Consider the following 922,746-nt stretch of genomic DNA (forward strand, 5'->3'; position numbering starts at 1 on the left):
AAAAAGCTTGTGCAATCGCAGATCAAGCTTTTATGCAAGTATTAACAGAGATTAAACCTGGAATGACGGAATTAATGGTTGCCTCTAAGTTAGAAAGCCATTTTAAGGAGTTAGGTTCCACTGGTCCTTCATTTGAAACTATTGTGGCAGCGGGGATTCGTTCTTCGATGCCGCACGGCAGTGCTTCGACCAACGTAATTAAAAGTGGTGATTTGGTGACCTTGGACTTTGGTTGTTTCTATGAGGGCTATACATCAGATCTTACGAGAACCATTGGAGTTGGTAAAATCAGTAAAGATCAACAAGAAATTTATGATATAGTTTTAAAAGCTAATGAAGAAACAATAAAAATCCTTCGACAAGGTGTTACCGGTGCTGAAATGCATGAGAAAGCTCATAATATCATTGATAGCGCTGGATATCAGCAATATTTTGGACACGGGACCGGTCACGGAATCGGTCGAAGTATTCACGAAGGTCCGGGAGCGTGGGGAGGTTATCAAAGTCAGCCCGTTGTCAGTGGCAACATTATCACAATTGAACCCGGTATTTATTTACCAGATCGTTTTGGCGTAAGGATTGAAGATGACGTTTTAATAAATGATCAAGGATATGAAGTTTTAACAAAATCACCAAAGAATGAATTAATTATAATTTAAGGGAGTTAGTAATGATATCAGTAAATGATTTTAAAAATGGTTTAACAATTGGAACAGGAAAAGATATTTGGCAAGTTGTAGAATTTCAGCACGTAAAACCAGGAAAAGGCGGTGCTTTTGTTCGTTCTACTTTGAGAAACTTAAGGAGTGGTGCAGTTCAAGATAAAACTTTTAGAGCGACTGAAAAAGTTGAGAAAATTGACGTAAATACTCGTGAAATGCAGTATTTATTTAATGACGGTGGCACATATACTTTCATGGATACCGATACATATGAACAAATTGAAATTCCGCAAGAAGCAGTAGGGGATCAGATTAAGTACCTTAAAGAAAATATGTTAGTTAGTATTTCGAGCTACGAAGGTGAAACTTTAGGGATTGAACTACCAAATAAAGTTGACTTAACAGTTACTGAAACTGAACCAACAATTAAAGGTAATACTGCTTCTGGTGGTTCAAAACCTGCTACGATGGAGACGGGATTAGTTGTTCAAGTTCCATTTTTTATCAATCAGGGAGACGTTTTGACAATTAATACGACCGATGGTTCTTATATCTCAAGGGCATAAATAATGGCAAATTTAAGAAGTGGCTTAAAACTTAGTAGTAGTAATACTGTTGCAGGCAAAGTGTCAATTTCGGCTAAAGCGCTGGAAACAATTATGGAACTGACCGCTGGCAGTGTCAAAGACGTTAACAAAATGACGCGAGTCTTCCAAACGGTCTTTGGTTCAAATTTTCCGGAAGTTCGTTTTGTTCATGCGGCTACCTTGAAGTTAGTTAATCACGAATTGGTGGCTGAAATATATCTTAATCTTAACTATGGGGTTAATGTGATCCAAACAACATATCAGGTACAAAGTGAAATTATCAATCAATTTAAGGAAATGTTGGACTTAGATTTAGCTAAGGTTCAAGTCCATGTTGTTGATTTGATCGATGATGATCAAATTGTTGACGAAGCATGAAAAGAAGGAAACAACGAGATTTATTAGTTAAGGCAGTTTTTGCACACTTTTTTCAGACAGATCTTTCGGTAAATGAAATTTTTGATTCATTATTAGAAAATTTTGCTGAGGAGCCACTAACTCAAGGGGAACGTGAAAATTATCTTGATCCTTTAATTGATCAATTGGTAACTGATGAAAGTTTATACCAAGAGTTAATTCAAAATCATTTAAAGAAAACTTGGAAATTAGAGCGAATTGCGCGACTTGATTTGGCAATTTTAGAGGTTGCGGTTTCAGAGATCAAAAATTTAGCGGAAGTTCCTTTTGATGTTACAGTTAACGAAGCGGTTGATTTAGCTAAACTTTATTCAACTGAGAAATCTCCAAGCTTTGTTAACGGAATTTTGGTTCAAATTTTTGATGAGGTTAATCAAGATGACAGCGATAATTCTTGATGGATTAGGCCTGGCTAACGAGTTAGCTCTTGAACTTAAACAAGAAGTTAATTCTTTAAAAGTGATTCCGGTTCTCAAAGTAATTTTAGTTGGCAACGATCCTGAGAGCCAAATTTATGTTCGCAGCAAAGAAAAACGTGCTAGAGAGATCGGCATCAATCTTGAAGTGGTTTCGCTACCTGAGACTATTGAAGAAAGAGAAATTTTAGATCTCATTGATCGCTTTAACAAGCAAGATGAAGTCGATGGGATTATGGTGCAGCTGCCTTTACCCCAACATATTTCTTATCACAACATTATTAATGCGCTTGATCCAACTAAAGATGCTGACGGTTTTAGCGCAGTTAATATGGGAAAACTTTGGCTAAATGAGCCCAATTTCATTGCCCCAGCGACACCAAAGGGGATTATGACCCTTTTAGATCATTATCATCTTGAGCTAGCTGGGAAGAACTCCGTAATTATTGGACGCAGTAATATCGTTAGTAAACCCTTGGCCAGCTTGCTATTGGCTCGTAACAGTACGGTGACGATCACTCACCGTCAAACGACCAATATTATTGAGATTGCGAGGCAAGCAGATTTTTTATTTGTTGCAACAGGGCAAGCTGAAATGGTTGATAAATCGTTTGTCAAACCTGGAGCAGTGGTTGTCGACGTGGGGATTAATCGAACAGATCACGGACTAGTTGGTGATGTTAACTTCTCTGAGGTCAAACAAGTAGCAGGTTATCTAACTCCTGTACCCAAAGGAGTTGGACCAATGACTGTGATTTCTTTAATGGAGCAAGTAGTCAGCCATGCCAAGATGAGAGAGGAAAATGGAGCAAAATCAGACTAATTACGATCAGTTTTTAAGTGTCAGTCAAATTACAGCTTATATTGGCAAAAAATTTAGCCAAGATCCTTATTTAGATCAGGTTAATATTAAAGGTGAGATTACAAATTTTAGAGAGCGACCTAATGGACATCAGTATTTTAGTTTAAAAGACGATGGTGCCAAAATTGGGGTCACTCTTTTTCGTAATATTTACCAAAAAATTAACTTCAAGTTAAAAGACGGCGATATGATAGCTTGTACAGGGCGGATCAACGTTTACGCGCCAGGGGGAAGTTATTCCTTAATCGTTGAATCGTTAGAACCGTACGGCCTGGGCACTCTTTTGGTGCAGTTACAGGAACGTAAGGAAAAATTGGCTAAGATGGGTGTTTTTGCGCCCGAACGAAAACGCCCAATTTGTCGTTTTCCAAAGCGAATTGCTGTCATCACAAGTCCCAGCGGTGCGGTTATCAGAGATATTATCACAACAACTAAACGAAGATTTCCTTTAGTGAAGCTGGTTTTATTTCCAGCGGTGGTTCAAGGAGATCAGGCGGCTAATTCGGTGCTGCATCAATTAAAGCAGGCAAATGAATTGGGTGATTTCGATACGATAATTATTGCTCGCGGTGGCGGGTCGTTTGAAGATCTATGGCCCTTTAATGATGAAGCTTTAACCGTTGCGGTTGCCAAGAGCCAAATCCCAGTTATAACTTCTGTTGGTCATGAAACTGATACAACTTTAGTTGATTATGCAGCCGATCTTAGAGCTCCGACGCCGACAGCGGCAGCCGAGCTTGCGACTCCAAGACGAGATGAGCTACAGCAGATGCTTATTCAGTTGCGTAGCGCATTAAAGCAGGCAGAGCTAGGGTATTTGGCTAACTTGACAGCTAAAGTTCGTCCGCTGACTCAAAGTTACCTGTTTCGTCGACCGGAGGCTTTTTATCAGAATCAATTAATTTCTTTAGACCATCTCACCGAGTTGCTTAGAAGAAGTGAAAGCCAAACGATAAATAAGAATTTAAATTTATTGCAATCACTTACTCAGCGGCTAAAATCTTTTGCGCCTGAACGTCTAGTGCGTCAACTGACACTTGAGCGCGAGCAGCAAAATAATTCAATGCAGCGGGCAATGAGGACGTACTTACAGAATAAAAAAGGTGAATTTGCTAATTTGAGTCAGAATTTGGTGATGTTGGATCCACATCAAGTTTTAAAGCGGGGCTATGCTATCGCTGAAAATGAAGAACATAAAGTAATTGATAGTATTAAGAAGACGGCGGTGAAGCAGAAAGTTCGCTTGATTTTAAGTGATGGCGCAATTATTTCAACCGTCAATGAGATTGAAGGAGAAGAAAATGGTCACGAAAAAAACAGCTGAGGAAAATTTAAGTTTTGAAGAACAAATGCAAAAACTTGAAGAGATTGTTAAGCAATTAGAAGCAGGGAATTTACCTTTACAAGAATCCATCGATCAGTTTAAACAAGGGGTTGAACTTTCTAAGAAGATGGAAAAAACCCTTTCGGAAGCACAAAAATCGATTGCATCTATTATTGATGAAAAAGGTGAATTGAAAGATTTTGCGGAGCAAACAGATGATGAAGGAGTTAATTAGTCACTTTAACGAATATTTAACCGATCTATATTCTAAAAAAAAGATTAATCCGCGGCTTAAAGAGGCCATTAATTATTCGCTTTTAGCTAGCGGAAAAAGGCTTCGGCCGCTTTTGTTTTTTACCATTTTGCAATCTTTTGGACGTGAAGAAAATAAAAAAAACTTTGCGCCTGCTGCGGCAATTGAGATGGTTCATACGTATTCTTTGATTCATGATGATTTGCCAGCCATGGACAATGATAACCTTAGAAGAGGGAAGCCAACCAATCATGTGGTATTTGGTGAGGACTTAGCAATTTTAGCAGGTGACGCGCTTCTTACGGATGCTTTTTGGGTAATTGCAGAAAGTGAATTTAGTTCACAGCAAAAAGCTAATTTCAGTCGAAGCTTAGCACAAGCCGCGGGCTCATTAAATATGGTAAGCGGTCAAGTTGAGGATTTGTTGATGAATCAAGCAAATGACTTAGCAATTAAACAAATGCACTATCACAAAACTGCTGCAATGTTTGTCGCAGCTGGTGAGTTTGCAGCGATTGCGCTGGAATTAGATGCTATAAAAACTAAAGCACTTAAAGATTTTGCTGCCAATTTTGGCATGGCATTTCAACTTGCTGATGATTTAGCTGATTTTAAGTCAGAAGCTGATGACAGTAATAATTTTGTTGCTGATTTTGGAGTGGAACAATCTTTAAAGACAAAGATGGATTACCGGCAAAAAGCTTTTATTGCTTTGAATCAGCTTGAGAGCCCCGAGCCGCTAAAAAAATTCTTGGATTTGGTGAATTAAATTGCGTTTAGATCAACTATTGGTAGCTAAAAAGAAGTTTACGAGTCGAAGTAAGGCCCAAGCTGCGATTAAAGAAGGACATGTTTTTCTGCCCGATGGCAAGGTTTTAAAGAAACCCGCCTTAGATTTATCTGAATCAACAAATTTAATTGTTAGAGATCAAGACCCATATGTGAGTCGTGGTGCTTATAAATTGTTAAAAGCAATCGATTTATTTGAAATTAATTATCAAAATCAGGTAGTTTTAGATATTGGTGCTTCAACTGGTGGGTTTACGCAAGTGGCTTTAAATCACGGAGCCAAAAAAGTTTTTGCACTTGACGTTGGAAGCAATCAATTAGATCCGGTAATTGCTCAAGATTCGCGGGTGGTCGTGATCGAAAATTATAATTTTCGTTACGCTAAACCTGAGGATTTTCCGGTTGAAAAATTTGATCTGATTCAATGTGATGTCTCTTTTATCTCACTTAACTATATCATTAAGCCTGCGGCGCAATTACTCAAGCCAGATGGGCAAGCAGTATTTTTGATTAAACCTCAATTTGAAGCGGGGCGGGAATTTGTTTCAAAACACGGGGTTGTGAAGAATCAAAAAGTAGTCCTTGCAGTCCTTAAACGAATCTTAACAACCTTATTTGACAGTCAACTGAGAGTTAATGGATTGACTTTTTCGCCAATCAAAGGGCAACAGGGTAATATCGAATTTTTGGTGCTTGCGGGGCAAACAGGACAATTTGAAAATCATTATTCAGAAGCTGATTTAAAGCAATTAATTCAAAGGGCAGTTAAAGAATTAAATTAGCTGCTTTTAATTTGTTTGAAAAATATACAAATATCTGTATAATATACCTCAGCTTACAGTGAGGAAAAATCATGTTAAAAACAGAACGACAAAATAAGATTCGAAAAATAATTAAAGAAAATAAGATTAGCAAGCATAGTCAATTAGTTAAAATTTTGGCTGATGAAGGCCTAAAATTTACGCAAGCAACAATTTCTCGCGATATGCATGAAATGAATATTGTGAAAATTGCTAGTGGAAGTGACGGCTACATTTATGTTTTGCCTGAAGAATCAAATAATGGTCTCGAACAAAAGCTGAGCCAGATTCTTTCAGAGTCGATGATTAATATTGAGTCGCAACAGTTTCTCGTCATTATTAAAACCATTCCGGGTTACGCTCAAGCATTGGGTTCACTTTTAGAACAAATGATGTTTTCGGAGGTACACGGTTTGTTAGCTGGTGATGATACCATTTTTATGGTGACCAAATCGAGTAGTGAGTCTGTTGATTTAATTGAAAAAATTAATGGTCTAGGCGCAAAAAATGATCGATACAATCATTATTGATAATTTTACTATTATTGATCATTTAGAAGTCGATTTTTCATCAGGTTTAAGTACTTTAACGGGGGAAACTGGCGCTGGGAAATCGATTATTATCGATGCAATTACTCAATTGGCTGGTGCAAAAAGCAATCGCGAATTAATTCGCCAAGGCAGCGATCAAGCGATGATTTTTGCTGAATTTTCTCATTTACCACAAGAACGCCTCAAGAAATTGTTAAAAGCTAATGAAATTGATTTCGATAGCGATTATCTTTCGATCCAAAAATATTTGAAACAAAATGGCCGCTCTGTTATCAGAGTGAATGGTAGTGTAGTTAATGGAACATTTTTAAAGGAGATCGGTAATTTACTTTTTAATATTGAGGAACAGTCTAAGCATCAACAGTTGTTCGAACCGTCTTATCAAGCCGAGCTGTTAGATGCATTTGCTGGCGAAAGGTTAACAAAAATATTAACATCTTACCAAAAAACTTTTCGCTCTTTGGCTCAAATCAGTACAAAAAGAGCTGAAATCAAAAAGAAAAATCAAGATTTGAGAGAACGGCTAGATTACTTAAAGTTTGCAGTAGCTGAAATTTCAGAATTAAATCCATCGTTAGGTGAAGATCAAGAATTAGAGGAGAAGAAAATTCGGCTTAGCAACTTTGAGAAGATTTCTGATCATCTTCAACAAATTCAGGGATTAATTGAAGGCGAAAATTCGATTCAAGATCTGTTGGGACAAGCCCAACAATTGAGCTTGGAAATCACTGATTACTCCGAAGATTATCAAAAAATTTCATCGGAGTTAGAAAATGCGAGTTATGCGATTAATGATGCAATAAGTGTGACGAGTGCTGCGGCCGATCAGCTTGATTTTGCCAACGAACAAGAACTTAACTTAGTAATTGATCGCTTGAATAGCCTCGAAACGCTTAAGAAAAAATACGGCGGCGAGATTGCGGCAGTTTTGGCTTATCAAAAAAATGCGGCAGCGGAAATCAAGTTTGCTGAAAATAGTGAGCAATCTTTAAAAGAATATGATGATAAATATCAAAAATTGCTCCAAAAAGCTCAACAACAAGCTGACGAATTAACTAATTTAAGATTAAAAGCTGCTTCAAAGCTGGCCCCTTTGGTGGAATCAGAATTGGCGACGATTGATTTTAAAAAGGCCAAATTTAAGATTGACTTTCAAAAGACAAAACTGGGTGAATTTGGACAAGATCAATTGACTTTTATGATTCAAACTAACGTGGGGGAGAAGGTTCTCCCGCTAGCAGAAATTGCATCAGGTGGTGAGCTTTCACGAATTTTACTAGCTTTAAAATCTATTTTTGCTAATTATTTTGTCGGTGTGACATTTATCTTTGATGAAATAGATTCTGGGGTCAGTGGTCATGCAGCACAAGCGATGGCAGAAAAAATTTATCAAATTGCAAACGTCAATCAAGTCATTGCAATTACTCACTTACCGCAACTTGCGGCTATGAGCGATCATCAGTATTTAATCGAGAAAAAAGTGGCAAAACATCGGACTACTAGCTCGGTTCGTTTACTAAACAGCGATGAAAGAGTTGATGAAATTGCTCAGATGCTCACAGGAACCAAGATGACAGAAGTGACCAAGATTCACGCGCAAGAAATGCTTGATTTAGCTCAAAAATCAAAAGGAGAAAATCGTGGCCGAAATTAAATTTCAGATTATTAAAAATATTAAAACTCTTTCGACAAATCCCAAAAATGGCTGGCTAAAAGAAATTAATTTAGTTTCTTGGAACGAAGCTGAGCCTAAGTACGACCTGAGGAGTTGGAGTCCAGATCATCAGAAAATGGGAAAGGGCGTCACCCTCAGTGAAGAAGAATTTTTGAACCTTTTGACGATTGATCCAGATTCAATTACACGTTAAACTTGAAAACTATTCGGTTTTAGTGGAAAATAGTTTTCAATACGGGAGATTTTAAAACATGTCAAAAGGAATGTTAATTGTTTTGTCTGGCCCTTCGGGAGTTGGCAAAGGGACTGTACGTCAAGAGCTTACCCGCCGAAATAAAGGCCAGTTTATTTATTCAGTGTCAATGACCACCCGCCAAATGAGGCCGGGTGAAGAAAACGGCGTCGATTATTTCTTTTCGTCCGAGGATGATTTTAAACAGGCGATTAAAGATGATCAAATGCTTGAGTACAACCAATACGTTGGTAACTACTATGGCACGCCGCGTAAATACGTCGAGCAAACTTTAAATCGTGGTCAGGATGTCTTTTTGGAAATCGATGTCGGTGGTGCGATGCAAGTGAAAGAAAAAATGCCAGATGGCGTCTTCATTTTTCTTACTCCTCCTGATTTACAGTCATTACGCGGGAGAATTACCGGCCGCGGCACTGATTCGCCTGCGACAATTGATCGCAGAATGGATCGCGCCGTTAATGAAATTAATTTGATGAAAGAATACGACTATGCAGTTGTTAACGACGTCGTAAGTTTGGCTGCTGATCGAATCGAAGCAATTATTGAAAGTGAACATTTAAAAGTAGAACGAGTTATTCAAGACTATTTGAAAGTCTTAGGAGTGAAAAATGATTACAAGACCAATTATTGATAATTTATTAAAACAAGTTCCCTCACGTTATTCCTTGGCAGTTTTGGCTGCTAAGCGCGCCCATCAATTAGAAGATGGTTTTACTAGAGCGCTTGATCAATATGATTCTTTAAAAACAGTGGGTGAGGCTTTAGAAGAAATTGAAGCTGGAAAAATTATTGTAAAAACTAAAGAACAACTTGAAAAAGAAAATAAAGAAGCACAAGCTTAGCTTTGATGGGGGGTCTGAAGTAAGAATCAGATCTTTTTTAATTTAATCATGAAAATTGCAAAAATTTTAGTGGATGTTCCAACCCGTCAAACTGATCGAACCTTTGACTATCTAGTTCCCGCTGAATTATTTGTTGAGTGCGGAATGCGAGTAGTAGTAGAGTTTGGTCGAAGAAAAGTGACCGGGTTTGTAGTTGATTTTGTTGATTCGACCGATTTCAGTGGTCGATTAAAAGAAATCAGCGAAGTGATTGACGACAAGCCGGTTCTTGATCAAGAACAGTTAAAGATGGCCCAATTTCTCGCCGGTCAGTATTTTACCTTTGCGGTGACGAATTTGTGGTTAATGTTGCCAGGAATGCTCAAGGGTAAAACCGAAAAATATCTAATTGTGCATAATTTAACTGATGAGTCACTTTTGCCCTTGTTTAGCGAAGGAACGTTAAGGTATGATTCGAAAACACTTAGTGCCACTCAGCAGAAGAAAATTCGAGCGGCTCTTGCGCGTAATGAGTTGGAGGTGGTTTACAGTCAATCACGAGTTATCACCAAAAAATATACCGAAATTATCAATTCAAAGATTGCTCTAGATGATATTCCGGCGGAAATTGATAAACTTTCAAAACAGAATAAATACGGTCAATTATTTTGGCAAACCGTTCTGACGGAAGGATCGCCCCTTGCAGTTAAACACTTGACTAAAGAAATCGGAATTCCACGGCGCGTACTAACGAAATTAGCTCAGGAGGGGTCGATTGAATTAAGTAAAGTTGAAATTTATCGGACTCCGTTGGCAGCTAGTCCTAAAAAAAAGTCTCAGCTACTTACACATACTAAGGAGCAAAGTGCAGCGATTAAAGAAATTGCGGCAAGTTTTGATACCGATCAAACTTTTCTACTAGAGGGAATCACCGGGAGTGGAAAAACAGAAATTTATCGAGCACTCAGTGAAAAGGTGATTAAAAGCGGTAAAAAGGTTATTATTTTGGTGCCGGAAATTTCGTTAACTCCGCAAATGATTTCTTTTTTTCAAGCTAGTTTTAATGATCGGATTGCGGTTTGGCATAGTCGGCTCTCTAGAGGTGAACAATATGACGAGTGGCGCCGGATCAAAAACAATGAGGTGGATCTGGTTTTGGGAGTGCGCTCGGCAATTTTTGTGCCCCTTAAAGATCTTGGGTTAATTGTAGTTGATGAGGAGCATGAAAAGTCTTATCGTCAAAGCGAAAATCCACAGTATGATGCGCGCGAGTTAGCTAAATGGCGCGGTAATTATCATTCTTGTCCCGTAATTTTTGGTTCGGCAACCCCGACGTTAACTTCTCGTGCTAAGGCTGAGCGCCAAATTTATCGGTTGATTCGACTCGACAAAAGAGTTAATCCGAATGGTCATCTGCCAACGGTTCAAATTGTCGATCTGCGCGATCGAAATAATCGGAGTTCAAAGATTTTCTCTGAAGATTTAAAGAGAGCAATGCTTGAGCGGTTTGAGCGTAAAGAACAAACAATTTTGTTTCTTAATCGGCGAGGGTATGCCAATTTTTTGGAATGCCGCAATTGTGGATACACTTTTAATTGTCCAAACTGTGATGTCTCTTTGACCCTCCATCTATTTGAACATCGGCTTAGTTGTCATTATTGCGGTTATAAATGTGCGATTCCGATGAGTTGTCCTAATTGCCATGAGACTGATTTGCGAAGTTTTGGCGATGGGACGGAGAAAGTAGAGGAAGAAATTAAGCAGTTAAATCCCGAAATTACCACGATTCGAATGGATCGAGATACTACGAGCCGTAAAGGTAGCTACCAAAAGATTATCAGCCAATTTGAGCATCATGAAGCAGATATTTTGGTTGGAACGCAAAGTGTCGCAAAAGGCCTTAATTTTCCCGAGGTAACTTTAGTAGGAGTTTTGAATGCCGATATTAGCCTTAACCGGCCAGAGTTTGATGCTTCAGAAGTTACTTTTGACCTTCTAACTCAGGTGGCTGGAAGAGCTGGGCGTGGGCAGACGGCGGGAAAGGTGATCATTCAAACTTACAATCCCAACCACTACGCTATTAAAGAGGCCAAGGATCAAAATTATGAGCGATTTTTCCGGGAGGAGATGTATCTGAGGCGCTTGCACGGCTACCTGCCGTATTACTATACGATTTTTATTAAGGTGACCAGTAAAGAAGAGATGCTGGCGCTCAAAACGGCGCTCGATTTGCAGAAATTATTATCAGAAAATAAAAATGAGCAAACGCAGATTTTAGGTCCAGCGCCTTATTACATTAAGCGAATTAACAATGAATACACGTATCAGTTGGCATTGAAATACAAAAAAGACGAAAAAATGAAAATGACTTTGCATGAAATAATCGATCAAACGCAAAGCAACAATAAAGTCAAAATTAATATTAGTAATGTTACTTGTTAGAGGAGAAAAATGAAAACAGTAATTTTTTTAGGCACTCCCGTTTTTTCAGTTAATGTGTTGGGTGCACTTTTAAACGCTGGATATGAGCTTAAGTATGTCGTTACGCAGCCAGATAAAATGGTCGGTCGTAAGAAAGTGCTCACTGCAAGTCCAGTTAAAGAATTTGCGTTGGAGCACAATTTAAAAGTTTTACAGCCGAGTAAGCTAACGGGAAGCGAAGAAGAAGCAAAGATCATTGCAGCTAATGCTGATTTAATCATTACAGCTGCTTTTGGTCAATTTCTTTCAGATGACTTACTAGCGAGCTCCAAAATAGCATCGATTAATTTCCATGCTTCGCTTTTACCGAAATATCGAGGAGCAGCACCAATTCAATATGCGCTTTTAAATGGTGATGAGGTGACGGGAATTACCATAATGGAAATGGTGAAAAAAATGGACGCAGGCGACATCTTTTTTCAAGAGCAATTAAATATCGCGCCGGATGATAATTTAGGGAGTTTGACCGTGAAATTGGGTGAATTAGCAGGTTCAATGGTCGAAAGTTGTCTTCCTAAACTTGTTAGCGGTGATTTTAAACGGGTCAAGCAAGATGAAGCGGAAGTTACGTTTTCTCCTTCGATTAAACCGGAACAAGAAGAAATTGATTTTACCAAAGATCTAAGAATGATTATTAATCAGATTCGTGCATTGGCGCCAAACCCAGGTGCTTACGTGATGCATGATCGAAAAAGATTCAAAATTTTTGCCGCTAGTCCTGTCGTTGAGCAAATTTCTGGGACTCCAGGCACGGTTTTTATGAAAGATAAAAAACGCTTAGGAATCGTTACCTCTGACCAGCGAGGTTTAATGCTTGAGACCGTGCAAGTGCAAGGTGGAAAAAAAGTAAACATCAGTGATTACCTAAACGGTAGTGGGAAAGATTTAAAAGTAGGCGACCGATTTGTCGATTAAAAATAGTGTCCGATATTTAACGTTTCTGGCCCTCGAAGAAATTCTGATTGATCAGCGTTATTCAAATCAGGTTATTGACTATTATTTGAAAAATTATCAGTTAAGTGATGCCGATCGGCGCCTTTTTACGAATTTAGTTTATGGCGTTACTTTTTATGACTTGCGGTTGAATTTTGAACTCTCATCTTTTTTGAAAGTTGCTAAAACTGACGCGAGGGTGCTTTTGATTATTAAAATCGCGATCTTTCAAATGTTTTATTTAAGCAAAATTCCAGATTATGCCGCCGTTAACGAAGCAATTGAAATTACAAAAGTAGTCAAGCGTGGCAATGTAAAATTTGTGACTGCCGTTTTGCATCAAGCTAGACGGGCAGGATTGCGGCCAGTTAAAGAGATTAAAGATCCGATCAAACGTGAAGCAATGACTTATAGTATGCCTGATTGGCTGGTCGCTAAATTAAATGATCAATTAGGAACTGCAAAAACAGAAGCGATTTTTCAATCACTTTTGGAAAAACCGCGGATTAGTTTGCGGGTCAATACTAAGAAAATTTCGCGCGATGAATTCTTAGCACGAGATTCAGATTTTTATGAGCCGAGTAAAATCAGTCCCGTGGGAGTGATCGCCAAAAATGGTTCAGTGGTGCACAGCAAAGAATTTGTTGCCGGTGAGTTGACCGTCCAGGATGAATCGAGTCAGTTGGTTGGCGTTAATTTGTCGATTAAAGAAAATGACGTCATTCTTGATGCTTGTGCGGCACCTGGTGGTAAAACTACTCACATGGCGCAATATTTATCAACAGGAGTGGTTCATGCATTTGATGTTACTCCGAAAAAAATTGCCGTGATAAAAGAGAATGTTAATCGTTTGGGATTAAATGAAGTCGTTGAGACTCATTGTGCAGATATTTTGGACTTGGATCAAGTTATGCCCGACGTAAGTTTTGACAAAATTTTAGTCGACGCACCTTGCAGTGGCTTTGGTCTTTTGCGTCGAAAACCAGAAGTAAAATATAATCACGAAACATCTGATATAATAAGTGCAAAGTGTTTGCAGCTGGATATTTTAAAACAAGTGGCTTTGCACTTAAAACCTGGAGGGCTCTTGCTTTATAGCACTTGTACGATTTTTAAGGAAGAAACTCAGGAGGTCGTTGAGGATTTTTTACAAAATCAGCCTGATTTTAAATTGGCTAAATTAACGACTAATCCAAAAGGTCAGAGAGAATCGATCTTACAGCTCTATCCAGATGATTATTTAACTGACGGTTTTTTTATCGCGTTAATGCAGAAAAAAGAAGCTTAGGAGAATATGAATTTTTTTCAAAAGACTGATATTGGTCTCAAAAGAGAAAATAATGAAGATGCAATCGGAGTATTCACTAATAAATCCAAGGAAACTCTAGCAATGATTGCAGATGGGATGGGCGGCCACTTAGGCGGCGATGTTGCTTCTAATATCGCTCTTGAGTTGATTGGACGTTCATTTGAACAAACTGATTTATTAAGCGCACAGGAGTTTGTTAATTGGCTTGATCCCGAACTTTTTAAAGTAAACGATACCATTATTGAAATGTCCCAGCACAAAGTGAATTTATACGGAATGGGAACCACTTTTGTCGGAGCTTTTTTGAGTTTGGATCAAAAGATTGTTTTTGCTAATCTGGGAGATACAAGAGGCTATTTATTTCATGAGGGGACGCTAAATCAAATTACGGTTGATCAGACTCTCGCAAACGAACTGTTTTATAAGGGTGAATTGAGTGCTTTCGAAGCAGAAAATTTCCCGAAGAAAAATATTATTACTAGCTCATTAGGAGTTGATAAGAGAGTTGATACTATTTACAAGACTTTAGATTTTATGGCAGAAGATAAGGTTCTTTTAAGCAGTGACGGCCTAACTAATATGGTGAGCGATGATGTCATTGCAGCTAAATTAGGAAGCGATCTTGCACCCGAACAGATGGTTAATGAATTAGTACAAATTGCCATTGACAACGGAGGACTTGATAATGTTTCGCTTATTTTAGGAGTCAATGACGAGGGAAGTGATCAATCATGATGGAAAAAGGTTATGCAGTTGGTGGGCGTTATCGGATTATTCGAGAAATTGGCGAAGGCGGAATGTCGATCGTTTATTTGGCGCATGATCCAATTTTAGATCGAGATGTCGCTGTTAAAATTCTGAAATACGATCTTCAAAATAATCCAGAAACAACTAGACGCTTTGAACGTGAGGCAATGGCAATTTCTGAACTTAGTCATCAAAATATTGTTAGCATTTATGACGTTGGTAGTGATCATGGAATGCAATATTTGGTGATGGAGTACGTCGATGGCACTAACTTAAAAGAATATATTAGAGATAATTTCCCATTGCCGCTAGAACGCACTCAGCAAATTATGGAGCAGATTCTCTCAGCCGTTGCTCAAGCCCATTCGATGGGGATTATTCATCGTGATTTGAAGCCTTTAAATATCTTGATTGATCAAGATGGAAATATTAAAATTTCTGATTTTGGCATTGCAATGGCCTTAAATGATGAAGGAATGACGCAAACTAACTCGGTTTTGGGGACAGTTCATTACTTGTCGCCCGAGCAAGCTCGTGGTGCTCAGGCCACCAAACAGTCTGATATTTATTCGCTAGGGATTATTTTGTATGAACTTCTGACAGGTTCCGTTCCTTTTGTCGGAGAAACTCCCGTTTCGGTGGCAATTAAACACTCAAGTAACGAGTTACCTTCAGTTCGTGAAAAAGATCCAAGTATTCCTCAATCGTTTGAAAATGTTATCACGCGTGCGACAGCTAAAGATCCCAATGATCGCTATGGTTCAGTCGAGGATATGAAAGAAGATGTCAGTAGTGTTCTTGATCCGATCCGGCGTAATGAACCAAAATTAGTTATTCACCACGATAACACGGAAGAGACTAGACTAATGCCAGTCCATCCGGTTAGTGTAATCGATGACGATGATCTTTTGAAAATGCCAGAAGGTGGAATCCTGCCAAGTGAGGACGAACCAAAAAAGACTAAAAAGCCGAAGAAAAGCTGGTCTAAAAGAAAGAAAATTACTTTAATTGCGGCGAGTGTTTTAGCTGCGCTTGTTTTGCTTTTGATTATAGTTTTACTTCTTAATCATAAAAGTAACGTTAAAGTTCCTGATGTGACGGGACTTTCTGAAAATCAAGCGACCGAAATTTTGAAAAAGAAAAAACTTGTAATCAGTCCTGATGTCGAGAAAGTCGTTAGTTCAAAAGTTCCAAAAGGTAAAATTGTTAAAACGGATCCGCCGCTTGATTCCAATATCAAAGAAGGAAGCACGGTTAGACTTTACGTTAGTTCAGGTGGTCCAACGTACAAAATTGAAAATTATACTTCGCAATCTTTTAAAGACGTAAAGGAAATGCTTGAACGGCGCAAGATTAAAGCCATTTCAAAGCAAGAATTCTCTAGTAAATACAAAGAGGGAGTCATTTTTAGACAGTCAATTAAACCTGGTAAAGAAGTTTCTGAGGGCACCACGATCACTTTAACGGTGAGTAAGGGCGAGAAAAAAGTTTCAATGATTGATTTGACAGGATACTCGCGCAAAGGTGTTACTGATTTTGCAAATGATAATGGGCTTAAGAAAATTGAAGATCCAGCTCAGTATTCTAACGATTATGATAAAAATACGGTAATGGCACAAACTCCTGCTCGCAAAACCAAGCTCAGTAAAGGCAGTGAATTCCATGTTACTTTTTCGCTTGGTCCAAAACCAGCTGAGACAACATCGAGTTCATCGTCTTCCAGTGCTCAGTCTAGTTCAGCAAGTTCAAAGCAACAAAATGAGGGAAATAACGAAAATACTGTCTCATTTTCGGTCAATATTATTATTCCATTTCAGGATAATTCTGATGGTGAAACGACCGATGGCAATGCTAATCCTGCGCAAAATGATGTGAAGGTTTATTTAAGCGACTCAACTCGCAAGATTACTGATCTTTACACTGAAATTAAGATCAAAAAAGATACCCAACTTACTTTGCCTTTCACGGTTTCTAAAGGAGATAAAGGACAGTACCGGGTAGTTTCTGATGGTAAAGTGATTATGAATCAAACAGTTAGCGCACCTTAAGAGGATATTTATGATTGAGAGTGGTTATTCAATTGCTGGACGCTACCGAATTATTCGTCAGATCGGAGAGGGCGAAGTTTCGGTTGTTTATTTGGCTCACGATCTGATTTTGGATCGGGACGTGGCGGTAAAAGTTTTGCGTTATCAGTTAACTAAAAATTCGCTTTTGAGCCAACAGTTCGAAGAAAGTGCAGCTTCGATTGCCGAATTAAGCAGCCCTAATATTGTTAATATTTATGACATTGGTAATGATCGAAATAATCCGTATCTCGTAATGGAAAATGTTGAAGGCAATAATTTAAAAGATTATCTTGCCCTGCATTTTCCAATTGATTTAGTGCAAGTCAAGGCGATAATGGAACAAATTCTTTCAGCAGTTGCTAAGGCCCACTCCTTGGGTTTTGTTCACGGGGATTTAGTACCAGGCAATATTTTGGTCGGTATGACAGGGTTAACAAAAGTTGCCGATTTTGGTTTATTAAATGCCTTGAAGCAAGTGGACATTCAACCATTGAATGCAGATGGTTTTTATTATTTGGCACCAGAGCAGTTAAGTGGGAACGCTCCCAGTAAACAAAGCGACCTTTATTCTTTAGGGATTATTCTTTATGAAATGATTTGCGGTTCACTTCCTTTTGATCAGGAGAAATCTGTTACGGTAGCACTAAGTGAATTAACTCATCTTCAACAGCAGAATCCGCGAATCCCACAGTCCTTAGTAAATATGATTATTAAAGCAACAGCTTTTTATCCAAGGGATCGCTATCAATCAGCTGAACAAATGCTTCAAGATCTTGAGACGGCGCTTGACCCCGAACGTTTTAATGAGCCGCTATTAAATTTGGATGATTCAGCACAATCTAATCATGCGGTCGCTCAAGTTGATGATTCAGGCAACTTGTTAGGACCAGTTGGCGAGAAAATCTCTTCTTCAAAGACTAATAATCCTTGGTCGCGCCAAAAAAAGGTACTTGTGATAGCAAGTAGTCTTTTGGCATTTTTGTTAATTTTAATTGTGCTGCTTATTTTGTTGAACCGAAAAAAAGATGTGACCGTTCCTGATGTTGCAAATTTGACTCAAGAGGCCGCAGTTTCTCAATTAACGGCCAAAAAGATCAAGGTTAGCCCCAAGGTTGAAAGAGTCAGTAGTGAAACAGTTGCCAGCGGTAAAGTGGTCAAAACCGACCCACCAGCTAATTCAACCGTCAAAGAAGGTAGTGCCGTGCGTCTTTTTGTCAGCAGCGGAGCGCCACGGGTTAAAGTCGGAAATTATGTTTCTCAGCCTTTTGTTGAGGCTAAGAGTCTGTTAGAAAGGTCAGGACTTGAAGTTGAGTCTAAGCGTCAATATTCCGATATAGTTAAAGAGGGACTCGTAATTTCTCAGAGTGAAAATCCAAATACCGAGGTTGCAAAAGGTTCAAGGATCATTTTGACCGTTAGTAAAGGAGTTGAAACTTTTACAATGAGTAATTTAATTGGCCTAACAGCGGGGGCTGTCAGTGAGTTTGCTAATCAAACTGGTCTTAATCCAGTAGAAAATCCAGCTCAATATTCCGATGAATATCCTGTCGGAACTGTAATGGCTCAAAATCCAAACTTTGGAACCAAACTAAAAAAAGGTGAAAATTTTCAAATTACATATTCTAAAGGCGCAAAACCAAGGGAGAGTCTACCTGCAAATAACCCAGGTACTCCTTTAGCAGATTTGACTGGAATGAAGCGAAACGAAATTAATAGCTATGTAAAAAGTCTACACTTAAAGGTTATTGAAGATCCAGCTCAATATTCTGATGAATTTAGTCCAGGAGTGGTTATGGTTCAAAGTCCAGCGCCTGGAACTGTAATTAGGGCTAACGAGTCAATTCGAGTTACTTATTCTTTGGGCCCTAAACCATCACCAAGTAATAGTCAAGAAAGTGATAGCAATTCGAGTAGCCAATCTTCAAGCTCTTATAAAGAAGAAGCGGAATAATCCGTAGAAAGAGAGAAAAATGAAAATTGTTCCATCAATTTTAAATGCAAATTTACTTTATCTATCTTCTGATCTAGCGAAATTAGAAGAAGCCGATATTGAGATGATTCACGTTGATATTATGGACGGAAGTTTTGTACCTAATATTTCCTTTGGTCCGTCATTTGTTGAGAAAATTGCCGAAGAAACGACCTTAAAACAAGATGTTCACTTAATGGTGCAGGATCCAGATCAGATCGTTGATGATATTTTAGAATTTCAGCCAGAAGGCATTACGATTCATTACGAAGCTAGTTCTCATTGTTTTCAACTTCTAGATAAGATTAAAAGTCATGGAGTCAAAGCAGGGATTGCGATTAATCCCGGTACTTCTTATGAAACGGTAGAAGCAGCAATTATGATTGCTGATCGAGTGCTCGTGATGACAGTTAATCCAGGATTTGGCGGGCAGAAATTTATCAAACCAATGCTTCATAAAGTTCGTAAACTGGATTTAACCCGCCAAATTAATCAATATGCTTACCAAATTGAAGTTGACGGCGGAGTCAACGATGAGACAATTCTTGCTTGTTGTGACGCTCAAGCCGATGAATTTGTTGTGGGCTCTTATATTTTTAATGGTGATCCATTAGCCCAAATTGAGACTTTGAATAAAAAGTTAAGTGAAGGCAAATAAAAAAGCAACTCAACCGAGCTGCTTAAACTCTGGTAACTTTACCAGCTTTTAAAGTCCGGGCAGAAACCCAAACTCTTTTCTTTTTGCCGTCAACTAAGATCCGGACTTTTTGTAAATTTGGCTTCCACGAACGGCGGCTTGAATTCAAAGCGTGCGAACGATTATTGCCAAATGTGGTATGTTTACCTGTAAAATAATCTTTAGCCATTTGTTTGCTCCATTTAAAAGTATCTTTAGTAGGTTAACATTAAAGATTAAATTTTGCAAATTATTTGGGATTCGTGAGTTTTGCGGTAAACTATAAAATAACAGATTTTTATTTTTCTGAAAGGAGCTTTCAATGGGACTGAAAGTTAATACGAAATACGGACAGGTCGAGGTTTCAAATCGAGTGATTGCAGATATTGTTGGTAACGCAGTTGCCGATGTTTTTGGAGTCGTTGGTCTGGCAGCAAATCATTCATTTCGCGATAATCTCATGGGCTTGTTAAATAAGGCTAATTATCAAAAAGGGGTGCAAATTAGACAGGTTAAAGGAGAAATCGAGGTCGAAGTCTCCGTGGTTGTTGGTTTTGGGATGAAAATTTCTGAGATTGGAAAGAATGTGCAAGACCGAATTAAATATAATTTAGAGTTAATGTTATCTGTGAGTCCATCAATCGTAAATGTGGTTGTTCAGGACGTAAAACTGATCGATGACTAAGTGAGAATGGGGATTATCATTGAGTAAACAATTAATAGATGCTGAAATGTTCAGAAACATGATCAAAATGGGATCTCATCGTCTGAACAAAAATGTTGATTTTATCAATTCTTTAAATGTGTTTCCAGTGCCTGATGGTGATACTGGAACTAACATGAATTTAACTTTTCAAAGTGGAGCTAAATTTGTCAATGAATCAGATTCTATGAGCGTTGGAGATTTGGCAGTTCTTTTCAGTAAAGGTTTGTTAATGGGTGCCCGGGGTAACTCGGGGGTGATCTCTTCTCAAATTTTTCGCGGTTTTCAAAAATCGATTAGCAAAAAGGAAACTCTTGATGCTAAACAATTTGCCGCAGCACTTCAACAAGGAGTCGAATCGGCTTATAAAGCAGTTATGAAGCCAGTTGAGGGAACAATTTTAACGGTGGCGAAGTATGCAGCGCATGCGGCACTGGAGAAATCTAGTCAAAGTGATGACTTAGCTGAAGTGATGGAGGAAGTGGTTAAAGGAGCTAAAGAAGGCCTTAAGCTCACGCCAGAACTTTTGCCAATCTTAAAAGAAGTTGGCGTTGTGGATTCTGGCGGGCAAGGCTTAGTTTTTCTTTATGAAGGATTCCTTAACGCAATTAAAGGCGAGGGGAGCGACGACACTTATACACCAAGTGACGAACAGATGAATGAAATGGTTAATGCAGCTCATCATCAAAGTGTTCAAAGTCAGTTAGCGACCAATGACATTGAGTACGGATATTGTACTGAAATGATGATTACCCTTAATCAAGAAAAAGATTTCGATCTGAATACATTTCGCTCATACCTGGATCAATTAGGAAATTCGCTTTTGGCGGTTTCAGATGACGAAGTTGCAAAAGTGCACATTCACACTGAAAGTCCCGAAAAAGTTTTCAGATATGGGGCACAGTTTGGTCAATTGGAAAAGATCAAGATTGATAATATGCGTTTGCAGCATGAAACAATTATCGAAGACGATGAAAATTCGGCGAAGAATGACAAGATTACGACGGAAATTATCGCGGTTGCACAAGGAAAAGGATTGATCGAGCTGATGAGAAGTTTGGGAGCGACTCGCGTGATTACTGGTGGTCAAACGATGAATCCTAGTACAGAAGATTTCTTAAAGATTCTTAAACGGACCAAGGCAAAAAATGCTATCATTTTGCCTAATAACGGCAATGTTTTAATGACTGCCCAGGCGGCGGCGAATGCTGTGAGCCTACCAGTTGAGGTGATCAGCACTAAATCCATACAGCAAGGAATTTCAGCTTTATTTGCTTATGGTGAAGAAAATTCATTAGCTGAAAATGCTGAAATGATGCGCGAAGGCATTACGATGGTTAAATCAGGTGAAGTGACAAATGCCGTTCGCGATACCAAAATAAATGGTCTTGCAATCAAAAAGGGCGATTTTATGGGAATCGTTGATGGTGAAATTGTTACAACGGCGGAAAATCGAATTCAGGCGGCAATTAAATTGATTGATCAAATGCTTGAAGAAGATAGCGAAATCGTTTCGATTTTCTATGGAATTGATGCTGCCAAAAGGGAAGCTGTGAAAATTGAAAGTGAAATTCAAAATAAATATCCTGATTTGGAATTAGAGATTCATGCAGGAGATCAAGCAGTTTATCCTTATTTAATTTCGGTTGAATAAAATGAGTGAAAACACAATATTTGCGCCAGTTTCTGTTTTGCCGCGAGTGGGTGAGAAAAAGGTCGAAGCACTGAATGGTCTGGGGATCAAGAAGGTGATCGACCTTCTTTATTATTTTCCTTATCGCTACGAAGATCTTTCAAAGCAAAATATTGAAAATTTAGTCGACGGAGATAAAGCAGTTTTGCAAGGCCAAGTAGTGACCAGTCCGGTGTTAAGTCGCTTTGGTGGCAAGCGAAATTCCTTACGGTTTAAGCTAGACGTTGAAAATTTAATCATTAACGTGGTGTTTTTCAATCAACCTTATTTAAGAGATAAAATTTTAATTGGTCAAGAAATTGCAATTTATGGCAAGTGGGAACAAAGCAATCTTAGTCTTGTTGGCAGTAAAATTATCGATCAAGCTAAAACCGGTCAGTTAGAGCCCATTTATTCGACGACGGCGAGTATTAAACAGTGGTCGTTAAGAAAATTGATTAAGGATACTTTCACAAATTATCAAAAAGATTTAGTCAACATTGTGCCAGAGGAGATCCGTTTACCGCTTCATTTGATGTCAGAAGCCGAAATGCTTAAAAAGATTCATTTTCCTGTCAATTATGAAGAAGCTCAAGTAGCTCGAAAGTCAGCAGTTTTTGAAGAGTTTTTTTTGTATTTAAGCCGTTTGCGATGGCTTAATAAAGATGAGGATCAAGAAGGGGTTGAAGTTAATTACGACCTGAATAAACTTAAGAAGTTTATTGAAACCCTGCCTTTTGAATTGACAGATTCACAGAAAAAAGCGGTTAACGAAATTTGTTATGATATTAAAAGCCCACTAGCGATGAATCGTTTGCTTCAAGGTGACGTTGGTTCTGGGAAGACGATTGTTGCAGCACTTGGGATTTATGCAGCAGCGACGGCTAAGATGCAAAGTGCTTTGATGGTTCCGACCGAAGTTTTGGCAGCACAGCACTATGATAATTTAAAATCGCTCTTTAAGGATACAAGTCTTGAAATTGCACTTTTGACGAGCGCTACCCCTAAAGCTCAGCGTAAAAATATTCTGGAGCGCTTAAAAACGGGTGTAATTGATTTAGTGATTGGGACTCATGCGTTAATTCAGCCAGACGTCGAGTTTAAGAATTTGTCGCTGGTTATTATCGATGAGCAGCATCGCTTCGGAGTTAATCAGCGTCGAGCCCTGAGAGTTAAAGGATTGATGCCCAATATTTTATCGATGACGGCAACGCCAATTCCTAGGACGCTGGCGATTACTATCTATGGAAGCATCAAGATCTCGACGATTAAAGAAATGCCCCGTGGTCGCCTGCCGATCAAAACGCTTTGGGTTAAAAGTCCCGATGATCCTTTAATTGATCGAGCAGTTCAATACGAACTAAAAAATGATCACCAAGTTTATGTGGTGACGCCGCTGGTGGCTGAATCGGAAAAAATTGATTTACGTAATGCTGAAGAAATTTACGATCAATACGTCAAAAAATATCCTGAAGTTGAAGTTGCTCTTTTGCATGGAAAGATGAAAGCAGAAGCCAAGGAACAGATTTTAACCGATTTTGCGGCTCAAAAAAGCCGGATTTTGATTTCAACAACGGTAATTGAAGTGGGGGTTGACGTTAAAGCTGCAACTTTGATGATCATTTATGATGCGAATCGTTTTGGTTTATCACAGCTTCATCAGTTGCGTGGGCGTGTAGGTAGAAGCTCATTGCAGTCTTACTGCGTTTTAGTTGGTAATCCGACTAATGATATTGCCAAAAAGCGCTTAGAGTTGATGGTCAAATCAAATGATGGCTTTGTGTTGGCTGAAAACGATTTAAAACTGCGCGGCGCAGGAGAAGTTTTTGGCAGTCGTCAATCAGGTGAGATTAATTTTAAAGTTGGCGATCCTTTAGAAGACCAAAAGGCGCTCCAATTAGCGCGTTCAGCGGTTGATCAAGTTTTTAAAAGCGATCCATTGCTTGAAAATGAAGCAAATGGAAATTTGCACCAGTTTCTAATTGAAACAAAAGATTATGACGAGACTATTGACTAAAGTATTATGTCGATAAAATTGAAATAGGAGGAAACATATGAAGATAGCGATCGATGCCATGGGCGGAGATGATGCTCCAGTAGCAATTGTTGAAGGGGTCAAGAAGTTTTTAAGTGAAGATCATGAAACGAAGATTAGACTGTTTGGTCCTAGTGAAGCATTGGCCAAGCTTATTGAGACGTCTGAGCAATTGGAAATTATCAATACTACGCAAGTTGTTGAGGGTAATGACGAACCAGTAGCGGCAATTAGAAAAAAGAAGGATTCTTCGTTAGTTAGAGCAGCTCAAGATGTTAAAGACAAACAGTCTGATGGCTTTTTGTCATGTGGAAATACTGGTGCGGTGCTGGCTGCAGGAATTTTTGTTATTGGAAGAATTAAAAATGTTGAGCGCCCAGCTTTAATGCCAACTCTTCCGACCAAGGTCAAAGGCGTTTATTATAATATGCTTGACGTCGGAGCAAATGCTGAATCTAAGGCAAAATATTTAGTTCAGTTTGCCCAGATGGGCTCAATTTATGCGGAGGATCTCAGAGGAGTTAAGAATCCAGTTGTGAAATTATTAAATATTGGTTCTGAGGAACATAAAGGTGACGAATTGCACCAAACTGTCCATCAAGAGCTAAGTCAATTGCCAGAAATCAATTTTCAGGGTAATATTGAACCTAACGAGATAATGGCAGCCAAAGCTGACGTGATTGTAACTGATGGATTCACGGGAAATGCGGTTTTAAAGACGATGGAAGGCACAATGAAAACTGTTTTGCATCTGTTAAAAGATTCACTAATGACTGGTAATATCACCACGAAATTGGGAGCCTTGCTCGTAAAAAATGATCTAGGTAATCTAGCTAGTCAGTTCGATAATTCGCGTTTTGGCGGCGCGGTTTTGTTAGGCGTGAATGCACCGGTGATTAAAGGTCACGGAAATTCTCAAGCTCAGACGGTGTATTATGCAATTAAGCAAGTAAAAGAAATGATTAGCGAGCAAACTGTCACAAAATTTCGCAATTTGTATCAATAAAAGAGGAGACATAACATGAGTGATGAAGAAATTTTTGAAAAAATAAAAAAAGTCATTGTCGAACAATTTGAAGTTGAGCCAGCTAAAGTCACCCCCGAGTTAAATTTCAAAAATGATTTGGATGCTGATTCAATTTCTCTCTTGGAATTTTCGTTAGAATTAGAGAGCGAATTTGGTAAAGAGATCTCAGATGATGATGCAGCAAAGATTTTAACAGTACAAGATGCGGTCAACTTTATCAAAGCGCAAAACTAAGCCCAAGGATCATTTTTTGAGAAATAATTCATTTGTGAGGGCTTTTTTAATTATATCAATTGGTTTGGAGGAAATGTTTTGGAGACGGAAAAAGACAACACGCTTTTAGAGATTGATCATTTACACACCTCTTTTAAAATTGGGGGAAAGTACTATGATGCAGTTGATGATTGTTCGATGAAACTGCATAAAAACGAGATCTATGCTTTAGTTGGCGAATCTGGTTGTGGGAAGTCAACTTTGGCAACCAGTATTATTGGCTTGTTAGATCCCAAAAATTCACGAATTGAGGGTTCGATTAAATATCGTGGGCGTGAATTGGTCGGTTTGACTCCCGATGAGTACGATAACATTAGGGGAGAAGATATTGGGATGATTTTTCAAGATCCGTTGTCAGCATTAAATCCGCTGATGCGTGTTGGAGATCAAATTACTGAAGCTCTTTTGTACCATACCAAATTGAGTGAAAATGAGCGACAGGCAAAAGCACTAGAACTTTTAAAACGAGTTGGTATTCCTGATCCTGAAGGAACATTTCGCCGTTATCCACATGAACTTTCTGGTGGAATGAGACAAAGAATTATTATTTCTATTGCAGTTGCTTGCAGTCCAGAGATTATTATTGCTGATGAGCCCACGACGGCCCTTGATGTTACGATCCAAGCTCAGATTATTGATTTGTTAAAAGATATCCAGAAGGAAAAAGAATCTGGCATTCTTTTGATTACACATGATTTGGGAGTTGTAGCTGAAACAGCTGATCGAGTTGGAGTAATGTACGCAGGACAAATTGTAGAGACTGGTAGTGTCTATGATATTTTTGAAGACCCAAAACATCCTTATACACGTTCGCTTTTGAATTCAATTCCGCAATCCGATTCTTTAGGTGACCGGTTGCACGTAATTCAAGGAAGCGTTCCGCCATTACCTGAAATGAATGAACACGGCTGTCGTTTTTCGCCGCGGATTCCGTGGATTCCTGAAGATGCTCATGAAGAAAAACCAACCTATCATGAGGTGGGCGAGGGACATCAGGTTTTGTGTACGTGTTACGAAACATTTCATTTTCAAGATGAGAAGTAGGTAGGTACAATGAGTTTAATTCAAATTAAAAATTTAAAAGTTTGGTATCCAATTCGAGGTGGTTTTTTTAACACGATTAAAGGCTACGTCAAAGCCGTCGATGATGTTTCTTTAGAAATTGAAGAAGGTGAGACATATGGCTTAATTGGTGAATCGGGATCGGGAAAAAGTACTATTGGCAAATCGATTGTCGGAATTGAGCGAGTATCTAAAGGTTCAATTATCTACAAAGATGAGGACATTACTAAGGCGTCAAATCGACGAGAGCTTGAGTATAACCGCGATGTTCAGATGATTTTTCAGGATTCACTTTCGAGTTTGAATCCAAGAAAGAGAATCATTGATATTATTGCTGAACCGATCCGCAATTTTGAACATCCTTCCAAAACCGAAGAAAAACAACGGGTAAAAGAATTGTTGGATATTGTTGGGATGCCTTCGGGTTCACTTTATAAATATCCTTTTGAATTTAGTGGTGGTCAGCGTCAGAGAATTGGGATTGCGCGGGCAGTCGCGACGCATCCGAAAGTTATTGTGGCCGATGAACCAGTATCAGCATTGGACCTTTCTGTTCAGGCACAGGTTTTAAATTACATGCAAGATATTCAAAAGGAATTTAATATTTCCTATCTTTTGATTTCGCACGATTTAGGGGTCGTTCGTCATATGTGTAAGAACTTGGCTATTATGACGCGCGGCCGTTTTGTGGAAGTTGGAACCAGGGAAGATATTTACAATAATCCACAGCATATTTACACCAAACGATTGTTAGCCGCGATTCCGGACATTAATCCGAGAAATCGGGAAGCAGATTTAAATGATCGTCTGGCAGTCGAAAAGGAATACGATGAAAATGAGAAATTTTGGTACGATGAAGATCATCGGGTTCTAGATTTAAAACAAATTTCCAAGACCCATTATGCGGCAATTCCAGCTCAAGCTTCTATAGAAGGGGGAGAATAAAAGATGTGGAAAACAATTTTAAGGCGGGTACTCTTAATGATCCCGCAGATCATCATTTTAAGTCTGCTGGTCTTCTTTTTAGCAAAATTGATGCCTGGGGATCCGTTTAGTGGCAAAATTACGCCTCACACTGATCCGCAGACTATTGAAAAATTAAAACAGCAGTTAGGACTTTATGATCCGCCGTTGGTTCAATATGGCCATTGGGTTCAAAATATCTTCAAAGGTGATTTTGGTCAAAGTTATACTTATGATCGGCCAGTGATTGGTTTAATTGGGGAACGAGCTGCCAATACCCTTTGGTTAAGTCTTTTAACGACGATCATGACATATGCAGTTGCAATTCCTTTAGGACTTTTTGCAGGTAAACATGAAGGTAAATGGCAAGATCGCCTTGTTGCTTTCTATAATTTTATTACAAGAGCAGTCCCTCCATTTGCAGTTTACCTAATTTTGTTGATTTTATTTTCATTTATTTTAAAAATTTTTCCATCAACCGGAACTGTGTCTGCGACGGCACATGGTTTTTGGCAAGTATTGTGGTCACGAATATATCACATGTTGTTGCCAGCGATCGCAATGACTCTAACGGGTACGACCGGAATTGTTCAGTATCTTCGCTCGGGAATTATCGATAATACGCAGGAAGATTATGTGCGGACAGCTAGAGCAAAAGGGGTGCCGGAAAAAGTAATTTTCAGAAAACATATTCTGCGTAATTCATTCTTGCCAATTGCCTCTTCAATTGGTCTGACTATTACGGGACTTTTGGGCGGAGCAATTGTTGCTGAAGGAATTTTCTCTTATCCAGGAATGGGACAGTTGTTTTTGCAGTCAGTGACTAGTCGGGATTATTCAGTGATGATTACTTTAACTCTGTTATTTGGAACGCTAACTCTGATTGGGAATCTGTTATCAGATATTATCATGAGTATTGTTGATCCAAGAATTCGGATTCAGTAGGTGAGATGATGGAAGAAATAGATAAGACGACAGAAAATACGTTAAATGAAAATCAAGAAGTAACTCCTTCGACATTAAAGGTCATTTACCATGAGCTAATTCACGATAAATGGGCAATGGTTTCACTTTTTGTGATTTGTTTTATAGTTTTGTTCTCAATTATTGGAAGTTTCTTTATCAATAAAAACAAACTTCTAACAGTTGACATCTTTAATAATTGGTTAAAGCCTGGACAAAACGGGCATCTTTTGGGGACTGATAATTCTGGTTACGACCTCTTTGGTTATTTGATCATGGGTGCTAGAAATTCTATCTTGATGGGGGTTGCTCTGGCAATTATCATCGAATTTTTTGGGATTTTTATTGGGTTAGTTAGTGCATATTTTGGCGGCTGGTTTGATTTAATCATGATGCGGATTGTAGACTTCTTTATGATTTTGCCAGGAACGATCACGGTTATCTCTATAGTTTCAATTTGGAAACACTATACGCCTGTCAACTTAGTTCTGTTGATGGCGGCAATTTCTTGGATGAGTACAGCTCGTTTGATGAGATCTCTTGCTTTATCTCAAAGAGATCGAGATTATGTTATGGCTTCAAAAACTTCGGGGACCGGGAATTTTACTATTATTTTTCGTGAGATTTTACCGAATATTGCAACGTACATTATCACAGATTTTACACTGACAGTTGCGGGGATGATTGGATTTGAAGTTACTTTAAGTTATTTAGGATTTGGGTTGCCAGATAATGTGCCGAGTCTTGGAACGCTGATTGGTTATGCTAGTGACACTAACTTCATGTTGAACTATCCGTGGGGCTGGTTCCCAGCGTTAGTAACTTTAATTATTTTAACCGTTAGTATTAACTTTTTTGGACAGGCTTTAAGAAGAGCTGCTGATGCGAGACAGCGCCGTGGATAAGGAAAAAAGCGTTTGTAATTTGATCTAATAACTGTTATAGTACGGGTATCTTTAAATTTTGTTGGGAGATGAATTGATGAAAAAGTTTAAGAAAATTATGGCGACAGGGGTAACTCTGCTAGCGGCAAGTATGTTAGTTGCTTGTGGATCAAGCAATTCAAGCAGCTCTTCAAGTTCTAGTAGTAAGAGTAGTAGTGGGAGTGCAAAAACTACTAAGGTGGATTTCAAGTCGAAGACTAAAACCGGTAATTCGACTGGTGGCACATTGAATGTGGCAACAGTTTCGGCAACGCCATTTACAGCAGTTTGGTTGCCAGAGCTTCAAAGCAGTGCTGTTGATTCAGAGGTTGTCCAGAACTGGGCCTCAGAATACATGATCAAGACTGATGAGAATTTCAATTTTGTTGATGGTGGTGCAGTTGATCTGAAGTTAGACAACAAGGCAAAGACAGCGACAATGAAGATCAATCCAAAGGTTAAATGGTCTGACGGTCAGAAGATGGTTGCTAAGGATTTGGAATATCCTTATGAAATCTTAGCTAGTAAAGATACAGCATCTGAACGTTACAACGAGCAGTTTGAAAACATCGAAGGAATGAAAGAATTCCACGAAGGAACAGCCAAGACTATTTCGGGGATTACTTATCCTAACGGTGAAGATGGTGATAGCATTGTGATCCACTTCAAGGAAATGAAAGTCGGAATGGATGTTTCCGGTAATGGTTGGTTCTGGGAAAATGCAGAGCCATATCATTACTTAAAAGACGTTGAGCTTAAAGATTTAAAAGCTTCAAAGAAGTGTAATACTGATCCAGTCTTCTTTGGTCCATACAAGATTAAACACGTAGTTAGTGGACAATCAGTTACTTTTGAACCAAACGAATACTATTATCAAGGTAAACCTCGTTTGAAGAGTTTGACCGTAACAGTAGTTAGTCCTGCAACGCAAGAGCAACAAATCAAAGCTCATAAATACGATTTGATTAAGGTTAGAGCAAGTATTTGGGATAACGTTAAGAAAACTAGTGGTTATGACTTCTTAGGAGTTAAACCAATGCAGTATTCTTATCTTGGATTTAAGGTCGGCAAGTTCGATAAAGATACCGGTAAGAACGTTCAAGATCCAAATGCTAAGATGGGTAACGAGAAGCTGCGTCAAGCAATTGGTTATGCGATGAATGTTGATCAAGTTGTTGATAAATTTGGTCATGGGGTTGGTTATCGTGACACAACTTTGATTCCAGAATCATTCCCTGAATATCATGATAAAGATGCTAAAGGCTATCCATATCAAGCAGATAAGGCTAAGAAATTATTGGATGAAGCTGGTTACAAGATGGGTAAAGATGGTTACCGGACAGATCCTGATGGCAAACCATTTACGATTACTTTGATGTCAATGTCAAGTGATAACGATCAACAAACGATTGTTAATAATTACATCCAAAAATGGAAAGACGTCGGCTTAAAAGTTCAATTGCTTAATGGAAAATTAACTGATTTTAACTCCTTCTATGACAATTTAAAGAAAGATGTTAAGGGTGTTGATATGTTCATGGCCGCTTGGGGACTTGCATCAGAACCAAGTCGTGCAGCTAACATGTGGGCTGAAGGAAATCCTTCTAACTATGCACGTTTCAATAGTTCTAAGAACAACGAGTTAATTAAAGATATTCAATCTCAAAAGGCGGTTAATGATCACAAGTACTTTGTTGATTCATTGATCAAATGGCAGGATAATATGAATAAAGAAGCTTATGTTATTCCAACGAATCGCTCATATATCATTACTGCAGCTAGTGACAAAGTTGAAAACTACGCGGTTGCACCGCTTGGTTGGATGCAAACTAATCAGTACTACAAGATTGGAATTAAGAAATAATTTTTCAAGAGAAGATCAGGATTAAATACCTGGTCTTTTTTGCTGCATCAAAAATATAAGAAATTTAGTGCTTCATTAAACTATTTAATTCTTGTATAATCAACTCTATGAACACGAATAAAGAACGCATAAATAATTTACAAAAAAAACTGGCTGATCGATTTGGCATTGAGGTCAAATACAATCTATTAGTTCAGTCGATGTCTCACACTAGCTATGTTAACGAGATTAATGAAGATCGGTCACTTAGCTATGAAAAACTGGAATTTCTTGGAGACGCGGTACTCCAGTTTGTGATCACCGAGTATATTTACCGCAATTATCCTGATCTGGATGAAGGTGAATTGACAAGGTTTCGGGCTAATATAGTTCAATCGGCCAGTCTGAGTCAATTTTCTTTGGAGCTGGGTTTAGATCACGCAGTCTTATTAGGCCAGGGAGAACTTAAAAATAGCGGCAATCGGCGGCGTGCACTAATGGAAGATATTTTTGAATCGCTTTTAGGGGCAATTTATTTAAGCTCCGGGTTACAGGCAGTTACTAAATTCTTAAATGAATCTGTGATTAAAGATATCAAAAGTGGAAACTTGAAAATGAACGTCGATTATAAAACAACGCTTCAAGAACTTTTGCAAGAAGCCGGCTCAGTAAAGATTGAATATATTCCACGGGAACATCTGGATCAAAAAGACGACTGGACGACCGATCTTTACGTTAACGATCAGTTGCTTGGTAGCGGAGTGGGGCATAATCGCAAATCTGCTGAACAACAAGCAGCTCAAGTTGCTCTAGAAAAACTTCAAGCAAAACAGGATCATTGATCCTTGTATTTAAAATCTTTAACTTTAACCGGGTTTAAATCTTTTCAAAAAAGGACAACTATTGATTTTTGTCCCCAAATTAATGGTGTGATCGGCCCTAACGGTTCTGGTAAAAGTAATCTGCTTGAAGCAATTCGTTTTGCAATGGGTGAGCAATCTGGTAAGAGTTTTCGGGGAAATACGATGAAAGATGTAATTTTTTCAGGCTCCGAGACAGAAAAGGCGCTTAATCGTGCTAAAGTTGAGTTGGTTCTCGATAACTCCGATCATCTGTTGGCTGAATTTGGCGATCAAGTTGAGGTATCACGAACTATTTATCGTGATGGGACTTCCGATTATCAAATTAATCATCAGAATGTACGGCAAAAAGATGTTCAAAGCTTGTTTCTAGGTGCGGGCTTAGGGCGCGATACAATGGCTTTTATCAATCAGGGTAAAGTTCAAAATATTATTGATAGTGATCCGATCGCCCGGCGGGGAGTATTTGAAGAGGTTGCTGGAGTTTATAAGTATAAATTGAATCGGCGCGAAGCGGTTAGTAATTTAGAGGCGACTGACTTTGAGGTGCAGCGATTAAAGGATCTTTTATTTGAGTTAAATAACAATTTAAAACCGCTTGCGATTGAAAGCGAACGAGCAACTGAGTATAGCAATTTAAAAGAATTGTATGATCGATTGCATCTTTTTGGTGTGGTCAATAAAATAAAAAAATTAGTTGAGCAGCGCGAGACAAAAGAGAAGCAGGAAAAATCCTTATCAACAAAGATTTCAACTTTAGAAGAAATCATTAAGGATAATAAATTGGCGCTTGAAAATGCTAATCAAGAAGCAAGTGAAAAGCAGCAAGCTCAAGACGACCTTCAGCAAAAATTAGTTGCAGTTATTAAAGAGCGCGAAACACTCAGCTCTGATCATCAAGTTTTGCTTACCAAAAATGATCAGGCAAAAATTCAAATTCAGGATTTTACAAATCGAATTCAAGAACTCGCTCAATCATGTGAAGATTGCTCTAAAAAGCAAGAACAAATTAAACAGCAAATTGCTGATTTGAACGATGAATTGGCAACGAAGAAAAAGGAACAAGGGGCTCTCGCTGAGAAATCAGGCGCAACTGTTGAAGAATTAAATCATGAACTCGATGCAGCTAAAGATCGTTACTTTGATCTTTTGAATGAACAAACCGCGGTCAAAAACAAGCTAAATGTGCTTGAAAATTCGCAAAACTCAATTAAGAGACTTATTGCTGATCGGCAAAAAAGAATTGATGAAAAACGGTCGATTTTAAACGATTTGAAGCAAAACCAGCAACGTTTGCACCAAGTTATTGCGGATTATGAGCAGGCTCAAAATAATGCGCAAGAAAACATTGAAAAAATTGCTGAACAGCAGGCCGAACTTTTAAATCAACAAGATAAATTAAGTCAAGAATTGGCCCAACATAATAATGAGCGCCAACTCTTAACCAGTCAGATTCGCGATCTGAAAAATCAAGAACGCTCGTTAAACGGCGTTTTTGAAGGGGTTAAGGCAGTGATTCAAAATGCCGAGCGGCTTAATGGAATTATTGGAACTATTTTTCAATTGGTCACGGTCCCAGTTAAGTATCAAAAAGCTCTTTCAGAAGCTTTAGGAACGAGATTTCAAAATATTGTAACTGTTGATGAAAAATCGGCGAAAGAAGCGATTCAATTTTTAAAACGCGCTAATAAGGGACGTGCAACTTTTTATCCGTTAGATCGAATTCAAGAACAAGATTTTAGCGATACTTTAAAGGAAAAACTTGCTCAAGTGCCGGGATTTCTGGGGGTTGCGATTGATCTAATTGATTTTGACCCAAAATATCGTAACGTTATTTCTAATTTTTTTGGTCGTTTAATCATCGCCAAAGATCTGGATCAAGGCACCCAAATTGCTCATCTGACCCAAAATCGTTATCGAATTGTGACGCTTGATGGAGATTTAATTAATATTGGCGGCTCTATGACCGGTGGTAAATCGAATACTCGTAATGATTATTTTCGTTCAAGTGAAATTAAAACAAAAGAAAAGGCATTGGCTGATGTTGAACAGCAAATTATTTCAATAAAGCAGAAAGCCCAGCAATTTAAAGATCAGTTAAGTCAAATTGGACTTGATTTGACGAATGAGAAAAATGCCCAGCAAGCTAAACGAACTGAAATTGAGAAAACTAAACAAGATTTGGCACAAGTTGATGCTCAAAGTAACAGTGTTAAAGAACAAATTGAAGAACTTAATTTGGAAATTTTTGCTCAGAGAAATCAAGAACAAGGCGATGATGAACTTGCTAAGTTAAAAGAGCAATTAGCGGAAAACGCTAACCAGATTTCGATTTTTGATACTAAAATAGCAACTATAAATGAACAAATTGAAAAAAGACTGCAAGAAGATAATTCGGGCGTACGAAGTGAATTAGAGGCAAGTATTGCAACTTTAAGGGAGCGAAAACTTAATTTTCAGGAACGCTTAAAAGAGCAGATTGATCAGCTCCATCAATATCAAAACGAGAAGGCAGCTAATAAGGAGAAAATTGACGATCTTGAGGCAAAAATCTCTGAGTATCAGGAACAAATCGCTGTAGCAGCAAAGAAATTAGAAGAATCTACCAAAAAAGAAACTGATCTTGCTCAAGAGAAAAATGATTTAGTAACTGCCAGTCAAGGAATTGAAGAGAATAGAGCAAAATTAAATCAAGAGCTTGAAAAAGAGCAGCTCAATCATGATCAGCTTGCACAAGAATTAAATGCTCTTTCAGTGCAAACGGCACGATTTAAAGTTCAATTGGATTCGCTTTTAGACGATCTAGCTAATGATTATGAGATGACCTACGAAGGTGCCCTTAAATTTGTGAGCGAACATGAATTGACAGCCGAAGAACAAAAGTCAGATCTGAAAGCTTTACAGAAAAAGCTGCGTGACTTCGGTAATGTCAATTTAGAAGCAGTCAATGAATATCAGAAATTAAAAGAGCGGGTTGAATTTTCCGAACAGCAATTAAACGATGTGTTACAAGCTCGTCAAGAACTACAGGAATCGATTGATAAGCTTGATGATCAAGTCCGCAAACTTTTTGGCGACGCATTTAATGCTGTTAATGAGGCTTTTCAAGAAATTTATCCAGCGATGTTTAACGGTGGCACGGCGGAACTAAAATTGACTGAGCCGGATGATTTATTAAAGACCGGGGTTGAGATTGTGGCGGCACCTCCTGGCAAGAAGACGAGATCGTTAAGTTTACTTTCTGGGGGTGAAAAATCCTTAAGTGCAATTACTTTGCTTTTTGCAATTATTAAGGTTAGTACGGTTCCTTTTTCGATTCTTGATGAGGTTGAAGCGGCCCTTGATGATGCTAACGTTGATCGTTTTAGTCAATATTTAGAACAATTTAATGGTCGCACGCAATTTATCGTTATCACTCACCGGCGCTCAACGATGAGAGCCGCCCAAAGGCTTTTTGGGGTTACAATGATTGGGACCGGTATTTCTAAAATGGTATCAGTGAAACTCGATGAGATTAGCAAGGAGTAGACATGGGATTATTTGATAAATTAAAGAAATCGCTCTTTGGCGAGCAGCAAGACGATGAAGAAAACAAGTCTGCGGTTGAGGAAAATGATGATCAATCCGCAGCTAAACAATCTGAAACAACTGACAAGGATGAGGCTCAGTCAGCCTCTGAAACAACTGACCTTGATTCCAAATTAAAAAATGACGCCGAGCAAGTTGATGATTCCACGGATTTGGAAGCAGAATTGTCCGCGCCAACAGCAAAGGTTGCAGTTGAAAAAACGCAAGATGCTAGTAAATCAAATGATGACGCATCAGAGACACCAGAACCAGAACCAGAACCAGAATCATCTACTAGTGAACCCTCTGAAACGGAGGCACTGGATTCTGAGTCAACAAGTGTTGATGATACAAAAGAATCAGACGAGAAATACGAAGCAGGGTTGCAGAAATCTCGTAACAGTTTTGCGGCTGGGTTTAACCACTTTTTGGCTAAGTTCAGATCGGTTGACAATCAATTTTTTGATGATTTAGAAGATTTTCTGATTGAATCCGATGTGGGCTATGAGCTAGCAATGGATTTATCTGATCAACTCAAAGAAATGGTTAAAGAAGAAAATCTGAAAACCAAAGAGCAGATTGGGCAGGCGATTATCGAATATCTGGTTAATAGTTATCAGGTGGACGAATCTACAACTGAGCTTAAGCACCATGAAGGATTAAATATTTATCTGTTCGTTGGGGTTAATGGAGCTGGTAAGACAACTACAATTGGAAAATTAGCCAATCGTTTCGTTAAAGCTGGTAAAAAGGTCATTTTGGTGGCGGGCGATACGTTTAGAGCAGGTGCGACTGAACAATTAGATCGTTGGGCAACGAGGACGGGGGCCGAAATTGTTAAAGGTAAAACCGATCAAGATCCTTCCTCGCTTGTTTTTGAGGGGATTCATCGGGCTCAAGAGGAAAATGCGGACTATTTAATGATCGACACCGCTGGTCGGTTGCAAAATAAAGTCAATTTAATGAATGAGCTAGATAAAATTAAGCGGACGATTAAGAAAGAAGCGGGAACTGATCCGACTGAGACGCTGCTAGTAATCGATGCAACAACGGGTCAAAATGGGTTGAGTCAGGCTAAAGAGTTTAATCAGGTTACGAAGCTGACGGGGCTCGTATTAAGTAAGCTTGATGGAACAGCCAAAGGCGGCATTGTTCTTCAAATCAAAAAGTCACTTAATATTCCAGTAAAATTGGTTGGTTTGGGTGAACAAGTTGATGATTTGGTTGATTTTAAACCGGACGAGTTTATGCGCGGTTTCTTTAGTGGCATCTTACAAGTATAATGAACTATGTTGAAAAAATACGGGTTACCCGACTCATTGATGTTTACGGCGAACTTTTGACTGAAAAACAGAGAGATTATTTGACCTTTTATTATGATGAAGATCTTTCCCTAAATGAAATTGGAGAATATTTCAAGGTGAGTCGTCAGGCAGTCTCTGAGAATTTGCGCCGTTCTGTTCAGCAACTAGAAAATTATGAGAAAAAAATTGGCATGATTGAGCGCCTTGATCAACTTGAAAACCTGTTGAATCAAACGCAAGATCAAGTCCCTAAAACTTTGATCGAAAAAATCCGACATGTGATGGATTTTGAAAGAGGTAATTAAATGGCATTTGAAGGTTTAACTGAGAGATTAAAAGCAACTTTTAAGAAAATAAGCGGCAAAGGGCGCATTAACCAAAGCGACCTTGACAACGCAATGCGGGAAATTAGGACAGCTTTACTGGAAGCCGATGTAAGCCTAAAAGTGACTCGTCAAATTACCAGACGAGTTTCAGACGAAGCATTGGGCGCACATGTTCTTGATAGTATTACTCCTGATCAGCAAATTATTAAAATTGTTGACGACGAACTGATCAAGGTCATGGGCGATGAGGCATCTGAGCTTAATAAATCTAAGCATATTCCGACGATTGTTTTAATGGTTGGGCTCCAGGGTGCTGGTAAAACTACCGCCGTTGGTAAGCTGGCTCGCAGGCTAGTCAAAGAAAACAACGCCCGTCCGCTTTTAATCGCAGCCGATGTTTATCGTCCGGCAGCAATTGATCAGTTAAAAACGCTGGGAGAAACCCTAAAAGTTCCAGTCTATGACGAAGGAACCGATGTTGATCCAGTCGAGATTGTTAAAAATGGACTTGATTTAGCACGTAAGAATAATAACGATTACGTTTTTATTGATACGGCAGGTCGTCTGACAATTGATGAACAATTGATGGACGAATTGAAGAAAATCAAGGAGTTATCTCAGCCAACCGAAATTCTCTTGGTTGTAGATGCGATGACAGGACAAACTGCCGTTGATGTTGCAAATGACTTTAATGACGCTCTTGGCATCACTGGAGTAGTTTTAACGAAGCTTGACGGAGATACCAGAGGCGGGGCGGCGCTTTCGATTCGCTACGATACAGGGGTTCCGATTAAATTTGTCGGGACGGGCGAGAAATTAAGTGATCTTGATGTATTTTATCCTGATCGAATGGCAAGTCGAATCCTCGGCATGGGTGACATTCTATCATTAGTTGATAAGGCGCAAGAACAATATAATGAACAGCAAGCCCAAGAATTAGCTCGCAAAATTCAAGAAAATAATTTCGATTTAGATGATTTTATTGAGCAAATGGATCAAGTTCAGCAGATGGGTCCAATGGATGAATTGGTGAAAATGATTCCGGGGCTTTCGGATATGCCAGGAGCTGCTAATATTCAATTTGGTGATAAAGACTTTGCTCATATGCGAGCAATTGTGTCTTCAATGACGCAAGAAGAACGGATGAATGCTGATGTCTTAACGCCAAAACGTCGCCGCCGAATCGCTGCAGGTTCAGGGCGTGATGTAATGGAAGTTAATCGTTTAATCAAGCAATATAAACAAACTTCGACCTTGATGAATAAGATGCAAAAGGGAAATATGGGCGCAATGGATCAGATGTTTGCTGGTCAAGGGGTCAAAGGCAAGCTTGGTAAAATGGCGATGAACTCCATGATCAAGAAAAATAAAAAGAAAAAAGCAAAGCGTTTGAAGAAAGTGAAACGCTTCAAGACAAAATAACAGTTCTAACTATTGAGTGTTGATCAGCAATGATCGGCGCTCATTTTTAGCTAAATGGATTTTCAAAACTTTATTTACTGAAGTTTATATATTTTTTATATAATAAAATAATCTAAAGAAAGCAAAAACGAATTGATCAGCTAATAGCTTGAATTAATTCGTCTTTTTTTAATTTTTTTAAAAATAATGAACAAAATCAGATTAATAATTTGGTATAATAGATACATTAACACTACAATACCAACATCAAGAGGAGACAACGATGAAATTATTTAAGAAACTGAGCTATATTTTGATAGCTATTAGTGGAATTTGGGCTTTGACATTTGCTTTAAACTACAAGCAGGACAGTAGAGCGGCAGATTTTCCTGAAAATATAACACTTGAAAATAATGGTAGCGATTTCAGGGGGGGGGCATTTAGCTAATCCTGTTTTATCTAAAAAGCCTGCATTAACGAGAGAGATTCCGCCAGCTACTAATTCTACGGTAGTCAATTACGGAAGTTTTCGAATGACAGGTTCGGGTAGTTGGAATAACACCGAAAAGCGCAACGAGATTGACCTACAGTGGAACGCTCCTGCTAATTTGAGTGGCGGGTATCATGTTGAGCGCGATCTTAGTGCTTCATTCACGTCAGCCGGTGAAGTTGGAACCAATTATGGCAAACGTTTCAAGATTTTGAATGTTGCACCAAGAAATGCTGCTGTTGGAAAATGGTTTGAAGGCTGGATGAAGATGCAAAATTCAGCTGGCACGGGTCCCGTTGATCAAGGATTGTTTGATATTACAACGGTTTGGCTTAAAGATTTCAATGATAATCCAGGCATGCTTAAAAATCCTGACGGGACATATAAGTATGACAGCATCTTCTTTGGAGCATCTGACTGGAATTCAGATAACTATGATATAAGGAATCAGGATTTAACCGATGCATCATCTCAGGCAACCAGAGCTTTTGGTGACACCGGACGAGCGGTGACTTTTGGACATGATACAGTTGAAGGAGCGGCAGATAATATCACTCCTGGATCTGACATGCATGTGGGTCCTCCGTTTCACCCGTATTTTAATCGATTTGCTTCTTTATTAGGGTTATCAGTATCTCCTTCATACACTGAAGTTGGTAGTGATCGACTCAAAATTGCGGTTCCAGGCTCTTTGACTCAACAGCCGTATTTCTTAGATCCAACTAAGATCTATAATGTTTCTCCATCACACACTTGTTGTTCATATTATGTATATAATTCTGGTGCGACTCGGTGGATTAAATACGACGAGGCTACGTTACCTACGAACTATTGGCGCCCAGGAGATTCGTTTGTAACGTATCTGAGAGATGGAGCAGGAAACGTTATTGCTGATGACAACTGGTATTTGGTGTCGAAAAACAATTACGCTCAAATTCAGACCGGTCATACAACTGGTCAGTGTACACCGCAAGAAGCAGAAATCATCTTTAACATGATTTATTACACGTCAAGTTTAAATACGAGCACTACCGGTAAGGATATTAACGCTAAAGATACAACTGCTCCAGAGGTTCCGAAAATGACAGGTGTTTCATGTGCTGAAAATGATGTCAATCTAACTCTCTCTTTTGACGCCAGTGATCTAGCGACGGATTACTATTATCGTGCTCGGGCAGATACGTCTGCTGGTGATGCTTATTCAGATATTATCAAGATTCCTTCTTTAAGCGGAATTCAAGGTTATGTTTATTCGATTGACAGCAATCCGACAGGTACGCCGAATATTACAAGAGATCCTGCGACAAATAAGGTGACAAATATTAATTTGACACCGACAACAGGTACGTCGGCAAAATTGTATTTGGAACGAACTGCCAATTATGATAAATATCTCCACATTGTTTCGGTGGATAATGCCAATAATGTGTCGTCTGCAAAGACGATCAAATTACTAGATTATTTCTGGTGGAATGTAGATAGCAATAACGTCTTGACCATTTATCCGCATGAGTTGAATGCTAGTGCCGATTTGGAACCTTTTCCAAATCCTAACAATCCTTATTATCGAGATTGGCCGTGGTATCCTTACCAAGGTCAGATAACCAAAGCGGTGCTTAAGCCAGGAGTAACAGCAAGGAATAGTCTAGGGGGATTATTTCAATGGATGCCTTTAATGACAACCATTGAAGGATTAGAAAGACTAGATACTAGTGAAGTCACTGATATGTATAGAATGTTTGTTGATTGTAAATCATTAACAAACCTTAATGTGACTAATTTTGATACGAGTTCAGTTACAAATATGAGTTCGATGTTTAATGGATGTAGATCTTTAACAGATATAGATGTCACTCATTTTAATACTAGTAATGTCTATAGTATGCAAGGAATGTTTGAAAATTGTAGTTCATTAACGAGTCTTGATATTACAAACTTTGACACGAGTAAAGTGGAGTATATGTTTGGGGTGTTTAGTGGTTGTAGTTCATTAACAAGTCTCGATCTCACGCACTTTAATACCAGTAGCGCAAAATATATGGGTTCTTTGTTTAGTGGTTGCACATCGCTAAGAAGTCTTGATTTAACAGGATTTGATACCAGGAAAGCAGAAAATATGTATTATATGTTTGATGGTTGCGAACAATTAACAGATGTAGATGTCACGAGTTTTGATACTAGTTCGGTTACTAATATGATTTATATGTTTAAGGGATGCAAATCCTTAACAAGCCTTGATTTAAGTAGTTTTGATCTGACTAATGTAACTAACACTTCAGATGGCTATGGTCGTATTAATCATGGTTACCATGAAATGTTAAAAGATACCGACAAGCTTTGGAAGTTGACACTTGGACCAAACACCAAATTTCCTGATGTGACTGTTGATGGACTTGAGGTCTCGGTGAATTTGAAAGATCCAACGCCAGGGAAACCAATTAACGATCTCGCTAAACCGGTGCCGCCTAATTCGCAATACTTTGCAACTGATGCACAGTGGCGTGAAGCAAGTACAGATGATTTCCTTCATGAGCCAGACGGAGAGGCGAAGACGGCAGACGAAATTATGAGTGAATCGGCTACAGCTAATCGCAAGCGGACGTACGTTTGGGATCAGCGTGGACGCGTGTTGTTAGAAGCACCAACTGCGATAGATTTTGGGACTCATCGGGGATCAGTGCGAAGTCACAACTACAAAAGTGAAGATCACAAGTTTAAGGTTACTGACAACCGCAACTCTCGTAAGAATAAGAAGTGGCGAATTGAAGCTGCAATGACGAAACCTCTGACTAAAGGGACTAAACGAATTACGGGCAATCCGCTGCATCATAAGAACGGTTCGGGAGTGGAAACTAATTTGACACCAGTAGCGGTGCAACTAGCTGAGAAGGTAATTCCAGGCGTCATTTATGAAGATACCTGGGAAGAACCGTGGAATATGCTTTTCAAAACGACAGCGAATGAGATTCCCGAGGCAGGCAGTTACAGTGGTGAGGTGACTTACACATTGCTTGATTCGACGCCTTAAATTTACTATTGAGTGTTGATCAGTAATGATCGGCGCTTTTTTTTGGATCTATATTAACGGGTGTTGATAAGTAATTTTTTGGCCAGACAGATCTAAAGTCTTGCTGGCTTTTGTTTTTCAAATCGAACTGTGGTCCCCCTACTAAATAAAGGTGCTTAACTCAGGCACCTTTTTGTAGTTCATGTTGCTGGTGCAATTGTGAAATTATACTAATAGATCTCTGCATTGAAGCATCCCATATAAATGAGAATGTACCAATAAGGACCTTTGAAGCGATCACGCCTGCAGCCTCAGAAGAGAAATGCTGTGATTGAAAGGGATCAAGCTCGAATAGTTCCTGCATAATGGCCGTTAATATCCACGACCCAAGTTTTGCTTTTAGCGATCGGAGGTTAATAAACTGATTACATTTTTGAGGCCGAAAAATTTACCTCAATAATTGACTTAAGATTATCATAAGGAAAATAAATCTCGGTGAGAAAAACGGGCGATTGTTTGGTACTTACGATACAATTAAAACATTATATGAAAGATTGGAGCTGAAATGGTCTATAAATATTATTCGCACTTTAAATTTGTTTTGCTGAATTTGTTTGGGTTAATCTCAAGCGCCCAGAGTATTGTGTTGGCATTTATGGTGGGCAGCTTAACTGATATTGCTACCAGGAAATCCTCTCAGTCGATTCCACGTTTTTTAGTGATTACGATCAGCGCTTTTTTAGTCACTTTTTTTGCTCAGTTAATTTTTAACTATTTGAAAACCGATGCAATTAAAACTACTAATACGCGTTTAAGATCCAAAATATTTCGCGGAATGTTGAACACTTCGACGACTGAAAATAGTAATTCTTTGAGTTTTTTGACGAATGATTTTAAGCTGTTGGAAACCAACCGTTTTGAGGCAGAAATCTCTATTTTAATTGATTTTTATACCTTGGTTTTGGCGCTAAGTTATGCCATTTATCTAAATTGGATTTTAACTTTGGTGGTTTTAATTGGAGCTTTTCTGCCAATGATTGCTTCGAATTTTTTTCAAAAACCAATTCAACAAGCCTCCGAAAAATGGTCTGAAGCTAATAGTCAATACGTTAATCAGTCGAAGAATTTTCTGGCAGGCACTGATACTTTTCGCCTTTATGGATGCCAAGATCAGGCAGTTAAACGCAATGCTGATTCGATGACTCGCCTGGAGAATGCTCTTCAGAAAATGAATCGTTTAAATTTAGATGCAAGTTCCTACGTTAACCTTGTCGTTTATGTGGGAGGTTTTATGCTGCCGTTTCTAATTGGAGTCTTGATGGTCCTTAAAGGGGCAACGACGATTGGTACGTTGTTTGCTGAAATCCAGCTGGCAAATACTTTTATTAGTCCAATTATGTCGATTCTTGATCAGCGCAATAAGTTAGCGACGACAAAGAAAATTGTGACGAAAGTCAATGATTACGTAGCTTTAGCAGACCAAAAAGAGTCACAAAAATCTGGTGATTTTCAGGAGTTAGCGGTCAAAGACCTTAAGTTAAGGCGTCAAAATCAAGTCTTAGCTAAGGGAATCGACTTTGAACTTAAAACAGGGGAACGGCTGGCGATTATCGGGTCGTCGGGTTCTGGCAAATCAACGTTGTTACAGTTTTTGTTGACAGGAGAATTTGGCGAAGCTTCAGAAATCCAGCTTAATGAAAAAGCGGTCCAAGCGGGCAGTTTTAAACAAATTTTTGCCTCTGCAAGCCAAAAGCCGACTATTTTTGCAGCTGATTTATGGTTCAACCTTACTTTAGGTGTAGATATTTCTCGAAAAGAAGTTGAGGAAATTTGCAGTCAATTGGATTTAGAAGATTTAGTTAAAAGTAAAGGATTCGATTATTCATTGGGAGATAATGCGGACCAGCTCTCAGGCGGTCAATTAGCGCGCATCGAATTAGCGCGGGCAATTCTTGCCAGACGCGCTGTATTATTATTGGATGAAATCAACGCATCACTGGATCATCTGACCGATCAAGATATTCACCGATACCTTTTCAACAGTAATCATACGTTTGTTGAAGTGATTCACCACTATGATCAACAAACGCTTCAAAATTTTGATCGGGTGCTTGATCTTAATCGCTTTCAAGTGTGATTTGGCGATATTTGAGCGCATCAGTTCGGCGATAATTGTAAATACTTTGGCTAATTGGGTTTGATTCATTATCGATGAATTCTTTAAAATCGAAAAGCGTTTTAATAATTTTCTCAGCTTTCTTAAAATCGCCAAAATAGAGCTCACAAATTGCGATCCAAAATTTTATTTCAATTTTGTCATCAATTGTTCGTAAGCACCAAATAACCGACGTATATTAAAAGGCTCGCGATTCTGTTATTCTTAAAATCAGAATTGTGAGCCTTTCTTTTCGGTTTAGAATTTTATTTGAATTACTTTAATACCGGCATTTGGCTTGAACTTCTTTAGACCAAGGCAAATAATCCTCTAACTGCTCTTCTCTTGGATTACCGCAAAATTTAGGCAGCTCAAAGAAAAGATACTCCAAGTACTTTTGGAAGTTAAGGTGGTTTAAGTTAGCTGTTCCAGCTAAACTCAAGAATATCGCATTGGCTGTTACTCCCGCTACACTTGTACTAAATAAGCTATTCTTTCGGCAAATGACCGATTTCTTAATACTTCGTTCTACTAGATTATTATCCAACGGGATCATCGGGTCATTCAAAAATGCTTCCAATGCCTCTCGATTCTTTAATGCGTATTCAACTGCGTTTTTCAGTTTTGATTTATTGATAATGGGATATTTACCAGTTAATTCCCAGAATTGTTCTACGATCTTACGCGACTGCGTCTTCCTAACTTGAAGTCGTTTGTCTCTCGGTAAATCAGCGATCCTATCTTCAATCTGGTAAAGCTGATCAATCAACTGGTCAAACTTTGCTGCAAGACCAAGGTGTTTAAACTCTTGCGCCGCAACTACAAACTTACGGTGAACATGAGCCCAACAACCGGTTCTTTTGATCTTAGAGCCCAGATTGTTGTAGCCATTATATCCGTCGGTGGTTAGGAATCCTTGCCAACCTTGAAGTAATTTCTGCAGCACTGTCTGACTTCTGGTTGGCGAATAATTGAATAAAACAATCTGATTAGTTGAATATTTAGAAGTTTGGAGGACCAATAAGTATGATTTACTGGTAGACTTCTTGCCAGGTTCTCTTAAAACTTAAATGGGAGTCTCATCACAATGTAAGTATTGTGACTTCTTTAACTTTTTCAATAAAAGCTTATATAACGGTTCAAGCAGTTGCGAAAGTTTAATGACCCAATTACATAAGGTTATCTCCGAGACTGAGAAGCCCATCTTTTGAAAGTTTCTTCTTTGACGATCTAAAGGAAGTGCTAATTCAAACTTATTGTCAATAATGTTGCTGGCAAGACTGGGAGTTAATACGCTATGAGGAATTAGAGATAGAGGTGCTGATGCAGAAAAAGGAACACTATCAACACAGTGATTACACTTACCAATCTCGGCATAGGTTTCAACTCTTTCGAACCAAGCTGGATGATAAACTATTTTGCAATTTAAGAGCCGGTTTTTAATTATTACATAAGGTTGATGACAGCTAGCGCAAAGTTTATCTGGTAGCTGTTGAACTATTTTTCGGACCGGGAGTTTTTCGTTGATTTGATCTTGACGAGTTTTCCTTTGACTCTTTTGTACTGGACGGGTGCATGTTTCACTCTTGGTTGTGCCAGAGGAGTCTGGCTCATTTCGAAAAAATCTTTTTCTCCAAACAAAGAGCTTTGAGCATCATTGCTTTGTGCATCAAATTTGGTTTTATCTGAGCGAGATCCATAATGAGTCCGGTTAAGATCAGCAAGCTGTTCTTTTAACCAGACAATTTCTGCTTTTAAGGATTTGTTTTCAGCAATCAAAGATTCTTCATTTGTTGTCATGTATAGTTTAATCGTCTTTATTTTATTTATTCAATTATAACATACAAATAAGCAAAACAAAAGAGATCTAGCCCTTAAAGTTGACTAAATCTCTTATTTGTTTTGCTTTATGTTAATAGAAGTACCCTGGTTCTGACTTCTTGATGGTGGATATAATGCCGAATCCATTCAAAAGATCTGCGAGTTGTTTTTGATCCAGTTTGAGTAGCTCTTCTGGTTCATTAGGCCATTGAAATCTTCCACGATCAATTCGCTTATAGAGTAAGACAAAGCCATCGTGTTCATGGTAGAGGGCTTTAAATCGGTCGCGCTTTGTACCGCAAAAGAGAAACAATTGCGGTTGAAAAGGATCCAGTTCAAATTGATCATGGACGATGGCAGCTAAACCATCGATCGATTTGCGTAAATCAGTTTTGCCACATATTAAATAAATTGCTTTAAGAGCCTGAAAATTAATCAGTCTATTCATATAGCACTTCCTAAGCGCTGAGTCTGGTCTATATAATCACCTCAAATATTTGATTGAGATAATTATAATGAATCTTCGGTGGTAAAAAAACACGTCGATTATTTGGTGCTTACATATAATCACTGTAAATTCAAAGACTATAGTACAAGATTATGTATAGTAAAAAACTTTAAATGAAATTTATTTGCATAATTATTGCCTGTATGTTAATTTAATTATCATAGAAAAGGAGGAAAGTACTGTTGGCTAATTATAATTAATGTAAATAACTGTAATTGTTATTTTTTCGATATTTGGGGGTATTATCTATGTGATTCTATTGCAAGTATATTTCTGCTTATTGATCATTTGTTTTAAGCTGGTCAAGGCCAAAAAAATTCTAGTGGCCGTTGTAAACACAAACATAATTTGAAGGAGTAAATCAATGAAATTTAGATATAAACTTGCAACTTATATTAGCACTATTGGATTAGCAATTTGCTTACCGATTACGGCGGTAAATGCTGATACAGAAAATAATTATAACCAGATAAATTCGAATTCTGATGAACAAGGTTCAAAGGAATCCATAGAAAATAGTACCGATCAAACAAATCCCAATTCTGGTGAACAGGGTTCAAAGGAATCTGTAGAAAATAATACTGATCAAGCAAAAACAAATTCTGGTGAACAGGTAACTTCAATGGAATCCAAGGATAATATTGATCAAATAAACGCAAAATCCTTGACACAGACCATGAGTTTAGAGCTTCAAAATCCAAATACTCACCCTGATTTAATTAGCTTTGCTTATGACTCAGAAGTAAAAAAAGGAAAGATTGATCCCAGTAAGAATAGTTTAGCTGTTTATTCGAAAAATTATCGAAATGGGTTCAGCACTTTCCTATCAATGAGACAATTGGATCCAACTTTAAGTTATACAGACTGGTTTGAAAAGTGGTGTAATAACGGAGCTTCTCCTAGCGGGGAAGGATACGTCCAAAAGAAGGTTGAGAAATCTAACGGTTTAACACGTGGATGTACGCCATCACAAGCGGCAAACGCTCAACGGTTTAGAAATGATATTCGAAAAGGAGATATAGTACTCATTACTAATGGTGGGTTAGGTCATGCTGCCATTGCAACCTCCAGAAATTATTTACTTGAAATGACTGGCGGTGGCAACATATTTGATTGGTTTGGTGGCACGTTACATTCCAATAATAATCAATATGTAATTGAAGATTGGTTATTTCCATGGGATTGGGTTGCAAAAGGTCACCCCCACAGAAATCATATTAGCGAAAATATTGAAATTTGGAGACTAAATGATAGTAGAATGGCACAGAGAGTGGCCGATTATGCAGATTCACATTATTATAGCACCTATAATGGGTATAATAAAAACATCCACATAAATTATCAGCTAACAATAGGTTTGGGTGGTAGAAATCCAAATTATTGTTCCAAACTTGTTTTCCAAGCCTTTTACCATGGATCGGGTAGCTCTCCGGTAGTTAAAAGATATGTTGCTAACCAGGGGTGGATTTTACCATATGACTTAAAAAATATGTTCGATCATAATTATGGATATTATGCATATCGTGTTGGCACTTACTAAATGATTGTATTGGTACTTAATGTATGAAAAAAATTCGCAAAGTCTTAATCATCTTTGTTTCTATAATTACTGTTCCTATGATTGCGTTCGCAGTATATATGTCCGTTTACAGTTATCAACATAATATTGCTAGGAATAAAGGATATAAGGAAATAAGCACAGTCGTTCCGATTTCAAGGCAAATTAGAATGGAAGATAACACGCCCACTAGGGTACTTTCTTTCTTCCCGAAAAGTTATGAAATTAACATCACTACGAAGGAGGACTATGAACACTGGAAGAAATTAGTTTTAAAGAGAGGCAAATTATTGTACGGTGATGGACCACACTCACATCAAGAATTAAAAGAGTACGTGAAAGACGTTAATCATTGCGAGCTGTTCTATAGCTCAGAACAAACGGTAAAGAACACTAAACCAGATGAAAGTCTAGCGATGCTGATGAATGGATACGTAATGAATCCTGATCCTAAATCTCCCTATACAAATCAAAAAGGTTTTAAAACTTGGAATGATGCAATCAAAAACATGTACGACAATTTTGCTTGTGTTCCAAGTAATCATGATTTGATTGAAAAATGGAAATTTCCGAAGAAGAACATTGAAGAAATGAACACTTACCGGAAGAAGTTGGGAAAATAAGTGATATATGTCAATCAGTGTTGATAAGTGATTTTCCAGCCAGCCAGATCTAAATTGATCTAGCTGGTTTTTTTCAAATCGAACTGCTTCTCACTTCAAAAACGGAACCTTGGGGCGCTGAGAAATAAAGAATACAAAAGTTCAGCGCAGAATTTGAAAGTGACAGATAACCGAAATGTAAGAGCGGGCAAGAATTGGCGCATTGAAGCAGCGGTAACGAATCCGTTGAAGCACGCAACGGATCCGACAAAAGTAATTAACGGCGATCCGCTTTATTATCACGACACGATCTCAGGGACGGCGACGCATTTGTCGTCAACAGCGCAAGTTCTATATAACGAAACGGGGACAAGCGCGTATCAAGATGTGAAGAATTATCCTTGGGATTTGAGATTTAAAGCAAATCCTAGCAATATTCCGAAAGCCGGGAAATACAACGCAACGGTGACATTTACCTTGGTGAATGCAACGCCATAAATTTAATTGAGTGTTGATCAGAAATGATTGACGCTCTTTTTTTATTTGGCTGTCAAGCAAAAGTACTTTACACCATTCAAAAAAGTTGGTAGAATGTTTAAGTTATCTTAACAAAAGGAGTACGTTTAATGGCAGTAAAAATTAGAATGACGAGAATTGGTAGAAAAAAGAAGCCGTTTTATCGGATCGTAGTAGCTGATTCTAGAATGCCACGTGATGGTCGTTATATCGAACAGTTAGGTTATTTTGATCCTTTAGCTAATCCACAAAAATTAGAATTAGATCAAGATAAGGCATTAGATTGGTTAAAGAAAGGCGCTCAGCCATCTGATACGGTCAGAAGTTTTCTTTCTAACCTTGGCGTCATGAAGAAGTATCACGACGAAAAATATACGAAAAAGTAATTGATAAATTATGAATGGTGATCTACAAAAATTGATCAGAACGCTGGTTGCGCCGATGGTCGAATTTGAAAATAAATTAAATATTGAGATTAAAGAAGACAACAATGTGATTCAATGCTCAATTCATGCAGCAGGAACTGACGTCGGTCGCTTGATTGGTCGCAATGGCAGCGTTGCTGAAAATATTCAGCAGGTAGTCAGGGCGTTTGGTCACTTAGGACTCAAAAAAGTTCAAATCTCGGTGATCGCTAATAATGGATAAACAGCCCGTTCGTTTTCAAGTGGGGATTATTGTGAAAACTCGTGGCTTAAAAGGTGAAGTGAAAGTCAAGTCAACGACTGATTTTCCCTCGCGTTTTCAAGTCGGAGCAAAGCTCTTAACGGATAAGGGAACTTTAAAAGTAGCTAAAAGCCGTGAACAACAAGGCTTTTGGTTTATAACTTTTGAAGGCTATGAGGATATAAACGCAGTTGAACCTTTGATTGGTCAAAACCTCTATGTTAATGAACGTCATGATCAACTAGCACCTGATGAGTTTTACGTCTCTGATCTTTTGGGGTTGCCTGTTTTTACGCAATCACAAGAGGAAGTGGGGCGTTTAAAAGATGTGCTACATTATGGTCCTAATGATGTTTGGGTAGTGAAAACTCTTAAGGATCGCGAACTGTTGCTGCCGTATTTGCCTGATTTTATCAAGAAAGTAGATCTAGAAAATCAAAAGATTATCGTGGATCTAACTCTGTGTACCAATGAAAATTGACGTTTTAACACTTTTTCCCGAAATGTTTGCGGCTCTTAACTCGTCGGTGATCGGTAAAGCGTTGGAGACAAAGTTAGTTGAATTAAATTTGATTAACTTTCGGGAGTTTACCGAAAACAAACAGCGCCATGTTGACGATACACCTTTTGGTGGTGGACCGGGAATGCTTTTGATGGCGCAACCGTTATTCAGTGCATATGATACAATTGATCAAGGCGACACTCCGCGCACGATTATCTTAGATCCGGGCGGACGACGTTTTGATCAAAAGTTCGCAAGTGAACTTGCAACAGAAAAACATTTAGTTTTTATCTGTGGGCATTATGAGGGCTTTGATGAACGAGTCAAAACGCTAGCGACTGATGAAGTTTCACTTGGAGATTTTGTCTTATCTGGCGGAGAATTGGTAAGTATGGTAATGATGGATAGTGTGATTCGATTGCTGCCAGGAGTACTAGGCAACAACGAATCAGCTCAGGATGAATCATTTGCTAACGGTTTGTTGGAATATCCTCAATATACAAGACCGCGCGAGTTTAGAGGACTAAAAGTACCTGATATTCTAGTGAGCGGTGATCACCAAGCAATCAGAGATTATCAATTACAAGAAGCAATTAAAAGAACAAAAGAAAAAAGGCCAGATTTATATCAAGAATTTCTGGCTCATGAATCATCAGATAATTAATTTTTTGGAGGTTAGAATGAATCCGATTATTGAAGAAATTACTAAAGACCAGAAGAAAACGGATCTTCCTAAGTTTAAAGCTGGCGACACGGTTCGGGTACATGCACGAATTGTCGAAGGCAAAAGAGAAAGAATTCAGATTTTTGAAGGTGTCGTAATTAAACGTAAGGGCGGCGATGCAATCAATGCTACTTATACTGTTCGTAAAATGTCCAGTGGCATTGGGGTAGAAAGAACATTTCCACTTCATTCACCACGAGTTGCTAAGATTGAAGTTATGAAAGTTGGTAAAGTTAGAAGATCTAAACTTTATTATTTCCGTGAACTTCGTGGAAAAGCAGCAAGAATTAAAGAAGTACGTAAGTAGATCGCAGATAAAAGTCCTTGTTCAGGGCTTTTTTTGATGCAAAAGTTGCCCAAACTGTTTATTTACCTTATACTAGTAGTCAATATTTAATCAAATAAAAGAGGTGAGTTGACGATGGAAAACAAATATTTAAAACGGATTAATGAGCTAGCTCACTTGGCAGAAAAAGGCGAACTTACCGATGAACAGAAGAAAGAACAAGCTGAATTACGGCAAAAGTATCTAGCTGAATTTAAGGAAGGATTTCGTTCACAAATTGAGAGTTTAAAGGTTATTGATCCAGAAGGAAACGATGTCACACCTGATAAACTTAAGGAAATCCAAAAGAAAAAAGGCTTACGTAAAGATTAAATTTTAAGGAGTTGTAATATGTCTTGGACATTTTTGTTTTTAGGGATTTCGTTCGTTGGGTTCGCAGCATGTTTAGGTGCAGGAGTTGCGATCGGGTTATTTATTGCTCGTTCAAATGATAGCAAGAAGCCCAATAGTTTAAAAGAAGATTAAAGTAGGGAGAGAAATAATAATGATTATGTGGATTATTTTAGCGTTAGTTGTGGGCCTTATTGGCGGCATGGTGATTGGGGTATTTGTTGCTCGTTCAACAATTAAGAAAGAGTTGGTCGAGAAACCGCCAATAACTGAAGATATGATGCGTGCGATGATGATGCAGATGGGGCAAACACCCTCATCAAAGAAACTCCACCAGGTAATGGAGAGCATGAAAGAGGCGCAGCGTAAAGCAAATAAACGAAAGAAGTAATAATGAATATATTTTCAAAACTTTCTTGGTTTATTAAAGCTGAGTGGAAAAGATATTTAATCGGGATCAGTGATTTGTTGTTTCTTGCGATTTTACATATCTTTCCACCATTAATCATCGGAATGATTGTTGATGAGCTTAATAAACACACTTTGACCTGGCAAACTTTATTGTTCCAGGTCTTTTTGATTTTACTATTAACTTTAATTGATTATGGCATGCGTTTTATTTGGCGTTATGCGCTATTTGGCGGTGCTGCAAAACTAGAACAGACTCTTAGAGGGCGACTTTTCCATCACTATTTGAAAATGGATGAAAAGTTTTTCCAGAAATATCGAGTTGGCGATTTGATGGCGCACGCTACCAATGATATTAGTGCCGTTCAGCAAGTTGTCGGTGGGGGAGTTTTATCGCTCGTTGATGCGATTGTGACAGGTTTAACGACAATTTTTGCCATGATTTTTATCGTTAGTCCTAAATTGACGGCTCTAACTTTGATTCCAATGCCTTTTTTGGCCTGGACCGCTTTTGTACTCGGGAAATGGATGCATAAAGCTTATGATCATTACCAAGCCTCATTTTCTCGTTTGGATGATAAAGCACAGGAAAGTATGAGTGGCATTAAAGTAATTAAATCTTTGGGGCAAGAAAAAGAAGATTTTGATGATTTTGCGGGATTAACTCAGAAATCCTATCGGGCTGCTCGTAAAATTTTCTATATCGATCCGCTGTTTGACCTTTCAGCACAACTATTTATTGGAATGACTTACGTTTTGACAATTTTTATTGGTGGCGGGATGGTCGCAGCTGGTAGTTTAAGCGTTGGAAAATTAGTTTCCTATTTTTCATATATTTTGAATTTAACTTGGCCGATGTTTGCAATTGGTCAGATTTTCAACATTATGGAGCGAGGAGATGCAAGTTACGATCGAATTAATTTTTTGATGCATGAAAAAAGCAGCATTATTGAATCAATGCATGATGATCAAAAGATTCCAAATGGCGATCTGTCTTATCAGATTAAGAGTTTTGAGTATCCAGATGATCAAGATCCTGCTTTAACTAATGTGAAATTCGACGTGAAACAAGGACAAATGTTGGGGATCGTTGGACCCGTCGGGTCAGGTAAAAGCAGTATTATTAAACTTTTGCTGCGGACCTTTGACGAGTACGACGGCGAGATTGTTTACTCAAGCAAAAATATTAAAGAGTATTCGCTTGATTCGTATCTTCATGCGATCGGTTATGTTCCGCAAGATAATTTCTTGTTCACTTCGACGATCGGGGAAAATATTAAGTTTGCGCGTTACGATGCTTCTATTTCTGAGATTAAACAGGCGGCTCAGATTGCAGATATTGATCGTGATATTGAAAATTTTCCAAAGAAATACGATACCATGGTTGGTCAGCGGGGAGTATCGCTTTCTGGTGGACAGCAGCAACGAATTGCGATCGCCAGAGCGTTAATTACTGATCCAGATATTTTAATTTTAGATGATGCTTTGTCGGCTGTTGATGCACTCACAGAGAAAAATATTTTGCATAATTTAAAGCACGAACGAAATGGTAAAACGACGGTGATCCTTGCTCAACGTTTAAGCAGTGTGATGGATGCCAACGAAATTATTGTCATGGGCTCAGGTTCAATTGTTGAGCGCGGCACCCATGAAGAATTGTTAGCTTTAAAAGGTTGGTATTTCGACACTTGGAATAAGCAAGAATCAGATCGAATGGGAGGTTTAACTGATGGATAATGAAGAACAAAATGAATCAGTCTGGGCCAAACATTTTACTTTAAAAGAGCAATTTCACATTGTTGGTCGCCTTAACCGTTATTTGATGAAATATCCTTGGCACCTGATCTTTTCGATTATTTTAGGGATTGTTACGAGTCTTGTTTATATTGAAATGATGACTCTAATTCAAACGCTTTTAGATGAGCATTTAAAAAAAGGCGAAACGGCGACCAAGCTTTTGTTGGGTTTTACTTTCTCATACTTGGCTTTCGTGATCATTCGGGTTATTACGCAGTACATTTCTTCATTCGTTTACTATAACGCGATGGAGCGAGCTAAACAGGATTTGAGAAAAACGCTGTATCAAAAGGTAATGGGACTTGGGATGACTTTCTTTGATCGTGTTCCTGCTGGGTCCATTGTTTCAAGACTCGTTAATGATACTGAGTCGATGAATGATTTTTGGTACCTTTTCTATGCGATTATTTCGGGGATCGTCTCAATTATTACTTCCCTAACGACCTTGTACATGAAAAATAGTCAGTTGACGCTCTATTTAATGTGTTTTATTCCAGTGATTTTGATAATTGCGCGCATTTATTTTTACGTTAGTACGAAAAATTATCGTCAAATGAGACAGCGACTATCAGAGATTAACGTCAAAATTTCAGAATCGGTTGAGGGAATTAACATCATTCAACAATTTCGCCAAGAAAGACGAATCCAGAAACAATTTGATCAAACGAATGAATCTTACTATAATGCCCGCAAGAATGTCATTAAGATGAATGCTTTGTTACTGGCGCCGATCATTAATCTATTAAACGGATTAGCTGATATTTTGATTTTGTCTTATTTTGGCGTTATGAGTTTTCATAATCCGATTGAAGTCGGATATGTTTTTCTTTTCGTAAATTTAACCAGCAATTTCTTCAATCCATTTGTCAATATTATGGATGTTTTATCGACTTTTCAGGATGGAATTGTTTCCGGCAGCCGGATTTTTCGGATTATGGATTCGGATGTCAAAAATCCAGAGCAGCATTCGAAAGCTGAATTGAAGATTACAAGAGGTAAAGTTGAATTTCGTCACGTGAATTTCTCTTATAATGATCACGATCCGATTTTAAAAGATCTTTCATTTGTTGTTGAACCAGGGCAGACTTTAGCGCTTGTCGGACATACTGGTAGCGGCAAAAGTTCGATCATTAACGTTTTGATGCGCTTTTATGAATTTGGATCAGGAGATGTTCTAATTGATGATCAGGATATCCGGGATTATCCAATTGCAGAAATTAGGCATAAATTGGGACTGGTCTTGCAGGATTCATTTATATTTTATGGCGATGTTAAATCAAATATCCGGATGTTTAACACCAAAATTTCAGATCAAGAAGTGAAACAAGCTGCTCAAATCGTTCACGCAGACCGTTTTATTGAAAGATTACCGCAACAATACGACGAAAAAGTTATTGAAGGTGGTAAGCAGTTTTCAACCGGCGAAAAGCAGTTATTAGCTTTTGCTAGAACGATGGTCACTGATCCGAAAATTTTGGTTTTAGACGAAGCGACAGCCAATATTGATACTCAAACAGAAGAACAGATTCAAGCAAGTTTGAAGGCGATGCAAAATGGTCGGACAACAATTGCGATTGCGCATCGGCTTTCAACGATTGTTGATGCGGATCAAATTTTGGTTCTAGACAGCGGGCAGATTATTGAAGCTGGAACTCATGAGACTTTAATTAAACGGGGCGGATATTATGCCAAAATGTTCAAATTACAGCACAGTGCAGTTGATTAAAAGCAGGGAAACGCCTGCTTTTTTTAAGAATTGAGATCTATGAAAGAGAAAAAGATTGACTGGTCTCTTGGGGCAATCCTCCTCCTAGCGCTGTTTCTTTATAGCTGGAACATTTGCAACGCTGGTAATGCGAATGATTTCTATACCGCTGCGATTAAAAGCATGACTCAAAGTTGGGCTAATTTTTGGTATGCGAGTTTTGATCCGGCGGGCTATATTACTGTAGATAAGCCGCCGGTGGCGCTGTGGTTTATGACAATAAGTGCTAAAATTTTTGGTGTTCACGGCTGGAGTGTGGTTTTGCCTTCAATTTTGTTTGGGGTAGCTTCGATCTGGCTAATTTATCAATTGGTGAGTCCATATTTCGGGAAAACTTCTGGTCGATTAGCAGCGCTTGCCTTAACCTTAACTCCGATTGTGGTAGCTAATTCTCGTAGTAACAACATGGATCCAACTTTGATTTTCTTTTTGTTACTGGCAGTTTATTTTCTTGAAAAATCAATCGAAGTTCATCAGTCACGGTGGCTGATGTTGAGTTTTGCGCTGGTGGGGGTTGCCTTTAATATTAAGATGCTCCAGGCTTTTATGATTTTGCCGATGATGTATTTGTTTTATTTTATCGCAAGTCCTTGTAACTTGACACAAAAACTAAAGAATCTAAGCTTAGCAACAGTGGTACTTGTGATATTTACCCTGTTTTGGCCGCTTACCGTCGATCTTACTCCTGCAAGTAAGCGGCCTTATATCGGTGGTTCGACTAATAATTCGGTGCTAAATCTGGCTTTTGGTTATAACGGAATTGAGCGCCTGTTAGGTCAATCGACGCAAAAAAATAATTCAACTCCACAAGCAAAGATTGTTTCAGATCAACAGAAAATCGATCCAGCATTTATGATTGGAAAACCTGGATTGTTTCGCATATTTCAAGCAGATTTAGGTCCGCAAATCAGTTGGCTCTTGCCATTGGCGCTGATTGGGGCAATTGGCGTCTTAAGTGTGAAGAAACAACAGCAAATCCTATTGTGGTTAGCTTGGTTAATTCCAGTCTACGGCTTCTTTTCGCTTGCAAATTTTTTTCATCCGTACTATTTGGTCATGCTAGCACCGCCAATTGCGGCGTTGTTTGGCATTGGCTTGCCAGCGTTAGTTCAACTATTTTATAATGGCCTAGCTTGGCAGCGAATGTTGCTACCAGGAGCGCTAATCGTGACGTTTTTACTCCAAATCTATTACGTATCGTTTTATTATCGATGGAATGCAGCAATTTTGGCTATTATTGCCGTTTTGTTGACAACATCAAAGCAAAAAAATCTTCTAGCTCTTGTTACAGTTTGCCTCGTGGCGCCGGCTTGGTGGTCATTGACACCAACGATCGCAGGATTATCCGACGCTTACCCTTCAGCGGGGCCACAACTATTACGTAATAAAGATCACGGTTTCGAGATCGATCAAACCCTTTTAACTTTTCTTCAAAAAAATCGCATCTCGGCTAAATATCTTTTTGCCACAAATGATTCCAGTACGGCTGCTCCTTATATCATTAAGAGCGGTGAGGCAGTGATGGCAATGGGCGGATTTAACGGAACAGATCCAGTAATAGATTTAAAAGAGTTTCAAAAAATGGTAAGAGCGGGCGAGGTAAAATATTATTATTATACGAATCAGTGTTCTGGACACCAAGAGATTATTAATTGGATTGTTAAAAATGGTAAAAAAATTTCAAATAGTAATTTCAAAAACGGAACACTTTATGATCTTACGGGCATTATTTTCCAAAAATAAGTTATAATCAGGTCATGAAACGAAAAAATATTTTAATTAGCTTAGTGATTTTGCTCGTTTTCCTAGCAGTTCTGGCAATTGGGTTAAAACCTAAAGAAGATAATTCTTCTTCAATCGACGAGCCTCGAAAAGCGATTAAAGAACCATTAATTATGATTCCCGGATCTGGCGGAGTTGCCGATAGTTACGATTCGATGATTAAAGTGATTCAAAAAAATCATTCAAAAACTTCTGTGTTGAAATTAACGGTAGATCAAAAAGGAAAAGTTCGAGCCAGCGGTAGACTAACGAGTACTGCGAGCTACCCTTTGGTGGTAGTAGCTTTTGTTGATAGTTCCGATCAAGCAGTGCCCGAACAAGGTGCTTGGTTTGGCTCGGCCTTGCGCTATTTGTCGGATCATTACGAATTTGAACGTTTTAACTATCTTGGTCACTCTAACGGGGGACCGATTATTACTTATTACCTTGAAGAGCACGTTAAACCGAATGACCCTAAGGCTGATCGCTTGATGTTTTTGGGAGCCCCATTTAATGGTGTTGAAGCCTCAGACAATAAGACTATTTCCTCTGATCTTAAACCGCTTTTGGTTAATAAAAGTAAAATTCCGTCCAATTTAATTGTCCGCAATTTTTACAGTGATGTCGGTGATGATTCAGACGGAGTAGTGCCAGTTAAAAGTGTCAAAGCAGGGAAATTGATTTATGGACAGACTGCAAGTTATGAAGATCGAAAATTACCTGGAAAAGTTGCGCACTCTTGGCTGATCGAAGGCACATCAAGCGGTAAAGAAGTGAACCAATTTTTCTTTGAAAAAAAATAATATAAGGAGATTTAAAATGGTTAAAATTGGTAAAAGTTCAGTTGAGACAACTCCGATGGGACTAGGTACTAACGCTGTTGGGGGGCACAATTTATTTAGTAATCTCGACGATCAAGAAGGGATTCGCATTGTCCAAAAATCCATTGCTTCAGGGATTACATTGCTTGATACCGCGTTTGTTTACGGATTGGGCGAATCCGAAAAATTGATTGGTCAGGCAATTAAGGGAATGGATCGAAGTAAAATTCAGATTGCTAGTAAAGGCGCCCAAAAATTACAGCCAGATGGAAGTTTAGAATTAGATAACTCGCCGGAATTTTTAAGACAGGCGGTGGAAGATAGCTTGAAACGGTTAAATACCGATTATCTAGATATTTTCTATATTCATTTTCCGGCTGGTAAGACTCCGCTTAATGAGGCTGTGTCAGCTCTTAATGATTTGAAAAAAGCTGGAAAAATTAGAGCAATCGGAGTTTCCAATTTAAGTAAAGATCAATTAATTGAAGCAAATCGTGATGGCTTAGTTGATGTCGATGAAGAACAATACAGCCTAATTCACCGCGAAATGGAACAGGATCGGTTTGACTATTTAAAACAAGAACAGATTTCTTTTGTTCCATATTTCCCTTTGGCATCCGGCCTGCTAACTGGTAAATATCAAGAAGAACAAAGTTTTCCAGTTGGAGACGTTCGCCACGATGACCCGAATTTTAAGGGTCAGCAATTTAAAGAAATTAATCAACGTGTTGATGTTTTGCGACGGTTGGCAGCTGAACACGAAGTCAGTGTAGCAGAAGTAGTTTTGGCCTGGTATTTGAAAAATCCCGCTATTTCGGTAGTTATTCCGGGAGCCAAGAAAGTATCGCAAGTTGAAGATAATGCTAAATCTTTAAATATTAAGTTAAACGAGCAAGAACTCCTTCTTATTGATCAGACTTTTAAGTAAAATTGACAAAATAACATTTTTTAGAAAGTGTCAAAGCTAAAAAGATATTTTAATGGAGCTTGTGCTAAAATATTTATAATGAGGAGGACGCAGTAGTGGATTATAATTTTGATGATCGTCTTTTATGGGAATCGGTTGAATTAACTAAAGAAAATTTCCATGATAATCTTTTGCGTTTAAACGGAATTTATTATCGTTACGAATGTAGCACTCCTTTGAAAATCGGAGAAACCGTGATTATAACCGGAATCAAGGGTAACGTATTGCTATTAGAAAAATATCTGGCAGGAGGAAAATATGCTAACTTTTAATTGGATTGCTTTAATTATTTTAATTGTTTTTGTGGTATTTTTAATTTTGAATCGAGGAATTGCTATTATTTCGCAAAATCAGGTGGGAATGGTTTCAACATTGGGAAAATATTCTCGTAAAATAGAACCAGGAATGCACCTGGTGCTTCCGTTTATTACACGGGTTGATCGCGTTGATTTAGCACAAGTGCCGCTCAAACTAAACGAACAGTCGGTAATCTCTAAAGATAATGCCGAAGTAATTATTAGCTTGTCTTTGAACTACCATGTCACAGATCCATACAAATTTACTTTTGAAAATGCTGATTCGGTTCAAAGCATGATTCAGCAATCACGAGCTCATTTGCGGGGAATCATCGGGACAATGGAACTTAATGAGGTTTTAAATGGAACTGAAAGAATTAATGCGCAGCTTTCTAAAGAGTTAGGCTCAATTACAGATTCATACGGGGTCAATGTTGACCGTATTAACATTGATACGATTCAACCGACGCCCGAGATTCAAGAATCTATGAATAAACAGATCAACGCCACAAGAGAACGGGAAGCGGCAATTGCAAAAGCTGAAGGGGAGGCAAGGAGTATTGAATTAACAACTAAAGCTAATAACGATGCTTTGATTGCGACGGCAGAAGCTAATGCTCAAGCTGTTAAAGTAGCAGCAGATGCTGAGACTTATCGAATTACTAAAGAAAACGAAATTCTTAGTCAATCCTCGGATCAATATTTGGCGGCTCAAAGTATTGAAGCTTTTGGTAAATTAGCAAATAGTCAGTCTAATACCGTTGTAATTCCAACTTCTGTAACCGACTCGCTGGGGAGCATTAAAACTTTAGGCGCGGTTTTAGAAAATAAAAAGGAAAAATAATTCGTGAAATTTAAGAAATTTGGTCAAAAAGGACAGGTTCTAAGTGAAAATAAAATTTATAAAGGACCTATTTTTGATTTAGTTAAACAAGTAATCAAGACGCCGGATGATTTAACGGTTGAAAGAGATTTAATTAAACATGGACCAGCGGTAAATATTCTGGCTTTAACTCCCGATCATCGGATTATTCTAAATGAAGAGTATCGAACTGGAGTTAACCGGGAAGTTATTGCTTTACCAGCAGGATTAACTGATCCAAATGAGAGCGATGAAGAAGCAGTTAGACGAGAACTGCGAGAAGAAACGGGTTACCAAGCACAAGAAGTCAAAATGATGACCTACGTTACTAGTTCCGATGGTTTCACTAACGAAATGGTTGGCTTAGCTTTAGTTAAATTTGACCCATCTAATCAAGGAGAGCGCCATTTTGATGCAGATGAGTATGTTACTAATCATTTAGTTCCTTTTGAAGAAGCCTTGCAATTGGTTAAGGACGGTAAAATTTTTTCTGCACATTCAGTTGCTTCAATTTTGTACTTTAACAATTTTGAAAGGGATTTTTAGTGACAACTATTTTTGCCCATCGAGGTTTTCACTTAACTGAGCCCGAAAATTCGATGGCTGCATTTGCTGCAGCTATAAAAATGAAAGCCGAAGGTATTGAAACGGATGTTCATTTAACGAAAGATCAAGTTCCAGTAATTATGCATGATGAGTCTTTAAAACGCATGACAGGAGATCCCAGGTACGTAAATGACTTAACTTTAAGTCAACTAAAAGAACTTCATTTAGAGAACTCTAGCGAACAAATCCCGACGCTTTTTGAGTTTTTGAGCTATCTTAAAGAAGTTGATTATCCCGGAATTTTGAATTTAGAAATTAAGACAGATAAAATTCATTATCCTGAAATTGAGGAAATTACCCTTAAAGTTATTCAGCAAGTAAATGTTGATTGCAGAGTTATTTTCTCAAGTTTTTATGCACCGACATTAATCAAACTACATTCAATGGGCAATTTTGAGTGTGCGTATTTATTTAAATTTAGTGATCGTGAGGCTTTAAAATTGCTTCAGGCGGGAGTCGTTCAAAGTTTGCATCCAAGGTATCATTATGCTTTAAGGGATCAAGCATTTCCTGTCCGTGCGTGGACGATTAATCGTCCCCTTCAAATGTCAAAGTGTTTTGCTAAAGGTCTTGCGGGTATTTTTACTGACGAGTTGGAGTTGGCCTTTCAAATAAGAGATAACAAAAAAGTGATCTAAATTGTGATCACTTTTTTGTTTGGGAAAATTAACAATCTACTATACCACTATCAATGACAATTTTTTTCTGATGAGGTTTTCCATGAATTCGGGAGTATGATTTTTGGATTTGATGAGCATGACGCTCAAAGTCTCGCTGGAAATAGCGATAATACAAAAGATCTATGCAATACAACTGTGCTAAAAGGCTGGTAGTTGCAGAAGTTCTCATTGGATTATGGAATCCACTTGAACTATAAGTTAAAACATAATCAGCACATTTTGCCAATTGACTTTTTGGAGTACGCGTTAATACCACAGTTTTATTTCCGGGGGGAACAGATTTTAAAATGTTTTTCAATAGTGGTCGTTCTCCACTATTAGAAATCACGATAAAAACACCCGGTGTGGGTTGATTGGACAGATGGGCAATTACTTCATCTGCATCACGAGCCAAAAACGGACTAATACCTAAACGACCAAATTTTAAAACAAAATCTCTGGCTGCTAAAAGTGATGCACCGATACCGAATATACTGATACTTTTACTTTCGATGATTAGATCAACTACTTTACTGATGATTGTTTCATCTAAGGTTTTATTGGTTTCAGCCAAAGTTTGTTGAATTCGGAGCGTCAACTTTCCTTCGATACTTTCAAGGTCTTCTTCAGGATTAATTTCTTCAAGTAAAGATTTGTCAAGATTTTGTAAAGCCGAAAGCTGAATTTTTAAGTCTGAAAATCCAGTGGCTCCCACTGAGCGAGAAAAACGAACAATGGTTGCTTGACTAGTACCACTAGCATTACCTAGATCTTTGATACTCATCTTGGGAATTTCATCCTGATGATTCAAGATATACTTGCCGATCTTTTTTTCAGTAAAGCTGAAATTATCAAAATTGTCGATGATTTTTAATAAAATATTTTCTGTCATTACGCTTTTTTTTGTATTTTAAACAATACCCTAAATCCTTTTCTTTGTGCAGAAAGCTAGCTAAAAAACTTACTTTTATTAATTATAACAAAGTTTGAGATCTAAGACATTATGTTTTTGACTCACTCTAAATAAGTATTTTTTGTAAGCACAATCATTCTCGTCCTACAAGTGAAGAGATGCTAAACCGAATGCAATAAAAGCAAAGGACTAGTTCCATAAAATAATGATCAATACTGCCAAAAGAAATATTATCTGTTGTTAAAGTGGGGTAGATTGTGCTGATTTCAATCCTCACTTATTTTAAGTTAGCCATATTAAATATTTCTGCGATAAAGAGTACAATGAAAAGTAAATAGGAGGTTCAAATGACAATTTTGACAGAAAATTTTACTTTAAATAATGGAATAAAAATCCCCAAAGTGGGCTTTGGAACTTGGGAAATTCCGAATGGAGCCCCTGCCTACAATTCAACCAAATGGGCTTTAAAAGCGGGATATCGCCATATTGATACTGCTCTGGTTTATGAAAATGAAAAAAGTATTGGTGAGGCGATCAAAGATTCTGGGATCGCTCGTTCTGAAATTTTTCTAACGACTAAACAACCTGCTCAAAACAAATCATACGATCAAGCCTTGAAGGATTTCGACCAATCAATAAAAAATTTAGGGGTCGATTATGTTGATTTGTATTTGATTCATGCCCCGTGGCCTTGGGATTTAGCAGGCCAAAGATTCAATCAAGAAAATTTAGCAGTTTGGCAAGCTTTGAGTGAAATTTATCAAAGCGGCTGTGCTAAGGCAATTGGCGTCTCTAATTTCGATGTTGAAGATTTACAGAATCTGTTAGAAAACAGTTCAGTTAGACCAGCAGTTAATCAGATTATGTACTACATTGGTTTTACTGAACCGAAAATAAGCAAATTCTGCCAGGAAAATGATATTTTGGTAGAGGCTTATTCGCCACTGGCAACAGGCTTGATGTTAAATAATCCCACGGTTAAAGAAATCGCAGCTAAATATCAGGTTACTTCAGCCCAGTTAGCTTTGCGGTTTGTATTAGAAAAAGGGGCTCTGCCACTTCCAAGATCAACTCAAGAGAAGCATATTATTGATAATGCGAAGTTGGATTTTGAGCTGACATCAACGGATCTGGAATTATTATCTGAACTCAAAGACACTGCGCCTAAGCACTACCATAACGAAACTCAAGGTTAAAGATAGTTTAAAGAAGTTTCTTTTGATGTATTAATTTTGTTATGATTATTACTAACGCTAATTAAAGGGACTTTTTATGCAGTTTTTAGACTATTTGATTCATTTAGAGAAATATTTACCTCAATTTATTCAACTTTATGGTTCATGGATTTATGTTTTATATTTTTTAGTACTTTTTGTGGAAACCGGACTGGTAATTTTTCCATTTTTGCCAGGTGATTCGATTTTATTTCTGGGCGGCTCGTTAGCAGCATTAAAAAATGGGGGTATTAACCTCTGGCTATTGATGATTATTTCGGTTGTGGCTGCGATTTTAGGTGATTTTGTTAATTTTGAAATTGGTAAACGTTTTGGGCACCACATTGAAAATAGTCCGCGCTGGCAGAGGTTTATTAAACCTGAGTATCTAAAGCGAGCGCAAAACTTTTTTGATCGTTACGGAAAAATTTCGATTTTCTTAGGGCGTTTTATGCCGATTATTCGGACAATGGTTCCTTTTGTTGCAGGGACTGCTAAGATGACTTATCGTCATTTCGTAGCTTATAACTTGATCGGTGGGGTGACTTGGGTTGGCTTCATGACGCTTTTAGGCTATTTCTTTGGTCAGCAGCCTTTTGTTCAAAAACATTTTTCTCTCATTTTGGTCGCAATAATTTTTATTTCTATTTTGCCAGCGGTGATTGTTTGGCTCAAAGGATTACTGACCAAAAAAAGTCAGAATAAAAATTAATTTTTTTAAGAGGCAGGTTCAAACCGAAATATTGAATAGAAATTATAAAATTCGGCTTTGAAACTGTTTTTTATTAGAAAAAGATGTATAATAAGAAAATTAGAGAGAGGTGATTGATATGTGTACAAGTATTACAGTTAGATCAGTTGAAGGACAAGTATATTATGGTCGAACGATGGATTATAGTGCAGGCATGTTTGGCGAGGATCCAGGTACTCCAACGAGTGTTATTACGATTCCAAAAGGTTCACAAATTAAAAGTCAGTTGAATTCTTGGGATAGCAAATATGCAGTGATGGGAGTTGCGACTACCGGAACGGTTTGTTTATTCGATGGAATCAATGAAGCAGGTCTTGCTGGCGATATGCAGGTTTTGATGGAGTGCTCTTATGCTAGTAAAGATGAGTTGGCTAAACGTAATCTAACTGGGTTGTTGTGCGAGGAATTTGTAACTTTTGTTTTGACTAATTTTAAGAGTGTTGCTGAAATTAAAGAACAAATTCATAACTATGCTTTAGTTGACCAGGCTTATGAATTGGGCGGACAAAAGGTGCATGTTCCATTGCATTTTACATTTTTTGATGAAAGCGGCGCTGGAGTGGTTTTGGAACCAACTGATCATGGTGCTTTTAAAGTTTATGATAGTACAGGAGTCATGACCAATAGTCCTGAGTATTCATGGCATTTGATCAATGTTCGTAACTACATCAGCTTAGATAACATTAATCGTGGTAAGCCTAAAAAACTTAGTGATAAATTGACCTTGGAGCCAGTTGAAATGGGAACCGGTTATGGTTTGACTGGAATTCCAGGAGATTACACTTCGCCTTCTCGCTATGTTAAGAGTACAATGGTGAGTAGTTTTATGGACCCATTTAAAAAAGAAGATGGTATCAATCAACTTTATTCAGCTTTTAGAACTGTAATTATACCTCGTGGTTTGGAAAGAAATAGTGCCGAAGATCCGCTGAGTGATTTTACACGGTATTGGGCTGGCTATGATATCAGTGAGCGAAGAGTTTATATTCAAACATGTCGTGGGATTGGATTTAGTACTATGAAGCTTGATCCAAACCAAAAAGAAATTAAATATACAGAAATTGATCTTTCAAATTATTCTAAAGAATTGGTTTAAATTACGGAAGCGGGAACGCTTCCTTTTCTTTTAAATAAATTGTGTTAAACTTGTTATAATAGATAGCTTCTTCGGGGTCGGGTGTAATTCCCAATCGGCGGTAACAAGTGTTCTTGAAGTCCGCAACCTGCCTTTTGGCAGTGGATCCGGTGCAAAGCCGGAACCGACAGTTAAAGTCTGGATGAAAGAAGGAGTTTCTTCAATAAAGCCAATTCACTAGTTGAAGATTCTTCGTTGTAGTTTTTTTACCCCGCATAACCTGCGGGGATTTTTATTTTAAACTGCTGCTCGATTGAGGTCATCTTGAGTTGAAGGAGGAATCAATTTGAAACGTAATCAGAGTTATATTCGTTATTTGACATTTTTAGCAGCTTTTGGTGCACTTGCTTTCCTATCTGCTGCTTATATCAAGCTTCCGGGGATCTCTTTTCTAAAATATGAACCAAAAGATGTTATTTTAACAATTGGTGGGATGGTTTTCGGACCGATTTTTGCTTTAATTTTATCGATTCTTGTTCCCTTTTTTGAAATGATCACAGTCAGTTCGACTGGCATCATCGGGTTTGTGATGAATGTAATTGCGGCGGCATGCTTTGTTTTACCGCCAGTTATTGCTTACAATCGACGAAAAAAACTACAGAATTTAATAACAGGTTTGATTATCGGGATTTTATTACAAACTTGTTCGATGCTGCTTTGGAATTATCTACTTTCTCCGATTTTTTTTGGTTACAGTCGAGCAGATGTGGTGAAGATGTTGGTGCCAATTATACTGCCATTTAACTTGGCAAAGGGAGGATTAAATTCTCTATTCATCCTTTTAATTTACCGGCCAATTGTTGGAGCACTTTTAAAGAGCAATATTTTAAAAACAACTGACTTTAATTTGATTCAAAACGAAAAAAAGTGGACCAATCTTGCTGTGATTTTGTTGATAATTGCAACTGTAGTTTTGTTAGTGATGAGTTATTTTAAATTAATCTAGGAGTCAATTTGGAAGCCAAATTATTAGAAGCAAAATCCCTGAAATACACCGCTGAACAAATAATTAATTTAGAGCTTGAAACCAACAAAAAGGTGATCATTCAAGATCTCAATTTCTCAATTGCACCGGGAGAATTTGTTGGGCTAGTCGGGCCAAATGGTTCGGGCAAAACAACGATTAGTAAGCTTCTAACTCGGATTATTGAACCGACCAGTGGGACGATTATGTTAAATGGTCAAGACTATGAGGAACTTGATGCCCAGTGGCAGCTCCATCAAAAGGTCAGTTTGGTTTTTCAAAATGTTGATGCACAGTTTATTGCACCAAATTTTGTAGAAGATCTTAGTCTTTATTTAGGGAACTTTGGTTGGAGCAAGGAAAAAATTCAAACTCAAATGGATAAAGTCGTCACTGAGTTGGGATTGCAAGATCTTGTTGAAAAACCTTTTAAAAATTTATCTGGTGGTCAAAAGCAACTTTTGGCAATTGCAGAAGCATTGGCTGTTGACCCTGAACTCTTGATTTTGGATGAACCAACCGCTCAACTTGATCCAGAAAATTCACAGTTGGTTTTTAAGGTGATCAATAAATTGCGCCAAAATCGTAAGGTTGCGATTCTTTTAATAACGCATAAAATTACAGAACTTTCTTTAACCGAACGAGTTCTCATTCTTAATCAGGGGAAGTTGAGTAAAAAGATGAAGACTAACGACTTGCTACTTAATCCGACTTTATTAAAAGAAAATCAATTATCAATCCCGGTGACGGTTGAAATTATTAATAAGTTATCTCATTTAATTGATCGGCCCCTAAATTTAGCTGATCCGAGCCTTGGAACATTTATTGAAACTTTGGAAAATATCTATGTTAACAGTAAAAAATCTTAATTATCAAAAAATGTGGCAGAGTTTAAATTTCACGCTAGCAAAAGATAAAATTTACGCTTTATTAGGGCTTAATGGGATAGGCAAAACAACGCTACTCAATCTTTTAAGCGGCCTCTTGCCGCCAACTAGCGGAGAGATTTTATTTAACGGCGAGTCAATTTATCAGGCTAAAAGAAATTATTTGTCCCAAGTGGGCTACTGCTTACAGGATAGTGAAAATTTATTTTTTAAACAGACGGTTGAAGAAGAATTGAATTATCATAGGGTCAAGGATGTTAAATCTGTCATTGAAAAGCTTGATTTAGCTCAAAATTTAACTCAATCGCCCTTTGAGTTATCAGGTGGTCAACAAAAGAAATTAGAACTTGCAATCATGCTTTTGAAAGATCCACAAATTTTATTTTGTGATGAAATTACTGCGGGACTTGATGCCGAAAATCTTGAGCTCGTCATGAATTCTTTACTTAATTACCGCCCAAATCATATCGTTGTTTTAGTCACGCATAATTTAAGCGAAGCTCTGAATTATGCAGACGATTTTTTGTTTTTGCATCCACTAGGCATCGATTTAAAATCGCGCTCAGAAGTGTTGGCAAATCCTGAAATTTTTAAATCTTTTGGTCTTATTAATCCGCCCAATTTGGAAGTCTGTCAAGCTTTAATTGACAGATCATTAATGCCTGCAGGAAATTACTACCAAACAAGTGATGAGATTGCCCATTTTTTAGCCCAGTCTTTTAAATCTACGAGGTCAGATTAATGGATCATAGGCCGATTGACGGACGAACTAAACTAATCTCTTGTATTGTTTTAACTCTTTTAATGTTTACTTATCGCTATTACTGGCAGTATTTGATCACAGTTTTGCTCTTTGGGGTGGGATTAGCTTTTTTTAGTTCAGATGAGAGGCGTAAAATTTTTTCACATTGGAAATTAATTTTGTGTTTGCCATCCTTGAATTTGATTGCTAATTTATTTTTTGTGAATGGGCGTATTATTTGGCATTGGGGCTGGTTGACTTTAACTAATTTGGACCTCCAAATCTTTATCCGGATTGCTTTACTTTTAATTTTTGCGCTTTCCTTAGTTGTCAAAACGACTCCCAAAGAAATGGCCTTATCAGTTGGAAAAATAGCTAACACCCTTAGTTTTAAAAAGTATCAGGGAGTTGGAATTCCTTTGGTTATTATCATTATGGTTGCTTTTATTAATGAATTCGCTGAAACTTTTGTTTCGGTCCGTTCGGCCTATGTATTAAGGCAATCGCGACAAGTACAGAGGTTAAGAGCAGCTGTAGATTATATCTTTTTATTGCAACCAATAATATTAGTTGCATTAAAGAAAGCCGATCGGGTCTCGGATGCTTTAATTGCTAAAGGATTTCATCGGGAGGCGCATCTTTTCAATTACCAAGCCGTTAAGTATCATCTAAAAGATTACCTAATTTATTTAGTGCTTTTAATAATCATATTCGCTAATACTTTTTTGGTAAAATAGCGCTACCACTCAATTGATATCCGTAATAAGGATATTTTTTTTCGCTTTAATTTGATTAGTACAATCATTTTCAGAATTGCAAGAAATAAACTGTATTAATTTTGGAAAGCGGTTCCGCTAAGATTATTTTATAAATTAAGGAGGAAAAAATTTGAGTAATAATTGGTTAGATATTAAAGGACGAGTTTATATTGTTACGGGCGGATCTTCAGGAATTGGCGCGGCAATTGTTCAGGAATTAGTAGCAGAGGGAGCCTATGTTTATAATGCTGATTTAAAGGACGGATCTGAAAAGTCAGAGTTTTATACTTACGTTAAAACTGACGTGACTAACGAAGATGAAGTCAATAAATTAGTTGAACAGGTTCAAAAAGAACACGGGAAAATTGATGGACTTGTGAACAATGCCGGGATCAATTTACCACGTTTAATTGTTGATCCCAAAGATCCTCGTGGAAAATACGAGTTTAAAGCCAGTGATTTTGATAAAATGTTTTCTGTTAATGTTAAAAGCGTCTTCTTAATGTCTCAAGCTGTGGGTAGAGTTTTAGTTCAACAAGGACAAGGAGTAATTATCAACATGTCTTCTGAAGCTGGGTTAGAAGGCTCAGTTGGTCAAAGTGTTTATTCGGCGACTAAAGGAGCAATTAATGGTTTCACTAGATCTTGGGGCAAAGAACTGGGCGAATATAATGTCAGAGTTGTCGGAATTGCACCAGGAATCATGGAAGCAACAGGTCTTCGAACTGAAACTTATGAAGAAGCACTTGCTTATACCAGACATAAAACAGTAGCTGACATCCGGGCAGGTTATAAGAGTAAGGGAACTACGCCTTTGGGTAGAAGCGGTCATTTAAGTGAAGTTGCCGATTTGGTTGCATATTATTTATCAGATCGGGCAAGCTATATTACAGGAGTTACAACCAACGTGGCTGGTGGTAAATCTCGAGGTTAAGGAATCAGGGTTATGTGGGAATCAAATTATGAATTATTAAACGATTTTATTAAAAATGATTCCTTAGATCTGGTAACTTTAACCCAGGAATTTGAAGTTTCGCAAAAAACCATTTTAAAACGAATCAGCGATTTAAATGATAGTTTAGTCGGAATCGCGGAAATTAAAAATAATAATCAACGTTTTTATTTGAAAGTCTATAATTTTCAAAAATTAACTAGTCTCCAAACAAATTTTCTAAAACAATCATTGAATTTAAATAATCCAATTAAGAGGAGAGCTTTAATTGTCAAAAGATTAATCCTCTCAGCTGACTATATTATTTTAGATGATTTAAGTGAGTGGCTTTTGATTAGTAAAGGAACACTTAACCATGATTTAAAGCAGGTAAAAAAAGAGCTCAGCGAGTACCAGGCCCGGATTGTTTCTTCGACTAATAAAGGGATTAAGCTTAAAGTAAGTAACTCGTTTTCTTATGGTTTATTATTGGCAAACTTGGTTTACGACTATTGTTCACTTGAAGATTCCAATTCAGAAAATGAATACGAAAGTGATTTAAAACGTTTGGTTGAAGAGTTAGATCAATCTAAAAGTACTTATTTAAAGATTAAAAAGAATCTAACAATTCTCAAAACCTTGTTTGAATCGGACATTCGGATTACTGAAGCAGTTAATGGAGAAGTTGATCTGTTAGATTTTGACAAGTTAAAACCATTAATCGAACAAACAGAAAAGATTTTAGGTACTAAACTAACTAGTGCAGAAAAGCAATTTTTTAGTTATCCGTTTTTAATAAAATCTAATGCAGTAATTAGTCAAGCCAAACTAGAGGCATATTTGCCCCGGATCAAGCAAATTTTCTCTCAAGTAATTAAGAATATTAATAAATCAATTGGTGTTCCTCTTGATTTCTCCCGGATGTTTGAACAAATTAAATATCATTTAGTCTTTTTGATCGAGCGTTCGTTATACCACGTTCGGGTCGAAGACGTGATTAGTAATGAAGTTGTTGACAAGTACCCAGTTGCTCAAGAGCTAGCAATCGTTACCACCCGAACTATTGGTGAAGAATTGGATTTGCAGATTTTGCCAAGCGAAGATAATTATTTAGCCCTTTATTATCAGCTTGAATTAAATTTCAATAACGATCCGATGCAAGTAAAACATGCAGCGATTGTTGGGCATGTAAGTTTAGGAGTCAAAAATTTTATCATTCAGCAACTTAATGACTTGTTTCAAGAGACGGTAAAAGTCGAAGACTTTGCTAATGCTGATAATTTTAGTCAAAGTCAACATGAATATTTCATTGTATTTTCCGATGTGCCAATAAAAATCAATGATCAAGTAATACCAGTGGTGCGGATAAGCAATATTTTTCATCTCAATCAACTTTTAGCAAAGATTCGAGTTTCTCAACTTTATAAAGAGATCGTAGCAAAAAATTGTGAGTTTGAGTTTGCTTCCCTAAATTTCCATGACGGATATCTTAATGCAGTTCAACAAATGATTGAAGAAGATATTAAAAATGGTCAATTGAACGATAAATTTCTAACTTCTTGGTTAGAAAAAGAAAAAATTACTAATAATGTCTTTGAAAACGGCATTGCGATTCCTCACGTAATCGATAGCACCAATTTTCAAAGAGTATTTTTGGAAATTGGGGTTTTTGACCAAGAAGTTATTTACCACAATGCTGGAGTTCGGATTGTTTTTCTAATCGGCATTCCAGCTAAGTTGAATCGGACTCTTAATCGCACGATTACAACTTTATATGATGTAATTGCGACCATTTCACAAAACAGAGATATTTATCAAAGTTTATTAAATTATGATAGCGATCAACCTTTGACGCAAATTACGGAGGGAATTTAGAGATGTTGATTTTTTTTGGCCTGGTATTAGTAGGAGCATTTATTTTACAGGGAATTATGGGACTTTTTCAGATCAAGGATTTTACCAAGCGATTTAATGAATTGCACCGAAAAGGGAAAGTTTTGATTGGTAAAAATCCGAAAAAGTTTCGTTCCGGCACTTTAATGTTGATCTCAATTGATGATCAAACAAGTGTGATCAAAGAAGCACAAATTATGAAAGGGGTCACGGTTTTTGCCAAATTTCATCAATTGCCTCAATTAAAAGATCAATCATTAGTTGAAGTGGCAGCCGATTATGATTTTTTACATCAATTGAATCCACTTGTGCGACAGTGTCTTTTAAACGCTTACAGTAATTTTATAAATTTTAAAAACGGGACGTTGAGTCCCAGCGAATATGATACAAGAGTGAATGTTTTTAGCATGCCAGCTTTTGTTCAAATAAAAAATTTTGGTGAACGTGTTTTTGCCAAAAAGAAAACAGTTAGGAGATGAATTTAATGAAATATATTAGTGAATTTGCCAAAGGCTTCATGGGATTATTTCAAAGTGGAGCAAAAACTTTTATTGATTGGATGGGTTCAATTGTACCAGTAGTCTTACTTTTGTTGGTATTAATGAATAGTATTATCGCTTTTGTTGGTGAAGAGCGGATGAATAAGTTTGCAAAATTCGCCTCTAAAAATCCGTTTACGCGTTATTTATTACTTCCATTTTTATCAGCGTTCATGCTCGGAAATCCGATGTCTTTTACGATGGCACGTTTTTTGCCAGAATTCTATAAGCCAAGTTACTACGCAGCTCAAGCTCAATTCTGTCATACAAGTAACGGAGTGTTCCCTCATATCAATCCAGCAGAATTGTTTGTTTGGATGGGAATCGCCCAGGGAGTTGAAAAGTTACGTCTCAATTCGATGGATTTAGCTATCAGATACATGCTGGTTGGAATTGTAATGAATTTCATCGGTGGTTGGGTCACAGATTTTACCACTGCTTACGTTTGCAAAACTACGGGAATTCAATTGTCAAAAACAGCTGAAGTGACAGCTGATTAAGGAGAAAAAAGATGAGTTCATGGCATAGTATTAAAATTACTAAAGGTTCTGGCGGCTGGGGTGGTCCATTAGTTATTACCCCTACTGAAGAAAAACACAAGTTCATTTATGTCACGGGTGGTGATCGGCCTGAAATAGTTGATCGCATTGAACAGTTGTCGGGGATGAAGGCAGTCGATGGCTTTAAAACCTCCATTCCTGATAACGAGACAGCTTTGGCGATTATTGACTGCGGCGGAACATTACGTTGCGGAATTTATCCTAAGAAACGAATTCCGACGGTCAACGTTTTAAGAACTGGTAAAAGTGGTCCTTTGGCTCAATATATCACGCCAGATATTTATGTTTCAGCAGTTGATGTTGATCAAATTCAGTTAGCTGATGAGTCAGAGGCTAATGAGATGCAAGCGACTGAAGAACCAGTCAAAGACACGAAATATGACACTACGCAAACTATCACCCAACAAACCAGCCACCGTAGTTTGTTAGCACGAATTGGGATGGGTGCAGGTAAAGTTATTTCTACGTTCAATCAGGCAGCAAAAAATTCAGTCCAGACAGTTATCAATACAATTATTCCTTTTATGGCTTTTGTAGCTTTATTGATTGGAATCATCAATGGCTCTGGCCTTGGAAAAGCTGTGGCTAAATTGTTAGTTCCGTTGGCTGGAAATATCTGGGGCTTGATCATTTTAGGATTTATCTGTTCACTGCCTTTCCTTTCACCAATTTTGGGTCCGGGAGCTGTAATTTCTCAGATAATCGGAACTTTAATTGGTGTTGAGATTGGTAAGGGCCATATCCCACCACAATATGCATTACCTGCATTATTTGCAATTAACACTCAAAACGCCTGTGATTTTATTCCAGTTGGTTTAGGTTTGGAAGAAGCTAGCTCTGAAACAGTTGAAGTAGGGGTGCCATCCGTTTTGTATTCGCGATTTTTAAACGGTGCCCCAAGGGTTTTTGTCGCTTGGCTTGCTAGTTTTGGGCTATATTCAGGTCATTAATTAAAGATTAGGAGATTTATTTGTGATAAATTCGGATGGAAAAAAAGCAGAAAAAACAATTTTTTCAACGCAAGTAAAAGAAATTGGAACTGACGCTAAAGAATTTAAAGAAATTAAAATGATGATTTTGTTTGGTGATGAAGCACCTGATGCGCTAAGATCTTCATGCTATATTATTGATCTTAAGCCGGTCGCTAAAGAAATTGAAAAAGACATGATTTTAAAGATTGACGATAATTCCTATCCGATTACTGCAGTTGGCAATGAGGTTCAACGCAATTTAACTAATTTGGGACATATTGCAATTAGTTTTACCGGGGCCAGCAGTGCTGAATTACCGGGAACTTTATATGTTGAAGACCATGATTATCCAGAAGTGTTGGTTGGAAGCAGAGTTTCAATTTGTCAAAAATAAAAAACGCCCTGTAAACGGACGCAATTATAGATCATCTTCAAATGGAGATGGTTTTTTAGTTTTCCCACAAACTTAATTTATCTCCGGTCCATGGATCGTAATTGGGATAAGGATCCCACTGAATATAGGCCTCGTTCGGTTTAAAACCCATTTCTTTAATTAATTCAAGCGGGCTTATTACGACAGGCTTATTCTTCTTTAAACGCTCAAAGCGAGCTTGAAGCTTCAAGTCATGATCTATATCTTCATCGTAGATGAGATAATCAATTGACTTATGAGTTGCTTTGACTTGTTGAGCTCCTAATTGTTTAATTCTCTTTACAATCAAACCAAGGTCAATCGGGGCATCGGTATCAATAAAATAAATGTTTTTTTCGTTAAATTCCATTCGTTAATTATAACGCTTAATGTATCAATTTTATGAAAAAAATTTCTGATTTTCAAAAATATAAATCCTTTGGTGGCGCCATTTTAACCATAGTTTAGAGAAAATTAATTGTTTACTTTCTTTTCGGATATGCTATTATTTAGATGAAAATTAGGGAGGTTAATATGTCTGACGAAAGAGAAATTAAGCAAAAGAAGCAACATTTAGTTCACTATGCTAATGGCCCTTCGCTTGAAGAAATTAACGGAACTGTTGAAGTTCCAAAAGGAATGAATTTTTGGAAAACCCTTTTTATGTATTCTGGACCCGGTGCTTTGGTGGCTGTGGGTTATATGGATCCAGGAAATTGGTCAACTTCAATTACCGGCGGGCAGAATTTTCAATATTTATTAATGTCTGTGATCTTACTGTCGAGTTTAATTGCAATGTTGCTTCAATACATGGCAGCTAAACTGGGCATCGTAAGTCAGATGGACTTAGCCCAAGCAATTCGGGCTAGGACAAGTCGGACTTTAGGAATCGTGCTATGGATTTTGACTGAATTAGCAATTATGGCGACAGATATTGCAGAAGTTATTGGAGGCGCAATTGCCTTATATTTGTTGTTTAAGATTCCGCTATTCTATGCAGTTTTAATTACAGTTTTTGACGTATTATTATTACTTCTTCTGACGAAAATTGGGTTTCGAAAAATTGAAGCCATTGTCGTTTGTTTGATTTTAGTTATATTGCTTGTTTTTGTGTATCAAGTTGCCTTATCTAATCCAGATTGGAAAGCAGTGTTTGGCGGGTTAATTCCTACGAGCAAGACTTTTGCCTCAAAACCAATTGTAGGTGGACAAAGTCCAATTCAAGGGGCTTTGGGAATTATTGGTGCAACTGTAATGCCGCATAATTTATATCTGCATTCTGCAATCTCTCAAACTCGTAAAGTGAATCACGATGATGAAGAAGATATTGCACGGACAGTTAGATTTACGACTTGGGATTCTAATATTCAGCTTTCTTTTGCTTTTGTGGTTAATTCTTTACTATTAATAATGGGAGTTGCAGTTTTTAAGACTGGTGCAGTTAAAGATCCATCATTTTTTGGTTTATTTGAAGCACTATCTGATACCTCAACACTTAGTAACGGAGTTTTAATCAGCGTCGCTAAATCAGGTGTGCTTTCAGTTTTATTTGCAGTAGCGCTTCTTGCATCTGGGCAGAACTCGACAATTACTGGGACCTTAACGGGGCAAGTAATTATGGAGGGTTTTATTCATATGAAGATGCCTTTGTGGTTGAGACGTTTGATTACGCGCTTGCTTTCAGTAGTGCCAGTGTTGCTTTGTGTCGGTTTGACAAGCAAACTGCCGGAAGTTCAACAACATGAAGCCTTGAATACTTTAATGAATAATTCACAAGTCTTTTTGGCGTTTGCTCTTCCTTTTTCAATGCTGCCACTATTGTTAATGACTAATAATAAGCTTGAGATGGGTAAAAGATTTGCGAACTCGCTTTGGGTCAGGATTGCTGGTTGGGTTTCGGTTTTAGGACTCACTTTTCTAAATATGAAAGGTTTACCTGACTCAATTGCATCCTTTTATGGTGATCATCCAACCGCTGCTCAATTACAACAGGCTGATATCATTGCTTATATCGCAATCGCGGTGATCCTTGCCTTGTTGGCTTGGACGATAATTGATATGTATCTAAATAATAAGAAGTTGATGGAAAAGGCTGAAAGCCAAGGTGCATAAAATGGATAATGAATTTAAAAAATTAAAAGATGAAAAAATAACTTTTAGGCGTATTCTGGTCGGCGTCGATGATTCAGCTGATGCCCAATTAGCTTTTAAATATGCTATTCGGGAGGCTTTGGAACACCATGCAGATTTAATAATCACTTCGATTTTGGAAAGTGATGAAATGAATATCTATCAAGCTCTTAGTCGTGATTATATTCATGGCGAGCGAGCAGAGTTGGAAAAACACGTTGAAGAGTATCGCAATTTAGCTCTGGAGGCTGGCGTTGAAAACGTTGAGCTAGTGATTAGCGAGGGTGATCCTGGAGAAACGATTGTAAAAAATGTGATTCCTGCAACCAAGGCTGATTTACTGGTCATTGGATCACTTGCAAAGAAAGGAATTCGTAAACATTTCGGTTCACAAGCTGCCTATATGGCTAAACATTCACCAATTTCGGTGATGGTAGTGAGATAAAAAAAGGCTGATATCAGCCTTTTTTACTAAATTCCGTTAAGAACTGCATCGACTTGTTCGGGAGTAAATTTATCTCGGTCAACTAAAGCTTCTCGCAACTCATCGTTATCATATCCATACGATTTATAACTTTTGGCAGCTTTTACGACCATTTCGCTCCAATCAATGCTTAAGTGATCGACGGCATATTGAGCCTCTTCTTGCGTGTAGCCAGTGCTTTCGTCAGACAATTCTTCGATCAATTTCTGCTTAGAGTAAGTGTCATATTTCAGCTTGCTTCGTGCTTCTCTAAGCGCCTGTTCGCCCCAATTCACGTCAGTCAAATTGTCGACGGCATATTGAGCTTCTTCTTTAGTAAAACCTTTAGAATCGCTAGACAGATCTTCTAGCAAGTTCGTTTTGGAATGAGGGCCGTATTTAAGGTTGTTTTTGGCGTTTTTTAGCGCTTGCTGGTTCCAATTCACATCTTCGCTGGTTAAGTGATCCATTGCATATTGAACCTCTGAATTGCGGAATTTCGAGTACTTTCTCAACTTAAGACGGAGGTATTCTTTGGAATCGTCACCGTTTCTAATAGAATCCTTGGCAGCATTGAGAGCTTGTTTGTTCCAATTAACTTTGAGATGGTCAACTGCGTATTGGGCCTCAGATTCAGTAAAACCATACAAGCTAGCTGTTTTAAGGTTTGTGTAGAGCTCTCTTTTAGAAATGCCCCCGTGCTCTATTAGTTGTTCGGCCTTAATTAGAGCTTGTTTATTCCAATTGATTTTAGATTTCTTGATTGCTTCTTCAGCAACATCTGAACTAAATTTTTTGTCACGAGTAAGGCGCTTCATGATCTCTTTTTTGGAATAGCCTAAATCGTATCCAATTTGTTCTTCGACTTCCTCCATAGCTTTTTTTACGCTCTTGCTGTCAGTAACTTTTTTGTGGTCATTAAGCTTTAAAGATTTCTCTGCTTCTTTATGGGGCACAGCGGGTTTACTGCTTGGGCGAAATATTAGGTAACTAAAAGCACATAAAGAGAGAACTATAATTGTCCAAAATTCCCATTTTTGATAAATTTTTTTCTTCTTATGTGAAGTTTGACTATTTGCAGTGTTTTTTTTCATTTTCTTCTATTCCTTTTTCAAGTTAATTCAATCATACCAAAAAAAGATATATAATAAAACATCAAAAAGGCGAAAGGCTCGATAATGTTAGAAATTCAAAATTTAACCTACCAAATTGATCAAGAGATCTTGTTTAAGGATCTAAGTTTTACCGTTGAGGATGGTCATAGCTTACTCATGACTGGTCCTTCGGGTGGCGGAAAAAGTACAATTTTAAAAATTATTGCCCGTCTGGTGGGAATTCAGAAAGGAGAAGTTTCTTTAAATCAGCAAGATATTTACGATTTGCCGATCGAAACTTATCGTCAGCGAGTTTCTTACGCCGCTCAAAGTGCTCAGCTTTTTGGTCAAACGATTCGTGATAATTTAGATTTACCATTTCTCATTCGTAACTTACCAATTGATCAAGCCAAAGAGAAGGCGGGCTTGGAGCAAATGGAGTTGTCTGATAAATACTTGGATAAACCGATCAATGATCTGTCGGGTGGCGAGAAACAGCGCGTAGGAGTCTTGCGGAACTTGATTTTTCCACCGGATGTGCTGCTTTTGGACGAAATTTCTACCGGGCTTGATGCTAAAACAAAAAGCAAAATTTGGGAATTTATCGATAAATTGCAGGCTGAACATCAGTTTTGTTTGATTACTGTGAGTCACGATCAAGGTGAAATTGATCGGGCTGAAAACAAAATTGTAATTGGAGGTGGATCTGATGACTAATTTAAAAATTTCTAATCTTTCTTTGGGGTTGGCTGCCCTAATGGTTGTTATTACGCTAATTATCAGTTATTATCAAAAATTACATCTTAATAAAGAGATTATTTGGTCGATTTTTAGAGCAATTATTCAATTGATTATTATTGGTTTTGCGTTGCGGTTCATTTTTAAGGTTAATAATTTCTTTTTGACCATTGTAATGATGCTTTTTATCGTGGTTAATGCTGCTTATAATGGCAAAAAAAGAGCCCACGGAATTCCGCACGCTTTTATGATTAGCTTTGTTGGTTTGTTTTGTGGAACAGCGATCACAGTAAGCTTGATGCTTTTAACTAAAGTGATGAAGCCAGCACCTTTTCAGACGATTCCAGTTACCGGAATGATTGCCGGAAATTCAATGGCTGCAATAGGCTTAGTATATTCCAGCCTCTATCAAAGTTTTAGTGAGAATTCTAAGCGGGTTGAAGAGATGTTGGCCTTAGGTGCTAGTCCAAAGCTTGCTGCCGGAGAAATTGTGCGACAGGCTTTACATTTTGGCCTCCAGCCGACGATCGATTCCGTTAGAATGTACGGATTAGTTCAACTCCCCGGGATGATGAGCGGCTTGATTATGGCTGGCTTGGACCCAGTTGAAGCAATTAAGTATCAGATTTTAGTGGTCTTCATGCTATTTTGTTCCACCGGAATTTCCACGAGCATTGCTGGATTTTGGGCATACAAGGAATATTTTGACCAAAATTGGCGACTTGTTATTCCAGAAACGAAGTAACTATCCTGGATGATTTTTAAAATAGATTTTAAGATAAATGCTGGCAGCGGCTGCACCTATCATCAAAAGAAAATACGTCCAAAAGAAATTATGATCAGCTCGGTCTAGATATAGGTCCAAAAAAGTCAAGAAAACAATGATCGCCGTTATTAAAGGAAGCGAAAGGTATAACTCAAGCTTCGCGCCGATCACAAAAATTAAAATGCATGATAAAAGAATAATTAGAATTCCAGTCATGGAAACATTATACCAAAAAACGAATTAAATTATTTTTAAAGCTTGACGAATTGCCATGTTGTTTTATAATTCTTAACAAGGACAAGTGGATTTAGGGGAGCATTACAGCGAGCTGAGTTTGATGAAAGTCAGTATGCGAAGCTAAATCTTTATCACCTAAATTTTTTAGATCAAAAAAAATCACATTAATGAGTGGTATAACGATTTACTCGTCTCAAAAGGCGAGTTTTTTTTATCTAATAAGGAGGAATTATGAAAGTCAAAGATACTCTGAATCTAGGTTCGACGAATTTTCCAATGCGTGGGAAATTACCGACAACCGAACCTATTCGTGAAAAACAGTGGGAAGAAGATCAAGTCTATGAACAACGACTTGTTCTAAATCGCCAGAAAAAGCATTTTAATCTCCATGACGGTCCACCTTATGCAAATGGGCGAATTCATATCGGCCATGCAATGAACAAGGTGATTAAAGACATTATTGTTCGCTACAAGAATATGAACGGATTTTATGCGCCTTATGTACCTGGTTGGGATACGCACGGATTGCCGATTGAACAGCAATTGACAAAAGCCGGACACGATCGCAAGCAGATGAATATCGTTGATTGGCGCGAGTTAGCTCGCAAGTTTGCTTTAGAACAAGTTGATATTCAGCGCACTGATTTTAAGCGTTTAGGGGTGTTGGGAGATTGGGAGCATCCTTATTTAACTTTGACGCCGGAATTTGAAGCCCAAGAAATTCGAGTTTTTGAAGCAATGGTCAAAAAAGGCTTAATTTATCGTGGTTCAAAACCAATTTTTTGGTCATGGTCCTCGGAATCAGCTCTCGCTGAAGCAGAAGTGGAATATCATGACTTAGAGTCGACTTCCCTTTATTATGCCAATCAGGTGATCGATGGCAAAGGGTTACTAGATACTGACACTTATTTGATCGTTTGGACGACAACACCATTTACAGTCACAGCTAGTCGCGGAATTACGGTTGGTCCGGATTTTGAGTATAGTGTAGTTAAGCCTGCCGAGAGCGAAAAAAAATATGTGATTGCAAGTGAGATGCTAGCTCAGGATGCTGAGAAATTTGGTTGGCAAGATTACGAGGTTCTCAAAACTTTTAAGGGTAAAGAAATGGAGCGAATTACTACTCGCCATCCTTGGGATAATGAGGTCGAATTGTTGGTGATGCTTGGTGATTATGTCACGCTTGATGCGGGGACGGGCCTTGTTCATACGGCGCCAGGATTTGGGGAAGACGACTGGTTGGAAGGACAGAAATACGGCTTGCCAGCTGACGTTACCGTGGATGATCGTGGAATGATGATGGCTAATGCAGGACCTGATTTTGAAGGAGTCTTTTACGACAAAGCAACGCCAATTGTGATTGATAAGTTAAAATCAGCAGATCTTTTGTTGGCAGTTGAGAAACTCACGCATTCGTATCCTTTTGATTGGCGGACGAAAAAACCAGTAATTTGGCGGGCAATTCCTCAGTGGTTTGCATCAGTAGAGAAAATTCGTAAAGAAATTTTAGAACAAATTGATCATGTGAAATTCAGTCCCGATTGGGGCTATCAACGGCTTTACAATATGATTCGTGATCGCGGAGATTGGGTAATTTCTCGTCAGCGTGCTTGGGGCGTGCCAATTCCGATTTTTTATGCCGAAGATGAAACGCCAATTCTTGATCCCGAAGTTATTGAACATGTTGCTAAATTGTTCGAAGAGCACGGTTCTAATTATTGGTTTGCTCATGAGGCTGAAGAACTTTTGCCTGAAGGTTACACCAATGAGCATTCGCCAAATGGCAAATTCACGAAGGAAAATGATATTCTCGATGTTTGGTTTGATTCAGGTTCTTCTTGGAACGGAGTTCTTAATACTTGTGATAATCTTGATTACCCTGCTGATATCTATTCAGAAGGTTCTGACCAGTTTAGAGGCTGGTTTAATTCATCATTGATCACATCAGTTGCGATGAATGGAGTGCCTCCATATAAAGAAGTCTTACACCAAGGATTTACTTTAGATGATCAAGGTCGCAAGATGAGTAAATCTCTTGGTAACGTGATTAGTCCAATTCAAGTGGCTGATCAAATGGGAGTTGAAATTTTGCGCCTTTGGGTGATGAGTATTGATACTGGCCGCGACGTAAAAGTTTCAATGGAATTGTTCAAACAAGTCAGTGATGCATATCGCAAGATTAGAAATACTATCCGTTTTCTTCTATCCAATACTGATGATTTTGATCCTAAAAAAGATGCAGTCGAATTTAGCGATTTAGAACCAATTGACAAGTATATGGCTGTTAAATGGAATGAAATTGTTGAGAAGTTTTTACATAATTTTGATGAATATAATTTTCAGGATACTTTTAAAATGGTGATGAATTTTATTAACGTTGATCTTTCTGCTTTCTATTTGGATGTTGCAAAGGATATCGTTTATATCACTAAACCAGATGATCATAAACGACGGAGTATGCAGACGATCTTCTATCGGATTGCAAAAGAACTTACTCAGCTTTTGACGCCAGTTTTACCGCATACTGCCGAAGAAATTTGGGAAAATCTAAAAGAACCAGAAGAATATGCGTACTTTACTGAACTACCAAAAGTTCGTGATTTTGGTGATGTTTCTGCATTGTTAACCGACTGGGCAACATTTATGAAGTTCCGTGACGTTGCAAATAAGGCGCTTGAAGAAGCTCGGCAGAGTGAAATGATTGGTAAAAATGCGGAAGCTGCTTTAACTGTTACTTATGCGCCGGATGTTCTAAAGGCGGTTGAAACACTTAAAATTGATGTGCGGGAAATCTTGATGGTCAGCTCTATGACGACCTCTGATGGAGCTGATTCAACAGTTGAAGTAAGTCCTGCTAAAGGTGAAGTTTGCAAACGTTGCCGCCTGACTAAAGAAGATGTTGGAAGTGATGCTCATTATCCTGATTTCTGTGCTAGCTGTGCCGAAATTGTGGCCGCTGTTTATCCTGAAACAATCACTGAAGGTTTTGATGCCTAATGAGTGAGAAGATTGCATTTAGTGAGGATCCCGAGATTCAAAAAAATCGGTGGTGGATTATTACCGCGATCGGCCTGTTCACTTTTATGTCAACGCTTGATACATCGATTGTAAATATCGCAATCCCGACAATTAGCCGTGATTTGCATGTATCGATGAGTCAAACCGAGTGGGTGGCGACTGTTTACTTATTGGTAGTTTGTAGTTTGCTGCTGCTTTTTGGGAAGATTGGCGATTTAATTGGAAAAATTAAAGTTTTCAAAATCGGCATGATCATCTTTACGATTGGTTCGTTTCTCTGTGGGTTTAACGTGAGTTTTTGGATGTTACTTGCTTCACGTTTGATTCAAGGAGTTGGGGCTTCGATGACAATGAGTACCAATAACGGGATCATAACTGAGGTTTTTAAAGATTCAGAGCGCGGTCGCTCGCTAGGCTGGATTGGCACCTTTGTAGCTTTAGGAAGTATTGCAGGTCCAGGAATTGGTGGAATTATTTTGGGATTTCTGCCGTGGGGATACATCTTTTGGATTAATATTCCAGTAGGAATTTTTGCTTATCTTTTGGGGGTAAAAGTTCTGCCTAAAGATATCACTTTCCAAAAATCACCGGTCGATTATGGCGGATCACTGACATTTTCGCTTGCGATTATTAGTATTGTTGGCTTAATGAGTTATGCACAATTGAATGGATTTCTCAATCTGCCAGTATTAATTTTAGCGATTATCTTCATTGTTAGCTTCTTAGTTTTTATTCGAATCGAACTAAAGAGCAGTCACCCGCTGGTTGAGTTAAGCCTATTTAAAAAAGTACCGTTTTCAATTAGTTTGATTTCGGTATTGTTGATCTTTATTGGCAATTTTGCTTTTAACGTTGTCGGTCCTTATTATCTGCAGAATCTCCGCGGAATGAATCCGAGTCGATCGGGCATCGTGTTAATGGCTTTTCCTATTGCGCAAGTAATATTCTCACCAATCGCTGGTCGGTTAACTGATAAATATGGTTCTGAGCTTTTGATCAGATTTGGTATTTGTGCAATTATTTTGAGCCAAATTGGTTTTTGTTTCTTTAGCGCAAGTTCTCCAATCTGGTTCGTGATTTTGATTATTGGAATTTTAGGGTTCGGTAACGGGCTCTTTCAGTCGCCCAATAATGCTTTGACCATGGCCAGCATTGAGGTTGAAAACTTGGGAATTGCAGGCGGCTTAAACGCGTTATTTCGAAATTTAGGAATGGTCTTTGGTCTTACCATTTCAACTACGATTTTGTTTTCAGCAATGTCATTTAAGGCAGGTCATAAAGTTGTATCTTACGTCAACGGTCGTCCTGATCTATTCCTTTACGGCATGAAAGTGCTGTTTATTGTAATGATGGTCCTGTCATTAATTGCACTGATTTTGAATATGATTAAGTTTAATCGAAAAAGTAGATAAGAATTTATCTGCTTTTTTTGCACAAAAATTCATGAATTTCCAAAACTTTGCGTAATTTATCTATGAAGTCAAAAGGAGGATCAATAAGTAGACGTAAGAGAGCACCATTTCACAACGATCTAATGATGAAAAAACTGCTTGGAAGTACTCAGGGCATGGTCAACTATTTTTTAGATATAAAATGTGAAGGTAAAGAATTATATTGCTGACCCCATACAGTATCGATAATTATCATAATGCATACGAGAGTAGTTCCTGCTATTGACGGAATCAGATTTTTGATAGAATTATTGCGATGATGGAAATGTAAATGAGATCCGGATTTTTTCGAGCGAAGTTATTCATACTTGGCTCTATTCAAATTAAGCTCAAATGGCAAAATCGACCGTTTAGTTCGATGGAGATGAATTCCTGGGCTTTAACTTATTTTTAGACGAGGATGGCTTTCGGCATTATCCGCCGCCGTATGATTCAGTCCATGATATGGAGATTCAACCGTTTGTTGAGTTGAAAAAGTGGAAGTTTGTGGTGCCAGGTCGCAAGCGTTAAGGATTGGGTGACATTGATCGAGCGAGATGAGATTCTATAGTATATAAAAGATTCGTATGAATTTGTGAGATATCAAAACATAGAAAAGGAGAAACTGGAAATGATGGATGCAATTGATGAAATGAGTCTGAAAGATAAAGTAGCGCTTGAAGAAGGTTAAGCAAAGGCGATTAGGGAGACAGCGAAGCGAAAGTTGGCAAACGATATGAGCATGGAAGATATTCATAGGTTTACGGAGTTAAGAAATCGAAAAGTTGAAATAATTTACCAAATGAAAGGTCGGAAATTTCTGGTTTTTTTCTAAAAGTTGTCAATTTGATAATGCTTTGATAAGATCAAATAAACCTTTAGATTGGAATGATATGACACATTTTCTTTTATTAGTTGCAAGTTTGTTAAATTCTTTTACTCCAAGCCAACCAATTCCCAAAGCGCCTCCAGCGGCAATGACTAGAGAACAGAAGGGAAATAACACCGAATTTGAAGTCGGCAAAAGCAGTTTCAGCATTCATATTCCAGATTTTAACGTGATGCCTGAAGGAGATATTACCGACAAAAATGGTAATACTTGGTTAACGCTTGAAAGTGAGAAGTATAGTCAATTGACGATTCAACTTTCGTTACATAACAAAGCAAGTAAAATCATGCCCAAAAGTCATTCGCTAAAAGAATTGGGTTTAAAAACAACTTCTACAAAAGAAGTTAATTATCATGATTTTAAGCAGGAAAAAATTCAATTTTTGGCTCGCTCGCGTGGAATCATTTATTCTTTTGAAACCGAGCAGATTTCTGCCCAATTGATTTTTTACTCTGATCAAAATCTAAAGGATCAAGATAAAGATTTTTATATAGCGCTGATTAAAAGTATTGAGGTGAAATAAATGTTAAGAAATAAGTCTGAATTAATTGAACTGAGCAAACTTCTAACGGAAAATAATCAGGACGCTGTAGATGCCGTTTCGCTTTTAGTTGAAAAAGAGGAGTTCGAATCGTTAGATTCTACCGTTGCTTATTTTCTCTGCGGGATTGATGAAAATAACAATTACGATTCGAAGTTTGATTTTGGCGCTTACCTTGATTGGAAAGATGGGGGCGAAGAAATGGTTGAGAGTCTTGAGCAGGGCATCTTAAATAAGAAATACTCGTTGGACTTAACTGAAATCGAGTTTTCTGACGAGGAACCAGAAACAGGACTTAAGGAAATAAGCGAATTTCTAGAACCGACGGCTTACCGATTAATTAACTGGGACATTGATGGAGATTGTTACAATTTATTTGTGATTCCCAAGGACAAATGGGCTCAAATTGAAGAAATGAAACTTAAAATCGAGAGGATTAAATGATAATTAATCGTTACACTAAGCAATTATTTGTGAAATTTGCCCGAAAAGTTTCTGGTAATCCGGTTAAATTACCAGCTGGGGAATTAAATCAAATTAATTATTTGTGGGAGATTGTTCAAAATGGCGAACCAGAGGCAGAGGAGGATTACGCTGATTGGATCAAAATTAATTCGATCTTAATTTTGTCAATTTGGTTCACTGATTTACCAATCCCAGACGAGAAAGAAATTTTGCCGCTCGAAAATATTATCAAAAATTTTGAGTTGGGTTATGAGGTCGAGGACTACTTGGTTGGGGGAACTACGGTGGATGGATTCTATCAGCAATTGATTAGAGTTTATATCGATAATCCTAATTACACCAAGGAACAAATCGAAAACCTTTTGGCAAAATATCAGAATTATTTGGTTGATGAAGAATTGGCTGTAGCCGATGAGCGTCTTGCTTGGGATGTTAGAGGTGGAAGAATGGACGGGATTGAGGATCGTTGTCGTCGCCTTTTGGCAATTGCACCGGGGGAACGTTCTGATTGCTACGCCTGCATCATTAATCGCTTAGTTGAGGATGCGATTATTATCGATCAAAAAGAGTTGGCGCTAGAATTTACTAAAGTTATCAAAAGTGAAAAGTTGGCTTGCGATGGTGTCCCGCTCAAAACCGAAGTTCAAGAACTTTATTTATCAGATTCTCCCACATCGAAGCAGATCAATTACTTAAACAAAAAAGTTAAAGCGAATGCAGAATATTTATTTTCAGCATCGCTCTTGCTAAATGTCGCTAAACGACTTTCCGCTAGCAAATCTGGGGCAAAAATTATGAAAAAGTATGACGATTTTGCCTTTGAATCTCATAAAGTTGATAATTTTTATTATTTAGTCCAGGCGTTTAACTTAACCGGAGACCAGAAATATCTGGATCACGCGACAGAGATTGCGAGGCTTCATGATAAGCGTAACGGAAATGATTATTATCAAAATTATTTGGAACAAGCAAGATGAAGTTAGCCATTGATGTTTATTACTATCCCGACCGAGCTAAAGCAGTCGGAATTTTGTTTGAGAATTGGAAGCAATCGGAGCCGGACGAAATAATAACTGCATTTATTTCTGACGTTGCGAAATACGAGCCAGGCTCATTTTATAAAAGGGAACTGCCTTGTATCTTGGAATTATTAAAACAAGTTGACATGTTTAATTTAGAATTAATTATTGTTGACGGGTTTGTCTACGTTGATAATGACCAAAAAGCAGGACTAGGCAAACATTTATTTGATGCGCTCAATGAAGAAATTCCGATCATCGGCGTCGCCAAAAATCCTTTTGCTAAAAACAAAAAATTGGTAAGAGAAATCACCAGAGGAGAAAGTAAAAAGCCCCTCTATATTAGTTCAGTTGGGATATCAATCCTTGATTCAGCAAGTAATATTCAAAATATGCAAGGGGATTTCAGAATGCCAACGCTTTTAAAAATGTTAGATCAGGAGACTAAAAGATAGAGCAATTCAATTAAAGTCTGGGTGGAAGCAATGAAACAATTTGCAATCGCGATAATATCCTTAACATGCGAACCGTGACGTTAATATTCCTTTAATGAAGCTGACCTATAAACTTAGGGCAGTTTTTTTAGTAGAAAAACAATCAACCTTACGTAAGCACCAAATAACCGACGTATATTAAAAGGCTCGCGATTCTGATATTCTTAAAATCAGAATTCTGAGCCTTTCTTTTCGGTTTAGAATTTTATTTGAATTACTTTAATACCGGCATTTGGCTTGAACTTCTTTAGACCAAGGCAAATAATCCTCTAACTGCTCTTCTCTTGGATTACCGCAAAATTTAGGCAGCTCAAAGAAAAGATACTCCAAGTACTTTTGGAAGTTAAGGTGGTTTAAGTTAGCTGTTCCAGCTAAACTCAAGAATATCGCATTGGCTGTTACTCCCGCTACACTTGTACTAAATAAGCTATTCTTTCGGCAAATGACCGATTTCTTAATACTTCGTTCTACTAGATTATTATCCAACGGGATCATCGGGTCATTCAAAAATGCTTCCAATGCCTCTCGATTCTTTAATGCGTATTCAACTGCGTTTTTCAGTTTTGATTTATTGATAATGGGATATTTACCAGTTAATTCCCAGAATTGTTCTACGATCTTACGCGACTGCGTCTTCCTAACTTGAAGTCGTTTGTCTCTCGGTAAATCAGCGATCCTATCTTCAATCTGGTAAAGCTGATCAATCAACTGGTCAAACTTTGCTGCAAGACCAAGGTGTTTAAACTCTTGCGCCGCAACTACAAACTTACGGTGAACATGAGCCCAACAACCGGTTCTTTTGATCTTAGAGCCCAGATTGTTGTAGCCATTATATCCGTCAGTTGTTAAGAAACCGTTCCACTCTTGGAGAAGTTTCTGAGGCACTGTCTGACTTCTGGTTGGCGAATAATTGAATAAAACAATCTGATTAGTTGAATATTTAGAAGTTTGGAGTACCCATAAGTATGATTTACTGGTAGACTTCTTGCCAGGTTCTCTTAAAACTTGAATGGGAGTCTCATCACATTGAAGCATTAGTGAAATGATTTTCTAACCACGCCAGCGTTTCGTCAAGTTTTTCTCCATTAATTGGAATTTCAGTTCGATTATTATTTTTATCTGTGAGAGTAACTTTGTATTCATCAGAACCAGGTACTGGAATCGGGATAAAATGAAGCAAAAGCACGACTCTGCGAACCTTCTGAACTGAAATCTCGGTAACAGATTCTCTTTTATCTTCAGAGATAAATAAATTTTTTGCTTTTTTGGTATCGCTGATATCTATTAGCGCTGCCACGGCAATAAATTACAGTAACGAAGATAAAAAATTGGTATTTGCTCTCATTTTGCTTTAAAAACAAAAACTCTGGCGCATTGCCAATGGAGATCAGATATCCATAGATCAAAAGTCCTAGCGCAATTACGAAAAAAATAAAATAATGTAAGTACTCCTTAACGTTTAAACGTGGGTCGAGATATTTTTTCAGATCTTGAGGAACGTTGTTTGTCATTGAAATAATCCTTTTTTAGGAGTAATTATAACATAATGTTAAAGGTTTTTGTCCATATTAAAGGTTAAATGAGACACAGTAATTCCTTTAGTATAAAGTTCGCCCATAAATTGACGGGTGGTCGCCTCAATTTGTCGAACAGTTTCTTGATTTTCTTTAGTTAAATAGTCAGTTAAAGCCTCACCAGAAATTCCAATTGCGACGGCTTTATTAGTTATATCTGCAACTCGTGCTCTTAACGTTTGACGGGCATCCGTTAAATAATCGCGGTCGAGCTGAATGAAATGGGTATAATTTGATTCAACTAAAACTGAAAGTGCGCGGTAAAGCCAATATGCATCAGTTTCACGGTAAGTTAGCTGAGTGTCATTATAAGAGGGTGCCGTATCGTTCATATTGGTAAAGAAGGGCACGAATGGAGCAAACGTTGGATAGCCAATACATAGCCACATAATTGCTGACACGTCTTTTGGGACGTCGTTTCTAATTTGGAGAATATGCGAATTTTGAGTTCGGTTTAAACCAATCGGACGATACAAGTATTTTCTGGGGTCGTCGCCCTTACTTAAAGGATCGAAAGGGGTTTCGTTATAGTGGGAACCCAAGATAAATTGAATGTCATCGGGAGTTATTTTTTTGTTAGTGCGACAAATGAAAGGTAAATCATCACTTTTGGGGTCTTGCTCAATCTCGGGATTGAAATATTTCTGCCCGTACCAGACCCGCGGAGTATTGTAGTGGTGATCTTTTTCATTTGAGGTGCCAAAAATGTGGCGATAATTAAAACCACTTTGATCGGGATTTAAATGGTTATTGGTGACAAATTCTTCGATTCCTTCGGAGTACATAAAATTATCTTGGTCATAGAAATCGACCTGCTGAATTGAAACTTGATTGGCACAGATTGCATAAGCGTCATCCGGGATCCTTTGAGCAACCCAGTGGTGACCACTTGAAATTTCCATGTACCAAACTTCGTCTGAGTCGCTAAAAAGCACTGAATTCCCGGCAGGTGAGCCAAATTTTTTGATCAGCTGTCCTAGGTATTGAACTGCTCCGCGCGCTGAGTCAACGTACGGCAAGGTCATGTTGACGATACAGTCCTCGTCTAGTCCATCTTCTACTAGTGGGTCAAAAGCAAGCACCCTTTCATTGCCATAAGTGCTTTCTGTTGCGCTCATTGCGACATTCTTTTCGTTAATTCCGCTTTCTTCATAGTAGCCAAATTTTTGATAATCAACGTTTGGAACTGCTGGGTAACGGTAGCTATTTTCAGGCAACTCAGCCTCAAAGCCGTTTAGCCAAGATTTTAAGGTTCGACCTTTTTGGTGAACCGCGGGATGTTGAATAAATTTGTGCGGCGCAACGGCGTAAAAAGTATCGTCATTGCGTGCAATCATGGTTGACCCGTCAATCGTAGCATTTTTTCCAACTAAAATTGAAGTGCAACTTGAACCAGATTTCATAGATTTCCTTCTTTCATTTATTAATTCTATTCTACACTCGTTGGCAAGGATAAAAAAAATTCCCCCGAAGGGGATAAATTAATTTTGATTATCTTGACCGGTACTCACGTAATTAAGCAATTGATCTTTAAGCTGTTTATCCATATCGTTAAGCTGCTTTGAAGCTTCCTCGCGACGTTTACGGCCCTCTGCTTGGATTTGGAGCGTTTCGTTTAGCGTTTCAATCAAATTGTTTTGCGTTTGAGTCAGGGTTTCGATATCAATAACTCCACGTTGATTCTCTTTTTCAGCGTCGATAGCCGATTCCTTGATCATTTCACTGTTCTTCTTTAAAAGATCATTAGTTGTCTGCGTAACTTGTCGCTGAATTTCTAAAGCGTTGCGCTGGCTCATCGCATTAATCAAAAGTGCAGTTTGATTCTTCCAAAGTGGGATTGCGGTATTAATCGAAGTTTGGATTTTATCAATTAATTCTTCGTTAGTTCGCTGCATTTGTCGAATTTGTGGGGCCTGTTGTAAAGTCATTTCCCTAACTAAGGTTAAATCATACACACGCTTATCTAGACGTTCTCTAAATTGGCGCACGTCATTAATTTCTTCAACCTGAAGGTCATTCATTTCGCCATTTTTTTGCTTATTAGTCAGCTCGTCGATTTGTTGATCCAATTCTTTCATTTTTAGTTGCCCAGCAGCAATAAAAATGTTCAAAGCTTCGTAGTAATTTTTATTTTCTGCGTACATGTCATCTAGAACACGGTTATCCCGCATCAAGATGTTTCGCTGTCGATTAAGCTTTTGTGAAATAATATCAATTTGCGTAGTAACTTTTTGGTAACGGGCTTTGACCTCAAACATCGATTGCTTGACTTGCCCAAACATTCGTTGAAATAAATTCGGTTTATTATTTTCCAAGTCTTTGGGGTCAGCCTGTTTAATGTCATATAAAAGGTCTGATAACGTCTGACCGATTGGTCCGGTGTCCTGATTTTGAACGTGATCCAGAACTTTAGCCGAAAAAGCACCGATTTTTTGTTGAGCAGCGTTGCCGAAGTTTAAGACTGACTCACGTTTAGTCGGGTCAATCTGTTCGGCTAACTTCTGAGCGCTCTGTCGGTCCTCTTCATTTAAATTGTCAACAACTTCTTCAGCAACTGGTTTAATTGCTTGATCGTCAGTTGCTTGGATTGCCTGGGGCGCGGAAAAAGCATTATTTACTAAATCGTTAATGATAGTCTTGTCAGCGTGCTCAGGGGTCTGTGTTAATTTATTTTTGTCATCCATTGTTTATATTCCTAAAAATTGTTTGCAGCTTCATGCAGCGTGTCAAGATCATCTGCAATGAATTTATGATATTGTTCGTTAATTTTCTTGTATGCGTTGTTAATTGCTTCAATACTGATTTGCAAAACTTTATCTGTTTCTTGATCTTTATAAAGATGCGAATCGATCTGGCTGTATTTCACATAGATGGTGTTTAAAGCAGGGAGTTCTTTATATAAAAATTCGCCAGCTTCTTCGATTTTACTGGGTTTGGCAACAATTTCTTTAAAGAAACCGTGTAGTAATTTATTTAAATTTAATTTCTGATTGAGCTTACTAAGTGTTTTGTTTTTGTCAGTCAAAGATTCAATTTGATTGATTTGTTTTAGCGCAGTAGCCATCGTTTCGCGAAAGTAGCGGATATCATTATCGTTAAGGCCTTCTTTATAATAATTCTTCAAAACCTTTTCGCTAATTTTGCGACCTCTGGTACTATATTTATAAATGTGTTCTATCGAACTGCTTTTGGTGTTAAGATAATAGAATAAACCCCAGAGAGCCCCAACTGCGATACAAATCAGAATTATTAAAAGGATTAAATTACCAAAATTCATTTTCCATTCCAGCTTTCTTGTTGTTATAGAAATTTTACCACATTAAGGATTATTAGCGCTCGGTCTAAAGAATGAAACTTTTTAAAAAGAATCAAAGTATCTTTTCGGCTGATAAAAGATCGAAGATACTTAATAAAAAATTGAATTTTATTATTATAATAGAGGTAGTGATTTTACTCATTATCTTTTTAGTGTTGTTTTTTATTTAGGAGGAAAAAATGAAAGAAATTTTAATTATTTGTGCGATGGACGAAGAAATTGCTAGATATCAGGAGAAGTTTGCTTTTACCGATCATGAGGTTTCAAAGAACTTCCATTACTTTGAAGGAACTTATGGTAATCTCCATCTCCGTTTAGCAAAATCTGGGATCGGCAAAGTTCAAATGGCTCTGACCGTGAGTTATCTGATTAGTCAAAAGAAACCAGATTTGGTAATTAACACGGGTTCAGCTGGTGCGATCAACCCTGAGATCAAACGTTTTGACTGCGTTGTTGCCACGGGTGCTTTCTACCATGACGTTGATATGACTAAATTTGGGTTTGCGCTAGGTCAGCTGCAAGACCACGATTTGGTTTATAAATCTGACACTGCCTTAACCGATCAGCTTAGTAAAATTAATGAGAAATTGTATGGATCGCATGCGAAAAAAGGCGTAATTGCAACTGGTGACACATTTGTCGGGACTGATGAAATTAAAAATAGAATCTTCACGAATTTCCCTGACACACTTTGTGCTGAGATGGAAGGCGCATCTTTGGCACAAGTTTGTCAAGAATTCCAAATTCCTTTTGGTGAAATTCGTAGTATTTCAGATGATACGCCAGACGATTCAGCTGATCAATTTGATCAAGCAATCGATGAAGTTGGAATCATGGCTGCCAATGTGGCAATTGAATATTTTGAGACGATTAAATAGGACAGCAGGATTTGAAGCGATATTATTTTGATCATGCAGCAACTACACCGGTTGCGCCAGAAGTAATAAAAGTAATTACTGACAGCCTAGCTAATGATTTTGGAAATGTTTCAAGCACTAACTATTTTGGGCAGCAGGAAAAATTGAACTTACGGCAGTCGCGTCAGACTTTAGCAGAAGCGATTAACGCCAACTTAAATGAAGTTTATTTTACTAGTGGGGCAACTGAAAGCAATAACACGGTTATTCGTCAAAGTGCGCTCGCTTGGCAGAATAAAGGACGGCACTTGATCACAACGGCAGTTGAGCATCCTTCAGTTTTGCGGGTAATGGAGTATTTAGCTCAAAATGGCTTCGATGTAACATTTCTTCCGGTTAACGAAGAAGGAACGATTGAGCTTACGGATTTTAAAAATGCTTTAAGGTCAGACACGATTTTAGTGTCAGTAATGTATGGAAATAATGAAACTGGCAGTTTGATGCCAATCAAAGAGATCGGTGAAATTTTAAAAGATCATCAGGCTAGCTTTCATGTTGATGCGACCCAAGCTTTAGGAATTGAGAAGATTGACGTAAAAGAATTGGGGATCGATTTTCTAAGCGCATCTGCGCATAAAATCTACGGTCCAAAAGGCATTGGTCTTCTGTATAAAGATCAAAAAATTGTGATTCCACCACTCTTGCTTGGTGGCGAACAGGAAAATAACTTTCGAGCAGGAACTACTAACATGCCATTAATTATGGGTTTTGCTGCCGCAATGAAATTATGTAATGAACAAAATGAAGCTCGTTGGGCTATAATGTATCAAGAAGATAAAAAGATTTTGCTAGATCACTTAAAAGACTCGGGAATTGATTTTGAAATTAATGGCAGTTTTGATAAATCATTGCCGCAAATTTTAAATCTCTGGTTTAAGGGAGTTTCTTCCAAAGTTTTGCTCCCGCTGATCGATCTCGATGGATATGCAGTAGCAGCAGGTTCAGCTTGTAGTGCAGGAAGTGCTGAAGATTCGCACGTTTTATTGGCGATGTATCCGAACAATCTTTCGAGAGTTCGTGAATCAATCAGAATTAGTTTTGGCCGAGATAATCAAAGAGAAGATGTTGAGAATTTGGCAGATGATCTTGTCAAACGAGTGAAGCATCTTGAAAGAAAGGATAGTTAAATGCTAAAAGAAGTAAATACAATCAAGGGTGATTCCCAAACTTATCGGGTGAACCAGAATGTCAAAAGATATTCATTAACTGATGTGGGATTTGCTAAAACCAAACGGGGCAATTTTATTTTGCAACGCTCACTTGATCCAATGGATCCATATAATGCTAAAAAAAAGTTGAAAATTTCGATCGATGGTGACTTAAAACTGCTTGATATGAGTACAACTGACGCTTCAGGTCTTAGAACAATTGATATTTTCAAAAACGGCGGCAATCAAGAGGCAATCGATCAATATCATTTCATTATTAAGAATTTGTTGGACCGGGAAATATTGGCGATCAATGAATAAGCGAGTAGTTTTAGGAATGAGCGGCGGAGTAGATTCTTCAGTCGCAGCGCTTTTACTCAAGGAGCAGGGCTACGACGTAGTCGGCGTTTTTATGAAGAACTGGGACGAAACAAAAGACGACGGGGTTTGTACAGCCGCGGAAGATTTTGAAGACGTCGCGGCCGTTGCCCAGGAAATTGGGATCCCTTTTTATTCAATTAATTTTGAAAAAGAATACTGGGATCGCGTCTTCACTTACTTTTTGTCCGAGTATCGGGCAGGTCGGACCCCTAATCCTGATATTATCTGTAACAAAGAGATTAAGTTTAAAGCGTTCTTAGATTATGCCTTGGAGTTGGATGCAGATTACATTGCCATGGGTCATTATGCACGCAATCTGATTGATGAAACGGGGCAGGCTCATCTAATGCGGGCAGCCGACCAAAATAAGGATCAGACTTATTTTCTAGCTCAGGTATCAAATGATCAGTTACAAAAGGTGATTTTCCCGCTGGGCGATTTAACTAAGCCTGAAGTAAGAGAAATTGCTGAGAAAAACGGACTCACAACCGCACATAAGAAAGATTCCACCGGAGTTTGTTTTATCGGCGAAAGAAATTTCAAGCATTTTCTTCAGAATTTTCTTCCGAGTCAAAAAGGTTACATGATGACGCCGGATGGTGAAATTATGGGTGAACATGATGGGGTCTTGTATTATACGATTGGGCAACGCTCTGGCCTTGGGATCGGTGGAACAAAGGATAATTCTGAGCCCTGGTTTGTGGTTGGAAAAGATGTGGAGAAAAATATCCTTTATGTAGATCAGGGTTATCATAATCCGCTTTTGATGTCCAATAGTTTGAAAGCATCGAAGCTTAATTTGATTAATCAAACTGTTGATTTGAGCTCAGTAGATAATTTAACTGCGAAATTTCGGTATCGACAAGCTGATGTACCGGTTTCTGTTCAAAACGATGGAGCTGATTTGATTGTTAATTTTTCAACTCCTCAAAGAGCTATAACACCAGGGCAGGCTGTAGTGTTCTATCAAGGAACGGAGTGTCTAGGTAGCGCATTTATTGATTCAGTTTATCAGGATCAAAAACAGCTAGCGTACTGCTAATTATGATTGAATTATTCCTAGTAAGACACGGAAAAACGGTTTGGAATCAAGAGCATCGGCTTCAAGGAGCGCGGGGTAACTCAGAACTTCTTGAAGAAAATATTCACCACATCGATGCGTTAGCAGCACGACTGAAAAGTGAAGATTTTGCGGCAATTTATTCATCTCCGTTAAAAAGAGCTTTTCAAACGGCTTCTCGTTTAGCAGCTGATTTGAATTATCAAAAACCAATTCAAATTGCGGAAGCGCTGAGAGAAATTGATTTTGGGGTAATTGAAGGCAAACGTGATGAGGAGTTAAAACCTGAATATCAAGAGCAGGTTAAGTTCTTTTTCAACGAACCTGAGAAGTATGACCAAACCGTTTTGAAAGGTGAGAGCTATCTGCAAGCCGCTCAGCGGACAAAAATGTTTGTGATGAAGCTTCTTGAAATTTATCCCGATCATTCCAAAATAGTTTTAGTTAGTCACGGTGGAATCCTAAACGTGATGATTAACGCGTTGTTGGAGATTCCACTGAAAGATTATCGCCGTCATGGTGGCATTACTAACGTTTCGCTAACAAAAGTTGATGTTCTCGATGATGGTAGCGCTAAACTCGTAACTTTTAATAATACTGAACATTTAGAGAACCTTGAGCCAACAGATACAATTTAAGCATGGAAGAAAAACAAAAATCCGTTACTGGTAAAGTAAAAAAAATAATTTTTAGAAATTTAAAAGATCAATTCTTTATAATCTCAGTAAATATTGCTGAGATTTCTTTTGATTTCGGTCAAGAAGAAATTGTAATCACCGGGACGATGCCCGGACTTGCTGAGGGATTGACTTATAAATTTATTGGTAGTTTAACTAAACATCCTAAATATGGTCAACAATTTAAGGCGCAAAGTTATGAAATTGCTGCTGAGCCAGATGATCCATCGGCAGTGGTGAAATTTTTAGTTTCGCGGGAGTTGCCCGGAATCGGAGAAAAGACTGCCCAGAAAATAGTTGATAAATTAGGGGTTAATGCGGTCGATGAAATTATTAATAATCCTGACAGTCTCAACGGCTTTCGGATTAATCCAGAGCGAAAAAAAGAGATCAGGGAAAAGCTAACAGAAGATGTAGAGCTTAACAAGGTTCTCTTGGCATTTAGCCGATTTCATATTTCTCAAGCCGCCGCCATTGATGCATACAATTTATATGGCCTTGAAGCGATCAATATTTTAAATGATAATCCGTATTATTTTTTAGGCCGGGTTCCGCGGTTATCTTTCAATCAAATTGATCAGTCCTGTAAATTGATTGATTTGGATGTTTCTGAATCAGAACGGATCACTGGAGCCTTAAAGTGGGTTGCAAGTGAGATGATTAACCGTTCTGGCAGTACTTTAATTGAAACGGAGCGGGTTTTGCGCAATACTAATTGGGTATTAGGAGAAAACAGTGGTGCAACGGTCAATGAAGAATTTGTTGAGAAGTGTTTAAACGAGAATGATGAAGATTTTTTTTCGTTTGATAAAGATTTCGTAACCACGCAGGACTATTCAAATTATGAAAATGAAATTGCTAATTCCATCAATCAATTAAACCATCCATTCGAAGAGAATGATGAAATTTTAAACTCTGAAATTACTGAATTTGAAAAAAAGACGGATTTACAGCTTGAGCATTATCAAAAAAAGGCGATTACGAGCGCTTTTAAAAATAATTTAAGTATTATTACCGGTGGACCTGGGACCGGAAAAACGACAATTGTACGAGCGATTATTGAAATTTTTGCTGATCTGCATCATTTAAATCTTCAAGAACAAGAGAGCGAGGAAGATTCAGGGATCCTTTTAACCGCACCGACTGGCAAAGCAGCGAAGTCTTTAAGTGATAAAACTAAGTTTCCTGCTGCAACCATTCACCGTCTTCTAAAAGTTAGAGATGTTGAAGATCGCAATTCTGAAACCGATTTAATTAGTCCAGACTTATTGATTATCGACGAGATGTCTTTGGTTGATACAGGACTATTTGCGCAACTATTACGTTCAATTAAGACCAAGCCAACCGTAATTATGCTCGGAGATGTTGATCAGCTACCTTCAGTAGGGCCAGGCCAAGTATTTAAAGATTTAATTGATAGCGATGTTATTCCTACTACTACTCTTCAAAGGAACTTTCGGCAGGATTTGGGTGGAAATATTATTAATTTCGCAAATTTGATAAATTCGGGCGAAATTTACGATAGCATGGAAGATAATTATGATGATTTGAAAATGATTTCAGCCAAAGGTGAAGAGATTGTTCCGGCATTAGAGAAAATTGTGAAGGCTGAAATTGCTGCAGGCACTCCAATTACAGAATTACAAATTCTAGCCCCCATGTACAAGAATAAAGGGGGGATTTTCGAAATTAACGATTCAATTCATCAGCTTGTTAACCCGCAAAAGTTTAAAATAAATGGTTTTGCGGTGGGTGATAAAGTAATTCAATTAGAAAATGTGCCAGAAAAGGACGTTTACAACGGAGAAATAGGAATTGTTCAGCGTGTTGAGCAACTACATGGTCGCAGAATCACTAAAGTTCTTTTTGATCAAGAACACGAAATTTCTTATGAGCCAGACGAATTAAATCAGCTGACTCTTGCATATGCAATTTCGATTCACAAAGCTCAAGGTAGTGAATTTAAAACAGTTATTGTCACAATGAGTGGGCGTTTTGATACAATGCTTAGGCGTAATTTATTGTACACAGCCGTAACCAGAGCGCGAGATCATCTCTATCTTGTAGGGGATCTAACAACTTTTATTAGGGCCGCAGGTTTGCCATCGACGATTCGCTTGACAGGTCTAGTAAATAAATTACAACGCAGACTTGATGCAAAAGTTGAAGCAGAGGAGTTTGTAAAACATGTTGAAACGAAGGTGCTTCCGAAAGTTAAAGAAAAACCCGAAACAGCAGAAAAAAAGGCTTATGTTTTGACGACAGAAAACTATCAGTTAATTGATCCGATGATTGGGATGGAGCAAATCAAACCATAAAATTTATAAAAAAAAACGTTGTCTTAATAATTGACAACGTTTTTTAGACGCTAATAATCATTGGAATGATGATTGGTTTTCTTTCAGTTTTTTCATACAAATAATCTTGAAGGGTATCGACAATCGCATCATTAATCATTGATTCAGTGACCCGACCGGAAGAACGAAAACACATCTTAATTGCGTGATAAACTTGCTTTTGAGCTTGATTAATTAATTCGCCAGATTCTCTCATGTAAATGAAGCCTCTTGAAAGAATATCTGGACCTGACAAGATTTGTCCAGTTTTCATTTTAACAGTTGCGCAAGCAGCAACTAAGCCATCTTCACTTAACAACTGTCTTTCATGAATCACAGCATTTCCGATATCGCCAATTCCGTTTCCATCAACGAAAACGTCACTCGCCGGGAAGTGATCCACCACCTTGGCTTCTTCTTGATTAAGCTCTAAAACGTCACCATTTTCCATAATGAAGCAATTTTCTTTAGGGACGTCACAAAGCTGAGCCAGTTCTGTATGGATCTTCAACATCCGATATTCTCCGTGAATTGGCATAAAGAATTTAGGTTTAATGAGTCTTAACATCAACTTTTGCTCTTCTTGCCCACCGTGGCCTGAAGTATGGACATTATTGACTTTCCCATGAATTACTTCAGCTCCAGCTTCTTCGAGCCCATTAATTACGTGATTGACACTCATTGTGTTACCGGGAATCGGTGAAGACGAAAAGATGACGGTGTCTCCTGGAACAATTGAAATCTGTTTGTGAGTACCGTTAGCAATCCGAGAAAGGGCAGCCATTGGTTCTCCTTGTGATCCAGTACAAAGGATCATCATCTCTTCAGGCGGGATATTATTGACGTCTTTTGGATCAACTAAAGTACCTTTTGGATAATCAAGGTAACCTAATTCGACTCCATTTTTTATTGCTGCCTCCATGCTACGACCAAAAACTGCAATTTTACGACCATTTTCGATTGCAACATCGGAAGCTTGTTTAATTCGAGAAATATTAGAAGCAAAGCTGGCGAAAATAATCCTGCCCTTGATAGATTCCATGATATTTCTAATCGATTTTCCGACGAAACGTTCGGATTTAGTAAATGTCGGCACCTCGGCATTAGTCGAGTCAGACATAAGAAGAAGAACTCCTTCGTCTCCTAGTTTAGCCATTCTTTGAAGATTGGGAGCGGGCTGTCCATCTACGGGCGTTAAATCAAATTTGTAGTCACCAGTTTGAACTACAACCCCAACAGGTGTGTGAACTGCTACTCCTAAAGTATCAGGAATCGAGTGAGTAGTTCTAAAAAATGTAACTGAAATTTCACCAAAATCTAAATCAGAATCTTCATCAATCTCAATTAAATTACAATCACGAGTTAGTCCATTTTCTTCTAGTTTACTTCTAATTAAAGCTAGGGCAAGTGGTCCAGCATAAATGTTAATGCCAGACAATTGCCTAAGCAAAAAAGGAATTCCACCAATGTGATCTTCATGTCCGTGGGTTATCACTAAGCCCTGAATTTTATCACGATTTTTAATCACGTATTGATAATCAGAAATTACGTAATCAATTCCTAATAAATCATCTTCAGGGAACTTGATTCCACAGTCGATAACAACAATTTTGTCGTCATATTCGACGCAATACATATTTTTACCGATTTCACCTAGACCACCAATTGCTGCAATTCTAATATTTTTAGCTTTCTTAGATTTTGTTGGCATTAGAGATCCTTTAAGACTTCGAAATCAGAATTATGTTCTTTTTCGTAATCAAGATCTTGTTCATTTAATTCAGCAACGTATTCAATGCTGTAATTAAATTTTTCAACTATTTTTTTCTTTAAATCGGGAATACTTGCAGCTTCAGCATACAAAGTCTGTGTTCTTTCCCGTCTCGGAGTACACTCAGCATCTCCTTGATAATAAACTTTGTAAATCATAGTCCTCCATTTTCTACTCAATAATTACTGTATTTTCAGGAATTTTAAAAGGAGATTTTGAGTCAATGTGATCGTAAAATAAAGTTCCATTTAAGTGATCAATTTCGTGTTGAACCACAATTGCTGGATAATCTCTTAATTTTACTTCATGGCGTGTGCCATCAGCATCAAAAAACTCAAGGGTAATCCGATCAGTTCTAACAACAAGGCCTGCAACGTCTCGATCAACAGAAAGACAGCCCTCACCTTCGTTTAGCGCTGCACGCTTAACTGATTCTCTTAGAATCCGAGGGTTGTATAAAATTTCCTTAAATACGATATTTCCTTGGTTATCAGGCACTAAAACGGCGGCCATTCTTTTTGAAACATTTACCTGTGGAGCAGCAAGACCTACTCCTGCTCTAAGATGATATTTTTCAGCTATTTTTTCATCTTGACTGTTTTCAAGAAATTCCATCATCTCTAGTCCCAGATTCTGTTCTTCTTGAGATGCGGGAAATGTAACTTTTTTGGCTGTCGCTCTTAATGTTGGAGTACCTTCACGAATAATATCCTTCATTAAAATCATGACAATCTTCCTTTGGTTAAAATTTACCTAATCATAACATAAATGTCGAACTTTAGCACTGGAGGAGCTCTAATATTTTAATTTTTTTGAAAAAAATAATTATTTTGAGTGATGATGTTTAGTCCGATAAGGGAAAATTTTCAAATTTTCTTCCTCATAAGTAGCTAAGTAAACGTCTGAAACTTGGAAACCTTGCTCGTGGACTTCGTTTTCTAACCAAGCTTCATCTTTTTTAAGAGATTCGAGTGAATCGACGTTTAATTGTCCATCAGTAATTAGAGGAGCGTTTAACATGGATTCGCCTTCTTGAATCACGGTCAACTGACCATTTTGTTCTAGAATTGCTTTTTTAACCTTTGTTAAATCTTCAATTCCCGATGTTCTTAATTTAAACATTAAAGTATTAGCAGTCATACCTCTTTGTGTAAGCTTAGAAACGCTAATTTTTCCGTTTTCAATGACAGTTAGCGGGGTCCCGTCAACTAATTTTTTGACAATTCGATTATGGTTGGTCATAAATCTAATCAAAAGAACAACAATCGTCCAAATTACAAGCACTAAGAAAAATTGGAGAGGAGTGATGCTTTGGTTATAAATAATGCCCCCAATGATTCCCCCCAAAACATAGTTTTGCATTTGATCAATTACATTAGTAGGTGCTAAATTTCCTTTGCCTGAAAGGTTAATTTGTGCGATGATGCAAATAAATCCAAGAACAAATTTGACGGCAACGTCGGTATAGTTAATCATATTTCACTCCTTATTTTTTCAAAAGATTTATTTCGTTATTGACGAGTGAGGCCTTAACCAGCTGATAACTTGAAAAATCGCTATTAAAAATTACTTGATAATAGTTGTTTTTAATTTTGAGGACCATTTGGTCGGTTAAAGACGTCTGATTACATGCGATGTCACTGGCTTTAATCTTCTTCTCCTTACAGACGCTTTTTAAAAAATTGGCTGTTTGGGTCGACTGGTTAGTGGTGCTTTGTGATTGTTGATAATTTGTAAATTGAATCCCTAACAGAAGAATCCCACAGAGAGCTACAATAATAATTAAATCACGATATTTATTATCATCGCGATGTCGAGCAAATTGAAACGCTAAGGCAACGAGAATAACTGCAATCCCAGCTGCAACAAGGTATTTAACATTTTGTGAACTGTGAATTTGATTCACAAAATAATCGTAAGTGTAAAAATTCATGATTTCCTCCTTATTTATTGCATCGCAATTATACATTCTTTTGAAGGTTTTGTATAATGCAAAATTTTATCTTTGATATCAGTGATTTTGAAATAAATCTTTTCAAACGGTTGACAGTATTTCAACTTTCAAGTAAAATATCTACTTGTTTATGGGTAGTAGCCAAGTGGTAAGGCAGTGGACTCTGAATCCATAATGCATAGGTTCGAACCCTATCTACCCAATATCAGGAAGTAGAAAGATCATCGTTACTTAGTTGTAGCGGTGATTTTTTGTTTTAAGATTACTTGAATTAAAAATTAGGTATAAGATAAACAATAGAAATTACAGGGGGACTTTTGATTGAAAATGAAAAATAAATGGTGGAATTTAGTAATTATTTTAGGAGTGTATTTTTTATTTCGTCTAGTTGTGATAGTGATAAATGAATTTGGGCTGATCCCAATAATGAATAATTTTATTTTTTGGGAGACCGTCTTAGAACTGGCGATCATTTTGATCATGTTCTCTGTGAATCATTGGATCGTGAAGCAAAAAATTGATTTTAGGTTTAACATTAAAAGCCCTTTTCTTTCGCTGGGACCAGTGTTTTTCCTGATGGTAATTTTATTTTCGGTCATGCTTAGCGATCGGTTGCCCAGGACTTATGGGAATACGCTGCCTTTAGCATTGAGTGCGGGATTTTTTGAAGAGTACCTTTGCCGAGGGCTGTTGTTTCCTCAGATTTTTCAAGCGTTGTCTGAGAAGAAAGAAAGGAATTTTAATCAAGTTTATTTGGCGATATTTTTGTCTTCGTTAATTTTTTCGAGCCTTCACCTTTTAAATCTTCGAACCCAGGATTTACCTACAACATTGATGCAAATGTGGGAGGCACTGTGTGCTGGCATCTTTTTTTCTGCACTTTACCTTGCTGCAAATTCGCTTTTACCCTCAATTTTGTTCCATTTTCTATTTGATTTCATTGGAATGTATACTAAGGGTCCAGTTCAACAAAGAGTTCAAGTTAATAGTGCTAGCTTAAAATCGATTGCAATAATCACACTTATTTTCTTGGGATATAGCCTGCTATTAATTAACAAAAAAAAGTTATCAAAACAGTTTGCTTGGGTAAATAATTTGATAAGTTAATTTTTTTAGGTGCATTGTAAGCGGATTTTTGATAAAGTATTACCATTAAGCTATCTAGGGGAATAGGATGAAATATAACGTTGGCCTTGATATTGGCACAGGTTCAGTTGGGTGGGCAGTAATTGATGATGAATACCAGGTTTTAGAAGCTAGAAATAAAAAATTGATGGGAGTTAGGCTCTTTAGCTCGGCAGATACTGCTGAAGAGCGGCGCACCTATCGAACAACGCGACGCCGATTATCAAGACGCAGATGGCGAATTCGTTTACTAAATGAAATTTTTGCTCCAGAGTTAGCGGCAATTGATGAGATTTTTTTAAAACGTCTAAAATACACTTGGGTTCATCCATTGGATGAAAAAAATCGCCAGTTTTATTATGGGGGAGCATTATTTGGTGATTCTAAGTCTGACCGAGATTTCTACCAAAAATATCCCACAATTTATCATTTACGCCAGGCTTTAACGAATGATGGTCAAAAACATGATCTCAGAGAAGTTTATTTGGCGATCCATCATTTAACTAAATATCGCGGACATTTTTTGATTGAAGGACAAATTAATCCAGAGAAAACTTTTGATTTAGACGAACTAGTTAACAGTTTTAAAAGATTTAACCCGGATGGAGCAATTTTTGAAGTTGTTGACTCAAGTAAAATAGAGCAAGGATTATTAAATTTTGGGAAATCTAAAACTGGTAGAGTAGAAGAAGCACTCACTGGAATTTCTGTCACAAAGACAAATTTAGCTTTGACAAAAGCAATTTTAATGGGAATTGTTGGTAATACAGTTGATCTAATTAAGATTTTCGACAAAGCTCAGGATATAGAAAAAGAGGAGCAAAAAAATTATAAAATTAAATTTTCAGATGAAAATTTGGATGAAACTTTAGAAAAATTAAGCTCGCTTTTATCAGAAGATGAAAATCAATTTGTAAATGAGTTGCGTGGGGCTTATGACGGATTAACTTTACGTTCCATTTTACAAAAGGATAAGTCCATTTCAGATGCGATGGTACGCCGTTATGAGCAACATAAAAAAGATTTGCAGCTCTTAAAAAATAATTTTCGCAATGCTAAAACTAAAAAAGCTTTTGATGAATCCTATAAAAATGTTTTATCTCATGACGAGAAAAAAAGAGATGAAGGTAAGAAGTATTTTCGAGACTTAATTGTTGACAAAATTGCCCTGAATTTTGCAAATGAAGTTGGTTTTAATGAGATTAGAAAAGTAATTATTAATAATAAAAGTCGCGACGAAGATATCCAAAAATCAATCGCAGCTCTTACAGAAATTGTCAAGAAAAGAGTTGATAATCTTGATCCACTTGCAATTTCTGACTATAAATTGATACAGCTACTTAGTAATATAAATTTAGGGACTTTTTTAGAGACCCAGCGCAACAAAAGCAATGGAGTTATACCCCATCAGTTACATGAAAATGAATTAACCAAAATTATTGAAAAACAGGGAAAATATTATCCTTTTTTGGCAAAAACTTTTGAAAAAGAAGGGAAGACAGAAAATAAATTAATTGCTCTTCTAAATTTTAGAGTTCCATATTACGTTGGTCCTTTAGTAGAAAAAGAAGATGTTCAAGGTGATGGGACAAATCACTGGATGCAACGAAAAGAAAAAGGTGCGATTACTCCTTGGAATTTTAGTGAAAAAGTTGATTCCGATGAATCGGCTGAGAGATTTATTAAGCGGATGACGCTCAAAGATACCTATTTAATTCATGAGGATACGATCCCTCAGAATACACTACTTTATCAAAAATACACTGTTTTGCAGGAGTTAAATAACGTTCGGTATAAGCTTAGAGACGATCCTCATCGCCATCGTTTGCCCGTAAAACTAAAGCAAAAGATTTTCGAAAATTGTTTTAAAGAACATGTCAATGTGACCAAGAAAATGGTGGAAGATTTTATTTTTTCCAATGAGGGGATGAAGTGCGAGATCTCTGGTCTATCTAGCAAAACTAAATTTAATAATTCTCTTAAAACGTATAACTACTTTGTTGGTGTTTTTGGTCGTGATTTTGTTGAGGATTCTGATAATCAGAAACTCTTGGAACAAATTGTCGAAATTCAGACCATTTTTGAAGATCGCAAATTAATAAAAAGAAGATTAACCAAATTAGAAAAGCTTAGCAGCAAACAAATTGCTCGGCTCAGCAATAAGCACTACACCGGATGGGGGAGACTTTCAGAAAAATTCCTGACCTCAAAACATATTTACACAAAACTCGTTGGTGATAATGTTCCGGCTAACTATAGCATTATCGATCTGTTGTACAAGACATCTCTCAACTTAATGGAAATTATGAATGAACCTAAATATAAAATTAATGATTGGATTAAACGGGAAAACGAAACAGAAACGGGCACCAAAAATATTTATCAGGCGATCGATGATTTAGCAGGTGCTCCTAATATTAAGCGAGGAATTCGCCAATCATTTCGAATTTTGGACGATATTAAAAAGGCGATGGGCGGAGTTGCTCCATCTAATGTCTTTCTTGAATTTGCCCGTGAGACTCAATCGTCAAAAACGACTAATGCTAGAATTGATCGGATCAAGAAATTATATGCCAACAGCGAAATCAAAAAAGATTTTGCCGATGTTTCTCGTGAACTCACAAAAGCAAATAAAGAATCAATAAAAGATGATCGTCTTTATCTTTACTATCTACAGTTGGGTAGAGATATGTATACAGGCGATCGAATTCCAATTGGAGAAGTTTCGACAAATTATGATATAGATCACATTATTCCGCAAGCGTATGTTAAAGATAATTCTTTGGATAATCGAGTTTTAGTTAATCGTGCAGACAATGCTCGTAAAAGTGATTCGCCAGTCTATGTTCCTGAGATAATTGAAAGAATGAGTCATTTTTGGAGACATCTTTTAAATTTAGGGCTGATTAGTCAAGAAAAGTTTAATTATCTTACTCGCAAAGATGATTTTAGTGATGCGCAGAAAAAGCGATTTATTGCTCGATCACTTGTAGAGACTCGCCAAATAATTAAAAATGTGGCAATGTTAATTGAACAATATTACGGTGATAATACAAAAGCTGTCGCGATTCGTGCAAGTTTAACAAATGATATGAGAAAATATTTTCACAAGTTTAAAAGTCGGGATATTAATGATTACCATCATGCTCATGATGCGTTGTTGATCGCCACAGTTGGAAAATATATTCAACGACGTGGTTTTGATGCCAACGGTGATTTTACATACAATGAGTATAATTCATATACAAAAGAATGGCTTAGGAAAAAAAGAGAAGAAGGTAAGGGAAGAGATCGTATTGAACCTTATAGCTTTGTTGTTGGAAGCATGCGAAGCCGTAACCAGGAACTGCAGACCAATCGAGAAACTGGTGAAATAGTTTGGACAGATGAGAATTATCGGTATTTAATAAAACAGTTAGAAAATCAAGATCTAATTTTTAGCCGAAGAACAGAGGATTCAAAGGGAAAATTATATAAAGAAACTCGTTTTTCAAGCAAACTTCATGATGAGAAAACCAAAGCAAAACAGTCTTTTAATGATAAACAGTCAGTTGATCTTTATGGAGGCTTTGATTCAATCCAGTTAGCTTACTCCATTTTAATTTATTACAAGAAAGAATTTCGGCTGATGGGTTTACGGAGGTTATGGGTTGATGAAATGAAAAAAGACCCAGAATTTTTACAGAAAAAAATTGATGAAATAATTCCGGGAGCTAGGGTTGTTCTTGATCATATTCCAAGTGAGCAAGAAATAATTCGTAGTGGAGCGAAAATGACAATTGGTTCAGCGACAGAATTGCATAATGCACAACAACTCTACTTAGAACATGATCTATATAATAATTTATCTGTTGTTTTAAAATCAGATACTGAAGATAGGGCTGACGCCCGTTTAAAATCAAAAACGGCAAGAGATATTTTAAATGAAGCTTATGATGCAATTTCAATTGAAATGCGGGAATATTTTCCGATGCATGAAAATTATTTAGTGCATATGCTTGATTATCGTGAAAATTTTGAGAATTTAGATTACGAAAAACAAGTGAATATGATTAAAGATATATTAGGTGGGTTACACGCTGATCCGACATGTAAGAAAATTGATTTTAGCTCTAGTTTTGGACGTTTTCAAAATAAAACGTCTTTATCTAATGGGTATACTTTAGGCTATAAAATGGGCGAGGACGATGCATTTGTTTTCAATTCACCTTCAGGACTCTTTAGAAGGATAGTTAAAGTCAAAGATTTGCCTGAAGCCAAGAAAATATTAGAAAATTAGGCCACAAAAAAAGTCCCTCTCGGGACAGTACATAAACTCTCAGGTAAATCTGATTGTTTTACTTCAATTCACTATGTCAAATTGATGAGGTAGACCTTTGTAGTTCTACCTACACCAGTATATTACTCCGTTAGGTGGTAAATGTAAATGGGATGGCGCACAGTTGTTGTTACCAAACACGCAAAAATTTCTTACAAGTTAGAACACGTGATTGTTCAAACTGATAACGATATCGTTCAAGTTCCGATTGCCGATGTTCAAATTTTAATGATTGCCACCACTCAGGCCGTTATTACGACTCATTTGATGATGGAACTTTCCCGCAACGATATTAAAGTTATTTTTACTGATAATAAAGAAATGCCAGTGGGAGAATTTACTTCTTATTACAGTAATTTAAGCCGTAATCGCAATATTTCGAAGCAAATTATTTGGGATTCAGATCGAAAATCTTTGCTCTGGCAAAACATTATTAAGATGAAAATTACTAACGAAGCAAAAATGTTAGAAAAATTTCAGCGTACAAAATACGATGGATCACCAGGACATCAAGATTTGCTGGACTTACTCGACGAAGTAAAACCCGGAGATTCAACAAATCGTGAGGCAGTAGCAGCTAGAATGTATTTTCAAAGGCTGTACGATACCAAATTTAATCGACGAAAAGACGAGTTTGTTGCAAATGGTCATTTAAATTTTGGATATTCTGTTTTACTTTCATTGATCACTCAAGAAATTTGTTGTGCAGGTTATTTAACTGAACTAGGAATTCATCATGACAGTATGGAAAATTTTTATAATCTCTCCTCAGATTTAATTGAACCATTTAGAGTGTTTGTTGACGAAATTGCTTTTAACAAGTATGAAAATCCGTCATTTGATTTAGCCGATAAACTTGAATTGGTAAATTTGTTAAATCAGACAGTAACAACAAATTCAGGAGATGCTTTATTATCTGGGGTGATAAAAACGTTTGTTAGGAAATGTTTAAAGTACTTATCAAACGAAACTGACGTGTTGCCAGAAATTGAGATTAAAATATGAGTTTAAGGTACCGGATTATGAGATTATTAATATTTTTTGATGTTCCAACTTTGACTGCAGAAGATCGGAGGAATTATCGCAAGTTACATCAGACCTTAGTTAAAGAAGGTTTTTTGATGATTCAAGAATCGGTCTATGTTCGGGTTTTGATGAATAAACAGTCTGCTAATTTTTTAGAAGAAAGAATTCAAAAAGTAGCACCAGTTAGGGGAACTGTACAATCGATGATCGTTACTGAAAAACAATATTCAGAAATCAAGTTTCTTGCGGGTAAAAATATTGAAGATGTTCGAAATTCTGATGAGCGGATGGTTGTTATATGACTTATAAACTGACAATCTTTCCTTTTGAACCCATTAATTTGATCAATGGATACAATTCAATTAACATTGAAAATTTTCCTTTATTTTGGAAAATTATTAGGGGATTTAAACAAGAGACCAAAGATGACTTAGTTCTTAGTGAAAACAATAGGGTACTTGACTTATCTAAATATCTTATTTATGTTGGAGAGCTTACTTCCTGTACCACTCCTAAGCAGATTTTCTATAAGCAAATGTTAAAAAAATTAGAAAATACAATTTCTGATGATAGTAAACATAATCTTTATATTTTAGATCGGGAGATGCGCAAAATTATAACAAAAGAAATTTTTGATTTTGGTCTTCCGCTTGAAATTAGTGACGATTGGTCGCTTAATGATATAATAGGAATGATGGATATTAGCTACTGTTTCCATCAAAACAATGAACCATTAAATATTTTAGGCGAGTTTATTGATCTTTCTTTTTATTTAACAAATACTAAAATTTTGTTATTTACAAACTTGAACCGCTATTTGTCAAAAGAGCAACTTCAGAAGATAGTTTATGAAAGTAAAAGTAAAAAAGTTACAATCTTGAGTGTCAATTTATCTAGTGACATGGAGGATATAGAAGCGGATGAAAATGGGTGCTTTATTGATAATGATTTCACTATGTTCAAAAATCGATAGAGCGAACACATGTTCCGCTTCAGAACTATGTCAAATTGATGAGGTTAGGACCAAAATACTTTTAATTACTCAACCACTTTTGGCTTCAGAACTATGTCAAATTGATGAGGTTAGGACCTTATAAATTGCTGTTTGATCGATATGCTGGGCTTCAGAACTATGTCAAATTGATGAGGTTAGGACCTTCGATGGTTCCAACAAGTTTTGTCCCTACGCTTCAGAACTATGTCAAATTGATGAGGTTAGGACCCAGCTATTGGAGATGACGATTTTAGTGTAAGCTTCAGAACTATGTCAAATTGATGAGGTTAGGACCTTAATTCCCAAACCAATGAGTCAATTACAGGCTTCAGAACTATGTCAAATTGATGAGGTTAGGACCAGCCGGGTAACACATACGCAAAAATTCAAAGCTTCAGAACTATGTCAAATTGATGAGGTTAGGACCCTGTATCATAGTCACCGTTTGGTAGTTTATGCTTCAGAACTATGTCAAATTGATGAGGTTAGGACCTATGATCGCTTGTGTAAGGTCAAGTACAACGCTTCAGAACTATGTCAAATTGATGAGGTTAGGACCGCGGCTGATACTTTAAACTGGTATATGAATGCTTCAGAACTATGTCAAATTGATGAGGTTAGGACCGCTTTCCGTTTGCATGTCGTGATGATCCTTGCTTCAGAACTATGTCAAATTGATGAGGTTAGGACCAAAAGTTAGATGAACATAAAGCAAGCGACGGCTTCAGAACTATGTCAAATTGATGAGGTTAGGACCCAATTTTAAATAAAACAGAACCAGAAATAGGCTTCAGAACTATGTCAAATTGATGAGGTTAGGACCTCATGACTGTGATCACTACAGAAGTTGGTGGCTTCAGAACTATGTCAAATTGATGAGGTTAGGACCTGCGTCGAGTACTGCTAGTGTACTACGGTCGCTTCAGAACTATGTCAAATTGATGAGGTTAGGACCAAAGCTACAAATCGGCGATCCTAGCACTTAGCTTCAGAACTATGTCAAATTGATGAGGTTAGGACCTGCGTCGAGTCCTGCTAGTGTACTATGGGCGCTTCAGAACTATGTCAAATTGATGAGGTTAGGACCTGGGGCTTACATTCAAGTGTACTATAATATGCTTCAGAACTATGTCAAATTGATGAGGTTAGGACCTCAATAATGGTAATACAGCAGAAAGATGCGGCTTCAGAACTATGTCAAATTGATGAGGTTAGGACCGAATCAAAAATATGAGCGACGCAACAGCCGGCTTCAGAACTATGTCAAATTGATGAGGTTAGGACCCAACTCCAGGTGATGCAACCCCCAGTGAACGCTTCAGAACTATGTCAAATTGATGAGGTTAGGACCGTTATGTATCGAAACAAATATCCAACTTACGCTTCAGAACTATGTCAAATTGATGAGGTTAGGACCTACCACCACGGACAGATAACTACATCGAAGGCTTCAGAACTATGTCAAATTGATGAGGTTAGGACCATAATCAGCGTCAAGACAACTGGTTTGATGGCTTCAGAACTATGTCAAATTGATGAGGTTAAGACTATTTTTATTAATTAATGAGATAAAAATAATTGTAGTCCAATCTGTCAGTACCTAGTAAAATAGGCATAAAAAATTTAAAATATTTGCTTTTTTGATGTTATAATCTAAAAAATTAAAATTTGTTTTCCGAAAAATCACTAAAACTTAATAGTGGATTTTTTTGTTATAGAAAAAATTGCATACATGTTTTATCATCAGATGTACAAAAATTGTTAATGATCAAAAATTAGAATTCATGTAGGTTGATTTTATGAAAAAAGTAGAGGAATTATTTTGAAATCTGGAATTCTATATAAAGAAATTGCTTCGTCGATTAAAAAGGATCTTTTGAATGGTAAATATCCAGTGGGGACTTTAATTCCATCAGAGAATGAACTGGAGACTAAATTTGATGTCAGCAAAATAACAATAAGAAATGCGATCCAGCTTTTAGAAACCGAAGGTTTTTTGGAAAAAAAGCAAGGGATCGGAACAATGGTCATTAGTGATCGCCTATTTAATAAACTATCGAAGGCCGATTCTTTTACTTCTATTTTGCAAAAAAGTGGCAAAAAAATTGAAAAAGAAGTTTTGAGTATAGAAAATATTGAACCAAAAGAGTTTGCCGATGTAAACCATCGGATCACGAAAATTGAACGAGTTTATTGTCTTGACGGAGTTCCTTATATTTATTTTACTCATTTTATTTTGTTTACTGATCACCTGTCTGAATTTAAAAATATTAATCAAAAATCATTGTATAGCGTGATTAAAGAAATGGGAGAAAATATTGGATCTTTTAAGGACTCATTTAAAGCAATTCACTTGGATTCAAAAAATAAAAGAATTTTAAAAACAGATCTGGATCTAGGTATTCAAAGGGAACGCTGCTCTTATAATAGCGCAGGTGAATTAATTGAATTTTCTCGATCTATTTATTTGACTGACCTCAATGATTACAAAATCGACTACGAAATTTGATAAACTTTTTTGAGTAAAACATTCTCTTGATAACGCTTTATTTTTAATGATTATAATGTTATAATCAGTTCACTGAAATTAGAAGGAGGGTAAAATGAATAATTTTGTTACATTTTTGGAACAGAAAGTAGTTCCGGTTGCTAATAAAATTGGACAGCAAAGGCACATGGCGGCAATTCGTAAAGGAATTGTTTCAACATTACCACTTACAATTGTTGGATCGTTTTTTACGATTATTTCCAACATGCCGATCCCTGCTGTGGCAAAATTTTTATCAGCATATCAGGAAATATTAGATGTTCCATTTAGATTTACAGTGGGGATTTTGTCAGTGTATGCGACTTTTGGGATTGCCTATTCGTTAGCACAATATTACAAATTAGATCCACTAACTAATGGAATCATTGGGGTGATGGCGTTCTTAGTTGCAACAGTAAAGCCGGTACACGTTTTAAAGCCGATAAAAGGAACTATTGAGGCAGGAAGGTATATTTCGATTGGGAATTTAAGTGCCTCCTCATTATTTGCTGCAATTGTCACGGCGCTTGTCTCAGTTGAAATAGTTCATTATTTTACTAAACATAATATTACGATCAAAATGCCTGAGGGAGTTCCGCCAGAAGTATCGAATTCTTTTGCAGGTTTACTTCCTGCCGCAGTTGTTTTGATCTTATTTTGGGTAATTAGACACGTTATTGGATTTAACATTGCTAACTTTTTAAGTAATCTCTTAATGCCATTAAAAGGCGTTCTAGCAGGAAATAGTTTGCTTGGCGGCCTTTTGACAATTATTTTCATTACATTTTTCTGGGTATTGGGAATTCACGGAACAGCAATTATGGATCCAATCATTCGGCCTTTTTGGGAAATGTCAATTGCTAGCAACATGGCAGAATTTCATGCAGGAGTTAATGTTCATCACCTGTCGACAATTTTTACAGAGCAATTTCTGCAATGGTTTGTTTGGATTGGTGGGGCAGGAGGAACACTTGCGTTAGTAGTACTTTTTATATTTTCAAAATCTAATTATTTGAAAGAATTAGGTAAACTTGCATTTTTACCAGGACTTTTTAATATTAATGAACCAATCATGTTTGGTGCGCCGATTGTATTGAACCCGATTTTGGGTCTTCCCTTTATTATTGCACCACTTGTTACCGCAACGATCTCTTATTTTGCAACAATATCGGGAATTGTTCCAATGATGATGGCCCGGTTACCATTCACGATCCCATCTCCAATAGCTGCGATGATGAGCACTAATTGGAGTTGGCAAGCAGCAGTTTTGGCAATCATTAATTTCGTTATTGATCTTGCAATTTATTATCCGTTCTTCAAAGTATTTGAACGTCAACAGTTAAAACAAGAATCAGAAAATTAAGGAAGTAAAAAGTAGATGGTTTATGGATTGTTATTTGGAGTGTATTTTATTTTTTGTCAGATCCTTGTCAGCAAGAATAAAATTCCTTCTTTTATACAAAATAAAAATACTTCTGGTACGCTCTTATTTTGTAGTTTAATTGTTGGAGCAAGTGTTGTAGTAGCGTCAATTTTCCATTTGGGTTACTTGTTGCCAGCTCTTGTGACAATTTATATGAGTTCGATTATTTTCGATAAATATATGAAAATTTTTAATAATCTAGAAAAAGGAAAGAAAATTTGAATCAGCGAAGACTAGGGGTATCGGTTTATCCCGATCACTCAGATTTAAAACAAGATCAAAATTATTTAGAAAAGGCCAGCAGTCTCGGTTTTACAAGGATTTTTATGAGCATGTTGGAAATCAATGGAGATTCGAAAGCCGTTGTTGATAAATATAAATCGATCATTGGTTTTGCCAAAGACTTAAATTATGAAATCATTTTAGATGTTTCTCCTGCGATTTTTGATACGCTAAAAATTAGCTATGATGATCTGCAGTTTTTTAAAGACCTAGGTGCCGATGGCATCCGTTTGGACAACGGTTTTGATGGCGCGAAGGAGGCCTTATTAACTTTTAATCCGCAAAATTTAATTATTGAAATTAATATGAGTAATGATGTAGCCTATTTAAATAATATTTTGAGTTATGAAGCTAATATTCCGTTCCTCTATGGCTGTCATAATTTTTACCCGCAAAAAGGAACGGGATTACCATCTTCCTTTTTCGAGAAATGTGGGCGTCGATTTAAGAGCCAAAACATTCACACGGCAGCTTTTATTTCTTCTTCGGTTGGTCAGATTGGACCTTGGGATGTTAATGACGGTTTGCCGACCCTGGAATTTGATCGCGAATTACCTTTGGACATTCAAGCGAAGCATCTTTTTGCCACGGGCTTAATTGACGATGTAATTATTGGTAACGCTTATGCTTCAAAAGCGGAACTAGAGAAATTGAGTAATATCGATCGTTATCAGGTTGAATTTACAATTGAAACCACTGAAAATAATAATCGGGTTGAAAACCAAATTTTATTCGATAACCAGCATGTTCGAAGAGGAGATATCAACGAAATGACGATTAGATCGACTCAAGTTCGCAAAAAATACGAAGCTGAAAAAAATCTGCCACACGATCATAACCAAACTTTTGAACGGGGGGATGTTGTGATTGGTAACGATACTTTCGGTAAATATAAAAACGAGTTACAAGTAATTTTAGAACCACATGCTGATCCTAGGAAAAATAAAGTTGGGCGAATTATCGAAGATGAACTCTTTTTATTGGATTTCATTCGCCCTTGGTCTAAGTTTAAGTTTGTTAATTTAAACGACTAAATTTCTAATTGCTAGAAGATCTGTGTCTCATAATAGTCTTGAGGCACAGATTTTTTTGGTTTAGAATTATAAAATTCTTAATCACCGAAATTCAAAAAAAATCAAAAATTTCTGTTACATTTATTAACTGAGAATTACTCTAGGAGATGTAATTAATGTCTAACGATAACAAAAACACAAGTTCGATTTCTAGTGGTTTTCGCCGGTTCCTTTTAAGAGATAACGTAATCGGGATGGCGATTGGTTTAGTTGTGGGATCGGCTTTTTCTAATATTATTCGCTCATTTGTGGATAATTTGATCAATCCATTTTTAAGCATTATTTTAAATCATGTGAATTTTTCACAGAAAGTTTTGCAAGTAGGCGAGGGCCAAAATATAATTACGGTCAAATGGGGCCAGTTTTTAAGCGACATAATTAATTTTTTGATTCTAGCTTTTATCGTGTATCTAATTATTTGGTGGCTCAACAAGACTTTGGCAAAAGATCCCAAAGAACGCTTTGGTTATAGTGCCGAACTAGATGAATTAAAAGAAATTCGTAAGATCATGGCTTATCAAACTTTGCAGCAGGATAAGGATCGAAAAGAACGTGAAGAGCAGAATTATGATCATAACGAAAATACTAGTTACCGGCATTGATTGATGGGAAAAATGCAAAGATCACGAAAGAATAAATCACATGTAGACTACAGCCACTATCGGCAAACAAATTTTGAGTTATTGCGAATTTTAAGTATGTACGCAATTATTATTCATCATCTGATTGCCCATAGTGGATTTTCTTGGAGTCAATTTAAGGTCACGCCTAATAAAATTTGGTTGTTATCTGTATTACCGATTGGCAAAGTTGGAGTCGGGACCTTTATTTTAATTACCGGATATTTCACTTATCGTCATTCGCCTAAATTAAAAACTTTGCTACGCATCACTACGACTACCAGTTTTTATTCAATTTTAATTTATATATTAGCAAATTTGACGATTCCTGGAACTCATGTTACTCCGCAAACTTTTTTTCAGAGTGTTTTTCCGATAATATCTAACCTTTACTGGTTTGCGACTGCTTATGTTTTTATGTATATTCTAATGCCTTATTTGAATATTTTAGCCGAGCGATTGGCAGTTAAGCAATATGTGATCATGCTGGGTGTATTAATCTTGTTGATTTGTGGACCAGCCTATTTGATGTATTACGGGGTGCCGGTTTATGGTTATACCGATGTTGCAGTCATGATTCTTTTATGGCTTACTGGCGCTTTTATTCGTAAATATGAAAATTATATTCATATTAAAAGTTGGCTTCTTTGCTTGATCCTAGCAATTTTAATTATCGGTGATTTTCTTTTTCATTTTTGGGGTTTTAATCTGGGAGTCGAACATCCTAAAATATATATTTACACAATGAATATCGGCATGTATAATTACAGCTTTTTTAGTTATGTTGTGGCAGTTGTTGTTTTTCTATTATTTAAAAACATGAAAATTAAACCTAATTTTATAATTAACTTTGCCGCCTCGGGAGTGTTTGCTGTTTATTTGATTCATGATAATCCTTATGTTTCAAATCTTATTTTTAAAACGTTTATTCATTTTCCTCAGGTCAAAGATTTACCGACGATGATCCAACAGACTTTTACGATTCCAGCAGTGATTTTGTTAGTTTGCCTTTTGATCGAGTATACACGCTCAATTATGTTTGGAACTTTTCAAAATTATTATTTAAATTTTTGGGTTAAAATAATAGGTAAAATCGATCGGGCTTTCACCAAATTTTTAGCCCGTATTTTTAAGCGAGGAGGAAAAAATAATGGAAAATAAAGGAGAATTGCGCAAAGAAATTATTGCGGTGTTTAATCGCCGATATGCGACAAAAAAGTTTGATCCAACCAAGAAAATTGATCCAGCGGATTGGCAGGTAATTTTAGAGGCAGCTCGATTATCCCCAAGCTCATTTGGCTATGAGCCGTGGAAATTTTTGTTAATTGAAAACGAACAAATTAAAGAGGATCTTAAGGATTTTGCTTGGGGTGCAGTAAATAGCATCAATGGTGCAAGTCATTTGTTGCTTTGTTTGGCGCGCACGGATGTAACAGCTGACAGTGATTACGTGAAACATTTGGTTGAGGACGTTTTTCAAAATAAATATGATCCCCATTCTCCGCGTACTGATGCATTTCGAAATTTTCAAAAGCATGATTTTCAGTTGAATGATCCCCAAACGCTTTTTGATTGGGCTTGTAAACAGACTTACATTGCACTTGGAAATATGTTAACAACTGCGGCTTGGCTTGGGATTGATAGTTGTCCGATTGAAGGCTTTAACCGCGAAAAATTAACTGATTATCTCGTTTCTCACGATCTGATGGATCCAAAACATTTTGGAGTTTCTTATTTAGCAGGTTTTGGTTACCGAGACCAAGAAATCACTCCTAAAAAAAGACAGCCTTTAACAGATATTTATCAAGTAATCTAATCATCAACATGCTGTAAGGCATAATCAATTTGGTCGCTAGTAAATTTTTGCCGTTCAAGTTCTTTTTCGATATCGCGGTTTTCATGTTTAGTTTTTAAAGCGCTCTTTAAAGCTAATTCGGACCAATTTACGTTGATATTGTTAACCGCAAAATGAGCTTCGCTTTCGGTGAAGCCAGACCGTTCTTTGTCAATAAGCAATTCGTAGAGCATTTGTTTCGAGTAGTTGATTTGATTGACACTACGTTGGGCTTCTTGCAACGCCTTTTGCGTCCAGTCGACTTTGACATGCTTAAGTGCATATTCAGCTTCTGAAGGCAAGAAAAGGTATTGATCTACAAGAAATTTGATGAGTTCTGATCGCTTGTTAATAATTCCATCCAGAAGTCTTTTGGCACATTCGGTTGCTGATTTGTTCCAGTTAAATTTCATTTTATCGATCGCTTGATTAGCGGCTTCTTCGCTGAAAACTAGACCATCTCCTTTTGGGGCAGTCAATCTAAGAAAGAGTGCTTTTCTCGAGGTCAAAAGTCCGAGCTCAGTATGGCTCTTAATTTCATCAATTGCTAAATTTACGTTATTGATTTTCTTTGGAGCAACGGTTTTAGGATCATGTTTTCTAAATTCGAGCCGAAATTGCGGCAGCTTTAGCCTCGGCGAAACGACCAGAATCGCCAGCGCCACAATGACCCAAAATTCCCAAGTTTGATAAATTTTTCGTCTTTTTTTCAATTGTTATCCTACCAAAAAAGCAGGGATGCCCCTGCTTTTTATTTCGCGCCAGTATTCTGTTTAACTTCATTAATAAAGGTATCCCAACCAATCGCTAAATAATCTAACTGATTTTTATCTTGGTCTGGCATGTTAATTACTGCACTAAGTAAATCAATTGATGAGCCTTTTGATTTACTGTTGATCTTACCTTGAATTTCCCAACCGTTCATTCGGGCTTTCTGGCTTTTCTTAACGTAATAAGGACCCGAATTCTTAATTGAAGTAATCTCCACGTCAGATTTACTAATCTTTTGCTTCTTTTCTTTTGTTAAATAATCAAAAATTACTGTTTGGGCGACGCTTTTAGCCTTGTCTTTATCAGTAACGGGCTGCGGTTTTTTGACTACTTTGCTTGAAGAACTGCTGGCACTTTTTCCGGTTGATTTACTTTTACTGGTTTGGTTGATCCCAATTACTACTCCGATCACTAGGACAATGATGATTAGCCAAAACCACCAAGTTTTATAAAAAGGTTGTTTCTCAGATTTATCCATAATTACTTCACTTTCATTAAGTTTTTCTATAACTATTATACAATAGTTTTCCTATTTTTCGCTTTTAACCTCGTTGATTGCTTTTTTCAGCGCATCTTGTTGAATTTGCTCTGTAATTTTTTTGATCAACTGCTGCTGTTGAGCTTGATTCATCTGCGGATTTTTCTGTCTCGCAGCTCGAACTTGTTCGCTAATTGTTTGCTGCATCTGCACTTTTTGTTGATCACTTGGTTTTAGCTTTTTACTTAAAGCAGTGCTTTGTTTAACCGAAAGAACGTTCCAATTTTTAGGGATCTTAAAGGTATTGTCTTGTTCGATAAATTCCCCGTCATTTCTTTTACTAAATAAGTTTTTAGTGAAATTGCTTTGATAACCCCAAGTTTTGGTTTGCTTTAATAAAACAGCCTGGTCACTACTAGAAGTTTTAACACGATTGTGAATGCCATAGCGCGTATCGGTATTAGTTATTTTGCCGTGGGGTGAGTTTTTGTAAAGATAGATTGATAAATCTTGATCTAGTTTTTGGTAAACTAAAAGAGGAATTTCTTTAGTTGGGGAAGTGCTGTAAATGCTTGATTTTTGGGTTTTAGTTTCTTTAACCATTCCAAAATGAAACAAACTGTTCATTACTAAAAGAACAATTGAACTCAAGACAATTAAGCTCATGATAGTGATCGTAGCGCGTCGTATTTTTTTTGACTTAATGTATATTAGCGTTAGAAAAAGTCCAATAATGCTGATTGCAGCAATCAAAATAATCATTAACGTTTACTCCTTTGCTTTGTTTTTAAATAGTGTATTGGTCAGATGATTACCACGATCTTTAATAATCAGATAATCATTCTTGTCAATCAAATGAACCTGATAGCATTGACAGTTATCAGGGGATGGTTCTTTGTAAATATGAGTTATTTTGTCTAAATTAAGGCAGATTTCAATTTCTTTTCCATTTTTGAGTTCGGTTAACCAAATAAATCCCATTTTAATTTCCTATTCGTTAAAATAATTAAGTATGAAGATTATACCGCAGATTTTATCAAATTTCGGTATAAAATATTTGTAGTTGGAAAAGAGAATAATTAATGTCTGAAATTTATCCAAAAAAAGATGAAAAAAGTGAACTCTCTCAAAGTCATCACATGCAAATTCCGTGGTACGACGTAATCGATGATCAAAATGATCAAGTTCTTAATTCGGCTCTAAAAGAACGATCATCGATTGTTGGGCGGGTTGGAATTATGTTATTGTCTTGTGGGACTGGTGCTTGGAGGGTGAGAGAAGCAATGAATACCATCGCTAGAAATTTACATTTGACCTGTTCAGCAGATATCGGTCTGACTTCCATTTCTTTTACTTGTTTTTATCAAAGTCATTCATATTCAGAGGTATTGACTCTTTCAAAAAGTGGGGTTAATACTGATAAATTAGATGCCTTGGAAAGATTTGTTCATAGTTTTTCAGATCAACTGCCACATCTGAGTACGCGAGAGATTCACCGTAAGCTCGATGAAATTCAAAAAATGCCTGGTAACTACAGTGAGATTGCGACGGGTTTTGCGGCGGCGCTTGCTTGTAGTGCATTTGTATTTTTGTTGGGTGGTGGACCAATTGAAATGTTTTGTTGCTTTTTAGGAGCAGGCCTTGGAAATTTTATTCGTACCAAGTTGCTTAATCGCGAGCTAACTTTACTGGCTACAGTTGCCGTGGGAGTTGCGGCAGCTTGTTTAGTGTACTTATTAGTCTTTTTAGGATTAGAGAAATTATTTAAGATATCTCCTGAACACGAAGCAGGTTATATTGGAGCGATGTTGTTTGTGATTCCAGGATTTCCTTTTATCACTAGCATGTTAGATATTTCAAAACAAGATTTGCGTTCAGGTCTTGAACGATTTGTGTACGCTTTGATGATTACAATAGTTGCAACGCTAGTTGGCTGGTTAGTGGCCTTCACGGTGCATTTGCGTCCAGCAAATTTCTTACCGCTTGGTTTGACTCCGGTTTTGATGTTAGTATTTCGTTTCATTGCTAGCTTTTGTGGCGTTTTTGGGTTTTCAGTTATGTTTAATAGTCCGCGCCGGATGGCTTGTCTGTGCGGATTGATTGGTGCAATCTCAAACACGCTTAGATTAGAATTAGTTGATTTTACCAAAATCCCGCCAGCTGCAGCAGCATTTATTGCGGCATTAACTGCAGGTTTAATTGCATCGGCAATGAACCGCGTGGATGGCTATCCGCGGATTTCGTTGACGGTTCCTTCTATTGTGATAATGGTTCCCGGACTTTATATTTATCGGGGGATGTATAATCTCGGCTTAAATAATATTAGCGTTGCAGCGGCTTGGCTTTCTAAAGCAATTTTAATTATTATGATGTTACCGCTAGGTTTATTCACTGCCCGCGTTATTATGGATCAACGTTGGCGGCGCAGTGATTAGTAAAAAAAATAGGCCCAATGGCCTAATTTATCACCCGAACGGGAATCGAACCCGTGTCTTCGCGATGAGAACGCGACGTCTTAACCCCTTGACTATCGGGCACTTCAAAAAAACAATAATTATATTTTACATGTTTAGGAAGTTTTGTCAATTCCTGCGACATCTTTTATAATTGATAAGAGTTTTTGAGGGAAGGATAGGAAATGGCACAATTATTTTTTAACTACGGTGCAATGAACAGCGGTAAGAGCATCGAAATTTTAAAGGTAGCTCACAACTACGAAGAGGAAGGAAAAAAGGTTTTGGTTTTCACTTCCGGATTAGACTCTCGTTTTGGGAACGGAAAAATTAGGAGTCGCATTGGGATCGAACGAGTCGCTGAGGTGATTAATCCTGATACTGATTTTTACGAAATAATCAAGAGTCAAGCCAAGTCGACCAGGATTTCTTGTATTTTGATTGACGAGGCCCAATTTTTGTCGAAACAAAATGTGGTTGATTGCGCGCGGATTGTTGATGAATTCAATATTCCGGTAATGGCTTTTGGTCTTAAAAATGACTTTCAAAATCACTTATTTGAAGGTACGCAGTTTCTACTGCTTTATGCCGATAAATTCGAAGAAATAAAAACTATTTGTTGGTTCTGTGATCATAAAGCAACAATGAATTTAAGGCTTTCTAATAATCAACCAATTTACGAAGGTGAACAGTTTATGCTTGGTGGCAATGAATCGTATTTACCCGTTTGTCGTGAGCACTATTTTCACCCTAAATTAAAGGAATTACAAAATGGATAATTTTATTGAAAAAATACAAGCTTTGGCAGATCGATACAATGAACTACAGGGGATGATGAGCGATCCTGAGATTATCTCTGATACTGATCGTTATATGAAGTTGTCAAAAGAAGAGTCAAAACTTCGTCCGATTATTGAAAAATATAATCGCTATACGCAAAATTCGACTTTGATTGAGGAAAACCAGGAAATTATTGCCAGTTCTGAAGATCAAGAGTTAGCGGACTTAGCCAAAGAAGAAATGAAAGATGCGGTTCAAGAGAATCAAAATTTAGAACAAGAAATTAAAGTGGACCTCCTGCCAGAAGATCCAAATGATGAGAAAAATATTATTATGGAAATTCGAGGAGCAGCTGGTGGCGATGAAGCTTCATTATTTGCGGGTGATTTGTTGAGTATGTATGAAAAATTCGTTGCTACTCAGCCCGGTTGGAAGATGGAGATTGTTAGTTCTTCACCGACGGAAGTAGGCGGCTTTAAAGAAGTGGAAGCAGTGATTACCGGCGATCATGTTTATTCTAAATTGAAGTACGAAAATGGTGCCCATCGAGTTCAAAGAGTTCCTGTCACTGAGTCACAAGGACGAGTTCATACTTCGACCGCGACGGTGATTATTATGCCTGAATACAGTGAAACTGACTACAAAATTGATCCGAAGGATATTCGAGTGGATGTTTTGCGTTCTAGTGGGGCAGGTGGTCAGCATATTAATAAAACTTCAAGTGCGGTTCGGATGCTACATTTACCGACTGGTATTATGGTGTTTATGGAAGAACAGCGTTCCCAGCAGCAAAACCGTGCTAAGGCACTGCAAATTTTGACAACTCGGGTCCATGACTACTATGAATCTCAAAATCAAGAAGAATACGATTCTACAAGGAAAAATTTAGTTGGGACGGGAGATCGTTCAGAACGAATTCGGACCTATAATTATCCGCAAAATCGCGTTACTGATCATCGAATTGGGTTAACTTTAAACAAATTAGATCGGGTGATGGATGGTGGATTAGGTGAAGTTATTGACGCTCTAGTTGCCTACGACCAAGCTCAAAAGTTGCAAGATGTGGAAAATGGCTGATTACCTAGTACGTGACTTTTTAAAAGATGCGAAAGATAAATTAAGCGATCAACCTGTGATTGCTGATTTTATTGCAGCAGATTTACTTAAAATTTCGTTGGGTGATCTTCCTTTTTATTATCAGCATCTAATGGTTCATCAAGATCTGGCCAATCAGTGGATCAAAGAATATTTAGCAGGTAAGCCTTATCAGTATTTAACTCATCAGGCTTATTTTTTTGATTTAACTTTTTATGTCGACGAAAATGTTTTGATTCCTAGACCAGAAACGGAAGAATTAGTTGAATGGCTCTTAAATCTTCATCACGAATCAAAGCTAAAAGTTCTCGATCTTGCAACGGGTTCTGGGGCGATTGCGGTGACTGTGAAAAAACATCGACCAAATTGGGATGTTACAGCGAGTGATATTTCGAAAGAGGCACTTGAAGTAGCTCGCAGTAATGCCAAATCTAATCAAGTGAAGATCAACGTCGTCGAAAGTGATCTTTTTTCAAATCTAAATGAACGCTATGATGTGATTATTTCTAATCCTCCTTATATTGGGCAAAGTGAAGTTTCTGTGATGGATCAGTCGGTTCTCAATCATGAGCCTAAAATTGCACTTTTTGCCCCGGATGATGGTTTATATTTTTATCAAAAAATTTATGAAGAGGTTGCCAACTATTTAGAACCGAAAGGAGAACTTTTAATGGAATTCGGTTATCAGCAGAAAGCTAAATTGGCCGCGATCTATCAAACAGGTCAAATTGAATTCAAAAAAGATCTAAGTGGTCACGACCGGATGTTAAGGTGGCAAAATGACTAAAATTTATGACAAAACGAATTATAAAGAAGCGCTTCAAGCGATTAAACGGGGAGCACTGACAGTTTATCCAACTGAGACCGTTTATGGTATTGGGTCAGTGATTCACAATTCTATTAGTCTTGCTAAAATTTTTGTCTTAAAAAAAAGACCTCGCAGTAAACCTTTAAGTCTAAATATTGCATCGGCTGAAATGGCCCGGCCTTTTTTAAATTTTAGTGATTATCAGCGTTATCAAAAGATTGCTGCTAAGTTTTTGCCTGGACCATTATCAGTAATCTTCAAAACTTCGATCGAAAGTGAAGCGGCCCAGTACTTTACTCGCAAAGGCAGTATCTCCTTGAGAATGCCAGCAAGTGGCTTATTCTTGGATGCTTTGCGTGCTGTAGGCCCAATTGCTGGGACTTCCGCCAATTTAAGCGGAGAATTGTCATTGACCGATCCCCACGATGTGAAGGCTGCGATGAAGGATTTGGCAGAGATAATCTTACTAGACGGGGCACCAGAGATCGGAGTTGAATCGACTATTTTAGATTTAACTGGTAATCCTAAGATTTTCCGAGTTGGAGCAATTTCGGTTGAAGAAATAAGTGATTTTTTGGCTGAACCAGTTGAAATTGTCACTGATTCACGGCGTTATGAATTACGTAAAACTCTATATTTATATCGCAATTCAGCTGAATTAAATTCTTTAATTGATCGAGTGAAGCCGGATGATTATTTAATTTGGGGTAATAATTTTGGTTTTGCTGGGAAGTATCTGCCGCAATCCCCATTGGCAGAACTATTCAGTACTTTGAAAAAAATTGATCAGGATTCAAAAATTTCGGTAATTTTTGCAGAAGAAACAAATGATGATCTTTATAATCGAAAGTTAGGAGAATTGGCGCAAAAATGGGAATAAATTTCTTTAAAAACGATAAAGAAAATAAGCTTGAGCAGGATTATCAGAGAATGTTGGGAGTTCCAACAGTTAAATTAATTCCCCAAAGTGAACAAGCAGCGCTCAATATTTTAGTTGATTCTTTGCTTACACCAAACGACCGTTTGGTAATTATTAGTTCAGAGAATAAAAATCTAAACTGCAAATTTCGATTTTTGTTAGACCACTACCAAACAGAATATTGTCAAAAAACTTTTGAGCATCTTGAACTTGAAAGTTTACAGTCGCAGATTGAGAAATTTGGGCCACAGGTTATTATTTTTGATCGCGCAAGTTTTCAGTTTAAACCAGATTGGCAAGGATTGCGTCACTTGGCACGAATTAATGGGAGTCAATTAGTGGTGATGATGAATAGTAGCATTGACTGTGAATTAGCTGAAGTAGTAAATCTTGCTGATTTTGTGACTGCTAAGTGGGGAGCGGGGATGATCATCTCGCAATTTGATTATCAAGCGTTAATCGAAGAAAGTAGAGATAAATTCTTTTCAAAAGAAGTGATTTTTAGTTCAAATATAGTTAATTCTAAAATTGCTAATCTTAACGCTCAGGCGCTGAGAAGAGGAATTGGCAGTCAGGCAAGTTGTAATGGAGCTTTAGTTTGTTTACCATATAGTGAAATGCCCGATAGAATTGAAAATTTTCAAAAAATTCTTCATCAAGTTGGTTTAGAGGTCAAAGAGGCTAATCTTAAATCTGAAAAGCAAAAAGTACTTTTCTTTTCAACTTACGATTTGACTGCCAGTGGTTACAGTCAAGAAGCCTGCCAGCAGATCGGGGCAATTATTAGCAAAGCTTTTTTTGTGCAAAAAAATTTAATAAAGCTTGAAGAATTACGTCAACAAGTTTTAAATATTCAACGGGACTATTTATAAAAATATTAGGAGGTGTCTAATGAGTAATTTTACTGTTTTGAATCATCCATTAATTCAACATAAATTAACGATGATCAGAGGCAAGGAAGTAGGAACAAAGGATTTTCGGGAAGTGGCCAATGAAATAGCCGAATTGATGGTTTACGAGATTACCCGCGATTTACCGCTAAAAGACGTTGAAGTAGAAACACCGATGGGTAAATCCATCCAAAAAACTTTGGCAGGCAAAAAATTAGCCGTGGTACCAATTTTAAGAGCAGGTTTAGGGATGGTCGATGGAGTTTTACGATTAATTCCCGCAGCTAAAGTTGGTCACGTTGGAATGTATCGCGATGAAAAAACCTTACTTCCCCACGAATATTTTGTTAAAATGCCTTCTGATATTGATAAACGAATTCTCTTTATCGTTGATCCAATGCTTGCAACTGGAGGTTCAGCTAATATGGCGATTGAGGCTTTGAAAAAAAGAGGAGCAAAATCGATTCGTTTAGTAGTTTTAGTCGCGGCTCCAGAAGGAGTAAAGGCGGTCCAAGAGGCAAATCCGGATGTCGATATCTATGCAGCAGCACTTGATGAAAAATTAAATCAAGATGGTTACATAGTTCCAGGACTAGGCGACGCAGGCGATCGGCTGTTCGGGACAAAATAAAGCGTTTGCATTTTTTGGAAATTGGTTCACTTTTTAATTTTAAGGTGTATGATAACTATTTGACGAGGAGAACTGAGGAAAAAAAAGTTTTCAGGTCATTGAAAGAAGGTGAGGGTTTACGGATAAGGATGCAGCAATTAGCATTTTTGGTTTGCGTTTTAACCTTGCTAACGACATTCCAATTCTGGTGATTGCCGTTTTGATTATTTGCTTGGTCTTTGCTTGGTCACGCCACCTGCAAATTCGCCCAGGAAGAAAGCAAAACGCACTTGAATGGTTGGTAGATTTTACTAACAATGTTGTTGATAGTAATTTAACGGGCGAGGAAGAACGAAAACCAGCAAAATTGTTTGGTTTTGTGGTTTTTTTATTCATTATTGTCAGTAATGAAATTGGATTGTTTTTTCAAATTACTAGTAATGGAGAAAGTTACTTTAGATCACCAACTGCTTCTGCAGTGGTAACGATGACTCTAGCCATGATGGTCCTTGCATATTCACATTATGTAGGGGTTAAAAAGCATGGAATAAAGAGGTACCTTAAAAGTTTTGTAGAGCCATTTGCCCTTTTTCTACCGATCAATTTGATTGATGATTTTGCAAGTTTTTTAACACTTTCCTTGCGTTTATATGGAAACATTTACGCTGGAGAGGTGCTGATTCATCTAATCTCAAGTCTGGCTTTTGGCGTCAAAGGGATGACTTACATAACGTTGCCTTTTGCATTGATTTTAATGTTGATTTGGCAAGTATTTTCTCTTTTTATTGGCGCAGTTCAGACATATGTGTTTCTAAATTTATCAATGGTCTATATTGACCGCAAAGCAAATGAATAAAAAATGGAGGATTTTATAAAAAATGACTGGAATTAATTTAATCGCAGCAGCATTTGCAGCAGCATTTGCTGCAATTGGAGGAGCTTTTGGTGATGCTATCGTTGTTAGTAAGGCTTTAGAGAGTATGGCTCGTCAGCCTGAACAAAGTGGTACAATCCGTGGAACGATGATCTTGGGTGTCGGTTTAACTGAATCGACTCCAATTCTAGCAATCGTTATCGCTCTGATTCTGGTATTCAAATAAAAATTGACTAGCAGAAAGGTGCGTGGAAGATGCTAAATTTGGGAATGGAACCTCTTGAAATTGGCGATACTCTTCTACTTTTGGTTACGTTGATTATCATGATTTATTTGATCGGCAAGTTCGCTTACGGACCGGTCAATAAAATGCTTGAAGATCGACGAAATAAGATTAATGATGATTTGGATCATGCTCAATCTGAGCGGGAAAAGGCTTCAGAATTAGCAGCTCAACGTCAAAAAGAAGTTGATTCGAGTCGCGATGAAGCTAGTTCAATCATTGCAAAAGCAGAAAAAGATGGTCAAAAGCAAAAAGCTGGGATCATTGAACAAGCTCATGAAGAAGCTGCAAATATTCAAAAGCGCGCTAAAGATGATCTTGCAAGTCAGAAAGATCAGATGCTTGATCAAGTTAAAAATAATTTGGTTGAAGTATCAACTAAAATGGCCGCTAATATTTTAAAAGATCAAATCGATGAAGATAAACAAAAACAGTCGATTGATGATTTTTTGCAGAAAATTGAGGCTAGTAAATGAGCTATGATCGAGAAAAGTATGCTACGGCTTACGTTGAGGCAATAGGCGAAGTCGTTAAAATTGAAGAAGGTAAGGAATTTATCGATCAGTTAACTGAGTTGAATCAGGTCATGCTAGAGAATCCAGAACTAGAAACAGCTTTTAGGAGTCGACGACTCCCTCAAGCTATCGAAAAAGATCTTGTTACTACTTTATGCCAGGGGTATAAGAGTGTAGTTCAGAGCTTTTTCTTAGTTTTGGTTCAAAACGGACATATTATGATTCTTGATCGAATTTGTGCTAAGTTCATTGAATTTCAAAATGAGCGACAGAAATTGATGGTTTTTAAGGCAGTAGTTACTTACCTTCCAGATAATTTGCAGCAACAGAAGTTAGAAGAGGTTCTAAAAAATAAATTTGACCTCAATGAGGTTCAAATTAATTATCAAATCGATAAGGACTTGGTCGGTGGAATTATCATTGAAAGCAATACATACTTGATTGATGATTCAGTTCGCACTAGGCTAAATCGAGTTAGAGATTCATTGTTTCAAATGAAGATTAATAGTAAAGAATTGGAGGCATAATTTTGGCAACTACTGAGGCATTGGCTGAATATATCAAGAAACAGCTAAGCCAATATCAAGATGAAATTAAAGTTGATGAAATTGGTGCCGTTACTTATTTAGGTGATGGAATTGTCCGAGCGTCGGGGCTTAATAATGCCATGTATGGTGAGTTGGTTCAATTTGCTAATGGTGTTTATGGATTGATTCAAAATCTTGAAAGAGACGATGTAGGAATCATTGTTCTTGGAGATTATGATGAAATTTCCGAAGGCGATACCGTTAAGCGGACTGGCCGGATTATGGAAGTACCTGTTGGTGACGATATGATTGGGCGAGTTGTAGATCCTTTGGGACGGCCAATTGATGGATTGGGTGAGATAAAAAGCAATGAAACGCGCCCAATTGAGTATAAAGCACCAGGCGTCATGCAAAGAAAATCAGTTGATGAACCACTTCAAACCGGGATTAAAGCAATCGATTCGATTGTCCCAATTGGACGTGGGCAGCGTGAGTTAATCATTGGTGATCGAAAAACTGGAAAAACTTCGCTTGCCATTGATACGATTTTAAACCAAAAAGGCCAAGATATGATTTGTATCTATGTGGCTATTGGTCAAAAACAATCAACGGTTAGATCTCAGGTTGAAACTCTAAGAAAGTACGGCGCTCTAGACTATACATTTGTAGTAGAGGCTGGTCCATCTGTTCCGGCGCCACTTTTGTATATTGCACCTTATGCAGGTTCTGCAATGGGTGAGTATTTTATGTACAAGGGTAAAGACGTTTTAATTGTTTTCGATGATTTATCGAAACAAGCAGTCGCTTACCGTGAAATATCCCTGCTTCTTCGGCGTCCGCCAGGACGTGAAGCATATCCTGGTGATATCTTCTATACCCATTCAAGACTTTTGGAAAGAAGCGCGAAATTAAGTGATGATTTAGGCGGTGGCTCAATGACAGCTTTACCAATCATTGAAACCCAGGCCGGAGATATTTCAGCCTACATTCCTACAAATGTAATTTCGATTACTGACGGACAAATCTTTTTAATGAGTGATTTGTTCTTCGCGGGGACTAGGCCAGCTGTCGACGCAGGAGCTTCAGTCTCTCGAGTCGGTGGTGCTGCTCAGACAAAAGCAATGAAGAAATTATCAGGAACCTTGAGAATTGACTTAGCTAGTTATCGCGAGTTGGAATCATTTTCTCAATTTGGAACTGATCTTGATGCGGCTACGCAGTCTAAATTAAATCGGGGTCGACGAACTGTTGAAGTACTGAAACAAAAGTTGCACCAAATGCTTTCCGTGTCTGATGAAACTGTGATTTTTTATGCTTTAACTAAGGGATACGTTGATAATGTTCCAATCAATAATATTACGGGATATGAAGAGTTTTTAATTAAGACGATGCATGCTCAATATTCTGAAATTATGGATGAAATTCAAAACAGCAAAGATTTGCCTAAAGATGATTCGCTTAATCAAGCAGTTAAAGAGATTACCGATACTTATATCGCCTCTTTAAATGCTAAAAACAAGGAAAATCCGGCAAGTCAAATTGCAAATAAGATTTCAAATTAGGTGTCTAAATGTCACAATCATTAACAGATATTAAACATCGAATTGCGTCGGTTAAAAGCACCGAACAGATCACCAAAGCAATGCGAATGGTGTCAGCATCTAAAATGAGCCAGGTGCAAAGACAGTATGCTAAATATGAGGTTTACGATAATAAGTTAAGGAACATCGTACAAAAATTAGCTCATTCGCAAACTTTTCAAAACATTGCTCAACTACACGAAAGTGACCCAGAATCTTTAGAAGGGGTTTACTTTGACCAAACAGAACAAGCAATCGTTAATAGTTTCTTGGCGAGCCAAAAAGATGGTTTTGAGGAAAACAGTAAAAGGACCGCTTACTTAGTGATTACTGGGGATCGGGGACTCGTTGGCAGCTACAACAGTAGCGTTTTAAAATCTTCATTGAAAATGTTGCGTCAGGATCACGAAAAAGGTGAAGAACCATTGCTTTTTTGTGCGGGTAGTGTTGGAGTTGATTTTTTTCATCGTCGAGGGATTAACATCGATTTGGAAATTATGGATGTTTCAGATAGCCCAAGTTTCGGTGAGGTTAGAAAAATAATTGTTAAAGCTATAGATCTTTTTCAAAAAGGCTTGTATGGCAAATTACTTATTTGTTATAACCACTTTGTTAACTCCTTAACCAGTAGTTTTCGAATCGAACAGGTTCTACCTTTATCAGACTTAGAAATTTTTGACAAGGAATATGACTCTGAGTGCGATGAACTTGAATTTTTGCCCGAACCTGATCCGGTAACCGTTTTGGATACAGTTTTGCCACAATATGCCGAAAGCTTGATTTATGGGGCAATTCTTGATGCGAAATTGGCTGAGCATTCAGCTTCAACGATGGCAATGAAGAGTGCTAGCGATAACGCAGAAGATTTAATTAGTAGAATGTCGATTGAGTATAATCGAGCTCGTCAGGCAGCTATTACGACAGAAATAAATGAAATTGTGGGCGGCGCATCCGCTCTTGAGTAGAAAGGATAGGAATGGCTGATAATATAGGAAAAGTTGTTCAGGTAATTGGACCGGTCGTTGACGTTGAGTTTCCGACTCAAGACAGTTTGCCAGATATTAATAATGCCCTCATCGTCCAAAAAAATGAGGAAGAGACCGTTACACTTGAGGCCTCTTTGGAATTAGGAAATAATGTAATCAGAACGATCGCGATGGAGTCTACTGATGGATTAACTCGTGGCATGAAAGTAATCGATACGGGGTCATCTCTAAAAGTACCAGTCGGCAAAGAGGACTTGGGTCGAGTGTTTAATGTTTTGGGTGAAACTATCGACGGTGGACCAAAATTTGCTCCAGATTATCCTAGAGATACTATCCATCGAGACCCACCTAAGTACGAAGATATTACTCCAACAGATCAAATTTTAGAAACAGGAATCAAAGTTATTGATTTACTTGCTCCATATTTAAGAGGGGGTAAAATTGGATTATTTGGTGGTGCCGGGGTTGGAAAGACCGTTTTAATTCAGGAATTAATGCATAATATTTCAGCTGAGCACGGTGGCATCTCTGTTTTTACAGGGGTTGGTGAAAGAACACGGGAAGGTAATGACCTTTATTACGAAATGAAGGATTCAAACGTCTTAAAAAATACAGCACTGGTGTTTGGTCAGATGAATGAGCCGCCTGGAGCAAGAATGCGGGTAGCTTTAACGGGATTAACGATCGCAGAACATTTTCGAGATGCTGAAAAGCAAGACGTTTTACTCTTTATCGATAATATTTTTCGATTTACCCAAGCAGGTTCAGAAGTTTCAGCATTGTTAGGTCGGATGCCTTCAGCAGTTGGGTATCAACCGACTTTAGCGACAGAAATGGGACAGCTGCAGGAAAGAATTACCTCGACTAAATCGGGATCAATTACTTCCATTCAGGCAGTTTATGTGCCAGCCGATGACTATACGGATCCTGCACCTGCTACAACATTCGCGCATTTGGATGCAACAACTAACTTGGAGCGCCGTTTAACTGAGCAGGGGATTTATCCCGCAGTTGATCCTTTGGAATCGACTTCTAGTGCACTTGACCCCTTAATTGTTGGTGATGAGCACTATGAGGTAGCTACTGGTGTTCAACATGTCCTTCAGCGCTACCGTGAACTGCAAGATATCATTTCGATTTTGGGAATGGATGAATTATCTGACGACGAAAAAACAATTGTCCAAAGAGCTCGTAAGGTTCAATTTTTCCTTTCACAGAATTTCTCAGTTGCTGAACAATTTACCGGAAATCCGGGTTCTTACGTGCCAGTTAAAGACACAATTAAAGGTTTTAAAGGGATCATTGAAGGCCAGTATGATGATATCCCAGAAGATGCATTTCGAAATGTTGGTCCAATCGAAGATGTTTTGAAAAAAGCTGAAACGATGAGAGTTCAAATTAAGGATAATGGCTCAAAAGAAGGCAAGGCGGTTGATGATTCTGACCAAAATTCAACTTCTACAAATAGTGAACATAAAGAAAAGTCTTCGGCTCCAAAGTAGGTGAGATATGAATGAGGATAAAATTTTTCGTATCAATATTGTTACCCCGGATGGTTTGATCTACGATCATCATACTACGATGGTTGTAGTGAAAGCTATTGGAGGAGAGATGGGCGTTGAGGCACATCATGAGCCGATTTTGGTATCGTTAACGATTGCTCCGGTTAAAATTTACCGGGTTGATGGACAGATTCAGTATGTTGCTGTTAATGGCGGTTTTTTGGAAATGGACGACAATGTTGCAACTATCGTGGCCAATACTGCTGAACGTCCAGGTAATATTGATGTTGATCGAGCTCAATCTGCAGAAGAGCGAGCAAAAGAAAAAATTGAAAAAGCAAAACGCGAACATGATGAAGCAGAATTGCGTCGCGCGGCTGTAGCTTTGAAAAGAGCAATCAATCGGATTGATACGGTATCTTTACGTAATCGTTAAATCAATTAACAAATCCTAGTTTCAACGATAAGTTGTTGGTGCTAGGTTTTTTGTTTTTTTAGGTTGATGAATAGTGAAAATTGATTTTACAATATTTGAGTTTTGTTTAATTCAAATAAGAAATGTGAAATTTTTTTAATTTTGGTCTGTTAAATGATATAATTAAGTCCATTGAATAATCAGAAAAATAAAGTAAACGTGGAGTATAAGCATGGCTAAAGAAATTGGCATTGATTTAGGGACGGCCAATGTCCTTATTAATCAAAAGGATAAAGGGATCGTTTTAAATGAACCTTCAGTGGTTGCAGTTGAAACGAGAACAAACCGGGTGGTAGCTGTTGGATCAGAAGCATATCGAATGGTTGGTCGCACACCTGGCGATATTAGAGTAATTAGGCCGCTGAAAGATGGGGTCATTGCTGATTTTGATATCACTGAACAAATGTTGACGTATTTTATCAACAAGTTGAATTTGAAAGGATTTATGTCGCGACCAACAATTTTGATTTGCTGTCCGACAAATATTACCTCAATTGAACAAAAGGCGATTATTGACGCGGCAGAAAAAGCTGGCGGCAAAAAGGTTTATTTGGAGTTAGAACCGAAAGTTGCTGCTGTTGGAGCGGGACTTGATATCTATGAACCGAGCGGTAATATGGTTGTTGATATTGGAGGGGGAACTAGTGATATTGCAGTTCTTTCAATGGGTGAAGTTGTCACTAGTCGATCTCTAAGATTAGCAGGCGACGCGATGGATACGGAGATTGCAAATTTTGTGCGCCAAAAGCATAATCTTTTAATCGGGGAACGCACCGCTGAAAAAATCAAAATCGATATCGGTTACGTTTATAAACCGGATCCAGAAGTGTCGGTTGAAGTAAGAGGACGTGATATGGTATCTGGTTTACCAAGAGAGATTACGATTAGTTCGGTTGAAGTTTCAGAAGCTTTGCATGATTCCATGTTGGCAATTATTGCAGGTGCTAAAGAAGTTCTAGAGAAAACTCCGCCTGAACTGTCAGCAGATATTGTTGATCGGGGAGTAATGTTAACTGGCGGTGGAGCTCTTTTACGTGGAATTTCGCAAATGTTTTCAGATAGTTTACAGATTCCGGTAATCGTTGGTGATGAACCATTATTGGCTGTTGCTTTAGGTACAGGAATTCTACTTGACCATCTTGATAAAGGAATGAAAATCTAATCTTGCGCAAACATAAAGAAATCAGGGATTTTATTTTTAAAATTATAATTTACCTTCTGACTTTTATTCTTTTAGTTTTAATCGGTACCGGCGTCGGCTTTATGGTCGGTGGCGGTAATTTTTTTCAGGCTTTCAACTGGGCTAATTGGCAGCATTTATTAAACTATTTTAAGAGGTGAAGATGCGGGTTCTTTTAATTTCTTTAGTCCGTTTTTATCAGAAGTTTATTTCTCCAGGGTTTCTACCCCATTGTCGTTTTTATCCGACTTGTTCCAGTTATATGATTACAGCGTTAAAAAAGCATGGACCAATTTTGGGGTTGGTAATGGGAATTGCTAGAATCTTGCGGTGTAATCCGTTCGTTAAAGGCGGCATTGATTATGTTCCTGATTATTTTACGATTTTTCGTAACCGTGAAAGCGAAAGAAATGGATAGTTAGTCAAATGGATAATGAATCAAAATTAGACAATAAAATAGATTATGGGATTTTATTTAGTGTTTTTTTACTTGTGTTGATCGGAATGGGCTCTCTTTATGTTTCGCTTACCCATGACCCTAACATTGTTAATGTCGTTCGTCCAATGGTTTCTCAAGGAGTTTGGTACGTCTTTGGTACTATTTGTATGCTTGCAGTCATGCAGCTTGATTCAGAGCAACTTTGGAAATTAACCCCTTATTTTTATGCCGCTGGAATATTTTTGCTCCTGCTCGTGTTGGTTTTTTATGATCGATACATATTTAACGAAGTCGGTGCTAAAAGTTGGTTTCGAATTGGCAATTTTACTTTTCAGCCTTCAGAAGTAGCAAAACCAGCTTACATTGTGATGCTTGCAAGGGTGACGACTTTGCACAATACCCGCTACCCCAAGCACAGTTTTCAAAGTGATTTTAAATTGATTTTCGAGTTGATTGGTTGGTCCTTACCAGTAGTTGGTTTGGTGATGCTTCAGCCCGATTTGGGGACGACCTTGGTTTTTATTGCTATTTTTTTAGGTATTTTAATTATGGCTGGGATTATGTGGCAAATTTTGTTACCAGCGTTTATTGGGATGGGCTCGATTATGGGCGGGGCCCTGGCGCTAGTGGTGTTTGACCAGTCATTTCTTCTAAAACTAGGATTTAAGTCTTATCAATTTGATCGAATTTTTGATTGGCTAAACCCAACAAGCGGTAGTCAATCTTCAAACCAAGTTGGAAATAGTATTCGGGCAATTGGTTCGGGTCAATTGTTTGGAAAAGGGTTTGGGGTCTCGCAAGTTTACGTGCCAGTGCGGGAATCCGATATGATTTTTTCTGTAATTGGTGAGAATTTTGGTTTTATTGGATCTTGTGTTTTGATTTTTATCTATTTTGTTTTGATTTATCAAATGTTAAGCACGACCTTTGAAACCAAAAACGAGTTTTATGCTTATATTTCAACTGGAGTTATTATGATGATTCTCTTCCATGTTTTTGAAAATATCGGAATGTCAATTGGACTTCTGCCAATGACGGGGGTCCCTTTACCTTTCATTTCTCAAGGGGGCTCCAATCTGTTAAGTAATATGATTGGGGTTGGTCTGGTCATGTCGATGAAGTTTCATTACAAGAATTATATTTTCTCTCGCAATAGCGAGATATTTAGCTCGACGGAAAGCGAGGCTTATATTAAATGAGCAAATTAGAAATTGTAGATTTACATGTTGAAGTTACCAATGATGAAAATGAAAAAGAAGAGATCCTTAAAGGTGTTAATTTAACAGTAAATACTGGTGAAATTCATGCTATCATGGGTCCTAACGGGACTGGAAAGTCAACTCTTTCCGAAACGATTATGGGAAATCCTCATTATTTGGTCACTAAAGGTGATATTTTGATCGATGGCGAGTCATTGTTACCTTTGAGTGTTGATCAAAGGGCGCGTAAAGGTGTGTTTTTGGGAATGCAGTATCCAGCAGAAGTACCGGGAGTGACGAATGCTGAATTTATTCGAACCGCGATGAATGAGCGTGATCCCGAACACAAAATTTCAATCCGCGATTTTATTAAAAAATTAGATCAAACAATGAATCTTCTTCATATTTCAGAAGAATTTGAAGAAAGGAATCTTAATCAAGGTTATTCTGGCGGCGAAAAGAAACGAAACGAAATATTGCAGTTAATGATGTTGGATCCAAAGTTCGCCATTTTGGATGAGATTGATTCTGGTCTTGATATTGACGCCCTAAAGATTGTTTCTAAAGGCGTTAATTCAATGCGTTCTGATCATTTTGGAGCTTTAATTATTACCCACTACCAACGGCTGCTTGAATACATCGAGCCCGATTTTGTACATGTAATGATGGGAGGAAAGGTTATTAAAACTGGTTCAGCAAGTTTGGCTGCTGAGCTTGAAAGAGTCGGATATGACGGGTTCGAAAAGGAAGTTTCATAATGAATGATAGTTCAACTTCCAAACAAATTGAAGAATTCAAAAATGAATTAATTAAATCTGGTTCAAAAGATTTGTCTTTGCCAGTTTTTGACCAAATTAATGTTAAGTCTTTGCAATTGATGCGTTTAAAAAAAGATTTTGGTTCCGATTCGTCAATATCAGAACCAGAGTTGACAGATGATTTTGGCTTTGTTTTTGCTAATAATCAGCTAACGTCACTCAAGATTCCTACGAAGTACCTTGACCAAGGGTTAGTAATTACAGATTTGAAAACAGCTCAAGCAAAATATTCAGAGTTATTTAGAACATATTTTGCTCAGTTAATTACAGCACGAGAAGATTTATTGACCTATGAACACTATTGCCGTTTAAACGGGGGAGTATTCATTTATGTACCCGACGAGTTAAAAGTAAATGATACCTTACAAGCTTACTTTTCTAATAATCCTAATAAATCTCAAAGTACTCAGGTTATTTTGGTTGTTGGAAAAAATGCAAAATTGTCGATGACTGAAAACCAAGTTGCAACTGAATTAGGCGTGGGTGATTATTCGACTTTTTGTGAAGTTTATTCGCAATCAGGGGCTAATTTGTCTTATGTGGTTAATGATCAGGCAGCGACTGATGGGCATAATTATTTTTATCGGTCATTTAATTGTGGCAGTCGTTCGGTTGTGAATTTAACTTCCGGTGAGTTTACCAAGGGTAACGTTTTGGTTAATAACAAAATTTCACTTTTTGGCAACGATTCAACGGGCGAAGTTAAGACTGTTGCGATTGCTCAAGGGGATCAAACTGCTGCAATTAATAGTCGAGTAACTAATTTTGGTCTCCGGACCAGAGGCAACATTTTACAACACGGAGTTATTCTTGATCAAGCAAAATTAGTTTTCAATGGAATTGGGCAAATTGTTAAAGGAGCGAGGGGAGCGGATTCACAGCAGGAAAATCGAGTTTTGATGCTGAGCAAGAAAGCTCGTGGTGATGCAAATCCCATTCTTTTAATTGACGAAAATGATGTAACAGCTGGGCATGCAGCTTCCGTTGGTCGAATCGATGAAGAACAACTTTATTATCTTGAAAGCCGCGGTTTAAATTCTGATATCGCTAAAAGGTTGATTATTAAAGGATTTTTGGAATCAGTAATTACTGTAGTTGAAAGTAAACGGACTCGATCAATGTTACGTTCAGTCATAGAGCGTAGTTTAGGAATTGCCGATGAATAGTCAAGAGCGTTTGGATTTTCCCTTTTTTAAGCAGGAAAAATTAATTTATTTAGATAGTGCGGCTACTTCGCAAAAGCCCCAGTCGGTGATCGATTCGTTGGTCAATTATTATTCTTATAATAATGCTAATATTCATCGTGGAGTTTATGCTCTAGCTCAAAAGACGACTGATCAATTTGAGATGGTTCGAAATCAAGTAGCACATTTTATTAATGCTAAAAAATCAGAAGAAATAGTTTTTACAAAAGGAGCGACGCAAAGTTTAAATTGGGTCGTTTTTGGCTATTTTGCACGTTTTTTAAAACCAGGAGATGAAATATTAATTAGCGTAATGGAACACCACAGTAATTTGGTTCCATGGCAGGAACTTGCCAAAAAAACAGGAGCTGAGCTACGTTATGTTAAACTTGATCAAAATGAGCAGTTGGATCTAGATGATTTATTGACTAAATTAAATTCGCGGGTTAAAGTTGTCTCAATTGCTCAAGTTTCTAATGTTCTTGGTTGTATTAATCCAGTGAAAAAAATTGCTTCACTTGCTCATAAATTCGGCGCTTTGGTGGTAGTCGATGGAGCTCAAGCGGTTGGCCATATGACAGTCGATGTGGGTGAATTAGATTGTGATTTTTATTGCTTTTCGGGTCACAAAATGTTTGGCCCGACTGGAATTGGGGTTCTTTACGGCAAATACAAATTGCTTGATCAACTTAAACCAGTTGAATACGGTGGCGAAATGATCGATGAAGTTGATTATCAGGCCAGCACTTTTAAGGAATTGCCTCTGCGTCTAGAAGCTGGAACTCAAAATATTGCAGGAGTTATAGGATTAGGTGCGGCAATAGATTATTTGAACCAAATAGGCTTAAAGAGAATTTCAAAGCATAATCAAGAGATTACCGAGTTAGCTTTTGATAAACTAAGAAAAATTCCAGGGCTCAAAATTTACGGTTCTGCTAATCCTAAAGAACATCATGATGTAATTTCTTTTAATTTAGCAGGAATTCACCCACATGATGCTGCAACCGTTCTTGATAGTTTTGGAGTCGAGGTGAGAGCAGGGCATCATTGCGCAGAAGTTTTAATGCGTTATTTAAAGATTCCAGCATGTTTAAGGGCTAGCTTTCATCTTTATAATGACGAAAGTGATGTCTTACAGCTAGTAAGTGCAATTAAGGAAGTTCAGAGGTTTTTTAAACATGGAACAGTCTAAGTTGATGAATCTTTATCGAGAAATGATTGTCGAGTTCGGCAGGGATCCCCACAATTTTGGTGAGCTTGAAAATCCAAGCGTTACAACCGAGTTACATAATCCAAGTTGTGGTGATGTTTTGGTTTTACAAATGGACATTGATGACAGTGAAATTAAACAAATTAAGTTTTCGGGAAGTGGCTGTATTATTTCGCAAGCAAGCGCTTCAATGATGACCGATTTAATTCAACATAAAAGCCTTAAAGAGGCCAAAAAACTTAAATTAACTTTTTCGAAAATGATTACAGATCCCGATCCCAATGATTTATCTGAATTGGGTGATGCAGAAATTTTACAAGGTGTTCGTTTATTTCCTGCTCGAATTAAGTGTGCTACGCTGGCTTGGAATGCCTTGGAAAAGTCGATTGGAAAATTGGAGGAAGACAATGGTTGAAGCAAAAACAAAAAACACGAAAAATAATGAGGATATTGCGGAAAAAATTCAAATAGATGAAAACTTCGATTATGGCTTTTCTGATAATTTTAAGCCGGTTTTTTCCACGGGTAGAGGATTAACTGAGGAAGTTGTTCGTTCGATTTCCAGAGAGAAAAATGAGCCTGAGTGGATGCTTGATTATCGTTTGCATGCCTTTAAGGTTTACGAGCAGACATCAATGCCAGATTATGGTCCCGATCTAAGTGAGCTTGATTTTTTAGATATGCTTTATTATCAAAAGGCCACGGATCGGAAATATCGAAATTGGGAAGATGTGCCTGATACTATCAAAGAAACATTTGAACGCCTAGGTGTGCCTGAAGCTGAAAGAAAGTTTTTAGCAGGTTCTTCTGCCCAATATGAATCTGAGGTAGTTTATCATAATATGAAGGAACAATTTGATAAACTAGGGATCGTTTTTACTGATACCGATACAGCATTACATGAATATCCCGAAATTTTTAAAAAGTATTTTGGGACTTTGGTAAAGCCAAATTTAAATAAATTTACTGCTTTAAATGGTGCAACTTGGTCTGGCGGAACTTTCATTTACGTTCCAAAAGGAGTTAGAGTTGAGACCCCAATTCAGTCGTATTTCAGAATTAATGCAGAAAATTCAGGGCAATTTGAACGGACATTAATTGTAGTCGACGAAGGGGCATCGGTAAATTACGTCGAAGGATGTACCGCTCCAAATTATTCTAGCGATAGTCTTCATGCCGCAGTTGTCGAAGTTTTTGTTGAACGAGATGCATATTGCCGTTATACCACGATTCAAAATTGGTCGAAAAACGTGTATAGTCTTGAAACTAAACGAGCTCAGGCGATGGAAAATGCAACGATGGAATGGGTTGACGGCAATCTAGGTTCGAAGACAACGATGAAATATCCAGCAGTTTACCTTGATGGTCGTGGGGCAAAAGGCACCATGCTTTCAATTGCATTTGCTTCTAAAGGAGTTGACCAGGACAACGGGGCCCGGATGATTCATAATGCACCAGACACCACAAGTTCGATCATTTCTAAATCGATTTCTAAAGATGGCGGGGCCGTCGATTACCGCGGGACAGTTAGGTTTGGACCACATTCAGATCGTTCATTTTGTCACGTTGAATGCGACACGATTATTATGGACGAGGAGTCTAGCTCAGATACGATTCCTTATAATGAAATTTTAAATGGTAACGTGACAATGGAGCATGAAGCAAAAGTGTCTAAAATTTCCGAAGAGCAACTTTATTATTTAATGAGCCGAGGGATTTCCGAGGAAAAAGCGACCGAAATGATTGTGATGGGTTTCGTGGAACCTTTCACTAAAGAATTACCAATGGAGTACGCAGTTGAATTAAATCGTTTAATTGGAATGGAGTTTGTTGGCGGAATAGGCTGATTTAAGTCTGGATTAAATTTTAAAATTTATGAAAATTGTCCCAGGTACTGAATAAATTCAGCGCGTTCAAACCCCTTATCGTATTGAAGTTGTTAAAAATTGGCAGATTTTAAAGGGAGATTGGACTTCAGTATTATCAGAAGCTTTTGACGTGGTGGGGGGCACCAATTACAATTGAGGATGCTGAAGATTATCTCAAAAATTCTCCGATTTCACTTGGCAACGAATTTATAGATAAAAAGATAAATTTTCCGGCTAATTATTTGATGGAGTGGGCTTCTTGGTATTTTAAAAATATCAAATTTAATTCAAAAATCAGCTGCGTGGGTCAAGAAAATCTATTTTTTGGAGTGGGATTAAGAGTATTAAATCCTGTCCAGCTTGGGCATTTTCTAAAGTCAGATTGCAGCTTTTAACACTAATAGTCAAGCAAATATCCGCACACTCGTAACTAAAAGGGACGTTGAGCGGTTTTTTTGTCAAAATGGTTTTAAGATCGAAAGTTGTTTTCTGTCAAATACAGATCATTTTCAAGATGATAGATATAAACGGAGAAAAACTAATTGACCAACTCAATATTGAACAAAAATTGAAAGATTTATTGAGGAGTCAGGGGGGAATATTGAAAGAAATTGACTCCGAAAGCGTTTTATCTCTTCTGGTTTTTTCTTTAATTGCGAAAAAAGATTCACTATTTTGAATATTCATGTTAGTATTATAAACATTAAAAATATTGAATAGGGGGAGTTATTATGGCAAAAGCAAAACCGAGTGATTTTGATTGGCCGAATTTAGATTTTTCGTATCACGATTTACCGTATCGTTATCGCGTTACGTATGAAAATGGTGAATGGGGCGAAGGAGGTTTGACTGAAGACTCTAATTTAGTAATGTCAGAAGCAACACCATCACTTCATTATGGGCAACAAATTTTTGAAGGAATGAAGGCCTATCGACGTAAAGATGGGGGAATCAACCTTTTTCGTCCAGATGAAAATGCTAAAAGAATGAATCGATCGGCCGAACGACTATTGATGCCATCTTTTCCGGTTGAACGTTTTATTTCGGCAGTTAAAGAAGTCGTTTTAGCAAATAAGGATTTTGTTCCGCCGTATGGTAGTGGAGCAACGCTTTATATTCGTCCGCTCATGTTTGCGACTGATTCAGTTGTTGGAGTCCAACCGGGCCAAAAGTACATTTTTAATATTTATGTCACGCCAGTGGGACCTTATTTTAAAGGCGGATTGGTTCCAACGGCTTTTGTGACTTCCTTGTATGATCGAGCAGCTCATGGAGGAACTGGTCAGTCGAAGGTTGGGGGAAACTATGCTGCTAGCTTATATCCAGGTCAAAAAGCACACAGTGACGGTTACTCTGATGTGGTTTATCTTGATCCAACTGAGCATGAGTATATCGAAGAGCTTGGATCGGCCAATTTCTTTGGGATTACTAAAATGGGACAATTGTTAACACCGAAGTCGCCATCAATTTTACCTTCCATTACGAAATTTTCAGTTTTGACTTTAGCTGAAGAGATGGGGTTAAATCCAGCACAAGTTCAGATTTCGATTAATGATATTGACGAATTCTCGGAAGCCGGTGCTTTGGGAACGGCGGCAGCAATTTCTCCAGTTGGCTCAATTACTCATAATGGAGAAAAACATGTCTTCTACTCGGAAACTGAACCTGGACCAATTACTTTAAAACTTTATAATCGGTTAACGGGAATTCAATTTGGAGATGTAGAAGGACCAGAAGGTTGGGTTTATGACCTAGGCAAATAAAAAGAGGCTGTGACATAACTGCGTTTCAAAAATAAAATAACGCTGATGATATCGAAATCGTTCTTGATCTCGTTTTTCATCAGCGTTTTTCTTTAGACTCAGACTATAATTGCATGTCTGATCGATTTTTGCGACTTATGTCACAGCCTCTTTTTTGCTTGTAGCTTATCTTTTTACAACTAAGCAATTACACTGGGCATTATTTAGAATATATTCGGTAACCGATCCGATGAATATTTTTTCAACCTTACTCATCCCAGTTGCTCCCAAGACAATCAAATCATGTTGGTCCGCAAAGTTATCTTTGGAAATAATAGTTTTGGGGTTACCCAATTCTATAAATTGGTGGACCGATTTAACACCTTTTTCTTGGGCATTATTTACAAGTTTGCTCAGTTCATTATTGACTCCGTCACGAATTTGATGCACATAGTCAGTATCAAGGCTCGAAATATCTTTTAATATGTGATTATCGATGACCGAAATGATGTCCAAATTTGCTCCTGTATCATAGGCCAATTGACGAGCTTTATCATAAGCAAGGAAAGATAAATCAGAGCCATCAAAAGCAACTAAGATATTTTTGTAAGTCATTTATTTACCCTTCATTGATTTAATGAGAACTCGATTAATGATAAATGTAATGGTAACTCCGAGAATTAAAGAAAAAAACTCAAACCAAGTATTCTTCGTTATAATTGCTCCAATAGTAATGATTACTACTACTCCAATATACAGATCGTAACATAAAATCTGCTTATTTGTGAGTTTTAAAAAGTTTTTTTTGACGGTAATAAAAGCGCCACATAGAGCAATTAAGATGGCATAGATGCCAAATAAAATTTGCATGGATATTCCTCTTAGAAAAAAATAAACTGGAAAAATCCAGTTTATTAAATCTCTTCGTGTCGTTCACTAAATATTATTGGTTGAACCCGTGATACTACTAGGTGGGAACGATTCTCAATTGCTCCATTACCTTTGTGCCAGGCCTATGCCAACAGTTGGATTTTGTTCCCAATATCAATGTTTGACGGTCAACACAATTTTCACTTAGTTCGAGCACAAGAGAACAACTAAAATATAGCACAAAGCACTATTTTCAACAATAGATTAAAGTCGTTTGTTGTAATATTCGACGATTAACTGTTCATCAATATCAGGATCTAACTCATCACGAACAGGGATTCTTACATAAGTGCCTTCCAATTTGTTTTCTTCAAAAGAAACGTAATTAGGACGACTTATAGTGCTATCGAGAGCAGTCTTAACAATATCTAAGTTTTTTGACTTTTCCCTAAGACTAATTACTTGGCCTGGTTCAACAATATATGAAGGAATATCTACTCTTTTTCCATCAACTGTGACATGACCATGATTAACTAACTGACGAGCTTGACGACGGGTTAAAGCAAATCCCAATTTGAAAACTAAATTGTCAAGACGCGATTCTAACAAATTAAGCAGGTTTTCCCCGTGGGTATATTCGCTGTTAACCTTACCAGCCTTAACGAAAAGGTTTCTAAATTGACGCTCATTTAATCCATAGAGTAAACGAGCCTTTTGTTTTTCTTTTAATTGCGTTGAGTATTCAGACGGTTTTGAACGGTTGTTACGTCCATGTTGACCAGGAGCATAAGGTCGACGTTGTAATTCCTTACCCGTTCCTAAAAGTGAATAACCTAATCTTCTGGATTGTTTCCAGATGGGTTTAATATTTCTAGACATTTTTGTCCTCCAAGTTTTCTTTGGAGTAAAATAACTGTCATCTTCGACCTCGTACAATTTAGCCTAATTTTCGCTTTAGCAGCAAAGTTACTCATTCCTTAAACAGTGTAAATTGTTGACGTACGATCAGATGACTGCTGCTATTCTACACAAGTTTTAATTCTACTTGATTAATCTTTTATAGTCAATTTTTGATTTATATTTTTTCTAATTGCTGTAATTTGGTATAATTTATCATAATTAGTGAGGCTTTGGAGAAATTATGTGGTGGATTATTGTTTTTATCATCTTTATTATTATATTACTTGTCTGGTTGGCGATCATTTTTTATCAACGTCGAATTAGCTTAAAAATTGATCTTCTCGACCAAGAAAAAAATAAATTGATCGACCCCAATCTTGAGGAGGAGTTTACCAAACTTGCGCAAGCCAATCCGACTGGTGAGAGTTTGGTTACTTTAAATCGGTGGCAGCTTGCTTATGATCGGTTGAAAAATCGAGATTTGGTAGATTTGGAAACATTCTTCTTTGAGGCTGAGGATGCAAATAATAAATTTCAATTTTTGCAAGGGCGTCAAAAGATTGCGAGCTTAGAGAGAAAACTTAAAGATTCCAAACAAGAGATGGCTCAAATCAAAGAAGAAATTGGGAAGATTAATGAAGTTCAAGATTCGGCTAAAGAATTAATTGATATGATTAATGGCGAGCTGACCGAAATCAAAAGAAAAATTCTTGCTAAGGGTTACGCTTATGGACCTGCACAAGATATTTTAGAAAATCGTTTGGCAAGGATTGACGAAAGTTATGATGCAGCCCAACAAATCTATTTAGGCGGAGATTATGCGAAATCTCGGGCTCTTTTTGAGACTACCCATCACGAATTGAGCGATCTTAATCGTGATATGGAGGAAATTCAGGCTGATTTTTCTCAATTAAATAAAACTTTTCCTGATCAGCTTAAAGAAATCAAAGAGACTTATGAGAAAATGAAAAATTTGGGTTATCAATTTATTGATGATGATTTTGATAATCAGGTTTTAACTTTGCAAAATTTAGTTGATCAAACGATTCAATTGTTAACGCAAGCAGCAATTTCTGACGTGAAGACTAATTGTGAACAAATCATAGAAACGATTGATGAATTATATAAGATTTTGGAGCGTGAATATAAAGCTCGGCATAGCGTTCAGAAAAATAAAGACGAAATTTATCAATTTATTATCCATGCTGATCGGCAAAATCGTGGCTTAAGTGAAACAGTATTTCAAACTGGAAATCATTTTGTCCTTCATGAAGGCGAGGCCAAACAAGTGAGCGATTTTGGACTCCAAATTGAAGCCATTCGGTTAAATTACAATCGTGATTTACAGAAAGTGACTGACCATGAAGCAGTTTTTAGTGTCATTATGCGAGATCTTGAGTTGTGGCGCAAGCAATTAACTGAAATTGAGGAAAGTCAGGTCAAAATTGCTGATGGTTTGGCGCAAAAATATGATAAAGTAGAACAATTAAAGCAGGATCTTTTAACCGATGATTCGGCATTTAAAATGATCGTTCGCTACGTTGAAAAAGAAAACTTGCCTGGCGTTCCTGAAGATTACCGAGAATTTTATTTGGTAGTTAACAATGAATTGAAAAAAGCTAAGAAAGCTCTTCAAGTAAATAAAATTGACGTCGAAGAAGTTAGCAAGATTTTGCAGCTTTTGGCTGAAGATTTGATAACTTTGACAAGCAAGACAAATGAAATGATTAAAAACGCTCGCTTAACTGATATTTTGATTCAAAAGTCGGCCCAATACCAATCAGAAAAGCCGGAAGTTACAAATTCAATTGAACAGGCTCAAAAAGTTTATGCTCAGAAATTTGATTTTGAAGGCTCGGTTAATATTTTGGCTAAGCAATTAGAGCTAATTAAACCGGGATCATTTCAAGAAATAGCTAATAATTATAACGATCAAGATCAATTGAAAGTTCAATTAAATGAAAGAAAAGATAGTTGATGATTTATTTTGACAATAGTGCGACTACGCCAATAGCACCTGGCGTTTTAGATACTTATCTTAAAGTTGCACAAAATTTTCCGGGCAATCCTTCAAGTTTGCATCAGTTGGGCCGAAAAGCGGCTGAAGTTCTAGAATTATCACGTAAGCAGCTTAAAGATCTGCTGAAATTAACAACAAAAGAAATTTTATTTACTAGTGGTGGCAGCGAGGGTGATAATGATGTAATTAAGGGAGTTGCTTTAGCCCGTAAGATCAGTGGCCGCCATTTAATCGTTAGTGCAGTCGAACACGATGCGGTTTTGCAGTCAGCACATCAATTAGAAAAACTTGGCTTTGAAGTAACATATTTAGCACCCAATCATGATGGAATAATCGAGCCCTCAGTTCTTAAAGAAGCAATTCGCCCAGATACGATACTTGTTTCAATCATGGCAGTTAACAATGAAATTGGGGTAATTGAGCCACTTAATGAATTAGCACAAGTAATGAAAGAGCATCCCCAAATTGTCTTTCATGTCGATGCAGTTCAAGCAGTTGGCAAAAATTTAGAGGAATTATATTTAAATCCACGGATTGATTTTGCTACTTTTTCTGCCCATAAGTTTCATGGCCCGCGCGGGGTTGGATTCATAATTTATAATCCCCATCGTCATTTAATGCCAATTATTAGTGGCGGAGGTCAGGAAAAAAATCTCCGCAGTGGAACTGAAAATGTCGCAGCGATTGCTGCAATGGTAAAAGCTTTTCGACTAGAAGTTGCGGATGCTAAGGTGACTCAGACTAAATATCATGAAATGAAAAAGAGACTTCTTAGTTTCTTAAACCAGAACACCGGTTTTTATGTTGTTTCAAAAGATTCGCCAATTTACACACCATCGATTATTTCTTTTGCAGTTAAGGGTGTTAAAGGTGAAACTATTGTTCATTATCTTGAAAGTCAAGATATTTATCTTTCGACAACGAGTGCGTGCTCTTCACAAAATCATCGTCCTTCGCACGTTTTAAAATCAATGAATCTGCCAGAAGAAGTGATGACAGGAGCTTTACGGGTCAGTTTGGGTTCTCAAAATACAATTGATGAAATGAATATTTTTATCAATAATTTAAATAAAATGAAAGACGACATCAAGGTAATTAATTAATGAAATATAATGAATTAATGATTCGCTATGGCGAATTGTCTACTAAAGGTAAAAATCGCGGTCAATTTATTGAACATTTACGCCGAGATGTTAAAACAAAACTAGCTAATTTTCAGGTAAAAGTTGTTACAACCCGTGATCACTTACACGTGATTTTAAATGATGAAGATCCTGAACCAATCATTAAAGTATTACAGACTATTTTTGGAATTCAGAATATTTGTGAAGTTGTAAGAGTAGAGTTATCAGTTGATGAGATAAAAGCTGCTGCGCTTTTTATTGTTAATAATACTGGTCAAAATGCGTTAACCTTCAAAGTTCGCACCAAGAGGAGTAATCGTGACTTTTTGCATGGAACTTTTGAAATGAACAATTTGATTGGGGATTTAATTTTAGAGAAACATCCAGGTTTAACTGTTGATGTACATGATCCTGATCTGGAGTTGACCATTGAAATCAGAAGTGACGCTGCTTATCTTTATAGTAAAGTAATTCCTGGAGCGCACGGGATGCCAGCGGGGACAGCAGGGTTGGTTCAAGTAATGCTTTCTGGCGGGATTGATTCGCCTGTTGCAGCTTATCTAGCTTTAAAACGTGGAATGAGGGTTGAAATGATTCACTTTTATTCGCCACCGTATACTTCGCCGCAGGCTCTCGCTAAAAGTAAAGAATTAACTAAGAAGTTAATCCCTTTTACTGGATCTAGGAGCGTTCAATTTATTGCAGTTCCTTTTGCAAAAATTCAAGAAAATATTAAGCAAAAGGTGCCAGAAGGCTATTTGATGACGATTCAAAGGCGCATGATGTTGAGAATAGCGGATCGGATTCGCGAGCTCAGGCACGGTTTAGCAATTGTAACTGGTGAATCGGTGGGTCAAGTTGCATCACAAACTTTAGAAAGTATGATGGCAATTAATGACGTTACAAATACGCCAGTGATCAGACCGCTAGTTTCATTTGACAAAAATGAAATTATTAAAATCGCAAAAGATATCGACACTTTTGAACTTTCAATTATGCCTTTTGAGGATTGTTGTACAATTTTTGCTCCGCCTCAACCGAAAACCAAGCCACGTTTAGTTCAGGCTCAGGAGTATGAAAAATTAATCGAAGTCGATGAATTAATTAACGATGCGTTAGAACATTTAGAAATCACTAATATTGAATCTGATCATAATTACTTAAACGGAGAAGAAGAGCAGATTTTGAATTTGCTTTAGAGGGAGATTAGATGGATAAAGAAAATAGAGAAATTGCAAAAAAATATGACGGAACTGAGGTTGAAAAGGGCCGTTATCAATGGTGGCTTGATCATGATGAGTTTAAACCGAATGAGACACTGAAGAAAAAATACTCCATCGTAATTCCTCCACCAAATGTTACTGGTAAGCTGCATTTAGGCCATGCCTGGGATACGACTTTACAGGATATTTTAATTCGCTTAAAGAAAATGCAGGGATTTGATACTTTGTGGCTTCCGGGGATGGATCATGCTGGGATTGCAACCCAAGCAAAAGTTGAAGCTAAGCTTAGAGAACAAGGAGTCTCGCGCTATGACTTAGGACGCGATAAATTTGTAGATGAAGTTTGGCGCTGGAAAGATGATTTTGCTGCAGTAATTAAAGAACAGTGGGCAAAGCTCGGGTTATCGCTTGATTATTCACGGGAGCGGTTCACTCTTGACGATGGTTTGTCGGAGGCAGTCAAAAAAGTTTTTGTCGATCTTTATGATAAAGGATTGATTTATCGAAAAAAATATATCATTAACTGGGATCCAAAAGCTCAGACCGCACTTTCTGATATTGAAGTAGTTTATGAAGAAGAAAAAAGTTTTCTTTATTATTTTAAGTATCCTTTGGAAGATGGCTCTGGTTTCCTTGAAATTGCGACTACTCGTCCTGAAACAATTCCAGGCGATACTGCAGTTGCAGTTAATCCCGCAGATGAACGCTATCAAGATTTGATTGGTAAGAATTTGATCTTGCCATTGTTCGATCGCAAATTACCGATTGTTGGCGATGATTACGTTGATCAAAGTTATGGAACTGGCGTAGTTAAAATTACACCGGCTCATGATCCTAATGATTTTCAGATTGGCTTAAGGCATCATCTAGAAATGCTTAACATCATGAATAAAGATGCTACTTTGAATGAAGAAGCTGGTAAATATCAAGGAATGGATCGTTATAAAGCACGTAAAGCAATTATTGATGATTTAACGAATGCGGGATTTTTTGTCAAAAAGGAGGAGTTAATTCATAACGTTGGACATTCAGAGCGGACTCATGTTCAGGTTGAACCAAGACTGTCGACCCAATGGTTTGTCCGGATGAAAGAATTAGCTCAGTTCTCAATTGATAATCAATCAACCAAAAACAAGGTTAATTTCTTTCCGCCCAAGTATGAACAAACATTCCTACGGTGGATGGAAAACGTTCACGATTGGGTAATTTCTCGCCAATTGTGGTGGGGTCATCGGATTCCTGCATGGTATCGCAAAACTGACGGTAAAATTTATGTGGGAGTTAATCCGCCAGCTGACCTTGAAAACTGGGAGCAAGATCCAGATGTTCTAGATACTTGGTTTTCTTCCGCGTTATGGCCTTTTTCTACGCTAGGTTGGCCTGATACGGAAAATCCTGATTTTAAAAAATATTTTCCAGTCGATACCTTGGTTACTGGATACGACATCATTTTCTTCTGGGTAGCTCGGATGATTTTTCAAAGTCTTGAATTTACAGGTCAGCGCCCATTTAATAATGTTGTGTTGCACGGGTTAATTCGGGATGCCGAAGGACGTAAAATGAGTAAATCATTAGGTAACGGGATCGATCCAATGGAAGTAATTGATCAATACGGAACTGACTCCTTGCGCTGGTTTTTTGTAACCGGATCGACTCCTGGTCAAGATATTCGTTTCCAAACTGAAAAAATGGATGCAGCCTGGAATTTTATTAACAAAATTTGGAATGCGAGCCGCTTTGTTCTGATGAATCTTAGCGGGAAAGAAAATATTTACGAATTGGCAGAAGATTTGCCTGCAGACTTAACTGATCGCTTTATTTTAGCCCGTTTAAATCAGGTGACGGAGAAAGTTACCAGATTATTTGAAAAATTTGAATATGGTGAAGTTGGCCGCGCTCTATATGATTTTATTTGGGATGACTTTTGTGATTGGTATATTGAGATGGCAAAAGATACTCTGTATGGTTCCAATGAAGAGCTAAAAGCAGCCAAGCAAGAACATCTCGCATATGTATTGTTCCATATTTTATTACTTATCCATCCAATCTTACCGTTTGTCACAGAAAGTCTTTATCAAGAACTCAATAAAAATAAAATTTCAATTATGGAAGAAGATTATCCGGTCGTCTGTGAACAGTTCGAGGATGATGAAGCGATTCTTGCACTTAATTCATTGATTGAAGTTATCAAGGCAGTTAGAAATATTCGTGCTTCCCACCAAGTTGCTTTAAGTAAACCGATTGATCTGTATATTAGAGTTAACAACTCAAAGCTAGAATCATTGTTGAGGGAAAACGAAAATTATCTCAAACGCTTTACTAATCCCGATAAATTAATTATTAAGCAGGATTTGGAATTAGATTTCTTAACAGCCAATGGTATTATCACTGGAGGGACAGTTTTAATTCCACTTTCAGGGTTAGTAAATAAAGAAGCCGAATTAGCTCGGTTGAATAAATTAATTGCTAATTTCAATCGGGATTTAGAAAAAATTCAGAAAAAACTTGGTAATGAAGGATTTTTAGCTAAAGCGCCAGAAAGTGAGATTAACAAACAGAAACAAATCCGCCAAGAAATTGAAGAAAAACTGGCTGCGGCAAAACAACAGTTAAATTCAATCAAAAACATTTAGTAAAAATCATTTTTTTGCGTAATTTATATATTAGAAGAATATATAAGGGAGTTACGTAATTGATGGATTCGTTAAAATTAGAAAAGCACATTGAAAAATATGGCTTTGCAGCCATTGACGATGAAGATTTGCTTAAAATCATTTTAGGTACACCAAGTTTGATTGATGATGAATTAGGCATCTGTTTATCTTTAAGAGATTTAGCTTTTCTAGACTTTGAACAGTTGAGTAGAAAAACCTCTTTAAATGATCAGGAAATTTTAAAATTATTGGCTTCGGTTGAACTAGGGAATCGAGTTTTTGAAGACTGTCAGTTAAGATTTGGTCAGCTTACTACGAGTAAAGATGCTGGCGAAATATCACTAAGTTTCTTTCAAAATATTTATCAAGAATGTTTAGTTGGTTTTTTTCTGGACGTTAACAAAAAATTGATTAAAAGTGAGATAATTTTCAAAGGGACCCTGGATGCTAGTATCGCTTGTCCGCGTGATGTTTTAGTTTGTGCTTTAAAGTATCATGCGCATAGTTTTATTTTGGCTCATAATCATCCAAGTGGTGAATGTATTGCTTCTAAGGCAGATTTGCGTTTTACCAAAAAGATGGCTCAGGCTGCTCAGATTATGGGAGTCGAATTTACCGATCATTTAGTTGTAGGCTCTAAAAGGTATTTGTCTTTGCGTGAAGAAAACTTATTTAATTAAGGATATGATAAATGTTTAAACGTCGATATAGAAATATTTCTTTGAATTTAGGATCGGTCAATACTACTGTTAAGTATGACAAAACTGACAATCTTTTGAAAGAACCGACAGTGGTAGCCTATGATCTAAGACAAAAAGAGTTTATATCTTATGGTTTAGAAGCAGAGAAATTAGTAGGACGCTCACCAGCGAGTCGGATTAATATTCGGCCTTTCAAAAGAAATTTTTTAAAAAATTATGATGCATTACTTTATTTCATCAAAAATCTCTTAATGAAATTTGGACCTTTAGATCAAATAAGATTAATGATTTCAATTCCTAATTTTCCTAACCGTCGATTAAAAGAGCTTTTAAAAGAGGATCTTTTAGCTTTAGGGGTCAATCAAGTTTACGTAGATGAAGAATTGCATGCAGTTGCAGTTTATCTGGAAAAATATGAAATGCTCAAAGTCAGTCAATATTTATTGGTTGATCTAGGTGCCAGGCAAACTAGTTTAGCAAGTTTTGTGGGTGATAGGCTGCGAGTGAGACTAATTGGTAGTGGAAGTGATCGATTTAATTATTTAATCAAAGAAGAATTCATTAATAATTACGGAGCAATTTTAAGTAATAATACTGCCGAGTATTTGAAAAGAAATTTTGGAACAACTGGCAAAAAAGTTACTACGATTAAAGTTAAAGCGATCGAAGTTAAGACCGGCCTGCCAATCTATTTAAATATTTCTAGTCAGTTAATTGATCAAATTTATTGCCAATTGATTAGAAATTTGAGTCAAGAAATTAAAGAATTTATCAAAAAGCTTCCGCTTGTGATTCAAAATCATATAATGAAGTATGGAATAATCTTGAATGGTGGTGGATCGCTTTTAAATGACTTGCCATTATTCTTGATGAAAGAAACTAACTTGCCAGTTTTAACACCAATTAACCCTGTTGATAGTGCAGTAATTGGTGGTTGGGAAGAATTAATAACTAGTAAAAAGAAATAAGAGCAAATGCCAAAACTTTTTTCAAATAAAAGATTAATTGTAATTTTAATATCGTTTATTTTAGCCACTGCATCGATTGCATTTTCGATTCGGATTCTTAACTATGCGCAGACACCGCCATATCTTTTGAGGATCACTGATGATGTTATTAGCGTAAGCGGATATGTGGTGAATGAACCGAGTAGTTTAATTAAAAACGGGTTTAAATTTCAGCATGAGTTAATTTCTACTTATGACGAGAATAAGCGTTTAAAAAAGCAAATTGATGAGCTGCAGCAAAATCAAGCAAAGTTAGCGGTTTTAAAGCGGGAAAATAAAGAGTTAAAAAAAGAGCTCCAGTTAAATGCTACTTTATCAGATTATTCGCAAATAACAGCGGCGGTAATCTCTCGTTCTCCTTCTAATTGGCAAGATTTGTTAATTATTAATCGGGGTAGTGTCAATGGAGTGAAGAAAAATATGCCCGTGATGTCTGGTTCAGGTGTGATAGGTCGGGTGATGGAAGTAAATGATTTTACTTCTAAGGTTGAATTGATTTCTTCAAACAGTAAATTGGCAAATCACTTTGCGGCTCAGATTACCAACGATAGCGGCGAAATAATTAATGGTGTCATCACCGGTTTTTCCCAAAGTGAAGATGCGTTAGTTTTTGGCGATGTCTCTTCAAATGCTCAAGTCAAGGTGGGAGATTCAGTTCTTACTTCCGGTTTAGGAGGAGTTGTTCCTAAAGGGTTACTGATTGGTAAAGTTAGTAAAGTTGAGAAAAAAGATTATGGACTTTCAACGATGATTTATGTTAAATCAGCAACCAATATTGATGATTTTTCAGTGGTAACGGTGATTGATCGGACGGTTGGAGATTAAATGTCGAGAAAATTAATTTTTAAAATTAGCGCGCTAGCTTTTATTTTTTTGTATATTTTAGTTTTGCTTGATGGAGCAGTTAGTTTTATATCTCGCTCCTTTCCTTGGGTTATGGCTGAACGCATCTCATGGGTAGGAGCTTTGGCAGGGCTCACTATCTTAACTTTTGAAATTAATTTTAACTTTTTTTGGGTAGCACTTATTATTGGATTAGTTGAGGATCTCTTTTATTCTGGGATTGTTGGCTTTTATGCAATTTCTTACGTGTTTGCTGCCATTTTTTTACGATGGTTGGTAAATCATCTGCCTAATAATTTTATCTACATTATTTCGTCGTTTTTTTTGTCGATGACGTTATTTTGTACGATCTATTATTTGCTCAATAGTTATTTGAGATTAACTGATGTGATGTTACTGCAATATATTTCGCTCTATTTACCAGTAACGCTGTTTACTAATCTGATATATTTTGTTATTTTATACTTGCCAATGATTAAAATCGTTGAGTATTATCAGAAAAAGCTGGAATTAAAAAATGAAAGATAGTAACAAAGAAAGTGTTTTGTCGATTAAGTTCATCGTGGAAGATGCACTTTTTGCCGCTTTAGCAATGGTTTTAAATATGTTAAAGCCTAATTTGGGGGCAGGCTCAGCAATTAATATCTCCCTAGGATTTGTCCCAATTGTGTTTTTGGCATTAAAAAGGGGGATTGCTAGCGGTTTGCTTTCAGGTTTTATTTTCGGGATTTTGGACTTATTCTTAAGAGGAATTGGAAGTAACAATATAGTTGCGCCATCACAAGCATTTTTGGAGTATATCTTAGCATTTACAGCTATTGGCCTTGCGGGACTTGTTCACTTGCCGCTACAGTTATCGGTCAACAAAAAAAAGCACGCATTTTCCGTACTTTTTATCTTTCTCGGGATTTTTATTGGTGGTTTAGCAAAATATTTTTGTCACATGGCAGCCTCAGCCGTCTTCTTCGCTAAATACCTTACGCTTCCTAAACACGGAGGTATTTGGGTTGCAGCATTTCTTTATACGTTACCGAGTTTTTTGGCAACATTTGCCGTTGCGGCCGTGTGCCTAATTCTCGTCTACGCAATTCGTCCGAGTCTATTTGAAAAATAATTACCATTGAGTAATTGTTGCGACGACCGAGAGGACAATGCCAGAAATTGTGGCAATGATCATTAACCAAACTGCGATTGTCGTTATTCTTTGAAATTTACTTGTTTTTTTCTTCATAATTTTTTTCCTTGGAATTTATTTTATCAAAAATATTAGTTTAAGTGGTAGGTAATGTCAAAAATTCAATTACTGAGTTTGATCCTTTTAATCCTTTTTGTTGTTTTAATCGGTACGATCAATATCTTTTTAATCAATATTGCACCGAGGTACAAAGTTAAATTAAGTCATTGGGTCTGGGCCCCGCTGACCGTCGCTTTGTTTATGGAAACAAAAGATAAATACGTAAATTCTATTTTACCAGTATTTTTTCTTTTGTTTTTTATTTTTGCGATAATTTTTGCGATTTCTTATAGCCTAACCTTTCATTCATTTAATTATCGACGGTTTATCAAACAAATTCGTCGAATTTTAAATTTTTTACTTCTTTGGTGGTATTTAATTTTTTTTGTTATCGGCCTAATAGTTAAGTAATTTATTTTAATTGGTATTTGCTGAGACCTTGTCGGGTGTGGAGTAAGTGTCTTTCAGAACAGGCGTTCTCTTGTTAAAATTATGTTACATCGATTCTGCTCGTGGTGAGAAGTGGAGGGTTGTGGTAGAATTTTTTTGAGGGTAATTAGCTATGTTTATGGGTGAATTTCGCCATTCATTAGATCAAAAAGGCCGGATTATTATTCCGGCCAATTTTCGAAATGAACTTGGTAAAATATTTATTGTTACTAGAGGAATGGATGGATGTCTATTTATCTATCCACAGAAATCTTGGGATCTTTTGGTTGATAAATTGGCAACTTTGTCTTTAACTAAAAAAGATGCCCGGTCCTTTAGTCGCTTTTTTTACTCGGGAGCTAGCGAATGCGAAATTGATAAACAAGGTCGAGTTAATTTACCACAAAACCTAATTACTTTCGCAAATTTGGATAAAGATTGTGTGATTTTAGGTGTTAACTCTCGAGTAGAGATCTGGGATGCCAAAACTTACGAAAAGGTTGATGAAGAAATGACAATTCAAATTAGTGATATTTCAGAAAAATTGATGGATATTGATTTTGACTGAGTTTATTCATCGCAGTGTCCTACTAAATGAAGCAGTTGAGGCATTAAACATTGATTCCAATTCTAATTATGTTGATGCAACATTTGGTCGAGGCGGCTATACAAGAGAAATGCTACGCCACATTACTCATGGCCAGGTGATTGGAATTGATCGAGATCGAGAAGCAATTGATTATGGCAAAAAACATTTTGCTAAAGAAATTACTGATGGTCGCCTTAAAATCTTTCAAGCAAATTATGGGCAGTTAGCCGAAATAATCCAAGTTCCAATTAAAGGAATTGTATTTGATTTAGGCGTTTCTTCACCCCAATTTGACGATCCTAAAAGGGGATTTAGCTACCGCTTTGAGGGACCATTGGATATGAGAATGGATCAAGACCAAGAATTAACCGCTTTTGAGGTGGTTAATTCTTATAGTGCCCAACAGCTAAAAAGAATTTTTCAGCAGTTTGGTAATGCACCACTTCCTTATCAAGTAGCACAAGCAATTGTAACAAGTCGCCAGAAAAAATTAATTCGAAATACAATAGATTTGGTGACAATTATTGAAAATACCTTGCCAGAGGCTGTTAAACGGAAAAAAGGTCATCCGGCTAAACGTTATTTTCAAGCACTTCGAATTGAAGTTAATAATGAATATGGTTCATTAAAACAAGGATTAGAACAAGCGTTAGAAGTTTTAGAAATTGGAGGAATTGTCTCTGTTGTAACTTTTCAACCATTGGAAGATAAGTTAGTATCTCAAACTTTTAGAAGTCTGGCGCGAATGAAACCTTATCCAAAGGGAATTCCGATCATTCCCGAAGAAGTTAAGCCCGAGCTTGAAATTATTCATAAACGGGCAATTAAACCATCGACAGAAGAATTAGAACAAAATCGACGCGCACATAGTGCTCGCCTAAGAATAGCTAGGAAAGTTAGAAAGATCAGTTTTAGGTGAAATAATGAGACAAAATAGTATTGATTCAGATATTATTTATCGCGGTGCTAATGGTGCTAACGGTAATTCGATACCAGTAAATGCATTGCCTGATCATTCGATTGGGACAAAAACAGCCGAAGCAAAGCGCTCGGCTGCTAAAGATGTTAGTGTTGGTTCAGTTAAAGTTAGTTTCTTTGAGCGCTTTTTAATCTTTCTTTGCTGTGGATCGGTTATTGTAGGGTTATTTATTATTTGCCTGGGAAGAAATAAGACTTCTGCCATTAGTTATCAGATCGATAACGTTAATAATCAAATTCAAACAGTTAAGCAAGAAAATCAGGATTTAAATTCTGAGGTTCAAGTTTTAACAAATAGCTCAAGGTTAGAGAAATTAGCGCAAGAATATGGTTTTCAGTTAGATGAAAATCGGGTTCAAAATGTGATGAAGTAGTTTATGAAAAAGCGGGTTATTCATAATGCTCACCGTGAGTTATCTTATCGTAACCGAAGAAGATTCGGTTTATTTTTTCTCTCAATAGTGGTAATTACTTTCTTGATTTTTGTTGGACGTTTTGTCTGGATTGTTGCGACTCATCGAGCAAGCGGGGTTGATCTAAATCAAAAGCAAGAATACCTTCATCAATCTAAGACTATTTTACCAGCCAATCGAGGACGAATCTTTGATCAGCTTGGAAATGTGATCTCGCAAGATTCCAGTAAATTTACAATTACTGTTACTACAGATAAAAGGGCAGGCAAAAAGCAGGAAGGTGATCGGCAGATTCCACTTTATGTGACCGATAAAGAAAAAATTATTCAGCTGATTAGTGACAATTTGCCAGTCAGCAAAGAATTAATTAACAAGCAGTTAAAGCTAAAAGGTTATCAAATTCGTTTCGGAGCTGGTGGCGATAATATTCCAGTTTCAACCAAAGAGCGAATTGAAGAACAAATTAAAACTCGCCACATTACTGGCGTTGAATTTTTAAGACGGCCATCACGTCTTTATAATGGGGGAATTTTTGCTTCCCAGATTGTGGGAATTGCTGATCTGGACAACAAAGACTCAGAAAAACTAGCTCCCCAGTTAGTTGGTCGCCTGGGAATTGAGCAGGAGTTTAATAAACAGCTGACTGGAAAAAATGGGTATATTGAACGAAAAGCTAATTTGCGTGCCTCTTTTGGTAATCGAACGATTGAAGATCGAGTTAATTCCCAGGATGGATCGGATGTTTATTTAACTTTAAATACAGATATTCAGAAGTATTTAGAAAAATTAGTTAATGAAATTAATGTTAATTATCAGCCTTTGGCGATGGATGCAGTTTTGATGGGAGCCAAAACAGGCAAGATTGTTGCAGCTACTCAGCGCCCTTCATTCGATACAAATACTTTAAAAGGTCTCTCAGAAATGTGGCGTGACAATTTAGTAGAAGATGGATTTGAGCCAGGCTCGGTTTTTAAAGCAGTGACTTTGAGTTCAGCAATTGACCTGGGAGTTTATAACCCTAATCAATATTACGATTCTGGTTCGGTTAAGGTTGGACCAAACGTAATTTATGACTGGCAGCGTTCTGGCTGGGGGGTGATCCCAATGTCGCAAGCTTTTGCTCGCTCGAGTAATGTGGGATTTGTTACTCTGGAAAAGGAAATTGGATCTGATCGTTGGAAAGACTATATTAATCGCTTTGGTTTTACCCAAAAAACGGGTATCACTCTACCAAACGAAAATCCAGGTTCCCTGCAATTTGCCCAACCGCTTGATCAAGCGATAACTTCTTTTGGACAAGGGATTAACGTAACAGTAATGCAATTAATACAAGCCTATAGTGCGATTGCAAACGGTGGGAAAATGGTTCAACCGCAAATTGTGGATAAAATCTATAATCCTAATACGAGGGAAACTAAGAAATTTAAAGTAATAAAAAAGGGCCAACCAATTAGTAGTCAAGCTGCAAGCGAAACAATAAATGAAATGCGGCGAGTGGTTACGGAAAAATACGGTACCGGCAAAGTTTATGCAGTTGATGATGTTGATGTGGCGGTTAAAACAGGAACAGCAGAAATAGCTCAATCAAACGGAGCCGGTTATCTGAAAGGCAAAAATGATTATCTGTACTCAGTGATGGGAATTTATCCAGCAGGCGATCCACGCTACATTCTCTATGTTTCACTTAAAAAACCGCAAAATGTTACAAAGCAGCCTGAACAGATGCTAAGTGAGGTTTTCGTTCCATTGGTTAAGTACTCACTATCTTACAATCGGTCTTATAAAACTTTAAGTAATTCAGAAATCGTAACTCCTGATCTCTCAACTAAGAATCCGCAGGAGGCTGCTGAAGAATTAAAGCAAAAAAAATTAAAAGTAGAAATCATTGGGACGGGAAATTCAGTAGTTCAACAGCTGCCTTTGCCTAAAACTCGGGTAATAGCGGGTGAAAAAGTAATTTTACTGACCAATGGTGCGATGACAATGCCTGATTTGACAGGCTGGTCTAAGAGCGACGTCATTAAGTTTGGCCAAATAACTGGTAAAACAATTAAAGTTAATGGAAGTGGCTACGTTACTCATCAAAGTTTGGGTGCTGGCAGTTCAATTGATTTTGTAAAAAATATTACCGTGGATTTGAAAGAAAATATCAATGAAGATCAATAATAATCGTTTATTTAAAATTATTTTAATAGTCTATAGTACTGTATTTCTTTTGATGGAGCATAACGCATTCTTGCTTTCTTTAACGATTTTGGGTTTTGGACTGGCATTCATCATTTATCCCCCTTTTATTAAAATTCTGAAAAAAAGCAAGGATGTCCAACAAATTAAAGAAGATGGTCCGACTTGGCATGAAACCAAGGCCGGAACACCGACGATGGGAGGTTTATTGTTTATCGCAATCCCTGCCGTTGTTGGTCTTGGAATTGTTTTGTACCGTTTGATATTATCCCAAGAAGTTAGGGGCTTGATCAGCATAGTTTTTGTGTTAGTGGCTTTTGCGGGAATTGGGTTTATTGATGATTTTAAAAAAGTTTCGCAAAAACAAAATTTAGGTTTAAGGGCCAGAGATAAATTTGTTCTTCAACTTTTGTTGGGCTTAATCTATTTATTCATTTCCCCTGTTCAGCCTTGGCGTGATTACAAAGGTTTTTTCGTTGTGTTAGTTTTGGGTTTCTGTTTAATTTGGGTGGTCGGTTTTTCAAATGCAGTAAATTTAACTGATGGTATCGACGGTTTAGCAGGAGGAACTTCACTAATTGTCATTTCGTTTTATTTGATTGTAGCATTTGCTAAAAGAAATTGGTCGGTTTTAATAATTGGTTCATTGCTTTTTGGGACGCTCGTTGCTTTTCTTTGGTTTAATTTTAAACCTGCGAAAATTTTCATGGGCGATTTAGGATCGCTCGCAATTGGAGCTTTTCTTGCCGCTTCATCGATTCAACTGGGAATGATTTGGTCGTTGTTATTTGTCGGTTTAGTTTTTGTAGGCGAGACGCTGTCTGATATTATCCAAGTTGGCTATCATCATTTTACTGGTAAACGAGTTTTTAAAATGGCTCCAATGCACCATCACTTGGAATTATCTGGTTGGTCAGAAGAAAAAATAAATTATTTTAGTTATATTTTGACTTTGATTGTGGCACTTACATATATTATTTTGATGAAGGTTTAACATTGAAAAACATCAGTTCGTTTAGAAATAAGAAAATTTTGGTATTGGGACTTGGCCTTAGCGGCTTGGCGGCAATTGATTTGCTTAAACATGCCGGAGCAGAAATTTTTTACCATGATGATCAGAGTAACTCTCAAGCATCTGGAACAATGATTAATTGTCAATCTGCAGAAGAATTAGCCAAGCTTCATTTGGATGTATTAATTAAAAGCCCGGGAATTCCTTTAGAAAATTGGTACGTGGAAACTGCCCAAAAACTCCAAATCCCGATTATGACAGAATTGGAACTTGCTGCTCGTTTTTGTGATTCTCACTTGGTCGCAGTGACTGGCACAAATGGAAAAACGACCGTGACGACTTTGATTTATGAAATGATCAAGCTGGCTCAAGGTGGTCATGCTTTTAAAGCAGGTAATATCGGAATTCCTTTTTCAAAAGTCGTCCAAGAAGCAAAAAGCGACGATTATATTGTTGTGGAGGCATCAAGTTTTCAATTAGAATTTACCCAGGAGTTTCATCCCCAGATCGCGGTGATAACAAATGTTTTCCCCCATCATTTAGAACACCACCATTCCTTTGAAAATTATTTGGCGGCAAAATCTTTTATTTTTGCCAATCAGATTAAATCTGATTTTCTGGTGGTCAATGGCGATCATCAAGATTTGAATCCTTACTTGAAAGAAGCAAAGTCGCAACTGATATTTTTTAGTGCCCAAACTAACCCGCAAAAAGCTGTTGTCTATGTATCTGACAGAGCTATTTATTACAAGGATGAAAAAATTTGCAAAATTGAAGATTTATTAATCCGTGGGCAACATAATTTAGAAAATTTTATTGCCGCTGCAACAGTTGCTAAGCTGCTAGGTATCGAAAATCAAGTTATTAAGAAGGTAGCTCAAACTTTTAAAGGTGTGGAGCATCGTTTGGAATACGTGGGAGAAAAATTTTCTTGTAAATTTTACAACGACTCCAAGGCGACTGATGAGGAGGCAACAATCGTTGCTTTAGATAGCTTAAACGCGCCAATCGTGCTTTTAGCAGGTGGGATGGATCGGGGAGATAATTTTTCTGCCTTGGCACAGCATTTAAAAAATGTTAAATTAGTTGAGTTATTCGGTGAAAACAGAGAGATTTTACAAAAAATAATTGCTTCAAGCAACATTAAAATTGTGATGAACAATACTTTGCAAGAGGCATTTAATGATGGAGTTACTCATCTTGAAGCAGGGGATACAATGCTTTTATCACCAGCGAGTGCTAGTTGGGATCAATTTAAAAGCTTTGAAGAACGGGGTAAAATGTTTAAGAAAATGTATCGAGAGCTAGAAAAATGAAAGTAATTTTTACGGGAGGAGGCACGGGGGGACATATTTATCCTGCCTTATCCTTAATTGAAAAAATAAGGCAAAATTGTCCGAATTCAGAAATTCTTTTTGTTGGAAGCGATCGAGGATTAGAGAAGAGGCTGACCTCAGAACTTGGGATCCCTTTTGTTTCACTTGATGTTCAGGGCTTAAGACGCTCTTTGTCGCTTGATAACTTAAAAACCGGATTTAAATTTTTACGGGCCTTGCCTCAATCAAAGAAACTGCTTCAAAAATTTAAGCCAGATATTGTAGTTGGAACTGGCGGTTACGTTTCAGCTCCGCTAATTTTCGAAGCGGCAAAAATGAAAGTTAAAACGATCATTTTTGAGCCAAATTCATATCCAGGGTTAACTAATCAGTGGTTGGGCAAGAAAGTTGATCGAGTTGCAATTGTTAACCCCGAGGCTGCTAACTACTTTCCCGCTTCAAAAATTGTGAGGACTGGAAATCCTCGTTCTCAAGAAATTTATGAAGCCTCGATGCAGGAAAATTCGCAGGAAAACTCACTGCCAAAAGTTTTAATTTTTGGTGGTTCTCTGGGCGCCTTAAAGATTAATGAGATAACTCAACAATTGATTTCAGAATATGATTTTGAAAATTTTAAGTTGATATTTGCGACTGGACGCCGATATTACGACTCACACCGAGATGTTTTAAAGCAGCTTGGACAAAAAGAAAACGTGGATATCTGTCCTTACATTGATCAAATGACCCAGCTTTTACCCCAAATCTCTTTGATTGTTTCTCGCTCAGGAGCGACAACAATTGCTGAAATAACCGCTCTTGGAGTTCCAGCAATTTTGATTCCGAGTCCTAATGTAACTCATGACCACCAGACTTATAATGCAAAATCTCTTTCCGATGTTAATGCTTCAATTCTCTTACCCGAAAACGAATTATCGTCGCCTGAATTGTATGAATTGATAAATTCTTTAATTCAAGATCCGATTCGTTTGAAGGAGATGAAAGAGAAATCTTTTGAGCTGGGACAAAGAGATGCAGCTGATCAGTTTATTAAGGTCATGAAAGAATTGGTGGATGAAAAAGCAAAGAAAGAATAATGATTTTAGCAAAGATAAAAATAGTTATATTTTACGATTGGGTTCAGTAATCTTACTAAATTTAATCGGGATTGCAGTCTGTATTTATTTCTTGTACGGTTTAAATTTGATTAAAATTATTAGTGTTGAGGGAAATAAGGAGGTTCCAAGCCAAGAAATAATTGATGCAAGTGAATTGAAAGCGCGAGAAAGCATGTTTAAAGTTTTTCTTAGCAATCAAAAAATAGAAAATAGAGTAAAATCTGAACTTCCACAGATTAATCAAATTACGTTAAGTGTAAATAAATTCAATTGTGTTAGTATTAAAGTTACTGAGTTTGATGTTGTTGGTTATATCCAAGTTAAAGATCGCTTTCGTTCGGTTTTAACTAACGGAGCTGTAGATCCGCACTTGAAAAGCAAGGTTCACCAGAATCGTCCGATTTTTGATCAATTTTCAACAAAGAAACAAATTCAACAAATTGCTGAAATTTATCAAAAAATAACGCCTTCTGTTAAGAGTAATATTTCAGAGATAAAATTAACCCACTCAAAAGTTAATCCTAATCAAATTACAATAAATATGAATGATGGTAATTTAGTTATTGGGGATTTAACCACAATTCAGAAGAAAATTGCTGACTATTCTTTCTTAATCAAGGGCAAGGAAGGAAAGTTGATTATTGATTTGGAAGTTGGAGTTTTTGTAAAAGCAGCAAAATAGAGTGAAAAGTTTTTTTTTCATGTGTTAGAATGAGTCTAGTAAAATCCGTAGGAGGCCGATCATTTGGAGAATGATTCTCAGGCATTTGTTGGGATTGATTTAGGAACTTCCTTTATCAAGATTATTGCGATGAAAGCAGCCAACAAGCAGATTAATGTTATTGGGGTTGGTATTGCTCAATCACAAGGTATGAATAAGGGGATGGTTGTTGATATTGATCAGACCATCAATGATATCTTGACTGCCAAAGCCGATCTTGATAAGAAAACGCAAGTGCCGGTTGATCAAGTCACAGTGGGAATTCCCACTGGTTATTTAACAATTGAAAAGTTAGTCGGATCGTTTGAATTAAGCAAAAGTCCGCGTGAAGTAAATGAAAATGATTTACAACAGTTGGTTGGACAAATGCTAAAAGAACATCGGACAAGCGATCGTGATTTTGTCGGGATTGCCGTTGAAAACTTTTCGGTTGATAATTTTAATGGTATCAGTGATCCTCTAGGGATGATTGGAACCAGATTAAGTCTTAAGTGCCTAGTCTATTCCATTCCAAGTACGATCTTTCGTAACATTTTAAAATGTGTTGAAGGTGCTGGATTTAAAGTCAAGAATTTAGTTTTAAATCCAGTTTCAGTAGCAGAAGTTGCGTTAAATAAAGCGCAAAGAGAGATGGGAGCGATCGTTATTGATGCTGGTAGTGGGCAAACGAGCGTGAGCATTTTTCAAAATAATTTATTGATTGGAAATGATACAATTTTTGAAGGCGGCAAAAATGTAACAAATGATATTTCCAAAATTTTGCGAATCAGTGAAAAAGATGCCGAATCTGTTAAGATAGATTATGGAAGTCTGAAAACTCAGCAAATTAAAAATGATGAGTCATTTGTGATCAAAACCCTTGACCAATCGAAAGAAATTAAGACGCGAGATAAGTATTTGTCAGAAATCATAAGTGCTCGTTTTGAGCAGATTTTTGAACAAGTAAAAAAGGTTTTAATCGCAACTCATGCTTTTGACCTGCCAGGGGGAATCATGATTACAGGTGGAAATACGGCTTTGCCTGGAACTGAGAAAAAAATTAGTTCAATTCTGGATAAAAATGTTAAAGTTTATTTGCCAAATCAGATTGGGCTGAGAAATCGGATTTACACAGTTGTCTATGGAATGGTGATCCATACCTGGCAATTGCCCCGAGTCCAGCGGATCTTGGAAAATTCTTTAGATGTTAATCATATTAAAAATGTTCAACCTCGAATTCCAACAGAAGTTGAGGTTGAACAGGTAGAAAATTTGCAAATTGACCAAAATTCTCAACCCAAGAAGGTTAAAAGCCAAAAAAAGAGTGGTATTATATCTTCAATAAGTAAATGGTTGCGTAATTTATTTGAGTAATGTGGAGGAGTAATGGATAATCAAGAGGAAACAACGGAAAAACAACAAGGCGCTAAGATCAAGGTAATTGGTGTTGGCGGAGCCGGCGGTAATGCAGTTAACCGGATGGTTGAAGAAGGAGTTAAAGGGGTCGAGTTTTTTGTTGCTAACACTGACCGTCAAGCATTATCCTCTTCAAGAGTAAACCAACATATTCAGCTGGGGCCAAAAATTACCAGTGGACTTGGTGCGGGATCTGACCCAGAGGTTGGTCAAAAAGCGGCGCTTGAAAGCGAAGAAGAGATCAGAAATGCTCTTCAGGGAGCAGATATGATCTTTGTAACGGCTGGTATGGGCGGTGGAACTGGCACAGGCGCTGCCCCAGTTATTTCTAAGATTGCTAAAGATCTTGGAGCATTAACAGTTGGAGTTGTCACGCGGCCGTTTAAATTTGAAGGGTCAAAGAGAGCTCAGTTTGCAATGACCGGTATTGCAGCCATGAAATCAAATGTTGATACTTTAGTTGTAATTTCTAACGACAACTTGTTATCAATTGTTGATAAGAAAACAGGATTAAAAGAAGCCTTTTCAGTTGCAGATGATGTTTTGCGGCAAGGGGTTGAAGGAATTACAGATACGATTACTGAAACAGGATTAGTTAATCTTGATTTGAATGATGTAAGAACTGTGATGGAAAATCAGGGAACAGCAGTAATTGGAATTGGATCTGGTAGCGGAGACAATGCAATTGACGAGGCAACTCAAGCAGCTGTTGCATCTCCATTACTCGAAAGTGATATTACTGGGGCAAAACAAGTTTTACTTAATATTGTCGGTGGTAGTAATTTGACCATTTTCGATATTCAGGCGGCTGCTGATACGGTTGCTGAAAGAGCATCGAATGATGTCAACGTGATTTTTGGAGCTTCAATCGATGAAAACTTTGAAGATAAAATTCAGGTTACTTTGATTGCTACAGGAATTGATTCTGAAGGAAGCCCAAGAAGACAGGAAACTTCACATTCATCTTCAGATAAGACAAACAATCAGGTTGTTGATTGGCAAGATAACCAGGTGCTTTCTAATCAAAGTTCTAATTCATCGACAGTAGATAATAAAAGTGAGCAAGATCGTTCGTCATACAATCAACCTGATTTTGAAGTATTTCAAGGTGGTCAAGCTCCAATTGATCATGATGATGACGATGATGATGATGTTCCACCTTTTTTAAGAAGAAATAATCACAGATAAGTATAGAAAGGTTAGAGATGGCTTTTAATAAAAGTTTGTTAAAAAATATTTTTGGTTCTGAAGACGAAGAAGATTATGAAGAGGAATCTTTTGAAGAAGAATCTCTTGAAGATGAGCCAAGAAACAAAGTAATTCCCATGAACAAACAAAAAGGGACCAAAAAATCAGTTATGGCTCAAAATCGGATTATTGTGGTTGAACCACGTATTTATAGTGATGCAGCTGAGATTGTTAATAAATTAAAAGATAATTTTGCAATTGTCGTTAATTTTGAGAAAATTGAAGCTGAACAAGCTAAACGAATTATTGATTTTTTAAGTGGTGCAACCTGCGCAATGGACGGAGTAACCCAAAAGGTTAGTCCTCAAATTTATTTGTGTACTCCTAATAATTTTGAAGTTCAAGCTAATTTAAGCGATAGCGAGTAATTTTTTGGGTCAAGAATTTTTTGTTTTACTTTATAAAATTGGTGATCGTTTAATTTATATTTACATGTTGGTAATTGTTGTAAGTGCATTTTTATCGTGGGTACCAAATCTTTATAATTCACGGTTTGGTGAACTTCTAAGAAGATTTAGTGATCCATTGGAGAATATGATTAGGCGAATTATTCCACCAATTATGGGTCTAGATTTTTCACCAATAATTGGAATTTTCTTGTGCGAGGTTATTAGAAAATTATGGGCGATGATTTTCCGGGTTATCTTGCTAGGATAGTTGATGGCAAAAAAAGATTATTCAACTAGTAAAATCTACAACATTGTTGAGATGGTTCGCTCAAAGGAGCGAAATTACGTTAGCAATTTTTTGAATCCAGTTGAACAAAATTTGTGGGATCAAAATAGTCGCAACGTTAAAGTCGAATTTTGGGGTGGATATTCGTTAGCTGAAAGAAAAGCTGTTTTTGTCTCACCTTTGGATGATAGACAGGATGTTGATTGTCAAAGATTTGAGTTAGCGGCTCTTGAGGCTGAGATAAATAATTTTTTTGAGCCTACACATCGGCAAGTTTTGGGAAGTTTGATGCACAAAGGATTAAACCGTGATGTGATTGGAGACATTTTGATCAATTCCCAAACGGTTCAGATGATTGTGAAACAATCGATTGTAAAATTTATTCTCAATGATTCGTTGAGAATAAATAATAATGTTTTAAATTTTAAAAATATTGGATTTGATCAAATTGTTGATCCGGTTATTGACACCCCTACTGTGAGAAATACGATACCATCTCTACGTCTTGATGTTTTTGTTGCGAAGGTTATTAATACATCACGTGCTAAAGCACAAGAATTAATTTTAGTTGGTAAAGTATTCGTAAACTTCCAGGAAGTGAACAAAACTACATATGTTTTATCGGAAAATGAATTTATTACGGTCCGAGGTTTTGGTAGAATAAAATTAAATAGGGTTATCGGTCGATCCAAAAAAGGAAAAATCGTGATCGAATACCAAAAAGTATAGCCTGGAGGTTATTAATGGTACTAACACCTGAAGATATTGCAAATAAAGATTTTAGTCGGAGCGTTCGTGGATTCAACGAGAATGAGGTAAATGATTTTCTTGATGAAATTAACGATAATTATGCTCGGACTTTAGACGAAAATGTTTCATTAAAAAATCAGCTATCAGCTGCCCAAGAAAAAGTAAAGTATTTTTCGGGTTTACAAGATGCACTGAATAAATCGATTCTAATTGCTCAACAAACAGCAGATCGAGTCAAAAAAGATGCTGAAAAAGAAAGAGATCGAATCATTTATGATGCTGAAAATGATGCTAAAAAAGTTCTTAAAGCAGCAACTGAGAAAGCTAATCAGATTCAGGCTGAGGCGATTGGTGAAACTCAAGAATTGTCTGATAAAGGTAAAGTGATTGAAGCTGGATTAAAGAAATTTCATCAAGATTTAATCGATACTTTTAAACAACAGCTTGAATATGCTAACGACGATAATTGGGTCAACCTTTTGCAATCGCATTTTTCAGAGAATTTTGATGAGTTTAAGAAATATAAAGCTTCACAGGCTTATGACGATGTAACTAAATCATTGTTAAGTGAAAATCCTGATTTAAAGCTTGATGTTGCTGAACCTGCTGCCGATTCGCAGTCAAGTCAGCAGAATTATGATTTTGATCAACAAGCAAGTCAGTTCACTCAGCAATATGATCAAAATCAAGCTGGTGAGGGAGCTGCAAATGAGCAGTTTGGCGGGTCGCAAGGACAGTTTGTTAATCCTAATGATCCAGTAGCTCAAGGGCCAGACCAAGCCGGTTATCCTCCAGTTAATTCGGGTGATCAACAGGCTGAGAGTGTTGTAGATTCGGGATTTAATAATATTAATTCTCAAAATTATGCTGATCCATATAATTTTAATCAGCCTAATTCGGATTTGGGCGGGGCAGGCTTGTATTATCCAGGTGATCAGCCTAATAATGCGGCAGTACCTAATCAGCCTTATGATGCTAATTCGGGTTATCAACCAAATCCGCCGAGTAGTGGTTTTGATCAACCAAAAACGCAACCTCAGGGGAGCTAAAATTTAATTTTCAGGTAAATTTATGAAATGTCAGGCGGAGTTCTGGCTTTTTTTTTGGCGAAATTGAGAAATTGTATTAAAATTAAAAAGAAGTTTTAAGTGAAAGGGATTAAATATTGCAACGAGATTTAGCAAAAAAATGGTATTATCCAACTTGGAAGACGAGTAAAATCACTGATCTCGATCCGATATCGTTAAAAGCTCACGGAATAAAAGGAGTGATTACGGATTTAGACAATACTTTGGTTGCTTGGGATCTTGAAGATTCTGATCAAACTGCTAAGAGATGGATTAATTCGTTAAAGGATGCATCCATTCCGGTTATTGTTGTATCTAATAACAATCAAGAGCGAGTTGAAAAAGCAGTGGCAGATTTGGGTGTCCCATTTGTTGCTTTTTCGCTGAAACCCGCTCCTTTTGGGATTAGGCGGGCTTTAAAACAGTTGAATTTAAAAAAACAGGACGTGATTTTAGTTGGCGATCAAGTTTTGACAGATCTTTTTGCAGGTCTTAGTTCGAATATTAAGACAGTTCTGGTGGATCCATTAGTTCAAACTGATAATTGGAATACGAGAATTAACCGCTTTTTTGAACGGCCTTTTATGAAACAAATTCAACGGGCTAAGGGACTTGAATGGAAAATAAAATAGAAAATTTTCAATGTAGTGGGTGCGGGGCAAAGTTACAGGACCTGCAAAAAAATCAGGCTGGCTATTTAAATCAGCAAACTTTAGAAAAATTATTAGACGAACAGCGTCCACTTTTATGTCAGCGGTGTTTTCGCTTGTTGCACTATAAAGAAGTCACTCCTTTAGAAATTGGAGCAAGTGATTTTGCGACAATCTTAAAGCAAATTCCAGCTGGTTCATTGATCATTGCAGTGACCGACATTTTTGATTTGTCAGATGAGTTCTTTGCGCTTCTTAAACAATTTCCGGCTTCTAACCAATTTGTGATTGTGATTAACAAAATTGAGGATTTGCCGCGGGATTATAAGATTGCGGCAGTTCAAGATTGGGTGCGCAATCATGCAATTAGAGAAAAAATTAGCTTGCGTTACATTGTTCCAGTGAGCGCAAAAACGAAATACAATATTGATATTTTATCTCAGATTTTAAATCAGGAACTTGAAGATCGAGAGTTGTATTTTGTGGGTAATGCAAATGTTGGTAAATCAAGCTTAATTAATGCTTTAATTAAAAGTCAGGCTGGAAAATTTATTGAACCTGCGATTTCATCTCTTCCGGGAACGACTTTAAATTTTTTGACATTCAAAAATGGGTCAAAAACCTGGTATGATACTCCAGGGTTATTATTAACTAATCAAGCACCTTCTTTTCTATCATTGTCGGATTGGCAGATTTTATTACCGCAGAAAAGAATTAGACCATTAATTTTTCAAATTCAGGCAGGGCAAAGCATTTTTATTGGCGGATTAGGCTGGTTAGATTACAAAAAAGGTCCCAAAATTTCTTTGGTTTTTTACTTTAACTCACAAGTAGTTATTCATCGGCGTAAAACTAGTGAAAACGAGGATTTTTATGTTAATCACGTTGGAGATCTTTTATTTCCACCACAAAAGTTAGAAAGGCCTTCATTTAGGACAAACACTTTTCAAGCAAATTATAAGTATGATCTTGTTTTTCCGGCAATGGGATGGGTGACAGTAAGCCAAAAAGCAAAAATAAATTTGACGCTTTTAGAGCCTTTGAAGGTGTCTCTAAGAAAAGCAATCGTATAGAGATGGGTAATTAAGATGGACAAAAGAAAAAGAGAAAATGTAATTTTGACTTTGCCAAAAGAAGAGGTGAAAACAAGTCAAAATAAAAAATCAATCGGCCTCTTTACAGGCAAGTTCGATCCGATTCATATTGGACATTTAGTGGTAGCTGAAAATGTACGGGAATTTCTTAAGTTAGATAAAGTTTATTTTATTCCGGTTACAAATCATGACATTACAGAAAATAATCCTCAAAAAGATTGTCACCGTCTGGCCATGATCAAAGATAGCATCAGGGATAACGATTATTTTGAACTTCTTTACTCGGGGATGATTTTTGAAAAGCCAAAAAATCTAGAAGAGATGTTTCGTTTGCTGCATGAAAAAAATCCAGCAGCTGATTATTACTGGATTGCAGGTAATGAATTTATCAACTCAATCAGTATGGGTACTTTTTCGACGAAACTTTTAGATTATGTTAAGTTGGTAGGGACACGACGCTATAATTTTGTATTGCGTTCGAAGGTCCCGATTACTTGGGTTGAGGTACCAACGATTAATATTTCTAGTTCAGATATTAGAGAACGTCTTCGAAATAAAATGACTGTTCGTTATCTAGTGCCCGATCAAGTTTTTAGATATATTTTAAAGGAGAATTTATATGGTTTGTGATCAATTTAGCTACTTTAGCGAACTTGCTAAACAAAAGTTAACAGCTAAACGATTTGATCATTGTTTAAACGTAGCAAAAACAGCGAAATCTTTAGCTGAAGAAAACGGAGTGGATCCCCAAAAAGCTAGATTAGCAGGACTTTTACATGATTTTTATAAAGAAACTGATTCGGAAGTTTTTGTTGAAATGATTAAAAATGGACACTATGATTCTGACCTTTTGAGTTATAGTCGTGGAGTTTGGCATGGATTATTGGGCGCAGATCTTTTAAAGCAAGAATACGAATTTTACGATGAAGAAATTTTGAATGCGATTAGATATCATACAATCACGGATCCAAGAATGGACCAGTTAGCAAAAATCGTTTTTGTGGCGGATTACATTGAACCAAAACGCAATTTTAGACAAGTTTGTCTGGCACGGGAAATTGCCCAGGAGAATCTTGACGCAGCAGTGTTATTTGAAATCAGAAGTAGCATCAAATATATGATGATTCGATCAGCGCGGATTCATCCGGCAATGTTAAACACTTATAATGCATTATATGCAAATAATTCTAAATTACATGATTTGATACAAAAATTGGAGGAAAATTGGAAGTAAATACTTTGAAATTAGTTGAAGATCTGGCTAAAAAGGCTGATCAAAAACAAGCAAACGACATTGTTGTTTTAGATTTGGCAGGAGTGAGCTTTTTAGCAGATTATTTTATGATTATGGATGTGCGTAATCCTCGAATGATTGAGGCTTTAGTGAAAGATCTGTCTGAAATAGCTCAACAAGACGGTTTTGCCGTAAAGCGCGTTGAAGGAAAACCGGATTCACAGTGGGTTTTACTAGACTATGGTGATGTAGTAGTCCACGTATTTACGCCCGAGAAGAGGAATTTTTATAATTTAGAAAATCTTTGGAATGAAGCGAAGAGTGTTTCAATAAATGTTTAATTCTTTTGCGACCATTTATGATGAATTGATGGACAAAAGTCTCTATGATAAGTGGCTAAGCTTTACTAACCGATTTGCGCCGATGGGAAGTAAAAAAGTATTGGATCTTGCTTGCGGCACCGGGGATTTTTCTTTACAGTTGGTAAGGTCAGGCTTTAAGGTCATGGGGCTAGATAATTCTGAGGAGATGCTTTCCATTGCCAGCAGTAAACTAACTGATGATCCTGATTCAATTATGTTTGTCAAAAGAGATATGCGCGATTTAACGGGACTTGGCTCTTTTGATGTCGTGACTTGTTATGATGATTCGCTTAATTATCTTTTGGATTTTTCTGAATTAGAGTCAGTATTTGGAGGCGTTTTTGAAGTCTTACGTCCGGGCGGAATTTTTCTTTTTGACGTGATAACTCCGTATCAGACCGATGTAGTTTATCAAAATTATTACTACAATTACTCTGACGAACAAAATTCTTTGTTGTGGACGACCTATTCTGGGGAGTTTGAACATTCAGTAATTCACGATTTGACCATTTTTAAATATGATTCAGAATTGAAAGCTTACCAGCGATATACCGAAGAACAACAGGAACGCGCTTATGAAATGTGGCAGTATTTAGATAGTTTACAAGCTGCAGGATTTAAAAATATTCAAACGCTTGCTAATTTTGGCGAACAAGAAATTGATTCAGAGACTAAACGGTGGTTTTTCATTGGTCAAAAATCTTAAAGTTTTAGGCATTATTGCCGAATACAATCCCTTTCATAATGGGCATTTGTGGCAGCTGCAAGAAGCTAAAAAGATCGTTGAGCCTGATCTAACAATTATTATTTTAGGCGGTAATTATACTCAACGAGGAGAAATGTCGATTTTACGCCGTGAGGATAAGGTCAAGCTGGCTTTAACCTATGGCGCTGATTTAGTGGTCGGAATTCCTTTTTTGAACAATATTCAAGCCGTTGATCAATTTGCTTTTGGCAGCGTTCAGGTAGCCAAAAAAATGGGAGTAACCCACTTAGTTTTCGGGAGTGAGGAACCTGATTTTCCTTACCGAGCCAAAGCAGAAGAATTTTTGAAAATGCCGCCTTTGGTTCCGAAATTAAAAAATCAAAATTATGCGAATAATGTGGCGCTAGATTTAGCAGCAATTTCAGTTTCGCCTAAATCTGCTAATCACCTCTTGGGATTTTATTATGCTGTAGCAGCAGCTAAATTGAATTATCAACTAGACTTGATTCCTTTGAAGCGCGGAATTAGTGAGGTCAGCAGCAGTAAAATTAGATTGCTTCTAAGACAACGAGACTTTGAGGCAGTTAAAACGCTAATGCCACCTGAAGCAGTTTCAATTTTGGCCAAAACACCGCCAGATAGTTTTGATAAGACCTTTGCAATTGTGAAATCTAAGTTGCTTTTAACAGACCCCAAATTCTTAAACGAAATTTTTCTGTTACCAGATGAGCTTTTGAAGCGATCTCTTCAAGCAATTCGAAAGGCTAAAGATTACGAAGATTTTATTCATCAAGTTAAAACAAAACGGTATACTTTAACCCGAATTAAAAGGATTTATCTTTACCTCTTACTTGATATTCACCGCGATTTTATTCGGAGTTTTGAGATGGTGGAAGTCTGGGGCTTTAATTCGGTAGGGCAGAAATATTTAGCTGATCTGAAAAATGAGGTGGATTTAATTACAAATCCCAAAAGTTCAGATTATGCCCGTTCGGAAATTTTTTGCTTAGAGGCACGAGCTAACCGCTTCTATGATTTTATTATGCAGACTGAACCTTCAAAATTAGTAATAAGTAGAAAGGAATCAAAATGAAACTAGTTTTTGATTTTGCGAAAGTTTTAGAACGTAAAAGCCCAACAATCATTGAAACTGAGGTTGATTTGGGCCAAGAAATTGAAAAAAGAAAGCCAGATTACCAGGCTTGCGATCCGTTTATGGTGAAAATTAAACTACTACCAATTGACGGAAAGTACGTTGAAGCTCACTTTGAGCTTGAAGGAAAGTTAATTGTCCCTTCTACTCGTAGTTTATTACCAGCAAAAGTGAAAATTTTTCAAAATGCTGATGAAATTTTCAAATTCCCTGAGATTGAATTGGAAGACGGAGAAAAAGAAGAGCAGGTTATTACGGACGTTGAGAATAATGTCTTAGATTTGTATAATACAGTCGTTGATTATATTTTATTGGCTGTCCCAACCCAGGTTCTGACTGAAGAAGAACAAAAAGAAAATTTGATGCCTAAAGGTACTAATTGGCAAGTTATTTCCGAAGCTGATTTTAAATCTCCGACAGATAAATCCGAGAGTTTACCAGCCCAAACACGTAATCAATTAGAAAAATTAAAGAAAGAGTTAGATCAGGAGAAAAATGACTAAAAAAGCAGAAATCGGTGTCATTGGTATGGCAGTTATGGGTAAAAACTTAGCCCTAAACATTGAAAGAAACGGTCACACAGTTGCAATTTATAATCGTACTGATGCGAGGACGAAAAAAGTAGTTGAGGATCATCCAGATAAAAACTTGGTTGCAAGCTATGATTTATCAGATTTTGTGGCAAGTATTGAACAGCCCCGGCGGATTATTTTGATGGTGCAGGCAGGAGCTGGCACAGATTCTGTAATTGATCAACTATTACCACTTTTAGCACAAGGCGATATTTTGATCGATGGTGGAAATACATTCTTTGAAGATACTATTAGACGCAGCAAAAAACTCGATGCATCAGGGATCAATTTTATTGGAATGGGAGTTTCTGGCGGTGAATTAGGAGCCTTAAATGGACCTTCGATGATGCCTGGCGGACAAAAATCTGCTTATGATCAATTGGCAGATATTTTTGAGCAGATGGCAGCTAAAGCTGATGATGGCAAACCTTGTGTAACTTATGTTGGGCCAAATGGTGCCGGTCACTACGTTAAGATGATTCATAACGGAATTGAGTACGGCGATATGGAGTTGATCGCAGAAACTTACAATATTTTGCGTAATCTTCTGGGGTTATCGGTTGAAGAATGTGCAGAAGTTTTTAAAACTTGGGATCAGGGCGAACTAAAGAGTTACTTGATTGAAATCACGGCGGATATTTTGACTCGTAAGGACGACCTAGGTAGTGGCACTCCAATTGTTGATTTAATTGTAGACGAAGCAGCAAACAAAGGAACTGGTAAATGGAGCTCTGAAAATGCGTTAGAGTTAGGTGTTCCACAATCAGTGATCACAGAATCTGTTTACGCTCGTTATATTTCATTTCTAAAGAGTGAGCGGGTTGCTGCAAGTAAGCAGTTAAGCGGACCAAAAGTTGAACCAGTTAGTGAAGATGAGAAAAAAGAACTAATCGATTTGTTAGAGAAATCCCTGTACTTCAGTAAAGTAATGAGCTATGCACAAGGTTTTGAGCAAATCAAGACGGCATCTGACCATTATGATTGGAATATAAATTACGGCGACATGGCAAAAATTTGGCGTTCAGGTTGTATTATTCGAGCTGAATTCCTCCAAAATATTACTGACGCCTTTACTAGAAATCCAGATTTAAAAAATTTGCTTTTGGATCCGTATTTTAAAAATATAGCTGATCAATATCAAGATTCACTTAGAAAAGTTGTTTCGATTGCGATTAAAGCAGGAATCCCGGTTCCAGTCTTAGCAGCAGGGATTACTTATTATGACTCTTATCGCAGTGCAGTTTTACCTGCAAATTTGATTCAAGCTCAAAGGGATTACTTTGGGGCGCATACTTATCAGCGCGTTGATCGAGAAGGAACATTTCATTATCCATGGTATCCAGAACAATAATAATAAAACGCCGATCAGGCGTTTTTTGCTAGAAAAAAACTCATCGTCATTTTAACGATGAGCTATCTTGGAAATTATTTGTCAAAGTGTTGCTTGCCAGCATTTCGCTTTTTTAATTCCTCTGAGTCGATGCTACCAATTTTTTCATCAGAGTCAGAAGATCCGGGTTGAAGAAATTCGTCACTTTCAAAAGTTTCAGCGGTTACGACTTCGACAATCGGATTTTCTTCCAAATCTTCGTCAATTTGACGGCGAATTTTAGGTAAAATCAGGTAAGTGGTAATTGCCTGCTGTCCAACAGCTAAAACACCGGTAATCAAGAAGTAAAGGCCAAGTCCTGCAGGTGATGCAAAGGTGAAAAAGAAGATCATGACCGGCGAGATTACAAGTACTGATTTCGATTGTTTACGCTGCTCGGGACTCATTCCTGCTAGTGACATGTATCCTTGAATGAAATAAGTTATCGTCGCTAATATAACGATTAACAAATTGGGTTTTCCTAAATTCATTCCGAAGAAAACGCTGTGTTGGAGAACTTCTGAGTACTGGATCCCTAAAAATAAACCACTAAAAAATGGAAGTTGGATGATTAAAACAAGACATCCCATGCTTGGAATCATTTTAGTATTGTTCTTTTTGTAAACATCCATCAAAAGCTGATTAAGTCGCATTTGCTCAGCTTGATCCCTGGTTTGCTTCATCCGTTTATTAATCAAGTTAACTTGCGGTTGTAATAATCGCATTTGTTCTTGTTGCAGAGTTTGCTTTTTTGCTTGATTAAGTCTTAATGGTAAAATGATCAAATTGATCACGATCGTGATAATTAAAATTGCAAAACCGTAACCATTCTTTCCACCCAAAGTATCTCCTAGCCAAATAATGGAATTTTGCATTGGGATTCCCAAAAATTTATAGATCGTTCCATAAAAGAAATCCGTCGGAGGCTTGCGCACTGAACTAGCGCGCCGAGCACATGAGGTTAAGAATAAGAGAATTGGTAGCAATGACCAAACAATGATTTTTTTATTTTTCAATAGTTAATCCTTCTAAATAGAGTGCTAAGAAAATATTATATCATACTGGAGTTTGAATTTAAGATTTTATATAATTCGAAAATCATGATAAACTTGAGTGTCTAATATTTTCGTTCTTTCTACCTTTGAAATCCGGGCCCAAGGAGAGATCTTATTGGGCAGGTTCCGGGTAAATTGGTTAATTACATCTGGCGAACCTTGAACAATTGCAATCACCGATCCGTTCCAGTCGTTATGAATTGTACCAGTGATACCGAGTTGATCGGCAAGCATTTTACAACTATAGCGAAATCCAACTCCTTGAACGTGACCTGAAAAAATAATTTTTTCTGTTTCCAATTTTAGAACCTCCTAATAAATATAATGATAATAGATTCAATCCAAAATAAACACATCAAATTAATTAAAAAAATTCTGACTTCCAAATATCAAAAAAAAGAACAGAAGTACCTGATCGAAGGACGCAATCTGGTTGACGAGGCGATTCACTATCAAGAACCGCTAGAGATTTTAGCCACTGAGCAAGCTGCTGCTTATTTATCTGGATCAACGGATCATTTTACTTTAATTAGTGAGCAGGTAGCAAAATATTTATCATCAACCGTCACTCCAGAAGGGATTTTTGCGGTGATGCCAATTCGTCAGGAAACTCCTCAACCTGGTAATTGGCTAATTTTTGATGAATTACAGGATCCAGGTAATGCAGGGACCATTCTTAGGACGGCAGATTTTTTTGATTATCAGGGGGTGTTTTTTAGCCCGAAATCAGTATCGCCATACTCGCCAAAAGTATTACGATCTGCTCAAGGGAGTAACTTTCATCTACAGGTGGTTATTGGTCCAACGATGCCTTTTATTGAGCAGCTCAAAAGTTGGGGTGAGTTAGTTCTTGGCACAACTCTTCATGAGCAGGCAAAAGAGGTGCAAGATTTAGATCTTAATGAACCTTATGCGTTAGTTCTTGGAAACGAAGGACATGGGTTAAGCAAAGAAATAGGTGCAACAATTGACGAAAATATTTTGATTCCGACAAAAGGACACGCTGAAAGTTTAAATGTTTCAGTCGCTGCCGGAATTTTGATGTATGCCCTTAATATTATAAATAAAAACTAAAGGAATGAAATTTTGAAATTTAATGAACTAGATTTACAACCAGAACTTTTAACAGCAATTAATGACGCCGGTTATGTGGAAATGACTCCGATTCAGGAACAAGCAATGCCGGTCGCTTTGGCTAATAAAGATGTGATGGGACAAGCACAGACCGGAACTGGAAAAACTGCAGCGTTTGGGATTCCAGCGATTCAACAAGCTAACCATAATGACCACTTTGTTTCGACTTTAATAATGTCACCAACAAGAGAGTTGGCAATCCAAACCCGTGATGAAATAGCAAAGCTTGGTCATGACAAAAAAATCAGAGTAATGGTCGTTTATGGTGGTTCCGATATTGGAAGACAAATTAGAGATTTAAAAAATCCGCCGCAAATATTAGTAGGAACTCCAGGTCGCCTACAAGATCACATGAATCGAAAAACTGTTGATTTTTCGCATTTGAAGACGTTAGTTTTAGATGAAGCTGATGAAATGCTTGATATGGGATTTTTAGAAGATATTTCTAAGATAATTCGTTCGTTACCTAAAGAAAGACAAACTTTATTATTTTCTGCAACATTGCCACAGGATATTGTCCAAATCGGGACGGCATTTATGAATAATCCTGTGACTGTTAAAGTTAAATCTAAAGAATTAACTGCTGATTTAATTGATCAGTATTACGTAAAAGCGCGAGACAATGAAAAATTTGATTTTATGACTCGTTTGATGGACGTACAGCGACCGGAATTAGCTCTAGTTTTTGGACGAACTAAGAGAAGAGTGGATGAGTTGACACGCGGATTAAAGATTCGTGGCTTTAAGGCTGAAGGGATTCACGGTGATTTAACGCAACAAAAGCGGATGAATGTCTTAAGGATGTTTAAAAACAGTGAAATTCAAATTTTGGTAGCTACTGATGTGGCTGCACGTGGTCTCGATATTCGCGGAGTAACTCACGTTTACAATTATGATATCCCACAAGATCCCGATAGTTATGTTCATCGAATTGGTAGAACCGGTCGGGCAGGACGAGCTGGGATGTCTATTACATTTGTCAATCCGCGAGAAATGGATTATTTAAGAGGAATTGAGAAATTAACTAAAGTTAAGATGATGCCTTTAATGCCTCCAACGGCTGAAAAGGTTCAAAAAGAGCTGTTAGATCATGCTGTCTCGGTTATTGAAGATAAGTCTTCTTCAATTCATGTCAATAATTATCAGAAATATGCTGAAAAATTGGTTGAGGAAGTTGACCCGATGATTTTAGCCAGTCTTTTGCTGCAAAGTTATACTAAGAGTAGCAGTAAAAATCGGCCAGTTAGTATTTCAGTAGAGCGTCCGTTGCCGTCGAAAAAGAAGTCAAGTGGTAAAGGGTATCAGAAATATAACCATGGTTCATCACGTCGTTATAATTCCAAAAAACCATATCATCATGATCGTGACCAAAAGAAATACGGTCAGCGAGATCATAAGCGTTCATCTTCCAATCAGGCAAAAACTCCAAAGAAAGTGAATCGTAATTTTGTGATTCGAACTAAAGCCTGATGATTTATGGAATTGGCGTTGATATTACGGAGAAGAATCGAGTTTATCGTTTGATGAAAAAATTCGGAGAAAAATTTTCCGAACGCATTTTAACTAAAGAAGAGTTGGAAATTTTTCAAACGTATCAGACTGTAGAAAAACGAGTGGAATTTTTAGGCGGGCGTTTTAGTGCCAAAGAGAGTTATGCGAAAGCTTTTGGGACTGGACTTGGCTCTGTTGGGTTTCAAGACTTAGCAATCTTAAATCAGGCAAACGGGCACCCGTTTTTTTTGTATCATCCTTTTAAAGGAGTTGGCTATATTTCAATTAGTCATACTAATGAATTGGTTATGACAGAAGTGATATTGGAAGAGAAAGATGAAATTTGATTTTATACCTTCAAAAGCTTTGATTGATCAAAGAGCAATTTATGATAATTTTAAATTAGTGCAAAATCTTCATCCCAAGAAGAAAATTTTTGTTGCAGTTAAGGCTGATGCCTATGGTCATGGAGTAAGGGAAGTTTGTGCACCCGTTATAAAAGCGGGAGCAGCTGGTTTTTGTGTCGCCTATGTCGATGAAGCGCGTGAAATCAGGGGCTTTGGTTTTAATAATCTAATTTTGGTTTTGGGAGCTAGCGAAGCTAAATCTGCAGCAATTGCTCAAAAAGAAGATATTAGCCTGACCGCACCGTCGCTTGCTTGGCTTCAAGAAGTAGTGAAATATTTGGACTCAACGAATCCTAATAAGTTAAAGGTTCACCTTGCAATAGATTCCGGAATGGGCCGGATTGGGATGACTAGGATAGAGGAACTTGAGCAAGCTTTTCAGTTTGTTCAGGATAATTCCGATAAAATAGAGCTAGAGGGAATGTTCACACATTTTGCGACAGCTGATGCTGATGATGAGTATTATCATGAGCAGCAAAAAAGATTTAAATTGTTGGCTAAAGGGTTTAAGCAAAAAGTTAAATATTTGCACTGCGAGAATAGTGCTTCTAGCTTGTTAGAAGAAGATGATGATTTCACCAATTCCTTGCGTTTAGGCGTTGCTCTTTATGGTATTTCTCCTTTTATTAAGCCGCAAAAGCTTGAGCAAAAGTTTAAACCAGTTTTGAGTCTTGAGTCCCAAATTTCATTTATCAAAAAAGTTTCGAAAGGGACAAAAATTAGTTATGGTGCAACTTATACCGCGCCTCAAGATGAGTATATAGCTACAGTCTCGATTGGTTATGCTGATGGATGGTTACGCCGGATGCAAGGATTTAATTTATTAGTAGAAGGCGAATTTTGTCCCATTGTTGGGCGTGTAACGATGGACCAATTAATGATTAAGGTTTCTAAGTGTTATTCTATTGGAACGAAAGTTACATTAATCGGCAATAGCGGAAGTAAGAAGATCTCTGCTGAAGAAGCAGCTGATTTCGCTAAAACAATTCCTTATGAAATTTTGACCACAATCTCAAGAAGAGTGCCACGGATTGCGGTCAATAAAATTGAAGAGTAATTATAGGAGAAATAGATGGTAAATGAAATGATGGATCGGCCAATTATCGATCCAGAGATTCAATCGTATCTTAGATCGCATTTAAGTGAGACAAATGACCCTAAATTAATCGAATTACGAAAAGAAGCACAACTAAAGGGGTTGCCGATCATTCCTTTGGAAACTGCTTCTTTTTTACGTCTCTTACTCAAAATTCATCAACCAAAACGAATTTTAGAAATTGGAACAGCGGTTGGCTATTCTGCTATTTTGATGACGCTTGAAAACCCGGTTAAAACACGGATCGTCACAATTGAAAGAAATCCTGTGATGTATCAACAAGCGGTTAAGAATATTCAGAAATTTGGCCTTACTTCTCAAATAAAAATCATTGATGGCGATGCTGCTAATTTTTATGAAAGTTTTGAGTCATCAGAGTTCGATTTAATTTTTCTTGACGGGGCTAAGGCAAAGTATCTTGAACAATTTGAACATTTTTTTCCGAGTTTGAAAAATAATGGTTTGATTTTGATTGATGATATTTTTCAAGGAGGAGACACTTTGAAGCCCGAGGCCAAAATTAAACATCGCAACAAGGGTATTCATCGGCATCTTAATCGGTTACTAGATGAAGTTTTGGCACAAAAAAAATCCATCGCCACACTTTTACCAGTGGGAGATGGACTTTTGGTCGTTCAAAAAACTAATAAATAATTACGGGAGTTCCGATCTTAAGTACAGGGTAATATTTAGCTATTACATCGGGTGGATTATTAATGCATCCGTGACTTCCGTTATTAACATACCAATCACCGCCATATTTTGGCTGCCACGGTGAGTCATGAAGGCCAACACCAGTGTAGTCAATTGGCATCCAGTAAGTTACAGGTGAAGAATAACGACTTCCGTCGTCGTTAAAACCTTTTAAAACGCTTGGACTTTGCTTATTCCAAATTACAAAAGTGCCGGTGGGTGTATCGTTTTTCTTATTGGGTTTACCGGTAACAATATTTGCATCAATAAATAATTTTCCATCAACGTAAACCCACTCATGTTGCTTTGCCTTGCTTACCTCAACGTAAGTATTGCCAATGTTATCGGGATTAGCTTCATCTAAACCCTGACCAATTACGCTTGCAGTAATTTTGGTCGTCGCCCCCTTTAGGAGGGCGTTTTTAAATTGAGCAGTGTCATCGTTTACCTTAATTTGACGGCCGTAAGTTCCACCACTTACTTTGATCATGGCCCCGTCACTAGTTTTAAAATTGCGGGTAATTCCAACAGTAGAATAGTTACCGTTAATATTACTAATGTAGTTATAAATACTTTGAGTATTGAGGTCAACTTGATTATTATCGTAATTAATCCAATTAGTTATATCACTTTTAGGCACCTCAATTGTTGCACTATTGGCAACTTGGTAAGTGATTTTTGTTCCTTGAATTAACTGAATTTGCTTGAAATTTTTCTGCAAAGTAGAATTATTCTCGCGAATTTTCGGTTGCTCATAGTCATCTTTTTCAATCGTAATTTTAGCATTAGCATTATTAATATTGTTTCTGATTTTATTTTCTAGTTTAGCAAAACTGATAGTATTTCCATCGATTTCTTTAACTAGTTTATATTCATCGCCATCGCGAATAATTTTGGCATCAACCGGTGCGCTACGATCTTTACTCAGATTAGTTTTAAGTTTATCCTCAATCCGTTTTAGAGATTCGTTGTTAATTGTCAGTTTAATATCATTGGAATGTTCATCATTATTACTAGCAAAAGCCAGTGTTTTTACGCCCCAAAGTGCAGGATTTTGACGTTTCATTAAATCTTTTAAAAAAGGATGATAATCCTTTTTTAAATCAATTTCCTTGCTCGTAATAGTGTAGACGACCGAGCTATCTTCATAAATCTTAAATTCCATGTTGTCTAATTTGGAATGGAGAAGATCAGCTGCTTCATTTACGTCTTTATTTGAAATATCAACCCCAAAAGCTTGAGTGTTAGGCATAAAATTGTTTTGAAAGTTAAGCGAATATAGCAAATAGAAGGTGCTAACAATAATAATTCCGAAGATCGAAATTAGAAAGAAAGATCCTTTTTTAAATCCTTGTTTTTTCGAATTAACTTTTGGTCGTTGAATTTTTGTTTCCATGTTCTTACCCATAGATCCATTCTAGCATTAAATAAAATTTTTAAAATAGAGAGTAAAACAAAAAAAGCGTTCAATAAAACGGACGCTTTTCAGAAAATAATGAAAATATTTCTTAATTATTCATTAAAAGATTTATCGATTACTTCTTTTAATTGTTCTGCAGAATGATTCATATTTTGCTTTTCGTGATCGTTTAATGGAATTTCTAAGACAGAAGTAATTCCGTTACGGCCAATAACTGCGGGGGTACCAATATAAATATCTTGTAAACCATATTGACCTTCCATGTAGCATGATAATGGCAAGATTGCTTGTTCATCATCAAGAATTGCTTTGGTGATTCGCGCTAAAGTAGTTGCAATTCCGTAGAAAGTTGCGCCTTTTAGTTTAATGATTTTGTATGCTGCATCACGTACATCTTCAAAGATTGTTACTAATTTACTTTCATCAATTTCTGGATGTGCTTTAACCCATTCCGAAATTCTGACGCCACCGATGTTAGCATGTGACCATACAGGGAATTCAGTATCGCCATGTTCACCCATAATGTAAGCATGAACCGAGCGAGCATCAACATGAACCAAATTAGCAACTTCTTGACGAAGTCTTGCTGTATCAAGAGAAGTTCCAGAGCCGATTACTCGTTCTTTTGGGAACCCTGATAATTTATAAGTAGCATAAGTTAAAATGTCTACTGGGTTAGCAGCAACGACAAAAATTCCTTTAAAACCAGATTCAACAATTGGTTCAACAATTGATTTTAAGATTTTTAAATTTTTTGCAACAAGATCTAATCTTGTTTCACCAGGTTTTTGAGGAGCACCAGCAGTGATAACAACAATATCTGCATCTTTACAGTCGCTGTATTCAGCAGAATAAACGTTTTTAGGTGAAGTGTAAGGTAAAGCGTTCGAAAGATCGATTGCATCTCCTTGAGTCTTGTCTTTGAAAACATCGACGATTCCGAGTTCCCTTGCGATTCCTTGTAAAACTAATGCGTAGGCATAGCTAGAACCAACAGCTCCGTCACCTACAAGTATAACTTTCTGACGATCGTTTTTTAAATTTGCCAATACAAATTATCTCCTTTGAAATTGTTTAACAGTGATAGTATAGCATAATTGATTGAAAGATGGAGTGAAAACGAGCAGATCAAAAAATCAATCTGGTTTATAATAAGAGCATGACTAAATTAATTGTAGGCCTAGGAAATCCTGGGAAGAAGTATGATAATACGCGTCATAACGTGGGTTTTATGACGTTAGAATCTTTTTTAGATGAACACGGATTTAACTGGAAAAAAAATGAAAACGATCAACGCTATTCATCATTAAATCTTGATGGTCATCGGTTCATTGCCTTAGAACCTCTAACTTATATGAATGAGTCTGGCCGAGCAGTAAAATATATTTGCGAAAAGTTTTCAATTGAAAGTGAAAATATTTTAGTAATCCATGATGATATGGATCTTGCAACGGGAAAAATTAGAATTAAAGTCGAACATTCTCCTGGCGGACACAACGGAGTTAAGGATATTATGCGAGTTTTAGGAGGAAAGGAATTTGTCAATTTAAAGATTGGAACGGATCACCCGGAAAATGGAAATGTCATTAATTGGGTCTTAGGACGTTTTTCAGTGGATGAATCACCTAAAATTGATGAAGCAATTAAAATTTCTTCAGAAATAATTGCTAGTTTTATTAAAGGTACGACAGTTGATGAACTGATGAATAAATTTAATTAGAAATGAAAATTAACAATAATATTTTTGCTTTTTTGGAAAAAAATGGATTTTTTTCCACCATTGATGAAAGTTTGAAACAAACTGGACGGCATCTTTTCACCGGAGTTCAGGGCTCAATTTCAACCCTGATCCTTAGTCGTGATGTTTTTTTACATGACGATCAAACCTTTGTTTTAGTTCCGACAATGGATGAAGCAAATTCGTTAATGGATGAATTGAGCAACTTTGTTAACAACGATGAGATTTATGTTTTTCCAGCCGAAGAAGTTCTGTTTTCTCAAGATTTGACCTCATCTCCTGAAAATCAAAGGGCCCGAACGTTATTCATGCAGGCTCTTGTTTTAGGACAAAAAGGAGTATTTTTTTTAACTCCAGAAAGTTTAATAAGAACAATAACTGGTCCAACTGATTTTAAAGCCGCTGGCTTTAGTTTAAACTTCAACAGTAAAATTTCTTTGGAAGAGCTTGTTGAAAAGCTTAATCAGGCAGGGTTAAAAAGAGTTGCGCAGGTTGAAAAAATTGGCGAGTACGCAGTGCGCGGGGATATCATTGACTTTTATACTTTTGGTGAAGATCATCCGATTAGGCTGGAACTTTTCGATACAGAAGTTGATTCCATTCGAGCTTTTGATCTTGATACCCAGCGTTCATTAGATCAGATTACAAATGCACAGGTTACGCCAGTAACGGATCGAATTATTAAACAAAAAGATATCGACAACTTTTTGAATTCAAAAGAATCTTCAGAACTCAAAAATTATTTGAAGGAATATTTGAATAGCGAACATCCGTTATTCAATTTTCCTTACTTAGAAAAAATAATTGGCAATCAAACTATTCTTAATTATTTACCAAAGTCAGCTACTTTTTTTATTTTTGAGTATGCTCATATTCTTGATTTGCTGGGTGGAATAGATGATCAACTGGTGCAGCTGAAGGATAATTTGAACCAAGAAAATCACTATTTTAAGTCGGATTTTTGTGAAAGAAGTGTGGTCGATTTAATACGCGGGTTAAAAAACCGTCAAGTATTTTTAGCGAATATAAAACGTGGAATTGGACGAATTTCGTTTAAGTCAGTTCATAATATTATTAGCAGAGCCGCTCCAAATTTTGTTGATCGATTACCAGCGTTTGAAATGTTTTTGGATGAGTCAACTGCCCAAAATAGAACTTTGATTTTGAGTTTGCCAGAAAAATCACAAAGAGAAACGCTCAAAAAAATTGCAGCAGATTTAGATTTAACGGTTGTTGAAGATAATATTGTTGCTCATAAAATTAATTTAGTTAACGATAGTTTCAGTCGGGGCTTTGATTTAATTGATGAAAATATCACATTAATTAGTCAAAATGATCTTTTTACAACTAAGAAAAAAAGACGTCGTCGCAGCAATTTTCTAGATAAGAATTCGCGCAAAATAACTAATTTTTCAGAATTAAAAGTTGGTGATTATTTGGTTCATATTCACCATGGAATTGGGCGTTTTGTCGGAATGACAACTGAAACGCGTGGAGGAGTAAGCCGCGACTACATTACAATTCAATTTGCAGGCAGTGGTAAATTGTATGTGCCGATTAACCAAATTCAATTTATTCAAAAATATCAGTCTGACAATGGAATTGCACCAAAATTAAATAAGCTAGGAAGTGCCGAATGGCGAAAAACTCAGCAAAAAGTTGCAAATAAAATTGACGACATGGCCGATGAACTCATTGAGCGATACGCTGATCGGCAAGCCAAAAAGGGTTTTGCTTTTTCTCCGCGCAGCAGTTATGAAGTTGAATTTGCAGAAGCTTTTCCTTACGTTGAAACTCCCGATCAATCGAGGTCGATTGAAGAAGTTTTATCTGATATGGAGAAAAGTATTCCAATGGATCGATTACTTGTTGGAGATGTAGGATTTGGTAAAACAGAAGTAGCAATGCGGGCAGCATTTAAAGCCGTTTTAGATCATAAACAGGTAGCAGTTTTAGCTCCGACAACGATTTTGGTCGATCAGCACTACAATTCTTTTATTGATCGCTTTCGAAACTTTCCGGTCTCAATCGAGATGATTTCGCGTTTTCGTACAACAAAAGAAATCAAGGAAGTAATTAAAAAGGTCAAGGCTGGTCAGGTCGATATTGTAATTGGGACCCATCGACTTTTATCCAAGGATGTGAGTTTTAGCGATCTAGGATTACTAATAGTCGATGAAGAACAGCGCTTTGGAGTTCGCCATAAAGAGCGATTGAAAGAATTAAAGAGTAACGTTGATGTGCTAACTCTCACGGCGACGCCAATTCCAAGAACACTACAATTGGCGACATTAGGAATTATGGATCTTTCTTTGATTGAAACTCCGCCGCCAGATCGTTATCCAGTTATGACTTATGTCAGTGAATTTAGTATCGATTTAATTAAGGATGCCATTAGACGAGAATTACAACGTAATGGGCAGGTCTTCTATCTACATAATCGCGTAAGTGATATTGAAGGCACTGTCAGCTTTTTGAAAGGACTTTTTAGTGACGCTGAAGTTGGATTTGTTGACGGACAAATGACTGAAACCCAACTTGAAAATACAATGCTTGATTTTATGGAAGGTCGATTTGATATTTTAGTGACGACGACGATTATTGAAATTGGAGTTGATATCGCTAACGCTAATACCATGATTATCGAAAATGCTGATCATTTTGGACTGTCAACTCTTTACCAGTTGCGCGGTCGAATTGGTCGCTCTAACCGGATGGCATATGCTTATTTGACTTATCGAGCTGATCGGTCGATCAGTGAAACCTCGGAAAAACGTTTGAGCGCAATTCGTGATTTTACAGAGCTTGGGTCTGGGTATAAGTTAGCAATGACTGATCTTTCGATTCGAGGGGCCGGGAATATTTTAGGAAAAGAACAACACGGATTTATCAATGCGGTTGGTTTTGATTTGTTTCTCGCGATGTTGACTGATGCAGTTCAACAGAAAATGGGACGAGTTAATCGTTATCAAACAAAATCAGTGGTTGAGCTTGATTGGTCGAATTATATTTCAGATGAATACATCACGGATCGAAGCGAAAAAATCGAAATGTATCAAAGAATTTTACATGCTAAAACTGATCAGGAAGTTGACGAGCTATTGGATGAAATGATTGACCGGTTTGGAGAACCACCGGTAAGTGTTTTGAATTTGCTTAATACCGCAAGAATCAAAATCCAGGCAGATATGGCGGGAATTACTAAAATTACTTCTATTAGAGATCAAATTCGCATTATTTTTAGCTCAGTGATGACAAAAGTTGTCGATCAAAAGGTTTTAGCCAAAATTATTTTTGAAGCTAAGTGGAAAATTAAATTGAGTTTAGATGATCAAAGGTATAACATATTGATAGAAAATTCAAACGATCAAATTACAAGTGCTGAATTTTTAGGCTTTATAACAAAAATTCGAGAATTGGTAGTGGAAAAAGAAAGTGAGACTTGATAAATTTTTAAAAGTAAGTCGTTTGATAAAGCGGCGGACTGTAGCAAAAGAATTAGCTGATGCAGGGAGAATTGAGATCAATGGACGTTCTGCTAAATCGGCAAGCACGGTTAATATTAATGACGAATTAGTAATTCACTATGGAAGTAGAACTATTGCATTAGTTGTGCTCAGTGTTAATGAATTTGCCAATAAAGACCAGAGTAAAGAAATGTACAAAATTCTTTCTGAAAACTAACTGAGGTTAACGTTGAATAAGGAACAAATACTTAAAAAGAAGAAGAGAAGAAAAATTCATCGAAATCGAGTTCTTGCTTTGATGTCAGTTTTTCTATTTATTGTTGGAATTACATTTATCGAAATTAGAGCAAATAATGCCTCTCTTCATGATTCACAAAAACTTTTGCAAGAGAAGACAGCAGCTTTAGATAAAGTAAAAAATAAGAATGAAAACTTGAAAATTACTGTTAAAGAACTTAAAGATAAAGATTATATTAAGAAGTGGATCCGCAGTAAGTATTTTTATTCTAAAGACGGAGAAACTATTTATAACTTTGGTTCGAATTAGTGGTATCTCTTGTTTCGGAATTTAAAAAAACAATTAAAAATGATCACATTTTAGACCCAAAAACTAAGTTTTTGATCGCAGTTTCTGGTGGACTTGATTCAATGTGCCTTTTATCTTTGCTCGGAGAATTAGATCTTAACAGTAAAAATGTTTTTGTGGTATACGTCGACCACCAGCAGCGCCAAGAGAGCGTAATTGAAGAAAATGCGGTTCGTGATCAAGCTCAATTGCAAGGTTATAACTTTTTGAGCCAGAAAATCTTTGTTCAAGAATTAAATAACCTGAGTGAAACTCAACTTAGGAATCTAAGATATAATTCATTAGAAGCTATCGCTGCCGAACTGAAAATTGGGTTAGTTCTTACTGCCCATCATCTGGATGATCAGGCTGAAACGTTTTTAATGCAGATTTTTAGAAGCGGAACCGTGATGGGGGTTAAAGGAATTGATCGTTTTAGCCAACGAAATGGCCTGTCTTTTTACCGACCGTTAATAAATATTTCAAAGAAACAATTGCTTTTATATGCCCAAGAAAAAAAATATTTTTTTTCGAAGACGAAACGAATTTAAGCGACGAAACTATGCGTAATCAAATTCGGCACCACATTTTTAATCATGATTTTTTGACGGATAAAGAGTATCATCATTTTTTAAATTTTTGCAACGAAGTATCTGATTTAAAAAGAGATACATCCAACTACTATGATTTACTAATTGAAAAGTATCAAATCTCTAAGAGATCGATTAGTCTAAATGTCTTCTCAAATTCAATTTCTTATCGTAACTTTATTCGCCATTTTTTAGTTAAGAACGGGATTTTACAGATAAATACCAATTTGGTTGGGGAGTGTAGCAAATTGCTTCACAATCCAAATAAACCACAGGGATTAGTCCAAATTAGCAGCTCATTGATTTTCTTTAAGGAGTACGACCATTTTGGGTTGAAATCAGCTGAACAAAAAGAAACGGGGGTTGTACCAACATTTAAATTTAACCAATGGTTTAAAGTTGGTAACGATGAGTTAGGTATTTTTGAACTACCGTTAGCTGATTCTTATAAATATCAAAAAAAAATTCCAATCGTTTATTCAACCCAAGATCCGCCATTTTGTTGGCGCTATCGAGAGCCAGGTGATCTTATTATGATTGGTGATCATCGAAAAAAATTGCGGCGATTCTTGATTGAAAAGAAAGTGCCAAAATCAAAAAGAGATCGGTTACTGATTTTGGCAAGTGGGTCTAAAGTACTATTTTTAGAAAAATTCGGTTATTCAGGTTTGTTTAATATTAGCAAAACTGATAAAATAACGTCTGTTGTCTTGTTGAGATAATTTATTTAAAGGAAAAAATAAATGGATTCTGATATTGCTGAGATTCTTTTCACTGAAGAAGAAATAGAGCAGAAAAATCGAGAATTAGCTACACAAATTGATCATGACTATAGTGATCGAGATATTGTTGCAATTGGTATTTTAAGAGGCTGCATGTTTTTTATGGCTGATCTCTTGCGATTGCTTAAAGTTAATTTGACGATGGATGTAATGGTAGTTTCTTCTTATGATGAAACGGATACGGTTTCTAGTGGAGAAATTGAAATTCAAAAAGATTTTTCCATTGATGTTAAGAACAAAGATGTTTTAATCGTTGAAGATATTGTTGATACTGGATTGACGTTGTATCATGTTAAAGAGCATCTTAAAAAACGTGGTGCAAAAAGTGTTAAAATCTGTACAATGCTTGATAAGCCATCGAGAAGAAATCTTGATGTCGTAAGCGATTATAATGGGTTTGTTATTCCTAACGAATTTGTTGTAGGTTACGGTTTGGGTTATGCAAACCGTTATCGAAATCTTAAGTATATCGGAATTTTAAAACCAGAAATTTATCAAAATTAAGAAAATGGATCTTAATTGGAGGTTTAGATGAAGAAAAGAGGCAATGGACTATTTGGGAATAGCCTTTTCTACGTTGCCATTGTTATATTTGCTGTTGTCGCGTGGGCTTTGCTCACAAGTGGAGGTAATGGTTCCCGCTCGGAAACAGTTAAGACGACGGATTTTTTGAATTCGCTTGATCGGGGGGATGTTAAGTCATTCTCAATGCAGCCTTCAAACGGGGTTCTTAAAGTAACAGGTGAGTATAAACACGAAAAAACTTCCTCAGGCAATACGCAAACTAGTTTTGGAATGTTAAATAATCGCTCTGTCAAAGTAAAATATTTTCAAACTAGTGTTTTAGGCGACGCTTCGACAATTTCTGAAATTAATAAAATAGCTAAGGATAGTGCAACTAAGGTTGACACGTTGCAGGAATCTCAGTCGGGGGCTTGGCTACAGTATTTACTTTTATTTGGGCCAATTATTTTAATTTTTGTCTTTTTCTACTTGATGATGAATCAATCAGGTCAAGGTGGGGGAACCGGGCGAGTGATGAGTTTTGGTCGCTCGAAGGCAAAACCATCCAGCAAAAAAGATATCAAGGTTCGTTTTTCTGATGTTGCTGGTGAAGAAGAAGAGAAGCAGGAATTAGTCGAGGTTGTTGACTTCTTAAAAGAGCCGAAAAAGTATCAAGAATTAGGTGCGCGAATTCCTTCAGGAGTTTTGCTTGAAGGACCACCAGGTACGGGTAAAACTTTATTGGCTAAGGCAGTTGCTGGTGAAGCAAATGTACCTTTCTTTTCAATTTCTGGTTCGGAGTTCGTTGAAATGTTTGTCGGAGTTGGTGCAAGTCGGGTTCGTGATCTGTTTGAAAAAGCTAAATCAGCTGCTCCGGCGATCATTTTTATCGATGAAATTGATGCAGTTGGTCGTCAGCGGGGAGCAGGTCTTGGTGGTGGTCACGATGAACGTGAACAAACTTTAAACCAATTACTCGTTGAAATGGACGGTTTTGATGGAACCGAGGGCGTGATTGTGATTGCAGCGACTAACCGTTCTGATGTTTTGGATCCCGCTCTTTTACGACCAGGTCGTTTTGATCGAAAAATTTTAGTTGGACGACCTGATATTAAAGGTCGTGAAGCTATCTTAAAGGTTCATGCTCGAAATAAACCGATTGACAAGAATGTTGATTTTAAAGAGATCGCCAAAGAGACTCCAGGATTTGTCGGAGCAGATTTAGAGAATGTTTTAAACGAAGCCGCTTTAATTGCAGCTAGACGAAATAAGAAAGTAATTGACGCTGTTGATCTTGATGAAGCAGAAGATCGAGTTATTGCAGGTGTTGCTAAGAAGAATCGGGTTATTAGTCCTAGACAGCGCCGGATCATTGCTTTCCATGAGTCTGGTCATGCGACAGTTGGACTTGTTTTAAGCAATTCCCAAACTGTTCGGAAGGTAACGATTGTGCCTCGTGGTCAAGCTGGTGGTTATGCAATTATGCTACCTAAAGATGACGATTCATTTATCTTGACTCGTGAAGAGTTAAATGAACAAATTGTCGGTCTTCTCGGCGGTCGTACTTCTGAAGAAATATTCTTCCACGAAGAATCCACTGGTGCGTCGAATGATTTTGAACAGGCAACTAGCATCGCTCATGACATGGTAACCAAGTATGGAATGACCGGTGAGCTAGGCACGGTAGCGCTAGAAAAACAAGGACAACCTTTTATCGGAGCAGACTATGGTCAAGCGCCAGTCTACTCGCAGGAAACTGCTGCTAAAATTGATAAAGAAATTAAAAGAATTATCAATGAGGCACATGAAGAGGCGAGAAAGATCATTTCTGAACATAAAGAGCAAGTCACGCTTATCGCGGAAGCTTTACTGAAGTATGAAACTCTTGATGAAAAAGAAATCTTGTCCTTATATAATGATGGTAAATTGCCAGATGGAGATCAACATCTAAGAGAAGAAGAAGACCAAGCAAAATCATTTGAGGATATTAAAAAAGAAGTAAATTCCGAAGGTGATGAAGCGCCGGTTTCTGAATCAACAGAAAATGGTCCAGGTGACAATCCAGAAGATAATAATTCATTAGATTAAAAAACCAAGTTAGCTTGGCTTTTTTATTAAGGAGAATAACATTGTGGAAAATAGGTAATATTGAAATTCAAAATCAAATAGTTGTGGCTCCAATGGCAGGAATTACCAACACAAGTTTTAGGCTAATTTGTCGAGAGTTTGGAGCCGGTCTAGTTGTTTGCGAGATGATTAGTGATCGAGGAATTATTTACCGTAATGAAAAGACTCTTGGAATGCTTTTAATTGATCCAAATGAACATCCTGTTAGTGTCCAAATTTTTGGCGGAACGAAGGAAACTTTAGTTGAAGCTGCTCAATTTGTCGCAAATAATACCTCGGCTGATATTATTGATATCAATATGGGCTGTCCTGTTAATAAAATTGTTAAAACAGAAGCAGGTGCAAAATGGCTTTTAGATCCTGAAAAAGTATATGAAATGGCTCAAGCTGTTGTCCAGGCAGTGGATAAACCGGTGACTGTTAAAATGCGAACTGGTTGGGATCAAGACCATATTTTAGCAATTGAAAATGCGTTAGCGGCCCAAGAAGCAGGGGTAGGAGCAATTGCTATGCATGGTAGAACTAGGGCTCAAATGTATCGAGGCCATGCTGATTGGGACTTACTAGGTAAAGTTGCAGAAAAAGTTGAAATTCCTTTTGTGGGAAATGGTGACGTTAAAACCCCTCAAGAAGCCAAAACTTTAGTTGATGACTACGGATGCACGGCTGTAATGATCGGTCGAGCGGTGTTGGGAAATCCTTGGTTTCTTAAAAGGACTGATTATTATTTGCGCACAGGTCAGTTACTGCCAGAACCAAGCGTTCATGATAAAATTGAATCAGCGATTACTCAATTAGAACGGTTGTGTGAATTGAAAGGCGAAAAACTAGGAGTTCGAGAATTTCGTCAGTTTGTTCCCTATTATTTAAAAGGGATTAAAAACGTCGTTCGTACGAAGATTGAGATTAATAAGGTTGATGATAAAGATGCAGTGGCAGATCTTTTACGTTCAGTAGAAGGTCACGAATATGCAAGAGAAGGAGCGATGAATTAGTGGCTAAAAAAGATGAAATAAATGACCAGTTACAAGTACGAAGGGAAAAAATGCACGCGTTACGAGATGCTGGAATTGATCCTTTTGGAAATAGATTTGAAAGAAGTGACCGAGCTGAAGACATCCATCAAAAGTATGAAGGTCAAACAAAGGAACAACTTGAAGAAGTTGAAACACGAATAACGGTTGCAGGACGAATTGTTGCAAAACGTGGCAAAGGTAAAGTTGGATTTGCAGATCTTAAAGATCAGACTGGTCGCATTCAAATTTATATTCGTAAGGACGAAGTAGGTCCTGAACAATACCAAATTTTTAAACAGGCCGATCTAGGAGATTTTGTCGGAGTTAATGGCGTTGTTATGAAAACTGATATGGGGGAACTTTCTATCCGTGTAGAAAAATTGACCTTTTTATCTAAAGCATTAAGACCACTGCCAGACAAACATTCAGGCTTGACTAATATTGAACAAAAATACCGTCAGCGCTATTTGGATTTGATTGCAAACCAAGACAGTTTTGATCGACTTTTAAAACGTTCGAAAGTAATTAAAGCAGTCCGTGAATATTTAGATGGATTAGATTTTGTTGAGGTCGAGACCTCGATGCTCCATAACGAAGCAGGTGGAGCAGCAGCTCGGCCGTTTATAACCCACCACAATGCATTAGATACAGATTTTTATTTACGGATTGCTTTGGAGTTGCAACTAAAGAAACTCATTATCGGCGGAATTGATCGTGTTTACGAGTTAGGTCGAGTATTTCGAAACGAAGGAATTGATACCAAACATAATCCTGAGTTTACAATGCTTGAAACATATGCTGCTTATTGGGATCTCTCCGATGTAATGCTCGAAACTGAAAATTTATTACGTTTTGTAGCAAACAAAGTAAATGGTAGTAGTAAGTTAACCTTCCATGGAGATGAAATTGATTTAGGCCCTAAATTTAAAGAAATTACAATGGTGGACGCTGTTAAAGAAGCGACTGGAATTGATTTTTCTGAGAATATTACGACAGATGAAGCAAAGAAGTTGGCAAATGAACACGGAATCCCCGTTCAAGATTTTTGGCAAACCGGACATATTATTAATGAGTTTTTTGATAAGTATGTTGAAGATACGTTAATTCAACCAACTTTCGTTTTAGCGCATCCAATTGAAGTATCTCCTCTAGCGAAAAAAGATCCTAAAGATCCAAGATTTACTCAACGTTTTGAGTTATATTTGGGTAAAGGAGAGTTAGCTAATGCATTTTCCGAACTAAATGATCCAATTGACCAAAGAGAACGTTTTGTTGAACAAGCAAAAGAATCAGCCAGTGGTAATGATGAAGCTCAACAAATCGATGAAGATTTTGTCACAGCGATGGAATACGGAATGCCACCTACTGGCGGGCTTGGAATAGGGGTCGATCGATTGACGATGATAATGACTGATGCTCCAAGTATTAGAGATGTTTTAATGTTTCCAACTCTTAAACCAGAAAAAAAATAAAAAAAATCCTCAAAAAAAGGGGATTTTTTATTTACAAAAGCGAGAAAGCAGGTATAATGATATATATCTTGTTTGAGAGATAACCGATGTTTTTGCGGCCGAAAAAAGGAAAAAGGTCAAAAAAGCGGTCAACGAAGAAGAACGAAAAAAGGTTGAAAAAAAAGAGTTGACAGAGGTTGTTAAACGAGGTAATATATAAAAGTTGTCGCGAGCGAGCGAAGAGTTGAAAGAAGCTAGTAGCGGTGAGGGATGACGGAACATTTGCTCTTTGGAAACTGAACAAGTCAAGCTCAGAAGTGAGATGAAAATCTTTTTGAGAATACCAGGAGGTAGAGATACCGAGAAGGTAGAGAAGAGAGAAGTAGTTAAACTTCGAACCCCTGTTGAGGAGATCAACAGCGAGAGAGACTCGAAAAACCGACGAGAGGGTCGTAAAACCACAAAGGATAACGAGAATTATTGAAAAGCCAGTAAGGTTTAAGATAATGAGTTAGAGAAATCAAATGAGAGTTTGATCCTGGCTCAGGACGAACGCTGGCGGCGTGCCTAATACATGCAAGTCGAGCGAGGGAAGCAGAGGAAACCTTCGGGTGGAATCAGTGGAACTAGCGGCGGATGGGTGAGTAACACGTAGGTAACCTACCGAATAGACGGGGATACCATTTGGAAACAAGTGCTAATACCGGATAGAGCAGATAATCGCATGATTAACTGAGGAAAGGGCGGCTTTAAGCTGTCGCTAATCGATGGACCTGCGGCGTATTAGCTAGTTGGGGAGGTAAAGGCTCACCAAGGCGATGATACGTAGCCGACCTGAGAGGGTAAACGGCCACATTGGGACTGAGACACGGCCCAAACTCCTACGGGAGGCAGCAGTAGGGAATTTTCCACAATGGACGAAAGTCTGATGGAGCAACGCCGCGTGAGTGAAGAAGGTTTTCGGATTGTAAAGCTCTGTTGTTAAAGAAGAAGGGTGAGTAGAGTAACTGCTATTCACTTGACGGTATTTAACGAGGAAGTCACGGCTAACTACGTGCCAGCAGCCGCGGTAATACGTAGGTGGCGAGCGTTGTCCGGAATTATTGGGCGTAAAGGGAGCGCAGGCGGTTTAATAAGTCTGATGTGAAAGGTCATAGCTCAACTATGGACGTGCATCAGAAACTGTTAGACTTGAGTACTAGAGAGGTCAGTGGAACTCCATGTGTAGCGGTGAAATGCGTAGATATATGGAAGAACATCAGTGGCGAAGGCGGCTGACTGGCTAGTAACTGACGCTGAGGCTCGAAAGCGTGGGGAGCGAACAGGATTAGATACCCTGGTAGTCCACGCCGTAAACGATGAATACTAAGTGTTGGAGGGTTTCCGCCCTTCAGTGCTGCAGCAAACGCAATAAGTATTCCGCCTGAGTAGTACGACCGCAAGGTTGAAACTCAAAGGAATTGACGGGGGCCCGCACAAGCGGTGGAGCATGTGGTTTAATTCGAAGCAACGCGAAGAACCTTACCAGGTCTTGACATCTCCTGAGGTACTAAGAGATTAGTATGTTCCCTTCGGGGACAGGAAGACAGGTGGTGCATGGTTGTCGTCAGCTCGTGTCGTGAGATGTTGGGTTAAGTCCCGCAACGAGCGCAACCCTTATTTTTAGTTGCCAGCAGTAAGATGGGCACTCTAAAGAGACTGCCGCAGATAATGCGGAGGAAGGTGGGGATGACGTCAAATCATCATGCCCCTTATGACCTGGGCTACACACGTGCTACAATGGATGGTACAACGAGTTGCGAACTCGCGAGAGTAAGCTAATCTCTGAAAGCCATTCTCAGTTCGGACTGTAGGCTGCAACTCGCCTACACGAAGTCGGAATCGCTAGTAATCGCGGATCAGCATGCCGCGGTGAATACGTTCCCGGGCCTTGTACACACCGCCCGTCACACCATGAGAGTTTGAGACACCCGAAGCCGGTGAGGCAACCTTTTCGGAGGAGCCAGCTGTCTAAGGTGGAGCAGATGATTAGGGTGAAGTCGTAACAAGGTAGCCGTAGGAGAACCTGCGGCTGGATCACCTCCTTTCTAAGGAAAAAGGAAAGCTTGACTTGTTTAGTTTTGAGAGAGCGAAGTGTTGGGGGATTAGCTCAGTTGGGAGAGCGCCTGCTTTGCACGCAGGAGGTCAGCGGTTCGAACCCGCTATCCTCCATTGACCGGGAGTAGAAGAAGTACGAGAGTATGGAAGCTAAAGAAGGTCAGTGAGACTTGGAGATTGAAAACTGAATATCTACTAAAAGTTGATAGTTGAGAGACTATTAACGAAATAAAGAAGCCACATTGCGCGTTAAGAAGAAGTCCGAGAGGATGGAAACGAGACGAAAAAGAGTCAAAGGTTAAGAAGAAAAGGCGCACGGTGGATGCCTAAGCACCAGGAGCCGATGAAGGACGGAACGAACACCGAAATTCCGCGGGGAGCTGTAAGTAAGCTATAATCCGCGGGTATCCGAATGGGGAAACCCAGATATCTGGAAAGGTATCTACTTAATACTGTAAAGGTATTAAGGGGGAACGTGGGGAACTGAAACATCTAAGTACCCACAGGAAGAGAAAGAAAGATCGATTTTCTTAGTAGCGGCGAGCGAAAAGGAAAGAGCCCAAACCAGCAGTTTACTGTTGGGGTTGTAGGACTGCCATTAAGGTTGGAATAACTAGTTGAAGTTGCGTGGGAAAGCACACGATAGAGGGTAAGAGTCCCGTAAACGAAAGTTAAGAAGAGTGAGGCAGGATCCTGAGTAAGGCGGGGCACGTGAAACCCCGTTTGAAGCAGGGAGGACCATCTCCCAAGGCTAAATACTACCTGGTGACTGATAGAGAAACAGTACCGTGAGGGAAAGGTGAAAAGAACCCCGGAAGGGGAGTGAAATAGATACTGAAACCGTGTGCTGACAAGTAGTCAGAGGCCGTTAAAGGCTGATGGCGTGCTTTTTGTAGAATGAGCCGGCGAGTTATGTTTACGTGCAAGGTTAAGTTGAGAAGACGGAGCCGAAGCGAAAGCGAGTCTGAAAAGGGCGCGAGTACGTAGATATAGACCCGAAACCAAGTGACCTACCCATGACCAGGTTGAAGGTAAGGTAAAACTTACTGGAGGACCGAACCCACGTATGTTGAAAAATGCGGGGATGAGTTGTGGGTAGCGGTGAAATTCCAATCGAACTTGGAGATAGCTGGTTCTCTCCGAAATAGCTTTAGGGCTAGCCTGGAGGAAAGTATAGTGGAGGTAGAGCTCTGTTTGGACTAGGGGCCAGTCAATGGTTACTGAATCCAGATAAACTGCGAATACTGCTATAATAATCCTCTGGAGTCAGACAGTGAGTGATAAGATCCATTGTCGAAAGGGAAACAGCCCAGATCACCAGTTAAGGTCCCAAAATACATGCTAAGTGGAAAAGGAAGTGGGGTTGTAGAGACAACTAGGATGTTGGCTTAGAAGCAGCCATCATTAAAAGAGTGCGTAATAGCTCACTAGTCGAGTGACCCTGCGCCGAAAATGTACCGGGGCTAAGCATGATACCGAAACTGTGGATGTGCATGAAGAATGTACGTGGTAGGAGAGCGTCCTATATGCGGAGAAGCTGTATCGTGAGGAGCAGTGGAGCGTATAGGAGTGAGAATGCCGGCATAAGTAGCGAGAAATAGGTGAGAATCCTATTCACCGAAAGACTAAGGTTTCCTGGGGAAGGTTCGTCCGCCCAGGGTTAGTCGGGACCTAAGGAGAAGCCGAGAGGCGTATCTAATGGACAGCAGGTTGATATTCCTGCACTATATATGACTGATTGAGCGAAGGAGTGACGCAGGAGGATAAGTACGCATGCTGATGGAAATGCATGTCTAAGTATCGAGTCAGGGAAAGAGAGAAAAGCTTTTTTCTGATAATGGTGAGATACGAATGGGAGCGAAATAAAGTAGCGAAGGTACAGATTTCACACTGCCGAGAAAAGCTTCTAGTGAGGGAGTATATACCCGTACCGCAAACCGACACAGGTAGTTGAGGAGAGTATCCTAAGGTGAGCGAGAGAACTCTTGTTAAGGAACTCGGCAAAATGACCCCGTAACTTCGGGAGAAGGGGTGCTGATTAAGAGATTGATCAGCCGCAGTGAAAAGGCCCAAACAACTGTTTATCAAAAACACAGGTCTCTGCTAAATCGTAAGATGAAGTATAGGGGCTGACGCCTGCCCAGTGCTGGAAGGTTAAGGGGAGCTGTTAGGAGCAATCCGAAGCAGTGAACTGAAGCCCCAGTGAACGGCGGCCGTAACTATAACGGTCCTAAGGTAGCGAAATTCCTTGTCGGGTAAGTTCCGACCCGCACGAAAGGCGTAATGATTTGGGCACTGTCTCAACAAGAGACTCGGTGAATTTATAATACCCGTGAAGATGCGGGTTACCCGCGACAGGACGGAAAGACCCCATGGAGCTTTACTGCAGCTTGATATTGAACATTTGTGTAATTTGTACAGGATAGGTAGGAGTCAATGAAACTTGGACGTCAGTTTGAGTAGAGACGCTGGTGGGATACTACCCTGATTAGATGAGTGTTCTAACCTACTACGAGAGATAGAGGGACAGTGTCTGGCAGGCAGTTTGACTGGGGCGGTCGCCTCCTAAAGAGTAACGGAGGCGCCCAAAGGTTCCCTCAGAATGGTTGGAAATCATTCGCAGAGTGCAAAGGCAAAAGGGAGCTTGACTGTGAGACCTACAAGTCGAACAGGGAGGAAACTCGGGCTTAGTGATCCGGTGGTACCGCATGGAAGGGCCATCGCTCAACGGACAAAAGCTACCCTGGGGATAACAGGCTTATCTCCCCCAAGAGTTCACATCGACGGGGAGGTTTGGCACCTCGATGTCGGCTCATCGCATCCTGGGGCTGGAGTTGGTCCCAAGGGTTGGGCTGTTCGCCCATTAAAGCGGTACGCGAGCTGGGTTCAGAACGTCGTGAGACAGTTCGGTCCCTATCCGTCGCGGGCGTAGGAAATTTGAGAGGATTTGTCCTTAGTACGAGAGGACCGGGATGAACATACCGCTGGTGAACCAGTTGTCTTGCCAAAGGCATAGCTGGGTAGCTAAGTATGGAATAGATAATCGCTGAAAGCATCTAAGTGAGAAACTAACCTCAAGATGAGATTTCCCATACCGTAAGGTAGTAAGACTCCTCTAAGAAGAAGAGGTAGATAGGCTGGGAGTGGAAGTACGGCGACGTATGAAGCGGACCAGTACTAATAAGTCGAGGTCTTAACCGGGACGAGAGTAATGTGGTGAAGTAGATATTTAGTTTTGAGTGTCGAAGGACACGAGTGTGGTGGCGAAAGCAAGAAGGAAACACCTGTTCCCATTCCGAACACAGAAGTAAAGCTTCTTAACGCCGAGAGTAGTTGGTGCGTAAGTGCCTGCGAGGGTAGGAAGCTGCCACACAATTGGAGGTTTAGCTCAGTTGGGAGAGCGTCTGCCTTACAAGCAGAGGGTCACAGGTTCAAGCCCTGTAATCTCCACTTGAGTCAATTTTGACTCGATAAGTTCCACATAGCGGGTGTGGCGGAACTGGCAGACGCGCAAGATTTAGGTTCTTGTGTTGTTTCAACGTGGGGGTTCGAGTCCCTTCACCCGCACTTTTCCGAAGCCGACTTAGCTCAGCTGGCAGAGCATCTGATTTGTAATCAGGGGGTCGGAGGTTCGAATCCTCTAGTCGGCATTTGCGGAAGTAGTTCAGTGGTAGAACATCACCTTGCCATGGTGGGGGTCGCGGGTTCGAATCCCGTCTTCCGCTTTGTTGCTTTGCCGGGGTGGCGGAATAGGTAGACGCACAGGACTTAAAATCCTGCGGTAAGTGATTACCGTACCGGTTCGATTCCGGTCCTCGGCACTTATTGTTTTTAGGTAAGAAAGATTAAGTGAGCAAATATTGCTCACTTTTTGTTTATATTGGATCAAAGATTGGATTGAGATGAATGAATTAAAAGATAAAGTAAAAGAAATTGTTAACCATATTTTATTGGATTTAGAAAGCAGTCTTCAAATTTATGAAATTAATTATTATCGTGGACGTGATAGTATGGTTTTGCAAGTTTTACTTCAAAAAAACCAGCCAATTGGACTTGATGAATTAATTGAAGTTAATCAGTTACTTTCTGAAGCTTTAGATCAAATTGACGATCAATTTTCGGAGCCTTATACTCTTGATGTTGCATCTGCGGGCTTAGAAAGAGAAATTAAGGATAAGGATGATTTGCATCAAGCCTTAAACAGTGATATCAAAGTTAATTGCTATCGAAAGTTTAATGACAAAAAAATTTACTTGGGTAAGTTGAATTCTTTCGATGACCAAGAGATTTTGGTTGAGCAAAGAGATGGAAAATCTATTAAAATTCCATTTGAGTATATATCTAAAATAAATTATGCTTTAATAATGTGAAAGAGGAGCTAAAAATTGTCACAAGAAGTTTTAAAAGCACTGAAAGTCTTAGAAGAAGACAAAGGTGTTAAAAAAGAAGTGGTCATTGATGCTTTGATACAGGCTTTGAAAGCTGCTTACAAAAAACATTATGGTCAGAATCAAAATGTAGATGTAGTTTTTGATGAAGAAACTGGCGAGGTTCATGTTTATCAAATTAAAGAAGTTGTTGATCATGTATTCGACAATCAGTTGGAAGTTTCAATTGAGGATGCTCAAGGTATAAATAAAGGTTATGAACTGGGTGATCAAATCAAGTTTGAAGTTACACCTAAAAACTTTGGTCGTCTTGCGGCCCAGAGTGCTAAGCAAGTTATTTTACAAAAGCTACGCGAAGAAGAAAGAAGCGCTGTTTTTCAGGAATATGCAAATTATGAGCACGAGGTTATGCAGGGGTTTGTACAACGAGAAGACAGCAAGTATGTTTACGTTAATTTAGGGAAAGTAGAAGGAGTCATGGGAAAAACTGACCAGATTCCTGGAGAGCATTATGAACCTTTTCAAAGATTAAAAGTTTATGTGAGTAGCGTAGAGAACACGACCAAAGGTCCAAGAATTGTTGTTTCTAGGACGAGTCCTGAACTGGTTAAAAGGCTTTTTGAACAAGAAGTTCCTGAAATTTATAAAGGGACGATTGAAATTGTTTCAATTGCTAGAGAACCAGGTGATCGAAGCAAGATTGCAGTTAAATCAAATGACCCTAATGTTCCAGCTGTTGGGACAACAGTGGGCCAGCGTGGCCAACGGGTTCAAAATATTGTTGACGAATTACACGGTGAGAATATGGATATCATCGAATGGCAAAAGGATCCGATTGATTTCATCGCAAATGCTCTTAAACCAGCTGAGGTGATCGCAGTTCAGTTTTTGGCTGACGATGAGAATAGTTGCTTAGTCATTGTTCCTGACGATCAATTATCTTTAGCTATTGGGAAAAAAGGACAAAATGCGCGTTTAGCAGCGAAATTAACTGGTTATAAAATTGATATTAATCCAGAATCAGATGTAGAATTTACTGATGATGAGGATTCAAATAGTGTTGAGTGAAAATAGGAATTGAATTGGCATGAAAAAAGAAGCTTTAAGGATGGATCTGATTACCAGGCAAATGTTCCCTAAAAAGGAATTAGTAAGAATTGTTCGGACAAAAGATCAAGACATTAAAATTGATCCAACTGGGAAAGCTCCTGGTCGTGGTGCTTATATAGCGATGGATTTAAAGAATATTGAAGTTGCCAAAAAAAAGAAGATTTTTGACCAAGCTTTTGGTTTGAAAATCGAAGATAGTTTTTATCAAGAATTATTTGAGTATATTGAACATAAAATTGCACGTAATGAATTATTCAGGAGTAAAAAATGAGTAAAAAATAAGTGTAGTTAAGAAGAGGTTGTAGGAGGTATATTTTGGCTAAAATAAGGATTTATGAAATAGCGAAGGAACTGGGCAAGCCATCGAAGGAATTAGTAGAAAAAGCGAAGTCTTTAGATATCGATGTGAAGAGTCATATGTCAGTAATTAGTGAAGACGATGCGAATAAACTTAAACAAAGTGTTAACAATAATTCCTTTCAAAAAATGAGAAATTCAAAACCCGCTGATATTAAGGGGAGTGAACCCAATAATGATGTAGGTAAAACAGAGGGTAAAAATAAAGCCAGTAAAGCGAAGATTAAAATTAGTGTTCGAGCAATCCGTAAACCTAATCAAGTGCCCCAAAACAATAATAAGAATCGAAATAAAAACGATTCAAAAAATGGACAAAGAAAAAACAATAATAAACAAGCAAATGTTGCTTTTGATGCTAAGGCTCGCGCTGATTCACTTAAAAGAAGGCAGAATCAAGAACTTTACGAGAAGACTTTTGAGCAAAATTTAAATCCTCAACAAAATGTAGTAAAGTCGGTTAAACATCGAAATCAACCAGCAGTAGTGAAAAAACAAGAAAACAAAGAGATAAAAAAATCCGTGCCAGAAAATTCTGTGAAAAAAACTTATACTGAACAAAACAAACGAGTTGAAACAAATAAAACAGATAAGAGTAACCAACCGAAATACAAACAGAATTCAACGCTTTCTCGCAAAGAGTTTACTAAACCTGATCTGAAAAAAGAGAACCAGTCGGGGGAGTTTTGGAAGAAGAAAAATAATACTAAAAAGAAAAATTCTTCTAGTGAAAATGCTTATAATAAGCGTCCTGATCGTAAAGGTAGAAAGCAGAAAAATAAAGCAAGAACAAATGTTGTTGTTACAGCAAGGAAAGAAAGGCCGTTGCCAGAAATTTTACAGTATACAGAAGGAATGAATGCTCAAGATCTTGGAAAAATTCTTCACCGAGAACCGACTGAAATCGTCAAAAAATTATTTATGTTAGGTATTATGACTAACCAAAATCAATCACTTGAAGATGATACAATTGAGCTTTTAGCAACTGATTATGGAATTGAGGCACAAAAAGTAGTCCCTGAAGATATTGGGGATTTAGATAAATACTTTGAATTAAGTGATAACAATCAGAAGGATTTGAAGAAAAGGCCTCCCGTTGTTACCATTATGGGACATGTTGATCATGGAAAAACGACGCTATTAGATCGTTTAAGACACACTCATGTCACTGAAGGTGAAGCAGGAGGGATTACGCAACATATCGGAGCTTATCAAGTTGATATTGAGGGACGTTTGATCACTTTTCTTGATACCCCAGGGCATGAAGCATTTACTGAAATGAGAGCTCGAGGAGCAGATGTTACCGATATAATTATTCTTGTTGTTGCAGCCGACGATGGAGTCATGCCGCAAACGATAGAGGCAATTAATCATGCGAAAGCCGCAAATGTGCCTGTTATTGTTGCGGTTAATAAAATTGATAAACCAGGAGCTAATCCTAATCACGTAATGGAACAACTTAGCGAGTATGAGCTTATTCCTGAAGATTGGGGTGGGAATACAATTTTTGTTAATATTTCCGCAAAAACTGGTCAAAATATTGATGAAGTTTTAGAGATGGTTAATTTACAAGCTGATATTTTGGAATTGAAGGCTGACCCAGATCGTTTAGCTGTGGGAACAGTTATTGAAGCTAAATTGGATAAGGGAAGAGGTCCGGTGGCAACTCTGATCGTTCAAGAAGGAACCTTGCATATTGGTGATCCTTTAGTTGTTGGAAATACGTTTGGTCGTGTAAGAAGTATGACTAACGATCGCGGTCGGCGAGTAAAATTGGCTACCCCTTCCACTCCCGTTGAGATTACAGGATTAAATTCGGTGCCCGATTCTGCTGATAAATTTGTTGTATTTGAAGACGAAAAAACAAGTCGGCAAGTGGGAGAAGAAAGGGCAAAACGGGCTGAGTTAAATGATCGTCAAAAAGCCCATCGCGTTACTATCGACAATCTTTTTGACTCAATGAGTGAAGGCGAGTTGAAAGAAGTTGCAGTGATTATAAAAGCTGATGTTCAAGGGTCAGTTGAAGCATTGAGGCAGAGTCTTGAAAAAATTGAAGTTAAAGGAGTCAGAGTTAATGTGATTCATTCAGCTGTTGGGGCTATTAATGAAAGTGATGTTAGTCTAGCAACGGCGGGTAATGCAATTATTATTGGATTTAATGTCCGGCCGACTTCTCAAGCTCAGCAAGAGGCTGATTCTGAAGATGTTGATATTCGTCTTCATAGTGTCATTTATAAAGCTATTGAAGAAATTGAATCAGCTATGAAGGGGATGCTTGAACCCGTTTATCAAGAGAAGGTTACCGGAACTTTAACAGTTCGAGAAATTTTTAAAGTATCGAAACTCGGTACAATTGGGGGTTCACTTGTTGACCGTGGATTTATTCAAAGAGATAGCGGAGTTCGGTTAATCAGAAACGGCGTAGTAATCTATGAAGGTAAACTAGCATCTTTGAAGCATTATAAGGATGATGTTAAAGAAGTTAAAGCTGGTGAAGAGTGCGGAATTATGATCGAAAATTACAATGATATCAAGGTTGATGATCAGATTGAAGCCTTTATTATGGAAGAGATTCCGACAGTTTAAGCGAGGTGTTTAAAAGATGCGCTATCGAGTAGATCGTTTAGAAAACGAAATACAGAAACAAATCGGCGAAATTATTATTCAAGATTTGAACGACCCGCGGCTTAATGGAGTTACAGTCACCGGGGTAGATCTTTCGCATGATTTGAAAAATGCTAGAGTTTATTATAGCTTTTTGGGACATTTAGCGAGTACGGCGAATAAAACTCAAAAAGGGTTGGTTCAGGCAAAAAAGAGAATTAGATATTTGCTGGGAAAAAAATTATCTATTCGACAAATCCCGGAAATTGAGTTTGTGCACGATGGTTCTTTTGATTATGCTGATAAAATTAATCAGATAATTAATCGAATTGAAGGCGAAAGTGAAGATAATTTATGATTAATGGGGTAATTCCGGTTTATAAAGAAGCAGGAAATTCAAGTTTTTTCTATGTTAATCAGGTAAAAAAAATCTTTAATCAAAAAAAGGTTGGTCACACAGGAACCCTTGATCCAATGGTTACAGGTGTTTTACCAATTTGTTTGGGAGCAGCGACTAAATTAGTCCCTTTTTTGATGGAAAAAAAGAAATCTTACGCTTGTACTATTTTACTGGGTCTTGCTACTGAGACAGAGGATCTAGAAGGGAACATCGTTGCTAAAAAGGCAGTTGATGAAGCTATTTCCCAAGGAGAACTTGATCGAGTTTTGTCATCATTTAAAGGGAAGAACTATCAAGTTCCTCCCTTTTTCTCTGCAGTGCGTTACCATGGGAAACATTTATATGAGTACGCGCGAGAAAATATTTTTATCCAAAAACCTCCTCGTGAGCTAGAAATTACACAAATTAATCGTACATCTGACATTAAATTTAATGATGATCGGACTTGTGAATTTAGTTTTGAAGTAGTTTGTTCTAAGGGAACTTATATTCGAACCCTTTGTACTCAAATCGGATCAGAGCTCGGATATCCGGCTGTAATGAAAAAACTGGTTCGAATTTCTAGTGGAGGATTTAAATTGGATGAGGCAGTGCCTATTAACCAAATTAAAGAAAAAGTTTATTCAATAGAAGATGTTTTAAAAGAATTTCCAACAGTACAATTAAGTGAAAAGCAATTTAAATTGGTGTCTAACGGAGTCAGGTTATCATTGAAGCTAGACGACGAATTTGTCGCCCTAAAGTTTCATGAAAGAATAGTTGCTATTTATAAAAAACAAAACGGTGAGTTTTGCGCCTCAACAATGTTTTTGGACAATATCAATGGAAATAATTAAAATCAAAGATCAAGATCAAATAAAATCATTGAGTTTAGATCCGAATGTAATGACTTCTGGTTTTTTTGACGGAGTTCATTTAGGTCATCAAAAATTAATTAAACGGTCACGCGAGTTGGCTGACAATTTAGGTTTGCCTTTAGTTGTTCTAACTTTTTGGCCGTATCCAAAACAGTTTTATGTAAAAGTTGATCAACCATATCCAATTTTAACTTCACAGGAAGATAAGTATGCTATTTTCTCAGATTTGGGAGTGGATTTGGTTTTAGAAGTTGTTTTTAATTCCCAGATTCAAAAGATGTCACCGCAAGTTTTTGTGGATAAATATCTTAAGTCAGCAGCAGTTAAAGTTTTTATTGCAGGAGCGGATTTTTCTTACGGAAAACATGATGTGGCAAACATGGATCTTTTGCCACAATATGCTCAAAATGACTTCGGCGTTAAAAAAGTTTCTTTCATAGAATATGAAGGAGAGAAAGTTTCTTCTTCTCGGATCAGAAATGAAATTAAAAAAAATAATTTTGAAATGGTGAAACATCTTTTGGGACGCCCTTATACTGTTAAGGGTAAGATTGTAACAGGAGCTCAAGTCGGACGGACAATTGGTTTTCCAACTGCAAATCTTGACAATTCAGCCAATTACTTGATTCCAAGCGACGGAGTTTACTTTACAAGAGTTGAAATTGACAGAAATTATTATTGGGGAATTACTTCCGTGGGTGATAAGCCAACTTTCGATGGAAATAAACGATTTATTGAGACTTATATTTTGGACTTTAACCAGGATATTTATGGCAAAAAAATGTCTCTAGAATGGCTTGAGTTTGAACGACCGCAAATAAAGTTTGAATCTGAAGAGCAATTAATCAGGGCAATTGAGCAAGATGAAATGAAGATGAGGAGATACGTTCAAACAAGATGACGGGTATTTATATTCATATTCCATTTTGTGATCATATTTGTTTTTACTGCGATTTTCCCAAGGTATTAAAACAGGGACAGCCAGTGGACGCTTATTTAAGGATGCTTTTAAAAGAGATTAAAAAAGGTCTTGCGCTCAGGCCCACTTATCTACCTGAAACGTTATATATCGGTGGTGGTACGCCAAGTGCAATTTCAAGCAGCCAACTGGCTTTTCTTTTAGGCGGAATCAGGGAACTAGTGGACCTTAATCGACTAAAAGAATTTTCAATGGAGACAAATCCTAATGATCTAAATGATTTGGAAAAATTAAAAATTATGTTTGATCATGGAGTGAAAAGGATTAGCATTGGAGCGCAAAGTTTTAATGATGAAACGTTGAAACGAATTGGGCGCACTCACGATCGTAATTCAATTATTAAAGCAGTTGAAAATGCCCAGCAAGTGGGCTTTAAAGATATAAGTTTAGACTTGATGTTTCGGCTACCAGGACAGACATTCGAAGAGTTTAAAGAAAACTTGAGACAAGCACTCGATCTGGGAGTTAATCATCTTTCGATCTATTCATTGATTTTAGAGCAGCACACAGTTTTTCATAATCTTTTACTTGAACATCGACTTAAGTTACCCGATTATGAGCAAGATCGAAAAATGTATGAATATGCAATGGAGCAGTTACAAAAAAACGGGTGGCATCAATATGAAATAAGTAATTTTGCTAAGGATGGTACTGAGTCGCTTCATAATAAATTATATTGGCAAAATGAAAATTATTTTGGTTTTGGTGCAGGCGCACATGGGTACTTAAGCGGAGCTCGAATTCAAAATAAACAGGTTATTGGATCTTATATTAATGATTTAGAGATTAATGAAATGCCTATTTTAAAAACTCGTCAATTGACGAAGCAAGAGCAAATTGAAGAAGAGATGTTTTTAGGCTTAAGATTAAATCAAGGCGTTGATTTAGTGAAGTCATCTCTTAAATTCAACGTTGATTTATCCAACATCTATCGTGATCCGATTGACGAATTATTGGCCAAAGGATTAATTGAACAAAATGAAAGTAAAATTCGACTTAGTTCTGAGGGCCGATATTTTGCAAATGATGTTTTTTCAGCGTTTTTATTGGACAAATCAGCTAGAGATAACTTGACATTGGAAGAGTGAGAGAGTAGTATATAGTCGTTAGCACTTGAAAAGTGAGAGTGCTAAAAAGAGGTGATTTAATGTTAAGTAAAAGGCAAAGAATCATTCTTAAAGAGATTATTGTCAATTATGCAGTGAGTGGTCATGCGGTTGGTTCTAAATATCTTCAAAGTGCCTCAGGGTTAGACGTATCATCTGCAACAATTAGAAATGAAATGGCAGAACTTGAAGGTCTGGGTTTAATTGAGAAGACGCATCTTTCTTCTGGTCGAATTCCGTCACTAGATGGTTTTCATTACTATTTTGAAAATATTTTAAGACCAGTTGACGTTTCAAAAGAATTGCGTGCAAAGATTAAAGCGTTTATGCAGCAGGCAGAAAGTAAACAAATTGATGATATGATCAAAGAGTCGACAGAATTGTTATCGAAAATGACCGATTATATGTCAGTTTCTTTTAGTCCTGAAGCATCCTCTTCTAAAATTGAAGATTTTCAGATTATGGTTCTTCAAAATCAGAAGGTGATCTTGCTTGCAACTGATAATTTTGGCCGAATTGCTGAACAAATTGTTTTCCTGGATGCTAAAATTTTAGGACTATTTACAGCCATAGCCAAAAGATTGGAAGCGAACTTAGTTGGCAAGACAATCAAAGAGGCAAAGGATTGTTTACTTGAATTTGAAACTGAGGATGAAGATCAATCTATTATTGAATTGTTGAAGGTGTATGTTGATCGAATCCTTGATGATTTGGCAAGAGATCACTATTATATTGAGGGTGAGTATAATTTGCTAAATTACGTTCACGATGAATCACCGGATACGATTAAACAGATCATTACTTTTGTTAATTCGAACAGTGATGACTTTATGAAATTAATAAAAAAGATTGGGTTATCCAGCGGCAGTAACACAAGAATACAATTTGTTCCACATTTAATGAATGCGGATTTTGATGATTTTATTCTAATTAGTGCACCCTTTGATACAAAGTACTTACAAAGTGGTATGTTAGCGGTTCTTGGACCGCAGATGATGCCTTACAGTAAAATGTTAGCAATTGTTGATACTTTTCGAGATGAATTACAGGAACGCATCAACAGTATTGAAGATATGGATAAAGAGGTGTGAAGACAACAGTGAATGATGCTGATGATTTAAAAAATAAGAATCCAGATTCAGAAGAGTTAAAAGAATCTGGTGATCAACAGACAACTCAAAAAGAATCCGAACATCATAATGTTCAGGTTAAAGAGTTAGAGCAAGAAATTGCAACACTTAAAGAAAAAAATGATCAACTGCAGGATCAATTTCTACGTTCACGAGCGGAAATTGCTAATATGAACAATCATTTTAAGAACGAACGAGCTCAGCTTTTGATGTACGGCGGACAAAACTTGGCTAAAGATATTTTGCCAGGAATTGATAATTTAAAGAGAGCACTAGCTACTAAAACTGATGGAAAATCTTCTGAGCAATTAAAAAAAGGAATTGAGATGGTTTTTAATCAGTTGAGTGAAGCTTTAAAAAGTAACGAAATTATTGAAATTGCAGAAACTGGAGTGGAGTTTGATCCAACAATCCACCAAGCGGTTTCTGTAGTTGAAGCAACAGACGATGAAAAACAAAATATGGTCAAAGAAATTTTACAGTCTGGTTATAAGTTAAAGGATCGAGTAATTAGACCAGCAATGGTCGTTGTAACTAAATAAAAAGGGGTATTATTATGGCAAAAATAATTGGAATTGACTTAGGTACTACTAATTCAGCAGTTGCGGTTCTAGAAGGAGACGAACCAAAAATCATTACTAACCCAGAAGGTAATCGGACAACTCCTTCAGTTGTAGCATTTAAGGATGGTGAAATCCAAGTTGGTGAAGTGGCTAAACGCCAAGAACTGACAAATCCTAACACGGTTATCTCAGTTAAAAGGCATATGGGTGAACCTGGATATAAGGTTAATGTCGATGGCAAGGAATATACTCCGCAAGAAATTTCAGCAATGGTCTTACAATACATTAAGAAATTTTCTGAAGATTACTTAGGTGAAACTGTTACTCAAGCAGTTATCACAGTTCCTGCTTACTTTAATGATGCTCAAAGACAAGCAACAAAGGATGCTGGTAAAATTGCAGGCCTTGATGTTGCTCGAATTATTAATGAACCAACAGCATCTGCTTTAGCATATGGTCTTGATAAAGGTAAAAATGATGAAAAAGTCATGGTTTACGATTTGGGTGGTGGAACTTTTGATGTTTCAATTCTTGAGTTAGGCGATGGTGTTTTCCAAGTTCTTTCAACTAATGGTGATACAAATCTTGGTGGTGATGATTTCGATCAACGAATCATGGACTGGATGGTTGAAGAATTTAAGAAATCAAACGGGATTGATCTTTCAAAAGATAAGATGGCAATGCAACGTTTGAAAGATGCTGCTGAAAAATCTAAGATGGAGCTTTCAAGTACAACTACAAGTTCAATCTCTCTACCGTTTATTTCAGCTAACGATAGTGGTCCCATTCATTTGGAAATGACTTTAACGAGAGCCAAATTCAATGATTTAACTAAAGATTTGGTTGAAAAGACGATGATCCCAATGGAAAATGCGTTGAAAGATGCTGATTTAACTAAAGGTGACATCGATAAAGTCATTCTTAATGGTGGTTCAACTAGAATTCCAGCGGTTCAAGATGCGGTTAAAGAGTGGACTGGCAAGGAACCAGATCACTCAATTAACCCAGATGAAGCAGTTGCATTAGGTGCTGCAATTCAAGGTGGGGTTATCTCAGGAGACGTTAAAGATGTTGTTTTACTTGACGTTACTCCATTGTCACTTGGAATTGAAACAATGGGAGGAGTATTTACTAAATTAATTCCACGGAATACGACGATTCCAACAAGTAAATCTCAAGTTTTCTCAACAGCTGCTGATAATCAGTCCGGAGTTGATATTCACGTTCTTCAGGGTGAAAGACCAATGGCTGCAGATAATAAAACCCTTGGAAACTTCCAATTAACGGATATTCCGCCAGCTCCAAGAGGAGTTCCTCAAATTGAAGTTAAGTTTGATATCGACAAAAACGGTATCGTAAACGTTTCTGCTAAAGATCTTGGCACTAATAAAGAACAAAAAATTACGATTAAGTCTTCTAGTGGTTTATCAGATGATGATATTGATCGGATGGTTAAAGAAGCACAGGAAAACGAAGAAACAGATAAGAAGCGTAAAGAAGAGGCAGATTTACGAAATGAAGTTGATCAGCTAATTTCGACTTCTGATAAGACTTTTGAAGAACTCAAAGGTAAAGTTAGCGACAGTGATTTAGATGAAGCTAAGAAACTCAAAGAAGAGTTAGACAAAGCTCAAAAAGATAATAATCTTGAAGAAATGAAAGCAAAGAAAGACGCTTTATCTGAAGTTATGCAAAAGATGACTGTTGAAATGTATCAAAAAGCTCAACAGGCTCAACAAGCTCAAGGACAAGCTGGTGATGATTCGGCAAATACTTCTGATTCGTCCAACAATGGTGATGATAAGACTGTTGATGCTGATTTCGAAGAGAAAAAATAATAAATGAATTGAGGCGTGAATTTAATGGCCCAAAAAGATTACTATGAAATTCTGGGCGTTAGCAAAGACGCTTCAGAGGCGGAAATAAAAAAAGCTTACCGGGAGTTAACCAAGAAATTTCATCCAGATATTAACCATGAACCCGGTGCTGAAGAAAAATTTAAAGATATTAACGAAGCTTACGAGGTTTTATCGGATCCTAGTAAAAAGGCTCAGTATGATCAGTTTGGCTCAGCTGATCCAAACGGAGCTGGCGGTTTTGGACAAGGATTTAGTGGCTTTGGTGGCGGAACTCAATATACTACAAGTGGCGACTTTGGTGATTTCGAAGATATTTTGAATTCGTTTTTTGGCGGCGGTGGTAGTAATTCAACTGGCCGCAGCTCAGGTCCTCGTAAACAAAAAGGTAGCGATCTAGAATATCGGGTTAATCTTAAATTTGAAGATGCGATTTTCGGTAAAGAGGAAGATATTACGTATGAACGGATGGATCGTTGCCAGACTTGTCACGGTAATGGAGCAAAGCCAGGAACTAAGCCGGAAGAATGTTCTAATTGTCATGGTAGTGGTTATGTGGTTCAACAAGTTCAAAGCCTTTTTGGAGTCCAACAGACTCGGCGAGTTTGTCCGGTATGTCATGGAGCTGGTCATATCATTAAAGATAAATGCTCAACTTGTAGTGGCCGCGGGGTAACTCGTCAATCTAACACGATATCTGTTAAAATTCCAAAAGGAATTGATAACGGCCAGCAACTAGTTAAGGAAGGTGCTGGCAATGCAGGAGCATTGAATGGCGAATACGGCGATTTATATGTTGATATCCATATCGCACCTTCTAAAAAATATCAGCGTAAAAATTATGACCTTTATAGTGAAGAAACCATTAATTACGCGCAAGCTGTTTTAGGTGATAAAATCACGGTGGATACTGTTTACGGTCCAGGTGAAATGACAATTCCTGCCGGAACACAGCCTAACACAGTAATGAAAATTAAAGGTAAAGGCGTTCCCCATTTAAATTCTAATGGTGTTGGAAATCAATTTGTGACGGTTAAAATTCAAATTCCTCGTAAGCTAAATGAAAAACAAAAGAAGGCTTTATTGAATTATGTTCAAGTGATGGGTGAAGATAAACCTAACGATGATAATTCGTTCTTTAGCCGGATGCGAGAGCGCTTTGATCTATAAATGAATAAAAATAGCAGTTGAGGTAGTTTTGAAAAAACTGCTTTTTTTATTTTCAATTTTAGCATTTGACTATTCAATAATGTTATTATAGTTGTATTTGGAATGAAAGGAACTTCAATGTCTGATTTATCTAATGCCCAACTGGAAACACGCTTAAAACATATTCGAAATTTTTCTATTATTGCTCATATTGACCATGGCAAGTCGACAATTGCTGATCGAATCCTTGAGTTGACCAATACCGTGTCGAAGCGAGAAATGCAGAACCAGATCCTTGATGATATGGATATAGAGCGGGAACGGGGAATTACAATTAAGCTTAATGCGATTGAACTCGAGTATAAAGCCAAAGATGGCGAAACTTACGTTTTTCATCTAATTGATACTCCTGGTCATGTCGACTTTTCGTATGAAGTTTCAAGAAGTTTAGCAGCTTGTGAGGGAGCACTGTTAATTGTTGATGCATCACAAGGGGTTCAAGCTCAGACGGTTTCTAATGTCTATCTTGCGTTGGAAAACGATCTTGATATTTTACCGGTTATTAATAAAATCGATTTGCCTTCTGCTGATGTTGAGGCAACGAAGCAGGAAATCGAAGATATAGTTGGAATTCCAGCAGATGATTCGGTACTAGTTAGTGCTAAAACGGCGGTCGGAATTCCCGATCTTTTAGAACGCATTGTTACCGATATTAAACCACCAGAGAATTTAATTGACCAACCTGTTCAAGCGCTGATCTTTGATTCATACTATGACTCTTATAAAGGCGTAGTTTTACTTGTACGGGTCAAAAGTGGAATTCTAAAGGTCGGTGATCAAATTACTTTAATGAATTCCAAGAAGCAATACGAAATTTTAGAACTTGGAGTACACCGACCAGCTGAAGTTAAACGTAGCGAATTAATGACCGGTGACGTCGGCTTTATCGTTGCAGGAATTCGGGATATTTCTGAAATTAGAGTTGGTGATACGATTACTTTAACGGATAATCCTGCCAAATCTTCTTTAGAAGGTTATCGGGAAAGTAATCCGATGGTTTACGCTGGGATTTATCCGATTGATAATGCTAAATTTCCTAATTTACGTGAGAGTTTGGAAAAACTCAAACTTAATGATGCAGCTTTAACCTTTGAACCAGAAACTTCTCAGGCGCTTGGGTTTGGATTTCGTTGTGGCTTTTTGGGCCTGTTACACATGAATGTTGTTCAAGAACGCTTGGAGCGAGAATTTGATCTTGATATTATCATGACCGCACCGTCCGTTCACTACCAAGTATTTTTGGCGGACGGAGAAGAACTACAAGTGGATAATCCTTCTCAGATTGAGGATCTCAGCAAGGTAAAAACTTTTAAGGAACCTTTTGTTGATGCAACAATTATGGTGCCTAGTGAATTTATTGGGTCAGTGATGGAGATCACACAAAATAAACGCGGTGAATATCAAACGATGGAATATTTAGACAATAATCGGGTCGAACTAAAGTATCAGATGCCACTTTCTGAAATCATTTATAACTATTTTGACGAATTAAAAAGCCGGACCAAAGGATACGCATCGCTAGATTACGAAATTTCTGGTTACCGGGAATCTGATCTTGTTAAAATGGATGTTCTTTTAAATGGTGAACCAGTCGACGCGCTTAGCAGTATTGTCCATCGAGATGTCGTCAGTGTGCGCGGTAAAGAAATTGTGGAAAAATTGAAAACGGTAATTCCTCGGCAACAATTTGAAATTCCGATTCAAGCAGCAATTGGCAGTAAAATTGTCGCACGTTCAACGGTGAAATCTTATCGTAAAAATGTTTTGGCTAAGTGCTATGGCGGAGATATCACCCGTAAAAGAAAGCTATTAGAGAAGCAAAAGGCAGGCAAAAAAAGAATGAAAGCAATCGGAAGCGTGGAAGTTCCTCAAGAAGCCTTTATGACAATTTTTGGGATGAATCAAGAAGATAACAGCAAATGAAAGATAAATGGATAATAAGACCGCCAGCGGATGGCGCAGCCGTTAAAAAGCTTCAAGAAGATCTGAAGTCTACACCTCTGTATGCAGAACTTCTGGTTCAAAGGGGAATTACGTCACTGACTGAATATGAAGCAGAAATTGAATTAAAAGATTTTGCTCCCGCTGATCCTTTTTTAATCAAAGACATGCAACTTTGTTGTCAAAGGATTAATCAAGCTGTGGAAAATGGCGAAAAAATTTTGATTTACGGCGATTATGATGCAGACGGCTTGACTAGTACGGCTTTAATGTATGAAACGCTAATGAACATTGGGGCAGATGTCAGTTACTATGTACCTGATCGTTTGGTCGATGGCTATGGGCCAAATGTTGAAAGTTACGAGCGAGTTATTGAGCCGGATGTTAGTCTTTTATTGACAGTGGATAATGGAGTGACTGGCACAGATGCATTTGATTGGACGAAAGAGCACGGGATCGAGGTAATCGTTTGTGATCATCACGAATTGCCAGAGAATCTTTCGCCGAATATTTTTGGCTTAATCCATCCAGCAGCTCCTAGCTCACAGTATCCAAATCGCAAACTGGCTGGAGTTGGCGTTGCATATCGACTTGCTTGTGCACTTTTAGATGGCGAACAGGAAGAATTGCTGGACTTGGTCGCAATCGGAACCATTTCTGATGTAGTTGAACTCACTCCTGAGAATCGTTATTTTGTCAAAATGGGGCTTGATATCCTTAAGAACCGCGAACGCATGGGGCTTGATGAGATTTTGAAACAGGCCAAAATTGAAAGTTCGACAATTACCGATGAAACGATTGGTTATCAAATTGCGCCGCGCCTAAATTCTGCTGGAAGAATGGGAGAGGCTGGTTTTGTGGTAGATTTACTGACAACTTTTGAAGAAGACGTTGCGGTTGATGCTGCTAAAAAGCTAGAGTCTTTGAATGAAGAACGCAAAAAGTTAACGCAGGAAATGGTGCAAGAAGCTTTAGAACAAGTCAAGGGTAGTGATGATCAAGTGGTTATTGCTGTATCAAGTCGTTGGTCAGAAGGGATCATTGGTATTATCGCAGCAAAATTAGCTGAACAAATGCATCGCCCGGCGATTGTTTTCCATCTTGATGAGAATTCGGGGATTGCCAAAGGTTCTGCGCGGACGAAAGGCGAAGTTAATATCTTTGAGATGATCGCACCTCATCGTGATCTTTTATTAAGTTTTGGTGGGCATCGAGGAGCCGCGGGGCTAAGTATTGAAGCTAATAATTTACCAGAATTTCAGCAAAAAATACAACAAGTAAATCTACCTGTGGAAGAGTTGGAAAGTAAGTTAATGATTGATCATGTTGCTAATCTAAGCGACTTATCAATGGACTTTTTTCAAGAACTCGAACATCTGCGTCCTTTTGGGCCAGGCAACGATCAACCAACGTTTCTGTTAGAAAATTTCACTATTCAAAATGTTCATCAAATTGGGGCTAATGGAGCTCACATTCGCATGGCGGTAAAGCAGGGCAAAAATCAGCTTAATGCCATTGGTTTTCAAATTGGTCAGTCGTCTTCTTATTTCGTGAATAATAATGTTGAGCAATTAGCATTTAGGCTTTCACTTAATAATTGGAATAGTTTAGTTCAGCTTCAACTTAGATTACTCGATTTTAAAGTCAGTAAGCCTGTTATTTTTGATGAAAGAATGCGTAAAATTAAGGGAAATGATTTAGTTAAAAGATCGTGGCCGCTGGTATTTTTTTCCAAACAGCATGCGATAAATTTTCAAAAAAATTATTCTGCCCCGGAAGATCAGATTTACTTAGCTAATAAACATAATCTAACAGTAAAAAAAGCAATTTTAGTTGATCAGCCATCGACTGAGGCCCAATTAGCTGACTTTTTTAAAGCTAATCAGCAGCTTGAAAAAGTTGATGTTATCATGAGTGACCCAATTAACTTGGGAATTGGTGGCTTTCCACAAACTACAGAATTTAAAAAAAGTTATAAATGGATTTACCAGCAGGAAAAATTGCCTTTAAAAAATGGAGTTGTTGATTTAGGATTAAACTTGGAAAAAACGAAAGTGATTCTAAACGTGTTTTTTGACTTAAAGTTTGTTACCATAGAAAAGGGTTTTTTGCTGATTAATAAAGATGCCGAATTTCATTCGTTAGAAGACTCATCCGTTTATCAGTTATATCAACAGAAGTATGAATTTCAAAGAGAATTTATGCTATATTCTAGTGATGAAATTAAAGCCAAGATTAAGGCATATTATACAGAAAATGGAGAAATTTGAATTTGGATTACTCAAAATTTATTAGCGCAACACCAGATTTTCCGATTAAAGGAGTATTGTTTCGTGACATCTCTCCCTTGTTAGCCAATGGTGCTGCTTTTAAGTCAGCAGTTGGTGAACTAGCAGATTTTGCTCGTGAGAAAGAAACCGAGTTAATCGTCGGTCCTGAAGCACGAGGATTTATTGTTGGTGCAGCTGTGGCTAATGAAATGGGAATTGGCTTTCAGCCAGCCCGCCGGGAAGGTAAATTACCAGGTGAGGTGGTTAAAGAGTCGTACGATTTAGAATACGGTCAAAACACTTTAGAAATGGAAGTAAGTGCGATTAAACCTGGTCAACGGGTCTTGCTAGTTGATGATCTTCTGGCAACGAGCGGTACAATTAATGACACTAAAAAGTTAGTTGAGAAACTAGGTGGCGTTATTGTGGGAGCAGCATTTATTGTTGAATTGAAAGACTTAAATGGCAGAGATAGTATCGCTGATCTGGAGATTAAATCACTTATAACATATTAAATGGCTAAGAAACAAAAGAAAACACTAATTGAAAAATTTCTCGATAAAGAGCAGATACTTTATGAACCGCTTAGTGTTCAGACCCATTTAGATGGTGATGTTTACGCAATTGATGATCAACATCGCTTGCCCCAGGTGTTTAAAACTTTAGTTCTAACAGGGAATAAAACGGGTCCGGTCGTGGGAGTTGTTCAGTTAATTGACCGCATTGATTATAAGAAAATGAGTCAAGTAACTGGCAATAAAAAAGTGGGATTGGTTCCTTTAAAAGATTTAGTGAAAACGTCTGGTTATTTACATGGAGAAAATACTCCGATCGGGATTTACAATAATAAGCATTTTAAAATTTATTACGATGAAGCAATAAATAACTTCGAATCAGTGATTGTTTCAGCTGGAGAAATTGGTAGAATGGTTAAAATTAATGGGAAAGAATTAGTTAAGATTACTGAAGGCAGCATTGTAGATATTGCAGAAAGGAATACTAATGTTTGATTCACGAAGAGGTAGATTTGCAACATACGGGGTGATTTCTCATTTGCCAGGAGAAATCATTGATACTTTTTGGATCATAATTGACCAGAATTTGCAAGGAGTGTTTAATCTGGCAAAAGTGCTTAATTTTAATTTAATAGACAACCAAGGATTGCTTTCGATTGTCTATTCCCAGGAAGAGTCGATATATTCAGTAACATTCGATCTTAATACTCCTTTTAGAGCTAACTATCCTGAACTTGTTTTGGCCTACGATGATGGTAACAGTCAAACAATTTTGTTGCCGACAGAAGCTCAAACCTAAAAAATCCCCCTTTGAGGATTTTTTTTATTTCAAAAGCCAAGTATCAATTGGTTCGTTAATTTGTTCAACAGTCAGATTAGGCGTGCTTTTGAAATCAAGATGGTCAGTGTTAATGATGATCAATTTTTCCATGACGGATCCAGTTAAGACCAACTGGTTAACAGGAAAAACATTTAAGCGCGTGCCAATCACGACGACAATTTTGGCTTGATTGACCCACAATGAAGCTTGATCAAAATTCTTGACTTGTTCGCCGTAAAAAACAATATCTGGGCGAGCGTGGTTGAGATCTCCTGTTGCGGGAGTCATTTGCTTGTATTCTTCTTCGGTAAGTTGGATTTCATTTTGATTTTCGTCAATAAAACGATCTAATGTCCCATGAATCTTTAACAGCTGCTTACTTATTACACCAGCATGTTCCAAAATAGTGTCGATGTTTTGACTGATCAGATGAATATTTTCTTGCTGGCTAAGCTGCGCTAGCCAGCGGTGAGCCTCGTTAGGAAGACCAGGGGTCATTAAATATTTTGCTATAAAATCGTGTTGTTGCCAGTAATTGTGATAATATGCATCGATACTCAGCAGCTTGGTAGTGTCAAATTTGTTTTGGAGACTCTTGAAGTCACTGATACCAGATGATGTAGAAAGACCAGCTCCTAAAATAAAGACGGTTGGTTCATGAGTTATTAATTCGGTTAGTTGTTTTCGATCCATCACATTTACCTCCGTAATGATCAATTTAATTTTATCACTGTTAACTATAAAAGGAGCCCAAAATGAACGATAAATGGTTAAATCAGTTGCCAATTGGCAAAATTGTAAGTGGATCACCCGTGGGTGGAGGAGATGTGAATCAGGCGTATCATTTAAGAACGCAGGCTGACGATTATTTTCTATTGGTTCAGCCTGGAAAGACTGGTGATTTTTATGCAAGTGAAATTGCGGGGCTGAAAGAATTAGCTGAGGCAAATATTAGTGCGCCTAAAGTGTTAGGCAACGGCGAGATTGATGGTTCAGCATATCTGCTTTTAAATTTTCTAGATCGTGGTCAAGGAAGTCAGCGTGATTTGGGACAATTAGTGGCTAAATTACATCAACATTTTAGTCTGAATGGTCAATTTGGGTTCCAAACTCCGTATCAGGGAAGTGATCTTAGTTTTGATAATAGCTGGACTGATTCTTGGAGTGAAATTTTTGTTAATCGGCGACTTGATTATTTGAAGGATTTAATCATAAGTAAGCACCATTGGTCGCAGTCAGACTTAGAGCGCTATCAAGCAGCACGGGAGGTAATTATTGCAGAGTTAAGCAAACATCAAAGTGAGCCTTCGCTACTTCATGGTGATCTTTGGGGTGGAAATTACATTTTTTTAACTGACGGACAGCCTGTACTGATTGATCCAGATTGTTTATATGGTGATCGTGAATTTGATTTGGGAATTACAACAGTTTTTGGTGGTTTTACTTTTGATTTTTACGAAGCATACCAGGAATTATTTCCCCTAGACGACGGTTATCAGTTCCGACTCAATTTCTACCGCCTCTATTATTTGATGGTGCATTTAAACAAGTTCGGTCTTGATTATGCAAGCAGTGTGAGAACAGCGCTCAATAAAATTATCCAATAAAAAAACTGGAATGAGGATCATTCCAGCGTGATTATTTACCTGAGCGAGAATCTTTTTTGCTTTCACTTTTACTTGATTTATTGCTAGTCGATTTTTTCTTCGGATAGCTCTTCATGTAAACCTTTTTAGTGTTCTTTTCATCGGGTTTGTCAAATTCAAACTTCTGCTTGTCGTTATCAAGGCGAGTAACTAAGTAATAGGAAGCCTGACCGGTTCCACTGTTAATTCTAGGATCTTTTAGACCAGCGTAATTAAAATCACCAATTTTAGTTTTATTAACAATTCTAGTCATAAAGTAATCTGGAGCCGTGATTTCGTTGATTCCTTCACCAGCAACTTTTTCGCCGGTCATATCCATGTAAAGGTTCACCTTGCTGTCTTTTGTAATTACAGATTTCTTCTTATCTTTACCAATTGAACCTTTTTTGGACAATTTTTTAGCATAACTAATTTGTTCGTCATTGCTTTTTTTGCTGTTGAAGTCTTTTAAAGTTTTATGGCTCGCAGCGGTGATATAAGCGGTAATTTTGGCATCTTTGGTGACCAAAACGCCCCCAACCTCAGTATCAGGCTTCAAATCTTTGTTTTCTTCGGTATAACAAACGTACCAAATCCTCTCATCAGAAGAATTAATCGTTTCAGCAAGCCTTAAAGTTTTAGGTGCTGAGTTTTGATTTTGACATCCTGCAAAAATAAATAAAAGTAATAGCGAGGCAATTATTGCAAATCTTTTTTTGAATTTCAATTTTATCTCCGTCAAATTTCTTATTGTAGACACTATTAGTAATTTTACCGAAGTGTGGGGAGTATTTCAAATATGGTATGTAATGCTGAGGAAATTTCTAGCGCAAATACAATGTTAAAACCGCTCTTTTACGGCAGGAAGTGAATGACAGAAAAAGCGATTCACCTTGCAGTTTGTAGGTCGGTGCTTCTCTTGAGTTTTCTATTGTCGAGTGGTTCAACGTGATATTATCACGTAATAATTTAGTTAATGCGAAGACAAGCAGCGAAGAAAAAAGCAAATTGTGGTTAAGTAAAATTGAAAGCAAGTCAGCTCATAACATCCATATTTAATATAATTTCAGATTGACAGCAAACAAGACTCTCTTTTGAAAAAAGTAATTTTGTCCCCAAACAAAAAATTATAAAAATAAATTTATTTTTTAGAATAAATTTGATATACTCTCTATAAACACTTCAAATTATAACTTAGGGAGGATATGATGAGAGGGAGATTGTTGAGCAGCAATAGTGTAAACGTTTTCAGGGGGGAGGCATTTATTAAATTGCCTTAAAAGAGCTTTTCAGATAATTATTTTGATTTTGTTGGGGCTGGTACTTAAGAGCGAGTCAGTCAATGCATTGTCTGGTCCGTTGCCGATGTTTAGTGGTGTGAGTACAGATTTGACGAGTTTAGTATCAGATAAGTATGCATTTAATCCAATTATGAGTGAAACTTCAAGAATCAAGCTTTTTACTTCTGTACAAAATGCAGATAATTGTACAGTTAAACCGTATGATGGCAGCATTCCAATAAATGGTATTCCTCCAATAGACCCATCGAATCCAATAGACCCATCGAATCCAATAGACCCATCGAATCCGATAGGTCCAACAACTCCATCGTATTATATAATGGAAGGTGCACCGAATGCTTCCACTATGGGAATGGGCGCAGAGTTTAGTTATCATTTCTTTGGAACTGATGATAAAGGGTTCCCTTTTTCACAAACAATAACAGCTCGTGTTGCCTCACGTCTAGGAGGAGGAGGTGGCGCACCTGGACCAGAGGCTATTGTGGTAGCTCCTATTGGTGCAGTTTATTTTCGTTCTCAAAATCGAAATTTTGAGGTGAGTGTTAATCTTCAATCTAATGACGTGCCGAAAAATGGGCACCTTACTCTGAGTCTTAGTCCAGGGTACAGTGCTGATATCTCATTTTGGTTTATGGGTAAATTTACTAAACTTTATACGCGTAGTGACACGGTGCTGGAAAAAACTGAATTGGGACCTTCTACTTTATATCTTGAAAATCGAGGTGCTTTTGAAGATCTGGAGCGAACCCAGTTTACTGGTACTTATGAGACGCCTTCCTCTTTCGACTTAACAGTTAGTTATGGTGATCATGGTGCTAGAAGTATAAATATGTTATCTGGCTTCTTGCCAACTTCACTAGTTAAGTTTGGGGAACAAAAAAAGTTTAGAAAAGTTGGAACTGATGAAAGAAGTGGCAATCTAGTGTTTCGACCTAATCAAGTTCGCTCTCTTTATTCAATCCAACACGAGGTTGCGACCCCAAGCAGCTCGAGCGATTATCTATCGAAATATCAAGTTGATGATGATCTTTCTACTGCCTGGAAAGTTGACGCCAGTACGATTGACATCACTGATGAACAGAATACTGATGTCACAGGGAAATTCGATATTTCAGTCAGTCCGACCAATCATCTGACAATTACGGCTAAGGCTGCGAGTCTCAGTGCTGCGAACTTCTACGGGCATACTTACACTTATGATGTCAAAGGTTCTCTTAATCCTGAGACTGCCGACACTTGGCAGAATGATCTGGAACAACCAAATTTGAATAGCTCTCAGTTTATTTTAGGCTATCCTAATACGGCAACTTTAACTCAACAAGTTGGCAGTAATACGCCTGTAGTTAGTAGTTCTGAACAAGTTAGAAATAATATTGTTGTTTTTAAGCCACAACTGAGATTTGATAAAAACACTCATACTAGATTAGATTTGCCGGTTAGTGGGGTAGTCAAGAATGGGTATGCAAGTTCATTTATCAACCGACCGTACCTAGATTTCTATTTGACCTATCGTGATATTAACGGGGTGAGGAAAACTCAGCCGTGGAATTTAAAAAATCCGACTACGCCGGTTCAAAATCGTTTAGTCCTCCTGCAAGCAGATACCTTTGCAAATTGGTCAGCCATGCTTCCTGCAGATTTTGACGGCAATTCAGATCAAACAGTTTCTGTGACAATTAAAGATCAAGAAGGTGTCAAAGCAAGGGACTTCTTTCTCTACGAGATGTGGTGGAAAATGCAAGGTGATTCGTTAGCCATTTATCCACATGAATTAAACGCAGAAGTTGATGCGCCAAATGGTCAGTGGCCTTGGTATGCAACCCAGAAGAATAATATCAAGTCAATCAAAATCAAGCCAGGGGTAACTGCTAAGAAATCGTTAGACCATTTGTTTGCCGGTTTAAGCAGAGCAGAATCGATTCAGGGACTGGAGAATTTGAATACCTCAAATGTTGAGAACTTTAATGCGATGTTTCTTTCAAATGGGTTCTCGGGGACGCTCGATTTATCAAGTCTGAATACGACCAAGGCAACAAGTATGGCTAATTTTATGGCTAACTGTGGAGCTAAAGAGGTAACTTTCGGTCCAAATTTTGATACAACAAATGTTACTGATTTCAGTCATTTCTTTGATTCTGTAAGTCGCTTAAATGAAATCGATTTGTCGAAGTTCAAGATTAGTGACAGCGCAAGCACGACTGGCATGCTTGGTCGAGCTAAACAAGTTTGGAAACTAACTCTTGGAGCCAATTCCAAATTGTCAGCAGATGCGGGATTACATTCACCGACCGAAGGAGAAGTATTTACAGATAGTGCCGATCCGACAGTTAAGTGGTATCCGACGAGTACCAGCTGGCGGGAAGTAAAAGAGTCAGAGGGCGGCAGTGCTCACAAGCCAAAAGGTGATGTAATTACCGCCACACAGATTCTTGCCGATTCCAAAACTCGAACTGACCTTAGAACTTATGTATTCGATCAGACAGGGAAGCAATCTTTGGCTATTACAGGCACGCCAGACTTTGGCATGTATACCGGAGGTCAGAAGGAAAGTTCGCAATTGCAATTGAAAATGACGAATAATCAGAATGGGAAGAACGGCAAGAATTGGGAAATATCGGCAGCAATGACGAAGCAATTCCATTTGACTGACGATCCGACCAAAGTTGTCGCCGGAGATCCGCTGTCGATCAAAGTCATCAATCGAAATAAGATCAGCAAGCTTAGTTCGACGGTTCAGAAGGTTTATGACGGCACCTCGACTGATTTGTATCGAGATGAAGAGACAATTCCGTTCACGTTAATCTTTGAAACAGATCCAGCTAATTCCCAGCTAGGGGAATTTATACGTCTGAACTTACATTTACGCTTGTTAATGAAACACCATAACTACAAAACCGTCGGGAAATTCCCGACGGTTTTTTGACGCAAATATCAAGTCAGCTGATAATATCCATATTTCATATAATTTAAGATTGAAAGCAATCCCGGCCCTCGCTTGAAAAAGTAATTTTCTCTCTAGTCTAAAATTGATTGTGTTTTAAAGAGTAAATTTGATATACTTTCTATAATTAATTCAAATTATAACCTAGGGAGGATATGATGAGAGGGAGATTAGCGAGAATCTTTAATGTAAACGTTCTCAAAGAGAAGCAGTTATTAAAGTACCTTAAAAGAGCTTTTCAGGTAATGATTTTGATTTTGGTGGGACTGGTACTTAAGAGCGAGTCGGTTAGCGCATTTCCTAATGTAAGTACAGATCTAACAACTTTAGTATCAGATAAATATAAATTTAATCCGATTAAGTTTACTGATTTAGATTATCCGCCAAAACATAAAAGAAATAGAGAATTTTATTAAAGATGATATTTTTAATAAAGTAACAACTATAAACTTCGGAGGGGGTTGGGATTTTCTGGTTGATACTGGCGATTTAGGGAGAGCATTATACATGTTGAGTGGAGAATTTCGAAATTATAATTTAATTATTGAACCAGGAAGCGCACTAGTTCGAACTTCAGAAGTTTTGCTTACAAAAGTCATTGATTGTTTTAAAAACAATCGAATTACTAACAATTTAGTCGTAAATTAATCTTTTTTTAATATCAGTTCATGGTTCGTACCCAAAGTGATCGGAAATATTGGTGGTAATAAATCAAAAAAGAAAGTCAAATTGAATGGGTTCAATTGTTATGAAAATGATACTTTAGGGATCATGAATTTGACAGATCTAGAAATAGGGGATTCAATCTTTTTATATCCTGTGGGTGCATACTACCTAACTACGCACAGGAAACTTCACGGATTACCCTTTCCACAGCAAAAGTTAATCTGATTTTAAAGAAAGAGGATAAAGTTGATGTTTAAAGAACAAAAGAAAGAATTTATGGAACTTGTCGAATTATCCCAAAAGTTAGAGTTACTTGACGTTCTAAACCTACCAGAACTAAAAAGCAACGAATATGTTTCTAATGATAGAAAATTGATCGATTTTAACGAAGAGATACGGACGGCGTGGCTTGAAAAAGTCGGTAGGTTACATGCGAGTTATGATAAATCGCCGTATGAGGGGGAAATTCCGAAAGATGCATTTGGTAGAAGTATAGGATATACCTACGAAGCGTTGCTTGATGATAAGCTGTTAAAGAATAATTACAGCTATGATATAACGGATTATAATTCTTCCACGTTTTTATATCCCAATGGAATGGCTTCAATAAAAGGAACGATAGATGCAATATCAGTTTTACTTGATGAAGAGATAGATATACAGTTTGATTTGGAGTATTTTGAAAGCAATATATATTTAAACACCCTTAGTAAGACGGAGCGTTTAAGAAGGGGTCCTAATAAATCTAATATTTTCATCTTTGAACCAATTAATTACGATTTTTATGGCTCGTTAGTTAAAAGTGATGATCTAATAAATGCCATAAATAACTCGTCTGCTAAACTTAAATTTGTGATCGTAGATTCCACAATGCATAACAAAACCGAAATCTTGGAGCAGTTATCCAAAAAAATAAAAGATTATAAAGACACTGTTTTTGTGGATGTTAGGTCTGGTCTTAAATTTGATGAGGATGGCTTAGAGTTGTCCAATTTAGGGATAGCTGAATGGTTTGTTCATAAAAGTCAAGAATCCTTTTTTAATAAATTAGAAAAAATTTTAAAAAATTATAGAAATATAACTGGAGCTAATTTGTCCTACATTAGCTATGTATCTCTTCTTTATACCCACAGTATATATGATTCAATTAATTATAGCCATGGAGTTTTTAATACCGTGAAAGAGTTTATGGATATTACGGGAAATTTAAATTTTAAAAATAGTAAAATAAAATCGTCAAAAGGCGATTTTATGGGGATAAAAATATATTCTCCTTTCTTGTTTTTTACGATGAACATAAGTGAGGAAAAAGAGTGCATGGACTTTATTCATAGAATTCAGGCATATCTAAGTAAGGAGGGTTATTTTCTACCACTAAGAAATAGTTGGGGGTTTCGCTTCCCATCTATTGAGCCTATAACTCATTATAAGACACGAGAAATTGCTATAAAGCTGTATTTAGGTAAGTATAGAGGTTCCCTGTTTGATGAATTAATTGACTTATTTAAAAAAATCTCCTCCCAGGGAGATACGGGGATATTTTAATGTTATCCAATATTAAAGGTCTATTGTTTGGAAGAGTTTTAACCAACTTGTCCGATAGTTTGGTTTATATGGCTATACTCTGGTATTTTAATAAATCTTTTAGCTCTCCGTTAATTACATCATCTATATTTATAATAGTTTCCACCATTGATCTTTTATCTTTTTCTTTTGGACCTCTTGTAGATCGTGTAAATAGCAAACGTCTTTTACTTGTTTGTACTCAAGTTCAAATATTAGCATCCTTCAGTTTGATATTATTTTTACCCTTTTTAGAACAAAGTACCTCTTTTTGGAAAATATTAATCCCAATATTTTTCCTAGTTATTATTTTAATAGCTTCTGCAATCATTTATCCCCTCGAATCCAAGATGCTGCCAAATTTAGTTTCTAGGGATGAATTAGTTAAAGTGAACAGTGTTTTTCAATTAACTTATAAAACTTTAAATGTTTTTTTAGATGCAGCTTCCACTATTATTATTAGTTTTATATCTATTAAATATACATTTATATTAACTGGAATTGGATTTGCAGCAGCTTGGTATTTTTACAGATTAATCAAATTAAAAGATATTGATTTGGTCAACAAAACAAGGGATCTTTTCGGGATACAGCAGTATATTGTTGAATTAAGAGAAGGATTGAAAGAGTTAAAAAGACATCGAAAACTATTGAATAGCTTATATCCTTTAGTTATTGTAAATTTTTTTTACGGCATATTTAATTCAACTTTACCTAGATTTTCAAGCACTTACTTGTCGGGGTCGGCTTTTGGTTATGGACTTTTACTCACATTTAGTTCATTTGGTGGAATGGCAGGTATAGCTATAATGAATTTTATTAATTTAAAGTCTGTCAACGATTATAATTTCATTGCTTTTTCATATTTATGTTCGGGTTTTTTTCAAATGTTTTTGCCTTTAGGAATTTTTATAAATCCAGTTATAAGTATTGCTGGCATATTTTTTAGTAGTGCTTTTATTGGAATGGTAAATATTATGTTTATGTCTTTGGTTCAACTAACAATTTCAGAAGATGTTTTAGGACGTGTTTCTACGATAAATGAAAGTTTGCTTTCATCAATGATCCCAATAGGTAGTTTATTTGGGGGGCTATTAGTAAAATATTTTAACGCGGTCATACCTCAATATTGTTATGGTATATCACTTATGATATTGGGCGCGAGTTTCCTGATCCAAAATAGGCGTAATAAAAAGAATAAATTTGAAAGGAGGTGATAAAAATGAGCAAACCAACTTTACTTGAGACGAATAAGGATATGAATAAGCATTAAAATTTGGTGTAGAATTTTCCTTTAATGAATCCGTAAACAGAATAAAAAAGGAAAACGATTCATTTGAAGTTTCGACCGAGACTTCAACTTATACATCAAAAATAGTTGTTATTGCAACAGGTATTATGACTTTTCCAGATGTAATGAGAGATTTTGGTAAAAAAACTATAGGGCTACATACGCCAGAAGAGTTGTCCAGAGAAATAAAAAAAGAATATGATTGGAATTCTGTTCTTGTAGCAGGAAACGTAGAAGAATCTATAAAACGATTATCTGAGGAAATTAGTGACGAATTTAAAAAAGTTGATTATTTTTTGATTCCCGATAGTGCAAATATTAAAGACAAAAATGAAGGTATTGATTCTGATATTATCCAAAAATTTAATGGGATAGTTTATGATTATAATTCTTACAAAGTTAAAAACGGGACAACGAGATTTTTGGGCAATTTACCAATAGAAACAATGAATGGTTTTGTATTAACGGATAGGTTTCAAATGACAAGTATTGAGAATCTATATTCAGTTGGAAGTGTATCAACCGTTTTATCAGGGGTTGCTGCAGCGATTTATTCAGGTCAGATAGCAGCAATGGATATTGGTAGAAAATTTGATAGGAAAACAAAAGCTGATCCTAGCGGTAGATTTCCATTTATTCCTAGAGAGAGTTTTTGGAATGAGTCTTGGCAAAGTAAAATCAAAAAGTATGATGATTAATTTTAAAAGAAGAAAAATGATCAACTCCATTCGTGAGCTCCTTTGCTGCCAATAATGGAGTTAAGAGTTTTCTAAATATTGATCCAAGCAGGAATAATATTTACGAAAATTTTGTAAGTATCAGCACCAGGGGATCAATTGGAAATTTTTTTATCAAGAAGCACCGACCATCGTTTCGAATGAAGTTGCGGTACTATCTAATGAACATTTAAATGAATATAATGGATTGTTTATTGCGACAGTTTTGCGCAATACGATTGAGCAGACTCTTTGGCACCGCCAGAATATAAAAAGCAGCCTCAGAACTCAACAAATTAATTTGCCGGTAGATGGGGCTGGGAAGGTTGATTGGAATTTTATGGATGAGTACATTAAATCGATCCCGAATTCAAATCTAATCAAAAGAATTTGGTAGGCACATTTTCTTGAAAAAGGACGTAACCAAAATCGAACTCAAATGTTGTCATTTTGTTGTCAGAAAACAAAAAAGCCATCGACATAAATCCCGAGTTTACACGGTTTTGCCTTGGCCATCGACGCTCATCGACACTACTTAAAGGAGAGTACAGGATTTGAACCTGCGCGCCGGTATAAGCCGGTTCGCCGGATTTCGAGTCCGGTGCATTACCACTCTGCCAACTCTCCACAACCAATAAATACTATCATTTTTTTGGGGTTTGGGCAATAACAATTTGTATGTTAAAATTCAGATAATCTAAAAATCTGGGAGCTAAAATGAAGAATTTGAGTAAAGATTTCCCCTTTATCTTTAACACGATCTATATTTTCGCGATTTTTATCGAAGTGTTGATTTTAATTTTGGGAAATCGCACGCAATTTAACTATGCTAATTTTATTCAATCCTATCAAAATGTAGGAAAATCGATTTTCTTTTTACCTTGGGTGGGTTTAGTTATTAATATTATTTTTTATTTGGTGAATTTAAATGACGGTTGGATTTTGGCTGGCTGCTTAGCCGGGATTGCTGGGTATATGGTTTTGGCAATTTTGCCAGAATTTTTCTATGTCGGTTTGATATTTCTTTGGATTGGGCTTTTCTTGTTCTATCGCTCGTTTACTAAGAGACGACAACGCGTGGTTAATCACGCTGATCCGAAATAACTTGAATTATTCTTAAAAAAGAGTAAAATATGATATTGTCAGTCAAGTAGAACTCAAGTTCTCACCTATGTAAATCCTCTGGGTATCTTTCAAAGAAGATATTTGGGCAGGATTGTAGGGAATCCTGTTTTTTTATATTTAAGTTTAAAGTTGAGGTGAAAGCAATAGTTAAAAATATGATCGTAAATGAGGGGATCAAGGCTCATGAAGTGAGATTGATCTCTGATACCGGCGAGCAACTCGGGGTCAAATCAAAAGAAGAAGCGATTGAACTCGCTCACCAAAAAGATTTAGATGTCGTAATCGTTGCACCGAATGGAAAACCACCGGTAGCGAAGATTATGGATTACGGCAAGTATCGTTTTGATTTGGAGAAAAAGAACAAAGACTCAAAGAAGAATCAGAAAGTCGTTAGTGTTAAGGAAATTAGATTAAGTCCGACAATCGACCAGAATGATTTTAATACTAAGCTAAATAATGCTCGCAAGTTTCTTGCTAAAGGTGAAAAAGTTAAAGCCAGCATTAGGTTTAAAGGACGAGCAATTACGCATAGTGAAATTGGTCGTGAAGTTTTAGACAAGTTTATTGAGCAAACAGAAGATATTGCTAATGTTGAGTCTCGTCCTAAAATGGACGGGCGGAGCATGTTTCTTTTGTTAGCTCCTAAAGTTGATAAAAACAACAAGTAGAAAGGTAAATTATGCCAAAATTTAAAACGCATCGAGCTTCTGTCAAAAGATTTAAGAGAACTGCTAGTGGAGGACTTAAACGTTCGCACGCTTTTACTTCCCACCGTTTTCATGGCAAGACAAAGAAGCAAAGAAGACAATTAGCAAAATCTGCAATGGTTAGTCATTCAGATATGAAACGCATTGGTAGAATGCTAACAAATATGAAATAATTAGGAGAAAAAAGAATGGCAAGAGTAAAAGGCGGCCCGTCCGCACGCAAAAGAAGAAAAAAGGTCTTAAAGCTCGCCAGGGGTTATCGTGGAGCTAAACATATTCAATTTAAGGCAGCACATTCCCAGCTTTTTGTATCTTATCGTTATGCATTTCGCGATCGTCGTCAAGTTAAAAGAGATTTCCGTAAATTATGGATTGCTCGGATTAACGCGGCAGCTCGGATGAACGATATTTCATATAGTCGTTTGATGCACGGTTTGAAGTTAGCTTCAATCGATTTGAACCGGAAGATGTTAAGTGAAATTGCAATTAGTGATCCAGAAGGATTTGCTGATTTAGTTAAACAAGCTAAAGCTAAACTTTAAATTAATTCAACACCTGTCAAGGGTGTTTTTTTATTTTGGCAAAATGAGATAATAGAAGCATGAATTTTACGCAATATTTCGAATCTTTTGATCGGCTGGGTTTAATTCTACCAGAGGAGATTCAAGGGAAAATTAAGACCTTAAAAATGGCCGTCGCAGACTTAAATCAGGGAATGTATCCCAAGAACCCGCTCCCTTATTTGCCGCTGGTTGAATCTGAAATTTCTGAACTGATTTTTGGAAATTTGACAGTTAATGATTTAACAGCCAAAATTAGTGAGCTCGATCATCTTTTGATTGATTTTCGAACGGTAGTCAGAGAAAACTTAGGTTTATACTGTATTTTGAATGAAGTGCTTCTTAATGATTTAGTTAATTTTGTGAATGGGCCAGTTTTAGAGCTGGCCGCGGGAAATGGATTTTTAGCTGCACGTTTAGCATCACACGGGCTTCAAGTAACAGCTGTAGATAATTTAAGCTACGCAAGTGAAACGGAGAATTTAAACGAGTATTTACCAGTAGTTAATGCAGACGCTAAGAGTTATTTAGCACGTCATCTTAATGATTTCGCTTCGATAATTCTTGCTTGGAGTCCTGATCAAGATAATTTCGATTTAGAAATTTTGCGTCTAATCCGAACCTCGAAGCCTCAAGTGAATTTTTTCGTGATCGGTGAGCATAATGGAAAAACAAATTCAGATGAATTTTGGTCCGAAGTCCATTTTATTAATCTGAAAAAAATGATAAGGTTAAATAAAAGGTTTTCTGATTTTGATTTATATCACGATCGGATCTATATGGTTGAATAAAATGTGGAAAAAAATAGCTAATTTTTTAGTGATCGGGCTTCTTGCCTATTGCTTGGTCGTTATCTTTAGTCAAAATGATAAACGATCTAATCGAGTTCGTTTAAATAATAACGGGCTTTCTACGAATGCTTTGGTTTTTCCAACAAAAAGTAAAACCACGGTAAAGAGCGCGTTAAAGAAAGTTGAAAATTCAATGCAAGATGATGATCAATTTCAGCTTCAATTTATAGCGCCTAATAAGGTTATTTACGTCTTTTCTAAGGGAATGGCGATGAATTTGCCTTTGACTCAAGGTCGACGTTTTGCACTAGAAGATTTTAATGCTGATGTGCCATTTGCGCTTGTTGGACGTGATGTAAAGACTAATGTTTATTTAACAGAGTTACAGAATTATTATCTTTTAGATGGACATTATATTTCAGCGATTGGTTTTACTGGTTCTAGTCAAACCGATCAGCTTAATAAAAAGGTCTTTGTTAGTGTTAATAGCCGTAGCATGCCGCTTGATCTCAAACTTAATCAAGTGAAGGTTGTGGGGGATGGACCTAAAGTAATTGAACATCCAAAGCACTTTAAAAAGATTTTTAAGGCTCAAGGCGAGAAAAAGTTCTTACCAAGTGAAATTCCAATAATCGGTAGTGGCTGGCTTAAACATAGTTGGGTTTTCATTCTTTTGGACTTATTAGTAATTATGATGATGATTGTAGCCGTTGCTTATCAGTTTGAGATAGATAGCAAAAGCGAGAAAAAACATGCAGATTTATTGACAGTTTTACTTGATTTAGTATTAGTGACTTTTATTTTAGTTGTCGGATTAAAAACACAATACATCATTAATGACTATTTTCTGGCATTTGTTCTTTATCTAGCGATGGTGCTCTCAGTCGGGCTCGGGGACTATTTATCAAAATATAAGATGCTAACGGAATAAATTAGAAAGGGATTGATTAATTAAGTATGAAATTACCTGCGGAATTTATTGAAAAATATCGCCGCATCTTAGGATCAGACGCAAATGATTTTATTGCCAGTTTTGATCAAGTGCCAATCAATGCTTTTCGAGTGGAACCGTTAAGAAGTAGAACTGATTTTAGCTCTTATCAATCGATTCCTTCAATTCCTCATGCTCATTATGGCAAAATAAGCGGCTTAAGCATTGAATTTCTATCAGGGGTTCTTTACAGTCAAGAGCCAAGTGCGATGTACCCAGCACAAATTCTGGCACCTAGGCCCGGGGATTTGGTCCTAGATTTATGTGCAGCGCCGGGGGGAAAAGCGACAGCCTTAGCTTCCCAGTTACATAACGATGGCTTTGTTTTAGCTAATGATATTGATTTGAAAAGATCCAAAATTTTGGCAGAGAACGTTGGGAGAATGGGGTATCAAAATGTAGCAGTGAGTAATATGTCTCCCGAGGATTTGGCAGCTCAATTTCCAACAACGTTTACCAAAATTTTAGTTGACGCTCCTTGTTCAGGAGAAGGGATGTTTAGAAAAGATCCTGCAGCGGTCAATTATTGGAATCCCGATTATCCAGCGAATTGTGCCAAAACGCAAAAAAAAATCCTCCGTGAAGCCATAAAAATGTTGGCTCCAGGAGGCACATTAGTTTACTCAACGTGTACTTTTTCACCTGAAGAAGATGAGGGGGTTGTTGCTGAAATTTTAAATAGTAATCCAGAATTAAGTTTAGAAATGATTGAAATGCCTCCAGGTGGAGCGCCAGGGGTTCCGGATTACGCCGATGGCAATTCAGAACTAGCCAAATGTTTGCGTCTTTATCCACATTTATTTAAAGGAGAAGGCCAATTTATTGCTAAATTTCGTAAAAGTGGGCAATTAGCGCCTGTTGAGTTGAAGTATGGAAAAAATGTTAAAATTTCTCCAGTTTTTGAGGATTTTATGCAAGCCACCTTTAAGTCGCCTTTAAAGAATGTAATAGTTCTGGATTCAAACTATTATGTTTTAAATCCCGCTTTTTATGAATTAATTAAAGATCTTCATTTGATTAAAAAAGGTGTCAAGATTGGTGAAATGAAGAAACAGCGTTTTGTTGCCCACCAAGAGATCTTTTTGGCTTTACCACAGGAAAATTATCAAACAGTTATTGAATTAGATGATGAACAATTCAAAAATTATATTCATGGAGAAGAGCTGACAATTGAGTCTTTTGCGCCGCAAAAGAAATGGGCCGCTCTTTCTTATAAATGTTATATTTTTGGTTTTGGTCATTGGGTTCAAAATCGCATCAAAAACTTTTATCCAAAAAATCTCCGGCGTTAGTTAGCTTAATTGAAGGAATATATTTGGCTTTAGCAAGGTCAGCAATGGATTTTTTGCCGAGCATTAGCATAATTTTTGGCAAGACTTCAATCCATTGTTCAATTAAGAGCTCCAATTCTTGGGGTTCTTTTTTGATTAAAGGATGCAGAAAAGTTCCGCTGACTCCGACCATTTTTGCCCCTAAGACGTGTGATTTAACAACATCTAAAGGGTTACGAATCCCGCCACTTGCAATAGTTTCAAAAGGAAAATTCTGGGCGACTCTTAAAGTTTCAACAGTACTTAGTCCAAGCTCAGACAGATAGGCAAGCTGATGAGTTTTGTTTTGCTGATTTTCGATCTGGATAAAATTCGTGCCACCGGTGCCAGAAACATCGACGTACTTAACGCCAATGTCTTGTAAACTACGCAGATCATGAGGACTTAGACCAAAGCCGACAGATTTTAAGATCACAGGTTTTTCAATGCTATTAATGATTTTGTCAATGTTGGCTAATAGGTGAAAATTGCGATCACCCGTCGAATTGATTAGCTCTTGTAAAGAATTGAGGTGGAGTTGCACGGCATTGGCATCGATCATTGCAATCGCTTCTTTAACTTGCTGGACGTTTTGATTAGCATTTAAATTAGCAATAATAAAACCATCTGGATTAGCTTGGCGCACGACACTAAAAGTTTGACGCAATTCAGGTTCAGCCAAAGCAATTTTTTGTGAACCAACTGCCATCGCGAGGTGGAATTTGTTAGCGACTGAAGCAAGTTGAGCATTAATTTCTTGTGCCCGGGCAGTTCCCCCCGTCATTGCATTGATAAAAAATGAGTGGGGAAAGTGATGATTTAAAAAGTCAATCCTTGGATCAATTTCACTAAGACTGAGTTCTGGTAATAAATTTGGAATCAATCTAATTTCATCGAAGTCATTTGTAGCTTTAGGATTATAATATTTTTCAAAAATGCTAAGATGTTCATTCTTCCTTTGTGCTGCTTTACTCAAGTAATAACCTCCAAATTTAAGGGCATAATCTGGGCTTTTTGCCATGAATTAAAAAGCTCGTTTTGACACTCTTTTAAACCGATTGCGATGCCACAATCACCGCCACCTGCACCCGATTGTTTAGCGGGAATTTTTAAAGCGCGCGCCGTTAATATTAGTTTTTTTAGCGCTGTAGTAAAAATTCCAATTTTTTCTTCACGATCTAAACGCCAATATAGATCAGCGATTTCTTGAAAAATTTCGGTGGGGTTCGTTTGCTCAATTAATGCTTTATAAAGTTTAGTCGTCAGGTGATTGATGTTTTGGCAGAAATTATTTTGGACATTTTCCGATAATTCGTTAAATCTGGTCACACCAACTTCTGTTTTAAAAGGATGTCCGGTAAAACCGACAAAAATTTGCCAATCAGATGGCCAATCAAAGGGTTGAATTAGTCCGAGTTTATCAAGGGAAGGCGGCTTTTGGTAGTAAAGTGGTTTTTGATAAACAGCAATTGCTAAATCACCGAAAGAACTTTTGGCAAAGTGCTCTCTTTGGGCCTTTAAAGAGCAGCAGAAAAGGTCTTCGTTAGTTAATTCAATTTTCGATAAGTACAAAATGGCTTTAATCGTGGCAACCGTGACCGCACCAGATGAACCAAGGCCAATTTTTCCATACGCCGGATGATTGAGTTCGCTTGTAATGTCCAAGACAAAATTTTTAAGCGGTTGATTTTTTGCAATCAAATAAGATCGAGCAGCTTGCAGCGCAGAAACCACGGGCTGCCAAAATTCGGAAAATTTCTGTTCAATGTTTAAATTGAAGAAATCAATTTTCAACTCTTGCTGCTCGCTTTTTATCAATGAATAATTTGTGTTGGTTGCATAAATTTCTGCTGTTAAATATCGATTAACTGGCACAATTAACGAATGAGATGCCGGAAAAATTGCGGCATATTCACCTGAAATAAAAAGTTTGCCAGGAACTTTAATTTTGATCAATGATTTGAGCTCCTTTACCTGGTAAGCTTAGTTGAAGGTCCCAAGTTGCAAATTCGGTTGCTACTTCTTTGACCCATTTTTGTAAAGTTAAAAGTTTAACATTAGGTCCAGCGTCAAGCGAAAAATAGACTGGAATTTGTTTTTCGGTCTGAATTTTTTGGACTTGCTGCATAATTGCCAGCGATTCAGGTTGCCAATAAATAATCTCTGGTCTAGCAGCAAGGTTTACTGCGTGCATTTTTAATGCATTATTTTGGGCGAGAGCTAATAGATCTTCCCACTTAGATTTCTTAATCAGTTCTAAGGCTTTAAAATAATCATCGGTGGAATTTTGCACCCAAGTTGGGTAATAAGGCGAGGTTGAGCTAACGATTTGCATTGCATCGGTGCTGGATATTTTTTTGTTGGCGGCAGTTGTTGTGACGGAAAACACCGCCAAAGGAACTTCTTCAGGCGGTAAAATTGCGCGACCAAAAGAAGACACATCAGTCCCAGTTGGCCAACTAACTAGCCCGCCGTCGATGGATCGCGTTGCCGAACCTGATCCAAGTCGAGCAAGCCTTGCAAGTCCGTCATGATCTAAACCCAGCTCGTAAGCTTGATTACTGGCTAAAGCAATTGCTGCCATGCCGCTGGCTGAAGAAGCATACCCAGCTGAAGTTGGGAAATTATTAGAACTTTTGATGGAAGCAAAAACTTCTTTTTTAGCAATTTTACGAACAGCGTTCATCATGAGCTCGACTTTTGGATTAATCGTTTCTTTTCCATTCAAAATAAAAACATCTTGGTTCAGTTGAGGATCAATTGTAACTGAAGTAGATGTTTCGAGTTCACTTAAAGTTAGAGAAATACTAGGGACTGCTGGTAAATTAATTAGCGGATCAGCTTTGCCCCAGTATTTGATCAAAGCGATATTAGGATGAGCAATTGCGCGAGCCATTAGTTGGTGTACTCTTTTAAAGCAATAATATGAGTGAAATTAGCTGCTGCTTGACAAAATAACTGTTCAAGCTTTACCGCATCAGGATAATTTTCAGTTAAAGCGAAGATGCTCCCGCCAAGTCCGCTGCCGGTAATTTTAGCTCCTAAGCTGCCATTATTTCGAGCAAGCGTTAAAAGTTCATCGATTTTCGGAGTGCTCAGGTGCATCTTAGCTAGAACCTTTTGATTTTCTGTGAGATCATTGCCAAAAGCAGATAAGTTTCCGCTAGTTAAATGCTCAATCGCGTTGGTAGTAATATTTTCAATTTGGTTAAAGTAATTTTCGTATAAAAACGGATGCATTTGGGCACTTTTGGCTACTTGCATCACCGCATTTTTGGTTAATCCGTGCTTAGGGGTCGTTGCAATGACGATAAATCCTTTGAGATCAGAGGCGACTTGCAACTTAGCTGCTTTTTTATTTTTTTGAAAGATAACAGGAGTTGCACTACTAGAAGTAATTAAATCGAGTCCAGAGGGATTGGTATGAACGATTTCTTCGGAAATATTTGCAAAACGATATAATTCCTCTTTGTTCAAACTTGTCCCAAAATAACGATTTAAAGCATTAGCCAAACTCCAAGCAACTGCTGCACTTGAACCAAGCCCGCTAGCCTCAGGAATTGAACTTTCAATATTAACCTGAAAATTTGCTTGCGGGTTTTCAATATAGATTAAAAACTCTTTAATTAATGCGTATAATGATGGCAGGATGTTTTTGCAATCTTCCAAATTACCAAAAAAGTATTTGCTTTTGAGGTAAATTCCTTTGCGGCTCTGTTCGGTAATGAAAACTTTCGTTTGTAAAGAATTAATCGGAACGGCAAGGGCTGGTCGGTCAAAAACTACCGCATGTTCTCCATTAAGAATTAATTTCCCGTAGGCAATTGAACTTGCGCGGGCTTTGGTCAAAGTTTTGATTTTCGGATCCTCCGAATTCTTTTGTTTGAATGATACTATTCTAAAACTTTGTTGCTCTCGTGCTTTAAAAACATCAAAAATAAAACAAAAATTAAGAAATAAGGAAAATAAATTGGTTTTCAAAATTATACAGGGCGGTGCTCGCGCCGACTTTTTATCAATTATTGCAAAGAAAATTCGTTCTCTGCCAACGGATGAAGAAATTTTTTTGATTGTTCCAAATAACTTAAAATTCAAAACTGAAATTAAAATGCTCAATCTTTTAAATGCTAACGAGACATCTTTTTTTAGCATGCCTAATCTTAAAATTTATTCTTTTAATCGGTTGGTTTGGTACTTCTTAAACGATTCTTCTTATTTTCAGTTACCTGAATTAACTACCAGTATGAAAAATATGATTTTGACGTCGATTTTGCTGGAAAAAAATGATGAGTTAAAAGTGTACCGAAATTTTGCAACTGACGTGGGATTTATTGATCTTTTGCGTCAACAAATCGAAATTTTTGAGCAGGAGGGACTAACTTTCAAAGATTTAGCTGGACTGCGCGACTCTAAACTTGATTTAGAGAAAAATGCTGATTTAGCTTTGATTTATCAAAGATATGAACAGATTATTGCCCAGCCTTTTCGTAATGAACAAAGCGATTTTCAAAATTTGGCGCAGCATTTAGAAAGCCAAGATTTAAGTAAAACTAATTTTATTTTCTTCGATTATTTAGAAATGACTAAAATTGAAACTGATCTGTTGAAACAGTTAATTGTTCAAGCGAAGGATGTTTACTTCTTGCGTTATCACGACGCTGTGATTGATAAAAATTCAATTGTGGAAAATCTTCAAAGTGAAGGTGTAAAACCACGATTTGCCACTTATCATAGCGAATCCAATAAACAAATCGCAAGTATTTTTGTCAATCAGCAAAACGTTCAAGAAAAAAGAGATATTCAGATTTTTCGTTGTTCTGATCGTTATACAGAAGTCAAAAAAATCGCACTGGAAATTACTCAGCTGGTTCGCACAAAATCAGCTCGTTTTAGTGATTTTTTAATTATTGGGAGCCAAATTAACGATTATGAACCATTTTTCAATGAAATTTTTCCATCGTATCAAATTCCTTTTTTGGGTGAATTTACCAATTCGATGACCCATGCTTCGGTAACTTATTTGTTAAAAAAAATATTGGATCTTGTTCGCGGACAAATTAAGTTGACAGATTTATTTGATCTTTTAAAGACGCAAAAGATTTTGGATTTGAGTGAAGAAATTATTTTTGATGCTGAGAATTTTGCGTTGAAGCTGGGAATCACTGGAAGAGATTTTTTGTCTTTAGAAATGACAGGTGAAATTTTTAAACGTTCATTTGCCAAAAATCCACAGCAATTAGATAATTTTTTGTTAGTTAAAAAAATGACACAAGAACTTTTAATTCCTTTAATTAATGATTTAAAGAAAGGAACGCAGGCTCTGGATTACTCAAATATTATCTATGATTTCTTTGTTGATAGTGGAATTTTAGACAAATTTAATCAAAAAAGATCTGAACTTGAAGCGACAGGAAAGCAGCTAGCAAGCGATCAGATTGAACAGGAAGTCAATAATTTTGTAAAATTACTTGACGAGATGGTGAGCATTTTTAAAGATCAAAAATTAAGCTTTAATAACTTTGCTCAAATTCTTTTGAATGGGTTTAAAACCAAGACCTATGCAATGGTTCCGTCGGTTATGGACGAGGTCCAGATTGCTGATCTTAACAAAATTAATTTAGCAGATTACAAATACGTTTGGATCGTTAATGCGGTTGATGGAAATCTGCCGTTTAATCATGAGCCAAACGAATTATTGTTTTCAACAGAGGAGTTGGCAGCCATTGCCAATGAAACAGGTGATCAATTTCTGCTCCGTTATTGTGTTAACTCTAAAAACGATTCAGAACAAAAACTAAATTATTTGATGATGAGTTTCGCTCAAACCAAACTTTTCATTAGCTTTCCGACGCATGATCAGGATTTAACCCTTTTGCCTTCAACTTATTTAAATGTCTTACGCGACAAATTTCAAATTCCGTTTGAGGATTTTAGCGATCTGCCGGATGCGACTAATTTTAGAGACCGATTGAGCTTTTCAAATCCAGCACTTACCGATTTGGTTCAGGTAATTAGAGAAGCACTTGTTAAGCAAGAAAAAATAAGTGACGATTGGTCAAATTTGTTTTATTGGTTTCAACAAAATCGAAATGATGAATTGGAGCAAGTGCTTGATGCTTTAACGATTAATGATAATCATGAGGTAGATCCAGCTCTAATTGAGGAGATTTTTAATCGCCAAATTTTATTATCTATTACAAATATGGAAACGTATTTTAGAAATCCTTACGAGTTTTTTGTTAAATATGTTTTAAAAGTTCGGGAGCGTTCAATTTCTGAGGTTAACCCTTTGGTGAGCGGATTAGTGTTTCACGACGTTTTGGATCAATTTTTCAAAATTTTGAAATCTAGCGGAAGTACGATTAAAAATCTGGCTGATGAAGAACTAGTGACAATTACTCACCAGGTATATAAAGAAGTAATTCGTGATCAGCATTTGGAATTTCTCTTAAATGATGCGCTTGATCGTTTTAATCTTGAATTGTTGGAACAGACGGTCACTTCCACTTTGCGTTCAATTAAAATGCAGGGGATAACGGCAAAAACGCTGTTTACCGAGAAGTCGTTTGGGATGAATGGTGATGAGATTCAACCGATTTTTATGCTTGATGACAGCCGATCACTTAAATTAAATGGGAAAATTGATCGCTTGGATACAGTGGGAAATTTCTTTAACGTAATTGATTATAAATCTTCAAAACGTAAATTTGATTTAAATGATTTCTACAATGGACTTGATCTACAGCTAATCACGTACCTTCAAATTTTGAAAAATTATTATTTTAAAGCTCCGACTCAAAAAATTGGAGGTAGTTTCTTTTATCAAATTCAAGATCCGATTATTGAACATGCAAAAGTTGGTGCAAATTTTGATCAAACTTGGCTGAAAAACTATCAATATAATGGACTGTTTTTAAACGACGAAAATTATCTGCAGTTGATTTCTGACGATCTAAGCAAAAATAATCTTAAGTGGCGAGATTTATTTCCAACTCCCAAGACCGCTAAACAACAAAATGCTTATACTGAAGACGAGTTCAAAGTAATTTTTGCATACAATCAAAAAAGATTTCAAACTTTGGCTGAGTTGATTTACCAAGGAAGTTTTCCGCAAAAATTGCTTTTTAGGACCTTTGATGAAGTTAAGAGCTATCGTAATAATTCTTATCAATCAATTCTTTTGTTTGATCCAGAACTAAATCACGATTTTCGAATTTGGCATCCAAGAACGCCAGCCGATTTACTAAACTTAATGAAGGGTGATTTCCATGAGTAAAATTGAATTTACCGCTGCACAAAAGCGGGCAATTGAACTGCGAGGCAAAGATATTTTGGTTTACGCCTCGGCGGGTTCTGGCAAGACGACTGTGTTAATTCAGCGAATTATAAGAAGCATTTTAAATGGAACCTCGCTTGATTCAATGTTAATTGTAACTTTTACTAGAGCTGCAGCAGGCGAAATGCGTGATCGATTGCGCCAGGCTCTAAATTTAGTTTTACAGCAAGAAGACTTGGATTTTGCTCAGGAGGAGTTTTTAAGATCTCAAATTGCTAGTCTTCAAACGGCCGATATCGAAACGATTGATTCTTTTTGTCAAAAAGTAATCCGGGCTTATTTTAACGTTGTAGGTATTGATCCAGGATTTCGGATTATGACCGATCAAAACGAAATTGATGAACTAAAGTTGGCGCCATTTAACGAAGCTTTTGGGGAGTTTTTGGCAAAAAAAGGGCAGGAGTTTTTTAATTTAGTCAAAAATTTTACTGACGGTAAAACAATTCAACGTTACCAAGATTTAATTCACGATTTGGAGGCTTATTCTTCATCGCTCGCTAATCAAAAAGAATGGTTAAATTCACTTGATAAAATGTATCGGTTTGAGAAGACATTTTCAGATAGTTATTTTTATCACAATGATTTTAAACCGTATTTGAAGCAACAAATTGTTTTTTTTGTCAGCAAATTTAAACAAATTGCTAATCTTTCAGAGGAATATCCTGATCTTGATTTTTACCTGCAGGAGGCTTTGAAGGGGATTGATTATTTTTCAAATCTTGCAAAAAGACTACCAGATTTAGATTATGCTGTGGTCAAAGAGCAACTATTTGATTTTGATTTTGCGCGTGCTAAACCGGTGAGAAACAAGGACGAGGCGCTGCAAGAAACGAAACAAATGGTTCAAGATGAGCGCACGGCTTTAAAAAAATCCTGGACCGGGCTCAAAAAATTATTCCAATTTAGCGAATCAGAACTCAACGAGCTTTCTAAGAAAACAGGAGAGCGAATCAAGTTACTAAGTGAATTTACGATCAGCTATTTATCTAAGGTGGAATTAGTTAAACGAAGCGAAAATGCTTATGAATTTTCTGATTTAGAAAGGTTTGCTCATGAAATTTTAACGAATAGTGAAGTGGCGCGGACTACTTACCAAAAAAGATTTAAAGAAATTTTGATTGATGAATATCAGGATATTAATAATCTGCAGGATGCTATTCTAACAACTTTGAGCGGCGATCAGCACAATCTTTTTATGGTTGGTGATATCAAACAGTCAATTTATGGTTTTCGTCACGCAAATCCGCGCCTTTTTCTCAAAAAGTATCAAGATTTTCAAGATCCTGCCAAAGTCGATCAGGAAGTAATTATAATTGCTCAAAACTATCGATCGGTAGAAAATATTGACGATTCGGTTAACTTTTTCTTTGAGCAATTAATGGATCAAGAGGTCGGTGAGTTAGAATATGATGAGAATTCCCACTTGCAGTTTGGTGCGAAGTATTATCCGTCAACCCTTGATTCTGAGGTTGAATTTCTTGTTGAAAATGGGTCTGAACAGGACTTTTCTCAATCGCAGGCACTTGCACAAGTAACAGTTCAGCGGATTCAACAAATGTTAGGTCATCATGAACAAATTTATGATATTCAGACTAAAAAACTACGAGAAGTTAAGCTGAGTGACATTGCGATTTTAACGCGGACCAAGGCTGAAAATCGAGTGATTACTGAAGCTTTTGCGCAGGCTGGTTTGAATATTTTCAGTGGGCAGAACGAAGATTTTTTTGTGACGACTGAAATCAAGGTTATTATTTCTCTTTTAAAAGTCGTTGATAATCCTGATCAGGATATTCCTTTCGTTGCGATTTTAAAGTCGCCTTTTGGTCGTCTTAGCGATAATGATTTGGCTTTAATTCGTTCAAAGGATGAACAAAAATCATTTTGGAAGGCAGCCCTTGCTTATCAGGAGGCATTCGAAGACGAATTGAGTGACAAATTAAAAAGAATTTGTGCTTTAATTCAAAATGCACGTGAACTTGCTGGAAATCATAACTTGGTCGAACTTTTAACGAATATTTATCAAGATCAACATTTCTTGGATTACGTTAGTTTAATGGTTGGAGGTAGTTTTAGAATTGCCAATTTGCGGACTTTTTTACTTCAAGCTAAAGATTTTCAGGAACGAGGGATTAGCGGACTTGGTGAGTTTGTTAGATACTTGGAGCGCGTTGAAAAATCTTCGGTCCGCCCTAAAATTGCTGAGCAAAAATCAGAAGATCAAGAAGCAGTCCAATTGATAACAATGCACGCAGCAAAAGGCTTGGAATTCCCGGTAGTTTTTCTTTACCGAGTGAATCGGCAGTTTAATTTAAGAGATTTCTCAGGCAGCTATGTTCTTAATGAGCAAGCGGGAATTGGCTTGAATTTAATTGATGAGCACAATATTTCTTATTTCTTGCCGCAAATTGAATTTATCAAACAAAAAGAAAAGAGCAAGCTGATTTCTGAGGAAATGAGAATTCTCTACGTTGCAATGACTCGTGCAAAAGAAAAATTAATCGTAGTGGGTAGCGATGAATCATTTTTGAACGATTTGCTTGATTCTAATGTCAGCCCTGATTTAATTTTGTCTAAAGAAGAACGGGAAAAGGCTAATTCATTTTTAAAAATGTTTAAACTGGCTCTAAAAGGACAAGTTCTGGCACTTGATGAACATAGTGCTATTTCAGCTCCTAAAAATGTTAATAATCATGCTCAAATTAAAATTATTCAAGTTGAAGCAAAGCCAGTTACTAAGACAACCGAAATTAAACAAAATGTTGAGCTAAGTGATTTAATCAATCCTTGTGATCAATTGAAGTTAAAAGAGATTGATACGGCATTTTCCTGGCAATATTCACAACTCGGTGCAACGCAGACATCGGCTTATCAATCTGTGTCTGATTTAAAGACGTTGTTTCAAGAACCAGATGATGATAATTTGCAGGCTGCAAGGTTTAGTGCTTTTAATGTTCAGAAAAACGAATTTGCTTTGCCGGAATTTAAAGGTAATAAAAAAGTTACATCCTCTGAAGTAGGAAGTGCCACGCATTTACTGTTAAGAGAAATTTCTTTAAAAAAAGCGCCAACTGAGGAAAGCTTGCAAACCAAAATATCAGAGTTAGTTGCTAGAAATTTGATCAAAGTGTCAGTTGGTTCGCAAATAAAACTTTCGCCGATTGTTAAATTTTTTGAAACTGATTTAGGACAATTGATTTTGAATGAATCAACCGTTTTTTATAGAGAGCAGTCCTTTCAAGCGGTCGCTAATCCCAATGTTCTCTATCCAAACGAGCAATTTGGAACTCAAGATAGTGTTTTAATTCACGGAATTATTGATGGATTTTTAAATCTTCCAACAGAGATTATTCTCCTAGATTATAAAACTGATCATTTAGGAAATAAAAATAATTTTGAGCGAACGAAAACCTTGATTAAGCGCTATGAAGGGCAGCTTAAAGTTTATGGTGAAGTACTTTTTTCGATGTATCATAAACCAGTGAAGAAGAATTTGGTCGCACTTGATGGTCCAACGGTTATCGAGGTGAATTAACTAATCGATGAGAGATTGTGCTAGAATGTTAAAAGTTTTAAGGACGGGATGAAGTGAAAAAAAAATCTAAACGTTTTCCAATAATATTTAGCTTGATTGTAATTGTGGTGGCAGTTGTCGCTGCTACGATCTTGATTGCAAACACGCCCTTTATGCGTGTAAAAAATGATGCGCTTAGCGTAATTAAGAAAAAGACTGATCTGAGAGATTTCTCCAAGTATTATTGGTACAATCACGACGCTTCTTACTTTTCAGCTTTGGGCAAAAATAACAAAGATCAAGAACAGTATGCAATAGTGAATACTTCTAACGGTGAAATTTTAATCGTGGACCGTAAGGATGGAATTTCTGAAGATGAAGCTAAAAAAATTGTTCTTAGATCTTCTGACAAGGTTAAAGAAATTCAAAATACTCGACTTGGAATTTATCGCAAAAATGTCGTTTGGGAGGTCAGTTTTTTCGACAATCGCCATCAGTTAAATTATTACACCTTGTCCTTTAAGAACGGTAAGGTATTGCAAAAAGTTTTGGATGTTTAGGTAAAAAATGTTACAAGAAGACGGTCAACACCATAATGAGTAGAGCAAAAGGTTCACTTAAATACTTAATTAGCGGCTTTTCAGCTGTTAATAATTACTTGATTCAACACTATCAAGAGTTTGGATTAACTGATCAAGAGTTGATTTTATACTTAAATTTGGTCAGCTATGCCAATCAAAATAACTTGTTTCCTAATATGAAAACCTTAAGTAAGAATTTGCATGTTTCTGAAAGTGAGGTTTTTAATTTAATCAGTAGTTTAGAACGTAAAAGAATTTTGACGATTGAAACTAGGGATATTGACGGAAAAGCTTCTTCTTATTATGACCTTGATCACATTTATCAAATTGACGTTGAAGAAGGTGATTTGATCGAGGTTGATCAAAATAATTCTGATGAGCTTGAACAATTAATTCAAAAATTTGAAGTCGAGTTTGGTCGGCCGCTTTCGCCAATTGAAATTGAAAAAGTTTCTGGCTGGTTGGAAGTCGATCATTTTAATGCAGATTTAGTTGAAGTAGCTTTAAAAGAAGCAGTGTTGGCGCAAGTTTATAATTTTAAATATATCGATCGAATTTTGGTCACCTGGAGAAAAAGAAATATTAAAACAGCTCGAGATTACGAAAATTCGAAGTTGAACAACGACTTACTATGATTTCAAAAGACAAATACCGCAAAATTTTGACTGTGTTAGCTGAATTTTATCCGACAGCTCAAACTGAGCTTGTTTACCACAATGGGTTTGAATTGCTTGTGGCGGTGGTTTTGAGCGCCCAGACTACTGATAAACAAGTTAATAAAGTCACCCCGGAACTGTTTAAGCACTTCGCTACGCCCGAGCAGCTGGGCCAGGCAAATCTTTTAGAAGTTGAATCTTTAATTAACTCAATTGGACTTTACCGGAATAAAAGCAAAAATATTATCAAGCTAGCTCAAATTATCCACGAACAATATCATGATGAGCTCCCCACAGAAAAAGAGGATTTATTAAAACTTCCTGGAGTGGGGGAAAAGACTGCGAGTGTTGTGATGGGTGATTATTATCACGTACCAGCACTTGCTGTTGATACCCATGTTGCCCGGTTGGCAAAACGCTGGGACGTGGTTGGAGATAATGCATCAGTTGAAGAGGTACAAAAAAAGCTGATGGAGTTGACACCCAAAAAAGATTGGATTGTCACGCATCATCGGCTAATTCTTTTTGGTCGTTATTTTTGTACGGCCCGTTCACCAAAATGTTTAAACTGCGAGCTTTTAACACTCTGTAAATACGGTAAAAATCGCCTCAAGATCAAATAACTATCAATCTGATGAACTATAATTGCTGCTTTGAGAGTTACTGCTCTGTGAGTTTACTGTATTTTGCGAGCTTGAACTATTACTTTGCTCACTGCTTTGCATTGAGCTACTGCTTTCAGATTCGCTATTTTGTGAAATTTGAGAACTCGAACTTGAACTCGTTTCGCTACTAGTGGATTCACTCTGCTGGTCATTTTTTGATTTTTTATTTTGTTCTTTACCATTGGTAATTGAGCCGATTGGAGCTTTAGGTTGAGTACCACTGAGAAACAGTTCACTAACCCCGCCCGAACTTACAGCAACTGGCGGATAAATTCCCTTTAAGACTCGAACGTTTTCGACATTACTTGGCTTTTTCCAGTCCTGCGAGGCTTTGTTCTCATAGAGAAAGTTCATTAGCTTTTGGTAAATGGCACCAGCAATTGCTTGCTGCTCGTAGTTCAAACCACCTTTTATCGGATCGTCGTATCCGGTCCAAATTGAAATACTATAGTCTTTTGAATACCCGTCAAACCAATTATCTTTAGCAATCCCGCTGCCAGCCAATGCGGGGTTTTTAGTTGTTTCACTTTCGTCATAATTAGTAGATCCAGTCTTAGCTGCATCATAAATATTAGGAGTTACTCCGTACTCGCCGTTACCATATTTAAATGAATCTTTAAGCACATCTGTAATCATATAGGCAGTGGCAGGGAACATTGCCTTATTTTCTTTACCGCTGAATTGGCGAACTCGGCCATCGGGTAAAACAATTTTGGTGACATAGGTGGGTTCGTGATAAATTCCGTTGTTAGCTAAAGCACTGTAGGCGCCAGCCATTTGTAAAGAAGAAAATGAACCACCAATTGCCTCTGAATAAACTTGATCTTTGGCGGGAATTTTTAAGCCCAAATTTTTGACAAAATCAGTCGCCTGTTTAATCCCGACGGCTTGAAGAGTTTTTACTGCTGGGATATTTCGTGAGGATGCTAAGGCTACTCTTAGAGAAATTGAACCCATATATTCGTTATCCCAATTGTGAACCGCTGTATCAGTTCCGGGGTAGTTAAACGGTTGATCACTCATCTGTTGGAAAGTTGAGTATTTTAAATATTCAATTGCTGGGGCGTAGTCAAGGAGCGGTTTAATAGTTGAACCAACACTGCGACTAGTTTGAACTGCTCGATTGATCCCAAATTGAATCTTTTGTTGCTTGCGCCCGCCAATTTGCGCTAGAACGTGCCCGTTAGTAGGATCGATAATCGTTAAACCAACTTGCATCTGATCGTCAGGAAAACGAACAGATGGATCGTCATTAACTAACTCATACGCCTTAGATTGCAGATTTGAATTGAGATTAGTGTAAATTTTGAGACCGTCAGCAAAGGGATCATAGCCAAGTTTTTTGACCTCATCGAGCGTTTCCTTAATATATGGATCAATCGCCATATTAATACTTCTTTTTTGATCGTTATCAGCTTTAGCTACTAAAGACTTTAAAGTATCGGTATTGATCGCATTTTGATACTCATTTTGCGTAATTTTCTCGTTGTTTAGCATGGCTTTCAATACAACATTGCGCCTGTTCATGAAAGCTTGGGGGTGAAGGTAAGGCTCTTGATTGGAGGGAAGATTAGAAAGACCTGCAAGACTAGCTGCTTGATCAAGGGTTAAATCACGATTATTTTTACCAAAATAATAGCGGGAAGCTGTTTCGACGCCGTAGACACTATTACCTAAGTAAACTTTATTAACATAGAATTCTAAGATCTGATCTTTGGTGTAATTTTGTTCCAGCTGCATTGCAAGCCAGGCTTCTTGCGCCTTACGCCGGATGGTGCGGTCTTTAGCATCTGTTGAATAAAATGAAAGTTTGATAAGCTGTTGAGTTAATGTTGAAGCACCTGATGCACCGCCACCGGTCACATTTCGAAAACCAGCCACGACAATTCTTAAAGGATCGATGCCCAAGTTATTTTGGTAAAAGTGGCGGTCTTCAACACTAACCAGCGCGTTAAGGTAAGTTTTTGAGACTTTGGAGATCGGAACATAAGTTCGGTCTTCAACTCCTGCAGTGTAGACCGGTTTGTCAGCACTGTCATATACAATACTTGATTTAACACTTTCTAATTTTGCGCGGGTTAATTTGGGCGAACCGAATGCGTAAAAGGCAAATAATGAAGCACCGGTTGCACAAACAATAATGAAGGCAATGAACCCCCAAATGATAACTTTTTTAATGATTGTTTCTTTTTTGCGAGTTTTAAAAGGACGATGATAGTGTTCTGGCATTTTATTTTGACTCCTTCGCAATAATTGCGTCGACATAATCAATATAGGGAATTAAAGGTAATGATGAAGGTTTAAATTCATAGCCGTGTGTTTCAAAAATTTCGACCGGAATTGATTTACGACCATTTTTTGTTTGTAAATTCCAATATTTAATGACTTGTGAAGCATTTAACATAAAGAAACGATTCAATTTAACAAATGAAACAATAACAAAGCAGATTCCTTTTTGTTTAAGGCATTGTTCCATATGGTGAATTTGATGTTCATGGAAGTTATCAAGGGGAAGATAAGTGGCACGGGTCGTCTCTTTTGCTTCGAAATCCAAATAATATCCTTTGTAAACTCCATTATAATCAGTTGTTGAGGGCTGACGAAAAAAAGCTTCCGTAATTCTCGCGTGACTTCTATTAGGATAATCAACTTTCACGATTTGAATTGGCGTTGGCTTCTTATGGACAACAGCAATCCCTAAATTTAAGTAATGCTTGTTACTCAAATTGATCATTTTTTCGAGCGACATCCCGCGACGTCCGAAGTTAGTCGAGCTCTCTTCTTTTAAATTTTTCTTGCTTCCTTGGCCTGTCGGATATTTAATCATAGCCATATTTTACCAAAAACCAGCACAAAATAAATCTTTTACCTTGAAAACATTGCTCCAATCAGGTATTATATTGATTGGCTTAACGCCAAATGCCGCAATTACTGATTTGTCATCGGTGCTGTTAGTCAGTTAATTGACAGAGTTAAAAGTAATTGTTTGAAAAAACCGGAGGAAAAAATGGCAGAAATTACAATGAAACAACTTCTTGAAGCAGGTGTTCATTTCGGACATCAAACAAGAAAATGGAACCCGAAGATGAAGCCGTATATTTTTACAGCTCGCAATGATATTTATATTATTGATCTCCAAAAAACCGTAAAAATGGTTAACGATGCGTATAATTTTGTACGCGATGCTGCTGCTAGTGGTTCGCAATTTCTTTTTGTTGGAACTAAAAAACAGGCTTCAGACGCAATTGAAGAAGAAGCAAAAAAAGCAGGCGTATTTTATATTAATCACCGTTGGTTAGGTGGTTTGTTAACTAACTGGGAAACAATCCAGAAACGGATTAAGAGATTAAAAGATTTAGAGAAGATGGCTGAAGATGGCACCTTTGAACGCTTACCTAAAAAAGAAGTTGTTAAATTACAAAAACAACACGATAAATTAGAAAAATTCTTGGGTGGAATTAAGGATATGGATCGATTACCTGATGTCGTTTACGTTGTTGACACTCATAAAGAACATATCGCTGTTCAGGAAGCTAATAAATTAAATATTCCAATTGTTGGAATGGTCGATACGAACGCTGATCCTGATAACATTGACGTAATTATTCCATCAAACGATGATGCGATTAGAGCAATTCGCTTGGTTACTTCAAAAATGGCTGATGCAATTATTGAAGGTCGTGAAGGTGAAGATCAGGGTGAAGTAGCTGAAGAAATCACAGTTAAAGAGAATTCTGAAGGCGGCGACACTAAGCAAGATATGGAAGAAATCGTTGAAGTTGTCGAAGGTGATAACGATAAATAACCAGAAAAGGAGATTTTGATGGCAAATATTACAGCGGCACAAGTTAAAGAGTTGCGTGATAAAACTGGTGCTGGAATGATGGATGCAAAAAAGGCCTTGGTTGCAACTGATGGAGATCTTGAAGCTGCAATTAAAGAGCTTAGAGAAAAAGGTGTGATCAAAGCTGCTAAAAAGAGTGGCAGAATTGCAGCTGAAGGTTTAGCTAATGTTTTGGTTAAAGGTAACACAGCAGTTGTAGTTGAAGTAAATGCTGAAACTGATTTTGTTGCTTCCAATGACAAATTTAAACAGCTTGTTGCTGATATTCTTGAAGTTATTGCGGATCATAAGCCAAAAGATTTGGATTCGGCATTAGCATTACCGTTAAATGGCGGGACTGTCCAAGATGATATTACAAATGCGACGGCAATTATTGGAGAAAAAATCACATTACGTCGTTTTGTGATTGTTGAGAAAACTGATGATGAAGTCTTTGGAACTTATTTGCATAATGGCGGGCAAATTGCAGTTTTAGTTACGGTAGCTGGCAATGATGAATCCGTAGCTAAAGATCTTGCAATGCACGTTGCAGCTATCCATCCTTTATATGTTTCACGTGATCAAATTCCAAAGGAAATAGTTGATAACGAAACCGATATTGCAACAACAGAAACTCGTAATGAGGGTAAACCAGAAAACATTATTGAAAAGATTGTTGCTGGACGAGTTAACAAGAAGTTGGCAGAGATCACTTTAGAGGATCAAGAGTTTGTTAAAGATTCTTCAATGAAGGTTTCTGAATATGTTAGTTCAAAAAATAGTAAAATCAAGAATTTTGTTCGTTATGAAGTCGGTGAAGGAATCGAAAAGAAAAATGATGACTTCGTTAAAGAAGTAATGGATCAAATCAAATAGTTTTCTACTTTCCTAAAAAGTCTGTAACAACTAGAATTGTCTAGCTATTTACAGACTTTTTTTCTAGCTAAATGCAAATAAAAGTTAATATTATCTATAGAAAATAGAGAGTTTAAGACTATCTGTGCTATATTACTTTATGGAAATAAGTTAAGGAGTGAACCTTGAATAAAGTTAAATATCAAAGAATTCTTTTAAAAATCAGTGGTGAAGCCTTAGGTGGTGAAACTGGAAAGGGAATCAAACCTTTAGTCATTTCAGACGTTGCCAAAAAAATTGCAGATGTTCATGAAACCGGGACTCAAATTGCAGTTGTTGTTGGGGGCGGAAATTTATGGCGTGGTGAAGCTGGGGAACAATTAGGAATGGAACGCCCGCAGGCTGACTATATTGGAATGCTTGGGACGATTATGAATGCTCTAGCTCTCCAGGATGCACTAGAGAAAGTTAACGTTGCGACTCGCGTTCAAACTTCGATTGAAATGCGTCAAGTTGCAGAACAATATATCAGACGTAAAGCAATTCGCCACTTAGAAAAAGGGCGAGTTGTAATTTTTGCGGGTGGAACTGGCAATCCTTACTTTTCAACGGATACTACTTCAGCACTTCGTGCATTAGAAATCAATGCCGATGTCATTTTGATGGGTAAAAACGGGGTAGACGGAGTTTATTCAGATGATCCTAATATAAATCCAGATGCTGTCAAATATGAACAAATTACGCATATGGATATTATTCAAAAGGGATTGAAAGTGATGGATAAAACGGCGAGTTCGCTTGCACTAGAAAATAATATTCCACTAATCGTGTTTGATCTTAACGATCCTGAAAACATTACCCGCATCGTTCGTGGTGAAAGTATTGGAACTTTAATTGAAGGAGATAAATGATGAATGACGAAATTATTAGCAAAATGAAAACTCAGATGAAAAAAACATCTGAAAATTTAGAACTTGAGTTGGGCCGGATCCGAGCAGGACGTGCGAATGCAAGTTTAGTAAATGATATTATGGTTGATTATTATGGAACTCCAACTCCGCTAGGACAAATAGCATCAGTTTCTACCCCGGAAGCCCGGTTAATTCAGATTACACCATTTGATAAAACGGCGCTTAAAGGAATTGAAGCAGCAATTAATATGTCAGATCTTGGTATTAATCCAACTATCGATAATTCGATGATCAGACTTGTGATTCCTCAATTGACTGGCGAATCGCGTAAAGATTTAGTTAAAGAAGTAAAGAAATATGCTGAAGAATCGAAAGTAGCGGTGCGTAATGCTAGACGCGATGCAATTGATGCCCTAAAAAAAGAAAAGAAAAATGGGGATATCAGTGAGGATGTAATGCATCAAAAAGAAAATGAAGTTCAAAAACAGCATGATGAATATATCAAAAAAATTGATGAAATTGCTGCTAATAAAGAAAAAGAAATTACGACAATTTAATTGATGAACAAAATTGAGCAAACTAACATTCCTGCTCACGTTGCAATAATTATGGATGGTAACGGACGTTGGGCCAAAAAACGTCATTTACCACGGATTGCAGGTCACAAAGAAGGAATGGAAAATGTGCGCCGAATTACAATTGAGGCGAATGACTTAGGGATAAAGGTTTTGACCCTTTATTCTTTTTCAACTGAAAATTGGAATCGTCCATCAGATGAAGTTAGTTTTCTGATGAAATTGCCAGTACTATTTTTCAATAAATATGTTCCTGAGTTGATCGAACGCAATGTTAAAGTAAAAATTACAGGTTTTACTGATCAAATTCCCTCCGCTACTTTAAAAGTTCTTCACCAGGCAGTAGAAGAAACCAAGAATAATACTGGCCTAATTCTTAATTTTGCTTTTAATTATGGTGGGAAGGCAGAGCTTGTTAATGCTGCTCAGCAAATCGCCCGACAAGTTAAGAATGGATTAGTTGAACCAGAGGATATTGATGAAAATTATTTTGAAAAGCATCTCTTAACAAAATTAGGCGATCTAGATGATGTTGATCTTCTGATCAGGACTTCTGGGGAACAGAGAATTTCTAATTTCTTATTGTGGCAATTAGCTTACTCAGAACTTTATTTTACAGATACTTATTGGCCAGATTTTTCGGCCAATGATTTGTTAAAAGCAACTAAAGTTTACGAACAAAGAAATCGGCGTTTTGGCGCTTTATAAAAGAAAGATGAAATATTGAAAACAAGAATTATTACTGCAGTGGTTGCGCTCGCAATTTTTATTCCAATCCTTTGGCTTGGTGGGATTTACATTGAGATTGCGAGTGCAGTTTTAGCATTTGTTGGGGTTTCCGAAATCTTTATTATGAAGAAAATGATGGTGATTCACCCAATTGCAATTTTAGCAATGCTGATGGGAGTGGCTTTAACTCTTCCTGACACTTTTTTTAAAGGACTTTGGCTGAATAAAAACGGGCTTTTCTATGCTTTCATTCTGATTTTATTAGTAGCAACAGTCTTTTATAACCAGACTTTTAATATTGAAGACGCTGGAGTTATTGCAATATGTACTTTTTACGTGGGACATGGTTTTTTCTATTTGACAGCGGCGCGCGATAAAGGGTTACCTTACTTGTTTTATGCCTTATTACTCGTTTGGACTACAGATATTTTTGCGTATTTAGTTGGTCGGAAATTTGGCAAGCATCCGCTTGATCCAGTGGTTAGTCCTCATAAAACTTGGGAGGGTTCAGTTGGCGGTACGATTGCAGCAGTGATTGTGGTATTAATTTATAATGCTTTTGTACCGCTTCAAAAAAATCTTGGGATTTTGATAATTGCTACGATTGCGCTTTCGATAATTGGTCAGATTGGTGATTTAGCTGAATCATCTCTCAAAAGACATTACAATGTTAAAGATTCAGGAAAAATATTACCAGGGCATGGCGGAATTTTGGATCGCTTTGATAGTTTTCTTTTCGTTTTTCCTTGTCTACATTTATTAGGATTCTTTTAAGGAGGCTAGATGAGAGGAATCATTGTTTTTTTAATTTTGTTTACAATTTTAGTCGTAATCCATGAATTCGGGCATTATTTTTTTGCAAAGAAATCAGGAATCTTAGTTCGTGAATTTGCAATTGGAATGGGGCCAAAAATTTTTCAACATCATGCAGATAATGGAACGACTTTTACCATTAGAATTTTACCTTTAGGTGGCTATGTCAGACTTGCAGGAGTCGAAGAATCTGAGCTGGAAGCGGGTCAGCAAGTGGCATTAACGCTTAATGAAAATAAGATGGTGGAGACTATCGATACTCGTAGTGAGCAAAACGTTACTGGTCTGCCTTTTACAGTGCGCAAAAGTGATTTAACTGATCAATTAGAAATTGAAGGCGATGTGTTTGACAACGAAGCTGATCAGATGGTTACTAGAATTTTTCAGGTTGACCACGATGCATCAATTATTGAAAATGACGGGACCTCTTTAAGAATTGCCCCAAGAGACGTTCAGTATAATTCTGCTGTTTGGTGGAAAAAATTAATTGTTAATTTTGCGGGGCCATTTAATAATATTTTGCTGGCTATCATAGCTTTCTCTCTCTCTGCTTTTCTAATGGGCGGAGTTCAAGATCTGTCGACAAATAAAGTTACAGTCTTTGATCAATCGATGCCCGCTTCAAAGGCAGGCTTAAAAACTGGTGATCAAATTGTTGCCGTTGATGGAGAGCAAACCCGTGATTACAACGAGGTTAAAAGTGTTCTCGACAGGCATCAAAATGGAAAAACAGTAACTCTTAAAGTTCAGCGAGATGGAAAACTTCAGACGTTCAAGGTTAAACCGCAATACAGTAAATCTGAAGGGAAAGGTCGTTACTACATTGGTATTTCGGTCTGGTACAAAAAAGACGTCAGATCGGAATTGCTTTATGGTTTTAGCGCCACTTACGAAAACACGGTCGCGATTTTTCAGACTTTGGGATCCTTTTTTACCGGCGGATTTTCTTTGGATAAGATCGCAGGACCTGTTGGAATTTATAGTATTTCGGCTCAAGCAGCTAATAGTGGGGTTGGTGTTTTAGTTTCCTTATGTGCATCGTTATCGATTAGTTTAGCGATTGCTAACCTTTTACCTATTCCTGGCTTAGACGGCGGAAAAATTATCCTTAATTTGTTGGAAGCAATTCGTAGAAAACCGATCAAACAAGAGCATGAAGTAATTGTAACTTTAATCGGAGCTGCATTTTTGTTGATGTTAATTGTGGTAGTGACGATTCATGATATAATGAAGCTATTTTAAAGGATTAAACACGATTTATTGAAGCAATTTTTAAAAGGAGAAAAATATGAAACAAAGTTTGGTTTTTATCCCAACAACTAAAGAAGTTCCTAGTGATACTGAGGCAGTCAGTCATCAATTACTCCTACGTGGAGGGTTTATACGCCAGGAAATGGGTGGAGTATTTATGTATCTGCCACTCGCGTATCGAGTTCTCCAGAAGATCCAAACTATCATGGAAGAAGAGATGGAGAATATTTCTTGTCCTGAAACGCTGATGCCCGTGATTTTACCAGCGTCGCTTTGGAAGAGATCTGGCCGCTACAAAAATTACGGACCTGAGCTTTTTAAATTACAGGATCGATCTGAGCGAGAATTAATCTTAGGCCCGACTCACGAAGAGTCGTACATTGATGTTGTCAAAAGCACTTGGAATTCTTATAAAGATTTTCCAAAAACCCTTTACCAAATTCAGACAAAGTTTCGTGACGAGCTAAGACCACGTTTTGGTTTATTGCGCAATAAAGAGTTCATCATGTTAGATGGGTATTCATTTGGCGGAAGTCAGGCCGACCTGGATTACTCGTATGAGCAGTTTAATCAAGCTTTTCGTCGGATTTTTGATCGTTCTGGCTTGGACTATATTAGTGTTGTTGCAGATAACGGAGCGATGGGTGGACAAGAGTCGACAGAATTTCAAGCAGTTGCGGATATTGGTGAAGATGATGTGGCATACGTTGGTGAAGAGCGCAGCGGTGCTAATATGGAAGTTGCGCAAGGAATCCCAACTTTTCAAGTAAATGAGGTTTTTGAAGAACCGGGCGAGTTGACAAAAGTAGCTACCCCAAATGCAAAAACAGTTGTTGAAGTTGGTGAGTTTTTTAAGACCGACTTAGCGAAAATCGTTAAAAGTATTTTATATTATGCTGATGATAAACCGGTATTGGTTGTTGCACCAGGAGACCACGAAATTAACGAGATGAAACTATCGAATGGTTTGGCAGCAAAAGAACTTCGGTTAGCAACTCATGAAGAAGTGCAAAATTTATTAGGCGTTCAGATTGGTAGTATCGGGCCAATAGGAATTAGCGAACAAGTAAAAGTAGTAATGGATCCCAGTGTCACTCATCTTCATAATTTCTATGTTGGAGCCAATGAGGACGGATATCATTACCAAAACGTTAATTATGATCGTGATTTCACAGTTGATGAACAATTTGATTTAATCAATATCAATGAAGGTGACTTAGAGCCAAAAACCAAGCAACCATATCATATTGAGCAAAGTATTGAAATTGGTCATATCTTTAAGCTAGGGACTTTTTACTCCGAAGGCTTGGGTGCAACTTTTCTTGATCAAGATGGCAAAGAGCAGCCAATTATTATGGGTAGCTACGGCATTGGAGTTAGCCGTCTGATAGCAGCAATTGTTGAACAAAACAATGATGAAAATGGAATTATCTGGCCAAAGACAGTTACACCTTATGATGTTCATGTTATTGAAATTAACAATCAAGATGAAACAATAGTTAAAACCGCAGAGAAACTAGAGGAAGAAATTACAAATTCTGGTCATTCAGTACTTTTAGATGATCGTGACGCGCGAGCAGGAGTCAAGTTTGCTGAATCTGATTTGTTTGGTTTCCCGCTAAGAGTTGTTGTTGGCAAAAAAGCCCAAGAAGGTATTGTTGAAATTAAAGAAAGACGAACTGGAGAAGTACATGAAATTGAATTGTCACAGGTCGTTAAATTTATTCGTGATTTTTACAATAAATAGGATCCCTGAATTTTGTCTGATAAAAAATTGATTAAGTTAGCTGATCTTTTTGCTAAACTGACTTTAGAGCCCGAATTTTCAGAGGAGCTTAATTTAGATCAGCTTTGGTTGGAAAGATTATTAATCCATCGCATCTCAAATTCTTGGGATTTTTTTGTTGTAGGAGAGAATTTTCTACCAGTTTCTGCTTATTTGGAGCTAAATAATATTTTAAAAAATTTAGCTCAGAGTAAAACTATTGATCTACATCTCAATTATAAAAATGATCTACCTGAAGACTCATGGTATCAAGACTACTACCCAACAATGGTTGGAAATCTTTCACATTATCAGAATATTTTGCTTAATCAAAATGCTATTTTTGCTGAAAACAAATTACAAATCATTTTTAATCAAGAATTTATTTATAAGATGATGAATAAAGAAGTGGAGGCAGAAATTGCGGGAATTTACCAAAAATTTGGTTTTCCTGCGCCTAACGTTGAATTTGTGATTGATCAAAATTCTGAGGAAGAAAAATCAAAAGAATTCCTGGCAAAGAAAAAGCAAGAAAACGATCTTGCGTTTCAGTCGCTTCAAAAGCAATTAGCAGCAGCGCCTCCAGCTAGCACTCCAGTCAGAAAGAGAAGCAGCAAGGACGACAAAAATATCACTGGAAAAGTTGTCCCAATTAATGAAATTGAAGGACCGACTTCGACAATTGTGCTCGAAGGACAAATTTTTAAATCTGATCAGCGAGCAATTAAGAATAAAAATTACATTTTAACTTTTGAGATTTACGACGGCACTGATTCAATTTTATTGAAAAAGTTTGCTGGTGAAAATGAGTTAGCTGATTATAAAGACTTGAAACCAGGAGTTTGGGTTAAAGCCAAGGGGAAAATTCAAAACGATCAGTTCACTGAAAATTTAACGATGAATTTATATAATATTCAACAAATCCCCTCACCACCAGCTCGTCGAGATAATTACGAAGGTCAAAAACGAGTCGAACTTCATTTGCATTCGAATATGAGCCAAATGGATGCAATTACGCCCGTTGGTAATTTTGCTAAAAGAGTAGCTGATTTTGGGCAAAAAGGTTTTGCATTGACCGATCATGCAAATTTGCAGGCATATCCTGAAACATATTATTCTACTCAAAAAACCGGTATCAAGGCTATTTACGGCGTGGAAGCTAATTTAGTCGACGATTATACGCACATAATTTATAATTCAACACATGAAGCTCCTGAAGAAGTAACCTTTGTAGTTTTTGATATTGAAACTACAGGATTATCTGTTGAATTTAATGAGATTATCGAAATTGGGGCCGTGAAATTTGCAGGTGGAAAAAAAGTTGGAGAGTTTCAGGAATTTATTAACATCGGCAAACCTCTAAGTGAATTTACGAAGGAATTGACCAGTATAACTGACGAAAATATTCGTAGTGGTAAATCAAATTCGGAGGTGATGACCAATTTTCATGAATTCATTGACGGGGCAGTTCTGGTTGGTCACAATGTACGTTTTGATTGGGATTTTATTGATAAAAACTTCGAACGACTTAATTTAAGTAAAGTTCAGCGACCAGTAATCGATACGATGGGACTGGGGCGATTTTTGTATCCAGAATTAGCTAATGTCCGACTAGAAACTTTAGCGAAAAAAGTTGGGATTTCTTTAACTCACCATCACCGGGCGATTGATGACGCTGAAGGTACTTATGAAATTTTCTTTAAAATGTTGGCAGAATTTCAAAAGACGCACGAATTAAAAGAATTAAGTGATTTGGATCAGCATTTGGACTTAACTAGTACCTATCGTCAGGTTCGACCGACGCACGTAATTTTGCTTGCTCAAACCCAAAAGGGACTCAAGAATTTGTTTAAAATCGTCTCTGATGCCCATACAAAGTATTATTATCGGGTGCCAAGGGTTCCTCGTTCTATTTTGAACGAATATCGCGAAGGAATTTTAGTCGGTAGTGCCTGTGATCAGGGAGAAGTTTTTGATTCAGCCTCTTTAAAAGATGACGAAGATACCCTGAGAGTAGCTAAGTTTTATGATTATTTGGAAATTCAACCCCTTGGTAATTATGAACATTTGATTAGAAATCAACGGTTAACAGCAGAACAATTGCAAGAAGTGATTCAAAAGATTATCCGAATCGGGGCAAAATTACAAATTCCAGTTGTAGCAACGGGAGATGTTCATTATTTGGATCCGAGCGATTTTAAATTTCGAGAAGTTCTTCTTGCATCTCAGTCAATGACGGCAAAACGTAGTCGAAATTTACCTGAATTGTATCTCCGGACAACACAGGAAATGTTAGATGAATTTGCTTTTTTGGGTGAAGAGACCGCCAAGCAAGTGGTGATTACTGCCAGTAATGAAATTTTTGATCGAATTGAAGATGTTGTCCCTTTAAAGGATAAACTGTACACGCCAAATATTGAAGGTGTTGATCAGAATTTACGTGATGCAGCTTATGATCGCATGCATGAGTTGTATGGGGACAATCCGCCAGAAGTAGTTGAAAATCGCTTAAAAACCGAGTTAGATAGCGTAATCGGAAATGGATTTGCTGTTATATACTATATTTCGCGCGAACTAGTAAAAAAGAGTAATAAAGATGGGTACTTGGTTGGTTCCCGGGGGTCAGTTGGTTCAAGTTTTGCTGCAACGATGCTAGGGATTACGGAAGTTAATCCATTGCCACCACACTATCGCTGTCCAGATTGTCATTATTCTGAATTCTTTTTGCACGGAGAATATGCTTCAGGTTATGATTTGCCTGATCAAAAATGCCCTGAATGTGGTGCCGAATTGGCTAAAGATGGACAAGATATTCCATTTGCGACTTTTTTAGGTTTCAACGGAGAAAAAGTTCCCGATATTGATTTGAATTTCTCTGGCGATTACCAGCCAGTTGCTCACAATTACATTAAAGTTTTGTTTGGGGAAGATCATGCTTATCGTGCTGGAACGATTGGAACCGTTGCTGAAAAAACTGCTTATGGGTATGTTAAAGCCTTTGAGCGTGAACGAAATATTTCGTTAAAACAAACGGAAATTGATCGGCTCGCTAGTGGAATCACCGGGGTAAAGCGGACGACTGGCCAGCATCCGGCCGGCATTTTGATTGTTCCTCAAGAGATGGATATTTATGATTTTACTCCGATCCAATATCCGGCTGATAAAGTTGATTCAGCTTGGGAAACTACTCATTTTGAATTTAGTTCGATTCACGATAATATTTTAAAAGTTGATTGTCTTGGTCATGATGATCCGACCGTAATTAGAATGTTGCAGGACTTGTCTGGTATTGATCCGGTAACAATTCCAACTGATGACCCAGAGGTTTTATCCTTGTTTTCTTCACCTAAAGCACTGGGAGTTACGGCAGAAGAAATTGGTTCAAAAACGGGAACCCTTGGAATCCCTGAGTTTGGGACGGGTTTTGTTCGGGGAATGTTAGAAGAAACTCATCCGCATAATTTCTCTGAACTATTGCAAATTTCAGGCCTTTCTCATGGAACTGACGTTTGGCGTGGTAATGCTGAGGAGTTGATTACAAAGAAAAACGTCACGATCGATAAAGTAATTGGTTGTCGGGATAATATTATGATGGATTTAATTCACTGGGAAGTGGAACCAAGTACAGCATTCCGTGTGATGGAAGATGTTCGTAAAGGCCGTGGTGTTAAACCAGATGATGAAGAAGTATTAAAGAAAAATCCGAAGGTTCCTTCGTGGTATTTGGATTCTTGTAAAAAGATTAAGTATATGTTTCCGAAAGCTCATGCGGCAGCTTATGTCTTAATGGCTTTGCGAATTGCTTATTTTAAAGTTTATTTTCCGATTTTATATTATGATGTTTTCTTTTCAATTCGGACTAATGATTATGATATCAGTCTGATGAGCACAGGCCAAGCTGCAATAAAGGGGCGTTTGGATGAATTAAATGAAAAAATTCAAAGTGGCGAAGCCACAATGATTGATAAAAGCAGTCGAACTTCACTTGAAGTTGCTAACGAGTCTTTGTGCCGCGGGATCAAATATAAAATGGTCGATTTGAATCAATCGGATGCTTTTCAATTTAAAATAATTGATGATCAAACGCTTTTAGCTCCATTTATCTCTATTCCTGGCCTAGGAGCAAACGTTGCTAAACAGGTAGTTCTGGCTCGCAGTGAACATCCTTTTACTTCGAAAAAAGATTTGCTTCAAAGAGGAAAAATATCGCGGACAGTTCTAGATTACTTGGATGAAAACAAAGTTACGGCTGACTTACCAGAAGATGACCAGTTAACTCTGTTTTAAGGAAATTTAGTGCTCAGTAGGTCAAAAATGCTAAAATAAAGATTAATAGATTGAGGAGGTCAAGTGAATATTAAGTCTTATCTACGTGAATATCCGGTTACTTTTAGTTTAATCGCAATTACAGTCGTCATGTTCTTAGTTGAAATGATGAAAGGTGGAAGTCAACAAATTGAGGTTCTTTATCATTTGGGTGCTTTGACGCGTTCTGGTGTTCAAACAGGACAATGGTGGCGATTAATTACTCCCATTTTTTTACATATTGGATTTCAACACATCTTATTTAATATGTTGACCCTCTTGGTCTTTGGCTTTTATATTGAACCCTTTCTAGGGAGCTGGCGCTTTTTAAGCGTTTATCTCTTGGGAGGAATCTATGGCAATTTAGTTAGTTTTGCATTTCAAAGTGAAACAACGATTTCGGCAGGAGCGAGCTCATCGATTTTTGCACTTTTTGGCATTTTTGTTTTGATGCGGCGGTCTTTGGTTAATAATTCTCAGTATCATTATCTATCGACTCAAATTGTCGGACTCGCAGTTTTCAATTTTGTGTTTGATGTAATAGATAATTTTGCGGGAGGATCAATTGGACTCTTAGCTCATTTAGGTGGCTTTATTGGTGGATATTTCTTGTCAATTATTTTAGGGTCGCCACAAGCTGCTAACTATCCTAGTTGGCAAAGAATTTTGGCTGCATTATTTTTTGTAGCGTCGTCAATTGGGTTATATTTGTTCGGAATGGGGCGGGCCCTTGTTTGATCTTGATGAAATAAAACACTTCTACAATGTTTTAGATCTATTAAAAAAATTTAATATTTACATTCATTTAGGAAATCGGCTTGATGATTTAAAATTAGCTGAAGTTGAACTAAATCGCTTATTTAGAGCTAATTTGATTGATCGGGATATCTATCTAAGGTCAATGACTATCGTTAAAAGCGAAATTAGGAAAGAGGAGAATAATGAGTAAATTATATTTAGGAATTGATTTAGGTGGAACAACCATTAAATTTGGTATGGTTGATGAAGCAGGAAAAGTTCGCAAACAGTGGAATATTCCAACTAATATTGAAGATGGCGGGAGCCATATTTTGCCTGATATGCTAGATTCAATTGGCAATTATCTTCCAAAATACGCCAGTGATCAGGTGATGGGCATTGGTCTTGGCACACCAGGAACGGTTGATCAAGTTCATGGGACCGTTAATGGAGCGTTTAATTTAAACTGGACGACTGAACAACCGCTAAAAGAAAAAATTGAATCGGCTTTTAAGATTCCTTTTTTTGTTGAAAATGATGCTAATGTTGCGGCATTGGGCGAGCGCTGGGTCGGAGCAGGAGAAAATCAAAACGAAGTAGTATTTGTCACACTTGGGACCGGGATCGGCGGTGGAATCATCGCTAATGGTAAGTTAGTACATGGGATTGCTGGTTCTGGTGGTGAGATCGGACATATTGTAGTGAAACCAGACGGTTATCCATGTACTTGTGGCAATCGAGGTTGCTTGGAAACCATCGCTTCAGCAACGGGAATCGCGCGAGTTGGAGAAAGTTTTGCTGGTAAGTATCCTGAATCATTGCTTGGTGAAGCTGCACAAAAAGGTAAATTAAATGCCAAAATTGTATTTGATCTAGCCAAATCGGGTGATCAAGCAGCAATTGAAGCCGTTGATTATGTTACATATTATTTGGCTTGGGGTTTAGGACAAGTAGCTGATGTTTTAAATCCTCAGTACATTGTGATCGGCGGCGGGGTCTCTGCCAGCGGACAGTTTTTAATTGATCACATCAATAAATTTTTCCCTAATTTTGTTTTTGATAATATCAAAAAAACTACTTCTTTGCGTTTAGCCGAGCTCGGTAATGATGCAGGTATTTTAGGCGCAGCTTCGCTTGTTAGGGAAAGTTTAAAGGAAATTGAGGAGGGAGTATGATGTCTTTTGCTGCGACGACACCAACTTGGTTGTGGATAGTTGATGGAGTATTGCTTGCTATTTTGTTATGGATTTTTGGCAATTGGTTTTATTACTATGTTAAAGGAAGGATCATCAAAGGTGGATTAAAGCCTCAAGAATTCGAGAAAAAAGTTCACAATGGACAGATTATTGACTTGCGAAGTAAAGGAGATTTTGATACTGCCCATATCATGGGAGCTAGAAACATTCCTTATTCATACTTTAAGCAGTATCAAGAATCAATTAGGAAAGATTTACCAGTACTACTATATGAACGGACTGATCAAATTCCGATTCGAGTTGCCGGAAAACTTAAAAAGAATGGCTACCAAGAAGTTTATTGGCTGAAAGGTGGTTTTATGAAATGGGAAGGCAATACCAAAAAGAAGGCATCACTTTAAGGTGATGTTTTTTGTTTAATCAAATTCATTAATTTGTTGTTTATTTTGAAAAAAGTGTTATGATGAGTTTGGAAGCGCTTAATTAGAAGAAAGAAGGCGAACAAAATGCTTATCGGAATTCCAAAAGAAATTAAAGTTGAAGAACATCGAGTTGGGATGACACCAAGTGGCGTTCATGATTTAGTTAATGCTAATCATCAAGTTATTGTTGAGAAGGATGCTGGTTTTTATTCAGGTTACTTGGATAAAGAATATATTCAAGCAGGAGCCACGATCGGTACCGCTGAAGATGCGTGGGATACAGAAATGGTGATTAAGGTAAAGGAACCTTTAGCCTCAGAATACCATTATTTTAAGGCTGGTCAAATTATTTATACTTATCTTCATTTGGCGGCTAATCGAGAATTGGTTGACAGCTTAATTAAAAGTCAAGTGACAGGAGTTGCTTATGAGACGATGGAAGATCGTCATGGACATTTGCCATTATTATTTCCAATGAGTGAAATTGCAGGCCGGATGGCAGTGCAGGTGGGCTCACATTTTTTAGAACAAACATTTAAAGGGAAAGGCATCATTTTGTCAGGAGTTACTGGCGTCCAGCGAGGTAACGTGGTAATTATTGGTGCGGGGACCGTTGGTTTTAACGCGGCCAAGATCGCTGTCGGCATGGGAGCTAACGTGACAATTTTAGATATAAATGCGGATCGATTGGCCGAAGTTGACAATTTATTTGATGGAAAAATTCAGACTTTAATGTCTAATCCCCATAATATTGCCCAAGCAGTTAAATCAGCAGATTTAGTAATTGGAGCCGTTTTGATTCCCGGAGCAGTAGCCCCAAAATTAGTGACCGAAGAAATGATTGCTAATATGGAGAAGGGTTCAGTGGTTGTAGATATTCCAATCGATCAGGGAGGAATTTTTGAGACTTCTGTTCGGGCAACTACTCACGATGATCCAGTTTTTATTTCTCATGGAGTGATCCATTATGCAGTTGCTAATATTCCTGGTGCAGTGCCTCGGGTTGCCACTGATGCACTATCTAGCGCCACTTTACCCTATGCTTTACAGATTGCCAGTAAAGGAATTAAAAAAGCAGCTGCTGATAATCCGATGATTTTAAAAGGAATTAATACCTTTGAAGGTAAATTAACTGAAAAATCTGTCGCTGATAGTTTAGATTTAGAATGTACAAAATTTGTTTAAAATAATCGTAAGTTCCAGTAAAAGATTTTATTTTGAAAAAAAGGAGTTTTTAATCATTGAATAATAATGGAAAACTGAGAGATGATTTTTTATGGGGTGGAGCAGTTGCAGCTCATCAATTAGAAGGTGGATGGCAAGAAGGTGGCAAAGGAGTTAGTGTTGCAGATGTTATGACAGCTGGTGCTAACGGCGTAGCGCGTCAAATAACTGATGGCGTTCAGCCTGGCCTTTATTATCCTAATCACGAAGGAATTGATTTCTATCATCGGTATCCAGCGGATATCAAATTATTTGCCGAGATGGGCTTCAAATGCTTTAGGACCTCAATTGCTTGGACTAGAATTTTCCCGAATGGGGATGAAACAGAACCCAATGAAGAAGGATTAAAGTTTTACGATGATTTATTTGATGAATGTTTAAAATATCAGATTGAACCAGTTGTAACTCTTGCTCATTTTGAAATGCCTTATTATTTGGTAACGGAATATGGTGGTTGGCGGAATCGTAAATTGATCAAATTTTTCATGAATTTTGCCGAAGTTGTCTTTAAACGTTATCACAATAAAGTCAAATATTGGATGACTTTTAATGAGATTAATAACCAAACTGATTTTAGCAATCCGTTTGCAATCATGACAGACTCAGGGATTAGACCTGAACCAAATGAAGATTTGGAAAAGACGATGTATCAAGCTTCTCACTATGAATTAGTCGCAAGTGCTCAGGCCGTTAAACTCGGACATTCGATTAACCCAGATTTCCAGATTGGTTCAATGATTGCGATGGTTCCGTTTTATCCAGCGACTCCTAAGCCAGCTGACGTTATGAAAGCCCAACGAGCAATGCAGGCAAGACTTTGGTTTGAAGATGTTCAGTCAAACGGAAAGTATCCGAATTGGCTTAAACAATATCAGACTAACAAGGGCTGGAATTTAGATATTACGGCAGAAGATTTAAAAGAGCTCGAAGAAGGTACTGTCGATTATATCGGGTTTAGTTACTATATGTCTGGCTGTGTTGAAGCTAAAAAAGATGAGCCAAAAAGCTATCGTTTCCTTGAAGAATCTGATCGGACAACTAATGAGTATGTTCCAGCTTCTGATTGGGGTTGGCCTGTGGATCCAGAAGGATTGCGTTATACGATGAACTGGTTGCAAGATCATTATGACAAGCCTCAATTTATTGTTGAAAATGGCTTTGGCGCTATCGATAAAGTTGAAGCTAACGGCGAGATTCACGATCAATATCGGATTGACTATTTGAAAGAACATATTGAACAAATGAAATTAGCAGTATCAGAAGATGGAGTTGATTTGATGGGGTACACTCCTTGGGGTTGTATCGATTTAATTTCAGCTGGAACAGGCCAAATGTCCAAACGATATGGTTTTATTTACGTTGACCGTGATGATGAGGGCAACGGATCAATGGAACGCTCAAAGAAAGATTCCTTTGAATGGTATCGCAAGGTGATTGAATCTAATGGTGAAGTTCTTTAATAAAATACTTTGAGATCGACGGAACTTGGTCGATCTTTTTTTATGGAAAGAAAAAACATGGTATGATATTTGAGTAATTCTAAAATCAAAGGACAATAAAAATGAAACTAGTGAATTTTCGTGATTTAGGTGGAATAAAAAATAGAAATGGTCAATTAGTGAAACATAAGCGGTTGCTTAGATCTGGTGAGGTTGTTAACGTTGATCAAGAAGTAATAGACCAATTGGTGCAAGATTACCAATTGAAGCAAATAGTAGATTTAAGAAGTGAAGAAGAATTCATTGAGAGGCCTGATGATAAAATTCCAGGAGTTGACCTCATAAACTTACAAATCATGAAAGGAGCAAAGACGAACGGATTCAGCCTCCAAGATTTTGCTAGAATCGGTGATGTTTCATTTGTGGATGATCATATGCTTAATGTCTATCACGATGTTGTATCTAATCCGATTTCTCAAGAATACTATGGGAATTTCTTACAATTATTAATTGATACCCCGGATGGTTCAACGCTTTTTCATTGCTTTGCTGGTAAAGATCGAACTGGGATTGCTGCAGCCTTGATTCTATGGCTTTTGGATGTCGAAAACGAAGAGGTTGTGAAGGATTATTTACAGACTAATGTAGATCGAAAAGTTGCTAATGATGAAATTATTGATGGATTCAGACGTGAGGGTTATGAGGGAGATGAGCTTCTGGCTTTAGCAGTTTCTCTTGAAGTAAAAGAAGAATACTTAGAAATCGTTCAAAATTTTATTAATCAAAATTATGGTAGCGTCAAAAAATATGCAGAAGAAGAGTTAAACTTCGATCAAAGTAAAGTAGATAAATTACAGGACTTATATTTAGTTTCTGATTAATTGAGAACAAAAAACCACCCGGTTTGGGGGAACCAGGTGGCTAATTCAAATTTATAAAAGGAGAGAAAACGTGAACATTTTAAATGCAATTCTTTTGCATCACTTACTGTTCGTCTATTATTATCAATCTTTTGCTTTAGTAATCCATCGGTCTCAGGACCTATTTTTTGTTAATAACATAAATTGCCTTGTCTCTGATTAAAATGCTAGAAGAGAATTTTGGCAGTGAATTCGTTGACTTCACATTTTTTTTACAAAAAGTGGAATCCAATTTGATAAGAAGTCTGGTATACTATCGATAATTAGTGAAGACTTAATGTAATTACGAGGAGATGACCATGAAGTTAGTAAAGAAGTTGGGATATGTTTTGGTGACGTTAAGCGGTATTTATTCTTTGTTTTTTGCTTTGAACTTTAAACAGGACAGTAAAGCTGCTGATTTTCCGGCAAATGTGGCAACATTAACAAATGGTAGCGATTTCAGGGGGGGGGCAATTAGCTAGCCGTGTTAAATCTACTTTTCTAGAACCGCGATTATTGTCTGAAGTAGTAAAGACCAATGATTTTCGTTTAACTGGGGAAAGTAAATTTGTAAACGGTCAAGGTTCAGTTACTTTAGATTGGGACCGAGTTTCTGATACTTCTGATGGTTATATTGTTCAAAGAACCACTAACAGTGCTATTTCAGATGATGATTTTGCTTGGGAAGTCGCACCAACTAATTATGGTAAGCATGTCAAAATCTTAAATGTTTATCCACCTGGAGGAAATTTCCTAAAAGGTTGGATGAATCAAAATAATGGAACTGGTCAGCCGGTTTCAATGAACTTAATTGACGTTACAGAAGTGTCATTGCCCAATTTTAATGCAAATCCCGATGGCTATTTAAAGGATGCAGCTGGTAATTATCAATACGATGGAATTTATTTTGGTTCTGCTGACAGTAACGGTGGTTGGACTGCGGGAGTTAATGATTTAACAGCTATATCTCAACCTGCTGTTGCAGCTTTTGCAGATACGGGAAGATCATTAATTTTGGGACATGATACCATTTGTGATATTTCAATGGGTGTACATCCTTATTTTAATATGTTTGCTTCTAAAATAGGTATTGAGTTGGCTAGAGATATTGAATCTAAGGGCGGAAGAATTGATAGCTATAATTGGCGAGGTTCAAATCAAGTTTCTTTTACTACGAATGGAACGTTGAATCAATATCCTTATAATCTTGATAGCAATGCTGTTTATAATATTTCCTCATCCCACTCGTTATCTCAATTTTTTATGTATGATGGGGAGACCACTAGATGGATGCACTACAGTTCTAACGTATGGAGTGGAGGAAGTGGACCATTTACTGGTAATACTAACTACGCTCATGATGGTACGGGTAAGGTGATTGGTGATGATAACTGGTATCTGGTTACCAAAAACAATTATGCGATGATTCAAACAGGGCATTCTAATGGATCTTGTACACCAGACGAGGCAAAAATCATTGCCAATATGACCTATTACACAAGCACACTTAATACGACAACTCACGGTGAGGACTATACAGTTAAAGATACGGCAGTGCCAGATAGCCCAACTGAATCACTTAATGGATTAACCGGCACCCAATTAAGCCTTAATATCAACTCTCAAGATGAGGGAAGCGACTATTATTATCGCGTAAAAGCAAAATCAGATGTTGCTGCAAAATATTCTGATGTAATTAAAACCACTGTTACAAGCGGCATTAAAGGATATGTCTACACTGTCGATGCCAATCCAACTGGAACCCCGCCTGTGATAAAAAATCCTTCAACTGGTGTTGTTACTAATATTAATTTAAATCCGACTTCTTCATCAGACCCGCAAGCAATTCTCAATTTGTCGCTCCCTGCTAGTTATGGTAAATACGTTCATATCGTAGCAGTTGATAATGCAAATAACGTTTCGGAAGTTAAAAACATCAACTTAAATGATTTCAAGTGGTGGGATATTGACCCGACTACTAAAGTTTTAACAATTTACCCACATGAATTAAACGGTTCAGTGGATACAACGGGCGCTTCTGTTTGGCCTTGGCATGGACAAGCGGCAGATGTCACAAAGGTTGTAATTAAACCAGGAGTAACAGCTCGCGGATCACTTCACAATTTATTTACTGACCTCACGAATGCAACCGCTATTGAAGGACTTGCATCTTTGGATACCTCAAACGTCACTGATATGAATGCAATGTTTGCGCAGTGTCAGAGCTTGACCAGTCTTGATGTGAGTAAATTCAAAACCGCCAATGTGACAGATATGAATAGTATGTTTAACTATTGTACTAGATTAACTAGTTTGGATGTCAGTAGCTTTGTTACGAACCAGGTTACCAGTATGCGAGGGATGTTCCAGGGATGTCTGGGGATCACAGAGTTGGATCTAAATAATTTCAACACCAGCCTGGTACAAGATTTTAGTTACATGTTTAATGAGATGCATGGATTGAAGAAGTTGAATGTGACCAGCTTTAATACATCAAGTGCCACCGACATGACGGTAATGTTTGCGCACATGTCGGTGCTTCCGAGTCTTGATCTTAGTAGTTTTAACACGAGTAATGTTACAACAATGACGTCAATGTTTGATGGGAGTCCGAAGTTGTGGCAGTTGACACTTGGAAGTACTTCTAAATTAGCAACAGATTGTGCTTTAAAAGATCCAAGAGTAGAGGATGAGATTATAGATTCGCTCGCAACATATTACGTGACAAATCCGAATTGGCGTGAGGTTGGATCAGGAGGAACGGTTCACGATCCGAAGGGAACAGCAAAAACTGCAGCTCAGATTATCAGTGATTCGTCTACCGCCACCGGAACACGAATTTATGTATGGGATCAACAAGGCAGGCAGACATTAACAACAACCGGCAGTATCGATTTTGGGACTCATAGAGGATCTATTCGGGCGCATAATTACACGAGTGCGGCTCAGAGCTTCAATATTACCGACAATCGGAATTCTCGCAACGGAAAAGTTTGGCGCGTCGAAGCGTCGTTGACGAAACAATTTGAACTTGCGACTGACACCACCAAGAAGATCTCAGGAAATCCACTCTATTATCAAAGTAACGGAGCGACAACTAATCTCACCTCAACGGCTCAGACTGTGTATAACGGGACGGCAGGTAGTGGCTATCAAGACGCACTCGCGATTCCCTGGAATCTGAGCTTTAAAGCGCGGGCAAGCGATATTCCAGCACCTGGTCACTACAAGGCGACCGTGACGTATACTTTAGTTAACGTGCCTTGATTGTATACCTTTAAGGGTATATAATTTAGGTATAAAAAGAGCCGGTGCGCTAACACCAGGTAGATGTGAGCCGCTTTAAAGGCGGTGGCAATATTGTAGAAATATTTAACCCTTCCTATAACTCGCCAAAGTTAGATAGGACGGGTTTTTTGTTACTTTTCGTTATGTTTTAAGATGTTGCAATAAGCAAACCAAATGAAATCATCAACGAGATAGCTTGAAAAACAGTCAAGCTGACTGCAAATCCTTTCTAGTAAGATTTTTCCGTATTTCCATACGACACCACCTCCTTGGAAATTCATGCAGCCACCGCCCATAAAACTTCTCACCTGTTAAGTATATCAAAAAGAACAAATGTTCGACAGGTGAATTTTGCTATTTCGAAAAATTTTTATAAAACTCTTCAAGTCAATAAGTTAAATACGAAGATAGATTTTAGTGAGGAAAAACAGACAATTAAAATGTTGGAATATCGATCTCATTAATATCTCAAACCGTATATAACGGTATAACGGTGAAATTTTTATTGTGAGCGAAAATTAATTAAGATGTACACCGAGATTAATTCAGTTGTTTCTCCCGTTTTTCAATAAATACTCGAAATTATTAATAAAAATCATTGACAATTAACACGAGATATTAGAGAATATTAACCAACTTCTAGTGGTAGGTGTAAAAATATCATAGGGGAAAATAAATTCGGGGGTATTAACATTGAATAAATTATGGCGGCGGATGTGCCGTAAGGAAGATCCAAGTGTATACGAACAAAAAGACGCTCATTTAGCGCGGACTCTTAGAGTCCGCGATTTTTTAGCTTTAGGGGTTGGAACAATTGTTTCAACAGCTATTTTTACTTTGCCAGGAGCAGTAGCTGCTGCCCACGCAGGTCCAGCAGTAGCGTTGTCGTTCTTGGGCGCTGCGGTTGTATCAGGGTTAGTAGCATTTGCTTATGCAGAGATGTCTTCGGCAATGCCTTTTGCTGGTTCTGCTTATTCTTGGATTAATGTAATTTTTGGCGAATTCTTTGGTTGGCTTGCTGGTTGGGCGCTTTTAGCTGAATATTTTATTGCAGTAGCTTTTGTAGGCTCAGGTTTTTCGGCCAACTTGCAGGGATTATTGTCTCCTTTGGGTTTTAAACTGCCAACATTTTTGGCAAAATCATTGGGTGCAAAGGGTGGATTTATTGACATAATTTCGGCCGTAGTAATTATTGCAGTGGCATTATTACTTTCTCGCGGAATGAAAGAAGCAGCACGAGTGGAAAATGTTTTAGTTATTGCTAAAGTTTTGGCTGTTATTTTATTCCTTGTTGTTGGAGCAACGGCGATTAAAGTTCAAAATTATGTTCCGTTTATTCCTAAATATCACGTAAATCCAGATGGGAGTGCTTTTGGTGGTTGGCAAGGTATTTATGCCGGTGTTTCAATGATTTTCCTTGCTTATATCGGTTTTGATTCCATTGCAGCTAATTCAGCCGAAGCTCGGGATCCACAAAAGACAATGCCTCGTGGCATTTTAGGCTCTTTAGCAATTGGTGTAGTTTTGTTTGTTTCGGTATCTTTAGTTCTAGTTGGGATGTTTAAGTACACTGATTATGCAAATAATGCAGAACCAGTTGGCTGGGCATTGAGACAAAGCGGCCATGCAGTTATTGGATCGATAGTCCAGGCCGTTATTGTTCTCGGAATGTTCACTGCTTTGATCGGAATGACAATGGCAGGCTCAAGACTAATTTATTCTTTTGGTCGAGACCTTTTACTTCCGAAATGGTTAGGCAAGTTAAATAAGAACAATTTACCTAATCATGCTCTTCTGGTTCTAACAATTATGGCAGTCATTGTCGGGGCAATTTTTCCGTTTGACCAGCTTTCACAGTTAATTTCTGCTGGAACGTTAGTTGCTTTTATGTTTGTGACGTTAGGAATTTACGGCTTACGGCAGCGAGAGAAAAAAGATATCAAAAATGAAGGCTTTAAAATGCCGCTTTATCCAGTCTTGCCATTCTTGGGTTTTGCTGGTTCCTTAGTAGTATTTTTAGGAATAAGCACGGAAGCTAAAATTTATGCTGCTGGCTGGTTTTTGATCGGAATAATAATTTACTTCTTGTACGGAATGAAACATTCATATTTAAACAAAGAGAAGGAGGATTCACAAAATGGAACTGAATGAAAATCAAAAATTATTAAACTCTGAAAATAAAGTACTTGCTCCGGCAACCCGGATTCAATATTTTGATTTAGTCGTTGCCAGTGGCAAAGGAGCCGTTCTAACCGATTTGGACGGCAAAGAATACGTTGATTTGTTAGCCAGCGCTTCGGCAACTAATACTGGGCATTCCCATCCACATGTGGTGGAGGCCATTTGTCAACAAGCTAAGCAAATAATTCAGTACACACCTGCTTATTTTGCCAATGAACCAGCAGCACGGTTGGCGACTCGTTTGGCAGAATTGGCTCCGATTAGCGGACCTGTACGAGTGGGCTGGGGGAATTCAGGATCTGATGCCAATGATGCCATTATTAAATACGCTCGTGCTTATACAAAACGTCCGTATATTGTGAGTTTTACCGGTGCTTATCACGGGTCGACCTACGGTTCCATTAGTATTTCAGCAGTTAGTTTAAATATGAGTCGCAAGATTGGCCCGCTATTACCAGATATAGTAAAAGTTCCTTACCCTGATCCCAGTAAAAAACCAGCCAATGAAACATTAAACGATTTTGTGGACCGCTACTGGGAAGCATTCAAATTGCCATTTGAAACCTATTTGCCAGTTGAAGAAGTGGCGGCAATTATTATTGAACCAATTCAAGGTGATGGTGGAATTATTAAGGCGCCGGATGAATACATGCAGCGCTTATACAAATTTGCCCATGATCATGGAATTCTGTTTGCCATTGATGAAGTTAATCAAGGTCTTGGACGAACCGGAAAATGGTGGTCAATTCAACACTTTAATTTGGAACCCGACATTATGACGGTTGGAAAATCGATCGCTTCAGGTCTGCCTTTGAGCGCAGTGATTGGTCGAGCAGAAATTTTGGACAGCCTTGATTCACCTGCTAACACTTACACGACAGCAGGGAACCCAGTTACAACTGCTGCTGCAAATGCAACATTAGATGTGATTGAAAATGAGCATCTGGTTGAACGGTCGGAGAAATTGGGTAAATTAGCGCAAGAATTCTTTGATCAAGAAAAGGATAAATATGATTTTATCGGCGATGTACGTTTTTACGGTTTGAACGGAGGGGTCGATATCGTTGACCCTCAAACTCATCAGCCAGACAGTGATGCGACTAATATGATTATTTATCGCATGTTTGAATTAGGAGTAGTTGTTATTAGTTTACGCGGTTATACTTTGCGGATTCAGCCGCCTTTGGTAATCACAGAAGAACAACTACAACACGTATTCACTGCATTTAAACAAACATTTTCAGAGTTGGCAGCTGGAAAGCTGAGTTTGCCGGAAAATGCAGATCAAATGGGCTGGTAAATCTGTTAAAATCATTCTAAAGTACTTTTAGGATGGTTTTTATTTTGCAACAAAAAAGGAGCAAATATTTGCTCCAATTGTCTTAACCCATATGAGCTTGGTGACTCTTACGGTTAGCACGACGACGATTGTCTTCAATCTGTTGTGCTTTTTCTTCAGTTGGTTCAACGACAGTCTTTTTAAAAGCATAAGCCGACGCAGCAACAGCGCCAATAGCTGCAACACTGCCAGTTACAAAACCAGAGATAAATTTCTTAGCCATGAATAGCCTCCTTACTTGCGATATCATCTGTAGTAATGTTATCTTTAAACTAAAATCTTTACAAGCCCAATTATACAACATATGAAAAAAATTAAAAAAATTATCGTAATTGTCGGTCCTACCGCAACAGGAAAGACAGATTTAGCCGTTAGATTGGCTGAAAAGTTAAATACCTATATAATTTCAGGGGATTCGATGCAAATATATCGCTATTTTAAGATTGGTACTGCTCAACCTGATTTGAGTGCAATTGATGTTCCTTATTATTTGGTTAATCAGATTGAGCCGACTGAGCGTTTTTCGGTTTATGACTTTAAACAGGCTGCAAATGAAATTATTGATCATAACTCCACGATTCCAATTATTGCAGGGGGGACGGGGCTTTATATCAATTCATTTCTTCGTAATTATTCTCTTGGTGAACTTGAAGAGAAGCAATACCAGGACTTTTTGATGTCTAATGAAAATTTAAATTTAACGGATCTGATTAATTGGTTGCAAGAAATTGATCCAACTGCGACCCCTTATGTTGACCTAGCTAATAAGCGCAGGGTTTTAAGAGCAATTGCAATTAAAAAACTCACAGGTCGCTCAATTGTTGATCAAAAGGAATCTGAAGTAGAATTTGACCCTTATATTATTGGACTCAACACAGCTCGGAATGTATTGTATGAGCGGATTGAAAAACGAGTAGACCAGATGATGGAACAAGGTATAGTTTATGAGGCAGAAGATGTATATATACATCAAGAAGATTATCCGCTTTTAACAAAAGCGATTGCCTACAAAGAATTTTTCCCTTATTTTGCCAAAAACTGCGAGCTTTCAGCTTCTGTTGCTCTTTTGAAGCAAAAGTCTCGTAATTATGCTAAACGTCAATTAACGTGGTTTCGTAATAAAATGCAGGTGAATTGGTATGATTTATCCGAACCCGATTTTATTACTCAAATTGAGCATGATGTTATGCAGTGGCTTGCTTTTCTGGATTGATGTCAGAAATGCTAACATCAACTATTGAACTGATTTATTAATCGAGATAATTTATACCAGGAGGGTTAAGGATATGAGTAAAGAAATTAAACGGGATCTCCCGATCCTTTCACTTCAGGTTGTCATGGCTTTGACGGATCTAAGTGCCCGCCAAATTAGATATTACGAAGAAAAAAAGTTAATCACTTATCATCGAACTGATGGTCATCAAAGGGTTTTCTCGCTTAATGATCTTGATGAATTATTGATTATTAAAGAGATGCTTGATAGTGGTGAAACGATTAAAGAAATTCAGCAATATCGAGCGAAAAAGACCTCAGGATATCAAACTGAAACTTTTAAACCCGTTACTGATGAAGAAGCACGAGATATTTTTCGTAATGAAATGATGCGTTATCTAGAAATTGGTAAAAATAATTTAGACTGAGGAAAAAATGGCACGCAAAAAATACACCAAAGAAGAGATTAGAGAAATAGTCGAAAGAGAAAATGTTAGCTTTATTCGTCTAATGTTTACAGATATTAATGGAATTTTAAAAAACTTAGAAGTCCCAGTGTCCCAGCTGGAGAAAGTTCTCAAAGGAGATCTAATGTTTGATGGTTCTTCCATTGATGGATTTGTTCGAATTGAAGAAGGTGATATGTATCTTAAACCAGATTTAGATACGTTTTTAATTTTTCCTTGGGGCACGGAGCATGGTAAAGTTGCTCGTTTGATCTGCGATGTTTATGACCCGAATCACAAGCCTTTTCTTGGAGATCCACGGGTGAATTTAAAACGAAATATCAAAGAAATGGAAAAGATGGGTTTTACATCTTTTAACATTGGTTGCGAACCAGAGTTTTTTCTCTTTAAACTTGATGAATTGGATCATCCGACTAGTATTTTAAACGATAAAGGGAGTTATTTTGATTTTGCTCCGCTTGATTTAGGTGAGAATTGTCGGCGAGATATTGTTTTAGTTTTGGAGAAGATGGGCTTTGAGGTTGAAGGAGCGCACCATGAAGTGTCCCCTGGTCAACACGAGATCGACTTTAAATACGAGAACGCCGTTGAGGCCGCTGATAATATTGAAACTTTTAAACTGGTGGTTAAGACGATTGCTAGGCAATATCATCTTCATGCGACGTTTATGCCTAAGCCAGTGCAAGGGGTCAATGGGTCAGGAATGCATACAAATATGTCGCTATTCACAGACAAAGGAAATGCATTTTATGATCCAGATAGCGATCTCCAACTATCACAAACTTGCCAGAAATTCTTAGCAGGTCTTTTAAAACATGCAGCTAGTTTTACGGCAGTGACTAATCCAATTGTCAATTCTTATAAGCGCCTCGTTCCAGGGTTTGAAGCTCCCGTTTACATTGCATGGAGTGGGCGGAACCGTTCGCCGATGGTACGAGTTCCGGTCGATCGAAAAAATTCTACGCGTTTAGAGTTAAGAAGCGTTGATCCAACGACAAATCCCTATATGGCTTTTAGCGTGATTTTAGCCGCTGGGCTTGATGGATTAAAATCTGATTTGCCAGCAGTTCCTCCAATTGACCGCAATATTTACCGGATGAATAAAGAGGAGCGCTTGGCTCATCAAATCCGCGATTTACCTCAAAATTTATATGAAGCACTAAATTGGTTGGGTAAAGATGACGTTGTGGTAAAATCTCTAGGTGAACACATTTATAGAAGTTTTGTAAACTTAAAGAAATTAGAATGGGTGTCTTATTCCCAAACCATTTCGGATTGGGAGAAAGAACAATATTTAGAAATTTATTAAATTATTTTTTGTTTTTGCGCCAGTAAATTAAACCGAATGGGACAAGATTTTCTTGCCCTTTTTTGATGCGTTTGATATTTTCGCGGTGGCGATAAATGACAATAATTAGTAGAATAAAAGCGATAGGTGATAAAATTGGATCTTTGAGAACAAAAAAAGAAACAAGGTTAACAAAGATAAACCCTAAAATACTACCCATTGAGACAGCACTTGTGAAAAAAACGGTCGTTAAAAAAACAATCCAGGTTAAAATAAAGAGGATTGGCTCGTAGGCGAGTAAAATTCCGGCTCCTGTTGCTACAGCTTTACCGCCGCGAAATTTCAAGAAAATTGAAAATGTGTGGCCAAGAACTGCAAAAAAACCGCAGATAATCACATAGTAGTGAGGGTAGTGACCAAAAATGATAGGAAGTGACGCACTAAGAGTTCCTTTTAACATATCAAGCATTAAAACCAAACTGCCTAGTTTAGTTCCCAGCACTCGGTAGGCGTTGGTGGTACCAATGCTGTGACTGCCGTAATTTCTAATATCGGTGTGCTTAAACCATTTACCGATTAGAACTCCAAACGGAATGGAACCGATCAAGTAGGCAATTAAACAGAGAATCGTGAAAATTAAAAGTTTGCTCATTTTAGTTATCCTTTGCAGTAGAAATCACCACCAATTATAACTGAAATTCACCAGAAAAAATAAAAATATTGAAGATCAGGGTGAACTTGCGTTATATTTGTTAATCAGTAGAACGAAATAAATGAAAATGGAATAGATATGACAACAAATACATATAATGACAGCAACATCAAAATTCTAGAAGGACTAGAGGCGGTCCGTAAGCGCCCCGGGATGTATATTGGTTCGACCGATGCTCATGGACTTCATCATTTAGTTTATGAAATTGTTGATAATGCCGTTGACGAGGCTTTAGCTGGTTTTGGTAAAGAAATTGATGTCACAATTGAAAAGAACGGTTCAGTGACGGTTCGGGATTTCGGTCGTGGAATTCCAACGGGGATGCATAAAACGGGTCGTCCGACAATTGAAGTAATTTTTACAATTTTACATGCAGGCGGAAAGTTTGATGATTCGTCCTATAAGACTTCTGGTGGTTTACATGGAGTTGGATCTAGTGTGGTTAATGCTCTTTCTAAATCGATGACAGTTAAAGTGAACCGTGACGGCTTAGCCTTTAAAGAAGAATTTAAAGATGGCGGTAAGCCAGTTGGAACCCTGCAGAAGTTAGGTAAAACCAAAGAGCCAGACGGGACCACGGTTAATTTTTTGCCCGATGATACTATTTTTAGCGAAGTAGACTTCAATTTTGACGTCCTCAAGGAAAGAATTAAAGAAGCAGCATATTTACTAAAAAATGTTCGCTTTGTCCTTAAAGACAAAAGAACGGGTCGAAAAGAAGAATATATTTTTCCCGATGGGATCAAGACTTTTGTGGCTGATCTCAGCAAAGACAAGGAGTTAATCGGTCAAATTTTTGATTTTTCTGGTAAAGAGCAGGGCGTTGAAGTCGAGTTTGCGGGAGCTTTTAACACCGGTTATTCCGAAGTGATGTATTCATTTGTCAATAATGTTCGCACACCTGACGGGGGAACCCATGAGGTTGGGGTTCGCTCAGGTTTGACGCGAGCTTTTAACGAATATTTCCGGTCAAGTGAACTTCTAAAAGAAAAAGAGAAGAATATTGACGGAAGTGATCTGCGTGAAGGATTGACGGGAGTTTTGTCGGTCAGAGTTCCCGAAGAACTTTTACAATTTGAAGGACAGACTAAGGAAAAACTTGGTAGCCCAGTAGTTAAGGGAATTACCGAAAATATTATCTATGAGCAGACGAAATATTATCTTTTAGAAAGTGGCGACTTTGGGCAGAAGATTTTTGCCAAGGCCAAAGCAGCTCAAGAAGCTCGGATTGCGGCGCGTAAGGCTCGTGATACGGTGCGAAAAGGTAAAAAGAGCAAAAAAAATGATGGCTTAATTTCTGGTAAACTAACGCCAGCTCAAAAGCATGATGCTAAACATAATGAGCTTTTCTTGGTCGAGGGTGATTCAGCCGGTGGTTCAGCAAAACAAGGTCGAAACCGGAAATTTCAAGCAATTTTGCCGCTTAGAGGCAAGGTTTTAAACACTCAAAAGGCTTCGTTAGAGGAAATTTTTAAAAATCAAGAAATTAATACGATTATTTATGCGATTGGAGCGGGAGCGGGAAAAGACTTCAAAGTTAAAGACAGTAATTATGATAAAGTGATTATCATGACCGATGCTGATACCGATGGGGCACATATTCAAATTTTGTTATTAACTTTTTTCTATCGCTATATGTTAGATTTGGTAATTGCGGGGAAAGTTTACATTGCAATGCCGCCGCTTTATAAGATTCAAGTTGGGATTAAAAAGCCAAAAATAGAATATGCTTGGACTGAAGACGAATTAGAAAGTAAGACTAAACAAATTAAGACCAAGTATGCTTTGCAGCGGTTTAAAGGGCTTGGCGAAATGAATGCTGATGAGCTTTGGGAGACGACAATGAATCCTGATACCCGGACGCTTTTAAGGGTCAAAATTGAAGATTTAGCTTTTGCAGGTCAAGAGGTTGAAACATTGATGGGAGATCAGGTTAGTCCTCGGCGTAAGTGGATTGAGAGCAACGTTGATTTTTCAGATCATGACGAAAACGACAATATTTTAGAAGTATCGAGATAGGAGATTAAATAGTTGGCAGATCGGATCAAAGAGTTACCGTTAGAAAACGTCATTAGTGATCGTTTCGGGCGTTACTCGAAGTATATTATTCAAGAACGGGCCTTGCCGGATGTGCGAGATGGCTTAAAACCAGTCCAACGGCGAATTCTGTATGCAATGTATCAAGATGGTAATACGGCGGACAAGGCTTTTCGCAAGTCAGCGAAATCAGTCGGAAATATCATGGGTAACTATCATCCTCACGGAGATTCATCGATTTATGAGGCGATGGTTAGAATGAGCCAGGATTGGAAAAATCGAGCTCCGTTAATTGAAATGCATGGAAACAATGGATCTATTGACGGTGATCCGCCAGCGGCAATGCGTTACACTGAGGCGCGGTTAAGCAAGATTTCAAATCATCTTTTAGAAGGCATCAACAATGAAACTGTTGATATGATGCTTAATTTCGATGACACACTTTATGAACCAGTGGTCTTGCCAGCAGCTTTTCCTAATCTTTTGGTCAACGGTGCAACGGGAATTTCTGCGGGTTATGCGACTCAAATTCCCCCTCACAATTTGACCGAAGTAATGGAAGCATTAATTTACTTAATCAAAAATCCTGGAGCGACAACTGCCAAACTGATGGAATATGTCAAGGGTCCTGATTTTCCAACTGGCGCCATTGTTCAAGGTAAAGAAGGATTAGTTCAAGCCTATGAAACTGGTCGTGGTCGGGTCATGGTTCGCAGTAAGACTCATATTGATGAAGTTAAAGGCAAAAAGAAAATAATCGTAACCGAGATCCCTTTTGACGTTAATAAAGCTCAATTGATTAAGCGAATTGAAGAATTAAAAGCAGATAAGCGTCTGGAAGGAATTGGTGATATTCGTGATGAATCTGATCGCTTCGGTTTATCTATTTCGATCGATTTGAAGAAAAATGTTAATCCTGATGATATCTTAAATTATCTTTACAAAAACACTGATCTTCAAGTTTCTTATAATTTCAATGTGATTGCAATTGATGAAGGAAAACCAAAACTATTAGGACTTAAGGAGATCTTAAACGCCTATCTTAATCATCGGCGCGAAGTTATCTTAAAGCAAACTAAATTTTTCCTTGACAAAGCACAAAAACGAACTCATATCATCGATGGTTTAATCAAGGCCGTTTCAATTCTTGATGATGTGATCAAAACAATTCGAGCAAGTGAAAATCGACTTGCCGCAATTCAAAATTTGATGGACGCTTATCAATTTACTCAGGCTCAAAGTGAAGCAATTGTTAATTTGCAGCTATATCGCCTTACCAATACAGACATTGTGACACTTGAGAATGAGTTAAAAGAACTCAGAGAAAAAATCGAGGAATATCAAAAGATTCTTTCAAACCCTGAATATTTAGGTCAAGTGATCATTAAAGGCTTTAAAGAAATCATGAAAGAATTTGGGAGTCCAAGATTGACCACCATCGAAGACGAAATTACGCCATTACGGGTTGCCAAAACGGTTATTGTGCCGGATGAAGAGGTTCATGTTGGGGTCACTAAAGATGGTTATTTAAAGCGCTCTTCTCTTAAAAGTGCTCAAGCAAGCGTGGCCGAGCTAAAAGAAGGTGATGAGTTCTTGTTGGAAAAAAATCTCAATACTCATGATGAAATTTACGTCTTTACCAATCAAGGAAATTTGATTTATCGCAAAGTTTTTGAAATTGAAGAAGCTCGGTGGAAAGACCTAGGTACACATTTATCACAATCTGCAGGGTTTGATCCAAAAGAAAAAATACTTTGCGTATTAGCTTTAACTAGTCAAGACACAGATAAAAGAATTGTTGTCGCGACCAATGACGGTTACGTTAAACAAATTTCTCTGAGCGATTTACGCCCCCAAAGTCGTTATTTAAATCGCGCAATCCGGTTTGTTAATTTTAAATCTGATCAAAGCATTGTTACTAATGTAATTGAAATTGTTAATGAATATCAAGAAATTCTGACCGTCACCAAAAAGGGAATGGCGCTGAAATTTAATTTATCTGAAGTACCATTACAAAAAGGGCGCTCAGCTGGTGTGAAGTTAATATCACTGCACCAAGAAGATTCAGTCTGCGGCATTTCAATTTTGCGAGATTCCGATAATTATCTTGGTATCATGCAAGAAGATGGAAAATATAAGAATATTCAATTAGCCGAAATTCCGCTAACTACTCGAGCTAAAAAGGGTGTTAGAATTTTGCGGCAAAATTCAAGTCATGAAATAATTATTTTTGATTTTGTAATTTTAGATGCCGACCGCAGTGCAATGTTTGATGTACAAACACAAAGAGGGGAACATTTTAGTTTTAATCCAGTTGATTTCCCGAAGAGTAGCCGCCAAGCTTTAGGTAAACCCGTGTACAGTGTTCGTGATCATGGTGTAGTTATTAAGCTTACTGAAATTAAGCAAGAGGATGAAAATGATGAATAAAATCAAAATTATGACAGTTTTCGGGACTCGTCCTGAAGCAATTAAAATGGCGCCGCTGATTAAGGAATTAGCTAAAGACCCTGAACATTTTAGTGTAAAAAATATAATTACTGCTCAGCATCGAGAAATGCTTGATCAGGTACTAAATATTTTTCAAATCAAGCCTGATTATGATTTGGATATTATGGAACAAAATCAGACGCTTTCAAAGATCACGACTAAGGTAATCTTGGCATTGGATGAGATTTTTATTAAAGAGAAACCCGATTTAATTTTGGTTCACGGAGATACAACGACTACTTTTGCGGCTGCGTTAAGTGCCTTTTATCATCAAATTGCTATTGGTCACGTTGAAGCAGGCCTTAGAACTTGGGATAAATACTCGCCATTTCCAGAAGAAATGAATCGACAAATGGTTGATGATTTAACTGATCTATATTTTGCGCCAACCGAAAAAAATTATAACAATTTAGTTTCTGAGCACAAAAAAAAGGAGCAAATTTTCATTACTGGTAACACCGGAATTGATGCTCTGAAATACACGGTTAACGATAATTTTGCTTCTTCAGAATTTAAAGGCTTAGACTTCTCAAAAAAAATAATTTTATTAACTGCCCACCGACGTGAAAATCAAGGCGAAAAAATGGAAAAAATGTTTGAAGCAATTCTTTCGGTGGTTAAATCTGATTCTAATTTACAACTCGTTTATCCAGTTCATCGCTCTCCTGCGGTCCAAAAAGCTGCACATGATGTTTTTGATCATGAAAATCAAGTGAAATTGATTAATCCGTTGGATGTAGTTCATTTTCATAATTTGCTGAAAAGAAGTTTCTTAGTGCTTTCAGATTCGGGTGGCATTCAAGAAGAAGCACCGGCTCTTAATAAACCAGTTTTAGTCTTGCGAGATACTACTGAAAGACCGGAAGCTGTTCAAACAGGGGCAATTAAATTGGTGGGGACAGATCCGGCGGTAATCAAAAAAACGATGATTGAATTAATCAATCATCCTGAAGAATATCAGCAAATGGCCGAAGCTAAGAATCCTTATGGAGATGGCGAAGCCTCTCAGAGGATTATTGAAGCGATCAAAGCTCATTTTGGTTTAATTACTGATCGGCCGAAGAATTTTTCTTAGTAAGCCGTTCGTGAATCCGCCGCTCGCTATTATTAAAGATGGCCCGCGACATGAAATAATTGACCAGTCCTAATATGATTTGGTCAATTATTTTTAGAATCAAGGTCTGGTTTGCTTGATTCATTTTTAAAATTGTGGCAAAAATAAACATAAAACTAAGATCCAGCACGTATGTTAAGGTTCGAGAGGAAATAAACGACGAAAATTCAACAAACATTTCATGTAAATTTCCCTTGGGCAGTTTGAAGACGAAAACGCGATTTAAATAATAGCTCAAGACGTTTGCTAGAATGAAAGCAATTGAGTTAGCCACAAGATTAATTAGACGAAGATTGTGATAAAGCAGCTGAAAGATCACAACATTAACTGCGGAAGCAAGAAACCCAAAAAATGAGTAAACTAAAAAAGACCGCAGATTAAAATTTGATTTACTGAGCTTTTTCAAAGGCGGCCACGAGGCTCTTCGTATATTCGATAATGTTTTTTAGATCGTCTTCGTCAACTGCAAGGTCAATTTTGAGATTTTCTGCTCCTTGAGTGGCACCAGCTTTGATAAATTGATTTGCAAAATCATCAACCGCCGTTGCAAATTCCTCATAGTAAGTGTCGCCTGATCCAGCGCAGCCAAAGATTTTCCCTTTTAAATCAAGGGTAGGAAGGTCTTCATAAAAGTCCATTCCTTCTTCGGGAAGATCTCCTTCTCCATAGGTATATGGGCAGACAACGCAGATATCGACGTCTTCAAATTCATCAGCATTCGTGATGGAAATTTCTTTAAGCTCAGAGTCAACATTGAGTCTTTTAAACTCTTCATTGATGATTTCTGCAACCTCTTCATTATTACCAGTGATACTGGCATATACAACTAAAGCACTTGTCATTATTACTCCTTTTTGAATCCAAATTATTATAGATAATTGTACTATAATATATTTCATATGTTTTTTCATCAAATGTTTTTTTAGAATTATTTTCCTTTTAGTTCAAAAAATCTTCATTTCAAATTACAATTAAAGAAAATTAGATAAGGACAGAAAAATTGATTACAATAAAATCAGCGCGAGAAATTGAAGGAATGGCTCAATCAGGTCAGATTTTGGCCGGAGTACACCGCGAGCTAAGAAACATCATTAAACCAGGAATCTCGACTTGGGAGATTGAAGAATTTGCTAGAAAATATATTGAAGGACACGGAGCAGTTGCTTCCCAAATTGGTTTTGATGGCTATAAGTACGCTACTTGTATTAGCGTCAACGATGAAGTTGCTCACGGAATTCCGCGCCGCCAATTATTTTTAAAAAGTGGAGATATCGTAAAAGTAGATATGTGTGTCGATTATTTAGGATATCAAAGTGATTCTTGTTGGTCATACGGAGTAGGCGAGTTAAGTCCTCTACATCAAGAGCTACTGCGAGTAACTAAAAAATCGCTGTATTTAGGAATTGCTCAGTCGGTAATTGGAAATCGAATTGGTGATATTGGCGCGGTGATCGAACGATATACGGAACAAGATCATCATTTTGGAGATGTGAGAGATTTAATTGGTCATGGAATTCAACCTTCAATCCATGAGGATCCAGCCGTTCCCCATTATGGTACCCCCGGTCGCGGGATCCGTTTACGTGAAGGAATGACAATTACGATCGAGCCGATGATTAATACCGGGACTTGGCAAATTAAATCCAGAGAAGTTCCAGCAGATGATTGGACTTATTATGTCAGCCAAGATGGAACTTATTCTGCTCAGTTTGAACACACTATTGCAATTACGAAAGACGGTCCTAAGATTTTGACTTCCCAAGGCGATCCTGAAGACAAGCCGTATTTGCTTTAATTTTATGTTGGTTAAAATAAAAAAGAGCAGTCAGTTTGACCGCTTAAATGCTATAATTAAAAAATTTACAGAATTATTTCAAAGGGCAAATGTGACGGTTTTATCTAAGGCATTTGCCTATTATTTATTGATTTCTTTTTTTCCCTTACTAATTTTTTTAGGAAATCTTTTTTCTTTTTTGAATTTTAATTTAAATTCAATCTATGATTATCTCGTTTTTGCCATTCCGGGCCCGACTGTTCAATTTTTAAGAGGAATCACCAGGTCGCTTAAATATTCGTCAAATTTATTTTTGCTGATTGGCTCTTTTTTTGTCTTTATGTGGGCGATGAGTAGGGTTCTAAATGTGCTTAACCAAGGGATCAACGAGGTTTATGCGACCAGAGTTAAGCAAAATTTTCTTGTTAAGAGGGTTGTTTCTCTTTTTTATACGTTCCTTTTGGTCTTAGTAGTTGTCCTAATCGCATTTACAATGATTTTTGGGGAAATGATTATTAAAATGATTGATCCAATTTTTAAAATTACCCAGCAATACCTTAATCTTTACAATACCTTGAAGTGGCCGGTAGTTTTAACAATTTTGTTGGTGGTATTATTTTTTATTTATTTTTTTATGCCTAACCGTAAACTGCGAATTCGCGATGCTTTACCGGGAACAATTTTTACCTCATCTGGCTGGATTATTTTGTCTCAAGCGTTTCGGATTTATTTAAAATTTTTTGGTCAAAGGTGGGACAGCTACGGCACGATTGGGGCAGTTATTGTCTTTTTACTGTGGCTAAATGCTTTAGGGGAAATGATTATTATTGGTGGGCTCATTAACGGATCAATCATGGAAACTCGTAAATTAAAGTCCTGAATTTTCTAGTTGTCCCTCTGTAAAGTTAGATGGAAATTTCCCTTTGTTATTATGATTAATAATTGGATTAGTATCTGTTGAGTAATAAATTGAAAATTGTCCAAAAACATCATCATATTTGAGCTGATTGAAAAATGCTGGAAAGTACTTTGAACTGAATGCAGAAATTTCAATTTGCCCTTTATAATTAGCGTTTGGGATGTATTTATTTGAGGAGCTTTGGAAAATAATTTGATCCAAAGTAACGTATTGAGTTTTATTTGTTGGGTTAGAAATTTTAAGATCGACGGTGTATTGCGAGTCGTTATCACTACTGAAGTATCCAAACATAAAGTAAACCCCATCACTATTTTCCTGCGTTTGAACAAGTTGATTTTGGCTACTATCTGAATTATCTTTGGCTTCTTGGTTAGCTAAGTCATTGCGATCGCGCTGTTTACCAAAGTTTTTCGCGTAATTTTTCAGCGAATCAAGCCGTTGAGTGGACTTTACCAATTTAACAATATTACCATCAGACATAATTCCTATAAGCTCACCATCGTTGATGGAAAAGAGAAACTGTTTTGGATCACTATCTCTTAATGGATAATTAAAAGCTTGTCCCCGAGCTCGAACATCATAAGGGAGGTTAGCCTTTAACTGTTTCTGGCTGTTATATTTAGCTTCAACAAGCGAGCTAGTTTTGCTTTGAACAATGTTGCCGTTTAATTCAGTGGTTGCTGAATAAACGGTTATTTTATTGGGCACTTGGCTAGTTGTTTTTTGGTTAGAGTTAATTTGCTCATCTTTTTCAATCATCGTCCCATCGCTTTTAAAATAAATCGTAACATTGTGAGTTACGATAGGGTCCTTCTCGCTTTTTGAAATTACCTTGTAAACTGCAGAGTAAGTTTTTCCCGCGAAGAAATTAGTAGGTTCATTTTTCTTTTTAGGTGAGCTGATGACAACTTTGGATTTGTTGACACTCATTCGTCCTAAGAAAAACGATGCAAAAAGGATTATTAAAATAATAACAGTGATCTCAATTAAATTAATCAACTCTTTGGAATTTAGCTTTTTTTGGTTTGTTTTCTGCCTCATGAAGTAATTTTAACAAATAATAAAGGCCTTGAAGTTCAGAATTCTTTAAATTTTAGATGATTTTTTATATAATTAAAGAGCACAGCTGCTTTTTTAGCTTCATTGAAGCTGCCAAAAATTGATTTTTTTCATTTAATTAATGGTTGCTTAACTGAAATTAATTAATGTAAATAAGTTGTCTTAGGAGTATGATCTAAAGATGTAGAAGTTTAATTTTACATCTTACCTGGAGGTAATGTTGAAGTTGAACCGTAAATTTATGATTTTTATTTTGAGCTTTTGTTCTTTAGGGTGCTCTTTTACTTCAGTTGACGCTTTTTCTGAAGAACAGAATCACCAGATTTCAGTTTTCCAAAGTGAATACCGTAATTTAGACCGCACTCGCTACAATTACAAGAATATTTATTCCCAAAAGCCGATTTTCTCTATTTCACCGGTTATTGGTGCTGATACCAACTCGTATTTAAGAAGTTACGATCAAACTTACAATTTTGTTCGTTCTCTTTTTGGGCTTTCCGGTATTCCGCAAAATGAATTTGACAATCAAAAAGCTTTAATTGGATCTTATGACATGGCTTCCGTTCCCAAAAAAGATGGCAGTAATATTCAACATGGGCTTGAAGGCGTTGTTAAGCCGCCCTATTTGGATAACTATGTTTGGAAACAAGGTGCAGATGCAACTCGTGCTGGTAATATTGCGAATATTGTCCCAACTGGTTTTTCTAATTATTCTGAGCAAACCGTTTGGGATGATGTGTTGGGGTTTGTTGTTGATAATAATAATTATGATGTAAATAGCGTTGGTCATCGAGATTGGATGTTATCTCAAGCACTAAAAAGTTATGGGGTTGGCACAATATATACCGATGTTTCTGATCCTAATACGGTGGTTAGTAACGGAAATGAGAATCTTGCTTTGGGGTATCAGGTTTTTTACTGGGGTGGCGGATATGATGGTGATTACAATAGCAATCTCATTGAGCCCCTGACCTATCCAGCACCTAATCTCTTTCCAATCGAACTAATGAATAGCAGCAATCCTTTAAAGCCAGTTTGTTGGAGTGTGGGATTTAGTAAGGCTTCAGTAGTTGACAAGAATAATAAGCCAACGATTACCATCAAAAATTTAAAAACTGGGCAAGAATCTTCAGTAGATCACAAAAATATTTTCTATGAATCTCAATATGGTGGTTATGAGACGGTTTACTCCTTTATTCCCCGGGGAATTGAGCTTAAAACTGATGAAATATATCAAATCAATTTCACTAATTTAAATTTAAAAACTGCTGAAAATGAGTCAATCAACAATTATTCTTATCAGGTGAGCTTTTTCAGTCTGAATAGTAAACAAAATGAGGATGATTACTCAAATGCCGGACGCAGTGTTTACGTTAATTACCAGCCGAATTATGGAGTGCGAATTTATCAAGAGCCTGGTGGAAAACCGACCGATACGTTTGCTTTTCATGGAACTAGTTGGTTGATTATTCAACAAAAACAAGATGAACATGGCCGAGTTTGGACTCAAATTGGTACTAATCAATGGATTCCCAACGATTACTTGGTTACTGTAAGCTACGATCAAACACCAGTTGGCAAGGTCAAATATGTTCCAGGATACGGAATTAATCTTTGGCAAGGGTATGCTAATAACAAAATTTTCACTGGTAGAAGAGTTATGGATGGAACTAAGTGGAAAGTTTTTAAAAAGGCAATTGTTGGAGATACATACTGGTTTAATCTTGGGGGGAATCTTTGGGTAGACGGACAATACATGACTATAGAGGCTTAGTTTCGAATTATTAACGAATCTTTAGAATTTTTGGTCGTTTTTAAGTTTATAATTATGTTAGTCTTCCTTTAGATATTTAAAGTTAGGACGTTTAAGAGATGAGTGGAGAAATTCAATTTTTGCCTTACGGTAAAAATCCTGAATTAATTAAAAATATAAAAAGTAATTTTCTGAGTATTAAATGTGAACCGAAAGAAGAAAAACAAAATCAGAGTTTACTTGAGGTTTGTAATCGGGAAATCTTTTTAGGTGATAAATTTCGATGTGTTGACTTAATTAGAGAAGTCAGATCCCCGGTCGGAGTTAAACTGAATTTTAATCAAATTGATCGACTAATTGAACAAAGAGTAATCAAAGTCACTGGTGTTAATGAGAATCTTTTGAAATGTGGAGCTTATGCCTTCACTTTTGAATATTATTCTCACAAAAAAGGAGCAATCCTTTTTGTTAAGGATGTGAACTACAAAAATTCAGGACCAGAACAAGTTGATTTGCGAAAAAGTGTTTCAAATAAGTTAGATCTTACTAAGTATTACCATTATACTAATATTTTGGGCTCTAAATAATAAGGAGAATTTAATGAAAGTAAAAAAAGCTATCATTCCAGCGGCTGGTTTAGCAACCCGCTTTTTGCCTGTTACTAAAGCACAGGCGAAGGAAATGTTACCGATTGTCGATAAACCAACGATTCAGTTTATTGTTGAAGAAGCAAGAGCGTCTGGTATTGAAGATATTTTAATTGTTGAAGGGAAGCAAAAAAGATCGATTGAAGATCATTTTGATTCAGCACCAGAACTAGAGTTTAAATTAAAAGAAGATCATAAAAATGATCTCCTTAAGCTAGTTCAGTCGATCACTGATATCGGTGTAAACATGTTTTATGTCCGTCAACCTTATCCCAACGGTTTAGGTGCTGCGGTTTCTCTTGCAAAATCTTTTATTGGCAATGAGCCTTTTGTGGTAATGCTTGGAGACGATTTGATGAATGATAAGGTTCCGTTGACGCAACAATTGATTGATGCTTATGACGATACTCATGCTTCAACGATTGCTGTAATGCAGGTTCCGCACTCCGAAGTTTCTAAATATGGAGTAATTGATCCGATTAAAGAAGTAAAAAAAGATCTCTATAGTGTCAAAACTTTTGTAGAGAAACCGGCGGTAGATAAAGCACCGTCTGACTTTGCTATTATTGGTCGGTATCTCTTAACACCGGAGATTTTTGATTATCTAGCAAAGACCAAGCCGGGTAAGGGGGGAGAAATTCAGTTAACTGACGCAATTGATAGTTTAAATCAAACTCAGCGTGTTTTTGCTCGTGTGTTTAGAGGCGAACGTCATGATGTAGGTAACAAATTTGGCTTCCTTAAAACCAATATTGAATATGGTTTACAGCATCCGGAAGTTAAAGATGAACTAAAAAAATATTTAATCGAATTAAGCAAAAAGTTAAAATAAATGTCAAATGATCAGATTAAGTCGAGGAAAATAGCTAACTTAGCAATTTTTTTGATTTTTTTAACGGTTGTCTACGGAATTTTTATTCACGATCTTTTACCGGTTCGATGGCAAGGATTTGTGGATTTTTTTTTCTATCTTGTCTTATTGGGTAGCGTTTTTATCTTGGTAGGAGGACTTTATCGACGACATTTTTTGTATTTAGATTTAACTGAAAAGACGATCGAAAAGATGAGTCATGCAGAATTTGTAAAAATGGTTGCCCATCTTTGTCGCTGTATGGGTTATGAGAAAGTTAAAGAGCAGTCGGATTCTTTTTTTGACATATCTTATGAGTATCAAGGTAAAAAAGATGTGATCTTTTGTTATCATAAAAAAAAGCTCACGACCATTCCGATCATTAAAAATGCAAGGGTAATTTTAATTACCGATTACCATTTAGAATCTTATGAATTAGATCAGCTAGCAGGAAGCCACTGGAAGTTGATTGAGCATGATGAATTATTACGCTTACTTAATGAATATTTAGTTTAGGAGTTGTCGTGAAACGCGGATATCAAATTTTTGACTTAATAGAAGAAATCACTTTACTAGATGGAACGTCCTATTTTGAAATTGCCAATATTTTTCTTAATGGGATTGCTGAGCATGCTTTTAATAAAGGGTTAATAAAGAATGTTAGGATTGTTAAACTCAATATTCCTCATTCAAAAGACATTGAACTTTACGAAAAATTTGTCAATGAGCAGGAGGTAATTCCTGATTACGGGTTAACTCAGTGGCAAATTTGGAATAAGGAAGATCCAAAAATCAAAAGTATTTATGACAGAATTTTAAAATCTAACGGCGTTATTGGGTAAATATTACAATGGAAACATTTCATATCATTCATACCAATGATTTTCATTCTCATTTTGAGTATTTACCGGCAGTTAAGCGAATAATTTTAGAAAAAAGGGAAAATTATCAACGAGATCATGAGAGTTACCTTTTAATTGATGATGGAGATAATTTAGATCGTTCTCATCCTTTGACTGAAGCAACGATGGGAGTGGCTAATGTAAATTATTTGAATGATTTGCATTTTGATGCGGTTACGATCGGTAACAATGAAGGTTTAGGGATGAATCCAGCTGAATTGACAAGGATTTATCAGAAATCTCACTTTAAAATCATTGAGGGGAATGTTTTTGAAAAGAACACAAAGAAGTTGCCAAATTTTGCAAGACGAGATTATATTTTTCGAATAGGAAATTTAAAAATTGGAATCTTTGGCTACACTGCTTTTTTTAATTCGTATTTGTTTAATGGATGGAATGCTGTTTCGTATGAACAACTTATTGCGTCAGAAGTAGAGAAATTAAGGCCACAAGTCGATGTGTTGATCCTTTTATCTCACCTTGGAATCAAGGTCGATGAGTCTATTGCTGATCAATGCCCTTTGATCGATGTAATCATTGGAAGTCATACTCATCATTTGCTTCCTCATGGTGAAATCCGAAATGGGGTGCTTTTAGCCGCAGCAGGGAAATTTTTTGAAAATACAGGTTTTATTGATTTGACTTTAGAAAACCGAAGAATTCTTAAAAAATCTGCTTATACAGTTCCTTCAGAGGTTTTACCTAAAGATATTCTGCAAAATGATATATTATCGAAAAAAGGGGACCAGATTATGGAGCAAGAGTTGGTTATAGAAAATTCTCCAGGGTTTGGTTTTAGCAATTTTGAAAAATCTGATTTAAGTGAGCTATTTGTTCTGGCGCTAAGAAACTATACAGGATGTAAATATGTTATTTTAAATGCTGGGTTATTTTTGAACGGTTTGCCAAAAGGTAAAGTTACTTACCGCGAAGTATTTCATGCTTTGCCTCACCCAATTCATCCAATTATAGTTAAACTTACGGGTGTTCAATTGCGAAGTTTTATTACCGAAATAGAAAATACTAGAAATTTTTTAACAAAATATCCACTGAAAGGAGTTAGTTTTCGCGGCCGAATTTTTGGCTCAATGCTTTATTATGGTATTGAAGTTGACGGTTCTAACGCATTTTTTAATCACAGAAAAATAGTCGATGATCAGGTTTATTCAATTGTGGTCCCGGATAATTTTCGCTACTTGAAATACTTTCCTTCGATTGAGCAGGCAAGCAAAATAAAACCTTTTTATGGAAAATTTTTACGAGAAGTATTACGTGATTATTTAAAAAACAGCTATGGAAGAAAATAAAAACACTAAATATGACTTTATCGAATCACATGTTAGGCATCGAGGCAAGTCATTTGTTTCCATTGATAGAAATTTTTATCTAATAGTAGATAATTATAAAAATAGTTTAGATTTAGATTCGTTAAAATCTCGTTACACAATTTTTTTTGCCAAATTTGATTATATATTTGGTGACTGGAGTAATGATCAATTAAGATTAACAGGCTTCTATGAAAAAGCAGGTAAGAATAAGTTTAAATCAATTGCAACTTGCGAAGATTTTTTGAATGAATTTTGTACTTTTGATTGTCCTTATTTTTTGTTGAAAAAAATAGTTGGCGGGCTTTAATATGTGTGATGAAATGAGGTACCAAGGCTATTTGATTGATTTGGACGGGACGATTTATCGTGGAAAAGAAAAAATTCCTTCGGCCGTAAAGTTTATTAAGGATTTATTCGAAAATCATCTTAAATTTCGTTTGGTGACCAACAATACAACTAGAACTCCTGAGGCTATTGTTGATTTCTTGCATGTTTATCATCAGATTGACGTCGAATTATCAAATATTTATACAGCTTCGAAGGCAACGGCCGAATACATTGCTAGAAACAAAACGGTTACTTGCCCCCATGTTTACGTAATTGGTGAGAATGGCTTGAAAACAGAATTGGCTAATTATGGTTTTATTTACGATGAACTAGATCCAGATTATGTTGTTGTTGGGTTGGATTCGGATGTAACTTATCATAAATTGGAAATTGCGGCCTTGGCAATTGAGAAAGGGGCAATTTTTATTGGAACTAATCCTGACCGAGCCATTCCTAAGGAAGTTGGTTTGGTACCCAGTGCGGGTGCACTTATCGGTTTATTACAAATAGCAACGAAGGTTGATCCAGTTATAATTGGAAAACCTCAAACGATTATGTTGGACTTAATTTCTGAAGATTTAAATGTAGCCAAAGAGAATTTAGTTTTGTTTGGTGATAATTATGATACTGATATTTTAGGCGGAATAAATTTTGGGATTGATACAGCACTTGTTTTGACAGGAGTAACAAAAAGAGAAGATTTAAAAAGTGTAGATAAATTGCCTAAATTCATTTTAGATAGTCTTGAGGAGTGGCATTTTGCTTGAACGTTTTCGCTTATTTAGTAGGGGATTATTGATTTTTTTAACCACTTTAACAGCAGTCATTTTTATCACAGTTGCATCTTCACCATTGGTTTTTAGATCGCTTATTTCGCCGTTACATTTAGTGAAAATTAGCGGATTGAATGTTTCAACTTTAATGAAAAACTATTTAGTGGTTGTTAATTATTTGCTCAATCCATTTAATAATCATCTTGTTTTTCCAAATTTTATCCAATCTTCAGCGGGTTTGCGTCATTTTTTTGAAGTCAAACAACTGATATTGGTAAATAATGTTGTTTTTCTTTGCGGTTTAATTTGTTCATTTTTTGTTTTCCGATCAGCTAGTCGAAGTAAATACTGGTTAACGCTTAAAAGATCATTGCTTTTTTTGATAGTCATTCCTTTTGTTTTGATTTTTTTGATGTTTGCGACAGATTTTAATCAATTTTTTGTTGAGTTTCATATGATTCTTTTTCGTAATTCAGATTGGATTTTTGATCCCATGAGAGATCCGATTATTAATATTTTGCCTGAAGAATTTTTTGAAGTTGAGTTTATTTTTTTCTTTGTCTTATGGGTCTTAGTTTTACTGATAATGAATATTTTGATTAATCGCCAAATAAAAAAAGAATTGTCATTGAACAATTCCATGGATATTTCGATTACTCGTTAACGAATAGTCTTCAATTGCACTATTAACTGCGATAGGAACCTCACCAAAACCGTTGGCGAGGATTTTTTGTTTGTAGGGATAAATAGTTGCGTCGCCAATTGCATAAATTCCAGGTCGGCTCGTTTCCATTTTTTGATTAACAGTGATTAAATTTCGTTCAAGTTCAACACCCCAGTTTTGCTGAATTCGATTATTTGCTTTAAATCCATAGCTTACAATCAGTCGATCGGCATTAATTATTTCTTTAATTTCAGACTCTCGAGCTTTCTGAAGGTTTATTTTTAACTTACCGTTTTCTTCATTCAACGCAGAAATAACATAGGGGGTCATTATCTTGACGGGAGAATTTTTAATTTTAGCCATATTGGACTCCAGAGCACGAAAACCTTCACGGCGATGAATAATTGTAAGATGTTCAGCGTGATTTAATAGTTGTAAAGCAGTATCAATTGCTCCATCACCTCCGCCAGCAATTGCAACATTGAGACCTTGATAGGAACGTGGATCTCTTACATAGTAGGAGATAAATTTATTTTCAGTCGTTTCATCAATTAAAAGAGGCAATTTTCGGGGCTCGAATGGTCCAATTCCAGTAGCAATAATAATTGTTTTACTGTACGTCGTTGTTTTGTCAGTTTCAATTTCGAAGACTCCTTCGGAGTAATTGATCGTATCAACTGTATTGTTGAGTAAGACGTTAACAGGAAACCCATTAAGTTGCTTATCTAAACGTTCGATAAAATCAGTTGCTTTAATTTGAGCAAATCCGGGAACGTTAATCATTTCTTTTTCCGGATAAAGTGCAGCTAGTTGGCCGCCAAGCTTGCCTAATGATTCAATTAACTGAACTTTTAAGGTTCTCAAGCCAGCATAATAAGCTGCAAACATGCCAATCGGTCCACCACCAATGATGATTACGTCATAAATATTTCTGTTCTTTATTTGCATTAGATTATTCCCAGTAGCTCTTAATTTTAATAAGAGTTATTCAATATCCTTTCTTTTGTTTATAATATTTATACCCGCTGATCAGCTTTTGGGCGATAATTGAATGTATCATAGCATAAAATAAAGAAACAGGATTAGGAGTTTACTTCATTGGAAAGAAAATTAAAAGTTGGTGATATCGTTTATGGGACGGTCTCAGGAATTCAAAGATATGGAGTTTTTGTTGAATTAGATCATGGGTATCAAGGACTTATCCATATTTCAGAGGCGAAAAATGGATATGTCAAAAACTTACATCAAATCGTTCATGTTGGAGATCGAGTACGTGTAATGATAATCGACATCAACGAATATAATCAAAAAATTTCTTTATCTTTAAGGGTTCTTGAACAAAAAAACAAAAGTTCAATCTTGAGTGGGAATCGTCCAAAAAATTTAAATAAAGAATCCAGAAAGAAAACTTTCTTTACAAACCATCGATCAAATATAGGATTCTCAACTATCAAGAATGAGTTACCTTATTGGATTGAAGAGGCGAAAGAGAAAATATCCAAGAAAAAATAGATCATTATTAAATTCGGTATTTACATTTTGAATTAGAGTGCGTATAATAGTTTTTGTCCTTGAGAGAGATAACCGATGTTTTTGCGGCCGAAAAAAGGAAAAAGGTCAAAAAAGCGGTCAACGAAGAAGAACGAAAAAAGGTTGAAAAAAAAGAGTTGACAGAGGTTGTTAAACGAGGTAATATATAAAAGTTGTCGCGAGCGAGCGAAGAGTTGAAAGAAGCTAGTAGCGGTGAGGGATGACGGAACATTTGCTCTTTGGAAACTGAACAAGTCAAGCTCAGAAGTGAGATGAAAATCTTTTTGAGAATACCAGGAGGTAGAGATACCGAGAAGGTAGAGAAGAGAGAAGTAGTTAAACTTCGAACCCCTGTTGAGGAGATCAACAGCGAGAGAGACTCGAAAAACCGACGAGAGGGTCGTAAAACCACAAAGGATAACGAGAATTATTGAAAAGCCAGTAAGGTTTAAGATAATGAGTTAGAGAAATCAAATGAGAGTTTGATCCTGGCTCAGGACGAACGCTGGCGGCGTGCCTAATACATGCAAGTCGAGCGAGGGAAGCAGAGGAAACCTTCGGGTGGAATCAGTGGAACTAGCGGCGGATGGGTGAGTAACACGTAGGTAACCTACCGAATAGACGGGGATACCATTTGGAAACAAGTGCTAATACCGGATAGAGCAGATAATCGCATGATTAACTGAGGAAAGGGCGGCTTTAAGCTGTCGCTAATCGATGGACCTGCGGCGTATTAGCTAGTTGGGGAGGTAAAGGCTCACCAAGGCGATGATACGTAGCCGACCTGAGAGGGTAAACGGCCACATTGGGACTGAGACACGGCCCAAACTCCTACGGGAGGCAGCAGTAGGGAATTTTCCACAATGGACGAAAGTCTGATGGAGCAACGCCGCGTGAGTGAAGAAGGTTTTCGGATTGTAAAGCTCTGTTGTTAAAGAAGAAGGGTGAGTAGAGTAACTGCTATTCACTTGACGGTATTTAACGAGGAAGTCACGGCTAACTACGTGCCAGCAGCCGCGGTAATACGTAGGTGGCGAGCGTTGTCCGGAATTATTGGGCGTAAAGGGAGCGCAGGCGGTTTAATAAGTCTGATGTGAAAGGTCATAGCTCAACTATGGACGTGCATCAGAAACTGTTAGACTTGAGTACTAGAGAGGTCAGTGGAACTCCATGTGTAGCGGTGAAATGCGTAGATATATGGAAGAACATCAGTGGCGAAGGCGGCTGACTGGCTAGTAACTGACGCTGAGGCTCGAAAGCGTGGGGAGCGAACAGGATTAGATACCCTGGTAGTCCACGCCGTAAACGATGAATACTAAGTGTTGGAGGGTTTCCGCCCTTCAGTGCTGCAGCAAACGCAATAAGTATTCCGCCTGAGTAGTACGACCGCAAGGTTGAAACTCAAAGGAATTGACGGGGGCCCGCACAAGCGGTGGAGCATGTGGTTTAATTCGAAGCAACGCGAAGAACCTTACCAGGTCTTGACATCTCCTGAGGTACTAAGAGATTAGTATGTTCCCTTCGGGGACAGGAAGACAGGTGGTGCATGGTTGTCGTCAGCTCGTGTCGTGAGATGTTGGGTTAAGTCCCGCAACGAGCGCAACCCTTATTTTTAGTTGCCAGCAGTAAGATGGGCACTCTAAAGAGACTGCCGCAGATAATGCGGAGGAAGGTGGGGATGACGTCAAATCATCATGCCCCTTATGACCTGGGCTACACACGTGCTACAATGGATGGTACAACGAGTTGCGAACTCGCGAGAGTAAGCTAATCTCTGAAAGCCATTCTCAGTTCGGACTGTAGGCTGCAACTCGCCTACACGAAGTCGGAATCGCTAGTAATCGCGGATCAGCATGCCGCGGTGAATACGTTCCCGGGCCTTGTACACACCGCCCGTCACACCATGAGAGTTTGAGACACCCGAAGCCGGTGAGGCAACCTTTTCGGAGGAGCCAGCTGTCGAAGGTGGAGCAGATGATTAGGGTGAAGTCGTAACAAGGTAGCCGTAGGAGAACCTGCGGCTGGATCACCTCCTTTCTAAGGAAAAAGGAAAGCTTGACTTGTTTAGTTTTGAGAGAGCGAAGTGTTGGGGGATTAGCTCAGTTGGGAGAGCGCCTGCTTTGCACGCAGGAGGTCAGCGGTTCGAACCCGCTATCCTCCATTGACCGGGAGTAGAAGAAGTACGAGAGTATGGAAGCTAAAGAAGGTCAGTGAGACTTGGAGATTGAAAACTGAATATCTACTAAAAGTTGATAGTTGAGAGACTATTAGCTGATAAAGAAGCCACATTGCGCGTTAAGAAGAAGTCCGAGAGGATGGAAACGAGACGAAAAAGAGTCAAAGGTTAAGAAGAAAAGGCGCACGGTGGATGCCTAAGCACCAGGAGCCGATGAAGGACGGAACGAACACCGAAATTCCGCGGGGAGCTGTAAGTAAGCTATAATCCGCGGGTATCCGAATGGGGAAACCCAGATATCTGGAAAGGTATCTACTTAATACTGTAAAGGTATTAAGGGGGAACGTGGGGAACTGAAACATCTAAGTACCCACAGGAAGAGAAAGAAAGATCGATTTTCTTAGTAGCGGCGAGCGAAAAGGAAAGAGCCCAAACCAGCAGTTTACTGTTGGGGTTGTAGGACTGCCATTAAGGTTGGAATAACTAGTTGAAGTTGCGTGGGAAAGCACACGATAGAGGGTAAGAGTCCCGTAAACGAAAGTTAAGAAGAGTGAGGCAGGATCCTGAGTAAGGCGGGGCACGTGAAACCCCGTTTGAAGCAGGGAGGACCATCTCCCAAGGCTAAATACTACCTGGTGACTGATAGAGAAACAGTACCGTGAGGGAAAGGTGAAAAGAACCCCGGAAGGGGAGTGAAATAGATACTGAAACCGTGTGCTGACAAGTAGTCAGAGGCCGTTAAAGGCTGATGGCGTGCTTTTTGTAGAATGAGCCGGCGAGTTATGTTTACGTGCAAGGTTAAGTTGAGAAGACGGAGCCGAAGCGAAAGCGAGTCTGAAAAGGGCGCGAGTACGTAGATATAGACCCGAAACCAAGTGACCTACCCATGACCAGGTTGAAGGTAAGGTAAAACTTACTGGAGGACCGAACCCACGTATGTTGAAAAATGCGGGGATGAGTTGTGGGTAGCGGTGAAATTCCAATCGAACTTGGAGATAGCTGGTTCTCTCCGAAATAGCTTTAGGGCTAGCCTGGAGGAAAGTATAGTGGAGGTAGAGCTCTGTTTGGACTAGGGGCCAGTCAATGGTTACTGAATCCAGATAAACTGCGAATACTGCTATAAAACACCTCTGGAGTCAGACAGTGAGTGATAAGATCCATTGTCGAAAGGGAAACAGCCCAGATCACCAGTTAAGGTCCCAAAATACATGCTAAGTGGAAAAGGAAGTGGGGTTGTAGAGACAACTAGGATGTTGGCTTAGAAGCAGCCATCATTAAAAGAGTGCGTAATAGCTCACTAGTCGAGTGACCCTGCGCCGAAAATGTACCGGGGCTAAGCATGATACCGAAACTGTGGATGTGCATGAAGAATGTACGTGGTAGGAGAGCGTCCTATATGCGGAGAAGCTGTATCGTGAGGAGCAGTGGAGCGTATAGGAGTGAGAATGCCGGCATAAGTAGCGAGAAATAGGTGAGAATCCTATTCACCGAAAGACTAAGGTTTCCTGGGGAAGGTTCGTCCGCCCAGGGTTAGTCGGGACCTAAGGAGAAGCCGAGAGGCGTATCTAATGGACAGCAGGTTGATATTCCTGCACTATATATGACTGATTGAGCGAAGGAGTGACGCAGGAGGATAAGTACGCATGCTGATGGAAATGCATGTCTAAGTATCGAGTCAGGGAAAGAGAGAAAAGCTTTTTTCTGATAATGGTGAGATACGAATGGGAGCGAAATAAAGTAGCGAAGGTACAGATTTCACACTGCCGAGAAAAGCTTCTAGTGAGGGAGTATATACCCGTACCGCAAACCGACACAGGTAGTTGAGGAGAGTATCCTAAGGTGAGCGAGAGAACTCTTGTTAAGGAACTCGGCAAAATGACCCCGTAACTTCGGGAGAAGGGGTGCTGATTAAGAGATTGATCAGCCGCAGTGAAAAGGCCCAAACAACTGTTTATCAAAAACACAGGTCTCTGCTAAATCGTAAGATGAAGTATAGGGGCTGACGCCTGCCCAGTGCTGGAAGGTTAAGGGGAGCTGTTAGGAGCAATCCGAAGCAGTGAACTGAAGCCCCAGTGAACGGCGGCCGTAACTATAACGGTCCTAAGGTAGCGAAATTCCTTGTCGGGTAAGTTCCGACCCGCACGAAAGGCGTAATGATTTGGGCACTGTCTCAACAAGAGACTCGGTGAATTTATAATACCCGTGAAGATGCGGGTTACCCGCGACAGGACGGAAAGACCCCATGGAGCTTTACTGCAGCTTGATATTGAACATTTGTGTAATTTGTACAGGATAGGTAGGAGTCAATGAAACTTGGACGTCAGTTTGAGTAGAGACGCTGGTGGGATACTACCCTGATTAGATGAGTGTTCTAACCTACTACGAGAGATAGAGGGACAGTGTCTGGCAGGCAGTTTGACTGGGGCGGTCGCCTCCTAAAGAGTAACGGAGGCGCCCAAAGGTTCCCTCAGAATGGTTGGAAATCATTCGCAGAGTGCAAAGGCAAAAGGGAGCTTGACTGTGAGACCTACAAGTCGAACAGGGAGGAAACTCGGGCTTAGTGATCCGGTGGTACCGCATGGAAGGGCCATCGCTCAACGGACAAAAGCTACCCTGGGGATAACAGGCTTATCTCCCCCAAGAGTTCACATCGACGGGGAGGTTTGGCACCTCGATGTCGGCTCATCGCATCCTGGGGCTGGAGTTGGTCCCAAGGGTTGGGCTGTTCGCCCATTAAAGCGGTACGCGAGCTGGGTTCAGAACGTCGTGAGACAGTTCGGTCCCTATCCGTCGCGGGCGTAGGAAATTTGAGAGGATTTGTCCTTAGTACGAGAGGACCGGGATGAACATACCGCTGGTGAACCAGTTGTCTTGCCAAAGGCATAGCTGGGTAGCTAAGTATGGAATAGATAATCGCTGAAAGCATCTAAGTGAGAAACTAACCTCAAGATGAGATTTCCCATACCGTAAGGTAGTAAGACTCCTCTAAGAAGAAGAGGTAGATAGGCTGGGAGTGGAAGTACGGCGACGTATGAAGCGGACCAGTACTAATAAGTCGAGGTCTTAACCGGGACGAGAGTAATGTGGTGAAGTAGATATTTAGTTTTGAGTGTCGAAGGACACGAGTGTGGTGGCGAAAGCAAGAAGGAAACACCTGTTCCCATTCCGAACACAGAAGTAAAGCTTCTTAACGCCGAGAGTAGTTGGTGCGTAAGTGCCTGCGAGGGTAGGAAGCTGCCACACTTTATTCCGGTTTAGCTCAGTTGGTAGAGCGCTTGACTGTTAATCAAGATGTCGCCAGTTCGAGTCTGGCAACCGGAGTATATTCTCTAACTATTCAGTTAGATGTTTCTATCGGTAATTAGTTACCGATTAGTTATGACCCGTTGGTCAAGTGGTTAAGACACCGCCCTTTCACGGCGGTAACATGGGTTCAAATCCCGTACGGGTCATCGGGCCGACTTAGCTCAGTTGGTAGAGCATCGGTATCGTAAACCGGCGGTCAGAGGTTCGAATCCTCTAGTCGGCATGGTTAACTCTAGTTTTTCTAGAGTTTTTTATTTCTAGGTTTTAAAGTTTTGATTGACATTAGTGCTATTTGATTTTATATTATTAAATGTATTACTTTAATGATGCGGGTATGGCGGAACTGGTAGACGCGCAGGATTAAGGATCCTGTGAGAGTTAAATCTCATGGAAGTTCGAGTCTTCTTGCCCGCACTTTTTAAATCAGGAACTGATAGTTAATTCTATCGGTTTTTTGTTTTGCGAGAGATTTCAAATTGACTAGTTGTAATCTCTTTTTTAATTTTATTATAATTAATTATATTTTGTTGTTTTTAATCATTAATTAAGAAAAATGTTTTTTATTTGATTAATTAGTATAATCTACTAGATTAAAGTTTTAGGAGGAAGATATGGATAACAAGAAATCAAAGAAAATTTTAAGTGCTTTGATGCTTTTTGTTCTAAGTTTAATGATGTTTGTCACAACAGGTCGTCAACGAGTTTTAGCTGATGATGTAGCTTTTGTTGGTCAAGTATCTTATGTTAAGGGCTATAGTATTAGAGTTTACCAAGTAAATGGTACAGGAGTTGCTTCGACTGATAAGCTACTTTTGGATGGAACACTTTGGAAGGTATTTGGCAGTCAAGATATTAATGGTGTCCAATACTATAATGTTGGTGGTAACCAATGGGTCCAAGCTCAATATATTAAGAAGTATATTGCTCCTGAAATTCCTAGTTGGGATGGAAAGAGTTATGTAACTGTTGGATATGAACCTGGTTATGGAATTGCTGTTTATCAAGCTCCAGGGTTTGGTAATACTTTAGTTTCAGGCTTGTATCTACAAAATGGGACAACATGGAAGGTTGTTGGACAAAGACAAGTAGATGGTAAAACTTGGTATGAAGTTGGGACTAACCAATGGGTTCCTGCTGATAATGTTGTACCAGGTCAAATTAATGCGACGAGTGTTAAATTAAGCGTTCCTTACATCAGCCAGTACACACCGGTTTATGCTCCGTGGGGATGTGCTGGAACAGCTATGGCAATGTTAATTGATTATGAAGGACCAATTGTTGACCTTCGTACGGTTCAAGATAATTTACCTATGTATCCAACGCCTGGAGGACAGAAGGGAAATGTTTATACTGGTGTTGGTTTTGGTTATGTGATTAATTCGATTGCTTTAACTAATTATGCACATCGATGGAACAATAATGTTAGAAATGTTACTGGGGCTAATACAGAAACAATTAAAAATTTAGTTTTAACTGGTCATCCAGTGTTGTATTATGGCTATTCATCATACCAAACTGATACAAACCGTAATCATTGTAAAGTGATTGTAGGTTACGATAACGGCAACTTTTTGATTCACGATCCACTTTATTTTTCAGCAAATGATGGCGCAGGCTCAGGCGGAACTAGAAAATTAGGTTATAACAATGGTTATGATAACGGTGCTATATATTGGTCTAATTTGAGCAAATTTAACCATGAGTACGCTGGATCTGCAATGACAATCAAGTAAGTTATATGCCACAAAACAGGCTAATTTGCTTTGCTTTTTCGGTGCCACTGAAGAGAATACAGAATATATTTTGCCACAAATTTAAAAACATTATTTAAAGATAGTTGCTTTTATTTTGAAATCTGGTAAAATAATAGTTGTATTTTTTCAAAGGGTAGTGGTTCGAATAGTTTTATACTTTCCCCATGGTACCTGTGATAGATGCAATTTTTTAGTGGAAGGAAAGTCAATGGAACACGGAACTGTAAAATGGTTTAATCCTGAAAAGGGTTATGGTTTCTTAACAAGAGAAAATGGCGACGATGTATTCGTACATTTCTCATCCATTCAGGGAGATGGTTTTAAAACCCTTTCTGAAGGCGAAGCTGTAACTTTTGATATTGAGGATTCAGATCGCGGACCACAAGCTGTTAACGTAAATAAAGGTTAATTGTTTGTTTAAGAAAATAAGCTCGACTTCACTTTGTGAATGTCGGGCTTTTTTTGGGCTCTATAATATTGAGTGTTGATCAGTAATGATCGGCGCTCTTTTTTTACCTATACCAATTTTAGATTTTTGGCAAAACAAAAAAGAACACCGCTCGCTATGTTACAATCAAATCGTCTAAAAAATAATTGAAAGCAGGTTTACGAATGTTCTCTAGTAAAGATTTTATCAGTAATCTCCTTGGAATTAAAGACCCTAATATTACATTGGACGAAAACAATCCTTTTGAAACTCAAATGATTGGGGATGTTGAAGCTGTCATCTATCATGCTGTTTTAACTTATACCCTCAAACATTGCCCTAACTGCGGCTTTAAAGGACAAATCGTCAAGAACAGGACTAAAACTTCCCGAATTCTATTGCCCAACAACAATCCAAGAGTTTCTTATCTCGACCTTAAAAAACAAAGATTTCTCTGCCGTAAATGTCAAAGTACCACTACTGCCAAGACTAATGTTGTTAAAAGGTCTCGTTGGATTTCTGAACAAGTCAAGCTATCAGTGAACTTAGAAGCAATGCACAATAGTTCATTAAAAGACATTGCCGAACGGCACGGGATTTCAGCATCTAGTGTCCAACGCTTGATTATAGAAGCAAATCCAAGTATCATGGGTAATCAGTGCCATCATTTACCAGAGCACTTACTCTTTGATGAGACTAAGACTACCGGTGGAATGTACAGTTTTGTGATGATGGATAGTCGGCAGCATCAGCTGCTGGAAATGTTACCAAGTCGCTTAACGAAAGATTTGAAACGTTACTTTGGGCGCTTTTCATTAGCTGAACGCCAAAGAATTAAAACCATTGTTGTTGATTTGAATGCGGCATATGTGAGTTTTATCCCGCAAATATTTCCCAATGCTGAAATTATTATCGATCGGTTTCATCTGGTCCAGATGCCTAATCGTTGAGAAGCAGTTCAAAGAAAATAAATACAAAAACGATTTGAAAAGCAAAAACCAGCTAGACCAATTTAGATCTGGCTGGTTGGAAAATTACTCATCAACACTGGTTGACATAGAACCATTTTTTTCGTTTAAAATGAGCAGAAGCAGAGTTGTATTTTTTTAAAAAAGAATAATAGCTTTTTTTAAAAGAATGGTTATAATTACTTCACATAATTTATTGTTTATGGAGCTTATGGAAAATGAAACAGGATGATAATAAACAAGATTTGATGCAAATTCAAATTGATGATTTTTACAAACAATTAGGTACTTCCAACGAGGGATTAAGCGATAAGGAAGCCGAAAAAAGATTAAGCAAATATGGACCAAATGTTATTACCCAGGGAAAGCAGGGGTCGAGAGTTAAAGATTTTCTTCAACACTTTATTAGCGTGATGGCTATTTTGCTATGGGTAAGCGGGCTTATTTCCATGTTTGCCGGAATGATGGAATTAGGGATAGCAATTTGGGCTGTCAATATTATTAATGGCCTTTTCAGTTATTGGCAAGCACGCGCAGCTAAGAAGGCGACAGATTCGCTTAAAAAAATGTTACCCAGCTATGCGCAAGTTATACGGGATAATAAAAAAATTCAGATTAACGTCGAAGATATGGTTCCAGGGGATGTTTTTCAAATTACGGCAGGAAACAATATTTCGGCTGATGCTCGAATTATTTCAAATGATGCCCTAGAGGTTGACGAATCTGCTTTAACGGGTGAATCCAACCTTGTCCATAAACAAGTAGATTATCAGCACAGTTATGGACGTTTTGGCATAAAAAATGAAGTTTTTGCTGGTACAATAGCATCCGCGGGGAGCGCCTTAGCAGTTGCAACTAAAACTGGGATGGAGACGGAATTAGGGCACATTGCTAAACTTACGCAGTCTAATAAAAAAATCACTTCTCCTCTAGAAATCGAATTAAACCGTTTAACTCGACAAATTTCGCTGATAGCTATTTTTATCGGTTTAGTCTTTTTTGTTTCGGCAATTCTTTTTGTTCACTATCCGGTTGCTAAATCATTTATTTTTGCCCTTGGAATGATTGTTGCCTTTATTCCTGAAGGTTTGTTGCCAACAGTAACCCTTTCTTTGGCACAGGGAGTTCAACGAATGGCAAAAAAACATGCATTAGTCAAATCTTTAAATAGTGTTGAAACTTTGGGTGAAACAACAGTAATTGCTTCTGACAAAACAGGGACTTTAACTCAAAACCAGATGACCATTAATCACATTTGGTTGCTAAATAAAGTTTATCAAGTAACTGGAGAAGGCTATCTAAATAACGGTGAAATTCAATTTAAAGGAAGTAAGGTTACAACTGAATCAGATGATGATTTAATGAAATTGTTAAAAATTTCTGCATTAAATAGCGATACCGAGATAAAAAGAGATGATAATCAAAAACCAAAAATTATTGGGACACCGACCGAAGCGGCACATTCGATTTTAGTTGCTAAATCAGGCATCGATAAAAATAAGATCCTTGAAGAATTTCCACGTATAAAAGAATTAACTTTTGATTCTAATCGTAAACGTATGACCACAATTCATCACACAAAAGACGGACAAATTTTAATTGCCGTTAAAGGTGCTCTCTCAAGTTTGTTGGCAAAATCTACGAAAATTGTTGATCAAGGAAAGATTCGTGATATTACAGCAGATGATAAAAACATAATTAATGAAGCTGATGATGGATATGCGGCAAAAGGGCTTAGATCACTCGCCATGGCCTACCGAATTATTCCAGAAACAATGAATTCTTCGGAGTACACTATTGAAAATACTGAAAATGATTTAATTTTTATCGGTTTTACGGTGATGGCAGACCCGCCGCGTCCAGAAGTATACGATGCAGTTAAAAAAGCTCAAAAGGCCGGAATTAAGATCATTATGGTCACAGGAGATAGTGGACTTACAGCTAAATCAGTCGCTCAAAAAATTGGGATCGTCTCTGATCAAGCGCGGGTTATTACTGATACAGATTTAAATCAAATGTCAGATGATGAGCTATCTGAAGCTGTAAAAGGAGAGATTATTTTTGCACGAGTCGCGCCTGAACAGAAATATCGCATTGTTAAAGCTAACCAAAGAAACGGCGAGATTGTTGCCTCCACTGGCGATGGGGTTAACGATGCTCCTGCTTTAAAACAAGCTGATATCGGTATTGCGATGGGAATGACTGGAACTGACGTTGCAAAAGACGCTGCCGATATGATTTTGACTGATGATAATTTTGCTTCAATAGTAACCGCTATTGAAGAAGGACGTACAGTTTATAGTAATATTCAGAAATTTTTGGTATATATTTTAAATAGCAATTTGCCTGAAGCAATCCCCTCGGCCTTATTTCTATTTTCACGAGGCTTAATTCCTTTACCGCTAACAGTGATGCAAATTTTAACTGTTGACCTTGGGACTGATATGCTACCAGCACTGGGTCTCGGCGCTGAACAAAGTGAACCGGGGATTATGGAAAAACCTCCTCGAGCTAGAAATGCTCATTTATTGACCAAATCAATTATCTGGAAAGCCTTCGGTTGGTACGGATTGTTTGCCTCCATTGTTTCAACAGCAGCGTATTTCTTTATTAATTACTTGCATGGTTGGCCAGGAGTAGCATTAGCTTCTTCTGGTGCAAATTATCGAGAAGCTACGACGATGACATTAGCAGCAATTGTTTTTGCTCAAATTGCCGCTGCGATTAATTGCCGGACTCAAAGATCTTCGGTTTTCAAAATTGGTATCTTTAGTAATCACAGGGTTGTGATCGGGCTCATTTTTGAAGTTTTAATTTTGTTATTTTTAATTTATGTTCCTTTTTTTCAAGGAATTTTTGACACGGGTCCGTTGAAATTAGTGAATTGGATTTTCTTGATTGCGATTCCGATTCCTTTAATATTAGTTGAGGAATTAAGAAAATGGATTGTGAGAAAAATGGAAGCAACTAAAAATTTAAAATAATAGATTATCGCCTTTGGGCGATATTTTTTTCATTAAGAGATGCTATAATTTAGAGTAATTTAGTTTTTGTGAGGGAATAATGGCAACGAATAATAAATTTTATATTACAACACCGATCTATTATCCAAGTGGGCAGCTTCAGTTGGGTAATACTTATACAACAGTTTTAGCTGATAGTTTAGCCAGATTTCATCGTTTAAAAGGCGAAGAGGTCTATTTTTTGACGGGATCCGATGAGCATGGTTTAAAAATTGAATTAAAAGCAAAGGAAAATCATCAAAAACCGATTGAATATTTAGACGAGCAGATTGCAAATTTTAAAAAACTTTGGAAATTGATGGATATTTCTTATGATCAATTTATTCGGACCACTAATCCTGACCACGAAAAGCTAGTTCAGCATATTTTTAGTAAACTTAAAGAACAAGGTGATATCTACAAAGGTATTTACCAGGGTTGGTATTCGGTTTCTGATGAAGAATATTTTACTGAATCGCAGCTAGCTGAAGTTTACAGAGATGAGTCAGGTCAGGTGATTGGTGGTAAAGCACCTAGCGGTCATGAAGTTGAATTAGTTAAAGAAGAAACATATTTCTTTAAGATGAGTAAATATGCGGATTGGCTTTTAAACTATTATCATGAGCACCCTGATTTCATTCAACCTACTTCGAGAATGAACGAGATGATTAATAATTTTATCAAACCAGGGCTTGAAGATCTGGCTGTGACGAGAACGAAAGTTGATTGGGGAGTCAAGGTTCCAGATGACCCGAGTCACGTTATTTATGTTTGGATTGATGCTTTAAGCAATTATATAACTGCTTTGGGTTACGATCCTAATTTAACAGAACAGCCAGAACTATTTAGTAAATTTTGGCCTGCTAATCTTCATCTCGTAGGTAAAGAAATAGTTCGTTTTCATACGATTTATTGGCCAATTATGCTTCATGCTCTAAACTTGCCTTTACCTAAAGAAGTATTTGGCCACGGCTGGTTGATTATGAAAGACGGCAAAATGAGTAAATCTAAAGGTAATGTAATTTATCCTGAACCATTAATTGAACGTTATGGGTTAGATGCAGTTCGCTATTATTTACTTAGGATGATGCCTTATGGTAATGATGGGGTTTTCACGCCAGAAGATTTTGTAACCCGGATTAATTCCGATTTAGCTAATGATCTTGGGAATCTTTTGAATCGGACAGTTTCAATGATTAACCTTTATAACGACGGAATGATCCCTGCAATTACAGATCTTAACGAAGAAGACTGTTCGTTAGAAGATTTAGCTCAGACAACGATTGAAGAGTTTGATCAAGCAATGCAGCAAACTAATTTAAGCGATGCGCTAGAAATAGTTTGGCGTTTTATTCGGCGAACTAATAAATATATTGACGAGACAAGTCCTTGGGTTCTAGCAAAAGATCCAGCACTAAAAGATAAGTTAAATGATGTTTTGGCGCATTTAGCTGCCGCTTTACGATTGATTGGACTACTTTTAGAACCAATTATGACTCAAACTCCAAAAAAGATTTTTTCTGAATTAGGAATTGATCACCCCGGACTACTGACCGAGTTCTCGTTTAAGGATTTACCGAACAATGCTCAAGTAGTTCAGAAACCAACTCCAATTTTTCCTCGAATGAAGTTCGATGAGGAAGTTGAATTTGTCGGCAAATTAGTTAGCAAAAATATGAAAGTTAAGGGTCGTGCTCAAATGGAAGAAAAGAAGAAAGCTGAGCAAAATATTATCGATTACGATGATTTTAGTAAAGTAAAAATGATTGTAGCGCAAGTTAAGTCTGCTGAATTTTTATCTGGTTCGAAAAAGTTAATTAAATTTATCGTGGACGATGGAAAGAACCATGAACGTCAAATTTTAAGTGGAATCCGGCCGTGGTATCCAGAACCAGAAGTCTTGGTTGGAAAGAAATTAATTATTGCCGCGAATCTTGCTCCAAGGAAAATGGCTGGTTCGATTAGTGATGGAATGATCTTAGCTGGTGAAAATTCTGATGGAAATGTTGTCGTCACTACTTTACCTGATATCCTTGAATCAGGAGCGGAAATTAGCTAATGGGAAAAGTTGATCCCGAATTACGTTTGCCACCAACGAATCATGATTACAAAATTTTTAATTCACATTGTCATTTAAATGACGATAGTGAATATATTCAGGCTGATCATTATCTAAAAGAAGCGCAAGAATTTAATGTAACAGATTTTATTGTGGTAGGTTCTAACCAAACGTTAAACGACCGTGCTATTAAAATTTGTAAAGAAAATGAGCATTGTTTACCAGCTGTTGGATGGCATCCGGATTCTTGGGCTGAATATTCTGATGAAAAATTAAACAATTTCATTGAACAAAAAAATAAAATTCCATTAATTGGCGAAATCGGTCTAGATTATCATTACGAAGCTACAGACCATTTAGAACAGCAAGAGGTCTTTATTAAACAGTTAGAAATTGCGAAAGAGTATCAGATACCTGTCTCAATTCATACACGAGATGCTTTTGATGACACCATTAACATTCTAAAAGAGCATAACATCACTAGTGGAATTATTCATAATTTTAATACTGATAAAAAACAAGCTGAAGCTTATTTAAATCAGGGATTTATGCTTTCAATTAGTGGAGTAGTGACTTTTAAAAATGCAGAAGATTTAAGAAAGAGCTTGTCGATAATACCACTTGATCGAATATTGGTGGAAACAGACGATCCTTATTTGACTCCAGTTCCTTTTCGGGGTCAATCTAATCATCCGGCTTATGTTTACTTTACTTTGCGTTATCTTGCAGAGTTATTTCAAGTAGATTTAGCCCGACTTGCTAATCAGACATATCAAAATACGGAACGTTTGATTCATGGAAAATAAGAAAATTCAGGCAGTAATAGTTGTTGAAGGAAAAAAAGATACACAGCGTTTAAGATTAATTGATCCTGAGGTTAGGACGATTGAAACAAGGGGAGCCGCAGTAAATTCTGAGCTCATTTCACTAATTAAGAAAGTAAATCAAAAAGAAGAAGTAATTATTTTGACTGACCCAGATTTTTCAGGGGAACGAATTCGTCGTCTGATTTCAACAGAGATTCCAGGAATTAAGCAAGCTTTTTTGAGGCAAAAAGATGCTATTCCAGGCAAAAAACAGCATCGCGCTTCTTTAGGAGTTGAACATGCTTCAACATCGGCAATTCTGGGAGCTTTGGCACAAGGATCCGAAACTGCCAAGAAGCGAACTGATTTAATTAGCCAATCTGATTTAATGAAGTTGAAATTATTAAATTCACCGGAAGCTCGTCATCGAAGAAAATTTGTTTCTAATTATTTTAACCTAGGTTACGTTAATGGGGCTCATTTGGCTTCGAGATTGCAATTGTTAGGAGTTACTTTAAATGAACTCGAAAAAATTTTAAGCGAGAACTATGATGGCTAAATTTAAAACAAAAAAAAGCTTAGGGCAAAACTTTTTAGAAAACCAAAGAATAATTGAACAGATTTCAGATTTGGCCGAGCTAGATAATAATACCGATGCAATAGAAATCGGGGTTGGATCTGCTAACTTGACAACAGCTCTTGCTCAAAGATCTCGGCGCGTTTTGGGTTTTGAAATTGATTCTAGTTTAATTCCAATTTTAGAAAAAAAATTGTTTAATTATCCGAATGTTTTAATTACATTTGGCGATGTTTTAAAACTTAATTTTAGACAGGAAATTGAAGAACAGTTAAAAGAAGTGGAAAGTTTGTCGTTAGTTGCAAATATTCCTTATTACATCACATCACCAATCATCCATCTAATTTTAGAATCAGGCTTGAAATTTAAAAACATAGTTTTAATGGTGCAAAAAGAAGTCGCTGAACGTTTAGTTGCAAAACCCAACACGAGTGAATATAGTGTTTTGTCTGTTTATGTCCACGAATTTTGTGAACCTCAAATTGAATTTATCGTCGGAAAAAATAATTTTTATCCAGTACCTAAAGTTGATTCGGCGGTGATTTCACTTAAACAATTCCCAATGACTAAAACATTGGATGAAATTAGAGCGGAAATGCATTTAGTTCAGCTTTCATTTGCAAATCGGCGAAAGCAAATAAAAAATAATTTAGCTGCTTTAACAAATAATCCTGAACAACAAGCCGAAATTACGGAAATTTTAACCAAACTTTTCGGAAATTCTAAAATCAGAGCCCAAGAGTTATCTATTGAACAATTTCAAAAACTTTTAAAAGAGTTAAAAGAGCGAGAAATTCTCTAGTTTCTTGCACGATTATTACATATTTTTTTGCAAATTTGAATATTTTTTCTAGAAGTGTTATACTTTTTACAGTGGTCTAGTGAGGTGGATATGCCGTATAGTATTGCAAAAATTAAGGATAATCTTGATTCTAAGATAGGACAACATGTAGTAATCAGAGCTCAAGCTGGGCGGAAAAAAGTTATAAAAAGGAACGGAACTTTGAAACAGACTTTTAGGGCAGTTTTTATAGTAGATTTAGATGAACATAAAAGTACTTATGAGCGTGTTTCATATAGTTATGCAGATTTGTTAACAAAGAATGTTGAATTAAGTTTTGATAATGATTAGTTGAGACCATTCCCATCACATGTGTGGTGGTTTTTTTGTGTGAGAGTTCATTTTTTTGAAAATCAGGCCGAAATTAGTTTATGATATTAGGTATAAAAAATAAAGTGAGATTTGTATGGAAAATAAAGTAAATGTGATCATTCTTGCTGCAGGTAAAGGCACTAGAATGAAGTCTAGTATTCACAAAGTGATGCATGAAATTTGTCACCGTCCTTTAATTGATTGGGTTTTGGATGGGGTTTGTGATTTTGATCCGGCTCAGATTTATACGGTAGTTGGACATGATCGAGATCAGGTTGAAAGTCATCTCCAGGATCGTTGTCAGTTAGTTGTTGAAGAAAAACAGTTGGGAACTGCAGATGCGGTTAAAGCGGTTCGAAGATCACTGGCTGGTAAACCAGGAGTTACCTTAGTATTAAATGGAGATTCTCCGTTACTGACAAAGGAAACGATTGATCATCTCATTGATTTTCATCTTAAATCAAAAAGTCCATTAACTCTTTTGACAGCAGATTTAGATGATCCTGCAGGCTATGGTCGAATTATTTACGATCAGAACCATAAATTTATAAGGATCGTTGAGCAAAAAGATGCAAATAAAGAGGAGTTAGCAATTAAAGAAGTTAATTCTGGCGTTTATTGTTTTGATAATCAGCTGCTTTTTGATTATCTCGATCAAGTTCAAAATCACAATAGTCAAAAGGAATATTATTTAACGGATTTAGTTGAGATCTTTAGAAATAATGGCTTCGGGCCGAAGACTTATAAAACTCAGGATCCGAATGAAATTTTAGGGGTTAATGATTTACTAGCTTTAAATGTTGCAAATAGAATTATTCAAAAACGGATTAATACAAAACTTTTGGTTGAGGGAGTTCAAATTATTGATCCAGATCATACGTATATTGATCGAGATGTTGAAATAGGTCGTGATACAATTATTGAGCCGAATGTTCAGTTGATTGGCAAGACAAAAATTGGTAATAATTGCCGCATTGGAATGAGTAGTGAAATTAGAAACTCTATTATTCATGATGGAGTTACCGTAACTAGTTCATTAATTGAAGATTCGCAGATGATGGATCGGTCAGATATTGGACCCAATAGCCATTTGCGTCCAAATTCGGTAATTGGTCAAGGTGTTCATATCGGTAATTTTTGTGAAATTAAAAATGCAAAAATTGGCACTAACACGAAAGTTGGTCATCTTTCTTACGTTGGTGATGCTGATTTAGGAGAGGAAATTAATGTTGGTTGTGGGGTCGTTTTTGTTAATTACGACGGGGTTAACAAACATCGCTCGACGATCGGTTCTTACACTTTCTTAGGTAGCGCTTCTAACATTGTTGCGCCAGTTACTATTTCCGATCATAGTTTCATTGCAGCCGGTTCAACAATTACTGAAGATGTTCCTTTTCATGCTTTAGCTTTTGGACGGGCGCGGCAAGTAAATAAATCTGATTATTGGGATAAATTACCTCTTGCAAATTCGGCGTTCTGGTCTGATGATAAAAAGAGTACTAAATAAAAATTAGAGGAGAAAAAATTGTCTGTTGGTGGTTTAAAACTTTTTGCATTAAGTTCTAATGTTCCATTGTCTCGAAAGATAGCAAGGCAAATGGGTGTTGAATTGCAACCGCGTTCGGTTGCTCGATTTAGCGACGGAGAGATTCAAATCGATATAGGAGCGAGTATTAGAGGGGATGATATCTTTCTAGTACAGTCGACTTCTGCTCCAGTTAATGATAATTTGATGGAGTTGTTAATTATGATTGATGCAATGCGGCGAGCTTCTGCACGTTCGATTAACGTTGTAATGCCATATTACGGTTATGCACGCCAAGATCGCAAAGCTAACCCTCGTGAACCAATTACTTCAAAATTGGTTGCTAATATGCTTGAGCGGGCAGGCGCAAATCGTTTAATGACGATTGATCTGCATGCTGCACAAATTCAAGGATTTTTTGACATTCCAGTTGATCATTTACGAGGAGTTCCTGTATTTACGGGTTATCTGGTGGAAAAGGGTTATGATGAAAATGCGGTTATTGTTTCTCCCGACCACGGCGGAGTTAACCGGGCGCGAGTTTTGGCTGAGTATTTGAAGGCACCCTTAGCTATAATTGACAAAAGAAGGCCCAAGCCAAATGTTTCAGAGGTTATGAACATTATTGGCGATGTAAAAGGTAAAAGGGCAATTATTGTCGATGATATTATTGATACTGCGGGAACTTTAGTCCATGCAGCTGATGCTTTAATTGACGCAGGGGCACAATCAGTGATTGCATGTGGTACTCATGCTGTTCTTTCAGGCCCTGCAATTGAGCGGATTCAAAAATCGGGAATGGAAAAGGTAATTGTAACAGATACAATTAATGTTCCAAAAGAAAAAAGAATTGATAAATTGGAAATTGTTTCGGTAGGTCCTATGATGGGTGAAGCAATCTCTCGTGCTTATCACGGAGATTCTCTTTCTCCTCTTTTTGAAATCAAAAACCGATATCTTTACAAGGATATCATTAAGAAAGATCACGATTCTAGATAAATCTAAGAAAAAAAGCCTGTGTAAGCAGGTTTTTTTGATGTTTCCGGTCAGAGTCGAACTGACGACTAATCTTTAGGAGAGATTTGTTATATCCACTTAACTACGGAAACTTCTTAGAAAATTTTACCATATTTTTGCCAGTTATGCTAAATACATTGGACTTTAAAAAAAGTAGCAAAAACAAGAATTAAATTTTGAAATAGCTAATAAGATATCGACAATCAGAAAACGCTAAAAAAGCACGTTTTCTGATTCATTTAAACAAAAAATCCTGCTTAACAGGATTAATAAGTGGAGGTGAGGGGGTTCGAACCCCTGTCCACTAGATCTGGATCAGAAGCTTTTATTCACGATTATATTCTGAAATTAACATTCGCCTTCTACCAGGACTCAGAAAATCCTTTGTAAAAAACTAACCCTAGTGTTTCGCTTCAATCATTGGGTTATAATTAAAGCTAGTCTACATTAATTTGAGACTTGAATCTGACCTATAGACGAATGAGAAACAAGTCACGCAGCTGTTTTTTAGGCAGCTAAAGCGTAAGAATTTTCATTTTTAGCAGTTATTTTTCTGCTGGGTTTTTAAAGAGACTCAAAACTCCAATCGAAACTTAAGCCCATGGTCTAGTGTCGATTCCAAAACACCCCCGTGGGTGTATTATTATAGATGAAAGGATTATATTTTACAAGGATATTAAATGATATTTATCTATTGCGGTTCAATTATGGTTGGTTTGGCAGTGATTTTTCAAATTATTAAACCTCGTCGGGAGATTAAAATTTATGGCTATTATTCATATCTGGCGGGATTGGATGAGGCTATCTATCGTTACGCACAAAAAATTGCTAAACTATATTTACTTTTATGCGGTTTAGGACAAATTGGTTTAGGAATTATGATTCACTTTGTCAAACTAGATCGACTAATATACGTATGGATCTTTGCCGAAATGTTTTTAATCCTTTTTTATTACGCATTTGTGGAGCAAAAGTTAACTACTAAGTTAAAAAAAGAAAATAAGTTTCCGATTGGATATCAAAATTTAGACGAAAGGGAACGTCAAAAAATTAAGTTAGAAAAAGGTCTAAGAAAATGAAGATATTAATGATTGAAGATAATAAGTCTGTTTCAGAGATGATGAGTATGTTTTTTAAAAAAGAAGGTTGGGAAGTAGTTTTTTCTTACGATGGAATCGATGCAGTTGAGAAATTCAATGCTAATCCTGATTCTTTTGACTTGGTCACGCTTGATCTTAATTTGCCTGGTAAAGACGGCATGCAAGTGGCACAAGAAATTAGAGAAAAATCGAAAACTGTACCTTTAATCATGCTTACTGCAAGAGATTCAGAAAGTGATCAGGTTTTAGGTCTTGAGTTGGGAGCAGATGATTATGTAACTAAGCCTTTTTCGCCAATTACTTTGATTGCGCGGATTAAAGCATTACATCGGCGTAGTAAAATTAGCGACGATGGGGCAAAGGAAGAAGCTCAAAATGATGCTAAAAAAGAGTTTGATATTGATACGGGTCGTTTTCAAATGAATATTAAAACTCGAGAAGCATTTCTTGATGGTAAGCCGATTGAGGGATTAACCCCAAAAGAGTTTGATCTTTTGCACACTCTTGCCACAAACCCGAAACAAGTTTACTCTCGAGAACAGTTACTTCAGCAAGTTTGGGATTATGAATACTTCGGCGATGAAAGAACTGTTGATGCTCATATCAAAAAATTGCGTCAAAAAATTGAAAAATCAGGCCCTCAAATTATTCAAACAGTTTGGGGAGTCGGTTATAAATTTGATGATACAGAAAATAGTTCAGATAAATGAAAATAATTTATCAACAGATAATTTCTTTTGTAACCTTACTTACGATTACGTTGGTTATTACTAGTGTTTCCTTTATTCAATCGACTCGTCGACTAGTTTATAGTAATACCTGGACTCAGTTGGAAAGTTATGCTGATGCACTACAGGAGAATGGTTGGAATCGGATTGGGAATGTTTTGCAGCCTAATCGAACCTTCATTTTGGAAATGCAGAATTTACTGATTAGTCAAGATGTCCACTTTGTTATTTACAATTCAGAAAATTTGCCTATTTTTCCAACAAATGCGGGGGCAATTTCAAGTATTTCAGGAAGTACCTGGAATCAGTTGTTAAACGGCAAGACAATTAGGGTTTCAAAAACGCCCAAGAAGACAGTTCCGACAGAACGCCAGCATATCGATCAAACAGCAATTTATAAACCTTATTTTTATAACAATAAATTGCTTTGTGTTATTGCTGTAACTTCTTCGGTTCAGGGTGTTCAAAAAAATATTCAAAATATTGAATCAAATTTATTATTGGCAATTGTAATTTCCAGTGCAGTAGCAGTTGTGATCATTTATTTACTTTCTAATCTTCAGTCAAGAAGAATCAATCGAATGCGACGAGCGACCAAAGAAATCTCGGCAGGTAACTATGATGTAGTTATTCCAGTCACCAATACTAAAGATGAATTAAATGGCTTAAGTCATGATTTTAATAATATGAGTAAAAACTTAAAAGAAGCCAATTTGGAGATTGAAAGGCAAGAAGAACGGCGACGCCAATTTATGGCAGATGCTGCCCATGAGATGCGCACTCCACTTACGACTATTAATGGTTTACTAGAAGGCCTTGCCTATGATGCGATTCCTGAGGAGGAAAAAGGAAAAAGCATTGATCTAATGCGAAAAGAGACCTCACGTTTAATTAAACTAGTTAATGAAAACCTGGATTATGAACGGATTCGGACCAATCAGATCAAATTGAATAAAACGACTTTTGATAGTACAGAAGCCCTTCAGAATATTGCGTTTCAATTGGAAAAAAAGGCTGCTGAATCAGGAGATACGATCAAATACCTCCCCGAGCATGAATCGGCGAAAAAAATCCCGATTTATGCTGATTATGATCGTTTTGTAGAGGTTGTAATTAACATTGCCAATAACGCAATACAGTTCACTAAAGACGGAAATATTACGCTCAAAAATGAACGCGGCTTTAAAGAGACTAAAGTGACAATCAGTGATACAGGTATTGGAATGACCGAGGAGCAAACTAAAAATATTTGGGATCGTTATTATAAAGCCGATCCTTCTAGAAAAAATACAAAATATGGGGAATCTGGCTTAGGACTCTCCATTGTCCAACAGCTTGTTAAGCTACATGGTGGAGAAATAGAGGTTCAAAGTAAAATCGATCAAGGAACAACCTTCACTTTATTGTTCCCGGATGGAGAGGAAGATAATGGTTAAAATTGTAATCACAGTATTAGGTCAAGATCGGCCTGGAATTATTGCAGGTATTTCTCAAAAATTAGCTCAAAAGCAAGTTAATATTTTAGATGTTTCTCAAACAATTATGCAAGGTATGTTTACAATGATTATGTCTGCAGATATGGGAGAATCTAACATTGAATTCATACAATTAAAAAAAGAATTGATGGAAGAAGGGAAGGCTTTAGGCGTGGAAATTAATGTTCAAAGAGAAGATATTTTCAATGCAATGGCTAATATCTAGATGGAAAAAACACAAATTTTAGAAATGATCCGAATGGTCAGAGATGAACATTTGGATATCAGGACAATTACGATGGGAATTTCACTTTTAGATTGTGTCAGTGATGACCCTAAAATAGCTGCTAAAAATATTTATGACAAAATCACGAGTTATGCGAAACATTTGGTAAAAACCGCTAATGATTTAGAAAATGAATATGGAATTCCGATTACCAATAAGCGAATCAGTATTACACCTGTATCCTTAGTTGTTGGACATGCCAAATCTTGTGAAATGTTAAATTATGCTAAGGCAATTGATCGGGCTGGAAAAGAAGTCGGGGTTGATTTTGTAGGTGGTTATAGCGCGCTTGTCCAAAAAAATTTAAGTCATGGTGATGAAAGTTTAATTGATTCATTACCAGAAGTTTTAACAGAAACAGATATTTTAAATTCTTCGGTTAACATTGGTTCGACTAAAGCAGGCATAAATTTGGACGCTGTAGCTAGGATGGGTCAAACAATAAAAAATATTGCTGCTAAAGATCCGATGGGAAATTCAAAGTTGGTTGTTTTTGCTAATTCTGTTGAAGATAATCCTTTTATGGCTGGAGCTTATCATGGGGTTAGTGAAGGTGATGCAACAATCAATATTGGAATTTCTGGCCCGGGAGTGGTTAGACGGGCAATTGAAAGATTACCTAAAGATGCGTCGATTGATCAAGTGTATGAAACTATTAAAAAAACGGCATATAAAATTACTCGCTTGGGTCAATTTATCGGCAGTGAAGCTGCAAAAAGGCTTAATAGATCTTTTGGAATTGTTGATTTATCTTTGGCTCCGACTCCATCCCGTGGAGATTCAGTCGCTGAAATTTTGGAAACAATGGGCCTTGAAGTTGTTGGAACTCACGGAACGACCGCGGCTTTAATGATGCTTAACGACGCGGTTAAAAAGGGAGGAGTGATGGCTAGCCTTCGGGTTGGTGGTTTATCTGGAGCTTTTATTCCAGTTTCAGAAGATGCAGGAATGATTGATTCGGTTGAATCTGGGGTTTTAAATATCGATAAATTGGAGGCAATGACGTCAGTTTGTTCAGTTGGTCTTGATATGATCGCAATTCCAGGAGATACCCCTGCAACTACAATTGCGGCAATTATTGCTGATGAAGCAGCGATAGGTGTACAAAACAATAAAACTACAGCCGTTCGCATTATTCCAGTACCCGACGCAAAAGTAGGAGATGTTTATCCGATGGGTGGACTTTTAGGAGATGCACCGATTATGCAGATCCACAAAGAAAAAAGCTCGGTTTTTATTGAAAGAGGTGGATTTATTCCTGCTCCGATCCACTCGTTTAAAAACTAAAATAAAAAAGGCGATTACAAATGGATATAATTGCCTTTTTTGGTATTAAGATTTATCGGTTTTATTTGGTTTTACTGGTTTTTGAAGAGACTTTGCGATAGATTTTACACTTTCGGCCGTTTTGTTACTTGTATCGACAGTGATCGTACCATATCCTTTGGCCTTAATTAACTCCTGTAAATCTAACCCGGTAGTGTCTTTAACCATCGAAATCATTTGTTGTAAAGCAACTGCGCTTTGTCCGGTCACGCCTTGAGCTCCGTCGTAAACATTCATATTTTTAACTTCAGATAATGGTTTAGCGTACGCGCCGATTACGTCTGGCAGTTGTTTAATAAACTCATTAGTTAAAAGAAGCTGTCCGTTGTTTGCGTAAGCATTTCCTCGTTTACTGATTGCCTCTGCTTCCGCTAAACCTTTTTTGGCAATAATATCAGCTTCAGCATTTCCAAGATTACTAATTTTTTCAGCTTCAGCGTTGGCGTTGATCTTAGTAACATTAGCGTCAGCACTTGCTTGTTCAACTTTAGCTGCTGCTTCCGCTTTGGCTTTGGCTGTAATTTCTGATTGATATTTACTTTCGTTAATTGCTACTTGTTGAGCAGCTAATTTGGCGTCTTGTTCAGCTTTGGCAACATTTGCAGCTCCTTGTGCCTCGTTAACAGCCTTTTCTTGCTGAGCTTTCGATAACGGATAGGCCTGATCTGCGATGGCAGTTTGTTCATCCTGTTCTTTTTTCAACTGGGCTTTTTTTACCGCAGTTTCTTTGTTTTGAACAGCAATATTCTGCTCAGATTCCTGTTCGGCCTGGTTAGCTAAGGAATTTTGCTCTGCTGCGACCTTTCTAGCTCGAGCAGCGGCGATTGCTTCATTTTGTTTTGCTTCTGATTTGCGGTCGGCGACTTCCTTAACGTAAAGAGAATCAATATAACCGTTTTTGTCAGCAACTTTAGAAATTTGAACTGAAACAATTTCAATTCCCATTTTAGCAAGGATAGGGCCGACTGACTCTTGTACTTGGGAAGCAAAAGCATCCCGCTTATTAGAAACGTCTTCAGGCTGCATTTTACCCAAAACCCCTCGAATTTGTCCTTTTACAACTTCGACGATTTGTTCATTACGTTCGTCATCCTTCAAGGTTAAAAAACTTTGCATGGCACTGCGGACCATTTCAGAGGTATTACCAATTCTAAGTGTTGCCGTTCCTTCAATATCAAGCGGGACCTGACTATCTGTGTTGGCATCTTCAACGCTAACTTTTAAAGTAAATTGAGACATGTCGATAATGTTGGCTATTTGAAGAAACGGGACGACAACCGTTGCTCCACCGACAATGATTTTGGGCTGCTTCAAAAATGCCCCAGAAACGCTCAACGCTTTATTAATCGGTACTTTGCGGTAAGAATAACTAATAAATCCAATTAGGATTACTACAGCAGCAGCAATTATAATAAGTTCAACCAATTTTCTTCATCCCTTTCCGCTGAAACAACAGCATATATTTTTTCGGTGTTTTTATATGTAATTACATCAAATTCCTTCTTTTTAACAATCCTCTCTAAAATAACAGAGTTTTTTGCTTTAATTGTATTATCACTAGAAAAAGCATCAAGTGTTTGTCTGCCTTGGGGAGTGATTGCTACGATTAATCCAACTTTCTTTGTTGACTCAGGATACAGATCTGTTTGAGCATAGATTTTTGAAGCCTGTGTAAAAAGTTCTTCGGTGCTTAGAATACCTTTAATTTCGATATCTTGGTCGTCCAAAATATTATCCCCTTTCATTCTCTTTAAACCAAGTATATCAGACATTCACTAATTTACGATAATTGTTTGTTTGATTTCATAAAGATTGTTGAGATAGGAAAATTCTTCAATTAACTTCCTCTGTTCGTTAATCGAAAGATTATCTGCAAAACAGTCAGTAATAATTTGTTGTTTATCTTGTGTCACTAAACGGTAATATTGGATTAAAATTTTTTCAAAGGGAGCCAAAAAAATTGCTTGATTTTGAACAAAGGATTTTTGGTTAATTGAGTCAATTAATTGGGGTTTCTTTTTTTGAACAGTTTTTTTTGATACCATCAAAAAAATATTATCTAAGCCTGATAGATAGGGGATGATTGATGTATTATCTGCAAAAATAAAACCATAATTAGTGTCAGAAAAATATTGATTAAATAAACTTTTGAAGTTTGATTCTTGATTAAAAATAATGCTTGCCCCTTTTTTATTGTTGCTGGCTAACAAAATAGTTTTGACCTCTTTTTTTAAAAAATAGGGCTAAAGTAGCTGTACAAAGCCCAATAATTCCAATTACCGTAATTATTAGAGTATGGATTAACTTTGAAAAATTTAGAGTAATTAATTCAGTAGGAATCAAGAAAATATTATCTACATTATACATTGAAATTGTATTGTTGGAGAGCGCTTTTTTAATAATCTGTAACTCACTTGTTTCATTCCCGAGATTATTTGTAACCACTCGATTCATTATATAATCAAAAAAATTCGCATTTATATTGTTTGCAGTAGTTTTAAAAAATGGTAGTAAAAGGAAAATAACTATTGATGCGAACAACATGCTTATTAAAATTATCATTAATAATTCGATTAACAACTGACAAATGAGACGCGACGTTGATTTTCCAATGACGAAGTAGGATTTTAGTTCGGAATCTCTTTTGTGAAGTAGATTAAAAATATTCCAAATAAACACGACTGCAAACATCAAAATTAAAGCAGAGATAATTAGGTAGTAGATCGAATTTAAATTAGTGAAGCTTTCGTTGACATAATTGGATAATTGCTTGACTGGCTTACCTGATAAATCATGAAATCTAGCGGTAAGAATACGTTGACGTGCTTGATTATTGATAATTATTAAATAAGCAGCAAAAACTAGCACAAAGAAAATCGTCATTGCGCTAACTAGATTTAAATACAATTTAAAATAAAATCTTAAACCGGAAAAACTTCTTTTCAACATTATCATATTCCACTTCTCAATGATTTCATTTTAAAAAAAATATATGAAAAAAATATGAATGTTGCTTAGTTTATTTTTTTTATTTTTTGATCTTTTGATTTTTGATGGTTTTAGGCGGAACTGTTAACTCATTTGGATTATTTATTAACTCTGGTTCGGTAGTTTGAAATTCAGAGATCGTTGAATTCATCGAATTATCAATAAATAGACTTTTATTAGTAAATCTATCTTTGGCTTCTTGGTCAAGTAGACGCGAGTATTGATTTGTATAATGATAATTTTTAGGATTAACTGGTTTGAATTCAGGTGGAGTATAGTAACGCAAGAGATTTGAATTGTTTATTAAATCTGAAGCGTTAAGTTTATCATTAACCTGCTTTTGAATGCTTTGAAGTTCTTTTTTTTGTGTTTCATCAGGCTCAAGGAGCTCTCCGGTTATTGTGTCATAATACTTTCCATCATAAAAAGTATATTTAGGAGTTACAAAATTATGGTTACGAAATGCAACTACTTGTTGATGTTTTGGACTAAGTAAATCTTGTCCCAATTGAACAAAATTTTTAGTATCAACTCCCAGCAAATGGAGAAGGGTTGGTAAAACGTCAATTTCACCACCAAACGTATGATTAACTCCTCCTTTGATACCTTGATCGTAAATAATGAAAGGCACGCGCTGAAGCATTGCATTATCGTATTTTGTCCATTCTTCAGGCGATTTATTCAGTAGAGGGGCCAGTTTTTTATTGCGATCGTTAGAGATGCCGAAATGATCACCATAAATTACGATGATAGACTTCTTTAATAATCCAGTATTTTTGAGATAATTAAAAAATTCTTCGAAAGAAGAGTCTAGATAGTGAGCAGTTCGGAAGTAGTGATTAACTACTTGATCATTGGTGTCAGCGAGAGGAAAATTGTCAACCGCTTCATCAAGTGTAAACGGAGTGTGATTAGTTACAGTGATGAATTTGGCATAAAATGGTTGAGGTAAGTGTTCGAGGTATTTAATGCTTTCTCCAAAAAGCAACTTATCTTTAGTTCCCATTCCTACTTTTGAAGTTGGAGTCTGGTAGTAATAATCGCTATAGAAAAAATAGTCGTAACCTAAATTTTTATAGACATTGTTACGATTCCAAAATCCGGCTGAGTCACCATGAAAAACTGCTGAAGTATAGTTGCCGTTTTGTGCTAAGATTGCAGGAGCTGCTTGGATCGTATTATTTTGAGCAATCGAGCTGAAAAACGAACCCTGTGAAAGACCAAAAGTACCAGTTTCAAGCATTGTTTCAGCGTCAGAGGTTTTACCACCGCCAACTTCATGGAAGAAATTATCAAAAGAAATTACATTTTTATCTTTTATAAGTGAATTGAGAAAAGGTGTTACCTCTTGTCCATTGAGTTCATAATTAAGCAAGAACTGCTGAAAACTTTCCAAATGAATAATAAATACATTTTTCCCCTTAGCTTTCCCATAATATTTGACGTTTGGAGCAATATAATTTTTCTTGTTGTAAGATATCACTGTATTTAAATTCTTCGGAATTTTATTAACGTTAACATTTTTATTTTGGACGGTTTTAAATCCGTCATAAAAGGTAAAGGCATCTAAACCGAGGTATTTGACAATGTAATTTCGATCAAAAGTTCTAAGTAGCAGTTGAGGTCGATCGATTTCACTTAGTGATAAAACAGCAAAAAATCCAACCATTGAGCAGGAAATAAGCGCTAAGAGACTTTTTTTATTGATTGATTTTTGGGGGCTATTAGACGTGTTTAAAGAGCGAAAAGGTTGATGTTTAAAAAGTTTTCTTAAAAGTATTCCTAAAATGATCAAAAGATCGATAACATAAAAAATATCATGAGGCTTAACTAGGTTAATTGAGCTGGCCGAGAGACCTTCGGACACTTTTGAGTATCCTAAAATAGTATTTACGGTCATAAAATCAGTGAATTCACGGTAGTATATGACATTAAAAAGGATCAAAGCAGACTCTGCTACTAATAAAAGAAACATGAAAGTTTCTTGAACCCAATTCTTTTTAAAAAATAAAGGAAGAAGAAAAATCAAAAAAGCTAACGGTAGAGGATTGATAATTAATAAAATAATTTGCAGCGGATCAGTGATCCCTAAAGAAAAATCAAGAAGATATGCGATCAGTGATTTTACCCAAACCAAAATTGTAAAAATTATGGGTAAGGCGAGATCTGTATTAAAAATTTTTATAATATTTTTTTTCATTTATTATTCCACGACAGCTCCATGACGTTACAATGGAGCAAAAAGCAGTAATTAAACTTTTGCCGTTCCTTTCTATGAATTACAATTATTGTATAACAGTCAACTAGTTATTGATAATATTTTGATGGGATTGGCGGAAATGAATTTTTGCCGTAAAATCTGTTTAATCCAAATCATTTAGTAATGACTGATTGATTAGTATATACTAGTTTAATAGAAAAAATTATAGATTTATCTGATGAAAAAAACAAAAAAATTATCATTTCTCTTTCTAACATTAGCAGTTCTGTTCTTCCTTCTGGGGTTTTCGTTAAACGCATTTCACCGTGATTTAACTGAATTATCGCAAGATCAAAGCAACAACGAAAGACGGCAGGAGCCAAAAGACAATGAGAAATTGGCGCGGGAAAAAGAAGATAAAGAACGCAAGAAATTTATTGTGAAAATTGCACCAATTGCTCAGGAAATTCAAAAAGAATACCACATTTTGCCAAGTATTACGATCGCTCAAGCATGTCTTGAAAGTGATTGGGGGCGCAGCAGTTTGTCAGCCAAATATAACAATTATTTTGGAATTAAAGGCGGTGAGGGCTCTGATACAATTGAATTAAAGACAAAGGAATTTGAAGATGGACATTGGATTGAGAAAAAAGCCAAATTTAGGGTATACCGTAGCTTGGAGGAATCGATGGAAGATCACGCCAAGCTATTGAAGAATGGAACTTCTTGGAATAACAATCAATATCAAGAGGTATTAAAGGCCCAAGATTATCATGAGGCCAGTGAAGCCATGTATCGGGCGGGATATGCAACCGATCCGGCGTATGCAACTAAGTTAATCAAAATTATCGAAAAATATAAGTTAAATCAATATGATAAATAAAGAAAAGTGGGTTTAAGATCGTGACAAATGTTTTCTTCCCTGGCTCAGTAGTAGGTGTTTTAGGCGGCGGGCTCGATTCCTTTCAGATGACTTTACAGTTAAAACAAATGGGATACCAAGTTGCTGTCTTTTCTGAGATTAGTAATTCTCCGGCAATTACTTTAGCTGATTATAGGTTTACTGGTAAAATTACTGATCGGAATAGACTAGATCCTTTTGCAACAGTAAGTGATGTAATTATCCTTGAAAATAGTTATATTAATCCTTTTGCTGCACAGTATTTAGCTGAACATTATTATGTTCCTCAAGGCTCAAATCTTTTATCTCTTTCGCAAGATCACTATTTAAATTCGCTTTTTCTCAATGATCTTAATTTAAATACCGTGCCTAATGCAACTGCAGTTTCGTTTGACGATTTGGTAATGCAAACGGAAAGTATCGGATTTCCTTTAATTTTAAAGCCGATTCAAAAACTACCTCGAAAACAATATTATGTTTTAAATGATTTGGATGACCTTAATCAGGTTGCTGACCTCATTCAAAATTTTTCTTTTTTTGTTGAAGCTAAAATCGAGATTGAAGCAGAGTTTGGCTTGGTTGTATTTAAAAGTCGTTCACAAAATGTTGAAATTAACGTTTTACCTGTGGTTAGAAATTTTTATGATGAACATTTTGAACTGCAAACGTCAATTTCTAATCTTGGGAATGTTAGTCAGGCCGATTTGATGGAAATGAAACGAATTGCGACCGGCATTGCCAATAAGGAAGCTTTTATGGGTGCAATTTCAGTTGAGTTCTATAAAGCAAAAAATGGCATGCTGTATGTTAAAAGCGTTTCTGAGGGATTGCGAAAATTTGGGAATCTTTATCGGATAATGATTGGTAAATCGCAAGAAGAATTGTATTTAAAAGCCAATCTTGGCTTACCGATTCCTCCAATCAAAAATTTTGGAAATGGAATTAACGTTTATTTTAAACAGGCACGTTTAGATGATATTTATACCCAGTTAATAATTAAACCTGATTGGGATTTTGTCTTTTATCCAAGCCGCTGGAAAAACCCGTTAGATACTGCAGGTTATCTCACTATAAAGGGTGATAATTTTACAGAAATATACGAAAGGTTATCTAATACAGATATTTGGAATTTACCGCAGGAGTTATTTGAATCTTAATGAAAAAAGCAAAAAATTTAGTTGAAAATATGAATAATAAACAAGCCGAGGCCATCGAAACTACTGAAGGTCCGCTTTTGATTATGGCAGGAGCAGGTTCGGGGAAAACCCGGGTTTTAACGCATCGAATCGCCTATTTAGTTGAACAAAAAAATGTTGCACCATGGAATATTTTGGCGATCACTTTTACTAATAAAGCTGCAAATGAAATGAAAGATCGTGTTGAACAAATCCTTGGTTCTACTGGAATGAGTGTAACAGTATCTACGTTTCATTCGTTGTGTGTCCGAATTTTAAGAAGAGAAATTAATCAATTGGGTTATAGTAAATCCTTTAATATTGCTGATACTAGCGAGTCTTTAGCGCTAATCAAAAATATTTTGAAGGATTTTAACATTGATTCGACTAAATTTCCACCGCGTGCTTTTCTCGAACAAATCTCTAAACAAAAAAATGAACTCATCAATGCTAAACAATTTGCTAGATCAGCAGATGATTTTTTTACCCAAAAAGTGGCTTCAGTTTTTGAAGAATATGAAAAGCGGTTAAAAGAGTATCAAACCTTAGATTTTGATGACTTAATTATGTTAACTGTCAAACTTTTTCAAGATTTTCCAGCAACCCTTGAACAATATCAAGATCGTTATCAATATATCCATGTTGATGAATATCAGGATACCAACCATGCACAGTATGTTTTGACTACGCTTTTGGCTCAAAAAAATAAAAATGTTTGCGTTGTTGGAGATGCAGATCAGTCAATTTATGGTTGGCGTGGCGCTAACATGAAGAATATTCTTAACTTCCAAAATGATTACCCTAAAGCGCAAGTGATTTTATTGGAACAAAATTATCGTTCTACAGGCAACATCTTGCATGCAGCTAATAACGTTATTGATAATAATTTAGAGCGAATTAAAAAGAATTTGTGGACCCAAAACGACCAAGGAGAGAAAATTCATCTTTTTGCAGCGCAAAATGAAAATGAAGAAGCAACTTTTGTAGTTGACCAAATTCAAACTCAAATGAAAAATCACGGCTACAAATATGGGGATTTTGGGATTTTATTTCGGACTAATGCGCAATCGCGGACAATTGAAGAAACTCTTTTAAAATCAAGTATCCCTTATCAACTATTTGGGGGCAAACGTTACTACGAGCGAAAAGAAATTTTAGATGTAATTAGCTATTTAAAAGTCATTGCTAACCCGGATGATATTTATAGTCTTCAGCGAATTATTAATGTTCCTAAAAGAGGGATCGGAAATATGACGTTAGAGAAAATTCGCTCTTATGCGGATATGCAAGGCATAAGTGAATTTAGCGCTTATGGTCACGCTGATGAGTTAGGTTTGAGTAAAAAGCCAACTACCGAATTACTTAAATTTCATCAAATGATTAGCAAATGGCATGAGGCAATGGACAATAACCAAATGAGTATAACTGATTTAATCGAAGATATTTATACTCAAACTGGCTATAAAAATTCTTATCAGCAGCAAAATGATCCTGAATCTGAGGCTCGGGTTGATAATCTTGAAGAATTTCTTTCAGTAACCAAAAATTTTGATGAAAAATCTTCAGACCCAGCATTTGAAAATTTAACGGATAATCAGCTAGTTAATTTTTTAACCGATTTAGCATTGGTTACCGATCAAGACGATGACGAAAAGAATAATAGCGTCTCTTTAATGACTCTACATGCGGCTAAGGGGCTTGAATTTCCGGTTGTTTTTTTAATTGGAATGGAAGAAGGACTTTTTCCACTTCAGCGATCAATTATTGAAGGCACAGGGATGGAAGAGGAACGACGATTAGCCTATGTGGGGATTACGCGAGCAAAAAAAATTCTTTATTTGATTTATGCCAATCAGCGAGTCCTTTACGGAAGAACGCAAATGAATCGACCTTCGCGCTTCATTGAAGAAATTGATAAAACGGTGAAGGACTTTAATTCTTCTGGGGGGTCAAATGATGAATCGGTAGGTTATGCTCGTAGACAGCCAGCCAGGTCCAATTATCGTTCGGGTTATCGTGCTCCCAAGGTTGAACAAAAGGCGCATAATAACGATAATTATCAGGTTGGTGATAAAATAGAACATAAAAAATGGGGGCCAGGTACAGTCGTTCAAGTAAGCGGCGCTGGTGATGATCAAGAAATTGACGTGGCTTTTGGGCAAGATGTTGGTATTAAGCGATTAATGGTTAGGTTTGCCCCAATTACGAAGGTTTAAGCAAATGGATAATTATGAAGAATATCTTAATTTAAAAAAACAACTGAATATTTACCGGAGAGAATATTACACTGAAGATGCTCCGAGTGTTCAAGATTTTGAATACGATCGCCTTTATCAAAAGCTTTTAGCAATTGAGAGTGCGCACCAGGATTGGGTAAGTAGCGACTCTCCAAGTCAAAATGTTGGCGGGGCAATTAATACTGCTTTTCCTAAATTTAGTCATACGATTCCGATGTTGTCGATGGATGATGTGTTTTCTTTGGAGGAATCCGAAGCCGCAGTTCAAAGAATCCAAAAAAATATTCAGCAAGATGAAGTGGAATTTAATTTAGAACTAAAAATTGATGGACTGGCGATTTCTTTAATCTATGAAAACGGCCACTTGGTTAAAGGCTCGACGCGCGGAGATGGGATGGTTGGTGAAGATATTACTCCAAATATTTTACAAATCGCAGACATTCCGAAAGAAATCCCGTTAAAAGATCATCTGGAAGTCAGAGGCGAGTGCTATTTAGGAAAAGAAAGTTTTGCGCGTTTAAATGAGGCTCGACTGGAAGAAGGGAAGAGTACGTTTGCTAATCCTCGGAATGCAGCAGCAGGGAGTTTGAGACAGTTAAATTCTAAAGTGACTAAAGAACGAAATTTACAATCTTTCATTTATTATGTTATTGAACCAGAAAACTTTGATTTAAAGACTCAAAGCCAAGCGCTTATAAAGTTAAAAGAGTGGGGATTTGCGACTAACCAACAAAATCGAGTAATTAAAAACTTCGGTGAAGTTCGGGATTATTTGGATGAATATCAAGAAAAAAGGTTTAATTTACCATATAATATTGATGGAATTGTTTTTAAAGTTAATGATTTAGCGCTTCAGAATTCTTTAGGTAATACTGTTAAAGTTCCTCGGTGGGAGTTTGCTTATAAATTTCCGCCACTTGAGGCTAGAACTAAGATTAGGACTATTGAGTGGACGGTTGGTCGGACAGGTGTGGTAACTCCCACGGCAGTGATGGATCCAGTTTCTTTGGCAGGTTCAACGGTTCAACGAGCAAGTCTACATAATTTCGATTTGTTGCATGAAAAAGATGTACGTATAAACGACTATGTAGATATTTATAAAGCAGGAGATATTATCCCAGAAGTTGCGCGAGTTGACTTCAAGGCGCGCAAAAGTGGGACTAAAAGTTATCAGGAACCCCATTATTGTCCGGATTGCGGCGCTAAATTAGTTCATTTATCTGAGGAGGTAGCTCTACGTTGTATTAATCCGGTATGCCCAGCACAAGTGCGGGCTCATATTGAACATTTTGCCACCCGTGATGCGATGAACATCCTTGGTCTTGGGCCGAAAGTTGTGGAAAAACTTTATGATTTAGATTTAGTTAACAAGATTCCTGATTTATATAAGTTAGACGAAATTAAATTACAGCAGGTGCCTGGTTTTCAGGAAAAATCGGTAAAAAAACTTTTAGACAATCTTGAAGAAAGTAAACACCGTTCACTAGAAAATGTGCTATATGGATTTGGGATCAGGTATGTTGGTAAAAATGTAGCTCTAAAAATTGCAGAAGTTTATCATAATTTGGATGATTTAATTTCATTTTTAAAGACCGGAGAAGATTTAGAAATTGATACAATTGGTTCGGTAATCCAAAATTCCTTATCTAATTATTTTGCAAATCAAGAGGTTTTAGAGATGGTTCAAGAACTTAAAGAGCTACAAGTAAATTTGAAGTACTTGGGAAGAGACTTGAATTCAGTTGACCATGATGGTTTTTTCTATGACAAAAGAGTAGTAATTACTGGTACGCTAGCTGGTTATTCTAGGAGTCAATTAAATGACTTATTAACTAATCAAGGCGCAAAGGTTAGCAGTTCTGTTTCGTCTAAAACAGATTTTTTAATTTATGGTAGCGATCCTGGTTCCAAATTAACTAAAGCAAATAATCTCAAAATTCAATTAATATCGGAAGAAAGATTAGATGAAATTTTACAAGAAAAGTAAAACTAAAGTGATAATTAGAGGGGCAGCTTTTCTGATTTTGCCCTTTATTTTGACTGCCTGTACGGGAAAAAGGTCGACTCAAAGTCAACAAATAACTAGTAAAACAACTCCTAGGAAAGTTGATACAACGACAGGGACAGTAAGTTCCAATTATTATGAATCGATGATTGAGGGAGGTAAATACAAGGTTAGTCAACAAAGAGGAGTTAGTATTTCCAATACCAATAATATGAATGATTTGATGGCGTTTGATAGCGGATTGTTAAACTATGATCACAAAATTTTTAGTACTGATAAGTATATTTTTCAAGAAGGCCAAAATTTAACCAAACGAATGGTTACCAGTTGGTTAAATCGGAAAAGTAAAGATAATCCTGAAGGGTTGAATCTTGAAGATAATCAATCGACAGATCCAAACAAACGCAACCCGTTAGTTTTACAGCAAATTTTAGAGCATGATTTTTTGGTTAAAAAGGGAACAGGTTACAATCTTGAGGGTATTGTTCTTGGTTTAAGTATTAATTCAATTGATTATTACCAAAAAGAACAATACGGCGCAACCCTAAAAACTCCAATTAAAGATGAAGCGGGCGAAAAATATGCCCGTGAAGCTGCCGATAAAATTTTAAGCAGAATGCGGAAGATGGATGGTTTAAAAAATATACCAATTTATCTCTATGTTTATCGTGAGGGGCCGCAGGATTCTCTAGTGGGAGGAGAATTTATTCTTTCAGCTAAGGCAAAAACGGGAGATAAGTTTACAGAATGGACCCAGATTAATGAAAAAAATATGATTTACCCAACAATTAATAATGAGAAACCGGTAAATCAAAAAGATGCTGATGATTTTAATAATTTCAAAAATAATGTTCAGAATTTTTTCCCTAACCTTGCAGGAGTAGTTGCTCAATCTCACTATGAAGGTGGAACTTTAAAGGGAATGACGATTAAGATCACAACACAGTTTTACAGTATTTCAGAGATAACAAGTTTTACTCAGTATTGCGCTAATCAAGCTAACCAATACTTGCCAAAAGAAATTCCGCTTGAAATCGATATTCAAAGCGCAAGTGGGACAATGTTGGCGTTTATTGCGCGCAATCCTACTGATACAGGTTTTTATACGCATGTCTTCAGTAGTTATTAAAAAATGTTAGAATGTTTTAGGAAAAGGAGTTGGTTTAATGATTAAAAAAGATGACGTAAAAAAAATTGCTAGTTTATCTAAACTCAAATATAGCGACGAAGAGTTGAATGATTTCTCAAATCAGTTTCAAAAAATTATTTCTTTCTTTGATACACTTGATCAAGTTGATACCCAAGGAGTTAAGCCGACTTATCAATCTAGTGATCTCGAAAATATTTTTAGAACCGATGTAGCGAAAAATAGCGGACAAAGAGATGAACTACTTAAAAATGCGCCAACCGCTAAAAATGGACTAATTCAAGTCCCATCAATTATTGAGGAGTAAGATAATGAAATTTGAAAGTTTATCACAAACCCATCAAGCATTGCTTAATAAAGAAGTAAGTGCTCAAGAAATTGTGGAACACACTTTTATAGATATCGAAAGCAAGGAAGACCGAATTTCTGCCTTTATCACATTGAATAAAGAGCAGGCTCTAAAAGAAGCTGCTGAATTGGATCAAAAAGGTGACTTCACTAATTTTCTTAGCGGTTTGCCAGTTGGAATTAAGGATAATATTATCACTAAAGATTTAACAACAACGGCTGCTAGTAAAATGTTGGAGAACTTTGTGCCAATTTATAATGCAACAGTGGTGGATAAATTAAAAAAATCTGGTGCATTAGTGGCTGGCAAGTTAAATATGGATGAGTTTGCAATGGGTTCTTCGACTGAAACTTCCTTTTTTAAGATAACTAAAAATGCTTGGGATCAAAGTAAAGTGCCAGGCGGTTCATCTGGTGGTTCTGCCTCTGCAGTGGCTTCTCGAGAAGTTTTAGCTGCTTTGGGAAGTGATACCGGTGGTTCGATTCGCCAACCAGCTTCTTTTAATGGTGTTGTTGGCTTAAAACCGACCTACGGGACGGTTTCGCGTTGGGGTTTAATCGCCTTTTCATCTAGTCTTGATCAGATTGGGCCAATCACTACTAATGTTGAAGATAATGCTCGACTCCTTGAAGCAATTGCGGGACATGATGAAAATGATGCAACTTCTGCTTTTGAATCTACAGATTATCTATCCGACCTTAACAAAGGAGTTCAAGGACTGAGGATAGGAGTCATTACTGATTACCTTGAAGAAGGGGTGATGCCTGAAATTGTTGATTCTGTAAAACAAGCGGCTGCTTTTTTTGCCAAAAATGGTGCTGTTGTTGATGAGGTAAGTTTGCCTAATGTGCATTATGCAGTACCAACTTACTATATCATTGCATCTAGTGAAGCTAGTTCAAATCTTCAACGTTTTGATGGAATTCGTTACGGTTATCGGACAAAACAATTTCATGATTTAGAGGAATTGTATACTAATACTCGATCTGAAGGATTTGGTGAAGAAGTCAAACGCCGAATCATGTTAGGGAGTTTTTCGCTTTCAGCAGGCTTTTATGACGCTTACTTTAAAAAAGCAGCGCAGGTAAGGACTTTGATCGCAAGAGATTTTCAGAGAGCTTTTGAGAATTATGATCTGTTAATTGGTCCAACAACTCCAACTCCAGCCTTTGGAATCGGCGAAAAATGTGAAGATCCACTTCAAATGTACGCAAATGATATTTTGACAATTCCGGTTAATTTAGCGGGATTGCCTGCAATGTCTATGCCTAATGGTCTAGTAAACGGAATGCCAGTGGGATTGCAGATTATTGGCAATCGTTTTGATGAAAAAACCATTTATCGGTTAGCTAAATTTTACGAAGCTGAAACGAATTTTGATCAGCAGAAACCAGAAATTGCGAGGTAAAAATGAACTTTGAAACTATTATTGGACTCGAAGTCCACGTTGAACTAAAAACAAAATCAAAGATGTTTTCACCAAGTCCAGTTTCCTATGGAGCAGAACCTAATATTGATACTAATGTAATTGATTGGGGCTATCCAGGAGTCTTACCTAAACCTAACCACCATGCTTATTCGTTAGGACTAATGATTGCAACAGCGCTTCACATGGATATTAATCAGGTGACTCACTTTGATCGAAAAAACTATTTCTATCCTGATAATCCGAAAGCTTATCAAATTACTCAGGCTTTTGAGCCACTTGCTCGTGATGGGTATATTGAAATTAATGTTGATGGCAAGGTGAAAAAAATTGGAGTTGCTGAGATTCACGTTGAAGAGGATGCCGGGAAAAATACTCATGGCGATGGATATTCATATGTTGATTTAAACCGACAGGGCACAGCATTAGTTGAGATTGTTTCTAAACCTGAGGTTAATTCTCCTGAAGAAGCTTACCAATATTTAGAAAATCTTCGCAAAATCGTGCAGTTTACGGGAGCCAGTGATGTGAAAATGGAAGAGGGATCCATGCGAGTGGACTGTAATCTTTCGTTGCGCCCGTTTGGAGCTGATAAATTTGGGACAAAGACGGAAATTAAAAATATCAACTCCTTTAATTATGCTCGTTCGGCATTAAGTTATGAAGAAACTCGTCAGGCTGAGATTTTACGACGGGGAGAAGAAGTAGCGCCGCAAACTAGAAGATGGGATGAACCATCAAAATCGACAATTTTAATGCGTTCAAAAGAAGGCTCAAGTGATTATCGATATTTCCCAGAACCCGATATTCCTCCACTTAAAATAAGTGATCAATGGATTAAGAAAGTTCAAGCAAAGATGCCAGAGGCACCGCAAGAACGAATAAAACGCTATGTAAAAGATTTATCTTTGACCGAGTATGATGCTGGAGTTTTAACCCAAACCAAAGAAATGTCCGATTTCTTTGATGCAACGATTAAATTGGGAGCCGATGCTAAACAGACTGCAAATTATTTAATGGGTGATATTTCCGGTTACCTTAACAATGAAAAACTTGATCTACTAGATACCAAGTTAAATCCTGAGAACTTAGCAAAGATGGTTAAAATGATAACTAACGGAACGATTTCTTCAAAGATTGCTAAACAAGTTTTAAATGAAATGTTGGTAAGTGGTACTGATGCTCAAGAGTATGTTGAAGATCATCAACTTGCTCAAAATAGCAATGAAGAAGAATTATTACCAATGGTTCAAGCAATTTTGGATGAAAATCAGCAGTCAATTGAGGATTTTAAAAACGGAAAAGATCGAGCACTTAAGTTTTTAATGGGTCAAATTATGAAACAAACTAAAGGAAAAGCCAATCCACAGCTGGTTACACAATTACTACTTGCAGAAATCAAAAAAAGATAAAAACAATGAGAAAACGGGCACGCTTAATATATAATCCAACTTCTGGGACAGAAGCGGTAAAAAGAAATATTGTTGAAATCCTTAATACTTTAGAATTAGCAGGATATGAAACCAGTGCTTTTCAAACAACACCAGAACCTTTGTCAGCTCAAAAAGAAGCTCGACGAGCAGCGTTAGATAATTTTGATGCAATTATTGCTGCTGGGGGTGATGGGACAATTCACGAAGTTGTAAATGGAATATCGCCGTTGAAGCATCGTCCTGCAATGGGGATTATTCCAGCTGGGACAACTAATGATTACGCACGAGCGTTGAAACTTCCGCGAAATGATCCGGTGGCTGCAGCTAAAGTTATTGCTGAAGGCAGAATTATTAAAATGGATATTGGTCAAGCTAATGATCGTTATTTTGTTAATATTGCTGGCGGAGGCGTTTTAACCGAGCTGACCTACCACGTTCCTTCTGAGATCAAAAGTATTTTTGGCTATTTTGCTTATGTGGTTAAGGCAGCGGAAATGTTGCCTCAGATTAGACAAATTCCTTTAAAATTAACATATGACGATGGAGAATTTGATGGAAAGGCTAGTATGTTCTTGTTAGGCCTTACTAATTCAATTGGAGGTTTTGAGCAAATTGCACCTGATGCTAAGTTAGGCGATGGCAAATTTTCTTTGATTGTGGTTAAAACTGCTAACTGGGGTGATATCATTCGTCTTGCAAGTTTAGTTCTCGCTGGTGGTAAGCATACTGAAGATGAACAAATCATCTATGTTAAAACAAAAAAACTCACAGTGGAGTCAACAGAATCTGAGGATGTACCGATCAATCTTGATGGTGAATTGGGCGGAAAATGTCCCATGGAGTTTACCAATTTAAAACATCATTTACGGATGTTTGCTAATCTACAAGATATTTCTGATGGATCAATTGGTCGGGGAGCATTGGCATCTAAAGAGATAGATAATATTGAAGCATAAAAAATAATGGAGTTAATCTTGCTAAAAAAGAATGATAAATTAACTGTAACAATTTCTGCATTAACATACGCGGGACTGGGATTTGTTAAAATAAACGAATTTCCAGTCTTTATTTATAACTCACTTCCGGGTGAAGAAGTTGAGATCCAAATTTTAAAGGTTCTAAAAAAATATGCTTTTGCTCGGGTTGTTAAGTTTTTAAGCTACTCTCCTGATCGAAATCAAGAAATTGATTACCATAGTATTCAAAGCGGCTTAGCACCTTTAAGTCATCTCAAGTATCAGGCACAGTTAAGTTTTAAAGAAAATCAAATCAAGGAAACACTCCATAAATTTGGGATTGATAACCCAGTTGAATCGATAATTCCTTCGCCTAAAGAAACGCATTACCGTAATAAATCTCAGGTTCCGGTTCGACTTGTAAAAGGTCAATTATCGGTTGGTTTTTTTAGAGCCCACTCACATCATTTAGTACCGACAGAAGATTTTTTACTGCAAGAATCAGTTATTGATCAAAATATTATCAAAGTTCGGGATATTTTACGAAAGCTAGAAATATCTTCCTATGATGAAGATACTCAACGCGGCGTCGTCCGGAATATTATGCTCCGTTTTGGTAAATTTACGGGGGAATTGATGTTAATCTTAGTGGTCAATCAAAAAGATGTACCTCGTTTAAAGAAACTTAAACATGAACTACAGAGTAGCTGCCCTGAAATTACGAGTTTTATTCTTAATTACAATTTCAAAAATACTAACGTTATTTTAGGTCCGACTAATAAAGTTATTTATGGTTCACCGTATTTAACTGATAAAATTTTAACCAACACTTTTAAAATTTCACCTTTGTCTTTTTACCAGGTTAATCCGCTGCAAACTGAAAATTTATACCGAATTGCAGCTGAATACGGTAATTTAAAATCTACAGATACTGTGATGGATGCATATTCGGGAATTGGAACCGTCGGAATAAGTTTGGCGGATCGGGTTAAACAGGTGATCGGGGTTGAATCAGTTCAGCAAGCTGTTGAAGATGCATTGAATAACGCTCAACTAAACCACTATGACAACGTTAAATATGTCTGTGGTAAGGCTGAGGAGGTGATTGATCAATGGATATCAGAAGGCTTGAAAGTAAACAAAATTTTTGTGGATCCGCCTCGTAAAGGTCTAGCAAAGAATTTTATTGAACAAAGTGTTAAAATGCAGCCAGAAATCATTGTTTATGTAAGCTGTAATCCTGCGACCCTTGGACGAGATCTTGCGATTTATAAGGAATTAGGGTATGCGATTAAAAAAATTCAGCCCGTTGATTTATTTCCTCAAACAACCCACGTTGAATCGGTTACTATGCTTGAAAAGAATCGAACTTTTTAACAGGATATATTTTTCTGTAAAACTAGTATATAATTGAAAAAAAGTGTATGATGTAGTTATGGAAAATAAAACGAAAACCCAGATATATATCTTAGTAAAAGCAGTTAGAGATTCCGAAGATAACAGTGAAGCGTTTACAGAGCTATTTGAACTGTATAGACCATTAATAAAATCCTTTAAAAGGAAGTTTTATTTAAATGACATTGAAGAAGATGATTGGTTTCAAGAGGCAGCTATTATTTGTTATAAAGCTTGCTGTACATTTACTCCTGGAAAAGGGTCCTCTTTTTCATCGTATTTTAAATTTATTCTCCAACATCATGTGTCGACTCTTTTGCGACAACGCAACACCAACAGAAGAAAGGCTAATGTTTATGCAGTACCCTTAGATGGGCTAGAACCCAGTTGTTTGCTTTCTGTTGATAAAAAACTTCAAGAAAATAGGTTAGAGGAGAATATCGATCTTCAGGATGCCTTGTTTAGAGTTATCAATAAACTTCCTAATAGGCAACTTTCATATTTAATAAGCTGTTTTAATGGAGACATTGAACAAGATGATTTCACTGCTTATATTAAATCTAATTTAAAAAAAGCAATAATTAAAGGAATTAATTTCTCGGATTAAGATATAGCTTAAGTCGTAGATAAAATCAATAATCATAACGCGATCTTGGACAACGATTTGTGTTTGGTTTTTTGATCAAACATTTTAGTGCCTCGAATATATTAAAAAAGACAAAATCTCGCGTTTTTTGCCTTTAGTCTGAGCTATATCCAAGATGTAGCTTTTTTTAATAAAAATATTAGAACTTATCAGCAGAGTTTAAAAGGTCGTAAGAGATATTCTCTGCTTCGTCGTAAATGCTGGTAGGTTGATTTTTATAAAGATTTATTTGTAAAATATAGCCGTATTTATCAATAAACACAATTGAGTTCGAATGATTTTCAATTAATTTAGTGTCCAACTTATTTTGGTCAATAATAATGTTTAATTTATTATTGATGACCAAATGATGTTTTTGACCATGTTGATCGCTAAAATACCAATCGCCACTAATATTTTTCTGTGGTTCCTCTAATTTATTTTTTTTGTTTTTTAAATAACTCAACGGCAGGGTTATAAATTTCCTAATAATTCTAATCATAAAAAAGAACCTTTCTGTCTCTAATTCTAACATCATCGATTAGTAACATTCATTAACAATTAGTTGCAATTACATTAAAATAGTTGGATGATTCTTTGAAATTCTTCAAAAATTGCTATTTTTTTTGAATTAGTTAGATTAGTTTTAGCCATAAATTCATCGCGACGGAGGAATTCCCTAGGAAAGAAGAAACGATGATCAATTTGAAATTTTCCAGCAATCGCTTTTACGAGCGGACTTTGTTCTGATAACTCCTTTAAATTACCATTTGGTAGCATGATTTCAATTTGGGTTTGTGGATTTTTAGCGTTAGGATGGTATGCATCGTAAGGCAAATCCTTTGAAAAATTTTTTAAGGTAAAATACTTAAGATTATATCCGGCTTCCTCAATTAATTCCGATAATTTTTGAATCAAATCATTTTGACTGTGATGGTACTGGACTGACTTCAAAGGATTGCGATCCAAGAAACGATTTACCAAATCGCATAAAATTGGATCAGAATGACTACGCCAGTAAATCAAGTAAGTAGAGATGACTTGATCATCAAGATTTAGGTAATCTTGAAGTGTGAAGGTGCCTTCGAAAAAGGGAATTAAGAGCTCAGGCGAGAAATCTTTAGTTAACTGTTCATGTTGATATAAGTACTGGCAACGACGCAACAGCAGAATTAAGACGGCTTCCATTCCCCTTGAGGCGGGATGAAAATAAACTTGTTGATACATCTGAAAACGCGATACAATATAATCTTCTACAGCGTGCATTCCGTTAGAGAGAAATGCAATTCCGTCTTCGTAAGGAAGCATGACGCGTAGAATTCTTGTTAGATCGAAAAGACCATAATCAGTTCCAGTGAAGTAAGCATCCCGTAGTAAATAGTCCATTCGATCTGCGTCGATTTGTGAAGAAATCATTTGAACAATTTGCTGATTTGGATGAGTATGATCGATGATACTTGCAACTTCCGCAGGAAATTTTGGATCAATTTCACTTAATACCTGGTTGATTTGAGTGGTTGGATCTGTGATAATTTGACCGGTAATCTTTTCGTGATCTGTGTGAAAGATGTCTTCAAAAATATGAGAAAAAGCACCGTGACCAACATCATGTAAAAGGGCAGCACAAAGAGCTACTAATCGGTTCGAGTCGTCCCAGAGTCCGTCTTGACTTGAACTTGACTTATAGTTTTGCTCAAAATTATCACAGATAGTTTGGGTAATTTCAAACACGCCTAAGGAATGAGTAAAACGTGAATGTTCAGCCCCAGGAAAAGTAAATGATGTTGTCCCAAGCTGTTTAATTCGGCGTAATCGTTGAAATTCAGGCGTATCGATTAAATTTCTGATTATTTTTTGTCGGATATGGATATAATTGTGTACGGGATCGCGAATAACTTTTTCCCGATTTAAATTTAAAAATTCAATATTTGTAGGATTCATAGGTATTCTTTTGACCAAAATAATTTATTTAGCGAGAGAAATAATTGATAATGAAGTAATTAGCTCTGTTAGGTTTACAACTGAGGCGAAAATTCAACGAAAAAAAGGAGAACTGATAATTAGTTATCAAGAACAATCAATTCCCGAAGCCGATTGTCTAATCTACTATAACGGAGATAATTTACTTACGATTGAAAGGGTGAGTTGTAAAATTAAAAATCACCTAGAAATTCAAAAATCCAAATTCATCTCTAATGAATATTTTACACTATCTGGCGACATAAAGTTATTAACTTTCGGAAAAGAAATTGCTATAAATCGTTTAAAAGATCAGTCAGAAGTTTTAAAATTTGCTTACGATCTATACCAAAACTCAATCTTGCTTAATAGTCACCAAATATATTTGCAAATTAAAGAATAAATAATTAAAATCAAGAGAGCTAAATGGAGGAAAATCACCTTGGAATTAACTGTTTTTGAAAAACAAAATAAATCAGAATTATCAATGATCGAGGTTGCTTATGCGATTTTGAAAAATAATGAACAGGAAATGGAGTTTAAAAATCTCTATCGAGAAGTTGGAAAGTATCTCGGGAAAAAGAAAAAAGAGCTGGATAATGCTATTGTTGATTTTTATACCGATTTGAATGTTGATGGGAGTTTCATTTCTTTGGGAAATGATTTGTGGGGCTTACGTGAATGGTATCCATTTGAATCTGTTGACGAAGAGACCAATCATAACGAAGATTTGAAAGAAATGTCAGATAAGAATTTATCTAACTATGATGAAGATGACGATGTTATTGATTATGCTGATGAAGATCCTGATGCGGTCCCAATTACTGATCAATTCCCAAAATCATCTTTAAGTGGGGATGATTTTCTGGAAGATGAAGAAAACCAAGTTGAAGAAAATCCTCAGAGTGCTGATGAGGCCCTTTCGTCATTTGAAGACGATGATAGCAATGATAGTGACTTTTAGCTAAATGACAAAAATCGGAATTATTGGATCGGGTAACATGGGACAGGCTTTAATTCAAGGTTGGCTTCACCATGGACATCATTTAGCTGTTTATTCACCTCATCGTGGAGCATTGATTGCTAAGAAATACGACATTAAGTCTTTTAGTTTAGTTGAGTTAGCAAAATGGTCAGATGTTTTGGTTCTAGCTTTTTTGCCCCATCAATTAGCTGAAATTTCGGCTGAAATTAATTTGAAACTTCAGCAAGAACAGATATTAATTTCGGTTTTGGGCGGGGTTGACCTTGGACAATTGGCCCAAGCTTTTACGACGACACCTAATCTTGTAAGAACTTTGCCCAATACGAATATTGCAGTAAATTCCGGCGAGATATCTTGTGCCTTGGCCCCAACTTTTGAGCAGGATAAGCGGAAAACAGTTAATAATTTGTTGAAAGAATTGGGTTTAGTTTTTGATTTGCCAGAAGATAAATTTCTAGTATTTTCGGCTATTGCTGGTAGTGGTCCAGCAGTAGTTGCTAAATTTTCAGAGAGCCTTGTTTTAGCAGCAGTTAAAAATGGATTGACTCGAGATGAGGCAGTTAAAATTGTGACTGAACTGATCATTGGGACAATGATAAATTCTAAGAAAACAGAGATTAGCTTTAATGATCTGATTTATCAAATCTGTTCGCCTGGTGGGACCACTATTCGGGGAATAGAGACTTTAGAAAAATCGGGTTTTTCTGGTATTATTATGGAATCAATCGATAAAATGCTTGAGTAAACTTGTCTTATGAGATTAATTTATTTGAGGAATAATGTGTCTTTAATCTCAATATCGATTTCCCGAAATGATGAGAATTGATAAATATTTATCAATAAAATTCGACACATCGACGAGGCTAACGAAGCGTATGAATTGGCACTTTAACTCAAAAATCACATAGGAGTTGATGCTTTTTTGGCTTATAAATATCAAGCGATGTGCAATTAAAAAAAGATAATTGACCCTCGCGCAATATTTCTCTATACTAAATAGGGCGCAAAAGTGCTCTCTGTTCTTTTTAAGAATAGAGAGCACTTTTATTGGAATGTCTCTAATCGAAAAAAGGGGTACTTTAATGACTAAATATGTATTTGTAACTGGTGGCGTTGTTTCATCATTGGGCAAAGGAATTGTTGCGGCGTCTTTAGGACGACTTTTGAAAAATCGTGGGTTAAAGGTTACAATTCAAAAATTTGATCCTTACATCAATGTGGATCCTGGAACAATGAATCCATATCAGCATGGTGAAGTTTTTGTAACTGATGATGGAGCTGAGACCGATCTCGATTTGGGACACTACGAAAGATTTATTGATAACAACTTAGGCAAATATTCAAACGTTACGACTGGTAAGATTTATTCAGAAGTAATTGATAAAGAACGAAAAGGAGAATACTTGGGAGCGACAGTCCAAGTTATTCCCCACATTACAGGCATGATTAGGGATAAAATATTACAAGCAGGCAGAGTTAATGATGCTGACGTTGTAATTACCGAAATCGGCGGAACGGTTGGAGATATTGAATCCCAACCCTTTATTGAAGCCATTCGTCAAATGAAATCGGCTGTTGGAGCGGATAATGTAGTTTATATTCATGTCACTTTAGTTCCTTACATAAAGGCTGCTGAGGAAATGAAAACTAAACCTACTCAACATTCCGTACGAGAACTTAAAAGTTTTGGGGTTCAGCCAAACATCATTGTTGTAAGAACGGACCGACCGATTAGTTTATCTTTAAAAGAGAAGATTGCCTCGTTTTGTGATGTTGAAACAGATGCGGTAATTGAATCACGAGATGCTTCTTCAATTTATGAACTTCCTTTAACGCTGCATCAAGAAGGTTTAGATACAATTGTTGATAAATATCTTGGATTAAATTCACCTGAGCCAAGTATGGATAGCTGGAAAGAACTGAACAAAAGAATTCAGACTTTACAGAACACGGTAACTATTGCTATTGTTGGAAAGTATGTTGAATTAAAAGATTCATACATATCTGTGACTGAAGCTCTTTACCATGCTGGATTTAAGTACAATACTAAAGTAAAACTGAAAATGGTTCAGGCAGAGGATGTCACTAAAGAAAATGTAGGTGACATTTTGGGCTCTGAAATTGACGGGATCTTAGTTCCAGGTGGTTTTGGTGATCGAGGGATTGAAGGAATGATTGAAGCCATCAGGTATGCAAGAGAAAATGATATTCCATTTTTAGGAATTTGTTTAGGAATGCAAATGGCGTGTGTTGAATTTGCTCGCAATGTGGTTGGGTTAAAAAATGCGAATTCGACTGAAATGGAGCCAAATACTGAGAATCCGATCATCGATCTTTTGCCAGATCAAGCTGATGTAGTGAATCTTGGAGGAACTTTGCGTTTAGGACTTTATCCAGCTAAGTTAAAACCGGGAACCAAAACAATTCATCTTTACAATGATCAAGAAGAGATTGAGGAACGCCACAGACATCGTTACGAATTTAAAAATAAATATAGAGATGCATTTATTGAACGTGGAATGATTTTTTCAGGCACTTCACCTGATAATCGACTAGTTGAAGTGATCGAATTACCTGACAAGAAATTTTTTATTGCTGCTCAGTATCACCCAGAATTTCTCTCAAGACCAGAAAGGCCGGAGCCTTTATATGATGGGTTTGTAAAGACAGCTTTATTACAAAAAGAAGAAAGATCTAAATAACATTGTTGATCGTGGTTTTAATCTGATGGAAATTATGGATATACATGGGGGAAAAACGTTAGCGGGCAGTGTGACAGTAGGTGGAGCAAAAAATAGTACAGTAGCTTTAATCCCCGCCTCCATTTTGTCACATACTAAAGTTGTCTTTGATAGTGTGCCGCAAATCAAAGACGTCGAAAATTTACGGGCAATTTTGGGGGATATGAATGTCCCTTCAACGATTGACGAGTCCGTTTTAACAATTGATCCCTCTAACATTAAACAAGTCCCACTTACTAGTGGAAAAATTCAAAGCTTACGAGCCTCTTACTATTTTATGGGGGCTTTATTGTCGCGCTTTGGAGAAGCAGTTGTTAGTTTCCCAGGCGGGGACGATATTGGACCACGACCAATTGATCAGCATATTAGAGGCTTTCAAGCTCTAGGTGCAACCGTTCATTTTGAAAATGATTCTATCCATATCAAAGCACCTGACACTGGTTTGGTTGGCACGATGATTAAGTTTGATTTTATTTCGGTCGGTGCAACGATCAATATGATTTTAGCTAGTGTATTAGCGCATGGACAAACGACGATCGAAAATGCAGCTCGTGAACCAGAAATCATTGATTTGGCTACTTTTTTAAATAATATGGGTGCTCGAATTAGAGGAGCTGGAACCAGTCAAATTAAAATTGAAGGGGTTGAAAGTCTTTCTTCAAAAAATTCCCATACAATTATTCCCGATCGAATTGAGGCGGGAACGTATATCATTATCGCAGCGGCGATTGGTAATGGAATTTGGATTAAAAATGTGATTCCTGAACATTTGGATCTATTCTTGGGTAAATTAGAAGAAATGGGCGTAAATATGCAGATTGGTGAGGACAGTGTTTATGTATATCCAACTGAACGGCTCGTAAATGTTGAAATTAAAACAAGTCCATTTCCGGGATTTGCGACTGATCTCCAACAGCCGATCAGCTCACTGATGTTTTTGGGAGAAGGCCAAGGAGTAATTCATGATACAATTTACCCTAAACGAGTTCGCCATATTCCAGAACTTTGCAAAATGGGAGCTAAAATTTGGAAGCACGAGAATGAAATTAGAATTTTGAAATCAGATCATCTACAAGGAACTGATGTCACTGCTGATGAGATTAGGGCGGGGGCAAGTTTAATGATCACAGGTCTTATTGCACCAGGTGAAACAAGGATTCATGATGCAGGAAATATTCTTCGCGGCTATGATCGGGTAGTTCACAAACTACGTAGTTTAGGTGCCGAAGTGAGAATAATTGACGAACAATAAAGAGATTTTTTTGAAATATAAGCGATCTTATAGTATAATTCAAAAGTTGTAATCTCATACACGGAGGAAAAAATGAAACAAGGAATTCATCCAGATTATCATTCAGTTATTTTTGTTGATTCATCAACTGGCTATAAATTTTTAAGTGGCTCAACCCAGACTTCCAAAGAAACTATTAAGTGGGAAGACGGAAATGAGTATCCACTTATTCGAGTTGAAATTTCTTCTGATTCGCATCCGTTTTATACCGGGAAACAGAAGTTCACTCAAGCTGATGGTCGAGTTGATCGATTCAATAAAAAATACGGTTTTAAGAACGATAACTAAAATTCGCAATGCAGCACTGAACAGGAGCTGCTTTTTTTATTAATTTAAATACAGAAAGCCAATCATTTATGAATCATCGAACTATTTTTAAATTAGCTATTGTAATTAGCTTCGTAACGATCTTGAGCTCAATTAGTGTTTTTTATCTTTATCACAGTCGCTATTTACAGGTTCTATCCGTAGTGGTACTAGTATTTGCACCGTTTTTAATTGAAAATATATTTCACTTTTATTTTCCATCCCAACTAATTGTTTTATATGATATTTTTTTGATAGCTTCAATTATTTTAGGAACAGGGTTTGGTTTCTATGGAGTCCCACTTTGGGATAAATACCTCCACGTTTTTGCAGGATTTGTTATGAGTGCGTTGGGACTGTCAATTTTGTTAAACATTTTTTCAGACGAATTTGTTAAACAGCACTATTGGTTAATTGGTTGTTATAGTTCCTCTTTTGCAGCCTTGTTAAGCATTTTATGGGAAATTTATGAATACTTGGGGGATCTTTTTTTAAAGTTAAACATGCAGCGCTATCAATCATCAGGAGGAATTCCTTATATCGGTAATGCTGCATTAAATGATACAATGGGCGATCTGATTGCCGATGTTATTGGTGCTTTATTTTTCTTTTTGATTTTTTGCTATCAAATCAAGAATCAAAAATTTAAAATAGATCGTTGGCGCTTTAAAAAAATTTAGGTGGATAAATGGAAATTAGCTTAAAAAAAGTTTCAGAAATACTTGTTGCTCCAATTTCAAGTGCTTCTTCAGAAGTTGTAATTAATCATATTGAATTTGATTCGCGCAAAGTAACACCAGGCGCTTTATTTGTTCCATTACAAGGTCAGCGCGATGGGCATGAATTTATTAATGCAGCCGTTCAGCAAGGAGCAGTTGCTACTTTAGTCGAAAAAGGCCATTCAACAGATAAAATTAAAGTTCCTTTTGTGGTGGTGGATAATGTTTTGGATGCAATTTTAAAAATATCTTCTTATTGCCTTAAAGTAATTAATCCTAAAGTTGTTGCAATTACTGGTTCTAATGGAAAAACAACGACTAAAGATTTGGTTTATTCTATTCTTGCTCAAAAATTTCGCGTTTGGCGCACTAAAGACAATTTTAATAATGAAATCGGGATTCCATATACAATTATTTCAATGCCTCAAGATACGCAAATTTTAACCATTGAAATCGGAATCGATGGGTTTAATCAGATGGAAGAGTTAGCCAATTTAGTTAAGCCAGATATCGCAATTATTACTATGATTGGCGAAGCACACATTGAATTTTTTAAGAACCGAAATGCGATAGCTTTAGAGAAGCTTAAAATTGCTCAGTATTTGAAGCCAGAGGGTATTTTGCTAATAAATGGGGATGAGCCACTGCTATTAAAGAATAGTAGCAATATTAAGGCTACGGTTAAGACTTTTGGAGAATCAAGACGCGATGATATTTATCCGTTTGATATTAAAACTACAATTGACAAATCTTCTTACCATACCAATTTGACTGATAATGAGACTTTAACAATCCCCTTGATTGGTAAATATAATATTGTTAATTCTTTGGCTGCAATTCAGGTAGCTAAACATTTTAAGATGACTGATGAAGAGATTAAAACGGGTCTTAAAATGTTACAATTAACAAAAGACCGAGTTGAGTGGTTTACAGGAAAAAAAGGAGAAAAAATTCTCGACGATGCCTATAATTCCAACCCGACTGCTCTTAAAGTTATTTTGGCGGTTTTTCGTGATTTGAAAATTGAACCGAATGAAAAAAAATATGTAGTTTTAGGAGATATGCTGGAATTAGGTGAGGAGAGTAAGGATTTTCACGCTAATATCGCGGCATCATTACCGCCTAATATTTTTGATAAAATTTATCTTTATGGAACTGAAATTTCGGCTCTGAATGACAAATTAAAGCCAATTTACCAAAGTCGACTTCATTATTTTCCAATTGATCAATTTTCAAAATTAGAGCAAGCACTTCAACAAGAAGTTGATGATAAAACTTATCTTTTAATTAAGGCGAGTCATGGGTTGCATCTAGAAAGACTGGTAAACTCGCTTACAAATAATAAATAGTATTTACAAGCATCTGTTTATCTGCTAGCATTTTTATTGTAATAATGAGGTGTAATCATGCAATTTGTGAGCGCAAAAGGAAGTAAGGATCATATTTGTCCCCATTTAGAAAAAGCACTTGTTCTACTTGGAAAAAAGTGGAATGCAAAAATAATCACTGTTCTTTTGGAACATGGACCCCTTAGGTTTAAGCAATTATCTAAGTTTGTAGATCCTTGTAGTGATCGAGTTTTGGTGGAAAGACTTAAAGAATTAGAAGGGGCAGGATTAGTTGAACGGATGACTTTTCCGAGTTCTTCTTTGATTAAATACCGCTTAACTAAAATGGGAGCAGATTTAAATCAAACATTAAAGTCTTTACATAGCTGGTCTGATAAATGGTTATGTAAAGATGAATCAATGCCCAGTAATTAACCTTCATTTTTGAAGGGTTTATTTTATTAGATTTTAATTAAGGAATAATTGATGAATTTAGAAATAAAATTAGCTGAACTAAAAACAAAGTTTGAAAATAGACTCAGTTCTGCAAAAAGCAGCGACGAGGTAAATAAGTTTAAAGTTGAGGCTTTAGGTAAAAAAGGTGAATTAACTCAAATTCTAAAACAATTGGGCTCACTATCGGTTGAGGAAAGAAAAGAAATCGGCAAAAAAGCTAATGAAATTCGTGATCAATTGAATGAGAAGATTGAGTTAAAACGCCAGGAGATCACTAAGGCTTTAGTTGAAGAAGAGATTAAAAAAGAAACGATCGATGTTACTTTGCCAGGGGTAGATTATTTAGTCGGCACCAAACATGTAATTAATATTGTAATTGATGATTTGGTGGATTTTTTTCGTTCAATGGGCTATACAGTTGATGACGGGACAGAAATTGAGGATGATAAGCACAACTTTGAAATGTTAAATATTCCTCAAGGTCATCCTGCTCGAGATATGCAGGACACTTTCTTTTTAACGAGTGATCGGGGAAATGATTGGCTTTTAAGATCTCAAACATCTCCGAATCAGGCTCACGTACTTGAAACACATGATTTTTCGAAAGGTCCAATTCGAATGATTAGTCCTGGTCGAGTTTTTAGGCGTGATAATGATGACGCTACTCATTCTCACCAGTTTTATCAGATGGAGGGAATCGTTGTTGATCGCAACATTACAATGGCTGATCTTTTTGGAACTTTAAATATTACTCTTAAGCATTTTTTTGGCTCTGAGCGGGAAGTTAGGTTTCGACCGAGCTATTTTCCTTTTACCGAACCTTCTGTTGAAGCTGATGTTAGTTGCTTCTTCTGTGATGGTGAAGGTTGTTCGATTTGTAAAAATACAGGCTGGATTGAGGTTTTGGGCGCCGGAATGACTCATCCGAATGTCTTTAAAGCTGCTGGAGTTGATCCTGATAAATATCAGGGATTTGCTTTTGGAATGGGAATGGATCGATTTGCGATGTTGAAATATGGGATCGAAGATATTAGAGATCTCTATACTAACGATGTTCGTTTCTTGGAAAAATTTGAAGGTGAGAGTTAATGTTAATTTCTTTAAATTGGGTTAAAAAATATCTTGATTTGTCAGTTAATGCAAAAGAATTGGCAGCGAAAACAACTATGACAAGTCAAGAAGTCGACGAAATTATTATTCCGAGTCTAGGATTAAAAAACATTGTTGTAGGATTGGTTCACGAAGTAACTCAAATGCCAGAATCAGATCATCTGAAACTTTGTCAAGTTGAGGTAGAACCAGGGGAAAATAAACAAATTGTTTGTGGTGCACCTAATATTCAAAGTGGGCAGTACGTTATCGTTGCTCTCCCAGGAGCAAGAATTAAAGATAATGTCAAAATTAAACGCGGAAAGATGAGAGGGTATGAATCTAATGGAATGATTTGTTCATTAGAGGAGATAGGATTTGCAAATAGTGTTGTTCCGAAGGAATATCTTGATGGCATTTACTACTTTCCGGCCGAATTAAAACCAGAAATTGGTGCCAATGCGCTTCCTTACCTTGGAATGGATGATCAAATTATTGATCTTGATTTAACTCCTAATCGTGGTGACCTTCAGTCGATCATGGGGGCTTGCTATGAATTTGGAGCTTTTTATCAAAAAAAACCGTCATTGCCTCAGTTCTCCCTGAACGTTAAAAAAGATAGTTTTTCACAAGATACGAAAGTATCTGTAAGCGATTCAAAGCTAATTCCAATTTATAAGTTACGCAGAATTCAAGGTGTCAAAATAGCTCCAAGTCCCCAATGGCTGAGAAATTGTCTTTGGAATGTAGGAGTAAGGCCAATTAATAACGTAGTTGATGTAACTAACTATATTTTATATCTATATGGTCAACCGATGCATGCGTTTGATTATGACACAATTAAATCTGGTGAGGTTTTGGTTCGTAATGCTAAAGATGGCGAAATAATTAAAACGCTCGATGGAGTTGAACGAGAGTTGCAGCGACGGGATTTGGTAGTAACTGATGGCACTAAACCGACAGCAATTGCTGGTGTTATGGGAGACTTTGATCATGAAATTACTGCTAAAACAACAAGCGTCTTATTAGAAAGTGCAATTTTTGATGCCAGAAGAATTCGAGAGACTGCTAAACGACTTGGCTTGAGAAGTGAGTCTTCAATTCGTTTTGAAAGAGGAATTAATCCTGATACAGTTCAAACGGCTTTAGATCATGCTGCTTGTTTAATACAAGAGTTGGCTGGCGGTGAGATTTCAGAAGAAGTAATAATCGGATCAAATGAAGAGTTTCCGACTTATAGCTTGGAAACTAGCGCTAAAAGAATCAGTGAAAAGATAGGGATGGAAGTATCTAATGACCAAGTAATAGAGATACTATCAAATCTTTCGATTCCTTATGAGCAATCTGAAGATCAGATCAAAGTTACTTTTCCTCATCGGCGTCCCGATCTAATGGGGGAAGAGGATTTAATTGAAGAAGTAGCCAGGATGATAGGATACGATAAATTGCCGATGACACTTCCTACCGCTCAAGTTATACCAGCATTATTTACTCCATTACAGACAATGGTTAAACGAGCCAGAGAAATTATGATTGGCTGTGGATTTGAAGAAATTCTGAACTATACTTTAGTTTCTAAGCGAGAAGTAGATAATTTAGACCAAGTCATTGATGATACGATCGTCTTGCCAAATCCGATGACAGAAGATCACGAAGTTCTACGTCGAAGCATGGTTTTCGGATTATTGAATGTTTTGCATTATAACCAAGCAAGACGTAGTAAATTTCAGCACCTATTTGAAATTGGTCATACATTTACTGGAAACCTTAAGAATGACGGACAGATCGAACATACTAAACTTGCGGTGGCTTTAAGCGGGCAATTTCCAGATACGTGGCAACACAAGGGGAAAAATGTTGATTTTTATGATTTGTCAGGAGTTTTAGCGACTTTTATGAAGAGAATCGGAATTAGTAAAGAGTATTCTTTAGTTCCAGGATCAAAGAGTCAGATTTTTCATCCAGGTCAGGCTGCAACTATTATGATTGATCAGGAAGAAATTGGAATCATTGGTAAAATTAATCCGAAAATAGCTAGACAAATGGACCTAGCGCCTACAATTATTTTTGAGATTGATCTTAACCAGTTACTTCACTATCCTCGGGCGAAAATTAGCAAGGTTGAAGTGTCTAAATTAAATCCAGTTGATCGAGATCTATCATTGTTTGTTGACAAAAAATATTGTAATCAAGATTTAGTTGCAGCGATCAATGATCTAAAGATTCCAAATTTGGTCAATGTTAAATTGTTTGATGTATACGCGCCAAATGATGAGGTCAATTCGTTTGCTTATTCACTAACATTTTTAAATCAAGAAAAGACTTTGACTGATCAAGAAATTAATCAAGCGCTTAATGAAGTGACTAAGATGCTTGAGGACAGATTTGCTGCTAAAATAAGGTAATTTTTGAGGTATAAATTGAACGAAGAAAAGATGCCTAGTCGACAAGAGCGAAAAAATCAGAGTAAATCTGACAAAATTAGGCAAGATAATCAAAAGGTTAAACATATTTCGACTTGGATTATCGGGATTTTAGCGACAGTTATTTTGATTACTGGTATTATGTTATACAAATACGTAGAGACTTCTCTTAAGCCAATTAATCCTGAGAGTTCTAAAGTTATTAGAGTAAAAATTCCCGTTGGATCGACAAACAAAGATATTGCACATTTATTAGAACAAAAACGAGTAATAAAAAGTGCAACCGTTTTTAATGTTTATGTCAAAACTAATAATATTTCTGACTTCAAGGCGGGAATTTATGAATTCAAGCAATCTGACACAATCAAAAAGATTTCTAGCAAACTTCAAGAAGGTGGCAAACCCCTTGATTCTAAAGAAGAGCTTGGCAAGGTTATGATTCCAGAAGGTTTAAATATTCAGGCAATGGAAAAGCTAATTGCCAAAAAAACTTCCTTTACTCAAAGTGATTTAGAGAAGGTTTTAAAAGATGAAACTTTTTTTAATGCACTAGTTAAGAAATATCCTGCTTTGTTAAATTCTGCAAAAGACGCTAGTGATGTGAGATATAGGTTGGAAGGCTATTTATATCCCGCGACTTATACGATTTATAAAGGGATGAAACCAAAAGATTTGATTTCTGAAATGGTTGCAAAGATGAATGAAGTAATGGGGCCATACTACACAGAGATTAAAAATTCTGACTTTACTGTCCAACATTTCCTAACAGTTGCTTCGTTAGTTGAAAAAGAAGGAATTACTGATCAAGATCGGAAATTGATTGCTGGAGTTTTTTTGAACCGTTTAGATGACTCGATGCCTTTACAGTCTGATATTTCAGTTATGTATGCTTTAAATACTCACAAGACTCATTTAACAAATGCTGATACTGCAGTTGATTCTCCTTATAACTTGTATAAAAATTCAGGGTTTGGACCAGGACCATTTGGTTCAGTGAGCATAAAATCAATTGAAGCTGTTTTACATCCAGCTGAGCGAGAAAAAAAATATATGTATTTTGTTGCCGACTTAAAAACAAAGAAGGTTTACTACAGTCGGACTTATGATGAACAAATTCAAAAACAAAAAGAAACAGGAAATTAATTAGGAGTAATAATGGAACCAAAAACATATCCAATGACCAAAGATGGTAAAAAAAAGTTAGAAAAAGAGTTAGACAATCTAAGACAAGTTAAGCGGCCTGAGATAATTAATCGAATTAAGATTGCACGAAGTTATGGAGATTTATCCGAAAATTCGGAATATACTTCTGCCAAAGATGAACAGAGCGCTTTAGAGTCGAGAATCTCAACACTAGAGAATATGTTGAGATTTGCCAAAATTGTTGAACCAAGTGAATTAGAAAAAAATACTGTCGGAATTGGCAAAACGGTTGAATTTTTAAATATTACGGATAATGAGACGGAGAGCTATAAAATTGTTAGTTCTGTTGAGGCTGATCCGTTTAAGAGTAAAATTTCAGTGGAATCACCAATTGCAACTGCCTTAAATGGAAAAAAAGTTAATGATGAAGTTTTGATTGAAACTCCTGGAGGAACAATTAAGGTTAAAATTACAAAGGTCAAGTAGCGGTTGAAGCAAGATATTCAGTATAAAAAAATTAAATTAAAAAATGATCGGTTACCATCAGGTCTAGAAATTCAGCCAAATAATTTAATTAACCAGCCATCCAATCAACCTTTTTATTGGGATGATTTAAATTTGCTTTTTTTTAAAGGAAACTATCTCTTAGATTTGGGAGATACGATTCTTCCTTCGCAAGCAGTAATGGTAGTCCGTTGTTTTTGGGGGAAAGTTCGAATCATTGTGCCGATTGGTGTGGGAGTTTTTGTTGATTTTGCAGCTTATCGGGGAAATTTCATTTTTGAAGAAAAACAAATAGTACTTAAAAATGAAAGAGTGCGTTATAAGAAGCCGAAATCTGATGAGTTTCCACAGCGGATTAATATTTATCTAAATTCATTCATTAGCACGTTGGAGATTGTTTTGGGATGAAATCAAAAAAAAAGGTTTATTTAATTGGATTAATTGCTTTGTGCCTGTTTTTGTATACAATGGGTCTTCTTTATTTGCTTCCAAACTTTAGTTCAAATAAGACAGCTCAACAAATCTTAAATTTAAAGTCATTTTGGATTATTCCTGGATGGCTTCTTCTGTATTTGGGAATTTTTATCTTTGCGATTTTGATATATTTCCTTTTCATGATCACCAGAAGAATCGAGTTATCAAAAATTGAAAGTGAACTGGCAGACATTTTAGATCAAGCCAAGAAACCAGATTATGCTAAAATTGATCCTCAAATTTACCAAATGATGCTTTTAATTTATCAGAGAATCAAGGAACTAGAGGGAGAAATTCAAAGCTTGGCAGTAACCCCTAATCTGGTCGAAAATGAGACAAAAGAGCAAATTCTAAGTAATGAAAGAAAGAGAATTGCTCGAGAACTTCACGATTCAGTTTCCCAAGATTTATTTGCTGGAATGATGATGATGAGTGCTTTAGAAAAGCAAATTAAATCAAATAAGGTAAGTCTTGAACAAGTTAATTCCCAATTAAATGTTGTATCCACAGCGATTAACGAAGCACAAAATGAAATGCGGGCGTTGCTATTGCATTTAAGACCATTGGGGTTAGAAGATAAAACTTTGCGACAAGGCATTGTTCATCTTATTAATGATCTTGAAACCAAAGTTAAGGCAAAAATTTTTTTTGAAGTTGACGAAGTTGATTTAAATCGCAATATTGAGGATCATATTTTTCGGATGGTTCAAGAAATTATTTCAAACATTTTACGACATGCCAAGGCAACTCAAATTCTATTGTATTTAAAACGGAGTCAAAACAATGTTGTTTTGCGGGTTGAAGATAATGGTATTGGTTTTGATCCCAAACAAAAAAGTAATCGTAGTTACGGCTTAAAAAATCTACAGGAAAGGGCAGCGTCAATTGGAGGAACTTTTAAAATTGTTTCTCTGAAGGGGCAAGGGACCGGGATTATTATTAAAGTCCCAGTTTTTAAGAGTGAAAATAATGATTAAAGTTTTAATAGTTGATGATCATACAATGGTTCGCATGGGAATTTCTGCTTATTTACAAATTGAATCAGATATTGAAGTTGTTGGGATGGCGACCAATGGTCTTGAGGCAGTCGAGCAAGCAAAGATTTTAAAACCCGATGTGATTTTAATGGATTTGGTAATGCCAGAAATGAACGGAGTTGACGCGTCAAAGAAAATTCTTAAAAATAATCCTAAACAAAAAATTATCATTTTAACCAGTTTTATTGATGATGAATTAGTTTATCCAGCGATCAGAGCAGGGGCTACTAGTTATATTCTAAAAACTGGCAGTGCAGATGAAATTGTTGATGCGATTCATAAAGCCGTCATGGGTAAATCGGTTTTTGAAGATGAAGTTGCCGATAAAATTAAAAATAATCCTGCTAAAGTTCAAGAAGAGGAATTGTTTGAAACCCTTACTAATCGGGAATTAGAAGTTTTGCGTTTGATTGGTGAAGGAAAGACCAATAAAGAGATTGGTGATGAGCTATACATCTCGTTAAAAACGGTAAAAACCCATGTTTCTAATATATTAAATAAACTTAATGTTCAAGACCGTACTCAAGCCACAATTTATGCATTTAAGCATGGATTAGTGAAGTAAATACACTTTTTAAACATCCGGGGTAACTCGGATTTTTTGGTGGAAAAAAGTTTCTCAAAGTGGAACTTTTTTAAAAAGATTAACAAAATCCCTGAATGTAAGCGTTCCACCATTTTTTGACCATTTGCAATTATAATGGACAAAAAATGAAAGTGTAGGGATGGATGAAAGATAAAATTCAAAAATTCGGTGGAGCAATGTTTACACCAATCATGCTGTTTTCTTTTTCAGGTATAATTTTGGCGATTACTATTATTTTTATGAATCCAATTATCATGGGAAAAATTGCTCAGCCGACGACAATGTGGTACAAATTTTGGGACATTCTTAGTTCGGGTTTTTGGACCGTATTTAACAATTTAGAACTTCTTTTTGTTATTGCTTTACCGGTAGGGTTAGCTAAGAAGTCATTGGCACGGATTAGTATGGAATCATTTGTGATTTATACCGCCTTTAATTATTTCACTGGATCGATTTTGAAATATTTTGGTAAAAATCTTGGAGTTAATTTTAGTCAAGATGCAGTAACGGGTTCTGGCTTAAAGATGATTGGCGGGATAAAAACCTTAGATACTGGAATTGTTGGCTCAATCGTTATTGCGTTAATGGTTGTTTATATTCATGACCATTTTATTGATAAAAAGGTTCCGGACTGGCTTGCAATGTTTAACGGATCTTCACTAGTTGTATTTATTGGAATGTTGCTGTCAGTGGTTTTGGCACTAGTTTTTTGTATTACTTGGCCATTTTTCCAACGTGGAATGGCTCATTTGCAATCTTTCTTTGTAAATAGCGGGGGGTTTGGCGTTTGGAGTTATTCCTTATTGGAACGACTACTTTTGCCCACAGGTTTGCATCATTTATTAACGCAGCCTTTTAGCTATGGAAGTGTAATTGTGAATGAAGGGCTGACCACATATTGGTTAAATCATTTAGTAGCGTTTAGTGAATCAACTAAATCTTTAGCGCAGTTAGCACCAGGCATGGCTTTTAAACTTTACGGTCAAAATAAGGTTTTTGCTGCTCCAGGAGTTGCAGCGGCTCTTTATATGTCAGCTAAACCAGAAAATAAGAAGAAAGTTGCAGCAATTGTAATTCCGGCCGCACTTTCAGCAGTTGTTGGTGGAATTACAGAGCCTTTAGAGTTTACTTTCTTATTTGTTGCTCCGATTCTTTATGTTATTTACTCCGTCTTGTGTGCGACTTTAACTTTGGCGATGTATTTAATCGGTTTACGGGGAGATTTTACTAGTGGAATTATTACTTGGTTGGCCAAAAATTGGATTCCACTTTGGCATAATCACCATAACGAGTATTTAGCCCAGATTGGAGTCGGGTTGGTCTTTATATTAATCTTCTTTTTGGTATTCTGGTTTGTAATTACTAAATTTGATTTTAAAACACCAGGACGTCAGGATACTGGAGAAACAAAGTTATTTTCGAAAAAAGATTATAAAGCCAAACAAGCAGAAAGCAATGCAGAAAATGAATTTCAAAGAAAGGCGATTGATGCGTTGGCTGGATTAGGAGGTAAAGAAAATATCCGAAATGTGACTAATTGTGCGACAAGGTTGCGAGTCACCGTTAATGATGTTCAAATAGTTAAAAGCGATGACTATTTTACCGAAATGGGCGCGCTAGGTGTTGTTAGAAAGGGAGATAATATCCAGATTATTATTGGTATTAGTGTTCCGCAAGTTAAAGACGAATTTGATAAATTATTATAAAGAAAGAAGAATTTTTGAAAATGATAACTGCAAAAATTGATACTCATACTCATACGATTGCCTCTATTCATGCATATAGTACTTTGAAAGAGAATATTACTGAAGCGAAGAAAAAAGGATTAACTGGTTTGGCAGTGACTGATCACGCTCCTGGGTTGGGTTTAGGAGACACTTTTCCTAAAACTTATTTTGGCAATATGCGAAAAGCAATTCCTAAATTTGTTGAAGGATTGAGAATTTTTAAAGGGGTTGAATGTAATGTTTTAGACTACGATGGTACGCTCGACTTGCCAACAACTACGCTTCAAAAAATGGATTTGGTGATTGCCTCTTGTCATGCACAGGTTGTTAAACCAACCACACTTGAAAAGCAGGATCAGCTTTGGATGAACATTGCGAGAAATCCGTATGTTGATATTATTGGTCATCCAGGAGATGAAGCATTTCGCTTTTCTTTTGAGAAAGTAATTCAAGAATTTAAAAAATATGATAAAATCGTTGAAATTAATTCCTCATCATTTCCGTATCGAAAAAATGCTCGCAAAAATTGCCAGGAAATTGCGTTATTGTGTAAGAAGTATAGAGTCAAGATTACAATCAGTTCTGATGCACATTTTTATACTGAAATTGGGAACTTTGAAGAGGCATTAAAAATGTTAGAATCCATTGACTTTCCAGCAGAATTAATCGTTAATCGTGATCTGGAAAGTTTAACTGCCGCTTTGACACACTGCGAAAAATGATTTAAGCTTCACAGTTAAGAAATTGTTTCACGATCAAATCCAGGAGCAAACAAAGAGGGACGTAGGAAGTATAAAAGCCATTGGTATCGGTTGTTTGCAAATATAAATTAAAGGAAGACATGCTGGCAAGGGGGTTGACAAGAAATCTTGTAATTGAGACAACAATAATCCCTTTTTCTTTCAAAAAAGGTAGTTCTTTGATAACTGTATCGGCTTGTCCGTTCATGGAAACAACAAATAAAATATCGTCTTTTTGCATAACTGAATTGTTTAGCTTCAGTTCAATGCTAGTGGGAAAAGAGATGATCGCTTTTTTAGCTGCGACCATCCCTCTTTTGAAATCTTCGAGAATATTTTTGGCTCCATAGCCAGTAGCATAAGTATAAATTCTCGGAGCTTGCTTCATTTTTCGGCAGAGCATTGCTAATTGATCAAAATCGATTAAATTCATAGTTTCGCTTAAATCCAATTTGGTCTGTTCTAAGATGTTTTGGCTATTAAGCAATTTATCGGCTTGTTCCAGCTCTCTTTTTAACTGATATTTAAATTCACTGTAGCCAGAATATCCAATATTTTTGCAAAGTCGAATAATAAATGATTTAGAAATCAAAGCTTTCTTGGCGAGTTCATTGATTGTTAAATTGGAAAAATCTCTTTTGTTGGTCAGAATTCTTGATAGAGTCTGACGCTCGTTAACGTTTAAATCATGGTAGTGCTCGTTGAATGCCGATTCTATCGTCATTGTGAACTCCTTGGGTATGCTAAAATTATCTGTTTTTTATTATAATTCAAAAAATTGAAAAACCAATGTTTAAAATTTAGTTTAGTGATTTGATCAAATGATTTTTTCGTTTTGGAAATTGTGGTAGAATAGAAAAAGGGTAGAAATTAAAGACGATCTTTGTTACCAATTTTAAAGGAGTAATATATAATGAGTGAAAAAACGATTATGCTAGTTTGTGCTGCTGGGATGTCAACGAGTTTGTTGGTTAGTAAGATGCAAAAATCTGCTGAAGAGAAAAATATTGATGTTAAGATTTTTGCTACATCAAGCTCAGATGCAGATTCTAAGTTGGAGACAGAACACCCAGATGTCTTAATGCTTGGACCTCAGGTTCGTTACATGTTGGATGATTTTAAGAAACGGGTTTCAATTCCGGTTGAAGTTATTAACATGCAAGATTACGGCATGATGAATGGTGCTAAAGTTTTAGATCAAGCAATGAGTTTAATCAAATAAATTTACGAAGGATTAATTGATGGAAGAGAATGATGAAACTTTACAAGCCGTGATGGGCTTAATTATGAATGGTGGAAATGCTAAAGGTTCAGCTTTTGAAGCAATTAAAGCTGCAAAAAAAGGCGATTTCACTGAAGCTGATGCTAAATTGAAGGAATCAGATAAGTTCTTAGCAGAAGCGCATAATTCTCAAACCGGTATGTTAACAAAGGAAGCTAGTGGTGAGCATGTCCCGGTTTCGTTACTGATGGTTCACGGTCAGGATCACATTATGAATGCAATTACTTTTCGCGATTTAGCTGGTGAAATAGTTGATCTGTATAAAAAACTAGCTGAAAAATAAAGTACTTGAAGAAAAAGTCAACTTTGGTTGGCTTTTTTTATATGTATCCTTATTTGGTAATTGGCTGTATAATTAGAAGTAAATACATCTTGAGGTGATTAAAGTGCGAATGTTAGGAATTTCAGTTTATCCAGAGCAGTCAGATTATGATTCTGATAGAAAATATTTAGATTTAGCTCATAAATATGGTTATGAGCGGGTTTTTACTTCTTTACTCCAGTTAAAAGATGATAACGGAGAAGATATTTTATCAAAATTTAAAAAAGTTGTCGACTATGCAAATTCGCTGGGAATGAAAGTTATTGTTGATATTAATCCGGCTCTATTTACAGACTTAGAGATCAAATACGACGATCTAAAATTTTTTAGCGACTTAAACGTTTGGGGCTTGCGTTTAGATGAGGGATTCAGTGGGTTGGAAGAAGCTCAAATGACAAGGAACCCTTATGGATTAAAAATTGAGTTGAATATGAGCCGCGGTACCCATTATCTAGATCAAATTATGGATTATGCACCAAATTCTGATAATTTATTAGGTTGTCATAATTTTTATCCACAGTCGTATACAGGACTGAGTGAAAATATTTTTAATGAATATTCTAAGGGTTATCGTCAATTTAATATTCATAGTGCGGCATTTGTTTCTTCGCATGTTGCAACAATGGGACCTTGGCCAGTTAGCGAAGGCTTGCCAACACTAGAGAGTGATCGAAATCGGCCAGTTGCGTCTCAGGTAAATCATTTATTGCTGAGCAATCAAGTTGACGATGTAATTGTTGGGAATGCATATGCCAGCGAGGAAGAGTTGAAATCTATTGCATCTGCCTTCAAGGCTCCTGAACCTTTTTTGCAAGTGAATTTTGGATCCAAAATGAATGAAACTGAAAGAAAAATTGCTTTAGACGAAATTCAGTTATATCGGGGCGATGCTTCAGCCTACTTACTGCGTTCAACAATGTCTCGGATTAAATACAAAAATGAATCAATTCCAGCTCATGATCAAAATGGAAAATTTCAGCGCGGTGATGTAATTATCGTTAATGATGATTATGCACGTTATAAGGGTGAATTACAGATTGCGCTTTGTGAATTTCCTAACGATGGCAAACGTAATGTGGTTGGACGTCTGACAGAAAGTGATCTTCCTTTGTTGGATTATGTGAAGCCTTGGAGCAGTTTTAAATTAATTGAAGCTTAATAGAGAAAAAGATCTACTGTGGTGAGTAGATCTTTTTTTAACGCCAGATTAGGGCGGGATAAACGTTATTTAAATGGAATTTTCCATCATTTGTCTGAGTGGGTGCAATTACTTCATATGCGATATTTTCGACACCATCAGCAAGAATTTTGTTTTGAGCACCATTTGGCATTGTAGCAATAAAACTAAATCCAAAATGTGAAATAGTTTGAGCAAAAGATTTAGCTGTTTCAGGATCTAATTTATCGGCAAATTCATCAAACATTACAAGATAAGGAGCATCCTTTAAATTAGCTTGCTGAAGAAGCATTTTTGGTACTAACAATAATGGAAGGACCATTGCTTGGGCTTTTTCGGCCCCTGAGCCCCCAGATTGGACAAATTTATCATCTACTTCTTCGTATTCGTCTTCGTTATTTTGGCGGCGCTTAATCAAAATTCTAAAATTAGACCATTGACGAGGGTCAAGAAGTTCTTGAGCCTGTTCATTAAAAGCTTCATCATCGTCGGCTAAATCAGTATTATTTGCTAAGCGTCGAAGACGTTGTTGAATTTCTGCTTGCAGCGCAGGTCGTTCGACCAATTCGGGATCGCAAGCTTCTTCAATTACTTTTTCCAAAACAGTTGATGGTTTCAGTTCAACTTTTAATTTAATGCTTTGAGCGTTTTCTGCCCCTTCATTTAAGATTTGGTTGTACTCTTTGATCACATTGTATTGTTCAGTAATGCGATTAATTGCCGCTGCTTCATAGGCTTTTTGGGAAACATCATTACCAGTTTCTAATGTTCTTAAAGCTTTGATAACACCTACTTCATCGGCGTGTAAAAAATTTAATGCTTGATTAAGATCGAAAGCAACAACTGTTAAATCGTTTTTTGTTGTTGTTCGTTGCTGACGCATTGCGCTAGCAATTTCTCCTTGCCCCCGTTCTTCGAAAATGGTATCCAATGCATTGCGGTCTACTCCGTTTTGATCGTTGTGATGAATTAAATGACTAATAATGCCGCTAAGATCAGCAAAATTATTATTCTTAATTTCACTGCGATGTTGTTTTACAAAATTAAGTAAATCATCGACAGTTGCCAATTGGAGTTCATTGGGAAAATAGGGTGAAAGGTTTTTTAGATCTAATTCGATTACTGCATTAAGAACCGTTAGTTTTTGTTTCAAACGGTTCATTTGTAATTGTGCTGCCTTCATCTCTGCCTGAGTTTCATTAATTGTTTGGATTAAATTCTGTTGTTGTTCGCGATAATCATGATATCGTTTTTCAGCATCATCTAAAGCTTGATCAATTTCTGGATTATCTTTCAAACTGGCCGCTTTTTCTTTTAAATTCATGATTGAATTTTTAAGTTCAGATACCTCTAAATCTGCTGGCATTTGATTTTTTAAGTTATCGATTAATTTGTTTAAATTGTTTTGCTCACTTTTTAGAGTGTTTTGTTGTTCCTGATATTGCTTAATTTTGTTTAAAACTCCGCTTAAATCTTTATTTGCTTGATCTAAAGAAGTTAGAAGTTCAGGGTGTTTAATCATCACAGTTAGATCAGGATGATTATATATAATTTCTTTTTGTTCATTAAGCAAGTCTTGATTCTGATCATTGATTTTAGATGTTCCAGCATCGTGAATATTACGATTGTCTTCAATTAGGCGGTTGTGAGCACGATTAGAAAGTGGTCCTTGCAATCTTTCGTTAATCTGTTGCTCCATTTGATTTTTCATTTCTTCAACAAAATTCACATTTAGACCGAGTTTAGTTATAGTTTGATTAATTGATTGATATTGATTATTAGCGTCTTTGATTTGATTTAGATATGTTTTTAAGTAGGCAGCAAACTCAAAAATATCGTCAGTAGCGAGTAATTTTTCTAAAGTACTTAAATTTTGACTTGTTATTGACTGTAATTTTTCTTTCAAGGGATCTAGTTCAGTAACTCTAATGTTTTTCTCAACATTCAGGCTCTCTTTTAATTGGTCGGTTATTTTGTCTAATCGGTGGTACAGTTCGTTTAGCTGATCTTGTTGTTTTTGAAAAGTAGTTAATTGCTGATTTTGAGTAACAATTTGGCCATTTAGAAAACTTTTAAGCTCAATTGAGGTTTTTTGTTCTGCCTTTTGAAATCTAAGATCGTCCAAATGAGTATTTGTACTTTTAAGTTGATCGTTAAGTTTTTGCTGGCTATAATTTAATTCTTTTAGCTTTTCTTGTGCTTGTTCAACCTTAATTTGTTCACTAGCGAAGTCATGATAGTTTTCGGTATAAGGATCAAGTAAGACTTCATTTAAATGATTTAAGTTTCGCCAAAAAATTTCTTGTTTAATTTTATCTAACCTTTTTTGACCAGATTTTAAATGTTCTAAAACTCCGTTCATACGGTTGACTTCTCGTTGACTGTTGGCAACTTTGTTAATTAGATCAGCATCGATGCCTTCCTGGGCATTTTTTAAAGAATCACGAATCGGCGTAAAACGGGCACTACCAGCAGTTAAAATCGGAGATGCTAAAAGGCGATAAACATTGGCAAGTTTGCCAAGTGTTTCTCCATCGGTAAATCCGTAAACTTTTTGGGCGGCAAATTCTCGGTAATCAAGTGCTCGATCAAAGACAGTTAATTTGTCTTCTAAAGATTTGTTAGCTTGAATAAAATCTTCTTTATTTAAGCCTTGATCGAACTGATCAGTAGTTACAAGATTGATCGGTTTATCCAGTTCATCGCTGATCACAATAAACCACCAAGTGGGCTTTTTATTATCCCCAACTATTCTTGTAGCGCCAAGACCTAAAATGATTTGCCTGGTGTCTGATTGCAAGTTTATATAGCTGTAACCAGTCCTTACTTTCATTGCTCCTGCACCCCAACCGAGGAGCATACTTTCAAAATTACGAGTATCACGAGCGCTGTTTCGAGGATTGATATCTTGATTTAATTTGTCAATCCCTTTTGCTGCATTGAAAGAAGGAGTCGAGATGGCACCGTCGATAAGCATCGGGAAAAAGCAGTTAGCAAGGGTAGTTTTACCGACAGCATTTTCGCCAATAAAAGTTATATTACCAGCTTTGGAAGCAGATAAATCTAATTTTACATATTTATTGAATTGGCGTAAATGGAAGCTTGTAGGGACTAGGTGTTGAAATAAATTCATAAAAATAGGCTCCTTTTAGTTAGATAATTTGACATGAAATCTGTTTACGACAGGCGTTGCAATAATAAAGCCGTTGTTTTGAGTGGCAAGAGCTTGCTCAAATAATAGGCGTCTAACTTCGCTGATGCTAATTTGAAAATGAGGGAAATATTGTTTGGCTGTTTGCTGAATTAGCAAAGTTAAGCGAGATTTGGGCAAGCCAGCGGTTAGTGATTGGGCGACCAAGATTGCAGTCATAAAAGCTTTTGATGAACTAGTGCGTCTTGAACGATCAAGTAATAAAGCATAGTCATCACCGCATTCTAAGTCAAAACGTTTTAATTGTGCCCATTTTTGAGCGATTAAATCTTTATTTGAAATAAAGATTGACCAAAGATCATGAGATTGTTTTGAATCTAAATATTTATTTTCAAGTAAGAATCGATTAACACGTTGCAGGTCATTTAATTTATATTCCTCATCCTGCTTTAATAATAGGTTCACCAAGCATTGAGCAATGTAATTAAAATCGGGAGAAATATCCCAGTATTCAATTAATTCTTCATTAGAATCTTTAATAATTTCTTCTGGTAGTTCTGGTTTAAATAGTGCAAAACGATCAACAAACAAATTAGTTATTTGTTTTGCGATTTCTGATTCTCTTAATTCGGTAACCTCGCTATGGACAAGTTGAATAATCTTTTGAGTAGAAACAACCCGGTCTCCGTCAACGCCTTGTAATTCAGGTAAGTTTATCACTGCCTTTAAGGTAGCTAATAAAACATGAACTGTTTCAGGCGGGAGTTGTTCTTTATTTACCAAAAAAAGTAAATTTTCTTGGTAATTTTCAGGAATTATTCCCAGCAGATCTTGAAGGTATTTATTAATTCTTTGTTGAACTAGTGGTCGCTTTAACACAGTAATAGCTCGAAGCGTGGTCTTGGTTAGTTCGGGGGTAATAGAACTTGTAAAAACGTTATGGTCGAGAAGCTGATTAATTATTAGACGTTCAGATGAATGTAATTCAGTCACTTCAAATTTTTCCTTCCGCAAAACTGATTTCAAAACCTTGGGGTAAAAAAACACTAAACATTTCGCCTGCACAATGAAGACGAATTGAACTAATTTCAGGAATTATTCTTACTTCCAATACGTTACGACCAAAAGGTGCAAAACTATCATAATGATCTGCTCTTGTTGCACTATATAACCGAACAATTTCGTCACGTGCAATTTTTGTTTTGAACTCCAAATCATGATCAATTACAGCGTGTAAATCATCTCGCATAATAAGTTCCTTGATCTCGTCAAGAGCCGTTTGAGTGGTAATTTTTCCAAGATGGTCATCTACAATGATCGGATTGTCGTTTTCAGTGGCAATTTTTTTGATTCGAATATTTGCAACATATTCGACCGGTCCCATCGTTGAAGCATCCAATAAGTCACTTGGATCAGCAAGAAGTCGATCTTGGGCGAGATGACGAGGTAGCTGAGCGGGCACATTTAAAGACTTAAAATCAGTTAATAATTGATCAATTTTTGAAGTTAAGGCTTTTAAATCAATGGTTTGATTCTTAATGTGTTCATATTCTTGACTTAAAATTTGGATGGCTTTTAAAATAGTGTTAAAAAGTAAGTATACTGAATCTAAACTATTGTCGATTGCGCTTGTACTAGGATCTAAACTCTTTGCAAGTCGATCTAACTGCCGTTTAACATAAGCTTGAGTTTGACGAAATCGTTGAGTAATTGCGTGTTGATCATTAATTGCCCGAGCAGTATCAAGATCGTCTTCCCCTTGTTGACTGTATGCAACTCGATTTCTAAAGCTTTCTGAATTAGCTAAAGTTTGAATTTTAGGAGCTTTGGCTAATAATTGCTGAAAAGCTGGGATGGCCTTTTCGTTTATCATCGTTTGGAGTTGTTTTGCTTCTTTACTACCATGATTGAAATTTAGATCGTTAATTAATTGATCTAAATCGTTATCTAGTTTATGCATTCCCTTCATGACATCGTCATAAGTATTGAGCATTTGAGCAAAATAGTTATAAAACTTTGTGCTTTGGGTTTCTGTTCGTTGATCAGCTAAAAGGTCAATTAAATTACAGTATTCATTGATTTGATTGATATTAGCTGTGACAGTGTTCTCGGCATCAACAACTTTTTGCATTAAATTTAGATATTCAATTCCACTACTGGTAATGTGATAAATAATGGATTGTCGAATGTGATAATTACCATTTTTCATTCGCAGTCGGACTTTACGAGATGTTTGTTCAACTAGTTTTGCTTGTTCCGTTAGAATCAGCATGATGTGTTTCAACACATTTTCGGTAATTACTGGCTCTCCTTCATCAACATCAAGATAATTTGCATTGTAGCGATGTAATAAAAATTGAAGAGTCACTGGTTCACTGCTATTACTACCGTCGTGATATAAAATAGTTAATATATTCCAACCAGCTAATGGATGCTCTCGACTCTCACCAAGTCTGATTGCTACTAAGAGTTCTTTTAACGGTTTTGAAATTTTAATTGCGATTTTCTTTCTCCATTGTTTTTATTACAACTAATTATACTATTTTTTGAGCGAGATTTAATTCGTAATATTTATCTACGAAAAACTTTTAGCTAAGTTAAGTTTAAACTTTTGTTCATTGCTTCCCCATTTAAAATGATTATAATGAAAGTTAGAAAAGAAGGAGGCATTGAAAGATATGAAGGTAATTGTAATTGGTTCATCACACGGTGGTTTTGAGGCAGTTGAAGAATTGCTGTTGGACTATCCAGAAGCAGAAATTCAATGGTATGAAAAAGGCGATTTTGTTTCGTTTCTATCCTGTGGGATGCAGCTTTATTTAGAAGGTTTAGTTAAGGATGTTAATAGTGTACGTTATGCAACAAAAGAGGGGATGGAGAAAAAAGGTGTTCATGTCTTCGTTCAACAAGAAGTAACGGAAATTCATCCTGAAAAACATGAAGTCACAGTTCATAATTTGGTTGATGATCAAAAAAGAATTGAGAAATATGATAAGTTAATTGTTAGCACAGGTGCGGTTCCCGTTAATTTACCAGTGCCTGGTAATGATTTAGAAAATATTTATTTTATGCGTGGTCGCGATTGGGCAATTAAGTTAAAGAAAGCTACAGTTGAACCAGAGATCCAAAACGTAGTAGTTATCGGATCAGGCTACATTGGGATTGAGGCTGCTGAAGCTTTTTCTAAGGCTGGGAAACAAGTTACCGTTATTGATATTTTGCCGCGAATTTTAGGTACATATCTTGATCCAGAATTTACCGATGTTTTAGCACCTGAGTTAGAACAACATCATGTTAAATTGGCTCTTGGTCAATCTGTTCAGAAATTTGTCGGAGAAGCAGGAAAAGTTAAACAGGTGGTCACTGATAAAGGTACTTTCGATGCCGATTTGGTGGTTGAAGCTGCAGGTGTTAAGCCGAATACAGCTTGGTTAGAAGGAACTCTTGAGTTAAACCAGGATCATACAATTAAGACTGATCGTTATCAACGGACCAATCAACCTGATATTTTTGCAGTAGGTGATGCGACTTATGTTAATTATGCTCCAACCGATCAGATGTCGAAGATTGCTTTGGCAACAAATGCTCGGCGTCAAGGCCGCTATGCAGTAAAAAACTTGGAGAAAGAGAATACACCGACTCCAGCGGTTTCAGGTTCCTCAGCTTTATCAGTATTTAAATATCATTTTGCTTCGACGGGAGTCAAAGATGCTACTGCTGATAGTAGCCATTTAAAAGTGGCTTCAGTTTATGTTGAAGATACTTTTAGACCGCCATTTGTTCCGGCTGATCATAACGCAAAAGTTCAATTTAAGTTAACTTATTCACCTGAAAATGGTCGGATCTTAGGGGCTCAAATTATGTCAACTGCTGATGTGACTGCTAATATCAACACGATTTCTTTTGCTATTCAGCAACATGCAACGGTAAACGATTTAGCGTATGCGGACTTTTTCTTCCAACCGGGATTTGATCGTCCATGGAACATTATGAATGTTGCTGCCCAAAAAGCTCAACGCGAAATGGAAAAATAAATTTTAACTGTAGAGTGAACATTGTTTGCTCTTTTTTTCTGCTAAGAAAGAGGCACTTATTAACTCGCTAAAGTTAGATAGGACGGTTTTTTTATGAGCAAATCATCAATGAGATAGCTTGAAAAACAGTCAAGCGACTGCGAACACTCATTAAGATTTTTCCGTATTTCCTTACAGCATAACCTCCTTGGGAATTCATGCAGCCACTGCCCATAAATCCAAGTATAACAAAGAGAATAACTTTATTCTGATATTTCTGAAATTTTTTATAAAAAACGGAATCCAATTTGATAAGAAGTCTGGTATACTATCGATAATTAGTGAAGAGATAGCACAATTACGAGGAGATGACCATGAAACTAGTGAAGAAGTTGGGATATATTCTGGCAGTTTTAAGCGGAGTTTGGGTATTGAACTTTGCATTGAGCTTTAAACAGGACAGTAGAGCTGCAGATTTTCCGACAAATGTAGCAGTATTAACAGATGGTAGCGATTTCAGGGGGGGGGCAATTAGCTAACTCCTCTCGATCTGCTTTTGTAGAGCCAGGCTCATTAATAAAACCAAGAAGTGGACTTAGTCCGATTAATGTTGGTTTAGGCGATACCCAAAATTTTTTTGCAACTGTTGGGACAGCTGTTTCGAAAGTAAATGATAATGGTACATGGGATACTATTCAAATTAATGAAGCTAAATCTTATCAAGTAGGTGCTGTAACTCTCAACTCTACATTAGATATGACAAAAGATTTTAATTTTAGTTGGGATTTAAAAATTGAACCACCTACATGGACGTTTTTGTGTGATGGTATAGGTTTTGTTTTGCACCCTCTATATAAATCGGGTGAGAGAATTATAGATTCTAAAGGAAGTCCTGATTATATACTTCCATTGGTTTTTGGAAGACATTCTGATAATTCTTCTGTTACACTCTCTGATGACGTTGATAATGGTCAAAATATTCATTCATTAGGTTATAGCGGGGGTAATCTTGGGATTAGCGATTTAATGAATGCAATTGGGTTTAAAGTTGATACTTATAATGATGATAGTAGCATTGTTGGTATTAACTATATTCATGGAACGCCTTATGGAAGTCAATCTCATTCTCTTACCCAAGTTTTAGATATTGACGATGTATTTGCTTACGGGAGTCCTTGGAATGTCAATAATACATACGGTGCTTTTGTAACGACTGATAGTAATGGATATGCGGGAAAAGCTCAATATTCTGCACCTTTAAATGGGATGTCAGTAACTCCGAAAAATGATGCATTTGGAAGCGTTAGTGGTAAACCATTAAATATTCCCGATTATAATTGGCATCCGATGTCAATGTCGTATAATGCTAGTACTTATACATTACAAGTGGTAGTGGGAGATCCTGCTATAGGTGGTTCAGTTTGGACTAAGACATTTAATTCACTTGAAAGAGCAGTTATTGCCGATCGTTCAAACTGGGCATTTTCAATTTTAGGAACAACGGGTCAAGGCACTGAAAGTAACACAATTAGAAATGTAAGAGGAAGTTATACACCCGGAGATCCAGTAATTACAACTCGTTATGTTGACGAAAACGGCAATGATTTACAAGCTGCAAAATCAACAATTTTATCAGATTGGCAAATTCAACATCCGGGTTCAACACAATTTATTGATACCAGCAGTCCGCTTACAATTGTAAAAAATGGGAAAACATATCGCCGAGCACAGGTTAATGGCACATTTTTTGATAATGGAACGAGAATTAATAAACGTTTAGGGACACCAGGAAGTGGGGGAACCGTCACAACTTCAGGAAATACGGTAACCGTTGGAACCGAATTTAACGGCGTCACTTTTGTCAATTACGTTTACCGGCAGGATTTACCAACAGGCAGTGCTGACATTTCAGCAGATCTTCAGCTTAGTGTTAATAGTGGAACGTTTAGTAAAGTTGCGACAATTAGACCGGGGGACAATGTAATATTTAAATACACCGCAAAGAATAATGTGATTCCGATTTGGTCCAAGGTCACAGCAGTTCAATCACTAGGCGGCTTATTTACCACGGTTGGAACGTTACCGGCAGATGTCATTCAAAAAAATGGATTTCTTTATATTCCATTGAAGCTGGGAACTACTAATGATTTGAAGTTGGGGGAAACAGGAACCAACACGATTACGATGAAATACAACGGATGGAATAACGCTCAATTGACTGCTAATGATGCAGGTCAAATAACAATCACTTCATCTCCTGCGAGTCCAAGCGCAGCTCCGTTATCAAAGATTGTGACAAAAGTAGCGATTTATGATCAATCGAGTCAATTAATTGATGAAAATGGAGATCCATTCTTCGGTTCATATTTTTATAGCGCAAGTAATAATAAATCACCACTGGCTAGCACAGATCTGGTGTATAACACTGGAAACTATGCGCCAGCTACTGATGCAGTGACTCTAAATGATCAGGGTTGGTGGTATCTTGATCCAATCACTAAAGTTTTGACGATTTACCCACATGAATTAAACGGTTCGGTGGATACAACGGGAGCTTCTGTTTGGCCTTGGCATGGACAAGCGGCAGATATTACAAAAGTGGTAATTAAACCGGGAGTAACAGCTCGTGGATCACTTCATAATCTATTTGCTGATCTCATGAATGCTACATCAATTGAAGGACTCGACGCTTTGAATACTGCTAACGTCACCGATATGAACGCGATGTTTGCCCATTGTCAAAAGGTGACTAGTCTTGATGTGAGCCATTTCAATACCACAAATGTGACAGACATGAATAGTATGTTTAATGACTGTAATTTGTTAACGAGCTTGAATTTGAGTAGCTTTGTTACGAACCAGGTTACCAGCATGCGGGGCATGTTCCAGGCTTGTACAGGGATCACTGAGTTGGATCTCAACAGTTTCAACACCAGCTTAGTACAAGATTTTAGTTACATGTTTAACGAAATGCATGGATTAAAGAAGCTGAACGTAACGAGCTTTAATACATCAAGTGCCACCGACATGACGGTAATGTTTGCGCACATGTCGGTGCTTCCGAGTCTTGATCTTAGTAGTTTTAACACAAGTAGTGTTACAACGATGACTTCAATGTTTGATGGTAGTTCAAAGCTTTGGCAACTGACGCTTGGGAGTACTTCTAAATTGGCAGCAGATTGTGGTTTAACAGATCCGGCAGTTGAGACGGAGATTGTAGATGCAGGCACAACATATTACGTGACAAATCCGAATTGGCGTGAAGTTGGAGTAGGAGGAACGGCTCACGATCCCAAGGAAACAGCAAAGACTGCCGCTCAGATTATCAGTGACTCAGCGACTGCTACGGGTACTAGAATTTACGTTTGGGATCAAATCGGTAAGCAGGCTTTAGCGACAACGGGAAATATTGATTTTGGGGTACATCGTGGATCCCTTCGAGAGCATAATCACAGCAGCTCCGTTCAGAATTTCAACATTACTGACAACCGAAATTCCCGCAACGGAAAAGTCTGGCGCGTCGAAGCGGCAGTGACTAAACAATTTGAACTTGCCAGCGACGCTACGAAGAAGATCTCAGGCAATCCGCTCTACTTCCAAAATAATGGCCTTACGACTAATCTCACCTCAACGGCTCAGACTGTGTATAACGGGACGGCAGGTAGTGGCTATCAAGACGCACTTGCGATTCCTTGGAGCTTGAGCTTTAAAGCACATTCAAACGATATTCCGGCTCCGGGTCAATACAAGGCGACCGTGACGTATACTTTAGTTAACGTGCCTTGATTGTGTACCCTGCGTGATATATATTTAGTTACAAAAAGAGCCGGTGCGTCTACACCAGCTCGATGTGAGCCACTTTATGGCAATAATACCCGTTCCTATAACTCGCCAAAGTTGAATAGGACGGTTTTTTTGTTAATTTTCGCTATCAAGATGGTTGCAACACGTCATCAACGAGATGAGACTTATGTCACAGCCTCAAGAAAATTTATGGCCATAAGAACTTAATCAAAATTTGATCGACTTCTTTATTCTCGTGCAGTCGACTGTGTTGGCCGTCAGCTCCAATAATTTTCTTCTCTTGATATGTTTTGGCTCGCTCGCCAATCAAATAACGTAAAGATTGAGAAGAAGCATTTGTTACAGAACCGTCGGAATGAGATCCATCATTTTTATCGCCAAAAATATTTAAGACATGTACTTGTTTATTAGGATATTTTTTTCTCAATCCAAGAAGTGTTCGGTAATTATCATCCATGCGATCGGGTTTTCCGGAATCGTCTAGCTTGGTTAAGTTTGGTTTGTCGTTCATTCCAATAATTCCATCAAAATGACCAGCCATATCAACTTGTTTTCGCAATTTAGGTAAAGAGGAATTATTGCTATGATCTAAAATGTAATAAGCAATTGCCATGTTGCCCATCGAGTGGCCGACTAAATTTACATTTTTAATCTGATAAGTATTTTGCAGTTCAGTTATAACGTTTTTAAGCCATTGTCCATCCTCATGATAATCGGTATTCTTGTTATTCTTAAATCCTACTTCAACAACTGGATTTTTAGCGTGTTTAGGAATTGATCCTATGAGTTTAACTTTCCCTTCTGGACTCACAATTGCTTGAGTCACACTATTTGTGATTCCAGATTTTTTCATTGCAGAGGTCATTTGATGTTCAGCATTTACACTGCTGCCCCAGCCGTGCAGAAAAATGGTCGGTGTTGATTTAATGATTGTGCTTCGTGGTCGTATGATTTGCTGCCAGCTCCATCCGGCAACAATTAAAAGGACGATTCCCCCAAAAATTGTTAGAAAAATCCATTTTCTTTTCAATTGTTAACCCCCGTTTGAAGGATCTTAACTTGTGTTAGATCTAATTTTGGATCATCTTGAATAATTTCTCCAATCTTGTGTGCTTTAATCACACCACTGATAGGATTTTTAACACTGACAATATTTGAATCGATCTCAGCTTCGATTTCAGAGCTGTATTCAAAAGCTAAATCGGTTTGTAACAAAATACAATTTTTCATTGTCAAATGTTTGACGTAACAAAGCCCCTGATTACTTTCAACCGTGCAATTAATTAAAGTTAGATTCTCGGTGTTCCAGCCCAAGTATTCTCCATTGATGGTACAGTTCGTTAAGGTCACATTTTGACAATTCCAAAAAGCATCTTTTGAAAAGAAAGTACAATTATTAGCTGTGATATTTTTAGCGCCGTCAAAAGCGTAGTTGCCGACTAGTTGGAGATTATCTAGTTTAATGTCTTGGCTGTTCATACCGAAATAGTCGCCTTTTGCCTGAACATTTTTCAGATTTATTTCAGAGCAGTTCCAAAGGGTTTCTAAAGCATCGGCAAAATAGACCTCATTTAAAGTGACGTCTTGACAGCGCCGAAAAAGTTTGGGCGCTTGGATTGTACTGTTGTTGATTGAGATATGGTTTGTGTACCAAATACCAGAGCGCGCCATTGTCTCAAAAACCGGGTGGTCTACTGAGATATCCGAGCAGTACCAAAGCGGGTACTTCCATTGAAAAATTGAATCTGAAATTTTTAGATGGTGACTTTCTTTTAACGGAGATTCGCCGTTACCAAAGGTTATGTGTTGAAGCGTAGCATTATTAGTGGCAAAAAGAGATCTTTCACCGGTGTAAATTTTTTCTTGATAAACTGTCATAAATCGTTCCCAACCTTTTTTATATTGAAGATAACACTTAAAGTTGACTTGAAGTCAAATTTTTCTTTTAATTGTAATCGATAAAATTAATCGTTAGCGTCATGGTTTTCGACGTTTAAGGTATAAGCAAATCATTAGTCCGCCTGAGGTTACAATGCTAATTGTTAAGCCAGTGATAAAGTAAGGTGGGAGATATGTAATTTTGACAGTGTGTTTGCCTGGTTTGACCGGAATTGCGATAAAGTTGCGAAAAGCCTTCTTTATTGGAACTCTCTTTCCATCAACGCTTGCATGCCATCCTTTGACCGCAGGAATACTAAAAAATAAAACTTGGTTTTGCTCTTTTACTTCAATGTTTCCTTTAAGACTGTTCGAGTGATGTTCGGTCAATTTTAACTGATTGTGCTGCAGTTGCGTATTCTGGACTAAGAATTTTTTGCTATCCATGAAATAAAAACTGAGATCATAGAGGTTTAATTCTTTGCGATCTACATTTAAGACATAATTCACATTCTGATCTTTTTTATTTTGAAAAATTGATTGAACGACTGTATTTTGAATTGGTTCGTCTTGTTCAATATTTTGTCCGTTAACGCAATATTTAATTTTGTGGTCAGCGAGATCGCCATTAAGTGATACATAGTAAGGATCATTAGTCTTTGGAGTAAGCGAAATAATGATTTTTCCTGGTTTGGCTGGATTGATTTTTGTGTAAGTATTCCAAGTTGCCGAGGATTTCTTTTTGAGGTTGACCAGTTTTTCGTGATAGGAATAAAAAGGCAAAAATAGATCTTCAAAATCACTTTGTTGGACAAGATTATGATAAATTGTGTTGTAATTCGTGATCGGATTAATGAGGGCAAGGTCCGGTTTTAAAGCTTTGTTTGAAACCAAAAATCCGTTGGTCAATGCGTAAGGATTTTCGCGAATTACAATGTTTTGATCTTTGGCTTTAATTCCATAGTTTTGGACGTCCATTCTTGTTCCGATTGGTTTATAAACTTCTGGTTTATTTTTTTTGTTTTCTAGGAAATACTTAATGCCTAACAATGAATCAGTGAACAGATTTCCGTTCGCGTAAATAACATCTCCTTCAGATTGCGGTTGACCAAGTTTGGCATATAACGTGCTGGTTTGAGGTTCTAACATACTGTTAAATTGGTCGGTTCCGTTAAAATCTAAGAGCATTGCATCGTTATTAGTTCGTTCAAATGATTTGCCAATTCGATAAAAACCTGAATCAGTTTTTTTGATTTTTTGAAGGGAATTATTCGTGGTCTGGATGTATTTTGCAAAATCCGAATGAGAAATAAAGCCAATCATGCTGATCGAAACATAAGCATTTATTGTCGCTTCCAAAACAATTAAAGCCGGAAAAAATCTATTGAAAATTTGATATTTGTTAATAATTCCACCTAAGGCAGCGACACTAATCACAAAGAAAGCTGCTGAAACGATGATAATTGGATAATTTAAATAGTTTAAGTTTTTTCGTTCAAAAATCGAACAAGAGGTAATAGCCACAAAGAAAATGGCGGGAATAATTAATTGCTTGAGGGTTATTTCTTCGATAAACTCAAAAGTTTGTAAACTTAAAATGAGGAGCCAGAAGATGGCGAGATAAGAAAAACGGTAGGGATACCAAACTGGAAATTGAAAACCGTGCCATAACAAATCGAATGGTTCAAATGATAATGACAAAATTAAAAAAATAGTAATTAAAAGAGCTGTAAACCTTGTTCGGAGTTCAATTTTTTTAATGCTAAAAAATAAAATAACGAGCGCTAATAAAAAGCTTGGAATAAAGAGATTGGGTAGACCACTAGAAATTGCATCAAAGTTATAAGCGCCAATATTAAATTTGGTAAGCATTTTGAAAGGATTGTACTCAAACTTCCAATTAATTTTTTTAATAGTGTAGGTTCCTTTACTTTGCGTAAGCTGAAAAAACGTTGGGAGGAGAATAAAAGCAGCTATTAGAGCAGAACCAATTGATGCAATTAAAAAATTAACTAACTGTTTAACGAGCAAGCGAAATGTGTGATAATTTATAGAGGCGAGGAAGATAAAATAGAGAACCGCAAAGATACAGATCATGTAGCCCATATAGTAGTTGATGATTAAGATGGCGGCCAAAAAAACGGTATAAAAACGAGTTTGATTTTTTTTAAAAATGAGGTAAATTCCCCAGGCAACAAGGGGAGTGAGGTATGCGGCATCAAGCCACATAATATTAAACTGATTAGCAACAAAAAAACCGCTAAGCGCATAACTGACGCTAATAGATATTAAAAACTTGGGTGGGACTTTAGAGGTTTTAAGACCAAAAAAGTAAAAAGCCAGACTGGCCAAACCATACTTCAACAAGGTTATAATGACTACAGCGACATCTAAATGTTCTTTATTAAAAAAAAGAAAAATTATATTAAGAGGGCTTAATAAATAATAGCTCCAAACACCGATCATATCTCCGCCGATATCTTTGGCAAATGAATAAAAGAAGCTTGCCGGATGGTGGAGAATTGTATCGCGAAAAAGGCCAAAAAAATCAATGTATTGTTGACCCAGGTCGACTGTCATAATTGTGTTATGTCCAAAAGGATAGACCCCAATTGCGATAAAATAAATTGTCATCAAGATGATTGGGGTCAAAAACGCAATGGTTGGTTCAAACTGTATTTTTTCTTTGATTTTTATAATTTTCATCTTCCTTACCATAACAAATAATAATTTTGAGGCAAATATTTTTTGAAAAATAACAAACATTTAAATAATAATCAAGTTCAAGATAAATCCAGAATTCCTTTTCGACTTAATCTCCTATTTTTTATTGTATTTATTTTATTTGCTATCTTGGTTTTAAAACTAGGCGATGTTCAGCTCCAACACGGTAAAGAACATCAAAGCGAAATTGATCAAACAAAATTACTTTCGATTACTACTCCTGTTCAACGGGGCTTAATCTATGATTCTCGCGGAAATGTTTTAGCTGGAAATCAAGCGACTAACGCGATTACCTATACCCGTGGGTTAAGTGTAACCAAAAGTGAAATGTATAAAATCGCTGTAAAACTGGCAGGTTTTATTGACGTTGAGCCAGAAAATCTTTCGAAGTGGGATCGGGCCGATTATTATCTTGCTAATGATGCTAATAATAAATCAATCAAAGCGCAAATGCCAAAAAATCTGCTGCTTGATAGTAAAGGTAATTCTTTGTCTTCAGATCAAATAGAAAAAAACTTGATGCAATTTACGATGGATAAAGAAATAACTTTTTCAAAAGAACAAGAAAAGGAAGCCACTATTTTTAAAAGTATGGAATCGGCTTATCAATTATCGACAGTTTACATTAAATATAGTGGTTTGACTGATCACGAAATTGCTAAAGTTAATGAACATCTTTTAGAGTTACCAGGAATCAGCGTTGGACCTTACTGGATTCGAGAAAATACGACTAATCCAACTATTGCGGGGGTTTTAGGTAACGTAACTTCTAATAAACAGGGTTTGCCAGCTGAGCAGATCAACAGTCTTTTAGCTCAAGGATATGCTAGAAATGATAGCGTTGGGACAAGCTATTTAGAACAAGGGTATGAGGATGTTTTAAAAGGATCGAAGAAAGTTTCGCAGATTGAACTTTCGACTAACAATAAAATTCTTTCCCAAAAGACGATTTATCCCGGTCAAATGGGTGGCAGTTTAAACTTGACCATTAATTCGCAATTTCAAAATGATGTGAGTTATGTTGTTAAAAGTGTTCTGGAGTCTACCGTTGCTGGCGGGTACGCGGGAAAAAATGATGGAGCCTATGCAGTAGTAATGAATCCTAAGACGGGAGCGATTTATGCGATGGCAGGAGTTGATCGTGATATTAAGACTGGTGAAGTTACTTATAATCCTTTGGGAGTGATTAATAAAGCTTACGTTATGGGATCGGCAGTTAAAGGAGCTATGGTAATGGGTGGACTGATGAGTGGTGCTATTACAACTACTGATAACTCACTACCAGATTCAGCAGTTCGTCTGCCTGGAACTCGCTCAAAAGGATCGGTGTATCCGGAAGGAACTTTTAGTTCGTTGACTGCGGCTCAAGCTTTAGAAGTATCATCTAATATTTATATGATGCGACTAGCAATGAAAGAATCTAACGCCGAGTATGTTCCAAATGTTTCAATGACCGCTGATAAAAACTCGTTTGATCGATTGAGAATGTATTTTAACGAATTTGGTTTGGGAGTTAAAACTGGCATTGACTTGCCAGGAGAAATTACTGGGCTAGTTGGATCTAGTTTCAATGAGCAAGGAAGTCTTTTGACGGGATCACTTCTTGATCTTTCATATGGAAATTATGATTCTTATACAACTTTGCAGATGGCCCAGTATATTTCAACAATTGCTAATAACGGATACCGGATGAAGCCATATATTGTTCAGTCAATTCAACAGATTGAAAATGATGGTTCAAAAGGTCCAATTGTTTATAACAATGCTCCTAAAGTTTTAAATCGAGTAAATGCGACTCAAGGAGACTTTGATCTTGTAAAAACGGGACTTCACAACGTAGTTTATGGATCGGGAAATAATCGTGTTGACGGTTGGCGTACAGGATTAGCAATGGCTAAATTGCCTTTTGAAGTGGCGGCAAAGACGGGGACCTCAGAGTCCGTTAGTGTTGACGGTCAACCAGTTCTAAACGAAAGTCTAGTAACTTTTGCACCCGTAAAAGATCCGCAAATAGCAATCGCAATTGTTTTTCCGGGACTAAATAACGTATCTTACCAAAATTTACCGACGGTACCGGTCCCGATCCAGATGGCTAATCAGATTTATGCGCTCTATAGCAAATATTACCCGGATGATGCTAATTAGGATGAAACAAAAAAAGTGCCACATGGCACGATTTCTAAGAGCAGCATCCATTAGCAAAGACAGTGGCTGAGTTTTTTGAAGAGAAGATTCGATGTTCTTTAATCTCTTTGGAATCGGGTGTTAAAGTCCACTCGGGATTGAATTTGGTTTTAAAAGTAACCGTTTGAGAGTTAGATTTAATGACCTTAACTTCAAAAGTAAGATTTAAGTTGTTCACATAGTAATAGGTTTTGCCAGGTTCAAATTGATAAGGAAACATAAAAATCACCTCCAAAAATATTATAGCGCATTCATAACTTTAGCGAGCAGAGGAAAATAAAAATAATCTTTTTTGGCAATTTGGCCTCGCATCTGATCTTAATGTATGTTAAAATCTATTAGTTTGTATTTTGAAATGTTATAGAAAGGTGGAAAGTAGCTATGCGCGTAAATATCATTCTCGAATGTACAGAATGTCATCATCGTAACTATTTAACTTCAAAAAATAAAAGGAATAACCCTGAACGTTTAGAGAAGAAAAAATATTGTTCTAACGATCATAAGGTTACATTACATCGCGAAACTAAATAGGCATAACTTTTTAGTTTCGCTTTTAGTGGAGAATTGTCCGAGCGGCTGAAGGAGCATGATTGGAAATCATGTATACGGGCTTTACCTGTATCGGGGGTTCGAATCCCCCATTCTCCGTTAGGCCCCAATGGCGGAATTGGCAGACGCGCAGCGTTCAGGTCGCTGTATGAGCAATCATGTGCAGGTTCGACTCCTGTTTGGGGCATATTTATTGTGACAGGCTTAATTAGCCTGTTTTTTTCTAGGGATATTTAAACAAATGAAACAAATTGCTAAGGAAATTTTGCATCAGGTAATTAAACCAAGGAACCCCGATACTCATAAATATAATTATGGCAGAGTTTTATTTATTGGCGGAAATCAGCATTATGGTGGGGCTGCCATTATGAGTGCACAAGCTGCCGTTAATAGTGGAGCAGGCTTAGTAACGGTTGCTTGTGATCCAATTAATTTATCCAGCCTCCATAGCGTTGTCCCGGAAGCAGTTTTTCAAGATTACAATGATCAAAAATCATTAGAAACGATATTTTTAAAATCAGACGTCATTAGCATTGGTTCAGGCCTTGGTACCGAAGCAAAATCATTAAGCTTGCTTAAAATGGCATTTGAGTTAGTTGATCACAGTCAAATACTTATCATCGATGGTTCTGCTTTCTCTCTTTTGGCAGATAATCAGTTGAATTTGCCGCCAGCTTCGTTGATTTTAACGCCGCATCAAGGAGAGTGGCAACGATATAGTGGTTTACAAATTGATGATCAATCTTCAGAAAATAATCAAAAAGTTCTCAGTAGTTTAAGCCATGATCCAGCTACATTAGTCTTAAAAAAACATCGTACGGAAATTTATTATGGAAATATGGTTTGGCAGAATACGAGCGGTAATGCAAGTATGGCGACAGCCGGAATGGGGGACACGTTGGCTGGAATGATCGCAGGTTTTGTTGCTCAATTTTCTAATCATGTTGAGGCAGTTCTGGCAGCGGTTTATCTTCATGGATCAATTGGAGATAAATTGGCCCAAAAGCAATACGTTACCACTCCAAGTGAAATTGTTAAACAAATTTCAGCGGAAATGAAATCATCTTCTATTTAGTAACTACTTGTGATATAATGATTTTCATTGCGGGTGTAGTTTAGTGGTAAAACACCAGCTTCCCAAGCTAGCGTCGCGAGTTCGATTCTCGTCACCCGCTTTTTTATTTTTGGAGGTTCCATGAGTTTAGAAAATGTCGTCGTACAAGAATTGAAAAGGGCTTTAAGTATATACATTTCTGATGAGGTCCAAGTTGAAAATCTTCTGGAGCGACCTAAAAATTCCTCTTTTGGTGATTTTTCTTTTCCTACTTTTTCCCTTGCTAAAGTTAAACATAAATCTCCCAATGAAATAGCCAGTGAGATCGTTGCACTGATAAATCAAAACTTGTTTAAAAAAATTAATATTGTCAATGGATATATTAATTTTTTTGTGCTCAGAGAAAAAGACTCTGAAAAAATTTTAACTGAAATCAATCAAAAAAAAGCTGATTACGGCTCAAATAATGAGGGTAACGGACAAAATGTTACGATTGATATGTCTTCACCTAATATTGCTAAACCCATGTCAATGGGGCATTTACGATCAACAGTGATTGGAAATTCTTTAGCAAATATTGAAAAAAAATGTGGCTATGAACCGGTAAAAATTAATTTTTTGGGTGATTGGGGAACACAATTTGGTAAGTTGTTAGCGGCTTATAAGATGTGGGGAGTACCTGAAGAGATTGAAGATCAACCCATTGAAACGCTTTTAAAGCTTTATGTTCACTTTAACCAGGAAGCAAAAAAAGATGAAAGTCTGAATGACCTTGGTCGCGCTTGGTTCAAAAAGCTGGAGGATGGGGATAGTGAAGCTTTAAAACTTTGGGAGTGGTTTAGAAAAGTCTCTCTACAGAGATTTGAAGAAATTTACAATGACCTTGATATTCATTTTGATTCTTATGATGGTGAGGCTTTTTATAATGACAAGATGGCTGCTGTTATTGATAGGTTAAAAACCGAGGGTATTCTAGAAGAGAGTCAAGGGGCCCAGGTTGTTGATCTGTCGGCAGAGGGATTTGATAATCCAGCGTTGATAATTAGAAGTGATGGAGCGAGTCTCTACATTACTCGAGATCTGGCTGCTGCTATTTATCGTAAAAATAAATATAAGTCAGTTAAATCTCTTTATGTCGTTGGTAGCGAGCAAAAGCAGCATTTTGCTGAATTAAAGGCTGTCTTAAAGAAAATGGGTTATTCTTGGGCAGAGCAAGTAATTCATGTTCCTTTTGGATTAATTACTTTTAATGGCAAGAAATTGTCTACCAGAGAAGGAAGAATTGTTCTTTTAAATGATGTTTTGAACAAGTCTTTTGAATTAGCTCTAAAACAAATTGAAGAGAAAAATCCGACTCTTGAAAATAAGGAGCTTGTTGCAAGGCAAGTTGGCTACGGAGCTGTAGTTTTTCATGATTTAAAAAATGATCGTTTAGAGAATTTTGATTTTAAATTAGATGAAGTGGTCCAATTTGAAGGTGATACCGGACCTTATGTTCAGTATACCAATGCGCGAGCACAAAGTATTTTGCGCAAGGCAAGCAAATTAGTTCAGCCGACAGAGAAATATGTCAATATTTTTGAAGATGACTCTGCTTTTGATGTAATTAAATTGTTAGATCAATATCCAACGGTTATTAGACAGGCTGAGAAGAAATATGAGCCATCAGCGATTGCAAAATATTCAATTCAGTTGGCTAAGTCTTTTAATCACTATTATAAAAATGTTAGAATCTTAGTTGAAGGGGATGAGTTGTTTTCACGCCTTCAAATGGTTCGAGCAGTTAGCTATGTATTACAAGATTCTTTGAGTTTATTAGGTGTTAAGGCTCCATCTGAAATGTAAAGGAATAATTTAATTGAAAAAAGAAAAAAGACATGCATTAATCTCTCAAATTATTAACGAGAATTCGATTACAACCCAAGATCAATTATTGTTTTTTTTAGAAAAATATGGAATAAAAGTTACTCAAGCAACGATATCTCGTGACATAAGAGATATGCATATCACTAAAGTTCCTGATTTTAATGGAAATTTACGTTTTGTTGTCTATCATCAAGATGATAGAGATCCAGTGCAAAAATTATTGGATAATGCTAGAATTGTTGCTATTTCTATTACTCAGGTACATTTTTTGAACGTGATTAAAACAATTAAAGGTTCGGGAAATGCTTTTGGTGCAAATTTGGATGAGCTTGATTTTCCTGAAATTACAGGAACTGTTGCGGGACTTGATAGTGTTGTAGTAATCTCAAAAGATGAAACTGATGCCAAAAAAGTTTATGATATGTTAGCTAAATATATCAACACTAAAGAAGTTGAGGCTTCTTAGAGGACTTGTTTTTGAATACGTTTATTAAACGATATCATCCATTTAAAATGACTCTTGTAGTGATTTTATTTTTTTTAATTTTAATATTTTCTTTTTTTACGTATAGAGCAAAAACTGCTGATATTAAAGGGCTAGAGTCTTCATTGCGCCTTAATTCATCTGTTTATGATCAAAATGGACAGTATGCAGGAGTTTTATTAAATCGAAAAGGTCGCTATGTTAATTTGGAGCAAATTAGCCCTAATATTGTCAATGCGGTTATTAATACTGAAGATCGAACTTTTTATCATAATTTAGGTTTTAGTGTTACTGGAACTGCTCGTGCAATACTTGGTTATGTGATTCACTTTGGTCGCGATACTGGAGGAGGAGGGAGTACAATTAGCCAACAACTGGTAAAAAACATGTTTCTGACTCAAAAAAAGACAATTGGCCGAAAAGTTGAAGAATTATTCTATTCAATTCAGTTGAATCGGATTGAACCCAAAAAGAAAATTTTAGAAATGTATTTGAATCACGCTTATTTTGGATATGGTGTTTGGGGAGTTGAAAATGCTTCTTTACGTTATTTTGGAGTTCATGCCTCTGAGCTAACAACCGCTCAAGGAGCTTCGATTTGCGCGATGTTAGCTAACCCGGGACTTTTTAATCCGATTAGTTACCCAGACTATGCTTTATCTCGGCGTAATGTTATTTTGAAATCAATGAAAGATAACAAAGTCATTTCTGATGAAACTTATACCCAGGCTTTCAATGAAAAAGTTAATGTAGTTAATAATTATACTCCAGTTACTACCTACAATTACCCTTCCTATTTTGATGCAGTGATTGAAGAAGCTAAACGAGATTATAAAATTTCTGAAGATGATCTTTTAAATGATGGTTATAAGATTTACACCAATCTTAACCCTAAAATGCAAAAAAAGATGGAAAACTATTATGCCAACGAAGGAATCTTGCCCAAAGTTGGTGATATTCAGGCGCAATCTGCTTCTGTAGCTGTTAATGTAAAAACTGGCGGAGTAGAAGCGCTAATTGGCAATGCTAACGATCAAAACCATTTGTTTTTAGAGCTAAATCGGGCGACGCAGATGTATCGACAAGCAGGTTCGACGCTTAAACCAATTGCAGTTTATGCCCCAGCACTAACTAAAGGATATCGGCCAGATTCACTTTTGCAAGATAAATTAGTGTCATATAATGGTTATCAGCCGAAAAACTACAGTAATACCTATGCGGGTGAAGTTACAATGAATGATGCTTTAACCAATAGTTTAAATGCCCCAGCGGTTTGGCTTCTTAATGAAATGGGCTTACAGACGGGAGTTGATTCTTTGAATAGATTTGGCTTTAAGGTTAAAGATAATCAAAAAGATCTTGGCCTAGCTTTGGGTGATCTGGAAGTTAGTCCAATGCAAATTGCCCAAGCTTATCAAATTATTGCTAATAATGGAGTTAAACGTCAAACCCATTTAATTAATAAAATTGAGACCTCTAATGGCAAACCGGTCCAAAGTTTTAATGATTTTTCTCGCTCGGTGATTTCACCGAAAGTGGTCAAAGAGTTAACCCCGATGTTAAAAAGTGTTTTTAATCAGGGGACCGCTGTTTCTGCTAAACCACAGAATTTTGAGGTAGCTGGTAAAACAGGTAGTACTCAAACAAAAGAAGGACTTGCTACTGCTACTCGTGATCAGTGGATTGCGGGTTTTACGCCTGATCTTTGTTTAACAACTTGGGTTGGCTATGATGATCCTAGTGATGAAAGAGTCCTTACCAACAGTAATTACGCAAACTGGACTTTTAAGAACATTTTTGAAATAATTTACTCTGATACGGCTCAGACTTCTTTTTCAAATAATTATGAGCCACCAGCAGAGAAACAACAAGATTTTATTAAGAAAAATACGGACCTTTATCAACAAGGAATTGATGTGATTCAAAAAGGTTTTTCGTCAATCTATAATTCGGTCGTAGATTTTTTTAAGTAACAAAGATATAATTTTTTTAGCAATATAAAGGGGAGCATCATGAAATTCATTCATACAGCCGATCTACACTTAGATACACCTTTTCGAGGGTTGCAGATCGAGGATACAGAGATTCTTAAAAAAATCAGAAATTCGACTTTTGAGGCCTTTACAAATATCGTCGATGTTGCAATTAAGCAAGAAATTGATTTTATGATCATTGCGGGAGATTTATACGATTCCGATGTTCAAAGTGTTAGCGCACAACTTTTTTTGAGTAAGCAATTTAACCGCCTTAAAAGTGAGGGAATAACAGTATACGTGATTTTAGGGAATCATGATTTCGCTAAAAGTCAGGTCGGTAACTTTGAGTTTCCGGATAATGTTTTTGTTTTTCCAAGCAACATTAAAAGTTTCTATCATACGGCAAAAGATGGGACCAAAGTTGAGTTAGTAGGATTTAGTTACGAAGACCGTTGGATCACCGAGGATTTGGCCGATAAATACCCCAAAAGACATTCTGATGTAGATTATACGATCGGCCTGTTACACGGGGCATTAAGAAAGGGGCAAAGCGATAATTATGCACCTTTTACTAAGGATGAATTACTTGATAAGGGTTATAATTATTGGGCTTTAGGTCATATTCATGAAAGACAGGTCCTTAACGAAAATCCATATATTATTTATCCTGGTGTTCCACAGGGACGCAGCATTAAAGAAGATGGTCCGAAGGGTTTTTACTTAGTTGAAGCTGATCGACATGAAACTAACGCTACATTCTTACCTAGCGCCAAAATCGAATGGGATCGGATTAAAGTTGATGGCCGTAGTTTAACATCAATGAGCGATGTTGAACGGGAAATTGAGTTAAGTTTGAATGAATTGAGTAAAACGGTTTCCCATTTTGTTGAAGTTACGATAAAAAATGCTAATAACTTACCTTTAACTGTAGTTAAGTCGATTGAAGATGATTCTTTTGCAGGTGGCTTAGCTCCAAAAGAATTTGAAGATAATTATACGATTGTTATTAAGATTAATGTGCAGATTACCAAAAGTGATGTCTTTTCAGAGTTGGATCAGACTTTTTGGAATGAAAGTGCTGAACAAATTTTTTCAACTGAGAACGTTGAAGCAGAAGTATTGCCTTTACTAAAAAATTATCGGTTTCTTCAAGATCTTGTACGCGATCCTGATTTTTTATCAAGCCTTAAAAATGAAACATTTGAATTAATTAATGAAAGAAAGAGTGAGAATGATCAGTCATGATAATTAAAAAAGTTAACATCTTTGGTTTTGGTAAATGGGTTGATACAAGTTTTGATACTGCCGATGATTTTCATATTTTCTATGGTTTAAATGAAGCAGGTAAAACCACTTTAAGGGCTTTTATCCGTGGGGTTCTGTTTGGCTTTGGTAAAAAAACGGATACTGATAAATATAAGCCCCGCTTTGGTTCATCGTTTGGAGGGGAACTTTTAGTTTCTCAAAATGGCGTTGATTATCTGATTCGCCGAGTAGGGGGGTTACGTAGTCGTAGCGGCAGTGTAATAGTGACTTCTGAAGGCAAAGAATACGATGAAAGTAAGTTGCATGAACTTTTAGGAGCTGCAGATTTATCTCTTTATGAAAATATTTTTGAATTTGATGAAAATGCACTAAATGAGGTTTTTAGGTTAAAAAAAGATGATTTTACCGATCAAATTTTACACATCGGAATGACTGGCTCTCAAGATTGGCTAAATCTTAGTAATAGTCTAGCTAGTGATGCGGGAACAATTTTTAAACCTTCGGGAACTAAACCGCTCTTAAATTTAGCGATGAAAGAGCACCGAGATTTGGAGAAGAAGGTTTCTGAAGCAGGGCAAGAAAATAACATTTTTAATGAACTGCAGCAACAAAATAAAGAGCTTTCGCAAAATAAAGAGCAGATTCATCAACAAATTGAGAAAAAAAATAATACAATTAAAAAGTTGCAACAATTAAATGATAATTGGCATAACTATGACGAATATTTAACACTTTTAAATTCGATTTCAAACCGGAGAAATCTTGATGTTGATCTCTATGATGATTTTATGAAACAAAAAAAAGACTTTGAAACCGCAAAAGAAGATCTTAAAATAGCGCGGGAAGAAGTTGATAAAATCACAGAAAGTACGATTACCAACAATCCTCGGTATGCTTTTTATCTCGATAATAAGGAAGAATTTGATGATTTAGAAAGTAAACTTTCTGAAGTTACAAGTGTCTGTGAAAAAAATGAAAAAATTAGCGACCAGATCGCTGAATTGACAAAAGATCAAAATGATTTACTAGTTAAAAATGCTTTTAAGATGGAAACCGAGGAGATGTCTAAAGAGGATTATCTTCATGGATTAGAACTTAAAAGAAATTATGATGAGTTGGAAGATGTTCGGGCAAGCATTCAAGGGCGAACAACTATTGATAGTCCTAAATCAACAAAAGCTGCAGCTCGTAATCGGAGTAAAAAAAATTGGGCGCCAACAATCATTTGTCTTTTAATTGGTCTAGTGGTCGGAGCTGTTGGAATGATGATGGGGTCAATTGGGCATATCGTTAGTATTGCTGGAGTCATTATTGGAGTGCTAGCAGCGATTATAAGTTATGTTGTATCAAGTCCCGTTAATACGAGAGAACCAGATGAGTCTGCGGTTGTTGATGACAAAACAAGGATAGAAGATGAACTGAAGCATGTTAATCTAAGGATGCAGGATTTAGTTCGAGAATTAACGAACCTAAAAGATAAATATCGTTATGAATATCCAATTGATACTTTCTTAGGTTTTCAGCTTGATCTGAAGAAGCTTCATGAAAATGCTGAAAAAAAGAAAAAACTCGAAGAAGATCAAGACAAATATTGGGAACAAGTTAATGATTATTTTTCTGAGTTTGATTTTGCCAAAAATTGGATTCAAATTCAGCTTAAAGATCAAGTCGCAACATTGAATTTGATTAGCTCATTTTTTGAGGATATGGCTAATATTTCAACGGTTAATGCGCAAAATGAAGAGAAGAAGAAGTTCTATGTTACTAAAATTAATAAACTGAACTTTGAGATGGATGACGCAAATAAAGAAATGGCACGATTGCTTAGAGATAATGGTTTGCAATCTGAAATGGAATTAGAAGTCTATCATCATGATCTTTTGAATCGCGAAAGACAGCGAGAACAGCTTAAAATTTACGAAAGCAACCTAAGTAGTTTACTACCGGAACTTAAAAAATTTGATAATTACGAGCAGCTAAAATGGTCTCTTGATCAAAATAGTAAAGATGTTAAAGAACTTACGGAACAAGAACGTGAAATTGGTAAAGAGATTCTCAGTAATCAAAGCCAGTTGCAGGGAGTTATCAATACTGAAAAATATGATCAACTAAGACAAGATCTCGCTAATTTGGAATCAAGAATTGAAAGTTTAACTAAAAGTTGGATTACTAATTATTTAGGTAGCAATTGGATAAAAGCAGCTTTGGATGATGCAACGCAAGAAAGATTTCCTCAAATTATTGATCATGCGAGCGAATACTTCAATGTATTGACTGATAATCGTTATCGGGGAATAAATTTTGAAGGTGATACGATCAATGTTGAAAGACTTGATAGTCAAACGTTTGAAATAGCTGAGTTATCTCAAGGCACAGCTGAACAGTTATATGTTGCTTTGCGATTTGCTTTTGCAATAAGTTTCTTAGATAAAATCCAGTTACCATTAATTATTGATGATGCATTTATAAATTTTGACGTTGTCAGACGGGCTAAAGTAATCGAACTTATTCAAAAATTAGCAGTTTCTACTCAATTGTTATTCTTTACGACAGATCTAGGAATCAGAAATCAGTTTGTTTCTTCTAATCATTTAACAGAGCTGATAGTTTGATCATTAGAACTGTTAAAAAACGCCAAAAGGCGTTTTTTGTTTGCCACAATTAATATCAGGAGGAAGTACAGATGACAAGAAGTCATAATTGATCAAAAATAATCTATAAATTGTAACCACTTCAGGGATTAGTGTAATTGATCACAAAAGAAAATAGTAGTTATAAAATGCGAATTTTCAATAAATCAAAGCACAAAAAAACAAGGCAATCAATTTACCTTGTTTTTTAATAAAACTATTTATTGCTTGAACCTTGCTGTGTAGCTCCTTGTTGCTGAGTAGGAGTCTGAGTCTGATAGAATGCCGAAAGAACATCCTTCAAATCTTTATCCTTATCAACAATTTTAGCATCAACATCTTTAAGAACTTTACCATAAATTGGATTCATAACTGTTGTATCTTTTTGCCATTGCGTATAGACCTGATCAGTTAATTCCTTCTTATGCTCAGCTAAGGTACCTTTAGCAGGTTTCTTGATTAAACGAATAATAAAGTAGCCATTTCCAGTTTGATACTTAACTGGTTCTTTTGTATAATCGCCTTCTTTGTTTAGCTTAGCAGCAGCAGCTGTAAATCCACTATCAAGGTTACTTGATTTTGGATCGAAAGGATCGATTTTACCACCATTGTTCTTTGAAGAAGTATCTTTAGAATTCTCTTTAGCTAATTTACTAAAGTTCTTTTCTGTTGGGTCTTCTTCATATTTCTTAATCAAATCTTTAGCTGTATTTTCATCGTCAACTAAAATATGTTGAACAGTGATTTTTGGAGTATAGTTCTTCCAAGCACTGTCTAAAGCGTCTTTAAACTTCTTGCTGCTGGTTGGCTGTTTGTCTTTTAAAGCAGCTGTTGCAAGTAAGCCATTTCTGAGAACTTTCTTGTAAGATGATTCAGTATAACCACTTTGCTTCAACATACTAGGTAGGCTAGAGCCATATTGATCTTCTAAATTTTTATATTGCTTATCAATTTCAGACTTTTTAACTTTACTACCATACTTTTGTTCAAGCGCGTCTGCTAAAACCAAGTTTTGTAATGTTTGTTTTCCAGTTGAAGATTCCTTTAAAGCTGTATAATAATCATCCTGGGTAATTGTTTTACCTTTCATCGTGGCAACATTTTTACTACCACTGGAACAACCTACGAGCAGGAGAGAAACAGATAAAATAGTCCCTGCTAAAAACTTTTTTTGCATGTATGTACTTCCTAAATTAAATTTTTTCACAACAAAGTAGATTCTATCACAAAAAAATAAAAATGGAAAATAATTTTAAAGGCGCAAAAAAAACAAGGAGAATTAATTTACCTTGTTTCTAATCTATTACTTGTTTGAGTTTTGTTGAGTAGTAGGGGTCTGGGTTTGATAGAATGAAGATAGAACATCCTTTAAATCTTTATCTTTATCAACAATCTTAGTGTCAACTTCCTTAAGGACTTTACCGTAAATTGGATTCATAACAGTTGCATCAGATTGCCATTGATTATAAATTTGTTCCGTCAATTCTTTCTTGTGATCAGCAAATTTACCCTTGTTTGGCGTCTTAATTAAACGAATAATATAGAAACCGCTCGTTGATCCTTTGACTGGTTCTTTGGTGTAATCGCCTTGTTTTTTCAATTTTCCAGCAGCCTCTTTTAAATTCGTATCGAGATTTGCTTGCTGGTTTGTTGTTGATTTAGGATCAAATTCAGCTAACTTTCCACCGTTATCCTTTGATGATGTATCTTTAGAATTCTCTTTAGCCAACTTGCTAAAGTTTGCTTCGGTTGGATCTTCTTCGTATTTCTTAATCAGATCTTTAGCAGTGTTTTCGTCATCGACTTGAATACTTTGAACAGAAATTTTTGGAGAATAACTCTTCCAAGCGCTGTCTAAAGCATCCTTAAATTTCTTACTGCTTTCTGGTTGCTTATCTTTTAAAGCTGCTTTTGCAAGCAAACGGCTCTTGATAGATTTCTTATATGAAGACTCAGTATAACCGGCTTGCTTCAACATAGCTGGTAAGCTGCCTTTATATTGGTCTTCTAATTTTTTGTATTCAGCGTCTATCTCAGATTTTTTAACTTTGTCATTATACTTCTGCTCAAGAGCATCGGTTAAAATCAAATTTTGTAATGTAGATTTTCCGGCTTGAGATTCCTTTAAGGCTTTATAATAATCTTCTTGGGTAATCGTTTTACCCTTCATAGTGGCAACTGCTTGATTGCCACTAGAACAACCTACAAGCAGAAGAGATACAGATAAGATTACGCCTGCTAATTTTTTTGTTTGCATGTATGTCCTTCCTGAATTAAATATTTTACAATAGGCTAGATTTTATCATAACTGAAATTGAATTGTAAAGATGTGAAAGCTGAGTTTAATGTTTAGGAAAATCGTTACTCAGATTTTGGAGATTGCTTTGGATTTTTTTAACTTTGAAGTTCATCAAATATGAAAATTCATTGATCTCTTTTGTTAAATTTTTTACGGTGGGCTTGAGGAGTTGCTCATTCTTCAATTGCAATTTGTTGAGATCTTTATTAAATTGTTGATATTTTTCGTTAACAATTTTAGAATTATCTGATAAATTTTGCAGCCAGATTAAATTTTCTTCGCGTTTAAAAAAATCGTAAATTTTATAACCGGCCCATGCTGTACCCGCAATCATAATGATTTTTTTAAATTTCATTTTTGATTTCCTCCGCTAATTTAGCTAATCGCTCAGGTTGATAATGAGAACTATTATCAGTAAATTTCAGCGTAAAGGTATCGCTATTGGTGTATCGTGGTATAAAATGGATGTGGGAGTGAAATACTGATTGACCAGCTAGCTCTCCATTGTTGTTGATGATGTTTAATCCCTGAAGGTCTGGTAACGCTTGTTTAAGAGCGTTAGCCACTAAGGGAACTCTACCAAAAACAGCCTCTGCTAGTTTTTCATCGTATTCAAAAACATCTTTTACATGTTTCTTTGGGATTAAAAGAGTGTGACCAAGGGTTGTTTGCGAAAGGTCCAAAAATGAGTAAACAAATTCATCTTCGTAAACTTTGTAACTTGGCACATCTCCGTTTATAATTTTACAAAATATACAATCATTCAAAATTCTATTCTCCAGTAGGTTAAAATATATGTCACTTAAATTATTGCACGTGTCCGGAGGTTATTCAAATTTACTTATTCTCCGTGACGTTAGTTTTGAAATTAAAAAAGGTGAAGTCCTGGCATTAATTGGGTTAAATGGTGCCGGTAAATCGACTACTATTAAGCATATTTTGGGGCTGTTAACTCCCGTATCTGGGAAGATCACGATTGATGATCAGACAATTTCAAATGATTTTTCTGCTTACGAAAAAAAAATTGCTTATGTTCCAGAGCAGCCAGATTTTTACCGGCAGTTGACGCTACAGGAACATCTTGATTTAGTAATGGAAGTTTATCGATCAGATGACGATAAGACCAGAAATGAAGCCAAAAGATTACTGAAAATGTTCCGGCTTGAAGATAAACTCGATTGGCTGCCCGTTCATTTTTCCAAAGGAATGCAGCAAAAAATGATGCTTACAGCAGCTTTAATGCTTGATTGCGAGTTGCTTATCATTGATGAACCTTTTGTGGGTCTTGATCCGGTAGCAATTGACGATTTAATCAAATTGATTAATGAAAAAAAGAAAAGCGGGAAGTCGGTTTTAATGTCAACTCATATTTTGGCTAATGCTCAGAATCTTGCTGATCAATTTGTACTTTTAAACCAGGGAAGAGTTCAAGCTCAAGGAAACTTGGATGAAGTTCGTCAAACTGTTGGGATGCCCAAAGCTTCTTTAGAAGAAATTTATTTAAAACTGGCGAAGGGTGAATTTAAGCAATGAAATCCATTTTTCGAAAAAGATTTCAAGAAAACTTAGTTTCGAATACGAAATATTTGAGATATGTTTTTAATGACCATTTTGTTTTAATTTTATTAATCCTTGTCGGATACTTCGCTTATTTATACTCTCAAAACTTAAATTTAATTTTACGGTTTAATCCTTGGCTGCTTAAAATTTTGATTGGTTTAACTTTTTTAGTACAGCTTAAAAGTTTTAATTTGGTAACATTACTTAAAGAACCAGATCAAAGTTTTATTTTGCCAGTCATTAGTGACTTAAAGCTGACATTTCGTTTTTCGACTTTTTATAGTTTAATCTTACCAACGATAACTTTTGGTTTAACGACCATTGCTTTAACACCTATTCTTCATGGTTTAGATTCAAGTTTTAAAATTGTTTCGGGGTTAGCGTTAACCTTAAGCTTGATATTTCTTGAACTTGCTCGCTTTGCTCATTTTAAACTTGAGATTTATAGCAAAAAAGAATCCTTATCAGCCAAGTTGGCTTTTAATGGAATTTTGATCGTCGTACTTGGCTTAATTCTTCTATTTTCGGTGTACTGGGGATTAGGAATTTCTTTTATAATTTGGGTGGGATTTTGTCTTAGACCAAAATCCAAAGTTCTCCAAGTTCAAATGGCAATTCAATCAGAATTGAGAAGGCAAGGTCGAGTTCGTAAATTCTATTCGTTATTTGTGGATTTGCCAGATCAAATCGTTCCAGTTAGAAGACGGAAATTTCTTGATTTTTTAAAAAGCAAAAAATCTTTTCAAGAAAACTTGTTTTTGGTAACCTTTTTAAGGTCGGGAACATATCTAGGTTTATTTATTAGACTATTATTAATAAATTCGGTAGTAATATTTCTATTAAAAGGTGATCTTTTTTCGTTGGTTTTAAGCGTCGTATTCTTATATTTGCTTATGTTTCAATTGATTCCAATATTTAAAGAAGCCAATGATCGAATTTGGTTTAAAATTTTTCCGGTTTTACCAAATAGATGGATGGAAAAATTTCAGATTTTTTTGCTGAAAATAGGAATAGTGTATACCGTAATTATTGCTGGAATAATGCTGGTTAATAACGCTATGAATGCCTTGTTATTCCTTGGAGGAGGGATTATTTTTACAATTTTGTTTGTGAAATTTTATCTGGTTAGAAGACTAAAGAAAGTAGTAAAAAAGTGAGAATAAAAAGAAGACCATGGGCTGATGAGTTATATGCCGAAAATCAAGATCTTTTCCGAAAATTTCCTTACGATTTAAGAGGAAAATGGCATGAAGTTTTCAAAAATAATCAGCCAATTGAACTTGAAATTGGAGCTGGCAAAGGTGGATTTATTACCCAATTAGCTCAAAATAATCCGAATAAAAATTACATTGCTCTAGAAATTAATGAAATGGCGCTTGCTTATTTGTTAAGAAAGCAAGCCGAAAAAAGATTGACTAATTTGTTTCTTGTTGTAGGGAATGCTGATGAAGTAGGACAATATTTTGCCGAGGGCGAGGTAAGTAATCTTTATCTTAATTTTTCCGATCCTTGGCCAAAAAGTAAGCATGAAAAAAGAAGATTGACTGCACCGAATTTTTTGAGAAAATATCATCAGATTTTAGCTACGGATGCTACAATTCAATTTAAAACTGATAATCAGGGATTATTTATTTATTCGATCACGACGATGGCTAATGAACCTGAAGTTTTAATTGACAAAATTAATTTTGATTTGCACCATAGCGATGATAATGTTGGTAATATTCGAACAGAGTATGAACAAAAATTTGCTGATAAAGGTCAACCTATTTATCTTTTAAAAAGTCATTTTAAGGAGGAAAAAAATGAAAGAATTTAAAGGAAATGAGATGGAAATAAATAAGGGTTTAAAGATTTTAACTTTTACAGCCCCTTGGTGCGGGGATTGTAAATTTATTGAACCTTTTTTACCGTTAATTGAGAAAGAACATCAAAATTTTGATTTTGTAGAAATTAATATCGATGATTTTAAAGAAATTGCTGAAAAAATGTCAGTTAAGGGAATTCCTAGTTTTGTTGCTCTAAGTGATGGTAAGGAAATCGGCAGATTTGTTAATGGTGATCGCAAAACTAAAGCGCAAATCGATCAGTTTATTGATGGGTTGGAAATCAAATGATCATAGCAAGTATTAATAAAGCAGCTTTTGGTGATAGTATTTGGCTGAATTTTAGCAAGGAACCGTGCAGTAATTATAAAATTAATCGTGTTAATGATATTGTTTTAATTCAAAATGATCAAAACGAGCTGATTGGTCTGAATTTGTTCAACTGGAGTCAAAAGTTGGGCATCACTAAAGATCAAGGTTTTATTCAAATTGATTCAAATCAAGTCGATGTGATTGCTGGATCAATTCCCGAATTTAGAGATTTCTTAGTTCAAGAGCTAGGACGTCCTTATTTTGTAGTAGGAGAGGTTAAAAAAATTGAAGACCATCCTAAACTTCAAAAATTGAAACTGATCCAAGTCGAGATCGGACAAGAGAAATTAATTCAATTGGTATCTGGTTCAATAAACTTGAAGGTGGGGCTAAAAACCGTGGTAGCGCAAGTTGGTGCAATAATGCCTAATGGAAAAATCGTTACTTCAGCTAAGATTGGCGGGTTGGATAGTCCAGGTGCTCTTTGTAATCGAGCTGACTTAAAATTGAGTTCACCGGAAATTAAAGGGGCAATTGAGATCACTGATTCTGGTATTTTACCAGGGACCGATTTTGCTGAAATTGAAAAAATTGATTATTAAGAGGAAAAAATGATCGAGCGAAACGGAAATTATTTTATTATTGGGATTAAAGGGTCAGGATTGAGTGCACTTGCTGCGATCATGCAAAATGATGGTTTAAAGGTTTCTGGTTCTGACATTCCTGGCTATGTCTTCACTCAGGACAAATTAGAGGAAGAAGGGATTAAAGTTTATCCTTTTGACTCCAACAACATTAAACCAGGACAAATTATTATTCAGGGGAATTCTTTTAATGATGATCATCCTGAGGTAAAAAAGGCACACGCGTTAGGGCTTAAAATCATGCATTATCATGAGTTTTTAGGCGAATATCTTAAAGATTATTTATCGATTGGGATTTCTGGTGCACACGGAAAAACAACAACCACTGGTCTTTTAGCACACATTTTAAATCAAAAAGAAAAAATTAATTATTTGATCGGTGATGGTAGTGGGCAGGGTAATCCTAATTCAAAACTTTTTGTCTTTGAAGCTGATGAATATGAGCGTCACTTCATTACTTGTTATCCTGATTATTTAATTATCACCAATATTGATTTTGATCATCCAGATTATTTTAGGGATTTAGAAGATGTTGTTGATGCATTTAATACGCTCGCCCAGCAGACTCGAAAATTAATTGTCGCTTTCGGTGATGACGAGAATACTCACCGCATTCAAGCAAATTGTCCAATTAAATATTTTGGCTTTGAAGAGAATAATCAGGTTCAGGTCGTTATTATAAAGACAAATCCCCGCAGTACAGTCTTTCAATTAATTGAAAACAACCAAGTGTTGGGAACTTTTGAGACGAGCCTACCAGGACATCAATATGTTATAGATACGGCTGCAACCGTTCTTATTGCTAGAGAATTTGGATACTCTAACGAATTAATCCAACAGCAGATCAGTGATTTTAAAGGAGTTAAAAGAAGATTTAATGTTTCTAAAGTAAATCAGGTGACGATAATTGATGATTATGCCCATCATCCTAACGAAATCGCTGCTTCGATTGATTCGGCGCGTCAAATGTTTCCAAATGATCAGCTAACGGTTATTTTTCAGCCGCACACTTACACTCGGACTGCAAAATATCTTCAAGATTACGGTCGAGTTTTGAGTGCAGCAGATCGAGTTTTTGTGACGGATATTTTTTCTTCACCGCGCGAGAAATCGGGATCCGTTAGCAATCAGGATCTTGTTGATTTAATCGGTCCAAAAGCTGAACCCATCAGTTTTGACAATAGGTCCAATTTAAATGAGATTAAAAACGGCGTTTTACTTTTTATGGGTGCAGGCGATATTCAAAAGTACGAACAAGCTTATTTAAAAGATAATAGGTCTTTCGACTGATTGACAATGTTAGTCAATCAGTTAAACTGTTAGTAATTGGAGGTTAGTAGTTATGCAAAATGATTCTTTTAATAATCGTGATGGCCAGAGCGTACATGGCACTGATCCGATTAATGGACATGTCGGTGAACGTGATCAGGCGTTGTCCAAATATTATAGTATGGTCTATCTAATTATGTTTGGTGGAGTTGCAATTACCACTTTCGTTTCATGGTTACTGGCCTATCCGTTAAGAAATGCATTTGTTAATTTTTTATCAAGCGGCGGCTCGGTAGCAATTATGTTGGTGACTTTTGTTCCTTTAATCTTAGTATTTGTGATGGGACACAATGCCAATAAAGATGCGGCAGCAAGTGTTAATTTAGTTCTGTTTATGATAATGTCGGCCTGTTACGGTATCACTCTTTCTGTTACATTGATGTTTAGCTCCGCAGGTAGCGTGGTTAATGCGCTTGGGGTGACAGCTTTGATCTTCTTATTGATGTCAGTTCTAGGCCGCAATACTACAAGTGATCTACAGCGAGGGCGTCGAGTTGCATTCGCACTTTTGCTAGGTGTAATCGTAGTTTCTTTGATTAACGCTTTCATGGGGTCATCGATGCTTGAGTGGATTATTGATTATGCTGTCTTAGGAATTTTCACATGGATGATTGCTAGTGATCAGCAAAATATCAAAGTTGCTTACTACCAGTTACAAGATAGTGGTGCAACTGATACGATGATGGCAAATTATGCAACGTCATCAGCGATGGGTCTCTATCTTGATGTATTAAATATTTTCATTGTTTTACTTGAGATTTTCGGTGGAGGCAATAACCGAAATTAATCATTTTAAAGGATAAAGCGAAAATTTCCTCAAGAAATTTTCGCTTTTTTTAACTCTTTGATCTTTTTTTCGATACAATAAGTCTATGGATAAAGAAAAATTATTGTTGCTTGATGGCAACTCACTTACTTACCGTTCATTCTTCGCATTGAACGTGAATAATTTTACTAGTCATGAAGGCATTCCAACCAATGCAATCTATGGCTTGAAAAGAGTTTTGGATTCAATCGTAAAAGATCTTAAGCCGACAAAAATGTTAGCCGCTTTTGATGCTTCGGATCGAACTTTTCGAACAGAACTATATTCTGATTACAAAGGTAATCGCTCTAAAACTCCTGATGAACTTTCGGCCCAATTTCCTTATGTTCATGAAATGTTGAAATTAATGGGGATTACTTCCTATGAATTACAAGACTATGAAGCTGATGATATCATTGGTACACTTGCGAAAAAGGCAAATGAACAAGGAATTGAGGTTGTAATTGTAACGGGAGATCGCGATTTAACTCAATTAATCAATGATCACACAACAGTTTATATCACTCAAAAAGGTTTTAGTAATTATGAAACTTATAACCCTGATCACCTTAAAGAAAAGTTGGGGATCACTCCAAAACAGGTGATTGATATGAAAGCTTTGACTGGAGATACTTCTGATAATTATCCAGGAGTTCAGGGAGTTGGTGAAAAAACTGCTTTAAAATTGTTGGGACAGTATCCTAATATTGAAGAACTTTACCAGCATCTTGGTGACTTAAAGCCAAGTAAAATGAAGGAGAATTTGATTCGAGATCAAAAACAGGCATTTCAATCTAAGGAATTAGCAACGATTAGAACAGATGCGCCGATTCAAATATCCATTGAAGATACTGAGATTAAACCATCAAACATTGAGGGATTGAATAGCTTTTTTGAAAAGCTTGATATGAAGTCTTTAATTATTAAAACATCTAATGATGAAAATCTTAAAGAAAAAGACGTTCCAGCTTATCAAGTTTTAAGTTTGGAAAATATCTCGGCCCTTAAAGAATTAAAGGAACCGCTAATTTATTTTGAAACTTTTAATTCTAATTATCATGAGGCTGAGATTAAGGCGATGATTATTGCGGAGCGAGGGAAAATTTTTGTTACTAAAGATTTTTCGTTGTTAACCTCGGAAATATTAGCTGGCTTTGAGCATATTTGGACTTTTGATGGTAAAAAAACGTTTATTTTGGCGAATCGACACCAGCTTTCTTTACCTAAAATAAGCTATGATTTGATGATTGCTTCTTATGTTGATGATTCAGGCCACAGTAATGAGAGCCTTGCAACTACGATTGATGATTACTTTGATGAATTTATTTTGTCTGATGAGACGGTCTATGGCAAGGGCGTTAAAATTTCTTTGCCAGAAAATGATCAAATTCTCTATGATCATCTTGCTAAAAAGGCCGAAGGATATTTTCTGAGTAAGGATATTGTTGATGCACATTTAAAGATGCACGAGCAAGTCGAATTACTAAAGCAAATTGAGTTACCTTTGTCAATGGTTTTAGCTAAAATGGAATTAGAAGGGATCAAGCTCAATAAATCTGAGTTAAAAAGGATGGGTAAAGAATTTGATTCCAATATTCATGAATTGAAGTCTAAAATTTTTGCTGAAGTAGGGCAGGAATTTAATTTAAATTCTCCTCAGCAATTAGCCGATATTCTTTTTAACGTTATGAAATTACCACCTTCAAAGAAAACAAAACGAGGTTATTCAACGTCAGTTGAGGTTTTAGAAGAATTAAGGCCGCACTCTCAGGTCGTTGATTGGATTCTTGATTATCGTCAACTTTCAAAATTAAAATCCACCTATGTCGATGGTCTGCAGAAATTTGATTTCGGTAATGGAATTATTCATACTAGATTTTTACAAACAATGACCTCAACCGGACGTTTATCCTCAGTTGACCCTAATTTGCAAAATATTCCAGCACGAGGAATGGGAAAAATTATTCGTAAAGCTTTTACAGCCCGTCAAAATGATTGGCAGTTGTTCTCATCTGATTATTCGCAAATTGAATTACGGGTTTTAGCTCATATTTCAGGTGATCCTCATATGATCAAGGCTTTTGAAGATGATAGAGATATCCACCAGGCAACAGCTGAGAAAATTTATCATTTAGAGCCAGGAGCTGAAATTACACCAGACATGCGAAGAGTTGCAAAAGCCACTAATTTTGGAATAGTCTACGGAATTTCTGATTATGGTTTAGCTAAAAATATTGGAGTAACTAGAAAAGAGGCAGCCGCATTCATTAATACTTATTTTGAAGAATATCCCTTAGTCAAAGTTTTTATGGATAATTCGGTGAAATTTGCTCGAGAAGAAGGTTATGTAGAAACATTATCTCATCGTCGTCGTTACTTACCAGATATTCATGCTAAAAATTTCAATCTTCGTCATTTTGCTGAAAGAACTGCGATGAATACTCCAATCCAAGGCTCAGCTGCTGATATAATCAAAATTGCAATGGTTAGTATCCAAAACTATCTTGCAGATCAGAATTTAAAATCACGGATGATTTTACAGGTACATGATGAATTAACATTTGAAGTTGCTCCAGGAGAAGAAGAAATTATTGGATCAATCGTACCTAAATTAATGGATTCAGCTATCAAACTAAAAGTTCCCCTGAAAGTAGAGAGCCACTTTGGGGAAACTTGGTACGACGTTCACTAGAATTGAGGAAAATATGCCTGAATTACCAGAAGTACAAACAGTAATTAATAACTTAACTCCCTTAATTACAGGACGCACGGTTAAAGAAATAGACCTTTTGTATCCTAAAATGATTCAAAACGATTTAGTAGAATTTAATCAAAAGATTATTGGCCGAAAATTTATTGGGATTAGAAGAAGGGGAAAATACTTACTTTTTGATTTAAGTGATGGTCAAACTTTGATTAGTCATTTGAGAATGGAAGGAAAATATAGCGTACTAAAAGATCCTGAAGAATTACCAAAGCACAGTCATGTAGTATTTTGGCTGGATAATGGGGAGAAGTTAGTCTATCATGACACCCGTAAATTTGGTCGCATGCACTTAGTTTCTACCAACGAGGTTGATCAAACTAAGGAAATTAAGAAGCTTGGTTTGGAACCTTTTAGTTCAGAATTTACTCCTGAAGCTCTTTTTGCGATGCTTCAAAAAAAGAAGGGGAAAATTAAGGTCGTGTTGTTGTCACAGGAAGTTGTGGTTGGATTGGGCAATATTTATGTCGATGAGGTTCTTTACGCAGCAAAAATTCATCCAGCTTCCATTTCTGCCAATTTAACTTTAAATGACGCCAAGGAAATTTGGCAAGCAACCAAGGAAATTTTAAAAAAAGCTATCAAGTATGGGGGAACTACGATTTTTAGTTTCAAAAATGCTAACGGAGATATTGGTCATTTCCAGGATTACTTGAAAGTCCACAGTCAAGAAGGAGCTACGTGTAAACGTGACGGTCATTTGGTTGAAAAAATCAAGTTGGACGGACGTTCAACGTATTTTTGTCCACAATGTCAAATTCTGAAGTAGTTGGAATAACCGGCGGGATTGGAACTGGTAAATCGTTTGTTGCTAGCATTATTCGTTCATTAGGGTTTATGGTACTTGATTCCGATCAGATAGCACACCGAATCTTAACTTGTGATCAAAATGCAATTGATAAACTCTGCCACTTTTTTGGCGAAGGAATCGTTAAAAAAGATGGAGCTATCGATCGAAAAGCTCTTGGTACATTGGTTTTTGGCCATCCTGATCAATTAGAGAAGTTAAATAAAATTCTTGACCCTTTTTTACGGCAAACAATTTTAGCTGAGCTGAAATCAGCTCCCAAACCGGTTTTTATTGAAATTCCGTTGCTATATGAACTACATTATGAAAATTATGTCGATCAGGTGATTGTGGTATTTGCCGATGATCGAATAGCTTTAGACCGAATTCAAAAAAGAGATCACCTTGATTTTGCAACGGCTAATAAAAAGCTATGCGCCCAATTGCCGATTAAAGAAAAGATCAAAAGAACTAAATATATAGTTGACACAACTCAGTCAAATGTTTTAGAACAAGTAATTGCAATCTTACAGAAAATTGACTTAATGAAGGAGGATAAAAGTGAAATGTCCTAATTGTGGTTTTGAAGATACCAGAGTCGTTGATAGTCGGCCAACCAAGCTGAACACAGCGATTAGAAGAAGAAGACAATGCGAAAAATGTAAGTTCAAATTTACAACTTTTGAAAAAATTGAATCGACCCCTTTAGTTGTGGTCAAGAAAAATGGTTCTAATCAGGTCTTTGACCGTAACAAAATATCAAGGGGATTAGTTAGAGCAGCTGAAAAGCGCAATATTAGTCAAGATGTTTTAAATAATATTGTTAATGAAATTGAAGAACACATCAGGTTAAGTAGTGAATATGAAGTAACTACTAGGCAAATCGGGGATATGGTTATGAAAAAATTAGCTGACGTTGATGAAGTCGCTTATATTCGTTTTGCTAGTGTTTATCGAGAGTTTTCAAGTATTGATATGTTTTTATCTGAACTTCAAACGATGTCTCGAAAGAATAAAAAGAAACGGTCTCAGCTAGCAAAAAATTCGATGAGTACTTTTGCTGCTAGGAAAAAGTAAATGAACAGTCGTAATTTACATCCGCGTGATGGATTTTTGGTGACAAATGCTAACTATTTTTCAGAACTGAGTCAACAAGTTTTAACTGATCTTTATTTGCCGATAATTGGGACAGATGCAAATAGTTTATATTTGTACCTTTGGCAGCTTACGACCCAAAAATTGGTGTCAATCGATCGATATCAGCATACGCGAATTATTAATGCTACCGGAGAAAGCATTGGTCAAATTGAATCAGCATTGACCAAATTGGAGGGCATTGGTTTGGTGCGGACTTTTTTAAGAAAAGATATTATTGGTTCATTATTTCTTTATGAATTATCGGCACCTGTTAGTCCGGAGAAATTTTTTGAAGACGATCTTTTAAGTTCGTATTTAAACGAAATATTGGGAGAAAAGAATGTTTTAGAACTTCAAGAAAAGTACACCTTACATCCAGCAAATGTGCAAAAATTTAAGGAAATCACGACTCCTTTTTTTACAGCCTATAAGTTTGCTAAAACAAGATTAAATCAAGAAAAGCCGGAGCTTAATTATCAGCCTGCCCGTAGTCCAATTAATTTTCAATTTGATCAAAATTTGTTTTTGACTTTAATGGCTAAAAACGGGGTTAGTCAACAGCTTACAGAGCGCAATTTAAGACAATTTAGTGAATTTTGCATGTTTTATAACATCAACGAACTTGAACTTGCAAATGCATTAATTACCTCAGGTAGCATAAAAAACGATCAATTTTTGCCCGATCGACTGACTGATTATTTGAATTTAAGATTAGCTAGTCATGGAGTTAAAAAGGCTGAGAAAACTACTGTTTCTACTGAAAAATTGAGTGGAGAAGAACAAAAATTGATTCAAAAATCGATCAATCTTTCTCCTTACGAATTTATTAAGCAAGTAAAGGACAAATTTGGTGGTTATCCAAGTAATTCAGAGATAGCGATTGTCCGTAAATTAATTCAGCGCCAAAAATTACCAAATGAAGTAATTAATATCTTGATTTATTATGAAATAAACCGATATACTTCACTCTCACAGAAAGTTACCGACGTCGTTGCTAATGATTGGCTTAAAGATGGGATTCAAAGCGCTGAAGAAGCTCTGGTTCACATTAAAAATTTCAAACATGACCAACAGAAAAAGACTTCTTACACGCGGCGAAAAAGCTCTAAACCAGTCCCTAAATGGTTTAATGAAGATAGTAATCAAACGACATCGAAAGATCAGGTTTCTAAAGAGAATTTAAGTGAATTAATTAGACAAGAAGAAGAAAAGCGCCGGAAATTGGAGGGACAAAAATAGTTGGAAAATATTTCTGATAAAATTAAAGAGTATATAAATACGCATAATCTTGTCCCAGAGTATCATAAAATCGTTGAAAATTTGGTAAATGATCCAGAGATCGCGAATTTTTTGACACAAAATAAAATTAACCAACAGTCGGAAATTTTTAAAAAAGGCATCAGTAAGATTTTCGAATTTTATCAAGCTTCGCGTGATCCTCAGGCCGATTATCTAGCGCGACTTAAATTGGAAAATGATAGCATTGAAGTTGAGTATTATCCCAGCAAGCGCTTATTACAAAAACGGCGGCTGGAAAAGCAAAGTCAGCTTTTTCGTTTATTGTATTCTCCTGCAACAATTAAACGTGCATGTTTTGAAGATTTTGAACAAAATGATCGACAAGATGCTTATTTTAAAGCAATCCAGTTCTCTAATCAATTAATTAGTTCGCCAACTCAATTTATCAAAGGTCCGTATTTTTACGGCAAATTTGGGGTTGGGAAGACTTTTTTGCTTGGCGCTGTTGCCAATGAACTTGCAAAAAAGGATTTAGAGACCTTATTTGTTCATATTCCAACACTAGTAGTTGAGTTAAAAAATTCCATCACAAATCATTCGTTAGCTGATTTAATCAATCAAATTAGAAAAGCGCCAGTTTTGATTTTAGATGATATTGGAGCGGAGAATTTAAGTGCCTGGGTACGAGACGATATTTTTAATCCGATCTTACAATATCGCATGGAGGCAAAATTGCCGACCCTTTTCTCCTCTAACTATAATTTGGCTGAACTAGAAAAACATTTTACGGAAGTTAGAGATGATTATGATCAGGTGAAAGCACGAAGAATCATCGAGCGAATCCGTTTTCTTAGTCAAGAAATTGAAATTTCCGGGAAAAATTGGCGAGAATAATTTCAAAGTGGGAAAAATCCTGCTATATTATATTAAGTTAAAACTGACGGCAAAAAGCCGCATTTATGAAGGAGCGTTATGGTAAAAATAAGTTTGCCTAGTGGCGACACTAAAGAATATTCAAATAAAATTTCTGTTTTAGAAGTGGCTAAGAGTATTAGTCCCACTTTAGCTAAAAAAGCTGTATTTGCAACGGTTGACCAAGTTGATCGTCCGTTAAATTTTGTGATTGAACAAGATAGTAATCTTATTCTCCATACCAAAGAGGAGCAAGTTTCTCTCAATAGTCTTAGAGCAACGACAGCTTTTTTCTTAGGAAAAGCGATTAAAACTTTTAACTCAGAGGCAGTTCTTGGAGACAATAATTTTTCTGAAGACGGTTTTTATTACGACAGCGATATTGCAACTGGGCAAATTTCTGTGGATCAACTTGGTGAAATTACCGATTTAATGGGTAAAGAGCTCAGTACAAAAGCTGAATTAACCAGCGTTTATATGAGTGTAACTGAGGCAATTGATCATTTCAAAGATAACGAGTACAAAGTAGGAATTTTAAAAGAGTTGAAAAATGATCATGTTTATTTGAATTCTTGGAATGGTTTTGATGATTTTTCACTTGTCCCGCTTGATGTAAATTATGAACAGATTAAACATTTCAAACTTTTATATGTTGCAGGAGCTTATTTCTTAGGAAAATCAAGCAACAAAATGTTCCAAAGAGTTGCGGGTACGGCTTTCTTCAATCAAAACGATTTGGATGAAGATGAGAAGAGAAGAGAGATCGCGCGTTCGCATGATCATCGTGTTTTAGGTCAGCAGTTAGATCTGTTTTTTGTCGATCCAAAAATTGGAGCAGGACTTCCTTATTGGTTACCAAAAGGGGCAACAATTAGGAGAATTATTGAGCGTTATATTATTGATAAGGAAGTGGCAGATGGCTATGAACACGTCTACACTCCGGTTCTTGCTAATCTAGACTTATATAAGACTTCAGGACATTGGGATCACTATCGAGAGGATATGTTTCCTCCGATGGATATGGGAGATGGCGAGTTACTTGAATTAAGACCAATGAATTGTCCTTCTCATATTGAAATTTATAAACATAAACCAAGAAGTTATCGAGATTTACCACTTAGAATCGCAGAACTCGGAATGATGCATCGTTATGAAAAATCTGGTGCATTATCGGGATTGCAGCGTGTAAGAGAGATGACTCTTAATGACGGTCATACCTTTGTTTCTCTCGATCAGATTCAAGATGAATTCAAAAAAGTTTTGAAGTTAATGATGGAAGTTTATCACGATTTTGATATTAAAGATTACAAATTCCGTTTGAGCTATCGTGATAAAGCAAATACTGAAAAATATTTTGATGATGATGAGATGTGGAATCGTTCGCAGGCAATGCTTAAAGGTGCAATGGATGATTTAGGGCTTGATTATTACGAGGCAGAGGGTGAAGCTGCGTTTTATGGTCCAAAACTTGATGTTCAAACTAAAACGGCGTTAGGTAATGAGGAGACAATGTCAACAATTCAGCTTGACTTCATGCAACCAGAACGTTTTGAGTTAACTTACGTAGGAGCTGATGGCGAGGATCATCGGCCAATTATGATTCATCGTGGGATTGTTGGAACAATGGAACGTTTTGTTTCATATTTGACTGAAATCTACATGGGAGCATTTCCGACATGGTTGTCACCGGTTCAGATTGACATCATTCCTGTTAATAATGACTTGCACCGAGCTTATGCTGAGAAATTGGCTGAGGACTTTAGGAAATCTGGGTTAAGAGTTCAAACTGATTTGCGCAAGGAAAAAATGAACTATAAGATCAGAGAAAGTCAGACTCAAAAGATTCCTTACACTTTAATTGTGGGAGATAAAGAATCAGAATCTGGTAATGTAACTGTTCGTCGTTACGGCCAAGAAGCTCAAGATACGATGACTGAAGCAGAATTCATTCAAATGATTCGAAGTGATATTGCAAACTATAGTCGCGAGAGCTAGATAGTTCCATAAGAAATTAGCAGATAAAGGAGTTCCCAGAATGAAGGGGACTCTATTTTTTTTGGAATTATTGGAACCAAAAGCTGAAGGATTAAGTAGAAAGTTGAATTTTTGAAAATAAAGGTCGAAATTATTCCAATAGCAACGAGGGCGGCATAAGTACTGATTTTCCTCTTAATTAGGAACTTTTTGAAAAATTGGTCAGCAATAAAGATTAGGAAAATTTTCTCTAAAATAGCCAGATTAATGGCTCCATTTAACATATATACAACTTCGCAAAGAGCAAATATCCATAAGCCAATCTGAGCAGAGAGTTTGTTTAATTGTAAAGTGTTTGGAGTTTTGACGGTTAGCAAAATTGTGGTAATTATACTTATAAAAGCGACAAAAAAACTATGCTGAATTGTAAATATTATAACCAGAATCAACGATCCCCAGGCTAAAATAAAATCCAACTTGTTAAATTTATTTTCTCCCTTTATTTGGTTCAAAGAAAAAAGTATAATTAACCATAGCGAGATCCAACAAATGTTGAAATCGAGCTTAATCAGATGTCTTTTGCTCAGAAAAAAAGCTGCTCCGATGAAGACGGCAATCTGTGCAATAACTTGTAAGATTAAATTGTTTTCTAGTTTTAGTTTATTTGTGATTTTCATTTCTTTTTTAGAATAACATAGATTTAAGGTGAATTTGAATGTCTAATAATTATTTATTTTCTTCTGAGTCGGTTTCAATCGGCCATCCGGATAAAATCGCCGATCAGATTGCGGACACAATTCTTGACGGAATTTTAATCCAAGATCCAACTGCTAGAGTTGCCTGTGAAGTCACTGTTTCCACGGGATTAGTACTAGTAGTCGGTGAAATTAGTACTTCTGCTTTTGTCGATATTCAATCATTGGTGAGAAGCAAAATTAAGGAAATTGGCTACAAGGATAAGAAGTTTGGCTTCGATGGTGACACTTGTGCAATTTTAACGGCGATTGACGAACAGTCTGGTGATATTGCCCAAGGTGTTGACGATCCATTTGATTCAAAGGGTGGATCTGATGATCTATCAATCGGAGCTGGTGATCAAGGGGTTATGTTTGGTTTTGCAAGTAACGAAACCGAATCATACATGCCTCTCGGAGTAGTTTTGGCCCAAAACTTAATGAAAAAAGCTAAAGAGGTTCGAGAAAAAGGAGAAATACCGTATTTAGGACCTGATGCCAAATCACAGGTGACAATTGAATATGATGAATTTGATCGACCTCAAAGAGTTGATGCAATTGTCCTTAGTACGCAGCATTTAGCAGAAATTGGTTTGGATCAGGTTAAAAAAGATGTTTTAGAATATATCGTTAAACCGGTAATCCCAGCTAATTTAATTGATGAAAAAACCAAATTTTATATTAATCCAACAGGTCGTTTTGTATTAGGTGGTCCTCAAGCAGATACAGGACAGACTGGTCGGAAGATTATGGTCGATAGTTATGGTGCTTACGCTCGTAGCGGCGGTGGAGCATTTTCAGGTAAAGATGCAACCAAAGTAGACCGAAGTGCCGCTTATATGGCACGCTATGTGGCTAAAAATTTAGTTGCAGCGGGAGTTGCTCCTAAAATTCAATTACAGGTTTCTTATGCAATTGGACTTGAGAAACCTTTGTCACTTAATGTCGATACATTTGGTCAAAGCAAGTACAGTAATGAAGAAATTGTTGATGTGATTAACAAAGTATTTGATTTTCGACCAGGAGCAATTATTAAAACTCTCGATTTGCGGCGTCCAATTTATGCACCTTTGGCTGCATTTGGGCACTTTGGACGAGATGATCTTGATCTAACTTGGGAAAAATTGGATAAAGTTTCTGAAATCAAAAAAAATCTTTACAATAGTTGATAAAAACCAGCTGTAAACTACAAATATTCGTTTTACGAATATTTTTTTTTGAAAATAGCATTCAAATTTAAATGAATAATCAGTAGAATAGAGCTATGAAGTTTTTGGAGGACTATTTTGGAAACTAGAGAACAGCGGATTAATTCGCAAATTGAAAGAAGCAAAAAACATTATCGCAAAAGAAAAGCAGAGAAACTGGGAAAGTTTTCTCTTTTTACTGGCACCACTTTAGGTTTAAGTGGTATCTTTGCTAATTCAATCACAACCAAAGCTGTTTCATCAAATGCGCAAACGATGCAGAAATCTAACAATTCAAACCCCGTTAGTAATCCAGCGCCAAGTTCAAGCTACAACTTTTCAAAAGGCTTGAGTCAAGTAACTTATCTAACTCAGTCACAGTATAGCTTCTTAAATGAGATCGCTCCAACTGCACAGAAACTCGCTTCGCAAAATAACTTATATGCTTCAATTATGATTGCTCAAGCGATTATTGAATCAGCGTGGGGCCAAAGTGGTCTTGCTAGCGCACCTAATTATAATTTATTTGGGGTTAAAGGTAGTTATATGGGAAGTTCTGTGTCTATGCCGACATTTGAACAAACTCCAGATGGAACTTCTTATTCCATTGTTGCTGCTTTTGCTAAATATCCGGGCTATGAGGATTCGATGAAGGGTTATATCCGGACAATGCTAAATCCATTGTATGTAGGTGCTTGGCGTTCAACAACTAATAGTTATCAAGAAGCAGCTCACTATTTAACAGGTCGTTACGCGACAGCGATTAATTATGGGGACACTTTAATTTCGATAATACAAAGGTATAATTTAAATGTCTTTGATTCGGATGATTTTTCGGTTGACCCAGCGTTAAAAGGAATTTCAGTTTCTTCTAATAAACAGACATACAAAATTCAAAAAGGAGACTCTCTATGGGGAATTTCGCGTAAATTTGGGGTTTCTTTGGATAGCCTGTTGCAATTGAATAATTTTAAGTTAGACAGTAAGATTTTTCCTGATCAAGTAATTACGATTAAGGAAGTTGAGCAAGTTAATCTGCCTGATGTGACAATTGTTGATAATGCATCTGTTAATGACCTTAATAAACCGAGTTTGCCATTACCTACGGAAACAAAGGTATCTAGTAGTGCAACCGGCACTTATACAGTTAAACAGGGAGATTCATTGTATCGAATCGCTTTGAAAAATGGGATAAGTTTAGCTGATCTTTTAAAAATTAATGGATTGACAGAAAAATCAGTAATTGTACCAGGTCAAAAATTAAAGATAACTGGTAATGTTTTGGTGCCAAATAGTAATGTTCAGGCACCAACGGTTACGGGTGAAGAATATACAGTACAAAAGGGCGACAGTTTGTACCGAATTGCAATCAAAGCCGGAATTAATCTCAATGACTTGTTGAAATACAATAATTTGTCAGAAAATGCTGTAATTGTGCCAGGCCAAAAATTAATTATTCGCAAGAACAATAACGACACATCTGCTAAACAAAATGAGGTTATGAATAGCGATGCTAAGATTGAGAGTTCAAGTTATACAGTCAAACAGGGGGATACTTTAGCAAAAATTTCTCAAAGATCTGGAGTCAGTGTTGAAGAACTTCTAAGCCTGAATAATTTGAAGATCGATTCAATGTTATTTGCGGGTCAAAATCTAATTATTAAAGCGCCAGTTGTTCAAGATAATACTTATACCGTTCAGCAGGGTGATACACTTTATGGGGTTGCTAAGAAGTATAATATTAGTCTGACGGAACTTTTGAATCTCAATAATCTTAAGATTGATACAATGTTATTTGCAGGCCAAAAATTAATTGTTAAACAAGTAAGCACACCAGCAACAGTATCTGAAAATAGCGATACTGATTATCTTGTTCAACAAGGCGATACACTTTATGGCATTGCTAAGAAATTTAATATAAGTTTAACTGAGTTGTTGAAGTTAAATAATTTAACTGAGTCTTCTGTGATTTCTCAAGGCCAGAAATTGACGATTAAGGCCTCGCAAACGCCTGCTAAAAACAAAGATGTTTCTGAAAACAAAGAAACGGTTTATACTGTTCAACAAGGCGACACACTTTATGGAATTGCAAAAAAGCATAATATCGGCCTGATAGAACTGTTGAACCTAAATAACCTTAAAGTTGATACAATGCTCTTTGCTGGTCAAAAATTAATTGTTAAACAGGCAAGCACACCTGAAAAAACTGATGAAACACCAGCAAACAAAGAAACGACTTACATTGTTCAACAAGGCGATACACTTTATGGAATTGCCAAAAAAGCAAATTTAAGTTTAGCTGAACTGTTGAAATTAAATAATTTAACGGAATCGTCTAAAATCTCAGTGGGCCAGAAAATAATTACAAAGGTTGCTGCTGCCCCTAAAGAGTCTGCAGATCAAACACAAGATGTTAATGCTTCTGATGAAAAAGAGCCAAATAAGGTTGCCCCAGCGGAGCAAAAAACATATACTGTTAAACAAGGTGATTCCTTGTATAAAATTGCAACTGCAAATCATACTACGATTAATAATTTGGAGCAGCTTAACAATTTGCCCGGAGATATCATTATTCCTGGTCAAACGATCCGAATTCAGTAGTTAAGGTTTTTTAGAGGAATTTCCTATGGATTGATTTTCATAGGATTTTTTATTTTATGAAGTTAGAGGAAAGATAAATGTATAACCACAGAGTAATTGAGAAAAAATGGCAAAAATATTGGGATAATCATCAAACTTTTAAAGCAGTCGACTTTTCAGAAAAGCCAAAGTATTATGCTTTAGATATGTTTCCTTATCCTTCTGGACAGGGTCTGCATGTTGGTCATCCTGAGGGTTACATTGCAACAGATATTATGAGTCGAATGAAGCGGATGCAGGGATATAACGTTTTACATCCGTTTGGTTGGGATGCTTTTGGTTTGCCAGCAGAACAATACGCTTTAAAAACTGGCAATAATCCTGCCGATTTTACTAATAAAAATATTGAAATTTTTAAAAAGCAGGTAAAATCATTAGGACTGTCTTTTGATTGGGACCGAGAAGTTAATACAAGTGATCCTAGTTACTATAAATGGACTCAATGGATATTTGAGAAGCTGTATGAAAAAGGTCTAGCATACGAGGACGAAATTATGGTTAATTGGGCGCCAGATTTTCCTGGTGGCGGAATTGTTGTTGCTAATGAAGAAGTAATTGACGGCAAAACTGAGCGTGGAGGCTATCCAGTCTATCGGGTCCCAATGAAGCAATGGGTTCTTAAAATAACTGCTTACGCTGAAAGGTTATTAAAAGATCTTGATGATCTTGATTGGCCAGAAGCAATTAAAGAGCAACAACGTAATTGGATTGGCCGTTCAGAAGGTGCTTCAGTTGATTTTAAAACTGCTGAAGGTAGCCACACAATTGAAGTGTATACGACTCGACCAGATACTTTATTTGGTGCAACTTATATGGTGTTATCGCCTGAACATGAACTAGTTGATAAGATTACAACAAGTGATCAATTAGATCAAATTAATTCATACAAAAAAATGATTGCTTCTAAATCTGATTTAGAGCGAACCGATCTTAATAAAGAAAAAACTGGTGTTTTCACAGGAGCTTATGCAATCAATCCGGTGAATCAAGAAAAATTACCAATTTGGATTGCAGATTACGTCCTTTCTTCTTATGGAACGGGTGCAATTATGGCGGTTCCTGCACATGATGAGCGGGATTTTGAATTTGCAAAAAAATTTGATTTGCCTATAAAATATGTTATTGAAAATCCATCGAAAAAAGTTATTAATGATGAAGCTTATACAGGTGATGGAAAGCATATCAATTCTGGATTTCTTGATGGATTAGATAAGCCAACAGCGATTAGGAAGATGATTGATTGGTTAGAAGAACAAAAAGTAGGTCATTCTCAAGTCAACTATCGCTTAAGGGACTGGATTTTTTCACGTCAGCGTTATTGGGGTGAACCAATTCCAATTATTCACTGGGAGGATGGCACAATGTCATTAGTTCCAGAAGATGAACTACCTCTTAAACTTCCTCATCTGGATGATTTAAAACCATCCGGGACTGGAGAGTCACCACTAGCTAACGCAACTGATTGGCTTGAAGTAACCAGATCTGATGGAGTTAAAGGTCGTCGTGAAACAAATACCATGCCTCAATGGGCTGGCTCTTCTTGGTACTATCTCCGTTATATGGATCCGCATGATGATAAGCAAATAGTTGCACCTGATATTGTAAAATACTGGCAAAATGTTGATCTTTATGTAGGTGGTGCTGAACATGCTGTATTACATCTGCTTTATGCGCGTTTTTGGTACAAGTTTTTATACGACTTAGGGGTTGTTCCAACCAAAGAACCTTTTCAAAAATTAGTCAACCAAGGTATGATTCTCGGAAATAATCACGAGAAAATGAGTAAGTCTAAGGGTAATGTTGTTAATCCTGATGATATTATTGAGGAATATGGGGTCGACTCCTTAAGAGTTTATGAAATGTTTATGGGACCACTCGAACAGTCAATTAGTTGGTCGGATGAAGGTTTAGCCGGAACAAGAAGATGGTTAGATCGAATTTGGCGGATCTATGTTGATGAAGATAGCGATGAACTTAGTTCAAAAATTACTGATCAAAACACACCAGAGCTAGATTTTATTTATCATAAAACCATTAAAACGGTGACTGAAGATTACAGTAGAATGCGATTTAATATTGCAATTTCTGCAATGATGGTCTTCATTAATGAAGTACAAAAGGCCGACCATTTTAATCGCGAAATGGCAACAAATTTCTTGAAATTATTAAATCCAATTGCTCCTCATTTAACAGAAGAACTAAATGAACGATTAGGTAATAATGAATCTTTAACATACTCGGAGTGGCCAACTTTTGATGTTAATAAGATTGTTGAGGATACGGTAACAATAGCCGTTCAGGTAAATGGCAAATTGAGAGGAACTATTGAAGCTTCTGTTGATGAGGATCAAGAACAGTTAAAAGATAAAGCTAAAAATCTGGAAAATGTTCAGAAATTTATTGAGGACCATCAAGTTGTTAAGACTATTGTAGTTCCTAATAAAATCGTTAATATTGTGGTTAAGTAGGGAATTCTTGGCAAACGATAAAAGCACCAATTCAAAATTTATCAGCGGTTCATTTTGGATGACATTTGGTAACGTTGCCTCCAATCTCTTAGGGGCACTTTATGTAATTCCCTGGCTTAATTGGTTACGACCAAATGATGCAATCGCTAACTCTCTTTTTTCAAAAGGATATCAGTGGTATGCGCTTTTTCTGGTTATCTCACAGGCTGGGATTCCAGGAGCTATTGCAAAACAAGTAGCAAAGTATAACGCTTTGGGTGAGTATTCTACCAGCAAAAAGATTTTTAAACATGGAGCCATGTTTATGGTGGCACTGGGGTTTTTGTTTAGTGTGATAATGTTTGTTGTTGCACCAGTCCTTTCAGCTGGCGATAATCGATTAATTCCGATTTTTCGCTCGCTTTCTGTTGCAATTTTGATAATTCCGGTTATGAGTCTTTTACGAGGATTTACTCAAGGTTTCAATGATATGAAACCATCAGCCATCTCTCTACTTATTGAGCAAATTTTCCGCATTATTTTTATCTTAGGATCGACGTATCTAATTATTAAGGTTTTTCACCGTTCCTATGTTCTAGCAGTTGTTTTTTCAACGTTTGCAGCTTTTATTGGCGCAGTTTTTTCCCTTTTGTTTCTTTTAAGTACAATTTTGCTTCATAAAAAAAAATATCATTTAAACGTTAATGAAAGGAATTCCAGGCTTTCAACTACAGATTTATTTCTTGAGATTATTAAGCAATCAGTCCCGTACATTTTCACTGATTCTTCAATCACTTTGTTTTTCTTAATTGATCAGTACACTTTTAATCGAGCGATGCTTTTGGTTAAACATTATTCCAAGGATCAATTGGACTTCTTCTACGCATTATTTGCTGCAAATGCCAATAAATTAACGACGATTGTCTTGTCGCTAGCAGTTGCGATGGCAGTGAGTTTAACTCCGCTTTTATCATCAATGATTACAAAAAAAGAAGTAGGAAAAATTAGAGTTCAGATCAGGAAAATTCTTGAAGTATTTAATTTCATCATATTTCCGGCTTCATTAGGTGTTATGGCTGTTGCAGCACCGCTTTACACTATTTTTTATCGCTATGATCGATTAGGAATTTTAATTCTCCAAATTTCAGCAGTTGTTTGTATTGTTGAAGCTATGTTTATGGTATTATCTGCGATTTTTCAGGCTTCATACTTTAATTCAGTTGCAATTAAATATTTATTGTTTGGGATTGGATTAAAACTTTTATTTCAGTTCCCTTGCGTTTATTTTATGCGGGAAAAAGGAGCTATTTTTGCCACGGGACTGGCGCTTTTAATTACGTGTCTGTTAATGTTTAGGGAATTGGTTCATACATTTTCTTTAAAACTTAATTATTTTATGCGCCGTTCATTTGCCCTTTTATTGCTTTCGATGGTCATGGCCTTGGTCACTAATTTTGCGGTTAAACTTATGTATCATTTTGTAGATCCAAGAGATCGTTTTTTGGCGGTAATTATTTTAATTGTTGCCATCATTTTGGGCGTTATAATTTATGGCTTCCTTGTTTTAAAGACAGGCCTGGCCAATTATGTTTTTGGGAAAAAGGCTCTTCAAAAGATCAAAAAAATGATTTTTCGTTCGGGCAATTGAGGCTTAGTATTGAATGAACTGGCATAGAGTGCTATATTATTTAACGGTAAACGATAATGGTAGACATTTATAGAATTTAACTAAAGGAGTTTTGAATATGTCAGGACATTCAAAATGGCACAATATTCAAGGTCGTAAAAACGCTCAAGACGCAAAGAGAGGAAAGATTTTTCAAAAAATATCGAAAGAACTTTATGTTGCGGCAAAGGCTGGAGGACCTGATCCGTCAGGTAATCCTAATTTACGATTGGTTATGGAGAAAGCTAAACAAGCTAACATGCCAAAAGACAATATTAAACGGGCAATTGATAAAGCATCAGGAGTTGGCGGTGCAAATTATGAGGAAATTGTCTATGAAGGATACGGTCCCGGCGGAGTTGCTGTTTTGGTTTATGCTTTAACCGATAACAAAAATCGAACTGCAACCGAAGTTAGAATGGCATTTAATCGTAACGGCGGAACAATGGGGGAAACTGGTTCAGTATCTTACATGTTTTCTCGTAAGGGTGAAATTATTATCCCTAAAGAAGACCAAGATCTCGACGAAGATCAATTGACACTAGATGCTTTAGACGCTGGCGCGGATGATATCGTTAATGAAGATGATTATTATACGATTTATACTGATCCCAAATCTCTTAATGAGGTTAAAGAGAGTTTAGAGAAGTCTGGATACGTTCTTTCAAGTGCAGAAGTAAGCATGATTCCTAACGTTACAACTAAAGTGCCAGAAGACAAAGAAGAAAAATTTGAACACATGCTGGATGCACTTGATGATAGTGATGATGTTTCAGATGTTTATACTGCGGCAGAATAATTATTTTTGATAGCCTTTGAAAAAGGGCTTTTTTTTTTGCAACAAATGAGGTAATTTTCAATTTTTTTCTGAATTTTTATTTGATAAATTTCAAATGTGATTTTGTAGGCAAATTAAAGATCTTGATTTATCAAGGATTTCAGCGTTTTTTTAAAAAACAAATTGAATTTTTTTGAAAAAAATTTTTGAATATCATTGTTTATTGATTCATAAATTGATACAATAACTTTACTTTTTTTCAGAAAAGAATATCAATAACGGGGGAACAAATTATGAAAATTACAATTCTTGGTGCTGGTGGGATGGGTAGCCGTTTTGCAATTAAATTGCACAAAAAAGGAAATGATGTCAAATTGATTGATGGTTGGCAGATAAACGTAGATACAATCAAAAAAAATGGAATATTCGCTAATTTTAATGGTGAAGAGCTCTTTGAATATATTCCGATTATATCGCCTGAAGAGATTGAAAAAGATGAACAACAGGCCGATTTAATTATTGTTTTTACTAAATCATATCAATTGCGAGAGATGCTCCAAGGGGTAAAGCAGATTATTGGCCCTAATACCTATGTCTTGTGCTTGTTAAATGGGATGGGTCATGAAGAGGTATTAAAGGAGTTTGTACCAAAGCAAAATATTTTGTTAGGTATTACGATGTGGACAGCGATTATGGAGGCTCCTGGTAGAGTTAAATTGTTTGGGACGGGGGATGTCGAAATGCAAAACCTTGAACCAGGGTCAGATCACAAAAAATTTGCTGAAGAAGTTGTTGGGGTTTTAAGTGATGCGGGATTGAATGCTCGTTACAGTGAAAACGTTAAATATTCTATTTATCGCAAAGCTGCGTTAAATGGGACCTTAAATAGTTTATGTACGATCTTAGAATGCAATATCGGTCAATTAGGAAAAACTAAGGAGGCAGAAACTCTTCTTAAAGAGATAATTGCTGAATTTGCGGCTGTCGGGGCAAAAGAGGGAATTAACTTAGACCAAGAAGAAGTTTACGAACATATTTACCAAACTTTTTTGGGCGATATTACTGAACATTATCCTTCGATGTATCAAGATTTGATCAAGAATCATCGGCCAACTGAAATTGATTTCATTAATGGTGCAATTTCTAGTAAAGGAACAAAATATGGGGTGCCAACGCCTTATTGCACTCTATTAACTCAATTAATCCATGCAAAGGAACAAATAATAAATGTAAGTTAGGGGAAAAATATGACAAATGAAGCAACGCAAGAAAAAATAACTGCCAGTAGTTTTATGAATAATATCTTAGCAGGAACTGCAACAGGAATTATTGTTGGATTACTGCCAAATGCGGTATTATCGGGAATTTTGAAATTATTTGGACCAAACCCAATTGCCGTTCAATTGACCAGAGTTTTACTCACTTTTCAATTTACGACACCGTTGTTGATAGGTGCATTAATCGCTTTGGCTTTTAATTTTACCAAAGTTGATATCGCTATTGTAGCAGGTGCTGCCTACGTTGGTTCTGGAGTAACTCAGTTTAATCCCAAGATTTTAAATCCTGTGACAAAAGCTGCAGGGATGTTTGTTTCTAACGGGACTGGAGATTTAATTAATACGATGTTAACGGCCGCGATTGCGGTGGGCTTGACCTTATTGGTAGGGGATAAATTTGGTTCAGTCAAAATCGTTGCAGGTCCAATTTTAATTGGGGGTGGTGCAAGTTGGATTGGGCTTATTATCTTACCTTATGTTGCTAAAATTACAGTTTGGATTGGTGATGTAATCAATTCATTTACAAAGTTACAGCCAGTTTTAATGAGTATATTAATCGCTTGTATGTTTGCTGTAATTCTTATCACTCCCATATCGACCGTGGCAATCGGAATGGCAATTCAATTAAATGGTTTATCCGCTGGAGCTGCGGCAATGGGTGTTGCAGCAACTACAATTGTTCTGGTGGTTCATTCGTGGAAAGTCAATAAATCAGGGATGACTTTGGCAATTGCTCTAGGAGCTATGAAAATGATGATTCCTAATTTGTTCCGTCATCCGATTATTCTTTTACCAATTTTAACCACAACAATTATTTCAGCAATCCCAGTTGCAATTTTTGGGGTCTCGGGAACGCCTGCTTCAGCTGGTTTTGGTTTAGTTGGAATGGTCGGGCCCTTAGCATCACTTGATGCAGGTAAAGCCAGTCTTAATATTGTTGTCGCTTTGATTGTGTGGTTTGTAATTCCAATTGCATTGGCTCTAATTTCTCGTTTTATTTATCAGAATATGCTACACATTTATGACGAAAAAGTAGTCTTTGCATATCTAGGTGAATAAAATCTATATGTGATATAGTGTTCTTAAAAGAGCACTTTTTTTGTGCTATAAATCGTTATTGTTAATGAAAATGAAGGTATACTTAATGAAATCAAAAAAAATTTTAAATCAGACGTTAAATAACGAATCGTATTTACAAAGTGCAGCGACATTGATGCTATTCTTTGCTTCGATGGGTGTATGGTGGTCATTTTTTCAAGTTTGGCTAACTTCTACGAAAAATGGGTTAGGTTTATCAGGCGCTGAGGTAGGGACCATCTATGGTACTAACTCAATGGTGACACTGATTTTAATGTTTATTTATGGTGCAATTCAGGATAAATTGGTGACCAAACGTTATTTGTTAATTTTTTGTGCGGTCATAGATACACTAATTGGGCCTTTCTTTGTTTGGATTTATTCGCCTCTTTTGCATCATAATTTCATTTTAGGAATAATAACAGGGTCCTTTGTACTTTCAGCAGGTTTTTTGTCTGCATCGGGGGTTTTTGAGGCAGTTTCAGAAAAATTAAGTCGTCGTTTTAACTTTGAATATGGTTACGCTCGGGCAGGGGGATCTCTTGGCTATGCTTCAGTTACCTTACTAGCGGGTTTTTTATTTCCAATCAATCCACAATTGAATTTTTGGTTTGGATCTTTCTTAGGTTTATTGTTACTCTTGGAGCTCATTTTCTGGCGACCTAACACCAAGAAAGAAGATACGTCAAAAAAAGAACAAATTCCCAAAGTAAGAGATATGTTTGGGGTATTAAAAATTCGTGATCTTTGGTTGATCATAATTTTTGTGATGTTTACTACAACGTTTTTTACTGTCTTTGATCAGCAAATGTTTCCGGATTTTTATACGCGTTTATTTGCAACGCCAGAATTAGGTCAGCGGATGTATGGAATTTTAAATTCGGTTCAAGTTTTCACAGAAGCTTTGATGATGAGTTTAGTGCCAATTTTGATGAAAAAAATCGGGGTTAGAAATTCATTACTGTTAGGAGTCGCCTTAATGTTTGTGCGAATTGGTGCTTGCGGATTATTGCATGACCCTTTAGCAATTTCCTTTATAAAAGTTTTTCAGGCAATTGAAGTACCCCTTTTCTTACTCTCTATTTTCAGATATTTTAACATCCATTTCGATCCGAAACTCTCAGCAACACTTTACATGATCGGGTTTCAAGTAGCTTCCCAAGTAGGTCAAATCTTATTGTCAACTCCTTTAGGAACTTTAAGAGATCGAGTTGGTTACAGTGATACTTTTTACGTAATTGCGCTAATTGTTTTAACTGCAGGCATTTACGCCTTTTTTGTTTTAAAGAAAGATCCCCCAAAAAAAGTCAATGAATAGAAAAAACATGCTAACCGGTTGACACCTTTAGAGAAAGCGCTATAATATTTTGTTGTAAGCGTTATGCTAACCGGTTAGTATAACTAATAAAAAGATTGAGGATATTGGTAATGAAGTCAAAAAATTCTTTAGCTCAGACTTTAAAAAATCCTTCCTACTTGCAAAGTTCCGTAACTTTGTTATTGTTCTTTGCTTCGTGGGGAGTGTGGTGGTCATTTTTTCAAGTTTGGTTAACTTCGACTAAAAACGGCCTAGGCTTGTCAGGCAGTGAAGTAGGGACCATCTATGGAGCTAATTCGTTAGTGACGCTAATATTAATGTTTATCTACGGCACTTTACAGGATAAATTAGTAATTAAAAGATATTTGTTAATTTTTTGTGCGATTATTGAATCGTTGATTGGTCCTTTCTTTGTTTGGATCTATTCGCCTTTATTACATCGAAATTTTCTTCTAGGAATTATAGCTGGTTCGTTCTATCGGCGGGATTTTTGTCTGCATCAGGAATTTTTGAAGCAGTTTCAGAAAAATTAAGTCGGAGATTCAATTTTGAATATGGACAGGCTCGAGCTTGGGGGTCATTTGGCTATGCGTTAGTTGCTTTATTGGCTGGTTTTTTATTTCCGATTAATCCGCAACTGAATTTTTGGGTTGGCTCTCTGTTTGGCGTATTACTGCTTTTAGAACTCGTTTTTTGGACGCCAAAACAGGAAAAAGAAGCTGATTTAGCGGATGAAGAAGATTCTGAAGAACAAACACCAAAAATTAAAGATATGTTGGGATTGTTAAAAATTCGGGATCTTTGGTTAATCATCATTTTCATTATGTTTACGAATACTTTTTATACCGTTTTTGACCAGCAGATGTTTCCCGAGTTTTACACACGTTTGTTTGCTACTGCTGAATTGGGTCAGCATATGTATGGAATTTTAAATTCGGTGCAAGTTTTCTGTGAGGCGTTGATGATGAGTTTAGTGCCAATTTTGATGAAGAAAATTGGAGTTAGAAATGCGTTGCTTTTGGGAGTAACTGTGATGTTTGTGCGAATAGGAGCTTGCGGTTTATTTCATAATCCGGTGGCAATTTCCTGTATTAAAATGTTACACTCAATTGAGGTGCCTTTATTTTCGCTCCCAATTTTTCGATATTTTACACTCCATTTTGATACCAAATTGTCAGCAACTCTCTACATGATTGGCTTTCAGGTGGCATCGCAAGTGGGGCAATTTTTATTGTCAACTCCGTTGGGCACATTAAGAGATAAAGTCGGCTACAGCAATACTTTCCATGTAATTGCATTAACCGTTTTGATTGCGGGAATTTATGCATTCTTTGTGTTAAAAAAGGATGATCAAGATGTTTATGGTGATCCTTTTATCCGATCATAAAAAAAGTGAGGTTTAAAAATGACTGAAGTAAAAAAATTACAAGAATTAAGCGATTTGCGTTATCGTTTAGGATATCATTTGATGGCACCATCTGGCTGGATCAACGATCCCAATGGCTTTTGCTATTTTAAAGGTTATTATCATATCTTTTATCAATATCATCCGTATTCGTCTGAATGGGGTCCGATGCACTGGGGTCATGCCAGAAGTCGTGATTTACTGCACTGGGAGACACTACCGATTGCACTGACTCCAGGGGATTCTGAAGATAAAGACGGTTGTTTTTCAGGAAGTGCAATTGTTAAAGATGATGTTCTTTATTTGATTTATACGGGCAACAATTATTATGACGACGGCGATCCAGAACATTACTGGCAAAATCAAAATTTGGCTTTTAGTCAAGATGGCATTCATTTTACGAAGTACGAAAAGAACCCAATTATTGCGACGCCACCAAAAGACAATACGAAAAATTTTCGTGATCCAAAAGTCTGGGAGCGAGATGGATTATACTATTTGGCGGTTGGGAGTCAAAACAATGATCAGTTAGGACGCTTGTTAGTCTATCGATCTGACGATTTAAAGACCTGGGAATATTTGGGAGCTGTAGCAAAAGCAATTTCAGCTGATGAAGAAGGATATATGTGGGAATGTCCTGATCTTTTTCGTTTAAATGGACAAGATTTTCTGCTCACGTCTCCGCAAGGGATTGTTTCTCAAGCTGAAAAATATCTTAATATACACCAATCAGGCTATTTTGTTGGAGAATTTGATTATGAGAATAATATTTTTCGCCATGGTCAGTTTAATGAGCTCGATCAAGGTCATGATTTTTATGCACCTCAGACAATGCTGACTCCTGATGGTCGGAGAATTGCAATTGGATGGCTTAATATGTGGAGAAGCGACATGCCTGAACAAAAAGATGGCTGGGCTGGAGCGCTGACTTTGCCTCGTGAATTGGTTGAGCGAGTTGGTCAGATCTATCAACAGCCAATTGCAGAAATGAAATCTCTACGTCAGAAAACTTTAAGAGAAGGAAATATCTCTGTTCACAATTCCATTGAGTTAGTTAGTGGTTATTCTCAGCTGGAAATTAATTTGAAGATGGATCTCCAAGAATTTCAAGGAACAACATTTACAATTAATTTTGAAGATTCCAATTCTGATTCAAAAGTTGAATTAAAGTATCAGCGTGAACAAAATAAATTTATTTTAAAACGTTCAGATCGTTCAGATGCCCGTTATGCAAAACTGAAGATGAATGATCAACTTGAAATTCAGATTTTTGTCGATAAAAGTTCACTTGAAATTTTTCTAAATCAAGGGGAGTCAGTGTTTACAGATCGCTACTATTTCAATGGAACTCCTAAGATTTGCTTAACAAGTGAGAAAAATAATAATTTTGATTGCGCAGTTTATCAGTTGCCAGAAAAAATTAACACCTATCAGATTTGCAAATAAATTTTGGGATATAATAGACTCATTATCTACTTAGTGAGGAAAAATGCCAAAATTAGAAGATGTCGCTAAAAGAGCTAATTTATCAAAAACCACGGTTTCTCGCGTCTTGAATAACCGTGGTTATTTGAGTCAGAAAACAATTGATAAAGTTTATCAAGCAATGGAAGAGCTGAATTATCATCCTAATGTGGTAGCTCGTCAGCTTTACAAAAATAAAACTGATTTAATTGGAATTTTGCTTCCGACGGTTGCCAATCCCTTTTTCGGTGAATTAACGGCTTTTTTGGAGGATGATTTGTATCAACAAGGATTCAAAGTCTTGATTGGTAATTCAATGAACAATCCCCAAAAAGAAGCCGATTATCTTCAACAGTTGCTGATCAAGCAAGTTGATGGATTAATTGTTGGAACTCATAATCAAGGCATTGAACAGTATCATCAGTCAGGTTTGCCGATTGTGGCAATTGATCGGATTATGAACGAAGATATTCCGGTTATTGCTTCTGATAATTACCGTGGAGGAATTCTAGCAACTGAACGGTTAATTGAGCGCGGAGCAAAAAAAATAATTCATACTAACGGTCCAAATGATCTTGAAACTCCAGCAAAAAGACGGCGCGAAGCCTACGAACAGGTAATGAAGGCACATAATTTATCCCCAATTACTTATGAAGTGGATTTTAATATTACTCCCGCAGATAAAGTGAAAATTTTACGACGGATTTTTTTAGAACATCCAGATGTCGAAGCAATTTTTGCTTCTAACGATACGGATGCAGCGCAAATCATGCAGATTGCTCAAAATCTAGGCCGCCAAATTCCAAGAGATCTTTTATTGATTGGCTACGATGGGACGCAAATTGTACGTGAACTGTTGCCCCAGCTGACGACAGTCATTCAGCCAATTGACCAGATGGCAAAAAAATCGGTGGCAGTTTTAAAGCAGCGCTTAGCACAAGAATCTACAAAAAAAGAATATTTATTGCCGGTGAAATTGCAAGAAGGAACTACTGGTTAAATTAAAGGGCAGAAATTTCTGCTTTTTTTTTAACAAAAAAAATTTTTTTGCGTAATTTATAGAGCAGGAGGTTAAAAAAAGAAAGGAGGATTGTTCTGACAGTCTCGACAAATATTACTTCGCAGCTGCAAAACTGGATTAAGTCTCGCTATACTGATATCTACTTTTTGCCCCGGGGAAAGGGGTATCAGATTGCGGCTCAAGGCAAAGAGGGTTTTAAAATTCTCTCGAACCTTACTGATCAAACAGCAGCAACATTTATCAATTATTTTAAATTTACTGCTGGTTTAAATTTAGGTGAAACCAGGAGACCTCAGATGGGGGCAATGGATTTTACCACCGAGTTGCAGGAAAAAATTTATTTAAGAATTTCGACAATTGGAGATTTTAATAACCGTGAATCGCTTGTTTTACGCTTGATTTATCCGATTATCGATCAAATATCAGTATTTCGCTCACAAGACCTGGAATCTTTAGAATACTTCACGCAAAGACGTGGCTTGATGCTTTTTAGTGGGCCGACAGGTTCGGGCAAAACCACGTTGATTTATTATTTAGCACGTAAATTAGCGCAAAAATCGATGGTAATGACAGTGGAGGATCCAGTTGAAGTTTATGAACCGACATTTTTGCAGACCCAGGTTAATTTATCAGCCAAGATGAGTTATAGCGAGATTATTAAAGCTTGTCTTAGACACCGACCAGATGTTTTGATTATTGGGGAAATTAGAGATGAGACCTCCGCGCATGCAGCAATTACGGCATCTCTAAGTGGTCATTTAGTTTTTTCGACAATTCATGCACGCAGTATTTATGGGGTATTGGATCGCTTAACTGATCTTGGGATTAGTATGACTACTCTAAAAAATTGTCTGAATTCTGTTTGTTATCAAAGAATTTTACCCGATCAAAATCAAAATATGAAGGCGATGACCCAGGTGTTCGATGGCTTTAAAAGCGACTATCAATTTAGTGAAAAGCAAGTTTTAAAACATTGGCAAAATCAGTTAATTACAGCACTAAATAGAAGTCAAATTACAAAATCAACGTTAGAAAGGTTTATCTATGGCTAAAAATAAATTGGCACGCAAAGATCAAGCGATCATCATGATTCATTTAGGTGAAATGATGAAAAATGGCTTTTCAATTATTCAGGCGTTTAACTTTTTAGAGACAGTCTATCCAAAATATCAAAAAAGAATTCAAAAATTAACTAATCGTTTACATAATGGTGAGGTTTTAACCACTGCATTGACTGAATTGGGAATTGCCCAAAATATTATTGATCAATTAGAGATATCTTACGCACATGGTAACCTTCAAGAATCGTTTATAACATTCGGAAAAATGTTGCAATATCGTAATGCACAAACCAAGAAAATTTTACAGCTTCTAACTTATCCGATCTTTCTTTTGGCAATGCTAGCGGCCTTGCAGTTGGGATTAAAAGCCGCAGGTTTTCAAGCAATTACGGGTTCTTCTGAAAATAAGATGGATCAATTGATTAACATTAGTTTTTTCCTGGTGATCGGCCTCACCCTATCAGGATTAATTTTTTATTTAATAGTATCTTTACGGCCAGTTACCAAGCAAGTTCAAATTTTTAGAAAAGTGCCCCTAATCGGGAAGACGATTCTTTGTTATTACCATTATTTGATCATGTTTGATCTGACTTTATTCGTTCAAAATGGTTTTTCTATCAATCAGATGATTGCAATTTGTCATTCCCGCCCAAAAAAATCTTATTTGTTTCAAATCAGTCAGCAGATTGAAAAAGAAATTATCAGTGGGACAAATTTAATTGCAATTGTTCGTAAATACACATATTTTCCAACAGAATTAGAACAATTATTAGGTCGTGGTCTTGAAACTGAAAACTTAAAAATTGAGTTTTCAGCATTGACAAAAATTATTTACGAACGACTTTTGGCAGGAATTGAAAGAATTATCAATAAAATTCAGCCGTTAATGTTTCTTTTTGTGGGAGTATGCGTAGTAATTGTTTATCTAAATATTATGTTGCCTATTTTTCAAATGATGAAAGGAATTTAAAATGAAACAATTAATTAGTAAATTAAAAAAACACCAGAAGTCCAACGCATTTACGTTAATCGAAATGGTGATCGTACTCTTTATTATTGGTCTTTTAATGCTTCTTATTTTGCCTAATTTAAACAGTCAAAAGAAGAAAGCAGAAAATAAGACTAATTCAGCTTTAGTTACGACAATCCAAACGCAAGTTGATCTTTATTCTGATGAGATCGAAAAACCAATCACTTTGGATAAATTGAAAACAGCGGGAGCGATTAATGAACGCCAAGTCGAGCAAGCGAAAAAAGCTAAAATTTCGATCAGCAACGATGGCAATGTTTCCATCACTCCTTAAATGTAAGGCTTTTACGCTCATAGAAACAGTGATAACCCTGGCACTAACCGTGATGGTTCTAAGCATTTCTTTCTTAGTTCCTAAAACGACTTTTCGTGATCAGGAAATTAAAAATTTTACCGTCGAAATAAATCAGAAGTTTAATGTTTTAAAGGAACAGGCTTTGGTTAATGACGACTATTTTCTGATATTTTTTGATCGAGACATTCAGGAGATCACGGTGAAAAATCTTTTAACTCAAAAAACAAACACTTGTATGAAGTTACCTAAATTTTTAACGCTCGTTAAAAATTCAGAAGTGAGAATCTATGGGGAAAAAGGGATCGCGCCGATTTCTATCTTTTTTAAAGATCAGACAAATAATAATTTGTATCGTTTAACGTTACAGATGGGATGGGGGACGGTGACTTTTGTTAAAGTTTAGACTCAAAGCTTTTATTATGTTGGAAAGTATCATCTCGTTAGCTATTTTATCGCTGGGAGTTTTCAGCCTGACGAGTACTTATTGGTCGAGTTATCGGGCGACAAAAAAATTTTCAGAGCAAGAGAACTTAGCTTTTTGTTTGCGAAGTGCGGCGATGGCACGCCAAAAGCAAACCCAAATTCCACGTCAAATCACCATAAATAGTGTGATTTATGAAATTAGTTTGGATCGGGGCAAAATTAAAGCTATTAATCTCAGTAATCAGCATCAAATGGAGATTAATTGGAATGAAAAATAAATTACCAGCTTTTCTCTTAATTGAAGCGGTTATTTCTCTCTTTTTAACTTGTCTGGCGGTCTTTGTAATATCTTTAATAATCAGCTGTTTAAAGGCCATTAATCAGCAAGTCAAAAATGAAACAACTAACGATTATCATTTGGCAGTAATTCAAAGAGATATTTATTTAGGCGATGAAGTTAAGCTGCAGGAATTTTCACCAGATCAGCTGAAATTTTCTGGCGTATCTAATGGAAATACTGTTTTTTTAGAAAGATATAAAAATATGATCCGAGTTCGTAGTGTCAATGGCGGACATATGCCGCTTTTAACAGGAATTGATCAGTTAAGTTATCAGCAAGAAAACAATGAAACCATTAAGGAAAAAGTTGTAATCAATGGAAAAAAATTTGAAACATATATATTCTTTGAGACGTCACCGGCTGCGCGCTAGCACTATTTTGAGTGCAGTTTTAATTTTCAACTTGGTTTTAATTGTTGTTTTATTTATCGAGCGAAATACTTTAGATCACACTGATTCTAGTCAATTAATCAGTAACTATTATCTTAGTGATACGATTAGACGGCTTTGTCCCGAAGATCAAGAATATTTCGAAACCGATCAAGGAACCGTCAATAAAAAAGACGGAACAGTGACCGTTAAACTTAAAAATGGATATAAGCGGATTTTTAAACGCTAGTGCACATTGATGAAATACTTTTCGCCAATCAGCTTCAATGAATCAATTAAATGAAAATAACTGCTTAATGTGGTGAATTCATCTTTTTGATGAGAAATATTCCAATCATCAGCTCCAAAAATGGCTACAGGTAAATTAGGGTTAGCTCGAATAAATAAACTGGCGTCAGTGCCGCCTTTCATGATGTCGAGTTCAATGTCGTTAGTGGCGAAACCTTCTTGGGCCATAGATTTAATAAATTGGATAAATTCACTTTGAGGATCAGTGCCAATTGGCAAGAGATCGTTGATGATCGTTAATTTTAGTTGGTGATCAGGGAGCTGATTAATTTTATCAACTTCGGCGTTTAAGACCGAAATCACTTCTTCGTTAGAAAAACTGTTAGTTGGCCGAATATTTCCTCGGAGCAGGGCATAATTAGGGATCGTGTTGATTTGTTTGCCGCCTTCAATGATCGTTACACTGTGAGGAACTGGCCCTAAAATGGGGTCTTCGGGTGCATATTCAAAGAAGTGTTTCTCAACATTTAAAAAAGGCAGCAAGTTACTAATTGCATTAACTCCCTTGCTTGGATCTGAACTATGGGCAGCGATGCCAAAGCTTTCGACTTGATAATTCAAAAATCCTGAATGGGCATAAATTACCCGACCACTGGTAGGTTCAGAGATAACTAAGCCTGAAAGATCTTTGGAATAGCCTTGCTTGGTTAAAAGTTCTGAGCCAGGAGCCCCGCTTTCTTCGGCAAAAGTGGCTAAAAAGCGAATTTTTCCGGCCGGAAGTTTGCCTTCTTCAGTCATTTCGATTAAAGCGATGACTTGAGCTGCGAGACCGCTTTTCATGTCGGCTGCTCCTCGTCCATAAAGCCGATCACCTTCGATGTGACCAGAAAATGGGTCATAGGTCCATTCGTTGGTATCGCTAACTGCAACCGTATCCATGTGGCCTGAAAATCCTAAAATCCGAGGATCTTCACCTTGACCAATTTCAGCCACCAAGTTTGCGCGGTCCCCGTCAAGTGGGAGAACTTCGCTTTCGATTTGGTACTCAGATAATAAATCATGTAAGTATTGCGCCACTTTGATTTCGTGAGCGTTCTCTGAATTGATTTTGATCAAGTCTTGTAAAACTTTAATTTTCTTTTCTTTATTCATTTTTGTTCCTCCTGTTTGCTTAATTATAAACACAGTTGTCAATCTTTTGATTTTTTTTTCAAAAAAGATTTGACAATTAGTTCAAAATGATTTAAATTCTATATCAATCAAACCAAACAAGTTGATTGGGAAAGTAAATTGATGAAGTCTATCCAGAGAGCTTGAGAAGATGAGAACAAGTTAGATTAAGTCAATCGAAAATGGCCCATGATTGGCATCGCTGAATATTTTAAGCGATGATGCCTGGCACCCATTACCGTGCACGCTTATAGTACTTTTTGTAAGTTAGTGAGGGGATTAGTGTAAGCTGATCCTGAAGTAGAATGGTCCACGAGTAACTCGTTTCTAAATTATTTTAGAAGCGAGTTTTTTTGGTTTTAAATTTAGGAGGAATGGAAAATGAAAAAGTATCAAAAATTGTTATTGCTAGTTTTGACTTTCTGCGCTGCATTATTTTTAGTATCGTGTGGCAGCAGCAAGAAAAGCGAGTCATCGAGTGAGGGGACAAAAACAGTCAAGGTCGGGATTATTGGATCCGACGAACGGGTTTGGGATGCGATTAAGCCGGAGTTAAAGAAAAAGGGCATTGAGGTTAAATTGGTGCAATTTACGACTTACGATCAGCCAAACCAAGCTTTAGTCAGCGGCGATATTGATCTTAATTCTTATCAACATATTTTTTATTTAAATAATTGGAATAAAGCTCACCATGCTGATTTAGTACCAATTGGCAATACAATTATTGCTCCGCTGGCTGTTTATTCTAAGAAAATTAAAAGTATCGATAATTTAAAGAGCGGTGATACGATTTCAATTCCTAACGATGCTACGAATCAAGCACGGGCGCTGCAATTGCTGGAATCGGCAAAAGTTATCACTTTGAAATCAGGAGTTGAAATTCCAACGCCAAATGATGTCGTTAAGAATCCTAAAAAAGTTAAAATTACACCACTCGATGCTTCTCAAACCGCTCGTTCGCTTGATGACGTGACAGTGGCAATAATCAATAATGGCGTCGCACTTGATGCTAAATTGAATCCCCACACTGCTATTTACACTGAAAAAATTACAAAGAAATCTAAGCCTTGGATCAACGTTCTAGTTGCTCAAAAGAAAGACAAAAACAATAAAACGTATCAAGAAGTAGTTAAGGCGTATCAGACTGAAAAAGTTGCTCAAAAATTAAAAGAGGTCTACCAGGGTTCGTCGGTTCCCGCTTGGAATTATAAATTTTAAAGATAGAAGGTAATCACTTTGGAAGAACCAATTATTCAATTAAAAGACATCACTGTTGATTTTTCGAACAAGGAAAAGAAAGTACGGGCGGTTGATCACGTGAGCTTAAACGTTAATCGGGGCGATATTTTTGGAATCGTCGGCTACTCCGGTGCTGGTAAGAGCACTTTGGTACGAGTAATCAACCTGTTGCAGCGCCCAAGTGCGGGAGAAGTTCTGGTAAATGGTCAGGATCTCTTAAGTTTAAAAGAGCAGGAATTGCGCGCTAGCCGGAAAAAAATCGGGATGATTTTTCAACATTTCAATTTAATGAATGCCCGGACAATATTTAATAATGTTGCTTTTGCGCTAAAGGGCAGTGATTTGACCAAGCAGCAAAAATCAGAGCGAGTTAAGGAACTTCTGGAATTGGTTGGACTGAGCGATAAAGCTAATAATTACCCGAGTCAGTTATCTGGCGGCCAAAAGCAAAGGGTAGGAATTGCCCGAGCACTGGCAAATCATCCTGATATCTTGATTTCTGATGAGGCAACGAGTGCGCTGGATCCCAAGACTACTCAGTCGATTTTGGAATTATTGAATCGGTTGAACAAACAACTAGGATTAACGATCGTCTTAATTACGCACCAAATGGAAGCCGTTAAACAAATTAGCCATCAGGTGGCGGTGATGGATCAAGGTCGAATTATTGAAGAAGGTTCTGTTTATCAAATTTTCAGCGAGCCAAAAACTGCGCTCACTAAATCGTTTATTAACACTACAACTCGATTAGATGAGACTTTAGCAGCCTTCGATGTCAGAAATCTTAAGGCAGGGGAGAAGATGCTTCAACTCTCATATCTCGGAGAATCTGCAGATGAGCCATTGATCTCGTCTTTGTATCAGAAATTTCAAGTATCAGCCAATATTCTTTACGGCAACATCGAAATGCTTCAGGGGCAGCCGCTTGGCAATTTAGTGGTTATATTGTCAGGACAGTCAGAACAAATTACGCAAGCAATCGATTATTTAAAGCAATCAAAGGTGCACGTCAGAGAAATTGAAGGGATCGATGAAAAATGAGTTTTATTGCAAAATATTTACCAAATGTAGTAACTAATTGGAGCGGCGATTATGGATTTGTCAGTGCGATCTGGCAGACTCTCTATATGACCTTTGCTAGCGCATTTATGGCGGGAATTCTAGGATTGTTTTTCGGAGTTTTATTGGTGGTGACCGATAAAAACGGAATCAATCCCCACCCGGTTTTCTACAGTATCTTAGATAAATTAGTTAACGTCTTTCGTTCCATTCCCTTCATTATAATGTTAGCGCTCCTCCTACATCTGCTTTATGCGCGTTTTTGGTACAAGTTTTTATACGACTTAGGGGTTGTTCCAACCAAAGAACCTTTTCAAAAATTAGTCAACCAAGGTATGATTCTCGGAAATAATCACGAGAAAATGAGTAAGTCTAAGGGTAATGTTGTTAATCCTGATGATATTATTGAGGAATATGGGGTCGACTCCTTAAGAGTTTATGAAATGTTTATGGGACCACTCGAACAGTCAATTAGTTGGTCGGATGAAGGTTTAGCCGGAACAAGAAGATGGTTAGATCGAATTTGGCGGATCTATGTTGATGAAGATAGCGATGAACTTAGTTCAAAAATTACTGATCAAAACACACCAGAGCTAGATTTTATTTATCATAAAACCATTAAAACGGTGACTGAAGATTACAGTAGAATGCGATTTAATATTGCAATTTCTGCAATGATGGTCTTCATTAATGAAGTACAAAAGGCCGACCATTTTAATCGCGAAATGGCAACAAATTTCTTGAAATTATTAAATCCAATTGCTCCTCATTTAACAGAAGAACTAAATGAACGATTAGGTAATAATGAATCTTTAACATACTCGGAGTGGCCAACTTTTGATGTTAATAAGATTGTTGAGGATACGGTAACAATAGCCGTTCAGGTAAATGGCAAATTGAGAGGAACTATTGAAGCTTCTGTTGATGAGGATCAAGAACAGTTAAAAGATAAAGCTAAAAATCTGGAAAATGTTCAGAAATTTATTGAGGACCATCAAGTTGTTAAGACTATTGTAGTTCCTAATAAAATCGTTAATATTGTGGTTAAGTAGGGAATTCTTGGCAAACGATAAAAGCACCAATTCAAAATTTATCAGCGGTTCATTTTGGATGACATTTGGTAACGTTGCCTCCAATCTCTTAGGGGCACTTTATGTAATTCCCTGGCTTAATTGGTTACGACCAAATGATGCAATCGCTAACTCTCTTTTTCAAAAGGATATCAGTGGTATGCGCTTTTTCTGGTTATCTCACAGGCTGGGATTCCAGGAGCTATTGCAAAACAAGTAGCAAAGTATAACGCTTTGGGTGAGTATTCTACCAGCAAAAAGATTTTTAAACATGGAGCCATGTTATGGTGGCACTGGGGTTTTGTTTAGTGTGATAATGTTTGTTGTTGCACCAGTCCTTTCAGCTGGCGATAATCGATTAATTCCGATTTTTCGCTCGCTTTCTGTTGCAATTTTGATAATTCCGGTTATGAGTCTTTTACGAGGATTTACTCAAGGTTTCAATGATATGAAACCATCAGCCATCTCTCTACTTATTGAGCAAATTTCCGCATTATTTTTATCTTAGGATCGACGTATCTAATTATTAAGGTTTTTCACCGTTCCTATGTTCTAGCAGTTGTTTTTTCAACGTTTGCAGCTTTTATTGGCGCAGTTTTTTCCCTTTTGTTTCTTTTAAGTACAATTTTGCTTCATAAAAAAAAATATCATTTAAACGTTAATGAAAGGAATTCCAGGCTTTCAACTACAGATTTATTTCTTGAGATTATTAAGCAATCAGTCCCGTACATTTTCACTGATTCTTCAATCACTTTGTTTTTCTTAATTGATCAGTACACTTTTAATCGAGCGATGCTTTTGGTTAAACATTATTCCAAGGATCAATTGGACTTCTTCTACGCATTATTTGCTGCAAATGCCAATAAATTAACGACGATTGTCTTGTCGCTAGCAGTTGCGATGGCAGTGAGTTTAACTCCGCTTTTATCATCAATGATTACAAAAAAGAAGTAGGAAAAATTAGAGTTCAGATCAGGAAAATTCTTGAAGTATTTAATTTCATCATATTTCCGGCTTCATTAGGTGTTATGGCTGTTGCAGCACCGCTTTACACTATTTTTATCGCTATGATCGATTAGGAATTTTAATTCTCCAAATTTCAGCAGTTGTTTGTATTGTTGAAGCTATGTTTATGGTATTATCTGCGATTTTTCAGGCTTCATACTTTAATTCAGTTGCAATTAAATATTTATTGTTTGGGATTGGATTAAAACTTTTATTTCAGTTCCCTTGCGTTTATTTTATGCGGGAAAAAGGAGCTATTTTTGCCACGGGACTGGCGCTTTTAATTACGTGTCTGTTAATGTTTAGGGAATTGGTTCATACATTTTCTTAAAACTTAATTATTTTATGCGCCGTTCATTTGCCCTTTTATTGCTTTCGATGGTCATGGCCTTGGTCACTAATTTTGCGGTTAAACTTATGTATCATTTTGTAGATCCAAGAGATCGTTTTTTGGCGGTAATTATTTTAATTGTTGCCATCATTTTGGGCGTTATAATTTATGGCTTCCTTGTTTTAAAGACAGGCCTGGCCAATTATGTTTTTGGGAAAAAGGCTCTTCAAAAGATCAAAAAAATGATTTTTCGTTCGGGCAATTGAGGCTTAGTATTGAATGAACTGGCATAGAGTGCTATATTATTTAACGGTAAACGATAATGGTAGACATTTATAGAATTTAACTAAAGGAGTTTTGAATATGTCAGGACATTCAAAATGGCACAATATTCAAGGTCGTAAAAACGCTCAAGACGCAAAGAGAGGAAAGATTTTTCAAAAAATATCGAAAGAACTTTATGTTGCGGCAAAGGCTGGAGGACCTGATCCGTCAGGTAATCCTAATTTACGATTGGTTATGGAGAAAGCTAAACAAGCTAACATGCCAAAAGACAATATTAAACGGGCAATTGATAAAGCATCAGGAGTTGGCGGTGCAAATTATGAGGAAATTGTCTATGAAGGATACGGTCCCGGCGGAGTTGCTGTTTTGGTTTATGCTTTAACCGATAACAAAAATCGAACTGCAACCGAAGTTAGAATGGCATTTAATCGTAACGGCGGAACAATGGGGGAAACTGGTTCAGTATCTTACATGTTTTCTCGTAAGGGTGAAATTATTATCCCTAAAGAAGACCAAGATCTCGACGAAGATCAATTGACACTAGATGCTTTAGACGCTGGCGCGGATGATATCGTTAATGAAGATGATTATTATACGATTTATACTGATCCCAAATCTCTTAATGAGGTTAAAGAGAGTTTAGAGAAGTCTGGATACGTTCTTTCAAGTGCAGAAGTAAGCATGATTCCTAACGTTACAACTAAAGTGCCAGAAGACAAAGAAGAAAAATTTGAACACATGCTGGATGCACTTGATGATAGTGATGATGTTTCAGATGTTTATACTGCGGCAGAATAATTATTTTTGATAGCCTTTGAAAAAGGGCTTTTTTTTTTGCAACAAATGAGGTAATTTTCAATTTTTTTCTGAATTTTTATTTGATAAATTTCAAATGTGATTTTGTAGGCAAATTAAAGATCTTGATTTATCAAGGATTTCAGCGTTTTTTAAAAAACAAATTGAATTTTTTTGAAAAAAAATTTTGAATATCATTGTTTATTGATTCATAAATTGATACAATAACTTTACTTTTTTTCAGAAAAGAATATCAATAACGGGGGAACAAATTATGAAAATTACAATTCTTGGTGCTGGTGGGATGGGTAGCCGTTTTGCAATTAAATTGCACAAAAAAGGAAATGATGTCAAATTGATTGATGGTTGGCAGATAAACGTAGATACAATCAAAAAAAATGGAATATTCGCTAATTTTAATGGTGAAGAGCTCTTTGAATATATTCCGATTATATCGCCTGAAGAGATTGAAAAAGATGAACAACAGGCCGATTTAATTATTGTTTTTACTAAATCATATCAATTGCGAGAGATGCTCCAAGGGGTAAAGCAGATTATTGGCCCTAATACCTATGTCTTGTGCTTGTTAAATGGGATGGGTCATGAAGAGGTATTAAAGGAGTTTGTACCAAAGCAAAATATTTTGTTAGGTATTACGATGTGGACAGCGATTATGGAGGCTCCTGGTAGAGTTAAATTGTTTGGGACGGGGGATGTCGAAATGCAAAACCTTGAACCAGGGTCAGATCACAAAAAATTTGCTGAAGAAGTTGTTGGGGTTTTAAGTGATGCGGGATTGAATGCTCGTTACAGTGAAAACGTTAAATATTCTATTTATCGCAAAGCTGCGTTAAATGGGACCTTAAATAGTTTATGTACGATCTTAGAATGCAATATCGGTCAATTAGGAAAAACTAAGGAGGCAGAAACTCTTCTTAAAGAGATAATTGCTGAATTTGCGGCTGTCGGGGCAAAAGAGGGAATTAACTTAGACCAAGAAGAAGTTTACGAACATATTTACCAAACTTTTTTGGGCGATATTACTGAACATTATCCTTCGATGTATCAAGATTTGATCAAGAATCATCGGCCAACTGAAATTGATTTCATTAATGGTGCAATTTCTAGTAAAGGAACAAAATATGGGGTGCCAACGCCTTATTGCACTCTATTAACTCAATTAATCCATGCAAAGGAACAAATAATAAATGTAAGTTAGGGGAAAAATATGACAAATGAAGCAACGCAAGAAAAAATAACTGCCAGTAGTTTTATGAATAATATCTTAGCAGGAACTGCAACAGGAATTATTGTTGGATTACTGCCAAATGCGGTATTATCGGGAATTTTGAAATTATTTGGACCAAACCCAATTGCCGTTCAATTGACCAGAGTTTTACTCACTTTTCAATTTACGACACCGTTGTTGATAGGTGCATTAATCGCTTTGGCTTTTAATTTTACCAAAGTTGATATCGCTATTGTAGCAGGTGCTGCCTACGTTGGTTCTGGAGTAACTCAGTTTAATCCCAAGATTTTAAATCCTGTGACAAAAGCTGCAGGGATGTTTGTTTCTAACGGGACTGGAGATTTAATTAATACGATGTTAACGGCCGCGATTGCGGTGGGCTTGACCTTATTGGTAGGGGATAAATTTGGTTCAGTCAAAATCGTTGCAGGTCCAATTTTAATTGGGGGTGGTGCAAGTTGGATTGGGCTTATTATCTTACCTTATGTTGCTAAAATTACAGTTTGGATTGGTGATGTAATCAATTCATTTACAAAGTTACAGCCAGTTTTAATGAGTATATTAATCGCTTGTATGTTTGCTGTAATTCTTATCACTCCCATATCGACCGTGGCAATCGGAATGGCAATTCAATTAAATGGTTTATCCGCTGGAGCTGCGGCAATGGGTGTTGCAGCAACTACAATTGTTCTGGTGGTTCATTCGTGGAAAGTCAATAAATCAGGGATGACTTTGGCAATTGCTCTAGGAGCTATGAAAATGATGATTCCTAATTTGTTCCGTCATCCGATTATTCTTTTACCAATTTTAACCACAACAATTATTTCAGCAATCCCAGTTGCAATTTTTGGGGTCTCGGGAACGCCTGCTTCAGCTGGTTTTGGTTTAGTTGGAATGGTCGGGCCCTTAGCATCACTTGATGCAGGTAAAGCCAGTCTTAATATTGTTGTCGCTTTGATTGTGTGGTTTGTAATTCCAATTGCATTGGCTCTAATTTCTCGTTTTATTTATCAGAATATGCTACACATTTATGACGAAAAAGTAGTCTTTGCATATCTAGGTGAATAAAATCTATATGTGATATAGTGTTCTTAAAAGAGCACTTTTTTTGTGCTATAAATCGTTATTGTTAATGAAAATGAAGGTATACTTAATGAAATCAAAAAAAATTTTAAATCAGACGTTAAATAACGAATCGTATTTACAAAGTGCAGCGACATTGATGCTATTCTTTGCTTCGATGGGTGTATGGTGGTCATTTTTTCAAGTTTGGCTAACTTCTACGAAAAATGGGTTAGGTTTATCAGGCGCTGAGGTAGGGACCATCTATGGTACTAACTCAATGGTGACACTGATTTTAATGTTTATTTATGGTGCAATTCAGGATAAATTGGTGACCAAACGTTATTTGTTAATTTTTTGTGCGGTCATAGATACACTAATTGGGCCTTTCTTTGTTTGGATTTATTCGCCTCTTTTGCATCATAATTTCATTTTAGGAATAATAACAGGGTCCTTTGTACTTTCAGCAGGTTTTTTGTCTGCATCGGGGTTTTTGAGGCAGTTTCAGAAAAATTAAGTCGTCGTTTTAACTTTGAATATGGTTACGCTCGGGCAGGGGGATCTCTTGGCTATGCTTCAGTTACCTTACTAGCGGGTTTTTTATTTCCAATCAATCCACAATTGAATTTTTGGTTTGGATCTTTCTTAGGTTTATTGTTACTCTTGGAGCTCATTTTCTGGCGACCTAACACCAAGAAAGAAGATACGTCAAAAAAAGAACAAATTCCCAAAGTAAGAGATATGTTTGGGGTATTAAAAATTCGTGATCTTTGGTTGATCATAATTTTTGTGATGTTTACTACAACGTTTTTTACTGTCTTTGATCAGCAAATGTTTCCGGATTTTTATACGCGTTTATTTGCAACGCCAGAATTAGGTCAGCGGATGTATGGAATTTTAAATTCGGTTCAAGTTTTCACAGAAGCTTTGATGATGAGTTTAGTGCCAATTTTGATGAAAAAAATCGGGGTTAGAAATTCATTACTGTTAGGAGTCGCCTTAATGTTTGTGCGAATTGGTGCTTGCGGATTATTGCATGACCCTTTAGCAATTTCCTTTATAAAAGTTTTTCAGGCAATTGAAGTACCCCTTTTCTTACTCTCTATTTTCAGATATTTTAACATCCATTTCGATCCGAAACTCTCAGCAACACTTTACATGATCGGGTTTCAAGTAGCTTCCCAAGTAGGTCAAATCTTATTGTCAACTCCTTTAGGAACTTTAAGAGATCGAGTTGGTTACAGTGATACTTTTTACGTAATTGCGCTAATTGTTTTAACTGCAGGCATTTACGCCTTTTTTGTTTTAAAGAAAGATCCCCCAAAAAAAGTCAATGAATAGAAAAAACATGCTAACCGGTTGACACCTTTAGAGAAAGCGCTATAATATTTTGTTGTAAGCGTTATGCTAACCGGTTAGTATAACTAATAAAAAGATTGAGGATATTGGTAATGAAGTCAAAAAATTCTTTAGCTCAGACTTTAAAAAATCCTTCCTACTTGCAAAGTTCCGTAACTTTGTTATTGTTCTTTGCTTCGTGGGGAGTGTGGTGGTCATTTTTTCAAGTTTGGTTAACTTCGACTAAAAACGGCCTAGGCTTGTCAGGCAGTGAAGTAGGGACCATCTATGGAGCTAATTCGTTAGTGACGCTAATATTAATGTTTATCTACGGCACTTTACAGGATAAATTAGTAATTAAAAGATATTTGTTAATTTTTTGTGCGATTATTGAATCGTTGATTGGTCCTTTCTTTGTTTGGATCTATTCGCCTTTATTACATCGAAATTTTCTTCTAGGAATTATAGCTGGTTCGTTCTATCGGCGGGATTTTTGTCTGCATCAGGAATTTTTGAAGCAGTTTCAGAAAAATTAAGTCGGAGATTCAATTTTGAATATGGACAGGCTCGAGCTTGGGGGTCATTTGGCTATGCGTTAGTTGCTTTATTGGCTGGTTTTTTATTTCCGATTAATCCGCAACTGAATTTTTGGGTTGGCTCTCTGTTTGGCGTATTACTGCTTTTAGAACTCGTTTTTTGGACGCCAAAACAGGAAAAAGAAGCTGATTTAGCGGATGAAGAAGATTCTGAAGAACAAACACCAAAAATTAAAGATATGTTGGGATTGTTAAAAATTCGGGATCTTTGGTTAATCATCATTTTCATTATGTTTACGAATACTTTTTATACCGTTTTTGACCAGCAGATGTTTCCCGAGTTTTACACACGTTTGTTTGCTACTGCTGAATTGGGTCAGCATATGTATGGAATTTTAAATTCGGTGCAAGTTTTCTGTGAGGCGTTGATGATGAGTTTAGTGCCAATTTTGATGAAGAAAATTGGAGTTAGAAATGCGTTGCTTTTGGGAGTAACTGTGATGTTTGTGCGAATAGGAGCTTGCGGTTTATTTCATAATCCGGTGGCAATTTCCTGTATTAAAATGTTACACTCAATTGAGGTGCCTTTATTTTCGCTCCCAATTTTTCGATATTTTACACTCCATTTTGATACCAAATTGTCAGCAACTCTCTACATGATTGGCTTTCAGGTGGCATCGCAAGTGGGGCAATTTTTATTGTCAACTCCGTTGGGCACATTAAGAGATAAAGTCGGCTACAGCAATACTTTCCATGTAATTGCATTAACCGTTTTGATTGCGGGAATTTATGCATTCTTTGTGTTAAAAAAGGATGATCAAGATGTTTATGGTGATCCTTTTATCCGATCATAAAAAAAGTGAGGTTTAAAAATGACTGAAGTAAAAAAATTACAAGAATTAAGCGATTTGCGTTATCGTTTAGGATATCATTTGATGGCACCATCTGGCTGGATCAACGATCCCAATGGCTTTTGCTATTTTAAAGGTTATTATCATATCTTTTATCAATATCATCCGTATTCGTCTGAATGGGGTCCGATGCACTGGGGTCATGCCAGAAGTCGTGATTTACTGCACTGGGAGACACTACCGATTGCACTGACTCCAGGGGATTCTGAAGATAAAGACGGTTGTTTTTCAGGAAGTGCAATTGTTAAAGATGATGTTCTTTATTTGATTTATACGGGCAACAATTATTATGACGACGGCGATCCAGAACATTACTGGCAAAATCAAAATTTGGCTTTTAGTCAAGATGGCATTCATTTTACGAAGTACGAAAAGAACCCAATTATTGCGACGCCACCAAAAGACAATACGAAAAATTTTCGTGATCCAAAAGTCTGGGAGCGAGATGGATTATACTATTTGGCGGTTGGGAGTCAAAACAATGATCAGTTAGGACGCTTGTTAGTCTATCGATCTGACGATTTAAAGACCTGGGAATATTTGGGAGCTGTAGCAAAAGCAATTTCAGCTGATGAAGAAGGATATATGTGGGAATGTCCTGATCTTTTTCGTTTAAATGGACAAGATTTTCTGCTCACGTCTCCGCAAGGGATTGTTTCTCAAGCTGAAAAATATCTTAATATACACCAATCAGGCTATTTTGTTGGAGAATTTGATTATGAGAATAATATTTTTCGCCATGGTCAGTTTAATGAGCTCGATCAAGGTCATGATTTTTATGCACCTCAGACAATGCTGACTCCTGATGGTCGGAGAATTGCAATTGGATGGCTTAATATGTGGAGAAGCGACATGCCTGAACAAAAAGATGGCTGGGCTGGAGCGCTGACTTTGCCTCGTGAATTGGTTGAGCGAGTTGGTCAGATCTATCAACAGCCAATTGCAGAAATGAAATCTCTACGTCAGAAAACTTTAAGAGAAGGAAATATCTCTGTTCACAATTCCATTGAGTTAGTTAGTGGTTATTCTCAGCTGGAAATTAATTTGAAGATGGATCTCCAAGAATTTCAAGGAACAACATTTACAATTAATTTTGAAGATTCCAATTCTGATTCAAAAGTTGAATTAAAGTATCAGCGTGAACAAAATAAATTTATTTTAAAACGTTCAGATCGTTCAGATGCCCGTTATGCAAAACTGAAGATGAATGATCAACTTGAAATTCAGATTTTTGTCGATAAAAGTTCACTTGAAATTTTTCTAAATCAAGGGGAGTCAGTGTTTACAGATCGCTACTATTTCAATGGAACTCCTAAGATTTGCTTAACAAGTGAGAAAAATAATAATTTTGATTGCGCAGTTTATCAGTTGCCAGAAAAAATTAACACCTATCAGATTTGCAAATAAATTTTGGGATATAATAGACTCATTATCTACTTAGTGAGGAAAAATGCCAAAATTAGAAGATGTCGCTAAAAGAGCTAATTTATCAAAAACCACGGTTTCTCGCGTCTTGAATAACCGTGGTTATTTGAGTCAGAAAACAATTGATAAAGTTTATCAAGCAATGGAAGAGCTGAATTATCATCCTAATGTGGTAGCTCGTCAGCTTTACAAAAATAAAACTGATTTAATTGGAATTTTGCTTCCGACGGTTGCCAATCCCTTTTTCGGTGAATTAACGGCTTTTTTGGAGGATGATTTGTATCAACAAGGATTCAAAGTCTTGATTGGTAATTCAATGAACAATCCCCAAAAAGAAGCCGATTATCTTCAACAGTTGCTGATCAAGCAAGTTGATGGATTAATTGTTGGAACTCATAATCAAGGCATTGAACAGTATCATCAGTCAGGTTTGCCGATTGTGGCAATTGATCGGATTATGAACGAAGATATTCCGGTTATTGCTTCTGATAATTACCGTGGAGGAATTCTAGCAACTGAACGGTTAATTGAGCGCGGAGCAAAAAAAATAATTCATACTAACGGTCCAAATGATCTTGAAACTCCAGCAAAAAGACGGCGCGAAGCCTACGAACAGGTAATGAAGGCACATAATTTATCCCCAATTACTTATGAAGTGGATTTTAATATTACTCCCGCAGATAAAGTGAAAATTTTACGACGGATTTTTTTAGAACATCCAGATGTCGAAGCAATTTTTGCTTCTAACGATACGGATGCAGCGCAAATCATGCAGATTGCTCAAAATCTAGGCCGCCAAATTCCAAGAGATCTTTTATTGATTGGCTACGATGGGACGCAAATTGTACGTGAACTGTTGCCCCAGCTGACGACAGTCATTCAGCCAATTGACCAGATGGCAAAAAAATCGGTGGCAGTTTTAAAGCAGCGCTTAGCACAAGAATCTACAAAAAAAGAATATTTATTGCCGGTGAAATTGCAAGAAGGAACTACTGGTTAAATTAAAGGGCAGAAATTTCTGCTTTTTTTTTAACAAAAAAAATTTTTTTGCGTAATTTATAGAGCAGGAGGTTAAAAAAAGAAAGGAGGATTGTTCTGACAGTCTCGACAAATATTACTTCGCAGCTGCAAAACTGGATTAAGTCTCGCTATACTGATATCTACTTTTTGCCCCGGGGAAAGGGGTATCAGATTGCGGCTCAAGGCAAAGAGGGTTTTAAAATTCTCTCGAACCTTACTGATCAAACAGCAGCAACATTTATCAATTATTTTAAATTTACTGCTGGTTTAAATTTAGGTGAAACCAGGAGACCTCAGATGGGGGCAATGGATTTTACCACCGAGTTGCAGGAAAAAATTTATTTAAGAATTTCGACAATTGGAGATTTTAATAACCGTGAATCGCTTGTTTTACGCTTGATTTATCCGATTATCGATCAAATATCAGTATTTCGCTCACAAGACCTGGAATCTTTAGAATACTTCACGCAAAGACGTGGCTTGATGCTTTTTAGTGGGCCGACAGGTTCGGGCAAAACCACGTTGATTTATTATTTAGCACGTAAATTAGCGCAAAAATCGATGGTAATGACAGTGGAGGATCCAGTTGAAGTTTATGAACCGACATTTTTGCAGACCCAGGTTAATTTATCAGCCAAGATGAGTTATAGCGAGATTATTAAAGCTTGTCTTAGACACCGACCAGATGTTTTGATTATTGGGGAAATTAGAGATGAGACCTCCGCGCATGCAGCAATTACGGCATCTCTAAGTGGTCATTTAGTTTTTTCGACAATTCATGCACGCAGTATTTATGGGGTATTGGATCGCTTAACTGATCTTGGGATTAGTATGACTACTCTAAAAAATTGTCTGAATTCTGTTTGTTATCAAAGAATTTTACCCGATCAAAATCAAAATATGAAGGCGATGACCCAGGTGTTCGATGGCTTTAAAAGCGACTATCAATTTAGTGAAAAGCAAGTTTTAAAACATTGGCAAAATCAGTTAATTACAGCACTAAATAGAAGTCAAATTACAAAATCAACGTTAGAAAGGTTTATCTATGGCTAAAAATAAATTGGCACGCAAAGATCAAGCGATCATCATGATTCATTTAGGTGAAATGATGAAAAATGGCTTTTCAATTATTCAGGCGTTTAACTTTTTAGAGACAGTCTATCCAAAATATCAAAAAAGAATTCAAAAATTAACTAATCGTTTACATAATGGTGAGGTTTTAACCACTGCATTGACTGAATTGGGAATTGCCCAAAATATTATTGATCAATTAGAGATATCTTACGCACATGGTAACCTTCAAGAATCGTTTATAACATTCGGAAAAATGTTGCAATATCGTAATGCACAAACCAAGAAAATTTTACAGCTTCTAACTTATCCGATCTTTCTTTTGGCAATGCTAGCGGCCTTGCAGTTGGGATTAAAAGCCGCAGGTTTTCAAGCAATTACGGGTTCTTCTGAAAATAAGATGGATCAATTGATTAACATTAGTTTTTTCCTGGTGATCGGCCTCACCCTATCAGGATTAATTTTTTATTTAATAGTATCTTTACGGCCAGTTACCAAGCAAGTTCAAATTTTTAGAAAAGTGCCCCTAATCGGGAAGACGATTCTTTGTTATTACCATTATTTGATCATGTTTGATCTGACTTTATTCGTTCAAAATGGTTTTTCTATCAATCAGATGATTGCAATTTGTCATTCCCGCCCAAAAAAATCTTATTTGTTTCAAATCAGTCAGCAGATTGAAAAAGAAATTATCAGTGGGACAAATTTAATTGCAATTGTTCGTAAATACACATATTTTCCAACAGAATTAGAACAATTATTAGGTCGTGGTCTTGAAACTGAAAACTTAAAAATTGAGTTTTCAGCATTGACAAAAATTATTTACGAACGACTTTTGGCAGGAATTGAAAGAATTATCAATAAAATTCAGCCGTTAATGTTTCTTTTTGTGGGAGTATGCGTAGTAATTGTTTATCTAAATATTATGTTGCCTATTTTTCAAATGATGAAAGGAATTTAAAATGAAACAATTAATTAGTAAATTAAAAAAACACCAGAAGTCCAACGCATTTACGTTAATCGAAATGGTGATCGTACTCTTTATTATTGGTCTTTTAATGCTTCTTATTTTGCCTAATTTAAACAGTCAAAAGAAGAAAGCAGAAAATAAGACTAATTCAGCTTTAGTTACGACAATCCAAACGCAAGTTGATCTTTATTCTGATGAGATCGAAAAACCAATCACTTTGGATAAATTGAAAACAGCGGGAGCGATTAATGAACGCCAAGTCGAGCAAGCGAAAAAAGCTAAAATTTCGATCAGCAACGATGGCAATGTTTCCATCACTCCTTAAATGTAAGGCTTTTACGCTCATAGAAACAGTGATAACCCTGGCACTAACCGTGATGGTTCTAAGCATTTCTTTCTTAGTTCCTAAAACGACTTTTCGTGATCAGGAAATTAAAAATTTTACCGTCGAAATAAATCAGAAGTTTAATGTTTTAAAGGAACAGGCTTTGGTTAATGACGACTATTTTCTGATATTTTTTGATCGAGACATTCAGGAGATCACGGTGAAAAATCTTTTAACTCAAAAAACAAACACTTGTATGAAGTTACCTAAATTTTTAACGCTCGTTAAAAATTCAGAAGTGAGAATCTATGGGGAAAAAGGGATCGCGCCGATTTCTATCTTTTTTAAAGATCAGACAAATAATAATTTGTATCGTTTAACGTTACAGATGGGATGGGGGACGGTGACTTTTGTTAAAGTTTAGACTCAAAGCTTTTATTATGTTGGAAAGTATCATCTCGTTAGCTATTTTATCGCTGGGAGTTTTCAGCCTGACGAGTACTTATTGGTCGAGTTATCGGGCGACAAAAAAATTTTCAGAGCAAGAGAACTTAGCTTTTTGTTTGCGAAGTGCGGCGATGGCACGCCAAAAGCAAACCCAAATTCCACGTCAAATCACCATAAATAGTGTGATTTATGAAATTAGTTTGGATCGGGGCAAAATTAAAGCTATTAATCTCAGTAATCAGCATCAAATGGAGATTAATTGGAATGAAAAATAAATTACCAGCTTTTCTCTTAATTGAAGCGGTTATTTCTCTCTTTTTAACTTGTCTGGCGGTCTTTGTAATATCTTTAATAATCAGCTGTTTAAAGGCCATTAATCAGCAAGTCAAAAATGAAACAACTAACGATTATCATTTGGCAGTAATTCAAAGAGATATTTATTTAGGCGATGAAGTTAAGCTGCAGGAATTTTCACCAGATCAGCTGAAATTTTCTGGCGTATCTAATGGAAATACTGTTTTTTTAGAAAGATATAAAAATATGATCCGAGTTCGTAGTGTCAATGGCGGACATATGCCGCTTTTAACAGGAATTGATCAGTTAAGTTATCAGCAAGAAAACAATGAAACCATTAAGGAAAAAGTTGTAATCAATGGAAAAAAATTTGAAACATATATATTCTTTGAGACGTCACCGGCTGCGCGCTAGCACTATTTTGAGTGCAGTTTTAATTTTCAACTTGGTTTTAATTGTTGTTTTATTTATCGAGCGAAATACTTTAGATCACACTGATTCTAGTCAATTAATCAGTAACTATTATCTTAGTGATACGATTAGACGGCTTTGTCCCGAAGATCAAGAATATTTCGAAACCGATCAAGGAACCGTCAATAAAAAAGACGGAACAGTGACCGTTAAACTTAAAAATGGATATAAGCGGATTTTTAAACGCTAGTGCACATTGATGAAATACTTTTCGCCAATCAGCTTCAATGAATCAATTAAATGAAAATAACTGCTTAATGTGGTGAATTCATCTTTTTGATGAGAAATATTCCAATCATCAGCTCCAAAAATGGCTACAGGTAAATTAGGGTTAGCTCGAATAAATAAACTGGCGTCAGTGCCGCCTTTCATGATGTCGAGTTCAATGTCGTTAGTGGCGAAACCTTCTTGGGCCATAGATTTAATAAATTGGATAAATTCACTTTGAGGATCAGTGCCAATTGGCAAGAGATCGTTGATGATCGTTAATTTTAGTTGGTGATCAGGGAGCTGATTAATTTTATCAACTTCGGCGTTTAAGACCGAAATCACTTCTTCGTTAGAAAAACTGTTAGTTGGCCGAATATTTCCTCGGAGCAGGGCATAATTAGGGATCGTGTTGATTTGTTTGCCGCCTTCAATGATCGTTACACTGTGAGGAACTGGCCCTAAAATGGGGTCTTCGGGTGCATATTCAAAGAAGTGTTTCTCAACATTTAAAAAAGGCAGCAAGTTACTAATTGCATTAACTCCCTTGCTTGGATCTGAACTATGGGCAGCGATGCCAAAGCTTTCGACTTGATAATTCAAAAATCCTGAATGGGCATAAATTACCCGACCACTGGTAGGTTCAGAGATAACTAAGCCTGAAAGATCTTTGGAATAGCCTTGCTTGGTTAAAAGTTCTGAGCCAGGAGCCCCGCTTTCTTCGGCAAAAGTGGCTAAAAAGCGAATTTTTCCGGCCGGAAGTTTGCCTTCTTCAGTCATTTCGATTAAAGCGATGACTTGAGCTGCGAGACCGCTTTTCATGTCGGCTGCTCCTCGTCCATAAAGCCGATCACCTTCGATGTGACCAGAAAATGGGTCATAGGTCCATTCGTTGGTATCGCTAACTGCAACCGTATCCATGTGGCCTGAAAATCCTAAAATCCGAGGATCTTCACCTTGACCAATTTCAGCCACCAAGTTTGCGCGGTCCCCGTCAAGTGGGAGAACTTCGCTTTCGATTTGGTACTCAGATAATAAATCATGTAAGTATTGCGCCACTTTGATTTCGTGAGCGTTCTCTGAATTGATTTTGATCAAGTCTTGTAAAACTTTAATTTTCTTTTCTTTATTCATTTTTGTTCCTCCTGTTTGCTTAATTATAAACACAGTTGTCAATCTTTTGATTTTTTTTTCAAAAAAGATTTGACAATTAGTTCAAAATGATTTAAATTCTATATCAATCAAACCAAACAAGTTGATTGGGAAAGTAAATTGATGAAGTCTATCCAGAGAGCTTGAGAAGATGAGAACAAGTTAGATTAAGTCAATCGAAAATGGCCCATGATTGGCATCGCTGAATATTTTAAGCGATGATGCCTGGCACCCATTACCGTGCACGCTTATAGTACTTTTTGTAAGTTAGTGAGGGGATTAGTGTAAGCTGATCCTGAAGTAGAATGGTCCACGAGTAACTCGTTTCTAAATTATTTTAGAAGCGAGTTTTTTTGGTTTTAAATTTAGGAGGAATGGAAAATGAAAAAGTATCAAAAATTGTTATTGCTAGTTTTGACTTTCTGCGCTGCATTATTTTTAGTATCGTGTGGCAGCAGCAAGAAAAGCGAGTCATCGAGTGAGGGGACAAAAACAGTCAAGGTCGGGATTATTGGATCCGACGAACGGGTTTGGGATGCGATTAAGCCGGAGTTAAAGAAAAAGGGCATTGAGGTTAAATTGGTGCAATTTACGACTTACGATCAGCCAAACCAAGCTTTAGTCAGCGGCGATATTGATCTTAATTCTTATCAACATATTTTTTATTTAAATAATTGGAATAAAGCTCACCATGCTGATTTAGTACCAATTGGCAATACAATTATTGCTCCGCTGGCTGTTTATTCTAAGAAAATTAAAAGTATCGATAATTTAAAGAGCGGTGATACGATTTCAATTCCTAACGATGCTACGAATCAAGCACGGGCGCTGCAATTGCTGGAATCGGCAAAAGTTATCACTTTGAAATCAGGAGTTGAAATTCCAACGCCAAATGATGTCGTTAAGAATCCTAAAAAAGTTAAAATTACACCACTCGATGCTTCTCAAACCGCTCGTTCGCTTGATGACGTGACAGTGGCAATAATCAATAATGGCGTCGCACTTGATGCTAAATTGAATCCCCACACTGCTATTTACACTGAAAAAATTACAAAGAAATCTAAGCCTTGGATCAACGTTCTAGTTGCTCAAAAGAAAGACAAAAACAATAAAACGTATCAAGAAGTAGTTAAGGCGTATCAGACTGAAAAAGTTGCTCAAAAATTAAAAGAGGTCTACCAGGGTTCGTCGGTTCCCGCTTGGAATTATAAATTTTAAAGATAGAAGGTAATCACTTTGGAAGAACCAATTATTCAATTAAAAGACATCACTGTTGATTTTTCGAACAAGGAAAAGAAAGTACGGGCGGTTGATCACGTGAGCTTAAACGTTAATCGGGGCGATATTTTTGGAATCGTCGGCTACTCCGGTGCTGGTAAGAGCACTTTGGTACGAGTAATCAACCTGTTGCAGCGCCCAAGTGCGGGAGAAGTTCTGGTAAATGGTCAGGATCTCTTAAGTTTAAAAGAGCAGGAATTGCGCGCTAGCCGGAAAAAAATCGGGATGATTTTTCAACATTTCAATTTAATGAATGCCCGGACAATATTTAATAATGTTGCTTTTGCGCTAAAGGGCAGTGATTTGACCAAGCAGCAAAAATCAGAGCGAGTTAAGGAACTTCTGGAATTGGTTGGACTGAGCGATAAAGCTAATAATTACCCGAGTCAGTTATCTGGCGGCCAAAAGCAAAGGGTAGGAATTGCCCGAGCACTGGCAAATCATCCTGATATCTTGATTTCTGATGAGGCAACGAGTGCGCTGGATCCCAAGACTACTCAGTCGATTTTGGAATTATTGAATCGGTTGAACAAACAACTAGGATTAACGATCGTCTTAATTACGCACCAAATGGAAGCCGTTAAACAAATTAGCCATCAGGTGGCGGTGATGGATCAAGGTCGAATTATTGAAGAAGGTTCTGTTTATCAAATTTTCAGCGAGCCAAAAACTGCGCTCACTAAATCGTTTATTAACACTACAACTCGATTAGATGAGACTTTAGCAGCCTTCGATGTCAGAAATCTTAAGGCAGGGGAGAAGATGCTTCAACTCTCATATCTCGGAGAATCTGCAGATGAGCCATTGATCTCGTCTTTGTATCAGAAATTTCAAGTATCAGCCAATATTCTTTACGGCAACATCGAAATGCTTCAGGGGCAGCCGCTTGGCAATTTAGTGGTTATATTGTCAGGACAGTCAGAACAAATTACGCAAGCAATCGATTATTTAAAGCAATCAAAGGTGCACGTCAGAGAAATTGAAGGGATCGATGAAAAATGAGTTTTATTGCAAAATATTTACCAAATGTAGTAACTAATTGGAGCGGCGATTATGGATTTGTCAGTGCGATCTGGCAGACTCTCTATATGACCTTTGCTAGCGCATTTATGGCGGGAATTCTAGGATTGTTTTTCGGAGTTTTATTGGTGGTGACCGATAAAAACGGAATCAATCCCCACCCGGTTTTCTACAGTATCTTAGATAAATTAGTTAACGTCTTTCGTTCCATTCCCTTCATTATAATGTTAGCGCTCCTCGCTTCGTTTACTCGTCTAATCGTGCATACAACAATTGGACCGACTGCCGCTCTAGTGCCTTTAGTTGCCTCCGCAACGCCGTTTTATGCTCGGCAGGTGCAAAATGCTTTGGTCCAGGTTGATCCCGGCGTGATCGAAGCAGCTCAAGCGATGGGAGAGTCTAATGTAAGTATCGTGTTTAATATTTATTTGGTTGAAGGGTTGCCAGAGTTGGTGCGTGCGAGTGTTTTGACAATCATTAGCTTGATCGGTTTAACCGCAATGGCTGGCGCAGTCGGAGCTGGAGGACTCGGGAGCTTAGCAGTTAATATTGGTTTTCAACGTTTTGAAAATGATGTTACGATTGTCGCAACGATTTTTATCTTAATATTAGTCTTTTTGATTCAATTTGTGGGGGATCGAATTGTTAAACATCTCACTCATTAAAATTTGGCGTAGGTTAACAGCTTACGCCTTTTTTGATTTTAAAATCGTCAAAATTGGATAATTGAAACCGAGAATTTTGTATAGCGGTATGTTTTATGGGTGTAGTTCCTTAACCACATTAGATTTAAGCAATTTTGACACCAGAGCTAGTTATAATTATCGCCGTCCGAATTATGGAACCAATGGCATAATTCGGTTTCTATCAAATACGCCGTCGCTCTGGCAATTAAAATTGGGAGCCAATACTATTTTGACGGTAATCCGCATGATATTCCAGCGCCAGGGTACTACACAGGACAAATTACTTTCACTTTGGTTAACGACACACCATAAAAATTGGAATCAAAATCTTTAATTTTACTTCTATTTCGGTTAAGATGGTAATTGAAATGAAAATAAAGTTATGGTTTGAATATGGATCCTAATATCCTGAAAAATATTGGTCAGCTTGACCACGATTTGAATTTTACGAAACTAGCTGAGGTTACAGATTTTATTAAAAATTTCGATCAGCCAAAATATCAACAAATAGTAGATGCAAATCATTTAAATAATTTAAGCTTGAAGGAACGGCAACTCTTAGTTGAGTCAATTGCGGTGAATGTTTTGGTGCGCAATGATCACGATTTTAATCATCGTTTGACACCACCTGCGATTGGCTTAATTTTTTCGGAAATTATTTCGCTCCTAGCTGATGAACAGTCGGTTGAATTAGTCGATTTCGGCGGGGGGACGGGGAGTCTCACTTTTTCGATTTTAGCAAACCTTCAAAATGATCAAATTAACGCTACTTTAATTGATAATAATGAAGAGTTCTTTGATTTTTCTAACGAATACCGTCCTCTTTTCTCGTTTGGTAACGCAACTGAACAGGTTTTTGACGATGTAGTCAGTTATAATTTTTCGAAGAAAGCTGATTTTTTGGTTAGTGATGTGCCGGTCGGGTATTATCCCCAAACCCAAGGGCTTGATGACTTCCAAGTTAAAGACAATGATAATTTGACTTACGTGCAGAATCTTTTTATTGAGAGAAGTATCCAAATTTTAAACGATAACGGTTTTGCTATTATGGCAGTTCCGCAAAATATTTTCACAAGTGAGCAAAGTGGTGTATTATTAAGAATGTTGAGAGAAAGCGCTTATATCCAAGGAATTATTAGTCTGCCGCTCAACAGTTTTACCGATCATAAATTTGTTAAGAACATTATTATTCTCCAGAAGCATGGCGATAATGCCAAACAGATAACTCCGGTTTTGATTTATCAACTTGCTGATATTGAGGATCTCAAAAGCTATCAGAAGTTATTCTCGACTTTGAAAGCCTGGAGCAGAGAGATTAAGTATATATAATAGAAGGATGTAAAAAATATGGTCAAAATTATTGCGATTAATTGTGGTAGTTCCACGCTTAAATTTAAACTTTTTGAAATGCCAGAAGAAACAGTAATTGCTTCAGGCATGGTCGATCGCTTAGGATTAAGTGGTTCAACTTTTGAGTTGAAATCAAATGACGGCAAGAAAATAGAGTTTCAAAAAGATGTAAAAGATCATAACGAAGCGGTTACGCTGCTACTAAAAAATCTCGTTGATTCTAAGATAATTGATAGTCTTGATGAATTAGGGGGAGTAGGGCACCGAGTTGTTGCGGGGGGAGAGACCTACGAAAAATCGACTCTAGTTGATCAACACGTTATTAATAACATTAAATATTTGTCAATTTATGCGCCACTACATAATTATAGTGAAGCACGGGGAATGGAAGCTTTTGTGCAGGCTAATCCTAAGTTGCCGCAAGTTGCAGTTTTTGATACGGCTCTTTATTCGCAAATGCCAGAAGTTAATTATTTATATAGTATTCCAATCGAGTACTATAAGAATTACGGCGCGAGAAAATATGGAGCGCATGGTACAAGTCATCGCTACATTACTGGTAGAGCTGCTGAAATGCTGAATCAAAAATTGGAAGATCTTAATATCATTTCGTTGCATCTTGGCAGTGGAGCGTCAATTACTGCTACTGAGCACGGTAAAGTCATTGATACATCGATGGGATTTACTCCAATGGCAGGAATTACGATGTCAACCCGTTCGGGCGATATTGACCCTTCATTGGTCTTGTTTTTGATGAGCCAGTTAAAAATAAGCGACCCAAATGAAATGGCTGACATCCTTAATCAAAAATCAGGATTGTTGGGACTTTCGGGCATTTCTCCTGATATGAGGGATTTACAGAAAGTAGAAGATACCAACCAAAGAGCACGGCTAGCATTGGATATTTTCGTAAACCGAATTGTTAAATATGTTGGTTCCTACGTTGCTGAGATGGGTTCAGTTGATGTGATAACTTTCTCTGCTGGTATTGGTGAGAATGATGCTGAAATTCGCGAAAACATTATTAATCAACTTTCGTTTATAAATGCAAAAATTGATCTGGAAAAAAATGATGTTCGAGGCGAAGAAATAGATCTGACAGGTGAGGGATCAGCTGTTAAAGTTTTGCTGATTACCACCGATGAAGAGTTAATGATTGCAAGAGATGCATATGAGATCGGTTATCTTAATAAAGAATAGTTAGGAGATATTTAAGCTTGGATATTGATAGTTTAATTAAGGCATCACCAATTGTAGCTGATTTAATGGCAGCAAAAGAAGTTTTTTGGCTTAATCCAGATTACGGAGATTCCGCTAATTTACCTGTTTCACAAGCCGATATCTTTGATGCTGCAGCACGATTTGATCGTTTTGCTTCTTATTTTGTTGCTGAATTTCCAGAAACGGCGCCAAGTCACGGGATTCTTGAATCTCCATTAACCCCGATTCCCAAGATGAAAATAACGCTTACACAGCTGGAAAATTATTCTTTACCCGGAAATGTTTACCTTAAAGAAGATAATAAGCTACCGATCTCTGGTTCTATTAAATCTCGTGGTGGAATTTACGAAGTTTTAAAGTTTGCAGAAAAAGTTGCGATTGAAGCTGGAATGCTGACTTATTTAGATGATTATTCTATTTTAAGAGAAGATAGATTTAAAGAATTATTTAGTCATTACGGTATTTCTGTTGGATCAACGGGAAATCTAGCGCTTAGTATCGGAATTGTAGCTACTCGTCTTGGTTTTAAAGTGAAAGTTCACATGTCCTCAGATGCTAAAACTTGGAAAAAAGATTTGCTTCGAGCAAAGGGAGTTAAAGTCATTGAATATGACGGTAGTTTTACTGCTGCAATAACTGCTGGGCGAAAAGAAGCTGAAAAAGATCCTAATATGTACTTTATTGATGATGAAGGTAGTTATGATTTGTTTTTGGGATATTCCGTTGCTGCAATAAGATTACAAAAACAATTAAAAGATCAAAATATTAAAGTAGACGCTCATCATCCGCTGTTCGTATATTTACCCGCGGGTGTTGGTGGTTCACCAAGTGGTGTTACTTTTGGTTTAAAAGAAATTTTAGGTCCGAATGTTCATGCGATTTTTGCAGAGCCAACTCATATTTCCTCAGTTCTTTTAGGAATGGCGACAGGGTTAAATGACAAAATCTCTGTTTATGATATTGGTCTTGATGGAAAAACAGAAGCAGATGGTTTAGCGGTTGGACGGCCATCACGAATTGCAGGCAAATTGATGAAAACTTTGCTTCTGGGAATTGGAACTTTTGACGATGAACGAGTCCTTGCATACACGGCGGCTTTATGGGATAGCGAAAAAATTAAAGTTGAACCATCTGCTACTGCAGGATTTGCGGCGCTTAGACAAGCACAAGGATATTTATCTGAGCATTATCCGATGGAAAGCGCCAATCACATCATTTGGTCAACTGGTGGCATGTTAGTACCAGATTCAGAATACCAAACTATTTATCAATTAGGAAAAAAGATAATTTGATTGGATCTTTAGTACAAACTTTGTTATACTAAAGGTGGTTCAGGAATGCCATAGCTTTCAGACGAAGCTTAAAGATTCCCACTCATCGTTATACTCTTAGTCTGAGGTCAACCGGGCAATCGGTTGGCTTTTATTTAACTCATTTGGTTAACATAATATATATTATACGAAGTAGAGTGTTTGAAGCCGCGGAGGAGTTTGTTAAACTTAAAGAAAACAATTTGGAGTAATCTGATGTCAGAAATTAAACGTTGCTTTTGGGCAAATGATCCCATTGAGGCTAAATATCACGATGAACAATGGGGTCGCCCGGAACATGATGATCAAAAGATTTTTGAAATGCTAATATTAGAAATGTTTCAAGCTGGTCTGAGCTGGCGGACAATTCTGGTTAAAAGAAATAATTTCCGTAACGCTTATGATCAATTTGACTACCATAAAGTAGCTAATTACAATCAAAACAAAATTGAAGAATTGATGAGTGATCCCGGAATTGTGCGCAATCGTCAAAAAGTAAACGCATCTATCAATAATGCGCAGGAGTTTTTAAAAGTCCAAGCAGAGTTTGGCAGTTTTGATCAATATATTTGGCATTTTACGAACTTCAAAACCATTGATCATCGAATTGACTCTAACAACCCTGCTCCTGCCAAGGATGAACTTAGTATTGAAATCTCAAATGATTTAAAGAAACGTGGTTTTAAATTCGTTGGTCCAGTTACTATTTATTCACTTTTGCAATCGATTGGCATTATTAACGATCATGAGCTTAGCTGTGATTTTCACTTTATTAATTTTTAGATAGTTCATCATATTATATTTTCAACCATTTATGCTACGATTTACAAAAGTATTTAAAGGGTTTTTTAATGAAAAAGTACAATAGAATGGCTCTATATTTAACTAGTTTTGTTTTGGTTTTAGGATTGATTTTGGGCGGCTTTTACCTAGTTAAAGCAAACAACACTAAATCAACTTCTGATCTGAATTCAAAAAGTAAAGTAAAAAAAGAATCAAAGAAATATTACTCGAAAACTACTAACAAAAAACATTATAAGGGGGAAATTTATAATAATGTTTCAACAGAAAGTCTTTTAAAAGATTATCCTGATAGTTTTGATGAATTGATAGGAAAAGGGAATATGACAATTCAGGGAACAGTTATTGATTTAAAAGATAATCCTGTAAGAAAATCCCCGACCCTAGCTTTTACAATAGCGACGATCAGAGTGGACAAAGTTCTGGCTGGCAATGATTCTAAGCTGAATCAGAATATCAAAGTTATGTTTCCTGGAGGAAATATGGAAAAGAATGTTTTGCTTAAAGATATGGCAGACAAGGAATATTTAAATTCAGAGCAGAAAAAAGATGCTCAATAACCGCAAGGTGGAGGGCAAAATTCTCCATTAGCTCGTAGTAATTCTGAAGATAACGATGATGCGAAGATGAACCAGGGAATGAATTCTTTAGTTCAAAGAAAATAGTTGAGAAAGCAAGCTAGATCTTAACCGGTCAGGCTTTTTTTATACAAAAAAAGTGTTGATCGTTTCCAATCAACACTCCCGTTACTTGCTAAGCATCTTTTTAATATTTTGCCAAACAAAGTGAATTCCAAAGGCGGAAGCAAATGCTAGACACCAGGTTAAGATGTAAATAACAATAATTCCGATAATTGTGTTGGCCTTCATTAATGATTGACCAAAGGTATGCCAAATCAGTTGAGCCCATAAAACATTTGACAAGTAAGCTTTGTAAGCAAATCCAGCAAATTGATGAACTCGCGCTGTGAATTTAATCTGACGGTTGATTTGGTAAAGCGCAATAGCTGCGATCAACATAATCATCGCCAAGTCATATATAGTCATCGACGGCTTATAATATGGCGCATTAGTTAAAAGAACTGGGGTCCCAAAGCTGATCAATTCCTGATTGATCCACCAAAATGAACCGACAAAAACTAATAAGAAAATCCACCAGAATTTTTGGATCATTTGATTAAAGTATTTGCGATACTGCCAAGCTAAAGTGCCAAAAACTCCGTAAATGAAGAAACTCAAGAACAAGCGATCGAATAAGTACCAATCTTTTTCGTGAGTTCCGTGAAACACATTAGTATCGTAGAACCAAAGCCAGCATGCAGTAATGATTACGGTCAGTCCGATGATAATCCAGCCTCTTGTCTGATTATCACGACACCAAGTTGCAATCGCCCAAAAGATTGGCATTAGAATGATGAATTGTAGCATCATCGTGTTATACCACAAATGAGGTGCCCCATTACCGTTAATAAACTGCCAAATAAAACTTGGTAAATCGTGATAATGATTAACCTGCTGCACGTAAGGTAAGAAAAATAAATAAACACTTGTCCACCAAATGGTTGGAACAAATAAATTATGCCAAGAATTTTTTAGATATTGTTTGTATGATAAATGTTCAGATCCGTGAACCGTGGTCCGAGTAGTCGTGTAAAGGATTCCAAAAATAAACGCAGGAGCTGTAAATTTGACAAAATTATATAGATAGCCAATCCCTACTTGAATCCCATTACTTGGATGAACACTGAGAGCCAAGCCCAAAATCGTTTGTAAGATTACAGCCGTACAGGCACACAGTTTCAGATAGTCACCAATGTCGGCTCCGTTGTGAGTACATTCTTCTTTCATATTACCCCCATAAACATAAGTTTTCTGAGGATCAAAAGATTATTTCACTAGTAAGCCTAGCACAATTTGAGGTAATCGGCAAATTAAATTTTTAATGCTTGAGCTGCTTCGTGGCTAAAAACTTTTTCCAGCGTTTTGGCGATAATTTGGTTTCTTTTAGTGTGGGAAGCGGTTGAATAAGTTAAATAGATCGTTCTACCAGGCGCATCCGGCACAATTCTTGCAAGATGAAGTTTCTCCCCCACTTTACGCCAGGAGATTGCTGGAATAAAACCAATCCCAGCGTTACTAAGAAGGAGTTCTCTAATAGTTGCGGGATCATCTGATTCAAATTGATATTTGAGATGGCAGTGATGATTTTCAAAATAAAGATCTAGTTCACTACGTAATGGTGTGTGGAGTCCCAACATAACAATTGGTAACTTGGCAATTTCTGCTAAAGTAATATTTTGATTATGAATTTGACCGCTTGAGCCGCCGACATAAATTTCTTCTCGCGCTAAAGGAATTACTGTCAGTCCTCGATCGTCGTTACTTTCAGGCCGATTGGAAATAATAAAGTCGAATTCTTGGGCGTTAGGAATTGCCGTGATGCGTTGATTTAACTGGATCGGAACATTAGGAAAAATTGTTCTAATCGACTTAATAATTTCTGGAATCAAACTAGATGCCACTTGGACATAAATTTTGATTGGCTCGATGTTGTTGTCTTTTTGTTGTTTAAGTGCATCCATTCCCTTTTGCCACTGCTCAATGATTGAGTTTGCGTAAGGATAAAATAATTTACCAGCAGCATTTAATTTCATTGCCCTACCCTGCCGGGTAAAAAGTTCAGTTTCTAATTCTTCTTCTAGCTGATGAATCAATTTCGTCATCGCAGGTTGGCTGACAAACAGCTTTTTGGCGGCTTGAGTTAAATTGCCATTTTGCACTACCAGGACAAAACCTTTCAATTGATTAATATTCATTTGCCCCCCTCTCAATTCTTTCATTACCAAAAGTTATTTTTAATTCCAATAATTCATTATTCAAAACCGCTTTCACCTTCTAAAATGATGGTGTGAGGATCAAAGATTATTTCGTGTTTTTAAGTGTAGATTCATCTTAACTTCTAAAAAGGAGGGATGCAAGTGAACGATGATTTATGGATTTTTCCTGGCCAGGGAGGCCAACGAGCCGGGATGCTTGAGCAGGTTCCAGCTGATTTAAAAAAATACGTGAGTGATTTATTGGATATGGAACTACTTGATAGTGACGCTGGATATCAGGATTCAGTTCAAATCCAAGTTAGCATTACTTTATTGCAAGTATTTGAAATTCAGCAATTATTTGACTTAGGTCTAAAGCCGGGACTAGCGGCAGGACATTCATTGGGAGTGTTTCCAGCCGCTTATGCTTTGGGTTGTATGAGTCTAGAAGACGTGTTTAAAAGCGTTAAGTACCGGGCCGAATTGATGAAAGAATCATTTCCGGCCGGATACGGCATGGGAGCTATTAATGGGCTCTCATTGCAAGATGTTGATGAAATTGTCCAACAAGTCACTACATCTGATGCACCAGTTTTTACTTCTAATCAAAATTCGGCGCTTCAAATTTGTGTATCTGGCTCTTTAAATGCAATTGATCAAGTTCTTAAATTAGCTCAAGACCTCGGTGCTGCCAAGGCAATTCGCTTGCGGGTTCCTGTTCCATCACACTCCCCTTTGATGAATGATGTCGCCAAAAAAATGAAGGATTACTTAAATGTTGTTCAGATTAAAGCGCCTCAAGGAGTTTATCTAGCAAATGATACCGGACATTCAGTGCGGCAAAGTGAGTTAATTCGACAAGATTTGAGTGATAATATCGCTTACCCGGTTCATTTTTGGGAGATGATGTCAGTTGCTAGTAATTATCAGCCAAAGGTTTTAGTTGATTTTCAACCTGGATCGCCATTTAAGGCAGTTTTGGGCGAATACTTCTCTGAACAGCATCAAGTCAATTTGAATCAGATGACGATAGAAGATGCAGCTTATTTAATCAAAAAATGGAAAAGAGGTTCTTAAATATGGCACAAAAACAAAGCTGGGATCATAACCGGCGCGCCAAAGAGACTAAGTTAGAAAAAGCAAGTTCTTTAATGCAAGGAAAGTTCGTCCAAACTAGTGATGCAAAAGAACTTTTAGAAACTTTAATTGATAGTGGTGATCGCGTTGTTTTGGAAGGTGATAACCAAAAACAAGCAGATTTCTTATCCCGGACCCTTGAAACAGTTGATCCAGAAAAAGTAAACCACCTTCATATGATCATGAGCAGTATTTCACGCCCAGAACATTTAAATATTTTTGAAAATGGAATTGCTAGTAAGATGGATTTTTCTTATGCAGGTCCCCAGAGCACCCGGGTATCTCAGATGATTTCTGATGGAAGTTTGGTAGTTGGCGATATCCATACTTATCTAGAATTATACGGTCGTCTTTTTATCGATTTAATTCCTAATGTTGTCTTGGTGGCTGCGGATAAAGCAGATCGTCAAGGAAATTTATACACGGGTTATAACACCGAAGAAACGCCAGTAATTGTCGAATCAGCCGCCTTTAAAGACGGAATTGTCATTGTCCAAGCTAACGAAATTGTTGATCAGCTGCCAAGAGTTGACATTCCTTCAGATTGGGTCGACGTGGTTATTCAAGCCGATCAACCATATCAATTAGAGCCACTATTTACCAGAGATCCTCAAAATATCACTGAACTACAAATTTTGATGGCTATGATGGCGATTCGCGGCGTTTATGAGAAACATAACGTTCAATCAGTAAATCACGGGGTTGGTTTTAACACAGCTGCAATTGAGTTGCTTTTGCCAACTTACGGCGAACAACTCGGATTAAAGGGAAAAATTATTCCTAATTGGGAGTTAAATCCAACTCCAACATTAATTCCAGCAATCGAAAGCGGCTGGGTCCAATCAGTGCATAGTTTCGGCGGTGAAGTTGGGATGGAGAAATATATCGCTGCTCGTCCCGATGTCTTTTTCGTCGGTAAAGACGGGACAATGCGTTCTAATCGTGCTTTTGGGCAAGTTGCGGGGCAATACGCTTTAGATATATTTGTTGGCTCAACGCTCCAAATTGATCAATTCGGAAATTCATCAACCGTCACTAATGGTCGACTCTCTGGCTTTGGGGGAGCGCCTAATATGGGTTCTAATCCAACTGGTCGACGTCATTCTACTCCAGCTTGGCAAAGTTTAAAACCTGATGATGATCCGCTAGCTAAAGGTCAAAAATTAGTAGTCCAGATGGTTGAGACCTTTGGTTCTAACAAGCGACCAGTTTTTGTTGATCATTTAGATGCTGAGGACGTAAGAAAAGAAGCAAAATTAGCAAATGTTCCGATTATGATTTATACAGAAGACACGACTCATATTGTGACGGAAGAAGGAATTGCTTATCTCTATAAGACCGATAGTATGGCAGAAAGAAAACAAGCTATTGAAGCAATTGCTGGAGTTACGCCTGTCGGGCTGCGTAGTAAATCTGAAACGCTTAAAGATCTTCGTAATCGCGGCATTGTCGCGTTACCTGAAGACCTGGGAGTTAAGAGAACTGATGCTAAACGCTCACTTTTAGCAGCTAAGAACATGGAAGAAATTGTTGAATGGTCAAAGGGCCTTTACAATCCTCCTGCAAAATTCAGAAATTGGTCTTAATAAGAAAGGAATATATTTATGGAAAAATTACACTTTTCGTTTCCGGCAGATAAATCAATTCAAAAGCCGGTCCATATTGGAGTTGTTGCTTCTGGAGACTTAGAAATCATTATGTACCCATCAAAAAATAAAGAGGCTGAACTAAATATTGTCACTGGTAGTGATGGATTTAAAAATGTTTGGGAAAATGTTTTAACAAGATTCTTTGATCGCTACTCTATTTTAGCCGACTACGAAATTAACGATTTTGGTGCGACTCCAGGTGTGGTCAACTTAAGATTAACTCAAGCAATGGAGGCGTTAAAAAATGAATAATAGTATTGTTGAATTAAGGGCACGCGAGCGGGCCTTTGCACTTTTAGATGATCATCAAGGAAACGAGTTAATCGGACCATTTGACAACATGATCTCCCCTCACCTCGAACCGCAAAACATTGTACCAGAAAGTGACGACGGAGTTGTCATTGTTAGAGGAAAAATCGATAGCAAAAATGTTGTAATCCTTGCAATTGAAGGTAAATTTCAAGGTGGCGGCATCGGTGAAGTAAGTGGCGCAAAAATTGTTTCAGCACTTGAACACGTTTTAAAAGATAACCAAAATGGTAAGAAGGTTTACCCAATTATCATTTTGGATACCGGCGGAGTTCGTCTTCAAGAAGCTAACTATGGATTGCTTTCAATATCTGAAATCCAAAACATGATTGTGGCAATTAAGAAATACGTTCCTGTAATTGGTTTAGTGCCAGGACAAGTCGGCAGTTTTGGTGGAATGTCCATTACAAGTGCCTTAATGTCCTATTTAATTGCGACTGACCGGGCGCGCGTTGGTTTAAACGGTCCAGAAGTAATTGAACAAGAAGCCGGCGTACAGGAATTTGATTCGAGCGATAAAAATTTAATCTGGAATACTTTAGGTAGTCGGCAACGCCAAAAAACTGGCATCGTTGATGAAGTTGTGTCTGATGATGTTGAAGATTTTAGAAAAGCAATTGCTAAAGTTATTGATCAGAACTTAGATGCTAAGCGCGCGCAACAGAGTGACTTTTATCTTTCAATGTTAGAAAATCTTGATCCTGCAAAACCACTTGATATCGAAGCTTACCAGACGATTTATGATCAAGTTAAACCAACTAGCCACCATTTGGCAGAAGCTAAATCAGGTAGTGAAAAGACAACTCCAAGTCGGGGTCGTCAGTGGTTTGAACAGTTAACCAGTATTAAAGATGCGACAAGTGAATTATCAACGGTTTTACATGCAAAACATGACGGCCTAGAATACATTGCAATTGTGCCGGATGCTAATAATCGCTTCCCTCGGGTACGTCACGGTGAAGTTGGCTTATTGGAAGGCTTTGGAGTTGCGAGCATTATTAACGATTTAGTTGCCCAGGATAAAGATAAAGAGGAAAAGACGCCAATTATCATGGTTGTCGATGTTCCAAGTCAAGCATATGGCTATAAAGAAGAATTAATTGGGATTCATCTTGCACTAGCTGCCAGTGTAGATGCTTACGCTAAGGCCCGTCAAGCAGGACATAAGTTAGTTGCATTTATTCCAGGCGATGCTGTTTCCGGTGGTTTTTTGGCCCATGGCTTGCAATCAAACCGGCTTATTGCTTTAGATGATCTAGCAATTACAATTCAGGCAATGAGTAAAGCTAGTGCTGCAAGAATTACTCAAAGGACAATTGCTGAATTGGAAAAAGCAACGGAACATGTTCCAGCAATGGCATATGATATTGAGAATTATTCGAAACTCGGTGCTTTGTATAAATTACTTCCAGGAATTAAGGGAACTGACAGTAGCCCGCAAGCAATTAAAACTGTCGAAAATGCTATTTCAGAAGCTCTGAGTAGTTTAGACGATGAACCGAGAGACTTTAGCTTCCGTTATACTAATCCGGTTGCAGTTAAAGAAGGACGCGTTGCTACCAATAAAGTTAGAAAAATGATGGATGAACAATGGGACTCCCTGAGCCACACACACTAGTTAAAATTAAAGATTTGACTCGCTTTTTTGACGAAAACCTCCAAATACCCGAATGGTCTCAAGATATCTTGCAGCAAACCCCGTTCGTAATTGTCAGAAGAGGCTCAAATAACTCATCATTGCCGGTTGGAATTAGAGGATTTAAAAAATCACAACGTTTCGCTGCAGATCTTAGCTTCGATAACTGGGAAGATCCAGTAACCCCGAGAGATACTAAGGATTTAATTAGTTCTGTGACCGAAGAACAATTGCAAAAACCAGCATTCAAAACTTTACATCAGATTTCACCTTTAATGATTAAATATAATTGGGGAGTTTCAGGTAGTCTTCAATTTGAAGTTGTCACTAAAATCCCAATGGTTAATCCTAATAGCGATTTAGATGTAATTATTACGGCTGATCAAGTCGAGTTCGATCAGCAGACAGCCCTTGATTTAATCGATCGATTGAATCAGTTTAAGACTCACGTGGATGTTCAAATTGTTCACGGTCAAAACGGTTTTTCACTCGAAGAATATGCTAATCAGCGGGCAAAGACTATCTTGGTAAAAACAGCTCAAGGACCTCAACTTGTTGAGAATCCTTGGAACTTCATTTTAAATTTTAAGTAAAAAAAATCTCTTAATTCAACAATTAAGAGATTTTTTATTTTTAAGCGAAAAATTCAGTAAAAAGTTCTTTATAGATTTCAATAAAATCAAAATACATTTGTTTGGTAACATATTCGTTATCTTGATGAGCATTATTTTCACCAGGACCGAAGACAACGTAATTAAACCCATTAGGTCGATCAAATAAGAATTTAGAAGCATCCGTACCACCTGAAACGCCCATAGTTTTGATTTCCGTAGTAGAAAATGGCATTCCCGTTAATCTAGATTGTTCTTCAGCAAGTTTGATTTGTTCGGGGGTATATTTGATATTACTCATATATGGTTTTGCAATTTTTTTGATTAGCTCAATGATTTTGCAATTGACATCTCCGATGATTGGAATAATATCCATTTCAACATCCATTGAGATGTCGCCCCTTGTTGAATTATTATAGTTTTCAATTTCTTGCTTAATTAATTTAAGAATGGATTCATTGTCAAATTCAGGAATGGTCCGAATGTTTAAGACAGCTTCTGCTGAACCAGGAATGGCATTAGGTTGAGTGCCGCCTTTAATGATATCAATATTAAACACTGTGTCCCCTAGTACTTCGTTGTGGGCATTGCCTCCTTTATTCTTCATCATTTCTCTAATTTGATCAAGAATGTTTAACAAATGTTCCACTGCGTTATTACCTAGAGCAGGCATCGAGCTATGAGCAGCTTTGCCCTTTGACTTAATGGTTATGTCAAGCTCGCCTTTATTAGCATAAACGGCTCGATAACCACTTGGTTCACCAATTAACAAAGTGTCGACGTCTTTCATATAACCGTCTTGGAATAATTTTTCAGCCCCCGCCTGACCTACTTCTTCACCAGCTGTTGCTAAAAGACGGATGGTTCCGTTAATTGGTGTTTTGCTTTCTTTTAATTCAATCATTGCAATGATCATTGCAGCTAAACCTGATTTCATATCAGTTGAACCACGGCCATATAAATTTCCATCAATTTCTGACATCTTGAATGGATCAGTTTTCCAATTCGCTAATTCAACGTCGACCACATCCATATGCCCAGAAATAGCAAGAACAGGCTTGCCTGAGCCGATTTCGGCGACTAAATTGGCTCGGTCAGGACCAATTTCTACAATTTCACTTTTGATATCATATTTTTTTAATAGTTCTTGCAGGTATTGGGCGACAGGTTTTTCGTGGTCGTTAACCGATTTAAAGCCAACCAGTTTACTTAAAATCGACAATTTGTCTTGTTCATTCATTTTATCAATCCTCTCTTTTTAATATTATAGTAGATATGAGTGTTTTTGCTTTTTTATTCCGACTGAACTCGATAAGCTAACGCAAAGTTACCAAGTGTTGCTGATCCGTTGTCTTTAACACGAGGCATTTGAATGTATTGTTTTAAATCAGGTACATGGACATATTCATTGAGCATGTTTTTAAAATGTTTACGGACCTTAACTAAAAATTCTTCACTGACTACTCCACCGCCAAATACGAGGTTATTAGGTCGTAAAATCATCGTCTGCTGGATTGTGGCTTGGGCTACGTAGTAAGCCATTATGTCCCAAATTTCGTGAGTTTTAGGGACGTCAGCACCATTAACTCCCAAGCGTGCTTCAAAGGTTGGTCCAGCAACTAATCCTTCGAGACAATCTCCGTGAAATGGACATATTCCCTCAAATTCTAGGTCATCAGGATGTCTTTTAACAAAAGTATGTCCCATTTCAGGGTGTCCGATTCCTTGGAGGATTTTTCCGCCTAAAACTGCACCGCCACCTACACCGGTTCCAACTGTATAATAAACCAAAGAATCTATTTTTTCGTTATACAATTGGGCAGTAACATATTCGCCGTAAGCTGAGGCATTAACATCAGTAGTAAAGTAAATTGGAACATTAAGAGCTTTACTAATTGGTCCAACAAAATCAGTTTGCCGCCATTTTAATTTTGGAGTATCTGTGATAAATCCGTAATTTGGATTATTTTTTTGTAATTCAATTGGACCAAAAGAGGCAATCGATAACGCCTGTAATTCTGGAAACTGTTGAAAGAATTGAATTGTTTTTTCAATGGTCTCTTTAGGATCATCTGTTGGAAATTGTGTTTTATGCAAAATCCTATAATCTTCGTCCCCCACGGCACAAACGAATTTTGTCCCACCTGCTTCAACGCTGCCTAATAACATTAATGATTCCTCACTTTCTTTACTGTCAAAATTATATATTTTTCTTTATTTTATCACAGCTGATGGTCGAGTTTGGTTTATAATTAAAGAAAAAAAGGAGTTTTTCGAATGAAAATAATTAGTGGTGGCTATACCAAAAAAACGAGCAAAGGGATTTATATAAGTAACTATGATACTGAGGCCCAGGTGGTTTCAAAACCGGAATTGTTGATTGAAGTTGATAATCCCACCTACTTGGCAACTTATCAGGATACGGTTGTTTCTGTAGTTAAAGAAGGTTCCAAGGCTGGGATTGCTTGTTATAAAAAACAAGACGATCAATATAAACAAGTTTCAAGTTTTTTAAAAGATCAGACCCCGCCTGCCTACGTTGCAGTAAATCCGGAACATAATTTAATCTTTGATGCTAATTATCATATGGGCACAATTAATCTCTATTCACTGTCTAAAGAAGGCCATATTGACCTTTTAGATACGTATACAAATCATGGCAAAGGAGTCAAAGAAGAACAGGATTCCTCGCATTTTCACTATGTTAATCTAACCCCTGACGGCAAATTGATTACTTGCGATCTGGGAACTGATGAAATTATTTTCTTCGATATTACAGATAATAAGCTAACCCCAACTGAAAAAATTAAAGTTAATCCTGGCTTTGGTCCGCGACACGTGATTTTTAATCCCAACGGAAAATATTTCTATTGTGTAGGAGAACTTGGTAGTGCGGTGAAAGTGTTCACTTACGGAGAATCAATCACCGAATTGCATGAGTACCCAACTATCCCTGCAAGTTATCAAGAGCATAACGGAGCTAGCGCAATTAAAATCACTAAGGATGGAAAGTACCTTTATCTTGCCAATCGGGGTTTTAACTCAATTATCGCCTTCTCAGTTCTTGATGGAGGCTCTAAACTGGAGGAAATTCAAAATATCTCTACCGAAGGTGATTTTCCCCGCGATTTTGCCCTGGATGACAAAGATCAATTATTATTTGCCAGTAATCAAAACTCAGATAATGGCACGATGTATCAAGTTAAAGAAGACGGTACACTAAAAGTAATCCAAGCAAATGTTCAACTGTTTGAACCCACATTTGTTGAATTCGTTTAATAAGATTTTTGAGACACTCCACTTTAGGGGTGTTTTTTTGCGATTTTCTTAAGGTCCCAGACAATATCCAGCCTAAAAATAAGGGCTAAAATAATCCAAAGAACTGTGATGAAAATTGTTCTAATCACTAAATTGATAAACAGACTAAAATGTAGAGGCAAATAACAACCAGCTGCAAGGACAACGATAAAGATTAAAAGACTTTTCCAGCTTCCTTTAAACAGATATTTAAGATCTAAATCTTTACGACAAAGAAAAATAAAAAGGAAAAATACCAGCGCTTCACATAAACAAATGGTAAAAGTTGCTCCGTCTGCGCCCCAATGGAAAACACCTAAGACTAAGAAATTTGAAATCAGTGAAACAGCAGCAGCTAATAAAGTTGGAACTGAATATTTGACGTATTTACCCTCAGCTAAAAGATATTGGTTACTGAAAACTCCACCCACGGGGATAAAGACGACAATCATTGAGGCAAAGAACAAATTGTTGATACTTTGGTAATAACGTGGCCCAGAATACCAAAGGACAAAATCGTGCGCATTAACCATTAGTCCAGAAGCGCAGAATAAAGATAAAATGAGTGTATATTGCAGCGATTTTTTAAGTAATGCCATCATTTGTTCTTTAGACTCTTTGGCCTCTAATTCAGCTAATTTTGGCATTATAATTGAACTAGTCGATGCAATAACCGTATAAACAGCAGTAATCAAAACTTGCACTTGCGAATAGTAAGATAATTGAACCGCATTTGATAAAATTTTTACTAAAGTTTGATCAAAAGAAGTATAAACTTTGGTTGCTAGTAAAGGAATGACGACAATTAATGCTGACTTTAAGTATTTGTTTTTGAAACTTAAATCTCGCAAGCGAATTCTTTGTCCCAGGTCCTTTTGCATCCGGAAAAAGAAAATAATATTGGCAAGATAAGTCACGCTATTAATCAGAATGTAGATCCAAAGATCTTTTTCACTATGAATAAAGACAAAAATCAAAATGGTGATTGACACTTTAATCAAAGTGTTTCTAATAATTACTTCTCTGGCTTCACCTGTTCCCCAAAAATACCACGAGAGATCAAAGACATAACCCAGAAGATAAGGGATTTCAAATAGAAAATAAACTTTAAAATCCATAAATAAAAGCACAAAAACTGTATAAGCAATCAGTGTTGCAATTCCGACATAAAATTGAATTCCCCAAAGTTGCGTAACTTCGTGATAATGGTCTTCTTTTTGACTGCTTGCAATAATTTTTGGACCGATTTGGATCATTCCCATACCAATCAAAACGCTTAAAAATAAAGGAATTGAATTAACGTATGAATTGATTCCAATTTGACGGTTAGTAAAAACGTGCTGGACGTAAGGGAGTGTAATAAAAGGCAAGATTACATAAATTGCCTGATAGAGTCCGTTGTAAATTAAATTTTGAACTAATTTTTTCATTAAATACCAATAAAAAAAGGGCTAGGGTTTAAATTTCCCCCTAACCCCTTTTTTTCTATTCCATTTCTTTTGTTAGGTTCGGAACGATCTGCTTTTTTCGTGAGACGACACCTGGAAGGTCAATAATATGGTCATTTACTGGCCCATCAAAAGCTTTTTCTACCGCTATTTGATCAACTCCATAGAAAATACCTTTCGAGTTTGAATCGAGGATGTTAGTGACTACTAGTAAAATATCATCATATCCTTGAGTTTTCAACTCCTGTTCAATATCTTCTTTCAAACCAGGTCGATTGAGCACTTCATCAATATCAACTGTATTGACCTGTCCAATTCGGACCTTTTTACCGTTCATTTCAAACGATTTCGCATCACCTTCAATAATATCGTGATTTGTCCGATTTGCCAAATTGGTACCAGCTTTTAAAAGTTCCATCCCATAAGCTTGGTAATCTTCAACATCAGCAATTTTAGCTAATTGCTCAACCGCTTTACGATCTTGGTCAGTTGTAGTTGGACTCTTTAAAAGTAAAGTATCAGAAATAATTGCACTAAGCATCATTCCAGCAATTCCCTTGGGAATTTCGATTTGGTCTTTTTGGTAAAAATCAAAAAGAATTGTTGAAGTACAACCAACTGGTTCAGCGTGATAAAAAAGTGGAGCATCAGTTTTAAGATCAATTTTATGATGATCGACAACGTGAGTAATCGTTAAATCATTAAAGTTTGCAACTGATTGATTTGCTTCATTATGGTCAACTAGGATAACCTTTTCAGTGTCAGCTTTCTCGATAACTCGCGGCATTGTTAGGTGAAAATAATCTAAGGCAAATTTTGTTTCTTCGTTTGGCTTGCCAAGCGCCACTGCTTCGGTTTCAACATTTTGATGTTTAAAATAGTCAGCTGCAGCCATTGCAGCGCCCACTGCATCAGTATCGGGATTTGTGTGTCCAAAAACTATCTCTTTATCCATTATTGCTCCTCAACTAGTTCTTTTAGTCTGGTTAAAAAATCTTTATCTGTTAAATATGAGTTAAATGCATTTAAAGTCTTATTAAAAATCGGAATTTTCAGTTTACTAGGCCGATATATTAATGCAATATCAAATTTAATTGCTGGACTGAAATGGTAGATATAACTCTTTTCTTTCACAAAAGGAAGGCAAATTTCTGGGATTGCAGTTAATGTATTTGCCTTTTGAGAAAAGTTTAAAATGTTCTCAACTTGTGAAAAATGGGCAGAATACTTGGGCAAAAGAATGTTTTGTTTTCTAAATTGCTCTGCAATAATCCGGTCCAAATAATAACCTTCAGGATAACCAACCCAAGGGTACTTTCTTGCTTCCTCTAGGGTGATTTTGTTGCCATCTTTAATTTTAAACGGACTGACAAGTAACAATTCAGTTCGACAGAAACGATAAGTTTTATAGTTATTTAAACCAATAAATGAATTATCTGGCAAATAAATAATTAAAACATCGACTGAGTCAGACTCGATTTGTGATCTTAGACCATACCGCATTACTGATTTTACATTAAAATCAACATTCGGTTCTTCTTCTTTGAACTTTACGATAAAGTCTATTATCACATTAGCAGGCATTGAATTAATGATTCCAATGGTAACTGTATCGTGATGATTTTCGCTAACTTGTTTAATTTCATCGTTTGCTTCAGAAAAAATACTGTTTACCTTTTGCGTTGCATTTAAAAAAATTTCCCCCGCTTCAGTTAAGTGAATTCGTTTCCCTTCTATATAAAATAGTGGCGTACCAACGCTCTCTTCTAACTTTTTAATTTGCTGAGTCAATGCAGGTTGACTAATCCCCAACTGAGCAGCTGTTTCTGTGTAACTAAGATTACGCGAAAGAGCTACAAAATATCCAATCGACCGCACTAAAAAAGTTCTATCGTGTTTTGACTTCAATATTAATCCCCTCATAAAAAAACTACCTATTTGATTATACTATTAAAGCAGTTCTTTTACAGGTTTTTTAGATAATTTTTGGTCGCCAATTTTTATACAAATTATAATTAGAGGTTTTTAAGATTTTTTCGGCGTTTTTCACTCTTTCAGCTGTTGGTGGTTCAATACCTTCTAATTTATAAGGAATTTTCATTTCATGGTACTTTCTGACTCCTAAGGTGTGGTAAGGAAGGATTTCCACCTTTTTAACGACGTCATTTGGAATCTGTGCGATATAGTCTGATAATTTCTCTAGATCTTCATCAAAGTCGGTTTTTCCAGGTACTAACACATGACGAATCCACATATCATCGTGGTTTTCGCCCATATATTGGATCATTTCGAAAATATTTTTGTTATCAACGCCCGTCAATTTTTTGTGTTTAATTGGATCAATTTCTTTAATATCAACAAGAGAAATATCGGTATATCTCATTAACTCCTCGAACTTACTAAAGAAGGGTTCTTTCCAAGTAAATGGATTACCAGCTGTATCGAGACAAGTGCTGATGTTTCTTTCTTTAGCTTTTTTGAAAATATCGAGCGTAAAATCAATTTGAACTAAAGATTCGCCACCACTTAGTGTAATCCCGCCTTGTGGACCCCAAAACGCCCGATATCTTTCAGCATCATCCAATATTTCTTCAGAAGTCATCTCAGTTCCAACACCGATATTCCAAGTGTCGGGATTATGACAATACATACAACGCATCCGGCATCCTTGCAAAAATGCAACGTAGCGGATTCCCGGGCCATCTACGGCTCCAAACGATTCGGTTGAGTGCACGTAACCTTTGACTTTTTCTTCTTTTTTAACTTCAACTGTATTTTCGTAAATATTCATTAGTTTAACCATTCCATTCCCGATTTTAATAAAAAAAGCAGGATTACTCCCACTTTTTTAAATGATTGTTATTTTACATTTCTTCAAAGAATGTACGAGCAATTACATCATCTTGTTGTTCTTTAGTTAAATCAGCAAAGTATACACAGTAACCAGATACTCTGACCGTCAAGGTAGGATACTCTTCTGGATGTTTTTGTGCATCAATCAATGTATCGCGGTTAAATACATTAACATTCAAATGCATTCCATTATTAACCATGTAGCCATCAATCATATTTACCAATGAATCTTTCCTAGCTTCTGTATCGTGTCCGAGAGTGTTAGGTGTAATTCCAAATGTGTTTGAAATACCGTCGGTAGCGTATTTATAAGGAATTTTTGCAGTTGACATTAGAGATGCTAATGCACCGTGAGTTTCAGCTCCGTATGCAGGGTTTGCACCAGGTGAGAATGGTTCACCAGCTTTTCGACCATTTGGCGTTGTACCAGTATTCTTACCATAAACAACGTTAGAAGTGATGGTCAAAACAGAAGTTGAAAGTTTAGAACCCCGATACAATTGATGAGTATTCATCTTTGTATAGAAAGTCTTAACTAGCCATTTAGCAATATCATCAGCACGATCATCGTTGTTACCATACCGCGGATAATCATCATTATCAACAGCAAAGTCTACTGCGACGCCATCTTCGTCGCGGATCGGTTTTACATGACCATATTTAATCGCACAAATTGAGTCAACAGCGTGTGAGAAGCCAGAAATACCAGTAGCAAAAGTCCGATTTAGACGAGTATCCTTTAATGCAAGCTGTGCTGCTTCATAGTAGTACTTATCATGAGAATAGTGAATGACATTCAAGGCATTGACATAAACATCAGCCAACCAGTCCATTTGTTTATCAAACTTATTCATGAATTCATCATAATCGATATATTCACTTGTAATTGGTTCGTAGGCAGGTCCGACTTGTTTATGTCCTAATTCATCAACTCCACCGTTAATGGCATAAAGGATAGCCTTTGCCAAGTTTGCCCGAGCTCCAAAGTATTGAACCCCATCAGCAATTGGTTGTGCAGATACACAGCAAGCAATTCCGTAATAATCAGTTCCCCACTGTGTTCTCATCAGTTCATCATTTTCATATTGAATTGTTGAACTATTGATTGAAACTTCAGTTGCATAACGCTTGAATCCTTCAGGCAGGCGATCTGACCAAAGTAAAGTAATATTTGGTTCAGGAGCTGCACCCATATTTTCCAAAGTCTTCAAAATTCTAAATGAAGTCTTAGTTACATGATGACGTCCATCCATTCCCATGCCAGCAATTGACAAAGTTGCCCAAATTGGATCACCTGAGAATAATGAATTGTAGTCAGGAGTTCTAATAAAGCGAACTAATCTTAATTTCATGATGAAATGATCAACTAATTCTTGAGCTTCAGTTTCGTCGATAATTCCGTTATCAAGATCGCGTTGGATGAAGATGTCAATTACATCATCAAGACGTCCTACAGACATTGCAGCACCGTTTTGAGTCTTAATCGCAGCCAAATATCCAAAGTAGATCCATTGAATTGCTTCTTTTGCATTTCGAGCTGGCTTAGAAATATCATAACCGTAAGCTGCAGCCATCTTCTTCATGTCGTTTAATGCCCGATATTGATCTGATACTTCTTCACGAAGTCTCATTACTTCTTCGGTCATGTCTCCGTCGCCAATTCCAGCGTAATCTTTTGCTTTTTCTTCCATCAAGTGATCAATGCCGTAAACAGCAATTCGAGGAAAATCTGAAACAATTCGACCACGAGCGTAAGCATCAGGAAGTCCAGTCACAATCTTATAGTGGCGTGCCGCCCGCATTTCTGGATCATAGATGTCAAAAACACCTTGGTTATGAGTTTTATGCCATTCGTTAAAAACTTTGTGCATTTCGGGATCTGTTTCAAATCCGTAAGACGTTAAGGCGTCTTCAGCCATTCTGATTCCACCAAATGGCATAAATGCACGCTTAAGTGGAGCATCAGTCTGTAAGCCGACAATTTTTTCTAGATCCTTATTTAAATATCCTGCTCCATGAGAAGTAATTGTACTTGGAATATTATTGTCAGCGTCAAGTACACCACCAACTTCGCGTTCTTTTTTCTTTAAATTTAAAACTTGGTTGTTCAATACTGTAGTTGCTTCAGTTGGGCCTTCAAGAAATGATTCATCACCATCGTAACCTAAGAAATTTTCCTGAATAAAGTCGCGGATGTTAATTTCATCCTGCCAGCTACCTGGTTGAAAGCCTTCCCAATATTCAGCCAACCCGTTTTTAGTCAACTGTTTCATAAATTTGTACCTCCGATTAATTCACCTAACTAACAAAATCATTGTAAGTGGTTTCACTCTGAATTGCAAGAAAAAAATTATTTTTTTTGATCGTTTACCAACCTAATTCTAAAAGTTTGATTATAAGCATTAAACTTTAATTTCGATTAGTTTTAAAAAACTTAAGAAACATCAACTTCCAAATCGAATCGTCTAAGTAAAACGAAGAAGGCTGCTACTAATGAATTATGAAGATTTAGTTGCATTAGGTTTGAAAGATGATGGAAAAAATTGAAGTAGTCTTTTTATCTCAACAAAAGTTCCAAGAATTTAATCAAAATAAAGCTATAGATGATTATTGTACGTCCAATGGATATTGATTTGTCGCAATTAAATCAATATCCCTCGTTAGAAATTGGTCAAGATGACCCTTTACTGAATCTTTTTTTAATTAAATCAGCCATGTGTCCTAGTTTGGTTTTGCCAACCAAATGAGATACATCTTGAGTTACTTCAATACATCCTAAATATTTTTCGTTTTCGTCCTTGACGGCATAAAAACTAATTTGAATTTGTTTTCCTTTGGCGGGAATTACCATGACTTGTTCGTTTACTGTACCATTATGCATTTGGTCTAATAATTTGATAATTCGATCTGCACTCTTAGACGGATGAACGTCTAAGACGTGTTTATTTAATGCGCTTGGTTCTCGATCAAAAATGCGCTCGGAATTATTTGAGTACCAACGAATAATATCTTTCTCGTCAATAAAGTCGAATTCCTGCGGTATTATTCTAAAAATGTTTTGCAATTGGCTTAAATTTAAACTACCAGTTGTTAAATCGATTTGTTCCATTAGCTAACCCCTTTCATTTGTGTTTGCTATAATGAATTTAATATGATTAAAAAAATTCTGATTTTACTTTTAAGTTTGCTGTTAGTTACAAATATGGCGGCTTGTGATCGCAATATGATGGATCCAAAATTTAAATCATTAAGTCGTGATGAAATTGAAAATGCGAAGGATAAAGGAGTCGCCTTAGCTCCTAAGATTGAGGCAAAATCTGCTAAAAAATTGATTGGTAAGAAATTTTCCTTTAATGATAAAGAAATCGAGGATCCTGATCAGACAAAGGGTTTAGGTGAAAATTTTCTGCACTTAAAAAAAGATAAAACTTTTATTTTGGTTCAAAATTCTACTTTTAAAGAGAGAGAATCAGGAGAAGATAGTTCGCATTTTATTTACATTGAATTAAGTTCGGGTCATTACAAAATTTCTGAGAACAAAATTACTTTAATCGTTGATGAATATGCTGAATTGACTCATCAATTGTATGATGAACCTCGGCGGCTCAATAATTTCAAGACCAGCTATGAAAAAACAATTGTAAATAAAAAACTATTTTCGAAGTTTTCCAAGAAAATTCGTTCAAAATTTTCAAAGGGTGTAATTACATCATCTTCCATTTTTAACTATTCAATAACAAAGAAAGACAACAATTGGCGTTTCAACTTCAAAGCTAATGATTCCGGTAAAGTTTATCCGGGTGGGTACCTTCATCAGTATGATCATGTTTATCCCATTCCTAATTCGATCAAAGATTATATTTCAGATAAAATTATGAATGGTGAAATAACTGAATCGAAAAAAGAACAGGAGTAACAATGAATACAACAATATATTTGGTAAGACACGGCGAAACAACAGCTAACGTGATGGGACTCGTTCAGGGCTGGTGTGATTTCACCTTGACTGAACAAGGACTTTTGGGAGCTGAGTATTTGGGGCGCGGAATGAAAGATATAACTTTTAGCGCGGCTTATTCAGGTGATTTAACGCGGCAGGAGAAAACCGCCCGTGAAGCACTGAAATATTCCGGTAATGCAGAAGTGCCTCTTCAAATCACTTCTGATCTAAGAGAAGGAAATTACGGCAGCTACGAAGGCAGAAAATTTCCGGAAATTGCGCAATATTATGGTTACGAAAGTTTCGATGTATTTCTTAAATCGTGTGGCCCACTTGCCCAAAATAAGATGCAGGATTTTTACTATCAAGCAGATCAAAAAAATCTGCTCAATACCAACTTGCCCGAAGCGTATCGGGCAGAAAGTTCAGCGGCAGTTGAAAAACGAATGAGCAACTGCATAAGCCAGATCGTCAAAAAAGAAGAATCAGCTGGCGGCGGAAATATCCTAGTGGTTAGTTCAGGTATGTCAATTAATCTATTTTTGCATCAAGCAAAAATTCCCGAATATACTGGGACAACTCTTAAAAATGACGCTGTAACTAAAGTTGTTTATCAAGCAGAAAAATTTAAATTAAGTGGCGAAATTGGCTCGTTAGAATACTTCGAGCGCGGTCAGGAAGATTTAAAATGAGTAGAAAATCCCAACCAAAGCACCATTGATGATACTGACAGAAATTGCTACTAAAAATAGCTTTAGCGCATGTTTAGCGACAACCTCTCCTTTGCCTTCGTTGGTCATGGTATGCATAATTCCAAGAGTTGTTCCTAAGTTTGGCAGATTAGCAAATGAGATCAGGAAAACGCTGACGATCGCTTGAGTTTTTAATGGGACACTATTTAAATTAATTTCATTGATGGCGACGAAAATATTTGTGAAAGTTTTGGTTGCTAGAACCGTACCCGCACTAATTACTGAATGCAAATCGACTCCCATCAAGAAAGTTACTGGAGCACAAACATAACCTAAGATTGCAGTGAGTGAATGACCGCAAATAGCTTTAAAAATGATATTAATAAAAGTAATCAATCCGACAAATCCAATGATTGAAACTGATATATTGATTGCTAAACGGAAGCCCAAATTCATGCTATCAATTAATCTAGTAATTAATGATTTTTTATTATCATTAGCCTCTTTAATTTCGTAATCGACAGTAGAGATATCATATGGAGCCACAATTTTAGCTACGATAATCGAAGTGAAAAGATTTAAAATCAAAGCGATGATGATAAATTGTGACTTAATGATATGCATATAAGAAGCAATCATTGTAAGGGTTGTGTTCGACATAGTATAAATCGAAAGAGTGAACAGCTGGTTGTCACTCATTTTTTGCATTTGATCCTTAAATGGTACGAAAACGCCATTACTGACAAGCGGATAGCTCAGGATCGTAAAGGCATTAATTTCATCAATGTGAAAGAGCTTTTTCAAAACTTTTCCCACGTATTTGATAATAAATGGGAGAATTCTGAGGTATTGTAGAATTTCAATTAAGGCACAAATGAAAATTAATGGTAGCAACACGTCTAAGAAAAACTGTGAGGCTGCCTGCGGATTCTTTATATTACCAAAAACAAAATCAACACCTTTTTTGCTAGATACAGTAATAATGTTTAAACTGCTTGCAAGACCTTTTAAGACCCAGTCACCGACAGTTGTATGCACCATAATGAACAGTACTACAACCTCAGTTGCAAATAGATAAATGATTGACTTATAATCGATTTTTGCTCGATCAAAACTAAAAAAATACAAAAGTCCCAAAACAACAATAATTCCAACTAAACCCATTAAACTTAATCCCCTAATCTTTGTTGTAAATAAAATAAATATTGATCAAAAATATTATGAACGAATTCTTCTTCCAAGCGGTATTCAGGTACTTCATACGAATTGGTCAGAACTAGAAAATCTGTTGCATCAGCCTGGTGATTTTCTTCCTTGATAGTCCATTCTTGCTGTATGAAATTGGAATATTCGCTGGCATTTAAGTGATAAATTCTAACGCTGTAAGGAACTGGAAATGAATCAATTAATTCTTGATTGCTGTTGCCTTTAAGCTTTAAAAATATCCCTAAATTACAGCGCCCAAATTTCTGTTTGAGAAAAACTTGTAATTTTGAAATATCAACCGGATGCTTTAACCAATCCTGATATGATTTTGAATCATAATACGTTTTCTGCTCTGAAGGAAGTTTTGCCAGCTCAACAATTTTACTAGTAACTTCCGTTGGTTTCCCGGATTCCATGTTAAACTTCAAGTGTCCGTAACAATTACCAGCATAACCGCATTGAATTACCGCTGTATTGTTAACTTTCCCTTGATTAATCCAGTGTTGATGGCCGCAAATAAATCCATCAATTCCAGAAATTTTGCTAACCAATTTATAGGTTTCATCTTCACCGGTGGCATAAGTTGTTGATCTGCCAGTTGCTAAATCACGTTCAATCCCCCCATGATAGGCAACAATTAAAAGATCAACCTTTGATCTTAGTTCTTTAACGTTGCACTGGAGTTCAGTTAATGCATCTTTTACAACCAAACCATTCATGATTTTATAATCACTAATCATTGACATGCCGCTGGTCAAAACCCCGATAACCCCAATTTTTACATCCGCAACTTCTTTAATAATCCAAGGTTTAAATACTAGTTGATCCGTGCTCTTAAAAACGTTACAGCATAAATAATCGGCTTTTAAATTTTGGACTTGCTGCTCTAAATAGCTTAGCCCATGATCAAAGTCATGGTTTCCAGGAGCCATGATGTCGTAGTGACAATCATTGGCAAAATCCACCAGCGGTGAAACGTTTTTTTGGAAGCTAAAATATGAGGTCAATGGATTGCCAATGAAAAAATCACCATTGTCGATCAAAAGAGCATTAGAGTATTGATCTTTGATTTTTGAAATTGCCAAAGCTGAACTGCCAGCATTTTCTTCAATAAATCCATGGACGTCTGTTGTTGCTAAGATATTGATTTCAGTCATTTTTCCTCCTGTTCAATTTAACTCAAAAAAATAGCGGGTTTTAGCTAGCTCCCAAAACCCTCGTGAATAAAACCAGAATATCATATTAGTCGCCAAAATAGTAGATCTAAAATAAATTAAAAGCCGCAAGTCTTAAAACTTAGCGGCTGATTTTTACTTGACCATTACTAATTTTCCATACGACATCACAAATGCTAAGTGACTCCTCCCGATGGGTAATCATAAGAACCATTCCCTGATAATGCTTCTTAATCGCATAAAGAATGATTTTCTCATTTAATACATCTAAATTACTTGTAGGCTCATCGAGAATTAAAAAGGAGGAAGGATGAAGTAACGCTCGGGCTAATGCTAGACGTTGTGCTTCACCCGCTGATAATTCGAGGTCAAGTGCCTCAAGAGGTTCGTCCAAGCCTTTGGGTAATTGTTTTACTAGATCAGTTAGTTGAACCTCAGACAAAATGTTCCAAAGGTCACTATCACAGAATGTTTCATCACCCAAAGTTAAATTTTGGCGGATTGAATCCGAGAAAAGCTGTGGTTCTTGGGTCAAATAATTAATTTGAGACCATAAGGAGTTGTGATCGATTTTATTTAATTCAGTTCCGTTAAGCGAAATAGTATCTTCACTTACGGGATACCACTCCATAATTAGTTTTACTAAAGTTGATTTTCCGCTACCACTTGGTCCAATAATTCCACCAATTTGCCCTTGTTTTAAGGTCAAACTAACATCTTTGAGCACTTCAACATCGCGATTCGGATATGAAAAATTTAAATTTTGAATTTTAAGATCTTGAATCTGTTCAATTTGTAGAGTGCCTGAGTTTTGAGATTTTGGTTCGGGGGTGTCTAATAAAGCGAAAACCCTTTTTGCGGCGCCAAATCCTTTACTTAATGAATCAGATAATGATGCTAGAGCTTCGACCGGTTTAAATGCAAACGGAAAGGCCAATAAAAGTGGCAGAACAGTTGCTAAGGGATAATTGAATGAAATTAGCCCTGCAGCAGTTATAATCCACGAAATGATAAGAATTATTAATTTCAGCCAACCTTTCTGCCAATTTAAAAGACCCACTTGCTGGCTAACTATAGCTTCTTCTTGATAATTAGATCGAACAGCAGCTAACTTTTTGGACACGGCATCTAATTGAATCAAAATATCCCGGCCACGGATAGCTTCAAACATATCTTGTTGGATTTGTCCCTGAACTTTACTTAATTCACTATTTTTATCAGCTATTTTATTAGCTTTAAATAGCGGTAAACCAATGCCAATTAAAATACCGCAGATTAGGTAGATTAACCCAGCAATTGGGGCAATAAGTGCGAAGATAATCGAAACTCCAACCAAGAAAATAAGTCCAAGGAAAAGAGGAACAATTGTATGAGCGTAAAAAATTTCCATTGCTTCAATGTCGCTGCCGATCGTTTTTAACAAATCGCCTGATTGTTTTTGATCTAATCCAGCAGGTGCCAGTTTTTGGATTTTTCGATAGACCAGTTTTCGAATGGTTGCGAGGATTTTAAAGGCAACGTAATGACCGCTGTATTGTTCGACAAAGGCGCATATCCCTCCAATCACAATTACGATTAAAATGAACCAAAGATCAGGCCAGGAAAAGTGTGTTGTAATGATGATTCCAGTAAACCACGCAACGATTACTTGCAATGATTCAGCTGCTAAACCAGTTAGAAGGCTTAAACATAAGGCAGGGATTAGCGGTCGTACAAAACTAATCATTCGCTTGATCATAATTTTTCCTCCAACATCTTTTGAGTTGCCATCAATTTTTGGAAATCTTTATTGCTTTGATCTAAATCAGATACAGTACCAAGCTCAAAATGCTGATCGTTTAGGAAATAAATCAAATCAAGTTGATTAATAATTGTCCACTCGTGAGTAATTAAGAGTACGATTTTATCGGTTGAAAGTTTCTTAATGGCTTTCAAAATGATTTGACTGTTAACTTCATCGATACTAGCGGTCACTTCGTCGAAAATATAAACATCTTTATTCATTAAAATCAATCGAGAAAAAGCAATCTGTTGGCGCTGTCCGGGAGAAATAAGCCGCCCTCCTTCTCCAACTTGGGTTGCAAATCCTTCCGGCAAATCGTTAATAAAATCACATAAGCCTAAGTTTTTAAGGGTTTGTTGCCAGTTAGCTTCAATTCCGTTACCCAAGGTCAGATTTTCTTCAATCGTACCTGAAAAAAGGTAAGGCTGTGCACTTACGTAGCCAATTCTATTAGGCAAGCATTGATTTGGCAGAACTTTTTGTGTTTTATTAAAAGTTTGTAATTTACCAGCAGAAATTTTTTGTTGACCTCTTAAAATTTCTGCTAAGGTACTTTTTCCACTACCATTATGACCAACCAAGCCATAAAGTTTGCCGTTTTTTAAATCAAGGTTAGCATCTTTTAATAATGCTGCTTTATCGGGATAAGCAAATGTCACTTGCTCCAATTTGATTTCACTGATTAGATCTGATTCAGTGGGTTGATTTGGCAGAATCTGGGTTTGATCAATTACTTTAAAAATATGGGTCATTGCGGGTTTGGTAGAAATTATGATGTGGACGAAATAACCTAGTTGGCGTTCTGCAGTTAATAATTCTGCCATCAAAACCCACATGATTAATGATTCAGGGATTGATATTCGACTACTTTGCACGTCAAACCAAAGCATAACTGAACTAATGGCTAGAGTCCCGAAGATCAAAGTATTTAATATTAATAAAGACTGGAGCTGATATTTGAGCAAATCCATAGTTTTCTGGCGAAAAAATTCGGATTTTTCATTAAAAGATGTTTGATAACGTTGATCTGCTTGATACATTACTAAGGTGTTGATGCCTTGGAGATCATCAATAAAACGATTCCCCATTGAAAGCCAACCGTTCATGTATTCCCAGTTAACTTTCGGGCTGATTTTTTGCAGTAACATCATTGAGATGCCAATCAATAAAATACAAACAATTGGCAAAATCCAAACCCAAGAATGCCACCAAATAGCTAGAATTATTAATAATAAATATGTTAAAGTTACTGCGCAAAACGACGGAAAGACGCTATTATAAAATACATCTAGACGGTCAATTCCCTGCAGGTCACGGTTAATCACCGTTTGAGCGGTTAATTTTGCCGTTGGATCAGAATGGGGGTTGAAAATACCTTTGAGATATTCTTGACGCAGTTCCTGTTTAGCGGCGCTAGTCCATTGATTAATGCGTGATCGGGTGCGGGGCAACGCAAAATAAAAAGTCATTAAGAGTAAAATTGCAATCAAAATGCCCGTCAGGACAATATTTAGATGTCCCGTTTGATACCAAAAAAACACTACCGCAGCAGTTAATATTGGTAAAACCATCATTAACCAATCACTGATTATTTGCTGCAAAGCACCTTTTAGGCCTTTGTGGCCATACGTAAATAGTCTTTTGATCACGAGATACTCCTATTCTTAAGGAAAAATCCTTACGCCAAATGAAGGATTAAAACTAGCGGAAATTTGATCGATTTTGATCTTGGTTCCAGGACGTAAAGCATTGAGATATTGATTGTTACCTAAATACAATCCAACATGATAAGTAGCGCCTGGTGCTCCCCAGAATATAAGATCCCCCGCTTGAAGTTGATCAAGCGTTACTTTAACTCCAGAGGACTCCTGCGGCACGGTCCAAGAACCGATGTTTTGACCTGTAACATGTTGAAAAACGTATTCCATTAAACCAGAACAGTCAAAACCATTTGGTCCTTTACCATCCCAAACGTATGGTTTACCCAATTGCTGCTTAGCTGTTGCAATCACTTCGTTAATTGCCTGATCTTTTGTTTTTCCATTTAAAATAAGTCTTGAACGTTGAGTAGAGATCGGTGTTACAACACTTGATGGAAGCCAACCTCCGTCGCTTAATTCATACCAAATTGTGTTTCCATTTAAAACGGTTGAACAAACTTCAACTAAAGCACCGGCATTGGCGCGGTAAGCGCCAGCTGCATAAAAATTGCTATTTGTATAAATGGGCGAATTTTTAGTGACTTTAAGTGTTGCAAAATTGGGATCCCAGACTTTTGCGGCATTTGCATCAAAAAATTCATTTGTAACTTTAGTATAGGCACCTGAAATCCATTGACGATTTCCTACTTGATACCAGGCATCGCCATTACTATCGATGACTTTTTGGGAAAATTTCCATGAGGTGCCGTGTTTTAGAAACTGACCAGTCGTCTGATGAGCACTGCCATAATTATCCCAGACTGCAATGCTATAACCTGGAACGTAATTGATTTTAGCAACTCCTGAATTAGTTACTTCAACTTCAGTTGGAGTTGCTCCTTGATCACTTGAAATCCATTGATCATTAGCAACTTGATACCATGTGGATCCCTGAGCTTGCCGTACGGCAGTATATTTCCAAGCAGTTCCATCAGCTAATTTTCTACCAGTGGATACGCGTTGTTCTCCATAACCTTGCCACAGTTCAATTCCATATCCTGGGACATAGTTAATAGTTACTATACCCTGTTCAATTGCGGCGTTTACTTGATGTTGATTAACCCCAAGCGACAAAGTTGTTGTTAGAAATGCTAGTAGTAATAGTGTTTTCTTTTTCATAGTTTAGAGTATAACATGTACTTTTTGTTAGTAAAAGATTGAAAAAATCGAACAAATGTTCTATTATTTTGGATACGAAGGAGGAACATACATGTACGATTATTCAAAAGAACCGCATCGTGTGATTTTTGTCATTGATTCCAAGTCTTTTTATGCAAGTGTTGAAGCAGTAGATCACCATAAAAATCCTTTGTTAGATCCGGTTATTGTTGTTTCAAAAGGTGATAACATCGGTGGCGGGGGCTTAGTTTTGGCTACTAGTCCAATGGCAAAAAAGCTGTTTGGCTTAAAAACGAACGTTTCGCGCCTTAAAGATATTCCAAAAGATCCGCGTTTATTCATTTACCCTCCCCGGATGAATCGCTACATTACTAAGAATTTGGAAATCAATCATATTTTTAACCACTACGTTTGCGATGAGGATCTTCATCCTTACTCAATTGATGAAAGTATTCTTGATCTAACTAATTCTTGGCGGCTTTATGGCCAAACGATTAGTGAGGTTGCCCATAAAATTCAACAGGAAGTTAAAGAAAAAACTGGAATTTACACGACAATTGGGATTGGTGACAATCCGACTCAAGCTAAGATTGCCCTTGATCTTTATGCTAAGAAAAATCCTTCTTTTTTAGGTGAAATTCATTATGAAACTATCGAAACTTTTCTTTGGCCAATTGACGATTTGGCAAGTGTTTGGAGTATCGGAAAGAAAACAGCTCAGAAATTAAATAATTTGGGAATTTACACATTAAAAGATCTAGCTCATTTCGATCCTTATTTATTGCAACAAAAAATGGGTGTTATTGGCGCCCAACTCTACGCTTTATCATGGGGAATTGATCGTTCTGTGCTTAAAGAAAATCTTGTTCCTAAATCTAAAAGTATCGGTAATTCACAAGTTTTGCCTTATGACTATACGACATTAAATGATTTACGCATCGTTTTTCGTGAGTTAGCTGACCAAGTTGCGACCCGTATTCGTAAACAAGGATATTTTACTGGTTGTATTGCAATTTATTTTAATGATCAAGTTAAAGGAGTTTCCAAGCAAAAGAAGATTGAACCTACTAATCTCTCTTTGACTTTAGCTGATGAAGTAGAAAAATTGGTCAAAGATTCTTGGACGGGTCAGACAGTTCGTCAAATTTCACTTTATTGTACCGATTTAACTAGATCAAATGCAGCACAGGGCAATTTATTTCTTTCCAAGACGCAACAAGATAAGGAAGCAACCCTTGAAAATAGCGTCGACGAAATTAGGAAAAAATTTGGTTTTACTAAATTGGTTCACACCGCTTCTTTAAAAAAAGGAGGTACAGCAATTAAACGAGCTGGACTTGTTGGAGGTCATGCAGGGGGAAATTCGTATGAATAAATACCCTCACTATGATCCTGCTAAACGCGATCAATTTCTGCATGAGTTTAAAGATCGCGGGATGCTTAGATGGTTTGGATTTTATCTCTCTGATCATAGTGCAGCGATTCACCAGCAAAAAAAGCTGGAAGATACGCAATTTGCCCAAGTTCACCATGAACAAATGGATTTTGGAGAAATTGCTGATAATGTTAGCAGCGCTTTAATTTATAACCAAAAGGTTGTTGTAGAAAAAAACATTACTGAAATTAAAGATCACGAACCATTGGAGTCAGCTCCGGTAATCGGATTTATTGAGGGATGCACCGAATTAGGTTTAGTGATTAATCAGCAAGAATTTATTTATGATGAAATTAAATATTTAGCTCTGATTTGATAAAATAACCCCCCTTTTTGAACAAAAGGGGGGTTATTAACATTATTTTAATCCAATTTGATTTTTTGAAAGTAACTTATTATCAGAAAATACAAAATCTACCCGTGGCTTATCTTCATTTGCATCAAGATCTGAACTGTAGATCGCCGTGCGAGATGACTTCTTGTTAGATAAGCTATCAGTGATTCCATTTGGTTCACCTAAAGCTTTTACCACTTCTTCATAAGTTGCATGCTCTTTGATTTCATTAAAAGCACTTAAGGTGATTTTTTTGTCTCGTTTGACCTTAAAACCGACAATGCCTTTAGAAACGGCTTGATCATTAGTAAAAGTAACACTTAAACTAATACTGTCGGTTGGAGATTTCCGATTATAAGTCCAATTTGCAAAAGAAGAGCTAACATCTTTTGTTTTATTTTCAGTTAGGGTTGTTGGTTCTCCTAACAATTTTTTGGCTTCACTTAAAGTTGTTCCTTTGCTGCCCTTATTGTTCGTGTCTGCAACGGAAATTTTATTAAAATCTTTCATCGTTGGTTCTTTTTTTAATAATTTCCCATTTTTGACAGTAGATTGAACATCAGATTTAGATTTGGTAGAGCTTACCTTAGAAGTAGTTTTACTAGATACTTTGGTAACAGAACTCTTACTAGCACTTGTTCCCTGATTACTTTTCTTGCTGTTAATTTTCACTACTCCAAAAATAATAACTAGTGCGACGACAATTGCAACAATAATAATCCAAGTTTTATTTTGATGATCCTTTTTTTGATTCAATTTAGTTTAAATCCTCCTTAATTTGCCAATGATTAATTGGTCCATATTGATGTCCGACGTTAATAGGTTGTTTTAGTGCGCGATAAGTATTTTTATTAGCAATAATAATCGCATCTTTTACATTTTTACCTTTAGCAAGCTCAGCTGTGATGATTGCAGATAAGGTGTCTCCAGTTCCGTTAATTCTTTTTGTATCTACATAATCATTTTCTAACCAAAATGTACTACCATCGGCTAATAAAACGAAGTCACGCACAGATTTTTGCTCGCTTTCAAAATTATGAGCTCCTTTGATCATCACGTTTTTAGCGCCCCAAGACTGCATTTTTTTTGCTGCTTGTTTAATTAGTTGATCATCTTTGATTTGTAGTTCAGTCAAAGCCTGAGCCTCTTTAAAATTGGGGGTAATCACCGTTGATAACGGAAGTAATTTCTCTCTCAGCGTATTAACTCCAGGCTCGTCCATTAAAATTGCCCCATGTTTAGAAACAATCACTGGATCAACTACTAAAGGACCGAAATCAGTCTTTTGGTATTCCTCAGCGACCAATGAAATCATTTGGGAATCTGGCAGCATTCCGGTTTTGGCAGCTCTAATTTTAAAATCTGACGCCAAATTTGTAAACTCCGATCGAATAAAATCGTTCGGTAGTGAGCAGCGGTCAAAAACGCCATAAGAATTTCCCGCAACCGCGGTTGTTTGAATAACTAACCCATACACATGGCATTGAAAAAATGATCGAAGATCAGCCTCGATCCCTGCCGATCCATCAGAGTCAGATCCAGCAATCGTCAAAGCTTGCGGAAATTCATTTGTCATCATTTACCCTCATTTAAAAACACTTGATCAAAATCCATTAACCAGGTCAATCCGATTGATTTATCACCAAGATGAGTTCCCACAACTGGACCAAAATAACTAATCTCATAATGATAATTAGGAAATCTAGCTTTTAAATTCTCAACCCAGCGCTTAGCTTCTTCTTCGTCGTCACCTTGAATAATCAGAACTTTAATTGGATAATCAATATTAGCAGTATCTCGGACAAAAAGTTCTTCAATTCGAGAATTGGCGCGTTTGATGGATCTCACTTTTTCAAAAGCCACAATCTGATGGGTGTCATCATCAAAAGTAAGCAATGGTTTAATTTTAAGGATATTTCCGATAAAAGCGCTAGCGTTAGAAAGCCTGCCGCCTTTAACAAGGTTTTGCAGATCATTAACTATAAAATATTCACCGATCGAGCTTCTGATTTTTTTGAGATTTTCGATAATTTGTTCAGGGTCGGCTTTATCACCATCTTTTTCAATTTGTTTAGCAGCATAAAGAACCAGGTACCCCATTAGCCTAACTGTAATCCACGAATCAAAAACGTAGATTTTTGGTCCCCCTTTGAGGTTCTTAACCTCAGCCTCTAAATTTGGAACAAAACCAGAAATCGTCGAAGTAATATGAATGCTGATGATAGCGTCACATCCGGCTTGGGCTAATTTTTGATATCTACTTAGCGTATCCTGAATGCTAGGCTGTGAAGTTTTAGGTATTTTCTTGCTATTTCTGAGTTTATCGTAAAACTCCTCAGTTGAAATATCTTCACCTTCGTGATAAGTTTTTCCGCTAATTTCAACGGGAATAGAAACCACTTCTATATTATATTTTTTAATTTCTTCGGGTAATAAAGTTGCACTACTATCTGTCACTAAGCCGATCTTCATTTGCTCACTCCTTAAAAAATCTTTATCTATTATACAAGATTTCAAAAATCATACCAAACTATCACCTAAAATAATATAAACTAGTTGTATACCATTTAAGAAAGAGATAATTATGAGTTTTGATGGAACTTTGATTCACACATTAATTAACGAACTAAATCCTTTATTGGCGGGTGGAAGGATCACTAAAATTCAAATGCCTTCAGCCTTTGAAATTATTTTGACTATCCGTCAGCAGCGAAAAAATCGCAATTTAGAAATATCAATTCATCCTGAGTATCAACGGGTTAATTTTACTAAACAAAATATTTCTGCACCTGCTCGTCCGTATCCTTTCACCATGATTTTGCGCAAATATTTACAGGGATCATTGGTTGAAAAAGTTGAACAAATTGGCAACGACCGGATTGTTTTGTTGCATTTGACTAATATAAATGATTTGGGAGATAAAATGAAATACACTCTGGTTGCCGAGATGTTAGGACGCCATGCCAATGTTTTAATTCTAAATGATAACGACAACAAAATCATTGATCTTTTAAAGAAAGAGAATCTCGACGTGAAAGGAAAACGAGTTCTTTTGCCAGGATTTGTCTATGAGTTGCCTATTTTACAGCAGAAACTAAATCCTTTTGAACAAAATACCTTAAATTTCCCTCGTCCAACCCAAATTGAAGTAGCTGAGTTTTTGCGTTATTTTCAAGGCTTCGGTAAAGATACCTTTAAAGAATTGCAAACGTCAATGCTTGCAATGGATCCAAGTCAGGCCTGGAGTGATTTTTTTGATAAACTCGCTAGTCCCCATCCGACGATTTACTATAATTCTGAAAATCAGCCAGTCAATTTTACAGCATTTCCATATCAATCCATTGATTTAAAAAGTCAGAGTTATCTGAATTTGTCTGAATTACTGGATACGTATTACGCTGAAAAGTCATCATTTGCTCGTAATAAACAGGCAGCACAAGCAATTCTTACTCATTTGGATAGTCTTTTGAAAAAAGATCACCGGAAACTTTTAAATTTAGAAAAAGATTTGAAAAAGGCTCAAAAGGCTGATGATTATCGAATTAAAGGCGATTTAATTACTATTAACCTTAACGAAATTCACCAAGGTGCACACAATGTATCTTTGGAAAATTCCTATGAACCTGGAACGAAGGTTGAGATTTCCTTGGAACCAGAGTTATCACCACAGCGTAACGCTCAAAAGTATTACAAAAAATATCGTAAGTTACAAAATTCCTTAAAATATATTGATCAACAAATTAAAAACACTAAGGCTGAAATCGAGTATTTAGAAACGGTTTTGACCCAAATCGATTTGGCTGATTACAATACTTTAGGTGAGATACGTCAGGAATTGATTAAAGAAAAATATTTGAAAGTTCAAAATCCAGGTGGCAAAACAACTCGTCCTGTTAAAAGTAAACCACTAGAGTTCAAGGCGACTGATGGCACTAAAATTTTAGTTGGGCGCAACAATTTGCAAAATGAACGGTTAACTTTACGGGAGGCTCAAAAGACCGACTATTGGCTGCATACTAAAAATATCCCGGGGTCACATGTCGTTTTAAAAACGGCTAATCCTAGTGAGCAGACAATCTACGAAGGTGCAATGATTGCTGCATTTTATTCAAAATCGCGACATTCAGCGCAAGTCCCTGTTGATTATGTGCCAATCAAAAATATTAAAAAGCCTAATGGTACTAAGCCTGGTTTTGTAATCTTTACTGGTCAAAAAACCATCTCTGTAACCCCTGAAGCCGAATTTGTCGCTAAGTTAAAAGTTTAGCTTGCACAAACAATGACAAGGCACCTTTGAGCAATTTTGGATCTGAAAAATAAAAAGAACGCGACAAGGTGGGAGTTATTATTAGATTTTTTGGTTCATCATTTTCATTAAGTTCAAAAGAATAAGTTGCTGCAATTGTCTTTTGTTTCAAAGAGAGTTTTTGCAGATTTTCGCTAACCTTTTGCAAAGATTGAACTTGGTGATTTTTATTAAAATGAACTAATGATGAACAGACTATCTTTGAACCGCAACGAATCACCCCAAATTCATATGAATTTGCGCTATTTACCACCAATTCATCAATGTCAGCTGGAAAATCAAGCAACTCCATTGGCAGCTGGATCAGAGTTAGTTTAGGATAATCAAAATTATCGAAAGAATTATTAAGCATTACAATTTTTTGCTGTCGATCTTCTAGTAGCTTAATAATCTCTCGTAGGTAATAACGATAAACATTAGAATAGTGGTCGACTTTTTTGGTATCAAAACGAATCACAATTTGTTCATGATCAAAAGTTAATTGCTCTTTGGCCTCTGCCTGAACTGGAAATAAAGTATTTGAGTTCTGATAGTTTGGTTTTTGCCAATTGTTTTCTATCAGATTTTTTTTTGCACCATAGACTTGGGCTACAAACTTTAGAACTTGTAAAAAACCTGGATCAATTTTGGTAATTTCGGCGATATCTTCAAGAAGAAAATCGCGTTTAATTGCTTCTAAGATAAAGAAGAGGCGAAAAATTCTAATATTCATCATTTGACGGACCAAATGATTATCTGATAATTGAGTTAAATAAGCTTCAATATCAGGTAAATATTCTCCTCCTAGCTCAATTAAAGTATTTCTAATTCCAAGGATTAAATTTGATTCCATTGATATAATTAAAGAATTAGCACGTTTATGCGAAGCAGTTGTTAAGCTTTTCACGGAAGACTGATCAATTTCGTGATAGGGAGCCACGATTGTAAAAAAGTCTAAATCTGAAACTAAAAGATTATCATAGTTGCGGCTTATTTCAATAATTGTCTTACCGCAAGCTAAATCGACAATAATGCGTGCTAAATTAAGATGACGAATTTTAGAGATAATTAACTCGGAAGTCGTTAAATCACTATGGATTGAAAGTACTCGATATTGGTGATCGGTTGTAATGGCAAATCTAATTTGAACAATGGGAGTGCATAATTCTTTCATAATTCGTTGAACGATTCGATCAATTTCATCAATTTCCCGTGCCAAAAGGGTCACTGTCGGATAAATCACAAGTGAATGATCGCGATGAATGCCTACAGGATCAATTTTTTCATTTCGAATCAAAATGTGGGTATTTTGATATTTGTCACGTAAAGCAACAATCTCAACTTCTTTATCTCCCAAAGCCGACTCTTCCAGTTGGAGAACCGACTCTTCATCTTGTTGATCTTTAATACCCTGTACCAGACTTTCATAATTGTAAAAGAGTCCTAGTGAATGAGTTTTGGGACTAATCAAGCGTAATCTAGTCGGAAATGTTAAAGGGGTATCAGTTAAGTTAATTTCTTTAGTCTGTTCAATTAATTTAACGCTTGGAAACTTGACCCGATTTAAAGACAAAAAACGTTCTGTTTCCGCATGATTGCTTAAGATTTTAATTGTTCGGTAATTAGTACCAATAAATTTAACAGTTTTTCTTTCAACCGGATGATCAGTAAAGAATTGATAGATAAACGATTGAACAGACTTTCCCCCCGTAAGGGTAAAAATTGCATTGATTTTGTGATCCGAAAGAAAATTTTTAAATGAGTTTTGATTAATATCGAACGTTTTGTGTTTAATTTTGGCATTTTCAACATTGAGATCAACATTGAGTAAAAAGACTTGATCAAATTTCTCGGTTAAAGCATCGACAGTCTCTGCCATTAACTCATTGAGAATTGAATAATGATTTTTATTATTCTTTAAACTGCCGATTAATATAATATTGCGCGCCATTGCTCTCTCTTTCAGCTCAAATTATCAACAAATTCATCTAACAAATAGTTTCGTCCGCTGCCGGCGTATTCTAAGTCAAAAGAAATTCCAATAATATTATGTTTACGAATCCGGAAGGCTTTGACGAAACATCTTTTAACGTCAGTAAAAAGCACAAATGCAATTCGTTTAATTTTTTCTTCATAGGGAATTAAATAATTTGAGTCATCATGGACTTGTGAGACTTCACCAGTCGATCGTTCTACGACATATTGCCCTTCGTAACAAGCAATTTTATTTTTTTCTGTCGATCTGATTTTAAATGCTTGGGCAATTAGAGATTGGCCTAACCCGATTCCTAAAATAGAATAGTGTTCGGCTAATTGAGGGATTTTATCCACTAAAGCTGATAATTCATTAGTGTTTCCTGGTCCGTCAGTTATGATGATTCCTGCTGGGTGATAAGAGTCGATCATCTCTAAAGATGCATCATACGGCAAAACTATGCAATTTAATCCAACTTCTACCAGTGAACGATATAAACTCGTTTTTAAGCCCAAATTTAAAACTACGACCGTTTTTTTGCTGCCAGGAATTAAATACGGACCTTTATTTGAAACGAAATCGGTTAAGTTATTGGGATTTACAAAAGCTCTTAATTGATCAAAGGCATGCTGATCCACGTAATCAATAATCGTAGCATCCATTTCCTTAACTCCCTGAAGGTGTTCAATTAATTTATGAACGTTCAGATTGTAAAGTCCTGGAATATTTTTTTCTTTTAAATAACGATCCAACTGAATTCCTTCAGGTCGATCAATGGCTAGAAAATTGCTGACAATAAATCCCTTAATATTAGTCTCTAATGATTGTAAATCCATTGTGTCAATTTCTCTTAGTCCAACAGCTGGATCACTAGAGACTACAATTGCTCCGTAATTATTTGGAGCCGTTAATGATTCAGTTACGCTATGGTTAACTAGATGAAAGACAAGCCGTCCCGTTGCTATAGCATCGCTGCCAAAAGATTCTCCTTCAAAAGTTGATCCGTCATTTAAAATTAAATATTTTTTCATTGTAAATAAACAGCATCCTCGCCGTCAATTTCATTGAGCCGAACTTCGACAAATTCAGATTTGGCAGTCGGCACATTTTTTCCAATGTAATTAGCCCCAATTGGCAACTCGCGATGACCCCGATCAATCAAGACGGCTAATTGAATTGATCGCGGCTTACCCAGAGATAAAATTTTATTAATTGCTTCTTCGATTAGCCATCCTTTACTAATAACTTTAGTGACTAAAACTACGATTTTATCAGATACTTCCCCCTTCTCTTTTGTTAATTGTTCAAGAGTAATAACAGGAATAGAAATATCCTCTAAGTCTTCAATTGCGTTAGCAAGTCTTTTGGCAATTTCATTACCAGCGTTTTCAGTGCCCACAAAAATTAAATTATTTTTATAACTGTTATTTTCTTCGATGATTTCGACGGCGATTCGAGTAATTGAGCGGTTAAGTCCAATCGCGTTAATTATTTTTTTGACCATAGTCACTCCATTGTTTTTAAAATGTTTTGAAAATCTGCTGGTAAGGGAACTGAGAAAGTAAGGAACTCTTTAGTAAGCGGGTGAGAAAAACCCAAGGTTCCCGCGTGGAGCAACTGTCCTTGATGGATTTTAGTTGTCCCTGTCACGCCGTAAAGCGGATCACCGACAAGAGGATGACCAATGTAATTTAAATGGACTCGAATTTGATGAGTTCGTCCAGTTTCCAGTTGACAGTCGATTAAAGTAAAATTATCAAATCTCTTTTTGACCGAAAAATGAGTAATTGCATCTTTGCCACCCGAAATAACTGCTCTTTTTAATCGATTTTTGGGATCTCGCCCAAGAGGAGCTTCAATTGTCCCCTCGTCTTCTTCGATTCTTCCAGTTACAAGCGCCTGGTACTTTCTTAGATTTTGTTTATTTTTGAGTTGATCACTAAGACTTTTTAGAGCAAGCTCACTTTTGGCCACCATTAACAGTCCCGAGGTATCTTTATCAATTCGATGAACTATTCCTGGACGGAAATCATTAGTACTCTTAGCAAGCTTAGTATGGTACATCAAACCATTAACTAAAGTTCCATGGTAGTGTCCGCTTGCCGGATGGACGACCATTCCAGCTGGTTTATTAACCACTAAAACGTCATCATCTTCGTAAATAATGTCAAGTGGAATATCTTCAGGTTCTGCTTTTAGAGGCGGTCGATCGATTTGCTTAATTTCGATTAGATCATCGATTTTTGGTTTGATGTTAGCCTTTGTCAGTTCACCATTAAGAGTAATTTGACCTTCGGTGATTAAACGTTGAATTTGGCTACGAGAAAGATCTAATTCATTGCTTAAAATTTTATCGAGCCGCAAGCCAGTTTGCTTAATTTTAATTTCATTCATTTGGAGTATCCTTACCACTCTTAAATAGATAAATAACGAGACAAACGACGCCAACATTAATTGCCACGTCTGCCAGATTAAAAATTGGAAAATCGATAAATTTGAGCATAATCATATCGACAACTTGCCGTTCAAAAATTCGATCGATAAAGTTACCAATTGTGCCGCCTAAAATTAAGGCAAGTCCAGTATTGAACCAAGAATCCTGATATTTTTTAAAAAACAAAAAATAGATTGCAAATGGAATAAAAATCAGCGTTACAATGATGAAAATCCAAGTTTTCCCCTCCCATAAACTCCAAGCAGCTCCAGAGTTTTTAATATTAGTTAAAGAAATGAATCCTGGGATCAAAGGAACTTCGTTTTCGGGAGCAATGTTAGTTTTAACGGAAAATTTTAAGAATTGATCGAGGATCACTATTAAGCTGATAATTAGAATTTTAACTTTTTTACTCATTAAACTGGTCCAAGAATGTTTCCTTTGGCATCGAGGTCAATATCAAGTGCTGCCGGATGTTGGGGCAATCCTGGCATCGTTAGAATTTTCCCGGTGTAAACAACAATGAATCCCGCCCCTAGTTTTGGTAAAAGGTCTCTAATTTGTAAAGTAAAACCTTTAGGTGCGCCTAGTAAACCCGCATCATCGCTAAATGACTGTGGGGTTTTGGCGATACAAATTGGTAATTCATCCCAATGGAATTTTTTCAATTCTGCTAATGATTTTCTAGCTGCAGGACTTAATTCGATACCATCAGCGTGGTAAACTTTCGTTGCAACTTTTTCGATTTTTGTTTCTAAATCATCACTTGAATCGTAAAAACGTTCGACCTTACTAATTGGTTTTTCAAGCTGTTGATGGACAAGTTCTGCTAATTGTTTGCCACCATCAGCTCCTAATTCGTAAGTTTCAGAAATCGCCCAATTAAAGTGATCTTGATCTAGTAATTGGGTTAAAGCAGCCAGTTCCTCTTCGGTGTCATTTGTAAATTTATTGATCCCAACTACTACTTTGATTCCTGTTTTGGTAAGATTATTGAGATGTTGCTGTAAGTTAACATAGCCTTCTTTGACTGCTGCAACATTTTCTTTTTGCATGTCAGTCATGGAACCGAGAACTTGAAATTTCAAAGAACGTACACTTGCAACAATTACAATAACTTTAGGAAGGGTTCCCAATTTTCTAGAAACCAAATCAATAAATTTCTCTGCGCCAAGGTCAGCTCCAAAACCAGCTTCAGTGATTGCGTAATCTCCGTATTTCAGAGCTAATTTCGTAGCAAGGATACTGTTAGCGCCGTGAGCAATGTTGGCAAATGGTCCACCGTGCATAAAAACAGGTGTATGATCTAAAGTTTGAACCAAATTAGGTCTTAGCGCCTTAGACAAGATTGCAGCAATTGGACCCGCAAATCCTAATTGATCAACGGTAACCGGCTCACCAGAATAAGTAAAACCAATCAAAATTGAACCAATCCGTTTTTTGAGATCAACGTAATCTTCAGCTAAACAAAGAATCGCCATTAATTCACTGGCAGCAGTGATTTCAAATTGATCTGGACGAGTGACGCCATTAACTCTACTTCCCAAACCAATCACGATCTCTCGCAAAGCCCGGTCGTTAACATCTAAAATTCGGGTAAAAATAATTGATTTTGGGTCTAGTTGATGGGGATTTCCTTGATATATATCATTATCAATTAAGGCTGCAAGAGTATTATTTGCAATCTGGATTGCATGAAAATCGCCAGTAAAGTGCAAATCGATCTCTGCACGAGGAACTACTTGAGAATAACCACCTCCAGTGGCGCCGCCTTTTCGGCCCATTACAGGTCCCATCGATGGTTCACGTAAAGCTAAAACTGTATTGTATCCTCTAGCATTCATTGCATCAGCAAGCCCAATTGATAAAGTGGTTTTACCCTCACCTGCTGGAGTTGAGTTCATTGCTGTAACCAAAACAAGTTTATCGTTATCCAGTTTTTTTTCTGACGGAATTTGGACTTTAGCTATATAATTGCCAATTGGTTCATATTTTTTTCGATCAATATTTAAACGAGCGCAAATTTGCTCGATCGGTTCTTTTGTTGCATTTTGTGCAATCTCTAATTCATTCAAATAACTATCTCCTTAACTATTTTTGTTCAAAGAATTGATTAAAAACTTGGTTTGTCTTATTATCTGAGATTTTAATTTTTTGATTTTCTAATAGTTGATGTAATTTTTGTAGATCATTTTTTTTCAAATATAAACACCAGGTTTCGTTTTTAAATTTTAGATCTACATATTTCGGGTAAAAAATTGCCCTCTCTAAATCAGATAAATCTTTTTCTTTGGCAAACCATCGATAAAGACTGTAACAAATAATTTTATGTTCTGGGAGTTTGACCACTAAGTTAAAACGACCTTTTTCGACGAAAGCTAAAATCAAAAAAATTAAAGAAAAAGCAATCGTAGGCCAATTTAAATATGTATATTCCATTTGAAAAATGAAAGCAATAAACAGTACAATACTGATGATCGACCAATGAAATATTTGTAATGGCAAACTGGGACGATAATGAATTTTAATAATACACCTACTTTTCTTAGTAAAAATCTTCAATTTATTCTACAATAATAAAGCTTTAAGAAAAAATCAGCAAATAGGAAAATGAAATCGTGCAGATATTTGTTTCTGTTTTAACTTTAACAATTATTATTAATACCCTTGTTTCAGTTTTTGTCGTTATGCGGACGCCGCGCGACATTGCTGCAACTTGGGCTTGGCTTTTGGTGTTGATTCTTTTACCAGTACTGGGACTTATTCTCTATATGTTTTTTGGACGAGGAATGTCTAAGAGTAAGCTCAATCGAATTCAACATACTTATTCAAAAGGAATTGGCAGTGCGCTGAATCAGCAGCGAGCAATAATTACCAAGCAAAAACATAAATTTCCACCTGACATTGAACAGTTGGTGAATTTATTTTTTAATTTAAATTCATCGCCAGTTCTGACGTCCAGTCGGCCAAAAATTATGACTAATAGTCAAGATTTTTTTTCTGAGTTATTTAAACAAATCGAAACAGCTCAGAAATCAATTTATGTCGAATTCTATACGATTTATGCCGATCAAGTCGGACATAAATTTAGAGATGCTTTAATTAAAAAAGCAAAACAAGGGGTCAAAGTTTATGTGATTTATGATGGTTGGGGCTCAATGGGTGTTGGACGCCGTTTCTGGGCTCCTTTACGAGCAGCTGGTGGACACGTTGAATTATTCTTCTCTTCTCGTTATGTCATTGCCGATTTTCGACTTAATTACCGCAATCACCGCAAAATTGTTGTAGTCGATGAGAAATATGGCTTAATTGGTGGCTTTAACGTTGGAGATCAATATTTGGGCAAGAAAAAGAAATTTGGTAACTGGCGCGATACCCATATTCTAGTTGAAGGAGAAGCTGTTAGAGCGTTAATGGTAAGATTCATTATGGATTACAATGCGACGGTTGATCAAAAGAATTGGCTTAAATATCCTCAAATTATTTCTAACAATGAGATAGCACATCCAGTTAGCCGTAGTAATACCTATATGCAATTGGTGACCAGCGGTCCTGATGAACGGATCGATCAAATTGAGATGGGACTCATTAAGTTAATTTCGACAGCTAAAAAAAGAATTTGGCTTCAAACTCCTTATTTGGTTCCAAGCGACAGTTTCTCTGATGCAATTGTCAGTGCCACTAAATCTGGTATTGATGTTAGGATTATGATTCCAAGTTTTCCAGACCATCCTTTTATATACCGAGCGACCCAGTTTTATGCCCATTATTTACATCGGATTGGCGTTAAAATTTACATCTATAATAACGGTTTTCTTCATACCAAGACTTCAGTGATTGATGAGATGGTTTCAACTGTCGGTTCAGCCAATCTTGATGTTCGGTCATTTAAGCTAAATTTTGAGGCAACTGAATTTATTTATGGAAAAAAGTTTAATGAAGAGCTGGCAAAAACTTTTCTTGATGACATCGAGAATTGTACTCGCTTAAATGATGAGATGATTAAACAACAAAGTTGGTGGCTTCACTTCAAACAAGATTTTTCTCGTCTTTTATCGCCAATCCTTTAATTTTCACCCCAAAATTGGAAGTAATCGGTCCTAATGGCACCGTTAAACAGCTTCCTTTTTTTTGTTGCTTTTTCACCGTAATATTCCTCAAAATCCAAATCACTTGTGATAATGTATTTACTCCATTTGTTGAGCGGAATAAATTTTTCGCCCATTTGGCGGTAAAGTTCATGAGCTTGATTTATTTCGCCCATTCTTTGACCGTAAGGAGGGTTTACTACAATTACTCCCTTTTTGTTGTCTAATTCCAAATCTCTAAGAGCCACCTGCTTAAATTGAATTAAATTATGGATTCCAGCTCCGTGAGCGTTTTGTTCACTAATGGCTATCATGTTTTGATTGAGATCACTGGCAAATATTTCTAAATTTACACTTCGATTGATCGCTTCTTTGGCAAAAATTTTTGCCTCTTCTAAAATTTTGGGATCAACATTTGCAAAATGATTAAACAAGAAATCTCTTTTAAGTCCCGGAGCAATGTTAGCTCCGATCAAAGCGGCTTCTATTGCTAAAGTACCAGAACCCGTCATCGGGTCAACAAAGGGCAGATCTGGATGCCAGTTAGTTAAAAGAATTAAACTCGCTGCCATATTCTCCTTTAACGGAGCGACCCCCTTCTCTATACGATATCCGCGTTTAAAAAGACTGTCACCAGTTGTATCTAACAAAACTTCTGCCTGATTTTTTTCAAATCGGACATTTAGACTATAAATAGCGCCAGTTTCAGGCAGATGCCCACTTCGATGATAAACGGTTTGAAGTTTTTTAATAATTGCTCGTTTAGAGATGGCTTGAATATCCGATAAACTGAAAAGTTTGGAGAGCTTACTGCGAGCGTTGACGATAATTTTCCCGTTTAAAGGGATGATTTCTTCCCAAGGAATTTCGTAAATGCGGTCAAATAATTCTTCAAAAGACCAAGCTTTAAAATTTGCTAAAATAATTTGGATTCGATCGGCACTACGCAACCAAAGATTTGTTTTTGCAACATCGGAGTAATCCCCTTCAAAGTAAATTTTGCCATTTTCCGTTTGAGTTTCATATCCCAAATCACTTAATTCACGTTTGGTAACTGCTTCGATTCCACTTGCTACATTTGCTACTAGTTTCATATATTCCTCTTTTAATTTATAAAAAAAACCTAGGTTAAAAAGCCTAGGTAACTGAAATGCAGGCTTCTATAAGCCATGTTCTGTTCCAAAAATATCTCAGTTAAAATATTTTCTTCGGTAATCATCTGTCTTCGTTTAAACGATATCGACCTAAGTTTGATTCCTCGATCAATATGCCCCTACCTTAGTTTGGGTTGCTCACTCGCGGGGTTTACCCGTTCCACTTATAAATTTCTTTATAACTCGTCTCTGTGGCACTTTATGGAAGTTGACATAGATTAAATCCTTAGCCAATCTATCCGCCGTTACAATAAAAATTGTACCTTGACTTATTGGGTCAAGCACGAACACTATTCGCATTTCAGCGAATGCGAGCATGGACTTTCCTCAGCCAGCATCAGCTAACCGCAATTACCCGAAACCTACACACTGATATATAATAATATAATTACTCCGAATTATCCAGCTTTAGACCGAAAACTTTTCTTTCCAGATTAGAAATACGTTTCAAAATATCATAATTAGTAACAGCACTATTTTTATTCATGTTTCCAGTCTGTTTAGCGACAGTTAGCTGTTTACTTAATTCGTCAACACGACGAATTAAACGTTGGTTCTCTCTTGTCAAATGTTCAACTTCTTGGATATAGTTTTCATAGTCCTTAATGATTTCATCCAAGAATTCATTTACCTGATCTCGATCGAAACCACGCAAGCGTGTATCGAAATTTTTATCGGCAATTTCGCGCGGATTTAAATTAATCGAGAAATTAGTCGATTCGTCTGAACGAGGTTGATTTACCTCTTGCATATTATCCAACATGTTACCTCTACTTATTCAATCTATTTGCATTATATCAAAGCTAGAGAAGATTGTTAACGGCTCTTTTTGATTCAAGTCAAAAGCTTAAAGAAAATCTAACTCTCACTGAGTAAAATCCGAAATGGAGAATATCGGGTTCGAACCGACGACCTCTTACATGCGAAGCAAGCGCTCTCCCAACTGAGCTAATTCCCCGAGACAACAAATAAGATTATACACTTTATTTCAGTTTTTGAGGACTAAAATTTAAAATTATTTAGTACAACTCTTGGGTTCAACCAATTATTTTGAACCAAATCTAATTCGATTTTTGCACGATATGTAAAAATATAGCGCTAATAAACAAAAAGAAACCTTCTCCCGATTGGAAGAAGGCGCCTTTTTGTGAAATATATTGAAAGAATCCGATATTCTTTCAAGACTATTATATTACCATTTTGCCTAATTGGCTAAGGATTTTTTTCGATTTTTGAAATTTTAATTTTCGGATGCAGCTTTTTTAGGTAAAACCAAATTCAAAATAATCCCTAATAATGTTGAAAGGGCGACACCAGTAAATACTAATCCGTGTCCGAGATCTAATTGAAAATTACCAATCCCGGTTACTAATACTGGTGCTGCAATCATAATATTTCTTTTTTTACCAAAATCAACTTTATTGTCAACGATGATCTGTAAACCAGTTGAGGCGATAACTCCATAAAGCATGAAGCCGACACCTCCAATTACTGCTCCTGGAATCGAAGAAATTAAGGCACTTAATTTGCCACAAAAGCTAAAAACGATCGCAAAAACTGCTGCTCCGCCAATTACCCAAACTGAATATACACGGCTTAATTGCATGACACCGATATTTTCTCCATAACTGGTAACTGACGGGCCACCAATCAAACTAGCTGCTATTGAAGCAGTTCCATCGCCCGTTAAGGTTTTTGAAAGTCCCGGATCTTTGAAAAAGTTGCGGTCGGTGATTTTATTTAAGACCATTAAGTGTCCTAAGTGTTCAGAGATAGTAACAAAGGCTAGCGGCGCCATACTAATAATTCCGCTAAGATAAAGTTGACGGCTTTCAAAAATACTATTAAATTTCGGCAAGGCAAACCAACTAGCTTTTGCAATTCCGCTTAAATCGACTAGTCCAAACATCATCGCAAAAAGATAGCCGGTAACAATTCCTAATAAAACGGGAATCATTCCTAAAAATCCTTTTAAAAACATGTTGTAACCGATCGTAAAAAGTAGAGTCAATAAGGCAACTATAAAGATTCTTAGATCGTATTTGCCGCTAGCGACTCCCCCAACTCTGGTGGCATTTAAAGCGGCGGATCCTGCTAAGCTTAAACCAATGACAATCGCAACTGGTCCTACAACTTCTGGTGGAAAAATTTGGTCAATCCAATTAGTACCGACTCTAGCAACAATTAAAGCCACTATGAGATAAACTAATCCGACACTAAAGATTCCTTGGGCTACAGCAGGATAGCCAAACGATTTCATTAAACTGGCCATAGGAATAACAAATGCAAAGCTTGATCCCATATAAGCGGGAATTTTGCCATGTGTGATTAAGATGTGCAGAAGTGTTCCAACCCCTGAGGAAATCAGCGCAACACTTGGATTTAACCCGACTAATAGTGGAACTAAGACCGTTGAGCCAAACATACTAAACATATGTTGTAATGAAAGGCCAAACCAGGTTCCTAAAGGCGGCCGCTCGTTAACGTCATAAATTGCTTGATTTTTATTTGCCATAATTTATCTCCTTTTCTTTTACGCAAAAAAAAACTCCTCTTAGTGAGAAGCGGAGTGAGAATTAAGAAAAAACTACTTGCCAGAGCGTTAATTTGTTTAATCATGATTCCCTCCATATTTTTTGCATTGAAAAATATATTACTCACTTTTTTCAATGATTGCAATGATTTTTTAGATATATTTCTTTTTGTTGGCGGCTTAAGCGTTTAAACTTTAATTCAAAGGAAAGTGCCTCACCTTTACTGGCAAATGTTTCCTGATAGATTAATTTAACCGGTCGGTTGGCGCGAGTATATTTTGCGCCTTTTCCTTCGTTGTGCATTTTGATTCGATGACTAACATCGTTGGTGGTTCCGGCGTAAAAAGCTCCGTTGCGGCAAAGAACCACATAAAAGAAGTATTTATCCATGAATAATTTTTGCAAACTCTTTCGTATATAGATTTTTTCCTTCGTAGATATATAAAGGAGGTGCCACTTTGATTCCAGCGCTACTCTTACCCTTAATTGCTTCAATGAAAACCATATTAGCATTTGTTTGGCGAAATGAATGAATGAATTTTAATTGGTTAATTCCAAGATCATAATGAGCAAATTCGCTTAGTAGTTCAGTTAATCGCTCGGGACGATGAATGAAAAAAGCTCGTCCACCGCTTTTTAATAGGCGTTTACAAGTAAAAAGAATTTCTGTTAAATTAGTTTTGAGTTCGTGTCGGGCGATCGCTAGAGTTTGGTTGGGATTTTGAATCGATTCCGCAGAAACTTTGAAATACGGCGGATTGCAGCAAAGGACGTCAACTGAATCATGTTCCAAATATTTTAACGAATCTTTTAAATCGATATTTAAAATTTTAATTTGTTCCGTTGCTTGGTTTAAAATGGCAGTTCGGCGAGCCATATCCGCCAGCTTGTCTTGAATTTCAATTTCAAAAATCTTAGCTTTTGTTTTGCGCGTTAAAAAAGTTGCAACGGCTCCGTTTCCGGCGCATAGATCAACGACCACTTTTGTCCGCGGCGAAATCCTAGTATAATATGCCAGGATTACTGCATCCAACGAAAAGGAAAAAACTTCTGAACTTTGGATGATTGGCATTTTTTGATCGAAAATATAATCGATCCTTTCATTTTCTTTTAAATTCATTTTACTATCTTAAATCAACGAGGACTGGAGTTTCAAATGTTTTATAAATTCATGAGCTATGTGATCAAGTTTTTAATCTGGATCCTTAACGGCAATGTCGATGTGCAAAATAAGGAAGTTCTTAAAGATAAAACTTATATTTTTGTGGGACCACACCGAACTTGGTGGGATCCGATTTTCACCGCCTATGCCGTTTGGCCACTGCGATTATCTTTTATGACCAAGAAAGAACTTTTTGATAATTTTTTCATTCGATTTATTCTTGTCCATGTCAATGCTTTTCCAGTTGACCGAAAAAATCCCAAACCTTCAGTTATCAAGGTTCCGGTCAAGAATTTAAAATCAGGTCAGCTTTCGCTTTTAATGTATCCATCCGGCACCAGATATTCTGAATCGATGAAAGGCGGCGTCGCTTTAATCGATAAAATGACAAAATCTGAAATTATTCCCGTTGTTTATCAAGGACCAGTCACATTTAAGGGTCTCCTTAAAAGACAACGAATAACGATTCGTTTTGGTGAAGCTTTGGACGTTGATTATTCAATTAAAGATTTTAAAGAGTTCAGCGCTGATCTTGATCAGAAAATGCAAAAAAGTTTTGCAGAGATTGATCAAAAAATTGATCCTAATTTCAAATATATTCCAAACGAGGATAAGTTAGAGCTAGAAAAGAAAAAAGGTCATATTTAGAATATTTTATTTACAAAAAAGCTGCATTAGGTTTTAAACCTCGTGCAGCTTTTTTTAAGCTAGTCCTAAAGCAATTTTAGCATAACGTGAGAGTCGCTCCATCGACCAAGGTGGATCAAATGTTAATTCGATCGATACATCTTTAACTTCTGGGATTTCCATCAATTCGGTTTTAATCATGTCTTGCAGTTCAATCGTTAGCGGACATCCGATTGTAGTCAGGGTCATTAAGATTTTGCAAGTTCCATTGTCGTCAAGATCAATCCGATAAACCAGTCCTAAATTTATGATATCCACTCCAAGTTCGGGGTCGATGACGTTTTCTAACGCAGCAAGAATTGATTTTTTAATATGCTCATCTTGTTGTTCCTGCGTTAGCTTTTCTTCGCTCATGGTTAATCCTCGTCGCTTCTCAACTTGCCAGCATCTGCTAAACGGCTTGCTGGTAATTCATTTAAAACAATATGAACATGCTCAGCAGGTGCGTTAAGATCTTTGCCGATTACCTCAGTAATGTCTTTTACTAACTTACGCAATTGATCTTCAGATCTACCTTCAATAAAATCAATATGAACTAAGGGCATTTTTGGTCCTCCTTTTCTGCATTTAACTTAATAATTTGGAGCAAAACGTCGGTTGCCTGCTCCATTGTTTGCAGTGATACATACTCATAGCGACCGTGCATGTTTTCCCCACCCGCAAACAAGTTAGGGGTTGGTAGTCCCATCAACGAGATCTTTGAACCATCCGTTCCGCCACGGACTGGCGAAATAATTGGAGTAATCCCAAGATCAGTCATCGCTTTTTCGGCAAGTTCAACCACTTCCATGTGGTCTTTCATCACCTCTGCCATATTATAATACTGATCGTGCATTTGTGCTTGCACGCAATTTTCGCCGTATTTTTGATTTAAGCGTTTAACAATTTTAGTAACTAGATTTTTGCGTTCTTCTAGACCGCTACGCTCAAAGTCTCGAATAATATAAGACATTTTCGCTTCATCAACTGCTCCTTCTAAAGATGTCAAATGAAAAAATCCTTCGCGATCTTTGGTATTTTCTGGAAATTCGTCTTGTGGAAGCGAGTTATGAAAATCAATTGCGACTTGTAGCGCATTAATCATTTTTCCGTAGGCAATGCTTGGATGAATATTATAGCCTTGAACTTTAATTGCCAGACTTGCTGCGTTGAAAGTTTCCCATTCTAACTCTCCAAGCGGTCCCCCATCGACGGTATAGGCAAAGTCAGCACCAAATTCAGCGACATCAAACTTATCAGCCCCGACCCCAATTTCTTCGTCCGGACCAAAAGCAATTCGGACCTTACCATGTGAAATTTCAGGATGATCGATCAAGTACTCCATCGCACAAACAATTTCGCTCACTCCCGCCTTGTCATCAGCACCCAACAAAGTTGTTCCGTCCGTTGTGATCAATGTATCTCCAGCATAATTTTTTAAATTCGGTGAATCTTTTGGATCAAGGACGAATCCGCTATTGGCTAACGGAATTGGACTTTTGCCATCGTAATTTTCAATTATTTGAGGATTAATATTTTCAGAATTAAAATCGGCAGTATCGACATGACTTATTAAGCCTACAACAGGCACTTTTTGTTCGATGTTGCTATTAAGCGTAGCAGTTAGATAAGAATTTTTGGGATTATACGAAACTTCAGATAGTCCAATTTCTTTTAACTCATCGGCTAAATCTAACAAAAAATCTCGCTGGCTTGCAGTCGAAGGAATTGTTTTACTCGATTCATCCGAGCGAGTATTGATTTTGACGTAATTTAAAAAACGATCTTTAAGTTTTTGATATTTCATTTATTCTCCAATCCAGGAATTTCCATTTCATCTAAGGTATTAGCTTCGATGGTAAAATCAAAATTTTCTTGAAGTAAGTTTGCCATCTGTCGCGCGAAGATTTTTTCTGCCACGTGCCCGACATCAAGAACTGCGTAATTAGCAATTTGAGCATCAAGGAAATCGTGGTACTTGACGTCCCCCGTAATAAAAAGATCGACGCCGCTTTTAAATGCTGGCTCGATAAATTCAGCTCCGGCACCCCCTAGAATGCCGATTTTTTTAAAACTTTTTCCGTTATCCAGCAGCTTGATCATTTTAAGACCTAATTCATGTTTGAAAATCTCAATTATTGCTTCAATTTCAAGCGTTGTGTCTCCCATTCTGCCCATCAAAAGTGTCCCGCTGGTGGTTTTAACGGGACAGATTCCCTCAATGTTTTTTAGCCCGATTAATTCTGCGAGCCAGTCGTTCATTCCGTTTTTGCCGACGTCAAAATTAGTATGCATGCTGTACACGTTGATTTGATGATTAATAATTTTTTGATACATCTGATTGCGCGCATCACTTAAATCGAGAACTTGGATCGGGTGAAATAAAAGTGGATGATGACTAACAATTGTGTCAAAATTATTTTTGATCGCATAATCAACTAGATTAGGGGTTACATCAAGCGTTGTGATGATTTTTTGGACTTTTTGTTTAGGGTCTCCGATCTGTAAACCGACGTGATCCCAAGTCATTGCATCAGATAAGGGATATAAATTTTCTAAAAATTCCATCACCGATTCTAATAAGTCATTTTTCATAAATTTTCCTCGATCAATTTAATTTCTTGTGCCAAATCAGCAGAAAAAACGGGCTGACGAGATTCTTTTTGCTGACTTTGGATAAATAGTCTCTTCTGGAGTTCTTTTGTCCATTTTTCTTGAAAAATTTCATTTTTTTCATGTCTTAGCAAGGGTCCCATCAGAAGATCGGCAGCATCGTAAGCAGGTGGCTTAGGGCCCTTGTGGGCAGCAATTATTTCATAAATTTTGCCTTGTTCTTTAATAATTTTCTCATCAGTAATCATAAAATTGTGACTGTTAAGCCATTTTCGTAAATGAATTTCACTAGCATGAGGCGCAAAAATATAATTGACTTGTTGGGTTAAATCATTAGCGTCTTCCATAATTTCAGCCATCAATTTTCCTCCCATTCCAGCAATAACGATGGTATCAATTGAATCCTCTTTTTTGATTGGAACGAGTCCAGGACCTAACCGAGTTTCGATTTTGGTTTGTAAACCATGGTGTGCGATGTCTTTTTGAGCATTAAAAAGAGGGCCAGCGCCGATGTCTGTTGCATAGACATAGCGAGCCCTCCCACTTTGAATCAAATAGATCGGCAAATAAGCATGGTCGGTCCCGATATCAGCAACAACAGCTTGGTCATTTTTAACCAGTTCAGCAATTGTTTTTAATCTTTGATCAATTTTTATCACTTATAGAAAGTCCTTTAACTGTCTCGAACGACTTGGATGCTTTAATTTTCTTAAGGCTTTTGCTTCAATCTGACGAATTCGTTCTCTAGTAACGCCAAACACTTTACCGACCTCTTCAAGCGTTCTAACTCTTCCATCATCTAAGCCAAAGCGTAGGCGTAAAACATTCTCTTCTCTTTCGGTTAAAGTGTCGAGAACTTGTTCGAGTTGTTCTTTTAAAAGTTCATATGATGCATGTTCTTCAGGACTAGTAGCATCAAAATCTTCAATAAAGTCACCTAAATGCGAGTCGTCTTCTTCACCAATTGGCGTTTCAAGAGATACGGGTTCTTGAGCAATTTTTAAAATTTCTCGAATTTTAGATGTTGGTAAATCCATTTCCGCGCCCAATTCTTCTGGTAAAGGATCTCGTCCCAAATCTTGCAGAAGCATTCTTTGGATTCTAATTAGTTTGTTAATAGTTTCGACCATATGAACCGGAATTCTAATTGTGCGCGCTTGATCGGCGATTGCACGGGTGATTGCTTGTCTAATCCACCAAGTTGCATAAGTTGAAAATTTAAAGCCTTTGGTATAGTCAAATTTTTCGACAGCTTTCATTAATCCCATATTGCCTTCTTGAATTAAATCCAGAAACTGCATTCCTCGACCAACGTATTTTTTGGCAATTGAAACCACTAACCTTAAATTATCCTCTGCGAGAGTTTGCTTAGCCTCCTCATCTCCTGCTTCAATTCTCTTTGCAATTTCAACTTCTTCTTCGGCTTTTAGCAAAGGAAATTGGCCAATTTCTTTTAAGTACATCCGAACAGGATCATTGACTTTAACTCCTGCTGGTGCAGATAAATCCTCTTTTTTGACTTTCTCGTTTTCGGCTTTTAAAGCAATTTCAGTAGGCTCACCTTCCTCATCGACAACACTAATACCTTCATCCTCAAGGCGACCAATAATTTTTTCAAGTTTATCACTATCTTGCTCACCAGATAAATCTAGTTTACTAGCAAGTTCATCATAGGTAATCTCATGAATTTTTTTGTACTTGTTGACTAATTTTTGAAAATCGACTTCTTTTTGATTAACAGCTGGCGCAGTTTTACTATTAGTTTTATTTTGCTTAGCAGTGGATCGAGTCGTTTTCTTTACTGTTTTGGCATTAGACGCTTTAGTCGCAGTTTTACTGGCAGTTGTTTTAGCCTTAGCTGCTTTAGTCGCAGTTTTACTAGCAGTTGTTTTAGCCTTAGCTGCTTTAGTCGCAGTTTTACTAGCAGTTGTTTTGGCCTTAGTTGCTTTAGTCGCAGTTTTACTAGCAGTTGTTTTGGCCTTAGTTGCTTTAGTCGCAGTTTTACTAGCAGTGGCCTTAGTATTAGACGCTTTAGCTGCAGTTTTACTAGCGGTTGTTTTGGCCTTAGCTGCTTTAGTCGCAGCTTTACTGGCAGTTGTTTTGGTATTAGACACTTTAGCCGCAGTATTAACGTTTTTGGTCTCCGTTGCTGAAGATTCAGGAGCTTTACGCGAAGTTTTTTTAATTTTTGCAGTTGCAGGAATTTTTAATTTCGAACCTTTAGTTTTGACAGGGGTAGCTTTACTCCTTGTTTTTTCTACTTTGTTCTTCGCTGATTTGTTATTTAGATTTTCTTTTTTTGCCGCCATTTAAGATACCTCCTGCTGTTTTAAGCGAATTAATTCGATTAACTCTTTAACACTTTGGTTCAATTTTTCTTTCTGGCCTAACTTTTCATATTCTTCAATTTTCAGTTTGGTTCGGAATATTTTGGTTTCGAGCTCTTCTTTTTTGATAACGTTAATTAATTCTGAAATTTCCTTTTCATCAGTTTTGACCGGACGATTGAGCGAATTTACTGAGGTTGCTATGTTGGATAATTCAGGCGGTAATTCGTTTAGAAACTCATAAAAATGAATATCCCCCTGGTTTTTATGATAATATTGGGAAAATAATTCATAAATAATTTGGTAATCGGTGTTTGGAAAAACCCAATTGTATTTTTGATTGAGCCAATCAGAAATATTATTGTTAAATATCAAAAATAATATTTCTTGTTGGGCTCTTTCAAATTTATTGTCTATTTTAGTTCTAGGCGAATCCTCAAGCGACCTAATGATTCGAGTCTTACCTTGTTTTTTAACAACATGTTGATTAAATTGATTTTGCAAATTTAACAGACTTATTCCACTAATTTGCGCCAGTTCCTTTAAATACAATTCTTTTTGAACAAGGTCATCTTTTAAATCAACGAATTTGTTTAAAATTCGATCAATAAATTTTAACAATTCTTGTTCGTTTTTCAGATCAATACCTTCTTGATAGTAATCTAGTCGAAATCGATATTTAGAAACGCGATCTTTATTGACTAGTTTTTTAAAACTATCAGAGCCGTATTTTTTGATGTATTCATCAGGATCTAGTCCGCCAGGAATTGGCGCCACCAAAACTTCCAAATTGTGTTGATTATTCAAATTGTCAATTGCTTTATCAATTGCAGCTTTACCAGCGTCATCGCCGTCATAAACTAATACTACTCGATTGGCAACTTTATTTAATAAACCAAGCTGATGTTTGGTAAAACTGGTTCCCATTGACGCAACAATATTTTTAACCCCAGCCTGCCAAGCACTAATTACATCAAAATATCCCTCCAAAAGGATAACTTCATGAACTAATGAGATTTCTTGTTTAGCAGCTGAGAGGTTGAAGAGTAAATTTCCTTTGTTAAAGACATCGCTTTGTTTACTGTTAAGATAACGAGGCTCTTTTATATCTTGCTGATGTAAAGCACGACCACCAAACCCAACTATGTTTCCCGAATCATCTGTAATTGGAATCATCAGACGATCTTTAAAATAATCATACAAGTCTGAATCAGTACCTGAAACTATGTTGCTCTCTAAGATACTTTGGGTATTAAAATCGTTATTTTGTTGTAACGATTCAGCTAAAAGATTATTGTCGGGTGCATATCCTAATCGAAAGTGTTCAATCGTTTCTTTTTCAATTTGTCTTTGCTCTAAATAATCAAGCGCTGGTCGACCGAGTTCAGTATGTTCTAAAATGTGATGATAAAAATCACGAGCGAAGCTCAGAACTTTGGTAACTGGTTCATTAATTCTTTCTTTGGAAGAATGAGTCTGATATCGGTAGGAATCAAAAGGAATTCCACTGATTTGGGCTACTTTTGCGACTGCTTCAACAAAATTCAGATTGTCAATCATCATCATAAAAGAGAATACACTGCCCCCTCTTCCGCATGAAAAACAATGAAATATCTTTTTATCTTCACTGACCGAGAAGGAGGGAGTTTTTTCGTTTTGAAACGGACATAAACCAAAGTAATTAGCACCTTGTTTTTTCAGCTGGACATATTGACCAATAACATCAACGATGCTCGCACGCTGTTGAATATCGTTAATTATTTCTGTTGGAATCCTTTGTGCCAATAAATTACCTCATTTTTGAAAATTAAATAACAATTTGAGTTAAGTCGCCAAAATTCTTGATCAAGTTAAGGAGCTGAGTCATCTGGATATAGCGATTTTCTCGCAATTTTTGATCATCAACATTAATCATTGTTGCGTTGAAGTATTTAATAATTGTAGGAGTCAGTTGCTCGAATTTCTCGTACAATTTGTCTAAATCATGATTTTTTTGCCAATCAGCTGAGATTTCGACAACTTCTTCATGAAGTTGTTTTTCAAAATCATTTTCAAATAACTGAGAGTTGACGTTTTTACCCTCGTAATCTGCAGGATTTTCTTTTTTGAAAAGTCTTTGCACTCGTGATAAATTTTGGATGAGTGAAACAAATAATTCATCTTGACGATGACGATTTAAAACTTGTGCAGCTGTTTCAATTTCAGTTGGATTTAGATCATTAATTGCCCGAACCGTCTCACTTAGATCATGTGACACTTTCTGTTCACTTAACTGTTGATCAATGCGATCTCTAATGAAATGATCGATGTCTGAGTAATGATTTTTTAACCCAGCAGGATCTATTAGATATCCTTCACCTTCAATTAATTCTTTAAACAAATCAGTCAACGAAATGTCCCAATGATTATGGCTCATAATTCTCACAATTCCTATTGTCTGTCTTCTTAGAGCGTATGGATCATTTGATCCGCTAGGAATTTTTCCAATACTGAAAAATGAAAGCAGTGTATCAAGCTTATCAGCTACAGCTAGAATAGAGCCGACAACAGTTTCCGGCAAGGGACCATGAGCAGAAATTGGAAGATAATGCTCAAAAATTGCTCCTGCTGCCTCTTCATCGATTCCTTTGAGCTTGGCATAAATTTCCCCCATCACTCCTTGAAGTTCGGCAAATTCGCCAACCATTTGAGTGACAAGATCAAAATCGTAAATATCTCCAACTTGAGCCAAGTTATCCCGTTGTTTAGAAGAAATTTGTAAATGATCAGCTAAAAGAAGCGCAATTTTTTTACTGCGTCTCATTTTATCGTAAATATTTCCCAGTTCATCGTGGAAGTTCACATGTTTTAAGCGTTCAACACATTCTTCGATTGAAAGCTGCTGGTCTTCTCGGTAAAAGAATAAAGCATCTTCTAAACGAGCGGTTAAAACTTTCTCATTGCCTTTAATGACGTTTTCAAGATGATCTTTAGTTCCGTTGCGGACTGCAACAAATTTTGGCAGCAATTTGCCATTAGCATTAGTTACATAGAAATACCTTTGATTATCTTTCATCGAAGTAATCAATACAGCATCAGGAATTTCCAAATATTTTTCTGCAAAACTACCCATTAAAGCCGTTGGATATTCAACGATATTTACAACTTCATCCAATAAAGAATGATCAACTTGAACGTCGAAATGATTTTCACTAGATAATGTTTGAATTTGATCGAGAATCGTTGCTTCCCGCTTCTTTTGATCAGCAATTACGTATTGTTCTTTAAGAGCTCTCTCGTAATCTTCTGCTTTACTAAGTTCAATTTCCGATCCTAAAAATCGATGTCCCCGAGTTGTTCTGCTAGCTTCTATTCCTAAAATAGAAAATGGCACAACTTCATTGTCAAATAGAGAAACAAACCAATGAAATGGGCGAATATATTCAAAAGAATTGTTTGCCCAGCGCATCCGGGTCTTAAAAGTCAAAGACTCAATAACTTCCTTGATTCTGGGTAAAATTTCGACAGTTTTTTTCCCTGGAACGTTCTTTTTTACAAAAAGATATTCGGTTCCTTTAATTGTAGTTGTTGTCAACTCATCTGGTGAAACTTGATTTTTGTGAGCAAAACCAAGTGCCGCCTTACTCCAATTACCAGCATCATCTTTGGCGATTTTTGAAGCTGGTCCTTTAGCTTCGACCTTTAAATCTTCTTGTTTTTCAGCAATATTTTCAACTAAAAGAGCTAACCGACGTGGGGTCGAAAAATCTTTAATTTTACTGTAATTAATTTTGTTACTTTTAAGAAAATCAGCTGTTTTGTTTTTAAATTGTTCAATCGAATCGTTAATAACATTAGCTGGCATCTCTTCAAGACCGATTTCAATTAAGTAATTATGATTCATTAACTTTGTCCCCTTTATCTTTGAATAAGCGATCATCTTTCAATGGGAAACCAAGTTTTTCTCGTTCTTCAATGAAGACTTGCGCAACTCGATGAGCCATCCGGCGAATTTTTGCCATGTAGCCAGCACGTTCGGTGACAGATACGACACCGCGAGCGTCAAGCAAGTTAAACGTGTGTGAACACTTTAAAATGTAATCGTAAGCTGGATGAACTAGACCTAAATCAAGTAGATGATATGCTTCATGCTCATCCATTTTAAAAAGTTCAAATAACATTTTTTCATCACTAACTTCAAAAGAGTATTTAGAGTGTTCAGCCTCTGGTTCAAAGAAAATATCACGGTATTTAACACCATTACCCCATTCAAGATCATAAACAGAATTAACGTTTTGAATGTAAGAAGCAAGACGTTCAAGACCGTAAGAAATTTCGCTGGTCACTAGATCAACAGGAATTGAACCAACTACTTGGAAATATGTAAATTGTGTAATCTCCATGCCATCTAGCCATACTTCCCAACCAACACCTGCACAACCCATTGAAGGATTTTCCCAATTATCTTCAACAAAACGGATATCATGTTCAAGGGGATCAATTCCTAAATAACGCAAACTATCAATGTAGTAGTCTTGAATATCTGTAGGAGATGGTTTCATCACAACTTGAAATTGATGATGCTGGTACAATCGATTAGGATTTTCCCCATATCTACCATCAGCAGGCCTTCTAGAAGGCTCAACATAAGCCGCATTCCAAGATTCAGGACCGACTGCGCGCAAAAATGTGTAAGGACTCATTGTTCCCGCACCTTTTTCTGTATCATAGGCTTCCATTAAAAGACAGCCTTTTTTACCCCAAAATGTTTGGAGCCTCAAAATTATCTCTTGCATAGTGAGATATTGTTGTTGCATCCTAATTCCCCAATCTTTATTTAAAATTCATTCTTTATTTTACGATTCATTGTTCAATTTATCTATAAATGATTTTGTTTTAGGATAAATTCCAATATAATTACTGTAAATTTCATCACATGTATTACGCAAAACTTTCATGTTTTTTGGATCGATTTGCATTTTTGACAATGATTCAATTGAACCAACAGTCAGAACCTGTAAACACTTTACCATTCTTTGATCAAGATGAAATCGAAATTTATCTTGATCTTGATGATTTTGGCAAAGCATCCCATTAAACTTAAATGACAAATCAAGTGGTAAATCTTCACGCCCGCACACTGCACAGGAAAAAAAATTAAAATTCACTCCAAAAGATGATAGTAGTTTCAGTTCAAATGCATGACTCATTGTTTCAGGGTTAGCATTTTTCTCAATTTGATTAAGAGTACTCTTTAAAACTCGAAACCAGGCAGGGATGACTAAGTTATCTTCAAAAGCACTGTCAATTAAGGAGAAAATATATTGAACGTAAGAGCTCTTGTCAAGATCGGAATAAATTGATGAGTATAAATCAGCCGAATTAACTTCATTAATAAACGAAAATCCGTGGTTAGAAATGCGTCCGGCATAACTACCTGCGGTAAAATCTTGCAAACCATAATTTAAGTGATAACGTCTTTGATGCGCATGACCGACAAAAAAAGTATGTTTACCAAAGTCATCAGTTAACATTTTGATCAGCAAGTCATGTTCACGATATTTCCTACGGTAAAAAACAATCCCGTTAAATTCATCCATCAACGTTTTTCTTTGCGGTAACCCAAGCTATTCAAATAAGTTGTGGTGTTGCGCCATTTTGGAGCTTTTTTGACCCAGAGCTTTAAATTGACCTTTTCACCTAACAATTCTTCGATTTGTTTACGAGCGTGAATCCCAATATTTTTAATCATTGAACCTTTGGACCCAATAATAATCTTTTTTTGTGAATCTCGCTCAACATAAATTGTTGCTTCGATCAACCGTTTACCATTTTCAAATTGGCTCATATCAAGAACTTCGACGGCACTTGCGTGCGGGATTTCTTCACTAGTTAACTCTAAAATGGCTTTTCGTACCAGCTCTGCAACAAAGAAAATCGTTGGTTTATCAGATAAGTCATCAACATTAAATAAAGGTTCACCTACCGGTAGAAATTTAATAATTTCATTTGGAAGTTCAGAAAAATTTTGTCCTGTCACAGCTGAAAGTGGAATTATTTTTTCGTATTTTAAATGTTGGTGAAAATAGTCAGTAATCGAAAGCAAGGTATCAGGGTGAATTAGATCAATTTTATTTAGAACAAGAATAACTGGTACCGATTGAGCGTTCAATTTATCGATAACGTATTGTTCCCCTTTGCCTAATTTAACCGAAGCATCGACAACATAAAGAATTACATCTGCATCTTTGAATGATTGATACGAATAGTCGTCCATTTGCTCACCTAAAAGATCTTTAGGTTTATGGATTCCTGGGGTGTCAATAAAAACAATCTGCTCTTCTTCAGTGGTATAGATTCCTTTGATCGAATTGCGAGTGGTTTGCGGTTGAGAAGTTACAATCGATAGTTCAGATCCCAAAAAACGATCCATCAATGTTGATTTACCAGCATTTGGCCGACCTACAATAGCTACAAATCCAGATTTAAACACGGCGATCATCTCTTAAGTTAAAACTAGCAGGAAATAATTCTTGAAATCGATAACTTTTCTGTAAGCCATTAATATTTGCTAAAATGATTTGCATATCAGAATCAAAGAATTCAGACATTACCTGGAGGCATGCCCCACAAGGAATCGTTACATCTTTAGTGTCACCAATTACTACAAGCTTTGAAAAATGATGATATCCTGCAGTAACTGCCGCAAAAATTGCATTACGCTCAGCGCAGCTGGTCAATCCGTATGAAGAATTTTCAATATTGCATCCCTCAAAAATAACACCATCAGTTGTTAGTAAAACTGCCCCGACGTCAAAATTAGAATACGGAGTATAAGCGCGTTCTCTAACCTTTAACGCTTCTTGAATTAGATTTTCATCCATTAAAACTACCTGTCTTTCTTTGTTATCTCCCACCATTGTATCAAATGCTTCTAAATATAGAACTAACAAGATTTTAAATGTGAAAAATTTTAGCTAAGATAATTACTGCGGTAATTATAACTAGACAAGCAGATAAAACAAACACTGCCGCCGCCGCCATATCTTTTAAATGCTTCACTTCAATGTTAAATTCTTCGCCCCACATCTTATCGATTAAACGTTCAAAAACTGTATTTACAATTTCCAAACTAACGATTAGGACCCAATTTAAGAAACAAATAATCATTTCAACCAAAGAGAATCTAAATATTTTAGCCAAACATCCAATAACAATAAAAACGACTAAATCGATTCTTAAATTTCGCTCTTGGCTAAATGCAAAAAAAATACCGAAGACAGCCGCTTTAGCAGCTTGAAATAAGTTTCGATGTTTAAATTTGCTATTTTTGAAGGCCATAGGATTTAAGAATCTCCTCTTGTAAGTTTATCATTTCGTCTTCCTGTTCAGAAGTAGTGTGATCGTATCCGCTTAGATGGAGTAATCCGTGAATTACAGTGTATCCTAACTCCCTTTCAACGCTGTGACCAAGATCTCGGGCCCTTTTAAAGACGAAGTTAGGTGCAATGAAGAGATCACCTAGGTCACGAGGAATACCTTGATCAGCAAGCATTGATAAAATTTTTGTATCTTCACCATCTTCAATAGCGAAACTAATTACATCAGTAACCCGGTCTTTGTTTCGGTAGTTCTTATTTATTTGATGAATTTCATCGTCAGAAACAAAAGTAATCGAAACCTCTGTATCGTCACGATGGTTAAGTCTTTTACCACCCAATTCAATCAAATCTTTGACTTCTTTTAAATATTGTTCTGGTAAGGAAGCGTCTTTGATCTTTATTTCAAGTTCCACTCAACTACCCTTCTTTTCATAAGCTTCAATAATTTTTGATACCAAGTGGTGTCTGACGACATCTTTTGCTGTAAACTCAATAAGGCTGATTTCCTTAATTTCTTTTAAAATTTTGGTAGCTTGAACTAGTCCACTTCTAGTATTGGACGGTAAATCAATTTGTGAGATGTCACCATTAACGATCATTTTAGAGCCTAATCCAAGTCTAGTTAGAAACATTTTCATTTGAGCAGAAGTAGTATTTTGAGCTTCGTCTAAAATGATGAATGAATTATTTAAAGTTCGTCCTCTCATATAAGCCAGGGGTGCAATTTCAATAACTCCATGTTCGATCATGCGAGCGCTTTGATCAGCACCTAAAACTTCATCCAAAACATCGTAGACTGGTCGTAAATAAGGATCAACTTTCTCCTTTAAATCACCCGGTAAAAATCCGAGACTTTCCCCAGCTTCAACAGCAGGTCGCGTCAAAATGATTCGATCTACCTGGTGAGATTTTAAACTAGCAACTGCCATTACAGCTGCTAAGTATGTTTTTCCAGTACCAGCAGGACCAACCCCAAAAGTAATGTCATGATTTCTAACCGCTTGAACAAACTTTTTTTGAGTTTCATTTTTGGGGCGAATCATCGTCCCTTTTTTGGAACGAAAAATGGCTTCGTCAAAAAAATCTTGGTCTTTATGTTTTTGGTTCAAATCAGGGTCTAATAATCTTTTGACATCAGTTAAAGTTAAATCAATATCTGAATCAATCATTTTTTCTAATTGAGTGATCACTTCTTTAGCAGTTAAGGCTTGTTCTTTTGCACCCCTAACATGCAACTGCCCATCAGCAACATTGATTTTAACGCTGAGTGTCTTTTCGATTAAGTTTAAATAAACATCGTTAATCCCAAAAAGTTGAAAAATGTTAGCTGGATAAGGCAAAAAAAGTTCAAATTGATCTAATGATGTATTTTTCAAATAAACTCCCTTGAATTGTAATTTCATTTAATGAGTATTTGAACTCATTTTATCCATTGTTTTATTTAATGCTTGATCAACAAAAATATTTCCTTTATTCACTGAATGTCCTTTAACCCAAACAAACTTAATTTTTGAAAAAAGTCTCAGTAATTGATATATTTCTTGCCAAAGATCTTGATTAAGAACTTTACCACCGTCAGATTTCCGCCATTTTTTTTTAGCCCAACCATCGAGCCAATTCTTATTAATTGCGTCGACTAGATATCTAGAATCTGAGTAAATAGTAATTGGATAATCATTGCCTTTGGACTGATCAAGCTTTTTTAGCGCTTTTAAAACAGCAGTTAGTTCCATCTGATTATTGGTTGCGCCGAGAACTCCATCACTTGCATAAAATTTTTTTTCGTCATAAGTAATTAGGTAAGCCCAAGCCGCTAAATCAGTTGCTTGAACCTTACCACCTTTATAATTTCCAGTGTTTCTGGTACCACCATCGGTGTAAACTGTAATATTTGGCAAAACAACCCTCAATACAAAAAGAGACAGTTAAAGCTGCCTCTTTCTTATTTTTTCTTTCTCTTGCGTGCTGCTTCAGACTTTAACTTACGCTTAACACTTGGTTTTTCATAGAATTCCCGTTTACGATATTCTTGTAACGTTCCGCTCTTTGAAACTGCCCTTTTAAAACGTTTTAAAGCATCATCAAGAGATTCGTTCTTTCGAACAATTGTCCTCGTCAAAATTCAAACCCCCCTCCGCTTACAAATTAGTAATAATATTACTAGGATATTTGCTTATTGTCAAATGTTAACCACTACATTTTCACTTTCCAAAAAAAATTGCAGATTAAACATCATCAAAGGTCCGATTTCTTTAAGAGTTTTCGAACCTTTTTGTAGCCTGAGTATTAGAGTAAAAAATGTCACAGGTGAGATTCGAACTCACGACCTACGGTTTAGAAGACCGTTGCTCTATCCAGCTGAGCCACTGTGACGCAACATTTAAAATTATAAATAAATTGAATGATAATTGCAATACTTTGGAGCATTTATGCAACTTTTTTTTCATAAAAATTGCCGTAAAGCTTTGCTACACTAGTGATACTAACAAACGAATGTGGATCAGTTTCTTTCATAATTTGTCTAAAATCGTACAACTCATAGCGAGATATTATTGTCAGAAGGATCGTTTTTTCATTTTTAGAGTACGCACCTTTTGCTTCGCCGATGATTGTTACTCCGCGATGCATGCCAATCTTGACGTTTTCGATTACTTTTTTCGGTTGGTCAGTAACTATTATAACCTGCATTCGTTGCTGTTGAGTATATAAAGCGTCCATAACCCTGGCACTGACAAAAATTCCGATGGCACTATAAAAAGCGGTGGGCCAGCCAAAGAGAATAGCTGAAGCTAACAAAATGAAAAAATTGAAGATCATATTGATATTACCAATAGAACGTCCGGTTTTCCGGCGGACCAATATTCCGATGATGTCTAGTCCGCCTGTAGAAATGCCAATTCTAAGTGCAAAACCGGTTCCTGCACCGTTAATTAATCCGCCAAAAACTGCGTTAATAATCGGATTAGTAGTTAAAGGTTCCCCTGAAACGTAATGCATAAAAATTGTCGAAAGTCCTAGTGAAACTAAAGTATAAAAAGTAAAATGATGACCGATTTTCTGCCAAGCAATTATCATTAAAGGAATGTTTAAGACAAATAACATCACTGGCGTCGTTAAAAAATTTAGATGAAAGTAGCGTATGCTGATCGTTTGAATCAGCTGAGCAAGTCCCGTTACCCCTGAACCATAGAGATTACTTGATGACCAAAAAACGTTGATTGCAATGGTGACGGAAATTGCATAGGTGATTGCTGCCATTAATTTATTCCAACGTTGGTAACGATGAAATATTTCTGAAAAATTTGTATTCATGATCTGATCCCCAACTTTATTTTCAACAACCCTGTAATTATAACGGGAAATCGAGAAACATGTTGATTTTTTTATAAAAAATTTCAGATTATAACATTTTCTAAACGGTAACTGATGAATCCAGAAGATATGTTAAAATTGTTAACCGAGTGCAACAAAAGAGAGGAGCTCCAAAAGGATTAATGAAAAAAAGTTTAATTTCAATTTTGATATTGTCGTCAACGGTTTTGCTTGTAGGATGTCAAAATAATGCAAGCAATTCTTCAAAAAGTAGTTCAGAAAAGAATAAATCCACTGCAGTTAAAAAATCCAGCAAGCCAACCGATAACGATAAAGTAAAAAATCAAAAGTTTAGTTTTAACGATAAACAGGTAGATAATAGTGAATTTACAATTAAAATCACCAAGCACAAAGTAATTAAACCTGGTAAAAAAGGAAATTCTAATGGCAAGAAACCAGTAATTGCTTTTTGGTACGAAGTTAAAAGCAAGACTGACAATAAAGTGGTTGATCCACTGACTGCTTGGCAAGCAGTTTTGAAGGCTGAGCAACTTGATGACAAGGCCACTAAGCAAACTTTAAATGTTGCACCGCTTCCGGATAATAAGTATTTGGAATCACAAAGAACAGTGATCAAGAAAGGAAAAACAGTTGAAAACGCGATTGCATACGAATTAAATACTTTAAAAAATCCAGTGAAACTTATTGCGATTAAAGGAATTTTCGGTGAAGGAAGTGGAGAAGAAACTTTTAAACTTAAGTAAAGATGAGGTCCATTTATGGGCTTTTTTAGTATGAAAAAAAACGCCACCTGGCGTTTTCGTTTACTTTGGCATCTTAATCGGACGATCTGAAGAAGAAATACTAGAAGTAAAAGTAACAGATCTCATTGACATAGGTGTAGCGATCCAGACCGTTTTTCTAGCTCTCATTCCTTTCGTGAGCCCTTTTTGATTGCAATATTTCGAATTTACGTGAGATTTATTCGAAAAAAAATGTCCAAACATAATTCCTTCCTTTACAATTTTATTTAAAATTTATCTTGAATTGATGGAACTTTTCACTCCTCAAGTATTCTAGCACCTACGCCCAACTAATTAAGGAAATTTTTTATTAAATTTACATTACAGCTGATCAATTCTTGCAGTCACAAGTTCTTTAATCGTTTCAATAAAGGTGATTGGACTATTTTCCATTAACCCTTTTTCAAATGATTTTTTAAAAAATAGAGGTGCTTGTTCACTTTTATTGATTGCGGCTTGAAAAAATGAGGTAATTATTTTTTTCGATTTTTTAGATTTCAATAATTTGCTGATTTCAGGTGCTTTTAACCAATTGATGTAATAGTTGGCTTTTCTAAGATCCTGCAATTCGTTACCCTTGTAAGGGGCTCTGATTAGATATTTGAAAATTTGTCCAAGATTATAACTCATTTCAGTTTGTTCAATTACTTCAATTGGTTGGATCGGATAATTTTCCGTGTAATGTCGGGGATTTGTTACTTCATCATATTTTTCCGTCATTATTTTGCTCCTTAAACTAATATTGTAACATGGCGACTGTTGCAAATTAGAAAAATTACGATTAAACAATAAAAAGTATAAAAAATTTGTTAAATTCAGATATACTTAACTGTAAAAGATGGAGGAAATAATGGTAAAAAAAATAACAGTATATGCAGTTTCAGATTCACTTGGAGACACTGCAATTAAATTAGCACGAGCAATTATGGCTCAATTTCCAAATTTAACGGTTAATTACATCAAATTCCCATTTTGTAATGATGAAAAAAAGATTTCGGAGATAGTTAACGAAGCGGTTGATAGTAATGCAATTATCATTTTCTCTTTGGGTGGAAAAGGTTTGGCCAAATTTATGACGAGCTATAGTAAATCACAAAATGTTCCAAGTTTTGATTTAATGACGCCGATCATTGACTACATTCAAGAGAAAACAGGGCAAGAACCAAGTGGAGAAGTTGGAGCTGTTCATCGACTTAACGAAAATTATTTTAACCGAATTTCAGCAGTTGAATTTGCCGTTTTATATGACGATGGAAAAGATCCGAAAGGATTTTTAGAAGCCGATTTAGTTTTAGTTGGTGTTTCTAGAACTTCTAAAACCCCGCTATCCCTGTTTTTGGCAAATCGTAATTTGAAAGTTGCCAATTATCCTTTGGTGCAAAATGCAACTATTCCAAATGAACTATTCCAAATTGATCACAAAAAAATTGTTGGTTTGACAACTGATCCTGATGTATTAATTCGAATTAGACAGGAACGTTTGATTTCCTATGGACTTAGCCCAGATGCTGCTTATTCTGATATGAAAAATATCGAAAAGGAGCTTTCAGAAGCTGATGCAATGTTCAAAAAACTGGATTGCATTGTTATTAATACAGCGCATCGTTCAATTGAGGAAACCGCGGCGCTTATTTTACAGAGCTTAAAATTAGATGACGAAGGTCAGCCAATCAAATGACAACTTATCACGCTTTTAGCAAATACGATCAGTTTGATCCTGAAAAAGAGCTGAGGAAAATAAATTTTTTGAGCGAAACGGGGAATTTTGCAGACCGTTTTAGCTTTTATTTTGAAAAACTAGTCAGTTCAGAAGATCAGTTAAATTTCATTGCTGCTGATAAAAATCAAAGTTTAGCTGAACTTATCTCGCAAAAACCTAAATGCCTTTCGTCCGAAGTTTTTTATACGTTAGTACTTCAAATTATGGATTTTAACTTAGGACTTGAGTTTCAAATCAATCACGCAATTGATTTCCTAAAGACTAGCGAGCAGAATATTTTGTCTGAATCGATTGTTGATGAAAGTAATATCGAGAAATTTATCTTTAACACTTTAAATTTACGTTCGGCAAATGGTCTTTCCTTGATTGATAATTTGGCAAACGATGGTTTTTTAAAAAACATCAACTCACCCCTATTCTTTGCTGGCAAAACTTTGCCGGTTTTTGATCAATATGTTAGGGAAAATTATTATTTGGATACGAGAATTGATACCGATCAAGACGGTTTTAGCGATCAAGTTTTAGTTGAAGTGACCCGTCCAAAAACTAATAATAAAGTTCCCGTTATTCTGTGTGCCGACCCTTATTACAAAGGCACTAATGAAATGTCTGAGCACCTTAATTCAATTGAGGGAGATCTATTTGTTAAAGAGCCTGGCGTCTTTAAAGATTTAGGAATGACAGATTATCCTGAAGCTCCAACAAAAAATATGATCAATTCCCTTGATCAGCCAACGAAACGATCGGCTAATCAGGCAACGAAAGATTTTCCCTTAAATGATTATTTTCTCGCTCGTGGTTTCGCTGTCGCTTACGTTGCAGGATTGGGAACGCGAGGATCAGATGGGATGCGGACCACAGGTGATGCAGCTGAGACTATTACCTATTGTCATGCAGTAAAATTTTTAAGCGGGAACGAAGCAGGATCTAAAACCAGAGATGGAGCCAAAAAAATTATTTTGCCTTGGACAAACGGATCAGTGGCAATGACTGGCCGTAGTTATTTAGGAACATTGGCAACTGCGACAGCAACTAAAAATCCGAACGGTCTTAAAACAATTATCTCTGAATCAGCAATTTCTAATTGGTACGATTATTATCGTGAAAATGGACTGGTTGTCGCACCTGGTGGTTATCCTGGAGAAGATGCGGACGTTTTAGCCCTAGATACCTACTCCCGTTGGTTTGATGGAATGCAATACTTAAAAACTCATCAGCTGTTCCAAAATTTCATGGATGAATTGAAAAATGAGCAAGATCGCCAAACAGGTAACTATAATCAATTTTGGCGGGATCGCAACTATTTGCCTGAGGCAGATCAAATTCAGGTTGACTGTTTATATGCACATGGTTTAAATGATTGGAACGTGAAACCCATTAATGTTTACAATATTTTTCATCAAGCCAAAAACGCCAAAGTAAAAGTTATTTTACATCAGGGCCAACATATTAGTCCACATGATTTAGCTTCAATCGATTATCTTGATCTTTGCAATCTGTGGTTGACCGATCATTTGTATGAAAAAGAGAATCACGTTGTGGATATGCTTCCTCCCGTAATGGTACAAAACAATCGAAATCCGGGACATTGGAGTGGTCTGAGTGATTGGGGCAGTAAACATCAAAAAAGCATTAAATTGGGCTCGAATCTTTTTTCTTACACTGATGATCTCACCAGAATTTACCGAGAAAAATTCAACCAAAATCTTACAGATTATGAATCTGCATTTGCGTTAAAGGATGAAATATTTAAAGATCGATGCTTTTATAAAGATTTAAATCTGAAAGAAGATCTAGTTATTGATGGTCAAATAAATCTTAAAGTAAAAATGTCCACCGATCATGAGACGGGCATTTTAAGTGCGGCGTTGTATGAAATAAATGCTAGTAAAATTTCAACGACGGTCACAAATCCAGTGCCTAATCGATTTTTTCAGCTGATTCCAGGTCAAGAAAGAATGCCGTTGAAAGATTTTCAGCAAAAAAATGCAGCATATCGCTTAATCAGCTTTGGACATCTCAATTTACAAAATATTGAAGGTCCTGATCGGGTTAATCAAGTAATTGCGAACCAAGAAATTGATTTGACTTTAGCCCTGCAGCCAACAATTTATCAGTTAGATAAAAATTCGACTTTACGATTAGTTTTGTTTGGTAGTGATATGAAATATACCACTCACGTTTTAACACCCCAAATTTACCAACTTGACTTACCTAATTCTCAAATTGAAATCCCTTATAAGTAAAAAAGCATTTAATCAGGTTTTACTGGTTAAATGCTTTTTTTGAAAATTAAAGAATATATTCACTTAAATCGTGATCGGAAACAATTCCGTCAAGTTTATTCTCAACGTACTGTTCGGTAATTTCAATCTTTCCCGTGTTCATACCAGGGGTTTCAAATAATATGTCTTCAAGTAATTTTTCAATTACTGTTGCCAAGCGTCGTGCGCCAATATTTTCATTTTTATCGTTAAGTTCAGCGGCAATTTGGGCAATTTTATCAATAGCTTCCGGCTTAAAATCAATCTCAACCCCATCAGTTTTAATTAATTCCTTGTATTGCTTAATAATTGCGTCGTCTGGTTCAGTTAAAATTCGCCGAAAATCAGCTTCTGACAAATTGTTTAACTCAACTCTGATTGGAAATCTTCCTTGTAATTCTGCAATTAAATCACTTGGTTTACTTTGTTCAAAAGCACCTGATGCGATAAAGAGAATGTGATCGGTATCGACCATTCCGTATTTAGTTTTAACTTGCGATCCCTCAACAATTGGCAGGATATCTCTTTGAACCCCTTCCCGAGAAACTTCGCCAGTATTGTGAGAGTTTCCGTTTGCAATTTTATCAAACTCATCAATAAAAATTATTCCGGAATTTTCTGCCAATTTAATTGCTTCAAGATTTATATCACTTGAATCAATTAATTTATCGGTTTCTTCATCAATTAATACTTCCCTTGCTTCTTTGACTTTCATTTTTCTTTCAACATAACGAGGAGGCACTAAACGTTCTAAAGTTTCTGACATATCAACTCCCATCGACCCCATCGAATCTAATGTTGGGTTTCCTTGCGAAGTTTCTTTCACTTTGATAGTAACAATTTTGTCTTCTAATTCTCTGTCGTTTAACTTATCAGCAATATCTAACTGATCTGAAATTTTCTTTTTATTTTGCTTATCTTCTTCAGTTTTTTTCTGATCTTCAGTTAGTTCAGCAACTTTAACATCATCTTTTTCTGAATTATTTGTTGGAAGACCGAAAATGTTTCCCAAGCTATTGATCGCACTCATCATCGATTGTTCAGGATTTGATTCATCGTCTTCTTTATTTTTTTTCGACGATAAAATTTTAATCAAACGTGCATTGGCTGCTTTGGTCGCTTGTTCTCGGACTGCTTTTCTTTTTTCTTTTTTGATCATATTAGCAGCAATATCAGCTAAATCACGAACCATTGATTCAACATCCCGACCAACGTATCCTACTTCGGTGAATTTAGTAGCTTCGACCTTAATAAAAGGAGCTCCTACAACTCGAGCTAAACGACGAGCAATTTCAGTTTTACCAACGCCAGTTGGTCCAATCATCATTAAATTTTTGGGAGTGATTGCCTCTTGCCACTTACGGTCTAGTAAAAGTCGTCGATGCCGATTAAAAATTGCAATTGCAACTGCTTTCTTCGCTTCTTGCTGACCAACAATGTATTTATCGAGCTCGCTAACTATTTCTTTTGGGGTTAAAGTCTTTGTGTTTTCATTCATTTCTATCTAATACCTCAACTAATATATCTGAATTGGTAAAAATATCGATCTCTGAAGCTATCTTTACACTTTTTTGAACAATTTCTTCCGGCGTTAAATCAGTATTTTCAAGTAATCCCATCGCTGCTGCTTGAGCAAAATTGCCACCAGATCCAATGGCAAGAACATCAAATTCTGGCTGGATAATTTCACCGTTTCCTGAAACCAAGAGCAAGTCTTTCTTATCAGCTACGATTAGCATTGCTTCAAGTTTTTGAAGCATTTGATCTTTTCGCCAATCTTGTGCCAATTCTACAGCCGATCGACGTAAATCACCATTGTATTTCTTTAATTTGCTTTCAAATCGATCTTGCAAAGTAACTGCATCAGCTACTCCACCAGCAAAACCAGACAATACTCGATTATCAAAAATTCGATGAATCTTTTGAGCATTGCCTTTCATAATATATTTTTCACCAGCAGTAACCTGCCCGTCACCGGCAATTGCCACTTGCTGACCATTTCTTACGGCACAAATTGTTGTCATAAATTCTTCTCACTTTCTAGGAAAATCTTGATTATAAATATCTTGTAAATTTTTAACTGAAACATGGGTATAGATCTGCGTGGTGTTGATCGAGGAGTGTCCCAACAATTCCTGCACAATTCTTAAATCAGCCCCATTATCTAGCAAATGAGTTGCAAGCGAATGTCTTAAGATATGGGGATGTAATCCAGGTTGTTCCAATTTTGTTAAAACGCTTTGAAAAATGTATTCCAAACCTCGTGTCGTTAGACGTTCTCCGTGAAAATTTAAAAGTAAGAGATCACTTTTTTTGTCACCTAAAATAGCGGGACGAGATCTGTATAAGTACAATTTTAAAATCTTCTCAAAATGATTATTAAAAGGGACGTAACGCTCTTTTCCACCTTTCCCGTGAACTAAAATGGACTTCAAACTTAAATTTATTTCATTCAATTTAATTTGAACAGCTTCGGAAATTCTGATTCCGGTAGAATATAATAACTCAAAGATTAAACGGTTCCTAATTTGTAAATCGGTATCGGTAGGAATTTTATCAATTAATTGATTTATTTCCTCCTGATAAAGAATTTTAGGAAGGCGGTGAGCTTTTCTCGCGCCCTTAACTTTCTTAATTGGAGTTACCTTAATCTTTTCTTGATGAACTAGAAATTGAAAAAAAGTTGATAAAGCAGATTTTTTTCGATTAATTGAGGCAACAGAGTAATGTTGATCAAGATAATTTAAATACTGAAAATAATCTTTTTTTTGAATCTGATCAAAGGTTTTATCAGAAAAAAAGGAAAAAAAATCATTTAGATCTCTCTGGTAAGCGTTAACTGTTTGGGGAGAATAATGTTTAAATTCATTCAAAAATTTACTGAAATCTTCAACCGCTTGTTGATTTATTGTTAAACCTTCCAATTTTTAACTAACTCCAAAGCACGCTGAGCCATAATTTCTCGTCGTTCTTTTTTATTTCTTATTCTTTGGGTGAGTGGAGTCATAATTCCAAAATTAGCGTTCATTGGTTGAAAGTATTTAGCATCAGCGTTTGCAACGTAATTTCCCATGGCTCCAATCATGGTGTGAGGATCAGCTATTAAACTCTCACCTTTTAATTGCTTAAATAATGAAAGCGCAGCAAACAAACCGCTCCCAGCGCTTTCAACATAACCCTCGACTCCTGTAATTTGGCCCGCAAAATAAAACTGCGGCTTGTCTTTTAATTGATAATTAGCGCTGAGTAATTTAGGGGAATTCAAAAATGTGTTCCGGTGCATTACTCCATAACGGATAAATTCAACGTCTTCAAGACCAGGAATTAACTGAAATACTCGTTTTTGTTCGCCCCATTTAAGTTGAGTTTGAAAACCAACCAAGTTATACATTGTTTTCGAAACGTTATCTTGGCGCAGCTGAACGACAGCGTATGGCATTTCTCCATTGGGCATTTCAAGTCCAACTGGTTTTAGCGGACCGAAAAGCAAAGTTTTTTCACCCCGTGAGGCCATTTCTTCTACAGGCATACACCCTTCAAAGTATTTACTGTCTTCAAAATCATGTAATTCAGCCTTTTCCGCTGAAATTAGCGCTTCATAAAAAGTCATAAACTGATCTTTGTTCATTGGACAGTTTAGATAGGCGGCTTCCCCTTTATCGTAACGAGATTTTTCATATACAATCGAGCGATCGATTTTTTCACTACTAATAATTGGAGCTGCAGCATCATAAAAATAAAGTTCGTCTTGACCAGTGAGTTCTTTGATTTTGCTAGTTAAACTAGCAGAAGTTAAGGGACCAGTTGCGATAATTGTTGGGTTAGAACTAAATTTATCGACCTCTTCGTTAATAATTTCAACGTTTGGCATTTCCCGAATCTTCTGAGTGATTTCCTGTGAAAAAGAATCCCGATCAACTGCCAGAGCGCTGCCAGCTGGAACTTGATTAGCATCAGCTGACTTCATAATAATTGAATCTAATTCTCGCATTTCAGCTTTTAAGAGACCGACACCATTAGTTATTTCATTTGAACGCATTGAATTAGTACAAACCAGTTCAGCAAACTGATCTGTATGATGAGCTGGAGTCATTTTTTTGTCACGCATCTCAAACAAGCGAACGTTAATGCCACGTTTTGCTAATTGGTAAGTAGCTTCGCTACCAGCGAGCCCTGCACCGATAATATCAACTGTTTGATTGTCCATTATTTTTGTAGCTCCTCTGCATAATCACCGTTCGGGCAAACCACCTGAAGGGTATTTTTGACTTTTTTCTCAACTAAATAGTGTTGGCAATTCGGACAATTTCTAGGAACTGGTTTATCCCACGACATAAATTCACAATTTGGATAGCGTGAACAACCATAAAAAAGTCGATTACGTTTAGTGTGTTTTTCGATGACTTGACCTTCTTTACAGACTGGACAAACCATCCCAATTTCTTTGACTACAGCTTTTGTATAACGACAATCTGGAAAACGACTACAAGCAATAAATTTCCCATAACGCCCCATTTTGTAAACTAATGGTGCCCCACACTCTGGACAATTTTCACCTGCAAGTTCAAGTTTAAATTCAACTTTTTCAATTTTTTGATCGGCATTATCAACTTCAGGTTCAAAATGTTGATAAAATTTATCAACCACCGAGACCCAGTCGCTAATCCCCTTTTCAACGTTATCAAGATTTGTTTCAATGTTTGCCGTAAAATTTATATCGACAATTTCAGGGAAAAATTCCTCAATAATATTGTTAACAATTTTACCTAAATCAGTGGGTTCAAAACGTTTTGCAGTTAATTTTACATAGTATCGTTTTTGTAAAGTATCAATAATTGGCGAAAATGTTGAAGGACGTCCAACACCGTTCTCTTCCAATGCTTTAACTAAACTAGCTTCGGTGTATTTAGCGGGAGGCTGAGTGAAGTGTTGCGCGGGGGATAATTTACTGAGATCAACTTGATCGCCTTCTTTTAAATCAGGCAATTTTCCTTCTGATTTAGTTTCATTGTCTTTATAAACTTTTGTAAATCCAGGAAAAATTAGTTTGGAACCCTTAACCTGAAATTGCACATCATTTTGTTCGACAGTAGTATTCATTGTGTCGTAAACTGCACTAGCCATTTGGCTGGCAACAAAACGATTCCAAATTAACGTGTATAAACGTAATTGGTCGCGAGATAAGATGCTCTTAAGTGATTCAGGGGTCCTAGCGACTGAACTGGGACGGATTGCTTCATGGGCATCCTGAACCTTTTCTTTTTTACTATTCTTAGCAACACGTGATCCAACGTATTCTTTGCCATATTGATCTGTAATAAACTGATGAGCCTCACTTACTGCGACTGGAGATACTCGAACTGAGTCCGTCCTCATATACGTAATAAGACCGGCATGCCCTGTTTTACCACCTAAATTAACACCTTCATAAAGTTGTTGAGCCAACATCATTGTTTTTTTGGTGTGATAATTAAGTTTGCGATTTGCCGTTTGCTGCAATGTTGAAGTGGTGAAAGCTGGATAAGGATTTTTCTTTGTCTGTCTTTTCTTGACTTCACTTACGTCAAATTTTTTCTTTTTATCAATTTTAGTGATAACTTCTTTAACGTCTTTATCACTGCTTAATTTCTTCTTTTTTCCCCCAATTCCATAAAAATCACCGATAAAAGTCTTGGCTCCTTTTTTGAAATTAGCTTCAATACTCCAGTATTCTTCGGGAATAAAATTATCAATTTCTTTTTGTCGATCAATAATTAATTTTAAAGCTACAGACTGAACTCTACCAGCTGACAATCCTTTTTTAACTTTATGCCAAAGAATTGGACTGATTGAATATCCAACTACTCGATCAAGGACTCGACGAGCTTGTTGAGCGTCGACGAGATTCATGTCAATGGCGCGTGGACTTTTAAATGCTTCTTTGACGGTATCCTTCGTTATTTCGTTAAAAACAACTCGATTTTTGTCAGTATCTTTTAGTCCAAGAATATGACTGACGTGCCAAGCAATTGCCTCGCCCTCTCGATCCGGATCAGAGGCCAAATAAACTTGCTTTGCTTTTGCTGCTTCTTTTTTAAGATCCTTAATTACCGGACCTTTACCACGAATTGAAATGTATTCTGGTTTGAAATTATGTTCAAGATCAACACCCATTTTGCTTTTTGGCAAATCACGAATGTGTCCTTTAGAGGCTACAACTCGATAGTTACGACCTAAATATCTTTCAATCGTTTGTGCTTTAGTGGGAGACTCTACAATCACTAAATTCTTTTTTGTTGTTCCTTTTTTTGTTTTTGTCGAATTTACCATTCAAAACATCCAATCTTTTAAAATTAATCTTAAGCATCAACATAAGGATACTACGTCTGTCAATAACGGCTTACCAATAATACTGAATTTCACTGCTTACGTCTTCCGCCTGGAGAACGAGTTTTGCGCCCGCTTGAATTAATTTATTAGACCCTTCGTATAAAGGGTCACCACATTCTCCTGGTAAAGCAAAGACCTCGCGGTTATTTTGCAGCGCTAAATTTCCGGTAATTAAACTTCCCGAATGATTGCGTGCGCTTGCTACTAAAACGCCGTGTGAAATTCCAGCAATAACCCGATTTCTTTGGGGAAAATGAAATTTCTGGGCTCCTGAATCTGGCGGGTACTCAGAGATCAGCAAGTGATTGCGTGCGATTTCTCTTTGCAGTTCTTGATTTTCTCTCGGGTAATATCGGTTGAGCCCAGTTCCGATCACGGCAATAGTTTTTCCCTGATGGGCGATGGCCGATTTTAAAGCAATCGCATCAATTCCTTTTGCAAGCCCGCTAACAACGATAATTTTTTGGGGCATTAGCTCCGTACAAAAATTATTAAGAATTGGTGCTGCATTTTTGGGATAAACCCTTCCGCCAACGATACCTAAACAACATTCTTTCAACAATTCGAGCTGACCTTGATAGCTAAGAACAATGGGCGGCTCATAGCTTTCCATTAATCTTAAGGGATACTCATCATCTAAAATTGTCAAAAATTTAATTTTTTTTGCTTGGCTTTCTTCCAAGGCCTCTTCAAGCGAAAAATCTTCAAAAAGTGCGATATTTTTCCCATTTAGCTTAGAATATCTATACACCTCGTGGTTGCTCAATTCTTTTCGCTCTAAGAGTTCTCGCTTGTTTAATAAAGCCACAAAATTCTTATAAGTAAAACTTCTGCTTAAAAAGCCAGTCAACAAAACATCTCGTAATTTCATTTTTAAAACCTCCATGAATATAAATTACGCGATAATTTGCCGAACAGGCGAAAAACTTTTTCGGTGAATTGGAGAAATTCCAAATTCTTTTAACGCTAAAAGGTGTTCACGCGTGCCGTAACCCTTATTCGATTTAAAGTTATACTCCGGATAAAATTCGTCATAACGATCCATTAACTCATCACGACAAACTTTTGCCAAAATGCTGGCAGCTCCAATGCTAGCGCTTTTTTCATCGCCTTTGATTAAGTCAGTCTGAGGAATTTCAGTCTCTATTTTTACTGCATCGACCAAGAGACTTTCAGGCGTCAGACTTAATTTTTGAACTGCAAATTTCATTGCCAAACGGCTAGCTTCTAAAATATTAATTTGATCAATGGTTGATGGAGAAATTAAAGCAACACTATAAGCAAGTGATTCCTCTTTAATAATTTTCGCTAGTCGAGTACGTGATTCGGGACGAAGTTTTTTTGAATCATCGACTCCTATAATTGGGACCTGCGGGTTAAGGATAACTGCTGCACAAACTACGGGGCCAGCTAAACATCCGCGACCCACTTCATCAACTCCTGCAACTAACCGATCTAACTGCCAGCATTTTTGTTCATAATAACATTTTTGTTGGTATTCTTTAAGTTGATTTTCCAAAATCAATTGTTGTTTTTCGTATTGTTGTAAAAGTTTTTGAACGCCACTACGAGAATCTTCTTTTAGTTGTTGCAAAAAAAGAGGTGAAATTGTTGAATCTTTCAACCTCTCTTTTATCTGGCCAATTGTTAACTTATTCATTTGGCCACTCTAAGGAAATAGATCCATATTTCGATTCCCAAAAATTTCTAATGATTTCCTGCGCCTTATTTGTCGAATCTTCAAATTTTGTCTGTTGTAAAAAATCAATCCAAGAATTACAACTGTTAAAGTATTTTAGAGATTGTTCAGGATAATGTTCAGCCATTGTTGAAAGCAAAAAATCTGTCACCTTTTCGGGATCGTAGACATAATTAGCAATGGAATTTAACAAAGCAATTTTATATCCCGTTTCAGGTTCATCAAATTTTGGCCACAACATTCCCGGCGTGTCTAAAATTTTAAAGTGGTCATTTACTTTATACCACAACAAATTGCGAGTTAGCCCCGGTTTGTTTTGAGCAATTGCAACGTTTTTACGCACAAAACGATTGAGTAGCGTAGATTTACCAATATTTGGGATTCCTAATAGAGTAGCTCGAACCGGAATATTTTTAAGTCCCAGTTGGGCATATCTTTTTTTGCTTTTTAAAACAGTTTCTTCTGCAGCCTTAACTACCGAGCGTACTCCTGTTCCTTTTTTAGCGTTAATCTTAAAAATCTGTTTTCCCTGTTTTTCAAACTCGTTAATCCAAAGTTGAGTTGTCACGGGATCTGCCAAATCGCATTTATTTAATAGATAAATTTTCGGCTTATCATTAAATACTTCATTTAAATATTGGTTGATCGAACTAATCGGGGCTCTTGCATCGATTAAGATTAAAGCAAGATCAATTTCTCTTTTCTTTTCGGTCAACAACCTTTTTGTTTTGGCCATGTGGCCAGGAAACCATTCACCTGTCATTTAAAAAAACCTAAACTTTACTAACGGAGAAAAGCGGAAGAATACAATTCCGTTAATCCGTTCTTTTTTTACGAAACCAAAATATCGACTATCTGAAGAATGAGCACGATTATCACCCATTACAAAGTAACTGTCCGGTGGGACTCTTTTAGTATGGTTAGTAGCTGAAAGATCTTCCATTTTAAAATCGAAAGTAAGATTTTTTTGTCCATCGATATCATTTAAGAAGGTCTCCTCGTATTTTTTTCCATTGATATATAAATTATTATTTTTAAAACTGATTTCATCTCCAGGCATTCCAACTACTCGCTTAATAAAGTGATCGCGAGAATTAATTCCTGCGTATCCATCTGGTGGATTAAAAACAATAATATCAAAGCGTTTAACTTTTCCAAATTTGCGTAATATATTTTGATCTTTATCTGAGAAAGTCGGGCGCATTGAATCACCGTCAACAATCGAATTACGAAAAAAGAAGGTAAAAATCACTAATACTAAAACAATGTTAATTAGTGATACGAAAGCCAATTGAATGTAATACAATAATCGTTCGGTTTTATTAGACTGCTTTTTTAAATATTTTCGTCTTGCACGACTTTTTACTGCTAAATATTGGGCCAATTATCTTTACCAATCAAATTAATTATTCAGAATTTCCACAGCTTTTTGCTGCATTGGATCTTGTTGTTTCGATAAATCTCTCAGCGCCCTAATCATTTCCTGAATAGTACTTTCATCAATCGTCCCATTCACGTTTATCTTTCGCTGATTTTGAAAATTCTTAGTTTCATTTTCAGTTGCTTCATCGAAAATTCCCTTTTCGTTACCTGGATGCATTCCAAGGGCCGTAAGACCAACTTGAAAAACTTTGACGTTACTTGATACATCCCCTACTTTTAAAGGAGTTTTGATCTCATTGAAAACCATATTCAGGTATTTTGGATAATCAACTGAATAGTCTGGCTTAATACCTTTATGGTTAATCCAGGTACCATCAGGTGTAAGCCACTTAGCAACTGTCATTTTAAGTTCGGCATCGTCAGGTAAATCAACTACTCGTTGAACAGTCCCTTTACCGAAGGTCTTTTTTCCGACAACCTTAATTTTATTATTCTTTAAAGCTGCCGTGAAAATTTCAGCAGCACTTGCGCTATCGCCGTCAGTTAAAACAACAGTGGGTTCGGTAATTTTAAAGCCTCCGTCTAATTTCTTGCTGGCCCGATAAACGGCTAGATCAGCTTTTTGACGTCCTTGCACTTGCATGATCGGTTGTCCGTCTTTTAAAAACATACTTGATAGTGATAAAGCTTGTTGTAATTCTCCACCCGGATTACCGCGCATATCTACCACCAATTTCTTTGCGCCAGATTTACGTAAGTCTTTAATAGATTTTTTAAACTCGTCAGTTGTAGGACTTGAAAAGGTTGAAACATCTAGGTACCCAATGTTTTTATCAAGCATTTTATGTTTAACTGTCTCAATTGGAATCGTATCGCGCTCCATTTTAAAATTGGCCTCATGATCACCTCGTTTGACGGTAATTTTAACAGAGGTCCCCTTTTTACCTCTAATTAATTTCGTTGCCTTAGCAGCGGGTTTTCCAACGATAGACTTTCCATCGACTTTAATAATGACATCGTTAGCTTTAAGGCCAGATTTTTTGGCAGGCGTTCCATCTAAGACACTATCAATCACGATCATTTTATTTTTCTCAAGCACGGTTATTCCAATGCCAACAATACTTGAAGAGATTGTATCGGTAAGTGATTGAGCTTCTTTTTTATCTAAATAAGTAGTATAAGGATCATCAAGACTATCGAGCATCCCTTTAATTGATCCATTATCCAATTTCTTTTCATCGACTGGCTGATAATATTTACTTTTGATTAACTCTTTGACAGAATCAACGTACTCACTTTTTTGTTTACTTGAACTTTTAACCGCAGTATTTGATGCAGTTTTAGCCTGGGGACGCGGAATAAAAAAACCAATCAGTATCCCTAATACTAAAGCTATAATTCCGGTTTTAATAATTTTATTTTTTGCTTGATTTTCTTGTTGCGAACTATTTTTATTCGAATCCAATTTTACTCTCAATTCCTATTTATTTAGATATCCGTTAAAAACAATACGATCATTATTGAGGTCAACGGAATCAATTTTGAAGCTTAAATCTTTATTAAATTGCACCCGTTCTAAAGCCATTACAATTTCGGTTCTCTTTGAGTTGACCTTAACATAACGAGGCATTTTAACTTGACTCTCAATTAATTCTAAAACACGCTGAGCAGAAATGTCTAAATTGCCCATTGAAACCACTTTCGGTTTCAACAATAAATCCTTATTTGATAAAACTGAAACATCCATAACCAGCCGAAAAGGTAACGGATGACTAAAGATTCTAATACTTCCAGTTAATTGAGCTTCATCACTTAAAGAAAAGTTTAAATTTAGTTCTTTGGAATTTAATTGTTTTAAATATTGATTAGTCAACACTGTCAATTGTTTTTTATTCATAACCACTTTAAAACTTGGGCTATTTTTAGTAATTGAAGTCTCAATTGGATGATAAGCGGGCTTTTCAATGAAAAATCTAGTGTAAACAAAAATCGAAAAACCAACAATAATTCCAACTAAGCCTAAAAATAGCCATTTCCAAATATTTATTTTACTGTTTTTAACTCTTTTTTTCGTTTAAATCACCTGAGCAGTCTTTTTAAATTTATTAAATCGTATAATTTATTGGCGATCAGTCCATATCCCAATCCGTTAGGATGAACGTCATCTTTAGTAGAAAGATAGCGATTAATAATTTTCCCATCAACAACTTTTTTTGCGTTTTTTCCGTTGATTAAGCCGTCAACATCTTGATAATATGCATCATCAACTTTTTTAGTGGATTCAATAGTAATTTTATTCCACTCCTTAAAAAGCTGATTTAAATCCTTTATTTGATTAAAATATAGATAAAATGGATTGTAAATTCCCAAAACTACAATCTTAGCTTTACCGTTTAGCTTACGAATTTCTTTCAATGAAGCATTGAGATTAGCTTGATAATCTTTGGCACGCGGCTCGAATTCTTTCTTTTCTAGTTTCAGAAAATTTTTCTGGATTGTATAAATTATATCATTACCACCCATCTCCACCGTAATTAAATCAGCATTCTTCAGTGAGGTTCTGAGTTTTTGATTATTTTCAATCTTTTTTCTGACTGAACTTGAGGTCTCCCCTGTGTAGCCATAATTATTAGATTTAACTTTAACATTTTTTTCTTGTTCAAGTCGATCTTTTAAGGCACCTACAAATCCTTCATTATCGTTGGTATCCCCTATTCCGTGAGTAATTGAATCACCAACTGCAGTGTATACAATCTTTTGAGGCTGCATCTCAACTGACTTATACGACTTTGGCCTAGGAATTAACAATTCGAAAAATAAAAAAGCGAAAAAAATAATTCCGAGAAAAATTAAAATTGTTTTTACAAAATTTGTTCGCTTATTTTTCATCAGTTTAATAATAGATAACCGCCATTGCTTTTTCGCCCGTATGGGTTGCAATTACTGGTCCAGTTTCTGATAGAAGAATTGGTACCTCTGGGCGAATTTTATGAATTTTTTCTTCCAGTTCCTTACCATAGTCGTAAAAATCAACGTGAGAAAGTCCAACAGCGTGTAGATCAGGAATTTGGGTGAAACGATCAATTAATTCGTCGAAATATTGCTCAATTCCTTTCATACTTCGAGTTTTCTTGACAGGTACTAATTCTTGGTCTTTAAGTTGGATGATTAACTTCAAGCGGATTAAAGTCGACATCATTCCAGCTACTCGACTAATTCTCCCTCCTTTAATCAAATTTGTTAAGGTTGGAAATGCTAAATATAGCCCAACTTCACTTTGAATTTTTTCAATAGCCGCAACGATTTCCTCCATTGTTGCGCCTTCTTGAGCCATTTTCGCGGCTTCGAGCACCTGAAAAGATTGTGCTCGATCAGTAAAACCACTGTCGATAACGGTGACCTGTCCATGACTGATGTTAGCAGCTTCTCGAGCTACGTTAACAGTACCACTCAAAAATGCAGCCATGTGAATTGATAAAACTTCTTGGTTTTGGCTCGCGTATTTACTATAAATACCAACAAAATCCCCTAAAGGAGGTTGACTAGTTTTGGGGAGATTAGTAGCTTCTCTCATTTTTTCAACAAATTCTAGCGGGGTAATGTCAATCCCATCGACATAATTTTTACCATCAATCTCAATTCTTAAGGGAACAACTTCAATTTGATATTTTTCAATTTCTTCAGGGGTTAATCTTACTGATGAATCAGTAACTATTTGAATTTTACTCAAGGTTTTCCTCACATTTTTCGTTTTTTTTGTTTTTAATAAATCTACCATCTAGTTTTCGAAACTAGATGATGTTATAATAACTCTAATGATAATTTATGAAAAGGGGTTTCAAATGAAAATTTCTACCACAACTAATAATAACATTCGAACTTGTCCGCAACAGCTACAACTAGATAAAGTAACAGAATTTCTAAACGCAACTACTCATGGATTTGCGCTAGTAATGGCCATTTACGGAACAATTCTTCTAATGCATAAATCTCAGGGGAATCCCCATCTATTGTACCCTTTTTTAATTTTTGGCATCTCGTTAATCATTTTATATGCTGCGTCAACATTATTCCATAGTCTAATTTTCACACCTGCAAAAAAAGTTTTTCAAAAAATCGATCACATTAGTATATACGTTTTAATCGCGGGCTCTTATGCCCCGTTTGCTTTAGTTGCGATTGGCGGAGTAAAAGGAGCAATTCTCCTTGCAATTATTTGTTTTATTTGCTTGGGAGGGGTGATCTATAAATTGTCTTACCTTGGGCGTTTTAAAATTTTAGAGACAATTGCCTATATTGCAATTGGTTGGATTAGCGTTCTTTACTATCATCCGCTTTTAAGCGCTTTGGGAGCTAAGGGAGTCGGACTTTTGATCTTAGGCGGAGTAATGTATTCAGTTGGAACCATTTTTTATGGTTGGCGCAATCTCCCATTTCATCATGTTATTTGGCATCTATTTGTAATGGCGGGCAGTTTTTCGATGTTTCTTTCAGTGTATTACTATCTTTAATTTTTTGAAGTACTTCAAATTTTAACGAAAACCCGCTTAAGCTTTCTAGTGATTTAGTATAGATGGTTTCAAATTTTCTTTTATCAATTTCAGGCATAATGAGATCTCCTGAAAAATGACCAGAAATTATAGTTCTGTAGATTCTTTTGGCTAGAGGAAGTGTTGCTTGGTACATTTGAACTCCGCCAATGATGAAAATATTTTGATCTAAATTATTTGCTTGAATTAGTTGCAATTCTGATAAATTTTTAATTGTGATTACTTCAGGCAATTTTTTTTTGGTCAAAACAACGTTGGTTCGATCTTTTAAAGGACCATTTGGTAAAGATTCAAAAGTTTTACGTCCCATGACAACTATTTGACCTGTTGTATTTTCTTTGAAATAAGCGAGGTCTTCTGGCATCCTTGGCCACGGGAGCTGATTTGTTTTGCTATTACCAATAACTCCGTCAAGATCTTGTGCCCAAATTAGACAAATCATACAGCCACCGGAGCTGCAATTCTTTTTGCTGACTGATAATTTAAAAGCTCAATATCGTCCATTTGATACTCATCAATTTGTTTTATTGCGGGATTAATTTGAATCGTTGGTAACGGTAAAATTGGGTTTTTAAATTGCTCTTCGAATTGATTAAAATGATTTAAATAGATGTGAACATCACCAAAAGCAATAATCAGCTCACCGACTTCAAGTCCAGTAATTTGCGCAATTAAGCTATTAAGTAATGCATAACTTGCAATATTAAAAGGCACTCCTAAGAAAAGATCCGCTGAGCGTTGGTACAATTGTAAAGATAATTTGCCATTAGAGACGTAGAATTGATACAAGGTATGACATGGTGGTAATGCCATCTGAGGCACATCTTCTGGGTTCCAGGCACTTACAATCATTCGCCTAGAGTCTGGATGATGTTTAATTGTTTCGATTACTTCGTGGAGTTGATCTATTGTAGCTCCTTTTGAAGTTTTCCAAGCGCGCCATTGTCGACCATAAACGTTTCCTAAATCTCCATACTTATTAGCAAAATCTTGATCTTCTAAGACTTTCTGGGTGAATTTTAACATTTCTTGGTCGTAAATATTTTTAAATTCAGAGTCTTTTAGCCGTCTTTGCCCAAAATCTTTCATTTCAGGTCCAGAATAATCAGAACTTTGAACATATTTTTCAAAAGCCCACTCATCCCAAATGTGATTATTGTTTTCTAGGAGATAACGGATATTGGTATCTCCATGAATAAACCAAAGCAATTCACTTTTAATTAACCCAAATGGAACTTTCTTTGTTGTTAATAATGGAAAACCATCTTTGAGATTAAATCGTAGTTGGGCTCCGAAAATACTTTTGGTGCCAGTTCCTGTTCGATCAGCTTTTAAATTTCCTTTTGTTAAAATTTTTTGAGCAAGCTCTAAATAAGATTTTTCAGACATGATTTTCCTTTACAAAATCAATGATCTGTTGATGATCATTGATTAATTCTCCTTTTAATACTTTACTTTCAATTAATTTTATCATTTTTCCTAAATCAACACCGGGAGTAAAATTAGCCTCTTGAATTAAGTCGCTGCCTGAAACAGCTAAATCTTTTAGTTGATGAATCGGTAAGGAGTCATAATTTGTAATCAAATCAGGCAACTGTAATTCAGCAAATTTTCTTAAAATAAAGATCCCATTAATAATATTTTCCCGTAATAATCCATAAAAGAGGTGGTAATCTCGTTGTCCTTTTTCGTAATTTTTGCAAAACAGTAAAATTTCTTGGACATTTTTAATGACTGAATTTGAAGTTTTCCATTTGGCAAGAACCTTTGAAATCTGGTTTTGGGGCAGAATTTCAAAGTAAAACAAGGTTGCCCAAATCAATTCTTCGTTTGGAAAATGCACATTTTTGTACGTTGACTTTAAAAGCCTTACCAATTTTAAAGGATCTATACTTGGCATAAATTCAGCGATATTTGTTTCTTCAATTATCTGGATTCCTTTTTGCCATGCATTTCCTAGCATCATTTTGATAAATTCGCTATGAATTCGTTCGATAGAAATGTTAGCAAGTAAATGAACCTTTTCTTTTAAAGCTAAGTAAGTATCTGTTTCTAACTTGAAGTCAAGCTGGCTCGTAAAACGGACGGCGCGAAATATGCGAAGTGCATCCTCTTCAAAACGTTTATAGGGATTTAACACGCAACGAATAATTTTGGCATCTAAATCATCAATCCCCCCGTAATAATCAATAATTTGCCCCGTTGGCGACATAGCTAGAGCATTGATGGTAAAATCACGCCTTTTTAAATCCTCTTGCAAATTTCGGACAAATTGGACGTTTTCAGGGTGGCGGTGATCAAGATAATCACCATCATTTCGAAAAGTCGTAACTTCGTAGTTTTCGTGATGATAAACCACTGTAATAGTTCCATGTTGAATTCCTGTATCAAAACTATGAGGAAATATTTTTTTAACTTCCAATGGTAAAGCGTTAGTTGCAAGATCGATATCATGGATTGCAACATTTAAAAATAAATCTCTCAGGCTCCCACCAACAAAATAAACCTCAAAGCCTGAGCTTTGAAGTTTATTCATAATTGGGACGGCTTTTTTAAACGGAGAAGGAAAATTATTTGGATCGAAATTTTTTTTATTCATACTCATCTCTTAATGCTTCAAATTCATTAGCTATTGTATCATCTGTTGGCCTTATTTTTAAATACAACTGCATCATTGTAAGCTGCGATTTAACATCGCGAAGTTTTCTAAAAAGATTTATTAAATCTAAAAGATAATCAGCTTGATCCTGGAATTCATTGAAAACGGAAATTAAATTTTCTTTTGCAAGCTCTAACTGATCTTTGTTTAGATATGCTTGTCCTAAAATCCATGCCAAATTAGGATCAACTCCCTCCTTGCCTGCCAAAAGATCAATAACTGCTTCGTTTTCGTTGTGTTTCAAGTAAATCAATCCCAGTTCATCTAAGGCTAAAATATTTTCAGGATCTTGTTTTAAAACTTCTTGATAACTATTAATTGCTTGGTCAAGATATCCAAGTTTAATCGCAATTTTAGCAAACTCTAAACGGATCCGGAGATCAAAAGCATCAATAGTCCAACCTTTTTGGGCGATTTCATAAGCTTTATCAAATTCATCAAGTTCTTCATAACTCTTCGCAAGAACCAAATAGGCTGGGGCATAATCTGCCGATTTTTCAAGCAATGTTTCCAGTGGTTTAATTGCTTTTTTGGGCAGATGTAATTCAAAGTAGACGCTACCTTTAGCAAATAGGTCATCATCTCGCAGAATTACGTCATTGAATCGCTCAAAAATTTTAGCTGCAGCCTCAAAATCACCGGTGAAAGTTAAACAATTAGCTTCTCTTAAACGAATGTTTTGATTTAGGTAACTACTTATTCCCATATCTAAAAGCTTTTGATAATACTCTTTTGCCTCCAAGTAACGTGACTGGGAGTACAGTATCTCTGCCATTCCAAAAATTAAAGCACGGTTCTCAGGTGATTTTTGCAAGGCCTGATCAATTAAAGATTCACTCACTTCTTCAAGGCCAATGGTTTGATATATATCTGCTTTTTGCATCAAAACAGCCAAATATTTTTCATCGTCTTCAGGAATTTCAGCTAGTAAATTTAGTGCCCCATCTGCATCACCATTTTCATTTATTATATCAGCCAGCATAATTTTTGCGGCTGAATTTTGGGGATCTTTTTTTATCAGTGACCGGAAAATATCTGCAGCTTGTTCAAGATTACCGCTGTCGTAAAGGGTTTCTCCTAAAACAGCTAAAGTTTCAGGGTCATCATGGATAATTGCTTTATTGACTGCACCAATAAAGGCAGGAATATCTCCCTGCCCCAGTGATGCTAAAGCTTCTTTTGAAAACTTTTGCTTAATTATTTTCTTCCTCATCTTTTTTGCTTCAAAAAAATCCCAGCTTTTAACTGAGATTAATTCGACAAACTACTTAACAGCTTCTTTTAAAGCTTTTCCTGCTTTAAATGCAGGAACTTTACTGGCTGGAATCTGGATCTCTTCACCAGTTTGTGGGTTGCGACCAGCACGAGCAGCACGTTCTCTTACTTCAAAAGTACCAAAACCGATAAGTTGAACTTTACCGCCTTTAGTTAAAATATCTTGAATCGTGTTGAATACTGCATCAACCGCACGAGTTGCATCCTTCTTAGTTAAATCAGTGCTTTGTGCAACTGTATCAATTAAATCTGACTTATTAGCCATTCGATTAACCTCCAAAAAATCAATGGAATCTGAAACACGTTGTTAATTGTCTCTTTCTTCCCGTACATCAATTTAGCACAAACTCTCTGATGCCGCAAGCCATTTGTTAATAATTTCACTGAATTATGAAATATACCATGAATTATCAAGACCTTTCGCGAGCTTTTATTTTGACCGGAACCCCAGTAAAATCAAAGACTTTTCTCAAATAGTTGATTAAATATCTTTCATACGAAAAATGGAAAAGTTTTAGATCATTAACAAAGACAATAAACAGAGGAGGTTTGACTTCAACTTGAGTTAAATAAAATAGTTTTAGAATTTTTCCTTTGTGAGCAGCAGGCGGGGTCATCGAAATCGCGTCAAATAAAACGTCATTTAACACTGCTGAAGGAATTCTTTTGATTGAATTTGCATAAACTTCACTAACTAAAGGTAAGATAGACGAAACTCTTAAACCAGTTTGTGCCGAAATGAAAACAATTGGTGCAAAGCTCAGATAAGGAAATTCATCACGAACATATTGTTCAAATTCTTTCATTGTGTGATCATCTTTTTCGATCAAATCCCATTTGTTTACTACAATGATAATACTACGTCCCGATTCAAAAGCAATTCCCGCAACTCTTTTATCTTGTTCTCTGATTCCAGCTTTCGCATCAATTAAAACCAAAGAAACATCAGAATCTTCAACTGCATTTTTGGCACGAATAACCGAAAATTTTTCAACAGCTTCCTGAACTTTTCCTGATCTCCTGATCCCGGCTGTGTCAATAAGTTTAAATTTTTCTCCGTCTTCAGTCTTAAGATCAAGGGAGATTGCATCGCGTGTTGTTCCAGCTTCAGAAGAAACAATTAAACGTTCATCACCAATTAATCGATTGACTAAAGAACTTTTTCCAACGTTAGGTTCTCCAATAATGCTCACATTGATTTGATCGTGATCATTTTCTGATGGGTCTTCTTGATCAGGAAGTTTTTTTGTTACTAAATCTAATAAATCACCAACTCCAGTTCCGTGGTTAGCTGAAATAGCAATCGGATCACCAAGCCCTAAATTATAAAAATCATAAGCGTTTAATCTGTACATGTCGTTATCGGCCTTATTTACCGCTAAAATTACATCTTTTTTTCTCGGCCGGAGCAATTTGCCAATTTGCGCGTCTAAATCAGTAATACCGCTTTTACTATCAGTTAGGAATATAATCAAATCTGCATCAGCTAACGCAGATTCCACTTGAGAATTGATTTCTGAATTAAAATCACCCTTTTGGAAATTCATTCCCCCTGTATCGATAATGTTGAACTTTTTGCCATTCCAATCAGCAACACCATAATTTCGGTCTCGCGTTACTCCTGGAGTATCTAAAACAATAGCCTGTCTTTTTCCAATAATTCGATTAAAAAGAGTTGATTTTCCAACATTGGGTCTCCCCACTATTGCAATATTTGCTTTAATTATCAGGACCTCCTTCAAATTAAAAGCGTTGAGTTTAGCTCAACGCTTCTAATCGATTTATAAAAATGATCTTTATTTTCTAACTTTTGCTTTGTTTACTTTCGATAATATCGCCAATTGAAAATCCTGAAGTCTCCGTTGGCTTATACTTCATATTATCATTTGAAGCATTATTACTTTTAGCAGGTCGCTTATCATTTGCTTTAGGAGTATCTTCTAAAGCCTTGATTGAAAGAGAAAGTCGTTGGTTCTCTTTCTCTAAATCGATAACTTTAACCTTAACATCTTCACCAACCTTTAATACTTCATTAGGTGTAGCAATATGTTTATGGCTAATCTGTGAAATATGAACCAATCCTTCAATTTCAGGCAATACTTCCACAAAAGCTCCAAAGCTAGTTAAACGTTTGACTTTACCTTCAAGTGTATCCCCGATTTTAACTTTTTCATCAACACTATCCCAAGCCGTCTTTTCTAAAGCTTTTAAAGATAAGGAAACTCTTTGTCGATCTACATCAACTTTAATGACTTTTGCAGTTACTTCTTCACCAACTGTTAAAACATCATTAGGATCAGTGACCCGTTTACGAGAAATTTCTGAAATATGTACAAGACAATCAATACCATCAACATCAACAAAAGCCCCAAATGGTGTAATTCTTGTAATTTTTCCAGTCACCTCATCACCTTCGTGAAGACGATTTGCCAATTCAAGAAATTTCTCTTTCTTTTCTTCCTGAACGAAATCTCTTCTAGAAAGAATTAAACGATTTTCTGATGGTTCAATTTCAATTACTTTAACTTTTAAATCTTTGCCAATATATTGCTTTAAGTTCTTAACAAAATAAGACTCAATTCGAGATGACGGAATAAAACCAACAACTCCTCCAACATCAGCTAAAAGTCCACCTTTAACTGCCTTAACTACATGAGCAATTAAAGTATCCTCATTTTTTAATCTTTCTTCCAAGGCACTCCACTGTTTACGAGCCTCGATTCGTTTTCGAGATAATAAGAAATTTCCGTTTTCCTTATCAGCTCCAAACTTAGAGATAACAACTAAATCTAAATCGTCTCCGACTTTAAAAGAATCGTTAATATCATCAACTCTTTGAGTTGATAATTCTCTTTCGGGCACAACGCCCTCTAATCCAGTACCTAAAATACTAACTACAAGTTGATTGTCGTCAACTTGCAATATTTCTGCTTTGACTACATCACCTAAATTTACATTTAAACTTTCATCAAGAGCTTGCGCCATTTCCTGGCTGCCACTAAAATTGTCGCTCATGAACTGTCCTCCAAAAATATGCTAACTATTAATATACTCCAATTTGCAACAAAAATCCATTATCCTTGTATGCGATTTATCAGATTAGTTACAACTTGCTCAATAGTCATATTGCTGCTATCGACTAGAATAGCGTCATTAGCAGGGATTAAAGGGGCAATTTTTCGATGTGAATCAATTTCATCTCTTTTTTTAATTGCTTGAATAATTTCGCTCAAATCAGAGGAAATTCCTTTATTTTGGTTCTCTTTAAATCGTCGATTTGCACGAACTTCCGGTGTTGCAGTTAAAAAAAATTTAAAATTTGCCTGAGGCAAAACGACGGTTCCGATGTCACGACCGTCCATCACTACATTGTTTTTTCGGGCAATTTCTTGCTGAAGTTCAGTTAAATACTTGCGGATTTTTGGGTATGAGGCAACTTTAGAAACATTTTTAGCAACGTCAGGTTTACGAATTTGTTCAGAAACATCTTGCTGATCAACAAAATAATGCAATTTTTCTTCAACTACTTTTACTTCGTAATTCATTTGATTAAGTAGCTTCATCACTGATTCTTCATCATTAAGATTAATTTTTTTTTCTAAACAATAATACGTAAGGGCCCGATACATTGCCCCTGTATCAACGTATAAGAAATTTAATTTTTCTGCGATTATTTTCGCAACAGTGCTTTTGCCCGAAGAGGCTGGACCATCAATTGCAATTTGAATCATTTCTATTGTCCTGGAATCTTGATCACTTGACCAGGATTTAAAGGTGTCGAAGCATTTGCACCGTTAGCAGCGTATAGTTTGTCCACCGGAATATTATGTTTACGAGCAATAGCATACCAATATTCACCTTTTTGGACAGTGTAAGATCCTCCAGCACTATTAGCTTGTTGGCTACTTTGATCCTGAGCTACTGAACTACTTTGCGCACTTGGCTGGCTAGGAGCAGCTTGACTACTTGCTGACGCTTCATTTTGTTGCTCTGAATTGTTCGTGGCAGTATTAGCAGTGCTTTGTTCACTACTTGCAGCACTTTGATCGTTTTTTGGGGCGCTCGATGACTTCTGGGAACTAGCTTTTTTTGATGTTTTTTTGCTGTTTTTCACAGAACTTTTCACCTGTGACTTTGATGAACTTTTAACAGTCACCTGAGTGGCAGAATTTTTTTTGCTTGCATTATTACTGCTAATTGCTCCAATAATTACTGGCACTGAAATAGCTAAAATTAACGCAGCAATAATGATAAAATAATAGAGATTTTTATTGGAATTCATTTTTCTAGCTCTGACGCGAGAAAGGTTTCCCGATTCATCTCGATCGTCACTAAATGTCTTATCCCAAGGGGTCTCTTCAGTATTTTTGTTTTCGTTAGAACTTGAATTTTGATCTTTCATACTTATAACGCAGCTCCAATTTTATCTTATAATTAGTATACCATAATCAATTTTTAGAAGGTTAGAATCAAAAATGAAATTATTTCTCAATTCCAAACGTTGTATTGCATGTGGATTATGTGTTCAACAGCATCCTGAACTATTTGAATTAGATGATCAAGGGATTGCTCATTTTAAGAAAAACTTAGAAAATTCTTCTCTTGAACTTGATTCCCAAGAAATAAAAAAACTTAAACCAGTCATCAATAATTGTCCAGGCCGTGCATTTAAAATTGAACGTTCTTAGCGTGGATGCTTTAAACGTTTAATTTCTTCTTCTCGTAATTCTCTAGACATTCCTGAACGCATGCCCTCATCCTTTAAAAATCCAATCTGAATTCGGGTTAAGCGCCGAACTGGATGATTTAAAAAAGAAAAAATTTCTTTAACCTCGTGGTGCTTACCCTCTATTAAGCTGATTTCTACAAAAGAATTTGAACGTTCCCGATCGATTGAGCGAACTTTGATTTTAGCAGGGGCATATTTAACTCCTCTTATTTTTAAACCATTTCTAATCCGCGTCAAGTCATTATTGCCGATTAAGCCTTTAACCTTTACTAAATAAGTTTTTTCAATTGCAAAACTGGGATGAGTAACAATGTTTGCTAATTCACCGTCATTTGTCATTAAAATTAAGCCAGAAGTATCGTAATCGAGTCGACCGACCGGAAATAAATGAAGACGATCAGGAAAATAGTCAGCAACTGTTGGCCGACCTTTTTCGTCTTTTAAAGAGGTTATAACTTTTTGAGGTTTGTAGAATAGAAAAGTTCTCTGAGGAAGTTTTTTAATGATGCGATGATCAACTTCGATTACGTCCTTAGAACTTATTTTAATCCCCATTTCTTTAACGATTTTTCCATTTACTGACACATGTCCAGTTTTAATCAACTCTTCTGATTTCCTGCGGGACGCAACTCCGTTTTCAGCTAATATTTTTTGTAATCGAATTCCTTGCTTCAATTTAAAAAAGCTCCTTTTGTTTTTCATCTTTTTGCTGGGTCTGTAAAGTTGGTAATTCTCTTAGATTCTTTAAATCAAAGTATTGCAAAAAATAACTAGTTGTTCGATAAACCTTTGGTCGACCTGGTGCGTTACTTTTCGTTGAACGAATCATCTTTTTTGCTTCAAGATTATGAAGAATTTGAGCACTATTAACTCCCCGCAATTCATCAACCTGGACTCTCATGATCGGTTGTCTAAAAGCAACAATGGCTAAGGTATTTAGTTCTGAATTGCTCAAGCCTTTGCCCATATATTTTTCTAAAAACAAATCAATCTGTGGTGCTAATTCCCCCTTTGTTTTCATAAAAAAAGTTTGATCGACTTCGACAATTTCCAATCCTCTATTTTCATCATTTTTGTAAAGCTTTTGTAACTTTATCATGTAACTAAGAGCGTCTTCATCGCTTAATTGATAAGTTTTTGTTAATTTTTCGACTTCAATACCGTCTTCACCAGCTAAAAAAAGTAATGATTCAAATACCGCTTCAAAATTCAAAATCTTGCTCCAAAAATAATTCTCCAAATTCTTTTTTTTGAGTAACTTTAATCACGTTTAGGCGCATTAGTGAAAGAATCTCAACGAAACATGCAATAATTCCATCTAGGCTTGAAAATTCCTGAATTAATTTAGTAAAAGTTGTTTTTCCTTCAAGTTTAATAATTTGTTTAATTCGTTTATTCACTGTTTCAGAAGAAATATTAATTCGCTCAACAACATTAAAAACTTGCTCTCTTTCGACCTCTGACTCAATAATCTTCTCCATACAAGATACTAGTTGGTCTAAGCTCACCGCATCCAAGCGCAATGCTGGTTTATCCCACTCAGAAGCAAAAATTTCAGGGCGAGAGTATTCAATTTTATGAACAATTTTTCGCATTTTAAGCGCATCGGCAATTTTAATAAATTTATCATAAGCTAACAATTGATCTCTCAGATCAATTCGAGGATCCTCTACCTCTTCAGTTAAGGATTCCTTTTGGGTTGGCAACAGCATTTTGGCCTTAATCAAAGTAAGCCTTGTCGCCATCACCAAATAATCACTCAAGCGATCTAGCAATTGATCTCCAAATTGATTGATAAAATCTAGAAATTGAGAAGTAACTTGGACAATGGGGATATCATTAATATCAATTTTTTGGCTTTTGATCAGCTCTAACAAGAGATCTAAAGGACCCGAGAAATTATCAATTTCTAAGATCAATTTATAACTAATATTTTTATCTAGATTTTCTTCCATGAGCCGAAAACATCCTTCAATTTTTCTACTCCCATAATTTGCTTGTCAGGTATTTTTTCCTTTAATTCATTAAGAACCTGATTGTATCCAACGGTATTTTTTAAATTATTACGCAAGGTAATGCTTTTAACAACGATACATTCTTCATCGTATTTCTCAAGTACTACAAGTCCATCATAATTATTATCTGAGCCTCGCCATAAGTAAATAATATTCTCGGGATTACTAACTAACTGATCTATTTTATTTTCTAATTTAGATGCTTTAATTCGATGGCTATTGTAGGTTAAAATCCCCATCGAAATTTTCTTTAGTTCAGAGGTATATTTTTCTAACAAGCTTATTTCCTCGGTTTAGTTTCATTATAGACTTTTAGCAAAAGATTATTTGCAATATGAGTATAAATTTGGGTTGTGGAAACATTTCGGTGTCCTAGCAATTCTTGAACACTCCTTAAATCGGCCCCATTACTAATTAAGTGGGTTGCAAAAGAATGTCTAAGCGTATGTGGAGTAACTTTTTTATCAATACCAGCAATTTGCAAATATTTTTTAACCATTTTCCAAATCGATTGACGAGATATCGGGTGTCCCTGATAATTCAAAAAAACTGCAGTTTCATTACCATTGACGATCGATTTTCTTATCTTTGAAAAGTATAACTCTAAAAAATGGACAGCTGCGTCATTTAAAGGAACAATTCTTTCAACGTTTCCTTTACCTACTACATTAATTAAGTGCATGGACAAATGAAGATCAGCCAGCTCCAATCTTGTTGCTTCACTTACTCTAAGACCAGCTGCATACATTGTTTCTAAAATTGCTCGATCCCTAATTCCAAACTTCGAATTTAAATCTGGTGCATTTAAAAGTCGATCGACTTCCTCGTAACTCAAAACGCTTGGCAGTACTGAAGATTTTTGTGGCCTCGTTAAATTATCAACGGGATTGGCACCAATTAAGTCAATATCTTGTAAAAAAGAATAAAAATTATGGAGCGAAGAAAGGGAGCGAGTCGCAGAACTAATCGCCATTTTATCACCATAACTTATTTGATAATACTTTTCCAAATCACTAGCTTTAACTTCTAAGTAGGAAAGATTAAGACTTTTACAGTATATCATCCATTTTTCGGTATCACTTAAATAAGCATTAACCGAATTTTTTGCCAAACTTAGAACAATTAAAAGATAATTTTCAAACTGAGCTAAAATTTGCTGATCATTCTTATTTAGATTTAATTTTGAGATATCCATTTTCTTTAACAATCAAATTTTGCTTTAATAAATGACCGACCGCTCTTTTAAAACTAGATTTACTGATCCCAAATTGATTTTTAATTTCTTCGGGCGTGGAATTATCATTGATCGATAGAGATTTCTGTGGAGTAAAATTAATTGCAGCAAGAATCATTGCCGCATCGTCATCAATTCTCGCATAAGCATTCTTTAAAAGCGAAATATTAATTCGATCATGAGCTCCAAAACCAATCACTCTTCCAGTTATAGTCTGACCAAGGTGAATTGGCACTTCTACTTCTGAGCTATGAAGAAAAGCAAATCGATCTTCATGAAGTAATAAGAAAGCGCCATTCTTTCCTAAATGATAAATCAATCCAGTGACTGTATCATTCCGTTTAAATTTATGGTCAAAATTAATAAATCCTCCATTCAAGAGGTCTTCATCAGTTGCCATTTGTCCCCATAATCGTTCTTTGTTGTCCCGTACTAATTTGATTATCAGTTGATCATCAACTTGCGGCCAATCACTAGATTTATCAGGTAAATCGTCACTTGAAACCAATATATCTTTATCAGTCAACCCGATCGAAAGAAAAACTCCTGATTTAGGGTCAACGGTGTTTACAGTACCTAATCCAAAACTCTTCAAAGAACAATTAGGAATATCAAGGCTAGCACACCACTGACTATGACGGTTAAGGTAAACAAAACTAAAATAAGTCTTACCAACTTCCAGTAAACTCAAATTTTTTGAATGCACGTAAACTGTTTCACCATTAACCGAACCCACCACAGTGTCTTCGATTTTTTCTTTTATTTCAACCTCTTGAATCTCACCATTTTTCATACAAATTTTGATGGCTTCCTCTTTTGAATTCACTCAATTGAAAATAAGCCTTATCCTTTCTTTTCTCATCAGAATATTATAACGATTTTGATAAAAAAACGCGAAAAGTTTGACCATTCGCGCTTTTAAAGCTATTTATTTAAAATAAATTAAAAACTAGACATTTTCGATCTTACCTTTGTAAACAATGCCGCCTTTTGGATCTAAAGTAATTACTTGTCCATCAGAAACAAGGTTTGTTACGTTTTTTGCTCCTACAATTACTGGAATTCCAAGTGAAAGTCCAACAATTGCAGCATGTGAGGAAAGTCCGCCATGTTCAACAACTAAACCAGAACATTTCTCGATTGCTGAAGTATAATCCTTGTCAGTAGTTTTAGTAACTAAAATGTCACCACTTTGAACTTTAGCAAGAGCTTCTTCAGCGCTTGTTGCAACTTTAGCAGTTCCAACAAATGAATGATCACCAATTCCACTACCTTTAGCAAGTTTTGAACCGATTAGTTGAACTTTTAATACGTTAGTAGTTCCAGTTTCGCCAACAGGCACTCCAGCAGTAATTAAAATCAAATCACCTTCTTCAGCAAAGCCTAATTCTACAGCTTTTTGAGTTGCTAAATCAAATAATTCATCAGTTGAATTAGGATTTTTAACTAACACTGGTTGAACACCCCAGTTAATTGTTAAACTTCTTTGAACGTCTTCATTTGGTGTTAATGCCAAAATATCAGCTTTTGGACGATACTTAGAAATCATACGTGCCGTGAAACCAGACTGTGTTGCAGCAACAATTGTCTTAACTCCAAGATTTTTTGCAATATGTGCGACAGATTGTCCAACAGCTTCCGTAACATCAGTTTTATCAGACAAACGTTTAAGGGCAAAAGCATCTTGATTTATCAATGAACGTTCTGTTCTCTTATCAATTTTAGCCATTGCAGCTACGGATTCTACAGGATAATCACCATTTGCACTTTCACCTGAAAGCATTGTAGCATCAGTACCATCGATAACAGCATTAGCAACGTCAGTAACTTCTGCTCTTGTAGGACGTGGGTTTTCTTGCATTGAATCAAGCATTTGAGTTGCAGTAATAACTGGTTTGCCAACTGCATTACATTTTCTGATCAATTCTTTTTGAACAAAAGGAACATTTTCAAAAGGAATTTCAACACCCATATCACCACGAGCAATCATTAAACCATCTGAAACTTTAATGATGTCATCGAAGTTATCAATTCCTTCTTGAGATTCAATTTTTGGATAGATTTTAACAGTTTCTTTATGTTTCTTCTCAAGTAATTCGCGAATATCTAAAACATCTTGAGGCTTACGAACGAAACTAGCTGCAATAAAGTTAATTCCGTGATCGAGTCCAAAATTAATATCGTCAGTATCTTTTTCAGTAATACCAGGAAGTTTGATTTCAACACCAGGTGCATTTACACCCTTCTTTGATCCAATTTTACCTTCATTTTCAACAACAGTGATTAATTCTTTGTGTTCTTCATCCTTACCAGTAATCTTAAGATCAACCAAACCGTCATCGATTAAAACGTGACCACCGACCTTTGTATCATCAAAAAGTCCTGGATATGTAACAGCAATTTTACTAGGATTACCAGTTAAGCTAGCATCCATAGATACACGAATTTCATCTCCAACGTGTGCTTGAAATTTGCCGCCTTCTTGATCAGTTGTTCTGATTTCAGCACCTTTGGTGTCGAGCATGATTCCTACTAATTTTCCGGTGATTTTTTCAGCTTCACGCACCATGTTCATCCTTGAAAGATGTTCTTCGTGGTCACCGTGTGAGAAATTGAAACGGAAAACGTTAGCTCCGGCATTAATCAATTTTGTAATAATTTCGGTTGAGTTACTTGCTGGTCCTAGTGTTGAAACAATTTTTGTTTTTTTCATGTATTTATATTTGCTCCCTTTTTCTAATAAGATAATGTGTTTGCTAAATCGTACATTGATAAATCTGTTTTGGCCTTGGAATCAAACAAATCTAACATCGAATGATGAGTAATAACACCCTTTTCAATTCCCACTGCTTGACCGCCTTGTCCGTCAAGAAGTAAATCAACAGCATAACTTCCCATTCTTGACGCTAAAACACGATCAGAAGCTGTTGGCGCACCACCTCTAACAACGTGTCCCAAGGCAACTCCTCTAATATTGTCGATACCTCTATTAGCAAGTTGGTCTGTTAAATCTTGAGCATGAATTGCTCCTTCAGCAGTAATAATGATTTGATGCTCATGGCCACGTCTACGGGCATCTTTAACTATTCCTGCAATTTCGTCAACGTCAAAAGGCTTTTCAGGAATAATTACAGCTTGGCTTCCAGATGCAATAGCTGTTCTTAAAGCAATTTCACCTGAATTGCGTCCCATTACTTCAACAACAAAAATTCGACCATGACTTTTCGCTGTATCACGTACTTTATCAATCTCCTCAACTGATGTCTGAATTGCAGTATCAAAACCAATTGTTCGATCGGTAAAAGGAATATCATTATCAATAGTTCCCGGAAGCCCAATTGCATTATAACCTTGTTCGGTCAAACGAACAGCACCATGATAAGATCCATCACCACCAATTGTGACCAAAGCATCAATTCCATGTTTCTTTAATTGTTCAATCCCTTTTAGCTGGTATTCTTTCTCAGCAAATTCCGGATATCTAGCTGTATAAAGCGTCGTACCGCCTAATTGGATTAAATCGGAAACTTCTTTTTCCTTGATTTCAAAAATGTTTCCCTCTACTAGTCCTTTGTATCCGTAATTTATTCCACACACTTCGAGCTTTGAGCTCAGTGCTTTACGGGCAACGGCTCTAACCGCAGCATTCATGCCAGGCGCATCCCCGCCACTTGTCAAAATACCAATACGTTTCATTTAAAATAAACCACCTCAATAGATTTTCTTGGATCAAAAAATATTCCAATCGGGCTTAATATTACCACTAACCGCCTATTTTGTCATAAATTTTCAATTTAATTTACGATCTCGATAAACAAAATGTTCTTTACCTACAAGCTTTAAAAGAGATTCGTAAAATTCTTCATTGACGTCAACCCAGCTGTTTGGAGCTAAAAGAACATTTTTTTGATGAGTATTATCGATCAAATAAACCGGACTCAGTCCATGATGTTTTTTAAGTAGCTTTTGAAGAAGTTGTAAATCAGGGTTTGAAATATTTGAAATGTCAATAAATAATTTATTTTCGTCGAATTTTTTCTTGGCCTCGTTTAAGGAAAATATTTGAGAAATAACAAAATTTAGTCCTTTAGTACGTTCTCGAGTTTGACCATATAGAGCACTTTTTTGTCCTTCAACGATTTGGTTACGTAATTCAAAATAGCGATCAGAAAATACTACGCTATCAATTTGATTTTCTGTATCATCCAAAGTTAAAAATGCCATTTGTTTCCCAGTTTTGTCCTTAATTGTTCGAACTTTTAAAATCGAGGCAAAAATCCAGCAATCTTTACCATTTTTTAAACTTTGAATACTTTGAGCGTGATAAATTTGTGAAAGTTTTTGAAATTCGTCAAAGGGACTACCGTGTAAGTACAGGCCTGTTAAATCGTGCTCCATTTCAATTTTTTCATCATTTGAAAAGTCGGGATATTCATCCCAACGTGGTTTCAACTGAGCAAATAAATTAACATTATTTTGGGAGAACTTCAAACTGTCGAGGTTTGTTTTTAAGTTTTCAGTCAATTCTCTGCGATTAGAGTGTAAATCGTCACAAGCTCCTGCTTTAATCAAAGGAATAAAATTATCTTCACTCAAAAATTGGTGATCCATCCGGCTTAATAAATCGTTAAAATCTTGATACTTACCGTATTTTAAGCGCTTGTTCACAATTTCTGTAATAAAATCTCGCCGAAGCCCTTTAATAATTATTAGACCCGAAACAATTTTTTCTCCGTCGTCAGTAAAATTAAAAAAACTTGTATTGACGTTTGGACCAATCACTTCCAGTGAACGCTTACGAGCTGCATTAATAAAGTTTCGTAAACGGTCAAAATCTCCAAGAGCGGTTCCCATTTGAATTGCAAAAAAGTGGAGCGGAAAATGGGCCTTAATGTAGGCTAGCCAGAAAGCAAGCATACTGTAAGCGACGGAGTGAGATTTATTAAATCCGTAATTTGAAAAATATTCGATTAGATCATAAACCTTCTTGGCTTGCTCTGCACTGTAACCTCGGTTTACAGCACCGCTAATAAATTTTGCCTGATACTTTTCTAAAAGTGGTCGATTTTTCTTACTCATTGCTCGCCGAAGCATATCCGCTTCGCTTAAAGGAAAACCAGCCATTACATTGGCAATTTGCATCACCTGTTCTTGATAAACAATTACGCCATATGTACTCTCAGTAATTGAATTTAAAGGTAGAAGATCTGGATCGGTGTTTTCGGTTTTCTTTAATTTATGTTCAATATAGGTGTTAATTTGTCCCATTGGTCCTGGGCGAAATAAGGCATTTGCTGCCACAATATCGTTAAAATTTTCAACATCCATATTTATAAGTACGCGCTTCAAGCCACTTGATTCAAACTGAAATACTCCGTCGGTATCACCATCATGAAAAATTTTCAAACTAGCTGGATCATGTTCATTAATGGCTTCAACTTGGAAATTAGGGTCATCGTAGCGCCGAACCAAATCGACCATTTTCTTTAAAATACTGAGATTTCTTAAACCAAGAATATCTATTTTTAAGAGGCCAAGTTCTTCAACATCATGATAAACGTACTGGGTAATTAATACGTCGCTTCCGTTGTCCTCAAGTGGAATTTTGTTAACTAATTTTTCTTCAGAAATGACAACTCCTGCCGCATGAATTGAGGGTTGACGAGGCAATCCTTCGATCTTTTTTAAAATACCCCAAAGCATTCGACCAAAAGAATCAGCGCTCACGAGTTTACGAAATTCAGCTGACTCCTCGTAACATTGCTCTAAAGTTACGTGTAAATGTCGTGGAACGGCATTAATCCAGCGCGTAACCGTTTGGTTATCTGCCGAGAAAATCTTGAGACAATCCCTCAGGCTTCTTTTAACACCCAGAGTTGAAAAGACAATGATTTGAGAAAAATTTTCTTTGCCGTATCTTTTTTGTAAATACTTTATAATGTCCGATCGTTTATCATCCGGCACATCGAGATCAATATCTGGCATATTTACTCGTTCTGGGTTCAAAAAACGTTCAAAAAATAAACCATATTTAATTGGATCTACCTTTGAGATTCCCAAAGCATAAGATACAAGAGAACCAGCGGCCGATCCTCTACCCGCTCCTAGTTGAATTTGGGCAGAATTAGCATAATTGACAATATCCCAAATAATTAGAAAATAATCAGCAAAGCCCATCTTCTCGATAACTTTCAATTCATTATTTGCTCGCTTGAGATAATGTGAGTCTTGATCTTTGCCAATTTTTTTTAGTCCATCGCTAACCAATTTTGCTAAATATTCATTAGATTCCTTGAGTGTCGATTTAAAGTGCGGCAATTCGGTTTTTTCTTTAGTGATCGTCACGTTTAACTCTTCTGCCAAACTATTTGCATTAGCTATTGCCTCAAATAAATCCCCCTGCTTAGAATTTGTAATCTCTTTGACCGATTTTAATTCCTGAATACCTGGCGCGCTAAGTAAAGGATCAGCTGGATTAAGAATTGCTTGCTCATCAATTGCACGCAAGACCTTTAAAGCAACAGCATCTTCAGCGTTTAAATAACGCACATCAGCTAAATAAACTATTTTTATTTTTTGTTCTTGATAAATCTTCTCATAAATTTCGAGAGTTGAAAGAGTGGTCACTGCTGGACAATAACCTAAATACAGGGTTGAAAAAATTTCTTGGTATTTAGTTAGTAATGCCTCAGTCTCCTCGATGTTATTTTGAAATATTTCATTTTCGAGGGGATGAATAATTGCTGTAATCCCGGCAATAAAATCTTTAAATTTGGTTAGATCGAACCCAATTTGTTCACTGTTAATTAATGTCGAAATTTTCAGCAAATTATGATAACCAATTTGATTTTGAGCAAGCAAAACAACACTCACATCAGACCCTTTAAAACCCTTAGTTTGTAGAGTCATCCCAATAATTGGTTTGAGATCATTGGCCAAACATTGATCGTAAAATTGAATGGCTCCGTGTAAGACATTGTAATCGGTGATTGCTAAAGAACTATATCCCCGATTTTTAGCAGTTTGCACTAAATCTGGAATTTTAATAGTCGAATTAAGCATCGAATAACACGTGATTGTATTTAAATTAGCAAATTTCATTATCTTTTTTATTTCCAAAAATGTGTTACAATTTCCACCTGAGAGGTGAAATCAATGAAACATTTAACATCAATGGTGTGGATTGTTGCTTTTTTTCAAATCTTAGGCTTCATTGGTTCTAGTTTAACCAAATCGGTCTATAATCCGCTCCAAGTTTTAGTAATTTCACTTATTTTCGGGGTTATCTTTACGATAGTTCCGACAGAATTAGAGAAATTGACTAAGAAAAATTAATCTTCTTTAAGGTTCTGAAATAGGATCTTGTAGAAGATTTTTTATTTGCCTTTTTGCAATTAAAATTCCTGATAACTGATCAAGAACTTGAGGCAAATCAGACCCGATTGAAGTTGTTTGGCTTAAACGCTCATTAAACAGCTCAATGAACTCATTGTAGTGATCTTCAATTTGACTTTCAAGAAAAAGATGCTGCTTAAGAGTAATGATTTCTTCAAGCGTGAAAATTCCCTTCATCAAATTTATAAAAATTAGCTGAGCGACATGAGTCCGGTTATATTTCTTTTTAATTGGTGGATCAATTAACTTTTGTTTAACGTAATTGTTGATCATTGAAGCACTTATAATTCCGCCATAATCTGCACTAGCTTCGTTTACTACATTTACAGTTTGATCTTTATACAAGTCGAAATTTGGTAATTGATCCCATGTTGGTATTGACATTTTCCCTCGCTTAAAGTTTTCAAAAAAAAGATCAAGGTCACCCCTTGATCTTTAATTACTTAATTATGAAGGATTTTGGGTTTTACTTTGTAAAACTGGCTTTTCCTTATAAATTCCGCTTGGAGATACGTGGTGACTTAAACTATATTCACCATTGATTTCATCAAAATGAATAGCTGGTGCTGTTAGTTTCTTATTGCCACGACGAATCCGTTTCTTCGTTTTCGAAGTTCTTCTTGCCGGTGTTGCCATTATTTGAACTCCTATCTCTAAATTATTACAACATTCCAATTATAGCCAATTTGACCAATAATACAAGTCCTTTCCTCACCAAACTCTCAAAAACATTGACACGATTGGATTTTAACCCTAAAATACGTACTTAAATAAACAAAAGGGATCAAGGAAATGAGCTTAAAAAATAAAAAGTGTTTTTGGGGTTTGATTTTTTTTTCGTTTTTATTTTCTTTTCTAATCGTTAGCAGCCAACCTGTTGCTGCAGCCAAGAAAGAATTTAAAGTCGGAATGGAAGCAGGATACCCTCCTTTCAATTGGACACAAGTTGACGATAGCGGCGGTGCCGTAAAGATTGAAGGTTCAAAGCAATATGCCAACGGATATGATGTCCAGGTTGCAAAAATTATTGCTCAAAAGTTAGATCGAAAATTAGTAATTGTTAAAACGGTCTGGGACGGGTTAGCACCTGCACTTACATCGGGTAAAATCGATGCAATCATTGCTGGGATGTCTCCAACTGCTGAACGAAGAAAAACCGTCGATTTTTCTGAACCTTACTTGGTTTCAAAACCAATTATGATCGTTCGTAAAAATTCTCCTTACGCAAGTGCGACTTCGATTCAGGATTTTAAAGGTGCGAAGATTACATCTCAGTTAAGCACATTTCTATATGATTTAATTCCTCAAATCAATGGTGTTAAGCAAGAAACTGCGATGAATGACTTTTCGGCCATGAGAACAGCTTTACAAAGCGGTGTTATTGATGGATATGTTGCACAAGAACCTGAGGGAATTAGTGTTGAAAATGCCATTCCATCTTTAAAAATGATAAAGTTTGCTGACGGCAAAGGGTTTAAAAGTGAGAGCGCTGATGATGCTTCTGCTGTTGGACTTAGAAAAAATAGTCCTGACCTTCAAACGATTAATCAAATCTTAGCAGGTATCAGCCACTCTAAAAGAGAAGAAATGATGACATGGGCTGTTAAAAATCAACCGCAAACAAGTGAAAAAAAAGTTAATTGGTTTTTAAACATCTTTGAAAAATACGGAACTTTGCTTTGGAATGGAACTTTAACCACCCTTTGGATTTCCTTACTTGGTACAATTATTGGATTTTTAATTGGTCTTTTAGTAGGAATTGTCCGAACGGTCCCTCTCGCCAAATCCAAAGGCAAACGCATAGGACAAAAAATAATTAATTTTTTATTTCGAGTTTACATCGAAGTTTTCCGTGGGACTCCAATGATGGTACAAGCCGCAATTTTTTATTACGGCTTGGCGCAGGCTTTTCAAATTGATGTCAATAAATTAGCGGCTGCGCTGTTAATTGTTTCGATTAATACTGGGGCATATATGTCTGAGATTATGCGAGGTGGAATTGAATCTGTTGATCCAGGACAAAGAGAAGGTGCGCTAGCGCTTGGCATGTCTCATTTTCAGATGATGAAAAAAGTTATTTTGCCTCAAGCAATCAGAAATTCATTGCCAGCCGTTGGGAATGAATTTGTCATCAACATTAAAGATACTTCCGTGCTTTCGATTATTTCGGTTACTGAGCTCTTTTTCAACGGTCAAACCATTGCAGGTCAGACTTATCAATTCTTCCAGAGCTTTTTTGTAATCTGTTTGATCTACTTGTTCTTAACTTTCACGGTTACTCAGATCTTAAAATTCTTTGAAAGAAAAATGGCTGGCCCTAATACGTATAACTTAATGGCTAATCAAATTCAGGTGTAAAAAATGACCGAACAATTATTCGAAATAAAAAATTTAAAGAAAAGTTTTGGCAATCATTTAGTTTTAAAAGATATTTCTTTTAACGTTGAGAAAGAAGAAATTATTTCTATTATCGGGTCTTCAGGCTCAGGAAAATCAACTTTGCTTCGTTGCCTTAACCTATTAGAAGATCCAACTGATGGTGAAATAATCTATCAAGGGAATAATATTTTAGATCCCAATTTTGATTTGAATCACTATCGTGCCAAAGTAGGAATGGTCTTTCAATCTTTTAACCTGTTTAATAATTTGACAGTGTTAAATAATTGCATTGTGCCACAAGAAACAGTTTTAAAAAGAGATCATGAATTAGCTAAAACTACAGCTATTCAAAATCTCGAAAGTGTTGGGATGGAACAATTTTTGGAGGCTAAACCCAGTCAGCTTTCTGGTGGACAGAAACAACGAGTAGCAATTGCTAGAGCAGTTTCAATGGATCCTGATGTATTGTTGTTTGATGAACCGACTTCTGCTCTTGATCCTGAAATGGTTGATGATGTACTTAATGCGATGAAAAAATTAACCGAGATTGGTTTGACGATGATTATTGTGAGCCATGAAATGCAATTTGTGCGAGATATCTCAAATGAAATTCTATTTATGGATGAGGGAGTGATCTTGGAACATGGTAACCCGCATGAAATCTTTGAAAATCCTAAGGAAGCACGAACTCAAGATTTTCTAAAACGTTATTTGAATCGTTAGAAAAGTTTCCAGAAGACAAACAGAAGTTTTTCTACGATTAGTCAAGCGATTTTGAAATATTCTTTTATAAATAGCAATTTATTTATCCCCAACCTCTATTACTGGTCTAGTTGGGGATTTTATATGTCTTAAATATCCGAAATGTGATAGTTATTACGGTTACTGCCGCCTTTTTTTAATCAGTGAGCCCCAATTGGTCTAGTTAAAATACCGAATAAATATTGTTTGGTAATCAGATTATCAAAGTTGAAACAATATTTCATAAACTAACTCATTTACGTTTTTGGATTATAGAAAAGCTGATTTGTTTGTTTTTTTAGGTTCACTAAATAACCACTATTAATATTTTTTTGAAATAGTGCTATATTATTCTTGTAATCAAAAATAACCTATTGGCGCTTTGACGTCGGATTATAAGAATATTTCTGATTTTTGGTAATCAAGATGTACGTCGTTCTGAGAAGGCGGTGCATCGAAGCAATGGCAATCTTCTTAGTCGAATGAGACGAAGCAGATTGCTTTTTGTTTCGGTAATAATCTGCAACATGCATCTGTTTAGTGCTTTTTGTGCTTGTTGCTGCCACAATATTCATAACCATCTGGTAAAGAATCTTGCGGGCATACGGATTACCTCGTTTACTGATATGATCAGCTGCTTCGTAATTTCCCGACTCGTAGTGTCTTAGGTCAATTCCCACAAAAGCATTTACTTTATTAGCTGACGTAAATCGTCTAATGTCTCCAATTTCAGCAATAAATAGGACTGCCGTAACCTCTCCAACCCCTGGAATACTAAGTAAGATTTCGTATTCTGGTTGATCTTGTGCTAATTTGGTCATTTCCTGGATTAATTCATGCTTTAAATCTTGGATTCTAAGTGCTTCACCCGCCCAATAGTGAACCTGTTTAACTATACTTGAACTATTGTTGACAGCAGGATGACAGGTTTGTGCTAAATCTTGCAATTTAACAGCAATTTTTAGTGCCCTGGCTTGTGACATTCTTTTGTCGGTAGAACTAAGAACAATTTCTGCAAGTTCCTTAGTTGTGTCCACTGGTACCATCGTACTTAGAGGATACTTCTTAACCAAGTTCCAATAGAGCGTGCCATTAGGAGCGCTCAGAATTCTCTCGATACTTGGAAAAGTCAGCTGGAGTACTCGATGAAGCCTGGTCTTAGCTCTAACTAGATCAGTATTGATTTCCTGGTAAAAACGGCTTAAATCTTTTAGCTGTTCATAAACGGGGTCCTGCTGATAACTGGGTTTACGGTTAAATTGAAACTGAGTTTGAGCCAGATTGAAAGCATCAGTTGCGTCAGTTTTACGAGGACGTAAACTATCCAACTGTTTCTTGGCAACCAAGGGATTAAGGCAAGTATATTGATACCCATGATCTTGTAGCATTCTTTGTAAACTGCGAGAATAGACCCCTGTTGCTTCAAAGACAATCTCCGGTTCTTTAACCGAGTTAAGATCATTTAAAAGGCGATCAAAACCGATTTGATCATTGTCAAATTTATATTGGTTCACGACATTTTGATTAACCGAGATGGCCACATTTAAAGTTTTGCTGCTAATATCAATTCCGAAAACAGTTCTCATTATTTAGTACATCCTTCCTTGAAGTTCAGTTCATTAAATCTTTACTTATCTAATTTTCTATACTCGACGACTTGCGTCCAACATTCTAAGAACAGACCTTAATAAAGATCATGAAGTTGCCAGTTTTTTATGCGACGACTGAGCGCCAAAACCTCCTGCGACTTTTGCCAACTTCACGCCTACTTTATCATTAAAAAAAGTAGTGAATAGTTGATTCCGTCGAATCCATCTATCCACTACTAATCTTAGAATGTTTATTATAAGAATTACGTTTAATTTTTTTAAAACCCTTAATCGAGAAATTTTATCGCTATATTCTGGTTATTAATTGTGCAATAGTAAGAAAGCCTGGCATCAAATTTTTCGTCGTTTTTCCCTTGAATTATTGACAATTAAGTTTGATAAAAATCTATATATGTAGGACTATCGCAAAAATATAGTCGGGAAATTCAATATTTAGGGATGGTAATGATAACTCCAGTAAAAAAATTAAGGCTTGTCCTATGTTAATTTAATCATTGCTTCAGTTTTAAAAGCCATATGCCCAAGGGTTGGATCGTTTTTTATCTTTTCAGGTCGATGCAAATTGCAGAAATAATTCGAAGATAAATATATTGTATCAATAATTGTAATCTCAATATTCATTAACAAAAATTAGCTGTGATAGAATACTATCAAACAAGTGGTCAAGGTCTCAGCTTTATTGCCGCTCATTTTGGGATTCATCCATCGCAAGTTCAAAGGTGGAATTGTCTCTTTGAAGAACAATCCGCAGGAACCAAAGCACAAGTAGTAAATTCTTTACGGCACTGCTTAAATTAGTAAAATTACCAAGAGCGACATTTTATGACCGCCTAAAACGCAACAATAAGTCTGATAAATATCACAAACTTAAAGAATTCATTTGTGTGCATTAAAAGCAGGGTTTAAATGTTCTCCCATGACCATCAACAGATTAATGGGATCACTAGACTTAGAGGTAACCGTTTATTCTCGTCACAGTAGTAATTATCATTCATACAAGGGAAACATTGGAACGGTAAATGATAATATTTTAAATCAGAAGTTTAATGCCAAAGAACCTTATACAGTAATTCATACTGACATCGCACAAGTGAAGCTGAGTAATGGACAATGGGGCTATGTATCAGCAGTTATTGATGAAGCAAACCAAGAGATCATCGGGACAGTTGTTTCAAGTTAAGCAAACAAAGAACAATTAAGTGCAACATTAGACATGATCAAAAGTTCTTTACCAGTCGGAGTCGCTCTGATTATACATTCAGATCAAAGGCGGCAGTATCAAAAAAGAATCCAAGCAATGGGACTAACTGCTAGTATGTCATGCAAGAAAAACTGCTATGATAATGCACCGATGGAAAGTTTCTTTAATCTCATGAAAAGAGAGAGGCTGAACCGCCAGCCGATCGCGGATCTCATTAAACAAAATGGCTTAACACCGATTGAGTATCGAGAGAGGAAGCTGGCAGCGTAGACTTTAGGAAAGACAGCAGCCAAATTAACCAAGTTGAAAATGATCTTTATAGGAAAAGGTCTTATTTAGTGTTTTCAAAAAAACAAATAATAAAAAAAGCAAAACCAAAAATTAATTGGTAATGCTTTATTTTACTTGAATAAAATGATTCACTTATTTAAACGTTTAATATTTTATAAACCGTCTAACTTTTTTGCTGCACTTCACTCTAGGGGTTTTCATGATTAACCATTTAATTAGAATTGATCAATTAATAGTTGTCTAATTTCTTCAAGTTTTGGCTGACGCGGATTAGCTGGCGTACACTGATCGTTGTAAACCAGATCGACTAATTTATCTAAAGCGTTATCAAAATCTTTTTTCTTCACTCCGTTACCACTCAGAGTAGTATCAACATCAACTGCTTCACAAAGTTTTTGAATTTCTTTGATTAATGAATCGACTAACTCAGCGTCGTTTTTACCTTTTAAACCAAGTGAACGAGCAATATCTGCGTAATCTTTTTGAGCCGTGTAGACCTCATAACGCGGAAATGGACTACGTTTAACATTACCTGTTACCGCGTTAAAGCGAATAACATGCTGCATTGCGATCGAAATTGCCAAACCATGAGGCAAACCAAACTCCCCACCTGTTTTATGTGCAAGTGAGTGATTAATTCCAAGAAATGCGTTACCAAAACTCATTCCAGCAAGAGTAGCTGCATAATGCATTTTAACTCGCGCTTCTTCCCCTTCTTTTGTTGGGTTCTGAGGATCATACTTATAAGAGGTTGCCAAGTTTTCAAAAATCAATTTAATTGCTTCCAACGCCCATGGCCGAGTAAATTCAGATGACATTACTGAAACATAACTTTCCAATGAATGCGACAAAGCATCGAGTCCAGACCACGCAACAGTTCTCTTTGGTACAGTCATAACTAATTCAGGATCAATAATTGCAATTTGAGGTGTTAATTCATAGTCAGCGAGCGGATATTTTACGTGAGTTTCATCATCAGTGATTACAGCAAAAGGCGTAACTTCTGAACCAGTTCCAGATGTTGTCGGAATCGCAACCATTTGACAGTGCTTAGGTTCATCAAATTTAACGATCCGTTTACGAATATCCATAAATTTTTGTTGTAATTCAGTAAACAGCTCTTTTAATCCCGCCATGTCATCTAAGATGCCTTCATGGTCAAAAGAATATTCATACATATAACGGGCAATTTTCGCAGCATCAAGAGCAGATCCACCACCCAAAGCAATGACTGTGTCAGGCTTAAATTGAGCCATTTGTTGCGCAATTTCAATTGCTTGCCCAAGAGTCGGATCAGGCTTAATTGTGCCATAAAGTGAAGTCTTAATTGGTTCCAGTCGTAATTCAAGTTGATCCATAACTTTTTCAACAAAACCAAACTGAACCATTCCTGGATCAGCAACAATAAACGCTCGCTTCATGTTGCTGATATCTTGTAAGTAGGTAATTGAATTTCTTTCATAATATATATCTTTAGGAATTCTTACCCATTGCGGTCGGTTACGACGACGAGCAACCGTTTTGATATTTAAGAGATCTGATGTTGATAGATTATGTGACAATGAATTTTTACCCCATGAACCAGTTCCTAATGTTAAGCTTGGACGCATTGCATCGTTATAGAAATCTCCAATTCCACCAATTGCATCTGGTTGATTGACTAAAATTCTAGCAGCTCCAATCTTATCTGCGTATTCTTTAACAAATGGATCAACCTGTGAACCGATTTGAATAGCTGCATTGTGCCCAGCCCCTTGATAATTTAGCAAACCTTGAACAATTTTAATTCCATCTTCCCGGTCCTTAGCTTTATAAACGGAAAGTAATGGAGTTAATTTTTCTGACGACAATTTTTCACCAATATTTTTTGAATCAAGTTCAAAAAGCATCACATCTTTATCTTTAGGAAGATTAACGCCTGATTGTTCAGCAATCCATTTTGCGGACATCCCTGCTACGGGCCCGTTAACATGATTCGTATCATTGAAAACAAAATCTTCAATCTTCTTATAATCTTTCTTTGGAACTACATAAGCCCCTAATTCTTCAAGCTTATCCATAAATTCTTTGTAGACTGAGGCCTCAACAATCACTGAATTTTCGGTTGCACAGATCATTCCATTATCAAATCGTTTAGAGATTAATAAATCTTCAGCTGCTCGTTGAATATTAGCGGTATGATCAACAAAAACGGCTCCATTTCCAGCGCCAACTCCCATCGAAGGATTACCTGAACTTAATGCTGAATAAACCATCGCTGGGCCACCAGTTGCAATAATCGAAGCAATTCCTGGATTTTTCATCAAAGCAGACGTGGCTTGAATACTTGGTTTTTCAACCCATAAAATAAAATCTTCAGGCGCACCAGCAGCAACTCCTGCTTCATAAATAATTTGTGCTGCATGTGAAGAACATTTCTGCGCTTGTGGGTGAAATGCAAAAATAACTGTATTTCTAGTTTTGGCTGCAATCAAAGATTTAAAAATGGTTGTTGAAGTTGGATTTGTAGTAGGAGTTACTGCGGCCAAAATCCCTAAAGGAGCTGCAATTTGAACTTGCCCCTTGACAGGATCTTCACTAACTACCCCGACGGTTTTATCGTTTTTAATTGCGTTGTAAATTGATTCTGAGGCAAAACGATTCTTTGTATCCTTGTCCTCTACTACGCCTCGTCCAGTCTCTTCGTATGCTTCATGAGCCAAGCTTAGTGAATTTTCACTAGCTGCTAAAGCCATCGCAGCAACAATTTTGTCAACTTGTTCTTGACTATAAGTTGCAAATATTGCTTCAGCTTTCTTACTTCGATCAACTAGTTTTTGGATCTGAGCTTGGGCCTCTTTTTCAAGTTTAGCTTTATCAGCTTCAGTTAAAACTTTTTTTGGAGCACGCTTAGTTGTATCCATTAATATTACCCCTCATTTTTTTTACTCAGTCATTATACTAGTTTTTAAAATGATTTACAATTTTAAAATGCAAAAAAGGTCAATATTTTAAAAGTTTTTTATGATTCTTTGCACTCGTTTCACGATTTTTTTTAAAATTTTAAAAAATTATTTGTGATACTGGCGGTGATTATTGATCATTAGTGCCCGATAAATTTGTTCACAAAGGACTAAACGGAACAATTGGTGAGGAAAAGTCATTTTTCCAAAAGAGATTGCCAGATCTCGTTGAAAATTGTCTGGTAATCCATAAGAACCACCAATGATGAAGTCAATAGTAGAAGAGGTTAATTCAATTTTGGAGATTTCTTTAGCGAATTCAATTGAGCTTAATTGTTTTCCTTGAATCATATTAGCAATCACGTATTCACCAGGTTTAATCTGTTCGTTAATTCTTAAGGCCTCCTGTTCAACGATTTTTTTAATTTGCTGTTCTCCCGGGGTCCCGTTAAACTTTTCTTCACTGACTGTAATTAATTCAGTTTTAGCGAAAATTTGCATTCTTTTTTGATACTCATCGATTCCTGCTTGAAAATATTTTTCCTTAATTTTTCCAACCGCAATAATTTTTATTTTTAACATTTGTGCTCCTACAAAAAAAAGGCAATTAGCCTTTTTTATTATTAGTTATTTTGCCCTTGCTTGGTGGTTATTTCTTGTTTAGCCGTTTCTGTTAGTTTGACCTTCAGATCCATCTTTTCACTACCACGGTAAACACTCAAAGTAATCGTGTCACCAATTTGATATTTGAATAATTGGGTTCGTAAATCAACAACAGTGTCAACTTTTTTACCGTCAATTTGATAAATAACATCGTATTGTTTAACCCCACCTTTAGCAGCCGGAGAATTATCAGTTAATGAAACAACTACAACTCCAGTTTTAACAGAAGATGGTAAGTGAAGGACTGAAGATTGTTGCGTTGATGAAACGTCTGAAAGATCAACAGGCGATACACCTAAAGCTGGTCTTGCAACTTTTCCATTCTTTTCTAATTGATTAACGATTTGAACAACTTCGCTACTAGGAATTGCAAAGCCCATCCCTTCAACAGAAGTGCTACTTGAACTACCAGATAATTTCATCGAAGTAATCCCAATAACCTGACCGCCGATATTAATTAAGGCGCCGCCTGAATTACCTGGATTGATAGCTGCATCTGTTTGGATAACTGTTGCTTGACCAGTTGTTTGACCAGTATCTTCATCACTAACATCGATTGTTCTGGATTTAGCTGAAACTATTCCTTGAGTTACGGAAGTTGCAAATTTACTCCCCATCGGTGAACCAATCGCAAGGACTTTTTGTCCAGGACTAATGGCATTGGAATCGCCAAATGACGCAACTGTTTTAACTTTTGCTGCATCAATCTGTAAAACAGCTAGATCGGTTACCGAATCAGTTCCAAGCAGTTTAGCATTAACTTTAGAACCATCACTAAGTAAAACTTCAAGCTTATCCGATCCGGCAACTACGTGATTATTAGTAACTACAAATGCTTGTCCATTGCTTTTTTGATAAATTACCCCAGAACCTTCACTAGATTCTTGTAAGCTGCCAGAATTATTACCGGACGAATTTCCCCTTTGACTACCGAAAATTCCGCCGAAAAGACTACTAGTTGGTTGTTGCTTTTGTAAATTTATGACAGAAACAACTGCATCTTTTACTTTGTTAAAGGCCTTTTCTGAATCAGAATTTTCTTTAACAACAACATTGCTAATTTTTGTTGGTTGGGTAGTAGCGCCAGTTGTTGTTTTGATGGTCTGGTTTTTATTATTCATCAAATGAACAACAGCCCCACCAATTCCACCACCTAACAAAGCTGCAATGACGACAACTAGAGTCAGCGTTTTAATCCCGACTCCTCCTTTGGATTTTTTTTGTTGCTTCGAGAATTCATTATTTTCAGAGTTCAAATTGTTATTGCTTTGATAATTATTATCCATCTTGAACTAGCTCCTTATTGATTTTCAAAATTAATCTTAGTTTGTATTTTTGAAATTATTATGAAATTTCTTAATAGTTTTACCGAAAAACTTAAACCTCTAACAAATCGGTTGGATTTTCTGGATCAGTATCTAAAATCTCAAAATCGTGATTAACCGCAAATCCGTCATCAATCAAGATATTTTCAACGGTAATACGGGCTAATGGTTTCATGTTGTTTTCCGGCGATAGGTGTCCTAGAAAAATTTTTTTAGTTTCTAGGCCAATTAGATCGGCCAGCGCTTCCCCACTTTCATCATTTGATAGATGTCCGCGATCGCTTAATATTCGTTGTTTTAATGGCCAGGGATAAAGTCCCATTCTAAGCATCTCCAAATCGTGATTGCTTTCAAATAGAAACATATCGGCGTTACGAATTTGATATTTTATTTTATCTGAAACATATCCTGTGTCAGTTAATATGGCAAATGATTTGTTATCACAATGGAATTGATAAAATTGAGGCAAAATTGCATCATGTGATACGCCAAAACTTTCAACATCAATATCGCCAATTGAAATCGTTTGTCCTGGTTCGAAATCAATCAATTGGTCGGCCGGAATTTCTCCCACTTTAGTTGCCATAACCTGCATAGTTTTAAGATTTGCATAGATTAATAAATTGGGATAACGTCTGGCAAGAACCCCCACTCCGCGAACATGATCACTGTGTTCGTGAGTGACAAATAGATGATTAACATCGTTCATTGACCTCCCTATTTTTCCAAGAGCATTTTGAATCTTCTTTGCCGAAAGACCTGCATCAACTAAAATCTTTTCTTTCTTACTTTCAATATATGTTGCATTACCTTTACTAGAACTTGCTAAAATACTAACAAACATTTTTTCCTTCAATCAATTAAAAACTCGCTTTCCAAAGAGCACCGGTAAAGGCATTTATCTTTTCAATTGTAATATTTTTGGTTCTTTTATTTTGTAGTGCGATGTACCATGTTGGAACATAAACTGAAACGTTATTTGCTTCAAGCATCCACGAATAAGCTAGCTGGCGCCACAAAATTCGAGTATTATTTGGAATTTCATTTAACGTATATAATTTTACAATTGCTTCTTCTTCCGACATAATTGTTTCAAATTCTTTAGATTCACTTAAACTATCGATGTGTGAAATTAAATAATCAGAAATAACATTTCCTTTAAGATCAAAAGACAGTTGCCCATTTAGATCATAAAACAGATTCTTTTGAAATTTCTGGACAAAAACAAAATGTTTATCTGAACTTAGATCTTTGCTATAAACGTAATCTTGCGCATGGTTTATTTCACTATTATTCTCGATAAACTTCTTTAAGTCCTCCACTGGATTCTTTTTAGAAATTGTAATAGGAGTTTTAAGAGTAACTTTTTTCTGCAAAAGATTTGTTGCAGCTGAATCTTTCTCGTTATTATTAGCACCTGTATGAGAATATGATAATAAGTAGCCTTTTTGTTTCCTGGTCGAAGAAACCTTTGGAACTGAAATGTTATCTTTACGCATTTCGTTAATGGCATCAGTGACTGTGGTCTCTTTCTCTGAATTTGACTGCACATTAACGGTTTGCTGATAGTTAAAGAAGAGGAAAATGTCTAAGAAAAAGAAAACAAATATAAAAAGGATTTCGATTCTTTTAAAGTTCATTAGCTGCCTCCTAAATTCTGATTAAGAATTGTTGCAGCCGCACGGTATGTTCCATTCAATTTAACAAAATATTGTGGTAATAAATCGACTACTTCAGTACTCTCACGATTTTTAACCATTGAATACCCAATTTGAATATCTTGAATATCTTTGGTTGCAATACCCTTACGGTTTAACTTTTCAATTAAGGTATCAGTTTCTTCAAGCATTCTACTGTTTTGTGACGTAGAAATTGGAACTTCTAAAGTTGAATTTGCAAAGTACAATGATTCAGACGTTTTGCCCCACGAAAGAGAAATATCTCCATTTTTTTGACTAAAAAATACTGGAAATCCATCAATATAACTACGAAAAACCACCCGATTATGTTCTGGATTTGAAAAATATCGAAAACTATTAAAAGGATTGCCAATAATCTGCATAACTCCTTTACTTAAATTTAATAGAGAAGTCAAATCATGAGGAACGTCTTTTTCTTCTAGATGGTAATCAACGAAATGAACGGTACCCGTTTTATTATCAATTGTTAGTGTTTTGGTCAATCCTTTTTTGTAAGTATTAGTCTTGCTATCAAAAGTTAGTCCGGCCGAACCATCGTTGGACATAAAGCTAGATACGTAGTAACTATCATCTAAGGTTTTAATCAAATACGTATAAGACTTTAATGGAACAGGACTTTGAAAAAGCGTGATAAAATTGTCATGAGATTTTCGCTCTTTAATTAAAATCCGATTTTTAGCATTTTTGGCAAGAGAAAAAATTTTGTCAGTCTCTAAATTAAGGCTTGAATAATAATATTTCCTCGTTTTGTCATTAGCAAAATAGATTTCACATTCAATTGGAGAAACTTCAGCAATAATAATCCGATTAGCGGGAAATTCTCCAATGTCTTTGTCAAATTTAAAGCCAAAGACCTGAGCTAAAATCTTGATACTTAAAGGAGATTGATAATAGAGTTGAACGCTATTGTTATTATCAATAATCGATTCGTAATGTTTATTGGTATCGACATTATAAGCTGATAATTTTTTTAAATTTAAATTCTTTAAGCGTCGTTTGACTTCAGCTGTAACTTCGTTTGTTCGGCCAGGGATTAAGTTTTTGTTGCTATCTTGATCAACGTAGAAAATTTTAATAGGAGTATAAAGATTTGTTAAATTACGTGAGTAGTCAACTTGTGTCATATTCTTACTTGAAATAACCGCATTTTTTCTTAATCCGCCATTGTTGGTCCAGATAATGAAGGACAAATAGAAACTAAGAAATATCAAAACGGTTAAGGAGATTCTAATAAAAATTTTATGCATTTTGATCCTCCCATTTGTGCCAATCGTAAGGCAGTGAGAAAGAAAAAGTTGAGCCAACGTTCTCTTTCGATTCCACCCAAATATGACCGCCTAAAGTCTCAATTACTTCCTTACTGATTGCAAGTCCGAGACCAGTTCCTCCATTCATTCTGGAACGAGCACGTTCAATACGATAAAAGCGATTAAAAATTTTACTTCGTTCCTTTTTAGAGATTCCTTGGCCTTGATCAGTAATTGCAAAAATTACGTTGTGATCAGTGGTTTTAATCTCAACTCTAATTTCTCCTCCTTCAGGTGAATACTTGATCGCATTGTTAATGATATTATCGATAACCTGCATTAAACGATCAGGATCGACTTCAAGCCAAATCGAACTTCGATCGTAACGACGAATGATTCGATATTTTTTCTTATTTAAGTCCTCAAAATCGCTAACAGCTTTACTGTTTTGGTGATCTCCCCCATCAGTTTTAATCATCATATCAAACCGGTCAAGAACAAAATTAGTAAATTCAATCAAATCAATATATTCTAAATTAAGCTTAAAAGTCCCACGATCTAAACGCGATAAATTTAATAGATCATTGATCATTCTAATCATCCGGTTAGTTTCATTTAAGGAGACATTGATAAATTTAGGAGCATAATTTTTGTCTTGCCAAGCACCATCGTCTAAGGCTTCAAGGTAACTCCTCATACTAGTTAGAGGAGTTCTTAATTCATGAGAAACGTTTGAAACAAATTCGCGCTGTTCGCGATCGTTTTTTTGTTGTTCTGTAATATCGTGGAGAACGCAGACTAAGCCAGTGATATAGCCATTTGCCGCTTTTAGAGTCGCAAAATCAACATTTAAAATCAATTCATCTTCTTGCCCGTGATTTTGATCAATTTTGATTCCATGAGGTTGCTCTAAAATTTCTCTAACTGAATACTGGTCATCAAGTTTTAAAACTTCAAGAATTGATTTGCCGACAATTTCCTCGCGCTCTAAATTAAGAAACTCTAAAGCACGTTCATTGATTATTGAAATTTTCCCAACCCGATCTGTGGCAATGACTCCGTCAGTCATATGAAACAAAACTGAATCAAGTCGATTTCTTTCCCGTTGACTTAAATCATGCGCTTCTCTAATTTGAAGAGAAAATTCATTAATGGATTGGGCTAGTTGGCCTAAATCATCAGAAGAATAAACTGGTACTAAACTTGAATAGTCACCTTTAGCCAATTTAATGGCCTGGTTTTTGACGTCATCAATTGGACGAGTCATCGTTCGACTGATAATAATCGCTAAAATTATTGCTAAGAAAACAGCAGCAACAGTTGCAGTATAGAAAATAATCATCATTCTCGAAACATTATTATAGACGCTTTCCATACTAGCTCTTACATAAACTACGCCAACTGTTGTATTTGCATTAGTTGAATTATTCGTTAATTTAATTGGCATTGCAAGAACATAGGTATTGCCATAACTACGATCAAAAACTTGTTTTCTTTGAGGTTGTCCGCTATAAAGTGCGTCTTTAATATCTGAATTAGTGGTTTTTTGACCAATTAGAGCCCGATTATTTATATTAGAATCACCCCTAATTGTTCCTTTTTTATCAACAACTTGCAAGGAAGTGACATCGTTTTCTTGAGAGTAATTTAAAACATTTTGAATATCACTATTTCCTTGAGTCACATTGGGGTTAATAATATCGTTTCCCAATTGATTTAATACATAGTTTGGAAAAATGTTATCAATCGTTGTCTGAAAATTTCTGACCCCTTGATTTTGACTAGTCCTCACAAAATAAGCCCCTATGATCTCGACTGTTACGAGCAGGAGCAAAATGAAAACTATCGCAATCTTAAAAGTAAGTGATCTAAAAAAATTAAAAATCTTACTCATTATTTGATGGATCATTTAAATAATAGCCAATTCCCCTTTTGGTAATTAAAAATGTTGGATTACTTGGTGAATCTTCAACTTTTTCCCGTAATCTTCTAATTGTTACATCAACTGTCCGACCATCACCAAAATAATCATAATCCCAAATTTTCTGGAGCAAATGTTCTCTGGTCATCACTTGACCAACATGACGAGCTAGATACACTAACAATTCATACTCCCGGTTTGTCAGTTCAATTGTCTTATCATTCTTTTTCACCGTATAGGCATCGGTGTCAATTTCTAAATCAGAAATCTTTAGTTTAGAACTTTTATTAGTTGCTGCAGGTGCGATATCACTCCGTCGTAAGTTGGCTTTTACTCTTGCAACTAACTCACGGTTTGAAAAAGGCTTTGTAACATAGTCATCAGCTCCTAATTCCAGTCCAATGATTTTATCAATTTCATCATCTTTGGCGGAAATAATAATAATCGGTGTATTACTTGATTTTCTGATTTGGCGAGATACTTCTAGTCCGTCAATTTTTGGGAGCATTAAGTCAAGCAAAATTAAATCAGGATTTTCCGATTTAAATTTGGCAAGTGCCTCTTCCCCATCAAATGCTGTGACAACATCAAACCCCTCCTTATTCAAATTAAATTTAATAATGTCAGTGATTGGTTTTTCATCGTCCACAACAAGAATTTTTTTTGCCATGAATACCTCCTAAAGCTAAAAGGAAAAATGCATTTCCTAATTGATCTAATTATAACATATGTGAGGCATCAACGATTAAAGATTGAAGAGTTCAACTTTTTAAAAATGGTTACTCTAATTCTACTTTACCCGTGAACAATTGATAGTACATCCCATGCTTTTCTAGTAAATCTTCGTGATTACCTCGTTCAATAATTCTTCCATGGTCCATCACTAAAATAACGTCCGCATTTTGAATCGTAGAAAGACGATGAGCGATTACAAAAACAGTACGTCCTTTCATCAATCGATCCATTCCTTGTTGAACAATACGTTCAGTACGAGTATCAATACTTGATGTCGCTTCATCCAAAATCATGACAGGAGGATCAGCAACGGCAGCTCGTGCAATTGCTAAAAGCTGGCGCTGACCCTGCGACAATCCTTCACCGTTATTTAGTAGTAAAGTCTCATATTTTTTTGGAAGATGATCTATAAACAGATCGGCATTAGCTAATTTTGCAGCGCTAAGAATTTCATCTTTAGTAGCATCTAACTTACCAAAACGAATATTGTCTTCAATCGTACCAGTAAAAAGATTTGTGTCCTGCAAAACGATGCCCAAGGAGTGCCTTAGAGAATTTTTTTCAATTTTTGTCAGATTAATCCCATCATATGTAATCTGTCCTTCTTGAATCTCGTAAAAACGATTCAGCAAATTAGTAATAGTGGTTTTGCCAGCACCTGTTGCTCCAACTAAAGCTATTTTTTGACCAGGTTTCGCATGGATGTTAATATCGTGAAGAACTATATTGCTCGAAACGTAACCGAATGATACGTGATCGAAAACTATATCACCTGTCAGCTTAGAATATGTAATACTGCCGTCATGGTGAGGAATTTTCCAAGACCATGATTCAGAATTGTCAGCCGTTTTTTCCGATTTAACTAAAGTTACTGTACCATCATCACTTTCAGTTTTTTGATCCATTAGGTTAAAAATTCGCTCAGCCCCTGCTAACGCCATTACAATGAAATTGATTTGTTGAGCAAACTGAGAAACTGGTTGTTCAAGTGAACGGCTTAGCTGTAAAAATGCTGCAAGCATTCCAACAGTAAATGTAGAGATTCCATACAAACTAAACATTCCTCCAATTACTGCCAACAAAACATATTGCATATTAAGTAAATTGAACATGACTGGCATTAAAGTATTTGCAATAACATTAGCTTGAGTTGAACTTTCTTGCAGTCGATCGTTAATTTCATCAAAATTTTCGATAGCGGCATTCTCATGGTTAAATACTTTAACCACTTTTTGACCATGAATCATCTCTTCAATGAACCCGTTTTCTTCGCCCAAATCTTTTTGCTGTTCAGTAAAATATTTTCCGCTTTTACTGGTTAAAGATTTAGTGATGAAAAACATAATTGTAAGTGTAAAAACCACAAAAAGTGTTAATGCAGGGCTGATGCTAATCATTGCAATAAAAATGGAAATAAACATAATTGCAGATAAACCAAGGTTCGGAATACTTTGGGAAATCATTTGGCGCAAGGTATCTGTATCGTTAGTAAAGTGGCTCATAATGTCACCGTGTGAGTTCTGATCAAAATAACTTACAGGAAGATTTTCTAAGTTCTTAAACATTTGGTTTCGAATTTTTTGTTGCGTTCCCTCACTTATTTTAACCATCAAAAGGTTAAAACCCAAGCTGGCGAAAATTCCTGCCAAATAAACAAAACCCATTGTCGTAATTGCTTTTAATAAGCCAGAAAAATTGGGATTATTTTGCTTTAAAAGTGGCGTAATGTATTGGTCAATGACCGTCTGAAGAAAAAGTGCTCCTGATACGTTAGCGTACGCGCTAATTATGATCAAAACAAAGACAATAGTCATCCTAAGTTTGTTTTTCTCCAAGAGATATCCGATTAATCGCCCAAATGTTTTCAGAGGATGATGGGGGCGATTAATAATTTTTTTACTTGCCTGCACTTTGACCAAATCCTTTCTGCTGAGATTGATAAATTTCTTGATAAATTCGATTAGTTTTTAACAGTTCGTCACTTGTCCCGATTTGATTGATTTCACCGTCATCTAAGACAACGATCCGATCAGCATCTTCAATTGATGAAATCCGTTGAGAAATAATAAAAGTTGTAGTTCCAGGAATTGTTTCACGTAAACCTTTTTTGATTTCTCGATCAGTTTTCGTATCAACGGCGCTGGTTGAATCATCTAAAATTAAAATTTTAGGTTTCTTAAGTAATGCTCTAGCTATAGTTAACCTTTGTTTTTGTCCGCCCGAAACATTTGTTCCGCCCTGAGAAATCATCGTATCGTATTTTTCAGGAAATTCTTGGACAAATCCATCTGCTTGAGCAATTTTTGCTGCAGAAATTACTTCATCATCTGTAGCTTGAGAGTTACCCCATTTTAAATTTTCTTTAATAGTCCCATGAAAAAGTACATTATTTTGAAGTACCATGCCAACTTGATCACGCAATGCTACTAAATCATAATTTTTCACGTTCAGACCGCCCACTTTAATTTCACCATCGGTTACATCGTAAAGTCGCGCAATTAGTTGAACCAAAGTTGACTTAGCACTTCCTGTTCCTCCTAAGATTCCAATCAACTCTCCTGGTTGAACTTTGAGATTAATATTTTTTAAAACAAGATTGTTCATTTCATTTTGATAACTAAAACTCACATCTTTAAATTCAACACTGCTGTTTGGGATTTTTGTCACGGGGTTTGCTGGATTTTTTATATCGCTTTGTTCAGATAACACTTCAACAACACGCTCAACAGAAGGTCGAGACATCAAAATCATGACAAAAATCATTGACATCATATTTAAATTGATTAAAATTTCCATCGTATAACTGAACATGCTTAAAAGCTGCCCCTCAGTAAATCCTTTTCCATCAACGATAAATTGCGCACCGAACCAAGAGATTAAAAGCATACAGGTATAAACAGCCACTTGTAGAATTGGCATATTAAAAGCCACAATTTGTTCAGCTTTCATAAAAGTTTGATAGATTTTTTTTGAAACTTCATTGAATTTTTCTTCCTGTTCATCTTCTCTTACATATGATTTAACTGCTCTTATGCCTTGTAGATTTTCTGAAACAACGTTATTTAATTTGTCATAAATCCGAAAAACAACATTAAACAAAGGATGAGCAAAATGAATGACAATTCCCATCCCAATCACCAAAAACGGAATAACCCACAAATAAATTTGTGCTAATTGTGGATTAATAAAAAAAGTCACAATTAAAGCAAAAATAATCATTAAGGGACTTCTAACAATAATTCTAATCCCCATCTGATAAGCATTTTGGATATTGGTAACGTCGGTTGTCATCCGGGTGACTAAACTTGAAGGAGAAAAACGATCAATATTAGAAAATGAGAACGTTTGAATTCGCGCAAAAATATTGTGCCTCAGATTACGAGCAAATCCGACCGCAACTTCAGCACTTGTTCGAACAGACTTAACTCCAAAATAAAAAGACAAAGCCGCACACACAACTAACGCAAGACCATTTGTTAAAAGAGCTTGACGATTTCCTTTGTTGATCCCCTGATCAATTAGTATTGCCATAATCATCGGAGTAATAACATCCATCGCTGCTTCTCCTGTAACATAAATAGGGATGATAATGCTATCTTTTTTATATTCTCCCAGATTAGTCAACAACTTTTTTATCATTTATATCCTCTTCTTTATTTATTTCCATAAAAAAAACCAACACCACTTATGCTAATGAACAAGTGCCATCAACATAAAGCATTGATTCTTAAAAATCAAGCAGGTTCAAATACATCTATATATAGTATACTAGATTCCTATTATTTTGCATCATCTTTGGCTAAAAGATCTCTAATTTCTGTTAAAAGTTCTTCTTCTGTACTAGGTGTAGCGGGTTTTGGTGGAAAAACTTTCCGCATTGCTTTTAAAAGAAGGAAAACCACAAAAGCAATAATCAAAAAATTAATCACGTCATTTAAGAAATCCCCATACTTATAAGTAGCACCAAAAATTGTCAGTTGTAGTCGACCTAAATCAGTTTTCCCCACAAACATTGAAAGCAAGGGATTAATCAAATTTTTAGTCAATGAGCTGACCAAATTGGTCATGGCTCCACCAATAATTACTCCGACAGCTAAATCGAAAATATTTCCTCTGGCAATAAAATTTTTGAATTCTTTTAACATTTTCTCTCCTCCATCCTTTTATAGTTATTTTACTATTTTTCTAAATTAGGGGCAAATATCTAATTTTTTTCAAATCTGTCACCGTATTTCCATTTATTAAGCTATAATATTTGCAAATGTGAGGTAGTTAAATGAAAAAAAATAAAATTTACACTAATTCTCGTTGCGAGCCACATCATTTGACAAGGACTAAAAATACTAAACACCATTTGTCTCTAGCGTTTTATTTACCATTAATTGCGATTTCTGTTTTAATTTTAGCGACTGGTTGCCTTTATGTCTATGGGAAGTTTTATTATAGTCGCGACTCTCAGCTTAAAGAAATGGCCAAGCAAATTACCAGTAAAAATCCTGAAGAAATCGCGCAAGTTGCAGTTGATAGTAACAAGCGTCCTTTGCCCGTTGAAGAATTAAAACCTTTAAGTGAACTTTATCTCAGTTCAGATAAAGAGCGTCTTGTCATGAAAGAAAAAGTAGAGCACGCGACCAATTCAGGTAATGTCCAAGTAATAGAAGTTGGCAAAATTCTGGGACTTTATCCGCGTTACCGAGTTTTATTAAAACCTATCCCTATGACGGTAAAAACAAATTTAAAAAATGTCACCGTTTTTGTTAATGGAGACACGATTGAATATTTTGGAAATCAAGGAAAAATCGTTCAAAACCGTTTACCTGGAAAATATACGATCAATTGTGTTGGATTAGCTGGTGGAACTAAACAGAAACTATCAAAAACTCTCTTGCTCTCCCCCGTCCCAGAAAAGAATTTAATTTCTTTTAATGTCACCACCAAGCCCAAAAATCCACTCAAGAATCGCAATCTCGTCGATCTTGAACCGAGTGAAAATATTAAGGATGAAAAAGAACCAGCGCATGAATCCAATAGTCTGATTGAACAGGTAAAAGAATGGTTTAAAAATCCAATTTAAATGCTCAGTCAAATAAAAAATTCAATTATAAATAGCTTGACAATTAAAACAGGTACCTGTATAACTTAATATATAAGGTACCTGTTTTATTTTGAGAGGAAGTAAGAAATGGAAAACAGAGATATTCAACATAAACTAATGCATCTTCAAATGTTACTAAAAAAATGGCATATGAAAAATCGTGTAGATCACGGACCTTTTGCAGATCCTATGTTTGGTCAAGGGAGAGTTTTAGCACTTTTAAAAATGCAAGAATCAATCTCAACTAGGGATCTCTCTTTTCTTCTAAATATTCGTATGCAGTCTTTAAATGAATTACTTAACAAACTTGAAAAATCTGGCTACGTTGAGAAATCTCTATCTGAAGAGGATAAAAGAGTTACAATAATTCATTTAACTAATAAAGGCCGGGACGCGGCAGAAAAAAGTCCGGAAATCGATAGTCCTTTCGATACATTGAATCCAGAGGAATTGAGCCAATTTGGCGAATATCTTGATCGAATTATTGATGAGCTAGAAGAAAAGGTTGGAAGTGATGAAGACGAACGCCTTCGACGGGAATGGATGGAAAAAGCTCGCAAAAGAATGAGCGAGCCAATGTTTGAACAAATGTCTAAAATGCATCATTATGGTCAACATAATTTCGTTCATCGACCTAACTGTAGGTTTTATATTAATAACTAAAAAAGGACTAAAGTCCTTTTTTAGTTATTTTTTCTGATTCACAACCACTCGGCTGAGAATAATTAATGCCAAGAGCCCTAATACCAATAAAACGATAAACGCATTATGTGCTCCATTAGCAGTTGAAACTGCTATATTTACCCCTTTTTGGTTCTGACTTTGAGCGATAATCGCGGCTACAATTGAAGTACCGCTTGCTCCAGCAAACTGCTGTAAAGTAGTTAAAATTGCGTTACCATCGGCTTGCTCATCTAAAGTTAGATTTTGCAATCCGCTGGTCATGATATTTCCGAATGCAAAACCGATCCCTGACATGTAAATAAAATAGATGATCAGGGTCCAAGTTAAATTCAAATTTCGACTAAAAATTGTAAATAAAATTAACGCGATAACTGAAATTGATGCACCAAATAAGATTGGCTTTCGCGCACCTAACCGATCTAAAATTTGGCCGCTAATTGGAGCTAAAACTGCTCCCATTGCCGCACCGGGCAAAACGATTAAACCCGCTACCGTTGCGCTTTGATGATTAACTAATTGAATATAATTAGGCAAAATAAAAGAAATTCCTAAACTACATAGCTGAATGAAAAAGAAACTGATAACGTGTCCAGCGTAGCGTTTATTTTTCAAAACATCCAGATTAATAATGGGAGTCGCTACTTTATTTCGATAAATTAAAAGTACTAACCCTAAAATCCCCACAATCCAAGAGCCGCCGACTTCAAGACTAAAAATACTCATACTGCCTAAATTACTAAAACCGAGAATTAAACCTCCGAAAAGCAAAATAATACTTATAATTCCCAAAATATCAACGGGAGTTTTTTTAATTTTGCTCACTTGCGTAATTGAATAACTACCCATGATTAAAGAAATGATCAAAATTGGTAGCAGTAAAACGAAAATAAATCTCCAACCTAAACCATTCACGATTAAGCCGCCGTAAGTTGGTCCAATCGCTGGTGCAATAGCAGTAATTAAAGAACCAATTCCCATCATTAAGCCAATTTTATTTGATGGTACTTGCTCCAAAATAATATTAAACATTAACGGTAGTGCCAACCCAGTCCCAATTCCTTGAATCATTCGGCCAATCAATAGTAAAGTAAAATCTTTAGCAACAGCATCAATAACTACTCCAAACATAAATAAAAGGTTGGCAGAAAGAAAAATTCCTTTTGTTGAAAAGTTTTTCTTTAAAATTGCTGATAACGGGACCACCATGGCAATAACCAAAAGACAACCTGTTGTCATCCATTGCACTGTTTGGGTATCAACTTTAAAATCTTTCATCAAAGTTGGAAAAGTAATATTCATTGCAGTCTCAACTAACACGCCACAAAATGACATGATTCCCGCAGCTACAATTGACATTATGACTTTCTTATTTAATTTTTTCTCTTGCATTAGTATTTATAATCCCCCATATAGTAATGTAAAATTTTTTCGAATATATCGATTTCATTTTTTGAAAATTTTTTCTGTAATAACTCTTGTTGATTATTCATATAATCACTGACTATTTCTACCAAATGCTCCCCTTTAGCTGTTAAAATAACTGCCTTTTGGCGGGCATCATGGCTGGCTGTTGTGCGTTTCACTAGTTCCTTTTTTTCCATTCGCTGTAAAATCAAAGTCGCTGTCGAACGTCTAATATTGAATTCTTCTTCTAAATCTCGTTGCAAAATTTCGGTTTTATTTCGAGCTAAATGATCAATTATTGACATTTGTGTTGCTGTTAAATCATACTTGCTAGCAAATTGGTCAAAATTTTTTGTTAGTTGGCGCCCTGCTATTTTCAGTAATCTTCCGGTATCATGAACCACCAAATTCACCTCCAAAAAATCGTTAGTTAACTAACGATACTTAAAGTATGATAGTTGTTTTCTGAAAAATGTCAAGATTTTCAGAAAACAAGGTTTTAGCTTTTTTGATAAATTTTGAAAAGATTAATCATCTTCATCGCCATACTGATAATTTTGCAATTGTTCAGCTTGTTTTACATCTAAATAGCAATTAAAGGCCGTTTCGTCTTTTAAAATAGCAACGAGAATTTGCTGTCCATTAAAGAAGCGATAGCGTAGCCGCATTTTAAAATAATCAATTCCGTCATCTTCAGGATCTTCGATTGAAATCCACTTGTCAGCAAGAGAAGATAATTTCATCTCTTCAGGTTGATGAGTCAGATCAAATTGTTCCACTTTTTGGGTATAATCATTATAATAGTGCCATAAATGTCGGTAGTTTGGCGGGATTTTTCCATTTTGCATTTCCTGAGAAACGTTTAATTGTTGTAAAGTTTTTCCTGTAACAATTTTTGCAAAACCTGCTTGCAATGCAAAATTTTGTGAATCATAAAAAACCATTTTCCCATCATCATCTTTTTGAGAACACAAAACAACCGGTTTACCATCATGAAGAGTAAACAAGTACGTCGTCTGGTTATCTGAGCAAGCTACAGCAACAACTCCAAATTCTGCATTTTTATCGCTGGTTGGCTGCCAACTCAAACTAATTGGACGATTGCCCCAAAAGAAAATATTTCTTTTAAGATCATCGGGAAACACCAAACCATATTGCTTTGGCGTTTCTCCGTCATAAGTTCCGACAAATTGATCTTTTTTTGTTGATTGCCAGGAGTGCATCATCTCAGACAAAGCTTGATCTTTCTCTTTAGACCAGCCCGAACTTAAAATTGGATTAAGCTTTTTTCTGCTCGAATTAGTTGAACTTGTTGAAGTAGATTTTGTATTCATTTGAACTTGTTTTTCAACTTTTTTTGGTTTTGCAGAACATCCAGTTAATAAGATTCCGATTATTAAAATTAATGAACAAAAATTATTTTTTCTCATTTGGTTTCATTATAATCGGCAAACTGATTTCAAAGCAAATTATTTCTCCTGTAAGCTTGGCAGTAATTTCACCGTCCATAACTTTAATTATTTGCTTTGCAACATAAAGACCCAGTCCAAGATGTCCATCAGAGTTATCGCAATTTTGACTGTAAAAACGCTCAAAGACTAAAGGTAATTTTTTTTTTGTGATCTGGGCTCCATCGTTTTTAATTTGAATTTTTAAATTTCCTGTTTCCTCAAAAAATTTTAAAACTAAAACATTTCGTGAAAATCGATACGAATTGGCTAGAATGTTTTTTAACGCTCGATTTAATTGGATTAAATCACCATTTATTGTGCTATTAGTTAATTTAGTATAAATAGCTGCTTGAGGAGCTTCCATTCGAACCTCTTTAATAAGATCTTGAGCCCAGGTTTTGACATCGATAATTTGAAGATTAATTGGAATTTTTGGAATCGATAACTTTAACTCTTGTGTCAAATTATTTAATAAGGTAACGTTTCTTTGGATTACCTCATAATATTCAAGGGGATTATCACAAATGCCATCTTGCAATATTTCAGTTGCAGCAGCGATCGATGCCAAGGGGGGTCTTTAAATCATGAGTGATACTTGCAACAAAATCTTCACGAGAGCGTTCAAAGTTTTTTTGTTCCAAAGACTTCTGAGCAAGTTCTGAGCGCAACTGGTCAAAAGCTTTGATCAAATTACCAATTTCATCATTATTTTCTACAATCATCTCATGGGAAAGATCGCCTGTTGCAATTCTCTTCGTTTCTTCTGTAAGTGTTTTAAGAGGTCGTAAAATTCTTTTTTTAATAAACCTAGTAATCAATACTGGTAAAAAGAGCAAAATGACCCAAAGAATAATACTATAAATGGGATCGGAGGACAAAAAGACGTACATTAAAAATGGGAACAATAAAAGAAGCACTGTTAATTTAATCACTTCATTGTTAAGACTTTTTTTCATGTAATTCTCCATCAAAGCGGTATCCACTCCCACGGACGGTAGTGATTCCATGAGTATTTGGCATTTTTTCTCTAATTTTTTGAATATGGATTGTGACTGTGTTCAGATCTCCAAATTGATCGTAGCTCCAAACTTGATTATAGATTTGTTCTTTACTTAAAACTTGCGCGGGATGCTCTACAAAAAATTGCAGTACGGCAAATTCTTTTGTGGTGAGATTAACGAGCCTCCCCCCTTTTGTTACTTTTTGAGCTAGCAAATTTATAGAAATGTCATTGTAGCTAACCATTGGCGTTATTTGATAATTTTGACGCCTAAGATGGGCATCAACTCGAGCGATCAATTCTTTTAGCGAGAACGGTTTAGTGACATAATCATCAGCACCCAGTTTTAAACCTGTAATTCGGTCTCTCTCACTTTCTTTAGCACTAATAATAATGATTGGTATTGTTGAATGAAGTCGAATTTCAGCAAGAATTTCTAGGCCATTTATTTCAGGTAACATTAGATCCAACAAAATTAAATCAGGTCCAAATTCTTCATAGATATTAATCGCATGACCTCCACTAGCACAAATTTTCGATGCATAATTAGATTTTTTTAAATACAAATCAATCATTTTGGAAAGATCGGGATTATCTTCAATAATTAGAATTTTGGCAGGCAAATTATCTCTCCTTTTATTTAAGGTCTCTGGCTTGAACAATCAAGGCTAAAAAACTCAGAACCAAAACCCAAACAAGCTGAACTAATAAACCTTGAGTGGGATTTAACATGTTTTTGTGTGGTTGAACAAGAAATAAATTCATCGTTGCTAGGTCCGGCAAATATTTAGCAATTTTAAAAAAGCTAAAAAGCATTTGGCTAAATCCTAAAATAAGTGAAAACAAAATTGTCAGTGGAACAACTTGTGAACGAGTAATCATTGAAATAAATGCACTTAACCAAACGATAAAAGTCCAACTAAGTAAAATCATTAGCGAAAAATGTTCTCTGGCAATTAAAAACGAGGTTAAACCTGTTATCCAGGTCACGAAAGTTAATAAAAATAATTTCGCACCAAATAATTTCAGGCGAGCAGGAGCCGTTAGCAAACTTGTCCTCAACTCTAAATTACGATATTCTTGTCCAATGAAAACTGACGAAGTGATAACTAAACCTGCCTGTCCTAAGTACATGCCATTTTTTAACCCCGCAAAAGCGACTGCACTAAGCATGCCAATTAAACACCACGGATTGGTGATAAATTTGATTGATTCACTTTGTAAAATATTTCTAAACACTAGTATTTGCCTCCCAAATCAAGTCTGATAAATGAATAGTAAGCTAGAGTAATAGAAATGATCAACCATCCCAATAATATCATGATCGAGTTAAAAGAATGGACTGAAAGTAAATCATTGCCAGCAGCGACTGGTAAATAATGACCCCACGTCCACTTATCTGTCATTCCATACATTTGCGCAATCATAAATACCAAAGGAATAATGGGCGTCCGACAAATAAATCCCAAACCAAATGAGATCAAACTTAACAATAACCAATTGATAACAGTAAGACCTAGATGCTGCCAAGTTGCTGAGCTTAAAAGAATCGGATTTAAGCCTTTGCTACCGAGAAAAACATGAGTAATTCCTACTGTTAAATAAATTGAGAAAAAGGCGATCAAGACTGTCAAAAACGAAAAAGCACCGATTTTTCCTGCCAAAATTTTCACACGATTATTAACTGAAAGTAAGGTTGTTCTTAAATTGTGATTTCGAAATTCTTGTGCCCCCATAATTGCACCCCAGACAACTATTGGCATTAGACCTAGGTCTGTTACGTCAAATCCTAAATATTTAAGGGGACCAATAGCTTCTGTCAACTCCGGATTCGTTGCTGGTGTTGCATCAAGTCCAATTTTGACAATTTCTTTTATTTCCATTAGACCCATTAACGGTTGAAGAACTATCGCAAGTACTAAAATCACCCAAAAGCTGCGACTAGAAATGATTTTTAAGCATTCGCTTCGAAGTATTTTTAGCATTTTATGCCCCCTCTTCGGTTAGATCAAAAAACAAATCTTCTAAAGATTTTAACTTAGGCAAAATTTGATGCAATTCGCCAGTCAATACAATTTTTCCATGTTTAATTATCACTAAATCGTCTGCTACTGCTTCAATTTCGCTCAAATAATGCGAGGATAACAATACCGTCTTTCCAAGTTCTGCCTGTTCACGGATAAAATTACGAAACCATTTAATGCCCTGTGGATCCAAACCATTAGTCGGTTCGTCAAAAATTAAAAATTGTGGGTTTCCTAACAAAGTAATCGCAATGCCTAAACGTTGCCCTTCACCAAGCGATAAACTTCCGAGTTTAGCGTGGATTTTATCAGTGAGGTGAACAAGCTCTAGTACTTCATAAATTCGATTTTTAGAAATTCCATTACTGGCTGCGATGATTCTAAGATGCGTTTTTACCGTCCTGCTTGGAATTCCGCCAATTCCATCAAAAGAAGTGCCGACCATTTTAAGCGGGCAATTAAAACGGTTGTAGCTCCGATTGGCAAAAGTTGCTTGACCTGATTGCGCTCGATCTAAATTTAAAAGAATTCGAAGAGTTGAACTCTTACCTGCGCCATTTGGTCCGAGAAATGCAGTCACACGACCCGGATGTGCTTCAAACGAAACCTGATCTAAAACTCTTTTTTGGTGGTGCATTTTAGTAACTTTTGAAATGATAATTTTTTGATTTTCCAAGATTTTAGCTCCTTAATTTAATGAAGCTAAGTTTAGCAGTTCAAAATAAAGTTATGATAAAGTTCGAGTATAAAAAAAGAAGAATCATTGAAATTCTTCTTATCGTAGCTTAATTCCATCCACTTCTAGATTATGTTGCTCGATGGTCAAAGTGTTTGAAAAATCAGCAGATTGGGTATCTTCTTTAGAATTGATTTGGGATAAATCTAAATTATTATCGTTATCTTCAAGCCCTTTAATAATAATCTCAGAATTCATAGGTTCAGGAGTTTTAATCTCCTTATACTCTCTTTGGTAAATTGAAACGATCCGAACTTTATTAAGCGAATCAGTTTTCATCGTTGGATCATTAATCTTTACCCGACTGCTAACTAACGGTGTATCAAAATCACTATAAGCTGTCGATTGGCGGTGAATTGAATCTGGAACCGCGTACATGCCAATGAATTTCTTATTTATGTAAATACTGTCAGGATGATCATTTTCATTAAGGTCATCTGAGAATTTTTTAAGCTCATCGACATTTGATATTTTGGAAAGGTCTTTGAGGCCGGAAACTTTAGCAGTTAGATATTTTTTACCTTCATAGACGACCCCCTCTTTTGAAAAAGCTGAATCAGGCAGATTAATTTGAATTAAATCGCCATTAATCAATTTACCATTTTTCTTAATTTCAAAAATTTCGTTATTGAACTTTTTGCTGGTTAAAATTACAACTCCGTGCCCCTGAAATCCCGCGAATTTAACTTTAATACTGTTTAAAATGGGTTTTGTCGACTCTTTCTTAAATTCCTTTAACCCTTTGACTGTATACGTTTTACTTGCAGGTTTAATCGGAGTATTTTTTTGATCAATGACACTTAAAACTAGTTTAACCTTTTGTCCATTCTTCAAATTCGACGAAGGGGTAATTTCTAAACTAAGATTCTTGTACCACTTTTCAACTTGTTCAATTTTCTGGATCTCTGAAGCTGAAAAATCTGATTTTTCAAGACTTGAATCATTTGTCAAAGCTTTAACAAGTTTGTCCTTTGAATCGATACTTAGACCGGCTTTATTAGATAAAGTTTGAACCGCTTTAGTTCTAAAATTACTGTCATCAACGCTACCTGTTCCTTTTCCCTCGTAACCGTTAAATTTAATCGTAACGTTCTGTTCTGATAATAGATCTATTTTTCGATTTTTAAAATAGATCATTCCACCAATAACCACTATAACTGCCGCCAAAATTAAAAGATACGTCTTTTTGGGAATCGACTTAAGTTTTGTTTGATAATCATTTTCTTCCATTTAAATATTCTCCCTAAAAAATAAATTATAACGCATTTATACTTTTGACTCAAAAACAATTAAAAAAGTTTATTGTTCAGTTAAAAAATACTTAATAACGTAAACACCGCTGATCACAATCTCAAAACCAAGACCAATCATAATCGAAGCAGTAGTTTCAGGATTAAAGAACATAAAGGTCACAATCATTACTAAAATCACTAGCGTTACGTAATTAATCCAAGGTGCGCCCGGTAGTCTAAACGGATGATCGACCAGTTCTTCTTCATGTCGGCGCACAAACATCAGATGGCTAATCAGAATAACAAACCACGGAATCATCCCTGGTAAGACACTTGCCCCGAAAACTAAAACAAACATATCTTTAGCTGATTTAAAGAATACTGGGATTAAACTACCAATTAAAATTCCCACAACGATAGCAACGACAGGCCAATAGGGAATTTTTCGTTTGGAAACTTTTGTAAACACTTTTGGTAAATCACCATTTTCAGCTAACGTATACATCATCCGACTTGCACTAAAAACTCCTGAGTTGCATCCAGATAGTGCAGCAGTTAAAACAACGAAATTAATAATTCCCGCTGCAAAAGTAATTCCTACTTTAGAAAAAGTTTTCACAAAAGGCGAACCAATATTTCCCATCTGATTCCAAGGATAAATTGCCAAAATAACAAAGATGGCTCCAACGTAGAGAATCATTACTTTAAAAACAATCGAACGTACAGACTTAATGATACTTTCTTTAGCATTATCTGCCTCGCCTGCGGTGATTCCTAATATTTCAATTCCTTGATAAGAAGCGATCACCATGGATAAAGAAAACATAAATCCCTTAAAGCCACCCGTGAAAAATCCGCCATGCGACCACAGATTACTGATTCCAACTGCTTGGTCGTGATTGCCAAAGCCAAACAAAATCACAAACATTCCCAAGATAAACATAATAATGATTGTAAAAACTTTGATTAATGAAAGCCATGATTCCAACTTTCCATAAACTTTCACTGATGCTAAATTGGCGAGAGCAAGAAAAATAACTACGATAAAGCTAGTAATCCAAGTGGGATATTTTGGCCACCAAAATTGTAAATACTGTCCTATTGCAATGACCTCGCTGATCCCGATCATAACCCATTGAAAAATATTGCTCCATGCTGTTAAAAAACCTGCAAACGGATGAATATAATCTGACGCGAAATCGGCAAAAGATCCAGTAATCGGGCGTAAATACATCATCTCGCCAAGTGCTCGCATAATGATATAAAGAATCAGACCAGACAAAATATATGAAATTAGTATAGAAGGACCAGTCCATTGGATTGCAGCTGCCGATCCTAAGAATAAGCCTACACCGATAGTGCCCCCTAAAGCAATCATTTGCATTTGAAATGAAGACAAACTGCTGCTTAATTTTTTCTTCGCCATAAATCCTCCCTTTGAAAATGTATTAAGAAAAATTTTACCGGATTTATGGTAATTCTGCAAAAAATTTCAGAAAAATGATAAGATAATAAGGATAACGAATTGAGAAAGGAGAATATGAGTAATGTCTTCTAAGGAAAAATTGCCACAAAATTTTGAGCCCAAAGCTCTTCATGCAACTGCTCGTTATGGCAGAGTCATAAGAGAAGTTGCTGGTTGGAGTATCCCTTTGGCAATTCTAAGTGGTTTGAATCCCGTCGTTTTTGTTTTAATTTGGGGTTTTCTTTGGGTCTTAACTCTAACCCATCGAATAGATCGATATTAATTTTTAAGGAGAGAAAATGATATTTGCTATTAAAATTGCTTTTGTTTTGATTTCTGCATTTATGCTTTACTCTGTTCATGCAAAAATTAAACAACAGAAGAAATTTACACTACAAGCTTTAACTGCTTTAGTTTTAATTTGTACAACTGCAGGCCTTGGAGGCGTCAACAACTCGCCTGGACCTCATTATACAGCTAATGAAGTCAGCAACATAAAGGCCCACTATAACGACGAAAAAAGTCGGAGCAAGAGTTTAAAAACTGCTGATAAAGAAGCAGATAAAGAACTTTTAAAAGCCCAAAACGATCGCAAGAAGGCTGAACTTGCTTATAATAAGCAAAAACCTGAATTTGAAAAGGAAGAAAAAGAAAGACGGCAGGCGGCTGAAGAAAAAGAGAAACAAGAAGCCGCAGCTAAAGAAGAACAAAAGAAACAGCAGGAAGAAGAAGAGAAACAAAAACAGCTTGCTGCTGAACAACAAGCACAAAAAGAGCAGGAACAACAAAGAGCAGCGGCTCAAGCAAGTGCCCAAAGTCAGCAAGCTCAAAATGAACAGAAAAAAGAAGACCCCCAAGGAGCAATGGTCTGGATTGCCCCAACTTCAGGCAAACGTTATCACTTTGACCCTAATTGTCGAGGGCTTAACAGAGCAAAAAGTACTACTCAAATGACTAAAGACAACGCAGTTGCCCAAGGTTATACCTTATGTGGCTTTGAAGGGGGTTAAAGGTGAAAAAAATTAAAATCGGAACAATCTTTTTGTTGATGGGTCTAATGATTTGTTTTACCGGATGTAGTAATGCAAAACAGCAAAAAAAATTAGATCAGCAATATGTTGATTACGAAAAAAAATATACCGATTTAAAGTCGGATAATGATAAAGCTGAGGATTATTTAGACGAACGGAGAGACAAAACAAGACAAGCAAAAGAAGAAAAGCTTGAATTCAAAAGAAAAATCAAAAATCGTATAGCTGATTAAAAAAAAGACTCATAATGGGTCTTTTTTTACTTTTTCGTAAATTTTTCTGGTAAATAGTGTTTTCCTGCCGAAAGATCATACTGAACCAACTGATACTCGTGCAAAATTTTCTTTTCCTGCGCGCTTAATTTATCCGGGTCCACTAATTTCTCTGTCCTTTGCGAAACCAGCTGAATTTTACTTCGTTCCAGGTTTAAACGATCATCACTTTTCATATTTGAGGTAATCACTGGTAATTTTTTCGTCACCTCGGTTAATAACTCATAGTAAGGGGTTAGCTTAAAATTAGCAGTATCAAAAGCGATGTTGCCAAATCCGTAAGGACCGGTTAATTTTGGTGCAGCAGATTTATCCAGCTTAAGGTGGTTAGACCAAACAAAGTAAGGGGTTTCGTGCATTAAGATACCATCTTTATTAAAGTCTGCATTACTATATATACCTGGCAGGTGATCACCATAAAAGATGACAATGACGTTTTTCTTAATTTTCTTTAACTGCTCGATAAATTCTTCATTTGCTTGATCAGTTAAATTGACACCTTTAGCATATGACTCAATCTGCGTTCGCTCTTTCTTTGAAATCTTTCCTTGGACCTTAAAATCGTTTTCTGGATATTCGTTACTGTCGTATGGCATATGATTTTGCATTGATAAAACATGATAAAAAGTTGATCCTTTGTTGGACCTGATTTGTTTTAAAACAAACTGATAAAGAGAAGCATCATCGATATAAGGATTATTTTGCGCATGTTCTTTGTAAGGAAAAGTTTGTGGACCATCTTGGCTGTAAAATTTTGAAAAATCGAATTTTTTCAAAACATTTTTTCGATTATACACCTCCCCGCTATAAGGATGAATTGCGATACTTCGATCGAACAAATTATTAACTGTAAAAGGATCCGTCATTTTCATTGCAAGCTGCATATGAAGACTAGTCATTGACATTGAAAAGTTACCCAGAGCCAAGCTAGTAAGGGCTTGAAACTCCATATTCGCCGTTCCACCGCCATATCCATTACTAATCATCATTCCGCTAGGATTGCCTTCCATCAAATCACGAGTAAAAGGCATTGGATCTTCATTTAAGTCAATCCCCTTCACACGTGTTGGATCACTAAAGCTTTCACTTAAAATCATTACAACGTCGGTCGAACCTGGGTTTTGCCGATTTTTATTAGCTTCCTTAGACTTCTTCTCATATTTTCGATAAATCTTTTGCATGGTTTCCTCAGAATAATCAACTGGTTCATCCATAACTTTTATATTGAGATAATTAACAAAGGTTAAAAGAGGACCATTTCGTTTTGCTCCCCATTCCGGATCCCAGAAAAAGGGATTATTGTTCCATTTCAAAGCTAAATCGTGAACGGGACTTTTATTAGAACTAATCGTAGAAAACATTCTAAGATTAGTAGTGGATAGATGGATTCGACGGAATCAACTATTCACTACTTTTTTTAATGATAAAGTAGGCGTGAAGTTGGCAAAAGTCGCAGGAGGTTTTGGCGCTCAGTCGTCGCATAAAAAACTGGCAACTTCATGATCTTTATTAAGGTCTGTTCTTAGAATGTTGGACGCAAGTCGTCGAGTATAGAAAATTAGATAAGTAAAGATTTAATGAACTGAACTTCAAGGAAGGATGTACTAAATAATGAGAACTGTTTTCGGAATTGATATTAGCAGCAAAACTTTAAATGTGGCCATCTCGGTTAATCAAAATGTCGTGAACCAATATAAATTTGACAATGATCAAATCGGTTTTGATCGCCTTTTAAATGATCTTAACTCGGTTAAAGAACCGGAGATTGTCTTTGAAGCAACAGGGGTCTATTCTCGCAGTTTACAAAGAATGCTACAAGATCATGGGTATCAATATACTTGCCTTAATCCCTTGGTTGCCAAGAAACAGTTGGATAGTTTACGTCCTCGTAAAACTGACGCAACTGATGCTTTCAATCTGGCTCAAACTCAGTTTCAATTTAACCGTAAACCCAGTTATCAGCAGGACCCCGTTTATGAACAGCTAAAAGATTTAAGCCGTTTTTACCAGGAAATCAATACTGATCTAGTTAGAGCTAAGACCAGGCTTCATCGAGTACTCCAGCTGACTTTTCCAAGTATCGAGAGAATTCTGAGCGCTCCTAATGGCACGCTCTATTGGAACTTGGTTAAGAAGTATCCTCTAAGTACGATGGTACCAGTGGACACAACTAAGGAACTTGCAGAAATTGTTCTTAGTTCTACCGACAAAAGAATGTCACAAGCCAGGGCACTAAAAATTGCTGTTAAATTGCAAGATTTAGCACAAACCTGTCATCCTGCTGTCAACAATAGTTCAAGTATAGTTAAACAGGTTCACTATTGGGCGGGTGAAGCACTTAGAATCCAAGATTTAAAGCATGAATTAATCCAGGAAATGACCAAATTAGCACAAGATCAACCAGAATACGAAATCTTACTTAGTATTCCAGGGGTTGGAGAGGTTACGGCAGTCCTATTTATTGCTGAAATTGGAGACATTAGACGATTTACGTCAGCTAATAAAGTAAATGCTTTTGTGGGAATTGACCTAAGACACTACGAGTCGGGAAATTACGAAGCAGCTGATCATATCAGTAAACGAGGTAATCCGTATGCCCGCAAGATTCTTTACCAGATGGTTATGAATATTGTGGCAGCAACAAGCACAAAAAGCACTAAACAGATGCATGTTGCAGATTATTACCGAAACAAAAAGCAATCTGCTTCGTCTCATTCGACTAAGAAGATTGCCATTGCTTCGATGCACCGCCTTCTCAGAACGACGTACATCTTGATTACCAAAAATCAGAAATATTCTTATAATCCGACGTCAAAGCGCCAATAGGTTATTTTTGATTACAAGAATAATATAGCACTATTTCAAAAAAATATTAATAGTGGTTATTTAGTGAACCTAAAAAAACAAACAAATCAGCTTTTCTATAATCCAAAAACGTAAATGAGTTAGTTTATGAAATATTGTTTCAACTTTGATAATCTGATTACCAAACAATATTTATTCGGTATTTTAACTAGACCAATTGGGGCTCACTGATTAAAAAAAGGCGGCAGTAACCGTAATAACTATCACATTTCGGATATTTAAGACATATAAAATCCCCAACTAGACCAGTAATAGAGGTTGGGGATAAATAAATTGCTATTTATAAAAGAATATTTCAAAATCGCTTGACTAATCGTAGAAAAACCTCCGCAAAAAACCAGCGAAATAATTAAGGTTATAATCCTAGATTTCTTGCCTTGAAAGAACTTGCGGTTATTTTTTCGAAAAGCTAAAAAGCTGAGTCCGATGATTGCCGCTATTTCTATGATCACTAACATCACTTGCTTAAAAGTTATCATATGAATTAATTGAGGCAAGGAATTAACCATACTGAGATCACTAGGTAAAAAAGGTTCATTTCGATAAGTCAATTTAACGCGATTAATAAAGGCGAAGGCAAAGCTCACTACCAGCAAAATGGTTGTACCAATCCAATTTGAATTTGTCAGTGCGAGCAAAACCAGGTACATGGATATAACAAAAATAAAAGTTAAAATTTTTAATCCAAGTAACATTTTGAAATAAGGTAAAACTGATCTAAATGAGGAAATTGTTAAAAATGAGGATAAAAAGATAACGTAATAAGAAATCAAGCTTACTAATAGGATCTGGACAAGTTTTAGTAGTTTCTTTCTCAAAAAAATTGCTCCAATCTATTTATAGAATGTTATCCATTATACTCCATTTCTAAAAATAAATTTGGATAATTTGATGAAGTCTAAATCCAACTTTTGTTGATTTTGATATAAATTTTCTTCGCAATTTCCATTGTTACGGAATAAGCGATGATAATGCCAGCAAACCAGCCCCAATAAGCTAACGGAAGTTTGGTAAAATTGAACACCGAACGCAGCGGGCTCAACACAATCAATAAACCGATCAAAATCGTTGCTAAACCCGAGAAAATCACTGGCTTTGAGGGACTGCTTTGGATAAATGGAATTTTCTTAGTACGAATCAACCAAACAACAATCGTTTGAGTTGTTAGACCAACCATAAACCAACCCGTTTGAAAAATATGCTGCTGACTAACAGTATTTGCTCCGAGAACGAACCACATCACAATAAAAGTCATTACATCGAAAATGCTACTAACTGGACCAATACACAAAGTAAATTTCAGTAAACCATTGATCCCCCACTGCACTGGTTTTTCTACATCTTCAGCATCGACATGATCCCATGGAACTGATGTTTGAGCTAAATCATAAAGAAGATTTTGCACTAAAATTTGAATCGACATCATCGGCAAAAACGGTAAAAAAACACTTGCAATTAACATCGAAAAAACATTACCAAAATTTGAACTGACCGAAAGTTTAATATATTTCATAATATTACAGAAATCACGCCGCCCTTCAATCACTCCGGTTTCCAAGATATTCAAACTTTTTTCTAATAAAATAATCGAACTAGCATCTTTAGTTATGTCAGCTGCCGTGTCAACCGAAATCCCAACGTCAGCTTTACGCAAAGACGGTGCATCATTAATCCCATCTCCCATATAACCAACTGTATGCTTAGCATTCTGTAAAGCCTGAATGATTCGTAATTTTTGCATCGGATTAAGCTTCGCAAAAAGATTAATAGATTCAATTTTCTGACTTAACTGATTATCAGACATTTGATCGATTTGATTTCCTAACAGATACTCATCGGCAGCAATCCCAACCTCTGTACAGACTTTTTGGGCCACAATGGCATTATCTCCTGTCAAGACCTTTACTACTACTCCATGTTGGTGCAAGGATTCAATTGCAGGTTTAGCCGTTGATTTTGGCGGATCAAGAAATCCAACAAAGCCAACTAAAATCATGTCACACTCGTCTTTGACTGAATAAGTTGGACCTGTATGTACATCTTTTTTGTAAGCGACCGTTAAAACTCGCATTCCTTCTTGATTTAAACTAGTTGAAACTTGAGTCATTTTGTGACGGACATCTGGGGTTATTGGAACTTCTTTGCCATCAATTAAAGCATATTTACAAATCGCAGCCATTTCCTCATCGGCTCCTTTGGTAACCATAATTTGATGATCATTTTCCTCAACAATGACCGAGAGGCGGCGCCGAGAAAAATCAAAAGGAATTTCATCAATTTTCTTAATTGAATTTTTTTCGGTGAATCCCTTTTCTTGATAAAACTTAACAATCGCTTGATCCATTAATTCTTTCCAACCAGTTTGATAGTTGGCATTTAAATAAGCCATTTGTAAAACCTGATCATCTTCTTTACCTTCAGGATTTAAATGAGAAACTAAAACAACCCGATTCTCAGTGATAGTGCCAGTTTTATCGGTACAAAGCACATCCATGCTGCCTAAATTTTGAATTGAAGGTAGTTCTTTAACGATAACTTTATTCTTTGAAAGAGTCATAGCCCCTTTAGCAAGATTTGTGGTTACAATCATCGGCAACATCTCAGGGGTTAAGCCGACTGCAACAGCAATAGCAAAAAAGAATGCCTCACTCCAATTACCTTTGGTTAATCCGTTTAGCAAAAAAACTAGCGGAAATAATACCATAATAATTCGGATTAAAAGTTTACTAACACGACTAATTCCTTGATCAAAAGCGGTTTTCCCTCTTTGACTCGTTGCAGTTTTTCCAATATCGCCAAAGAAGGTATTTTGACCTGTTTTTAAAATAACTGCTTTGCCTTGACCGCTAATTACATCAGTTCCCATGAAAACCAAGTTTTTTAAATCGAGCGCTGATTCATTGGTGTCATTTGTCACAGTTTGCGTTATCTTTTCAACTGGCATCGATTCACCAGTCAATGAAGATTGGTTAACAAAAAGGTCTTTAGTCCAAATCAAATAAGCATCTGCCGGGATCATGTCACCAGTTTTTAAATTGACAACGTCTCCTGGAACAACTTCACTCATTGAGATCTCGGTAATTTTACCATCACGGGTAGTAGCAGTAGTGTTCTCGATCATCTTTTTTAGAGATAAACTTGCTTTTTGTGAACGATATTGCTGAACAAAAGTAATAATAGCACTAGCAACAATCATTACGGCCATAACCGTACCAGCGCTTGGATCTCCTGTAATGAAAGATACAATCATTAAAAATGCTAAGACGATCACAAAAGGATCCTCAAGACCTTGAATAAACAATAACCAAGGAGGTGTCGGCTTTTCTGAATTAATTTTGTTAGGACCATCTTTAACTAAACGATTTTGAGCCTCAATCGTGGTTAGTCCTTCCTCTGAGGTATTCAATTCGGTTAAAACTTGTTGTTTAGTTAAAAGTCCTAACTTTTTCAATTCTTCTTCCTTAGTTACTTTCAATGTCTTATCCCCCAATCATTTTATACTTATATCATACTCTGTTTTAAAAAAAGAGCAAAAAAAGAACACGGTAGGAATTCCCCCATGTTCATTAGAGTCCAATAACCTGAGTATTTGTGGTTCGTTTACTAATCATAAAATTGCCTCGATTTTTAATCGTGAAATTGCCGTCCCAAAAATAACTAACTTCAGTATTTTCCACCATTGTTCGATCAATCAATGATTGTTCTAGAGTTTGAGTTGTAAACATTTTTTCTGTGATACCAGTCGCATAAATAAAAGATGCCTCTGCTGACATTAACTTCAAATTTTTGAGGACCAGATCTCCCGCAAAAAAAGAATAATTATGATTCTTGTGCAAGTAACCGCCGAGATAAACAATCTGAGCACTATTAATGCTATGGTCATTTGGTACACAGTTAGTGATAACTTTTAACTCTGTAAATTGACTTAATGTTTCAATAAGTTCAGCGGCAATCGGGCTAGCATTGACAAAAATTGAGCGATAATTTTTGGCTAGTTCAACAATACGATTTTGATATTTCTGAGCAGAAAGGTTTAATATTTCTGGTTCTTGATAAAGATCTCCTACCCAGATTATTTGGCCGTACTCTCTTAAAATATATTGTTTTTTTACCAAGAGAGCCAAATCACGATTCATCGTAGTCGATGAAACTTTAAAATGATCTAGCAATTGCGCAATCGAGCACTTTTTATGCATCTTCAAATACTCAAGTTCATCATTACGCCTTTGGTAAACATTACCAAGTGAATTCTTCATATCTAAGAATTATTCTTTTGCTCCTGTTTTAACAAATTATTGTCGTATAGTCTAAAGAATGGATAGTAAATTATAACCGATAGGAGCAGATTAATAAACGCCAGAAGAACTGCTGGTAAATTACCGCTAGTTCCAAGCCATGCTCCCATCCCAACTGGTAAAATCCAGGCGATGGCACTATTAACGTAGGCTACAAGGTGAAGCTTAATCGCAAAATATGCAACTGACGCCAGCACCATTGGATTTAAAATAAACGGAACGATCAGATAAGGATTATAAACAATTGGCGCACCAAAAATTACAGGTTCGTTAATATTAAAAATTGCAGGCAAAATTGCAGTTTTTCCAAGAGTTTTCAATTGATCTGATTTAGCTGCAAAAGTCATCAGCAGAACCAGACCAAGAGTGCCTCCAGCACCACCAATAAAGACCCACATATTAATGAAATCTCCCGCGAAAATATTGTGGTGACCATTAATATTTTCAGTTAAAGCAACCAACAAAATTGGGTTAATAAAACTGTTTTTGATGATCGCAGTCCCATGTACACCAACTGCCCATAACAAATGAATCAAAAGCAAAATTATCATTAATCCCAACCATGAGCCAGTTAAATTCTTTACGAAACCAAACGGAGCTGATAGTAAATTGTGCAAATCCGTGTTCATTAACCCCAAAATTATATTGAGAACGATCATTACAAAAGCAACCAAAATTGCTGGAACTAATGACGCAAAAGAGCGACTCACACCTTCTGGAACCCCTTCTGGCATTTTAATAGTTATATTCTTATTCACACAAAGACGATACAACTGAATTGCAATAATTCCTGTTACAATCGAAATGAAAATCCCGACCCCACCAAAACGTGAAATCCAACCGTTAACTAGCGATACTCCACTAACAATTTGGCTATTTGGAGCCACCGTTTTACTGAGCGCTTGAGCAGAACCCTTTGTCCAAGAAATTGAAGGAATCGTCATCAAAAAGGCAAACATCGAGAGTAATGCTCCAGTAAAAGAATTCAGCTTAGTTTCTCCAGCTTGTCGATATTCTTCGATGTAATAATATCCCACAGATAAGGAGTAATACAAAGCAAGACTTCCTAAAGCCATCGTATTACCTAACATATAAAAAGCACTAAATTTCAAGATTGTATTCTGAAAAAAAGTCGCCGCAAAAGGAAAAATTGCTGGCAAGTTATTTAAAATCAAAAAGATTGAAGCCACGATCGTAAATGGAACAGCCGCTAAACTCGCATTCATAATGCTTCGAACAACTTTAGTATTAGCAACTTTATTTAGTGGTGGCAGTAAATACTTATTTAAAAAGTCAAATAATTTTTGCATTGATTAAACTCCATTATTCTTAATCACATTTTGATACCAAAAATAACTGTCTTTTGGATATCGAGCTAAATTTTTTAGGTCATCTTCAGTCCGATCGACGTAAATCAAACCATAACGCTTTTTCATCCCTTCGTGGACACTTACTAAATCGATAGCAGACCAAGGCAAATATCCGCGAACATCAACGCCTGAATTAACTGCATTTTCGATACTTGTCAAATGATCCTTTAAATAACTAATACGATAATCATCATGAACTTGATGGTCAGATGTTAGTTCATCATAAGCACCAAGTCCATTTTCTGTGATGTAAATTGGCAAGTGGTAGCGATCATTGACGGTTTCCAATGTTGTCTCTAATCCTAGTGGATCGACAGTCCAATTAAATTCATTTTTTTGCAGAAAGGGATTAGTAAGCCCTTTATAGAATCCGTCTTCATAAACATCTTCTGACTGCTGGTCACTAATTCCGTTGGTCCGATCTTGTCCCTTTTTAGTCATTTCAACAGTCACTGTAGTATAGTAATTCATCCCTAAAAAGTCAGGAAAATTACTAGTTACAAGTTCTGTATCTTCAGGTTTGATCAACATTTCAATACCAGTTTGATGTAAATAGCTTTGGAAAATTGGATTAATGATTCCACGAACTGAAAAATCTAAGTAGGACCAATTTCTAACAGCATTAAAATACCCAGCAGCTCGAATATCCTTCGGCCGTGCACTGCCAGGATAAACCTCGGAAATATTAGGAACCGGACCAATCTTTCCTTGAGGACAAATCTCATGACAAAGTTTAAAAGCAATTTTTTCAGCTATCATCAAATTGTAAAATGCTTGATAACGCTCCGTATGGGAATAAGTAAATCCCAAAATTTTTCGATCAGCTAGTAACATTACATTAGGTTCGTTGATCGTTAGCCAGTAACTAACTTCGTTGCCAAACTCATTAAATAAAACTCGAACGTATTGCTCATAGGCCTGAACCGTTTTTTCGTTTAACCACCCTCCTTGTTTTTGAAGACTTTCTGGCAAATCAAAATGATATGTCGTCACAAACGGTTCAATCTGGTTTTCATGCATGGTTTTAAAAACCTGATGATAATGTTCAATCGCAGTTTGATTAACTGAACCTGTTCCATTTGGAATGATGCGGGTCCAAGGAATTGAAATTCTCATAGCTTTAATTCCGGCTTGTGCTAACAAACTGATATCCTCATCATAACGATGATAGTGATCAGCTGCAACTTTAAAATCAGCAATATCCAACTCGCGCGGTCTAACATCTTGAACAGAAAGAGACTTCCCATCCTCGTCAAACGCTCCTTCTGTTTGATGCGCAGAGATTGAAGCTCCCCATATAAAATTATTCGGTAACATAAATTACCCTCCTTATTTGATAACGCTTACCAGAAAATCATATCTCAAATTGTTGAAAGAAAAAATAAAACTGACCGCATTTTTATTTTTACGGTCAGTTCAAAAGGTAAATTAATTTTTCTGAGTCATTTTACCATCCATAATTTCGAAAATATGATCACAATAGTCTTTTAAACGCATGTCATGCGTCACAACTACAATTGTTTTGTCACGTTTCTTTGCTTCTGATTGAAACATCTCACCAACTACCTTAACATTTGGAGAATCAAGAGCTGCCGTCGGTTCATCTGCAAAAATTATAGACGGATTAGGATATAAAGCTCGAGCAATCGAAACACGCTGAGCTTGCCCCCCTGATAGTTCACCTGGATACTTGGTACTAAAATCAGCAATTCCCAGTTCTGATAACAATTCATTTAATTCATCTGAACTAAGATTCCCAGTTTTTTTAACCTTTGACACAAACTCAAATTGCTCTTTAACAGTTAAAAATGGTACTAAGTTGTAAGATTGCAAAACAAAACCAATTTTATTTAGTCGAACTTGCTCTTTTTCTCGCTCAGAGATCTCAGCTAAAGAAATCCCATCAAGCATCACCTTACCAGTTGTCGGTGCCTGTAATCCACCTGCGATCGTTAAAAAGGTGCTTTTTCCTGAGCCAGAAGGACCAAGTACTAGACTTACCTCCCCGCGTTCTGCAGAAAAATTTACATTCTTTAAAGCTTCAACCTTGCTTGTTTTGGAGCCAAAAGTTTTACTAACATTTTTTAAAGTAATTACTGCCATCTTTTTTCCTCTACTGAATTAATTGAATTGGATCGACTTTTCTAATTAAATGAATTGGAATCAAAGATCCAATAACTCCTGTAAGTAACATTCCACCCGTTACCCCTGCTAAAGAAGCGTAGTCAAGTGCAATCGGCACTGCGGCAGGAAGCAATTTCATCGTGATAAAAGTTAAAACGGCCCCAAAAATGATCCCAATCGCAACAATTAATAATGCTTGAGTCAACGTATTAATAATTAATGTTCGTGCTGGAATTCCTTGGGCTCGCAATACTCCATAATTTGGTAATTTTTGGATGGTCAGGATATAAAGAAAAATGGCAATCACGATCATCGAAATTATAATCAGAAAAGCAATCATGAAGGTGAAAGTTAGATTCTGAGCATTATAACCTGGAAGTTTAACAGTAAATTTTTTAAGCGAGTAAACAGCTAAATTATCATCGTGTGTTTTAAAGTTTGGATCAGTAGATACTACACCGCTTGCTTTAAATGTCGCAGGTAAACTTCTTAAACTTCGCCAAGTTGTTAGCTCACCATATAAAACGGGCGCAATATTTAACTTCGCATTTTTAGTAAACCCAACAAGTTTAAATTTATCTGAGCTTGAGCTTAATTTTACCTCATCACCCAACTCATACCCACTATTTTTTAAAGAATCATCTGCAACAATTTCATTAGAATTTCTGACTTTATGACCTTCTGTTAATTTAATTCGTTGATAAATATCACTATCATTTTCAATTCCAATAAATTGAGTAGAAACACTTTTGTGGTCAGCTAATTTAACCACAACGGGGGTCTGACCAACATAACTTTCTTTTGAGGACAAATCTAAGTTTCTACTCTGCTCTGTATTGATTAAAGATTGGGTCAAACTTACATTTGCATCTTTATTTAAGGCGATAGATTTTAAATCCCATGAATCAATAGCCTGAGTATTTTGTGCGGCTAACCCCGTTGCAAGTCCACTTAAAACATAAACAAGATAACTAATCAGCATCACCATGCCGATAATCAAGCCGTAACGCAACTTCTCATGTTTAATTTCTTTGATTGCTAAAAACATATTTAACCTTCTATTTTTTTTAATGAAATTCGTAAATAATTCAATAACTGATCTTTGAGGTGAGGTTCTAATAAATACTGGCGAATCGTTTCATGACAAAGAATCGTTGCTCCCCACTTTAAAACAGAACTCGAAATAAGGTTAGCTTTTGCAGGAAAATTATTAATTTCGCCCACAATCGCCTCATTTTCAGTAAAGTGCCATTTTATAAAGGAAAAGTACTGGTTATCTTCAGAACTATTGATAAAGTTCTTTACAAAACGAAAATAATCATCAACCGATCGTAATCGTTCAAATTTTTCACCCATCCCAGCATGAACTTCTTGCAATACTAATCCTAAGCAATAATGATAGCTATCTTGTAAATCAGCAAAATACTTGTAAAATGCTCCCCGCGAAATTTCAGCGCCACTAACTATTCGGGCTACTTGTGAATTAGCTAGCGAATTTTCAGAAAATTCAGTTAATAACGCGGCTGTAATTTTCCGTTTCTTCTCTAACTTAAGATTAATAAACGTATCTGAAGGCATCGATCCCCCTTTAATTAATTTCTTTAGAATCATTCTACTTTCAAAGTGACACCGTGTCAACATTTTGAATTTTAAAAAAACGCTTGCATTATAATCAAAGAAAGATAAAATTATTATGTAGAAGTTTAACGGAGCATATATTTATGTGGGAAACAATTTTAGGAATCCTGGTAATTTGTCTAGGTGCCTATGAAATTAAAAGTACTATCAAGTATTTTCATGGAATTAAGGATGATGGGAATGAGTCAACTTCTCCTTTTGCTTTAATAACTATTTATTTTAGTTTATTTTTTGGAGGCGTTTTATTGGTATCAGGAATGGGCCTAGCGCTTCATCTAATGCTTAATTAAAAATAGGTCTCAAGACTGATGGATAGCGATCACTAATTAGAGATAATAGTCTAGAACAGTAAATGGATTTTCCATTAATTGTTCGAATTTTCTCTCCTTATAAAACTCAAGAATAAAACCACCTGATTTCCCCCAAAGTCAGGTGGTTTTTTTTAAAAAAAAACTCACAAACCGAAATTTGTGAGTTTTAGTTTTAACTTTTATGACTTTCTTGTTGAATATAGTCGGATTCCATCTGACGCTTCATCTTCTTAAAACGTCGCTTTCGAACCCAACCAACTAGAAAACCAGATACATAATTGTTCGCATTAACGCTTGCAGATTTACCCTCAATCGTTTCCTCATAAGTTAGACGCATCTGCTCATTTCCTAGTGATTCCACATTGTAAGCCACATCGTAATCATTTCTTCCGGTATGCATATGGTAAGCATATTTTTTATCCGGTTGATAAGCGGTAATCGTCATTGTACTCATTGTACCATTAGCATTTTTTCGTTTAAATGAAAAACCTTTTAATTGATTTGGGTTAGGTTTTTTACCAGTCTGCTGCTGGATGTCATATAATGATGATTCAATAATTCGATGAAAAAAGTAATCTGCTGGTACTGCAATTTTCAAAATCTGCTTCACTACTTCTTTTGATCCTTTCCGTGCTTTTTATTATCTCTTAAATAACTAATGATACCACTAATTACGATAATAATGCCGGCGATCATAAAAGTATAATAGAAAATTGGAGATTTAGAATTAAATGTAGGGCTGATCATAATGACAAAAAACCCTCCAGCAATTGCAAGCAAATCTTTTTTTAACTGTGAATCCATCGCTTTTAATCCTGATGTGATTCTTCAGAATTGACTTTATTAGCTGCCTTGACAAACGGAATGTAAATACCAAAACCAATTATTGCGTTTATTAACTGCAGAATTGGGGCACGCCAATCAAAAGTGGCAAAAATTGAATTAATAAAGATTGGCATTGACCAAACGTATTGATATTTAATTGGTGAAACAAGGCCAGCACTTAATGCAAAGTAAGCAATTGTAACCATTACAACTGGTGCAATGACAAATGGAATGAAATAAAGCGGATCTAAAACAATCGGTAAACCGAACATCGCAGGCTCATTAATGTTAAAGAAACCAGGTCCAATTGACATTTTGGCAACGGCCCGCTGATCGTCACGAGTACTGAACATCAAAATTGCAATTAAAAGTAAAAGTGTAGATCCTGCGCCACCGATCCAAGCATAAAGGTCAAAAGCGTTACGAGTCCAGAAATATGGTAATTTCTGACCAGCTTTAGCTGCAGCAATATTTGATAATTGAGCTGTTAACCAAATCGAATCTAAAATTGGTCCTAAAACGTTTGTTCCATGGATTCCAAAGAACCAGAATACTTGAACCAAAACAGTCATTAACAAAACGGCTCCGTAACCTTGAGACATTTTCAAAAGTGGTGCTTGAATAGTGTTAATGATTAACTCGATCACAGTTGATTTGCTCATTGTATTAACGACAAAGGTAACAATTCCAGAAACATATAAAGAAGCAATGGCTGGAATAATCCCCGTAAATGCATTTGCAATAGCTGGTGGAACCGAATCAGGCATCTTAATGGTAATATTCTTATGCATGAACCAAATATAAACTGCCGCAGCCAAACCACCTAAAATCATAATCGTGAAAAATCCATTAGATCCAAAATAGGAATTAAAATTGAAAAATCCCCAAGAAGTAATGGTTTTTCCATCGACAGCGGCTCCAGCATCAACAAGTTTTTTAGAATCTGCTGCGCTCAATGCTGATTTTAAAGTAATCACATGACTTTGTGGTAAAGCCATAATAAAAGTTCCTAAGGTAACGATTCCCCCAGTGATCGGTTCAACCTTGTATTGAACTGATAAGTGATAACCAAAAGTGAAAGCAAAGATTAGACCCAAAATTGCCATGGACCCGGTCCAAACTTGTGCATTGATACTAATAATTGGATCCATCGCTTTAACAAAACCAGTCCAACCAAATCTTGTCGGAATATCACGAATCAATGCATTGAATACAGAAGCAACAGAACCAACCATTGTAGCTGGCATCATCGCAATAAATGCATCTCTTAAAGCAACTAGCCATCTTATTTGACCAATTTTTGCAGCAACAGGCACTAAATGCTTATTAAGCCAATTAATAAAAGAATTCATTTTTTCTTCTCCTCAAAAATATTTAGATCCAATTTGGATCTTAATCAAAAATATCTTTCTATTCGAACTATCAATCATTCAAGCAAAAAGATTAATAAAACAGGCAATTTATAAATTTAGCGAACTTTCAATATTTATAGATTGTCAAGAAACAACAGAGCGTAATCCTTAACCATTTAGGAGCTAATTACAGTTTTTAAAGATCAAAATACTCTTGCTGTCTTAATAATATTACCCTATTAATTAAAAGGTCTATACCAATTATAGCTACTTTTATTTAAATATCAACCGTTTTCTTAACCGGTTTTGCTAATTTTGCGAAACACTTGTCTTATTTTCAAAAATATAGTATGCTACACTTTAAAAATAAGGAGATTTAAAATGGACAATTTTGGGCCTCTCATTAAGAAAGCCAACACTTTAATTGAGAAAGAACTAAATAATCAAATGCGAAAAATTTTTACAGAAACAAATTTAACTGGACCTCAAGTGGCCCTATTGGTTTTTCTATTTGAAGCCAATGGCAAAATGATTTCGCAAAAAGAACTGGAAACAACTTTTGCGATCAGCCACCCAACAATTAGGGGAATTATTAAGCGCTTGGTTCAGCAAGACTTGATTAATACCGCTGTCCCTCAAAATGATAAGCGACAGGTTGTCTTGTCATTAACCGATCGAGGCGTCTCATTAATGAATGAAAATATTGAGCAAATACAACTGACGATGGAACAAGTTAATCATAAAATCATTAGTAATATTTCTAAAGGGTCACAAGAAGAATTATCAGTTAATCTTAAACAAATTATTCAAAATTTTAGTTAATTATGTAGCTTGCAACAGGGGGATTATTTATGAAAATGAAAAAGAGTAAACGCAATCTAATCATGGCAATTGTTTTAGGAGGAGCGTTTATTGCTCTTTTAGCTGAAACATTTTTAAACAATGCCTTGGTTACTATAATGGACGCATTTCAGGTCAGCCAAGCAACTGCGCAATGGCTTTCAACAGGCTACCTTTTAATCGTCGGGGTAATGATTCCCCTATCCGCCTGGATTTTTAACCGATTCCAAACTCGCAAAAGTTATTTGACCATGCTAGTTATTTTTGTTATTGGGTCAATTATCTGTATTTTTGCCAACAACTTTTATGTTTTATTAGCTGGCCGGATGATTGAAGCCATTTCTGCCGGTGCAATGATGCCTTTTATTCAAAACGTTATCTTGCAATTATTTAAACCCGAAGAGAGAGGATTAGCGCTCGGAATTACTGGACTCGTGGTCGCTTTTGGACCCGCGGTTGGCCCAACAATTTCAGGATTTATCTTAAAATACTTTGAATGGCAAATGCTATTTATCGTCTTAGCGGTTACCAGTAGTTTAGTACTTATTTGTGCTTTGATAAAATTTCCAAACCTTAATGAACCAAAAGAAATTAAACTTGATTGGATTTCATTGATTGAATCAGTCCTTGGTTTTGGCATCATGCTCTTCATCTTCTCCGAAGTGGGTAACGACGGCAAGATAACTCTTATTGATGGAGTATTATTTATTGCTTCAATTTTGATTTTAGTGCTTTTCGGCAAACGTCAACTGCAATTAGAAGAACCACTTTTAAATATTCGAGTCTTTTTGAATTCGCAATTCAACTGGACGACCCTTCTAAGTACCTTGAGCAATGTCGCAATGGTCGGAATAGAACTTGTTTTACCACTTTACCTTCAAACAACTCGTAATGAATCAGCACTGTTGGCCGGAATTATTATGATGCCAGGTGCAATTATCATGGGAGTTTTTAATCCGATCTCAGGCTCCCTTTATGATAAATTAGGAATTAAAAAGATTTCACTTTTAGGGTTCAGCATTTTACTAATTGGAACGATCCCGATGATCTTCTTCAACTCTCAAACGTCGACAATCTTAATCACGATCAGTTACGCTGTGAGAATGATCGGAATTGCGTTAACGATGATGATCACCTTTACTGCAGGGATCAACTCTCTTGAGCCGGAGGATACTACTTATGGCAACGCAGCAGCATCGACCGTGCGGCAAATTGGCGGATCTCTTGGGACCGCGATTTCAATGACCGTTGTTGCTGTTGGAACCAAAATCGCTACAAGTCAGGGAACAAGCGCCAAAATAGCTAGTGAAGTTGGATATCACTGGGCATTTGATGTAATGATCTTCGTCGCCGTTGTGGGCATCCTTGCTTCATTTAAGTTAAAATCAGAGAGATGAGTTTCATTTCTTTAAATCTTGCTGTAATTTTCTTGCAAAAAAGGATATGATTTATTTATCAAAAATTTCTGATGGGTTAAGGTTGAATGAAAAAAACAAAAGATACTTCGCTTAAAATATTTTTTTATTTATTAGTTTCGATTACTATTAATGCGCTTGGAAATGGTCTAACAGTTAGCTTAAACTTGGGAAGTGCACTTTGGACTGCTTCAGCTGTAAATTTAGAGCATCTGATTCACGTTGATCTTAAACTAATTCTTATTTATTATGGGATTGCTGTTATTATTTTTAACGCAATCATTTTAAGAAAAATTGAATGGAGAAGAATTGTTAACAATTTTCTTTTCATGATCCCCTTCAGTTTTCTAGTTGGTTACGCAACTAACTTATTTAACCATCTTAATTTAGACCGTCTCAACATTGTGATCCGAATTTTCTTAGATTGCTTCGGAATCGTTATGATTTCCACCGGAGTCTCAATCTATCAAAGAATTAATATCTTATTACACCCAAATGATGATTTAATGCAAATTATTCGCTTTAAATTCTTTAAAGGTAATTCTGCCATCGCAATGTGGGTTTCGTTAATTCCACCAATTATTATTTCTTTAATCTGTTTTCTGCTCACCAAACGTCTTTACGCCGTAAACGTCGGGACCGTTTTCGCCTTAGCTTTTCAAGGAATTTTAATTGGTCAAGCTGATCGTTTTGTCTTCCCTAGTCTCAAACATCGAGGCCTTTCAAAGATTAAGCAACCTAACACAACGAGGTAAAAAATGTACAATTCAAAATTTATGGAAATTGCTGCTAAAGAAGCTGAATCTAATCTTATCAGCCAAGAAGGTGGACCATTCGGTTGCGTCATTGTTAAAGACGATCAAATGATAGCTAAAGGTCATAATGAAGTTTTAAAATCCAATGATCCAAGCGCCCACGGAGAAATTGTTACTATTAGAAAAGCGGGAGCGAAACTTGAAACTTATGACCTTTCAGGCTGCGTTTTATACACTAATGCCTATCCATGTCCAATGTGTCTATCAGCTATTATTTGGGCTAATATCAAAATCGTCTACTACGGAAATACTGCTATTGACGCTGATAAAATCGGATTTCGTGATGAATTCATTTACAAATTTATCGAAAATGGCTTGAACGACCCTGGGGTTTTAGAACTTGAACAGCACGATCACGAAAAAACAATTAAATCTTTTGAAAAATATCAGGATAATGATCAAGTTATCTATTGATAAAGGAGAATATTTTTGAAACAAAACAAACAATCACACCGTGGCATTGTTATGGCCGCGGTTTTTATTGCAACATTTATGACAAGTGTCGAAGTGACAATTGTAACCACGGCACTTCCAGAAATTATTAGTGCTCTTAACGGTCTTGCGGCACAAAGTTGGATTATGAGTGCTTATTTACTGACCACAGCTATTACAACTCCTATTTACGGTAAATTAGCCGATTCTTGGGGGCGACGAAAAATTTTTCAATGGGGAGTAATTGTCTTTACTATCGGTTCTTTATTTAGCGGTCTTGCTCGTACGATGCCAATTTTAATTATTGCCCGAGCAGTTCAAGGTATTGGCGCAGGCGCGGTCATGCCTCTTACCTTTACGATCATTGCAGATTATTATGATTTCAAAGAAAGGGCAAAAGTTTTAGCTTTAAATAATAGTGCCTGGGCGCTTTCTTCCCTAGTCGGACCAATGATTGGCGGTTTTCTAGTTGATACTTTATCTTGGCACTGGGTCTTCTTTGTTAATGTCCCACTTGGAATTCTCGTAGCGATTTTAATCCAATTTGGATATCGAGAACCAAAAAGTGAATCTAGTAATTTTAAAATTGATCACAAGGGAATTTCACTTTTAACTATTGCCTTAATCACTCTTCTGATGGGAGTTCAACTTCTAGCTAAACAGATTATTATTGCAATTGTCCTCTTAATTATTTCTGTTGTTTCAATTTACCTTTTTATCCGCGCCGAAAAAATGGTTAGTGATCCCCTAATATCACCCAAATTGTTTAAAAATCAAACTTTTTTTGCTCAAATTGCGACTGCAACAATTCTCAGTGGAGTTTTGATGGGTTATGAGGTATATTTCCCAATTTGGCTCCAATCGCTTTACCGTTTGAGTGCAACGACAGCTGGCATGGTCGTTACTTCAAGTTCTGTCTTATGGCTGATTTCCTCATTCTTTGTTGGACCTTTATTAAATCGTTTTATTCCAAAAAAAATCAGTCTGACCGTCGTTAGCGTGCTAATTATTTCTTATTCAATCCTAAGCTTCGCTGGCTTAAACTTTCCAGTCTGGGCTTTTTATGTAATCGCAATGGTTAATGGTGCTGGAATGGGGATTGTGATTAGCATGAATCTTGTCTTAGCTCAAAATTCAGCGCCTACCGAAATGGTCGGATCAGCATCTTCAATCGTCACATTGGGTCGATCGCTTGGTCAGACTGTAATGACGGGGGTCTATGGAACTATTTTAAATTTGATGATAAATGCTACTCGGGGCACGATTCCGTTCAGTAAGATCAATAACATGATTAGTTCAAGCGGCAAAACAAATCATCCAACAGTCGAAATGGCACAAGTCGTTTTAAATGGATTACATGGGATTTTTATCTCAGCTGCTATTCTACTGGTTATATGTTGGTTTATTAATCTGCGTGATCCTTTAAACAAAATTGTCGATAAATAAAAAAACTAGAGTGTAAATTGTCTCTAGTTTTTTTATTTCTTAATGAGATTTAACAAAAGTTATTCCATCAGCAGCTGGAGCTCTTGATTTACCGACGAAAGCAACCAAGACGATAATTGTGATCAAGTATGGTGCTAAAGTAAACCAAAAATTAGGAATTTTGGAAATAACCGGAATATATTTACCGATGATGGCAAGAGATTGCGCAAATCCGAAGAAAATTGCCGCTCCCATAGCTCCAATTGGATTCCACTTACCAAAAATCATTGCTGCTAAAGACATAAATCCTTGACCTGCAATTGTTGAGCCGGAGAAATTAGAGGTAATACTCTCAGCCATAATTGCACCGCCAACTCCACCAAGAAATCCAGAGATTAAGACTCCATAATAACGATAGCGATAAACTGAGATTCCAACTGAATCCGCAGCTTCTGGATGTTCCCCGACTGAGCGAAGCCGCAGACCAAAACGGGTGTATTTTAAAATCCACCAGGACAAAACTGCAACTAATATTCCGAGATAGGCTGCAATTGAAGTATTCGTAAAGAAAATTTGTCCAATAATAGGAATTTTTGCCAAAAATGGTATTGATGCTGTTGCGAGTTGCGGATCAATGAAATTAGTTTGACCTTTGCCATCAAAAATTAATTTAGTTAAATAAATTGCAAGAGCTGGGGCCATTAAATTCAAAACTGTGCCGGAAATTATATGATCAGTTTGCCAATTAATCGTAGCAACTGCATGAATTAAGGAGAATATTAGCCCAACTAATCCACCAACTAATAAACCGAGCCAAGGAGTAAGCTGCCCGAAGTCTTTGGCCATAAAAAGATTAAATACGATGCTTGAGAAAGCTCCCATCACCATAATCCCTTCTAAACCAACGTTAACAATTCCTGAGCGCTCAGAGAAAGTTCCCCCGATTGCAGTAAAAATTAATGGTGCAGAATAAACCAGCGTTGCTGAAACAACTGTTACTATAATGGTCATTGGATTCATTATGCATCACCTACCTTGTTTTTACGAGTTAGCTTCATTTTTGCACCCCAATATCGAATGATGTAGTTAGCGCCTACAAAGAAAATAACTGAAGCGATTACAATATTAACAATTTCTGAAGGAGTTGTAGAATTAATAGAAATATTCAAACCTCCGATTTTTAGTATTCCAAATAGCAAGGCAGAAAAGATGATGCCGATCGGGTTACCTGTCGCCAAAAGTGAAACTGACATTCCGTCAAAACCAATATCAGGAAGAACGGTATTAACAAATATATTTTGGAAATTTCCAAGTCCTTCCATCGCTCCACCAAGTCCAGCTAATGCTCCTGAAATCAACATTGCAGAAATAATAGTCTTTTTTGAAGACATCCCTGCATAACGTGATGCATCTTCATTCATTCCGACTGCTCTAATCTCAAAACCAAGAGTTGTTTTTTTCATCAAAAACCAAACTAGTAGCACCATTAATATAGATATTATTATTCCCCAGTGAAAAGTCGAATTTTGAGTTAATTGTTCTAAAAAAGGTGTCCTAAGTCGTGCTTGTGCTGGTATTAGCGGGGTCGAATCTGCGTCACTTTTAACCATTGAGCCTTTAACAATCGCGTTAGTACCGTAAAGAGATATATAATTTAACATAATAGTGGTAATAACTTCACTTGCACCAAAATATGCTCTTAAAAATCCTGCGATGCCTGACCAAAAAGCTCCAGCCAACGCTCCAATAATGATGGACCCTGGCAGTAAAATAATCCCGGGCAAATGAGAAAATGTAAGTGCAAACCAAACTGAAGCTAACCAACCAGCTAAAGCCTGTCCCGCCAGACCAACATTAAAGAAGCCAGCTGAATTTGCGACTGAAAATCCTAAAGCAGTTAACATTAGGGGCGTTGCAGCCCTTAAAACTTCCCCAATCGCATTCGGGCTTCCAAGAGCTCCGACAAATAAGTTGATATAATTTTGAATGGGATTAAAATGCGAGAGCATCATAATAACAGCTCCGACTAACAATCCTAAGAAAACTGAAACCAGCGGAATCATAATTCCTCCGATTCGTATCTTTTTAATTCGCATGAATCAACTCCTCCTTATCAGCCACTTGCTCACCGGCCATTAACAACCCGATTTCACTTTCAGTCAAATCTTCAGTTTTCGCTTGACCAACAATCGTTCCATCATGAATAACCGCAATTCGATCAGATAGTTGCTGCAATTCGTCTAACTCATAGGAAATCAACAAAATTGCATGTCCTTCAGCTCGGGCCGCAAGGATTTGAGAATGAATAAACTCAATTGCTCCTACATCAAGTCCGCGCGTAGGATTAAAAGCTATTAAAAGGTCGGGATCTCGACTCAATTCGCGGGCAATAATTAATTTTTGCTGATTACCACCTGATAAATCTCTGGCTGTCTCATAAATACTGCTGTGACGAACATCATATTTATTAAGAAGATTTTTTGTCAATTTAATCATTTCATTTTTGTTAATAAAAGTTCCCTTGGAATAAGGTGACTGATCGTAGACCATTAGATTAGAATTTTCAACTAAGTTCATTGGTAAAATCAAGCCAAAACGCTGACGATCTTCAGGAATATGCCCGACTCCAGCACGGATGACTTTACGCGGTTCGGCATGAGTTAAATTCTTACCGTTAATTTCAACCGTCCCCCCCGCACTGGGTATAAGTCCGGTAATCGCCTTAATTAATTCGGTTTGACCGTTGCCATCAATTCCCGCGAGTCCGACAATTTCTCCCTTTCGAATAGATAGATTGAAATCGTGAATTTTAGTTACTTTCTGATCATTAACAACCTTAAAATTATTGATCTTTAGTACCTCAGCACCCAATGAAACGTCTTTACGCTCTCTATGAAAGCTCACTTCATGACCAACCATTAATTCGGCTAATTTCTCAGGAGAAGTTGAAGACATTTCGACTGTTTCAATAACTTTCCCCCGGCGAATTATTGTCGTACGATCTGCCACCGCTTTTAACTCTTTTAATTTATGAGAAATTAAAATGATTGCTTTTCCTTCACTAGCTAAACGTTTTAAAATTTCTAAAAGTTCGTCTATCTCTTGGGGTGTTAAGACGGCGGTTGGTTCATCGAAAATCAAAATATCTGCATTTCGATACAACACTTTAATAATTTCAACTCTTTGCTGCATACCAACAGAAATATCTTCAATTTTTGCTTCAGGTGTTAATTGCAAACCATAACGTTGAGAAAGTTCAACAATTTTTTGTCTAGCAGCTTTGCGGTCAAGGATTCCCATTTTATTAGTTTTCTCAACGCCCAACATTATATTTTCCAGAACCGTAAAATTTTGAACCAACATAAAATGTTGGTGAACCATCCCAATTCCTAAAGCTGTTGCATCTTTTGCTGAACGGAGATGAACTTCCTGACCATCAACAAAAATTTCGCCGCTAGTCGGCTGTAAAATGCCCGAAAGCATATTCATTAATGTTGTTTTGCCAGCCCCGTTTTCTCCTAAAAGGCCGTGAACCTCACCACGGTTTACTTGCATTGAAATATGATCATTAGCTGTAAAAGTTCCAAATTGCTTCGTGAGATCTTTCATTTCAATTGCCACATTAGAATTCACTTCATTTTGCTCCATCATATTTCTTCTCCAGTGTACAAATATAAGGACAGAAGTTCGGTTCCTGCCCTTATTTGTTGGCTATTTTAGTTGCGAAGATTTTTCTACAACTTTGATTTTACCATCAATAACTTGCTGTTTATAATCTTGAACGGATTTCCAAGCGCCTTCAGATAAATTACCTTTTGTTAGATCAACACCCTTGTCTTTTAAGCCATAAACACTGGTCTTGCCACCTGGAAATTTATTATCTTGAACAGAGGTTGCCATTTTTTCAACAACGTTTCCCACGCCCTTAAGAGTAGAGGCAAGAGTTAAATTTCCACCAGAGTATTTTCCTTCTTCAGTTTGATCACGATCAACACCAAGAACCCAAACTTTTTTCTTACCAATTTCATTCTTAGCAGCCGTAAATACACCTGCCCCTGTTCCACCGGCAGCCTGATAAATTATATCTTCATTATTATTAAACATCGCTTTGGCAATTGCTTGACCCACATCTGGTTTATTAAAAGATTCTGCGTATTTAACGTCAACTTTAATCGATTTGTCGACTGCCGCAACTCCTTGGCGATAACCCGCTTCAAATCGATCAATTACTTGGCCATGTTGTCCCCCAATAAAACCAACTTTTTTGGTCTTAGTTGTCTTCGCAGCAGCAACTCCTGCCAAAAATGCAGCTTCATTATCTTTAAAAGTTACAGACGCAACATTCTTTCCTGAAATCACATCATCAATGATTACAAAATTTGTTTTTGGATTCGCTTTAGCTGCATTACTCATTGAATTCACTAATTTATAGCCAGTCCCAATGATTGTCTTATATTTAGCTTGAACTAATTTATTAATGTTTGGTGTAAATTCAGCATCAGAATTTGATTGAGCATAATCATAACCACCAACACCCTTTTTTAATCCATTTTTCTTACCCCATTTTTGAAGGCCTTCCCAACCGCTTTGATTAAAAGACTTATCGTCAACACCACCAACATCAGTAACTAAAGCTGCTGAAATATTAGCTTTGCCGGAAGTATTTTTTGAACTGTTGTTGCTTTTACTTCCACAAGCAACCAGCGCCAGACTAACAACTGCAATAGATGCAAACACACCCAATTTACGACCAATTTTCAAAAGTTTTTCCTCCTTCAGGAAGGTTCTTAGAACCTATAACTAAACAAAAATTCTAATTGTACTACGCTTGAGAAACACTCCTTAATAAAGACTAATCACTTTTCACCCCTCTTACCTTCCCAAATTTTATATTTTGGGTAAAAAAAATTGGTAATAAGTCATTCCCCACTGAAAACAGTTTGAGTAATTAACATTATCCCAATTTTTGTTTGACATTCAAAAATAAAATTTGTTCGAAAGTATCTACCTAGAAAAGGAAGAAAATCAAAGTTTCGACTAACCGGAACTCTAATTTTATCAACACTAAGGCCCTTGGCATTACCTAGACTCAGTTCTTTGATGGTTGAACTTGTCACTACCAAGCAACGACCGATTGTCAAGATCTTCCCTCCTTAGGTTTTTGTTCTATATCTCTATAATACCAATTTTTGGGCGTTTGAAAATATTTTTTTCGAAAAAAATAGAAAAAAATCTCAGATTATGAAAAAATCTCTAAATTTCTTAGTCCTGAACGTAATCTTAAAGCATCCCACGGCATATGTTCAGCGAGTGTCAAACCAACGATCTCACAAGATTTCTGGATCTCTTCTAAAAATTCAAGCACTTGATTAAGCATTAATGTACCTACAGCAGCGTCAAAATCTTTGAGATCTAAACCTGGTTTGGCAGGAAGAATCGAATAAAAGTCATCTGGCGCCAATACGTCTAGATCCCAGTGAATTGCTAATCGCTTGATTCCCTGATGTTTAATCCAATTACTCGCTGTTGTTAAATTTTCTGGTGTCGAAATAGTTAAATTTAACTGGTGAACTAATTTATCTTTAGGTCGCAAATCTTGAACTTGTAAACCTGCTAATAAAACTTGACTAGGCTTAAATGGGTGTACAACCGATTGATTAAAATCTTTTGCTCCTCGATGCATTAGATTAGCCAGAACCATTTCATGTACATGATGGGAGTTACTTTCATTCGATACATCAGGATGTGCATCAAGCCAAATAATTCCTAAATCAAGTGGATACTTACCATGTAAGTAATCAAAAGGAGCCTCGGAAACAGCGCAGTCACCACCTAGCGTAATCACTTTGGCTAAATTTTTCTCGACCAAAAGATCATAAGTGGCTTTCATTTGTCTCAATAGCGTCTCTTGCCCGTCAATAGAAGTTAAACTTTCAGCTCCTTCTTCCATTGGGGCAAAAATCGTTTCGGCGGAACTCGGTGGAACTATTTGAGCTAACAAGGATGCTCCAAAAGAATAATCTGGATTCATCCCGCCTTGCCATTGCTGATTAATTAAACAAACAGTTTGATTCATTTACACGTCCTCCTACAAATAGATTTATTCCTCTAGAAATGTCATGATTTCTAAACCAGCCAACCAATTGACCAAGTCCAAGATAAAAACCATCAAAAGGATCAATGCCCCAACCAGTTTTGCGACAAATCGCTGTTCTTAAAGCTAAAATTGCTACACCAATTACGATCAGGATCGACTTTTTAAATTTCTTCATTATTTAAAAATTACCTGACCATTAATAGATATTAAATCACGATAACAGTAAAGTTTTTACGGTAACGGGAAAGCATACCGCTTCCGTCTTTGTTACGATCCACATAAATTAATCCAAACCTTTTCTTCATCTCAGCAATTCCATTACTTACAATATAAATTGGCGGCCATAAAGTGTATCCCAAGCTTGATGATAATTAATCCGATAATGATCAATAACAGTTTTTGCCCATCGAAATCAACACTACTTGATTAGGTTTAGAATACCACTAATAAGGCATGAAAAAATTTAACAAGCAAAAAAGGACCAGAAGTTTCAAAAAAACAGCAAATTTGCTGCTCAAAATGAAACGTTTAGTCCTATTAAATTCTATCGACGTTCAATTAAATCAGCAGAAGATTTAACCACTGACGAATAATTAATCACCGTCAAACCAGAGAAAAGAAGATCTAGAACGTAATTTATGGCGGCCATTTCACTCACCACTTCCAAGCTATTAAGATTGCTGGTGCTTGGGACTTTAAAATATACGTCAACTAACTGTGATAAGGAATCGTCACTATTCCCTCCAATCCCAATCAGATAAAAGTCTTGACCCTTCAAATAATTAGCAAATTCTATGATAGCTGAGTTGCCTCCTGTAAAAGAAAGCAAGATAGCAGCTCGGTTTCGTTGATTTTTAGTAACAGCAATAAAATGTTCGTTAATATTAGTCTGTTCCGAACTGTTGTAGCCGAGGGTACGAAATTTAAAAGCGGCAGCGACACCACAACTTTCCGCAATTCCGTTTCCGTAAATATCAATTAGACTCATTGTCGCCAACTTTTGTAATGTACTTTCAAGAATTGTTGGTTCAATTTGTAAGCGAGTTATTGTCAAGGCTTCATTATAGATCGACATTATACTCGTTGATAAATTCTTAATCTCTGTATCTTGATTTACTGGTCTTTTTTTGGATACTTCTAGAACTCGCTGTTGTTCAACAGTTTCGATGATAAACCTTTTCTTGAAATCCGTAAAACCGGAAAAACCAATTTTTTTGCAAAATCTCAAAACCGTTGACTTGCTTGTATAAGTTAATTTCCCAAGTTTTAAAGCTGTCAAATCATTAATTTGATCAGGGTTATCAAGCAAAAAGCGCGCCAACTCAGATTCAGCATTTGAAAAATCACTAATTTTTTCTAAATCATCTAAAAGCAATTTTCACCTCTTGAAATTACCTTTTTCGATTGACTTTCGCTAAGACCACAACCAAAATCAGCGTTATCAAAAAGAAAATTGCTCCTGCAATTCCTGTTGCTGGCAATTTCCAATTACTAACAACAACTCCACCCATCGCTGATCCTACAGCAATTCCAAGGCTCGCGAAAATGGAATTTAAAGATGAGGCAAACACAACTGCTTCGGGATATTCTTTTTCTGCAACCTCAAGTAAATAAATTTGAATTGGCGAATTAATTAAAGAAGCAAGTAAAGACATCGCCAAAAGAGCTATTAAACCAGTAACTTTGTTGTTTAACGTCCAAGGGAACGAACACATAATAATAATTTCCAGCGCAAAGAACCACGGCAAGATATGCATCCAGTCCCGCTGAGCCAAAGGTCCGCCCAGTTGATTGCTAGCTAATGATGCTAGACCGTCACAAAGGAAAATTATAGTCACCCAAGCGGAAGCAAAATGCAGCCAGTTAGAGAGGATCGGGCGAAAATAAGTATAAACAACGTAGAACCCCGCCCAGTTGAATAAAGGAATTAAACTTGCTAACAAAATCCTCTGATCCTTCAAAAGGCTCATCTCACCACGTAAAAATCCTTTCTTGACTGTTTTGTGCATTTTCTCATTGGGATCGGAGTAATCATGTGGTAAAAATAGAATCAGTAATAATAGAGTAATTGCTGTTGTGATCGCAATTACCCAAAAAGACGTCCGCCAATCACTAATAGAAGTAATCCATGTTCCTAAAGGGACGCCCAAAACCGAGGCAATACTAAAGCCAGAAAAAACCCATGCAATGAGCTTGCCTTTCTTTGCCATCGGTGTAATGATGTTTGTAATTGTTAAATCAACTGAAATCAACGTCCCACAAACTACGGCAGTTATGATCCTTGCAAGCAGCAAAACAAAATAGGAAGTTGAGATGGCAGCTAAAATATTCCCAAAAATCAAAATAATCATGAGACTAACTAAATAGCGATAAAGATTATTACGGCGAATTAGCGTCGTGATAACCGGGGTTCCTAAAGCGTAAAACGCCGAAAAAACTGTTACCAGCAGTCCAGCGACAGATATTGAAACCTTTAATTCTGTTCCAATATCGACTAAAATCCCAACAATAATAAATTCACTCCAACCCAAAACAAAGGAAAGCAAAACTAATAAAACACTTTGAATTTTAAACGATTTCAAATTTTATCCCCCCAAACTCAATTTTACCGATTCAAGTATTCAAGTAAATTATCTAAAATCTTTAAGCCGTCGGCACGACCTTGATGATATAAAGCCGTTAATTTCTTCTTGTCTCGCTCCAGTCGATCGATCGTAATTGGTTCGTCTGGTGCAACAACAAAAGCACGACCATTTTGCTCTAGTTCATCTAACCAATCCAGCTGGTGATTGTAAATCAACGAATGATTGACCATTGTTTGAATGAACTCGGGATACTGAGAATAAAGCTGATTAGAAGCTTTTTCTTGCAACAACGTGATATCTTTAGCACGGTAAGCTCGATCACGAGTCCTAACAACCACAATTTTATCAAACCCACGATTTGCCGCATAAGAGAACGGAACAGGATCAGCCGTTCCACCGTCCATACAAGGTCCTTTAACCGTTGGCGCCGGTTGAGCAACAAAAGGCATTGAAGCTGATGCTTTCAAGTCATCATATAAGTCCTGCCCCAGCGGCTTTTCAAAGTAAACAGCCTGTCCCGTCTCGATCGAAGTTGCAACGACGGCAAAATCCATAGGAGACGCTTCATATGCATCTTCGTCAAAATTAATCCAGCCATCACCATGATCAGCAAATAAAAAGTCAAGATTAATAATCCCGTCGTAACGAAATACGTTTAAAGGCGAGATATATTCCCTGGCATCGCGATAGTTAACGTTTACTTGATTAGTTCGACCGAACTGGCGTGAAATAAAGTTAGCCCCACATAGCGCACCTGCCGAGACACCAACTACTAATTTAAATGCGATATTTTCTGCTAAAAAAGTATCCAGAACACCTGCTGTATACTGACCACGAAGTGCTCCTCCTTCTAATACTAACGCTGCTTGATACATTTGCACCTCTAATTAAAAAAAGTTATTCCCCCATTATATATGAAATTTAACGAAACAAAAAAGCAACTTAACTGACATTAATCAAAAGTTAAATTGCATTTTTCCCCTGCGATAACTATTTAATATCTAACCTTTTATCTTTCTCTAACAGATAACTGTTTTAAATTTTCGTCAGTTGTGCGCGGAAAATTAACTAATGGACATATGTTTTTATCGTCTATAATCAAATAATATTTATTATCTTTTTTTAATACATACGTCTCAGGATCTTTTGGATTAATTTCGAAAGTACCTTCCGCACACTTAGGATTAGGATACGAAGGTTCAATAATAAACAAATTCATAAATATCACAATAGACAACAACAACAAATTCATGAAATTAGAAGAATTTCTATTTTTGTAGCTTTTAATCAAAAAACTAACTCTTTGATCAAAGGAAGACTTCTCTACCGAAGCAAAATAAGTGTAATGAAATTTATAATTTATAGCTCTTTCTTTTTTAAGAAGACTTGTAATCTTTGTTAAACAGTCGATGTAAGATTCACATTCTTCAAGATTTTTATTCTTAACAACTCCAAAATCGGCATTTAAGTCGTGAAGTTTATAAATTCTTTTTTGAAACCAATAAATTGGCAAAAACCACCAATAAATACAAACTAAGAGACCAACTATAAATTGTCGCAACCCGTCTCTCCTTCGGATATGAGCCAATTCATGTTCAATAACAAATTTATATTCTTCTTCCGTTAAATTTAAATCAGTTAAGAAAATTTTTTGCTTAAAAAAGCCATAATTAAAAGGCGAATCGTTTGTGGGTAAATAATAAAGTTTAACGTTTGCGGGAATCATTCCTTTAACTTTGGGCGATAAGTATTTTTCTGGTAGAGGATTTAACCGACGTAACCTGCGGAAAATATCCAAATTATTAAACAAAAAAATACTTAGAAATATCACGCTTCCAATAAGCCAAATGATCTCTAAATAAAATCCCACATTAAATTTTCCTGGACTATTTTTGGGATAAGATCTGCCAATCGAATAAAAGAAAGCATATACATTTTCTGATTCAATAGTTTTTGTAAACTTGAATTCAAAGGGAAAACATAACTTTGCTACCATAAGAAAACTCAAAACATCGAGAAAGAAAAGTGTATATTTTCGGTAAAATCTATTCTTGTTCATGAAAAGTCTAAATATCCAATCAAAAATGCCGAAAACGATTAACGACATAATGATTGATGAAATAGTAAGTTGCAAATTAATTTACTCCTTATATTCTCTAAGTTCCTTCTTCTTTTTTTCAGCAATTCCAATAATATCATCGATTGTTAAGCAGTCATCTATTTCGGAAATCAAATTAACAACCATTTTCTTTCGATTAATTTTAGAAACTAAACTCGTGTAATAATCTTCTTCCAAAATCAATGCTTTGTACTGCTTAGCAAGAGTTGGTCCAGAATGAGTAACGCCAGTTGTACAAACAAATCCCTTGTCCTCAAGTTTCTTAAGAACAACTTGAACCGTATTTTGACTTAAATCAGAATTAATTCGAACAATTTCACGAGCCGTTAGTTCCAAATTCTCCTGAGACCATAACGTATGCATCACGTCTTCTTCACGTCGTGTTAATTTATTCACAAAATCACCCCCTTATAAATTAGCTTGATTACTTCCTATTTATCTAACTAACGTTTTTTTAGCTAATTAAATGGAGAAGGATTTTTAACAAAGGAAATTTCCCTTCCTTATTTAAAATACTAATTATATCTAGCTCTAATGTATAAAAAAATTGGTACGTAACTTGTCGTATCAGATATTCATTTTAATCGATCGTTAAATATATTTCAATTGCATTTCGTTTGTTAATTAAGCTGTTTTATTAGGCTTTCTAAATTCTTCGATGCGTGCGACACCTAGATTTTTTGGAATTGAAAAAAATACAGTGTTTAATTGATCTTTATGTATTCTAAATTTTAGAAAATGGACTGATAAATCATAAATTGTTTTTTTCACTTTTGGGATAAATACACATTTAATTTTATTTTTCGGGAGCACATTTCCTGATTAATTATATATTTTCTATTTACAATATTTTAATACATGATAAAATGAAAGCGAATAATATTTATTGGAGGAAATTATTATGAAATTCAAATTCACAAAAATTATCGGGGCAGCAGTGGTTCTTCTATCCCCGCTTGCTGCTACTGGTACAGTTTTAGCAGATACAAACTCTGCGGCTACTTATGGAGGAGAAGCAATGACTCCTTTGAGTGGAAGTTTATTAATTAGGCATAACAACACAGGTGTTTTTGACAACCCGTATGATGCAATGCCTCCCAAAACGACATTACCTAAGGGAAGTAACTGGAAAGTATTCGGGTATTTAAACGGTTGTTATAACGTTGGAAAAAACCAATGGGTTAGACAAGATGACGTAATCTATCCTTCTGAGTCAACGGCTTCCAATACTATAGGATATGTTAATTATGTCCCATTTTATGGAGTAAGAGTAACGACTTATCCAAGTTTAATGGAAAACACTGTTATATTGAGGCACGGAACCGCCCTTAATATCACTCAAAAAAGTGTAATCGATGGCAAAACCTGGTATCAATTCAATAAAACAAATTATTTGAACTATGGTTGGTGGACAGGTTCTACTAACGGCTCTGAAATGTGGATTCCAAGTGATTACGTCTCTTTTAATCCAATCTATACTCCATTAAAAGAAAATTATCTGCAAGTCCAATACATTAAAGGATATAGTATTCGGGTCTTTCAATCACCTGATGGCAGCAAGCCAACCAATCAATATTTGAAAGACGGTACTTATTGGAAAGTATTTGGATATCAAAATGATTATTATCAAGTAGGAAATAATCAATGGGTTCAAGCTCCGTATGTCGCTTTATATGACAACAATCATAATTAAAAAACATCAATTATTGAAGATAACAAAATAGGTCCCCAATTGGAGACCTATTTTTATTTACGATGATTAAAAGGCATATCCTCCACCGTATGTATAATACGAAGGAATATATTTGTCCGCACCAACTTTGTAATGTAGCGAACCATTGATCCTCTTCACTTCACTATAGTAAAATCGCCACATACTATCAGTAAAAAATGTTTCTTTACTGTTTAAAGATCGATCTCCGTTGTGATCAACAGCATTAACGCCATATCCAGGAACATAGTTTATCTGAATACCATTAACTTGATCAGTATAGGCTTGATAAACAAACCAACCACTGTACTCCGATCCAATATAGTAAGCTGGCTTTCCATTTATCAAATAAACTCTGGTTGCCCGTACTCTTGTACCATTTTTCAACTTTTGATTTGACCCTGGTATAATATCACCATTTCGGTTGACTGCGTTCACCCCGTAGCCTGGTGTAGTATAAATAGTGATAATATTTCGATCAACTGTTCTGGCTAATGAATTAAAAGTGGACATATTTTCTGCAATCGGTGCAGGTGCTACTGCACTTTCTTGTGGAAGTCCTTCTGGGGTTTCCATAGGCATTACTGGTTCTGTTAAGCCATCTTGCGGCATAACATTGCCAACTGCTTCCGGTGTTTCTGCAATTGATGCAGGTTCAACAACACCCATGTTATCGTTATTCATCAAATTATCCATTTGATTTTTTTCTTGTTCCGTATCCATCTTATAGCTCCTTTTCTAAAATAATGTTGAAAATGACAAAATGTATTTTCTATCAATTAGGTGTTTTTCATTTACCTTTCATGACACTTAGAATCTTCTCACACATCTTTAGATAATCTTTTTCACCCTTATATCACTATTTATCTCCAAAAAATCAAACCGAATATTTTTAATATTATTTCTATTTTTATTCTTTAAATGATATAATGAAAGCGAATACTTTTTCGGAGGAAATTATTATGAAATTCAAATTCACAAAAATTATCGGAGCAGCAGTGGTTCTTCTATCCCCGCTTGCTGCTACTGGTACGGTTTTAGCAGATACAAACTCTGCAACTACTTATGAAGGAGAAGCAATGACTCCTTTGAGTGGAAACTTGTTAGTTAACTATAAAAAGGGATATGGAATCCGTGTATACAGCAAGCCTGGCATTGATTTCTCAACTGACAGATTCTTACCTAGTGGCAGCACTTGGAAGGTCTTTGGTAGTCAAAATGGTTATTATAATGTCGGTAAAGATCAATGGGTTGAACAATCGTACTCCGTTTTTCCAGTTGAAAATTTAGATACAATTGGCTATATAAATTATGGTCCTTATTACACAGTAAAAACTTATAACGCTCCTGGCATTGAAGATGATCATTTCGAATCGCATGGCACTGCTATTCATATTACCCATAAAGCTGTGGTCGGAGGAGAAACGTGGTATAAATTTAATAAAGTAAAGAATTTAGACTATTGGTGGAATGATGTTTCTAGTTATCATGGTAATGATGGAGTATGGATCAAGAGCGAGTACGTTTCTTTTAATCCCGTCTACACTCCAGTAGGGGGTTCCTACTTACAAATCCAATACATTAAAGGATACGGTGTTCGGGTCTTCCAAACTCCAGATGGCAGCAAGCCAACCAATCAATATTTGAAAGACGGTACTTATTGGAAAGTATTTGGATATCAAAATGGTTATTATCATGTTGGAAATAATCAATGGGTCCAAACACCTTATGCTGCTTTATATGACTACAATCACAACTAAAGGACTAAAATCTAAGCATCAATTTTGAAGAAAGTTGAATGCTTTTTTTATTTCTCAAAAAATGAAAATTTTCAAGATTTTCCCTTTGAAAATAGGCTCTAAAATAGTATTCTAGAAGTATAAATGAAAATTAGGGAGGGAATTTTGGAAAATAATCAATCAGTATTTAAAACAGCAATTTTAGGCTTGCAGCATTTGTTAGCGATGTATTCAGGTGATATCTTGGTGCCAATCCTAATTGGTGGCGCCCTTGGGTTTAATACGCAACAAATGACTTATCTGATTTCTGCAGATATTTTTATGTGCGGAATTGCAACTTTACTTCAAATCAAGCGGACTCCGCTTACCGGGATTGGACTGCCGGTAGTTCTTGGTTGTGCTGTGGAATACGTTGCTCCTTTACAACAAATTGGCAAAACTTTGGGTCCTGGCTACATGTACGGGGGAATTATTTCAGCTGGGATTTTTATTTTTTTAATTTCAGGCATTTTCGCTAAATTACGGAGATTTTTCCCACCATTAGTAACGGGATCTCTAATCACGTTAGTCGGATTCACGTTAATCCCCGTTGCTTTTCAAAATATTGGCGGTGGAGATAGCAGCGCTAAGAATTTCGGTGCACCTATTAATTTGCTTTTAGGACTGATTACCGCCGTAGTTATTATCTGCATCAATATTTGGGGACGAGGATTTGTCCAACAAATTTCAGTTTTAATTGGGATTGTGATTGGCAGCTTAATTGCGATTTGTCTCGGAGAAGTTGGATTTGGCGCCGTGAGTTCTGCTCATTGGTTTCAAATCCCTCAGCTGTTCTACTTTTCAACTCCCAAATTTGAGTGGTCTTCTATTGCCACAATGATCTTAGCTGCCCTAACTTGTATGATTGAATCCACTGGTGTTTATTTTGCTTTAAGCGAGGTCGTTGGTCAGGAACTTACTGAGCGAGATTTAGCTGACGGATATCGTTCAGAAGGGCTTGCAGCGATTCTGGGAGGATTGTTTAACACTTTTCCCTACTCAACATTCTCACAAAACGTTGGAATCGTTCAATTGTCAGGAATCAAAACCCTTAAACCGGTCTATTATTCTTCATTCTTTCTAATTATTCTCGGAATGATTCCTAAAGTCGGAGCAATTGCTAATCTGATTCCGACGTCTGTTCTTGGCGGTGCAATGTTGGTAATGTTTGGAATGGTCGGATCCCAAGGAATCAAAATTCTTTCGCAGGTGGAAATGAACACCAAAAACCTGCTTGTAATTGCTATTTCTGTCGGTCTTGGTCTTGGAGTTACTACTCAGCCGCAACTATTTCATTTCTTGCCTGCTACGATGCAGACAATCTTAAGTAACGGAATGGTGATCGGAAGTTTAACTGCTGTTATAATGAATTTATTGTTAAATGGCACTAAAAAAGAAGGCGAAATTTAATGGGATTTAAAAAACAGGACCTCGATGACTTTTTGAAGAAAAATGATTTATTAGATGATGACACGCATTCAATTTGTGTAACCACTCGCCGTGGAATTTTTTCTTCCGTAAATGATTATTACTTTATTTCATTTAACCGGCAGGGGCTTGCTATCATTCCTTTGACCGCAATGGGAAAATTTGTTGGAAATATTTTCTTCTCTGAAAACGATCAAATAGAAGAAGCATTTTTAAAGAAAGCTATTTGGGGTTACAAGTTCATTATTAAGCCCAAAGGAGATAAAAAGGGATCCAAATTCACCGTCCGATCAATCATGGTTGGTTATCACGAACAAAAAGCTGAGTTAGCCGAATTCATCAAGAAATACGGTTAATCTCAGCTTTTTTATTATCGTTCTTACCATTCCTCATTTCCCTTTGCTTCACCTAGGTCAATCAAATTGGTGTGAAAAGGTTCTTCGTGATAATCTTCGAAGAGTTCTTCGATAGTTAAATCTTGTTCAATGGGATCCATTTATTCTACCTTCTTCATCTCTATTTTGGTGTTCATGTTCGACCTAGCAACAACTCACTTTGCCAGCTAAAACTTGGTAAGGAATCGCTATTGTCTAGCGCAGCCCTGAAATCTCGCGATTTAAATCAACGTTTTTAAGAATTGCAACTTGAGCTGAATCGGGATATGTTATTTTAAATCGCGTTCCACTTTTTGTTTAAAAACGTCATAAGTCAAATTTTTAGTCCGAAGCATCTCAAAAAAACTCTTATGTTCATCAAGTGCCTTACGAGGATAGTCACCCCTGACATTTCTCTTTTCTACTTTCAGCAATTTTCCCATCAAGCCACGGTCATCAATTTCATATTCTTCTTCGTAGGATTGATGAAACACATCGCCTTGTTCGGCTGGTCCATCAATATAGAAAAAATTAACGGTGTGTTTTGTAAAATTAAAATCAAAACCACATGAAAAACCATCATCGCCACCAGGTCCTCCAAAAACAATCTCATGAGGAACCATTTTATTACCTTTTCTTCTTCCGTAAGCATGAACTCGATAATCATTGATAAATCCTCTTTCATAATATATGACGCAGTCTTTTCCACTACCGGCAACTCTTTCAATTTTCAATCTTCGATCAACGTCATAATTCTTAGCCTTCATTAGGAACTGTTGGCTTAAAAACATCGCAGAGATCACTAACAATAAAGGAAAAAATTCTAATTTGATGTTAAACCTTTTAAAAATATTCAACTAATTCCTCCAATTCAGGCTTATCAACCATCTTCGACAAAGCTAAAGCCAACTTTTTAGTTTTTGCCGACTAAAACTTGGCAGAGAATCCGTAATTGTATGCTCAAAGGCACCAAAAAGGAAAAAATGATTATCCAGTAAATCCATCACTTCACCTAATTTGTTCAGTCGAAGTTCTGAAACATCGCTATTTAGATCAAGGTTTTTGAGGATTTCAACTTGATCTGAAAAATCAGCAAAGTCTTGCTGAAGCGGTTTTAAAATATCCTCCGGTAATGAATGACGTTCTTCCCACTTACCAAAATGTAATTTCAGATCCGTAAGATCAAATTTTTCCTGTTCAAAAAAAGGATCCCAAAGAAGATCCTATCAAGATTTAAACTTCACTAAAGTCAATATCTAAATCATCAGCATGCGCTTTTGCTTCTTCTGCTAAATACTGACGATCTAACATTTTGATAAATGGATAGTAAATGAAAATTCCTAAAATAATTTCAAAAATCTGCAGCACTGGACCTTTCCAACTTCCGGTAGTAAGCCAACCAGAAATAATCGGCGGTGTCGTCCAAGTTAGTTGAATCCCATTAGTAAAGGGAAGCAAGTGCCAAGAAAATGCCAACCCAGAGATTAACGTATTAATCGTTGGAGTCAAGATAAAGGGAATTGCAATAATCGGATTCAAAACAACCGGCAAACCAAAGATAAGTGGTTCATTGATCCCAAAAATTCCTGGCATGATAGCAAGTTTTGCCAATTCCCGGATCCGTTTCGATTTACAAACAACAAACATCACGATAAGAAGCGATAAAGTGCTCCCTCCTCCGCCGTAAGTAGTGAACATGTCAATAAAAGGCTGAGTATAAATATGAGGCAGTGGTTGATGATGATTCCAAGCACTTAGATTGTCCTGGGTCAAAACGAAGAAAATTGGAGACCATACCGAGTTTGTGATCGTTGGACCATTAATCCCAATACACCAAAGTAAACTAGCAAGGAAATTATAAAGTAAAACTGAGGGCAGACTGTTCCCTACATGTTTTAAAGGGGCCTGCAAGATCGTATAAATAAAATTATAAGCCGTTTGAAAACTAGTAACGCTAAATATTATCCGAACCAAGAAGAATACGATAATGACTAAAGCACTTGGTAACAGTGCATCAAATGATTGAGTGACCGCTGGTGGAACCCCATCAGGCATTTTGATTGTCCAATGCCGTTTAACCGCAAAGCGATAAATTTCAACACTAAAAATTGCAATTAAAATCCCAAGGAAAACACCGTTAGCGCCCACAAATTCTGTTTTAACAGCTGAAACTGTCGTTTTGCCGACGTTAAATGAGGTCGGGGTTAAGATCAAAAATGCGACCAAAGCAACCGCAGCAATATGAATCGGCTCTAAATCCCGATTTTTTGCATAACAATAGGCAATCCCCAAACAAGATAAGAGTCCAGTAAAACTAAATACCGAATTGTATACTGCACTGAACCACATGTCCCAATTTTTACCAAAAATTCCTTCCCAGAAAGGGTTCCAACCTTTTACTGGAAAATTTCCCAACAAAAGGAAAAATGAAGTGACCATAATTAAAGGCATCACAATCATAAAACCATCTCTTAAGGAACGCAAAACAACATTATTCCCGAGCTTAACCGCCATCGGCATTAGAACTTTTTCAATTTTCTTTTGCATATACTAAAAATCCCCTTAATAACAATACTTAGCCTTAAAATCAGCTACATCATGATTTTGAACAACCGTGTCGCACCCCAAAGCAACGTGCTCGATCGAATCTGATAATCCCGTTCCACCCTTAGGAGGCATCTTCACAATAACTAAGTTATCATGGTACTTTTCAATCAGTTCTTCATTCTTCTCTTTAGCGCAAGCAACAAGCGCTGGAATTTTTGTTTGTGATTGAATATAATCAGCTATTTCACAAGCCATTTGAGAAAAATCTGGATAATCATAAGCTGGTCCCAAAATTACTACATCAGCTTCCATCTTTTCTGCCATCTTAGCAAACTTTCTTTGAACTAAATCACGATTTGCCTGATAATAATCGGTTCCACAATAAAAAGTACCAATGATTTCTCCTTGATAATTTTTGAGGGCTTTTTCAACATTATCGGCACTCCCCATTGGCATTTTCTTGCCGCCTAGAGGAGTATCTGCGTGCTCTTTGCCGCCCAAACCTGCTTGAATTTGGTCTAAAATAATAATAACTTTCAACTTTCTCTCCTTTAAATTGGTTCTTTGATCCGTTTTTCGTAAGCATCAAGCCATTCTTTTGTAATCGGCTCAATTCTAGTAGTCTGATTAGCATCTGGATAGGCAATCATAATTTTTGGTGCCTGTTGATCGGTCGCCACGCAGAAAGTAAATTCAACATTAGTAGCGATCCCCCATTCGCCTTGATTATTTAAGGCAACGAGTGAAAATTCACCAGCTTTACCGTAACGTTTTTTTAATTTTTCGATAAACGGATAAACTGCTTCATCGCATGCAGCTTGAGGACTTTGCCCATCAGCCATCCGGCGTACAATTTCATAAGACATGCAGCCTTTCATAATATCCTCACCTAAGCCTGTCGCAGCAGCGCCGCCGATCTCACTGTCAACATAAAAACCTGAGCCTGAGAGAGGAGAATCGCCAACGCGTCCGGATTTCTTCATAAAAAGACCGGAGGTAGAAGTTGCTGCTGCCATTGATCCCTTATTTGATAAGGTTATCGCCCCAACTGTGTCATGACCGTTATACGGATTCAAATTATTTTCTTGGGTTTCACGCAGGCGTTTCTGCCAACGTGCCTTCGCTCGATCTGTCAGCATATTTGTCATTTCAAAGCCATGCAATGAAGCATATTTAGTCGCCCCCGCCCCAACTCGAAAACTATTATAGTGCTCACTGCTTAAAGATCGGGCGACTGAGACTGCGTGCATTACGTTTTGGATTCCCGCAACCGAACCTTGAGCTAACGTATCGCCGTCCATAAACGCTGCATCCATTTCGACAACACCTTCTTCATTCGGCAAGCCTCCATATCCCACCGATTTATAGTAAGGATACGCCTCAACCTCATTGATTAATTTCTCCACGGCATCTCCCGCAGAACCATCTGCTGCTAAAATTTCACTAGCTTTCTGCATTCCTTCGTATGCCATCCGCCAAGTCGCAATTGTTGCCCAAGTCATCTATTCTCCTCCTTCGATCGCTAATTTAAAAATCGCATTTAAATAAATTGTTAAATTAAGCATTAAATCATCAATCTTCATCCATTCATCTTCCTTGTGTGCAATTCCTTTTTGCCCCGGAAACGAGGGTCCAAACGCCACAATATTAGGCATCGAACGGGCATAAGTGGCACCAGTGGTCGTCACTGGCGTTCCATCAAGCTTTGTCAAATCTTCATAGACCTGAGATAAAATTTGAATTTCTGGACTATTTGGATCATGCATAACCGAAGGCATACTCCGAATTATCTTGATTTGACTCCCCGAAAATACTGCCTTCTTTAGTTGTTCGGTCACTTGTGATTCCGTATAAGTCACTGGATAACGCATCGCTATTTTTAAAGTCCAACCAGCGTCACTTTTTTGTAGAAAATACGGAGTCACAATCAAGCGACCACTTGCAGGATCACTAAATTCAAGCCCCAAACCTTCACCATAATGTTTATCTCTAAGTGCTTGATCTAACCACGTAAAATAATCTTTTAGCTCTCCATGAACTAAATCCTGCGCTAAGATTTGTTGTGTTAAAACAGTGATCGCATTAACTCCTAACTCAGGTGCATTCGTTGGTGATCTCTTGCCTTTAGCAACATAACTCTCTTGATTGATCATTATTTTCAGTTCATCAGGAACGTGATCAGGTGCTTGATCGCCAGTTATCTCACTGACTTGATCTTCATTAATTGGCGTGAAAATTTCGTAATTAACAATTCCTCGTTCTCCGTAGACAACCGGGAATTTACAATCAGGAGTGAAACCAAACTGCGGAGCCTTTTCTTTTGCAAGATAAAGTGGAATATCATTACTTCCGCTTTCTTCATCAGATCCGAAAATGATCCGAATTGTTTTTTTAGGCAGATAACCCTGATCTTTCAAAATTTTTAAGGCATAAAGGCATGCAATACTGGGACCTTTATTATCTAAAATTCCTCGTGCGTAAAGATAATCTCCCCTTTGTCTTAAGGTAAAAGGATCACTTGTCCAGTTATCTCCTGCTCCCACGACATCCAAGTGCCCGACAATTCCGAAATAATTGTCATTATCATCACCCCACTGAACGTAAGCCATTGCATCATTAACAACCTCATATTTAAAATCATATTGTCTTGCTAATTGAACAACTTCTGATAATACTTGACGAGGACCAAGTCCAAACGGCGCATGAGATTTTGCCTCAGATCGAACACTAGGAATTGCAATTATTTTCGCTAAATCCGCCAGAAACTTCGGCTGTTCCTCCATAATCAACTTTGATGTAATCAATTTAATTTCTTCTTTCTAATAAAAGATCAACTAAATTATACAACAAAAAAAGGCAAGTACTGCTTTTTGCCTTTATCGTTTTTACCATTCATTATCTAATTGGACTGAGGACTTAGAAGCCAAGTCGTTATAAAAAGCAGCATAAGTACCGTTCTTGTATGGTGTCAACCAAAATGAACCAATCCCGAGAGTCATCATATTGAGAAGATCCCAACCAAGAAAACTAAGCTGAAGGACAAACAAGCGCCACTTATGACCAACCATTAAGGAACGGCTCTTCGTGATACAATCAAAATAGCTCACGTCGCCATTGGCATTTATCTCAGTTATATCTTTAAAAATAAAGAGTGCTTGCGAATAAGCCAAAGCTTTTACGATCCCTGGAATAATAAACAATAACATCCACAAAGATGTAAAAATTTGAGTTAAGATTTGAATCACCAGCACGCCTAGAAAATATTTTTTACTAAAGACCGAAAAAGCACTTTTTAGAAATTCACGTGGTGCTTCTTTTGTTCTAAGCCAATCGACTGTTTTATACAAAATCCCAGTATTAATTAATGCTGTCAAAAATCCCCATAAGATGCCTCCTGAATAAGTTCCAAACCCGCCGTTAGAAACTATGTCTGAATTGGTTTTATTATAGTTCCATAAACCGGCAAATAAAAAAATAAAGATAAAACCAAACACAGCAATAAAAGCTACTGCGGCAATATTTAAAAAAATTGGAACTAAATTCAACTTAACTGCAGTCGACCATTTACCGTGGTATAAATCTTTTACTTCTCGTTTCAATTCTCCACGAGTTTTATAAGTTTCCATTAAATCCTCCAAATTATACTCAAAAATCTTATAAATTATAACATAGATATAAGGAGAAAAAAATTGATTGACAAATATATTATGGCAATTGACGAAGGCACGACCAGCACTCGCACCATTATCTTTAACCGAACTTGTTCCAGAATTAGTGAAGCTCAAAGAGAATTTACCCAATATTTTCCGCATCCGGGTTGGGTTGAGCATGATGCTAATGAAATTTGGAATGCTGTGTCGTCAACGATCGCCGATTGTTTTATTCAAAACAATATTAAACCAGAACAAATTGCCGGGATTGGGATTACTAATCAGCGTGAAACTACTATTATTTGGGATGCGTCCACTGGCTTACCGATTTACAACGCGATTGTTTGGCAATCACGTCAAACTGAAGAAATTGTACAAAAATTAAAGCAAAAAGAAATCGCCGAAGATATTCCTCAAAAAACTGGTCTTTTAATCGACTCTTATTTCTCCGCTACTAAAATTCGCTGGATTTTAGATCACGTCAAAGGAGCTCAACAACGAGCTGAAAAAGGCGAATTGCTATTTGGAACGATTAATACTTGGTTAATTTGGAAAATGACTGGCGGCAAGGTCCACGTCACCGACTACACTAACGCCAGTCGGACGATGCTATTTAATATTCATGATCTAACTTGGGATAAAGATATCCTGCAAGTTCTAAAGATTCCTAAAAAGATGCTACCAGAAGTTAAATCAAATTCCGAGATCTATGGCTATACTGCAAGTTATAATTTCTTCGGCAGCAACGTTCCGATTTCTGGCATGGCAGGAGACCAGCAAGCCTCGTCGTTCGGTCAAATGTCTTTTGAGCCTGGAACGGTCAAAAACACTTATGGCACTGGCTCTTTTGTCATGATGAACACTGGTAAAGAAATTAAATTATCGCAAAATAATCTACTAACTACTATTGCCTATGGGATTAATGACGAAGTTTATTACGCTCTTGAAGGAAGCATTTATGTCGCTGGTTCGGCAATTCAGTGGCTACGTGACCAAATGCAGTTGCTTAGTTCTTCTGAAGATTCTTATCAAGCAGCAATTGAATCAACTAATGAAGATGAAGTTTATGTAGTCCCCGCATTTACTGGACTTGGTGCTCCTTATTGGGACGCCGACGCCAGAGGAGCAATTTTCGGAATCACGCGGGGTACAAGTCGCAATGACTTCATCAAAGCCACTTTACAATCGATTGCTTACCAGACCAGAGATGTGATCGACACCATGCACTCAGATACTGACGTCAAAATCAATTTACTGAATGTTGATGGTGGCGCAGCAAAGAATGACTATTTGATGCAATTTCAAGCTGATATTCTTAACATTCCCATCAAAAGAGCCCATAATTTGGAAACAACTGCCCTCGGCGCTGCTTTTCTAGCTGGACTCGCCGTTGGCTACTGGCGAGATCTTAACGAATTAATCGAATATAGTAAAGGCGAAATTTTTTATCCAAAAATGAATCCAGAAAAAAGACAAAAATTATATCTTGGCTGGCAAAAGGCTGTTACTGCTACCAGAATATTTAAAAATCCCGATTTTTAGCTCTAGTTAATTTTTCGTTTTGGATTAAGGATTCCGAGTGGATCAAAAATATTTTTAATTTCATGTTGAATTTGGTCCACATCGCTGCCTAACTCTTCGACTGTCCATTGATTCTTAGACATTCCTACTGCGTGCTCGCCAGAAATTGTTCCACCTAGGCTCAAAGTTTTTCTAAAAAGTAATCTGATTGCCTCAATTACTTCTTCCGGTGCATCTGGCTGATTATTCCACAAAAGAGTCGGATGTAAATTCCCATCTCCTGCATGTCCAGCAGTGTATATGTCAACATTTTGTTTCTTTGCAACTTGTCCAATATAGTCAACCATCTCAGCCAACTTGGATAAAGGAACCGCCATATCCTCCATTATATAATATTTGGATTGAGCAAAAACGGCTACCAACATATCCTGTCGCATTTTGATCAACTTCTTGGCTTTTTCATGATCAGTGGTGATGTCAATTCCCCAAGCACCACTCTCTTTTAAAATTTTCTCGCTAACTTTTGGTTCCTCCTCAGATGCATCATCAAATCCAAAAATTAACATTGAAGAATCAGCTGATTTGGAATAATGGGTTTTCTCATACTGATCAAGAGCTACAACAGTTTTTCCATCAAGCGCTTCTAACATTGAGAAATTAAGACCAGAAAGACGTAATTTATTAACTCCTTTGGCTAAAGCTGTCATATTTTCAAAGAAGGCGATTCCAGTAACTGATTGACCTTGAGGTAGTGGTCTTAATCTAACAGTAATCTCTGTTACGATTCCTAAAGTGCCTTCAGAACCAATAAACAGTTGCGTTAAATCATAACCAAAAGCCTGCTTTAACGTTCGACCTCCAAGTTTTAACTCTCTTCCATCTGCAAGCATCACTTTTAAACCCAAAACGTTATCTTTAGTCGCACCGTATTTCAAGCAACTCATACCACCAGCGTTGGTCGAAACATTTCCGCCAATCGATGAAATCGGCTTAGAAGCGGGATCGGGAGCATAAAACATTCCTTTCTTGCGTGCTGCCCGATCTAGATCTTGGTTGATCACACCCGGTTCAACGACTGCTAAAGCGTCGTCAACGCTCAGCTCCTTTATTCGATTTAATCTTTTGAGTGACAAAATAATCGAACCGTTAATCCCATCGGCACCAATCACTGTGCTGGTGTCTGCTGTTTGAGGTACTACCGGCAAATGATACTTTCGGGCAGTTTTTAACGTGCCTCTAATATCTTCAATATCTCCAACCTCAACGTAAGCGAAAATTTTCCCCTGAATTGAATCTTCAGCCTTTCCATTTGCGCTATGTTTGAGTGCTTCTTCATCATCGACGTGTATATTTGCGTGCGGTGTCTGTTTCTTTAAAAAATCCATCATTTCTTGATGTGTTTCAGCTGTAAAAATTGCCATTAAACCCGCTTCCTTTCTCTGGGTTTATTGTAACACTTTTCAATAGATTATTAAATTTTCAAGCTGTCCGTTTTAAGATTAGCGGTGCAATGATGGTTGTGACAATAATAGCACCCACGATCGCCGAATAACTATCAATTGAAAAAAGATGATTTTTTAGACCTAATTTAGCAATAATTAACGCCATTTCTCCACGAGAAACCATGCCTGCGCCTACCATGAGCGCGCTCGACCAATTAAACCCAGCAATTTTTGCGCCAAGACCTGCTCCTAATAACTTCGAAAAAATTCCTCCGAGAGTTAAAGCGATAAAGAGACCAAAATTTGCAAATAATTCTTTGATATTCATTTTTAAACCAATGCTTGCAAAGAAAATCGGAATGAAAATTAGCTCACCACTAAAATTAATTGGTTCAAAAATTGCTTTTTTGTATTTAGTTTGTCCGATTGCGAGTCCTGCGAAAAAAGAGCCGATAACAGCGCTTAATCCACTTATTTCTGCTAAATAAGACATCCCGAAGCAAATAATTAGCGCCATTAAAGATTTAGCGTTTGGCATCGGAAGTTTGGCACTAAAATCTATTACTAAAGGAACGATCAACCAGCTGACAGCAAGAATTAAAGTCAGACCCCCCACTTGTTTTAACAAAGTAATTCGAAAAGGCTGACCTCCAAAGTTACTAATAAAACTTAACGTGATTACAGCTAACACATCATCGACCACAGCGGCGCCCAAAATTGTCGCTCCTTCTTTACTTTGAAGTTTGTTGAGCTCTTTTAAAACTTCGACTGAAATAGATACGGAAGTAGCTGCAAAAGTGACTCCTAAAAAAATACTTGCAGGTTTACTAAAACCGAAGACTAAGCCAGTTACCCCCGCTACAATGATCGGAATCACCAAACCTATTACCGCAACTAAAACGCTAGGTTTTAAGACTTTTTTAAGACTGGATAACTTACTTTCAAGTCCCGCAAGGAACATCAAAATTACGACCCCGAGTTCAGAACACACTTCAAGAAAATCGTTTGTGCTAACGAGATTTAAAAATGCTGGACCGATAATAAGCCCCGCAAGTAATTCTCCTAATACTAGTGGCAAATTAAGCTTGGCACTGATCGAACCGCAAATTAAGGCAAACATCAAAATTACCAAAAGCTGAGCAATAAAATTCATTTCAAACCTTTCTTGAATGCGAAAAAGCTTCCAAAAAACTCCTCGTTAACCCAAAACAGAGGAAAATTTCTTGAAAGCTTTTGCTCCAACCAATGATTATTATAAAAAAAGAACCCCAGTCCTGGGATTCAATAAGATGGGCGGCCAGGGGCTCGAACCCTGGACCCACGGATTAAGAGTCCGCTGCTCTACCAACTGAGCTAGCCGCCCATATCTAAGCCGTCAAACGACTTAAATATAATAGCACGTTAGACAAATTGATGCAAGACTTTATTTAGAAAAAATCTCCTTCGCGCTGTTTGATTTCATTTGTCTGCTCTTCAAACCCTGGTTTTCCTAATAAAGCGAACATATTTCGCTTATAATCTTCAACACCTGGTTGATTAAATGGATTAATTCCATTTAAGTAGCCGCTGATTCCAATTGCAATTTCAAAGAAATAAACTAATTGACCTAAGGTGAATTCATCTTGCTGATCAATATGAATTGTCATAACAGGAACTCCACCATCAGTATGGGCAATTACTACCCCACGATAGGCTTGTTCGTTAACGTAATTCATATTTTTTCCTTCAAGATACTTTAAGCCATCCAAATCTTCTTCTTCAACTGGAATTTCAACGTCATATTTTGGATGATCAACCATTACGACAGTCTCAAATAAGAAGCGTTGACCCTCTTGAATATACTGGCCGAGAGAATGCAAGTCAGTAGAGAAGTTAGCTGATGAAGGATAAATTCCTTTTTGATCTTTTCCTTCTGATTCACCTGCTAATTGTTTCCACCATTCGCCTAAATATTGAAGTGATGGTTCATAATTTTCAAGAATTTCAACATTGTAGCCTTTACGCATCAAAATATTACGTAAAGCAGCGTACTGATAAGCTTCATTTTGACTTAAATCAGGATTGCTATACGCTTCTCTTCCAGCAGCAAAACCTTCCATCAATTTATCAATGTCGCCACCAGCAACCGCGATCGGCAACAAACCAACTGCACTCATCACTGAATAACGTCCGCCAATTGCATCGGGTACAACGAATTCTTCGTATCCTTCAGCGTCAGCCTCAGTCTTAAGTGCACCTTTAGCTTTATCAGTTGTTGCATAAATTCTTTTTGCTGCTTCTTCTTTGCCGTATTTATCAACGAGCTTCTTTTTCAAAACTCGAAAAGCAATTGAAGGCTCAGTTGTTGTACCTGATTTTGAAATGACGTTAATTGAAAAACTCTTATCACCAATCAGATCAAGAATTTCCTGCAAATAAGTTCCACTGATCGAATTTCCCGCAAAAAGTACAATTGGACCTTCATGATCTTTTTGCCAATTACCATAGTTAAGGTTTAGAAAATCACACGCCATCCGGGCACCTAAATAAGAGCCACCAATTCCAATTGCTACGAAAACTTCGGAATCTTGGCGAATTTTAGCGGCGGCTTTTTTGATGCGATCAAATTCTTCGTGATCATATTCGACTGGCAAATCAACATAACCAATAAAATCTTTCCCGGCACCAGTTTTATGTCTTAATTCATCGTCACAGGCAGTTACCATTTTCTGAATTTCAGGCAGTTCATTTTCGTGAACAAATTTCGTCAAAGGCGAATAGTCAAATTTAATAGTTGTCATTGCTTTTTTCTCCGTTTTTTAGTTTACTTTTTTATTTTACCACGTTTATTACCAGGATTTGAAACTCAATGCGTAAAACCTTAAAATATAGAAGTTCAAAAATGAAAGGATTTTACAAATTATGGTTACATTTTCCGAAATATCTGGTTTTGCGTTCGATCTTGACGGCGTTATTACAGATACCGCAAAGTTCCACGCAATGGCTTGGCAGCAAGTAGCTGAACAAGTAGGCACCAAATGGACTTCTCAACTTGCCGATAATCTCAAAGGCATCGATCGAATGACTAGTCTTGAAATGATCTTAAAGGCTGGTGGACATGAAACAGAATATTCCGATACTGAAAAAGAACAGTTGGCTGATGAAAAAAATCACAATTATGTGAATTTAATCAAAACGCTCACGCCAGATGATATTTTACCTGGCATGCTCGATTTTATTCAAAGTCTGCACCAAAATCATTACAAATTGGCTCTCGCTTCGGTTTCTCGCAATGCTCCGGTAATTTTAGAACGCTTGGGTTTAACGGATTCTTTTGAAGGAATTGTAGATCCGGCGAGTTTAAAATTAGGCAAACCAGATCCTGAAATTTATATCCGAGCTGCCGAAGTAATGCACTTAGATCCTGATAAAGTTATCGGAGTAGAAGATGCAGCTGCTGGAGTTACTTCAATTAATAAGGCTGGCGAAACATCTTTGGGAATCGGCGATGCAAAAATTTTGCACGAAGCAAATCTAATTTTTGCGAATACCAAGGAAGTTACCCTTCAAGCAATCAAAGAAAAAATGACTGCTAACTAAAAATCCTCCGAACAAGAGGATTTTTTTAACGATAAATTTTAATCAGAGCTTGCGTGCCTTCATCACCGAGTTCATCATCAACCATAATTTGATACAAATCACGCGCAGTTTTCGTCGCTGGCATCTCAAGTCCCAATTCTTCAGCCGACTCCAAAGCTATCCGCAAATCTTTTAAAAAATGCTTTGCGGAAAATCCTGGCTTAAAATCTCCCTTTAAAATTCTTGGACCGTAATTACTCATACTCCAGTTTTTGGCAGCACCTTGAGAAATCATCTCAATAATATCAGCTTGATTAAGACCGGATTTCTTAGCATATGAGAGCGATTGAACCATGCCTGTCATGGTCCCGGCAATCATAATTTGATTAGCCATCTTAGATTTTTGTCCTTGGCCTGAGTGGCCGAAAAGCCTCACCGAATTACCTAAAACTTCAAAAATTGGCAATGCTCGTTGGAAGTCTTCCTTTCGGCCTCCGACCATGATCGTAAGCGTTTCTTTTTGGGCTCCAACATCACCACCTGAAACTGGTGCATCCAGCGCTGACATTTTAAATTCTTGTGCTTTAGCAGCAATTTCTATTGCTAATTTAGGGGAACTAGTTGTCATATCAATGGCCAAAAGACCAGGATGCGCGCCTGCAAAAATCCCCGTGGGTCCAAAATAGACTTCTCTGACATCCTTTGGAAAACCAACAATTGTGATTATCAAATCTGATTTTAAAGCCGCAGTTTTTGGACTATCACACCATTTCGCACCATGGTCAATCACTTCTTGCGCATGAGCTTTGGTCCGGTTATAGACATTGACCTCATAACCCGCATTTAAAAGATTAATGACCATTTTCGACCCCATTACGCCTGTTCCAACAAAACCTATTTTCATCTTCGACGTCTTTTTTTCTTTTTTCTTTCAAATAACAAGTGATAAATCATCAATCCAATTACCATCCCAACCGAATTAAAAATCAAATCATCAACATCAGTTTGACCGGAATGTAAAAGAAACTGTGAGATTTCAATAAACAGTGACAAGCAAAATCCTGCAAAAAATGCCATTACTTTATGATGAGGCTTCTTCCTGATTGCGCAAAGCAAAAAACCGATCGGCATAAAAAGAACAATATTTCCCAAAAAATTGTAAATCAAAGCAACTTTTGTAATTCCATTGGTCATTTTAATAGTCTGAACAAAAGGAACCCAATTTACTTCCGATAATGGGCGATGAAAATCTAAAGTTATCTGCCAAGGCCAATAAACTTGTCGGAACACTGTAAAAAACAAGATAAAAATCAAGTAAAACATGAATAAATCAAATGTTAATTCACGTTTAATCGTAGTGCCCTTTTTGCGCCAAAAGAAATTAAATAAAGTCCGCAAAATTAAAAACATAAGGAAATAAACGATAGTTTTATCTAAAGCAATAAAACCCATTTTTACAATTCCAAAGTTAATATAACGATAGCCCCAATTCTGGTATAGATATCGATAAAGTGTTCCAAAAATATACATTGATCGACAATCTAACTCAGTTCTTCGGCAACAACTGCACTGAGTTCATTAATATATTTATTTACTAATTCATCAGTTGGCGCTTCAACCATAATCCGCAAAAGATTTTCCGTCCCACTTGGTCGAATCAAAACTCGCCCATCGGACGCAAGTTCTTCTTCTATTACTTTAATTTTGTCTTGAAGTTTACTTGATTTTTCCCAAGAATTCTTATCTTTCACCTTGATATTAACTAATTTCTGCGGAAAAGTTCGAACTGGTGCCGCCAACTCAGATAATGTTTTATTTTCACTAACCATAATATTTAACAGCATTACCATCGTTAAAAGTCCGTCACCTGTGTTGTGATAATTACTTAGAATAATGTGCCCGGACTGCTCTCCGCCGACCACAAAACCGTTCTTAAACATATTTTCGCTCACATAGCGATCTCCCACAGCCGTAACTTGATGATCAATACCAACATGATCCAATGCCTTAAATAAGCCAATATTACTCATGACCGTAGTGACAACAGTGTTGCCAGGAAGTTCATCGTGCGATTTCAAATAGCTAGCAATGATATACATAATCTTATCGCCGTCAACAATTTTGCCAAACTCATCTACAGCCAAACAGCGATCCCCGTCACCATCAATTGCAAAACCAACGTCAAAATGCTGCGTTGGCACAGCTTCCATTAACTTTTCAGGATGTGTTGAACCAACGCCTTTATTAATATTAAGTCCATCTGGATGATCGGCCATCACTTCATAACTCAAATTAAGCTTACTAAGAAGCGTCGGTGCTACCTGACTTCCAGCACCGTTTGCTGTATCTAAAATGATATTGAGTTTACTCTGATAATCAAGTGCATACCCTTGTAAAAACTCCACATAGCAATCTAAAGCTCCAGGAAGCGTTAAAACTTTGCCTAAACCTTTTGCACTTGGACGCGGCAGTGTATCTTCTTTTGCATCAATAAATTTCTCAATCTCTTCTTCCATTTGATCAGATAATTTATTACCATCACTACCAAAAAACTTTATTCCATTGTCTTCCGCAGGGTTATGTGAAGCTGAAACCATAATTCCAGCAGAAAGGTTAAATTTTTTGATCAAATAGGAAAGTGCTGGCGTAGTGATAACACCAATATTTTCTACATCAACTCCTACTGATAAGAGACCAGCAACTAAGGCTGAAACTAACATTTCTCCTGATGCTCTAGTATCACGCGCCACTACAACTTTTGCATATTCAGTGCTGCCCTTAGTTAAGACAAAGCCTCCACAACGGCCTAACTTAAAAGCCATCTCTGGTTTTAGCGTAATGTTAGCAACTCCTCTAACTCCATCGGTTCCAAAATATTTTGTCATATTATCCTCACTTTTTATTTTCATCTTTTACAACAATACTAACTGGAATTGATTTTTGGCTATATTTATTAATGCCGTCTTTGATTGGCAGTTCAATGATTCTTTGAACATTTTTTTCAACCCCGCGTACAACTACCGGAATCGCTAAAGTATCAATTCGGTCAATAATTTCTTTTTTGCCATAGATTTTTAATTCACTGACGTTAGATTTAAACGAATAAGTTTTTCCGCTCACTCCCTCTCCATCCTGCGTAAATTTAATTTTAACAGTTTTATGAGGTAATTCCTTAATTGGAAGGCGGACATGAACGACTTCCGGGTTAACTACTGCATTAACTGTATTTCCATTTTGATCAAGCGGTTGAACAATCACGTCTTGGCTAAATGTCACCTTGGTGTCATTTGGTAAATTAATTTTAGCGACAATCTGATTAATTTTTTCAATTTCAGTTTTTGCACTAGTAACTTCGGCTGTGTCTTGACTTAACTCTGGCCTTCCTGCTTCATAACCAGGCGCAATACTATCTTTATTGTAATCGCTTTGAATAGCCATCTTACGATTTTGGCGGACCTGAATATTAATTGTCACCTCCGAAGGAATTATTTGATAGTGAATTGATTTATTAATTCCCTGCTCCTTAAGCGTTATTTTATGAACACCTGTCGAGCGATTACCAATGTCTGCAATAATTCGGAAGTTTAAAGTATTCGCAGTCGCTGTGACCAAAGCAGCTGGTCCTTCAAGCCGAACTTTCACTTTTTGCGGATAACCAGTAATAAAAAATTTATCCGTATTACCATTAAGTTGCAGCGGAGCATTGATCGTGGTCGTTTTGGTTGCAGCCATTTGCTCTTGACGCGAATTATCTGAATTGGTTGTGCTTTGAGTCTTTTGAGTCTGCACATAGACAAACAAAAATATTGCCATGAAAAGAGCCGAAATTACTGAAATAATCTTTGTTTTAAAATCTAATTTTTCTGGATTCATTCTTGATCACCTTTATCAGATTTATTCTGACTTTGCGACAAAAGTTTCTGCCAGAAACTTTTCTTGGGAGCCGTTTTTGCACCCATCTCATCAAATAAAAATTTTCGATACTCATCGTGAGTCATACCAGTAATCAATTTTCCATCTTTAGTAAATGAAATCGCTCCTGTCTCTTCCGATACCACAATCGTCAGCGCATCCGTTACTTCACTAATACCAACAGCTGCCCGATGACGTGTTCCAAACATTTTAGGGATATCTGGATTATCAGATAAAGGTAAAAACGCAGCAGCAGCAGCAACTCGATCATCTTGGATAATAACTGCACCGTCGTGAAGCGGCGTATTGGGAATGAAAATATTGATCAAAAGTCCATTTGTAATCAAAGCATCAAGCTGAATTCCCGTTTCAGTGTATTCTTCAAGACCTGTCGTTCCCTGTAAAGTGATTAGTGCCCCAATTCTTCTGGTTGCCATATACTGTAACGCTGTATCAATTTCGTCTATACGCTTTTTGATCGCCACATCTTTTACATTGGCAGGCGTGAAAACTGATCCGCGCCCAATTTGTTCGAGACCACGCCTGATTTCTGGCTGAAAAATAATAACCAAAACAACTACGGCCCAATTAATAACTTGATCGCTGATAAAATTTAAGGTTTTGAAATTAAAATACCAACTAATAACTTTCAATACGACAATAATTGCGATCCCTCGCAGTAATTGAGTAGCTTTAGTGCCGCGAATCATTAAAATTAACCAATAAAATAAATACCAAACAACAATAATATCAATAATATTGGTAAGAGTAGATAAAGTAAAAAATTTAGATAAGTCGATTATTCTGGCCTCCTTAATTATTGCCGTGACATTTTAAATTCTAAATAAAGATCATTATAATCCTCAACAATCTCTTGTCCCAAATCTCTGTAAGTATCCAAGTGTTCCATTGTTGTTTCAGCTGGATAAAAGGATTTATTTTCGACAATTGAACGAGGCAAATTTTTTTTCGCTGCCCGATTAGGGGTAGAATACCCGACGTATTTAGTATTTTGAGCTGCGTTTTCTGGTTCATTCATAAAATTCAAAAACTTATAAATCGCATCAAAATGTTTAGCAGTACGTGGGATCACGAAATTATCTAACCAAATATTACTCCCCTCATTTGGCACCACATAATGAAGGTGCGGATTTACACTCATCATTTCTCGGGCCTCTCCAGACCAATCAACTGCAAGGTAACTCTCTTCTTGCTCCATGTACATTTTAATTTCATCAGCAACAATTGCTTTTACATTTGGAGTTAATTTAACCAAGCGATCTCGCGCCTGTAAAAGCGTTTGATAATCCTTGGTGTTTATTGATTTATCCATTGTGATTAATGAAACCGCAAAAATATCTCGGACACTATCAATTAAAAGCAAGGAATTTTTAAACTTGGGATCCCATAAATCCTGCCAATGTTGAACCTCTTGTGGTTTAACATATTTATCGTTATAAACAATCCCCAATGTTCCCCAAAAATAAGGTAAAGAATACTGATTGTGAGGGTCAAAATTGCGATTCATAAATTCTGGATCAATATTATTTTGATTATGAATTCGACTAAGGTCAATCGGTATTAATAAATTCATATTCTTCATTTTCTCAACCATGTACTCAGAAGGAACCGTCAAATCATAACTAATTCCTCCCTGGCGAATTTTCTCAATCATCGACTCATTACTATCGAATGTTTGAATTGTGACTTTATATCCTGTAGTACGTTCAAATTTCTTAACCAATTTCGGGTCAATGTAGTCGCCCCAATTAAAAAGATTAAGAACTTTTTCTTCGTGATGATCAGGATTGGCAGAATGAGCAAGTTGATAATTGCCAAAAATTAAGATACCACAAGTAATTACAATTGCAATAAATGCACTTAATATCTTTTTCATTTTTGCCGCTCCCGCCCTTTTTTACTTTTACGCTGCATTACGAAATAATAAAACAAAATTGAAAGAGTAATAACAATGAAAATCAAGCCAGTTAATGCGTTAATTTCTAAACTGATGCCTCGCCGAGCTCTTGCATAGATTTCAACAGACAGAGTTTCAAATCCGTTGCCAGTCACAAAAAAAGTCACAGCAAAATCGTCTAAAGAGTAAGTCAGCGCCATAAAAAATCCTGCAAAAATACCTGAACTGATAAATGGCAAAATTACTTGTGAAAGAACCTGCGGCGCACTAGCTCCTAAATCATAAGCTGCGTCAATATAAGAGTGTTTCAGTTCTTTTAATTTTGGCAAAACCATCAATACAACAATTGGAATACTGAATGCGACGTGGCTAAACAAAACCGACCAGAAACCTAACGACACTTTAAAAGCCGAGAACAGAATCAGAAAAGATGCACCAATAATAACATCTGGTGAAACCATTAAAATATTGTTAAATGTCAGAAGTAAGCTTTTTAGCCATTTGCGTGTTAAGCCGTTTAGATATAAAGCTCCCAAAGTCCCAATTACTGTTGCTAATGTGGCCGAAATTAAGGCAATTAAGATTGTGTTTATCATTATTCCGATTAAGCGATGATCGGCTAAGAGATTGCCATAATGCTCAAGGGAAAAATGGCCGAATTGCGCCATATTATCACCACTTGAGAAAGAAAAGTAGATCAAATAAAAGATCGGCAAATACATAATCACGAAAACAACTAATAAGAAAAGCCTATTTTTAATTTTTGTTCTCATTTTGCCCCTCTTGTAATGACCATAATTAAAATCATCGCCATGATCAAAACCACACCGATTGTCGATCCCATGCCCCAATTCATAGTACTCAAAAAGTGTTCTTCAATCGCTGTGCCTAACGTGATAACTCGGTTGCCCCCGATTAAGCGCGTAATCATAAAAAGTGAAAGTGAAGGAATAAAGATCGCTTGAATTCCCGATTTGATTCCTGGCATAGTTAAAGGAATTATTACCCGCGAAAACGTTTGAATCTTAGAAGCACCTAAATCATAACTGGCATTTATCAACGAGTAATTAATCGCAGTAATTGAGTTATAAAGCGGTAAAATCATGAAAGGAAGTTGAACATAAACGGCAACCCAAACAAACGATGCGTCAGTAAAAAGGAATTGCCCGCGTCCAAGTCCCAATATTGCTAAAAGATCATTAATCGAACCATTGCGACTCAACAATCCGATAAAAGCGTACGTTTTTAGAAGTAAATTAACCCACATTGGCAAAATAATCAGCAAGATCAATAAATCTTTCACCCGTGTAAATTTATTGACGACCCAGGCTACCGGGTAGCTAATCAATAAAGATATTAAAGTAATAATAAACGCAAAAAAAATCGAATTAGCTGCCATGATCAAATAAGTCGGAGTAGTAAAGAAAGTAACATAGTTTTTAAAAGTTAGATGTCCGCTTACATCTTGAAACGAGTAAATAAAAATTAAACCAATTGGAATCAAAACAAATAAAGCAATCCACAAGTAGTATGGTAACGACAAAAAAAATTTCTTTAACTGTTTCAATAATTAATCCTCATAGGTTTCTAGGCGGGCATCGAAATCCTGCTCTTTTTCACCATAACGCATCACATGAATATCTTCTGGGTCAAAATTAATTCCTACGACAGCATCATCTTCAACAGAATTTGTTGATTGAATTTGCCATTCATTATCATCTTCGTCATAAGCAATAATTTCGTAAAAATCGCCCCGAAAAATTTGACTATCAACTCGAACTGTCAACTTACCTTGATCAACTGAAGTAATATCTAAATCTTCCGGTCGCAAGACTATTTCAACTTGCTCATTAGGTCGCATTCCAGCATCAGCGCATTCAAAATCTTTACCAACAAAATTAACCAAAAAATCCTTCACCATTATTCCGGGAACAATATTACTTTGTCCAATAAAATCTGCTACAAAATGATTAATTGGCTCATCATATATATCAACTGGCGTCCCACTTTGTAAAATTTCACCTGCATTAATGACGAAAATAAAATCGCTCATTGCAAGTGCTTCTTCCTGATCATGGGTAATAAAAAGAAAAGTGATTCCTAAACGCTGCTGTAATTCCCTTAACTCATACTGCATCTCTTTTCTAAGCTTGGCATCAAGGGCCGACAGCGGTTCATCGAGTAGCAACATCCGAGGATTTAAAACAAGCGAGCGTGCAATTGAAACTCTTTGCTTTTGGCCACCCGACAATTCATTAATGTCCCGTTCTTCCAACCCCGTCAACTGAACCATCTTTAAAATTTGCTGTACACGATCTTCGATTTCTGCTTTACTTTTTTGCTGTAATTTCAATCCAAATGCAATATTTTCAAAGACATTCAAATGGGGAAAAAGTGCGTAATCTTGAAAAATTGTATTCAATTTTCTCTTATTTGGGGGAATATTATTAATTTTTTCCCCATTAAAAAGGACTTCACCACTTGTCGGTTGTGAAAATCCTGCAATCACCCTTAGAATTGAAGTTTTGCCTGAACCAGAAGGACCAAGCATCGTATAAAACTTCCCTTCTTCAAGTTCAAGTGAAACATTTTTTAAAATTTGATGATCATCAATACTCATATTGATGTTCTCAAGCGAAACAATAGGTTTCTTTGCCAAGTATTTGTCCCCGCCCATTTATGTTAAAATCGTTACTAAAAGATTTCCGTTAGTTTAAGTATATTATAGGTTTTACGAAAAAAAATAAAAAGTAGGTCTTAAAAATGTTTAGTAAAAAACTTTTAAAGCGTTATGCCATCTTAGATTTCATCCTTAATGTTATGATCTCCTTTTATATTATGAGTCAAGCATTTAATTTTCTCCCAGCATTCTTACTTGCTGTGATTTATCTTTGTGTCGGCATTAATGACTGGAGATTTCGCTACCCCACCGATTTGGTTGGTCCTGCTATTGATGGATGGCTCATGACAATCGGTGCACTTATTGGATTCATTTACGTATCTGATGTTTACCCAGCTCTCAATATGTGGAGCTGGCTAGCAGCTTTTTCAGCTGGTCTTAATCTTCCAGCCATGCTTCATCCCCACCGTCCTTTTGACTTTGATGACAAGAGTTAGACCTCGCCGTCTTTAAATCCTAAAAATCTGACCTCTGGTTTTAAATGGATGCCAAATTTTTCAAATACAGTTTTTTGAATTAAATGAATTAACGCAACATAGTCTCCTGCTGTCGCATGATCAATATTAACGATGAAGCCTGCGTGTTTTTTTGACACCTGAGCGCCGCCGATTTGCTTACCTTGTAAGCCTGACTCTTGAATCATTGGGCCCACAAAATGTCCTGGCGGACGTCGAAACACTGAGCCACATGATGGCAATTCTAGCGGTTGTCGAGCAGCGCGACGTTCATTTAATTCGTCCATGAGTTGAATAATTTTCTCTGGGTCCCCTGGAACTAAATTTATAACGGCTTGAACCACGACCAAATTTTCTTCTTGGGCACGGCTTTGGCGATATCCAAAATGAAAATCATTTGCCTCGTATTCAACAATTTTCCCTGCTGAATTTATAGCTCTAATTCTACTTATTACTGAGCTGATCTCTCCTCCATAAGCTCCCGCATTCATAAAAATTGCCCCACCAAGCGTACCTGGAATGCCACAAGCAAATTCAATTCCTGTTAAACCGGATTTTCCAGCAGCTAGAGTCACATCTTTTAATTTAGCACCAGCCGATGCAATTATCTGACTGCCTTTTACCTCAATCTGTGAAAAATCAGTCATAATAATTACCAATTCAGATAATCCATCATCTGAAACGATCACATTGCTGGCATTTCCTAATAACAAATAAGGAATTTTGTAAGCAATGGCACGTTGAACCAAGTATTCAAGTTCTGCCTGATTTTTCGGCCTAGCTAAATACTCAGCGTAGCCACCAGTTAAAGTATAAGTAAATTCCGCCATTAAAACATGGGAACTAATTGGGACCAAGGAGTCCTTTACAAAATCTGTTTTGTTCAAATCTCACTAACCTATTTATCTATCTTTTTATTTTCTATAGTAATCATAACATCTTAAGCGGACTTTTTGTTGCCGATTAAAATTCTAAACATGATATACTAGCATTTTAAATCTAGTACAAAGTAAAGTGAAAAAATGAGTATATTACAAGCAAAAAATTTAAAAAAAGAATTCAATAACAATGTTATCTTTGATCATTTGGATCTCAAAATTGAAAAAAATGAGAAAATTGGAATTGTTGGACCAAATGGCGTTGGAAAATCCACTTTAATAAAAATGTTAGCAGGACTGATGCCGCTTGACGGAGGAGAGATCGTAACTCAGTCAAATGCAAATATTGCCTATCTTGCTCAGGACGCCCTTTTAACGAGTCATTCTACCGTTTATGAAGAAATGAAGTCTGCTTTTGCTGCGACCTTAAATCTCAAAAAACGTGCCGAAAAGTTAGAGATAGAAATTTCTAAACTTGCGCCCGGAGATGAGCAAATAAACACAAAATTGGCTCAATATGATGAATTAATGCAACGGTTCGAAGAACAAGAAGGTTACGCGATTGATGCTAAAATTCGCAAGATTTTAACCGGTTTCAACTTTTTTGAAGAACGATTTAATGAACCTGTCCCTAACCTCTCGGGTGGTGAGAAATCTCGCCTTGCGTTAGCCAAAAATCTTTTAACCCAGCCTGATTTACTGTTTCTGGACGAGCCTACTAATCATTTAGATTTGAATACTTTAATTTGGTTAGAAGATTACCTCAAAAGTTATCACAATGCTTTAGTTATCGTCTCTCATGATCAATATTTCCTAGACCGCGTTACCAGTCGGACCCTTGCTTTTCATCATGGAACTTTCAAGTCTTATTCAGGTAATTATTCATTCTATTTGACAGAATCTAAAAAATTAGATGCAGAAGAAATTAAACATTACGAAGAGCAACAAAAAGAGCGCGAGAAACTTGCAACTTTTGTTGAGAAAAATATTACCAGAGCATCAACAACTAAGCGTGCTCAAAGCAGGCGCAAGCAACTTGAAAAGATGGAGGTGCTAGAACGACCTGATAGCACCGAAAAAACCATCAAACTTAATTTCTTGGCAAAAAAAAGAAGCGGAAATCTGGTTTTAACCACTAATGAATTGGCTGTCGGTTACGATCAGGAAGCTTTAGTTAAAAACATTAATTTAGACGTTAAAATCGGCGAAAAAATTGCTGTGATCGGGCCCAACGGTCGCGGCAAATCAACGTTCGTTAAAACCCTAGTCGGACAGATCCCCGCAATTAGTGGTGGGTTTCAACTTGGCTCAAATGTTGAGGCAGGCTACTACGATCAAGGATTTAAGCAGCTTGACCCTAACAAAACTGTAATCGACCAATTCTGGGATGAATTTCCACTCATGGAAAAAGGCGACGTTTTAAGTCGGCTGGCAGCTGTATTGTTTACTGGCGATGAGGTAAATCTGAAAGTCGAAACACTCTCTGGCGGACAAAAAGCTCGGCTGGCGCTTTTGATTTTGATGCAACAAGAAAATAACTTTTTGATTTTAGATGAACCAACGAACCATTTGGATATTGATTCCAAAGAAGTCCTTGAAAAATCTTTGGCAAAATATGAGGGAACGATTCTTTTTGTTAGTCACGATCGATACTTCATTAACGAATTGGCCGACAAAACTATTGATCTTACTCCAAATGGAGCAGTCACTTATTTAGGCGATTGGGACTATTACTACGAGAAAAATCAAGGCAAATCAGTCAAGTCCTCAACTGAAAAAAATGAAACAAAAAAAAGCAAGGTTGACCAGACTAGTCAACCACAGCTTAGTTTCGAAGAACAAAAACAATTAAGAAAACTAACCAAAGAACAGGCTAATTATGAAGAAATTATTAATAAGAACGAAGCTTTTCTGGCTGAACTTCAAGAGGAAGCTGCAAAACCTGAAAATGGTTACGATCTTGAAAAGCTTAACGACTTAACTAATCAAATTGAAAAAACCGAAGCACTCCTTGACGAAGCGATGACAGCTTGGAGTGAAAAAGGTGAAGAAATTGAGCAATTTAAGTCAAGGAAAAGTTGAAACTTAAGCCCGGATCACTATCAAGCGTTAAAGGAGAGGTAATTTGGTTTTTGGCAAGTACTGAACCAAAAGCTGCAATCATTGCCCCGTTATCACCACAAAGTCTTAATGGTGGAATCGTTAACTGACAATGAGGAAAATCGATTTGAATTAATTCGATTAACTTACTTTTTAATAAAGAGTTTGCCGCAACTCCCCCGCCAACAATCAGCTCTCGGACCGAAATTTGGTTCAGAGCTTTTTTAGTTTTAGAAATTAAAACCTCGACAACAGCTTCCTGGAAACTTGCCGCCAGGTCATTAACTTCAAGAGTTCCATGACGCTTTTCTTTTTCTACTAGATCTCTTACCGCCGTTTTAAGGCCACTAAAACTGAAATTAAGATCTGGCCGGTTCATCATTGGGCGTGGTAACTCATAGTTGGCTGTTCCTTTTTTCGCTGCTTCATCAATGGTTTTACCAGCCGGATAATTAAACCCAATCAAACGACCAATTTTGTCATACGCTTCACCAACTGCATCATCTAAAGTAGTTCCAATAATTTCAAAACTAAGTTCATCTTTCATGTAAACAAACTCCGTATGACCGCCAGAAACTAAAAGCGCCAACGCTGGAAACTTAATTTTATGATCAATTGCTGCAGCATAAATATGACCAGCCATGTGATTAACGCCATAAAATGGCAAGTTAAGATCTGCTGCCATCACTTTTGCAGCAGTTAATCCGACCATTAAACACCCTGCAAGTCCTGGACCATAAGTGCATGCAATCCCATTAAGATCGCTTTTCTTAATTTTAGCCTGTTTGATGGCTTCTTCTATACAATAATTGATATATTCAAGATGATGGCGACTCGCTACTTCTGGAACCACGCCGCCAAAACGCTGGTGACTTTTAATTTGCGAGGTAATTACATTTGCTAGAAGTTCATGTTCATTTCTGACTATTCCAACACTGGTCTCATCACAGCTGGACTCAATTCCTAAAATTATCTGTTGATCTTCAACCAATTAGTTTCGCCTCAAATCCAGTTCCATATTCATCGCATCTCCTCCATTGTTAAAGCTATAATAAAATTTCATAATTCGACCATCCTGAAAACCAACCGCATGGTACAAATGAATGGCTACCTGATTTTCGACACTAACTTCTAATGTCAACTTAGATACTGAAAGTTTATTTGTATACTCGACCGCATAATTTAAAAGCCAACGACCAATGCCCTGCTGCTGATATTTGGTCAACACCGCAAAATTGGTGATATGTGCTTCTTCTCGGTTCCAATTCAACCCAATAAACGCGACAATTTCTTTCGAATTTTCTAAAATTAAATATAATGAACCACGCCTTTGACCAATTTCTCGCACAAAAGCGCTGCGATCCCAAGGAGTTTGGCCTGCATAAACCTCACGTTCAATTTTTAGTAGGTCGCTAATATCGTCCATTTCAGCTTTACGTAACGTAAATAACTTTGTTTCAATAAATACCTGTATTGGCTTATATTCCACAAAATTCTGCCGTCCATTAAAGGTCCAATCAATAAATTTCTGCCACATAATTTTCGTTTTCATGATTCGGATTATTTTTTTCCCACACTAAAACGGCCTGTGGGTCTCGTAAATAATTTGGTACTAAATGATCTGGATCTTGAGGTAATTCGTCTTTACTTAAAAGTATCGTGGAGTACCCCTTAGGGATCAAATTTTTAGATTCTATTTTACCAAAATTTGCCAACTCATCAGCAAATTCATCAAGTCCCGAGCCAACGATTAACAAATCCTGAAACTGCACCAAATCAGCTTTTAAAGTCGAAAAATTAACGTAGGAATCATTCATTAATGTAGAAATTTTTCCATTATTGTTTTGATAAATGCCCGCATAAAAATTTCCATGCCGGGCAGAAATCATTGAAAGAACTGGCTGATCGGTATGTAAAAGATTAAACGCCAAATTTTTAAGGCTTGAAACTGCAAAAAGTTGAGCATGATTGAGCGCAGCTAAAACTTTAGCTGCTGTAACCCCAATTTTAAGACCAGTAAAACTTCCAGGTCCGTTAGCTACTGAAATTTGCTGAACTTCAGCTAAAGAATGATTTGTTTGGCTTAACAAATCACAAATATGGGGCACCAAAAACTTACTGGCCCTTTTATCAGCACCGGTGGTGTTTTCAACTAATAAGCGATTATCTTCACACAGAGCAACACTGACTCCAAATTCTGAACAATCAATTCCTAACTTTAACATTATCTTAACTTCGATTCTATTTTTAAACGACTAATTACTTTTAATACCAGATAACTAATTATAATTTGAGGGACCAGCTGAATTGCTTCTTTGCCCAATCTAGCTGAAAACACGAACCAAAAAGGATTATTGTACAGCAGATGCGACCACAAGGCATTCATCCAAAGATTAACAACTATCGTAACTAAACTAACTGCAATAATTGCCCGTAAAATGCTAACTCGCTGCGGGTAAAAAAATAATCCGTAAATTAGGCCTCCAACGACTGCCGAAAGTGTATAGCCGATAAAAAAAGGCGAACCAGTCGGAAAAATAAAGAAGACAAGTAAATTCAAGATTCCGTTAACTCCCGCGGTCCAAAGCGGGCCAAAATAATAAGCAATCATAACAGTAACTACAAAAGCTAGAGAAATATGAAGGTCGCGACTTAAAGTAATAGTGGCAAATCGACCTACGACCAAACGCAATGCCATTAAGACGCCTAACAAAGCAATCGAATAAGTGGTCATTTTGGGACCCTGAAAAATTTCCTTGATGTTTTTCAAATAAACTCCTTTTTATTGCCAAACTGTCATTGCCTGACAAGCAATTTTGTCAAGCCGGGCAACTTGATGATAAAATTTGATTTCATCAGTATTTTCATCCTGATAAAAACGAACTTCCGCAAAATCACGTTCTTGAATTTCTTTTTCGTAGCGGATCTGTAATTCTTTAAGCTGATGTTGCTCAAGAAAATCAATTTTCAAACTTTCAAGCAACCAGGTAATATAGCTGGTATTAGTAATGTGATTATTTGTATCAAGATCTGCATAGCGAATTTCAAATTTTTGCGGATCTTTTAACTGATCTTGGTCAACTGAAATTTTTGGAGTTTTAACTACAACATTTTTCTCAGCGCCGAATGATTTCATCATTTCTTCTGAAAGCAACGTTAATTTACGAGCCTCTAAGTCAAGAGCAACCCAAACTGATTTTAAGGTCACTAACCGTTTGCCATCCAGTGTTTCGATTGCAAAATTACGGTATGAAAAGAATTTATTATAATTTTCAATCCATGTGGAAATTACAACCTTCTCTTCGTCTTGTGGAGCTCGCTCAATTATTAAATCATATTGAGTCACAACCCAACCTAAGTGACGTTCGGTCATCCACTTTTCACCATAATTTAAAGATTCTAGTTGACGTGTAGATACTAAAATCATGTTATTAATCATCGCCATGGCAGTCATGCGCCGGAATTTATCACAATCAAAGAAAGGAACTGTATACTCTTGTTTAAAAATTTCCATTAATTTCACCTACCGATTTAAATTATGATATACATCATAAACGATTTTTCGTTCCAAATTATACTTTTTGGCAAAATTTTTTATTGCTAGATTTGGAGCATCTCCTGCTTCGATCGCCAAAGTAATTTCTTCTTGCCACTTTTCTTCGCTGGGAGCAACTATTTCAATTATTCGTGGCGTCAAAATCACCACAAACTCGCCTTTGGGTGGAAACTGTTTAAAGTGCTCCAAAGCCTCAAAAGCGCGACCCTCAAAATATTCTTCATGAATTTTTGTTAGTTCACGGGCAATGCATAGCTCCCAATTTTCATCAATTTGTGAAATTATTTCAAGAGTTTTCACAATTCGGTATGGTGATTCGTAGAAAAGTGTTGTCATCTGCGGAGTTTTATTTAACACCTCCTTAATTTCTTTGATCGTTCGAGGCAGAAAACCCAAAAAAACATAAGGAAGTGCAATCATACCGGAACCAACTAAGGCGGTTAAAGCGGCATTTGCCCCTGGTAAAGCAACCACAGGTATTTCACGTTTTCGTAGGTATTGGACTAAATCAACGCCAGGATCTGAAATAACTGGCATCCCTGCATCACTCACTAGTCCTAAATTTAACCCCGACTTTAACTTCTCAACAACCTCAGGAATCCTGCGATGTGAATTGTGTTCGTGAAAACTTAATTTAGGAACCTGTATTTCATAGTGATCAAGTAAAATCTGGGTATGACGGGTATCCTCACAAAGTAATAAATCCACTTGCTTTAGTATTTTCAAAGCTCTAAAAGTCAGATCGTCCAAATTGCCGATTGGCGTTGGGATTAGAAAAAGAGTGCCACTATTTTTTTCGTTCATTTTTCAACCTAGCCAAAACTTCCAAGCAAAAAAGACATTCCCCTACCCTTTTGTCCCCGTAGAATCCGCTACAAATATGAAGGCCTTGCTGGTACATTTCTTTTAAGATCAAAGGACGAGAAACACGACCTTTAATCTTAATTTCTTTTTTTCCTTCTTCTTTATCTTTCAATTTTAGTCCTCACTAAGAACCTCTATACAAAACTTTTCCATTAATCTTTGGAAATCTAGCTGATAACCAAGGCGAGGCAAATTTTTGTTCAACTTACTTAATTCTACAGCAGATACAGCATCAAGATCAGTTTTTCGATAAGCATTCCACAACGCGTACAAAACAAATTCTTCCCCAAGTTCTTTAATTATCGATTTCATTTCAGTCGTCAACAATACATAAGCCATGGGATTCTTTTTTCTCAATAGACGGACAAATTCATCAACTGTCGGATGCGTCAATTCGGCAAAAGAACTTTTTTCTGCCCCAAAATATACAACTTCCGTACGTGATTTAATCGTTGGCAAAAGCAAATGAAGATTACGAGTAAGTAAAAAGAAATAGCGATCAGATCCTGGACTTTCCAAGTGTTTTAAAAGTGCATTTTGCGCATTCTCATTCATTAACTCTGCATGTTGAATTACAAAAAATTTGGCCTTTTGACCTAAATCGCTATAATCAGCACTATTAGTTAAATCTCGTACCTGATCAATTTTAATCATTTGCTGATGGTCATTAATCTCGCTCACTCCCGCAAATTCATGATTAAGAATCGCCAGACAATTAGGGCAACTGCGACAAGAACCATTGTTTTGCTTATTGGGGTTCTGGCAATAATAATACAACAAAATTGCCTGCATTGTCTCCTTTAATTCGGTCGAATCCAGCCCATTTAAAATGTAAGCATGACTTAAAATACCTTGATCAATTCGCTGTTTAAACTCTTGGAAGTGAAATTCATTTGTCATTAAAAGTGATACGTCTCTTCAATTGGAATAACGAACACAGTTGCTCCACCAACCTGAATCTTAACTGGCTCTTGAAACCCATCTTCAATTGTACGCGGACTTGAAAAAGGAGCAGTCATAAATTGCGAACGGGATTTACAAGCCGTTTTAATAATTTCTAAAACCTCATCTTTACGTTCGTCTTCGATACCGACCATAAAGGTCGTATTCCCAGATTTCAAAAAACCTCCATTAGAGGAAATCTTCGTTGCTCGAACATTCGCTTCAACAAAAGCATTACTCAGTTCATTTGCATCCTGATCTTGAATAATCGCAATAACAAGCTTCATTTCATTGCCTCCTCAATTAACGGAAAAACTGCTTTTTTAACTGCTTCATAAACTTCTTCTGGTGATTTATTTGCCTCAATAATAATAAAGCGAGCGGGATCTTTTGCAATTAAATTTTCAAAAACAGCCGCAATAGTTTTGAAAAAAATACCCTGTTCTTTTTCAAAGCGATCAGCATCTTGCATCCGTTTACTCATTCTTTTGCGACTAATTTCAGGGTCAATTCGAAAGTAAACAACTCGATCTGGTAAAACACCTTGAATTGCAGATTGATTCAATTTTGCAATATTTTCTACGCCAAGATTGCGGCCTCCGCCTTGATATGCCAGAGAAGAATCAACATATCGATCCGTAAGCACGACCTTCCCAGATTTTAGGGACGGTACAATCTTTTCGACTACGTTTTGCCTTCTTGCCGCAGCATACAACAACGCTTCGGTCCACGGATCCATCTGCTCATTAATTAAAATATCTCGAATTTCTTCAGAAATTTTAGTCCCCCCGGGTTCACGTGTAAAAACCAGGTTCTTAGCCCATGGAGTCAATAATAATTCTTGTTTTAAACGGTCAAAAGCTGTACTCTTGCCTGCCCCATCAATTCCTTCAAATGATATAAACATTTTTACTTACCATTTGCCCCATATACAATCTCAACATGATTTTCCTTATCATTGATAATTTCTCTAACCTGAACTTTCTCTTCCCGAAGATGTCGAAGATAAAAGTAATACAAATGTTGATGGATAATTTCTTTTAAATACATTTGCTCCGATTGATCAATTGCCAACTGGTCATAATACTCTTGTTGCTGAAAATTTTTGCGCTCGTTTTGCATTAAATCAAACAACTCCTGATTATAAACCTCATGAATATTTCTAATTTTTCGCATCATTTAATCTCAGTTCTACCCTCAAATGCCCTCATTAGCGTTAAATCATCAGCGTACTCAATATCACTACCAACGGCCAAACCATGGGCTAAGCGAGTTACTTTGATTCCTACAGGTTTAATCAAGCGAGATAAATAACTGGCAGTCGCTTCACCCTCGGGAGTGGCATCAGTTCCGATAATTACTTCTTTTACCGTATCATCACGCAGCCTTTTAATCAAACTTACGATATTAATATCTTCCGGCCCCGTTCCTTCCAGTGGCGATAAAAGACCGTGCAATACATGATAAAGACCGTGATATTCGTGGCTTCGCTCAAATGAAATAATCTCTTTGGGTTGGGCAACGACCATAATTTGAGTCCGATCGCGTGTTTGGTCTTGACAGATATCACAGACTTCATCTTCTGTAATATTGCCGCAAATCTTACAATAATGCAGATTTCTCTTAACATCAAGTAAATTACGAGCAAAATTACTCACATCGTCTTCAGGTAAATCAAAAATATAAAAAGCTAGGCGGGCTGCGGTCTTCTCACCAATGCCCGGTAATTTCATAAAACTGTCAATTAATTTAGAAATTTGATTTGGATATTGCATTTTTAATCATCAATTATTTTTACGTTTTCTTTTCCCAAAAACTTAATAATTGCCTCCATATTTGGGCTTAATTCTGATTCGTTGTTTAATTCCTCAGTTTTTTGAACTGGAGGACTTGCTTGACCTTTTCTTAACGTTTGAAGATAACTTTTACGGTACTCAGGCCACTCATCCTCAGAGATACCGTAGGATTTTTTGCCCAACAAATTCGTAAAATCTTCCCGCAGATTAGCATGTTGGTCTAGTTTTGTAACAAAAGTTGGAAACTTAAAAGCTACGATCACCCCTTCAGTTGAAGCTGCCACTGGTTTAGTATACTTAATTGCTGCTGCTAATTCTCCTTCAGTCTGCTCAATAAGTTGATCCCACTTGTCTAGCAAATCATTGAGATCAGTTCGAGTGGCTTGCTTTAAAACTGAATTTAAACGATCATGATCAGTAAAATCTCCCTTTTCGATGACCGTCTTTTCAATAATCGGTTGAAATTCAGCTTTAGAAACTGGTTCGCTCACTATTTTAGCGGGAGTCTTCGGTTGAGAATGCTGGATCTTTTCAGGAACTGACGTTTGTTTAACTGGTTCTTTCGCTAAATTTGCTAGCTGAATCGTCATAATTTCGGTTAAAAGATCACCATAAACGGTTTTTTGCAAAAGTTGATTTTGCTCGTTAAGAATTTTAATCGCTGAAAAAACCCACACTGAAGGAATTTCTTTAAAATCTTTTAATTCATCAGCTTGATAAGTAGTTCCTACAATTCCATTTTGAAACAACAAAAGTTCTTTCAATAAAACAATTAAATCGTGAATAAATTGAGAAAGGTCTTTACCTTCATGAATAATTTCTTCAATTTCATCGACCGATTTCTTAACTTCTCCTTGGTAAGTATCCCGCAAATAGGCCAATAGTAGATTTTTTTTAGTTGTACCAGTTAAATTGGTAACAAGATCAAGCGTTACTTCTCCGTTACTTAAAGTTACTGCTTGATCGAGAATGCTCAAAGCATCCCGCATCCCGCCATTAGCAAGTTGCGCAATCATTTTTAAAGCATCCTCTTCATAAGTCACATTTTCTTGCTTTAGAATAGAGGATAATTGCTCTGTGATCTCTTCATCACTTAAACGATGAAAATCATATTTTTGCAAACGGGAAATTATTGTAGCTGGAATTTTCTGAGGATTAGTTGTTGCCAAAATAAAAACCGCATATGCTGGTGGCTCCTCAAGTGTTTTTAGTAAGGCATTAAAAGCACCGAGCGACAACATGTGCGCTTCATCAATAACGTATATTTTATAGTCAGCAACCAGAGGCGCATACTTAATCTGAGAGCGAATATTACGAATTTCGTCCACTCCATTATTAGAAGCCGCATCAATTTCCACATAATCAGCTAATGTCCCATTATTAATCCCCTGACAAGTTTCACACTCGTTACAGGGCTCACCATCTTGGGCAAAATGACAATTAATTGATTTAGCAAATACTCGAGAGGTCGAAGTCTTGCCGGTTCCACGTGGACCAGAAAAAAGATAGGCATGAGTTATATGCCCCGTAGTCACGGCATTTTTCAAAGTCTGTACTAAAACCGGCTGTCCTACAATTCCATTGAAATCAACCGGTCGATATTTCCGATATAAAGCTTGATATGACATATTTATTTCCTTTGGATACTAAAAAGGCACATGATACCTCCGCCTTAGTGCTGCTTCCTTCCGGACCTGACACGGTTCAACGGCATACCATTGCCCAGAACTTATTATATCGTAAAATAGAAATATTTCTACCCTAGTTTTAAAAAAAATCAGAATTTGAGTTAAAATACTTATTAAAGGAGTGTTTCAAATGGAAAATTTTCAATTAAATGACGGACTTGTTTTACCGGCAATCGGTTTTGGAACCTATAAATTAAACGGTTCTTTGGGGGTCAATGCGATTACTTCCGCTCTTTATAATGGGTATCGATATTTAGATTGTGCCTTTAATTATGAAAACGAAGGTGCCGTTGGCCAAGCTATCAAGAACTCTGGAATTTCTAGAGGTAAGATAATCGTTGCTTCTAAACTACCTGGACGTCATCATCGATATCAAGAAGCAATTCAAACCATTCAAGAATCACTGTTTCGAATGAACCTTGACTATCTCGATCTTTATCTTATTCATTGGCCTGACCCGATCCAAGATCAATATGTTGAAGCTTGGCAGGCGTTAATTGATGCTCAAAAATTTGGATTGGTTCGCTCAATTGGTGTTAGCAATTTCTTACCTACGCATCTCGAGCGACTGGAAAAAGAAACTGGCATTCTTCCTTCCATCAATCAAGTAGAGCTGCATCCCTACTTTAACCAAGAAGAACAGCGAAAATATGATCAACGGCACGGAATTTTAACGCAAGATTGGAGTCCTTTGGCTCGCGGGCGCGCTGTTACAGATGAGAAAGTAATCACAAATTTAGCAGCTAAGTACAACAAAAAGCCACAACAAATTATCTTACGCTGGGAAATTCAATTAAAAACGATGCCGATTCCTAAATCTTCAACAAATGAGCATCAAAAAAGTAATTTGGAATTATTTGATTTCCAACTTACTGACTCTGAAGTCGAAGAAATTAATCAACTAACACGTAGTAATGGTCGTAACAAAAATCAAGACCCCGCCGTCTACGAAGAATTTTGAGGTAAAAATGACAACTATATATTTAGTAAGACACGGACAAACTTATTTTAATCGCTACAACCGCATGCAAGGTTGGTCAGACTCTCCTTTGACTGAAAATGGCGTCAAAGACGCCAAAAGAGTTGGTGAGGTTTTCAAAAATATCAAATTTGCTTATGCTGCTTCGAGTGACGCTAACCGGGCGCGAAATACAGCTCAGATCATCTTGGATTATAATTTAGCCAATCCCCCAAAATTAGTCGAAATCCCAAATTTCCGAGAATGTTTTTATGGCTACTTTGAGGGCATGAACTCACCTGAAACTTGGCTTCTAACCGCTCATCAAGCTGGATATCGGACATTTAACGACCTCGTTACTAATTTTGATCTTGATTATGCTAAAGATTTAATGCACCAGGCTGATCCTTTCCATGAAGCCGAGACTGCTGATCAGTATTGGCAGCGCCTTGACAAAGCCTTTGAATTTTTAGCAAAACAAGTTTCTTTTACTTCAAGTGATCCCGTGCTCTTAGTCACTCATGGTACTACAATTCGTAGTATCGTCGGTCGTTATTCAAGCGAAAAGCAATTCGATTTAACTGATCCACCCCGAAATGGCAGCATCACAACTATTGAAATGAATCAAAATCGCCAGATCAAAGTTAAAGACTACAATAAATTAAAAATTTAATAAGCTCTCCTTTGGAAGGGCTTTTTTATTTCTTTCACAAACAAAAGTTTGCTATACTTTTATAAGCAAAAATACTAGTTTATTTTGAAAAAGGTTCACCTCGCTGATACTAACTAAGGAAAGGAATGGGAAAATTGGCTCAATAAATACTTAAGCGAGGGCTTCCCTTCCCAACTAAAGTATAATGAAAAAATTACAAGTTCTCAATAAAAACTTCTTTACCCAACTAATTGTTATTTGCGTGGCGATTGAAATTATTTCAATCAGCATCAATTTCTTTTACGCTCCAATTAATATTGCGGCAGGCGGAGCCACCGGAATTTCCATTCTAGCTTCTGCCGCCTTTGGCTGGAATCGATCCATCGTCGTTTTAATTATCAACACGTTAATGATTATTCTAGCCGCTTGTTTTTTAGGAAGAAAAGTGGTCATGAAAATCGCGATTGGTAGCTTTCTTTTACCATTGTTTATGTATCTGACTCCAAGTTTCAAAGTTGTTGAAGATAATGTTTTGGCAATGGTCATAGGCGGTGCAGTGTTTGGTTTTGGAGTCGCACTTTTATACCATGTTGATGCTTCTTCCGGCGGCACCGCAGTCCCGCCGCTAATTTTAAAGAAATATTTTCACATCAATCCTTCGGTTACTTTACTAGTCATTGATACTGCAGTTACTGTATTTAATATTTTTGTCGATGGAACGAACGCTTTTTTCCTCGCCACCTTCTCTTTAGTGATTACTTCGATCGTAATGAACTACATTATGCTAGGTTTTGATCACAAAATAATGCTCAACATTATGAGTGAAGAGCATTTAGAAGATATCAAGCAGGTTATTGATGAAGCAAGTGAACAAGGATACACCATCTTCGACGTACGCGGCGGCAAAAACGGCGAAAATAAGGAAATGTTGATGGTAGTTACTAGCAACATTGATTATCCTGACCTGGTGAGTGAAATTCTTACTGTTGATAAAAAAGCTTTCATGGTAACTTATAATATTTCGGAAGTTCGTAATGGGGTCTTTAATTCGATTTAACAAAGAATTTTTGGAATCGACCTTGAGCTGCAAGACTCAAATTTGCCAAAATTTTGGTACCTTCAGCTAGATATTCGTAAGAAATAACAGGATAATTAGCCATAATTTGCGAAGCCACTTCTCCTTGGTCAAAAGGAATTAATAGAGTAACTTCCTTAAAGTCCCCAAAAATATTTTTGATAATTAATTGCCCTAATTGTTTGAGAGTTTCAGAATCATTTGCGGAACCAAAAATATTGTTATCTTTAATAAGCGGATAAACTTGGTCCGGCAGAAGATCTGCTTTATTGTAAAAAGTGATCATTGGGATTTCCCCTGCCCCAATCTCTGCCAAAACTTTTTGAGTGGTTGTGATCATTTCCTCACAATTAGGGTCTGCATAGTCGACGACGTTGATCAAAAGATCAGCGTCTTTTGCTTCTTGGAGCGTAGTTTTGAAAGATTCAATGAGCTGGTGAGGCAAACCGGTAATAAAACCAACTGTATCACTAAGCAAAAACTCGCGCTGATCAGTCAAACGAAGTGATTTGATCGTCGTATCAAGGGTGGCAAACAACATATTTGCTGAAAACACAGGCTCTTTCGATCTTAAACTCGCGCCAATCGCTGGGGGTAAATTATTAAAAGTCGTCGATTTACCAGCATTGGTATACCCAACAAGTGCAACAGACGGCAAACCCGATTGAGCTCTTTGCTCACTTTGGGTCTGATGTATCAGTTCAACCTTCTTGAGACGATTTTTTAACTCGCTGATTTGTTTAACAATAGTCCGTCGATTTATTTCAGATTTAGTTTCACCGGCTCCCCGGTTATGTAATCCTCCGCCCCCGCCACCTTGTTGGTCAAGCCGTTGAGCTGATGGGTGAATTCGAGGCATTTCATATTGTAATTGAGCAATTTCAACTTGAATTTTTGCTTCTTTAGTCCGTGCGCGCCGTTTGAAAATTTCAAGAATTAATTCAGTTCGATCAATTACTGAAGTTTGCAATATCTTCTCTAAATTTCTAATTTGGGTTGGCGATAGTTCATCGTTAACAATCAAGACTTCCGCTTCGGCTTGCGATATTTCATCTTTTATTTCACTTAATTTTCCGTGACCGAAGTAAGTTCCCGCTAATCTGTGATCTAATTTTTGTGTAATTTGTTTAACAACTTCAAAATCATCAGCAACAGCTAAGCCTTTTAATTCAGCCATTTGAGATAAAAATCTTGGATCTTTGTTATCAACGCCTGCAATAATTACTTTTTTCAAATACTTCTCCTATTATTTAATTGTGGAGATCTTGTTAACTAATTCATCAAGTTGATTTTGATAATCAGACTCTTGCACTTTACCATTATAGGTATCATTTAATAATTGATCCATTTCTGGCCAAAAAGCAGATAACTGTCTTAATTTTGGTAGAACTGCCGCATGTTCTTGATCACTCATCTTAATAACTGATTTAGCAACAGAATCGTTTAAAATAGTCGGATCTTTTTGAAGTTGTTGATTAGCTGGGGTCAAGCCTTGATCTTTAAAAGTCAAAAGCTGTGATTCTTTACTCGTTAAAAATTCTGCTAAAGTCATTGCTGCTTGAGGCAATTTTGTCTGTTGATTAACCCCAAAAAGTTTCACATGCAAAAACGATTTAAAAACAAGCTCTTTATCACTTAGCTTCACCATGGGCAATACTGTAGCAGATAAATTATTATTTAATTGTTTTTGAAAGCTGCTTTTTAATGAGCTATCAGCAACCCAGGCTTGAATTTTTTCGTTTTCTAAATTGGCTTGAGCAGTTCCAGTTGTTGCATCAACAACTCTTTGATTAGTTTTCTGCTGGGCCACCCATCGAAGAACTTCAATCCCTTTTTCGTTGTTGAAATTAGTTTCTTTAACATTATCACCTTTTTCACCAAATAATTGGTCTCCATTACTCATAAAAAGAGGAGTGAGCGTATAACTGCCATTCATAGAAGTAAAACCGAGGCTCACTGCTGCCTTTGAAGTCAATTGATCCCAATGTAAAACATCATTAGGAGATAATTTTGATTTATCGTAATAAAGAACTTGGGTATCAATACCGACTGGATAACCGTAAATATTATTCTTAAAGGTTATTGCTTCAACGATGTTATGAGAATTATTATTCTTAATTTCATCAACTCTTCGATCACGAAGAGGATAGATTAGACCAGAATTTACCATCGAACCAATTTGATCGTTCGAGATCATAAAAACATCTGCTGCCTTTGAAGGATCTTTACTAACCATCCTTTTCATTTGATCCGAATTACTTGCTTGAATTGTTATTTTAACTTCGGGATATTTATTTTCAAAATCATGCGCAATTTTAGTGTAAACGGCAACATAATTTGGATCAACCCAAAGCTTAAGTTTCCCCTTTATCACTTGATCAGATTTTTCTTTAGGTGCTTTAGAACTATTATCACTACCCGTGCAACCAACTAATATAAGCGATAGCATTAAAGTAATCAGACTAAAGAAAATTTTTTTCCAATTTAAACGCATATTTTACTCTCCGAAATTATTTTTACAGCGTAACCAGTTCTTTGGTTGAATGGGTAAACGGCTCAACTCCATTTTCCGTGACATAAACCGAATCTTCAATTCGAACTCCCGCGAAACCGGGAATATAAATTCCTGGTTCAATTGAAAAGCACATGCCTGGGGTTAAAACCAAATCATTTCCCGCCATTATCGACGGAAATTCATGCACCGAAATACCCAATCCATGACCCAATCGATGATTGAAATACTCGCCGTAACCGTGTTCACTTATAATATTTCGTGCCACCTTGTCTAACTGTGAAGCAGTAACTCCTGGCTTAGCAAAATCCATCGCAGCAAGTTGCGCTTCTAAACAGACTTCGTAAATATCGCGCTGACGGTCATCGATCGAACCTACAGCAAATGTACGGGTCGCGTCACTAACATAATTATCATGCACGGTCCCCAGATCAAAAAGAACGAGATCATGATCTGCTACTTGATTAGTCGTCGGTTCACCGTGTGGATTAGCTGCCATTTTACCAGCCTGAACCAACGTATCAAAACTTACATGGAGCACCCCTTTCTTTCTAAGAGCACTCTCAATTTCATTAACCAGTTCAACTTCAGTAATTCCTGGACGACAATACTTTTGCGCAATTTCAAAAGCATAATCTGCTTCTGATCCGGCTGCTATCATTTTAGCAATTTCGTCTTCTGTTTTAATCAAACGTTGACTTTCAATTGCGCTCGTTAGATCGAGAAATTGAGCAGTTTGCGGTAAAATTCGCTTCAATTGTTCAAAGCGAGAAACTGTGAGTTGAGATTTTTCGATGCCAACTCGGTTAAATTTGTCATCAAGTCGAGCTAAATGCTCACTAATTTTGGTATAAGGATCTTCTTCGTCTAAGTATCCATAAACCTCACCACTAAAGCCCGCATCATGAGCCGATGAGACTTCTAACGCTGGTGTAAATAGGAAATTTCTCCCCGACCGATCAACAAAGAAAGCAAGCGTCCGCTCATGAGGATCCGCCAAAAACCCCGTGTAATAAAAAATATTCGTCGGATCACTCAAATAAGCTAAATCAAGTTCATTTTCTTCTAAAAATTTAATTAATTGTTCTAAATGGTTATTCATTTTTCTATACCTCGTGGCTAATTTTAACACACTATCTGTACAACAGCTTTAAAAATCATGATGAGAGCGTTTAATACCTTTTTTTCCCTCTAAATAAAACAAAAAGCAATCCGCTCCGTCTCACACGACGAAGAAAATTGCCATTGTTTCGATACAACCATCCACCAAAATGAATATTCAAATGATGGTTGCAATTGAACTTATAATGCAAAGTTTCTAAATGAAATCACTTAAAATTATTTTTGAATTTTAAAAAAAGAACAATTTGTCCCTCTCTGATTACTTGTTATTTAACTTCGTCAACTGCGCCTTTGACCTTATCAACTGCTTTACTGACCTGATCTTCAACTGTTGTTGCTTGTTGAAATTCAGAAGTATCGACACTAGCACTTGGATGCATTGTACCATCTTCTGCGAGATCAAATTCTAAATCACTAACGCTATTATCACCATAATCATCATCTTCTTCACCATGGAATCGATCGCTAAATTCATCCCACTTGTTCATCGCATTATCTTTGAGATCCTCAGCTGCTGAATCAGCATAGTCATAATAATCAGAAATTCGATCTTTGAAACTATCACTGACTTCCTTAAAACGATCTTGTAAATCTTCACCAGCCTCAGAAGTTAAAAACTTGGTGGTTAAAAGAACCGTTCCAACACCCATCGCAAATCCTAAGATAAAACTACCTGTTTTTGACATTTTATTTTACTCCTTTTTTCTTTCCCCCGGAGAAAAGCGAACGGGCAACCCGCAGTGCTCTCATTCCAGAACTATTTTTTCCTCTATTGTTAGTTTTTTTCACAAATTTTTTTGTCGCTGAATTCAGCTCTGATGCAGATTTTCCAAGATCACCAACGGCAATAAAAGCGTCATTGACTTCGTCCATCTTCAAATTAACGTCGCCAACCAACGTGTTGGTTTTAGCTAAAATATCTTCCAATTCTTTAGAAATAACCTGTAGCTCATCAGTAGCTACTTTAACTGTATTTTCAACTTGTTCAATTGTTTGTGAACCCTTGGTAACTGCCTTGGACAATTTAACCAAAAATACTACTACAAAAATTGCAATTAAAGCAAATGCTGCAGCAATTACAATTAATGCGATTCCACTTTCAGACATAACAACCTCCGCACCTAAAAATATCATAAAACTAATGTAAAGGCAATTATTACCGCCGAAAATTGGTGAAGTATTTTAATTGATAATGCGATAGAATAATAGTTTAAGGAGGTTGAAATGAATAATCGGCCAATTGGTTACTTTGATTCGGGGATTGGTGGGCTTACTGCTTTAAAAGAACACTTTGCTCTACTCCCCCAGGAAGATACAATCTACGTCGCCGACGAAGCACATCTTCCCTATGGAACAAAAACACAAACAGAAATTACTGACTACAGCCAAAAAATCGTAGATTTTCTGATATCTAAAGATGTCAAAGCGATCGTCTGTGCTTGCAACACCTCAAGTGCTATTGCTTTACCAGTGATTGAGAAAACTTGTCCAGTCCCAATCTTTGGTGTAATTGAAGCAGGAAGTCAGCAAGCTATTAAATTAACTTCGACCAATCAAATTGTTGTTTTGGCTACTAAAGCCACGGTAAAAAGTCGCAAATACGATGAAACAATTCAAAAAATAAATCCTGACTGCACAGTAACTGACTTTGCAGCACAAGAATTAGTTCAAATTGTCGAAGCTGGAGATTATCAAAATCCAAATGTTCAAGCTGAGATTGATAGACTGTTAGCGCCACTTGAAAATATTGATGCAGACACGATGGTTTTGGGATGTACTCATTTTCCCATCATCGAAAAACTGATCAATAACGCTACCAACCAACGCTTTCAAATGGTTAACTCTGGCCAAGAAGCGGTTAAAAATCTGACAGAATTTCTTAAAACTAACGATTTGGCTTGCGAGGAAAGTTCAACCCCAGCACAGCATATTTTTTACACTACGGGAAATCCCGCAGTTTTGCAAAATGTTGGAAACAAATTTTTAGGCGAAAAAATTCAAGCAGTCCAGCATTTAGCCGAGGAATCTTAATGGAAAAAATAATTATTGCAACTAAAAATCCTGGCAAAGCTAAAGAATTTCAAAAACTATTTTCAGATCAATATGAAATTGTGACGTTAAACGACTTAACTGATTTGCCAACAATTATCGAAAATGGCAGCACATTTAAGGAAAATGCCACGATTAAAGCTCAAACGATCTACAAAGCTACTAATGAAACGGTTATTGCAGACGATTCAGGTTTAGTCGTGGATGCCTTAAACGGCGAACCAGGGATTTACTCGGCAAGATATGCTAAAGACCACGACTCAAAAGCCAATATGGACAAATTGATTAATAAAATCAAAAAAATCCCGCCTCAAAAAAGAACGGCTCACTTCATTACCGTCTTGGTTGTCATCAGTAAATACGGTAAAATAGAAGAAACTGGCAGAGTCGACGGTCTTATCATTGAACATCCAAAGGGAAACGATGGTTTTGGATATGATCCAATTTTCTATTATCCCCCAAAAGATAAGACTTTTGCTGAGATGACAATGTCTGAAAAGAACCAGATTAGTCATCGCGGAAAAGCGATGGAGCAATTGATTAAAGATTGGCCTGAATACCTTAAAGGAGAAAATAATGAGAATCTTAATTTGCAGTGATGCTCACGGTGATGAGGCAATTTTGCTTGATAAATTAAATAAATATCCTGATTTCGATCATTATTTCTATCTCGGTGACTCCGAGTTAATGGAAAACAATCTAATTTTCGATAAATTTGTTGCGGTTTTAGGTAATATGGATTACGGTGATTTTCCGGAGACTGTTGATCTTAAAGATCGAGGGATTAATTTTTTCTTAACCCATGGCCATTTATTTGAAGTAAACCGAAACCTTGAAAATCTCAGAGCAGAAGCTAAAAAGGTCGGAGCTGACGTGATCTGCTTTGGGCATACTCACCTTCTAACGGTCCAAGAGATTGATCAACAATTAATCATCAATCCTGGCAGTATTTCTCAGCCGCGTAATTTCATCCAAGAGAAAGGGACTTACGTTATCTTGGAAATAACCGATACTACTTACCAAGTATTTTGTTACAACCGTGCCGATCAACTTTTAGAATTACCCCAAAATCCGCTTATATTTGAAAGAACCAAATGAAAAAAATAGAAAATTACTTAAATTTGCCGCCAGAAAAAAGAGATTCTGGCCTATTAATGCGAGATATTGTCTTACCTGATATTTTTAACGACGACAAAAATAAAATTCTTTATTACTATGGCAAAGACCTTGCCAATAACTTTGATTTCCCGCAAATCGAGGAAATTATGGCGATTTTTGAGAAAATTGGATTTGGCCAAATCACACTGGAAAAAGTAAAAAAAGATATTTACTTATTTCAAGTTCTGGGAAAATCTGTCGATCAGAGATTCCTAGTTTCTCAGAAGCCTGAATTTGCATTAGAAACCGGCTTTTTAGCTCAAGCAATCACTATTGCAATTCAAAGGCCTGCAGAAGGACAATTTAAGCTTGATCCAAAGAAAAAAGCGGTTTCGTTTTTAATTCAAACGATTCCGCAATAATTTAGATCCCCAAAATAATGGAAATAAGCAAAAAGAGGCCCAAAATTATGAGGTGTCTTTTTTTATTTAACGCTAAAACTCCGACATATTCACGCAAAAAAGCGATTGTTCGATAACAAAATGAAGTCTTGCATCCTATTCCATTTGCATTAAATCCTAATTTTTTAGCAAGAAGTGCGGCCCGAAAAACATGATAATCACTAGTACAGAAAATAAAGCTATCTCCCTCAACTAATTTCGCGCTGAAAAGCAAATTTTCTTTAGTACTTCGCGATCGGTCTTCCATGAGAGTACAAGAAAGAGGAAATTTTAGGTCTTCCACCGCGTATTTTTGCATTGCAGATGCCTCACTTACTAACTCGTTTGCTCCTTGTCCACCAGAAAAAATGATTACTGGCGTTAAATCTTTTGATTTCTCTGCTTGACTCACTGCCGTTTTAATTCTATTAGCTAATAATTTACCAACAAATCGTCCATCAAGAAGCCCTGCTCCAAGGCATACAAACCAACGGTTTTGCACATTTTGAAAACGGATGTATAGTCCATAAACAAGACTGGACAAAAAGAAATTAGCGAATGTTACTGTCAGATAAACGGTTGAAAGTAAAACAAATAAGAGCAAACGCTGATTAAATCCACGATTTATAATAGAAAAATTAATTAAAAGGGCCAAATAACAGATCACCGCAACGATAGATAAAAAATCACTAATTGTATATGTTTTATGGATCCAAAGTTTCACCAATTGATACAACAAATACGAAGAAAAAATAAAGGAAAAAATCGTCGTAATCCCCTCAAATACTAAGATTTCAGCCCAAAAAAACACGTCATTAAAGAAAAACATTTGAAGTGCGATAAATGGGCAAGCCAAAATGCTAAAACTCAAAACTCCAATTTTTAAAGTCCGTGGATCTCTTTTTAACTGCCTAATTAAAAGAAAGATTAAAAAAAGGGTAAAGAGCAGAAAACCGATCCCAACGACTGGCCATTTATTTATCAATTTCAATATTTGGTACAAATTCCATCGGCACAATCTCTAAAGTAATATCTGGGTCATCTGAGGCGATGTTAATTCGATCAAACCGAACAACAAACATATCATCAGACTTCAGATATCTAATCGAAGTATTACGGTCGCTGACGAAAAAATCGCTCACCGGATTATCTGGCAGTTTCTGACATAATTCTTCTGGATCCCCTTGAACACCTTTGTTTATGTACCAAGCATGTAATTTTCTCTTAATATAAGCTACTAAACTGACTTCATCAGCGTCTGCCATTTGAACTGCAATATCTCCGCGATGAGCATCAACAAACAAATATTTCTTCATTCTAAGCGCTCCTTTATTATTTATCTTATTATATCATGAAAGCGCAAACTAATATTTTTCGAGATACTTTAGGAGATCTTCAGCTACTTGCGTTGGAATCTTTAATTGGTGCAATTCTTCGACGCTCGCATTTGCAATTGCGGTTATCGATTTATATTTAGTTAGAAGCAATTTCCGCCTTTTTGGTCCAAGACCAGGGACATTTTCTAAAATCGAAGTTAGAGAATTTCGCTGATGGGTTTTCTTGAAAAATGTGATAACAAAACGGTGCACTTCATCTTGCATTCTCTGCAATAGAAAAAATGCCTCGCTACGCCGATCCAGATGAATAACTTCATCAATATCGCCAACCCGAAAAATTAATTCACTGGTGTTGTGTTTATCGTCTTTAGCAAGACCAGCAATTGGAATATCAAGTCCCAATTGATTATCTAGAACTTCCTTTGCGGCATTAATTTGCCCTTTGCCACCGTCGACAATAATTAAATCTGGAAACTGCAGATTATCTTTAATCACTCGGCTATAGCGCCGATAAATAACTTCACGCATTGAAGAATAATCATCCGGGCCAATCACCGTTTTTATTTTGTACTTACGATATTCCTTCTTCGCAGGAAGTCCCTCTTGATAGACCACCATTGCAGAAACTGGGTCTGCCCCTTGAATATTGGAATTATCAAAAATTTCAATGCGATGAGGTGTTGGGATTTCTAATGCTTCCCCCAACTCTTCAATCGCTCCAATGGATTTTTGCTCTTTTTTCTCTCTAAGCTTAAATTTCTCGAAAAGTTCCACACTCGCATTCTTTTCAGCCATGACTACAAGACCTCGCTTCTTACCACGTTGCGGATTAGTAATCTTGACATCTTTATGAAGCACCATTTGAGCATCTTCAGAATTAATGTCTTTTGGCAAAAGAATTTCTTTTGGAAATAAATGTTCCTTTCCGTCATAGAATTGAGCAAAAAAAGTCAGAAAATCATCTTCTGGGTCGTTATACGAAGGAAAAATCGACACATCACGCTTAATAATTTTCCCCGTTCTGATATAAAGAACCGAAACGCTGATCCAGCCTTTATCTACCACGTATCCAAAGACATCGCGGTCTTGATCGTCTTCAACACTCGTGATTTTCTGCTTCTCCATCACCGAGTTAATCGCGCGCAGTTGATCACGCAGTTCTTGTGCTCGTTCGAACTCTAATTTCTCAGCAGCCGCTTCCATTTCTTTTCGAATTCGATCCTGAATCTCGTGATAGCCACCATTTAGGAAACTTTTGATCTCGCTGACCATATCCTGATAGACTTTAGGGTCAATGTTAAAAACGCACGGTGCTAAACATTGCCCTAAATGATAATAAAGGCAAACTTTGTTCGGTAAAACCCGACACTTACGTAACGGATATAATTTATCAAGCAATTTCTTAGTTTCATTGGCGGCATAAACATCGGGGTAAGGACCGAAATAAATGCCCGTTTTCTTGTTAACCTGACGCGTAATCAAAAGCCGGGGATATTGCTCTTTCGTAATTTCAATGTAAGGATAAGTTTTGCCATCTTTTAACAGAATATTGTATTTCGGGCGATGCTTCTTAATTAAATTTATTTCTAAAAGCAGCGCCTCTTTATTTGAAGAAGTGACAATGTACTCGAAATCAGCAATATCAGCCACCAGATTTTGTGTTTTCACGTTGTGAGCGCCAGTAAAATAAGACCGCACCCGATTCTTTAAATTCTTGGCTTTGCCCACGTAAATAATGTGGTGATCTTTGTCATACATTTGATAACTGCCTGGAAGATCCGGCAGCAATTCCAGTTTGTTTTTGATTATTTCTTTCATTTCGAGATCATTGTAACAAAAAAAAATAACCTGCTCCAGCTAATGGCAGATTATTAACGGTTACTTAAAATAAGTAAATTATCTTCTAATTCTTTGAGTTTACTGCGTGCACAATGGATCTTAACTTTGTTTGATAAGACATAACCACCTGAACCCACCTTAACTTCTTTCAAATTAACAACGAGATAACGATTGCAGCGAAAGAAATAATCAGGTAAACGTTTCTCATAACTAGCCAGACTTCCGCGCACTTTGAAAGTTTCAAACTTGGTCACTGCTCTGAGTTCATGATCATGGACTTCCAGACAAATCAAATCATCACAACAAACAGATTTACCATCAATTAAGATCTGAGGTTTAATCAGAAAATCTTTCAAAATCGACTTCAAGCGAAATTTTATTTCATGCAATTCTTTAACTTTATCGATTATATTAGTGAATTGAAGTTTGTGTGAAATGGCTCGAATCACTGATTCAAGCTGGGAAGCAAGCAAAATTAAACGACCATTCAAATCTTTAGCTTGAATTTCTCGTGCAAGTTTAATTCCTGTATGATTTTGAACCGGTAATCCAACCTCCACAAAATAAATATTAGTCTCGTTCGGATTAATATTGTCCAATATTTTTCGAGGCGAATGCGTCGCTTGAACAATTGTAATAGAGCTACGAAGATCGTCGATCGCTTCTTTAAGCATACTTATCAGTCCAGCGCTTCTAGCAAAAATAAAAACGTTTATGTCCATTATGAATTCCAATCCTGTTTAAATGAAGGATAACTTAAAAACTACAGGGTTGCAAGATCAATGATCTCATCTGCTTGCTGCCAAATGGCACTATTGTGCGTGGCAACAATAATCGTTCGATGATCGTTCTTTAATGACAACAACAGCTTCATTACTTCGTCCCCATTAGTCGGGTCAAGTGCTGCCGTTGGTTCATCAGCCATGATCAAAGGCGGATCTTTTAAGATGACCTTAGCTAACGCAACCCGCTGCGCCTCACCCCCGGAAATTTCATAAATTTTCTGGTCGAGATCGAGATAGTCCAGATTAACTTGCGCTAAAGCTGCCAGCTTCTTCTTTTTCTTCTCGCTAGGTTCAAGCTTCTTGCCGACGAGACCTAAATCCAGATTGTCCGAAATCGTTTGGGAATCAAGCAAGCCGAAATTTTGAAACAAATATCCCAAATCATTACGGAAAAATTTCTGAGGTTTGATCTTAAAGATACTCTTCCCTTCATAAAGAACATCACCTTCGTCAGGTTTATCAAGGTGGCCGAGAATATTTAGTAACGTCGTCTTCCCGCTCCCACTACGACCAATTAAAGCGTAAGCCTTGCCCGCATCGAATTCTAGATTTACATGGTCAAACAACGTTCTTTCGGAGAACTTCTTAGTAAGATTTTCTGTTTTCAGCATTATTATTGTCCTTTCATTACAGTCGCGGCAATTTCATCTTCATGCTTGAACTGACGATAAGTTAGAACTGCGCCAATTCCAAGGAACAGAACTGTTGTCCCGGTAATTATTGCCAAGTCTTTTGTCAGCCAGAATCCGGCAATCGAGGCAACCATAAGAGTCGCCAGTTGAGCAAGCAGATAATTGAAGTGAATCTCAGTAAAACTAAGCCCCGCAATTCGCTTAATAAAAATTTCCCGCCGGAATTCTTCAAAGTATAGAAGATTCATTAACGTAAACATGAAAATTGAAGTTACGATACTTAAAGCTGAACCAATTAGTAAAGAAATTAAACGAGTTTTTAGCTCATTACTGGTCCGCTGATATCTAGCTAATCCGCTCTCCACTAATCCCATGTACTTATATAATTTGTACTTTTTAAGTAATTTAATAGTTGAATCGTAGTCCTTAAAGGCAATTCTGCTACTAAGGGTCGCTGCCCAGTACATATTAGATCCTGGGGTACTACGTGTAGACGTTGGAGTCCAAACAACAATAATGGGATCTTTAATAAACTGTGTGGTCGTCATTGAATCTAAGCCAGAATTATAGTAAAAACGTTTCTGGTTATTAGCTAAATAGCCTTTTACAACTTCAAAAGAACTTCCTTGATACTTTGATTCATCAAATAAACTGTTCCAAGATTTAAGGAATGCCTGAGTTAATTCTTGTTCTTGTCCCTTCAACTTTTCTGGAAAAAGTAACCCGAACTCCCCTGGCTTTAGATGTTGAAGACGCTCTTTTAATTCTGAACTAATTTCAACATTTTGTTTAATTAAATAGTTGGGTGTCACATAAATCGCATTCCCGTCAGGACCATATTCAGCTGCGTCGACCTTGTCCCTTAGAAAAGAAGGAAGATTTTTGGTATTACGATTCTCACACAATAAGGCATCCTGCTGGTTAACCGCTTCGTTTAAGAAATCGTAACAAAGTTGATCCGTTTTATCAGCCTCTGTCTTTTTAACTCCGCCCGCAGCCCAAGAATAGGTCGTGAGATAGCGATCTTTTGCCGCCTGCCATTTATTTTGGGCTTGATTCATTTCCTCGTAGGATGCATAATCGGTACTAAATTGTTTTACCGTGAATCCCACGGTCACAATCGCTATAAATTGAGCTAACAACATAACCCCTAGGATCCGCTTCAACGGCAAGCGCCCGTTAATTAAGGACATTAATTTGCTGTTATGAAGACTAAATAAATAAATTATACTGAACGCTAGGGAAATGAAAAGTAGTAACGCCGCATAGAGAATGGCCCCAAACGCCAAAAGCAAGGCAAAATTAAATTGGAGACTATGATTAAACCCAAGAACAAGCAGTCCGACTAGCCACATGCCACCATTAATTAAAGTAATCGTCTTGAAGTCAGCAATCACTGGGCGCAGGGTCACTGTTAATAGTGATTCTCCCGCAACCAAGCGAATTCCCGCAAAGCGAAGGTCTTTGATCCGGTAAATTAAGGACAATCCAGAAAAAGTTAACAAAAAGATCAAAACGCAAAGGACGGCAGTTTCGTTTAACAGAACAATAAAACTTCGCAAAAAAGATATTTTTTCAAAAGAAACGGCATTATAGCCAAGTTCTCTAAATTTATTGACCAGAAGTTGTGAATCAAGATTTCCCCTTACAATTAAGTAGCCACTGGTAACATCACTGGCTTTAGCATCTGATTTATTTGCTTGCTTGAGTTCTTGGGGTATCTTCCCTTCACCGTAGGTCATATAAGTATATAAATCTGCTTCGGTTTTCGACCCGACAAGAACACCTTTAGCAATTAAAATGTGATGAACGCTGGCAAATTCGTTAAGCTCTCGTTCGAATTTAGCTCGATCGACTTGTTCTTTTTTAGGATCAGGATTGATAATATCCACTGAAGGATAACTGACAGAATTTAAGTGTTCCTTCTTTTGTTGCAAAGAAAACGCCAAGAAGAGGAGGACCACTGCAGAGGAAAAAACAAGAAATATTTTTTTCATTTATAATCCTTTTTATACAACAAAACACTAATTAGTGTTATCGAACTAATTAGTGTTTATATATATTTATAATTAATTATCAGTAGTAATCATACCAGAAAGCAGCTGGTTCTCCCCAAAGTGTCCAAATATTGGCGTAAGCCATCTGAGCTGGGCTAGCAAAACCTTTTTTATATTTCTCTTTAAACCATCTACTTCTCACAGTGGCACTGTGGTGTTGACTCTGATGGTAGTAAGCCGAGTAGGCCCCCTCTTTATCATTATGACCGTACCACCATACTGATGCATAAGTGGGGCGCTCTTCAACCTGATAAGCTGCCACAGTTGTAACTGGGCCAATAACTGCTCCTAAGGCAACTGCCGTTAGAAGCGCTTTTTTAACTTTATTTAAAGTCATTTTTTCCTTCATTGTTTTTGAGTTTATAAATATCATTCACAAACTCGTAAACACATTTATTTTTTGAATCAAGACATAAATAAAAATCTCTTATGCATCAATACATAAACATATTGTAGCAGGTTGAAAGCGTTTTTTGTTACCCGTGACGTGAACAGTCAGTTTTTGACGTGAATAGTAAAAAAGCTGACGAGAATCGAAATCAATTTGATTCCAATTTCATCAGCTTTTCATCATTTCGTATATTTATCTAAAATCTCAGCTAATTGTTCTTTCGGATGGAAACCCACGATCCGTTCTTTGATTTCCCCGTCCTTCTTGATTAACAAGGTCGGAATTGCTTGAATCCCAAATTCCTTCGGAGTTTCAGGATTTTGATCAATGTCCATCTTCGTGAATTTAACATCATCACGTTCCGATGCCAAATCATCAATCACTGGCGATTGCATCCGGCAAGGTCCACACCAAGTTGCCCAAAAGTCAGTTAATACTACCCCACTGTTCGTTTCATCATTAAAATTTGCATCTGTTATTTCAGTAACCATTTCGAAGCCTCCTTCTACTTACTAAAAGTAATTAAATTATATCTTAGATCAAAGAACTTATCAACTATCATTATACTACTTAATAAAGGTAATTGAGGTCAGCAGAGATGCTCGGATACGCAAAGATCGTCTTAGCCACGTCTTCTGCTGAAATTTTATGATTAATTAAAAGTGCAAATTGATTGATCAAATCATCGGCAGAACTTGATAAAATCGCCCCTGCAACCAAATTTCCTGTTGAGCGGTCAATCACGGTCATAACTTTCGCCCCTGGTTCTTGAACTCGCCGATAGTTATACCAATTTGTCACATCGGTTATTTTAGTTTCATATGCGTTTTGAGGATCTAAACTCTCAAATCCAACTTGCGCTAACTTCAAAGAAGAAAAGACCACCGTTGGAATTGAAGGATAACGAATTGGGGGCTTGGGCGCCAAAATATTACTAGCAACGTAATTGCCTTCAAATTCAGCGACTGGTGTTAATTTAGGCAATTTCTTAGCTAAACAATCGCCGATTGCGTAAACACTAGCGCAGCTTGTTTCTAAGTGATCGTTAACCTCAATTCCGGCAGGGGAAGATTTAATACCAGCAGCCTCAAGATTTAATTTTTCGACATTTGGCACGCGACCGGTGGCGTTTAAAATCCAATTAGTTTGAATTGTCTGCGTATTCGTTGCAACTTCAAAACTTGCGCCAACTTTTCTAATCGCTTGAATTTCTTCATTAAAATAGAAATTGACTCCTGTTTGCTGCATATTTTTTACTAAATCCGACGCTAACTCGGCAGGAAAAGCCTTTAAAGGATGATCATTATGTTGAATTACATCCACCTCAGCTCCCGCACAGCGCGCCAAGTTACTCAGTTCAAGGGCAATGTAGCCAGCTCCAATCACGGTTACATGTTTTGGCATCTTGGCTAAAGAAAGAAATTCATTACTGGTATAAGCGTATTTGGCTCCGGGAATTTGTAATGAGCGGGGCCTTTGGCCAGTTGCAATAATTATATTTTTTGCTTCATATAATTCCTCATTGATTTTAACTTGGTTAGCAGCTTGAAATTGAGCTGTTCCTTGCACCGTTTCGATCTGATTAGTTTCAAGTCCTGATTTAGTTTGGCTTGGAACATTTTTGGTGTAGGTTTCTTTAAAAGCCATTAACGCGGGCCAATCAACTTCCAAATTACCTTTCAGGCCACTATTTTGAAATCGTTGCGCCTGAGCATAGATTTCCGCCCCCGCATAAAGCATTTTCTTCGGGTCACAACCACGATTAGGGCAAGTCCCGCCCCATAAATCATCTTCACAAACCAAAACTGACTGCTCTGTCGCTAACTTATAAGCAGCCGCTAAAGCACCAGGTCCACTACCAATTATTAAAGTATCAACTTTTTGCATCATAACTCCTTTACCCTTGTTGGGCTAAAAATTTTAAGACATTTGCGCGACTTATCTGCCCCATCTTATCCACTGTGATCGCTTCTTGTTCAGCTAACAGCGACAAAATCGTCCCAATCGACTGAAAAGGCGAGAGATTCGATTTATTCGAATTAGCTGACACAAAGTAATCTTTTGGAATCCGCATCACGGGCCACTTAAGTGGATTTTGCTGGAGCTCGGACCCCGCAAAAAACGATGACACGAACTCATTAGCGGGATTAGTTGTGATTTCTTCGGGCGTAGCAACTTGCTGAATCACTCCTGAGCGCATAATGGCAATTCGTTCCCCCAAGCGCAATCCTTCATTCATGTCATGGGTCACAAAGACGACCGTAGTTTTCGTATTTTGATGGATTTTTAAGACCAAATCCTGTAACTGGGTGCGCACAATTGGATCAAGCGCGCTAAACGGTTCATCCATCAACACCAGCGGCGGATTGACTGCGATCGCTCGCAAAATCCCAATTCTTTGCTGTTCTCCTCCCGAAAGATCCCTTGGATAACGATTACGATATTCACTTGGATTTAGGTCAACGTCTTCTAACAACTGAGCAACTCGCTCATGAATTTGGTTTTTTGACCATTTCTTCATTTCGGGAATCAAGGCAATGTTTTGCTCCACTGTTAAATTTGGAAACAAGGCACTCTCTTGTAAAACATAACCAATATCAAGCCGCAGCTTGCGAATATTGGTTTGCTGTAAATTTTGATTATTGACAATCACTTCCCCACTTGTTGGAGCGATCAAATGATTGATCATTTTCAAAGTCGTTGTTTTGCCGCTCCCCGAAGTGCCGACCAAGACAAAAAATTCTCCTTGCTTAATCTTGAGATTCAGGTCTTTAACCACTGTGGTGTCATCATAGATTTTATTAACATTCTGAAATTCAATCATCGTTTGCGTCATTATTTGGCTTCCTTTAGTAAGTGATGTTTGACTAGATAACTACGAGCCACGCTAGCTGCTGACTTCTTTTCAAAATTAACTTGGCGATTCATCTCCTGCATTTCCTCATTTGTGATTCGTCCTTGAAGTTTATTTAAACTTTTAACCACCTTCGGATTCTTTTTTGCAAATTTATCGTTCATTAAAGGGGCTCCTTGATAAATTGCAAAAAAGTGTTGGTCATCGTCTAAAACTCGTAGCTTGTAAGCGACGATTTGTGGATCGGTAGTATAGCCATTAGTGATGTTAACTTTCCCTTTATTTAAAGCGAGATACCTCAGCGATGCATCGAGCGACTGAGTTGGAAAAGAAAAGTGATAATCTTTTTTTAAGCCCGCAAAACCGTCAGCTCGATTCAAAAATTCCAAATCGAAACCGCCATTTAGTTGAGTTGAAACTTGACCCAAGTCGCTGATCTTTTTTAAATGGTGTTCTTTGGCAAATTGTTCTTTAACCACCAAAGCGTAAGTATTGTTATACTTCATCGGAGCCAGGTAAGTCATTTTAAATTGATCTTCCAAATTTCTTTTGGCAACTTGGTAAATTTCTTCGGCCGAGGCTGATTTCGCCAGAATCCCTTTTTTGACCTTAACCAAACTTTCGGTCACTGTACCTGAAAATTCCGGATAAAGATCAATCTGCTCAGACTTCAAAGCATTAAAAAGAAAACTAGTTTGCCCAAAGTTAGGCTTTAGTTCCACTTTAACATGCGGATTTTCATCCTCAATCAGATCTTTATACATATTAATCAAAATTTCCGGTTCACTTCCCAATTTACCGGCAATCACTACTCGAACTTCATTTGAGATCACACTTTGATAAACATTGCTACCAACAAAAATTGCCGCTATCGCCACGAAAACTCCTATGGTATAACGAAAGCGCACCTTTTGTAAAAGACGAATAATTGCACTAAAAATAATGGTAAGAAGTGCTGCTGCGATGGCACCAATCAGGGTCAGAGCCATATCATTGCGATCAATGCCCAGCAAGATTAAAGTCCCAAGACCGCCAGCTCCAATCAGCGCTGCGAGCGTTGCTGTTCCAATAATCATCACTAAGGCCGTTCTAATGCCAGAAATTATCGCGGACCTTGAAAGTGGTAACTCGACTTTAAACAACCGGCGCCACCGGGACATGCCAAAAGCGTCTGCCGCTTCTAAAAGAATTGGATCAATCGAGGTTAAACCCAGATAAGTATTTTGAAAAATTGGCAACAATGCGTAAATCACAAGAGCAATTATCGCTGGAGTATTGCCAATCCCGACAAACGGAATTAGCAGTCCTAATAAAGCAAGCGATGGAATCGTTTGAAAGACTCCGGTCACCTGCAAAAGAAAATTAGCAATTTTTTGATGATTGACCACCACGATTGCTAGCGGTACGGCAATCACAATTGCGATTAAAAGCGAAATCAGTGAAATATTTAGATGCTGCCACAAAGCGGTTACAAGCTCTCCGCGGTGCAAATTAAAAGTCGAGATCAAATTATCCATTCACAACTCCCGTTGTTTGTTTTGACTATATTTTAACGCAAATCAATAAAAAAGACCGTAATTTCCTTACGATCTATAAATCTAATGATATTTGCGATAATTCTTCAACCTCAGCGTCAATTTGCGCTTTAGAAAAATGTCCTGCTTGCAATTGATCCTCGTCTAAGCGAGATAAGTTAGAATAGAGCCAATTTCCCAATTTGAGATACAACTCCTCTTCCATTGCGTAGCGTAATCCTTTAAACTCCGTCACCGATTGCTGGTATTGTCTCTGGTCAATCAATTTTTGCAAATCCTTTTGATGCGGTAAAGGAGCAGAATATTCTTTAGGAAAGACAATTTCAGAGCCGGGATTACTCTTGCCATGTCCCAATAGATACCCTAATCCTTGAGCAAATGATTTGACCTGGCGAACAATCCAATCCTTTTCGTCATTTTGCATTAATAGTTATCCCCGTTCATTACCGAATTCTTGACCACCACGTAATCAACATAGCGAATATCATTTAATTTGCGTCCACCAGCATAAGAAATCGATGACTGTAAATCCTGCCTAATCTCTTGCAGTGTATCAGCAATAGCACCGCGATAAGGAACCAACATCTGCTTACCTTCAACGTTGCGATAGGCACCTTTTTGCTTTTCGGAGGCCGAACCCCAATACTGCTTGTAAGTTTTGCCATCAATCATGATTTTATCTCCAGGCGATTCATCGTGACCAGCTAACAGCGAACCAACCATCACCATTGCTGCTCCAAAGCGAATTGACTTGGCAATATCTCCGTTGTATCGAATCCCACCATCAGCAATAATCGGCTTCTGGGCAGCCTTTGAGCACAAACGAACTGCCGCTAGCTGCCAGCCCCCTGTGCCAAAACCAGTTTTTAGCTTAGTGATGCAAGCTTTACCAGGTCCAATCCCAACTTTAGTTGCATCAGCTCCTTCATTTTCTAATTCCCTTACTGCTTCTGGAGTTCCAACGTTGCCTGCAATAACGAAACTATCTGGTAATGACTTTTTTAAGTGCTTAATCATTCTAATTACAGAATCAGAATGACCGTGAGCAATATCAATGGTGACGTACTCTGGCACATCTTTAGAATTTGATAGCTCATCAATAAAATCGTGTTCATTTTCTTTAACGCCCACACTAATTGAAGCAAAAAGATTTTTTTCGTGCATTTTCTTAATAAAATCGTGGCGCTTCTCCGGCTTAAAACGATGCATAATGTAAAAATATCCATTTTCAGCCAGCCAAACTGCAAGTGACTCATTAAGGACCGTCTCCATGTTTGCGGGAACTACCGGAATTTTAAAAGTTCGTGGTCCAAACTCAACAGTAGTATCAGCTTCACTCCGGCTTTCAATTATACATTTATTAGGGACAAGTTGAATATCTTCATAATCGAATACTTCAGTGGGAATCATCATAGTTTCTCCTTTACGCCTTATTCCAAGGATCAATTAATACATTAGTTTGTTCACGGTCAGGACCAACCGAAAAAGTTGCGAGTTTGACTCCCACGAGCTCAATCAGCCTTTTAACATAATTTTGAGCATTTATTGGAAGATCGCTAAATTTCTTAACTTCTGTTATATCTTCGTCCCAACCCGGAAACTCTTCATAGATCGGATGACTGTGTTCAATTTCTTTAAAACTTGCTGGATAGTGATAAATCGTTTCACCGTTTAATTCATAAGCGGTGGCAATTTTGAGCGTCTTTAAGCCCGTCAAAACATCAAGGCAATTTAAAGAAAGCGCAGTAATTCCCGAAACCCGCTTAGCATGGCGCATCACAACACTATCAAACCAACCAATGCGCCGTGGTCGCTTCGTTACAGTCCCGTACTCATGCCCAGCTTCGCGAATAAAATCTCCCACTTCATTATTCAATTCAGTCGGAAACGGTCCTTCGCCTACTCTAGAGGTATAAGCTTTACAGACCCCAATTACCTCATTGATACGGCTTGGTCCTACTCCATTACCAGTTGTGACGCCACCTGCGACTGGATTGGAAGAAGTTACAAACGGATAAGTCCCGTGATCAATATCAAGCATCACTCCCTGCGCACCTTCAAACAATACGTGCTTGTTTTGATCCAAGGCATCATTGATCACAACCGAAGTATCAGTCACATAAGTTTTTAAAGTTTGACCGTATTCATAATATTCTTCAAATATATCATCAAAGTTTAAAGGCTCGTGATCATACATTTTGGTAAATAAACGATTTTTCTCAGCTAAATTTTGGCGCAGCTTGCCTTCAAAGGTATCGCTTTCTAACAGATCAGCAACACGAATCCCAACGCGCTCCGCTTTATCCATATAGGCCGGTCCAATTCCTTTATTAGTCGTGCCAATTTTATTTTCTTTAGCTGCCTCTTGTAGTTGATCCAACAAAATATGATAAGGCAAAATCACATGTGCCCGATTTGAAATTTTTAAATTATCAGTCGAAACGCCTCGTTCATGCAGATATTTTAATTCATTTACCAAGGATTTCGGGTTCAAAACCACACCGTTGCCGATCACGCTTGTTTTTTTTGAATAAAAAATGCCTGACGGAATCAGGCGTAGTTTATAGGTATCCCCTTCAAAAACAATCGTATGACCTGCATTATCTCCCCCTTGATAACGGGCGACTACGTCTGCATCGTAACTCAAAAAATCGGTAATTTTACCCTTACCTTCGTCTCCCCACTGACTTCCAACAACAGCAATTGATGACATTTTCTCACCTCGTAAAAAATTTTACTGACAGACCCTAATATATCAATTTGCCTCGAAAATTTCAAGCAAGAAAATGCAAATCATTGAATAAAATGTGGTATGGTTTTATCATCAAAGAAAACGAGGTCAAAAATGCTTGAACGATATACCCGCCCTGAAATGGCGCAAGTTTGGTCAAAACACAATCAATACAAGTCATGGCTTGCAGTCGAAATTGCAGTCGATGAAGCTTGGGCAGAATTAGGAGAAATTCCGGCAGTCGACGTTGAAGAAATTAAAAAGAATGCTAAATTTGACGAAGATCGAATCGCCGAAATTGAAAATATTACTCATCACGACGTTGTTGCTTTTACCCGAAATGTTTCTGAATCGCTTGGACCGGTTAGTAAATGGATCCACTACGGCGTTACCAGCACTGACGTTGTAGACACAGCTCAAGGTTACCGGCTCAAACAAGCCAATTCGCTTTTGAGACAAGATCTGAATAATCTCTTAGCGGTGATTAAAGAACAAGCCCTGAAATACAAAGATACGGTCATGATTGGCCGCACTCATGGCGTTCAAGCCGAGCCAACAACTTTTGGGCTTAAACTAGCTCGTTGGTACTCAGAGACCAAACGCAACCTCAAACGATTTGAAACTGCCGCCTCTGAGGTTGAAGCAGGAAAAATTAGCGGAGCGGTTGGAACTTTTGCCAACGTCCCTCCTTTTGTCGAAGAATTCGTTTGTAAGCAATTAGGCCTTCACCCCGCCGAAATATCCAGCCAAGTCCTGCCGCGCGATTTACATGCTGATTATCTAGCTACTTTAGCTTTAATTGGTACCAGTCTTGAGGAATTTGCCACCGAAATTCGTTCCCTTCAACGTTCAGAAATCCATGAAGTTGAAGAATTTTTTCAAAAAGGACAAAAAGGATCGTCAGCAATGCCCCATAAGCGTAATCCGATCGGCTGCGAGAATATTTGTGGCCTTGCAAGAATTCTGCGCGGCTATGTGACTCCTTCTTATGAGGACGTCATCTTGTGGCACGAACGTGACATTTCTCATTCTTCGGCTGAACGAATTATGCTCCCGGATGCTACTGGTTTGTTGGATTACATGTTGCAACGTTTTACGAAAATCCTAGCTAACCTCACTGTTTTTCCTAAGCGCATGAAAGAAAATATGAACTTAACTTACGGTTTAATTTATAGTCAGCGCATCTTATTAAAATTAATTGATGCTGGATTAACTCGCGAAAGGGCTTATGATCTAATTCAGCCTTTAACTGCCCGTGCGTGGGACGAGGGTCTCCAATTTAAGCCCCTCGTAGAAAATAATCCAACTATCAAGTCAACTTTAACTCCCACTGAAATTGACGAAGCATTTGATTATCATTATCATCTCAAACATGTAGACGATATTTTTAAACGCGTTGGATTACTATGATTATAAATGTTTTACAACATGCCCCCAACGAAGGACCTGGTTCAATTCAAAAATGGGCTCAGATGCACCATTATGATTTCTATGTTTACCATCCGGCACAATTTGGCATTTTACCAGAAGCTAAGGAAACTGATTTTTTGGTAATTCTTGGCAGTCCGATGAGTCCAAACGATCGCGAACCTTGGATCGAAAAAGAGAGAACCTTAATTAAAGAGTTAATTGCAGCTAATAAACCGATTTTTGGTGTTTGCTTTGGGGCTCAACAGATTGTCAAAACTTTGGGGTATCGAGTTCTAAAGGCTCCAGTTAAAGAGGTCGGCTGGGCTCCTGTTAATTTAATGAGCAATTTAATCCCGGGACTTCCTGAACAATTAAATGTTTTGCATTGGCACGAAGAAATGTTTGAAATTCCAAGGGCAGCAAAACTCCTTTATTCAAGTGAACACGTCACAAATCAGGGATTTATTCTTCCGTCTAACATTGTTGGTCTTCAATTTCATCTTGAACCTCTTAAAGAAAATGTTAATGAAATCGTCGTCAATGATGCCGCGTACCTGACTGGATCGGTTTTAAATCAAAATCCTAAAGAAGTTTTAGAAAATGCGATACCCGCGGCTAATCAAGAAGCAATGTTCAAAATTCTTGACTTCATTTGCAAAAAAAAGGCAAAATCTAATTGAATGATTTTGTCTTTTTTGATCTTAAATTACTTGTAAAACAGCTGCTTTCATGAAAATATTATCTTCAGTTGAAGACTTTTCAAGATATTTCGGTTCCTTTTGATCCTGCTCGGTATAAACAAGATAGCGTAAGTAACTATCATCGTCAAAAATTTTAAAATAGTCAATTTCAATAACATAAAACGGTTGATCAGACCTTGCCCGCAAGGCCTCACTAAGTAATTCTTCAGTTATGCCTCGAAGTGACCGTCTAACAAAATCGTTATCCCGTCGCATTTCAACCATCACGTGAACCTCAGAGCCATCTTTTAATTTTGCTAAAACCCTCACCTGTGATTTATAAAGCTGAACCTTATGTAATTCCTCTGGATATAAATATTCAACTTCTTCAATTTCTAAGTCCAAGAAATCATGAATGAGGTTTATTAAAATATTGCTTTTTTCAGGATTTGCAAAAGCACTTTTGAACTGCCTGTCACTTAATTGTCTTTTCATATTATTTTGCATAGCTAGTCTCCTTATTTTTTAAATGTTAGACAGATTTTTCTGCCCTACACTTAGATAAATACGCGAAAATTTCGATTTAGCTAAAAAAATCGCAAAATAATTTAATTTTTATTGAAAATTAACAATTGTGGCGCCATTGCCACCTTCATTAGCAGGTGCAAAATAAAAATCTGTCACGCGCGGATTATTCCTTAACGTATCTTGAACTAGATTACGAATCGTCCCCGTTCCAAATCCATGAATAATAATCGCCGAAGGATAATTTGCTAATAACGATGCATCAATAAAATGATCTAATTCACAAACTGCTTCTTCATAACGTTTACCCCGCAAATCGAGCCTCCCGCTTGGCATTTCATTAGTCCGTTTTACATTAGCTTTTACTTTTGTTTTTATGACCGGTGGTGAGCTCTTGGCAGCCTGAACTTTTTCTAATTGATCAGAAGACACTGTCATCTTGATTGAGCCGACCTGTACTTGCCAAGCATTACTGCCCATTTTCTGCAACAAAACACCTCGTTGCTCATAACTCGTCAAATAAACTGTATCTCCTGGCTGCAAGGTCTTGGCAGCATGAGCTTTTTTCAGCACCCGATTTTTCGTAAGATTTTTTTGATGGAGGGATTTTAACTGAGTTTTAGCCTCAATAATAACGTTATCTTTAACCGGTTCTCCATTTTTCTGATTGCGCAAACTTTCAATAATTTGCTGACTTTCTCGCTCAGTCTGGGCCACAATACTTTCAGCCTCTTTTTTTGCTTGTTGGATTAAATGCTCTCGATTATTAGCTAATTCCTCGTTTTTTAAAGCTAGCTGGGCTTTAAGTTCAGCTAGACGTTCTTTTTCTTCCTTGACCGCTTCATTGTTTGCCGCCAGTTCCTTCCGATCATTTTCTAAATGGTCTAACATTTCGTTAATACCGACTGTGTCATTGTCCATCAATTGCTCAGCATTCTTAACAATGTCTTCTGAAAGTCCCAGTCGTCTTGAAATTGCAAAAGCATTAGAATGTCCCGGAACCCCGATCAGTAAATGATAAGTTGGTGACAAAGATTCAAGACTAAATTCCATGCTTGCATTCTCAACCTCTGGCGTATTGTAGGCATAGAGCTTTAATTCAGGATAATGCGTAGTTGCAAGAACGCAACAACCTTGAGTTTTTAAATGATTTAAGATGCTAATTGCAATGCTCGCCCCTTCTTCTGGGTCAGTTCCTGCGCCAATTTCGTCAAAAAGCAATAGGGAATCTTGATCGCTTGACTGCAAAATATTGACAATATTTTTCATATGAGAGGAAAAAGTGGAAAGATTCTGTTCAATCGACTGCTCATCTCCAATATCAGCTAAAATATCAGAAAAAATTGCAATCTGGCTTTCTTCAGCAGCCGGAATATATAAACCAGCCTGTCCCATTATTTGGGTCAATCCGACCGTTTTTAAAGTAATAGTTTTTCCACCGGTATTCGGACCAGTAATTACCATTTGACGATGAATTCCGCCCAACCGAAAGTCGTTTTTGACCACTTTTTGAAGATCAATCAGCGGGTGAAATGCCAATTTAAGTTTAATTTCCTGTTTGGTAGAAATAAGCGGTAAAGTTGCGTTGATTTCCTTAGCATACTTGGCCTTAGCTTCCGCAAAATCCAAGTCATAAATCAAACGGGCGTTATCAGTAATCGCTTCAATATTTTCTAAAAGTTCAGTTGATATTTCACTCAAAATTTTCTGAATTTCTTCTTTTTCCTGGTGGATTACTAACTGAAGTTCATTATTTAAATTCAAAACGACTTGCGGTTCAATAAAAAGCGTTTGCCCTGTTGCGCTTTGATCGTGAACTATTCCGCCAAAATGTGCTTTATGTTCGGCTTTGACTGGAATCACTTGGCGCCCATTTCTAACAGTCACAAGTGATTCACTTAGATATTTTGCTTCCGGCCCGTGAACAATGTGATCGAGTCTTTTTTTCTGTTCGTTTTGAAGACTAACAATTCTTTTTCTGATCTGCATTAATTCACCACTAGCTCGATCAAGGATATTACCATCTTCATCAACCGATCGCTTCAAGCGGGCATATAATTCCTCGTCAATCTCAACTTCTGCTAACTTTTCTTTAAAAAAAAGTAGTTCAATTGCCCTTTCATCCAAAGTTTCGTTAAACTGTCTTAAATTGTCGCTAATTCTAAAAATTAAGAGGATTTGACTTAATTCCATCCCTGAAATAATCGCATGTTTTCTAAGTCGTGCCATAATCGGCATAATATCTGCAACCTCGGCGATTGGAAAGCCGCCAAAGAGCCGCAAAACATTTACAGCGTCAGTTGTTTGAGCGATTGAAGCTTCAACAATTTGACGATTTTTTTGCGGAATTAAACGCTCAACCTTAGAACGACCTTGTTCTGTAACAGTAAAAGCCGCAATTGCGGCTTTTATCTTCGGAAATTCTAATATTTCTAAAACTTTTGTATTCAACTTTTCTCCTGAAATCACAACCACAGCTGGTTAAAAATCCAGCCAAATGGCCCTTTAATTAAACCATTTACTAAAAAAGAATGGGTCAGCGTATTTTGAAGTCCACTAAGCGGAACCATTGCTAAAGCACTAAAAATTAAATAAAGACTAAATGTACCCGTCATAAATCCTAGTACTCCTGTCACAACTTTCAGATTAGTGGGAGTTTCAGAAAACTGAAGCTTCTTAATAAACACTTCAACAAAACGCATTAAGAGGCAAAACAAAAAATAAAAAATCATAAATGTTACAATTCTATAAAACGATTCTTCGACGTCGAAAACATTGACTTTCGAGTAAAAATAAAGTGGTTTTTCATTGATAACTGACGAATAAGGGACATAAAGTGAAAAAACTCGCCAAAAAAGCCGCGCAAAAAAAATCGCTGCAATTCCCGAAATTACGTATCCAGCAAACATAATTGTTTCAAGCTTAAATCCTCTTTTAACTGAAAAATAAATCGAATACGCAATCCAACCACAAATTAAAAAACTAAACACCGTTTAACTATCGCCTTCATCGTTACCATTTTCATCCCAAAAAGTATTAAGAACTTCTTCAACCATATCAAGTTCTTTTTCATCCTCAACAGCCTTCAAATCGCCGAAAGTTCCGCTACCATTTGGGTCAAGGGTATAAGAATATGCTTCGAGATTAAGAATCTCACTCTCATCTTCACTTGTTGGATAAATAATAACGTAAGATTTGTCGTAATCCTCTGAATCAAAAGTAAATAACACCGTGTAATCGTATGTATTTCCTTTGTCATCAACTAAAACAATTTTACGAAAATCTTCGTCATTTTCTGGTAAATTTGCTCCAAGATCTTGAAAATTTTTATCATCTGTCATAACTAAAAAGACTTCCTATCTAAGTAAGTTTGTAAAATAAATGAAGCTGCTAATTTATCAATTGCTTTCTTTTGCTTTTTTCTTGATACATCAGCTTTTTCGACCAAAATCCGACTAGCAGCTACTGTAGTTAAACGTTCATCAATCAAATGAACTGGCATCGCAAACTTTTGTTGCAGCAATACCTTAAAATCTTCGGTCGCTTTTGCTCTTGCTCCGATTGTGTTGTTCATATTTTTTGGATATCCAAGAACAAATTCATCTGCCTTGTACTCCTCAACAATTGCTCGCAATCGCTTCAACCCAAAATTATTGTTAGCCGTATCAATTGGAATAATCTCTAAACTTTGAGCAGTAATGCCCATTAAATCACTATAAGCAACCCCTAAAGTTTTAGTCCCCAGATCTAACCCAATGTAACGTTTCATTTAATATTGTTATCCTTTAAATAACTGCGAACCAATTCTTCGATGATTTCGTCTCGATCATGCTTACGAATCAAGTTTCGCGCATCATTATGCCGGGGGATATAGGCCGGATCGCCAGATTCAAGATATCCGACAATCTGATTAATCGGGTTATACCCTTTTTCCTCCAGCGATTGATAAACTGAAATTAGAGTTTCCTTTACATTTTTGGAATCACTCTCTGGAAATTCAAAATGCATTGTGCTATCAAAATTAGCCATCTGCCACCTCGTTATGAATCATTAAAATATCTTTTTACTTCTCAGACTATTATAATATCACGGTTAATAGCCCGTTGGAATAATCTACCCACATTAAATCTACTAAAAAACACTTATTAATCTGCTTATTCTTATTGTTTTTTGTTCACTCTTTTGTTAAATTAGATAAATAAGGCATCTCGATATAAGAGAACGTTTTTTAAATGTCCCGAGCCCCTTACTATTACTTTTAGTTTAGGCACAAAATTAAACTCATTTCAATTTTTATCAGGACATCGAACATTTTGATTTTACTTAAGTATTAGTAGGATCTCTGCTTCGGCTTTTTCCTACTGATCCCAGTTTACCAAAAAAAAGCTAGAACCCACGGAAATTAACATTAATTTCCTTTTTGTAACGGTTTTGACATATCGAGAGAACTTTTTTCTGCTATAACTTCTAAAATTAATTACTAGGAAATGAAGAGATTATGTATAAAATAAAAGTCCCTGCTTGTAGTTCAAACCTTGGTCCTGGTTTTGACACTCTTGGAATTGCGCTGAACCTTTACTTGACGGTGGAAATCGGCGAAGAAACCGATGAATGGATTGTGGAACATAATAACGGTCGTTATATCCCCACAGATCATCACAATTATATTGTCAAGACTGCTTTATCAGTCGCACCAGACCTTACGCCCCACCACATTATTATCCATTCAGACATTCCGGTCGCTAGAGGGCTCGGATCATCCTCCAGCGCTTTGGTTGCGGGAATTGTATTAGCAAATTTAATTAATAAAATGGAACTGTCAAACGAAGAGATCCTAAAAAAAGCTGTTGCAATTGAAGGTCACCCTGATAATGTAGCACCAATCGTTTATGGAGGACTGATCAGTGCAATGTATTTTCACAAAAGAGAAGAATTAATTTGTGAAAAGTTGCCTACCCCCATTTGGAATGCCCTTGCTTTCATTCCAAACCGCAAATTATCAACTAAAGTCTCACGTAACGCCCTACCAGAACAGATTCCTTTTTGGAATGGAATTCGGACTAATTCAGCATCAATTATGTTAATTACAGCTCTTTACAATCGAGATTATCGAACTGCTTTTAGAATGATGGAAATGGATTTATTGCACGAACCATTTAGAAAAGAACTCGTCCCTGAATTAGACCAAATTAGAAAAATCGCCCATACGATTGGAATTCATGGTACTTACCTTTCTGGTTCTGGTCCAACCATTGTCACTTACGGAACAAGAGAAAAAATGACGAAACTGCAGTCTTTAATTAACCAAGATGAATCATTTAATGGCTCAACCAGAATTCTTCAAGTGGAACCTAACGGTTATAGTGTTACTGACACTGAAGAAGACGACGATTTTTACTTTATCAAAGATTTACTGTAGGAGGCTAAAAAAATAGCCTTTTTTAATTGATTTTAATTACCAAGATCACTACTTTGCAGATAAGAATGCTCCCACATAACGCATTAGTCCATCTGAAAGCTCATTTTCGACAAAATTTTAAATACGTCACTTCCGACACCAAAAACACCCGTTAGAATTTATCGCTTAATTTAATCTATTTTCTAACAAATCAGTGATTGAAAATCCTGCTGTTCCATAGACTATGCTTTTTGATCATCCTTAAAATCTGTAACTTAAGAATTTTCCTTCACATCAATTTAATCGCCTTTTACCCTAACAACGAACGCCTTTCATTATTTTTCCTTAATTCCATATCCGAAATAGATTACTAAGCCGATCACAAACCAAATAAATGCTGCTAGCCAAGTTATTGGTCTCAATTTTGTCATTAAACCAAGGCATAAAAGAAATGAAAGGATTGGTAAAATCGGATAAAATGGAACCTTAAATCCTTCATTAACCAAATCCTTGTGATGCCTCAAAGGAATAATTCCGATCGAGACAAATGAAAATGCAATTAAAGTACCAACATTTACTAATTCTGCTAATTGATTAAGATTAACAAAACCGGCCAACAAAGTAATAATAGTTGCAACGGCAATCAAACTGTTGTTAGGTAAATGAGATTCATTAATTTTACCTAAAAAACCAGGCAGTAACCCATCGCGGCTGATTGCATAAACAAGCCGAGAACTACTATAAATCATCGTCACCATCATCGTAAACATGCCAGCAAGTGCACCTAATGAGATAATTCCTGCCACCCAATTTAATTGATAATATTGAAGTGCAAAAGCAGCAGGATCAGCCACGTTCAATTTAGAAAAAGGCATCATGCCGGTTAAAACTGTAGCTACAGCCATATATAAAATCGTCGCAATCAAAAGCGTACCGATAATACCAATCGGCATATTTTTTTGCGGATTTTTAACTTCTGGCGCCGAAGAAGAAACGGCATCGAATCCTAAATAAGCAAAAAATACCGTTGCAGCTCCAGCATTGACTCCTTTAAGACCAAAAGGCAAAAATGGCTTCCAATTTTTGGGATTAACATAAAATAGTCCCACTGCCACAAAAATCAAAATGATAGCAATCTTAACCACAACCATCCAATCATTAATCTTCATTGAAGACTGCATTCCTCTTGCGAGCATTATAGTAATAAGTACAACAATCAAAACGGCAACTAAATTAATATAGGTATGCTGCTTAAGGTTGATTGGGCCTGAAATTGCTTGAGGCAGATTAATTTTGAGCCCTTTTAGAAAAGCACTAAAATAAGCAGAAAAGCTCACTGAAACTGTCGCAACAGCCAACATATATTCTAAGATAAGAGCCCAACCGATCACCCAACCAATGATCTGACCAAAAATTAAATTGCCGTATGAATAAGCACTTCCAGCGACTGGCAATGCCGAAGCAAATTCTGCATAACACATTGCCGATAAAGCACAAACAATCGCTGCAATCAGAAAACTTAAGATCACGCCTGGTCCAGCAGCTGTAGCTGCTACTGTTCCCGGGAGAATAAAAATTCCTGTTCCGATGACTGCTCCGATTCCTAAAGCCAACAAATCTTTAGCCTCTAAAGTTTTTTCAAGCTTTAAATCCTTTTTCAAATATTGTTTTACATCACCTTTTTGGGTAACTTTCTCCCACAATGACACATCAATAACCCCCCAAATTTTTTGACACACGATGGGTAGGATAGTTTAATTTGGGGATGATGTCAACTTAAATTTAAACAAAAAAGCCGATCAAAATTGATTCAGCTTAAAGTTTCTTTGTAATTCCCTTTTAAGTTCTTTTTGTTTCAAACTTTCTCGTTTATCGTAGTTCTTTTTACCTTTTGCAACGCCGATCAACACCTTAGCAAATCCATGCTTTAAGTAAACCTTCAAAGGAACAATCGTCATCCCATCTTGATCAACCTCTTTAGCAAGCCGCTTCAGTTCTTTTTTGTGGAGCAAAAGCCGCCGAACTCTGAGTGGATCATGATTATAAATATTTCCTTGTTTATATTCACTGATGTGAACGTTGCTCAGATTTGCTTGACCATTCTTAATTGAGACATAACCATCGCGTAAATTAATCTTACCGGCCCGAACTGATTTAATTTCGGTCCCCTGTAGCTCTATTCCAGCTTCGATTGTATCTTCAATTTCATAATTATGGCGAGCTTGTCGGTTAGTTGCTAAAACATTTTCATCATTTTTCTTTTTCATTTTTCTTTACAAAATGTCGACCTTCTGAATGAGTAAAATCACTCACTCCTTCAAACTCTGGAGCTAAAACCGCCTCAGTATCACTAGTTAATTCAAAATCCACTTGGTGAAGATCAACATTAACATTAATCAACTTCACCCTTACCGGTTGACCCACTCGATACATTTTACGAGATTTTTCTCCAACCAACGCTAATAAATCCTCAGAGAAATTATAATAATCATCGTTCAACGTTGAAATATGAACCAAACCTTCAACCGTGTTTGGCAAACTAATGAAAAGCCCGAAACTAACTGCTGAACCAATCACACCATCGAACACCTGACCAATCTTATCTGCCATAAATTCAGCCTTCTTTAAATCAATTACATCCCGCTCGACGTCAACTGAAACTCGCTCACGGACTGATGCTTGCTCAGCAATGGAATCAATTTTAGCAGCAATGTCTTTTGCTGCTTCACCTAGATGGTCTTTTTGAGTCAAATATTGGTGAATCAAACGATGGGAAATCAAATCGGGGTAGCGTCTAATTGGCGAAGTAAAATGCGTGTAATATTTGGCCCCAATCCCATAATGTCCTAAAGGCTCCCGCGCATAATGAGCTTGCTTCATCGATCGAAGCATTTTAGTAATTACAATTTGTTCATCATTTGTCCCTTTTGCCTGCTCTAAAATAGATTGCATAACTTTTGGCGACTCTGGATCAAGACCGGCGGTGCGTTTTAATCCTAACGTGTTAGCAAAATTTAGAAAATCGCTAATTTTTTCTTCATCTGGCACTTCATGTACCCGATAAATAAACGGTAACTTCCGATCGTAATATTCCTTGGCAACAGTTTCATTAGCTGCCAACATAAATGATTCGATCATTTTTTCAGCATCTTTTCGTTCTCTAATCCTTATATCGATCGGATGCCCGTTTTGATCAAGAACAATTTGAGGTTCTCTTTCCTCAAACTCAATCGCGCCTCGTTTAATCCGCATTCCATTTAAAATTAAGTGCAAATTACGCATTTGTTCAAGCATTGGACGAAGATTCTCGTAAATGTCGGGTACTTTTTTGCCTTCAAAAGTTGCATTGACGAGATTATAAGTTAAACGTCCCTTAGAACGAATTACCGAAGGAAAAATTCGATGCTTTACAACTTTACCGTCACCATCTATTTCCATTTCGCAAGTCATCGTTAAGCGATCTACATCAGGATTCAGTGAACAAATCCCATTTGAAAGCTTAAATGGCAGCATCGGTACTACCTCACCTACTAAATAGGTACTAGTCCCCCGCTCGTAAGCCTCATGATCGATTGCACTTCCTTCTAAAACGTAGCTCGCAACATCTGCGATATGTACCCCTAAAAGGTAGTGCCCATTATCTAAAAGCTTTAAGCCAACCGCATCATCGAAATCTTTGGAATCATCGCCATCAATTGTAACAACAGTCTCTGCAGTTAAATCTGCGCGATCCTCGAAATCCTCTTTTCTAACTTCCTCAGGAATTTTTTGAATCTGACTTAATACATCATCTGGAAAATCTAAGCGCAAGTCGTAACCTTTTAAAACACTTAGTGTATCGACACCAGGAGCATCTTTATTTCCCAGAACTTCCTTAATAGCACCTGTAAAAGAATCCGGGTGTTTACGTGTTGGATAATCTGTGATTTCAGCAACCACTAAATCATGGAGCTTAATCTCGTGTTTAGGATCTCTCAAATAAAGTGGAATCTTACTTAACTTGCCATCAAGCGGACGCAGATATCCCTCGTATCCCTGCGCTAAACGATTAGAATCAGTGGTTGCTAAATATTCTCCAATGATTTCAGTTTTATTACGACGAATAATGCTACCGACAAAACCGGTTGCTCCGCGATTTGCAGCCAAATCAGCCGTATTGGTCAATACAATCGAAACTTCATCGCCACTTAAAGCAAAACGAGTTTTGTTTGGCGGAATAAAAACTGATAATTCAATATTTTCTATATCAACAAAACCAAATCCTTTATCAGTTCCCTTAAAGATCCCATGCAGATCATTAGCTAACGCCGCAAGAACTAAATGATTTTCGTCTAACAGGTAAATCTTTCTTTGGACCGTCAAACGCTTTAAAATTTTTTGTTCCACATGACCGTCCAAACCGATATCTTTCAGGTCAATAACACTATTTTCAGCCGCTGGGCCTATTTTTCTTAATTTATCTAATACTTGTTTTTCGTTCATAAATACCTTCGGGTAAAGAAAAAGGCGACTCAATTGAATCACCCTTCCCTTCTTCCCGTTAACTTTCTTTTTTAAAAATAAATTTAATGAGAAGACATATATACTAAAATCATCGACAAAATGAAGAAGATGGCACCCAAAGTCCACGTAACTTTTTCCATAAACGCTTCAAAGCCACGCGATTTTTTGGAATTATATAAATCACTGCCACCGCCTGAAAGGGCGCTTAGAGCGTCTTGTTGTTTTTGCGGTTGTAACATGACCGCAATGACAATTAAAACTGAAACGATAATCAATAATATCTGAAAAATTCGCATAATATCCTCTTTAACAATATTCTATAAAATTATACCACAATTGAAATTTTTGTCGAGAGCAACAGTTCTCCTTTTAGGGATGCTCTAGGAAACGAGTCCGAATTGTTGAAGGAATTGCCTGCAGCGCTTTTAAAAATTCTTCTTTTTTCGCTAATGGAAAATCATTGACTTCAACCATTGTGTAAGCCAAATCTCCCTTCGATCGATTACTGAGGCGATCAATGTTAATCGAAAAATCTCCAAAAATTGAAGAGATCTGTCCTAACATATTAGGAATATTATGATGGACAATTGTAACTCGATAATCTGTTGAAAAAGGCTCATTAATTTCCGGTAGATTAACCGAATTAATCAGATTCCCATTTAGCAAAAATTCTTTTAATTGACGCACTGCCATCCGAGCTGCCGTATGCTCAGCTTCGCGCGTTGAACCACCTAAATGCGGCGTAATTAAGACATCTGGGCGCCCAGCTAATTCTGCACTCGGAAAATCACTCAAATAAAATTTAAGTTCTTTTTGATCAAGAGCTTTTAAAACAGCTTGATCATCCACTATACCACTACGAGAGAAATTCATAACAACCGCAGTTTTTTTCAGCATTTGAAGTTTTGATGCTCCGATAAAATGATGATTATCTTCGTTGTATGGAATATGAATTGTCAGATAGTCACAATTTTTTAGAAGGGAAGATAAATTGCTGGCACGCTTTACTGCTCGGTCAACTTCCCACGCAGCGTCGGGATGAATCGAAGGATCATAACCGATTACGTTCATGCCATAAGCTAGTCCTAAATTAGCCACCAGACTTCCGACATGACCGAGTCCAATCACACCCAAAGTACGATCTTTTAATTCTGTTCCCCGAAATGAATTCTTACTCGCCTCAGTTCGGAGAGAAACATCTGCTCCAATATTTTCCTGAGAAAAATTAAGAGCTGGATAGATTTCTCTTGCACAAACTCCCATCATGAAAAAAACAAGTTCTTTCACTGCGTTGGCATTTCCACCAGGGGTATTAAAAACCGCAATTCCTTTTTCATTTGCTTGATCTAACGGAATATTGTTGTAACCCGCACCAGCCCTAACAATTGCTTTAACTTGACTTGAAAAATTTGTATTTAATAAATTTTCTGATCGCAAAATAATTGCATCTGCCTGATCGCTTTGATTTAAGGCAAATTGATCAGGGGTAAGTTCTTTCAATCCTGCTTGAGAGATCACATTATAAGTTTTAATCTGATACATTAATATTCTCCTAAAAATTTAACTAAAGCTTGAACACCTTCAATCGGCATTCCATTGTATAGAGACGCTCTAAGACCACCAAATCCACGATATCCTTTAATCGAATATAGACCAGCCTTAGCGGCACGAGATGCCAAATCAAGGTCTTTTTGGTCATCCCCCGTTGTAAAGACGACGTTGGCGATTGATCGGTCAGATATTTTAACGGGAGCGCTATACTTCTTGGAATCATCTAGAAAATCATAAAGCAGTTGAGCACGTTCTCTGGCACGGTGATCCATTTCTGCCACTCCCCCGTTATTTTCAATCCAATCAAGCATTTTACTTGTAGCAAAAATTGGAAATACCGGCGGCGTATTAACTAAAGAGTTTGAATCGATAAATGTTTGATACTGCATGATCGTTGGCAACTCTAAATTAGCGCTTTTGACCCAGGATTTACGCAAAATTACAATTGTAAGTCCTGCAATCCCAAGATTTTTTTGGGTGGAAGAAATCACCATTTGAAATCGATTAAGATCGATATTTTCTTCACCCAAACAAGAAGTCATATCGGCTACCACTGGCAAGTTAAAATCGGGATACATTCCTTCATGATAGCAAGTACCTTCAACAGTGTTATTAATCGTTAAATGAAGATAATCGTATTGATCTGAATTGATATTTGAGGGAATTAAAGGTAATCGCGTATAATGATCATCTTTAGTCGAGTCCAAAAATTCTGCCTGGACGTGAGGAACTTCTTGAGCCATCGTTAAGGCTCTCTTTGCAAATTGACCGGAATCAATCATTGCAACTTTTTTTTGCTGAATGGCAAAATTCATGGGAGTCAGCGCAAACTGCATCGTCGTGCCACCACTGACAAAAATTACCGCAAAATCATCATCCAAATTAAATAAACGGCGAATTGAATCCTGCGTTTTGTTAATCAAAGAGACAAAAGAATCAGATCGATGACTAATCTCTAAAATACTTAATTGATCATCTAGATGATCTGATAATTCATTAATGAGCTCCTGTTTAACAACTTGTGGTAAAGCGGCTGGTCCCGGAGCAAAATTGTAGCTTTCCATAAATATCACCATTTCCTGTTTTTAATCGTATCAGTAAAGTAACATAGTTTAGCCAATAAAAAAACTACTAATCTAATAGTAGCCAATAAAACTAACTTACCAAATTGCAACTCTTTGATCTTTTGGTAGCCACATTCCGTCGCTTTCGCTAACATCAAAAGTCTCATAAAACTCGTCTAAATTTTGAGCTTGAACATTTGCTCTAAGGGCCGCAGGTGCATGAACATCGATTGCCAAGAGCATTTCAACCAATTGAGGTGAATCCTTTGTCTGCCAAATTCGGCCCCAATTTTCAAAAAATTCTTTTAAATCAACATTTTCATCTTTTTTAGCTGCCTCTAAAGCACAACTAAGTCCACCTTGATCAGCAACATTTTCGCTGACAACTAACTTGCCATTAACCTCACTTGGTCCAAATTTAATACCATTGAATTGATCTATCATTGCCTGACAGCGTTTTTCAAATTCTTCGTAATCTTTCTCAGTCCACCAATTCTTCATATTTCCAAATTCATCGAATTTGGCTCCGTTATTGTCAAAAGCATGTGAAATTTCATGCGCAATTACTGCGCCAATTCCACCGTAATTCTGAGAACTAGTCTGATCTATTGAATAAAACGGCGCTTGTAAGATCGCAGCCGGAAAAGTAATATCGTTTACTTGCGGATCATAACAAGCATTCACCATGTTACCTGGCATTGCCCAACGTGTCCGATCAACCGGGCGATTAAGGTCCTTAAAATTATCAAGCCGCAATATTTTTGAAAATTCCTGAACGTTTTGATAAAGAGAAGAACTAGAGTCAACTTTTAACTTTTGATAAATTTTACGCGGCTGATCCGGGTAACCAATTTTTAATTCAATTGCTTCTAATTTATCAATTGCCTTTTTAATTGTCGTTTCAGAAAGCCAAGAATTCGCTTGAAGCCGTTGTTCATACACTTTAATCATCGTGTTAATCATTGTCTTAACATCAGCTCGTGCTTTAGGGCCAAAATATTTAGCTCCGTAATAAACTCCGATTATTTCATCAAAGAAATTATTAGTTAACCGATAAGCACTCTTGTCCTGGTTACTTGCTTCTTTAATTCCAGAAATAGCCCGACCGAATTCACCACCGACAATTCTTAATTGATCAGATAAATAAGGAGTTGCAGCGATTGCCGTGTTTAGCAACATCCAATCCCTAAATTTAGGGAAAGTCTCCTCGTTTAAAACTTGTGCCAAACTATCAAAATAACGCGGTTCAGTCAAACTTACCAGTTCAGGCGTAACACCTGCAAGTTCAGTAATTAAATCTCCCAGACCAAATGCTGAAGTTTTTTCGCTAAACTCAGTAAAAGGCACCGGATTATACGATTTTGTATAATCAGCTTTTTCTTCCGAAGATTTGACCAACGGAACTAGTAAATGATCAAAATCCAACATATTTTGAATAATTTTCTCGGCATTGGCTTCTGATTCACCATATGAAGCCAAAACACTTTGACTCATTCGCTTAAAAATTGGAATTAATGTATCTTCACTTGCAGTACCATAATATTGTTTATCAGGTAATAGTAAAGAAGGAGCGCCCACGTAAAGCAAGTTGCGAGCAGTATTTTTCATATCTGGAGAAACCCAAAAGTTCAAAGCAAAATTACTCTGGGTCACAACTCTTTTAATTTTTGACTTCAAGTCCGCTAAATCTTTGATACCTTTATAAAAATTATAGTTATCCATTGCTGGCTCAACTCCGTTATGATCACGCTGATCATAATCATGAGCTAATTGATAAAATTTAACTGCTTCTTTCAAATTCGAATCTGAAACCTGGCTCAAATCTTTGGCAAAGTCAGCTAAATCTTGCCGCAACTTTTTTTCAACTCCCTCAGCTAAATCTGAAAAACCACCAGTTCTCGGGCGATCTGAGGGAATTTTAGCAGTTTCTAACCACTTTCCGTTTACATTAAGATACAGATTATCTTGTACCTTAGTCTCTTTACCTGCAAGAAGATCTCCTGCTCCACCAATCATTTTTTGTACTTTTTGCATCACTAACTCCTTCATTATTAAAAAATCCCGCATAAAGATTTCCTTCATGCGAGATTCAAATTATTTGGTATCTTTTGCTTCAATCCACTGATTTCCTCCCAGGTTATACCACAAGGAGTTATCACTTAAATAAATTGAGGAACAAACTTTCCATTTAGAACCAGGTGCTAAAACGCGCCCAGAAAAAACTTTTAAATCTCCATAGCCATTATAAAGCCGAGTTCCTGCAGGATTACTTATTTCTGCTACTAGATCTTTAGCGGGTAACGTTGGCGACTGATAAATTTTAATATATTGTTGCTTAACCCACTGATTTTGGCCCAAACAATACCACTCTTCACCGCGCTCATCGACAACGCTATATAAAACTTGCCACTTTGAACCATTAGGAAGAAAACGATTCAAAGGTTTAGCATCGTCACCAAAATCATCATAGAGCATAATTCCATAATTAGGAATGTAATCTACCGCTCCAACCTTATTAACTGGGTAAAGGCGAGCCTGATAGATTGGAGTATAATTGTCCTCCCCTTTTCCCTCGTTTAAAACAGTAATTATCCGCGAAATCTTAGTAACTTTTTGTGATCTTGGATTAGTGATTTCATAATTAATCACATATCTACCTGGCTTTGAAACATCAAGAACATAATTATTTGCAATAATACCATTAGGCGAAGTGACTTTCCAATTCTCTGAAGGAATCGAAGTTAACGAACGATCCTGTTTTGCAAACCAAGCTGACATGCCACTAACTAAACTAAATCCTTGACTACTCGTAGAAATAATTGGTCGCAACAAAAAAGCTGGATCATATTGCAACAAAGGCGCAGAGTCAACATTTAGATTGGATTGACTAATTACAATTGGAATTGAAAAACTAATTTCTTCCCAATTAGATAGACGTGCAAGCACTTGAAGATTAAAACCGTTACTATTAACCGTACCGTTTAAATCTGCCTCAGTCATCATCGATTCTAAACTCTTGATCGATACATTATTGCCTTTACTTTTAACTTGTAGGTTTGAAATTAACCCGTTTTCTGAACTTACATAATTCTCAATTTGATTTAACGCACTAGGTAAATCTGAGCTCTTAACTCTAAACAAATTTTGTTCTCTGTCGCTAAGCTGATCAGTTAGTAAAATTGGCTGCTTAATCAAACTAATCATTTTACCACCAGCTGTATAAGAAATCTCAACTGAATCCTTACTGGAAGCCCTGTGAACAACTCCTTGGTTAGATGCGGCATTGACATCGACTGTCTGGGAAGCGTTATTGATAGCTAGTAAACTGCCCGCACAAACAGCAATGCTAGTTAATATTTTTAAATTATTTTTTTTCATCACACTCTCCTCACATGTGATATTTTACCACATAGTTTCATGCTCCTGCTTTTGTAACCAGATTGAAATTAAAACTTCGCATATTTAATTGAATTTTTAGAATTTTCTTTTGTTTTATAATTGGAGATCACGAAGGATTGTTATATAGTAGATAATGGCAAAAGAATAGAAAGGTTATGACTGAACTTTTATGAAAATCATACCTGGTACGTAGCCCCACAATTGGGCCATTTAAAATGGTCATTATAATCTATTTAGAAAGGAGAATGATTATTACCAGTTAATAATCAATAACAATTAACCTTCATATATGAAAAACATAGGGGCATTTATCAAAAAATATCATTTAATTTTAATCCTGATTTTAATTCTAATCTTCGCATCAATATTTTTACGTCAATTATCGTTTATCAATTATTTGTTTCAATGGTTCCTTCGTCTCTTTGGTTACGTCATTTTGATTCAATTTATTTATCTTTTCTTTATTTCACTTTTTGGTTTTAAAAATCCTAAAAGAGATTACGAAATCCAGCCTGATCAAGCACGTTTTTTGATTCTAATCGCTGCTCACAATGAAGAAGCCGTAATTGGTAATACTTTAATGGGATTACAAAATCTTGAATATGATCCGAAATTATATAAAATTATCGTTGTAAATGATAATTCAACTGATCGAACTGGTGAAATCTGCGACGAATTGGGAATTGAGCACGTAGACACAATTGAAGGTAAATTTCCCCGCGAAGGCGTTGGAAAACCAGGTGGAATTCAATATGCTTTACGTGCCCTTGGGTTTGAAAAATTAATAAAAAAATACGATCTTTTATTCATTCTAGATGCAGATAATCACGTCGACAACAATATTTTACGAGAAATTAATTCCCAGTGGCTAACTCATCACAAACCAGAAAGTATCCAATCATATCTAGGAGTTAAAAATTGGAACTCTATTTTAGCTGCTGGATACGCCATTAACTACTGGACCACTAATAGATTTTTTCAGTTAGCTAAATATCGCCTTCATCTTCCAGCTTCAATTGGCGGAACTGGTTTTGCAGTTCGAATTGACTGGCTGATTTGGAATGGCGGTTTTAAATACAAATCACTAACCGAAGATCTTGAGATGGAAATTCAAATTGTTGAAGATCGCGGCAGAGTTCTTTGGAACCATTTCGCTAAGATATACGATGAAAAACCTGATCGATTAAAAGTTGCAATGGTTCAGAGATTTCGATGGGCTAAAGGCCACTGGTATGTTTGTCTAACTAACTTCTACAAACTGTTCTTGGATTTCCTTAAAAGCGGAAATTTCAGTAATATCGATCAAATTATGTACTTATTCAGTATGGCACAGGTTGTTGAATACTTTGCTTTTATCATTGCCTTATTGTATGCTGCCCTAGCATCTGTTTTTGGTCATTTCTCGCAATTTTTGGTGATAAAAGATGTTGTTAATTTACTCATTCCTTCAACTGGAATCACAATTTTCTTTGGTGTTTACCAATTTATTGTCCTCCCATTCTTTGCAACTCTACGTGATGCCCCTGAGAAAAAATACTTTACTTTTATTTTTCTTGGACTACCGTATTACAGTTGGACTTATCTAATTGATCAATTCTGGGGCCTCGTCAACTGGCGCCAACAAGGAAAATGGGTCCGCACACCTCATGATAAAGAAATTATCATCAAAAAGACCAAAGATCACCAACAGGTAATCATCCAAAAGTCTTCCCTTATTGAGTCAAATAATGACTCTACCTAACAAAAGAGGCTGTGACATAAGTTGCAAAAATCGGTCAGCCATGCGATTATAGTCTGAGTTTAAAGAAAAACGCTGATGAAAAAACGAGATCAAGAACGATTTCGAATTCATCAGCGTTATTTTATTTTTGAGAGGTAGTTATGTCACAGCCTCTTATTTTTTCTTTTTGATAATGTAAACTGGTCGACGCTTAGTCTCAAGATAAATGCGGCCAATATATTTGCCAACTATCCCTAAACAAAACAGCTGCAACCCCCCAATAAACAAAATAATTGTTACTAACGAAGCCCACCCGCTCACTCGATCTCCAAACATTAAGCGTCGAACAATTACAAAAATCATTGCTACAATGGACAGAGCAAAGGTTAATAAGCCAACAAACGAGGCAAGAGAAAGCGGTAAATCAGAAAAATCAACAATTCCATCAAGCGAGTAGCGGAGCAATTTACTAAAAGTAAAATGTGTTTCTCCCGCATTACGAGTAACGTTTTGATACGGCAAATACTTGGTCTTAAAGCCCACCCAACTAAAAATACCTTTTGAAAACCGATTATACTCGGGCATTTGTAAAATTGCATCAACTACCTGCCTAGTCATCAATCGATAATCCCGCGCACCTTCAACGATTTTAGTACTAGAAATCCGATTGATAAATTTATAAAAAGCTTGCGCAAAAAAAGATCTAATCGGAGGTTCACCGCTACGATCAACTCGCCTGCAACCCACCACATCGTATCCTTCTTCATTGATTCCATTAAGCATTTCCGGCAGCATCTCGGGCGGATCCTGTAAATCTACATCCATCACTGCGACATAATCACCTTTAGCCGCCTCAAGTCCTGCTAAGAAAGCAGCCTCTTTACCAAAATTACGAGCAAAAGAAATATAATGAACTTCAGTCGGATCAATCGATTGAAGTTGATCAATTTCTTTTAACGTATTATCTTTAGAGCCGTCGTCAATAAAAATATATTCATGATGGTATTCCACTTGATCGTTAGGAATCTGACTGAACATCTCCTGCATTGCATTAAAATACGTTGAAATATTAAGAGCTTCATTATAGCAAGGAATAATTATTGAAATTAATTTTTGTTTCATTAGTTAACTGCCTTATTTATGATTATTAATAATTTTTTGATCAAATTCTTTAATATTACGCTTTAAATCCTGAAGATATGGACGCCATTCCTCATATTTAACTGGAACCATCGTTTTGTCAAGGGGTCTCAAATAATAAGATTGAAAAGTTTTATCTCGGTCAGTATTTTCCATCCAAAGATACATCGTATTTTTAAAATTTAAAACAAAATACTGATTGCGACTTCCTTGTGGCAAAGCATTTTGGTACTCGCAATAAGTACGCGCAGCCTCATATGATTTACGATAATCATCAGCAATTAAAGTAAAACGCGTCCCTAAAAACAGCAAACCTAAACAACAAATTGACAAAATCCAAAAATTTTCTATTTTAACCCAAGCCCCCATATTTATTATAATCAGGGCCAAAATTAAGACGAAGCTAAGAAAAACACATCTTGGACCAAAAGGTGAAATTACAATGAATGGTAAAACCGCCACAGCAATATCAACAACTAAAACAAGATTAATTAAATTTAGTTTGGTATTTTTTAAGTAAAAAAAACTTATTAACAAAATGAAAACGATTACAACGAAGAAAATTGATCGCCAGCTTGCAATAAATCCGCCTAGATAGTTTATAAAGTCGTTAGACTGCCCACCGACTTGCCGATATTTATCATTACCCAATAAAATTTTCACATAGGCCCCGTTACAAAACATGAGGAGAGCACCCAAGAAATTTCCTAACGTAATCCATTTCAAATATTTACGCTTAAAATCCGCACTAAAATTGCGAGATAGAAATATACCAAACACTAAAGCATTAAAACAGTTCAAAATCGTAATATGTTCAGCTAAAAATTGACTCCCAATCGCTGCTAAAAACAGAAGAATTGTTCTTATTTTTGAGTTTGAAATTGACTCGTTCAACTTGCCAAAATGTTTGCTAATTAAATAAATGAAATACAGCGGGAAGATCACTGAAGGAACATAGTTAGCAAATCCTGCATGCCAGCCCCATGTCTGACTGAAAATGCCCTTCGGAGCCAATAACAACAAAATTGCCGTCAGACAAGTAATTATGGAGTCGTCATGTTTCAGAGTAACTGAATCATATATTTTGGTTATTAAGTAAGAAATAGCAACAGCCGCGCTTCCATATAAAACAAAAGACACAATTGGAAATCTTGTCAGCAATATGACTAACAAATCGCCCAAGTAGCGTCCATCATAATAAAGAAAAGTCCCCTGAGAAAAATAATTAGCTCCGAAATCGTGGCCCCAATTTAAATCATCACCAACAAGCGGCATCAAAAAACCAATCAAACCGAATATTATAAAAATTGCGATATATATAATTTTATATTTTTTCAGAAAACTAGAGCTGCTATAAGCTTGATCCAATTTAAACTCCAATGTTAAAAAGATTTTCGAGAAAACGCAAGTTTAATTATACCATGTATCACGATTTTTTATTGTTTTGCAGATGTTTTTTATTCAAACAACATCTGATTACGATACAATTCAGCGTAAAAGCCATTTTCCCGTAGTAACTGCGCGTGAGAACCCGTTTCGATTACTACCCCATTTTTCAAAACCATAATATTATCAGCATTGCGAATTGTTTTTAAACGGTGAGCAATCACAAAACTAGTTCGTCCCTTAATTACGTTATTCATTGCATCTTGAAGGTGCGCCTCTGTAACCGTATCGACGTTACTCGTCGCTTCATCCAAAACTAAAAGATCTGGGTTAGTTAAGATTGTCCGAGCAATCGAAACCAACTGCAGTTGACCTGTGGAGAAAATTAAATTTTCATTAGAAATTCTTGTTTTATATTTTCGAGGCAAAGACATAATGAAATTGTGAATATTAGCTAATTCTGCTGCTCTATACATCTGTTCATCGCTGGCATCGGGCTGACCGAATTTTATATTATCTTCAATAGTACCAGAGAAAACTACTGCATCCTGTAAAACAATTCCAACATTACGCCGAAGGCTTTTCAAGCTAAATTCCCTCAAATTGGTTCCGTCATACAAAATCTGGCCTGTATCTAAATCATAGAAACGATTCAATAAATTCATTACTGTAGTTTTACCAGAGCCCGTCGGCCCAACTAAGGCAACCATTTGACCTTTTTCAATCACCTGATTGAGCCCATGGATTATCTCTTTATTTGGTTCATAACTAAAGCGTACATCTTTAAATTCAATTTCTTTTTTAAGTGGTCGATAGTTTTTAGGGTTAGCTGAATTAACTTCATCCTTATGCTTAAAAATAGTCAAAAGTCTTCTAGAACCGGTAAAAGCCAACTGCAACATATTATACATTGAGGTTATATCCATGATCGGCTGATAATACAGCGAGGAATACTCAACAAAAGTAACAATTAGACCTAACCCGACAGCTCCAGTAACCTGCCCGCTGGTGACTAGATATGCGCCATAAAAAATAACTATGGAAGTGTTCACTAAAGATATTCCCTGCATCAGCGGAAATAACATACTAGAATAGATCGTCCCTTTGAGAGTTAAATCTTTAACTTCTTGATTATGTTGATTAAATCCTGCGATCGATTTACTTTGTAGCGAATTAGCAATATTTAATTTTTGACCAGTGACTTGTTCATTTATATATCCATTTAAACTACTCAAGGCCTCTTGTTGACGATCAACATATTTACTAGCAATCTTGATGACTGTCAGAGCCAAAATTAATGCAAGCGGGGTCGTCGCCATAGTGACCCAAGCTAACTTAACATCGCTTTTAAACATCATTATGATAACCCCAAACCAAAGCGCAAGATCATTTAAAATTTGGTAAATTCCTTGATTAAGGCCATTAAATATATTATCAAGATCTGTCGTAAAACGAGCTAAGATTTCACCATCTTGATGTGTATCAAAGTATTTAATCGGCAGCCGCATCAACTTGTTAAAAAGTGAAGTCCTCATTTCGCCGTTAGTTCGACTGGAGATATGAATCATGATATAAGTAGCAGCAAACTGAGCGATCGCGCTTGCAATGAAAAACAACATCATTTTCAACAAGAAATGATTAAAATCATGTCGATTAGCTAAGCTGCGGGTGGCAGGGTTCATAAATTGGCTAAGATATTTAGTTAAAGAAGTTATCGCCGAACCCAAATAAGCTGGTGCTTGGACTTCAAAGAAAATTCCTATTAAAACAAAAGCAATCACCAAAATTAATGGAAACAAAAAGTGACGAAAATAACTCCAAAAAAATTTCATACTGGCGCTAAGTTCTTTCATTTTTGTCCCTCTCCTTGTAAACCTTTTTGGGTTCGATAAATTTCTTGATAGACGGCGCTGCTTTGTAATAACTCATGATGATTGCCAATAGCACTCACTTCTCCATTTTCTAAAACCAAAATTCTTTCAGCGTTAATGACTGAAGAAATCTTCTCGGCAATAATTAGTTTTGTTGTCGTCTTCAGCTTACTAGCAAGAGCATCCCTGACTAGCTTTTCACTTTTTGCATCAAGAGCAGAAGTGGAATCGTCAAGAATTAAAATTTTAGGATCACTAATAACTCCGCGAGCTATTGACAAACGCTGCTTTTGGCCACCAGAAAAATTGGCCGAGCGCTCTTCGACCTTTGAATCGAACTTTTTTGGAAGTCGTTCAATAAACTCCAAGGCTTGTGAAATTTCTGCTGCTTTTTTCATTTCAGTCAGTGTTGCGTTACTTTTACCTTGGCGTAAGTTATCGGCAATTGTCCCAGAGAAGAGAATCGGCTTTTGTAAGACCAAAGAGACGTTTTTTCGTAATTCAGCTTCACTAGTTTCTTTTAAATCCAAATTTCCAACTTTAACACTACCTTTGCTTGGATCATAAATTCGAGCAATTAACTGGGCTAAAGTAGATTTTCCCGCTCCCGTTGCTCCTATTATACCTATCGTTTCACCGGATTCGAATTTAAAACTTAAATCATTTAAAACCAAATTGTCAGAATCTGGATAAGAAAAGGAAACGTGATCAAATTCAATTGAACCGTCGGATATTTGATTATTAGTTTTTTGATAATTCAAATCAGGTTCTGTTTTTAAAACTTCATCAATTCGTTTCAGTGATACTAGTCCTCGACTCGCAAAAGTAATCGTAAAACCTGCCATTACAATCGCAATCATCAATTGGAAAAGATAATTCGTAAAAGTAGCAATCCGTGCAACCAAACTTGGATCTGTAGTCACCATGTTTCCAACCAAAAAAACTGAACCTGTAATTGCTAGATTAGCGAATAGAAAAAACAATGGAATTAAAAAAGAAAACAAACTACCCGTTTGCACATTGATTTTTGTAAGTTGATCTGATGTATCTTTAAACTTGCTCATCTGGCTTTCTTCTTCAACAAACGATTTAACTACTCTAATTCCCATCATTGATTCACGCACAATCCCATTAACCCGATCAACCAGATTTTGAGCAATTTGAAAAAATTTTTCCATTCTAAAAAAAGCATACGCAGCAACTAAAGCAATCATGACAACCACTCCCGCTATAATCCACCAAAACTGGGGAATTGTTAAAATTGCAAATATCAGTGCTCCAAAAAAAATAATCGGTGCTCGAAAAATCGTCTGTAAAAACATCATTATTAGGTTTTGCACTTGAATGATATCGTTTGTCATTCGAACCACTAAATTACCTGGCGTAAAACTTTCAATGTTACTAAAAGAAAAACTTTGAATTTTTTGATACTGGGCAGCCCTAAGATCAAAAGCAACGTTTTGAGCAACTTTAGCAGCAAAAATCGTATTAATTACTCCGGCAACCAAGCCCAAAATTGCTAATAAAATCAGCCCGATGCTCAACTGAACCATCTGATAATGATCTTTTTTTAAAATAGCTGTGAAGATATCTTTCATAAGCGTCGGCTGAAACAAAGCCGAAAAAGCAGCTACTGAAATCATCAGAACTGCTATAGTAATATCAAACCAATATTTTTTTAAACTCGAAATTAATGACTGCAAATACTACTCTCTCTATCAATTACAAAAAAATAGTCATTTAAGACTATTTGGCTTTTAAAAAGAATCAGCAAAAACGCCACGATTCTTATAAAAATATTCAATTCCTGAATAAACAGTGAAAAATAGTGCTATATAAAACATAATTTGAGCAAATGGGAAATTAATAGCGGCAAAACCAACATTATTTAAATTCAGAAAAATAATTGAAATCATCTGTGAGAAAGTCTTAATTTTTCCAGGTAATGCTGCTGCAACAACTTCCCCATGATTAGCAAGAAGAAGACGTAACCCTGTAACTGACAGCTCACGCCAAACAATAATTGCTAACCCCCAAGTAGGAATAGATTTGTTTACAGCCAAGAAAATAAAGGCAGTAATCACCAATAATTTGTCAGCCAAAGGATCAGCGAACTTTCCAAAATTAGTTACTAAGTTATTTCTCCTTGCAATTTGCCCATCTAAGAAATCGGTAATCGAAGCTACCACAAAGATAATCGTCGCAATCAGATACAAGACTTCAATTTCAGTACCGAGAAACATAACTTTGCCTGATGAAGGAAGACAAAGTAAAACTGTATAAAAAGGAATCAAGAAAATTCGAAATAATGTTAATTTATTAGGCAAATTCATTTAATTATCTCTCTCTGAGTTTTCCAGATTGAAAATCAAATTACTAACACCCCTACTCGTAATATTCGAAAGATCAACAGATTGACTGTTAAGTTTAACCTCAGAATTACTAGTAGCACCTAAAGTTACGGTAATATTTTTTGCACCATCAGGAATTGAAATAGTTTGACTTTGTCCAGCTTGTATAACACCAGTGTATAAAGCAGCTCCATCGACAACTACTTTGTCCCATGAATTTCCGTTAGTTGCGTTAAGCGTCAAGCTGTTCTCAGATTTTGGCAAGTTAGTCACAGCAAAAGTATAATTTGGATCGCTTTGCCCCTTAATTTCAATCTTCATCTCTTCTTTAGCACTGGAAGAAGACTTCGAAGGTTTAGATTTAGAGCTGCTACTTTTTTTGCTTGAACTAACCGCGGAAGAGCTTGCCGTTGATGAACTTTTAGACTCGGCATTGTGCATCTTAGAAACAGAGCTACTTGTGACTTTCCCTTTGTCACTAATGTTAGAATTATTTGAACGTTGATAGAAAAACCAAACCACAAAAACAACTAAAACAACTGCCGCAATCACTAAGATTTGGGGTATCAATGAATGCCACCGACTACGAGGTTGTTGCCTTGTTAAATAAGGACTAGCTGAAGCGATTGTTGGCTCCTCTTTTTCAGGGGTCTCTTCCTCATATTCCTCTACTTCAGCAGGCTCAACATCCTTAGGCTGAGCAAAATAAGGGTCAGTATCAACTCCAACCTGTTCTCCATATTGCTTAATAAAAGCTCTTACGTAAAATTGACCTGGCAATTGATCAAAATCACCGTTTTCAATTGCAATCAGATATCTTTTTTGAATTCTTGTCTTCTTTTGCAAGTCATCGATCGTCATTCCTTTATCGATTCGTGCTTGCCGAAGAACTTTTCCAATATTATTCACAGCATCTCCAACAATCTATTTTAAATTATTTTACCATATTAAGATTCTAAACAGTTAACTAAAGACAATAAACCGAATTTTTTTAAGAAATTAATTTCCAAGCCGTCGCAAATTCAGCTTCATTCAAAATTTTATTTGCAACTTCCTTGACCCGTTCAACTGTAAGTCGATCAACAATTTTCAAAGAGTTAATCGCATCTTCCAAATGGAATTTACCATCATTTTCTAAAGTTCCCAATTCCTCTACTGAATCAAAAGACTGAATGTATTTGCCAATAAAATTCTTCACCGTAATAGCAAACTTCTCTTCTGAAATTTGAATACTATGCAGAGTTTCTTTGGTATTTTGAATAATTTTAGTCGGAAATTCGGTCAAACAGGAAAAGAAAATCACCGTAAAATTTTTTTCTACCATAAATTCATAATAAAAATCATCATTAATAACTCCTTCATTGTACATTCGATGAAAAAATTGGCTCCTTTTTCCAAGCATATTTTCCAAAAACAAGGAAAAAATTAAAGAACTTTCATAATCCAAATTCAAATCGGGTAATGACCACCCATAAACTAATTTTGTTAAGCGATTCATCGGTGGTAAATCACAATCCAACGTTGGCTCGTAATAATAACAAGAATTTTCCACTAACTGTTCTTTAGGAGTCACAAGCGGGATCGAATTTACTATTTCTAACAACCGATTAAGTGAAATAGGACCACAAACGTAAAGCACTGTATTCTCAGGCCGATAAAAATTATGATGAATTTCTTCCAATAAATCAACTGTTGATTGCTTAATAGTCTTTGTTGTCCCTAAAATATCATAACTAAGTGGAGTTTTCGGGAACAATTTCTTTAAAAGCTCGGTATAAAGATCAGAATCAGTATCATCCTCTGTTATTTTAATCTCAGACTCGATGATTTGGGTCTCTTTCTTAATTAATTCATCTGTAAAATACGGATCAAAAACTAATTTGAACAAATAGACTAAAGCCTGAGAAAAATCACCTCGTTGATTATTTAAAAACGGATAAAAGAAGTTAGTGCTGTTATAAGTAGTATAAGCATTAATTTCAATTCCCAACTGAGAAAAAAGGGAGTCAATCTCACAGTCTCTTTTATGAAATAATAGATGCTCCATTAGATGTGCGGCCCCGGGAAACACTTCATTTTTGTAAACTTTTGAATCACTAGAACCAAAACCAACAATTAATTGAACGTTAAAAACCTGGAAATTGGGTTTTTCAATCAGCTTTACAGTTAGTCCGTTAGCTAATCTTTCAATTGAAACTTTATTTTCTGAGATTAAATCCATTACTGCATCCCCTCATACCACATTTTAACACCTGGTTGAACGTTTTGGACACATAGAGTTAAATCATCAGGATTAACTGCCTCAATTTCCTTAATTAACTGCGCATTTGAAAGATAATTCGGAATAATAAATTTCATTTTTTGCTGCGAAATATCAAAAAATCTTCCATCATTTTGATACAAAAGTTGATTCACTAATGTTTTTTTAGCAATATCTAAAGACTTTTGTGAATAATTCTGATTTTGAATTGCTTCAAAAAGTTGGCCAATTTCACGATCAACAATCTCAAAATCTAAAGAATTTAGGGTTGCATAAACAAAGAAAGAGTTTAGCCCAAAACTAAGGTGACTAAATGCTTCGTAAGAAAGATGTAAGTCCTCCCGAATTCTTTGAAATAAAAAAGATTCAGAATCGCCACCAAAAATCTGGTTAAACACCAGCCACGATGCATAATTTCCACTACGATACTTAGCATTCTCAGCTAAATAATATTGCTGTAAAAACAAGTGCTGTCTAAAAGTTCGACGATTTTCATAAAACATTTTTTGAGACTTATTTTTTTCCAAATAATAAATCGACGACGGCCTAACCTGATTTCTCGCAAAAAAACGATCAGCAAACTGATTAATGACTTTTCTTTCTTCTAAGGAAAGCGAATATCCATCGTAATAAATGTTAATGGCAGAGGTTTGAATCAAATTTTGCCAAAGATCATAAACTTGATTCATATCAGCAGCATTTAACTGGGTAAATGTGCCACTTAAGGGCGAATTTAGCTTAGTTGAAGAAATATAACGCGGCAAGGCTTGATAAAAAACCAAAGTTTGCGGATCAGTTAATTCATCCCTTAACAAATTTTTACAATATTTTTTCTCATTATCAAATAGCAATGTAACCCGATCATTCTGATTGAAAATTAAATCATCTATAAATGAGACCAGATCGCTAAAACGGTACGACTTATCTTTTAACAGCGATGGATGAACAAAGCTGATCATCAAAGAAAAAGTAGAATAATTACCAAAGAAATCATAATCAACGTTAAGGACCGCTCCGTAATGTTCCTCCAAAAAATCAATAATTTGCTGATGCATCTGAAATTTGGCCGAATGTTTCTTTAAAAGATCACTCAAAAGATTTAGACGGGCAAACAAATGCGCATCAGTCGGAAAAACAAAATCGACCTGAAATATTGCGGTGTTAAATTTATCTCGTTCATTAACATAAAGATCGACGCCTTTTTTAATTCTTATTGTTCTCATACTTCTTCTTTTTCTGGATCCTGTTGTTTTAAGTTGTCATTTGGCGGCTCTAAATTAGTTTCAGACGAGTTTTCTTGCTTCTGATAACGATATCGATCAATTTTTAACAAAAATACCTCGCGGGATTTAGAGCCATTCATCGGACCGACAAAACCTTGAGCTTCCATTTCATCAATTAACGAGGCCGCTCGGTTATAGCCAATTTTAAAATAACGTTGCAACATTGATGCACTTGCTGATTCCTTTTCATAAACTAAATTTAAGGCGTCATCAAAAAGTTGATCTTCACTTTCATTAACTTTTTTGGTATCAGATAAATCATCAATTGATACATCAAAATTGTCGTCATAGTCAGGCTGTCCTTGACGTTTTACAAATTCGGTCACTGATTCAACATCTTCTGTAGCAATAAAAGCGCCCTGAACTCTTTGCGGACTTGTCGCACCGATCGGATGGAATAACATATCGCCGTGCCCGACAAGTTTTTCTGCTCCATTAGTATCCAAAATGGTACGTGAATCCACTCCACTTGAAACTGCAAAAGCAATTCTCGACGGAATATTTGCCTTAATAAGTCCTGTAATTACATCAACTGACGGTCTTTGAGTCGCAATAATCATGTGAATCCCGGCTGCTCGAGCCAACTGAGCAAGTCTAATAACAGCTTGTTCAACTTCAGAACCAGCAACCATCATTAAATCGGATAACTCGTCAATAACAATCAAAATATACGGCAAAATTTTCATTTCGTCATCCGACTTAAGAATGTTTTTATTGTATTCACTAATATTTCTTGTGCCAGTTTGTTTAAAAAGTTCATAGCGATGATCCATCTCAGCGACCGCCTGATTAAGAGCCCCCGCAGCTTTTTTGGGATCAGTAACGACGGGGGTTAAAAGATGAGGAATATCATTATAAATGTTGAGCTCAACTTTTTTAGGATCAACCAAAATCATTTGAACTTGATCCGGCCGTGCCATCATTAAAACACTCACCAAAATCTCATTAATCGAAACTGATTTACCAGAACCTGTGGAACCAGCAATTAGAAGGTGCGGCATTTTGACCAAGTTCATCGTTACAACATTCCCATTAATATCACGGCCTAAAGGAACTTCTAAAATATTTTGTTCGTTTTGAATTTGAGAAAACTCGTTCCAAACATCGCGAAAATAAACTGGCGTCGGATTAGCATTGGGTACCTCAATTCCAATTCGTGATTTACCGGCAATTGGCGCTTCAATCCGAATATCTCGATTAGCAAGCGCTAAAGCTAAATTATCACTCAGGCCTAAAATTCGACTAATTTTCACCCCATGAGGTGGTTCGATCTCAATTTGAGTTACTGAACTTCCCACACTTGCACCAGTTACCTGAACCTCAATATTGAAATCCCTAAAAGTATTAACAATTTTTTCTTCAACATCTTTTAATTCTTCTCGATTCAAACCATTTTTAACTTGAACCGTCGGTTTAAGCTCAGATACTGTCGGCAGCTCATAATCGGGATAATCCTGGCTCAGATAATCTTGATTGAATAAATCTGTATTTTCATCTTCTTCATCGGGTTTTTCAGCAGGCTCATCGAAAGACAATGGTTCAGATTCAGCCAAAGGTTCAGAATCAAACAAGTCGGGAACAATTTCTTTAACGGCAGGTTTAGGTTTCTTTTCTTTAGTAACATTTTTCGGCGCATCTGTTGAGTGGTCGAATAAATCATAAAAATATTTACCTAAAAGGTTCACAAAATTAACCAGTGATTGAAAAGGGATTTCTAAAATTATCATGCTGCCCCAAATTAACAACATAATCGATATTATGTAGGTCCCAACTAAAGAAAAGACACGATAAGTCGCACTATAAATGGCCGAACCAATTAGCCCATTAAAAGCAGTTGATTTTATAAACCCATGAGTTAAATCAAATGAAACGTGGTCGACAGTAATTTTGATAAAATTCTCAGACACCTGTTTCAAAGGAAAAAGAATTGCCCCAAATAGTTGCATAAATCCAACAAAACAAATTAATCCGCCAATTTTTTTCTTAAAACTTATTGCTGGCATCTTTCCCATTGCAAAAAGATAGGCCCCTAAAATTGCAACGAAAATGTCCAACAATATAAAAAGATCTCCGACAAAAAAACGAGCAATATTTGCCCAAAAAATGCCAAATAAACCTGTCAAACCTTGAGTTAATCCAAAAACTCCCATTAGGATTAAAACTAAGCCAATCACATTGATCGTATAATTTTTTTTGCTTTGAGCTTTTTTCTTCGTAACTTTCCTAGCCATAATCCTTCTTCATCCGTAATAAAAAAACTCCTTTTTTCGATCTATTCGAATTGGGAGTCTTCCAAATTATCGATATCTTCTGATTTTTCCTCTTTTGGAACAAAATTTAAGTTAACTGATCGATCTAAGGCCAAAGTCGTTACCTCATAGGTCAAAGTCTCGATCAATTCGATAATCGGACGGGACATTTTCTTAACTGCTTCTGGTGGCAGTTCACTTTCACTACCATCAAATCCGTCAATAACAACAACCTGGGCCATAATACCCGAAATTGCAAAATGCTCTTGCGGTGGAATAAAATCAAACGGGATAATAACTTTCATGGCGCAGCCGTCTTGAGTTACATTCAGCTGAGATTGAGCAATTTCCTCAGCAGTTAATTTTTGTAATTGAACACCGATGCCGGTGGTTTCACTTTCGTTGCGGGTTGATACATCATAATGGAAAGCTTGAACATCGATTGGTTGTCTTTTAAAATGCATTTTTTACTCCATTCTTTATTTAAGTTTATCATGCTGGTATTGGTGATTTAATTCAAGACCAGAAAAGTTTTGTTGCCGCAAAGCTTCAAACAGCACGATAGCAACACTATTAGCCAAATTTAAAGATCTGATTTGTTCTGTCATCGGAATTCGAAGACATTTCTCCTCATTTTCTCGCAAGAAATTTTCAGGTAAACCTTTTGTTTCTCGCCCAAACATTAAATAATTATCTGCATCAACGGGATAATCAACCTCAGTATAAACCTGATTTGAAAACTTGGTTATTAAAAATAGCCGTGCGCTCTTGGGCAGATCAGCCATAAAGTCATCCAGTGAGTCATGAAACACGATTTGAACATGATCCCAATAGTCAAGACCTGCTCGTTTAACCTTTTTCTCAGTTAACGAGAATCCCAAAGGCCGAATTAAATGCAGATATGCACCCGTACCAGCACAAGTTCGTGCAATGTTACCTGTATTGGCCGGAATTTCTGGTGCAAATAAAACTACATGATTAGTCAATTTTTTCTTCCTCTACGATCAAATTTTCTTCATAAGCACCCGTGCGCATCTTATACCAATTAAAGACCCTTCCAACAATAATCTTAATAACAGCATAAATCGGAATCCCAAAAATAACTCCAAACAGGCCAAAAAGATTTCCTGCTGTAAGCAAAACGAGCAAAGTTGTAACAGGATGCATCTTCATATTAGCGCTCATAACCAAAGGAGAAATCAATTGACTTTCTAATAACCATTCGATTACGAAAACTAGGAGCACTTTGACTACCATCATAGGCGAAATAAACAGTGCAACAATGATTGTTGGAATTTCGGATAACCAAGAGCCGAAAAATGGAATTACATTAAAAACTCCCGCTAAAATTCCTAAAAGCAAACCGTATTTCAAACCAATTATCCAATAGCCAATAATGAAAATAATTGCCACACAAAATGCGACAATCAACTGTCCTCTGACATAAAATGCAACTTGCTGGTTAATGTCTTCTAGTAACTTAACCCCGCTTTGCCGATACCTTACAGGAATTAAATTTCCAATAGACGTCTTTAATTTTCTTCCATCCTTTAACATAAAGAAAAGCAAAAAAGGTACTGTCACAATATTTACAACGGCTGTGGCAAGCTTACCAACAATCCCAGTCACATTTTTCAAAAGTCCTTGCACAAAATGAGCAATTTGTGTTGACGATGATTTAAAGTAATTGACAACATAATTATAAAAATTATCAGAAATTCCCTTAACTGTATGCGTATCAAATTTATCAGTAAGCCAACTAATCAACACCTGATAGTAATGAGGAATACTCGTTGCTAAAGTTACAACTTGATTAATTATGATCGGAAAAACATAAAACGTCAGAAAAATAAGAAACAAAAAAATTAAAATAAAAAGGCCAGCAATCGTGATAACTCTTTTAATATGAAACTTTTTCTCTAGAAAATCGATTAATGGATTAAAAAGATAAAAGAGCAGGCCAGAAATCAAAACCGGAATAAAAATTGCTAGAACGAACTGCCGGACGGGATTAAAAATCCCGCGGATTTGAATTAATAAGAAGATCGCTAAAAAAATTAAAACGATATTCAAAATAAAAATCGTAACTTTATTATTTAAAAATCGCCGGTAAAACCAGCTCGTTTTTTCTTTAGCTTTTTGCATAAGTAATAATGGTTCCTAACGATATATCAGCTGGATCCATCTCTCCATCGAGATAAACCGCACTAGCCAAATGATTATCTGTGGTATTAAAAATTAAATTAACGTGTCCAATCGAACGCATATTTTCTTGCGTCATTCTTCCTACATAATTCACTAAATACTTTTTGCTACCAATCAAAATCGAATCACCAGCTTCTATGGTAAATTTTTTTTGCGTCGATGGATCAATAAATTCCTGTCCAAGAGAAACTTCTGCAATTTCGTCAGTTACTGCAGTGCCAAACAAGACAATCATTTGATCTTCAGCTTTCAAAGCATCAGACCCAATTCGAGTAATTTTGGTTTTAAATTCCAAGATTTCTAACTCCTATAATAAACTGTTAAATACAATTGTAGCAGATTTCCTTTTAATCTTGAGGCTTAATTATCTTTTTTTGGGTAAATAAATTTATGACCAAATTGATTAAAACTAAAACTGCACCTGCTGCAAAAATTCCACGATAATCAAAGACGCCAGAAATTAGCGAACCAAGTAGTGGTCCGACCATGGCTCCAATTGACATAAAGCTTTGATTATAAGCAAATATTCGACTAACTTGGGCTTGTGAAGAATTGCGAGTCAAAAGAGAATTCACCGACGGAAGCATTGTTGCATCGCTAATTCCAATTAAAAATCTCATTAAAATCAACAAACTAATGCTTCCAACAAAACTAGTTGCTAATTGAACGAAAAACGCAAAGACAAAACCAGAAATTAACATTTTTTCTGAACCAAATCGATCACCTAAGCGACCGAATAAAGGTGCAGTTAAAGCCGTCGCGATCCCGGGAGCAGCCGATACAATTCCTGCCATCAAAGCTATTTTACCTTGGTTGTTCATCAGTTCTTTTACATAAAGAGAGACGATCGGATTAATGGAAAGATTGACCATTTGAATAATCATAGTTGTGATAAAAAGTCCGAAAATTAAATTGCGATTAGGAAGCTGAGCAAAAAAAACATGTGCCGAAGGTAGAGTTTCTTTTTCTTGAGGATGAAAGTCTTCCTTAATGGCAAATATTGTCATTAAGAAGACCAAAAACAAGCCAAATCCCGTTACAAAGAAAGTGTCTCGCAAACTAAAAATCGAAGCAAAGACTCCTCCTAAAAGCGGACCAAGAAAGCTGCCCGAAGTAGATCCTGTTACAATAATTCCCATTGCACGACCGACCGTTTTCTTTGGAGTATTAGCAGCAATTAGAGCATTTGCATTGCTTACATAACCTCCGAAAAAACCCTGAAAAAGTCGCAAAACGATCATTTCCCAAATATTAGTGGCAAATCCCATCAAAGTAAAAGCGATAAACATGCCTAATGCCGCTCTAATCAACATTAAGCGCCGTCCAGAACGATCAGCAAGTTTACCCCAAAAAGGAGCAGAAATTGCCATTGCAAAAAAAGATGCCGCGTAAGCTACCGCACTATAAAAGCCCAGCGCACTTTTTGAATAATGCCCAAATGATGAAATATAAAGTGATAAAAACGGAGTAACCTCACTAAGGCTCATCGATACCATGAATACTCCAATAGTAAGAAATATTAAATTACGCCGAGACTGACTTTCATCTGTCAAAAGAATTTCTCCTTACTTAAATTAGTTGCACCAATGCCATAAGAATTGGAATAACAATTAAGGACAAAAGAGTCGATTCCGCCACCATAATTGAGGCAAAATCAGCATCTGCTCCATAAATGTTAGCAACAATTGGCGCATTCGTCATGACTGGCATGGCTGATTGAATAATAAAAATTTGTTTAACCAAAACTGGTAAATTTGTAAACAATAACATGATTGCCATAAATAGTGGCGCAAAGAAAAACCTTCCTGCCAAAATTCCCAGGCTACTGCGTTCAATTTTAATTTGTTTAAAACCAATTCCAGCAATTGAAATTCCGATAAAAATCATCGACAAAGGAATTGTTAACCCACCCAAATAAACTAAATCTTTGTATAGAAAAGGTACGTAATTAAAAATATTGAATGGTAAGATAACTAATATTATAGCAATCATGAAACCTACTAAAGGGGGAGAAAAAATTCGACCAATTAACTCTTTACAAGTTAATTTACGGCAAATTTGACCGTCTTTTTGAATTAGCCAAACTCCTAAAGTCCAAAAGATAGTTGTGTTAGCAATATAATAAACCAAGACAAATGGTAGACTTTTATCACCAAACAAAGCAATATTAACCGGTAAGCCAATAAAGACAGTGTTAGAGTTAAAAAACATTGAAGAGAAAATGCCTTGGTGGTGCTTGGGAATTCTCAATAAACGAACAATGACCAAAGAAAACCCAAATAAAATAATCATCGATATGAACGGAAAAACAATCATCGGTAGATCTCGCTGCAATTTATCTAATGTAAACTGATTGGTGATTGTCGCAATCATGTAACACGGCAAAGCAATATTTGTTACAATTCGGGAAATTGTTTTGGTGAAATTACGATCAAACCAACCCTTTTTTGCAAAGAAATAACCGACTCCGATCATTACAATAACTACCAGGATTCCCTGAATTGCCCGAAAAAAAACTGCTAACATCTTTTAACTCCCTCTAAAAGTTTAACAGTATTTAATCTTAGCACAATTTCAAATTTTATGTATTTTTAATCAAAAAATCTTCAGATTTTTTACCTGAAGATTAATTAAAGGCTTAGATAGTTGTATAAACATTAAAGAGTACTAATAATATTTGGAGCTTCATCAATTGCTGCTTGAATTTTATCAGTCTCTTTTCCTCCAGCAACAGCCATTAGCGGATTTCCGCCTCCACGACCACCAAAAATCTCGGCAAATAAATTAATAGTTGTCTTGGCGTTAACTTCTTTAGTCGCGCGTTCTTTAGAAAATGCTACTAAGAATGAAGCTTTACCATTTTTATTACTTGCTATCAGCAAAAGATCTGAAATTCTCTGATTACGCCACTTATCAGCAATTTCTCTAAGTTCTTTTGCATCAAGGTTCTGTAATACTGCGGCGGTATAAGTCCATGAACCTGATTTTTCAACTTTTTCAAATAGAGCTTTCGCTTCATCAGTTGCGTGAGCTTCCTTAAGAGCATTTAACTCCTGTTGAACTGATTTCAACTCATTTTTCAAATTAACAACTTTTTCAAGTCCATCTGAAAGTTTTAGCACGCTAAGCTCTTGCATCACTGATTTAGCTTGAGCTGCTTCATCTTTTAGATAATCATACAAACCATCGCCCGTTAGAGCAACAATTCGACGAACACCTGAACCAATTCCGCTAGACTCAGTAATCTTAAACATCCCAATCTCAGCAGTATTATTGACATGATCTCCCCCACACAACTGGGTCGAATAATCACCCACCTTAACTACTCGGACGACATCTCCGTATTTCTCAGAAAATAGCGCAACTGCACCTTGATCAATTGCTTCTTGATAGGGCATTTCTTGCGCGGTTACAGCAATATTTGCAAAAATCTTCTCATTAACGATATCTTCAACCTTCGTGATTTGATCTGAACTCAATTTCTCATCACTAGTAAAATCAAATCGCAAATACCCTGGGGCTACAAGCGATCCTGCCTGGTGACTGCTTGGTCCCAAAACATCCCGCAAAGCTTCATCAACTAAATGGGTCGCTGTATGATTTCGTTTGATTTGCTCGTTACGTTTGGCATCAATTTCTAAACGATATTTATTTCCAACTTTAAGTTCCTTTAAGACAGCAAGATAGTGCATATTTTGACCATTAGGAGCATGTTTTGTATCACTAACTGTTGCCACTAACTCACCACTTTGATCGTAAATCCAGCCAGTATCTCCGACTTGCCCTCCCATTTCTGCATAGAAAGGCGTTCGATCAAAGATCGCTAATGCATCACCTGTAGTAACCACTGAAACTTTTTGTTCGTCTTGAATTAATAAATCCAATTCACAATTATCAACAACTTGTTCTTCATATCCCTTATAAATGCTTTTTTCTTGATAATTAAGTAGATCAGCATTTTGGCTACCCATCGAAATAGTGACACCACGAGCTTTACGAGCTCGCTCTTTTTGATTTTCCATATCTTTTTGGTAACCAATTAAATCAACTTTTAGCCCTGATTCTGCAGCTGCTTCTTGGGTTAACTCAACTGGAAATCCGTAAGTATCAAAAAGTTTAAACGCATCACTTCCTGAAATAGTCTTGGATTGTTTAACTTCAGGAGATTCAATTAATGAGTTCAGTAATTTCAGGCCATCATTTAGAGTAACTGCAAACTTAGCCTCTTCGCGCTTGATTACTTGTTGAATTTTAGCCATATTATCACTAAGTTCAGGATAGTAAGATTTCATAATTTCCGCCACGATTGGAGCTAAATCAGCAAGAAATTGACGATTTACTTTAAGTTTTTGTCCATTTAAAACAGCTCGACGCAACAATCGCCTTAACACATAACCTCTTCCAACATTTGATGGCTCAGCTCCGTCACTAATCGCAAAAACTAATGTTCGCACGTGATCTGCAATGATTTTAAAAGATGAATCAATCTTTTCATCTTGCCCATAGCGATAAGGGGAATCCTGCTCAATTGCGTGAATGATCGGTAAGAACAAATCTGTTTCATAATTTGTCTTTGCATGCTGAAAAACAGAAACTACTCGTTCTAATCCCATCCCGGTATCAATATTTTTGTGAGGTTGTTCGACATAACTACCATCTGGAAGATGATTCAATTCAGAGAAAACAATATTCCAAATTTCTAAATAGCGTTCATTCTCGCCACCCGGATAATTCTCTGGATCATCGACTGGAATATTATTAAACTCCTGTCCCCGATCAAAGAAAACTTCGGTGTCTGGTCCACACGGGCCGCCACCAATATCCCAAAAATTATCTTCTACTTCATAGATATGGTCAGATGAAACTCCATTTTGGATCCACAGTTTTTTTGAGTCTTGATCTTTAGGATAAACTGTGACGTAAAGTTTTGATTGATCTAAGCCAAACCAATCAGGACTTGTTAAAAGTTCCCACGCCCATGCAATTGCTTCCTTTTTGAAATAATCGCCAACCGAAAAATTTCCTAGCATTTCAAAAAAAGTTAGATGCCGAGCAGTTTTACCAACATTTTCGATATCATTAGTTCGAATACTTTTTTGAGCATTTGTAATCCGCGGATTTTGCGGGACAACCGTTCCATCAAAATATTTCTTTAAAGTAGCGACCCCTGAATTAATCCAAAGTAATGACGGATCATCAACAGGAATTAATGAAGCACTAGGTTCAACATCATGTCCTTTTGACTTAAAAAAATCCAAAAACATTTGTCTCACTTGTCCACTTGTCAATTCTTTCAAAGTTTATACCTCTTAATCAATTTTAATTCTAATCACTGGCCGATACTCCATCTGCCAATTATCGATTGGTTCTTTAAAATAGTCAAAGTCCGGAACAAAACCACTGTCAAAAAAACTCGCATATTTTACATATTTAGTTAAACGTCCCTTTTGGCTCACTGGTCCTTCTAAATAACGAAAAGGATTATCAGTTAACAAATAATTATTATCATCTTTTTTAATCTTAATTCCAAACCGATTTGGAACATAATAAAGCCGGTCCACTGTTGCTGGATCTAAAACATCACCCCAAGGGAAAAACGTCATCATTCCTCCACTTTTTAGGTAGTAATACTCATCTGCAGAGATGAAATCAACTCCTCTTTTGGCGAAATTCTCCATTAGTTGACCTGGCTGTAAACAAGATTTTTTAAAGACCTTGGCCACCTTTTCTAATGAATCCTCCTGCAAAAAAAAGTGGGGTGTATCTTGACGCGTTTTAAAAAGCTCAGTTAATTCATTTCGATAAGTCATCTCAATCTTACTATCGATTATTTGACGACCATCGTAAAGATCATAATAACCAACGCTTTGTCCACTCACCGGTATTGCATCAACTGATACCAAAAATGGATCGATAGAGACCTGTTGGGGATCATGTTTTTTTTGGATCGTATAATAACTCGCATATTTAAAAAATTTATCTGCCTGAGCTTGATTAAAGTGATTATCTAAAGCAAATAAAAGCTGATTATTTTCACAAAAACTATCCCAATCGTAACTTTCGAGAAAGTCTCTTTTTCCTGGAACGAAGACGTAACGTAACCCGTCGATAACAACTTCCCAAACTCGAAAACGTTCATTTTTAAAATGTCGTTCAACAGGCTTTAGATCTTGAATCTCACTTAAGGGGCTTACAAAATAGCGAATAATTTGTTGAAAATTTCTTTTTTGCTCATCCTCCGTTAAATCAGGCCACACTTCCAAATAGAGTGCATTAAGCTCTTTCATTAGACTGCTTGCCCTTTCTTCTCATTTGACGCTTGGTATACGAGTTAATGCGATGCTTATAACCAGGCTTTACTTTCTTCATTCGGCTAGGCACTAACACATCTCGGTGATGATTAGCAAGCTGTTCACGATGCCGTTCACGACGCTTACGGTGATCAATTTTTACCAGCTCTCCCTTGGAAAGTCGTACTTCTTGGAATTTAATTCCCTTTGCTTCCAAAGCTTTTACTTTTTTAAGGTCTTGTTGATACAAAGTGATTGCAACCCCTTTTTGACCCATTCGAGCAGTTCGACCGACCCGGTGAATAAAATACTCTAAATCATTAGGAATATCATCATTAACAATTAAACTAATCCCAGGAATATCAATACCACGAGCTGCTAAATCAGTCGAAACAACAAATTCATAATCAAGATTAATAATCTTTTTCATAATTTGATGCCTGCGACGACTCGGTAAATCGCCATGCATCTGAGCAATGTTTAAGCCTTTTGCACTAAGAAATTGATAGATTTCTTCAACTCTCTTTTTGGTGTTAGCAAAAATGAAAACCAAAAACTCTGGTTTTCTAGTAACAAGGCGATAAATAATTTCTTCTTTTGTTAGAGAACGTGTAGAAATTAGATAATTCTTGACATTATCGTTGATGACTTTTTCGTTAGGAACTTGCTTAATTGCAACATCCCCGTGTAAATACTTTTTGATCATCAACTGAAGTTGTTGATTTATTGTCGCTGAGAAGAACAAAATTTGATGAAGATTAGGAAGTGTCTCTAAAATCACGTTCAAATTCTCGGCATTTCCAAGATCAAGTGCCATATCTGCTTCGTCAATCACCAAAGAAACAAACGAGGCGTAATGTTTTCTAAGCTCTGGCAACAATTCGACAATTCGCCCAGGTGTTCCAATCACAATTTGTGGTAAATTATTTTCAACTTTTGCTTCAAGACGTGATAATTCTTTACCACCAATCAAAAGCTGAATTTTTGCAGGTACTGGCAATAATTGATTCAACTCATCTGCCATCGAAGCTAATTGTTCAGCTAATTCGCGACTCGGCGAAACAATCACTGCCTGAATTTCTTTTTTAGCCAAATCAAGATTATTAAATAATGGCAATAAAAAAGCGTGACTTTTTCCACTGCCAGTTTCCGACATCCCAATCACGTTTTCTTTTTTTAAGGCACTAAAAAAGATGCGTTCTTGAACTTTCGTAGGTTTTTTAAAACCTAGTTTATCAATTGCTTCAACGATTTCAGGTTTAAAATTGTAATTTGCAAAAGGTGATTTCTGCTGGTTTTGATTATTTATAACTCTCTACCGCTCTTTCTAATTCCTTATAAATTTCTGATAATTCTCGTTCATCTTCAGCGTCAGCCCCACTGGCCAAAGCATGTCCACCACCATGATGAGATTTAGCAATTTCATTAATTGCAACGCCCTTTGATCGTAAATGTACTCGAAAAGTCAAGTCGCGTTTTTGAACAAAAACTACCCACGCCTTCACATTTGATAAATGACCTGGTACCGATACAATCGTATGAGCTTGATCCATGTTCAATTGATATTCTTGAAGAGTATCACGATAAACAATCACCATGGCAGCCCCACTTTGACTAATTGTTAAGTGTTCTAAAACATAGCCTTGCAGTCTGCCTTGACCTAAGGTGATCTCACTTAACCTCTCAGCAATTTCTGAAGCATTAAATTCATGTTTTAAAAGATCCGCGGTGACTTCAAAAGTATGGGCCGTAGCATTCGAATAAAGAAATCTCCCCGTATCACCAACAATTCCCAAATAAAGGAGACGGGCCGCCTTAGAGTTAATTTTTAATTTACCATGGCTTTTTGAAACAAGATCCCATAAAATTTCACTGGAACTTGAGGCCTCAGGCACCACATAACGAATCGTTCCATATGGATCATCGTCTGGATGATGATCAATTTTAATTAGCCCTTGACCAAGATGATAGCGCTCGTCATCAATTCGCGGAGTATTTGCCGTGTCGGTGACAATAACTAATGATTTAGCAAAATCCTGATCAGTTAAATTATCCATCGAGCCAACCCAGCTTAGCGAGGATTCATTGATCCCGCCAACCTTGATTTTTTTTGAAGGAAAAGAGTTTCTTAAAATTTCCGCCAATCCTAATTGAGAACCTAATGCATCTGGATCTGGGTGTTGATGACGAAGCACAATTATCTGAGATGATGATGTAATTAAATTTAATATTTTTTCTACTTGATCATTCATGATCAACCTTCTTTTCTATCCTTGATAAATCCAGTAGTTGTGATCATTAGCTAACAAATCATTGGCTGATCTCGGACCTAGAGAGCCTGCAGCATAAAATTCACTATCTGCAAGCGGTTGTTGATGCCAATAATTTACAATTTGATCTGTTAGTTTCCAAGAAGCGCACAACTCCTCCCACTGAACAAAATTAGTTTTATCTCCATTTAAAACGTCATGAAATAACCGCTGATAAGCTTCTGGCATTTGATGCCGTTCTTCTTCTGTATAAAGTCGCTGCATCTCAAAGTGTGACAAAATCTTCGTATCTCCGATGGACTTTGCATTATATTTTAAACTAATACCGGAAGATGGATCAATAAAAATCGTTAAAACATTGTTTTTAGCATCAAGATAAGGACCAGTTTCAGGAGCTTTAAAAACCACATCAATTCTGGTCTCTTTTTCTTTCAGTCTTTTTCCAGTCCGAAAATAGATTGGAACTCCTTTTAAACTAGGAGTTTGTAACTCCAATTTTCCTGCAACAAAAGTTTCAACATTGGATTTAGGATCGACTCCCGCTTCTTCTCGATAGCCAGGCATTTCTTTTGAAGCACAATATTGCCCTCGAACAAAATTATTCAACAAATCTTGTTGATTCAGTGGTTTTAAACTCGCTAATACGCGGTATTTCTGTTCAACAAAATCATTTGCCTCTAGACTTACAGGTTCTTCCATCGAAGAGAGCATCATTAACTGACTAATATGATTTTGAAACATATCACGTAAAGCTCCCGCTTGCTCATAATAGCCAGCACGTTCTTCGACCCCCACTTTTTCAGCAAGTGTAATCTGAATGTTACTAATAAATTTCGAATTCCAGATCGATTTAATTAAAGGATTACTAAAACGAAATGGTACAATATTTTGAACAATTTCTTTACCTAAATAGTGATCAATGCGATAGATATCTTTTTCAGGAAAAGCCTTTTGAATTTCTTCGTTTAAAGTTTTCGCACTTAAATAATCATGACCAAAAGGTTTTTCAATCACCAGGCGATTCGGGTGACTATTTTCTAAAAATTCACAACGAGCTAAATTTTCCGTAATGGTGCCAAATAAAGTAGGCGCCATTGCCAAATAATAAAGCCATGGTCCATCAATTTGAAACTTTTGAGCAATTTCCCGGGCTCGATGTTTTAACACTTTATAATGACCGACATCAGTCACATCATTAGCTTGATAAAAGAAGTGTTTAGCAAAGTTTTGACGATCGTCTTGTGTTGCACCATTTACCTTTGCAATCGAGTCAAGAACAATATTCTGGTAATATTCATCAGGCCACGAACGCCGAGAAGTTCCAATTACAGCAAAATGCTCGTTTAAGGTACCTGCTAAAAATAAACGAAACAAAGCGGGATAAAGTTTACGCCGTGCAAGATCCCCTGAGCCGCCAAATATAATAAATAACGTCTTTTTTTCTTCTACTAAATTGGAATCTAGATCCTTACTTATCGTTTTCCTCATTGTCGCTTTCTTCTTCTACATTACCCATCTCAGGGCTATCAGTATCATCTTTAGTGTTGAGATGTTCTGGTTTGTCGACAGATTTCACCTCCATAATTGCTCCAAGTTCAAAGGTTAAGAAAATATTATTTGCATTTAAAACAAACACTCTTTTAGCTTGATCAACCGAATCAACTGTACCGTGTAAGCCACTTCTAGTGATAACTTCATCACCCTTTTTGACTTTCGATAGCCGATCTTGTTGTTCAGCCATCTTCTTTTTTTGAGGGCGAACGGTGAATATGTACATTGCACCAAATAAGATAATCATCAAGACTAACATATACATCGTTTGTCCCCCTGCACCTTGTTGAGCAGCCATTAAATTAAGTTTCATTACTTTACACTCCTTGTTTTAAAAATTTTTAGCATTTTTTTGATTAAAGCCATACTTTTCAAAGAAATCCTCTCTAAATTCTAACAGATTCTCATCCAAAATGGCTTGTCGAACTTGCCGCATTAAATGCGTAAGGAAATATAGGTTGTGATAGCTAACCAACCTAATCCCCAAGATTTCATGATTAGCAAAAAGGCTACGAATATAAGCCTTCGTATAATTGCGACAAGTATCACAATCACACTCGCTATCAAGCGGCGAGAAATCCTCTTCGTAGCGAGCGTTTTTGATCACAACTCGTCCCCGATGGGTCATCGCGGTTCCATTTCGGGCAATTCGCGTTGGTAAAACACAATCAAAAATATCGACTCCGCGGATCACTCCATCGATCAAAGAATCTGCCGTCCCAACTCCCATCAAATAACGCGGTTTGTTCTCTGGTAATAATGGCGTTGTATAAGATAACACTTCGTTCATTTCTGACTTAGTTTCTCCAACAGAAAGGCCACCAATAGAATAACCTGCAAAATCCATTGCAACTAAATCTTTAGCACTTTGCTCTCTTAAATCGCGATGGCCTCCACCTTGAACAATCCCAAAAAGACCTTGATCAGGGCGTCCGGTTTTCAAGTGTTGCTGAAGTCCTCTCTCTGCCCAGCGGCTAGTTCGCTCAATTGCCGCTTTCATTTGATCATGACTACTGTCAAAAGGTTCTAAGATATCAAGACTCATCATAATATCTGAATCCAGATCATTTTGTACTCTGATCGACACCTCTGGAGTCATATTCATCCGATCACCATTAAGATGATTTTTAAATTCAATTCCTTCTTCAGAAAAATTTCTTAAATCAGCTAATGAAAAAGCTTGAAACCCTCCAGAATCAGTCAAAATTGGCTGATCCCAGTTCATAAATTCATGGAGGCCGCCAGCTTTTTTAACAACTTGTTCCCCGGGACGCACCCACATATGGTAGGTATTAACTAAAATGATCCCTGCACCTAGGCTTTTAAGATCGTCTTTTGACATAGATTTAACAGTTGCTTGGGTTCCCACAGGCATAAACATCGGAGTCTGATAAGTTCCTCGGGTTGTGATAATCTCTCCTGCCCGGGCTAAACTTCGGGGATCTTTTTTTTCTAAACGGTATTTAATTGGCCAGTCCATTTTCCCTCAATTCATTTAATTAACATCGCATCGCCAAAGCTAAAGAAACGATACTTTTGTTTAATTGCGTGTTCATATGCTGCTAAAATCTGTTCACGATTAGCAAAAGATGCCACTAACATGACAAGTGTCGACTTCGGCAAATGGAAATTAGTAATGAGTTCGTCTACTGCTTCCCACTTGAATCCAGGATAAATAAAAATATCTGTATATCCTGAGTCAGCGACAATTTTACCGTCATGATTATGAGCAACAGTTTCAAGTGTCCTTACCACCGTTGTCCCATTAGCTATCACGCGATGACCTTCTTGATGAGTTTGATTAATTAAATCGGCAGTCTTTTCATCCAAGATATAATACTCACTATGCATATGATGTTCTTTAACATTGTCGGTATTCACCGGACGAAATGTCCCTAATCCCACGTGTAAAGTAAGATACGCGACATTAACACCTTTATCTTTAACTTTTGCAAGTAAGTCTTTGGTCCAATGTAACCCTGCTGTTGGAGCGGCTGCCGATCCCCAGTTTTTAGCATAAACTGTTTGGTAACGATCTTTATCTGCCAATTTTTCTTTAATGTAGGGCGGCAGCGGCATTTCTCCCAACTGATCTAAAATTTCTAGGAAAACTCCCTCGTAATTAAAAGTTACATTGAAGCGTCCTTCTCCAAGATAGTCTTGAATCGTAGCTTTCAATAAGCCATTTCCAAAAACTACCTCTGTTTTCGAATGAAGATGGCGTGCTGGTTTGGCTAGAACTTCCCAATCATTACTATGAGTGTTTTTTAATAATAGAAATTCAACATGTCCATGAGTATCTGATTTTTCTCCGATTAAGCGGGCAGGCATGACCTTCGAATCGTTTAAGACCAAAGTATCACCTGGATTTAGATAATCAATAATATTATAGAAATGTTGGTCCGTCAATTGATCAGTTTTACGATCTAGCACCAAAAGACGTGAACTGGAACGATCTATAATCGGAGTTTGAGCGATTAATTCTGGCGGTAAATCGTAATCGTAACTCTCCGTTGATAATAAATTTATTTTACTATTCAAATTTCTCTTCTTTTCTAACTTTTTTTAAATGTTCAATCCCCATAGGAGTAATCATTCTCCCAGATGGGGTGCGAGCAATAAAGCCCAATTGGAGTAAATAAGGCTCGTATATTTCTTCAATTGTTTCACCTTTTTCTCCTAAATTTGCTGCAATGGTTCTAATACCGACCGCTCGACCTTGATAGAGATCATACATTAGATCTAAAATTTTGCGATCAAGTTGATCTAAGCCTTTTGAATCAACTTGAAGTTGATCAAGTGCCTGGCGGGCAATCTTTTGATCAATTTCAGATTTATTCTCAACTTGTGCAAAATCTCTAATTCTCCTTAAAAGTCGGTTAGCAATCCGGGGCGTGCCGCGTGAACGTAGAGCAATTTCCTTAGCGCCTTCCTCTGTGATTTGGTAATCTAGAATTCCAGCTGAACGAATCACTATCTGTTCTAATTCAGAACTATTATAAAAGTTAAGCCGTTCAGTAATACCGAAACGGTCTCTTAAGGGAGCTGTTAACATCCCCGCTCGAGTAGTAGCACCAACTAAAGTAAATGGGGGTACATCGAGATGAACCATGCGTGTTCCCTCTTGACCGTTAAGATTGATATCAAGATAGTAATCTTCCATAACACTGTAAAGAATTTCTTCAATCGAGCGCGGAATTCGGTGAATTTCGTCAATAAACAAAACATCTCCTGGCTCAAGAGATGAAATGATCGAAACTAAATCACCAGCCTTCTCAATTGCAGGACCGCTGGTTGTTTTCAGATTAGCATGAAGTTCATTGGCAATAATATTGGCTAAAGTTGTTTTTCCAAGACCAGGAGGTCCATAAAAAAGCACATGATCCATCGCCTCTTCACGCATCTGAGCTGCCTTAATATAAACTTCTAATTCAGCTTTAACCTTACTCTGACCTACATAGCTAGCTAACGTTTGAGGGCGAATAGAATCATTTGACTGCTCTTCCTCTAAATCCGTAATCTCGCTATTTAATAAATCTAAATCGTCATTAAAATCCATTTTATTTATCCGTTAAAATGCTTAGGCCGAGTTTTAAATATTCTTGTGTAGTCAATTCTTTTTGCTCTTTTTTCATAATTTTCCCTGCACCTTGAGCTTCTTTTTCACTAAATCCAAGTGCAATTAGTGCATCAATTGCATCTTGAAGAGCCTGATTTTCAACTGCAAATAGGCCTTCATTTTTAGAAACGGTACCCAGCTTACCTTTGAGATCTAAAATAATTTGTTGAGCAGTCCTTTTACCCACACCAGGAAATTTCATCAATAGTTTAAGATCGTCATTCTCGACTGCTTCTGCTAATTTTGTCGCATCTTTTGAAGCGACAATCGCATGAGCACTTTTTGGCCCGATTCCTGAAACTTTTAAAAGTTTCTCAAATAGCTCTAATTCTGCTGTCGTTTTAAAACCGTACAAAGTTAAATCAGTATCGGTAGAAACCATGTGGGTATAAAGCCGCGCCTGATCTCCTAAATTAAAAGAGTAAGGATCACCATTTTTAATTCTAAATCCGATCCCATTAATATTTAAAATAACCGCTCCCGCTTCAATTTGCGCAACGATCCCTTCAATGAATGCAAACATCTGTTCTCCTTATTTTAACACCTTAGAAAAGTTTGAAAAAGGCTCCTGCAATAATTACCACAAAACCCAGTATGATTCGATAAACACCAAACACTTTGAAATTATGCTTTTTAAGGTAGTTCATTAGAAATACTACTGCAAACCAAGCCACAATCATTGAAACAACAAATCCCACTAAAAGAGTAGTAAGTTCAAGACCGCTCATTGTAGCACCTTTTAAGAAAAATTTCCCTAACTTTAAAATCGTCACCCCAAACATTGTCGGAATTGCCAGAAAGAAAGAAAATTCAGTTGCTGCCATCCGGCTCATTCCTAGGATTAAAGCACCCAAAATCGTTGCGCCCGAACGTGAAGTCCCAGGAACAATGCTTAGTGCTTGAAAGCAGCCGATCGATAGCGCTAATCCATAAGTCATATTATGCAGTTTTGTGCGCCGAATCTGGCGAGTCCGATTCCAATTTTCAATTACAATGAAAAGAATTCCATAAATTATCAAAGTAGCTGAAACCACCTGCCAGTTCATCAAGTGTTCATCCATCCAGTCGTTTAGCGGCAATCCCACTACCACTGAGGGAATCACTCCCACCACGACATAAAACCATAATTGCCAAGTATCGTGTTTTTGTTGCCGATCTTTTTTGCCAGAAAAAGGATTCAGCCGATTAAAATAAATGAAAATTACTGCAAAAATTGCTCCCAGTTGAATCACGTAACTGAACATGGTCCAGAAATTGGCATCAAATGCGACAATTTTCGCATTCGGATCAACCGTTGTTGGGATTTTCATTAGATTTTCAGCTAAAACAATATGGCCTGTCGAACTAATAGGTAAAAACTCGGTAATTCCTTCGATAATACCGATAATAACTGCTTGAAGAATATGTATCATTATTATTCCAATCTAAGATATTTTCTATAACTAATCTACACTCAAACCCAGATCATGTAAATGCGGATCTTGAAGTCTTTTAAACATTCGATCTAAATCATGATTGGTAATTTGCACCAAAACTGGGCGCCCATGCGGACAATTAAAGGGATTTTCGCACATTGCTAAATTTTTGATTAATTCACGTGCTTCGCTATCTGAGAGAAATTGATGTGCCTTAATTGCTCTTTTACAGCTCATCATTTTGGCAGTCTTTAAACGAAAATTCTCTAGGGTGATTTGATGATTGTTAAGAATAAAATCGATCATTTCTTTAATCGTTGACTTCACCTGATTAGCTTTAATCCAAGCTGGATACTGATTAAGTAAGAAACTGTTGCCGCCAAATTCTGTTAAATGAATCCCCAAATCAGCTAAGACCGACTTCTTACCCTGAATTTCCGAAAAATCACTTTGTGAATATTCCAAAACTAACGGCACTAAAAGGGTTTGTTCATCCGAATTAACTTCACCAAGTTTTTGGCGATAATACTCGAAATTAATTCGTTCTTGCGCGGCATGCTGATCAATAATATAAAGACCATCTTTGGTGTTTGCAAGTAAATAAGTTCCTTGAACCTGACCAACGTATTCTAACGTTGGAAAACGACTTTTTTCCTCAGCCTTAGTAAAAAGATTACTATCTTTAGGCTTATCAGTTGAAATGTCCGATTTATCATCAACAAAAGATGCCACTTTCTTTTCGTTGGAATAACGTTCGTCCCATTTTTTCATTTGTTGCTGATCTTCCGGCATAAACAGCGGAATGTTTGAAAAATCTGCCTGATTAGGTTTTTCCACTTCAAAGTTTGGTAACTCTGATGCTTCACCATTTTCTTTAACTTGCCCGACAGCCACTTGTGGATTTTGAGTGAAATAATCAACTGATGCATGACTCAATGATTCAAAATGCTTTTGCATCTCGACTGCTGGATCGATCACATCAGAAAAGCTCATTTTATTAGGATCAGCAGCTGGTATTAAATCCAAGTGGCCCAAAGCTTGATCAACTGCTTGATTAATTAAACCGCCTAATTGATCAATTTTCGAAATTTTCAGCTCTTGTTTGGAAGGATGGATATTAACATCAACCAGATGCGGATCCAACTCAATTTCAATTACGGCGGTTGGAAAACGGCCAACCATTAATTTAGTCCGATATCCGTCTAGAAGATAACGAGTCAATTCCAAGCTTCGAACGACTCTCCCATTCACACTAAAATTAATATTACGGCGGTTAGATCGCGTATTATCAGGACGGGAGACAAAACCATTAACCGAAAAATCATCATCTTTTTTGGATATTTCAATAAGACTCTGAGAAAACTCGACACCGTAAATTCCAGCAACTGTCTGTCTAAAATCTCCGTTTCCAGCGGTATGTAAAATTTCTTTGCCGTTTGAATAAAGGGAAAACTTAATTTGAGGCTGACTCATCGCCAGACGTTGGACAATATCAGTAACATGCCTCAACTCAGTCGAAATTGATTTCAAATATTTCAATCTAACTGGCGTATTAAAGAAAAGTTCTCGGACTGTTACTGTAGTCCCAACTGCCTTACTGATCGTTTTTCGCTCAGTAACCTTTCCACCAGCTCCAATAATCGTTTTGCCCAACTCATTTTTAGTTTGTGAGGATAATTCAAAACGAGATATCTGAACAATACTAGCAAGTGCTTCACCTCGAAAACCCATCGTTTTAAGCCGGAAAATATCCCCAGTCCGATTTACCTTGCTGGTGGTATGAGCAGTAATCGCCAATTCAAGTTCATCGGGATTGATCCCTGCTCCATTGTCAATCACCTTAATTTCTTCTATTCCAGCTTGTTTGACATAAATTCGAATATCGGTTGACCCAGCATCAATTGAATTTTCAACTAATTCTTTAACTACTGAGGCAGGGCGTTCAATTACTTCCCCTGCAGCAATTACATTAATCATATCCGCTGATAGAACATGAATTTTATTCGTCATCTATTTGATTCACCTCCTCTTGTAATTCACAAAGCAAGTTTAGAGCATCGATTGGTTTTAATGTATCAAGATCAATTCCTTGAATTTTTTGAATCAATTCACTTGAAATCGATTCCTCAGGACTTGCTGTAGCTTGATAAAACAAATTTTCTTGACTGAATTTACCAACCGGTGCAAGGGCAGAAGATTTCTCAAATTCTTTCAAGTAATGAAAAGCATCTTTGACGACTTGTTTAGGAAGGCCCGCCAGTTGCGCAACATGAACCCCATAAGATCGATCAGAAGGACCGTCCAGCATTTTATGGATAAAAATCAGTTTTCCTTTTTTTAAAACTGCGCCAACGTGTTTATTATTCAAATTATTCATTTGAGTCGACAACTGAGTCAATTCATGATAATGGGTTGAAAACAAAGTTTTCGCGTGTACTTGCTCGCTTAAATACTTAATAATTGCCATGGCAATCGCCATTCCGTCATAAGTTGCTGTTCCCCGACCTATTTCATCCATGAGAATCAAACTATTACTTGTCGATTCCTGCAAGGCCCGATTTGCTTCTTTCATCTCCACCATAAAAGTACTCTCGCCAGTTAAAAGATTATCACTTGCACCGATCCGAGTAAAAATTTGATCAAAAAGTGGTAATTTTGCCTCATTAGCTGGAACAAAACTGCCAATCTGTGCCATAATCACAATTAATCCTAATTGCCTTAAATACGTGCTTTTTCCAGACATATTTGGGCCAGTAATAATTGTAATTTCGTTATTTTCTGGCATTAAAATATCATTTGGGACGAAATCAATAACCGAATTAGCTTGCTCAACAACGGGATGACGAGATTCAACTAGTTTAATTTCTCTTTTTTCAGAAATTTGTGGACGAACATAAGAATTTTTTTCGCTATCAATTGCTAAAGCATTCAAAACATCGAGTTGGGCCACTTGACCTGCTAATTTTTGAATTTTAGCAATTTGTTCTTTAATTTGATCTCGAATCTCGTTAAAAAGGGAATATTCGAGCTTGGCCGAGTTATCTCGCGCATTTAAAATTAAATTTTCATGTTCTTTTAGCTCTGGTGTGATATAACGTTCAGCATTTGCTAAAGTTTGTTTTCGTTGATAATTATCCGGTACTTTATCTTGATTAACCTTTGACACTTCTAGATAATAACCAAACACTCGATTATAACCCACTTTTAATGTATTAATTCCGGTTCGCGCTTTTTCTTTAGCCTCCATTTGAGCAATCCAAGCTCGTCCACCGGTTAGGCTATCCCGATACTGATCCAGTTCTGAATTATAACCATCGCAAATTATATCACCATCAGTAATCGTAATCGGTGCATCTTCTTTAATTGAATGATCTATTAAATCTGAAATATCAGTCAAAGGATCAAGTAATTTTTCATAATTGCGTAAAATCTCTTCACCACTTTTTCCCAAAGCAGATTTAATCTGAGGAATTTCTTGCAAAGTTTTTTTCAACATGGTGAGTTCGCGAGCATTAATATTTCCAAAAGCGATCTTCGAACTCAAATGTTCTAAATCGTAGACCTTTTTTAATTTTCCTTGAAGATCGTTACGAATTACATATTCTTTAATTAAAATAGCAACAAAATCTTGGCGCCATTCAATCTTCTTAGGATCAAGCAAAGGACGTTCAATCCAATTTCTAAGTAAGCGCGAACCCATCGTAGTTGATGTTTGATCAAGCGCCCAAAACAATGACCCATACTTCTTGCCAGTGCTTAGAGCGTGAGTTAATTCCAAGTTTTGTTTTGAAGCATAATCAATCAAAAGAAACTCCTGTGGTTCATAATACACCGGTTCACTTAAATTGGAGAGCGAGCGCATTTGAGTTGAAGTTATATAAGATTCAAGCAAGGTATATGCGCTGACTCCTGGGTCTTCTTGATCCAATTTAAAATCCACTGGCGAAAACGTCATCTGTCTTTTAGCAAAAACTTGCTTTAAACGCTTCAAATCATTTTTGGTCGTCACTAACTCTCGCGAATTTAAACCTAAAACTTCAAAGATAGCACTGTTAAGGTTAGAGAATTTTGTATATTTAAACTCACCAGTTGCTAAATCAGCATAGGCTAAGCCAATTTCTTCTCCTAAAACTAGAGCGCTAAGATAATTATTATCAGTCAAATCTTCATCACTAATGAAAGTTCCTGGCGTTACTACTCGCGTTACTTGTCGTTTAACAGTTTGACCCGTCGATGACTTGGGATCTTCTATTTGATCGCAAATTGCCGCCTTATAACCCATTTCAGTTAATTCAGATAAATACTTATCAATTGCATGATGGGGCATCCCACACATTGGAATTTGCTCATCAGCACTTTTTGAACGGGAAGTTAACGTCAATTCTAAAAGTTGAGCTCCCTTAACGGCATCCGAATCAAACATTTCATAAAAATCACCAACTCGGAAAAATAGGAAAGCATCTGGATATTCTTTTTTAATAGATCGATATTGCCTCATCATTGGGCTATCTGCGATTTTTTGTGGCATCTTATTCCTTCTCTTAAAAGTTTAATATAAAATCCATTATAACTGAATTTTGGGTAAAAAAAGAAACCAACAATTTTTATTAATGTTAGTTTCCCTTTTTGACGCAATTCAATCAATCTAGATCAATATACTTCTTAACTAATTGAATGTTGTCTTCGTTAGTAACACTTTCAGTTATAGCTTTTTCTGCTAATTCAACAACTTTACTGGTATCAATCCGTTTCATTAAGGAACGTATCTTCAAGACAGAAGTAGCTGACATTGAATATTCATCAAGCCCCATGCCCAAAAGTATACAATCCATAATCGGATCACCTGCTGCTTCGCCACACATGCCGACCCATTTACCCTCTTTGTGAGCTGAGTCAATCACATTTTTAACTAAGCGTAAAATCGCTGGATTATATGGTTGATAAAGGTAGGAAACGCGATCATTACCCCGGTCTGCAGCCATGGTGTATTGAATCAAATCGTTTGTACCAATACTAAAGAAATCAGCAACTTTGGCAAACTTATCTGCCAAGACAGCTGAAGCAGGAATTTCAACCATCATTCCAACTTCAATATCATCAGAAACAGGGGTTCCGCTTGCTTTTAGCTGATCAAATTCTTCCTGAAAAATTGCTTTTGCTTTTTTAAATTCATTAACTGTGGCAATCATTGGGAACATAATTCCCAATTTGCCATAGTACGAAGCTCTAATTAGAGCCCTTAATTGAGTTCTAAAAATCTCTTGTCGATCAAGACTAATTCTAATTGCTCGGTAGCCTAAGAAAGGATTTTCTTCTTCTGGCAATGGTAAATATGGCAAGTGTTTATCCCCACCAATATCCATTGTTCGAACAACTACTTGTTTGCCGTTCATTCCTTCAAGTACTTCACGGTAAGCCTCAAACTGAGCATCTTCAGTTGGCAATTCGGACGAATCCATATACAAGAATTCTGTCCGGTATAAACCAATTGCTTCTGCTCCATTTGCCAAAACTCCTTGAAGATCTTTAGGAGTTCCGATATTAGCAGCCAAAGTGAAGTGCTTCCCATCAGCTGTAATAGTCGATTCGTCCTTGAGTTTTGCCCACTCTTCTTTTTGCTGAATAAAATCTTTTCCAGCTTTTTCGAACTGAGCAATTTCAGCTGCCGTCGGATCAATGATCACGTCACCAGTAACACCATTTACTGCAATTTTAACATCGCCAGCGCTCTGAGCTAAACTTGTTGCCCGATCAGTACCGACAACTGCTGGAATTTCAAGCGAACGCGCCATTATTGCTGAATGCGCAGTTCGACCACCAACATCAGTTACAAATGCTTTAACATACTTGCGATTAAGCTGAGCTGTATCACTAGGTGCTAAATCCTTAGCCAAGATCACAACTTCTTCATTAATTAAAGATGGATTAGGAAGGGTTACACCCAACAGATGACTCATCACCCGCTTTGTTACATCTCTAATGTCAGCTGCCCGTTCCTTCATATAGTCGTTGTCTTGCATCGCTTCAAACGTAGCAATGAAATTATTCGAAATATCTGAAAGAGCTGCTTCAGCATTTTCCTTTTTGTCTTCGATTTCTTGCTTAATTGCACCAATAAAATCAGGATCGCCTAAAATCATAATATGAGCTTCAAAAACTTGCGCTTCTTCTACTCCAATCGATTCTTCAGCATGAGCTTTAATTTTCTCCAATTCATCTTGAGATTTGGTTAAAGCTTCATCAAGACGTGATTTTTCTTTTTCGACGTCTGCTCCCGTTTTTTTATTGAATGAAAGATCAGGTTGAACAAGAAGGTAGGCTTTAGCTACGGCAACGCCATCACTGGCAGCAATACCCTTTAAATGCTCAGCCACTATTCTGACAATCCTTCCTTAGTCATTGTTTCATTAATTGCGTTCATTGCTTCATCCGCATCAGCGCCTTCAGCAGAAATTGTTACATCTGCTCCCTGACCAACGCCTAAAGACATTACGCCCATGATTGATTTTAAATTAACTGATTTGCCTTTATATTCTAATTTAATATCCGCCTTGAAATTGCTAGCCGTCTGGACCAAAATTGTTGCCGGACGTGCATGAATACCAGTTTCTGCGATAATATGAAAATCTTTAGATGCCATTTTTTATTACTCCTTTAAGTTTACGTTTAGGGTACAAAACCCCTACACCTGAAAAGGTTATCATTTTTTTGGAAAATAAACAATAGAAAAAAACGGTTTCTTATTAAAGAAAATAGTTTATTTTTTTGGCTGGTAGTGATAAATTATGTCTCCCCCTTTTAAAGCTTTCCCAACAATTTCATCTCGATGCGGTTCTTTAAGCCATACCTCATGAAAGTCTTTAAAGTCTTGATGTTTAATTAAAATTTCTTTTTTGGGATCATTCATCATTTGAGCGATTAAATCGCGATAATTTAAATTTACCATTTTTTAGCCTCAAGGATATATTTTTAAGTTTGAATTTGTTATAATACCTAATATACTTATAAGGTCAAGAAAGATCAAACTTTTTCAAAAAGTAATTCTTGGTATACATTATAGGTATTAACCAGCACGAATAGCAATATACTAATAAAAATTCTTCGTTTTTTGTATTTTGCTTGACATTGGTTATATATTGGTTATGTCAAGAAAGGTCAAACTTTTTTGATCTTTTATGAAAGGAGTCGCAAACGGACATGATTTGTCAAAATTGCAAACAACGACCCGCAACGATTCATCTCTTTGCCAATAGAGAGGGGCAAAAGAAAGAGTTGGATCTTTGTCAATTTTGTTACCAACAGTTAAAAGAACAACAGATTGGAGATATTGCTAATAGTAAAAATTTTGATCCGAGCAATCTTTTAGAAGTATTTTTCAAAGAATCTGCTGACAACGGAGCAATTCAAAACAATGTTGGTAATCCAAATGATTCTGAACAAAGTTTTGAACAGAACGACCAATCCCCTCAACAACCAAATAATAATTTAGGTCGTTTTTTAGGCAAATTTGGCGTTGACTTAACAGAACAGGCCCGAGTCGGAAAAATCGACCCAGTAATTGGGCGAGATAAAGAAATCTCTCGTGTAATTGAAATTTTAAACAGAAGAACGAAGAACAATCCCGTTTTAATCGGGGAAGCTGGAGTTGGCAAGACAGCCGTAGTAGAAGGACTAGCTGAAAGAATTGCCGAAGGAAAAGTGCCACAAAAACTTAGAGACAAAAAAATTGTTCGCCTCGATGTTGTATCTCTCGTTCAAGGGACCGGAATTCGCGGTCAGTTTGAACAACGAATGCAACAATTAATTGATGAGTTAAAGAGTAATCGATCAATTATTCTGTTTATTGATGAAATTCATGAAATTGTTGGCGCTGGAAACGCCGAGGGTGGAATGGACGCTGGCAATGTTTTAAAACCCGCATTATCTCGCGGCGATCTTCAAATTGTCGGTGCTACTACTTCAAATGAATATCGTAGCATTGAAAAAGATTCAGCATTAGCTAGAAGATTGCAAGCTGTAATGGTAAGTGAACCAACGGTAAAAGAATCAATTAAAATACTACAAGGCCTTCAAAAACGTTACGAAGACTATCACCACGTTCACTATTCTGAGAAATCGATTGAAGCTGCAGTAGAACTTTCAAGCCGTTACATTCAAGATCGTTTCTTACCAGATAAAGCAATTGATTTGATGGACGAAAGTGGTTCCCAAAAAAATCTTTTGATTGACGTAGTAGATCCTCAAGTGATTCAAAATAAAATTCAAAAAGTGGAAGAGCAGAAGAATCAGGCTCTTCGTGAAGAGGACTACGAAAAAGCCGCTTATTACCGCGATCAGGTTACTAAGTTAAAGGATGCGCAAAAATCTGAAGATCAAAAGATGGCTGAATGGCCAGAAGTAACTGTCAGAGATATTGAGAAAATCGTCGAAAAAACGACCAATATCCCCGTTGGAGAACTTCAATCTAAAGAACAACAGCAGCTTAAAACTTTGGCCGTTGACCTTAAAAAGAAAGTAATTGGTCAAGATGAAGCAGTGGATAAAGTTGCCAGAGCGATTAGAAGAAATCGAATTGGGTTTAATAAATCTGGTCGTCCGATCGGATCATTTCTTTTTGTTGGTCCAACAGGTGTAGGAAAAACGGAACTTGCAAAACAATTAGCAAAAACTTTATTTGGAACTGAAAATTCTATGATCAGGTTTGACATGTCTGAGTACATGGAGAAATTCTCAGTTTCAAAATTGATCGGCTCTCCTCCTGGTTATGTTGGATATGAAGAAGCAGGTCAGTTAACAGAAAGAGTTCGGCGCAATCCTTATAGCCTTATTTTACTTGACGAAGTTGAAAAGGCTCACCCTGACGTTTTGAATATGTTTCTACAAATTCTTGATGATGGTCGACTCACCGATTCAAAGGGACGCACGGTTAGTTTTAAGGATACCATCATCATTATGACTTCTAATGCTGGTCAGGGGACAACCGAGGCCAGTGTCGGTTTCGGAGCAAGTAAATCAGGAAGTAGTCATTCAGTTTTAAATCAACTAAGCGATTACTTTAAACCTGAATTTCTGAATCGTTTTGACGATATTGTCGAGTTCCAAAGTTTAAGTAAAACTGATCTTTTGAAAATTGTCAACATCATGTTAAATGACACGAATGCTGATATTTCCAATCAGGGAATTTCAATTCATGTGACAGATCCAGCAAAAGAGAAGATTGTTGAATTAGGATACGACCCCAAAATGGGAGCCAGACCGCTAAGACGTGTTATCCAAGAGCAAGTGGAAGATAAAGTTGCTGACTTTTACCTTGATCACCCGCAGAATACATCAATTGAGGTCAGAGTGAATTCAGGCAATATTGTTGTTAATAAGTCAGAAAAAAGTTAGTGATTTTTTCAAGGAAAAAACGGAGAATCCGAAATGAAACTAGTAAATACAACAAATTCATACTCTAGTCTAGTAGAAAACCAGTTGCTTAATACTGATGCAAGTTTGATTAAAGTCTATTCTTTGGGGCGTACTACCGTCGTATACACCAGACGACCTCATACCATCGAAATTGTTTTAGAAAACAAGCATCGAGGTATCCAAGAACCAGAAATCAAAAAAGTAGTTGAAGAACTTCTGGGAAAAAATGAACGGAATACTTACAGTCTTATCAAGAACAAGGGACTTGTCGAGATCTCAGCAGAGCTTTAGTTTTAAAAAAGGTGGTGAAAATATTAAGGTTTCACCACCTTTTATTTTGCCAAAAATCTAAAATTGGTATAGGTAAAAAAAGAGCGCCGATCATTACTGATCAACACTCAATATTATAGAGCCCGAAAAAGATCAAGTGATTTTTCATCTGATCTTTTTTAGATTTTTTCGACTAATTTAACCTTCGGATGTTTATCTTGATACCATCTCAAAGCAAAAGTATTTTCAAATAAATATAAATATCCATCAAAAATGTCTTTCACTAGTAGATTTCGGCTTGAAGAATCGTGTTCATCAACGTTTTCATCTTCGATCCATCGAGCAATTCGATTGCCCATTGGAACCAATTCCACTTCACTGCTGTACTCATTTTGCATCCGGAAAGTAAAAACTTCAAATTGAAGTTGTCCAACCGCGCCCAAAATATAATCTCCAGTCGAAACTTCTTTAAACAGTTGAACTGAACCTTCAGAAACTAACTGATTAACCCCTTTATGATAAGATTTTTGCTTCATTACATTTTTTGCTCGGACGCGACAGAAAAGTTCGGGGGTAAAAGTTGGCAGAGGTGGAAAGCTAAGATTTTTCTTACCCGAATGAATGGTGTCTCCAATTTGATAATTCCCGTTATCAAAAAGGCCGATAATATCCCCCGCAACGGCTTTACTTACCTGTTCATTATCACTAGATTGATTAATGGTTGAAGAATTCAGCTTGAGCCCTTTACCACTACGCTCATTTAGGACTTCCATGCCTTTGTTAAACTCTCCTGAACAAATTCGAATAAAGGCAATTCGATCTCGGTGATGAGGATTCATGTTAGCTTGAATTTTAAAAACAAAGCCTGAAAACGTTGCATCATCTGGCAAAATTACCTGTCCATTAACGTCTTCATGCGTTGCAGGACTTGGTGCCATTTTGACAAATTCATCTAGAAAGGTTTTAACTCCAAAATTGGTTAGAGCTGACCCGAAAAACACCGGAGTTTGTTCACCTGACTGAATTTTCTTAGGATCAAAAGAATTGCCAGCCTCCTTTAAAAGTTCAACTTCATTAAAAGCTTCTTGAAAAATCGGTTCTTTAAAAATTTGATCAGCGGGAATCCCATTTTCAATTGAAACCACTTTAACTTCACCATTTGGTAAATTGAGCTCTATCCTTTTTTGAGAAATATTATAAATTCCCCGGAAATTTTTACCCATCCCAATCGGCCAATTCATTGGATAACCTTCAATTCCCAACGTATTTTCAATTTCATCTACCAAATCCATCGGAGATCGTCCTTCACGGTCAAGCTTATTCATAAAAGTAAATAATGGGATCCCTCGCTGCTTTGTAACCTGAAAAAGCTTTTTGGTCTGGGCCTCGATTCCCTTTGCTGAATCGATAACCATTACCGCCGAATCAACTGCCGAAAGTGTCCGGTAAGTATCTTCTGAGAAATCCTGATGACCAGGCGTATCCAACAAATTGATCTTACAATCCTGATAGTTGAATTCTAAAACAGTACTTGTAACGGAAATTCCTCGCTTTTTCTCAATTTCCATCCAATCAGATTGAGCAAATTTCCCAGACTTGCGTCCCTTTACTGTTCCAGCGCTACGAATCACATTGCTGGCTAACAGAAATTGTTCCGTAATTGTTGTTTTTCCGGCATCCGGATGAGAAATAATTGCAAAAGTTCGTCTTTTTTCAATTTCTTGCGTTAAATTAGTTTTTTCTTCCATCTAGTTCTCTTCTGTTTTATTTTTTATCGTTTGTGCTAATTTTTCTACTTGCAAATTAAGGAGCCTAGAGCCTTTGACCCGACCAGTAGTTATTTTCAAATTGTCTTCTAAGATCGATAGTTTTTGCGAATTTTTGGGGATTTTTCCCAATTTTTTAATTACATATCCTGCAATCGTATCAACTTCCTCATCAGCAAAATTTACCTTGAAAAATTCATTAAAATCGTCAAGTGGCATCGCACCTTTGACAATATAATGATTTGAATCGACTTTATGGCACAAAATATCTGCCTGATCAATTTCGTCGTTAATCTCACCCACAATTTCTTCAACTAAGTCTTCAATCGTTAAGATCCCAGTTACTCCCCCGTATTCATCGAGTAAAATTGCCATTTGTTGTTGATAATTTCGCATATTGTCGAGAAGTTTATCGATCCGAATTGTTTCGGGTACAAAATAAGGCTGATTCATTAGTTTCTCAATGGAGAGTTGTTCAAAATCGTGATCAAAGCCAAATTTCAGTAGTGAGCGCACTGTAACAATCCCCACAATTTCATCACGATTTTCTTTGTAAACCGGAACTCGCGAATAAACTTCATTCAAAATTTTTCTAACATTGTCTTCAGCAGGATCGTCAACATTAATCATAAAAGTATCCGTTCGAGGAATCATAATTTCCCGCGCCATTTTGGTTTGAAGACTAAAGACTCCTTCCATCATACTTAATTCGTCAGAAGCAAGCATCCCTGTTTGTCTTCCACTCTCGATTAAATTAATCATTTCCTCGCGAGTTAATACTTCGCTTTCTTTTTTGGTGTACTGCCCTGTCATTTTTAAAAGCACATTAGTCGTGGCCGAAAGTAACCACACAAACGGTCTAAAAATTTGTCCAACAAAAGAAATCGGCAAAACAAAAGCTCTTGCCACCCCTTCGGTATTTCTTACAGCAATTTGCTTGGGATATAACTCACCAAAAACTAAAGTAAAAAAAGATAGCAACACGGTAACCAAAATGATCGAGGCCTCATGCGCCCATTTAGCGTGCCCAAAAATCACCTGAACGTATTCAGCCAGACCGGTTGCTGCACTTGCCGAGGATAAAAATCCCGCAAAAGTGATTCCGACTTGAATAATTGCCAAGAAATCGCTGGAATCTTCTACAATGTTCAGCAAAGCCTTTGTCTTTTTGTCCTTGGGACCCGATTCTAACTTATTTTTATTTACTGAAACAACGGCTAACTCAGCCGCTGAAAAAACGGCATTAATGGCCGTTAAAATTACGATTAAAATTAATTGTTCAATTATTGCTTCACTTGAAGCGCTCAATTTAGACTCCTTGTTTATCTTCGAAAAGCGACATCTGTTTAGTGTGATGCAGCCTGTAATTCTTGACTACATTATAAACATATATTACTAAAGTTTTCAAAATTCCATAGGTGGGAACAATAAACATGGTTCCCAAAAAACCGAAAAGATTGCTTGCTACATATAACAAAAGAATAATTGTTAACGGATGAATCTTAAGATTCCGAGCAATTAGATTCGGATAAACAAAATTACCATCGATCTGAGAAATGATAATTACAACCAAAATAACTGCAAAAATTTCTCTTACAGAAACGGTCATGGCAATAATCAACGCTGGAATAATCGCAATAATTGAACCGACATAAGGAATCAATGTGCAAATTCCAGCGATAAAACCTAGGAGAAAGGAGTATGGCATTTGAATGATCGAATACCCAACGAAAATACACATTCCAACAAAGACTCCTTCAATGAGTTGACCATACAGATAAAGTTGAATCGTATTTCCCATTTTACTTAAAAGTCCACTAACGTATCCTTGAAGCTGTTTTGGAAAAAAACGAGTAACACTGCTAACAAATTTATCTCCGTCAATTAAAAAGTAAATTAATATGACCGGGATGGAGAAAATTGTAAAAATAATGCCGCCAATACTCGTAACTACCTGAAATCCACTTTTGCTCGCAAAGGTCACAATCCCATTAACAACTTTTCGCATATCAAATTTATTAAAACTATCGTAAAGATGATACTTCTGAACAAGTTCATTTTGCAACAAGGAACGATAACTTTTCTGAGCCTCAGCGATAATTCGTGGCAAATGCCCTAGAATTTGTGAGGCTTGAGCCACAATATTTGGTACAATTGCAATAATTAAAGAAGCTATGATGCCAATTAAAAGCAACATTGCAAGTGCAATACTTAATGATTTGGGGACTTTATGCTTCATAAACCAATTAACAAGCGGATTTAGGAGAAAAAACAAAAAACCTGCAATTACAACTGGCACAAAAACAATTGAAATAAATTGGATAATCGGCGAAAATAAAAAGCTGATCTTTGTAAATACCAAAATCACACTTACAACTATTAGCGCCTCAAGTGACCAAAACATTAAGGGTGAATTTTTTATTTTTCTAAACATAGCGCCCCTTCAAATTCTATTTGAACTATAATTATAATACAATAAACTTCATGAAAGAGGTCAAATTGAAAACACGCGTAATTTTAAAGTTCATTTTAATGTTTATTATTCCTTATTTATGTGCTGCCTTAACTTTTGCTGGAATTTTTCTAGCAATTATTGTACATACACATTCGCTTTGGCGAATTCTTCTTTGTGCAGCACTATTTGGATTTTTTATGTATTTTGTTCGCATCGCAATGCAATACCCTTTAAATAGCTTGCGGGCTCGCTGGCGCAATTCTGAGAAGAAATTAGATCAACGAACACCGTTATTAATGCAAATTTTTAATTTTCTGTTCGATACTTTAATCGCTTTTCTAGCAGTTGTTGCTGTTCGTGATTTAGTTGCACCAAAAATAATTGTCAATCACTTTGTGGGAGTATTCTTTACGATTCTTTTTATCTCACTTTTATTGGGCAATTTAATTCCACCTAGTTTAGCTGTTATTCAGGATAACGGAAGCAATGACTAAAAATAATTTGTTCGCTGACGGGTTTATTCGGATTGTTAATGCTAAGCAAAATAATTTAAAAAATGTCAGTTTAAAAATCCCTAAAAAAGTCATCACCGCCTTTGTCGGCTTATCAGGAGCTGGTAAATCATCATTGGTATTTGACACAATTGCTGCTGCCTCTAGAAGAGAACTAAATGAAACTTTTCCTAGTTTCACTCAGCAATATTTACCAAAATATGGTCAACCCCATGTTCAATCCATTAAACATTTACCTGTTGCAATTGTTGTTGATCAGAAAAAATTGGGGGCTAATGCTAGATCAACTCTTGCAACTTATACAGGGATCTATTCTTTGTTGCGGCTTTTATTTTCCAGGATTGGTAAACCATGGGTCGGATATTCGGATGCTTTTTCTTTTAATCTCCCACAGGGAATGTGTCCAAAATGTCAGGGACTAGGATATGTCGATGACATTAATGTGAAAAAAATTATCGATCCTAAAAAATCGCTTAACGAAGGTGCGATCACCTTTGTTAGTTTTGGCCCCGATACTTGGCGTTTTAAAAGATACGCAAATAGCGGACTTTTTGATAATGACAAATTACTTAAAGACTACACCAAAGAAGAGATGGAACTGCTCCTTTATGCTCCTCAACAACGGCTCAAAAATCCGCCAGAAGTTTGGCCTAAAACTGCCCTTTACGAAGGAGTGGTTCCCCGAATTAAACGTTCGATTTTAGGAAAAAAAGAGGCCTCGCATCATCAAGAAGCAATTAACGCGGTTGTTAAACAAATCGTTTGTCCTATTTGTCACGGAGCCCGGTTAAATCAAGATGCCCTTAAATGTAAAATTAACGGTTTAAATATCGCAGATGTCTCTGGTTTGGATCTAATACATGTTACTCAGTTTTTGGACAAAATTAACGAAGATTTAGCGGAAGAAGTAATTCGAGAACTTAAAACCAAGATCCAATCTCTAATTAAGATCGGACTTGGCTACCTAACATTAAATCGGGATACTGGAAGTCTTTCTGGTGGTGAATCCCAACGTGTTAAAATTGCTAAATTTTTAACCAGTTCACTAACTGATTTGGTTTATATTCTTGATGAACCAAGTGTCGGATTACATCCTCATGATATTAAACTAATCAAGAATGCATTGGTGGGACTAAAAGATCAGGGTAACACTGTTTTAGTCGTTGAGCATAATCCAGAAATGATTGCAATGGCTGAGTATATAGTCGAAATTGGGCCGGAGCCAGGAGAAAATGGCGGAAAAATTACCTTTGAGGGCACTTACTCTGAGCTTAGAGCTTCCAAAACTCTTACCAATCGCTGGCTTAGCCAAAAACTAAATTTCAAAGAAAAAGTTCGACCTAGTTCAGGCGAAATTGTCTTAAATAATTTAACCCTCCATAATCTTCAAAATATTTCAGTAAAACTGCCGCTCGGTAACGAAACAGTGATCTCTGGAGTCGCTGGATCTGGCAAATCGTCTCTTGTAACTGTTTTAAAAGATATCTTAGCTGAACACTATGATTACGTGGATGTGACTCAGAAATCGGTCAGCGTCAATATTCGCTCAACAATTGCTACCTATCTGAAAATTTTGACCGAAATCCAGAAACTATTCGGAAAAGCAAATCACGTGTCAACTACCCTTTTTAGTTATAACGGAAAGGGCGCTTGTCCGATTTGTAAAGGAAAAGGTCTCACGATCACTAACATGGCTTTTATGGACCCAATCGTACAAGTTTGTGAAAAATGTCACGGCAAACGTTATAACGACGAAGCTCTCAGTTATAAATACCATGGGAAAAATATTTATGAAGTTTTGAACACCTCAATTAGTAAGTCAATTTATTTCTTTAAAGATGTTCCTAAAATCGATGAAAAACTTGCTAATCTTCAGCAAGTGGGCTTAGATTATTTAACAATGAATCAATCGCTCGACACTTTGTCTGGTGGCGAGTTACAGCGACTCAAATTAGCACAAGAGCTTGGCAATGAAGGAACCGTTTATTTGCTGGATGAGCCGACTGCGGGTCTTCACATGCAAGACGTCGCAAAATTAATTGGCCTTTTTAATCATTTAGTCGATCTAGGCAATAGCGTAATCATCATTGAACATAATTTAGCAGTAATTAGCCAAGCTGATTGGTTAATTGATCTGGGACCGGATGCTGGTATTTACGGTGGAGAGCTGGTGTACTGCGGAACGCCACAGTATTCTATGAAAAATTCAGCTTCTAAAACAGGCGAAGCCCTACTACATTACAATCAAATCTTGGGAAATTAATTGTCAAACGTAAACAAACACCATAAAATAATGAGTAAGAATTTAGGAGGTAATAATATTGTGGGGTAGTATTATAATTGTAGCAATTGTTGGCGCGGCAATCGGAATCGTCTGGACTCGTCCGAAAGGCAGATGGTGGATGATCGTAGGTGCCTTAATAGGAGCTGTGATTGCCGGTTTTATTGGCTACATTCAATTTTAGAAGTAAAACAGTTGGAAGAAACATTATTATCGACCGAGTTTGAAGCATAAAATCCGGTGAATCCAACGAAATGCGTTTTAGGCAAGAAAAGAACTTAAGAAAGGAAATTATGCAAAAAATAATCAACACCTATAAAGGCTATAATTTCAGAGATAAATCGATGGTTTGGGTTAATATCTTTTTGCTGTTGGGATCTTGTTACTGGACCTTTTTTGCCCATGCTAAGCATCCTGTCTTTTTATTTTTATTAAACGGATTACTAATCATTGGATCCTACATTGACGCTAAGCGAGACAACCGTTTTAGTCTTTAAAGCTTAATTAAAGGTTTCTTTTTTATTCTTAATTTATCAAAGAAATTGGAGTAATGCACAATGGAAAAATCAAATACTAAAAAAAATTGGCTCTGGGCAATAGTTGGAGTTTTAATTTTCGCAGCCGCTTTATTTATTGTTATTAAATTAACTGAGCCTAAAAAGCCAGCTACTATGACTTATACGACTGTTGACGGCGAGACCAAGACGGTATCTTCGGATGCAGATGTCCCCGCCAGTGAAATTAAGGAAATTCACACTGGCAACACTTCCCCATTTAACAAATAAGATAGGGATTTTTTTGTAAACCTATGCGAGTTTTAATTATTGAAGACGAAGAAGCAATCGCTGAAGCTGTTGCAGAAGTTTTGAAGAGAAATAATTATTTGGTAGACGTTGCTAACGACGGCGAGAGCGGCCGAGATTTTGCGATGAGCAACATTTACGATCTAATTATTTTAGATTTAATGCTGCCAAAGATCGACGGTTTTGAAATTTTGGGGGAAATCCGAAAATCTGAACTTGCAGTTCCTGTGGTCTGTTTGACTGCAAAAAGTCAAATTGAGGATAAAATTCATGGATTGGATTGCGGAGCTGATGACTATTTGACCAAGCCTTTTCACATGGACGAGCTTTTGGCGCGGATTCGGGCAGTCAAAAGGCGTTCTACAAATCTTCAAACCTCAGAGCTTCTTAATTTTGTCGACCTGAAATTAAACGTTAGTACCTTTGAACTTCATTGTCGTAAAGGATCTGTTATCTTAACGCCCAAAGAAGCTCGCATATTAGAAGTCATGATTCATCAAGGGCCAATTGCTTCTTCCAAGGAGCTATTGATCCAAAAGATCTGGGGCTATGATTCAGAAGCTGTTGATAATAATGTAGAAATTCAAATCTCATTTTTAAGAAAAAAATTAGTAAGTCTTAACACTCTGGTTGAAATCCGAACAATTAGAAGTGTGGGATATATTTTGGCTAAAAAAAATGCTTAAAAAATTCCGAAAACGTATTCTGCTTCTTCAATTTAGTCTTATTTCAGTGATTTTTCTCGGATCCTTAATCACTGTTTTCATTTCCTATTACCGTGACCAAAATAAAGAAATTGCAAAATCACTCAATGATTTAATGCAACAATCCATTTCGATCGAAGGAGAATCGATTAATGATCTCCCGGATAATATTTTTGTAGGAGAAGTTACAAATGCAACCAATATTGTCGATTCGAATAAATTTTTTTCGTTCAAAGTCAAAGATCGAAAAATTAGCAAACTCAGTGATAACCAAAGTGATTGCAAAAAAGTAGCTAACAAAATTAACAATCGTAATAATAAAAACGGTAAGATAAAATTCAATGGTCAAGTTTGGCAATATCAAACTTCCGACGCCCCAAAATTTACTCAAAAAGAACAAGATGGGGAGTCCTCCTTTGATTTAAGTTCAGATCCGACTTCTTCTATTGTGGCATGTCTTAATATCACTAATCCTTATCAACAAATCATCAAAACAGGAAATACCTTTATAATTGTTGGAATCATTTCTTTAATCGGAATTTTTGCGCTCAGTTTTTACTTCACTAATTTATTCCTAAAGCCCGTCCAAAAAACATGGGAAAGCCAGCAACAATTCGTCTCCGATGCCTCACATGAGCTAAAAACTCCTATTGCTATTATTAATTCTAATGTCGATGTTTTGATGTCAGAACCCCAAAACACGATCAGTTCTCAGCAAAAGTGGATTAATAATATCTACCAAGGAACCCGTCGAATGGAGAATTTAATTAACCAGATGCTTCAATTGTCTCGCATTGAAAATGACGAACACAGAGTTTGCAAATCAAAAATCAACGTTAGTAATTTATTTATCAATATTATCGATGAGATGGGAGCTATTACCCATCAAAAAAAGCTCAAAATTTTAAAGGATGTTCCTTCAAACATTGAAATTATAACGAATGAAGATTTGTTACAACAAATTTTACAAATTTTATGTGAAAATGCGGTCGAATATACTCCTGTCGATGGAGAAATTCGAATCAAACTTCAAACATTTAAAGATCAAATTATTTTTGAAGTCAAAAATAGTGGAACTCCTCTTTTAGAAGAGGAAATTCCACAACTATTTGAGCGTTTTTATCGCAGTGACAAAGCTCGTAACAGTAAAAATAATAATTTCGGGATGGGGCTTGCAATCGCTAAGGCTCAAGCTAACGAATTAAAGGGAAAACTTAGCGCTGCAAACGGAAAAGACGGATTTATCACATTTTCCTTAGCACTTGGAACTTAAAAAAGACAACGTCATAAACGCTGCCTTTTTTTCTAAACTTTTTTGAGATATTCAAGTGCGCAATCTGCAGAATGCTTACCCGAATAGAAAGAATATCCCGCTTCTGTCCCTGGCATGTTAGGTCCATATGTATCACCGATTAAATTACCAGCTGCATCATTTCCTGCAGCATACAGGCCCGGGATTGCTTGACCTTTAGTATCAATAACCTCGTTTTTGAGATTAACTTTTAAGCCGCCCATCGTACAAAAAGCTCCGACTCCTAATTCTAGTGCATAATAAGGAGCTTTATCGACTTTCAAAAGATACTTATCCTGTTTCCCAAAGTCTTGATCAACTCCCTGATCTGCAAAAGTATTGTATTTTCTAACTGTATTTACCAAATCAGGAGTTTCAATCATTTCGGCTAATTCTTCAAGGGTGTCAGCTTTATGAATATAAGGTAATCCCTTCTCTAAAGCTTCATCGAGATTTTGTTGCAAATCAGTTAATTTAGTTAAATCAGTATGCCAAGTTGACATCGGACGCTGCAAACCATCATTCATCAAATGGTCAATTGCGTTTTGATCAATAATGCTAAAAGTCCTTCCTTGAGTAAATAACGCATTTCCCGCATATGCAAAATTATCAACTACTTCTTCGTTGACAAAACGTTGCCCGCTCTCATTAACCCAGAGAAGAGATTGTTCAGCAGCAGTTCCGTTTAACTGCGAATAACGATAAACAAATGAGGGAGTAAGTGGATCTTTTAAATATCCGCCAAAAAGCATTGCCATTCCCATCCGGTATTTTCGTGCTCCTGCTTCCCAAGCTAACTTCAAACCATCACCTGTGTTTTTACCTGAATTAACTGGAATCAGTCGCTCGCTATCATAACCAGTCTCTTTATCGATTAATTCTTTATTATTTAAGTATCCGCCAGTTGCAATAATTACGGCCTTAGTTGCAATTTCTGTGGTGCTGTGATCCGATTCACTCTCTAATACAACTCCAGTAATTCTTCCGTTATCGTCTTTTTTTAAACTTTGAGCTGAAACAGAGGTAATAATTTCAACTCCCAATTCTTGAACTTTTGGTTCAAACACGCCATGAAGAACTTCTTTTCCTAGTCCTTTAAATAAATGCCAAGTTCTCTTACCTGATCCAAGAGGCTTCACGTCAATATACTCTGCACCTAAATCACCAAGCCAGTCTATCATCTCGCCACTAGCAGCAACATATTGCTGCCAAGTCTTGACATCAGCTTCGTAGTGAGAATAATCAAGTTCTTCACTTACCACCTCTTCTGGTTTGATATCAACGTTTTTCTCTTGTTGCAATTTAGAATTTACAGCAAAAGCACCTTCAATATAATCTCCACTGCCGCCAGTATGACGACCTTTTTCAACAAGCAAAATTTTAGTTAATCCCTGATTGGCTGCCTCGTATGCAGCAGTAAAACCAGCTGCCCCTGCTCCAATGATAACTAAATTATACTCAGTAGCTTTAGTAATTGACATATTTTCCTCCTGTTATTAAACATTGTCAGCATAATCATACTATAATGAAAGCCCTTTTTCAATTTATTTTTTAAAAAAATCGCTCTTTTATTTAATTTTTAAAAAAACTTAATTAATACTCTTGCTTCTTGAGAAATACTTATTGCTGTTTACTCGAAAGAAAAATATGTATCAACGTTTTGTACAAAGCTCCTTTTATTCAAAACTTGCACCCACTGATCTTTGCCTATTTCATAGAATTCATTTTCTTCACCAAAAGCCTTCCACTGACTTGAGTGCGATAACTTACATCGCTCATAATAAGACGGATTAACTGCGTAGCCTAAAACGTAATTAACCGTTACCACTTATTAATTAAATGCATACTTTTGACTGACTTAAATGAAACATAATCAGCCTTTGTCTGCCCCACACATCAGGATTATATGACAGCAAGATAATTTTTTGACGTATTGTAAGTTCATTTGTGCTCTCGTATTTATTCAGATCAATAGAGCCACTAACATAAATAATCTTGGGTTCTGAATTATCAGCGCTACCCAATTTTTGACGGTTATGAACAACATAAGTTTCGCAATATACCCCCGATTTTATGCTGCATTAACATTTAAGCATCACTAAATTCTACAGCCAATAAACTATCATTTATTTTTCTCATGAAAAAAGACTTGGCCGTAAACCAAATCTTCCATTTTTAATTCAATATTTCAATAACTTGAGACTTTTCACAAATATCGTGCTGATCGATCTCAACTGTGACCCAACTTCCATTTTTGATTGCCGGTAACTCGCTCGAAAAAGTTTCCATTTCATGCTGAGCCTCGTATTGATAACTTGAAACTTCTTGCCCATTGACCAAAACCTTACTTGGCTCCTGGACAACTTTAATTAGTAATATCGTGCGTTTATTTGGCTGGAATCCCGCAAAATTACCCATCGTAGGCTCAATTGTTACCACAATCCGATCAGATTTTTGTTTACAACTAACATCTGTCGTGATATATTCACCAACTTGATAAGCATTACTTACACCATCATCATCGAACGCTTCCATCATACTTACGAATTTATCCGGACAAATTACAAATTTCTGCAATTCCTGATCAATCTCTGCAATGTTATTATTTGGATTGTTCACCGGTAAAATTGCCCCTTTTTTGATAAAAAGCGGAATCTTCCAAAGCGGTGCTGCAAAATTATTTAAGACTTGATGGCCTTCATACTCATCTCCGGTAAAGAAATCGATCCAAGTTGCATTTGAATCTGGCAAGTAGATGCCGTGACGAACATCGTTACCATCTGGATCCATTTGAGTATCCTCGTAAATCGGCGCAACCAAAATATTTTCCCCAACCAAAAACTCATGGGCAAGATCAGGCTGCTTAATTAATTGCAGGTTACTATCCAAGGTTACAGGACTTATAATTGGCTGGCCAAAATGAATATTTTCGTAAGAAAGTGAGTTGAAATATGGTAAGAGTTCACTTTTTAATTTCAAATAAAAACGATTAATCTCCGTATAGATCCCACCAAATGAAAAAGGTGTCTTATTCTCACTACCCCAGCCGTCCATGTTTAGAATAAGTGGCGTGAAAGCTTTCCACTGAAGATCGCGAGTCTGAATAATTGGCTTGCCCCCGCCGTATATTCCATCTAAATCACTTCCAACGTTAGAAACGCCTGAAAGAGCACTACCTAAATAGGTTGGGATCTGGTAGCCAATATTTTCCCAAGTCCCGCCGCGCTGGTCTCCTGTCCAAACGGCCGCATATTTTTGAGTCCCTGCCCAACCATCGAGCGTTAAAGCAAACGGTCGCTCATTATGACCAAATTCTTTCATATAGTGAGCAATATCGACTAAAGCGCCATAGCCTGCCTGATAGCCACTACCAACCCAAGCGACATCAGTCTTTAGAGCTGCAATGTTGGCTACTCCGACCTCCTTAGCAAGATCTCTTTCGTCAGCTCGTGGCTTTTGCGGATTTTTCGGGTGAAGATTTTCTTGCGTCCAAAGACCAGTTTTAACCCCCTGAGCTGCCGCAAAGTCAGAAAATTCTTTTAAATTTCGGATATTTTGATCAAGATCTTGAGTTTGTCCGTATCCCGCACCATAACCGTCATTAGGTACAAACCAACCCAGTGGCATATCATTTTCTTGATAGCGTTTAATGATCTGACGGGCTGAAAATTGATAGTTATCCTTTTCACCATTTAAGGATTCTTGCTTGGTAATCAATTCGCCATCTTCGTCTTTAATAAAAGTTACCTCACCCGTTCCTCTAATGGAAGGAACAAACATTTTACCTTTAATCTTAATTTTATCTGGGCGCTTGGTATTAAAACTTTTGGAGTTTAACGGTTGATATTCTTTGTAGTATTGACCATCTTCAAACTTGCGAGCTCCGCTACTATCAGCGCTCACTTGAACCCAAGTATCTCGGTTATAAGCATTTAAATGGGCGGGATACCAAGCAAATTTCGGCAGAACCAACGGTGCACCTGTCAAATCAAAATAAGATCGTAAAATTTGTTCTGGTTCTGACTCAATCAAATAGTAGTTATCAGATTTCTGGTCCGAAAAACTAAAAGTAATCTTCTTAGGATTAGTTAAGTTATACTCGCCTTTACCAAAAGTATGATTTAAAATTCCAAATCCTGCTGTACTCCAAACAAATGGTGACGGGGAAGAAACTCCCCGATCTAACCAATCATTTTGATTTTCAATTTTCAAAATTTGGCCAGTATGGTCATATCGACCATTTTGCATCCCGCCACCGAAATAGCGGGGTTTTGAATCCATAACTTCTAAAGTATTAACTACTTGACCATTTTCAAAAACTGGCGGATTTTGAATCATAAATAGATAATTGTCACTGGTCCTAAAAAAGTAAATCATTCCCGTTTTCTTTTTGATCATCAACCCTACTTGATAGCTTTGAATGTAGTAAAAGTCTGAATCAATTAGTAAATCAAAAGGCATGTGGAGATCGTTTTGAATGAACTCTAGCGTCTCTTTTTGGTCCAACTTACCTGTGGCAACGGTTTGATCACCACCAGTTTGGACCCGTTCATTCTTCATTGTCGTGGGCAAAACGCTTGGCGATTTGCCGCGGTAATAAACAATATGAGCGATTGAACGGTCTACAAAACTGATTTGTAATTTATAGCCATTTTTTAATTTACAATTGAAAACATTCTGTTTTTTATGAATTTCTGGATGTGATTTTTTAGTCACAAATGCTGCGGCGGCTAAAGCGATTGCTGAGCCTAAAATAAGATGTTTTTTTGCCATAATTTTTACTAACACAAAACCCCGTTGCAAAAAGCGGGGTTTTTGTTAGGTATCCTCCTTTCGGATGCCTATATTAAACTTTGTAACGGGAAACCCCATCAAGATAGGTCTCCAATAAATTCATTTTTTGGTCAAGCACAATAAAATCAGCTGCCCGACCAGGTAAAATAGCCCCGCAATGATCTGTGATTTGAGCGCCGACAGCTGGCACCCAAGAACCCATCATCACGGACTTCTCAGGAGTAACAAGGTTCCAATCAACAACATTTTTAATTGCTTCATTGAGCCGTAAGATACTTCCTGCTAAATTATGTGGCGGTTCTTTTAAAGTTGCCGTTCCGCCACCAACAAGGACTGGTAATTCACCCAACATATAATCACCATCCGGCATTAATCCAGCCGACATACAATCAGTAACCAAAATGACATGGTCAGGAGTCTTTTTATCAATCAGAATCCTTGCAACGTAAGGATTGATATGATGTCCATCACAAATGAGCTCATCATATACCTGATCTAAACTCATCGCAGCTCCAACCATCCCAGGTTCCCGATGACTTAGCGGACTCATCCCATTAAAAGTGTGAGTGAACACCGTTGCTCCTGCTTCTACACACGCTTTAGCTTGCTCAAAAGTCGCATCACTATGGCCAATTGCTACAGTTACGCCAGTTTCTGATACTTTACTGACAAACTCAACAGCCCCTTTACGCTCCGGTGCAACCGTAATTTGACGTAAATGGCCTTTCGCTGATTTTTGCCATTGATCGAATTCTTGTAAACTCGGATCTTTAAAGTACTTAGGATTTTGAGCCCCTTTGTGCTTTTCAGTAAAATATGGACCTTCAAAGTTGATTCCTTGAACCTTTGCGCCTTTTTCTTCACCCCAGTGATTACCAAAAATTTGACAAATATCATTAAGCTGATCAAAAGAACCAGTAATAGTTGTTGGCAGCCAAGAAGTTACCCCACATTTCAGCAAAGCTTCTGACATTGTGTTAATGCTATCCCACGAAGTATCCATCACATCGGCCCCCGCGATGCCATGAATATGCGTATCAACTAATCCTGGTGCAATCCAGCGATCTGAATAATCAACAATTTTGCCTACAGGCGTTTGATCTTCTGGGATGTAAGCGCCAAAAGTCCCATTATCTGTAACTTCAAGATAACCACCATTTTCTGTTGTATTTCTTAAGAAAAACTTTTGTGCGTGAATGTAGTATGTCATATTTATCTCCCTTATTTAAACTTAAAAATCATGAATCATAACGCCTTTAACCGTCTCACTCAAAGACAGATTATCAGCAGTAATCCTAACTTTGGCTGCAGTCAAAAGCGCAAAGGTCTGGGCAAAAATAACGTAAGGAAGCGCTAAATAGCCATCCAGCAAATTCAATAAATCAGTAATTAAAGCAAAATCCCTCTGTAAATTTTGCTTGATCAGATTCCGTACCAATCCTGCAGCTATTTTAGCTCCTGCCATTTCTTTTAAAATGTCCAGATCATACTTTTGAGTGTACGCATTATGCGGCAGAAAATCAAACATAATTATGTATTTATTCGAGTTTTTCTTAGAACTATATCAAAATTATATCGAAAAAATGTAGCGATCTTTCCTGCCGTTAATTCCAAAATTTTTAGTTGGGCCTCATGCGTTTAACCAGAAAGTGCACCGGAGCTGAGATAGCAAACGCGGTTATAATCCAGACTACCATTGCCTGAATGATTGTCCTCTTTAAATGAAACTCCCAAATTTAAAATATTCAATAAAATTATACAACGAAAACATTCGGCCATTGCAAAACCTAGATCTTCTGAGCGAGCTGGCTGAAGCAGCAAGAAACTTTTTGCTGCCACAGTTAATTATCCTGTCGGGGCTTTAATAGATATTTTTCGCAAACATTAACTGCAGCAATGCTTTCCCACTTCGGGCCAATGAGACCATGATTGACAAACGATCTGGATTTAAAAAACTTTCTGGTGCTAAAACAAAGGAACAACAGTATCTCCGACATACACCGAGGAGCCCGCACCAGTAAAAATTACTTTAAAGGGCAAACTATCTTTTTGAATTTAATCAGATTTCTTTTTTTAATAGATCCCATGTCTCTTGCCATAACTCTGGTTCTTGTTGAATTTCTCACGTGGTAATGGCTGCACCCTGTTCATTTGTTTTAAAAAGCATATTTTCTGCCATCATTATTTTTCTTTAGGTTGCTCCGTCTTATAAGAAAAATACACCGGATTAGAAACAGAAAAGGGTCACCTTCTTTCTTGCCCCTTTTTTACTAAGAGCTTTAGCCGATCAAGATTGGCGAACTGTCGCCAACTCAATCTTAAAAAGATCGTTAATCAAATATTTTCTCTAAGATCACTGATCGTTAAATCTGGTAATCTATCAAACGGCAAAAAACCGACTCCGTATATTGCTGGTTGCGATTTAACAAATCGAAGCCGTCTGATCTGCCAATAATCTCCAACAACTCCGTCAACATCTATATTTTTCTTAATCAAAGAAATAATGAGGACAACTTTATGGAGGCCTAGATTTGCTATGTGGTCAATCAATAGGATAGGGCAAATCCCTTTTCTGTGAAGGCGATAAATTAATCTATTGCCTCCAATTTTATCAACGCATGATCAATATCCGAATCTGTCACACCAAACTTATTCGTTAATTCGGCCCATGCAGGCAATGGCTCATCCGGTTTCTTAATTGTAATCTGGCTCCGCAAATAGATGAGCCTTGCTCTCGTTTTCGATCAAAATGATATAAATTGTATATAATTACTATTGTGATGCCATATTGTAAAAAAAAGACCAATCATTCGATTAGTCTTAATTGGTTACTACTCAACCGGTTCTCCTGCTTTTGGGCCAGCATCTAAATAAAAAATCCGTTCGATTTTTATTACTACAGCAGCTACAGGATGAGGCAAATGATTGCCAGCAGCGAATTCCTCTGCATCTTTAAAGATTTGATCGTCTTGATGAATTTCAGCAATTCCTTCAAAGCGAAAACCTTTGTACGCGTCATGGTCAACTACTGCAACTGCCACTTTCGGATTAGTCTGTACGTTTTTCCATGCTTGTTTGCCCGTATGTTCGTCATAAAGTAAATGTTGGTCGTCCAGAATACGCATTGAACCTTTGGGACCAATTTGAGGATTATTATCTCCATCAGTCGTCGACAAAAAGCTCAATTGATTTTTCAGCATTTCTTTCATGTCGGAAGTTAGTTTATTCATTTTTAATACCTCCTACTTCTGGTTCCATTCTACAACTTATCGAACAAAAATAAAACTCATAAAACTGTTTTCACAGAATTATGAGCTCTTCAACGGATCATATCGGCTATCGTCACTTCTGAAGCAGTTCCATATAGCGTCCATACCAAATATCAATAAATTCTTTGGAAAAAGGTCCCAATTGATGGTTAATCCAATACACTAAGACATTGACATTATATTTCAAAATTTCATCGATTGTTGCTGAATAATGCCACTTTCTTCTATTTTCCTCATATTCATCTAGATCGAGCAACCTTTTATCACCGTTTGCGAAAACCTTAACATCTAGATCGTAATCAATATATTTGAGTGCTTCTTGATCAATCAGATACGGCGAAGCCAAATTACAATAATATACGACCCCAGTTTCTCTAATCATCGCAATCACATTAAACCAATAATGTTTATGAAAATAAACGATCGCCGGTTCACGCGTAATCCAACGATGTTGATCAGATTCGGTCACCAAGGTACGGTTATTGCCACCAATGAGAATGTCTTCGCTAACTTTAAGAACCATTGACTCTTTCCAGGTTCGATGCAAACTTCCATTATGCTTAAAACTTTGGATAGCGATATAATCACCTTCTTTGGGTAATACCATTGAACGCAACCCACACTTTCAAGCTTTAATCCTAGCAAATTATATCATACTTATGATCGAAAAATCTGAACTTCTATCTAGCATTCAAAACTAAATCGATGTGCGAAATGCCATCTTCTAAATAAACCTCAGAAACTGGCCTAAATCCAAAACTTTGATAAAAATCCTGCAAATAACTTTGAGCTGCAATTTGGATTGGTTTCTTGGGATTAATCCGCTCGATCTCCTTTAAGACTGCCTCAATCAAAGCAACGGCTAAGTGTTGCCTGCGATATTCTTTAACCACCAAGACTCGACCAAAACTGATAAAATTCGGATCATCATGAGGAACAATGCGAGAATATGCTGCCATTTGGCCATTTTTTGTCAAAATAACGTGCTCGGCGACAGAATCCTTATGATCAACTTCCTGATAAGGACATTGCTGTTCAACCACAAACACTTTAATCCGTTCGTTTAATATTTCCAGCATTTGTTCAGCTGTTAATTCTTGTGTCCTTTTGATTTCGATCTTGATTTCTTTCATTTATTTAAATCTCATTGCATCAGTTTGGGACAAATAAACGTAAGAAGGATTTTTCGCCTTCTTAAAATCACTTTCACTCTGGTAAACCGTGACAATATACTTCCCGTTATATTCAAGATTATTTGAACAAAACATTTTCTTTTCTTCATTAATTAAAGTGGCTTGGTCATGATCCTTAACTAAGGCGTCATAAGCAGATTGATACATATATGCTCCGCTTTTGATCTTGATGTCACGTCGCATTTTGATCGTGTTGCCCGCAGTAAACCAATTAATCATCGCACCAGACATTTTTTTAAACATTAGATCACTTGGATGAGTCAAGCCGTCGCCAAAATCTTCTTCCCGCACATGATTAAATTCCTCGGTCGACTTGCGAGGATCAAAATAATAAACATCATTTTGTTGATAGACTTCTGCCAAAATATCTGCAACTCGGTTTAAAGTATAGCCTGTTTCCGTAATTTTTGAATGGTAGTCGCTCTTTTTCTTATCTGGTTCAGCTGCCAAGCCATCCCACGGCAAAATTCCATAAATTCGAGCGTTTTTGTTAATTTTCTTGATTTCTTCAAGATCATTAGTCAAATTTGTTTTGAGCTGATAATCGTGCATATTCGGGATCACAGTATCATTTCGTCCTGCCGCAATGATTACAATATCAGCTTTTTTAACATCTTTTTCATACTTTTGGATCGCATACAAAATATTTTGCCACGAGTAGCCAAAACCATGATTAACCATGATCCCAGAGCCTGGAATTGAACGATTGATTACCTTTTTGGCACCAAGATAATTCATCGAGCTTGGCAAATAACTATATTCACTAATCGTATTTCGGCGGGTCTCCCCGTAAGAAACTGAATCGCCAAAAATAACCACGGTTTGATTACGCATCGGGTTAACGCTGGTTTTTTCGTAGGTGCGAAGGGGGCGATGAAAATGCGCAGTAACTGTTACGGCAAAAATGAGCAAAAAGCTGCAAAGCAAAATTCTTGTAGCTAGCTGGAAAATAACAAATAATCCGCCTTTTTTCTTCATAGTCCCTCCTATTCTATTTATTATCACCTTTTTTCAAAAAATGGTTGATCAACATTTCAATAAAAATAATTAAAAGCTGCAACGATCTAAAAAAGAATTGATCAGTTCGCTTCGATAACCTCGTCGATATAAAGTTTGCTTAATTTTCTGTTTTCTTTCAAATGAAGGTAGCTTCTCATATTTTTGAATCAGGCGGGTTCCTTCTTTCTCAATGGCGACATCTTCCTCATTACTCAGTGCACTCAAATCAAATTCGCTACTAATTTGATTAATTAAATCTAGATTGTAACCCCAGCGAACTAACTTGAGCTTTTCTTTTTCAATAAATTTGCTGAGCGAACCTGTCAATTTTTTATTTTCAATCGTTTTAGCAAAATCACGACGAATTTTTTCTTCTTGCAAATTCTCGCTAAAATCAAGCAGCACGGTTTCAATCAAATCCGTCGGCAGCATTTTTTGTTGCATCTTCTGTTTAATTACTTTGGGACCGTAATGCGTAGTCTTAATCAACTCTTTTAAATAAAGTTCAGCAAAAAGTTGATCATTTAAGAAATTTTGCGCGCTCAGTCTATCAATTACTTCATCTATTGTAGAAAGAGAAATTTTGTTTTGCTTTAAAAGCTGCCGAATTTCTCCCGTCGATCTCATTGAATAGCTTAATTTATTAAGTGCTAAATTGTAGGCCTCCGAATTTTTTTGCTGGGCTGAAATCTTTTCAACAACTGAATTGGAAATCTCTCTTCCTTTAATCAGCTGAAACTCAATCAAAAGGTCATCATTAACCGTCAAAAAAAAATGATCATCTAAATAGAGATCATATTTTTTCTGATTTTGAACGATTTTGGTGATCATAGGCATTAAATTTTACCCATTGATTGGAGAAAATAAAGAACCAAAGCAATCACGTCTAGCGCAGCCGCCAGATAAAGATTGTAGCTGTCAATTTTTTTCAGATCATCACGTTCCAGATTGTACAATGAAACTGTTGAAGCTAAAATCATCACTAAAATCGGCATGTAAACATTCTTGTGTAAATTAAAACCAATGATGATAAAAATCACACATAATCCGACAACCAGCCACGAAAGCATTTTGATCAAGCTACTATTAGATTTTGAAATTTTTTTGTTTTTTTCAGTCATAAAAACCCTCTATTTGTTATATATTTAAATCATAGCATTTATTATGCTGAATTTTAATCATTACTAAAAAGAAAGAAGTAAAAATATGAAAATTTATTTTGCAAATGCCCTATTTACCGTGGCGGAACAAAATTTTAATGCTGAGCTCGCACAAAAAATTCGCTCAATTGATCCTAAAATCGATCTTTATTTGCCCCAAGAAAATCAAAGTATTAATGATAAAAATCTTTACGCCGATTCGAAAATGATCGCTTTGGGCGATACAGAAAACTTAACAAAGAGCGATTTAGTAGTCGCAATTCTTGACGGTGTGATTACTGATCCAGGAGTTGCAGCTGAAATCGGGGTCGCTTATGCCAACAAGATCCCGATTGTCGCACTTTATAGCGATTCTCGCCAATTAGGAGGCGCTAATCAGCAAAAAGTTGAAGCGTTAAATGAAATTGCTGAAAACCAATTTTTCTATGTAAACTTGTATGTCATTGGATTGATCAAATTAAACGGCACTGTAGTCCGCAACGAAGCTGATTTGTTGCAGGAAATTAAACAAAAAATTTAAATGTTACAACATTTCAACGGTGTTACACAGCTCTAAGTTAGATTACAAAAAGTTTTCGGTCTATCGTTTTTGATTGTTTTTAGGTAGACCTCGTTATAACCTATTCATGTTGAAAATGACAACAAAGGAGAAATCTTTGAAGGTTAACAAAACAATTATTTCATTAATCGCGCTAATGTCGGTCTCAGGTGTTAGTGCAACAACAATGACAGCATCTGAGACTAAGGTCCAGGCAGCTGTTGATCCAAACTATATCGACTATTCGGAACAAAGTGGTACTTTTTATGTAAATCTTCCTGGCTACTCAATTGCAGTTTACGAAGCACCAGCTAATTTACCAAAACCCACCGGTCAGTATTTAAAACATGGAACAGCTTGGAAAGTTTCCAAGCAAGCTTTAGTAAATGGTAAATGGTATTACGAAGTTGGAAAGAATCAATGGGTTCAGGCTGCTTACATGACTAGAACTCAACCAGATATTAATGCGATTTCTGGTTTGAGCGGTGCAATGTACGTTAACTACCAAAACGCATCGATTGCAGTTTATGAAGCACCAGCTAATTTACCAAAGTTAACTGGTCAATATATCCAACATGGAACAGCTTGGAAAGTTTTCCAAGAAGCAACAACGACTAACGGCAAGCATTTTATCAAAATTGGTGAAAATCAATGGGTGCAAGGTGACTACATGAGTTGGGAACAACCAGTAGTTCAATCTCCTGCTAGAACAATGGTCGCAACTGCTTATGATCCACGAGTTCTTGGAAATTATACTTTCGGTTATGACACCGTTGCTGCTAACTTAAGTGTTTTCCCACGTGGCACAAAATTGCAAATCACTTTCCAAGATGGCACAACTAAGAATTATGTAGTCCGTGACACAGGTGGATTTGCTTACAATAACCCTAATCAGCTTGATATTGCGATGCCAAATTCACAAGCACTACAATTTGGTCGTCAGACAATTACTGTAAGAGTTATCTCTTAATAAAAATTAGACCAACATCTTTGGGTGTTGGTTTTTTATTGCAAAAAAGAGGCTGTGACATAAGTTACAAAAATCGGTCATCCACGCGATTATAATCTAAGTTTAAAGAAAAACGCTGATGAAAAAACGAGATCAGGAACAATTTCGATTTCATCAGCGTTATTTTATTTTTGAGAGACAGTTATGTCACAGCCTCTTTTTATTTTAAATTGAGGATGCCATCGCACCTGAACCGTTGATATTTGCTGCCGTTAAAGCAATTAATTCCTCTCCAGTTGATACTTGCTCCTTTTCAACCCTTTCAACAGCTCCGTAAGACATTGTATTTGTAACTACTACCATCACCGTCGAATCATAGCCTGCTGATTGAATTTTTTGGTAATCAAACGTCCCTAATAAATCTCCAGCTTTAACTTTTTGTCTTTTTTCAACGTTTGAAGTAAAGTACTGGCCCTTTAAATTAACCGTATCAAGGCCTAAATGAATTAAGACTTCTGTTCCGTTATCGCCTGTAATCCCGTAAGCATGATGGGTTTCAAAAACCACCGTAACTACACCATCAATTGGGGCATAGACCTGATCATCGGTTGGAATAATTGCAGCGCCTTTACCCATAATTTCTGCGGAAAAAACCTGGTCTTTAACTTCTTTAAGAGATTCAACTTGTCCGCTAACCGGCGCTAATACAATGCTATCTTCCAGCTCACTTGAAGCTTCTTTCTCATCAGCTGAATCCCAATCCATGTTCCTTTTACCATAAATAACCGTGAGTGCAAAAGTAATCCCAAAACTAACCGCAATTCCTGTTAAGAAAGGAACCCAGTATTTGGTCGGAATCGAAATAAAACCAATTAATCCAGCCGATCCCATTGCGCTTGCTAACACGTGATTTAACCCAAGCCAAGCGCTCGCAATACCGGAACCAATCATAGCGCACACAAAAGGAAATTTTAATTTTAAGTTGACTGCAAAAATCGCTGGTTCAGTAATCCCCAGTAAAGCAGAGATTCCTGACGACGAGGTCAAGCCTTTTTCTTTTTCGCTTTTAGTCATGAAGAAAATCGCCAAACACGCTCCGGCTTGAGCAACATTTGCCATTGAAGCAATTGGAAAAATAAAACTCCCGCCGGTTTTAGCAATATTTGCTAATAATTGCGTTTCTACAACCGGGAAACTTTGATGTAGTCCAGTGATGACAATTGAAGAGTAAAAAGTCCCAAAAATTCCAGTCCCGATAAAACCGGTGGTGTTGTAAAGCCAAACTAGACCATTGGTTAATCCATCGGAAACCGCTCTTAAGATTGGTCCAACCACGATAAATGTTAAGAAACCCGTGATAACAATCGACAACATTGGCGTAAAAGTGAAATCAAGCGCGTCGGAAATGTGCCGGTGAAAAAACTTCTCAAGAGTTGCAAGAATGTAAGCAACCGCTAAAACGGGAATTACCTGTCCTTGATACCCAGCCTGTGCAACTTTAAACCCAAACAAATTCCAGTAAGCCATCTTTCCGGTAGACATCGCTACGGCAACACTGTACCCGTTAACTAGACTCGGCATTACCATAATCATGCCCATCGCAGCTCCCAGATACGGATTACCACCAAAACGCCGAGTAGCTGAAAAACCAATTAAGATCGGCAAGAAAGTAAAAGGTGCCGAAGCCATCAAATTGACCATCTCTGAAACGCCTTTAATTTGCGGATACATTTCAACGAGTGATTTCGCTGCAAAAAGATTTTCGGCGGTTAAAACGTTATTTAAGGCCATCAAAAGCCCACCAGCAACCAAAGCTGGCACAATTGGCACAAAAATATCAGATAATAATTTGATAAAAGCCATCAAGGGGTTAGTTTTTTGTCCATGACTCGCCGCTTCTTTCAAATCATCTGGTGTAACCTCTTTTAGACCGGTCTGTTTAATTAATTCAGCGTAAACATAATCAACTGCCCCTGGACCGATAATAACTTGAAACTGACCGTTTGTCTTAAAAGTTCCTTTTATATCAGGATCATTATCCAGAGCACTTTGGTTAATCTTTGATTCATCTTTAACTACCAAACGAAGCCGTGTTGCACAATGGGCCGCTGCTTGTAAATTATCGGCGCCAATCGCTGCAATCACGTCTTGGGCAACTTTTTTGTAATCCATTTTTATTTTCTCCTTTTTCGTGGATACCCTTACACCATGTTATATTATTTTAGAGAAATGTCAAACGTTTATCAATTATTTTCAAATTATAATTGAAATTCCCTTCTTTTATGATTATTATAATTGAAAATCGATTATCAATGGAGTAAACAATGATTACAAATTGGACTCGCAAATTGCGTTACAAAAAATACGATCAGTGGAGTGATGAGTACCTCAGGGAATTAAAAGAAATGGGTCAAAATTCGATTTGGCATTCTAAATATCATGTCGAGCCAGAATTTGGTCTCTTAAATGACCCAAACGGATTTTCTTTTTTTAATGGGCAATATCATTTGTTTTATCAGTACTATCCTTTTGGCGCAGTACATGGACTTAAATCATGGTATCACGTCACTTCAACTGATCTTATTCATTGGCACAATGAAGGAATTGCTTTAAAGCCGGACTCAAAATTTGATGAACAGGGAGTTTATTCTGGCTCAGCATTGTCAATCGATCAACAATTACTTTTACTATACACTGGAAACATTCGAACAACTGATAACAAGCGTTTTTCTTACCAAAATGCAGCATGGTTAAAAAAAGACGGCTCCATTCAAAAAGAGCCGTCCCCGTTGATCGAAAAACTTCCTGCCGGTTTCAGTAGTGAATTTCGCGATCCCCAGATTATAAAATGTAATGACCAATATCGAGTTCTGATCGGCGCGCAAACCTTACAAAATGAAGGAAAAATTGCGGTTTATGAAGGACATCATCTCCATCATCTAAAATACAAAGGATGTCTTCATTTTTCTGATCAACCGATGGGTTACATGGCGGAATGCCCTAATCTCATCATGATTGATCAACAACCGTTGCTAATTTTTTGTCCTCAAGGACTTGATCATCAAATTTTAAACTATCAAAATATTTACCCTAATTGCTATATCATCGGCAAAAATATGGATTGGGAAAATTTACAAATCAACGAAGCCGGTACTATCAACAATTTAGATGATGGATTTGATTTTTACGCGACGCAGGTTTTCGCAGCGCCTGATGGCCGGCAACTCGCGGTTAGTTGGATTAATCTGCCTGATTTGATTTATCCCAATGACGCGGACGGATGGACCGGCAGCCTTAGTCTTATTAAAGAATTGAGCATAAAAAACGGGTATCTATATCAATATCCAGTAAAAGAAACCAAAAAACTCCGCCATCAACAAATTCGACTTGATCAAATCCAAACCAAATCTTTTGAACTAGAAGCTCATATTTCAGCTAATCAATGCGGAGAAATTCAATTATTTAAAACGAAAACCACCTTTTTGGGGGTCGAAATTGATGCTCGTAATGGTATAGTTACAGTAGATCGATCCCAGAGCAGTTACCCTTTGGCGCAGCAATTTGGTCAAACGCGCCAATCTTTTGTGCCCGCCCACCAAGATATTCAAATAAATATTTTTGCTGATCAAACAATCTGTGAAATATTTATTAATGATGGCTATAAGGTTCAAACTTTGCGTTACTTTTCTGCCCCTGAAGCTACCAAGATTATAACGACAGAGGCAATTAACCGATGCAGGGTCTGGGAACTCAAAAAATGATTAAGAGGTTAATCAGTGACAAAACTTGCAGATGTCGCCAAAAAAGCGGGAGTTTCTCCTACCACCGTCTCACGAGTGATTAATAATTATGGCGCAATCAGCCAAAAAACCCGCAGCAAAGTACATGAAGCAATGAAAGAGCTAAATTATCAGCCCAATAGTTTAGCGCGCTCGCTTCAAGGGAAAAAGACTCAATTAATTGGCTTAATTTTCCCTTCAATCACTAACCCCTTTTATGCTGAATTAATTGCTACCATCGAAAATCAGCTTTTTAAAAATCATTACAAAGTTATTCTTTGTAATGCCGCTGATGATCCGCAAAAAGAACGTGACTACCTTAATATGCTGGTATCCAATCAAGTGGACGGAATTATCGTAGGAACTCACGCCAAAGGATTAAAGGAATACGGTGAAGTTAAACAGGCGATTGTTTCTTTTGACCGTTACCTCGCTGACTCAATTCCGATTATTGGAAGTGATAACTATCAAGGAGCTGCACTTGCTGCTACTGAATTAATTGCCAGTTCAGCAAAAAACATATATTTTCTCGGAAATGTTCATGCGGGACGCGATTTACAACCCACCGATCAAAGAGAAATTGCTTTTCGAAAAATTTTGTCTGACCATAATCTGGAACCCCACTTTCTTCCTTTAACAACTGATCTGTCAGTTAACATTAAACACATGATGATTAGAGATCTTCTGGCTAATAATCAAAAAATCGATGGGATTATGACCACCGATGATTTGACTGCGCTTCTTACAATTAATGTAGCACAAGAACTTAGCATTAATGTGCCTCAAAAGCTCCGAGTAGTAGGTTTTGACGGAACCAAATTTATTCAAGATTTTTATCCCGATTTGACCACCATCGCTCAGCCTATTCCAGACATTGCAGAGCTATTAATTACAACTTTATTTAAACAAATCGACGAGAAAGTTTCTTATCAAAATAAGCATTTTATCTTACCAAACAAACTAATTAAAGGCGGAACCACCCACTCCAATTAAACTCTGTCTTAAGCTTTATCATACTTGCGATTACCATTTTCGACGGATTTTAAATAAAAATCTCCTGAGCGGATACCTTCACTTGTCCATTTTTGCTCTAAATCATAAGACTGTTCGCAATAATGTTTCTCATAATTTTCAACCGATATACCTTGTCTCTTTTGCAACATCGTCTGAAATGAACTTGAATCGAAGTTCTTATGAGATCTCAAAACAAAAAACTCAGCTTGAGCTCCCGATCCATAGCTATACATTCCCAACAAATCATTTTCTTCGACTTGGCCGCTCAAAAGATTCGACAGAAGATTCAAATAAAGTGAGCCTGTATAGATATTTCCAACGACGGCATTGACAGCCTTTCCCTGGTTAAATAAATCGATCCAAGATTCATACTTACTATCATCCACTTGATCTGCAACTTCTTTTAAAGCTTTAAGACCAATTTTAGTATATGGCAAATGAAAATTAATTAATTTGAGATCGGACGGTGCAAGTGAACTTTGTCGAAAATAATCTTCGAAAACAGTTTTAAAAAATCTTAAATAAGTCTCGTTTGATAATGGACCATCAACAATTGCTTCTTTTTGTCCCATTGGTCGATAAAAATCACTCACATTTTCTGCATGATAAGTAGATTTTCCTAAAGATTCCAAGGCAAGATCTAATCTGTTTTCGACCAACAATGCAATACTTCCCGCTCCTTGGGTTACTTCTCCTTTAGAATTCAGTCCATAACGAGCGAGGTCACTTGCAATCACCAACACTTTTTCATCAGGGTGCAAAGTGACTCGTTCAAAAGCAAGGTTTAAGCCAGCAGTTGCCCCGTAGCACGCCTCTTTCAATTCCAAATATCGAGCATTTTTGGGGAGGTCAAGATATTCTTCAAGAAATAGTGCACTTGCTTTGGCTTCGTCAATGCTACTTTCAGTGGCTAAAATAACAAGTTTAATCGCCTGAATCTCTTTGGGATCCAAGTCTTCAATTAGGCGTTTTCCTGCGTTAAGTGCCATTGAAACACTATCCTCGTTTCCTCCAACGATCGCCATTTTTTCTTGTCCAATTCCAATTAAAAACTTTTGAGGATCAACTCCTCTAGCGGTTGCTAATTCCTCCATTTCAACATATTTTTGAGGAATATAACCTGTGATTTTACTTATTCCTATCATTATTGTTCCTGCTTTCCATAATTTTTTGGACAGTTAAAGTGTCGAATTTATTTAAGGTGACCATCTGGTTCACAACATCTTGTAAATCTTGTGGTTTGACACCCATACTTAGTGCAATTGATTTTGCTTGCAGCCTCATGTGCCCCTTTTGAATTCCGTCGGTCACTAAAGCAAATAAAGCTGAAAAATTACTTGCGAGTCCTACGGCCATAAAAACATGCGCTAACTCGGTACTATTTTTAACGTTTAATAGCTTCATTCCTTTTATTGCATCCGGATGAGTTGTAATGGCACCGCCGACCGTTCCAAGCGGTAAATATCCGCTGAACTCGCCAATTAAATCTGTTTTAGACACCCTCCAATGTGTAAACGAGCGGTCCTTGCCAAGATTCTGCCCGTGATAAAGGGCGCTGCTAACTGCTCGATCGTCATTGCCACTAGCAATCACAGCTCCGATCAAACCGTTCATCACTCCTTTGTTATTGGTAGCCGCTCGCGCATTATTGAAAGTTGCAATTTGAGCTAGCTGAACGATTTTTTTGGCAGTATCAATGCCAATTAAATTGATTGGAACTTTTGCTTGCGCTTTAAATGGCGTGCCTGTTGGAAGATTGGATAAAATTGCGCTAATAACTTCACCTTGAACAGTTTCAGCAATTAACGGGGCAAGACGTTCGACAATCGTATCAACTAAATTGGCCCCCATCGCTTCTTTGACGTCAACTTCAACTGAGCTAATCAATACATTATGTTCAAACTCGAATTTAATATTGGTAATTCCCCCACCACGTTCAACAAGATGTGATACGGCAAAATTACCTTGATCGGTCAAAAAAGACTTATTTTCGGCTAATTTTTGATTAATTTCCTTTGGATCTCCGTGGTAACTGGTAAAAATTTGTCCGGTCACCGGAAGTTTCTCACCGGTAACAATGATCCCCTCACCTGAGTTAACGTAATGGGTAGCCTTATTTAAAGCTGCTACTACTGAAGGTTCAAAAGTTGCTATTGGAATTAAATACGACTTCCCGTTCACTTTAAGGCCATTAACAAGACCAAGCGGCAAATGGAATTGACCTACTGTGTTCTCCGTAAAAATTGCTAGCTGATCATCAGTTAAATTCTCATTAATTAAAAACAGTTCATCAGTAATTAAACCTTTTTTGACCAATTCTTTTAGTCGGTCGACGCGGTTTAGTTGATAAAATTTTTTCATTGATTTCTAACCAGCATCGCGCAGGCCATCCCGCCGCCAACGCAAAGAGAGGCAACTCCGTACTCTAAATTTTTCCGTCTTAAATTATGAACTAAAGTTGTTAAAATTCGTGCTCCACTCGCACCTAATGGATGTCCCAACGCAATAGCACCACCGCTAATATTCAATTTATCTGACGGAATTTCCAAATCTCGGCTTACTGCAACGCACTGAGAAGCGAATGCTTCATTAATTTCAAAAAGATCAATGTCAGAAACCATGAGGTGATTTTGCTTTAGCAGTTTTTGAATTGCATAATAAGGAGCGTATCCCATTAAACTTGGCGCAAAGCCCACCTCACAATAATCAACTATTTCAGCCAGTGTTTCTCCGTAATCTTTATTACCTGCAATTAAGACAAAACTGGCTCCATCACTGATTGGTGAAGCATTACCTGCTGTTACAGTGCCTGAATCTTGAAAAACAGGGGATAAATTTGTTAAACTTGATAGATTAGTGTTTGGTCGAACGCATTCATCTTGCTCAAAAATTTTTCCATCAGGAAAATGGAAAGGAACTACCTCATTTTTAAAGTAGCCCTGTTCCCACGCTTTTTTGGCTTTTTGCTGCGATAACAAGGCAAATTGATCTTGTTCAGTCCGACTAATTCGATATTTATTTGCTACATTTTCAGCTGTCATCCCCATGTGCTCTTTATCAAATGGATCTAGCAATGCATCTTGAAGTAATGTCGGTTTTTGATTTACTCCATAACTTGGAGCTCCTGACATATTCTCCGCTCCGCCAGCCAAAACCAAATTAGCTTCTTTAAGCCTAATTTTATTTGCTGCAAGATGAACCGCAAAAAGACCAGAACCACAAACCATATTTACTGTTTGTGCTGTTGAAAATTCTTTCATCCCAACACTAAGTGCTACTTGTCTGGCCACATTTGAGCCCAGTCCTGTTTGAAGAACTGTACCCATGAGAAGTGAATCAACTTCTGTTAAATCTAAATTACTAAAGCCTTGGATCGTCTGCTTTGCGATTTCTTTAACAGGAACTGTACTTAAAGATCGGTCTTTTTTTCCGATCGGACTTCGTTTTGCATTTACAATATATGTTTTCATAACTTTATTTTAGAGAATAAAGTGCTTTTCCCCCCTTTTTGTTTCTTCTTTTTAAAAAATTTTAAAATAAATAGGTGGAAACGCTTTATATTTTCCTTGTTTTGAGTTACAATGAAAAATATTACATTTTTACATAAAAATTTAGGAGAAAAAAGATGCAACCAAAAGTTACTATCTACGACGTAGCTAATGCAGCCAATGTTTCAATGGCAACAGTTAGCCGGGTTATGAACCGTAATCCAAAAGTGAAAAAAGAAACCAAAGAACGTGTTTTAAAAGTTATTCATGATTTAAACTATCATCCAAATGCGGTAGCGCAAGGGTTAGCCAGCAAAAAAACTACCACGATTGGCGTTATTATTCCCGATCTTACCAACGCTTACTTTGCAAATCTAGCAATTGGAATCGATGACATTGCAATGATGTATAACTACAACATTATTATTGCTAACTCGAATGAGGATACAGAAAAGGAGAATCAGATTATTGATAATCTTTTAGCAAAACAAGTTGATGGAATTATTTACATGGGACGTAACCAGACTGAACATTTTCGTTCAGCGACCAGAGACAATGGTACAGCCGTTGTTCTTGCTGGAACGGTTGATGAATGGAATACGCCAAGTGTTAATATTAATTATCGTCAGGCAACTTATGATGCAACGAGTTTCTTTTTGAAACAAGGACAAAAAGTTGCTCTTGTTATTAGTGATAAGAATTATCCGATCAATGCAAAATATCGAATTCCAGGTTACAAAGATGCTCTAAAAGAATACGGAATTGAATTCAACAAAAAATTAATTTTCGAAACGCAAGATAATAATAGTATTTCTAATCCAACTTTCCAAGAAATCTATGAAAGTGAAGCTTCATCAGCTGTTGTTTATAGTGATGACACTGCAATTATCTTATTAAATAAAGGATTTGAAATGGGACGTTCGATTCCTGAAGATTTTCAAATTATTACAAGTAACAATACAGTCGTTACGAAATATGCTCGTCCAACAATTTCTTCGATTACTCAGCCTTTATACGATATTGGTGCTGTGGCAATGCGGATTCTCACAAAAATGATGAATAAAGAAAAAGTACAAGATAGCAACGTTTACCTCGATTATGACATCATTCACCGCGGTACCACCCGAATTTAAAAGCCGCAAAAAGCATCTCCGTTGATTGTTTATTAACAATCGATGAAGATGCTTTTTTATTGATCATTTTCACTATCATCATCAGAATCATTATCAAAAGAACTAGTCTGACTGTTATTTTGCTGGGTCTGATTCAAGCTATTATTATAAGAGCGATTATTAAATTGATTTTGGTTGTTATTCTGATTATAAAGACTATTGTTAGGTGTTTGGTAACTGTTATACCTTTTCTGTGGGTACTTGATCCGCGGCTGCTCGTAGTATGAGAAATAAACTTTCGGATCACTAGTGTCATATGACATATCCTTTGTCGCCCGTGAAATAACCCCGTACCCATTATATTGACCAAGATAATTTGACCAAAACAAGCGATAATCACTGGCATAGCCACCAATCCCAAAATTATCCGTTAATTCTTTTGGACCACCTTGTGCATAAAGGCTGGTCACTGTGCGACCTCTAACTGTAAAGTTAGCCGAATTATTTTTTAAAACACCTGGTAAAGTTCCTGTATTAGCCAGAACAGAATATTCTTTAACGCTATTTGGTTTACTTTTCTGTTCATTTAGTTTTAATAAATCTGGATCATTTTTATAAATATTATTTAAAAAGCGCGCCACCAAACGAAGATTTGCGTTTGAATCACTTTCTTCTAAATTATAAGAATGACGATAGAAATTATCATATCCGATCCAAGATGAAATTGTAATTCCCGGAGTAGAGCCTGTGAACCAGTAATCGCGATTATCATTACTGGTTCCTGTCTTACCATAAAGTTTATCCGAATCAAATTCGACATTTGAACCCAAGAACTCAGCAGTTCCATTTGAAACAACGTCGCTCATCATTTTTTGCATGATGTAAGAGGTCGCCTCAGAAAAAACTTTAACCGGCTCAGACTTATGCTCATAAACAATCCGACCAGTTGGATCAACAATTTTGGAAATCACATAAGGTTTATGATAATTTCCATCATTAGCAAATGTCGCGTATGCCGCAGCTTCTTGAACTGGAGCAAATCCTCGCGCTGTTCCACCTAATGAAATTCCAAGTTCACTATATTCTTTATCAGTAATATTGAAATTCATCTTTTTCATATAACTTTTAGCTAATTTATCATCTTTTTGCCGCAAAGCCTGATAAAGATTTACTGTAGCAACATTATATGACTGGGAAAGGGCTTCGGTGGCAGAGACAAAGCGATTTTGGAAAGTTTGATCATAATCACTTGGTTCGTAATCATCAAATTTAGCTGGAAAATCTGCCAAAGTTGAACGAGAGCCAATTAAACCTGTATCAAGTGCTGGACCATAAACTAGTAAAGGCTTAATCGAAGAACCTGGCGAACGACGATTATTAAAGGCATGATTAAACTCGTTAAGTTTAAAATCAACGCCTCCAATAAATCCCAAAACACCACCTGTCTTATTATCTAAGACTACTGTTCCATTTTGGACTGGCTCAGAGAAATCAATAAAATCATTTGTCTTCTCATCATAAACACTGTCTGTATAGGTCTTGCTAAAATACGAGCGAGTATTTTGCAAAACTTCCTGCATATTATCGCTAACTTTTCGATTAATCGTAGAATAAACTTTATAACCATTTTGAGAAAGCTTTTGCTTAGCGGTCGCATAATATCGTCCATAGGTGCTATCTTTAACTTTTTCGGGATCCATTCCATCATCACGCAGTAAAACTTCAGCAAGAGTATTTTCCGCCTCTTCTCTAACTGCACTATAAGTATAACCATAGTTGTTCGTATGACGGGATGAAGGCTCAGCCTTTAAAAACTGTGCCCGGAGATCTTCTTTTTTTGCAGCAGTGTACTGCTTCTTAGTGATTGCTCCATCTCGATACATTCGAAATAAAACGATCTGCGCGCGTTTTAAGCCATACTGAGCACTTCGATTATCAATTTCTCCAGTAAGATCAAAAGGAGTGTAGGCATAAGGACTTTGAACTAAACCTACAACAAAAGCAGACTGTGCGATAGAAAGATCCTTCGGATTTTTCCCGAAAATCCCAACAGACGCAGCTCCGATGCCTGTAATATTTTCGCCTTTGTTGTTTCGACCAAAAGAAGCTGCATTCAAATAAGAAGTTAAGACATCATCTTTAGTGAAAAACTTGTTAAGACGCATTGCCAAAAAAATTTCAGTAGCTTTACGCTTAAAAGTAGTTTCCGAGGAAAGGATCTGCATTTTAACCAATTGCTGAGTTAAAGTTGAGCCACCGCTTTTAATCCCAACTCCTGTTACATCAGAAAGAGCAGCCCTAATTACTGCTCTGGGCATCACACCTTGATGCAAATAAAAATCTTCATCTTCAGAAGCAACAATCCCCTTCTTAATCCACGGAGAAATTTCTGCTGATTTAGTTTTATAACTAACGATATCAGACTGAATTTCACCCAAAGATGAATTATCTGCAAAATATAAAGTCGAAGTTTGATCAATATCGTGGATTAGCTTATCCATTTCAGCTACAGTCGGAATCGACTCTTCTTTTAAGATTGACGCCACATATCCTAACCCAATCCCTAAAACAAGCCCAAACACTAAAATTCCTAAAGCTAAAAAGTTAAGAACTACTCTTCTAATTACTTGAAGTGCCAGATCAACACAATGTAAGATCTCAGTTCGATCTAATTTTATAAACCAATCCCGAATTTTTTCGAGAAATTCTCTTAATTTATCCATTTAAAATGTAAGCTTAATTTCAATTTTTGTTTAATGCCTTTTCGTTGCTGCCATCAGTAATAATGAACCACCTGCGACCGAAGCGTTCAAACTGTCAACGTGGCCAAACATGGGAATTTTAATAAACTCATCAATCTTATCACGAACTCCCGGTGAAATTCCGCTCCCTTCATTGCCAATGATTAAGCAAATTTTACCATTTACTTGCCAATCTAACCAATTAGTACCTTGCATATCTGCCCCAAAAAACCAAAATCCCTCTTCTTTTAAGCTTTTAATCGTTGCGCTTAAATTTACCACCCGCACAATCGGGACAAAAGATGCTGCACCAGTTGAAGACTTCCATACCGTGTCTGTTACCTGAACATTTCGTCTTTCAGGAATAATAATTGCATCAACCCCAGCCGCATCAGCTGAACGAATTAAAGAGCCAAAATTATGCGGATCCATGATATTGTCTAACATCAGCAAAAATTTACTGTCTTTTAAGACTGAAAGATCTGAGTAAACAAAAGGCGCTCCTTCTAAAACAACTCCTTGATGGACTCCTCCATTTGCTAATTTATCCAATTTATCTTTAGGAACAATCTTCACAATAATCTTTTTAGCTTTAGCCAACTTCGTTAAATCACTTAAATAACTATTCTTTAAAGATTTTTGAATCAATAACTGATTAATTTGATTAGCGGGCAACTGTTTTAAAGCATTTAAAACCGCATGACGACCATAAATTTGGTTTGGATGCTCTTCGCTATTTTGCAATTATCTATCCTCTCATTTAATGAATTCTACATTATCTTGGTTTTGGAAGCAAAAATCAATCAGCTGATTAATTCGATCATTCTGATCTGTAAATTTTAAGTAGCCAAACATCGCCTCAAAACCCGTTGAAATTCGGTAAATAACGATATTGGTATTCTTCGCATGAGTATGGCTTTTGGCATTACGCCCTAAACGAAAAGCATCTTGTTCCTCAGTTGTTAAAATATTTTTCTCATTCATTAGCTTGAAAAACGCCGCCTGCGCTTTAGCAGAAACAAAAGATTTTGAGCGCAAGTACTGCTCATTAACGGCTCGTTGATCATTTTTCACCAAATAAAAACGGACTCGCTCTTCGATAACGGCATCCCCCAAATAAGCAAGGGTCAAACCATTTAATTGGTTAACATTTGTCATTTTTTGTATACTTCGTTCCCTCTGGAGTGTCTTTTATTTCTATTCCCAAAGCCAACAGCTCATCTCGTAGATCATCACTTAATTTGAAATCTCGTGCTTTTCTAGCTGCATCTCTTTTTTCAATTAAGTTTAAAACATGCGGGTCGTCAATTTCTAAGCGTTCAGGCACTTCCAATCCTAATACCCAAAGCCAATCAACCAACAACTGCTGGATTTCTTTAAGATTATCAGTACTAATGTCTTTGGTCAAAACATCTTTATTGATCCATTTCAAATATTCATAAATTACTGCTAGCGCATTTTGGACATTAAAATCATCATCCATCGCAGCCATAAAGCGATCGCGGAATTTGGCAATTAAATCAGAAATTCTAGGATTGAAACCGACATCAGCACTTGGCTTATTTCTAAGTTGATTGATAGTCTCAATGATTCGATCATAGCTGCGTTTAGCTTGAGTCATTGAGGTTAAATCGTACTGCAAGGGTTTACGGTAATTAGTTTGAACCAAGAAAAATCTTAGGAAATTAGGATCATTTTCCTTTAATGCATCCCGTAAAGTCACAAAATTCCCTAAGGACTTGCTCATTTTTTCATCATTAGCAGTTGTTACAAAGGCATTATGCATCCAATAACGAACAAACTGCTTACCTGTTAATGACTCGCTTTGGGCTCGTTCATTTTCGTGGTGAGGAAACATCAAATCTTCACCACCACCATGAATATCAATGGTATCTCCTAGCTCAGCAATCGACATCACCGAACATTCAATGTGCCATCCAGGCCGCCCTTTACCAAACGGCGCATCCCAAGCAATTTCATTTTGTTTTTGCCCTTTCCAAAGTGCAAAATCCAAAGAATCCTCTTTGCGAGCTTGCTCAACTGAATTAACGTGTTCACTGGCACCAACTAAAAGATCAGCAACGCTTTGATCAGACAACTCGCCATAGGTGGGGTATTTTCGGGTTCGAAAATAAACGTCCCCTTCACTTTCATAGGCGTAACCTTTCTGGATTAATTTTGCAATAAAATCGACGATTTGCGGAATAAATTCCGTTGCTCGAGTTCGAACAGTTGGCTCAATTACATTCAATTGCTCAATATCTTCTTCATAAGCAGCAATAAATTGGGCGGCAAGATCTGACACAGTGACTTTTTCAGCTGATGATCGCTCAATCATTCGATCGTCAACGTCAGTAAAATTGGATACAAAACGCACTTCATATCCGCGATACATCAAATAACGACGAATGGTATCAAAAGCCACCACCGAACGAGCATTACCAATATGAATATAATTATAAACTGTTGGACCACACACATACATCGTAACAACTTTGGAGGATTGTGGGATAAATTCTTCCTTGGTCCGACTCAGCGTATTATAAATTTTTAGCAAGAAGTTTCCTCTACGAAATTTGTTGTAAGGTTAATTCAAGGTTTGTAACTACCTTTTCTTTACCAATTACTTCTAATTCATCGGTTAAAAATGGACCATGCATCAAACGAGTCGCGCCAATTCTAATTGGCATATAGAGTTGGCGGCCCTTAGTTCCAGTATCGTCTCTAACTGTTTGAATTACATCAGCAATTGCTACTGAAGTAAATGGACTAAGATCTTTAATTTTACTATAAAAATCTTTTAAAACCAAAGAAGCTGAAGGGTCTTGTAACTCTTCTTTCTCTCCTTCACCCAATTCTGGAATTTCACGGAAAAACTGTTCTGACAATTCTAAGATTTGATTTGTATAGCTCATTTGATCTTTAAAGAGCGCAACTAATGAACGAATCCAAGCAATTTTCTTTTCATCCGGGTCTTCTTCAACTTTACCATTGGCGATTAAATTCAAAAGGCACATATGTGAAATGCGACTTAATGGCGCAGCCTTCACATATTTATTATTAATCCATTCCAATTTTTTCTGATCAAACTTAGCTGGTGAGCGGCTCAGTCTGCTAGGATCAAACTGTTTAATAAACTGCTTCTTCGTAAAAATTTCTTCTTCACCAACTGGTGACCAACCTAAAAGCGTAATGAAATTGAACATTGCTTCTGGTAGATAACCAAAGCTACGATATTGTTCGATAAACTGCAAAATAGTTTCATCACGTTTACTGAGTTTTTTACCTGTTGCCTGATTGATAATCAATGACATGTGGCCAAATAATGGAGCTTGCCAATCTAGTGCTTCATAAATTGCAAGCTGTTTAGGAGTATTAGCGATATGATCGTCACCTCTTAGAACATGCGTGATCTCCATTAAATGATCATCAACAACAACTGCAAAATTGTAGGTTGGTTGTCCGTCTTCTTTCATAATGATGAAGTCTCCACCAAGGCTATCACTATTAAACTCGATCTCGCCTTTAACGATATCATCAAATTTGAAAACGTGGTCTTTTGGCAGACGAATTCTTATTACTGGCTTTAATCCTCTAGCCTTCTTTTCGGCAATGACTTCCTCAATTTGAGCATCGGTCATTCCTTCAAACTCATATTCATAGTGCGGCATAATCCCAGCTTCTTGCTGGCGATCACGCATCGCAGTCAACTCTTCTTCTGTTAAGTAAGATTCATAAGCTAAACCTTTATCTAAAAGCTCTTTTACGTACTTGTGATATAGATCATTACGCTCAGATTGACGATAAGGTCCGTAATCTCCCCCGACATCTGGACCTTCATCCCAGTCGATACCAAGCCATTTTAAGTTGTCAAGCTGCGACATCTCTCCATCAGCAACGTTTCTTTTAAGATCAGTATCTTCAATTCTAATAACAAAAGCTCCCCCCATGTTACGGGCGAATAAATAGTTAAATAAAGCTGTCCTAGCATTTCCAATGTGTAAATGCCCAGTTGGACTAGGTGCATAACGTACTCTAACTTTTTCTGGTTTCAAAATTAATCCCATCCTCCGAAAATTTATAGAAATCTCTTATAATAATAGCACTTATCTGATTTTATGGCTTACCCAAGGACTTTTTTTATTGTTTCGGCCAAGGTTTTTACGCCGACAACCTTGATTGAAGGTTTCTCATGATAGTTCTTTAAATTGTTAGCTGGAACAAAGATCTTCTTAAATCCTAATTTCTCAGCCTCGGCAATCCTCAGTTCAATTCGATTAACACTTCTTGCTTCGCCAGCTAACCCTAGCTCGCCAATAAAACAATCAGTTGCTGGAATTTCTTTATTTTTAAAACTTGAGGCAATTGCCATTGCACAAGCAAAATCGATTGCTGGTTCATCCAGACGAACTCCACCAGTGACCTTAATATACGCATCTTGATTTTGAAGCAGAATGTTGGCTCGTTTTTCTAAAACTGCCATTATTAAAGATACGCGGTTAAAATCAATCCCTGTTGCGGTTCGACGGGCGTTCCCAAAAAGAGTTGGCGTTAATAATGCCTGGATTTCGACTAAAATCGGTCTAGTACCCTCCATTGAAACAACTACCGCCGAACCATTTGCCCCTTTAAGGCGTTCTTGCAGAAATAATTCAGAAGGATTCAAAACTTCTTTTAAGCCATTCTCGTGCATTTCAAAAAGACCAATTTCATCAGTCGAACCGAAACGATTTTTAACTGTATGCATAATGCGGTACAAATGAAATTTGTCGCCTTCGATATAAATCACCGTATCGACCATGTGTTCCAAAATTTTAGGCCCCGCAATGGTCCCATCTTTAGTAATATGACCAACAATGAAAGTTGTAATATTTTGAGTTTTAGCTATTTTCATCAAATGGCTCGTTAATTCTTTGACTAGTGATACACTGCCGACCGGACTATCGATCTCATTTAATTCCATCGTTTGAATCGAATCTACAACTAAAATATCTGGTTTAACCGACTCAATCAAACTTTCAACTTGATCGAAATCACTGGTTGAAAGAATGATTAAATCTTTGCCGCTGACTGCCAACCTTTCCGCCCGCCGTTTAATCTGAGTTGCACTTTCTTCACCCGAAACATAGAGAACTTTCTTCCCTTGCTGAACTATTCTACTAGCAATTTGTAAAAGGATCGTGGATTTACCAATTCCTGGATCTCCCGAGATGAGCACCAATGAGCCAGGAACGACACCTCCACCAAGAACTCGATCAAACTCTCCCACACCCGTTTCAATCCGGGCCAAATCATCAATTGAGATTTCGTCAATTGAACGCGCAACCGCTTCTTCACCGATTAGAGACTTTTGCTTAAGTGGAGCAGTTGCTTTTTTTTGAGCTGGCTTCATCGTATCAAATTCGTGGCAATTGGGGCAAACCCCATATTGAACCGCTGATTCATAGCCACAATTGCTACAAACATAAATCGTTTTACTTTTTGCCATTTTAATCTCCTGAAGAACCGAATCCACCAATTCTTTGGCCGATCGCTTCATCACCTTCAGCCATAAGAAAAGGCATAAAAATTCCTTGTCCTATTCTTTCGCCTTTTTTGACTAGAATATCATCATCCCTAATGTTTATCACTTGGAAAAATATTTCGCCTTCATTTCCAGGATTATCAAAATAATCTGAATCAACAATTCCAACCCCATTTGGCATCACTAATCCTTTTTTCTTAGGATTGCCTGACCGATTAACCAACATCAAGAATTCATTGTCGGGCATATACGCCTTGATTCCCGTCGGAATCAATTCTGGCCTAGCTTGATGGGCCTTAATAATCAAATCTTCTGCTGCCTCAAAATCATATCCTGCTGAGCCACTGCTTTGCCGCTCAGGCAAATTAATTTCTTGACCTTGATATTTACTTACAATTTTAAATCCACGCATTAATTCTAGCTCCTTAAATTTTATCTCCAAAAGATTCCACATTATTTTAAATTTTATATCAATCTTTCTTCATACTTGTTCTCTATTATAATGAGTGTAGAAATTATTTAGCAACTCCTCCCAAGAGTTATTTAAATCTCTACAAACATTTCACAACACTTTTAAAATTAAACCCGGTGACCCTCCCTCATCGAGTTTTTATTTTGCTTTTAAGCTTATTTACAAATTGTTGCTAATTAGATCAAACTTTCTTCACACTTAGACCGTATCATAATAAGTGTAGAAATTAATCATTAACTCCTCCCAAAGAGTTCTCCTAATTCTCTACAACAACTTACATATTCCCAAATATTTAAACCCGGTGACCTCCCTCATCGAGTTTTTATTTTGCTTTAAGCTTATTTACAAATTGTTGCTAATTAGATCAAACTTTCTTCACACTTAGACCGTATCATAATAAGTGTAGAAATTAATCATTAACTCCTCCCAAAGAGTTCTCCTAATTCTCTACAACAACTTACATATTCCCAAATATTTAAACCCGGTGACCTCCCTCATCGAGTTTTTATTTTGCTTTAAGCTTATTTACAAATTGTTGCTAATTAGATCAAACTTTCTTCACACTTAGACCGTATCATAATAAGTGTAGAAATTAATCATTAACTCCTCCCAAAGAGTTCTCCTAATTCTCTACAATAACTTACATATTCCCAAATATTTAAACTCGGTGACCTCCCTCATCGAGTTTTTATTTTGCTTTAAGCTTATTTACAAATTGTTGCCAATTAGATCAAACTTTCTTCACACTTGGGCCGTATCATAATAAGTGTAGAAATTAATCATTAACTCCTCCCAAAGAGTTCTCCTAATTCTCTACAACAACTTACATATTCCCAAATATTTAAACCCGGTGACCCTCCCTCATCGAGTTTTTATTTTGCTTTAAATTCTGTTATATTAACCGTATCGGGGGAAAATAATGATCAAATTAATTTGCATTGATTTAGACGGAACACTTTTTAATGATTCAACCAAAATCACAAACTACACTAAAGAGGTGATCGCTAGGGCACGAAAGCTGGGAATTAAAATTATTATCACTAGCGGTCGACCTTTAACTGGCGTGGATTCAGTAATCGATTATTTAGAACTAGATGACTCAGATTACGTGATTACTTATAACGGTGGATTAATTCAAACAGTTGGTGGTGAGCCGATCCAACAATTTGCTCTAACTTACCAGGACGTTTTAGAAATAGATCTTTTTAACCGAATCCATGGAACGAATGTTGAATTTCAAACTCCAATCGACGCCTATACCACATGGCACCACGTCAACTGGCATGTAAGTTTTGAGAATTTCATGACGCATTTACCGCTAAATATCGTTGAGGAGGGGGATTTGCCCCCAAATCTTACTTACATTAAAGCGATGGCTAACGATGGCCCGAATGTTTTAGATCAGATTGAACTAAAAATTCCTGAAACTTTCTATAAAAAGCTCAATGTCATTCGCTCATCTCCAAATAATATTGAATTTTTGAACAAAAACGCAACTAAAGGCAACGGAATGCGAGCTCTCAGCAAAAAATTAGGGATTGATCTAAGAGAAACGATGGCAATAGGTGACGAAACAAATGACCTCTCAATGATTGAAACGGCCGGTTTAGGTGTTGCAATGGGCAATGCTATTCCTGCAATCAAAAAAATAGCACAGGTCGAAACGGATGACAATAATCACGATGGCGTTGCTAAAGCAATTGAAAAATTTGCCTTGAATACATTCTAAAGCGGCTTGACCCAACCCAAAGCACCAAGTAATAGTGCACAAACCATTGTCACGATTACTCCGTAGAAGAATATCCTAGTCCATAAGCGATTACGTAGATAGAAAAAAGTGCTGAAATCCTTGACCAAGATTATTTTTCCGTCGGAGTCCTTCACTTCCCGAACCTCTTTATCATCAACAAAAAACTTAGTAAACAAATGATTAAGTAAGGCAGGCAAAAACAAAGAAGCTACGCTCATAATTTCAAAGATTTTTCGAACTATATCAACTTTAACAAAAGCATAACTTACCCCAAACAATAAAAGTTCCACTAGGACTCCGATTAAAAGCGCCAATGGAACAAGATAACCTTTTCGGTGCCAAATAAACGACATTTCTCTTCCTTTCTTTTAACTGATTTTATTGTAGCGGATTCTGTGGCAACTAAAAAGGCTCTTTTTAATGATAGTGATTAACTTAATTATCAAAATGACGTCTCAACTCCGAGTCGCCATTTTTTATTTCCAATAATCCCTTGGAACTATTCAAAAAAATTATGTGAATCCCCGAGACCGTTCGGCCATTGATTGTGAATTCCTGTTCGAACTTAAATAAAATGCTCATATTTGACAATAACTGATTAGTAAATACATTTAAGTACTTTAACGTCCCCGCAGAATTATCAATTGCATTATAAATAAGAACCTCCATCATCCTTTTAAACTTTTTAAAGTTCATTTTTCTTGAATAATTTGTTTGATGATAAACGTATTCATAAATTTGTTCTAAGGATTCTGTTTCTCCACCATTTAAATTTACAATCAAAGTATTCGTCAGGTAATTACTGACTGCACCGATTTTGCGTTTAGCAGCAAAGATATTTTCCCACAGATTAATTGTAAAATCATTTGACAAGAAAAAATTAAATGGAATTAGCGGAATAGATACATTTCTCAAATCAAGATCAATTCCTTCAGAAATCAGCATATAATCATATTTATCAAAATCAACTTCCGATAATTCGTATAAATAACGTTGATCCAAAGCTATCTGGTAATGATTAATATTCAATTTTTTAATTAAACTATCGTTGGCTGGCTTACCGTTTTCGTTAACCAAAAGAATATTTGTGGGATAGTATTCATTTTCAAGATGACAGGTAAAAATGTAGACACTGATGACAAAATCAAAATAAATTTGATCAAAAAAATCGCTCTCACGCCATTCAAAAAGATAAAAAATGATATAAGAAGCTAATGCGGAGGACGACGGTAATTTTCTAACTATCTGCTTGTGGTTATAAAGTTTTTCAATTGCATATAATCCGTATTTTCTTTTTAATCCATATTTAATCGAAAAATTGTAAATTAGTTCTTTGAAATGATCATTTTGAGACAAATCTAAATCATAGGCCTGATACATTTTAACTATCAATTGATGAATTTGTTTATCAACCTCTGGTACTAACTGTTGCCAAACACTTCGATCCTTAGAAAACCGCTGCGTCTCGCTATTGCTTAAAATAAACAAAGTCAGAGCGACTATTTCTTGATCACTCTGGTGCGAGTCGATTAGCTTTAATAAAGATTCAGATGCCTTATATTCTTGCAAGTTACACAAGTCTTTAGTCAGAAAATTTGACAGCTCAGGGGTGTATGAAATAATTAGAAGGTATTTAACTAAACGAATAAAACCATCATCGGATATCAAAAGATGATGTTTTAAGACAACTTTCTTCGCTCGGTTATATATTTCTTCAATCTTAGTATTAGAAAAACGGTACTGCTGAAGATTCTCGTTTTCAACTAATGGCACGATTGACGATCTGTAAACCGTAAATAGATCTACCATGCAACTTCTTTGTGCTATGATTGTCCCAACAATTCGCATTCCATTGTAAGGAGTGGATTGAATTTTCAATTCATACATTGCTAAAAATTTTCGTACATACGGCATATCCTTAGCAATTGTTGATTCACTAACGTGAAGAAGTTGGGCAAGACTTTCAATTTTTAGGTAAATGTTATTATTTAAAAATAAATTGCGGCAAATTGCTGGTACTCGACTATGATATTGGAAAATATGATTAATATTTTGATTTAAATATTCTTGACAGTACCGCTTGATCTCTTTGATTTTTGGAATATCTTGCGAATTATAGTCTATTGTATAGCCTTTGCCTCGTTGATTGACGATTTTAATTGGCAGCTTCCAGTCAACTATTGCAGATTTCAAAATTTTTAATTCATCCTGCGCGGTCCGCAATGAAATTTTGCAATAACGCATAATGTCTTCAATTTCAACAAATTCGCTGGTTAACAAAGACTTTAAAATTTTTATTTCCCTAAAGGTTAGAAACAATGATCTTCCCCACATCTTGTTTGTTACAAAAAAAGAGGCGTATTAATTCACCTCGTTATTATATCAATCTTCTAAAAAGTTCGTTTTTAAATTTTGAAGGTCCTTAGCTTGTAACTTTAAAACCTCAATAGCGTAGTTGGAAAAACTCCCGTAATTGGTGATAATTTTATCAATTGATGCTTCGATAAATTCTGCTCTAGTATCATAAAGAGAATACAGATAACCTGCTAATTGCTCATCGTTGGTCTCTTTTAAAAAATACTGGTAATAGCGCTGATTTTTCTCAGCTCGCGCCCGCTCAGTCAATAGATAATCATAAATTAGCGTCTGTTTTGGTACCCCTAGCAATCCTTCTAGAAGCATTAAAGCAAAGCCCGTGCGATCTTTTCCGCCGCGACAGTGCTGCATCGAAGGTAAATTTTGAGCATTGCCGATAATTTTCAATGATTTTGCAAAAGCTAGATGGCTGTTTGGACTGGTTACAAATGCAAGTTGTTGATTGATCATTTTCTGGATCCCAGTCTGCCCCTGAGCTAAAGCCTGCTGAGCACGTTCTTTTAAACTTTGTGTTGCCTTCATCGACTGAAGTTTACCAGCTTCTCGCGCCGTATCAGCTTCTGGATCAAACTGAAAATTTTTGATTTTTGGATCAATTACTGGATTAGGATCCGCAGCAATTTCGCTTGGACTCCGATAATCGATAATTGATTTAATTTTAAGTGATTTGAAAAAATCTTCTCCCGCTGGTCTCAGATTAGTTAAAAAATCAGAACGATAACCAACTCCCCACTTAATTCTTCTACCATCCTCGGTTAAATAACCGCCAATATCACGAAAATTATACATCCCCGCTAAGGGCAAAATTCGATATCCAAACAAAATCGGATCTTGTTTGGGCCATTCAATGATAAAATAGTTAACTTTTTGAGAGTTATAATTAAATTCAAATTTTAGTTTTTTTTGCTCTGATTCTAATAAAAAGTGCTTATTTTTCGTATAACGATCAAGATCTTCGGTCCAATACAGTTTATATTTGGCAATTTTGTCTTCAGTTTGAAGATGCAATTCATTTTGACCATCTTTTAGAAAAAAAGCTTCGACATAATCAAGGGACAATTTACTTACCCCCAGCTTGTTTAATACGATCCAAAATTGGAACTGGAGAATCATAAGCTGCAATCTGGTAATTAATCTTTACTCCCTGATCAATTAGCTCATGTAAATCATGATCTTCCTCGGGGGTAAAACATAAATCATAATCGTAAATTACCGTGCGGTCATCACGTGTCCTCATGCCTCCATAATTTACCTCGGAAAATTCGACTCCCCCATTCTTCATTTTTAAAACACTAGAAGTACTATCAGTAATAAGAAAAGTAGTTTTTTTAATTGGTTTTTTCTGATATATTTTTATAAATTTTTCGACATCAAACACGTGAACTATGTAACCAGGTGCTGCCATCTTTAACACTTGTTCTTGCACGGGATTAGTGGCGGCCCGATCACTGATGCAAAGAATTTGTTCAGCTCCAATGTAACGTAACCAAGAACTTGCCACCTGCCCGTGAATTAATCGATCATCAATACGAATCCATTTGATCGCCATTGTTATCTACCTCCTTTTTTGAAGCTGCAGTTATATCGGTCATTACATTTTGACCAATTTCGTTAACAATCTTTTTAGCATCGGCTAAATTTTCTGGTTTTGAAAGTAATAATTCCATCAAAACCGGCAAGTTTAGTCCTGAGTATACTTGAACATTTTCCGCGGTCAAAGTCAGATAAGTTGAAATATTTGCAGGTGTTCCCCCATAAATATCAACTAAAATTAATACTTCCTGTCCTGGTTTCTGATACTGTTGGTAAATTGTCTGTAATTCAGCTAAACATTCATCATACGTTCGACCCGGAGTAACCGAAATAACGGTCACTTGTTCCTGCGAATTTCCAATAATCATTTCTGCTGTTTGCAAAGCAGCTAAAGCAAACTTACCATGACTAGCCAAAATTATTTTCAATGACATTCATTTCTCCTTTATTAGACTAAAATTCCGCCGACTGCCAAAACTGTTCCCAGTGCCAAAATTCCAAAAATCAGCCAAATCATGTATTTTCTAGGCATATAATCCTGTAACTTATAAAGAAACAGTGTAAAAAGAAGTGGTAATAACTGCGGCATAATTCCGTCTAAGAGTTTCTGGATTTTAATCGTTGTCTTATCCATCCTAATCACAGTTCCAACATTGATTTTTACGTACTGAGCGATTAAAGATCCTAGAACAATAACACCAACCATCGTAGAAACATTAATGATTTTTTGCATCACTTTGGCTTGTTCACCGCTTTGAATGTATTGGATTCCTTTTTCATACCCAGCGATTATTCCATAATATTTAACTGCAATATTGATTGCGTTATAAATGATAAACATAAGGATTGGGCCGAGGAAGTTCCCTTGAAGAGCATAAGCTGCTCCAATACTACCAGCAATCGCCTGAATCGTGATCTTAAAAACACTATCGCCAATTCCAGCCAGTGGCCCCATCATACCAGCTTTGACCGCGATTACTGCCTCTTTTTCATCTTCATTAGTTGTTTCTTCGATCGCTGTCGTGATTCCTAAGATCATCCCGCTAGCTGTATTCTGCGAAAGAAACATCATTAAATGACGCTGCATCGCCTTTACTCTAGTCTTGAGATCTGCTTTTGCATATAAACGTTTTAAAGCTGGCACCATCGCGGTTAAGAAGGCAATGGCCTGCATATTATCGTTGGTAGAAGTCAACCCCAGGCCAAAAATTTGAAGCCGCCAATAGATCTTATTTAGGTCTTTACGGGTTATTTTCTGGTAAGTTCCCTTATTTTGGGTATTCTTGTTTGCGTTTAATTCTTCTTCAGTAATTTGAACGTCTTTACTCATAGGTCATATTCCTCTTCGTCATCTACTTGGGTTACCGCCGATTTCGTCGCCATCTCTTTTTGATTATCCATAATTTCCATAACGAACATATAAATGATTGCAAATGACAACGCAATTAAAGTAACTGGTAAAACACTTAATTTCAGATAAGTTGATAATACAAACCCTAAAATTAAAAATGGCCAAAGTGTCCCTTTCATCATCATCGTCATTAAAATTGCAAGACCTACTGCTGGTAAAATTGATGCAGCGATTCCAAGCCCGCTCAAAATATTTTTAGGAATTACGGCTAAAACCTTGTCGACGACCCCTTTTTGAAAATAAACCACTAAAAAAGTTGGAATTGCTCGTAACATAAACTGAAAAATAACTGCCACAATATTAATTTTCATTATTCCATCGAAATCACCAGTAAGTGCGATTTTATCAGCCCAAGGCTCAAATAACTGCCTTACAAATCGAGCGAATAGCAATAATTGTTGAACTAAAACAGCAACTGTAGTCGCAGCAGCAACACCTGCCGCAATCCCTTGGGGGGTCGACCCCGTGCCTGAAGTAATTGAGACGCTTACTCCAACAATTGTCCCGACAATCATATCTGGCGTTTGATAACCAGCCATATTCCCTAATCCCATCCACATCAGTTCCAATGTTCCTGAGATAATAAGAGCCGTTTTCATATCCCCTAAAATTAAACCAATAATTGGACCAACTAAAAGTGGCCTTCGTAGCATTTGAGGGCCTTGATCATCATAAGAACAATAACCAGCCCACAGTGAAATCAAAAGTGCTTGTACAAAAGACATGTTTGTTTCCTCCTTGATATAACCAAGTATAGAATGCGCTTACATCAAAGACCAGATATGTATTTGCCAATTAAAGAGGCAAATATTTGCGGGGAGATTAGAAGGATAACAAAAAAACCAACTCAAAGCTTAAACTGCTTTGAATTGGTTTTTTAAATTTTTTTATTTTAGATCAATCAATGGATCTGATATTTTAACTTGATCACTAGCAATTACATTAACTTCTTGATAGTCCTTGCTATTGGTAATAATCACTGGGGTGGTTAGTGCTAACCCTGCTTCTTTAATAACTGCCATATCAAACTTCACCAAAGATTGACCGCTTTTGACGCGATCTCCCTTATTAACCAACATCTCGAATCCCTTGCCATCTAACTGCACGGTATCCATGCCAATATGAATCAAAATTTCAGCACCTTGATCAGTTAACAAGCCGATCGCATGCCCTGTTGGGAAAATCATTTGAACAGTTGCATCTGCTGGGGCAACAACTTCCCCAATTTCTGGTTCAATTGCAACACCAGCTCCCATTGCTCCACTTGAAAATACTTCATCCTTTACATCTTTTAAAGCTACGACTGAACCAGTCAAAGGACTTTTTAACGTTTCAGGATTTAAGCTAGTCGAAGAAATCGCTTCTTCTTGTTTTGAATCAGTTACAGCGGGAGCTAAATTATCATTTACTCCACCCCAAACCATCGTAAGAACTGTCCCTAAAACAAATGCTAGCGCGTCACCAATTAACGATATTGCAAATCCTTTACTGATGAACGTTGGAATTGTCAAAATGCTCACTAAGCCGACTGAGTTGGCGTGAACTCCAGAAGCCGCAACAATCGCGCCTCCAATTGCACCAGCAATCGAAGCACAGTAAAATGGCTTTTTCATTTTTAAAGTTATTCCATAAACTGTTGGCTCAGTGATTCCGAAAATTGCAGTAATCGTATTGGAACCAGCTAATCCCTTCATTTTTTCGTCTTTAGTTTTTAAGAAGACGCCAAGCGCTGCCCCAGCTTGAGCTAAAACAGCAGGTAAAAGAATTGGAACCAAAGGATCATATCCCCATTTGGTCAAATTGTTCATCATGACTGGCACAAATGCCCAGTGAACCCCAAAGATCACGAATACTTCCCAGAATCCGCCCAGAACCAGGCCGGAAAGGATTCTAGCGTTCTTGTAAAGAGTTATGACAAGTTCAGCTAATGCATTACTAATTGCCGTACTGATTGGACCAACTACAATAAAAGTCACGGGGACCAAAATCATCAGCATACATAACGGCGTCAAGATATTGCGAACTGATTCATGCCAAAATTTATTAAAGAGCGGTTCTAAATACTTTTGCAGAAATACTACCAATAAAATCGGAATTACTGTGCTGGTATAAGTGGTTGGCACAATTGGGATTCCAAAGAAATTAATTGCTGCATGCTTCGTCGTCAATTCGACCATCGTCGGATAAACCAACGCCATTGCAATCGAAACAGTGACATACTGGTTCACTTTTAATTGCTTTGAAGCCGTGAAAGCTAAAACAATTGGTAGAAAATAGAAAATTCCATCAGCTGCAGCGTACCAAACTTGATAAGCTCCGGTATTTGGCGTCATCCATTTTAATACAACAAATAAAGACAACAAACCTTTTAAAATTCCAGCACCTGCCATTGCTCCTAAAAACGGAGTAAATGAACCAGAAATAAAACCAATAAAAGCATCAAATGCTCCTTTTGCGGTTAATTTCTTTTTTTCTGTTGGAACTACTTCTTCGGTTGATCCACCAAGTTCAGGATACTGAGTAGTCATCGTGTCAAACACTTCGCCAACATTGTTACCAATTACAACCTGATATTGGCCTCCTGCTTTAACAACAGTGACAACACCATCTAATGCTTCAATTACTGATGTCTGAGCTTTGCTCTCATCTTTTAAAATAAATCTTAATCTTGTCGCACAATGCCATGAAGAGTCAATATTTTTAACTCCCCCAACATTTTCAACAATTTGCTTGCTTAATTCTTCGTAAGCCATTTTTTCCTCCTAAAATATAAAAACCCGCCAAAGCTAAATTCTAGAATTAAATAATTCTAGTAAAATAGCAATTAACGGGTTAATGCCTGATCGAATCAGTAACACACCAGGTAATGATTATTCACTTATTTGGCGATGGGTGACCCGCCAGATATGTAATGTTAAATATACTTTTTCATCCGGCTGAAGCTGCCAACCTACTTTCTTTTGCAAAAAACCATCAATTCGTTCAACAGTTTGATACGCTTGCGGATATTTAGCAATCATTAATTTTAAAATCGCTGGGTCAAGATCATCATTGTTTGAATTTATCATTTTCAAATGTTGAATCATAAATGATCTTAAATGAGTAATGAACCGATTAAAATTAAAAGAATCGCTATCTAGATTTACCCCATATTCGTACTGTACAATATCAACTACTTGTTCAATTAGCTTGGTAATCTTAATTGTATCGTGAAGGCCCGGGGCATCGGTCCTTAAATTCAAAAAATGATAAGCAATCAGGACTACTTCTCCGTTTGAAAGCTGGCTACCAGTCATCTGTTGAATCAAATTAACCGATTGTTCAGCTGCCTCGTATTCCTGAGGAAACAGTTTTTGAACACTCCACCGAGTCGTGCCATCAGCTAAATCAACAGCAGTGCTTGCACGCTGCAAAGCAAACTCAATATGGTCTGCTAAAGCTAGATACTGATAACTATTAAATTTAACTGATAAATATGGCTCAACTAACTTAACAACTTCATTAGTAACTATAATAGTTTGTTCAGAGATGCTGGTTAAAGTATTTAATTCAGTACTATCTGCATCAGCAGCAATAAACCGCCTCGTAATTTTACTATCATCAATCGAATCTCCGGTCTTTTTCCCAAAGCCAATTCCGTTTCCAATCACCACCCACTCTGTATTATTTAGATCCTCAACCAGAGCAACGTTGTTATTAAAACTTTTAATAAAAATCAATTAACTGTTTCCCCCTGGTTAAAGCAAATAAAAAGCCTACCTTTCGATGATACATCAAAAGATAGGTTTATGCCCAAATTCAATTGGTAACACACCTTTTACGTTTCATATTATATAGGTCGGTGCAACCGTTGTCAATTTTTAATTCTAATTAATCAATCACCAATAGCGATTTAATCGCCTTGCGCTGATCCATTGCTTCATAAGCAAATTCTACTTGATCAAGGTTAAAACGTTTAGTAAAGACTTTACCGGGGTGAATCTTACCTTTTAGTACGGCATCTAACAGTACTTTACGGTCATCAGTTGTAACGTTCGCAATTCCGCCTCGCAGACCAATGTTTTTCCAAAATAGATTACTAGTATTCATTTCAGACTTTTGGGGAACACCAACACGTCCAACAACGGCACCTGGACGACAAACCTGAACTGCCGTCTCAACTGCTTGTTCAGTTCCAACGCATTCCAAAACTGCATCAGCTCCATTACCTTGAGTTAAATCCATAACTTTTTTGACCCCTTCATCGCCGCGTTCAGCAACAATATCAGTGGCCCCAAAATATTTCGCTAAACGCTGGCGATCCTCGTGCCGACTCATTGCAATGATTCTTTTGGCACCAAGCAGTTTAGCCGAGATAACTCCACAAAGCCCAACGGCTCCATCTCCTATTACAACTACGGTGTCGCCAAGTTTCACTTCAGCACTATCTGCTGCATGAAATCCCGTCGCCATGACATCCGATAGAGCTAAAAGATCATTTAATTCATCATCTGTATAATCATTAGGATTCCCTGGAATTTTAACTAAACCCCAAGAGGCATTTTTGTAACGCAAATATTCCCCTTGATAGCCAATTACTTCATCATCAATTTTTGTTAAACAATTCCCGTCAAATCCCGCAAGACAAGCAGCACAATGACCGCAGCCGTGGGTAAAAGGAACAACTACAAAATCTCCCACTTGGACATTTTTGACTGATGAACCAATTTTTTCGACAATCCCAATTGCTTCATGTCCAACCGGAGTATTCTTTTCTCGCTTAGAAATTCCACGATACCACCAGAGATCAGACCCGCAGACACAGGCTCTGACAACCTTGATAATTGCATCGTGCTCTGATTTAATTTCAGGCATCGGGTAATTTCTTAATTCAATTTTTCCTGGTTCAATAAAAGTTGCAGTTTTCATCTATTTTTCTCCATAATAAAAGTTAGCAGTTGCCCCGCCATCGATTAAAAAAGTTGATCCGGTGATAAAAGCTGAGTTCATTAATAGCTGTGCCACATCAGCGACCTCATCGGCTGTTCCTGGTCGACCAGCAGGTGATTTAGCAAACATTTCCTTGTAAAAATCACCGCGAATGCCATTAAACTCATCTAAGGCTAATGGAGTAACAATGATTCCTGGAGCAATTGCATTTAGTCTAGCTCCTCTTTTAGCCCAGTTTAAAGCTTCAGCCATGACACGTTTTTCGTTGCAGCGTTTAGCAAGCTGATAAGCGTGAAGCGTGTCTTTTACATTTTCAGGCTTTAATAGATCTAAATCTAATAATTCTTCTGTAGGAGTCAGCGCCAATAATCGGTCCTCATCGGGCGTTAATGCGGGCATCCGATGACCTGACTGACTAGTGATCGTCACTCCAACGCCAACTTCTGCAATAACTTTTCCGACCTCTTCAAGCAAGACTGCAGTACCATATAAATCAACTTTTAAAATTTCTTCAATTGAGGCCTGACTAGGGGACAAACCTGCTCCATTAATTAAAGTTGCAATCTCACCGTATTCTTGACCTTTAGAAATCATGTTTTGAATCGAAATGCGAGATGATAGATCCATCTCAATTGCTTCGACGTCAAAACCAGCTTCTTGCAAAATTTTAGCAATAGATTGAGCATTATTGATGTTTTTATCACCCAAAATAATTTTTTGGTCAGCGCCGATTCTTCTGGCAATCGCCATACTAATTTGACCAGCACCAACAACTAACATTACTTTTTTCATCATTAATACACCGGCCGATCATTTCCTTGCGTATCAGGATCAGCAATCCCAATACTTTCTTTAACATATAAATTTGGATCGTTGATCAGTTTTAAAATAAAATCAGCAACACTTTCTCTGGAAACTGAAACTCCATTGTAAATTTCATTTCGTGTTGTAATTGAATACTTAATTTCGTTGCGGTCATTAAGCCACGGCAAACGTAAAGTCGTATACTTAACACCTGATTCTGCTAGAAGCTGATCAGAATTACGAGCTGTTGCTAATCCTTTTGGACCAATTTGTTCAGCATTCCATTGTCCAAAAGCTCCTGGAACTTCATCGTAAATTCCTAAAACATTAGCTGCAATCACTCTAGCTTTTTTATTAGATTTCACAGTTTCAATAACATTTTTGGTAATTGGGTTATCTACTTCATGATCAACAGTCGAAACAAAAACCAAATCTTGATCCTTTAATGCCTAAAAAACGTCTTTTTTATTTTTTAAATCTCCTTCAATTACTTTAACCCGCGGATGAGCTGCTAAATCGGCCACCCGATTTTTCAATCTTAAAAACAAGGTCAGCTCAACATCGTCATTCAAAAGTTGATCTTCAACTAGTCGGGCAATTTGACCATTTGCCCCTAAAATAATTACTTTTTTCACTACTACCTCGCTAATTTTCACCCCTTATATTTTAATTGCTGGACCTCCAACAACCAATTCTAAAAAATACTCATAGTCATTAGTTTTACTTATCGTTTTCTAACTAAGCTGAAAGTAACAGTGCTTTTTTCCCAGGTTCTGGTTGCGTCCTGATAATTCGCAGTCGCTGTCCAAATGCGTTTAATTATAATCACTATTTTTTTGATCATGATAGAATTGATTTTTCAAAATTTCAGCGAAAGTTTCGATGTAAAAGCCCGAATTCTCTTTCTTCCAATAAGCATAATATTTTTGATGCAGCCGAGTATTTCTTTTAAGAAGCGGTAAAACTCGATTGATTTCCTTGTTGACTTGCTCAGCCGTAAGACTATTTGCCACTAAATATCCCTGATTAGCAGCAACCAAAATTTGAGCTTCATCAAATGTTGGCACCATTTTAAATTGGCTCTTAATTCCCAGAACTGCCTGATAATAATTTTCTTCCTCAGCTTGCTCAGAAGATTCACCAACCAAAATACAAGGTAATTGGCGGAGTTGATCCGTGGTTATTTGATTATCATCTTTTTGCGCGAAATTTTTACCAACAATCGCAACATAATCTGTCTCCGTCAAAAATTCATTGTTATACTCATTAGAAAGGGCACGCCGTTGATCAGAGAAATTTAAATCAATCTGGTCGTTTCGCAACAATTCAAATAGTGGTTCGTGCGCTCCGTTAGTGATTTGAACTTTAACCGTCGGATACATTTTTGAAAACTGGGCGACCGCTTGCAAAAATTCTTGGACGCCAAAATTAACTAAATAGCCTAGCTTTAAAACATAATCATTATTTTGTTCCTGCGAAATTGCCTGAGTCGCCGAGATTAAATTATCGACATCTCCAATAATTTCTTGCGCTTGCTGATAAAAATATTGCCCTGCTTCCGTCAATTCAAAACTACGCCCGCGGCGTTCCAGTAACTGAACTCCCAACGTATTTTCTAGCTCTTTAATCTGTTGAGAAATCGCTGATTGTGAAATATTACACTCTTGTGCCGCGCGAGTAAAATTATGGTGTTGGACTACAGAAATGAAATATTTCATTTGTTGAAACATTTTAACTCTCCTTCCCTACTGAACTCAAAAAATTATCAATTTCTTGGGCAATCGCAGCAGTTTCATAATGATATAAATAATGTGGCGCATCAAATTGTATTATTCGCTTGGACTGCAAGTTTTGCTGCAACTTAAGCCAACTTCGTGCCGTAAATCCTGTTCCTTGACCGTTTGAAACCAACAACAACAAAGGAACTTGCGGCAAAGGATTCGCTGCAACGATCTCGGCGTTATTTTTTACAGTTTTAATTTCGTTTCGAACGTCTGTTGACATCCAATTTCGATCAAATAACGCTCGAAAAAGCTTTCGATCTTCTTTGGATAAATTGCCACTCGCCATTGCTGGCGCACGACCTGCAATTAATGGAGCCAAACCAATTTTTCTGAGAAAAGCTAACATTTTGATCAGATGTTGGGATGGCAATTTTAATTTTTCATAAGCCTCTGGACTCGCCATATCAAGACCAATAATTCCCGCCACTTCATCCGGGTAAAGTTGCGCCCAGTAAAGGGCTTCAATTCCTGACATCGAATGCGGCATCAAAAAATACGGGCCTTTAATTTTTGCTGCTTTTAAGGCGCTACGGGTTTCAAATAAAATTTGATTCAAGTCCCTGGAATCATGAGAATGATCACTAAAGCCGTAACCTGATTTTTCGACCACGACAATATGATATTTGTCAGATAATTTGTCATAGAGCGGCTTAAAATCATAAACAGGCATTGGTGTGCCGCCACCTGCCAAAAATACCAATGTTTTTAAACCTGCTCCCGTTTCATAAACATTCAAGAATTTTGAACCGGCTGCGACCAAGTTACGAGTTGGCGCAGCAGATAACATTTTATTGGCGCGAAAACGTGTAAAAGCAATCAACAAAATACTACCTCCCGATCACTTCTTGCATAATTTCAAGAAAAGCCGCAGCAGCACTTGAGAGAGTTCTATTTTTAAGCCAAATAAAATTAATTCCCGTCGTCAAGGCTGGACTTAACGGTCGATACACCAGATCGGCAACATTAACAATATTAATTAACCGGTCTAAACAGTAAACCATCCCGACGTCTTCTTGAACCATGACTGCCGCGTTAAACAACAAATTGTAAGTTCCAATGATTTGATCGTCTGAAATTGGATGCCCCAGCCAATTTTCAATTTGACTAAAGTTATATTTTTGGCGGGGAAAAATCGAGGGAATTCCGTCAACATCGGCTGGAGTGATAACTTTTTTCGACGTCAATGGATTAGTCGGGTGCATTAAAATGCCCCAAGTATCACTTGCGTTTAGCGATAAAAAATCATAATTCTTAGTATCAGTAGGATCTATCAAAAGGGCGAAATCCAAAAGCCCTGCTTGCAGTTTATAGCGCAGTTGATCGCCACTACCACTAAAAAGATGAATATACGTCTCAGGATATCGCTCCCTCATCATCTTAGTAACCTTCGCCATTAAATGCATCGCTTGCGTCTCGCCGCAGCCAAGATACACATCGCCACTCACAATATTTTGACTATGTAATTCATATTTAGTTTTATCAACCATCGCTAAAACTTCTTTTGCCCGTTGCAAAAAATAATTTCCGTTTTCGGTCAAATAAAGATGGCGACTATCTCGCTCAGCTAATTTCACACCTAATTCTTTTTCTAACGATTGGAGCTGACGAGACAAGGCAGGTTGCGAAATATGAAGACGCTTTGCCGCTTTAGTGATATTACCCGTCTCAGCGATCGCAATAAAATTGGATAATTCCTGTAATTCCATTTAAGCCCCCATCAATAAGTTTCTTGCATAGCTTATCATACAATACTAGTATTTTACATTGATCAACAGCGAACATAAAATTAGAAATAGAAAGGAGCAGATTAAGATGAAAACAGTTTTGATTTTAGGAGCTAATGGGGCAACCGCCCAGATCGTAACTATGCGCCTCCTCGCGGAGACCACTTTTGATCTTCGGCTATATCTTCGTAACGCCGAGCGCTTAGCTCAATTTAATAATGAACCGCGGATTCAATTAATTGAAGGTGACATATTGGATGACCAATCCTTAAACAAAGCGATGACGAAGGTCGACCTCGTTTACTCTAATTTAGGAGGAGTCGATCTTGCTAATCTCACGACGCAGGTGTTAAAAACCATGAAAGAAAATAATTGTGAGCGTCTATTGTTCTATAGTGCTTTAGGCGCACTCCACGAAGTTCCAGGTAAATTTGGTGCATGGAATGAACAGGCAATTGCGGCGTATTTACCTGGATTTAGAGCATCTGATGAATTAATCAGAAATGAATCAGGAATCAACACAACGCAATTTCGACCAGCGTGGTTAACTAACAAGAAAGAAGTTAATTATGAAGTTACTTTAGAAGGAGAATCCTTTCAAGGAACAGAAATTTCGCGCGCCAGCGTTGCCGATTTTATCGTCAAATTGATTAAAGACCCTACTTTATACCCAAATACCAGCGTCGGACTAGATCAGCCTGGCACTGATGGTGATTACCCAGAATGGTTAAAAGAGTGAGCTATGGAAAAAACAATTGACGTTTTTGCTCATATCCTACTTGCCTCAGCGGGTAGCAAGTATGGAAGAACAGCAGCAAGAAATTATTTCGGTCGTTAATCTCAACCCCGAAGATTACGCTGATCCCGCAGAAGCGCTCAAATTATGCCAGCAAGGAAACTTGGAATTAAAATCAATCGTGCAGCACTATGATCAGTTTCCGGCTGCTGTCGCAATGGTTCCCATGAATAACGTCAAAGGCGCTTGTCAGATCATCGAAGAAGTTGCTGAAACCTCTGAACTGGCAGGAATTCAACTATTCACTCAAGCTTTGGGAAAACCTCTAACTTCTGAGGAATTTACATCGTTGTTCGAGCTAATGAATGAAATTCAAAAACCAATTTGGCTACATCCAGTTTTTGATCCTTTGAAACCAAACAATAATGTTACTTTCAGTTGGGAATATGAACTTACAATCGCGATGAACCAATTAGTTGAAGCGGGCTATTTGACCCATTATCCTAACTTAAAAATTATTGTCCACCACGCCGGAGCGATGATTCCCTTCTTTAGCGAACGAATTCTTTATACCGAGGGCGAGAAAAACTACCAACAATTCAAAAAATTCTATGTCGATACCGCTCTCTTGGGAAATCCCAAAGCCTTGGAATTGACAGTTGACTTTTTTGGCCTTGACCACGTCCTGTTTGGCACTGATTCACCGCTGGGAATTCCGCTGGTTGGACCAACCAAAGAGATTAAAACAGCCCTAAAGCAAACTAACTTGAGCCCCAGCAACTTAAACAAAATTTTTTATAAAAATTGGCAGCAAATGCCAAAAGGAGTCCGAAATGAACAATGAAGCAGTTGAGAACTTTAACGAATTATCCGCATCTTGGCTTAACGATGTTGACGTCCATTGTGCTGCCCACCTCGAAAATGATCGGCTGATCATTCCCTTAATTGCGGGAACCGTTCAAGGAGTAACCGATCAAATTAAAGATCTAACGAAAAAAGCCTTGGCAGCGCAGATTAAACCAGAAGTAATTGTCGAAGTTATCTATCAATTGGCACCCGTCGCCGGAATTCTGCGCGTTAAAGCCGCTTTAAGCGAAATTCAGCAAGTTTTTGACGAAGAAAATCTGACGTTACCGCCAATTCTAGTTGAAGAAGATCCCGAATTCGGAGCAAAGGTTCAGGCTGAGATTTACGGAACAGAGATTAAGAATTTGCTGAAAGATTTACCTGCGAAAGCTGGAAATTTCATTCCGCAAGCTTTGACCGAACATTTCTTCAACGATTTTTATGGCCGCAAAGTCCTCAGTGTCAAAGAGCGTGAACGCTACGAACTGCTCGCGCTAATTACCTTAAACGTTGATTTTCAAATTAAAGCTCATGCTCGCGGCAGTCTTAAAGCTGGCAATTCAGAAGCCGAACTGATCTGGTCAGTAATTCAGCTTTTGCCATATGTCGGCTTCCCTTTCGTTGTCAACAGCGTTCAAATCATTCATCAGGCCGCAAATTAAAAAAGCACTCCGAATCTGAAGTGCTTTTTTTAACTCATAGAATTAAATCTGGTAATTCACCTAAATTAGCAACTTGATAAGTACAAAGATTAGAATCTGGCACTGGCGCATGCGAGGGATTCAACCAACAACTATCAATTTCGTAATTGTAAGCCCCAAGGACGTCCTCTCCGTATGTATCACCAACCATCAATACCTGTTTTTTATCTGCGCAATGAAGATCACTTAAAATCAGATCGAAAAATTCTTTCCGTGGTTTTAAAGTTTGAACTCTTTGAGAAGTATAAACGTCCTTTAAAAATGGAGCGAGCTTAGAAGCTGCAACTCTAGCCGCTTGCGTATCTTGCTTTCCATTAGAAGCTGCATAGATATCACATTCTTCACTTAACTTTTGACAACAAGAAACCGCGCCTTCAGTCGGAGTGGTTTCTTTTTTTTGCATGTTTTGAAATCTTTCATCTAATTCTTTAGCCGAAACCCCGCAATTTTGTAAAAAAGGTAAATCAAAACGATTATCAAAAACATCGGAAAACTTGATCGCCCCTTTTCCAGCCTGAGCCCAAAGCCGGTGATTATTACTAATAAAAGTATTATATTGCTCATCAGTTGCTGCAAGATCGACACTCGCCAACAATTCACTAAACATTTTCCGCCAAGTTCCATCGCTTTCTAGCGTAAGCAATGTATCATCAATATCAAAAAGCACTATTTTATATTTCATCGATTTTCCTTTCAAATATCACTTTAATAATCCTGTTAACTGCCAAATTGGCACACTTAATTCAAAAATTATCATACAAATTCCAATATACATAAACGAATACTTTCGAACATCTTTATATTCAATTAAATAATTATCAGTCGCCGCTTCTGCTGCATCAATCCCCATCTGATTGTACGACATATGCCAAGTTTGCGAAATTATCAGAGTAATGAACAAAATAATAAATGAACTTATTCCCGCCTGAGCGCACGATTTCGCAAAAATTGCATAAAAAATACTCATACAAGCCACTTCTGAAACGACAAATGTTCTAACAATCACCACCAGAAGACAAAGAACTGGAATAAAGATAAAAATATTATTAACAATCGGACCTAATGTAGGCGCCAAAGTCTTTGCCAGCCAAGTATCAATGTGCAAAAAAGTTAGTAATTTGGCTGTTGACATAAAACCAGTAATTAAAATTATCATATCCCAACTAATTTTACTCTTAAATTCCTTCGTTGATAAAGTACCTTGAACCAAGAAAGCACACAAAGCCACAATTCCTACTAAATATGACGGAACATTTAGCAATGGACCAAAAATCCAGAAAAATAAGGAAAAAATTAAAACTACAACTGCAAATTTTTCATTTTTAGTCATTTTACCTAAATCTTTGGTTCGCCGCGAATTAGTTACCTGTTGACCCGCTTGATCGCCTTTAAACATTCTTAGTAAAATAACATAAAAAACACCAACGATTAAAATTAACCAAGGTGCTGTATTAGCTAAATAACTCCCAAAATTTAGTTTAGGACTTGTGACCATTCCAATGATAATAGCAGCAGAAGTCCCACCTGTACTAAATGCCAAACCAGCAATATAACCTGAAATATACATCGCTAAATAAAGTGCGATTGACTCTTTAGAAGACTTTTGATAGCCGTACTCTTTAGCGATTACAACCGCAAAAGAAGCTAATAGGGTCATCTTAGCCGTTACGCTAGGAATTAACGGGCTTAAAACCAAGCCCGTGATAAAAATTGCCGTTACTTGACCATTGATTGTGTCGGGAAAAATGGAAAAAACTTTGTTCGTTAGACGATTAAGCACCCCTGAATTAATCACTCCGGCAGAAAAGCCAAAAATTCCCAATAAATTCCAGAAAAAAGTATCGCCAAATAAGCTAAAAACTTCCGAAAATTTACCAACGCCTACGACGACCATTAGCATTAATCCTAAAATGATTACTACATAATCAGCTACAAAATGAATCATCATAAAAACGATAATTAGCAAAAATACGCCCAAAAAATTCATTGCTGGACGAGATAATCCTGGAAAAGTTGGGATTACAAAGAAAAGACACGGCAAAAGACACAAAAAAATTTTTAATACTAATTTTAAAATTTTGCCCCATCTATAATTACTATTTTCGATCTTAAACACTTCCCTTAATTTTCTTGTAAAAGATAATTATATTATATTTTTTAATCTATTGGTGTCCTTGATTTAAAATAGATATTAGTCCATCTTTTACTTTTAAATTATGTCTTGCCAAGAATTCAGCTGGAAATTTCTGTTTTGCTCGATTTAAACGTTTGGGCACCAAACCAGCTTTAGCTGCGCGTCGATACAAAATGTACTCAACTGGCGAATCTTTCACCCAAAATTTAATTTTTGCAGCCAAAAGCTCCTCTAAGGAGTGATAATCACTATCAGGCAATATTAGAACTGGGCAGGGAATTCGAAATAATCCATTTTTCCAAACCAGTAGGCGATATCCAAAATCTTGAGCAAAAACCGCAAATAACTCCGGAGTCCAACTGTACTCAATTCGGGGGAGTCCACGGAAATCTAAACCTGATAAAGACCTCAACGCAACAAAATCTCGATTTTCAAATAGCTCATTAAGCCGAACTTGAACGGCTCGATCAATTAAAGAATTTCTAATTATTTTATTTTTATTTACAAAACAGTCTTTAGCTACGTAAATCAAGTCAGATTTCTTTAAATAGTTACTATAATTAAGATTCCAATTACGCTCACTCATTCCCGCCTCCAAGATGGCTTTCTTGAGCTCATAGAGTGTTATTTTATTTTCACCCAATTCAGAGAAATAATTTGACCATAATTCGCTTGTTTCTCTTTTTAAATTAGGAATAGATTTTTTTCGCATTATAAAATCAAATCCAATTACATCAAGATCTAGTTGCAAGTATTTAATGAAACTTAACAGGGCTTTTTTACTATTAATTCTCGTCAGATCGACTTGCACCGCACAATTATCTTGATAAAATTGATAAACCGACTTGGTAAATAAAATCGGCTTTTTAGCTAATTCTCGATTTAGATATTTCGTTAATTCAGCCCCATACAATTTTTTGGCAAGTTTTAAATCAATCCAAAATATATTCGGAGAATCAATAACGATAGCTGGATTCTTTCCCACTTCTTGTTGAACAGTATAATTAGCCCAACCAAATCTCTGCTTCAACTCCTTGATTCGCGTTGGTTTAGTTTGTGCCTTAAGAAATGTAACCATTTGTTCACCAATCGATAAAGGAGTTGTCCCCGCAGCAAAAATATCATTGTTACGCCCTAATGAATACACAAATTCTTTTGGAAATAATCTCTGAAAAACTTGATAAAATTCATCAGACGTCATTTGACTTGGTAAATCATTTTTTAACTGTTCATATAGCCACACATCCCGCACAAATGGATAACCATTGCTGAAATGCTCCTCCAATAGTGACTTTGCCCGCCAAAAAGGAACCAAATCGTAATTATCTTTTTCGAAAAACTTATATTTACCCTTCCCGATTGGTATAAAACAAGGGCGATTAGTAAGCATTACTTGAAACAAGTGATAACTAGAAAACACTGGCGAACCCAGGTTTTCTTTACTCCAAGCATTAATAGATTTGTATGTAGATTGATCGGATTTAATTTCTTCTATCTTAAAAGCCTGGCAATACAGCTTAACAACACCATGCTGGTTCCCGGGTTTAAGCGGAATAACTTGTGTTTCATCTGAGGATCTCTGATAGTTTAACCGTTTTAACAATCGATTGATCGTAGATTCTTTTAGTTTTAAGTGCTTCTTGTCAAAGACTTCTGTAAAATCTCTATAATCGTGTATGAAACCGTCCTTTAAATTTTCATCAATTAAACTTTCCAAATAGTCTAGAAAATCACTACTTGTAAACCACAATCTTTGAAGTTTTAAGTTATGTTTTAAAATCGTATTATTGATTAACAATGAAAATTCCGGTCTAACATATTGTTCTAATTCAATTTGTTCACCGTTTGTTTCCATTAAAAATTTTAAAGTTAATCGAGATTGTTCCCACCATTCGATAAATTGTCGTTTTAATTTTTGTTCAATTTGTCTTACCCGTTCACGAGTCGTATGCCACTTTTGTCCCAAAGCTTCCAATGTTGCTGGTTTCGATGACATCAACCGTTCGGTGAAAATTATGTGAGAACGTTCATCAAGATCTTTAAGAAAACCAGCAAGACAACTATCAAGTGAACCCGGAACTAAATGGTTTAATAAAATCCAAGTGTTTGCTAATAATTCGTCAGTTAAACCATCAAATTTTTGAGGTAAATATTTAGCTATAATATTTTTTAGTTTCATCAACTGTTCATCAGAGATCTTTTTCTTTTTCCTAAAAGAAAAAGATGAGCCAAGTTGAGCCAAGTTTATTATTCTTGGATTTTTCTTAGTCGCGCCAAGAGAGCTTAAACGAGCTAAATAGTTGCTTGTAGAAATTTCAAATCCTTCATTGTACGAAAATAATTTATCAGAAAAAGGTAATAACGGTAAAAATACTGGCGACAAAAGATCAAGCGAGTTATTTCTTTCTTCGTTAAAATATTTCAACTGTCTTTCGACATACTCCATTTTCTTCGAAGTTAGATGGCAACTCTTAAAAACCTTGGATAAACTATCACTGGTAATCTGATCAAGACTAGTGATCCCCAAATTATCAAAAGCCTTAAGAAGGGCCTTATCTTTAGCTGGATCAAATAAATTGGTCAACGGAAATTCTTTCTTTTTATCTTCTTGGTCATCAGGATTCATAAGAAAACTTATTTCTGCTAAAATCCGTTCAGCGATAAGTTTTTGTTTATTGATCCCAATACCTGGTGCTCGATAAACTGCTTTCAACTTATCCCAAGTCAGTTCATCTAAATAATCAACTCCAACTTTCGCAAAATTATTAATGATTAATTTTTGACGTATAGGATCAAAAATCCGATTAATCCTTTGATGACTATCTATTGGAAAAATATAGCTTAAGTCAGTTAATCGAGAAAGGATTAGCTTCTTTTCAGGGTTTATTTTTGATTTTTCATTTAACAAATCGACCGGTGTAGCCACCTTAATATGAGATTTATGACAAATCTGCAGTAATCGATCCATCGTTATTTCATCGATTAAAGTAACTTGATTTAAAACCAGGCCAAACAAACATTGATAAGAAGATAATTTATTAAAACTTTTTAATTTTAATAAAGGATGATCGCTTAAATCAATCGGTCGCGGATCCATAACAACCCAGGTATCTCGTTCCCACTCAAAGTCGCTAAATAATTCTTGAACCCCTTCTGCTCTGACAACAATTCCAAACAAGCCCAAAAGCAAAGCTGTTTCTTTAAACGCTTGTCGATCAGAAAAATAATGATCCCAAATTTGATCAAGTGAAAACCAAAATTGTTTATTTTTCTCATCAAAATTTAGCTCAATCTTAATAGCCAGACGCATGGTAATAAAAACATCTAGCCAATGATCAACTTGTTGTTTTGTCCAAAAATTTGGAAAAAAAGCTCCTTCTTGCAATCCTTCTTCCACCATCAATATCCCTTTTCCAAATCAATTTTATTGACAGGCAAATTCCCATCAATTTTAAAATGTTTTAAATTTATTGCGAAAACCTTAAGCATATCAGCAGTATATTCACGATAAATCGCTGAAATATGCGGCATGATTAAAACTTGCTCCATCTGCCAAAGCGGATTATCTTTGAACAAGGGCTCGGGATCAGTTACATCAAGTGCTGCAGCGCTAATTTGTTTTTGATTTAGTGCTTGAATTAAATCGGCAGTATTAGTACTTTGACCCCGTCCAACATTGATAAACATTGGTTTGGCTGTTAACTGATCAAAAAAATCTCTGTTGAAAAAATTTTCAGTAAATTTAGTCAAGGGCATTGTATTAACAACAATATCTACATTTTTAATGTCAGGTAGAAACGATTCTGAGCTTAAAGTTTTGTCAAAATTTTTCGCTGGATGTCCGTTATGATTAATGCCAATTATTTTTGTTTGAAAGGCTTTTAGAAGCTTCGCCGTTTGCTCACCGATTGAACCAGTCCCAAAAATTGCAACTTGCTTTTGAATCAATGTATCAGAAATAAATGATGGTTTATTCCAGCTTTTTTGCCGAGCGGAATAGTTTAAAGCACGATAGTGTCCCAAAATCATTCCAATAATCGTCTCTGCAATTGGTTCAGCATGTAATCCTTTTAAAGTAGTTAACGAAATTTTGTTAGACTTTATCTCGTTTAAGGGCAAATAATCGATACCAGCTGATAAAGCTTGAATCCAACGCAAATGAGATTTGGGACAAGATAAAATTTTAGCTAACAATTTCTGATCATATCCAAGCATTACTTCGATTTGTGCTAATTCATTTTCGCTTACTGTTTGATCGTAAAACTGATTATTTCTAAAAAATTCATTATTTTTAAATTCATCTGCAATTTTCAGGGGATCAAAAATATCCTTTGGTGCAGCAACTAATATTTTCACAATCAACCTCCATTCATAATATTCTTAAATATATTATACCTAAACCTAAATCAAAAAAGCACCTCTCACCTTTATTCAGGATCAAAATGCTTTTTAACACTTAAATCAAGACTTCCCAATTTCATAATCATCATCACTCATTGGCTTAACTTCACCCAAAAGATAACCATTGCCCACTTGGGAAAAGAAATCATGGTTTGAAGTTCCCGTCGAAATTCCGTTCATCACAATGGGATTAACATCACTAGCGGTATCAGGAAACAATGGATCCTGTCCCAAGTTCATTAAAGCTTTATTAGCGTTATAACGCATAAAAGTTTTTACTTCTTCCTGCCAGCCTATTTCTTGATACAAAGCATCTGCGTATTTTTCCTCAATTTCATACAACTCATACAGAAGATCATACATCCAATCTTTTAATTCTTGTTGACGTTGATCAGATTGCTCCTTATAGCCTTGTTGGAACTTATAACCAATGTAGGTTCCATGAACAGATTCGTCTCTTAAGATCAGTTTAATAATCTCTGCCACATTTGCCAACTTATTGTTGCCTAAATAGTAAAGGGGCGTATAAAAGCCGGAATAAAATAGAAACGATTCAAGAAAAACACTTGCAACTTTTTTCTTAAGTGGTTCATCGTTTTTATAAATTTCATTAATGCGCTCAGATTTTTGCTGTAGATTGGGATACGTATCAGTCCAGGCAAAAATTTCTTCAATTTCTGTTGGCGTATTGAGTGTTGAAAATATCGAAGAATAACTCTTTGCATGAACACTTTCCATAAATTGAATATTATTAAGAACAGCAGTTTCCTGCGGCGTTCGTACATTTTGACGCAACATTGCCATTCCTGATTCCGATTGAACCGTATCCAAAAGTGTGAGCCCCCCAAAAACATGTCCAACAAGCGTATGTTCTTCTGAGGTCAAAGTCCGCCAATCTGCTAAATCATTAGAGAGCGGGATCCTGGTATCCAGCCAAAACTGCTCAGTCAGCTTCTCCCAAGTTTCTTTGTCAACTGCATCTTCAACATCGTTCCAATTAATTGCACTGTAATAAGTTTTTTCTTGATCTAATTCTGGCATTGTCTCTCCTTAAATAATGCAGCTTTCGCACTGATTAGCGCCAACGACATCCCCATCGTCAGTAAAAGTGCGAACGTAATAAATCGACTTTAATCCTTTGTAAAAAGCATAGTTACGCAAAATACTTAAGTCCCTCGTGGTCTGTTCACGTTCATTCTTCCACTCGTATAGTCCCCGTGGAATCCGACTTCTTAAGAAAAGCGTCATGCTGATTCCTTGATCAGTATGCTCGGTCGCTGCAGCATAGACGTCAATCATTTTTCGCATATCAAGATCATAGGCTGACACATAATACGGCAAAGTTTCGTTATTAAGTCCCGCTGCTGGATAATAAATTTTTCCGATTTTCTTTTCCTGCCGTTCTTCAATTCGCTGAATAATCGGTTGGAGAGAAGCAGAAGTATCATTAATGTAAGAAATTGATCCAGTTGGAGCAACCGCTAATCGATTCTGGTGATAAAGGCCATCTTGCATAATTTCATTTTTGAGCTTTTGCCAATCTTTCTTCGTTGGAATAAAGATTCCATGAAAAAGTTGCTTCACTTTGGCTGATTTTGGCATAAAATCTTGCTCAAGGTATTTATCAAAATATTTTCCATTTGCATAATCAGATTTCTCAAAATCAGCAAATGTTTCGCTTCGCTCTTTGGCTATTTTATTAGACGCCTTTAAGGTCCAATAGTTTAAAAGCAAAAAGTAAGTTCCCGTAAACTCCACTGACTCCTCTGATCCATACATGATCTGATTTTGGGCCAAAAAAGTATGCAAGCCCATTGCACCTAATCCAATTGAATGAGCCAATCGATTACCCTTTACAATTGAGGGAACTGTATCAATGTTTGAGTTATCAGTAACAAATGTTAATGCCCGAACCATGGTCTCAATTGATTTGCCAAAATTCTTAGCTTTCATCAAATTAGGAATATTTGTCGAACCTAAATTACAGCTGACATCGCGCCCCAACTCTTGATAAGTTTGATCATTATTTAAAACGCTTGGCGTTTGAACTTGCATAATCTCTGAACAAAGATTACTCATCACAATTTTGCCATCAATTGGATTTGATCGATTGGCAGTGTCGACATTAATTATATACGGATACCCTGACTCTTGTTGGAGCTTTGAAATTTCCGTTTCGAGGTCGCGCGCCTTAATTGTTGCCTTCTGAATTTTTGGATTTGCAACTAATTTATCGTATTCCTGAGTCAAATCAACGTAACTAAACGGTACCCCGTATTCTAACTCAACATCGCGAGGAGAAAAGAGATACATCTCTTCGTCTTTGCGAGCTAATTCATAAAACTTATCTGGCACAATCACGCCTAACGACAAAGTTTTAACTCGAATTTTTTCATCCGCATTTTCTTTTTTTGCCGACAAAAAATCGACGATATCTGGATGAAAAATGTTTAAATAAACGACTCCTGCTCCTTGACGCTGTCCTAACTGATTTGAATAAGAAAAACTGTCTTCAAACAGCTTCATTACTGGCAATACACCACTTGCTGCATTAGCATAGCCCTTAATCGGAGCCCCAGCTTCACGTAAGTTACTAAGATTAATGCCGACGCCTCCTCCAATTCGAGAAAGCTGCAAAGCAGAGTTAATTCCACGCCCAATTGAATTCATATCATCTGTCAATTGAACCAAAAAACATGAAACAAACTCGCCTCTTCTTGCTCGTCCCGCGTTTAAAAACGTCGGGGTTGCCGGCTGATAGCGTTGATGAATCATTTCATCAGCCAATAAAATTGCCAGCTGCTCATCGCCCTCAGCTAAATAAAGGGCATTAAAAGCGACCCGATCTTCAAAGGTTTCCAGATAATACTCGTTATCGTTGGTTTTTAAAGCATATTGCTTAAAGAACTTGTAAGCTGCCATAAAACTTTTAAACTTAAAATCAGCATCATAGACATAATTAAAGAGTTTGTTAATAAAAGGCAGCTGATAACGAGCTAAAAAGTCCTTTTCTATATATTTGTGATCGGTCAAATAATTTAATTTTTCTTTTAAGGTCGGAAACCATTTTAGATTTGGCTTAACGTTCTCCTCAAAAAAAGCCTCAATTGCTTTGTGATCATACTGCAGCGGAATCTTCCCGTGATCAGGAATATTAATTTTATTATTCAGTTTGAAATAAGTTGGATCTTTAATTTTACTAATTGCCATGGTCTAGTCTTTCTACAATTTCTTTAACTTTGCTAACATCTTCTTGCGTACCATTAAATTCATATGCGTATAAAAGCGGCAAATGGTAATCAAGGCAAAGATCTTTGGCGGTATAAATAAATTTTTCTGCAAAATTTCGATTGCCGCTACCAATCACTCCGCGACAATTTTGCAAGTTATTCTGATATTCCAAAAAATCATTAACAACACTGGTTGTTTCTTCGTCATAGGTCGGAACCAACAAAACAAAGGGCTCTTTGAGCGTAAAAAAAGGATTAGCTTCTGTGATCTCTTTATTCGCTAATCCCAATTTTTGTACAAATCTTTTAGTTTGACCAGTTATGGAAAAATAAACGAGTTTCACATTAAGCAACAAGCTTTCTAAGCTCATCTGGCCGAAATCCAGTCAGAGTAAGTTCATCAGCTTTAATCACTGGTAAAGACATAAATCCTTCGTTCATCAGTTCTTCTCTTGCCGCAGGCTGTTCATCAATATTAATTTCAGAAAAAACAACGCCATGTTCACTTAGAAAACGTTTAACCATCTTGCATTGCATACAATTATTTCTTGAAAAAACTGTGATTTTCTGTTTACTCGAATCCATCTTTAAATTACTTCCTTGATTTATGATACCTCTAGGATAAGAAAAAAAAGAAGTTCCGTCAAGGAACTTCATCTACATATAGTATGTTTTATTATTTTTATTGAACAAACACGTCAATAGCTAGAAACCCTTGCCTGAAGCGATTTCGAAGTACTAAATTTTTTGGACCTGAAAAAAATCGACTTCAGTATCAGTATCTCGCCCAAACATCTGAACGCTCAAGTTCAATTTATGTCGATCAACATTAATATCATTAATCTTACCCTCTAAACCTTCAAAGGCACCATCAATGACCTTGACGCTTTCACCAATTTCAAAATCATGATTTACCGGAGTTGCAGCAGCAGCTTCCTTCGCCAAAATGTCTTCAACTTCTTCTGGTAAAAGTGGTGCTGGCTTAGAACCCGCGCCATGAGAACCAACAAAACCTGTTACGCCAGGCGTGTTCCGCACAACAAACCAAGAACGATCGGTCATCACCATTTCTACTATTACATATCCTGGAAAAGTTTTTTTCTCTTCCGTCTCCATTTTTCCAGTCCGAGAGTTCTTAACTCGCTCTTCAGTAGCAGGAACAATGACATCAAAAATATAATCTTCCATGCCCATTGATTGAGCACGTGATTTTAAGTTTTCTTTAACTTTATTTTCATACCCTGAATAAGTATGTAAAACGTACCATTGCTTTTCAGCTGTTTCAACCATAAATCTGCCTCGTCAATTTAGAATATAAATTTATTCAATAATAGAGTTAAGACCATGTCACAAACAGCAAAGTAAGCCGCAAAAATGATGGCATAAGAAATGACAGTCCAAGTGTCGTGTCTTGTTTCTTTACCAGTTGGCCAAGTTGTATCTTTTATTGTCTGCCCAACGCTCTTGAAAAATTTACCCATTACAAACTCATCCCATCCTATTTTTAATTATTATCGATTATATCACAGATCTGCGATACTTCAAAAAATTAATCTTAATCATATTTGCCAGCTAAAATTTGCTCAATAGTTTTTAAGACCCCTTGCTCGTTGTTACTTGGAACTACTTCTAAGGAAACTTGTTTAATCTTCTCGACCGCATTGTCCATTGCAAAGCTATATTTGACACTTTCTAACATTTCTAAATCGTTATAGTTATCACCAAACGCTGCAACTTCGCTAGGGTCAATCTGAAGTTTAGTTAAAAGTTTAGTAAGCCCTGTACTTTTATTGACGCCTTTTTGGTGGATATCGAGACTTTGTCGACCACTAGTAACAAGATCGACATGCTCACCTACCAAATCGCGCAAATAACTGACGAGTTCATTTTGAATATGAAGCGAAATATTGTAGAAATTGTCATCAATATTCTTAAAATCTTCAACTTCTACAACATCTGACCAAAGATGACGAATGACAAAGCGATACAGCCAATGAGCACGGCTTGTTATATATCCGCTTTTGGTACCTGAGATCATAGTGTTAATCTTACTAAATTTTGGATCATCTTTTAAAATTTCAATGATTTTAAGAGCTGCCTCACGTGGGATGTAATCTTCAGCAATGATTCCCTGTTTACCAACAACTTCTGCCCCATTTTCAACCACATAGTAAAGCTGATCTGCAAATGGCGCAAAAATTTTTTGAGGCCGCGATAATCTAGAGCCCGTGGCTACAACAAAATAAATCTGACGTTTGTTTAACTCTTGCAGGAGTTCTTTGAACTTACGCCGATCATATGATTGATTTCTTTTGATAAAAGTTCCATCAATGTCAGTTGCGATTAATTTAATTGGCATCCTTGCGCCTCTTTTTTATTTTTTTTTGACGCATCAATTCGTTGACATTATCAATCAAATTATGAAATGCCGCTGCAGCCATCCCTAGGACTATTAGACCCATCATCCACTCTAAAATTGTATTTTTGGACATCCGTTACCTCCAAAGTTCAATTAAAACCTCCTGGCTCAAAAGCTTCGTCTAATATTGTAACATCCAATAAGACATATATGTGATTTTTCTATATCAATAGTCAAAAAAAGGCTAAACCAAAATTAATTGATTTGCCTATTTTCTTAATCGTTAGAATTCTTTTGATACATTCGTTTGTTATGCCACTCGGTTAAGCTTATTAAGACTGACATGGACATCGGCAATGCAATGACCAAAATCACAAGCCCAATGATAACTGCAAGTGCAACCTGAATCAAGGTTGTCACACCTGATGGCATCAGGGCCGCAAACGTACCACTTAAAATAATCGCGGCTGAAATAACAACCGGACCAATCACCTTCGCTGAGTCAAGCATTCGCTCCTTCATATCTCTAATGTCTTTTGCGTCTTTAAAGTGAATCATCAAGAAGATACTGTAATCAACACCCAAAGCAACTAACATGATAAAGCTAAAGAACGGAGTATTCCAGCTGAGCATTGCATTTCCTAAAACCCATTTAGAAATTACCCGCGCTAACCAAAGCGAAGAAATATAGGTCAACAAAAGCGTTGTAATAATAGTCATTGGTTGTAAAACTGATTCAGTCACTACCATCAGTGCAACCCCGATTCCGATAATCATAATTGACGCCGTTCTAATAAAGTCGCCATTAGCAATGTTACGCAAATCGTTATTCTGAGACGTCTGTCCATCAATCGCAACTTTTGCATCTTTAAGATCACCATGCTTGATTTTTGAATCTAAATCTTTCTGTAAATCAACCAACTCCTGTGAAACTTTTTCAGAGTTGGGATCTCCTTCAAAAATCATCAGCATGTGAGTAATTTTACGATCATCACTCATATACGTATCTAAGGATGGTTTGAAATCTTTACTTGTAATCATTTTCTTTGGTATATAGAAATTATCACCAATGTATGATTTTTGTAGCGGCACCAGATAATCTTTCATCTGATCACTACCTTTAATTAACTGATCCAGACCATCCTCGGCTGATTTTAATCCATCCTGAAGTTGAGTGACTTTAGTTGATAAATCTTTTAATTGCGTATTTAATGTCTGAACGCCTGCATTAACCTGAGATGTTGCAGAAGCTGCGCTTTGGGCACCGCTTGTTAATTGAGCACCATTAGCAGCTAATTGACTAGTACCGGCTCCGAGCTGATCCACTCCATTAGTTAAAGAAGGAACCTTGTTATTTAGTTGGCCAACTCCGCCCGAAAGTTGATTGGAACCTTGAGCCAATTGAGCAACTGAACTTTGTAATTGATTAATTTGATTTTTAATCTGCTGAGCTTTTTCAGGGCTCTGGTCCCCTAATGATGCTAAAATTTGATTTGCTTGAGCAGAGAAAGTATTCACACCCTCCTGCAACTGAGCCATACCACCAGCAAGTTTTTGCGAATTAGTATTTAATTGATCAACTCCGCCACTTAAAGCTGGAACTTTATTTTGAACCTGACCAATTCCATTAGATAGATCGGCCGATCCTTGAGTCAATTGAGCAGTTGAACTTTGGAGTTTGGTTAACTGTTCCTTAATTGCAGCTGCTTGTTTTGCGTCTTGTGCCTCAATTTGTGGCAACAATTGCGTCATTTGAGTCACAAAAGTATCAATACCCTGTTTTAATTGACTCATGCCGCCAGATAATTGTTTAGAACTATCACTTAATTGGTTAACTCCCGTATTTAGACTTGGGAAATTACCTTGTAATTGACCAATACCACCTGAAAGTTGAGTTGAACCATCTTTTAACTGACTAACTGAACTATTTAATGTGTTTAGCTGGGTCTTAATTTCAGATGCGTTCATTGATCCAGAAGCATCTAATAATTTATTAGCTTGACCAACAAAACTATTTACACCTTGCTTTAATTGACCCATGCCCCCAGCTAGTTGCTGAGTACTCGTGCTCAACTGATTTACCCCACCTGCAAGCGTTGGCAACTGACTATTTAGCGTTTGAACTCCGTTATCCACTTGAGCCGCACCACTTGTATATTGGTCAACGCCACTGGCAAGTTGTTCAGTTCCACTTTGTAATTGATTAGTTCCATCAGCTAATTGTTGAACTTTACCAATACTTTCATCGATATTTGCGGCAGCTAACTGATTGTTTGCACCCTCTAAGCCAGACTTAATTTTCTTCAAGCCTTTTTCAGAAGTATCAATTCCTTTATTGATCGTCTTTAACTGATCCTTAAGATAAAGCTGCTTGATTTTACTTCCACCAGGCTGAGTCACTGAATTAATCGATTTTACACCTGGTTCTTTTTGCAAGTATTCGGTCAATTCATCAATCGCTGCTAAACTTGCTTGATTATCTAAACGCTTATTACTTTCGATATAAATCGTCGCTGGGGCAGACATCCCCTTACCAAAATGATCTTGGATCACAACGTAACCTTTTTTAGCAGGGTAGCTATCTGGAACTTCGTCAGCGTTGTTAAAGTTTAAACGCATGCTTGTATTAAACAATCCTGGCAATCCAGCTATTAAAAGAACTCCTAAAATAATTACTGGCTGAGCGATACTAACCTTAGATAGTCCGTGCCAAAGCTTACTTTCTTTAACTCCGTTTTTAACCTTACTAGGCCAAAACATTTTTGCTCCAAGAGTTGACATAAAGAAGAAGTTTAAAGTTAATAGAACGGCTAAGAGAACTAATACCCCAATTGCAACCCCTACTGCACTTTGATAGAACGAGAATTTCGCAAGTGCTAAGACTGAAAATCCTATCAAAACGGAAATACCACTATATAGAACAGTTCTTCCACCGTGTTTCAGAGCTGCGCGCGTCGACTCTTCGGCAGACAAACCTTCCGAAAGTGATTGCTTGAAATAATTGTACAGTAAGATATTGTAATCTGTTCCAATTCCAAAGAGAACAACGACTAAGAATACTTGCGTGAAATTAGAAATGGGAAAATCAAATTTGTCAGCTAAATTCATGATGATACTTAGTGAAGTTAGAAAAGCAACCCCAACATTAAGTAAAGAAATTATCGGTACAATAGGCGAATGGAAAACAATTACCAAAACAATAAAAATGAAGATTATCGCAATGACTTCAGTTTTTTGAATCCCTTTTTCAGCAACTGTATTAAAGTCACTATTAATCGCATCTATACCTGTCACATAACTTTTTAGACCTGATATTTTAATTTTCTTTTGCAGTTGCTCAACTTGTTTAGTCACTGGTTGATTGGTTTTGACAGTAATTTGAGCCAGCTGCGTGGTTTTATCTTTAGCAATCAATTGCTTTCTGGTCTGCTCATTATCGTTTGGACCCATAATCGTAGTGACCGAAAGATCATGATCGCTTTTAAGATCTTTTAATTTACTTTTAATCTGATCACTTTGATCACCCGTTATTGGCTTTTCAGCGTTAAACACAGCAATATAGGTTCGTACTGATTTATTGTTATTCGCCTTTTTTTCGATTTGAGCCGCTTGTTGACTCTCGACGTTGTTTGGTAATTTGATTGCTCCTTTTTCGCGAACCAATTGCGAAATATTAGGCATTGTAACCAAAGAAATTGCTACTATAACAATCCAGATCACAAGTGCAGGAACGTGTTTTTTCATAAGTTTGGACATTCTTATCCTCCAAAAAATAAATTGAAAGCGTTTCACAACTGTTCAAAATTTTACAGTTGTAAAATTACAAGGAATATCCTAAAATGGTTCTGTTAAAGTTACAAGTGCCAATTTTTCTATTGCAGTTAATTATTAGACATGATATTATTATTTGTAATAATTTTTAAGGAGATAAAATGAGATTTGAATCAAGTAAAGGACAGTCTTTAGGAGTTCAAAGAACTCTTAAAGCTTTCGAAAATGCAATGTTTACCCTATTAAGCAAACAAAAATTTGAAAAAATTACGGTTAGTAAAATTTGTGAACAAGCCATGTATCCAAGGGCAACATTTTATAATTATTTCAGCGATAAATACGATCTTTTGGACTATTGTTGGAACTCAATTAGCCAAAATATTCATCTGGATCAAATTGACCCGAAACATATTAGATCCTCATTTTTCGAAGTTTTTGATCAAATTTATGAACTATTTTTTTCCTATCAAGAAGTTTTGATTGGAATTATTGAAAATAATCCATTAAATAGTCGATTAGCACAAAATTTTATTAATCATTTTTCGAATATTTTAGAAAAAGTCCTTAGTGACGAAATTGGAGAACAAAATGAGATGATTCCTGTCAGATTATTAGCGCAACAATACAGCAATTCTGCTGTAATTATTTTGAGCTGGATTTTTCTAGAAGGTCATCCAACGTCACTAGAAGAGGCTCACCGCTATTTAACTGTCTTAGTTGGAAATAATATCTTACCAGAGTAAAAGCATTTACCTTTTATAAAGGCTTTAACTACCAGCGTCTCAAGGCGTTGGTTTTTTTATTAATGGAATCGGCTAAAAAACATCGTTAAATTTCTCATTATTGATTCTTGAGCGACTGCGAATACTGCCGCCAACATGATGCATTGATATGAAATTGAATTAATAGCAAACAGATAATGAAAGAAGTATGCACAAAGAACTAGGCCGAGAATTGAACCATAAAAGACAAGACGTCGATAATTATTGAGCGGCTTACATATTTCATACAAGAGCATAAAACCTGCCATGGACAATAAAAAGGTGCTTGCAACACTCACATCAGTAGATTTAATTGAAAAAACCATTCCAAAAATAACTAAACAGGCAATCGCTAGAAACGAAGTTATTGCAGCTGGTAATGATCTCAGCAAGGTAACCTTAAGAAACCGACCATGCTGCTTTTTATTATTAGCTTCAAAAGCAAGAGCAAAAGCAGGTATTCCAATGTTAAACATTGAAATTAATGAAATTTGTGAAGGTTGGAGTGGATAAGAAATCATTCCTATAATAGAAAATAATGCTAAAAGTGTAGAAAAGATATTTTTATAAAGAAAAAGTGTTGCGGAACGCGTCAAATTATTGATATCTCGCCGACCCTCAGAAATAATTTCCTTCATATGCGAGAAATCTGAATCCAACAAGACTACTTGAGCCGATTGTTTAGCAGCATCACTCCCTGAACCAATTGCAATCGAACAATTTGCCTCTTTCATTGCCAAAATATCATTAACTCCATCACCAGTCATTGCAACTCGTTGGCCGCCTGCTTTAATCGACTTAATGATTTCTCGTTTTTGATCTGGCTTTACTCGGCCAAAGACTGAATATTTCTCAATTGCATCTCGCAATTCTTCTTTTGTTTTTAAAGTACTTGCATCCACATATTGATCAGCATTTGGAATCTCAACCATTTTGGCAATTTTGGAAACAGTTAAAGGATTATCCCCTGAGATAACTTTAACTTGAACTTCTTGTTCGGTAAAATAGCGGAAGGTTTCTAGTGCATTGGCCCGAATTCCATTAGCGATGCTAATAAATAATAACGGCTCAATTTGAGATGCAGATTCTCTAGCAAATACTAAAACCCGTTCCCCTTTTGCCGCTCGTTGTTCAATCTGAGTAGAGTCTTCTGGATTTTGTTTTGAACCTAGAACAAACTCAGGCGCGCCCAAAAAATAATGTGCATCAACGGTTTTGATTTCAGAATATTTAGTTTTTGAAGAAAACGGAATAATTTTTGCATGTTCGAATTTTTTTCCATCCGGATAATATTGTCTTAAAGCTTGCGCAGTGATATTTGTATCTGTTGAAGTTGCAACATAAGAAGCCAACAAATCCTTTGATCTTTTAACATCATCAAAAGTAGAATTTTGAGGATCAAAAATTTCAGTAACCTTCATTTTATTATCTGTAATTGTTCCAGTTTTATCTACACATAAAACATCCACTCTAGCAAGCGTTTCTGTACTTCGCATATCATGTAAAAGAACTTGATGTTTAGCAAGCCTCGCAGCAGATAGCGCAAGAGCAACAGTTACCAAAAGGTATAATCCTTCAGGAATCATTCCAATCAAAGCGCCGACCATTGAAACGATTACGTGATCAAAACTTTGATTTTTAAGGAAAAATCCTTCAAAAAACAGAATCACGCCAATTGGAATAATTGCGATTCCAGCAACTTTAACGATCAAGTTAATATCACCGACCATTTCAGATGGCTTTTCTTTAACTTCTTTTGCTTTAGCTTGAAGTTTAGCGATATAAGAGTCTGCCCCGACGGCAGTTAACCTTGCACGACAAGCACCCGCAACAACAAAACTACCAGACATTAAATTACTGCCATGGGCCTTTTCAATTTCGTCAGACTCGCCTGTGAGTAAAGCCTCATTGACTGAAATTTTACCTTCAATTACCTCGGCATCGGCAGGAATCTGCTGTCCGCTAGCTAAGAATATTACATCATCGCGCAAAAGTTGATCCATTAGGACCTCTTCTTTTTGACCATCACGCAAAACTTGATATTTTGCTTCAGAGATCAGTGAAAGTTTATCAAGAATTCTTTTCGCCTTTAACTGCTGATAAATTCCAATCAAAGTATTTGCAATAACGATCGGTAAGAACGTCAGATTTCGATATGAACCTGCAATAATTAAAAGAATTGAAATTCCTAAAAAAATTGCATTAAAGTAAGTAAAAATATTTTTGGCAACTATTGCTGCAACTCCATCATTTTTCTTTTTCACTTAGTACCTCTAACTGTTATTTTGTGAACTAGTATTGATGAATTAAGAACTTAAGTCAATTCAATTTTTCTTTAGTTAAAGCAAAATTTATTTTTTTCAATTAGGGTTTTGTACCCCGCATTTTAGTTATTTCAATATTTATTTAATTATATTACTTTATAAAAAAACAAGGAACATTTTGTCCCTTGCTTTATGACTGATATAAAAAAAGCAGCCATTTATTTACTAGCCGCTTAATCTAAATTTTAGTACCCCCTCTCGTACTCTTTAATTGTCGAAATTGCATCTTCTAAACTGACACAAATTCTAATATTACCAATTCCCATAGCATCTAAGTATTGACTCATCCATACTCGATCCTCTTCATCTGGACTTTCTGTATAAATCGTACAATCTCCACTGTCGTTTACCTTTAGATCAGTAATTTTCGTACTCAAAAGATCGTACTCATATGGTTCAAACCCCCAAGGAATTATAATCCAGAGTCTTTGACCTATTTTTAACGTTGTATTTTGATCTGCCACATTATCACTCTTTCCATCGCATGATTCAATTTAATTATAACGTAAAGGCAAGCGCATTCACAAAAGCTTTTTAATACCCGCGTAAGCTTACCTGATCAATAAACTTGATTTTCCTAATCAATTTTAAAACCAAATGAACAATCCTTATAATTATTTATTTTTTTCAGAGAAATAAATAATCTGTTTTTCTAAAAGAGATTCATAATAACTAATAAAGGGAACTCCTTTCGAAGAGCAGAAGCTATAACAAGCTTTGTAACAGGAGTCAAGCGATCTTTGAAGCCAATCGATTTTTTCCAGGTCTTTTAACCCGCAATTCTTATACTTTGCCTTAATAATTGGCTGTAAACATAAAAACAATTGTTCAAAAGCCTCATTATCCTTTTTAAAATTTACCAAGTACACTAATTCTTCAATTCTGCGTACCATACCTTGATCGTCAAGTTGTACCATATTTGGGTTTTGAATATACTTTTTGTAAGTACATCTATCCTTTCCTAATAATAATCAATAGTGTTGGCTTGTTTATCGCCACACCACTTACTGCATAAAAATAATCTTGTAAAATCGAAAAATGAAATCGCTTTTAACTGTTCTAGAGGACACAAAACCATGCCCCGGAACCACAATTAGTCCACGACTACTATGAAAGAAGACGATAAAATGTCTACTTTCCCTTAATAATATACGTAACAAGCATCGTTGTACCCAATGCCTCATCAACTTCATCAGCAATTAAAAATCATGTTTCAAAGTTGCCAATTTAATTTCCAGAAATATTGATAACCCTATCATACCCTACTTTAGAGATAATTTGTTCATTTTCAGCAAAAATATTTTTTTATTTTACTTTCATTTGTTTCGACTAAATTTACTTTCAAAAAATAAGTCCTAAACAATTACTCTTGTTTTTGTTTAGAATATTCAATCTATTAAATTAGAAATAATTTTTATAATATTTTTCAAAACTATTGAACTGCTGCTAAATTCGACCTTGTATTATATTTAAAATGTCGTAAAATAGGTCTATACCAATTAATTTTAAAAAGGAGTACGACAACATGGATGTAAGAATTGTCTCATCAGAAGAAGAAGGTGGCAAAATTGCCCTTGAAATGTTTAAAGATCAATTAGCAAAGAACCCTGCTTCGGTTTTTGGACTAGCTACTGGTAGTTCACCAGAGGGTTTTTATCGTGAAGCGGTCGCAAGTGACATTGATTTCACAAAAGCTACTTCAATCAACTTAGATGAATACGTGGGCCTCGACGAAAACAATGATCAAAGTTACCGCTACTTTATGAAAGATCGACTTTTTGACAAAAAACCATTTAAAAAGAATTACTTGCCTAATGGGATGGCAGATGATCTAGAAGCAGAAGTTAAGAATTATGACGAAATTATTCGTGAAAATCCAATCGACCTTCAAATTTTAGGAATAGGTCGTAATGGACACATTGGATTTAATGAACCAGGCACTCCAACTGACATTACTACTCACGTTGTGGATCTTACTCCTTCAACTATTGAAGCAAACGCTCGGTTCTTTGCCAATGAGGATGAAGTGCCTCGCCAAGCAATTTCGATGGGATTAGGTAGTATCCAAAAATCTAAGAAAATAATTCTTTTTGCTTATGGTGAAGAAAAAGCTAAAGCCATCCAGGGTTGCATCGAAGGACCAGTGACAACCCACGTTCCAGCTTCGATTTTACAAAACCTTAGTGACGTTACCGTAATTGCCGACAACGCAGCAACTAGTCTGCTGAAAAATAAATAGACCAAAAAATAAGTCTCAGGTACCATTTTTCAAAATATGATTGTGATATGATTATGTAATTCAAAGGAGAAAAACATGAGTTATCTTGAATTACATGACATTCATAAATCATATTTTTTAGTTAAAGAAGAATTTCCGGTTTTAAAAGGGATCGCACTCAATTTTGATCGGGGCGAATTTGTTTCAATTCTTGGTGAATCAGGCGGCGGAAAATCAACCCTTATGAACATCATTGGTGGGCTTGATCATAACTATCAAGGCGACGTGGTAATTGATGGAAAGTCACTAAAGGATGCAACTGAAAACCAAATGGATGCGTATCGCCGTGATACGATTGGTTTTATTTTTCAAAACTTTAATCTGATTGGTCATCTTTCGGTTTTGGATAACGTTTTAAGCAGCCTTGATATGACTTCGTTGAGTCACAGTGACCGAGAAAAACGAGCTAAAGATCTTTTAGACGAAGTGGGGCTCAGTGAACATATTCATAAACTGCCAGGACAACTATCTGGCGGACAAAAACAGCGCGTTGCAATTGCGAGAGCCTTAGCCAGCGATCCTTCAATAATTATTGCGGACGAACCAACAGGAGCTCTTGATTCCAAGAATACGCAGGACGTCCTTGATATTCTTCAAAAGATCGCAAAGAGCGGAAAATTAGTTATTGTTGTCACGCACAGCGAAACCGTTGCTAAGTTTGGGACGAGAATTGTTCACTTAACTGACGGCAAAATCGATCAAGATCAAAATCTTAAAGCCCCCTATCCCGTTGTTGATAATAAAAAAGCTTTCAAATCAAGAAGTTTACCATGGCTTGATAGTTATAAAAATGCCTTTAAACATTTGATGTTTCATTTTGGAAGAAACTTTCTAATTATCTTGGGGACAGCAATTGGTTTATTTTCAGTTATGTTTTTCTTAGGTCTTGGTCACGGTGCAACTAAGTATATGAATAAAACAGTTGATTCCCTTGCTAATCCGCGCGTTTTACAAGTATCTAAACATCTGAGCAATAACAACACTAGTGATTTAGCAAATATGAAGTTGACTGATAAGCAATTAAATACGCTTAAGAAACTAGATCACGTTAAAAAAGTCGAAAAAAGTTATTATGTAGAAACGTTCTCGATTCAAATCGGTCAAAAAAACTTTAGCAGCCAAATCTTGCAAAGCAAAAATAGTAGTTTTCGCAGTGACAGTATTAAACCTGGTAAAATGCCCGGAAAAAATGAAATTGTCGTTGATAAAAGTACAATTGCCCAAGCGTGGAGTAAAAAAAATTGGAAGAAAATCGTTGGTAAGGAGGTTACCCTCCATTTAAATGTAATCGACTCTAATGGAAACCCAAAATTATTAACTAAAAAGTTAACTGTCAGCGGAGTATCTCAGGCGATGAGTGCCGTGTCATATGATACTTTAGGTGAGATCTACAAGGATGCCAAAATGAAGTTTGAACCTAATTACGCAACAATTGTCGTTGATAATGTTAATAACGTTAAAAGCGTAAAAAACAAAATTCGTGAACTGAAAAACAGCAAAGGAAAAAGGCTTTACAATCTCCTTGGAGTTGGGGTGATTTTGGATAATATCACGCAAATTACTTCAATTGTTACCTTTGTTTTGGCACTAATTGCGGGAATTTCACTTCTTGTGAGTGCATTAATGATCATTGTCTCCATGTATATGTCCGTTACTGAACGAACAAAAGAAATTGGAATTTTACGCGCCATTGGTCAGAGAAAAAAAGACATCCGGCGCCTCTTCACTTCCGAATCACTTTTTATCGGAATTTTCGCAGCAATTCTAGGACTTGCAATGTCTTTCATTCTACAAGTAGTAGTTAACAACGTAACTTATGGAATGATTAAATACCGAGGAATTATTTCAATCACCACTGGCAATATAATATTCGCTTTCGTCATTGCCATCATCATCTCGCTATTAGCTGCATTCTTCCCAAGTCGACGAGCAGCACGACTTGATCCAATCGAAAGTTTAGCTAATGAATAAAATTGTGACCTCAGTTAAGTGCTGGGGTCTTTTTTAGGAGATAAATGCAAAACGAATTAAAAAATTACTTATCACTTCCTGATCCGCTCACCTTCTCTAACCAACAAGTAGAATGGCTTATCGATCATCTAGGAGATCTTGATGGGAATATCCGTGATCGTCTCACTTACACTTTGATGGGTAGAGGATTTATGGCACATGTATTTACGATGGAACAAAAACAATATATCACTCACACCGTAATTGATGAAAACCTGCTATTTAAAGACATTGACAAGCCTCAAAATGATCAAGTGTTTTTAAGAACTTTTATTGCTTTGTTAGGAGCATTGATCCTTGAAAGTGATGCCGAAGAAGAGTTTTTAAGCTCAAATGATCGAAATACTTGGTTTAACTGGGCAATCGAGTATTTAAAACTTGAAAATGATTGGCGCGGTTTTATACCTGGTAATGGCTGGGCTCATGCTGTAGCTCACGGAAGCGACCTTTTAGCAAGTGCCGTATCCCACCCAGATTTTTTTAGATTTGATGATGCTTTAGAAGTTGTCAAAAATGTTTTAAGAAGAATTACCGACGGGTTTAAAGACGACGAAGAGGAGCGTCTAGCAATGGTCATCATAAGTGCTTATGATAAATTAGCTTTACAAGATCTTAAATCTTACCTATTAGAAACCGATCAAGAGATTTGGAATCACAATTCAGGTTCAAATGCTGATTACTATTGTAAAACTACTTGGAAGAGAATTCTTACAACGATCTATTTTCTTCAACCTCAAACTAAAGACCTTTGTTATCCTTTAATCATGAAACATTATCATTGTCTTCACCCTACAAATTGAGTAAAATCAAAAGCATGAAAAGAACGAGTTTAATTGAACTGACTAATATGTGTCGGATCACTAATGATAACGGCGAAGTACTTGTTGAGGACCGCGTTAAACAAGATTGGCCCGGAATTACTTTTCCAGGTGGTCATGTGGAGTCTGGAGAATCTTTAAACGATTCAATGATTCGAGAAATTAAAGAAGAAACCGGACTTACAATTTATGAGCCCAAGCTGTGTGGCGTTTGTAATTTTCTTCGCGGAGCTGAACGATTAATCGTTTTATTATATGAAACTTCTAAATTTTTCGGTCAAATTAAGTCTTCTAATGAAGGAAAAATATTTTGGGTCAAAGAAGACCAATTGTTAAACCAGAACATCACCCAGGGATTCAGCCAGATTTACCAAGTTTTTAAAAATCCTGACATTTCTGAACTTTTTTGTTTAACAATCGATGCCAATGGAACCCACTACTAAAAGGAGAAGATATGAGTCGCGCAACACCAATTGAATTAACTAACATGTGTATGATTACTAATGAAAAAGGCGAGGTGCTCGTTGAAGATCGACTGAACCCTGAATGGCCAGGGATTACTTTTCCGGGTGGTCATGTTGAAATGGGTGAATCATTAAATGATGCAATGATTCGAGAAATTAAAGAAGAAACTGGACTCACGATTTTTGAGCCTAAATTATGCGGCGTTAGGGACTGGTTTCAAGGCAACGAAAGATACATTGTTTTACTGTATCGTACTGATAAGTTTTCTGGCGAGATTAAATCATCTGATGAAGGCAAAATATTCTGGCTTGAACCCAAAAAACTCCCTCAACAAAAATTAGCCGGTGGAGATTTTATGGATATGTATGAAGTATTTATAAATCCCCAAAAATCTGAAATGTTTTATCCTGATGATACTTTTAAAAGTATCTTGTACTAAGATTGATCGAAATTGATCAATCTTTTTTTTATTCCCACTCCAAACCTTTTTGGTTAGCACGAGCTTTTTCGTAAATTGATTTAGCGGTCATTAAATCTTGGGCTGCAATTCCAACCGTTTTAAAAAATATTATTTCTTCGTCGTTACTTCGACCAGTTAATTCACCACTAATAACTTTACCCAATTCCCCGATAAAATTTGTTTGAGTGATTTGATTTTTCTGAAGTGGCTGTAATAAATCTCCCGCTTCTGCTAGAACTGCTTCTTTTGAATCAAAATAAATTTTTGCCGCTCGTTGTAAAAGTTCTAACGGGGTTTCTTGCATCTGAGGTTGATAAGACCCTACTCCCGAAACCGTTGCCCCCGCTTTCACTAAGCTGCCATCATAAACTGGTGTCTTAGAAGTTGTGACTGAAATGATCAAATCAGCTTCACTAACCGCTTCATTGGCACTTGATACAGCGACGATCTTGGTTCGATATTTTGCCAACTCTTCGTTCATCTGATCAGCAAAGTCCTTAGCTCGCTTAAAATCATAATCGCTCACCTGCACCTCATCTAAGTCACGAGCTATCAACATTGCTTCTAACTGTGTTGCCGCCTGTCCACCAGCTCCAATCAATGCTCCTTTATGACAATTTTGCTTCGCTAAGAACTTAAATGCAACGCCTGAAGCCGCCCCAGTCCTTAACTGTGTAACATAATTGCCGTCCATTAAACAGTTAATTGCGCCAGTTTCAGCATCAATATTCAATACTTGAGCATTAATTGAGGCTAGACCTCTGCTTATATTATCCGGAAACATATTTAAAACTTTGACGCTAGCAGAATTATTCTTCTCACAAAAAGCTGGCATGCATAAAAAAGTACTTTTATTATCTGATTTAACAATTTGCGTTCTTAGCGGCACATTAACTTTTCCATCTGAAAAAAGCCTAAAAGCTTCTGTAACAGCATGCATACAATCATCAATGGAATAAAAATTTTGAATCGTCGATTTATTAAGTAAAAGCATTTATGATCCCTCCTCGATCTAATTTAAGTCAATCTTAACATTTCAAGAATTATTTTGCCTCAATCATTTCTGAGTAAAATAAAAAACCGATATTCTCTTTTACAAGAATACCGGTCACGCTCAATCAATGATCAACCGCTTAAAAGTTTCCAAGCGGTGATCGCATTGAACGGTTCTGACTTTCGTCCTTCAATGGATCACCTCCTTTCCTAAAATATAGCTAGACTATAGATCGTTTTAATTGAAAAGTCAAATTAAATTTTATGTGATTGTTTTTGATTGTTTATGATGGATTTTGCTTCTTTTAAGTGCTACAATGTCTTTTGAAAGGAAGTGATCGAATATGTTGAGAGCTGAACGTCATCGAAAAATTCTTTCTTTTCTAGAGGAAAATAACTTTTTAGATACCCAGGCTGCAACTAAATTGCTTGATTCAAGCTTAGCCACAGTTCGACGTGATTTTTCTTATTTAGAGGCCAAAGGGGAAATCACCAGGATTCACGGTGGTGCAAAACTTATTGAAAAAGACCAAATTGAGTTTAGTTTTTCTGAAAAATTAAATCGCTCAATGACGGCCAAGAGAAAAATTGCCAAGAAAGCTGCATCTTTAGTGCCAGATCGAGTTTGTCTTTACCTCGATGCTGGTACAACAACCTTACAAATGGTTGATTTATTACCTAAAAATGTCAAAATCGTAACCAATTCCGTCAACATTGCTCATCAGGCTTTGACACAAGATTTAAGAACAATTTTGATTGGTGGCGAGATTAAAAAATCAACTGATGCAATGATTGGACCAATTACTTTAAACCAGCTGAAGCAATTTCATTTTGGTCTAAGTTTTATTGGAATCAACGGGGTTTGTGATCAATTTGGTTATACAACGCCCGATCCCGAAGAAGCAATTGTTAAACAGCAGGCGCTTATTCAGAGCGATCAATCATACTTTTTAGCTGACCAGAGCAAAATGGAGCAAAAATTTCTTGCAAAAGTTGCCGATTTAAAAGATTATCCTCTAATTACAGAAAAAATTAAAAAGGAGCAGCAATGATTTATACGATTACAGCAAATCCATCAATCGATTATGTCCTTAGTCTTGATAAGCTCAACTTGGGCGAAGTCAATCGAACCGAAACATCATATATGTTTGCTGGCGGCAAGGGAATCAACGTGTCACGGATTCTTGGTAATCTCAGACTTGATTCCGTCGCTTGGGGATTTATTGGTGGATCAACTGGTGAATTCATTAAGAAGACTTTAACAAAAGCCGCCATCGAAACCCAGTTTACTAATATCAAGGAAGATACAAGAACTAATGTCAAAATAAAGGCCCAGCAAGAGACCGAAATTAATTGTGCTGGACCAACGATTACTCATAATGAACTAGAAGATTTCATGAGTAATTTTGCCATGCTTAACTCTGGGGATATCGTTGTTGCTTCTGGCTCGGTCCCTCCTTCTTTGGGTAAAGAATTTTACCCTGAGATTATCAAAGCAGTCGCCGATCACCACGCAGAGTTTGTAATCGATACGACTGGTCAGGCGCTACTTGATATTTTGCCTTCACATCCACTGCTTGTTAAACCTAATCGCGAAGAATTATCAGAGATGTTTAACGTCAAATTGGATCAAATGTCAGATGTAATTCACTATGGCAAAGAATTGTTAAAAATGGGCGCCCAACACGTAATTGTTTCAATGGGAGGCGACGGAGCAGTGATGATCACTCCTGATCACGTCTACCAATCCATTCCGATTAAAATTACGATCAAAAATTCAGTTGGTGCTGGTGATTCAATGGTAGCTGGATTTGTTGGAGAATACCACGCCAAAAAGAATTCGCTTGATGCATTTAAACTTGGAGTGGCTTGCGGATCAGCAACCGCCGCGTCGGAAGACCTGGCACAAGCGTCATTAATTAAAGAAATGCTTGCAAAAGCAGAAATAAACGAGATTTAGGAGGAAGATATGAATATTATTGATCTTTTAGATCCTAATGTTATGATCTTAGATTTAAAGGCTAAAAATAAAGCTGAAGCAATTGATGAGATGGCTGCTTCAATGGAAAAAGGCGGCATTATCAATGATATAGGAAAATTTAAAGAAGGAATTTGGAACCGGGAAAAACAAACTTCGACTGGGCTAGGAGAAGGAATTGCAATGCCGCATACAAAAAACTCTGCGGTTAACAAAGCAACAGTTCTTTTTGCCAAAAGCAACGATGGAATTGATTATGAAGCTTTAGACGGTCAGCCTGTTTACGTTTTCTTCATGATTGCGGCACCTGATGGAGCCAACGATACGCATTTGCAAGCCCTCGCTTCATTGTCGCGTTATCTGATGAAAGATGGTTTTGTCGACAAGCTTCGTTTAACCAAAACTCCTCAAGATGTTATTGATCTTTTTAAAAATACAAAAATTGACGATGACGAAGAAGAAAGCGAACCAGAACCAACTGACAACGCCGATCGTCCTTATTTAGTCGCTGTTACTGCTTGTACGACCGGAATCGCGCACACCTACATGGCAGAAGAAGCTTTGAAAAAGGAAGCTGCTAAAGAAAACATTGATATCAAAGTTGAAACCAACGGTGCAAGCGGCGTTGAACATCGTTTGACGGCTAGTGAAATCGAAAAAGCTGCTGGCATCATTGTTGCTGCTGACAAAAAAGTGGAAATGGATCGTTTTAACGGCAAGCATTTGGTTCAAAGGCCAGTGGCTGCCGGAATTCGCGAACCTGAAAAATTAATTTCCGAAGCATTGAGTGGAAATGCGCCAATTTTTCATAGTGATAACGAAAATAGCTCCTCTTCTGAGAGCGATGGCGATAAAAAGAGCGTTGGTGGTGCTTTTTATCAACACTTGATGAGCGGTGTTTCGGCAATGCTTCCTTTCGTTATCGGTGGCGGAATTGCAATTGCACTAGCATTTTTAATTGATCAGACCATGGGAGTTCCGCACAATGCTCTATCGCAACTTGGAACTTACCACCCGATCGCAGCGTTCTTTAAGCAAATCGGTAATGCAGCGTTTAACTTTATGTTGCCGGTATTAGCAGGATATATTGCCTATTCGATGGCTGAAAAACCTGGTTTAGTTGCAGGATTTGTGGCTGGATCGCTTGCTGCAAGTGGTTATAATTTAAACAACATTGGTCTTGATCCTAAAAATGCTCCCATCCCTTCCGGATTTCTTGGCGCGTTAGTCGGCGGTTTTCTGGCCGGATGGCTGATGTTACTTCTTAAAAAATGGTTCAAAGGTGCGCCTCGTTCAATTGAAGGAATTATTTCGATTCTAGTGTACCCAGTGCTCGGCGTCATTATCACTGGATTTATGATGCTGATTATAAATATCCCGATGGGCTGGATCAACCAAGGAATAAATGGATTTTTAACAAGTTTAACTGGAACTAATGCTGCAATTCTTGGGCTAATCGTCGGTGGAATGATGGCGATCGACATGGGTGGTCCCTTCAACAAAGCGGCTTATGTATTTGGAACTGCAACCATTGCTAGCACCGTTTCAACTGGCGGTAGTGTCGCAATGGCCTCAGTTATGGCTGGAGGAATGACTCCCCCGTTGGCAATTTTTGTAGCTTCCATTTTATTTAAAAACAAGTTTACAGTTCAAGAGAGAGAGGCAGGACTAACTAATATTATTATGGGCCTCTCATTTATCACCGAAGGAGCAATTCCTTTTGCTGCTAGCGATCCTGCTCGAGCAATTCCATCATTTGTAGTCGGATCCGCTGTTGCCGGTGGATTAGTTGGAATGTCTGGTATCAAGCTCCTCGCTCCTCACGGTGGAATTTTCGTCATTGCTTTAACATCAAATCCTCTCCTTTACTTACTGTATATAGCAATTGGTGCAATCATTTCAGGCGTAATCTTAGGTCTGTTAAGAAAACCAGTTGAAGCTTAATTTTAAAGGGCTAAGAAATTCAATTTCTTGCTCTTTTTTATTTGTTCCGTTATCATTACTTTAAATAAAGGGGGAATAATTTTACTTGCTCACGGCCAAATTAAAAATGCTTCTTTGTGAATCAAAAAGATGTTATGACTATTAATTACTTGCCTGATCTGTGGTTGAACCAATTAAAGAAGATGGTTCTAACTAAAATAAATGACTTATCTGACCGAATAAATTTGCTTTTTTGGCTGATTTATTCGGCGGTACTCCCTTTAATGTTGCAGCAAGAACAGTTTCAACATCGGGCATTGATATCTGATCTTAGTCTCTCAATGTTACTTGTTAATTATTCTGTGCGTCTAGTTTATTCAGATATCAATCAGATTTCCAACTATTTGATCAAGATCGAGTGTATGGATGTTAACAAATTTGATCCCACGTTAGAAATCAAATTTAGATTGGAGGAACCAAAAATGTCATCCAAGCAAAAAAAACAACGAAGATTCTATCAGTTTTGGGAATTTTGGTTTATTTTAGTTTTAAGCACTTGTGCTTTTATATCGTTTAAACCAATATCTGTGATTCTGCCCAACGTCACACTTCCATCAAATAGTAAAACTATTAAAATCGCTCAAAAAGTTGCAAACGATGGCGACTATAAATCCAAAAACAATGTTTATGACTATTTGGTTCAAAAAAAGGAATCAACACTTGGTTTGCCCGTAGCGCTGTCAATCAAATAAAAGTTGATTGGTCCAAACAAGCCCTTTTGAACGCACAAAAATCCTGCAAAAATCACCCCTACTCAGCAGTTGCGCTAAAAGATCATCTAATTGCCGCGGAAAACGAAGATTTCTCTTCGCAAGAAGTCGAATATGCGATGAAACATCTTAATGTTAAATGGAACAAAATGGCTTTGAAACAGGCTAAATCTTACGCAAAGGATATGATTTGTTCAAAAAAAGTACTCCGTGACAGATTGACCCAATCCGTCTCAGATGGCGGAAGTGCTTATACTGCCGCCCAAGCTCAATTTGCTGTTAAAAACTTAAAAGTTAACTGGAACAAAAACGCGTTGGAAGAAGCTAAATCCCTTAAGCGTCAAGGTAATTCTCGTTCTTTTATTGAGCAAGCCTTAAAAAAATCTGAGTATAGTTACGAAAAAAGCGAAATTGATTATGCGATGAAAAACTTAAAATAGACGGGGCATCTGATGAAATACTACGACCAACATCTACATACTTATTTTTCCTTTGATTCTAAAGAGCAATTCAAAAATTATTTGATAAATAAACCCAGATATTTTGTCTCGACTGATCATTTTGATCTTCACAACCCCCTTGTTAATTTCGAAGATAGTATTCCTAATTACGAATTGTACGCCGATAAATTATCAGAATTGGCCCAAAATTATCCAACTCAATTTATAAAAGGGATCGAAATCGGTGTCGTTCCTGGTCAGGAAAACAAAATCAACGAATATCTTAAACGACATCCATATGATTTAAAAATTACCAGTATTCATCAAAACGGAAAATTTGACTACATGGATGATATTGTTTTACAAAATGATAAATTTAAGATTGCTAAGGAGTACTTTGAGCAAATGAATTTTGTTTTGGATAAATTTTACGAAGGGGATATTTTAGCTCATTTTGACTATGGGCTTAGACGCTTCGATTTTACTATAGCAGAACTTGAACAAAATTTTGAACCTTTACTAATTCAAATTTTTTCCAAAGCAATAAAATTAGGCATGGCTTTTGAGCTAAATAGTAAAAGCTTTACTCGCTACCACAACGAAAATCTTTATCGCTATGCAGTCCCTCTTTACTTAAGTTTGGGCGGAAAATCATTTACTCTAGACTCCGATGCCCATGTTGCCGCTGATTATCAGCTCGGCTTTGAGAAAATGGCAGCTTTGCTGCAAGAATTTAAGGTCAGTGAGCTGACTATCATTCAGGGACGCGAGAGATTTCAAGTCCCAATTCCAACCAAATTTTAAAAATTAATTAGAGGATATTATGTACCGTCGACCAGAAAAAAAGAAGAAAAATTCATCATTAACTATTATTACTGTAATTACGATTGCCGTGCTTTTGTTTCTTATCATGGTGCTAACGGCAAGTCTACGAACAATGCAGGCTGATAAGTCTAAAGAAACTCCTATTCAATCGACAAGTAGTACACAAAGTTCCAGTGCAGCAAGTAGTTTAACTGTGGCTAGTTCTAGTTCTAAAAATCAAGATAATGTTAATCCTTCCAAAACCCCTACTTCTGTTGTCATTACTGATCTTAACAAATATAACGATTTAGATGGAAATTATAAAACCATCGATGGAGCATTATGCACCTTATCTTTTGACCAAAAAATATTCACTCAAGAATCACCTGGAAAACAACAAGTTTACTATTTTGATAAGGTCATGCGTCACCCCGATGAGACTTTAGTCATCAACGTCAGTGGTGACTATCACTATAATGCATACGATGGTAAAGGAGACCAAACCATGAAAATGTATTTGAGTTTACTATTAGCTCCACCCGGAAATACCGTAAGAAAAAATTGGCAAACTGGTGATGAGATTAATGATGTGACCAATAAAGATGTGGCTCGTTTCGCTATTGCTTCTTCAAATGACAACGGTAAAACCTTTAATATGACTCCTGCCTATCGTAATTTTGAAACAGATGGTCATGCATCACAAAATCAACAGTCAGAACTTTTTTTATTTAATAGCGAAAACTAAAAACACCAACCACATAGGATTGATGTTTTTTTGTTAGCTTAAATCTGCACCGTTCGTCGCGATTACTTTCTTATACCAATCAAAAGATTGCTTTTTATATCGGTTAAATGTCCCCTTACCCTCATCGTCTTCGTCAACGTAGATAAATCCGTAACGCTTAGACATTTCACCAGTAGAAGCACTAACGAGATCGATACATCCCCAAGGAGTATAACCCATCACATCAGCGCCGTCATCAATTGCCTCACCAACAGCTTTGATATGTTCACGCAAGTAATCAATTCGATAATCATCTTTAACGTAGTGATTTTCATCCGGCTGATCAATTGCCCCAAGTCCATTTTCAACAATGAACAATGGTTTTTCATAACGATCAGACAATTGATCTAAGGCAATTCGTAAGCCAGTTGGATCGATCTGCCAACCCCATTCACTAGATTTCAAAAACGGATTGCTAACACCGCCAATAAAATTACCTTGCGCCGATGTTTGCCGTTCGTTAACGACATCTTGAACGGTCGACATGTAATAACTAAAGCCGATGTAGTCAACAGGGTGTTTAGCGAGTAATTCTAACTCCTCTTTTGTATAATCAAAGTCTGACACCTTTAAGTCGTATTTCGCTAAAAGATTTTTGGTATAAGCTGGATAGTGTCCCCGCACCTGAACATCAGCACAGAAGAAATTACTTTCTTGGTTGGCTTTCAAAGTAGCCAGCTGATTTTCAGGATGAGAATCGTAACTGTAAGTTGTCGCATATAAAATCATGCAGCCGATTTGCAATTCTGGATCGAGTTCATGTGCAATTTTAACAGCTTTTGAACTAGCCACAAACTGATTATGCCATGATTGGAAGATATTCTTCTTATCATTGGCGCCATTAGATGGAGCCAATCCTTGACTCATAATTGGAAAATGAGCAGCACTATTAATTTCGTTGAAAGTCATCCAGTATTTAACTCGGTCATGATAGCGAGTTAAAACCGTACGAGCAAAATTCTCATAAAAACCAATTAATTTTTTATTTGTCCAACTTCCGTACTCTGTAATCAAATATAGCGGTAATTCATAGTGCGAAATTGTGATGACTGGCTCAATATTATGCTTAACACACTCATCAATCACTTCGTCATAAAATTTCAATCCAGCTTCATTAGGTTCTTTTTCGTCCCCTTTTGGAAAAATCCGTGACCAAGCAATCGAAAAACGATAGCATTTGAAGCCCATTTCAGCAAATAGTGCAATATCTTCTTTGAAGTGATGATAATGATCGATTCCAATATGATTAGGATAAACATATTTATCATCATGAATCTTAAAATCAAAATCTGGGGATGCAATGATGTTCATCCTCTCTTTACCACCAGGCAATACATCAGGAAGAGATAGCCCTTTGCCATCCTCTTGATAAGCGCCTTCTAATTGATTTGCCGCAGTTGCGCCGCCCCACAAAAAGTTTTTAGGAAACTGTTGTTCTGTCATTTTATACCTCACTTTTTTTCCTATTCATATTGTATCATTCGCTGCCGTGTCTACTATATTTTTTTTCGCGCAACGATAGAAAAAGTTAGCGGAATGTGCGGTTGATCATCTGGCAGCACCCAACCTTCATCAGATTCGCTAAATTTCAACATCGGTAAAGCTTTCCAATCAGTAATTTGTTCTTCCCCAATGGCTTCAATCGTCAACCCTGCAGCAATTAAAACATGGGTAATTTCCGCAAAATCATGCGCCCAATTATGGTTATGAGTATGCTTAATTTTGCCAGCTGAATCTGGTGTGTAGGAGGCGTTAGATTCATATGACACTTCAGTACCAGAAAAGTAATCCGCCACAATTTCTAATCCTTCGTTGTCTAAAGCAAAAAGCAGCGGATGATTATCACGAACCATAAATACCCCACCTGGTGCAAGTAGATCAGCAATTGACTGAGCCCAGTCATTTAAATCTGGCAGCCAAGTAATCGTTCCCGCGCTTGTTACAATTACGTCAAAGCTCGCCAATTGATCAGACATTTCTTTTACTGCATAACGAGCATCACTTTGAACATAATTAATTTTTGCCCCCGACTTTTTAGCAATCTTTTTGGCATAGTTCAATGAATTAGGAGAAAAGTCTAATCCGTGAACGTTTTTTGCACCTAAACGCCACCAACTCAATGTATCGGTGCCAATATGACACTGCAAATGTAAAAGTCGTTGGTCTTTAATTGAATGTTTAGGAAGATATGGCGATAAAACTGCCAAATCCCTTTTAACCGTCGAAGTTATCGCATGCTCATCTTCAATTAATTTCTGGAGATCCCCATACCCACCGTTAGCATGAACATCTGCGCGATCATCCCAATTGCTTCGATTTTCATTTATGTCTTGACTCAAAATTTCGTTCCTTTCGATTGAAAAAAATCATTATTTGTCTACTATATTATCATATGAAAATCAAAAAAATCTTGAAAGACACTCTGACCCATCCTTTTGATCTTATTTCTTGCATTTTTGTGGGCACTTATTTCTGAATTACCCAGTTTAATTCCCGCAATCGAACAAAATCTTTGGCTTAGTTTATATAGTGAAGGCATCGCCATTGGATTGCTGTGGTGGCATTATCGTTCACAAGACGAAGTTATACTGTTCGCTAGAAAATCTTTAAAGCAACTTTACTTGATCGGATTTTTAAGCGGCATCGTTTGGTTCAGTTTCATTTGGCTCATCTGTGTTCTACTCAAGGGATTTCAAGTCACCTTTTTATTTAAATGGACAAACTTAGGCCAAATCCTCCTTTATCTAGGTGGCTTCATGGTCCAAGGAATGTTTGAAGAATTACTATGCCGCGGATTTATCATGGGCAAAATTCTCCAAAAAAATTTGCCCATTACCGCCATCGTTGTAAATTCCCTATGTTTTGCATTTGCCCACTGTGCAAATGATGGAATTAATTTGCTTGCTTGGATTAATTTGTTAATCTTTGCTTTAACAATGTCAATTTTACGGCTGCAAACTGAAAGTTTATGGCTAATTGGAGCATTTCATAGTGCCTGGAATTTTGCTGAAGGCGTTATTTTCGGGACATCAGTCTCTGGTATTGCAAGCTTTGATTTAATTTTTAAATCCGTTTCCAGGAAAAATCATCCACTAATTAACGGAGGAATTTTTGGAATTGAAGCCAGCATCGTCGATTTAATTTGCGGAATTGCACTATTAATAATAGTTAGTTATCGATATTATATTAAATCTTCGCCTGCAAATCTCCACAAAATGGATCAACAGGATTAATTCCCTCAAAAGGTTCTTTGCCCGTTAATTTTCTAATTACCGCATTGATAGTCGCAGAATTTCCAGTATACGCGTTGATAAAAGTTGAAATATTAGGAACATCAAATAAATGATATGGATTAGCGGTCGAAACAAAAACGGTCGGAATCGACTTCATAAACCAAGGAGCATCGGCCGCCATCAGATGGACCCAATTTATTCTAGTTGTAGTTTGGTTGCTTGCCGTTTCAACGTTTGCAACATACAATGCTAAATCAAATTTATTTTCGAGATCCTCTACCCCCTCTTCAAAAATTTCATGAAAATCAAGCTTTTTTTGATCGTAAAGCTGGACTTCAAAACCTTCTTGCTGCAGCTTGTCTTGGAATAATTGAGTAACTTGACCGCCTTCTTTAAATCCACCGTCATCGTGATCTCCTAAAACTACCAATCGAATTCGAGGATATTTTTTAGGCGTCAATGGCAATAATTGATCGCGATCTTTGACTAAAGTTACCGCTTTTTTGGCGATTTCCTGAGCTGTTTTTTGATGCTCAGCAAGATTAAGATCAATTTTTGCTGGCGGATTTAATAAGAAATGTTCGTCAGTATCCATTACTCCCTGAGCAAGTTTAGTTCCTAAAATTCGCATAACGGATTCATCAATTCGTTCCATTTTTACGACCCCATTTTCAACTGCTTCATGAAGATAGCGATAATCTTCATCGATATTTTTGTTGAACAAAATCATATCGATACCCGCATTGATAGTAGCTGGAAGTAAATCTTTGCGCGGCATCACGGCATTATAGCCAATCATTGGAGTCGCATCGGTAATTGCCAAACCATTAAAATGCAAAACATCTCGCAGTAAGCCATCGATCAATAATTTAGAAGCTGAAGCCGGACGCAAATCTTCATCAGCAATGCCTGGTTCCAGCTTACGTTCCCAAGCCGGCTGCATTATGTGAGCAATCATCACACTTGGAATTCCTTCTTCAATTAATGCGTGATAAATTTCCCCATATGACTGGAGCCATTCCTCTGTTGTCAAGGAATTGACTGAACTTAATAGATGCTGGTCGCGTTCATCAACGCCATCCCCTGGAAAATGCTTGATAACAGGAATAATTTGGTTATCTGCCAATCCTTTAATCTGGGCCTGGCTCATTTTTAGAACGCGCTTTTGATCACTACCGAAGGTTCGCGTATTCATAATCGGGTTGCGAAAATTTTTATCAATATCGACAATCGGCGCAAAAGACATATTGCCTCCGACTTGCGCAGCTTCGCTACCAGCTACATTGCCCAGTTCATAAGCACTCTTTAAATCATCGGTTGCAGCCATTTCAAGCGGAGTTCCTAACCAAGTTCCTTCTGTAACAAGACCATTGCCGCCCGACTCTAAATTAGCAGCCATGAACAGCGGAATTCGACTAGACTCTTGAGCTGTTGTAAATTCTCGTTTTAATTTTTCGGCATGATTGGGACGATACATCATGCCACCCGGTTGATATTTCTGGATAAATTTCTTGATATCCACCGTATCTTCATCTTGTCCTATCACAAAAAATAATTGACCAATTTTTTCGCTTATCGACATTTGATCGATTTTATTTTGAATATATTTAATTTGTTGTTGATTTAAAAAGTATGGCTTTTTAGTTAAATCTAGCATTGTAACGCTCCATTTCTATTATTCTCTCCAAATTGCATTCTTACCCCAGGAAAGTTAAAATCATTGTGTTCAACATTAAAAGGAGTAACAATTGGAGTCAGATATTTTAAGTTTATTAAAAAAGAAAAGTCGCCCACGGATGTGGGAGAAACTAGCTCCAACAATGGAGCCGGATCAAGCTGGTGTATTTGATCATCAACCGGTCTACGAATTTTTTTATAGTCTCACAGACTCCCTCGAAATTAATACCCACACAATTGGAATTTCTGTCTATCCAGTTGAATCCTATGTTCCTTATCATATTCATAATTATGTCGAAATTATTATTCCTTTAATCGGTGAGTGTGACGTCCTAACTAAAAATGAAGAAATTCACGTGACTCAAAATAATATCGTCATCATTGGAAATCATGCTACCCACGCCCCAAAAAGAATTCCTGAGGGTTGCGTTGTAGTTAATATTGCCCTAAAAGAATCCGCATTTTCGTTAAACGATTTTAATTTTATCCAACAAAGTATTTCTAATCAAAGTATTTCCAACTTATTATTTGCGCTACTATCAAATGAAGATTTAGGCGAAAATACTTATGCTCTTTTTCAAACTGATCATAACCAACAAATTATCAACACCTTTTATGATATTATTTACGAATATTATCATCCAGATATTCAAACTAATCAGATCATTCGCCTAGAAATTCGAACTTTATTTTCTCGCTTGATTAGAGCTGCATCTAAAGAGAGCTCTAATATTAAAGTTAACAACCAAATTTCCAACAATCGTCTTTTGACGTTGCTTTTGTACATTGAAAAGAACTATTTAAATATTACTTTGGATAAAATGGCGAAACATTTTGGATTTAATCCCAACTACTTGTCGAACTATTTTAAAGAAAAAACAGGTCTTTCTTTTATTCAATTAGTTCATCTACAGCGAGTAAATATTGCAGCAGAATATTTGACATACACCAGTGCCTCTATTGAACAAATTTCTTCAAAAATTGGCTATGAGAATCCTTCATATTTCTATAAAATTTTTAAAAAATATATGCTAATTTCTCCTAATGAATATCGAAAAAACAACCGTTTAAAGCAAAAGAGATGAGATATCAAAAAGACCTCACCCCTTAAATATCAATTATTTTGCGACTTAATGAAGTCTTGATACCAATAAAAGCTTTGTTTAGGAATTCGCTTCATATCACGCAAATCTTGATCATCACGATTAACATAAACTAATCCATAACGTTTACTATATCCTTCTCGACCACTAAGTGAGTCAAGGAATGACCAGACAAAGTATCCTTTTAGCGGGATCTCCAATCCTAAAATTTCCTGACAAGCACTTACATGTTCTTGAAGGTATTTTATGCGCTCTTGATCATTTATTTTTTTTGAGTCATCAGGTTCTTCAGTATCAGCAAATCCATTTTCAGTAATCATTAAAGGAATTTGATATCGATCGAAAAGTTTTCGAGCTGACATTACTAAACCGTTTGAATCAGAAGACATTGCTGACCATTTAGCTGTTTTCCGCTCTTCCCCCATATCTACACTAAAAAGTGGAAAATTGAAAAACGGTGGAATAAATTTTTCTGTTTGATGGTATCCCCCAACGTGAATGCTGCTATAGTAATTAAAAGCAATAAAATCTGGAACATCCATTTGGAAAATAATCTCATCAGCATGACTTACTTTAGGAGCTAAACCTAATTTATTTAACCGCTCGTAAGTAGTTTTGGGATACGAGCCCTTCACTGCAACATCTAAAGCCCAGTAACTTAAAATAGATTCTGCCGTTAAAGCCGCACTAACGTCCTCGTATTCACTACTTAATGGATAAACGTTTTGAAACGCAGATACGGGGGCAATTTTTCCATTTTTAATCAACTGATGACATAATTTGAAAGCATATTTCTCAGCTAACAAAATATGATGTAAGATCAAAAAGTTTGAACTAGTTGTTTCATCTGCTCGATCATAGTGACTGCCATTGTAACCCGGATTGTACATTAACATTAATGGTTCATTAATCGTTAACCAAGTTTTTACACGATCTCCAAAATGTAAAAACAAAGTTTTAGTATAACGTGCAAAGTCTTCAACCGATTTACGAGACAGCCATCCGTTATATTGATCAATCAAAGCCTGAGGCATATCAAAATGATTAATCGTAATAATTGGTTCAATGTTATGATCAAGTAAACAATCAATCACCCGATCGTAAAAAGCTAATCCATCGTTATTTAATTCCCCATTTCCTGTTGGATAAATTCGTGACCAGCTAATCGATAACCTAAATGCGTTGATTCCTAATTTATCCATCAAAGAGATGTCTTCTCGCCAATTGTGATAAAAATCAGCTGCAACGCTTGTATCAGCAATTCCTGTTTTCACAGGTCTAACATCAACGGTACTCAGTCCTTTGCCGTCTGCTCGGTTGGCACCTTCAATTTGAAATGCTGATGAGGAAGCACCCCAATAAAAATCTTTATTTAAACTCAATTTTCTACCTGCTCCAATTTTTCAGCTCCAGCTTTTTCTTCTTCTAATGCTTTAGCATCCATAATTTTAAAGAACGGATAATAAGTTACACATGAAATCAAAACTGCAACCACTTGCCAAATCGCATAACTCCAGCTACCTTGTAAAATTCCAGAAAATACAATCGGAGTACTTGCTGGAAGGAAAAGTCCAATTGGAACTCCAACTAAACCAATCTTCATTAGGATATATCCCAAAATCAAAATAATTATCGGAGTAAATACAAATGGAATGAACAAGATAGGATTCATAATGATTGGTAATCCAAAAATTAACGGTTCATTAATATTGAAAAAACCTGGTACTATAACCAAACGTGCCATTTTCTTATACTGTTGACTTTTAGCAAAAATAAACATTACAATCACAAAACCGAGAGTCGCTCCAGAGCCACCAATCGTTAACATATTATACATTTCAATATTAAACATATGAGGAATTACCTTGCCAGCATGATAAGCAGCCATATTAGGATTAATATAACTGATCCAAATTGGCATTAAGATCGGCAAAATTGTAAATGAACCATGGATTCCAAAGAACCAAAGTAATTGCGCAATTAAAATCAAAATAATAAACGCTGGAAGTGATCCTGTTAATGCCTCAATTGGTTTTTGCAACATTTTATAGATAAAATCTGTCGCAGAAATGTAACTGGTTAAACTAAATGCCCAACGAATTAATGAGAAAATTGTCAAAATAACAAATGCTGGAATAACATCAGTAAATGCATTAATAACCTGTGGTGGAACTCCTTCTGGCATTTTTATTGTCCAATTTTTCTTGATTATATACAAATAAATTGAAACTACCAGCATTGCCGTGATTATTGCAGTGAAAGCCCCTCTGGAGCCAATGTAATCTACATTTAAGTAGTTAATTGCCTGCATAGCTCCTTTTTCTTGTGTACTCTTTAAAGGGATCAAAGCCAAAAAAGAAACCAAAGAGACAATGCCAATGTTGACCGCTAGGTCCTCATGACCAAAAACATGTGCTGCCTGATAAGCAATCAAAAATACCATATAAAGTCCGATTGCATTAATCGTAACTGCAGGAACATAACTTAATAAATTAGCTAATCCCGTATTTTTTAAAAATGTTTGATATGCTGGAATCCCGATGCTCCCCAGCAAAGAAAATATAGCCCCAACAACAATTACTCCCATTAAACTCATGGTTCCTCGACTGATCGATTGAACCCATTTATTATTTGAAATCTTTGTTGCAACAGGAATAAACTTCTTTTCCATAAACGCTTGCATTGAATGCATATATCTATTTTCCTCCTTATACTTGTATCCGTTTGCAAACCACAATCCAAGTATAAAAGGGTTTTTGCAACTTAACCATACTCAAACAACACTTATTTTGTGTTCATTTCACAGGTCATTTTTTATTTCAAAAAAAGCAACCAATTTTACTTGATTGCTGCTTCATCAGTTCGTCAATTACTTTTTGATTCGCCGAATTTCAATAATATTACGATAAAGAGAAATTTCCTCAATAATTTGAGCACAACTCATCGATTGTGGCACCTTAACCATAAAAGTTTTGCTGTAAACTCGCTGGTTTTTGCCTCGATTAAATTCAGAATCAACACAGTCTGCCTTAATTCTGCGCTTTTCAAAATAACTATTTATGAACTTCTGAGTGTCACTTTGATGCTGATATTTGATTTTAATTTTCTTTACCGGATTATTATGAAAAATACTTTTCAATCTAATTCGCCGCAAAGATCTATTCCACTCCTTTCTAGTCGTTAAAAACGACTGTGAACCCATAAACTACTTGTGAATTACTGCCGAAAAACAGAAATTCAATACTATTGTTCATTGGAAATTTAGCTTCTATCTTAACACAAGTGAAACCGGTTTTACAAGGCTATTTCAAAAAATTTTGATACCAATAGTAAGAAGCTTTAGGAATTCGCTGATAGCTCCCCTTCCCTTTATCATCAAGATCCACGTAAATAAAGCCATAGCGTTTTGACATCTGACCAGTCGAAGCGCTATTGAGATCGAGTGCACTCCAACTTAAATAGCCCAAGGTTTCAACTCCATCAACACTGATTGCCAATTGCATCTGTTCAATATGCCGCTGTAAAAAATCTATTCGTTCTTGGTCATAAACCTCACCATTAACCAACTCGTCATGCGCCCCCAAGCCGTTCTCAACAATCATTAAAGGCTTTTGATAGCGATCGTACAAGGTATTCATTGTGATTCTTAGTCCAACTGGATCTATTTGCCAACCCCAATCAGTTTCTTTTAAATATGGATTTTTCATCGTTGCAAAAACATTGCCCTGCGTGCTTTTTTGTGAGCCTTCAACTGAACACATCCGGGAATTGTAATAACTAAAGGAAACAAAATCGACTGGATTTTCCGCCAAAATTTCCTTTTCTTCCGTTGATAAATTTAACTTAATCCCATCATGAGCTAAACTTTTCAGGTAATAATTTGGATATTGTCCCCGCACCTGGACGTCAACAAACATTAAATTATCGCGATCCTTTTCAATTGAGAGCATCACATCTTCAGGCTTTGGCGTCGCTGGATAAGTATTTCCGGCGGCTAACATGCATCCAACTTTTAAATTTGAATCCAATTCGTGCGCCATTTTGACGCAACTAGCATTGGCAATCAACAAATTATTAATTGCATCAGCAACGCTTTGCGGCGTTTTGGCTTGAATTCCTGCTCCCACATACGGTAAATGTTTCGCCATATTGATTTCGTTGCAAGGAATCCAATAAGGAACCTGATCATGATAACGAGTTAAAATTGTTTTAGCATAACGCAAGAAACATTCGCGAGTAATCGTTTCAGCCCAACCGTTAAAGTTTTTTGACAGATAATAAGGCGTATCAAAATGATTCATCGTCACAATTGGGGTAATTTGATAGCGCGCAAGCTCCGCAAAGATTTCGTCATAAAAGCGTAAGCCTTCTTCATTTGGTTCTTCCTCAATTCCTTTTGGAAAAATTCGTGGCCAACTGATCGATATTCTTAATGAATTAATCCCCATCTCCGCTAATAATTTAAGGTCTTCTTTATAGTTTTGATAAAAGTGGACTCCCTCATGACTCGGATAAAAATCATAATTTTGATCAGCATGATGGACTGGATCTTCCATCACAAGAAATCGATCTTTTCCCGCGGGCAGGCGATCAATAATACTTTCGCCTTTTCCGCCAGCTAAATAAGCTCCTTCGCATTGATTGGCAGCTAATGCACTGCCCCACAAAAATTTCTGATCCACTATTATATCTCCCTCAAATTATTTAAAAATTCGCTCAATTCATTTTCTGTCAAAAGGTTTTGTTCTTTTAAATCTGCTAAAGAATCATTGGCGTGATGACGAACTTCTCGTTCAGAACTTATGCGATGATCTTCAAACCGCTCTTTAAAACGAACCGCCGTTAGTGGATCCGCTAAAATATCTTTCAAGGTCATCTTTTCATCGAAAGAGCGACGTAATTCCGTTGTCGCCTGATATTTAAACTCATAATCCCCCGCCGTTAACAACATCTTTTTTTCGTTTTCTTCATGGTATGGCAAACGAACATGAGCCTCGGTATTAAATGGAACTGTTAAATTTATTGTAACTTGATTATTTTTGTCAACTTCAAAAGCAACCTTTATTAATCCGTTGGGACTTAGATAAGAACCGGAAAATCTAGGAATACTCCAGTGAACATGCGGTGCTACTTGAATCTTTGAAAAACCTGGATCCAGGGCCTTAATTCCTAAAACATCTTCATAAAGCCAGCTTCCTACTGCACCATACGCGTAATGATTCAAGGAATTCATACCCTCAGGAGACATATCACCGTTTGGCAATATTGAATTCCAGCGCTCCCAGATAGTCGTTGCGCCCATTTTAACCTCATAAAGCCAGCTTGGATAATCATCATTTAAAAGCAGAGTGTAAGCTAAATCATCTAATCCAGCGTCACTCAAAACTGGATTAAGTAATGGCGTCCCAACAAAACCCGTGGTTAAATGATATTGATCTTTTTGAATTCTTGCTTTTAATTTTTCAATCATCGCAAATCTTTCGCTGGCACTCACCAAATCAAAGTGGAGCGCCAACAAATATCCAGTTTGTGTATCTTGAACAAATCGACCATTTGGCGAGAAATATTCATTACGAATTGCCTGCTTTAAATTCTTAGCCCGCTCCTTAAAAGGATCTGATTGCCCTAATATTTGAGCGGTTTTGCTGGCAATTCTAAGCGAGTTAAGATAGTAAACATTGGCGACAAATTGAGCCTCTGTTCCTCCGATTGGAGAAGTCGGATCGTCTCCATCCAAAGCTAACCAATCGCCAAATTGAAAATCTTTGACCCATAAACCATTTTCAAATGGTCTCGTTGCAACGTAGTCTAACCAAGCTTTCATACTCTTAAACTGTCTGCGTAAAATTCTGGAATCGCCACTAGCCAAATAAACATTCCAAGGAATTACAACTGCGGCATCGCCCCAAATCCCATTAGCAGTCTCTGGCGCCGGTAGATCCGACGGAACATTAGGAATCGTCATCGTTGGAGCACCTCCATGCGTCCGTTGTTCAGTTTCAAGATCAAAACCAAATTTTTGATAAAATGCAGTTGCATCTGCATTATAAAGTGCAGTTTTTGAAAAAATCTGAGCATCACCAGTCCAACCCATTCTTTCATCTCGCTGCGGGCAATCGGTTGGCACTTCTAAGAAATTACCTTTTTGGGACCACAAAATATTTTGATACAAACGATTAACAGCTGAATTGTCGGTCTCAAACCAACCGGTGCGCTGCATTTCCGTAGTTAAAACTATTCCCACAAAATCATCAGGATTTAAAGTCAGGTTTTCAGGCCAGCCCGTAATCCTAACATAACGAAAACCGAAAAATGTAAAATGCGGCCGAACCCACTTTTCATCTCCGTTTGAAGTATAAACAAAAGCAGCCCGCGCCTCTCTTAGATTATCGCGGTAAAATTTACCATGAATTAAGGTTTCGGCAAACTCTAATTTAATTGTTGTCCCTTTTGGCAAGCGGTTTTTAAAAGTTACCCAACCCACCATATTTTGGCCCAGATCAAGCAATAATTCTGGTTCATTAATCACAGATTTAACTGGCATTTTTTCAGCAACAATCACTGGTGCACTCAAGCGTTCATGCAGCTTATCCGTTGGGCCTGAAATTTCTTCTAAAGAGATGCTTTGATTTGCGAGAGTTTCGTCTTGATCTTCTCCGTAATAAATCGAATTTTCTCCGATTATTCCAGTGCTGGCCTGCCAATTATCATCAGTGACAATCAAATCCGAGCTTCCATCAGTATAAACAATTCTAATTTCTGCATTTAATGCCAGTCGCGAGCCGTAAATATTTTCACTTCCCCCGTCAAAGCCAAATCTTCCTTTATACCAACCTTGACCCAAAATTACCGAAATTTCATTTTCGGTTTCCAGCATTTTGGTAATATCATAACTTTGATATTGAATCCAAGCGTCATAATTGTTGTATCCTGGCGTTAAAAATTCTGCACTTACTTTTTCTTCATTAATCGTTGCTTCATAAAGTCCTAAACCGCAAATATACAAACGAACTTTCTCAACTTCCTTTTGACACTTAAATTGATAGCTCAACTGAGCAGATCGTAATTTGTCATTAGTAGGTGAAATCCACTTACTTTGCCAAGTTTCATCTAATTTGCCAGTTTCAAACCAACTGACGTTTATAGCTTCTTCATTAGTATCACTCCAAGCTTGAACTCGCCACCAGTAACGCGTTCGTGGTTTTAAATCCAGTGAAATATTCGTAAACAAACTTTTTGTCGTTGACTCTTTTTCTGTGGTATAAATAAGTTGTTTAAAATCTGGATCAATAGAAATTTCAAGTTTATGAGCCTCTAATTTTTTGCCGGAAGCTTCTTTTATTTTATAAGTAAAAGTTGGATCCCGAAAATCAAATCCAATTGGATTCGTAAAATGATTAATTTGCATTTGATAAATTTGCATATTATTACCTCTATGTTTTTATGGTGTAAAAAATGAACAAAAAAAATTTAATTAAACTTCTCTATTCGCTATCTGAAAGCGAGAAAAAATACCGGGATCACCCAGAAAAACGTGATGATTTCTTCAAAAAGATCTATTCATCTGACTTTTTAAAAAGCGAGATCCCAACTTTCGATTTAACCAATTTTCATCACGAAAATAAATTCTTTTTGGCTGGGCATGAACACGGATTCTTCACTCACAGTAATATTGAATTTGCTGAACACACAAGATTTAGTCACCCGCCTTTACACCGTCATCATCATATTGAAATGACCTATGTTTACCACGGATCCTGCCAACAAATTATTCAAAACAAACAAATTGAACTAAAAGCGGGCGATTTTTGCCTTTTGGACTCCAACGTTGCTCATACGATTTTTGATGCCAACTACGAAGATATAATCATCAACATCGTGATGCAAAAAGAATTTTTTAATAATGGGTTTTTAAGTCGTCTAGCTAATTTTAGTATGATTCCTTCATTTATTTTGAATGCAATTTCTTCTGATAATCATCAAGAAAATTACCTAATTCTTCATGCTAACGACCTGAATCGATCAAATGAAATTGTCGAAAAAATGCTCTTGGAATACATTCGTAATGATCTTTATTCTCAGGAGACTATTCGATCATACATGATCATTTTCTTAACTAATTTGCTTCGAGATTTAAGTGTTATTAAGGTTAATACCAAGCAAGAAAATTCAGTCGTTTTATCAATTTTAAAGTATATTGAAGATCATTTTCAAACTTGTACGCTACAAGAAGTTGGTGAAATTTTCAATTATCACCCTAACTATTTAGCTAATCTTCTAAAAGAAGAAACTGGTCAAACTTTTAAAAATTTAGTCATCAAGCAGAAGATTAATCAAGCTCAAAACATGTTACAAAATACCGATTTACCAGTGAACGAAATTGCAGAAAATATCGGTTATAAAAATTTGACTTTCTTTTACCGTAAGTTTAGAGAAGTAACCGGAATGAATCCACGAGAATTTAGAAATAAAAATTAAAAAACAGTAAACATTGTAATCTGCTTACTGATTTTTCTTATTTTTGCTCCTCTGCTACTTCCCGATTATCCAAAATTTTAAAGAACGGATAGTAAATTGCAAGACTCAAGAAAATTGTGAAAATCTGAAAGACCATTAATTTCCAGCCGCCGCAAAGAAAAGAATTCATCAAAATCGGCATGCCCATTGAACCAACACCATTAGAAACTGGAAGAATCTTAGCTACAGTTAAAATATAACCTAAGAATACATTAATAACTGGGGTTAAAATAAATGGAATTGCCATAATTGCGTTTAAAACCATCGGCAATCCAAAAACAACTGGCTCGTTGATGTTAAACAAAGATGGCACAATGGCTAATTTACCTAAAGAACGGTAACGCTCACTTTTTGCAAAGAAGGTTGCAAGAATGATTAACCCAATCGTTGCTCCACTTCCACCAGGAGAAGATACAGCATTAATCCAGTTATAAGTGATGATATTTGGGGCTACTTTTCCCGCGGACAAAGCTGAAGCATTAGCAACATCAGCGCCAATCCAAATTGGCATTACTACACTGATAACCGCAATCCCATGAATCCCAAAGAACCAGCAAAGTCCCGATAACAAGTAAATTAACGCTGCAGCCCAAACGCTTGTTCCTACGTGGCTCAAAGGCACTTGGATTAAAGAGTAAATTGCATCATGCATATCTTTGTATGGCGTAATCGAAAATAAAAACGCAACTATGCCAAAAACTAAAACTGTGGCAAAACCAGGAATAATAGCAGCAAATGATTTAGAAACAAACGGTGGAACTGAATCAGGCATTTTAATCACTAAATTCTTCTTAACAATTAAAAGATAGATTAAAGTGGTTGCAATCGCAATAATCATTGCTGTAAACAAACCTTTTGCACCTAACCAGCTTAAAGGAATGTTTGTTACAGCTGCAATTCCTTTTCCGCTGACAGTCAGTGGCGTCACAATAAAGAATCCCATCAAAGCAAGTAATGCACAAACAAACTGATCTAATTTAAATGTTCCTGCATAGGTGTAACTGATCGCCGCCACAACGTATACAGCCAACATATTGGTAGTAATATTTACAATAGTTGTTAAAATTGTTCCAAAATAAGTAGTAGTAACAAAGTGCTGATAACCCGTAATCGGGATATTTTGAAATACTGAAGCAATTGCCCCTACCATAATAATAGGCATTGTAATCATTAAACCTTTCGAGATCGATTGGATGATCTTGTTGTTGCTTAACCAGTTAGCAACAGGCGTAATGAATGACTCTAATTTTTTAATAAAAGTATTCAACTTTAATTCTCCTTAATTTTTTTGTTAGCGCTATCAACATCAATATTATATTATGTTTAATCTTGTCACATAATGACCCTACCCAAGACAAAAACTAACCAAATTTAAGATTAAAACTACTTAGCTGATAATTACACCGCAAATTATGTTTAAACATTTTTTTGTATCATTAAAAATGCCACGAAAAAGATATTTTCCCTAAAAATTAGGTTATAATAAAAGTAGTTAACGACTAGGTCCTTTTTTAGATTACTTAACTGGATCGTTAGAAATGCTATACCCATAAAGGAGATATTTATGCAAAAACACTCATGGTTTAAATTTTTTCTGCTTTACCTCGGCGGAGTTACCATTTCTCTCAGTCAGTTAAAAATTGTTCCAATTTTGACACAGATTAATCAAAGTTTTCATTTATCCTTAACCGCTTCTGCATGGTTGATGTCGGTTTTCACTTTTTCCGCAGTGTTTTTAGCTTTACCAGGCGGAGGAATTGTAAGTAAATTGGGACCGAAAAAGTTGTTAATTGGATTAATGGGATGTCTAATTTTTGGAAATTTATTAGGCCTTTTGGCTTCTAACTATTTTTGGCTCTTGTTATCCCGTTTCATCGAAGGAATTCCTTTCTCAATGGTTATCATGGTTGGGATAATTTTCATTAACAATTGGTTTCCTGATAAGAATCGGGGACTTGCAACGGGGATTTGGGGAACTTTTTCAGCCGCTGGTTCACTGATTGCCATGAATCTGTTTAAACCTTTAGCCACTACTTTTAATCTTAAAGCTCCTTGGATATTTATCATTATCCTCGGGATAATTCTATTACTTTTGTACTTGCAGTTTTTTGAAAAAGATTTGGCAGCAGCTGATAAAGAAAATAAAGGCTCAGTTTTAAAACAACTTAACCCGATTATCAAAAACAAAGGGATTTGGGTGCTTGCAATTGCTCAAGGTTCGATGGCCTTTGTCCTCTACGCTTTTATCACCCTTTATCCTTTATTATTCACTAATTTTTATCATGTGAGCGATAACGAAGCAAACTTTTTGGCAAGTCTATTTGGTTTGTTCGGAGTCCCTTTTGGATTATTAGCTGGGTTCTTGATGGATCGCTTTTCTCGTCGTGGAAAAATCATTACTCTGATTTCATTTGGACTCATGACGCTTGCTTGCCTTCCCATGCTTTGGCTTAATGGCACTTTTACTTATATTTTACAAGTATTCTTTTTATCAGCAACAATCATGATGGCATCATCGTGCGTCATGGTCTTAGCTCCTAAAACTGTTAGCTCCCCTCAATTAGTTGGGTATGCTGTATCATTTGTTAATTTTTTATACTATATCGGAATTATTATCGGAACCCCGATCGTTACCAAGATGATTGAGATTTCTTGGGCCAGTGCTAGTGTCCTCTTAACCGGTATTTGTTTACTTGGAACTCTGAGTATCTTATTATTTATCTTATTTAGTCGAAAGGAAAAAGAAGAATGAAATATGAATTTACAACAGATTTAGAACAAGCAAAAAAATTGGATCAAGAAGATCCATTGGCTGAAATCCGGGATCATTTCTATGTTAAACAAGGACAAATCTATATGGATGGTAACTCTCTTGGTTTAGCCTCAAAAGATGCTGAAGAAGCTCTTTTAAAAATGATGAACGTTTGGAAAACGCAAGAAATTGATATGTGGACTCCATACTTCCATTACGGACAAGAATTAGGTAACCAATGCGCTAAATTGATTAATGCTGAAGAAAATGAAGTTTTGATCACAGGCAACACGACTTCAAACATCCATCAATGTGTCACAACCTTGTATCATCCAACTAAAGAAAGATACAAAATCCTTGTTGATGATTTAAACTTCCCAACGGATCGGTATGCTATTGACAGTGATATTCGTTTAACTGGTTATGACCCAGCAGATGCTGTTAAAGTGGTGAAAAGTCCTGACGGTAAATATATCGATGAAGACGCAGTAATTGAAGCAATGACTTCAGACGTTGCACTCATCTTATTACCAACAGTTTTGTACCGAAGCGCTCAAGTTCTTGATATGGAGCGAATTACAAAAGCTGCGCACGAAAAAGGAATCATTATTGGTTGGGACCTGTGTCATGCAATTGGCGCTATTAAGATGGACTTTGCGAAAGTTCAGCCTGACTTTGCAATCTGGTGTACTTATAAGTATTTATCTGCGGGTCCTGGTTCAGTTGCCGGATTATACTTAAATAAAAAACACTTTGATGAAAATCCCGGCCTTGCTGGTTGGTGGGGAAACCGCGACGATACTCAATTCCAACTTAAACATCAGTTTGAACACCAAAAAGATGTATCTGGCTGGCAAATTGGTTCGCCAACAATGTTAGGAATGGCACCGTTAGAAGGAACATTAAATTTGATTAATAGCATTGGAATGGATAAAATCCGAACCAAATCGCTAAAAATTACTTCTTACTTAATGTTTTTGATCGATGAGAAATTAGCTAAATATGGCTGTACAGTGGGAAATCCGCGTGAAGATGATAAACGCGGCGGACACGTTTGCTTAGAACATCCCAATGCTTTTCAAATTTGTTCAGCGCTTAAAGATCGCAATGTAATTCCTGATTTCCGTGAACCTGACGTTATCCGTTTAGCTCCAATTGCTCTTTACACTTCTTATGAAGATGTTTATAAAATGGTTGAAATATTAGAGGATATTATGGATTCCAAGAGCTATGAAAAGTACAGTTCTAAACGTAGTTTAGTAGTTTAATTAGTTATCCCCCCAGAATCATACTCTAGGGGGATTTTTGTTTAAAGAAACAAAAGGAGAATAATTGAAATATTTATATTATGCAACATTCCATAAGGATCCCGAATCAGGTTACTATGAAGTTGAATTTCCAGACTTCAAGCCGTATATCGCTACTTTTGGAGAGGATATGGCTCGTGCGCTACGTCATGCCAAGAATGGTCTCGAATTGTATTTAATTGTTATGGAGGATGATCTGGAAAAAATTCCTCCTGCAAGTAACTATGAAACAATCAAGTACAAAAAAGGCGACTTACTGATTCCTATTGAAGCTGACACCGATGTTGCCCGAATGCAAGATAACAGCAAACTTGTCAAAAAAACTGTGATGATCCCCTTTTACTTAAGTTTGGTAGCTAAAGAACGAAAAATAGATCTTAGTCGTGTTTTAACTGATGCTTTGAAAAAAGTTTTAAATTTAAGCTAAAAAATACTCCGCCAGTTTATTAACTTTTGGAGTACCTCACTAATTCAAGATGAATCTTTCAATTAATTCAGCAACGCTGTCATGATTGTTGTCACAATCCAACACATGATCCGCTGCTTTTTTTATTTCTGGAATTGCATTTTCGACTGCTACCCCTAAGCCAGCAGCTTCAATCATTGATAAATCATTAGAATTATCTCCAACTGCAATAATTTCTTCCGGTGAGATATCCAATAATTTTGCTAACTGAAGCAATCCTTTACCTTTGTTAACCCCGCCCGTGTTAAATTCCAGATAGCGATTCGATGAATAGGTAGTCGTTGTTACATCTAACACGTCCTTCGGAACTTCTTCTCTCAATGCTTCCAGTTGCGAACGATCTTGATTCATAAACAGCATCTTCACTAAAGGTTGATCACGCAAAAAATCAATAGAAGGTTCATCAAACACTTGATAAGGAAATCCCATGCGATCAAGATAGTCTTTTTCGCTTTCGTTTAAATTACAAACATAAATTTCCTCCATGCAATAAATATGCATTGGTAGTGAATGATCCTCACCGATTTGAAATAGTTGATTAATCAAATCAAAATCCATGAGCGTCTTTTCAATCACTCGCTCATTTTTATTTTCGGTAATAACACTACCATTAAAGGAAACAACATACTCTCCTGGCTTGTTCAGAGCATCAATTTCATCTAAAGTTTGGCGAATTAGCGTATAGCCCCGTCCACCATTTGGTACAAAAAGCACCCCTTTCGCTCGAGCTTTTCTAATCGCCTCACGGGTCTTCTCTCCCACGTGCTTATCATCATTTAAAAGCGTTTCATCTAAATCACTCGCAATTAACTTGTATTTCATTATCTTTCACCAAAAACAAACCCAAAAAAATTATTTTTGAGCTTGTTCATTCTTTTCTTCGATATGGGTCTTTGTCAAATCGTAAATTTGTAAAACATGTTCATCAATCAAACGATAATAAATCTGTTTATCAGATCTTTCTCCGACAACCAAACGCTGCTGACGTAATAACCGTAACTGATGAGAGACATTCGACGAAGACAAATCCAACAAATTTGCAATCGCTGAAACCGTAATTGGTCCATTAGCGACTGCCAAAATAATCCTCATCCGGGTCGGATCGCTCATCGTTTTAAAAACATCAACGATCGGCTGAAGCTCTGATTTTGATGGTAAATCTAGTTCATCCATCGCTGCCAATTTCTACCTCCCAAAAATTATGTTTGGGGACGCCGAACCAGCAACAAACGTAAACTATTAAAAGTTACAATTAGCGTACTGCCCTCATGTAACGCAACTCCCCAACCAATATTAGTAATTTGTAAAACATTCAACAATAACAATAATACCACAACTGAAAGAGAAAAAATGATATTTTCTATCACAATCCAGTTCATTTTACCAGAAAGATAGTGAGCAAAAGTTAGACGAGACAAATCATTTTTCACTAAAACAACATCAGCCACATCAATCGCAACATCGGTCCCAGATCCCATAGCAACCCCAATATCTGCGTTTACTAACGCAGGAGCATCATTGACTCCATCACCAACCATCGCAACTTCTCGATCTTCTTGGTGTAATTGATCAATTACTTCTACTTTTTGATCTGGCATTACATTAGTTACCACTTCTTCAATCGCCAAATTACCAGCAACGGCTTGACCCGTGATCTTAGAATCACCTGTAATCATCACTGTTTTCACTCCATGATGATTGAAGTACTGGATCGCACTCTTGGCAGTCTCCTTCGGTAAATCCATTAACGCAACTGCCCCAACTACTTTACCGTCAATTCCAAGATAAACAACGGTTTTGCCTTGTTCGCTCCACTTCTTATAACGAATTTTATACGAATCAGAAATTTGATTAAAATTTTCACTTTTACCAATCGAATATTCATGTCCTTGATAACTAGCACTTAAACCTTGACCAATTTTATTCTCACAATCTAATCCGTTTAATTTCTCAGTTGGTTTAAAACCAGCCACAATCGCTTTAGCTAATGGATGATTGCTCTGTTTTTCCAAGGCAACAATCACATTAATTAACTCTTTACGATCAATTGTCTGATCAAAAAAGGAATCTGTCACCGCTGGTTCACCTTGAGTTAAAGTTCCCGTCTTATCAAACGCAATCGCTTTTAACTGCGAAAGGTTGGCTAAATACGCGCCACCCTTAAAAAGAACTCCATTGCGAGCTAAATTAGAAATACTCGACAGTGTTGCTGGAACCGCACTCGCAGCCAAGGCACAAGGAGACGCCGCAACTAAAAAGCCAATCATGCGATAAAAACTCATTTCCCAGGTCCAACCAAATAAAAACGGACCGGCAAGAAGTACAAATGGTAATAATAGTAATACTGTTTTTACATAAACTGGTTCAATTTTTTGAATAATTGTTGCCGTTTTAGTGGGAGTTTCTTGCGCCGTTTCAACCATTTGAATAATTTTGGCAAAAACTGTATCCGAACTATTTTTGGTAACAACCATCTCAAAAGTTGAATTTCCGTTAATCGTCCCACCAAAAACTTCATCGCCAGTTTGCTTTTCGCGTGGAATGCTTTCCCCACTGATCGAAGCTTCGTTAATACTGGCGCTTCCTTTAGTGATCGTACCATCAGTTGGCACTTGGGCACCATTTAAAACTTGAAGATGGTCACCGACTGACAAATCACTGACAGCAACTATTTCCATTTTTCCATCATAATTAATTCTCTGTGCCTCTACAGGTGCCATTTTGAGTAAAGAAGTGATTTCCTTGCGACTTTTATTTTCAGCGTATTCCTCCAGAAAATCTGCGCCAGCGAAAATTAAGATTAATAGTGCAGCTTCTTCAAAACTACCAATAATCATTGAACCAAGTGCCGCTAAACACATCAAAATATGAATGTTTGGAATAAAACGTTTCTGTTCTTTAGTTTTTTCAACTGTATCTGTCAAACCTTCTAAAGTAACGTGATATCCTGCCAAAAGTACAGCTGCGAAAAACAATCCATTTCGCATTATTAACTGATTTTCAGGGACAAATAAAGCTCCAAAGAAAATTACTAGTCCGATCAAATATGCCCAAACTGGCTTTGACAATTTCATAAATATACCTATCTCTCTAAACTCTTTATTGTTCATATGAACAACTGTTCATATATTCATTTAGAATATAAGAGATTTTTTGGTTTTTGTCAAGAAGGAAAATAAAAAAGGAACCTCATCGGTCCCCCATTAAGCAATGGTTCCTTCAACGGTTTCAAGATCGTTTTTGCCGTCCCGTTCAACAATTGCATTAATTGCCGCTGTAATTCCCCTAACATCATCTTCTAATGATAACGATGGTGTTCCTGGGCGGGTAACTACTTGATCGGGTAGAAAAGGAATATGAATAAATCCTGCTTTAATTTTTGGAAATTCTTTGTCTTTCATATACTGAACTTGATAGAAAATATGATTACAAACGAATGTTCCCGCTGTATTTGATACTTCGGCCGGTAAACCTGCCTCACGGATTGCCCGAGCCATCGCTTTAACAGGTAATTGAGTAAAATATGCAGGGGCACCGTCTTCATGAATCCGTTGATTAAAAGGTTGATAACCCGCGTTATCTTTAATCCGACCGTCATCTAAATTAATCGCAACTCGCTCTGGTGTAATCGCAAATCGACCGCCAGCCTGACCAACGTTTAAGACGTAATCAGGTTGATAATTTTTGATTGCTTCCTTTACTACTTCGGCACACCGACCAAATTCGGTTGGAATTTCCAGCTTAATAATTTGAGCTCCAGCAATTGAATCTGACAGTCTTTTAACTGTTTCAATTGCTGGGTTAATTTTATCATCCCCAAAAGGATTGAAGCCTGTTACTAATATTTTCATTTTTAGTCCTCCATTTAAAAAGCCAAGAAATACATTAGTATAATATGAGCAAGTAAAAGGATTGCGGCGATCGGCAATTGCTGTTTAATCACACCCATCTGATCATCCATGTCTAACAGTGCCACTGGCAAACTGTTAAAATTGGCAGCCATTGGTGTCACTAAAGTACCGCAATAACCTGAAGTCATTCCAAGCGCTGCAACGACTGCGGGATTCCCTCCTTGAGCAACAACAAAAGGAATTCCGACTGCAGCTGTAATTATCGCAAATGCTGCAAAAGCATTTCCCATAATGATCGTAAATAGAGCCATTGATATACAATAGAGAATCACTCCAAAAAGTCGATTTCCAGGTGGAAAGGCTCCCGAAATCAACTTGGCTGTCAAATCACCGACACCCGCTGCCGTAAATACTGCACCAAGAGTTGCTAGAAGTTGCGGTAAAATTCCGGCCGTTCCGACTGAACGAATCATCCTTTGAGTATCATTATAAACCATTTTTACTGGAGCCTTTGTTTCAACCATTGCAACAATTAAAGAAATAACTGCTCCAAAACCAACCGCGACTTGACCACCTAGTTTAGTGAATGACCCAATACAGATGGCGACAACAGCTAAAACGATACTAGGTAAGAAAATCCAACCACCTAATTTTTTGGCAAATTGAGCTGCATGTTTTCCATCTACTGGTTCAATTGTCCCAACTTTAATTTGTTTAAATAACGCCAAAACTCCAATTACTAACACTAAAAAACCAGTAATTTTTTTCGGAATAAAATTACCAAAAGCAAAAATTATCGCTAAAATCAACCAGAAAATCCCCGTCCCGATCCGAGCAGGATTTTCTTCATCTTTGAAACTTTCTTGTGCAGCAATCGCCAAACAAACACCAACTAAAGCATAGAAAAACATCAATAAATTACTTGCCATTGACACTCACCTCGTTAAATTTTCGATCAAAAAGTGAATTCCAAATTACTCCTACCACAAAAGTAATAACTGCCATTGGAATTGAATATAGAACGATTTTAGTAGGACTAACTGCGTATTTCAGACCATTCATGGTACTAGAAATCAGTAAAACTCCACTGGAAGCAATGAACAAATTTTGAGCAAAAAAATTACCCAAATTTTCCACGGCCGCCGAATGTCCTTTGATAAGCTCTTGCTCACGTTTTGTTAATGGTCGTTTAGTTTCAGCTGCCGCAGTTGTCATTGGAACTACTAGTGGTCTTACAAAAGTAACTTGCCCTGAAAAAGAAATTCCAAAAATGCCACCAATTTCTCTAATCAACATGTAAATATCGAGAATTGTACTTGGAGTTGCATTTTTGATTCGTTTGATCGCGTTAATAGCTACCTCTTTTAATCCATGACTCTCAACTAAACCAATCATCGGCAAAGTTAGAAAATACAAGGTTACCATTCTGTTATCTGTAAAACTCTTTCCTAAAATCTCTAGTAACTGGCCAAAATCCATCCCCGATAGCAAACCTGTCGCAACCGCTGCAATAATAACAACTGCCGTCGGATCAAATTTTAAAGCAAAACCAATTACAATAATTAAGATTCCAAGTAGTTTTATGTACTCCATTAATCCATCTCCCTCTTAAAATAACAAATATTTTTTAATTTTAACATAAGTTACTGCTTATTTCTAGTTCTTTAAATAGTATAGATAAGGCAAACAATTAATAATTTAACTATCGTTTTTTCTTTTGCTAGAGCTCAATATGCCTAATTGTTCTCGATATTTAGCGACTGTGCGCCGAGCAATTTTTATTCCTGCCTCACCCAACAATTCAACTAACTTTTGATCACTTAACGGATGGGCAGCTTCCTCCTTTGAAATCAATGTTTGTATTTTCAATTGGACCTGAGGTACTGAATGATCAGATTTAGGATTGCTTCTCTTAGTGAAGAAATATTTCAACTCGAAAACCCCAAAATCTGTTTGAAGATATTTTCCATTAATAGTTCGACTCACAGTTGACATACTAATATCTAGTTTTTGTGCTACGTCGCGCAGCAAAAGAGGATTCAAAGGACCTGAATGATGCAGAAAAAAATCTGCCTGTGCTTCAATAATTATTCGGCCAATCATGGAAATAGTCTGAATTCGGCGATCTAAATTGCGTTTTAATGCTTGATATTCTTGATATTTTGACTTGACATAAGATTGCACTTCCAAATCTGTACTTTTTTGCAATTCATTATAAGTTTCTTCCGCAAAAACTAAATTAGGATAACCATATTTAGTCACCTCAAGCGTCAATTTTCCCTTATGATTTCGAACAATCAATTCTGGAACGATGTAATTATTTTGAAGTTTATTTTCCGTAAAAGGATAAGGAGTTAATGTTTGAATGACTTTAAAAGCTGACTGAACCTCTGTAAGTGTTACCCCGAGCATCTTTGAGATTTCGTTCCAACGGTGTTCAATGAGCTCATTAGAACAATTGTCCAATATTTTTAAAGCAAGGGTGCTGGCAGGAGTTGCAGTTTTAAATTGCAATTGTAAACTCAAGCATTCTAGTAAATTCTGCGCCCCAACTCCTGGTGGATCCAAATTGTAAAGTAACTCTTTAGCATCCATTAGGGTAACTTGATCGATCGAAAGTTCCTGTAAAAGATCCTCATCTTTTGTTAATAAGTATCCATGCTCATCTAGGTGCTCTATTAAAACCAAAACTACGACACTTAAGGGAGTATCCCGCATTGTCAAATGCACCTGATCAAATAAATAGTCGTAAACCGTCTGATGTTCCTGCTGATTATTGAAAAGCGTCGTTGACATTTCCACTTCCCGTTTGGAAATCATTGGATTTACGTCAAATAGAGGATTTGACATGCTTACATTTTGAGCATAATCGCTCAGATCAATTAAATTTGTCTGTAATATTAAAATGGACTGCTTCATGCTCTGTGTTAAAGCAAGGCTGTGAAGCTGTTTCTGGTTTATTTGATAACTCTGTTTTAATCCCATCTGCTACACTCGTTTTTACTAATTGTACCTCAGATTTAGTGATAGCGGCAACAAAACTTTAAGCGGCACAAAAAATACCCCCTGCAAATGCAGGGAGTACCTAGCAATGTCGATACCCCGTTTGAAACCTACAGGATCACCCCCGCTTGCGCGGGGAACACTAGTAGATAGCTACAGAATCGAAGATAAGCTGGGGATCACCCCCGCTTGCGCGGGGAACACTGCACGGGGTCAACCTAATCGGGTCTCAGCATAGGATCACCCCCGCTTGCGCGGGGAACACTATAAAGCGGTCAGACTGGCAGGGCTTTATAAAGGATCACCCCCGCTTGCGCGGGGAACACCAAGATTTCAAATCATACATGTGTTGAATTGCGGGATCACCCCCGCTTGCGCGGGGAACACTTACTTCTATCGTTTCACCATTTTCTGGTGTAGGGATCACCCCCGCTTGCGCGGGGAACACGTCATGGTCATGCCCCAGGGCGAAATATCCACAGGATCACCCCCGCTTGCGCGGGGAACACAAAAAAACCACTTCGTCAAGTACCCGCCCTCGGGGATCACCCCCGCTTGCGCGGGGAACACACTAAGAAAATCCCACTAAATCAACATTTCTAAATCTCCAGATCACCATTTTTTATGAGTTTTTCTGCCAGATCCATAGTTGCATCCGCATCAGATAGTGACTCATGAGGCTTTAAATTCTCAATCTCATATTTTTCTAAAACTGTCCCTAACCTGTAATCGTCTAAGAATTTATTTTTCTTTTTGACAACAGGCATCAAATCAATTAGTTTATTTGACAACTCTGATTCATTTAGATTTCTAAACGCCATCGAGATGAACTTATCATCAAACGACAGATTATACCCAACAATCGGCATGTCCTCTGCAAATTCTTTTATATCTAATAATGCTTCAGACAATTCAACACCTTCATTTTCTAAAATTAAATTCGTGATACCTGTTAATTTCGTAATATTTTCAGGTATTTTTTTGTCGGTCTTAACGAACACATGGAACTTTTCTTTGAATCCATCAATATTATTTTTAACTGCACCAATGGAAATTATCTGATCTTTACTAACATCTAAACCTGTAGTTTCAACATCAAGTGACATAAAGCTAGTTGGATTATTGGATACGACCCGTTTTTGAGTAAACTTTTTGGCTTTCCGCCATTTGGCAGCATTGCTAAATCCGTGTTTTACAAGTCCTTCTACCTTATTTAATCGCTTTACTAACGGGATACCGTCAAAATCTACAACCTGATAGTCAATTCTCGTAGTCCTGATTTGATAACCGAACTCGTTTTGAACATTGAAGACCATCGTTGCCTGACCATTGCCAATATCTCGCATAATTCGATCCCACAATTGATCTCGAATTCTAGCACTAAAATTTCCAACATAAACGCCAGTCTGGATTTCTTGACACCACTTGGTTAAGTCACCTCTTAAGGAACGAGGAACTTTTGTTAAAGTAATAACGATCATTAAATTTCGTTTTCCTCATACTCTGAATATTGAACGCCGAATTTTTGCAGACCGATTTTATCATCCCATAGTCCAAGGATCTCTACATCCTGTTCATCTTCAACTTCTAGTAAAAATTTTAAATCTTGAACCATTCGGATCATTATTTTTCCATCGACAAACTTGTCTCGCATTGCCAATCTAGTTCGCGAACCGATATCCTTATCTTCCCCAAAATCAGCAGCCATTTTAAAAGCGGTTGGAATTGAAAATTCGGCCTTATACAGATCAGCAAAATCATATACAAATGATAAATCATGTCCTGTGTGCACAAAACCAAGAGCAGGTGATGCACCAAGCGCCACAATAACGCTATAACTTAGACCATACAGAGCTTGGTGCGCTGCAGTTAAAGCTTTATTAACGGGGGTTCCTGAATCAAAATCATCATGATTATATTCACGCTTGGTCCAAGGAACGTTAGTCAATCGTGATTGTGCGCGGTAAACTTGCCGAATTCTAGCACCTTCTTTCCCCCGCAGTTCCTGCATAGTTAAACCAGTGACATCTTCATTGGGAAATCTCATTTGATACATTTTTCTAGCAACAGATATTCTTGAGCGAGTATTTGATACCAAAAGTGCTTGTTTTTCAATCAGTGCAGATGAATGGCTCAGCGGTCGACCGTGCGCATAGTGACGTACTCCTCTTTCACCCACCCATACAACACTCATGCCTGCATCACCAATTAATTCCATTGCCCGATGCGTGATATCAACTCCTGGTCCAAGAAAAAGAACGCTAATAATTCCTGCAGGTACAAACACGGTACCTTTACTATCGGCAACAACAATGGCGCTATCTTGTCGATTTAATTTAGCATGTTCTAAATATAAAAAAGTAATCCGATCTTTAATTCTTCCCAATTCAGAAAGCTCTGGTTTTTTCGCACCAAATTTTGGTTTCATGTTATTTAACCGGAATTACTGTCATCAAACCCATCCCGTAGGCCTTCTCACGACCAATACCATGGATCAAAGTATCTTTAAATTTATCTACATCACTGATTTCAAGAAAACCTTCATATGATACTCGGCTCAATCTGATGGTTTTATTTCCATTATGCCTTAAAGTAGCTTGATCTCGACTAACAATATTAAATGAATAATCACCTTCATCATTTTGAAGAATTCGAAAACCTGCCTTTTCAGATTTCTTTATCAGCCATTCTTTTTGATGTCTAATTGTAATATGAGGATAAACTTTACCTCGTTTTTCACCTGGCGTTATAACTGAATAAGTTGGATTCGCAGTTAAGCGAAATTGTAAGCGTTGACCATTTGTTAATGAATTTAAAAACTGATCATAAGATTTACTAACTTCCGTCCCCTCGACTCCGTATCTTGAAAAGCAAGAAGGATCAGGCTTGTCGTTGCTCAAAACGATCAAATAAGTCTTCTCCTCTAAAGTATCAATTCGCCATAAATTTCTTGGATGAGCTTTCTCTTGAATTACCTCAGGAAAACTTTGTTCAACCCAGTTGTGATAAGCTCCCAAGTGGGTTAAATCTTTAGTTTTCTGACGATTATTTAAATCGATTTCTACCCTTGATAAATACATTTTGTTTTCTCCTACAACGCACTAAAAGGATCGTGATCTGTCGATTGATCTTTTTCTTGATAAGACGGATTAGTCAATTCAATCATATCTCTCTCAACTGGACGATAGTTGAAAAAACGATTCTTTTGACTAAATGATCCGACACTATCTTTTACCATGAAATATTTATCTCCACTAAGTAACTTTGAATCAGCCAGTAATTCAACTTTAACCGTTTGCTTATTAGATTTTGATTTTTGATACCAGCGGCTCGCTTGCCATGGAAAATCCTTTAAAACTTGAACTGGATTTAACCCAGAAAATTCTTCGATCTGCAAAACTCCTGCTGGTACATTTGCGCGCCGTCCCAAAAACAGTTGATAGCCCGGATGTCTAAGAGCAAATTGTATCTCATCGATTAACGAGTCATTATCACTTCCAATCGCTACCGCAAATACTGCATCTTGAATGTGTCCCCGATAAGTCAATTTTCGGGTGTCTTTTTTCCACTCAACCGTTTGAAATTCAGTAAAAACTCGACCTGGCTGATCAATTCTAACTGCAAAATCAAGACCATTTAAATCTGTGATTTTTTCATCATCTCGCTGGAATCCAAGTGCCGCAGCAATCATTCCGATCACTGCACTTTTTGAAGGATGAAGACTCGTAGTTCGCTGATTAAATGTTGCTTCATTACCAAACGACTGAAGAGGACCGGTTAATTTAATCGTTATCGTTTTCATTTTGGACCACTTGTTGAAGCTCTTCTGATACTTTACTTAGTAACTCATTTAAATCTGTTACTTGATCGTCCTTCAAAATACTATCTTTATCTCTTTCAATCTTTTCCATTGACAGTATTAAAGTTTTAATCGGTGTATCCACCATCTTCAAAGTGTTTTGATATTCTTCTTCTAGTTTATTAATTGATGGTTTGACGTATCCTTGATTTGATTTCACTGGTTCTTCAAATGCTGAAACCAAATTAACGGGAGTATCAGTTCTAAGCGTAATCATTACATAATTAGGAAGAGTTTTATTGGCAAAAGTATTCTGCTTACCAGTTGGCATTGATAGTACAAACGATTTGATAAATTCAACTGCTCCTTCAACTGCCGCTTCAGATCCTAAATTATGAACCAACTCTGGGAAGTTTAAATTCGCATAACGATACAAAGTTGAAGAATTGTATTCGATCGAGCCTAACATTGTAGCTCCCGTTGTATCTTCTTTTTGGAGATCATCAAGGGCAGTGAAATAGTCAAATTCAGGTACTACTTCATGGGTAGAAATTGCATGGGCAACTTGAGAAGATCCTTCGACATTTAGTTCTGGATTATCAGCAACCATCCGACCAAACAGAGCTAAATCTACTGACTGATTACCGTTGAAGATTTCTTTAAGTTCTTTTTTATCTATTTCTTCATGAGCAAGCACATATTCAGCAATTTTTTCAACTTGTCCTTTACTTATTAAAAGCAAAGCAGCCGTATCTTCACCTTTTAATTTAATGCCAGTACTTTTGAATACTTCTTTAACTTTATTATCCGCATCACTCTCAGATAAAGAAGAATCTAATGACATGATTTTCTCTTTTAATAATTGAGCCAACTTTACTGTTCTTAATCCTGAACCCAAATCTTTACCATTCAACGCATGTCTCATTGCTCGTTTCCAGCTCTGAGAAGATACTCGTGATCTGATAACTCCACCATATAAGGCAGTCTTTGGTGCCCCTGTGTCGTCACGATTGATATTAGACGATGGGACAGCTTGAAGGACATTGATGTCCAAGTATAGATTATTTTTATTAGTCATTTTTTTCTCCTTTTTCTTCTGCTTTCTTAGCAGCATTTCCATAATATTGTTGACCCCATGATAATCGAACCGAATTTGCCGATTCGTAACTCATTTGAAACCAATAAAGGTCTTGAGCCAATTTTCCATAATCAATTTTTATCTTCAATTTTTTCGATTTAATGATGCCAACCAAGTGATTAAGTGAATTGATGACGCTATTAACATCAGTTGTTGACAATGTTTGGCGAACTCGCCGATCCAAAGCTACTTCTAAATCTTCGTTATGTCTCAATTCACCCAAAACCGTGAAAAGGTCAACTCCTGGCTCTAACTTGTCATCTGATTCTGAATCAGAATTAGATTCTTTTTTATAGTCAATTGGTCCATAAACGAATTCATCACTGCCCTGCTGATGAATTGCATACATTCTCAAAGCAGAATATACTGCCTTTTCAGCGTATGATGGTTGACCATTTCTTCCCAATAAATCCTCTCGTAACGCTCTCATTATAATCGGCCAGGCGGGTTGAGCTCGAGGGCTGTTAAAACTTGCTGCACCACGAATACTAGCCAAAACTCCTCGGTAACTAGCGGTCCCATGTAATATATGTATAATTGAACCAGTTACATTTTTAATTTCACTTTGTTTCATAATTTCTGTTACCCTTTTATTCCTAGCTTGTTTAGAACACTTCCTAACAAACGATTTCTTGCAATAAAAATATTAAGAGACTTATTGTTGTCTTCTTCAATCCCCGTAATATCACGTGGACTGCTATTTTTCATAAATTCTTTAACCTCAGAATTAACAATATCCCACAATGTTTCTTTCCACTCATTAATTTTCAGATCTCGATCATCATGATCTGATAATGAAGCTAACCACTCTTTGAATGGAAGATTTAATCGATCATAAAATTTACTCATTTGCTTTTTGTTAAATTCTTTCGAATCAAGACTCCGAATTTTAGATAAATTATCAGAAAATTTCCAATAGCTTTTGGCAACATCTTGGGTTAAGTCGATTGTATCCTCAATTCGTCGAGGCCAAAAATCTTGTTTATCGTCAAAGATTACATCAAGTCTCATTGTCAAATCATCAGATATTTCCGCAAAAGGCGATTGAGATGTCGCATTTCCATCACTAACCAGTGAAACTGAAACTAAAGATACTGGTAATGACCGATCGATCATTCCATCTCCTTTAAGCCGACTCAACCAACTAACGATCCCTGGTCGATGAGTTTCATTCGATTTATTCGGATTCACGTAATCTCCAAAATTACGCCACATCGCTACATCCATATAGTCCTTGTTTTTAACTGCCGGAACATAAATATCAGGCTCTTTTTTTGATTTTTTTCTCCAAGTACTCATCGGTTCAATATCAAAAGCATTATCTGGACTGTACATTGGGACTCCCGCACTATAAATTGTCGGAACCCCATCAGATGACCATTCAATGTGAATTAGGCGAGACCATGATGTGTACAAAGCTGCACGATTATCGGGCAGTAATTCTTTCTTGCGCCATTTAACATATTCCTTAATATCAGTGCATTCCCAAATGGGACGCTCAATGTGATACTCCTCATCATCGAAAACCAAGTTCAACATTAATGTCTCAAATAAATTTTTGCCTTTTACGTAAACCGGGTTTAACTTATAGAGCCACCCGGAAGGCGATGAAAACTTTTCTGAAGTTTCAACCTTTGCCTTGTCTGTTACACCGGTATAGTTTTGATAAGAAATCAACCAGCGGACTAATTCAGGCATATCTAATTCATTTTTAAAATCAGATATTTTGGGAGAAAATAGATCTGGCGTATTATTACTCTCTGAAATTTGGCGGTTCATCTGCTTTATAGCAACCGTTCCTGTTCCTTTTTCAATTTTGTACTTTTCAAGGACCAGTGAATCATAATCTTCTTTTGATACTTGGTAAAAAGGATGTTCACCGAAAACATCAAACTTATCTTGATTATGTTTTAAGTAGTCAATGACAACGGAAGTAAACTGACCATTTTGAAATAAACTCTCCCAAGTATCTAATAAGTCCTCCTCATCGTAATCTATAGTTGAATTTAAGACCTGAAAATTATCTGGATCAATTTCCAACCATTCATAAGGTCTATTTTCATTACTAAAGCGTGAATAGACGGTGTGCAAAATTGCTAGTAAAAATCTCATTATCGCAAGGTCTTGAGATCGCATTTCTCCTGCCAATTGCCGATAGTTATTGGCATTTTCGAAAAAATCGATCAACGACACTTCGCAAGTTTTTGAATCACTATCAATTACTTTAATCCAGGGATCAGTGGTTAAGTTGAATTGTTTATTATTCATTGCTTTCCTCCTTTGTTAATTTTAGCCCAAACTTAGGCGAATAATTCAGATTCCACTTCTGATTAATTGTAGCATTAAAGTTTTCGTCTAATTTGACCGCTAATTCTCCTTTTAACCACTTACTAGATTCCCATCTTGGAAAGTATTTTCTAGTCGACGTTTCTAAATCATTAATAATTTTATCTACATCATAATAAATCGCAGCGGGTAATCGAATAATTTGTTCAGCAATCTCTTTGTCCGAACATTTCTCAATCGGTCTACCATCAATTAAAAAAGTGTGGTCTTTCTTCTCTTGAATTAAAATGACTTCAAGTGTTTCTTTGATATCACGAACTGCAGCTTGCGCTTTCTGGTCATCGACTTTACTGTGCGAGTTCCCCAACCAACCATGTAAATTATTTCTTTTAGACGGTCGCTTCAACCGAAATGCTTGTGCCTTAGTCTCAGAGTCTGCTAAATGAGTTTCAAATTCATCACGAGCTTCTTCAAGCCCCTCTACTTCAGGATCATTTTCTTTGTCATAAACTGCTTGGACCAAATTAGATATATCTTTGGGCAAATTAATCTGATCATTTAGATAATAATCGGTTTTCATGAGGAGATATTTTTCATAGATAGCCTCATTTCCTGATCCGTAGTTACCCATAGATTCAATACCCATTACATATAATTTAGGATCTTTGAACTTGTCAGGTCGTTTAATCGCATGACGATGGAGTCTTCCAGCTCGCTGCAAAAGTAAATCCATTGGGGAAATATCGGTATAAAGAACATCGAAATCAATATCTAGTGATTGTTCAAGAACTTGTGTGCCAATCACAACCATTTTTTTAGGTCTTTGTACATCTTTGCCAATTTTCGATTGCAAATATTTTTCAATTTGTGTTCGTTCAGGGGCTAAAAACGCTGAATGCAGAACAATCAATTCAACATCTTCTTTATCGACGAGTTCAGCCAACGCTTGAGCTCTTTTAACTGTGTTAACGATCACTCCTGCAACTCCACCGCCAGCGATTTCCGATAAGATTGACTGAACTAGTTCCTCATCTTCTAAATTAATTCGTTCAACTTCAAGCGTTACAGGTTTTTGATCTGAATGTCCCGCAAAATTAGAAACTTGCTTGACCTCAGTTCCATCTAAAACCGTCAACAAAGGATAAGCCTGTGATTTAGTCCAATCTCCACCTACACCTATCGATTTTCCGTATTTTCCACGGTAGTAACTTGCAATTAACTCCTGCCGTTTTTCTTTTGGCAATGTTGCTGACAAAATCACCATCGGGACCCGATACGCTCCAAGCCACTCAATTGCCATGTACAAATATTGACTCATATAGGCGTCATACGCGTGCACCTCGTCAATTACAACCACTTTATTATTAAAACCTAAGTGTCTCAAAAATAAATGTTTTTGTTTAAGCGCCATCAGCAAAAGCATATCAATTGTACCGACCGTGAAATTAGCTAACGTTGATTTCTTCCCAGAAAACCAGTCATTAACAACTACAGCACCTGTATCTTCGATGTTACTGGCGTTTGGTAGATTTTCGTAATCTGAATTGAATTGCGCCTTGCCGTGCAGCAATTTGAATGGGAAGTTTTCGTTTTGATCTTTGGCTAACGTTTCTAACCAACTAAGCACCCTGTTGAACATCGCATTACTCGTAGCTTGGGTGGGCAAACCCCAAAACAATCCACTACGTTTAGTGGCATAAGCTAGTTGTTCTGTAGCTACTAGAGAAATTTCAGTTTTTCCTAATCCCATCGGTGCTTCAATGATCACCATTCCAGGATCATTTGCTTGATCAATAGTTTCTGTGATAACTCTTTGCACTGGTCGAGCATTAAAACCCCAACGTTTTCGATAAGGATCTTCCTCAAGACTCACCTTTTTCGGTTCCCAATTTTCTCCAATATTCCATGTTTCAATTGCATTTTCAAAACGAGCTTGAAAATCAATGTCATCAAAATTTTTATCAAGAGAAATTAACGGAAACAGTTTTTTACTCCGATCATTCCCCAGAAACTCACTCGATGCGAACCAATCGGCTGTAATTAAAAGTCCCTCTAAAACTACGGCTCGTGATTGATTAACGTTTGGAATGTCTTTTACGGATTGATACCCTGCTCGACTTAATCCGTATTCAAAAATTTCTTTCTGAACGTTTCGCCACATCTTACATACTTCCGGAACGCTACTGTCAGATCTAGGATCTTTATCGTATTGATAATAATTAGCTCTATAATCATTGATTTGATTATAAGGAACATTTTCTCCAGCATCCCCGTGATGTCCTCCGATAATTGATCCGATTGATTCAGGAACACCTAAGTCCTCTAATATAGCTTCACCAGCCATGGCATGTGGTGATTTTCTAGGAAATGACAAACTAATCTGATCCAGATCGATAAATTTTGATTGAACCAACTTATCAATCAATTCGTTATCTAATTCTTTGTCACCATTATATGAAGGAATGGTTTGAAATGCTGGCGTTGCTTTACCAATATCATGGGTAATGCCCAAAAACTTTACTAATTTCCTCAGTTCATCCTCATCACCAACACCTTCAACAAACCAACTTTTTGTCCCTTCACTTAACCAGTGGTTTAGGAGCCAACCAATCGTATTTTCGGCATCAATTAAGTGTGCCATTAAAGGCAACCAAAGTTGCTTCCCGTCCTCATTCGATTTTTTAGCCCACATATTTCGGGCCATTAAATTTACTTTTTTATTTTCTTTCATCCATTCTCCTTACTTCAAACTCGAATATTTTAGATAATACTATAGTTTTTTCTTAGAGTCAATTTTTAATTCAAAAAAATAGCGGTTTGACTGCCGCTAATTTTTTTTGAAAACTTAATACACCCGCTTATGCGGGGAATACTATATTCCAAATAATACTATAAGGATCACCCCTGCTTATTGCAGGGAATAAACTTACAAAAAGTTCCTTTAGAAGATTAGTTCTTTCCACTCAAATTTTCAACCCCTATTTTCATTGCAACAAAAAATCCCTTGTATTAAATCGACAAATACAAAGGATTGGTCAATTACTTGACTTTACAAACGCTATTATAAACGGAAATACTTAAAAGATGACTGATATTTTTTTCTATTCGACAACTTAAAACCGTTCCCTCAATATCTAATACAGCTATTGTGTCATCAACCAATAAATTCAAATGATACCAACGATCTGTTTTTAATTTTTTTTGCCGAGTTAACCCAATATTTTGCATTTGAAACCATCGCAAATTTGGCGTTCGCTCAATCGATATAGCTTGATCAGACATAGAAATATTAAATTCATAACCCTCAAACGTAGCTTCATTTTCAAAGAAAATAACCCCCAACTGTCCATAATCTTTTTCAAATAAAAAATCCATTGAAAAAAGATAATTGTTTTTTAATTTTTTTTGAACGATTATTTCTTGCCGTTTTGAAAGCGAATTTATTTTCAGATCAGAAACAGTGATTTTAGACTCAACCGTCTCAAGAATCGAATCGACCAATTTAGTTTGTAATACTCCATCCGGGGCGGGATAAATTTCTAAAGGCAAAAACGTGCCTCCCCACAAATAGTTATTGATATCTTTACCTGCTTCTTTTGAAGGAACCCAGCCAAATAAATATTTGCGTTTATCATCACCACAACAACGCGCTGCATAATAAGCGCGACCATTGAAAGTATCATCGCGAGGAATTATCCAATTTCCATTTAATTCTCGGCTGTAACAATAGTGGGTCGTTTTCTTATAATCATATTCCGAATAAATCAGATACCACCATGCTCCAATCCTTACAAGTTGGGGCATTTCCATCATCGTATACATATCCGGCGCAAAAAAATCGCCCTGAAAATTCCAATTTTGACAATCATGTGAAGTAAAATAGACGATCCGTCCCGTTTTTAATTTTTTGTTGCCCTTTAACCGGGTTCCTAAAATCAATAAATATTCCTGATTTTTTTCATCCCAAATCACATTGGGATCACGCCAATCGTCTCCATCATAGCCTTTTTGCGGTAATAAACTGTTTACAATTCCGAGCTTATTCCATTTGATCCCATCACTACTAACCGCTTGCATCAACACTTGAGATGGCTTCTCTTTATTTACAAAATTTCGATTATAACCGGTATAGTATGCTACTAAATCATGATTTGCATTTAGAAAAACACTTCCAGCGTACACAAACTGATCCTGATCATCATCGCTACCTTTCGGTAGCACCTCCCCATAATTTGTATAATTTATAAAATCTTTTGTCGTAACTAATTGCCAGCCAAACGGATCGCCAAAAGGAACCGGATTGCGCGTATCCTTTTGATAATATAGATAAAACAACCCATCTTTTTGATTAAAAAATGGCATACAATCTCCAAAAAAACAATTATCGGGTCGAAATAAATATTGTTCCATAAAGATTCCCTTCTTTAAATAAAATGAAAATCGGTTAAAGATTTCACAATGCCCAAATTATCATTTGTATCGGTTACCAGATCAACCATTTTCTTGATTTCATCTTTTCCATTCCCCATTGCTACCGAATAATTTACTGCCTTGAACATACTTATATCATTGTATCCATCTCCAAAAGCATATGTAGGAATCCCCTGCAAACCTGATTTTTCAATAAAGTTAATAATTCCTTGCCCCTTAGAATTCCCTTTAGATACAGCATCAATGGTATGATCACTTGTAATAAATAGTTCTAGATTAGGCATATTTTTAATATAGTTATCGTCAGTATGATGTGACAAAATCAATAGTTGATTAACAGGATTGGCCTCATAAAAGTTTAAGTTTACTTCAGGAAATGGTTGTCCTTTATGTTCATAGAAGTGCCTAGATAAATATTGGTCTTTCGATACACATATTTGCTTGTAATTATAAAAGCAAACTACATCATCTCTTTTCAATGAGTAGTCAACAGCCTGCTCACAAATATCTTTTTCGATAAAATTATTTTGGATAATTTGTCCTTCGTACTCCAAATATTGGCCATTCATAGAAACTATCGATTTAATATGACACTTCTCCATAATATTCTTAACCTCAAAAACTGACCTTCCCGTACAAAGAGCTGGTAAATAGCCATTATCTTTCAGTTTAATAATTGCGCTCCTCACTTCTTCTACAAGTGTGGATTTACTGGATAACAGCGTTCCATCAACATCAAAGAAAATCAAAGCTTTATATTCGCTCACTTGAGTTACCTCCGCTAAAATTAAGCCAAAATTTTAAGAAAGCTACAAACAAAAGAGAAGACGACCAATATAATAATTATTTTATTTGGGTTGACTTTCCTTTTGACTAAGAAAAAACACCCAAGAGTTAAAGTCAAAGGAATGATGCTTAACAGTATTTGATCCAAGATTTCTTGTAATTTAAACGTCATATCTCCCATTTTAAACACAAAAGGAGTTTTTAACGGTACGGTACTAACAATCATTGCTCCAACCATGATCATTCCTAATAAACCTGCAGCCTTAGTAACGACTTTTATCAGACCATTTTTATAAGACTTCTCAATGAAGTCGCCTCCAATGTTATAACCCAGAGGCGTTCCATAAAATCGACAAATAAAACTAGGTACATTGTAAAGAATTAAAAATAAAATTGGGCCTAAAATGTTCCCGGTCTTAGCAAGACTGATTCCAATCCCCGCTGCAATAACTCTAATCGTAACCCAAAATAATGAATCGCCAATGCCTGATAACGGTCCCATTAAACTTGCTTTGACGGCATTAATTGAACTTGCATCAAAGTCATCTAATTCCGCATTTTTTTCTTCCATGCTGGCTAGTATTCCAACAAGAAAAGTTGAAAAGGCCGGAGTCATATTAATATATGTTTGATGACGTTTTAATGCTTCGACCCTTTTAGGTTTATCCTCGGGATTAGGATAAATCTTTTTAATAAATGGTGTTAGCATGCATAAAATTCCGATCCCCTGTCCACTAATATAATTCCATGAACCCTGAATAAGAAATGAGCGCCAAAAAACTTTGTTAAATAATTTTTTGTTTTCTTTTGTCTTAGTCATTGAAGAAGTCCTCCTCAATAGTATCGCTACTTTTTACAACAGAATTATTATTGCCTAAAAGTTTCAAATCATTCAAAAAATTTTTATTATCCAATATTTGTTTATCAGTAGTTGCGATAATAATTGCTAAGATGGTGCCAAGAATCGCAATTGCTATTAAAGGTAGTTTTAAATAGCTCGCCATCAGTAATCCTAAAATCATATACATCGTGTTTCCCTTCTCTTGAATCATATTAAGCAGCATTGCGATTCCTAATGCTGGTAAAACTTTGCTTAAAACCGTTAATCCATCCATAACGAATTTTGGAATAGAGTGAACTAAAAGAGAAATTGAAGAATTACCCAAATAAATTCCTAAAAAACCAATTAGCGCATAAATTAATGGTCCGATAAAGATACTTGCAATTTGTAAATGTTCAATTTTTTTAATATTATCCTCCTCAGCAAATCTATTGAACAAGGGGACCATTAATCCTTTTATAAACATCACTATTTGTTTTATGAACACTGCTAAAAGTCCAATTGGAATTGCCAAAGAAAGAGCAACAGAAGTGCTCTGATGATTTAAAATTGCAAAAGCTGTTCCAAAAATTGAACCTGTCATCACATCGGCTGGCATCGCGCCACCGATTCCATTTATTCCTAAAAAAATTACTTCTAGTGATGCACCCATTAAGACCCCTTTTCTTAGATCTCCTAACAGCAGCCCCACAACCATTGCCATTACCAGTGGTCTTCTGATCATTGGATCTGACATTCCTGCGTCAGAAAGATTTCCAAGAAACATAACAAAAGCCACACAAAGAGCAGGAACTAACATAATCTACCTCCTTATAAAACATCTTTTAAATTTAAATTTTGATCCGTCGGAACCGGTTGGATATTAATTTTGACCCCCGCCTTCAACAAATCCTGTAAAATTTGTTCTTCATCCTTTTTAACGAAAATATTTTTTCCTAGTTGTCTTTTTTCGTTCATCTTTTCTCCATTAACTCTGCCATAATTGCCCAAGTTAACTAAAGGAATTCCATCAACTTTTTGCACAATTTTCAAAGCATCTAATGGCTTATCAACAATTACAAAAATTTTTAATTGCTGAGATTTAGGATTGTTTAACAAACTAATTGCTTTATCAACGGTTACAAAAAATGGTTTAATTCCCTCAGGAACTGCCATCTTTAAACTCATGATTTGCATTTCATTTTTAACTACTTCATCATTGACTACGACAATCCGATTCACTCCCAAATATCTACTCCAAACAACCGCAACTTGTCCATGAATCAAACGATCATCAACTCTCAACATACTAATCAAAAAAATCATCTCCTATATCATTGTTATGAGTTTCCTCTTTATTTAATTTAACTAACACAATTGAATTTTTGGCAGACCGAATTCCTGATTCGATTAATTCCTGAATATTTTTATTTGTTTGTTCTAAAACTAATTCTAAAATCATCATAATATTCATACCCGATATCAAAAAAACTCGCTCATTGATAAGTTTGGTTAAACAAGTGTTAATGCTTCCTCCAGGAAAATCAGAAATTAGAATTATTTCCTCGCCAGAATGCTCCTCAATTGCTTTTTCCACTCGTTGCCTTATTATCTCCGGACTGTCCGTCTCACTCATTGAAAAATCTTGAAGATTATCATGTTTCCCGCTGATCATTTCAATAGAGTTCTTCATCCCTTTAGCTAATTGTCCATGACTTACTAAAAATAATTGCAATGTTTTTCTCCTAAGAATTAACTTTAATAGCTATTAATAACAAAATACACAGGTACCTTACTCCTATCTATAAGCAATAACCGTGCCAAATTTTGAATAGCAGACCCCGCTCCAGCAATGTTTTCAAAAAAAATAGTGTTGAAATTACTTCAACACTAGCCTTTTTGATCCAACACTAAGATTCAATTTGTCCTTCAATGATTTGATAAACGTACTCATACTCCTGTAAGGGAATTTTAATATTATATTTGTTTTTAATTGATTGAAAAATAGCCTCAGCTACTTGAACAAACTTCTGGAATTTAAAGTCTTTAATCTCAATTGAATCTTCACCAATATCACCTAGCAAAATCCGCTCTATCATTGAAGATAAATGCAAATATAAATTAACACGAATAAAATTCTTAAAAACCACATGATACTGCTGTTCCAAAGCCGTAATTATATCAGAAATTTCGTTAATTACTTTATCGGGATTTAAAAATTGCAGACGCGAACTTGCTCCTTCAATCGTAAAAAGTTTGATTAGTTCATTGGTAAATTGCTCTAGTTCCTTGGAAGTATATAAATTGCCCAAACACGTGAGATTCTGGTTTCCATTAACTACTCGTTCAAGGTTAATACACTCGACACCGGGAATCGAAATCTGTGATGTAGCTATAATACAAAAAGTATTTTTAAATGTTGTGGGATTATTTAAGTCTTTTAGTTTTTTTAACTTATTATAATCAAGCGTTAAAACTTCAACTTCATTTTTCGGTTTAAATTTATCTAATATTTCTTTGATTTTTTCAGCAACTCCCTGACCAGACATACATGAAATTACGATATTCTGGGTTCGAGCGATCCCTTCAAAATATTGGCTTTCGACGTTAAACTGCGTGTAATCTAATTGCGTAAAATATTCCATCGGTTGATTTTGTTTTAACGCAAAACCGACTTCAAGCGCTAAAGCCGTTGAAATATTATTTAAAATTAAAAGATCTCCTTGAACGTTATCTTTAATCTCCGAATACATCTTCTCAAGCGAACCCATATCCACCAACAAAATTAAACCTTCTTTGGTCTCAATTTGCTGAACATATTCATTCACTTTTTTAACTATTTCACGAGTCTTCACCTGGACCGGCATATCAATCGAAGTATAAACATAATCGCCAATTAATTGATTGGCTTCACTTGCAATACTCGTAGCAGAATTTTTACCATGCATGATTACTAATGCGGGTCGTTTGGTTGTTATCGGTAAATTTGTTTGCAAATAACTAACCAGCATCAGTTGCATTAATGGACTAAAATTATCCTGATGAGTCAAACGATTTAATTCTTGAATAATGCGAAAATATTTAAAAGAAATTTTCGGTTTAATTTCGACATTTATTGATCTGTAATCAAATAATAAATTGATTAAAATAGCAAGTTCCTTTAAATTTTCAAACGAAAACTTTAGGCCAAAGAATTTTAGCTCATTGAGACCTTTTTCTAAATTGTGCAAAATAATTTGATAGCCTAAATTATCCGACGAACAGTACGGTTTAAGAAGCGCCAAAAACTTACCTAAATTGTCCCCGATCCCCTCAGCTGTTAAATTGGGAAAAGTTTGCTGAAGAATGTTCGTAATCGTAGATTGATTTAACAAAGTCATTTGTTTGGAATCAATGGTAATATAGTTGTTTAAATTTGAAGTCGGGACGTGAATTACTGATGAATTTTCTTGCTGACTGTAAGCTTGCGCACAACTCACCTTAATCTTATTTTGGATTGCACCCACATTACCCTCATCATGGCTATGAAATAAATCATCCAGCAATGTAGTTGAAACCAATATTTTACGATTAATTTGTTTAGCTTCATTTTCAAAGAAATGCCATATTAATTCAAGCTTTTCGTGATAAGATCGAGCCTGAAAATCAGGTAATGTGACTTCTAAAGGAATCCGACGACGAAAAGTTGCTAAAAGAGCAGTTTTTGTATTCTCAGTCGTTGCTAGAATAATCCGAATCTTTGCTTGATGCCAATTATTATCTTCACCAAGTCGATGAAATTTTTTTTTGTCGATTAGGAGAAAAAGTTTTTCCTGATTTTCTTGTGACAAATTATGAACTTCATCCAAAAACAAATAACCAGTATCCGCTGCATCCAATAAACCTGTTCTATCTTTAGTAGCACCAGTAAAAGCACCAGTAACATAACCGAATAACACTGATGATAATAACTCAGGATTGTTAGCATAATCGGCACAATTTAAAGTAACAAATGGTGCATCCGGCTGAATAACTCGCTGTGCCAAAGCATATTGATAAATTTTTTTAGCCAACATGCTTTTACCAACTCCACTGCTGCCCCGAATAATAACTGGTAATCCATCTGGCGGATAATTTACTGCCGCCCGACATTGTTCAATTATTGGAGCCAAACTATCATGAGCACCAATTACATCAGCAAAAACTTTTTCTTGCAGCGGCAACCAAAATTTAGTTGGTCGAGTATTGGCTTTAGCCAAAATTCCAACTTTATATAATTGGTTTAAATAGCCGGAGATCATACTACGCGATAAATGGGTTAAAGCCAACAAATCTTGAGCCGAAAATTTTTGCCCTGGCCGAAAATTTATCTTAATTTGTTGTTCAATCTGCTTCAATGTTGCCAAAAAAATCACCTCTTACGTCAACACTAGCACAATGAGAGCGCTTTTACCAATTATTAAATTACTACCCGGATCCTAAAACAAATCCCGTTTCAAATGTTCTTTCAAAACATCGCGCAGCGTTTGCAGCTTGTTTTGGTAGTCGGGACTAAAATTCTTCGGATGCTGATCATTAACAAAACGCCCGGCATTGGTCATCCCCCAGAAATTAGCCGTGTCATCATCAAAAACTTTAAATGCACGCATGTACTGATCCCACAATTCGTCATTTTGTCCAATTCCATCGCCTACATAGCCTCGACCGCCGCCTAAATAACCACAATTCATGATCGTATAGAGATGCTTGCCGCCAAGTAATCCCACTGGTCCATGTGCTCCATCCTGATAAGCAAAGCCAAAAGCAAAAACTTTTTCAATATATCCTTTAACGATGCTGACTGGAGCATCGTGCCAATTCGGATAAGCAAAAATTAAAACGTCAGTTTGCCGCACTAACTCTTGCTCTTTTGCAAGCTCATCTGGGACTACTCCAATGCCGTCTTTAACATAGTAAAATTCCTCTGGATGTAATACCGGATCAAAATTCAAATCATAAAGATCGCGCAATTCAACTGCCCAGTCATTATCTTCCAAATATTTCATCGCAGTGTTAACTAAATCATAGGTAAGGCTATATTTGCGAGGCTCTCCGACAACAATTAATGCTTTATGGCGGTTATCATTTTCATCAAAACCTTGCGGCACATAAGTTTGCCGTAAATTCTCTGGCACTATCGTTGCCGAAGACCGAACTTCACCTTTTAAAATTTTTTGTTCTTCTTTCATGTGAACCAAACCCTTCTTTTATTCTTTTTGTGAAAAGGTCGTGTAACAGCTTGCTAGACAGTTAGTTATTTACGAATATAATCTGGTACAAAATAATACTCAAAGCTTTATCCGCGTAAGTCGACTAATTCGGCTTAAGTATTGATCGTTTCCATCAACATGATATCTTTTTATCCTAATTAATTATATTTTAACGTAAAAAGCAGTTTTTCTACAATGCGCCAATCGGACTAACTTTTTTCGTCAATAACCACATACAAATGAGGATTACCACTAATTCCATCAAGCCAGGAATCAATAAGTCGAGATTTTGTTATAAAATTGTGATTTTGACCTATTTATTGATTAGCTGAGGAATTCCTCTTCTCTTTCAATCAGAGTATGACATTAACTTCAAAATTTTACAAGTTTTTTGTCACCCGTTTCTTTTTAAGTTATAATGCATCAATAGGAAAAAAATGATGAAAAATGCAGATGAAATCCTTCAACGGATGAACCAAAATCAAAAAATTAATTATGATCGAATTCTTCAAAAGTTAATCCAGAGCTGGCAGGATCTAGAAGAGCGCCCCAAAATCTTAATGCACGCGTGTTGTGCGCCGTGCTCTACATATAGTCTTGAATATCTTTGCGATTACGCCGATCTCACAATTTACTATTACAACAATAACATTCACCCACGCAATGAATGGGAGCGCCGCCGAATCGTGCTGCGTAATTTTGTTAATGATTTCAATGAAAAGACGGGTCATGACGTTAAAATGGTCGAAACCGAGTATCAGCCTAACACTTACCTTAAAGAAGTTACTGATCTGCATGACGAACCTGAAGGCGGCTTGCGCTGTAACGTTTGTTATAACCTGCGGCTCACTTCTGCGGCTCTTTATGCTCAAGAAAACAATTACGATTATTTTGGAACGTCTCTTACGATCAGCCCTCACAAAAACGCTCAAACAATTAACCAAATTGGTATTGAGATTCAGCATTTATACAACACAAAATGGCTGCCATCTGATTTTAAGAAAAACAATGGTTTCCAACGTTCAACTGAGATGTGTGAAGAATATAACATTTATCGTCAAAGCTATTGTGGGTGTCTATTTGCTGCTCGCCAAATGGATCAGCTAGATTTAAGACAGATTTCTAAAGATGCAGATCGATTTGTTGAACTAAATGGTGAAAGCCAGTCAAACTTCGATCTGGTCGAATTTAATTTTCAACACGAAGACTTATAAAAAAGAGATGACCGTCAAGATCACCTCTTTTTTTAATTACTGCTGATAAATTCGCACTTTTTCGTCTAAAATCATTTCAATTAAATCTGGATAAGAAATTCCTTGTGCCTCAGCTTCTTGCGGCATCAACGATAACGGTGTGAGCCCCGGTAAAACATTAGCTTCAATGATATAAAATCCGTTTTCGTTTAACAGATAGTCCAAACGATAATAGTTAGATAAATTCAAATCACGGCCCGCTTTAATCGATAATTCATCCATTTGTCGCTGCAAATCCGCCGAAAAATTCTTTGGAGGAGCAGTAAATACTGTCGTATTACCAGTTTTAAATTTATGCTCAAAGTCATACCAACCATCATTTACCGTGATTTCAACAGCTGGCAGGGCATGAGTGCCAATAACCCCTTGAGAAAATTCACGGCCTTTGATAAATTCTTCGACAATAATATCATCGTCAAAAACAAAATCCTTTTCAATTGCCTGACGGGCCTCTGCGTAACTTTTAGCAATCACCGTACCGACGCTTGAACCACCATTTACTGGCTTTACTACCACTGGATAATCAAAAGGAAATTCAGTTGGAATTGGATCACCGCGCTTGATGGAAACAAAATCAGCTGTCGGCAAACCATAATATTTCATGATCTCTTTCGATTTAGCTTTGTTCATCGCAATTGCCGCGCCAAAATAATCAGAGCCCGTATACTTAATGTTATAAAGATCTAATAAGGCTTGCACTTTTCCGTTCTCACCTGCTCCACCATGCAACGCAATGAAAACTATCTCCGCGGAGCTTAAAACTTTAATGACATTTGGACCAAAGTAAGTCCCATCATCGTCTTTCCGTAATTTACGAATCATCTCTTCTGTTAAAACTGACGTATCAATATCGATATCGTAGTCAACAACTTCTGAAGAGAATAGGGTCGAGAGGTCGTTTGGCAGTTTCTCAATTCCCAGAAAAGAATCGACAAATGCAACCTCGTGGCCTTTTTGGCGCAAAGCATTGGAAATTCGTTTTCCTGAAACTAAGGAGACATTGCGTTCAGTGCTAATCCCTCCGGCTAATACAGCTATTTTCATTTTTGGTACCTTCCTACGTGTTTTTCGAATCTCTATTTTACCATTGATCTGCAAATATATGTTAATTATCCGAAAAAATGGGTTATAATTTTGTTATGAATATTTGGAATTTATTTGGCGTTATAATGTGGATTTTGGCAATTGCCATTGTTTACTTTCTAATTCGCGGGATCAGAATTAGACGCCTAAAACTAGAGATTATTAGTCAGGAAAAAGGAATTAAGCAATTCACGATGATTAGAGATTTTATCGATTTCGTGATTATCTTTGTTTTGTTGATCTCTTTAACTTTGTTTACTTTCTTTACTCCTCCTGATCTTTCTGATCATGAAAATATCAAGGTCACTTACTCCTTCGATACTTTAATTTTGGAACCTGGAGAACCCAGTTACTATGTTAAGGCTCGTCTTTCCACAGGTAAAAAACCAATTCAGTACTTTACTTATTGGACTGCTGGCGCTAAACAGGAAACCGATAGTTGGCATGCATCGATCTCTGATGGAAAAGATCCTATTAACATCGCGGGAAAGCAATACAAATGGCCTACTAAAGAAATTGAGAAATATGAAACTACTTCCGAAAAAGCTTTCGTTGCAACAATGCTTGCTCGATACAAAAATAATTTTTGGAATGGATTAAAACTTAAAGCTGGCGGCGTAGCTGATGAATATCATCTAATTCGCGTTCCGGCCTCATCATTTGTCAAAATTTCGCGGCCAAAGTAAAAAAGACATCTTCAAGGATTGTCTCTTTTTTCTACGATTAGTCAAGTGATTTTGAAATTTTATTTTAAATATTTTTATTTTGATTAATCAGCAAGGGACAAATTGTTCCTTGTTTTTTTATAAAGGATCCTGATTTCTGAACTTTTAAATTCAAACTCAAAAATATTTTAAGTGATCTCAAGTAGAAACTTTGCTTCATAAAGTTCAATTTCAACTATCGCTAATCACTAAAATCTACTGGAATATTCAATTTTTTCCTGCACCAAATAAACCACCACTGATGAATTTTTTTCTAAATGGTGTTATAGTACTCTTGTAATCAGAAATAACCTATTGGCGCTTTGTCGTCGGATGATAAGAATATTTCTGATTTTTAATGATCAGGATGTACATCGTTCTAAGCAGGCGGTGCATCGAAGCAATGGCAATCTTCTTCGTCGAATGAGACGGGGCTGATTGCTTTTTGTTTCGGTAATAATCTGCAACATGCATCTGCTTAGAAGTTTTACTGCTGGTTGAAGAGACAATATTCATCACCATCTGATAAAGAATTTTGCGCCCATAAGGATTCCCCCGTTTACTGATGTGATCGGCTGCTTCGTAATTTCCCGACTCATAATGTCTCAGATCAATTCCAATATAAGCATTCACTTTATTAGCTGAAGTAAAACGTCTAATGTCACCGATTTCGGCAATTAAAAGAACGGCGGTTACTTCGCCAATGCCTGGAATACTAAGTAAGATCTCATATTCAGGGAGGTCTTGAGCCAGTTCAATCATTTCTTGAATTAAGTCATGCTTTAAATCTTGAAGTCTGAGTGCCTCGTCAGCCAAGTAACGAACCTGCTTGATCATGCTTGAATTACTGCTGACAGCTGGATGACAGGCTTGGGCTAAATCTTGTAGTTTAGCTGCAATCTTTAGTGCCCTGGCTTGTGACATATTCTTATTGGTAGAATTAAGCACCACTGGTGCTAGTTCTTCAGGATCTCCAGTGGGAACCATCGTACTCAGAGGATATCTCTTAACTAAGTTCCAATAGAGTGTGCCATTAGGCGTGCTGAGAATTCTCTCAACACTTGGAAAAGTCATTTGGAGTGCTCGATGAAGCCTCGTCTTCGCTCGAACTAGATCTGTACTGATTTCCTGGTAGAAACGACTCAAATCTTTTAATTGATCATAAACGGGATCTTGCTGATAACTAGGTTTACGATTTAGTTGAAACTGAGTTTGAGCCAAATTAAAAGCATCAGTAGCGTCAGTTTTACGAGGACGCAGACTGTCTAACTGTTTCTTGGCAACTAAGGGATTAAGGCAAGTATATTGATACCCGTGATCTTGCAGTAACTTTTGTAAACTGCGGGAGTAGACCCCAGTGGCTTCAAAGACGATCTCTGGTTCTTTAACCGAGTTAAGATCATTTAAAAGGCGATCAAAACCGATCTGATCATTGTCAAATTTATATTGGTTCACGACATTTTGATCAACGGATATGGCAACATTTGAAGTCTTGCTGCTGATATCAATTCCGAAAACAGTTCTCATTATTTAGTACATCCTTTCTTGAAGTTGAGTTCATTAAATCTTTATCTATCTAATTTTCTATACCCGACGACATGCGTCCAACATTCTACGAACAGACCTTAATAAAGATCATGAAGCTGCCAGTTTTTTTTACGACGACAAAGCGTCAAAAAGACCTACGACTTGTGCAACTTCATGCCTACTGTAACATAAAAAAAGTAGGGAACAGATGAATTCCGTCGAATCCATCTATCCACTACTAATCTTAGAATGTTTTTTTACTAAAAATCTTCATATTCATCCATTATAGTTTTGGCGTCGATGATATCACTTTTCGCTGGCAATTTAATTTTGTCGTTAAATTCTTTGCTCTTAGTATTGACCTGCAATTGAATTTCTCCGCCATCCTTAGGCGCTAAAGTGATCGTATAATTAAGCGTGTTTGCTTTAGGATTGTATTTGATGACATAATCAAAAGTTTTGAACTCAGAATTAAAACTATCAATATCCTTTTGATTTAATGGATTTTCTTTGAGATCCTTATCTTGATCCAGATCTTTCTTGAATTTTTCTAATAGATTTACAAAATCCTTTTTGTGAAGGACTGCAGTGATGACTCCATCTTTTTTAGTCACTGAGTCTTGCGGCAGGGAATTGATTGCTTCCTTAAACGAAGTAGCTAGATTTTTTTGAAGCTTGACCGTTGATTTGCTGGCCGCGGCTGTTTCTTTTTGCTGTTTGCTACTAAGTTCCCCGCTTTCTTTTAGTACATCAATCACATCAATGTATTTACCCTTAAATATTGAGGCATCAACATCAGGTTCTTCAGCGTCAAAATCACTCATCACCTTATATACTGAAGAAATAAAATCACCCTTGAGATAAACTTTATCCTGATTACCAACAAATTCAAGCGGGACTTCTTCCTCTAAGGCATGAATCTTCATCCTTGCTTTTGCATTAGTTCCATCTGAAGATAAATCACCGGTTAATGAACTACTTTTTAAAATCGATACATAACTACGATCAGTAGCGCTTATTTTGGTTCCTAGATCAAGTTTAGTCACTTTGACATCAAAATTTAACTGACTATTTTTCTGATTAGCTAAATCATTAAAATGATTAACTAACGTTTGCTTGTCAGAAGTTCCACATCCTGTTAAAACTAAAAGTACCGATAATAGCATTAAAGCAATAAAACGTTTTTTGTTTTTCATAATCTCCTCCAATATAGACTTTATCGTGAAAATCAAAAAATGTCAAAGGTTTTTTGAAAGCGCTAAATCATTCTCCTAGATATCTTTTGCCGTAAACTTCCGCTAAATAGCTCTCGATTGTTTTTTTCATTCGACAAACTGATGGTGATTTTTGCGTAATTGGATTCATTACTAAACAAAGCGTTCTAAAATACGGTTCTTCAAAAGGATAGATATTCACATCTCCAACCATCCGTTTAAGTGCTAATTCTGGCAAAATCCCCAGACCCAGACCGGACTCAACCATTGCCAGAATCGAAGGATCGTCAATGGAATAACTAATCGAATTACTTGAAACTCGGTAACGATCTAAAGCTCTTTTAGTATCGCGATCATAGTCAATCTGCTGAAGCACAAAATTCTGCTTAGCAACATCTTTATCGGTAATTGATTTCTGATTATTGGGGACAAAATCTCTAGGCGTAACACAGTAAATTTGATCACGCACGAGCGGTTCCACCACGATTCCCTCTTCAACAGGTAAAGACGAAAATCCAAGATCTACGCGTCCCTGTTTAATCTGATCAATAATTTGATTAAATCCACCTTGAATTACATTAATCTCGACGTTAGTATATTTTTCTTTAAATCGTCTGATAATATTTGGAAGCCAATTTGTCGAAACAGAAGAAAAAGCCCCGATGCGCACCGTTCCGGTATTAGAACCATTAATATTACTGGCAACCTGCTGCAATTGGTCTTCAAGATTAAGAATACTTTGAACAACTGGCATCAAAGTCTTGCCATCAGCAGTAAGTTCAACGCCAGTTCGATTTCTAATTAACAACGGAAAACCTAATTCTTTTTCTAATTGATTAATGCTGTGACTGACAGCGCTTGGCGTCACGTTCAAACTCTGGGCTGCGCGCGTAAAAGTTCCCTTCACAACTACTTCTCTAAAAACTTGGTAACTAAAATTTGTCATTTGATTCTCTCCTATAGATGAACAAAATTCAACTTGCAGTGAAATAAATGAGTTTTACTTCACATAAAAATAGAATTAAAATATAACCATTATAGATCAATGGAGATAAATGAATGAATTTTTCGAGCAGAACCGACTTAACAATCAACTCTGGACTTAATGATATCTTCAAAACAAGAGATTCTCAAACCATTTCTTTTGCGGGTGGATTACCAGATAATTCGCTTTTTCCCCAAAAAGAACTAGCACAAGCTTTTCATGAAGTAATTACCAATGATGATCCAAGTGTATTTCAGTATTCGGCAGAACAACTTCTTCCTCTGAGAGATAAAATTACTCAAAAAATGAAACGCTATGGGGTAAATGCTAAAAGTGAGGACATTTTATTCACACAAGGTGCTCAACAAGCGTTAAGTCTCGCGGCCCAGCTTTTAATTGACAAAGGCGACGGAATTGTAGTCGAAGCGCCAACCTATGTTGGTGCACTTGCCGCCTTCGATGCAGTCGAGCCTTCTTTTTACGAGGTCCCCGTTGACAACGACGGCATGAATATTGATGCCCTGGAACATATTTTGAAGCATCACGAAGTTAAGATGATTTATACAATTCCCGATTTTCAAAATCCAACGGGAGTCGTGATGTCAACTGCAAAGCGCAAAGCAATAGTAGAACTTGCTAATCGTTATGACGTAGTCATTGTTGAAGATGAGGCTTACCGAGACCTTCGATATACTGGGACCCAACTACCCACAATCAAACAGTTTGATACTCAGGGCAGAGTTATCTATATTGGCAGTTTTAGTAAGATTTTAGCTCCTGCAATGCGTTTAGGATGGTTGGTCGCAACGCCCAAAATGCGAGCAGATTTGGCAGCTTTAAAAGGCAGTACTGATATTGAAACCAGCAGTTTAACGATGCATGCCGTTAATGATTATCTAGCCGCAAATGATATCGATCAACATATTGATGAAGTTCGAAATATCTATTGCCAAAAAAAAGATTTAATGTATCAGGCCCTGGCTGAGAATTTACCAGAAGAAGTTGAATTTAATAATCCGGAAGGCGGATTTTTCATCTGGCTCAAATTACCAAACAATTTTGACACAGAGGAATTTCTCGATCAATACTTGCTTCCAGAAGCTAATGTGACTTTTGTCCCTTCAAAAAATCTCTTTACCTCAAAAAATGTCCTTAATGGTGCTCGACTTAATTTTACTCAACCAACCGATGAACAAATTTGCGAAGGATGTTTACGGCTTGGTCAAGCCTTAAAAAATTATCGATTACCAATTGCTAATTAGAAAACAAAAAAATCTGAATTACTTCAGATTTTTTTATTGCTTATTTGAAGTAAGCTGCATCAACCCATTGGTCACCGCCAAGATTGTACATCATCTTGCCTGGTTTATGAGCGACCTTAAAGTATTTCCAGCTTGAACCATCAGGAATCTTTTTAGTCCAAGTTTTCGCATCTGGTGAAGTCCAGACGTTAACGCTGTAGCCTGGAGTGAAGTAAACTTTACCAACTCCTGCTTGTTCAGTAATCTTCCAATCATTTGGATTATCAACGGGAGTCTTGCTTGCATATTCACCTTGAACCCACTGGTTTGTACCCAAACGATACCATGTCTTGCCATCAGCGTAAGTTGCAACTTGATCATACTTCCAAGCACTGCCATGAGCTAATTTCCGATTAGTACCATCAGCTAGTTGTTCAGCTCCATCAGTTGTGTTGTTGTTCTTCCACAAATTAACGCCATAACCAGGTACGTAATTAATGTACACAACACCACTTTCGTTAGTTACTGTTGGAATTTTGGCTGCTTTAATCGTATAAGTTCTCGTATGGTGCAAAACAAACGAGTTATCTTTTGGATTAACTACAGTATATTCCACTTTGTAAATACCAGCTTCTGGTTTAAAATCACCTACAGTATTTGTTTTAACTGGCTGACCATCCTTAGTGACGCTAACAGAAATCCATTCTTTAGGAACATCATCAGTTATCGGAGTCGAGCTACCCGCATCTGTATAAGTGTACTTAAAAAGCAACAAACCGTTTAGCGGCACAATCATTGCCGTTTCATTTTCGCTAAGCAATACTTCTTCATTTTGACTTGCACCTTGATAATAAGTAGCCTTTGGCACATCAGTTGTCGCACTATTAACCGTCAGATTAATCGTCTTAACCGTCGTCTTCGTTGCATCGTCACCGTTAGCAAATGTGTAAGTTACCTTGTAAGTACCAACAGTTGTCATCGGAATTGTGCCATCACTATTTAACGCAACCGCTTTGTTACTAGCGTCAACAACTGCTACTTTAACTTTGGTATTGTCAATTTTTTGCACTTTACCATCTTTATCGGTATAGGAAGCATCAATTTTGTCAGTCTTCATCGTCGCGTTAAAAGGACTGATTGATTTGTTTTTAACGTTTGACAAAGTATAAGTGCCTTCAACAAAGTTATTAACCGTTGGTGCACCGACTGTAACATCTGTCGCAGCAACTGTCACTGTCACTGTTTTAGTTGTAGTCTTAGTTGCATCATCAGGGTTAGTGAAGACATAAGTTAGCGTATAAGTTCCGTCAGTAGTTGTTGGCAATGAACCATCAGCATTCATTTTAACATCTGCATTTTTAGCATCTTTTGCCGTAACTTTGATGTTAGCAACTGCCAAAGTCTGAGTTTTGCCACTCTTATCAACATAAGTTGCCGAAACACCCTTCATCGGATCGATACTCTTAGTAGTTTTGCTGTTCACATTAAAATCTGCTGGAACCGTCGCAGTAGGTGCAGTCGTGCTCGCTGGTGCATCAACTGGCTTGCCATCACTTGTAACAATCACTGGTTGAACGATATAACCCTTTAAAGCTGTGCCAGTTGCTGCCGTTGTTGCTGTTCCGCTAGCATCGACATTGCCAGATCTTAAGAAAACATAATTATTGTCTGCATAACGAATCGAATTACCGGTATCAATCGACATCTCAATTAATTGATTATACGTAGTGCTCTTAGAACCAGCTTTTAATTCATAAGTTGGCATATCAAAAGCTGAAACATATTTAGTAGCTCCTTCTAACCCGTAACGAACACCGTTAGGAATGATCCGACTCTCTGGGAAGGCAGGATTACCAGCACCGTCCAGAATTTTAGGTGCTAATTGTTTTTCGTCAATATAAGTAGTTGTTTGAGTTCCTGGTTTAACATAAACTGGTGCTAACTTTTGAATTTTCATGTTTGCACGATTAAACACTTTAACATTGATACTCTTAACGCCAACCACGTTTCCTGCCGAATTAGTGGTCGTTAAAGTCACCAAGAAACTATCACCATCTGTTAAAGCTCTTAATTTCTTAGATAGCTCAACTGGTGAACTTGCTCCGCTAAGTTTGTCCCCTTTAAACTGGACAGCTGTTGCATAATCCTCTTTAGCTAAACTCCCAACTTTCGCTAACGGATTAGCAAGAAAATTAAAAAGGTGCACATTTAACATATTAGATAAATTTTTATCGCTGTCCCCTGCACCACTAAAAAGTGCATTGTTATGGCCCTTACTACTATTGTAAACATTATAGAGTGTAATAGTCCCTTGAGCGTTAAAATTAGCTCCAAAATCATAATCTTCAAGCTTTTGTAACTGATCAACTGTGATTTGAGTATTATTACTAAATCCTTCGTCTAATGATTTCTGATAAGCTGGATCGGTTGTTTCAGCTTTAACTACCGTCGTCGGTTGAGCAAAAACGCTTACCATACTAGTAGCGAGGGGCGCAACAGTCAAAAGACTTGTCGCACAAATCCCCAAATATTTAATTTTATTTAACGTCATATTTTATAATTCCTCCACAAATTAAATTTGTTTTTAATCGTCAACCATTTCATTGTAACCTTTTTTAAAGATTTTTCATACTATAAATTAAAAATATTTTTCTATCAATTACTTACAATTAGTAACCTTTATTTGAAATATTGCCCATCAACCCACTGATTACCACCAAGATTGTACATCACTTTGCCATCTTTTTTTGCAATTTTAAAATACTTCCACGTTGTTCCGTGTGCTAACTTCCTACTAGAGGAGCCTTGATCTGGTGAATCCCAAAGATTCACCCCGTAGCCTGGAACATAATTAATAGTCCCGACACCACTCACATCAGTGATAACCCAATTAGAATTAATAAGCGGACTCAAACTTACATATTGCCCTTGGATCCACTGATTATCCCCCAAACGGTACCAAATTTCACCATTAGGGTAAACTACTTTCTGATCATATTTCCAAGCAGTTCCTGTCAACAAAGTTCGCTGACTGCCATCAGGCAAGGTTTCTTTCCCGTGATTAATATCACTGGATTTCCAAATACTTACCCCATAGCCCCATTTATAATTAATGTAAGCAACACCTGTTTCAGAAATTACTTTTGGTTGACTCGGATCGTCTTTAGAAAATATAAAACTACGACTGTAATTCAAAATTTTATCATTATTTATGGGATTAATTACGGTAATTTCGACAAGGTATTCCCCAATTTCGTCCTTAAACTTGCCTTCAGAATTCAAAGGAACCTCTTTCCGATCTTTACCTTTTGTAACTTTTACCTTGATATAATTTCTAGAGACTGTCTCAATATTAGGATTCTCATCAAGATCGGGATCAATGTAATTAAAAATAAAACTTAATCCTTCAAGCGGGTCAATATAAGATCCTTTGCTTAAACGTTCTTCATAACTCTCAAAGCCTTGTGCGTAAATCGGATTCATCGTTCCAACAGTCGCACTGTTCACTTTTAAGGTTATTGTTTTTGTCGTTGTCTTGGTCGGATCATCGCCGTTAACAAATGTATAATTCACTTGGTAAGTACCGGGTTCAGTTAACGGGATTGTCCCATTTGAATTTAGCGCAACGGCCTTGTTATTGGAATCCGTCACATTAACCTTGACATTACTATTATCAATTGGCATGACTTTTCCACTTTTATCTACGTATGAAGCCGATATTTTATCAGTATTTAGCGCTTGATCGAACGGACTAATAGATTTAAGTGAAACATTTGATAGCTTAAAAGTTCCCTCAACAAAATTATCAACTTTTGGAGAATCAAATTTACCATCAATCACTGTCAGTTTAACTTTTTTCGATACTTTTTTATTTGAATCATCTGGATTTACAAACAAATAGTTGACAGTATAATCTCCAGCTACAGCCGAAATTTTCCCATTAGCATTCAAAGCGACTTCCTTATTATTGGCATCAACGACTGACACTTGAATATTACCATTAGGAAAAACTTGATTTTCACCATTTTTGTCATAGTAAGTTGCTGTGATCCCGTTTAACGGATCAATTTCTTTAGTCGAAGTAGTTGATACATTAAGAGCACTCGGAAATCTAATGACATCTGGAACTGTCGCCTTCGATTGAGTCGAAGTGGTAACAATCACTGGTTGAGCAATATATGCAATCTTGGTGCCTTCACTTGGACCATCTGGATCAACATCACCACTACCATCGTTCTTTAAGAAAACAAAATTACTGTTCGCAAAATGATCAGATACTCCTTCTGTAAAAGATACTGGAATCAATTGGGTATAAGTTGATTCGGCTTCTCCTGGTTTCAACTCGTAAGTAGTCATTTTTTCAGGAGTATCATAATGACTATCCCCGACATTTCCGTAGTACAAACCCTCAGTGATTATTTGGTTTCTTGCAAATGCCCGACTACCATTAGAATCCGCAATCCTGTTAGATTGATCCTGTGCATCAACAGTTTTTACCGTCTTTGTGCCAGGAGTAACAAAAATTGGCGCTACTTTTCTAAATGAAATCTTAGAACGGTCGAGAGATTTAACATTAATATCCCTGGATGCAATTTCCTCCCCTGTCCTTGTCGTAATTGTAAGATTAACAAAAAAGCTATCGCCATCTTTTAATTGCTTGAGTTTGCTTACTAAATCTGCAGAGCTAGTAGCACCAGCAACTTTATCACCTTTTAGCTTAATTGTCATATTTGTTTCAGGCATCGCTAAAATTTCGACGCCTGCATTGGGATTAGCAAGAATTTTCAAAAGACCATCACGTAAACTAGGTCTTAACGCATCCGGAAGTGATACCTTATCATCAAAAAGATAATTGTCAGTTCCGTCATGTAAATCAACAACTTTATAATTAATGTCCCCGTTTGGTAAAAAATTTCCTCTAATTGCATTACTAGCCAACTTTTGAATTTGTTCAAGCGAAATCTGGACATGTTCGTTAAACCCATTATTCAATGCATATTGAAAATTATTCAACTCTTCATCAGCCTTAACAACATTAATCGAGTGTGCAGTTAGAGCTGCTGTATTACTAACTACTGGTGTAGCGATTAATAAAACTGCGCCGCAAGCCCCTAAATATTTGATTTTCTTTAAGTTCATTAGTTATTCCTCCAGTTTATTAACTACATTATAAGCGTAATCTTCTCAATTTAGTACCTTATTTAACCAAAAAAAATAGCCTCCAAATGGAGACTATCTAAAATCATTGATTATTTAAAGTAAGTGCCGTCAACCCATTGGTTACCACCAAGGTTATACATTGTTACACCATCTTTTCTAGCAATCTTGAAGTACTTCCATGCAGTACCATGGTCAAGTTTTCTAGTCCAAGTTGTTTGGTCTGGAGAAGTCCAAAGGTTTACACCGTAACCAGGAACATAGTTAATAGTACCAACACCTTCGATATCAGTGATTGACCAAGAGCTAGGAGCAACTACAGCTGTCTTACTTGCGTATTCGCCTTGGATCCATTGGTTCTTACCAACACGATACCAAGTTGAACCATCAGCGTAAGTTGCAACTTGATCATACTTCCATGCAGTACCATGTTGTAATTTTCGAAGAGAGCCATCAGCAAGTGCTTCTGCACCATCTTTAGTATTGCTGCTCTTCCAAACATTTACACCGTAGCCAGGAACATAATTAACGTAAACTATTCCATTTTCAGGAGTAATTGTTGGTCCAACAGGTGCTGGAGTTGGAGCATTAACAGTAAATGTTCTAGTATAGTTCAAGACGGTTGCATTATCTTTTGGATTGATAACTGAATAGTTAACTTTGTAAGTTCCAACTTCTGTTGCGAATTTACCAGCTGAATCTAATGAAACAGCTTTGCCATCTTTAGTAACACTAACTGAAATTAAATCTTTAGATACATCAGCTGTTGTTGGAGATGAACTTCCGGCATCAGTGTATGTGTAACTGAATGTTACTGAACCGTCTGTTGGGTTAATGCTAGGAGTGTCTTTAGTTGTAGTTGTAACATCTTGAGTTGCACCTTGATGATAAACAGCTACTGGCATTCCAGTTGTTGCAGCATTAACATTAAGAGTTACAGTTTTAGCCGTAGTTTTAGCAGCATCGTCACCGTTCGCAAATGTGTAAGTTACTTTGTAAGTACCTACAGTTGTCATTGGGATTGTGCCGTCGCTATTTAAAGCAACTGCTTTGTTAGCTGAATCTGCAACTGTAACTTTGACTTTGTCGTTAGCAATTGCTGTCTTCTTACCGTCTAAACCAACGTATGAAGCATCAATCTTATCAGTCTTCAAAAGAGCATCAAATGGATTGATTGACTTGCGGTTAACGTTAGACAATGTGTAAGTACCTTCAACAAAACCATTAACTGTTGGAGCAACTAAGTTAGTATCAGTAACAGTAAGGTTCAATGTCTTAGTTACAGTCTTAGATGTGTCGTCTGGGTTAGAGAATACATAAGTAATCTTGTAAGTTCCGTTAGTTGTTGTAGGAACTGTACCATCAGAATTCAACGCAACATCTTTGTTAGCTGAGTCAGTAACAGTAATCTTGATGTTATCTTTTGTTAAATCTTTAGTCTTACCGTCGCTGCCAACGTAAGTAGCTTTAACACCACTCAATGGGTCAATGCTCTTAGTTGTCTTGCTCGTAGCATTAAGATCAGCTGTTGGGAAAGTTGTAACTGTTGGAGCTGTTAACGGAGTTGGAATATCAGTTACAGTAACAGGAATCTTAACTGTACTTGTAGTTCCATTATCAGAATTTGTTATACTTGCCAATACATAAGAAGTAGCTGCTGTTGATTTAATATCAGGCATCGTATACTTGATAGACTCGGTAATTGCACCTACACCAGCATCGTTAGTACTAACACTCTTGTATGCTTTAAGATTGCCATTGAAATCCGCACCTTTTACAAAAGTTTCAACTGCATCGAATGTTGTTTGATCGTTGTACTTATAAGTCAATTTTTCTTTATCTGTAGAATTCACAGTAAGAACATCACCGTTCTTATAAGTAGGATTTGAACTACCACTAAACAGATACTTGAATACTGGATAGTCCTTACTTGCAACAGTACCAACTGTTACCTGACGTTTAACGTAAGCAACCTCTCCTGCTCCGGCAGCAGGAACGGTAGCAGTTATTTTATTAGCGCTGTCTAAGAATACAAAACTGCTTGCATCATAAGTATCAGCAACTGTTCTTGTATATTCAATTGGGATCAATTGAGTATAAACTGCACCAGTTACTCCGCTAGCTAATTCATATTTTGAAGTTGCAGTACTTGCAGTAAATGCACCAGTAGTATCTACCGCATAGTAGAAAGGATGACCGGCTGCAACAAAACTACTGATATCACTTGCTTTGAAGGCTTGTTCCCCACGTGAGTTTTTAATAGCTTTTGCTACATCAGTTGCATTTTCAGTCGAAAGATTAGTTGTAGATGTAGTAGCAGTAATTCCAGCAACTGGTGCTAAACCAATTTTAGCTGGTTTAGGACTAACTGTAACATTAATTGTCTTTGTTCCGATTACATCACCACTTGCATTTGTAGTTGATAACGCAATAGAGAATTTATCATTATCTGTCAAAGTCTGAAGCTGACGAACTTGATCACTTGCACTAGTTGGAGTACTCAACTTAGGACCTGTAATAGTCATTTTCGTTTTAACATTAGCTTTTGCCAAGAATCCAACTTTAGAATTTGTAGAAACAAAAAGTTTCAGAAAACTGTCCTGCAAATTTGTATAAAGATCAGCATCAGCTGCTGGACTACTACTAGTATTATCAAAAAGAACTTTTGTATTAGTAGCAATAGGGCCAACATTATCATAAACAAATGATCCTTGACTTATTTCACCCTTGATCGCAGTAGAAGCTAAATCAGCTAGTTGACTAGCAGTCACATTAATTGTCGAACCAAATCCATTAGTTAATGAATTTTGATAATCTGTATCGATAGCATCCGCCTTGACAACATCACTCGTAATTGGCTGAGACGCAATAGTTACTGCGCTTGTTGCAATTGGAGTTATCGTTAATAATGCCGTTGCACACAACCCAAAATATTTTACTTTATTTAAACTCATCTATTAATTATCCTCCAAGTTTTTTAATTTTTTAATTTCCATGGTTCCATTATACATATTTTCATTTGCCGTGCACGCCCCGTGACAAAATTGCACATAAACTTCACAATTCTTTAACAATTGGGGCGGGAATGTAAAAAAAGCAATCCTCCTTAGAAGACTGCCCGAAAGCTCACTATCCTTTTGGCACAAAATATTGAGAATCAACCCATTGATTTCCGCCAAGATTATACATAGTTTTACCATTGTTTGTTGCGATTTTGAAAAATTGCCACGCTGTACCATCCGGCAATTTCTTCGTATAGAGTTTCTGATCTGGTGTAGTCCAGACATTAACGCCGTAACCTGGAACGTAATTAATTACTCCCACGCCAGTTACAGGTTGGACATTCCAGCTATCATCAGTGTTTCCAACCAAGCTAACGTATAAAGCTGAAACCCATTGATTGTTTCCTAATTTATACCACTTGCTCCCGTCAGGATAAGTAGCAGTCTGGAAATATTTCCATGCAGTTCCATGTTTCAATTTACGATAACTTCCGTCTGGCAGAGTTTCGGCTCCACCTGTAACACCAGGCGTTTTCCAAAGATTAACGCCATAACCTGGAACATACTTGATCCACAACACCCCATCTTTATCTTCAAGCGCTGGCGTCTGACCAGTTGATTGTTGAACAGTCAACGTCCGAGTGTAATTCAAAGTAGTTGCGTTATCTTTTGGATTAGTAATACTATAGGAAATATTGTAAGTCCCTGCACTTGTTGCAAATGTGTTACTGCTCAAAGGAACGTTAACTCCATCTTTAGTCACCTTAACTGAAACAAAATTATTTGGCACTGTTTCAGTAATTGGTGTCGTTGGTGTACTAGTAGACGGATCAGTATAACTATAAGTAAATGACATGTTATTTAATACATTAAACGGGGTTCCAGCCATAACCTTCGGATTAGCAGTTTCACTTCCGCTATATTTAGCAGTAATCGGTTGGCTGACAACCGAATTAATGACCAACGTCGAAGTTTTGGTAACTGTTTTCGTTGGATCATCTGGATTAGTCCAAATGTAATTAATTGTCAGAGTATCAGGAGTGGTCATTGAAATAAGTTTATTTGAATTAAGCGCCACCGTTTGACCCTGCTTATTAGTAATTTTAAAAGTCACTTTATTAGGATCGAGAGTGTGGGTTGCACCATCTGAACCGACATAGCTTGCTTTAACATCGCTCATTCCTAAAACCGAAGCAAATGGACTGACTTCTTTTTGCTGATTATTTGACAAAGTATAAGTTGCATTATCTTTAAAACCTGTGACCGTTGGAGCCACTAAATCGGAAGAAGAGACCGTTAAAGTTAAATCTTTAGTTGCAACTTTTGAAGTGTCGTTTGGATTTGTGAAAGTATAGTGAACTGTATAAGTTCCAGAAGTTGTTGTCGGAACTGTACCGTCACTGTTAAGAACAACATCACTTCCGTTTGCGTTTTTAACAGAAATTGAAATATTAGCTGCCGGAAGAGTCTGAGTTGCACCATTAGCATCAAGATAAGTTGCAGCAACATCAGCCTTTGCATCATACTTGGTTGTACTCTTACTGTTAACTGTAACCTGGCTGTTTTCCGGGAACTTTGTAATCGTTGGAGCTACTGCTGCGTTTGGAATACCTTTCACAGTTACTGGAATCTTAACTGTCGCTTCAATTCCAGTAGTATTATTAGTAACTGACGCCAAAACGTACTGGGTCCCAGTTTTAGCATCAACCGGCGGCAAGATAAACTTAATTGTGCCAACTTCACTATTATTAGAATCAACTGTATCGATGTTATTGTAAGCTTTGAAATTACCAGCACCGTCTGTGGTTGTTTGGAATTTTCCTTCAAGATAGTTTTTAAGTTGATCTAGGCTATTTTGATCGTTATACGTATAAGATAAGCTAGCAGCATCTACTTTATTTGGCGTCAAAGTTTGTCCATCTTTGACCGTGGAAATAGTGGTAGTTCCATTAGCATCAGTTGAACCATAACGAAATACTGGATAACTTTTATCAGTAACATTTCCAATAATTATTCGACGGATAACATAAGCCACCGCATTACTTCCTGGGGTAACAGGAGTGTTAGTGATCGTAGCTAAATTCTGATCATTGGCGTCTTGAGTTAAGAAAACAAAATCTCTAGCGTTATAGCGATCAGAAATTTCTTTGGTATAAGGAACTGGGATATACTGCTTAACAACTTCAACAGTGTTATTGCTGGTCAGATCATAGTTACGATAATCCTTCGTGATTAACGCACTTGAACCGGTTTTTTGATAGTAATAAGTCGAATTATTTACAGCCGAGTTCAATTCAATTGCAGAAAAGATCTGCCGACCTGCATAATCCTTGATTACTGCTGCATTATCTGAACCATTCTCCGTCTGACTTGTTGCACTACCATTATCTACTCGCCGAGATGGAATGCTTCCCAAAGAAATCTTAGCTGGATTGTTAACAACGGTAACATTAATAACTTTTGTTCCTTTAACGTCCCCCGCACTATCTCTTGTAGTTAAGGTAACTTTAAAAGTCTGACCAGAACTTAACGTCTGTAACTGATGAATCAAATCACCTGAACCTGTCGCAGGAGTTATTTTGTCTCCTGTGACATTCATCGTTGTCCGATAATTTGAATTCGAAAGAAAACCAACTATTGCACCATCTTTTACCAACAATCTTAAAAGACTATTATTTAACTTGTCATAAAGTTTTGCGTAAGCGTCGGTACTGGTGGAAAAAAGCGAATTGCTATTTCCGACATTGTCATAAACAATATTTCCATTACCACTACTATAATCTCCACCTAAATCAGTTAAACCACTCAATTGATCCAACGATACACTAGCGTTTGAATTAAAGCCGTTGTCTAAAGAAGATTGATAATCTGAGTTTACTTCAGCCCGAACATCTGTGACTACCGGCTGAAAAGCGAAGGCAACTGCACTGGTTGCAACAGGAGCAATGGTCAACAATGCTGTTGCACAAACTCCTAAATATTTAAATTTATTCATTTTTCTATAATCCCTCCCAGGGAACATTAAAATAATTTCACTTAGTTATTATAGCAATCAAACTCCGCTTTTGAAATACTTCACATAAGGTCCTTGATTCAAAAAAACAACCTCCTAATGAGGTTGCTCAAAAATTTATTTTTAAGAATTAGGGAAGAAGTAAAGACCGTCTACCCATTGATCTCCACCTAAATTATACATTGTTTTACCATTTTTAGTTGCAACCTTGAAATACTTCCAAGCGGTTCCGTGAGAAATTTTCTTAGTCCAAGTTTGTTGATCAGGAGAACTCCATACGTTAATACCGTATCCTGGAACATAACTTACTGTCCCAACCCCTTCGCGATTAACTGTAGCCCAAGTATTTGGACTTGCCACTGCCGTCAAACTTGCATAAGTTGATGGAATCCATTGATTAGTTCCTAGTTGGTACCACTGACTACCGTCAGCGTAAGTTGCAACTGCATTGTATTTCCAAGCAGTTCCATGTTGTAATTTGCGCAAGCTTCCGTCAGGATTTCTTTCAGCGCCACCGTTGTAATTATTGTTTAGCCAAAGATTAATTCCATACCCCGGAACATAATTAATCCAAACGACTCCTTCTGAATATTGAATTGTTGGACTCGATGGAGATGGAGTAGGATTTGGAGTTGGCTTAGCAGAGGCGCTTTTTACCGTTAGCGTTCTCGTATAATTCAAAGTAATAACATTATCCTTTGGATTAGTAACTTTATAAGTGATTGTGTAAGTTCCCTCAGATGGAGTAAACGCATAATTCGTTAGTGCTACTTCTTTATCATCTTTAGTAACCTTAACGTCCACGAAATTATTTGGAACCGCCACAGTCGTCGGAGTTGTTGGCGTACTAGAATTTGGATCTGTATAAGTCAAATTAAAAGATATGTTGCTTAAAGTGTTAAAACTCTTAGTATTAGTGTCAATCGTCGGATCAGCCACTTGATTATTACTGTATTTCGCAGCCATCGGTTCACTAACCACTGAATTCACAATTAAAGTTGAACTCTTTTTAGTAGTTTTTGTTGGATCGTCTGGATTAGCCCAAATATAAGTAATTGTGTAAGTGCCCGGAGTAGTCATTGGAATACAATTGTTAGAATTTAAGGACACTGATTGGCCATAAGAATTTTTGATATCAAAAGTAATATTTTTTGGATCAATCGTATGATTTGCACCATCAACACCAACAAAAGTAGCTTTTACGTCCCCCATGCCTAAAATTTGTGCAAGCGGGCTAACTTCTTTTTGCTTATTATTGGATAAATTATAAACTGCGCTATCTTTGAACCCAGTAATAGTTGGCGCACTCAAATCAGCTGAGTTTACCTTCATCGTCAAATCTTTTTTGACATTTTTATTAGCGTCGGATGGATTTGAAAAGACGAAGTGAACCTTGTAAGTTCCAGCAGTAGTTGTCGGGATTGTCCCGTCGTAGTTAAGGCTCACCGCTTCGCCCTTAGAGTTCTCAACGGTAACTTTGATGTAGCGGCTTGGTAGATCACGAGTCTTATTATCAGCACCAACGTAAGTAGCAGCAACAAGACTGGTTGGATCAAGCTTTGTTACCAACCGACTGTTAACGATAACGTCCCCAGACGGAAACTTAGTTACGGTTGGCGCCACGGAAGGATCTGGAATATCTGTAACTTTTACAGGAATTTTGATGGTTGAAGTCGCACCAGTATCTGCATTAAATGCCTTAGCAATGACATTTTGTGGACTTGTATTAGCAGTCAAATCTGGTAATTCAAAAGTAATTGCTAATTTAGTTCCAGTCGGACTATCTTTATACGCTGTTAACTTCCCAGCTCCATTGGAATCAGTTTTAAAATCACCGTTTAAGTAATCCCTTAATTTCGCCAAGCTGCCTGAATCATTGTAAACGTAAGTCAATTTAGTTTGGTCAACTGAATTAGGTGCTAGAATATCACCATTTTCAAGAGTATTAGTTGCTGAAACTCCTTGATAAACTGTGGTATATCTAAATATTGGATAGGCTGGGGTTCCAACAACAACTTTTCTTTGAACATAAGCAAATGTTGTCGGACCCGGTGTTGGAACAATTTTGGTTATTTTACCACTATTGTCAGTGTTAAGAAAAACAAAACTGCTTGGATCAAACTTAGAAGCAATCGTATTTGTATATTTGATCGGTATCAACTGATTAACAACTGCACCAGTTCCATTTCCCAAAACATTCAAATTAAACGTATTGAGCTTAGCAAATTGGTTTTTTCCGTCAACTGCATAGTAATAGTCTGTAGCTGCGCCAAAAGCCTCTGCATGGAAAGCCTGATTACCACTTGCGTCCTTAATATCAGCTGCCTTAGCTACTTTATCAGCCGTATTACTACTAGCTGTAGCTGTAATATCATCAGGGGCAGCTAATTTAATTTTATTTGTTGGATCAGCAGTAACAGTGACGTTGATTGAGAACGATCCTGTTTTAACAGGTGTCGAATTATCACTCATAGATAAATCGACTTTTACCTGATCTCCAGCCCGCAAACCTTGTAATTTAGTTACTAAATCTGATTCACTAGTTGGAGCAGGGGTAAGTTTAGTACCTGTAATCTGCATTGAGATACTTGTGCCCAAAGTAGCCAACGTTCCCATCTTAGCTCCGCTTTTAACGAGCAGCTTCAAGAAAGGAACTTCTAGATTATCATACAGTGAAAGATTATCTTTACCTTGTCCAGTTTCTTTATACATTTCACCAGCAGTAGTTGTTGAGTACTTAAAAGTCTTATCAGACTCCATTGCTTTTTTAAAACTACCAGTAGACAAATCTTTAATTTGACTCCTAGTTAAATTAACATCGGAACTAAACCCTGCTTTAAGAGCACTAACAAAAGTTGTCTCCTCGTCAGCCCTAACTGTTTCCGTTCTAATTGGTTGACCTGCCAAAATTACTGCCGAATTTGCTACCGGAGCAATTGTCAACAAGGTTGTGGCACAAAGGCCTAAATATTTAACTTTATTCATTTTCATAATTTTCCTCCAAAAAAAATAAATCGTTTTAGAGCACGTTCTAGTTACTATTATACACGATTAAATTATTTTTAATTGTTAAAAATCTTAATTTTTTTGACAGAAGCCAAATAATATTCAAAAAAACATTCTAAGATTAGTAGTGGATAGATGGATTCGACGGAATTCATCTGTTCCCTACTTTTTTTATGTTACAGTAGGCATGAAGTTGCACAAGTCGTAGGTCTTTTTGACGCTTTGTCGTCGTAAAAAAAACTGGCAGCTTCATGATCTTTATTAAGGTCTGTTCGTAGAATGTTGGACGCATGTCGTCGGGTATAGAAAATTAGATAGATAAAGATTTAATGAACTCAACTTCAAGAAAGGATGTACTAAATAATGAGAACTGTTTTCGGAATTGATATCAGCAGCAAGACTTCAAATGTTGCCATATCCGTTGATCAAAATGTCGTGAACCAATATAAATTTGACAATGATCAGATCGGTTTTGATCGCCTTTTAAATGATCTTAACTCGGTTAAAGAACCAGAGATCGTCTTTGAAGCCACTGGGGTCTACTCCCGCAGTTTACAAAAGTTACTGCAAGATCACGGGTATCAATATACTTGCCTTAATCCCTTAGTTGCCAAGAAACAGTTAGACAGTCTGCGTCCTCGTAAAACTGACGCTACTGATGCTTTTAATTTGGCTCAAACTCAGTTTCAACTAAATCGTAAACCTAGTTATCAGCAAGATCCCGTTTATGATCAATTAAAAGATTTGAGTCGTTTCTACCAGGAAATCAGTACAGATCTAGTTCGAGCGAAGACGAGGCTTCATCGAGCACTCCAAATGACTTTTCCAAGTGTTGAGAGAATTCTCAGCACGCCTAATGGCACACTCTATTGGAACTTAGTTAAGAGATATCCTCTGAGTACGATGGTTCCCACTGGAGATCCTGAAGAACTAGCACCAGTGGTGCTTAATTCTACCAATAAGAATATGTCACAAGCCAGGGCACTAAAGATTGCAGCTAAACTACAAGATTTAGCCCAAGCCTGTCATCCAGCTGTCAGCAGTAATTCAAGCATGATCAAGCAGGTTCGTTACTTGGCTGACGAGGCACTCAGACTTCAAGATTTAAAGCATGACTTAATTCAAGAAATGATTGAACTGGCTCAAGACCTCCCTGAATATGAGATCTTACTTAGTATTCCAGGCATTGGCGAAGTAACCGCCGTTCTTTTAATTGCCGAAATCGGTGACATTAGACGTTTTACTTCAGCTAATAAAGTGAATGCTTATATTGGAATTGATCTGAGACATTATGAGTCGGGAAATTACGAAGCAGCCGATCACATCAGTAAACGGGGGAATCCTTATGGGCGCAAAATTCTTTATCAGATGGTGATGAATATTGTCTCTTCAACCAGCAGTAAAACTTCTAAGCAGATGCATGTTGCAGATTATTACCGAAACAAAAAGCAATCAGCCCCGTCTCATTCGACGAAGAAGATTGCCATTGCTTCGATGCACCGCCTGCTTAGAACGATGTACATCCTGATCATTAAAAATCAGAAATATTCTTATCATCCGACGACAAAGCGCCAATAGGTTATTTCTGATTACAAGAGTACTATAACACCATTTAGAAAAAAATTCATCAGTGGTGGTTTATTTGGTGCAGGAAAAAATTGAATATTCCAGTAGATTTTAGTGATTAGCGATAGTTGAAATTGAACTTTATGAAGCAAAGTTTCTACTTGAGATCACTTAAAATATTTTTGAGTTTGAATTTAAAAGTTCAGAAATCAGGATCCTTTATAAAAAAACAAGGAACAATTTGTCCCTTGCTGATTAATCAAAATAAAAATATTTAAAATAAAATTTCAAAATCACTTGACTAATCGTAGAAAATAGACCTCAATATCTCAGGTCTATTTGTAAACTAGAAAATTGTTCCAACAATATGGTACTTGCGTTTCAAATAATAGTGCGCTCCGAACAGTAAGGCTGCCAGAACTAAGTAAATAAAGGCGTCAAATGTTGGATTGAACGCAGGCGGAATAATTGCTGCAATTCCCGTCACAACAAGCAATCCTAAGAATCCGAGGATAATTACACCAATTAATTTAAGCCAGGAAGCTCGCTCTTCTTTCGGCTGAGACATCCAGCGCGTGAAATATGCCCACGGACAGCCAAACTCCGCTGACATTAAAATAACAGTCACAATTCCGCTCGCACTAGAGGCCGACTTGGTTTTGGACGTCAACAGCACTAAACAAGTCATTGCGCTAAGCAGGAAGGCAAAAATCACTGAGTTATCTAGCCAAAGAATGCTAAATTTACTTGCTGGCTTCGATTTTTCGCCTTTAATATGATCACTTGCTTTTTTCCGAGGTGTTCCATAAAGACGATTAGCTGGCATCCCTTTGCGCTGAGCTTCGATAATTTCGCCTAAAATGCTTTCGACATATTCGTCAGCTTCTTGTTCGCTGTAATTTTCTTCATTGACCAAAACTTTGCGTAATTGAAAAACGTAATCACTGTTTTTCTTTGTCAATTCATCTTGCGAATGTTTTGGAGCTTCTTGCTCGATAACTTTCTCTTTTTTATCACTCATTAGACATTAAACCTAAATTCAAAAATATCTCCGTCTTGAACAACGTAATCCTTGCCTTCAATTCTTAATCGACCTGCTTCTTTTACTGCTTCCATACTGCCATACTGATCTAAGTCACTAAAAGATACAGTTTCTGCTCTAATAAAACCACGCTCAAAATCACTATGAATTATTCCAGCAGCTTGTGGTGCCTTGGTTCCAACTTTATAGGTCCATGCACGGTTTTCTTTACCGCCAGCAGTGAAAAATGTCCCAAGCCCCAACAAACGATAAGTTGCTTGAATCAATTGATCAAGTCCTGACTCTTTTGCCCCAAGGTCCGCTAAGAAATCTGAGCGATCACTTGGATCAAGTTCTGAAATTTCCTCTTCAGTTCTCACTGAAATGGCTAAGGCAGGTGAGTTCTCACTATCGGCAATTTCTTTAACCACTTTAAAATATGGTGACTGCATCGGATCAGCAATACTTTCATCACTAATATTTGCAACATAGATTACCGGCTTAGTGGTTAAGAGGAAGAACCCTTTCACAATTTTCGCTTCATCTTTATTAAATTCTAATGACCGAGCGGGCTTGCCCTCCTCTAAAGCCTTTTTAATTCTTTGTAAGAGCGGTAGTTCAGCCATTGCCTCTTTATCATGAGCTCGAGCCACTTTTTCTACTCGTCCTAATCGCTTAGTAACGCTATCTAAATCAGCAATTTCTAATTCTAAATTGATTGTTTCAATATCATCTTTCGGATCAACTGTTCCCGTCACTGAAGTAATATTAGGATCATCAAATGCTCGAACAATGTGAACAATCGCGTCAACTTCCCTGATATTTGCCAAAAACTTATTTCCTAATCCTTCACCTTTACTGGCACCTTTTACAATCCCAGCAATGTCGGTAAACTCAAAAGTAGTCGGAATAATCTTTTTGGCAGGGATAATTTCTTGAAGTCGATCTAGCCGTTTGTCCGGAACTTCAACAACTCCGACATTCGGCTCAATCGTTGCAAACGGATAGTTTGCCATTTCCGCTCCGGCATTTGTAATTGCATTAAACAATGTGGACTTTCCAACGTTGGGTAACCCAACGATTCCTGCTGTTAAACTCATTTATCTCCTAACCTATCAATTATTACTCGCCCTGAACCATCAGTACTTTCAGGGGTATGTTCAATTTTTTTGCATTTTTTTAAAAAATCAGCTCGCGGCAGCACAATTTTGTGCTGACAGGCAAGGCAAATGATTCCAATATCCGCACCTACTCTCACTATTTGCCAGTGATTTTTTCCACAAGCATGTGGTTTTTTCATCACTACCTGATCATTAAGCCAAATCTCCATTAATCAGCCTCAACGTTTAACAAACCGATAATCCGCGCTAAGTCATCCTCAGAGGCAAAATCAATTTCAATTTTCCCTTTTCCGCGCATCGACTGCTGAATTTTGACCTTCGTATCTAACAAATCTTCAAGTGAACTGCGCGTACTTCTGACAAAAGGAGTTGGCTCAACTGCAGTCTTTTTCGCTGCCTTATTCACACCTTGATTTTCATCAATATATTTCTCAATCTGCCGAACAGTCAATCCTTCATTAACGACTTTTTTTGCTAATCGTTCAATTGCCTCAGGATCTTGTAGTTTCAGCAATGCGCGCGCTTGAGCGTTTGAAAGTTTTCGAGTTTCTACCAAGCCCTTAACCGAGTCTGGCAACTGTAAAAGTCTAATATAATTAGTAATATACGGTCGACTTTTACCAACCTTTTTGGCCACTTCATCTTGCGTTAAATTAAGCTTCTTGATTAACGTCACAAATGCTTGACCCTCTTCAATCGGCGATAAATCCTCACGCTGTAAATTCTCCAAAACCGTAATTTCTAAGACCTGTTCGTCGGTATAATCGCGCACAATTGCTGGAATTAAGGTTTTGCCTGCCAGTTTTGAAGCGCGAAATCTCCGCTCCCCAGCAATTAATTCATATCCGTTGACACCTTTTTTTACGATAACTGGCTGGAAAACTCCACTTTGAGCAATTGAATCTGCTAATTCTTTTAATTTGTCTTGATCAAAGATCTGCCGCGGTTGATAAGGATTGGGACGAATTTCTTTTAACTCAATTTCTTTAATACCTTCCGAACTTTGATTTAAGTCCTGCAGGGGATCATTTGAAAAAAAGGCATCCAAACCCGTGCCGAGCCCTCGATTTTTTTTAGTTGCCATTTGCTTGAAGTACCTCCTTGGCTAACTCAATATAGGCGATTGCCCCCTTTGAACGACTATCATAATAATAAATTGGCATTTGATGACTTGGCGCCTCCGCTAAACCAATATTGCGAGGAATAATCGTATCGTATACTTTATTATAAAAATAATTACGAACATCGCCAATTACTTGAGCACCGAGCAATGTCCGTGCATCATACATCGTAATCAAAACACCCTCAATTCCTAACTGAGGATTCGAGCGGCGACGGACCTGATCAATAGTATTAAGTAACTGGCTAAGTCCTTCCAGAGCATAAAATTCACTTTGCAAAGTGATCAAAACTGTATCTGACGAAGTAAATGCTTGAATTGAAAGCATTCCAAGCGAAGGAGGACAATCAATGAAGATAAAATCGTAAGTATCTTTTACTTGATCAAGAATGTCTTTTAAAAGTAGTTCACGACCCTCAACATTAGCATATTCAGTTTCAATGGTTGCCAAACGATTGCTGGCTGCAGGTAAAATTGAAACATTTTCAAATTTTGTTTTGATAATGGTATTTTTAACTGGAACTTGCTTAGTTAAAGCATCAGTTACATCCTTTTGGATGATCGTCTTGGCCGAGCCCAAAAAACCAGTTGTCAAATTACCCTGCGGATCAAAATCAACCAGCAAAACATTTTTACCTAATTGGCCCAGTGAAGCTCCTAGATTCGCAGTAGTTGTCGTTTTTCCAACCCCGCCTTTTTGATTTGCTATCGCTATTATCTTCCCCATGATCTCCCTAGTTACCACCATTATTCTTCTTGGCATCCAAATTTAGCGGATCTCCATTATTTTTCTTGAGTTCAATTACCATCTCAACCTGATCTTTACTAACTTGCTTAACTTTCTGGCTCACTATTATGCCGTTTTTTTCAATAACATCGAGTGACTGTTTGACCGTCTGAGTTGCCAAAAGTAAGCTATCCATTTTATTTAAAATATTAGCTCGCGGCTTATTTTTAGCTTTTTTAGTTGGTTTTTCAACCTTATTTAACCTTTGATCAATCAAATCTTTCGTTTGTTTTACATTGAAATTGTTTTCAATTACTTCTTTTAATACAGATTTTTGATCTGTCTCACTCAAACGTAAGAGTTCGCGCCCGTGACGCTCTGAAATTTTACCTTCAGCAATTGATTGTTGAACCTCTTGATCAAGTTTTAATAAACGCAGCTTATTTGCAATAGAACTCTGACTTTTTCCCAGCTGGCGCGCTAACGATTCCTGCGTACCCTTAGTCATTTTTAACAATTCTTGATAGGCCTGAGCTTCTTCAATAACTGAAAGATTTTCCCGTTGCAAATTTTCATTTAGAGCTTGAATGGCAGAAGCAGTATTATCAAATTCTCGTACAATTGCCTCAATCGCAGGCCATTTAAGCGATTGAACTGCCCTAAATCTACGTTCACCAGCAATTATTTCGTATTTTTCAGGCTCGTACTCACGCACGACAATTGGTTGGAGCAAACCATTTTTCTCAATGCTTTGCGCCAATTCTTTAATCTTATCTTCTTGGAAAATTTTACGTGGCTGATGCCGATTAGCAGTAATGTCTTCAACATTAATCTTCATTAAACGGCCTTCATCTTCACGATTATTTTCTTCTTCAGGCTTGAAAAAATTAAAAAAATTATTTGGCATGAGTTCCTTTCATATCAGCTTTAATTTGACTGTTAGAGCGCGGATATTTCTTGGGAGTTGGCTTTATTTTTTTAATCAAAAATAAAGTCCGAAAATCATCATTATCTAAAAGATCGAGATCCAATTCTTCTTGAACCTGACCGCCCAGTAAACTTATGAGATCCTGCGCCTCAGACAATTCTTGATGCCCGTTTTTCCCTTTGTAAGCTAAGAAATACCCGTTAGTTTTGACCAATGGCAAACAATACTCGCTTAACATCCGCAAATTAGCCACCGCTCGTGAAACTACCAAATCAAATTCAGCACGTCCACGGGCCTGACCAAATTCTTCTGCCCGCTGCCAAACGAAATCGACATCAGTCAAATGCATTTGGGCGGATAAATTTTTTAAAAATTGCAATTTTTTCTGGGAAGAATCCAGTAAACTTAATTTTACATCTGGATAAATTATTTTTAAAGGGATCCCAGGAAAACCTGCCCCCGTTCCGACGTCACAAATTTTCATTTCAGGCCGAAATACGGTTGACCCCCACTGTAAAGCTGGGATAATAGAGTCATAAAAATGCTTCAAATAAGCTTCTTTTTGATCAGTTATCCGCGTTAAATTATATTTTTGATTTGTCTCAATCAACTCTTGATAGTAAAAAGAAAATTGCTGCATTGCAGCTTGTACATCAAGTCCTGGCATCTGTTTAAGAATTGTTTCTAGTTCATCTGGATCCAATTTTTCCCTCTTTGTGAAACTATTGTTTTACAACTACTTTAGCGAAAGAAATCAAACTGGTCAATAACTAGATTAAAGGAGAACGATGATAAATAAAAAAGAAATTCGCCAAATTCAAATCTCTAAATTACAAAATCTCCCTGCAGACGAGCGAATTACTCAGGCAACTCAAATTTTTGCTAATTTCAAAAACACGAAAAATTTTCAGCAAGCTAAAAACATCGCAATGTTTTGGAGTACTGAACTTGAATTGCCGACTCATGAATTTATAAATGAAATTAAAACGCACAAGCACGTTTATCTACCCGTTGTTGCCCCTCAGCACCAATTAATTTTTCGAAAATTTGTTTCGGAAGCTACCATGCAAACTAATCGGGGAATCGATGAGCCAACCCCAGATTCCCCTACAATTTCGCCTAATGATTTAGATTTAATTGTTGTTCCTGGATTAATCTTCTCCCGCACAAAATATCGAATCGGCTTTGGCGGAGGTTATTACGACCGTTTTTTAGCGAAATATGATAATTTCTCCACAGCTCTTTCTTTCAAAGAACAATTTGTTTCTGATCCGACTTGGGAAATTGACTCATTTGATCGACCCGTAAAACAATTAATTACCCCGAACGCTATTTACTAAGGAAAGGTACCTAATGTCTAAACTAATTCTTATCCGCCACGGAGAAAGCACCTCAAATCGCGACAATATTTTTACCGGCTGGAACGATGTTCTGCTAACCGAAAAAGGAATTGCGCAGGCAATTTCTGCCGGACAGAAGATCAAAAATAGTCAGATTCAATTTAGTGAAATCCATACATCTGTTCTCGCGCGGGCAATTCAAACCGCCAATATAATTGCCGATACGATTGACCAAAGTTATTTGCCGCTTTATAAAAGCTGGCGCTTAAATGAACGTCACTATGGCGCACTGAAAGGAATTAATAAAGATCGTGCACGGGAAATTTATGGCGCAAATCAAGTTGCTTTATGGCGGCGTAATTTTGCTGCGACACCTCCACTTTTAACCAATCCTGACTTTGATCGAAGATACCAAAACGTTCCAAAAGATAGTTTGCCGCTTGGCGAGAGCCTTGCTACTTCCTTAACACGCGTATTAGTCTACTATGAAGACATAATTGCCCCAAAATTAAGAACTAATCAAGATTTGCTGTTAGTTGCTCACGGTTCGACAATTCGCGTTTTAATCAAAAATTTTGATCAAATTAGCGGCTCTGAACTAGATGGAGTTAAAGTTGCCAACGGATCTCCGATTGTTTACGAGTTTGATCATGCTTTGAATGTCACGAAGAAGTTCTCACTTTAAAAAATTGAAAAAATAAACGCTGATGAAATATTTTGTCTCTCATCAGCGTTTTTATTTACGTATAACCAATCATCATAGTCCCGCCACGTCCGTCAAAGTAAAAGTTATCTTCGACTGATATTTCCCGCTTGCTGGAACAAGGCGCGGATTTAGCTTGATCTTCAAATTCCATGGCAAGCTCCAATTGTCTTGAAACAATAGCCCAGGAACTTGTTGTTCGCCCAGCACGGTTGGAGTTGCACTTAGAGGATGATCACCCGCAGTGTCTGTATAGATCAAAGGATCTGAGGCAATTACTAGCCCGCTATTATTCTTGAATCTTGTTGCCTCCGCTTCCAAGTGCCACTTCTTGTGCTTACGGATATTTCTCGTATCAGTAACCTCAACATTTTGATTTGCACTTGTAGCGATAAATTCTGAAGATTTCAGCTCGTGTCTACCAAACTCAATTGAACTTGGAACCGTCATCGTACACCGTCCTGTCTGATCCCAAACGTAAGTTCTCACTGTCGTACTCGTTTGTGAATCGCTGATGATCTGAGCAGCAATTCTTACTGCCCCTTTAGCGTCATGATCGCTTCCTGTACCGACTTCCCGCCACTGAGGATCAGTACAATAATACGTCTCGCCCCCATCACTAATTTGATCCTGAATATTAGGATTTGGTAGACCTGTCGTGGCTGAGAGCTTTGTTTCGGCTCCAAGCGTTAGCTTCCACAATCTATTAGTTCCACTCAACATTTGATCAGTGCTGGCACCATTCTTTACTTTGAAGTTAGTCAGATCAAGCGTTTTAAGGTTATTACAATTCTGAAAGATCGAACTATAATCAGTCACATTGCTGGTATCGATAGCTGTCAACCCATCAATAGAAGTCGCTGAACTTAAATCAGCAAACAGATTCTTTAAAGATCCCGTTGCTGTAACGCCTGGCTTCATTACAACTTTAGTGATTTCACTTGCCCGATTGTGCCACGGCCACATTAAGTTAGTGTTATCTACTGCTCCATTTAGTTCATGAGGAAATATTGTGAGAGCTTTAGTAGTTGGATCAATTGACCACCACAAATAATCACTCAAACTTATAGTCTTTACATCCGACACGTTATTGGCATTATCGACTGCTACAATATGAAGATATTTTCCTGCACCATCAGCGCGATCAATATTTAATGACGCTTGATCATCACTCGATGAATTAGGATTAAGATTAATGTTAGTGACCTCACCCGTTACAGAATTTTTATTTATCGATGGCATACCCAAAGGATCATCATCTATCTGGTAAACATAACCTTTTAAACCACTTTTTAATAACACCTTAACCAAATCGGAAATTTTAGTTGTAAGAAGAGTTTTAGCTTTCACTCGATAAAGATACTCAACTCCATTGTCACTTGTATTAATATTTAAATTAAGTCGATCGCTATCTTGTGATACAAAACCTATTTCAGGTATATCAGGGGCAGCATCATCTTTTACCGTCCGGTCAACCCCTTTAGTCGTTGTATTTAAGGTACTTGTATGATAAGTCATATTAGCAATAATTTTAGCTTCATCAGGCGTACATGCACCTGTCGTATGACCTGTTTGGATCATCGCGTAATTATTTTTGCTTACTAAATACCAATTATCGTCACCAATGATGTTTCCATTCTGGTCATAGGCATAATGAGTAGTTCCAGAGTTAGGGAAAGTCACCGTTCCAGGAGAAAACTGCATCCAGCGAGTAGCACCGCTTGTGTAATCAAAATATTGCATAACGCTGTGAGCTGGGCTTATTTTATAAATTTTAGTTGGGTCTAATTCATAAGGGTATTGATTCAACAAACCAACGGTTGAAAATGATACTCTATTTGTTCCCATAGCATGGTCAGCAATTGCAATGTCTGTTGTAGATCCACCATTAGCTAAAACTTCATTTCGAAGTTGTAAGCCTATTTTATTTGCAAATTTATTAAAATAAGGGTGTGCTGGATTGGGTTCACAAACTAAGGTATCATGACCAAAAATTAATGATCTTCCACTCCTGCCAAAAGCCTCAACTTTTAACTGAGAGTCAGCGGTCAAATCAGTAATTACCGGCTGCCCGCCACCATTACTATCGGCAGAACCAAAATAAATCCCATCAAAAGCATATTTACCTGTGCCATCTTTCATATATCCATCAGGATTTTTGTTAAATTCTGCCAAAGAAACGGGAGTGACATCAATTAGCCCCATTGATACTGGCTGTCCAGTATTCGGATCTATTTGATTAAACCAAGTTTTAAGAAAATTACCATTTGGCGGGTAAACATTTAATATTTTTATGTGTTTACCATAATTTGTAGGCGGGACCACCCAAGTATAGCCATCAGTCGTTCGCTCAACAATGTATCCATCGTCAACATCAGATACTGCATCCCAAGATAAGGAAACATAACCATTATTACCCGAAAAGTTACTCTCTGCGCTAAGACGGAAAACTCCATTATTTACAACAGTGGAGGATTCACGAGGACGAAGCAAGCTATTTCCAAAGGAGTCAGCTAAATGCCCCCCCCTGAAATCGTTTACACCTACAACATTATCCGGAAATTCAGCTCCGCGGCTGCTTGTTTTATTATTTAAAGCAAATCCAAAAGTCCAAACACTAAGTAAACCTACTAACAAATATCCAATTCTTTTTAATCGTTTCATGATCACCTTATCCTATGAAATTAAGCAACTTTTGTTTCTTTCAGTATATCAGATTATCATTCAGATTATATTTGAAAATCGAAAAAAATTATACACAGATAATCAAAAATCCCCCTGAAATTAACGATTAAATCGTTTTTCAGAGGGATTAATTTTAAAACAATTATTTAAGAGTTACAGTTGCGCCAACTTCTTCTAATTGTTCCTTAATCTTGTTAGCTTCTTCTTCAGTTGCGCCTTCTTTAACGATTGAAGGAGCACCATCAACAAGACCTTTAGATTCTTTCAAGCCTTGGCCTGTGATTTCGCGAACAGCCTTGATAACTTTAACTTTTTCTTGGCCTGCTTCTGTTAACTCAACATCAAATGAGTCCTTAGCAGCACCGTCGCCGCCGCCAGCACCACCAGCTGCAGCTACAGGAGCTGCGGCAGTTACGCCAAATTCTTCTTCAATACTCTTAACTAAATCATTTAATTCAAGGATTGATGCACCCTTGAGTTGTTCAATAATTCCTGCTACATCTAAAGCCATTATTATAATTCCTCCGTTAATTTTTATTTATTCTGCGCTAGGAGTCTCTGCTCCTGCATCTTCACCGTTAGCTGCTTTTTGTTCAGAAACAGCTTTAACAGCATATGCAACATTGCGAACTGGTGCCTGTAATACAGAAAGTAACATCGAAAGAAGTCCCTCTCTGCTTGGCATCGTTGCTAGTTGGTTAATTTCTTCAATGGAAGAAACTTTACCATCGATATAACCGCCCTTAATTTCTAAGGCTTCAGCAGTTTTTGCAAAATTAGCTAAAACTTTTGCTGGTGCGATAATATCTTCATTTGAGAAGGCTACAGCCGTTGGACCCTTGAAAAGATCATCGATACCTTCATAACCAGTCTCATCAGCGGCTCTTTTCAAGTAAGTATTCTTGATTACTTCATAGTGAACGTCAGCTTTTCTTAGTTCCGTACGAAGCTGAGTATCTTGTTCAACCGTTAAGCCACGATAATCAACGACAATAACTGCCTTTGCAGCTTTAAACTGTTCAACGACTTGGGAAATAGCTTTTCCCTTTTTCTCTAAAATCGCTTCACTCGCCAAATGTATTTCCTCCTTTTTTTATTTTGGTAATTATCTGCAAAAAAAGTGAAGCCGAAGCTCCACTTATTTTAATAAATCGAACTTCCTCGGCAGGGTATTAAGGCTAACGCCACCTGAGTCTTCGGCAGAAAAATCACTCTCATTTATTGTAACTTATTTTTTTGAATTAACAAGTTTTAAATTGTTGAAGCATCAACCTTAATGCCAGGGCCCATTGTTGAATGAACTGAAACACTCTTCATGTAAATTCCTTTAGCAGAAGAAGGTTTTGCTCTTAAAATTGCTTCATTAAGTGCTTTAAAGTTTTCACTTAACTTATCAGCATCGAATGAAACTTTACCAATTGGTACAGAAATAATTCCTTGACGATCAACACGATAGTTAACCTGACCAGCTTTAACATTTTCGACAGCTTTTTTAACATCAGCTGTAACTGTGCCAGTCTTAGGGTTAGGCATCAAACCGCGAGGTCCTAAAATCTTACCTAACTGACCAACTTTAGCCATCATTTGCGGTGTTGCAACAACAACATCAAAATCCATGTAGCCGTCTTTAACTTTTTGAAGTAAATCATCATCACCGACTTCATCAGCACCAGCTGCTTCTGCTTCACGAGCTTGATCTCCTGTTGCAAAAACAATTACTTTCTTAGTTTTACCAGTACCATTTGGTAATACTAGTGCACCTCTGATATTTTGATCAGCTTGCTTTGGATCTACTGAAAGATTGTATGCAACCTGAACTGATGAATCAAATTTTGTGTAAGATGTTTCTTTTACTAATTTAATTGCTTCTTCAGCAGTGTAAGTTTTACCTTTTTCAATGCTTTCTAAAGCCTTTTTGTAATTCTTTCCTCTTTTTGCCATTATATCCTCCTTGCTGTGGTTAAACGAGTATTAACTCTTCCACTTGCCTGCCTTTTAGTCTTCAACCGTAATTCCCATTGAACGGGCAGTACCTTCGACCATGCGCATAGCTGCTTCAATATCAGCTGCGTTTAAGTCTTGCATTTTGGTTTCGGCAATTTGTTTAACTTGGTCACGTTTAACTGTTGCCACTTTGTTGGTATTTGGTTCACCAGAGCCCTTTTCAATCTTAGCTGCCTTCTTTAAAAGAATAGCAGCAGGTGGTGTCTTAGTGATGAAATCAAAAGAACGATCTTCATAAACTGTAATCACAACTGGAATGATCATTCCAGCCTGATCAGCCGTCCGAGCGTTAAAATCTTTTGTAAATCCAACAATATTAACTCCGGCTTGACCCAAAGCAGGTCCAACTGGAGGAGCAGGTGTAGCTTTACCTGCTGGTATTTGCAATTTAACTACGTTTGCAACTTTTTTTGCCACGGTAATTACCTCCTTATCCGTGTGTGGTTTAATGATCAGAAGATTTGATCTCCCACTGTATGAAAACATACAGTTTAAATGATAACACACCTCTTAGATACTTCAAGTTAATTTAAGCGGCAAAATTTCTTCATTCAAAATTTTCAGCTGATATTTCCCACTGAATCGATTAGTTAGTTGCTCCGAAAATCCTGCAGTTTCAGTTTTTTTCAGTTGAATTTTAACGGTAACTACCTCTGAGTACTCCTCATCTAGGGTAACAATCTCAGCTTGATTCAAAAAATACTTAAGTGCGTCATGATCACTATATTCAACTTTAATTTCAGCGACTACGAAATAATCGTAAACTGCAAGTTCAGCGTTAGAAAGTGCCTCTGTTACACCTTTGCCATAAGCTCTAATTAAGCCGCCTGCTCCCAACTTGATTCCGCCAAAATAGCGCGTAACCGTCGCCAAAATATTAGTCAGTTCGTTTTTCTGTAAAGCATTTAGAATTGGGGCTCCAGCGGTGCCTTGCGGTTCACCGTTATCAGAGGACTTCATCTTTTCAATTTCTTCATTAAGAATATAAGCGTACGCAACATGAGTTGCTTCCCGATTTTCAATCTGAACTATCTTTAAAGCGTCCCCTACTTCCGATTCATTACTAACAAAAAAGAGGTCGCCAATAAAGCGGGACTTCTTAATAGTAAACTCACCACTTGCTCGTTTGGTCGCTAAACTTTTATAAGGAATTTTTTGCATTCTTCTGTCTCAAACGAATCTCCCGAAAGAACTTTTTCATGATCTCTTGACACTCTGTTTCTAAGACGTTGCCCTCATAAGTGACATGATGATTGAATTTCGGATTATCTAAAATTCGCTCTAAACTTACTACCGCTCCCGCTTTTGGGTCAAGAGCGCCAAAAACTACCCGCTTAATCCGGCTATTAATTAAAGCCCCCGCACACATCGGACATGGCTCAATTGTGACAAAAAGTTCACAGTCAATCAAACGCCAATATCCAATTTTCTTGCAAGCATTGCTGATTGCAATCATTTCAGCGTGGTGAAGTGCATTTTCATTAATCTCTCTTTGGTTATAACCGCGCCCGATCACTTTGCCATTTAAGACAACGACGGCACCGATGGGCACTTCAGCTTGACTGCGAGCAATCTCTGCTTGCTCCAAAGCTTTTCGCATCCAAAATTCATCCTGCATGCTGTGACCTTAAAATATAGTAACCTTTATTACGTTTTAAAATTTCGCAGTTACCAAAAACTTCCGCCATTTTCTCCTTAATTGTTGGCTCACCTTGTTTGCGCTGAACGACCAAAATTAACTGACCACTCGGCTGAAGATGCTTAAAACTATCCTCAATCAGTTGATTAATTACTGATTTACCTGCTCGAATCGGCGGATTGGTTAAAATTAAATCAAAATTGTCAGTAATTTCCGTAAATAAATCTGACTTGACCAAGTTAATTCGATCTTGACCGTTGGTAGAAAAATTTTTCTTCGCAAGCCCGATTGCCCGTTCATTGACCTCGCTTGCAGTAACCTCTGCTTGTGGATAATTAGTTGCTGCAAAAAGCGCAATCGGTCCATATCCAGTTCCTAAATCTAAAACCGAATTTGGTGCTAGATTTAATTTATCAACTGTATCGATCAAAGTCCTAGTTCCAAAATCTACGTATTTTTTGGAGAAAACTCCATTATTTGAATAAAATTGATAGTTTATCCCTGCTAACTCACACTTAAACGTTGTCTCATCATCTTTAGAAGTGGGAGTTTCATCAAAATATTGTTCGTTTTTCATAACTACATTTTACCAAAAATTTCATCCTAAACTTCTGAAAGCGTTTTGTTTTTTGAATTTTGTAGTAAAATTAAGATGTTAATTATACGATGGAGGAAACATATTTATGAAAGTAGCAGTAATTGGATGTACTCACGCGGGAACATTTTCCGCCCAAGAAATTTTGACGCAACACCCCGACGCACAAGTGACAGTTTATGAAAGAAACGACAATCTATCATTTCTGTCATGCGGCATCGCTCTTTGGGTCGGCAACAATGTCTCTGATCCGAAAAAGATGTTCTATTCAAGCCCAGAAGCTCTAACCAAACTCGGAGCTACAATGAAGATGGAGCACGACGTAACTGATGTTGATCTTGATCAAAAAACTGTTACCGCTACAAATTTAAAAACGGGCGAAACCAAAACCGAAGCTTTTGATAAAATCGTCATTACAACTGGTTCAAAACCCGTAGTTCCAAACTTGCCAGGAATTCATGGCGACAAAGTTTACCAATGTAAGAATTGGAACGACGCTAACCGAATTAAAGAAGCTTCCGAAAAAATTTCCAGTGCAGTTGTAATCGGTGCTGGTTACATTGGAGCTGAAATCGCTGAACAGCTGTCTTTAATCAACAAAGAAGTTACTTTGATTGACGGTTTAGATCGGGTTTTGGCTAATAACTTTGACCAAAAAGTTACTGACCGAATTGAAGATGAATACCGTAATCACGGCGTTAAATTAGCTCTTGGCGAAATGGTGAAAAGTTTTAATGAAGAAAACGATCAAGTAACCGTCGAAACTGACAAAGGCTCCTACACTGCAGATATTGCTGTCCTTGCGATTGGCTTCTTGCCAAGGACTGACCTATTTACTGATAAGCTCGACATGCTGCCAAATGGCGCCATCATTACTAACGAGTACATGGAAACCAGCAAAAAAGACGTCTTTGCCGCTGGTGATGCTAGTTCTGTATTTTATAATCCAACTGGCAAGGCCGACTACATTCCTTTAGCAACTAATGCCGTTCGCCAGGGAATTCTCGTCGGAAATAACATTGAAAAACCCACCGTTAAATACCTCGGAACACAAGCAACGTCCGCGGTTGAACTTTACGGATATGCTTTAGCTGCTAGTGGGTTAAATGCAATGGGCGCCAAAAAACGAGGAGTCGAAATTGAAGAAGTTTCAATTGAGCCAGATTATCGACCTGACTTTATGCCGACGACAACCAAGGTTCTTTGTACCTTGGTATGGGATCCTACTAACCGCCAAGTTCTAGGAGGGTCATTTATGGCAAAACACGATATTTCTCAAGCAGCCAACGTCATTTCCCTTGCGATTCAAAGTAAAATGACAATTGATGATTTGGCAATGGTTGACTTTTTCTTCCAGCCAAACTTTGATCAGCCAATCAACTATATTGGAGCAGTTGCAAGCGCGGCTTGTGCAAAATCGAGTAGCAAATAGCTAGGCTATCAACTACATGAACGAGTATGGCTAAGAAAAGCAAAAAATTGAATTCTAAGAATTATTATCGTTGAATAACGATCCATCTAACACAAAGATAGAGAAACTTGCGATTGGCAATTTTAATTTTTTGCGTCTGAATCCGCTAATTATTTTTACAAAAATGACGTTGCAAATACCCTTAGCAGGATGACAATCCTAGAGAATATCTTCCTTTTTTTGCAATTCAAGTTATCGAAATTTTCTGATGAACAAGATCAATTAATCAGTATTTTTAAAGGCTCATAAGCGACCCTCGACGGAGGATTAGAAAAAGCGTAACGATTGCTTTTCAGATAATTGGTGAAGACGATTTTAGAGTATTAGAAAATGTCAACAATTGGATCAGCCTATATTAGTTCTCAAGAAAGAACATCTGAAGAATTCAAAGCCCTAAAAAAAGGTTTCTGTTTCTTAATAAATACTCCCAAAAAGAAGATCAAGTTGTTATAAGTATAAAAATCAAATTTGGTCAAAGCCAGATAAAAGACCTGTGAACTTTCACCGCCTAGATATCGCACCATAAAAAAATAAAAACTGCAATCAAGAATTGTGGTTTTTATTTTGGTTTCGTTCGATGTTCTCGCAGAAAATTCAGGTTTTTATTATTTTTTTTCGAAATTAGAGCGACATTGCAACTTTTAAAAGTTATTATATGATTAACGTAAACTAGAGGTGAAAAACATGGATAATTTTGAAAACAATAATAACTTTCCAAATAATGTTCCAAAAAGACAAAATGATATCCCAATGAACCAACAAGATGATTCTCAAAACGAGATTCAAGTTCCAATGGAAGAAAAGAAAAAAAAGCCATTTTACAAAAAATGGTGGATTTGGCTTATTATCGTACTCGTAATTGCAGCAATTGTAACGGTTACGTTTTTGATGCTCTATAACAAAAAAGATAGCTCAGAAATGTCCACACAAAAAAACAATTCGTCCGTTTCTTCTTCCGTTAAAATGAAAAACAAGAGCAAGAAAGATCGTGAAAACAAAAAAAACTCATCATCTGGAGCCAACACCCAACCAAATTCCAGCGCGGCATCCGGCAATAAATCTACTAGTAACGCAGCTGTTGGCAAGACTGGCAGTGCCTTAGAAGTGTTTAACAGTATTTTGATTGGTGACACTGCTACTAACGGTAATGGTGGAGTCTCAGAGGCCGAATTGCAAGCAAAACTGGGTAATCCTCAGAAGACTGAAGAACTGACTTACGAAGGAAAAAGTGCTAAGAAAGAGACTTGGGGCTCAGTTGTCGGACTCACTCAGGGAAGCGGTACGATGGTAATCTTGGTCCAAGACGGCGATGCTTATCGAGCAGTTTCTAAAACGAGTGTTGGAATTTCTGGCGATCCAAAGAAGGCTGAATTTACTTTAGATCAATACAATCAACTACAAATTGCTAATTTAAGCTCTGAACAAGCGGTTCAAACCTTAGGGCAACCTAACGCAATGACAACTTCACTGATAAACGGCACTAATTTTACTTCTTATACTTGGAATACCAGCGTAAAAGGCGAAAAAGATGCATTTTTCACAATCGCATTTACTAATAACATCGCAACTACTAAGGACCAACAAGGTCTAAAATAGCTCCTAAACAATCAGCTAAATAATTTCACTTTCTTAGATTTACAATATTATCAAAAATCAAATTAGGAGCACAAATGTTATACGAAGCATGTATTGAAAATTTATCAGATTTAAACGAAGTGATCAGCCGCGGTGCAAAAAGAATTGAACTTTGTGACAATCTAGCTGTTGGTGGGACAACTGTTAGCCACGGAGTGATGAAATACGCTCTCTCCATTGCACACGAACGACAGGTCAGCGTCGCTACAATCATTCGTCCCCGAGGTGGCGATTTTGTATATAACGATATTGAAATTAATGCAATGGAAGACGACATCTTCCAAGCTCAGCAACTAGGAGCCGATGCCGTAGTCTTCGGGACTTTGACTGCTGAAGGCAAAATCGATTATCCTACCATGGAACAATTAATCGCCGCTGCGAGTGGAATGGAATGCGTGATGCATATGGCTTTTGATCACATCGCAGGTGATAAAATTGCTGCAATCACTGAGCTAAAAGAACTCGGGATTGACCGAATCCTTACCCATGGTGGTCTCACGTCTACTAAGATCGAAGATAATCTAAGCCAAATTCAAAGCTATATCTTGGCTGCCAACGGAGAAATTCAAATTCTACCAGGTGGCGGAATTACTACTCTCAATCGCGACCTAGTCGCTGAGAAAACTAATGCTAATCAACTACATGGGACAAAAATTGTCTAACAAATCATTTAAATCACGCGGTAATGGGGCCGAAATCGTGATTTTTTTTTGCGTAAAAGGATGAGTGAACTCTAGTCTTTGACAATGAAGCGCCTGCCGATCAATAAGTAAACGATCCCCGCCGTAAAGTTCATCGCCATAAATCGGATGCTCAATCGCACTCAAGTGCGCTCGAATTTGGTGTGTTCTCCCAGTAAATAATCGGACGTTTAAAGCCGTTGCCTCTTGGTAATTCTGAGCCACTTTCACCAAAGTAATTGAGCTTTTACCTTGATCACTAATTACTCGCCGTAAGAAGAACTCCGGTGAACGACCTAGTGGCAACATCAATAAAAGATCTTGTTCAATTTGTCCCTTCACCACGGCAAAATATTCCTTGTCAACCCCGTGACCCGATTTATCTTTAAAAAATAGACTATGTGAGAGTGAATTTTTCGCAAACAAAATTACTCCGCTTGTATCACTATCAAGCCGAGTGATTAAGTGAATCGGAAAATCCTCCCCTGTCGTTTCATAAAGATAGTTTTTTACGCGACTTGCCACGTTATCGAGATCATCTCCTCTTTTAGGAATGGACGGCAAAAACGGCGGTTTATTGACCGCCAGGAAATAATTGTCTTCATAAATTACCTCGATCGGTTTAGCAATTCGCACAATATTACTTGAACTTGCCAAATCAGGAATTGTAATCGTGAGCTGGTCATTAATCTGGAGGCGATAATCACTTCTTTGCGATAAACCATTAACCACAATCTCACCGCCTTGATACTTAATTCTCTTTAAAATGCGACGTGAAATCCCCTGACTTCGTAAATATTTCGAAATTTTTTCGCCCTGCGATTTTTCTTCAATTAGATAATTTAATTTCATTTTCCAAAAAAACTCAACATCTGAGTTGAGTTCCTAATCATATTTTTTCTTCGGATAAATAAAGGAATTACCGACCCGATCCCAAAAGTGCATATGCCGGTATTTCACAAAATGAATCCTCTCTTTAGCAAT

865 protein-coding genes, 21 tRNA genes, 6 rRNA genes, 3 other RNA genes, 12 pseudogenes, 2 CRISPR repeat arrays, 1 riboswitch and 3 other annotated features (2 of these 913 only partly in view) are annotated in these 922,746 nt (G+C 36.8%); of the genes and pseudogenes, 490 read left to right on the forward strand and 417 right to left on the reverse strand.

All coding sequences use genetic code 11. The features are described 5' to 3' along the window. The 21 genes from R8495_RS02865 to rpe form a co-directional block, all read left to right on the forward strand. A protein-coding gene (locus tag R8495_RS02865; RefSeq protein WP_317636059.1) for a M24 family metallopeptidase crosses the window boundary here: on the forward strand, nt 1-659 show its 3' portion. It extends 415 nt beyond the left edge of the window; only the last 659 of its 1,074 coding nucleotides appear in the window; its start codon lies off the left edge, out of view; it ends in the stop codon at nt 657-659. Nucleotides 660-670: 11 nt separating this feature from the next. Next, on the forward strand, nt 671-1,228 hold the full coding sequence (gene efp / locus R8495_RS02870) for an elongation factor P (RefSeq protein ID WP_317636060.1): 558 nt from the start codon (nt 671-673) through the stop codon (nt 1,226-1,228). 3 nt (nt 1,229-1,231) lie between these two features. Next, entirely contained in the window at nt 1,232-1,627 is a 396-nt protein-coding gene (locus tag R8495_RS02875; RefSeq protein WP_317636061.1) for an Asp23/Gls24 family envelope stress response protein, read from the forward strand. Further along, nucleotides 1,624-2,064 carry a transcription antitermination factor NusB gene (nusB, locus tag R8495_RS02880; RefSeq protein WP_317636062.1) on the forward strand — a complete coding sequence of 147 codons (441 nt, stop codon included), beginning with the start codon at nt 1,624-1,626 and terminating at the stop codon, nt 2,062-2,064. The genes R8495_RS02875 and nusB overlap by 4 nt, the downstream gene beginning before the upstream one ends. Next, entirely contained in the window at nt 2,045-2,905 is an 861-nt protein-coding gene (locus tag R8495_RS02885; RefSeq protein ID WP_317636063.1) for a bifunctional 5,10-methylenetetrahydrofolate dehydrogenase/5,10-methenyltetrahydrofolate cyclohydrolase, read from the forward strand. Before nusB ends, R8495_RS02885 begins: the two co-directional genes overlap by 20 nt. Then, a complete protein-coding gene (xseA, locus tag R8495_RS02890; protein WP_317636064.1) occupies nt 2,886-4,268 on the forward strand; it encodes an exodeoxyribonuclease VII large subunit in 1,383 nt (460 codons plus the stop codon). Before R8495_RS02885 ends, xseA begins: the two co-directional genes overlap by 20 nt. Then, on the forward strand, nt 4,246-4,503 hold the full coding sequence (locus R8495_RS02895) for an exodeoxyribonuclease VII small subunit (RefSeq protein WP_317636065.1): 258 nt from the start codon (nt 4,246-4,248) through the stop codon (nt 4,501-4,503). Before xseA ends, R8495_RS02895 begins: the two co-directional genes overlap by 23 nt. Then, on the forward strand, nt 4,484-5,290 hold the full coding sequence (locus R8495_RS02900; protein ID WP_317636066.1) for a polyprenyl synthetase family protein: 807 nt from the start codon (nt 4,484-4,486) through the stop codon (nt 5,288-5,290). The genes R8495_RS02895 and R8495_RS02900 overlap by 20 nt, the downstream gene beginning before the upstream one ends. A 1-nt stretch (nt 5,291) precedes the next feature. Beyond that, nucleotides 5,292-6,092 carry a TlyA family RNA methyltransferase gene (locus tag R8495_RS02905; RefSeq protein ID WP_317636067.1) on the forward strand — a complete coding sequence of 267 codons (801 nt, stop codon included), beginning with the start codon at nt 5,292-5,294 and terminating at the stop codon, nt 6,090-6,092. A 71-nt stretch (nt 6,093-6,163) separates the two neighbouring features. Beyond that, nucleotides 6,164-6,640: an arginine repressor gene (locus tag R8495_RS02910; RefSeq protein WP_317636068.1), complete on the forward strand. Its 477-nt coding sequence runs from the start codon at nt 6,164-6,166 to the stop codon at nt 6,638-6,640. Beyond that, nucleotides 6,618-8,315, forward strand: a complete 1,698-nt coding sequence (gene recN, locus R8495_RS02915; RefSeq protein ID WP_317636069.1) for a DNA repair protein RecN — start codon at nt 6,618-6,620, stop codon at nt 8,313-8,315. Before R8495_RS02910 ends, recN begins: the two co-directional genes overlap by 23 nt. Next, nucleotides 8,302-8,529, forward strand: a complete 228-nt coding sequence (locus R8495_RS02920; protein ID WP_317636070.1) for a YdbC family protein — start codon at nt 8,302-8,304, stop codon at nt 8,527-8,529. The genes recN and R8495_RS02920 overlap by 14 nt, the downstream gene beginning before the upstream one ends. Before the next feature lie 58 nt (nt 8,530-8,587). Continuing rightward, a complete protein-coding gene (gene gmk / locus R8495_RS02925; protein ID WP_317636071.1) occupies nt 8,588-9,220 on the forward strand; it encodes a guanylate kinase in 633 nt (210 codons plus the stop codon). Further along, nucleotides 9,198-9,431 (forward strand): DNA-directed RNA polymerase subunit omega, encoded by a 234-nt coding sequence (rpoZ, locus tag R8495_RS02930; RefSeq protein WP_317636072.1) that lies wholly within the window; start codon nt 9,198-9,200, stop codon nt 9,429-9,431. The genes gmk and rpoZ overlap by 23 nt, the downstream gene beginning before the upstream one ends. 48 nt (nt 9,432-9,479) lie before the next feature. Further along, the gene (gene priA, locus R8495_RS02935) at nt 9,480-11,852 is read left to right on the forward strand and encodes a primosomal protein N' (protein WP_317636073.1); all 2,373 of its coding nucleotides are present in this window, start codon (nt 9,480-9,482) and stop codon (nt 11,850-11,852) included. A 9-nt stretch (nt 11,853-11,861) separates the two neighbouring features. Next, nucleotides 11,862-12,806: a methionyl-tRNA formyltransferase gene (gene fmt / locus R8495_RS02940; RefSeq protein WP_317636074.1), complete on the forward strand. Its 945-nt coding sequence runs from the start codon at nt 11,862-11,864 to the stop codon at nt 12,804-12,806. After that, nucleotides 12,796-14,112: a 16S rRNA (cytosine(967)-C(5))-methyltransferase RsmB gene (gene rsmB / locus R8495_RS02945; protein WP_317636075.1), complete on the forward strand. Its 1,317-nt coding sequence runs from the start codon at nt 12,796-12,798 to the stop codon at nt 14,110-14,112. Before fmt ends, rsmB begins: the two co-directional genes overlap by 11 nt. 6 nt (nt 14,113-14,118) lie before the next feature. After that, entirely contained in the window at nt 14,119-14,868 is a 750-nt protein-coding gene (locus tag R8495_RS02950; RefSeq protein WP_317636076.1) for a Stp1/IreP family PP2C-type Ser/Thr phosphatase, read from the forward strand. Next, nucleotides 14,865-16,928, forward strand: coding sequence for a Stk1 family PASTA domain-containing Ser/Thr kinase (gene pknB, locus R8495_RS02955; RefSeq protein WP_317636077.1), 2,064 nt, complete (start codon nt 14,865-14,867; stop codon nt 16,926-16,928). The genes R8495_RS02950 and pknB (R8495_RS02955) overlap by 4 nt, the downstream gene beginning before the upstream one ends. A 10-nt stretch (nt 16,929-16,938) precedes the next feature. After that, entirely contained in the window at nt 16,939-18,900 is a 1,962-nt protein-coding gene (gene pknB / locus R8495_RS02960; protein WP_317636078.1) for a Stk1 family PASTA domain-containing Ser/Thr kinase, read from the forward strand. A gap of 19 nt (nt 18,901-18,919) precedes the next feature. After that, on the forward strand, nt 18,920-19,576 hold the full coding sequence (rpe, locus tag R8495_RS02965) for a ribulose-phosphate 3-epimerase (protein WP_317636079.1): 657 nt from the start codon (nt 18,920-18,922) through the stop codon (nt 19,574-19,576). A 22-nt stretch (nt 19,577-19,598) separates the two neighbouring features. Here rpe and rpmB read toward each other — a convergent pair whose 3' ends face one another. Then, on the reverse strand, nt 19,599-19,784 hold the full coding sequence (gene rpmB / locus R8495_RS02970) for a 50S ribosomal protein L28 (RefSeq protein WP_317636080.1): 186 nt from the start codon (nt 19,782-19,784) through the stop codon (nt 19,599-19,601). Between the two features lie 132 nt (nt 19,785-19,916). Here rpmB and R8495_RS02975 point away from each other — a divergent pair, with 132 nt between their 5' ends. The 18 genes from R8495_RS02975 to R8495_RS03060 all read left to right on the forward strand — a co-directional run bounded on the left by R8495_RS02975 (nt 19,917) and on the right by R8495_RS03060 (nt 44,150). After that, the gene (locus tag R8495_RS02975) at nt 19,917-20,279 is read left to right on the forward strand and encodes an Asp23/Gls24 family envelope stress response protein (protein WP_317636081.1); all 363 of its coding nucleotides are present in this window, start codon (nt 19,917-19,919) and stop codon (nt 20,277-20,279) included. A 46-nt stretch (nt 20,280-20,325) separates the two neighbouring features. Then, complete coding sequence (locus tag R8495_RS02980; RefSeq protein WP_317636575.1) at nt 20,326-21,951, forward strand: DAK2 domain-containing protein; 1,626 nt, start codon at nt 20,326-20,328, stop codon at nt 21,949-21,951. Between the two features lies 1 nt (nt 21,952). Further along, a complete protein-coding gene (recG, locus tag R8495_RS02985; protein ID WP_317636082.1) occupies nt 21,953-23,986 on the forward strand; it encodes an ATP-dependent DNA helicase RecG in 2,034 nt (677 codons plus the stop codon). A gap of 37 nt (nt 23,987-24,023) precedes the next feature. Further along, nucleotides 24,024-25,010 (forward strand): phosphate acyltransferase PlsX, encoded by a 987-nt coding sequence (gene plsX, locus R8495_RS02990; protein WP_317636083.1) that lies wholly within the window; start codon nt 24,024-24,026, stop codon nt 25,008-25,010. Between the two features lie 15 nt (nt 25,011-25,025). Further along, complete coding sequence (gene acpP, locus R8495_RS02995; protein WP_317636084.1) at nt 25,026-25,265, forward strand: acyl carrier protein; 240 nt, start codon at nt 25,026-25,028, stop codon at nt 25,263-25,265. Between the two features lie 78 nt (nt 25,266-25,343). Then, a complete protein-coding gene (locus R8495_RS03000; protein ID WP_317636085.1) occupies nt 25,344-26,348 on the forward strand; it encodes an ABC transporter ATP-binding protein in 1,005 nt (334 codons plus the stop codon). Nucleotides 26,349-26,357: 9 nt separating this feature from the next. Next, entirely contained in the window at nt 26,358-27,311 is a 954-nt protein-coding gene (locus R8495_RS03005) for an ATP-binding cassette domain-containing protein (protein ID WP_317636086.1), read from the forward strand. Between the two features lie 3 nt (nt 27,312-27,314). Continuing rightward, nucleotides 27,315-28,274, forward strand: coding sequence for an ABC transporter permease (locus R8495_RS03010; protein WP_317636087.1), 960 nt, complete (start codon nt 27,315-27,317; stop codon nt 28,272-28,274). A 5-nt stretch (nt 28,275-28,279) separates the two neighbouring features. Then, a complete protein-coding gene (locus R8495_RS03015; RefSeq protein WP_317636088.1) occupies nt 28,280-29,197 on the forward strand; it encodes an ABC transporter permease in 918 nt (305 codons plus the stop codon). Between the two features lie 76 nt (nt 29,198-29,273). Next, nucleotides 29,274-31,079: an oligopeptide ABC transporter substrate-binding protein gene (locus R8495_RS03020; RefSeq protein WP_317636089.1), complete on the forward strand. Its 1,806-nt coding sequence runs from the start codon at nt 29,274-29,276 to the stop codon at nt 31,077-31,079. A gap of 107 nt (nt 31,080-31,186) precedes the next feature. Beyond that, nucleotides 31,187-31,900 (forward strand): ribonuclease III, encoded by a 714-nt coding sequence (rnc, locus tag R8495_RS03025; RefSeq protein ID WP_317636090.1) that lies wholly within the window; start codon nt 31,187-31,189, stop codon nt 31,898-31,900. 3 nt (nt 31,901-31,903) lie between these two features. Further along, on the forward strand, nt 31,904-35,446 hold the full coding sequence (gene smc, locus R8495_RS03030) for a chromosome segregation protein SMC (RefSeq protein WP_317636091.1): 3,543 nt from the start codon (nt 31,904-31,906) through the stop codon (nt 35,444-35,446). Nucleotides 35,447-35,448: 2 nt separating this feature from the next. Further along, nucleotides 35,449-36,768, forward strand: coding sequence for a signal recognition particle-docking protein FtsY (gene ftsY, locus R8495_RS03035; RefSeq protein WP_317636092.1), 1,320 nt, complete (start codon nt 35,449-35,451; stop codon nt 36,766-36,768). Continuing rightward, nucleotides 36,768-37,094 carry a YlxM family DNA-binding protein gene (ylxM, locus tag R8495_RS03040; RefSeq protein ID WP_317636093.1) on the forward strand — a complete coding sequence of 109 codons (327 nt, stop codon included), beginning with the start codon at nt 36,768-36,770 and terminating at the stop codon, nt 37,092-37,094. The genes ftsY and ylxM overlap by 1 nt, the downstream gene beginning before the upstream one ends. Beyond that, on the forward strand, nt 37,095-38,537 hold the full coding sequence (gene ffh, locus R8495_RS03045; protein WP_317636094.1) for a signal recognition particle protein: 1,443 nt from the start codon (nt 37,095-37,097) through the stop codon (nt 38,535-38,537). Nucleotides 38,538-38,799: 262 nt separating this feature from the next. Then, complete coding sequence (locus tag R8495_RS03050; RefSeq protein WP_317636095.1) at nt 38,800-38,964, forward strand: hypothetical protein; 165 nt, start codon at nt 38,800-38,802, stop codon at nt 38,962-38,964. Then, entirely contained in the window at nt 38,930-42,034 is a 3,105-nt protein-coding gene (locus tag R8495_RS03055; RefSeq protein ID WP_317636096.1) for a BspA family leucine-rich repeat surface protein, read from the forward strand. Before R8495_RS03050 ends, R8495_RS03055 begins: the two co-directional genes overlap by 35 nt. Nucleotides 42,035-42,578: 544 nt before the next feature. After that, nucleotides 42,579-44,150 carry an ATP-binding cassette domain-containing protein gene (locus tag R8495_RS03060; protein WP_317636097.1) on the forward strand — a complete coding sequence of 524 codons (1,572 nt, stop codon included), beginning with the start codon at nt 42,579-42,581 and terminating at the stop codon, nt 44,148-44,150. 298 nt (nt 44,151-44,448) lie between these two features. Here R8495_RS03060 and tnpC (R8495_RS03065) read toward each other — a convergent pair. From tnpC (R8495_RS03065) to tnpB, 3 genes and pseudogenes are all read right to left on the reverse strand, one after another. Further along, a pseudogene (gene tnpC / locus R8495_RS03065) lies at nt 44,449-45,696 on the reverse strand (IS66 family transposase). Continuing rightward, nucleotides 45,666-45,968 carry an IS66 family transposase gene (locus R8495_RS03070; protein ID WP_317636098.1) on the reverse strand — a complete coding sequence of 101 codons (303 nt, stop codon included), beginning with the start codon at nt 45,966-45,968 and terminating at the stop codon, nt 45,666-45,668. Before R8495_RS03070 ends, tnpC (R8495_RS03065) begins: the two are co-directional and overlap by 31 nt. 112 nt (nt 45,969-46,080) lie before the next feature. Then, nucleotides 46,081-46,437 (reverse strand): IS66 family insertion sequence element accessory protein TnpB, encoded by a 357-nt coding sequence (gene tnpB, locus R8495_RS03075; RefSeq protein WP_317636099.1) that lies wholly within the window; start codon nt 46,435-46,437, stop codon nt 46,081-46,083. 424 nt (nt 46,438-46,861) lie between these two features. Here tnpB and R8495_RS03080 point away from each other — a divergent pair, with 424 nt between their 5' ends. From R8495_RS03080 to R8495_RS03175, 20 genes are all read left to right on the forward strand, one after another. Beyond that, nucleotides 46,862-48,037 (forward strand): hypothetical protein, encoded by a 1,176-nt coding sequence (locus tag R8495_RS03080; protein WP_317636100.1) that lies wholly within the window; start codon nt 46,862-46,864, stop codon nt 48,035-48,037. Nucleotides 48,038-48,060: 23 nt separating this feature from the next. Next, entirely contained in the window at nt 48,061-48,678 is a 618-nt protein-coding gene (locus tag R8495_RS03085) for a hypothetical protein (protein ID WP_317636101.1), read from the forward strand. A 159-nt stretch (nt 48,679-48,837) separates the two neighbouring features. Beyond that, nucleotides 48,838-49,155 carry a hypothetical protein gene (locus R8495_RS03090; protein WP_317636102.1) on the forward strand — a complete coding sequence of 106 codons (318 nt, stop codon included), beginning with the start codon at nt 48,838-48,840 and terminating at the stop codon, nt 49,153-49,155. Between the two features lie 128 nt (nt 49,156-49,283). Then, a complete protein-coding gene (gene rpsP / locus R8495_RS03095; RefSeq protein WP_317636103.1) occupies nt 49,284-49,559 on the forward strand; it encodes a 30S ribosomal protein S16 in 276 nt (91 codons plus the stop codon). Nucleotides 49,560-49,569: 10 nt separating this feature from the next. Continuing rightward, nucleotides 49,570-49,821, forward strand: a complete 252-nt coding sequence (locus R8495_RS03100; RefSeq protein ID WP_317636104.1) for a KH domain-containing protein — start codon at nt 49,570-49,572, stop codon at nt 49,819-49,821. After that, the gene (gene rimM / locus R8495_RS03105) at nt 49,814-50,320 is read left to right on the forward strand and encodes a ribosome maturation factor RimM (RefSeq protein ID WP_317636105.1); all 507 of its coding nucleotides are present in this window, start codon (nt 49,814-49,816) and stop codon (nt 50,318-50,320) included. Before R8495_RS03100 ends, rimM begins: the two co-directional genes overlap by 8 nt. Continuing rightward, the gene (gene trmD, locus R8495_RS03110; RefSeq protein WP_317636106.1) at nt 50,310-51,005 is read left to right on the forward strand and encodes a tRNA (guanosine(37)-N1)-methyltransferase TrmD; all 696 of its coding nucleotides are present in this window, start codon (nt 50,310-50,312) and stop codon (nt 51,003-51,005) included. Before rimM ends, trmD begins: the two co-directional genes overlap by 11 nt. Before the next feature lie 16 nt (nt 51,006-51,021). Beyond that, nucleotides 51,022-51,372: a 50S ribosomal protein L19 gene (rplS, locus tag R8495_RS03115; RefSeq protein WP_317636107.1), complete on the forward strand. Its 351-nt coding sequence runs from the start codon at nt 51,022-51,024 to the stop codon at nt 51,370-51,372. 114 nt (nt 51,373-51,486) lie between these two features. Next, a complete protein-coding gene (locus R8495_RS03120; protein ID WP_317636108.1) occupies nt 51,487-51,723 on the forward strand; it encodes a DUF896 domain-containing protein in 237 nt (78 codons plus the stop codon). Between the two features lie 18 nt (nt 51,724-51,741). Beyond that, on the forward strand, nt 51,742-51,876 hold the full coding sequence (locus R8495_RS03125; protein ID WP_317636109.1) for a hypothetical protein: 135 nt from the start codon (nt 51,742-51,744) through the stop codon (nt 51,874-51,876). A gap of 19 nt (nt 51,877-51,895) precedes the next feature. After that, the gene (locus R8495_RS03130) at nt 51,896-52,132 is read left to right on the forward strand and encodes a YneF family protein (RefSeq protein ID WP_317636110.1); all 237 of its coding nucleotides are present in this window, start codon (nt 51,896-51,898) and stop codon (nt 52,130-52,132) included. A gap of 2 nt (nt 52,133-52,134) precedes the next feature. Beyond that, complete coding sequence (locus R8495_RS03135; protein ID WP_317636111.1) at nt 52,135-53,886, forward strand: ABC transporter ATP-binding protein; 1,752 nt, start codon at nt 52,135-52,137, stop codon at nt 53,884-53,886. Continuing rightward, a complete protein-coding gene (locus tag R8495_RS03140) occupies nt 53,879-55,672 on the forward strand; it encodes an ABC transporter ATP-binding protein (RefSeq protein ID WP_317636112.1) in 1,794 nt (597 codons plus the stop codon). The genes R8495_RS03135 and R8495_RS03140 overlap by 8 nt, the downstream gene beginning before the upstream one ends. Nucleotides 55,673-55,711: 39 nt before the next feature. Beyond that, the gene (locus R8495_RS03145; protein WP_317636113.1) at nt 55,712-57,454 is read left to right on the forward strand and encodes an ArnT family glycosyltransferase; all 1,743 of its coding nucleotides are present in this window, start codon (nt 55,712-55,714) and stop codon (nt 57,452-57,454) included. 14 nt (nt 57,455-57,468) lie between these two features. Beyond that, a complete protein-coding gene (locus R8495_RS03150) occupies nt 57,469-58,275 on the forward strand; it encodes an alpha/beta fold hydrolase (RefSeq protein ID WP_317636114.1) in 807 nt (268 codons plus the stop codon). Nucleotides 58,276-58,291: 16 nt separating this feature from the next. Continuing rightward, complete coding sequence (locus R8495_RS03155; RefSeq protein ID WP_317636115.1) at nt 58,292-59,221, forward strand: aldo/keto reductase; 930 nt, start codon at nt 58,292-58,294, stop codon at nt 59,219-59,221. Between the two features lie 95 nt (nt 59,222-59,316). Further along, on the forward strand, nt 59,317-59,532 hold the full coding sequence (locus R8495_RS03160; protein WP_317636116.1) for an NfeD family protein: 216 nt from the start codon (nt 59,317-59,319) through the stop codon (nt 59,530-59,532). Continuing rightward, complete coding sequence (locus R8495_RS03165) at nt 59,519-60,400, forward strand: SPFH domain-containing protein (protein ID WP_317636117.1); 882 nt, start codon at nt 59,519-59,521, stop codon at nt 60,398-60,400. Before R8495_RS03160 ends, R8495_RS03165 begins: the two co-directional genes overlap by 14 nt. A gap of 3 nt (nt 60,401-60,403) precedes the next feature. Further along, nucleotides 60,404-60,964, forward strand: a complete 561-nt coding sequence (locus R8495_RS03170; protein WP_317636118.1) for an NUDIX hydrolase — start codon at nt 60,404-60,406, stop codon at nt 60,962-60,964. After that, a complete protein-coding gene (locus tag R8495_RS03175; RefSeq protein ID WP_317636119.1) occupies nt 60,964-61,662 on the forward strand; it encodes a glycerophosphodiester phosphodiesterase family protein in 699 nt (232 codons plus the stop codon). The genes R8495_RS03170 and R8495_RS03175 overlap by 1 nt, the downstream gene beginning before the upstream one ends. A gap of 28 nt (nt 61,663-61,690) precedes the next feature. Here R8495_RS03175 and R8495_RS03180 read toward each other — a convergent pair whose 3' ends face one another. Next, nucleotides 61,691-62,575, reverse strand: coding sequence for a MurR/RpiR family transcriptional regulator (locus R8495_RS03180; RefSeq protein WP_317636120.1), 885 nt, complete (start codon nt 62,573-62,575; stop codon nt 61,691-61,693). 368 nt (nt 62,576-62,943) lie between these two features. Here R8495_RS03180 and R8495_RS03185 point away from each other — a divergent pair, with 368 nt between their 5' ends. The 13 genes from R8495_RS03185 (at nt 62,944) to R8495_RS03245 (ending at nt 74,335) form a co-directional block, all read left to right on the forward strand. Then, entirely contained in the window at nt 62,944-63,792 is an 849-nt protein-coding gene (locus R8495_RS03185) for an aldo/keto reductase (protein WP_317636121.1), read from the forward strand. Nucleotides 63,793-63,868: 76 nt separating this feature from the next. Beyond that, nucleotides 63,869-64,522 carry a VTT domain-containing protein gene (locus tag R8495_RS03190; protein ID WP_317636122.1) on the forward strand — a complete coding sequence of 218 codons (654 nt, stop codon included), beginning with the start codon at nt 63,869-63,871 and terminating at the stop codon, nt 64,520-64,522. Nucleotides 64,523-64,640: 118 nt separating this feature from the next. Further along, nucleotides 64,641-65,657 (forward strand): linear amide C-N hydrolase, encoded by a 1,017-nt coding sequence (locus tag R8495_RS03195; protein WP_317636123.1) that lies wholly within the window; start codon nt 64,641-64,643, stop codon nt 65,655-65,657. A 63-nt stretch (nt 65,658-65,720) separates the two neighbouring features. Next, nucleotides 65,721-65,854: riboswitch (FMN riboswitch) on the forward strand. Nucleotides 65,855-65,982: 128 nt separating this feature from the next. Continuing rightward, nucleotides 65,983-66,642 carry an ECF transporter S component gene (locus tag R8495_RS03200; protein WP_317636124.1) on the forward strand — a complete coding sequence of 220 codons (660 nt, stop codon included), beginning with the start codon at nt 65,983-65,985 and terminating at the stop codon, nt 66,640-66,642. A gap of 8 nt (nt 66,643-66,650) precedes the next feature. After that, on the forward strand, nt 66,651-67,529 hold the full coding sequence (locus R8495_RS03205; RefSeq protein WP_317636125.1) for an energy-coupling factor ABC transporter ATP-binding protein: 879 nt from the start codon (nt 66,651-66,653) through the stop codon (nt 67,527-67,529). Then, a complete protein-coding gene (locus tag R8495_RS03210; protein ID WP_317636126.1) occupies nt 67,507-68,289 on the forward strand; it encodes an ABC transporter ATP-binding protein in 783 nt (260 codons plus the stop codon). The genes R8495_RS03205 and R8495_RS03210 overlap by 23 nt, the downstream gene beginning before the upstream one ends. After that, nucleotides 68,289-69,026 (forward strand): energy-coupling factor transporter transmembrane component T family protein, encoded by a 738-nt coding sequence (locus tag R8495_RS03215; RefSeq protein ID WP_317636127.1) that lies wholly within the window; start codon nt 68,289-68,291, stop codon nt 69,024-69,026. The genes R8495_RS03210 and R8495_RS03215 overlap by 1 nt, the downstream gene beginning before the upstream one ends. A gap of 151 nt (nt 69,027-69,177) precedes the next feature. Continuing rightward, nucleotides 69,178-69,981 carry an SDR family oxidoreductase gene (locus R8495_RS03220; protein WP_317636128.1) on the forward strand — a complete coding sequence of 268 codons (804 nt, stop codon included), beginning with the start codon at nt 69,178-69,180 and terminating at the stop codon, nt 69,979-69,981. 12 nt (nt 69,982-69,993) lie between these two features. Then, entirely contained in the window at nt 69,994-71,853 is a 1,860-nt protein-coding gene (locus R8495_RS03225) for a BglG family transcription antiterminator (RefSeq protein ID WP_317636129.1), read from the forward strand. Nucleotides 71,854-71,855: 2 nt separating this feature from the next. After that, the gene (locus tag R8495_RS03230) at nt 71,856-72,350 is read left to right on the forward strand and encodes a transcriptional regulator GutM (protein WP_317636130.1); all 495 of its coding nucleotides are present in this window, start codon (nt 71,856-71,858) and stop codon (nt 72,348-72,350) included. A gap of 5 nt (nt 72,351-72,355) precedes the next feature. Beyond that, the gene (srlA, locus tag R8495_RS03235; protein ID WP_317636131.1) at nt 72,356-72,910 is read left to right on the forward strand and encodes a PTS glucitol/sorbitol transporter subunit IIC; all 555 of its coding nucleotides are present in this window, start codon (nt 72,356-72,358) and stop codon (nt 72,908-72,910) included. 11 nt (nt 72,911-72,921) lie between these two features. Next, complete coding sequence (srlE, locus tag R8495_RS03240) at nt 72,922-73,920, forward strand: PTS glucitol/sorbitol transporter subunit IIB (RefSeq protein WP_317636132.1); 999 nt, start codon at nt 72,922-72,924, stop codon at nt 73,918-73,920. A 22-nt stretch (nt 73,921-73,942) separates the two neighbouring features. Further along, nucleotides 73,943-74,335, forward strand: coding sequence for a PTS glucitol/sorbitol transporter subunit IIA (locus R8495_RS03245; RefSeq protein WP_317636133.1), 393 nt, complete (start codon nt 73,943-73,945; stop codon nt 74,333-74,335). 55 nt (nt 74,336-74,390) lie between these two features. On the opposite strand, the gene R8495_RS03250 is transcribed toward R8495_RS03245, so the two are convergent. Further along, nucleotides 74,391-74,723, reverse strand: coding sequence for a hypothetical protein (locus tag R8495_RS03250; protein ID WP_317636134.1), 333 nt, complete (start codon nt 74,721-74,723; stop codon nt 74,391-74,393). A 164-nt stretch (nt 74,724-74,887) separates the two neighbouring features. Between R8495_RS03250 and R8495_RS03255 the strand changes: the two genes are divergently transcribed. Together R8495_RS03255 and R8495_RS03260 are read left to right on the forward strand one after the other, a co-directional pair. After that, nucleotides 74,888-76,465, forward strand: a complete 1,578-nt coding sequence (locus R8495_RS03255; RefSeq protein WP_317636135.1) for an Nramp family divalent metal transporter — start codon at nt 74,888-74,890, stop codon at nt 76,463-76,465. A 1-nt stretch (nt 76,466) separates the two neighbouring features. After that, entirely contained in the window at nt 76,467-76,928 is a 462-nt protein-coding gene (locus R8495_RS03260) for a universal stress protein (protein WP_317636136.1), read from the forward strand. Between the two features lie 26 nt (nt 76,929-76,954). Here the strand turns inward: R8495_RS03260 and R8495_RS03265 are convergent, their stop codons facing one another. Next, nucleotides 76,955-78,040, reverse strand: a complete 1,086-nt coding sequence (locus tag R8495_RS03265; protein WP_317636137.1) for an Ltp family lipoprotein — start codon at nt 78,038-78,040, stop codon at nt 76,955-76,957. An 84-nt stretch (nt 78,041-78,124) separates the two neighbouring features. Between R8495_RS03265 and R8495_RS03270 the strand changes: the two genes are divergently transcribed. The 8 genes from R8495_RS03270 (at nt 78,125) to R8495_RS03305 (ending at nt 87,598) form a co-directional block, all read left to right on the forward strand. Further along, nucleotides 78,125-78,757: an ABC transporter ATP-binding protein gene (locus tag R8495_RS03270; RefSeq protein WP_317636138.1), complete on the forward strand. Its 633-nt coding sequence runs from the start codon at nt 78,125-78,127 to the stop codon at nt 78,755-78,757. After that, the gene (locus R8495_RS03275; protein WP_317636139.1) at nt 78,750-79,523 is read left to right on the forward strand and encodes an ABC transporter permease; all 774 of its coding nucleotides are present in this window, start codon (nt 78,750-78,752) and stop codon (nt 79,521-79,523) included. Before R8495_RS03270 ends, R8495_RS03275 begins: the two co-directional genes overlap by 8 nt. A gap of 489 nt (nt 79,524-80,012) precedes the next feature. Beyond that, a complete protein-coding gene (gene ileS / locus R8495_RS03280) occupies nt 80,013-82,778 on the forward strand; it encodes an isoleucine--tRNA ligase (protein ID WP_317636140.1) in 2,766 nt (921 codons plus the stop codon). Continuing rightward, nucleotides 82,778-84,211: an MFS transporter gene (locus tag R8495_RS03285; RefSeq protein ID WP_317636141.1), complete on the forward strand. Its 1,434-nt coding sequence runs from the start codon at nt 82,778-82,780 to the stop codon at nt 84,209-84,211. Before ileS ends, R8495_RS03285 begins: the two co-directional genes overlap by 1 nt. 911 nt (nt 84,212-85,122) lie before the next feature. After that, complete coding sequence (locus R8495_RS03290; protein ID WP_317636143.1) at nt 85,123-85,641, forward strand: hypothetical protein; 519 nt, start codon at nt 85,123-85,125, stop codon at nt 85,639-85,641. Continuing rightward, nucleotides 85,642-86,103: a DUF6630 family protein gene (locus R8495_RS03295; protein ID WP_317636144.1), complete on the forward strand. Its 462-nt coding sequence runs from the start codon at nt 85,642-85,644 to the stop codon at nt 86,101-86,103. Further along, entirely contained in the window at nt 86,100-87,101 is a 1,002-nt protein-coding gene (locus R8495_RS03300; RefSeq protein WP_317636145.1) for a hypothetical protein, read from the forward strand. Before R8495_RS03295 ends, R8495_RS03300 begins: the two co-directional genes overlap by 4 nt. After that, the gene (locus tag R8495_RS03305; protein ID WP_317636146.1) at nt 87,098-87,598 is read left to right on the forward strand and encodes an endonuclease V; all 501 of its coding nucleotides are present in this window, start codon (nt 87,098-87,100) and stop codon (nt 87,596-87,598) included. Before R8495_RS03300 ends, R8495_RS03305 begins: the two co-directional genes overlap by 4 nt. A gap of 258 nt (nt 87,599-87,856) precedes the next feature. Here the strand turns inward: R8495_RS03305 and tnpC (R8495_RS03310) are convergent, their stop codons facing one another. The 5 genes from tnpC (R8495_RS03310) to R8495_RS03330 all read right to left on the reverse strand — a co-directional run bounded on the left by tnpC (R8495_RS03310) (nt 87,857) and on the right by R8495_RS03330 (nt 92,488). Next, on the reverse strand, nt 87,857-88,672 hold the full coding sequence (gene tnpC, locus R8495_RS03310) for an IS66 family transposase (RefSeq protein ID WP_317636147.1): 816 nt from the start codon (nt 88,670-88,672) through the stop codon (nt 87,857-87,859). Next, a complete protein-coding gene (locus R8495_RS03315; RefSeq protein WP_317636148.1) occupies nt 88,659-88,934 on the reverse strand; it encodes a hypothetical protein in 276 nt (91 codons plus the stop codon). The genes tnpC (R8495_RS03310) and R8495_RS03315 overlap by 14 nt, the downstream gene beginning before the upstream one ends. Nucleotides 88,935-89,186: 252 nt before the next feature. Continuing rightward, on the reverse strand, nt 89,187-90,614 hold the full coding sequence (locus R8495_RS03320) for a C69 family dipeptidase (RefSeq protein ID WP_317636149.1): 1,428 nt from the start codon (nt 90,612-90,614) through the stop codon (nt 89,187-89,189). Between the two features lie 78 nt (nt 90,615-90,692). Continuing rightward, complete coding sequence (locus R8495_RS03325) at nt 90,693-91,895, reverse strand: toxic anion resistance protein (protein WP_317636150.1); 1,203 nt, start codon at nt 91,893-91,895, stop codon at nt 90,693-90,695. A gap of 11 nt (nt 91,896-91,906) precedes the next feature. After that, nucleotides 91,907-92,488: a 5-bromo-4-chloroindolyl phosphate hydrolysis family protein gene (locus R8495_RS03330; protein ID WP_317636151.1), complete on the reverse strand. Its 582-nt coding sequence runs from the start codon at nt 92,486-92,488 to the stop codon at nt 91,907-91,909. A gap of 218 nt (nt 92,489-92,706) precedes the next feature. On the opposite strand from R8495_RS03330, the gene R8495_RS03335 reads away from it, so the two are divergent. From R8495_RS03335 to recD2, 6 genes are read left to right on the forward strand one after another with little or no spacing between them, the layout of a single operon-like run. Further along, complete coding sequence (locus R8495_RS03335; RefSeq protein ID WP_317636152.1) at nt 92,707-93,405, forward strand: 5'-methylthioadenosine/adenosylhomocysteine nucleosidase; 699 nt, start codon at nt 92,707-92,709, stop codon at nt 93,403-93,405. Between the two features lie 11 nt (nt 93,406-93,416). Further along, on the forward strand, nt 93,417-94,571 hold the full coding sequence (locus R8495_RS03340) for a cysteine desulfurase family protein (protein ID WP_317636153.1): 1,155 nt from the start codon (nt 93,417-93,419) through the stop codon (nt 94,569-94,571). After that, nucleotides 94,572-94,913 (forward strand): cysteine desulfurase, encoded by a 342-nt coding sequence (locus R8495_RS03345; RefSeq protein WP_317636154.1) that lies wholly within the window; start codon nt 94,572-94,574, stop codon nt 94,911-94,913. It abuts the gene before it with no gap. Further along, nucleotides 94,906-96,015: a tRNA 2-thiouridine(34) synthase MnmA gene (gene mnmA / locus R8495_RS03350; RefSeq protein ID WP_317636155.1), complete on the forward strand. Its 1,110-nt coding sequence runs from the start codon at nt 94,906-94,908 to the stop codon at nt 96,013-96,015. Before R8495_RS03345 ends, mnmA begins: the two co-directional genes overlap by 8 nt. Nucleotides 96,016-96,017: 2 nt before the next feature. Continuing rightward, on the forward strand, nt 96,018-96,671 hold the full coding sequence (locus R8495_RS03355; RefSeq protein WP_317636156.1) for a histidine phosphatase family protein: 654 nt from the start codon (nt 96,018-96,020) through the stop codon (nt 96,669-96,671). Between the two features lie 2 nt (nt 96,672-96,673). After that, nucleotides 96,674-99,028 carry an SF1B family DNA helicase RecD2 gene (recD2, locus tag R8495_RS03360; RefSeq protein WP_317636157.1) on the forward strand — a complete coding sequence of 785 codons (2,355 nt, stop codon included), beginning with the start codon at nt 96,674-96,676 and terminating at the stop codon, nt 99,026-99,028. Between the two features lie 43 nt (nt 99,029-99,071). On the opposite strand, the gene rnjA is transcribed toward recD2, so the two are convergent. From rnjA to R8495_RS03385, 5 genes are all read right to left on the reverse strand, one after another. Beyond that, nucleotides 99,072-100,757 (reverse strand): ribonuclease J1, encoded by a 1,686-nt coding sequence (rnjA, locus tag R8495_RS03365; RefSeq protein WP_317636158.1) that lies wholly within the window; start codon nt 100,755-100,757, stop codon nt 99,072-99,074. Then, nucleotides 100,757-100,975, reverse strand: a complete 219-nt coding sequence (locus tag R8495_RS03370) for an RNA polymerase epsilon subunit (RefSeq protein WP_317636159.1) — start codon at nt 100,973-100,975, stop codon at nt 100,757-100,759. The genes rnjA and R8495_RS03370 overlap by 1 nt, the downstream gene beginning before the upstream one ends. 13 nt (nt 100,976-100,988) lie before the next feature. After that, nucleotides 100,989-101,543: a peptide deformylase gene (gene def / locus R8495_RS03375; protein WP_317636160.1), complete on the reverse strand. Its 555-nt coding sequence runs from the start codon at nt 101,541-101,543 to the stop codon at nt 100,989-100,991. Nucleotides 101,544-101,642: 99 nt separating this feature from the next. Further along, nucleotides 101,643-102,293, reverse strand: a complete 651-nt coding sequence (locus R8495_RS03380; protein WP_317636161.1) for a DUF421 domain-containing protein — start codon at nt 102,291-102,293, stop codon at nt 101,643-101,645. 10 nt (nt 102,294-102,303) lie between these two features. Next, complete coding sequence (locus R8495_RS03385) at nt 102,304-102,750, reverse strand: DUF3290 domain-containing protein (RefSeq protein WP_317636162.1); 447 nt, start codon at nt 102,748-102,750, stop codon at nt 102,304-102,306. A gap of 152 nt (nt 102,751-102,902) precedes the next feature. Here R8495_RS03385 and R8495_RS03390 point away from each other — a divergent pair. The 13 genes from R8495_RS03390 (at nt 102,903) to R8495_RS03450 (ending at nt 117,975) form a co-directional block, all read left to right on the forward strand. Next, nucleotides 102,903-102,974: transfer RNA gene (locus tag R8495_RS03390), tRNA-Gln, on the forward strand. A gap of 124 nt (nt 102,975-103,098) precedes the next feature. Beyond that, a complete protein-coding gene (locus R8495_RS03395) occupies nt 103,099-103,878 on the forward strand; it encodes a CPBP family intramembrane glutamic endopeptidase (protein ID WP_317636163.1) in 780 nt (259 codons plus the stop codon). 67 nt (nt 103,879-103,945) lie between these two features. Continuing rightward, nucleotides 103,946-108,175, forward strand: coding sequence for a type II CRISPR RNA-guided endonuclease Cas9 (cas9, locus tag R8495_RS03400; protein ID WP_317636164.1), 4,230 nt, complete (start codon nt 103,946-103,948; stop codon nt 108,173-108,175). 147 nt (nt 108,176-108,322) lie between these two features. After that, nucleotides 108,323-109,219, forward strand: a complete 897-nt coding sequence (gene cas1, locus R8495_RS03405) for a type II CRISPR-associated endonuclease Cas1 (RefSeq protein ID WP_317636165.1) — start codon at nt 108,323-108,325, stop codon at nt 109,217-109,219. 17 nt (nt 109,220-109,236) lie between these two features. Continuing rightward, nucleotides 109,237-109,542, forward strand: coding sequence for a CRISPR-associated endonuclease Cas2 (cas2, locus tag R8495_RS03410; protein ID WP_317636166.1), 306 nt, complete (start codon nt 109,237-109,239; stop codon nt 109,540-109,542). Further along, complete coding sequence (gene csn2 / locus R8495_RS03415) at nt 109,539-110,213, forward strand: type II-A CRISPR-associated protein Csn2 (protein WP_317636167.1); 675 nt, start codon at nt 109,539-109,541, stop codon at nt 110,211-110,213. Before cas2 ends, csn2 begins: the two co-directional genes overlap by 4 nt. A 16-nt stretch (nt 110,214-110,229) precedes the next feature. Continuing rightward, a CRISPR array of direct repeats spans nt 110,230-111,783; the repeat unit is 36 nt; unit sequence GCTTCAGAACTATGTCAAATTGATGAGGTTAGGACC. A gap of 273 nt (nt 111,784-112,056) precedes the next feature. After that, entirely contained in the window at nt 112,057-112,743 is a 687-nt protein-coding gene (locus R8495_RS03420) for a GntR family transcriptional regulator (protein ID WP_317636168.1), read from the forward strand. Nucleotides 112,744-112,837: 94 nt separating this feature from the next. Then, entirely contained in the window at nt 112,838-114,124 is a 1,287-nt protein-coding gene (locus tag R8495_RS03425; RefSeq protein ID WP_317636169.1) for a PTS sugar transporter subunit IIC, read from the forward strand. A 15-nt stretch (nt 114,125-114,139) separates the two neighbouring features. Next, the gene (locus tag R8495_RS03430) at nt 114,140-114,406 is read left to right on the forward strand and encodes a hypothetical protein (protein ID WP_317636170.1); all 267 of its coding nucleotides are present in this window, start codon (nt 114,140-114,142) and stop codon (nt 114,404-114,406) included. Beyond that, complete coding sequence (locus tag R8495_RS03435) at nt 114,403-115,500, forward strand: DUF871 domain-containing protein (protein WP_317636171.1); 1,098 nt, start codon at nt 114,403-114,405, stop codon at nt 115,498-115,500. The genes R8495_RS03430 and R8495_RS03435 overlap by 4 nt, the downstream gene beginning before the upstream one ends. 155 nt (nt 115,501-115,655) lie before the next feature. Continuing rightward, on the forward strand, nt 115,656-116,141 hold the full coding sequence (gene mscL, locus R8495_RS03440) for a large conductance mechanosensitive channel protein MscL (protein WP_317636172.1): 486 nt from the start codon (nt 115,656-115,658) through the stop codon (nt 116,139-116,141). 12 nt (nt 116,142-116,153) lie between these two features. Further along, on the forward strand, nt 116,154-117,320 hold the full coding sequence (locus R8495_RS03445) for an acyltransferase family protein (protein WP_317636173.1): 1,167 nt from the start codon (nt 116,154-116,156) through the stop codon (nt 117,318-117,320). Next, entirely contained in the window at nt 117,310-117,975 is a 666-nt protein-coding gene (locus R8495_RS03450) for an NAD(P)H-dependent oxidoreductase (RefSeq protein ID WP_317636174.1), read from the forward strand. The genes R8495_RS03445 and R8495_RS03450 overlap by 11 nt, the downstream gene beginning before the upstream one ends. Here the strand turns inward: R8495_RS03450 and R8495_RS03455 are convergent. The 4 genes from R8495_RS03455 to R8495_RS03470 are packed head-to-tail and all read right to left on the reverse strand — an operon-like array spanning nt 117,972 to nt 120,223. After that, nucleotides 117,972-118,706 (reverse strand): Ltp family lipoprotein, encoded by a 735-nt coding sequence (locus R8495_RS03455; protein ID WP_317636175.1) that lies wholly within the window; start codon nt 118,704-118,706, stop codon nt 117,972-117,974. The two genes, R8495_RS03450 and R8495_RS03455, sit on opposite strands and share 4 nt — an antisense overlap. Before the next feature lie 38 nt (nt 118,707-118,744). Then, nucleotides 118,745-119,242, reverse strand: a complete 498-nt coding sequence (locus R8495_RS03460; RefSeq protein WP_317636176.1) for a hypothetical protein — start codon at nt 119,240-119,242, stop codon at nt 118,745-118,747. Between the two features lie 51 nt (nt 119,243-119,293). Continuing rightward, a complete protein-coding gene (locus R8495_RS03465) occupies nt 119,294-120,004 on the reverse strand; it encodes a DUF4811 domain-containing protein (protein WP_317636177.1) in 711 nt (236 codons plus the stop codon). 6 nt (nt 120,005-120,010) lie between these two features. Further along, nucleotides 120,011-120,223 carry a hypothetical protein gene (locus R8495_RS03470; RefSeq protein WP_317636178.1) on the reverse strand — a complete coding sequence of 71 codons (213 nt, stop codon included), beginning with the start codon at nt 120,221-120,223 and terminating at the stop codon, nt 120,011-120,013. A gap of 101 nt (nt 120,224-120,324) precedes the next feature. On the opposite strand from R8495_RS03470, the gene R8495_RS03475 reads away from it, so the two are divergent. Then, the gene (locus R8495_RS03475; protein ID WP_317636179.1) at nt 120,325-121,677 is read left to right on the forward strand and encodes a threonine/serine exporter family protein; all 1,353 of its coding nucleotides are present in this window, start codon (nt 120,325-120,327) and stop codon (nt 121,675-121,677) included. Between the two features lie 30 nt (nt 121,678-121,707). Here the strand turns inward: R8495_RS03475 and R8495_RS03480 are convergent. Further along, nucleotides 121,708-121,779: transfer RNA gene (locus R8495_RS03480), tRNA-Glu, on the reverse strand. A gap of 101 nt (nt 121,780-121,880) precedes the next feature. Between R8495_RS03480 and R8495_RS03485 the strand changes: the two genes are divergently transcribed. The 24 genes from R8495_RS03485 to R8495_RS03595 all read left to right on the forward strand — a co-directional run bounded on the left by R8495_RS03485 (nt 121,881) and on the right by R8495_RS03595 (nt 143,200). After that, on the forward strand, nt 121,881-122,474 hold the full coding sequence (locus R8495_RS03485; protein ID WP_317636180.1) for a thymidine kinase: 594 nt from the start codon (nt 121,881-121,883) through the stop codon (nt 122,472-122,474). Beyond that, nucleotides 122,467-123,552 (forward strand): peptide chain release factor 1, encoded by a 1,086-nt coding sequence (gene prfA, locus R8495_RS03490; protein WP_317636181.1) that lies wholly within the window; start codon nt 122,467-122,469, stop codon nt 123,550-123,552. The genes R8495_RS03485 and prfA overlap by 8 nt, the downstream gene beginning before the upstream one ends. Beyond that, a complete protein-coding gene (gene prmC / locus R8495_RS03495) occupies nt 123,545-124,357 on the forward strand; it encodes a peptide chain release factor N(5)-glutamine methyltransferase (RefSeq protein ID WP_317636182.1) in 813 nt (270 codons plus the stop codon). Before prfA ends, prmC begins: the two co-directional genes overlap by 8 nt. Then, nucleotides 124,350-125,258, forward strand: coding sequence for an L-threonylcarbamoyladenylate synthase (locus R8495_RS03500; RefSeq protein WP_317636183.1), 909 nt, complete (start codon nt 124,350-124,352; stop codon nt 125,256-125,258). The genes prmC and R8495_RS03500 overlap by 8 nt, the downstream gene beginning before the upstream one ends. Continuing rightward, nucleotides 125,249-126,169, forward strand: a complete 921-nt coding sequence (locus R8495_RS03505; protein WP_317636184.1) for a hypothetical protein — start codon at nt 125,249-125,251, stop codon at nt 126,167-126,169. The genes R8495_RS03500 and R8495_RS03505 overlap by 10 nt, the downstream gene beginning before the upstream one ends. Before the next feature lie 19 nt (nt 126,170-126,188). After that, nucleotides 126,189-126,818 carry a uracil phosphoribosyltransferase gene (gene upp / locus R8495_RS03510; RefSeq protein WP_317636185.1) on the forward strand — a complete coding sequence of 210 codons (630 nt, stop codon included), beginning with the start codon at nt 126,189-126,191 and terminating at the stop codon, nt 126,816-126,818. A 136-nt stretch (nt 126,819-126,954) separates the two neighbouring features. Continuing rightward, the gene (gene atpB, locus R8495_RS03515) at nt 126,955-127,653 is read left to right on the forward strand and encodes a F0F1 ATP synthase subunit A (RefSeq protein ID WP_317636576.1); all 699 of its coding nucleotides are present in this window, start codon (nt 126,955-126,957) and stop codon (nt 127,651-127,653) included. 31 nt (nt 127,654-127,684) lie between these two features. Beyond that, the gene (gene atpE / locus R8495_RS03520) at nt 127,685-127,897 is read left to right on the forward strand and encodes an ATP synthase F0 subunit C (RefSeq protein WP_317636577.1); all 213 of its coding nucleotides are present in this window, start codon (nt 127,685-127,687) and stop codon (nt 127,895-127,897) included. 29 nt (nt 127,898-127,926) lie between these two features. After that, nucleotides 127,927-128,430 (forward strand): F0F1 ATP synthase subunit B, encoded by a 504-nt coding sequence (gene atpF / locus R8495_RS03525; protein ID WP_317636186.1) that lies wholly within the window; start codon nt 127,927-127,929, stop codon nt 128,428-128,430. Beyond that, complete coding sequence (atpH, locus tag R8495_RS03530) at nt 128,427-128,996, forward strand: ATP synthase F1 subunit delta (protein WP_317636187.1); 570 nt, start codon at nt 128,427-128,429, stop codon at nt 128,994-128,996. The genes atpF and atpH overlap by 4 nt, the downstream gene beginning before the upstream one ends. Continuing rightward, a complete protein-coding gene (atpA, locus tag R8495_RS03535) occupies nt 128,996-130,558 on the forward strand; it encodes a F0F1 ATP synthase subunit alpha (RefSeq protein ID WP_317636578.1) in 1,563 nt (520 codons plus the stop codon). Before atpH ends, atpA begins: the two co-directional genes overlap by 1 nt. Before the next feature lie 8 nt (nt 130,559-130,566). Beyond that, on the forward strand, nt 130,567-131,541 hold the full coding sequence (atpG, locus tag R8495_RS03540) for an ATP synthase F1 subunit gamma (RefSeq protein WP_317636188.1): 975 nt from the start codon (nt 130,567-130,569) through the stop codon (nt 131,539-131,541). A gap of 11 nt (nt 131,542-131,552) precedes the next feature. Next, nucleotides 131,553-133,064 (forward strand): F0F1 ATP synthase subunit beta, encoded by a 1,512-nt coding sequence (atpD, locus tag R8495_RS03545; RefSeq protein ID WP_317636189.1) that lies wholly within the window; start codon nt 131,553-131,555, stop codon nt 133,062-133,064. A 7-nt stretch (nt 133,065-133,071) separates the two neighbouring features. Further along, nucleotides 133,072-133,500: a F0F1 ATP synthase subunit epsilon gene (locus tag R8495_RS03550; protein ID WP_317636190.1), complete on the forward strand. Its 429-nt coding sequence runs from the start codon at nt 133,072-133,074 to the stop codon at nt 133,498-133,500. A 211-nt stretch (nt 133,501-133,711) separates the two neighbouring features. Beyond that, nucleotides 133,712-134,701 (forward strand): rod shape-determining protein, encoded by a 990-nt coding sequence (gene mreB, locus R8495_RS03555; RefSeq protein ID WP_317636191.1) that lies wholly within the window; start codon nt 133,712-133,714, stop codon nt 134,699-134,701. A 2-nt stretch (nt 134,702-134,703) separates the two neighbouring features. Continuing rightward, the gene (locus R8495_RS11135) at nt 134,704-134,880 is read left to right on the forward strand and encodes a DNA-directed RNA polymerase subunit beta (RefSeq protein WP_425613253.1); all 177 of its coding nucleotides are present in this window, start codon (nt 134,704-134,706) and stop codon (nt 134,878-134,880) included. Nucleotides 134,881-134,882: 2 nt separating this feature from the next. After that, nucleotides 134,883-135,137, forward strand: coding sequence for a membrane protein insertion efficiency factor YidD (yidD, locus tag R8495_RS03560; protein WP_317636192.1), 255 nt, complete (start codon nt 134,883-134,885; stop codon nt 135,135-135,137). An 8-nt stretch (nt 135,138-135,145) separates the two neighbouring features. Further along, nucleotides 135,146-136,357: an FtsW/RodA/SpoVE family cell cycle protein gene (locus R8495_RS03565; protein ID WP_317636193.1), complete on the forward strand. Its 1,212-nt coding sequence runs from the start codon at nt 135,146-135,148 to the stop codon at nt 136,355-136,357. Further along, nucleotides 136,354-137,115: a Fe-S cluster assembly ATPase SufC gene (gene sufC, locus R8495_RS03570; protein ID WP_317636194.1), complete on the forward strand. Its 762-nt coding sequence runs from the start codon at nt 136,354-136,356 to the stop codon at nt 137,113-137,115. The genes R8495_RS03565 and sufC overlap by 4 nt, the downstream gene beginning before the upstream one ends. Further along, the gene (locus R8495_RS03575; RefSeq protein WP_317636195.1) at nt 137,115-138,341 is read left to right on the forward strand and encodes a SufB/SufD family protein; all 1,227 of its coding nucleotides are present in this window, start codon (nt 137,115-137,117) and stop codon (nt 138,339-138,341) included. Before sufC ends, R8495_RS03575 begins: the two co-directional genes overlap by 1 nt. Further along, the gene (locus R8495_RS03580; protein WP_317636196.1) at nt 138,334-139,551 is read left to right on the forward strand and encodes an aminotransferase class V-fold PLP-dependent enzyme; all 1,218 of its coding nucleotides are present in this window, start codon (nt 138,334-138,336) and stop codon (nt 139,549-139,551) included. The genes R8495_RS03575 and R8495_RS03580 overlap by 8 nt, the downstream gene beginning before the upstream one ends. Further along, entirely contained in the window at nt 139,538-139,984 is a 447-nt protein-coding gene (sufU, locus tag R8495_RS03585; protein WP_317636197.1) for a Fe-S cluster assembly sulfur transfer protein SufU, read from the forward strand. Before R8495_RS03580 ends, sufU begins: the two co-directional genes overlap by 14 nt. Next, complete coding sequence (gene sufB, locus R8495_RS03590; RefSeq protein ID WP_317636198.1) at nt 139,977-141,416, forward strand: Fe-S cluster assembly protein SufB; 1,440 nt, start codon at nt 139,977-139,979, stop codon at nt 141,414-141,416. Before sufU ends, sufB begins: the two co-directional genes overlap by 8 nt. A 752-nt stretch (nt 141,417-142,168) precedes the next feature. Then, entirely contained in the window at nt 142,169-143,200 is a 1,032-nt protein-coding gene (locus tag R8495_RS03595) for a branched-chain amino acid aminotransferase (protein ID WP_317636199.1), read from the forward strand. A gap of 165 nt (nt 143,201-143,365) precedes the next feature. On the opposite strand, the gene R8495_RS03600 is transcribed toward R8495_RS03595, so the two are convergent. From R8495_RS03600 to rpsD, 3 genes are all read right to left on the reverse strand, one after another. Further along, the gene (locus R8495_RS03600) at nt 143,366-143,794 is read right to left on the reverse strand and encodes a universal stress protein (RefSeq protein ID WP_317636200.1); all 429 of its coding nucleotides are present in this window, start codon (nt 143,792-143,794) and stop codon (nt 143,366-143,368) included. Beyond that, a complete protein-coding gene (locus R8495_RS03605; RefSeq protein ID WP_317636201.1) occupies nt 143,795-144,049 on the reverse strand; it encodes a hypothetical protein in 255 nt (84 codons plus the stop codon). A gap of 264 nt (nt 144,050-144,313) precedes the next feature. Then, complete coding sequence (gene rpsD, locus R8495_RS03610; RefSeq protein WP_317636202.1) at nt 144,314-144,928, reverse strand: 30S ribosomal protein S4; 615 nt, start codon at nt 144,926-144,928, stop codon at nt 144,314-144,316. A gap of 262 nt (nt 144,929-145,190) precedes the next feature. Here rpsD and R8495_RS03615 point away from each other — a divergent pair, with 262 nt between their 5' ends. From R8495_RS03615 to thiT, 9 genes are all read left to right on the forward strand, one after another. Continuing rightward, a complete protein-coding gene (locus R8495_RS03615) occupies nt 145,191-146,927 on the forward strand; it encodes a septation ring formation regulator EzrA (protein ID WP_317636203.1) in 1,737 nt (578 codons plus the stop codon). Beyond that, nucleotides 146,927-148,072 (forward strand): cysteine desulfurase family protein, encoded by a 1,146-nt coding sequence (locus R8495_RS03620; RefSeq protein ID WP_317636579.1) that lies wholly within the window; start codon nt 146,927-146,929, stop codon nt 148,070-148,072. Before R8495_RS03615 ends, R8495_RS03620 begins: the two co-directional genes overlap by 1 nt. Beyond that, nucleotides 148,072-149,292 (forward strand): tRNA uracil 4-sulfurtransferase ThiI, encoded by a 1,221-nt coding sequence (gene thiI, locus R8495_RS03625; protein WP_317636204.1) that lies wholly within the window; start codon nt 148,072-148,074, stop codon nt 149,290-149,292. Before R8495_RS03620 ends, thiI begins: the two co-directional genes overlap by 1 nt. Nucleotides 149,293-149,303: 11 nt before the next feature. Then, nucleotides 149,304-151,949: a valine--tRNA ligase gene (locus R8495_RS03630; RefSeq protein WP_317636205.1), complete on the forward strand. Its 2,646-nt coding sequence runs from the start codon at nt 149,304-149,306 to the stop codon at nt 151,947-151,949. A gap of 62 nt (nt 151,950-152,011) precedes the next feature. Next, entirely contained in the window at nt 152,012-152,650 is a 639-nt protein-coding gene (locus R8495_RS03635) for a JAB domain-containing protein (RefSeq protein ID WP_317636206.1), read from the forward strand. Between the two features lie 11 nt (nt 152,651-152,661). Continuing rightward, a complete protein-coding gene (locus R8495_RS03640) occupies nt 152,662-153,639 on the forward strand; it encodes a rod shape-determining protein (protein WP_317636207.1) in 978 nt (325 codons plus the stop codon). A 6-nt stretch (nt 153,640-153,645) separates the two neighbouring features. Continuing rightward, complete coding sequence (gene mreC, locus R8495_RS03645; protein WP_317636208.1) at nt 153,646-154,503, forward strand: rod shape-determining protein MreC; 858 nt, start codon at nt 153,646-153,648, stop codon at nt 154,501-154,503. Then, nucleotides 154,504-155,049, forward strand: a complete 546-nt coding sequence (locus R8495_RS03650; RefSeq protein WP_317636209.1) for a hypothetical protein — start codon at nt 154,504-154,506, stop codon at nt 155,047-155,049. It begins immediately after the preceding gene. Continuing rightward, on the forward strand, nt 155,039-155,635 hold the full coding sequence (gene thiT / locus R8495_RS03655; protein ID WP_317636210.1) for an energy-coupled thiamine transporter ThiT: 597 nt from the start codon (nt 155,039-155,041) through the stop codon (nt 155,633-155,635). The genes R8495_RS03650 and thiT overlap by 11 nt, the downstream gene beginning before the upstream one ends. Here the strand turns inward: thiT and R8495_RS03660 are convergent, their stop codons facing one another. Then, the gene (locus R8495_RS03660; protein WP_317636211.1) at nt 155,636-155,752 is read right to left on the reverse strand and encodes a DUF4044 domain-containing protein; all 117 of its coding nucleotides are present in this window, start codon (nt 155,750-155,752) and stop codon (nt 155,636-155,638) included. Between the two features lie 54 nt (nt 155,753-155,806). Between R8495_RS03660 and R8495_RS11140 the strand changes: the two genes are divergently transcribed. From R8495_RS11140 to gndA, 24 genes are all read left to right on the forward strand, one after another. Next, the gene (locus R8495_RS11140) at nt 155,807-156,166 is read left to right on the forward strand and encodes a DUF3397 family protein (protein WP_425613254.1); all 360 of its coding nucleotides are present in this window, start codon (nt 155,807-155,809) and stop codon (nt 156,164-156,166) included. A 151-nt stretch (nt 156,167-156,317) separates the two neighbouring features. After that, the gene (gene mraZ / locus R8495_RS03665; protein WP_317636212.1) at nt 156,318-156,752 is read left to right on the forward strand and encodes a division/cell wall cluster transcriptional repressor MraZ; all 435 of its coding nucleotides are present in this window, start codon (nt 156,318-156,320) and stop codon (nt 156,750-156,752) included. Next, on the forward strand, nt 156,745-157,692 hold the full coding sequence (gene rsmH / locus R8495_RS03670; RefSeq protein ID WP_317636213.1) for a 16S rRNA (cytosine(1402)-N(4))-methyltransferase RsmH: 948 nt from the start codon (nt 156,745-156,747) through the stop codon (nt 157,690-157,692). The genes mraZ and rsmH overlap by 8 nt, the downstream gene beginning before the upstream one ends. Nucleotides 157,693-157,696: 4 nt before the next feature. Further along, nucleotides 157,697-158,125 carry a cell division protein FtsL gene (ftsL, locus tag R8495_RS03675; protein ID WP_317636214.1) on the forward strand — a complete coding sequence of 143 codons (429 nt, stop codon included), beginning with the start codon at nt 157,697-157,699 and terminating at the stop codon, nt 158,123-158,125. Nucleotides 158,126-158,128: 3 nt separating this feature from the next. Beyond that, complete coding sequence (locus R8495_RS03680) at nt 158,129-160,330, forward strand: penicillin-binding protein (RefSeq protein ID WP_317636215.1); 2,202 nt, start codon at nt 158,129-158,131, stop codon at nt 160,328-160,330. Next, the gene (gene mraY, locus R8495_RS03685) at nt 160,317-161,342 is read left to right on the forward strand and encodes a phospho-N-acetylmuramoyl-pentapeptide-transferase (protein WP_317636216.1); all 1,026 of its coding nucleotides are present in this window, start codon (nt 160,317-160,319) and stop codon (nt 161,340-161,342) included. Before R8495_RS03680 ends, mraY begins: the two co-directional genes overlap by 14 nt. 2 nt (nt 161,343-161,344) lie before the next feature. Next, complete coding sequence (murD, locus tag R8495_RS03690) at nt 161,345-162,676, forward strand: UDP-N-acetylmuramoyl-L-alanine--D-glutamate ligase (RefSeq protein ID WP_317636217.1); 1,332 nt, start codon at nt 161,345-161,347, stop codon at nt 162,674-162,676. After that, entirely contained in the window at nt 162,673-163,770 is a 1,098-nt protein-coding gene (gene murG / locus R8495_RS03695; protein ID WP_317636218.1) for an undecaprenyldiphospho-muramoylpentapeptide beta-N-acetylglucosaminyltransferase, read from the forward strand. The genes murD and murG overlap by 4 nt, the downstream gene beginning before the upstream one ends. Further along, complete coding sequence (locus R8495_RS03700; RefSeq protein WP_317636219.1) at nt 163,748-164,473, forward strand: cell division protein FtsQ/DivIB; 726 nt, start codon at nt 163,748-163,750, stop codon at nt 164,471-164,473. The genes murG and R8495_RS03700 overlap by 23 nt, the downstream gene beginning before the upstream one ends. 63 nt (nt 164,474-164,536) lie before the next feature. After that, the gene (gene ftsA, locus R8495_RS03705) at nt 164,537-165,865 is read left to right on the forward strand and encodes a cell division protein FtsA (RefSeq protein WP_317636220.1); all 1,329 of its coding nucleotides are present in this window, start codon (nt 164,537-164,539) and stop codon (nt 165,863-165,865) included. 12 nt (nt 165,866-165,877) lie between these two features. Continuing rightward, complete coding sequence (gene ftsZ / locus R8495_RS03710; RefSeq protein WP_317636221.1) at nt 165,878-167,095, forward strand: cell division protein FtsZ; 1,218 nt, start codon at nt 165,878-165,880, stop codon at nt 167,093-167,095. Nucleotides 167,096-167,112: 17 nt separating this feature from the next. Next, complete coding sequence (locus R8495_RS03715; RefSeq protein ID WP_317636222.1) at nt 167,113-167,523, forward strand: cell division protein SepF; 411 nt, start codon at nt 167,113-167,115, stop codon at nt 167,521-167,523. 4 nt (nt 167,524-167,527) lie between these two features. Then, nucleotides 167,528-167,812 carry a YggT family protein gene (locus R8495_RS03720; RefSeq protein WP_317636223.1) on the forward strand — a complete coding sequence of 95 codons (285 nt, stop codon included), beginning with the start codon at nt 167,528-167,530 and terminating at the stop codon, nt 167,810-167,812. 3 nt (nt 167,813-167,815) lie between these two features. Then, on the forward strand, nt 167,816-168,559 hold the full coding sequence (locus R8495_RS03725; protein ID WP_317636224.1) for a YlmH/Sll1252 family protein: 744 nt from the start codon (nt 167,816-167,818) through the stop codon (nt 168,557-168,559). Nucleotides 168,560-168,573: 14 nt separating this feature from the next. Further along, nucleotides 168,574-169,629 carry a DivIVA domain-containing protein gene (locus tag R8495_RS03730; protein ID WP_317636225.1) on the forward strand — a complete coding sequence of 352 codons (1,056 nt, stop codon included), beginning with the start codon at nt 168,574-168,576 and terminating at the stop codon, nt 169,627-169,629. 116 nt (nt 169,630-169,745) lie between these two features. Beyond that, on the forward strand, nt 169,746-170,279 hold the full coding sequence (locus tag R8495_RS03735; RefSeq protein ID WP_317636226.1) for a YqeG family HAD IIIA-type phosphatase: 534 nt from the start codon (nt 169,746-169,748) through the stop codon (nt 170,277-170,279). Continuing rightward, a complete protein-coding gene (gene yqeH, locus R8495_RS03740) occupies nt 170,264-171,370 on the forward strand; it encodes a ribosome biogenesis GTPase YqeH (RefSeq protein WP_317636227.1) in 1,107 nt (368 codons plus the stop codon). Before R8495_RS03735 ends, yqeH begins: the two co-directional genes overlap by 16 nt. Nucleotides 171,371-171,385: 15 nt before the next feature. Continuing rightward, nucleotides 171,386-172,021 (forward strand): nicotinate-nicotinamide nucleotide adenylyltransferase, encoded by a 636-nt coding sequence (locus R8495_RS03745; RefSeq protein ID WP_317636228.1) that lies wholly within the window; start codon nt 171,386-171,388, stop codon nt 172,019-172,021. After that, entirely contained in the window at nt 172,011-172,625 is a 615-nt protein-coding gene (gene yqeK / locus R8495_RS03750) for a bis(5'-nucleosyl)-tetraphosphatase (symmetrical) YqeK (RefSeq protein WP_317636229.1), read from the forward strand. The genes R8495_RS03745 and yqeK overlap by 11 nt, the downstream gene beginning before the upstream one ends. Then, nucleotides 172,616-172,966 (forward strand): ribosome silencing factor, encoded by a 351-nt coding sequence (gene rsfS / locus R8495_RS03755; RefSeq protein WP_317636230.1) that lies wholly within the window; start codon nt 172,616-172,618, stop codon nt 172,964-172,966. The genes yqeK and rsfS overlap by 10 nt, the downstream gene beginning before the upstream one ends. After that, on the forward strand, nt 172,959-173,693 hold the full coding sequence (locus R8495_RS03760) for a class I SAM-dependent DNA methyltransferase (RefSeq protein ID WP_317636231.1): 735 nt from the start codon (nt 172,959-172,961) through the stop codon (nt 173,691-173,693). Before rsfS ends, R8495_RS03760 begins: the two co-directional genes overlap by 8 nt. Then, nucleotides 173,647-174,786: a nucleotidyltransferase family protein gene (locus R8495_RS03765; RefSeq protein ID WP_317636232.1), complete on the forward strand. Its 1,140-nt coding sequence runs from the start codon at nt 173,647-173,649 to the stop codon at nt 174,784-174,786. Before R8495_RS03760 ends, R8495_RS03765 begins: the two co-directional genes overlap by 47 nt. Beyond that, a complete protein-coding gene (locus tag R8495_RS03770) occupies nt 174,783-175,349 on the forward strand; it encodes a YceD family protein (RefSeq protein WP_317636233.1) in 567 nt (188 codons plus the stop codon). The genes R8495_RS03765 and R8495_RS03770 overlap by 4 nt, the downstream gene beginning before the upstream one ends. Beyond that, nucleotides 175,342-176,769 (forward strand): NADP-dependent phosphogluconate dehydrogenase, encoded by a 1,428-nt coding sequence (gene gndA, locus R8495_RS03775; RefSeq protein ID WP_317636234.1) that lies wholly within the window; start codon nt 175,342-175,344, stop codon nt 176,767-176,769. The genes R8495_RS03770 and gndA overlap by 8 nt, the downstream gene beginning before the upstream one ends. A gap of 74 nt (nt 176,770-176,843) precedes the next feature. Here the strand turns inward: gndA and yidC are convergent, their stop codons facing one another. Both yidC and R8495_RS03785 read right to left on the reverse strand, forming a co-directional pair. After that, complete coding sequence (yidC, locus tag R8495_RS03780) at nt 176,844-177,803, reverse strand: membrane protein insertase YidC (protein ID WP_317636235.1); 960 nt, start codon at nt 177,801-177,803, stop codon at nt 176,844-176,846. Between the two features lie 66 nt (nt 177,804-177,869). Next, nucleotides 177,870-178,142, reverse strand: a complete 273-nt coding sequence (locus R8495_RS03785; RefSeq protein ID WP_317636236.1) for an acylphosphatase — start codon at nt 178,140-178,142, stop codon at nt 177,870-177,872. Nucleotides 178,143-178,166: 24 nt separating this feature from the next. Between R8495_RS03785 and R8495_RS03790 the strand changes: the two genes are divergently transcribed. From R8495_RS03790 to R8495_RS03810, 5 genes are read left to right on the forward strand one after another with little or no spacing between them, the layout of a single operon-like run. Beyond that, entirely contained in the window at nt 178,167-178,916 is a 750-nt protein-coding gene (locus R8495_RS03790) for a TrmH family RNA methyltransferase (RefSeq protein ID WP_317636237.1), read from the forward strand. A gap of 12 nt (nt 178,917-178,928) precedes the next feature. Next, complete coding sequence (cshA, locus tag R8495_RS03795) at nt 178,929-180,446, forward strand: degradosome RNA helicase CshA (RefSeq protein ID WP_317636238.1); 1,518 nt, start codon at nt 178,929-178,931, stop codon at nt 180,444-180,446. Continuing rightward, nucleotides 180,446-180,814, forward strand: a complete 369-nt coding sequence (gene acpS / locus R8495_RS03800; protein WP_317636239.1) for a holo-ACP synthase — start codon at nt 180,446-180,448, stop codon at nt 180,812-180,814. Before cshA ends, acpS begins: the two co-directional genes overlap by 1 nt. Continuing rightward, nucleotides 180,804-181,931, forward strand: a complete 1,128-nt coding sequence (alr, locus tag R8495_RS03805) for an alanine racemase (protein WP_317636240.1) — start codon at nt 180,804-180,806, stop codon at nt 181,929-181,931. Before acpS ends, alr begins: the two co-directional genes overlap by 11 nt. A 15-nt stretch (nt 181,932-181,946) precedes the next feature. Beyond that, entirely contained in the window at nt 181,947-182,624 is a 678-nt protein-coding gene (locus R8495_RS03810) for an O-methyltransferase (RefSeq protein ID WP_317636241.1), read from the forward strand. Here R8495_RS03810 and R8495_RS03815 read toward each other — a convergent pair. Continuing rightward, nucleotides 182,614-184,059: a L,D-transpeptidase family protein gene (locus R8495_RS03815; protein ID WP_317636242.1), complete on the reverse strand. Its 1,446-nt coding sequence runs from the start codon at nt 184,057-184,059 to the stop codon at nt 182,614-182,616. The two genes, R8495_RS03810 and R8495_RS03815, sit on opposite strands and share 11 nt — an antisense overlap. Before the next feature lie 116 nt (nt 184,060-184,175). Further along, entirely contained in the window at nt 184,176-185,132 is a 957-nt protein-coding gene (locus R8495_RS03820) for an L-lactate dehydrogenase (RefSeq protein ID WP_317636243.1), read from the reverse strand. A 110-nt stretch (nt 185,133-185,242) separates the two neighbouring features. Between R8495_RS03820 and pth the strand changes: the two genes are divergently transcribed. From pth to R8495_RS04000, 36 genes and pseudogenes are all read left to right on the forward strand, one after another. Beyond that, complete coding sequence (gene pth / locus R8495_RS03825; protein WP_317636244.1) at nt 185,243-185,803, forward strand: aminoacyl-tRNA hydrolase; 561 nt, start codon at nt 185,243-185,245, stop codon at nt 185,801-185,803. Nucleotides 185,804-185,805: 2 nt separating this feature from the next. After that, entirely contained in the window at nt 185,806-189,267 is a 3,462-nt protein-coding gene (mfd, locus tag R8495_RS03830) for a transcription-repair coupling factor (protein WP_317636245.1), read from the forward strand. Further along, nucleotides 189,257-189,505 (forward strand): RNA-binding S4 domain-containing protein, encoded by a 249-nt coding sequence (locus tag R8495_RS03835; RefSeq protein WP_317636246.1) that lies wholly within the window; start codon nt 189,257-189,259, stop codon nt 189,503-189,505. The genes mfd and R8495_RS03835 overlap by 11 nt, the downstream gene beginning before the upstream one ends. Before the next feature lie 12 nt (nt 189,506-189,517). Beyond that, entirely contained in the window at nt 189,518-189,835 is a 318-nt protein-coding gene (locus R8495_RS03840) for an FtsB family cell division protein (protein WP_317636247.1), read from the forward strand. Next, nucleotides 189,835-190,404 (forward strand): tRNA lysidine(34) synthetase TilS, encoded by a 570-nt coding sequence (tilS, locus tag R8495_RS03845; RefSeq protein WP_317636248.1) that lies wholly within the window; start codon nt 189,835-189,837, stop codon nt 190,402-190,404. Before R8495_RS03840 ends, tilS (R8495_RS03845) begins: the two co-directional genes overlap by 1 nt. A gap of 11 nt (nt 190,405-190,415) precedes the next feature. Further along, nucleotides 190,416-191,165: a tRNA lysidine(34) synthetase TilS gene (gene tilS, locus R8495_RS03850; RefSeq protein WP_317636249.1), complete on the forward strand. Its 750-nt coding sequence runs from the start codon at nt 190,416-190,418 to the stop codon at nt 191,163-191,165. Between the two features lie 21 nt (nt 191,166-191,186). After that, complete coding sequence (hpt, locus tag R8495_RS03855) at nt 191,187-191,729, forward strand: hypoxanthine phosphoribosyltransferase (protein WP_317636250.1); 543 nt, start codon at nt 191,187-191,189, stop codon at nt 191,727-191,729. Nucleotides 191,730-191,756: 27 nt separating this feature from the next. Next, nucleotides 191,757-193,817 (forward strand): ATP-dependent zinc metalloprotease FtsH, encoded by a 2,061-nt coding sequence (gene ftsH, locus R8495_RS03860; RefSeq protein WP_317636251.1) that lies wholly within the window; start codon nt 191,757-191,759, stop codon nt 193,815-193,817. Nucleotides 193,818-193,852: 35 nt separating this feature from the next. Then, the gene (gene dusB, locus R8495_RS03865; protein ID WP_317636580.1) at nt 193,853-194,851 is read left to right on the forward strand and encodes a tRNA dihydrouridine synthase DusB; all 999 of its coding nucleotides are present in this window, start codon (nt 193,853-193,855) and stop codon (nt 194,849-194,851) included. After that, nucleotides 194,851-196,344 carry a lysine--tRNA ligase gene (lysS, locus tag R8495_RS03870; protein ID WP_317636252.1) on the forward strand — a complete coding sequence of 498 codons (1,494 nt, stop codon included), beginning with the start codon at nt 194,851-194,853 and terminating at the stop codon, nt 196,342-196,344. Before dusB ends, lysS begins: the two co-directional genes overlap by 1 nt. Before the next feature lie 499 nt (nt 196,345-196,843). After that, nucleotides 196,844-198,410 (forward strand): 16S ribosomal RNA (locus R8495_RS03875). 51 nt (nt 198,411-198,461) lie between these two features. Continuing rightward, nucleotides 198,462-198,534, forward strand: a tRNA-Ala gene (locus tag R8495_RS03880). 182 nt (nt 198,535-198,716) lie between these two features. Next, nucleotides 198,717-201,621, forward strand: a 23S ribosomal RNA gene (locus R8495_RS03885). A gap of 55 nt (nt 201,622-201,676) precedes the next feature. Continuing rightward, a 5S ribosomal RNA gene (gene rrf / locus R8495_RS03890) occupies nt 201,677-201,793 on the forward strand. Together the 16S, 23S and 5S rRNA genes with 6 tRNA genes alongside form the textbook arrangement of a ribosomal RNA operon. Before the next feature lie 4 nt (nt 201,794-201,797). Continuing rightward, nucleotides 201,798-201,870, forward strand: a tRNA-Val gene (locus tag R8495_RS03895). Nucleotides 201,871-201,904: 34 nt separating this feature from the next. Beyond that, nucleotides 201,905-201,987, forward strand: a tRNA-Leu gene (locus R8495_RS03900). A gap of 10 nt (nt 201,988-201,997) precedes the next feature. After that, nucleotides 201,998-202,070: transfer RNA gene (locus tag R8495_RS03905), tRNA-Thr, on the forward strand. Between the two features lie 3 nt (nt 202,071-202,073). After that, nucleotides 202,074-202,145, forward strand: a tRNA-Gly gene (locus R8495_RS03910). Nucleotides 202,146-202,155: 10 nt separating this feature from the next. After that, a tRNA-Leu gene (locus tag R8495_RS03915) sits at nt 202,156-202,241 on the forward strand. 81 nt (nt 202,242-202,322) lie between these two features. Then, nucleotides 202,323-202,790 (forward strand): ribosome maturation factor RimP, encoded by a 468-nt coding sequence (locus tag R8495_RS03920; RefSeq protein ID WP_317636253.1) that lies wholly within the window; start codon nt 202,323-202,325, stop codon nt 202,788-202,790. A gap of 15 nt (nt 202,791-202,805) precedes the next feature. After that, nucleotides 202,806-203,873, forward strand: a pseudogene (gene nusA, locus R8495_RS03925) (transcription termination factor NusA); the annotation flags it as partial. A gap of 22 nt (nt 203,874-203,895) precedes the next feature. Then, nucleotides 203,896-204,189 (forward strand): RNase P modulator RnpM, encoded by a 294-nt coding sequence (gene rnpM, locus R8495_RS03930; protein ID WP_425613255.1) that lies wholly within the window; start codon nt 203,896-203,898, stop codon nt 204,187-204,189. Nucleotides 204,190-204,242: 53 nt separating this feature from the next. Then, the gene (gene infB / locus R8495_RS03935) at nt 204,243-206,858 is read left to right on the forward strand and encodes a translation initiation factor IF-2 (RefSeq protein ID WP_425613261.1); all 2,616 of its coding nucleotides are present in this window, start codon (nt 204,243-204,245) and stop codon (nt 206,856-206,858) included. A 16-nt stretch (nt 206,859-206,874) separates the two neighbouring features. Next, nucleotides 206,875-207,234: a 30S ribosome-binding factor RbfA gene (gene rbfA, locus R8495_RS03940; protein WP_317636255.1), complete on the forward strand. Its 360-nt coding sequence runs from the start codon at nt 206,875-206,877 to the stop codon at nt 207,232-207,234. Next, entirely contained in the window at nt 207,231-208,112 is an 882-nt protein-coding gene (truB, locus tag R8495_RS03945; protein ID WP_317636256.1) for a tRNA pseudouridine(55) synthase TruB, read from the forward strand. Before rbfA ends, truB begins: the two co-directional genes overlap by 4 nt. After that, nucleotides 208,099-209,034 carry a bifunctional riboflavin kinase/FAD synthetase gene (locus R8495_RS03950; protein WP_317636257.1) on the forward strand — a complete coding sequence of 312 codons (936 nt, stop codon included), beginning with the start codon at nt 208,099-208,101 and terminating at the stop codon, nt 209,032-209,034. Before truB ends, R8495_RS03950 begins: the two co-directional genes overlap by 14 nt. Continuing rightward, entirely contained in the window at nt 209,031-210,200 is a 1,170-nt protein-coding gene (gene hemW / locus R8495_RS03955; protein ID WP_317636258.1) for a radical SAM family heme chaperone HemW, read from the forward strand. Before R8495_RS03950 ends, hemW begins: the two co-directional genes overlap by 4 nt. Before the next feature lie 59 nt (nt 210,201-210,259). Continuing rightward, nucleotides 210,260-211,309 carry a heat-inducible transcriptional repressor HrcA gene (gene hrcA / locus R8495_RS03960; protein WP_317636259.1) on the forward strand — a complete coding sequence of 350 codons (1,050 nt, stop codon included), beginning with the start codon at nt 210,260-210,262 and terminating at the stop codon, nt 211,307-211,309. Next, the gene (gene grpE, locus R8495_RS03965; protein WP_317636260.1) at nt 211,306-211,890 is read left to right on the forward strand and encodes a nucleotide exchange factor GrpE; all 585 of its coding nucleotides are present in this window, start codon (nt 211,306-211,308) and stop codon (nt 211,888-211,890) included. Before hrcA ends, grpE begins: the two co-directional genes overlap by 4 nt. An 8-nt stretch (nt 211,891-211,898) precedes the next feature. Next, on the forward strand, nt 211,899-213,749 hold the full coding sequence (dnaK, locus tag R8495_RS03970) for a molecular chaperone DnaK (protein WP_317636582.1): 1,851 nt from the start codon (nt 211,899-211,901) through the stop codon (nt 213,747-213,749). Between the two features lie 24 nt (nt 213,750-213,773). Continuing rightward, nucleotides 213,774-214,937, forward strand: a complete 1,164-nt coding sequence (gene dnaJ / locus R8495_RS03975) for a molecular chaperone DnaJ (RefSeq protein ID WP_317636261.1) — start codon at nt 213,774-213,776, stop codon at nt 214,935-214,937. A 117-nt stretch (nt 214,938-215,054) separates the two neighbouring features. Beyond that, entirely contained in the window at nt 215,055-216,899 is a 1,845-nt protein-coding gene (lepA, locus tag R8495_RS03980) for a translation elongation factor 4 (RefSeq protein ID WP_317636262.1), read from the forward strand. Then, entirely contained in the window at nt 216,896-219,187 is a 2,292-nt protein-coding gene (recJ, locus tag R8495_RS03985; RefSeq protein WP_317636263.1) for a single-stranded-DNA-specific exonuclease RecJ, read from the forward strand. Before lepA ends, recJ begins: the two co-directional genes overlap by 4 nt. Beyond that, on the forward strand, nt 219,184-219,702 hold the full coding sequence (locus R8495_RS03990; protein ID WP_317636264.1) for an adenine phosphoribosyltransferase: 519 nt from the start codon (nt 219,184-219,186) through the stop codon (nt 219,700-219,702). The genes recJ and R8495_RS03990 overlap by 4 nt, the downstream gene beginning before the upstream one ends. Beyond that, entirely contained in the window at nt 219,703-220,197 is a 495-nt protein-coding gene (locus R8495_RS03995) for a YbaK/EbsC family protein (RefSeq protein WP_317636265.1), read from the forward strand. After that, on the forward strand, nt 220,190-220,501 hold the full coding sequence (locus R8495_RS04000) for a DUF960 domain-containing protein (RefSeq protein WP_317636266.1): 312 nt from the start codon (nt 220,190-220,192) through the stop codon (nt 220,499-220,501). Before R8495_RS03995 ends, R8495_RS04000 begins: the two co-directional genes overlap by 8 nt. A 24-nt stretch (nt 220,502-220,525) precedes the next feature. Here R8495_RS04000 and R8495_RS04005 read toward each other — a convergent pair whose 3' ends face one another. Then, nucleotides 220,526-221,215 (reverse strand): SIR2 family NAD-dependent protein deacylase, encoded by a 690-nt coding sequence (locus R8495_RS04005; RefSeq protein ID WP_317636267.1) that lies wholly within the window; start codon nt 221,213-221,215, stop codon nt 220,526-220,528. 62 nt (nt 221,216-221,277) lie between these two features. Between R8495_RS04005 and R8495_RS04010 the strand changes: the two genes are divergently transcribed. Beyond that, the gene (locus tag R8495_RS04010; RefSeq protein WP_317636268.1) at nt 221,278-222,129 is read left to right on the forward strand and encodes a fructosamine kinase family protein; all 852 of its coding nucleotides are present in this window, start codon (nt 221,278-221,280) and stop codon (nt 222,127-222,129) included. 31 nt (nt 222,130-222,160) lie between these two features. On the opposite strand, the gene R8495_RS04015 is transcribed toward R8495_RS04010, so the two are convergent. After that, a complete protein-coding gene (locus tag R8495_RS04015; RefSeq protein WP_317636269.1) occupies nt 222,161-222,874 on the reverse strand; it encodes a hypothetical protein in 714 nt (237 codons plus the stop codon). Nucleotides 222,875-223,494: 620 nt separating this feature from the next. Between R8495_RS04015 and R8495_RS04020 the strand changes: the two genes are divergently transcribed. From R8495_RS04020 to R8495_RS11145, 7 genes and pseudogenes are all read left to right on the forward strand, one after another. Further along, nucleotides 223,495-226,371, forward strand: a complete 2,877-nt coding sequence (locus tag R8495_RS04020) for a BspA family leucine-rich repeat surface protein (RefSeq protein WP_317636270.1) — start codon at nt 223,495-223,497, stop codon at nt 226,369-226,371. A gap of 173 nt (nt 226,372-226,544) precedes the next feature. Continuing rightward, on the forward strand, nt 226,545-226,805 hold the full coding sequence (locus tag R8495_RS04025; protein WP_317636271.1) for a hypothetical protein: 261 nt from the start codon (nt 226,545-226,547) through the stop codon (nt 226,803-226,805). 91 nt (nt 226,806-226,896) lie between these two features. Then, entirely contained in the window at nt 226,897-227,037 is a 141-nt protein-coding gene (locus tag R8495_RS04030; RefSeq protein ID WP_317636272.1) for a hypothetical protein, read from the forward strand. A gap of 267 nt (nt 227,038-227,304) precedes the next feature. Further along, on the forward strand, nt 227,305-228,600 hold the full coding sequence (locus tag R8495_RS04035; RefSeq protein ID WP_317636273.1) for a hypothetical protein: 1,296 nt from the start codon (nt 227,305-227,307) through the stop codon (nt 228,598-228,600). Continuing rightward, nucleotides 228,600-229,835 carry an MFS transporter gene (locus R8495_RS04040; protein WP_317636274.1) on the forward strand — a complete coding sequence of 412 codons (1,236 nt, stop codon included), beginning with the start codon at nt 228,600-228,602 and terminating at the stop codon, nt 229,833-229,835. The genes R8495_RS04035 and R8495_RS04040 overlap by 1 nt, the downstream gene beginning before the upstream one ends. Nucleotides 229,836-229,905: 70 nt before the next feature. Further along, a pseudogene (locus tag R8495_RS04045) lies at nt 229,906-230,607 on the forward strand (NAD(P)-binding domain-containing protein); the annotation flags it as partial. Between the two features lie 133 nt (nt 230,608-230,740). Beyond that, on the forward strand, nt 230,741-231,022 hold the full coding sequence (locus R8495_RS11145) for a restriction endonuclease subunit S (protein ID WP_425613262.1): 282 nt from the start codon (nt 230,741-230,743) through the stop codon (nt 231,020-231,022). 142 nt (nt 231,023-231,164) lie between these two features. On the opposite strand, the gene R8495_RS04050 is transcribed toward R8495_RS11145, so the two are convergent. Beyond that, nucleotides 231,165-231,252, reverse strand: a tRNA-Ser gene (locus R8495_RS04050). 90 nt (nt 231,253-231,342) lie between these two features. On the opposite strand from R8495_RS04050, the gene R8495_RS04055 reads away from it, so the two are divergent. The 7 genes from R8495_RS04055 to R8495_RS04085 all read left to right on the forward strand — a co-directional run bounded on the left by R8495_RS04055 (nt 231,343) and on the right by R8495_RS04085 (nt 236,091). Further along, a complete protein-coding gene (locus tag R8495_RS04055) occupies nt 231,343-231,729 on the forward strand; it encodes a hypothetical protein (protein WP_317636275.1) in 387 nt (128 codons plus the stop codon). A 176-nt stretch (nt 231,730-231,905) separates the two neighbouring features. Beyond that, nucleotides 231,906-232,418, forward strand: a complete 513-nt coding sequence (infC, locus tag R8495_RS04060) for a translation initiation factor IF-3 (protein ID WP_317636583.1) — start codon at nt 231,906-231,908, stop codon at nt 232,416-232,418. An 11-nt stretch (nt 232,419-232,429) separates the two neighbouring features. Continuing rightward, nucleotides 232,430-232,630 (forward strand): 50S ribosomal protein L35, encoded by a 201-nt coding sequence (rpmI, locus tag R8495_RS04065; RefSeq protein WP_317636276.1) that lies wholly within the window; start codon nt 232,430-232,432, stop codon nt 232,628-232,630. A gap of 15 nt (nt 232,631-232,645) precedes the next feature. Next, entirely contained in the window at nt 232,646-232,999 is a 354-nt protein-coding gene (gene rplT / locus R8495_RS04070; RefSeq protein WP_317636277.1) for a 50S ribosomal protein L20, read from the forward strand. A gap of 59 nt (nt 233,000-233,058) precedes the next feature. Further along, complete coding sequence (locus R8495_RS04075) at nt 233,059-233,808, forward strand: class I SAM-dependent methyltransferase (protein ID WP_317636278.1); 750 nt, start codon at nt 233,059-233,061, stop codon at nt 233,806-233,808. 1 nt (nt 233,809) lies between these two features. Continuing rightward, nucleotides 233,810-234,739: a hypothetical protein gene (locus R8495_RS04080; RefSeq protein ID WP_317636279.1), complete on the forward strand. Its 930-nt coding sequence runs from the start codon at nt 233,810-233,812 to the stop codon at nt 234,737-234,739. Between the two features lie 26 nt (nt 234,740-234,765). Then, on the forward strand, nt 234,766-236,091 hold the full coding sequence (locus R8495_RS04085; RefSeq protein WP_317636280.1) for a methyltransferase RsmF C-terminal domain-like protein: 1,326 nt from the start codon (nt 234,766-234,768) through the stop codon (nt 236,089-236,091). Here R8495_RS04085 and fni read toward each other — a convergent pair. From fni to mvk, 4 genes are read right to left on the reverse strand one after another with little or no spacing between them, the layout of a single operon-like run. Next, nucleotides 236,057-237,085, reverse strand: coding sequence for a type 2 isopentenyl-diphosphate Delta-isomerase (gene fni, locus R8495_RS04090; RefSeq protein WP_317636281.1), 1,029 nt, complete (start codon nt 237,083-237,085; stop codon nt 236,057-236,059). The two genes, R8495_RS04085 and fni, sit on opposite strands and share 35 nt — an antisense overlap. Then, nucleotides 237,082-238,065 carry a mevalonate kinase family protein gene (locus tag R8495_RS04095; RefSeq protein ID WP_317636282.1) on the reverse strand — a complete coding sequence of 328 codons (984 nt, stop codon included), beginning with the start codon at nt 238,063-238,065 and terminating at the stop codon, nt 237,082-237,084. The genes fni and R8495_RS04095 overlap by 4 nt, the downstream gene beginning before the upstream one ends. Beyond that, entirely contained in the window at nt 238,052-239,005 is a 954-nt protein-coding gene (gene mvaD / locus R8495_RS04100; RefSeq protein WP_317636283.1) for a diphosphomevalonate decarboxylase, read from the reverse strand. The genes R8495_RS04095 and mvaD overlap by 14 nt, the downstream gene beginning before the upstream one ends. Beyond that, nucleotides 239,005-239,958, reverse strand: a complete 954-nt coding sequence (mvk, locus tag R8495_RS04105) for a mevalonate kinase (RefSeq protein ID WP_317636284.1) — start codon at nt 239,956-239,958, stop codon at nt 239,005-239,007. The genes mvaD and mvk overlap by 1 nt, the downstream gene beginning before the upstream one ends. Nucleotides 239,959-240,079: 121 nt before the next feature. Here mvk and R8495_RS04110 point away from each other — a divergent pair, with 121 nt between their 5' ends. From R8495_RS04110 to nth, 5 genes are read left to right on the forward strand one after another with little or no spacing between them, the layout of a single operon-like run. Continuing rightward, nucleotides 240,080-243,385 carry a PD-(D/E)XK nuclease family protein gene (locus tag R8495_RS04110; RefSeq protein ID WP_317636285.1) on the forward strand — a complete coding sequence of 1,102 codons (3,306 nt, stop codon included), beginning with the start codon at nt 240,080-240,082 and terminating at the stop codon, nt 243,383-243,385. Beyond that, nucleotides 243,378-246,977: a helicase-exonuclease AddAB subunit AddA gene (gene addA / locus R8495_RS04115; RefSeq protein ID WP_317636286.1), complete on the forward strand. Its 3,600-nt coding sequence runs from the start codon at nt 243,378-243,380 to the stop codon at nt 246,975-246,977. The genes R8495_RS04110 and addA overlap by 8 nt, the downstream gene beginning before the upstream one ends. Nucleotides 246,978-247,030: 53 nt before the next feature. Then, on the forward strand, nt 247,031-247,516 hold the full coding sequence (locus tag R8495_RS04120) for a cell wall elongation regulator TseB-like domain-containing protein (RefSeq protein ID WP_317636287.1): 486 nt from the start codon (nt 247,031-247,033) through the stop codon (nt 247,514-247,516). Between the two features lie 35 nt (nt 247,517-247,551). Next, complete coding sequence (locus tag R8495_RS04125) at nt 247,552-248,172, forward strand: DnaD domain protein (RefSeq protein WP_317636288.1); 621 nt, start codon at nt 247,552-247,554, stop codon at nt 248,170-248,172. Then, nucleotides 248,169-248,816, forward strand: coding sequence for an endonuclease III (gene nth / locus R8495_RS04130; RefSeq protein WP_317636289.1), 648 nt, complete (start codon nt 248,169-248,171; stop codon nt 248,814-248,816). Before R8495_RS04125 ends, nth begins: the two co-directional genes overlap by 4 nt. Nucleotides 248,817-248,819: 3 nt before the next feature. On the opposite strand, the gene R8495_RS04135 is transcribed toward nth, so the two are convergent. Continuing rightward, entirely contained in the window at nt 248,820-251,087 is a 2,268-nt protein-coding gene (locus R8495_RS04135) for a transglycosylase domain-containing protein (protein ID WP_317636290.1), read from the reverse strand. A 1-nt stretch (nt 251,088) separates the two neighbouring features. Then, entirely contained in the window at nt 251,089-251,691 is a 603-nt protein-coding gene (gene recU / locus R8495_RS04140; protein ID WP_317636291.1) for a Holliday junction resolvase RecU, read from the reverse strand. A gap of 174 nt (nt 251,692-251,865) precedes the next feature. Here recU and rpsB point away from each other — a divergent pair, with 174 nt between their 5' ends. The 18 genes from rpsB (at nt 251,866) to R8495_RS04230 (ending at nt 273,073) form a co-directional block, all read left to right on the forward strand. Next, nucleotides 251,866-252,663, forward strand: coding sequence for a 30S ribosomal protein S2 (gene rpsB, locus R8495_RS04145; protein ID WP_317636292.1), 798 nt, complete (start codon nt 251,866-251,868; stop codon nt 252,661-252,663). Nucleotides 252,664-252,681: 18 nt separating this feature from the next. Continuing rightward, nucleotides 252,682-253,557 carry a translation elongation factor Ts gene (gene tsf / locus R8495_RS04150; protein WP_317636293.1) on the forward strand — a complete coding sequence of 292 codons (876 nt, stop codon included), beginning with the start codon at nt 252,682-252,684 and terminating at the stop codon, nt 253,555-253,557. A 164-nt stretch (nt 253,558-253,721) separates the two neighbouring features. Continuing rightward, nucleotides 253,722-254,447 (forward strand): UMP kinase, encoded by a 726-nt coding sequence (gene pyrH / locus R8495_RS04155; protein ID WP_317636294.1) that lies wholly within the window; start codon nt 253,722-253,724, stop codon nt 254,445-254,447. After that, the gene (frr, locus tag R8495_RS04160) at nt 254,447-255,004 is read left to right on the forward strand and encodes a ribosome recycling factor (RefSeq protein ID WP_317636584.1); all 558 of its coding nucleotides are present in this window, start codon (nt 254,447-254,449) and stop codon (nt 255,002-255,004) included. The genes pyrH and frr overlap by 1 nt, the downstream gene beginning before the upstream one ends. 3 nt (nt 255,005-255,007) lie before the next feature. Beyond that, nucleotides 255,008-255,730, forward strand: coding sequence for an undecaprenyl pyrophosphate synthase (gene uppS, locus R8495_RS04165; RefSeq protein ID WP_317636295.1), 723 nt, complete (start codon nt 255,008-255,010; stop codon nt 255,728-255,730). 15 nt (nt 255,731-255,745) lie between these two features. Continuing rightward, nucleotides 255,746-256,525, forward strand: coding sequence for a phosphatidate cytidylyltransferase (locus R8495_RS04170; RefSeq protein ID WP_317636296.1), 780 nt, complete (start codon nt 255,746-255,748; stop codon nt 256,523-256,525). Nucleotides 256,526-256,534: 9 nt separating this feature from the next. Beyond that, a complete protein-coding gene (gene rseP / locus R8495_RS04175; RefSeq protein WP_317636297.1) occupies nt 256,535-257,806 on the forward strand; it encodes an RIP metalloprotease RseP in 1,272 nt (423 codons plus the stop codon). 46 nt (nt 257,807-257,852) lie between these two features. Continuing rightward, nucleotides 257,853-259,562 carry a proline--tRNA ligase gene (locus R8495_RS04180; protein ID WP_317636298.1) on the forward strand — a complete coding sequence of 570 codons (1,710 nt, stop codon included), beginning with the start codon at nt 257,853-257,855 and terminating at the stop codon, nt 259,560-259,562. A gap of 12 nt (nt 259,563-259,574) precedes the next feature. Then, nucleotides 259,575-263,867: a PolC-type DNA polymerase III gene (locus tag R8495_RS04185; RefSeq protein WP_317636299.1), complete on the forward strand. Its 4,293-nt coding sequence runs from the start codon at nt 259,575-259,577 to the stop codon at nt 263,865-263,867. Between the two features lie 63 nt (nt 263,868-263,930). After that, nucleotides 263,931-264,623: a rhomboid family intramembrane serine protease gene (locus tag R8495_RS04190; protein ID WP_317636300.1), complete on the forward strand. Its 693-nt coding sequence runs from the start codon at nt 263,931-263,933 to the stop codon at nt 264,621-264,623. Further along, entirely contained in the window at nt 264,616-264,834 is a 219-nt protein-coding gene (locus R8495_RS04195) for a YqgQ family protein (RefSeq protein ID WP_317636301.1), read from the forward strand. Before R8495_RS04190 ends, R8495_RS04195 begins: the two co-directional genes overlap by 8 nt. Next, nucleotides 264,827-265,798 (forward strand): ROK family glucokinase, encoded by a 972-nt coding sequence (locus R8495_RS04200; RefSeq protein WP_317636302.1) that lies wholly within the window; start codon nt 264,827-264,829, stop codon nt 265,796-265,798. The genes R8495_RS04195 and R8495_RS04200 overlap by 8 nt, the downstream gene beginning before the upstream one ends. Next, complete coding sequence (locus R8495_RS04205; RefSeq protein ID WP_317636303.1) at nt 265,795-266,220, forward strand: rhodanese-like domain-containing protein; 426 nt, start codon at nt 265,795-265,797, stop codon at nt 266,218-266,220. Before R8495_RS04200 ends, R8495_RS04205 begins: the two co-directional genes overlap by 4 nt. A gap of 105 nt (nt 266,221-266,325) precedes the next feature. Then, complete coding sequence (gene ald, locus R8495_RS04210) at nt 266,326-267,426, forward strand: alanine dehydrogenase (protein ID WP_317636304.1); 1,101 nt, start codon at nt 266,326-266,328, stop codon at nt 267,424-267,426. Between the two features lie 56 nt (nt 267,427-267,482). Then, nucleotides 267,483-268,925 carry a 6-phospho-beta-glucosidase gene (locus R8495_RS04215; RefSeq protein WP_317636305.1) on the forward strand — a complete coding sequence of 481 codons (1,443 nt, stop codon included), beginning with the start codon at nt 267,483-267,485 and terminating at the stop codon, nt 268,923-268,925. A 101-nt stretch (nt 268,926-269,026) separates the two neighbouring features. Beyond that, nucleotides 269,027-269,785, forward strand: a complete 759-nt coding sequence (locus R8495_RS04220; protein ID WP_317636306.1) for a tyrosine-protein phosphatase — start codon at nt 269,027-269,029, stop codon at nt 269,783-269,785. 338 nt (nt 269,786-270,123) lie between these two features. Continuing rightward, nucleotides 270,124-270,288: a hypothetical protein gene (locus R8495_RS04225; RefSeq protein ID WP_317636307.1), complete on the forward strand. Its 165-nt coding sequence runs from the start codon at nt 270,124-270,126 to the stop codon at nt 270,286-270,288. Beyond that, complete coding sequence (locus R8495_RS04230; RefSeq protein ID WP_317636308.1) at nt 270,254-273,073, forward strand: BspA family leucine-rich repeat surface protein; 2,820 nt, start codon at nt 270,254-270,256, stop codon at nt 273,071-273,073. The genes R8495_RS04225 and R8495_RS04230 overlap by 35 nt, the downstream gene beginning before the upstream one ends. A 169-nt stretch (nt 273,074-273,242) precedes the next feature. On the opposite strand, the gene R8495_RS11150 is transcribed toward R8495_RS04230, so the two are convergent. Then, the gene (locus tag R8495_RS11150) at nt 273,243-273,305 is read right to left on the reverse strand and encodes a putative holin-like toxin (protein WP_425613263.1); all 63 of its coding nucleotides are present in this window, start codon (nt 273,303-273,305) and stop codon (nt 273,243-273,245) included. Between the two features lie 503 nt (nt 273,306-273,808). Between R8495_RS11150 and R8495_RS04235 the strand changes: the two genes are divergently transcribed. Then, nucleotides 273,809-275,245, forward strand: a complete 1,437-nt coding sequence (locus R8495_RS04235) for an APC family permease (protein ID WP_425613264.1) — start codon at nt 273,809-273,811, stop codon at nt 275,243-275,245. Then, complete coding sequence (locus R8495_RS04240; protein WP_317636310.1) at nt 275,232-276,575, forward strand: aspartate aminotransferase family protein; 1,344 nt, start codon at nt 275,232-275,234, stop codon at nt 276,573-276,575. Before R8495_RS04235 ends, R8495_RS04240 begins: the two co-directional genes overlap by 14 nt. Nucleotides 276,576-276,657: 82 nt before the next feature. On the opposite strand, the gene R8495_RS04245 is transcribed toward R8495_RS04240, so the two are convergent. Beyond that, the gene (locus tag R8495_RS04245; protein ID WP_317636311.1) at nt 276,658-276,837 is read right to left on the reverse strand and encodes a DUF3042 family protein; all 180 of its coding nucleotides are present in this window, start codon (nt 276,835-276,837) and stop codon (nt 276,658-276,660) included. An 81-nt stretch (nt 276,838-276,918) separates the two neighbouring features. Here R8495_RS04245 and miaA point away from each other — a divergent pair, with 81 nt between their 5' ends. From miaA to glnA, 3 genes are all read left to right on the forward strand, one after another. Next, nucleotides 276,919-277,827, forward strand: a complete 909-nt coding sequence (miaA, locus tag R8495_RS04250; protein WP_317636312.1) for a tRNA (adenosine(37)-N6)-dimethylallyltransferase MiaA — start codon at nt 276,919-276,921, stop codon at nt 277,825-277,827. A gap of 73 nt (nt 277,828-277,900) precedes the next feature. After that, a complete protein-coding gene (locus R8495_RS04255; protein ID WP_317636313.1) occupies nt 277,901-278,254 on the forward strand; it encodes a MerR family transcriptional regulator in 354 nt (117 codons plus the stop codon). Nucleotides 278,255-278,261: 7 nt separating this feature from the next. Continuing rightward, nucleotides 278,262-279,602: a type I glutamate--ammonia ligase gene (gene glnA / locus R8495_RS04260; RefSeq protein ID WP_317636314.1), complete on the forward strand. Its 1,341-nt coding sequence runs from the start codon at nt 278,262-278,264 to the stop codon at nt 279,600-279,602. A 1-nt stretch (nt 279,603) separates the two neighbouring features. Here the strand turns inward: glnA and plsY are convergent, their stop codons facing one another. After that, nucleotides 279,604-280,233 (reverse strand): glycerol-3-phosphate 1-O-acyltransferase PlsY, encoded by a 630-nt coding sequence (plsY, locus tag R8495_RS04265; protein WP_317636315.1) that lies wholly within the window; start codon nt 280,231-280,233, stop codon nt 279,604-279,606. 132 nt (nt 280,234-280,365) lie between these two features. Between plsY and parE the strand changes: the two genes are divergently transcribed. From parE to wecB, 3 genes are read left to right on the forward strand one after another with little or no spacing between them, the layout of a single operon-like run. After that, complete coding sequence (parE, locus tag R8495_RS04270) at nt 280,366-282,312, forward strand: DNA topoisomerase IV subunit B (RefSeq protein WP_425613265.1); 1,947 nt, start codon at nt 280,366-280,368, stop codon at nt 282,310-282,312. Between the two features lie 12 nt (nt 282,313-282,324). Then, nucleotides 282,325-284,760 carry a DNA topoisomerase IV subunit A gene (gene parC, locus R8495_RS04275; protein WP_317636317.1) on the forward strand — a complete coding sequence of 812 codons (2,436 nt, stop codon included), beginning with the start codon at nt 282,325-282,327 and terminating at the stop codon, nt 284,758-284,760. Next, nucleotides 284,753-285,895 (forward strand): non-hydrolyzing UDP-N-acetylglucosamine 2-epimerase, encoded by a 1,143-nt coding sequence (wecB, locus tag R8495_RS04280; RefSeq protein ID WP_317636585.1) that lies wholly within the window; start codon nt 284,753-284,755, stop codon nt 285,893-285,895. The genes parC and wecB overlap by 8 nt, the downstream gene beginning before the upstream one ends. Here the strand turns inward: wecB and R8495_RS04285 are convergent. Both R8495_RS04285 and R8495_RS04290 read right to left on the reverse strand, forming a co-directional pair. Next, nucleotides 285,867-286,340, reverse strand: a complete 474-nt coding sequence (locus tag R8495_RS04285; protein ID WP_317636318.1) for a GtrA family protein — start codon at nt 286,338-286,340, stop codon at nt 285,867-285,869. The genes wecB and R8495_RS04285 overlap by 29 nt on opposite strands. Then, nucleotides 286,324-286,776: a flavodoxin gene (locus R8495_RS04290; protein ID WP_317636319.1), complete on the reverse strand. Its 453-nt coding sequence runs from the start codon at nt 286,774-286,776 to the stop codon at nt 286,324-286,326. The genes R8495_RS04285 and R8495_RS04290 overlap by 17 nt, the downstream gene beginning before the upstream one ends. Before the next feature lie 158 nt (nt 286,777-286,934). Between R8495_RS04290 and map the strand changes: the two genes are divergently transcribed. Next, on the forward strand, nt 286,935-287,729 hold the full coding sequence (map, locus tag R8495_RS04295; RefSeq protein WP_317636320.1) for a type I methionyl aminopeptidase: 795 nt from the start codon (nt 286,935-286,937) through the stop codon (nt 287,727-287,729). 4 nt (nt 287,730-287,733) lie between these two features. After that, nucleotides 287,734-288,588, forward strand: coding sequence for a YihY/virulence factor BrkB family protein (locus tag R8495_RS04300; RefSeq protein ID WP_317636321.1), 855 nt, complete (start codon nt 287,734-287,736; stop codon nt 288,586-288,588). On the opposite strand, the gene R8495_RS04305 is transcribed toward R8495_RS04300, so the two are convergent. Continuing rightward, entirely contained in the window at nt 288,577-289,557 is a 981-nt protein-coding gene (locus tag R8495_RS04305; protein ID WP_317636322.1) for a hypothetical protein, read from the reverse strand. The genes R8495_RS04300 and R8495_RS04305 overlap by 12 nt on opposite strands. Nucleotides 289,558-289,912: 355 nt before the next feature. Here R8495_RS04305 and R8495_RS04310 point away from each other — a divergent pair, with 355 nt between their 5' ends. The 9 genes from R8495_RS04310 (at nt 289,913) to R8495_RS04350 (ending at nt 296,930) form a co-directional block, all read left to right on the forward strand. Next, complete coding sequence (locus R8495_RS04310) at nt 289,913-291,460, forward strand: hypothetical protein (RefSeq protein ID WP_317636323.1); 1,548 nt, start codon at nt 289,913-289,915, stop codon at nt 291,458-291,460. 98 nt (nt 291,461-291,558) lie between these two features. Continuing rightward, nucleotides 291,559-292,026 (forward strand): hypothetical protein, encoded by a 468-nt coding sequence (locus R8495_RS04315; protein ID WP_317636324.1) that lies wholly within the window; start codon nt 291,559-291,561, stop codon nt 292,024-292,026. 13 nt (nt 292,027-292,039) lie between these two features. After that, entirely contained in the window at nt 292,040-292,918 is an 879-nt protein-coding gene (gene galU, locus R8495_RS04320; RefSeq protein WP_317636325.1) for a UTP--glucose-1-phosphate uridylyltransferase GalU, read from the forward strand. Continuing rightward, nucleotides 292,919-293,452, forward strand: coding sequence for a hypothetical protein (locus R8495_RS04325; protein ID WP_317636326.1), 534 nt, complete (start codon nt 292,919-292,921; stop codon nt 293,450-293,452). A gap of 8 nt (nt 293,453-293,460) precedes the next feature. Continuing rightward, nucleotides 293,461-293,778 carry a hypothetical protein gene (locus tag R8495_RS04330; RefSeq protein WP_317636327.1) on the forward strand — a complete coding sequence of 106 codons (318 nt, stop codon included), beginning with the start codon at nt 293,461-293,463 and terminating at the stop codon, nt 293,776-293,778. Nucleotides 293,779-293,786: 8 nt separating this feature from the next. Further along, on the forward strand, nt 293,787-295,145 hold the full coding sequence (locus R8495_RS04335) for a bifunctional metallophosphatase/5'-nucleotidase (RefSeq protein WP_317636328.1): 1,359 nt from the start codon (nt 293,787-293,789) through the stop codon (nt 295,143-295,145). Beyond that, nucleotides 295,132-295,473 (forward strand): YutD-like domain-containing protein, encoded by a 342-nt coding sequence (locus R8495_RS04340; protein ID WP_317636329.1) that lies wholly within the window; start codon nt 295,132-295,134, stop codon nt 295,471-295,473. Before R8495_RS04335 ends, R8495_RS04340 begins: the two co-directional genes overlap by 14 nt. Before the next feature lie 13 nt (nt 295,474-295,486). After that, nucleotides 295,487-296,260 carry a TIGR01457 family HAD-type hydrolase gene (locus R8495_RS04345; RefSeq protein WP_317636586.1) on the forward strand — a complete coding sequence of 258 codons (774 nt, stop codon included), beginning with the start codon at nt 295,487-295,489 and terminating at the stop codon, nt 296,258-296,260. 28 nt (nt 296,261-296,288) lie between these two features. After that, entirely contained in the window at nt 296,289-296,930 is a 642-nt protein-coding gene (locus tag R8495_RS04350) for a TIGR01906 family membrane protein (RefSeq protein ID WP_317636330.1), read from the forward strand. Here the strand turns inward: R8495_RS04350 and R8495_RS04355 are convergent. Continuing rightward, nucleotides 296,892-297,878: an NAD(P)/FAD-dependent oxidoreductase gene (locus tag R8495_RS04355; protein ID WP_317636331.1), complete on the reverse strand. Its 987-nt coding sequence runs from the start codon at nt 297,876-297,878 to the stop codon at nt 296,892-296,894. The genes R8495_RS04350 and R8495_RS04355 overlap by 39 nt on opposite strands. Before the next feature lie 150 nt (nt 297,879-298,028). Between R8495_RS04355 and R8495_RS04360 the strand changes: the two genes are divergently transcribed. The 20 genes from R8495_RS04360 (at nt 298,029) to R8495_RS04455 (ending at nt 317,212) form a co-directional block, all read left to right on the forward strand. Then, on the forward strand, nt 298,029-298,442 hold the full coding sequence (locus tag R8495_RS04360; protein ID WP_317636332.1) for a CvfD/Ygs/GSP13 family RNA-binding post-transcriptional regulator: 414 nt from the start codon (nt 298,029-298,031) through the stop codon (nt 298,440-298,442). A gap of 488 nt (nt 298,443-298,930) precedes the next feature. Beyond that, nucleotides 298,931-300,497, forward strand: a 16S ribosomal RNA gene (locus R8495_RS04365). 51 nt (nt 300,498-300,548) lie between these two features. Further along, a tRNA-Ala gene (locus tag R8495_RS04370) sits at nt 300,549-300,621 on the forward strand. Between the two features lie 181 nt (nt 300,622-300,802). Continuing rightward, nucleotides 300,803-303,707, forward strand: a 23S ribosomal RNA gene (locus R8495_RS04375). Nucleotides 303,708-303,762: 55 nt separating this feature from the next. After that, a 5S ribosomal RNA gene (gene rrf, locus R8495_RS04380) occupies nt 303,763-303,879 on the forward strand. A gap of 5 nt (nt 303,880-303,884) precedes the next feature. Continuing rightward, a tRNA-Asn gene (locus R8495_RS04385) sits at nt 303,885-303,957 on the forward strand. Nucleotides 303,958-304,016: 59 nt separating this feature from the next. After that, nucleotides 304,017-304,088: transfer RNA gene (locus tag R8495_RS04390), tRNA-Glu, on the forward strand. 4 nt (nt 304,089-304,092) lie between these two features. Continuing rightward, nucleotides 304,093-304,165: transfer RNA gene (locus R8495_RS04395), tRNA-Thr, on the forward strand. A gap of 105 nt (nt 304,166-304,270) precedes the next feature. After that, nucleotides 304,271-304,356, forward strand: a tRNA-Leu gene (locus R8495_RS04400). A 197-nt stretch (nt 304,357-304,553) separates the two neighbouring features. Then, a complete protein-coding gene (locus tag R8495_RS04405) occupies nt 304,554-305,675 on the forward strand; it encodes a C39 family peptidase (protein ID WP_317636333.1) in 1,122 nt (373 codons plus the stop codon). Nucleotides 305,676-305,904: 229 nt separating this feature from the next. Continuing rightward, nucleotides 305,905-306,105, forward strand: a complete 201-nt coding sequence (locus R8495_RS04410; RefSeq protein ID WP_317636334.1) for a cold-shock protein — start codon at nt 305,905-305,907, stop codon at nt 306,103-306,105. Nucleotides 306,106-306,308: 203 nt separating this feature from the next. Next, on the forward strand, nt 306,309-307,073 hold the full coding sequence (locus R8495_RS04415; RefSeq protein ID WP_317636335.1) for a transposase: 765 nt from the start codon (nt 306,309-306,311) through the stop codon (nt 307,071-307,073). A 236-nt stretch (nt 307,074-307,309) separates the two neighbouring features. Continuing rightward, nucleotides 307,310-310,075, forward strand: a complete 2,766-nt coding sequence (locus tag R8495_RS04420) for a cation-translocating P-type ATPase (RefSeq protein ID WP_425613256.1) — start codon at nt 307,310-307,312, stop codon at nt 310,073-310,075. A 79-nt stretch (nt 310,076-310,154) separates the two neighbouring features. After that, entirely contained in the window at nt 310,155-312,152 is a 1,998-nt protein-coding gene (gene metG / locus R8495_RS04425) for a methionine--tRNA ligase (protein WP_317636336.1), read from the forward strand. Then, nucleotides 312,152-312,958, forward strand: coding sequence for a TatD family hydrolase (locus R8495_RS04430; protein WP_317636337.1), 807 nt, complete (start codon nt 312,152-312,154; stop codon nt 312,956-312,958). The genes metG and R8495_RS04430 overlap by 1 nt, the downstream gene beginning before the upstream one ends. Then, nucleotides 312,948-313,517 (forward strand): ribonuclease M5, encoded by a 570-nt coding sequence (gene rnmV / locus R8495_RS04435; RefSeq protein WP_317636338.1) that lies wholly within the window; start codon nt 312,948-312,950, stop codon nt 313,515-313,517. The genes R8495_RS04430 and rnmV overlap by 11 nt, the downstream gene beginning before the upstream one ends. Further along, entirely contained in the window at nt 313,510-314,337 is an 828-nt protein-coding gene (gene rsmA / locus R8495_RS04440) for a 16S rRNA (adenine(1518)-N(6)/adenine(1519)-N(6))-dimethyltransferase RsmA (protein ID WP_317636339.1), read from the forward strand. The genes rnmV and rsmA overlap by 8 nt, the downstream gene beginning before the upstream one ends. A 90-nt stretch (nt 314,338-314,427) precedes the next feature. Next, complete coding sequence (locus R8495_RS04445; RefSeq protein WP_317636340.1) at nt 314,428-314,667, forward strand: Veg family protein; 240 nt, start codon at nt 314,428-314,430, stop codon at nt 314,665-314,667. A gap of 115 nt (nt 314,668-314,782) precedes the next feature. Next, nucleotides 314,783-316,195: a bifunctional UDP-N-acetylglucosamine diphosphorylase/glucosamine-1-phosphate N-acetyltransferase GlmU gene (gene glmU / locus R8495_RS04450; RefSeq protein WP_317636341.1), complete on the forward strand. Its 1,413-nt coding sequence runs from the start codon at nt 314,783-314,785 to the stop codon at nt 316,193-316,195. An 18-nt stretch (nt 316,196-316,213) separates the two neighbouring features. Next, complete coding sequence (locus R8495_RS04455; protein WP_317636342.1) at nt 316,214-317,212, forward strand: ribose-phosphate diphosphokinase; 999 nt, start codon at nt 316,214-316,216, stop codon at nt 317,210-317,212. Between the two features lie 38 nt (nt 317,213-317,250). Here the strand turns inward: R8495_RS04455 and R8495_RS04460 are convergent. Then, nucleotides 317,251-317,322 (reverse strand) — tRNA-Arg (locus R8495_RS04460). Between the two features lie 179 nt (nt 317,323-317,501). Beyond that, nucleotides 317,502-317,861, reverse strand: a transfer-messenger RNA (tmRNA) gene (ssrA, locus tag R8495_RS04465). Between the two features lie 49 nt (nt 317,862-317,910). Here ssrA and R8495_RS04470 point away from each other — a divergent pair. The 5 genes from R8495_RS04470 to R8495_RS04490 are packed head-to-tail and all read left to right on the forward strand — an operon-like array spanning nt 317,911 to nt 322,106. After that, nucleotides 317,911-318,309 (forward strand): hypothetical protein, encoded by a 399-nt coding sequence (locus R8495_RS04470; protein WP_317636343.1) that lies wholly within the window; start codon nt 317,911-317,913, stop codon nt 318,307-318,309. Next, entirely contained in the window at nt 318,306-319,040 is a 735-nt protein-coding gene (locus R8495_RS04475; protein WP_317636344.1) for a winged helix-turn-helix domain-containing protein, read from the forward strand. The genes R8495_RS04470 and R8495_RS04475 overlap by 4 nt, the downstream gene beginning before the upstream one ends. Beyond that, nucleotides 319,037-320,494, forward strand: a complete 1,458-nt coding sequence (locus tag R8495_RS04480) for a sensor histidine kinase (protein WP_317636345.1) — start codon at nt 319,037-319,039, stop codon at nt 320,492-320,494. The genes R8495_RS04475 and R8495_RS04480 overlap by 4 nt, the downstream gene beginning before the upstream one ends. Further along, nucleotides 320,487-320,759 (forward strand): ACT domain-containing protein, encoded by a 273-nt coding sequence (locus R8495_RS04485; protein WP_317636346.1) that lies wholly within the window; start codon nt 320,487-320,489, stop codon nt 320,757-320,759. The genes R8495_RS04480 and R8495_RS04485 overlap by 8 nt, the downstream gene beginning before the upstream one ends. Beyond that, complete coding sequence (locus R8495_RS04490) at nt 320,760-322,106, forward strand: PFL family protein (protein WP_317636347.1); 1,347 nt, start codon at nt 320,760-320,762, stop codon at nt 322,104-322,106. A gap of 45 nt (nt 322,107-322,151) precedes the next feature. Here the strand turns inward: R8495_RS04490 and R8495_RS04495 are convergent, their stop codons facing one another. The 5 genes from R8495_RS04495 to R8495_RS04515 form a co-directional block, all read right to left on the reverse strand. Continuing rightward, nucleotides 322,152-323,570 (reverse strand): flotillin family protein, encoded by a 1,419-nt coding sequence (locus tag R8495_RS04495; protein WP_317636348.1) that lies wholly within the window; start codon nt 323,568-323,570, stop codon nt 322,152-322,154. Continuing rightward, the gene (locus R8495_RS04500; protein WP_317636349.1) at nt 323,552-323,872 is read right to left on the reverse strand and encodes a hypothetical protein; all 321 of its coding nucleotides are present in this window, start codon (nt 323,870-323,872) and stop codon (nt 323,552-323,554) included. Before R8495_RS04500 ends, R8495_RS04495 begins: the two co-directional genes overlap by 19 nt. A gap of 48 nt (nt 323,873-323,920) precedes the next feature. Next, nucleotides 323,921-324,355: a hypothetical protein gene (locus R8495_RS04505; RefSeq protein WP_317636350.1), complete on the reverse strand. Its 435-nt coding sequence runs from the start codon at nt 324,353-324,355 to the stop codon at nt 323,921-323,923. After that, entirely contained in the window at nt 324,336-325,094 is a 759-nt protein-coding gene (locus R8495_RS04510; RefSeq protein ID WP_317636351.1) for an FtsX-like permease family protein, read from the reverse strand. The genes R8495_RS04505 and R8495_RS04510 overlap by 20 nt, the downstream gene beginning before the upstream one ends. A 79-nt stretch (nt 325,095-325,173) precedes the next feature. Then, nucleotides 325,174-327,333, reverse strand: coding sequence for an LTA synthase family protein (locus R8495_RS04515; protein WP_317636352.1), 2,160 nt, complete (start codon nt 327,331-327,333; stop codon nt 325,174-325,176). Nucleotides 327,334-327,571: 238 nt separating this feature from the next. Between R8495_RS04515 and R8495_RS04520 the strand changes: the two genes are divergently transcribed. The 11 genes from R8495_RS04520 to R8495_RS04570 are packed head-to-tail and all read left to right on the forward strand — an operon-like array spanning nt 327,572 to nt 340,964. Continuing rightward, nucleotides 327,572-328,216 (forward strand): glycoside hydrolase family 73 protein, encoded by a 645-nt coding sequence (locus tag R8495_RS04520; RefSeq protein ID WP_317636353.1) that lies wholly within the window; start codon nt 327,572-327,574, stop codon nt 328,214-328,216. A 20-nt stretch (nt 328,217-328,236) separates the two neighbouring features. Beyond that, nucleotides 328,237-329,391, forward strand: a complete 1,155-nt coding sequence (locus R8495_RS04525; protein ID WP_317636354.1) for an ATP-grasp domain-containing protein — start codon at nt 328,237-328,239, stop codon at nt 329,389-329,391. Continuing rightward, nucleotides 329,391-331,625: a DNA helicase PcrA gene (pcrA, locus tag R8495_RS04530; RefSeq protein ID WP_317636355.1), complete on the forward strand. Its 2,235-nt coding sequence runs from the start codon at nt 329,391-329,393 to the stop codon at nt 331,623-331,625. The genes R8495_RS04525 and pcrA overlap by 1 nt, the downstream gene beginning before the upstream one ends. 4 nt (nt 331,626-331,629) lie before the next feature. Next, nucleotides 331,630-333,633 (forward strand): NAD-dependent DNA ligase LigA, encoded by a 2,004-nt coding sequence (gene ligA / locus R8495_RS04535; RefSeq protein ID WP_317636356.1) that lies wholly within the window; start codon nt 331,630-331,632, stop codon nt 333,631-333,633. Beyond that, nucleotides 333,611-334,780, forward strand: coding sequence for a CamS family sex pheromone protein (locus R8495_RS04540; RefSeq protein ID WP_317636357.1), 1,170 nt, complete (start codon nt 333,611-333,613; stop codon nt 334,778-334,780). The genes ligA and R8495_RS04540 overlap by 23 nt, the downstream gene beginning before the upstream one ends. Nucleotides 334,781-334,817: 37 nt before the next feature. Next, nucleotides 334,818-335,105, forward strand: a complete 288-nt coding sequence (gene gatC, locus R8495_RS04545; protein ID WP_317636358.1) for an Asp-tRNA(Asn)/Glu-tRNA(Gln) amidotransferase subunit GatC — start codon at nt 334,818-334,820, stop codon at nt 335,103-335,105. Nucleotides 335,106-335,109: 4 nt separating this feature from the next. Next, nucleotides 335,110-336,555, forward strand: coding sequence for an Asp-tRNA(Asn)/Glu-tRNA(Gln) amidotransferase subunit GatA (gene gatA, locus R8495_RS04550; protein ID WP_317636359.1), 1,446 nt, complete (start codon nt 335,110-335,112; stop codon nt 336,553-336,555). 2 nt (nt 336,556-336,557) lie between these two features. Beyond that, nucleotides 336,558-337,985 carry an Asp-tRNA(Asn)/Glu-tRNA(Gln) amidotransferase subunit GatB gene (gatB, locus tag R8495_RS04555; protein ID WP_317636360.1) on the forward strand — a complete coding sequence of 476 codons (1,428 nt, stop codon included), beginning with the start codon at nt 336,558-336,560 and terminating at the stop codon, nt 337,983-337,985. 5 nt (nt 337,986-337,990) lie between these two features. Continuing rightward, nucleotides 337,991-338,962 carry a diacylglycerol kinase gene (locus R8495_RS04560; protein WP_317636361.1) on the forward strand — a complete coding sequence of 324 codons (972 nt, stop codon included), beginning with the start codon at nt 337,991-337,993 and terminating at the stop codon, nt 338,960-338,962. Between the two features lie 18 nt (nt 338,963-338,980). Next, on the forward strand, nt 338,981-340,339 hold the full coding sequence (gene rlmD, locus R8495_RS04565; protein WP_317636362.1) for a 23S rRNA (uracil(1939)-C(5))-methyltransferase RlmD: 1,359 nt from the start codon (nt 338,981-338,983) through the stop codon (nt 340,337-340,339). 58 nt (nt 340,340-340,397) lie between these two features. Next, nucleotides 340,398-340,964, forward strand: coding sequence for a sigma-70 family RNA polymerase sigma factor (locus tag R8495_RS04570; RefSeq protein WP_317636363.1), 567 nt, complete (start codon nt 340,398-340,400; stop codon nt 340,962-340,964). Between the two features lie 178 nt (nt 340,965-341,142). Here R8495_RS04570 and R8495_RS04575 read toward each other — a convergent pair whose 3' ends face one another. Together R8495_RS04575 and R8495_RS04580 are read right to left on the reverse strand one after the other, a co-directional pair. Continuing rightward, nucleotides 341,143-341,484, reverse strand: coding sequence for a DUF4828 domain-containing protein (locus R8495_RS04575; RefSeq protein WP_317636364.1), 342 nt, complete (start codon nt 341,482-341,484; stop codon nt 341,143-341,145). 74 nt (nt 341,485-341,558) lie between these two features. After that, entirely contained in the window at nt 341,559-342,908 is a 1,350-nt protein-coding gene (locus R8495_RS04580; RefSeq protein ID WP_317636588.1) for an HD domain-containing protein, read from the reverse strand. Nucleotides 342,909-342,933: 25 nt separating this feature from the next. On the opposite strand from R8495_RS04580, the gene R8495_RS04585 reads away from it, so the two are divergent. The 18 genes from R8495_RS04585 to R8495_RS04670 all read left to right on the forward strand — a co-directional run bounded on the left by R8495_RS04585 (nt 342,934) and on the right by R8495_RS04670 (nt 360,472). Next, complete coding sequence (locus tag R8495_RS04585; protein WP_317636365.1) at nt 342,934-343,344, forward strand: DUF1934 family protein; 411 nt, start codon at nt 342,934-342,936, stop codon at nt 343,342-343,344. Between the two features lie 39 nt (nt 343,345-343,383). Next, nucleotides 343,384-343,905, forward strand: a complete 522-nt coding sequence (rpoE, locus tag R8495_RS04590; RefSeq protein WP_317636366.1) for a DNA-directed RNA polymerase subunit delta — start codon at nt 343,384-343,386, stop codon at nt 343,903-343,905. 4 nt (nt 343,906-343,909) lie between these two features. Next, entirely contained in the window at nt 343,910-344,671 is a 762-nt protein-coding gene (locus R8495_RS04595; RefSeq protein ID WP_317636367.1) for a pyrroline-5-carboxylate reductase family protein, read from the forward strand. A 337-nt stretch (nt 344,672-345,008) separates the two neighbouring features. Then, a complete protein-coding gene (gene pyrG, locus R8495_RS04600) occupies nt 345,009-346,628 on the forward strand; it encodes a CTP synthase (protein ID WP_317636368.1) in 1,620 nt (539 codons plus the stop codon). Nucleotides 346,629-346,653: 25 nt separating this feature from the next. Next, nucleotides 346,654-347,919 (forward strand): UDP-N-acetylglucosamine 1-carboxyvinyltransferase, encoded by a 1,266-nt coding sequence (gene murA, locus R8495_RS04605; RefSeq protein WP_317636369.1) that lies wholly within the window; start codon nt 346,654-346,656, stop codon nt 347,917-347,919. 72 nt (nt 347,920-347,991) lie between these two features. Next, nucleotides 347,992-348,246, forward strand: a complete 255-nt coding sequence (locus R8495_RS04610; RefSeq protein WP_317636370.1) for a type B 50S ribosomal protein L31 — start codon at nt 347,992-347,994, stop codon at nt 348,244-348,246. Between the two features lie 68 nt (nt 348,247-348,314). Then, nucleotides 348,315-348,944, forward strand: a complete 630-nt coding sequence (locus tag R8495_RS04615; RefSeq protein WP_317636371.1) for a DUF2238 domain-containing protein — start codon at nt 348,315-348,317, stop codon at nt 348,942-348,944. Between the two features lie 8 nt (nt 348,945-348,952). Next, nucleotides 348,953-350,332 carry a UDP-N-acetylmuramoyl-tripeptide--D-alanyl-D-alanine ligase gene (locus R8495_RS04620; protein WP_317636372.1) on the forward strand — a complete coding sequence of 460 codons (1,380 nt, stop codon included), beginning with the start codon at nt 348,953-348,955 and terminating at the stop codon, nt 350,330-350,332. Between the two features lie 57 nt (nt 350,333-350,389). Next, on the forward strand, nt 350,390-350,746 hold the full coding sequence (locus R8495_RS04625; RefSeq protein WP_317636373.1) for a winged helix-turn-helix transcriptional regulator: 357 nt from the start codon (nt 350,390-350,392) through the stop codon (nt 350,744-350,746). A gap of 51 nt (nt 350,747-350,797) precedes the next feature. Beyond that, nucleotides 350,798-351,856 carry a phenylalanine--tRNA ligase subunit alpha gene (gene pheS / locus R8495_RS04630; RefSeq protein ID WP_317636374.1) on the forward strand — a complete coding sequence of 353 codons (1,059 nt, stop codon included), beginning with the start codon at nt 350,798-350,800 and terminating at the stop codon, nt 351,854-351,856. Next, on the forward strand, nt 351,856-354,261 hold the full coding sequence (pheT, locus tag R8495_RS04635) for a phenylalanine--tRNA ligase subunit beta (RefSeq protein WP_317636375.1): 2,406 nt from the start codon (nt 351,856-351,858) through the stop codon (nt 354,259-354,261). The genes pheS and pheT overlap by 1 nt, the downstream gene beginning before the upstream one ends. Before the next feature lie 30 nt (nt 354,262-354,291). Next, the gene (gene mltG, locus R8495_RS04640; protein WP_425613266.1) at nt 354,292-355,422 is read left to right on the forward strand and encodes an endolytic transglycosylase MltG; all 1,131 of its coding nucleotides are present in this window, start codon (nt 354,292-354,294) and stop codon (nt 355,420-355,422) included. A gap of 12 nt (nt 355,423-355,434) precedes the next feature. After that, a complete protein-coding gene (greA, locus tag R8495_RS04645) occupies nt 355,435-355,908 on the forward strand; it encodes a transcription elongation factor GreA (protein ID WP_317636377.1) in 474 nt (157 codons plus the stop codon). Nucleotides 355,909-355,911: 3 nt separating this feature from the next. Continuing rightward, the gene (gene liaF, locus R8495_RS04650) at nt 355,912-356,334 is read left to right on the forward strand and encodes a cell wall-active antibiotics response protein LiaF (RefSeq protein WP_317636378.1); all 423 of its coding nucleotides are present in this window, start codon (nt 355,912-355,914) and stop codon (nt 356,332-356,334) included. Continuing rightward, a complete protein-coding gene (locus tag R8495_RS04655) occupies nt 356,331-357,377 on the forward strand; it encodes a sensor histidine kinase (protein ID WP_317636379.1) in 1,047 nt (348 codons plus the stop codon). Before liaF ends, R8495_RS04655 begins: the two co-directional genes overlap by 4 nt. After that, on the forward strand, nt 357,370-358,002 hold the full coding sequence (locus R8495_RS04660) for a response regulator transcription factor (protein ID WP_317636380.1): 633 nt from the start codon (nt 357,370-357,372) through the stop codon (nt 358,000-358,002). The genes R8495_RS04655 and R8495_RS04660 overlap by 8 nt, the downstream gene beginning before the upstream one ends. Nucleotides 358,003-358,166: 164 nt before the next feature. After that, the gene (locus R8495_RS04665) at nt 358,167-359,729 is read left to right on the forward strand and encodes an alpha-glucoside-specific PTS transporter subunit IIBC (protein ID WP_317636381.1); all 1,563 of its coding nucleotides are present in this window, start codon (nt 358,167-358,169) and stop codon (nt 359,727-359,729) included. Between the two features lie 20 nt (nt 359,730-359,749). Then, nucleotides 359,750-360,472 carry a phosphatase gene (locus R8495_RS04670; RefSeq protein ID WP_317636382.1) on the forward strand — a complete coding sequence of 241 codons (723 nt, stop codon included), beginning with the start codon at nt 359,750-359,752 and terminating at the stop codon, nt 360,470-360,472. Nucleotide 360,473: 1 nt separating this feature from the next. On the opposite strand, the gene R8495_RS04675 is transcribed toward R8495_RS04670, so the two are convergent. Beyond that, nucleotides 360,474-361,214, reverse strand: coding sequence for a MurR/RpiR family transcriptional regulator (locus tag R8495_RS04675; RefSeq protein ID WP_317636383.1), 741 nt, complete (start codon nt 361,212-361,214; stop codon nt 360,474-360,476). A 189-nt stretch (nt 361,215-361,403) separates the two neighbouring features. Here R8495_RS04675 and R8495_RS04680 point away from each other — a divergent pair, with 189 nt between their 5' ends. The 3 genes from R8495_RS04680 to R8495_RS04690 all read left to right on the forward strand — a co-directional run bounded on the left by R8495_RS04680 (nt 361,404) and on the right by R8495_RS04690 (nt 363,253). Beyond that, complete coding sequence (locus tag R8495_RS04680; protein ID WP_317636384.1) at nt 361,404-361,712, forward strand: PTS sugar transporter subunit IIB; 309 nt, start codon at nt 361,404-361,406, stop codon at nt 361,710-361,712. Nucleotides 361,713-361,731: 19 nt separating this feature from the next. Beyond that, nucleotides 361,732-362,055, forward strand: coding sequence for a PTS lactose/cellobiose transporter subunit IIA (locus R8495_RS04685; RefSeq protein ID WP_317636385.1), 324 nt, complete (start codon nt 361,732-361,734; stop codon nt 362,053-362,055). 103 nt (nt 362,056-362,158) lie between these two features. After that, nucleotides 362,159-363,253: a DUF871 domain-containing protein gene (locus R8495_RS04690; protein WP_317636386.1), complete on the forward strand. Its 1,095-nt coding sequence runs from the start codon at nt 362,159-362,161 to the stop codon at nt 363,251-363,253. 37 nt (nt 363,254-363,290) lie between these two features. Here R8495_RS04690 and R8495_RS04695 read toward each other — a convergent pair whose 3' ends face one another. The 3 genes from R8495_RS04695 to R8495_RS04705 are packed head-to-tail and all read right to left on the reverse strand — an operon-like array spanning nt 363,291 to nt 368,925. After that, nucleotides 363,291-366,404 (reverse strand): SbcC/MukB-like Walker B domain-containing protein, encoded by a 3,114-nt coding sequence (locus tag R8495_RS04695; protein ID WP_317636387.1) that lies wholly within the window; start codon nt 366,402-366,404, stop codon nt 363,291-363,293. Nucleotides 366,405-366,419: 15 nt separating this feature from the next. Next, nucleotides 366,420-367,415 carry a hypothetical protein gene (locus tag R8495_RS04700; protein WP_317636388.1) on the reverse strand — a complete coding sequence of 332 codons (996 nt, stop codon included), beginning with the start codon at nt 367,413-367,415 and terminating at the stop codon, nt 366,420-366,422. Nucleotide 367,416: 1 nt separating this feature from the next. Continuing rightward, nucleotides 367,417-368,925, reverse strand: coding sequence for a hypothetical protein (locus tag R8495_RS04705; RefSeq protein WP_317636589.1), 1,509 nt, complete (start codon nt 368,923-368,925; stop codon nt 367,417-367,419). Nucleotides 368,926-369,100: 175 nt separating this feature from the next. Here R8495_RS04705 and R8495_RS04710 point away from each other — a divergent pair, with 175 nt between their 5' ends. The 3 genes from R8495_RS04710 (at nt 369,101) to R8495_RS04720 (ending at nt 374,221) form a co-directional block, all read left to right on the forward strand. Continuing rightward, nucleotides 369,101-370,456, forward strand: a complete 1,356-nt coding sequence (locus R8495_RS04710) for an FAD-dependent oxidoreductase (RefSeq protein ID WP_317636389.1) — start codon at nt 369,101-369,103, stop codon at nt 370,454-370,456. A gap of 353 nt (nt 370,457-370,809) precedes the next feature. Continuing rightward, nucleotides 370,810-370,974, forward strand: coding sequence for a hypothetical protein (locus R8495_RS04715; protein WP_317636390.1), 165 nt, complete (start codon nt 370,810-370,812; stop codon nt 370,972-370,974). Next, nucleotides 370,940-374,221, forward strand: coding sequence for a BspA family leucine-rich repeat surface protein (locus R8495_RS04720; RefSeq protein WP_317636391.1), 3,282 nt, complete (start codon nt 370,940-370,942; stop codon nt 374,219-374,221). The genes R8495_RS04715 and R8495_RS04720 overlap by 35 nt, the downstream gene beginning before the upstream one ends. 205 nt (nt 374,222-374,426) lie before the next feature. Here R8495_RS04720 and R8495_RS04725 read toward each other — a convergent pair whose 3' ends face one another. From R8495_RS04725 to R8495_RS04735, 3 genes are all read right to left on the reverse strand, one after another. Further along, complete coding sequence (locus R8495_RS04725; protein WP_317636392.1) at nt 374,427-375,269, reverse strand: alpha/beta hydrolase; 843 nt, start codon at nt 375,267-375,269, stop codon at nt 374,427-374,429. Beyond that, nucleotides 375,266-376,117 carry a DUF3737 family protein gene (locus R8495_RS04730; protein WP_317636393.1) on the reverse strand — a complete coding sequence of 284 codons (852 nt, stop codon included), beginning with the start codon at nt 376,115-376,117 and terminating at the stop codon, nt 375,266-375,268. Before R8495_RS04730 ends, R8495_RS04725 begins: the two co-directional genes overlap by 4 nt. Nucleotides 376,118-376,216: 99 nt before the next feature. After that, nucleotides 376,217-378,823: a YfhO family protein gene (locus tag R8495_RS04735; RefSeq protein ID WP_317636394.1), complete on the reverse strand. Its 2,607-nt coding sequence runs from the start codon at nt 378,821-378,823 to the stop codon at nt 376,217-376,219. Nucleotides 378,824-378,865: 42 nt separating this feature from the next. Here R8495_RS04735 and R8495_RS04740 point away from each other — a divergent pair, with 42 nt between their 5' ends. Then, complete coding sequence (locus tag R8495_RS04740; RefSeq protein WP_317636395.1) at nt 378,866-380,986, forward strand: peptidoglycan D,D-transpeptidase FtsI family protein; 2,121 nt, start codon at nt 378,866-378,868, stop codon at nt 380,984-380,986. A gap of 34 nt (nt 380,987-381,020) precedes the next feature. Here R8495_RS04740 and R8495_RS04745 read toward each other — a convergent pair whose 3' ends face one another. Continuing rightward, nucleotides 381,021-381,245: a hypothetical protein gene (locus R8495_RS04745; RefSeq protein WP_317636396.1), complete on the reverse strand. Its 225-nt coding sequence runs from the start codon at nt 381,243-381,245 to the stop codon at nt 381,021-381,023. Between the two features lie 161 nt (nt 381,246-381,406). Between R8495_RS04745 and rpmG the strand changes: the two genes are divergently transcribed. The 10 genes from rpmG to R8495_RS04795 all read left to right on the forward strand — a co-directional run bounded on the left by rpmG (nt 381,407) and on the right by R8495_RS04795 (nt 390,832). Further along, entirely contained in the window at nt 381,407-381,556 is a 150-nt protein-coding gene (rpmG, locus tag R8495_RS04750) for a 50S ribosomal protein L33 (protein ID WP_317636397.1), read from the forward strand. 27 nt (nt 381,557-381,583) lie between these two features. After that, a tRNA-Ser gene (locus R8495_RS04755) sits at nt 381,584-381,673 on the forward strand. A gap of 4 nt (nt 381,674-381,677) precedes the next feature. Next, a tRNA-Leu gene (locus R8495_RS04760) sits at nt 381,678-381,761 on the forward strand. Between the two features lie 54 nt (nt 381,762-381,815). Then, a complete protein-coding gene (locus R8495_RS04765; protein ID WP_317636398.1) occupies nt 381,816-382,649 on the forward strand; it encodes an NAD(P)H-hydrate dehydratase in 834 nt (277 codons plus the stop codon). A 29-nt stretch (nt 382,650-382,678) separates the two neighbouring features. Then, nucleotides 382,679-382,749, forward strand: a tRNA-Gly gene (locus R8495_RS04770). A gap of 20 nt (nt 382,750-382,769) precedes the next feature. Beyond that, nucleotides 382,770-384,473, forward strand: a complete 1,704-nt coding sequence (gene argS, locus R8495_RS04775; protein WP_317636399.1) for an arginine--tRNA ligase — start codon at nt 382,770-382,772, stop codon at nt 384,471-384,473. Nucleotides 384,474-384,486: 13 nt separating this feature from the next. Continuing rightward, nucleotides 384,487-384,960, forward strand: a complete 474-nt coding sequence (locus R8495_RS04780; RefSeq protein ID WP_317636400.1) for an arginine repressor — start codon at nt 384,487-384,489, stop codon at nt 384,958-384,960. A 143-nt stretch (nt 384,961-385,103) separates the two neighbouring features. Beyond that, the gene (locus tag R8495_RS04785) at nt 385,104-386,951 is read left to right on the forward strand and encodes a transglycosylase domain-containing protein (RefSeq protein WP_317636401.1); all 1,848 of its coding nucleotides are present in this window, start codon (nt 385,104-385,106) and stop codon (nt 386,949-386,951) included. A 39-nt stretch (nt 386,952-386,990) separates the two neighbouring features. Further along, nucleotides 386,991-388,199, forward strand: a complete 1,209-nt coding sequence (locus R8495_RS04790; RefSeq protein WP_317636402.1) for a metallophosphoesterase family protein — start codon at nt 386,991-386,993, stop codon at nt 388,197-388,199. Next, a complete protein-coding gene (locus tag R8495_RS04795; protein ID WP_317636403.1) occupies nt 388,196-390,832 on the forward strand; it encodes an ATP-binding protein in 2,637 nt (878 codons plus the stop codon). Before R8495_RS04790 ends, R8495_RS04795 begins: the two co-directional genes overlap by 4 nt. Nucleotides 390,833-391,067: 235 nt before the next feature. On the opposite strand, the gene R8495_RS04800 is transcribed toward R8495_RS04795, so the two are convergent. The 4 genes from R8495_RS04800 to R8495_RS04815 all read right to left on the reverse strand — a co-directional run bounded on the left by R8495_RS04800 (nt 391,068) and on the right by R8495_RS04815 (nt 393,916). Next, a complete protein-coding gene (locus R8495_RS04800; protein WP_317636404.1) occupies nt 391,068-392,027 on the reverse strand; it encodes a peptidylprolyl isomerase in 960 nt (319 codons plus the stop codon). A gap of 126 nt (nt 392,028-392,153) precedes the next feature. Next, nucleotides 392,154-393,107 carry a peptidylprolyl isomerase gene (locus R8495_RS04805; protein WP_317636405.1) on the reverse strand — a complete coding sequence of 318 codons (954 nt, stop codon included), beginning with the start codon at nt 393,105-393,107 and terminating at the stop codon, nt 392,154-392,156. 85 nt (nt 393,108-393,192) lie between these two features. After that, nucleotides 393,193-393,504, reverse strand: coding sequence for a hypothetical protein (locus R8495_RS04810; RefSeq protein ID WP_317636406.1), 312 nt, complete (start codon nt 393,502-393,504; stop codon nt 393,193-393,195). Then, nucleotides 393,494-393,916, reverse strand: a complete 423-nt coding sequence (locus R8495_RS04815; RefSeq protein ID WP_317636407.1) for an HIT family protein — start codon at nt 393,914-393,916, stop codon at nt 393,494-393,496. The genes R8495_RS04810 and R8495_RS04815 overlap by 11 nt, the downstream gene beginning before the upstream one ends. 28 nt (nt 393,917-393,944) lie before the next feature. Between R8495_RS04815 and R8495_RS04820 the strand changes: the two genes are divergently transcribed. The 14 genes from R8495_RS04820 (at nt 393,945) to thrS (ending at nt 408,459) form a co-directional block, all read left to right on the forward strand. Next, nucleotides 393,945-394,682 (forward strand): ABC transporter ATP-binding protein, encoded by a 738-nt coding sequence (locus R8495_RS04820; protein WP_317636408.1) that lies wholly within the window; start codon nt 393,945-393,947, stop codon nt 394,680-394,682. Further along, nucleotides 394,679-395,866 (forward strand): ABC transporter permease, encoded by a 1,188-nt coding sequence (locus R8495_RS04825; RefSeq protein ID WP_317636409.1) that lies wholly within the window; start codon nt 394,679-394,681, stop codon nt 395,864-395,866. The genes R8495_RS04820 and R8495_RS04825 overlap by 4 nt, the downstream gene beginning before the upstream one ends. Then, the gene (gene trmB / locus R8495_RS04830; protein ID WP_317636410.1) at nt 395,863-396,528 is read left to right on the forward strand and encodes a tRNA (guanosine(46)-N7)-methyltransferase TrmB; all 666 of its coding nucleotides are present in this window, start codon (nt 395,863-395,865) and stop codon (nt 396,526-396,528) included. The genes R8495_RS04825 and trmB overlap by 4 nt, the downstream gene beginning before the upstream one ends. Beyond that, entirely contained in the window at nt 396,515-396,826 is a 312-nt protein-coding gene (locus R8495_RS04835; RefSeq protein WP_317636411.1) for a thioredoxin family protein, read from the forward strand. Before trmB ends, R8495_RS04835 begins: the two co-directional genes overlap by 14 nt. Further along, nucleotides 396,823-397,449, forward strand: coding sequence for a YtpR family tRNA-binding protein (ytpR, locus tag R8495_RS04840; RefSeq protein WP_317636412.1), 627 nt, complete (start codon nt 396,823-396,825; stop codon nt 397,447-397,449). Before R8495_RS04835 ends, ytpR begins: the two co-directional genes overlap by 4 nt. Nucleotides 397,450-397,458: 9 nt before the next feature. After that, entirely contained in the window at nt 397,459-398,781 is a 1,323-nt protein-coding gene (murC, locus tag R8495_RS04845) for a UDP-N-acetylmuramate--L-alanine ligase (protein WP_317636413.1), read from the forward strand. A 52-nt stretch (nt 398,782-398,833) separates the two neighbouring features. Further along, complete coding sequence (locus R8495_RS04850; RefSeq protein ID WP_317636414.1) at nt 398,834-399,607, forward strand: Bax inhibitor-1/YccA family protein; 774 nt, start codon at nt 398,834-398,836, stop codon at nt 399,605-399,607. Between the two features lie 85 nt (nt 399,608-399,692). Further along, nucleotides 399,693-402,317, forward strand: coding sequence for a DNA polymerase I (polA, locus tag R8495_RS04855; protein WP_317636415.1), 2,625 nt, complete (start codon nt 399,693-399,695; stop codon nt 402,315-402,317). Continuing rightward, nucleotides 402,289-403,158 carry a DNA-formamidopyrimidine glycosylase gene (gene mutM / locus R8495_RS04860; RefSeq protein WP_317636416.1) on the forward strand — a complete coding sequence of 290 codons (870 nt, stop codon included), beginning with the start codon at nt 402,289-402,291 and terminating at the stop codon, nt 403,156-403,158. The genes polA and mutM overlap by 29 nt, the downstream gene beginning before the upstream one ends. Next, nucleotides 403,140-403,751 (forward strand): dephospho-CoA kinase, encoded by a 612-nt coding sequence (gene coaE, locus R8495_RS04865; RefSeq protein ID WP_317636417.1) that lies wholly within the window; start codon nt 403,140-403,142, stop codon nt 403,749-403,751. The genes mutM and coaE overlap by 19 nt, the downstream gene beginning before the upstream one ends. Next, nucleotides 403,738-404,253, forward strand: a complete 516-nt coding sequence (nrdR, locus tag R8495_RS04870) for a transcriptional regulator NrdR (protein WP_317636418.1) — start codon at nt 403,738-403,740, stop codon at nt 404,251-404,253. The genes coaE and nrdR overlap by 14 nt, the downstream gene beginning before the upstream one ends. After that, nucleotides 404,254-405,552, forward strand: a complete 1,299-nt coding sequence (locus R8495_RS04875) for a DnaD domain protein (protein WP_317636419.1) — start codon at nt 404,254-404,256, stop codon at nt 405,550-405,552. Beyond that, nucleotides 405,553-406,446, forward strand: a complete 894-nt coding sequence (dnaI, locus tag R8495_RS04880; RefSeq protein WP_317636420.1) for a primosomal protein DnaI — start codon at nt 405,553-405,555, stop codon at nt 406,444-406,446. It begins immediately after the preceding gene. 78 nt (nt 406,447-406,524) lie between these two features. Beyond that, nucleotides 406,525-408,459: a threonine--tRNA ligase gene (gene thrS, locus R8495_RS04885; RefSeq protein WP_317636421.1), complete on the forward strand. Its 1,935-nt coding sequence runs from the start codon at nt 406,525-406,527 to the stop codon at nt 408,457-408,459. On the opposite strand, the gene R8495_RS04890 is transcribed toward thrS, so the two are convergent. Beyond that, complete coding sequence (locus R8495_RS04890) at nt 408,456-409,115, reverse strand: hypothetical protein (RefSeq protein WP_317636422.1); 660 nt, start codon at nt 409,113-409,115, stop codon at nt 408,456-408,458. The genes thrS and R8495_RS04890 overlap by 4 nt on opposite strands. A 38-nt stretch (nt 409,116-409,153) precedes the next feature. Here R8495_RS04890 and metK point away from each other — a divergent pair, with 38 nt between their 5' ends. The 18 genes and pseudogenes from metK (at nt 409,154) to R8495_RS04980 (ending at nt 429,219) form a co-directional block, all read left to right on the forward strand. Beyond that, on the forward strand, nt 409,154-410,341 hold the full coding sequence (gene metK / locus R8495_RS04895; RefSeq protein ID WP_317636423.1) for a methionine adenosyltransferase: 1,188 nt from the start codon (nt 409,154-409,156) through the stop codon (nt 410,339-410,341). Between the two features lie 117 nt (nt 410,342-410,458). After that, a complete protein-coding gene (locus R8495_RS04900; RefSeq protein WP_317636424.1) occupies nt 410,459-412,960 on the forward strand; it encodes a LysM peptidoglycan-binding domain-containing protein in 2,502 nt (833 codons plus the stop codon). A gap of 77 nt (nt 412,961-413,037) precedes the next feature. Then, the gene (gene leuS, locus R8495_RS04905; RefSeq protein WP_317636425.1) at nt 413,038-415,467 is read left to right on the forward strand and encodes a leucine--tRNA ligase; all 2,430 of its coding nucleotides are present in this window, start codon (nt 413,038-413,040) and stop codon (nt 415,465-415,467) included. A gap of 7 nt (nt 415,468-415,474) precedes the next feature. Then, nucleotides 415,475-417,094: a putative polysaccharide biosynthesis protein gene (locus tag R8495_RS04910; RefSeq protein WP_317636426.1), complete on the forward strand. Its 1,620-nt coding sequence runs from the start codon at nt 415,475-415,477 to the stop codon at nt 417,092-417,094. A 97-nt stretch (nt 417,095-417,191) separates the two neighbouring features. After that, entirely contained in the window at nt 417,192-417,911 is a 720-nt protein-coding gene (locus R8495_RS04915) for a YebC/PmpR family DNA-binding transcriptional regulator (protein WP_317636427.1), read from the forward strand. Between the two features lie 272 nt (nt 417,912-418,183). Next, nucleotides 418,184-419,128 carry a 2-dehydropantoate 2-reductase gene (locus R8495_RS04920; RefSeq protein WP_317636428.1) on the forward strand — a complete coding sequence of 315 codons (945 nt, stop codon included), beginning with the start codon at nt 418,184-418,186 and terminating at the stop codon, nt 419,126-419,128. Between the two features lie 9 nt (nt 419,129-419,137). Further along, entirely contained in the window at nt 419,138-420,226 is a 1,089-nt protein-coding gene (locus R8495_RS04925) for a PTS sugar transporter subunit IIC (RefSeq protein WP_317636429.1), read from the forward strand. An 85-nt stretch (nt 420,227-420,311) separates the two neighbouring features. Continuing rightward, a complete protein-coding gene (locus R8495_RS04930; RefSeq protein ID WP_317636430.1) occupies nt 420,312-421,562 on the forward strand; it encodes an oligosaccharide MFS transporter in 1,251 nt (416 codons plus the stop codon). A 110-nt stretch (nt 421,563-421,672) separates the two neighbouring features. Beyond that, nucleotides 421,673-422,949: pseudogene (locus R8495_RS04935) on the forward strand (oligosaccharide MFS transporter). A gap of 18 nt (nt 422,950-422,967) precedes the next feature. Further along, nucleotides 422,968-424,413, forward strand: a complete 1,446-nt coding sequence (locus R8495_RS04940) for a glycoside hydrolase family 32 protein (RefSeq protein ID WP_317636431.1) — start codon at nt 422,968-422,970, stop codon at nt 424,411-424,413. Between the two features lie 43 nt (nt 424,414-424,456). Continuing rightward, nucleotides 424,457-425,431, forward strand: coding sequence for a LacI family DNA-binding transcriptional regulator (locus R8495_RS04945; protein ID WP_317636432.1), 975 nt, complete (start codon nt 424,457-424,459; stop codon nt 425,429-425,431). A 113-nt stretch (nt 425,432-425,544) separates the two neighbouring features. Next, on the forward strand, nt 425,545-426,504 hold the full coding sequence (gene comGA / locus R8495_RS04950) for a competence type IV pilus ATPase ComGA (RefSeq protein WP_486684821.1): 960 nt from the start codon (nt 425,545-425,547) through the stop codon (nt 426,502-426,504). Beyond that, nucleotides 426,497-427,483 carry a type II secretion system F family protein gene (locus R8495_RS04955; RefSeq protein ID WP_317636433.1) on the forward strand — a complete coding sequence of 329 codons (987 nt, stop codon included), beginning with the start codon at nt 426,497-426,499 and terminating at the stop codon, nt 427,481-427,483. Before comGA (R8495_RS04950) ends, R8495_RS04955 begins: the two co-directional genes overlap by 8 nt. A 1-nt stretch (nt 427,484) precedes the next feature. Next, nucleotides 427,485-427,817 (forward strand): competence type IV pilus major pilin ComGC, encoded by a 333-nt coding sequence (gene comGC, locus R8495_RS04960; protein ID WP_317636434.1) that lies wholly within the window; start codon nt 427,485-427,487, stop codon nt 427,815-427,817. After that, nucleotides 427,741-428,241: a hypothetical protein gene (locus R8495_RS04965; RefSeq protein ID WP_317636435.1), complete on the forward strand. Its 501-nt coding sequence runs from the start codon at nt 427,741-427,743 to the stop codon at nt 428,239-428,241. The genes comGC (R8495_RS04960) and R8495_RS04965 overlap by 77 nt, the downstream gene beginning before the upstream one ends. Next, nucleotides 428,228-428,539, forward strand: coding sequence for a hypothetical protein (locus R8495_RS04970; RefSeq protein ID WP_317636436.1), 312 nt, complete (start codon nt 428,228-428,230; stop codon nt 428,537-428,539). The genes R8495_RS04965 and R8495_RS04970 overlap by 14 nt, the downstream gene beginning before the upstream one ends. Beyond that, nucleotides 428,529-428,972 carry a ComGF family competence protein gene (locus R8495_RS04975; protein WP_317636437.1) on the forward strand — a complete coding sequence of 148 codons (444 nt, stop codon included), beginning with the start codon at nt 428,529-428,531 and terminating at the stop codon, nt 428,970-428,972. Before R8495_RS04970 ends, R8495_RS04975 begins: the two co-directional genes overlap by 11 nt. Nucleotides 428,973-428,979: 7 nt before the next feature. Further along, nucleotides 428,980-429,219: a hypothetical protein gene (locus R8495_RS04980; RefSeq protein WP_317636438.1), complete on the forward strand. Its 240-nt coding sequence runs from the start codon at nt 428,980-428,982 to the stop codon at nt 429,217-429,219. On the opposite strand, the gene R8495_RS04985 is transcribed toward R8495_RS04980, so the two are convergent. Then, complete coding sequence (locus tag R8495_RS04985) at nt 429,216-430,370, reverse strand: ArgE/DapE family deacylase (RefSeq protein WP_317636439.1); 1,155 nt, start codon at nt 430,368-430,370, stop codon at nt 429,216-429,218. The genes R8495_RS04980 and R8495_RS04985 overlap by 4 nt on opposite strands. Before the next feature lie 112 nt (nt 430,371-430,482). Further along, nucleotides 430,483-430,720 (forward strand) — a binding site (T-box leader). Nucleotides 430,721-430,769: 49 nt separating this feature from the next. Here R8495_RS04985 and R8495_RS04990 point away from each other — a divergent pair. From R8495_RS04990 to R8495_RS05090, 21 genes and pseudogenes are all read left to right on the forward strand, one after another. After that, nucleotides 430,770-431,606, forward strand: coding sequence for a MetQ/NlpA family ABC transporter substrate-binding protein (locus R8495_RS04990; RefSeq protein ID WP_317636440.1), 837 nt, complete (start codon nt 430,770-430,772; stop codon nt 431,604-431,606). Between the two features lie 30 nt (nt 431,607-431,636). Further along, nucleotides 431,637-432,668, forward strand: a complete 1,032-nt coding sequence (locus tag R8495_RS04995) for a methionine ABC transporter ATP-binding protein (RefSeq protein ID WP_317636591.1) — start codon at nt 431,637-431,639, stop codon at nt 432,666-432,668. A gap of 254 nt (nt 432,669-432,922) precedes the next feature. Next, nucleotides 432,923-433,738 (forward strand): annotated as a pseudogene (locus tag R8495_RS05000) (class I tRNA ligase family protein); the annotation flags it as partial. Nucleotides 433,739-433,745: 7 nt separating this feature from the next. After that, entirely contained in the window at nt 433,746-433,976 is a 231-nt protein-coding gene (locus tag R8495_RS05005) for a hypothetical protein (RefSeq protein WP_317636441.1), read from the forward strand. A 51-nt stretch (nt 433,977-434,027) separates the two neighbouring features. After that, the gene (locus tag R8495_RS05010) at nt 434,028-434,264 is read left to right on the forward strand and encodes an oligosaccharide flippase family protein (protein ID WP_317636442.1); all 237 of its coding nucleotides are present in this window, start codon (nt 434,028-434,030) and stop codon (nt 434,262-434,264) included. Between the two features lie 119 nt (nt 434,265-434,383). After that, the gene (locus tag R8495_RS05015) at nt 434,384-434,710 is read left to right on the forward strand and encodes an MATE family efflux transporter (protein ID WP_317636443.1); all 327 of its coding nucleotides are present in this window, start codon (nt 434,384-434,386) and stop codon (nt 434,708-434,710) included. A gap of 396 nt (nt 434,711-435,106) precedes the next feature. Beyond that, complete coding sequence (locus tag R8495_RS05020) at nt 435,107-435,358, forward strand: hypothetical protein (protein WP_317636444.1); 252 nt, start codon at nt 435,107-435,109, stop codon at nt 435,356-435,358. A 97-nt stretch (nt 435,359-435,455) separates the two neighbouring features. Continuing rightward, nucleotides 435,456-436,175: a YebC/PmpR family DNA-binding transcriptional regulator gene (locus R8495_RS05025; RefSeq protein WP_317636427.1), complete on the forward strand. Its 720-nt coding sequence runs from the start codon at nt 435,456-435,458 to the stop codon at nt 436,173-436,175. A 271-nt stretch (nt 436,176-436,446) separates the two neighbouring features. Next, on the forward strand, nt 436,447-437,391 hold the full coding sequence (locus R8495_RS05030) for a 2-dehydropantoate 2-reductase (RefSeq protein ID WP_317636428.1): 945 nt from the start codon (nt 436,447-436,449) through the stop codon (nt 437,389-437,391). 9 nt (nt 437,392-437,400) lie between these two features. Then, nucleotides 437,401-438,489 (forward strand): PTS sugar transporter subunit IIC, encoded by a 1,089-nt coding sequence (locus R8495_RS05035; protein WP_317636429.1) that lies wholly within the window; start codon nt 437,401-437,403, stop codon nt 438,487-438,489. 85 nt (nt 438,490-438,574) lie between these two features. Then, nucleotides 438,575-439,824 (forward strand): annotated as a pseudogene (locus R8495_RS05040) (oligosaccharide MFS transporter). A 110-nt stretch (nt 439,825-439,934) separates the two neighbouring features. Continuing rightward, nucleotides 439,935-441,211 (forward strand): annotated as a pseudogene (locus R8495_RS05045) (oligosaccharide MFS transporter). Between the two features lie 18 nt (nt 441,212-441,229). Next, nucleotides 441,230-442,675: a glycoside hydrolase family 32 protein gene (locus R8495_RS05050; protein ID WP_317636431.1), complete on the forward strand. Its 1,446-nt coding sequence runs from the start codon at nt 441,230-441,232 to the stop codon at nt 442,673-442,675. Between the two features lie 43 nt (nt 442,676-442,718). Then, nucleotides 442,719-443,693 carry a LacI family DNA-binding transcriptional regulator gene (locus tag R8495_RS05055; protein ID WP_317636432.1) on the forward strand — a complete coding sequence of 325 codons (975 nt, stop codon included), beginning with the start codon at nt 442,719-442,721 and terminating at the stop codon, nt 443,691-443,693. A 113-nt stretch (nt 443,694-443,806) separates the two neighbouring features. Next, a complete protein-coding gene (comGA, locus tag R8495_RS05060; RefSeq protein ID WP_486684821.1) occupies nt 443,807-444,766 on the forward strand; it encodes a competence type IV pilus ATPase ComGA in 960 nt (319 codons plus the stop codon). Beyond that, entirely contained in the window at nt 444,759-445,745 is a 987-nt protein-coding gene (locus R8495_RS05065; RefSeq protein ID WP_317636433.1) for a type II secretion system F family protein, read from the forward strand. Before comGA (R8495_RS05060) ends, R8495_RS05065 begins: the two co-directional genes overlap by 8 nt. Nucleotide 445,746: 1 nt before the next feature. Beyond that, nucleotides 445,747-446,079 (forward strand): competence type IV pilus major pilin ComGC, encoded by a 333-nt coding sequence (comGC, locus tag R8495_RS05070; protein ID WP_317636434.1) that lies wholly within the window; start codon nt 445,747-445,749, stop codon nt 446,077-446,079. Further along, nucleotides 446,003-446,503, forward strand: a complete 501-nt coding sequence (locus R8495_RS05075) for a hypothetical protein (protein WP_317636435.1) — start codon at nt 446,003-446,005, stop codon at nt 446,501-446,503. The genes comGC (R8495_RS05070) and R8495_RS05075 overlap by 77 nt, the downstream gene beginning before the upstream one ends. Beyond that, a complete protein-coding gene (locus R8495_RS05080) occupies nt 446,490-446,801 on the forward strand; it encodes a hypothetical protein (protein WP_317636436.1) in 312 nt (103 codons plus the stop codon). The genes R8495_RS05075 and R8495_RS05080 overlap by 14 nt, the downstream gene beginning before the upstream one ends. Beyond that, complete coding sequence (locus tag R8495_RS05085; RefSeq protein WP_317636437.1) at nt 446,791-447,234, forward strand: ComGF family competence protein; 444 nt, start codon at nt 446,791-446,793, stop codon at nt 447,232-447,234. Before R8495_RS05080 ends, R8495_RS05085 begins: the two co-directional genes overlap by 11 nt. Before the next feature lie 7 nt (nt 447,235-447,241). Then, entirely contained in the window at nt 447,242-447,481 is a 240-nt protein-coding gene (locus tag R8495_RS05090) for a hypothetical protein (RefSeq protein WP_317636438.1), read from the forward strand. Here R8495_RS05090 and R8495_RS05095 read toward each other — a convergent pair. Continuing rightward, nucleotides 447,478-448,632, reverse strand: a complete 1,155-nt coding sequence (locus tag R8495_RS05095; protein ID WP_317636439.1) for an ArgE/DapE family deacylase — start codon at nt 448,630-448,632, stop codon at nt 447,478-447,480. The genes R8495_RS05090 and R8495_RS05095 overlap by 4 nt on opposite strands. A gap of 112 nt (nt 448,633-448,744) precedes the next feature. Next, nucleotides 448,745-448,982: a binding site (T-box leader), on the forward strand. A gap of 49 nt (nt 448,983-449,031) precedes the next feature. Here R8495_RS05095 and R8495_RS05100 point away from each other — a divergent pair. The 9 genes from R8495_RS05100 to R8495_RS05135 all read left to right on the forward strand — a co-directional run bounded on the left by R8495_RS05100 (nt 449,032) and on the right by R8495_RS05135 (nt 456,876). Beyond that, nucleotides 449,032-449,868, forward strand: a complete 837-nt coding sequence (locus R8495_RS05100) for a MetQ/NlpA family ABC transporter substrate-binding protein (RefSeq protein ID WP_317636440.1) — start codon at nt 449,032-449,034, stop codon at nt 449,866-449,868. Nucleotides 449,869-449,898: 30 nt separating this feature from the next. Continuing rightward, complete coding sequence (locus R8495_RS05105; protein WP_317636591.1) at nt 449,899-450,930, forward strand: methionine ABC transporter ATP-binding protein; 1,032 nt, start codon at nt 449,899-449,901, stop codon at nt 450,928-450,930. Then, nucleotides 450,927-451,613, forward strand: coding sequence for a methionine ABC transporter permease (locus R8495_RS05110; RefSeq protein WP_317636445.1), 687 nt, complete (start codon nt 450,927-450,929; stop codon nt 451,611-451,613). Before R8495_RS05105 ends, R8495_RS05110 begins: the two co-directional genes overlap by 4 nt. 88 nt (nt 451,614-451,701) lie before the next feature. Next, nucleotides 451,702-451,968, forward strand: a complete 267-nt coding sequence (locus R8495_RS11160; protein WP_425613268.1) for a hypothetical protein — start codon at nt 451,702-451,704, stop codon at nt 451,966-451,968. A 59-nt stretch (nt 451,969-452,027) separates the two neighbouring features. Then, entirely contained in the window at nt 452,028-452,963 is a 936-nt protein-coding gene (locus R8495_RS05115) for an N-6 DNA methylase (protein ID WP_317636446.1), read from the forward strand. Between the two features lie 18 nt (nt 452,964-452,981). Beyond that, on the forward strand, nt 452,982-454,184 hold the full coding sequence (locus R8495_RS05120; protein WP_317636447.1) for an acetate/propionate family kinase: 1,203 nt from the start codon (nt 452,982-452,984) through the stop codon (nt 454,182-454,184). Nucleotides 454,185-454,201: 17 nt separating this feature from the next. Further along, nucleotides 454,202-455,497 (forward strand): D-serine ammonia-lyase, encoded by a 1,296-nt coding sequence (gene dsdA, locus R8495_RS05125; protein WP_317636448.1) that lies wholly within the window; start codon nt 454,202-454,204, stop codon nt 455,495-455,497. A gap of 234 nt (nt 455,498-455,731) precedes the next feature. After that, nucleotides 455,732-456,298 (forward strand): DNA-3-methyladenine glycosylase I, encoded by a 567-nt coding sequence (locus R8495_RS05130; protein WP_317636449.1) that lies wholly within the window; start codon nt 455,732-455,734, stop codon nt 456,296-456,298. A gap of 68 nt (nt 456,299-456,366) precedes the next feature. After that, nucleotides 456,367-456,876, forward strand: coding sequence for a hypothetical protein (locus tag R8495_RS05135; RefSeq protein ID WP_317636450.1), 510 nt, complete (start codon nt 456,367-456,369; stop codon nt 456,874-456,876). A gap of 186 nt (nt 456,877-457,062) precedes the next feature. Here the strand turns inward: R8495_RS05135 and R8495_RS05140 are convergent, their stop codons facing one another. Together R8495_RS05140 and R8495_RS05145 are read right to left on the reverse strand one after the other, a co-directional pair. Then, nucleotides 457,063-458,163, reverse strand: coding sequence for an acyltransferase family protein (locus tag R8495_RS05140; protein ID WP_317636451.1), 1,101 nt, complete (start codon nt 458,161-458,163; stop codon nt 457,063-457,065). Between the two features lie 83 nt (nt 458,164-458,246). Beyond that, a complete protein-coding gene (locus tag R8495_RS05145) occupies nt 458,247-459,131 on the reverse strand; it encodes a LysR family transcriptional regulator (RefSeq protein ID WP_317636452.1) in 885 nt (294 codons plus the stop codon). A gap of 162 nt (nt 459,132-459,293) precedes the next feature. Here R8495_RS05145 and R8495_RS05150 point away from each other — a divergent pair, with 162 nt between their 5' ends. From R8495_RS05150 to R8495_RS05170, 5 genes are read left to right on the forward strand one after another with little or no spacing between them, the layout of a single operon-like run. Further along, a complete protein-coding gene (locus R8495_RS05150) occupies nt 459,294-460,208 on the forward strand; it encodes an acyltransferase domain-containing protein (protein ID WP_317636453.1) in 915 nt (304 codons plus the stop codon). Nucleotides 460,209-460,210: 2 nt separating this feature from the next. Then, nucleotides 460,211-461,854, forward strand: coding sequence for a malonate decarboxylase subunit alpha (gene mdcA, locus R8495_RS05155; protein WP_317636454.1), 1,644 nt, complete (start codon nt 460,211-460,213; stop codon nt 461,852-461,854). 18 nt (nt 461,855-461,872) lie between these two features. Further along, a complete protein-coding gene (locus R8495_RS05160) occupies nt 461,873-462,169 on the forward strand; it encodes a malonate decarboxylase subunit delta (protein ID WP_317636455.1) in 297 nt (98 codons plus the stop codon). Continuing rightward, the gene (gene mdcD / locus R8495_RS05165; RefSeq protein ID WP_317636456.1) at nt 462,162-463,844 is read left to right on the forward strand and encodes a biotin-independent malonate decarboxylase subunit beta; all 1,683 of its coding nucleotides are present in this window, start codon (nt 462,162-462,164) and stop codon (nt 463,842-463,844) included. Before R8495_RS05160 ends, mdcD begins: the two co-directional genes overlap by 8 nt. Next, on the forward strand, nt 463,817-464,455 hold the full coding sequence (locus tag R8495_RS05170; protein WP_317636457.1) for a malonate decarboxylase holo-ACP synthase: 639 nt from the start codon (nt 463,817-463,819) through the stop codon (nt 464,453-464,455). The genes mdcD and R8495_RS05170 overlap by 28 nt, the downstream gene beginning before the upstream one ends. Before the next feature lie 40 nt (nt 464,456-464,495). On the opposite strand, the gene R8495_RS05175 is transcribed toward R8495_RS05170, so the two are convergent. Next, nucleotides 464,496-465,713: an ArgE/DapE family deacylase gene (locus R8495_RS05175; protein WP_317636458.1), complete on the reverse strand. Its 1,218-nt coding sequence runs from the start codon at nt 465,711-465,713 to the stop codon at nt 464,496-464,498. A 53-nt stretch (nt 465,714-465,766) separates the two neighbouring features. After that, nucleotides 465,767-466,642, reverse strand: coding sequence for a fructokinase ScrK (gene scrK / locus R8495_RS05180; RefSeq protein ID WP_317636459.1), 876 nt, complete (start codon nt 466,640-466,642; stop codon nt 465,767-465,769). A gap of 108 nt (nt 466,643-466,750) precedes the next feature. Here scrK and R8495_RS05185 point away from each other — a divergent pair, with 108 nt between their 5' ends. Further along, a complete protein-coding gene (locus R8495_RS05185) occupies nt 466,751-467,752 on the forward strand; it encodes a lactonase family protein (RefSeq protein WP_317636460.1) in 1,002 nt (333 codons plus the stop codon). 23 nt (nt 467,753-467,775) lie between these two features. Here R8495_RS05185 and R8495_RS05190 read toward each other — a convergent pair whose 3' ends face one another. The 6 genes from R8495_RS05190 to R8495_RS05215 all read right to left on the reverse strand — a co-directional run bounded on the left by R8495_RS05190 (nt 467,776) and on the right by R8495_RS05215 (nt 475,180). Beyond that, nucleotides 467,776-469,200 carry an oligosaccharide flippase family protein gene (locus R8495_RS05190; protein WP_317636461.1) on the reverse strand — a complete coding sequence of 475 codons (1,425 nt, stop codon included), beginning with the start codon at nt 469,198-469,200 and terminating at the stop codon, nt 467,776-467,778. A 55-nt stretch (nt 469,201-469,255) separates the two neighbouring features. Beyond that, nucleotides 469,256-470,173, reverse strand: coding sequence for a manganese-dependent inorganic pyrophosphatase (locus tag R8495_RS05195; protein ID WP_317636462.1), 918 nt, complete (start codon nt 470,171-470,173; stop codon nt 469,256-469,258). Beyond that, the gene (locus R8495_RS05200; protein ID WP_317636463.1) at nt 470,173-471,126 is read right to left on the reverse strand and encodes a LysR family transcriptional regulator; all 954 of its coding nucleotides are present in this window, start codon (nt 471,124-471,126) and stop codon (nt 470,173-470,175) included. The genes R8495_RS05195 and R8495_RS05200 overlap by 1 nt, the downstream gene beginning before the upstream one ends. 67 nt (nt 471,127-471,193) lie before the next feature. Beyond that, the gene (gene pflA / locus R8495_RS05205) at nt 471,194-472,039 is read right to left on the reverse strand and encodes a pyruvate formate-lyase-activating protein (RefSeq protein WP_425613269.1); all 846 of its coding nucleotides are present in this window, start codon (nt 472,037-472,039) and stop codon (nt 471,194-471,196) included. A gap of 43 nt (nt 472,040-472,082) precedes the next feature. After that, on the reverse strand, nt 472,083-474,344 hold the full coding sequence (gene pflB / locus R8495_RS05210; protein ID WP_317636465.1) for a formate C-acetyltransferase: 2,262 nt from the start codon (nt 474,342-474,344) through the stop codon (nt 472,083-472,085). Between the two features lie 398 nt (nt 474,345-474,742). Continuing rightward, entirely contained in the window at nt 474,743-475,180 is a 438-nt protein-coding gene (locus R8495_RS05215; protein ID WP_317636466.1) for a PAS domain-containing protein, read from the reverse strand. Between the two features lie 42 nt (nt 475,181-475,222). Here R8495_RS05215 and R8495_RS05220 point away from each other — a divergent pair, with 42 nt between their 5' ends. Further along, nucleotides 475,223-475,987: a hypothetical protein gene (locus R8495_RS05220; protein WP_317636467.1), complete on the forward strand. Its 765-nt coding sequence runs from the start codon at nt 475,223-475,225 to the stop codon at nt 475,985-475,987. Nucleotides 475,988-475,989: 2 nt separating this feature from the next. Then, nucleotides 475,990-476,703, forward strand: coding sequence for a histidine phosphatase family protein (locus R8495_RS05225; RefSeq protein WP_317636468.1), 714 nt, complete (start codon nt 475,990-475,992; stop codon nt 476,701-476,703). Here the strand turns inward: R8495_RS05225 and R8495_RS05230 are convergent. From R8495_RS05230 to R8495_RS05250, 5 genes are all read right to left on the reverse strand, one after another. After that, nucleotides 476,695-477,867 (reverse strand): nucleoside transporter C-terminal domain-containing protein, encoded by a 1,173-nt coding sequence (locus R8495_RS05230; RefSeq protein ID WP_317636469.1) that lies wholly within the window; start codon nt 477,865-477,867, stop codon nt 476,695-476,697. The genes R8495_RS05225 and R8495_RS05230 overlap by 9 nt on opposite strands. 5 nt (nt 477,868-477,872) lie before the next feature. After that, nucleotides 477,873-479,066: a bifunctional metallophosphatase/5'-nucleotidase gene (locus R8495_RS05235; RefSeq protein WP_317636470.1), complete on the reverse strand. Its 1,194-nt coding sequence runs from the start codon at nt 479,064-479,066 to the stop codon at nt 477,873-477,875. Between the two features lie 139 nt (nt 479,067-479,205). Further along, nucleotides 479,206-480,822, reverse strand: coding sequence for an amino acid ABC transporter ATP-binding/permease protein (locus tag R8495_RS05240; protein ID WP_317636471.1), 1,617 nt, complete (start codon nt 480,820-480,822; stop codon nt 479,206-479,208). Further along, complete coding sequence (locus R8495_RS05245; protein ID WP_317636472.1) at nt 480,819-482,516, reverse strand: ATP-binding cassette domain-containing protein; 1,698 nt, start codon at nt 482,514-482,516, stop codon at nt 480,819-480,821. Before R8495_RS05245 ends, R8495_RS05240 begins: the two co-directional genes overlap by 4 nt. Nucleotides 482,517-482,531: 15 nt before the next feature. Further along, a complete protein-coding gene (locus R8495_RS05250) occupies nt 482,532-483,686 on the reverse strand; it encodes a C40 family peptidase (protein WP_317636473.1) in 1,155 nt (384 codons plus the stop codon). A 91-nt stretch (nt 483,687-483,777) separates the two neighbouring features. Between R8495_RS05250 and R8495_RS05255 the strand changes: the two genes are divergently transcribed. Beyond that, on the forward strand, nt 483,778-485,061 hold the full coding sequence (locus R8495_RS05255; protein ID WP_317636474.1) for a Y-family DNA polymerase: 1,284 nt from the start codon (nt 483,778-483,780) through the stop codon (nt 485,059-485,061). After that, on the forward strand, nt 485,054-485,437 hold the full coding sequence (locus tag R8495_RS05260) for a hypothetical protein (protein WP_317636475.1): 384 nt from the start codon (nt 485,054-485,056) through the stop codon (nt 485,435-485,437). Before R8495_RS05255 ends, R8495_RS05260 begins: the two co-directional genes overlap by 8 nt. A gap of 42 nt (nt 485,438-485,479) precedes the next feature. Here R8495_RS05260 and R8495_RS05265 read toward each other — a convergent pair whose 3' ends face one another. From R8495_RS05265 to R8495_RS05275, 3 genes are read right to left on the reverse strand one after another with little or no spacing between them, the layout of a single operon-like run. Next, entirely contained in the window at nt 485,480-486,211 is a 732-nt protein-coding gene (locus R8495_RS05265; RefSeq protein ID WP_317636476.1) for a DUF3862 domain-containing protein, read from the reverse strand. A 1-nt stretch (nt 486,212) separates the two neighbouring features. Beyond that, nucleotides 486,213-487,031 (reverse strand): bifunctional hydroxymethylpyrimidine kinase/phosphomethylpyrimidine kinase, encoded by an 819-nt coding sequence (gene thiD, locus R8495_RS05270; RefSeq protein WP_317636592.1) that lies wholly within the window; start codon nt 487,029-487,031, stop codon nt 486,213-486,215. Beyond that, a complete protein-coding gene (locus tag R8495_RS05275) occupies nt 487,031-487,927 on the reverse strand; it encodes a DegV family protein (protein ID WP_317636477.1) in 897 nt (298 codons plus the stop codon). Before R8495_RS05275 ends, thiD begins: the two co-directional genes overlap by 1 nt. A gap of 112 nt (nt 487,928-488,039) precedes the next feature. On the opposite strand from R8495_RS05275, the gene R8495_RS05280 reads away from it, so the two are divergent. After that, nucleotides 488,040-489,722: an Rqc2 family fibronectin-binding protein gene (locus R8495_RS05280; RefSeq protein ID WP_317636478.1), complete on the forward strand. Its 1,683-nt coding sequence runs from the start codon at nt 488,040-488,042 to the stop codon at nt 489,720-489,722. Here R8495_RS05280 and R8495_RS05285 read toward each other — a convergent pair. The 7 genes from R8495_RS05285 to R8495_RS11165 are packed head-to-tail and all read right to left on the reverse strand — an operon-like array spanning nt 489,706 to nt 496,711. Continuing rightward, nucleotides 489,706-491,691 (reverse strand): ATP-binding protein, encoded by a 1,986-nt coding sequence (locus R8495_RS05285; RefSeq protein WP_317636479.1) that lies wholly within the window; start codon nt 491,689-491,691, stop codon nt 489,706-489,708. The genes R8495_RS05280 and R8495_RS05285 overlap by 17 nt on opposite strands. 11 nt (nt 491,692-491,702) lie before the next feature. Then, on the reverse strand, nt 491,703-492,746 hold the full coding sequence (locus R8495_RS05290) for a carbamoyl-phosphate synthase domain-containing protein (RefSeq protein WP_317636480.1): 1,044 nt from the start codon (nt 492,744-492,746) through the stop codon (nt 491,703-491,705). Then, complete coding sequence (locus R8495_RS05295) at nt 492,743-493,219, reverse strand: type I phosphoribosyltransferase (protein WP_317636481.1); 477 nt, start codon at nt 493,217-493,219, stop codon at nt 492,743-492,745. Before R8495_RS05295 ends, R8495_RS05290 begins: the two co-directional genes overlap by 4 nt. Nucleotides 493,220-493,221: 2 nt before the next feature. After that, complete coding sequence (locus tag R8495_RS05300; protein WP_317636482.1) at nt 493,222-494,109, reverse strand: RluA family pseudouridine synthase; 888 nt, start codon at nt 494,107-494,109, stop codon at nt 493,222-493,224. Beyond that, nucleotides 494,102-494,566 (reverse strand): signal peptidase II, encoded by a 465-nt coding sequence (lspA, locus tag R8495_RS05305; protein ID WP_317636483.1) that lies wholly within the window; start codon nt 494,564-494,566, stop codon nt 494,102-494,104. The genes R8495_RS05300 and lspA overlap by 8 nt, the downstream gene beginning before the upstream one ends. Beyond that, nucleotides 494,566-496,224 (reverse strand): formate--tetrahydrofolate ligase, encoded by a 1,659-nt coding sequence (locus R8495_RS05310; RefSeq protein ID WP_317636484.1) that lies wholly within the window; start codon nt 496,222-496,224, stop codon nt 494,566-494,568. The genes lspA and R8495_RS05310 overlap by 1 nt, the downstream gene beginning before the upstream one ends. Before the next feature lie 16 nt (nt 496,225-496,240). Beyond that, entirely contained in the window at nt 496,241-496,711 is a 471-nt protein-coding gene (locus R8495_RS11165) for an EbsA family protein (protein WP_425613257.1), read from the reverse strand. A 56-nt stretch (nt 496,712-496,767) separates the two neighbouring features. On the opposite strand from R8495_RS11165, the gene cls reads away from it, so the two are divergent. After that, complete coding sequence (gene cls, locus R8495_RS05315) at nt 496,768-498,219, forward strand: cardiolipin synthase (protein WP_317636485.1); 1,452 nt, start codon at nt 496,768-496,770, stop codon at nt 498,217-498,219. Here cls and R8495_RS05320 read toward each other — a convergent pair. The 7 genes from R8495_RS05320 to R8495_RS05350 all read right to left on the reverse strand — a co-directional run bounded on the left by R8495_RS05320 (nt 498,216) and on the right by R8495_RS05350 (nt 503,045). After that, on the reverse strand, nt 498,216-499,331 hold the full coding sequence (locus R8495_RS05320; RefSeq protein WP_317636486.1) for a THUMP domain-containing class I SAM-dependent RNA methyltransferase: 1,116 nt from the start codon (nt 499,329-499,331) through the stop codon (nt 498,216-498,218). The two genes, cls and R8495_RS05320, sit on opposite strands and share 4 nt — an antisense overlap. A gap of 64 nt (nt 499,332-499,395) precedes the next feature. After that, an RNA gene (gene rnpB / locus R8495_RS05325) (RNase P RNA component class B) lies at nt 499,396-499,754 on the reverse strand. A 25-nt stretch (nt 499,755-499,779) separates the two neighbouring features. After that, nucleotides 499,780-500,154 carry a cell division regulator GpsB gene (gene gpsB, locus R8495_RS05330; protein ID WP_317636487.1) on the reverse strand — a complete coding sequence of 125 codons (375 nt, stop codon included), beginning with the start codon at nt 500,152-500,154 and terminating at the stop codon, nt 499,780-499,782. A gap of 122 nt (nt 500,155-500,276) precedes the next feature. Further along, nucleotides 500,277-500,349: transfer RNA gene (locus R8495_RS05335), tRNA-Ala, on the reverse strand. A 282-nt stretch (nt 500,350-500,631) separates the two neighbouring features. Further along, nucleotides 500,632-501,906 carry a uracil-xanthine permease family protein gene (locus tag R8495_RS05340; protein ID WP_317636488.1) on the reverse strand — a complete coding sequence of 425 codons (1,275 nt, stop codon included), beginning with the start codon at nt 501,904-501,906 and terminating at the stop codon, nt 500,632-500,634. A gap of 151 nt (nt 501,907-502,057) precedes the next feature. Next, nucleotides 502,058-502,330, reverse strand: coding sequence for a GIY-YIG nuclease family protein (locus R8495_RS05345; RefSeq protein WP_317636489.1), 273 nt, complete (start codon nt 502,328-502,330; stop codon nt 502,058-502,060). After that, entirely contained in the window at nt 502,308-503,045 is a 738-nt protein-coding gene (locus tag R8495_RS05350) for a tRNA1(Val) (adenine(37)-N6)-methyltransferase (RefSeq protein ID WP_317636490.1), read from the reverse strand. The genes R8495_RS05345 and R8495_RS05350 overlap by 23 nt, the downstream gene beginning before the upstream one ends. 36 nt (nt 503,046-503,081) lie before the next feature. Between R8495_RS05350 and R8495_RS05355 the strand changes: the two genes are divergently transcribed. Next, nucleotides 503,082-503,735, forward strand: coding sequence for a lysophospholipid acyltransferase family protein (locus R8495_RS05355; RefSeq protein ID WP_317636491.1), 654 nt, complete (start codon nt 503,082-503,084; stop codon nt 503,733-503,735). Between the two features lie 54 nt (nt 503,736-503,789). On the opposite strand, the gene R8495_RS05360 is transcribed toward R8495_RS05355, so the two are convergent. The 19 genes and pseudogenes from R8495_RS05360 to R8495_RS05450 form a co-directional block, all read right to left on the reverse strand. Continuing rightward, complete coding sequence (locus tag R8495_RS05360; protein WP_317636492.1) at nt 503,790-504,128, reverse strand: metal-sulfur cluster assembly factor; 339 nt, start codon at nt 504,126-504,128, stop codon at nt 503,790-503,792. Nucleotides 504,129-504,130: 2 nt separating this feature from the next. Beyond that, on the reverse strand, nt 504,131-504,319 hold the full coding sequence (locus tag R8495_RS05365; RefSeq protein ID WP_317636493.1) for a 2-hydroxymuconate tautomerase: 189 nt from the start codon (nt 504,317-504,319) through the stop codon (nt 504,131-504,133). After that, nucleotides 504,310-505,560 (reverse strand): peptidase T, encoded by a 1,251-nt coding sequence (gene pepT, locus R8495_RS05370; RefSeq protein WP_317636494.1) that lies wholly within the window; start codon nt 505,558-505,560, stop codon nt 504,310-504,312. The genes R8495_RS05365 and pepT overlap by 10 nt, the downstream gene beginning before the upstream one ends. Then, nucleotides 505,557-506,348: a Nif3-like dinuclear metal center hexameric protein gene (locus tag R8495_RS05375; protein ID WP_317636495.1), complete on the reverse strand. Its 792-nt coding sequence runs from the start codon at nt 506,346-506,348 to the stop codon at nt 505,557-505,559. The genes pepT and R8495_RS05375 overlap by 4 nt, the downstream gene beginning before the upstream one ends. Continuing rightward, complete coding sequence (locus tag R8495_RS05380) at nt 506,345-507,025, reverse strand: tRNA (adenine(22)-N(1))-methyltransferase (RefSeq protein WP_317636496.1); 681 nt, start codon at nt 507,023-507,025, stop codon at nt 506,345-506,347. The genes R8495_RS05375 and R8495_RS05380 overlap by 4 nt, the downstream gene beginning before the upstream one ends. Continuing rightward, nucleotides 507,026-508,339, reverse strand: a pseudogene (rpoD, locus tag R8495_RS05385) (RNA polymerase sigma factor RpoD); the annotation flags it as partial. 336 nt (nt 508,340-508,675) lie between these two features. Next, nucleotides 508,676-510,478, reverse strand: coding sequence for a DNA primase (gene dnaG / locus R8495_RS05390; RefSeq protein WP_317636497.1), 1,803 nt, complete (start codon nt 510,476-510,478; stop codon nt 508,676-508,678). A gap of 22 nt (nt 510,479-510,500) precedes the next feature. Next, nucleotides 510,501-512,576, reverse strand: coding sequence for a glycine--tRNA ligase subunit beta (gene glyS / locus R8495_RS05395; protein WP_317636498.1), 2,076 nt, complete (start codon nt 512,574-512,576; stop codon nt 510,501-510,503). Beyond that, the gene (glyQ, locus tag R8495_RS05400; protein WP_425613270.1) at nt 512,566-513,468 is read right to left on the reverse strand and encodes a glycine--tRNA ligase subunit alpha; all 903 of its coding nucleotides are present in this window, start codon (nt 513,466-513,468) and stop codon (nt 512,566-512,568) included. Before glyQ ends, glyS begins: the two co-directional genes overlap by 11 nt. Nucleotides 513,469-513,528: 60 nt before the next feature. Continuing rightward, nucleotides 513,529-514,272, reverse strand: a complete 744-nt coding sequence (recO, locus tag R8495_RS05405) for a DNA repair protein RecO (RefSeq protein WP_317636500.1) — start codon at nt 514,270-514,272, stop codon at nt 513,529-513,531. Then, complete coding sequence (gene era, locus R8495_RS05410) at nt 514,272-515,174, reverse strand: GTPase Era (RefSeq protein WP_317636501.1); 903 nt, start codon at nt 515,172-515,174, stop codon at nt 514,272-514,274. The genes recO and era overlap by 1 nt, the downstream gene beginning before the upstream one ends. Continuing rightward, on the reverse strand, nt 515,158-515,556 hold the full coding sequence (gene cdd, locus R8495_RS05415; protein ID WP_317636502.1) for a cytidine deaminase: 399 nt from the start codon (nt 515,554-515,556) through the stop codon (nt 515,158-515,160). The genes era and cdd overlap by 17 nt, the downstream gene beginning before the upstream one ends. Nucleotides 515,557-515,629: 73 nt before the next feature. Next, a complete protein-coding gene (locus tag R8495_RS05420; RefSeq protein WP_317636503.1) occupies nt 515,630-516,013 on the reverse strand; it encodes a diacylglycerol kinase in 384 nt (127 codons plus the stop codon). Next, complete coding sequence (ybeY, locus tag R8495_RS05425) at nt 515,997-516,467, reverse strand: rRNA maturation RNase YbeY (RefSeq protein ID WP_317636504.1); 471 nt, start codon at nt 516,465-516,467, stop codon at nt 515,997-515,999. Before ybeY ends, R8495_RS05420 begins: the two co-directional genes overlap by 17 nt. Next, nucleotides 516,468-517,430, reverse strand: coding sequence for a PhoH family protein (locus R8495_RS05430; RefSeq protein ID WP_317636505.1), 963 nt, complete (start codon nt 517,428-517,430; stop codon nt 516,468-516,470). A 27-nt stretch (nt 517,431-517,457) separates the two neighbouring features. Continuing rightward, nucleotides 517,458-517,952, reverse strand: coding sequence for a ribonuclease H family protein (locus R8495_RS05435; RefSeq protein ID WP_317636506.1), 495 nt, complete (start codon nt 517,950-517,952; stop codon nt 517,458-517,460). A gap of 44 nt (nt 517,953-517,996) precedes the next feature. Further along, on the reverse strand, nt 517,997-518,173 hold the full coding sequence (gene rpsU / locus R8495_RS05440; RefSeq protein ID WP_317636507.1) for a 30S ribosomal protein S21: 177 nt from the start codon (nt 518,171-518,173) through the stop codon (nt 517,997-517,999). A gap of 180 nt (nt 518,174-518,353) precedes the next feature. Continuing rightward, nucleotides 518,354-518,427, reverse strand: a tRNA-Arg gene (locus tag R8495_RS05445). Nucleotides 518,428-518,481: 54 nt separating this feature from the next. Then, on the reverse strand, nt 518,482-519,366 hold the full coding sequence (locus tag R8495_RS05450; protein WP_317636508.1) for a YitT family protein: 885 nt from the start codon (nt 519,364-519,366) through the stop codon (nt 518,482-518,484). A 182-nt stretch (nt 519,367-519,548) separates the two neighbouring features. On the opposite strand from R8495_RS05450, the gene R8495_RS05455 reads away from it, so the two are divergent. After that, nucleotides 519,549-520,130 carry a DUF5067 domain-containing protein gene (locus tag R8495_RS05455; RefSeq protein WP_317636509.1) on the forward strand — a complete coding sequence of 194 codons (582 nt, stop codon included), beginning with the start codon at nt 519,549-519,551 and terminating at the stop codon, nt 520,128-520,130. A 360-nt stretch (nt 520,131-520,490) separates the two neighbouring features. On the opposite strand, the gene R8495_RS05460 is transcribed toward R8495_RS05455, so the two are convergent. After that, nucleotides 520,491-520,889 (reverse strand): DUF3310 domain-containing protein, encoded by a 399-nt coding sequence (locus tag R8495_RS05460; protein WP_317636510.1) that lies wholly within the window; start codon nt 520,887-520,889, stop codon nt 520,491-520,493. A 130-nt stretch (nt 520,890-521,019) separates the two neighbouring features. On the opposite strand from R8495_RS05460, the gene R8495_RS05465 reads away from it, so the two are divergent. Further along, a complete protein-coding gene (locus R8495_RS05465; protein ID WP_317636511.1) occupies nt 521,020-521,847 on the forward strand; it encodes a pyruvate, water dikinase regulatory protein in 828 nt (275 codons plus the stop codon). Then, entirely contained in the window at nt 521,844-524,135 is a 2,292-nt protein-coding gene (locus R8495_RS05470; RefSeq protein WP_317636512.1) for a Xaa-Pro dipeptidyl-peptidase, read from the forward strand. Before R8495_RS05465 ends, R8495_RS05470 begins: the two co-directional genes overlap by 4 nt. Before the next feature lie 46 nt (nt 524,136-524,181). Here the strand turns inward: R8495_RS05470 and hslU are convergent, their stop codons facing one another. From hslU to R8495_RS05535, 13 genes are all read right to left on the reverse strand, one after another. Continuing rightward, nucleotides 524,182-525,651, reverse strand: coding sequence for an ATP-dependent protease ATPase subunit HslU (hslU, locus tag R8495_RS05475; RefSeq protein WP_317636513.1), 1,470 nt, complete (start codon nt 525,649-525,651; stop codon nt 524,182-524,184). Then, nucleotides 525,644-526,177 carry an ATP-dependent protease subunit HslV gene (hslV, locus tag R8495_RS05480; protein WP_317636514.1) on the reverse strand — a complete coding sequence of 178 codons (534 nt, stop codon included), beginning with the start codon at nt 526,175-526,177 and terminating at the stop codon, nt 525,644-525,646. Before hslV ends, hslU begins: the two co-directional genes overlap by 8 nt. A gap of 9 nt (nt 526,178-526,186) precedes the next feature. Further along, complete coding sequence (gene xerA / locus R8495_RS05485) at nt 526,187-527,077, reverse strand: site-specific tyrosine recombinase/integron integrase (protein WP_317636515.1); 891 nt, start codon at nt 527,075-527,077, stop codon at nt 526,187-526,189. After that, entirely contained in the window at nt 527,065-528,360 is a 1,296-nt protein-coding gene (gene trmFO, locus R8495_RS05490; RefSeq protein ID WP_317636516.1) for a methylenetetrahydrofolate--tRNA-(uracil(54)-C(5))-methyltransferase (FADH(2)-oxidizing) TrmFO, read from the reverse strand. Before trmFO ends, xerA begins: the two co-directional genes overlap by 13 nt. After that, nucleotides 528,360-530,462: a type I DNA topoisomerase gene (gene topA / locus R8495_RS05495; RefSeq protein WP_317636517.1), complete on the reverse strand. Its 2,103-nt coding sequence runs from the start codon at nt 530,460-530,462 to the stop codon at nt 528,360-528,362. The genes trmFO and topA overlap by 1 nt, the downstream gene beginning before the upstream one ends. A gap of 70 nt (nt 530,463-530,532) precedes the next feature. Further along, a complete protein-coding gene (gene dprA / locus R8495_RS05500; protein ID WP_317636518.1) occupies nt 530,533-531,393 on the reverse strand; it encodes a DNA-processing protein DprA in 861 nt (286 codons plus the stop codon). Between the two features lie 24 nt (nt 531,394-531,417). After that, entirely contained in the window at nt 531,418-532,182 is a 765-nt protein-coding gene (locus R8495_RS05505) for a ribonuclease HII (RefSeq protein ID WP_317636519.1), read from the reverse strand. Continuing rightward, entirely contained in the window at nt 532,175-532,984 is an 810-nt protein-coding gene (gene ylqF / locus R8495_RS05510; protein ID WP_317636520.1) for a ribosome biogenesis GTPase YlqF, read from the reverse strand. Before ylqF ends, R8495_RS05505 begins: the two co-directional genes overlap by 8 nt. Next, on the reverse strand, nt 532,985-533,605 hold the full coding sequence (lepB, locus tag R8495_RS05515) for a signal peptidase I (protein WP_317636521.1): 621 nt from the start codon (nt 533,603-533,605) through the stop codon (nt 532,985-532,987). An 18-nt stretch (nt 533,606-533,623) separates the two neighbouring features. Continuing rightward, nucleotides 533,624-535,069, reverse strand: a complete 1,446-nt coding sequence (locus tag R8495_RS05520; RefSeq protein ID WP_317636522.1) for a S41 family peptidase — start codon at nt 535,067-535,069, stop codon at nt 533,624-533,626. Nucleotides 535,070-535,084: 15 nt separating this feature from the next. Next, nucleotides 535,085-535,651: a YpmS family protein gene (locus tag R8495_RS05525; RefSeq protein WP_317636593.1), complete on the reverse strand. Its 567-nt coding sequence runs from the start codon at nt 535,649-535,651 to the stop codon at nt 535,085-535,087. A 32-nt stretch (nt 535,652-535,683) separates the two neighbouring features. Continuing rightward, nucleotides 535,684-536,493 (reverse strand): DUF459 domain-containing protein, encoded by an 810-nt coding sequence (locus tag R8495_RS05530; RefSeq protein WP_317636523.1) that lies wholly within the window; start codon nt 536,491-536,493, stop codon nt 535,684-535,686. Between the two features lie 4 nt (nt 536,494-536,497). Then, a complete protein-coding gene (locus tag R8495_RS05535) occupies nt 536,498-537,334 on the reverse strand; it encodes a DegV family protein (protein ID WP_317636524.1) in 837 nt (278 codons plus the stop codon). 112 nt (nt 537,335-537,446) lie between these two features. Here R8495_RS05535 and trhA point away from each other — a divergent pair, with 112 nt between their 5' ends. Beyond that, the gene (trhA, locus tag R8495_RS05540; RefSeq protein WP_317636525.1) at nt 537,447-538,115 is read left to right on the forward strand and encodes a PAQR family membrane homeostasis protein TrhA; all 669 of its coding nucleotides are present in this window, start codon (nt 537,447-537,449) and stop codon (nt 538,113-538,115) included. On the opposite strand, the gene R8495_RS05545 is transcribed toward trhA, so the two are convergent. The 9 genes from R8495_RS05545 to R8495_RS05585 form a co-directional block, all read right to left on the reverse strand. Then, complete coding sequence (locus R8495_RS05545; protein WP_317636526.1) at nt 538,048-538,596, reverse strand: dihydrofolate reductase; 549 nt, start codon at nt 538,594-538,596, stop codon at nt 538,048-538,050. The two genes, trhA and R8495_RS05545, sit on opposite strands and share 68 nt — an antisense overlap. Continuing rightward, nucleotides 538,593-539,543, reverse strand: a complete 951-nt coding sequence (locus R8495_RS05550) for a thymidylate synthase (protein WP_317636527.1) — start codon at nt 539,541-539,543, stop codon at nt 538,593-538,595. The genes R8495_RS05545 and R8495_RS05550 overlap by 4 nt, the downstream gene beginning before the upstream one ends. Beyond that, a complete protein-coding gene (locus tag R8495_RS05555; RefSeq protein WP_317636528.1) occupies nt 539,536-540,753 on the reverse strand; it encodes a CCA tRNA nucleotidyltransferase in 1,218 nt (405 codons plus the stop codon). Before R8495_RS05555 ends, R8495_RS05550 begins: the two co-directional genes overlap by 8 nt. Next, nucleotides 540,746-542,026, reverse strand: coding sequence for a tetratricopeptide repeat protein (locus R8495_RS05560; protein WP_317636529.1), 1,281 nt, complete (start codon nt 542,024-542,026; stop codon nt 540,746-540,748). Before R8495_RS05560 ends, R8495_RS05555 begins: the two co-directional genes overlap by 8 nt. A gap of 51 nt (nt 542,027-542,077) precedes the next feature. Further along, complete coding sequence (locus tag R8495_RS05565) at nt 542,078-542,353, reverse strand: HU family DNA-binding protein (RefSeq protein ID WP_317636530.1); 276 nt, start codon at nt 542,351-542,353, stop codon at nt 542,078-542,080. Between the two features lie 145 nt (nt 542,354-542,498). Beyond that, the gene (gene der / locus R8495_RS05570; RefSeq protein ID WP_317636594.1) at nt 542,499-543,815 is read right to left on the reverse strand and encodes a ribosome biogenesis GTPase Der; all 1,317 of its coding nucleotides are present in this window, start codon (nt 543,813-543,815) and stop codon (nt 542,499-542,501) included. A gap of 76 nt (nt 543,816-543,891) precedes the next feature. After that, entirely contained in the window at nt 543,892-545,103 is a 1,212-nt protein-coding gene (gene rpsA, locus R8495_RS05575; RefSeq protein ID WP_317636531.1) for a 30S ribosomal protein S1, read from the reverse strand. Between the two features lie 59 nt (nt 545,104-545,162). Continuing rightward, a complete protein-coding gene (gene cmk, locus R8495_RS05580) occupies nt 545,163-545,819 on the reverse strand; it encodes a (d)CMP kinase (RefSeq protein ID WP_317636532.1) in 657 nt (218 codons plus the stop codon). A gap of 2 nt (nt 545,820-545,821) precedes the next feature. Beyond that, nucleotides 545,822-546,490 (reverse strand): LysM peptidoglycan-binding domain-containing protein, encoded by a 669-nt coding sequence (locus tag R8495_RS05585; protein ID WP_317636533.1) that lies wholly within the window; start codon nt 546,488-546,490, stop codon nt 545,822-545,824. A gap of 73 nt (nt 546,491-546,563) precedes the next feature. Here R8495_RS05585 and R8495_RS05590 point away from each other — a divergent pair, with 73 nt between their 5' ends. Beyond that, entirely contained in the window at nt 546,564-546,776 is a 213-nt protein-coding gene (locus R8495_RS05590; protein WP_317636534.1) for a ferredoxin, read from the forward strand. On the opposite strand, the gene R8495_RS05595 is transcribed toward R8495_RS05590, so the two are convergent. From R8495_RS05595 to R8495_RS05635, 9 genes are all read right to left on the reverse strand, one after another. Continuing rightward, on the reverse strand, nt 546,773-547,492 hold the full coding sequence (locus tag R8495_RS05595; protein WP_317636535.1) for a pseudouridine synthase: 720 nt from the start codon (nt 547,490-547,492) through the stop codon (nt 546,773-546,775). The two genes, R8495_RS05590 and R8495_RS05595, sit on opposite strands and share 4 nt — an antisense overlap. Before the next feature lies 1 nt (nt 547,493). Then, nucleotides 547,494-548,030, reverse strand: a complete 537-nt coding sequence (scpB, locus tag R8495_RS05600) for an SMC-Scp complex subunit ScpB (protein ID WP_317636536.1) — start codon at nt 548,028-548,030, stop codon at nt 547,494-547,496. Then, nucleotides 548,020-548,772, reverse strand: a complete 753-nt coding sequence (locus tag R8495_RS05605; protein ID WP_317636537.1) for a segregation and condensation protein A — start codon at nt 548,770-548,772, stop codon at nt 548,020-548,022. The genes scpB and R8495_RS05605 overlap by 11 nt, the downstream gene beginning before the upstream one ends. Further along, on the reverse strand, nt 548,757-549,110 hold the full coding sequence (locus R8495_RS05610) for a hypothetical protein (RefSeq protein WP_317636538.1): 354 nt from the start codon (nt 549,108-549,110) through the stop codon (nt 548,757-548,759). Before R8495_RS05610 ends, R8495_RS05605 begins: the two co-directional genes overlap by 16 nt. Before the next feature lie 2 nt (nt 549,111-549,112). Next, on the reverse strand, nt 549,113-550,039 hold the full coding sequence (locus R8495_RS05615; RefSeq protein ID WP_317636539.1) for a site-specific tyrosine recombinase: 927 nt from the start codon (nt 550,037-550,039) through the stop codon (nt 549,113-549,115). Beyond that, nucleotides 549,999-550,859: a S1 RNA-binding domain-containing protein gene (locus tag R8495_RS05620; RefSeq protein ID WP_317636540.1), complete on the reverse strand. Its 861-nt coding sequence runs from the start codon at nt 550,857-550,859 to the stop codon at nt 549,999-550,001. The genes R8495_RS05615 and R8495_RS05620 overlap by 41 nt, the downstream gene beginning before the upstream one ends. Nucleotides 550,860-551,015: 156 nt before the next feature. Beyond that, entirely contained in the window at nt 551,016-552,779 is a 1,764-nt protein-coding gene (gene pyk / locus R8495_RS05625; RefSeq protein ID WP_317636541.1) for a pyruvate kinase, read from the reverse strand. Nucleotides 552,780-552,802: 23 nt separating this feature from the next. Then, on the reverse strand, nt 552,803-553,762 hold the full coding sequence (pfkA, locus tag R8495_RS05630; protein ID WP_317636542.1) for a 6-phosphofructokinase: 960 nt from the start codon (nt 553,760-553,762) through the stop codon (nt 552,803-552,805). Nucleotides 553,763-553,855: 93 nt separating this feature from the next. Next, nucleotides 553,856-557,167 carry a DNA polymerase III subunit alpha gene (locus R8495_RS05635; RefSeq protein WP_317636543.1) on the reverse strand — a complete coding sequence of 1,104 codons (3,312 nt, stop codon included), beginning with the start codon at nt 557,165-557,167 and terminating at the stop codon, nt 553,856-553,858. Nucleotides 557,168-557,221: 54 nt separating this feature from the next. On the opposite strand from R8495_RS05635, the gene R8495_RS05640 reads away from it, so the two are divergent. Then, nucleotides 557,222-557,401, forward strand: a complete 180-nt coding sequence (locus R8495_RS05640) for a DUF2929 family protein (protein ID WP_317636544.1) — start codon at nt 557,222-557,224, stop codon at nt 557,399-557,401. Between the two features lie 6 nt (nt 557,402-557,407). Here the strand turns inward: R8495_RS05640 and R8495_RS05645 are convergent, their stop codons facing one another. Together R8495_RS05645 and rpmF are read right to left on the reverse strand one after the other, a co-directional pair. Beyond that, nucleotides 557,408-557,845, reverse strand: a complete 438-nt coding sequence (locus R8495_RS05645; RefSeq protein ID WP_317636545.1) for a DUF1836 domain-containing protein — start codon at nt 557,843-557,845, stop codon at nt 557,408-557,410. Nucleotides 557,846-557,908: 63 nt separating this feature from the next. Further along, the gene (rpmF, locus tag R8495_RS05650) at nt 557,909-558,097 is read right to left on the reverse strand and encodes a 50S ribosomal protein L32 (RefSeq protein ID WP_317636546.1); all 189 of its coding nucleotides are present in this window, start codon (nt 558,095-558,097) and stop codon (nt 557,909-557,911) included. Nucleotides 558,098-558,253: 156 nt separating this feature from the next. Between rpmF and R8495_RS05655 the strand changes: the two genes are divergently transcribed. Together R8495_RS05655 and R8495_RS05660 are read left to right on the forward strand one after the other, a co-directional pair. Then, entirely contained in the window at nt 558,254-559,819 is a 1,566-nt protein-coding gene (locus R8495_RS05655) for an ABC transporter permease subunit (protein ID WP_317636547.1), read from the forward strand. Between the two features lie 3 nt (nt 559,820-559,822). Then, entirely contained in the window at nt 559,823-560,563 is a 741-nt protein-coding gene (locus tag R8495_RS05660; protein ID WP_317636548.1) for an amino acid ABC transporter ATP-binding protein, read from the forward strand. Between the two features lie 389 nt (nt 560,564-560,952). Here the strand turns inward: R8495_RS05660 and R8495_RS05665 are convergent, their stop codons facing one another. After that, the gene (locus R8495_RS05665) at nt 560,953-562,167 is read right to left on the reverse strand and encodes an IS110 family RNA-guided transposase (RefSeq protein ID WP_317634545.1); all 1,215 of its coding nucleotides are present in this window, start codon (nt 562,165-562,167) and stop codon (nt 560,953-560,955) included. A 660-nt stretch (nt 562,168-562,827) separates the two neighbouring features. On the opposite strand from R8495_RS05665, the gene R8495_RS11170 reads away from it, so the two are divergent. From R8495_RS11170 to R8495_RS05675, 3 genes are all read left to right on the forward strand, one after another. Further along, nucleotides 562,828-562,989, forward strand: a complete 162-nt coding sequence (locus R8495_RS11170; protein WP_425613258.1) for a helix-turn-helix domain-containing protein — start codon at nt 562,828-562,830, stop codon at nt 562,987-562,989. Nucleotides 562,990-563,107: 118 nt separating this feature from the next. Beyond that, nucleotides 563,108-563,371 (forward strand): hypothetical protein, encoded by a 264-nt coding sequence (locus R8495_RS05670; protein WP_317636549.1) that lies wholly within the window; start codon nt 563,108-563,110, stop codon nt 563,369-563,371. A 33-nt stretch (nt 563,372-563,404) separates the two neighbouring features. Then, entirely contained in the window at nt 563,405-563,662 is a 258-nt protein-coding gene (locus R8495_RS05675; RefSeq protein WP_317636654.1) for a hypothetical protein, read from the forward strand. A 236-nt stretch (nt 563,663-563,898) separates the two neighbouring features. Here R8495_RS05675 and adhE read toward each other — a convergent pair whose 3' ends face one another. The 11 genes from adhE to mscL (R8495_RS05730) all read right to left on the reverse strand — a co-directional run bounded on the left by adhE (nt 563,899) and on the right by mscL (R8495_RS05730) (nt 578,361). Beyond that, nucleotides 563,899-566,586 carry a bifunctional acetaldehyde-CoA/alcohol dehydrogenase gene (adhE, locus tag R8495_RS05680; RefSeq protein ID WP_317636550.1) on the reverse strand — a complete coding sequence of 896 codons (2,688 nt, stop codon included), beginning with the start codon at nt 566,584-566,586 and terminating at the stop codon, nt 563,899-563,901. A gap of 147 nt (nt 566,587-566,733) precedes the next feature. Further along, entirely contained in the window at nt 566,734-567,207 is a 474-nt protein-coding gene (gene rlmH, locus R8495_RS05685) for a 23S rRNA (pseudouridine(1915)-N(3))-methyltransferase RlmH (protein ID WP_317636551.1), read from the reverse strand. A gap of 41 nt (nt 567,208-567,248) precedes the next feature. After that, nucleotides 567,249-568,574, reverse strand: a complete 1,326-nt coding sequence (locus R8495_RS05690) for a S1C family serine protease (RefSeq protein ID WP_317636552.1) — start codon at nt 568,572-568,574, stop codon at nt 567,249-567,251. A gap of 91 nt (nt 568,575-568,665) precedes the next feature. Next, nucleotides 568,666-569,457, reverse strand: coding sequence for an MBL fold metallo-hydrolase (locus R8495_RS05695; protein ID WP_317636553.1), 792 nt, complete (start codon nt 569,455-569,457; stop codon nt 568,666-568,668). Between the two features lie 16 nt (nt 569,458-569,473). Further along, the gene (locus R8495_RS05700; RefSeq protein ID WP_317636554.1) at nt 569,474-570,253 is read right to left on the reverse strand and encodes a two-component system regulatory protein YycI; all 780 of its coding nucleotides are present in this window, start codon (nt 570,251-570,253) and stop codon (nt 569,474-569,476) included. Beyond that, a complete protein-coding gene (locus tag R8495_RS05705; protein WP_317636555.1) occupies nt 570,253-571,560 on the reverse strand; it encodes a YycH family regulatory protein in 1,308 nt (435 codons plus the stop codon). The genes R8495_RS05700 and R8495_RS05705 overlap by 1 nt, the downstream gene beginning before the upstream one ends. Next, nucleotides 571,553-573,454: a cell wall metabolism sensor histidine kinase WalK gene (gene walK, locus R8495_RS05710; protein WP_317636556.1), complete on the reverse strand. Its 1,902-nt coding sequence runs from the start codon at nt 573,452-573,454 to the stop codon at nt 571,553-571,555. Before walK ends, R8495_RS05705 begins: the two co-directional genes overlap by 8 nt. Continuing rightward, complete coding sequence (gene yycF, locus R8495_RS05715; protein ID WP_317636557.1) at nt 573,447-574,151, reverse strand: response regulator YycF; 705 nt, start codon at nt 574,149-574,151, stop codon at nt 573,447-573,449. Before yycF ends, walK begins: the two co-directional genes overlap by 8 nt. Before the next feature lie 109 nt (nt 574,152-574,260). Continuing rightward, the gene (locus R8495_RS05720) at nt 574,261-576,030 is read right to left on the reverse strand and encodes an ABC transporter ATP-binding protein (protein ID WP_317636558.1); all 1,770 of its coding nucleotides are present in this window, start codon (nt 576,028-576,030) and stop codon (nt 574,261-574,263) included. Nucleotides 576,031-576,112: 82 nt separating this feature from the next. Continuing rightward, a complete protein-coding gene (locus tag R8495_RS05725) occupies nt 576,113-577,855 on the reverse strand; it encodes an ABC transporter ATP-binding protein (protein ID WP_317636559.1) in 1,743 nt (580 codons plus the stop codon). 140 nt (nt 577,856-577,995) lie between these two features. Further along, the gene (gene mscL, locus R8495_RS05730) at nt 577,996-578,361 is read right to left on the reverse strand and encodes a large-conductance mechanosensitive channel protein MscL (protein WP_317636560.1); all 366 of its coding nucleotides are present in this window, start codon (nt 578,359-578,361) and stop codon (nt 577,996-577,998) included. A 131-nt stretch (nt 578,362-578,492) separates the two neighbouring features. Between mscL (R8495_RS05730) and R8495_RS05735 the strand changes: the two genes are divergently transcribed. Together R8495_RS05735 and R8495_RS05740 are read left to right on the forward strand one after the other, a co-directional pair. After that, on the forward strand, nt 578,493-579,290 hold the full coding sequence (locus tag R8495_RS05735) for a zinc ribbon domain-containing protein (RefSeq protein ID WP_317636561.1): 798 nt from the start codon (nt 578,493-578,495) through the stop codon (nt 579,288-579,290). 108 nt (nt 579,291-579,398) lie between these two features. Next, nucleotides 579,399-579,974, forward strand: a complete 576-nt coding sequence (locus R8495_RS05740) for a MarR family winged helix-turn-helix transcriptional regulator (RefSeq protein WP_317636562.1) — start codon at nt 579,399-579,401, stop codon at nt 579,972-579,974. Between the two features lie 24 nt (nt 579,975-579,998). On the opposite strand, the gene R8495_RS05745 is transcribed toward R8495_RS05740, so the two are convergent. The 11 genes from R8495_RS05745 to R8495_RS05795 form a co-directional block, all read right to left on the reverse strand. Next, nucleotides 579,999-581,384: an MFS transporter gene (locus R8495_RS05745; protein ID WP_317636563.1), complete on the reverse strand. Its 1,386-nt coding sequence runs from the start codon at nt 581,382-581,384 to the stop codon at nt 579,999-580,001. Next, on the reverse strand, nt 581,384-581,803 hold the full coding sequence (locus tag R8495_RS05750) for a MarR family winged helix-turn-helix transcriptional regulator (RefSeq protein WP_317636564.1): 420 nt from the start codon (nt 581,801-581,803) through the stop codon (nt 581,384-581,386). The genes R8495_RS05745 and R8495_RS05750 overlap by 1 nt, the downstream gene beginning before the upstream one ends. A 123-nt stretch (nt 581,804-581,926) precedes the next feature. Then, entirely contained in the window at nt 581,927-582,829 is a 903-nt protein-coding gene (locus R8495_RS05755) for a DUF4767 domain-containing protein (RefSeq protein WP_317636565.1), read from the reverse strand. Continuing rightward, nucleotides 582,816-583,418 (reverse strand): sensor histidine kinase, encoded by a 603-nt coding sequence (locus R8495_RS05760; protein ID WP_317636566.1) that lies wholly within the window; start codon nt 583,416-583,418, stop codon nt 582,816-582,818. The genes R8495_RS05755 and R8495_RS05760 overlap by 14 nt, the downstream gene beginning before the upstream one ends. Beyond that, entirely contained in the window at nt 583,393-583,806 is a 414-nt protein-coding gene (locus R8495_RS05765) for a HAMP domain-containing protein (RefSeq protein WP_317636567.1), read from the reverse strand. Before R8495_RS05765 ends, R8495_RS05760 begins: the two co-directional genes overlap by 26 nt. Beyond that, nucleotides 583,790-584,473, reverse strand: coding sequence for a response regulator transcription factor (locus R8495_RS05770; protein WP_317634536.1), 684 nt, complete (start codon nt 584,471-584,473; stop codon nt 583,790-583,792). The genes R8495_RS05765 and R8495_RS05770 overlap by 17 nt, the downstream gene beginning before the upstream one ends. A 13-nt stretch (nt 584,474-584,486) precedes the next feature. Further along, on the reverse strand, nt 584,487-585,089 hold the full coding sequence (locus R8495_RS05775) for an ABC transporter permease (RefSeq protein WP_317634537.1): 603 nt from the start codon (nt 585,087-585,089) through the stop codon (nt 584,487-584,489). Next, the gene (locus R8495_RS05780) at nt 585,089-585,835 is read right to left on the reverse strand and encodes an ABC transporter permease (RefSeq protein ID WP_317634538.1); all 747 of its coding nucleotides are present in this window, start codon (nt 585,833-585,835) and stop codon (nt 585,089-585,091) included. Before R8495_RS05780 ends, R8495_RS05775 begins: the two co-directional genes overlap by 1 nt. Before the next feature lies 1 nt (nt 585,836). Then, a complete protein-coding gene (locus R8495_RS05785) occupies nt 585,837-586,511 on the reverse strand; it encodes an ABC transporter ATP-binding protein (RefSeq protein ID WP_317636595.1) in 675 nt (224 codons plus the stop codon). 138 nt (nt 586,512-586,649) lie between these two features. Further along, entirely contained in the window at nt 586,650-587,840 is a 1,191-nt protein-coding gene (locus tag R8495_RS05790) for a hypothetical protein (RefSeq protein ID WP_317634539.1), read from the reverse strand. Between the two features lie 69 nt (nt 587,841-587,909). Next, complete coding sequence (locus R8495_RS05795) at nt 587,910-589,268, reverse strand: amino acid permease (RefSeq protein ID WP_317634540.1); 1,359 nt, start codon at nt 589,266-589,268, stop codon at nt 587,910-587,912. 121 nt (nt 589,269-589,389) lie between these two features. Between R8495_RS05795 and R8495_RS05800 the strand changes: the two genes are divergently transcribed. Genes R8495_RS05800 through R8495_RS05810 form a run of 3 tightly spaced genes read left to right on the forward strand, consistent with a single transcriptional unit; the run spans nt 589,390 to nt 590,571 of the window. Next, nucleotides 589,390-589,590, forward strand: coding sequence for a hypothetical protein (locus R8495_RS05800; protein WP_317634541.1), 201 nt, complete (start codon nt 589,390-589,392; stop codon nt 589,588-589,590). 16 nt (nt 589,591-589,606) lie between these two features. After that, nucleotides 589,607-590,317 (forward strand): hypothetical protein, encoded by a 711-nt coding sequence (locus R8495_RS05805; RefSeq protein ID WP_317634542.1) that lies wholly within the window; start codon nt 589,607-589,609, stop codon nt 590,315-590,317. Between the two features lie 2 nt (nt 590,318-590,319). Continuing rightward, on the forward strand, nt 590,320-590,571 hold the full coding sequence (locus R8495_RS05810; RefSeq protein ID WP_317634543.1) for a hypothetical protein: 252 nt from the start codon (nt 590,320-590,322) through the stop codon (nt 590,569-590,571). A 26-nt stretch (nt 590,572-590,597) separates the two neighbouring features. On the opposite strand, the gene R8495_RS05815 is transcribed toward R8495_RS05810, so the two are convergent. Then, nucleotides 590,598-591,971 carry an LTA synthase family protein gene (locus R8495_RS05815; RefSeq protein WP_317634544.1) on the reverse strand — a complete coding sequence of 458 codons (1,374 nt, stop codon included), beginning with the start codon at nt 591,969-591,971 and terminating at the stop codon, nt 590,598-590,600. A 250-nt stretch (nt 591,972-592,221) separates the two neighbouring features. Here R8495_RS05815 and R8495_RS05820 point away from each other — a divergent pair, with 250 nt between their 5' ends. Beyond that, nucleotides 592,222-593,436: an IS110 family RNA-guided transposase gene (locus tag R8495_RS05820; RefSeq protein ID WP_317634545.1), complete on the forward strand. Its 1,215-nt coding sequence runs from the start codon at nt 592,222-592,224 to the stop codon at nt 593,434-593,436. Between the two features lie 937 nt (nt 593,437-594,373). On the opposite strand, the gene mgtA is transcribed toward R8495_RS05820, so the two are convergent. From mgtA to R8495_RS05855, 7 genes are all read right to left on the reverse strand, one after another. Next, the gene (gene mgtA / locus R8495_RS05825; RefSeq protein WP_317634546.1) at nt 594,374-596,950 is read right to left on the reverse strand and encodes a magnesium-translocating P-type ATPase; all 2,577 of its coding nucleotides are present in this window, start codon (nt 596,948-596,950) and stop codon (nt 594,374-594,376) included. A gap of 91 nt (nt 596,951-597,041) precedes the next feature. Continuing rightward, on the reverse strand, nt 597,042-597,731 hold the full coding sequence (locus R8495_RS05830) for a DeoR family transcriptional regulator (RefSeq protein WP_317634547.1): 690 nt from the start codon (nt 597,729-597,731) through the stop codon (nt 597,042-597,044). A 2-nt stretch (nt 597,732-597,733) separates the two neighbouring features. Beyond that, the gene (gene celB / locus R8495_RS05835; RefSeq protein ID WP_317634548.1) at nt 597,734-599,080 is read right to left on the reverse strand and encodes a PTS cellobiose transporter subunit IIC; all 1,347 of its coding nucleotides are present in this window, start codon (nt 599,078-599,080) and stop codon (nt 597,734-597,736) included. A gap of 3 nt (nt 599,081-599,083) precedes the next feature. After that, nucleotides 599,084-600,457: a glycoside hydrolase family 1 protein gene (locus R8495_RS05840; RefSeq protein WP_317634549.1), complete on the reverse strand. Its 1,374-nt coding sequence runs from the start codon at nt 600,455-600,457 to the stop codon at nt 599,084-599,086. Nucleotides 600,458-600,568: 111 nt separating this feature from the next. Next, nucleotides 600,569-601,243, reverse strand: a complete 675-nt coding sequence (locus R8495_RS05845) for an ABC transporter ATP-binding protein (protein WP_317634550.1) — start codon at nt 601,241-601,243, stop codon at nt 600,569-600,571. A gap of 10 nt (nt 601,244-601,253) precedes the next feature. Then, a complete protein-coding gene (locus tag R8495_RS05850) occupies nt 601,254-602,312 on the reverse strand; it encodes an FtsX-like permease family protein (RefSeq protein WP_317634551.1) in 1,059 nt (352 codons plus the stop codon). A gap of 2 nt (nt 602,313-602,314) precedes the next feature. Then, nucleotides 602,315-602,842, reverse strand: a complete 528-nt coding sequence (locus R8495_RS05855) for a TetR/AcrR family transcriptional regulator (protein WP_317634552.1) — start codon at nt 602,840-602,842, stop codon at nt 602,315-602,317. A gap of 143 nt (nt 602,843-602,985) precedes the next feature. Here R8495_RS05855 and R8495_RS05860 point away from each other — a divergent pair, with 143 nt between their 5' ends. Then, on the forward strand, nt 602,986-603,192 hold the full coding sequence (locus tag R8495_RS05860; protein WP_317634553.1) for a hypothetical protein: 207 nt from the start codon (nt 602,986-602,988) through the stop codon (nt 603,190-603,192). Between the two features lie 193 nt (nt 603,193-603,385). Here the strand turns inward: R8495_RS05860 and R8495_RS05865 are convergent, their stop codons facing one another. Genes R8495_RS05865 through R8495_RS05875 form a run of 3 tightly spaced genes read right to left on the reverse strand, consistent with a single transcriptional unit; the run spans nt 603,386 to nt 605,390 of the window. Next, nucleotides 603,386-603,811 carry a DUF3284 domain-containing protein gene (locus tag R8495_RS05865; protein ID WP_317634554.1) on the reverse strand — a complete coding sequence of 142 codons (426 nt, stop codon included), beginning with the start codon at nt 603,809-603,811 and terminating at the stop codon, nt 603,386-603,388. A gap of 11 nt (nt 603,812-603,822) precedes the next feature. Next, nucleotides 603,823-604,017, reverse strand: a complete 195-nt coding sequence (locus R8495_RS05870) for a hypothetical protein (protein ID WP_317634555.1) — start codon at nt 604,015-604,017, stop codon at nt 603,823-603,825. A 5-nt stretch (nt 604,018-604,022) separates the two neighbouring features. Further along, on the reverse strand, nt 604,023-605,390 hold the full coding sequence (locus R8495_RS05875; RefSeq protein ID WP_317634557.1) for a PTS sugar transporter subunit IIC: 1,368 nt from the start codon (nt 605,388-605,390) through the stop codon (nt 604,023-604,025). 381 nt (nt 605,391-605,771) lie between these two features. Between R8495_RS05875 and R8495_RS05880 the strand changes: the two genes are divergently transcribed. From R8495_RS05880 to R8495_RS05900, 5 genes are all read left to right on the forward strand, one after another. After that, nucleotides 605,772-606,212, forward strand: a complete 441-nt coding sequence (locus tag R8495_RS05880) for a MarR family winged helix-turn-helix transcriptional regulator (protein WP_317634558.1) — start codon at nt 605,772-605,774, stop codon at nt 606,210-606,212. A gap of 29 nt (nt 606,213-606,241) precedes the next feature. Beyond that, nucleotides 606,242-607,627, forward strand: coding sequence for an MDR family MFS transporter (locus R8495_RS05885; protein ID WP_317634559.1), 1,386 nt, complete (start codon nt 606,242-606,244; stop codon nt 607,625-607,627). 86 nt (nt 607,628-607,713) lie between these two features. Further along, complete coding sequence (locus tag R8495_RS05890; protein WP_317634560.1) at nt 607,714-608,400, forward strand: DUF6198 family protein; 687 nt, start codon at nt 607,714-607,716, stop codon at nt 608,398-608,400. A gap of 3 nt (nt 608,401-608,403) precedes the next feature. Continuing rightward, nucleotides 608,404-608,874 (forward strand): nucleoside deaminase, encoded by a 471-nt coding sequence (locus R8495_RS05895; protein ID WP_317634561.1) that lies wholly within the window; start codon nt 608,404-608,406, stop codon nt 608,872-608,874. Between the two features lie 51 nt (nt 608,875-608,925). Then, nucleotides 608,926-610,338 carry an MFS transporter gene (locus R8495_RS05900; protein WP_317636596.1) on the forward strand — a complete coding sequence of 471 codons (1,413 nt, stop codon included), beginning with the start codon at nt 608,926-608,928 and terminating at the stop codon, nt 610,336-610,338. 39 nt (nt 610,339-610,377) lie between these two features. Here R8495_RS05900 and R8495_RS05905 read toward each other — a convergent pair whose 3' ends face one another. From R8495_RS05905 to R8495_RS05960, 12 genes are all read right to left on the reverse strand, one after another. Then, a complete protein-coding gene (locus tag R8495_RS05905) occupies nt 610,378-611,337 on the reverse strand; it encodes an ABC transporter permease (protein ID WP_317634562.1) in 960 nt (319 codons plus the stop codon). Next, on the reverse strand, nt 611,337-612,413 hold the full coding sequence (locus R8495_RS05910) for an ABC transporter permease (RefSeq protein WP_317634563.1): 1,077 nt from the start codon (nt 612,411-612,413) through the stop codon (nt 611,337-611,339). The genes R8495_RS05905 and R8495_RS05910 overlap by 1 nt, the downstream gene beginning before the upstream one ends. Next, complete coding sequence (locus R8495_RS05915) at nt 612,403-613,965, reverse strand: ABC transporter ATP-binding protein (protein WP_317636597.1); 1,563 nt, start codon at nt 613,963-613,965, stop codon at nt 612,403-612,405. Before R8495_RS05915 ends, R8495_RS05910 begins: the two co-directional genes overlap by 11 nt. Nucleotides 613,966-614,028: 63 nt before the next feature. After that, nucleotides 614,029-615,078, reverse strand: coding sequence for a BMP family lipoprotein (locus R8495_RS05920; RefSeq protein ID WP_317634564.1), 1,050 nt, complete (start codon nt 615,076-615,078; stop codon nt 614,029-614,031). Between the two features lie 158 nt (nt 615,079-615,236). Next, entirely contained in the window at nt 615,237-615,458 is a 222-nt protein-coding gene (locus tag R8495_RS05925; protein ID WP_317634565.1) for a hypothetical protein, read from the reverse strand. 98 nt (nt 615,459-615,556) lie between these two features. After that, entirely contained in the window at nt 615,557-616,393 is an 837-nt protein-coding gene (locus R8495_RS05930) for an arginase family protein (RefSeq protein ID WP_317634566.1), read from the reverse strand. Then, entirely contained in the window at nt 616,368-616,589 is a 222-nt protein-coding gene (locus R8495_RS05935; protein WP_317634567.1) for a hypothetical protein, read from the reverse strand. The genes R8495_RS05930 and R8495_RS05935 overlap by 26 nt, the downstream gene beginning before the upstream one ends. A 369-nt stretch (nt 616,590-616,958) precedes the next feature. Then, nucleotides 616,959-617,789 carry a MurR/RpiR family transcriptional regulator gene (locus R8495_RS05940; RefSeq protein WP_317634568.1) on the reverse strand — a complete coding sequence of 277 codons (831 nt, stop codon included), beginning with the start codon at nt 617,787-617,789 and terminating at the stop codon, nt 616,959-616,961. A 16-nt stretch (nt 617,790-617,805) separates the two neighbouring features. Next, nucleotides 617,806-618,996, reverse strand: a complete 1,191-nt coding sequence (locus tag R8495_RS05945; protein WP_317634569.1) for an MFS transporter — start codon at nt 618,994-618,996, stop codon at nt 617,806-617,808. A 23-nt stretch (nt 618,997-619,019) separates the two neighbouring features. Then, entirely contained in the window at nt 619,020-619,874 is an 855-nt protein-coding gene (locus tag R8495_RS05950; protein WP_317634570.1) for a patatin-like phospholipase family protein, read from the reverse strand. A 134-nt stretch (nt 619,875-620,008) separates the two neighbouring features. Further along, on the reverse strand, nt 620,009-621,133 hold the full coding sequence (locus R8495_RS05955; protein WP_317634571.1) for a M56 family metallopeptidase: 1,125 nt from the start codon (nt 621,131-621,133) through the stop codon (nt 620,009-620,011). 6 nt (nt 621,134-621,139) lie between these two features. Continuing rightward, nucleotides 621,140-621,514 carry a BlaI/MecI/CopY family transcriptional regulator gene (locus R8495_RS05960; RefSeq protein ID WP_317634572.1) on the reverse strand — a complete coding sequence of 125 codons (375 nt, stop codon included), beginning with the start codon at nt 621,512-621,514 and terminating at the stop codon, nt 621,140-621,142. Between the two features lie 505 nt (nt 621,515-622,019). Between R8495_RS05960 and R8495_RS05965 the strand changes: the two genes are divergently transcribed. Continuing rightward, complete coding sequence (locus R8495_RS05965; protein ID WP_317634573.1) at nt 622,020-622,811, forward strand: SH3 domain-containing protein; 792 nt, start codon at nt 622,020-622,022, stop codon at nt 622,809-622,811. 66 nt (nt 622,812-622,877) lie between these two features. On the opposite strand, the gene R8495_RS05970 is transcribed toward R8495_RS05965, so the two are convergent. Next, nucleotides 622,878-623,552 (reverse strand): hypothetical protein, encoded by a 675-nt coding sequence (locus R8495_RS05970; protein ID WP_317634574.1) that lies wholly within the window; start codon nt 623,550-623,552, stop codon nt 622,878-622,880. A 239-nt stretch (nt 623,553-623,791) separates the two neighbouring features. Here R8495_RS05970 and R8495_RS05975 point away from each other — a divergent pair, with 239 nt between their 5' ends. From R8495_RS05975 to R8495_RS05985, 3 genes are all read left to right on the forward strand, one after another. Further along, nucleotides 623,792-624,589: an SLAP domain-containing protein gene (locus R8495_RS05975; protein ID WP_317634575.1), complete on the forward strand. Its 798-nt coding sequence runs from the start codon at nt 623,792-623,794 to the stop codon at nt 624,587-624,589. A gap of 123 nt (nt 624,590-624,712) precedes the next feature. Then, nucleotides 624,713-626,017 (forward strand): nucleobase:cation symporter-2 family protein, encoded by a 1,305-nt coding sequence (locus R8495_RS05980; RefSeq protein WP_317634576.1) that lies wholly within the window; start codon nt 624,713-624,715, stop codon nt 626,015-626,017. Next, nucleotides 626,017-626,391 (forward strand): hypothetical protein, encoded by a 375-nt coding sequence (locus R8495_RS05985; protein ID WP_317634577.1) that lies wholly within the window; start codon nt 626,017-626,019, stop codon nt 626,389-626,391. Before R8495_RS05980 ends, R8495_RS05985 begins: the two co-directional genes overlap by 1 nt. Nucleotides 626,392-626,699: 308 nt before the next feature. Here R8495_RS05985 and R8495_RS05990 read toward each other — a convergent pair whose 3' ends face one another. The 6 genes from R8495_RS05990 to R8495_RS06015 all read right to left on the reverse strand — a co-directional run bounded on the left by R8495_RS05990 (nt 626,700) and on the right by R8495_RS06015 (nt 632,582). After that, the gene (locus R8495_RS05990; RefSeq protein ID WP_317634578.1) at nt 626,700-627,266 is read right to left on the reverse strand and encodes a hypothetical protein; all 567 of its coding nucleotides are present in this window, start codon (nt 627,264-627,266) and stop codon (nt 626,700-626,702) included. 376 nt (nt 627,267-627,642) lie between these two features. Next, nucleotides 627,643-628,956, reverse strand: a complete 1,314-nt coding sequence (locus tag R8495_RS05995) for a PTS sugar transporter subunit IIC (protein ID WP_317634579.1) — start codon at nt 628,954-628,956, stop codon at nt 627,643-627,645. A gap of 15 nt (nt 628,957-628,971) precedes the next feature. After that, entirely contained in the window at nt 628,972-629,496 is a 525-nt protein-coding gene (locus tag R8495_RS06000; RefSeq protein WP_317634580.1) for a GrdB-related putative oxidoreductase, read from the reverse strand. Between the two features lie 11 nt (nt 629,497-629,507). Beyond that, nucleotides 629,508-630,458 carry a glycosylasparaginase gene (locus tag R8495_RS06005; protein ID WP_317634581.1) on the reverse strand — a complete coding sequence of 317 codons (951 nt, stop codon included), beginning with the start codon at nt 630,456-630,458 and terminating at the stop codon, nt 629,508-629,510. Then, on the reverse strand, nt 630,459-631,739 hold the full coding sequence (locus tag R8495_RS06010; protein ID WP_317636598.1) for a Sapep family Mn(2+)-dependent dipeptidase: 1,281 nt from the start codon (nt 631,737-631,739) through the stop codon (nt 630,459-630,461). A 102-nt stretch (nt 631,740-631,841) separates the two neighbouring features. Then, entirely contained in the window at nt 631,842-632,582 is a 741-nt protein-coding gene (locus R8495_RS06015; protein WP_317634582.1) for a DUF975 family protein, read from the reverse strand. Between the two features lie 63 nt (nt 632,583-632,645). Between R8495_RS06015 and glpK the strand changes: the two genes are divergently transcribed. Continuing rightward, nucleotides 632,646-634,148 (forward strand): glycerol kinase GlpK, encoded by a 1,503-nt coding sequence (gene glpK / locus R8495_RS06020; RefSeq protein WP_317634583.1) that lies wholly within the window; start codon nt 632,646-632,648, stop codon nt 634,146-634,148. Between the two features lie 2 nt (nt 634,149-634,150). Here glpK and R8495_RS06025 read toward each other — a convergent pair whose 3' ends face one another. The 4 genes from R8495_RS06025 to R8495_RS06040 all read right to left on the reverse strand — a co-directional run bounded on the left by R8495_RS06025 (nt 634,151) and on the right by R8495_RS06040 (nt 638,349). After that, entirely contained in the window at nt 634,151-635,548 is a 1,398-nt protein-coding gene (locus tag R8495_RS06025; RefSeq protein WP_317634584.1) for an FAD-binding oxidoreductase, read from the reverse strand. A 58-nt stretch (nt 635,549-635,606) separates the two neighbouring features. After that, nucleotides 635,607-636,722 (reverse strand): cation:proton antiporter, encoded by a 1,116-nt coding sequence (locus R8495_RS06030; protein WP_317634585.1) that lies wholly within the window; start codon nt 636,720-636,722, stop codon nt 635,607-635,609. 137 nt (nt 636,723-636,859) lie between these two features. Next, a tRNA-Lys gene (locus R8495_RS06035) sits at nt 636,860-636,932 on the reverse strand. A 64-nt stretch (nt 636,933-636,996) separates the two neighbouring features. After that, nucleotides 636,997-638,349 carry a glucose-6-phosphate isomerase gene (locus R8495_RS06040; RefSeq protein WP_317634586.1) on the reverse strand — a complete coding sequence of 451 codons (1,353 nt, stop codon included), beginning with the start codon at nt 638,347-638,349 and terminating at the stop codon, nt 636,997-636,999. 121 nt (nt 638,350-638,470) lie between these two features. On the opposite strand from R8495_RS06040, the gene pgmB reads away from it, so the two are divergent. Further along, on the forward strand, nt 638,471-639,148 hold the full coding sequence (gene pgmB / locus R8495_RS06045; RefSeq protein ID WP_317634587.1) for a beta-phosphoglucomutase: 678 nt from the start codon (nt 638,471-638,473) through the stop codon (nt 639,146-639,148). 25 nt (nt 639,149-639,173) lie between these two features. On the opposite strand, the gene R8495_RS06050 is transcribed toward pgmB, so the two are convergent. The 9 genes from R8495_RS06050 to R8495_RS06090 are packed head-to-tail and all read right to left on the reverse strand — an operon-like array spanning nt 639,174 to nt 647,577. Further along, complete coding sequence (locus tag R8495_RS06050; RefSeq protein WP_317634588.1) at nt 639,174-640,031, reverse strand: NAD(P)-dependent oxidoreductase; 858 nt, start codon at nt 640,029-640,031, stop codon at nt 639,174-639,176. Continuing rightward, nucleotides 640,028-640,657, reverse strand: coding sequence for a VanZ family protein (locus R8495_RS06055; RefSeq protein WP_317634589.1), 630 nt, complete (start codon nt 640,655-640,657; stop codon nt 640,028-640,030). The genes R8495_RS06050 and R8495_RS06055 overlap by 4 nt, the downstream gene beginning before the upstream one ends. A gap of 11 nt (nt 640,658-640,668) precedes the next feature. Continuing rightward, entirely contained in the window at nt 640,669-642,012 is a 1,344-nt protein-coding gene (glmM, locus tag R8495_RS06060; protein WP_317634590.1) for a phosphoglucosamine mutase, read from the reverse strand. 7 nt (nt 642,013-642,019) lie between these two features. Then, nucleotides 642,020-643,000 (reverse strand): CdaR family protein, encoded by a 981-nt coding sequence (locus tag R8495_RS06065; RefSeq protein WP_317634591.1) that lies wholly within the window; start codon nt 642,998-643,000, stop codon nt 642,020-642,022. Continuing rightward, the gene (gene cdaA, locus R8495_RS06070) at nt 642,997-643,839 is read right to left on the reverse strand and encodes a diadenylate cyclase CdaA (protein ID WP_317636599.1); all 843 of its coding nucleotides are present in this window, start codon (nt 643,837-643,839) and stop codon (nt 642,997-642,999) included. Before cdaA ends, R8495_RS06065 begins: the two co-directional genes overlap by 4 nt. A 17-nt stretch (nt 643,840-643,856) precedes the next feature. Beyond that, nucleotides 643,857-644,936, reverse strand: a complete 1,080-nt coding sequence (locus R8495_RS06075; protein ID WP_317634592.1) for an ABC transporter substrate-binding protein — start codon at nt 644,934-644,936, stop codon at nt 643,857-643,859. Continuing rightward, nucleotides 644,933-645,730 carry an ABC transporter permease gene (locus R8495_RS06080; RefSeq protein ID WP_317634593.1) on the reverse strand — a complete coding sequence of 266 codons (798 nt, stop codon included), beginning with the start codon at nt 645,728-645,730 and terminating at the stop codon, nt 644,933-644,935. Before R8495_RS06080 ends, R8495_RS06075 begins: the two co-directional genes overlap by 4 nt. After that, nucleotides 645,727-646,524, reverse strand: coding sequence for an ABC transporter permease (locus R8495_RS06085; protein WP_317634594.1), 798 nt, complete (start codon nt 646,522-646,524; stop codon nt 645,727-645,729). The genes R8495_RS06080 and R8495_RS06085 overlap by 4 nt, the downstream gene beginning before the upstream one ends. 3 nt (nt 646,525-646,527) lie before the next feature. After that, nucleotides 646,528-647,577 (reverse strand): ABC transporter ATP-binding protein, encoded by a 1,050-nt coding sequence (locus R8495_RS06090; RefSeq protein ID WP_317636600.1) that lies wholly within the window; start codon nt 647,575-647,577, stop codon nt 646,528-646,530. A 143-nt stretch (nt 647,578-647,720) separates the two neighbouring features. On the opposite strand from R8495_RS06090, the gene R8495_RS06095 reads away from it, so the two are divergent. Further along, nucleotides 647,721-648,074 carry a hypothetical protein gene (locus tag R8495_RS06095; RefSeq protein WP_317634595.1) on the forward strand — a complete coding sequence of 118 codons (354 nt, stop codon included), beginning with the start codon at nt 647,721-647,723 and terminating at the stop codon, nt 648,072-648,074. Here the strand turns inward: R8495_RS06095 and murB are convergent. Then, nucleotides 648,071-648,979 (reverse strand): UDP-N-acetylmuramate dehydrogenase, encoded by a 909-nt coding sequence (gene murB / locus R8495_RS06100; RefSeq protein WP_317634596.1) that lies wholly within the window; start codon nt 648,977-648,979, stop codon nt 648,071-648,073. The genes R8495_RS06095 and murB overlap by 4 nt on opposite strands. A 135-nt stretch (nt 648,980-649,114) precedes the next feature. Between murB and R8495_RS06105 the strand changes: the two genes are divergently transcribed. Beyond that, nucleotides 649,115-651,052, forward strand: coding sequence for an ABC-F family ATP-binding cassette domain-containing protein (locus tag R8495_RS06105; RefSeq protein WP_317634597.1), 1,938 nt, complete (start codon nt 649,115-649,117; stop codon nt 651,050-651,052). On the opposite strand, the gene tsaD is transcribed toward R8495_RS06105, so the two are convergent. From tsaD to ffs, 14 genes are all read right to left on the reverse strand, one after another. Continuing rightward, nucleotides 651,033-652,061 carry a tRNA (adenosine(37)-N6)-threonylcarbamoyltransferase complex transferase subunit TsaD gene (tsaD, locus tag R8495_RS06110; RefSeq protein ID WP_317634598.1) on the reverse strand — a complete coding sequence of 343 codons (1,029 nt, stop codon included), beginning with the start codon at nt 652,059-652,061 and terminating at the stop codon, nt 651,033-651,035. The genes R8495_RS06105 and tsaD overlap by 20 nt on opposite strands. Further along, entirely contained in the window at nt 652,062-652,622 is a 561-nt protein-coding gene (rimI, locus tag R8495_RS06115) for a ribosomal protein S18-alanine N-acetyltransferase (RefSeq protein ID WP_317634599.1), read from the reverse strand. Further along, a complete protein-coding gene (gene tsaB / locus R8495_RS06120; protein WP_317634600.1) occupies nt 652,588-653,295 on the reverse strand; it encodes a tRNA (adenosine(37)-N6)-threonylcarbamoyltransferase complex dimerization subunit type 1 TsaB in 708 nt (235 codons plus the stop codon). Before tsaB ends, rimI begins: the two co-directional genes overlap by 35 nt. Then, nucleotides 653,295-653,840, reverse strand: coding sequence for a folate family ECF transporter S component (locus R8495_RS06125; protein WP_317634601.1), 546 nt, complete (start codon nt 653,838-653,840; stop codon nt 653,295-653,297). Before R8495_RS06125 ends, tsaB begins: the two co-directional genes overlap by 1 nt. Nucleotides 653,841-653,852: 12 nt before the next feature. Then, the gene (locus R8495_RS06130) at nt 653,853-654,584 is read right to left on the reverse strand and encodes an acyl-[acyl-carrier-protein] thioesterase (RefSeq protein ID WP_317634602.1); all 732 of its coding nucleotides are present in this window, start codon (nt 654,582-654,584) and stop codon (nt 653,853-653,855) included. 9 nt (nt 654,585-654,593) lie between these two features. Beyond that, nucleotides 654,594-655,430: a 16S rRNA (cytidine(1402)-2'-O)-methyltransferase gene (gene rsmI / locus R8495_RS06135; protein ID WP_317634603.1), complete on the reverse strand. Its 837-nt coding sequence runs from the start codon at nt 655,428-655,430 to the stop codon at nt 654,594-654,596. Then, on the reverse strand, nt 655,414-655,602 hold the full coding sequence (locus R8495_RS06140) for an initiation control protein YabA (RefSeq protein WP_317634604.1): 189 nt from the start codon (nt 655,600-655,602) through the stop codon (nt 655,414-655,416). The genes rsmI and R8495_RS06140 overlap by 17 nt, the downstream gene beginning before the upstream one ends. A 2-nt stretch (nt 655,603-655,604) precedes the next feature. Continuing rightward, a complete protein-coding gene (locus R8495_RS06145) occupies nt 655,605-656,390 on the reverse strand; it encodes a hypothetical protein (protein ID WP_317634605.1) in 786 nt (261 codons plus the stop codon). Beyond that, nucleotides 656,390-656,719 carry a cyclic-di-AMP receptor gene (locus tag R8495_RS06150; RefSeq protein ID WP_317634606.1) on the reverse strand — a complete coding sequence of 110 codons (330 nt, stop codon included), beginning with the start codon at nt 656,717-656,719 and terminating at the stop codon, nt 656,390-656,392. Before R8495_RS06150 ends, R8495_RS06145 begins: the two co-directional genes overlap by 1 nt. Further along, nucleotides 656,716-657,339 carry a dTMP kinase gene (gene tmk / locus R8495_RS06155; protein WP_317634607.1) on the reverse strand — a complete coding sequence of 208 codons (624 nt, stop codon included), beginning with the start codon at nt 657,337-657,339 and terminating at the stop codon, nt 656,716-656,718. Before tmk ends, R8495_RS06150 begins: the two co-directional genes overlap by 4 nt. Before the next feature lie 2 nt (nt 657,340-657,341). Next, the gene (locus R8495_RS06160; protein ID WP_317634608.1) at nt 657,342-657,611 is read right to left on the reverse strand and encodes a DUF2508 family protein; all 270 of its coding nucleotides are present in this window, start codon (nt 657,609-657,611) and stop codon (nt 657,342-657,344) included. Continuing rightward, nucleotides 657,608-658,207, reverse strand: coding sequence for a recombination mediator RecR (gene recR, locus R8495_RS06165; protein WP_317634609.1), 600 nt, complete (start codon nt 658,205-658,207; stop codon nt 657,608-657,610). The genes R8495_RS06160 and recR overlap by 4 nt, the downstream gene beginning before the upstream one ends. A 2-nt stretch (nt 658,208-658,209) precedes the next feature. Further along, nucleotides 658,210-659,856, reverse strand: coding sequence for a DNA polymerase III subunit gamma/tau (dnaX, locus tag R8495_RS06170; protein WP_317634610.1), 1,647 nt, complete (start codon nt 659,854-659,856; stop codon nt 658,210-658,212). A 13-nt stretch (nt 659,857-659,869) separates the two neighbouring features. Beyond that, nucleotides 659,870-659,963: signal recognition particle sRNA small type (ffs, locus tag R8495_RS06175), an RNA gene on the reverse strand. A gap of 83 nt (nt 659,964-660,046) precedes the next feature. Between ffs and R8495_RS06180 the strand changes: the two genes are divergently transcribed. From R8495_RS06180 to R8495_RS06190, 3 genes are all read left to right on the forward strand, one after another. Beyond that, nucleotides 660,047-660,877 (forward strand): aldo/keto reductase, encoded by an 831-nt coding sequence (locus tag R8495_RS06180; RefSeq protein ID WP_317634611.1) that lies wholly within the window; start codon nt 660,047-660,049, stop codon nt 660,875-660,877. Nucleotides 660,878-660,884: 7 nt separating this feature from the next. Beyond that, a complete protein-coding gene (locus tag R8495_RS06185; RefSeq protein WP_317634612.1) occupies nt 660,885-661,547 on the forward strand; it encodes a histidine phosphatase family protein in 663 nt (220 codons plus the stop codon). 184 nt (nt 661,548-661,731) lie between these two features. Beyond that, complete coding sequence (locus R8495_RS06190; RefSeq protein WP_317634613.1) at nt 661,732-662,583, forward strand: YitT family protein; 852 nt, start codon at nt 661,732-661,734, stop codon at nt 662,581-662,583. On the opposite strand, the gene hflX is transcribed toward R8495_RS06190, so the two are convergent. The 5 genes from hflX to R8495_RS06215 all read right to left on the reverse strand — a co-directional run bounded on the left by hflX (nt 662,570) and on the right by R8495_RS06215 (nt 667,342). Beyond that, the gene (gene hflX, locus R8495_RS06195) at nt 662,570-663,835 is read right to left on the reverse strand and encodes a GTPase HflX (RefSeq protein WP_317634614.1); all 1,266 of its coding nucleotides are present in this window, start codon (nt 663,833-663,835) and stop codon (nt 662,570-662,572) included. The genes R8495_RS06190 and hflX overlap by 14 nt on opposite strands. 12 nt (nt 663,836-663,847) lie before the next feature. Next, nucleotides 663,848-665,095, reverse strand: coding sequence for an extracellular solute-binding protein (locus R8495_RS06200; protein WP_317634615.1), 1,248 nt, complete (start codon nt 665,093-665,095; stop codon nt 663,848-663,850). Nucleotides 665,096-665,117: 22 nt separating this feature from the next. After that, entirely contained in the window at nt 665,118-666,215 is a 1,098-nt protein-coding gene (locus R8495_RS06205) for a M24 family metallopeptidase (RefSeq protein ID WP_317634616.1), read from the reverse strand. A 286-nt stretch (nt 666,216-666,501) separates the two neighbouring features. Continuing rightward, nucleotides 666,502-666,921 carry a hypothetical protein gene (locus tag R8495_RS06210; RefSeq protein ID WP_317634617.1) on the reverse strand — a complete coding sequence of 140 codons (420 nt, stop codon included), beginning with the start codon at nt 666,919-666,921 and terminating at the stop codon, nt 666,502-666,504. A 1-nt stretch (nt 666,922) separates the two neighbouring features. Continuing rightward, on the reverse strand, nt 666,923-667,342 hold the full coding sequence (locus tag R8495_RS06215; RefSeq protein WP_317634618.1) for a DUF948 domain-containing protein: 420 nt from the start codon (nt 667,340-667,342) through the stop codon (nt 666,923-666,925). A 117-nt stretch (nt 667,343-667,459) separates the two neighbouring features. Here R8495_RS06215 and murI point away from each other — a divergent pair, with 117 nt between their 5' ends. Genes murI through R8495_RS06235 form a run of 4 tightly spaced genes read left to right on the forward strand, consistent with a single transcriptional unit; the run spans nt 667,460 to nt 669,804 of the window. Continuing rightward, nucleotides 667,460-668,266, forward strand: a complete 807-nt coding sequence (gene murI, locus R8495_RS06220; protein ID WP_317634619.1) for a glutamate racemase — start codon at nt 667,460-667,462, stop codon at nt 668,264-668,266. Further along, nucleotides 668,266-668,883: an XTP/dITP diphosphatase gene (locus tag R8495_RS06225; protein ID WP_317634620.1), complete on the forward strand. Its 618-nt coding sequence runs from the start codon at nt 668,266-668,268 to the stop codon at nt 668,881-668,883. Before murI ends, R8495_RS06225 begins: the two co-directional genes overlap by 1 nt. After that, nucleotides 668,861-669,382 (forward strand): metallophosphoesterase family protein, encoded by a 522-nt coding sequence (locus R8495_RS06230; RefSeq protein ID WP_317634621.1) that lies wholly within the window; start codon nt 668,861-668,863, stop codon nt 669,380-669,382. The genes R8495_RS06225 and R8495_RS06230 overlap by 23 nt, the downstream gene beginning before the upstream one ends. Then, nucleotides 669,379-669,804: a DUF2507 domain-containing protein gene (locus tag R8495_RS06235; RefSeq protein ID WP_317634622.1), complete on the forward strand. Its 426-nt coding sequence runs from the start codon at nt 669,379-669,381 to the stop codon at nt 669,802-669,804. The genes R8495_RS06230 and R8495_RS06235 overlap by 4 nt, the downstream gene beginning before the upstream one ends. A gap of 1 nt (nt 669,805) precedes the next feature. On the opposite strand, the gene R8495_RS06240 is transcribed toward R8495_RS06235, so the two are convergent. The 14 genes from R8495_RS06240 to R8495_RS06305 form a co-directional block, all read right to left on the reverse strand. Next, the gene (locus R8495_RS06240; protein ID WP_317634623.1) at nt 669,806-670,813 is read right to left on the reverse strand and encodes a YdcF family protein; all 1,008 of its coding nucleotides are present in this window, start codon (nt 670,811-670,813) and stop codon (nt 669,806-669,808) included. Next, on the reverse strand, nt 670,797-671,138 hold the full coding sequence (locus tag R8495_RS06245) for a hypothetical protein (protein ID WP_317634624.1): 342 nt from the start codon (nt 671,136-671,138) through the stop codon (nt 670,797-670,799). Before R8495_RS06245 ends, R8495_RS06240 begins: the two co-directional genes overlap by 17 nt. 48 nt (nt 671,139-671,186) lie before the next feature. Continuing rightward, complete coding sequence (gene uvrC / locus R8495_RS06250; protein ID WP_317634625.1) at nt 671,187-672,977, reverse strand: excinuclease ABC subunit UvrC; 1,791 nt, start codon at nt 672,975-672,977, stop codon at nt 671,187-671,189. Nucleotides 672,978-673,030: 53 nt separating this feature from the next. Continuing rightward, on the reverse strand, nt 673,031-673,720 hold the full coding sequence (locus tag R8495_RS06255) for a LytTR family DNA-binding domain-containing protein (RefSeq protein ID WP_317634626.1): 690 nt from the start codon (nt 673,718-673,720) through the stop codon (nt 673,031-673,033). A gap of 41 nt (nt 673,721-673,761) precedes the next feature. Further along, nucleotides 673,762-674,394, reverse strand: coding sequence for an ABC transporter ATP-binding protein (locus R8495_RS06260; protein ID WP_317634627.1), 633 nt, complete (start codon nt 674,392-674,394; stop codon nt 673,762-673,764). A 2-nt stretch (nt 674,395-674,396) separates the two neighbouring features. Further along, the gene (locus R8495_RS06265) at nt 674,397-676,412 is read right to left on the reverse strand and encodes a bacteriocin-associated integral membrane family protein (protein ID WP_317634628.1); all 2,016 of its coding nucleotides are present in this window, start codon (nt 676,410-676,412) and stop codon (nt 674,397-674,399) included. A 79-nt stretch (nt 676,413-676,491) separates the two neighbouring features. Further along, nucleotides 676,492-676,809, reverse strand: a complete 318-nt coding sequence (locus tag R8495_RS06270; RefSeq protein ID WP_317634629.1) for a lactococcin 972 family bacteriocin — start codon at nt 676,807-676,809, stop codon at nt 676,492-676,494. 233 nt (nt 676,810-677,042) lie between these two features. Next, complete coding sequence (trxA, locus tag R8495_RS06275) at nt 677,043-677,354, reverse strand: thioredoxin (protein ID WP_317634630.1); 312 nt, start codon at nt 677,352-677,354, stop codon at nt 677,043-677,045. A 79-nt stretch (nt 677,355-677,433) separates the two neighbouring features. Beyond that, nucleotides 677,434-678,753, reverse strand: coding sequence for a dihydrolipoyl dehydrogenase family protein (locus tag R8495_RS06280; RefSeq protein ID WP_317634631.1), 1,320 nt, complete (start codon nt 678,751-678,753; stop codon nt 677,434-677,436). A 7-nt stretch (nt 678,754-678,760) separates the two neighbouring features. Next, complete coding sequence (locus R8495_RS06285) at nt 678,761-679,687, reverse strand: ABC transporter ATP-binding protein (RefSeq protein WP_317636601.1); 927 nt, start codon at nt 679,685-679,687, stop codon at nt 678,761-678,763. 11 nt (nt 679,688-679,698) lie between these two features. Beyond that, the gene (locus R8495_RS06290; protein ID WP_317634632.1) at nt 679,699-681,234 is read right to left on the reverse strand and encodes an ABC transporter permease/substrate-binding protein; all 1,536 of its coding nucleotides are present in this window, start codon (nt 681,232-681,234) and stop codon (nt 679,699-679,701) included. Nucleotides 681,235-681,307: 73 nt separating this feature from the next. Continuing rightward, on the reverse strand, nt 681,308-681,676 hold the full coding sequence (locus R8495_RS06295) for a DUF6483 family protein (RefSeq protein ID WP_317634633.1): 369 nt from the start codon (nt 681,674-681,676) through the stop codon (nt 681,308-681,310). Continuing rightward, entirely contained in the window at nt 681,676-682,662 is a 987-nt protein-coding gene (locus tag R8495_RS06300; RefSeq protein WP_317636602.1) for a GMP reductase, read from the reverse strand. Before R8495_RS06300 ends, R8495_RS06295 begins: the two co-directional genes overlap by 1 nt. Nucleotides 682,663-682,675: 13 nt before the next feature. After that, entirely contained in the window at nt 682,676-683,965 is a 1,290-nt protein-coding gene (locus R8495_RS06305; protein ID WP_317634634.1) for an adenylosuccinate synthase, read from the reverse strand. A gap of 132 nt (nt 683,966-684,097) precedes the next feature. Here R8495_RS06305 and purB point away from each other — a divergent pair, with 132 nt between their 5' ends. After that, entirely contained in the window at nt 684,098-685,393 is a 1,296-nt protein-coding gene (gene purB, locus R8495_RS06310) for an adenylosuccinate lyase (protein WP_317634635.1), read from the forward strand. Then, nucleotides 685,390-686,073, forward strand: a complete 684-nt coding sequence (locus R8495_RS06315) for a type 1 glutamine amidotransferase (RefSeq protein WP_317634636.1) — start codon at nt 685,390-685,392, stop codon at nt 686,071-686,073. Before purB ends, R8495_RS06315 begins: the two co-directional genes overlap by 4 nt. 21 nt (nt 686,074-686,094) lie before the next feature. On the opposite strand, the gene R8495_RS06320 is transcribed toward R8495_RS06315, so the two are convergent. The 6 genes from R8495_RS06320 to R8495_RS06345 form a co-directional block, all read right to left on the reverse strand. Next, on the reverse strand, nt 686,095-686,580 hold the full coding sequence (locus tag R8495_RS06320) for a PD-(D/E)XK nuclease family transposase (RefSeq protein ID WP_317634637.1): 486 nt from the start codon (nt 686,578-686,580) through the stop codon (nt 686,095-686,097). A 108-nt stretch (nt 686,581-686,688) separates the two neighbouring features. After that, nucleotides 686,689-689,049, reverse strand: a complete 2,361-nt coding sequence (locus R8495_RS06325) for an endonuclease MutS2 (protein WP_317634638.1) — start codon at nt 689,047-689,049, stop codon at nt 686,689-686,691. 14 nt (nt 689,050-689,063) lie between these two features. Next, complete coding sequence (locus R8495_RS06330) at nt 689,064-689,588, reverse strand: CvpA family protein (RefSeq protein ID WP_317634639.1); 525 nt, start codon at nt 689,586-689,588, stop codon at nt 689,064-689,066. Nucleotides 689,589-689,591: 3 nt separating this feature from the next. Next, nucleotides 689,592-689,939, reverse strand: a complete 348-nt coding sequence (locus tag R8495_RS06335) for a DUF1292 domain-containing protein (RefSeq protein WP_317634640.1) — start codon at nt 689,937-689,939, stop codon at nt 689,592-689,594. Nucleotides 689,940-689,941: 2 nt separating this feature from the next. Continuing rightward, nucleotides 689,942-690,367, reverse strand: coding sequence for a Holliday junction resolvase RuvX (ruvX, locus tag R8495_RS06340; RefSeq protein ID WP_317634641.1), 426 nt, complete (start codon nt 690,365-690,367; stop codon nt 689,942-689,944). Continuing rightward, nucleotides 690,364-690,627, reverse strand: a complete 264-nt coding sequence (locus R8495_RS06345) for an IreB family regulatory phosphoprotein (protein WP_317634642.1) — start codon at nt 690,625-690,627, stop codon at nt 690,364-690,366. The genes ruvX and R8495_RS06345 overlap by 4 nt, the downstream gene beginning before the upstream one ends. A 469-nt stretch (nt 690,628-691,096) precedes the next feature. On the opposite strand from R8495_RS06345, the gene thrB reads away from it, so the two are divergent. Then, nucleotides 691,097-692,017 (forward strand): homoserine kinase, encoded by a 921-nt coding sequence (thrB, locus tag R8495_RS06350; protein ID WP_317634643.1) that lies wholly within the window; start codon nt 691,097-691,099, stop codon nt 692,015-692,017. Nucleotides 692,018-692,331: 314 nt separating this feature from the next. On the opposite strand, the gene R8495_RS06355 is transcribed toward thrB, so the two are convergent. The 8 genes from R8495_RS06355 to R8495_RS06390 form a co-directional block, all read right to left on the reverse strand. Beyond that, nucleotides 692,332-693,705 carry an APC family permease gene (locus tag R8495_RS06355; RefSeq protein ID WP_317634644.1) on the reverse strand — a complete coding sequence of 458 codons (1,374 nt, stop codon included), beginning with the start codon at nt 693,703-693,705 and terminating at the stop codon, nt 692,332-692,334. 90 nt (nt 693,706-693,795) lie between these two features. Beyond that, the gene (gene smpB / locus R8495_RS06360; protein WP_317634645.1) at nt 693,796-694,263 is read right to left on the reverse strand and encodes an SsrA-binding protein SmpB; all 468 of its coding nucleotides are present in this window, start codon (nt 694,261-694,263) and stop codon (nt 693,796-693,798) included. Further along, on the reverse strand, nt 694,247-696,478 hold the full coding sequence (gene rnr, locus R8495_RS06365; RefSeq protein ID WP_317634646.1) for a ribonuclease R: 2,232 nt from the start codon (nt 696,476-696,478) through the stop codon (nt 694,247-694,249). Before rnr ends, smpB begins: the two co-directional genes overlap by 17 nt. An 83-nt stretch (nt 696,479-696,561) precedes the next feature. Continuing rightward, nucleotides 696,562-696,795 (reverse strand): preprotein translocase subunit SecG, encoded by a 234-nt coding sequence (gene secG, locus R8495_RS06370; RefSeq protein ID WP_317634647.1) that lies wholly within the window; start codon nt 696,793-696,795, stop codon nt 696,562-696,564. Between the two features lie 73 nt (nt 696,796-696,868). Beyond that, a complete protein-coding gene (locus R8495_RS06375; protein WP_317634648.1) occupies nt 696,869-698,041 on the reverse strand; it encodes a phosphoglycerate dehydrogenase in 1,173 nt (390 codons plus the stop codon). Next, the gene (gene serC / locus R8495_RS06380; RefSeq protein ID WP_317634649.1) at nt 698,041-699,114 is read right to left on the reverse strand and encodes a 3-phosphoserine/phosphohydroxythreonine transaminase; all 1,074 of its coding nucleotides are present in this window, start codon (nt 699,112-699,114) and stop codon (nt 698,041-698,043) included. Before serC ends, R8495_RS06375 begins: the two co-directional genes overlap by 1 nt. 96 nt (nt 699,115-699,210) lie before the next feature. Next, entirely contained in the window at nt 699,211-701,148 is a 1,938-nt protein-coding gene (locus tag R8495_RS06385; RefSeq protein ID WP_317634650.1) for a M13 family metallopeptidase, read from the reverse strand. 60 nt (nt 701,149-701,208) lie between these two features. Then, nucleotides 701,209-702,492: a hypothetical protein gene (locus tag R8495_RS06390; RefSeq protein WP_317634651.1), complete on the reverse strand. Its 1,284-nt coding sequence runs from the start codon at nt 702,490-702,492 to the stop codon at nt 701,209-701,211. A 457-nt stretch (nt 702,493-702,949) separates the two neighbouring features. Here R8495_RS06390 and R8495_RS06395 point away from each other — a divergent pair, with 457 nt between their 5' ends. Then, complete coding sequence (locus R8495_RS06395) at nt 702,950-704,254, forward strand: glycosyltransferase family 2 protein (RefSeq protein WP_317634652.1); 1,305 nt, start codon at nt 702,950-702,952, stop codon at nt 704,252-704,254. Between the two features lie 153 nt (nt 704,255-704,407). On the opposite strand, the gene R8495_RS06400 is transcribed toward R8495_RS06395, so the two are convergent. The 32 genes and pseudogenes from R8495_RS06400 to R8495_RS06550 all read right to left on the reverse strand — a co-directional run bounded on the left by R8495_RS06400 (nt 704,408) and on the right by R8495_RS06550 (nt 741,069). Then, nucleotides 704,408-705,355: a glycosyltransferase family 2 protein gene (locus R8495_RS06400; RefSeq protein ID WP_317634653.1), complete on the reverse strand. Its 948-nt coding sequence runs from the start codon at nt 705,353-705,355 to the stop codon at nt 704,408-704,410. A 12-nt stretch (nt 705,356-705,367) separates the two neighbouring features. Then, nucleotides 705,368-706,741 (reverse strand): hypothetical protein, encoded by a 1,374-nt coding sequence (locus tag R8495_RS06405; protein WP_317634654.1) that lies wholly within the window; start codon nt 706,739-706,741, stop codon nt 705,368-705,370. A gap of 89 nt (nt 706,742-706,830) precedes the next feature. After that, nucleotides 706,831-708,612 (reverse strand): ABC transporter ATP-binding protein, encoded by a 1,782-nt coding sequence (locus R8495_RS06410; protein ID WP_317634655.1) that lies wholly within the window; start codon nt 708,610-708,612, stop codon nt 706,831-706,833. Beyond that, nucleotides 708,609-710,333, reverse strand: a complete 1,725-nt coding sequence (locus tag R8495_RS06415) for an ABC transporter ATP-binding protein (protein WP_317634656.1) — start codon at nt 710,331-710,333, stop codon at nt 708,609-708,611. The genes R8495_RS06410 and R8495_RS06415 overlap by 4 nt, the downstream gene beginning before the upstream one ends. A 54-nt stretch (nt 710,334-710,387) precedes the next feature. Further along, complete coding sequence (pgsA, locus tag R8495_RS06420; RefSeq protein WP_317634657.1) at nt 710,388-710,963, reverse strand: CDP-diacylglycerol--glycerol-3-phosphate 3-phosphatidyltransferase; 576 nt, start codon at nt 710,961-710,963, stop codon at nt 710,388-710,390. Next, entirely contained in the window at nt 710,964-711,890 is a 927-nt protein-coding gene (locus R8495_RS06425; protein WP_317634658.1) for a helix-turn-helix domain-containing protein, read from the reverse strand. Nucleotides 711,891-711,972: 82 nt separating this feature from the next. Next, nucleotides 711,973-713,202 carry a M16 family metallopeptidase gene (locus tag R8495_RS06430; RefSeq protein WP_317634659.1) on the reverse strand — a complete coding sequence of 410 codons (1,230 nt, stop codon included), beginning with the start codon at nt 713,200-713,202 and terminating at the stop codon, nt 711,973-711,975. Further along, nucleotides 713,202-714,464 carry an insulinase family protein gene (locus tag R8495_RS06435; protein ID WP_317634660.1) on the reverse strand — a complete coding sequence of 421 codons (1,263 nt, stop codon included), beginning with the start codon at nt 714,462-714,464 and terminating at the stop codon, nt 713,202-713,204. The genes R8495_RS06430 and R8495_RS06435 overlap by 1 nt, the downstream gene beginning before the upstream one ends. Continuing rightward, nucleotides 714,461-715,588, reverse strand: a pseudogene (locus R8495_RS11175) (DNA translocase FtsK); the annotation flags it as partial. The gene R8495_RS06435 and the pseudogene R8495_RS11175, both read right to left, overlap by 4 nt. A 129-nt stretch (nt 715,589-715,717) precedes the next feature. After that, nucleotides 715,718-716,755, reverse strand: a pseudogene (locus tag R8495_RS11180) (DNA translocase FtsK); the annotation flags it as partial. A 41-nt stretch (nt 716,756-716,796) separates the two neighbouring features. Next, nucleotides 716,797-717,237, reverse strand: a complete 441-nt coding sequence (locus R8495_RS06445) for a DUF1149 family protein (RefSeq protein WP_317634662.1) — start codon at nt 717,235-717,237, stop codon at nt 716,797-716,799. A 15-nt stretch (nt 717,238-717,252) separates the two neighbouring features. Then, entirely contained in the window at nt 717,253-717,759 is a 507-nt protein-coding gene (gene trmL / locus R8495_RS06450; protein ID WP_317634663.1) for a tRNA (uridine(34)/cytosine(34)/5-carboxymethylaminomethyluridine(34)-2'-O)-methyltransferase TrmL, read from the reverse strand. Next, nucleotides 717,752-718,918 (reverse strand): AI-2E family transporter, encoded by a 1,167-nt coding sequence (locus R8495_RS06455; protein WP_317634664.1) that lies wholly within the window; start codon nt 718,916-718,918, stop codon nt 717,752-717,754. Before R8495_RS06455 ends, trmL begins: the two co-directional genes overlap by 8 nt. Beyond that, entirely contained in the window at nt 718,905-719,273 is a 369-nt protein-coding gene (locus tag R8495_RS06460) for a PTS glucitol/sorbitol transporter subunit IIA (RefSeq protein ID WP_317634665.1), read from the reverse strand. Before R8495_RS06460 ends, R8495_RS06455 begins: the two co-directional genes overlap by 14 nt. A 52-nt stretch (nt 719,274-719,325) precedes the next feature. Beyond that, on the reverse strand, nt 719,326-720,531 hold the full coding sequence (locus R8495_RS06465) for an MFS transporter (protein WP_317634666.1): 1,206 nt from the start codon (nt 720,529-720,531) through the stop codon (nt 719,326-719,328). Nucleotides 720,532-720,547: 16 nt separating this feature from the next. Continuing rightward, nucleotides 720,548-721,504: an AEC family transporter gene (locus R8495_RS06470; RefSeq protein WP_317634667.1), complete on the reverse strand. Its 957-nt coding sequence runs from the start codon at nt 721,502-721,504 to the stop codon at nt 720,548-720,550. Between the two features lie 131 nt (nt 721,505-721,635). Then, entirely contained in the window at nt 721,636-724,275 is a 2,640-nt protein-coding gene (gene alaS, locus R8495_RS06475; RefSeq protein WP_317634668.1) for an alanine--tRNA ligase, read from the reverse strand. Nucleotides 724,276-724,287: 12 nt separating this feature from the next. Next, a complete protein-coding gene (locus tag R8495_RS06480) occupies nt 724,288-725,265 on the reverse strand; it encodes a hypothetical protein (protein WP_317634669.1) in 978 nt (325 codons plus the stop codon). Further along, nucleotides 725,252-726,577 (reverse strand): DEAD/DEAH box helicase, encoded by a 1,326-nt coding sequence (locus tag R8495_RS06485; protein ID WP_317636603.1) that lies wholly within the window; start codon nt 726,575-726,577, stop codon nt 725,252-725,254. The genes R8495_RS06480 and R8495_RS06485 overlap by 14 nt, the downstream gene beginning before the upstream one ends. After that, entirely contained in the window at nt 726,570-727,520 is a 951-nt protein-coding gene (locus R8495_RS06490) for a DHH family phosphoesterase (RefSeq protein WP_317634670.1), read from the reverse strand. Before R8495_RS06490 ends, R8495_RS06485 begins: the two co-directional genes overlap by 8 nt. A gap of 15 nt (nt 727,521-727,535) precedes the next feature. Next, complete coding sequence (gene zwf, locus R8495_RS06495) at nt 727,536-729,026, reverse strand: glucose-6-phosphate dehydrogenase (RefSeq protein WP_317634671.1); 1,491 nt, start codon at nt 729,024-729,026, stop codon at nt 727,536-727,538. Further along, complete coding sequence (yajC, locus tag R8495_RS06500) at nt 729,007-729,402, reverse strand: preprotein translocase subunit YajC (RefSeq protein WP_317634672.1); 396 nt, start codon at nt 729,400-729,402, stop codon at nt 729,007-729,009. Before yajC ends, zwf begins: the two co-directional genes overlap by 20 nt. Nucleotides 729,403-729,420: 18 nt before the next feature. Further along, a complete protein-coding gene (gene tgt, locus R8495_RS06505; protein ID WP_317634673.1) occupies nt 729,421-730,569 on the reverse strand; it encodes a tRNA guanosine(34) transglycosylase Tgt in 1,149 nt (382 codons plus the stop codon). 11 nt (nt 730,570-730,580) lie between these two features. Then, nucleotides 730,581-731,618 carry a tRNA preQ1(34) S-adenosylmethionine ribosyltransferase-isomerase QueA gene (queA, locus tag R8495_RS06510; RefSeq protein ID WP_331678046.1) on the reverse strand — a complete coding sequence of 346 codons (1,038 nt, stop codon included), beginning with the start codon at nt 731,616-731,618 and terminating at the stop codon, nt 730,581-730,583. Between the two features lie 4 nt (nt 731,619-731,622). Next, complete coding sequence (gene ruvB, locus R8495_RS06515; RefSeq protein WP_317634675.1) at nt 731,623-732,648, reverse strand: Holliday junction branch migration DNA helicase RuvB; 1,026 nt, start codon at nt 732,646-732,648, stop codon at nt 731,623-731,625. A 1-nt stretch (nt 732,649) separates the two neighbouring features. Next, complete coding sequence (gene ruvA / locus R8495_RS06520) at nt 732,650-733,231, reverse strand: Holliday junction branch migration protein RuvA (protein WP_317634676.1); 582 nt, start codon at nt 733,229-733,231, stop codon at nt 732,650-732,652. Nucleotides 733,232-733,253: 22 nt separating this feature from the next. Then, nucleotides 733,254-734,120, reverse strand: coding sequence for an undecaprenyl-diphosphate phosphatase (locus R8495_RS06525; RefSeq protein ID WP_317634677.1), 867 nt, complete (start codon nt 734,118-734,120; stop codon nt 733,254-733,256). A 30-nt stretch (nt 734,121-734,150) separates the two neighbouring features. Next, a complete protein-coding gene (gene mutL / locus R8495_RS06530) occupies nt 734,151-736,133 on the reverse strand; it encodes a DNA mismatch repair endonuclease MutL (RefSeq protein WP_317634678.1) in 1,983 nt (660 codons plus the stop codon). Further along, entirely contained in the window at nt 736,123-738,651 is a 2,529-nt protein-coding gene (mutS, locus tag R8495_RS06535; RefSeq protein WP_317634679.1) for a DNA mismatch repair protein MutS, read from the reverse strand. Before mutS ends, mutL begins: the two co-directional genes overlap by 11 nt. Nucleotides 738,652-738,763: 112 nt before the next feature. After that, complete coding sequence (gene ptsP / locus R8495_RS06540; protein ID WP_317634680.1) at nt 738,764-740,497, reverse strand: phosphoenolpyruvate--protein phosphotransferase; 1,734 nt, start codon at nt 740,495-740,497, stop codon at nt 738,764-738,766. Next, on the reverse strand, nt 740,497-740,763 hold the full coding sequence (locus R8495_RS06545; protein WP_317634681.1) for a phosphocarrier protein HPr: 267 nt from the start codon (nt 740,761-740,763) through the stop codon (nt 740,497-740,499). Before R8495_RS06545 ends, ptsP begins: the two co-directional genes overlap by 1 nt. A gap of 117 nt (nt 740,764-740,880) precedes the next feature. Next, nucleotides 740,881-741,069 carry a hypothetical protein gene (locus R8495_RS06550; RefSeq protein WP_317634682.1) on the reverse strand — a complete coding sequence of 63 codons (189 nt, stop codon included), beginning with the start codon at nt 741,067-741,069 and terminating at the stop codon, nt 740,881-740,883. 251 nt (nt 741,070-741,320) lie between these two features. Here R8495_RS06550 and R8495_RS06555 point away from each other — a divergent pair, with 251 nt between their 5' ends. Further along, the gene (locus tag R8495_RS06555) at nt 741,321-743,513 is read left to right on the forward strand and encodes an ATP-dependent Clp protease ATP-binding subunit (protein ID WP_317634683.1); all 2,193 of its coding nucleotides are present in this window, start codon (nt 741,321-741,323) and stop codon (nt 743,511-743,513) included. 33 nt (nt 743,514-743,546) lie between these two features. Beyond that, nucleotides 743,547-743,825: a DUF1827 family protein gene (locus R8495_RS06560; protein WP_317634684.1), complete on the forward strand. Its 279-nt coding sequence runs from the start codon at nt 743,547-743,549 to the stop codon at nt 743,823-743,825. Nucleotides 743,826-743,983: 158 nt separating this feature from the next. Here the strand turns inward: R8495_RS06560 and R8495_RS06565 are convergent, their stop codons facing one another. From R8495_RS06565 to R8495_RS06575, 3 genes are read right to left on the reverse strand one after another with little or no spacing between them, the layout of a single operon-like run. After that, nucleotides 743,984-745,552, reverse strand: a complete 1,569-nt coding sequence (locus R8495_RS06565) for a peptide chain release factor 3 (protein WP_317634685.1) — start codon at nt 745,550-745,552, stop codon at nt 743,984-743,986. Then, entirely contained in the window at nt 745,553-746,878 is a 1,326-nt protein-coding gene (locus tag R8495_RS06570; RefSeq protein ID WP_317634686.1) for a hemolysin family protein, read from the reverse strand. Between the two features lies 1 nt (nt 746,879). Continuing rightward, nucleotides 746,880-748,004 (reverse strand): AI-2E family transporter, encoded by a 1,125-nt coding sequence (locus tag R8495_RS06575; RefSeq protein ID WP_317634687.1) that lies wholly within the window; start codon nt 748,002-748,004, stop codon nt 746,880-746,882. A 65-nt stretch (nt 748,005-748,069) separates the two neighbouring features. Here R8495_RS06575 and R8495_RS06580 point away from each other — a divergent pair, with 65 nt between their 5' ends. The 6 genes from R8495_RS06580 (at nt 748,070) to R8495_RS06605 (ending at nt 753,598) form a co-directional block, all read left to right on the forward strand. Next, a complete protein-coding gene (locus R8495_RS06580; protein WP_317634688.1) occupies nt 748,070-748,519 on the forward strand; it encodes a hypothetical protein in 450 nt (149 codons plus the stop codon). A 7-nt stretch (nt 748,520-748,526) separates the two neighbouring features. Next, nucleotides 748,527-750,800: an ATP-binding cassette domain-containing protein gene (locus tag R8495_RS06585; RefSeq protein WP_317636604.1), complete on the forward strand. Its 2,274-nt coding sequence runs from the start codon at nt 748,527-748,529 to the stop codon at nt 750,798-750,800. Nucleotides 750,801-750,858: 58 nt separating this feature from the next. After that, nucleotides 750,859-751,002 (forward strand): hypothetical protein, encoded by a 144-nt coding sequence (locus tag R8495_RS06590; protein WP_317634689.1) that lies wholly within the window; start codon nt 750,859-750,861, stop codon nt 751,000-751,002. 373 nt (nt 751,003-751,375) lie between these two features. After that, on the forward strand, nt 751,376-751,603 hold the full coding sequence (locus tag R8495_RS06595; RefSeq protein WP_317634690.1) for a hypothetical protein: 228 nt from the start codon (nt 751,376-751,378) through the stop codon (nt 751,601-751,603). Between the two features lie 23 nt (nt 751,604-751,626). Beyond that, nucleotides 751,627-752,307 (forward strand): response regulator transcription factor, encoded by a 681-nt coding sequence (locus R8495_RS06600; protein ID WP_317634691.1) that lies wholly within the window; start codon nt 751,627-751,629, stop codon nt 752,305-752,307. Next, complete coding sequence (locus R8495_RS06605; RefSeq protein WP_317634692.1) at nt 752,300-753,598, forward strand: sensor histidine kinase; 1,299 nt, start codon at nt 752,300-752,302, stop codon at nt 753,596-753,598. The genes R8495_RS06600 and R8495_RS06605 overlap by 8 nt, the downstream gene beginning before the upstream one ends. Before the next feature lie 32 nt (nt 753,599-753,630). Here the strand turns inward: R8495_RS06605 and vprA are convergent, their stop codons facing one another. The 12 genes from vprA to R8495_RS06665 form a co-directional block, all read right to left on the reverse strand. Further along, nucleotides 753,631-755,097, reverse strand: coding sequence for a vinyl phenol reductase (gene vprA / locus R8495_RS06610; protein ID WP_317634693.1), 1,467 nt, complete (start codon nt 755,095-755,097; stop codon nt 753,631-753,633). A gap of 694 nt (nt 755,098-755,791) precedes the next feature. Then, nucleotides 755,792-758,404: a TIM-barrel domain-containing protein gene (locus R8495_RS06615; RefSeq protein WP_317634694.1), complete on the reverse strand. Its 2,613-nt coding sequence runs from the start codon at nt 758,402-758,404 to the stop codon at nt 755,792-755,794. 58 nt (nt 758,405-758,462) lie between these two features. After that, entirely contained in the window at nt 758,463-759,620 is a 1,158-nt protein-coding gene (gene nagA, locus R8495_RS06620) for an N-acetylglucosamine-6-phosphate deacetylase (protein ID WP_317634695.1), read from the reverse strand. A gap of 21 nt (nt 759,621-759,641) precedes the next feature. Next, the gene (locus R8495_RS06625; RefSeq protein WP_317634696.1) at nt 759,642-759,938 is read right to left on the reverse strand and encodes a phosphoheptose isomerase family protein; all 297 of its coding nucleotides are present in this window, start codon (nt 759,936-759,938) and stop codon (nt 759,642-759,644) included. A 110-nt stretch (nt 759,939-760,048) separates the two neighbouring features. Beyond that, nucleotides 760,049-760,249 carry a hypothetical protein gene (locus tag R8495_RS06630; protein ID WP_317634697.1) on the reverse strand — a complete coding sequence of 67 codons (201 nt, stop codon included), beginning with the start codon at nt 760,247-760,249 and terminating at the stop codon, nt 760,049-760,051. Nucleotides 760,250-760,744: 495 nt separating this feature from the next. Then, nucleotides 760,745-760,960, reverse strand: coding sequence for a hypothetical protein (locus tag R8495_RS06635; protein ID WP_317634698.1), 216 nt, complete (start codon nt 760,958-760,960; stop codon nt 760,745-760,747). Nucleotides 760,961-761,241: 281 nt separating this feature from the next. Next, on the reverse strand, nt 761,242-761,640 hold the full coding sequence (locus R8495_RS06640; RefSeq protein ID WP_317634699.1) for a pyridoxamine 5'-phosphate oxidase family protein: 399 nt from the start codon (nt 761,638-761,640) through the stop codon (nt 761,242-761,244). A gap of 112 nt (nt 761,641-761,752) precedes the next feature. Continuing rightward, nucleotides 761,753-762,286 carry a DUF402 domain-containing protein gene (locus R8495_RS06645; protein ID WP_317634700.1) on the reverse strand — a complete coding sequence of 178 codons (534 nt, stop codon included), beginning with the start codon at nt 762,284-762,286 and terminating at the stop codon, nt 761,753-761,755. Nucleotides 762,287-762,359: 73 nt separating this feature from the next. Further along, entirely contained in the window at nt 762,360-762,812 is a 453-nt protein-coding gene (locus R8495_RS06650) for a GNAT family N-acetyltransferase (protein WP_317634701.1), read from the reverse strand. Next, entirely contained in the window at nt 762,813-763,850 is a 1,038-nt protein-coding gene (locus R8495_RS06655; RefSeq protein WP_317634702.1) for an SGNH/GDSL hydrolase family protein, read from the reverse strand. Between the two features lie 69 nt (nt 763,851-763,919). Next, complete coding sequence (locus R8495_RS06660) at nt 763,920-764,708, reverse strand: RecX family transcriptional regulator (RefSeq protein WP_317634703.1); 789 nt, start codon at nt 764,706-764,708, stop codon at nt 763,920-763,922. Beyond that, nucleotides 764,708-764,992, reverse strand: coding sequence for a hypothetical protein (locus R8495_RS06665; RefSeq protein ID WP_317634704.1), 285 nt, complete (start codon nt 764,990-764,992; stop codon nt 764,708-764,710). Before R8495_RS06665 ends, R8495_RS06660 begins: the two co-directional genes overlap by 1 nt. Before the next feature lie 85 nt (nt 764,993-765,077). Here R8495_RS06665 and R8495_RS06670 point away from each other — a divergent pair, with 85 nt between their 5' ends. Both R8495_RS06670 and R8495_RS11185 read left to right on the forward strand, forming a co-directional pair. Continuing rightward, the gene (locus R8495_RS06670; RefSeq protein ID WP_317634705.1) at nt 765,078-765,551 is read left to right on the forward strand and encodes a nucleoside 2-deoxyribosyltransferase; all 474 of its coding nucleotides are present in this window, start codon (nt 765,078-765,080) and stop codon (nt 765,549-765,551) included. Nucleotides 765,552-765,687: 136 nt separating this feature from the next. Continuing rightward, nucleotides 765,688-766,539, forward strand: coding sequence for an SLAP domain-containing protein (locus R8495_RS11185; protein ID WP_425613239.1), 852 nt, complete (start codon nt 765,688-765,690; stop codon nt 766,537-766,539). Between the two features lie 204 nt (nt 766,540-766,743). Here the strand turns inward: R8495_RS11185 and R8495_RS06685 are convergent, their stop codons facing one another. Beyond that, complete coding sequence (locus R8495_RS06685; protein ID WP_317634706.1) at nt 766,744-768,690, reverse strand: sucrose-specific PTS transporter subunit IIBC; 1,947 nt, start codon at nt 768,688-768,690, stop codon at nt 766,744-766,746. Nucleotides 768,691-768,842: 152 nt separating this feature from the next. On the opposite strand from R8495_RS06685, the gene R8495_RS06690 reads away from it, so the two are divergent. Both R8495_RS06690 and R8495_RS06695 read left to right on the forward strand, forming a co-directional pair. Further along, the gene (locus R8495_RS06690) at nt 768,843-770,279 is read left to right on the forward strand and encodes a sucrose-6-phosphate hydrolase (RefSeq protein ID WP_317634707.1); all 1,437 of its coding nucleotides are present in this window, start codon (nt 768,843-768,845) and stop codon (nt 770,277-770,279) included. A gap of 15 nt (nt 770,280-770,294) precedes the next feature. Continuing rightward, nucleotides 770,295-771,290 carry a LacI family DNA-binding transcriptional regulator gene (locus R8495_RS06695; RefSeq protein WP_317634708.1) on the forward strand — a complete coding sequence of 332 codons (996 nt, stop codon included), beginning with the start codon at nt 770,295-770,297 and terminating at the stop codon, nt 771,288-771,290. Between the two features lie 8 nt (nt 771,291-771,298). Here R8495_RS06695 and R8495_RS06700 read toward each other — a convergent pair whose 3' ends face one another. From R8495_RS06700 to R8495_RS06710, 3 genes are read right to left on the reverse strand one after another with little or no spacing between them, the layout of a single operon-like run. Beyond that, nucleotides 771,299-772,456, reverse strand: coding sequence for a hydroxymethylglutaryl-CoA synthase family protein (locus R8495_RS06700; RefSeq protein WP_317634709.1), 1,158 nt, complete (start codon nt 772,454-772,456; stop codon nt 771,299-771,301). Further along, the gene (locus tag R8495_RS06705; RefSeq protein ID WP_317634710.1) at nt 772,440-773,672 is read right to left on the reverse strand and encodes a hypothetical protein; all 1,233 of its coding nucleotides are present in this window, start codon (nt 773,670-773,672) and stop codon (nt 772,440-772,442) included. The genes R8495_RS06700 and R8495_RS06705 overlap by 17 nt, the downstream gene beginning before the upstream one ends. Next, complete coding sequence (locus tag R8495_RS06710) at nt 773,669-774,781, reverse strand: thiolase family protein (protein WP_317634711.1); 1,113 nt, start codon at nt 774,779-774,781, stop codon at nt 773,669-773,671. The genes R8495_RS06705 and R8495_RS06710 overlap by 4 nt, the downstream gene beginning before the upstream one ends. A 155-nt stretch (nt 774,782-774,936) precedes the next feature. Here R8495_RS06710 and R8495_RS06715 point away from each other — a divergent pair, with 155 nt between their 5' ends. Next, on the forward strand, nt 774,937-775,932 hold the full coding sequence (locus tag R8495_RS06715) for a LacI family DNA-binding transcriptional regulator (protein ID WP_317634712.1): 996 nt from the start codon (nt 774,937-774,939) through the stop codon (nt 775,930-775,932). Between the two features lie 56 nt (nt 775,933-775,988). On the opposite strand, the gene R8495_RS06720 is transcribed toward R8495_RS06715, so the two are convergent. The 7 genes from R8495_RS06720 to R8495_RS06750 all read right to left on the reverse strand — a co-directional run bounded on the left by R8495_RS06720 (nt 775,989) and on the right by R8495_RS06750 (nt 784,588). Beyond that, entirely contained in the window at nt 775,989-778,634 is a 2,646-nt protein-coding gene (locus R8495_RS06720; protein ID WP_317634713.1) for a transglycosylase domain-containing protein, read from the reverse strand. A 30-nt stretch (nt 778,635-778,664) separates the two neighbouring features. Beyond that, complete coding sequence (gene rlmB / locus R8495_RS06725) at nt 778,665-779,396, reverse strand: 23S rRNA (guanosine(2251)-2'-O)-methyltransferase RlmB (protein ID WP_317634714.1); 732 nt, start codon at nt 779,394-779,396, stop codon at nt 778,665-778,667. A 12-nt stretch (nt 779,397-779,408) separates the two neighbouring features. After that, entirely contained in the window at nt 779,409-779,810 is a 402-nt protein-coding gene (locus tag R8495_RS06730) for a Mini-ribonuclease 3 (RefSeq protein WP_317634715.1), read from the reverse strand. Further along, entirely contained in the window at nt 779,797-781,209 is a 1,413-nt protein-coding gene (cysS, locus tag R8495_RS06735; protein WP_317634716.1) for a cysteine--tRNA ligase, read from the reverse strand. The genes R8495_RS06730 and cysS overlap by 14 nt, the downstream gene beginning before the upstream one ends. A gap of 10 nt (nt 781,210-781,219) precedes the next feature. Beyond that, the gene (gltX, locus tag R8495_RS06740; RefSeq protein ID WP_317636605.1) at nt 781,220-782,707 is read right to left on the reverse strand and encodes a glutamate--tRNA ligase; all 1,488 of its coding nucleotides are present in this window, start codon (nt 782,705-782,707) and stop codon (nt 781,220-781,222) included. Between the two features lie 68 nt (nt 782,708-782,775). Next, nucleotides 782,776-784,140, reverse strand: a complete 1,365-nt coding sequence (gene radA, locus R8495_RS06745; protein ID WP_317634717.1) for a DNA repair protein RadA — start codon at nt 784,138-784,140, stop codon at nt 782,776-782,778. A gap of 1 nt (nt 784,141) precedes the next feature. After that, a complete protein-coding gene (locus tag R8495_RS06750; protein ID WP_317634718.1) occupies nt 784,142-784,588 on the reverse strand; it encodes a dCTP deaminase/dUTPase family protein in 447 nt (148 codons plus the stop codon). A 979-nt stretch (nt 784,589-785,567) separates the two neighbouring features. On the opposite strand from R8495_RS06750, the gene R8495_RS06755 reads away from it, so the two are divergent. After that, on the forward strand, nt 785,568-786,377 hold the full coding sequence (locus tag R8495_RS06755) for a Cof-type HAD-IIB family hydrolase (protein ID WP_317634719.1): 810 nt from the start codon (nt 785,568-785,570) through the stop codon (nt 786,375-786,377). On the opposite strand, the gene R8495_RS06760 is transcribed toward R8495_RS06755, so the two are convergent. The 15 genes and pseudogenes from R8495_RS06760 to R8495_RS06830 form a co-directional block, all read right to left on the reverse strand. After that, a complete protein-coding gene (locus R8495_RS06760) occupies nt 786,374-786,751 on the reverse strand; it encodes a hypothetical protein (protein WP_317634720.1) in 378 nt (125 codons plus the stop codon). The two genes, R8495_RS06755 and R8495_RS06760, sit on opposite strands and share 4 nt — an antisense overlap. Before the next feature lie 82 nt (nt 786,752-786,833). After that, the gene (locus R8495_RS06765; protein ID WP_317634721.1) at nt 786,834-788,717 is read right to left on the reverse strand and encodes a helix-turn-helix domain-containing protein; all 1,884 of its coding nucleotides are present in this window, start codon (nt 788,715-788,717) and stop codon (nt 786,834-786,836) included. 63 nt (nt 788,718-788,780) lie between these two features. Beyond that, nucleotides 788,781-789,833 (reverse strand): tyrosine-protein phosphatase, encoded by a 1,053-nt coding sequence (locus R8495_RS06770; RefSeq protein ID WP_317634722.1) that lies wholly within the window; start codon nt 789,831-789,833, stop codon nt 788,781-788,783. 1 nt (nt 789,834) lies between these two features. Next, entirely contained in the window at nt 789,835-790,323 is a 489-nt protein-coding gene (locus R8495_RS06775; RefSeq protein WP_317634723.1) for a PTS sugar transporter subunit IIB, read from the reverse strand. After that, nucleotides 790,298-790,741, reverse strand: coding sequence for a PTS sugar transporter subunit IIA (locus R8495_RS06780; protein WP_317634724.1), 444 nt, complete (start codon nt 790,739-790,741; stop codon nt 790,298-790,300). Before R8495_RS06780 ends, R8495_RS06775 begins: the two co-directional genes overlap by 26 nt. Before the next feature lie 14 nt (nt 790,742-790,755). Further along, entirely contained in the window at nt 790,756-791,637 is an 882-nt protein-coding gene (locus R8495_RS06785) for a PTS system mannose/fructose/sorbose family transporter subunit IID (RefSeq protein ID WP_317634725.1), read from the reverse strand. Further along, entirely contained in the window at nt 791,634-792,443 is an 810-nt protein-coding gene (locus R8495_RS06790; RefSeq protein WP_317634726.1) for a PTS mannose/fructose/sorbose/N-acetylgalactosamine transporter subunit IIC, read from the reverse strand. Before R8495_RS06790 ends, R8495_RS06785 begins: the two co-directional genes overlap by 4 nt. A 162-nt stretch (nt 792,444-792,605) precedes the next feature. Beyond that, complete coding sequence (locus R8495_RS06795) at nt 792,606-794,471, reverse strand: beta-glucoside-specific PTS transporter subunit IIABC (protein WP_317634727.1); 1,866 nt, start codon at nt 794,469-794,471, stop codon at nt 792,606-792,608. A gap of 117 nt (nt 794,472-794,588) precedes the next feature. Then, on the reverse strand, nt 794,589-795,437 hold the full coding sequence (locus tag R8495_RS06800) for a PRD domain-containing protein (RefSeq protein WP_317634728.1): 849 nt from the start codon (nt 795,435-795,437) through the stop codon (nt 794,589-794,591). Between the two features lie 151 nt (nt 795,438-795,588). Beyond that, entirely contained in the window at nt 795,589-796,626 is a 1,038-nt protein-coding gene (locus R8495_RS06805) for a zinc-dependent alcohol dehydrogenase family protein (protein WP_317634729.1), read from the reverse strand. Next, on the reverse strand, nt 796,627-797,442 hold the full coding sequence (locus R8495_RS06810) for an SDR family oxidoreductase (protein WP_317634730.1): 816 nt from the start codon (nt 797,440-797,442) through the stop codon (nt 796,627-796,629). It lies immediately after the preceding gene. Next, a pseudogene (locus R8495_RS06815) lies at nt 797,442-798,101 on the reverse strand (NAD(P)H-binding protein). The gene R8495_RS06810 and the pseudogene R8495_RS06815 overlap by 1 nt, the downstream one beginning before the upstream one ends. A 165-nt stretch (nt 798,102-798,266) precedes the next feature. Beyond that, on the reverse strand, nt 798,267-799,181 hold the full coding sequence (locus tag R8495_RS06820; RefSeq protein WP_317634731.1) for a LysR family transcriptional regulator: 915 nt from the start codon (nt 799,179-799,181) through the stop codon (nt 798,267-798,269). Nucleotide 799,182: 1 nt separating this feature from the next. Then, entirely contained in the window at nt 799,183-800,058 is an 876-nt protein-coding gene (locus R8495_RS06825) for an alpha/beta fold hydrolase (RefSeq protein WP_317634732.1), read from the reverse strand. 4 nt (nt 800,059-800,062) lie between these two features. Continuing rightward, on the reverse strand, nt 800,063-800,941 hold the full coding sequence (locus R8495_RS06830; protein WP_317634733.1) for a LysR family transcriptional regulator: 879 nt from the start codon (nt 800,939-800,941) through the stop codon (nt 800,063-800,065). Between the two features lie 106 nt (nt 800,942-801,047). Here R8495_RS06830 and R8495_RS06835 point away from each other — a divergent pair, with 106 nt between their 5' ends. From R8495_RS06835 to R8495_RS06845, 3 genes are all read left to right on the forward strand, one after another. Beyond that, nucleotides 801,048-801,698 (forward strand): NAD(P)H-binding protein, encoded by a 651-nt coding sequence (locus R8495_RS06835; RefSeq protein ID WP_317634734.1) that lies wholly within the window; start codon nt 801,048-801,050, stop codon nt 801,696-801,698. Between the two features lie 61 nt (nt 801,699-801,759). Further along, entirely contained in the window at nt 801,760-802,539 is a 780-nt protein-coding gene (locus R8495_RS06840; protein ID WP_317634735.1) for an amidohydrolase family protein, read from the forward strand. Further along, nucleotides 802,529-803,203 (forward strand): carboxymuconolactone decarboxylase family protein, encoded by a 675-nt coding sequence (locus tag R8495_RS06845; protein ID WP_317634736.1) that lies wholly within the window; start codon nt 802,529-802,531, stop codon nt 803,201-803,203. The genes R8495_RS06840 and R8495_RS06845 overlap by 11 nt, the downstream gene beginning before the upstream one ends. Before the next feature lie 34 nt (nt 803,204-803,237). Here the strand turns inward: R8495_RS06845 and R8495_RS06850 are convergent, their stop codons facing one another. From R8495_RS06850 to R8495_RS06910, 13 genes are all read right to left on the reverse strand, one after another. Then, nucleotides 803,238-803,924, reverse strand: a complete 687-nt coding sequence (locus tag R8495_RS06850; protein WP_317634737.1) for an HAD family hydrolase — start codon at nt 803,922-803,924, stop codon at nt 803,238-803,240. Nucleotides 803,925-803,942: 18 nt separating this feature from the next. Further along, nucleotides 803,943-805,358 (reverse strand): SLC13 family permease, encoded by a 1,416-nt coding sequence (locus R8495_RS06855; RefSeq protein WP_317634738.1) that lies wholly within the window; start codon nt 805,356-805,358, stop codon nt 803,943-803,945. 46 nt (nt 805,359-805,404) lie between these two features. Continuing rightward, a complete protein-coding gene (locus R8495_RS06860) occupies nt 805,405-808,776 on the reverse strand; it encodes a hypothetical protein (RefSeq protein WP_317634739.1) in 3,372 nt (1,123 codons plus the stop codon). After that, nucleotides 808,776-809,732, reverse strand: a complete 957-nt coding sequence (locus R8495_RS06865; RefSeq protein ID WP_317634740.1) for an NAD(P)-dependent oxidoreductase — start codon at nt 809,730-809,732, stop codon at nt 808,776-808,778. Before R8495_RS06865 ends, R8495_RS06860 begins: the two co-directional genes overlap by 1 nt. Nucleotides 809,733-809,837: 105 nt before the next feature. Then, nucleotides 809,838-810,818: a class 1b ribonucleoside-diphosphate reductase subunit beta gene (nrdF, locus tag R8495_RS06870; protein ID WP_317634741.1), complete on the reverse strand. Its 981-nt coding sequence runs from the start codon at nt 810,816-810,818 to the stop codon at nt 809,838-809,840. A gap of 9 nt (nt 810,819-810,827) precedes the next feature. Further along, nucleotides 810,828-812,987 carry a class 1b ribonucleoside-diphosphate reductase subunit alpha gene (nrdE, locus tag R8495_RS06875; protein WP_317634742.1) on the reverse strand — a complete coding sequence of 720 codons (2,160 nt, stop codon included), beginning with the start codon at nt 812,985-812,987 and terminating at the stop codon, nt 810,828-810,830. After that, nucleotides 812,977-813,351 (reverse strand): class Ib ribonucleoside-diphosphate reductase assembly flavoprotein NrdI, encoded by a 375-nt coding sequence (nrdI, locus tag R8495_RS06880; protein ID WP_317636606.1) that lies wholly within the window; start codon nt 813,349-813,351, stop codon nt 812,977-812,979. Before nrdI ends, nrdE begins: the two co-directional genes overlap by 11 nt. A gap of 1 nt (nt 813,352) precedes the next feature. After that, complete coding sequence (gene nrdH, locus R8495_RS06885) at nt 813,353-813,592, reverse strand: glutaredoxin-like protein NrdH (RefSeq protein ID WP_317634743.1); 240 nt, start codon at nt 813,590-813,592, stop codon at nt 813,353-813,355. A 153-nt stretch (nt 813,593-813,745) separates the two neighbouring features. Next, entirely contained in the window at nt 813,746-814,297 is a 552-nt protein-coding gene (gene nusG, locus R8495_RS06890) for a transcription termination/antitermination protein NusG (protein ID WP_317634744.1), read from the reverse strand. A 17-nt stretch (nt 814,298-814,314) separates the two neighbouring features. After that, on the reverse strand, nt 814,315-814,488 hold the full coding sequence (gene secE, locus R8495_RS06895) for a preprotein translocase subunit SecE (RefSeq protein WP_317634745.1): 174 nt from the start codon (nt 814,486-814,488) through the stop codon (nt 814,315-814,317). 74 nt (nt 814,489-814,562) lie between these two features. Continuing rightward, on the reverse strand, nt 814,563-815,366 hold the full coding sequence (locus tag R8495_RS06900) for an HAD family hydrolase (protein ID WP_317634746.1): 804 nt from the start codon (nt 815,364-815,366) through the stop codon (nt 814,563-814,565). Continuing rightward, nucleotides 815,356-815,499, reverse strand: a complete 144-nt coding sequence (locus R8495_RS06905; RefSeq protein ID WP_317634747.1) for a hypothetical protein — start codon at nt 815,497-815,499, stop codon at nt 815,356-815,358. The genes R8495_RS06900 and R8495_RS06905 overlap by 11 nt, the downstream gene beginning before the upstream one ends. A 143-nt stretch (nt 815,500-815,642) precedes the next feature. Next, on the reverse strand, nt 815,643-819,122 hold the full coding sequence (locus R8495_RS06910; RefSeq protein ID WP_317634748.1) for an MMPL family transporter: 3,480 nt from the start codon (nt 819,120-819,122) through the stop codon (nt 815,643-815,645). Between the two features lie 176 nt (nt 819,123-819,298). On the opposite strand from R8495_RS06910, the gene R8495_RS06915 reads away from it, so the two are divergent. After that, the gene (locus R8495_RS06915; protein ID WP_317634749.1) at nt 819,299-819,880 is read left to right on the forward strand and encodes a TetR family transcriptional regulator; all 582 of its coding nucleotides are present in this window, start codon (nt 819,299-819,301) and stop codon (nt 819,878-819,880) included. Nucleotides 819,881-819,939: 59 nt separating this feature from the next. Here R8495_RS06915 and R8495_RS06920 read toward each other — a convergent pair whose 3' ends face one another. Together R8495_RS06920 and R8495_RS06925 are read right to left on the reverse strand one after the other, a co-directional pair. Then, entirely contained in the window at nt 819,940-822,162 is a 2,223-nt protein-coding gene (locus R8495_RS06920; protein WP_317634750.1) for an HAD-IC family P-type ATPase, read from the reverse strand. A gap of 245 nt (nt 822,163-822,407) precedes the next feature. After that, a complete protein-coding gene (locus R8495_RS06925; protein WP_317634751.1) occupies nt 822,408-822,686 on the reverse strand; it encodes a hypothetical protein in 279 nt (92 codons plus the stop codon). A 1,061-nt stretch (nt 822,687-823,747) separates the two neighbouring features. Between R8495_RS06925 and R8495_RS06930 the strand changes: the two genes are divergently transcribed. The 5 genes from R8495_RS06930 (at nt 823,748) to R8495_RS06950 (ending at nt 828,232) form a co-directional block, all read left to right on the forward strand. Next, nucleotides 823,748-824,461: a glucosamine-6-phosphate deaminase gene (locus R8495_RS06930; RefSeq protein WP_317634752.1), complete on the forward strand. Its 714-nt coding sequence runs from the start codon at nt 823,748-823,750 to the stop codon at nt 824,459-824,461. 75 nt (nt 824,462-824,536) lie between these two features. Further along, nucleotides 824,537-826,471, forward strand: a complete 1,935-nt coding sequence (locus R8495_RS06935) for an ABC transporter ATP-binding protein/permease (protein WP_317634753.1) — start codon at nt 824,537-824,539, stop codon at nt 826,469-826,471. Nucleotides 826,472-826,515: 44 nt separating this feature from the next. Next, complete coding sequence (locus R8495_RS06940) at nt 826,516-827,310, forward strand: DUF2785 domain-containing protein (RefSeq protein ID WP_317634754.1); 795 nt, start codon at nt 826,516-826,518, stop codon at nt 827,308-827,310. A gap of 14 nt (nt 827,311-827,324) precedes the next feature. Then, nucleotides 827,325-827,771 carry an 8-oxo-dGTP diphosphatase gene (locus R8495_RS06945; protein ID WP_317634755.1) on the forward strand — a complete coding sequence of 149 codons (447 nt, stop codon included), beginning with the start codon at nt 827,325-827,327 and terminating at the stop codon, nt 827,769-827,771. 11 nt (nt 827,772-827,782) lie between these two features. Then, complete coding sequence (locus R8495_RS06950; protein ID WP_317634756.1) at nt 827,783-828,232, forward strand: 8-oxo-dGTP diphosphatase; 450 nt, start codon at nt 827,783-827,785, stop codon at nt 828,230-828,232. Between the two features lie 28 nt (nt 828,233-828,260). Here R8495_RS06950 and R8495_RS06955 read toward each other — a convergent pair whose 3' ends face one another. Continuing rightward, on the reverse strand, nt 828,261-829,247 hold the full coding sequence (locus tag R8495_RS06955) for an ornithine cyclodeaminase family protein (RefSeq protein WP_317634757.1): 987 nt from the start codon (nt 829,245-829,247) through the stop codon (nt 828,261-828,263). Nucleotides 829,248-829,590: 343 nt separating this feature from the next. On the opposite strand from R8495_RS06955, the gene R8495_RS06960 reads away from it, so the two are divergent. The 7 genes from R8495_RS06960 (at nt 829,591) to R8495_RS06990 (ending at nt 835,906) form a co-directional block, all read left to right on the forward strand. Continuing rightward, entirely contained in the window at nt 829,591-830,298 is a 708-nt protein-coding gene (locus tag R8495_RS06960; RefSeq protein WP_317634758.1) for a DeoR/GlpR family DNA-binding transcription regulator, read from the forward strand. Beyond that, nucleotides 830,295-831,206 (forward strand): 1-phosphofructokinase, encoded by a 912-nt coding sequence (gene pfkB, locus R8495_RS06965; protein ID WP_317634759.1) that lies wholly within the window; start codon nt 830,295-830,297, stop codon nt 831,204-831,206. The genes R8495_RS06960 and pfkB overlap by 4 nt, the downstream gene beginning before the upstream one ends. A gap of 9 nt (nt 831,207-831,215) precedes the next feature. After that, a complete protein-coding gene (locus R8495_RS06970; protein ID WP_317634760.1) occupies nt 831,216-833,168 on the forward strand; it encodes a PTS fructose transporter subunit IIABC in 1,953 nt (650 codons plus the stop codon). Nucleotides 833,169-833,284: 116 nt separating this feature from the next. Then, nucleotides 833,285-833,899, forward strand: a complete 615-nt coding sequence (locus R8495_RS06975; protein WP_317634761.1) for a hypothetical protein — start codon at nt 833,285-833,287, stop codon at nt 833,897-833,899. Nucleotides 833,900-833,925: 26 nt separating this feature from the next. Then, the gene (locus R8495_RS06980) at nt 833,926-834,357 is read left to right on the forward strand and encodes an Ltp family lipoprotein (protein WP_317634762.1); all 432 of its coding nucleotides are present in this window, start codon (nt 833,926-833,928) and stop codon (nt 834,355-834,357) included. A gap of 12 nt (nt 834,358-834,369) precedes the next feature. Then, nucleotides 834,370-835,161, forward strand: a complete 792-nt coding sequence (locus tag R8495_RS06985) for a PHP domain-containing protein (protein WP_317634763.1) — start codon at nt 834,370-834,372, stop codon at nt 835,159-835,161. A 19-nt stretch (nt 835,162-835,180) separates the two neighbouring features. Then, nucleotides 835,181-835,906, forward strand: a complete 726-nt coding sequence (locus R8495_RS06990; protein WP_317634764.1) for a hypothetical protein — start codon at nt 835,181-835,183, stop codon at nt 835,904-835,906. A gap of 33 nt (nt 835,907-835,939) precedes the next feature. On the opposite strand, the gene R8495_RS06995 is transcribed toward R8495_RS06990, so the two are convergent. After that, nucleotides 835,940-837,388, reverse strand: coding sequence for a glycoside hydrolase family 1 protein (locus R8495_RS06995; protein ID WP_317634765.1), 1,449 nt, complete (start codon nt 837,386-837,388; stop codon nt 835,940-835,942). 53 nt (nt 837,389-837,441) lie between these two features. Continuing rightward, nucleotides 837,442-838,284, reverse strand: coding sequence for a class I SAM-dependent methyltransferase (locus tag R8495_RS07000; protein ID WP_425613240.1), 843 nt, complete (start codon nt 838,282-838,284; stop codon nt 837,442-837,444). A gap of 96 nt (nt 838,285-838,380) precedes the next feature. Here R8495_RS07000 and R8495_RS07005 point away from each other — a divergent pair, with 96 nt between their 5' ends. Continuing rightward, nucleotides 838,381-839,178, forward strand: a complete 798-nt coding sequence (locus tag R8495_RS07005; RefSeq protein WP_317634766.1) for a CPBP family intramembrane glutamic endopeptidase — start codon at nt 838,381-838,383, stop codon at nt 839,176-839,178. Here R8495_RS07005 and R8495_RS07010 read toward each other — a convergent pair. Then, nucleotides 839,132-840,835, reverse strand: a complete 1,704-nt coding sequence (locus R8495_RS07010; protein WP_317634767.1) for a glycoside hydrolase family 3 protein — start codon at nt 840,833-840,835, stop codon at nt 839,132-839,134. The genes R8495_RS07005 and R8495_RS07010 overlap by 47 nt on opposite strands. A gap of 91 nt (nt 840,836-840,926) precedes the next feature. On the opposite strand from R8495_RS07010, the gene R8495_RS07015 reads away from it, so the two are divergent. Beyond that, entirely contained in the window at nt 840,927-841,940 is a 1,014-nt protein-coding gene (locus tag R8495_RS07015; protein ID WP_317634768.1) for a helix-turn-helix domain-containing protein, read from the forward strand. A gap of 29 nt (nt 841,941-841,969) precedes the next feature. On the opposite strand, the gene R8495_RS07020 is transcribed toward R8495_RS07015, so the two are convergent. The 5 genes from R8495_RS07020 to R8495_RS07040 form a co-directional block, all read right to left on the reverse strand. Beyond that, the gene (locus tag R8495_RS07020; RefSeq protein WP_317634769.1) at nt 841,970-843,340 is read right to left on the reverse strand and encodes a glycoside hydrolase family 1 protein; all 1,371 of its coding nucleotides are present in this window, start codon (nt 843,338-843,340) and stop codon (nt 841,970-841,972) included. Continuing rightward, nucleotides 843,337-844,650, reverse strand: a complete 1,314-nt coding sequence (locus R8495_RS07025; protein WP_317634770.1) for a PTS sugar transporter subunit IIC — start codon at nt 844,648-844,650, stop codon at nt 843,337-843,339. Before R8495_RS07025 ends, R8495_RS07020 begins: the two co-directional genes overlap by 4 nt. Nucleotides 844,651-844,827: 177 nt before the next feature. After that, nucleotides 844,828-845,097, reverse strand: coding sequence for a hypothetical protein (locus R8495_RS07030; RefSeq protein WP_317634771.1), 270 nt, complete (start codon nt 845,095-845,097; stop codon nt 844,828-844,830). Between the two features lie 163 nt (nt 845,098-845,260). Next, entirely contained in the window at nt 845,261-846,640 is a 1,380-nt protein-coding gene (locus tag R8495_RS07035) for a glycoside hydrolase family 1 protein (RefSeq protein WP_425613241.1), read from the reverse strand. 2 nt (nt 846,641-846,642) lie between these two features. Next, nucleotides 846,643-849,381 carry an alpha-L-rhamnosidase gene (locus R8495_RS07040; protein WP_317634772.1) on the reverse strand — a complete coding sequence of 913 codons (2,739 nt, stop codon included), beginning with the start codon at nt 849,379-849,381 and terminating at the stop codon, nt 846,643-846,645. Between the two features lie 32 nt (nt 849,382-849,413). Here R8495_RS07040 and R8495_RS07045 point away from each other — a divergent pair, with 32 nt between their 5' ends. Then, the gene (locus tag R8495_RS07045; protein ID WP_317634773.1) at nt 849,414-850,436 is read left to right on the forward strand and encodes an AraC family transcriptional regulator; all 1,023 of its coding nucleotides are present in this window, start codon (nt 849,414-849,416) and stop codon (nt 850,434-850,436) included. Between the two features lie 37 nt (nt 850,437-850,473). On the opposite strand, the gene R8495_RS07050 is transcribed toward R8495_RS07045, so the two are convergent. After that, the gene (locus tag R8495_RS07050) at nt 850,474-851,742 is read right to left on the reverse strand and encodes a PTS sugar transporter subunit IIC (protein WP_317634774.1); all 1,269 of its coding nucleotides are present in this window, start codon (nt 851,740-851,742) and stop codon (nt 850,474-850,476) included. Between the two features lie 297 nt (nt 851,743-852,039). On the opposite strand from R8495_RS07050, the gene R8495_RS07055 reads away from it, so the two are divergent. From R8495_RS07055 to R8495_RS07065, 3 genes are all read left to right on the forward strand, one after another. After that, a complete protein-coding gene (locus tag R8495_RS07055; protein ID WP_317634775.1) occupies nt 852,040-853,227 on the forward strand; it encodes an MFS transporter in 1,188 nt (395 codons plus the stop codon). Beyond that, the gene (gene kynU / locus R8495_RS07060; protein WP_317634776.1) at nt 853,224-854,495 is read left to right on the forward strand and encodes a kynureninase; all 1,272 of its coding nucleotides are present in this window, start codon (nt 853,224-853,226) and stop codon (nt 854,493-854,495) included. The genes R8495_RS07055 and kynU overlap by 4 nt, the downstream gene beginning before the upstream one ends. 64 nt (nt 854,496-854,559) lie before the next feature. Beyond that, nucleotides 854,560-854,961, forward strand: a complete 402-nt coding sequence (locus tag R8495_RS07065) for a type II toxin-antitoxin system HicB family antitoxin (protein WP_317634777.1) — start codon at nt 854,560-854,562, stop codon at nt 854,959-854,961. Between the two features lie 39 nt (nt 854,962-855,000). Here R8495_RS07065 and R8495_RS07070 read toward each other — a convergent pair whose 3' ends face one another. The 24 genes and pseudogenes from R8495_RS07070 to R8495_RS07185 form a co-directional block, all read right to left on the reverse strand. Next, nucleotides 855,001-855,822, reverse strand: a complete 822-nt coding sequence (locus tag R8495_RS07070; protein ID WP_317634778.1) for a Cof-type HAD-IIB family hydrolase — start codon at nt 855,820-855,822, stop codon at nt 855,001-855,003. Nucleotides 855,823-855,852: 30 nt separating this feature from the next. After that, nucleotides 855,853-856,173, reverse strand: a complete 321-nt coding sequence (locus tag R8495_RS07075) for an ArsR/SmtB family transcription factor (RefSeq protein ID WP_317636609.1) — start codon at nt 856,171-856,173, stop codon at nt 855,853-855,855. Between the two features lie 26 nt (nt 856,174-856,199). Beyond that, nucleotides 856,200-858,074 (reverse strand): heavy metal translocating P-type ATPase, encoded by a 1,875-nt coding sequence (locus R8495_RS07080; RefSeq protein WP_317634779.1) that lies wholly within the window; start codon nt 858,072-858,074, stop codon nt 856,200-856,202. A 129-nt stretch (nt 858,075-858,203) separates the two neighbouring features. Continuing rightward, nucleotides 858,204-858,851, reverse strand: coding sequence for a pyroglutamyl-peptidase I (gene pcp, locus R8495_RS07085; RefSeq protein WP_317634780.1), 648 nt, complete (start codon nt 858,849-858,851; stop codon nt 858,204-858,206). 14 nt (nt 858,852-858,865) lie between these two features. Continuing rightward, entirely contained in the window at nt 858,866-859,780 is a 915-nt protein-coding gene (locus tag R8495_RS07090) for a DUF979 domain-containing protein (protein WP_317634781.1), read from the reverse strand. After that, on the reverse strand, nt 859,770-860,444 hold the full coding sequence (locus R8495_RS07095) for a DUF969 domain-containing protein (protein ID WP_317634782.1): 675 nt from the start codon (nt 860,442-860,444) through the stop codon (nt 859,770-859,772). Before R8495_RS07095 ends, R8495_RS07090 begins: the two co-directional genes overlap by 11 nt. Nucleotides 860,445-860,549: 105 nt before the next feature. Then, nucleotides 860,550-861,836, reverse strand: coding sequence for an RNA polymerase factor sigma-54 (rpoN, locus tag R8495_RS07100; protein ID WP_317634783.1), 1,287 nt, complete (start codon nt 861,834-861,836; stop codon nt 860,550-860,552). 133 nt (nt 861,837-861,969) lie between these two features. Then, nucleotides 861,970-862,424: a CRISPR direct-repeat array (repeat unit 28 nt; unit sequence GGATCACCCCCGCTTGCGCGGGGAACAC). 29 nt (nt 862,425-862,453) lie between these two features. After that, on the reverse strand, nt 862,454-863,335 hold the full coding sequence (gene cas2e / locus R8495_RS07105; RefSeq protein ID WP_317634784.1) for a type I-E CRISPR-associated endoribonuclease Cas2e: 882 nt from the start codon (nt 863,333-863,335) through the stop codon (nt 862,454-862,456). Next, entirely contained in the window at nt 863,335-864,282 is a 948-nt protein-coding gene (gene cas1e, locus R8495_RS07110) for a type I-E CRISPR-associated endonuclease Cas1e (protein ID WP_317634785.1), read from the reverse strand. The genes cas2e and cas1e overlap by 1 nt, the downstream gene beginning before the upstream one ends. A gap of 1 nt (nt 864,283) precedes the next feature. Next, nucleotides 864,284-864,934: a type I-E CRISPR-associated protein Cas6/Cse3/CasE gene (cas6e, locus tag R8495_RS07115; protein ID WP_317634786.1), complete on the reverse strand. Its 651-nt coding sequence runs from the start codon at nt 864,932-864,934 to the stop codon at nt 864,284-864,286. Between the two features lie 11 nt (nt 864,935-864,945). Then, complete coding sequence (gene cas5e, locus R8495_RS07120) at nt 864,946-865,656, reverse strand: type I-E CRISPR-associated protein Cas5/CasD (RefSeq protein ID WP_317634787.1); 711 nt, start codon at nt 865,654-865,656, stop codon at nt 864,946-864,948. Continuing rightward, the gene (cas7e, locus tag R8495_RS07125) at nt 865,637-866,731 is read right to left on the reverse strand and encodes a type I-E CRISPR-associated protein Cas7/Cse4/CasC (protein WP_317634788.1); all 1,095 of its coding nucleotides are present in this window, start codon (nt 866,729-866,731) and stop codon (nt 865,637-865,639) included. The genes cas5e and cas7e overlap by 20 nt, the downstream gene beginning before the upstream one ends. Next, a complete protein-coding gene (gene casB / locus R8495_RS07130) occupies nt 866,724-867,365 on the reverse strand; it encodes a type I-E CRISPR-associated protein Cse2/CasB (protein WP_317634789.1) in 642 nt (213 codons plus the stop codon). Before casB ends, cas7e begins: the two co-directional genes overlap by 8 nt. 8 nt (nt 867,366-867,373) lie before the next feature. Then, nucleotides 867,374-869,059 (reverse strand): type I-E CRISPR-associated protein Cse1/CasA, encoded by a 1,686-nt coding sequence (locus R8495_RS07135; protein WP_317634790.1) that lies wholly within the window; start codon nt 869,057-869,059, stop codon nt 867,374-867,376. Then, nucleotides 869,052-871,808 (reverse strand): CRISPR-associated helicase Cas3', encoded by a 2,757-nt coding sequence (gene cas3, locus R8495_RS07140; protein ID WP_317634791.1) that lies wholly within the window; start codon nt 871,806-871,808, stop codon nt 869,052-869,054. The genes R8495_RS07135 and cas3 overlap by 8 nt, the downstream gene beginning before the upstream one ends. Before the next feature lie 308 nt (nt 871,809-872,116). After that, a complete protein-coding gene (locus R8495_RS07145; RefSeq protein WP_317634792.1) occupies nt 872,117-873,439 on the reverse strand; it encodes a glycoside hydrolase family protein in 1,323 nt (440 codons plus the stop codon). Nucleotides 873,440-873,501: 62 nt separating this feature from the next. Continuing rightward, the gene (locus R8495_RS07150; RefSeq protein WP_317634793.1) at nt 873,502-874,275 is read right to left on the reverse strand and encodes a Cof-type HAD-IIB family hydrolase; all 774 of its coding nucleotides are present in this window, start codon (nt 874,273-874,275) and stop codon (nt 873,502-873,504) included. A 20-nt stretch (nt 874,276-874,295) separates the two neighbouring features. Continuing rightward, on the reverse strand, nt 874,296-875,114 hold the full coding sequence (locus R8495_RS07155) for a PTS system mannose/fructose/sorbose family transporter subunit IID (RefSeq protein WP_317634794.1): 819 nt from the start codon (nt 875,112-875,114) through the stop codon (nt 874,296-874,298). Continuing rightward, on the reverse strand, nt 875,107-875,934 hold the full coding sequence (locus R8495_RS07160; protein ID WP_317634795.1) for a PTS mannose/fructose/sorbose/N-acetylgalactosamine transporter subunit IIC: 828 nt from the start codon (nt 875,932-875,934) through the stop codon (nt 875,107-875,109). The genes R8495_RS07155 and R8495_RS07160 overlap by 8 nt, the downstream gene beginning before the upstream one ends. Before the next feature lie 11 nt (nt 875,935-875,945). Continuing rightward, complete coding sequence (locus tag R8495_RS07165) at nt 875,946-876,422, reverse strand: PTS sugar transporter subunit IIB (protein ID WP_317636610.1); 477 nt, start codon at nt 876,420-876,422, stop codon at nt 875,946-875,948. 1 nt (nt 876,423) lies between these two features. Further along, entirely contained in the window at nt 876,424-876,849 is a 426-nt protein-coding gene (locus tag R8495_RS07170) for a PTS sugar transporter subunit IIA (RefSeq protein ID WP_317634796.1), read from the reverse strand. Between the two features lie 175 nt (nt 876,850-877,024). Beyond that, nucleotides 877,025-879,499, reverse strand: coding sequence for a sigma 54-interacting transcriptional regulator (locus R8495_RS07175; RefSeq protein ID WP_317634797.1), 2,475 nt, complete (start codon nt 879,497-879,499; stop codon nt 877,025-877,027). A gap of 72 nt (nt 879,500-879,571) precedes the next feature. Further along, nucleotides 879,572-880,321: an NAD(P)H-dependent oxidoreductase gene (locus tag R8495_RS07180; protein WP_317634798.1), complete on the reverse strand. Its 750-nt coding sequence runs from the start codon at nt 880,319-880,321 to the stop codon at nt 879,572-879,574. 211 nt (nt 880,322-880,532) lie between these two features. Continuing rightward, nucleotides 880,533-880,634: pseudogene (locus tag R8495_RS07185) on the reverse strand (PTS system mannose/fructose/sorbose family transporter subunit IID); the annotation flags it as partial. A 148-nt stretch (nt 880,635-880,782) separates the two neighbouring features. On the opposite strand from R8495_RS07185, the gene R8495_RS07190 reads away from it, so the two are divergent. Beyond that, on the forward strand, nt 880,783-881,556 hold the full coding sequence (locus R8495_RS07190) for an epoxyqueuosine reductase QueH (protein ID WP_317636611.1): 774 nt from the start codon (nt 880,783-880,785) through the stop codon (nt 881,554-881,556). Between the two features lie 36 nt (nt 881,557-881,592). Here the strand turns inward: R8495_RS07190 and R8495_RS07195 are convergent, their stop codons facing one another. Continuing rightward, nucleotides 881,593-882,639, reverse strand: a complete 1,047-nt coding sequence (locus R8495_RS07195) for a D-alanine--D-alanine ligase family protein (protein ID WP_317634799.1) — start codon at nt 882,637-882,639, stop codon at nt 881,593-881,595. A gap of 95 nt (nt 882,640-882,734) precedes the next feature. Between R8495_RS07195 and R8495_RS07200 the strand changes: the two genes are divergently transcribed. Then, on the forward strand, nt 882,735-883,364 hold the full coding sequence (locus tag R8495_RS07200) for an LVIS_2131 family protein (RefSeq protein WP_317634800.1): 630 nt from the start codon (nt 882,735-882,737) through the stop codon (nt 883,362-883,364). A 330-nt stretch (nt 883,365-883,694) separates the two neighbouring features. Here R8495_RS07200 and R8495_RS07205 read toward each other — a convergent pair whose 3' ends face one another. From R8495_RS07205 to R8495_RS07215, 3 genes are all read right to left on the reverse strand, one after another. After that, nucleotides 883,695-884,909: an IS110 family RNA-guided transposase gene (locus R8495_RS07205; RefSeq protein WP_317634801.1), complete on the reverse strand. Its 1,215-nt coding sequence runs from the start codon at nt 884,907-884,909 to the stop codon at nt 883,695-883,697. Between the two features lie 260 nt (nt 884,910-885,169). Further along, nucleotides 885,170-886,105, reverse strand: a complete 936-nt coding sequence (locus R8495_RS07210) for a hypothetical protein (RefSeq protein WP_317634802.1) — start codon at nt 886,103-886,105, stop codon at nt 885,170-885,172. A 67-nt stretch (nt 886,106-886,172) separates the two neighbouring features. Next, nucleotides 886,173-887,069, reverse strand: a complete 897-nt coding sequence (locus R8495_RS07215; protein ID WP_317634803.1) for a LysR family transcriptional regulator — start codon at nt 887,067-887,069, stop codon at nt 886,173-886,175. Nucleotides 887,070-887,182: 113 nt separating this feature from the next. Here R8495_RS07215 and R8495_RS07220 point away from each other — a divergent pair, with 113 nt between their 5' ends. Continuing rightward, complete coding sequence (locus tag R8495_RS07220; RefSeq protein ID WP_317634804.1) at nt 887,183-888,370, forward strand: aminotransferase-like domain-containing protein; 1,188 nt, start codon at nt 887,183-887,185, stop codon at nt 888,368-888,370. A 40-nt stretch (nt 888,371-888,410) separates the two neighbouring features. Here R8495_RS07220 and R8495_RS07225 read toward each other — a convergent pair whose 3' ends face one another. The 5 genes from R8495_RS07225 to R8495_RS07245 form a co-directional block, all read right to left on the reverse strand. Continuing rightward, the gene (locus R8495_RS07225; protein WP_317634805.1) at nt 888,411-890,900 is read right to left on the reverse strand and encodes a hypothetical protein; all 2,490 of its coding nucleotides are present in this window, start codon (nt 890,898-890,900) and stop codon (nt 888,411-888,413) included. Nucleotides 890,901-891,028: 128 nt separating this feature from the next. Then, complete coding sequence (locus tag R8495_RS07230; RefSeq protein ID WP_317634806.1) at nt 891,029-893,488, reverse strand: hypothetical protein; 2,460 nt, start codon at nt 893,486-893,488, stop codon at nt 891,029-891,031. A 110-nt stretch (nt 893,489-893,598) separates the two neighbouring features. Beyond that, nucleotides 893,599-896,460 carry a hypothetical protein gene (locus tag R8495_RS07235; protein ID WP_317634807.1) on the reverse strand — a complete coding sequence of 954 codons (2,862 nt, stop codon included), beginning with the start codon at nt 896,458-896,460 and terminating at the stop codon, nt 893,599-893,601. Nucleotides 896,461-896,635: 175 nt separating this feature from the next. Continuing rightward, nucleotides 896,636-899,503, reverse strand: coding sequence for an RND family efflux transporter (locus tag R8495_RS07240; protein ID WP_317634808.1), 2,868 nt, complete (start codon nt 899,501-899,503; stop codon nt 896,636-896,638). 141 nt (nt 899,504-899,644) lie between these two features. Then, a complete protein-coding gene (locus R8495_RS07245) occupies nt 899,645-902,512 on the reverse strand; it encodes a hypothetical protein (protein WP_317634809.1) in 2,868 nt (955 codons plus the stop codon). A gap of 378 nt (nt 902,513-902,890) precedes the next feature. Between R8495_RS07245 and R8495_RS07250 the strand changes: the two genes are divergently transcribed. After that, on the forward strand, nt 902,891-904,105 hold the full coding sequence (locus R8495_RS07250) for an IS110 family RNA-guided transposase (RefSeq protein WP_317634801.1): 1,215 nt from the start codon (nt 902,891-902,893) through the stop codon (nt 904,103-904,105). A gap of 334 nt (nt 904,106-904,439) precedes the next feature. Here R8495_RS07250 and R8495_RS07255 read toward each other — a convergent pair whose 3' ends face one another. The 7 genes from R8495_RS07255 to rsmG are packed head-to-tail and all read right to left on the reverse strand — an operon-like array spanning nt 904,440 to nt 909,713. Continuing rightward, on the reverse strand, nt 904,440-905,114 hold the full coding sequence (locus tag R8495_RS07255) for a DUF1129 family protein (RefSeq protein WP_317634810.1): 675 nt from the start codon (nt 905,112-905,114) through the stop codon (nt 904,440-904,442). Continuing rightward, nucleotides 905,114-906,214 (reverse strand): redox-regulated ATPase YchF, encoded by a 1,101-nt coding sequence (gene ychF, locus R8495_RS07260; RefSeq protein ID WP_317634811.1) that lies wholly within the window; start codon nt 906,212-906,214, stop codon nt 905,114-905,116. The genes R8495_RS07255 and ychF overlap by 1 nt, the downstream gene beginning before the upstream one ends. Continuing rightward, nucleotides 906,211-906,444: a DUF951 domain-containing protein gene (locus R8495_RS07265; RefSeq protein ID WP_317634812.1), complete on the reverse strand. Its 234-nt coding sequence runs from the start codon at nt 906,442-906,444 to the stop codon at nt 906,211-906,213. Before R8495_RS07265 ends, ychF begins: the two co-directional genes overlap by 4 nt. Beyond that, the gene (locus R8495_RS07270; protein WP_317634813.1) at nt 906,444-907,319 is read right to left on the reverse strand and encodes a ParB/RepB/Spo0J family partition protein; all 876 of its coding nucleotides are present in this window, start codon (nt 907,317-907,319) and stop codon (nt 906,444-906,446) included. The genes R8495_RS07265 and R8495_RS07270 overlap by 1 nt, the downstream gene beginning before the upstream one ends. After that, nucleotides 907,309-908,082 (reverse strand): ParA family protein, encoded by a 774-nt coding sequence (locus R8495_RS07275; protein ID WP_317636612.1) that lies wholly within the window; start codon nt 908,080-908,082, stop codon nt 907,309-907,311. Before R8495_RS07275 ends, R8495_RS07270 begins: the two co-directional genes overlap by 11 nt. 7 nt (nt 908,083-908,089) lie before the next feature. Then, the gene (locus tag R8495_RS07280) at nt 908,090-908,989 is read right to left on the reverse strand and encodes a ParB/RepB/Spo0J family partition protein (protein WP_317634814.1); all 900 of its coding nucleotides are present in this window, start codon (nt 908,987-908,989) and stop codon (nt 908,090-908,092) included. Next, the gene (rsmG, locus tag R8495_RS07285; RefSeq protein ID WP_317634815.1) at nt 908,979-909,713 is read right to left on the reverse strand and encodes a 16S rRNA (guanine(527)-N(7))-methyltransferase RsmG; all 735 of its coding nucleotides are present in this window, start codon (nt 909,711-909,713) and stop codon (nt 908,979-908,981) included. The genes R8495_RS07280 and rsmG overlap by 11 nt, the downstream gene beginning before the upstream one ends. Nucleotides 909,714-909,798: 85 nt before the next feature. Here rsmG and R8495_RS07290 point away from each other — a divergent pair, with 85 nt between their 5' ends. Together R8495_RS07290 and R8495_RS07295 are read left to right on the forward strand one after the other, a co-directional pair. Continuing rightward, entirely contained in the window at nt 909,799-910,350 is a 552-nt protein-coding gene (locus tag R8495_RS07290; RefSeq protein WP_317634816.1) for a 5-formyltetrahydrofolate cyclo-ligase, read from the forward strand. Nucleotides 910,351-910,363: 13 nt separating this feature from the next. Then, entirely contained in the window at nt 910,364-911,035 is a 672-nt protein-coding gene (locus tag R8495_RS07295; protein WP_317634817.1) for a 2,3-bisphosphoglycerate-dependent phosphoglycerate mutase, read from the forward strand. A gap of 72 nt (nt 911,036-911,107) precedes the next feature. On the opposite strand, the gene R8495_RS07300 is transcribed toward R8495_RS07295, so the two are convergent. The 8 genes from R8495_RS07300 to R8495_RS07335 all read right to left on the reverse strand — a co-directional run bounded on the left by R8495_RS07300 (nt 911,108) and on the right by R8495_RS07335 (nt 917,958). Continuing rightward, nucleotides 911,108-913,717 (reverse strand): DUF5057 domain-containing protein, encoded by a 2,610-nt coding sequence (locus tag R8495_RS07300; protein ID WP_317634818.1) that lies wholly within the window; start codon nt 913,715-913,717, stop codon nt 911,108-911,110. A gap of 163 nt (nt 913,718-913,880) precedes the next feature. After that, on the reverse strand, nt 913,881-914,249 hold the full coding sequence (gene rplL, locus R8495_RS07305; RefSeq protein ID WP_317634819.1) for a 50S ribosomal protein L7/L12: 369 nt from the start codon (nt 914,247-914,249) through the stop codon (nt 913,881-913,883). A 27-nt stretch (nt 914,250-914,276) separates the two neighbouring features. Beyond that, a complete protein-coding gene (gene rplJ / locus R8495_RS07310; RefSeq protein ID WP_317634820.1) occupies nt 914,277-914,813 on the reverse strand; it encodes a 50S ribosomal protein L10 in 537 nt (178 codons plus the stop codon). Between the two features lie 28 nt (nt 914,814-914,841). Then, nucleotides 914,842-914,956 (reverse strand) — a sequence feature (ribosomal protein L10 leader region). 33 nt (nt 914,957-914,989) lie between these two features. Continuing rightward, entirely contained in the window at nt 914,990-915,679 is a 690-nt protein-coding gene (gene rplA / locus R8495_RS07315) for a 50S ribosomal protein L1 (RefSeq protein ID WP_317634821.1), read from the reverse strand. A gap of 54 nt (nt 915,680-915,733) precedes the next feature. Then, entirely contained in the window at nt 915,734-916,159 is a 426-nt protein-coding gene (gene rplK / locus R8495_RS07320) for a 50S ribosomal protein L11 (protein WP_317634822.1), read from the reverse strand. Between the two features lie 102 nt (nt 916,160-916,261). Continuing rightward, complete coding sequence (locus R8495_RS07325) at nt 916,262-916,903, reverse strand: YigZ family protein (RefSeq protein ID WP_317634823.1); 642 nt, start codon at nt 916,901-916,903, stop codon at nt 916,262-916,264. After that, on the reverse strand, nt 916,884-917,342 hold the full coding sequence (tadA, locus tag R8495_RS07330) for a tRNA adenosine(34) deaminase TadA (protein ID WP_317634824.1): 459 nt from the start codon (nt 917,340-917,342) through the stop codon (nt 916,884-916,886). The genes R8495_RS07325 and tadA overlap by 20 nt, the downstream gene beginning before the upstream one ends. A gap of 7 nt (nt 917,343-917,349) precedes the next feature. Then, nucleotides 917,350-917,958: a class I SAM-dependent methyltransferase gene (locus R8495_RS07335; RefSeq protein WP_317634825.1), complete on the reverse strand. Its 609-nt coding sequence runs from the start codon at nt 917,956-917,958 to the stop codon at nt 917,350-917,352. 106 nt (nt 917,959-918,064) lie between these two features. Between R8495_RS07335 and R8495_RS07340 the strand changes: the two genes are divergently transcribed. From R8495_RS07340 to R8495_RS07350, 3 genes are all read left to right on the forward strand, one after another. Further along, nucleotides 918,065-919,408: an FAD-dependent oxidoreductase gene (locus R8495_RS07340; protein ID WP_317634826.1), complete on the forward strand. Its 1,344-nt coding sequence runs from the start codon at nt 918,065-918,067 to the stop codon at nt 919,406-919,408. A gap of 723 nt (nt 919,409-920,131) precedes the next feature. Beyond that, the gene (locus tag R8495_RS07345) at nt 920,132-921,043 is read left to right on the forward strand and encodes a DUF3862 domain-containing protein (protein WP_317634827.1); all 912 of its coding nucleotides are present in this window, start codon (nt 920,132-920,134) and stop codon (nt 921,041-921,043) included. 74 nt (nt 921,044-921,117) lie between these two features. Further along, nucleotides 921,118-921,744, forward strand: a complete 627-nt coding sequence (locus tag R8495_RS07350; RefSeq protein ID WP_317634828.1) for a copper homeostasis protein CutC — start codon at nt 921,118-921,120, stop codon at nt 921,742-921,744. On the opposite strand, the gene R8495_RS07355 is transcribed toward R8495_RS07350, so the two are convergent. Beyond that, entirely contained in the window at nt 921,721-922,614 is an 894-nt protein-coding gene (locus R8495_RS07355; RefSeq protein WP_317634829.1) for an RluA family pseudouridine synthase, read from the reverse strand. The genes R8495_RS07350 and R8495_RS07355 overlap by 24 nt on opposite strands. A gap of 33 nt (nt 922,615-922,647) precedes the next feature. Continuing rightward, nucleotides 922,648-922,746 carry the end of an NAD kinase gene (locus tag R8495_RS07360; protein WP_317634830.1) on the reverse strand. Its footprint extends 720 nt past the window's final position, so the window shows 99 of its 819 coding nt (coding positions 721-819); its start codon lies off the right edge, out of view — the gene reads right to left on this strand; its stop codon occupies nt 922,648-922,650.

The sequence above is a fragment of the Xylocopilactobacillus apicola genome, assembly GCF_033095985.1.
In the GTDB taxonomy this organism is placed as follows: domain Bacteria; phylum Bacillota; class Bacilli; order Lactobacillales; family Lactobacillaceae; genus Xylocopilactobacillus; species Xylocopilactobacillus apicola.

Excerpts from the sequence above, each read along its gene's own strand:
- efp (WP_317636060.1), top strand. The coding sequence starts at position 671 with ATGATATCAGTAAATGATTTTAAAAATGGTTTAACAATTGGAACAGGA.
- R8495_RS02875 (WP_317636061.1), top strand. The coding sequence starts at position 1,232 with ATGGCAAATTTAAGAAGTGGCTTAAAACTTAGTAGTAGTAATACTGTT.
- nusB (WP_317636062.1), top strand. The coding sequence starts at position 1,624 with ATGAAAAGAAGGAAACAACGAGATTTATTAGTTAAGGCAGTTTTTGCA.
- R8495_RS02885 (WP_317636063.1), top strand. The coding sequence starts at position 2,045 with ATGACAGCGATAATTCTTGATGGATTAGGCCTGGCTAACGAGTTAGCT.
- xseA (WP_317636064.1), top strand. The coding sequence starts at position 2,886 with ATGGAGCAAAATCAGACTAATTACGATCAGTTTTTAAGTGTCAGTCAA.
- R8495_RS02895 (WP_317636065.1), top strand. The coding sequence starts at position 4,246 with ATGGTCACGAAAAAAACAGCTGAGGAAAATTTAAGTTTTGAAGAACAA.
- R8495_RS02900 (WP_317636066.1), top strand. The coding sequence starts at position 4,484 with ATGATGAAGGAGTTAATTAGTCACTTTAACGAATATTTAACCGATCTA.
- R8495_RS02910 (WP_317636068.1), top strand. The coding sequence starts at position 6,164 with ATGTTAAAAACAGAACGACAAAATAAGATTCGAAAAATAATTAAAGAA.
- recN (WP_317636069.1), top strand. The coding sequence starts at position 6,618 with ATGATCGATACAATCATTATTGATAATTTTACTATTATTGATCATTTA.
- gmk (WP_317636071.1), top strand. The coding sequence starts at position 8,588 with ATGTCAAAAGGAATGTTAATTGTTTTGTCTGGCCCTTCGGGAGTTGGC.
- rpoZ (WP_317636072.1), top strand. The coding sequence starts at position 9,198 with ATGATTACAAGACCAATTATTGATAATTTATTAAAACAAGTTCCCTCA.
- priA (WP_317636073.1), top strand. The coding sequence starts at position 9,480 with ATGAAAATTGCAAAAATTTTAGTGGATGTTCCAACCCGTCAAACTGAT.
- fmt (WP_317636074.1), top strand. The coding sequence starts at position 11,862 with ATGAAAACAGTAATTTTTTTAGGCACTCCCGTTTTTTCAGTTAATGTG.
- R8495_RS02950 (WP_317636076.1), top strand. The coding sequence starts at position 14,119 with ATGAATTTTTTTCAAAAGACTGATATTGGTCTCAAAAGAGAAAATAAT.
- pknB (WP_317636077.1), top strand. The coding sequence starts at position 14,865 with ATGATGGAAAAAGGTTATGCAGTTGGTGGGCGTTATCGGATTATTCGA.
- pknB (WP_317636078.1), top strand. The coding sequence starts at position 16,939 with ATGATTGAGAGTGGTTATTCAATTGCTGGACGCTACCGAATTATTCGT.
- rpe (WP_317636079.1), top strand. The coding sequence starts at position 18,920 with ATGAAAATTGTTCCATCAATTTTAAATGCAAATTTACTTTATCTATCT.
- rpmB (WP_317636080.1), bottom strand. The coding sequence starts at position 19,784 with ATGGCTAAAGATTATTTTACAGGTAAACATACCACATTTGGCAATAAT.
- R8495_RS02975 (WP_317636081.1), top strand. The coding sequence starts at position 19,917 with ATGGGACTGAAAGTTAATACGAAATACGGACAGGTCGAGGTTTCAAAT.
- R8495_RS02980 (WP_317636575.1), top strand. The coding sequence starts at position 20,326 with ATGTTCAGAAACATGATCAAAATGGGATCTCATCGTCTGAACAAAAAT.
- recG (WP_317636082.1), top strand. The coding sequence starts at position 21,953 with ATGAGTGAAAACACAATATTTGCGCCAGTTTCTGTTTTGCCGCGAGTG.
- plsX (WP_317636083.1), top strand. The coding sequence starts at position 24,024 with ATGAAGATAGCGATCGATGCCATGGGCGGAGATGATGCTCCAGTAGCA.
- acpP (WP_317636084.1), top strand. The coding sequence starts at position 25,026 with ATGAGTGATGAAGAAATTTTTGAAAAAATAAAAAAAGTCATTGTCGAA.
- R8495_RS03005 (WP_317636086.1), top strand. The coding sequence starts at position 26,358 with ATGAGTTTAATTCAAATTAAAAATTTAAAAGTTTGGTATCCAATTCGA.
- R8495_RS03010 (WP_317636087.1), top strand. The coding sequence starts at position 27,315 with ATGTGGAAAACAATTTTAAGGCGGGTACTCTTAATGATCCCGCAGATC.
- R8495_RS03015 (WP_317636088.1), top strand. The coding sequence starts at position 28,280 with ATGATGGAAGAAATAGATAAGACGACAGAAAATACGTTAAATGAAAAT.
- R8495_RS03020 (WP_317636089.1), top strand. The coding sequence starts at position 29,274 with ATGAAAAAGTTTAAGAAAATTATGGCGACAGGGGTAACTCTGCTAGCG.
- rnc (WP_317636090.1), top strand. The coding sequence starts at position 31,187 with ATGAACACGAATAAAGAACGCATAAATAATTTACAAAAAAAACTGGCT.
- ftsY (WP_317636092.1), top strand. The coding sequence starts at position 35,449 with ATGGGATTATTTGATAAATTAAAGAAATCGCTCTTTGGCGAGCAGCAA.
- ylxM (WP_317636093.1), top strand. The coding sequence starts at position 36,768 with ATGAACTATGTTGAAAAAATACGGGTTACCCGACTCATTGATGTTTAC.
- ffh (WP_317636094.1), top strand. The coding sequence starts at position 37,095 with ATGGCATTTGAAGGTTTAACTGAGAGATTAAAAGCAACTTTTAAGAAA.
- R8495_RS03050 (WP_317636095.1), top strand. The coding sequence starts at position 38,800 with ATGAAATTATTTAAGAAACTGAGCTATATTTTGATAGCTATTAGTGGA.
- R8495_RS03055 (WP_317636096.1), top strand. The coding sequence starts at position 38,930 with ATGGTAGCGATTTCAGGGGGGGGGCATTTAGCTAATCCTGTTTTATCT.
- R8495_RS03060 (WP_317636097.1), top strand. The coding sequence starts at position 42,579 with ATGGTCTATAAATATTATTCGCACTTTAAATTTGTTTTGCTGAATTTG.
- R8495_RS03070 (WP_317636098.1), bottom strand. The coding sequence starts at position 45,968 with ATGACAACAAATGAAGAATCTTTGATTGCTGAAAACAAATCCTTAAAA.
- tnpB (WP_317636099.1), bottom strand. The coding sequence starts at position 46,437 with ATGAATAGACTGATTAATTTTCAGGCTCTTAAAGCAATTTATTTAATA.
- R8495_RS03080 (WP_317636100.1), top strand. The coding sequence starts at position 46,862 with ATGAAATTTAGATATAAACTTGCAACTTATATTAGCACTATTGGATTA.
- R8495_RS03085 (WP_317636101.1), top strand. The coding sequence starts at position 48,061 with ATGAAAAAAATTCGCAAAGTCTTAATCATCTTTGTTTCTATAATTACT.
- rpsP (WP_317636103.1), top strand. The coding sequence starts at position 49,284 with ATGGCAGTAAAAATTAGAATGACGAGAATTGGTAGAAAAAAGAAGCCG.
- R8495_RS03100 (WP_317636104.1), top strand. The coding sequence starts at position 49,570 with ATGAATGGTGATCTACAAAAATTGATCAGAACGCTGGTTGCGCCGATG.
- rimM (WP_317636105.1), top strand. The coding sequence starts at position 49,814 with ATGGATAAACAGCCCGTTCGTTTTCAAGTGGGGATTATTGTGAAAACT.
- trmD (WP_317636106.1), top strand. The coding sequence starts at position 50,310 with ATGAAAATTGACGTTTTAACACTTTTTCCCGAAATGTTTGCGGCTCTT.
- rplS (WP_317636107.1), top strand. The coding sequence starts at position 51,022 with ATGAATCCGATTATTGAAGAAATTACTAAAGACCAGAAGAAAACGGAT.
- R8495_RS03120 (WP_317636108.1), top strand. The coding sequence starts at position 51,487 with ATGGAAAACAAATATTTAAAACGGATTAATGAGCTAGCTCACTTGGCA.
- R8495_RS03125 (WP_317636109.1), top strand. The coding sequence starts at position 51,742 with ATGTCTTGGACATTTTTGTTTTTAGGGATTTCGTTCGTTGGGTTCGCA.
- R8495_RS03130 (WP_317636110.1), top strand. The coding sequence starts at position 51,896 with ATGATTATGTGGATTATTTTAGCGTTAGTTGTGGGCCTTATTGGCGGC.
- R8495_RS03135 (WP_317636111.1), top strand. The coding sequence starts at position 52,135 with ATGAATATATTTTCAAAACTTTCTTGGTTTATTAAAGCTGAGTGGAAA.
- R8495_RS03140 (WP_317636112.1), top strand. The coding sequence starts at position 53,879 with ATGGATAATGAAGAACAAAATGAATCAGTCTGGGCCAAACATTTTACT.
- R8495_RS03145 (WP_317636113.1), top strand. The coding sequence starts at position 55,712 with ATGAAAGAGAAAAAGATTGACTGGTCTCTTGGGGCAATCCTCCTCCTA.
- R8495_RS03150 (WP_317636114.1), top strand. The coding sequence starts at position 57,469 with ATGAAACGAAAAAATATTTTAATTAGCTTAGTGATTTTGCTCGTTTTC.
- R8495_RS03155 (WP_317636115.1), top strand. The coding sequence starts at position 58,292 with ATGGTTAAAATTGGTAAAAGTTCAGTTGAGACAACTCCGATGGGACTA.
- R8495_RS03165 (WP_317636117.1), top strand. The coding sequence starts at position 59,519 with ATGCTAACTTTTAATTGGATTGCTTTAATTATTTTAATTGTTTTTGTG.
- R8495_RS03180 (WP_317636120.1), bottom strand. The coding sequence starts at position 62,575 with ATGACAGAAAATATTTTATTAAAAATCATCGACAATTTTGATAATTTC.
- R8495_RS03185 (WP_317636121.1), top strand. The coding sequence starts at position 62,944 with ATGACAATTTTGACAGAAAATTTTACTTTAAATAATGGAATAAAAATC.
- R8495_RS03190 (WP_317636122.1), top strand. The coding sequence starts at position 63,869 with ATGCAGTTTTTAGACTATTTGATTCATTTAGAGAAATATTTACCTCAA.
- R8495_RS03195 (WP_317636123.1), top strand. The coding sequence starts at position 64,641 with ATGTGTACAAGTATTACAGTTAGATCAGTTGAAGGACAAGTATATTAT.
- R8495_RS03210 (WP_317636126.1), top strand. The coding sequence starts at position 67,507 with ATGTTAACAGTAAAAAATCTTAATTATCAAAAAATGTGGCAGAGTTTA.
- R8495_RS03215 (WP_317636127.1), top strand. The coding sequence starts at position 68,289 with ATGGATCATAGGCCGATTGACGGACGAACTAAACTAATCTCTTGTATT.
- R8495_RS03225 (WP_317636129.1), top strand. The coding sequence starts at position 69,994 with ATGTGGGAATCAAATTATGAATTATTAAACGATTTTATTAAAAATGAT.
- R8495_RS03230 (WP_317636130.1), top strand. The coding sequence starts at position 71,856 with ATGTTGATTTTTTTTGGCCTGGTATTAGTAGGAGCATTTATTTTACAG.
- srlA (WP_317636131.1), top strand. The coding sequence starts at position 72,356 with ATGAAATATATTAGTGAATTTGCCAAAGGCTTCATGGGATTATTTCAA.
- srlE (WP_317636132.1), top strand. The coding sequence starts at position 72,922 with ATGAGTTCATGGCATAGTATTAAAATTACTAAAGGTTCTGGCGGCTGG.
- R8495_RS03250 (WP_317636134.1), bottom strand. The coding sequence starts at position 74,723 with ATGGAATTTAACGAAAAAAACATTTATTTTATTGATACCGATGCCCCG.
- R8495_RS03255 (WP_317636135.1), top strand. The coding sequence starts at position 74,888 with ATGTCTGACGAAAGAGAAATTAAGCAAAAGAAGCAACATTTAGTTCAC.
- R8495_RS03260 (WP_317636136.1), top strand. The coding sequence starts at position 76,467 with ATGGATAATGAATTTAAAAAATTAAAAGATGAAAAAATAACTTTTAGG.
- R8495_RS03265 (WP_317636137.1), bottom strand. The coding sequence starts at position 78,040 with ATGAAAAAAAACACTGCAAATAGTCAAACTTCACATAAGAAGAAAAAA.
- R8495_RS03270 (WP_317636138.1), top strand. The coding sequence starts at position 78,125 with ATGTTAGAAATTCAAAATTTAACCTACCAAATTGATCAAGAGATCTTG.
- R8495_RS03275 (WP_317636139.1), top strand. The coding sequence starts at position 78,750 with ATGACTAATTTAAAAATTTCTAATCTTTCTTTGGGGTTGGCTGCCCTA.
- ileS (WP_317636140.1), top strand. The coding sequence starts at position 80,013 with ATGAAAGTCAAAGATACTCTGAATCTAGGTTCGACGAATTTTCCAATG.
- R8495_RS03285 (WP_317636141.1), top strand. The coding sequence starts at position 82,778 with ATGAGTGAGAAGATTGCATTTAGTGAGGATCCCGAGATTCAAAAAAAT.
- R8495_RS03290 (WP_317636143.1), top strand. The coding sequence starts at position 85,123 with ATGACACATTTTCTTTTATTAGTTGCAAGTTTGTTAAATTCTTTTACT.
- R8495_RS03295 (WP_317636144.1), top strand. The coding sequence starts at position 85,642 with ATGTTAAGAAATAAGTCTGAATTAATTGAACTGAGCAAACTTCTAACG.
- R8495_RS03300 (WP_317636145.1), top strand. The coding sequence starts at position 86,100 with ATGATAATTAATCGTTACACTAAGCAATTATTTGTGAAATTTGCCCGA.
- R8495_RS03305 (WP_317636146.1), top strand. The coding sequence starts at position 87,098 with ATGAAGTTAGCCATTGATGTTTATTACTATCCCGACCGAGCTAAAGCA.
- tnpC (WP_317636147.1), bottom strand. The coding sequence starts at position 88,672 with ATGCTTCAATGTGATGAGACTCCCATTCAAGTTTTAAGAGAACCTGGC.
- R8495_RS03320 (WP_317636149.1), bottom strand. The coding sequence starts at position 90,614 with ATGAAATCTGGTTCAAGTTGCACTTCAATTTTAGTTGGAAAAAATGCT.
- R8495_RS03325 (WP_317636150.1), bottom strand. The coding sequence starts at position 91,895 with ATGGATGACAAAAATAAATTAACACAGACCCCTGAGCACGCTGACAAG.
- R8495_RS03330 (WP_317636151.1), bottom strand. The coding sequence starts at position 92,488 with ATGAATTTTGGTAATTTAATCCTTTTAATAATTCTGATTTGTATCGCA.
- R8495_RS03335 (WP_317636152.1), top strand. The coding sequence starts at position 92,707 with ATGAAAGAAATTTTAATTATTTGTGCGATGGACGAAGAAATTGCTAGA.
- R8495_RS03345 (WP_317636154.1), top strand. The coding sequence starts at position 94,572 with ATGCTAAAAGAAGTAAATACAATCAAGGGTGATTCCCAAACTTATCGG.
- mnmA (WP_317636155.1), top strand. The coding sequence starts at position 94,906 with ATGAATAAGCGAGTAGTTTTAGGAATGAGCGGCGGAGTAGATTCTTCA.
- R8495_RS03355 (WP_317636156.1), top strand. The coding sequence starts at position 96,018 with ATGATTGAATTATTCCTAGTAAGACACGGAAAAACGGTTTGGAATCAA.
- recD2 (WP_317636157.1), top strand. The coding sequence starts at position 96,674 with ATGGAAGAAAAACAAAAATCCGTTACTGGTAAAGTAAAAAAAATAATT.
- rnjA (WP_317636158.1), bottom strand. The coding sequence starts at position 100,757 with ATGCCAACAAAATCTAAGAAAGCTAAAAATATTAGAATTGCAGCAATT.
- R8495_RS03370 (WP_317636159.1), bottom strand. The coding sequence starts at position 100,975 with ATGATTTACAAAGTTTATTATCAAGGAGATGCTGAGTGTACTCCGAGA.
- def (WP_317636160.1), bottom strand. The coding sequence starts at position 101,543 with ATGATTTTAATGAAGGATATTATTCGTGAAGGTACTCCAACATTAAGA.
- R8495_RS03380 (WP_317636161.1), bottom strand. The coding sequence starts at position 102,293 with ATGATTAACTATACCGACGTTGCCGTCAAATTTGTTCTTGGATTTATT.
- R8495_RS03385 (WP_317636162.1), bottom strand. The coding sequence starts at position 102,750 with ATGAATTTTTACACTTACGATTATTTTGTGAATCAAATTCACAGTTCA.
- R8495_RS03395 (WP_317636163.1), top strand. The coding sequence starts at position 103,099 with ATGAAAAATAAATGGTGGAATTTAGTAATTATTTTAGGAGTGTATTTT.
- cas9 (WP_317636164.1), top strand. The coding sequence starts at position 103,946 with ATGAAATATAACGTTGGCCTTGATATTGGCACAGGTTCAGTTGGGTGG.
- cas1 (WP_317636165.1), top strand. The coding sequence starts at position 108,323 with ATGGGATGGCGCACAGTTGTTGTTACCAAACACGCAAAAATTTCTTAC.
- cas2 (WP_317636166.1), top strand. The coding sequence starts at position 109,237 with ATGAGATTATTAATATTTTTTGATGTTCCAACTTTGACTGCAGAAGAT.
- csn2 (WP_317636167.1), top strand. The coding sequence starts at position 109,539 with ATGACTTATAAACTGACAATCTTTCCTTTTGAACCCATTAATTTGATC.
- R8495_RS03425 (WP_317636169.1), top strand. The coding sequence starts at position 112,838 with ATGAATAATTTTGTTACATTTTTGGAACAGAAAGTAGTTCCGGTTGCT.
- R8495_RS03430 (WP_317636170.1), top strand. The coding sequence starts at position 114,140 with ATGGTTTATGGATTGTTATTTGGAGTGTATTTTATTTTTTGTCAGATC.
- mscL (WP_317636172.1), top strand. The coding sequence starts at position 115,656 with ATGTCTAACGATAACAAAAACACAAGTTCGATTTCTAGTGGTTTTCGC.
- R8495_RS03445 (WP_317636173.1), top strand. The coding sequence starts at position 116,154 with ATGCAAAGATCACGAAAGAATAAATCACATGTAGACTACAGCCACTAT.
- R8495_RS03450 (WP_317636174.1), top strand. The coding sequence starts at position 117,310 with ATGGAAAATAAAGGAGAATTGCGCAAAGAAATTATTGCGGTGTTTAAT.
- R8495_RS03460 (WP_317636176.1), bottom strand. The coding sequence starts at position 119,242 with ATGGATAAATCTGAGAAACAACCTTTTTATAAAACTTGGTGGTTTTGG.
- R8495_RS03465 (WP_317636177.1), bottom strand. The coding sequence starts at position 120,004 with ATGATTATTTTGATTGCTGCAATCAGCATTATTGGACTTTTTCTAACG.
- R8495_RS03470 (WP_317636178.1), bottom strand. The coding sequence starts at position 120,223 with ATGGGATTTATTTGGTTAACCGAACTCAAAAATGGAAAAGAAATTGAA.
- R8495_RS03475 (WP_317636179.1), top strand. The coding sequence starts at position 120,325 with ATGTCTGAAATTTATCCAAAAAAAGATGAAAAAAGTGAACTCTCTCAA.
- R8495_RS03485 (WP_317636180.1), top strand. The coding sequence starts at position 121,881 with ATGGCACAATTATTTTTTAACTACGGTGCAATGAACAGCGGTAAGAGC.
- prfA (WP_317636181.1), top strand. The coding sequence starts at position 122,467 with ATGGATAATTTTATTGAAAAAATACAAGCTTTGGCAGATCGATACAAT.
- prmC (WP_317636182.1), top strand. The coding sequence starts at position 123,545 with ATGGCTGATTACCTAGTACGTGACTTTTTAAAAGATGCGAAAGATAAA.
- R8495_RS03500 (WP_317636183.1), top strand. The coding sequence starts at position 124,350 with ATGACTAAAATTTATGACAAAACGAATTATAAAGAAGCGCTTCAAGCG.
- R8495_RS03505 (WP_317636184.1), top strand. The coding sequence starts at position 125,249 with ATGGGAATAAATTTCTTTAAAAACGATAAAGAAAATAAGCTTGAGCAG.
- upp (WP_317636185.1), top strand. The coding sequence starts at position 126,189 with ATGAGTAATTTTACTGTTTTGAATCATCCATTAATTCAACATAAATTA.
- atpF (WP_317636186.1), top strand. The coding sequence starts at position 127,927 with ATGCTAAATTTGGGAATGGAACCTCTTGAAATTGGCGATACTCTTCTA.
- atpH (WP_317636187.1), top strand. The coding sequence starts at position 128,427 with ATGAGCTATGATCGAGAAAAGTATGCTACGGCTTACGTTGAGGCAATA.
- atpG (WP_317636188.1), top strand. The coding sequence starts at position 130,567 with ATGTCACAATCATTAACAGATATTAAACATCGAATTGCGTCGGTTAAA.
- atpD (WP_317636189.1), top strand. The coding sequence starts at position 131,553 with ATGGCTGATAATATAGGAAAAGTTGTTCAGGTAATTGGACCGGTCGTT.
- R8495_RS03550 (WP_317636190.1), top strand. The coding sequence starts at position 133,072 with ATGAATGAGGATAAAATTTTTCGTATCAATATTGTTACCCCGGATGGT.
- mreB (WP_317636191.1), top strand. The coding sequence starts at position 133,712 with ATGGCTAAAGAAATTGGCATTGATTTAGGGACGGCCAATGTCCTTATT.
- yidD (WP_317636192.1), top strand. The coding sequence starts at position 134,883 with ATGCGGGTTCTTTTAATTTCTTTAGTCCGTTTTTATCAGAAGTTTATT.
- R8495_RS03565 (WP_317636193.1), top strand. The coding sequence starts at position 135,146 with ATGGATAATGAATCAAAATTAGACAATAAAATAGATTATGGGATTTTA.
- sufC (WP_317636194.1), top strand. The coding sequence starts at position 136,354 with ATGAGCAAATTAGAAATTGTAGATTTACATGTTGAAGTTACCAATGAT.
- R8495_RS03575 (WP_317636195.1), top strand. The coding sequence starts at position 137,115 with ATGAATGATAGTTCAACTTCCAAACAAATTGAAGAATTCAAAAATGAA.
- R8495_RS03580 (WP_317636196.1), top strand. The coding sequence starts at position 138,334 with ATGAATAGTCAAGAGCGTTTGGATTTTCCCTTTTTTAAGCAGGAAAAA.
- sufU (WP_317636197.1), top strand. The coding sequence starts at position 139,538 with ATGGAACAGTCTAAGTTGATGAATCTTTATCGAGAAATGATTGTCGAG.
- sufB (WP_317636198.1), top strand. The coding sequence starts at position 139,977 with ATGGTTGAAGCAAAAACAAAAAACACGAAAAATAATGAGGATATTGCG.
- R8495_RS03595 (WP_317636199.1), top strand. The coding sequence starts at position 142,169 with ATGGCAAAAGCAAAACCGAGTGATTTTGATTGGCCGAATTTAGATTTT.
- R8495_RS03600 (WP_317636200.1), bottom strand. The coding sequence starts at position 143,794 with ATGACTTACAAAAATATCTTAGTTGCTTTTGATGGCTCTGATTTATCT.
- R8495_RS03605 (WP_317636201.1), bottom strand. The coding sequence starts at position 144,049 with ATGCAAATTTTATTTGGCATCTATGCCATCTTAATTGCTCTATGTGGC.
- rpsD (WP_317636202.1), bottom strand. The coding sequence starts at position 144,928 with ATGTCTAGAAATATTAAACCCATCTGGAAACAATCCAGAAGATTAGGT.
- R8495_RS03615 (WP_317636203.1), top strand. The coding sequence starts at position 145,191 with ATGTGGTGGATTATTGTTTTTATCATCTTTATTATTATATTACTTGTC.
- R8495_RS03620 (WP_317636579.1), top strand. The coding sequence starts at position 146,927 with ATGATTTATTTTGACAATAGTGCGACTACGCCAATAGCACCTGGCGTT.
- thiI (WP_317636204.1), top strand. The coding sequence starts at position 148,072 with ATGAAATATAATGAATTAATGATTCGCTATGGCGAATTGTCTACTAAA.
- R8495_RS03630 (WP_317636205.1), top strand. The coding sequence starts at position 149,304 with ATGGATAAAGAAAATAGAGAAATTGCAAAAAAATATGACGGAACTGAG.
- R8495_RS03635 (WP_317636206.1), top strand. The coding sequence starts at position 152,012 with ATGGATTCGTTAAAATTAGAAAAGCACATTGAAAAATATGGCTTTGCA.
- R8495_RS03640 (WP_317636207.1), top strand. The coding sequence starts at position 152,662 with ATGTTTAAACGTCGATATAGAAATATTTCTTTGAATTTAGGATCGGTC.
- mreC (WP_317636208.1), top strand. The coding sequence starts at position 153,646 with ATGCCAAAACTTTTTTCAAATAAAAGATTAATTGTAATTTTAATATCG.
- R8495_RS03650 (WP_317636209.1), top strand. The coding sequence starts at position 154,504 with ATGTCGAGAAAATTAATTTTTAAAATTAGCGCGCTAGCTTTTATTTTT.
- thiT (WP_317636210.1), top strand. The coding sequence starts at position 155,039 with ATGAAAGATAGTAACAAAGAAAGTGTTTTGTCGATTAAGTTCATCGTG.
- R8495_RS03660 (WP_317636211.1), bottom strand. The coding sequence starts at position 155,752 with ATGAAGAAAAAAACAAGTAAATTTCAAAGAATAACGACAATCGCAGTT.
- R8495_RS11140 (WP_425613254.1), top strand. The coding sequence starts at position 155,807 with ATGTCAAAAATTCAATTACTGAGTTTGATCCTTTTAATCCTTTTTGTT.
- mraZ (WP_317636212.1), top strand. The coding sequence starts at position 156,318 with ATGTTTATGGGTGAATTTCGCCATTCATTAGATCAAAAAGGCCGGATT.
- ftsL (WP_317636214.1), top strand. The coding sequence starts at position 157,697 with ATGAGACAAAATAGTATTGATTCAGATATTATTTATCGCGGTGCTAAT.
- R8495_RS03680 (WP_317636215.1), top strand. The coding sequence starts at position 158,129 with ATGAAAAAGCGGGTTATTCATAATGCTCACCGTGAGTTATCTTATCGT.
- mraY (WP_317636216.1), top strand. The coding sequence starts at position 160,317 with ATGAAGATCAATAATAATCGTTTATTTAAAATTATTTTAATAGTCTAT.
- murG (WP_317636218.1), top strand. The coding sequence starts at position 162,673 with ATGAAAGTAATTTTTACGGGAGGAGGCACGGGGGGACATATTTATCCT.
- R8495_RS03700 (WP_317636219.1), top strand. The coding sequence starts at position 163,748 with ATGAAAAAGCAAAGAAAGAATAATGATTTTAGCAAAGATAAAAATAGT.
- ftsZ (WP_317636221.1), top strand. The coding sequence starts at position 165,878 with ATGGATAATCAAGAGGAAACAACGGAAAAACAACAAGGCGCTAAGATC.
- R8495_RS03715 (WP_317636222.1), top strand. The coding sequence starts at position 167,113 with ATGGCTTTTAATAAAAGTTTGTTAAAAAATATTTTTGGTTCTGAAGAC.
- R8495_RS03725 (WP_317636224.1), top strand. The coding sequence starts at position 167,816 with ATGGCAAAAAAAGATTATTCAACTAGTAAAATCTACAACATTGTTGAG.
- R8495_RS03730 (WP_317636225.1), top strand. The coding sequence starts at position 168,574 with ATGGTACTAACACCTGAAGATATTGCAAATAAAGATTTTAGTCGGAGC.
- yqeH (WP_317636227.1), top strand. The coding sequence starts at position 170,264 with ATGGAAAATAAAATAGAAAATTTTCAATGTAGTGGGTGCGGGGCAAAG.
- R8495_RS03745 (WP_317636228.1), top strand. The coding sequence starts at position 171,386 with ATGGACAAAAGAAAAAGAGAAAATGTAATTTTGACTTTGCCAAAAGAA.
- yqeK (WP_317636229.1), top strand. The coding sequence starts at position 172,011 with ATGGTTTGTGATCAATTTAGCTACTTTAGCGAACTTGCTAAACAAAAG.
- R8495_RS03760 (WP_317636231.1), top strand. The coding sequence starts at position 172,959 with ATGTTTAATTCTTTTGCGACCATTTATGATGAATTGATGGACAAAAGT.
- R8495_RS03770 (WP_317636233.1), top strand. The coding sequence starts at position 174,783 with ATGAAACTAGTTTTTGATTTTGCGAAAGTTTTAGAACGTAAAAGCCCA.
- gndA (WP_317636234.1), top strand. The coding sequence starts at position 175,342 with ATGACTAAAAAAGCAGAAATCGGTGTCATTGGTATGGCAGTTATGGGT.
- R8495_RS03790 (WP_317636237.1), top strand. The coding sequence starts at position 178,167 with ATGATAATAGATTCAATCCAAAATAAACACATCAAATTAATTAAAAAA.
- acpS (WP_317636239.1), top strand. The coding sequence starts at position 180,446 with ATGATTTATGGAATTGGCGTTGATATTACGGAGAAGAATCGAGTTTAT.
- alr (WP_317636240.1), top strand. The coding sequence starts at position 180,804 with ATGAAATTTGATTTTATACCTTCAAAAGCTTTGATTGATCAAAGAGCA.
- R8495_RS03810 (WP_317636241.1), top strand. The coding sequence starts at position 181,947 with ATGGTAAATGAAATGATGGATCGGCCAATTATCGATCCAGAGATTCAA.
- R8495_RS03815 (WP_317636242.1), bottom strand. The coding sequence starts at position 184,059 with ATGGAAACAAAAATTCAACGACCAAAAGTTAATTCGAAAAAACAAGGA.
- pth (WP_317636244.1), top strand. The coding sequence starts at position 185,243 with ATGACTAAATTAATTGTAGGCCTAGGAAATCCTGGGAAGAAGTATGAT.
- mfd (WP_317636245.1), top strand. The coding sequence starts at position 185,806 with ATGAAAATTAACAATAATATTTTTGCTTTTTTGGAAAAAAATGGATTT.
- tilS (WP_317636249.1), top strand. The coding sequence starts at position 190,416 with ATGCGTAATCAAATTCGGCACCACATTTTTAATCATGATTTTTTGACG.
- hpt (WP_317636250.1), top strand. The coding sequence starts at position 191,187 with ATGGATTCTGATATTGCTGAGATTCTTTTCACTGAAGAAGAAATAGAG.
- ftsH (WP_317636251.1), top strand. The coding sequence starts at position 191,757 with ATGAAGAAAAGAGGCAATGGACTATTTGGGAATAGCCTTTTCTACGTT.
- R8495_RS03920 (WP_317636253.1), top strand. The coding sequence starts at position 202,323 with ATGAATGAATTAAAAGATAAAGTAAAAGAAATTGTTAACCATATTTTA.
- rnpM (WP_425613255.1), top strand. The coding sequence starts at position 203,896 with ATGAAAAAAGAAGCTTTAAGGATGGATCTGATTACCAGGCAAATGTTC.
- rbfA (WP_317636255.1), top strand. The coding sequence starts at position 206,875 with ATGCGCTATCGAGTAGATCGTTTAGAAAACGAAATACAGAAACAAATC.
- truB (WP_317636256.1), top strand. The coding sequence starts at position 207,231 with ATGATTAATGGGGTAATTCCGGTTTATAAAGAAGCAGGAAATTCAAGT.
- R8495_RS03950 (WP_317636257.1), top strand. The coding sequence starts at position 208,099 with ATGGAAATAATTAAAATCAAAGATCAAGATCAAATAAAATCATTGAGT.
- hemW (WP_317636258.1), top strand. The coding sequence starts at position 209,031 with ATGACGGGTATTTATATTCATATTCCATTTTGTGATCATATTTGTTTT.
- hrcA (WP_317636259.1), top strand. The coding sequence starts at position 210,260 with ATGTTAAGTAAAAGGCAAAGAATCATTCTTAAAGAGATTATTGTCAAT.
- dnaJ (WP_317636261.1), top strand. The coding sequence starts at position 213,774 with ATGGCCCAAAAAGATTACTATGAAATTCTGGGCGTTAGCAAAGACGCT.
- lepA (WP_317636262.1), top strand. The coding sequence starts at position 215,055 with ATGTCTGATTTATCTAATGCCCAACTGGAAACACGCTTAAAACATATT.
- recJ (WP_317636263.1), top strand. The coding sequence starts at position 216,896 with ATGAAAGATAAATGGATAATAAGACCGCCAGCGGATGGCGCAGCCGTT.
- R8495_RS03995 (WP_317636265.1), top strand. The coding sequence starts at position 219,703 with ATGGCTAAGAAACAAAAGAAAACACTAATTGAAAAATTTCTCGATAAA.
- R8495_RS04000 (WP_317636266.1), top strand. The coding sequence starts at position 220,190 with ATGTTTGATTCACGAAGAGGTAGATTTGCAACATACGGGGTGATTTCT.
- R8495_RS04005 (WP_317636267.1), bottom strand. The coding sequence starts at position 221,215 with ATGGATCGAAAACAACTAACCGAATTAATAACTCATGAACCAACCGTC.
- R8495_RS04010 (WP_317636268.1), top strand. The coding sequence starts at position 221,278 with ATGAACGATAAATGGTTAAATCAGTTGCCAATTGGCAAAATTGTAAGT.
- R8495_RS04025 (WP_317636271.1), top strand. The coding sequence starts at position 226,545 with ATGATGAGAGGGAGATTAGCGAGAATCTTTAATGTAAACGTTCTCAAA.
- R8495_RS04030 (WP_317636272.1), top strand. The coding sequence starts at position 226,897 with ATGTTGAGTGGAGAATTTCGAAATTATAATTTAATTATTGAACCAGGA.
- R8495_RS04035 (WP_317636273.1), top strand. The coding sequence starts at position 227,305 with ATGTTTAAAGAACAAAAGAAAGAATTTATGGAACTTGTCGAATTATCC.
- R8495_RS04040 (WP_317636274.1), top strand. The coding sequence starts at position 228,600 with ATGTTATCCAATATTAAAGGTCTATTGTTTGGAAGAGTTTTAACCAAC.
- R8495_RS04055 (WP_317636275.1), top strand. The coding sequence starts at position 231,343 with ATGAAGAATTTGAGTAAAGATTTCCCCTTTATCTTTAACACGATCTAT.
- infC (WP_317636583.1), top strand. The coding sequence starts at position 231,906 with ATGATCGTAAATGAGGGGATCAAGGCTCATGAAGTGAGATTGATCTCT.
- rpmI (WP_317636276.1), top strand. The coding sequence starts at position 232,430 with ATGCCAAAATTTAAAACGCATCGAGCTTCTGTCAAAAGATTTAAGAGA.
- rplT (WP_317636277.1), top strand. The coding sequence starts at position 232,646 with ATGGCAAGAGTAAAAGGCGGCCCGTCCGCACGCAAAAGAAGAAAAAAG.
- R8495_RS04075 (WP_317636278.1), top strand. The coding sequence starts at position 233,059 with ATGAATTTTACGCAATATTTCGAATCTTTTGATCGGCTGGGTTTAATT.
- R8495_RS04080 (WP_317636279.1), top strand. The coding sequence starts at position 233,810 with ATGTGGAAAAAAATAGCTAATTTTTTAGTGATCGGGCTTCTTGCCTAT.
- R8495_RS04085 (WP_317636280.1), top strand. The coding sequence starts at position 234,766 with ATGAAATTACCTGCGGAATTTATTGAAAAATATCGCCGCATCTTAGGA.
- mvaD (WP_317636283.1), bottom strand. The coding sequence starts at position 239,005 with ATGGCTCGCGCAATTGCTCATCCTAATATCGCTTTGATCAAATACTGG.
- addA (WP_317636286.1), top strand. The coding sequence starts at position 243,378 with ATGAGTAAAATTGAATTTACCGCTGCACAAAAGCGGGCAATTGAACTG.
- R8495_RS04125 (WP_317636288.1), top strand. The coding sequence starts at position 247,552 with ATGAGTAGAGCAAAAGGTTCACTTAAATACTTAATTAGCGGCTTTTCA.
- nth (WP_317636289.1), top strand. The coding sequence starts at position 248,169 with ATGATTTCAAAAGACAAATACCGCAAAATTTTGACTGTGTTAGCTGAA.
- R8495_RS04135 (WP_317636290.1), bottom strand. The coding sequence starts at position 251,087 with ATGCCAGAACACTATCATCGTCCTTTTAAAACTCGCAAAAAAGAAACA.
- recU (WP_317636291.1), bottom strand. The coding sequence starts at position 251,691 with ATGGCTATGATTAAATATCCGACAGGCCAAGGAAGCAAGAAAAATTTA.
- rpsB (WP_317636292.1), top strand. The coding sequence starts at position 251,866 with ATGGCAGAAATTACAATGAAACAACTTCTTGAAGCAGGTGTTCATTTC.
- tsf (WP_317636293.1), top strand. The coding sequence starts at position 252,682 with ATGGCAAATATTACAGCGGCACAAGTTAAAGAGTTGCGTGATAAAACT.
- frr (WP_317636584.1), top strand. The coding sequence starts at position 254,447 with ATGAATGACGAAATTATTAGCAAAATGAAAACTCAGATGAAAAAAACA.
- uppS (WP_317636295.1), top strand. The coding sequence starts at position 255,008 with ATGAACAAAATTGAGCAAACTAACATTCCTGCTCACGTTGCAATAATT.
- rseP (WP_317636297.1), top strand. The coding sequence starts at position 256,535 with ATGAGAGGAATCATTGTTTTTTTAATTTTGTTTACAATTTTAGTCGTA.
- R8495_RS04180 (WP_317636298.1), top strand. The coding sequence starts at position 257,853 with ATGAAACAAAGTTTGGTTTTTATCCCAACAACTAAAGAAGTTCCTAGT.
- R8495_RS04200 (WP_317636302.1), top strand. The coding sequence starts at position 264,827 with ATGAGTAAATTATATTTAGGAATTGATTTAGGTGGAACAACCATTAAA.
- R8495_RS04205 (WP_317636303.1), top strand. The coding sequence starts at position 265,795 with ATGATGTCTTTTGCTGCGACGACACCAACTTGGTTGTGGATAGTTGAT.
- ald (WP_317636304.1), top strand. The coding sequence starts at position 266,326 with ATGCTTATCGGAATTCCAAAAGAAATTAAAGTTGAAGAACATCGAGTT.
- R8495_RS04220 (WP_317636306.1), top strand. The coding sequence starts at position 269,027 with ATGAAACTAGTGAATTTTCGTGATTTAGGTGGAATAAAAAATAGAAAT.
- R8495_RS04225 (WP_317636307.1), top strand. The coding sequence starts at position 270,124 with ATGAAGTTAGTAAAGAAGTTGGGATATGTTTTGGTGACGTTAAGCGGT.
- R8495_RS04230 (WP_317636308.1), top strand. The coding sequence starts at position 270,254 with ATGGTAGCGATTTCAGGGGGGGGGCAATTAGCTAGCCGTGTTAAATCT.
- R8495_RS04235 (WP_425613264.1), top strand. The coding sequence starts at position 273,809 with ATGTGCCGTAAGGAAGATCCAAGTGTATACGAACAAAAAGACGCTCAT.
- R8495_RS04240 (WP_317636310.1), top strand. The coding sequence starts at position 275,232 with ATGGAACTGAATGAAAATCAAAAATTATTAAACTCTGAAAATAAAGTA.
- R8495_RS04245 (WP_317636311.1), bottom strand. The coding sequence starts at position 276,837 with ATGGCTAAGAAATTTATCTCTGGTTTTGTAACTGGCAGTGTTGCAGCT.
- miaA (WP_317636312.1), top strand. The coding sequence starts at position 276,919 with ATGAAAAAAATTAAAAAAATTATCGTAATTGTCGGTCCTACCGCAACA.
- R8495_RS04255 (WP_317636313.1), top strand. The coding sequence starts at position 277,901 with ATGAGTAAAGAAATTAAACGGGATCTCCCGATCCTTTCACTTCAGGTT.
- glnA (WP_317636314.1), top strand. The coding sequence starts at position 278,262 with ATGGCACGCAAAAAATACACCAAAGAAGAGATTAGAGAAATAGTCGAA.
- plsY (WP_317636315.1), bottom strand. The coding sequence starts at position 280,233 with ATGAGCAAACTTTTAATTTTCACGATTCTCTGTTTAATTGCCTACTTG.
- wecB (WP_317636585.1), top strand. The coding sequence starts at position 284,753 with ATGAATAAAATCAAAATTATGACAGTTTTCGGGACTCGTCCTGAAGCA.
- R8495_RS04290 (WP_317636319.1), bottom strand. The coding sequence starts at position 286,776 with ATGACAAGTGCTTTAGTTGTATATGCCAGTATCACTGGTAATAATGAA.
- R8495_RS04300 (WP_317636321.1), top strand. The coding sequence starts at position 287,734 with ATGTTGGTTAAAATAAAAAAGAGCAGTCAGTTTGACCGCTTAAATGCT.
- R8495_RS04305 (WP_317636322.1), bottom strand. The coding sequence starts at position 289,557 with ATGAGTGTCAACAAATCCAAAGTTGTCATCAGCTCACCTAAAAAGAAA.
- R8495_RS04315 (WP_317636324.1), top strand. The coding sequence starts at position 291,559 with ATGAGTGGAGAAATTCAATTTTTGCCTTACGGTAAAAATCCTGAATTA.
- galU (WP_317636325.1), top strand. The coding sequence starts at position 292,040 with ATGAAAGTAAAAAAAGCTATCATTCCAGCGGCTGGTTTAGCAACCCGC.
- R8495_RS04325 (WP_317636326.1), top strand. The coding sequence starts at position 292,919 with ATGTCAAATGATCAGATTAAGTCGAGGAAAATAGCTAACTTAGCAATT.
- R8495_RS04335 (WP_317636328.1), top strand. The coding sequence starts at position 293,787 with ATGGAAACATTTCATATCATTCATACCAATGATTTTCATTCTCATTTT.
- R8495_RS04340 (WP_317636329.1), top strand. The coding sequence starts at position 295,132 with ATGGAAGAAAATAAAAACACTAAATATGACTTTATCGAATCACATGTT.
- R8495_RS04345 (WP_317636586.1), top strand. The coding sequence starts at position 295,487 with ATGAGGTACCAAGGCTATTTGATTGATTTGGACGGGACGATTTATCGT.
- R8495_RS04355 (WP_317636331.1), bottom strand. The coding sequence starts at position 297,878 with ATGCAAATAAAGAACAGAAATATTTATGACGTAATCATCATTGGTGGT.
- R8495_RS04405 (WP_317636333.1), top strand. The coding sequence starts at position 304,554 with ATGGATAACAAGAAATCAAAGAAAATTTTAAGTGCTTTGATGCTTTTT.
- R8495_RS04410 (WP_317636334.1), top strand. The coding sequence starts at position 305,905 with ATGGAACACGGAACTGTAAAATGGTTTAATCCTGAAAAGGGTTATGGT.
- R8495_RS04415 (WP_317636335.1), top strand. The coding sequence starts at position 306,309 with ATGTTCTCTAGTAAAGATTTTATCAGTAATCTCCTTGGAATTAAAGAC.
- R8495_RS04420 (WP_425613256.1), top strand. The coding sequence starts at position 307,310 with ATGAAACAGGATGATAATAAACAAGATTTGATGCAAATTCAAATTGAT.
- metG (WP_317636336.1), top strand. The coding sequence starts at position 310,155 with ATGGCAACGAATAATAAATTTTATATTACAACACCGATCTATTATCCA.
- R8495_RS04430 (WP_317636337.1), top strand. The coding sequence starts at position 312,152 with ATGGGAAAAGTTGATCCCGAATTACGTTTGCCACCAACGAATCATGAT.
- rnmV (WP_317636338.1), top strand. The coding sequence starts at position 312,948 with ATGGAAAATAAGAAAATTCAGGCAGTAATAGTTGTTGAAGGAAAAAAA.
- rsmA (WP_317636339.1), top strand. The coding sequence starts at position 313,510 with ATGGCTAAATTTAAAACAAAAAAAAGCTTAGGGCAAAACTTTTTAGAA.
- R8495_RS04445 (WP_317636340.1), top strand. The coding sequence starts at position 314,428 with ATGCCGTATAGTATTGCAAAAATTAAGGATAATCTTGATTCTAAGATA.
- glmU (WP_317636341.1), top strand. The coding sequence starts at position 314,783 with ATGGAAAATAAAGTAAATGTGATCATTCTTGCTGCAGGTAAAGGCACT.
- R8495_RS04470 (WP_317636343.1), top strand. The coding sequence starts at position 317,911 with ATGATATTTATCTATTGCGGTTCAATTATGGTTGGTTTGGCAGTGATT.
- R8495_RS04475 (WP_317636344.1), top strand. The coding sequence starts at position 318,306 with ATGAAGATATTAATGATTGAAGATAATAAGTCTGTTTCAGAGATGATG.
- R8495_RS04480 (WP_317636345.1), top strand. The coding sequence starts at position 319,037 with ATGAAAATAATTTATCAACAGATAATTTCTTTTGTAACCTTACTTACG.
- R8495_RS04485 (WP_317636346.1), top strand. The coding sequence starts at position 320,487 with ATGGTTAAAATTGTAATCACAGTATTAGGTCAAGATCGGCCTGGAATT.
- R8495_RS04490 (WP_317636347.1), top strand. The coding sequence starts at position 320,760 with ATGGAAAAAACACAAATTTTAGAAATGATCCGAATGGTCAGAGATGAA.
- R8495_RS04510 (WP_317636351.1), bottom strand. The coding sequence starts at position 325,094 with ATGTTGAAAAGAAGTTTTTCCGGTTTAAGATTTTATTTTAAATTGTAT.
- R8495_RS04515 (WP_317636352.1), bottom strand. The coding sequence starts at position 327,333 with ATGAAAAAAAATATTATAAAAATTTTTAATACAGATCTCGCCTTACCC.
- R8495_RS04520 (WP_317636353.1), top strand. The coding sequence starts at position 327,572 with ATGAAAAAAACAAAAAAATTATCATTTCTCTTTCTAACATTAGCAGTT.
- pcrA (WP_317636355.1), top strand. The coding sequence starts at position 329,391 with ATGAAAAAAGCAAAAAATTTAGTTGAAAATATGAATAATAAACAAGCC.
- ligA (WP_317636356.1), top strand. The coding sequence starts at position 331,630 with ATGGATAATTATGAAGAATATCTTAATTTAAAAAAACAACTGAATATT.
- R8495_RS04540 (WP_317636357.1), top strand. The coding sequence starts at position 333,611 with ATGAAATTTTACAAGAAAAGTAAAACTAAAGTGATAATTAGAGGGGCA.
- gatC (WP_317636358.1), top strand. The coding sequence starts at position 334,818 with ATGATTAAAAAAGATGACGTAAAAAAAATTGCTAGTTTATCTAAACTC.
- gatA (WP_317636359.1), top strand. The coding sequence starts at position 335,110 with ATGAAATTTGAAAGTTTATCACAAACCCATCAAGCATTGCTTAATAAA.
- gatB (WP_317636360.1), top strand. The coding sequence starts at position 336,558 with ATGAACTTTGAAACTATTATTGGACTCGAAGTCCACGTTGAACTAAAA.
- R8495_RS04560 (WP_317636361.1), top strand. The coding sequence starts at position 337,991 with ATGAGAAAACGGGCACGCTTAATATATAATCCAACTTCTGGGACAGAA.
- R8495_RS04570 (WP_317636363.1), top strand. The coding sequence starts at position 340,398 with ATGGAAAATAAAACGAAAACCCAGATATATATCTTAGTAAAAGCAGTT.
- R8495_RS04575 (WP_317636364.1), bottom strand. The coding sequence starts at position 341,484 with ATGATTAGAATTATTAGGAAATTTATAACCCTGCCGTTGAGTTATTTA.
- R8495_RS04595 (WP_317636367.1), top strand. The coding sequence starts at position 343,910 with ATGACAAAAATCGGAATTATTGGATCGGGTAACATGGGACAGGCTTTA.
- pyrG (WP_317636368.1), top strand. The coding sequence starts at position 345,009 with ATGACTAAATATGTATTTGTAACTGGTGGCGTTGTTTCATCATTGGGC.
- murA (WP_317636369.1), top strand. The coding sequence starts at position 346,654 with ATGGAAATTATGGATATACATGGGGGAAAAACGTTAGCGGGCAGTGTG.
- R8495_RS04610 (WP_317636370.1), top strand. The coding sequence starts at position 347,992 with ATGAAACAAGGAATTCATCCAGATTATCATTCAGTTATTTTTGTTGAT.
- R8495_RS04615 (WP_317636371.1), top strand. The coding sequence starts at position 348,315 with ATGAATCATCGAACTATTTTTAAATTAGCTATTGTAATTAGCTTCGTA.
- R8495_RS04620 (WP_317636372.1), top strand. The coding sequence starts at position 348,953 with ATGGAAATTAGCTTAAAAAAAGTTTCAGAAATACTTGTTGCTCCAATT.
- R8495_RS04625 (WP_317636373.1), top strand. The coding sequence starts at position 350,390 with ATGCAATTTGTGAGCGCAAAAGGAAGTAAGGATCATATTTGTCCCCAT.
- pheS (WP_317636374.1), top strand. The coding sequence starts at position 350,798 with ATGAATTTAGAAATAAAATTAGCTGAACTAAAAACAAAGTTTGAAAAT.
- pheT (WP_317636375.1), top strand. The coding sequence starts at position 351,856 with ATGTTAATTTCTTTAAATTGGGTTAAAAAATATCTTGATTTGTCAGTT.
- mltG (WP_425613266.1), top strand. The coding sequence starts at position 354,292 with ATGCCTAGTCGACAAGAGCGAAAAAATCAGAGTAAATCTGACAAAATT.
- greA (WP_317636377.1), top strand. The coding sequence starts at position 355,435 with ATGGAACCAAAAACATATCCAATGACCAAAGATGGTAAAAAAAAGTTA.
- R8495_RS04655 (WP_317636379.1), top strand. The coding sequence starts at position 356,331 with ATGAAATCAAAAAAAAAGGTTTATTTAATTGGATTAATTGCTTTGTGC.
- R8495_RS04660 (WP_317636380.1), top strand. The coding sequence starts at position 357,370 with ATGATTAAAGTTTTAATAGTTGATGATCATACAATGGTTCGCATGGGA.
- R8495_RS04665 (WP_317636381.1), top strand. The coding sequence starts at position 358,167 with ATGAAAGATAAAATTCAAAAATTCGGTGGAGCAATGTTTACACCAATC.
- R8495_RS04670 (WP_317636382.1), top strand. The coding sequence starts at position 359,750 with ATGATAACTGCAAAAATTGATACTCATACTCATACGATTGCCTCTATT.
- R8495_RS04675 (WP_317636383.1), bottom strand. The coding sequence starts at position 361,214 with ATGACGATAGAATCGGCATTCAACGAGCACTACCATGATTTAAACGTT.
- R8495_RS04680 (WP_317636384.1), top strand. The coding sequence starts at position 361,404 with ATGAGTGAAAAAACGATTATGCTAGTTTGTGCTGCTGGGATGTCAACG.
- R8495_RS04685 (WP_317636385.1), top strand. The coding sequence starts at position 361,732 with ATGGAAGAGAATGATGAAACTTTACAAGCCGTGATGGGCTTAATTATG.
- R8495_RS04695 (WP_317636387.1), bottom strand. The coding sequence starts at position 366,404 with ATGAATTTATTTCAACACCTAGTCCCTACAAGCTTCCATTTACGCCAA.
- R8495_RS04710 (WP_317636389.1), top strand. The coding sequence starts at position 369,101 with ATGAAGGTAATTGTAATTGGTTCATCACACGGTGGTTTTGAGGCAGTT.
- R8495_RS04715 (WP_317636390.1), top strand. The coding sequence starts at position 370,810 with ATGAAACTAGTGAAGAAGTTGGGATATATTCTGGCAGTTTTAAGCGGA.
- R8495_RS04720 (WP_317636391.1), top strand. The coding sequence starts at position 370,940 with ATGGTAGCGATTTCAGGGGGGGGGCAATTAGCTAACTCCTCTCGATCT.
- R8495_RS04730 (WP_317636393.1), bottom strand. The coding sequence starts at position 376,117 with ATGACAGTTTATCAAGAAAAAATTTACACCGGTGAAAGATCTCTTTTT.
- R8495_RS04735 (WP_317636394.1), bottom strand. The coding sequence starts at position 378,823 with ATGAAAATTATAAAAATCAAAGAAAAAATACAGTTTGAACCAACCATT.
- R8495_RS04745 (WP_317636396.1), bottom strand. The coding sequence starts at position 381,245 with ATGTTTCCTTATCAATTTGAACCTGGCAAAACCTATTACTATGTGAAC.
- rpmG (WP_317636397.1), top strand. The coding sequence starts at position 381,407 with ATGCGCGTAAATATCATTCTCGAATGTACAGAATGTCATCATCGTAAC.
- R8495_RS04765 (WP_317636398.1), top strand. The coding sequence starts at position 381,816 with ATGAAACAAATTGCTAAGGAAATTTTGCATCAGGTAATTAAACCAAGG.
- argS (WP_317636399.1), top strand. The coding sequence starts at position 382,770 with ATGAGTTTAGAAAATGTCGTCGTACAAGAATTGAAAAGGGCTTTAAGT.
- R8495_RS04790 (WP_317636402.1), top strand. The coding sequence starts at position 386,991 with ATGAAATTCATTCATACAGCCGATCTACACTTAGATACACCTTTTCGA.
- R8495_RS04795 (WP_317636403.1), top strand. The coding sequence starts at position 388,196 with ATGATAATTAAAAAAGTTAACATCTTTGGTTTTGGTAAATGGGTTGAT.
- R8495_RS04800 (WP_317636404.1), bottom strand. The coding sequence starts at position 392,027 with ATGCAAAAAAAGTTTTTAGCAGGGACTATTTTATCTGTTTCTCTCCTG.
- R8495_RS04805 (WP_317636405.1), bottom strand. The coding sequence starts at position 393,107 with ATGCAAACAAAAAAATTAGCAGGCGTAATCTTATCTGTATCTCTTCTG.
- R8495_RS04810 (WP_317636406.1), bottom strand. The coding sequence starts at position 393,504 with ATGAAATTTAAAAAAATCATTATGATTGCGGGTACAGCATGGGCCGGT.
- R8495_RS04820 (WP_317636408.1), top strand. The coding sequence starts at position 393,945 with ATGTCACTTAAATTATTGCACGTGTCCGGAGGTTATTCAAATTTACTT.
- R8495_RS04825 (WP_317636409.1), top strand. The coding sequence starts at position 394,679 with ATGAAATCCATTTTTCGAAAAAGATTTCAAGAAAACTTAGTTTCGAAT.
- R8495_RS04835 (WP_317636411.1), top strand. The coding sequence starts at position 396,515 with ATGAAAGAATTTAAAGGAAATGAGATGGAAATAAATAAGGGTTTAAAG.
- ytpR (WP_317636412.1), top strand. The coding sequence starts at position 396,823 with ATGATCATAGCAAGTATTAATAAAGCAGCTTTTGGTGATAGTATTTGG.
- murC (WP_317636413.1), top strand. The coding sequence starts at position 397,459 with ATGATCGAGCGAAACGGAAATTATTTTATTATTGGGATTAAAGGGTCA.
- R8495_RS04850 (WP_317636414.1), top strand. The coding sequence starts at position 398,834 with ATGCAAAATGATTCTTTTAATAATCGTGATGGCCAGAGCGTACATGGC.
- polA (WP_317636415.1), top strand. The coding sequence starts at position 399,693 with ATGGATAAAGAAAAATTATTGTTGCTTGATGGCAACTCACTTACTTAC.
- coaE (WP_317636417.1), top strand. The coding sequence starts at position 403,140 with ATGTCAAATTCTGAAGTAGTTGGAATAACCGGCGGGATTGGAACTGGT.
- R8495_RS04875 (WP_317636419.1), top strand. The coding sequence starts at position 404,254 with ATGAACAGTCGTAATTTACATCCGCGTGATGGATTTTTGGTGACAAAT.
- thrS (WP_317636421.1), top strand. The coding sequence starts at position 406,525 with ATGGTAAAAATAAGTTTGCCTAGTGGCGACACTAAAGAATATTCAAAT.
- R8495_RS04890 (WP_317636422.1), bottom strand. The coding sequence starts at position 409,115 with ATGAAAATCACAAATAAACTAAAACTAGAAAACAATTTAATCTTACAA.
- metK (WP_317636423.1), top strand. The coding sequence starts at position 409,154 with ATGTCTAATAATTATTTATTTTCTTCTGAGTCGGTTTCAATCGGCCAT.
- leuS (WP_317636425.1), top strand. The coding sequence starts at position 413,038 with ATGTATAACCACAGAGTAATTGAGAAAAAATGGCAAAAATATTGGGAT.
- R8495_RS04915 (WP_317636427.1), top strand. The coding sequence starts at position 417,192 with ATGTCAGGACATTCAAAATGGCACAATATTCAAGGTCGTAAAAACGCT.
- R8495_RS04920 (WP_317636428.1), top strand. The coding sequence starts at position 418,184 with ATGAAAATTACAATTCTTGGTGCTGGTGGGATGGGTAGCCGTTTTGCA.
- R8495_RS04925 (WP_317636429.1), top strand. The coding sequence starts at position 419,138 with ATGACAAATGAAGCAACGCAAGAAAAAATAACTGCCAGTAGTTTTATG.
- R8495_RS04930 (WP_317636430.1), top strand. The coding sequence starts at position 420,312 with ATGAAATCAAAAAAAATTTTAAATCAGACGTTAAATAACGAATCGTAT.
- R8495_RS04940 (WP_317636431.1), top strand. The coding sequence starts at position 422,968 with ATGACTGAAGTAAAAAAATTACAAGAATTAAGCGATTTGCGTTATCGT.
- R8495_RS04945 (WP_317636432.1), top strand. The coding sequence starts at position 424,457 with ATGCCAAAATTAGAAGATGTCGCTAAAAGAGCTAATTTATCAAAAACC.
- R8495_RS04955 (WP_317636433.1), top strand. The coding sequence starts at position 426,497 with ATGGCTAAAAATAAATTGGCACGCAAAGATCAAGCGATCATCATGATT.
- comGC (WP_317636434.1), top strand. The coding sequence starts at position 427,485 with ATGAAACAATTAATTAGTAAATTAAAAAAACACCAGAAGTCCAACGCA.
- R8495_RS04965 (WP_317636435.1), top strand. The coding sequence starts at position 427,741 with ATGAACGCCAAGTCGAGCAAGCGAAAAAAGCTAAAATTTCGATCAGCA.
- R8495_RS04975 (WP_317636437.1), top strand. The coding sequence starts at position 428,529 with ATGAAAAATAAATTACCAGCTTTTCTCTTAATTGAAGCGGTTATTTCT.
- R8495_RS04985 (WP_317636439.1), bottom strand. The coding sequence starts at position 430,370 with ATGAATAAAGAAAAGAAAATTAAAGTTTTACAAGACTTGATCAAAATC.
- R8495_RS04990 (WP_317636440.1), top strand. The coding sequence starts at position 430,770 with ATGAAAAAGTATCAAAAATTGTTATTGCTAGTTTTGACTTTCTGCGCT.
- R8495_RS05010 (WP_317636442.1), top strand. The coding sequence starts at position 434,028 with ATGGAGCCATGTTATGGTGGCACTGGGGTTTTGTTTAGTGTGATAATG.
- R8495_RS05020 (WP_317636444.1), top strand. The coding sequence starts at position 435,107 with ATGCGCCGTTCATTTGCCCTTTTATTGCTTTCGATGGTCATGGCCTTG.
- R8495_RS05025 (WP_317636427.1), top strand. The coding sequence starts at position 435,456 with ATGTCAGGACATTCAAAATGGCACAATATTCAAGGTCGTAAAAACGCT.
- R8495_RS05030 (WP_317636428.1), top strand. The coding sequence starts at position 436,447 with ATGAAAATTACAATTCTTGGTGCTGGTGGGATGGGTAGCCGTTTTGCA.
- R8495_RS05035 (WP_317636429.1), top strand. The coding sequence starts at position 437,401 with ATGACAAATGAAGCAACGCAAGAAAAAATAACTGCCAGTAGTTTTATG.
- R8495_RS05050 (WP_317636431.1), top strand. The coding sequence starts at position 441,230 with ATGACTGAAGTAAAAAAATTACAAGAATTAAGCGATTTGCGTTATCGT.
- R8495_RS05055 (WP_317636432.1), top strand. The coding sequence starts at position 442,719 with ATGCCAAAATTAGAAGATGTCGCTAAAAGAGCTAATTTATCAAAAACC.
- R8495_RS05065 (WP_317636433.1), top strand. The coding sequence starts at position 444,759 with ATGGCTAAAAATAAATTGGCACGCAAAGATCAAGCGATCATCATGATT.
- comGC (WP_317636434.1), top strand. The coding sequence starts at position 445,747 with ATGAAACAATTAATTAGTAAATTAAAAAAACACCAGAAGTCCAACGCA.
- R8495_RS05075 (WP_317636435.1), top strand. The coding sequence starts at position 446,003 with ATGAACGCCAAGTCGAGCAAGCGAAAAAAGCTAAAATTTCGATCAGCA.
- R8495_RS05085 (WP_317636437.1), top strand. The coding sequence starts at position 446,791 with ATGAAAAATAAATTACCAGCTTTTCTCTTAATTGAAGCGGTTATTTCT.
- R8495_RS05095 (WP_317636439.1), bottom strand. The coding sequence starts at position 448,632 with ATGAATAAAGAAAAGAAAATTAAAGTTTTACAAGACTTGATCAAAATC.
- R8495_RS05100 (WP_317636440.1), top strand. The coding sequence starts at position 449,032 with ATGAAAAAGTATCAAAAATTGTTATTGCTAGTTTTGACTTTCTGCGCT.
- R8495_RS05110 (WP_317636445.1), top strand. The coding sequence starts at position 450,927 with ATGAGTTTTATTGCAAAATATTTACCAAATGTAGTAACTAATTGGAGC.
- R8495_RS11160 (WP_425613268.1), top strand. The coding sequence starts at position 451,702 with ATGTTTTATGGGTGTAGTTCCTTAACCACATTAGATTTAAGCAATTTT.
- R8495_RS05115 (WP_317636446.1), top strand. The coding sequence starts at position 452,028 with ATGGATCCTAATATCCTGAAAAATATTGGTCAGCTTGACCACGATTTG.
- R8495_RS05120 (WP_317636447.1), top strand. The coding sequence starts at position 452,982 with ATGGTCAAAATTATTGCGATTAATTGTGGTAGTTCCACGCTTAAATTT.
- R8495_RS05130 (WP_317636449.1), top strand. The coding sequence starts at position 455,732 with ATGTCAGAAATTAAACGTTGCTTTTGGGCAAATGATCCCATTGAGGCT.
- R8495_RS05135 (WP_317636450.1), top strand. The coding sequence starts at position 456,367 with ATGAAAAAGTACAATAGAATGGCTCTATATTTAACTAGTTTTGTTTTG.
- R8495_RS05140 (WP_317636451.1), bottom strand. The coding sequence starts at position 458,163 with ATGAAAGAAGAATGTACTCACAACGGAGCCGACATTGGTGACTATCTG.
- R8495_RS05145 (WP_317636452.1), bottom strand. The coding sequence starts at position 459,131 with ATGAATATTAATCAATTGAAAGGTTTTGTCCTGGTAGTGCAAAATGGC.
- mdcA (WP_317636454.1), top strand. The coding sequence starts at position 460,211 with ATGGCACAAAAACAAAGCTGGGATCATAACCGGCGCGCCAAAGAGACT.
- R8495_RS05160 (WP_317636455.1), top strand. The coding sequence starts at position 461,873 with ATGGAAAAATTACACTTTTCGTTTCCGGCAGATAAATCAATTCAAAAG.
- mdcD (WP_317636456.1), top strand. The coding sequence starts at position 462,162 with ATGAATAATAGTATTGTTGAATTAAGGGCACGCGAGCGGGCCTTTGCA.
- R8495_RS05170 (WP_317636457.1), top strand. The coding sequence starts at position 463,817 with ATGGGACTCCCTGAGCCACACACACTAGTTAAAATTAAAGATTTGACT.
- R8495_RS05175 (WP_317636458.1), bottom strand. The coding sequence starts at position 465,713 with ATGAATGAACAAGACAAATTGTCGATTTTAAGTAAACTGGTTGGCTTT.
- scrK (WP_317636459.1), bottom strand. The coding sequence starts at position 466,642 with ATGTTATTAGGCAGCGTTGAAGCAGGTGGGACAAAATTCGTTTGTGCC.
- R8495_RS05185 (WP_317636460.1), top strand. The coding sequence starts at position 466,751 with ATGAAAATAATTAGTGGTGGCTATACCAAAAAAACGAGCAAAGGGATT.
- R8495_RS05190 (WP_317636461.1), bottom strand. The coding sequence starts at position 469,200 with ATGAAAAAATTAGTTCAAAATTTAATTTACAACGGACTCTATCAGGCA.
- R8495_RS05195 (WP_317636462.1), bottom strand. The coding sequence starts at position 470,173 with ATGGATAAAGAGATAGTTTTTGGACACACAAATCCCGATACTGATGCA.
- pflB (WP_317636465.1), bottom strand. The coding sequence starts at position 474,344 with ATGAAACAGTTGACTAAAAACGGGTTGGCTGAATATTGGGAAGGCTTT.
- R8495_RS05215 (WP_317636466.1), bottom strand. The coding sequence starts at position 475,180 with ATGGAACAAATCGATTTAACAACTGGTAGTTTAAATTTAAGCCAATTG.
- R8495_RS05220 (WP_317636467.1), top strand. The coding sequence starts at position 475,223 with ATGATTAAAAAAATTCTGATTTTACTTTTAAGTTTGCTGTTAGTTACA.
- R8495_RS05225 (WP_317636468.1), top strand. The coding sequence starts at position 475,990 with ATGAATACAACAATATATTTGGTAAGACACGGCGAAACAACAGCTAAC.
- R8495_RS05230 (WP_317636469.1), bottom strand. The coding sequence starts at position 477,867 with ATGGGTTTAGTTGGAATTATTGTTGTTTTGGGACTTTTGTATTTTTTT.
- R8495_RS05235 (WP_317636470.1), bottom strand. The coding sequence starts at position 479,066 with ATGACTGAAATCAATATCTTAGCAACAACAGACGTCCATGGATTTATT.
- R8495_RS05240 (WP_317636471.1), bottom strand. The coding sequence starts at position 480,822 with ATGATCAAGCGAATGATTAGTTTTGTACGACCGCTAATCCCTGCCTTA.
- R8495_RS05250 (WP_317636473.1), bottom strand. The coding sequence starts at position 483,686 with ATGAAAAAGAAAACACTATTACTACTAGCATTTCTAACAACAACTTTG.
- R8495_RS05255 (WP_317636474.1), top strand. The coding sequence starts at position 483,778 with ATGTACGATTATTCAAAAGAACCGCATCGTGTGATTTTTGTCATTGAT.
- R8495_RS05260 (WP_317636475.1), top strand. The coding sequence starts at position 485,054 with ATGAATAAATACCCTCACTATGATCCTGCTAAACGCGATCAATTTCTG.
- thiD (WP_317636592.1), bottom strand. The coding sequence starts at position 487,031 with ATGACAAATGAATTTCCGCAAGCTTTGACGATTGCTGGATCTGACTCT.
- R8495_RS05275 (WP_317636477.1), bottom strand. The coding sequence starts at position 487,927 with ATGAAGATCGGCTTAGTGACAGATAGTAGTGCAACTTTATTACCCGAA.
- R8495_RS05280 (WP_317636478.1), top strand. The coding sequence starts at position 488,040 with ATGAGTTTTGATGGAACTTTGATTCACACATTAATTAACGAACTAAAT.
- R8495_RS05285 (WP_317636479.1), bottom strand. The coding sequence starts at position 491,691 with ATGGCGCGCAATATTATATTAATCGGCAGTTTAAAGAATAATAAAAAT.
- R8495_RS05290 (WP_317636480.1), bottom strand. The coding sequence starts at position 492,746 with ATGAAAAAATATTTAATTTTAAATGACGGATCAACTTTTGAAGGAGAA.
- R8495_RS05295 (WP_317636481.1), bottom strand. The coding sequence starts at position 493,219 with ATGGTCAAAAAAATAATTAACGCGATTGGACTTAACCGCTCAATTACT.
- R8495_RS05300 (WP_317636482.1), bottom strand. The coding sequence starts at position 494,109 with ATGAATGAAATTAAAATTAAGCAAACTGGCTTGCGGCTCGATAAAATT.
- lspA (WP_317636483.1), bottom strand. The coding sequence starts at position 494,566 with ATGAGTAAAAAAGTTAAAATTCTAATTATCAGCTTAATAGTGATCCTC.
- R8495_RS05320 (WP_317636486.1), bottom strand. The coding sequence starts at position 499,331 with ATGAAACTAGTAGCAAATGTAGCAAGTGGAATCGAAGCAGTTACCAAA.
- gpsB (WP_317636487.1), bottom strand. The coding sequence starts at position 500,154 with ATGTTGGATAATATGCAAGAGGTAAATCAACCTCGTTCAGACGAATCG.
- R8495_RS05340 (WP_317636488.1), bottom strand. The coding sequence starts at position 501,906 with ATGGCAAATAAAAATCAAGCAATTTATGACGTTAACGAGCGGCCGCCT.
- R8495_RS05350 (WP_317636490.1), bottom strand. The coding sequence starts at position 503,045 with ATGAATTTAAAAGAAAATGAAAGGATCGATTATATTTTCGATCAAAAA.
- R8495_RS05355 (WP_317636491.1), top strand. The coding sequence starts at position 503,082 with ATGTTTTATAAATTCATGAGCTATGTGATCAAGTTTTTAATCTGGATC.
- R8495_RS05360 (WP_317636492.1), bottom strand. The coding sequence starts at position 504,128 with ATGAGCGAAGAAAAGCTAACGCAGGAACAACAAGATGAGCATATTAAA.
- R8495_RS05365 (WP_317636493.1), bottom strand. The coding sequence starts at position 504,319 with ATGCCCTTAGTTCATATTGATTTTATTGAAGGTAGATCTGAAGATCAA.
- pepT (WP_317636494.1), bottom strand. The coding sequence starts at position 505,560 with ATGAAATATCAAAAACTTAAAGATCGTTTTTTAAATTACGTCAAAATC.
- R8495_RS05375 (WP_317636495.1), bottom strand. The coding sequence starts at position 506,348 with ATGAAAAATGACTTATTAGAATCGGTGATGGAATTTTTAGAAAATTTA.
- glyS (WP_317636498.1), bottom strand. The coding sequence starts at position 512,576 with ATGAATCATAATTACTTAATTGAAATCGGTCTTGAAGAGATGCCAGCT.
- glyQ (WP_425613270.1), bottom strand. The coding sequence starts at position 513,468 with ATGCAAGAGATAATTTTGAGGCTCCAAACATTTTGGGGTAAAAAAGGC.
- recO (WP_317636500.1), bottom strand. The coding sequence starts at position 514,272 with ATGGATGAATTTAACGGGATTGTTTTTTACCGTAGGAAATATCGTGAA.
- era (WP_317636501.1), bottom strand. The coding sequence starts at position 515,174 with ATGATCGCCGTGTTTAAATCTGGATTTGTAGCTATTGTAGGTCGGCCA.
- cdd (WP_317636502.1), bottom strand. The coding sequence starts at position 515,556 with ATGGATGAAAATCTAATTCAAGAAGCGTTAAAGGTTAGAGAACGCGCT.
- R8495_RS05420 (WP_317636503.1), bottom strand. The coding sequence starts at position 516,013 with ATGGCCTTCAAAAATAGCAAATTTAAACATCGAAACTTATTTCAAGCT.
- R8495_RS05450 (WP_317636508.1), bottom strand. The coding sequence starts at position 519,366 with ATGAATACAAATTTTTCAGAAATATTTCATCGTTACCAACGTTGGAAT.
- R8495_RS05455 (WP_317636509.1), top strand. The coding sequence starts at position 519,549 with ATGAAAAAAAGTTTAATTTCAATTTTGATATTGTCGTCAACGGTTTTG.
- R8495_RS05460 (WP_317636510.1), bottom strand. The coding sequence starts at position 520,889 with ATGACGGAAAAATATGATGAAGTAACAAATCCCCGACATTACACGGAA.
- R8495_RS05465 (WP_317636511.1), top strand. The coding sequence starts at position 521,020 with ATGGTAAAAAAAATAACAGTATATGCAGTTTCAGATTCACTTGGAGAC.
- R8495_RS05470 (WP_317636512.1), top strand. The coding sequence starts at position 521,844 with ATGACAACTTATCACGCTTTTAGCAAATACGATCAGTTTGATCCTGAA.
- hslU (WP_317636513.1), bottom strand. The coding sequence starts at position 525,651 with ATGAATGAAAACACAAAGACTTTAACCCCAAAAGAAATAGTTAGCGAG.
- hslV (WP_317636514.1), bottom strand. The coding sequence starts at position 526,177 with ATGACAACAATTTGTGCCGTAAGAAATGGTCAGCAAGTGGCAATTGCC.
- trmFO (WP_317636516.1), bottom strand. The coding sequence starts at position 528,360 with ATGGACAATCAAACAGTTGATATTATCGGTGCAGGGCTCGCTGGTAGC.
- topA (WP_317636517.1), bottom strand. The coding sequence starts at position 530,462 with ATGGTAAATTCGACAAAAACAAAAAAAGGAACAACAAAAAAGAATTTA.
- dprA (WP_317636518.1), bottom strand. The coding sequence starts at position 531,393 with ATGAAATTACGAGATGTTTTGTTGACTGGCTTTTTAAGCAGAAGTTTT.
- R8495_RS05505 (WP_317636519.1), bottom strand. The coding sequence starts at position 532,182 with ATGAATAAGTTAACAATTGGCCAGATAAAAGAGAGGTTGAAAGATTCA.
- ylqF (WP_317636520.1), bottom strand. The coding sequence starts at position 532,984 with ATGACAGGTGAATGGTTTCCTGGCCACATGGCCAAAACAAAAAGGTTG.
- R8495_RS05530 (WP_317636523.1), bottom strand. The coding sequence starts at position 536,493 with ATGAAAAATAAGCGAACAAATTTTGTAAAAACAATTTTAATTTTTCTC.
- trhA (WP_317636525.1), top strand. The coding sequence starts at position 537,447 with ATGAAAATTTCTACCACAACTAATAATAACATTCGAACTTGTCCGCAA.
- R8495_RS05545 (WP_317636526.1), bottom strand. The coding sequence starts at position 538,596 with ATGATTTGTCTAATTTGGGCACAAGATCTTGACGGAGTTATTGGTAAT.
- R8495_RS05550 (WP_317636527.1), bottom strand. The coding sequence starts at position 539,543 with ATGTCTGAAAAATCTTATTTAGAGCTTGCTCAAAAAATTTTAACAAAA.
- R8495_RS05555 (WP_317636528.1), bottom strand. The coding sequence starts at position 540,753 with ATGAATAAAAAAAATTTCGATCCAAATAATTTTCCTTCTCCGTTTAAA.
- R8495_RS05560 (WP_317636529.1), bottom strand. The coding sequence starts at position 542,026 with ATGAGGAAGAAAATAATTAAGCAAAAGTTTTCAAAAGAAGCTTTAGCA.
- R8495_RS05565 (WP_317636530.1), bottom strand. The coding sequence starts at position 542,353 with ATGGCTAATAAGTCAGATTTAATTGATACAGTTGCACAAAGCACTGAT.
- rpsA (WP_317636531.1), bottom strand. The coding sequence starts at position 545,103 with ATGAGCGACAATTTTAGTGGCAGCCAGGAAATGGCGCAAGCTCTTGAT.
- cmk (WP_317636532.1), bottom strand. The coding sequence starts at position 545,819 with ATGATTCAAATTGCAATTGATGGTCCAGCCTCTTCGGGCAAAAGCACT.
- R8495_RS05585 (WP_317636533.1), bottom strand. The coding sequence starts at position 546,490 with ATGAAAGATCAAAATTCAAGTTCTAACGAAAACAAAAATACTGAAGAG.
- R8495_RS05590 (WP_317636534.1), top strand. The coding sequence starts at position 546,564 with ATGAAATTATTTCTCAATTCCAAACGTTGTATTGCATGTGGATTATGT.
- R8495_RS05605 (WP_317636537.1), bottom strand. The coding sequence starts at position 548,772 with ATGGAAGAAAATCTAGATAAAAATATTAGTTATAAATTGATCTTAGAA.
- R8495_RS05620 (WP_317636540.1), bottom strand. The coding sequence starts at position 550,859 with ATGAAAAATGGTGAGATTCAAGAGGTTGAAATAAAAGAAAAAATCGAA.
- pyk (WP_317636541.1), bottom strand. The coding sequence starts at position 552,779 with ATGAAAAAAACAAAAATTGTTTCAACACTAGGACCAGCAAGTAACTCA.
- pfkA (WP_317636542.1), bottom strand. The coding sequence starts at position 553,762 with ATGAAACGTATTGGTATTTTGACAAGTGGCGGGGATGCGCCTGGCATG.
- R8495_RS05635 (WP_317636543.1), bottom strand. The coding sequence starts at position 557,167 with ATGAAATTTGCTAATTTAAATACAATCACGTGTTATTCGATGCTTAAT.
- R8495_RS05640 (WP_317636544.1), top strand. The coding sequence starts at position 557,222 with ATGAAACATTTAACATCAATGGTGTGGATTGTTGCTTTTTTTCAAATC.
- R8495_RS05645 (WP_317636545.1), bottom strand. The coding sequence starts at position 557,845 with ATGTCAATACCAACATGGGATCAATTACCAAATTTCGACTTGTATAAA.
- rpmF (WP_317636546.1), bottom strand. The coding sequence starts at position 558,097 with ATGGCAACACCGGCAAGAAGAACTTCGAAAACGAAGAAACGGATTCGT.
- R8495_RS05655 (WP_317636547.1), top strand. The coding sequence starts at position 558,254 with ATGAGCTTAAAAAATAAAAAGTGTTTTTGGGGTTTGATTTTTTTTTCG.
- R8495_RS05660 (WP_317636548.1), top strand. The coding sequence starts at position 559,823 with ATGACCGAACAATTATTCGAAATAAAAAATTTAAAGAAAAGTTTTGGC.
- R8495_RS05665 (WP_317634545.1), bottom strand. The coding sequence starts at position 562,167 with ATGAGAACTGTTTTCGGAATTGATATTAGCAGCAAAACTTTAAATGTG.
- R8495_RS05670 (WP_317636549.1), top strand. The coding sequence starts at position 563,108 with ATGACCATCAACAGATTAATGGGATCACTAGACTTAGAGGTAACCGTT.
- R8495_RS05675 (WP_317636654.1), top strand. The coding sequence starts at position 563,405 with ATGATCAAAAGTTCTTTACCAGTCGGAGTCGCTCTGATTATACATTCA.
- adhE (WP_317636550.1), bottom strand. The coding sequence starts at position 566,586 with ATGGATACAACTAAGCGTGCTCCAAAAAAAGTTTTAACTGAAGCTGAT.
- rlmH (WP_317636551.1), bottom strand. The coding sequence starts at position 567,207 with ATGTTAAAAATAAAAATTATTGCGGTTGGAAAAATTAAGGAAAAATAT.
- R8495_RS05690 (WP_317636552.1), bottom strand. The coding sequence starts at position 568,574 with ATGGATAATAATTATCAAAGCAATAACAATTTGAACTCTGAAAATAAT.
- R8495_RS05695 (WP_317636553.1), bottom strand. The coding sequence starts at position 569,457 with ATGTTTGTTAGTATTTTAGCAAGTTCTAGTAAAGGTAATGCAACATAT.
- R8495_RS05700 (WP_317636554.1), bottom strand. The coding sequence starts at position 570,253 with ATGAACTTTAAAAGAATCGAAATCCTTTTTATATTTGTTTTCTTTTTC.
- R8495_RS05705 (WP_317636555.1), bottom strand. The coding sequence starts at position 571,560 with ATGCATAAAATTTTTATTAGAATCTCCTTAACCGTTTTGATATTTCTT.
- walK (WP_317636556.1), bottom strand. The coding sequence starts at position 573,454 with ATGAGTAAGATTTTTAATTTTTTTAGATCACTTACTTTTAAGATTGCG.
- yycF (WP_317636557.1), bottom strand. The coding sequence starts at position 574,151 with ATGGCAAAAAAAATTCTTGTTGTGGACGATGAAAAACCAATCACTGAC.
- R8495_RS05720 (WP_317636558.1), bottom strand. The coding sequence starts at position 576,030 with ATGACTATTGTCTTTGTTTTGATCATAATTAGCGCGTACGCTAACGTA.
- R8495_RS05725 (WP_317636559.1), bottom strand. The coding sequence starts at position 577,855 with ATGATAAAAAAGTTGTTGACTAATCTGGGAGAATATAAAAAAGATAGC.
- mscL (WP_317636560.1), bottom strand. The coding sequence starts at position 578,361 with ATGTTAAAAGAATTCAAAAATTTTATTGCCAGAGGAAATATTTTCGAT.
- R8495_RS05735 (WP_317636561.1), top strand. The coding sequence starts at position 578,493 with ATGAAAAAAAATAAAATTTACACTAATTCTCGTTGCGAGCCACATCAT.
- R8495_RS05740 (WP_317636562.1), top strand. The coding sequence starts at position 579,399 with ATGGAAAACAGAGATATTCAACATAAACTAATGCATCTTCAAATGTTA.
- R8495_RS05745 (WP_317636563.1), bottom strand. The coding sequence starts at position 581,384 with ATGCAAGAGAAAAAATTAAATAAGAAAGTCATAATGTCAATTGTAGCT.
- R8495_RS05755 (WP_317636565.1), bottom strand. The coding sequence starts at position 582,829 with ATGAGAAAAAATAATTTTTGTTCATTAATTTTAATAATCGGAATCTTA.
- R8495_RS05765 (WP_317636567.1), bottom strand. The coding sequence starts at position 583,806 with ATGAAAAAAAGTCTTAACAATGAAGTGATTAAATTAACAGTGCTTCTT.
- R8495_RS05780 (WP_317634538.1), bottom strand. The coding sequence starts at position 585,835 with ATGCTAAAAATACTTCGAAGCGAATGCTTAAAAATCATTTCTAGTCGC.
- R8495_RS05785 (WP_317636595.1), bottom strand. The coding sequence starts at position 586,511 with ATGCACCACCAAAAAAGAGTTTTAGATCAGGTTTCGTTTGAAGCACAT.
- R8495_RS05790 (WP_317634539.1), bottom strand. The coding sequence starts at position 587,840 with ATGGAAGAAAATGATTATCAAACAAAACTTAAGTCGATTCCCAAAAAG.
- R8495_RS05795 (WP_317634540.1), bottom strand. The coding sequence starts at position 589,268 with ATGGCGAAGAAAAAATTAAGCAGCAGTTTGTCTTCATTTCAAATGCAA.
- R8495_RS05800 (WP_317634541.1), top strand. The coding sequence starts at position 589,390 with ATGTCTTCTAAGGAAAAATTGCCACAAAATTTTGAGCCCAAAGCTCTT.
- R8495_RS05805 (WP_317634542.1), top strand. The coding sequence starts at position 589,607 with ATGATATTTGCTATTAAAATTGCTTTTGTTTTGATTTCTGCATTTATG.
- R8495_RS05815 (WP_317634544.1), bottom strand. The coding sequence starts at position 591,971 with ATGTTTTCTACGATTAGTTCTAATAAAAGTCCCGTTCACGATTTAGCT.
- R8495_RS05820 (WP_317634545.1), top strand. The coding sequence starts at position 592,222 with ATGAGAACTGTTTTCGGAATTGATATTAGCAGCAAAACTTTAAATGTG.
- R8495_RS05830 (WP_317634547.1), bottom strand. The coding sequence starts at position 597,731 with ATGAAGAATTCACTTGGTAATGTTTACCAAAGGCGTAATGATGAACTT.
- celB (WP_317634548.1), bottom strand. The coding sequence starts at position 599,080 with ATGCAAAAATTATTTGACTTTTTAAATAAGTATTTACTGCCACCACTA.
- R8495_RS05840 (WP_317634549.1), bottom strand. The coding sequence starts at position 600,457 with ATGTTACCGAATAATTTTATATGGGGAGCTTCAATCTCTGCGCATCAA.
- R8495_RS05845 (WP_317634550.1), bottom strand. The coding sequence starts at position 601,243 with ATGGCAGTAATTACTTTAAAAAATGTTAGTAAAACTTTTGGCTCCAAA.
- R8495_RS05850 (WP_317634551.1), bottom strand. The coding sequence starts at position 602,312 with ATGTTTTTAGCAATCAAAGAAATTAAACATGAGAAGTTGCGTTACGGC.
- R8495_RS05855 (WP_317634552.1), bottom strand. The coding sequence starts at position 602,842 with ATGCCTTCAGATACGTTTATTAATCTTAAGTTAGAGAAGAAACGGAAA.
- R8495_RS05860 (WP_317634553.1), top strand. The coding sequence starts at position 602,986 with ATGTGGGAAACAATTTTAGGAATCCTGGTAATTTGTCTAGGTGCCTAT.
- R8495_RS05870 (WP_317634555.1), bottom strand. The coding sequence starts at position 604,017 with ATGGATTCACAGTTAAAAAAAGATTTGCTTGCAATTGCTGGAGGGTTT.
- R8495_RS05875 (WP_317634557.1), bottom strand. The coding sequence starts at position 605,390 with ATGAATTCTTTTATTAATTGGCTTAATAAGCATTTAGTGCCTGTTGCT.
- R8495_RS05880 (WP_317634558.1), top strand. The coding sequence starts at position 605,772 with ATGGACAATTTTGGGCCTCTCATTAAGAAAGCCAACACTTTAATTGAG.
- R8495_RS05885 (WP_317634559.1), top strand. The coding sequence starts at position 606,242 with ATGAAAATGAAAAAGAGTAAACGCAATCTAATCATGGCAATTGTTTTA.
- R8495_RS05890 (WP_317634560.1), top strand. The coding sequence starts at position 607,714 with ATGAAAAAAACAAAAGATACTTCGCTTAAAATATTTTTTTATTTATTA.
- R8495_RS05895 (WP_317634561.1), top strand. The coding sequence starts at position 608,404 with ATGTACAATTCAAAATTTATGGAAATTGCTGCTAAAGAAGCTGAATCT.
- R8495_RS05900 (WP_317636596.1), top strand. The coding sequence starts at position 608,926 with ATGGCCGCGGTTTTTATTGCAACATTTATGACAAGTGTCGAAGTGACA.
- R8495_RS05905 (WP_317634562.1), bottom strand. The coding sequence starts at position 611,337 with ATGAATCCAATGACCATTATAGTAACAGTTGTTTCAGCAACGCTGGTT.
- R8495_RS05910 (WP_317634563.1), bottom strand. The coding sequence starts at position 612,413 with ATGCGAATTAAAAAGATACGAATCGGAGGAATTATGATTCCGCTGGTT.
- R8495_RS05915 (WP_317636597.1), bottom strand. The coding sequence starts at position 613,965 with ATGGAGCAAAATGAAGTGAATTCTAATGTGGCAATTGAAATGAAAGAT.
- R8495_RS05930 (WP_317634566.1), bottom strand. The coding sequence starts at position 616,393 with ATGAATCAAACTGTTTGTTTAATTAATCAGCAATGGCAAGGCGGGATG.
- R8495_RS05935 (WP_317634567.1), bottom strand. The coding sequence starts at position 616,589 with ATGAAGAAATTTAAAAAGTCGATCCTGATCGTAATTGGTGTAGCAATT.
- R8495_RS05950 (WP_317634570.1), bottom strand. The coding sequence starts at position 619,874 with ATGTATCAAGCAGCGTTAGTATTAGAAGGAGGAGCACTTCGTGGTCAG.
- R8495_RS05965 (WP_317634573.1), top strand. The coding sequence starts at position 622,020 with ATGAAATTCAAATTCACAAAAATTATCGGGGCAGCAGTGGTTCTTCTA.
- R8495_RS05970 (WP_317634574.1), bottom strand. The coding sequence starts at position 623,552 with ATGGATACGGAACAAGAAAAAAATCAAATGGATAATTTGATGAATAAC.
- R8495_RS05975 (WP_317634575.1), top strand. The coding sequence starts at position 623,792 with ATGAAATTCAAATTCACAAAAATTATCGGAGCAGCAGTGGTTCTTCTA.
- R8495_RS05980 (WP_317634576.1), top strand. The coding sequence starts at position 624,713 with ATGAAAATTAGGGAGGGAATTTTGGAAAATAATCAATCAGTATTTAAA.
- R8495_RS05985 (WP_317634577.1), top strand. The coding sequence starts at position 626,017 with ATGGGATTTAAAAAACAGGACCTCGATGACTTTTTGAAGAAAAATGAT.
- R8495_RS05995 (WP_317634579.1), bottom strand. The coding sequence starts at position 628,956 with ATGCAAAAGAAAATTGAAAAAGTTCTAATGCCGATGGCGGTTAAGCTC.
- R8495_RS06005 (WP_317634581.1), bottom strand. The coding sequence starts at position 630,458 with ATGACTTGGGCAACAATTGCGACTTGGCGGATGGCATACGAAGGAATG.
- R8495_RS06010 (WP_317636598.1), bottom strand. The coding sequence starts at position 631,739 with ATGGAGGAACAGCCGAAGTTTCTGGCGGATTTAGCGAAAATAATTGCA.
- R8495_RS06015 (WP_317634582.1), bottom strand. The coding sequence starts at position 632,582 with ATGGAAACTTATAAAACTCGTGGAGAATTGAAACGAGAAGTAAAAGAT.
- R8495_RS06025 (WP_317634584.1), bottom strand. The coding sequence starts at position 635,548 with ATGGCAATTTTTACAGCTGAAACACATCAAGAAATGATGGATTTTTTA.
- R8495_RS06030 (WP_317634585.1), bottom strand. The coding sequence starts at position 636,722 with ATGAATTTTATTGCTCAGCTTTTGGTAATTTTGATGTTTGCCTTAATT.
- R8495_RS06040 (WP_317634586.1), bottom strand. The coding sequence starts at position 638,349 with ATGACAACTATTAAATTTGACTATTCGCCTTTGACGAAATTTGTTCAC.
- pgmB (WP_317634587.1), top strand. The coding sequence starts at position 638,471 with ATGGTTACATTTTCCGAAATATCTGGTTTTGCGTTCGATCTTGACGGC.
- R8495_RS06050 (WP_317634588.1), bottom strand. The coding sequence starts at position 640,031 with ATGAAAATAGGTTTTGTTGGAACAGGCGTAATGGGGTCGAAAATGGTC.
- R8495_RS06055 (WP_317634589.1), bottom strand. The coding sequence starts at position 640,657 with ATGTATATTTTTGGAACACTTTATCGATATCTATACCAGAATTGGGGC.
- glmM (WP_317634590.1), bottom strand. The coding sequence starts at position 642,012 with ATGACAAAATATTTTGGAACCGATGGAGTTAGAGGAGTTGCTAACATT.
- R8495_RS06065 (WP_317634591.1), bottom strand. The coding sequence starts at position 643,000 with ATGAATCCAGAAAAATTAGATTTTAAAACAAAGATTATTTCAGTAATT.
- R8495_RS06075 (WP_317634592.1), bottom strand. The coding sequence starts at position 644,936 with ATGAAAAAGATATTAAGTGCATTTATTGCAATTGTAATTACTTGTGGT.
- R8495_RS06080 (WP_317634593.1), bottom strand. The coding sequence starts at position 645,730 with ATGAGAACAAAAATTAAAAATAGGCTTTTCTTATTAGTTGTTTTCGTG.
- R8495_RS06090 (WP_317636600.1), bottom strand. The coding sequence starts at position 647,577 with ATGAGTATTGATGATCATCAAATTTTAAAAAATGTTTCACTTGAACTT.
- R8495_RS06095 (WP_317634595.1), top strand. The coding sequence starts at position 647,721 with ATGTTTAGTAAAAAACTTTTAAAGCGTTATGCCATCTTAGATTTCATC.
- R8495_RS06105 (WP_317634597.1), top strand. The coding sequence starts at position 649,115 with ATGAGTATATTACAAGCAAAAAATTTAAAAAAAGAATTCAATAACAAT.
- rimI (WP_317634599.1), bottom strand. The coding sequence starts at position 652,622 with ATGAAAACGAAAATTATGTGGCAGAAATTTATTGATTGGACCTTTAAT.
- tsaB (WP_317634600.1), bottom strand. The coding sequence starts at position 653,295 with ATGTTAAAGTTAGGAATTGATTGTTCAGAATTTGGAGTCAGTGTTGCT.
- R8495_RS06130 (WP_317634602.1), bottom strand. The coding sequence starts at position 654,584 with ATGGAAATTTTTAAACAAGAGTATACAGTTCCTTTCTTTGATTGTGAT.
- rsmI (WP_317634603.1), bottom strand. The coding sequence starts at position 655,430 with ATGAACGAAAAAAATAGTGGCACTCTTTTTCTAATCCCAACGCCAATC.
- R8495_RS06145 (WP_317634605.1), bottom strand. The coding sequence starts at position 656,390 with ATGACAAATGAATTTCACTTCCAAGAGTTTAAACAGCGAATTGATCAA.
- R8495_RS06150 (WP_317634606.1), bottom strand. The coding sequence starts at position 656,719 with ATGAAGCTTGTTATTGCGATTATTCAAGATCAGGATGCAAATGAACTG.
- tmk (WP_317634607.1), bottom strand. The coding sequence starts at position 657,339 with ATGTTTATATCATTTGAAGGAATTGATGGGGCAGGCAAGAGTACAGCT.
- R8495_RS06160 (WP_317634608.1), bottom strand. The coding sequence starts at position 657,611 with ATGATGCGAAAAATTAGAAATATTCATGAGGTTTATAATCAGGAGTTG.
- recR (WP_317634609.1), bottom strand. The coding sequence starts at position 658,207 with ATGCAATATCCAAATCAAATTTCTAAATTAATTGACAGTTTTATGAAA.
- dnaX (WP_317634610.1), bottom strand. The coding sequence starts at position 659,856 with ATGTCATATCAAGCTTTATATCGGAAATATCGACCGGTTGATTTCAAT.
- R8495_RS06180 (WP_317634611.1), top strand. The coding sequence starts at position 660,047 with ATGGAAAATTTTCAATTAAATGACGGACTTGTTTTACCGGCAATCGGT.
- R8495_RS06185 (WP_317634612.1), top strand. The coding sequence starts at position 660,885 with ATGACAACTATATATTTAGTAAGACACGGACAAACTTATTTTAATCGC.
- R8495_RS06190 (WP_317634613.1), top strand. The coding sequence starts at position 661,732 with ATGAAAAAATTACAAGTTCTCAATAAAAACTTCTTTACCCAACTAATT.
- R8495_RS06200 (WP_317634615.1), bottom strand. The coding sequence starts at position 665,095 with ATGCGTTTAAATTGGAAAAAAATTTTCTTTAGTCTGATTACTTTAATG.
- R8495_RS06205 (WP_317634616.1), bottom strand. The coding sequence starts at position 666,215 with ATGAATAACCATTTAGAACAATTAATTAAATTTTTAGAAGAAAATGAA.
- R8495_RS06210 (WP_317634617.1), bottom strand. The coding sequence starts at position 666,921 with ATGTCAAAAACAGGTAGTTTTATCTTAGGATTTGCGATGGGTGTTGGA.
- R8495_RS06215 (WP_317634618.1), bottom strand. The coding sequence starts at position 667,342 with ATGTCTGAAAGTGGAATCGCATTAATTGTAATTGCTGCAGCATTTGCT.
- murI (WP_317634619.1), top strand. The coding sequence starts at position 667,460 with ATGAATAATCGGCCAATTGGTTACTTTGATTCGGGGATTGGTGGGCTT.
- R8495_RS06225 (WP_317634620.1), top strand. The coding sequence starts at position 668,266 with ATGGAAAAAATAATTATTGCAACTAAAAATCCTGGCAAAGCTAAAGAA.
- R8495_RS06230 (WP_317634621.1), top strand. The coding sequence starts at position 668,861 with ATGAGAATCTTAATTTGCAGTGATGCTCACGGTGATGAGGCAATTTTG.
- R8495_RS06235 (WP_317634622.1), top strand. The coding sequence starts at position 669,379 with ATGAAAAAAATAGAAAATTACTTAAATTTGCCGCCAGAAAAAAGAGAT.
- R8495_RS06245 (WP_317634624.1), bottom strand. The coding sequence starts at position 671,138 with ATGAAGAAATATTTGTTTGTTGATGCTCATCGCGGAGATATTGCAGTT.
- uvrC (WP_317634625.1), bottom strand. The coding sequence starts at position 672,977 with ATGAAAGAAATAATCAAAAACAAACTGGAATTGCTGCCGGATCTTCCA.
- R8495_RS06255 (WP_317634626.1), bottom strand. The coding sequence starts at position 673,720 with ATGGACATAAACGTTTTTATTTTTGCTAGAAGCGCTGGACTGATAAGT.
- R8495_RS06260 (WP_317634627.1), bottom strand. The coding sequence starts at position 674,394 with ATGCTGAAAACAGAAAATCTTACTAAGAAGTTCTCCGAAAGAACGTTG.
- R8495_RS06265 (WP_317634628.1), bottom strand. The coding sequence starts at position 676,412 with ATGAAAAAAATATTTCTTGTTTTTTCCTCTGCAGTGGTCCTCCTCTTC.
- R8495_RS06270 (WP_317634629.1), bottom strand. The coding sequence starts at position 676,809 with ATGACTTTAAATAAAGTTAAAAAAGCGCTTCTAACGGCAGTTGCCTTA.
- trxA (WP_317634630.1), bottom strand. The coding sequence starts at position 677,354 with ATGGTTACTGAAATAACAGATGCAAATTTTAATGATGAAACGAACAGT.
- R8495_RS06280 (WP_317634631.1), bottom strand. The coding sequence starts at position 678,753 with ATGATGCAAAAAGTTGATACTTTAATAATTGGTAGTGGACCTGGTGCT.
- R8495_RS06285 (WP_317636601.1), bottom strand. The coding sequence starts at position 679,687 with ATGATTGAATTTCAGAATGTTAATAAAATCTATGATGACACCACAGTG.
- R8495_RS06290 (WP_317634632.1), bottom strand. The coding sequence starts at position 681,234 with ATGGATAATTTGATCTCGACTTTTAATTTGCACCGCGGAGAGCTTGTA.
- R8495_RS06295 (WP_317634633.1), bottom strand. The coding sequence starts at position 681,676 with ATGCAAAATGACGAAAAGGATTGGATTGTTCGCCAGGTCAAATCATTT.
- R8495_RS06300 (WP_317636602.1), bottom strand. The coding sequence starts at position 682,662 with ATGATTCCCACTGAAGTATTCGATTATGAAGATATTCAACTTGTCCCT.
- R8495_RS06305 (WP_317634634.1), bottom strand. The coding sequence starts at position 683,965 with ATGTCATCAATTGCTGTTGTTGGAAGTCAGTGGGGAGACGAAGGTAAG.
- purB (WP_317634635.1), top strand. The coding sequence starts at position 684,098 with ATGCTTGAACGATATACCCGCCCTGAAATGGCGCAAGTTTGGTCAAAA.
- R8495_RS06315 (WP_317634636.1), top strand. The coding sequence starts at position 685,390 with ATGATTATAAATGTTTTACAACATGCCCCCAACGAAGGACCTGGTTCA.
- R8495_RS06320 (WP_317634637.1), bottom strand. The coding sequence starts at position 686,580 with ATGCAAAATAATATGAAAAGACAATTAAGTGACAGGCAGTTCAAAAGT.
- R8495_RS06335 (WP_317634640.1), bottom strand. The coding sequence starts at position 689,939 with ATGACAGATGATAAAAATTTTCAAGATCTTGGAGCAAATTTACCAGAA.
- ruvX (WP_317634641.1), bottom strand. The coding sequence starts at position 690,367 with ATGAAACGTTACATTGGGTTAGATCTGGGGACTAAAACTTTAGGGGTT.
- R8495_RS06345 (WP_317634642.1), bottom strand. The coding sequence starts at position 690,627 with ATGGCTAATTTTGATAGCACAATGCATTTTGAATTTCCAGAGAGTGAT.
- thrB (WP_317634643.1), top strand. The coding sequence starts at position 691,097 with ATGTATAAAATAAAAGTCCCTGCTTGTAGTTCAAACCTTGGTCCTGGT.
- smpB (WP_317634645.1), bottom strand. The coding sequence starts at position 694,263 with ATGAAAAAGAAAAATGATGAAAATGTTTTAGCAACTAACCGACAAGCT.
- rnr (WP_317634646.1), bottom strand. The coding sequence starts at position 696,478 with ATGAACGAAAAACAAGTATTAGATAAATTAAGAAAAATAGGCCCAGCG.
- secG (WP_317634647.1), bottom strand. The coding sequence starts at position 696,795 with ATGCGAATTTTTCAGATATTATTGATTATCGTTTCAGTTTTAATTGTC.
- R8495_RS06375 (WP_317634648.1), bottom strand. The coding sequence starts at position 698,041 with ATGTATCAGATTAAAACTTATAATGTGATCTCTCAAGCAGGATTGAAA.
- serC (WP_317634649.1), bottom strand. The coding sequence starts at position 699,114 with ATGGAAAGCTACAATTTTGCTCCGGGACCAGCCGCTTTACCACAAGTT.
- R8495_RS06385 (WP_317634650.1), bottom strand. The coding sequence starts at position 701,148 with ATGCAAAAAGTACAAAAAATGATTGGTGGAGCAGGAGATCTTCTTGCA.
- R8495_RS06390 (WP_317634651.1), bottom strand. The coding sequence starts at position 702,492 with ATGAAAAAAAATAATTTAAAAATATTAACTAGCATTGCTGTTTGTGCG.
- R8495_RS06400 (WP_317634653.1), bottom strand. The coding sequence starts at position 705,355 with ATGAAACAAAAATTAATTTCAATAATTATTCCTTGCTATAATGAAGCT.
- R8495_RS06410 (WP_317634655.1), bottom strand. The coding sequence starts at position 708,612 with ATGAAAGAACTTAGCGCCAGTATGAAATTTTTTTGGAGTTATTTTCGT.
- pgsA (WP_317634657.1), bottom strand. The coding sequence starts at position 710,963 with ATGAATTTGCCTAATAAATTAACATTATTTCGAATTTTCTTGATTCCT.
- R8495_RS06430 (WP_317634659.1), bottom strand. The coding sequence starts at position 713,202 with ATGGATTTAATCTCAGAAAATAAAGTTTCAATTGAAAGATTAGCTAAC.
- R8495_RS06435 (WP_317634660.1), bottom strand. The coding sequence starts at position 714,464 with ATGAGAACAATAAGAATTAAAAAAGGCGTCGATCTTTATGTTAATGAA.
- R8495_RS06445 (WP_317634662.1), bottom strand. The coding sequence starts at position 717,237 with ATGCATTTTAAAAGACAACCAATCGATGTTCAAGCTTTCCATTATGAT.
- R8495_RS06455 (WP_317634664.1), bottom strand. The coding sequence starts at position 718,918 with ATGCAAAAAGCTAAAGAAAAAACGAGCTGGTTTTACCGGCGATTTTTA.
- R8495_RS06470 (WP_317634667.1), bottom strand. The coding sequence starts at position 721,504 with ATGTTAGCAGTTTTTTTTCGGGCAATTCAGGGAATCCTGGTAGTTATT.
- R8495_RS06480 (WP_317634669.1), bottom strand. The coding sequence starts at position 725,265 with ATGAAAGAGCTTAATGCACTCTATTTGGAAGTGTGGCCTGATTTAACG.
- R8495_RS06490 (WP_317634670.1), bottom strand. The coding sequence starts at position 727,520 with ATGAATGATCAAGTAGAAAAAATATTAAATTTAATTACATCATCATCT.
- zwf (WP_317634671.1), bottom strand. The coding sequence starts at position 729,026 with ATGAGGAAAACGATAAGTAAGGATCTAGATTCCAATTTAGTAGAAGAA.
- yajC (WP_317634672.1), bottom strand. The coding sequence starts at position 729,402 with ATGAAACTTAATTTAATGGCTGCTCAACAAGGTGCAGGGGGACAAACG.
- tgt (WP_317634673.1), bottom strand. The coding sequence starts at position 730,569 with ATGGACTGGCCAATTAAATACCGTTTAGAAAAAAAAGATCCCCGAAGT.
- ruvB (WP_317634675.1), bottom strand. The coding sequence starts at position 732,648 with ATGGATTTTAATGACGATTTAGATTTATTAAATAGCGAGATTACGGAT.
- ruvA (WP_317634676.1), bottom strand. The coding sequence starts at position 733,231 with ATGTTTGCATTCATTGAAGGGATCGTTGCGCAAATTGAAGCGGGAGCG.
- R8495_RS06525 (WP_317634677.1), bottom strand. The coding sequence starts at position 734,120 with ATGATACATATTCTTCAAGCAGTTATTATCGGTATTATCGAAGGAATT.
- mutL (WP_317634678.1), bottom strand. The coding sequence starts at position 736,133 with ATGACGAATAAAATTCATGTTCTATCAGCGGATATGATTAATGTAATT.
- mutS (WP_317634679.1), bottom strand. The coding sequence starts at position 738,651 with ATGCCACAAAAAATCGCAGATAGCCCAATGATGAGGCAATATCGATCT.
- R8495_RS06545 (WP_317634681.1), bottom strand. The coding sequence starts at position 740,763 with ATGGCATCTAAAGATTTTCATATTATCGCAGAAACTGGTATTCATGCA.
- R8495_RS06550 (WP_317634682.1), bottom strand. The coding sequence starts at position 741,069 with ATGGTAAATTTAAATTATCGCGATTTAATCGCTCAAATGATGAATGAT.
- R8495_RS06555 (WP_317634683.1), top strand. The coding sequence starts at position 741,321 with ATGATTTGTCAAAATTGCAAACAACGACCCGCAACGATTCATCTCTTT.
- R8495_RS06560 (WP_317634684.1), top strand. The coding sequence starts at position 743,547 with ATGAAACTAGTAAATACAACAAATTCATACTCTAGTCTAGTAGAAAAC.
- R8495_RS06565 (WP_317634685.1), bottom strand. The coding sequence starts at position 745,552 with ATGGAAGAAAAAACTAATTTAACGCAAGAAATTGAAAAAAGACGAACT.
- R8495_RS06575 (WP_317634687.1), bottom strand. The coding sequence starts at position 748,004 with ATGTTTAGAAAAATAAAAAATTCACCCTTAATGTTTTGGTCACTTGAG.
- R8495_RS06595 (WP_317634690.1), top strand. The coding sequence starts at position 751,376 with ATGGAAAAATCAAATACTAAAAAAAATTGGCTCTGGGCAATAGTTGGA.
- R8495_RS06600 (WP_317634691.1), top strand. The coding sequence starts at position 751,627 with ATGCGAGTTTTAATTATTGAAGACGAAGAAGCAATCGCTGAAGCTGTT.
- R8495_RS06605 (WP_317634692.1), top strand. The coding sequence starts at position 752,300 with ATGCTTAAAAAATTCCGAAAACGTATTCTGCTTCTTCAATTTAGTCTT.
- vprA (WP_317634693.1), bottom strand. The coding sequence starts at position 755,097 with ATGTCAATTACTAAAGCTACTGAGTATAATTTAGTTATCATTGGAGCA.
- nagA (WP_317634695.1), bottom strand. The coding sequence starts at position 759,620 with ATGACATACTACATTCACGCACAAAAGTTTTTCTTAAGAAATACAACA.
- R8495_RS06625 (WP_317634696.1), bottom strand. The coding sequence starts at position 759,938 with ATGTTTGATTTTCTGCCGCATAATGCGTACACTCAAAAGTATGATCTG.
- R8495_RS06640 (WP_317634699.1), bottom strand. The coding sequence starts at position 761,640 with ATGAATAAACTAACTTCCGACATGAAAGAAATGCTGAAAAATCAATTG.
- R8495_RS06645 (WP_317634700.1), bottom strand. The coding sequence starts at position 762,286 with ATGGTATTACCCAAAGAAGGTGATTATATCGCTATCCAAAGTTTTAAG.
- R8495_RS06650 (WP_317634701.1), bottom strand. The coding sequence starts at position 762,812 with ATGAAAGAAATCAAGATCGAAATCAAAAGGACACAAGAATTAACAGCT.
- R8495_RS06655 (WP_317634702.1), bottom strand. The coding sequence starts at position 763,850 with ATGAAGAAAAAAGGCGGATTATTTGTTATTTTCCAGCTAGCTACAAGA.
- R8495_RS06660 (WP_317634703.1), bottom strand. The coding sequence starts at position 764,708 with ATGCCTATGATCACCAAAATCGTTCAAAATCAGAAAAAATATGATCTC.
- R8495_RS06665 (WP_317634704.1), bottom strand. The coding sequence starts at position 764,992 with ATGACTGAAAAAAACAAAAAAATTTCAAAATCTAATAGTAGCTTGATC.
- R8495_RS06670 (WP_317634705.1), top strand. The coding sequence starts at position 765,078 with ATGAAAATTTATTTTGCAAATGCCCTATTTACCGTGGCGGAACAAAAT.
- R8495_RS06685 (WP_317634706.1), bottom strand. The coding sequence starts at position 768,690 with ATGGATTACAAAAAAGTTGCCCAAGACGTGATTGCAGCGATTGGCGCC.
- R8495_RS06690 (WP_317634707.1), top strand. The coding sequence starts at position 768,843 with ATGATTACAAATTGGACTCGCAAATTGCGTTACAAAAAATACGATCAG.
- R8495_RS06700 (WP_317634709.1), bottom strand. The coding sequence starts at position 772,456 with ATGATAGGAATAAGTAAAATCACAGGTTATATTCCTCAAAAATATGTT.
- R8495_RS06705 (WP_317634710.1), bottom strand. The coding sequence starts at position 773,672 with ATGAAAAAATTTTATCAACTAAACCGCGTCGACCGACTAAAAGAATTG.
- R8495_RS06710 (WP_317634711.1), bottom strand. The coding sequence starts at position 774,781 with ATGAAAACATATATTGTAAATGCAAAACGAAGTCCGATCGGAAAAAAA.
- R8495_RS06715 (WP_317634712.1), top strand. The coding sequence starts at position 774,937 with ATGCAACCAAAAGTTACTATCTACGACGTAGCTAATGCAGCCAATGTT.
- R8495_RS06720 (WP_317634713.1), bottom strand. The coding sequence starts at position 778,634 with ATGGATAAATTAAGAGAATTTCTCGAAAAAATTCGGGATTGGTTTATA.
- R8495_RS06730 (WP_317634715.1), bottom strand. The coding sequence starts at position 779,810 with ATGACAAATGTTAACCAATTAAATGGTTTGACCCTTGCTTATTTGGGG.
- radA (WP_317634717.1), bottom strand. The coding sequence starts at position 784,140 with ATGGCAAAAAGTAAAACGATTTATGTTTGTAGCAATTGTGGCTATGAA.
- R8495_RS06750 (WP_317634718.1), bottom strand. The coding sequence starts at position 784,588 with ATGCGTGGATTTAAAATTGTAAGTAAATATCAAGGTCAAGAAATTAAT.
- R8495_RS06755 (WP_317634719.1), top strand. The coding sequence starts at position 785,568 with ATGATCAAATTAATTTGCATTGATTTAGACGGAACACTTTTTAATGAT.
- R8495_RS06760 (WP_317634720.1), bottom strand. The coding sequence starts at position 786,751 with ATGTCGTTTATTTGGCACCGAAAAGGTTATCTTGTTCCATTGGCGCTT.
- R8495_RS06775 (WP_317634723.1), bottom strand. The coding sequence starts at position 790,323 with ATGGCGATCAAATGGATTCGTATTGATGATCGATTAATTCACGGGCAG.
- R8495_RS06780 (WP_317634724.1), bottom strand. The coding sequence starts at position 790,741 with ATGTCATTGAAAATAATTTTGGCTAGTCATGGTAAGTTTGCTTTAGCT.
- R8495_RS06785 (WP_317634725.1), bottom strand. The coding sequence starts at position 791,637 with ATGAGTAAAGACGTTCAAATTACTGAAGAAGAATTAAACGCAAACAAG.
- R8495_RS06790 (WP_317634726.1), bottom strand. The coding sequence starts at position 792,443 with ATGTCTTTTGTACAAGCACTTTTGATTTCACTGTGGGCTGGTTATTGT.
- R8495_RS06795 (WP_317634727.1), bottom strand. The coding sequence starts at position 794,471 with ATGGCTTACGAAGAATTAAGCAAGCAAATTGTTGAAAATGTTGGGGGA.
- R8495_RS06805 (WP_317634729.1), bottom strand. The coding sequence starts at position 796,626 with ATGAAAACTGCAACTTTTATTGAACCAGGAAAAATTGAATTAAGAAAT.
- R8495_RS06810 (WP_317634730.1), bottom strand. The coding sequence starts at position 797,442 with ATGATGAAAAAAGTAATGTTAGTTGTTGGTGCTGGTCAAATTAGTATG.
- R8495_RS06820 (WP_317634731.1), bottom strand. The coding sequence starts at position 799,181 with ATGTTTCAACAAATGAAATATTTCATTTCTGTAGTCCAACACCATAAT.
- R8495_RS06830 (WP_317634733.1), bottom strand. The coding sequence starts at position 800,941 with ATGGAATTACAGGAATTATCCAATTTTATTGCGATCGCTGAGACGGGT.
- R8495_RS06835 (WP_317634734.1), top strand. The coding sequence starts at position 801,048 with ATGAAAACAGTTTTGATTTTAGGAGCTAATGGGGCAACCGCCCAGATC.
- R8495_RS06840 (WP_317634735.1), top strand. The coding sequence starts at position 801,760 with ATGGAAGAACAGCAGCAAGAAATTATTTCGGTCGTTAATCTCAACCCC.
- R8495_RS06845 (WP_317634736.1), top strand. The coding sequence starts at position 802,529 with ATGAACAATGAAGCAGTTGAGAACTTTAACGAATTATCCGCATCTTGG.
- R8495_RS06850 (WP_317634737.1), bottom strand. The coding sequence starts at position 803,924 with ATGAAATATAAAATAGTGCTTTTTGATATTGATGATACATTGCTTACG.
- R8495_RS06860 (WP_317634739.1), bottom strand. The coding sequence starts at position 808,776 with ATGGTGGAAGAAGGATTGCAAGAAGGAGCTTTTTTTCCAAATTTTTGG.
- nrdF (WP_317634741.1), bottom strand. The coding sequence starts at position 810,818 with ATGCCAGAATTAGATCAAGAAAAAACTTATTACAGTGCAATTAATTGG.
- nrdE (WP_317634742.1), bottom strand. The coding sequence starts at position 812,987 with ATGGCAATTAGTAAAATTAAAGATCCAACTTATTTCAAACTGAATAAT.
- nrdH (WP_317634743.1), bottom strand. The coding sequence starts at position 813,592 with ATGGATTCGAGTAAACAGAAAATCACAGTTTTTTCAAGAAATAATTGT.
- nusG (WP_317634744.1), bottom strand. The coding sequence starts at position 814,297 with ATGGTTGAAACAGCTGAAAAGCAATGGTACGTTTTACATACTTATTCA.
- secE (WP_317634745.1), bottom strand. The coding sequence starts at position 814,488 with ATGGGTAAATTTTTCAAGAGCGTTGGGCAGACAATAAAAGATACAACT.
- R8495_RS06900 (WP_317634746.1), bottom strand. The coding sequence starts at position 815,366 with ATGCCAATTAAATTAATCGCAACTGACATTGATGGAACTTTTATCAAA.
- R8495_RS06905 (WP_317634747.1), bottom strand. The coding sequence starts at position 815,499 with ATGTCCAAAAATACAATTTTAGAGTGGATGATGGGTCTAATAGTCCTA.
- R8495_RS06910 (WP_317634748.1), bottom strand. The coding sequence starts at position 819,122 with ATGTCCAAACTTATGAAAAAACACGTTCCTGCACTTGTGATCTGGATT.
- R8495_RS06915 (WP_317634749.1), top strand. The coding sequence starts at position 819,299 with ATGAGATTTGAATCAAGTAAAGGACAGTCTTTAGGAGTTCAAAGAACT.
- R8495_RS06930 (WP_317634752.1), top strand. The coding sequence starts at position 823,748 with ATGGATGTAAGAATTGTCTCATCAGAAGAAGAAGGTGGCAAAATTGCC.
- R8495_RS06935 (WP_317634753.1), top strand. The coding sequence starts at position 824,537 with ATGAGTTATCTTGAATTACATGACATTCATAAATCATATTTTTTAGTT.
- R8495_RS06940 (WP_317634754.1), top strand. The coding sequence starts at position 826,516 with ATGCAAAACGAATTAAAAAATTACTTATCACTTCCTGATCCGCTCACC.
- R8495_RS06945 (WP_317634755.1), top strand. The coding sequence starts at position 827,325 with ATGAAAAGAACGAGTTTAATTGAACTGACTAATATGTGTCGGATCACT.
- R8495_RS06950 (WP_317634756.1), top strand. The coding sequence starts at position 827,783 with ATGAGTCGCGCAACACCAATTGAATTAACTAACATGTGTATGATTACT.
- R8495_RS06955 (WP_317634757.1), bottom strand. The coding sequence starts at position 829,247 with ATGCTTTTACTTAATAAATCGACGATTCAAAATTTTTATTCCATTGAT.
- R8495_RS06960 (WP_317634758.1), top strand. The coding sequence starts at position 829,591 with ATGTTGAGAGCTGAACGTCATCGAAAAATTCTTTCTTTTCTAGAGGAA.
- pfkB (WP_317634759.1), top strand. The coding sequence starts at position 830,295 with ATGATTTATACGATTACAGCAAATCCATCAATCGATTATGTCCTTAGT.
- R8495_RS06970 (WP_317634760.1), top strand. The coding sequence starts at position 831,216 with ATGAATATTATTGATCTTTTAGATCCTAATGTTATGATCTTAGATTTA.
- R8495_RS06985 (WP_317634763.1), top strand. The coding sequence starts at position 834,370 with ATGAAATACTACGACCAACATCTACATACTTATTTTTCCTTTGATTCT.
- R8495_RS06990 (WP_317634764.1), top strand. The coding sequence starts at position 835,181 with ATGTACCGTCGACCAGAAAAAAAGAAGAAAAATTCATCATTAACTATT.
- R8495_RS06995 (WP_317634765.1), bottom strand. The coding sequence starts at position 837,388 with ATGACAGAACAACAGTTTCCTAAAAACTTTTTGTGGGGCGGCGCAACT.
- R8495_RS07010 (WP_317634767.1), bottom strand. The coding sequence starts at position 840,835 with ATGCTAGATTTAACTAAAAAGCCATACTTTTTAAATCAACAACAAATT.
- R8495_RS07025 (WP_317634770.1), bottom strand. The coding sequence starts at position 844,650 with ATGCATTCAATGCAAGCGTTTATGGAAAAGAAGTTTATTCCTGTTGCA.
- R8495_RS07040 (WP_317634772.1), bottom strand. The coding sequence starts at position 849,381 with ATGCAAATTTATCAAATGCAAATTAATCATTTTACGAATCCAATTGGA.
- R8495_RS07045 (WP_317634773.1), top strand. The coding sequence starts at position 849,414 with ATGAACAAAAAAAATTTAATTAAACTTCTCTATTCGCTATCTGAAAGC.
- R8495_RS07055 (WP_317634775.1), top strand. The coding sequence starts at position 852,040 with ATGCAAAAACACTCATGGTTTAAATTTTTTCTGCTTTACCTCGGCGGA.
- kynU (WP_317634776.1), top strand. The coding sequence starts at position 853,224 with ATGAAATATGAATTTACAACAGATTTAGAACAAGCAAAAAAATTGGAT.
- R8495_RS07070 (WP_317634778.1), bottom strand. The coding sequence starts at position 855,822 with ATGAAATACAAGTTAATTGCGAGTGATTTAGATGAAACGCTTTTAAAT.
- R8495_RS07075 (WP_317636609.1), bottom strand. The coding sequence starts at position 856,173 with ATGGATGAACTAGATTTACCATCAAAATCAGAGCTTCAGCCGATCGTT.
- R8495_RS07080 (WP_317634779.1), bottom strand. The coding sequence starts at position 858,074 with ATGAAATTGTCAAAGCCAGTTTGGGCATATTTGATCGGACTAGTAATT.
- pcp (WP_317634780.1), bottom strand. The coding sequence starts at position 858,851 with ATGAAAATATTAGTAACAGGCTTCAATCCTTTTGGGGATGATAAAATT.
- R8495_RS07090 (WP_317634781.1), bottom strand. The coding sequence starts at position 859,780 with ATGGCAAGTAATTTATTGATGTTTTTCTATGCTTTAGTTGGTGTTTGT.
- R8495_RS07095 (WP_317634782.1), bottom strand. The coding sequence starts at position 860,444 with ATGGAGTACATAAAACTACTTGGAATCTTAATTATTGTAATTGGTTTT.
- rpoN (WP_317634783.1), bottom strand. The coding sequence starts at position 861,836 with ATGGGATTAAAACAGAGTTATCAAATAAACCAGAAACAGCTTCACAGC.
- cas2e (WP_317634784.1), bottom strand. The coding sequence starts at position 863,335 with ATGATCGTTATTACTTTAACAAAAGTTCCTCGTTCCTTAAGAGGTGAC.
- cas1e (WP_317634785.1), bottom strand. The coding sequence starts at position 864,282 with ATGAAACCAAAATTTGGTGCGAAAAAACCAGAGCTTTCTGAATTGGGA.
- cas6e (WP_317634786.1), bottom strand. The coding sequence starts at position 864,934 with ATGTATTTATCAAGGGTAGAAATCGATTTAAATAATCGTCAGAAAACT.
- cas5e (WP_317634787.1), bottom strand. The coding sequence starts at position 865,656 with ATGAAAACGATAACGATTAAATTAACCGGTCCTCTTCAGTCGTTTGGT.
- cas7e (WP_317634788.1), bottom strand. The coding sequence starts at position 866,731 with ATGACTAATAAAAATAATCTATACTTGGACATCAATGTCCTTCAAGCT.
- casB (WP_317634789.1), bottom strand. The coding sequence starts at position 867,365 with ATGAAACAAAGTGAAATTAAAAATGTAACTGGTTCAATTATACATATA.
- R8495_RS07135 (WP_317634790.1), bottom strand. The coding sequence starts at position 869,059 with ATGAATAATAAACAATTCAACTTAACCACTGATCCCTGGATTAAAGTA.
- cas3 (WP_317634791.1), bottom strand. The coding sequence starts at position 871,808 with ATGAAAGAAAATAAAAAAGTAAATTTAATGGCCCGAAATATGTGGGCT.
- R8495_RS07145 (WP_317634792.1), bottom strand. The coding sequence starts at position 873,439 with ATGCCATTTTTTAATCAAAAAGATGGGTTGTTTTATCTATATTATCAA.
- R8495_RS07155 (WP_317634794.1), bottom strand. The coding sequence starts at position 875,114 with ATGACTAAGACAAAAGAAAACAAAAAATTATTTAACAAAGTTTTTTGG.
- R8495_RS07160 (WP_317634795.1), bottom strand. The coding sequence starts at position 875,934 with ATGTTAGTTCCTGCTCTTTGTGTGGCTTTTGTTATGTTTCTTGGAAAT.
- R8495_RS07165 (WP_317636610.1), bottom strand. The coding sequence starts at position 876,422 with ATGTTGAGAGTTGATGATCGTTTGATTCATGGACAAGTTGCGGTTGTT.
- R8495_RS07180 (WP_317634798.1), bottom strand. The coding sequence starts at position 880,321 with ATGAAAGAAGAACAAAAAATTTTAAAAGGTGAAGTTCGGTCTTCGGCA.
- R8495_RS07190 (WP_317636611.1), top strand. The coding sequence starts at position 880,783 with ATGAAAAATGCAGATGAAATCCTTCAACGGATGAACCAAAATCAAAAA.
- R8495_RS07195 (WP_317634799.1), bottom strand. The coding sequence starts at position 882,639 with ATGAAAATAGCTGTATTAGCCGGAGGGATTAGCACTGAACGCAATGTC.
- R8495_RS07200 (WP_317634800.1), top strand. The coding sequence starts at position 882,735 with ATGAATATTTGGAATTTATTTGGCGTTATAATGTGGATTTTGGCAATT.
- R8495_RS07205 (WP_317634801.1), bottom strand. The coding sequence starts at position 884,909 with ATGAGAACTGTTTTCGGAATTGATATCAGCAGCAAGACTTCAAATGTT.
- R8495_RS07210 (WP_317634802.1), bottom strand. The coding sequence starts at position 886,105 with ATGAAAAACAAAAAACGTTTTATTGCTTTAATGCTATTATCGGTACTT.
- R8495_RS07215 (WP_317634803.1), bottom strand. The coding sequence starts at position 887,069 with ATGACAAATTTTAGTTACCAAGTTTTTAGAGAAGTAGTTGTGAAGGGA.
- R8495_RS07220 (WP_317634804.1), top strand. The coding sequence starts at position 887,183 with ATGAATTTTTCGAGCAGAACCGACTTAACAATCAACTCTGGACTTAAT.
- R8495_RS07225 (WP_317634805.1), bottom strand. The coding sequence starts at position 890,900 with ATGACGTTAAATAAAATTAAATATTTGGGGATTTGTGCGACAAGTCTT.
- R8495_RS07230 (WP_317634806.1), bottom strand. The coding sequence starts at position 893,488 with ATGAACTTAAAGAAAATCAAATATTTAGGGGCTTGCGGCGCAGTTTTA.
- R8495_RS07235 (WP_317634807.1), bottom strand. The coding sequence starts at position 896,460 with ATGAGTTTAAATAAAGTAAAATATTTTGGGTTGTGTGCAACGGCATTA.
- R8495_RS07240 (WP_317634808.1), bottom strand. The coding sequence starts at position 899,503 with ATGAATAAATTTAAATATTTAGGAGTTTGTGCAACAGCATTGTTGACC.
- R8495_RS07245 (WP_317634809.1), bottom strand. The coding sequence starts at position 902,512 with ATGAAAATGAATAAAGTTAAATATTTAGGCCTTTGTGCCACAACCTTG.
- R8495_RS07250 (WP_317634801.1), top strand. The coding sequence starts at position 902,891 with ATGAGAACTGTTTTCGGAATTGATATCAGCAGCAAGACTTCAAATGTT.
- R8495_RS07255 (WP_317634810.1), bottom strand. The coding sequence starts at position 905,114 with ATGAGTGATAAAAAAGAGAAAGTTATCGAGCAAGAAGCTCCAAAACAT.
- ychF (WP_317634811.1), bottom strand. The coding sequence starts at position 906,214 with ATGAGTTTAACAGCAGGAATCGTTGGGTTACCCAACGTTGGAAAGTCC.
- R8495_RS07265 (WP_317634812.1), bottom strand. The coding sequence starts at position 906,444 with ATGGAGATTTGGCTTAATGATCAGGTAGTGATGAAAAAACCACATGCT.
- R8495_RS07270 (WP_317634813.1), bottom strand. The coding sequence starts at position 907,319 with ATGGCAACTAAAAAAAATCGAGGGCTCGGCACGGGTTTGGATGCCTTT.
- R8495_RS07275 (WP_317636612.1), bottom strand. The coding sequence starts at position 908,082 with ATGGGGAAGATAATAGCGATAGCAAATCAAAAAGGCGGGGTTGGAAAA.
- R8495_RS07280 (WP_317634814.1), bottom strand. The coding sequence starts at position 908,989 with ATGCCAAATAATTTTTTTAATTTTTTCAAGCCTGAAGAAGAAAATAAT.
- R8495_RS07290 (WP_317634816.1), top strand. The coding sequence starts at position 909,799 with ATGATAAATAAAAAAGAAATTCGCCAAATTCAAATCTCTAAATTACAA.
- R8495_RS07295 (WP_317634817.1), top strand. The coding sequence starts at position 910,364 with ATGTCTAAACTAATTCTTATCCGCCACGGAGAAAGCACCTCAAATCGC.
- R8495_RS07300 (WP_317634818.1), bottom strand. The coding sequence starts at position 913,717 with ATGAAACGATTAAAAAGAATTGGATATTTGTTAGTAGGTTTACTTAGT.
- rplL (WP_317634819.1), bottom strand. The coding sequence starts at position 914,249 with ATGGCTTTAGATGTAGCAGGAATTATTGAACAACTCAAGGGTGCATCA.
- rplA (WP_317634821.1), bottom strand. The coding sequence starts at position 915,679 with ATGGCAAAAAGAGGAAAGAATTACAAAAAGGCTTTAGAAAGCATTGAA.
- R8495_RS07325 (WP_317634823.1), bottom strand. The coding sequence starts at position 916,903 with ATGCAAAAAATTCCTTATAAAAGTTTAGCGACCAAACGAGCAAGTGGT.
- tadA (WP_317634824.1), bottom strand. The coding sequence starts at position 917,342 with ATGCGAAAAGCTTTGGAGCAAGCAGAGATTGCTCGCAGTCAAGCTGAA.
- R8495_RS07335 (WP_317634825.1), bottom strand. The coding sequence starts at position 917,958 with ATGAAAAACGAACAATATTTTGATGAAACTCCCACTTCTAAAGATGAT.
- R8495_RS07340 (WP_317634826.1), top strand. The coding sequence starts at position 918,065 with ATGAAAGTAGCAGTAATTGGATGTACTCACGCGGGAACATTTTCCGCC.
- R8495_RS07345 (WP_317634827.1), top strand. The coding sequence starts at position 920,132 with ATGGATAATTTTGAAAACAATAATAACTTTCCAAATAATGTTCCAAAA.
- R8495_RS07350 (WP_317634828.1), top strand. The coding sequence starts at position 921,118 with ATGTTATACGAAGCATGTATTGAAAATTTATCAGATTTAAACGAAGTG.
- R8495_RS07355 (WP_317634829.1), bottom strand. The coding sequence starts at position 922,614 with ATGAAATTAAATTATCTAATTGAAGAAAAATCGCAGGGCGAAAAAATT.